Here is a 674,900-nt window from a genome sequence, read left to right on the forward strand (position 1 = left end):
CCAGACGGCGTCCTGGGAGACAACCCTGCGACTGCCGCCGATGAAAGCGCTGACGACATCCAGGATGCGAACAACACGGACTCGCCCTGGGTCGACCAGAGCCAGACCTACACCTCGCACTCCTCGCACCAGGTTTTCCTGCGGGAGTACGTGAATAACACCGACGGCAAGCCAGTCGCCACGGGTAAGCTGCTCGGCGGACCTGCCGGCCCCACCGCCGGCGGCATGGCCACCTGGACCACCACCAAGGCCCAGGCTTCTGCTCTTCTCGGTATCCAGCTGCTGGACAAGGACGTGTTGAACGTTCCGATGATCGCGGCGGACCCGTACGGCAAGTTCATCCCTGGCCCGCTGCGCGGCCTGCCGCAGTTCGTGACGGCGACGGGACTCGTGGAAGCCAACCGCGCTGATAATGGCGGCCTCGGCACGCTCGTCCCGGCGGACGTCAAGTACTTTGACACGCCGTTCCTGACGGACATCGCGCACAACGCGGACCCGTCCCCGCAGGATACGGACCATAACCCCGCCACCCCGAAGGTGACGCCGGCAAAGGATGCGGACACGACGGCCTCGGCCGATTTCGCCAGCCAGGCACCCGGCACCTATGACGACGAGATGCTGAACGCGCACTTCATCGCCGGTGACGGCCGCGTCAACGAGAATATCGGCCTGACAACCATCCACCAGATCTTCCACTCCGAGCACGACCGGCTCGTCGGCGACATCGAGAACGTGCTGACCAACGACACGTCCGCGAGCGGCACGGCAGCCCTGGCTGAATGGAAACTGACGTCGGGTGCCAGCGGCTGGAACGGCGAGCGGCTCTTCCAGGCGGCACGGTTCATCACCGAGATGGAGTACCAGCACCTGGTCTTCGAGGAGTTCGCCCGCAAGGTTCAGCCTGCGATCAACCCCTTCGAGCCGTTTGCATTTACCCAGACGGAGCTCAACCCCGCGATCAAGGCTGAGTTCGCCCACGCCGTATACCGCTTCGGCCACTCCATGCTGACCGAAACGATCTCGCGCCGGAACGAGGATGGGGCCGGCCCCGACACCGTGTTCGGCACGTCCGACGACACCAAGGGCAGCCAGAACGATATCTCCTTGCTTGATGGCTTCCTCAACCCGCCCGAGTACACCAACGGCGGGCCTGCCGGGCCGCTGACCTCGGAAGAGGCCGCCGGAAGCGTCATCATGGGGATGTCAGACCAGGCCGGTAACGAACTGGATGAGTTCGTGACCGACACGCTCCGCAACAACCTGCTGGGCCTGCCCCTGGACCTTCCCACGATCAACATGACGCGCGCCCGTTCTGAAGGAATTCCGCGGTTGAACGTCCTTCGCCGGGAGCTCTTCAACTCCACGAATGACGGCCAGCTGAAGCCCTACACCAACTGGGTCGACTACGGCGAGAACCTCAAGCACCCGGAGTCGCTCGTCAACTTCGTGGCGGCCTACGGTCTGCACCCGTCCATCACCGGCGCAACGACGCTGGCGGCCAAGCGGGAAGCTGCTCGGCTCATCGTCAGCCCTGCTCCCGGGGATGTTCCTCCGGCCGACGCCGCAGCGTTCATGAACAGCACGGACGCCTGGGCCAACAACGGCACGAGCTCAATCACCGGCCTCGACAACGTCGACCTCTGGGTTGGCGGCCTCGCAGAGCAGACGGTGGTATTCGGCGGCCTGCTGGGCAGCACGTTCAACTACGTCTTCGAGAACCAGCTGACCAACCTGCAGAACGGCGACCGGCTGTACTACCTGGCGCGCACCCCGGGCATGAACCTGAGGGCGCAACTGGAGGGCAACTCGTTCGCCGAGATGATGATGCGCAACACGAACGTGCACAGCCTGAAGGCCGATGCGTTCGCCACGTCGGACTGCAAGTTTGAACTGAAGAAGCTGGCAGGCACCACGGCCGGCTTTGCAGCATCCGGCAACACCGTAGCTGACGACCCGGACTCAGAGTGCAGTGAAGCGGACCTGCTGATCCGCATGCCTGACGGCACGATCAAGTACCGGTCAAGGAACACGGTCGATCCCTCCGGTATCAACGGGCAGAGCGTCTACAACGGCACTGCCGGCGTGGACCGCATCTTCGGCGGAAACGACAGCGACACCTTCTGGGGCGGTGAAGGCAACGACGTCATCGAGGGCGGTGACGGAGCCGACGTCGCACTCGGCGGCGACGGCGACGACATCATCACCGACCTCGCCGGCGACGACGTCCCGAAGGGCGGACCCGGCAACGACGCGATCGACGCCGGACCCGGACTGGACATCGTCATGGGTGGAGACGGCAAGGACTTCACGAACGGTGGGGCCAACGCCAACGAGACCTTCGCCGGAGCCGGTGACGACTTCGTCATGCTGGGCGAGAGCCTTGACGCCGCATTCGGCGACAGCGGCGACGACTGGGAAGAGGGCGGCGACCAGCCGGACCTGATGCAGGGAGACAGCGGCAACCTGTTCTTCCTGGACGATTCCCAGAAGCCCGGACACGACGTCCTTGTCGGCCAGGGCGGCGACGACGACTACGACATGGAGGGCGGCGACGACATCGGCGTCGGCGGTCCTGGCATCGAGAAGGTCGCCGGCGCCTCCGGTTACGACTGGGAGATCGGTCAGGGCGACCCGCAGGCACAGGATCTTGACCTGGCCCTGCCGATTCCTCCGCTGGACATCCTGACGGTGGGCGTCCGCGACAAGTTCAACGAATTGGAAGCCGCGTCTGGCTGGAAGCTCGACGACAAGCTTCGCGGTGACGATGTGGTTCCCAGCGCCGTTGGCGGCGCCGGATTCATCGGATGCGACGTGCTGGATCAGGCCGGTGTGGACCGGATCGCCGGACTTGGCGACCTGGTGACGACCTTCCCGACGCTGACATCCGACGTTGTGGCCGCCTCGGCGTCCAAGGACTGCCCGCTCCTCACCGGTACAAACGTCTGGGGCGAAGGGAACATCCTTCTCGGCGGCGGTGGCAGCGACCTTCTCGAGGGCCGCGCCGCCAACGACATCCTCGACGGCGACCGGTACCTCGGTGTCCGGCTTAGTGTCCGCACTGACCCGAACAACGCGGCAACCGAGATCGGCAGCGCCAGCATTGAAGGGCCGGGGCAGAGCGCAATGACCAGCCGGTACCTGAAGGACGCCAACGGCAACCTCACGGGACCGACGCTCCAGGAAGCTGTCTTCGCAGGAACCGTGAACCCGGGCAACATCGTGGCGGTTCGCGAGATCCTCACCGGTTCCGGCGGCACCGACTCGGCAGTGTTCACCGGTCTGGAAGCGGACTACACGGTTACCACCACCGGCGGAACCGGCGTTCTTGGCTCGCCGGGGTCCACCACCACGGTGACCGACAACGTGGGCACCGACGGTACCGATACCCTTCGGAACGTCGAACGGCTGGTGTTCGCCGATACCGTTGCACCGTCGGCGCCCGTCATCGCCGCGGCAACGGCCGGCAACGGCCAGGCAACGGTCAACTTCACCCCGGCAGCAGGCGGCGCAGCCACCAGCTTCGAGGTGCGGGTGGTCAACGCAGCCGGAACCCAGGTCGGCGCACTTCAGACGGCAGACGCCGGTGCCACCAGCCTGGTGGTGACGGGTCTGACCAACGGAACCCCTGTCCGGTTCCAGGTCCGGGCCGTGAACGCAATCGGCACCAGCGCCTTCTCGGCACTGTCCAACGCGGTAACGCCGTCGGCTCCCGTCCTTGCCAGCGCTCCGGCGATCGGCACGGCGACCGCCGGCAATGCCCTGGTCACCGTGCGGTGGACCGCCCCCGCGGCGGTACCAAGCGCGCCGGTCACGCAGTTCCGGGTCCGCGTCTTCGTGGGAACGAGTGCCACTCCGACCCGCGAAGTGATCGTGGGGAACGTCACGAACAGTACAGTGACGGGACTCATCAATGGAACGGGATACACCTTCGACGTCTCGGCGATCAACGCGGCAGGCACGGGCGCACCATCGGCCCGCACTGCCCTGCTCACGCCGCGCACCGAGTTTGTGGCCCCGACGATCACCGCCAGGACGCCGGCCTCCGGTGCCAAGTCCGTCAGCCAGTCGAACAACCTGACGGTGACGTTCAGTGAGCCGGTAGCAAATGTCACCACGGGTACCGTGGTGCTGCGGCTCGGCACAACCGTTATCCCGGCCTCGGTCACGTACAACAACGCGACCCGGACTGCGACGGTGAACCCGACCGCTAACCTGCAGGCTGACCGCACCTACTCACTGGCTGTATCCTCAGTCCGCGACACGGCCGGCAACACCGTCGCGTTCACGTCATGGCAGTTCACGACGGGGCCCGCCCCGACGGTGGCCTCTGTGACTCCGGGTATTGGCGCAACGAACGTGGGCCGGACGGCCAACGTGACGGTGCGTTACAGCGAGCCGGTAACGAACGTCACCACCGGAACCGTGGTCCTGAGGCGCGGCACCCTCGCAGGACCCGTCGTGACGGCGACGGTGACGTACAACGCGGCAACGAGGACGGCGACGCTCAACCCGTCGGCGACCCTCGCAGCCAACACCACCTACACGATGGCCACCTCCGCGGTCCTTGACCTGGCCGGCAACCCGCTTGCCTTCCGGTCCTGGACCTTCCGGACAGGCGCTGTGTAATTCAATTGGCCGGTTGGCGGCTCCTGACAAGGGGCCGCCAACCGTCCGCCTGGACACCACGCCCGGCCCTCCACCACACCGCGCAGCCGCAGCGCGGAGGAGGGCCGGGCGTGGTTTGCGTGCGCGCGTCTCAGTATTCGGGACAAATATGGCCGTCCACTGGATGGACACTACACTTGATAGGTCTGTTTCCATCCCCTATCAGGACTGTGGACTTCCAATGAACCTTTTCCGGACCAAATCCATCGAGCAGTCAATAGCCGACGCCGATGAACCCGGACGCAAGCTGAAGCGCTCCCTGAGCACCTGGGACCTGATGATCATGGGCGTTGCCGTTGCCGTCGGCGCCGGCATCTTCTCCGTGGGCGCCAAGGCCGCTGCCAACTTCGCGGGCCCCGCCGTCACCATCTCCTTCCTGGTCGCCGCCATCACCTGCGCACTGGCGATCATGTGCTACGCCGAGTTCGCCACCGCCATCCCCGTGGCCGGCTCCGCGTACGTTTTCACATATGCCACCATGGGCGAGATTCTGGCCTGGATCATCGGCTGGAACCTCATCCTGGAGCTCTTCACGGCGGCTGCGGTGATCGCCAAGTACTGGGGCATCTACCTCAGCAAAGTCTTCGCCCTCATGGGTGTGGAAATGCCGCCTGCCATCTCGATCGGCGGCGTTGACCTGTACTGGGGCGCGTTCCTCATCGTCGCCGTCTTCACCGTGCTGCTGGTCCTCGGAACCAAGCTGTCCGCCCGTGTGGGCAACATCTTCACGCTGATCAAGATCGGCGTGGTGGTGTTCGTGATCATCGTCGGCTTCAGCTACGTGAAGCTCTCCAACTACAGCCCCTTCGTCCCGGCCTCTGAACCGACGGCCAACGGAGCGGCCGACGTCATGAAGCAGTCATTCTTCGGCTTCCTCACCGGCGCCGCCCCCGCGCAGTACGGCACCCTGGGCATCTTCGCCGGCGCCGCGCTGGTGTTCTTCGCCTTCATTGGCTTCGACGTCGTGGCCACCTCCGCGGAAGAGGTCAAGAACCCGCAGAAGACCCTGCCCCGCGGCATCTTCGGCGGCCTGGCCCTGGTGACGCTGCTATACATCCTGGTATCCCTCGCGCTGACCGGAATGGTCTCGTACACGCAGCTCGCCGAGGCTGAGAGCCCCACGCTCACCACGGCCTTCGAGGCCGTCGGCAACACCGATGCCGCGAAGGTGATCGCCTTCGGATCCCTCGTGGGCCTGACCACCGTGATCATGGTGCTGCTCATGGGCCTGGCCCGCGTTGTGCTGGCCATGAGCCGCGACGGCCTGCTGCCGCGCTCGCTGTCCAGGACCAGCGAAAAGCGTTCGACGCCCGCCCGCCTGCAGATCATCTGCGGCGCCGCCGTAGCCCTGGTTGCCGGACTCACCAACGTGGACCTGCTCGAGGAAATGATCAACATCGGCACCCTGTCCGCCTTCGTGATGGTCAGCCTGGGCATCATCGTGCTGCGCAGGAAGCGCCCCGACCTGAAGCCGGCCTTCCGCGTGCCGTTCGGCAAGGTAATTCCCGTCCTGTCTGCGGTGCTGTGCCTGTACCTGATGACCAACCTTGCCGTGGAGACCTGGATCTTCTTCGGCATCTGGCTGGTGGTGGGCGTTGCCATCTACTTCGCCTACGGACAGCGGCACTCCCGCCTCAACGAGAAGTTCGCCGCCGCCAAAGCCGCCGTGGACGGCACCGCAGGCGGCCTCGATGACCGGGACGACGACGAGGACGCGCTGACCAAGGTCTAGCCTGATCCGATCTGCTTTGGCAACCGCCCGCTGGTGGTCTGTTTAGGGGGCGGCATGCCGCCCCACCCAGTCCACCAGCGGGCGGAGCTGTTCCCAACGGGCGGCGATCTCGCGTTCCGCCTCCGCTGAGCCGAGCCAGACGGGCTCGCCGAGGGTGACACCGGCGGAGAGCGACTTGTGCTTCAGCAGCTCCGCGCGGGGATGGTCCTTCGGAAAGCCCCGCGGCACCGTTTTCAGTTTCTCGCCTTCGATGGCGAATCCTGCCGCCGCGATGGCGTCCACGATGCGCTGCAGCTGTTCACCGGTGCTCCCCGCGTCCACGGAATTGCGGTAGCGGACCAGCTGCGCAGGTGAATGCGAGTGGTAGCCGCCGCCAACCAGCAGGCCGTCGGCGCTGATCTGCAGGTAATAGCCCACGCCTTCCTGGTAGGAGGCGAAGGCGCCCTGGGCGGTCTTGTAGGGGGACTTGTCCGGGGAGAAGCGGACGTCGCGGTTGGGGCGGAAAATCTTGGCCGGGCCAAAACGTGGCTCAAGGTCGGCGAGGAGCGCCTGGAGCGGGCCCTTGACGGATCCCTGGTACACCGTGGAATGGGCCTGCCACCAGTCGCGGTTGTTGTTCTCCTCCAGCTCAGCGTAGAACTTCGTTGCCGCGGCGGGGATGCCCTCGAATGTGCTCATGGTTGAAGCCTAGGGTTTGCCGGTGCCTCCGGCCATGGCCGCATCCGGCTATGTGGAACGCGCGCCTATGTGGAAATCAGCCACAGGCCGTGATGCGGTACAGCGTGCGGCCCTCTGCAGAAGCCACTTTTTCAAAACCCTGCTCCGTGGGGACTTTGTAGAAGCCCGGCCACCGGCTCAGGCTGACACTGCCGTGCGACGCGCCGGGGGCATCCTCGTAGAAGTAGGTGGCGCCGACCTTGCGCACCGCCTCACAGATGGCGGGGTCTGTTGCGAGCCGGTTGAAGCCGGTGCGGAGCAGTTCCTTGGCCGCGCTGCCCGCGGTTGGAGCACCCAGTTGGGTGTAGACGACGTGCCGCCCCGTCAGCGCATAGAAGTACGTTTCGCCGTTGAAGGGGTCCCCGATCACCACCGCATCTGCCGGCAGCATCGCACCCGACCGCTCGATAAAGGCCTGTTCCCCGCTGGACAGCACGCCGGTCCCCGGCTTGTTCGAGACAGCGTAGTTTTGTGCGGCCACCGCCACGCGTTCCACTGACCGGTAGCTCCCGGAACCGACGTAAAGCGCACCGGTGACCGCGACGACGGCCAGGGTGAAGAGGATGGCGGGAACGGGCCACCGTCCCGACGTGCCTGCCCGTGGCAGCCGGGCGGACAGGGCCCGGACCGCTGCCCGCACCACGGCCCCGGTCGCCACGGCAACTGCCAGGGCCGCCAGCAGGCTCCCCGTCATTGCAATGAACGGCGCGATCCGCTGGGTGTCCTTGTACCAAACGCCTGTCAGCCATCGCAGTCCGTTTTCGGGTCCCGCGGCGAGCACATAGAGCCCCACGAAAGCCAGCCAGGCGACGGCGAGCGGCCTCGCTTCCCTGACAAAAACGGCTACCACCGCGCCAAGGATCACCAGCAGCCCCACTGCCACGTTGAAATCGTCCGGCGCGGGCGGGGAGAGTGCCGGGAAGCGCGGCAGATCGAAGAAGGCAAGGTACAGGGAATCGGGGACCACGGCCCGCACAGCCCGGCGGTAGGCCATGACACCCGCCAGCAGGCGCGAGTTGGCCAGCACCGACCATGCCGCTGTGGCAAGCACTGCCGCCGCCAGCGCAGCCCCGAGCGTGGGCAGGGGACGGCGCCGCACGCCGCGCACCAGCTGCGGCAGGAAACGGGCGGCCACAAAGGGCAGAAACGCGACGGCGGTGGCAAACAGGGCACTGGGGTGCGCCGCGGCACAGCCGCCGAGGAGTGCGAGAAGGATGGCTGCCAGCAGGATCTTCTCCCGGGCCGGCGTTTCTGCCCGTCCGGCGGACCTCAGGCGGCGCAGCAGCAGGACGGCCACGGCCAGGGTTGCCGGCACCAGGGCGGTGGCCAGGCCGTTGGGCCACTGGCCGCTGCGGAGGAGCTGCGAGAAGGGGAAGCTGACGAAGGAGGCCGCGATCAGCGGCGTCAGCGCCCAGGCCGCAGGGTGCCGCGGCAGCACGGCTGTGGCCAGAAAGGCCAGGCCGGCCGGCCAGATCAGTCCGCCGATGACGATCGAGGACAGATTGGCCGCTTCAGACACGCTGCCGGGGACGAGGGCCACGGCGCCATGCCAGCCTGCGGGGTAATAGGTGGCGGTGCCTGCGCCGAAAATTGGTGCGATGCTCCACGGGGTGGCCCTGCCGCTTTCCTGGATCCACCTCAACGCGTTCAGGTGGAAGATGGGGTCCCAGCCCTGTGAGGCAGTGGCAGGGTCCCCGATTCCGCGGAGGATGGCCAGGCAGGTCAACCCGGATCCGACGGCGACCCCCGCGGCCACCGCCAGCGCCGCCGGCCGGCCCAGGCCTTCAGGCCACAGCGGCTTCCCAAAGGCGAACCGCCTGCCGGCCAGCCAGGCGGCAACGACCCACGGCAGGGCAACAAGCGCTGCAGTGGCGGCGTTCCATGGCAGCCCAGCCGCAGCTGCCAGGAAACTGCCGGGCAGGAACATCAGCAGTGTGACGGCCGGACTGAGCGCGATGGCCGGCAGCCAGCCCGGCTTTAGCGGGAGCAGAACCAGGAGTCCCGGCAGGAAAAATGCGGCGGCAAGGAACAGGACGGTCGGGGCCGAGGGTGCCAGCCCGAAAAGCCAATCAAGCATGGTCGGTTCAGAGCGCTCCGGGCCGGATCTTGCTGCGTCGCGGTGCGGCGAGTGCCTTGTTAAGGAGCCTGGCCGTCAGCGACCCGGCCGCCGGAGGCCCGGACGTCGCGGACGCGGACTGGCCCGGCAGCGGCGGATAGATTGCGTCAGCCTCGGCGCGCTTGCGTGCCACGAGATCCGGCAGCTCGTCACGCAGCGAACCCCGGCTCTCAGGGATTCCGGGGTCCTCACCATCCAGCGCGAGCGACCAGCCGCTGCCTAGCGAGGCCACCGACTCGTGCTTGACGTCGTAGTACCCCTTCTTTATTCCGACGGCGAGGCCGCGGGCCCCCGCCGACGCTGCCAGCAGATGAAAATGGAAGCGGCTGGTCACCCAGGTCTGATTGGCGGACAGGGGAAGGCCGTGGGCCCAGATGTGCAGGAACGGCAGGAACCGTTCTTCCGGAATGAGGTCCGCCAGCTGTTCGTAGGCGACGCGGTCGGCGCCGGGGATGGCCTCCACGTAATAGGCTGCGGTTCCTTCGGCCACGGCCTTTTCGACGGCGGCCCTCGCCAGATCCACGGCCGTTCCGAACCGCTCCGGATCGGCCGTGTCGCTTTGAATACAGACGTAGAGGCCAGGTTGGGCGGCGGAACGCGCGATTTCGGCGGTGACGCCCAGGAAGGCATCATCGAGCTCCTGGCTGACGCCGTAAGCAGCGGCGCCGGCTTCGTCCCGGGCCGCCGCGTGCGCAAAGTCCTGGAACAGGGGCATCTCAGCCGGGGCCGAGGTCAGAGCGGGCATCAGTCCCTGGCCTGTGGCGATCAGGCGGGCACCCGTTATCCCGTGCACGGCACGCATCGCCAGCACGAGTCCGGCGTGGTGGGACCAGTTCTCATTGATGAAGCCGCCGCCGATGAGATGCAGCGACTCGGCTTCCCGCAGCTTGAGCAAGCCAAGGTCGTAGGCCGGGGAGCCCAGGCCCGTGACCCGGGCCCTGATGGTCTCCGCTGCCTCTGGCAGCGGGAGTTCAGCGGTCTCGTGCACCAGCCGCCACAGGGTGTTGGTGACACGCAGGCGCGGATGGAGCCCCTCGAAAAGGACCTGCGCCAGGCCCGGCTGTGGGCAATCGAGCCAGACGTCGGCCTCGGGCCGCACTTCGGCAAGGTATTTCAACCATGCGGCGGCGATGAATTCGTCGCCGAAATTGGGGTTGCCCGAAGGGCCGATCAGATAAATAGGACCCGACTGCATGCTGATGACTATATCGTCCCGCAGCGGGGAAGCCGGTGCCGGCGGCTGAGGTTGCGGCAGGCCCAACCTGCGCTTCCCCGGACGCAGGAAACCCCGCCGCGGCCGTGAACGGGTCACTGTGCTGCGGCGGGGTCCTTCGTTGCGCTCTGGTGCTGTTAGCCGATCTTGTTGGCGGCTTCGGCATCGGAGAGCGGTGCTGCGCCGAGGTTGGCGCGGAGCTTGGCACCGAGTTCGGCGTCAACGTTGGTCCAGTACTGGATGGCGCGTTCCTTGATGTCGGCGCGCTTCACGCCGCCCACTGCACCGGTGATGGTGTCCAGGAAGCGGGCCTTTTCGGCGTCGTTGTAAACCTCGCGGTACAGCGCACCGGCCTGGACGAAGTCGCCGTCCTCTGCGTGCAGGGAGTGCGCGGCGTGCGTCAGCGCGCCGTCGTTCTCCCAGCCGCCGCCGACAACGTCAGTGTCAACGGCAGCCGGGCCGCCGAACGTGTTCGGTGCGTAGACCGGCACGGAGGGAGCGTTGAACAGGAAACGTCCCGCGCCGTCCTGGCTGTAGTTGTTGACCTGGTTCTTCGGCTGGTTCACCGGGATCTGGGCGTGGTTGGTGCCCACACGGTAGCGGTGCGCGTCGGCGTAGGAGAAGATCCGGGCCTGGAGCATCTTGTCCGGGGACGCGGCGATGCCGGGTACGAAGTTCGACGGCGCGAAGGTGGCCTGCTCGATCTGCGCGAAGTAGTTCTCCGGGTTCCGGTTCAGCTCCATGGTGCCGACCTTGATCAGCGGGTAGTCCGCGTGCGGCCAGACCTTGGTCAGGTCGAACGGGTTGAACCGGTAGGTCTTGGCGTCCTCGTAGGGCATGACCTGCACGTGCAGGTCCCAGGAGGGCAGGTTGCCGGCTTCGATGTTCTCGTGCAGGTCGCGGATGTAGAAGTCCGCGTCAGAGCCGGCGAGGGCCTCGGCTTCTTCACCGGTGATGCTCTTCACGCCCTGGTTGGACTTGAAGTGGTACTTGACCCAGAAGCGCTCGCCCTCGGCGTTGATCCACTGGTAGGTGTGCGAGCCGTAGCCCTGCATTTCACGCCAGGACGCGGGCAGGCCGCGGTCACCCATCAGCCAGGTGACCTGGTGTGCGGACTCGGGGGACAGAGTCCAGAAGTCCCACTGCATGTCGGCGTCACGCAGGTGCGTGCCGGGCAGGCGCTTCTGGGAGTGGATGAAGTCCGGGAACTTGATGCCGTCGCGGATGAAGAACACCGGGGTGTTGTTGCCCACGAGGTCGTAGTTGCCCTCGGAGGTGTAGAACTTCACCGCGAAACCGCGCGGGTCGCGCCAGGTGTCGGGGGAGCCGTTCTCGCCCGCGACGGAGGAGAAACGGATCAGCATCTCGGTCTCCACACCGGGCTGCAGGAACGCGGCCTTGGTGTACTTGGAGATGTCCTCGGTGGCCTTGAAAGTGCCGAACGCGCCGCCGCCCTTGGCGTGCACCACGCGCTCCGGAACACGCTCGCGGTTGAACTGGGCGAGCTTCTCCACCAGGTAGTGGTCGGTGAGGATGATCGCGCCGTCAGCGCCGACAGCCTTGGAGTGCGCGTCGGATGTAACCGGGGCACCTGACTGGGTCGTCGAAATGGCAGTCATTGTTCTCCTATTTCTTAATTACTTGTCATTTACGTTTGCAGGAAGTTTTTGGGCCCGCTGGCACTCACCGCAGATCCCCTGGTACATGACATCCGCGATCTGGATGGTCATGGGGTGGGAATCCTCGCTCCAGTGCGGGGTCAGGCACGGGGCATGGCCGACAGCGCAGTCGACGTCCTCCACCCGCCCGCAGCTGATGCAGATCGCGTGGTGGTGGTTGTCTCCCACCCGCGTCTCATACAGCGCCGGGGAATGCGGAGGTTCGAATCTGCGCAGCATTTGCAGGTCGGTGAGATCACCCAGCACCACGTACACGGACTGCGCCGTCAGTTCCGGCAGTTCCTCGCGGGCAGCCGCAAGGATGTTTTCCGCCGGGGAGTGCGGGTGATGCTCGACGGCGGCCAGGACCGCCAGCCGCTGCTTGGTCACCCGGCGGCCGTGGGCGCGCAGGGCCGCGGCCCATGCTTCGTGGCTTTCCGGGTGATCGGTCATGACTCCATTGAATCACTTATTTTGACTAGATCACAATAAGGCGAGGCTAAGTTCCTGCTGAGGCTAGAGTTGCCGGGTGGGAAAACTTCTGGCCGACATCACTCCGCTGCGCGAGAGCCCAGATTTCCGGCGGCTTTGGCTGGGTTCGGCGGTCTCCAATGTGGGCAGCCAGCTCACCCTCGTGGCGGTGGGCCTGGAGGTATACCGGCTCACCCAGGACAGCCTGTACGTCGGGCTCCTCAGCATCTTTGCCCTGGTGCCGCTGGTGCTGGGCGGCCTGCTGGGCGGGTCCATCGCCGACTCCCACGACCGCCGGACGGTGGCGCTGCTGTCGTCGGCCGTGCTGTGGCTGACCACCGGCGGCCTCGCCCTCCAGGCCTGGCTGCAGGTGGGCAATGTGTGGCTGCTGTACGCCCTCGTGGCCGTGCAAAGCGGTGCCCAGGCGATAAACCAGCCCGCCCGCAGTGCCATCATTCCGGCGCTGTTGCGGAAAGAGCTCCTGCCGGCCGCCAACGCACTGAACATGGTGACGTTCGGGCTGTCCATGACGGCGGGGCCGCTGCTCGCCGGCGTCCTGGTGGCCAGCGTCGGCTTCGGGTGGACGTACACGCTGGACGTTATCAGCTTCGTCTTTGCCTTCTGGGCCCTGCTGAAACTCCCCACCATGCCGCCCGGCAGCGAAGCGGGCCGGGCCGGGATGCGGTCCGTCGTGGAGGGCTTCCGGTTCCTGGGCACGCGGCCCAACCTGCGGATGACGTTCATCCTCGACCTCATCGCGATGATCCTCGCCCAGCCGCGTGCACTGCTGCCGGCCATCGGCGCCCTCATGATCGGCGGCGGGGAAACCACGGTGGGCATCCTGCTGGCATCCGTCGCGGTGGGCGCCTTCCTCGCCGGCCTCTTTTCCGGGCCGCTCGGTGCGGTGCGGCGGCAGGGGAGCGCAGTGGTGTGGTCGGTCATGGGCTGGGGCGCTTCATTTGCCGCGTTCGGCCTCGTGGTGGTGCTGGCCGGGCGGTCCGGCTCCGGCGGCGTGACCTTCTGGCTGGTTCCGGCGGCGATATGCTGCGGCCTGGCGGGCATCGCGGACTCGGTGAGTGCCGTCTTCCGCACCACCATCCTGCAGGCCGCGACCCCGGACCACCTGCGCGGCCGGCTTCAGGGAGTCTTCATCGTGGTGGTCGCCGGAGGGCCCCGCCTGGGCGACATGCTGGCAGGCGGCGGCACTAAAATTCTTAGTGAGGGCTGGGTCCTGCTGCTGGGCGGCCTCCTGTGCATCGTGGTGGCCTGGTTGGTGGCGCGGTGGCAATCCGGCTTCCTGAAGTACGACGCGCGGAATCCCGTTCCGTAGCGGCGGTGCCGGTTCCGACTTCTGAGCTGTGGAGGAAAAATTGCACAATCACCACAACGGACTGAAAACGGCGGCGCTGTTCGGCGTGCTGTGGGCGATCCTGCTGGGCCTGGGCGCCCTCATTGCCGCCAATACCCGCAGCTCGGCCCCGATCCTGATCATGGCGCTGATCGGCGTCGGGACCACGGCCTACGGCTACTGGAACAGCGACAAGATCGCGCTACGCTCCATGCAGGCCTACCCTGTCACCGAAGCCCAGGCACCGCAGCTGTACCAGATGGTCCGGGAGCTCTCCGCCCGCGCGAACCAGCCGATGCCGCGGATTTACGTCTCGCCCACCATGGCGCCCAACGCCTTCGCCACCGGCCGGAACCCGCAGAACGCCGCCGTCTGCTGCACGGAGGGGATCCTGCAGCTCCTCACCCCCCGGGAACTGCGCGGTGTCCTCGGCCACGAGCTCATGCACGTCTACAACCGCGACATCCTGACCTCGTCCGTGGCCGCTGCCGTTGCCGGCGTCATCACCTCCGTGGGGCAGATGCTGCTGTTCTTCGGCGGCGGGGACAGGCGCAATTCGAACCCGCTGGCCCTCATCGCCATGGCGCTGCTGGCACCGCTGGCAGCCTCACTGATCCAGGTGGCCATCTCCCGGACCCGGGAGTACGACGCCGACGAGGACGGCTCGCAGCTCACCGGCGATCCGCTGGCACTCGCCTCCGCCCTGCGCAAGATCCACCAGGGCGTCCAGGCCGCACCGCTCCCGCCGGACCAGCGGCTGGTCAACGCCTCGCACCTGATGATCGCCAACCCGTTCCGCGGCGGCGGGCTCACCAAACTGTTCGCGACGCACCCGCCGATGCAGGACCGCATCAGCCGCCTTGAGCGGATGGCGGGCCGGCCGCTCAGCTGACGGCCGCCGTCGTACTTCCCGCTCCGCGACAGGCATTGCACCCTGTGACGCGCATAATGCCCGGCGCGGCTGGAATACCCGTAGCGAGCGGAACTTTGCGCGTCGTCTGATGAGTTGCGCGTCGTCACGTCAGCGAGCGGGCGTAGCAGACCGACAGCGGCTCGCCCGCGTACGGCCCGAAGTTGTCGATCAGGCGGTAGCCCTCGCGCTCATAGAAGCGGATGGCATCGGGCTGGGCCGTGCCGGTCTCCAGCCTGAGCTCGGTCAGGCCCAGGCGGGCCGCTTCGGCCTCCAGGCTTCTCAGGACCGCCGTGGCGGCACCGCTTCCCCTGTGGCCGGGCAGCACAAACATCCGCTTGATCTCCGCGGACCGGGCGTCCAGCCGGCGCAGGGCGCCGCAGGCAACGGCTGCCCCCTCGTGGTTCCGGGCCACCAGGAACACCGTGATGTCCTCGGCGCTGGGCGCGGAACCGGGCTCGTGGTCACCGCTGCCGTAGCGGGTGTCCAGTTCGGCCCGCTGCATGCTGCGGAGAGTGGCCCCGTCTTCCGCATCCCACGGCTCGGAACTGACTGAGAAGTTCATTGGTTTCCTTTCCCTGATGGCGCGTTCCCTGATGGCGCGCAAGAGGGGCTGGCGATACCTGTCGCCAGCCCCTCGCCCGAGCCCGTCTACGAAACTAGCTGCGGAAGTTTACGAACTGAAGATCGGCCTCGTCGAAGTCCTTCAGCAGGGCCATGGTGGCCTGCAGGTCGTCGCGGGACTTGGACGTGACGCGGAGTTCGTCGCCCTGGATCTGGGACTTGACCGACTTCGGGGCCTCGTCGCGGATGAGCTTGTTGATCTTCTTGGCGAGGTCCTGTGCGATGCCTTCCTTGATGGAGGCCTCCAGCCGGTATTCCTTGCCGGACGCGTAGGGCTCGCCGGCGTCCAGGGACTTGAGCGAGATGCCGCGGCGGATGAGCTTGGACTGCAGCACATCAAGGACGGCCAGGACGCGCTCCTCCGAGTTCGCCTTCATCAGGATCTTTTCGCCGCTGAAGTCGACCTCGGCGCCGACGCCCTTGAAGTCGTACCGCTGGGCGAGTTCCTTTTGCGCCTGGTTCAGCGCGTTGGCCACCTCCTGCTTGTCTACCTTGCTTACGACGTCGAATGTGGACTCGCCTGCCATGACTCTCCTTTGCTGGTGCATGCGTCGCCCGGGCGGTGAGGCTCCGGGCAGGGTGTGGGTATCTGGATTCCAGCGTAGTACGGATGGCAAGGATGTGAAGGTGGGCGGCATTCACAGTTCACTCATAGCCGAGTCATGGCGGGAACGAAGTTTCGGCGCCCAGAGTTGTAGCAGTTGGAAGCCGCTCGGAAGGAAAGCAATGACCCATAAGGCCGTCCGCTACGTCACCAAATCCACCGCCGCAGCCGCCGGGACCATCGCCACAGCCGCCTCATCCGTGGCCGCCGCTGCCGTGGCGGCATCCATCATTCTCAGCCCCGTCGCTGACGCCTCGACCCGGCTTGAGGGAGTGCAGGCGGATCTCCAGCGGGCAGTGCAGCTCAACCAGATCACCGAGGAGCAGGCGCTGCGGTTCGAGGCCAAGCTTGCCGGCCGGATCCTCGGCGAAGCCTGACTTTCCGCGGATTTTCGGCCCGCTGATCCCCGATTTTATTCTTCGGCAGAAGTTCTGTAAGGTTGTCTTGCCGCGGTGATGGAAACAAAGCCGTGGTGATCTTCTTTTGAAGTTCGGCAGATTACCCGAGCGGCCAAAGGGGGCTGACTGTAAATCAGCTGGCAACGCCTACGGGGGTTCGAATCCCTCATCTGCCACCCACGGGAAAACCCGCCTGACCTACTAAACGGTAGGAAAGGCGGGTTTTTTCATGCCCTCAATCGGGAGGAAGAAGGCGGACGTTTTTGCGGTGGCCCGTTCTACCGGGCAGGACGCGTCCCTGCGTCCGTGCCAGAGCCGGACGTTGGAACGAAGTTCCAGTCGAAAGACCCGTTGGCGCGGAGTGTCATCCTTAGGAAACCGTGAGTGTCGCTGAACCGCTTCACAATGTACGGCGGACTGCTGGTGAAGGATCGGAGGCCGATGCCTCCCGTGGAAACCTGGAACGCAGTCATTCCGTCACTGACGCACCGGTCAGCGTTGTTGACCGGACATGAGCGTTCGTAGTTGTGTTGTGACCCTGACAGGGTGAGCCGCACCCGGTGCTTCCACATCACGTCGATCCACGGTTTGAGTTCAGCGGCCCTGCTATGTCCGCCGGTGTCCGATGTGAAGTACGGATCGTGGTGCACGACGGCCAGGTGCTTACCCGCGGCCTGCGCGGCAGCGAGGTCCTTGTCCAGCCACGTCGTCAACGCCCGAGCCTGTGCCGGGTTGTACCGCCACTGAGCGGACGACAGGAACGCGAAGTGCCAGTTCCCGAAGTCCTTCGAGTACGGTTGCCCGTTCCTGATGAACCCACGCTGCTGGTTGATTGCAGCCTTCGCGGGGGCACCCGGGCATTGTCCGTTCATGAAGTTGTCGAGGTCTTCGTTCCGTCCGGGTTGCCAGTCATGGTTGGGTGCGGACACCCAGTACAGTTTGGGTTTCGTGCCACCCCAAAGCCGCGTCCAGTAGTTCACGTAGTCAGCGCAGTACGGGGTGTCGTACTGGAAGTCCCCGAGCCCCAGGAACGCGTCAATCTGCTTGTTCTGCACGAGCGCAGTGATCGCCGCTCCGTTCCGCCCGGAGGGGCTATCGGGTGCCAACGACTTCTCGCCGTTCATGTCACCGACAGCGGCGATCCTCACGTCACCAGAACGTAAGGCGGTCTCGGTGGCTGATGGTGGGCGTGGCCCAGCCTGAGTCGTAGTTGGTCGCGGCACCCCGTCACTGTTGTTACCACCGCCGATAGCAAGGGACGCGGCCCAGAGACCAGCGACGCCTAGGAGGAAAACGGACATTCCAGCGATAACACGATTGCGGCGCATGGGGTGCCTCCCGTCATTGGGGTGCGATGAGTGCTACTGCCGGTACGCCCGGTAGGTCTGCCTTCGAGTGTAGAACAACTCCTGGCCGGGCTTCGGACATACGATTCGACGGCGCCGTCAGTTGAGGGCTACGACGAGCATCTGGGTGGTGCCCGGAATGCAGGTCTGCAGGACTGCCCGGGGGAACCCGCCGAACACCGCAGCGACGTCGTTGGTGGTGCCGGGGTTCGGCACTTGGCTCCGGGCCGAGACCCGGTACGAGCCATAGCCCGGAATGTCGACGCGCTCACCGACGCTGATTCCCGAGAACCGGGCCCAGCCGCCGCAGAAGTCGTGCTCGGTGATGAAGAGCGAGTATCCGTCGGTGGGTGTGAAGTGGATGGGTCCGATGCAGCTGTCCACCATCGCCTGGCCGCCCGCGCCCGCCACATAGATGGTCCGCACCGCAGGAGCCGGTGCCGGCGCTGGGGCCGGAGCGGGAGCTTGTGCCGGTGCCGGTGCGGACACCGCGGGGCCGCTGAGCTTGAGCATCTGGCCCGGAACAATGACGGAGCTGGGCCAAAGGCCGTTGGCTGCCAGCACACCGCCGGTGCTGACATTGAAGCGTGCCGCGATGGAACTGACCGTGTCGCCGGCAACCACCCGGTAGGAGGTGGGCTTGGGCGCGGGGGCCGCCGCCGCAACCTTGCGGACGGTTGCGGTTTTCACGGGTGCCTTTACTGTCGCCTTGGTGGGTGCCTTGGCAGCTGGCTTCGAAGGTGCCTTCGCCTGCGGCGTGGTGGCGGGTGCCGCGGCCACGGCCGTGGCCGGCACGCTCGCGGCCGGTGCGGCGGCGGGCGCTGCGGACGAAGTCTCGGCCGCCGGCTGTTCAACGGCGGCTGGCTGTTCGACGGCGGCCGGTTGGCCGACAGCGGCAGCCGGGCTCCCGCCGTCGGACGCCACCAGCGCGCTGACGCCCGCCCCCGCAGCCAGCAGGGCTGCGGACACCGCTGCGGATATGAGCAGCGCCCGGGCAGCGGGCCTTCCGGCAAGCGGTCCGTGCCTGCCCCGGGAAGGTCTGACGAAGCTTTCCGCCTCCGGCGTCGGAATGCTCGGCTCCGGTGTGCTCAGCGCCGATGGAAGGCGCCGCTGATCGTTGTCGTGGCCAGAAGTGTTCTGGGGATCTGGCGTCTCCTGATGGTTCATGGCGGACCTTTGCTTCGTGCGCAGGCGGTGTCCGGGTGCGCGGCGGACGGTGACGCGCAGACACAGGAGGCGCTCGGGCCCAAGGGCGGAAGCGGGGCATATGGGGCGCATGACCGCTATTCATGAGTGGTGCACGCTGCTCGCTAACGTGCCGGCCCCAGCCTGATTCGAGTGTAGGAAGCCCGGCAGGGGCCCGCACGAGTAGGGAATACCTGTTTTTCCGGGAGAGGGCACTTGTTTGCCGCAGCAGGCACAGGTTTTCCGGGGCGCCGGACAGCCCCCGACGCCTGAGCCCGGGTGGCAGGCGAAGAATATTCCCGGTGACGCGGGGAGCGAACAAGGCGCCGGCGCGCGGGACTTAGGGACACGCCTCGCGTACGGTTGAACCATGGCTACCGTTGACATCACAGGTGAACAGTTCGCATCGACCATCGAGGGCAACGACATTGTCCTGGTGGACTTCTGGGCTGAATGGTGTGGCCCGTGCCGCCAGTTCGCTCCCACGTACTCCGCGGTTTCGGAGAAGCACCCGGACGTCGTTTTCGCGAAGGTGGACACCGAGGCCGAGCAGCAGCTGGCAGCCGAGGCGGGCATCTCCTCGATCCCCACGCTGATGGCGTTCCGCGAGAAGGTGCTGGTCTTCTCGCAGCCGGGCGCGCTGGCGGCCCCGCAGCTCGAGCAGGTCATTGACGCAGTCAAGGCGCTCGACATGGAGGAAGTCCACGCGCACGTGGCCCGCGCCCAGGCCGAGGCTGCCGCAGCGGCGGGCGACAGCGCCAAGGCTGCCGGGCCCCAGGACGGCTCGCAGATCCCCGACTTCTAAAGACCGCTGACTTCCAAGCACAACTTAAACAGCAACGCGGGGTCACTTTCCGCCCAATAACCTCGGTTCATTGGGCGGAAAGTGACCCCGCGTTGCTTTGTAAAGGGGGACTAGAGGCGTTCCACCTGGACCGGTTCGGCCAGGAGGGCGCTGAGGGATTCATTCAGGTCCTGCAGGGCGATGCCCTTGGAGTGCGCGTCGAGGGCCTCTTCCGACTCCCACCGCTCGGTCAGGACCAGCTTCTCCTCCGTCGCCTCGGTGAGCTCGTACCGGATGCAGCCGGGCTCGTTGACTACCTCGTCAATGGCGATTTCCAGAGCGAGTTTCACGCGGAAGAACTCGCCGTCGTTGGGGATGAACGTGGCCTGCAGGTCGATGGGTGCACTCATGGATTTCACAATACCGGCCCTCACCGGCGTGCCCGGACCCGTTACGCCAGATGGGCCGGCCGGATTGCTTCTCTAGCACCCGGCTGCTTGATAGCGTGCCATCATGCGCGCTTACACCGCCGGGGACGCGGACGTCCCCCTGCTGGAGGAAACCATTGGCGAGAATTTTGAGCGCGTGGTGGCGCAGTTCCCGCTGCATGACGCGCTGATCGAGGCCGCCGCTGTGCCGGGGGGGGACGCCCGCCGGTGGAGCTACACCAAACTGAACGACGACGTCGACCGCCTCGCCCGCGCGCTCCTCGCCCTGGGCATCGCGAAAGGTGAGCGGATCGGCATCTGGAGCCCGAACTGCGCGGAATGGACCATCCTGCAGTACGCGACGGCGAAGATCGGGGCGGTCCTGGTCAACGTGAATCCTTCCTACCGCAGCCACGAACTGGAGTTCGTGGTGAGGCAGAACGGCATGCGGATGCTGGTCACGGCGCCGTCGGACCGGAACAGCGACTACGTGGGGATGGCGCACCAGGCGCTCGCCGGATGCCCGGACCTTCAAGAGCTCGTGTTCCTGCCGGACTTCGAAGTGGAAGGGCTCGACGCCGGCGTCCCCCTGGGTGATCAGGAGTTCACGTACGCCGAGCTGCTCAAGCGGGCGGACGCCGTCGCGCATTCAGAGCTGAGGGCCCGGATGGCGGGCCTGGATCCGCACGACCCGATCAACCTGCAGTACACCTCCGGAACCACGGGCTTCCCGAAGGGTGCGACGCTGACGCACCACAACATCCTCAACAACGGGTATTCCATCGGCGAGCTGCTCAACTACACCGAACACGACCGCGTGGTGATTCCGGTGCCGTTCTACCACTGCTTCGGGATGGTGATCGGCAACCTGAACGCGCTGAGCCACGGCGCCGCGACGATCATTCCGGGACGCGGGTTCACGCCGGCCGCCGCGCTGGAGGCCGTGCAGGACTTCGGCGGGACCTCCCTGTACGGGGTTCCCACCATGTTCATCGCCGAACTCGCACTGCCCGACTTTGCCTCGTACGACCTCTCCACCCTCCGCACCGGGGTGATGGCCGGTTCACTGTGTCCCATCGAGGTGATGAACCGCGTGATTTCCGAGATGAACATGAAGGACGTGGCCATCTGCTACGGCATGACCGAGACGTCGCCGGTGTCCACCATGACCCGTGACGGCGACACGCTGCGGCAGCGGACGGAAACAGTAGGGCGCACCATGCCGCGGCTGGAGAACAAGATCGTTGACCCGGCTGGGGAGGTTGTGGAGCGCGGCGAGATCGGTGAACTGTGCACCCGGGGATACGCCGTCATGCAGGGGTACTGGGACCAGCCGGAGAAGACGGCCGAGGCCATCGACGCCGACGGCTGGATGCACACAGGCGACCTTGCCCGCATGGACGACGACGGGTACGTGGTGATCGAAGGCCGGATGAAGGACATGGTGATCCGCGGCGGCGAAAACGTCTACCCGCGCGAGATCGAGGAGTTCCTCTACACGCACCCGTCAATCCAGGACGTGCAGGTGATCGGGGTGCCCGACGCCACGTACGGCGAGGAGCTCATGGCCTGCGTCATCCTCAAGCCCGGGGCCGGACCGCTGGACGCGGCGGCGGTGGCTGAGTTTTGCCGCGGCAAGCTGGCGCACTACAAGGTGCCCCGCTACGTCGACGTCCGCGACAGCTTCCCCATGACGGTGTCCGGGAAGATCCGCAAGGTGGAGATGCGCGAGGAAGCCGTCGCCCGGCTGGGCCTCTAAGCGCGAACGTACCTCTGAAAAGCAACGCGGGGTCACATATCGCCCAATGAGGTGCCGCCATTGGACGATATCTGACCCCGCGTTGCAGTTGCAGCATTGGGGCTGTGGATAACTCCAAAAGGGTTCGGCGGCCCGCCAGAATAGTTCCCATGGCCCGCCCGACGCCGCTCTCGGAAACCCTGCATGAGCTCCCCTTTACCGTGTACCAATCACGGGCGCACGGAGTGACAGAAAAACGGCTCCGCGCCCAAGATCTCGCCGACGGCGGACGTCTGATCTATCTGCCGAAGGGGCGCGTTCTCGACCTGCAGGCACGGGCCCGGGTGCTGGCGGCGGCAACCCCGGGAGCCTGGGTGTCGCATCAGACCGCAGCCGAGCTAACGCTGTTGGGACTGCCGCCGTGGATGGACGGGGAGACCGTTCACCTGAGCAAGCCGCACGAGCTGCCGAGGGTTCGCCGCACCGGAGTGGTAGGCCACCGTGTTCGGGTGGTTCCGGGCGAAATCGGGGAGTGTGACGGCATTCCCATCTCGTTGCCGCCCCGGACCTGGCTGGACCTTGCGGCGGTGCTCCCTCTGAAGTACGTCGTTGCCATGGGGGATCAGCTGATCCGGATTCCGCGGCCTCAGTTCGAGGGCCGCACGGAGCCCTATGCGTACAAGGAGGGGCTGCGCCTGCTCATCCGGCAGCATCCGAACATGAGGGGTGTTGAGAAGGCAAGGCTGGCCCTTGACGAAATGCGGGTGGGCGCCGATTCCTACCCTGAAACTTTCCTCCGGATAGCGATGTTGGATGCGCATTTGCCGGAGCCGGAACTGCAGGTGCGCCTGGACCCCCGAGATCCCTGGTCGCCGACTGCCGACCTCGGGTACCGGCGTTTCCGGATCGCACTGCAGTACGACGGCGAGCATCACCTGTCGCGTGAACAGCAGTCCCGCGATAACCGGCGCGACGAGGCATTCACCAGCGCCGGCTGGTCCTACTTCAAGGTGAATGCCGACGACATGGACGAGGGATTCCGGGGCGTGATCAGCCGGATCAAAAGTGCGAAACGTCGTGCGGCCTAGGGCAACGCGGGGTCAGATATCGCCCGATGGAGGCGGTTTATTGGGCGCGAAGTGACCCCGCGTTGCAGTTAAAGGGAGCTGGTCAGTGGCTCCGGTGGTCCTGGATGGTCATCCGCGGACCGAACGTGGGCTTACGGAAGCCGCTGAGGCCGAGCATGCGGACCACCCGCTGCCGGTGCCCGGTCCACGGTTCCAGCAGGGCCAGCATGCCGGCGTCGTCCGTCCGCCGTCCGGTCAGCGCCGCGCCAACGTACGCTGCCAGGTGGTAATCGCCCACCGCGATGGAGTCGGGGCAGCCGTGCGTCCGCTGCACCACCTCGGCGGCCGTCCACACGCCGATTCCCGGGATGGTCTGCATCTTGGCGGCTGCCTCCGCCGCCGGGAGGGACGCCAGCCGTTCAAGGGCGACGGCGGAGCGCAGGGCGCGCATGACGGTCGCCGAGCGCTGCGGGCCGACCCCCGCCTTGTGCCACTCCCAGGACGGAATGCGGAGCCACCCCTCAGCAGTGGGCCGGACCAGCAGCCCGGGAGGTGCGATGGTACCGGCGCCGGGAGCGGGCGTTCCGTGACGGTACATCAGGTAGCGGAAACCCCGCCGTGCCTCAATCACGGTGACCTTCTGCTCCAGAATGGTGGGCACGAGCGAGTCAACCATCCGCCCGGTGGAGGGAAGACGGACGTCGGGGTTCCGGCGTCGGGCCTCACGGACCAGGTGGGGGAGTGTTGCTGCGAAGGAAGGCTCGTCAAACGCCGACCAGTCGTCAGTCTCGCCGAGGAGCCGCGGGAGGGCCCCGAGAGCGGCACCCGACCCGGGCCCCCAGGCCTGGGCATCGATGCAGGGGCCAGCGGCGGCAAGGTCCTCGGACCTGTCACCGGCGCGGTCCGCCGTCACGGTGAGCCGCAGAGTCACCGGGCCTTCTGGCGTCGTGAACGCCATCCATAGCCCGTCCGGCCGCGAGGAGAAGGAGGGGTCGCCGTTGCCGCGCATCAGGATCCCGAGGGTCCGGTGAAGGTCATACGGGCCGCCCGGATGCCACCTGAGGGACGCATCCGCCGCGGCTGCCAGCCGGGCAGGGGCGTCAGCAATGGTCATGCAAACATCGTCCCACGCCGGACCGACAAACCTGCCGCCGGGGCTGCCGGCCGGGCTTTTCCCAGGCCCTTAACCAGGGACGGTGCCAGGACTACAATCCCCAGTGTGGCGCGGGTCCGCCGCGCCACTTTCTTCGAGTTGTAGGTGATCGCAATGGGTGGAGTAGTGCATTTTGAAATCCCCGCGGACGACCAGGACCGGGCGAGAAACTTCTACAATCAGGCCCTCGGCTGGCGTATCGACCCCATGCCGGAGATGGACTACAACGTGGTGATCACCACACCGATGGACGAAAAGAGCGGCAGGCCCACCGAACCGGGCGCCATCAACGGCGGCATGATGGCCAGGGACGGGGAGCTGACCTCGCCTGTCATCACCGTGGACGTTGAGGACATCGACGCGACGCTGCGCACGGTCGAGCAGCTGGGCGGTTCGGTGGTGAAGCCGAAGGAGACCATTCCGGGCATGGGCCACTACGCCTACTTCAAAGACACCGAGGGCAACATCCTGGGGCTCTGGGAGAACCTCCCGGCCGACGCCGGCGGAGCTACTGGCTGACCTGCTCCTCGCCGAAGCGGCCGCGGGCCTCCACCGGGATCAGCGGTTTCTGGGCGCGGATCCGAAGCTCCTGCACTGCCCATGTGTTGCCGTCCGGGTCACTGAATCCGAAGAAGGTTCCGCCGTCGCGCTCGTCGAAGACGGTGATCTCGCTCGCCTCCACGCCGCGGCTGAGCAGCTCATCACGCGCGGCCCGGGCATCCGCCACCACGAGCTGCAGACCCCGCATGGAGCCCGGGGCCATCTCGTTCTGCGACGGAAGATCGCCGATGACGATCGAACACCCCGAACCGGGAGGCGTCAGCTGGACCACGTGCATGTGCTCGTTCTGCGTGTCGTGGTCCAAGGTGAAGCCGACCTTGTCCCGGTAGAACTCCACAGCCCGGCCGATGTCGCTCACGGGCAGCACAACCACTTCGAGGGTCCAGTCCAAGGCACTGTTCCTTTCAACGACTCCGGTGAATGGCGCCCGGCCGCGGGTGCCGTAGCCAGCTTGCCCTGCCCGGACAGGTCTTGGCTAGTACTTCAGGAACGGGCTTCGGGAATGCCAGGGAAGCCGTCAAGCTATCCCGCTCCCCAGCCAGAGGGCCAGGACTGCCAGGGGAAGTGCCAGGACAACGGCGATCACGCCCGCCACCGCGAAGCCGCCCCAGCGCACGCGCAGGTTGAGGCTCTGCAGCCGCTCGTGCCACAGGAGTGTGGCGAGCGACGCCCACGGCGAAATGAGCGGCCCCAGGTTCACCCCGATCAGGAGTGCGCCCAGCCTGAGCGGCGATCCGGCTGTGGGCTCCAGGGCCAGGTAGGCGGGAAGGTTGTTGGCGATGTTGGCGGAACCGGCGCCCAGCGCCGCGAGGCGCAGCAGGTCAGGGAACGTCTCCCCGGTCCCGGCAGCCGGTGCCAGGGCCCCGGTGAGGCCATGCGCGTGCAGAGTCTCAACCACCATGAACAGTCCTGCGGTCAGCATCAGCGGACGCCATGGCAGCATCGACCAGCGCAGGACTGACGGCCGCCGCCACACGAACATGGCCACCAGGAACCCGGCCGCGAGCATGGCAGGAACCGCCACAGGAATCCCCGAAACCAGCGCCGGGAGCAGCACGAGCAACGTGCCGGCCGATGCCCGGAGCAGCGTCCGGTCGCGTGCCGGGTGAACGGGCTGCGGCCCGTAGCGGCCGCGCAGGTCCCGGTGGAAGGCCAGCCACAGCAGCAGCGCGGGCACCAGGACGCCGACGGCGGCAGGGGCCCACATCAGCCCGGCGAATCCCAGCGGGCTCAGTGACATGTTTCCCTGCGCCAACAGGTTCGTGAGGTTGGAGACCGGCAGGAACAGGGACGCCGTATTGGCCAGCCACACCGTGCTCAGGGCGAACGGCAGGGGCGGGATCTTCGCATGGACGGCGAGCAGCACCACCACGGGTGTCACGAGCACGGCAGTGGTATCGAGGGACAGAAAAGCGGTGGCAACAGAGGACAGTGCAAGCACAAGGAGCCACAGCAGGAAGACGCTGCCCCGGCCCAGCGCCGAAATCCGGTCTGTCACCACGTGGAACAGGCCCGCATCATCAACCAGTTCCGTGACAAGGGTCATCGCCACCACGAAGGCCAGGACGGGGCCCGTACGCCCGGCCAGCTCTCCGAACGCGGGCCATGGCAGCAGGCCGCCTGCCAAGCAGCCGGCTCCGGCAAGCAGCATGAAGCCCGGCAGAAGATAGCTCCGCACATTCTTCGGTATTCGCAGGGGTGCCACCGCCTAATCTTCGCACCGAGCGCCGCCGGGACAATCAAGCGGTCCAAGACGGTAAGTTGGTACCCATGAAGTACGCCCAGTCTGTCCTGGACCTCATCGGCAACACCCCGCTCATCAAGCTCAACCACGTCACCGAGGGCATCAAGGCCACCGTCCTCGTGAAGCTGGAATACGTGAACCCCGGCGGATCCATCAAGGACCGCATCGCGGCGAAGATGGTCGAGGAAGCCGAGCGCGACGGCAAGCTCAAGCCCGGCGGCACCATCATCGAGCCGACTTCCGGGAACACCGGCGTCGGACTGGCCCTGGTGGCGCAGCAAAAAGGCTACAAGTGCATCTTCGTGGTCCCGGACAAGGTAGGCGAGGACAAGCGCGCGGTCCTGGAGGCCTACGGCGCCGAAGTGGTGGTGACGCCCACCTCCGTCGCCCCGGACAGCCCGCAGAGCTACTACGGCGTGTCCGACCGCCTGGTCACCGAAATCCCCGGCGCGTACAAGCCGGATCAGTTCTCCAACCCCGCGGCGCCGCTGAGCCACTACGAGACCACCGGCCCCGAGATCTGGCGGGACACCGACGGCAAGGTGACGCACTGCGTCATCGGCGCCGGCACCGGCGGGACGATCACGGGCACGGGCCGCTTCCTCAAGGAGGTGTCGGCGGACCGTCCGGAGTCCGACGGCGGCCCGGTCAGGATCATCGGGGCCGATCCCGAAGGCTCTGTCTACTCAGGCGGCACCGGGCGCCCGTACTTCGTTGAGGGCGTGGGTGAGGACATGTGGCCCGCCAACTACGACAAGTCGGTCCCGGACCAGGTCCTCGCCGTCAGCGACGCTGACTCGTTCGCCATGACCCGGCGGCTTGCCCGCGAGGAGGGCCTGCTGGTGGGCGGTTCCTCCGGCATGGCCGTGGTGGCAGCCCTGCGCACAGCCCGGGACCTGCCCGAGGACGCGGTGGTTGTGGTGATCCTGCCCGACTCCGGCCGCGGCTACCTCGCCAAGATCTTCAACGACCAGTGGATGCGCTCCTACGGCTTCCTCTCCGGCGGCGAGGAGACCTCCGTGGGTGAGGTCATCAAGTCCAAGACGGGCGAACTGCCGGACTTGGTGCACATCCACCCCAACGAAACCGTCCGCGACGTCATCAACATCATGAACGAGTTCGGCGTCAGCCATATCCCCGTGCTCTCCCAGGAACCGCCCGTGGTGATGGGCGAAGTGCTCGGCGCCGTGGACGAGCGGACCCTGACCGCCAAGCTCTTCCGCGGCGAGGCCAAACTGACGGACAAGATCGCCGAGCACATGGGCGAGAAGCTTCCGGTAATCGGTTCACTCGAAACCATCTCCGCCGCCCGCGAGCTGCTCTCCGACGTCGACACCGTGATGGTGACGTTCGTCGGCGCCCCCATCGGCATCCTGACCCGCCACGACCTCCTCGCCTACCTCAGCCACTAGTCCAAGGAGCCCCATGTCTGCCTCTGAGAACCAAGGATTCAACACCCGCGCCGTGCACGCCGGCCAGGCCTTCGAGCCGCGCACCGGCGCCGTGGTTCCGCCCCTTCACTTCAGCTCGACATATGCCCAGGACGGCATAGGCGGGCTGCGGGATGGCTACGAATACGGCCGCGGCGGCAACCCGACCCGCGATGCCCTGCAGGAACAGCTCGCGGCGCTCGAGCGCGGCACCCACGCCTACTCCTTCAGCTCGGGACTGGCGGCCGAGGACTCGCTCATCCGCGCCCTGATGCGGCCCGGCGACCACATCGTGCTCGGCAACGACGCCTACGGCGGGACCTACCGGCTGATCAGCCGCGTGCTGGGCGAGTGGGGGATCGGCAACACCCCCGTCGACATGTCCGATCTCGATGCCGTTATGGCGGCGGTTGGCGCCAACAAGACACGCTTCGTCTGGGTGGAAACACCGTCCAACCCGATGATGAAGATCACCGACATCGAGGCACTCGCCAAGGTGGCGCACGACGCCGGGGCCCTCCTGATCGTCGACAACACCTTCGCGTCGCCCTACCTGCAGACCCCGCTCGACCTGGGTGCCGACGTCGTGGTCCACTCCACCACCAAGTACATCGGCGGCCACTCCGACGTGGTGGGCGGTGCGATCGTGGTCAAGGACGCCGGACTGGCCGAGAAGATCGGCTTCGTGCAGTTCGCCGTTGGTGCCGTGTCCGGCCCGATGGACGCGTTCCTCACCACGCGCGGGCTCAAGACCCTGGGCGTGCGCATGGACCGGCACAGCGACAACGCCCAGGCCGTGGCCGAATGGCTCCTCGAGCGCCCCGAGGTGGAAGCGGTCCTGTACCCGGGCCTGCCCTCGCACCCCGGCCACGAGCTCGCCAGGAAGCAGATGAAGAAGTTCGGCGGCATGATCTCGGTGCAGTTCAAGGGCGGCGAGGCCGCTGCACGCAAGGTGGCCGAATCGACGTCGGTCTTCACCCTGGCCGAATCGCTGGGCGGCATCGAATCGCTGATGAATTACCCCTCGGAGATGACCCATGCCTCGGTCAAGGGCACGGAACTGGCCGTCCCCGTGAACCTGATCCGGCTCTCGTGCGGCATCGAGGACGTCGAGGACCTCATCGCCGATCTTGAGCAAGCCTTCACGCACATCCAGTGACGGCCTCCCCGCAGACGCAGCAAGGGGTCGGCACCCGGCAGGAGCCCGGCAATCCGGGCAACGCGCGCCGGGCCGTCCTCGGGTGGCTGGCGACGGCGGGCGGTGCTGCCGCCGTCGTCCTCGCCCTGGCGTGGCTGTACGCCGAATACGCCCCGGTCATGAACGACTTCGAGGTCTACTACTACGGCGGCACCAAAGTGCTGCAGACCGGCGAGGCGGGCATCAGCGAACTGTACGCGCCCCGGGACGGCCTGCCGTTCACCTATCCGCCGTTCGCCGCGCTGCTGTTCGCCGGCCTGGCCACCCTGAGCCTGGGCCAAAGCGGGCAGCTCTTCATCTGGGCGGCGCTCGGCGGGGCCGCGGTGGTCTCGGCCTGGCTCGCCCGGCACTACTTCGGGATGACCCGCTGGCGGGACGCTTTCGCGGACTGGCGGTTCCGGACCGTGGCACTGGCCGGCACCGGGGCCATCGTGCTGCTGGGACCGTGGCGTGACACCTTCGTCTTCGGGCAGATCAACATCATCCTGATGGGCCTGATCCTGGCCGACTTCGCGCTGCACGGAAAGGCCCGGGCGGGTGAGATCCGCTGGCCGGCGGGCCTGCTGATCGGCGTCGCTGCCGGGATCAAGCTGACACCGCTCGCCTTCGGCCTGTACTTCCTGGTGCGCCGCGATTTCAAGGCCCTGGGCTGGATGGCGGCCGGTTTCCTCGGCTCCATCGCCGTGGCATGGGCCGCCCTGCCCCAGGCGTCCGCGACGTTCTGGACCAAAATCCTGCCCAACACCGGGCGCATCGGCGATCCCGGGTACGTGGACAACCTGTCGCTGAAGGGGCTGCTGCTCCACTTCGGACTGCCGGACTCGGGATTCACCAGCCTGCTCTGGCTGGTGCTCGCGCTGGCCCTGGCAGGACTCACGGCGCTGGTGATCAGGTGGGCGGTGGCCGTGGAGGAAAACTTCGTGGCGGTTTCCGCGACCGCGGTGCTCATGCTCCTGGTCAGCCCCGTCTCGTGGTCCCATCACTGGGTGTGGATCGCGGTGGCACTGCCGTCCATGGCCTTCGCCATGCACCGCGTTCCCTCCCGGACCGGCCTGATGCGGCTGGGCGGCTGGCTGGTGGTGGCGGCCTCGGCCGTGGCCTTCTACCTCGCGCCCAAGGACCTCGCCATGGCGGCCGGCGCGGAGGTGTGGGGCGTTAACCCGCGGACGCAGTGGCCGCTGATGGCCTCCAGCCTGGGTGTGCTGTGCGGCGTGGCGCTGCTGGTGTACTGGGCGGCAGCGTACCGGCCCTCGCGGACGGGGATCCGTCAGCGCCGCTGAAGGGGTGGCTTTCTTCAAGAAAGTCAACTAGTCTCGCAGCATGGCTCTCCGCTCCGACTGGTCCCAGCGCAACTGCAGCATGGCCCGCGGCCTGGACATTTTCGGCGACCCCTGGGGCATGCTGGTCCTCCGCGAGGTCTTCTTCGGCAACGGCCGCTTCGACGCGATGAAAACGCGCCTCCAGGTGGCTGACTCCGTCCTCACCCGGCGGCTTGCCTCCCTGGTGGAGTCCGGCCTGCTGGCAAAACAGCCGTACGATGACGGCGGACGCACCCGCCAGGAATACGTCCTCACCGCCAAAGGCGAGGACGCCCTGCCGGTGCTCAATGCCGTCGTGATCTGGTCCGAAAAGCACCTGCAGGCGCCGTCCGAGCAGGCCCACATGTACGTCGTCCACGCCGCCTGCGGGCAGCGCACGGGCTCGGCCGATACCTGCACCGAATGCGGTGAACGGCTCACCGCGGAGAACACCAGCTGGCACAGCCTGACCCGCAGCAGCGCGCCGCTCCCGCTGGCAACTGCCCAAAAGCACACCGACAAACCGGCGAACCGCATACAAAGCGGCGGAGAAGAAGGAACAGCCGCATGACCACCCCCGAGGACCCCGGAGTTTTTGTACAGATATCGCGCCCTGAAGGGGCCTTAGAGGACGATATCTGTACAAAAACTCCAGCAGTGGGGTTGACGAATCCAGAGGAGGGGCCGAAGAAACGGCGGCGCCTTCATCCGGCGTGGGCCGTGGCGGCGGTGGCGTTCCTGGCGCTCGTGGGTGCCGCCGGATTCCGTGCCGCGCCCGGCGTGCTCATGGTGCCGCTGCAGCAGGAGTTCGGCTGGTCCACCACGGTGCTCTCGTCCGCGGTAAGCATCAACCTGGTGCTGTTCGGCCTCACGGCTCCGTTCGCTGCGGCCCTCATGGAACGGTTCGGCATCCGGGCCGTCACCGCCGTCGCGCTCGGACTGATTGGCGCCGGCAGCGCCCTGACCGTGCTGGTCAACCAGTCCTGGCAGATCCTCCTCACCTGGGGCCTGCTGATCGGGCTGGGCACGGGCTCCATGGCCCTGGTGTTCGCGGCGACCATCGCCAACACCTGGTTCACCAAGAGCCGGGGCCTGGTGATCGGCATCCTGACCGCCGGCAGCGCCGCCGGCCAGCTGGTCTTCCTGCCGTTCATCGCGATGCTCGCCCAGGACCCGGGGTGGCGCCAGGCCTCGCTGCTCATCGCCGCCGGGGCGCTGGCCGTGGTTCCGCTGGTGCTGAAGTTCCTGAAAAACTCACCGGCCGACGTCGGGGCGTTGCCCTATGGGGCAGACGAACCGTCCGCCGCCGTCGGGAATGCCGCCGCCGGGAACGCCCCCGCCGGGAACGCTGCGGCCCGGGCGGCTGCGGAACCCAGTCGCAACGCTGCCGTCCGCGCGCTGCAGGTCCTCAGGCGTGCCAGCAGGGTGCGCACGTTCTGGGCGCTCGCGGCCGGGTTCGCCATCTGCGGCGCCACGACGAACGGGCTGATCGGCACGCACTTCATCCCGTCCGCCCACGACCACGGCATGCCCGAAACCACCGCTGCCGGCCTGCTCGCCGTCGTTGGGATCTTCGACATCCTGGGCACCATTGCCTCCGGCTGGCTGACCGACCGGTTCAACCCGCGGATCCTGCTGGCCGTGTATTACCAGTTCCGCGGGATCGGGCTCCTGGTGCTTCCGCTGCTGCTGGGATCCTCGGTCCAGCCCAGCATGATCGTGTTCGTGGTGATCTACGGCCTGGACTGGGTGGCCACGGTTCCGCCCACCGCAGCGATCTGCCGCCAGGTGTTCGGTGCCGACGGCAGCGTGGTGTTCGGCTGGGTGTTCGCGGCACACCAGCTGGGCGCAGCAGCAGCCGCCCTGGCCGCCGGGGCCATCCGGGACGCCACCGGCCACTACACGTATGCCTGGCTGGGAGCCGCCGCGATGTGCACCATCGCAGCGGTCATCAGCGCCACCATCCGCAAAGACGCCGGAAGACGAAAGCCCGCAGCAGTGGCAGTCGCTTCAGTAGACTGAGCGGGGCGCCCCTCGGGCGCGGGTCTTGCGGCAGAACGCGCTACGCGTACCGGAGGCGCACATTGCCGGACTACAGCTGGGGGACACCGAATGGCACTGCTTACTGCCCGAACAAAGAACGACAGCCCCGCCGGGAGTCGCGGAGGGCCGGATCAGACAGCCGAACCGCGGCGGCTCTCCGGACAGCGGCTGCCTTCGGGGCTCCGGCTCAGCGGCGGCTGGCCCGCACTGGCCGCCGTCGAACTGGTTGTCCTTCTTGCGGTGCTCGCCGCAGCCGTCTTCGTCGCGTCCCGGCTGGAGGCGTGGGGTGAGAAGGGCCTGGACTTCAGCGTCTACTGGTACGGCGGCAAGATCCTCAACGACGCCGGCCTGTCGCCGTCGGGCCTCTACCAACCCACGGTGAACTGGGCAGGCGGGCCGGAACTGCCGTTCACCTACCCGCCGTTCGCGGCACTCCTCTTCAGCTTGCTAGCCAACCTGCCACAGGCCACCGCGCTGCTGCTGTTCAACGCCGCCGGCGTGGCGGTGGCCGCCTGGGTGGCGGCGCTCGGCGTGCGCTACTGGAACAGCAAGCCCAGCTGGCGCAGCACCTTTGCCGCCCCGACCTTCCGGTCCGCGCTCAACCGGCTGGGGGCCATCGTGCTTTTCCTGGCTGTCCTGAATCTGGGGCCGTGGCGCGAAACCCTGGTCTTCGGCCAGATCAACATCCTGCTGCTGGGACTGATGACGGCGGACCTGCTGACCCGCAGCCCGCATTGGCGGAACGGCGTCCCCGGCAGCGGCTTCCTGGTGGGCGTGGCGGCCGGCATCAAGCTCACGCCCATGGTCTTCGGCCTGTATTTCCTGGTGCGGAAGGACTGGCGCGGGCTGCTGAACATGGGCGCCGGCTTTGCCTTCACCGTGCTGCTCGGCTGGGTACTCCGCCCGGCCGAGTCACTCAGCTTCTGGCTGGAGATTCTTCCCGACACGTCCCGGATCGGCGGCGCCGGCTACGTGGACAACCTCTCCATCAAAGGCGCCCTGCTCCACTTCGGGGTTCCGCCGGATGCCGTCAACGTGCCCTGGCTGCTCCTGGGCCTGCTCGTTGTGGGTCTGGGCGCAGCCGTCATCAGGACCGCCAGCAGCCAGGGCGCCAGAGTGGTGGCCATTTGCGCCACGGCACTCACCATGCTCTTGGTCAGCCCCGTCTCGTGGTCGCACCACTGGGTCTGGATGGCGGCAGTGCTTCCGGCGTTCGCGTGGACGCTGCGCGAAACTCCGCGGCGGCACCGGCTGTCGCGCTGGGTGATGGGGGCCGTCCTGGGCGTGTCCACAGTGGTGTTCCTGTTCTCGCCGAAGACCATCGGCACCGCCCTGGGCGCCGAAAACCTTGACCTTCAGACGCCGGTGCCGTGGATCATGGCGTCCAGCGCCGGGGTTTTCTGCGCGCTCGCGATCATGGTGTGCTGGCTCGTGGTCCTCCGGCGCGCTGCCGTGGCGGAGCCGGCGGAATGAGCACCGCACTGGTCACCGGCGTCGGCCGCCTCGCCGGAATCGGCGCGGGGATCGCCCGCCAGCTGGCTGCCGACGGCTGGGACCTGGTGCTGACCTTCTGGCAGGACTACGACGCCCGCATGCCCTGGGGAATCCAGCCGGACGACGTCGCCCGGCTCACCGCCGAACTGGAGGCCACCGGCTCCAGGGTGATGGCGCTGCCCGCGGACTTTCAGGACCCGGGTGCCGCGGACCGGCTAATGGCGGAGGTGGCCGCTCAGGCAGGAACACTGCACGGGATGGTGCTCAGCCACGCCGAATCCGTCGACTCGGGCATCCTGGACACCACCCTCGAAAGCTTCGAGCGGCACTTCGCCGTGAACACCCGGGCCAGCTGGCAGCTGATCCGCGCCTTCGCGCAGCAGGCAGCGGACGACGGCGGTGCGATCGTTGCCCTGACCAGTGACCACACAGCGTTCAACCTGCCGTACGGCGCGTCCAAGGGGGCACTGGACCGGATCGTTATCGCCGCCGCGCGGGAACTCGGGCCGCGGGGCATCAGCGCCAATGTGCTGAATCCGGGGCCCGTGGACACCGGCTGGATGGATGACGAGACCCGCGAAGGGCTGGCCCGGCACCAGCCCGGCGGCAGGCTGGGCACCCCCGCGGACATCGCGGGAACGGTAGCTTTCCTGCTGTCCCCGGCCGGCCGCTGGGTGTCAGGCCAGCTCATCAAGGCCGACGGCGGGTTCTCGGCCTGAGGCTACTTGCTCGCCTAGAACGGGGTAGTGCCGCGCATCCGGCGCGGGCGGCCGTCCGGGTCCACTACTAGGCGGTTTGCAGCTTCGGCCCAGAGACGCTGAAGGGGCGGCACGGGCTCTGTAGTGTGGTGCCGCACATGCCCCTTGGGACGGAGCGAGTGGCGGCCTGTTTCATGCCACTGGTCCAGAGCGTCGGCGGCGGCGTTCCAGAGTTTGAGCCCGGCCGCCGGGGCGTGGAGCCGAGGGTCACTCTGGTCCAGGCCAAGGTGTTCGGCCCAGAGCTGGAGCCGCAGCCCGTAGGCCAGCGGCTGGGAACCGCCGGGGCCCGTGTCTGCGGCTCGTGGTTCCCCATGGCTGGCAGAAGTGTCGATCACGGCGCAGGTGAGCTCGCTGTCGGTGGTCCATGACCGGCGGTTGAAGTTGTCCGATCCGCAGGTGAACCAGATGTCGTCGATGATGCAGATCTTGGCGTGGACATAGATCGGAGTTCCGGCGCTGTTCTCCAGGTCAAAGATCCCAACCCTGTCGGGCGCAACTCGGCGCATCCTGCTGATGGCACGCATCTGCCCGACCCGCTTGGGCGGCCCTCCGAGAATACCGTCAGAGTCCGGGTAGCGGGGCACGACGGCGATCACGTTCAACTCGGGGTTACGTTCGAGTGCCGCTGCGATTCCGGCTGCGACCTCTTCCGACCACAGGTACTGGTCCTCGATGTAGATCAGCGAGCGGGCCTGGGCGAAGGCTTTCGTGTAGGCCCGGGCGATGCTCCGCTCACCGCTGGGCGCGAACGGGAACGGCGGGTGCTTCATGCCGTAGGTGCGCAGCAGCTGCACGGCATGAGGTCCCGCAGGTGGCGGTGGCGGCGCAGCGGCGGGGAGCGGTTCGGGGTGCCGGGGCATATCGGCCAGACGTTGCAGCAACATCCGGTAGGGTGTGCGATGGTCCAGGGGATGGGGGTCATTCCACCGTTCGGCGAACAATTCCAGCACATCTGCCACAACCGGGCCATGCAGTTCGAGTGCGGCATCGTGCCACGGAGGTCGTTGCCCGTAGCGGGAATCCATGGTCACCGCCTGCGGGTCGCCTCCGTGATCGGCATCGTCCCGACGGCTGTGCGAAAGGTCGATCCCGCCCACGAAGGCGACGTCCCGCGAAGGGTCATCACGCCGACGGATGACGACCAATTTCTGGTGATGACAGCCGAAGAGGCGCACACGCTGATCCAACAGCACCTCCCCGCCGGCGTCGTTGATGCGGCGGCTGAGGAGCTCGTTGGAGCGCCAGCTCATCGGGGCCGACACGCGCTCCCCGTGGGATCGCCAAATCAGGCCGCGCACTTCCACCCCCGCTTCGGCTAACTGCGCCAGCAACTCACCGATCGCCGGTCCGTCCGCCGTCAGGCGCTCGTCGGAATCGCCACGCCAGTCGGTGAACCACACACGGTCTCCCGCCTGCAGGGCCGACAGCTCCTCATGCAGGCGCGCGAAGTAGGTGGCCCCATGAATCAGGGGCCGCACGAGGTTTCCCTCCGACCAGGACGGCGATCCCGCATCGCCCGCGTGCACGACGGTGGCTGAATTCCCCCGCTCAGCACCACTCAAGAACCAGGCACCAGCACTACTGTCCACCCGATGTTCCTCGGTCCTTCCCAAGGCCGGGAAATCGTCAGCGTCAGCCATGTGCCCAGTATGCTCTCGGCCATGCGGCCGGGGCGAGAGCCACACCAACCGGGCGCTCACCGGAACGCCGGGAGGCCCGTAATGTGCTGGCCGAGGATCAGGGTGTGCACCTCGTCCGTTCCTTCGTAGGTGCGCACCGACTCGAGGTTGGCCGCGTGCCGCAGGGGAGAATAGTCGAGCGTGATGCCGTTGCCGCCCAGGATGGTCCGGGCTTCCCGCGCCACCTTGATGGCCTCGCGGACGTTGTTCAGCTTGGCCAGCGAGATCTGCTCCGGGCGGAGCCGCCCGGAGTCCTTGAGCCGGCCCAGGTGCAAGGCGAGCATGGTGCCCTTCTGAACCTCGAGCAGCATGTTGACGAGCTTCTCCTGCGTCAGCTGGTACCCGGCCAGCGGCTTGCCGAACTGCAGGCGCTCCATCGAATACCGCAGCGCCGCCTCGTAGGAGTCGCGGGCAGCGCCCATGGCACCCCAAGCGATGCCGTACCGGGCCTCGTTGAGGCAACTGAACGGGCCGCTCAGTCCCATGGCACCCGGCAGCAGCGCCTCCGGACCCAGCCGGACGCCGTCGAACGTCACATCGCACTGGATCGACGCGCGCATGGACAGTTTCTGCCCGATCGGCGTGGCGGTGACGCCCGCCGTGCCGGCGGGCACGAGGAAGCCGCGGACGCCGTCGTCGGTCCTTGCCCAGACCACCAGAACGTCGGCCACGGAGGCGAGACCGATCCAGCGCTTGGCGCCGTCCAGGACCCAGCCGGCGTCCTCGCCGGTCCCGTCCTGCCGCGCGGTGGTGGTCATCGACGACGGGTCAGAGCCCGCCGTCGGCTCGGTCAGCGCGAAACAGCCGATCAGCTCGCCGGCGGCCATCCGGGGGAGCCACTCCTGTTTCTGGTCCTCGGATCCCCATCTGTGGATGGCGGTCATCGCCAGTGAACCCTGGACCGAGACGAACGTGCGGATTCCGGAGTCCCCGGCCTCCAGCTCCATCGCGGCAAGGCCGTACTCGACGGCGGAGCGGCCGGGGCAGCCGTAGCCCTCCAGATGCATGCCCAGGACGCCCAGCTCGCCCAGCTGCGCGGGCAGGTGCAGAGGGAAGACACCCTGCTCGTACCAGTCCGCGATGTCGGGGCGGATCTGTTGGTCGGTGAAGTCCCGGATCCGCTGCCGCAGGGCCAGCTCATCGGGGGTCAGCAGGGAATCCAGGGCTAAAACATCCGAAGGGTCCGGGAGACCGTACTCGGCCGAAGCTTCCGCAGGATCAAGGGCGTCATTGCTCATTGCAGCATCCTACGTGCCCTGTGATCCCGTGCCGCGGGTTACCGGCCGCTTTCTACCGGTCCGAGGGAACCCGCGTCCCGCCGAGGAAGTACCCGCGGGTTGACGGCAGAAACCGGCAGACCGCGGCCAGCACCACGCCCAGGGCCAGCAGCACCACTCCGCTGACAAAGGCCCCGCCCACACCGAAGATCTGCGTGTTCCCGTAGGCCGGATCCCACATCTGCGCCGCAGAGATAAAGAAGGCCGCGGTCAGCAGCAGCGCCCCGAGCAGCGGGAGAATTCCGCGGAACCACAGGTTGCGGGCAGACGCACGCAGGGTGTCCCGGAAGTACCAGGCGCAGGCAAAGCCGGTGAGGGCGTAGTAGAAGGCGATGAACAGGCTGATGGAGCTGATGGAATCGGACAGCAGGTTCTCGCTGAGAAAGCTCATGGCCACGTAGTACACGATGGCGGCGGCGCCCATGACCTGGGTGGAGAAGCCTGGGGTCTGGTTGCGCTCGTGGACCTCGCCGAACTTCGGCGGCAGGGCCCGGTGGACGCCCATGGACAGGGTGCCGCGGGCTGTGGGCAGGATGGTGGTCTGGGTGGAGGAGAGCACGGATGCCAGCACCGCCACCACGATCAGCCAGCCCCATGGACCCAGCACCACGTCCTTCATCGCCAGGAACACGTCGTCCTGGTTGTCGGCGTTGGCCAGCCCGATTCCCTCTGTTCCCACGGACGAGTACATCATCACCAGCAGCGCCACGGAGACGTAGATGGCCACCAGCACGAATGCCGAGATGACCGCCCCGCGGCCCGGGGTGGTGGCCGGGTTTTCGGTTTCCTCGTTAACCGCCAGACAGGTGTCCCAGCCCCAGTAGATGAACAGGGCCAGCAGGATGCCGTGGACCACCGCGCCGGGGTCGGCGAACGCTCCGGCCGGGTTGAACCATTCGACGTCGAACGGCTGGCCCGCCGGCGCCCCGCCGGTCAGGCCGGCGATGCGCAGGATGACCGCCACGGCGAAAATGCCCAGCGAGATGTACTGCACGTACGTCAGGGTCCGCTGGACGTGCTCGCCGAGCCTGATCCCGCGGTAGTTCACGAGGGTCATGAAGGCGATGAAAACGACACCGGTGGCCGTCACCACCGCCTTGTTCCCCGCCAGGGACCCGTCGCCGATGAGGAGCCAGAGGTACTGGCCCGCCACCTGCGCCAGGTTGGCCAGGACCACGACGCCGGCCAGGGCCATGCCCCAGCCGCCCAGCCATCCCGCCCACGGGCCGAAGGCCCGGCGGGCCCAGATGAACGTGGTGCCGCAGTCCGGCATGGCGCTGTTGAGCTCGCGGAAGGCGTAGGCGATGAACAGTACCGGGATGAAACCCAGGACCAGGATCAGCGGCGTGTAGTTCCCGTTGACCGCCACAATCAGGCCCAGCGTCGCGGCAAGCGAGTACACCGGAGCGGTGGAGGCGAGGCCCAGCATCACGGAGTCGCCAAGGTCCAGGATGCCGGCGCGGAGTCCCTTGCCGGGGACGGCACCGCCGGGCTGGCCCCCGGCGCCGCCGGCCGCCGTCGTCGTTCGGGTTCTCATAGGGCTATACCTGCCTTGTTCGCGTTGGCCTGTGCCGCCTGGACGCTCAGCGGCGCCGGCGCGTCAATGGTGTTCGGGACGAAGCGGCAGAAATAGTCGGTGACCGGCCCGTCGGACTCGCGGATGCCGCAGCCCACCGATTCGCCGTCCACCACCCACAGGCCCAGGACCGGATGGCTGCCGTCGAAGTCCGGGAGGGGGTGGTACTGCTGGTAGCACCAGCCCTCGCGGCCGTACCCGCCGGGCTTCTCCAAACTGATGCCCTCGGCGTGGATCCGGATGTTGTCGCCTTCGCGGCCGTGCAGCGGCTTGGCAACCCACTCCCGCAGCGGGCCCGGATCATTGAGGTAGGCGGGCAGCAGGTTCGGATGGTCCGGGTAAAGGTGCCACAGGGCGGCCAGAAGCGCCTTGTTGGAGAGCAGCATTTTCCAGGCCGGCTCCACCCAACGGGGATTGTGCGAGCGCTGCAGCAGCCGGTGGCCAAACGGCTCCTTCATCATCAGCTCCCACGGGTAGAGCTTGAAGATGGTGCTGATCATGAAGTTGTCCATGTCCACGAAGCGCTTCAGGTTCGGGTCCCAGCCGATGTCCGACATGTTGATGCCGATGGTGGTCCACCCCGCCTGGCTGGCCACGTCCCGCATGTAGGCGGCCGTCATCCAGTCCTCGCCTGACTCCTCGGCCTCGGAGTGGGCCACATGCAGGGTGCTCATCCCCGTGCGGTACTGCAGCTTCTTCCACTGCCGGATCAATGCCTCGTGGATGCCGTTCCACTGGTCCTTTTCCGGGAAGACGTCCTGCAGCCAGAACCACTGGGCCACCGCGGCCTCAATCAGCCCGGTGGGGGTGTCCGCGTTGTACTCCAGCATCTTGGCGGCGCCGCCCTGGCCGTCATAGATGAAATCGAAGCGGCCGTAGATGTCCTGGTCCCCGGCCTGCAGCGACTCGGCGGCCAGCTCCAGCGCCTGGGGGCCGATGCCGATGGGGCCCATGGCGCCCGTGGCCAGGAACTTCGCGGCCTCCAGGCACATCCTGTGCATGTCCTCGGCCGTGACCTCCAGCGCCTCCACCTCGTCCATGGTGAATTCGTAGTAGGCGGCCTCGTTCCAGTACTCGATCTTCTTGCCGCCGGGCAGGGTGGTGGTGGAAAACACCAGGCCCTGCTCTTCAATCTTCTGCTTCCAGTCCGGCCGGGGCTCCGAGAGTAACCGCTTCACGCCTAGCCTCCCGTGCTTCCGCCCTTGGAGCTGCTGCCGAAGCCGCCCCTGCTGACCGTGCCGCCCTTGCTGGTGTAGCCCGTGGCCGTTTTGGCCCCCTGCGGCACCGTCCGGGTGAAGTTCGGGTAGGCCGTCCTGTTCTGGCCGATGCCCGGGACGCTGGCCCCGCGCGCATAGAAGTACCAGGCGTAGAGGGCGCCCCCGCGTCCGGCCGAGCTGTTGCACTGGGTGTCCTCAACGCGCTCGCCCGTCTGCTCGTTGAAGCAGACCTGGGCGTAGTCAGGGTCCTGCTCGTTGCTCGCCACGATCGCCGTGATCGTGCCGGCCAGGAGCGCCGTAACGCCGAGGCCCACCACCACCGTGCGGCGCTGCGACCGTTTCTTCCGGGCTGCCGCATCGCGCTCACGGTCACGCGCGAACGGATCGAAGACTGGGCTGGGCTGGGGGAATCCCGTTTGATTCTGGGTTTCCCCCGGGGTCTCACTGCCCGGGGTTTCCGCACTGGGCTTTCGGTTGCCTGGCTTTCCCTTGCCTGGCTTTCCGCGGCTTTCCTCTCCGGGCGTGCCGGGGGTCAGCAGTTCGGGGTGGAGCTCAGGCTTGGGCACCTGCCATGGCGGCGGCTTCGCCGGACCGCCGGGCAGGGCGTCCCCGCGGGACCTGTCGTCGTTCCGGCCCCCGTCAGCGTCCTTGCTCGGGTCCTTCTCCGGGTCCATGGTTCCCCCTGCTGCTCCATGCTGTTGGTGGCCGGAACGCTAGGCCGCGGCCGGCGGAACCGGCTGTCCGTCCAGCCGGTAAATACTGCAGCAAGCCTAGTGGCTGGAGCGTGCTGCGGTGAATAAATTTCCACTCCCGGCCGTGCGGCGGAAATACCAAAAGCGCTGGTCAGGCCGAGAACCTAGACTGGTGCCATGCACACAGCCACTCTTCTTGCCGTTTGCCGGGTCCACCAGCTCCTTCCGGACGAGGGAAGTGTGGGCGTCACGGCCATCGACAAGCGGCCCGTGGACGGGCCGGTGAAGGTGCACAAGCTCGGTTTGCACGGCGACATCCAGGCCAGCCGCATCCACCACGGGGGAGAGGACCAGGCGCTGTACGCCTATTCCCAGACCGACGCCGACTACTGGATCGGAGAACTGCAGCGCGAACTGCCGCCAGGGACCTTCGGTGAGAACCTGCGCGTCGCAGGGATCGAGACCACGGGCGCCGTCATCGGTGAACGCTGGCGGATCGGGCTGGACGTTGAGGTTGAGGTCACCTCGCCGCGTGTTCCGTGCGCCACCTTCCAGCGGCGCATGGACGAAGCCCAGTGGGTCAAGCGCTTCACGTCGGAAGGCCGGGTGGGCGCCTACCTGCGGGTCATCAAGACCGGCTCGGTGCAGGCGGGCGACCACATCCACCGGCTCTTCGTGCCCAAGCACGGGGTGACCATCGGCCGCTGGTTCAGCGAGCCCGACGTCGACGCCCTTGAGGCACTGCGCGACGCCGAGGCCGACGGCGAAATCCGGCTGCAGCCCGAGTACCACGACCGGTTCGAGACGATGCTCCGCCACATCGGCCGCTAGCACGGCGGAGCTGGCCCGGCGGCCCTGCCGCGTTTTCTGCAGAAAGGCCTTGTGTGCGTAAGCTCACCGCCCCTGCTGACCCCTCGGTTCGTCCACATGCGGGGTCATGCCCTACACTAGAGATATCCCCCACTCCGGAAATCCCTTATTCCTGCCCAATTTTTGAGGCAGGACTGGCAAGTGTTGGGGCCCGCAAATGTGATGCGGGCAGTTTCATAGGGAGAGCCGGCTGAAGAAAACGCTGTACAGACTGCTGGGATAGCAGCCAAGAGATGCAGTGTGAAGTCCTGCCACGGGATTGCGAAAGCGCCGGACTTCTAGTGACCGGCCGGTCAATGAATGCCCGGCGCCCACGGCACATGTACTGCGGCTCCGCTCACCTCGGGTTGTGCCGCCTGGCCCCCTATGGATGAGGAATTTTTCCCTATGCCCGAAAATCACGACAACGCCAACCAGACGGCAACCGCCGAAACCGCCAACGTTGAATTCACCGAGGCTGCTGTCCCCGCAGCCGAACCCACCGAGGCCGCAGCCCCCGCAGCCGAACCCACCGAGGCCGCAGCCCCCGCAGCCGAGGCCGCCGAGGCCGCAGCCCCCGCCCCTGAGGCGGAAGAAGAAGGCGTCCGCTTCGCCGATCTCGGCATCGACGGCCGCGTCCTCGCCGCGCTGCAGGACGTCGGCTATGAAAAGCCTTCACCCATCCAGGCAGCAACCATCCCGCTGCTGCTTGAAGGCCGCGACGTCGTGGGCCTCGCCCAGACCGGCACCGGTAAGACTGCAGCATTCGCAGTACCGGCACTGTCCCGCCTGGCCGAGCTCCACGACCTCAACGGCCCGTCCCGCAAGACGCAGGCCCTGGTCCTGGCTCCGACCCGCGAGCTCGCGCTCCAGGTTGCCGAGGCTTTCACCTCCTACGCCAAGCACATCGATGACTTCACCGTCCTCCCCGTTTACGGCGGCTCCGCCTACGGCCCCCAGCTCGCCGGCCTGCGCCGCGGTGCACAGGTTGTTGTCGGTACTCCCGGCCGAGTGATCGACCACATTGCCAAGGGCTCCCTGGACCTGTCCGAGCTGCAGTACCTGGTGCTGGACGAGGCCGACGAGATGCTCCGCATGGGCTTCGCCGAAGACGTGGAGCAGATCTTCCAGCAGACCCCGTCGGACCGCCAGGTGGCACTGTTCTCCGCCACCATGCCGAGCCAGATCCGCCGGATGTCCAAGCAGTACCTGAACAACCCGGCCGAGATCTCGGTGAAGTCCAAGACCACCACCGGCGCCAACACCCGCCAGCGCTACCTGCAGGTTATGGGCCCGCACAAGCTCGATGCCATGACCCGCATCCTCGAGGTCGAAGAGTTCGACGGCGTCATCGCGTTCGTACGCACCAAGATGGCTACCGAGGACCTCGCCGACAAGCTGCGCGCCCGCGGCTTCCAGGCTGCCGCCATCAACGGCGACATCCCGCAGCAGCAGCGCGAACGCACCGTTGACGCGCTCAAGGAAGGCCGCATCGACATCCTGGTTGCCACCGACGTGGCCGCTCGTGGCCTGGACGTCGAGCGCATCAGCCACGTGGTCAACTACGACATCCCGCACGACACCGAGTCCTACGTCCACCGCATCGGCCGGACCGGCCGTGCCGGCCGGTCCGGCGACGCGATCCTGTTCATGACTCCGCGCGAGAAGTACCTGCTGCGTTCCATCGAGAAGGCCACCCGCCAGCCTGTGGAGCAGATGCACCTGCCCACCGCAGAGACCGTCAACACGCTGCGTCTGGGCAAGTTCGCCGAGCGCATCACCGAGACGCTCGAGTCCGAAGACGTGGCGGCATTCCGTGACCTGATCGCGTCCTACGAGGAAGAGCACAACGTGCCGGCAGCAGAAATCGCTGCGGCACTGGCCGTGATGGCCCAAGGCGGCCAGCCGCTGTTGGTCAAGGAACTGCCTGCTGCCCCGGAGTACCAGAAGCGCGAACGGTCCAAGGACGGCTTCGGCTCACGCGGTCCGACCCGTGCCCTCACTGAGGGCAACGCCACCTACCGGATCGCCGTCGGACGGCGCCAGCGCGTCATGCCGGGTTCCATCGTGGGCGCCATTGCCAACGAGGGCGGCATTTCCTCGTCGCAGATCGGCGGCATCGACATCCGCTCGGACCACTCGCTCGTGGAGCTCCCGGCCGACCTGAGCCCCGATCAGCTGAAGGCCCTGTCCCGCACGCGGATCGGTGGCGAGCTGATCCACCTCGAGCTGGACTCCGGCCGCAAGCCTTCCGGTGACCGTGGCGGCTACCAGGGCAACCGTGGCGGCGACCGCGGCGGCAACTTCAAGGGCGGCGGGGGCTTCAAGAAGGAGTTCCGCAAGAATGACGGCGAGCGTTCCTCCGCTGACCGTGGCGGCCGCTCGTACAGCGAGCGTTCCGAGCGCGGCTTCGGCGGCGACCGGGGTCAGTCCAGCGACTCCCGCTTCGGCGGCCACGGTGATGGCGCACGCAAGCCGCGCCACGGCAACGAGGGCGGCCACCGCGACTTCAACCGCAAGGGCAAGTGGTAACCACCGTCTGGTGATGAACCAAGCATCCGAATAGAAACAGGCCGGCTGACCAGCCGGCCTGTTTCTGTTTAAGGCCGTTCCACCTGCCCGCGTGTACGCTTCGTCACATCTACGCCCCGAAAGGTCCTGCAGGGGCTTCCAAAAGTGGCCAGCAGCCCGCTCCAGGCCCGTATTTCCGCGGTTTTTCGACCCATGGAACCCCGTGCCGCCGCCGATTTGTTGAGTGTGAAATCTTCCGGTAGAGTATTTACTCGTTGCCCCCCTAGCTCAGTGGTAGAGCGCGTTCTTGGTAAGAACGAGGTCACCGGATCGATTCCGGTGGGGGGCTCGGAATGAGGGCCTGTGTCAAGGCGGTCTTGACCGGCTTGACACAGGTTTTTCTCATTCGTGGCGGTGTAGCTCAGTTGGTTAGAGCGCACGACTCATAATCGTGAGGTCGGGAGATCGAGCCTCCCCACCGCTACAGAATCTGCAGGCCAGAGGCATTCAGCCCCTGGCCTGCTTTTGTTTTTGGGTAATGGCGTCCCCAGCCCGAGCCGTCGTGGGGCACTTTGGCGGAGTCGGCGTCGAAATTTACGACGGCGGCCGGCGTGTCCCGTGTCGAAGTGCCCCATCTTGGACTGGCTCCGCGACGCAAAAGCTTGTGCCACCCCCAATCAGGAGAGCCTAATTTCAAGTTTCTTAGGCTCGGCAGCATTACCGGCCGGGGTGCACACCCCGGCCGCAGAATGATGCCGTGGGGGGGGAACACAGTGGAGTGGTTTGGTGAAGGCGGCGTGGACCGCCGTGCGCTTCTGAATCTGGGGCGGATCGCGGCCGCCCGCGCAGGGCTCCTTGCCCTGGCTACCGTTCGAGGCCTGACGAAATAGCCCCGCACCGCCTTTGCGGCGGTGCGGGGCTATTTGGCTGCGGGGCTATTTAACTGCGGGGCTCCCGCGCAGGCTTAAGCCTTGGTGACGCTGATGCGCACGTTCGGGCACGAGCCGGCGTAGCGGATCAGGGCTGCCTTCTCGGCACTGTCCACGCGCAGCCCCCACCGGATCTTCACCGCGATCCAGTTGCCGATGTACTCGCAGCGGTTCGCCGGCGGCATCCAGGCCTCCGGGCCCTTGGCCTGCTTGGCGGAGTTCAGTGCCGCCGTCTGCGCGTTCAGGGACCGGCCGTCGCCGAGGTCGTTGTAGAACGCCACCCGGCGTGCCTGCGACCAGTAGCGGGCACCGGAACCCCACGCCTCATGGACGGGCACGGTGTGATCGATCTCCACGGCTGACGCCAGGGTGTGCGTGCGGTTGTCCCACCTGGTCACCCAGCGGCCCGTGCGCACGGTGCACCGGCGCGCGGTGGTGTACGTCGCGGCCACCTTCGCCTCCTGCAGCAGGACCTCGGCCCGGGTGTTCTGGCAGTCGCGGTTGGTGTCCTGCCAGGTGCCGAAGTAGCGGGTCCGGTCGTAGCCGGCGTTGTTCTCCGCGGCCACCGTGAGGGCACGGGCGGCGGTGCGCAGAGGTGCGGAATAGTAGGTCGCAGCCTCGGCGGGGACTGCCAAACCGGTGAGCAGCAGGCCGGCGGCCACGGCGGCGGCCGACAGCGACCGGACCCAAAGGCCGGACGTGACGGACGCGGTGATGGCCACCACCCGGCGTCGGGCCTCTTTGAACGGCCCGGTGAACGGTCCCCTGTGCGCAATCGGGCCTGCGTGATTGGACGTGCCTAGCGGCTTGATTCCCCCATGACGATTCCTGGAACGGTACGAGTTGCTTGATGCGTCAACCAGCATGCCAGCCGGAACAGGGGAGAACCGAGTCCTTGATCAGGTCTTGATGCAATCCTGTGGCAACGCTGCGGATGGCCCCGGAACCCGCGGAACCGTTGTCATCCCGGTGGCATGAACCTAAGGTCGGACTACACACCGCAGCGGACAACAGGAGCCGGCATGGCCAGACTGATCTACTCAGGACTCATGTCCCTCGACGGGTACATCGCGGACCGGGACGGCAACTTCGACTGGGCGGAGCCGGACGCCGAGGTGCATTCCTTCGTCAACGACCTGCAGCGGCCGGCGGGCACCTACCTGCTCGGGCGCCGGATGTACGAAGTAATGGCCGTCTGGGAGCATCCGGAGGACTTCGGCGAGATACCCGGCTACATCCGGGACTTTGCCGACCTCTGGAAGGCAGCGGACAAGGTGGTCTTCTCCCGCACCCTGCAGGATGTGACCACCGCCAGGACCAGGATCGAGCGGGAGTTCGACGCCGACGCCGTCGGACGGCTCAAGGCAGAGGCCGGCCGGGACCTGGCCGTGGGCGGCGCCGACCTCGCCGCGTCAGCCATCCGCGCCGGGCTGGTGGACGAGTTCCAAATGTTCCTCACGCCCGTAGCAGTGGGCGGCGGCAAGCGCTTCCTCCCGGACGACGTCCACCTCCCGCTGGAGCTGCTGGAGGAGCGGCGGTTCGGCAACGGCACGGTCTTCCTCCGCTACGCCAACCGGACGTGATGGCCCGGCTGGGGCACAGGTTTGGGACACAATGGGGACATGACCCGTATCGCAATCATTGGCGGCCACGGCAAGGTGGCCCTGCATCTGTCCGCTCTCCTTACGGAACAGGGGCACAGTGTCACGTCCTTCATCCGCAACCCGGACCACGTGGCGGAGGTCGCCGCCACCGGTGCGACGCCGTCGGTCCTTGACATAGAAAAATCGACGACGGCGGACATCACCGATGCCCTCCGGAACCACGACGCCGTGGTCTGGTCAGCCGGCGCCGGGGGAGGGAACCCGGCCCGCACGTATGCGGTGGACCGCGACGCCGCCATCCGCTCCATGGACGCCGCCGCGGAGGCCGGCGTCGGGCGCTACGTGATGGTGTCCTACTTCGGCGCTGGACCGGACCACGGGGTTCCCGAGGGGCACAGCTTCCACGCATACGCCGAGGCCAAGGCCGCCGCCGACGAGTACCTCCGCGGGACCGAGCTTGAATGGACCATCCTGGGGCCAGGGTCGCTGACCGAGGGGCCGGGGAACGGGCTGATCGAGGTGAACCCCGATGACGCCAGCTCCGGCACACAGACGTCGCGCGCCAACGTGGCCATCGTTGCCGCCGCGGTGCTGGACTTGCCGGGAACCGCAGGCCGGACCATCCAGTTCCGCGACGGCAAGCAGCCGGTGGCGGCCGCGCTGGACGCCCTGCAGCAGCGCAGCTAAAGCCCGTGGACCAGCTGGCACTCATCATCGGGCTCCTGCTCGCCACCGTGGTGGCCGTAGGCCTCGGGGACCGGCTGCGGCTGCCCTATCCGGTCCTGATGCTGCTCCTGGCCGTGGCGCTGACATTCATCCCGGGCTTCCCGGACATCGAGATTCCGCCGGAGCTGATCCTGCCGATCTTCCTCCCGCCCCTGCTGTTCGCCACTGCGCAGCGGAGCTCCTGGGCCGTCTTCCGGGTCCGGTGGAGGACCCTTATCCTGCTCGCCGTGGCCCTCGTGGTCATCTCCACTGCCGTGGTCGCGGGCGCCGCCTGGATCATGATTCCGGGGATCGGCATCCCGGCCGCCATCGCACTGGGAGCCATGGTGGCACCGCCGGATCCCGTTGCGGTGGAGTCTGTGGCCGGCCGCGTGCACATGCCCCGGCGCCTGATCACGGTGCTTCAGAGCGAAGGGCTCTTCAATGACGCCGCCGCCATTGTCATCTTCCAGGCAGCCGTTGCCGCCGCTGTCGGCGGCACCAGGATAGGGCCCGACGTCGTCCTCAAGTTCGTCGTGGGAGCGGCACTTGCCGTCGTGGTCGGCATTGCCATGGGCTGGCTGACGTCGCTGATCACCCGGCTGGTGGCATCCATGGTGGCCCGCAGTGCCGTGACCCTGGTGGTGCCCTTTGCCGCCTACATCCTCGCGGAGGAATTCCACGCCTCAGGCGTGATCGCCGTCGTGGTCACCGCCCTGGAGATGCAGCGGCACACGCGCCCGCAGGACGCCGCCGAGCGGGTGACCCGGACCGCCTTCTGGGACGTCGTGGAGCTGCTGGTGACTGGGCTTGCCTTTGGGCTCGTGGGGCTCGAGATCCAGGATGTTGTCCGGGCGGAAGGCTCCGCGATCTTCGGGATGGCGGGGACCGCCGTCGTGGTCTGCGTCCTGGTGTTCGCAGTGCGGTTCGGCTGGCTGGGACTGCTGGCCGTGTCCGCCCGCAAACGGAAGAACCTGCTGCAGCCGACCTCCGCGAAAGAGGTCCTGATCCTGACCTGGTGCGGCATGCGCGGGCTGGCCACCCTGGCCCTGGCGCTGGCACTCCCGGTTGCGCTCGCCGACGGCACGCCGTTCCCGGCGCGTGACCAGGTGCTTGTCACGGCGTGTGCGGTGCTGCTGGCCACGCTGGTGCTGCCGGGGCTGACCCTGCCGTGGCTGATGAAGGTCCTGAAGGCGTCCCAGGACGGCACGGAGGAGCGCGATGCGGCCCGGCTGCTGGCCCGCCGTGCCCAGGCGGCCGCGGTGGCCGCGCTGAAGGACCACGAGCTCGTGAAGGAGCTGCCGCCGGAGAAGGTGGCGCTGGTGAAGGAGAAGATGACCCGGCTCCATGCCGAGCTGCTGGACGGAAGCCTCCGCAACGAGAGCCTCGCCGAGAAGCGTGAGCGGGGCCGGGAGCTGGCCATCACGGTCCAGACCATCGCCCTGGACGCCGCGCGGCAGGAGGTCGTCGCAGCCCGCAGTGAGCCGGACATGGATCCCGAGGTGGCGGACAGGGTGCTGCGCCAGCTCGACCTGCGGACCATGATCATGCCGGAGTAGGGATCATGCCGGCTAGGCCGGGACGTTCAGCTCCAGGTCCAGGGTGTTCGTCTCCACGTAGTCCAGGGCCCGCCGGACCGCGCCCACGGTGACGATGGAATCGCCCAGCGGTGAGACCGCCACCCGCGGCGGGGTGGCGGTGAACTCCGGCAGCCGGGCCGCAATAGGCTCGAGCAGGACCCCCGCAGAGTTGGCCACGGCACCGCCGATCACCACGAGCTCGGGGTTGATCATGGTGGCCACCGAGCCGATTACCCGGGCCATCCTGTCGGCCAGCCGGTCAAGGATCTTCAGGGCCTCCGCGTCCCCGGCAGCTGCCGCGGCAAAGACGTGCTCCGCTTCGGCCCCCGTTGCCGCGTGTTCGCGGAGGGACGTCTCGGCAGTGCCCTCAAGCGCCTCCGCAGCCCAGTCCCGCGCCAGCGTCGCGATGCCATAGGTGTCGCCCACGCCCTCCACCAGGTCCAGGTACGCGAGTTCACCCGCGCCGCCGCCGCTCCCGTGCAGCAGGCGGCCGTCTTCAATGACGCCCGAACCGAAGCGTTCACTGGCCAGGATCACGACGACGTCGTCCACGCCCGCCGCCGCGCCCCGCCACCGGTCGCCGAGGGCAGCGAGGTTGGCGTCGTTCTCCAGCAGCACCGTCCATCCGTGCAGCTTGTCCAGTGCGGGCTTGAGCCCGACGTCGAACAGCCCCCAGAAATGCTGGGCCGCCAGGATGTTGCCGTTCCGGTCCACCGGGGCGGCGATGCCGGCGCACACGGCCAGCACGGCGTCGGGGGAGGCCCCCACACTGTGCAGCGCCATTGCGGCGGCCCGGTCAATGACCGCAACGCGTTCCTCGGCGGAGATGTCCTCAATCTCGAACGGCTGGCTGGCCCGTCCCAGCGCCTTGCCGCGAAGATCGGACACCACCACCGTCGCCTTCGAGAAGCCCACGTCCATTCCCAGGACGTAGCCTGCCCGCTCGTTGAGTTCGAACCGGCGGGCGGGCCGTCCCTTCTGGTAGCCGCCAAAGGCGCGCTGGTTCTCCAGCTCGGTGATCCACCCGCGCTGCATGAGGTCCTCACACACGGCAATGGCGGTGGCCCGGGTCAGGCCGGTGGCCTGGATGACCTCGGTAACCGTCACCGCACCCGAGGCGCGCATGAAATCCAGGACCGCTCCGGCGCTCACGCGGCGAAGCAGTTGGGGCGTGGCCGCCGTCATTTCGGACATGGTGTTGACCTCCTTGTGCTCTGCCCCACATAATACTTGAGGAACTAAATTTAGATTCCATATAAACTCACCACGTGGGCCGGACGGCCGCCGGCCACGGGATTCTCTTTCCAGCTTTTTCCTCAGCCTTTTGCAAAGGAGCAACTGTGAACAGCCCCTCGAAACACCGCCAACTCCGCAATCCGCAACGCCGCGCCACCTGCCAGCACGCCGCCCCGGCCTCCGCACTGTGAACGCAACCCCGCTCAGCCGCGAGACTCCTCTCAGCCGCCGCGCGCTGTTCAAGGCGGCCGGCCTCGCCGGCGCTGCAGCTGTCCTTCCGCTGGCAGGCTGCGGCTCGGTGCCGGGCAGCCAGAACGGCGTCACCACTCTGCGCTTCATGCAGAACAAGCCCGAGGTGGTGGCCTACTTCAACCAGGTGATCAAGGACTTCGAGGCACTCAACCCGGACATCCGCGTCATCCAGGACTTCAATGAGGGCAACTTCGTTCCCGGCCTGGTCCGCAACGATCCTCCCGACGTCGTGACCCGCGGCTTCGCGCAGGCCACCGCCGACTTCGTCCGCAAGGGCGTGTTCGCGGACCTCTCGGACCTGCCCGCTGCGGCCACGATCGACCCCAAGGTCCAGGACCTGGTCAGTTCCTGGGGACAGTACAACGGGCACGAAACCAGCGCCCTCCCGTTCTCCCTGGCAGCCGCCGGGGTCATCTACAACCGGGACATCTTCGAGGCCCGGGGCGTGTCCGTCCCCACCACTTGGGGCGAATTCGCCGCGGCCTGCGAGAAATTCAAGGCTGCCGGCGTCACCCCTGTCTACGGCACCTTCAAGGACAGCTGGACTCTCGGCCAGGGCATGTTCGACTACGTCGCGGGCGGTTCCCTGGACGTCGGCGGCTTTTTCGCGAAGCTCACCGCCAAGGGCGCTGCCATCAGGGAAGACGCCAAAGAATCGTTCACCAGCAACTTCGGCCCGGTCCTGCCCAGGATGCTCGAGCTGGCAGCCTTCTCGCAGAAAGGCGCCACGAGCAAGAACTACGCGGACGGCAATGCCGCATTCGCCAAGGGCCAGGCGGCCATGTACCTGCAGGGCCCGTGGGCGCTGTCCCAGCTGGTGGCCGCCAACAAGGACGTCAGGCTCGGCAGCTTCCCGCTGCCCGTCACGGACAACCCCGCGGACACCAAGGCCCGGGTCAACGTGGACATGGCCCTGTCCATCACACGCAACACGCCGAACATGGCCGCGGCTCGTCGGTTCGTCAGCTACCTGCTGGACCCCTCCGTCGTGAACGCCTACAACGAGAAGAACGCGGCGTTCTCGCCGCTCAAGGAAGCTCCCGCCGTCGAAAATCCCCAGATCACGGGCCTGGCCGCCTCGGTGCGGGAGGGGCGGTACTACCAGGGGGCAACCACCTACTTCCCGCCGTCGGTACCGCTTAACAACTACATCCAGTCCTTCGTGTACGGCAAGAACGGCGAGCAGTTCCTTACCGCCCTCGACGACGAATGGCGCCGGGTCGCCGAGCGCACCGCGGTCTGACCCGCCCGAATCCAGGAGCTCCCATGACTACAACCTCAGAGACGGCGCAGGCAACCCCGCCCGCCACGTCGACCGTTCCCCCGAAGGCCTCGCTGCGTGCCGGCAGGTCCAAGAACATGATCGATCCCGCGTACTACTGGATGGTGGTGCCGGTCCTGGCGCTGTTCGCCTTCTTCATCACCCTGCCGGCACTCGTGGGCGTGTTCTTCAGCCTGACGAACTACGCCGGGTACGGCGACTGGAAGTTCATCGGACTGTCCAACTACGTCAACATCTTCAAAGACCCGGCCATCCTGCAGTCCTACATCTTCACGTTCGTCTTCGCCCTGACCACCACCGTGGTGGTCAACGTCGTGGCACTGGCGATCGCCCTCGGCCTGAACGCCAAAATCAAGTGGCGCACCGGCATCCGCACCGTCTTCTTCATCCCGATGGTGCTCTCCGCCCTGGTGGTGTCCTTCGTGTTCAACTACCTGTTCTCCAACACCCTGCCCGTGCTGGCGGACAGCTTCGGCGTGACGCCCCTGGCAACGAGCATCCTTGCCAACGAGAACTACGCATGGCTTGCCATCGTGCTGGTCACGGTCTGGCAGGCGGCTCCCGGCGCCACCATCATCTACCTGGCCGGACTGCAGAGCGTCCCGTCCGAGGTGTACGAAGCGGCGGACCTCGACGGCGCCGGCAGTTTCCGGCAGTTCCGCAGCCTGACGCTGCCGCTCATCCTCGGGTACCTCGTCATCAACGTGATCCTCGGCTTCAAGGGCTTCCTGGGAACCTATGAAATCATCGTGGGCCTCACCGGCGGCGGGCCGGGCATGGCCACCCAGTCCGTGGCCATGCGGATCTTCTCCGGCTTCACCGGCGGGGACTACTCCTACCAGATGGCGAACGCGGTCATCTACTTCCTGATCACCCTGCTGATCTCCGTCATCCAGCTGCGCCTCATCCAGCGCCGGGGGGTTTCACTCTAATGACTGCATTTCCGCTTACCGCCCGCCGCACCTCACACGATCCAGACCGCCCCGGACTCCGCCGGAGGAACCGCTCCGGCCGGGAGGGCTACAAGGTCAACTGGTGGCTCACCGCCCTGATGCTGGTGGCTTCCCTGACCGTGCTGCTCCCGCTGTACTTCACCGTGGCCATGGCACTGAAGTCCGCGGACCAGATCGGAACCGGCACGGGACTGGAATGGCCCAGCCCGGTGAACTGGGAGAACTTCGCCGCCGCCTACGTGGCAACCAATTTCCCCCGGGCGTTCATGTCGACGGCGTTCGTCACCGTGCTCAGCGTCCTTGGTTCCCTGGCGTGCAGCTCGCTGGTGGCGTACGCCATCGCCAGGAACTGGAACCGGAGGTTCTTCCGGGGCTCCTTCGTGTACCTGCTCTCGGCAATGTTCATCCCGTTCCCGGTGATCATCCTGCCCCTGATCAAGCAGACGGCCCTGCTCGGGCTGGATAACCCCGGCGGCGTGGTGTTCCTGCACGTGCTGGGCGGCATCTCGTTCAACACGCTGCTGTACATCGCCTTCGTCCGCTCCATACCGGTGGAGCTCGAGGAATCAGCCCGGCTCGACGGCGCCACCACCTGGCAGGTGTTCCGCAGGATCATCTTCCCGCTGCTGGCCCCCATGAACGCCACCGTGGGCATCTTCGCCTTCCTCGGCTCATGGAACGACTTCCTGCTGCCGCAGATGATGATCGCCGACCCCGCCCTGCAGACCCTCCCCGTGGTGCAGATGCTCTTCCAGGGTGAGTTCAACACCAACTACAGCCTCGCGTTCGCCTCCTACCTGATGGCCATGGCACCCACCTTGGTGGTTTACATCCTGGCCCAGCGTTGGGTACTGTCCGGAGTCATGCGCGGGGCCGTCAAATAGACCCATCAAACCAGTCCAGCAACAACCCCAACCACAAGAAAAGGATCATCCCTTGTCCACCACCGCCACGCTGGCAACCCTTTCCGATTCCGACCGCCTGGCCGATCCGAACTGGTGGCGCCAGGCGTCCGTCTACCAGATCTACCCCCGCAGCTTTTCCGATTCGAACGGCGACGGCCTGGGCGACATCAAGGGCATCACGGCCAAGGTCCCGTACCTGAAGGCGCTCGGAATCGACGCCGTCTGGCTCAGCCCGTTCTACCCCTCGGCGCTCGCCGACGGCGGCTACGACGTGGATGACTACCGCAACGTGGACCCGAAGCTCGGCACCCTGGAGGACTTCGATGAGATGGCCAACGCCCTCCACGCCGCCGGCATCAAGCTGATCGCCGACATCGTCCCGAACCACTCCTCGGACCGGCACGAATGGTTCAAGGAAGCCCTGGCCTCCCCGAAGGGCTCCCCGGCCCGGGACCGCTACATCTTCCGGGACGGCAAAGGCCCCAACGGCGAGTTCCCGCCGTCGGACTGGGACTCCGTCTTCGGCGGGCCCGCCTGGGAGCGCATCACCGAACCTGACGGCACCCCCGGCCAGTGGTACATGCACATCTTCGCCAAGGAGCAGCCGGACCTGAACTGGGCCAACCGGGAAATCCGCGACGACTTCCTCAAGACCCTGCGCTTCTGGTCGGACCGCGGCGTGGACGGGTTCCGCGTTGACGTGGCGCACGCCCTCACCAAGGACCTCACCGAACCGCTGCTGTCAAAGCTGGAGCTGAGCGCCGCCAACACCGGCACGGACGGGTTCGACGACGGGTCGCACCCGTTCTGGGACCGCGACGAGGTGCACGAGGTCTACGCCGAATGGCGCGAGGTCTTCAACGAGTACAACCCGCCGCGCACCGCCGTCGCCGAGGCCTGGGTACACGCCACCCGCCGGGCCCGCTACGCCAGCCCCGAGGGCCTGGGCCAGGCGTTCAACTTCGACCTCCTGCAGGCGGACTTCGACGCCGAGGAATTCCACGAGATCATCACCCGCAACCTGGCCGAGGCCGCAGCCACCGGCGCCTCCTCCACCTGGGTGTTCTCCAACCACGACGTCGTCCGGCACGCCACCCGCTACGGCCTGCCCAAGGGCTCCAAGGGCAAGCACGCCAAGGGCCAGGACGGCAAGGCCTGGCTGCTGGCCGGCGGACCGGAAGAGGATCTCGACGTCGAGCTCGGCAAGCGCCGCGCCCGCGCCGCCACGCTCCTCATGCTCGCGCTGCCCGGCTCCGCATACCTGTACCAGGGCGAGGAACTGGGCCTGCAGGAAGTGGCGGACATCCCGGAATCCGAACGGCAGGACCCGTCGTTCTTCCGTAACAGGGGAGTGGAAGTGGGCCGCGACGGCTGCCGCGTGCCGCTGCCGTGGTCCGTGGAGGGCACGTCCTTCGGGTTCGGCGACGGCGGCGCTCACCTGCCGCAGCCCGACTGGTTCAGCAGCTACGCCGTTGAGGCGCAGGACGGCACCCAGGGCTCCACGCTCGAGCTCTACCGCACGGCCCTGAAGCTCCGCCGCGAGCTGCAGGCCGCGGAAGAGCTGGAATGGATCGAAACCGGAAACCCGGACGTCCTGCACTTCAGCCGCCCGGGCGGCTGGCAGGCAGTGACCAACTTCGGGGACACCGCCGTCGACCTTCCCGCGGGCACGGTGCTGGTGAGCAGCGCACCGCTGGAAGGCGGCAAGCTGCCGGGCAACACCACGGCCTGGCTGCGCTGACCCACTGGCTGACATGCCGCTGGCGGACCCCGGTTTCTGACCGGGGTGCGCCAGCGGGCCCGTTTAACCGCCCTCCCGCGTACCGGCCCGGCCTCTGTGCGCGGTCGGGATCTGTGCGCAGCCCGGAACAAATGAAAGAGTGATGCCATGACTGAACAGACTGCAGCACGATACGGCCGGCCGCTCTACGGCTGCATGGGCCTGGGCGGGGACTGGTCGACTGAACCCCACGAAATCACCGACGTCGAGGCCGCGGCTGAGGCCATTGATGCGGCGCTGGACATCGGCGTCACGCTCTTTGACCACGCCGACATCTACCGGCACGGAAAAGCGGAAGCCGTCTTCGGCGAGGTCCTGGCCGGCACCACCGGGCTGCGCGAGCGCATCCAGCTGCAGACCAAATGCGGGATCCGGCTGAACGAGCGGGGACTGGAAACCCACTACGACCTGAGCGCGGACGCCATCATCGAACGCGTGAACGGCAGCCTCGAACGCCTGCGCACTGACTACGTGGACATCCTCCTGCTGCACCGCCCGGATCCGCTGATGGACCCCGCGGAGGTGGCGGCCGCCGTCGGGAAGCTGATGGCGGAAGGCAAGGTGCGCGCGCTGGGGGTGTCCAACATGTCCGCCGCCCAGATCGAGTTCCTGCAGGACAGCCTCGAGACCCCAGTGGTGGCCAACCAGCTGGAGCTCAGCCTGCTCAAGCGCGACTGGCTGGAGAGCAGTGTGCTGGTAAACCATCCCGATGCCCACGGCTACAGCTTTCCGCACGGGACCCTGGAGTACTGTGCCCGGCAGGGGATCACGCTGCAGGCCTACGGCGCACTGGCCCGCGGCCACTACACCGGCAACCCGCCCGAGCGGCCCACGCCGGCCGAAAGCGCCACAGCCGCGCTGCTGGCGGAGATGGCCCGGGAGAACGGCACCACCGTGGAGGCGGTGCTGCTGGGATGGCTCATGAAGCACCCGGCCGGGATCGCGCCGGTCATCGGCTCCGCCAACCCGGACCGGATCCGTGCGTGCGCCGGGGCCGCCCGCGCGGCCGAGACCATGACCCGGGCCGAGTGGTACCGGCTGTGGGTCACGGCCCGGGGCAGCAACATCCCCTAAACCCCTCTAGGTCGCAGCTGACGGTGTTCTGAGTGCTCAAAACGCCATCTGCTGCGACCTACTTGGGACGGAAGCGCTCTAGAGCGGGGCGATCTCCGAGTAGGTGGAGGCATCACCCTTCAGGGCCTGGCTCGGCTTGCCGTCCACGCCCACCGGGATGTCACCGGCGATGGTGACGCGGTTGAGCTTGCGCGGCTGCCCGTCGTAGTTGTCCGGTGCGTAGTGCTGGGTGATCCGGTTGTCGAAGAGCACCAGCTGGTTGGGTTCCCAGTTCACGCGGACCACGTTTTCGGGACGGGTTACGTAGGCCTGGAGCAGGCGGATGATGTCCCTGGACTCGGTGTTGGACAGACCCACGATCCGCAGGCGCTGCGCGAAGCCCCCAATGAACAATCCGCGCTCGCCGGTCAGCGGGTGGACCCGCACCACGGGGTGGGCCGTCTCGAACTTGAGCCGGGTGAACTCCTTGCGGCGTTCCTCGGCATTGGCGTGCTCCAGGTTCTTGGGCACCGAGTAGTCGTAGTCGTTGGTGTGGATGGCCCACAGAGTGTCGGCGAAGTTCCGCAGCTCGTCCGGCAGGTCGCTGTAGGCGCCGGCGGAGGACGCGATCAGCGTCTCGCCGCCGTAAGCCGGCAGGTCGATGCTGCGCAGGGTGGACGCCTGCGGCGGGTTGACCACGAACGTGACATCCGTGTGCCAGTTGTTGGCCGAACCGTTCTCGCTGTCCACCGGCAGGACGTTCTCCTCGCCCTCCACGGACGCCACGGTGGGGTGGGCCTTGGTGAGCGGGCCGAAGTGGCTGGCGAACTTCACCTGCGCCTCGTCGGTGAGGATGTTGGCTTCACGGAACACCAGGGCCTTGTGCTCGTTGAGGGCCGCACGGATCTGTGCAACGGTCTCTGCCGGCAGGTCGCCGCTGAGGTCGAGGCCCCGGATCTCGGCGCCGATGCGGGAGCCCAGCTTGGAGAATTCGAGCTTGGTTTCGGTAATGACAGTCATCGTACTTTCCTCACTTTGTGCTGCGGATACTTTGAATCGGGCGTTGCTTGAATCGGGCGCTACTTTGAATCGGTCAGGAGTCCGTTGAACTCATTGGTGTACAGCTTCTTGGTATCCAGGCCGGACTTGATGATGCCTGCGGACTTCAGGTACTCCTCCCAGCGGGTGAAATCCTCATCCTTGATCTCGCCCTTGGCCGGGACGCCGACGCTCTTCCAGTACTGCAGGGCGGCGGGGTTCTCATTGCGGCCGCGTTCCTTCAGGATCTTGGTGAGCCGGGCAACGACTTCCTTGCGGGGCGTGGCCCGTTCCCACTCGATGGCCTTGGCCACGCCCGTGGTGAAGGTCCGGACCGTGTTGGGGTTCTGGGCGAGGAAGTCCTCCCGGAAGACGTAGGGTCCGCCGGCAAACGTGCCGAACAGGTCAAAGTCGCTGAAGACGGACCGCAGCCCGCCGTTGGCGACGGCCTTGTCCTGCAGGATGCTGCCCAGCGAGCCGGCGTCCACCTGGCCGCGGCGGATGGCTTCCTCCGTGTCGTTCGGCGGGACCACCACGAGCTGGACCTGCTTGATCTCGTCCGCGCTCAGGCCGTTCTTGCGGAGGTAGGTGTTGATGACAGCCTCGGAATGTGCGCCGAGGGTGTTCACGGCGATCTTCTTGCCGATGAAGTCCCGGGCCGTCTTGATCGGGCTGTCTTCCTTCACGTAGAAGCCGTTGAAGGTCTTGCTGTCCTCGCCGTAGTAGTTGATGACGGCCTTCACCGGAGCGCCGGCCTCCACGAGCTTCACCACGGCGCCGGCGAAGGCGCCGCCGAAGTCGGTCTGGCCGGTCGCTGCGGACTGGATGTCCTGTGGGCCGCTGATGGTGTTGCCCACCCAGTTCAGCTTGACGTCGCCCAGGTAGCCAAGGTCCTGCGCCAGCTCGGGAAGGGTGACGCTGTTGGCCCAGCCCTGGTAGCGGAGCTCCTTGACTTCATTGGCACCGGGGGCGCCGGTGCCGCTTGTGTCATCGCCGGCGGCGCTCCCGCCGCAGCCGGACACCGTCAGGGCGATGACGACGGCGGCCGCAGCACTCAGGATGGTCAGGTGTCGTTTCATTGGGGGGTTCCTTCAGGGGGTTGGTTGGCCGGTGAGCCAGGTTCTTGGCGGCCGCTGCAACGGCCGATGGATCGATGTAAGCGCACTCGGCAGGGCCCTGAAAAGTGCCACGGTCACGGCGGGCAACCGTTGGAAATCCGCGGAAATACAGCGCAACAGCGGGTCATGAGGCGCCCCGTTGCGGCCGGTGAATCCCCGTGACGGGCGGTGCCGGGGTGCGGTTCCGACGGCGGTACACTGTGGCTTTTGTTCGTATTGGTCTGCCGTGCGGGGCCGATCGGCGTCGCGCATACGGGCGCGCGCCCGATACGGTAGAACCATGACGTCTACTTCCACAGCCGAGATCACCCGGCACGAACGCAATATCCCCGCCGAGATCGCCCGGTCGTGGCTGCTTGTCAACGCGATGAAAACCGAGCTTTTCGACCAGTCCGCCGTGTCCCGCGCGGACTCGATCATCCTGGACATCGAAGACGCCGTTGACCCCTCGCAGAAGGACGTCGCCCGCGAGAACGTCGTCAACTGGCTCTCCGGCGGCGGCCAGGCCTGGGTGCGGATCAACGACGCGACCAGCAAGTTTTGGGCCGACGACCTCGCGGGCCTGCGCGGTACGCCGGGGCTGCTCGGCGTCATGCTGGCCAAGACGGAGTCAGCCGACCAGGTCACCGAGTCCTTCCACCGCATGGACGGCAAGACGCCGGTCATCCCGCTCGTGGAATCCGCGCTTGGCATCGAGGAGGCCAACCACATCGCCAAGGCCCAGGGTGCGTTCCGCCTGGCCTTCGGCTCGGGCGACTTCCGCCGCGACACCGGCATGGCGAACACCCAGGAGGCCATGGCCTACCCGCGCGCCAAGCTCGTCGTCGCCAGCCGGGTGGGCAACCTGCCGGGCCCCATCGACGGACCCACGGTGGGCACCAACCACCCCATCCTGCGCGAGCAGACCGGCATCACGGTGATGATGGGCATGACCGGAAAGCTCTGCCTGGCCATTGACCAGACCAGCGTTATCAACGAGGTCATCAGCCCCACGCCGTCGGACGTCGCCTGGGCCACCGACTTCATGGCCGACTTCGAGGCCAATGGCCGCGTCATCCGCGACGGCTCCGACCTGCCCCGCCTGGGCCGCGCAGAGAAGATCATGAAGCTCGCGGTAGCGTTTGGCGTGCAGCCCGCGCTGTAATCTGCATCAGCATTACCAGGAGACCCCGTGACTGATACCCGTTATCTGGTGCACGGGGTCTTTTGGGATGGGCCGCCGGCCGTCTCCGCAGCGTCCGACGGCGGCCGGCCGGTTCTGCGCCTCCAGCACCATTCCGGTGCGTTCAATGAGATGATGCTCGACGCCGGCGCCCGCCTTGGATTCTTGGTCGCGGACGGTGCCAAGCACTGCCTCGGCCACACCAGGGTCTTCTCCGCCACCGAGCGGCGGCACGTCATATGCCCGGACAGTGCCCACGCGGTCCGGGGCAGCCAGTGCGGGACCTGCCAGCTGGCAGACGACACCCGGCTGATCCACGACTTCCACCGCGGCGGACGGGTCCCGGCCGGCCTGCGGGACTATCTGATGCAGCCGCACTGGCTCTACGTCGCCACGTTCGCCAACGGTGCCAGCAAGATCGGCACGGCCTCCCAGCCGCGCAAATGGAACCGGCTGGCTGAGCAGGGCGCGGTGATTGCCCGCTACGTCGCCCTGGCAGAGGACGGGCGGGTGGTGCGCATCCTGGAGGACCTGGCCACGCGCGAAGCCGGCCTTGCCCAGCAGGTGCGCGGCGCGGCCAAGGCTGCCGCCCTGACGGACCCGCTCCCCGGCGATGAGCTTGACCTGCTCAACCGGAGCCGGGCGGAGGACGTGCGCACGCTCCTGGCGGGCACCGCCGTCGCGGGTTTTGCCATTGTGGATGAGCAGTGGGTCCGCCCGGCACAGGCCGCGGAGCTCTGCTCGGCTGCCGCCCGGCACGCGTACCCCCACGGGATGCACGGCGGAAGCCACGGCTTCACCCTCAGAGCCTTGTGCGGCAGCCACGGCCTGGCCGGTCTGGACGGCTCGGAGCTGGACTTCGTGGTGAACCTCGGGCTGCTGAAGGGCCGCCTGGTGGAACCGGGGGAGTACAGCTCGGGAGTGCCGGCGGTGCAGGAAGCCCTTTTCTAAGGGCACAGCCTGACTGGGTAAACTGGCACGGTGCTGCACGAATTCTGGGCCACCGCGCCCAAGTCCTACAAAATCCTGGTCTTCACCGCGATGGGCCTCATCGCCGTCGGTCTCATCCTCAACATCGCAGGCAATGTCACCGCCAACCAGGGGCTCATGATCGGTTCCTTGCCGGTGATCGGGCTGGGCCTGGTGCTGCACATGGTCGCTCTGGTGGTCCGCGGCCAGCGTGTGCGGAAGAACATCCGCAAGTAGGAAACCCGCACGCCGGCCCCGATAGGCTTGAACCCATGACTATCAATCCGGACCTGCAGGGCCGAAGCTACCCTGCCGCAGAGGTGTATGACGTCGGCCGCGAGAAGATCCGCGAGTTCGCCCGCGCCGTCAAGGCCAACCATCCCGCCCACTTCGACGTTGACGCTGCGCAGGCCCTGGGCCACCCCGACCTCGTGGCACCCCCCACATTTGCGATCATCATCGCCCAGCGCGCCGACGCCCAGCTGATCGAGGACCCTGAGGCCGGCATCGACTTCTCCCGCGTGGTCCACGCGGACCAGCGGTTCACCCACCACCGCCCCATCTTCGCCGGCGACCGGCTCGTCGCCGAACTGCACGTTGACGGCGTGCGCGCCATGGGCGGCGGCGCCATGATCACCACGCGCAGCGAAATCTTCGCGCTCAAGGACGGGGACGGGCGCGAGCCGGTATCCACCACCAAGTCATCCATCCTGGTCCGCGGAGAGGGACAGTAGCCATGAGCCCCACATTCGAAGAACTCAGCGTCGGCCAGGACATCGGCAGCCGCAGCATCGAGGTGACCCGGCAGGACCTGGTCAAGTACGCCGGCGCATCGGGCGACTTCAACCCCATCCACTGGAACGAGGCCTTCGCCACGGGCGTGGAGCTTCCCGGCGTCATCGCCCACGGCATGTTCACCATGGGTGCCGCCGTGCAGCTGGTCAGCGACTGGGCCGGTGACCCGGCCGCCGTCGTCGACTACCAGACCCGCTTCACCAAGCCGGTGCTGGTCACTGACACCACGGGAACCGGCGACGCCGGTGCCGTGATCGATGTCAGCGGTGCCGTCGGCGCGCTGGATGCCGAAGCGCGCACCGCCCGCGTGGACCTGACAGTGGTGTTCGACGGGCAGAAGGTCCTCGTGAAGGCCCAGGCCCTGGTCCGGTTGGCGTGACGTGATGCTGTCTTGAGTTCCACCGCCGTCCAGGCGCGGGAAATCACCCTCTGGCGCAACGCCGTCGTGGTGGCCTACGCCGCCAGCGGGCTTGCGTTCGCGTCGTGGGTTTCCCGGCTGCCCGCGATCCGCGACGGCCTGCATCTCACGCCCGGCACGGTGGGGCTGCTTCTGCTGTGCATGACGGCCGGATCCTTCCTCTCGGTATCCGCGTCGGGGCTGATCGTGCTCCGGCTCGGGTCCCAGCGGACCATCCGTTCCGGTGGCATCGTGGTGGGCTGCGGCCTGGTCCTGGCCGGCTTCGGCACATCCGTCCTGTCCAGCCCGGTGGCGGTTGCCGCCGGCCTGGCCGTCGTCGGACTGGGCACCGCCAGCTGGAACACGGCATCCAACGTGGAGGGAGCCGCCGTCGAGCGGGCCATGGGCCGGCACATCATGCCCAGGCTGCACGGCTCGTTCAGCCTGGGCACGGTTGCCGGAGCCGGGCTGGGCGCCTGGGCCGCCGGTGCGGGCGTGCCGGTCCTCTGGCACCTCGCCGCCGCCGGGCTCGTCGTAGCCGGTTCGGTGACGACGGCGGCACGCTGGTTCCGTGCCGATGTCACCCCCGAGGCACGCGCGGCACCGTACCGGCCGGACAACTTTGAGGACCCGTCCACCGGGCCGATTCCGGTCATCCGTCCGGGACGCGATGACGCCGGCGGGGCCCCGCTGGACAACAAGCGCAAAATCGCCCAGGCCTGGCGGGACCGGCGGACGCTGCTCCTGGGCGTCATGGTGCTGGGCCTGGCGCTGGCCGAAGGCGCGGCGGGGGACTGGGTGGCGCTGGCGCTGGCCGACGGGCATCACCAGTCGGACGCGGCCGGCGCCGCGGGGTACGGGTTGTTCGTCACCTTCATGACCATCGGCCGGTTCGCCGGAACGGTGGTGCTCGACCGGTTCGGCCGGGTTCCCGTGATGCGCTGGTGCTCCGCCACGGCCGTCGTCGGGCTTGCGCTGTTCGTGTTCGCCCCGGTCCCGTGGCTGGCCTACGCCGCCCTGGCTGTCTGGGGCCTCGGCGCCTCACTGGGATTCCCGGTGGGCATGTCCGCGGCGGCCGACGACCCCGCCAAGGCCGCCGCCCGGGTGTCCGTGGTGTCCACGATCGGGTACGGGGCCTTCCTGTGCGGGCCGCCGCTGCTGGGGCTGCTTGCCGAGCACGTGGGCATCCTGCACTCGCTGCTGGCTGTCATGGCCGTGCTGGTGGCGAGCTTCCTGCTCTCCCCGGTGGCCCGCAAACTTCCCTAGCTTTCCCTGCTTCTGTTCCCTATAGGCTGGACTGGTGACCTCCCCAATGCTTTCCGATCTGACCACGGCCGCCGTCGGCGGCCCCGCCGGCACTTATGTCGAGGCCCGCACCGAGGCCGAGATCATCGAGGCGGTGCGCGCGGCGGACGCCGCCGGTGAGCAGCTGCTGATCATCGGCGGCGGTTCCAACCTCCTGATTTCCGACGACGGGTTCCCCGGAACGGTCCTGAAGATCTCCTCCGAGGGGTTCACCGTCAACGCCGAGGACTCCTGCGGCGGCGTGTCCGTAGTGGTCCAGGCCGGCCACAACTGGGACGCGTTGGTGGGGCACGCCGTGCTCCACGCCTGGTCCGGCATTGAGGCGCTGTCCGGGATCCCCGGCGCCACGGGAGCCACTCCCGTCCAGAACGTTGGCGCCTACGGCGCGGACGTCTCGCAGACCATCGCCGCGGTCCGCACCTGGGACCGGGAGCGCAACGCCGTGAAGACCTTCACCAATTCGGAGCTGAAGTTCGGGTACCGGGACTCCATCCTCAAGCAGACCACGGTCAACGGCTCACCTCGCTACGTTGTGCTGACCGTCGAGTTCCAGCTGCCGCTGGGCCGCATGAGCGCACCCATCCGCTATACCGAGCTGGCGCGGGTCCTGGGCGTCGAGCAGGGCAAGCGTGCCTACTCGAACGACGTCCGCCGCGAGGTCCTGCGGCTGCGCGCCTCCAAGGGCATGGTGCTGGACCCGGCGGACCGGGACACGTACTCCACGGGTTCGTTCTTCACCAACCCGATCGTCCCCGCAGACGTGGCAGCAGGGCTTCCGGAATCCGCACCGCGTTACCCGGGTGGCGCCGACGGGCAGATCAAGCTGTCCGCGGCATGGCTGATCGACCACGCCGGCTTCGGCAAGGGTTTCGGGCTGGAAGCCGGGAGCGTCTCCGGCGGCCGGGCCTCGCTGTCCACCAAGCACACGCTGGCCATCACCAACCGCGGCTCGGCCCGGGCGGCCGACATGGTGGCGATTGCACGAGAGGTGCGTGCCGGCGTCGTCGGGCGTTTTGGCATTGAATTGCACCCCGAACCGCTCCTGATCGGCCTCACGCTCTAGCGTTGCGGACGACTGCCTCGTCACCGGCGTCCTGGTTGCTGGGCGCCCTAGGATGGGCTCATGGCAGCTGCGGTGAAGGTCCGGGTTTCTTCCAAGGTGATGGGCCGGCTGAGGCTGGCGTCGCAGGGGCTGCTGGGACCCGGATTCGACGGCGTGCCGGAGGCCGTCCGTGCGATGACCGCTATCCAGGCCCAGGATCTCCAGTCAGCGCTGTGGGCTGTGGGTGTCCGGGTTCCCGGTGCGGGCCTGAGCGACGTCCGCCGGGCTTTGGATGGCGGGTCCGTGGTCCGGTCGTGGCCCATGCGCGGCACGCTGCACCTGCTGGCGCCCGAGGATCTGCGCTGGATCCTGAACCTCACCACGGGCCGGATGATTCAGGGCACGGCCGGCCGGCACCGGCAACTGGAAATCGCCGGCAGCGACGTGGAGGCCTGCCGGGAGACAGCCCTCGGCCTGGTTGACGAAGGACGGGCCGCCACCCGGGAGGAGCTGTTCGCGGCGTTCGAGGCTGCCGGGCAGGCCACCAAGGCCCAACGGGGGATCCACCTGCTGTGGATGCTGTGCCAGAGCGCCTCACTGGTGCCCGGGCCGCTGGATGGCAACCAGCAGAAGTTCGTTGCGTTCGAGCGTTGGATCACGTCCTCGCGGGACCTGGGCCGTGAGGAGGGGATCGCGGAGCTGCTGCTGAGGTACCTGCGCGGCCACGGACCCGCCACACTGCGCGACTTCGCCTGGTGGTCCAGCATTCCGTTGACCGAGGTGCGGCGTGCCCTGCCAGCGGTGAGCGGCGAGTTGGTGGAGCTTGATCACGACGGAACCCAGTACTGGCTGTCGCCCGAGGCCGCCGAACTGCTGGACCACGGTGTTTCGGGCCAGCGTACAGTCCTTGCCCTGCCGGGGTTCGACGAGTTCGTACTCGGCTACACGGACCGGAGCATCGTGCTGCCGCCTGAGCACGCGCAAAAGATCGTCCCCGGCGGCAACGGGGTGTTCAAGAAAGCCATCGTGGCCGGCGGCGAGGTGACCGGCACCTGGGCGAGACAGGGGAGCGGACGGACGGCCGCCGTCGTACCCGTTCCCTTCGACGACACGAAGCCCCTCGGCCCGGCGGCCCTGGCGGGTTTCCGCCGCGCAGCTGCAAGGTACGGGCGGTTCCTGGCGTCCTGACGGCCTCTGGCCCGAGAAGACGTAAAACCGGCCCGCCCGCAAAACCGGTGCGGCACTATTGCCACGCTTCCTCACCTTTGGTCGCTTGTGTGGGCACGCTTCCTCAGGTTTGGTCGCCTGTTTTGGCACGCTTCCTCAGGTTTGGTCGCTTTTGTGGGCACGCTTCCTCAGGTTTGGTCGCTTTTGTGGGCACGCTTCCTCAGGTTTGGTCGCTTGTGTGGGCACACTTCCTCACTCCCTGCGGCCAAAGGGTGAGCACTCCTGCTATTTTTTCGGCCAGCCTTGCCGGCTCAAAAAGCGATAGGAGGTGAGGAAGCGTCGGGTTGGAAGCGACGGGAGGTGAGGAAGCGTTGGGTTGGAAGCGACAGGAGGTGAGGAAGCGTTGGCTCAAAACCGGCAGGAGGTGAGGAAGCGTCCGGCAAACGCAAAACCGGCCCTGCTTCGCATGAACGGCCCCGGGGGCGGGGCAGGTCGTGCGGGCAGGGCCGGTCAGGGCGACGCGTGGTTAAAGCGTGCCGGTGGCGATGTTGAGCATGCGGCGCAGCGGCTCGGCGGCGCCCCAGAGGAGCTGGTCGCCGACCGTGAAGGCGCTGATGTACTGCGGGCCCATCTCGAGCTTGCGGATACGTCCCACCGGAATGGTCAGCGTGCCGGAGGCTGCCACGGGGGTGAGATCGGCCATCGAGGCTTCCTTGGAGTTGGGCACCACCTTGGCCCACTCGTTGTCCTCGTCGAGCAGCTTCTCGATCTCGGCAACGGAGAGGTCCTCGCGCAGCTTCAGGGTGAGCGCCTGCGAGTGGGAGCGCATGGCCCCGATCCGCACGCAGAGGCCATCCATGATCACGTGGTTCTCATCCGAGGTGCCCAGGATCTTGTTGGTCTCGACGCCGGCCTTCCACTCTTCCTTGGACTGGCCGTTACCGAGATCGGCGTCGATCCAGGGGATGAGGGAGCCGGCCAGCGGCACACCGAACTGGGTGGCGTCGACGCCGTTGCGCTGGTGGGCCAGCACCTTGCGGTCGATGTCGAGGATGGCCGACGCCGGGTCGTTCAGTTCCGTGCTGACCTCGGCGTTGAGGGTGCCGAACTGGCTGAGCAGCTCGCGCATGTGCCGCGCGCCGCCGCCGGAGGCAGCCTGGTAGGTCATGGACGTGCCCCACTCGACGAGGCCGTTCTTGAAGAGGCCGCCGAGGCCCATGAGCATGCAGGAGACGGTGCAGTTGCCGCCGATGAAGTCCTTGACGCCGTTGGCGAGCCCTTTGTCGATGACGTCCCGGTTGATCGGGTCAAGCACGATGATGGAGTCGTCGTCCATGCGCAGGGTGGAGGCGGCGTCGATCCAGAGGCCGTCCCAGCCCCGGCTGCGCAGCTCGCCGTGGACCTGCTTGGTGTAGTCCCCGCCCTGGGCGGTGACAATAATCGGCAGCTTCGCCAGTGTCTCGACGTCGAACGCGTCCTCGAGCTTACCGGCCCCATCAGCGAAGGACGGGGCGGCACCTCCCGCGTTTGAGGTGGAGAAAAATACCGGGTTGATGCTGGCGAAGTCGCCCTCGTCCTGCATGCGCTGCATCAGGACGGAGCCGACCATGCCGCGCCAACCGACCAGTCCAACGGACGGAGTAGCTGCTGTAGTCATTTAGCCAGTTTATCTTTGGATTTGGCGGGCCGCAGTCGGTTACGTCACGGCCGCTGCCGCACCGGGCGCTGAGACCTCAGTCGACGGGCCGCGGAAGGTTGCGGGCTTTGCGCAATTTCTCGGCCCGGAGCTCCTTGGCATACGCGGACCACGCCGCCAAGGGAACGAAAATCCCGGCAGGCACAACCCACCAGACCTCGCCCAGGATGCCCCAGGTGCCGTCGAGTGCGATTCGGACAATGCCGTAGACAATCCCGCCCGTGAACAGCGACGCAAGAACCGCCAGGAAGAGCAACCCGGCGGAGCTGTTGACGGGTTTCACGAGGCCGTGTCCGTCGTCTTTGCGCACGCCATATTCGTCCGGCGTGTAGCCCACCGTTTCCCCGTTCTCGGCGCGGCGGTAGATCAGCTTGTCGTCGGGGGCCTGGGACGGAACGTAGCCCGGGTCCTGCGGGACACCCTCGCTACGCCTCGCCACGGGCATCCTCAATCGCTGCCAGCAACCCGGCATCATCCAGGCCTGCCGTTTCTGCCACCTCGTCCTTTTCGAAATCGGGAACGCCGGTGGTCCACGAGGTCTCGTCACGGCGGATCAGGAGGTGCTGCTCGGAGGCCAGGGTCTTCAAAACCAGATATGCGGAGCCGCCAGGGTTTTGTTCGACATGCTGGCGTACCACCCGGAGCGTCGCCTCCGCCGATGAAATGGCGGGATCCTGGGCGAAGACGAACCAGGTGCCGAGGAGCCGGGGCTGCAGCATCAGGGAAACACCGGGTGCTTCCAGCAGTGCCACGTTGTCCATCGACTCGCCGGTCAGCAACGAGATCTCGGTCCACCGGACCGCCTGGCCGAGCGCCGTGGCCACGGCGGCGGCCACACCCTTCACGCCGAGATCACCGTCGTCATCAACCGCAGCCAGGTCGCGTGCCAGCAGCGCCGAGGCGCCGGCCGTGGACAGGGTGACGTCGTCGATCATCTCTTCAGCACGGAAGACGCTGACTGAACGGTCACGGGCAGGGCCCTCGAAAACGTTCAGCAGGTAGGCGAACTCGCCCACGCCGAAGCCGATGACGTCGATGCCGAGGCGCGGTTCCTGCTGGGTCCGGTCCTGAACAGTCATGCTTGTCTCCTAATCGCCGAATCCGAGGAACTTGCCCACGGACTTGCCGGCATCAACCAACGTATCCTTAGTGTCGCTCACGAACTTTCCGGGGTCCTTCACGGCGTTGACGACTCCTTCGCCGATGTCCTTGCCGACGCTGCTGATGGTGTCCCAGTTCTCGTACACCGCAATGCCAACGCTGGCCACCTGGCAGACAGTCCCGGCGGGAGGCGGCAGGAAGCACCCGACACCCAAGAGGCCCTTACCCGCGCTGGCCAACCCACCCTTTATGTCGCCGTCGGAAAAGCTCTTCACGGAGTCATAGGCGCTGAAGCCGACGCCGGCCCAGCCAAGTCCCCGCGCGAGGCCGGACTTGCCCAGCCATTCGAGCTTGGTGCCGGCCCCGATCCACGGTTTCTCCTCCAGGAGCGGGCCGAGCCTGGTAAGGCCGGGAACATGCTTGTTCAGGTTCTTCAGCGACGCAATGTCAGTAGCCTTGTCGATCAGCCCGAGGCCGCGATGGGCGGACGCCGACCCCTTCAGCAGGTCGTCCAGGGCCGAGTTCCCGAGGAGTCTGTGCGCCGCAAAGCCGGGGCCGCCGATGCGGTGGCTCCCCTGCAGGAAAGACTTGATGAAATCGGCCCGCTGGTTCTTCAGCACCCAGCCGTACTGGCCGAGGTGCTTGGCAAGGGTGAACGGGGCCTTGATGAACTTGTGCAGGGTCATGCCCGCCTTGAGCGCTCCGACGCCCCCGAGCAGCACGCCGCCCAGTGTTCCTGCCCACGAGCCGCCGGGATCGCCAAGCGTCACGGGACCGCCGCCGGAGCCCGGGGCGGCGTCGCTGGCCTTCTCCTGTTCGTTGGCGTTGTCCAGCAGCTTCCTGGACTCGTCCTTGAGGGCGCGTGCCGTCCGCTGGATGAGCGCCCGGTGGTTGCCGTTCCAGTCGGAGCGGAACTGGGTGGCGTCGTTGCCCTTCCACGAAGGGTTGTTGTTGATTTGGTTGGTCAGCTGCGATGACGTCTGCAGCAGGGTGTCGGAGACCTTTCCGAACTGCTGCGCGAGGGTGCGAAGCTGCGCGACGTCGGCGCCCCACAAATTACCTGTCACTGCGGCATCATCCCCCAAATCCTGACCGTTCCGCGTTGGCACGGTTGCTGCTAAGTCCAGCCATCACTCTAGTTCGGGCGCCAGGCCGCCGCGATGGGCAGCACTCCCCATCCGGACCCTACTGGCGGTCGGGCTCCTCCAGCAGTGCGTTCTTGCGGGCGCGCAGGGCAAAGAAGGAGCCGAAGGCAAATACCTGTGTCACTACCACCAGCACGATGATGCCGGCGATCTTGTTGCCGCCCAGGATCATGGTCAGGCCCACAATCGCGGACAGCAGTGCCAGCAGCGGCAGCAGCATGTAACCGAGCACAAAGAGGGTTTCGGGTTTACGCAGCATGTTCTAACCTTCCGAACGGTTCCACTTGGTGAACCGGTAGCGGGTGCCGTTGGCCCCTGTCAGCCAGCCGTCGGGCGGCACGGAAGTGCCGGCCACCCAGCCGTCGCCGAGCTCCGGGGCGTACGTGTCGCCGTCGGCATCCACATCTATGGTGGTGACCACCGCGACGTTCGCCAGCCCGGTGGATTCCTTGAAAATTTCGCCGCCGCCGAGGATCCAGACTGCTTCGCAGCCTGGGGCGAACTGTGATTCCAGCAGGGCGTCATCGAGGGATTTGACGACGACGGCGCCCTCCGCCTCGGGCGAGCTGCCCCAGTTCTCCTGCCGGGTGATGACGATGTTGGTCCGGTTGGGCAGCGGACGGTACTTTGCCGGGAAGGACAGCCAGGTCTTGCGGCCCATGATGACGGGATGGCCTGTGGTGACCCTGGTGAAGTGCTTGAGGTCCTCGGGCAGGTTCCACGGCATGTCGCCGTCCTTGCCGATGACACCGGCAGGCGTCTGTGCCCAGACGAGTCCGATCCCGGACATCCCCGCGGCGATGTCCTCGCTGAAAGCCTGCCCGTCCATGGTGCCCTCCGTGCTCATACGGCGATCGGCGCCTTGATCGTGGGGTGGTGCCGGTAGCCCACCACTTCGAAGTCGTCCAGGGTGTAGTCGAAGATCGACTCCGGTTTCCGGGTGATCTTCAGCTGCGGATACTCGTACGGTTCCCGCTCCAGCTGCTTCAGGACCTGGTCCATGTGGTTGTCGTAGATGTGCACGTCGCCGCCGGTCCAGACGAATTCGCCGGGCTCGAGTCCGGTCTGCTGGGCCAGCATGCAGGTCAGCAGCGAGTAGGAGGCGATGTTGAACGGCACGCCAAGGAACATGTCCGCGGAGCGCTGGTACAGCTGGCAGGAGAGCTTGCCGTCCGCGACGTAGAACTGGAAGAACGCATGGCAGGGTGGCAGTGCCATGTCCTTGAGTTCGCTCACATTCCAGGCCGAGACGATGTGCCGGCGCGAGTCCGGGTTCTGCTTCAGGCTGTCCACGAGCTCGGCGATCTGGTCGATGTGGCCGCCGTCCGGGGTGGGCCAGCTCCGCCACTGCACGCCGTAGACCGGCCCGAGTTCACCGTCGGCGTCGGCCCACTCGTTCCAGATGGTGACGCCCTGGTCCTGCATCCACTTCACATTGGTGTCGCCCCGCAGGAACCACAGCAGTTCCACGGCCACGGACTTGAAGTGCACGCGCTTGGTGGTGATCAGCGGGAAACTCTGGCTCAGGTCAAAGCGCATCTGGCGCCCGAAAACGCTGCTGGTTCCGGTGCCGGTGCGGTCTGATTTGTGCGTGCCGTTGGCCATGACGTCGCGCAGAAGGTCTTCATAGGGCGTTGGGGTGCTCACCCGTCCAGTCTATTCGAATCGCCATCGCGGCCACGGCGCCGGTGGAGCGAGCCGCGGAGGAGATCCAGCAGGGCCTCATCGGGCAGGCCCGCCTGGGCCGCCACTTGGATGAGATGTTCGACGGCGGCACCCACTTCTGCTGCGGCCGCACCCGAGCCGGGCACACCTGAGTCCGTTCCACCGTACGCCGGCAGCCCGACGACGAGGGTTCCGTTCCGGCGCCGGGTCTCGATCAGCCCGGACTGCTCAAGTTCCCTGTACGCTCTGGCGACAGTCCCGGCGGCAAGCCCCAGATCTGCCGCCAGGCTGCGGACTGCCGGCAGCCGCGTCCCGGCCGTGAGCCCGCCCGCGGCGATCAGCGCGCTGATCTGCAGCCGGATCTGCTCGTACGGGGGAGTGGGGGAGCCGAGGTCCACCGAAATGCCAGCTGTCATCGCGCAGGTTCCACCGGTGCGTGCCGGGCGGCCGGCGCGATCCTCGGGCCGAATGCGCTCACGCAGATCAGGGACAGCACCACGGCGGCTGCTACCAGCACGTACCCGGCGGCGGCCGCAGCCGCTTCCCACACTTCGGCCGGAACCGTCTGCGTTCCCAGCAGCACACCCCATGCCCGGCTTGCCGATATCAGCAGGCCGCCCGCCTGTGCCAGCAGGAAGGCCGCCAGAATCCGCACGATTCTGTTCAGTGTGATGGCTCGGAGTGCCGCGTCCAACCCGTCATCCGAGGTGAGAATGCCGCGGCGCCGGCGCACGGCAAGGGTTGCGGGCACAGCCGCGACGGCGACGGCGGCAGTTGCCACCGCCGTCGGAATCCAGCCCGGCGTTCCGTCAGGCGAAAGCGCTGATTCGCCAACTGAGGTCACCACGATCGCTACTGCGAGCAGCAGCAGGCCAATGATCGCCGCGGTGAGGAGGGCGGGCGCCACCGGCTGGACCGGCCAGCGGCGGGCTGCGGAGGAAGTGCCGTAGTTCCGTTCGAGGAGCAGTTCGCCGGCCAGGATGGCCTGCAGGACGCACGCGGCCATCACAGCTGAGATGACGGTGGCCCGGACAGGATTGGCGGAGCCCAGAAGGAACAGGGCGGCAGTCCCCGGCGCCGCCGCGGCCAGCCCGAGCAGAGCGCCGAGGGACATTATTAGAACAGCGGCGGGATGCTTCTCGCTGCGGAGGTCGCGGACCTTTTTCCGGTCCGACGACGCAGGCCGGCGGATACCGACTTTGCCGGCTTGGAGGCTGGCCAGCTGCGGCGGCTTCCAGATCCACATCACGAAGAGCACCACGGTGGCCAGCAGTCCGACGGGGTTGGTCCATGAAGTGGCAGTTGCGGGTTCCGGACGGGACGCAAAGTTGCCGGCGATGGCCGCAAGCCCCGCGGCAACGGTGGAGACAGTCCGCAGCAGCCGGTTCATCGCCACAGTGCGGAGAAGGGCGTTGTCCGCAGCGTCAAGGGCCTCGAGCTGGCGGCGGCGGGAAATCAGCCACAGCACCAGAACAGTTCCGGCCGCCAGCAGCAGGAGGGCGGAACCAAGGCAGGCCGCCAGCTCTGTGCCGGGAATCCGTCCGTCCTGGAAAAAGCTTGGACCAGTTGCACCGTCCGCGGGAGTGACAGGCCGCACCGGACGGTACGCCGGCTGCACGGCCGCCCACACGATGGTTCCGGCGGAGGCGGCGAAAATACCGAGCGTGGTCCACGCGAGCGGCCGCGGAAGAAAGTCCCGGACGCGCCGTACGGACAGCGTTGCCAGCCGCCGGGAACTGCGGGGACCCGGATAGCTGAGCTGGCCCAGCGCATGGACGCCGACGCAGCCGAGTACCGGCCACGCCAGCGCCTGCAGGATGTCGGCGGGCTGCTGCAACGACGGCGTTTGAGGGTGGGAGGGGATGATGCCGGCGTTCGCTGCTCCGTGCAACGTGCTGGCCAGCCAGCCGATGACGCCCACCCAGAGCGCGTGGTCTGAAACCGACTGGGGCGACGTGCCGCCGCCCGGCGCCCAGACAACCCAGCGCAGCAATCCGTAAATGCCCAGTGCAGCCAGCAGCGGTCCCAGCAGCGCCATGGGTGGAAGCTCAAACTGTATTGGCATCAAATCCCCCAAATGATCCCCAAAGCGCCTGATCCTGAAGCGCCATCTTTGTACCAAGTATTTGATACAAAGATGGAGGGGTCAAGGCGGGACGGGGTCAAGGTAGGGGCCAAGGCAAGGAGCGGTCGCCCAACCGGCAGGCGGGAGAACTCAGTCGTCGAAGGGCTTGAACTGCTCCACGGACACGATCCTGCTCTTGCTGCCGTGTGCCACGTGGCAGATGATCATTTCCCCCGGGGCGAGGTACGGGTCCGCCACCGGCAGCAGGCCCTTGAGCCGCGGCGTCATGTAGCGGGCGAGCTGGCCCAGCACGGTGGGGAGGGCCGGCCGGTGGGTGCACAGCACCACTGCGCGCTGCTTGTCGAACAGCGCGTCGACAACGGCCGCAGTCTTTTTGGGGTTCCGGGCATGCCGGTGCTCCGTTAGCGCGTCCACCAGCTTCACCTTGGCGTCTGAGGACTTGGCATAGGGGGCGATGGTCGCCACACAGCGCACCCACGGGCTCGTGACCACGCGCAGCGGCTGCCACGCCTTCAGCAGCCGGTGAACAGCCTGTGCCTGGCGGATGCCGGTGGCGGCCAGGGGCCTATCGCCCTCCGCCTTGGTCCACGAGGAACGCGGTTTGGCCTTGGCGTGGCGCACGATGACGAGCGGCCAGGTCTGGAGTTCCTTCCGGGCGTGCGCCGCCACCAGGTATTCCAGCGGCGCCCGGTCGGAGGGGTTGGACAGCAGCACGGAAGCACGCTCCGGCGTGCACCACATGACGCTGTCCACTTCCTTGCCGTCCGGTCGCAGGGAATTGCCCGTGACCTCAACGGCCCAGTAGTGCACAACCTTCAGTCCGGCGGAGACGTGGTAATGGATGGGCGGGAGCGGGATGCCCAGCGGCGCCACGAGGCCGATCTCCTCCTTCACCTCGCGGACGGCGCACTCGGGCACCGTTTCGCCGGGGTCAAGCTTGCCCTTGGGCCAGGACCAGTCGTCATACCGTGGCCGGTGGATCAGGAGGACTTCCAGCTGGTCCTTTTTGACGCGCCAGGGAAGGGCACCAGCAGCCGTGACGGCTACCGGCTCGCCCGGGTGATCGGTCTGATCCGCTATGGGTGAGTCGCTGCTCTTCAAAGGCCGGGTTCCTACCGCCGGACGACGGCGCGCTGCCGGGAGCGTGATGCCAGGAGCCATGACTGGACGTCGTCAAGCTTCCTGCCGTCGTCGCCGATATGGTGGCGGGTCCACTCGCCGTCGCTGTCCAGGTGCCAACTGGACGTCTCGGGGTCCATGTACCGCCGCATCAGGTCCAGGACATAGGCGGTGTCTTCGCCGCCGGACAGCTGCACCAGCGCCTCCACCCGGCGGTCCAGGTTGCGGTGCATCATGTCCGCGGAGCCGATGTACACGACCGGGTCGCCGCCGTTGGCGAAGGCGAACACGCGCGAGTGCTCAAGGAAGCGGCCCAGGATGGAACGGACCGTGATGTTTTCGCTCAGCCCGGGGACGCCTGGGCGCAACGAGCAGATGCCGCGGACAATGACGTCCACCTTCACCCCGGCCTGGGAGGCACGGTAGAGGGAATCGATGATGGCCTCATCCACAATGGAGTTGACCTTGATCTGCACTCGTGCAGGAATGCCAGCCCGGGCGTTGCGGATTTCGGTTTCGATCCTGTCGATCAGTCCCGAACGCACGGAGCGGGGTGCCACCAGGAGACGCTTGAAGGTGGACTTCGGAGCGTACCCGGAGAGCTGGTTGAACAGCTTGGACAGGTCCTCGCCCACCTGTTCGTTGGCGGTCAGGAGTCCGAGGTCCTCGTAGTACCGGGCTGTGCGCGGGTGGTAGTTGCCGGTTCCGATGTGGCAGTAGCGGCGCAGCCCGTCCACCTCCTGGCGGACCACGAGGGAGAGCTTGCAGTGGGTTTTCAGGCCCACGATGCCGTAAACCACGTGGACGCCGGCCTGTTCAAGCTTGCGGGCCCAGGAGATGTTGGCCTGCTCGTCGAAGCGGGCCTTGATCTCCACGAGGGCAAGCACCTGCTTTCCAGCCTCGGCGGCGTCGATGAGGGCGTCGACGATGGGGGAGTCGCCCGAAGTGCGGTACAGGGTCTGCTTGATAGCCTGCACCTTCGGGTCCGCCGCCGCCTGTTCAAGGAACGCCTGGACGGACGTGGAGAACGAATCGTAGGGGTGGTGCAGCAGGATGTCCCGGCGGCGCATCGCGGCGAAGACGTTCGCGGCCTTGGAGGTCTCGGACTCGTTCAGGTACCGGGAGGTGTGCGGCACGTGCTTGGGATAGTGCAGGTCCGCGCGGTCGATGCCGCCGATCACGGACAGGCCGCGCAAATCCAGGGGCGCCGGCACGGAGTAGACCTCCGACTCGTCCACGCCGAGCTCACGGATCAGGAGCGCGCGGATGTTCGGGTTGATGTCGTTGGTGACCTCCAGCCGGACGGGCGGGCCGAACCGGCGGCGCAGCAGTTCCTTTTCGAGCGCCTGCAGGAGGTTCTCGGCGTCATCCTCTTCCACCTCAACGTCCTCGTTGCGGGTCACCCGGAAGGTGTGGTGCTCCAGGACCTCCATCCCGGCGAAGAGCTGGTGCAGGTGGACGGCGATGACCTCCTCGAGGGCGATGAACCGTGCCACGCGGCCGGGCACTGAGCCGGCCCGCGGGCCGTCGATGGAAATCAGGCGGGGCAGCTGGTCCGGCACCTTGACGCGGGCGAAGAGCTCCTTGTCGCTGACCGGGTTCCGGACCACCACGGCCAGGTTCAGGGAAAGGCCCGAGATGTAAGGGAAGGGGTGGGCGGGGTCCACGGCCAGCGGGGTGAGGATGGGGAAGACCTTCTCCGCGAACATGACACTGAGCCGGTCGCGGGCTTCGTCGTCGAGCTCGTCCCAGTGCATGAGGTGGATGTGCTCGTAGGCCAGGGCCGGCCGGATCTGCTCGGCGTAAACCTGGGCGTGCCGCTGCTGCAGGCGGTGGGCTGCCTCGCCGATCTGTTCCAGGACCTGGACAGGGCTGAGTCCGGCGGGGGAGGGAACGGCAAGTCCGGTGGCGATGCGGCGCTTCAGGCCGGCCACGCGGACCATGAAGAATTCGTCGAGGTTGGAGGCGAAGATCGACAGGAAGTTGACGCGTTCCAGCAGGTACAGGTCAGGATCTTCGGCGAGCTCGAGGACCCGGGCGTTGAACGCCAGCCAGCTCAGTTCGCGGTCCAGGAACCGGTCCCGGCTGATCTCGCCGTCCGGTTCCAGGATGGCGGCGAACTCGGGGATGTCGATCCGGTCCTGCGTGGCGCGGGACGCCGGCACTTCGGAGGAGCCGAACCGGGCGCGCACAGGGGCCGCCTTGATTTCGGTGGTGGCTGTTCCGGCGGATTCCGGTTGCATGCGCTCTCCTTGAGTACTGGCGGGTTTGGTTTCAACCTTACAAGCATTCACCCGTCCGGGACCCGAAGATTTCGAGGGCGGCGGCACGCGTCCCAGAGGGGTGATCAGCGTCCCTCGAGCGGCCCGTACATGACGTCCATGTCCCAGCGCGTGAAGCCCAGCCGCCGGTACAGCGAGACGGCGGGAGTGTTGTCCGCATCCGTGTACAGCATGACGGCGTGCAGCCCCTGCTGCTGGAGGTGCCGGATCCCGGCGATGGTCAGCGCCTTGCCCAAGCCGATGCCCTGGGCGGCTGGGGTGATGCCCACGACGTACACCTCGCCGATGGCCGGATGGGGCCCGTGCTGCGGATGCACCTTGGTCCAGTGGTAGCCGAGGAGCCGACCGTCCCGGTCCTCGGCCAGCAGGAAGCCGGCGGGGTCGAACCATGGTTCGTCCATTCTGGCCTGCAGGTCGGCTCTGGTGAGCGAGCCCTGCTCCGGGTGGTGCGCGAAGGCCGCACGGTTGGCGGTGAGCCAGGCGTCCTCATCCTTGCCCGGCACAAAGGCGCGAATCGAGACCCCGTCCGGAAGACCGGCGTCGGGCAGGTCAGCGGTGGCGGTGGTGAGCCGCATCTTCCACAGCTCCCGAACCGGTCCGTAGCCGTACCGGGCAGCCAGGTCCGCTGCTGCCTCGTGGTTGCCGTGCGACCAGGCCTTGAGCCCGTCCAGGCCGCGGGAGGATTTGAGTGTGGCAACGAGCCGGTCCGCCACGCCCTGGTTCCGGTAGCTGGGGTGGACCGCGATTTCCACCACGCCTGTCCCGTCCGGCTCCTCAACCACTACGGCGAAGCCGGCCAGGTCCTGTGCCGTGGCGGGGTCCGACTGCTCGTCGGGGGCGTAGAGGGCAAGGGTCAGCAGGGTGTGCGGGCCGGTATCCGCCGCCCGCATGGTCACGAGGGTCTGTTCGGAGACGGGGGGATTGCCGTCCGATTCCTCGGCGGCGGCCAGCAGGCTGCGGACATCCCGCAGCAGGTCTTCATCCACGCCGCCCTTGACGACAAGGACGGGCCATTTCTCCGGGTGCGCAGGACTCATGCTGTAAGGCTATACGGAGCCACCCGCGCATGCCCGATTTGGAACAGGCCGTGGCGCCCCGTATAGTCGTTACCTCAGCCGGCATTCATGGCAGGTTGTGAGGGGGATCCACCACTGGGGTGGCCTCGATACGTTCGACCCGTATGTCCTCCACTTATAGTTTCAATGCAGAACGGCCCGGCTCTGGTGAGCCGGGCCGTTCTGCATTCTGCTGCGGGTCGTGCCGGGAAGCCGGCACCCTTGGTCGGGTCATCTTGGGGCCCGGGGTCTGGGGCTTGGGGGCCTAGGCCTCGGTGAGTTCGTCCTCTTGCTGGCGGATCAGCGTGAGCCGGTAGCCCACGTTGCGCACCGTGCTGATCAGGTTCTCGTGGTCCGCGCCCAGCTTGGCGCGCAGCCGCCGGACATGGACGTCCACGGTCCGGGTGCCGCCATAGTAGTCGTAGCCCCACACCTCGGTGAGGAGCTGCTGCCTGGTGAATACCCGGCCGGGGTGCTGCGCCAGGTACTTCAGGAGTTCGAATTCCTTGAAGGTCAGGTTCAGTGCCGCGCCGTTGACGCGGGCCGTGTAGCTCGCCTCGTCAATAACGACGCCGGCGGCCCGGATTTCGGAGGGAGCCTCCTCCTGGTCCGGTACAGCCCGGGCGACACAGAGGCGGATCCGGGCCTCCACTTCGGCGGGGCCGGCCGAGTCGAGCACGATGTCATCGACGGCCCAGGCGGAGGAAACGGCCGCCATGCCGCCCTCGGTGAGGATCAGCACCAGCGGTGCGCTGAGGCCGGTGGCCTTCAGGAGCTGGGTCAGGGAGCGGGCGCCCACGAGGTCTTTGCGCGCGTCCAGCAGGACGATGTCGCAGGGGTCTGTCTCCAGCAGTGCGGTGGGCTCGGCGGGGAGGATGTGAACCCGGTGGTTCAGGAGCTCCAAGGCAGGCAGAATGTCCACCGATGACCCGGTGCTGTTGGTCAGTAACAGGATGTGCGACATTCTTCCTCCAAGGGGCTGTCTGCGCATCGTCGGGCGACTGAGCTGATGTTTGAGTATACCCAATGGCCCCCCGACGGATACTGATCGGCCGCACGGGCGCGCCTTGTTTACGACATATAGCGTTCATATAGGGCAGGATTGAAACCGTCAGGGGGCGAGCCCTGCCCGTCAACGGCACAGCCAGGATGAGGTCGCAGCAGATTTGAGTGCAGAGTCCGAGATGAGTACGCCACGGCCTGCCCCTGAGGTGAGCGCTCCGGCCGCTGCCGGCGGGACGCTCCAGTCGTGGAGCATTGGAGTCGTTGGCCTGGTGGGCCTGGCGACGCTGGTGGCGAGCGTCTTCCGGACTCCGGATGTCCTCCTTGCAGTTGCCGTGCTATTCGCCCTTGCGATAGGCGTCGGCTGGCCGCACTACCTGGAAATCCCCGCCAAGAAAACCCTCGCCGCCGTGATCGGGCTGTCAGGGGCCGGCTCGGCCGTTGCCGCCTCTTTCGCCGCCGCCCCTGGCTACCTCAACTGGACGCCCGGCTTCATTGCCCTCGGTGTCGGCGCCGTGTTCGTCGTCCAGCTGGTGCGCGGCACCGGCCAGGCGCAGCGCCTTGAGTCGACGCTCGGCTGCAGCGTGGGGGTCCTGCTGTCCTGCCTGGGCTCCGGGTGGATTGCCAGCGCCCGGTTCAACGGAGTCAAGGAGATGGTGCTGGTAGCGGGCATCAGCGCCGCCGTCGCACTGCTCGCCGGCCTCATCCGCTGGCCCGACCGGATCATTGCGCCGCTGGGTATCACCCTGGCCGGACTTGCCGGGCCGCTGGCCGGGTTGGTGTTCTCCGACATCGCCGTATTGCCCGCCGCCGTGTTCGGTGTTGTGGTGGGTGCGGTCCTGGTCAGTTTCCGCAGGCTGGTGACGCTCCGGGGCGCTCCGCTGAACTTTCCGGCTGCCCTGGGCATGGGGCTGGCACCGATTGCGGCGGTCGGTTCGCTCGCCTACTTCATAGACAAACTACTCATCTCCTGACGGGTTAGGATGGCATCATGTCCGTACTTGCATTTGAAATCTTCTTCCTTGTCCTGCTCGGCGTTGCGAGCCTGTCCATGGCCTGGTTTGCCGGTTTTGTTGTCTACCGCCTGTTCAAAGGACAGCGGTAACCCCTGCTTAGCGGTTTCGAGAGGTAGCGGCTGTGCCTATTGAAATTCCTACGGACCTGACCCCCGAACTGGTTCCCCTCTCCTGGCTCATCGGTGAGTGGGAGGGCCATGGCCGGCTCGGGGCCGGTGATGAAGGTTCAGAGCACTTCATGCAGCATGTCTCCTTCACCCACAACGGCCTGCCGTACCTGCAGTACCGTGCGGAAAGCTGGCTGACCGACGAGGACGGGACCAAGCTCCGGCCGCTCACTGTTGAGACCGGATTTTGGGCCCTGGAGCGCAAACAGCTGGAGGCTGACAGCGGCCCCGGCCTGGTGCCCGGGGACATCGTCCCGGTGCTGAAAAGCGCCGACGAGGTGGAGGCCCTCCGCAACAAGGAGGGCGGCTTCGACATCTCGGTCTCGATCAGCCACCCGGGCGGCATTTCGGAGCTGTACTACGGGCAGATCAAGGGCCCGCAGATCCAGCTCAGCACCGACATGGTGATGCGCGGCAGCCACTCCAAGGACTACAGTGCGGCCACCCGGATCTTCGGGCTGGTGGACGGCAACCTGCTCTGGCGGTGGGACGTGGCCACCGGCCGCCCGTCGGCAACCGGCGCGGCTGCTGGACCGGCTGCTGAGGCTGGCAACGGCCTCGAGGCGCACGCCTCGGCGTTCCTTAAAAAGGTGACCTGACCGCAGCCACCCCGCTGTCCGCACCGCTGCATCCGCGGCACTGCTTCCGCACCCCCGCTTCCGCGGCACTGTTCGCCGGCGCTCCCTTCGGCTACTTTGGCCTCAGGTCTTCAATCCTGAGTCCGCAGCAACCCGATGGAGTGTCCCATGGATGAGTCCCAGCCCCCGGCAGACTACAGCGACCTCAAAGCCGTGTACTTCAACGGCACGCTCAAGCGTTCGCCGGAGAAGAGCAACACCGAGGGCCTGATCACGGTGAGCCGGCTGATCATGGAGAAGCAGGGTGTGGCCACGCAGGTCATCCGGACCGTTGACCACGACATCGCCAGCGGCGTGTACCCGGACATGCGGGAACACGGCTGGGCAACCGATGAATGGCCTGCGCTGTATCCGGCCGTCAAGGAAGCGGACATCGTGGTGGTGGCCGGACCCATCTGGCTGGGGGACAACTCCTCGCAGACCAAGAAGCTCATCGAGCGGCTCTACGCCCATTCGGGCCAGCTCAACGAGAAGGGCCAGTGGGCCTTCTACCCCAAGGTGGGCGGCTGCCTGATCACCGGCAACGAGGACGGCATCAAGCACTGTTCCATGAACGTCCTGTACAGCCTGCAGCACATCGGCTTCACCATTCCGCCGCAGGCCGACGCCGGCTGGATCGGCCCCGTCGGGCCGGGACCCAGCTACCTGGATGAGGGCTCGGGCGGACCGGAGAGCGACTTCACGAACCGGAACACCACGTTCATGACATGGAACCTCCTGCACCTGGCCCGGACGCTCAAGGACGCCGGCGGAATTCCCGCCTACGGCAACCTTCCGGAAGAATGGAAGGCCGGAACCAAATTTGGTTTCGAAAACCCGGAATACCGCTAGGTGGCCGGAATACCCTCCCAGCCAAGGACGTTCCCCTTCATATGACTACCAAGAGCCCACTGTTGTCGCGCCCTGGCGCCGTTGAAGCGGGCGGCGCCGACGCCGGCGTCGCATCCCACTACGGCGAACCCCTGCGGGAGCAGCGCGCCCTGGCGAACGGAACCGCCGTCGTCGATCTTTCCCACCGTGGGGTGGTGACGGTCACCGGACCGGACCGGTTGAGCTGGCTCAACACGCTGTCCTCCCAGCAGGTCACAAATCTCCAGCCCGGTGAGTCCAGCGAACTGCTGCTCCTGAGTGTCCAGGGGCGCATAGAGTTCGATGCGCGCGTGGTGGACGATGGCGGGACCACCTGGCTGATCGTCGAGGCGGCCGAAGCGGGCCCCCTGGCCGAGTGGCTGACCAGGATGAAGTTCATGCTCCGCGTCGAGGTGGCGGACGTATCGGCCGAGTGGGCAGTGGTGGGATCCACCAGGGCTGTGCCCGAATGGTCCGGCCTGCTGGTGTGGCAGGACCCCTGGCCCCACGTCGGCGCCGGCGGCTACTCCTACGCCGTGGTCCCGGAGGACACCCACCCCGGCGCCGATCGCCCGTGGTTCGAATACCTCGTGCCGGCGGCGGAGCTCGAAGAGACGGTGGGGGACCGGCCGCTCGCGGGCGTCCTCTCCGCCGAAGCCCTGCGTGTCGCCGCCTGGCGTCCGAGGCTCGGCGCTGAAACGGACGACAAGACCATTCCGCATGAACTGGACCTGCTCCGCACCGCCGTGCACCTGGCCAAGGGATGCTACAAGGGCCAGGAGACGATCGCCCGCGTGCACAACCTTGGCCACCCGCCGCGGCGCCTGGTGTTCCTGCAGCTCGACGGTTCCCAGCACACCATGCCGGCCCCCGGCAGCGAGGTCCGGGTGGGGGAGCGCAAGGTGGGCACCGTGACGTCCGTGGCGCAGCATTACGAGATGGGCCCCATTGCCCTGGCAGTCATCAAGCGTTCGGTCGCCCCGGATGAAATACTGACGGTAATGGACGGGGATGAACCGTACACAGCCGCGCAGGAAGTGATCGTGGCGCCCGACGCCGGACAAGTCGTCGGAAGGCAGACAGGATTCCTGAGGGGGACCCACAGATGACAGACTCCACCGCACCCGACGCCGGGGCTTCAGAGCAGCCCGCGTCGCAGCAGCCCGACGAGGAAACCCTCGAATTGGCACGTACCCTCCTGGACGCTGCCCGCAACGGCGACACCGAGTTGCTGCGCAGCTACCTCAACGCAGGCGCCCCGGCCACGCTGACCAACTACGCCGGCGACTCGCTGGTCATGCTCGCCGCCTACCACGGCCACGCCGAGACAGTTCAGCTCGTCCTGCACCACGGCGCCGACGCCAATGCCGCCAACGACCGCGGACAGACCCCGCTGGCCGGCGCAGTGTTCAAGGGCTACCCGGACGTCGTCCGTGCGCTGGTTGACGCGGGAGCAGATCCCGACGCCGGCTCGCCCTCGGCACGTGACGCCGCCCGGATGTTCGCCCGGGACGACATCCTGGAACTGCTGGGCTAGGCATTTTGGAGAATGTCAGCAGGCCCTGGCCTGCGCTCTGGTCCCTCGTCATCGGGTTCTTCATGATCCTGATCGACACCACGATCGTTTCGGTGGCCAACCCGCGCATCATGGAGGGCCTGGATACGGACATCAACGCCGTCATCTGGGTCACCAGCGCCTATCTGCTGGCGTATGCGGTGCCGCTGCTGATCACCGGCAGGCTCGGCGACAGGTTCGGGCCCAAGCGGCTGTACCTCTCGGGCCTCGTGGTGTTCACCCTCGCGTCGCTGTGGTGCGGGCTGTCCGGCACCGTGGTGATGCTCATCGCCGCCCGCGTCCTACAGGGCCTCGGCGCAGCGCTGATGGCCCCGCAGACCATGGCCGTCATCACCAGGATCTTCCCGCCGGACGGGCGCGGCGCCGCCATGGGCCTGTGGGGTGCCACCGCCGGTGTGGCGACGCTCGTCGGACCCATCCTGGGCGGCGTGCTCGTGGACGGGCTTGGCTGGGAGTGGATCTTCTTCATCAACGTGCCCATCGGGATCGTGGGTTTCATCCTTGCCTGGCGCTTCGTTCCGTCCCTCACCACCCATCCGCACCGGTTCGACATCCCCGGCGTGGTGCTCAGCGCCGTCGGGCTTTTTCTCCTGGTCTTCGGCATCCAGGAAGGCGAGACGTACGACTGGGGCACCATCACGGGGCCGGTGACCGTGTGGGGGCTGATCATCAGCGGCATCGTGGTGCTGGCGCTTTTTGTCGGCTGGCAGGCGGCCAACAAGGGTGAGCCGCTGCTTCCGCTGGCGCTCTTCCGGGACCGCAACTTCTCGCTGGCGAACATCGGAATCACCACCGTGGGATTCACTGTCACCGCATTTGGGCTGCCGCTCATCTTCTACTACCAGATCGTGCGGGACATGACGCCTACGCAGTCTGCCCTGATGATGGCGCCCATGGCGCTGATTTCCGGCGGGCTGGCGCCCCTGGTGGGAAAGATCATTGACCGGGTAAACCCCAAATACATCACGTCCACCGGCCTGGTCCTCATGGCCGTGGCGCTGTTCTGGAATTCAGCACTCATGCATCCGGACACCCCGGTGTGGCTGTTCCTGCTGCCCAGCGCCGTGCTCGGCTTCGCGAATGCAGGCATCTGGGCGCCCTTGAGCTCCACCGCCACCCGTAATTTGCCGATGCGGCAGGCCGGTGCGGGCGCGGGCGTTTACAACACCACGCGGCAGATCGGCGCCGTCCTCGGCAGTGCCGCCATCGCCGTCCTCATGCAGGCCAGGCTCGCGGCGGAACTCCCGGCGGCACCCGGCGGGACGCCCGGGGGTTCGGGTGAGCCCGGCGGCTTCGGCGGCCAGTTGCCTCCCGCCCTGCATGACGGCTTCGCGACGGCGATGGGCCAGTCGATCATGCTGCCAGCGGCTGTGATCGTGCTTGGCGCCGCGGTGGCCCTGTTCTTCGCCCGGCCCAAGGAGGTCCAGGGCTGGGGCGGGCAGCGGCCCGCTGCCGGCCAGGATGCGGAGGCGACGACGCGCTAGGCGTGATCGGCCGGCCCCGCTTGGCGCTGGCCGAGCAGCACGCTGGTTTGGATGCCGCCGGTGGAAAAGCCCAGGCTGCGTGCCGTCGCCAGCGAGCCCTTGTTGCTGACGTCGGAGCGCCACTGCAGCGTCAGCCCGGAGGCCAGGGCTTCGTGGGCGGCCACCGAGGCCGCGAGCGATCCCAGTCCGCGGCGCCGCCACTCGGGGGCCACAAGAACCCCCATGTGGGCCAGGATGCCTTCCCATTCGGAGTAGGCGCCGCAGGCCACGGGCACCCGCTGCCCCTCGTCGTCGTGAATGATGGTGTAGCGGTTCTCGAGGTCGGACAGGCCCACCTCGTTCACGTCATCGGGCGGGCACAGGCCCTCAAGTTCGATGGCCTCCGGGTTGCCGTGCGACACCGTCAGCTCCTCCGCGGGCTGCAGCAGCGGCAGGTCATCGGCGAAGAAGAGAGCCGCGGAGCCCTGGCCGTGGCCGCCGTGCCGGCGGGTGATGGTCAGCAGGGTGACGTGCTGGGCCATCTCCTCATCGGAAATGCCGGCCGCGGCATCCAAGGCCCACTGCGGACCCACCAGGGCCGAGCTGCCGAACAGGCGCACGAACTCGACCGAGTGCGCGGAGTCGTCAACCCTGGTGATCCGCGCGCCGGTTTCCAGCGCGCGGGCGAAAGCGCCGTCGTCGAGCCCCAGGCGGCGCGCCCAGGCAAGCTGGATGATGGCGGCGGATCCGGGGTCAAGACTCATGGTCCCAGCCTACCGATCCCTGCCGCCTCTGAGCCGCAGCCCCCGCCTCCCAGCGCGAACGGGCACGTGCGGCCCCAAACCAAAGCGCGAACGGGCAGATAATGCCCTCAAAAAACCAAAAACAGGGCATTATCTGCCCGTTCGCGCTGGCACTAACCAGGGAAGCGGGCCGGGGGTGCGGGCTTAGCCGAAGAGGACCGCGGCCTCGTCGTAGCGGTGCTGCGGGACAGTCTTGAGCTTGCCCAGCGCGGCTTCGAAGCCCACGTGGTCAATGTCGGTGCCGTTCAGCGAGACCATCGTGCCCCAGCGGCCCTCGACCACGGAATCGACGGCAGCCATACCCAGTCGGGTGGCCAGCACGCGGTCGAAGGCGGACGGGACGCCGCCGCGCTGGATGTGGCCCAGGATGGTGGCGCGGGTCTCGATGCCGGTCCGGGCTTCGATTTCCGGTGCCAGCTGGTCGGCGATCCCGCCCAGCCGGGGACGGCCGAAGGTGTCCAGGCCGCGCTCGGAGTGCGGTGATTCCATGTGCTCCGGCACGAACCCTTCGGCCACAACGATCAGCGGTGCACGGCCACGGTCATGGGCCTCGGTGACCCATTTGGTGATCTGCTGGATGCTGACTTTCTGCTCCGGGATGAGGATGGCGTGGGCGCCCGAGGCCATGCCTGCGTGCAGGGCGATCCAGCCGACGTGGCGGCCCATGACCTCGGCGATCATGCAGCGGTGGTGGGACTCACCCGTGGTCCGCAGCCGGTCGATTGCCTCGGTGGCGATCTGCACGGCCGTGTCGAAGCCGAAGGTGTAGTCCGTCGCGTCGAGGTCGTTGTCCACGGTCTTGGGAACGCCGACGATCTTCAGGCCGGCGTCGGTGAGGCGCTTGGCAGCCGCGAGGGTTCCCTCGCCGCCGATGGCGATGATGGCATCGATGCCCAGCCGGTCCATGTGGGCTTTGATGACGTCGGGGCCGCCGCCGTTCTCAAACGGGTTGGTCCGGGACGTGCCCAGGATGGTGCCGCCCTGCTTGGCAATGCCGCGGACAAGCGTGCGGGGAATGGGGATGATGTCACCCTCCACCACTCCGCGCCAACCGTCGAGGAACCCCACGAATTCGTGGCCGTGGATGGCAATGCCTTTGAGGACGGCGCCGCGGATAACGGCGTTCAGTCCGGGGCAGTCGCCGCCGCTGGTGAGGATTCCGATTTTCATTTTCTTGGCTCAAATCCTGGTTCGAAGGTTTTACGGGCAGAGCGCCACGCTGAGCTCAATAAGAGATTCTAGTGGGGAGTGTGGGGTAGGACACAAACGGTTACAGCACCAAGGGACCCTGGACGCCGCCGGCCGGCATGGTCCCCGACAGCACAGTGCTCCCGTTCCGCCGGGAACGGGGGCACTGTATAACGGACGACGGCGGCTGCCGGCCGGGGCGGTTACTGCCGGCCCGTGCCGCGCTTGTCGAGGAAGGATTCAAGCGCGATTGAGTTGTTCTGGTCCGGCAGGATCAGCCACGCCGCGAGGTAGAACACGATGGCCGGTCCGGGCAGCAGGCAAAAGAGGAGGAAACCGATCCGGACGAACGCCACATCCACGTTCAGCTTCTCGGCGATTCCGCCGCACACACCGCCCAGCCAGCGCTGCGGTCCGCGCTTCAGGCCCAGGCCCCTGACAATGCTGTAGAACTTTTCCATGTCTCAAGACTTCCCGTTTGTTGTGCTGTTGTCACGTTTACGTGCTGAGAGGAGTCCGCCGATGACCAGCGCGGCTCCGGCGCCGATCATCAGGCCGATCAGCACATATGTCCCGTTCAAGACCACGATCCCCAGCTGGGAGATGACGATCAGGACGGCCAGGGCGAGGACGACGAGCCCCCAGACGATGGTGCCTACCCGGGCGGGCGCTTCGGCGGGTTCGTCCTTCCCCGTGGTGGACGGTTTGGGCAGAGGGTGGGTTTCCGGTGCGGGATCAAAACTGCTCATGTCAGTTTCCTTCCTGGATGGCGATGTTGCTCACGGTGCCGTCGATCTGGAGGATCAGCCTGGCGCCGGGCTTGTCCGAGTTGTAGCTGCTTTGCCGGGAGGTGATGCCGCCCCGGCTGTCCGTGCCCTCGTTCAGGTTGCCCAGGGTCATATCGGCACGGACATCCACCGGCACGGTGCGCGGGATGATGACCGTCACGTTGCTGGCTGTGGCGTCCAAGGGGATCACGACGTCGGTGCCCAGTGGCGGGTTCAGGTTCAGGCCGGTCAAGTCGACAGTTCCGCGGCCTCCGGTGATCTGGAACCCCTGGCGGGCCTGCTCGATGGTGACGGGATTCCAGTCCGCATTCTGGAAGCGGAACCGGTCACCGTTAGGCACGGCGCTGAAGATTCCGCCGACGATGAGCGCCACCACGGCGAAGAAACCGAGAACGCCTGAGGTCCGGCCGCGCATTCCGGCCAGCAGGATGCCAAGGCCAAGGACTGCTGCACCGGCTGCCCAGACCACGGCGTTGGCCGAATCGCCGAGATCAATCTGGTTGCCGGCGTCGAGCGCTTTGAGGGTGCCCCCCGCCAGCAGCGCCAGTCCGGCGGTGATGGCCACGGCCGGCGCGCCCGGGCCGTTCGGCCGCGGCCTGGGCGCGGGCGTCGGGACCGGGACCGGGGCGGGCCGGCGCGGTGGAAGGCCGCCGCCGGAAGGGGCTGTGGGGGCTGCGGAGCCGTAGGACGGGATGGCGTCCGGAGTTGGCGGTACCGTGTAGGGCTGGGCAGGCGTATGGCTGCCGGCAGCGAAGGATGACGCCGGGAACGGAGATGGGGATCCCGCGGCGGCGTTCGCTGGTGCGTTGCCGGGGGTTGCGTAGCCGTAGGCCGCCCGGCCCCCGGTGGTGCCGTTCATCGTTGCACCAGTGCGGTTCTTGTTGCGCTGGGTCAGGAAGTAGATGAGGTAGATGACGCCGCCGATCCAGAACAGGGCCCAGAAGAAGCCGAAGCCGTCGTGGCCCCATCCCCAGAAGCCGCCGCCCATGCCGGTGAGTCCGACGATCGAGGTGATGAGCGCGCCCGTCATGCCCGTGCTCCAGCGGCCGGCGCCCGCCTCCTGGGTGTGGATCCGGCCGTCGGGCTCAGGCAGCAGGGCCCAGCCGAGACCGTACAGGAGGACGCCGATGCCTGCGAACAGCGTCAGCACGATGAAGATGCCGCGCACGATCAGGGGGTCGATGCCCATCCTTTCCGCGATGCCGCTTGAGACGCCACCGATCCAGCGGTCGCGTCCCCGGCGTACGCCGTGGCTGCGGATCCAGTCGAAGAAGTTCAGCGGCTGGGCGGACCGGCCGTAGCCCGGAGCACCGTATGCGGGAGCACTGTATGCGGGACCACCGTGCGAGGGCGGCGGGAACAGCGGCTCAGTGGGTTTTTCCGGCTCGGTGGGTTTTTCGGGCTCTGTGTGTTGTTCCGGTTCTGTGTTTTCCGGTTCTGTGTATTCCCGTTCTGTGTATTCCCGTTCGGCGGGACGCTCCGGATCGTGGCCGGTACTGCCCTCGGACGGGGTGCCCGGCTGCTGGCCTTCATTGGGGTTGGGGTTCTGCGAGTTCATACTTCGATACTGCCGTTTGGGCTGGTCAGTCCTCTATTGGGGAACACCCTGAGCTGTCCCTGACTTACCCCGGGTTCACCCTCACAACGGGGCTCGGGAACCCTGATCCGTGTTTGGATTGATGCATGACCATAGCCCCTGTCCGCCCACCTCTGGTCCGTAGCAGCGACCGCGTGATCGCCGGCGTCTGCTCCGGCCTGGCGGTCCATTTGGGCTGGCCGGTGCGCATGGTGCGGATCGGCATGGTGGTCGCCGGCTTCGCCGGGGGCGCAGGATTGGCCTTCTACGCGTGGCTGTGGATCATGGTTCCCACCGCGGACGAGAACGCCAGGCGCAATGCCCGCCGTCCGGCGTCGCCCATTGCCCCCGCCGTGAGCCTGCCGCCTGAGGGCCTGCAGTCCGGCCCGGCCCCGGCCCCTTCGCCGGGCATGCTTCCCTCGTTCTCCGCCGTTCCTTCACTCTCCGCCGTCCCCCCGCCCGCGGGGGAGTACGACGCCGGCACTGCTTCCCAGCCTCCGGCGCCTGCCGCCGCTCCCGGGGCCGGCACATGGTTCCGAATACGGAGCATGCGTTACGGCAAGGAGATCCTGCTGGGAGCCGGGCTCCTGCTCGTCGCCGCGATCCTCATCGCCAGGCTGCTGGGCGTGGAGGTACCCCTCGGCACGCTGATCCCGGCGGCCGCGATACTGGGCGGCGCGGCCATTGCCTGGATGCAGCTGGATGAAACCCGCCGGGCCGGGCTCGTCGATAAAACCAAAGCGGACCAGGCCGGTGGATGGGCGAGGCTGGCAGCGGGCCTCGCGCTCGTGGTGGCCGGGGTGCTGGTCATGGTCTCCGGGTCTGGCTCATGGCAGCAGACCTGGCTCGCACTGCTCGCGTCCGTTGCCGTGCTGGGCGGCGTGGCGCTGGTGCTGCTGCCCTGGGGCCTGAAGTTCTGGCGCGACCTGGAGACGGAACGGGCCGGCCGCGTGCGGGAGACGGAGCGGGCCGAGATCGCCGCCCACCTGCACGACTCCGTGCTCCAGACGCTCGCCCTGATCCAGCGCCGTGCCGGCAACGAGCACGACGTCGTCCGCCTCGCGAGGGCGCAGGAGCGCGAGCTGCGGGGCTGGCTCTTCAAAGACCCCGCCCGCGATGCCGGCCAGCTCTCGGACCGGATCAAGGCCGCCGCCGCAGAGGTTGAGGACGGGCTCGGAAACGCCGTCGACGTCGTGACGGTGAGAGACACGGAGATGACTGAGCGCCACGAGGCGCTGGTCCAGGCCAGCCGCGAGGCCATGCTGAACGCTGCCCGCCACGGCGGCGGTCCCGTCTCTGTCTATCTCGAGGTGTCCGACGGCGGCGCGGAAGTCTTCGTCAAGGACCGGGGCCCGGGCTTCGACCTGGGCGCTGTCCCGCACGACAGGTTGGGCGTGCGCGAATCAATCATTGGCCGGATGAAACGGCACGGCGGCAATGCCGCAATCAACAGCGGACCCGACGGCACGGAGGTGCGCCTCAGGCTGCCTGCGGACGTCGCGGACAACGGGGAAGGGAAGTCATGAGTACACCAGCAGGGGCAGGCGCGGCGGGACGAACCGTGCGGGTTGTGATCGTGGATGACCACGCGATCTTCCGGTCCGGCCTCAAGGCTGACCTCGACCCGAGCGTGGTGGTGGTCGGCGAAGCCGGCACAGTGGAACAGGCCGTCGAGGTTATTGCCACAGCACGGCCCGACGTCGTGCTGCTGGACGTGCACCTGCCCGGCGGCCGCGGCGGCGGAGGGCGGGAAGTCATCACAGGTTCCGCTGTGCTCCTGGGAACCACGCGTTTCCTCGCCCTGAGCGTCTCCGATGCGGCCGAAGATGTCGTGGCCGTCATCCGGGCCGGTGCCCGCGGCTATGTTACGAAGACCATCTCCGGCGCGGAGATCACCGACGCCGTGTTCCGGGTTGCCGGCGGCGACGCCGTGTTCTCGCCTCGCCTGGCAGGCTTTGTCCTGGACGCCTTCGGCACTGCCCCGGCAGACATCGCCGACGATGAACTGGACAGGCTCTCAGCCAGGGAACTCGAGGTGATGCGGCTGATCGCCCGCGGTTACAGCTATAAGGAGGTGGCCAAGGAGCTCTTCATCTCGATCAAAACCGTGGAAACCCATGTCTCGGCCGTGCTCCGGAAGCTGCAGCTCTCCAGCCGCCACGAACTGACCAAGTGGGCCGCCGAGCGCCGCCTCCTCTAGCCCCAACGCTTCCTCAGGTCCTGCCGCCTTTCCCCAAACCCTTCCTCAGGTCCTGCCGCCTTTCCCTAAACCCTTCCTCACGTCCCGCCGCCTTTCCCCAAACCCTTCCTCACGTCCGGTCGCCTTTCCCTAAACGCTTCCTCACATCCTGAACTGCCACCCAAAAGCAAACGCTCCCGCACCTTTTTCGGTGCGGAAGCGTTTAGGCATTTCCTGCAGGATCTGAGGAAGGGTCCGTGGTTTTCCTGCAGGACGTGAGGAAGCGTTTGGGGTTACTGCGCCTTGCCGAGGAAGTCCTGGAGGCGGCCAACGCCGGTGGCGAGGTCTTCGTCGCCCAGGGCGTAGGAGAGCCGCAGGAAGCCGGACGGGCCGAAGGCCTCACCGGGAACTACTGCGACCTCCACCTCGTCCAGGATCAGCGCGGCAAGCGCGGCCGAGGTTTCCGGACGGACCGGACCGTTCGACGTCGGGAATTCCTTACCCAGCAGCGCGCGGACATCCGCGTACACGTAAAAGGCGCCCTTCGGCGTCGGGCATTCAACGCCCTCAATCGCGTTGAGGCCGTCCACGATCGCCTTCCGGCGGCGGTCGAAGGCGACCTTCATCTCGTCCACCGCCGTGAGCGGACCGGAGACGGCCGCCAGGGCGGCGATCTGCGGGATGTTGGACACGTTGGAGGTGGCATGCGACTGCAGGTTGGTGGCGGCCTTGATAACGTCGGCCGGGCCGATCATCCAGCCAACGCGCCAGCCCGTCATCGCATAGGTCTTGGCAACACCGTTCAGGATCACTACCTTGTCACCCAGTTCGGGGGCGGCGGTGGCGATGGAGGTGAAGGGAACGCCGTCGTAGGTCAGGTGCTCGTAGATCTCGTCGGTGACCACCCACAGGCCCTTCGCGGCGGCCCACTTGCCGATTTCGGCGACCTGCTCGGGCGAGTAGACCGAACCGGTGGGGTTCGACGGCGACACAAACAGCAGGATCTTCGTGCGGTCCGTGACGGCTGCTTCGAGCTGCTCCACGGTTACCAGGTAGTCCTGCTCCGGGCCGGCGAAGACCTCCACCGGGACGCCGCCGGCGAGGCGGATGGCCTCGGGGTAGGTGGTCCAGAAAGGCGTGGGGACGATCACTTCGTCGCCCGGATCCACGAGGGTGGCGAACGTGTTGTACACGGCCTGCTTGCCGCCGTTGGTGACCAGCACCTGGGACGGGTCGGCCTTGTAGCCGGAGTCCCGGAACGTCTTCTCGGCAATGGCCTTCTTCAGCTCGGGCAGGCCGCCGGCGGGGGAGTAACGGTGGTACTTCGGCTGGCTGGCGGCGTCGATGGCGGCCTGGACGATGTAGTCCGGGGTGGGGAAGTCGGGCTCGCCCGCGCCGAAGCCAATCACCGGCCGGCCGGCCGCCTTCAGCGCCTTGGCCTTGGCGTCGACAGCCAGGGTGGCGGATTCGGCAATGGCGGAAATGCGTTGGGAAACGCGGGCGGAAGACATGGCAGGTCCGTTCTTCGCTTGCAGCTGGGGAGCTGAATGGTGGATTTCGACGGAATCTACTCTATGCTGTTCACCGGATCGTTCGAGGTGGAACACGGGTTTGTGACTGCGGTGCGGCGCGGATCCAGACGCTGAAAACGGTCCGAAATGAGGCTGGTTCGACGTAAGCGCAGTTGTTGCGTAGACTGGTTCTCCGGTGTTGAAAACACAGATGATGACGTGCGCCCCAGATTGCCTTGGGTAAAGTGCGGTCTTCATCGGTTTTTGATCCATAGGGTAGTGGCGCAATTGGTAGCGCAGCGGTCTCCAAAACCGCAGGTTGCAGGTTCGAGTCCTGTCTGCCCTGCGCAGGCTGTTCCGGCGAAAAGCCGGAGCAAGCGCAGCAACCAAAGGTTCAGTTCAGAGCCGGGTAATCCGACTTGCGAGGATGAGTGAGGAACAGGTGACCGAAACAGCTGCCAGCAGCTCCAAGGGCCGCCCCGCAAAGAAGGCCGCCAAGGCTGGCTTCTTCGCTCGCATCGCACTCTTCATCCGCCAGGTCATTGGCGAACTGAAGAAGGTCGTTGCCCCCACCCGCAAGGAACTGATCAACTACACGCTTGTGGTGCTCGTATTCGTAGTCATCATGATGGTGGTCGTCACTCTGCTGGACCTGGCGTTCGGCACCGCGGTGAGCTGGGTCTTCAGCGGTACAGGCGCCGGAGACCGCTAAGGCGATCGGTCCGCAGACTGCGTGGGCTCCCGGCCGGATTCGGCAAGGAGCTGGCGGGGTGTGCGGAATTGAGCCATTTAAATAGGCAATTAGCAATGAGGAAGCAGGAGACCAAGTGTCTGAGCAGGAGCTCGAGGTAACTGAGACTGAGCTGGATGAAACCCAGAACCCCGCGGCTGAGTCCGCTGAGGGCTCCGAGGTTGAGTCTGCTGCGCCCGATTCCGAAGGCGACGCCAATTTTGAAGACGACGCCGACGCCGAGACCGACGCTGACGACGCCGAGACTGACGACGACGTGACAGGAGAGGACGCCGAGGAAGGCGCCGAAGGGACCGACGTCCTGGCCGCTGCTGCCGCCCAGGCCACCGACCCGGCCGAGGAGTTCAAGTCCAAGCTGCGCCGCCAGGAGGGTGACTGGTACGTCATTCACTCCTACGCCGGCTACGAAAACCGGGTCAAGGCCAACCTTGAGACCCGCATCCAGACCCTGGACATGGAAGATTACATCTTCGAAATCCAGGTTCCGATGGAAGAAGTCGTTGAGATCAAGAACGCTCAGCGCAAGGTCATCAACCGCGTCCGCATCCCCGGCTACGTGCTGGTCCGCATGGACCTGACGGACGCCTCATGGGGCGCCGTCCGCCACACCCCGGGTGTGACCGGCTTTGTGGGCAACGCCCACAACCCCGTGCCGCTGCGCCTCGATGAGGTCTTCTCCATGCTGGCTCCGGTCTTCGAAGAGGAGCAGGCCGAGAAGGGCAAGCCCACCAAGCAGGCCGCCGCTCCGGTGAACGTCGACTTCGAGGTCGGCGAATCGGTCATCGTCAAGGAAGGCCCGTTCGAGACCCTTCCCGCCACGATCTCCGAGATCAAGGTGGATTCCCAGACCCTCGTGGTTCTGGTGTCCATCTTCGAACGCGAGACCCCGGTCACGCTGGCCTTCAACCAGGTCACCAAGATCTAGCTGATCACCACAGATTTCGTTCCGGAGCGGCCCGCTTTAGCAGTTCCGGAACGGCCGGCCGCCTCGCCATGGCGGTCAACCACCTGAGGCACGCTCCTGTGTCCCAGGACGCATTTGAGAGAAGGACCCTACATTGGCTCCCAAGAAGAAGGTCACCGGCCTCATCAAGCTGCAGATCCAGGCAGGTGCCGCTAACCCGGCCCCGCCGATCGGTCCCGCGCTTGGCCAGCACGGTGTCAACATCATGGAATTCTGCAAGGCGTACAACGCTGCGACGGAAGCCCAGCGCGGCAACGTCATTCCTGTTGAAATCACGGTCTACGAAGACCGTTCGTTCACGTTCATCACCAAGACCCCGCCGGCTGCAGAGCTCATCAAGAAGGCTGCAGGCGTCGCCAAGGGTTCGGCTACCCCGCACACCGTCAAGGTTGCCAAGCTGACCCAGGCCCAGGTCAACGAGATCGCCTCCACCAAGATGGAAGACCTCAACGCCACCAGCCTCGAAGGCGCAGCGAAGATCATCGCCGGCACCGCCCGCTCCATGGGCATCACCGTCGAGGGTTAATTCCCCGCTGATGCGGCGCCGGGTCCGGGAAACCGGGAACGACGCCGGGCAGCACCGCCGGGAAACCGGCACCACTGAAACATTGAAATGTCAGAAATCCGGACGGATAAAAACAGCCGGACAGCTGACTGTGGCAGGGCCCAGCGCGGTCCGTAGACCACAACTGCACAAGGAGAAATAAGCAGCATGGCAAAGCGCAGCAAAGCATACGAGGCAGCCGCAGCCAAGATCGACGCGGAGAAGTTCTACGCGCCGTTCGAGGCAGTGACGCTCGCCAAGGACACCAACCCGTCCAAGTTCGACGCCACCGTTGAGGTCGCATTCCGCCTGGGCGTTGACCCCCGTAAGGCCGACCAGATGGTCCGCGGCACCGTCAACCTGCCGCACGGCACCGGTAAGACCGCCCGCGTCCTCGTGTTCGCCACGGGCGAGAAGGCTGAAGCAGCAATCGCTGCCGGCGCCGACTTCGTTGGTTCCGACGACCTGATCGAAAAGATCGCCGGCGGCTGGACCGACTTCGACGCAGCCGTTGCCACCCCTGACCTCATGGGCAAGGTTGGCCGTCTCGGTAAGGTCCTGGGTCCGCGTAACCTGATGCCGAACCCGAAGACCGGCACCGTCACCCCCGATGTCACCAAGGCTGTCAACGACATCAAGGGCGGCAAGATCGACTTCCGCGTCGACAAGCACTCCAACCTGCACTTCATCATCGGCAAGGTTTCGTTTGACGCCACCAAGCTGGCCGAGAACTACGCCGCTGCCCTCGAAGAGGTGCTCCGCCTGAAGCCGTCCGCTTCCAAGGGCCGCTACATCCAGAAGGCAACGGTTGCCACCACGTTCGGTCCCGGCATCTCCGTTGACCCCAACGTCACCAAGGTTCTCATCGAGGCGTAACCCTCGCGAACCTGCGGCCGGATCTCCGGCCGGCACCAAAGGACCGTCCGGCTGTTGCCGGGCGGTCCTTTTGCGTTGCTGTGGCCGTTTTCGTTGCCTCTGAAGTACGACGGCGGGACTCCAGTCAGGTGCGTTGGCTCGCTCTGGAAGGGGCTCTGTCGGACTCCGGGCGTTACGGCTAGGCTGATCCGGTGACGACGCCCTCCTACCGGATCGAGCCGCTGTTCCTGCCTGCGTCACTCGACGCGCCCGACGCCACAGACTTCCTTGAGTTCAGCGACCTCAGCGATGCCGTGATCCTGGAGACCTGGGGCAACCTGGACCGGGCAACGCCCCGCAACGCCAGGCTGGAGGCCTGGCGCGACGACGACTACCAGAAGCTGCGGCTCTTCTTCGTACGGCTGAACGGCCGCATGGTGGCAAGGTCCTGGGTCAGGCTTACTCAAAAGGAGAACCTCGAGGATGCGTTCCTCAGGGTGGACGTCCTCAACGGCTTCAGCGGCCGCGGCATCGGCCAGGCCCTCCTGCGGCATGCAGAGGCTCTGGCGGTGGAGGACGGACGAAGCACCCTGCAGTCCTTCACCGAGCACGCGCCCGGGTTCGATCCGGACGGGCAGGGGATCCTCACGCCTGGAACGGGGACGGGCGGGGTCCCGGCCGCGGCCCGCGGCGTACGGTTCGCCGTGGCGGCCGGTTACACCCTCGAGCAGGTGACGCGTTTCAGCGCACTGGACATGCCGCCGTCGGACGGTGTCCTTGACGCGCTGGAGGGCGAGGCAGCCGGCATCGCGGGGGACCGGTACGAGATTCTCGGCTGGACGGACCGCTGCCCGGATGAGTATCTCGAAGAGATGGCAGTGCTCATGTCCAGGATGAGCACGGACACTCCGGCAGGGGCGCTGCACTACGACCCCGAGGTGTGGGATGCCCAGCGCGTCCGGCACGTCGAGGATGAGTGGAAGCGGACGGGCCTGGAGTCGTTGGTGGCAGTGGCCCGGCATAAGTCGAGCGGCGAGCTGGCGGCCTACTCGGTGCTCCAGCACTCGGGCGAAAAACCGTGGCTGGCCGAGCAGGACGACACACTCGTGGCCGAAGCGCACCGCGGGCACCGGCTGGGGATGCTGGTCAAAGTGCTCAACCTCCGGCGCCTGCAGAAGGACCATCCCGAGGTGGAGCGGGTCCTGACATTCAACGCCGCGGAGAATGACCACATGCTGGCCATCAACGTAGCCCTGGGCTTCCGTGCGGCAGGGTACGACGGTGAGTGGCAGCGCCGGCGTTAAGCGGCATATGCTGGCGACGGATACACCGCGTGGACTCAAGCCCGCAGCCTTCAGGGCAAGCGGCGGAAACGGCTGGGGATAATGGCAATAGAGGTGCGGATCGAGCGGCTGTGGATTCCTGACTCCGTGGACGCTGCCGACGCAGCGGACTTCCTCGCCGCCGTGGAGGTGGGGCGCAAGGTCCGGATGGATACCTGGGGCAGTGACGACCTCGCCTACACGCCGGTGGAAAAGCTTCTCGAACTGGACGACCCGTACGAGCGCCAGGTGATCCTCGTGGCGAAGGTCGGCGACGACATCGTGGGCACCGTGGACATCGCCCTTCCCCTCGCGGACAACCTGGACCTTGCCGAGTTCACGCTGGACATCCTCCCCGAGTACCAGCGCCAAGGCGTGGGCAGGCAGCTGCTGGAGGCCGCCGAACACTTCGCCCGGGAGGAGGGCCGGACCATGATTCTGGTGGACACGAACCACCCCGGCGCCTCCCTGCACGAATTCGCGCCCGAGCAGCTGGTGCCCGGATCGGGCCAGGGCTATGTGCCGCTGGGAAGCCGCGAGGTGGATTTCGCCCAGCGCACCGGTTACACGCTGCAGCACATTGAACAGTTCAGCTCGTGTGCGCTGCCGCTGGACACCAAGCTTGTGGCCGAGCTCGAGGCTGAGGCGCAGGAGGCCAACAACGGCCGCTACCGACTGCATCACTGGACCGACCGTTGCCCGGAGCGCTGGCTGGAATCGGTGGCTGCCCTCGAAAACCAGGCCGGCGGTGACGCGGGGCCGGCGGAGGACGACGACAGCATGGTTTTCGACGCCAGGATCCTGCGTGAAGCCGAGGAAGTCACCATCTCCCAGGGACGGCGCACGGTGGTGACCGCCGTCGAACATATCGCCACGGAGACGCTCGTGGGGCTGACCACGATCAGCGTCCTGGCGCAGCGGCAGGACGTCGTCTTCCAGGACGACACGGTGGTGCTGCAGGCACACCGCGGCAACAAGCTCGGCCTGCTCATCAAGGTGGCCAACATGGAGCGCCTCACCGAGCAGTTCCCCGATGCGCGGGTAATCTACACGTGGAACGCCCCGGAAAACCGGTACCTGCTCACGGTCAACCGCCAACTCGGGTTCACGACGGCGGGAGTCACCGGGATCTGGCAGAAGGAACTGCCGGACCTGGGACCCAGCAGAAGCTAGGCCGATTTGGTTATCCGCGGAACCCTCCCGTAAGCTTGAACTACCAAAGACCGTCGGTTGTTGGATTCCCACTCTTTCGAGCTCAGCTCAACTCTGCAGTTGTGTGCGAAAGAGCCAGTGGGTTTCCGGACGAAGGACCCTGAACATAGGGCGGCCGGCGCAGGTGAACGAAGCAAAGTTCCGCTGTTATGAACAGCGTTGAGCCAAGCCCCGTGCATCTGCGCGGGGCGTTTTTAGTTTTAGCTCACCTGAGCGGGGACCCGGAATACCGGCACTATCCCCGGAAGGAGGGTTATGGCAACGCCTACCAAGGTTTCAGCAGTAGCTGAGATCACTAACGATTTCAAGGAATCGAACGCCGCTGTCCTGACCGAATACCGTGGGCTCACCGTTGCACAGCTCAAGCAGCTGCGTGTTTCTCTCGGCCAGGACACCAAGTTCGCGGTCGTCAAGAACACCCTGACCGCCATTGCAGCCAAGGAAGCTGGTGTCGAAGCATTCGACGGCCAGCTCGCCGGCCCCACTGCAATCGCGTTCATCAAGGGTGACGCAGTTGCAGCTGCCAAGAGCCTGACGGATTTTGCCAAGGCCAACAAGCAGCTGGTCATCAAGACCGGTTACTTCGAGGGCAAGGCACTGAACGCCAGCGAAGTTGCTGCCCTGGCAGCACTCGAGTCCCGCGAGCTGCAGCTCGCCAAGGTTGCAGGCATCCTCAAGGCCCCTGCTGCCGCTGCTGCACGCATCATCGACGCACTGCGCCTCAAGCTTGAAGAAGAGAACGGTGCTCCGGCTGAAGCCGAAGCTCCCGCCGCTGAAGAAGCTCCCGCCGCAGACGCAGCAGAGGCTGAGGCTCCGGCCGAAGCCGCTGCCGAAGAGAACTAACTCTCTCCCAAAAAGACTCCGGTGGAACGGAAGGCATTCAGCCCCCGGCCACCTTTATAGGAAGGACGCCACCCATGGCGAAGCTCAGCAACGAAGAGCTCATTGAAGCTTTCAAGGAACTGACCATCATCGAGCTCTCCGAGTTCGTCAAGCTCTTCGAAGAGACCTTCGAAGTTACCGCTGCTGCTGTTGCGGTTGCCGGCCCCGCCGGTGGCGCTGCCGCTGAGGAAGCCGAAGAGAAGACCGACTTCGACGTCATCCTCGAAGCTGCTGGCGACAAGAAGATCGCAGTGATCAAGGAAGTTCGCGCCATCACCTCCCTCGGCCTCAAGGAAGCCAAGGACCTGGTTGACAGCGCTCCCAAGGCTGTTCTCGAAGGCGCCACGAAGGAAGCTGCCGAGAAGGCAAAGGCTCAGCTCGAAGAAGCTGGCGCCACCGTTACCCTCAAGTAACACTGCTTGTCCAGGAATCCCCGTCCACTCCGGTGGGCGGGGATTCCTGCGTTTAACAAACAACGCGGGGTCATTTAGCGCCCAATCCGAAAGTCGAATTGGGCGCTAAGTGACCCCGCGTTGCTTTAATGCGAGCTAGTTGGGTTCACTGATGTCCGCGAGCACTGCGCCGAGGGCGGAGACCAGGGCGTCGGCGTCCACGAATGCACTGTAGCCGTGCTGGCCCGCCCCCATGGAAATCCGCTTGCCGGCGATGGTCCGGTCCGCGTAGACAGGCCATGCCGTGGTGCTGCCGAGCGGCGTGATGGTGCCGCGCTCATAGCCGGTTGCCTCCAGCGCCACATCCGCCGCCGGGAGCGAGAGCTTGTTGACGCCCACCAGGCTGCGCAGCTTGGGCCAGGAGATCTGGCGGTCGCCCGGGATGAGGGCGAAAAGGAAGCTGCCGTCCTTGTGCTTCACCACGAGGGACTTCACGATGTCCGCCGGGCTGATGCCAAGGATCGAGGCCGCCTCCTCGAGGCTGTGGGCCGCCAGCCGTTCGACGAGCTGGACGTCCAGGCCGCGCGCCGCGGCGTCGGCAAGGAACCGCTGCCTGCCGCCGCGGCCGCCGTCGGTCCCGTTAGGGCCCGACGCCGGAACGCCGTTCATCAGTCGCGGAACAGCAGGAGGGCCTCACCCTGGCCGCCGCCCCCGCAGAGTGAGACTGCCGCCCTGCCCTGGCCGCGCCGCTTCAGTTCATGCGCTGCGTGGAGCGCCAGCCGCGCACCGGAGGCGCCGATCGGGTGGCCCAGGGCGATGGCACCGCCGTGGATGTTGCACTGCTCCAGCGGGTAGTCCAGATCCTTGAGGGACTGCACGGCCACTGAACCGAAGGCTTCGTTTATCTCGATGAAGTCCAGGTCCGCGGTACTCCAGCCGGCCCGGTCCAGCGCGTTCCGGATGGCGTTGGAGGGCTGGGAGTGGAGTGAGTTGTCCGGGCCGGCCACCTGCCCGGGCTTGCCCACAACAGCCAGGTACTCGAGTCCGTTCTCCTCTGCGAACTTGCGCGTGGTCAGGACCAGGGCGGAAGCGCCGTCGGACAGGGGAGAGGAGTTGCCGGCAGTGATGGTGCCGTCTGTGACGAAGGCGGCCCGCAGGCCGGCCAGGGATTCGACGGTGGTGTCCGGCCGGACGCCCTCGTCAGTGGAAACCACCAAGGGATCGCCCTTGCGCTGCTTGACGCTGATCGGGGAGATCTCGTCGTCGAAAACGCCGTTCTTCGAGGCGATCGCGGCACGCTGGTGTGAGTTGGCGGCCACATTGTCCTGCGCGGTCCGGTCAATGCCCAGCGTCAGGTTCTTGGATTCGGTGGACAGGCCCATCGACTGGCCGTCGAACGCGTCGGTCAGGCCGTCGTGTGCCGCAACATCCAGCGCCTGGACGGTGCCGTAGTTCCAGCCCTGGCGGGAGCCGGGGAGGACGTGGGGTGCCCGCGTCATCGATTCCTGGCCGCCGGCGACGACGACGGTGGCGTCGCCGGCACGGATCATCCGCGCCGCATCGATCACCGCGGTAAGCCCGGAGAGGCAGACCTTGTTAATGGTCACCGTGGGGACGTTCCAGCCGATGCCCGCGCCGATGGCGCTCTGGCGGGCCGGGTTCTGCCCGGCCCCGGCCTGCAGGACCTGGCCCATGATGACGGCGTCCACCTGGCCGGCGTCCACTCCGCTCGCCGCAATGGCCGCCTTGATGGCGTGGGCCCCGAGCTCGACGGCGGTGAAGCTCGCCAGCTGCCCGTTCAGCCGGCCCTGCGGGGTGCGCGCGCCGGACAGGATGACAACGTCGCTGTTGTCCGCGGAAATGCTCATGGATGTTCTCTTCCGATCTTTGGTCGATGGTTGGCCTAAGGGTATCGTGAGCCCGGTCACCTATCCATTCAACGCTGGGAAGGCGGGGCGCATTCCGGTTAGGTGCCCGTGGCAACGGTGCTTGCATTCTGCTGGCAAGTGGGGTAGACACGCGTGGGGTTTTGCCGTATCGTAGATATTTGCGTCTTCCCTGTTTACCTTCAGCCTTCATATAGCGGTGGGCTTAGCCTGTTAGCTGTTCCATCAATGTGCCGTGAACAACGTCACCAGCATGGGCAGAACCAGGTCCCGGGTCATATAGCGGAACCGGATGGTAGCACTGCGGAGTCACTTCGCAGGGTGAAAAGCGGGGGAGATCTGAAAACGCCTGAAGGTCTGTGGAAGGATCCCTCTTGGTCGCCTCGAGCACCTCTAATAACGAAACCGCTAATACGGCAAGCACCGATGGTGCGACTCGCCGGCTCTCATTCGCAAAGATTCACGAACCTCTTGACGTTCCGAATCTGCTTGCCCTGCAGACGGACAGCTTCGACTGGCTGGTCGGAAATGAACGCTGGCAGGCCCGCGTTGCGAAGGCCGTCGAAGAAGGCGACCTGAGCGTCGCCACCACCTCCGGTCTTTCCGACATCTTCGAAGAGATCTCCCCGATTGAGGACTTCCAGGGCACCATGTCCCTGAGCTTCTCCGATCCGGAGTTCGCTGATCCGAAGTACACCATGGCTGAATGCAAGGACCGGGACGCTACGTACTCGGCACCGCTGTACGTCAAGGCCGAATTCATGAACAACAACACGGGCGAAATCAAGCAGCAGACCGTGTTCATGGGTGACTTCCCGCTGATGACCGAGAAGGGCACCTTCGTCGTCAACGGCACCGAGCGTGTCGTCGTTTCCCAGCTGGTCCGTTCCCCGGGCGCTTACTTTGAGCGCGCCGCTGACAAGACCAGCGACAAGGACATCTTTACCGCAAAGATCATTCCGTCCCGCGGCGCCTGGTTCGAGCTCGAGATCGACAAGCGCGACCAGGTCGGCGTGCGCCTCGACCGCAAGCGCAAGCAGTCGGTCACGGTGCTGCTGAAGGCCCTCGGCTGGACCGAAGGCCAGATCCTCGAGGAGTTCGGCCAGTACGACTCCATGCGTGCAACGCTGGAGAAGGACGCCACCGAAACTCGCGAAGACGCCTTGCTGGACATTTACCGCAAGCTGCGTCCGGGCGAGCCGCCCACAGTCGAGGCTGCCCAGTCCCTGCTGGACAACCTGTACTTCAACTCCAAGCGCTACGATCTGGCCAAGGTTGGCCGCTACAAGATCAACCGCAAGCTTGGCATCGACCGCTCCCTTGGCGACAAGGAAGCCTCGGTCCTGCACGTTGAAGACATCGTGGCCATGATCAAGTTCCTCGTCGCGCTGCACGCCGGCGAGAAGACCCTCATGGGCAAGCGCGACGGCGAAGACCACGAGCTGCGCGTCGAGATCGATGACATCGACCACTTCGGCAACCGCCGCATCCGCGCCGTCGGCGAGCTCATCGAGAACCAGGTCCGCACCGGCCTGTCCCGCATGGAGCGCGTCGTCCGCGAACGCATGACCACGCAGGACGTCGAGGCCATCACGCCGCAGACACTGATCAACATCCGTCCCGTGGTGGCAGCCATCAAGGAGTTCTTCGGAACCTCCCAGCTGTCCCAGTTCATGGACCAGAACAACCCGCTCTCGGGTCTGACCCACAAGCGCCGCCTCTCCGCGCTGGGCCCGGGCGGTCTGTCCCGTGACCGTGCCGGCATGGAAGTTCGAGACGTTCACCCGTCCCACTACGGACGTATGTGCCCCATCGAAACCCCTGAAGGCCCGAACATTGGTCTGATCGGTTCGCTGGCATCCTACGGCCGCATCAACCCGTTCGGTTTCATCGAGACGCCGTACCGCCTGGTCAAGGATGGCGTCGTCTCCGACGACGTCCAGTACCTGACGGCCGACGACGAGGCAGAGGTCCTGATCGCGCAGGCCAACGCCCCGCTCGACGAGAACAAGCGCTTCGCTGAAGAGACCGTCCTGGTCCGTGCCCGCGGTGGTGGAGGCGAGCCCGTGCTCGTTCCCGCAGCCGACGTGCAGTTCATGGACGTCTCCCCGCGCCAGATGGTGTCCGTGGCAACCGCCCTGATTCCGTTCCTCGAGCACGACGACGCCAACCGCGCACTCATGGGTGCCAACATGCAGCGCCAGGCTGTGCCGCTGGTCCGTTCCGAGGCCCCGTTCGTGGGTACCGGGATGGAGCGTGCTGCCGCAGTCGACGCCGGTGACGTCACCATCGCGAAGAAGGCCGGTGTGGTTACCGAGGTCTCCGCTGAGCTGGTCATCATGCTCAACGACGACGGTACGGAAACCAACTACCGCATCAACAAGTTCGCTCGCTCCAACCAGGGCAACTGCTACAACAACCGTGTCCTGGTGAACGAAGGCCAGCGCCTCGAGGTCGGCGGCATCATCGCTGACGGCCCGGCAACGGACCAGGGCGAGCTCGCCCTCGGTAAGAACCTGCTCGTGGCATTCATGTCATGGGAAGGCCATAACTTCGAGGATGCCATCATCCTGTCCCAGCGCATCGTGGCCGAGGACGTCCTGTCCTCCATCCACATCGAGGAGCACGAGATCGATGCCCGCGACACCAAGCTTGGTGCCGAGGAAATCACCCGTGACATCCCCAACGTGTCTGAGGAAGTCCTGGCAGGCCTGGACGAGCGCGGCATCATCCACATCGGTGCCGAGGTTGAAGCCGGCGACATCCTGGTCGGGAAGGTCACCCCGAAGGGTGAAACCGAGCTGACCCCGGAAGAGCGCCTGCTGCGCGCCATCTTCGGTGAGAAGTCCCGGGAAGTCCGCGACACCTCCCTGAAGGTTCCGCACGGCGAGTCCGGCACCGTCATCGGCGTGCGCGTCTTCGACCGCGACAACGACGACGAACTGCCCCCGGGCGTCAACCAGCTGGTCCGCGTCTACGTGGCTGCCAAGCGCAAGATCACCGACGGCGACAAGCTCGCCGGCCGCCACGGCAACAAGGGTGTTATCTCCAAGATCCTCCCGGTCGAGGACATGCCCTTCCTTGCCGACGGTACCCCCGTCGACATCGTCCTGAACCCGCTGGGTGTTCCGGGCCGTATGAACGTCGGCCAGGTGCTGGAAACGCACCTCGGCTGGGTTGCCAAGACGGGCTGGAAGATCGAAGGCGAGCCGGAGTGGGCCAAGCAGCTGCCGAACCTGCCGCGCGAGAGTGGCCAGACCACTGTTGCAACGCCGGTCTTCGACGGCGCCCGCGAAGAGGAAATCACCGGTCTGCTGGACTCCACCAACCTGACCCGTGACGGCGAACGCCTGATCAACTCCTCGGGCAAGACGCGCCTGTTCGACGGCCGCTCCGGCGAGCCGTTCCCGGATCCGATCTCGGTCGGCTACATGTACATCCTGAAGCTCCACCACCTGGTGGACGACAAGATCCACGCCCGCTCCACCGGCCCGTACTCCATGATCACGCAGCAGCCGCTGGGTGGTAAGGCACAGTTCGGTGGCCAGCGCTTCGGTGAAATGGAAGTGTGGGCGCTCGAAGCTTACGGCGCCGCCTACACGCTCCAGGAACTGCTCACGATCAAGTCCGATGACATCCACGGCCGTGTGAAGGTCTACGAGGCGATCGTCAAGGGCGAGAACATCCCTGAGCCGGGTGTTCCCGAATCCTTCAAGGTGTTGATCAAGGAAATGCAGTCGCTGTGCCTGAACGTGGAAGTGCTTTCCACGGACGGAACCACAATTGAAATGCGTGACTCTGATGACGCAGTCTTCACGGCTGCGGAAGAACTGGGCATCGATCTGTCTCGTGCAGAGCCCAGCTCCGTAGAAGAGGTCTAGCAGGGGTCCCGACGGCGGGTGGTGACCACCCGCCGTCGGCCTCTCCCTCTCCCCGTAAACAAGACTTCAGAATTTAGAGAACAAGAGAGAACAGGGACCATATGTCCAGCGAATCCTCCTTCGGCCTCATGCAGATCGGCCTCGCCACCGCGGAAGACATCCGCGGCTGGTCGTACGGCGAGGTTAAGAAGCCGGAAACCATCAACTACCGCACGCTCAAGCCCGAGAAGGACGGCCTCTTCTGCGAGAAGATCTTCGGCCCGTCCCGTGACTGGGAATGCTACTGCGGCAAGTACAAGCGCGTGCGCTTCAAGGGCATCATCTGTGAGCGGTGTGGCGTCGAGGTCACCCGCGCCAAGGTGCGCCGTGAGCGCATGGGCCACATCGAACTGGCTGCTCCCGTAACCCACATCTGGTACTTCAAGGGTGTTCCGTCCCGCCTGGGCTACCTCCTTGACCTGGCTCCGAAGGACCTTGAAAAGGTCATCTACTTCGCTGCCTACATGATCACCAGCGTCGACGAGGAAAACCGCCACGCGGAACTGCCCAACCTGCAGGTTGAGCATGACGTCGAGAAGAAGCAGCTGATCGACAACCGCGACTCCGACATCGCCGCGATCGCCCGCGACCTTGAGGGCGAGCTCGCCCGTCTCGAGGGCGAGGGTGCCAAGGCTGCCGACAAGAAGAAGGCACGCGACTCGGCCGACCGCCAGATGGCGAACGTCCGCAAGCGCGCCGACGCCGAGATCGAGCGCCTCGAGCAGGTCTGGGACCGCTTCAAGAACCTGAAGGTCGCCGACCTCGAAGGTGACGAGGGCCTGTACCGCGAGCTGCGTGACCGCTACGGCATGTACTTCGAAGGCTCCATGGGTGCCGAGGCCATCAAGAAGCGTCTTGAGAACTTCGACATGCAGGCAGAGTCCGACAACCTGCGCGACATCATCGCCAACGGCAAGGGCCAGCGCAAGACCCGCGCCCTGAAGCGCCTGAAGGTGGTCAACGCGTTCCTGACCACCAACAACAGCCCGCTCGGCATGGTGCTGGACGCCGTCCCGGTGATCCCGCCGGAACTGCGCCCGATGGTCCAGCTGGACGGTGGCCGCTTCGCGACCTCCGACCTCAACGACCTCTACCGCCGCGTGATCAACCGCAACAACCGACTCAAGCGACTGCTTGACCTGGGTGCTCCGGAGATCATCGTCAACAACGAGAAGCGCATGCTTCAGGAAGCCGTTGACAGCCTCTTCGACAACGGCCGACGCGGCCGTCCGGTCACCGGACCAGGCAACCGTCCGCTGAAGTCCCTGAGCGACATGCTCAAGGGCAAGCAGGGCCGGTTCCGCCAGAACCTCCTCGGCAAGCGCGTCGACTACTCCGGCCGTTCGGTCATCGTCGTCGGCCCGCAGCTGAAGCTGCACCAGTGTGGCCTGCCCAAGCAGATGGCGCTGGAGCTCTTCAAGCCGTTCGTGATGAAGCGCCTGGTTGACCTCAACCACGCCCAGAACATCAAGTCGGCCAAGCGCATGGTCGAGCGTTACCGTCCGCAGGTCTGGGACGTGCTGGAAGAGATCATCACCGAACACCCGGTGCTGCTCAACCGTGCACCTACCCTGCACCGCCTCGGTATCCAGGCATTCGAGCCGCAGCTTGTTGAAGGCAAGGCCATCCAGCTCCACCCGCTGGTTTGTGGCGCGTTCAACGCTGACTTCGACGGCGACCAGATGGCAGTCCACCTGCCGCTGAGCCCCGAAGCCCAGGCTGAAGCACGCATCCTGATGCTGTCGTCCAACAACATCCTGAAGCCGTCTGACGGCCGTCCGGTGACCCTGCCTTCGCAGGATATGATCATCGGCCTCTACCACCTGACCACCAAGCGCGTGGGTTCAGCCGGTGAAGGCCGGATCTTCGGCTCCGTGTCCGAGGCCATCATGGCCTTCGACGCTCACGAGCTGCACCTGAACTCCCAGGTCAAGATCCGCCTTGAGGGCTTTGTTCCTTACGCCGGCTGGGAAGCTCCGGAAGGCTGGGAGCAGGGTCAGCCCGCACTGGTGGACACATCCCTGGGCCAGGTTCTCTTCAACGAGACCCTGCCCGAGGACTACCCGTGGGTTGAGGCTGTTGCCGACAAGGGCGAGCTGTCCCGCATCGTCAACGACCTCGCGGAGCGCTACCCGAAGGTTGTCACGGCCGCAACGCTGGACAACCTGAAGGACGCCGGTTTCTACTGGGCCACCCGCTCGGGCGTCACCGTCGCGATTTCCGACATCGAGGTTCCGGAGGCCAAGCCGGCCATCCTGGCCGGATACGAGGAGCGCGCCGCCAAGATCCAGGGACAGTACGACAAGGGCCTGATCGACGACGACGAGCGTCGCCAGGAACTGATCGAGATCTGGAACAAGGCAACCAACGAGATCGCCCAGGCCATGCGCGACAGCCTGTCGCCCATGAACACCATCAACCGCATGGTGTCCTCCGGTGCACGTGGTAACTGGATGCAGGTCCGCCAGATCGCGGGTATCCGTGGCCTGGTGGCCAACCCGAAGGGTGAAATCATCCCGCGTCCGATCAAGTCCTCCTACCGTGAGGGCCTGTCGGTGCTGGAATACTTCATCGCGACGCACGGTGCACGTAAGGGTCTTGCCGACACCGCGCTGCGTACCGCCAACTCGGGTTACCTGACCCGTCGTCTGGTGGACGTTTCGCAGGACGTCATCGTCCGTGAAGAGGACTGCGGCACCGAACGCGGCCTCGTCACCCCGATCGCCGTGGCTGACGCCAACGGTGAGCTGACCCTGGACGAGAACGTCGAGAACAGCGCCTACGCCCGTACGCTGGCCGTGGACGTCGTCGACTCCAAGGGCAACGTCCTGGCTCCGGCCGGCACCGACTGCGGTGACGTCGTGATCGCTGAGCTGTTCGCAGCCGGCATCACCGAGGTCAAGGTCCGCTCCGTGCTCACCTGTGAGTCCAGCGTCGGAACCTGTGCCCTGTGCTACGGCCGTTCGCTGGCCACCGGCAAGACCGTGGACATCGGTGAAGCTGTGGGCATCATCGCCGCGCAGTCCATCGGTGAACCCGGTACCCAGCTGACCATGCGTACGTTCCACACCGGTGGTGCTGTTTCCGCCAGCGGTGGCGACGACATCACCCAGGGTCTGCCCCGTATCCAGGAGCTCTTCGAAGCCCGTACCCCGAAGGGTGTGGCGCCGATTGCGGAAGCAGCCGGCCGCATCACCATCGAGGAATCCGAGCGCCAGATGCGCCTGGTGATCACTCCGGACGACGGTTCCGAAGAGATCGCCTACCCGGTCCTGCGCCGGTCGCGTCTCCTGATCGAGGACGGCCAGCACGTGTCGGTGGGCCAGAAGCTCATCAACGGTCCGGTCGACCCGAAGCAGGTCCTGCGCATCATGGGTCCGCGTGCCGCACAGAAGTTCCTCGTGGACGAAGTGCAGGGCGTGTACCGCAGCCAGGGCATTGGCATCCACGACAAGCACGTGGAAGTCATCGTCCGGCAGATGCTGCGCCGCGTCACGGTCATCGAATCCGGCGACTCCGACCTGCTCCCGGGTGAGCTGGCCGAACGCAGCCGGTTCGAGGACGCCAACCGCCGCGTTGTATCCGAGGGCAAGACTCCGGCTTCCGGACGTCCCGAGCTCATGGGTATCACCAAGGCGTCGCTGGCCACCGAGTCCTGGCTGTCCGCAGCCTCCTTCCAGGAGACCACCCGCGTCCTGACGCAGGCGGCCATGGAAGGCAAGAGCGATCCGCTGCTGGGCCTCAAGGAGAACGTCATCATCGGTAAGCTGATCCCGGCCGGCACGGGTCTCCCGCGCTACACCGAGATCACGGTGGAACCGACTGAAGAAGCAAAGGCCAACCTGTTCACCGGCCCGAGCGCATTCAGCGATTTCTCCTACGACACGCTGGGCGGCGACGGAGCTCCTGAGTTCCACGCCATCCCGCTGGATGACTACGACCTGGGCAACGACTTCCGGTAATCGTTCCTGAAGCAACGCGGGGTCACTTACGGCCCGATCCACCCTGTGGATTGGGCGCGGAGTGACCCCGCGTTGCTGTTTAACCCCGGGAATCCGCGCGGATTAAGGCCTCGGGGCAGTCCGTGCTAAACTTGAGACCAATTGTTATTGTGGCAGTGGATGAGTGCGCCCGGTGTTAGCTAGAAGGCTGTTTCAGCTGAACGGCAGAACCGAGAGCGACGTTTCCGGTTTGCAGGGTTCTTGTGCAACGTATGCCACATTTTCGCATGCCTAGGGACAATTGCAGCCGCGAGCTGCATCGTCCTCCGTGTGCGAATCCGACATCAAGGCTTCGCCTCAGCTGCTCTGGAGACTTCTTCAAAGCTCGGGCGGCGAGGCAAAGAAACAGGAGAGCGGCTGTCAGAGGCCGCTCCGGATAAAACGGAGAACACGAAAGTGCCTACGATTAACCAGCTGGTCCGGAAGGGCCGCACGCCGAAGGTCTCAAAGACCAAGGCTCCCGCGCTTAAGGGCAGCCCGATGCGCCGCGGTGTTTGCACCCGCGTCTACACCACCACCCCGAAGAAGCCGAACTCGGCTCTGCGTAAGGTTGCACGTGTGCGCCTCAACGGTGGCATCGAAGTTACCGCCTACATCCCCGGTGTTGGCCACAACCTCCAGGAGCACTCCATTGTGCTCGTCCGTGGTGGTCGTGTGAAGGACCTCCCCGGCGTCCGCTACAAGATCGTCCGCGGTGCCCTCGATACCCAGGGTGTCAAGAACCGTAAGCAGGCACGCAGCCGCTACGGCGCAAAGATGGAGAAGAAGTAATATGCCTCGCAAGGGTCCGGCCCCCAAGCGGCCGCTCGTATCAGATCCCGTCTACGGCTCCCCGCTGGTCACCCAGCTGATCAACAAGGTGCTGGTTGACGGCAAGAAGTCCACCGCAGAGCGCATCGTTTACGGTGCCCTCGAAGGTGCACGCGCGAAGTCCGGCGGCGACCCCGTCGCAGCCCTCAAGAAGGCCATGGACAACGTCAAGCCTTCCCTCGAGGTCCGCTCCCGCCGTGTCGGTGGCGCCACCTACCAGGTTCCGGTTGAGGTCAAGCCGGGCCGCTCCACCGCCCTCGCCCTGCGTTGGCTGGTCGGCTACTCCAAGGCCCGCCGCGAAAAGACGATGACCGAGCGTCTCCAGAACGAAATCCTGGATGCCTCGAACGGTCTCGGTGCCGCTGTGAAGCGTCGCGAAGACACCCACAAGATGGCCGAGTCCAACAAGGCCTTCGCCCACTACCGCTGGTAAAACTTCCCGTACGCCGCCGGCTCAGACGAGCCGGCGGCGAACGCGTAGTCCATCCGAAAGGGAGACACCGTGGCACAGGACGTGCTTACAGACCTTAGTAAGGTCCGCAACATCGGCATCATGGCCCACATCGATGCCGGCAAGACCACCACCACCGAGCGCATTCTGTTCTACACAGGTGTGAACCACAAGATTGGCGAAACGCACGACGGCGCTTCGACCACCGACTGGATGGAACAGGAAAAGGAACGCGGCATCACCATCACGTCTGCCGCCGTGACCTGCTTCTGGGAAAACAACCAGATCAACATCATCGACACCCCGGGCCACGTGGACTTCACGGTTGAGGTTGAGCGCTCCCTGCGCGTCCTCGACGGTGCCGTTGCCGTCTTCGATGGCAAGGAAGGCGTTGAGCCGCAGTCTGAGACCGTTTGGCGCCAGGCTGACAAGTACAACGTTCCGCGTATCTGCTTCGTCAACAAGATGGACAAGCTCGGCGCTGACTTCTACTTCACCGTAGACACCATCATCAGCCGCCTCGGCGCCAAGCCGCTGGTCATGCAGCTGCCCATCGGTGCCGAGAACGACTTCATCGGCGTCGTGGACCTGCTCTACATGCGCGCACTGGTGTGGCCCGGCGATGCCAAGGGTGACGTCACCATGGGCGCCAAGTACGAAATCCGCGAGATCCCGGAAGACCTCAAGGCCAAGGCCGAGGAATACCGTTCAACTCTCGTGGAGACCGTTGCAGAGGCCTCCGAAGAGCTCATGGAGAAGTACCTCGAAGGTGAAGAACTCACCATCGATGAACTCAAGGCCGGCATCCGCAAGATGACGATCAACTCCGAGCTCTACCCGGTGTTCTGTGGTTCCGCGTTCAAGAACCGTGGCGTTCAGCCGATGCTCGATGCAGTCGTCGACTACCTGCCGAACCCGCTCGACGTCCCGCCGATGATCGGTCACGATCCCCGCGACGAAGAGAAGGAACTGACCCGCAAGCCGTCCGCCGAAGAGCCGTTCTCCGCACTGGCCTTCAAGATTGCTGCGCACCCGTTCTTCGGCCAGCTCACCTTCATCCGCGTGTACTCCGGTCACGTGGAAGCAGGCGCACAGGTGGTCAACTCCACCAAGGGCAAGAAGGAGCGCATCGGCAAGCTGTTCCAGATGCACGCCAACAAGGAAATGCCCGTCGAGGGCGCTACCGCCGGCCACATCTACGCAGCGATCGGTCTGAAGGACACCACCACGGGCGACACCCTGTGCGACTCCAGCAACCAGATCGTCCTCGAGTCCATGAGCTTCCCGGAGCCCGTGATCTCGGTTGCCATCGAACCCAACACCAAGGGTGACCAGGAGAAGCTCTCCACGGCCATCCAGAAGCTCTCCGCTGAGGACCCGACCTTCCAGGTCTCCCTCAACGAAGACACCGGCCAGACCATCATCGCCGGCATGGGCGAGCTCCACCTGGACATCCTGGTGGACCGCATGCGCCGCGAGTTCAAGGTCGAGGCCAATGTTGGCAAGCCGCAGGTTGCTTACCGCGAAACCATCAAGCGTGCCGTTGAGCGTCACGACTACACGCACAAGAAGCAGACCGGTGGTTCCGGCCAGTTCGCGAAGATCCAGATCGCGATCGAACCGCTGGACACTGCGGAAGGCGAGCTGTACGAGTTCGAGAACAAGGTCACTGGTGGCCGCGTTCCGCGCGAATACATCCCGTCGGTCGACGCCGGTATCCAGGACGCGCTGAATGACGGTGTCCTGGCCGGTTACCCGGTTGTTGGCATCAAGGCAACGCTGGTTGACGGCGCGTACCACGATGTTGACTCCTCGGAAATGGCGTTCAAGATCGCCGGCCGTATGGCTTTCAAGGAAGCCGCACGCAAGGCGAACCCTGTTCTGCTCGAACCGCTGATGGATGTCGAGGTCCGCACCCCTGAGGAATACATGGGTGAAGTTATCGGTGACCTCAACTCCCGCCGTGGCCAGATGCAGTCCATGGAGGATGCCCAGGGCGTCAAGGTTGTCCGCGCACACGTACCGCTGTCCGGCATGTTCGGCTACATCGGTGACCTGCGTTCGAAGACCCAGGGCCGCGCTGTGTACTCCATGACGTTCAACAGCTACGCCGAGGTCCCGAAGGCAGTTGCCGACGAGATCATCCAGAAGTCCCGCGGCGAATAGTCCCCAGGACTGTCCACGCGACAAGCTGCGAAAAACCAGGTGCGTTTCCCCTGCGGAAACACACTTAGTGCGGATGGCCGGAACACTGGTTCCGGCCCGGTTCCGGCCATCAGCACGAACAGGCTCTAGGCACTAGTATTAGTTCCTGAATCTGCAATTTCATCAATCCAAAGCCCCCAAGTAGACTTACTGGAGTTTCTGCCGCGATAAGCGCGGTCGAAGGTAAGCCATTTGAAAAACGTTCTAGGAGGAACCTGTGGCAAAGGCAAAGTTCGAGCGGACTAAGCCGCACGTTAACATCGGTACCATTGGTCACGTTGACCACGGTAAGACGACGTTGACGGCCGCCATTTCCAAGGTGCTGTACGACAAGTACCCGACTCTCAACGAGAAGCGTGACTTCGCGTCGATCGACTCTGCTCCGGAAGAGCGTCAGCGCGGCATTACCATCAACATCTCCCACGTTGAGTACCAGACCGAGAAGCGCCACTACGCACACGTAGACGCTCCGGGTCACGCTGACTACATCAAGAACATGATCACCGGTGCTGCTCAGATGGACGGCGCAATCCTCGTGGTTGCCGCTACTGACGGTCCGATGGCTCAGACCCGCGAGCACGTTCTGCTCGCCCGCCAGGTTGGTGTTCCCTACCTGCTGGTCGCGCTGAACAAGGCAGACATGGTTGACGACGAGGAACTCCTCGACCTCGTTGAAATGGAAGTTCGTGAGCTCCTGAGCTCGCAGGGCTTCGATGGCGACGAAGCACCGGTTGTCCGCGTTTCCGGCCTCAAGGCTCTGGAAGGCGACCCGGAGTGGGTCAAGTCCGTTGAGGACCTGATGGCTGCTGTCGACGAGTCCGTTCCGGACCCCGTACGTGACCGCGACAAGCCGTTCCTGATGCCGATCGAAGACGTCTTCACGATCACCGGTCGTGGCACCGTTGTGACGGGTCGCGCCGAGCGCGGTACCCTCGCCATCAACTCTGAGGTCGAGATCGTCGGTATCCGTCCGGTCCAGAAGACCACCGTTACCGGTATCGAGATGTTCCACAAGCAGCTCGACGAAGCATGGGCCGGCGAGAACTGTGGCCTCCTGCTCCGCGGTCTGAAGCGCGACGACGTCGAGCGTGGCCAGGTTGTCGTCAAGCCGGGTTCCATCACCCCGCACACCGACTTCGAGGCCAACGTCTACATCCTGTCCAAGGACGAAGGCGGACGTCACAACCCGTTCTACTCGAACTACCGCCCGCAGTTCTACTTCCGTACCACGGACGTAACCGGCGTTATCACCCTGCCGGAAGGCACGGAAATGGTTATGCCTGGCGACAACACTGAGATGACCGTTGCGCTCATCCAGCCGATCGCTATGGAAGAGGGCCTTGGCTTCGCTATCCGTGAAGGCGGCCGCACCGTTGGTTCGGGACGTGTCACCAAGATCATCAAGTAACTCTTGCTGATCGCGGGCCGTTCATCGGCCTGATCTTCGAAAACAGCCCCGCTGCCCTTGGCAGCGGGGCTGTTTTTGTATCCGCGGTTCCCGCCTGTGGACAGCACCCTGCCCCTGATATGGTTGGTGCTCGCGAGAGAGAGGAACGTCATGGGTTGGCTAATTTTCCTGCTGGTGGTTGCCGCCGTGGTGGTGGGCGTGGTTTGGGCGAAGAAGCACTTCCGCCACGAGATTGAGCGCGCCAAGCGGATCAACCGGGCGAACAAGAACCAGTAGCTGCAGCGCCCGTAGGGCACCGCGTCTTCAGGCCGTGCGCCCCCGTGCACGGCTGAGTGCCTGCAGCCAGTAGAAGGACTTCTTGGGCGTCCGTTTCAGGGTTTCGAAGTCCACATGCACCAGACCGAACCGCTGTGAATACCCGGCGGCCCATTCGAAATTGTCCATGAACGTCCAGACGAAGTAGCCGAGGAGTTCCACGTCGTGCGCGATGCCGCCGGGCGCCGTGGCGTTCATCGCCTGGTCCAGATGATGCGCCAGGTAGTCGATCCGCCCCGAGTCCGCGATGGGACCGGTCACGTGCTCGGGCTCCGGAAAACTTGCGCCGCTCTCGGTGATGTAGACCGGCGGCAAGGCTGCCCCGTACCTGTCCTTGAGCTCCCGCAGCAGGATGCCCAGATGCTCCGGCGCCACCGGCCAGCCGAACCCGGTGGTGGCGTATTCGGGGAAGGCCGCGAGATGGAACGGCACCCGTGACATGGCCTGCGCATCGCCTGCCGGCGTGCCCGGGGGTCCCTGGCCTGCGGCGACGCGCACGGGGTAGTAATAGTTCACCCCGTAGAAGTCGAGCGGCTGGCTGATCAGGCGGAGGTCGTCGTCGGACGTCCGGGACAAAAACCTGAACCACGGGCGGGCGGCAAGCGGCGGCGCGGGGTAGCGCCCCAGGAGGATGGGATCGGCGTATACACGGTTGAGGACAAGGTCGCAGACCTTGGCCAGCAGCCGGTCAGCCAGCCGCCGGGTGGCAGGGCGCACGGGGGAGTGCAGGTTGGTGACGCCGATGGTTCCCGCCACGCCCGCCGCGCGCAGGGCCTGGACCGCGAGCCCGTGGCCGAGCAGCTGGTGGTGGACCGAAGGCAGCGCCTTGAACAGCAGGTCGCGGCCGGGCGCGTGGACGCCAAGTGCGTAGCCGTTCAGCGTGACGGATACGGGTTCGTTGAGCGTGACCCACTGCGCCACCCGGTCGCCGAGCCGCTTGCCGGCTGCCGCCGCGTACTCGGCGAAGCGTTCGGCCGTTGCACGGTTCATCCACCCGCCAGCGCGCTCCAGGGGGAGGGGAGTGTCCCAGTGGTAGAGCGTGGCCATGGGGGAGATGCCGGCCGCCAGCAGCAGGTCAACCAGCCGGTCGTAGAAGTCCAGGCCCCGCGGGTTGGCCGCGCCGTGGCCCTCCGGATGGATCCTGGGCCATGAGATCGAGAAGCGGTAGGAGTCGATGCCGAGTTCGCGCATGAGGGCAACGTCCTCCGGCACGCGGTTATAGTGGTCACAGGCCACTTCCGGGGAATGACCGCTGAGAATGTTGCCTGGTGTGGCCGCGAAGGCATCCCAGCCCGACGGCCCGCGGCCGTCCGCCGCGAGGGCGCCTTCGATCTGGAAGGCGGCGGCAGCAACGCCCAGCGTGAAATCCGGGCGCAGGCGTCCGGCGAGGTTCTGCACCCACGCGGCGTTGACGGCGTCGGCGTTCTGCACGGCCATTTACCCATCATCCAACCGATGATTGCCGGAGGCAATGACCGTTTGGCGTGCGGGATCGGCGGCGAGATTGGTACCGCAAGGGCCCCGATTCGCATCCTCGGACAAATTCCGGCATACTAGTTGAGTTGTTCAAGCGCTTCTTCGTGTCCCGATCCGGATAATGCCGGGTGTCAGGGTCCAGGCTGAAGCCCAAACATAACCCAACTCCCCAAGGAACTGCGGGCTCGTGCGTTTTACACAGCGCGACACGCCCGACCGCGGGGGTCGGGTGCGCCGGCAGGTTGAGGAACCCGGATTCATCCGGATTCAGCTTGTGCGGCGGATGGTAGTTACGACTTCAAATGCTTCGGCAGCCATACAACACGCAAGTAAACAGAGCAGCACTTACTGAAAGAGAGTCAGGCGACATGGCGGGACAAAAAATCCGCATCCGGCTGAAGTCATACGACCACGAGGTCATTGACGTTTCAGCACGGAAGATCGTTGAGACGGTCACGCGCGCAGGCGCAACGGTAGTCGGCCCCGTGCCGCTGCCCACGGAGAAGAACGTGTACTGCGTTATCCGCTCTCCCCACAAGTACAAGGACAGCCGCGAGCACTTTGAAATGCGCACGCACAAGCGTCTGATCGACATCATCGACCCCACGCCCAAGGCTGTTGACTCGCTCATGCGTCTCGACCTGCCGGCCGACGTGAACATCGAAATCAAGCTGTAGGGAGGTGCTGAGAGACTATGACCGCAACCCGTAACGTAAAGGGCCTGCTGGGCACGAAGCTCGGCATGACCCAGGTCTGGGACGAGAACAACAAGCTCATCCCCGTCACTGTTGTCCAGGCTGACTCGAACGTCATCACCCAGCTGCGCAACGCAGAGACTGATGGCTACGTCGCCGTTCAGATCGGCTACGGCCAGATCGATCCCCGCAAGGTCACCAAGCCGCTGGCTGGTCACTTTGAAAAGGCAGGCGTCACGCCTCGCCGCCACGTCGTAGAACTGCGCACCGCAGATGCTGACTCTTACGAGCTGGGCCAGGAGCTTTCTGTTGAGCTCTTCGAAGCCGGCCAGAAGATCGACGTCGTTGGCACCACCAAGGGTAAGGGCTTCGCCGGTGTTATGAAGCGTCACGGCTTCCACGGCGTTGGAGCTTCCCACGGTGCCCACAAGAACCACCGTAAGCCTGGCTCTATCGGTGGAGCATCCACCCCGAGCCGCGTCTTCAAGGGCATGAAAATGGCCGGCCGCATGGGCGCCGTTCGTCACACCACGCTGAACCTCACGGTCCACGCGGTTGACGTCGAGAAGTCGCTGCTCCTGATCAAGGGCGCCGTTCCCGGTGCCCGCGGCCAGGTCGTACTCGTACGCACCGCCGTGAAGGGAGCCTAGTTCAATGGCTAACACTGTCAAGGTTGACCTGCCTGCAGAGATCTTCGACGTTCAGACCAACGTGCCGCTGCTGCACCAGGTCGTCGTTGCCCAGCTCGCTGCTGCTCGCCAGGGTACCCACAAGACCAAGACCCGCGCCGAAGTTTCCGGTGCAGGCCGCAAGCCGTTCAAGCAGAAGGGCACCGGCCGCGCCCGTCAGGGATCGATCCGCGCTCCGCACATGACCGGCGGTGGCGTCGTCCACGGGCCCACCCCGCGTGACTACAGCCAGCGGACCCCCAAGAAGATGATTGCTGCTGCCCTGCGCGGCGCTCTCTCTGACCGCGCCCGCAACGGCCGCGTCCACGTCGTTTCTGAACTGGTTGCCGGCGACAAGCCGTCCTCCAAGGCAGCACTGGCAGCCCTGCGCGGAGTCTCCGAGCGCAAGAACCTGCTGGTCGTCATCGAGCGCGCGAACGACGTTGCTGCACTCTCCGTGCGCAACCTCCCCGAAGTCCACGTCCTGTACGTGGACCAGCTGAACACCTACGACGTGCTCGTTTCCGACGACGTAGTCTTCACCAAGGCTGCCTACGAAGCATTCGTTGCTGACAAGGCTGCAAAGAACCAGGAGGATGCCAAGTGAGCGCAGCCACCATCAAAGACCCGCGCGATGTTGTGCTTGCACCCGTCGTCTCGGAAAAGAGCTACGGCCTGATCGACGAGGGCAAGTACACCTTCCTGGTGGACCCCCGCTCGAACAAGACCGAGATCAAGCTGGCCGTGGAGAAGATTTTCTCCGTCAAGGTCGAATCGATCAACACCATCAACCGTGCCGGTAAGCGCAAGCGCACCAAATTCGGATGGGGCACCCGCAAGAGCACCAAGCGTGCCATTGTGACCCTCAAAGAAGGCACTATCGACATCTTCGGCGGTCCGCTCGCGTAGCGGAGACCACTTTAACGAGGAAATAAATTATGGGAATCCGTAAATACAAGCCGACTACGCCGGGCCGTCGCGGCTCGAGCGTAGCTGACTTCACCGAAATCACGCGGTCGACGCCGGAAAAGTCGTTGGTACGTCCGCTGCCCAAAAAGGGCGGCCGTAACAACACCGGTAAGATCACCACCCGTCACAAGGGTGGTGGACACAAGCGCCAGTACCGTCTGATCGACTTCCGTCGTCACGACAAGGACGGCGTCAACGCCCGCGTTGCCGAAATCGAGTACGATCCGAACCGCACGGCTCGCATCGCCCTCCTGCACTACGTTGATGGCACCAAGCGCTACATCATCGCCCCGAACAAGCTCTCCCAGGGCGACTTCGTGGAAGCCGGCGCCAACGCTGACATCAAGCCTGGCAACAACCTGCCCCTGCGCAACATCCCCGTGGGTACCGTTATCCACGCGGTTGAGCTGCGCCCGGGCGGCGGTGCCAAGATGGCCCGTTCCGCCGGTGCTTCTGTTCAGCTCGTCGCCAAGGAAGGCCGTTTCGCCCAGCTGCGTCTGCCCTCCGGCGAAATCCGCAACGTTGACGTGCGCTGCCGCGCCACGATCGGCGAGGTCGGCAACGCCGAGCAGTCGAACATCAACTGGGGCAAGGCCGGCCGTATGCGGTGGAAGGGCGTTCGCCCGACCGTCCGTGGTGTCGCCATGAACCCGGTTGACCACCCGCACGGTGGTGGTGAAGGTAAGACCTCCGGTGGTCGTCACCCGGTCAACCCGAACGGTAAGCCTGAAGGCCGTACCCGCCGCCCCAACAAAGAGAGCGACAAGCTTATTGTTCGTCGCCGTCGTACTGGCAAGAACAAGCGATAGGAGCCTGGACACATGCCACGCAGCCTGAAAAAAGGTCCTTTCGTTGACCAGCACCTCTTTGTGAAGGTCGCAAGGGAAAACGAAAAGGGCACCAAGAACGTCATCAAGACCTGGTCCCGCCGCTCGATGATCATCCCCGACATGCTCGGGCACACGATCGCCGTGCACGACGGACGCAAGCACATCCCGGTGTTTGTCACCGAGTCGATGGTCGGGCACAAGCTCGGCGAATTCGCTCCCACGCGGACATTCCGCGGCCATGTCAAGGACGACCGTAAGGGCAAGCGCCGCTAGGCGCCTGCACTTACGTCAAAGACGAGAGAAGGAAAGCAATGGAAGCCAAGGCAATTGCGCGCCACATCCGCGTAACGCCTATGAAGGCCCGGCGCGTCGTCAACCTTGTTCGTGGTAAGCAAGCGAACGAGGCTCTGGCAATTCTGAAGTTTGCCCCCCAGGCAGCTTCGGAGCCGGTATTCAAGGTAGTTCAGTCGGCAATCTCCAACGCCCGGGTCCTCGCGGACCGCGACGGTGTTGCGTTCGACGAAGGTGACCTCATCATCAGCGAAGCGTTTGTTGATGAAGGCCCGACCATGAAGCGGTTCCAGCCGCGTGCTCAGGGTCGTGCATTTCAGATCAAGAAGCGCACCAGCCACATCACCGTGGTAGTCGCTACCCCGGAGAAAGAGGAGGCTCGCTAAGTGGGACAGAAAGTAAACCCGCACGGGTTCCGACTCGGCATCACCACCGATCACGTATCGCACTGGTTCGCTGACAGCACCAAGTCCGGCCAGCGGTACAAGGACTTCGTTCGCGAAGACATCCGTATCCGCCAGCTCATGTCCACGGGCATGGAGCGCGCCGGCATCGCCAAGGTCGAGATCGAGCGCACCCGTGACCGTGTCCGCGTGGACATCCACACGGCACGTCCGGGCATCGTCATCGGCCGCCGCGGCGCCGAGGCAGACCGCATCCGTGGCGAGCTCGAAAAGCTCACCGGCAAGCAGGTCCAGCTGAACATCCTCGAGGTCAAGAACCCCGAGATGGAAGCCCAGCTTGTTGCCCAGGGTGTTGCAGAGCAGCTGACTTCCCGCGTGGCATTCCGCCGTGCGATGAAGAAGGCCATGCAGTCCGCACAGCGTGCCGGTGCCAAGGGTATCCGTATCGCTTGCTCGGGCCGTCTGGGTGGCGCAGAAATGTCCCGCTCGGAGTTCTACCGCGAAGGCCGTGTGCCCCTGCACACCCTGCGCGCGAACATCGACTATGGCTTCTACGAAGCCAAGACCACCTTCGGCCGCATCGGCGTGAAGGTCTGGATCTACAAGGGCGACGTCACCTCCAAGGAACTGGCTCAGCAGGCAGCTGCTGCTCCGTCCCGTGGCCGTTCCGGCGACCGTCCGGGCCGCCCGGGTGGCGCTGACCGTGGTGACCGCCGCCGTCGTAACGACCGTCCGGCAGCCGACGCAGCACCTGCTGCTGCAGCTCCGGCAGCCGAGGCAGCAGCACCGGCACAGGCAGCAGAAGGAGGACAGGCTTAAATGCTTATCCCACGTCGAGTCAAGCACCGTAAGCAGCACCACCCGGGTCGTTCCGGCGCTGCCACGGGCGGTACCAAGGTCTCCTTCGGTGAGTACGGCATCCAGGCCCTGAGCCCGGCATACGTCACGAACCGTCAGATCGAATCTGCCCGTATCGCGATGACCCGCCACATCAAGCGTGGCGGTAAGGTCTGGATCAACATTTACCCGGACCGTCCGCTGACCAAGAAGCCTGCCGAAACCCGCATGGGTTCCGGTAAGGGTTCGCCGGAATGGTGGGTCGCCAACGTCAAGCCGGGCCGGGTTCTCTTTGAACTCTCCGGTGTCAGTGATGAGGTAGCTCGCGAGGCCCTGCGCCTGGCGATCCACAAGCTCCCGTTGAAGGCACGCATTGTGCGTCGCGAAGGTGGTGAATAGAAATGGCAGTTGGGTCAAAGGATCTTGCACCCGCACAGCTGGACGGTTTCGACAACGAGCGTCTCGTTGAAGAACTCCGCAAGTCCAAGGAAGAGCTGTTCAACCTGCGTTTCCAGTCCGCCACCGGACAGCTGGAGAACCACGGTCGTCTGCGCGCGGTAAAGAAGGACATCGCACGCATCTACACCGTTCTCCGTGAGCGCGAGCTGGGCATTCGTGCCGAGGTTGCCGCACCGGTTGTGGAAGCCAAGGAAGAAAAGAAGTCCAAGAAGTCTGCAGCTAAGAAGGCTGAAAAGCCGGCAGAGGCTGAGACCGAGGAGGACGCCAAGTGAGTGAAAAGGACGAGAACGTGACGGAAACTGCTACGGCAGCTACGGCTGAGCAGCGCGGTTACCGTAAGACGCGTCGCGGCTACGTGGTCTCTGACAAGATGGACAAGACCATCGTTGTTCAGGTTGAAGACCGCGTGAAGCACGCCCTGTACGGCAAGGTCATCCGCCGCACCTCCAAGGTCAAGGCACACGACGAGCAGAACACCGCCGGCATCGGCGACCTGGTTGTCATCGCCGAGACCCGCCCGCTGTCCGCCACCAAGAACTGGCGGCTCGTGGAGATCCTCGAGAAGGCTAAGTAATACCTGCAGCACCGCCTCTGGCAGCTGTACCGGAAACCCCCGTTCCCTTTGGGAGCGGGGGTTTCCGCGTTAAGCGGGGAGTGTCCGACGGCGGGCCGAAAGTCTGACTTACATGTCGCCGTCGTACGTTGCGGGGGAGCCCCGTCTGGTGATATGGAGCTGGGCCCCAACTGTGCTAGGATATTGAGTTTGTATGGCGCCTGTTGTGCGCCGACAGCAAACCTCGTAAACAATCGTGCCACGGCATAGTGCCCCCTTGCGCCCCCACGGGCTTGGGAAGCAACTGTTTGTGGCACGGGCGTTTAGGCCTGGTCTGGCAAAATCCAGTCAGGTCAAGAGACACCCCGATCAACCGTTCCGCAAGGCTCATTCCGTAGGAAGATTTTCGGTCTGAGAACCGGCGCGACGCAAGGAGTAAATAGTGATTCAGCAGGAGTCGCGACTCAAGGTCGCCGACAACACGGGTGCTAAGGAAATCCTTACCATTCGCGTTCTCGGTGGATCTGGCCGTCGCTACGCAGGCATTGGCGACGTAATCGTCGCAACCGTCAAGGATGCAATTCCGGGCGGCAACGTAAAGAAGGGCGACGTCGTCAAGGCTGTCATCGTCCGTACCAAGAAGGAACGCCGCCGTGCGGATGGTTCCTACATCAAGTTTGACGAGAACGCAGCCGTCATCCTGAAGAACGACGGTGACCCCCGCGGTACCCGTATCTTCGGACCGGTTGGTCGTGAACTCCGTGACAAGAAGTTCATGAAGATCGTTTCTCTGGCTCCGGAGGTGCTCTAGTCCATGGCTAAGATCAAGAAGGGTGACCTGGTACAGGTCATCACTGGCGCCAAGGCTGAGCGCGGCGGCGACCGTGGCAAGCAGGGCAAGGTTCTGCGCGTGTTCCCGGACACCAACCGCGTGCTGGTTGAGGGTATCAACCGCGTAACCAAGCACACCAAGGTCGGCCAGTCGCAGCGCGGCACCAAGACCGGCGGCATCGAGGTTGTCGAGGCTCCGATCCACGTTTCCAACGTGGCTCTCGTTGACCCGTCCACCAAGAAGCCGACCCGCGTTGGTTTCCGCCTCGACACCGTTGAGAAGGACGGCGTCAAGAAGACCGTCCGCATCCGCGTGGCCAAGAGCTCCGGGAAGGACATCTAATGACTGAGACTCTCGAGACTCCGGCAACGAAGATCGTTCCTCGTCTGAAGACCAAGTACGCCGATTCCATCAAGAGCGCGCTTCTTGAGGAATTCAAGTACGAGAACGTGAACCAGGTTCCCCGTCTGGTCAAGGTTGTAGTGAACATGGGTGTTGGAGATGCCGCTAAGGACTCCAAGCTGATCGACGGCGCTGTCCGCGACCTCACCCTGATCACCGGCCAGAAGCCGCAGGTCACCAAGGCCCGCAAGTCGATCGCCCAGTTCAAGCTGCGCGAAGGCATGCCCATTGGTGCACACGCAACCCTGCGTGGCGACCGCATGTGGGAATTCGTGGACCGTCTGGTCACGCTGGCTCTGCCCCGTATCCGCGACTTCCGCGGCCTGAGCGGCAAGCAGTTTGATGGCAACGGCAACTACACCTTCGGTCTGACCGAGCAGGTTATGTTCCACGAGATCGACCAGGACTCCATCGACCGCACCCGCGGTATGGACATCACGGTTGTGACCACCGCCAAGACCGACGACGAAGGCCGCGCGCTGCTCAAGGCGCTTGGTTTCCCGTTCAAAACCGAAGCTTAATTAACTACGTAAAAGGTCCGGCCGCTCTTGTCCCCCAGGGACAGAATGGCGGAAACCGTTACGAGGAAGGGCAAGTGCCCAAATGACAATGACAGATCCTGTCGCAGATATGCTTACGCGCCTGCGTAACGCAAACTCGGCATACCACGATTCCGTGTCTATGCCTTACAGCAAGCTCAAGGCCCGCGTTGCGGACATCCTGAAGGCCGAAGGTTTCATCGCCGGCTGGAAGGAAGAAGAGGCTGAGGTTGGCAAGAAGCTGACCATCGACCTCAAGTTCGGTCCGAACCGCGAGCGTTCAATCGCTGGTGTCCGTCGCATCTCCAAGCCGGGTCTCCGCGTTTACGCGAAGTCCACCAACCTGCCGCACGTGCTGGGTGGCCTGGGTATCGCAATTCTGTCCACCTCTTCCGGCCTCCTGACTGACAAGCAGGCCGGCAAGAAGGGCGTGGGCGGCGAAGTCCTCGCTTACGTCTGGTAACGGGAAAGGAAGAGAATAATGTCACGTATTGGACGTCTCCCCATCACCGTTCCTGCCGGCGTTGAGGTCAAGGTTGACGGCTCTGTCGTCAGCGTCAAGGGTTCCAAGGGCGAGCTGAGCCACACTGTGGCCAGCCCGATCGAGGTTGCGCTGGAAGACAGCACCCTGACCGTCACCCGCCCGAACGACGAGCGCGCCTCCCGTTCGCTCCACGGCCTGACCCGCACCCTGATCGCCAACATGATCCAGGGCGTCACCGCAGGCTACGAGAAGAAGCTTGAAATCGTCGGTACCGGTTACCGCGTTCAGGCCAAGGGATCTGACCTTGAGTTCGCTCTCGGCTACAGCCACCCGGTCAGCGTTTCCGCTCCGGCCGGCATCACCTTTGCAGTAGAGGGGCCGACCAAGCTCTCTGTCTCAGGCATCAACAAGCAGCAGGTCGGCGAGGTTGCTGCCAACATTCGCAAGCTGCGCAAGCCTGACCCGTACAAGGGCAAGGGCATCCGCTACGCGGGCGAAGTCATCCGCCGCAAGGTCGGAAAGGCTGGTAAGTAACCATGGCCATCGCCATTAACAAGAAGCGTACGAACAAGAGCAAGTCTGCTTCGCGCAGCCGCCGCCAGCTTCGTATCCGCAAGCGCATCTCCGGAACGGCTGTACGTCCTCGCCTGGTCGTCAACCGCTCCGCACGCCACGTATTTGTCCAGGTTGTCGATGACACCATTGGCCAGACCGTAGCGAGCGCGTCCACTCTGGAAGCTGACCTTCGTGCATTCGACGGTGACAAGACCGCCAAGGCCAAGCGCGTTGGCGAGCTCGTTGCCGAGCGTGCCAAGGCTGCCGGCGTCGAGGCTGTTGTGTTCGACCGTGGTGGTAACAAGTACCACGGCCGGATCGCGGCCGTCGCTGACGGTGCACGCGAAGGTGGGCTGTCACTGTGACCGAAGCAAACAAGGAAAAGGACACTGTGTCTGCAGAAGAGAAGGCGACCGAAGCCGCAGCTGCTGAGACCACTGCCCCCGCTGCCGAGGACCGCCGTGGTGGCGCCCGTCGCGGCGAGCGTGGCGACCGTGGCCAGGGCCGCGGCGACCGCGGTGGCCGTGGCGGCCGCGATGGCGGACGTGAAGCCGAGAAGAACCAGTACATCGAGCGCGTAGTTACCATCAACCGCGTTTCCAAGGTCGTCAAGGGTGGTCGTCGCTTCAGCTTCACCGCACTCGTCGTCGTTGGTGACGGCAACGGTCTGGTTGGCGTCGGTTACGGCAAGGCCAAGGAAGTTCCCGCTGCTATCGCCAAGGGCGTTGAAGAGGCCAAGAAGTCCTTCTTCCGCGTTCCCCGCGTTGGCAACTCCATCCCTCACCGCGTTCAGGGTGAAGCCGCTGCAGGCGTCGTAATGCTGCGTCCGGCTTCCGCCGGTACCGGTGTTATCGCCGGCGGTCCGGTCCGTGCAGTACTGGAGTGCGTGGGCATCCACGACATCCTCTCCAAGTCGCTCGGTTCCTCCAACGCCATCAACATCGTTCACGCGACCGTTGATGCCCTGAAGCGCCTCGAAGAGCCGGCAGCCGTGGCAGCACGCCGTGGCCTGCCGCTGGACGAGGTCGCTCCGCCGGCACTGGTCAAGGCTCTGATGAACCAGAAGGCAGGTGTCTAAGTCATGGCGAAGAACCTGACTCCCTCCGACGCCAAGTTGGAGATCACCCAGATCAAGGGCGTCATTGGCGCCAAGCAGAACCAGCGCGACACCCTGCGGTCCCTCGGCCTGAAGCGGATCGGACACACCGTTGTCCGCACCGCCGACGCCGTGACCGTTGGAATGCTCAACACGGTTCCGCACCTCGTGAATGTTGAGGAGGCGAAGTAATGGCAGAGAAGAACACGGCCGAGACCGCAGCTGCTGAGAAGCAGAGCGCTCTGAAGGTTCACCACCTGCGTCCCGCCCCGGGTGCCAAGACCGCCAAGACCCGTGTTGGTCGTGGTGAAGGCTCCAAGGGTAAGACCGCCGGTCGCGGTACCAAGGGTACGAAGGCCCGCTACCAGGTGAAGGCTGGCTTTGCCGGCGGCCAGCTGCCGCTGCACATGCGCCTGCCGAAGCTTCGCGGCTTCAAGAACCCGTTCCGGGTTGAGTTCCAGGTTGTGAACCTGGAGAAGCTCAACGAGCTGTTCCCGGAAGGTGGCGCTGTCACCGTGGAGGACCTGGTTGCAAAGGGTGCTGTTCGCAAGAACCAGCCCGTGAAGGTGCTTGGCACCGGCGACATCACCGTCAAGGTTGACGTCACCGCCCACGCCTTCTCAGCCAGTGCCACTGAAAAGATCGCTGCAGCCGGCGGCAGCACCACCGCGCTCTAGGGATTCCGTCCCGGAGCCGGTGGGCAATAGCCCGCTGCACAAACTCCCGGCACGGGGGCCGAGGCCCCCGTGCCGGGAGTTTTTTCATACCCATTGGGTCTTCCGGATTGTTCGCATGCCGCAAACACCGGTTAGACTCGGTTGTTGGGTTTATAGACCTGCATCACGAGACTTATTAACTACTGAGGAGGACGCTTGCTAAGCGCATTCGGCCGGGCGTTTCGAACGCCTGATCTGCGACGCAAGTTGTTGTTCACGCTGGGAATCATCACAATCTTCCGCTTGGGAGCCTTTATCCCCTCGCCCGGTGTGAGCTACCAGAATGTCCAGCAATGCTTGTCGAACGGGCAGACCCAGGGCGGGATCTACCAGCTCGTCAATCTTTTCAGCGGCGGTGCATTGCTGCAGGTCTCCATCTTCGCCCTGGGCATCATGCCGTACATCACGGCGAGCATCATTGTGCAGCTGCTGCGCGTGGTCATTCCGCGTTTCCAGCAACTGTACGAAGAGGGCGCCTCCGGGCAGTCCAAGCTGACGCAGTACACGCGATACCTGACGATCGCCCTTGGCCTGCTGAACGCCACGACGCTGGTGTCGCTGGCACGGTCAGGCCAGTTGCTGCCCGGCTGCAACCTGCCCATCATTCCGGACCAGGGCGTCATCACCACGATCCTCATCATCATCACGCTGACGGCCGGCACCGGCCTCATCATGTGGATGGGTGAGCTCGTGACCGAGAAGGGCGTCGGCAACGGCATGTCGCTGCTGATCTTCACGGCCATCGCTGCCGGCTTCCCCACCTCGCTGGGCGCCATCTGGTCCGCGCAGGGCCCGGGCACGTTCTTCATCGTGCTGGCCATCGGCCTGCTGACGGTTGCCCTGGTGGTGTTCGTGGAACAGTCCCAGCGCCGCATCCCGGTGCAGTACGCCAAGCGCATGATCGGTCGCCGTACAGTGGGCGGCACCAGCACCTACATCCCCATCAAAGTGAACATGGCCGGCGTCATTCCCGTCATCTTCGCTTCCTCGATGCTTTACCTGCCGGCGTTGATCTCCCAGTTCAACCAGCCGAAGGCGGGGGAGTCGATCCAGCCGTGGGTGGAGTGGATCAACAACAACCTGACCCGCGGAGACCACCCCATCTACATGGCGCTGTACTTCGCCATGATCGTGTTCTTTACCTACTTCTATGTCGCGATCACCTTCAACCCTGAAGAGGTCAGCGACAACATGAAGAAATACGGCGGCTTCATTCCGGGTATCCGTGCCGGCAAGCCGACCGCGGATTACCTGCAGTACGTCCTGTCGCGCATCACGCTGCCCGGAGCCTTCTACCTTGGCTTCGTGGCACTGATACCGCTGGTGGCGCTCGTGCTGATCAACGCAAACCAGAACTTCCCGTTCGGTGGCACCTCGATCCTGATCATGGTGGGCGTTGGCCTGGAAACCGTCAAGCAAATTGACGCGCAGCTACAGCAGCGTCACTACGAAGGGCTATTGCGATGACCAGAATGTTGATTATCGGACCACCGGGTTCGGGCAAGGGCACGCAGGCGGAACGCATTTCTGAACGCCTCGGCGTCGTTGCGATCTCCACCGGCGATATCTTCCGCGCCAATGTGAAGGGCGAGACTCCGCTCGGCGTTGAGGCCAAGAAGTACATGGACAACGGGGATTTCGTCCCGGACAGCGTGACCAACAAGATGGTCCGCGACCGTCTCAGCGAAGGCGACGTCGAGGACGGCTTCCTGCTGGACGGCTACCCCCGCACCACCGCCCAGGTTGACTACCTGGACCAGATCCTGGCCGACGGCGACCAGAAGCTGGACGTGGTCCTGCAGCTCACCGCCGATGACGAGGAACTCGTGTCCCGCCTGCTGGGCCGCGCGAAGGAAACCGGACGCAGTGACGACAACGAAGCCGTCATCCGCCACCGCCTGGACCTCTACCACGAGCAGACCGAGGCTGTTGTGGCCAAGTATGCCGAACGTGGCATCCTGACCCAGGTGGACGGCATCGGCCAGATCGACGAGGTTACCGACCGCGTCATGCAGGCCATCAAAGAGGCGCAGGCCGCCTGATATCAGTTCCAACGCTGCGAGGCTCCTCCCGGACCATGGGGAGGGGCCTCCGGCATTTAGCCCTGGGGCCGCTACCAGCCCGGCCGGGGGGCACATTGAGAGGAAACACCGCTGATGGCATTCGGCCAGCCACGGATTGAATACAAGACCAACGCCCAGATGCGCACCATGCACGAGGCCGGGCTCGTCCTGAGCCGCGCCCTCGACGCTGCCGTGGCGGCAGCAGCCCCGGGTGTCACCACCAAGCAACTGGACGAGGTCTTCGCTGCGGTGCTGCTTGAGGCGGGCGCAAAGTCCAACTTCCTGGGCTACCACGGGTTCCCCGCCACCATCTGCACCTCGGTCAACGAGGAAGTGGTCCACGGCATCCCGGGGGACAAGGTGCTGCAGGACGGGGACATCATCTCGATCGACGGCGGCGCCATTGTGAACGGCTGGCACTCCGACTCGGCGCGGACCGTCATTGTGGGAACGCCGGATCCGGAGGACCAGCGGCTCTCCGACGTCACCGAGACGGCCCTGTGGCACGGCATCGCCGCCCTGGCCAAGGGCAAGTTCGTGGGCGACATCGGCGCGGCAGTGGACGACTATGTCTCCTCGGTGCCGGGCAAGCCCCTGGGCATCCTCGAGGACTATGTGGGCCACGGCATCGGCTCCGAGATGCACATGGCCCCCGACGTCCTGAACTACCGCACCAGCCACCGCGGCCCGAAGATCCGCCCCGGCCTTTGCCTGGCCATCGAACCCATGCTGGTGCGCGGCGGCATCGAGACGGCAGTGCTGGAGGACGACTGGACCGTAGTCACCACCGACGGCAAGCGTTCGTGCCAGTGGGAGCACTCCGTGGCAGTCCACGAGAAGGGGATCTGGGTACTCTCGGCGCCCGACGGCGGCGCGGCCAAGCTTGCGCCCCTTGGCGTGGTGCCGGTCCCGATCCCCAACTAACTCGCATTTGTTGTCGTTTTGACGGCTGAAAACGACAACAAATGCGAGTCAGTTGGGCGGGGCGGCGACTCGTTGCTGTCCGCAGGGGAGAATGGGCGCATGGGAGCGCAGGGAAAGATCACCGATGTGCCGGGCGTGCGTGTCGGGCACCAACAGAAGTCCGACGGCGGGTGGCTGAGCGGGGTGACAGTGGTCCTGCCCCCTGCGGGGACAGTCGGTTCGGTGGACGTCCGCGGGGGAGGACCCGGAACCCACGAGACCGATGCGCTGGACCCCACCACCCTCGTACGCACGGTGGACGCCGTGGTGCTGACCGGCGGCAGCGCCTACGGACTGGTTACTGCACACGGCGTCCAGCGGTGGTGTGAAGAACAGGGCCGCGGCTTCGCCGTGACGGGAGGGGTGGTGCCCATCGTTCCGGCGGCAGCCATCTTCGACCTCGGCCGCGGCGGCGACTTCAGTGCCCGCCCGGATGAGGCCATGGGCTACGCGGCGGCCGCAGCTGCGCGGGCGCAGACGGAAGGGCACGACGTCGAACGCGGCAATGTGGGAGCCGGCACCGGAGCCGTCATCGGCCGCGGGAAATACAAAGGGGGAGTGGGCACAGCGTCGGTCACCCTAAGAGACATCTCTGACGGCGGACCGGTCGTGGTAGGTGCGATAGCGGTGGTGAATGCGCTCGGCCTTCCGCTGGTTCCGGAAGCGTCTGGTGAGCCCGGCACACCCGAGCAGCGGGTGGAACCCGGCACACCCCTCAACACAACGCTCGTGGTCGTCGCCACGAATGCGGTGCTGGATGTGGCCGAGTGCAAGCGGACCGCATCCGCTGCCCATGCGGGGCTGGCGCGGGCGCTGAACCCGAGTCACACCCTGGCCGACGGGGACACCGTGTTCTGCCTCGCCACCGGGGGCCAGGAGCTGGACAGGAGTACGGAAGCTGCCCGGCAGATAAGTCTGATGACGCTGCAGAGTGCGGCAGCCGACGTCGTACGTTTGGCCATCCTGGACGGGGTCAGCAGCGCCCAGGCGGTGACAACTCCTGCGGGCGAATTTGGTGCATACCCGGGCGATGTGCGCTAACATAGCTGGATTTAACTTTCCGGCCCTAATGCCGTAGAGTTGCATGTTGGTTGTCTGCCCTGCCACGCCCATTTGCGGCCGGAGGGCGACGGTCAATCAAATCAAAAACGTCCGCAGTCATGCCCGGCGCCAGCCGGAGGTCTGTGGCAAACAACAGTTAGCGGAGGATATGGCCAAGAAGGACGGGGTCATTGAGATCGAGGGCGTAGTGACTGAGGCGCTGCCCAACGCGATGTTTCGTGTTGAGCTCACCAACAAGCACGTCGTCCTGGCACACATCTCTGGAAAGATGCGCCAGCACTACATCAGGATTCTCCCTGAGGACCGGGTAGTGGTGGAGCTGAGCCCTTACGACCTGACACGTGGTCGTATCGTCTACCGCTACAAGTAAACGTTGGGCGGCCAAGGCAATTGCCTAAGGCCGCTCCAGCGGCCCAACTGCTATCACGCAAAGGAACGCCATGAAGGTCAAGCCGAGCGTCAAGCAGATCTGCGAAAAGTGCAAAGTGATCCGCCGTAACGGCCGGGTCATGGTGATCTGCGAGAACCCGCGCCACAAGCAGCGCCAGGGCTAATTCCCGTCAGGGAATCCCTGGGTTGCTAACCCACGCAAGTAAATAAAGGCAGCACAAGCTGAACTGGGACGCATGGGCCCGGACAGCTAACCCCCGGTCGGAGGCTGGGGCCGCACTGAAAGTGCGGGTGTACTGCCTACGACCTCCGGTTTATTCAAGGAGTACCGCCACTATGGCTCGTCTCGCTGGCGTAGACATTCCCCGCGAAAAGCGGCTGGAAATTGCGCTTACTTACATCTACGGCGTGGGCAAGACCCGTGCACACGAAACCCTGGCTGCCACCGGCATCAGCGCTGACGTTCGGGTCAAGGACCTGACGGATGCGCAGCTGGTAGAGCTGCGTGACTACATTGAAGGCAACTACAAGGTTGAGGGTGACCTTCGCCGCGAAGTGGCAGCAGATATCCGCCGCAAGGTTGAAATCGGCAGCTACGAAGGCCTGCGTCACCGCAAGGGCCTGCCCGTACGCGGTCAGCGTACGAAGACCAACGCTCGTACCCGCAAGGGCCCGAAGCGTACCGTCGCCGGCAAGAAGAAGGCCCGCTAAACCGCATTTGCCTTAGGCAAATGTGGGATCAGCACGGCCTTCCCCCAAATAACTTTCTGTAGGAGAAGAAATGCCCCCGAAGACTCGTGGCGCGGTTCGCAAGCCGCGTAAGAAGGACAAGAAGAATATCGCGCTTGGCCAGGCGCACATCAAGAGCACGTTCAACAACACCATCGTGTCCATCACGGACCCGACCGGTGCTGTGATCTCCTGGGCTTCCGCCGGTGAGGTTGGATTCAAGGGCTCGCGTAAGTCCACCCCGTTCGCCGCGCAGATGGCTGCCGAAGCCGCCGCCAAGCGTGCACAGGAGCACGGCCTGAAGAAGGTTGACGTGTTCGTCAAGGGACCGGGTTCCGGACGCGAAACCGCCATCCGCTCGCTGCAGGCTGCCGGCCTCGAGGTTGGCTCCATCCAGGACGTCACCCCCGCCGCGCACAACGGCTGCCGTCCGCCGAAGCGCCGCCGCGTCTAAGTACTTTCCGCAGCCGGAGCTTGCCCGGACCCGTTTCGGGTCCGGGCAAGCCCGCCGCGTTAAGTCCTCAGACCGATTTTCCACCACCTGTGTTGCGTCATATAGCGGATGCTCGCCGAAAGGAAACCTAAGTGCTCATTGCACAGCGCCCCACCCTCTCCGAAGAGGTCGTCTCCGAAAACCGCTCCCGGTTCATCATTGAACCGCTGGAGCCGGGCTTCGGTTACACCCTCGGAAACTCCCTCCGCCGTACCCTGCTCTCCTCCATCCCCGGTGCCGCTGTAACCAGCATCCGGATCGATGGCGTGCTGCACGAGTTCACGACGGTTCCGGGTGTCAAGGAAGATGTCACCGAGATCATCCTCAACATCAAGAACCTGTCCGTGTCCTCTGAGCACGACGAGCCGGTTGTTGCTTACCTGCGCAAGCAGGGCCCCGGAGTCGTCACCGCCGCGGACATCGCTCCGCCGGCCGGCGTCGAGTTCCACAACCCGGATCTGCACATTGCCACGCTGAACTCGAAGGGCAAGTTCGAACTCGAACTGACCATCGAGCGCGGCCGCGGCTACGTATCGGCAGCTCAGAACAAGTCCGGCGACGCAGAGATTGGCCGCATTCCGGTTGACTCCATCTACTCGCCGGTGCTGAAGGTTACTTTCCGCGTGGAAGCTACCCGTGTTGAGCAGCGCACCGACTTCGACAAGCTCATTGTCGACGTTGAGACCAAGCAGGCCATCGCCCCGCGCGATGCCGTTGCTTCCGCTGGCACAACCCTGGTGGAACTGTTCGGTCTGGCCCGCGAGCTGAACACCGCAGCTGAGGGTATCGAGATTGGCCCGTCGCCGACGGATGCTGCCCTGGCAGCAGACATGGCTCTGCCGATCGAGGATCTGGACCTCACCGTCCGTTCCTACAACTGCCTCAAGCGTGAGGGCATCCACACCGTGGGTGAACTCGTTGCCCGCTCCGAGGCTGACCTGATGGACATCCGCAACTTCGGTGCGAAGTCCATCGATGAGGTCAAGGCAAAGCTGGTTGAACTGGGTCTGTCCCTGAAGGACTCGCCTCCCGGTTTCGACCTTGCTGCCCGCGCCGCAGCCATCGAAGAGGACGACGCCGCGTTCAGCGACGACGAGCTCTAACAAGCAGATCTTGGCCGAGGGGCTGGCCCGCACCGCGATGTGCGCAGCCTCCCGGCTTCCATATGAGGAGAAACAATTATGCCTACCCCCACTAAGGGTCCGCGCCTCGGAGGCGGCCCGGCTCACGAGCGTCTGATGCTCGCGAACCTGGCTTCCGCACTGTTCGAGCACAAGCGGATCACCACCACGGTCACCAAGGCCAAGCGCCTGAAGCCGTACGCAGAGCGCCTGGTCACCTTCGCCAAGCGTGGCGACCTCGCTTCCCGCCGCCGCGTTCTCGGCCTGATCAGCAACAAGGGCGTCGTCCACGAGCTGTTCACCGACATCGCCCAGGCTGTGGAGAACCGCAACGGCGGGTACACCCGCATCACCAAGATTGGCAACCGTAAGGGCGACAACGCTCCCATGGCTGTCATCGAGCTGGTTCTCGAGCCGGTTTCCGCCAAGCAGGCCGTTGTAGCCGAGGCTACCCAGGCCGCTGCCGCTGCTGCTCCGGCTGCAGAGGAAGCTCCCGAGGCAGAGGTCGTTGAGACCGAGGCTGCAACCGAAGAGGCTCCGGCCGCTGAGGAAGCCGCTGCTGAGGAAGCTCCGGCTGAAGAAGCTGCTGCTGAAGAGGCTCCGGCCGAGGAAGCTGCCGCTGACGAGGCTGCTGCCGACGAGGCCAAGGACGCGAAGTAATTCGCAAAATCCTTCGCATAGACTTGAGTCTATGACCCACCAAGAACCCGCTGCCCCCGTTTTGGGGGGCGGCGGGTTTTTGCGTATCCGGCTCGATTTGGCGTACGACGGCGGCCCGTTCAGCGGGTGGGCAGTGCAGCCAGGACTGCGTACCGTTCAGGGTGTATTGGAAGCGGCGCTGGAGCTGCTGATCCGCCGGCCGGTGCGTGTCACGGTCGCCGGGCGCACCGACGCCGGCGTGCATGCCCGCGGCCAGGTGGTCCACCTCGACCTGACGGAAGCCGAGTGGCTGGGACTGAGCCGTGGTGCGGCTGTCGATCCCGCCGTCGCCCTTTTGCGGCGTCTGAGGGGCGCGCTCAGCCGCGGGCTGGGGGACCAGACCGGCGCCATCGTCGTCCACCACGCGGCGGTCGCCCCCGAAGGCTTCGACGCCCGTTTCTCCGCGCTCTGGCGCCGCTACAGCTACCGGATCGGGGACGGCCCGGAGAAGTGGGATCCGCTCGGCCGCTACGACACGCTCTGGCACAAGACGCCCCTGGATGTGGATCTGCTGAACGAAGGCTCGGCGAAGCTGCTGGGCCTGCACAACTTCCTGTCCTTCTGCAAGCCTCGGGAAGGTTCCACCACCGTCCGCGAACTGCAGCGTTTCGAGTTTTCCCGCGGGCCGGACGGCGTCATTGTTGCCACCGTCCAGGCCGACGCCTTCTGCCACAACATGGTGCGCGCCCTGGTGGGTTCGGCGCTGTACGTGGGGGAGGGGCAGGAGCGTCCGGAGTGGCTGCACGAGCGCCTGCTGGCGAGGAAGCGCGACGCGCGTTCCGTCCTGGCCGCGCCGCATCCCCTGGTGTTCGAAGAAGTGGCCTACCCCTCCAACGACGAACTGCTCGCCCGGGCAGAGCTCACGCGGGCGCTGCGGGAGTAACCCTCCTCTGCGACCTTGTGTTTGCAGAGTCGAGGGCGTTGCCTCGTTTCCCGTCGCGCGGCTAGTAGGCTGAGACGCAGTCTTTAGTCATGCGGTCCTTACAGGGGGTAAGGGATGAGTGATCGTCGCGTCGTTGTGGTCATCGACAGGGATGAGGAAGTCCGGTCCTTGTTGCGGGCAACGCTCGGGGAAGCCGGATTCGAGGTGCACTGCGCTGCCACCGGCGAATCCGGGGTGGCGCTGGTGCGTGCCAAGCGGCCGGACACTGTCACGCTGGACCTGGTGCTTCCTGACACCGACGGCTACGACGTGCTGCGGCGCATCCGCGAATTTAGCCACACCTACATCCTGATCATCACCGCGCGGGGTGACCTACGAGCCACCTTGAAGGGGTTCGATGCCGGAGCTGACGACTACATGGTCAAGCCCATCCGGCCACGGGAACTCCGGGCCCGCGTCGACGGCATGCTGCGGCGGCCCCGTCAGCTCACCGTCCCGCCGATCGTGACGCCGCGGGAACCGCCGCTGGTTTCGCCGCGGCTGCGGACCGCGGCCACGGCGAAAACTGAGCCGGCGCCCGTGCAGGCGATGTGGCTTACGGCAGCCCAAGGCAGGACAGCAGCGGAGGACCTTGCAGCAGCAGAGGGCCGCGCACCCAGCCGGGGCTACGAGCGCAGCTATGAGCACAAGGGGCTGGAGCTCGACTGCACAACGCGGGCGGCCACCCTCGGAGGGCGCGCGCTGCAGCTGACCCGGACCGAGTTCGACCTGCTGCACATCCTGCTGCAGCGCGGCAGCGGCGTGGTCACCAAGGCGGAACTCGTGGGGCTTCTGGGACTGGTGAAGCGCGAATCAGGTAACCCGGACGCCACCAAATCGGGTACGCGCGACCCCGGCCGGATCATCGAAACCCACATCGGCAACCTGCGCCGGAAGCTGGGGGACGACGCGCGGAAACCACGCTGGCTCAAGACGGTTCGCGGGTCCGGCTACACACTCGCGTAGCCGACTGCCGGGCCCGCCTCTGCTGCGCCCCTTCAAACGGGGGACACGCCGGAAAGTTACAAGAAAATAACAAGGCGGCGGGCGCACAGTTGGAACATGAAATCACTAACAAGCGACGACGTCGTCGCAGTCCGTGGCGTTCTTACCGATACGCATCCGGTTGATTTCTATGCGCTTGGCGTCGCGGGGGCGATTGACCGTTTGGCCCTCCCGCTGCGCGAACGCGGGATCACCGTGCACCTCGAGGCGCCCCACCATGGAATGGAAGTGGACAGGAAGTCCGCCACGCTGCTCTACCGGGCGGCGCAGGAGCTCCTGAGCAACATCCATAAATATGCCGACGCGTCCGCCGTGACCGTCCGGCTGTGCTGTGTCTGCCGCTCCGGCGACAACCACGCTGTCCAGCTCCGCGTGACCGACGACGGCAGCGGCTTCGACGTTGAGGCCGCCACCCACGGCAGGCACTCGGGCATGGGGCTTCGGCTCATGCGCCTCGCCGTCACTTCCGCCGGCGGCCGGATGGCAGTCGAGTCGGCTACCTCCGTGGGAACGTCCGTCACCGTGACCCTGCCGCTGGATTAGCGTGACCCTGCCACGGGACTAGGGAGAGTCTCCTTAGCGGCGCGCCTGGCACGTCTTCTACGCAGCAGTGAGTGATGCCCAGCCGGGCCACGGATCCACCGGCAGTGGTGGTCCGAGGGCGTCAAGGCAGTCGGAGCCACCCTCGTCTGGCTGGTCTGGCTCATCCGGCGGCTCGAGCAAGTGGGGCGTCTCCGGCCAGTCTCGTGGTTCTGGGATGTCGGGCGGTTTAGGCCAGCGGGGCGGATCAGGGATCTCGGGCTCGAGGAAGCCATCGGGGACGTCCGGCCATTCCGGTGGTCCGGGCAAGTCCGGCAGTGCTTGCCGGGGCGCGAGGGACTGCGGTTCTGGCCAATATGCCGGTTCCCAGTCCAGGTGTTCGGTGGGGTAGGACCGTCCCGTGGGTGAGATCCAGCCGGGCGGGCTCTCACGGGTGGCGCCGACCGGTCTCCACGCTGTGGTGTGTTTCAGGCGGTGGTGTTTGCGGCAGGTCTGGCCAAGGTTGGCGATGCCGGTACCGCCGCCGTCGGACCAGGCCAGGATGTGGTCGGCGTCGTTGTCCAGGGAGTGGTTGTTGCAGGCGGGGAAGGAGCATCGGGCGTCCCGGAGCCGGAGCCATTGGCGCATCGGTTTCGTTAATCGGTAGCTGGTGCGTCCGATATCCAGTGGTGCCCCGTCCCGCGGGTCAGTCAGCACCCGCAGGAACGATCCACCGCCGTCGGCGACGAGCCGGCGGGCCATCGACGGCGGGATCGGCCCGTACCCGTCGAGCGTGGCTGGTTCGTCCGTGAGGCCGAGCAGTGAGAACACCGGAACCGTGACCAAGACCTGCGCCGCCGGAGATGGCACCTCACCGGCCGGCGCTATACCTGCGGGCACGGATTCCGGGGGCGGACCGTCAATCCCGCCGTCAATCGGGTGGCCTGAGGTGAGCAGCCAAGTGGCGGCGGCATCGACGCGCAACTGGGTCAGGGTCCGTGACTCGGCGGGGCCCTGCAGTGCCCGGGCGGCGGCGGTGGTGCGGTCCCAGATGCCGGCTGCCTGGTCGGCGGGCAGATACGCCGAGAGCCAGGCCATGCCGTCCCGGTCGGGGACGTACTCCAGCCGTCGGTCCTTCGCACTTTTGGTGTGGCGGGTTTCGATGCTGACCGGGTGGTGCCGTTCCCGCCAATAGCGGGCCTTGGCCCGGAACCTGCCAGGTGTCAGCTCCCCGGCCGGGCACCCCCGTGCCGGGTTGGTCGCGTGCTGGTCCAGGAAGTGCGCCTCAAAAGCCGCCGCGGCCGCCGGATCCAGCCCGTCGGTTTCATCGCACATTGTGCGCCCGTGCTGCCACGACAGTGTTCCTGATCCCAGCGCGGCCAGCGTCAACGGCAGGTCCGTGCTTAGCTTCGCGGATTCGGCCAGAAGCCGTGCCGCCGATCCTTCGCTGACGGTCAGGGCGCCAGCAACCTCCGCGGTCACAGACATCTGCCGGGCGGTGCAGTCCTGCGCGGATGCGTCAGGCGGGGTCATGGCCTCCTCCGCCGCGGCGAAACCGGCAGCGAGGCGCACCTTCACGGCCGCCAGCCGGGCCTCCATCGCAGCCACCCCGGCCAGTCCGTCCAGGCACGCATCCGCCTGATCCCGCAGTGGATCCGCGCCATCGGGCTGTGGATCCGCGCCATTCGGCTGCGGGTCCGCGCCATCCGGGCCCGGATCAGCTGCACAGAGCGCGGCAGCCAGTGAAAGAGCGGAGGCACCGACGGCTTTCAACGTCTCCACAACTGCTGCGTGATCCATACCCACAGCATGCCACCGGCCTGTGACAATAACGACGGTGCCTCGGCTCATTGTGGAAAACCGGCTCGTTGTGGAAAACCGGGTCGTAGTGGAAAACCGAATCTGACCTGTACTCGCGTCAGGACCCGGGGGCTCCCTCGGCCGGCAGGGTGAGGGTGAAGGTGGTGCCTGCACCGGGCTTGCTCTCGCAGGAGATGGCACCGCCGTGCCGCTCCACGATGGTCTTGGTGATGGACAGGCCCAGCCCCACGCCGGGTATTGCGGCCTGGCGTGCGGCCTGGCTGCGGAAGAACCGCGTGAAGACGCGTGATGTTTCCTCTTCGCTGATGCCCATGCCCGTGTCCTGGACCTTCAGCTGCACCCAGGAGTCGCTGCGCCGGGCACTCACGGTGACTTTGCCGCCGTCGGGAGAGTATTTGATGGCGTTGGACACCAGGTTGTCCAGAGCCTGGCCGATGCGGAGCGGGTCGGCGTGCGCCCAGAGTGGCGCCGGAACGTCGGTGGCGAGGGAGACGTTGCTGGCGTCCGCCTGGGCCTGGACCGAGCCGATGCTGTTCTCGATCAAGCCTGCGAGGTCGGTCCGGCGGGGATGCACGGCCAAGACGGCGGACGCCGACACCAAAAGCTCCGAGACGAGGGACAGCAACCGCTCGGCGTTGCGCTGCACCACTTCCAGCCGGTGCACGGAGTCGGGGGACAGGCCGTCCGCTTCATCCAGCACCAGGTCCACATTGCCAAGCACGGACATCAGCGGACTGCGGAATTCGTGCGAAACGTTGGAGATCAGCTCTTCCTTCGCGGACAGGGCTTCTACCAGACCCGTGACGTCACTGTAGACGATGACTGCCCCGCTGAACCCGCCGTCGTCGTTCTTGATGATCCGCGCAGCGGTGGAGACGGCCCTTTGCGTTGATCCCTCGCCCAGCCAGACCAGGTAGTCGGCGAATGTCTCGCCGGAAACGGCGCGGCGGATGGGGCGTTTGTCCAGCGGAAGCGGGGTGACCCGGTCCTGGCCGAACATGAGCTGCTGGGCTTCGAGGGGCTGCTCCGTGCCGGCCGGGGCTGCCGCCTGCCTGAACGTTTTCTGCTGGTCGTTGACCAGGACCTTTTGGCCGTCGGCATCTACGGCAACAATGCCCACATCCGTGGTGTCCAGAATGGTTTTGAGCAGCCGTTCGCGGTTCCTGCTATCCAGCAGCAGTTCGCGGAGCTCGGCATCCTTCTTCTCCAGCCTTTGTCGCTGCAGCCGCACATTGGCGCCGGCGAACCTGATTGCCACCGAGACGGCCAGCATCATTAGCGGAAGCAGAATTGCCGTGGCAATGTCTGAAGGTGAAATTCTGGGAAACTTTTGAACCAACGACGGAATGCCGATCAGGAGTGGGCCGAAAAAGCTCAGGAATACGGTGCTTCGCGGGTAGGCTTCGGAGCTGGAAAGCCAGATGACCGGGAATATCGCCAGGACTCCCAGCCCGGCAACGGCAGGAACGGCACCGTTACGGGCGAGCCCGATCAGCACCAGGTCGAGTATCGGAATTACCAGATATGCGTTGGAGGGTAGCCGTTCCCAGGGCACCAGAAAGCAGGCGAGAAACATCGCCACCATCAGCATGATGGACGCGATAAAAACTCCGCTCTGGATCAGCGTGGGCCATACGGCTGGTGCGGCGATCGCCAGCGCGGCAAGAATGACCGTTACTGGGAGCTGGCAGAGCGCCACCTGGACGCGGGGCTGCAGCCGTCGGAAGAATCGGTCCGTGTCATGGACCAGCACCTGCTCACCCAATGCGGTTGCGCCCGGTACTCGCCCGCACTTCCGAATTCCAGGGCCACTCGTTGTTAAACGAACACATGGAGCCCATTATGCACACCTATTCTTCGGTATTTGGAGGGGAAGGCACTACTGTCCGGTGCGCGTCCAAAAGATATGGGCAAATTTGGCGCTTTGGACACTTCTACGTTGTAGCGTAGGTAATCTGGTAACGCTTACCGCATTGCGCTGGGCTATGCGGTGGTTTTACCTGGATAGAGGTAGTGGTGGGCGATCTTGGTGTTGCCGTGGTTATCGAGGATGACGTTGATGTCAGGAACCTCCTTGACGCGGTTTTGCAGCAGGCTGGTTTTGAAGTGCACTCGGCAGGGACCGGCCGTGACGGGGTTGATGTGGCCAGGCAGCGCCAGGCAAACGTAATAACGCTCGACGTCGGCCTGCCGGACATTGACGGTTTCGAAGTTCTTCGCCGCATCCGGCAGTTCAGCGATGCCTACGTGGTGATGCTCACCGGCCGCGGGGAAGAGCTGGACACGATCACCGCTCTCCAGGGCGGCGCTGACGACTACATCGTCAAGCCCTTCCGGCCGCGCGAACTGCGGGCCCGCATCTCGGCCATGATGCGCCGGCCTCGGGTTGCTGCCGGTGAGGTCGCAGTCTCTTCTCCGGACTCCGGGTCCGCTGGCTCTGCCGGTTCCCCCGGTTCGCGCCGGGGCGCCGTGCTGCAGCACAACGGGCTGGCACTCGATACCGAAACCAGGACCGTGGCACTCCGCGGCACGCCGCTGGGGCTGACCCGGAGTGAATTCGACCTGCTGCACGAGCTGCTGAAGGGAACGGGCGCCGTGCGTACGCGGGCTGATCTGGTGCGCGTGGTGCGGGGCGAGTACTACGGCGAGGACACCTACATCAGCGAAGCGGACGAGCGGGCTGTTGAGGTGCACATCGGAAACCTGCGCCGCAAACTTCGTGAGGACCCGCAGGATCCTCGGTGGCTGGTCACGGTGCGCGGCGTCGGCTACCGGCTGGCTCCGAAACGGGCGGAGTAGGGCTCAGGCGCTCAGACTTCCGGCGGGCTGAGGCCGGCTCAGGCTTCCGGCGGGAGGTAACCCTGCTTCAGGCCGCAGACGGTTTGTTCGCCGGTCAGCGCTACGAATGGCAGCAGCCGGCGAACAGCAGGCAGATCTCCGCTCTTGACGAGGCGTTCCAGGTTCACTGCCAGCTGGGCCAGCCGGGCGGCGCCAACCATGGTGGCGGAATTTTTCACACTGAGGACGGCGTCCATGGCTGCCTCTGCGTCGTTGTCTTCCACCGACCGTTCGAGGTAGCTTCGGCGCTTGTTCCAGATGCTGACGTAATCCCTGGCGAAGTTGTGCGCCACACTTGTACTGCCCATGTCTTCTTCCAATTCGTGAAGGACATCCAGGTTCAAAACGGGCAAAGCAACACTCTCCGATTCGTTGTGAGCCCTGCCATTCGGGACGCCGGACACCGGCACGCAGACGCCGTTGGCGCTGCTGTCGGGTGCTCCGGAACCTGAGATGGACATGACTTAAGGCTACTTTCTGAGGTTGGGAAAACCCTGATTGAGCTTGGATCCTGTGGAAACCCTGCGGGTACCTTGTGGTGGGGAAAATCCTGAGGAAGTCCTCACCTTACTGGTTGGCGAAGGTCTCGATGGTGTTGATGACGGCAGGGCCGAGGATAGCGATGAAGAGCACAGGGAAGATGAAGAACAGCAGCGGAAACAGGATCATCACCGGCAGCTTCATCGCCTTCTCCTCGGCACGCTGGCGGCGCTTCACCCGCATTACCTTGGCCTGGACCCGCAGCACCCGGCTGATGGCAATGCCGTATGTATCCGCCTGTACTACAGCCTGCACAAAGCTCCGCAGCTCCGGAAGGTTCGTGCGTCCGGCCAGCGCGAGATAAGACTCTCGGCGGCTCCGGCCCACCTGCATGTCCTGCAGGGTGCGGACCAGCTCTTCAGCCAGTGGCCCCTTGCCGTTTTCGCCCGCGCGGGCCATGGCTCCCTCGAAGCCAAGACCCGCTTCGACCGAAATCAGCATCTGGTCCAGGGTGTTGGCGAGCTCCAGCTGCATGGCCTTCTGCCGCTCCTGGCCCTTGCTGTAGAGCATCAGGTCCGGGATGAAGTACCCCAGGAAAAGGACAAAGATGCCCACAAGCTTCATGATCGGCGTCGTCCCAATGGAGCTGATGTACAGCCCAAGGAGACCGCCGATCAGACCCAGCGCCGGTTTCGCCGCCAGTAGCCTGCCGAGCGGCATGGACGCCGGGCGGCCGGCCAGGGAAAGCAGCCTGTCGAGCTTGTGAACGTAACCAGCGGGGGTGAGACGGAAGCCGATCTTCTCGACCAGACCGCTGTTGGGCTTCTTCTCCACCTCAGCACGGTGGAAGCCCCTGGACAGGAGAGCCCGGGCGTTTGCCAACCCTTTCCGGTCGACGGACAGCATGGTCCACGCCAGATACGCGAGGGGCAGGCAAATCAGGAGCAGCGCGAGGAAAATCAAAGGATCCATAGTGGCCTCAGAACTTCAGGTTGACGATCTTGCGCATCCACAGGCCGCCGATGGTCATGAGGATGATGGACGCCACGATCATGATCCAGCCCAGCGGGTTGGTGAACATTTTGTTCATGTACCCGGGATTCACCATTGCGAGGAGGACGACAATGCCGACGGGCAGCGCCATGAGGATGTAGGCGGAGAACTTGCCTTCTGCCGCGAGTGCCTTGATGTGGCCCTTGATCTCGCTGCGCTCGCGGATGGTCTCATTTACCTGGTCGAGAACCTCCGCCAGGTTTCCGCCCACCTCGCGGTTGATCTGGATGGCCTGGGATATCCAGACAAAATCCTCGTTCTTCATGCGGTCTGCCGTGTCGTTAAGCGACACGAGCAGGTCGCGTCCCAAGCTGGTCTCGGAAACGATGCGGCGCATTTCTTCCGACGTTGGGGCCTGGGATTCGTTGGCCGCGGCGTCGATGGCACGGAGGATGCTGTGGCCGGCACGGAGGCTGCCGGACAGCAGCTGGAGGGTGTCGCCCAGTTGCTCATCGAACTTGGCCCGCCTCTTGCCGGCCAGGAAGCCGAGCACCAGGTGTCCCACGAAGGGGGCTGCGATGACCATCAAGATCGCCAGCAGCGGCCCGGCGACGACGAGCCCGATGAGGGCTCCGACGAACGCGCCCACCAGGATCAGCAGGATAAATTCTGCCTGGCTGAGCCGGAGGCCGGCGTTCTCCAGAGTTTCGCGGTCGAAGTAACGTAGGTTCCTCTTGGCGAGAACGCGGTCAATGGATTGGACTGCGCTGCCGGCGAAGCGGGTGAGCTGAGAGTCCGCTTCCGTACGGAAAGGACGACGCCGGTCCAGCGGTACCGTGGGCGTGCGCGGAATCAGCACTGCAACTCCGCCCAGCACCACCGAGGCAACTACAAGGACAACGCCCAGTGCCACGATCATTGGTCAGTACCTTTCTGAGGGAATTGGGGGCGCTCCAAAGACACCGGCTGATACGTGAATCCCGAGGTCTTCAAAGCGGTCGATAAATCGCGGCCGGATGCCGGTCGGGACAGGCTTGCCGAGGAACTTTCCATGCTGGTCGACTCCTGCGGAGTAGTCGAAGACGAAGGCATCCTGGAGGGTGACGATGTCGCCCTCCATGCCCTGTACCTCCGTCACATGAGTGATCCGCCGGGTGCCATCCCGCAGACGCGAGATCTGGACGATGAGGTTCACGGCAGAGGCGATCTGCTCGCGAATGGCGCGCAGCGGCAGATCCATTCCCGCCATGAGGACCAGAGTCTCCAGACGGGCGATGGCGTCGCGGGGTGAGTTGGAGTGCACGGTGGACAGGGAGCCGTCGTGGCCGGTGTTCATGGCCTGGAGCATGTCCAGGGATTCCCCGCCGCGGACCTCACCCACCACAATTCGGTCCGGACGCATACGCAGGGAGTTGCGGAGCAGCTCGCGGATGGTGACTTCACCTTTGCCCTCCGTGTTCGGCGGGCGGCTCTCCAGCCGGACCACGTGTTCCTGCTGGATCTGGAGCTCCACCGCGTCCTCGATCGTCACGATGCGCTCGTCGGACGGAAGGAAGGACGAAAGGACATTAAGCAGGGTGGTTTTGCCGGTACCCGTACCGCCCGACACGATGATGTTGAGCTTGGCTTTGACGCACGCGTTGAGCAGTTCGGCCATCTCCGGGGTGAGGGTCCCGAAATCGATGAGGTTCTGGACGGTAAGGGGTACCTTGCTGAATTTACGGATGGTCAGCGAGGAACCGCCGACGGCAAGCGGTGGGATGACGGCGTTGACACGGGAGCCGTCCTCCAAGCGCGCGTCGACCAGCGGCGAGGACTCATCGATGCGCCGGCCCACTTTGGACACGATGCGCTCGATCACCTTGCGGAGGTGCTCTTCCGAGCTGAACCGCGAATCCGTTAGAGTCAGTGTTCCCTTGCGCTCCACGTAGATCTGGTCCATCCGGTTCACCATGATTTCGGTGACGGCGGGGTCATCAAGGAGCCGCTGGAGCGGACCGTAACCGAGCACGTCATCAGCAACGTCTGCCACCAGGCGCGTCCGTTCGTCCGCGGTCAGCGGCACCTGCTCGGCGTCGATGATGCGGATGAGCTCTTCGCGGGCGGTCCTTCGGAGCTCCTGTTCCGTGAGGCTTGAATCGTTGAACCGCGCCCCCATGCGTTCAAACAGCGCCGTTGCCGCACGCTGCTTCAGGGCAGCAAAAACATCCACAGGCTGCTGAGCCTTGGACTTGAACGCCTCCGTCTGCGATGTGCCGCCAACCTGGACCGGTGGTGCCTGCACAGTCAGTCGGCGGCCCGGAGTTGGAATGCTGGGAGCACTGGCAACTGGCTTAGCGCGCTCCTCGGCGGCGCCCGCAGCGGGCGCAGTCACCGCGGCGGGCGACGCTGTAAGCTCCTGGGCAGCCGCCGCTTGGGCAGCCGCTTCAGCTGCACGCCGTGCCGCACGTGTCTGGTACGCGGTCACACCAGAGATAGGCCGTGGGGCAGTGCTCATTGACGGCGCAGCTATGGTCTGAACTGGGACGGGGGCAGCCCGCATGAGCGCGGGTTCGGAGGCAACCTGCGCCGGCGCATGCGTCGGCGCAGGCGGAACATGCAGCGGGGCACCGGGAACTTCGGACTTGAGCTGTGCGGCCTGGATCCGTTCGGAGAGCTTCACCTAGACCACCACCCGCCGGTGGCTGTTCCGCTGCTCTTTCGCGCCAGCGGCCGGAGCCAGCCGGTCGACGAGCTGACCGAGGCCTTTGGCGGCTGGATCCTTCCTGGCATCCAGGAGAACGGGCATGCCACGGTTGGTGGACAGGGCCACGGCCCGGGAACGGGGAACGCTAACGTCCACGGGAGCTCCAATGGTGGATTCGATGTCTTGCACGGTGAGGCCGCACTTGGAGTCGGCCATGTTCAAGACAACGTGCCGGCCTTCCGGCAGAATCTCCAACTGGCGCAGGATGTCCATACCCGAACGGAGGCCACGGACGCTGGGGATGTCCATCGCGCTGACCCAGACGATGTCCGTGCAGGCCTCCATCGCGGCCAGCCCGATTTCCGGCAGGCCAGGCGCTGTGTCCACTACGACGTACTGGAACTCCTCAGCCAACTGCTCGAGCAGACGCGTGATCTGCTCCGGCATGATGAAATCGGCCTCGACAGGGCTAACGGGCGCACACAGCGCGTAGATACTGGCAGGGTGAACGGTGAGGAAGGCCTTCAGCACCAGGGTGTCCTGGCTGGCAGCAGGAGAGACAGCGTCAGTGACGGTGTGCTCGGGATTCAGGTATAGGCCGGATGCCACGTCGCCGAACTGTAGGTCCAGGTCCACAAGTACCACGCTCATGGGTGCCAGCTTTCCCAGCCCCACGGCCAGATTGGTGGCAATGGTCGTCTTGCCCACGCCGCCCTTGGGGGAGAAGACCCCGATAACAGCTCCCTTGTGGTTTTCCACGTGGCCTTGCTGGTCGGGCCGGTGCCGGTTGGCAAAGGACTGGCAGGCGCGCTCCAGCAGCACCCTCAGGTGAGCGGGATCGGCGGAGGGGCTGAGGACGTCGCGGACGCCGGCCCGCATTGCCTGCAGAATCAAGGTCGGGTCCGGTTCGCTGACCAGGAGCACCATCAGGTTCGGAACCTGCACGTCGAGCACCGTAGCCAGGCGCAGTGCCTCTTCGATGGGCAGGTCCGGGCCGAGTATAAGGACCTCCGGCTGTTCCTGGTTCAGCTGGGCAAAGAGGTCGTAGGGACCTGCGGGCAGGATGTTGGTGAGGAAGGTCTGAACGCCACCCTGGAGGCCGCCGGCCACGGCCTGCCGCAGGCGGCCGTCAAAGTCCGCGTTGGGAGTGATCAGGACGAAGCGGCTCATTTGTATACCTCACTCCGCTGAATGATCCGGGGACCGCTGTCCTTGGCATTGCTGGGTTCCTTGCTGAGCCACATCTTGGCGTATTCGGCAGCGAAGACAATCTTCGCCGCATCCACATCGTTGACGGCGACGGTCAGCATGAGGGAGCCGGTCGGGAGGGTGGTGTCCTGTGGATCGGCAGCGTTTGGATCGGCGCTCGCCGTCGGCGCCGGCTGCGCTGTGGCTGCAGGCTCGGGCGCGCGCTGCACAGCAGTTACGAGGGCCTTGCGAACCGTCAGTTTGGTCGTTTCGGCGTCCAATTTGCCATCCAGTCCGCCCTTTTCCAGGTTGACGAAAACTCCGACGTGGTCACCGGGAGCCAGCCGTCCGCCGACCACGCGGTCTGGCTCGAGCTGGAAGGAGACTTCCTGAAGGCCGGCCGGGATTTGTACAGATCCGGAGGCTTTGACGTCTTCGGGCGCAACTAAACGTTCGGAAACCAGCTGCTCGCCGGGAACCAGATCCACTGCGGCAACCTTGCCCTTGGACGAGTCCAGCGATTTCAGCGATGACCCGGTCACGGCCGATGACGGTACCTGTTCGGTGGCGAGGGAAGCCGCCATGGATTCAACAGGGGTGCCAGCGGGAATCACCGTCTTGACGACCAGTACGTCCACAGGCTCGAGGTCTTTGACGGCACGCTGGTCTGCCCCCTGAGCGTAGGAGATAACCAGCATGGCGCCCACGAGGGCGAGCACTACCGCTGCCGCGCCTGCCAACAACCGAGACTTCACGAACTGCTCCTGAGAACTTGTAGCAATAAACTGCAGAACAGCTGCGCTGCAGGGAACTAACTGGTCAGTTCGACGACGGTTGCGCCGTTGGGGCTGACCGGCCCGAGTTTGTAGCCATCGGCCAGGGAGACGTATTTGACGAACTTGCCGATGATGCCGCGGCAGTTGCCTTGGCATTTAAGGGCTGGGGTTGCCGCGTTGTTGTAGACCAGGGGGAGCTTGTCCGAGCCGCTGAAGGCCCAGCCCTGGACATTGAAGGCGACGAAGCTGTTCAGGTGGTAGCTGGCCCCCGAGCCTGTTCCGGTCACGTCGTCGTAGACGGGAAGCAGGACGATGACCGGGCGTCCTGCGGTAATTTCACTGGCCCAGCCGTTCAAAATGGCGTCGCAGTTGGACGGCCCGTCGTTGCCGGTGGCGCTGCCGCTTTGGTTGATGGCCAGGTTCACGAAGCCGCCGCATTGGCCTGTGTTCTGCGCGGTCCAGCCGAAGCCGCCGGGCACGGTCTTGCCTGCTGGTCCAAGCGGACAATCGGCGTTCGCGTCAGCCGAGTGGTTCTGAAGTAGCTGTGCGGCGCCGTCCACCATGCCCGAAACCTGGCAAATGGAGAACGCCAGTGGAAAGATAATGCTTCCTTCCACCGGGCTGCCCCACCGCACGCTGGAGCTGGCGCTCACCTCGGCGCTGGGGATTCCCAGAACTCCGGCGAAGAACAGCGAGACTTTGTTCGCGGAGCCGCCAACTTCCTTGGCGCCGGCGGCCACAGTGACCGTCCGGTTGATCTTATCGAGCACTATTGACTTGACGTTGCTGAGATTGTCGATGGCGTTCTTGTTTGCCAGGTCAGCAGCCATCGGGGACGTAGCGGAACAGTCGGTGTCGTTGACATTTTTAGCGCATTTCTGCGCCATCATAAGGACGGCGGCGTCGGAGGCGTTCTGCAGTTGCGCTCGTTCCGAATAAAGCCTTGCGACGTCGATGGCCAAGGCGGCGAAACCCAACATCACCACCATCAGAATGGCGACGATGACCGCGATTCCGCCACGCTCGCCGTCGTCAGAAACCGTTAGCCGCCGCACAGCATGGTTCCTTTCCCTTTAAGGGCAAACGGGCCAGCGATGCCGGTCATCGTACTGAGGTTGTAACTGACGGTGACAGTCATTTGTGAACCCACGGTGCAACTGACAGCACTGAACGCAATGTTGCCGTCTACTAGCGCTGGGCTTAGCTGCGTTGCGGCAGCCTTTGCAGCCGTCCTGGCGGAGGCTTGAGTGTTGTTGATGGCCATAGCACGGACGCCTTCGCGGGCGGCATTTGTGAGCGTGGCCTGGGCGTTGTACGCTCGCCCGAACTCCATGATGCCGAGCAGGATCAAAATCAGAACTGGAGCCAGAAGAGCAAATTCAACTGCGACCGCACCGCGTTCATTGGACTTGGACACGATGTGGCCTTCCGCTGAAATCGATGGGGGGAGTCAAGGGTGTGGTGGCGGCAGTTGGCCGCCACCACACTCCGAAAGTGGGAGTCCTGTGATTAGGTGATTACGGCGCTGCGCAAACGTGAGTCGTCGCGTTCCACACGCCCGCCGGCGTCTGCAGCTTCTCGCACGCAATCTCACCGAACATGTTGGTGAGATTGCCGCCAAGCAGGGTAACGGCAACGATAATCACAACGGCGATGAGGGCCACCATGATGCCGTATTCGACGGCGGTTGCGCCCTTCTCATCGCGGTGGAGGCGGGCGGAGATGTTGGTGTAGAAAGCAAGCATTTTTTACTCCTGAGCGAGTGTTGGAAAGCTGGTCCATCACCAGCTCTGTAAAAAAGCTAGCAACGGAAATCCGCCTCAAGTGGGTTCTTTGCAGCATCCTGAGCGAACCCTGACGAACCTGCGCGTTTCCTGCGCGAGCATTGAGCCAACCTTGCATTTTCGCGCCATTTTCCCAGCAGGAAGCGCACATGGAAGGACCCCTCGAGCAGGGGGGAAGCCCGAGGGGTCCAGTCCAAGGGGCGCCTCTCCGGCACTTGGCCGAGAGCCGCCGTCGTCCATTCAACGGACGGATTCAATAAAGCCGGCCGGCAAACCCTGCCAGAGAACTACCCTGTGAACAGCGAAATGATGCTCATCACCGTCGGGCCCAGGACCACAATGAACAGCGTCGGAAGGATGAAGAAGATCAGCGGGAACAGCATCTTCACGGGCATCTTCATGGCGTGCTCCTCGGCCCGCTGCTTCCGCTTGATGCGCATATCTTCCGCCTGGGTTTTCAGAACGCCGGCGATGGCAACGCCGTATGCGTCCGCCTGGACCACGGCCCGGATGAAGCTGCGGACGTCCGGCACATCAATCCGCTCCGCCATGGCGAGGTAGGCGTCTTTCCGCGACCGGCCCACCTGGATGTCCTGGAGGGTCCGGATCAGCTCCTCTGCCATCGGGCCCTTGCCGCTGGTGCCGGCGCGCCCCATCGCCGCTTCGAACCCGAGGCCTGCCTGGACCGAAATGAGCATGTGGTCCAGGGCGACCGGCAGCTCCAGGCGAATGGCTTGCCGCCGCTTCTGTGCACGGTTGCGCACCAGCAGGTCCGGTGTGAAGTAGCAGAGCGCCGTCAGCCCGACCATGATGAGGAACCGCTGCGCCGACGGGCCGCCGGCAAAGAACAGGTACCCGGCGACTGCGCCCCCGAAGGCAAGCAGCGGCTTAACCATGATGAGCCGGGCCAACGGCCAGTCTTTGGGCCGGCCGGCGCCCGCGAGCTGCCTGTCCAGCCAAGCGACGTAGCCCTTCGGCATGATGCGCTGGCTGACCAGGGTCAGCTTCTCGCTGACGCTGAGCGCCGGCCCCTTGGCCCTGGAGACACGTCCGAGGTTTGCCTGGATGTTGCGGAGCCCTGCCCGGTCGCCGGTGAAGACGAACCACGTCATGACCGCCACAGGTGCGATTACTGCCAGAATCGCTGCATAAGCCACAGGCTGCATGGTGACCACCTTCTTTCTAGAACTTGGGTTTGATGATCCGGCTGAGCCAGAAGCCGCCTGCGGTGAGAAGCACGACTGCCGCGGCGATCATGAGGTAGCCCGGCAGGGTGGCCGTGAAGACCCGGGAGTAGAGGTCGTTGAACGTTGTGAGGCCAACGAACATCACTATGGGGAGAGCCATGAGCACGATCGCCGATATCCGGCCTTCAGCGCTCAGGGCCCGGATCTGGCCGCGGACCTGATTGCGGTCGCGGACGGTGGCGCCAAGATGGTCCAGCACCTCCGCCAGGTCACCGCCAACCTCCCGGTGAATCTCGATGGCCTGTGAGATGGAGAGGAAGTCCTCGCTCTGGGTGCGCCTGGCCACGTCAGCCAGTGACTCGCCGAGGTCCCGGCCAATTCTGGTCTCGTTGACGATCCGGCCGAGCTCCTCGGACATCGGCGGCTGGCTTTCCTGCCCGGCCGCATCCACCGCCCGGAGCAGGCTGTGGCCGGCCCGCAGGCCGCCCGAGAACATCTGCAGCGTATCCGGCACCTGCTGGTCAAACTGCCGACGGCGGTGGGCCGCCAGGGCGTTCAGCAGCAGGTGCAGTCCCAGCGGGGTCAGCAGAGCCAGGAGGACAGCGGCGAAAATGCCGCCAAGGAAAAAGCCGACGACGGCGGCCGTCAGCGTGATGATGCCCGCCATGATCAGGTAATCGCCCGGTTCCTTCTTGAGCCCGCACTCATCCAGCCGGTCCTGGGTGAGCAGGCCCGTTCCGCGCTTCTTGAGGCCTTTGTTCAGCGCGCCCACGGCCTGGTCGGTCAGCCGGGTCAGCTGAGAGGTCTGGACTGGGACATCAGGCCGGCGGCGGGACATCGGAAGGCCCGAGTTCGGCCTGAGGGCCACGCCGAAGACCAGGAAGATGGCGAGGTAGAGGAGCACCAGCGCCAGCACGAAAACGCCTGAGTCGCCCGCCACTGTCACCGCCCCCTTGCCGGCGCAACGCCGATGAGGGAAGCTCCGAACACGGCCGGCGAGATCTCGATGCCGAGCTCGGCAAAACGTTCCGTAAAGCGTGGCCGGACGCCTGTCGGCACCGGTTTCCCGAGGAAGCGGCCGTTGGCGTCCATGCCGGCCGAGTAGTCAAACACGAAGGCATCCTGGAGTGTGACGATGTCGCCCTCCATGCCCTGCACCTCGGTAATGTGGGTGACCCGGCGCGAGCCGTCACGCATCCTGGTGATGTGCACCACCAGGTTGACGGCGGAGGCCAGCTGTTCGCGCACGGCACGAAGCGGAATGTCCATTCCTGCCATCAGTACCAGCGTCTCGAGCCTGGCAATGGCGTCCCGCGGCGAATTGGCGTGCACGGTGGAGATGGAACCGTCGTGGCCCGTATTCATGGCCTGCAGCATGTCGAGGCATTCGCCGCCGCGGACCTCACCCACCACAATTCTGTCGGGCCGCATGCGCAGCGAGTTCCGGACCAAATCCCGGATGGATACCTCACCTCTGCCCTCGATGTTCTGCGGGCGGCTTTCGAGCCGGATGACGTGCTCCTGCTGGAGCTGGAGCTCGACGGCGTCCTCGATGGTCACGATCCTGTCCTCCGGCGGGATGAACCCCGACAACACGTTCAGGAGCGTGGTCTTGCCGGTGCCGGTGCCGCCGGAAACAATGATGTTCATGCGGGCCATGACGCAGGCGTGCAGGAGCTCGGCCATCTCGGGGGAGAGGCTTCCCAGGGACACCAGGTCATGGACTGTCAGAGCTTCCCGGCCAAACTTTCGGATGGTCAGGGCCGGCCCGTTGACGGCCAGCGGCGGAATGATGGCGTTGACGCGCGAGCCGTCCGCGAGCCTGGCGTCCACCAGTGGGGAGGATTCGTCGATGCGGCGGCCCACCTTGGACACGATGCGGTCGATCACCCGGCGCAGCGCGTCATCCGAGCTGAACTTCGTGTCCGTGGGCAAGATGCGGCCCTGGCGTTCCACGTAGACCTGATCGTAGCGGTTGACCATGACTTCCGTAATGGAGGGGTCATCGAGGAACCGCTGGATGGGACCGTGGCCCAGGACGTCGTCGATGATGTCCCGGATGAGCCGCTGCCTCTCGGGGCCGGACAGTGGAACCTGCTCCTCGTCGACGACGATCTTCAGTTCGTCCCGGACAAACTGATGGAGTTCCTCGTCCTCGAGCGTGGAGTCGGTAAGCCGTGAACCCAGCCGTTCAAAAAGCGTCTGTGTTGCCCGCTCCTTAAGGGCATTCAGTGCTTCGCTGGGAACGGAGGCGGCGGCTGGCATTTCCAGTGCTGCCGTGGCGCTCGCAGCCGAGCCCGCGGCCTGCTCCTCGTGCTTCTTGCCAAGGGTGGCGGCCGTTGGTTTGGGCTTGAAGACGTCTGCGGGCTGTGGCTTCCCGGGGTCAGGCTTGGGCTCGCCCCGGAGGTTCTGGAACCGGTCTGTGAGGTTCACTGGACTACCGCCCTTCTGTGCAGCTTCTTATGGGGTCTTTCTTCCCAGTTCGGTTTGAAGCGCTCCACCAGTTGGCGGAGCCCTTTGGCGGCCGCGTCCCGGCTGCCGTCCTGGAGGATGGGCACTCCCTTGTTGGTGGAGAAGGGCAGCGTCTTGGAACGGGGGAGCGCAACGTCGACGGGGGAGCCGATGGTGGCCTCGATGTCCTGCAGCGTGAGGCCGGCCCGACGGTCCGTCATATTCAGCACTACATGCCGTTTCTCCGGCAGCAGTCCGAGCTCGGTCAGGATCTGGAACCCCGTCCTGAGGCCGCGAATGCTGGGAATATCCATGCCGCAGATCCAGACGGCATCCGTGGCCTGCTCCAGCGTCGCCAGGACGTGTTCACCCAGGCCCGGTGCCGTGTCCACCACGATGTAGTGGAACTCCTCGCGCAGCTGGTTCAGGAGCCGGCTGACCTGTTCGCCGGAGATCCTGTCCATGTCAATGGGGTTCCGCGGCGCGCAGAGGGCGTAAATTCCGGCGGGGTGGACGGTGAGGTATGCCTTCAGGACCATGGAGTCCTGGCTGGCGGCGCCCACCACGGCATCGGTGATGGTGTGTTCCGGATCCAGCATCAGGCCGCTGGCAACATCGCCGAACTGCAGGTCCAGATCCACGATCACCACGCTCATGGGGGCAGCCTTACCAAGGCCGACGGCGAGATTGGTTGCCACCGTGGTCTTGCCGACCCCGCCTTTGGGGGACATGACGGCGATGACCCGTCCGCCGTCGCCATGGTCGGCGTGCTCGGACGCCCCTGGGGCCAAACCACGACGGCGGCCCGCGGCCGCGAGGCTGGCCCGCTCCAGCAGGACGCGGATGGCGTCGGGGTCGGCGGCCGGGTCGAGGAGGTCACGGACTCCCGAACGCATTGCCTGGAGGACTACTTCCTTGGTTTCAGGCACCACCAGGACAACGCTGATTTCGGGATACTGCAGATCCATGACCGATGCCAGTTTCAGGGAGCCGTCAACGGGCAGGCCCGGTCCGAGGATCAGCACCTCCGGCGGTTCGCCCACGAGCTGCCGGAGGAAGTCCTGCGGACTCTCCGGAAGGTAGTCCGCCTGGAACACCCGCAGCGAGCCGTGCATGCCGGACACTGCCAGCTGCATGCGGCGTTCGAACTCGGCTTCAGGGGTGATGAGGATGAAGCGGCTCATCGGAACAGCCTTCCGGTGTTCACTACGCCGGATGTGCCCTCCACCGCGGTCGCCGGCTCCTTCGAGAGGTAGACGCTTCCGAACTCGGTGGCGAAAATAACCCGCTCAGCGTCGGAGGAGTTGCGGGCCACTGTAATGAGGTAGGTGTCGTCCGAGTTAGAGGACTTCTTCGAGTTGAGGGAACCTTTCGATGTATCCTCTTCCGCCACGGTGTCTTGGGATTTTGCGGTGCTGCCGTTGCTGAACTGGGCCGCCGTGACCAGAACCTTGTGAAAGGTCAGCTGGGTTTGGCCCGACTTTGCAGCGGCGTCGTCCACGGAGAGGAAGACGCCAACGGTGTCGCCTGCTGCCAGGGTGCCGCCAACCACGCGTTCGATGGGAAGCTTCAGGGTGATCTCCTGCATGCCCGCGGGAACCGGTACTCGGGCCGGCCCGAGGATGGAATTGGCGTCCACCATACGGGTGCTGAGGAGCTGCTCGCCCGGCATCAGGTCCACGGAGGCGACCTTCTGGCCGACCTGGTTCAGATCGGTCACGGCGCCGGCGGCTACGGCCAGTTTGGGTACTTCTTTGCGGACGACGGCGCCGGCAGCCTTATCGATACCGGTGCCGGCCGAGATGGTTTTCTCCACCACGTAGACGGATTCAGTTTCAGTGTCCGCCAAGGCGCGCTTGTCCGCATTCTGCACGTAATTGACCAAAAGAACTGTCCCGATAATTGCCACCAAAAGCGCGGCAATACCTCCCACTAAACGAGCTTTCACTGGTTTCCCCTTAAAGAAATGTCTATTTCGATTGTCTTGTGCGTTGCCTTTAATCGATGAGCTTGATGTTCACGGTTCCCAAATCCGCTCCTTCACCCGAACTCCCAAAGGCGTCAATAGACTCGAATTTGACGAACTGACCGATAATGCAGCGGTTGTTGCCTGCCGAACAGGCCAGCGAAGCGTTCATGCCAGGATCAGTTGCTGTGTTGCGGAATTCGTAGTTGTGGTTGTTGCCGAACTTCCAGCCCCAGATCTTGAACGTCGCATAGCCAATGATGTGGAACTGGCCGTTTTGTCCCTGGTTTGTGGCGTCGTCGAAGATGGGGAAGGCGACCTTGACCTCCCCGCCGGCAAGGATGGTGGTCTTCCAGCCATCGAGGATGGCGGCGCATCCGGACGGAGGATTGTTGCCCGGATCCGATCCAATCTGGTTCGTGCCGGTTTCGGTGGTTGCCTCACACGGTGAACTCTGGTCAAGCCAGCCCCATCCACCAGGAATCTGCGTGCCTGAAGGCCCCGTGCAGGTTCCACCCGGCTTGTAGGAGATCTTCTGGACCTGCCCGGTCGGACTTGCTTCCGAGAGGTTAAAGCAGTTGTCCGAAATCGCCAGAGGGAAGCCTTTGCCGCCTGAGGGCGGTTCGGCCGAGGCTACTGCGAAGGCCCCCACAGAGGCCGGCGGCGCGTTCAGGACGGCCGCGAACAGCTTGCTAAGGAAGCTGTTGCTGCCGTTCTGAGTGGTGGTTCTGACGGTGACCTGGTCTGCTACGGACAAGTCAACCTCCGACACGTTGGACTGTCCGTCGTTGGAATTACCGTTCGCGAGTGGTTCCGCGATCGCTTCGGCCTCCGCCTGGGCACAGCCCGTGGCATGGCAGGCTTGGGCTACCGCAATCGCGCCTGCATCGGCGGCGTTCTGGAGTTGCGCCCGCTCGGCATAGATCTGGCCCACGTCCACTGCGAGGGCGCCAGCACCGATGAGAACAAGCATCATCACAGCCACTAGCACGCCCGCTGCGCCACGCTCACTGTCCGTGCGGCGTCGAATTAACCGCCGCATCTCATGGCTCCTACTCCGGTCACAGTGACGGAGCTGCCGAAGATCCCCGTCATGGTGGCCGCGGGGTACGTGATGGTGACAGTCATGTTGTCGCCATCGGCGCAGGCGGCCGGGCTGAACGAATACTCGAAGTCGCCGGTGCTAAGCCCGGGCGCGCCGGCGGCCGCGGCGAGGGCTGCTGCACCCTGGTCGTCCTCGATGGCCATTTCTCTGGCTGCCTCCCTGGCCGCCTGGGTAACGGATATCTGGAGGTTATAGGCGTGGGAGAACTCGACAATGCCCGCCACCAGGGCCAGAAGGATGGGTGCCACGAGGGCAAATTCCACGGCAACTGCGCCGCGGTCACTCACTGCGTGTTTTCCCCTGATGGAGTATGAATATCTACGTTTCACTGGACCCCTCCGCGAATAGGGACAGCTGGATTGGGAAGCGTGCCGCGTCCGCTGGGGCGGACGCGGCACGCCGGGGGAGTTGAGAAACTGCTTGGTCGCCGCTAGTTGGACCAGGCTGCGACGTGTCCGCCGAGCTCCGCGAACCAAGCGCTGAGACCGTTGCCGAACGTTGTGACGCCGGCAACGATGATGAACGCGATGAAGGCCACGAGCAGTGAATATTCGGTTGCGGTGGCGCCTTTTTCGGATGTCAGCCGGTCCTTGATTCCGGACACGAAGGCAAGAACGGAGACCATGAGAGTAGTCATTGTAATTTCCTTAAAGTTGGTGGAATAAATGCATCGAATTCCAACCTCCCCCATACCGCGAAAGGGCTGGCTAATCGATAGCTAAAGAATCCACCTGAACCGAGGCTGCAACAATGCGTAGCTCTACCCGACTTTTCCTGCGGCGGTATAAGTATTCCCCGCAAGCAGGTACTCAGGTTAGGAAAATTACAAGCACTGGGCTACTTGGACGCGTATTGGGACATCAATGGGGCGAGTAGGATATTCAACGTTTCACCCGCAATACCGGTTTTTAGGATGCCAGTAATACAGTCCCCAGGGCGGCGGCCAGCATCGACGGGCCAAAAGCCACTTCCGAGCGCAAATTGGCGCGTTTTAGCCTAATCAAAACGACGGATAAAATCCCGCCCATCACAAAGCCCAGCGCCCCGCCATAGAACAGCTGGCTCCAGCCCAAGTAACCCAGGTAAAGGCCCACCGGAGCGGCAAGCTTAACGTCCCCCATGCCGATGCCGTTTGGCGAAATCAGGGCCAAAATCAGGAAAACAACGAACAGGACGGCGGCACCTGCCGCCGCGCGAAGCAGTTCGGCCCACTCTGCCGCGGCGGAGCTGGCCAGAAAGCTACCCAGAAGAAGGAGTGCCAGGCCGGCCACCAGCAGCGTCAGCACAAGGGGATTCGGCAGCAAATGATGAGCCAGGTCAATGCGGGCCAGCTGCACGCCGAGGACGGCCAGCAGCAGAAAAGCCGGCAGTGACCACTCCATTCCGAACCTCAGCGCAAGGGCGCCGCAGAGCACTCCGGTGAGTGCCGCCGTCGTAATTCTTGTCCGTACACCCGGCAATCCACCGAGGCGGGGAAGGGTGCGCGCGATGAGGAACTCAGCAAGCGGGCTCACTAGAATGCCAAGGAGTCCAATGGCCACGGCAAAGAACGGCACGGCACTGGCGGCGATACCTGCTGACGACACATGGACTCCTGGATGGAAGGGCCCGGCGCTGGCGCAGGACCCCAAGCCCCCGCCACCGGATACCCCATTTTGACCCGGGCCTCCGGTTCGCGCTATTCTTGGTAGTCGTTGTGCGTGTCCTTTCTCGATGATGCGTGCCCGCTTGGGGATCCAGTTGCAGGGTCGCTACCCAACGGGCATTTTCGGGACTAGGGGATAACTGGTCCATAGAGCCCTCACCTCTGTTCCGGTCGCGCATAGATAGTAGGCGCACCCCGCGTGACGCCTAAAACAAGAACGCCAGAACAAGAACGAGGCAAACACCGTGCGTACGTACACCCCGAAGCCCGGCGATATCAACCGCCAGTGGCACGTCATTGACGCCACCGACGTTGTCCTGGGTCGTCTTGCCAGCCAGACCGCAACACTGCTGCGCGGAAAGCACAAGCCGACCTTTGCGTCCCACATGGACATGGGCGACTTCGTCATCATCATCAACGCTGAAAAGGTTGCCCTCACCGGCGCCAAGCTGGAGCAGAAGCGCGCATACCGCCACTCCGGTTACCCGGGCGGCCTGACCTCCGTCAACTACGCGGAACTGCTTGAGTCCAACCCGGTCCGCGCCGTTGAGAAGGCCATCAAGGGCATGCTCCCGAAGAACTCCCTCGCTGCCCAGCAGCTGAGCAAGCTGAAGGTCTACCGTGGCGCCGAGCACCCCCACGCAGCCCAGCAGCCCAAGACTTTCGAAATCACCCAGGTCGCCCAGTAGTCCTGGCCACCAACACTTTTATCTACAAGGAGAACCGTGGCTCAGAACGATGAACTGACCACCGAAGCCGTTGAGGCTGAGGAAAACCTGACCAGCTACACCTCGGAAAGCGGCGCTGCTGAAGCTGCCCCGAAGAAGGAGCGCCCGGCACTGACCGTTGCCGGCGCAGCTGTTGGCCGCCGCAAGGAAGCCGTTGCACGCGTTCGCGTTGTGCCGGGCTCCGGCAAGTGGACCATCAACGGCCGCGAGCTGGATAACTACTTCCCGAACAAGCTGCACCAGCAGGACGTCAACGAGCCCTTCAAGATCCTGGATCTCGAAGGTGCCTACGACGTCATCGCCCGCATCCACGGCGGTGGCCCTTCCGGCCAGGCCGGTGCACTGCGTCTCGGCATCGCCCGTTCGCTGAACGAGATCGACGTCGAGAACAACCGCGCCACCCTGAAGAAGGCCGGCTACCTCACCCGTGACGCCCGCGTCATCGAGCGTAAGAAGGCCGGTCTCAAGAAGGCCCGCAAGGCTCAGCAGTACTCCAAGCGCTAAAAAGGCGCCTTCCCAGGATATGGCCGCTGGCGCGACCTCATCCTGGGGCCCTCGGCGCTTTTTAGCGCTCGGCTCCACAAGCGCTAAATCCGCTTGCGAAGCGCCGTCAGGCGCTTTCAGAAGCCCGTTCCGCCGGTTGGCGGGGCGGGCTTCTGCCGTTAAGGCCCGCCGACGAACAAGGGTTTGGGCCAACGAACCGCATGTGACGCGCAGCCATGAAGCTCTGAACAGGACAAACGCCGACGCGCGGTGCAGTGACCGTTGCCCGGGGCCGGGAGACGGACCCAGATCGTCTAAACTTGACCCCGATGTCTACATTATTTGGAACAGACGGTGTCCGGGGCCTGGCGAATGGCCTGCTGACTGCCGAGCTCGCAATGCAGCTGGCCCAGGCCGCCGCCGTCGTGCTTGGCCATGAACGCACCAGCGAAGGTTCGCGGCCGCGCGCCGTGGTGGCGAGGGATCCCCGCGCAAGCGGCGAGTTCATCGCCGCAGCCGTGGAAGCCGGGCTCTCCAGCTCCGGCATCGACGTCTACGACGCCGGCGTCCTGCCCACTCCGGCCGCCGCCTACCTCGTGGCAGACCTGAACGCTGACTTCGGCGTCATGATCTCCGCCTCGCACAATCCGGCGCCGGACAACGGGATCAAGTTCTTCGCCCGCGGCGGCCAGAAGCTCCCCGACGAGGTGGAGGACGCCATCGAGGCCCAGATGGGCAAGGAGCCCGTCCGCCCGGTCGGCGGCGAGGTGGGCCGCATCCAGCGATTCTCCGACGCCGAGGACCGCTACATCGTCCACCTCCTGGGAACCCTTCCGCACAACCTCAACGGCCTCAAGGTGGTCCTCGACTGCGCTCACGGTGCCGCCAGCGGCTGTTCCCCCCAGGTCTTCAAGGACGCCGGCGCTGACGTCGTCGTTATCGGCGCCGAACCGGACGGCCTGAACATCAACGAGGGCGTGGGCTCCACGCACCTCGGCCCGCTCAAGGCGGCCGTGGTGGAACACGGCGCCGACCTCGGCATTGCCCACGACGGCGACGCCGACCGCTGCCTGGCCGTGGACCACGAAGGTAACGAGGTGGACGGCGACCAGATCATGGCCATCCTCGCCGTCGCCCTCAAGAAAGCCGGCAAGCTCACCGACAACGTCCTGGTGGCCACCGTGATGAGCAACCTCGGCCTCAAGATTGCCCTCCGCGACGCGGGCATCGCCATCCGCGAAACGGGTGTGGGGGACCGGTACGTTCTGGAGCAAATGCGCGACGGCGGTTACAACCTGGGCGGCGAACAGTCCGGCCACGTGATCCTCGCCGACTACGCCACCACCGGCGATGGCGTGCTGACCGGCCTGCAGCTGGCAGCACAGGTGGCCCTGACGGGCCGCCCGCTCAAGGAGCTCGCCACGATCATGACCAAGCTGCCCCAGGTCCTCATCAACGTGAAGGACGTGGACCGGAGCCGCGTCAGCGGTGACGACACCCTGGCCGCAGCCGTCAAGGCGGCCGAAGCCGAACTGGGCGACACCGGCCGCGTGCTCCTGCGCCCCTCCGGCACGGAGCCCGTTGTGCGCGTCATGGTGGAGGCCGGCGACCAGCAGACGGCCCAAGTCATCGCCGAACGCCTCGCCCAGGTTGTGAAGACCCAGCTGGCACTGCAACTCGTCGACTGATTACGCGGCCAACTGCACGGCAGAAAGCAGCCCGGCTCCATGACGGAGGCGGGCTGCTTTTTCGCTTTTGAAGCTAGCTACCGGCTTTTTGGTGCGGCCGGACTTTGGGGCTGGTCTGCTACGGCTATTTGGCCGCCTGGTCCTGGTTCTGCGTCTGCAGGGCGTCGCGGATTTCCTTCAGCAGGGCTATCTGCGGATCCTCGGCTGCTTCCTTCTTCGTGTCCTGCCCGATGCCCAGCTTGCGGTTGCGGTGCTCGATCAGCCGGTTCATCGGGGCGACGATGACGAAGTAGAGCGCGGAGGCAACCAGCAGGAAATTGACCACGGCGGTGAGCAGCACACCAAACCGGACGTCGCCGAACGCCAGGAAATTGTCAAAGTTCGGCTCTCCCACCAGCAACGAGATCAGCGGCATCAGGACGCTCTTGACCAGGGCATCCACCACGGCGCTGAACGCTGATCCGATGACCACCGCCACGGCCAGGTCAATGACGTTTCCCTTGAGAATGAACTTTTTGAATCCACTAAGCATGCCAACCAAACTACCGCACCCCGGTTACGGGACGTTGACCGGCCTACGGCGCGCAGGTAACAGCGCCCGTCCAAAAGCGCAGCCGCGTCAGCGGTAGCCGGGGGCGGCAGCGAGGCCGAAGTACTGCTCCAGGGTGGCGATGCCGCGCTTGCGCATGTCCGTGGCCGCCTCCACCCCGACGTACCGCAGGTGCCACGATTCGTAGAAGTATCCGGTGATGGTGTGCTGCATCCACGGATACCGAACCACGAAGCCGAAGCGGTGCGCGTTTGCCTTGGCCCAGACGGCGGCCGGCTGCTCTGCGAAGCAGGGCTGGAAGCTGCAGGCGCCGCCGCCGTCGCCGATGTCGAACGACCAGCCTGTCTGGTGTTCGGAATAGCCTGGCCGAGCCGAGGCGGTGTCCGCTGCGGCCCGCCCCTGTGAGCTCACCCAGCCGTTGTATGTGGCGGTCTGCGTCGCGTAGGACCGGTAGCCACTTGCCAGCGTCATGGTGACGCCGTCCGCCGCTGCCGCGGCGAACATCCGTTCTGCGGCAGCCGCCGTCGTGCTGTTCAGCTGGGATGCCTCGCCGGCGACGGCGAGGGCCACGCGCGGCTGGACCAGATCCGCCGGAACGTAGTTGGCCGGCTTGAGCGGGCGGTGCTTATTGACGATCACCCAGGGGCTCGCGGGGGCGGTCAGCGAGTACTGCTTGGACAGGCGGGAAGCGGCCGACGGCGGGGCTGCCGCCGCCGTCGTCGTCGCAGTCGCGGACGGCGACTTTGCAGTCGCGCTGGCCGACGGCGCAGCGGAGGCCGCCGGAGACGCCGTGACGGACGCCTTGGCAGAGCTGCCGGCGGACGCGGAGCCGGTCGCGGACCCAGACGGAAGCTGTGAGGCCTTGCCTGAAGTACTGGAAGACGCCGTTCCCGAGGCGGGCGAACCGGTTCGGGAAGCTTCCGGTGCAGGGCCCGGGGTGCAGGCGGCGAGGGCGGACAAGCCTGCGCCGGTCATCAGCAGCCGCGCCACCGCACGGCGGGTGGGGAGTGGTCCGGGCTCGGGGTGGGCGGAAGGATCTGGAGCGCAGTTGCAGCACATTTGTGCTAGACCTTCCTCAGCAGCATCCTGCGGACGGAATGGTCCGCTTCCTTGGTGAGCACAAGCTGCGCCCGTCCGCGGGTGGGCAGCACGTTCTCTTCCAGGTTCGGCTCATTGATGCGCTTCCAGATGTCACGGGCGGTCGCTTCAGCCTCGGAGTCGGACAGCGTGGCATAGCGGTGGAAGTATGACTCCGGCTGCGCGAAGGCGGTGGTACGGAGTTTGCGGAACCGGTCCACGTACCATTCCTCGATATATGACGTCTTGGCATCCACATAGATGGAAAAGTCGAAGAAGTCGCTCAGCGCCAGCCCCTGGCGGCCGTCATGCCGCGGCCGCGCGGGAGCGAGCACGTTCAGGCCTTCGACAATGAGGACGTCCGGACGCCGGACCACCACTTCCTTGCCGGGGACGATGTCATAGGTGACGTGCGAGTACCAGGGTGCCCGCACCTCCTCGGCGCCGCCCTTGATCTCGCTCACGAAGCGCAGCAGCGCGCGGCGGTCATAAGACTCCGGGAAACCCTTGCGGTCGAGCAGCTGCCGCCGCTTGAGTTCGGCCAGGGGATACAGGAAACCGTCGGTGGTGATGAGCTCGACATTCGGCGTGCCCGGCCAGCGCCGCAGCATCTCGCGGAGAACACGCGCGATGGTTGACTTGCCCACGGCCACGGAACCGGCGACGCCGATCACGAACGGGGTGCGCTGGGTCTGCTCGCCAAGGAACGTTGTGGTGGCCGCATGCAGCTGGCCGGCGGCTTCCACGTACAGATGCAACAGCCGCGACAGGGGAAGGTAGACCTCGCGCACCTCGCTGATGTCCAGGGGGTCACCAAGACCGCGAAGGCGCAGCACGTCCTCTTCATTAAGGGGCTGCTCCATCTGGGCCGAAAGCCGGGACCAGGTATGCCGGTCCAGCTCCACGAACGGGGAAACACCCTCTCCGTTCGCTTCGTTGCGTTGCAAAGTCACCCTAGAGATTCTGCCCCTCCCGGCGCCGAGAGCGAAATGCAGCCATTCTTGAGTGAATCTTGACCCTACGCGTTACCGATTCCTGAGCCTGCTGCGGGACTGTTCAGTAAATAAGGAGAACCGCAGCAGATTTTGAAGGGTCTCAACATGGGAAAGGCAGTCACACCGCGGGTGCCGCAGCGGACCGGCCGCGACTTTGGCGGCAGACGCGGCGGGGGAGCGGCCACCCGCATCCTCGAAATTCGCCGCCGGAAACGGTTTGCCGCCGCCAGGCTCTGGGCCAACTTCGCGGTCCTCATGTTCCTCCTCTTCGCTGCCCTGGGCCTCGTGGTCATCCCCCAGGCCACCGGGTCCCGGACCTACACCGTGCCCACAAACTCCATGGCGCCGACATATTCCGCCGGCACGTTCCTCGTGGTGAAACCCACGGCCTTGAGCCAGCTGAAGTTCGGCGACATCGTCACCTACCAGCCTGCCCCGGACAGTCCAGAGGTCCGCGCCCACCGGATTGTGGGCTTCGGCGCCATGCAGGACGGTGAAAGAACCCTGATCACCAGGGGCGACAACACCAACGCCAACGATCCGGAGCCTGTCCGCGCCCGCCAGATTACGGGGAGGCCGCTATATGCCATCCCGCTGGTTGGCTATCTCACCAGCGCCCTCGGCGACGCGGACCGGGACCTCTGGATGATGCTGGCAGTGGCCGGCCTCATCGGCCAGTGTGTGCTGCTCATCGTCCTGGGCGTCCGCCGGCGGCGACGGGAAGCGTAACCTAGCGGGCAGGATGACGACGCCTGCAGGATGGGGCGCTGGAGGATGTCATCCGACGTCGGTTCTCCGCAAAGCCGGTTAGGCTTATACCCATGTGTGGAATCGTGGGTTATGTTGGCCGTACGTCGGGCCGGGCTGATGCCGGGCACGGCGCGTTGGATGTTGTTCTTGAGGGGCTGCGCCGCCTGGAGTACCGGGGGTATGACTCGGCCGGTGTTGCGGTGGTGGCTAACGGGGAGATTTCCTCGCGGAAGAAGTCCGGAAAGCTGAGCAACCTGCTCGCCGAACTGGAGGAGCGGCCGTTGCCGGAATCGCTGACCGGCATCGGGCACACGCGGTGGGCCACGCATGGTGGCCCGACGGATCAGAACGCGCACCCGCATCTGTCTGATGGCGGGAAGCTCGCGGTGATCCACAACGGCATCATTGAAAACTTTGCTGAGCTGAAGCAGGAGCTGCTGGCCAAGGGTGTGGTCTTCGCGTCGGAGACAGACACCGAGGTGGCCGCGGCGCTGCTGGGCGACATTTTCCGGAACAAGCTGGGCGGGGACGTCTCGGACGGCGGCCTGACCCGGGCGATGGAGCTGGCGTGCCAGCGGCTGGAGGGTGCGTTTACGCTGCTCGCGGTGCACGCTGACCAGCCTGACGTGGTGGTCGCGGCCCGCCGGAACTCCCCGCTGGTGGTGGGCCTGGGCGAGGGCGAGAACTTCCTGGGCTCGGACGTGTCCGGGTTCATCGACTACACCCGCCGCGCGGTGGAGCTGGGCCAGGACCAGATCGTGACGATCACCGCTGACACGGTGGAGATCACGGACTTCTTCGGCGCCCCGGCGCAGGGCAAGGAGTACCACGTGGACTGGGACCCGGCTTCGGCGGAAAAGGGTGGCTTCTCCTCGTTCATGGAGAAGGAAATCCATGACCAGCCCGACGCCGTGGCGCAGACCTTGCTGGGCCGTTCGGACCTGAACGGCAAGCTGACCCTGGATGAGCTGCGCATCGATCCGGCGCTGCTCAAGCAGGTGGACAAGATTATCGTCCTGGCGTGCGGCACGGCAGCGTACGCGGGCCTGGTGGCCAAGTACGCGATCGAGAACTGGTGCCGGATCCCCACGGAGGTGGAGCTCGCGCATGAGTTCCGTTATCGGGACCCGATCGTGGATGCGAACACCCTGGTGGTGTCCATCAGCCAGTCCGGCGAGACGATGGATACGCTGATGGCGGTCCGGTACGCCCGGGAACAGGGTGCCAAGACCATCTCCATCTGCAACACGAACGGTTCGACCATTCCGCGTGAGTCCGACGCCGTGCTGTACACGCACGCCGGGCCGGAGATCGCCGTTGCCTCCACGAAGGCGTTCCTGGCCCAGATCACCGCGGCGTACCTGCTGGGCCTGTACCTGGCGCAGCTGCGCGGGAACATCTTCTCCGGCCAGATCAAGGACGTCCTCGCGGACCTGGGTAAGATCCCGGCCAAGATCCAGAAGATCCTGGACAACGCGGGCCCCTTGCGTGAGCTTGCACGGAGCATGAAGGACGAGAAGTCCGTGCTGTTCCTGGGCCGCCACGTGGGCTACCCGGTTGCCCTTGAGGGTGCTTTGAAGCTCAAGGAAATCGCGTACATCCACGCCGAGGGCTTCGCTGCCGGTGAGCTCAAGCACGGCCCGATCGCGCTGATCGACGAAGGCCAGCCCGTGTTCGTGGTGGTCCCGTCCCCGCGCGGCCGCGACTCGCTGCACTCCAAGGTGGTGTCCAACATCCAGGAAGTCCGTGCCCGCGGTGCCCGTACCCTGGTGATCGCTGAGGAAGGCGACGAGTCGGTCCGGGATTACGCCGAGCACGTGTTCTACGTCCCGGAAACCCCGACGCTGCTGATGCCGCTGCTCACCACGGTTCCGCTGCAGATTTTTGCTGCCGAACTGGCCGGAGCCAAGGGCTACGACGTGGACCAGCCGCGCAACCTCGCCAAGAGCGTCACAGTAGAGTAAGCCCATGATTGTTGGCATCGGCGTAGACGTCGTGGACATCGAGCGCTTCGGACGGCAGCTGGAGCGCACCCCCGGGTTGCGGGACCGGCTGTTTGTGCCGGCCGAACGGGACCTGAACACCCGCTCCCTGGCGGCGCGGTTTGCCGCCAAGGAAGCCGTGGCCAAGGTCCTGGGCGCGCCGGCCGGCATGAACTGGCAGGACTGCTGGATCGGGCTGGACCAGAACGGCCCCACGATCCAGGTCAAGGGAACGGTGCTCGCTGTGGCCGAGGCCAAGGGCGTCAAACGGTGGCACCTGTCCATGAGCCACGACGGGGGCATTGCCACGGCCACCGTCCTGGCCGAGGGCTGACCACCCCGTACGGACTGACCAAATGATCAGCGCCTATACCGGAACCCAGATCAGGGAAGCTGAAAAGCCCCTGCTGGATTCAGGTATGGGCGCTGTTCTCATGCAGCGGGCGGCCCGCGGCATGGCCGGCGCCGCCATCTCGGAACTGCGCAGCCGCGGGCGCCGCCTGTACGGCTCCAGCGTCACCGTCCTGGCCGGCAAGGGCAACAACGGCGGCGACGGCCTCTTCGCCGCCGCGCACCTCGCCGGACGGGGAATGCGGACGACGGCGGTCCTCGCCTCTGACACGGCCCACCCGGACGGTCTGGCCGCCTTTCGGCGTGCCGGCGGGCGGGTGCTGACGCTGACTGACGCGAACGCCGGCGAGCTGGCAGCGCTGGCCGGCCGGGCCGACGTCGTAATTGACGCACTGCTCGGAACCGGCGCCCAGGGCGGACTCCGGGGAGCCTCGGCGGAACTCGTGCAGCGGCTGGCGGAAGGGTCCTACGGCCTCGTGGTTGCCTGCGACGTGCCCAGCGGCGTTGATGCGGACACCGGCGAGGCCGGCGGCCCCGTGCTGCCCGCCGACATCACCGTCACGTTCGGCGGGGCCAAGGCCGGTCTGCTGGCGGACCCGGGCGCGGATTTCGCCGGCCGGGTGGTGGTGGTCCCGATCGGCATTGAGGACTCACTCCCGTGGCCCGCCCTGCGCCGCCTGGAGGCCGCCGACCTGGCAGCCCTCCTCCCGCGGCCTGCACGGCGCGCGCACAAGTATTCGCGGGGCGTCCTCGGAGTGGTGGCCGGATCCCCGGCCTACCCCGGCGCCGCCGTGCTCGCCTGCCGCGGGGCGCTCTCCGCGGGCGTCGGGATGGTCCGCTACGTCGGGCCGCCGGAGGTCGCCGACCTTATCCGCCACAGCTGCCCCGAGGTGGTCTGCAGCACCGGCACCGTGGCAGAGACCCATGTCCAGGCCTGGCTGGTGGGTTCCGGGATGGACGGCAAGGACGAGGACGAGATGCAGCGCGTCCGCGACGCCGTCGACTCCGGCCTGCCCACCGTGGCCGACGCCGGCGCCCTGCCCGTGCTGCCGGACGTGCTGGCCCCGCAGGTGGTGCTGACGCCGCATGCCGGGGAGCTGGCTACCCTGTTGCAGCGACTCGGCGCCGACCTGGACCGCGAGGCCGTCGAAGCCTCCACCCTCGCTGCCGTGCGCCGCGCCGCCGGCCTGACCGAGGCCACAGTGCTGCTGAAGGGCGCCAGCACGCTGGTGGCGTCGCCGTACCAGGATTTCTACAGCCAGTCCGAGGGAACGCCCTGGCTGGCCACCGCCGGAAGCGGTGATGTGCTGGCCGGAACCATCGGCGCGCTGCTCGCCCAGGTGGGGTCCGACGTCGGACGCTTCCGGGAGAGGGGCATCGATCCGGACGAACGCTGGGCGGCCATTGCCGCCATGGGGGCGAGCCTGCACGGCCTCTCCGGAGCGGCGGCTGCAGCCGGCGGCCCGCTGACAGCGGGGCGGATTTGCGACGCCCTACCCGAAATATGGGGTAAAGTCAGCACGCTTAGTAATTAGTGGTGGGTCGCGTAATAGTCACACCCACCCGCTACGGTAAGACCAAGTTACCTGCAGGTAGTGCGTGAGGACCTGCGGGACGCAGTGTTGGACGAGGTATAGGAGCAGGAATGGAAATCTGGCCCGGATCGGCTTACCCGCTGGGAGCCACGTTTGACGGTACCGGAACCAACTTCGCGTTGTTCAGCGAGCACGCAGACAAGGTGGAACTCTGCCTCTTCGACGACGAGGGGACCGAAACCCGGGTCACGCTCCGCGAAGTCGACGGATATGTGTGGCACTGCTACCTGCCCCAGATCCAGCCAGGGCAGAAATACGGGTACCGGGTCCACGGACCCTACGACCCCGCCAAGGGCCAGCGCTTCAACGCCAACAAGCTGCTCCTTGACCCCTACGCCAAGGCAGTCTCCGGCCAGGTCGACTGGGATCCGGCCCTGTTCTCGTACAACATGGGCGACCCCTCATCCAAGAACGACGCCGACTCCGCGGCGCACATGATGATGGGCGTGGTGATCAACCCGTTCTTCGACTGGGACAACGACCAGAACCTGCGCATCCCGTACCACAAGTCGGTCATCTACGAGGCGCACGTCAAGGGACTCACCGAACTGCACCCGGAGATTCCCGAGGAGCAGCGCGGCACGTACGCCGGCGTGGCACACCCGGCCGTGATCTCGCACCTGCAGAAGCTGGGCGTCACCGCGATCGAGCTCATGCCCGTGCACCAGTTCGTCAACGACGGCACGCTGCAGGAGAAGGGCCTGAGTAACTACTGGGGCTACAACACCATCGGCTTCTTCGCCCCGCAGAACACCTACAGCTCCACCGGCGACACCGGCCAGCAGGTCCAGGACTTCAAGGCGATGGTCCGCTCACTGCACCGGGCAGGCATTGAGGTCATCCTCGACGTCGTCTACAACCACACCGCCGAAGGCAACCACCTCGGCCCCACCCTGAGCTTCAAGGGCATCGACAACGAGGCCTACTACCGCCTGGTGGAGGACGACAAGCAGTACTACATGGACTACACGGGCACCGGCAACACGCTGAACGTCCGCCAGCCGCACTCCCTGCAGCTGCTCATGGATTCGCTGCGCTACTGGGTCACCGAGATGCACGTGGACGGGTTCCGCTTTGACCTCGCCGCCGCTTTGGCCCGCGAATTTTACGACGTCGACCGGCTCTCCACGTTCTTCGAACTCATCCAGCAGGACCCTGTGGTGTCCCAGGTGAAGCTGATCGCCGAGCCGTGGGACGTCGGTCCCGGCGGCTACCAGGTGGGCAACTTCCCGCCGCAGTGGACCGAATGGAACGGCAAGTACCGCGACACCGTGCGCGACTTCTGGCGCGGCGAGCCTGCCACGCTGGGCGAGTTCGCCTCGCGCATCACCGGCTCGGCGGACCTCTACGAGCACTCCGGCCGCCGCCCGGTGGCGTCCATTAACTTCGTCACGGCACACGACGGCTTCACGCTGCGGGACCTGGTTTCTTACAACGAGAAGCACAACGACGCCAACGGCGAGGACAACAAGGACGGCGAATCGCACAACCGCTCCTGGAACTGCGGGGCAGAGGGCCCGTCGGACGATCCCAAGGTCCTGGCGCTGAGGGCGCGGCAGCAGCGCAACTTCATCGCCACCATGCTCCTCTCGCAGGGCGTGCCCATGATCCTGCACGGCGATGAGATGGGCCGGACGCAGCAGGGCAACAACAACGGGTACTGCCAGGACTCGGAGCTGACCTGGGTCAACTGGGACAGCGTGGACCAGCCGCTCATCGAATTCACCGCGGCGGTCAACTCCCTGCGCGCCAAGCACCCCACCTTCCGGCGCAGCCGCTTCTTCGACGGCCGGCCCGTGCGGCGAGGCGAAGGCGAACGGCTGCCGGACATCGTCTGGCTCGACCCCGACGGCAACCTCATGTCCCCGGAGGACTGGGACAGCGGCTTCGGCCGTTCCGTGGGCATGTTCCTCAACGGCGACGGCATCCAGGGCCACGATGACCGTGGCCGCCGGATCACGGACGTGAACTTCCTGCTGTACTTCAACGCGCACGACGGCGACGTTGAGTTCACGCTGCCGCCGGACGAATACGCACCGGCCTGGGACGTCATCATCGACACCGCAGGCGAAGGCGCAGACTCCAAGCCCGCGGACGCCGGCACCATCCTGTCCGTCGCCGCCAAGTCCTTGGTGGTGCTGCGCGCCCACAGCGCACCCGAGGAGGAACCGGACCATTCCGTGGCCGCCTCGCTCGCGGCGCTGACCCAGACCGCTACCGCTGAGACCGCAGCCCTTACCGCGCCCGCCGTTCCCGAGCCGGCCAGGACGAAAAAACCGGCGGAGCCGGCTGCAGAGCCGGCAGACGCATCTGCGGCTGAACCTGCCGCTGACCCGGCTGCAGCGCCTGCCGCTGACCCGGCCTCGGCACCGGCACCGGCACCGGCAGCTGAGCCGGCTGCAGCGCCTGCGAAGGCTGCAGAGGAGCAGCCGGCGGAAAAACCGGCCACCAAGCCTGCTGGAAAGCGCGGCGGCCACTTGAAGGCGGTTAAGCCCGCAGGGGAGGACGCGTGAAAACTCCCGTCTCCACGTACCGGCTGCAGATCCGGCAGGGGTTCACGCTGTTCGACGCCGCCGAAACAGTGCCGTACCTGCACTCGCTCGGCGTCGACTGGGTCTACCTGTCGCCGGTCCTGACGGCGGAGCAGGGCTCCGACCACGGGTATGACGTGACCGATCCCTCCGCCGTCGACCCCGAACGGGGCGGCCCGGAGGGTCTGGCGGCCGTCTCCAAGGCGGCCCGGGCCGCCGGGATGGGCGTGCTGATTGACATCGTGCCGAATCACGTAGGCGTGGCCACGCCTGCGCAGAACCCCTGGTGGTGGTCGCTGCTCAAGGAAGGGCGCCAGTCCCGCTATGCGGAAGCGTTCGACGTCGACTGGGACCTCGCCGGGGGACGCATCCGGCTCCCGGTCCTCGGCAGCGACGACGATCTGGACCAGCTCGAAATCAAGGACGGGGAGCTCCGGTACTACGACCACCGCTTCCCGCTGGCCGACGGCAGCTACACCGAGGGCGACTCCCCGCGTGACGTCCACGCCCGGCAGCACTACGAACTCATGGGCTGGCGGCGCGCGGACAACGAGCTGAACTACCGCCGCTTCTTCGCAGTGAACACGCTCGCCGGTGTCCGGGTGGAGATCCCCGCCGTCTTCGACGAAGCACATCAGGAAGTGGTGCGCTGGTTCCGCGAGGGGCTCGCAGACGGTCTGAGGATCGACCATCCGGACGGCCTGGCCGACCCCGAGGGGTACCTGAAGCGGCTGCGGGAAGCCTCCGGCGGCGCCTACCTGCTGATCGAAAAAATTCTCGAGCCGGGGGAACAGCTGCCCGCCAGCTTCGAGTGCGAGGGCACCACGGGCTACGACGCCCTCGCGGACGTCGACCGGGTTTTCGTGGATCCGCACGGCCAGGAACCGCTGGACCGGCTGGACGCCTCGCTGCGCGGCGGGGAGCCTGCCGACTACGAGGACATGATCAGGGGAACCAAGCGCCGGATCACCGACGGCATCCTCCACTCGGAAATCCTGCGCCTGGCCCGGCTGGTCCCGGCCGACGCCGGACTCCCCGCCGATGCCGCGGCGGACGCCATCGCGGAGATCATCGCCGCCTTCCCGGTCTACCGCACGTACCTCCCGGAGGGTGCGGAGGTCCTGAAGGAAGCGTGCGAGCTGGCCGCGCGCAGGCGGCCGGAACTCGACCAGGCCATCCAGGCTTTGCAGCCGCTGCTGCTGGACACCGAACTCGAGCTCGCCCGGCGCTTCCAGCAGACCTCGGGTATGGTCATGGCCAAGGGCGTGGAGGACACCGCGTTCTTCCGCTACAACCGGCTGGGCACCCTCACGGAAGTGGGCGCCGACCCCACCGAATTCTCCGTGGAGCCGGCTGAGTTCCATGCCCGGATGGCCCGCCGGCAGGCAGAGCTTCCGCTGTCCATGACGACGCTCAGCACGCACGACACCAAACGAAGCGAGGACACCCGGGCGCGGATCTCGGTCATCTCCGAGGTTGCCGGCGAATGGGAGAGAGCCCTGAACCGGCTGCGCGAACTGGCCCCGCTGCCGGACGGCCCGCTGTCCGCCCTGCTGTGGCAGGCCATCGCCGGGGCCTGGCCCGCCAGCCGGGAACGCCTGCAGTACTACGCGCTGAAGGCCGCCCGCGAAGCCGGGAACTCGACCAACTGGACCGATCCCGATCCGGCGTTCGAGGAGAAGCTGGCCGCCGCCGTCGACGCCGCGTTCGACAACCCCGCGGTGCGGGCTGAAGTCGAGGCGCTCGTGGAACTCCTGGAGCCGCATGGTGCCTCCAACTCCCTGGCGGCCAAGCTCGTGCAGCTGACCATGCCCGGCGTCCCGGACGTGTACCAGGGCACGGAGTTCTGGGACCGGTCGCTGACGGACCCGGACAACCGCCGCCCGTTCAGCTTCGATGACCGGCGCGCGGCGCTGGAGCAGCTCGATGCCGGCAACCTGCCGCCGTCATTTACAGATGAGCGGACGAAGCTGCTTGTGACCTCGCGTGCCTTGCGGCTGCGCCGTAGCCGCCCGGAGCTGTTCACCGGTTACCGGCCGCTCAATGCCAGCGGCCCCGCCGCAGGGCACCTGCTCGCCTTCGACCGCGGCACTCCGGCAGCCCCGGGTGCGCTAACCCTCGTCACTCGGCTGCCCTACGGACTGGAACAGTCGGGCGGGTGGCGGGACACCGCCGTCGATCTTGTTACCGCCATGAAGGACGAACTGACCGGTGCCGGCTTCGGACCGGGGACCTTGAAGATGGCTGACATCTTCCGGACCTACCCCGTGGCGCTGCTGGTGCCGCAGACAGCAGAGACGCAGACAGGAGGAAAGCCATGACGCACGCAGACCAGGCAACATACCCCCGCGAAGCCGCGAAGCCAGTGCAGGGCCCGGAGCGCTTCGACGTCTGGGCACCCCAGGCTAAAGCCGTGACGCTGCTGGCCGGCGGGGAGCGCTACGCCATGCAGCGCCGGCCCGGCACCGGACCCGAGAACGAGGGCTGGTGGACAGCACCGGAGGCACCCGCCAACGGTGACGTGGACTACGGGTACCTCCTGGATGGCGACGAAACCCCGCTTCCGGATCCGCGCACCCGGCGCCAGCCCGAGGGCGTCCACGCACTGTCCCGCACGTTCGACCCGTCCGCCTACAGCTGGCAGGACGACGCCTGGCAGGGCAGGGAACTGCAGGGGGCGGTCATCTATGAGCTCCACCTCGGGACGTTCACGCCCGAAGGGACGCTCGATGCTGCCGCCGGCAGGCTGGACTACCTGGCTGGCCTGGGCGTGGACTTCATCGAACTGCTGCCCGTGAACGCGTTCAACGGCACGCACAACTGGGGCTACGACGGCGTGCAGTGGTTCGCCGTCCATGAGGCGTATGGCGGCCCGGAAGCGTACCAGCGGTTCGTGGACGCGGCCCACGCGGCAGGCCTCGGCGTGATCCAGGACGTGGTCTACAACCACCTCGGCCCCAGCGGGAACTACCTGCCACGGTTCGGGCCGTACCTCAAGCAGGGCGAGGGCAACACGTGGGGCGACTCCGTGAACCTGGACGGGCCCGGCTCCGACCATGTGCGCCGGTTCATTCTCGACAACCTGGCCATGTGGCTGCGCGACTACCGGGTTGACGGCCTCCGGCTGGACGCCGTCCACGCCCTGAAGGACGAGCGGGCGGTCCACATTTTGGAGGACTTCGGGGCGCTTGCCGATCAGATCTCCGCCGAAGTGGGACGGCCGCTGACGCTCATTGCCGAGTCCGACCTCAATAACCCGCGGCTGCTGTATCCGCGGGACGCCAACGGATACGGGCTGGAAGGGCAGTGGAGCGACGACTTCCACCACGCCGTCCATGTCAACGTCACCGGCGAAACCACGGGCTACTACGGTGACTTCGACTCACTCGCCGCCCTGGCCAAGGTGCTCCGGGACGGCTTCTTCCACGACGGCAGCTACTCCAGCTTCCGGGAACGCCATCACGGCAGGCCGATCAATTTCAGTGCCGTCCACCCGGCCGCCCTGGTGGTCTGCTCGCAGAACCATGACCAGATCGGCAACCGTGCCACGGGGGACCGGCTTTCGCAGACCCTGCCGTACGGGAGCCTGGCACTCGCCGCCGTGCTGACCCTGACAGGCCCCTTCACGCCGATGCTGTTCATGGGTGAGGAATACGGCGCCACCACGCCATGGCAGTTCTTCACCTCCCATCCGGAGCCGGAACTCGGCAAGGCCACCGCGGAAGGCCGGATCAAGGAGTTCGAGCGTATGGGGTGGGATCCCGCCGTCGTGCCCGATCCCCAGGATCCGGAGACGTTCCGAAGGTCCAAGCTGGACTGGGCGGAAGCCGCCGACGGTGATCACGCCCGGCTGCTGGAGCTGTACCGTTCGCTCACCGCCCTGCGCCGCTCCACGCCGGACCTCACCAAGCTGGGCTTTGAGGACACCCAAGTGGAGTTCGACGAGGACGCCCGCTGGCTGCGGTTCCGGCGCGGCGGCGTGCAGGTGCTGCTCAACTTCTCGGAGCAGCCGGTCAGCCTTGAAGGTGCGGGGACTGCCCTGCTGCTGGCCACCGACGACGCCGTCCGGCTGGAAGGCGAGCGTGTGGAGCTGAGGCCGCTGAGCGCCGCCGTCGTCAGCGACTGAGGGAACTGCCAGGGGCCGGCGTCCACCCCAGTGACCGGATGGTGGACGCCAGCCCCGCAGCCTTGGCGCGGCTGGCAGGATGGAACGTATGACTTATGTGGCCTCGGACACCCGCTATGACACCATGCCGTACCGCCGCGTCGGACGCAGTGGCCTGAAACTGCCGGCCATCTCGCTGGGCCTGTGGCACAACTTCGGCGACGACAAGCGCTTCGATGAACAGCGCGCCATCCTGCGCCGCGCCTTCGACCTCGGCGTCAACCACTTCGACCTCGCCAACAACTACGGTCCGCCGGACGGCTCCGCGGAGACCAACTTCGGCCGGCACCTGCAGGACGACTTCAAGCCGTACCGCGATGAGCTGGTCATCTCCACCAAGGCCGGCTACTACATGTGGCCCGGTCCGTACGGCGAGTGGGGCTCCCGGAAGTACCTGATTTCCAGCCTGGACCAGTCGCTGCAGCGGATGGGCCTGGACTACGTGGACATCTTCTACAGCCACCGGCCGGACCCGGAAACCCCCTTGGAAGAGACCATGGGCGCGCTGGACTACGCGGTCCGCTCGGGCAAGGCCCTTTACGCGGGCATCTCCTCCTACACGCCGGAGCAGACGCTGGAGGCTGCCCGCATCCTGAAGGAACTCGGCACTCCACTGCTCATCCACCAGCCCAGCTACTCCATGCTGAACCGCTGGACAGAGAACGGGACCCCCAACCTTTACGAGGCGCTGGATCAGGTGGGCGCCGGCTCCATCGCGTTCTCCCCGCTGGCCCAGGGCATGCTGACCGACCGCTACCTCAACGGCGTCCCCGCCGACTCCCGTGCCGCCAAGGCGAGGTTCCTCTCCGAATCGGCCCTGACCGAGGACAAACTGGACCGTGTCCGCGGGCTCAACGCCATTGCCGCCGGCCGCGGACAGTCGCTGGCGCAGATGGCCATCGCCTGGATCCTGCGCGACCAGCCCAAGGGCTCCCCGGTGACCTCGGCGCTCGTCGGGGCTTCCAGCGTCAGGCAACTCGAGGACACCCTCGCCGCCATCAATAACCTTGACTTCAGCGGCGAGGAACTGGCGGCGATCGATGAGTTCGCCGTCGAATCCGACATCAACCTCTGGGCGCAGCGGGTCTGAACCACCGCTTCAATAGCTGACACGTAATCAAGCGGTCGGGGACGGCGGGAACAAAGCCGGCCCCGGCCGCGTTTGGTTAGACTGATAAGCGCGCCGCGTGGCGCGGTGCCCGTCAGACGCCGTCGTACAGCAAGGTACAGACGCGCAGGGCACATGAAGTTTGTTCTCAAAGGAGTTCCGTGTCTTCAAATCCGATTCGTGTAGCTATCGTCGGCGTGGGCAACTGTGCCGCTTCGCTGGTCCAGGGTGTCCGTTACTACCGGGATGCCGACCCCCAGGCCACGATTCCGGGTCTGATGCACGTTGAGTTCGGCAAGTACCACGTCAACGACGTCCAGTTCGTGGCCGCGTTCGACGTTGACGGCAAGAAGGTCGGCGTCGACCTGGCCGATGCGATCCTGGCCAGCGAAAACAACACGATCAAGCTTGCCGAGGTTCCGCCGACCGGCGTGACGGTCCAGCGCGGCCACACCCTGGACGGCCTGGGCCGGTACTACCTGGAGACCATCGAACAGTCCACCGAGGAGCCCGTCGACGTCGTCCAGGCCCTGAAGGACGCCCAGGTCGATGTCATGGTCTGCTACCTGCCGGTCGGATCCCAGGAAGCCGCCGAGTTCTACGCCCAGGCTGCGATCGATGCGGGTGTGGCATTCGTGAACGCGCTGCCGGTGTTCATCGCGGGCACGAAGGAGTGGGCGGACAAGTTCACCGCCGCGGGCGTGCCGATCGTGGGCGACGACATCAAGAGCCAGATCGGCGCCACCATCACGCACCGCGTCATGGCCAAGCTGTTCGAGGACCGCGGCGTCACGCTGGACCGCACCTACCAGCTGAACGTCGGCGGAAACATGGACTTCAAGAACATGCTCGAGCGCGACCGCCTCGAGTCGAAGAAGATCTCCAAGACCCAGGCCGTCACCTCCAACGTCGAGGCCGAGCTGGCCGCGAAGGACGTCCACATCGGCCCGTCCGACTACGTGCAGTGGCTGGATGACCGCAAGTGGGCGTTCGTGCGCCTGGAAGGCCGCAACTTCGGCGACGCGCCGGTGTCCCTCGAGTACAAGCTGGAAGTGTGGGACTCGCCCAACTCGGCCGGTGTGATCATCGACGCGATCCGTGCGGCGAAGATCGGCCTGGACCGCGGCATCGGCGGCCCGCTGGTCTCGGCGTCGAGCTACTTCATGAAGTCCCCGCCGGAGCAGTTCAACGACGACCTCGCCCGCGAAAAGGTCGAGGCCTTCATCCGCGGCGACCTCGACCGCTAAACCCAGGATCCTTCCTCACGTCCTGCAGGTTTTGACCGGATCCTTCCTCATGTCCTGCAGGTCTTGACACGATGCTTCCTCACCTTCGGGTGAGGGAGCATCGCTGTTTAAGTGCCCTTTTCGTAGCGCCGAATGGCGTGGCTCGCATGCGCGACGGCGAGCAGCTTCAGGACAAGTTGGCCGTGCAGATGCATCCCGACGGCCGCCGTCATGATCAGCTGGTTGACGTCTTCCGGTGCGGCTGTGGCCGAAATATTCACTGCAGCAATGGCATCCACCGCCTGGCTGTAAGCATCGAGCAGCTCGGCAGTGACCGGTACGCCGATGCTTTCCATCAGGACCAGCTGGGCATTGAGGGCGTTCCTGGCGTCGCTCGGGACGTCCGGCCAGTCCCGCAAACGCACGACGGCGTCACCCGCCGGAGTGCGCAGCTCGCCGTGCTCCGTGCTCACCTCATCGAGGCCCAGTACCGTGCGCTGGATGGCGGCCAAAAGCTCAAGGCGGGGTGCGCCGCCGTCGGCCATTCTGAGCAGGGAGCCGATCTGGGCGATATTCAGGCCCACCACACGACGCAGCGCCTGGATCAGTTCCAGCCGGCTCACGTGGTGGTCTGAATACTCCGCCCGGGTTGCGTGAATGGCACGGCCCGCGGGCAGCAGCCCTTCGCGGAGGTAGAACTTGATGCTGGCGGGGGAGACTCCCGTCCGCTCGCTGAGCTCCTTGAGCTGCATGCCCGCTCCGTTCCTCGGCGGATCGCAGCCCTTTGGATAGCTGTTGCTGCGCTGGCTATCTTGATGTACATAACAGGATAGTGCTCCTATCCTAAGTGCATGGAGCCTTGGAATGTACTGCTTGCCAGCCACGTCATAGCGGCCCTCTTTGTCCTTGCCATCGGACCGGTCCAGATCCTTCGGCGCCGCCGCGACCGCATCCACCGCACCATGGGACACCTGTGGGTCGCGGCCATGTACTACGTCTGCTTCAGCAGCTTCTGGATGTCAGTGACGGGCATTTCAGCTGGCTTCACGGGCTCTCGGCCTTCACGATCGTGACCGTCACGCTCGGGCTCATCAGTGCGGTGCGCCGGAACATCCCCGCACACCGGGGGAACATGATCGGCAGCTACATCGGCATCGCTGTGGCGTTCGGCTTCGCCGTCTCGGTGCCCGGCCGCGCCATTCCCCGCCTGCTGGCCGAGGATCAGCCGACCGCCCTGTACGTTGCCGCTCTGGTGACGCTCAGCGTCGCCGTGGTCTTCATTTCCCTGCGGCGCGGTGAGGGCCGGCGTATCCAGCACACGGGGCACCGGGTGGACCAGCCCGCGGCAGCTGCATCGTCAGCAGGATCCGTATCGGGCACAAAGTAAGACCGCACCGCCAAACGCTTCCTCACCTTTCGTCGCTTGAACCCGAACGCGTCCTCAGGTTTCGTCGCTTGAACCGGAATGCGTCCTCAGGTTTCGTCGCCTGGACCCGAACGCGTCCTCACCTTTGGTCGCTTGAACCCGAACGTGTCCTCAGGTGTGCGGTTGGCGCGTCCCTGCCTGTGGATAACTTCTGCGGGTCGGGTCGGTTTCGAGCAACAATGCCCTATGCAAACACGTACCGATCTTCCAGTCAGCCTGATGTCTGCCCCCTTCACGTTGGGTTCCGCGAAAGCGTCCGGAGTTCCACCCAACAGGCTGCGACGGGCCGACGTCGCGCATGTAAGCCGTGAACTGTACCGTCCGACTGGCTGGAGCTTCGAGCTTGAGGCCGCGGCGCGGGCGCTGTCTGCGGCATCGCCCGGCGCCTGGATCTCGCATGTTACAGCGGCACGGATTCGAAGCCAGATCCTGCCGGCATGGCTGGCAGATTCGACCGAGTTGCATTTGAGCAAACCCCGTTCCCTGCCGGAGGTGCGGCGAAGAGGCGTGATCGGGCACTCGGTGTTGGCATCCGAGGACGAGATTGAATTCGTCGACGGCATTCGAATAAGCAGCAGGTCCCGCACGTGGCTCGATATGGCAAGACGGCTGTCAGAGAGCGAACTGGTCTGCATGGGCGATGAACTGATTCGCGTCCCCAGAGCGGAATTCGAGGACCGCACCGAGCCGTTCGACACGCTTGAGGGACTGCGTTCCCTCGTCGCCCGCCATCCAAATCTTCAGGGTGTGGTTCTGGCGCGCGCCGCGCTCGAGCGGATGCGCGTCGGGGCGGATTCTGCACCCGAGTCGCTACTCCGCCTCGCGATGGAGGACGCGGGCCTTCCGGAGCCTCAGTTGCAGGTGCCACTGCGAGAGGACAGGACCACCGGTCCGACTGCCGATCTCGGCTACAGGCATCGACGGCTGGCCATACAGTACGACGGCGCTCATCACCTTCTCGAGCCCCAAATCTTCAGCGACAGGCGGCGTGACAAAGCCTTCGAGGTTGCCGGGTGGACCGTTGTTGTGTTTGGCAAGCAGGATTTGGCTGACGGTTTCGAGCGGGCCATCCGCCTGATCAAGCGTGCGATGCGAACGAGCCAGCTGGACCATCCTCAGGCGTCCGGATTTGCCGATGCCGTCTGAGGAAGGGTTTGGGTGGACGCGACAGGACGTGAGGAAGGGTTTGGGTGGACGCGACAGGACGTGAGGAAGGGTTGGGGGTGAGGCGACGGGAGGTGAGGAAGGGTTGGGGGTGAGGCGACGGGAGGTGAGGAAGGGTTGGGGGCTAGAAGAGGCCGACCGGGTTGCCGTCGTCGTCCACGTCCATCCGCATTGCCGCGGGAACGGCGGGAAGGCCCGGCATTGTCATCACCGCTCCGGTCAGGGCCACGATGAACCCCGCGCCGGTCTTGGGGATGAGGTCGCGCACATGGATGGTGAACCCCTTGGGTGCCCCCAGCCGCGAGGCGTCGTCCGTGAACGAGTACTGGGTTTTCGCCATGCAGACAGGCAGCCCGGACCAACCGTTCTTCTCGATGTCCGCCAGCCGGCGCAGCGCAGGCACCGAAAAGTCCACGCCGTCAGCGCCATAGATTTCCTGGACGATCGTGCGGATCTTGTCCTCCACGGATATGTCCAGCGGGTAGAGATGCCGGAACGACGACGGCCCGTTCACCGCCGCGGCGACCTTGGCAGCCAGCTCATCGCCGCCGTCGCCGCCCCCGCCACGTCCCCAGATGTCCGCCACCGATGCCTGGATGCCCTCGCCGGCGCACCAGTCGAGCAGCCAGTCGAGCTCCTCCTGGGTGTCGGCGGGGAACTTGTTGATCGCCACCACAGGTGTCACACCGAACCGTTCCACGTTCCGGACATGGCGGCGCAGGTTCACCACGCCCGCTGCCACAGCCTCCACGTTCGGCTCGTTCAGCCGGTCCTTGGGAACGCCGCCTTGCATCTTGAGCGCGCGAACGGTGGCCACTACCACGACGGCGGACGGCGCCACATCAGCGATCCGCGCCTTGATGTCCATAAACTTTTCTGCCCCGAGGTCGGCCCCGAACCCCGCCTCGGTCACCACGATGTCAGCCAGCCGCCGGGCGGTCTGCGTGGCGATCAGCGAGTTGCAGCCGTGGGCTATGTTCGCGAACGGCCCGCCATGGACCAGAGCCGGGGTCCCGGCGATGGTCTGGACGAGGTTCGGCTTGATCGCTTCCTTGAGCAGCAGCGTCAGGGCTCCCTGCACGCCGAGGTCCGCCACGGTAACCGGCGTCCGGTCGTAGGTGTAGCCGAAAGTGATGCGGCCCAGCCGGTCCCGCAGGTCGGCCAGGTCGGTGGCGAGGCAAAAGACCGCCATGATCTCGGATGCGACGGTGATGTCGAAGCCGTCCTGGCGCGGTACGCCCTGCGCAGGCCCGCCCAGTCCAATGACGACCTCGCGAAGGGAGCGGTCATTCATGTCCAGCACCCGCTTGAACGTCATGCGGCGCGGGTCGATGTTCAGTTCGTTGCCCTGGTAGATGTGGTTGTCCACGAGGGCCATGAGTGCATTGTTGGCGGACGTGACGGCATGGAAGTCACCGGTGAAATGCAGGTTGATCTCGTCCATCGGCAGAACCTGGGACAGCCCGCCGCCAGTTGCCCCGCCCTTCATGCCGAGGATGGGGCCCAGCGAGGGCTCCCGCAGCGCGACCATCACCTTGTGGCCCGCCCGCGCAAGCGAATCCGCCAGTCCCACAGTCGTGGTTGATTTTCCTTCTCCGGCGGGCGTGGGCGACATCGCCGAAACCAGAACCACCTTTCCGGCCGGCGCGGGGGCTGACAGCTTCGCGGGGTCGATCTTGGCCTTGTAGCGGCCATAGTGCTCCACGGCCCCGGCATCGATGCCCGCGGATGCCGCGATTTCCTCGATCGGCCGCAGCACTGCCCTGCGGGCAATGTCCAGGTCGCTCAGGGGAGTGCTGCTCTGGCTGGTACCGCTCAGGGGAGTGCTGTCAGACATCGTCGTCCTTTCCGGAGGGGTTCAGCCGGTGAGCCGTGACCCGTATACGGCGGCCAGGGGGTGCCTGGAGGCAAACTCGTCGACGGCGGCGTGGTAGCTGTCGAGGGTGATGGCGGCGGTGCGTTGCCAGCCGGAGTTTGCTGCGTGGATGGCGGCGGCGGTGCCCATGTTGTGGCGGGTGGTGGGGTCGTCGTGGAGGGCTTCGAGTGCATCGGCCCAGTCGGCGGCGTGGTGGCCGTCCACGAGCAGGCCGGTGCGGCCGTGGCTGACTGCGCGGGTGAGCCCGCCGACGCGGGTGGCGAGGACGGGGGTTCCGCAGGCCTGGGCTTCAAGGGCTACCAAGCCGAAGGATTCGCTGTAGGAGGGCATGACGACGACGTCGGCGGCCCGGAACCAGCCGGCAAGTTCGGGTGCGCTGACGGGCGGGTGGTGGGTGACGACGTCGTCCAGTCCGGCGGCGCTGACGAGGGTCTTGAGGTTGAAGTCCTTGGCGCCGCTGAGCGCGCCGAGGATGGTGAGTTTGAGGTCGATGTCAGGGCGGCGGCGGCGCAGCAAGGCGGCGGCCTTGAGCAGGATCTGCGGGCCTTTGAGGCGCTGGATGCGGCCGGCGAAGAGGAGGTGGAAGGCGCCGGGGGCGATGCCGTGGGCGGCCCGGGACTGGGCACGGAACGCGGGGGTGAACACGGAGAGGTTCACGCCGGGGGGTGCGACGTCGATGTGGTCGAAGTCGGCGCCGTAGTGGGAAACGAGTTCGGCGGCTTCGGCGGTGGTGTTGGCGATCAGGCGGGTGGCGCCGTCGACGATGCGGTGTTCGCCGTCCTCGCGACGCCGGGGTTCGGGTTGTTCGCCGGAGTGCAGGAGGAGGTTCTTGACTTTGGCCATGGTGTGCATGGTGTGCACCAGGGGGATGTTCCACAGTTGGGAGAGTTCGAGGCCGGCGACGCCGGAGACCCAGTAGTGGGAGTGGATGAGGTCGTAGCGGCCGTGGGGCTGTTGGCCGCGGATGCGTTCGATTTCGGCGACCATGCTGTGCAGCAGTTCGGGGAGTTCTTCTTTGGGGAGTTTGCGGGGCGGTCCGGCCAGGACGTTGTGGACGCAGACGCCGGGATCGGGGTGTTCGACGGCGGGCTGCCCGGCGGCGGTGGAGCGGGTGAAAATCTCCACTTCGATGCCGGTTTCGGCCAGGGCGGAGGCAAGGCCGCGGATGTAGACGTTCATGCCGCCGGCGTCTCCGGAACCGGGCTGTTCCATGGGAGATGTGTGCAGCGACAGGAAAGCCACTCGCTTGATCACAGGCACGGGCTTCCCTCCTCTCCGGACTGCTGGAACTGCATCGGATAAAACACTACTCCTCAACTGTCCGCGCGACTGTGGCGCTGCCACTGCTCCCACCGTGGTGTTTCCCACGCAAACCAGGCCAGCCACAGTATGTAGCACGGCCCTGCTAAAACCGGTGCCTCAACGCCCCAGGGGCCCCGTCACCGGCGCCACAACCGGGCTAACTCGGGAAACGCGGCCTCGTAGCCGGTGAGCAACGCGATACCGAGTTCAGCCGAGCCGACCAGTGGGTGTTCGGCGAAAGCTTCCAGGGCCGCACCGCGGTCGCCAGCAGAGGCCGCACGGACGGTGAGCAGTTCCACTTTTTTGACCTGCTGCAGAAGGGCGAGTTGCGGTTCGCCCGGCCTGTCCTGGGGAATCGGCACGGCCCCTTGCGGCGTGACCGTGCAGGGAACTTCGACGACGGCGTCCGCCGGGAGCCCGGGAATAGCGGCCCGGGAGCCGCCCGCCCCGGCGAAGGACTCCCCGCCGAAGGAGTCTCCGGCGAAGGACTCTCCGGCGAACGAGTCTCCGGCCACGGACTGGCCAGTGGAGTTCGGTGTATTTAGGATCAGTTCGGTGGCCGCCCCCGCGCCATCGACGGCGGCACCCCCGGCAAGCGCCCGCATCACGGCCAGGGCCACCTGCTCATAACCGCCGCCGGCAAGATCCTCGGGGTTCCGCGCCTCGCCGCCTGCACGGGCCTCGGCCAAATACCCCTCCTCACGGGACCGCCGCGCCGCTTCCCACAAGCCGTACGCTCCGTCCCCGGCGGTAGCCAGCCGCGGATACAGCTCCGCCTGCTGGCCGTGGATGGATTCACCGCGGGTCCTGGCCATGGCACGCATGCCCGCCACCGCGCGCGCCGCTTCGTAGTAATAGAACAGGTACTCGTTCGGCAGGAGCCCCAGATCGCGCAGGAAAGCCTGCGGAAACAGCCGGCCCTCCTCGAAGCTGGCCAGCGCTTCCCGGTCGGCCAGCAGGCCGGGAAGGACATCGCGGCCGCCGCTCTCCAGCCGGTACAGCCAGCCGAGATGGTTCAGCCCGTAGTAGCCCACGCCGTCGAGCTTTCCCGCCGGCAACGGTACGCCGGCCGCCCGGGCGGCGCGGTGCACCAGGGCACTCGCGGAATCACAGATGCCGATCACTTTCCGGCCCAGCACGGGAACCAGCGCCTGGGTGACCATCCCGGCCGGATTGGTGAAGTTGATCAGCCAGGCGTCCGGGCAGTGCGTCCGCATGTTCGCGGCCAGCTCCAGCATCGCCGGGACGGACCGCAGCGCGTAGGAGATGCCGCCCGCGCCGGTGGTTTCCTGGCCGAGCAGCCCGAGGTCCCGGGCCACCCGTTCGTCGGCAACCCGGCCGGCCGTTCCGCCCGGGCGGATGGCGGCGAACACCATGTCCGTCCCGTTGAGGGCGCGGGGGAGGGAGGTCGTGGACGTCACCGCGGGCGGACGGCGGGAGGAAGGTCCGACGTCGGAACTTCCGTCCGGGGCGCCGCTCACCTCCGAAGACATGGACCGCAGCACAGCCTCGATGGCGGCCAGGCGGCCGCCGTCGACGTCGAACAGCACCACCTCGCTGACCAGGCCGCCATAGCGCCCGGAACACAGGGCACGGTAAACGAGGGGAACCCGGAATCCGCCGCCGCCGGCGATCGTGAGCCGCATGGCAGGAGTCTATGCGCAGCAGCCAGCAACGCGGCCTGAACTGTCGCGCTGGAAGCCGGCCAGCGCCGTCGAACCCCCACATCGCGGGGTTTCAACGCCAAGGTACACAGCGTAATGTGCCGAACATGGAGGCGAATCCTGCACGCCGTTTCGACCCGCTCTCGGCCGTCCGTACCCCGGCAGCCGGAGAGTTCGACCTGCTGCTGGCCGGGACCGTTTTCCAGGACATCATCTTCACCGGGCTGCCGCACGCACCCGAGCCCGGAACCGAAATCTGGAGCGAGGGGATGGGCAGTTGCCCGGGTGGCGTGGCCAACCAGGCCATCGCGGCCGCGCGCCTCGGCTTGCGGACGGGGCTGGCTGCGGCCTTCGGCGACGATGGCTACGGCGACTACAACTGGAAAATCCTGGACCGGCAGGAGCACGTGGACCTGTCCCTGTCCCGCCGGGTCCCGGGCTGGCACTCGCCGGTGACCGTATCACTGAGCGTGGACCACGACCGCTCGATGGTCACCCACGGGCACCCGGCACCGGTGACCTCCTCCGAGCTGATCGGAACTCCGCCCCGTGCGCTGGCTGCCGTGGCGGACCTTGGCCATGAACTGGAGCCGTGGGCGCTCGCGGCGCACAAGGAGGGAGTCAAACTGTTCGGCGACGTCGGCTGGGACCCAACCGGCGAATGGGCCCACGCGCGGCTGGCCAACCTGCAGTACTTCCATGCCTTCATGCCCAACCAGCGCGAGGCCATGGCCTTCACCGGCAAGAGCGATCCCTGGGCGGCGCTGTACTCCCTGGCGGACCGGGTGCCGGTGGCGGTGGTGACGCTGGGGGCGCAGGGGGCCGTGGCAGTTGACTCGGAAACCGGCGAGGAGGAATGGGTGCCCTCCCTGCCTGTGACCGCCTTCGATCCGACCGGTGCCGGGGACTGCTTCGGGGCCGCGTTCATCGTCGGGAGCCTCGCGGGTTGGCCGCTCAGCGACCGGCTTCGGTTCGCCAATCTCTGCGCCTCACTGGCAGTCCAGGAAGTGGGCGGTTCCCTCGCTGCGCCCGGCTGGGGAGACATCGCCGACTGGTGGAACCGCGCCAACGCCCGGCCGGAACGCCGTGGCAGCCAGTGGCTGCGCCGATACTCCTTCCTCGCCGACATCGTCCGGGACGTTCCGCAGCAGGCCCAGCGGCGGGCGGCCGCCACCATCGCACACCTCTCGGACGCCTGAGCAGGCACGCGCGTTTCCCCGGCAATTATTCGGCCGGAAGCGCCAGCACTAGAATCAGTAGAGTGATTTATCCAGCAGCAACAGGAGACCGCCCGGCAGTAACGGGCCCGGTCGGGACGCCCCGCGGCTACGCCCGGACGGCCCACGAACGTTCCGCAGTGATCGACCTCGAGGCGATCCGGCACAACGTCCGCCGGCTCGCCGCGGCCGCCGAACCGGCCAAGGTCATGGCGGTCGTCAAGGCCGACGCCTACGGACACGGCGCCGTGCCGGTGGCCCGCGCGGCCCTCGAGGCAGGCGCAAGCTGGCTGGGCGTCGCGCACATCTCAGAAGCTCTGGCACTGCGCGCCGCTGGCATCGAAGCGCCGCTGCTCGCCTGGCTGCACACCCCGGAAAGCAACTTCGGCGCGGCGGTGGCCGCCGGCGTCGACATCGGGTGCTCCGGCTGGGAGCTGGAACAGATCGTGGCCGCCGCCCGGGAACAGGAACGTCCGGCACGCGTCCACCTCAAAGTCGACACCGGACTGGGCCGCAACGGCGCCACCGTCGAGGTGTGGGACCGGCTGGTGGGCGAAGCCGTGGAGTACCAGGACCAGGGGCTGCTGCGCGTTGTGGGCATCTTCTCCCACCTTGCCGTGGCCGACGAACCCGAGCGCCCGGAAACCGACGACCAGCTCGCAGCGTTCCGCGAGGTCCTGGCCATCGCCGAAGACGCCGGCGTGGACCCCGAAGTCCGCCACCTGGCCAACACCCCGGCTACCCTGTCCCGGCCCGACACGCACTTCGACATGGTGCGCGCGGGCCTGGGAATCTACGGCCTCTCGCCCTTCGATGGGCAGACCTCCGCGGAACTGGGCCTCCGCCCCGCGATGACCCTGCGCACCGTCGTGTCCCACTGCAAGGACGTGCACTCGGGCCAGGGCGTCTCCTACGGCTTCAACTACCACACCTCCGGCGAGAGCACGCTGGGGCTCATTCCGCTCGGCTATGCCGACGGCGTTCCGCGCGTCGCCACCGGCGGCCCCGTCCGCGTGGAGGGCGTCACCTACCCCGTGGTGGGACGGATAGCGATGGACCAGATGGTAATCGACCTCGGCCCGCTGGACGTTTCCCGGGGCGGCCACAGCCTCCTCGGAGCAGAGGCCGTCCTTTTCGGAGACGGCGCCGACGGTGGCCCCACGGCCGATGACTGGGCCCGCGCCGCCGGCACCAACAACTACGAGATCGTCACCCGCATCAGCCCCCGCGTGCCCCGCACCTACATCAACGAATCGCCCATCAGCCGTGCGCCGGCCGGCGAAAGGCCCGCAACGGGATCGACCGCGACTGAATCGCCGGCGCCGTGAGCATCTCGGAAACCGGCAACGCTCCGCTGTGGGTCCAGACCCTGACGGTCACGACGGCGGACCAGACCCACGCGCTCGGCGCGGCTTTGGCGGAGCTGCTCCGGGCGGGGGACCTCCTGGTGCTCACGGGCGAACTTGGCGCCGGCAAGACCACCTTCACGCAGGGCCTAGGTGAGGGCCTGGGCGTCCGCGAGGGCATCATTTCCCCGACCTTCGTATTGGTGCGCATCCACCCCAACCTCCCCGACGGGCGGCGCCCGGGCGGGCCGGACCTGGTGCACGTGGACGCCTACCGGCTGGGATCGGCGTCGGAAATCGACGACATTGACCTGGAGAACACGCTGGACTCTGCCGTGACCGTGGTGGAGTGGGGCCGGGACCGCGTAGAGCACCTGACCGAGAGCCGGCTCGAGGTGGAACTGCACCGCCAGCTAGGCGGCGCCGCTCCCGCGCACCTTCACGCCGGCGGGGATTCAACGGGACCCGGCACGGCGCCCGGTTCTGACGTGCCCGTCCTCGACACTCCCGTACTGGACTTCGAGTCGGAGGACGACGACGAGCCCCGCACCATCATTATCCGCGGCTTCGGGCCGCGCTGGGCAGAACAGCCCGTTCTGTCCGCGGAAGGAATCTCCTGATGCTCATTCTCGCCATTGACACCTCAGCCGTGGCCAGCGCCGCGCTGGTGTCCGACGACGCCCTGGAAGGTGTGGTGGGCAACTTCTCCACCGAGGACACGAGGAGCCACGCCGAGGTCCTTGCGCCCGGAATCGAGCGGCTGCTGGCAGACGCCGGGGTAACCGGAGCCGACATTGACGCGATCGTTGTGGGCGTTGGTCCCGGTCCCTTCACCGGTCTCCGGTCCGGCATCGCGACGGCGCGCACCCTGGCCTTTGTCTGGAACACGCCGCTGCACGGCATGATGAGCCTCGACGCCGTCGCCCTCGAGGTGGCCGAATCCACCGAAGCGCCGGCCGAGTACCTGGTGGCCACCGACGCCCGCCGCAAAGAGGTCTACTGGGCCCGCTACACCCTGGCCGCAGGCCAGTTGCCGAAGCTCGTCGATGGGCCGCACGTGGGCTTCGCCGCGGACCTTCCCGACCTGCCGGCGTACGGCGCGGGCGCAGGCCTCTACCCCGACGACGTGCGCGCGGATCCGGACTTCAGCACCGAACAGCCCGATGCGCTGTACCTGGGCCAGTTTGCGCTGGCAAGGCTGGCAGCGGGCGGGCAGCTACTGGACTCCACGCCCCTCTACCTGCGGGAATCGGACGCCCAGGTCCCCGGCCCCCGGAAGCGTGCCCTGTGAACCTGCTGCCCGAATCATTCGGCAACGCGCCCGTCCTGCCCCGCCAGCTGGCCTCGGGCGTGACCGTCCGCGACATGCTTCCCGCCGACATCACCGCTGTCCACGAGCTGGAGGTCCGGCTGTTCCCGGTGGACGCGTGGCCGCTGCAGATGTTCATGGACGAACTGATGCAGCCGGAGACCCGCAGGTATCTCGTGGCGGAAGCGCCGGAGGGCATCGTTGGGTATGCCGGACTCATGTGCGTCGAACCGATCGCCGACGTCCAGACCATCGCCGTCGTCCCCGAATATGAGGGCAGGGGCATCGGCACCGCACTCCTCACCGACCTGATCGCCGAGGGGCGGCGCCGCGGCGCAGCCGACATCCTGCTCGAGGTCCGCGCCGACAACCCGCGCGCCCAGCAGCTGTACATCCGCTTCGGCTTCGAGCAGATCCACGTGCGGAAACGGTACTACCGCGACGGCGTGGACGCGCTGATCATGCGGCTTCAGCTCGAGGCCGTGCTCGCGGTGCACCAGGACATCGTGCACGACGCCGAACCCCGGCCCGTGCAGACTGACGAAGCCGGCCGCGCCGGCGAGACCGCTCCGACGGAGGCAGACCACAAATGAACCGCTCGCAGCCGCTAGTACTGGGCATTGAGTCATCGTGCGACGAAACGGGTGTCGGCATCGTCCGCGGTACCGACCTCCTCACCAATACGGTGTCCTCGTCCATGGAGGAGCACGTTCGGTTTGGCGGGGTCATCCCGGAAATCGCCTCGCGCGCGCACCTGGACGCCTTCGTTCCTGCCCTGCAGGCGGCCCTGGCCGAGGCGGAGGTGACGCTGGACGAGATCGACGCAATCGCGGTGACAGCCGGGCCCGGGCTGGCCGGAGCTCTGATGGTCGGCGTGTGCGCCGCAAAGGCGCTCGCCGTCGCCACGGGCAAGCCGCTCTACGCCATCAACCATCTGGTGGCCCACGTGGGGGTCGGCCTGCTGAACCAGCGCGGCGGCACCCGCGGTGCCGCAACGGGCGTCGGTTCCGGCGGCGGTGGCGCGGACCAGCCGATACTGCCCGACAACCTCGGCGCCCTCCTGGTGTCAGGCGGGCACACCGAGATCCTGCGGATCCGCAGCATCACGGACGACGTCGAGCTGCTCGGTTCCACCATCGACGACGCGGCGGGCGAGGCCTACGACAAGGTCGCCAGGATCCTCGGACTGGGCTACCCCGGCGGCCCGGCCATTGACCGGCTGGCGCGCGAAGGCAACGCCAAGGCCATCCGGTTCCCGCGCGGACTGACGCAGCCCAAATACATGGGCACCGCGGAGGAGCCCGGCCGCCACCGGTACGACTGGTCCTTCAGCGGACTGAAGACCGCGGTGGCCAGGTGCGTGGAGCAGTTCGAAGCCGCCGGCGACCCCGTGCCGGTGGCGGACATCGCGGCGGCTTTCCAGGAAGCCGTCGTTGATGTCATCACGTCCAAGGCAGTCCTGGCCTGCCGCGAGCGTGGCATCACGGACGTGCTGCTGGGCGGGGGAGTGGCCGCCAATTCGCGGCTGCGGCAGCTGACCGAACAGCGCTGCACGGCCGCCGGCATCACGCTGCACGTTCCGCCGCTGGACCTGTGCACGGACAACGGCGCGATGGTGGCCGCACTCGGTGCGCAGCTGGTCATGGCCGGCATCGAACCCAGCGGCATCAACTTTGCGCCGGACTCGTCCATGCCAGTCACCACGGTGTCCGCCCCAAGTAGGTCGCAGAACAGGGCGTTCTCGGCGCTGGGAACGCCCTCAACTGCTACCTAGTTGGGTCCGGAGCCGCAGAAGGCGACCTACGCGGTGGGGCCGTTCCGCATCTGCTTCACGAGGTCCAGGACCACGGCCTGAAGGTTGCCGCCGCTTTCGGCGGCCACCCGCCGCTGGCGCTGGTACCCCGCGCCGCGGCTGATGATCTTTTCGACGTCGGCCAGCTCATCCGGGCAGCCCAGCTTCGCCGCGATCGGTTCGAGCCGGTTGAGCGTCTCCAGCAGGTGGTCGGTGACGAGCTGCTCGTTGCCCTCAGCATCGAGGATGATGATCGCATCCAGGCCATAGCGGGCGGCCCGCCACTTGTTTTCCTGGACATGCCAGGGCGGCATGGTGGGAATGCTGCCGCCGGCGTCGAGAGTGTTGGAGAATTCGTGCACCAGGCACTGCGTCAGGGCCGCCACGGCGCCCACTTCCTCCAGCGTGGCCAGGCCGTCGCAGATGCGCATCTCAATGGTGCCCAGGGCCGGCACCGGGCGGATGTCCCAGCGGATCTCCGAGATGGTGTCGATCACGCCGGTGGTAAACATGTCCTGGACGTAGGACTCGTACTCTTCCCAGCTGGCGAACTGGAAGGGCAGTCCCGCCGTCGGCAGCTGCTGGAACATGAGGGCGCGCTGCGAGGCGTAGCCCGTGTCCTCGCCGCCCCAGAACGGGCTGGACGCGGACAGTGCCTGGAAATGCGGGAAGTAGTTCACCAGGCCGTCCAGCACGGGGAGGACCTTGCTGCGCCGGTCCAGGCCGACGTGGACGTGTACCCCGTAGATGACCATCTGGCGGCCCCACCACTGTGTGCGGTCGATCAGTTTGGCGTAGCGTTCCTTGTCCGTGACCGGCTGCAGCTGCGGCGGGCTGAAGGGGTGGCTTCCGGCGCAGAACACTTCCACGCCCATCGGGTCCGTGACTTCACGAAGGGCGGCCAGCGAGCGGGCGAGGTCTTGCTTCGCTTCCGCGGCGGTCTCACAGATACCGGTGACCAGCTCCACGGTATTAAGCAGCAGTTCCTGCTTGATGTGCGGGTGCTCATCATCCTCGTTCAGTTCGGGATGCCGCGCCACCACCCCGCGCAGGACCTCGTTGGCCACGGACGACAGTTCGCCGGTCTGCGCATCCACCAGCGCGAGTTCCCATTCCACACCAAGAGTTGATTGCCTGGATGAAGCGAAATCAATCTTCATGTGTTCCTCGCTGTGTGCTGGCCTGGTGACGTCTGGTCCGGTTGTCGTCCGTTCCTGGCGAACGGCTGGCAGGGGAACGGTCATCCAAGTCTAGTGCAGGGGTAGCATCGAAGAGATGGCTTGGCTATACAGGGCGCGTGAGAGTCTTCACAAAACCACCGGCCCCCGAATCCCCAGAAAAAATTCCCGTACCGCAGTTGCGCACACCGCACCTGCGGCGTCTGCGGCAGCGCTCGCGGCGCTGTTCGCCGTCGCGTCGTGCACGGCGCCGCCGGCACCGGCACCGGAACAAGGCACGACGACGGCGCCCGCGGCTTCCGCTTCGGGCTCGCCGGAGCCGCCACAGACAGCTTCACCGCAGACAGCCACGCAGAGCGCTGCCCCGTCCGCTGCGAAACCTGCGACGAAGGAGGCGGCGGCTCTGGGCTGGGGTCCGGAGCAGCGGGATGCCGACGCTGCCGCCGGGGCGGTGGCAAAAATGACCCTGGAGGAGAAGGCCGGGCAGGTGCTCCTGCCCTTCTACACCGGCCTCGACCATGAAGCCCAAGCCGCCATGGTGGAACGCCTCCACCTTGCTGGGTCCATGATCATGGCCGACAACGTGCCCGGAACAGCCACTGGCCTGGTGGACATCCCGGCGCTGGCCCGTGTGACGCGCCGGCTGGACACTGCGTCCCGCTCCGGCGGCCGCACCTGGCCCGGCCTGATCGGCGTTGACCAGGAGGGCGGAGCGGTGAGCCGCGTCGGCGCACCGCTGACCCGCTGGCCCACTCCCATGAGCTACGGGGCGGCCGGCAGCGTGCCCCTGGCCGCAGAAGCCGGCACCGGGCTCGCGGCGGAACTCGCGCCGCTGGGCTTCACTGTGGACTTCGCGCCCGCAGCCGATGTCACGATGGGCCCCGCCGATCCCACCATCGGCGCGCGGTCCATGTCCGCGGACGCCCGTGCCGCGGCATCATTGAGTGCCGGCTTTGCCAAGGGCATGCTGGCCGGCGGCGTGCTGCCGGCTGTGAAGCACTTTCCCGGACACGGCTCGGTGACCACCGATTCGCATAAGGGCCTCCCCGTCCAGAACGCCACCCTCGCGCAGCTGAAGGCGCGGGACTGGCAGCCGTTCCAGACCGCGGTCAAGGCAGGGGCTCCCATGATCATGACCGGACACATCGCAGTGCGGGCACTTGAGCCGGGCGTGCCCGCGTCCATCTCGAAGGCAACCTACAAGGCGCTACGCGGCCTGGGCTTCAAGGGCGTGGCGGTCACGGACGGGCTTAACATGGGCGCGGTGGCCGGCCGCTATCCCCGCGGTTCGGCAGCGCCGGCGGCGTTGGCGGCCGGGGCGGACCTGCTGCTGATGCCGGCTGATGCCCCCGTCGCGCATGCCGCAATCGTCCGGGCTGTCACCGAGGGAAAGCTGCCGCTCCCGCGCCTCGAGGAAGCGGCCCGCCGGGTGGTCACCATGATGATCTGGCGCGGACGGACGGCGCAGCGGAAGCCTCCAGCAGCGCCGGGGAGCGGGGAGGCGCTGTCCGCGAAAATTTCGGCGCAGGCCGTCACGGTGGTGGCGGGCCGGTGCAAGGGCGCTTCGGTGCGCGGTCACGTGCGGGTGGCAGGGGGCACGCCAGTGGACCGGGCCCGGTTCGCCGCCGCTGCCAGGGACGCGGGGATCGCCCTGGGGACGGGCCCGCTGGTCACCCTGATCGGCTACGGCGGCGGCCCTGCGAAGGGCGATATTGTAGTGGCCCTGGACGCGCCGTGGCCCTTGGCGCAGTCCGCCGCGCCCACGAAGATCGCCCTCTACGGCCGAACGCCGGGAGCGTACAAGTCGCTGCTGGCTGTCCTGGCAGGCAAGGCCACCGCCCCCGGAAAGCTGCCGGCCGCCGTCGGACCCTACCGCCCCGGCACGGGCTGCAGGTAACAACGGGCTGCAGGTAATAACAGGCTGCAGGTAATAAAGGCAGCGCCGCCGTTTAATGGAGGAGTGCCGATACTGAACAAAGACATGACCCTGTGCATCTCCCTCTCGGCCCGGCCGAGCAACAACGGGACCCGCTTCCACAACCACCTGTACGACCAGCTGGGCCTGAACTGGATCTACAAGGCCTTCGCACCCACCGACCTGGCCCAGGCGATCGCCGGCGTCCGCGGCCTGGGGATCCGGGGCTGCGCCGTCTCCATGCCCTACAAGGAGGACGTGATCGCCCTGGTGGACGCCATGGACCCGTCCGCCAAGGCCATCGATTCCGTCAACACCATCGTCAATGACGGCGGGCGGCTGACGGCGTACAACACGGACTACACGGCAATCGAGCAGCTGCTGCAGCGCAACGCCGTGCCAGCGGAGTCATCGGTGCTGCTCAAGGGCGCCGGCGGCATGGCCAAGGCCACGGCCGCAGCCTTGCGCGACGCGGGGTTCAAGGACGTGACCATCATCGCCCGCAATGAAGCAACCGGCCGGGCGCTCGCCGATCTCTACGACTTTGCCTGGCGGGCGGACCTGGGCGCCGGCCAGGAGGCCACCGCGGACATGGTCATCAACGTCACGCCTGTGGGAATGGCCGGCGGACCGGAGGCAGACGCGCTGTCCTTCCCCGCCGAAACAATAGTGGCAGCCAAGGTGGTCTTCGATGTCGTGGCCCTGCCGGCGGAAACGCCCCTCATCAAGGCGGCCCGGGCGGCCGGCAAGCAGGTCATCACCGGGGCCGAGGTTGCCACCATCCAGGCGCTGGAGCAGTTTGTGCTGTACACGGGAATCCGCCCCACCGAGGAGCAGGTCCGGGACGCCGAGGCGTTCGTGCGCGCCCAGTAACTGACCGGGCTCCACCGAGGAACTAAACGGGCTCCACCGAGACAGCCACTCTCTCCTCCCCGATCCGGGTGAGGACCAGGGTGGCTGTCTTTTTGCCCGCGGCTTTGCCGCCGGCTTTACCCGCAGGGAGGAGCTGCTTGCGCAACTCCTCCGGGGTGACGGACGTGCCGCGCTTCTTGATGTCCAGCACGCCGACGCCGTTCTCCTTGACCCAGGCCTTGAGCGCCCTGACGTTGTACGGCATGACCTCCAGGACCCGGTACGCCCGGGCATACGGAGTGTCCACAAGCTCCGGGGCGCAGATGTAGGCGATGTGCTCGTCCACGAGGTGCCCGCCCAGGTCCAGGGCCAGGTCGGCCACGAGCCCGGCACGGATGACAGCGCCGTCCGGCTCGTACAGGAAACCCTCCACCGGACCCACGGGGGCCACGGGTCCGGCGTCGAAATCCTCCCCGCTGGTAAGTTCGGCGGCGCCCTCTGCGCCGATGACCAGGGCGGCCCGCCGGATTCCGGGACGGGCCACGGCGTTGAACCACAGCGTGACTTCCGTGACGTCGCCGCCCACCGAGACCCACTGCGCCTCGCAGCCGCCAGGCACCGATTCGTGCGGAATGCCGGGCCCCATCTTGACGCCGACGGCCCGCCCCGCGGCCGCGAGCGACTCCACGAAGGACAGCGGCGGAGAGAAAGCCTCGGGGTCCCAGATCCGCTGGGTGCCGGACGTGGTGGTGGTGCGCCGGGCGGGGTCCAGCCAGACGCCTGCCCCGTCCTCCAGCGCCACTGAGGTCGCGTCCGAATGGACCACCGTGGCGTGCGGAAAGGGAATGAGGTTGATCGTGGCGCAGGCGGCGGTGGTCTCGTCGACCTCCACAGCGGTCACGGCGATGTCAAGGGACGCCAACGCCATGGCGTCGGCGCCGAGGCCGCAGCCCAGATCGGCCACGTGGCGGATGCCCGCCTGGGCAAAGCGCTGGGCGTGCCGGGCTGCGACGTTGAGCCGGGTGGCCTGCTCCAGGCCAGCCTGGGTGAACAGCATCTGCCGGGCAAACTCGCCGAACTTGGCCTCGGCCCTGGTCCGGAGCCGTGACTGCGTCAGTACGGCGGACACGAGTTCGGGGGAGTGGCCGGCCTTGCGGAGGCTCGAGTTGAGGGCGAAGGAGCGGTCCTCTCGGTAGGGTCCGAGCGAGGCCAGCAGCTCCCATCCTTCTTCTGTGAGGAGCGGGGCGATCTGGTCCTGCGGTGCTTCAGACATGGGATCAAGCCTAGTGGAGCCGCCGCTCCAAGCTCTTCCCGATAGGGTGGTCTGAATGGAATCCAGCGAAACGCCCACCCCCGACCAGCCCGAAAGCACCACCCCCGGTCCGGCGGAGCATAGCCGGCTGGTCCGGTATGCACGCCCGGCGCTGATCGCCGGAGCCGTGGTCGCCGTCGTCTGTCTTGTCCTGCTGGTGATCATCTTCCTGCTGGACTCCTTCAATGCCACCGTCTACTCGGTCGGCGGCAAGAACATCAGCGACGCCACCGAGGAAGCCCGGCAGATCCGGGACCTGTACCTGGGGGCACACGTAGGCGGCCTCGTGGTGCTCAGCGTGTCGGTCGTGATCGCGGCGGCGGCCGCCGTCGTGCTTGTCCGCGAACAGCGGAAGGCGGGGGACGAAGACGCTGACGGCGGCGAGGACCTGGGCTTCGACGACCTCGCCGGCCGCTGATCGAACGGCCCCGCGCGGGTTACGGCGGATGAATTTCTGGCACTCGCCTTGACCGAGTGCTAACCCCTTACATAGAGTCATCATTAGCACTCTCCCTAGGAGGGTGCTAACACACGAAGAGCTGCCAGCCTGGCTGCTGCCGGCACCGCGACGACGGTCTGCCGCCACGGCGCAACAGTTTTACTGTCCATGAATTTTGACGAAAAGGAGAGGTCCGAGTGTCGGTCTCTATTAAGCCTCTTGAGGATCGTATTGTTGTCCGCCCGCTCGAAGCCGAGCAGACCACGGCTTCCGGCCTGGTTATCCCGGACTCCGCGCAGGAGAAGCCGCAGGAAGGCGAAGTTGTTGCAGTAGGCCCCGGCCGCTTCGAAGACGGCAACCGCGTACCGGTCGACGTAGCCGTTGGCGACGTTGTCATCTACTCCAAGTACGGCGGAACCGAAGTCAAGACCGGCGGCACGGAGTACCTCGTGCTCTCCGCCCGCGACGTTCTGGCGATCGTCGTTAAGTAACTCTTAGGATCCCCGTGCCGCCGTCCGCGTCTGATTCTGTCTGACCGGTCGGCTGCACGGGGTTCTGTCTTGAAAGGACAAAACCATGGCAAAGCAGCTTGCGTTTAACGACGCTGCCCGCCGGTCGCTTGAATCCGGCATCGACAAGCTCGCCAACACGGTTAAGGTGACGCTTGGTCCCCGCGGCCGCAACGTCGTGCTGGACAAGAAGTGGGGCGCCCCCACCATCACCAACGACGGCGTGACCATCGCCCGGGAAATCGAGCTTGACGACCCGTACGAGAACCTTGGCGCCCAGCTGGCCAAGGAAGTCGCCACCAAGACGAACGACGTCGCCGGTGACGGCACCACCACAGCTACCGTGCTCGCCCAGGCACTGGTCAAGGAAGGCCTGCGCAACGTTGCCGCCGGCGCCGCTCCGGGCCAGATCAAGCGCGGCATCGAGGTCTCCGTCGAGGCCATCGCAGCACGCCTGCTGGAGAACGCCCGTCCCGTCGAGGGCACCCAGGTGGCCAACGTTGCCGCCATCTCCGCCCAGAGCGACGAGGTGGGCGAGCTGCTTGCCGAGGCATTCGGCAAGGTGGGCAAGGATGGTGTGATCACCATCGAGGAATCCTCCACCACGCAGACCGAACTGGCCCTCACCGAGGGCATGCAGTTCGACAAGGGCTACCTGTCCCCGTACTTCATCACCGACACCGAGCGCCAGGAAGCCGTCCTCGAGGACGCCCTCATCCTGATCAACCAGGGCAAGATCTCCTCCGTGCAGGAATTCCTGCCGCTGCTGGAGAAGGCGCTGCAGAGCTCCAAGCCGCTGTTCATCATCGCCGAGGACGTCGACGGCGAGGCCCTGTCCACGCTGATCGTCAACCGCATCCGCGGCACCCTGAACGTGGTTGCTGTCAAGGCTCCGGGCTTCGGTGACCGCCGCAAGGCCATGCTCCAGGACATCGCCACGCTGACCGGCGCCCAGGTTGTGTCCCCCGAGCTGGGCCTGAGCCTGGACTCCGTGGGCCTCGAGGTGCTGGGTACCGCCCGCCGCATCACGGTCACCAAGGACAACACCACCATCGTTGACGGCGCTGGTTCTGCCGAGGACGTCGCTGCACGGGTCGCCCAGCTGCGCGCCGAGCTGACCCGCACCGACTCCGACTGGGACCGGGAAAAGCTGCAGGAACGCCTGGCCAAACTGGCCGGCGGCATCGGCGTGATCAAGGTCGGCGCAGCCACCGAGGTTGAGCTGAAGGAAAAGAAGCACCGCATCGAAGATGCAGTGTCCTCCACCCGCGCCGCCCTCGAAGAAGGCATCGTGGCCGGTGGCGGTTCCGCCCTGATCCACGCGCTGAAGGCACTCGACGAGGACCCCGCTGTCACGGCACTCGAAGGTGACGCGGCTGCTGCCGTCGGCATCGTCCGCCGTGCACTGGTCCAGCCGCTGCGCTGGATCGCCCAGAACGCCGGCCACGACGGCTACGTTGTGGCCGCCCGGGTTGCCGAGCAGGACAACAACCACGGCTTCAACGCCAAGTCCGGCGAGTACGAGGACCTGATCGCGGCCGGCGTCATCGACCCCGTCAAGGTCACGCGCGCGGCCCTGCGCAACGCAGCCTCCATCGCTGCGCTGGTGCTCACCACCGAGACCCTCGTGGCCGAGAAGCCCGCCGAGGAAAACGAGCACGCAGGCCACAGCCACTAGGCTTCCGCCCGCTCTCGCGGTTTTCCAAGGAGGTCCGGTCCAGCTCTTGCTGGCCGGGCCTCCTTTTGCGCTTTCAGGAGCATTTTCCCAGCTGAGACGCCGGTCACACCCGGCGCGCTTGATTCGTCTCGAATGTCACGAATCGGTAACATGGGTGCTTTGTGCTGCCGTTTGAGGGGTTATCTGTGCCAGAAGCGAGATCGACCGACCCGATGAGAAGCATGCCGCGGGAGGAGCCGTCGGGGGGACAAAACCATGAACCGCGGGCTGCCCGCCTGAAGGCCAAGCCGGGCTACCGGCCCGAGGTCCAGGGCCTTCGCGCCCTGGCGGTGCTCATGGTCGTCACGTACCATGTGTGGCTTGGCCGGGTTTCCGGCGGCGTGGACATCTTCCTCCTCATCTCCGCCTTCCTGCTGACCATGTCCTTCGTCCGCAAGGTGGAGAAGGGCACGCCGCTGCGCCTCGTGAGCCACTGGCTGCACCTCTTCAAGCGGCTGATCCCGGCCGCCGTCGTCGTGATTCTCGGTGTGCTGGCCGGAACCTGGCTGGTCCTGCCGCAGAGCCGCTGGCCCGACGTCCTCAACGAGGCGTGGGCATCCCTCCTCTACGGGCAGAACTGGCTGCTGGCCAACAGCGCGGTGGACTACTACGCGCAGGACCACTCCGGCGCCAGCCCGCTCCAGCACTTCTGGTCGCTGTCCATCCAGGGCCAGGTCTTCATTCTCTGGCCCCTCATCTTCGCCGGTTCCGCCCTGGTGTGGCGGCTGCTGCGGCGCCGCCGGGACGTCAGCTACCGCACCGTCCTGATGGCTGCCTTCGCCGGCATCTTCATCGCTTCCCTGGTGTTCTCCATCGACCAGACGGCCAGCAACCAGGCCTACGCCTACTTCGATACCCGGACCCGGCTGTGGGAGTTCGCGCTGGGATCGCTGCTGGCCCTGGCGCTGCCCTACCTGAAACCGGGGAAGGCGCTGCGCGTGGTGCTGGGCTGGGCCGGGCTTGCCGCCATGGTCTCCTGCGGCCTGCTCCTCACCGTGGACCGGTCCTTCCCGGGCTTCATTGCGCTGTGGCCCACTCTGGCCGCGGCGGCCATTATCGTCGCCGGGCAAAGCGGCAGCCGGTTCGGCGTGGACCGGATCCTGTGCTCAAAGCCGCTGGTGGCCCTGGGGGACAACTCCTATGCCCTGTACCTGTGGCACTGGCCGGTCCTGGTGCTGGCGCTGGCGGCCACCGGCATCGCGGCGCCCAACCTGGTCCAGGGCCTCGTCATTGTGGCCGGTTCCGTGGTCCTGGCCGTGCTCACCACCCGCTTCGTGGAAAAACCGCTGCGCGAATGGCACTGGCCGCAGCTGCGGGCCTGGCGCACCGCCGTCGTTATTGTTGCCTGCGGCGCCCTGCTGGCAGGGCCGGTCGCGGTGTGGCAGTCCAAGCTGAACGCCGAGGAGGCTGCAGCGGCGGCGCAGCCGCGGGAGCTGACTCCGGGCGCCGCCGCGCTGGCACCGGAGAACGCCGGCAAGCCGACGCCGGAGGCCACCGTGATCCCGGCACCGGCCGCCATGAAAAACGAGTGGGCGGACATCGACGGGCTGTGCACGGACGAAAACGTCCCCAGCGATCCGCTGCTTAATGGCTGCCTACAGAACAGCAAGCCGGACAAGGTGACCAAGCGGATCGTGGTGCTCGGCGACTCCCACGCGCAGCAGTACATGGCCGCGCTCGGCCCCATCGCCAGGGACCACGGCTGGGAGGTGGTCACCCTCCTGAAGGGGAACTGCCGGTTCGGCGCCGAATCCCCGGAACGCGACGCCGACTGCAACGCCTTCAACAAGGCCAGTGCCGCATATGTCATGGAGCACAAGCCGGACGCGGTGTTCACCGTGGCATCCCTCACGCACAAGGAAGCCCCGTTCGAAACCGACGTGCCCGGCTACCTGGAGGGCATCAAGCCGTTCACCGACGCCGGGATGGACGTGGTGGGGGTCCGGGACAACCCCCGCTTCGCCATCAACATGCCCGAATGCGTCCAGAAGTACGGTACCGACGCTCCGGAGTGCAACCCGCCGCTGGGTGAATCACTGGCCGCCAAGTCGCCGCTGGACGCATACCGGGGCAAGGTGGACGGGTTGCACCTGATGGACATGAGCGACTTTATCTGCGCCGGCGGCATCTGCCCGGCCGTGGTGGGCAACGTCTACGTCTACAAGGACGACAACCACCTCACCAAGACCTACGTCCAGTCCATGATCCCGATGTTCGAGAAGCGGCTGCTGGCCACCACGGGGTGGAAGTAGCCGGGCTGTGTGACCGCGGCGGCCTCCGGACCCGCGTGCCATTGCTCACAATGCCGGCGCGGAATATGGGGATCGCCGCGGAGGTTCTAGAATTTATTCAATACTTCTGCACAGGCCAGTCCCGTAATGACGGGCTGGTCATCGGCTGCAACCCCTACCCGTGAACCTGTAAACCAAAGGTAAGAGGCGCACTCATGACCCAGCCCGAGCACGACCCCTTCGGCTTCATCGGCCTGACGTACGACGACGTCCTGCTGCTTCCCGGCCACACCGACGTGATCCCCTCCGACGCCGACACATCGTCCCGGATCTCCAAGCGCATCACCGTCCAGACGCCGCTGCTTTCCGCGGCCATGGACACCGTCACCGAATCCCGGATGGCCATCGCCATGGCCCGCCAGGGCGGCCTCGGCGTCGTCCACCGCAACCTCGCGATCGACGACCAGGCCGACCAGGTGGACCGTGTCAAGCGCAGCGAGTCGGGCATGATCACCAACCCGCTCACCATCGGCCCCGAGGCCACGCTGCAGGAACTTGACGAGCTGTGCGCCCGCTACCGCGTCTCCGGCCTTCCCGTGGTCGACGACGGCAACCGCCTCCTCGGCATCGTCACCAACCGCGACACGCGCTTCGTGCCGGAATCCGACTTCCCGATCCGCCTGGTCAGCGACGTCATGAGCAAGATGCCGCTCGTCACCGGCCACGTCGGCATCAGCCGCGAAGAGGCCTCGCACAAGCTGGCCACGAACAAGATCGAGAAGCTCCCGCTGGTGGACGAGCAGGGGCGCCTGAAGGGCCTCATTACCACCAAGGACTTCACCAAGGCCGAGCAGTACCCGCTGGCCACCAAGGACGACGAGGGCCGGCTGCGTGTCGGTGCCGCCATCGGCTTCTTCGGTGACGGCTGGGAGCGGGCCATGAAGCTGGTGGACGCCGGCGTGGACGCGCTCTTCGTGGACACCGCGAACGGCCACTCGCAGGGCGTGCTGGACATGATCCGCCGCCTCAAGTCAGATCCGGTTGCTGCGCACGTGGACATCATCGGCGGCCAGGCTGCCACCCGCGAAGGCGCCCAGGCGCTGATCGACGCCGGTGCCGACGGCATCAAGGTGGGTGTCGGCCCGGGCTCCATCTGCACCACGCGCGTCGTGGCAGGTGTGGGCGTTCCGCAGATTACCGCCATCTACGAATCGGCGAAGGCTGCCATTCCGGCCGGTGTTCCGCTGATCGCCGACGGCGGACTCCAGTACTCCGGCGACATCGGCAAGGCGCTGGTGGCCGGTGCCGACACCGTGATGCTCGGCTCCCTGCTGGCCGGCTGTGACGAGTCTCCGGGTGAGCTCATCTTCGTCAACGGCAAGCAGTTCAAGAGCTACCGCGGCATGGGCTCCCTCGGGGCCATGCAGTCGCGCGGCAAGAACACGTCCTACTCCAAGGACCGCTACTTCCAGGCGGACGTCTCCGGCGATGACAAGCTCATCCCCGAGGGCATCGAAGGCCGTGTGGCCTACCGCGGCCCGCTGGCCTCGGTGGCATACCAGCTGGTGGGCGGCCTCCGCCAAACCATGTTCTACGTGGGTTCCCCGACCATTCCCGAGCTCAAGGCCCGCGGAAAGTTCGTCCGGATCACCCCGGCAGGCCTGAAGGAATCGCACCCGCACGACATCCAGATGACCGTCGAGGCGCCGAACTACGGTTCACGTTAAAGCCGGACTCTCAAAGAGGCCGTGGGGAACAGTCCCCGGCCTCTTAGTGCCCGTGCCCGGGGCTAGGCTGGAGCCATGTCCCAACCACGCCATCCCGCCGAACTGAACCCGAAAAGGGAACCCCAGCGGCGGCTGGCACTGAAGCCCTATGCGCAGGCCGTGGCCCAGGTCCTCCGCGTCAGTTTCCGCGCGTCGCCCGGTGCCGTGCTCATGAAGGTGGCCGGATCGCTGATCTCGGCGGTCCTGCCCCTGGTGACCACGTACTTCGCCGGCCTGACCACCACTGCGCTGGCCGCCGCCTACAACGGGGACGCTGCCGCCGGGCAGCAGGCCATCCTCTACGTCATCATCACCGCCGCCCTGGGTCTGTTCTGGGGAGCCTTCAGCAGCGTGGACCGCTACATCCAGCAGCTCATGAGCTTCCGGGTGGGGGCCATCGTGGGCGACCTAATGTACGAGCGGTTCCTGGCGCTGGATTTCTGGCGGTACGACGATAAGGAAACGGTGGACCTCTACGACCGCGCCAAGCGGTTCTCCGATTCCTATGCCCGGGTCCTGGACCGGATCGCGGCCATCTTCACACAGCTGGTGTCTGTGATCCTGGCCATCGGCGCGCTGCTGCTGGTGAGCTGGTGGATCGCGGTGATCGTGCTGGTCGCGATCGTGCCCAGCGTCTACCTGCAGTTCAAGCTGTCCCGCGAGCAGATCGCGCACTGGAACACCCAGGTGGATTCGCGGCGGCAGCGGCGGATGATCGAAACCAACCTGCTCCGCCCGCAGCACATCGCCGAGATGCGCCTGTACGGGATCGTCGGCTACCTCATGGGACTTCGCTCCCGGCTCAGGGACGCCGACGAGAAGCGCCGGCTGGACTTCCAAAAGCGGTACATCCCCAAGCAGCTGGCGGCCGACGCCCTGCAGTACGCCGCGGAGGTTGTCTCGCTCATCTGGGTGGTGGGCCAGATCATCGCCCGGGCCCAGCCGGTGGGGCAGTTCCTCTACGTCCAGCAGATCGTCAGCCGGGCCCTGTCCACCGCGAACAACCTGGTGTCCTCGCTCAGCTCCATCGACGAGGACCTCGCCAACCTCAAGGACTATGAGCTGTTCATGGCGCTGCCAGTGCATTCCAGCCATGCGCCGCCGCTGCTGGATGCGCCAAAAACGGTTGAGCTGCGCGACATCCGCTTCACCTACACCGGCAGCGACATCGAAGTGATCCGCGGCATCAGCATGACCATCCGCGAGGGCCAGCACATCGCCATCGTGGGGGAGAACGGCGCCGGCAAGTCCACGCTGATCCGCATCCTGGCCGGGCTTTACCGCCCGGATTCCGGCCAGGTGATGCTCGACGGCGTGGACCTCGCCGCCGTCGACGTCACCTCCTGGCACCGCCACCTGGCGGTGCTCAGCCAGGAGTTCCTTAAGTACGAGTTCGCCACCGCAGCCGAAAACATCCTGTTCGGCGATGTCGACTCGCCCCGGAACGACGAGCGGGTCAGCCGCGCGGCCGCCGATGCGGAGGCACTGGATTTCATCAACAAGCTGCCCAACGGCCTGGACAACCACGTCAGCAACTGGATGGAGGATCCGCGCGGCCGCAAGGGAAGCGGACTGAGCGGCGGGCAGTGGCAGCGGCTGGCCATGGCGCGGAACTTCTACCGGAACGCCTCCTTCATGGTCATGGACGAGCCCACTTCCGCCATCGACGCGCTGGCAGAGCACCGCATCTTCACTCGGCTGTTCGCCGAGCGCAGCAGCACTATCATCGCCATCAGCCACCGGCTCGCCACGATCGAGAAGGCGGACATTGTGTACATGCTGGAGGACGGCCGGATCGTGGAGCAGGGCACGCACCGGGAACTGGTGGCTCTCCGCGGCCGCTATTTCCGGATGTTCGAGTCCCAGCTCAGCGTCCCCACCAGCCCCCTAGCCTCGCAAGCTCGCCCAGGGAACCCTGCTGGCGTGGGCCCGGAGGCCGGCGGGATCTGACTTCCGCCTCGGTGTCCCGGTCCTCAGACAGGCGTTCGGCTGGGATAACCTAGAGCAGTGACTTACGAGATTGAGATTGGCCGTGGCAAGCGTGGGCGTCGTGCCTACTCCCTGGACGACATTGCGATCGTCCCCAACCGTCGCACGCGTGACCCCAAGGATGTCTCCGTCTCGTGGCAGATCGATGCCTACAAGTTCGACATGCCGGTCATCGCTGCACCCATGGACTCCGCCATGTCCCCGGCGACGGCCATCGCACTCGGCAAGCTCGGCGGCCTGGGCGTCCTGGACCTCGAGGGCCTCTGGACCCGGTACGAGGACCCGCAGCCCGTGCTGGACGAGATCGGGGCGCTTGCGGACGAAACCAACAGCCCGGATGTCACGCGCAGGATGCAGGAGCTTTACAAGGCACCCATCCAGCCCGAACTGATCACTTCGCGCCTGGCCGAAATCCGCGCCGCAGGCATCACCGTGGCCGGGTCTCTTACCCCGCAGCGCACCCAGGAGCACTACAAGACCGTGGTGGCCGCCGGCGTCGACATCTTTGTGATCCGCGGGACCACGGTTTCCGCCGAGCACGTCTCGAAGGACCACGAGCCGCTGAACCTCAAGCAGTTCATCTACGAACTCGACGTCCCCGTCATCGTGGGCGGTGCCGCGGGCTACACACCCGCCCTGCACCTGATGCGGACCGGCGCTGCCGGCGTCCTGGTCGGGTTCGGCGGCGGTGCCACCACCACCACGCGCCGCGCCCTCGGCATCCACTCGCCGATGGCCTCTGCAATCTCCGACGTCACCGCCGCCCGCCGCGACTACATGGATGAGTCCGGCGGACGCTACGTCCACGTCATTGCCGACGGCGGCATGGGCACCTCGGGCGACATCGTCAAGGCCATCGCCATGGGCGCCGACGCCGTCATGCTCGGCACCGCCCTTGCCCGGGCAGAGGAAGCCCCCGGAAAGGGCTGGCACTGGGGGCAGGAGGCGCACCACCTGGAGCTGCCCCGCGGCGACAGGGTCAACATCGGAACTGTCGGTCCGCTCGAAGAGGTGCTCTTCGGGCCGGGCCACCACACCAACGGAACCTCCAACCTGATCGGCGCCCTCCGCCGGTCCATGGCCACCACCGGCTATTCGGACCTCAAGGAGTTCCAGCGGGTCGACGTCGTGGTTTCGCCCTACGCCGGAAACTGACCTGCGCGCCCGGCAACACAGTCCGCACCCTGCCCATCGGCAGAGGTACGAAGTACTCTGGTGAACTACAACGTTCGATGAGGATGGAGGCCTGTCATGTCCGGTTTCGGTGAACGTCCGGCGGCGACCAGGGGAGCTTTAGGCCCGGAGGCGCGGGAGGCTGCGCTTGCCGCGCTGAAGGCTTCGGCGGACCCGGGCAAGGAACTGGACATCCTCATCGTCGGCGGCGGCATCGTCGGCACCGGGGTGGCCCTTGACGCCGTGACCCGCGGCCTGAACGTGGGCATTGTGGAAGCCAGCGACTGGGCCGCGGGGACATCGTCACGGTCCTCCAAGCTTATCCACGGCGGCCTCCGTTACCTCGAAATGCTCGACTTCGCACTCGTGAAGGAGGCGCTCCAGGAACGGGGGCTGCTGCTTTCCGAGCTGGCGCCGCACCTGGCCAGGCCGGTGCCGTTCCTGTACCCGCTGACCAAACACGTCGTCGAGCGGCCCTACATCGGCGCCGGCATCGCGCTGTACGACGTCATGTCGATTTCCGGCGGGCACAAGCGCGGCGTTCCGTTCCACAAGCACCTCTCGCGCCGGGGCACCCTGCGCGCCGCCCCGAGCCTGAAGGACGACGCCTTCATCGGATCGATCCGCTACTACGACGGCCAGGTGGACGACGCGAAGTACGTGGCCAACCTGGTGCGCACCGCCGCCTACTACGGGGCCCACGCGGTCAACCAGACCGCCGTCGTCGACTTCCTGCGCGAAGGCGAGCGTGTGGTGGGCGCCAAGGTGGTCAACCGCGAGGACAATTCCAGCTTCAACATCCGCGCCAAGCAGGTCATCAACGCCACAGGGGTCTGGACCGACGAAACCCAGGCCATGGTCACCGAGCGCGGCCAGCTGAAGGTACGCGCCTCCAAGGGCATCCACCTGGTGGTTCCGAGGGACCGCTTCCAGTCAACGGTCGGCCTGATCCTGCGGACCGAGAAGTCCGTGCTGTTCGTCATCCCTTGGGGGCGGCACTGGATCATCGGCACCACAGACACTGACTGGCATCTGGACAAGGCCCACCCCGCGGCGTCCAGCAAGGACATCGACTACCTCCTGGAACACGTCAACAAGGTCCTGAAACGGCCCCTCACCCGGGAAGACGTGGAGGGTGTCTACGCCGGGCTCCGGCCGCTGCTGGCCGGGGAAAGCGACTCCACGGCCAAACTCTCCCGCGAGCACATCGTGGCCCACCCCGTGCCCGGCCTGGTGGTGGTGGCCGGCGGCAAATGGACCACGTACCGCGTCATGGCCAAGGACGCCGTGGACGAAGCCGTCCGCAGCATGGACGAGCGCGTGCCCCCGAGCTGCACCGAGACCATCCCGCTGCTGGGGGCCAACGGGTTCAAGGCCGCCTGGAACCGCCGCAACCGGACTGCCGAGGAATCCGGGGTTCACGTGGCGCGCGTGGAGCACCTGCTGAACCGCTACGGATCCATGTCATCGGAGGTGCTTGCGCTCATCCAGGACCGGCCCGAACTGGCGGAACCGCTGCCCGGCGCGGACGACTACCTGCAGGCAGAGGCTGTCTACGCCGCCACCCACGAGGGCGCCCGGCATGTGCACGACGTCCTGACCCGGCGCACCCGGATTTCCATCGAGGCGTGGGACCGCGGTGTGTCTGCCGTCCCGGTAGTCGCTAAGCTTATGGGAGAAATTCTTGGCTGGAGCGATGCGCAGCGGGAAAGCGAAATCAAGCATTACCTTGCGCGGGTGGAAGCCGAACGGCTCAGTCAGCAGCAGCCCGATGACGAATCGGCCGACGCTGCCCGGCTGGGCGCGGAGGACATCGTCCCGCTGCGCTGAGATCGCAAACCGCCGCCGGACAGGCCCCGGCCTCACTGAAGGGACACCACTTGGCGGAACCACTGGACCGTTATGATGCCGAGCTCACCACACCGGACATGGTGATCCTCGAAATGGACGCCGAGGACAAAGTGGACGCGGCCAGCCAGCTGGCCCGGAAGCTTTACGACGCCGGCCGCGTCTCAGACCTCGAGGGCTTCCTGGGGCACGTCAACGCCCGCGAGCACCAGCTGGCCACCGGACTGCCCGGGGGAGTCGGCCTGCCGCATGCCCGCAGCGAGTTCGTCTCCGAGACCTCGATCGCCGTCGGGATCACCAAGTACGGCAAGGCCCTGGACTTTGGCGCCGCTGACGGTCCGGCCACTGTGGTCCTGCTCATCGCCACGCCGGCGAGCTCGTTCTCCGACCACCTCGAAGTGCTCGCCACCCTGGCGCGGTCACTATCCAAGGAATCGTTCCGGGAGTCGCTGCGCCGGGCCTACGACGCCGAGGTCATCGCAGAGCTCATCAACTCGAGCCTGGTCTTCTTCGACCACTAGAGATTGGGGCAGGCCCTTTCGTGTCGACTTCGTCGCCACGTAGGGACCCTGCTGCCCCACTCTAGGGGCAGGCCCTTTCGTGTCGACTTCGTCGCCACGTAGGGACCCTGCTGCCCCACTCTAGGGGCAGGCCCTTTCGTGTGGCGCCATCAGGCGTTTCGTTGTTCTACACACGGACGAAGTAACGTTAAGGGGTGTGGAAAACAGCCCTCCAGCCCCGGTGGATCGCAGGCTTGGTCTTTGCGATCGCCGTTTCGGGTGTCTTTGTGCTCCTGAGCCAGTGGCAGTTCGGCCGTTCCACGCAGCCCGAGGTGCCGGTCAACCCCGCCACGGAGCAGGTCCAGGACCTAACGAAAACCCTGCAGCCCGGTGACTTCTTCCGTGGTTCAGTGGCGGACCAGATGGTCCAGGCGTCCGGCACGTACGATCCGGCCAAACAGGTCCTGGTTTCGGGCCGGCTGAAGGACGGCAAGACCGGATACTGGGTGGTCACGGCCTTCGCGGTGACGGACGCGCCGGTGCTCAAAGGTGCGGCAGCCTCACCGAAGACCTACATACCGGTGGCCCGCGGCTGGATCGCCGATCCCGCTGACGCCAGCGCCCCGCCGTCGGGCGTTATCCGGCTGACCGGACGGCTCCTGCCGTCCGAGGCCCCGGTGCCCAATGCAGCCCCTGAGCCCGGCCGGGCGTCGGCAGTCTCGGTGGCTGAACTCATCAACGCCTGGAACGTCAGCAGCTACCCCGCGTTCGTTTCCGCCACGGCGGAAAAGTCAGGAACGGCCGACGTCGGTGCTGCCGCCGGCAGCGGCCTGGAGCCGCTCAGCATCGCTGCCCAGCCGCCGGCCGCGAAGGTCAACTGGCTGAACCTGTTCTACTCCGTGGAGTGGATCGTTTTTGCCGGTTTTGCCCTGTTCATCTGGTGGCGGCTGGTCAAGGACGACTACCGCAGAAGCCTCGAGGACGCCGAGGACCACGACGCCGGTGGCCACGGACACGACGGACCAGAACCTACCCAACCCAACGAGATCCAACAAAAGGTACAGCCATGATCGAACCAAAGCCGGCCATCCAGCCCTCGAACCCGACCGGGGCGGCGAAGAAGCGACGCTTCGGCGGCACCGAGGCACAGATCCGCTCCGCCCTGAAGTTCTACAAGGTCATGGCCTACCTCACGGGTGCCATGCTGCTGCTGCTGTGCGCGGAGCTGGTGGCCCGCTACGGCTTCGGCCAGTACCTCTTCGCCGGCGGAACGGACGCCCTGACCGGCCAGCCGTTCGGCTTCGGCTTCGCGCAGGCGGAACCGAAGGGCGTCCTCGGCGGGTTCAACGCGTCCGTGACCGTGCTCATCGTCCACGGCTGGATGTACGTGGTGTACCTGATGTCCAACTTCCGGCTTTGGACGCTAATGCGCTGGCCGTTCGCCAAAATGATCCTGCTGGCACTCGGCGGCGTGGTCCCGTTCCTGTCCTTCATCGTGGAGAAGAAGTTCCACGCCGAGGTGGAGGCCGAACTCGCCGCCAACCCGCAAGCCGCCAGCCGGTACTGATCCGCGTTCCGTGCGTCACAGCGGGCCCGCTCAAGATGCGTCGGGGCAATCGCGCAAAGTAGGCTAGTACGGTGACTACTCCCACTGCATCCCAGACTTCCCAGAAGCCGGTGCTGGTTGTTGACTACGGTGCCCAGTACGCGCAGCTGATTGCCCGCCGCGTCCGGGAAGCGAATGTGTATTCGGAAGTGGTTCCGCATACCTACAGCACTGAGCAGCTCCTGGCCAAGAACCCCGCCGCCATTATCCTCTCCGGCGGACCCGCCAGCGTCTACGCCGACGGTGCCCCTAGCGTCGGCGCCGACCTTTTCGAGGCCGGTGTTCCGGTCTTCGGCATCTGCTACGGCTTCCAGGCCATGGCCAACGCCCTCGGCGGCAAGGTGGACAAGACCGGCCTGCGGGAGTACGGCTCCACCCAGACCACGATCCTCGGCGAAGGACGTTCCGTCCTCGAAGGAATGCCCCAGGACCAGAACACCTGGATGAGCCACGGCGACTCCGTGCACGAGGCTCCCGAGGGCTTTGAGGTGCTGGCCACCACAGCGGGCGCAGAAGTTGCCGCCTTCGCCAACGAGGAGAAGTGCCTGTACGGCGTGCAGTGGCACCCCGAGGTGAAGCACTCGGCCTACGGCCAGCAGGTCCTGGAGAACTTCCTGTTCAAGGGCGCCAAGCTGGAACCGAACTGGACCACGGGCAACATCCTTGAGGAGCAGGTGGATCGGATCCGCAAGCAGATCGGCGATGCCCGGGTCATCTGCGGCCTCTCCGGCGGTGTGGATTCCGCTGTTGCCGCAGCCCTCGTCCAGCGCGCCGTGGGCGACCGGCTCACCTGTGTCTTCGTCGACCACGGGCTGCTTCGCGAAGGCGAGGCCGAGCAGGTGGAGCGCGACTTCGTTGCCGCCACCGGCGTGAACCTCTACGTGGCCAACGAGCAGGAGCGTTTCCAGGCGGCCCTGGCCGGAGTCAGCGATCCCGAAACCAAGCGCAAGATCATCGGCCGCGAGTTCATCCGGGCCTTCGAAGAGGCCGAGCGCGCCATCATCGCCGACGCCGCAGCGCACGGCGAAAAGATCAAGTTCCTCGTCCAGGGCACCCTGTACCCGGACGTCGTCGAATCCGGCGGCGGCGAGGGCGCAGCGAACATCAAGAGCCACCACAACGTGGGCGGACTGCCGGAGGACCTGGAGTTCGAACTCGTTGAGCCGCTGCGCGCCCTGTTCAAGGACGAGGTGCGTGCCGTGGGCGCCCAGCTCGGCCTGCCCCAGGAGATCGTTGGCCGTCAGCCGTTCCCCGGCCCCGGCCTGGGAATCCGCATCGTCGGCGAGGTCACCAAGGAACGCCTGGACCTGCTGCGCAAGGCAGACGCCATCGCCCGCGCGGAACTGACCGCCGCCGGACTCGACAACGACGTATGGCAGATGCCCGTGGTTCTCCTCGCGGACGTCCGTAGCGTGGGTGTCCAGGGCGACGGCCGTACCTACGGCCACCCGATCGTGCTGCGCCCCGTCTCCTCCGAGGACGCCATGACGGCGGACTGGTCTCGGCTTCCCTACGACCTGCTGGCGCGGATCTCCAACCGGATCACCAACGAGGTCGACGGCGTCAACCGCGTGGTGCTCGACGTCACCAGCAAGCCGCCGGGAACCATCGAGTGGGAATAGCGTTGTAAATATGGCCGGCCTCCGCAGGGAGGCCGGCCATTTTGCATTAACGGGTATCGGATCATGCACGGCAGGCTACGGTGCGAAATGCGCCGCAACTTGGGCCGACCCAGTGTTGCGGTCTCTCAACCGCGGCGGTTTCCGGCTACGCTCGAAGCTATGCCCGTATGGTCCAAGGCGTCACGCGCAAGCGCAGAAAAGAAGGCAGTAGTGTCAGTAGGTCAGGTCGACTCCGAGGGTTCGGAGGAGCTCAGGAAGTGGCTGTCCGGGCTTAAGCCCGTTACGGGGGCAGACACCATGCTGCGCTTCACCAAAACGCCCGAGGGCTCCATCGACCTCACCCACGCGCACCCTTCCGGCCTTGCGCAGCTCATGGCCGGGCGCCGGACGCGGCTCTCCACACTGATCCGCGACCAGCAGCAGTACGTCGTGGCCGCCCGGGCCTGCCGGAACCTGCGCTCGAAGATTTTCGAACTGGCCAATGACCGCGGCATCGAGGCAGGGTACTTCTCGGCTGGCACCGTGGTGTGGACCTCCGCCGTGGGCGGCAAGCCGCAGCGCGTCTCGGCGCCGGTGATGCTGACTGCCATGTCGCTCACCATCCGCCCGGGTGAAGACGACTACGAACTTCAGCTCACGGAGCAGGCGCGCATTAATCCCGCCCTGATCCGGCATCTGAAAACCATCCACGGAATCGTGTTCGACGTCAACGCCGTGACACGGATGGCGTACAGCACTGCGCGGTTCGACCCCCTGCCGGTGCTGGACCGGATCAGCACCCTGGTCAAGCCGATCCACGGCGCCGACGTGGAGCACAACCTGCTCGTTTCGACCTTCGCGGACCTTTCCGGCAACCTAGACGATCCGTGGATCAACGGGCGGAACGCACTGGTGGCCTCGCTGGCCAAGGCCGCGTCGGGTGAAATCGTCGACGTGCCCGCGCTCAAGCCCGGACGTTTCCCCAGCGTGGACGAGCGGGACCCGGCCGAGGAGCTGCTACTGCTGGACGCCGACGCCGACCAGCAATATGTGATCGACGCCGTCAGGGCAGGGGACTCGCTGGTGGTGAGCAGCCCGCCCGGCACCGGCCAGACGCAGACGGCCATCAACACCATCGGTGCGCTCGTGGACGAAGGCAAAACCGTCCTGGTGGTGGGGGACCGGCGTGCCAGCCTCAACGAAGTGGCCGGACGGCTCGAAAACCTGGGCTTGGACTCCACTCTTTTCCAGCTGTCCGGAAACGCAACACCGCAGCAGCTCAAGGGCCAGCTGGTCCGCGCCATCGTTCGCAACGAGAAGGCCCTGGAGCCGCAGCTCGGGGGCCTGCACAAGACTCTCACCGAGCACCGGCATGCGCTTATGGACCACGTCGCGTCGCTGCACAACGTGCGGCAGCGGTGGGGCTGCTCGCCGTACCAGGCCATGCAGTCGCTCGCGGAGCTGACATCCATCCAGCCGGCCCCCGCCACCACCGTCCGCCTCAAGCGCAGCGTCCTGGACAGCATCCGGGACCGCGAGGAACTGGCCGGCCGGCTGAAGCGCGCCGCCGAACTCGGTGCATTCAGCAGGGCATCGACCACCAGCCCCTGGCACGGTGCACGGCTGGTGACACGCAAGGAAACCGAGGAAGCGCAGGAGCTGGCGCGTGCGGTGGCGAAGAAGCTGCCGCTGCTGCAGGAACGGATGAAGGACGTGGCCAGCCACGCCGAAATCCGCCTGGGCACCACCTTCGCCGAATGGGGCTCCCAGCTCAAGCTCCTGGTGGCCGTCCGCGAAAGCCTGGACAAATTCACCCCGGACATTTTCGACAGGCCCGTGACTGACCTGATTTCCGCGACGGCGTCCTCGTCCTGGCGCAGGGAGCGCGGGATCGACATGGCCTCCATGCAGCGCTCCCGCCTGCGCCGTGTGGCCAAGGAGTACGTCCGCCCGGGCGTGCACATTGCCGACCTTCACAGTTCGCTGGTGCTGGTCCAGGAACAGCGTGCCCAGTGGGCCGGCTACGCCACCACACAGCGGCATCCGGCGGTGCCGTCCGGCCTCGCGGAAATCAGCATCATGCACCGCGGACTGACCCGCGAGATGAAGATGCTCGGTGATGCCCTGCGGCACACGGCTGCGGGCGGTTCGCTCGAAAACATTCCGTACCCGGAGCTCATGGAGCGTCTGGAACGGCTGGTCGCGGACACGCAGACGCTGCAGACCCTGCCCGAGCGCACGCTGCTCATCGAGAACATGCGCGAGCACGGGCTGGGGGAGCTGCTGGCAGACCTCTCCGAGCGCGAGGTCGGGGCCGGGTCCGTCGCTGCCGAACTTGACCTGGCCTGGTGGCAATCGGCGCTCGAGGCGATGATCAGCGGTGACGACTACCTGGCCATGTCCGACGGCGACGCGCTCCGCCAGCTGGAGGCGGAGTACCGGCTCGCGGACAACGCCCACATCGCCAGCGGTGCAGGGCGGCTGCGGTGGAAGCTGGCTGAGCGCTGGCGCGCGGGCATCGAGGAGCATGCCCGCCAGGCTGACCTGCTCCGGAGCCTGCTCAAGGACGGGCGGGTCACGCTGGCTGCGCTGACGGCGCAGGCGCCAGGGCTGGTTCCCATGCTGGTGCCTGTCTGGTCGGTCAGCCCCTACCTCATGACCGGCCTCCTGCCTGCCGAACAGAAGTTTGACGCTGTGGTGATCCTCGACGCCGAGGCGACGTCGCTGCAGGCGGTCCTCCCCGCCATCGCGCGTGCCCGGCAGGTGATCGCCTTCGGCGACGACAGGATCGCCAGCCCCCGCACCTTTACCGTGGCCGTGGAGCGGCTCGCAGCTGGCGAACAGTCCCACCAGAGTGTCGAAAGCGCGTTCACCGCACTTTCGGCAGTGCTGCCGACGGCGACGCTGCGCTCTGTCTACCGCGCGGTGGACGAGGACCTGGTGCTGCAGCTGAGCAAAAACTCTTACGGTGGAGGCCTCCGCCGCCTCCCCGAGGGGCAGTCGGCCACGGGGCTGGACCGTGCGCTGACGGTGGAATACCTTCCCGACGGCACCGGACTGCCCAGCGCCGACCACGAGGGCGTCGAATCGGTGGTGGCCGAGGTGAACCGGGTGGTGGAGCTCGTGTTCGAGCACGCCCGGCTCCGTCCCCGGACATCGCTGGCGGTGGTGACTGCCAGCCTCCGGCACGCGGCACGCATCGGCGAGTCCATCCGGCTGCAGCTGCCCAACCATCCGTCGCTGTCCGGATTCTTCACAGCAGGTGATGAATCCTTCCGGGTTGTGGACCTGGAGCGTGCCCAGGGGCTGGTCCGCGACCGCGTGATCTTCTCGCCGGGATACGGACGGACACCGCACGGCCGCGCCCTGCACAGCTTCGGTCCGCTCTCCGCCGAGGGCGGCCGGGCCAAGTTCGCCCTGGCGATGACCCGGGCACGGCAGTCGCTCCACGTCCTGACCTGCTTCAAACCGGAGGACCTTGACCGGACCCGGCTGGCCCACGGCGCCGTCGATCTCTTCGAACTTCTGGACCGGGAGATCTCCGGCAACACAGACCTGGGAACGCCCGCGTCCAGGGCAGCGGCAAGTGAACAGGCATTGGGCGCCGATCCGCTGGTTGCTGATCTCGGCGACCGGCTGCGTGCCCGCGGTGCCCGCGTATGGCACCAGTACGACGGCGTCATCGACGTGGTGGCCGCGGCCGATCCGCTCAGCACCATGGGCCAGGACGAGGCCGACATTCCACGGCCGGTAGCCATCGAATCGGACGGCACCGAGCAGTACCGGCAAATGACAGTCCGGGAACGCAGCCGGCTGCGCCCCCAACTGCTGGAGCGGCTCGGCTGGCGGTACATGCCGCTGTGGACCATCGAGGTCTTCACCGATCCCTCGGCGTGCGCCGACAGGATCGGCGGGTACCTCGGGCTTGAGAAGCCTGTCCCTCAGGTGCGCTCCGTGGGCGCCCCGGCATTCTTCCTGGATGACGACGTCAGCACCCTTGCGGTAGGCGACTTCGAGCCCGAAGCGGGGGAGGAGGACTCGTACCAGGACATGGATGACGGTTCTCGCGACGACCTGAACGGTCACGATGCGGACCAGAGCGGCCGGAAAGCACCCGATCGGGATGCAACCGGGGCGGTCCGGGCGGACTGGCGCCCATCGGGTGCGGAACAGGCGAACGCTGATAAGCCAGTCGCTGATCAGTGGAACGTTGATGAGAGGGAAATGGATCAGACTGGCACCGATCCGGCGGACGTCGACAGGGACGATTCCGACGCCGCCGGCGCTGGAGTAGGCTCCCGTTCTGAGCCCGGCTTGGAACGGCCGGCCGCAGAACGGAAGGAGGGCCCGCTGTGACATCCAACGGCGGGGCCGAACGCAAAGGCGGGGCCGAGCACAAAGATGAGCAGTCCGCGGGCCGTGAGAAGACCGCACCGGCTCGCCGCGCCAAAGCGGGCGGGCAGCAGCGGACCGGCGTGGTCCCCAAGAGGGCAGCCGAGGACGATCCCCGCACCTGGGGCGATGCAGAATCCGGCAACGACCACGACGCTTGGCTGAAGGAGCAGAAGCCCCCGCACTGGGGCTGAGCAACCAGGCAAACACGCTGCGGATTCCCACAGGCCGGAAGATTCCCGCAGACCGGAAGATTCCCGCAGACCGGAAGATTCCCGCAGGCCAGCTCACCGGGCACCGGATCCCACCAGCACGAAAAACAGCTTTCCCTGCGTTGACGCACCCGCCAGGGCACTGGCCTGGGCAGGGGTGGCGGCCACCACCAGCAGCCCGTCCGAATCCCCGGCAGCCAGCCACTGGCCGCCCTGGCCCTCCTGGCCGGAGGTCCACAGGACGGGCACTGACTTGGCGAGCACCTTCGAGGCTGATGCCTGCTCATAGCCGTTGCCGCTTGTCAGGACTACGTTCACGAGTTGTCCGGGGGACACCAGCTGGATGGACGATGGGTCTGCCATCCGCAGCGGCACCGCCGCAGACCCGGGCGGCGCTCCCGCCAGCAGGCCTGGCCCCACCAGCTGCGCATCGGTGAGGAGCTGGCCCTTGCGAAGCGGCGCTGCCAGCTGCTTGCCGTCCACTCCGGAGCTGACAGCGAAAGTCCCGTCCGGCACCATGGCCGGCGGAATGCTGACGGGCCTGAGATCACTCCCGGCCAGGTTCGCTCCGGCGGGAAGGTCACGGGCAGCGGCCAGGACGCTCACGGTCTCGGCAGGGGCAGGAGTGAGCTGGTGGACGGCGATCCCCGCGGCCGCGCAGAGGAGGAGTGCCACGGCAAGACGGCGGTTACGGTTCAGCCATCCCGCGAAGCGCCGTCCGCGCGGGCGCCGGCGGGCGGGAGAACCGGGCAAAGCGTTGCCGCGGCCGGGACGAACGGCCGGGCGGGATGCCCTTGCAGGGAAAATTCCGGTAGCTGGCATGCCGCCACGCTACGGGCCATCCGTTGGCTCACGACAGGTGCGGGCAGCCGTATGTGGAAAAGGCCACCCGAGGCGCACCGGATGCCCTGCAGGTCCGAACCGACACTTCAGGCCGGGGATTGCCCGGTCGAAGCAAAAGAGTCCGGCCGGGTAATCCCGGCCGGACTCTTTTGGCTTGAAGGCGGCAGGTGGCCGCAGGAACTCGCCTAGCTCGCGGCTGCAGCTGCCGGGGCAGCGGATGGTGCAGACGAAGTGGAGGCGGCCGGGGCGGCCGGAGCGGGGGAGGGCGAGACGGTGCTTCCCTTGGAATCGCGCGAATCAGTCCGGTAGAAGCCGGAGCCCTTGAAGACCACGCCGACGCTGTTGAACTTCTTGCGCAGCGTGCCCTGGCACTCCGGGCAGGACGTCAGAGTGCTGTCGGTGAAAGACTGCACGATGTCGAAGGCATGGCTGCAATCCTTGCAGGCATAGGCATACGTGGGCACTGTAGATCCTCCTCTTGGACAAACGACAGGTCCCGTGCTGCCTGGCTTCATTTCCCGGATTCTCCTTGACGGATCACCGCGGCGGAAATGACTCCATTAGCAGTCGCAGGGCCTGAGTGCCAATTCTATCACCCCGCCCGGGCGAGGTCACGCGAGGGCTACCAGCCCGGAGGGCATGAGTACTGCCTCGACCGGGCGGTCAAAGTCTTCAGCCGGGATGGTCCGGGCGGGCAGGAGTTCGGAGTCGTAGATGATGGCAGCCTTCGGAAGGTGCAGGCCACCGGCGTTGGCTGCAGCCAGGAACTTGTCGTAATAGCCGCCGCCCTGTCCGATCCTGTTGCCGCTGCGGTCCACCGCGGTTGCCGGCATGAACATTCCGGCCGCAGTCCGCACCGTGTCCAGGCCGTGGCGCTCACCGGCGGGTTCCTGGATGGGCGCGTACCTGCTGCGGATGAACTCGCTGTCGGGGGTCCAGAAGACCCAGCTGAGCTCCCGGTCCGGTTCGCAGACCGGGAGCAGGATGCTGTGGCCGGCCTCATGCAGCGCGTGCAGCAGGGGAAGTGTTGGCGGTTCGAAATCGACGCCGAGGTAGGCGGTGAACGTGGCCGGCTTGCCCGCGGCGATAGCTTCGGCCCAGGGCAGCCCATGGGTGGCGATGCCGTCGCCGGCGATTGAGAGGTCCGTTGCTGTCATCGTGGCCCGGATCTGCCGGTGCCGCGAACGGATCCCGTCCTTCGACGGCATGGTCCCTGTTGGCATGGATGGCATCCTTTGTCGCAGCGGCAGGCGGCCGGGCCGCTGCCGGAAGCATTTACCGTATGAATGTTCCCTCGGATAGATTAGACCAGTGACTTCCACTAATTGTTCAGTCCGCAAGGCCGTAATCCCCGCTGCTGGGCTCGGCACCAGGTTCCTGCCTGCCACCAAGGCGATGCCCAAGGAGATGCTGCCGGTGGTTGACAAGCCGGCCATCCAGTACGTCGTCGAGGAGGCCGTCAAGGTGGGCCTGAGCGACGTCCTGATGATCACCGGACGCAACAAGCGCGCGCTCGAGGACCACTTCGACCGTGTCCCGGCCCTGGAAGCGACGCTGGAGGCCAAAGGCGACACCGCCAAGCTGGAATCAATCCAGGCCGCGAGCAACCTGGGTGACATCCACTATGTCCGCCAGGGTGACCCCAAGGGCCTTGGCCATGCCGTGCTGCGTGCGCGCCAGCACGTGGGCTACGAGCCGTTCGCCGTTCTCCTCGGTGACGACCTCATCGATGCGCGCGACGAGCTCCTTAGCATCATGATCGATGTGCAGGCCAAGACCGGCGGTTCAGTGGTGGCGCTCATCGAGGTGGAGCCGTCCCAGATCAGTGCCTATGGCTGCGCGGACATCTCCGCGATTGATGGCGAAAGCTTCGTCCGGATCAACAAGCTGGTGGAGAAGCCGGACGTCGATGAGGCGCCCTCCAACCTGGCCGTCATTGGCCGCTATGTGCTCCACCCGGATGTCTTCGATGTGCTGGAAAAGACCGAACCCGGCCGGGGCGGCGAGATCCAGCTGACGGACGCCCTCCAGGAGCTGGCCAGCAGGGACGGTGAAGGCGGCGGTGTGTACGGCGTGGTCTTCCGCGGCCGACGTTACGACACCGGGGACAAGCTCAGCTACCTCAAGGCCTGCGTGGAGCTTGCCATCGACAGCGACGACCTCGGACCCGGTCTGCGTGCCTGGCTTCCGGAAGTTGCCGCCCGTCTGTCCAAGTAACCCTTCATGAGGGTCAGCCACATCTGGCCGGTCACGCTTGAGTGCGGGGACCTTGTCCTGCGGCCGATCAGATACCGGGACCGGAAGGAATGGACTGAGGTCCGTTCGCGCAACAGCGACTGGCTGGCACCCTGGGAAGCCTCCAATCCGATCCCGGGCGGCGCGCTGCCTGATTACCGGCAGATGGTCAGGTCCCTGAATACCCAGGCGGCCCAGGCCACGGCCCTGCCCTTCGTGATCACTGAGTGGACACCCGGACACCGTGACCCCGTCATCGTGGGGCAGTTGACGGTTTCCTCCATTGTGTGGGGATCCGCCCTGATGGCGACGCTCGGTTATTGGGTGGACCAGGCGCGTGCCGGGCACGGGATCGCCCCTACGGCCGTGGCGATGGCAACTGATCACTGCTTCCGGACTCTTGGCCTGCACCGGATGGAGATCAACATCCGTCCCGAAAACGGACCCAGCCTGCGGGTCGTGGAAAAGCTCGGCTTCCGTGACGAGGGCTACCGTCCGCGGTACCTGCACATCAATGGGGAATGGGCAGACCACCGTTCCTTCGCCCTGACTTCAGAAGAAGTTCCGGAAGGCCTCCTCAGCCGCTGGCTGCGGGTCAGGCCCGCCTGACGGCTGACCGGCGGAGCCGCTGGTCAGGGCCGGGTTCTGTGCATAAGTCCATTGATTTGAAGCTCGGCCGCGACACACCGAGACGAATGCCACAACAGCCCCCATATTCCTCATACGGTTTTGTGTGTGGACTTCCCCCTTAGCAGCTCAGTCATCCTTGTGGCTGCTGTTGCGCTCTGGATCGTTTGGGTTGCCCCTTACGTGCTCCGCAACGGCCGGCATCAGTTCCAGGCTGCCGGTGACCTGACGTTGGAAAACGTCGACGCCGCAACTGCAAACCCGCAAGCCGGGACGGTCGTGTATATGACCGCCCAGCAGGAGAAACGCATGGACACCAGGAAGAGCAGCGAACCAGCAACAGGCCTCACCCCGGCTCCGTCCGGCAATTGGCCTGCCGCCAACGGGACCGGTGCCTTTCGGATCCGCTACGGACGGACGGCAATCGCTTTCGTTGGCTTACTGTCCTTCCTGACGGCGATAGTGGCCGGAGTCCTGCGGCTGTTTGGCATCGGCAACCCCTGGGTTCCGGCTGTGGCGTTCCTGGCCGGCGCTGCCGCCGTCGTGGTCTTGCGGCGGCTCGCTGTCCGTGACCGGCGCAGGAAAGTCAGCGCCGCCTTCAGGGCGGCCATGGGCTCGCCCTCCGAACGGACACAAGACCGGATGTCCTCCGCCGAGAAGCCAGCGGAGGCGGCACCCGCCCCGGAGTCCGTGAAGCCCCGGGAAAGTGCCCTCTTTGATGCCGAGGCCGAAGTGCCGAAGCCCAAGCCGCTCACAGCAGTAGAACTGCGCGAGGCAGCCCTGGCCGTTGCGCTTGCGGCGGGCGACGAAAGCGCCGCAGCCCCTGTGCAGGGCCCGGCGGCGTCTCCTGATTCCAGTTGGGATCCCGTGGAAGTTCCCAAGCCGACATACGTTGAAGCGGCCAAGGCCGAGCGTCCGGCACCGGAGCCGCTGGCGTTGCCCGAGGCTCCGAAGTCCCAGGGCAAGCCTTCACTGAAGCAGGGTCCGGCCGCGGCACCTCCTGCAGCCTCCCCGAATGCCGCGCCCGCCAAGCCGCTGACCAAGGCCCAGAGCGCGCTGAGCAACCTTGATGACGTCCTGCAGCGCCGCCGCGCGTAGCCGGGCATCCACCGCACTAACAGCGCCACGGACACGCGACATTTGAGGTCTGGTTGGCAAACCGGCAAGAAAATTTGTAGCCTAGGGAAACCGGCGTTGGACTTCCTCCGTGAAACGGCGCCACGGGGTTATAGCTCAGTTGGTAGAGCGCTTCGTTCGCATCGAAGAGGTCAGGGGTTCGAATCCCCTTAGCTCCACAAATTTGATGAGGCGGGATATCCTTCATGGAGGATGTCGTTCATCGGCTACACCCCGGTCTTCGGACCGGGGTGTTTTTCATTTCCGCTAGAGGTAAACGCCAGCGAGAGGCGGATCCGCCGACGAGAAGAGCCACGGACGTCTGCCGGCTCCCGCAGGCGCTGGGAGCCGGCAGCCCACGTGGCCGGGGCAGGTCAGGCGGTCAGCGGTGCGGTGAGTCCGTCAGTTGAGGTGCGGGGCGTGAGTCGGCTGCCTGCGGGGACGGGGTACGGGAACCCGAGGACGGCAAGACGGCCTCGGACCTGGTTTTGGGCCTGGCAGTCCTGGGCACAGTCGGTGGGGGAGTTGGCCAGTTCGACTGCATCCTCGCCGGTGACCATGCCCATCCTTCCGCCGCTGGCGACGTCCCAGATGGACATGCCGCCGCAGTGGTCGCGGGTTTCAGGAAGGCCGAGGGTGTTGGTGAAGTCCGGTCCGCATGCTCCCTGGCGGACGCGGTTGGCGACCTGTGCGCTGTCACGGACCACGAACTTGGCCGAGACGTCGTTGCCGATGTTCACCCGGGGCCGGGCCTGGACGCAGAACTGGCTGGGCGGTCCGGTCTGGACACTGGTGCAGGCTGACCCGAGGAACTGGCCAAGCTTCGCGCGGAAGTTGGGGTTGTCAAAATAGAAGGCTCCCGCCGACAACCGGTGCACGATGCGGGTTGCGGTGCCGTCGCCGCGTCCGGGTTCCATCTGGAAGATCCCGCCGGAGGCGCAATCCTTGGCCTGGATCTTCATCGACAGCCCGCCGGTCCCGGTCCGGGACAGCTCCACGTCGGTGTCTTTCAGGTCCAGTGTGACGGCACTGTTCAGGACCAGTCCGCGGTGGTCCGGGATCTTGCTTTCGAACACCGGTGTCACCCGGCCCCCGGTGATGTCGAGTTCGTTGGCCGCGCCGGTGAACGCGTAGTTGTGGATCGCGAAGTTGACCGGGTCGACTTCAAACCGGACGTATCTGCCCTGGACCAGGAAGCGGCTTGCCGGCGTCGCGACGGCCCCGTCGAATTCACCGGACTGGCCCAAAACCTTGAATCCGCCGCCGGCGCATCCCTTCGAGGATGCCGCCTGAGCCGGTTCCGAGAGGGCGATAAAGCCGACGGCGGAAGCTGCCAGTGCGACAGCTGCTGCCGCTGCTCGGAACTTCAAGCCGGGTCTGGCCGTAGTCATGTTCATCAGATCCTCCTCGCTGGCCGGGCACCGCAGGCCTCATCCGTTGAGTTCGTCCCGCCAGTCCTCGACAGGCTATGACCTATACCTTCGGCGAGGAATGCCTCCGACCGCTCACTGGACGAATCTTGGATGTACCTTGGAAAAACCTTGGAGCCCGTCTCGGTGGCCCCCTCGAAAAGGGGTGTGTCCCCGATGAACATTGAGGTGAAGTGCAGGTGAGTGACCCGGACAACGCAGCTTGCGCTCCGCCGCCGGCCCCCCACACCGCTTCAGGACGTATGGTCAGACGAACGGATATAAGGGGAAGACCTCAGGGAGGCTCAGCTCCCGCTGCTGGGAAGCCGGAGCTTCCGCCGGTATGCCCGACGACGGCGTTTTGCTGTCGGTCGGGAATGTAGCCATGGGCTTGTCTTCGGAGAACGCGTTGGTGCTGCTGGTCGCTGGCCGGACTGTCAATGCTGGTCTCCTTCGCTCCCGCCGGAGTTCATTCCGGATTCCTGGCTGGGTAGGGCTCCTGCTGAGAACACTCTCCTCCAGGTGACTCAAGGGCACATCGGCAACTGATCAATACTGGATCAAGAAAATTTGTAGGGAACCCGGCACCGTCATCGACGCCGGCTGCGGCCCCGGACACTGGACTGCCTTCCTGGGGAGCCACGGGGCTGACGTCCAAGGCGTTGACCTCGTGCCCTCATTTGTCGAACATGCCAGGACACGGTTTCCGGACGTTCCCTTCCGCGTCGCATCGTTCTCCGACCTCGGAGTTCCGGACGGCCAACTCGGAGGAGTCCTGGCTTGGTACTCCCTCATCCACCTTGCGCTCACTGATCTCGGGCCCGCCCTGGGCGAGTTCGGACGTTGCATCGCGCCCGGCGGGACACTGCTTCTGGGGTTCTTCGAGGGACCCGACGGCGAGCCCTTTCCCCACGCTGTCACGACAGCCTACTTTTTGTCCGCAGAGGCGATCGCCGGCCGGCTTGCCCGGGCCGGCTTCGACGTGACGGACGTCTGGAAACGGTCCGACCCAGGGACGCGTTCTCACACAGGAATCATCGCTCGGCGGAAGGCAGTCGGTCCCGCGCTTTCAAAAGGGTTGGAGGAGGACCGTGGCATCAGTGACACTGCAACGAAATCCGTGTAGGCGGGGAGACGCTGCGCGGCTGCAGCTCATGAGCCCGAAGTTCCATGGGATTTGGGCGGCAGATGTCCGCGCCTGGATGCTTCCCGGACTACCTGCCGGATGTTGGCGAACAGCACTGCCTTCACTGCCGTCATATCCGGGCTGTGGCCGTGCTTCAGCGCGCTCTCAAGACTGCGGCAGTATGCCTCAAGGCGCTGCGCGCCAGCCATCCCGGAGCTGACCCGCAGGCTGATGATAGCCTCCAGGGTCGTGTCTGCATCGCCCCGGGTGAGGCCCTTGAAGATCTTGGCAGCCCGCACGGGGAGCATCACCAGATACTCCTCCATAAACTGCTGCGCCGCGTCCTCCCCGGCTTCCTCCGTGAGGTCCTGCAGCGCGCCGTCATCCAGTACCGGAAGGTCCTGGCCCGCGTCCGGGTCCTCCGCCATGCAGCCACCTCATCCAGTTGTCCACGCCGTCCTGCGATTCTCAATGAAATGGTCCGGGACACAGCTCAAGAACCAGACACTGTCATCGCAGGTTCGGATCAAGAGTTCGTGAGGTAATTGTCCGCCGGGTCCGGAGTACATGGGGGGAATGCGTTCCGGACCCGGCAGTTCTGAAGCGACGGTTCGCGGCTACCTTCGGCTTCAGGGACAGGAACAGTCTGCGGCCCGGACGCTATGAAACGCCGGAGCTACCTGAGAGTCAGACTTCGTTTTTGCCCCCCAGGTGAGGGGGTAGACGCTGCAGTCCCAAGGTTTTCCCAAGTTTGGGGCAGCGGCGTCAGGAAAGCGTGGCATAGCCGGATTCGGCCTCGCCACCGTGCAGGGGCGCTCTTGCTTGCCAACGCGAAAGGCGGCCACGGGCATGAGGAGTCCTCCGCCCGTGGCCGCCCGAGGTGTAAGAGACGCGGGCTTACTGTCCGCCGCAGAACCTGCTGTACGTGCTGCCGGCCTGCTCGTAGCCGGTCTTCAGCTCGGTGAGCTTCGCCTCATCCGGGGTTTCCTTGGCGGACTCGTCCGTGTATTCCAGGATGGCCTGCAGCGCGGGCCGCAGCTCGTCCGAGGACACTGCCTCGATGGGACGGATCTGGTTGGCCAGGCGGGTCATGCCGGTCTTGCCCACGGAGTTCGTGGGATTCGAGACAACCGTCCTGATCCGGTCGCAGGTTTGTGCGGTGGTGAGCTGCGGTGCAGCGCAGGCGGAAGCGGAGAGGACGAACCCGGCGGCAAGCAGAGCGGTGGTGAGTTTCTTCATGATTCCCTCAGTAGTTGATGTCAATCGATTGTAAGCAGACGCAACCGGCTCGGGACGGCAGGGTTACGGCTGTTGCTAGCAGCCGCCAGACTGCTCATCCGCCAACTGTTCGTCCGACTCGATCCTGCGGAGCCCGGAGATCCGCTCTCCGATGCGTGACAGGACGGCGGCCAGTTCCTCAGGAGCGCCGCCGTCGGGTGCAGCAAAGGGGCCGCCAAACAGGCCCGGCGCAATGAGGAACGGAGTGATGTCACGCTCGTGGAGGACGTCCAGCAAAGCCAGGAACCGCTGCCAGTCAGCCGGGCTGGCAGCGGACTCTGCAGAAGGTGAAGGTATGCCGTCCACCACCCAGGCCGGGAACGCCTCGGCCAGCAGAAGATAGTCCGCGGTCGACCAATTCCCCCCGCACAGCTCGGCAAAGCTGGCCCAAAGCATGTCCGGGTCGGCGCCTTTGACTGACAGCGGACCGGTGGGCAGGGACACTAGGTCCCGCTGGGATTGGGAAGGCCTGAACAGCCCGCAGGCCCCCAATTGCCGCTCCGTGCCGGGCGTGATGACAAGGCCCCGGTGAAAACCGGCCATCAGAGCCAGCCCTTCCGCTTGAAGATGAGATACATCAGCGCGGCTGTGGCAGCCATCAGCAGTATCGCCATGGGATAGCCGTACGCCCAATGCAGCTCCGGCATATGGTCAAAGTTCATGCCGTAGACGCCCGCCACGAACGACGGGGCGAAGAAGATAGCCGCCCAGGACGAGATCTTTTTTACCTGTTCGTTCTGCTGCGCGCTCGCCTCGTTCTGCCGGTTGGCGGTAAGCGTGCCGTCCAGGGTCAGCGCGTTCTGAAGGAGGTCACGGAATGAATCGGCCCGCGAAATCACCCGTTCCACGTGGTCCTCCACGTCCCGGAGATTGTGCTGGAGCTCAGCGTCGGCAGCAAAGTCGTCAAATCCTTGGTTGAGCTGCTGCATCATGGCCGGCAGCGGATGGATGGCCCGCTGGAACTGGATGACCTCGCGGGCGAGTTCATAGATGCGGCGGGACACTGCGGAATCACCGGAAAACAGTTGGTCTTCGATTTCGTCAATGTCGTTTTCCAGACCGGCAACCACCGGGGCGTAGTCGTCCACCACCTGGTCCAGCAGTGCGTAGAGTACCGCCGGCGGTCCGTGGCGGAGGAGATCCGGCCGGGACTCCAGGCGGCGGCGTACCTGTCCGACGCCGGACATCTCGGCATGCCGGACGGTCACCACGAAGTTCGGTCCAACGAAGATATGGAGCTCGCCGAATTCCACGGTTTCGGTGTCATCGCGGTACCGGGCCGGCCTCAGAACAGTGAAAAGGCTGTCCCCGTAGGGCTCCAGCTTTGGCCGTTGGTGGGCAGAGATGGCGTCCTCGACGGCCAGGTCGTGGAGCCCAAACTCCTCCGCGACGGCGGCCATCTCGGCTTTCGAGGGACGGTACAGGCCGATCCAGGCCATCCCGCCGTGGCTGCCAAGTGTTTCAAACGTCTGTTCCAGGTTTTCGGGTTCGGCGGTGCGGACCCCGTCGACGTAGACGGCGTTGTCGATGATGGTCACAGTGTTCAGGTCTCCGTCTAATTGGGTCAGGACATCGCGTTGGGTCAGGACATCGCGTTGGGTCAGGACATCGCGTAATTGGGTCAGGACATTGCGCCGATGATGACTCCGGCGGCTGTCACAGCGAGGACATCGTGGCCGGAGTCGATGAGCGTCACCGCGGCGGGACGTCCGGCGAAACCGTTGTGGATTACATGCCCGCCTACGCGGAATACCATCGCCAGCACAAAAGCGAACGATCCGCCGGCCAGCGCGCTGTCGAGTCCGAGCTTGCTGATCAGTACTGCCAGGAGAATGGCTGTCAGGGCTGCAGCTGCCATCATGGGAACCCAGATACCGGCGCCGCCATCAGTGTTCCTCAGGTCCTCTTCCGTCTTGCCCACGGCCTCCATCCACCGCCTGCCGAGCACGGCGGGAAGGTACCAGACGAAACCGATGGCCATGCTCGCGACGAAGGCAAGAAGCACCGCAAGCCAGTTGACCTGAAAGAAGTAAGAGAGCCAATCCATCCTCGAATCCTATTCCGGCCAGACGGGCGCGGGCCCCGGAGACGATTGAACGAGGCGGCTGATCAGCGGCTCGGTCCGGTATGGGATGTGCGTGTGGAGTGCCAGCACGGTTTCGGTGCGGATCACGCCCTTAATGCGAAGAATCGAACGCAGCGCGCCCTGGAGGTTCTGCGTGTCCGTGGCCACCACCCGGCACCAGACGTCGCCCCGGCCGGAGATCTCGTGCACTTCGAGGACCTGGGGAATCAGCCGCAAAGCGGCGATCACGCCGTCGAGCTCCCGGTGCGTCACTTCAATCGTCACAAACGCGACGACGTCGTATCCCACCGCTTCGAGGTCGATCTCGCGGCCGCCGTCGTGCAGGATGCCAGAGCGCAGCATCCGGCGCACGCGGGACTGGGCAGTGTTCCGCGCAATACCGAGTTTTTCGCTCAGCTCGCCGATCTGGATGCGGGGGTCGCGGATCAGCTCGAGCAGGATCTTCAGATCCGTGGGGTCCAAGGTGTTCAAATCGTCACTCCGGTTCATGAATCCGGCCAAAGATTGATGGTTTTGCTCAATATTCCCACAGATCGACGCACGGGTACGCACTTCTGACGCATTCTTTAGATATCAAAATTCCATCCGCGCGAGCAGCCCCCACAAGGGGCAGGTTCCGAGGACACACAGGCAAGGGCACGGGCATGACCGTCTTTAGCGAACTTCGAATGCGTCCGGCTGCGGCCACCCGCTGGGGCTGGGATGCGTCCACCACCGCACGGCTGGCCATGGCCGGAGTCGTCATTTTCACGCTCCTGGTGGGTGCAAACCTGGCGACCCCGCTGTATCCGCTGCTGCAGGTGAGGCTGGGCATCGGTTCCCTGGGCATCACCGTCGCGTTCGCCGCCTACGTCCTGGCGCTCGTGGCCACGCTCATGCTCGCGGGGCACTGGTCCGACCACATCGGGCGCCGTGCGGCCCTCCTCCTTGCCGTGCTGACGGGGCTCGCGGGTGGCTTGGTCTTTGCGAACGCGGATAGCCTTGCCGGGCTGTGCGGCGGCCGGGCGCTCCAGGGCGTCGCCGTCGCCCTGGCCACCGGGGCCAGCTCGGCCGCACTGCGTGAACTGCTGCCGGAGCGCCCGGAGTGGGCCTCCCGTTTCACCCTGCTGGCCTCGGCCGGGGGAGTGGCGGCGGGCCCCGCGATCGGAGGGATCCTCTCCCTCCTGCCCGGCTCCACCACCACGCCGTACCTCATCCATTCGCTCGTCTTGGCCGCCCTGCTGGTCCCGCTGTACCTGCTGCGAGCCCGTCCTGCCATCAAGCCTGCGGCCGGCCCCCGCCCGCTGAAGGCGCTTGCGCCGCGCCGGCCCACGGTGTCCCGCGAGGCCCGGGGTGCGTTCTGGCTGGCGGCCGCTGTCGGTTTCCTTAGCTTTGCCGTCTTCGGCTTCTGCCTGTCCCTCGCGCCGGGCTACTTCGCGAAGATCCTTGGCACCGATTCGCGGCCCCTGATCGGCCTGCTGGCCGGGCTGACCCTGGGATCGTCCGCCCTGAGCCAGTTGATCGCCGTCCGGAGCAGGTTCGCTGTGCCTGTGGGGCTGGCTGTACTGGGCGGCGCGGTGGCGCTCATCGCGGCAGCCGCTGCCGCAGGCAACCCGTGGCTGCTGGTCGCGGCAAGCGTGGCTGCAGGCGCCGGCCAGGGCGTCGCCTTCCGGACCGTTTTCAACGACGTGGCGGGGAAGGTGGAGGCGTCCCGGCACGCACAGATCATCAGCACCGTTTATGTGATCACCTACCTCGGAAGTGCCGTCCCGGTGGTGGGGCTGGGGCTCGCGACGGCGGCCTACGGGATCGACGCGGCCGTCGCCGGATTTGTAACGGCCTGCGCCTGCGCGGCAGGGCTCCTGGCGGCGATCACCTGGCGCCGCAGTCTCCGCCGGTAGCAGCGGCCGGACGAACCGCCGTCGTACGCGCTGTTCTTGCAAAGAAACGGTTGCAAAGAACTGATTGCAAAATAATCGTTGCAAAGAAATCTTTGCAAGAGTAGCCTTGCCGTATGGCCACCAAGGCGAACCCTGAAACCCCCGACGTGCAGGATCTGCCGTTCCCCGTCCGGAAGATGGACCCGGCCTCCCTTAAGGCCCTTGCGCACCCGCTGCGGGTCCAGATTCTGGAAATGCTTTCCCGCTACGGCGCGCAGACGGCGTGCAGCCTCGGCGAGCTGCTGGGGGAGTCCAGCGGCTCCACGAGCTATCACCTGCGCCAGCTGGCCAAGCACGACTTCGTGCGGGAGGTGGAGGGCAAGGGCACTGCACGCGAACGGTGGTGGGAGCGGCCGCGCGGCGCCATCGAGGTGTCCTCGCCTGAGCTTGCCAGTTCGCCCGCCACCCAGGAAGCGTCGCGGCTGGTGAACCGGGAGTTCGAGCTCCGCCGCCAGGCCGTGCTCGCCGATTTCATGGCGCACGGGGCGGACACCCTGGACCGCGACTGGCTTGAAGCGGCAACCGTAAGCACCGCCAATGTGCGGATGAACCAAGAGCAGCTGGGCGCCTACACGCGGGCCATGGAGGCCTTCTCCTACCGGCTGCTGGAGGAGATCCGCGGCGAGGGGGACCAGGAAGGTGCCCGGCCGGTCCAGATCCACTTCAACGCCTTCCCCATCCTCGGGGTCCCCGCGTCCGCAGGCACCCGCGGCCAGCGCAAGACTCAGAACCCCGCCCAAACGGAATCCATCAGCACAAAACAGTCAACGAGCCCCGAAAGGAAAGAGCCATGAGTGCTCTATCGGTCAACCAGTCCGTCACCGGCTACCGCCGGGCCTCCGTCCTGGAAGCCGTGGCCGTCCGCATCGGCGCCGGCCTGGTGGAATGGGCGGAGCGGCGCCGGGCTGTTCCGGAGGAAACCGTCCGGCAGCAGCGGGATGCCGCTCGGCGCCGCGACGAGTTGAACCTGCTGCGCGGAGATGCCCTCGGGGCAGCCCACTCGGGCCTGCTGCTTCCCCGCCACTGATAGCGCCGGGGCGGTTCGTTCGGCGCAGGGCCGGTTGTCCCGGGTCGGTTGTCAGTCCCGCCCCCTGGTCAGTCCTGTTCCGGCAGCGGTCCGTGGTTGCCCTGCATGTGGTCGAACACCAGCGTGGTTTCGGTGTGGCCCACCACGGGGTCGGTGGCAAGGTTGTCCAGAACCCAGTCCCGCAGGTCCTCGGTGGTGGCGACGGCGATGTGCAGCAGATAGTCGACCGAACCGGATGTGTGGAAGGTGGACAGCACGGCGGGCAGCTTGGGTACGCGGGAGGTGAACCGGTCGATCTGCTCCCGGTCGTGGGCGCGGAGCCGGACGGCGATCAGGGCCTGCACTGACCGGCCAATCGCGGAAAGGCTCAGTTTCGCCTCAAACCCCTGGATGATGCCCCGGTCAGAAAGAGCGCGGGTGCGCATGAGGGCGGTGGAGGGAGCGATGCCCACCAGCTCGGCGAGCTGCTTGTTGGATATCCGGGCATCGTCCACCAGGGCCGCCAGCAGCCGCTCATCGATGGCGTCCAGCGGCTCGTGCCCCGCCGGCGGCCGAATATTCTTCGGGTTGCTGCTCACGGATCCTCCTGAAGTGTTCTCCGTTCATCTTAGCGGCGCCAATGTCGCCAAGACATTCACAGGCAGGCCGCAGTTCCGAACATCTGCAGGTTTTCAGCCCGGTTCGGCGGCGAATTATTCAGGGATGCTGCAGGCTCGCCTTGTCCGGCTGGTGCTGCCGCCGCTGGCGTCCGGACGAGGGATGCACGACGGCGGTGACCACCGCCGTCGTGCATCCCAGGACGATGACGGCGGCCGCCAGCGCCGGCCAGCCGAGGGACTGGAACACCAGTCCTCCGGCCCAGCCGAGGATGCTGGAGCCGAGGTAGTACGCGAGGTTGTACAGCGATGCTGCCTGTGCCCGGCCTGACTGGGCGATGGCTCCGGTCCAGCCCGCGCCGATGCTGTGGGCCGCGAAGAAACCGCCGGTGAAGATGATGAGGCCGGCGAGTATCAGCACCAGCACCTGGGTGAGGGTGAGGGCCAGGCCTGCCGCCATTACCGCAATGCCGGCCAGCAGCACCGTCCGCCGGCCAAAGCGCTGCGTCAGGGCCCCCGCCCAGCGTGAGGTCACAGTGCCCGACAAATATGCCAGGAAGATGAGGCTGATGAGCGTGGCCGGAAGGCTGAACGGTTCGCCGGAGAGCCGGAACCCGAGATAGTTGTAGACGGCCACGAAGCCGCCCATCAGCAGGAAGGCCTGCACGTATAGTGCCAGCAGCCTCGGGTTGGCCAGGTGCCCGGACAGGGTCCTTGCCGCACCGCGGAGGCCAATACCCCGGGCTGGGCTGAAGCCGCGGGCCTTGGGAATCAGGACCAAGAAGAGCGCGGCAGCCACGGTGGCCAGGATGGAGACCGCGAGCGCGGCGGCGCGCCACCCCCACAGTTCCCCCGCCGGCCCGGCCACAAGCCTGCCGGCCAGGCCGCCCAGCGTGGTGCCGGCGACATAGCTGCCGGCTGCCACGGCAGCGTGTGCCCGGTCGATCTCCTCGTTGAGGTAGGCGATGGCGATGGCAGGGATGCCGCCCAGGGCCATGCCCTCCAGCATCCGGAGGCCCAGCAGGACGGGGAAGGACGTGGCCAGAGGCACCAGCAGTCCGAGTGCCGTGGCCAGGCAGATTCCCCAGGTCATGGCCTTCACCCGCCCGATCCGGTCTGCGAGGAACGACCAGGGGATGACAGTGACGGCGAGGCCTACGGTGGCCAGTGAAATGGTCAGCGCGGCTTCTGCGGCGCTCACCCGAAGCTCGGCGGCCAAGACGGGGAGCACTGCCTGGGTGGAATAGAGCTGGGCGAAGGTGGCTACCCCGGCAAACGCCAAGCCGGCCAGGATCCTTCCGTAGGCTTGTGAACCCTTCGGGTGCCCGTTCCACTCGGCTGTCCGAGTAACCGGCGCAGGCCCCGCTGCCTGCCCCGCCCCCGCTGCCGGCGCAGGCCGGGCTGCCGGCGCAGGCCGGGAAGGGCTCGGCTGGATTCCGGGGGCGTGATGGTGGGGCATTGGCATGCCTTCAGCGTAGATCTATGCTGACCTAGCATCCAATGCATGATTCTTTGATAATTCATGCTTGAACGGATTGATTGACGGAGGAGAACCGTGGATATCGAGCACAGGCAGCTGGTGCAGCTGCTGCCGGTTCTGCCGCTGCTGGCGGAGCTTGGGCGGACACAGCACATCACGGAAACCGCCGAGCTGCTTGGCGTGCCGCAGTCGACGGTCAGCCGTGCGCTGGCGCGCGCGAGTGCCGTGGTAGGAACCGACCTGCTGGTCAGGGACGGCAGGGGAGTGCGGCTGACGGCTGCTGCCATGACGCTGCTGCCCTATGTGGAATCGGCGCTCGCCGAGTTCCGCGCCGGTCTTGACGTCGTCCGGCACGAGTCGGAGGTGGTGCGCGGCCGGATCGCGGTAACCTTCCAGCACACGTTCGGCGAGGCGACGCTGCCGCTGCTCATCAGTGCGTTCCGGAGCCGTTATCCGCAGACGGAGTTCGACCTCAGCCAGGGCTCCCGCGACAGCTGCCTGGCGGAACTCTCCTCCGGCACCGCCGATCTCGCCCTGACCGCACCCGTGGCACCCGCCGGCAGGACCATCGGCTCTGCCGCCCTGTACCGGGAACCGCTTCGGCTGGTGGTGCACCACCGGCACCCGCTGGCTGACCGGAAGTCGGTGGCTGTGGGTGAGATCCGGAAGGACCCGTTCGTTGCGCTCGGTTCCGGCTACGGGCTGCGGTCGCTTGCCGACGCCCTGTTCAGGGAGGCCGGCTTCAGGCCGCGGATTGCCTTTGAAAGCCAGGATTCACACACCGCGCGTGGCCTGGTGTCTGCAGGGCTGGGAGTCAGCATCCTTCCCCCGGAGGGCGGCAGCGGCCCGGGCCGCGGCGTCACGGCGGCCACCGGCGACCTGGGCTGGGTCGAAATTGCGCTGGAATCGGAACTGGCATACCGCGAGATCGGTCTGGCCTGGCGCGAGCGCCGCGGCGGCCGTGAGAGCGAACCGGACGCTCTGCGCCTCTTCCGGGGCCTGGTGTTGGACGAGGGGCCCGGGCTGCTGGCTGGGCTGGTACGGGCGCGGTCGGGCGCGTGACAGGCGGACGGGTCCCGGGAGGCTGTTCAGCCGGCCGACTTGTCCGGCGGCTAATCGAGCTTCGGCCGCCGTCCCGACAAGCGCTCTACAGCTTCCTGGATGCCTACATCTACATGCTCGACGTCCTCCACGTAAAGCCTGCCGGCAGTGATCTGGCCGTCATTGATCTCAAAGAGTGTCACTCCGCGGACCTGAAAGTCCTGGCCGTCAACGCGACTTCCTGACCAGGACCACTCGCTCCATGTCGTGTCGCCGTCATCCACGGAACGGATCAGCTCCGCCCGGAAATCGGGAATCCCCGCGAACATCGCTTTCCAGTTGGCCTGCATTTGTGCACGGCCAACAAAGGCCCGGCCGGGGTGGGCGGGTTGCTCGCTGCGGTAGTTCTCGTGAAAAAGCGCCGCGGCCGCTTCGAGGTCGTGGGCGTTCAGAGCGGCCGTCAACTTGTCTACTACTTCCCGCATGGGACCATCCTTCGGAGTCCTCTCGATCGGTGCCACATTAGACCCGGCCGTGGATCAGGTTCAAGACGGCCCCGGTTTAGCAATTTCATGCCGCAGCGCCGCCGCCGCTGCATGGTGCAGTATGGTCAACCCCGGCACTCGCAAAGTAATCGACCCGCCTGAATAGCAGCTATTCCAGGAGCGCGGCCACTGCCTCGGCCACGGGTCCCGTCCTGGCTGAGCGCCAGCCCATTCCTGCCCAGAGGTTCAGCCGCTCCTGGTCACCGGCGGCCGCTGCTGCCGCGCGGATAGGAGCTGTCAGATGGTGGATGGCGGGGTAGCCCTCAGGGGCGTCCCCGTGGTCGCGGACAAAGTCATTGACGAGTGCCCGCGCGTAGCGGCCGGTGAACGCCCGGGTGGGTGTTGTTTCGGTGAAGCGGTCATCGCCGAGGGCGTCCTTGTGCAGCTGCCGCGCGCCGCTTTCGTCCGTCCGCAGCAGCGCCGTTCCCACCTGCGCGGCAACCGCCCCAGCGGCAATGACCGACCTGACGGCGGCGGCGTCCGACACCGCGCCGGCCGCGATCAGCGGAAGGTCGACGGCGGCCGCCACGTCCCGGACCAGGTCAGCCGTCGAGGGCGGCATGCCGCCAGATTTAGTTCCGGGCAGGAACGCGCCGGAGTGGGCGCCGGCGCTGCTGTGCTGGACGACGAGGGCATCGGCTCCGCGGTCCGCCGCCAGCTCGGCCTCGGCGCGGCTGGTGACCGTGGCGACGACGGTTGACCCGGCTTTCCGGAGCGCCTCGAGAACTGCGGAATCGGGCAGCCCGAATGCGAAGCTGACCAGTTCAACGGGATGCTGCAGCAGCAGGTCGATCTTCGCCTGCCAGGCGTCGTCGTCGTCCAGCACCAGAGGCGGCACGATCACGCCGTAGCGCCCGGCGTCCCGGCCAAGGCTGCTCCGGTACTCCTCCAGCCTTGCCACGGCATCGGGGGAAGGGTTCAGCTGTGCATGGTCCGGCACAAAAACGTTGACGCCGAACCGGACGCCGGCGTCCCGGCAGGCGCGGATCTCAGCGCTGACCGCGTCCGCACTCTTGTATCCGGCGGCGAGAAAGCCCAGTCCTCCGGCGCGGTGGATGGCAGAGACGAAGCCCGGCGTGGACGTCCCGCCTGCCATGGGTGCTGCAATGATGCGGGTATCAATTTCGGCGTGGGGCATGGCCGGCTCCTTGGGGCTAATCAGTACTCTGTTCAGGTGACTAACTCTGACAACCTATCCGGTGCGGCCCCTGCCCCGTCCAGCCCAGTCCCGTCCAATGCTGTTTCGTCCAGCACAGTCCCGGCAGGCGCCGCCCAGCCCACCGACGTGGTGATCGGCCTCGACATCGGCGGCACCAAGACGCGGGGCGTCCGCTTCGAGCACGGGGAACCGGTAGCCGACCAGAGCGTGGGAAGCGCCAACGTCCAGAACGTCAGCCGTGCGGAAGCCGCCGCGCACCTCACGGAGCTTTTCGCCAAAATCGGCCGGGGACCGGTGGCGCAGGTCTACGCCGGCGCCGGCGGGATCGACACCGATGAGGATGCCGCCGCCCTGGCCGCCCTCATCGAGCCGCACGCCCCGGGGGCCCGGATTACCGTCGTCCACGACTCCCGGCTCCTGCTCGCGGCAGGCGGCGCCAGCACCGGCGTGGCAGTCATTGCGGGTACAGGATCGGCGGCCTGGGGCGCGAACGGGGACGGCGACGAGGCGCGGGCCGGCGGCTGGGGCTACCTCCTGGGCGACGAAGGCAGCGGTTACTGGCTGGGCAGGGAGGCCGTCCGGCACAGCCTGCGGCGCATGAACCAGGGTCAGGAACCGGATGAGCTGACCAGGGCGCTGCTGGACTCATGCAACGCCGATGACCCGAATAAGCTGATCGCGCTCTTCCACTCACCGGATACCGGACGCCGCTTCTGGGCGCAGCAGGCCCGGCTCGTGGTGGAGGCGGCCGACGCCGGCCACAGCGTAAGCCGGGACCTGATCGACCAGGCGGGCAAGGACCTGGCGGACATGGCTGCCCAGGTCCTCCGGCAGCTGAGGCTGGACGGGCCGGTCATTCTGGGCAGCGGCCTGGGCATGAACGTTGTCCGGCTCCAGGAATCTTTCCGGCAGCACTTGGCCGTGGCGGGAGTCCGTGACGTGCGGATCCTGGAGCAGGACCCCGTTTTCGGTGTCCCGCTGCTGGTCCGAAACCAGCCCTGACAGCCATTCCGGGACAGGCTACTGAGCGCGAACGGACAGGTGTGGCCCACCCGTCCGGCGGATAGCGCGGCGCTACGCTGGAGCCATGACCGTTCTCTTCGACACCCGCCCCGCCGCCTACGCGGTGATCATCCGCGACAGCGCCATCCTCCTGGCGTACTGGAAGCAGGACGGCAAGGAAGGCTGGACGCTGCCCGGCGGCGGGCTGGACCTGGCCGAGCACCCGGTGGACGGTTGTATCCGTGAGGTCTTCGAGGAGACGGGCTACCACGCCGAAATCGGCGCGATGCTCGGGATCGACGTCGGGCACTGGCCGGCGGGTTCGCGGCTGGACGGGGCGGACCGCGACTTCCAGGCGCTCCGCCTGGTTTATGAGGCGAGGGTGACGGGCGGGGAGCTCACCCACGAAGAGAACGGCACCACCACGCACGCCGCGTGGATACCGCTTCACGACGTCGGTTCGCTCAACAGGGTGTCCCTGGTCGACGCCGCGCTGCGGCTGTTCCGGGAGCGGCCGGTCAACGGCAAACTGGATTGAGTTTTCGGTCCCAGCCTGGTTTCTCTAGCCAGCAGGCGCCCCGCTGGCTATTCTGGGGGAGTCCCCGGACATTCTGTCCGGCGGCGGCCAGTCTGGCTTGAACTTCGCACGGGGGAGGTGGACCTGATGATTGCAGAATTCGTGCGCGCTCCGCGCCCTGTCGAAAGCACTCTCAATACTCCTGCCCCCGCTGCTTCCCGCCCGTAGCCAGTCCAGCGAACTCTGTGCACAGCGCACTGCGCTGGGCGCACAACATGGACGGCCGGCGGCGCTTCGGGGCCAACCCGAGGTTCACAGTGAATAATTCTTCCGGCATCTATGCCAGCCAGCTTCAAAACCAGACTCCTTCAATAAAGCCTGACCCCATGCCCGGCCCCGTCCCGTACGGTTTCACGGCGGCAGTGGCACAGCACTTTGCGGCCCATCCGGCAGCCGGCGGCGAGGCGGCCGCCCGCGTCGTCCGGGTGGACCGCAACCGGATTGTCGCGGCCGCGACCCACGGGCTCGTGCACCTGCCTTACCCGGCCGGTACCGTGCCCGCCACCGGCGACTGGATCTGGCTCGGCCGCAACCGGGCTGCGGAACCGGCCGTCGTCGGCGTTCTTCCGCGCACGTCCCAGCTGAGCCGCAAACGCGCCTTTGACCCGTCCACGGAGGCGCAGGTCCTCGCCGCGAACATCGACATGGTGGGCGTGGTTGTTCCCGTGGACCGTCCGCTGAGCCACAACAGGCTTGAACGGACACTCGTGGCCGTCTGGGATTCCGGCGCCACACCCCTGGTGATCATTACGAAGGCGGACCTGGCGGACATCGCCGATGACGTCGTCGGAAAGGTGATCCTGCAGGCGGCCGGCGTGGATGTGGTGACCACCTCCGCCGAGCAGGGGGACGGCATCGACGAACTGCTCTCCCGCGTGCGGCCGGGGTGGACGCTCGCCCTGCTCGGGCCCTCCGGCGCAGGAAAGTCCACACTCATCAACGCGCTCGTGGGGCACCAGGTCCAGTCGACAGGTGATGTGCGAGTCACCGACGGCAGGGGCCGGCACACCACGACGTCGCGGGAGCTGGTCCCGCTGCCCAACGGCGCGGTGCTGATGGATACTCCGGGTGTCCGGGGCTTCGCGCTGTTCGACGCCGAGGACGGCATGGAGGAGATGTTCGGCGACCTGCAGGTGCTCTTCGAACAGTGCCGCTTCTCCGACTGCGCCCACGACACGGAACCCGGGTGCGCCGTCCGGGCCGCGCTCGACGACGGGTCCCTCGAGGAGAGGCGGTGGGCCAGCTACCTGAAGCTTCAGCGCGAGCTCGCTGCCCTTGAGCGGCGCCACGACGCTGCGGCGAGAAGGGCGTACCAGCGGGAATGGCACCAGAAGGTGGTGCTGGCCGGCCGGAGCCAGCGGGCCGCCGAACGCTACCGCCCTTCCTGAAGCTGGAGTTTTTGTCCAGATAATGGCCGCTCCGAGGGCATTTGGACCCATTATCTGGACAAAAACTCCTCCACCCATCCGGGCGGGGGAGGGCACCGAATCAACAGTGTTGGTCTCCGAATGATTACGGTATCCGTGCCTGCGGCGGTTTTGCTTCGGGCACTGGTTACGCTGTGTCAAGACCGTGCTTTACAGCCAAAAAACAGCGTGCTTATGATCAATTCGCTTTACCGTCCGATGTTGCCGCCCAACAGTAAGGTAAGCCGGGTATGGCCGAAGCCATGATTGAGTTCCAGAGCGTCACCAAGCAGTATCAGAGCGGGCAACCGGCGGTGGACCAGCTGAGCATGTCCATTGACCGGGGCTCCATCACGGTGTTCGTAGGACCATCAGGCTGCGGCAAGACCACCTCCCTGCGCATGATCAACCGGATGGTGGAGCCCACGTCGGGGACCATCACCGTGGGCGGCCGCGACGTCACCTCCGTTCCGGCGGCCGAGCTCAGGCGCTCCATGGGCTACGTGATGCAATCGTCCGGGCTGATGCCGCACCGCACCGTGGTGGACAACATCGCCACCGTGCCCCGGCTGAACGGCGTCTCGAAAGCCGACGCCCGCAGGCGCGCGGAAGAACTGCTCGACGTCGTGGGGCTGGCCCCGTCACTCGGCAAGCGGTACCCGTCGCAGCTCTCGGGAGGCCAGCAACAGCGCGTCGGCGTGGCCCGGGCGCTCGCGGCCGATCCGCCGGTCCTGCTGATGGACGAACCTTTCAGTGCCGTGGATCCTGTGGTCCGCGACGAACTGCAGCAGGAGCTCCTGCGCCTGCAGCGCGACCTGGCCAAGACCATCGTCTTTGTTACCCACGACATCGACGAGGCCACCGTGCTGGGGGACAAGGTGGCCGTGTTCGCCGTCGGCGGCAAACTGGCGCAGTACGCCACGCCGGAGGAGATCCTCCGGGCCCCGGCCAACGAATTCGTGGCATCGTTTGTGGGCCGGGACCGCGGGTTCCGGCACCTCGCCTTCACCACGGCCGACGGCGTCGCGGTCCATCCCGTAGACACGGTCACCAGGGGCGGGGATGCCAGCGCGCCGGCGGACCGTTGGCGCCTGGTGGTGGATGAACAGCAGCGTCCGCTGGGCTGGGAAGGCCCCGGCCTTGACTCCCAGCTCATTCCCGGCGGCTCACTGTTCCGGCCGGGCGACACCCTGCGGCGCGCCCTGGACGCCGCGCTGTCCTCGCCGTCCGGGTTCGGCGTCGCGGTCGACGGCGACGGCAAGGTTGCCGGCGTCGTCAAGGCGGCGGAGGTGCTCTCCGTCATCGAGTCAGCGCGGCGGACCCGGCAGGGCGCACTCTGATGGAGTGGTTCCTGGCGAACAGCCCCATGGTCTTTGAACGGGCCGGCCAGCACCTGGTCCTGGCCCTGGTGCCGATGATCCTGGGCCTGCTGATCTCCATCCCGCTGGCACAGTTCTCCCGGCGGCACAGCGCACTCCGGCAGCTCGTGGCCACCGTGAGTTCCCTGCTCTACACCATCCCCTCGCTGGCCCTGTTCATCATCCTGCCGCCGCTGCTGGGAACCCGGATCCTTGACCCGCTGAACGTCATCGTCGCCCTGACCATTTACGCGGTGGCGCTGCTGGTGCGGGCCGCCATGGACGCCTTCGATTCCGTGGATGATGACCTCCGGCAGGCGGCCGTGGCCATGGGCTACAAGCCCGCAGCCCGGTTCCTGCAGATCGACCTGCCGCTGTCCCTGCCCGTGATGTTCGCCGGCCTGCGCGTGGTGTCGGTGAGCAACATTTCGCTGGTGAGCGTCGCCGCCCTGCTGGGGGTTGGGAACCTCGGGATGCTGTTCACTGACGGGCTGCAGCGGAACTTCGTCACCGAGGTGGTGGTGGGGATTGTCGCCATCCTGCTGCTGGCCCTGGTGATGGACGCCCTGCTGGTGGTCCTGGAACGGGTCCTGACACCATGGACCAGGGCAGGCACTGGAAGGACCGACGCGGACGTCAGGTCCGGTGCCGAATTCCTCGCCGACGCCAAAGTGCACGCGGGGGCGGGGTCGTGAACATCTTCACCGAAACTTTCTCGTGGCTCGCCGATCCCACGCACTGGTCCGGCCCGGGCGGGATACCCGTCCGCCTCCTCGAGCACCTGCAGTACAGCGGACTGGTCCTGCTCATTGCCGCGGCCATTGCCGTTCCGGTCGGGCTCTACATCGGCCACACGGGCCGGGGCCGCGTGGTGGCCGTGGCCGTGGCCGGAGCCCTCCGGGCGCTGCCCACTCTTGGACTGCTGGTGCTGTTCGCACTCGTTGCCGGAAGCGGCCTCATGCCGCCGGTGTGGGCGCTGGTCATCCTCACGGTCCCGCCGCTGCTGGCCGGCACCTACGCCGGCATTTCCAGCGTTGACTCCAGCGTGGTGGACGCCGCACGCGCCATGGGCATGAAAGAGCTGCAGGTCCTGTTCGGCGTCGAGGTTCCTAACGGGCTCCTCGTGATGTTCGGCGGCATCCGCACTGCGGTGCTGCAGGTGATCGCCACGGTGTCGGTGGTGGCCTACCTTCCGCTCGGCGGCCTGGGACGCTATCTGTTCGACGGGCTGGTGCTCCAGGATTTCCCGCGGATGCTGGCAGGTTCGCTCCTGATCGCGGCGCTGGCCATCGTCGTCGACCTCGTCCTGGCGGCCGTGCAGCGGCTGGTCGTTTCACCGGGGCTTTCCGCACGTTCCAAGGGCGGCCGCAAGGCCGCCACCGATCTCTCGGCTGCCGCACCCGCGGCGGCCGCTGTTCAAGGAGGCACCGCATGAAGTACCCCGTCCGCACGACTCTTACCCGCCGTGGCCTGGGCGGCCTCGCCGCCGGTGTCGGCATCGCCCTCGCCCTGTCCGCCTGCAGCAGCGGCAACCCGCTGTCTTCTCCCTCCACGAGTGCAACCGGCGGCGCCACCGCCGGCGGCTCCCTCGTGGTCGGTTCCGCCGACTTCCCTGAAAGCCAGATCATCGCCGAAATCTATGCGGGCGCTTTGAACGCGGCCGGAGTCACTGCCACGACCAAGCCGAACATCGGCTCCCGCGAGATCTATTTCAAGGCTGTCCAGGACGGATCCGTGGATGTGGTTCCCGACTACTCCGGCAACCTGCTGTCGCACGTTGACGCGCAGGCTGCCGAGGTCACGCCGGAGGACGTCTACAAGGCACTTCCGGGCAAGCTGCCGCAGGGCCTCGCCGTGCTTGAGCCATCCAAGGCCGAGGACAAGGACGCCATGGTGGTTACGAAGGCCACCGCGGAAAAGTACCAGCTGACGTCCATCGAGGACCTGGCCAAGGTCTGCAAGGACCTGACCATGGCCGCGCCCGCCACGTTCGAAACCCGGTCCTACGGGTTCCCGGGGCTCAAGAAGAACTACAACTGCGAGCTTAAGGCGCTCAAGCCCTTCAGCGACGGCGGCGGCAACCTCACGCTGCAGGCGCTCCTGAGCGACGAGGTCCAGGTGGCCGACATCTTCACCACCACGCCGTCCATCGCAGACAATGACCTCGTTGTGCTGGAGGACCCGAAGAACAACTTCAAGGCCCAGCAGGTGCTCCCGCTCTACAACGACGCGAAGGTGACGGACAAGGCCAAGGAGGCGCTCAACAACGTCTCCAAGACCCTCACCACGGACGACCTGATCAACCTCAACCGTGCCGTGAGCGGAAGCCAGAAGCAGAACGCCAAGGATGCGGCTGCCGCGTGGCTCAAGGACAAGGGCATCGTCAAGTAGGCCCATGGGCCAACCCAACTGACTCGCACTTGTTGTCGTTTTGAAGCCCCAAAACGACAACAAGTGCGAGCTACTTGGATGGTTCCCCGTCCGTTGGCCCGTTACGTCCGCGGTTAACCATGTGAGGGACGTCTCCCCGGAAGTACATCCCGCTTGTGGCATATTTGATGAATGGCAGAATTCAAGCAGTCCACCAAGCTTCATAATGTCCTTTACGACATCCGTGGACCGATTCTTCAGGCCGCCCAGCAGATGGAGGCAGAGGGTCACCGCATCCTCAAACTGAACATCGGCAACCCCGCACCCTTCGGTTTTGAAGCGCCGGACGCGATTTTGGTGGACATGATCCGCCACCTGCCCCACGCCCAGGGATACAGCGATTCCCGCGGCATCTTCTCGGCCCGCACCGCCGTCTCGCAGTACTACCAGACCCGCGGCATCCAAAGCATCCACGTGGACGACATCTACCTGGGCAACGGCGTCAGCGAGCTCATCACCATGTCGCTGATGGCCCTGCTCGAAGAGGGCGACGAGATCCTGATCCCCACGCCGGACTACCCGCTGTGGACCGCCTCGGTGGCGCTGGCCGGCGGACGTCCGGTGCACTACCTCTGCGACGAGGAGTCCGGCTGGCAGCCCGACCTGGAGGACCTCGAGGCCAAGATCACGCCCCGCACCAAGGGGATCGTGGTCATCAACCCCAACAACCCCACCGGCGCCGTGTACCCGGAAAGCACGCTGCGAAAGATCGTTGCCCTGGCCGAAAAGCACGGACTGGTGATCTTCGCCGACGAAATCTACGAGAAGATCCTCTACGAGGACGCCGTGCACGTGAACATGGCCGGGCTCACCGGCGACGACGTGCTGTGCCTGACCTTCAGCGGGCTGTCCAAGGCCTACCGTGTCTGCGGCTACCGCGCGGGATGGATGGCCATCTCCGGACCCAAGAAGGAGGCCGCGGACTACCTCGAAGGCATCAATCTGCTGGCCAACATGCGGCTCTGCGCCAACGTCCCTGCCCAGCACGCCATCCAAACTGCCCTGGGCGGATACCAGAGCATCAACGACCTCATCCTGCCCGGCGGCCGCCTGCTGGAACAGCGCAACAAGGCGTACGACATGCTCAACGCCATCCCCGGCGTCAGCACCCAGCAGGCGCGGGGAGCCCTCTACCTGTTCCCCAGGCTGGACCCGGAGGTCTACAACATCCGGGACGACGAAAAGTTTGTCCTGGACCTGCTCAAGGAACAGAAGATCCTGGTCTCCCACGGCCGGGCGTTCAACTGGGTCCGGCCCGACCACTTCCGGATGGTGACCCTGCCGAACGTCAAGGACATCGAGGAAGCAATTGGCCGGATGGGAGACTTCCTCAGCAGGTATCAGGGGAACTAGCCTTTACCCACAGACAACAGTGGAAAGAGGTCCCCAATGGCCGGCGTTGCGGAATTCACGAAGTTCCCCTCCGAATCCTTGAAAGTCGGCAAGGGATTCAAACTGGCGGATGTTGACCCGGACACCACCCCGGGTTATCCGGGGAACAAGGCCGACGGCGAGACCCTCCTTGAGGAGCTGGATGACAAGCTCGCGGAGCTTCAGGAAAAGCTATTTGCCGAGTCCAAGTTTGGCGGGGCCAAGCGCGTCCTGCTGATCCTGCAGGGAATGGACACCGCCGGCAAGGGCGGAATCGTGAAGCACGTGCTGGGTGCCATGGACCCGCAGGGCGTGCAGTTCAAATCCTTCAAGGCCCCCACACCAGAAGAAAAGGCCTATGACTTTCTCTGGCGCATCGAAAGGGAAGTCCCCGCCGCAGGCATGCTGGGGGTCTTTGACCGGTCCCATTACGAGGATGTCCTGATCCACCGGGTCCACCGCTGGGCCGACCCGAAGGAGATTGAACGCCGCTACACGGCAATCAACGAGTTCGAGGCCCGGCAGGCGGCGGTGGGCACGAAGGTCATCAAGGTCATGCTGCACATCAGCAACGAGGAGCAGAAAGAGCGGCTCCTGGCCCGGCTGGACAACCCGGCCAAGCACTGGAAGTACAACACCGAGGACCTGAAACAGCGTGCCTTCTGGGACGATTACATGGCCGCCTACCAGGCAGCCTTCGACGCCACCAACACGGACCACGCGCCCTGGTACGTCGTGCCGGCCAACAAGAAATGGTACGCGCGCATCGCTGTGCAGCAGCTGCTGCTGGAGGCGCTCGGCGAGCTCGAACTGAAGTGGCCCAAGGCCGAGTTCGACGTCGACGCCGAGCGCCGCCTCGTTGAGCGGTCCTGAACCGGGCCTAACCTCCGGCTAGCTCTCCGCCGGCGTCAGCTGTCCTTGCGGGCAGCCGCGAGCCTCTTCCTGGCGCCCTCCAGCCACTCCTCACAGCGCCGCGCCAATGCCTCGCCCCGTTCCCACAGTGCCAGGGAGTCCTCGAGGCTGGTCCCGCCCGCCTCGAGCTTGGAGACCACGGCCACCAGCTGTTCCCGTGCTTCCTCGTAGCTGAGGGCATCGATGTCCGGAGGAAGCGCGGGACCGGGCCGGGCCGCGCTGTTCGGCTGATCTGTGGTGTTCGGCTGCGCAGCGCTGTCCGGTGGCGCAGTGTTGTTCGCCGGCTCTGTGTTGATGGTCGGGTCTGTCATGTGTCCTGGCCTGTCATGTCGGTGGTGATGTCAATTGGTGCTGGCGCCACATAAGGCATCTGCCTTTGTGGTGCGCCTGGGTTTAGGGGGCGCCTGTGGATTCCGCGCCGAACCGCCCGCCGGCCACCCGGACCGAGAGCGCGGCTCCGGCAGGGGCCTGGGAGGGCTGGCGGACAACTTCACCGCCGGACCCGGAAAGCTGCACTACGGCGTAACCGCGGTCCAGGGTCTGCTGCGGCGACAAGGCCCGGACCTGCGCCTGAAGGTGGACCAGCTGGTCCGACGCCCTCGTCACTGCGGCGCTGATGGCCGCCGTGGACCGGCGCGCCAGCCGTTCCACGTCGTCCGCGCGCGCCGTGATCATGCTCTCGGGAGCCGCAAGGACGGGACGGGACCGGACTGCCGCCAGACGGTCCGTTTCCCGGGCCACCAGCAGCGTGACGGAACGGCGCAGCTGCGCCTCAGCCTGCCGGACCCGGGCAAGTTCCTCCGAGACTTCCGGCACTATCCGCTTGGCTGCGTCCGTGGGTGTGGAAGCCCGGAGATCGGCGACGTCGTCCAGGATGGGCCGGTCTGCCTCGTGTCCGATCGCGCTGACCACCGGAGTCACCGCGGCGGCCACCGCCCGGATGAGTTCCTCGCTGCTGAACGGCAGCAGGTCCTCCAGCGCTCCGCCGCCGCGGGCGATGACGATGACGTCGACCTCGGGACGGGCATCGAGTTCCCGCAGCGCCTTAACCATCTGGGATACGGCGGTGTTGCCCTGCACCGCGACTTCGCGGATCTCGAACTCAACTGCCGGCCAGCGCAGGGCAGCGTTACGCAGAACGTCCTTCTTAGCATCGGAGTCGCGGCCGGTGATGAGCCCGATCCGGTGGGGGAGCAGGGGGAGGCGCTTTTTCCTCGCCTCGGAAAACAGGCCTTCCGCGGCCAGGGCATGGCGCAGCCGTTCTATCCGTGCGAGGAGGTCGCCCAGTCCAACCGGGCGGATGTCCTTCACGGACATGTTCAGGCGCCCGGTCTTCAGCCAGAATTCAGCCTTGAGCAGGGCTACCACCCGGCTTCCGCGCTCCAGCGGTGTCTCCTGGCGGTCGAGCAATTTGGACCAGATGGAAGCCGGCAGGGAGATCTCGGCGTCAACATCCCGCAGGGTGAGGAACGCACTGCCGCCGCGCCGGTTCAGTTCGATGACCTGACCTTCAACCCATGCTGCCGGTGCCCGCTCGATGTGGGTCTTGAGCTTCTGGGAGAGCAACTGCAGCGGCCAAGGGTTGTCTGGGCTTGTGTCAGCGGCGGTGGCCGGCACTGTGCTGGGGCTGGCTGCGGAGGCCGTGCCGGGTACAGGGACTGTGGCGTTTTCAGCCATGTGCAGCCCTGGTGGCGGCGAATGCCAGTTGCATGGTCGCGGGTCCTTTGCCTGTGGATGGTGCGTGCGCGGTGGGTTAATCCACTCTATCCATAGCTGTATCACCGGGCTGCGACATTGTTGATGGCCCGAAGTTCTTGACCGGCCTGCTTTTTCGATCGTGGGGCGGCGCGCCTAGGATGGCAGTGTCCTGCTGACCAGCCAGGCACCCGACCAGCCGAGGAACCCGACCAGCTAGGAATCCCTTGCGCTCATTTCTTGCGGCCTTGGCCGTCATCCTTGGTCTTCTCCTCTCCGCCGCCGCGGTTCCGGCCATCTGGGTGGACCGCAACATCGTGCAGGAGGATGGCTTCGTTGCCCTGGCGGCACCACTGGGCAAGGATCCGGATTTCCAGAAGCGCCTGGCAACCGCCGCCGTCAACAGCATGGATACCGGCGGCACCATACCGCCGCAGGTGGCCGCACTGGTCCGGCCGGTGCTGGAAAGGGCGGCAACCTCCCTTACTGGCCTGCCTGAGTACCCGGCTGCCTGGGAAGAAACACTGCGGAAGAGCCACCGCCTCAACTTCGCCAAGCCGGCGTCCCTTCCGCCCGAAGCGGATTCCAGCACCTCGCTGACCCTGGATGTGGCTCCGCTCGTCGCCCTCGCGGCCAAGCAGATCTCCAGCCAGGTGGGTGTTCCGCTGGAGGCTCCGGGCCAGACTCTGGTGAACATCGGCCAGACGAGCCAGCGCCAGCTCATCGAACGGGTGTCCGCATACTCTCCGCTGGGATACAGCCTGGCCGTCGGTGCCGGGGTGGCATTTCTCCTGGCGCTCGTAACCGCCCGCCGGCGGTGGAAAGTCCTGGCCGGCATAGGCGTGGGCGGACTGGCGCTCGCCGGACTCTGGACGCTGGCATCACGCTGGGCCGCCGACGCCGTCTTGGGAACCGTGAGCGGAAACGAAATGGCCGACCTGTTCAAGCGGGAGTTCGTTGCGGCTTCCGCAGCGGGGTTTGCGTCCTGGACGCTGGCGGCGGCGATCGTCGGTGCGGCCCTGGCGGCGGCAGGACTGCTGCTCAGGGTGGTCGGCGGTCCCGCACGCAGGCGATGAGCCGCCCAGAGGCCTGCCGCCCAGCCGGTAGCATGGAGCAATGACTTCCTCTGCAGTTTCCCTTTCGATGCCAACCGTCCCGCGCCGGCGGCGTTCGCCGGAGGAAGTGCTCGCGGCGGCACCGGTCCCGGGCCCCAAAAAGGTCCTGCTGGCAGCCCCGCGTGGATACTGCGCCGGCGTGGACCGCGCTGTCATCGCCGTCGAAAAGGCACTGCAGCACTACGGACCGCCCGTTTATGTCCGGAAACAGATCGTCCACAACGTGCACGTGGTCAGCTCCCTGGAGGAGCAGGGCGCCATCTTCGTGGATGAAACGGACGAAGTGCCCGAGGGCGCCCTGGTCATCTTTTCCGCCCACGGCGTTTCCCCGGCCGTGGTCCAGTCCGCGGAGGACCGCGGGCTCCGGACGATCGATGCGACCTGCCCACTCGTGACCAAAGTTCACAAGGAAGCCGTCCGCTTCGCCAAGGACGACTTCGACATCCTCCTGATCGGCCACGACGGCCACGAAGAGGTGGAAGGAACGTCCGGCGAGGCCCCCGACCACATCCAGATCATCAACGGCCCGCATGAAGTGGACAAGGTGACGGTACGGGACCCCGAAAAGGTGATCTGGCTGTCCCAGACCACGCTCAGCGTGGACGAGACCATGGAGACCGTCCGGCTGCTCAAGGAACGCTTCCCCACTCTTCAGGATCCGCCCAGCGACGATATCTGCTACGCCACGACCAACCGCCAGGTGGCCATCAAGAAGATCGCCCCGCAGTCGGATCTGGTGATCGTGGTCGGCTCGGCAAACTCTTCCAACTCCGTCCGCCTCGTCGAAGTGGCGCTCGAATACGGCGCCAAGGCGTCGTACCGTGTTGACTTCGCCAACGAGGTGGACGAGTCCTGGTTCGAGGGTGTTGCCACCGTGGGCGTCACCTCAGGCGCGTCCGTTCCGGAGGTCCTGGTCAAGGACGTGCTCCGCCTCCTGGCCGACTACGGATACGACGCCGTCGAGGAGATTGTGACCGCGGAGGAGGACCTCCTCTTCTCCCTTCCCAAGGAGCTCCGCGCCACGCTCAAGGAAGCTGGGGACGTGTCCCGCGCCCTCGGCGGCCGCCGTTCGCGCTAGCCGGAGCACGCGAGCCGGCTTCCATCCGGCGGCTTCTTAAGCGGCGTCCTCTTCCTCCACGGTCGGCCGCAGGTCGCCGGCGTCCAGTTGGGTGGCATACTCCGCGGCATGCAGTTCATCGTGCTGCCGCGATTCATCGTGCAGCTCAGGGGCCGCGAGCGAACGCGGCGTGACCTGCACAGACGGAGGCGTCACCAGTCCGCTGGTGTCCAGGGCATTAAGTTTCCGCGCGGTGGGAAGCACGCGTGCCTCCAGCGTGCCGACCATGGCGTTGTAACGGTCCACCGAGCTTTTCAGCGAGGACCCGAGCTTGCCCACGTTGTCCCCGAGCGTGCCCATTCGCTCGTACAGCTGCCGGGCAAGCTCGAAGAGCTCCCGTGCACTGTCAGTGAGAACGTCCTGGCGCCACGTGAACGCCACGGACTTGAGCACCGCGAGGAGCGTGCCGGGGGAGGCCAGCACCACATTTTTGGACAGCGCGTGGTCCAGGAGCGCAGGGTCGGCGGAGAGCGCTGCGGCGAGGATGGACTCGGCCGGGACAAAGCAGATCACCAGTTCCGGCGAATTCCCGGAAATGTCCCAGTATTTCTTGGTACTGAGGGCGTCCACATGCGTCTTCAGCGCCTTGGCATGCGCCACCAGGAGGTTTTGCCGCGCTGACTGGCTGAGCCCGGGTTTGTCACTGCTTGACTGCCCCAGCTCCTGCGCCTCAAGGTAGGCGGACAGGGGGACCTTGGCGTCGACGACGAGCTGCTTGTCACCCGGAAGCTGGACCACAAGGTCCGGGCGGACGGCGGCCTCGGCGCCCGATGTGCCGTGGTGCTGCTCATGGAAATCGACGTGACGCATCATGCCGGCCGCTTCCACGACCCGGCGCAGCTGCACTTCGCCCCACTGGCCGCGCGCGCTGTTCGACCGGAGCGCCGACTCAAGCGCATGCGTGGACCGCATCAGCTGCTCGTCCGTAAGACGGGCCTCCTGCAGTTGCTGGGCCAGTTGCCCGTACTGTTCCAGCCGGTCCCGTTCCAGCAGAGATACCTGCTGCTGCACGGCCGTCAGCTTCTCAGCCACCGGAGCCAGGGCCCGCAGGACGCTGGCGTCCTGCTCACGTGACGTGCCCAACTCCCGGTTCTGGGCGGACAGGAGCCTGCGCTCGGCATCCGCGGCAGCAAACTGGGCGCTCACCTCCGAAAGGCGGGCCGAAACGCCGTCGAAATCCGCCTCCAGCGCGGTGCTCCGGCGGCGCAACACCACGTAGATCGCGCCCGCGCCGGACACGGCGCCCAGCAACAGCATTAAAAGGGCCAGAATGACTGCAAAAGGTTCCATGCCTTCACTGTGGCACGGGGCTGTGACATTTATTGTGAAGGCAACACCCGGCGGCACGGGGTGCGGGAACCGAACGGGTAGAATCAATGTCCGTGGCTCTTACTATTGGCATCGTCGGACTGCCCAATGTCGGCAAATCAACACTTTTCAACGCACTGACCCGTAACCAGGTTCTGGCGGCGAACTATCCGTTCGCCACCATCGAACCCAATGTCGGCGTCGTGAACCTGCCCGACCCCAGGCTCCAGCAGCTCGCGGGGATCTTCGGCTCGCAGCGCGTACTGCCCGCGGCTGTCTCCTTCGTTGACATCGCCGGCATCGTCAAGGGCGCCTCCGAAGGGGAAGGCCTGGGAAACCAGTTCCTCGCCAACATCCGTGAAGCGGAAGCCATTGCCGAGGTGGTGCGCGTTTTCGACGACCCCGACGTCATCCACGTCGACGGCAAGGTCGACCCCCGCTCGGACATGGAAACCATCAACACCGAGCTGATCCTCGCCGATCTGCAGACTATCGAGAAGGCCATTCCCCGGATCGAAAAAGAGGTCAAGATCAAGAAGCGGGAGGCCGCGGAACTCGCTGCCATCAAGGCCGCGCAGGCCGTGCTGGAGCGCGGCGACACCATCTACGCCTCCGTCACGAGCGACAAGCTGGAGATGGAACACCTCAAGGAGCTCAGCCTCCTGACGGCCAAGCCCTTCATCTACGTCTTCAACGCGGACGAGGGAATCCTCGGCAGCGAGGAGAAGCAAGCCGAGCTGCGCGCCATGGTCGCGCCGGCCGACTGCATCTTCCTCGACGCCAAGCTCGAGTCCGACCTGGTGGAGCTGGACGAGGCCGAGGCACGCGAAATGCTCGAAATGAACGGGCAGGACGAATCCGGCCTGGACCAGCTGGCCCGTGTCGGGTTCCACACGCTGGGGCTGCAGACCTACCTCACGGCCGGGCCCAAGGAGGCGCGCGCGTGGACCATCCACCAGGGCGACACCGCCCCGCAGGCAGCCGGCGTCATCCACTCGGACTTCCAGCGCGGCTTCATCAAGGCTGAGGTTGTCTCCTTCGAGGACCTCATCGATGCCGGTTCCATGGCGGAGGCCAAGTCGCGCGGCAAGGTCCGCATCGAAGGCAAGGAATACGTCATGTCCGACGGCGATGTGGTCGAGTTCCGCTTCAACGTGTGAGTTTCCGCCAAGGTACTCAGTGATTGAGTATTAACGGCGAAAAAGCCCCGGTCCTCTGGACCGGGGCTTTTTCTGTGATTGGCCCCCTACCCTCCGTGCAACACGGCGTCAAGGAAAAAGAGCGCTGGCTTTTCGTCCGGCAACAGGTTGGTTGCATCTCGATAACAACCTTTACTGAGGGACAACTTTCGGACCGCAGGTGGCGGGTTCGGGTCTAGGCTACTTGTCATGTGAGACTCGCCACATCTCACTGGGGGGATGTAGCGGGTCTGGCCGGCGCCCACAGCGAAGGTCTTTTCCACACTCACAGAAACATAGGAGGCGGAATGCGATTCAGTCGTATTTCCAAAGCAGTAGGCGTTGCAGCCGCGGCTGCACTGGCGCTCAGCGCCTGCGCAAGCACCAATGGCGGGACAACCCCGTCCAGTAATGCGGCCGGCAAGCAGGGGGGAACAGCCACTGTAGTTGAGGTCAACGCGTTCAACACGTTCAACCCCAACACGGCCGACGGCAACACTGACATCAACTCGAAGGTCAGCTACGCCACACACTCCGGGTTCTACTACATCGACAATCAGCTGAACATCGTCCACAACGACAAGTTCGGCAAGATGGAAAAGACATCTGACGATCCGCTGACCGTCAAGTACACCATTAACGAAGGTGTCAAGTGGTCGGACGGCACGCCCGTCACCGCGGCGGACCTGCTCCTGCAGTGGGCAGCCTTCTCCGGGTACTACAACGACGCCGACGCCGAGGGCAAGGCGGGAACATCCTACTTCTCCTACGCCGGCGACCCCACGGGTCTCGCCCTCACCGATTTCCCCGAAATCGGCGACAACAACCGCTCCATGACCATCAAGTACTCCAAGCCGTTCGCTGACTGGGAGATCGCGCTGGGCGGACCGGGCATTGATATCCCGGCCCACGTCCTGGCCAAGAAGGCCGGACTGGCCGACACTCAGGCGTTCATCGATCACCTCAAGAGCCTGCCCCGCGGTGACGCCAAGGCGCCCAAGGCCGCCGATGCCAAGCTCAAGGCCATGTCCGACATGTGGAACACCGGCTTCGACTCCAAGACCCTGCCGAGCGATCCGAGCCTGTTCCTGTCCAACGGCCCCTTCGTTGTCCAGAGCATTAACCAGGACCAGTCCCTGACCATGGTCCGCAACAAGGACTACAACTGGGGCCCCGAGGCCAAGCTGGACGAGATCACCGTCCGCTACATCGGTTCGTCCCCGGCCCAGGTCCAGGCGCTGAAGAACGGCGAAGCTGACATCATCGCTCCGCAGGCTTCGGCTGACACCCTGGAACAGCTCAAGGCACTTGAGAGCCAGGGCGTCACGGTGGAGCAGGGCAACCAGCTCTCCTATGACCACATCGACCTGAACTACTCGGGACCGTTCGCGGACAAGAACGTCCGAGAGGCGTTCATTAAGACGGTTCCGCGCAAGGACATCGTGGACAAGATCATCAAGAAGCTCGATCCCGAGGCAAAGCCGCTGGACTCGCAGCTCTTCGTTCCCGCACAGCCTGCCTACGACGCTTCCGCGCAGGGCAACGGCTCCTCGAACTACCAGGACGCGGATGTTGACGCTGCCAAGAAGCTCCTGAACGGTGCGACCCCCGAGGTCCGCATCATGTACAACAAGGACAACCCGAACCGTGTGGACGCGTTCTCGCTCATCCGCGAGTCCGCAACCAAGGCCGGCTTCAAGATCGTCGACGGCGGACTTGGCGCCTCTGACTGGGGCAAGGCCCTGGGCAAGGGCGGCTACGACGCCACAATCTTCGGCTGGATCAACCCGGGCGTCGGAGTCTCCGGCGTGCCGCAGATCTTCCGCTCCGGCAACGGTTCCAACTTCAACAAGTTCAGCGATCCTGAAGCCGACAAGCTCATGGATGAACTCATTGTGACGACTGACCGCAGCAAGCAGGATGAACTGATCAAGCAGATCGACAAGAAGATCTGGGACTCGGCATACGGCCTCCCGCTGTTCCAGTCCGTTGGTGTTGACGCCTATAGCGACCGCATCACCGGCGTGAAGTTCATGCCGAACCAGACGGGCGTCTGGTGGAACTTCTGGGAGTGGGCCGAGAAGTAAGCCCGTGCCACGAAGTGCAACTAGCTAGGTGAGGCGCCGGGACCATGCACCACGGTCCCGGCGCCTTGCAGCGCCATCCCCCGGCAGTGCCTGTGTTGGCAGCACAAGCAGTAAGGCGCCGCCAAACCTGCGACCGGTCCGGGCAATCCCTGGGCCCGAATCCTGAGGTTCTATCACAATGGTGACCTACATAGTCCGGCGGCTCGTCACCGCCGCACTCATCCTTTTGGGCGCATCCTTCCTGGTGTATCTGCTGACCGCCGCATCAGGCGACCCGCTCGCAGAATTCCGCGCCAGCAGCGCGCCGAACAAGCAGCAGCTCATGGACTCGAGATCCGCGCTGCTGGACCTCGATACGCCGGCACCCGTGCGGTATTTCAAATGGCTCGGCGGCGCAGCCCAGTGCCTGGTGCCCTTCACCGGCTCCTGCAACCTCGGCAAGAACATCGCTGGCCAGCCCATCACGGACGCCCTCGGCCATGCACTCATTCAGACACTGACACTCGTCACCGGTGCCACCGTCCTGGCCATCCTCGTGGGCATCACGCTGGGCATCATCACCGCCCTGCGCCAGTACAGCACACTGGATTACGGCGTGACTTTCATGGCGTTCCTGTTCTTCTCCCTGCCGATCTTCTGGGTCGCCGTCCTGCTCAAGGAATTCGGCGCCATCGGCTTCAATAACTTCCTCCGCAACCCGGAGATACCCCTGCCGGTCTCACTCGGCGTCGGCGCCGTCTTCGGCGCCGTGGCCGCGATCGTGGCCGGCGGCGACGCCAGGCGCAGGGCAATCATCGGCGGCATCGTCTTCGCCGCTGTCGCTCTGATCCTCATCTACTTCTCCGTTACCCAGTGGTTCAAGACGCCCGGCCTGGGCCCGGTGGTCATCGCCATAGCCGGGGTGGGCATCGCCTTTGCAGTGACACTGCTGACCGCAGGCCTGCGGAACCGCAAGGCGCTGCAGTCCGCCCTGATCGCCGTGGGCGCGGGAGTGGTTCTCTACTTCGTGCTCCAGCCGCTGCTGGACCAGGCGACGTTCGTCATGATCGTGCTGCTGGCCGTCGCGGCGGTCCTGGTCGGCATGGCCATCGGCTACTTCATGGGCGGCTACGACCGCGGGCAGTCCATGCGTGCGGCGGCCATCACGTCCTTCCTCCTGGGCTTCCTCGTGCTGCTGGACCGTTTCATGCAGGCCTGGCCCGCATACTTCAACAACAGCAGGGTCCGGGGACGGCCGATCGCCACCATCGGCGCCGGCACGCCGAACATCGAGGGTGACTTCTGGATCCTGGGCATCGATTCGTTCACCCACCTGATCCTGCCCACCACCGCGCTCATCCTCATCTCCCTCGCCGGATACACAAGGTTCACCCGCGCCTCCATGCTGGAAATCATGAATATGGACTACATCCGGACGGCTCGGGCCAAGGGCCTTTCCGAGCGGACCGTGGTCATGCGCCACGCCTTCCGGAACGCGCTGATCCCGGTGGCCACGATTGTCGCGTTCGACATCGGCGGCCTGATCGGCGGCGCGGTCATCACTGAGACTGTCTTTTCCGTCCGGGGCATGGGGTTCCTGTTCCTGGACGGCATCCAGCACGTTGACCCGAACCCCGTCATGGGCGTCTTCATTTGCGTCGCCATCACGGCCATGGCGTTCAACCTCATCGCGGACCTCGCCTACTCCGCACTGGATCCACGAGTAAGGGTGAAAGCATGAGCCAGCCGAGTCAGCAGGATGAAATCATGGCCGAGGAGGCAGGCCTGCGGCACGACGCTGCCGGCATCGAGCCTGTCTCCGAAGCCAGGGGCCTGAGCCAGGGCCAGATTGTCCGCAAACGCTTCCTTGGCCACTCCGGCGCCATCGTCGGCCTTGCCGTCTTCGCCATTATCTTCATCATGGCCTTCACGTCCGTGGGCTATGCCGGGATCCCCGGCTGGTGGAAGTACACCCATGAGGCCGTTTCGCCGCTGGTCAACGACGGCACTCCCACGGCCTCGCTGTGGCCCCTGGCCTGGGGTGAGCATCCCTTCGGCCAGGACCGGATCGGGCGCGACCTGTTCGCCATGACCATGCGCGGCGCCCAGCAGTCCATCACCATCATGCTGGTCATCGGCCTGATCGCCGGCCTGATCGGTGTGGTGGTCGGGGCACTGTCCGGTTATTTCCGGGGCTGGATGGAAGCCGTCCTGATGAGGCTCACCGATGTCATCATCATCGTCCCGGCTCTGCTCCTCGCCGCCGTCATGGCGCAGTTGGCAGGACGCCGGGATGAAGGCAGCTGGTTTGCGGCCTTCGCCAGCAGCAACGGTGTCCTCGCCCTTGGCATCTTCCTGGGGTTCATCAGCTGGGTGGGCCTGGCGCGACTCATGCGCGGCGAGTTCCTGACCCTGAGGGAGCGCGAGTTCGTCGACGCGGCGCGGATATCCGGGGCAAGCAATACCCGGATCATCTTCAAGCACATCCTGCCCAATGCCGTGGGCGTCCTGATCGTCAACGTCACCCTGACCATGTCGGCGGCGATCCTGACCGAAACGGCCCTCAGCTACCTCGGCGTCGGCGTCAAGTCCCCGGACACCTCGCTGGGCCTGCTCATCTCCCAGAACCAGGAAGCCTTCGCCACCCGCCCCTGGCTGTTCTGGTTCCCCGGCCTGTTCATCGTCCTCATCTGCCTCAGCATCAACTTCATCGGCGACGGCCTGCGGGACGCCTTTGACCCGCGGCAAAAGAAGTTCAACGCCAAGAAGGCCAGGGACACCGGGACAACAGTCCCGGAGGCGACGCCGGTGGCTGCCCTGGACAGCAGGGCAGATGACGGCCGGACCGCCGGTGGGGACAGGGGTGCCTGAGGTGCTGCTGCGACGCCACGGGCAGGTGCCGCGTGCTTCCTGCCTACAGGATGGCCACGCTCCAGAAGCTGAGCAAGAGAAGGATCAGGGCGGCCGCGGCCTCGCGCCAGCGGAACTTCACGCTGACCGGAGTGGTTTCGGCTGCTCCGGCATCAAGGAGCCCCGATTCGACCAGCTGCTGCCAGCGTCCACGGACCAGCTGCGCGGCCAGCCCCGAGTCGGTGCTCTTGAGGTCGCCGGGGCGGACGGAGTTCCCCGGCCCGTAAGTGCTGTCCGGCAGTCCCCGGAGGTCCTCGGGGCGGGCGTTGCGTCCGCCCCAGATGCCAGGCGCGGGCGCTGCCCAGGCCCCGTAGCTCCGGCCAGGCGTGACGAGGGTCAGCGCGTACCGGGTGTCCACCTGCACCAGCGCGGCCCACGGCACCGTGATGGCGCGGAACGGATTTTCGATAGTGACGCCGGCGTCGTGGACCACCACCGCCGGACGCCAGAACAGCAGCCAGCCGAGGTAGGCGATGAGCAGCAGCGGCCCGGCACCGGCCAGGGCAGGGACTCCGCCCGCCACAACCAGGCCGGCCAGCCCGGCGGCAGCCACAAGCCACGAGAAACCGGCAAACCATTTGTTGGTGCGCGCTTTGAAGATTGCGACGTTTCCGGCATGCGGCACAGTGCTCATGCCCCCAATAATTCAGTATTCCCGGCCGCAGCACTAATCTCAGCTGCTCCGCTGGCCAGGGTGGAAGGAAAACCCCAACATGTCTGACTACATCAGCCCTGACCGCCCGACGTCGGACCCGCTGGAACCAGACTCCATAGAGCCCGGCGCCGGACGGCGAAGGGAAGACGGGAAGGGTTCCGTGGTCCTGGAAGTGCGCGACCTCAGCGTCGACTTCGGCGTGGAAAAGAAGTGGGTGCCGGCCGCCGTCGGCCTCAACTATGAGGTCCGCGCCGGCGAGGTCCTGGCCATCGTGGGCGAATCCGGCTCGGGCAAAAGCGCCAGTTCCATGGCGCTCCTCGGCCTGCTGCCCAGCAACAGCCGGGTGTCCGGGAGCGTCAGGCTCTCCGGCAAGGAGCTGCTGGGTGAGGATGCCGCCAATATCCGCAGCGTCCGGGGCAAGGACGTGGCCGTCATCTTCCAGGAGCCCATGACGGCGCTGAACCCGGTCTACACGGTGGGCGCGCAGATCGTCGAGACGGTGCGGCTTCACAATGAAGTGTCACCGGACCAGGCCAAGGAGCGCGCACTGCGGATGCTGGAGCTGGTGGAGCTGCCGGACCCGGTGAAGGCGTTCAAGTCCTATCCGCACCAGCTCTCCGGAGGCCAGCGGCAGCGTGCCATGATCGCCCAGTCGCTGTCCTGCGATCCCAAACTGCTCATCGCTGACGAGCCCACCACGGCTCTGGACGTCACGGTGCAGGCGGAGATCCTGGACCTGATGAGGAACCTGCGCAACAAACTGGACAGCGCCATTGTCCTGATCACCCACGACATGGGCGTCGTGGCGGACCTCGCCGACCGGATCGCCGTCATGCGCAAGGGCCTGATCGTGGAAACCGGCACCGCCGAACAGATCTTCCACAATCCCCAGCACCCGTACACGCAGGCGCTTCTCGCGGCCGTGCCGCATCTCGGACAGGGCGGAACGGACGCCGTGCCGGACGTGGACGTGACTGCAGCACTGGCCGCGGCCACCCACGCAGAGCTCGACTCCGTGGACCATGACGAACTGCTCCGCCGCGAACGGGAGAACGCGGCCGCCCTGGCAGCCGCCGAATCCAGGGGTCCTGTGGGCGAGCCTGTGCTGGAGCTGACCGACGTCGCCATCGAGTACCCGAAGCAGGGCCGCGTGCCGGCCTTCCGCGCCGTCGAGGGGGCCAACCTGACCATCCATCCCGGGCAGGTGGTGGGTCTCGTGGGGGAGTCCGGATCCGGGAAGACCACCATCGGGCGGGCCGCCGTCGGACTGCTGCCGGTGGCGGCCGGAACGATGCGAGTGGTGGGCGAGGACATCTCCGCCGCGAAGAAGAACGGCAAGCAGCTGCACAAAGTGCGGCGCCACATCGGCATGGTCTTCCAGGACCCGTCCTCGTCCCTGAACCCGCGCCTGCCCATCGGCGAAAGCATCGGCGAGCCCATGTACCTTGCCGGCGTGGCAAAGGGCGCCGACCTGCAGAAGCGCATCGAGGCGCTGCTGGACCAGGTGGAGCTGCCGCGGAACTACCGGAACAGGTACCCGCACGAGCTGTCCGGCGGGCAGAAACAGCGTGTCGGCATTGCCCGGGCACTCTCGCTCAAGCCGAAGCTGATGGTGGCTGACGAGCCGACGTCTGCGCTGGACGTGTCGGTCCAGGCCAAGGTCCTGGAGCTGTTCCAGAACCTCCAGCGCGAGCTCGGGTTCGCCTGCCTTTTCGTCACCCACGACCTCGCCGTCGTGGACGTGCTCGCAGACCGCATCTGCGTCATGCAGCGCGGCCGGATCGTGGAGCAGGGCACCCGCGACCAGATCCTGCGCAACCCGCAGGAGGCCTACACGCAGCGGCTGCTAGCCGCCGTGCCGCTGCCGGATCCGGAAAAGCAGCGCGAGCGCCGTGAATTGCGCGCCCAACTCCTCGCCACCGGAACGGAGTAACCGGGGGGAGTTGTGGGAGGGCCCGGGCATCATCCAGGGGTGAACTGCGTCACAAGCGGGGCATGATACCAGCGGGTAACTTGCGCCATTAAATCGTTCGGCGTGTCCAATCATGTCCGGTTACGGTTTGGCAACGGCGTATCACTATCTGGACGTTTTGCGGTTAGGCTTCATGCTTGTGTTGCCCACGTCACAGACCACCTTCTGTGTCCTGGGCTTCGGGGATACACCTGAGTCCCCACCAATCTCTCCCACAACTCCTAGGAGGCGGAATGCGTTTTGCGCGCACTTCCAAAGCATTGGGCATGGTGGCAATCGCCGCCCTGGCCCTGTCCGCTTGCGGTGCCGGAGGCGGCACCAGCAACGGTTCCGGCAGCGCTGCCGGAGATCCCAACAAAGTCATCACGGCCTACAGCAACGAGCCGCAGAACGCGCTGCTGCCGGCCAACACCAACGAGGTCTACGGCGGCCGCGTCGTAGAGCTGCTGTACGAAGGCCTTCGCGCCTACGACGCCAACGGCAAGCCGGTCAACGCGCTGGCTGAGTCCATCGAGTCCCCGGACGGCCGGAACTACACCATCAAGGTCAAGGCCGGCACCAAGTTCACCAACGGCGAGGAAGTCACGGCCAAGAGCTTCGTTGACGCCTGGAACTTCGCGGCGCTGAGCACCAACCTGCAGAACAACGGCACGTTCTTCGAGTCGATCGAAGGCTACGCCGACGTCAGTGCCGTCAAGACCGAAAAGGGCACTGACGGCGAGGAAAAGGACATTCCTGCCCCCACCGCCAAGACCATGTCCGGCCTTGTCCTGAAGGACAACTCCACGATCCAGGTCAAGCTCAGCCAGCCTGAGGCCGACTGGCCGCTGCGCCTCGGCTACTCGGCGTTCTACCCGCTGCCGTCAGAGGCGATGAAGGACCCGAAAAAGTTTGGTGAAAACCCCGTCGGCAACGGCCCGTACAAGCTCGCCAAGGAAGGCGCCTGGGTCCACGACCAGTCCATCTCGCTGGTCAAGAACGGCGACTACAGCGGCCCCCGCGCGGCCAAGAACGGCGGTGTGACCTTCAAGTTCTACACCGATCCGGGCCCCGCCTACACCGACATCCAGGCCAACAACCTTGATGTGACGGATGTGCTTCCCACCAACGCGCTGCGGACTTACGAGACCGACTTCCCGGAGAACCACCTGAACAAGGCCTACGCCGGCAACGCCACGCTGAACATTCCGGTCTACAACCCGAACTTCCAGGGTGAGGCCGGCAAGCTGCGCCGCCAGGCCCTGTCCATGGCCATCAACCGCGAAGAAATCACGAAGGTGATCTTCAACGGGACGCGCATTCCGGCGAAGGACTTCACCGCCCCCGTCATCGATGGCTACAACGAAAACGTTGCCGGCTCGGAGTTCCTCAAGTTCGACGCCGCCAAGGCCAAGGACCTGTGGGCCAAGGCTGAGGCCATCAAGCCCTACGACGCCTCCAAGCCGCTTCAGCTGGCGTACAACACCGACGGCGGCAACAAGGAATGGATCGACGCCGTAGCCAACAACATCAAGAACAACCTTGGCATCCAGGCCGAGGGACAGCCGTTCGCGAAGTTCGCCGAAATCCTGAACCTGCGCAAGTCCAAGACCCTTCCGGGCCTTACCCGTGCGGGATGGCAGGCAGACTACCCGTCCCTGTACAACTTCCTTGGCCCGCTCCTGAAGACCGGCTCCAGCTCGAACTACGAGGGGTACTCCAGCCCTGAGTTCGACAAGCTCCTCACGGAGGGTCTGGGCGCGAAGTCAACCGACGATGCCAACAAGAAGTTCACGCAGGCGCAGGAAGTGCTTTTCAAGGACCTGCCCAACCTGCCCCTCTGGTACCAGGCCCGCCAGGCCGTGTGGAGCCAGAACGTCACCAACGTGGACAGCGGCTGGAACGGCGTGCTCCAGTACTACAACATCACCGCCAAGTAGTCCCTGGAACCACCCAAATCAGTCAGCGCATGGGGGCCAGGCCCAAGATGCCGGGCCCCCATGCGCCATGAACCAGCATGAAAGCTGCCCCATGAATCCCCACATTCAATTCCCCGGGGAGGAGCTGCTGTGATCCAGTACGTCCTCCGCCGGCTGCTGCAGGTGATTCCCGTCTTTGTCGGGACCACCCTGCTCGTTTACTACATGGTGTTCGCCCTTCCCGGGGACCCCATCGCCGCCCTGTTCGGCGACCGGCAGCCCAACCCTGCCGTCATAGCCGCCCTGCGGCAGCAGTACCACCTGGATGAACCGTTCTGGGTCCAGTACGGACTGTTCCTGAAGAACCTGTTTACCTTCAACCTCGGCAACGACTTCACCGGGCAGCCCATCGCCGCCACCCTGGGGCGGGTCTTCCCTGTGACGGCGATGCTCGCCATCGAGGCCCTGGTCATCCAGGGCGTCTTCGGCGTGGCCGCCGGCCTCTTCGCCGGCCTGCGCAAGGGCAAGCTCTTCGATTCCACCGTCCTCATCGCCTCGCTGGTGGTTATCGCCATGCCGACATTCGTGCTCGGCTTCGTGCTGCAGCTGGTGGTCGGCGTGCAGCTGGGATGGGCCAAACCCACCGTGGGATCCGACGTCTCCTGGGGCACGCTGCTGCTCCCGGCGTTTGTCCTGGGCCTGGTGTCCTTCGCCTATGTACTCCGGCTCACCCGGGCGTCCGTGATCGAGAACATGAACGCCGACTACGTCCGGACCGCCACAGCCAAGGGCCTCTCGCGGCCGCGCGTGGTCCTGGCGCACATCCTGCGCAACTCGATGATTCCCGTGGCCACCTACCTCGGCGCCAACCTCGGCGCGCTGATGGGCGGCGCCATCGTCACCGAGGGCATCTTCAATGTTCCGGGCGTCGGGCAGAAGCTGTACCAGGCCATCCTGCGCAGCGAGGGCCCCACGATCGTTGCAATCGTCAGCGTGTTTGTGCTCATCTTCGTGGTGGCGAACCTGCTGGTGGACCTGCTCTACGCCTGGCTCGATCCAAGGATTCGCTATGACAAGTAACTACCAGGCGGATCACTACGTCGCACCCATCGACGAAACCCCGCTGCTCGCCACCGACTCCGTGAAGACGGACCAGGCCCCTTTGAGCCTGTGGGCCGAGGCGTGGCGAAAGCTGCGCCGCCGTCCGCTGTTCATCGTTTCGTCACTGCTGATCGTGCTGCTGGTGGTCATTGCGCTCTTCCCGGGTCTTTTCACGCAGGTTGCGCCCAATGACAACTGCGACCTGCAGTTCTCCGACGGGGCACCGCAGGCCGGCCATCCGTTCGGATACACCTTCCAGGGCTGCGACGTCTTCTCGCGCGTCGTCCACGGAACGCAGGCGTCGCTGTCGGTGGGCGTGCTGTCAGTCATTTTCGTGCTGATTATCGGCGTGACGCTCGGCGCGCTGGCCGGCTTCTTTGGCGGCTGGCTCGACGCGGTCATCGCCCGGCTCGGCGACATCTTCTTCGCCCTGCCGCTCGTCCTGGGGGCGCTCGTGATCACGCAGCTTCCCTTCTTCAAGGACAACAAGAGCGTCTGGACGGTGGTCATGGTGATCGTGCTGCTGGCCTGGCCGCAAATGGCCCGCATCACCCGCGGCGCCGTCCTTGAGGTGCGGAACGCCGACTTCGTGACCGCCGCACGTTCGCTGGGTGTGTCGCGGATGGGGTCGCTGCTCCGGCACGTCCTGCCAAACGCCCTTGCCCCCATCATCGTGCTCGCCACCATGGAACTGGGTGTGTTCATCGTCGCCGAGGCCACCCTGTCCTTCCTGGGCATCGGACTGCCCGGCAGCGTCATGTCCTGGGGCAATGACATTGCCGCGGCCCAGGCCTCGCTGCGGACCAATCCCGCCGTCCTGCTCTATCCCGCAACGGCGCTGTCCATCACCGTGTTGAGCTTCATCATGCTGGGCGATGCCCTCCGCGATGCGCTCGACCCGAAGAGCCGTCAACGATGAAGGTGCCACACATGACAACTTCCAAGATCAGCGTCAGCGAAGCGGGCGCACCGGACGTGTTGCCTCTGCTGGAAATCAGGGATCTCGCCATTTCCTTCGCCACCAGCGGCGGCGAGGTCCAGGCGGTGCGCAACGCGCACCTGACCATCATGCCGGGGGAGACGGTCGCCATTGTGGGCGAGTCCGGTTCCGGAAAGTCGACGACGGCGCTCGCCGCCATCGGCCTGCTGCCCGCCAACGGCCGGGTGTCAGGTGGCCAGATCCTGCTCGACGGCGAGGACATCGCCGGGGCGCCGGAGAAACGCATGATCGAGCTCCGGGGCAACACCATCGGCATGGTTCCGCAGGACCCGATGTCCAACCTGAACCCGGTATGGAAAATTGGCTACCAAGTCCGCGAAACGCTGCGGGCGAACGGGCGTCCTGACGGGCCCGACGACGTCGCCAGGGTCCTCGCCGAGGCAGGACTTCCGGATGCGCACCGGAGGGCAAAGCAGTACCCGCACGAGTTCTCCGGCGGCATGCGCCAGCGGGCGCTGATCGCCATTGGCCTGTCCTGCCAGCCGCGGCTGCTCATCGCGGACGAGCCGACCTCCGCACTGGACGTCACCGTCCAGCGGCAGATCCTGGACCATCTGGAAAAGATGACCACCGAACTCGGTACATCCGTGCTGCTCATCACCCACGACCTGGGCCTTGCCGCAGAGCGTGCCGACAAGGTGGTGGTGATGTACCGGGGCAACGTGGTGGAGGCGGGTCCCTCCCTGGACCTGCTGCGCAACCCGCGCCACCCGTACACGCAGCGGCTGGTCGCCTCGGCACCCTCCCTCGCGTCCCGCCGCATCCAGGTTGCCAAGGAGCTCGGCGTGGAGTCCGAGGATCTCCTCGCCCCGTCCGGGTCGCCTTCCGAGGCCGCCTTCACCGGGACTACGGAACGGCACCAGGTCAAACAGAACCAGGACAGACAGAGCCAGGACAAGCCGGAGGAGGTCCTGCGCGTCGAGAATCTCAGCAAGGTCTTCAAGCTGCGGTCCGGCATCGGCCGGTCCACGGACTTTATGGCAGTGGATTCCGTGTCGTTCGGCGTGAAGCGCGGCACCACGACGGCGATCGTGGGCGAGTCCGGCTCCGGTAAATCCACAGTGGCCCAGATGGTGCTGAACCTGCTGCCGCCAACGTCCGGCAGGATCGTGTTCGACGGCGTGGATACCGCCACGCTGAACAGCAGGGAGATCTTTGCCTTCCGCCGGCGAGTTCAGCCGATCTTCCAGGACCCCTACGGTTCCCTCGACCCGATGTACAACATCTTCAGGACCATCGAAGAGCCGCTGCGGACCCACAAGGTGGGCAACAGGGCAAGCCGCGAAAAGAAGGTCCGCGAGCTGCTGGACCAGGTGGCCCTGCCGCAGTCCACCATGCAGCGGTACCCGAACGAGCTCTCCGGCGGGCAGCGCCAGCGCGTGGCCATTGCCCGCGCGCTGGCACTCGATCCGGAAGTCATCATCTGCGACGAAGCGGTGTCGGCGCTGGATGTGCTGGTGCAGGCGCAGGTACTGAACCTGCTGGCCGACCTGCAGGCCAACCTGGGGCTGACGTACCTGTTCATCACGCACGACCTTGCGGTGGTCCGGCAGATCGCCGACCACGTCTGCGTGATGGAGAAGGGCAGGCTGGTGGAGACGGGTGCGACGGACGACGTTTTCGACGCACCGCAGCAGGAATACACGAAGGCCCTGCTCAACGCCATCCCGGGGGCCAGCCTCATGCTTCCCCCGGAAGTCGCCACGGCGTAGCCACCGCCGGGGCCGTCCGGCACGGCGCCGCGGCAACAAGAAGGCAAACAAAGAACAGGAGCCGGTGTCCACCCGCGGTGGATACCGGCTCCTGTCTGCCTTTTAACTCGGGTCCGGCCCCAACGAAGCTACGAGAGGGCCAGCCCCAGCTTCGCGAGCCTGTCGCCCAGCAACTCACCCAGGGCGCGGTGCCCCTCGCTGTTCAAGTGGACGCTGTCCTTGAGCTGAGACTCCAGGCCGTAGCGGGTGAGCCAGTCCCCGACGCTGACAAACGCAATGCCGTGGTCTGCGGCGACAGTCCCCAGCAGGGCGTCAACCTCGGCGCGCCGTGCGCCGCCGTTGTCCGCTCCCTTGCCCAGTGTTCCCACCATGGCCAGCTTCGCGCCCGGGTACCGCTGCTTGATCGTCGTGATAAGCCGGTCTGCGTTGGCCGAGATCTGCTCGTTGCTGGCCCCTTGCTTCGCGTCGTTTCCGCCGCCCTCGATGAGCACCAGCGGGGGGAAGCCGTAGGGCAGGTGCCAGTCGCCGCGCTGCAGGGCATCCACGTAGTTGCCCGTGGTGCCGTTCGAGGCGACGAAACCCGTGCCGCCCTTGCCGCAGAAGAAGACGTCGTAGCCCAGCCCCATGAGGGCCCGGCGCGGCCAGCTGGCCTGCGGCTCGGACTGCGAGTCGCCGATCAGCAGCGCGGTGTGGGCAATGTTGCCCACGATGACCTCGTCCCGCCCGTTGGCCGGATTGCGGTACAGCGCTCCGGCCGGAAGGCTGGCGGGGTCGACGGCGGCCCCCAGATCGCTCACGACCGCCGAACCGGCGGCCACGGCCTCACCGGGGGCGGCCACCGGGGCGGCTGCACGGGGCGCCGCCGATCCGGCGCCGGAGGCCGGTTCCGTTGCTGCGCCGCAGCCCGTCAAAAACACGCTCGCGGCGATGACCGGGCCAATCAGGAGGGCCCGCGTCGAGGCTTGTAACATCCGTGGACTCCTGGCCTGTTCGTAAGTGGTCTAGCAATAGTGGTGGATCACTTTCGGAAAAGCCAGTGATTTTGCTCACATGACGGGCCGCTGGATTCACGATTTGGTAACGGGGGCGGGAGGGGGGAGGGTGCCCGTTTTAGGCCAATAAATGGCTCAGCGTTTAGACTGGCAGTAGGTGCCCTGTGTTAAGGGTCTGATCCGTCGTGCGTTCCGGTTGGAAATGTCGCGATACAACAGCTGACTTCACCACTGAATCGAGCAATAACGCATGTCTGAAACCACCACCAACACCGCGGTAGCAACTGCAGTTCGCAGTGACCTGCGCAACGTCGCGATTGTGGCCCACGTTGACCACGGCAAGACCACCCTTGTGGACGCCATGCTCAAGCAGACCAACTCCTTTGCCGAGCACAACCACCTCGAAGACCGCGTCATGGACTCAGGTGACCTGGAGCGCGAAAAGGGCATCACCATCCTGGCCAAGAACACCACGGTGGCCTACAACGGACCGTCCTCCAATGGCGAAACCATCACCATCAACGTCATCGACACCCCCGGCCACGCCGACTTCGGTGGCGAGGTGGAGCGCGGGCTGTCCATGGTGGACGGTGTCGTTCTCCTCGTGGATGCCTCTGAGGGCCCGCTGCCCCAGACCCGCTTCGTCCTCCGCAAGGCCCTCGCCGCGCACCTGCCGGTGATCCTCCTGGTCAACAAGACCGACCGCCCCGACGCCCGTATCGAAGAGGTCGTCCACGAGTCCATGGACCTGCTCCTGGGCCTCGCCTCCGACCTCGCCGATGAGGTTCCGGACCTTGACCTGGACAAGATCCTCAACGTCCCGGTGGTTTACGCCGCCGCAAAGGTAGGCCGCGCCTCCCTCGAGCAGCCTGCCGACGGCACTGCCCCGGAGAACGAGGACCTCGAGCCGCTGTTCAGCGCGATCATCGAGCACATCCCCGCCCCGACCTACAACCCGGAAGGTGTCCTGCAGGCACACGTCACCAACCTGGACGCCTCCCCGTTCCTGGGCCGTCTCGCCCTCCTGCGCATCTACAACGGAACCCTTCGCAAGGGCCAGCAGGTTGCCTGGGCCCGCGCCAACGGTGAGCTCAAGACCGTCAAGATCACCGAACTCCTCGCCACCAAGGCGCTGGAGCGCGTCCCGGCCGAGTCCGCCGGCCCGGGCGAAATCGTCGCCGTCGCCGGCATCGAGGAGATCACCATCGGTGAGACCCTGACCGACGTCGAGAACCCCCAGCCGCTGCCCCTGATCACCGTTGACGATCCCGCGATCTCGATGACCATCGGTATCAACACCTCCCCGCTGGCCGGCAAGGTCAAGGGCGCCAAGGTCACGGCCCGCCAGGTGAAGGACCGCCTGGACAAGGAACTGATCGGTAACGTCTCCATCAAGGTTCTCCCCACCGAGCGTCCGGATGCCTGGGAAGTCCAGGGCCGTGGCGAGCTCGCGCTGGCCATCCTCGTGGAGCAGATGCGGCGTGAAGGCTTCGAGCTCACCGTCGGCAAGCCCCAGGTGGTCACCAAGACCATTGACGGCAAGATCCACGAGCCGATGGAGCACATGACCATCGACGTGCCCGAAGAGTACCTCGGCGCCGTCACCCAGCTCATGGCCGCGCGCAAGGGCCGCATGACGAACATGGCCAACCACGGCACCGGCTGGTGCCGCATGGAGTTCATCGTTCCCGCCCGTGGCCTGATCGGTTTCCGCACCAAGTTCCTCACGGACACCCGTGGCGCCGGCATTGCCGCCTCGATCTCCGAGGGCTACGAGCCGTGGGCCGGCCCGATCGAGTACCGTACCAACGGTTCGATGATTGCCGACCGCGCTGGTGTTGTGACCCCGTTCGCGATGATCAACCTGCAGGAGCGTGGCTCCTTCTTCGTCAAGCCGACCTCCGAGGTTTACGAAGGCATGATCGTGGGCGAGAACTCCCGCGCAGACGACATGGACGTCAACATCACGAAGGAAAAGAAGCTCACCAACATGCGTGCGGCTTCCTCGGACACCTTCGAGAACCTGACTCCGCCGCGCGACCTGACCCTCGAAGAGTCCCTCGAATTCGCCCGCGAGGACGAGTGCGTTGAGGTTACCCCGGACGCCATCCGTATCCGCAAGGTCATCCTGGACACCAACGAGCGTGCCAAGGCCAACCGCGCCCGCGCCAAGGCATAACGGCACCCTCCCACAGGGAACTGCCAACGTGAACAGAAGAGCTGCCGGCATGGCAGGCGGCCTGGCCGCCGCCGTGCCGGCAGCTCTTTTTGCTGCCTTCGCCGGAACCGCGCTGCACCGCCAGGAATTCGCTGCCGCCGGTGCTGCGCTGCCGCTGGGGGCCGTCGCGGCGCTGCTGCTCCTGGCATCGCTTCAGTTGTTCCTCGGGGCGGCGTTCCGGACACTGATTCCGACGGCGGTGTGCGGCGGTCTCTGCTACGCCCTTGCCGGCTGGTGGTCAGGGATGGAATCCGGCAAGCGGCTGATCGCCGGGGACCTGTCCGGAAGCATCTGGGTCTACGGGATCGTGGTGGTCACCGTCGGAATGCTGGCCTGGTGCCGGCGGTACAGCCGCTAGTCAGCCATCGGATCCCGGTGGTGGGCAATCATGAGTGAGGTGGCTTCGCCGTCGTCGTCTGCCGGAAGTGCCATGTACTCCTCGATGACGGCGCGGAGCTTGCCAAGCATTTCCTCCCGCCGGGCGGCGTTGAACTTCACGCCCAGCCGCCACACCTCGATATCCTCAGGCGGCAGCTCCCTGGTTTCCTGCAGGAACGTCTCGATGAGGATCGGCGAGACGTTGTCCACCGGCGTGCTCCACGACTTGCGGCTGGCGATGTAGGGCACCTCCGTGGCGCCGCGCCGGCCCTTCCGGCGTTCCTCCGCCAGCAGGAACCCGGTCCGCACCAGGGTCCGGACGTGGTGGAGGCTGGAGGCGGGATTGAGGCCGAGCAGCTCGGCGATTTCCTTGTTGGTCCGCGACTGGTGCAGGCACAGGCGAAGAATCCTCAGCCGCAGCGGCGAACTCAGCGCGCGGCCCTTGGCCACCAGGTCAGCGTCGTCGCTCTCCGGCGGGTGGTTCATAGACGCAAGTGTAACGAGCAATAAGTGATTGACATATATCAATCGCCCGCCGAAACTGAAGCGGTGACTGCCGAACCCACTGCCGCGGAGCCAACACCAGGGTTGCTGTGGCGGGACCGCAACTTCACCACCTTTTGGGCCGGGCAGGCCCTGGGACAGTTCGGTGCACAGCTGGGCCAGCTCGCGTTACCGGTGCTGGCCGTCACCATGCTCCACGCCTCGGAATTCGAGGTGGGCGTGCTGAACGCCGCAGGTCTGGCGGCGTTCCTGGCAGTCGGTCTGCCGGCCGGGGCCTGGGTGGACCGCTGGCTGAAGCGCCGGACCATGATCACTGCCGATCTGCTCCGGATGGCCGCCATGGCCGCGGTGCCGGTCCTGTGGTGGGGCGGCGGCCTGGAAATCTGGCATCTCTACCTGGTCGCGGCGATCGTGGGGACCGCAACGGTGTTCTTCGACGTCGCCTACCAGAGTTACGTGCCGGTCCTGGTGGCGTCCCCGCAGGTCAGGGAGGCCAACTCAAAGCTTGAGGCGACGGCCCAGATGGCACGAATCGGCGGGCCCGCTGCCGGCGGTGCGCTGCTGGCGGTCGTGTCGGCTCCCGTGCTTTTCGTGGGTGAGGCCGCAGGATACCTGCTCTCCGCGGTGTTCCTCGCCCGTACCCGCGACTCAGAGGCGCGTGTGCCCGCGGCTGCACGGCGCCCACTTCTGGTCGAGATACGGGAAGGCCTCTGGTTTGTTGTCCGGCATCCGCTCATCAGCCGCATTGCCGCCTGCACCGGCGGAATGAACTTTTCCGGCATGCTGATCTATACGCTGATGCCGCTGCTGGTGCTGCGCAGCCTCGGGCTGGGGCCACAGGGCATGGGCCTGATCATGAGCGTGGGCGCCGCGGGCGGGCTGCTGGGCGCGCTGGCGGCGCCGCGGCTCGCCGCCCGGATCGGCGAGGGCACCGTGATTCCCGTGTGCGCCCTGGTCAGTTCGCTCTTTTTGCTGCTGGTGCCGTTCGCGGCCGCCGTTTCCGAACCGGGAGTCTCACTGGCGCTGCTCCTGATCTCGGAGTTCGGGTTTGGCTTCAGCGTCCTGGTGTACAACATCATGCAGCTCACCATGCGCCAGCGGGTTTGCCCGCCGCGGCTGCTCGGCCGCATGAATGCGTCCATCCGGTTTGCGGTGTGGGGCGTGATGCCGCTGGCAGCTTTGGCGTCGGGCTACCTGGGCGAACAACTTGGCCTGGTGCCCACCATGCTGATCGGAGCCGCCGGCAGCTTCCTGGCCACCGCCCCGGTCCTGTTCTCGCCGTTGCGAAGGATGCGTACTCTTCCGGACGAGGTGCTGGAATACGGTGCCGTGGATGACAAGACGATGGATGGCGCGGGCTTGGATGACGAAGCGTTGGAGGAAAAGGACAGGGCCTAGGCCGACGTCAGTCCGCGGCCGGCGGCGTCCGCCGTGAACCACGGCGCGGAGGTGCCGGCGGCACCTGTTTGGCGGCCACCACCCTGTCAAGGGGGATGCCGACGTCGGAACTCCGGGTCCGTACGGTGCACTCACTTTCGCCGCACCCCAGGAGGTCTCCCAGGGCGTCCGTAAAGCCGCCGTCGATCCTGTATCGCACCACCACGCGTGTTCCGGCCGGGGCCGTGGCCAGGAATTGCCGGGGTGTTGGTGGTGTTGGACTCACCCGTCCATCGTATGACGCGTCCGGAGTGTGACGCGCCCGCTTCGTTCGCGGGACCGGCCTGGGAGATAATAGGCTCTGAAGTGGACAGCCCGGCATGCAGGCCGGATGCAGCAACCGGCCAGCGCCGGGAATCAACGTGGAGAGGCAAGGGACGTGACGTACGTAATCGCGCAGCCGTGTGTAGATGTTAAGGACAAGGCATGCATTGAGGAGTGCCCCGTCGATTGCATCTACGAAGGCGAACGCTCCCTCTATATCCATCCCGATGAGTGCGTCGACTGCGGTGCATGCGAGCCTGTCTGCCCGGTGGAAGCCATCTACTACGAGGATGACACCCCCGAGGAATGGGCCGATTACTACAAGGCGAACGTCGAGTTCTTTGACGACCTCGGCTCCCCGGGCGGCGCCGCCAAGGTGGGCAACACCGGCAAGGACCACCCGATGATTGCAGCACTCCCGCCGCAGAACCAGGACCACTGAGGCGGACCCCTTCGTGACTACAGCTGTGCGCAGTTTCGGCCTTAGCCTGCCCGACTACCCGTGGGAAGCGATGGCGCCTTACCTCGCCAAAGCGGCTGAACACCCCGGCGGTGCGGTAAACCTGTCCATCGGCACGCCCGTGGACCCGACGCCGCCGGTCATCCAGGACGCCCTTAAGGCGGCCGCGGACGCGCCCGGTTACCCCACCGTCCACGGCACGCCCGCGCTCCGGGAGGCCATCGCCGGGTGGTTCGCCCGCCGCCGCGGCGTGGAAGGGCTCGATCCCCGCGCCGTTATGCCGACCGTGGGTTCCAAGGAACTTGTGGCGTGGCTGCCGTTCCTGCTGGGCCTCAAGCCGGGCGACGTCGTCGTCCGGCCTACCGTCGCCTACCCCACCTACGACATCGGGGCTACGTTCGCCGGGGCTACGCCGGTGGCGGCTGATGACCTCGACGAACTCGACGCGGCCACCCGGGCGAGGGTCCGCCTGGTCTGGGTCAACTCCCCGGGCAACCCCACCGGCAGCGTCCGGGATGCCGCATCCTTGAAGAAGATTGTGGACCAGGCCCGCGAAATCGGCGCGCTGGTGGCTTCCGACGAGTGCTATGCCGAGCTTGGCTGGGGGGATTGGGACCTGCAGCGCGGCGGCCAGGCGGTTCCGAGCATCCTCGATCCGCGCGTCGCCGGTGCGTCCCACGACGGGCTCCTCGCCGTGTACTCGCTGAGCAAGCAGTCCAACCTGGCCGGTTACCGGGCGGCCTTCGTCGCCGGGGATGCGGCACTGATGGCCAACCTCGTTAACAGCCGCAAGCATGCCGGCATGATCGTGCCGTACCCGGTGCAGGAAGCCATGCGGGTGGCCCTGGGCGACGACGCGCACGTCCTCGCCCAGAAGGACCTGTACCGCGGACGGCGGGAGCGGCTCCTGCCGGCGCTCGAGTCCTTCGGACTGACGCTGCACGAATCGGCTGCCGGCCTATATTTGTGGTGCACCGCGGGCGAAGCCACCTGGGACACAGTGGCACGCCTCGCGGAGCGGGGGATCGTGGTGGGTCCGGGCGTGTTCTACGGCGACGCCGGGCACGGCTATGTGCGCGTGGCCCTCACCGGAACCGATGAACGGATCGATGCCGCGGTGGACCGCCTGGCCTAGGCGGGATCCCTGTCGTTACGCCGGCTTCGTCAGGTGCGCTCAGTCCCCGAGGGGTGACTTTTGACGCTCCGGACGCCGTAACAATGGTGTGACTCGCACCACAACGGGCCTGTTTTGGGGATAATTTGGCCTTCCCGGATTAGTGGCAACCTGCAAGTGGCGGTAGTTTTTAACTGACTATCAATGGTGGCTTTCTACAAGAAGGCAGCACGGCCGTTGGATGTCCCGCCGTGCGGGATGCCGCGCGGCTCACCTGATGTTGGATCAAGCTTTCTAGGGAGGCCAAGAGGCCTCATGAAGGGGACTCCATGACTGAGACCACCAGCGCAACTGAGACCACCAGTGCGATCCTGCGCCACGCAGGCGGCGAGCTCGAGCTCCCGCGCATCAAGGTTGTTGAGGGAAACGAAGGCTACGACGTTTCCAAGCTACTGAAGCAGACCGGCGCCGTTGCCTTTGACCCCGGCTTCATGAACACGGCCGCCACGACGTCGGCCATCACCTACATCGACGGCGACGCAGGCATCCTGCGGTACCGCGGCTACCCGATCGAGCAGCTGGCCCAGCACTCCAGCTTCCTCGAAGTCTCGTACCTGCTGATCTACGGCAACCTCCCGACGCCCACCGAGCTGGAGGACTTCGACCAGAAGATCCGCCGCCACACCCTGCTGCACGAGGAGCTCAAGGGCTTCTTCGGCGGCTTCCCCCGCGACGCGCACCCGATGCCCGTGCTGTCCTCGGCCGTGTCCGCGCTGTCCACGTTCTACCAGGACTCCCTGGACCCGTTCAATGACGAGCAGGTGGAGGTCTCCACCATTCGCCTCATGGCGAAGCTGCCGGTCATTGCGGCCTACGCGCACAAGAAGTCGATCGGGCAGCCGATGCTGTACCCGGACAACTCCATGAACCTCGTGGAGAACTTCCTGCGCCTGAGCTTCGGCCTGCCGGCCGAGCAGTACGAGCTCGACCCGGTAGTGGTCAAGGCCCTGGACCTGCTCCTCATCCTGCACGCGGACCATGAGCAGAACTGCTCCACGTCCACGGTGCGCCTGGTGGGCTCCTCCAACGCCAACCTCTTCGCGTCGGTATCCGCAGGCATCAACGCCCTGTTCGGCCCTGCCCACGGCGGCGCCAACGAGGCTGTCCTGAAGATGCTCCGCCAGATCCAGGCCGACGGCGTCAAGCCCGAGGACTACATGGAGAAGGTCAAGAACAAGGAGGACGGCGTCCGCCTCATGGGCTTCGGCCACCGGGTCTACAAGAACTACGACCCGCGCGCCAAGATCATCAAGGCCACCGCACACGAGGTCCTCAGCAAGCTCGGTGGCCACGACGAGCTCCTGGACATCGCCATGCGGCTGGAGGAGAAGGCCCTCGGCGACGACTACTTCATCCAGCGCAAGCTGTACCCGAACGTGGACTTCTACACCGGCCTGATCTACAAGGCCATGGGCTTCCCGGAGAAGATGTTCACTGTGCTGTTCGCCATCGGCCGCCTGCCGGGCTGGATTGCCCAGTGGCGCGAAATGATCAACGATCCCAACACCAAGATCGGCCGTCCGCGGCAGCTCTACACAGGAGAGCCCGAGCGGCAGTACCCCGCCCGCTAGATCCCCACTGGCCAAACCCCGCACGCCCGGTTCGGTCCCATTCAGCGGAGTCACGACGGCGGCCGCCCACCTTCCGGTGGGCGGCCGCCGTCGGCGTTTAAGGCTGCGAATTGGGCGGCTGCGCGCCACCGCGGTTTCGGGGCACACCCGTGCTAAAAACAAGAGTGCCGAAAATCGTGGACGCCGCGCAGCGCCGGCAGGAGATCGTTGGAGCCGTGTGCAGGATCATCGCCACGGACGGCCTGGAACGCGCGTCCCTGCGGGAAGTGGCAGACGAGGCCGGCCTCGCGGTGGGGTCCGTGCGGCACTACTTCGACAGCAGCGATGACCTGCTGGCCTACTCATTTGCGGCGGTTTCGGACAGGCTCCTGACCCGCCTCAACAAAGCGCTTGCCGGGCTCGGGCGCGCAGCCGATGGACCGGACACGAACCGGGCGGTATTAACACTCCTGGGCGAATTCCTGCCCCTCGACGAAGAACGCGCCCAGGACGCGTGTGCCTGGCTGGCCTTCAGGAACGCGGCGAGGATCCGGCCCTTCCTGTCCGCCGAGGCGGACAGGAGCCACCGGGCCGTGGCCGCCGTCGTCGGCCAGGTGATCACCCGGCTCCTGGCCGAGGACGATGCCACCGGGGCCGGTGCCGGGCCGCAGCTGGTGACGGCGGCCGAACACCTGCTCGCGACCCTGGACGGACTGGCCATGCACGCCCTGCTGCAGCCGGGCTGGATGTCCCCGGAAATGTGCCGTGACGTGCTCGAAACCCACATGGAAGGGCTTCGCAGGAGGGTCAGCGCCAGCCATTAACCTCCCCGGGCTGGGGGAATAGACTGAAAGCCGGAGAACGGGTTGCCGGCACAACGGGGTGGAAAACAAGATGCCAAGGAGGCATACGCATGCAGCACACAGGCGGTCCAGGCTGGCGAATCACTATGGACACGTCGGGGCCCATGCTCATTGCCCTTTATATACGTGATGTTGCCGGGCTCGACGGCGCGGGCTTTCCGGCGCTTTCGCATGCCGCACCGAAGGTCCGCCATGTGGACCACGCCCATCTCACCGCCGAAGTGGGCGGCAAAAGCGCCCTGAAAACGGAGTGGGAAGCCTGGTGGGAGCAGCTCCTCAAGGCCCACCCGCAGATGTCCCCTGAACTGTCGCCCCCGGGGTTCCGGTCCTTCGCCAACTCGCCGGCGCTGCGCAAGGTCCTGCAGGCGCACTTCGGGGCAGCCCTGACCTGGGCCAGGGAGCGGCGGGCGGAGTACGCCGAACTGGAGGCCGAACGGGTGGCCGGGGGCTCCGCGCACCTGCTCGAGGACATCGTGGAGGACCGGCTCCTGGAGGTGGGCCGGGACTCACGGGACTTTGCGCTGACGATCATCGAGCTGCCCCTGGATGAGCAGCGGGCGTGGTACCTGGAGCCGGACAAGATCATCATGAGCCATGAGCTGCTGTCCCAACCTGAGGTGTTCCGCAGCTATGTGCAGCCGGTTGTGGAGATCCTCGTCTAGAGCTTGGGGTCCAGGGGGTCAGATTCAGGACGCGTTGGCAGCAAGCGTGATGACCACGCGGCCGCCGGCGTCAGGTGCATCCTGCCACCCGTTGCGGGCCTTCCTGTCCCAGCGCTTTCCGTCCACGTCCACGCGCTCCACCGAGTACTCTTTGGCGTTTGCCACTGCCCAGTGGGCCACGGACCAGGCAAAGCTGTCGGTGACATCGACCTCCAGCGCCTGGCCGGTCGCCGTCGTGGGGATGCTTCCGTAGGAGGCTTCCAGCTCCATGAGCAGGGCGGCGGGGTCGCCGGCAGTGTCCGGCGAGCGGAGCGTGCAGTTCAGGGCAGCCGGGGACTCGCCGGTCAGCGCCGAGGCGAAAGACCGTCCCATCGCCTCGTGTTCGGCGTATGCCGCCGGGTAGGCGGAGCGCTGGACCCGCTGGGCGGCGTCGGTAATGTCCAGCGTGGCATAGCCGGGCACCTTCACGAGGGCATCGTAGAAGGCGTTCGTGGCATAGATCGGGTCCATGACCTGATCCTGGGTGCCCCAGCCCTGTGACGGGCGTTGCTGGAAGAGCCCCCTGGAGTCCGGTCCGGCAAGGTCGCCGTGGCCGATGTTCCGAAGCTTGGACTCCTGCATGGCGGTGGCCAGGGCAATGCTGGCTGCCCGCGGCGGGAGCCCGCGGCGCACCGAGACAGCCGTGATCAGCGCCGCGTTCGCAGCCTGGTCGGTGGCCAGGTCGGCCCGCTGTGAGCCGGCGGCGGCGGTACATTCCTCTGTGATCAGCTGTTCGGAGCGCTGCAGCAAAGCGGCCGCGGTGTAGATGCCGCCCGCGACCAGAACGAGGGAGAGGCCGGTGATGGCAGCCCCGCGCAGCCTGCGTCTGCGTGTCACGTGGTTACTCCAGCAATCTGCCGGCACGCCCTTCTGGGTGGCGTGCCGGCTATGTCCTCACGGTCAGTTGGCGTGCGGTCAGTTGGCGTGCAGGGCGTCGTTCAGTTCCACGGTCTGGCCCCGGCGGGGCAGGACTTCAACTTCACCGGTGGTGGAGTTGCGGCGGAAGAGCAGGTTCGGCACCCCGGACAGCTCGACGGCCTTAACGATCTTGCTGGTGTCCTCGCCGTCGGCATCCTTGGGACCGGCAACGCGGACCCGGGTGCCTGCCGTGACGTACAGGCCGGCCTCCACCACGGAGTCGTCTCCGATGCTGATGCCGACGCCGGAGTTGGCGCCCAGCAGGACGCGCTGGCCCAGGGATACCTTCTCCTTGCCGCCGCCGGAGAGGGTGCCCATAATCGAGGCGCCGCCGCCGACGTCGGTGCCGTCGCCGGCCACCACGCCGGCGGAAATACGGCCCTCAACCATGGAGGTCCCCAGCGTGCCGGCGTTGAAGTTCACGAAGCCCTCGTGCATGACGGTGGTGCCCTCGGCGAGGTGGGCACCCAGGCGCACGCGGTCGGCGTCGGCAATGCGGACGCCCGCCGGGACGACGTAGTCCACCATGCGCGGGAACTTGTCCACACCGTAGACGGTGACGGCGCCGCGCTTGCGCAGCTTGGCGCGGGTCAGTTCGAACCCGTCCACGGCGCACGGGCCGAAGTTGGTCCAGACGACGTTCGGGAGCTTGCCGAAGATACCGTCAAGGTTGATGCTGTTGGGCTGGACCAGGCGGTGCGAGAGGAGGTGCAGGCGCAGGTAGGCGTCGGCGGTGTCGGCCGGGGCTTCGTCCAGGTTGATCTGGACGAACACCACCTTCTGCTCGGTGCCGCGGTCGGCGTCAGTGCCGGTGGCCGCGATGTCCGTCAGGGTTTCGTCGGCGTTTTCCACGGCGCGGAGGCTTTCGGCGGCCACACCGAGGGCGGGGGCCGGGAACCAGGCATCCAGCACGGTGGCTTCGCCGTTCCGCGTGGCGATGGTGGCTACGCCGAATCCATAGGCCGAACGGGTTTCGTCGGACAGTGTCTGGGCAGCGGGCACGGCGGAAGAAGCGGTTTCAGTCATGCGCCAAGTCTATCGAGACGAGGTGCACGCACCGAAACCGGTCCGCGCGTATCTGAGTCGCATTTCGGGGCGTTCCCAGCGCTGGGAACGCCCTGAGCTGCCACCCAGTTGGGACGGGCAGGCGCGGGATACAGTGGGATGGTGATTGCCGAAACAGCCCCCGTAACCCTTGACCTGCGCCAGGATGTGGCACTGCTGACCTCCGCGCTGATCGACATCAACAGCGTCTCCGGGAACGAGCGCGAGCTGGCCGACGCCGTCGAGTCGGCACTCCGCCAGCTGCCAGGCCTCGAACTGGTACGCGACGGCGACTCCATGATCGCCCGGACCAACCTCGGCCGGAGCGAGCGGGTGATCCTGGCTGGCCACCTGGACACGGTGCCGTTGCCCGTCACGGAAGACTCGCTGGGAACGGTGCCGTCCACCTGGCCGTCCGGCGTCCCGGGCGAGGGCGTCCTGTACGGCCGCGGGGCCACGGACATGAAGGGCGGCGTTGCCGTCCAGCTTGCACTGGCGGCTTCCATGTTCGATGGCGGGGCGGAACCGAACAAGGACGTCACCTTTGTGTTTTACGACCATGAGGAGGTGGAGGCCGTCAAGAGCGGGCTGGGCCGGCTGGTGCTGAACCACGGCGGGCTCCTCGGCGGTGACTTTGCCATCCTCCTCGAACCGACCGACGGCACCGTGGAGGGCGGCTGCAACGGCACCATGCGGTTCCACGCCACCACCTCCGGCGAGGCTGCACACTCGGCCCGGGCCTGGATGGGCCGCAACGCGATCCACGCCGCCGCGCCCATCCTGGAGCGGCTGGCGGCGTACAGCCCGCAGACCGTCACCGTGGACGGCCTGGACTACCGTGAAAGCCTGAATGCGGTGAAGATCCACGGCGGCACCGCGGGTAACGTCATCCCGGACCGCTGCGTCGTGGAGATCAACTACCGTTTCGCCCCGGACAAGACCCCCGACCAGGCCGAAGAGCACGTGCGCGTGCTGCTGGACGGGTTTGACGTGGTCCGCACAGACAGCGCCGCCGGCGCACGGCCCGGACTGAACCACCCTGCTGCCGCGTCCTTCGTTGCCGCAGTGGGCGGCGAGCCGAAACCCAAATACGGCTGGACCGACGTCGCCCGCTTCAGCGAACTGGGCATCCCGGCGGTGAACTTCGGGCCCGGGGACGCGCTCCTGGCGCACAAGGACAACGAGCACGTGGAGGCCGAAGCCATCCGTACCTGCCTTCGGGCACTGCAGACGTGGCTGTCCTGAGCAATATGTCCTGAGCATGCTGTCCCGAGCCTCGGACGTCCAGGCACCGGCAGTTCAAACACGCACCAAAGACGAAGGGTCCGCAGCCGGATGGCTGCGGACCCTTCGCTGTAAATGACTGCCGTTTATTTCACGATGGTGGAGACACCGGCGGTGGGGGCCTTCGCCACTCCGCCGGCGGCCTTCTTGGACCCGTGCCGCTCGATCCAGATGGCCAGCCGGGACACTGCCAGGTTGATGGCGATGTAGATGGCCGCTGCCACGAAGAAGACCGGGAACAGGAACTGCGGGCCCAGGAAGTCGGCCATCACCTGCACCGCGCGCAGCAGCTCGCCGTAGGCCACGATGTAGCCCAGCGAGGTGTCCTTCAGCAGGACCACCAGCTGCGCCACCAGGGACGGCAGCATGCGGCGGACCGCCTGCGGCAGCTCGACGCTCAGCCGGGACTGGAAGCTGGTCAGGCCGATCGCCAAACCTGCTTCGCGCTGCCCGCGGGGGAGGGACTGGATGCCCGCCCGGATGATCTCCGCGAAGATCGCGGCGTTGTAGAGCACCAGGCCGGCCACCACGGCGATGAACGAGCTGGTGGCAAAGACCAGCAGCACGAACAGCATCATCAGGACCACGGGCATGCCGCGCAGGAACTCGAGCACGATCCTGGTGGGAACCCGGATCCAGGCCACATCGGAGATGCGCATCAGGCACAGCAGAAGTCCCAGCGGAAAGGCAATGACCGCCGCGATGGCCGCCGCGCTGAGCGTCGCACCGATGCCGTTGGCGAGGAGTGTCCAGACATCAGCCTGGCCGAAGATAGCCCAGCGCTGCGCCTGGAAGATCCCCTGCTGGGCGAGGGTCATGATGGCCCAGGCCAGCAGGGCGGCGATCAGCACGACCCCGATCACGGAGCCGATCAGCGAGACACGGCGGGCCTTGGGCCCCGGAACGTCGTAGAGAACCGAAGTCATCGGGCGATCGCCACCTTTCGTTCGACCTGGTGGGCAAGGTAGCCCAGCGGCACGGTGATCAGGAGATAGAAGAAGGCAACGCCCACCAACACCCACATGACGGCGTCGCCATGGTCGTTAGCCAGCTGCTTGCCGTAGCCGAACAGCTCCAGCACGAAGAAGGCGCCGGCCACGGAGGAGTTCTTGACGAGCGCGATGAGGATGTTGATCAGGGGCGGAACCACGGTCCGCAGGGCCTGCGGCAGGATGATCAGCGACAGAACCTGGCCAAATTTCATGCCGATGCTGCGGGCTGCCTCAGCCTGGCCGACGGGAACGCTGTTGACGCCGGAGCGGACCGCCTCGGCGATAAAAGCGGACGTGTAGGCGCTGAGGGCGATGATCGCCGCGATTTCGAACTGCTGGAAGGTCACACCGAGCCGGGGCAGGACCACCGCCGCGAAAAAGAACGCGATGGTCAGCGGGGTGTTACGCACCACCTCCACATAGGCCATGCTGAAGCCCCGGAGGGCGGCAACGGGGGAGACCCGGGCGGCGGCCAGCAGGGTGCCCACAACCAAAGCGATGATGCCGGAAACGGCGGCCAGGAACAGGGTTCTGAGAAAGCCGTCCCAGTATTGGGGGAGGCTTTCAATGATGACGTCCATAGGATCCTTTAGCTGCGTTCAGAAGAATGTGCGGAAAACGGAAGCGGCGGTTACCGGCAGCAGGCTGTGGCACAGCCGCCGGTAACCGCCACGATCGTTCTAGTAGCGGTCGATGGCCGGAAGTTCCGGTGCCGTCTTAATGACCGCGCCGGCCGTATCTTCCCAGGCCTTCTTGTAGGAGCCGTCCTTGCCGAAGCTTTCCAGCTGGTCGTTGATCCAGTTGCGGAACTCGGTGTCGTCCTTCTTCACGCCGATGCCGTAAGGCTCCTTGGTGAAGGTCTCGTCGGATGCCAGCTTGAACGCATCAGGCTCCTTGTTAACGAAGCCTGCAAGGATGACGTTGTCAGTGGTCACCGCTTCAACCTGCTTGTTGCGGAGCGGTTCGAGGCAGGCCGAGTAGGTGGAGGCCGGCACCAGGACTGCGCCGTACTTTTCCACGATGGTGGAGGCCGGGGTGGACCCGGTGACAGAGCAGACGTTCTTGCCCTTGACGTCCTCAGGCTTGGTGATGGACGTGTTGTCCTTGTTCACCATCAGCGCCTGGCCCGCTTCGTAGTACGGGCCGGCGAAGGCGACCTCAGTCTTGCGCTTGTCGTTGATGGTGTAGGTGGCCACGATCAGGTCCACCTTGCCCTGCTTGATGAACTGCTCGCGGTTGGCCGATACAGTCTCGACCCATTCGATCTTGTCCGCGGGGATGCCCAGCTTGGCGGCGAGCAGCTTGCCGATTTCGACGTCGAAACCGACCGGCTTGCCGTCCAGGCCCTTCTGGCCGAACAGCGGCTGGTCGAACTTGGTTCCGATGGTCACCTTGCCGGCGGAGGCGAGCTTTTCCATGGTGGTACCTGCAGCGAAGCTGGGCTTCTCGACCGGGGTGGGGTTGGAGCCGGTCCCGGTGCCGCCGCCGCCGCAAGCGCTCAGGGTCAGAGCGAGGGCCGCGGATGCTGCTGCCAGAAGGGATTTCCTCCGGGTCAAAAATGCCTTCATGACATTCCTTTCATTGGGCGGCCGCCGGTGACGGCCTGGGTGCGAAATCGGGTGGTCTTGAAGTTGGTGGGGACTGCTGAATCGGTTGTCAGTGCGTGAGCAGCTTGGACAGGAAGTCCTTGGCGCGGCTGCTCTGGGGATTAGTGAAGAACTCCTCGGGAGTGGCGTCCTCCACGATTTGTCCGTCAGCCATGAACACCACACGGTCGGCGGCCTTGCGGGCGAAGCCCATCTCGTGGGTAACCACGATCATGGTCATGCCCTCCTTGGCCAGCTGGATCATGACGTCCAGGACCTCATTGATCATCTCCGGATCGAGCGCCGAAGTGGGCTCGTCGAACAGCATGACCTTGGGCTTCATGGCGAGCGCGCGTGCGATGGCCACACGCTGCTGCTGGCCGCCGGAGAGCTGAGCCGGGAGCTTGGGCGCCTGGTGGCCCACACCCACCCGCTCAAGCAGGGCCATGGCCTCCTTGTCCGCTTCCGCCTTGGAGACGCCCTTGACCTTGATGGGGCCCAGGGTCACGTTTTCCAGGATGGTTTTGTGCGCGAACAGGTTGAAGGACTGGAACACCATGCCGACGTCGGCGCGGAGCCGGGCAAGCTCCTTGCCTTCCGCAGGCAGCTGCTTACCGTCGATGGCGATATCGCCGTCGTCGATGGTTTCCAGCCGGTTGATGGCCCGGCACAGGGTGGACTTGCCCGAGCCTGACGGGCCGATGACCACAACCACCTCGCCCTTGCGGACCTGGAGATTGATGTCCTTCAGAACGTGAAGCTGACCGTAATGCTTGTTAACGGCATTCAGGGAGACGAGTGCGTCGCCTGGCAGTTGAGTAGTCATAAGAACGAATCTAGCGAACATTGCCCGGTTATGACCGTAATCACTCCAACTTCCGGTTGATCGTAATTCAAGAGATACCTGCTGGTCAGCAGGTTAGCCTTGGGGGATGAGCATCAACGCAGATCCGTCAAAATCAGTACAGCCCCGCCGGAAAGGGCCTCTCGAGCTGCGCCGCAAGCAGGCTGCCGTGGAGATGTCGGATCAGCGGCTGCTCGACACCAAGGGCCCGGGCCACTTCATCCATACCGACCCCTGGCGCGTCATGCGGATCCAGAGTGAGTTCGTCGAAGGCTTTGGCGCCCTCTCCGATCTGGGCCAGGCGGTCAGCGTATTCGGCTCAGCGCGCACAAAGCCCGGCAGCGTGTACTACGACATGGGCGTCGAAGTGGGCCGCAAGCTGGCCGAAGCAGGCGTGGCCGTCATCACCGGCGGCGGCCCCGGCTCGATGGAAGCCGCCAACAGGGGAGCCGTGGAAGGCAACGGCGTCTCGGTCGGCCTCGGCATCGAGCTGCCCTTCGAGCAGGGCCTGAACCAATGGGTGGACCTCGGCATCAACTTCCGCTACTTCTTCGCGCGTAAGACCATGTTCGTGAAGTACGCCCAGGGCTTCATCGTTCTTCCCGGCGGCCTCGGCACCCTTGACGAGCTCTTCGAGGCCATGGTCCTCGTGCAGACGCAGAAGGTGACCTCGTTCCCGATCGTCCTGCTGGGTGCGGCGTTCTGGGGGCCCATGATCGAATGGATCAAGGGGACCCTGGTGGCTGAGGGAATGGTCTCCGCGAAGGACCTTGACCTCATCCAGGTGGTGGACTCCCCGGAGGAAGCCGTGAACCTTGTCCTCCACGGCCACGTCCGGGCGCCCTCCACCAACGGCGACCAGCGGCCCGAGTAGCGGCGGCCCAGGTAAGCGGCCAGGGCGGCGGCTGCGCGGGTAAGCGGCAGGCAGGGCTTCGTCTGGCACGATTGGTGGTGTGAGTTTCTTCCTCGTTTTCCTCGCCATCGTCCTGATTGGAGCCACCGCCCTCATCGGGACCGACCTCGGGGCGGGCATGCTGCGGAGGAAACGCGCCCGTGCGCCTCTCGCCAGGGCCGGCTTCAACGACGGGTTCGATGAACCCGTGGCGTCGCTGCCTCCGGTGCTGCTTCCCGACCACGCCACGCCTGCCGACGTCGACCAGGTCCGGTTTGCGCTGGGGCTGCGGGGTTACCGGATGGACCAGGTGGACCAGGTGCTGGATGACCTGCGGGACCAGTTGGCCGCCAGGAACGCCGAAATCAAAAGCCTCCGCGAGCAGCTTCGCGCGTGCGTCGAACAGCCGGCCCTGGCCGAACAGCCGGCACGGGCCGAACAACCGGCAGGGGCCGAACAGCCGGCCCTGGCCGAACAACCGGCCCTGGCCGAACAACCGGCACGGGTCGAACAGCCGGCTCTGGTCGAACAGCCCGCCGCCGAGGACCGGACGTGAGCTCTCCAATGCCGTCCCCGGGCCCCGTGCCGCCAGCAACAGTTGAACCCCCGTCGTCGGATCATGGGACGCGGCTGGACACGGCGTTCCGGACCGCCGCGGCACGGCTCGGCGGCCGTCTGGTCCGCTGGCCCTGGTGGGCCCAGGTGGCCGCGGTCTACGTGGCCGCCCGGCTGGTCAGCGCCTGCATCTTCATGTCGGCCGCCCTGCACCAGGGACTTAACCCCTGGTTCCCGGCCAAGCCCGACTACTGGAACTTCATCAACATCTGGGACGCGCGCTGGTACGAGTCCGTCATGACCGGCGGGTACCCGTCCGAACTCCCGGTGGATGCAGCCGGCAATGTCCAGGAGAACACCTGGGCCTTCTATCCGCTGTTTCCAACGCTGGGGCGGATGCTCTCCACTGCGACGGGCATGAGCCCCGCGGCCGCCCTCATCCTGATCGCGATGCTCGCCGGACTGGCGGCATCGCTGGTGGTCTACCAGTTGTTCCGCACCCGGACAGCCCACTGGCCGGCGCTGTGGGGCGCAGCAATTTTCTCCACCTTCCCCGTCTCGCCGGTGCTCCAGGTGCCCTACGCGGAATCCCTGAACCTCCTGCTGCTGGCCGCCGCGCTGCTGCTGGTGGTCCGCCGGCACTACCTGTGGGCCATCCCCGTCGTTCTGGCCATGTGCCTTTCCCGGCCCACGGGCGTTCCGTTTGCTGCGACTATCGGGCTCCTGTTCCTGTACCGCGCCGGTGAGGCCTGGCTCGAGGCACGGAACCACCGGCTGGCCGCCAAGGGGCGCCCAATCCACAGCCGGAACGAACTGTGGTCCCTCGCCGGGCTGACCGCCGTCAGCGGTGCCGGCGCCCTCGCCTGGCCCGCCATCGCGTGGGCGGCCACCGGCGATATCGCCGCCTACACCAAGACTGAGACCGTATGGCGCGGAGACGACCTCGTGCCCTTCAAACCCTGGTTCGACACCGGCGTCCTGCTGTTCGGGCCTGTGCTGGGGCTCGTGGCACCGTTCGTCTTCGTGGCGGTGTTCGGGCTCTTCATGGCCTCGCCGCCGGTACGCCGGCTGGGTACGGAACTCCGGCTGTGGTGCGTGTGCTACATGGGATATCTTGTGGTGTTCCTGCACCCGCAGACCAGCACGTTCCGCATGCTGCTGCCGCTGTTTCCGCTGGCCCTAGCTGCCGCGCTCGTCTCCCGGTCCCGGGCCTACCGCGGTGCCGTGATCACCATGTTCGTCCTGCTGCAGATCGTGTGGGTGGTGTGGCTGTGGGCGTGGGCGCAACTGCCGGGCGGAGGGGACTATCCGCCGTGACGGGGCCGGGGTTTCCCCAGATCAGCCTGCAGAAGGGCGCAGGAATCCGCGCGTGAACGAATTGTCCATCGATTAGCTACAGACGGGTAATTACAGGATAATAGGTAATAAGCAAGGACATAAAGCATTCGGATTGTTCAGCCATGGCGGCTGCCGAAGGGACCGCCAGAGCGGCTTGTTTTGACCACGCGGACTCAGCCCGGCCGGGCTGCTCGGTCCTGGGACTACTGGAGGGGATATTCCTCATGGCGGCTATGAAACCACGCACCGGCGACGGCCCTATGGAAGTAACCAAGGAGGGCCGCAGCCTGATCATGCGTGTGCCGCTCGAAGGCGGGGGCCGGCTCGTGGTTGAACTTAATGCCACAGAAGCGGCCAACCTCAAGGACTGCCTCGTCGGCGTCACCGAATAAGAATAATGGCAGGGCCCGCAGCCGGATGGCTGCGGGCCCTGCCTTTTTCGTATCCTGGGCCGGCCGCTGCTGGCCGCCCTCTTACGGACCTGCCTATTTCTTGACCGCCACCAGCAGCCCGTCACCGGTGGGGAGCATGGCGGAAGCCAGCCGGTCGTCGTCGCGCACGGCCCTGCCCACTTGACGCAGCACAACGGTGGTTGCGTCGCGGGCCGCCGGATTGGACACCCTGTCCTTGTCCAGGGCGTCATTGACGATCAGCAGGCCGCCGGTCTTGAGCAGGCGCACGGCCTGCTCCACGTAGCGCGGAAAGTTGGGCTTGTCCCCATCGATGAAGACGAGGTCATAGGCGGCGTCGGTGAGCCGCGGCAGGACATCGCCGGCACGGCCGGAGATGGTGCGGGTGCGGTTGGCCGGACTGCCGGCCTCCTGGAACGCCTCCCGCGCGGCCTTCAGGTGCTCCACGTCCACGTCGATGGTGGTGAGCACGGCCTGCGGGCCGAGGCCGCGGAGCAGGCAGACGCCCGAGACCCCGGCGCCGGTACCGATCTCGACGGCGGTCTGCGCCTTGGATGCCGCGGCCAAGACAGTCAGCACGGCGCCAACGCCACGGCCGATGGGTGTCACGCCAAGCTCGAACGAACGCTCCCGGGCGCGCAGCAGGACCTCATCCTCGGCAGGCAGATCTTCTGCGTAGGACCAGCTCGTGGACTTATCGGCGCTCATGGATTTCGCTTTCTGGGCGGCAGGGGGCATGTTCTTACAGGGTACTTGGTTGGACGGTGCCTGAGGGGCAAGTGACAGCGGGGACGCCTGTGATGGCGCATACTCTTACGCTGAGCGGCGAATGGCGGAGAAAATCCCCGGAGCCCGGGCATGAAATTCGGGGCAAGAGTTGCGCTTTTAGCAAAGAGCGGCCCCGCAGTCAGGAAATTCCCAGTCAACTTTGACATGATAATAATCCGCTCATCCAAGTGGTGATCGGCGCCGAACCAATGATGTAAAGCACGTCAGGCGTTATTACATCCACGAGGGGAGTGGACGATGTCAGCATCCGTTGCGGCACCTGTCCCTGCAACTGAAGAGCAAGCTGCCGAGTGGGCAATGCCCACATGGGAAGAAGTGGTCACCAACCACTCCGCCAAGGTGTACCGGCTCGCTTACCGGCTTACCGGTAACAAATACGACGCCGAGGACCTCACCCAGGAGGTGTTTGTCCGCGTCTTCCGTTCCCTGGAGAACTTCAAGCCGGGAACCCTGGATGGCTGGCTGCACCGGATCACCACCAACCTCTTCCTGGACCAGGCGCGGCGCAAGAGCCGCATCCGCTTCGACGCTCTCGCTGAGGACGCCGAATCACGGCTGCCCGGCCGGGAACCCGGCCCCGAGCAAAGCTTCGAGCTCAACAACCTGGATCTCGACGTCCAGGCCGCCCTCGAGGAACTCCCGCCGGACTTCCGCGCCGCTGTGGTCCTGTGCGACCTTGAGGGACTGTCGTACGACGAAGTCGCCGAGGCCCTGGGCGTGAAGCTGGGCACGGTGCGTTCACGCATCCACCGCGGCCGGACCATGTTGCGCGAAAAGCTTGCCCACCGGGATCCGCGCCCGCAGCAGGCGCGCAAGCCGCGGCTGAAGATGCCCCGCATCGCCGGCGTTCTCTGATCGGCGACATGCGTCAGCTACATCGCTTGCTGGAGGGGCTCAGGACGAAGACAGGGTTTCCGCCGCTTGCCGGCGGACGGCACCCGCAGACGGCGGACCATATGCGCGCGTGCGCCGAATGCGCCAGCGCGCTCCACCGGCAGCGCCAGTACATTGAGCGACTCCGTACTGCCGCAGTCCCGGCCGCCAGTGACGAACTGACGGCGCGGCTCCTGCTCCGCACCCAGCAATTGGCCATGGCGCCGGACCCCGTTTCCCGGCCCGGCCGGATGATGCTTGCGGGACTGGCCGGCGGGGTGGCCGTGGTGGCGGCAGGGGCCGTTGCCGCCGGAGCCTATGCGGCGGCGGGCGACCCCATGCAGTACGCCGCGGGCACGGCCTCCCTCTATGGCCAGTCCGGGCATTCCCCGGGAACGGACAGCCGCCTCGCCGCGCTCCGTTCCTCCGGCTGGACCTGCCCTGAACTGCGTGCCATGGGCTTCCACCTTGTTTCTGCCAGCACAACGGTGCTGGCGGGCCAGCCCACGGTTGAACTGCGCCTCACGGACGGGCAGCACACGGCACGGATTCTGGAACAGCACCAGGGATCGCCGGCAGCGCCCTGGCCGGTGAACCCCCTGACCGGCCACCCGGCGGGAAGCGACGGATACGTCGCCGCCGACCTGCCGGGAACGACGGCGGACGGCCAGGTCTGGGTCAAGGCGGGGCAGCCGTGGAGTGCGATCTACCAGACGCCGCGGAGCACCTTCACCTACGTGTCGGACCTGCCCGCCACCTCCGCCGACGACGCCGTGGCGATGCTCGCGGGGACCGGAAGTGCGGCCAGCCCAGGCCTTGCCGCCGGGACGGACGCAGCCGGCGGCAGTACCGCAGCGCAGGAGACTGTGGTGGACCGGGTCGAGCGAGGCCTCCGTAAAATAGCCCGCCAGTTGGGGCTTTGAGACGCTTCCCCGTCCCTGCAGCATGCCCCAAGACGGCGCTGGCGGAGCCGAAATCGTCACTGCCTCCCCGGAGAGGGTAATCTTCCTAAAGTGTTTGGAATCAACGGCCCGGAGTTTATCCTTCTGCTGCTCATCGGCATTCTGGTGATCGGCCCCCAGCGGCTGCCCGAATACACCCAGAAACTGGCAAACCTGGTCCGTGAAGTGCGTCGGATGGCCTCCGGTGCGCGGGAACAGATCAAGGAAGAAGTCGGCATCGACATCGATGACGTCGACTGGAAGAAGTACGATCCGCGCCAGTACGATCCGCGGCGCATCATCAAGGAAGCGCTCCTCGAAGATGACACCAAGCCGGTCAGTGCCGGCGGTCCGGCGGCAGTAGCCGCTGCGGCATCGGCCGCAGCTTCCCACACCGAGGAGCGCCCGGCGCGCATCATCGAAAGCCTGGGTGTGGGCGAGCGGGCCCCTTTCGACTCCGAGGCGACCTAGCGGATTTCGTCCCCAACCGCCCCATCACCTCGCAGGTCCCCACCGGCTCCCAGCCTTCGCAAGCTCAGGCCGGGCCCCTCGCCGGCGTGGGCCCCGGCCAGGGAACCCGGCGGTCGTGGCCCAAGGCTCAATCAGCGGGGCTGGACGTCCAGCTTCATCCCGGCCAGTCCCCGCGGCCTGGCCGCGAGCTTGCCTGCGATGCCGGACAGCGCCGCCGCGGCGGGCGTGTCCGGGCCGCCCAGGACGATGGGATTGCCTGAGTCGCCGCCTTCCCGCAGGAGAATGTCCAGCGGAATCTGGCCCAGCAGCGGCACGTCCGTGCCGGTCGACGCGCTGAGCCTTTCGGCGAGCACCTCCCCGCCGCCGGTGCCGAACAGTTCCATCCGGCCGCCGTCGGGCATTTCCAGGAACGACATGTTCTCGATGACCCCGGCCACTGTCTGCCCGGTCTGCGTGGCGATGGCGCCGGCGCGCTCTGCGACGTCGGCCGCGGCGGCCTGGGGAGTGGTGACTACCAGGATCTCGGCCTTGGGCAGCAGCTGCGCCACCGAGATGGCAATGTCGCCGGTGCCTGGCGGGAGGTCAAGGAACAGCGCGTCAAGGTCGCCGAAGTAGACGTCGGTGAGGAACTGCTCGAGGGCCCGGTGCAGCATGGGTCCGCGCCAGGCCACGGGCTGGTTGCCGGTGACGAACATGCCGATGGAAATGACCTTCACGCCGTAGGCGACCGGCGGGAGGATCATGTCGTCCACGCGGGTGGGAGCCTGGGTGATCCCCATCAGGGCCGGCACCGAGAAGCCGTACACGTCCGCATCCACGATGCCCACTCGCAGTCCCTGTGCCGCGAGGGCACAGGCGAGGTTGACGGTCACCGAGGATTTTCCCACCCCGCCCTTGCCGCTGGCCACCGCAAAGACCTTGGTCAGGGATCCTGGCTGGTTGAACGGGATGCCCCGCTCGCCGCCGGGGCCGCGCAGCTGCTCCTTCAGTGCGTCGCGCTGCGCCTGCGTCATGACCTTCAGGTCCACCTCGACGGCGGTCACGCCGGGAACGCCCAGCAGCGCCGCCTCGGAGTCCCTCGTGATCGTGTCGCGCAGCGGGCAGCCGGCAATGGTGAGCAGCACCGCCAGGCGGACGGTCCCGTCGTCGGAGATCTGCACGGAGTCCACCATGCCCAGCTCGGTGATGGGGCGCCGGAGTTCCGGGTCGATGACGGTTGCCAGGGCAGCGTTGACTGCCTGAACGAGGGTGGTGCTCATGCCGTGGTGCTCAGCTTTCGGGAGAGGAGGGTCGGTGGGCTGCCCGGCCCCGCGTTTTTTCGGACTTGACCTTGGGGATCTGCTGCGTGCGGGGATTGCGTTGCTTCTCCCGCTTCTCCTTCAGCTTCTCCCGGACCAGTTCGCGCGGCGATTCGTGGCTTCCTGGCCCCGACGGCTCGTGCGTGCGGAGCTCCTCCTGCGCCTCCAGCAGGTCCTCCAGCAGGCTGCGCAGCTCCGCCCGGACGTAGTCACGGGTGGCGACTTCACGCAGCGCGATCCGCAACGAGGCCAGTTCCCGCGTGAGGTATTCGGTGTCCGAGAGGTTGCGCTCCGCCCGCTGGCGGTCCTGCTGCAGCGACACGCGGTCCCGGTCGTCCTGGCGGTTCTGCGCGAGCAGCAGCAGCGGCGCGGCATAGGACGCCTGCAGGGACAGCATCAGCGTCAGGAGCGTAAACCCGAGTTCGACCTTGTCGAACTGCCAGGCCGTGGGGGCGAAGGTATTCCAGGCCAGCCAGAATACACAGAACACGGTCATGTAGAGCAGGAACTGCGGCGTGCCCATGAAACGGGCGAAGCCCTCCGTGGCGTGGCCGAACGCATCAGGGTTCGGCGAAAACTTGGGGAGGATTCTCTGGCGGCCGCTCAGCGGCGTGTCCAGGCTTCCCTGGCCTGCCGGCTTTCCGCCCGGGCGAGTTCCCTTTGCCGTGTTCTCAGCCAATGCGGCCACCAAGCTTCCTGACCGGGGCCTCGCCGTCGTTCGCCCGCCAGTCATCGGGCAGCAGATGGTCCAGGACGTCGTCCACTGTCACTGCGCCCACCAGCCGGCCGGCCTGGTTGACCACCGGCAGCGAGTTCAGGTTGTACGTGGCGAGCGTGCGGGCGACTTCGCTGATGTGGGCCAGGTCCGAGAGCGGCTCCAGGTTCTTGTCCACGAGGTTGCCCAGCGACTCGAACGGCGGGAAACGCAGCAGCTGCTGGATGTGCACCACGCCGAGGAACCGGCCGGTGGGGGTTTCCAGCGGAGGACGGGCGATGAAGATGGACGAGGCGAGGGCAGGGGAGAGTTCCTCGCGGCGGACGTGGGCGAGGGCCTCGGCCACCGTGGCTTCGGGCGGCAGGATCACGGGTACAGGGGTCATGAGGCCGCCGGCGGTGTCCTCGTCGTATTCGAGGAGGCGCCGGACGTCCTCGGCGCCTTCGGGCTCCATCAGCTGAAGGAGTTCCTCCGCCTGGGCGGTCGGGAGTTCGCCGAGGAGGTCGGCGGCATCGTCAGGGTCCATCTCCTCCAGCACGTCAGCGGCGCGCTGGACGTCGAGGGCGGAAAGGATTTCCACCTGGTCGTCCTCGGGCAGCTCCTGCAGGACGTCTGCGAGCCGCTCGTCCTGTAGTTCGCTCGCCACTTCGAAACGCCGCTTGTCGCTCATTTCCTGCAGCGCCTCCGCGAAGTCCGCGGGTTTGAGGTCCTCGTGGTTGGCCACGAACTGGGTGGCTGCCTGCGGTTCTGTCTTCGCTCCCTGGTGCGCGTCGGCCCAGTCGATGATCATCGTTTCGTTGCGGCGCAGCCTGCTCAGGGGCGCCAGGGAATGTCCCCGCCGGACGAACAGCTTGCTCACGAACCAGTCACCTGAGCGGTGCTGGTCCATTGCGATGTCCTCGATGGTGGCGTCGCCGCTGCCGTCCGTCAGGGTGACCCGGCGGTCGAACATTTCGGCCACCACCAGGGTCTCGGCGCCGCGCTGTTCGAAGCGCCGCAGGTTGACCAGCCCGGTGCAGATGACCTGCGTCTGGTCGATGGAGGTGATGCGGGTCATGGGGACGAAGACGCGTTTTTTGCCGGGAACTTCGACGACGATGCCCACCACGTGCGGGGCGCCCCGGGTTCCGCGGGAGAGCACGACGACGTCACGCAATCGTCCCAGCCGGTCGCCCAGAGGATCGAAGACGTCCAGTCCCAGGAGACGCGCAACAAAGACGCGGGTAGGATTCGTGCTCACCTCTACAGGCTACCGAGTCTGCTCTCTTTTAGCTGAATTTTCAGCTTTCACCCATGCTTATGGGCAAGAATGGGGGTATGGCTAACATTTTTGGTGCTCCGAAGGCTGCGCCCAACGGCTCGGACGAATCGAAGACTGTCCCCACCGGGGACACCGTCGGCTCGTATACCTCGTACCTGGACGCCCAGAAGGCCGTTGACTACCTCGCTGACCAGCAGTTCCCGGTGCACCTGGTGTCCATCGTGGGGAACGACCTCAAGATGGTGGAGCGCGTGACCGGGCGCCTCAGCTACCCGCGGGTGGCGCTCTCCGGCGCCCTGAGCGGCATGTGGTTCGGCCTCTTCGTCGGCGTCATGCTGTCCTTTTTCACGCCCGCCGGCGGGACGTTCTCCATCATCAGTTCGGTGCTGATGGGTGCGGCGTTCTTCATGCTGTTCGGGATCGTCACCTACGCCATGCAGCGCGGCAAGCGCGATTTCACGTCCACCAGCCAGGTGGTTGCCACCAGTTACGACGTCATTGTGGCGTTCGAGGCGGCCCACGAGGCGCGGCGGCTGCTCCAGCAGCTGCCGATGACGCCGTCCGACGCCACCCCCGGTGCGCGTCCGGCGTCGCACGCCCAGCACGACTACCAGAACCAGCCCTATAACCAGAACCAGCCTGACCAGCAGCCGGGCCGGCACCAGGGACCGCCGCAGGGCCAGGCGCCGCAGCGGCCGGCGGGCTGGAACGACCCCTACGGTCAGCGGGGCCAGAACGCCGACGCGCAGTACGGTGCAGGGCAGCACCCCCAGGGCGGGCAGCCGCAGGACCAGCCGTACGGTGCAAACCAGCAGTACGGCGCAGGCCAGCAGGGCCAGCCGTACGGCGCGGAACAGCCGCAGGACCAGCAGGCCGGCGCCAATCAGCAGAGCCAGCAGTACGGCGCTAACCAGCAGCAGGGCCAAGGCGCGGAAGCCGCGCCTGCAGCGGGCCAGCGCCCGGCGTCCGTCCGTTACCCGGACCTGCCGGACGGCCGGCCACAGTATGGAGTACGGGTGGATCCGAACCAGGCCGAGCAGGGCCGGGACGGACAGCAGCAGTAGCGAGAGACGGCAAAAGGGACGGCCACCGGATCACCCGGTGGCCGTCCCTTTCTGCAACTCTTAACCCTTGGCGTCGATTTCCTGGTAGATGCCGGCCATCCAGGCCTCGACGTCGTCCGCGGTCCGGGGCAGCGCCGCGCTGAGGTTCACGGGGCCCTCGGCGGTCATCAGGATGTCGTCCTCGATGCGCACCCCAATGCCGCGGTACTCCTCGGGAATGGCCAGGTCTTCCTGCTTGAAGTACAGGCCCGGTTCGATGGTGAAGACCATTCCTTCGCGCAGCACGCCGTCCAGGTAGAGTTCCCGCTTGGCCTGGGCGCAGTCGTGGACGTCGAGGCCGAGGTGGTGGCTGGTGCCGTGCGGCATCCAGCGCCGGTGCTGCTGGCCGTCCTCGCCGAGGGCCTCCTCGACGGGGACCGGGAGCAGGCCCCATTCGGCAAGGCGCTCCGCGAGGACAGTGGTTGCGGCCGTATGGATGTCGCGGAACTTCACGCCGATCTGGGCGGCCGCGAAGCCGGCGTCGGCTGCGTCGAGGACGGCGTCGTAGATCTTTCGCTGCACGTCCGAGAACTTGCCGTTGGCCGGGAGCGTGCGGGTGATGTCCGCGGTGTAGAGCGAATCGGCCTCAACGCCTGCGTCCAGCAGGAGGAGTTCCCCGGCATTGACCTTGCCGGTGTTGCGGGTCCAGTGGAGCACAGTGGCGTTGTTGCCGGCGGCGGCAATGGTGTCGTAGCCGAGTTCGTTGCCTTCCTCCCGGGCACGGGCGAAGAAGGCGCCTTCCACTACGCGCTCACCGCGGAAGTGCGTCAGGGCGCGGGGCAGGGCCTTGACCACTTCGGTGAAGCCCTCCACCGTTGCGGCCACTGCGATCCGCATCTGCTCGATTTCCCACTCGTCCTTGGTCAGGCGCAGCTCGGAGAGTGCTTCGGAGAGCTTCTCGTCGAGGGCGTCCAGCACGCCAAGGTCCAGGTTGTCCGGGTCCTTGGCGGTGTTGTAGCGGGCGGTGTCCACGAGCGCGTCGATGTTTTCGTCCACCTTGCGCACCAGGCGGATGGAGACGCCGCCGATTTCCGGGGCGCCGACGTTCTTGGTGACGGCCACCTCCAGTTCGTCGATGTGGGCCGTGGGGATTCCGAGCCGGGCCTCAAACTCGGCCAGCGTGGGCCGGGGCCCGATCCAGAACTCTCCGGACCGCGCGTCGGCGTAGAACTGTTCGGTGTCCCGTCCGGCCAGCGGCCGGAAGTAGAGCGTGGCGCGGTGGCTGCCGCCGTCGTCGCCCTTTCCCTCCTCAACAGGTTCGAAGATGAGCACGGCGTCGGGCTCATGGTCCAGCCCGAGGCCGGTGAGGTGGGCGAAGCCGGAGTGCGGCCGGAAGCGGTAGTCGCAGTCGTTGGACCGGACCTTCAGGGGCCCGGCCGGAAGCACCAGGCGTTCACCCTTGAACTGGTCGGAGATGGCCCGCCGCCTCTTCGCGGCGTGGCTGGCGACGGCGTCCCGTTCAGGGGTTACCTGCGGCGCGGGCGCCCAGCTGCTGGCCATGAAGGCCTTGAAAGCCGCGGAACTGGGCCGCTGGGAGCGGTTGTTGACGCGCTCTTCCATGGGCTGGGAAGCTGTGTTTTCACCGTTGTGGGTGTTGTCTGCAGAGTTCACCGTCCCATCGTCTCACCAGCCGCGCGGCTTAGGCCAACACCGGCACCGCAGGAGTACCGGGAGGGAGAATCACGGCCATCCCGGCCACACGGGCACGCCATCTACTAGGCTGGGCTGGTGAGGATAGATCTGCACGCCCACTCGAATATTTCCGACGGCACGGAAACTCCTGCTGACGTCATGGCAGCCGCGGCGGCGGCAGGGCTGAACGTCATCGCACTGACGGACCATGACTCCACGGACGGCTGGGAGGAAGCGTCCCGGGCGGCGATTGATTACGGCGTGGCACTGGTGCCCGGCATGGAGATTTCCTGCCGGACAGAGCACGGGATCAGCGTCCACCTCCTGAGTTACCTGCACGATCCCACGCACCCGGGCCTGCTCGAAGAAATCACGAAGGCCAGGGAAGCCCGCCTCACCCGCGCCGAACGAATGGTAACGCTGCTGGCCGAGGATTACCCCCTGAGCTGGGACGACGTGATCCACCATGTGGCGCCGGGGGCCACTTTGGGACGGCCGCACATCGCCGACGCCCTGGTGGCGGCGGGAGTGGTAGCGGACCGTTCCGAGGCCTTCACCTCCATCCTCACGTCCCACTCCCGCTACTTTGTGCAGCACTACGCGCCGGAGCCGGCCCTCGCCGTCGAACTGGTCCGCGACGCGGGCGGCGTTCCTGTCTTTGCCCACCCCGTCGCCTCCGCGCGGGGGCGCATTGTGGGTGAAAGCACCTACCACAACATGATCGACGCCGGCCTTGCCGGGCTGGAGGTCAACCACCGGGACAACCCGGAAGAGGGCCGGGAATTCCTGCGGAAGCTGGCCGCCCAGCACGGGCTCCTGGTGACCGGGTCCTCGGACTATCACGGTCTGGGCAAGCCGAACCGGCTGGGCGAAAACCTGACTGCGCCGGACGTGTTCGAGCGGATTGAGGAGCTGGCCACGGGCACCGCCGTCGTGCGCTAAATCCCATCCAGGTAGCACTTCAGGGCGTTCCCAGAGCTGGGAACGCCCTGAAGTGCTACTTACTTGGGCAGACGCCTACGCCGGCGGGTAGGACGCGATCTCGGCCTGCGTCCCGAGCCGCTTGGCCATGACGTCGATGGCCGGCTGGTTCTGGTCCACGCACACGAACCTGCGCCCCATCTTTGCCGCCACGGCGCCGAGCGTGCCGGAACCGGCGAAGAAATCGAGGCACCAGTCACCCGGACGGCTGGACGCAGCTACCACCCGGCGCACCAGGCCCTCGGGCTTCTGCGTGGGGTAGCCGGTCTTTTCCTTGCCCGTGGGGGAGACGATGGTGTGCCACCAGACGTCGGTGGGCAGTTTGCCCAGCTCCCGCTTGGCCGGGGTCACGAGCCCCGGCGCCATGTAGGGCTCCCGGTCCACCTCGGCGCTGTTGAAGTGGTATCTGGCCGGGTTTTTGACGTACACGAGGATGTTGTCGTGTTTGGTGGGCCAGCGGTTTTTGGCGCGTGCACCGTAGTCGTAGGCCCAGATGATCTCGTTGAGGAAGCACTCCCGGCCAAAGATGGCGTCCAGCATGACCTTGGCGTAGTGCACCTCGCGGTAGTCAAGGTGCAGGTACAGGGTGCCGTCGTCGGCCAGGAGCCGCCAGGCCTCCACCAGGCGCGGCTCGAGGAAGGACCAGTAGTCGCTGAAGGCGTCGTCATACCGGTGCAGGGCGCCCTTGATCGTGTCATAGGAGCGGCCCTTGAAGCCTACCCGGTCGCCGTCGCCGTCGGCATTCAGCACCATCCTTGTTTCCTGGCGCTGCTGGGCCCGGCCGGTGTTGAAGGGCGGGTCCACGTAAATGAGCGTGAAGGCGCCGTCCGGCAGCGTGGGGAGGAAGTCCGCGTTATCCGCGTGCACCACCAGGTTGCTGCCGTCCGGCGCCCAGACAGTTTCAGTCATTGAGGCTATGGGGCCTCGGTGCCGCCCGGCTGCGAGCCGGTTGCTGCGGATTCGCTGCCGGAGACCACTTCGCCATTGCGGCGGCGCGTGCGGGTGCGGTTGCGGCGCGGACGCGCCGGCTGCTCGCCTTCAACGGTCGCAGTGGAAGCGGGACCGGTTCCGGCATCCGCGCCTGAATCTGAAGAACGACGGCGGCGCTCGCCCGAACGCTTGCCCGCGTCACCGCCGCGGCGGCTGCCTTCCCTGCTGCCGGAGCGGCCGGCATCGCGGCCGCCGGAGCGGGTGTTCTTCTTGCCGGTCTCGCCCAGGTCCTCCAGGACTTCGGCGTCGACACCGGCCAGGGTGCGCTTGCTGCGCGGCAGCCGGCCCTTGGTCCCTTCCGGGATGTCCAGGTCCTCGTACAGGTGCGGTGACGAGGAGTACGTTTCGATGGGCTCCGGAACGCTCAGGCCCAGCGCCTTGTTGATCAGGCCCCAGCGCGGCATGTCGTCCCAGTCCACGAAGGTCACGGCCGTGCCCTTGTTGCCGGCGCGGCCGGTGCGGCCCACGCGGTGCAGGTAGATCTTCTCGTCTTCCACGCACTGGTAGTTGATGACATGCGTGACGTCGTCGACGTCGATGCCGCGGGCCGCGACGTCGGTGGCCACGAGGACGTCCACCTTGTTGTTGCGGAAGGCGCGGAGGGCCTGCTCGCGCGCGCCCTGCCCGAGGTCGCCGTGGATGGCAGCCGCGGCGAATCCGCGGTCCACCAGTTCCTCGGCAACCTTGGCTGCGGTGCGCTTGGTCTTGGTGAAGATGATGGTCCGGCCGCGGCCGCGGGCCTGCAGGATGCGGGCAACAACCTCGGTCTTGTCCATGCTGTGCGCGCGGTAGATGAGCTGGCGGATATCGCGCTTGGTCAGGCCCTCGTCGTCCGGATCGGCAGCGCGGATGTGGGTGGGCTGCGTCATGTACCGGCGGGCCATGGCGATGACGGGGCCCGGCATGGTGGCGGAGAACAGGAGCGTCTGGCGGACGGCGGGCGTACCGGCGATGAGGGTCTCGACGTCGGGCAGGAAGCCGAGGTCCAGCATCTCGTCGGCCTCGTCGAGGACCACGATCTTCACGTTCTTCAGCACAAGGTGCTTCTGCTTGTAGAGGTCGATGAGGCGGCCGGGAGTGCCGACAACGACTTCCACGCCCTTCTGGAGTGCCTCGATCTGCGGCTCATACGCACGGCCGCCGTAGATCGTGGCGATGCGGGCATTGCGCTTGCGTGAGGCGGTCTGCAGGTCGTTGGCGACCTGGACGGCCAGCTCGCGTGTGGGAACAATCACCATGGCCTGCGGTGCCCCGGGGGCAGGCAGCTTGCCGAAGCCTGGGTCGTCCTGGCCCACTACGCGCTGCAGGGCGGGAATGCCGAAGCCGAGGGTCTTGCCGGTGCCCGTCTTGGCCTGGCCGATGATGTCGTGGCCGGACAGTGCCACGGGCAGGGTCATAGCCTGGATCGGGAAGGGGTGGGTGATACCGGCGTCGGCGAGGGACTCGACGATGTCGGCGCGCACGCTGTAGTCGGCGAAGGACTTTTCGGCTATTTCGTGCGGCTTCTCGTCCGAGATGATGGTCTCTTCCGGCTCGATGGTCTCGGTGCCGGTGTCGTCGGAGAGAAGCTGGTGGGTATGCAATTCACTCACAGGGGAGTTTCCTTATTCATTTAGGCATTGGCGCCGCCTGCTCAACGGGGCGGGCACGGGGGCCGTTCCGGAGCACGCTCAGGCGCGCAAGCAATTCCAGTGGAAGCCGATCGCGGGCTATCTAAATGCCGGCACTGGGGACCGGCGGGTGTGACTCAAGATCGCGTAGGGGCGGGCTTGTTGAATTCAAATCAAGGAAATCAACGACCGGGCATCCATTACTACCCACCCAGTCTACTGGCAAACCCATGTTTTCCTTGACTCACGCCGCAGCAGGGGCCCGTGGCGGGCGCAGGAGCGGATCAGTCGACGAGCTCAAGGTGGATCTCCCTGGTGGTGATGTCCGAGGAGATGAGCCGGACGCGGACCCTGGTGCCGGGCTCCATTTCGCCCGCGCACCTGGCCGTCACGGCCGGTTCGGCGATCTGGACCACGCCGGAGGGGCCCGAACCGTTGGTTCCCTTGCCGTTCAGGCCTTTACCGTTGCCATTCCCGTTCCCGGCGCCATTCCCGTTTCCGTTGCCGTTTTTGGCCGGCTTCGACCCGGAAATCACCACGGCATCGAACTCCTGTCCGATGTGGTTGATCAGCAGCGCGGCTTCCACGGTGTCCAGGGCAAGGCGTTCCATCCTTGCCGCCAGCTGGTCCGAGTACGCCATGATTTCGGGCAGCGAGGGGAGCGCCTCCCGGGCCCAGGCCGGCACCGGGCGGTTGTTGCTCAGTGCCTCGCAGATGACCAAAACAAACCGGTCCACGAGCCGGCGCAGCGGCGCGGTGGTGTGGGCGTACGCCGTGCCGATGGCTGACTGGACGGCGTCCTCCGGGACGGTTCCGTCGAAGTGCGTGTACGCGGCTCCGCGGAAGAGCATGCCGGCCGAATGGAGGATGGCCAGTTGCCGGTGGTCGGTGGGATCGAGGGTGCGCAGGTACTCGCCGTAGCTTTCCTGCCCGTCCCACGGTTTGCCCAGCGCGGCTGTCTGACGCTTGAAGTGGCTGAGCGAGCGTTCATCCGGGGCCGGCATGGTGCGCAGGATCCCCACCTTGCCGTTGAGCATCAGCGAAGCGGCGGCCATCCCGGTCATGAGCGAAATCTGGGCGTTCCAGTCCTCCACCGGAAGCTGGGGGACCGCCACGATCCGGTAGCCGCCGTCGGGCAGCTGGACGATCTCCTGCTCCGGCATGTTCAGGCTGGCCCCGCCGCGGGCCCGCTCCAGGTCCACGCGCTTGCGCCCCACCTCACGCAACAGCTGCAGCATCGGAGGGGCGGTGCCGGCATCCAGGTCTGCCTGGACGCCCTTGTAGTTGAGCTTGGCCCGGCTGCGCACAGCGGCCCGGCGCACCGCCGCGGACACCACCTCGGCGGCCGCATCGAGCTCGAATTCCCAGACGAAGGCGGAGCACAGCTGCCCGGCCAGCAGGCTGCCGGCGTTCTCGCTGATCACCTCCGGATGCAGCGGTATCCGGCCGTCCGGTGCGTAGAAAGTCTGCCCGCGACGGCGGGTCTCGGCGTCGAGCGCACCGCCCGGCTGCACGAAGGACGGAACGTCTGCAATGGCGTAGAGGATCTGGTAGCCCTGGCCGTGGCGTTCGATGAACAGCGCCTGGTCCAGATCAGTGGACGACGGCGGATCGATGGTCAGGAAGTCCACTCCGGTCAGGTCCAGGTCCGGAAACTGCCGGTCCGCCACCGCGGCTTCGGCTTCCTTGAGCACGTCCTCGGGGAAGTCCCCCGGGAGCTCCAGCTCCGTCCGCAGCGCGCTCAGGGCGTCCGCGAGCGCGTTGGTCTGCTCGTGGACGCTGGGCGAGAGACGATGATGTGACACGAAAATCAGGTTAGCCCGAATTGCGCCGTTAGTCTTGGATTATGGGCACATCCTCGGCTGACACCGCTCGCTACGACCGTTTCGTCGCAGACCTGTTCGGCGTGATGGCATATGGCGAATTGTCCGCGTTCGAACGGCTCTCCTCGGACGCCCGCTACTCACCCACACTGCATGACCGGGCGGTGATCGGCCGGATCGCGGTCATTGAATTCCAGCACTACGAACTGGTGAGCGCCAAGCTGGCGGAGATGGGCGTCGACGTCGAAAATGCGATGCTGCCGTTCCAGTCCGCCGTGGACCACTTCCACGAACGGACCCGCCCGGCAGACTGGTACGAATCCCTGATGAAGGCCTATGTGGTGGACACCGTTTCCGCCGATTTCTACCGGGCGGTGGCCCGGTTCGTGGATCCCGGAACGCGCGACCTCATCCAGCAGATCCAGACGTCGGAAGAAGCCACGGGCGTCCTCCGGGACCGGCTCAGGGGAGCGCTGGCGGACGACCCCAGGCTCGCGTCCAGGCTCGCGCTGTGGGGCCGCCGCCTCCTGGGTGAAGCGATCACCCAGGCCCAGCGCGTGGGCCATGAACACGCCTTTCTTGGCGAGCTGTTTGTCGAGGCAGAGCCCGACGCCACGGATGCCACTGCACGCGAGCTGGTGCGGGGCATCACCGCCGAAGTCGCGGAAAACCACTCCCGGCGGATGGTCCAGCTGGGACTGAGCGGGTAGCTAGGAGATGGCTGCCGGCGCCGTTGCGTCGAGGGCGTCGAGCAGTTCCGCGGCGGCGGCTGCCGGGTCTGCTGCCTCGGTGATGGCGCGTACGACGACGATCCGGCTGGCTCCGGCCGCCAGGACCTGCTCCACATTCGTGCGGTCGATCCCGCCGATGGCGAACCAGGGCAGCAGCAGGCCGCCGACCCGCTCCTCGTCCGCGGTGCGGACAGCCTCCGCCGCGTAGCGCACCAGGTCGAGCCCGACGGCGGCGCGCCCGGGCTTGGTGGGCGTGGCCCAGAGCGGGCCTACGCAGAAATAGTCCAGGCCGCTGCGGCCGTGGGCGGCGCCGATAGCGGCATCCACCTGGTCCGTGCTGTGGGTGGACAGTCCGATCACAGTTGAATCGTGCAGCAGCTTCCGGGCAGCGCGGAGCGGCAGGTCCTTCTGGCCGATGTGGAATACCGGCGCACCGGCGATGGACGCGATATCGGCGCGGTCGTTCACGGCCCACAGCCGTCCGTGCCTGCGGGCGGCGGCATGGACGGTGTCCAGCAGCTCGAGTTCCTCGGCGGCCTCGATGCTCTTGTCCCGCAGCTGGATGATGTCCACTCCGCCGGCAAACGCCGCGTCCACGAAGTCCGCGAAGTCCCCGCGGTCCTTGCGGGCGTCGGTGCAGAGGTACAGGCGGGCGGCTGTGTGGGCAGAGTGCTGGGTCATGGCAACCACCTTAGTTCCTCTAAACTGGGCAGGTACCGCGGGAGCCCGTTACTGCTGTCATAAAAGGCGCAGGGCTGAGAGGGCGTCAGAGCCGACCGCTTGACCTGATCCGGTTAGTACCGGCGTAGGGAAGGATTATGCATGAACCCTGGAACACGCGGCGAAGAATGTGCCGCCACAAGTCTTGAGGCAGATGTGGCCGTCATCGGCGGCGGCGTGGTGGGGCACGGCATCGCCTGGGAAGCACGGCGCGCCGGCCGCTCGGTGGTGCTGATAGATGAAGCCCCCGGCAGCGGCGCAAGCTGGGCCGCAGCCGGCATGCTCGCTCCGGTCAGCGAATTGCATTACCAGGAGGAAGGACTCCTGGAACTGATGCTGGAGTCATCCGCCAGATGGCCGGACTTTGCTGCCACCCTCACTGCCGGCGAGGACGCCGGGTACCTGACGACGCCGACCCTTGCAGTGGGTGCCGATCCCGCCGACCGCCGGGCCCTGATGGACCTGCGGGACGTACAGCGGACCCACGGGCTGGATGTTGAACCGCTGACCATCCGCGAGGCACGCTCGCGGGAGCCGCTGCTTAGCCCCGCGATCTCCTGCGCCCTGGACATCCCGGCGGACCACCAGGTGGATCCGCGAAGGCTCGTCCGGGCGATCGCCGCCGGGCTGGCCGGCCATGGCCAGGAGCTCACGGCAGCGGAGGGATACGCGGTGCGGGAGCACGCCGCCGGCCTGCTCTGGGACGGCGGGCAGGTCTGCGGGGCCCGGCTGGCCGGAGGCGGGTCCGTCAGGGCGGCCGAGACGGTGGTGGCCAACGGCCTGGCCGCGGCCCAGCTGCAGAACCTCCCGGAAGGACTGCAGCTGCCGCTGCGCCCGGTCTACGGAGACATCCTCAGGCTCAGGGTCCCCGCACACCTGCAGCCCCTGCTGACCGCAACGGTCCGCGGCATGGTGCGGGGCGTTCCGGTCTACATCGTGCCCCGCCAGGACGGCACGGTGGTGATCGGCGCCACCCAGCGTGAAGACGGGGTACCGGGCACCAGCGCCGGCGGCGTCTACCAGTTGCTGCGTGACGCGCAGGTCCTGCTGCCGGCAGTCGCCGAGCTCGAGCTCCTTGAAGCCACTGCGCGGGCGCGGCCGGGCACACCGGACAACGCGCCGCTGCTCGGCCGGGTTCCGGCCCGCGGGCAGGGGGCCGGGACTGACGTGGCCGGCCTCATCATCGCCACCGGCTTCTTCCGCCACGGCGTCCTGCTGACCCCGGCGGCCGCAGTGATCTGCCGCCAGCTCATGGATGGCATCACGGATCCGCGCTGGGCCGCGTTCCGGCCGGGCCGGTTTTCCCCCGGGCCCGCGGACCTGGCGGGAGCGGCCGCTGCACTCTCACATTTGACCCGCGTCACATTTGACCCGAACAAGGAACCAGCATGAACATCACTCTGAACGGTATCGAACAGGAAGTGGGCGAGGGCGCCTCGGTGACCTCGCTCGTCAGCCAGGTCACGGGACGCCGCCTGTCCGCCAACGGGCAGGCCGCCGACGGCCAGCGACTGGGTGTGGCGGTGGCGCGCAATGCAGCCGTCGTGCCGCGCAGCCAGTGGCACAGCACCGCCCTCGCCGAGGGCGATGAGATCGAGCTAGTCACGGCAGTCCAGGGAGGATGAGCACGATGGTAGAAACACTGACTGAAACAGCAGACAGCCTTGTCATTGACGGGGTGGAGCTGACCTCGCGACTCATCATGGGCACCGGAGGCGCTCCGAGCCTGGACGGTCTCGGCTCAGCGCTGGTCGCGTCCGGCACCCAGCTGACCACGGTCGCGATGCGGCGGTATTCGCCTGCCGAAACGGGCTCCCTCTTCCAGCTGCTGCTGGACCACAACATCCGCGTGCTCCCCAACACCGCCGGCTGCTTCACTGCCCGGGATGCCGTCACGACGGCCGAGCTGGCCCGTGAGGCGCTGGAGACCGACTGGGTCAAGCTTGAGGTCATCGCGGACGAGCACACGCTGCTGCCTGACGCCGTGGAGCTGGTGGACGCCACGGAGCAGTTGGTCAACCGCGGCTTCAAGGTCTTCGCCTACACCAACGACGACCCCGTGCTGGCGCTCCGCCTCGAAAACCTGGGCGCCTCGGCCGTCATGCCGCTGGGAGCACCGATCGGCACGGGCCTGGGTATCCTCAATCCGCACAACATCGAGCTGATCGTGTCCCGGGCTTCCGTTCCTGTGGTCCTGGACGCGGGGATCGGCACGGCCTCTGACGCGGCACTGGCCATGGAGCTGGGCTGCGACGCCGTGCTGCTGGCCACCGCGGTCACCCGTGCGCAGAACCCCGCACTCATGGCCGAGGCCTTCAAACACGCCGTCATCGCCGGTAGGCTGGCGCGTGCGGCCGGGCGGATCCCGCGCCGTGAGCATGCCCTGGCGTCCTCGGCCATGGAGGGCCGGGCGGAATTCCTCTAGGTCCGGCCGCCCCTGCCGGCCCGGCGTGCGGCAGGCTCAACAGGTCCTTCTTAGGAGTGCACTGTGGCCGCCAGCGACGACATTCTCACCCGACCCCAGATCGACGAAGCGCTCGCAGGACTGCCCGACTGGCGCTACCGGCTGGGCGGCCTGGTCACCGTCTATAAGACGCCGACGGCGGCCGCCGCGCTTGAGCTGATCGCCGCCGTCGGGCGTGTGGCAGAGGAAACGGACCACCATCCGGACCTGGACTGGCGCTACAACCGGGTGTTCATCAGGTTCAGTTCCCACGACGTCGGGGGCGAGGTGACCACGCGGGACACCGGAGCCGCGGCCTCGGCGAGCACGGCCGCGGCGGCGGCAGGCGCCGAGGCCCAGCCAGGCCTGTTCCGCTCGGTGGACATCGGCATCGACACGGCTGACGCAGCGGAGATTTCCGAGGTCTGGCGCGTCGCTCTCGGTTACCGGAAGGGCCGTTTCGGGGACCTCGTGGACCCGTACGGCCGCGGTCCGGGCGTGTGGTTCCAGGAGACCCCGACGCCGAACGACAACCGCCTGCACCTGGACATCCACCGCTCGAAGGCCGAGTCGGCACCCGCCCTGGAGAAAACGGCCGCCACCGGGGCCCTAATGAACAGTGACCACGCACCCAATTGGGTGGTGGTCACTGATGCCCAGGGGAACCGGCTCTGCCTGTGCACTGAGGAAGGCCAGGGGCCGGACCTTCCCGGATCCTGACCTGGCCGGATCCCGCGCGGCTAGATCTTCAGTGCTGCCGTTAGCCGCTGGTTGTCGTGTTTGGCGCGGGCACGGCCGAGGTAGACCGCCACCGCCAAGGCAGCAGCCGTCCCCGCCGCCATGGGAAGGACCCACGGCAGCCACGTCAGGCCCGGCTGGTAGCCCAGCCCGGCCCAGATGCAGATGATCCACGCCAGCATGCCTACCACCGCAGCGGTGCCGGCCGGCAGGAGGATGCCGTACTTGGTGTGGCGCCGGTCGTTGGCCCAGACGATGAAGCCGGCAGCGGCAGTCACCAGGAGCACGATCACGAGGGACAGCACGGCTCGGCCTACAGTGCGCCGAAGCCGACCCGGCGCACTTCCTCTGCGCCGATTTCGACGTAGCCGAGGACGTTGGCCGGGATGATGATCTGACGGCCCTTCTCATCGTTCAGACGCAGCTCGCTGCCCTTGGCGATGGCCTCGGCCACGACTTTGGCCACAGCGTCAGCATCCTGGGCCGATTCCAGCACGATTTCACGGCCGACGTTCTGAATGCCGATCTTTACTTCCACAGCAAGGCCTCCCAGCCAATCAAGGTTGAAATTTCAAAGGTAGTTTCAGTTGTAGTCTAGGTCTCTTTGGGGAAGCGAGAGATTCCGCGCCAAGCTAAACGGTAAATCAGGTCACTGGCCACATCGAGGTCGAGGTTCCCGTCCGTTTCGAGCCAGTACCGTGCGCTGACCTGGGCCATGCCCGCAAGGCCGCGCCCCAGCAGCTGGGCCTCCAGCAGAGGCAGCTTGGTGTCTTCCGCAATGACCTGGGCAATGGCATTGGCGAACGTCTTGTTGAACGTCTCCAGGCGCGAGCTGACGTCGGCGTCGTTGATCAGGTCGGACTCAAACACCAGCCGGTGCGCCTGGTCGTCGCTGTCAATGAAGCGGTAGTAGGCGCGCATGACCGCCTGGACGCGCTCCTTGTTGTCCGTGGTCGAGTTCAGGGCGCCCAGCATGAGCCCGGTCAGCGCCTCGAGGTGGCTGTCCAGCAGCGCGAGGTACAGTTCCCGCTTCGAAGGAAAGTGCTGGTAGAGCACCGGCTTGCTGACGTGCGCCGTTTCAGCGATTTCATCCATCGCGGCGCCGTGGTAGCCGTTTGCGACAAAAACCTCCTGGGCTGCGGCCAGCAGCTGGGCCCGGCGCTCGTCGCGCGGCAGCCTCGCGGAGCGCTGGCCGGCGGCGCGGGCCGGGCCGGCATTGGAGTGCGCGGCCTGAGTTCGATCAACCGGTGCATGATGAACCACTGTTGGCCTTCTTTCCTTTGCAGTTAACTTCACTTTACCCGGGGGTAATATGACCGCGCGGTATCTTCAGGCATACATTGAAGTATGGCTTCTCCGTCCACCGCAAATACAGTCCGCACGCTCCCGGGCCCCCTCGTCGATCCCGCGCCCGGGCTTTCCACCGAAGAGGTGGAGCGGTATTCCCGGCACCTCATCATTCCCGAAATTGGCGCCCTCGGCCAAAGGCGGCTGAAGAACGCGCGCGTGCTGGTCATCGGCGCGGGCGGCCTGGGCGCGCCGGCGCTGCTTTACCTCGCGGCCGCAGGAGTGGGCACCCTCGGGATCATCGACGACGACGCCGTGGACCTGAGCAACCTGCAGCGGCAGATCATTCACGGAGTCAGCGACGTTGGCCGGCCCAAGATCGAATCCGCCCGGGACGCCATCGCGGAACTGAACCCGCTGGTGGACGTGCGCCTGCACAACGTCAGGCTCGATGCCTCCAACGCCCTGGAGCTGTTCGCCGGCTACGACCTCATCCTGGACGGGGCGGACAACTTCGCCACGCGCTACCTGGTCAATGACGCTGCCGCCATCCTCGGCAAGCCGTACGTGTGGGGATCGATCTTCCGCTTCGACGGGCAGGTCAGCGTCTTCTGGGAGCAGCACGGCCCCACGTACCGGGACCTCTACCCGGAGGCCCCGCCGGCCGGTTCCGTGCCGTCGTGCGGGGAAGGCGGCGTGTTCGGCATGCTGTGCGCGGCGGTCGGGTCGCTCATGGTGACGGAGGCCGTCAAGCTGATCACCGGCGTCGGGCGTTCCCTGCTGGGCAGGGTGGCGCTGTACGACGCCCTTGGTGGCAGCTGGCGCGAGATCAGGGTGTCCAAGGACCCGGACGCCCCAAGGATCACGGAACTCACCGACTATGAGGCCTTCTGCGGCATCGCCCCGGCGGAAACAACCGACACCGAGCACACCGTGACGGCAACGCAGCTGGCCACGATGCTGGCCTCGCGGCAGGCCGGGCTGAAGGACTTCGACCTCGTGGATGTGCGCGAGGCGGGGGAGTACGACATTGTCCGGATCGACGGTTCCGTGCTGATCCCGCAGGGGCGCATCCTTTCCGGTGAGGCTTGGGGCGAGCTGCCGCAGGACAGGGACATCGTGTTCCACTGCAAGGCCGGGACGCGGTCGGCCGCCGTGCTGGCCGCCGCCCGGAAGGCCGGGTACCAGCGCGTCAGCCATCTCGACGGCGGCATCCTCGCCTGGGTCAGGGATGTGGAGCCGCAGAAACCCGTCTACTGATCCAGGCGGTGCTGCCGTGACCAGCGCGAGGTGAACCACCGTCACCGCAGTACATGTCACCGGGCGATGACAGGGATCTGCCGCGTATGCACGACCTTGCCGGTGATCCAGTGCAGCAGGTCCACGGTCAGCTTGTAGTTCCCGGCCGCCGGCGGGCGCAGGAGCATGTCGTACCGTTCGGCTGCGCCGAAGTTGACGATGCTGGTGCGCAGCGGGCCGGTCTCGGAGATGGGCCGTGCCGGAGCATTGGGGTTTGAGGTGTCGCGTAACGGACGGCCGTCGTGGGCGATCAGTTCGGCCATCGCAACGCGTTTACCTGCCGAGTCGGTGAAGTAGGCGTTCACCGGGAAATAGTTGGCGTTCAGCAGGCGCAGCAGCGTGGGTTTGACCGTGCCTCCGTTGGAGACGCGGGCACGTATCCCGGTCAGGAAGATCGGACCCTCCCTGGTGGGCACGGGGGCCAGTTCGCCGCCGAGCAGGTAGAAGTGCTTGGGCTCGAACCTGTCCAGGCCGGCGTCGTCCCCGGAGAGCCCCGCGGCGTGGTTCATCTCATGCCAGCGGGGATCCACCGAATACGGGACCAGGATGGTCTCTGTATCGATGTCGTACTCCGGCCCATCGACGAATGCCCTGCGCGCTCCCTTGGTCACCGCGTAGTCCTTATGTACCGGCGGGTCGATGATCAGCGGGCCGAACATGCCCATCTGTACGTGCAGGGTGGTGTTGACGTGGCAGTGGTAGAAGTAGGTCCCGGACGCGCCGACGTTCGGGTTTCCGGGTATGCCCCGTTCAGGGCGCCACTGGTACGTGTAACTCCCGGATACCTCGAAGGAGGTGTGGCCCACGCCGTCGTTCCGGGGGTCGGGCTCCATGCCGTGCCAGTGCACGGTGTGGACCTTCTTGCTGGGATGGATGGTGCCGTGGAACAGCTGGCCCTCGGTAAGCCGCACCAGGGGAGCCGGGAAGATGCGGCCCGAGTTCTCGGTCTCAAACGTCCACATCTCGAATTCGCCGCCGTCGTCGAACTTCATTTTCCGGTTGAAGAACTTGAACTCATGCGCGACGTCGGGGGCTTGGCGGAACTCGGTTGCCGGGCTTCCCTCGTGCATCTGGTGCGAACTGAAGTCCACCTGGCTGCCGAAGAGCTCAGGCGCCGGCGTGGCGTTGACCGGGCCGGGGGCGGCAAGGGTCCAGTGGCCAACCAGGCCGCCGGGATACATTCCGCCCCGCGCCACCTGTGACGGTTCGGCGTGGCAGTGCATGGGGTAGTTCCAGTCCGTCTTGCGGGCATTCCACACCTGGTCGATGGCCTCCGGGGGGCGCCGCAGCGGAAGCACAGAGGCCTTGCGGTCCAGGGGATGCATTTCGATCACGTCCTCCCACTGCTGGAGCACCACGTGTCCCTCGGCGTCGATGTGGCCGCCGCTGCGGGGGAACGGTTCACCGTTTCGCCGCACGGTCCAGAGGTGGTTGCCGTGGAAATGGAGCTGATGATGGACCAGTCCGGCGTTGACGAAATGCATGAGTTGCCCGGCGCGGACCGTGCCGGCCGCGGGGGACAGACTGAAATCGCGCACATCGATCTGGCGGGGGGAGCCGGACATCAGCGTGTCTTCCTCCCGGATCCGGTTAAGGGCCTCATCGGTGGAGGCAGCCAGGGACTGGAAGCCGCTGCGTCCGTTGAGGGCGAAATACCGGGGATATGCAGGGGTCTTGTCCGGGTCCACCGTCCCCTGCCGGGAGGCGATGCCCGCCCAGGCCGGATCGACGTTGTGCAGGATCCACATCCACTGGCGCTCAAATTCCGGACCGGTGGCGCCGAACCGCCAGGGCGAGTCCGGATTGACCACCAGCAGGGCGCCAAACAGTCCCAGTACCCGCTGGACGGGGTCCGCCTCCGGGTCGGCTGGATCAGCCCCCGGGTCGCAGTACACATAGGCGCCTTCTGCCGGCGCTTTGAAGCTCAGGGTCTTGGTCTGGCCCGACTTGATGACTCCGGTGCCCACATGGCTGTTTCCCGCACCCACGTTCAGGAACTGCAGCGAGTGGTCCTGCGTAAGGTTGTTGGTCACCCGGATGCTGATGGTACTGCCGGTTTCGGCGATGAGGGTCCGGTCGGGGAAGAAGCTGGCCCAGTGGGCGCGCCGGGCCAGGAACTCCCCGGGATTGAGCGGGTCCTTGGTTGCCGGTGACGGCCGCCCCAGGGGAGGCAGCGCGGCCTTGAGCGGATAGATCCGGCTGGCCACGACGGAGCCGTTGCGCAGAAATACCCGCGGACTCACGGCCAGGCTGGGCCTCGGATCCTTAACCGCGGTCCGGCGGTCCCCGAACCCGCGGTGGTAGACGAGCGTTCCGTCCACCATGGGAAGGTAACCGTCGTTGATGTGAAGGTCCAGCGGGCTCAAGACCGCACCTGGGCGATCGTGAGGAGCGGCAGGGCGAGGGCCTGGGCGTTTTCGTCGTCCAGTCCCGTGTACTCGATCTCCATGGCGACGGAATCGTGGGGGGCCAGATAGCTGATCCAGACCCGCTCGGTGGCGCCTGCGGCAATGGCACCTGGCCCGCGGTCGGCGTCCTGCGGGGCCACCGTGATGCCGGACGGCAGCAGCTTGAGGCGCAACTGGCCGGGGCTGAACAGGACCGGCTCCGGACGGACATTGGTGAGCGCCACTTCGAGCACCACGACGTCGCCCCAGGTGAAGTTCCCGGGCTGCGGCCAGTCGGAGTCCAAGAGGGGGCCGCTGTGGTGGCCGTCCACCGCGGCGCCTCGGCGGCTGGAAACGCGCTGGATACCGGTCTGGCCTGCCGCAGCGGCTCTGCGCGTTCCGTCCGTGACCTGCGATATGGCCGAGGCGAGCGGCGTGGCGGCAGGCTGCCCCTGCGCATCAAGCCTGGCCAGGCGTCCGGCGTCGACGAGCGACAGGGTGCCGAAGGCCGTGAAGAGCCCTGCCCCGCCGCCGGGTCTGCTGCGGGACACCATCCCGTAGGTCCCGCCGCCAACGAGCAGCAGGGCTCCGCCTCCCACGATGAGCCCGAATTGCCGGCGGCTCAGAGACGGGACGGCAGGGGCCGGTGAAGAAGAATTCATGACTGCTCCCCAATATGGTTTTCCCGGGCAACTTCAATGCTGCTTGGGGAGCCTATGGAAAGCTTGTGGGGTGCTGTTTGTCAGAACATACGCAGATTAGGCGGAGTCCCTGCGTGCCTCATTTTCCTGCAGGTTGACGGCGCCCTGCAGGGGGCTGGCCGTGAGGCCACTGTGGTCGACAGGGCACTCGGCCTTGGGCTGGGCCGCCGGCTGCTCCACGGTGATGCCGTACAGGGTTTCCAGGGCTGCGACGTAGTCGTCCTGTTGGCCGTTGGACGCCAGCTCGCGGGCGCGGACGGTGGGGACATGGAGCAGTTGCTTCACCATGCGGCGCAGTGCAAACTCCACCTCTTCGGCAGCTGCGGTGCAGCCGTGGCGGGCCCGCACCTTTTCCATTTCCGCGTCGAGCACGTTCATGGTGTGGCGGCGGAGGGCAACAATGGCCGAGTCCACGGACCGCGCCTCGCGTTCCTGTTCAAACGCCTGGGCGGCGCCGGTGACCATGCTGCTGGCCTGGGCGAGCGATTCCGCCTGCTCCTGGGGTGCCGCGAGCCGTACGGATTCCAGCGTCAGGAGCTCCACGCCGTCGAGCTCTCCCACGGCGGGATCAAAATCGTGGGTGAGCGCCAGGTCGATGGCGATCAGCGGCTGGGTGGACCCGGCGCGGACCTGGGCGAGCTCGGCGGCTTCCACCCTCGTGTCCGAGCCGCTGCAGCCGATCATGACGTCGGCGGCGGCGACGGCGGCGTTTAGGGTGTCGCCGTCGAGGGCGGTCCCGCCGCGGGTGGCCACGAAGGTGGCCGCGCGTCCTGACGACGAGAACACAGAGACATCGCGACAGCCGCGTTCGCGGAGGAGGGCCATGGTGGCGCCGGCGTAGGCGCCGGTGCCGAACACCACGACCTTCTTCTTCGACCAGTCGGTCTCTTCAGACAGGTCGATGGCGAGGTCGAGGGCCACCGAGACGATGGACAGGCCTCGGGAGCCGAGAGCTGTCTGCGCGCCGACGTCCTTGGCGGTCTTGGAAGCGGCCTGGAACAGGCGGACCAGTCCGGCGCTGGCGGTGCCCTCCTGCTGGGCGGTGATCAGGGCCCGGCGCACCTGCCCGGCGATTTCACGCTCGCCAACAACTGCGGAATCGAGTCCGGAGCTCACGGCGAAGAGGTGCTGGCTGACGTCGGGGCCGGTGTGCGTGCTGAACGACCGGGACACGAGCTGCTCGTTGAGTCCGCTGGTTTCGCTGATCTGGCCCACCAGGGCGGCGCGTGCGGCCTCCACGTCGTCGACGTGCGGCGCCTCGCCGTAGATTTCGTAGCGGTTGCAGGTGGCAAGGACAACAGCGCCCTTGACCGCCGGCGATCCGGCGAGGGCGGACGTGGCAATGCCAGAAGAACCGTTGCTCAGCTGAGCAACGGTTTCGAGGTCGATGTCGGCGTGTGTAGCCACCAATGAAAAAAGAACCACAGCAGGACAATCATAGCTTTTTCGCACCGGCGTAGAACAACCCTTCGAAGGGATAGGGGGTTTAACCCCCTGTGATTCGTGCCACGGCCGGATTGGGGCTGCCGCGGGATGACAAGCTGTCGTTATCTTTTGGGTTCGATTTTGGGCACAATCAAAGGCATGACTTCTAGCGCTCTGACACCCGCCGGCACCGGACTCGACGCAGGCCATCCGCTTCGCGACGGACGCACCGCAGACTCTCCGCTCATCACGGCGTACCGCGGCGGCAAGCCGAGCCGCCGCCCGGTGTGGTTCATGCGCCAGGCCGGGCGTTCCCTGCCCGAATACCTGAAGGTGCGCGAGGGCGTCGCCATGCTCGACTCCTGCCTCCGGCCCGAGCTTGCCTCGGAAATCACCCTGCAGCCGGTACGCCGGCACGATGTGGACGCGGGCATCTTCTTCTCCGACATTGTTATTCCACTTAAGCTTGCCGGCGTCGGCGTGGACATTGTCCCCGGCGTGGGTCCGGTCCTGGACAGGCCCGTGCGGACCGCCGCCGATGTCGCCGCCCTGCCCCGGCTCACCGAGGAGTCGCTGGAACCCATCCGGGAAGCCGTCCGGCTGACGGTGGATCAGCTCGGCAAGACCCCGCTCATCGGCTTCGCCGGAGCACCCTTCACACTGGCCGCGTACATGGTGGAGGGCCGGCCCTCCCGCGACCACCTGGGACCGCGCACCATGATGCACGCCGACCCCGATACGTGGACGGCGCTGGCCAACTGGGCCGCGGATGCCTCCGGCCTGTTCCTTCGCGCCCAGCTGGAGGCGGGGGCCTCCGCCGGCCAGCTCTTTGACTCGTGGGCGGGCTCCCTGGGCCTGGCCGACTACACCCGCTTCGTCGCCGCAGCCTCGTCCCGCGCCCTGGACCACGTCCGGGACCTCGGCGCGCCGCTGGTCCACTTCGGCACCGGCACGTCCGAGCTGCTGGTGGCCATGCGCGACGTCGGTGTTGACGTCGTCGGCGTGGACTACCGGCTGCCGCTGGATGAGGCCAATCGCAGGCTGGGCGGCACCGTCCCGCTGCAGGGCAACATCGACCCTGCGCTGCTGTCCGCTCCGTGGGAGGTCCTTGAGGCGCACGTCCGTGAGGTCATCGCGCAGGGCGCTGCCGCCCCCGGCCATGTGCTGAACCTTGGCCACGGCGTGCCGCCGGAAACGGACCCCGAGGTCCTGACGCGCGTCGTCGAACTCATCCACTCCGTCTCTCCGGAGTAAGGGCCGTGGCTGCGGGCAGACCTCCGGCTGCCGGACGCACGGCGCTGGTGGTCGGCGGTGGCATCTCCGGGCTCCTGGCTGCCCGGGAACTGGCACGGGCAGGCCTCAGCACCACAGTGCTGGAAGCTGCCGACGCGTGGGGCGGCTGTGTGGGCCGCCATGACGTGGCCGGGCTGACCCTGGACAGCGGGGCCGAGTCCTTCGCCACCCGTTCCACCGCCGTGGCAGACCTGGCTGCTGAACTCGGGCTGGGCGGACACATCGTTGCCCCGCGGCCCGGCGGCGCCTGGGTGCAGCTGCCGGGCGGACCCCGCGAACTTCCCAAGACCGGCGTGCTGGGCATCCCGGCCAATCCGTGGGATCCGGAGGTCCGCCGCTCGCTGGGCCTGGGCGGGTCCCTGCGCGCCTCGCTGGACAAGCTGCTGCCCGCCTCCGTGGGAACCACGGCCGAGGTTTCCAGCGTCTCCGCGCTGGTGCGGGCCCGGATGGGGCGCCGCGTCCTGGAACGGCTGGTGGAACCGGTGGTGGGCGGCGTGCATTCGGCTGACCCGGGCCTGCTCGACGTGGACATGGTGGCACCGGGGTTGCGCGCGGGCATCACCCGGCACGGCTCGCTGGCTGCGGCCGTGGCCGCCCAGCGCAAGGGGACCGGAACCCCGGCCACGGCAACACCGGCCACTGCAACGCAGGGCGCGTCAGCGCAAGTGCAAGGCGGGCAGGCCAAGGCAGGCTCCGCCGTCGCGGGCCTGAGGGGCGGCATGCACACCCTCGTCACGGAGCTCGTGGCGGACCTCCGGGCGCGCGGCGTGCATTTGCTGCCGGGGACCCCGGCGACCGCCGTCGCACGGACCCCGGATGGCTGGGTGGTGGCGGCGGGGGAGGACAGCCACACGGCCGACGTTCTAGTGGTCGCCCTGGACGGGCCGTCTGCAGTTCGGCTCCTCGGGGAAGCGGTCCCGGCGTTGGCCGCGCATCAGCCTGGGCCCGGACCCGTGGTCAAGCTTGTGACACTCGTTGTTGATCTTCCCGCGCTGGACAAGCGGCCGCGTGGCACCGGAATCCTGGTGGCGCCGCAAACCGGCGGAATCCAAGCGAAGGCCCTCACCCACGCCACCGGCAAATGGGACTGGGTGGCGGAAGCGGCCGGAGGCGGCAGGCACGTGCTGCGGCTCTCCTATGGACGCAGCGAGGGCGCGCCGGCCACGCCGGCGGCCGCCGTGCGGGGGCCGGAATCGGCGTCGGACGAGGAACTTCTTGACATGGCTTTGCAGGATGCGTCAGCGCTGCTGACCGTGCCCGTCACACGGGAGGCGCTGGTGGACTGGGACGTCGTCAGCTGGGCAGGAGCGCTGCCGTTTGCCGCTGTGGGGCACCGCCAGCGGGTAGCCGAAGTCCGGCAGGTCTGCGCCGGCATTGACGGGCTGCTGATGGTCGGCGGCTGGCTGGCCGGCAACGGGCTGGCGGCTGTGGTGGCCGACACGAAAACACAGGTCGCGGCCTTCCTGGCGTAGGCAGGAAGGAGGTGTCCGGGGCTTGCCCGGAGACAGGTTCCCTGCCGCCCGCGATACCTTCCGGGAGGACCTTCCGCAAGTTTCTCCCTGCGCGAAAATCTGTTTAGGGTCGATGACTATGGTCAATCAGAAGTCCGATGGTTTTCGTTCGCTGACTGGTTTCCATGGGGGTCTTCGGCGCGGCACCGCAGCAGCTGCGTTCGGAGCGGTACTGGTCTTGTCCGCAGGTGTTCCTGCATCCAACGCTGCTGCGTCCGAGCTGCCCGCATCCGACCTGCTGGCGGACCCCGGTCAGGGCGGCACTGCCGCCGGAACGGGTCTGGCTGCCACCGTCGACGCCGCCGGCCTTGAGGCCTGGGCGGCGGCTGCGCTGTCCAACGGGAAGGGATCCGATGCGGACGAACGCGATCGTCCCGCGGAACCTGCACCCTCGGAGTCGCCCTCGCTTGCACCTGTGGCCCCGGTTCCGACGCCGGACCCTTCCGTGACCATCTCCGCCCGCCCGACGCCGGCCGTTCCGGTGCCCTTGCCTTCTGTCACGGTCCCTTCCATTCCGGTTCCGACTTCGCCGGTTCCGACTGTTCCCGTACCGACCACTCCGGCGCCGTCATCTCCCGCCCCATCGCCGAGCTCCTCCGGAAGTGCGGCGCCTGCGCCGACGCGGACAGCAGAACCTGCAGCGCAGCCCTCGTCGGCAGCCCCGTCCTCGCCGGGAACGGCATCGCCGTCAGGAACGGCAGCGGGAACGGGAGGCTGGTCGGGACCCTCAGCCGGCACCGGCGGCACGCCCGCCGGGCAGGCTCCGGGCTTGGCGCCCGGAACCGCCGGATCCTCTGTGCCGGCTGCCGGCAGTTCCCAGGGCGCGGCGACCACCGAAACCCCGTCCGCCGACGCCAGCCCGTTCGCGGAGATCACCGGCCTGTCGGGCGGCGCCGGCCTGCGGGGACGTTCGGCCGCAGGCGTCGCCGGTGGAGTCTGGGGCTCGGCGCAGCTCGCAGGACCCAACAACATGGCCACGATCAGCTCGCCCTACACGCGCGGACCGGCCGAGAGCGCTGTCATGGGCGTTTCGCGGAGCGGGACCATCGAGCCGCAGGTGTGGTGGGGAGCAGGGCTGCTGGCGCTTGCCGGGGCGGCGGGTGTTGCGGCAGTCCGGATCCGGCGGGTGCTGTGAAATTAACCACTTCTACATGTCGTAGAAGTTGAGTTTTTCGACTTAGGCCGCATGGAAGGGGCAGGATAGTAACCATGAGCCACACTCCTGCCGAATCTGTCACTAAAACCGAAGAATCAGCCGAGCAGTTCTTCACCCTCTGGAGCGTTTTCAAGCGCTCCGCCGAGGTCCTCCGCAGCGCCGATGCCGCCGAGGATTTCGACGCCCTGGTGGCCCGCCTGGCCGAGGGAGGGGTGACCCACCGTGGAAGCTATGACGTTTCCGCCATGCGCGCCGACGCCGACGTCATGGTCTGGCTCCACGGCCCCAAGCCCGAGGCGCTGCAGCAGGCCATCCGTGACATCCGCCGCAGCAAGCTGTTCGCGGGGACCGAGCTCGTGTGGTCCGCCATGGGCGTGCACCGTGAAGCGGAGTTCGCCAAGAACCACACGCCGGCGTTTTCCCGCGGCGTGGAGCCGGCCGAATGGCTGTGCGTGTACCCGTTCGTCCGCTCCTACGAGTGGTACCTGCTCCCGGACAACGAGCGCGGCAAGATGCTGCGTGACCATGGCCTGCTGGGACGTGACTTCCCGCAGGTCATTTCCAACACGGTTTCCTCGTTTGCCCTCGGTGACTGGGAGTGGATCCTTGGTCTGGAGGCGCCGGAACTCGTGGACCTCGTTGACCTGATGCGCCACCTGCGTTCCACGGAAGCGCGCAACCACGTCCGCGAGGAGATCCCGTTCTACACCGGGCGGCGCATCTCGTCCGGTGAGATTGCCGAGGTCCTCGCATGAGCCCGCTGGATCCCCAGGTCGGTGCCGTAAATCCCGTCACTGAGACCGGCAGGATGGCCCCCAAGGAATACGACGGCGTCCTCCTCGCCTCCTTCGGCGGCCCCGAAGGCCAGGACGACGTGATCCCGTTCCTCCGCAACGTCACCCGCGGCCGGGGGATCCCCGATGAGCGCCTCGAAGAGGTGTCACACCACTACCGCGCCAACGGCGGCATCAGCCCCATCAACCAGCAGAACCGCGAGCTGAAGGCCGCCCTCGAAGCCGAGCTGGCAGCGCGGGGCATCGACCTGCCCGTGCTGTGGGGCAACCGCAACTGGGACCCCTACATCCCGCAGACCCTCCAGGACGCGTACGACGCCGGCCACCGCCGCCTGCTCATGCTCACCACGAGCGCATACTCGTGCTACTCCAGCTGCCGCCAGTACCGCGAGGACATCGGCATGGCACTGACCGAAACCGGGCTCGACGGCAGGCTGGAAGTGGACAAGGTCCGCCAGTACTTCGACCACCCCGGCTTCGTGGAACCCTTCATCACGGGCACCGCCCAGGGGGTCGCCGACGTGCGCGCGCAATTGGCCGCTGCCGGCAAGCCCGACGCCCCCATCCACGTTCTCTTCGCCACCCACTCCATCCCCACCCGGGACGCCGTGGCCGCCGGCCGTTCCGAGGACGAGCCCCGTGAATTTGCTGAGGATTCCGCCTACGTGGCCCAGCACCTCGCCAACGGTGCGGAGATCATGCGCCGCGTGGAAGCCGATTCCGGCCTGTCCGCGCCCTGGTCCCTCGTCTACCAGTCCCGGTCCGGCGCTCCGCACATCCCGTGGCTTGAGCCGGACATCAACGATGCCATCGAGGACCTCGCCAAGCAGGGCGTCGCTGGTATCGTGATCGTCCCCCTCGGCTTCGTCAGCGACCACATGGAGGTGGTCTGGGACCTCGACACCGAAGCGCTGCAGACCTGCCAGGACCTGGGCCTTGCCGCCACGCGAGTGCCCACGCCGGGGACGCACCGCCGCTTCGTCGAGGGGCTCGTGGAACTGATTTGCGAACGGACGGCAGCCAACAACATCGCGGACCGCCAGGCTGTTACCGGCCTCGGCCCCTGGTATGACGTTTGCCGTCCCGGCTGCTGCGAAAACTTCCGCGGCGAAAAGCCCACCATTGCCGGAGCAGACACCACCGTGGGCCAGGGGCACGACCCCTACCCCGACGCCGGGCAGGACGCGAAGTGACAGTACGGATCGGCACCAGGGCGAGCAAGCTCGCCCTGACGCAGACGCAGCAGACGGCCGACCGGCTGGCCGCCGTCGGAGGTTTCGACGTCGAACTCGTCCATGTCAGGACCGACGGCGACGTCCTCACCGGCTCGCTGTCCCAGATGGGCGGCACCGGCGTCTTCGTCGCCGCGTTGCGCGACGCGCTGCTGCGCAACGAGTGCGACGTGGCCGTGCACTCCCTGAAGGACCTGCCCACGGGTTCCGCCCCGGGTCTGGCGCTGGCCGCAACCCCGCCCCGGGTGGACGTCCGCGACGTCCTCTGCGCCCGCGACGGCCTCAAGCTTGCCGACCTGCCCAAGGGTGCCCGCGTCGGCACGGGCTCTCCCCGCCGGGCCGCGCAGCTGCGCGCCGTCCGCCCCGACCTGGACATCGTGGATATCCGGGGCAACGTCGACACCCGGCTGGGCCGGGTGCCCGGCCTGCCGGGCAACGCCACCGACGCGGTGGTTGCCGGGAAGTCGTGCGACCTCGACGCCGTCGTCCTCGCCGCCGCCGGACTGGAACGCATCGGCCGCCTGGATACCGTCACCGAATATCTGGAGACGGACATCATGCTTCCGGCAGCCGGCCAGGGGTCGCTGGCCATCGAATGCCGCACCGCTGAGGCGCCGCGCCGGGCCGGATCCACTGAGGGGTCGCAGGGGGTGCTCGCCCAGGCGCTGGCCGCCCTTGACGACGCCGACACCAGGCTTGCGGTCACGGCAGAACGTGCACTGCTTGCACGGCTCGAGGCAGGCTGCGCAGCCCCCGTTGGCGCCTACGCGTACCGCAAGGGCAGCATGCTCCACCTGGAAGCGGTGGTCTGCGCCGTGGACGGCACTGCCTCGGTGCGGGACAAGCGTGCCACGGACGGTCTCACCGAAGTCGGTGCCACCCTGCTCGGAATCGAACTGGCCGAGGTCCTGCTGGCTGCGGGGGCTGCGGACATCGCGGACCTGACGGCCTCCTGACCGCAGCCGGCCACCGGATGGGAGCGACGAGCGGGGAGAACCGGGCAGGCGGGCGGCCGCTGGACGGGTGCCGCGTCCTGGTGACGCGAAGCCCCGAGCGGTCCGGGCCCCTGGCCGAGGCACTGCGGCTGGCCGGCGCCGTTCCCCTCCTGCTGCCGCTGACGGCCACCGAACGCGCCCAGGACCAGGCAGCGCTTGAGGACGCCTTTGTGGCGCTGGGTGCGGGCCGCTTTGAATGGCTCGTGGTCAGCAGTGCCACCACCGTCCTCGCGCTGCAGGAAAAGGCGGCAGAGCGCGCCGTGAAACTGGGCGACTGGCTTCCGCCCGGAACCCGGGTCGCCGCCGTTGGCCCCGCCAGCCGGAGGGCGCTTGAGGCTGCAGGGATTGCCGTGCACTTCGAGCCGCAGCACGAACATTCGGCGGCCGGGATGATCAACGGGTGGCCCGGCGGTCCCGCCGAAGTGCTGCTGCCGCAGGCCGATATTGCCGCCCCGGCGCTGGCCCGGGGGCTTGAGGCGAAGGGTGCCCGGGTCCGCACTGTGGTGGCCTATTCCACGGTGGACTTCCCAGCCGAGCCGGCGCGGCGCCTCGGCCGGAGCGGCGGCGACGGACCCGATAGCTACGGACCCGATAGCGAAGGCACGGCCGCCGCGCTGCCGCTCCTGACGCCCGCCGAAGCGAAAGCCGAGGTCGACGACGGCGCCCTCGCCGCCGTCGTCGCCGCCTCACCCAGCGCCGTCCGGCGCATCGGCGCCACCCTTGCGCCCCTTGGCTCCTGCCGCCTCGTGGCCATCGGCCCGGCGACAGCGGCCGAGGCGGAAGCGCAGGGGCTCACCGTAGCGGCCACGGCACGGGAGGCCACGCCCGAAGGGCTCGTGGCGGCCGTCATCCGGGCGCTTGCCCCCTAAACATCCACTCATCCACAGCAGGCCCACAGTGAAGGACAGGACATGAGCTTTCCGAACCACCGCCCCCGGCGGCTCCGCACCACCCCCGCCATGCGCAGGCTCACGGCCGAACACCGGCTCGCCCCGGCAGACCTGATCCTTCCCGCGTTCATCCGCGAGGGGCTGTCGGAGCCCAACCCGATCGCCTCCATGCCGGGCGTCGTGCAGCACACCACCGACACCCTCAAACGGGCGGCAGCCGAAGCCGTGGAACTGGGCGTCGGCGGCATCATGCTGTTCGGCATTCCCGAAACCAGGGACGCCGAGGGAACGGCGTCCCTGGACCCGGACGGCGTGCTCAACAAGGCCATCCGCGACGTGCGCGCCGAGGTGGGGGACAGCCTCGTGGTGATGAGCGACGTCTGCCTGGACGAATTCACCGACCACGGCCACTGCGGTGTCCTCGACAGCGACGGCTACGTGGACAACGACGCCACGCTGGAGATCTACGCGAGGATGGCGGTGGCCCAGGCCGACGCCGGTGCCCACGTGCTGGGGCCGTCCGGAATGATGGACGGACAGATCGGCGTGATCCGTCAGGCCCTGGAGGAGGCCGGCCACGTGAACACCGCCGTGGTGGCCTACGCCGCAAAGTACGCGTCGGCGTTTTACGGCCCCTTCCGGGAGGCGGTGGACTCACAGCTGAAGGGCGACCGCAGGACCTACCAGATGGACGCCGCCAACCGCCGCGAGGCCATCCAGGAGGTGGAACTAGATCTTGCCGAGGGTGCAGACATGGTGATGGTCAAGCCGGCCATGAGCTACCTCGACATCCTGGCCGACGTCGCCGAAATGAGCCCCGTGCCTGTTGCCGCCTACCAGATCTCGGGCGAGTACGCCATGATCGAGGCCGCCGCCGCCAACGGCTGGATCGACCGCCGGGCGGCCATCACCGAGTCGGTCCTGGGTATCCGCCGTGCCGGAGCCAACATGGTCCTGACCTACTGGGCCACCGAAATCGCCGGCTGGCTCAAGGAATCCTGATGGCGGAACCGGCCCCGAGCCAGACCACAGCACCGGCCGCCCCGGTGGGTCCCGGGCAAATCCTGCTGGGCCTGAACACCTTCGGCGACGTCGGGCTGGACGGCGAGGGCGAGCCGAAGCCGCATGCCGTGGTACTGCGGGAGCTGCTGGACCAGGCGGTCCTGGCTGACGCCGTCGGCCTCCACGCCTTCGGCGTGGGGGAGCACCACCGCCGCGACTTTGCGGTCTCCGCCCCCGAGGTGTTCCTGGCAGCCGCCGCGGCCAGGACCAGCAGGATCCGGCTCGGTTCCGCCGTGACCGTCCTCAGTTCCGATGACCCCATCCGCGTGTTCCAGCGCTTCTCCACGGTGGACGCCCTCTCCGGCGGCCGCGCCGAGGTGATGCTGGGCCGCGGCTCGTTCATCGAGTCCTTTCCGCTGTTCGGCCTCGACCTTGCGGACTACGAGGTGCTGTTCGAGGAGAAGCTCGAACTCTTCGACAAGGTGCGGGCGCAGAAGCCGGTCCACTGGGAGGGACGCACCCGGCCTTCGCTGGCCGGGCTGAGCGTCTACCCGCCGCTGGAGCACCACCTGCTGCCTGCCTGGATCGGCGTGGGCGGCACCCCGGAGTCCGTCCTGCGGTGCGCGGAATACGGCTACCCGATCATCTTTGCCATCATCGGCGGCCAGCCCCGGGCGTTCGCCCCGCTGGTGGACCTGTACCGCGAGGCGATGGCCAAGTACGGCCATCCCATGCAGCAAATCGCCACCCACTCGCCCGGCCACATAGCTGAAACCGACGAGGCCGCCCGCGAGGAGCTGTTTCCGCACTGGCTGGCCCAGCGGAACAGGATCGGGGCCGAGCGGGGCTGGGGCCCGGGAAACCGGCGGGAATTCGACGCCATGTGCGGTCCCGAGGGCGCCCTGTACGTCGGATCGCCTGAGACGGTGGCGCAGAAGATTGCGCTGCTCAAGCGGAACCTCGGCGTCGACCGCTTCGACCTGAAATACGGCAACGGCACGCTGCCGCACGAATCCATGATGCGCTGCATCGAACTCTTCGGCACCGTGGTGGCACCCCGGGTGGCCGAGCTCCTGTCCGGTGACACTCCCGCAGCCTGAAAGAATGGGAACCATGACTTCCAGTACCCCTCGCAATGAGGAACTTTTCGACCGCGCCCGTCAGCTGATGCCCGGCGGCGTGAACTCCCCGGTCCGCGCCTTCGGTTCCGTCGGCGGCACGCCCCGCTTCATGGTCGCGGCCAAGGGCCCGTACCTGACCGACGCCGACGGCAAAGACTACGTGGACCTGGTCTGCTCCTGGGGCCCGGCCCTGCTGGGGCACGCCCACCCGGCCGTCCTTGACGCCGTGCACGCCGCCGTGGACCGTGGCCTCTCCTTCGGTGCCTCGACCCCCGATGAAGCCAACCTCGCGGCCATCGTCAAGGAACGCGTTTCCGCCGTCGAACGGCTGCGCATGGTGTCCACCGGCACGGAAGCCACCATGACGGCGATCCGGCTCGCCCGGGGCTTCACCGGCCGCAACCTGGTCATCAAGTTTGCCGGCTGCTACCACGGGCACCTCGACGGGCTGCTTGCTTCCGCCGGCTCCGGCGTGGCCACCCTGGCCCTCCCCGGCTCCGCGGGCGTCACGGCCGCCACCGCCGCCGAGACCCTCGTGCTTCCCTACAACGACCTCGGCGCCGTTGAGGCAGCCTTCGCCGAGCACGGGCCCAACATCGCCGCCGTCATTACCGAGGCGGCGCCCGCCAACATGGGCGTGGTCACGCCCGGCGAGGGCTTCAATGCAGGCCTCTCACGGATTACCGCAGCCCACGGCGCCCTGCTCATCGTCGACGAGGTCCTGACCGGCTTCCGCACCGGCTACTCGGGCTACTGGGGCCTCACCGGCGGCGCGGCCGACGCCACGGAAAAGTGGACCCCCGATCTTCTGACGTTCGGCAAGGTGATCGGCGGGGGCATGCCGACGGCGGCCCTCGGCGGACGTGCCGACGTCATGGATTACCTCGCGCCGCTCGGTCCCGTCTACCAGGCCGGCACGCTGTCCGGAAACCCGGTGGCCATGGCTGCCGGTGTCGCCACCCTGACGCACGCCACTGCCGAGGTGTACTCGTTCATCGATGCCCGCTCGCTGGAACTGTCCGGCGCACTGTCCGCCGCCTTGGCTGCGGCCGGCGTGGACCACTCCATCCAGCGCGCCGGCAACCTGTTCTCGGTGGCCTTCGGCACCTCCGAGCAGGGGGTCCACAACTACAGCGACGCACTGAAGCAGGAGTCGTTCCGCTATGCGCCTTTCTTCCACTCCATGCTGGATTCGGGTGTCTACCTGCCGCCGTCCGTCTTCGAGGCCTGGTTCCTGTCCGCGGCGCACGACGACGCCGCCATGAACCGGATCTTCGAGGCGCTGCCTGCCGCCGCGGAGGCGGCCGCAGCAGCGAAGGCCTGAACCGCCGTCGGGCCTTCTTTCCACTAAAAAACTCTGGCACCCGCCGCGGCGGGTGCCAGAGTTTTTTGCTGTTCGGTGTCCCGGCTTGCCCGGACGCCTGCCTAGAGGACGTCCGAGAGGAATCCCTGCAGCCGCTCCGTCTGCGGGTTTTCAAACACCTGTCCGGGCGGGCCCGACTCCACCACCACACCGCCGTCCATGAAGGTCACGGTGTCCGAGACGTTGCGTGAAAAGCCCATCTCGTGGGTCACCACCACCATGGTCATGCCACCCTTCGCGAGGTCTGCCATGAGGGCCAGGACCCCCTTGACCAGCTCGGGGTCGAGGGCCGAGGTGGCCTCGTCGAAGAACATGACCTCCGGCTTCATGGCAAGGGCGCGCGCAATGGCCACCCGCTGCTGCTGGCCGCCGGAGAGGGTGGCAGGGCGGACATCGGCCTTGTGCTTGAGCCCAACGAGGTCGAGCTGCTCAAGGGCCTCCTCGCGCGCCTGCTCCTTCGGCAGTTTCCGCAGCTTGCGCAGGGCGAACGCCACGTTCTCGCCGACAGTCTTGTGCGGGAACAGGTTGAACTGCTGGAAGACCATGCCGATCCTGCGCCGCAGCTCGTCAGGGTTCTCGTTCAGGACCGACTTGCCGTCCAGGAGGATGTCCCCGGCGTCCGGTTCGATCAGCCGGTTCATCACGCGCAGAAGGGTCGACTTCCCGGAGCCGGACGGGCCGATCACCGACGCTGTGGTGCCGGCCGGGACGCTCAGGTCGATGCCGCGGAGGACCTTGTTGTGCCCGAAGGCGAGGTGGACGTTTTTCGCTTCGAGAGAGCCTGAGGTGAACTGGCTCATGCGTGGGCTCCCTTCCCGACGACGGCGGCAGCCTCGTCAGGTTCTTTCTTCTCCGGTTTGCCGGTGCGCAGGCGTGCGTCGATCCAGTTGACGAAGTGGGTCAGCGGAACGGTCATCGCGAGATAGAACACGGCGGCCGCGACGTAGCCGGACAGGTTGCCGCTTCGGGCGGCGGCGTCCTGGCCGATCTGGAACAGCTCCCGTTCGGAGGCCAGGAGTCCCAGGGTAAAGACCAGCGAGGACTCCTTGATCAGCGCGATGAACTGGTTCACCAGCGCCGGGAGCACGCGCCGGATGCCCTGCGGTACGACGACCATGCGCAGCGAGGGGCCGTAGCCGAAGCCCAGGGCGCGGGCGGCCTCGAGCTGGCCCTTGTCGACGCTTTGGATGCCGGAGCGGAAGATCTCCCCGATGTAGGCGCTGGACATGAGCGAGAGCGCGGCGATGCCCATGGGGTAAGGGCTGGCGATGCCGGTCAGCTCGCGGAAGATGGGGCCGAAGCCGAGGCCGATGACGAGGATGGTGAGAACCGCCGGGAGTCCACGGAACACGTCCGTGTACACCCGGGCGGCCCACCGCGCCACAGGATTACGCGAGATGCCCATCAGGGCCAGCACCATGCCGACCACGCAGCCGATGATGCCCGAGACGATCGCGAGGACGAGGGTGTTGGGCAGACCGACCGAGAACATGGCCGGGAGTACCTCGGCGATGGCCTTCCAGTCCAGGAAGGTCTCGGCGAGCCTGTTCAGATAATCCATGTGGCGCCTGTCAGTCGATTACTTCGTGGGGACCTGGACGGCCTTGCTGCCCGGCTTCCAGCCCTCAGGAGTCTGCTCCTTGATGGTCGGGCGGTCCGTGTACCACTGGGTGGTGAGCTTGGTCCACGTGCCATCGGCGATCACGGCGTCGAGGGCCGAGTTGAGCGCGTCAGCGAGGGGCTTGTTGTCCTTGGCCACTGCGTACGCCGTGAAGTTCTGGGTGTTAACCTTCTTCTCGGCGATCTTGGTGCCGTCGCCCGACTTGACCTGGCCCTCGGCCTGCTGCGAAGGAGCAACCCAGGCGTCGATCTGGCCGCTCTTCACGTTCGCGTAGACCGTGTTGTAGTCCGGGAAGCGGACCGGCTCGAGCTTCAGCGTGTTCGTGACGAAGTCGTCCTGGACGGTGCCCTGGACGACGCCGATGCGTACACCCTGCTTCAGGTCGTCGAAGGACTTCACCTTCGCGTCATCCTTGGTCACGATCGCCATGTAGCCGAAGTCGTAGCCGTTGGTGAAGGCCACGGTCTCGCGGCGGGCGTCCGTGGTGGAGATGGAGGAGGAGCCGACGTCGAACTGCTTGTTCTTCACCTGTGCCAGGAGGCCCTGGAACTTGGTCGACGCGAACTCGACCTTGAGGCCGAGCTTGGCCGCCATGGCCTTCAGGAGTTCGTTGTCGTACCCCGTGAAGTTTCCGTCCTTATCGATGAAGATGTTGGGCGGCGCGTCGGAAAGGGTGCCGACCTTGAGGGTGCCGGGAGTGATCAGGCCAAGCTTGGACTTGTCGATCTTGTCCAGGGCGGTGACGTCCTTGGTGGTGTACTTGTCCAGCGTCTGCTGGTCGCTGCCGGCGAGGGCGTCGGTCGACGAGCCACTGGGAGCAGCGGTACCTCCACCGCAGGCAGCCAGGGATACGGCCATGACTACGGCCACGGGAACCGTGGACAGCCACTTCAAGGCTTTGATTTTCATCACGCATCACTTTCATTGGGATAATCGAGGGCGGGCAGTCAAGCCGTCTGGAGCCAAGATCCGGCCCCGCAGAGGGCGCGCCCGCAAAACTTAATTGTCTCACTTGCCCTTAACGCGGACGTTAGACGGCGCAATGAATGGGATGTGGCACTATGTGCCGAATATAATGCAGGTTTCCGTGGAGTGGCTAGTCAATAGCGATGACAGAAGTGGCTGTCGCGGAATCAGCAAGGCAGGGCGGGGACGCTGGCAGGGTGGGCCCGTTTTTGTGAATTGCGTCGCACCGGTCAGAAGCCGCCGCGGCTGGCATCCTCAGGAGGGAGCACGGGCCAGTCACCCTCGATGACGGCGGCGGGCTTGGTCTTGCGGAGGTACTGCTGGAAGTCGGCGGCCTGACTGACGGCCCAGTCCACCTGAAGCTGGTGCAGTTGCCCGGCCGGCATGCTCAGTTTGGGGAATTTTCCGGCCATGGCGTCGAGCATGCGCAAAGTTGCCAGTGCATCCGCGGCCGATGTGTGGGCGTTTTCCAGCTCCACGCCGTACTCCTCGCACAGGGCGGTCAGCGTCCTCTTGCCCTTGCGATACCGGTCCACCTGCTTGTTCATGATGTAGGGGTCCAGGACGGGGAACCTGCTCAGTTGCGGGACGCCGTAGCGGGCCGACTCGGCGGCCAGGACGGTGAAGTCGTAGCTGGCGTTGAACGCGATCACCGGAACGCCGTCATCGAAGAGCCCCTGGAGCACGGCAGCTACTTCCCTGGTGACCTCGGCCGCAGGCCGGCCGTGGCTGCGGGCGTGTTCAGTGGTGACCCCGTGGATATCGCTCGCCTCCGCCGGAATCTCAACGCCCGGATCGGCCAGCCACTCATGCTCGCGAATCACGCTGCCGGAGCTGTCCACCAGGGTGATCGAAGCCGTCACGATCCGGGCGGCACGGGAGTTGCGGCCCGTGGTTTCGAGGTCGAACGCGGCCCGGGGGAGAGTGTTCCAAGTGCTCATGGCTCCAAATTACCCGGAGCCACCGACAGTAAAGGTCCTTGCCCCGCGCGTGTCCGGCCTGGTGTCGGAAGACATGGTGTGGGAAGGCGCACACGGCGCCGACCTGACCGCTGACGATGTGTGCCGGCCGATAGTCTGGGGGCATGCGGGCGGAGTATGTGGAGGCGGTTTTGGCGGTGGTTGACCTCATCCCGGCCGGCACGGCGGTGGCTTATGGCGACGTAGCTGAGCTTCTTGGCACCGGAGGACCGCGGCAGGTGGGGTCCGTGCTGAGCCATTACGGCAGCGGCGTCCCATGGTGGCGGGTACTGCGGGCCAGCGGACTGGCCCCCGATGGCCATGAGTCCGAGGCCCTCGAGTACTACCTGCAGGAGGGCACGCCCCTGCGCGGGGACTATCAAAGCTTTGCGAGGACGGGCGAGGGACGGTGGCGGGTCGATCTGACCACTGCCCGGTGGGCGCCGTCCGACGCCGATTTTGACGCCTTGGACGTGATCGCCGAGCGGCTGGAAGCGTCGCTGCGAAAATTGTCAGTGCCGGATGATGGAATGTCCGTGTGACCGCAACACTCGACCAGACCTCCGAAGATCCCGCATCCGCCCTCACTTCCGAACGGGACCACGCGGGCTCAGCCTCCGCCGCCCCCTTCCCGTCCACCGGTCTTCGCTTGCTGCCCCCTCGGCAGGTGCACTCCCGCGTTCCGGTCCTCACTGCGGACCAGCTGGCCGCCGTCGAAGTGCCCCGGGGATCCGGCCCCGTACTGGTCCCCGGAGCGCCCGGAACCGGAAAATCCACCGTGCTCATCGAGGCGGCGATCCGCCGGGTGGAGACGGAAGGGGTGGACCCCGAACGAATCCTTATCCTCGCCCCGGGACGGCTTGCCGCTGACACTCTCCGGGACCGGTTTACCGCCCGGTTGAACCGGAGCCTGAGCACCACGCCGGCGCGCACCTGGGCCGCGTATGCCTTCGACCTCATCCGCCGCGCCAAGGCGGAAGGACTCCTGCCACTGTCGAAGGCCCCGAGGCTCCTGTCAGGCCCTGAGCAGGACCTCATCATCAAGGAACTGCTGGAGGGCCACGCCCTGCCGGGACTCGGGCTGCCCTGGCCCGATGACCTCACGGCAGCCCTGCCCACGCGCGGGTTCCGGCACGAGGTCCGCCAGCTCTTCGACCGCATTACAGAGTCGGGCCGCACCGCCGAAGACCTCGCCGGCCTGGGCCGCGCCTGCGGACGGCCGGACTGGATTGCCGCAGCGGCACTGTACGCCGAGTACCGCGACGTCCTCGACCTGCGAATGCCCGAGGCATTCGACCCCGCGGGCATCATCACGGCCGCCCGCCAGCTCTTTCAGGATTTCCCCGGCTTCCTAGCGGCGGAGCGCGACCGGCTCCAGCTGATTCTGGTGGACGATATCCAGGAGGCCAACCCCGCCGTCTTCGAGCTCCTGGCCGATGTGGCCGCCGGCAAGGATGTCTACGTGACGTCCGCACCGGACACGGTGGTGCAGGGGTTCCGTGGAGCGCGGCCGGATCTTGTGGCCGAACTCCCGGACCTGCTGGGCGGCGGGGAACGGACAGTCGTTGAAAAGCCGCTGTCCCGTGCCCACCGCCATCAGCCGGCGGTGGCCCAAGCCTGGCTGGGAGTCGCGGACCGGATCTCAGTCCGGTCCGGCGGCCAGCTCGCCCGCCGTCTGGACCCGGTTGGCTCCGTTCCTGGTGATGATGCCGGGGACCCCGGTGATTCTGCCCGGCCGGATGAAGGCGGCACCGTGGAAGCGCACCTTCTGCCCTCGGCGGTGCATGAGTTACGGTACGTCGCCCAAAGGATCCTCGAGGCGCACCTGAGGGACGGGCGGCCGCTCGAGGACATCGCCGTTATCGTCCGGAACGGCGGCCAGCTGAGCCAGCTGCAGCGCTACCTCTCGGGCCAGGGAATCCCGGTGCGGATTCCGGTGGCCGAAGCCGCCGTGCGCGATGAGGTGGCCGTCCGTCCGCTGCTCGACGCCTACGCGGTGGCCCTGGATCCCGCGGTCCTCACGCCGGAATCGGCGGTGTCGTCGCTGACATCCCGGATCGGCGGTGCGACGTCCCTCGAACTGCGGCGGCTCCGCCAGTCGCTCCGGCGGGAGGAACTGCTGGGCGGCGGCGGACGCTCCAGCGATTCCCTGCTTGTGGAGGCGCTCCTTGAGCCCGGCGCGCTGGGCTCACTGGGCATTGAGGGCCGGTCGGCGCGAAGGGTCGCGCGGATGATCCAGGCCGGGCGGAAGGCCGTTGCCGAACCCGGTGCCAACGCCGAGACCGTATTGTGGGCCCTCTGGCACTCCACCGGGCTCGCAGCGGCATGGACGGCCGCTGCCCTGGCCGGCGGACTCGTCGGAGCCCGGGCCGACCGGGACCTGGACGCCATGATGGCGCTGTTCCATACGGCCGAGCGCTACGTGGACCAGATGCCCGGATCGGGCGCGGAACAGTTTCTCGAATACCTGCTGAACCAGGAACTGCCCATGGACACCCTGGCGGCGCGTGCGCAGGTTGACGACGCCGTGGAACTCATGACGCCTGCCAGCGCCGCCGGCCGGGAATGGCCGTTTGTCATCGTCGCTGGCCTGCAGGAAGGAGTCTGGCCCAACACCCGCCTCCGCGGCGAGCTCCTGGGCAGCACACTGTTCGCGGACGCCGTCGAACACGGCGTGGAGTACGCGCTCCAGCTTGGCCCGCTGAGCCGGCTGCGGGAGATCCGCTACGACGAACTCCGCAGCTTTTCCACGGCGGTGTCCCGGGCCAAGGACGTGCTGCTGTGCACCGCCGTGTCGTCGGAGGATGAACAGCCCTCCTCCTTCCTGGACTACGTCGCGCCGCTGCTGCCGGGCCAGGAGGGGCGCGGCTACACCCCCGTGGAACGGCCCCTGACGCTGCGTGCGCTCGTGGCCGAACTCCGCCAGTACGCCCAGCTGGACGGCAGACTGGCCGCCGAGGCAGACGAAGCCGTACGTGTCCTGGCCCGCCTTGCCACCGCCGAGCCTCCTGTTCCCGGAGCGCATCCGGACACCTGGTGGGGTCTTGCCCCGCTGACGAGCGTGGACCGGGTGGTGCCGCCGGGCGGCACCGTCTACGTTTCGCCCTCCAAGGTGGAGTCGGTGCAGAAATCCCCGCTGGACTGGTTTATCCAGGCCGCGGGCGGCGAAGCGGCCACGGACTTCGCCCGCAGCCTCGGAACGCTGGTGCACGCCATCGCCCAGGATCTCCCCGACGCCAGCGGAGCCGAATACCTTGCCGAACTCGTCCGGCGTTGGCCGGCTCTGGGTATGAAGGACAACTGGGAAGGCAAGCTGGACTTCCGCAGGGCAGAAGCCATGGTCCGGAAACTGGCGCAGTACATCCTGGTCATGCGCAGCGAGGGCCGGCGCCTCGCGGGAGTCGAGCAGGACTTCGAGGTGATCCTGCCCGAGCCCGGTGCTGTGCCCCGAGATCATGTTCCCGCCGATGACGGACCCCGGTCGGCCGTCCTGCGCGGACAGGTGGACCGGCTGGAGATCGATGCCGAGGGGCGGCTGGTGATCGTGGACCTCAAGACGGGCAAGCGGCAGCCGGGCAAGGCCGAACTGGGCAGGCACCCGCAGCTGGGCGCCTACCAGGCGGCCGTGCTGGCGGGGGGCTTCGGACCCTCCGACGCTGCCGAGGCCGAGCCCCAGCCCGGCGGTGCCGTGCTGGCCCAGCTGGGCACAACCACCAAGAGCCCGGGTATCCAGCATCAGGACCCGCTGGACCCGGGCGACAACTGGGCGATGGAAATGGTTAACGACGCAGCCGCGGTGATGTCCGGCCACGAATTCGAGGCAAGGCACGATCCCGCCAAGGCCGGTTTCGGCGGCCCAGGCTGCCGGCTGCCGGAAGTATGTCCGCTCTGTGCGCGGGGAAAGCAGGTTACAGAATGAGCCGGACGGCAGAGCTGCCCGAGCCCAGGTTCAGTCCCGAAGAGCTGTCCGCCCTGCTGGGCGAGAAAAACCTGCCGACGGCGGAACAGTCGGCCATCATCTCTTCGCCGCTGGCGCCCCGGCTGGTTATCGCCGGTGCGGGCTCGGGCAAGACGGCCACCATGGCCGACCGCGTCGTCTGGCTGGTCGCGAACGGTTGGGTCAAGCCGGAGGAAGTCCTCGGTGTCACGTTCACCAGAAAGGCCGCCGGTGAACTTGCCAGCCGCATCCGCGCCAAACTCAGTGCGCTGCAGCGGACGGCCACCGGCGGCGCCGTGGCAGGGGCGCTGCTCAGCGCCGACGCCCTGGAACCGAAGGTTTCCACCTACCACTCCTTTGCCAGCGGCATCGTCTCCGACTACGGCCTGCGGCTCGGGATCGAGCGGGACGTCGTGTTGCTGGGCGGCGCCCAGGCCTGGCAGCTGGCCAGTGAGGTGGTCGAGGCGTTCGACGGCGAGTATTCCCATTTCAAGGTGGCCAAGTCCACGCTCGTCAAAGCGGTCATCCAGCTCGCGGGGGAGTGCGCCGAGCACCTCCAGGACCCGGACGGTGTGCAGGGCTGGCTGATGCAGCGGCTCGCCGAGTTCGAGGCCCTGCCGTATGTGGCCGGGGCCAAGAAGAACCCCAGCCAGGCCGTCGGCGAACTCGGAGCCATGCTCCGCACGCGGGCCAGTGTGGCAGAGCTCGTGGGGCGGTACGCGGAAGCCAAAAGGGCGCGCGGAGCGCTTGACTTCGGCGACCTCGTGGCGCTCGCGGCACGCGTGGCCCGCGAGGTGCCACTGGCCGCCGAGATGGAACGGCAACGCTACAAGGTGGTGCTGCTGGACGAATTCCAGGACACCTCCCACGCCCAGCTGGTGCTGTTCTCCAGGCTCTTCGGTGACGGCCACGCCGTCACCGCCGTCGGTGATCCGAACCAGTCCATCTACGGCTTCCGCGGCGCGTCGGCCGGACAGCTGTTCCACTTTGTCAATGAGTTTCCGGTCTGCGTGGCGGACAGCCAGTCAGGACCGGCGTCCCGGCGTCCCGCCCCCGTTTCATACCTGACCACCGCGTGGCGGAACGGCCGCAACATCCTTGCCGCCGCCAACCTTATCTCGGCTCCGCTCAGCGCCGCCGCGGCGCAGGCCGGACCCGCCGGGCAGCGGTCGTCCAGCGCGGCCGTGGAGGTGCCCGCGCTGCGGCCGAGCCCGGCCGCGGTGCAGGGCCGGGTGGTGATTGGTCGTTTTGCCACGGATGAAGATGAAGCAGCGGCGATCGCCAAGGATCTCCTGAGGTTCAGGGCAACGGATTTCGAAGGCTCTTCCACGGAACCGCGCGTCCAGCCTGCCATGGCCGTCCTGTGCCGCAGGCGCGCGCAGATGGAATGCCTGCGCAAGGAGTTCGAAGCCACAGGGATCCCGTACGAGATTGTGGGCCTGGGAGGGCTGCTGGACACTCCCGAAATCGTGGACCTGGTCTCCACGCTGCGGGTCCTGGCCGATGCGGGCCGGTCGGACTCGCTGATGCGGCTCCTGGCCGGTGCCCGGTGGAGGATCGGTCCCGCCGACCTCATGGCGTTCCGGGACTGGTCCACGTTTTTGGCCCGGCGCCGCGGCATGGTCGATAGCGGCCGCGGGCTGGGCGTGAACGATCCGTCGGGTGACGAGGATCAGGAAACCCAGGACGTCGTCATCGAGGGCGACATCACCGATGCAGCCAGCCTCGTCGAAGCCTTGGACTGGCTCCCCAACGAGGGCTGGACGTCCGCGCACGGCCGCAGCCTGACCCCTCCTGCGCGGGAGCGGCTGCAGCGCCTCGGCACGGAGCTGCGGCAGCTTCGGGCCCTGATGGGGGAGGACCTGACCACCCTGCTGGGCGAGGTGGAACGGGCCATGCTGCTGGACATCGAGGTTGCTGCGAGGCCAGGATTCAGCATTCACCAGGCGCGGCGGAACCTGGATGCGTTCCAGGACGCGGCCGCAGGGTTCCTGCAGACATCCCACCGGGTGGACGTCCTGGCCTTCCTTTCATGGCTGGAGGCGGCAGCCTCAGAGGAGGGCGGCCTGGATGTGCCGCCTGCTGACGTCAACCATGAGGCCGTGCAGCTGCTGACGGTGCACGCCTCGAAGGGACTCGAATGGGACGTCGTGTTCGTACCTGGCCTGAATTCGGGCGCGTTCCCCAGCAGCCGCGACTCGAGGTGGAGCAGCGGTTCCGCGGCCCTGCCCTGGCCCCTCAGGGGTGACCGTGCCGATCTTCCGCAGTGGGATCTGGACCAGCCTGACCAAAAGGGGTGGCTCGACGCCGAGAAGGTGTTCAAGGGAGACGTCCAGGCCCACGGCGAGGCTGAGGAACGGAGACTGGCCTACGTTGCCTACACCCGCGCCAAACATGTGCTCTGGGTTTCCAGCGGAGCGTGGGTCGGCGGGCGCGGCGGGATGGCGGAGATGTCACCGTTCCTTGCTGAGCTGGCGCCGCTGGCAGAACAGGAAACTGCGGAAATCCACCCTGGCTCTGTCGACGAGGAGTCACTGCCCCAGGAAAGTCCACTGACCCGGGAACTGGAGGTGGCCGCCTGGCCGTATGATCCGCTGGAAGGTCCTGTGGACCCCCGCAGCGGCAACCGCCTCCGGCTTGTACCGGGACGGCGGGCGGCCATGGACCGTGCCGCCGAACGGCTGCTCACCGAGATCGCCGCTGTCGAAGCCGGTGCGCCGGGGCTCCCGGAGGGCACGGGGCTCCGCGCCCACGCGGCGGGCTGGGAACGCGAAGCTGCCCTCCTTCTGGAACGCCGCGCCAGGCGGGCCCGTAGCCGCGACGTTCATCTGCCCGGGCATATCTCAGCGTCCACCCTGGTGGACCTGGGGGAGGACGCCGGGGCAGTGGTCCAGCGGCTCAGGAGGCCTGTTCCGCGCGAACCAGGCATGTCCGCGCGCAAGGGCACCGCCTTCCATGCCTGGGTCGAAGAGTACTTTGGAACGGCAGGAATGCTGGATCTCGGCGAAGCGCCCGGCTCTGATAACCACATTGATGAGGCCTACGGCCTCGACGACATGGTTGCTACCTTCAAGGACTCCCGTTGGGCACACAGATCGCCTGCCTACGTGGAGGTCCCCGTGGAGACCCGGATCGGCGATGTCGTAGTCCGCGGCCGCATCGACGCGGTGTTCCGGGACGCCGACGGCGGCTGGGACCTCGTGGACTGGAAGACAGGCCGGCGGCCGTCCGCAGGGCAGCTGAAGACCAAGAGCGTCCAGCTTGCTGTCTACCGGCTGGCCTGGGCCAGGCTCAAGGGCGTGCCGCTGGAGGAGGTCCGGGCTGCCTTTTTCTATGTCGCGGACAACCATGTGGTGCGCCCCCACGACCTCGCGTCAGGGGCCGAGCTGGAAGGGATCGTGGCCGCCGCCCTCTCCAGTTAGAAAGTGCAGGCAGCGTGGAAGCGCAGGCCGGTCGGGAAGCGCAGGCCGGTTGGGATCCGGCCCGGTTATGTCGTCTTGGCGTCGACCACAGTGAGGGCAACCGTGGACGTGTCGGCGCCTGAGGGCTTCGCGGCCGCGGCATCTTCCTGTTCCCCGTCCTGTGCCCCGGCCTGTTCCCCGTCCGCTTCGGCATCGTCAGATGCGCCGGCATCCTCCGCCGCGTCGTCGTCAACTAAGTCTTGCGACGCGTCCTGCCCTGACGGCTGGTCTGCATTCCCTCCGGCGTCCTCCTCGTCAGGCGGGATGGGCGTCACCTCGACCGGAAGGGGCTTCACGTCAACCGGGATTGGCGTGACGTGCACGGCGGGCAAGGCCTCGGAAATGTTGGTGCCCGCCGCTGCGTCAACGAGGCCGGGTGAGGCCGGTGGCTGGCCGGTTGGCGGGGACTCGGGCTGGGCCGGCGGCAGCGGTTCCACGCTGATGGGCTGGCCGCCGTATTCGGCGATGTCGTCAGCCAGCGTGGCAAGCATGCCTTCGGCCTCGGCGATCATGTCGGCGTCGGCTGCTGCGATGCCCTTGACGAGGTACTGGGCCAGCGCAAATTCGGCCGATAGTGCGGCGCGGCGCAGCAGGTGGTTGTCCGGCGCGTCCCGGCGCTTCGCGGTGTAGTGCTTGACCACAGCGTCGACGAATTCGTGCTCATTGGACGCCACGAGCCAGGCGAGGTCGTCGGCGGGGTCGCCGATGCGCAGGTCGGTCCAGCCGGTGACGGCAGTGACGCGGTGGTCCTCGACCAGCAGGTTGTCCTCGTGCAGGTCCCCGTGGACCACACAGGGGTTGAACCGCCACAGCGAGACGTCTTCCATGGCGTGCTCCCAGCGGCGGAGCAGGAGCGCCGGGATCTTGCCTGTGGTCGCGGCCTGGTCGAGTTCGTTGAGCCTGCGCTGGCGGAACTCGTTCGGCGTGTAACTGGGCAGGTCGGCGTTGCTCACCAGCGCCCTGGGCAGGTCGTGAATGGCAGCCAGCGCCGTGCCGATTTCCTTTGCCAGCTCCTGCGGACCAGCCGTCAGCTCTTCGACGGTGCGCGTGGTGCCCTGCAGGTGGGAGTACACGAAGGTGGTCAGGTTCTGCTGCCGGACGGTGCCGGCCACGGTCGGCATGAGGAACGGCAGCTCTGCCCGGATGGCGGGTGCGAAAGCGCGAAGTACCAGGAACTCGGTCTCCAGCCTGGTGCTTGCCTCCGCGTGCCGGGGTGAGCGGACGCGCCAGCGCTTGCCTTCGGCATCAAGAAGGAGGGCCGAATCAAAGTCTGCCGGGTCATCCGGGGCAGAGCTCACAGCAGTCGGGCTCAGTCCGGGGACTGCCGCGGTGGCCACAGCTGCCAGTTCGATTGGTTCTCTTCTCACGCTTCCACGGTAGATTGAGCGGCGTCCAAGACAATGATGTGTCGCGGCGAGTCTCGAGATCCGCCTAAATATGGGTACGGCGAGGCAAGCGAAGTGGCACTGTCCGTGCCCGCCGGTGCCCTCCTGAAATGTAAATTGTCACTGTGAGTCAGTACGGTGGATACATGAGTCATGCGGAGGCCGCTGTGCCGGTCGGTCAAGCGGCGGGCACCTTGCCGGAACATCAGCTGCCGGCAGGCGAACTGCCGGCCAACCATCTCTTCGACACCGTGCTGCCGGTTCGGCCCGCAATGGTCAACAGGGGGTCGGTTGAGCGGATGAGGGCAAGCCTGGTTCCGGACCTGCTGGCGGCGGGAACGGCCAAGGCCATGCTCCTGTCCGGACGGCATGCGCTGGTCCACGGAGACGCGCTCGTCCTGGCAGAGGCCGGTCCGTTGCTGGACCGGCTCGAGAAGTCGGCGTCCGGTCCGGCGCACATCATCTATCTGGGCGCGGCCCTGGGCTCCGAGGACCTTCCCGCAGGTACCGGCGTCCTGCTTTTCGTCCTGCCGGAACCGGTGGATCCCGGTCCGGCCGGCTTGCCCGCCGGAGCCACCTGGGAAGGCTTCCGGGACGTCGCCGCGCAACTGGATCCCACGCACACCGCACTGTTCGTTGAGGCCAGTGCCATTGCCAACTGGCACGCCACCCACACCCACTGTCCGCGGTGCGGCGCCGTCACAAATGTGGAGGCCGGCGGATGGGTCCGGCGGTGCCCGGCTGACAACTCCGAACACTACCCGCGCACGGACCCGGCCATAATCGTCACGGTGGTTGGCCCGGACGGCCGTGTCCTGCTGGGCGGCGGCGGTCCCCTGGACGCAAAGAACTACTCCACACTTGCCGGATTCGTTGAGCCCGGGGAATCCCTCGAGCAGGCCGTGGTCCGGGAAATCCAGGAAGAGGTGGGCGTGCGGGTCAAGGCGTGCCAGTACCTCGGCTCCCAGTCGTGGCCGTTCCCGGCGTCCCTCATGCTCGGCTTTACAGCCGTCACCGACGACACAGAAGCAAAGCCCGACGGCGTCGAGGTCACCAGGGCGCGCTGGTTCAGCCGGGAGGAAGTCCAGGAGGCCGTGCTTAGCGGTGAAATCGTCATCTCCACCAGGCTCTCCATCGCCAGGTCCCTCATCGAGCACTGGTACGGCGGCGTGATCCAGGACCGTCCGGCCGAGGACTGACCGGCCCGCGGCCGGCAACACACCTACAGTCGACGCCTCCAAGGCGGAGCAGCCCATCCATCCCCATAAAGCAAGCAGCAAGAAGTGACGACAGAAAATCCTGATGGCAACGCCTCCCTGGAGGACCGGATCCTTGGCGGCCTCGACGCGGAGCAGCGGGAAGTGGCCACCACCCTGGCTGGCCCTCTCTGCGTGCTCGCCGGAGCCGGCACCGGCAAGACCCGCGCCATCACCCACAGGATCGCTTACGGCGTGCACTCGGGGGTTTACAGCCCGCAGCGGCTTCTGGCGGTCACGTTCACGGCACGCGCGGCAGCGGAAATGCGCAGCCGGCTCCGCGACCTCGGGGTCGGAAACGTCCAGGCCAGGACGTTCCACGCGGCTGCGCTGCGGCAGCTCCAGTTTTTCTGGCCGCAGGCGGTCGGAGGGGCGCTGCCCAACCTGCTGGACCACAAAGCACAGATGATCGCCGAGGCCGCCCGCCGGCTTCGGCTGAGCACCGACCGCGCCTCCATCCGGGACCTGGCATCGGAAATCGAGTGGGCCAAGGTGTCCATGCTCACGCCCGCCAACTACCTGGAAAACGCGCAGGACAGGGGCGCGCCGGGAGGCTTTGACCTCACGGCCGTGGCCCGCGTGTTCCAGGCCTATGAGGACGTCAAGACCGACCGCAACGTCATCGACTTCGAGGACGTCCTCCTGATTACCGTGGGCATCCTGCAGGAAGACCCCAAGGTGGCGGCGACGGTCCGGGAACAGTACCGGCACTTCGTCGTGGACGAATACCAGGACGTTTCCCCGCTGCAGCAGCGCCTCCTGGAACTCTGGCTTGGCGGCCGCAACGAATTGTGCGTCGTGGGTGACGCCAGTCAGACCATCTACTCGTTCACGGGAGCGTCCCCGAAGCACCTCCTGGGGTTCAAAGCCCAGTACCCGGACGCAAACGTGGTCAAGCTGGTCCGGGACTACCGGTCCACTCCGCAGGTGGTCAAGCTGGCCAACGAGCTGCTGGCCTCACGGCGGAGCGGCGGCCCGGCGGCCGATGCGGCCTGGGCTGCGCCGCTGAAGCTGGTGGCCCAGCGCAACCCCGGACCGCAGCCGCAATTCACAGAATGCACTGACGACGAAGCCGAAGCTGCAACGGTCGCGGGCAAGATCCGTTCTCTCCTCGACGACGGCGTGCCGGCGAGTGAGATCGCTGTCCTGTTCCGCACCAACGGCCAGTCAGAGGCCTACGAGCAGGCTCTTGCCTCAGCCGGGATCGGCTACCAGTTGCGCGGCGGCGAGCGGTTCTTTGCGCGGAAGGAGGTCCGGGATGCGATCCTGCAGCTCCGGGCCGCCACCCGTGCCGTATCTGAGTCCGAGCCCCAGCCCCTGGGACAGCTGGTGCGCGACATCGTCGCGTCCCTCGGTTACACGGACACCGCCCCGCACAGCGGCGGCGCACTGCGGGAACGCTGGGAATCCCTGGCCGCGCTGGTGGCCCTGGCGGACGAGCTGGCGCAGAACCGGGGCCCGCAGTTTGGCCTGGCTGACTTTGTCACCGAGCTTCAGGAGCGCTCCGTTGCCCAGCATGCCCCGACCGTCCAAGGGGTCACGCTGGCGTCCCTGCACGCGGCGAAGGGCCTCGAATGGGACGCGGTATTCCTCGTGGGCATGAGCGAAGGCCTCATGCCCATATCCTTCGCAGACTCTCCCGCCGCGGTGGACGAAGAACGCAGACTGCTGTACGTCGGCATCACGCGCGCCCGCGAGCACCTGTCCCTCTCCTGGTCCACCGCCCGGACCCCCGGCGGGCGCGCCAGCAGGAAGCCGTCCCGCTTCCTCGACGGGCTGCGCCCGGACTCGGTGGCCAGCTCGGCCGTCAGGGGGAAGGGAGCCGCGCCGCGCCGCAAGGCGGCCGCCCCCGCTTCATGCCGGGTCTGCGGCAGCATGCTGGCCAGCGGAGCCGAGCGGAAGGTTGGCCGCTGCAGTCAGTGCCCGCCCAGCTATGAGGAGCAGACGTTCAATGCCCTCCGTGAATGGCGCAAGGAGGTCGCGCATTCCGCGGACGTCCCGGCTTTCGTGGTTTTCACCGACGCAACCCTCACGGCCATCGCCGAAGCCCGGCCGTCTTCCCTTGAGGAACTGGCCCGGCTCGCCGGCGTTGGTCCGTCAAAACTGGAGCGGTACGGCGAGGAAGTCCTCGCGGTGCTGACGGAAAGCAGCACGTTCTGATGCGCGGAAAACTTGAGACCAGCACGCCATTGACCACACACGACGGCGCGCCCGTGGAGGTCCGGCGCTCCGCCCGGCGTCGCCGCACAGTTGCGGCCTTCTGGGAGAACGGCACCGCCGTCGTCGCAATCCCCGCCCACTTCAGCCGTGCGCAGGAAGCCGACTGGGTTCACCGGATGCTGGAGAAGCTCCGGACCCAGGGGGAGAAGCGCTCCAGCGGTGCGGGGCGGCGGCCTTCCTCGGACGCGGCGCTGGCCACACACGCTGCGGAGCTCTCGGCCAGATACCTCGGTGGCAGGTCGGCCCCGACATCGGTCCGCTGGGTCAGCAACCAAAACTCGCGCTGGGGCTCAGCCACCCCGTCAGACGGGTCCATCCGGCTCTCAGACAAGCTCCGGCCCATGCCCCAGTGGGTCATCGACTATGTGCTGCTACATGAACTGGCGCACCTGCTGGTGGCAGGACACAACGCGGCGTTCTGGAAACTGCTGGAGGCTTATCCCGAGACGGAACGTGCCAAGGCTTTCCTGGAGGGCGTCTCGTTCGCCACGTCGCGCGGACTCGCGGCCGGCGAAGCAGAACCGGCGCTTTAAATGACCGCTGGTTGAGCTTCGCGAAACTGGGTTTCGACGAGCTCAACCAGCGGGTCCGCCTAGTTCTTCGGAGCGTCGCCCTCGTCGCCGTCGGCCTTTTCGTCGCCGGCGGGCTTTTCGCCGTCGTCCCCGTCGCCCTCCGCGGGGCTGTCAAAACCGCCGTTCAGCAGCTTCTGGAGGGCGTCGTCCACTTCGCTGTCACTGGCCTCGGCGAGCTTGCGGCGTTCGCTGAACCCCTTGGGATCGTCAAGATCCTCGGCAGTGGGGAGCAGATCGGGATGCTTCCAGATGGCGTCGCGGCCGTCGATGCCGCGCTCGGCCTTGAGCGATGCCCACAGCGTGGCGGCTTCGCGGAGGCGGCGCGGCCGCAGCTCCAGCCCGACGAGGGACGCGAACGCGTGTTCCGCGGGGCCGCCAGTGGCGCGGCGGCGGCGGACCGTTTCGCGGAGCGCGGCAGCAGAGGGAAGCACTTTTTCCGTGGCGGCAGCCGTGAGCTCGTCCACCCACCCCTCGACCAGGGCCAGCGCGGTCTCCAGCTTTTGCAGCGCCTGGTCCTGTTCCGGCGTGCGCTGCGGCATGAAGACGCCCTGCGACAGGGCCTCCTGGATTCCCTCCGGGTTGCTCGGGTCAAGATCCCGGGCGAGCTCCTCGATCCGCGACGTGTCGATGTGGATGCCGCGGGCGTAGGCTTCGATGGCACCGAGCAGATGCCCGCGCAGCCACGGAACCTGGACGAACAGACGCGCATGGGCCGCCTCGCGGACGGCGAGGAAGAGCCGGATGTCGTTTTCGGGAAGGCTGAGCCCCTCGCCGAACTTGGCCACGTTGCCGGGAAGCAGCGCCATCTCCAGATCGGCCAGCGGAACGCCGATGTCCGTGGAGCTGACCACGTCGGTGGAGAGCGCTCCGATGGCCTGGCCCAGCTGCATGCCGAAGATGGCACCGCCCACGTTCTGCAGCATGGACGAGGCGCCGCCCATCATGGACTTCATCTCCTCCGGCATCTGCTCCGTCATGGCGGTGGAGAGGGCGTTGGCCACGCTGTTGGCCACAGGCTCCGTCAGCCGCTTCCAGGTGCCGAGTGTCTCCTCCACCCATTCGGCGCGGGACCACGCCTTGCCGATCAGGCCGGTAGCGGGCAGATCCGTGACCTGGTCCAGCCAAAGCTCTGCCAGCCGCAGCGCCTCATCCACTTCGCGTGACTGTGCGGATGTGACGGAGGGATCGGAACTGCCGGCCGCCACGCGGCGGGCGTTGTCGTGGGCGAGCTTCCAGTTGACGGGGCCTTCCGAGGGCGCGCTCATCATGGCCTGCACCTGGGAGAACATCTGGGCCAGCAGGTTGGGATCGTTGGGCAGCCCTGCGGCTTTGGCCAGTTCTGCGGGGTCGATGTCACCAAGGCCCTTGCCGCCCATGAGGTTCTGCAGCATCTCCGCCAGCGGATCCTTTGGATTTTCGTCGCCATTGGACGGATTGAGTGGATTGGAGGTCATGATCCCGCCGATCGTCGGTGTGACTATTAATCAACTTCACGCTACCCCTGTGCGGGAGCGACTGTCTGCCGAAAGCAGGGACTTTCGCTGTAGGCAAAGAGCTAACGGCAGGCCGGGACGCGTAGTGTTAGAAGCCGGAACGTATGTAGGCTGCGCCCGGCCGTCCGCCGGGCTGCGGCACGGTGCAGCGCTGAACGACGCGGTGCGGAGAGGTCCTTCAGTGACGATTACCAAGGGCGGCCAGCCCGCAGAGGAGTCCCCGGCGCCCGCCGCCGGTGGCGGGAATCCCGATGGAACTGAGGATGCCCGCCGGTCCCGGCGTGCCCGGGGCAGGGATCCCCGCATCTCCGCGATGACCCTGTCCGGGCTTCTTGCGCTCGGGCTGGGCGTGACGGCCGCCGTCCTGCCGGTCCCGTATGTGGTGGAATCGCCCGGGCCCACGTTCAACACACTGGGCACGGAAAATACGAAGCCCGTGATCAGCGTTTCCGGCCGCGAGACGTTCCCGGCCAAGGGAAACCTCGATCTCACAACTGTCTATGTCGACGGCGGTCCCAACGGTCCCGTTAGCGTCTTTGAGGCGTTCTCGGCGTGGCTTGACGACTCTAAGGCGGTGTACCCCGAGGAACTGATCTTCCCGACGGGCGTCACCAAGGAGGAATCGCAGCAGGAAAGTGCCGTGGCCATGGCCACGTCGCAGGAGAACGCTGTGGCGGCGGCCCTGAAAGGGCTCGATATTCCGTACGGGCAGAAGCTCGAAGTGGCGGACCTGTCCGAGGGCTCCGCCGCGCAGGGCAAGTTGCAAAAGGGCGACGTCTTCACCTCCATCAACGCCAAACCTGTCACGTCACTGGAGGTGATCCAGGAGGAACTGGCCGCCGGAAAGGGGAAGCCTGCCGTCGTCGTCGTAAGCCGGGACGGCAAGCAGATCACGGAAACCGTGACGCCGGCAAAGAACCCGTCCGGTCGGTACATCCTGGGCGTACTGCTGCAGTACCGCTTCACTTTCCCGTTCGACGTGAAGATCTCCCTGGACAAGGTGGGCGGCCCGAGCGCCGGGATGATGTTCGCCCTGGGAATCATGGACACCCTGACGCCCGGGGATCTCACCGGCGGAAAGCACATCGCGGGGACGGGCACCATCAGCCCCGACGGCGTGGTGGGCCCGATCGGCGGCATCGCGGTGAAGATGCACGGGGCCCGGGCTGACGGCGCCTCCATGTTCCTGGCCCCGGCTGCGAACTGTGCAGAGGTTGTGGGGCATATTCCGGACGGGCTGCAGGTGGTCAAGGTGGAAAACCTGGACGAAGCAAAGTCCGCCGTGGAGCTGGCCGCCAAGGGTGCCGACACGTCGGGACTTCCGGCCTGCACCAACAACTAGACTAAATCGAGGAACTAAGGCTCCGGTCCGCTCGTGGCACTAATTGACAGACGGTGCCGGCGCCATGCAGGCCCTCACTGAAAACTCAAAATTTAAGATCAGCAACTGAAAAGCTATGAGGTACGAGTTTGTCCCGTCCTGCCAGCCCCACCCCGCCCGGAAAGCTCCAGACAAGGCGCGGTGCCCTGACGCCCACGCTCATCGTTGTTGCGCTGGTTGTTGTCGGGTTCATCTTCTTCGCCAATGTGTGGACGGACGTCCTGTGGTACCAGCAGCTTGGCTACTTCCAGGTGTTCCTGACTGAGAACCTGGCCAGGATCGGCATTTTCGCCACCGGCTTCCTCATCATGTTTGCGGCAGTGTTTTACGCGATCCGCATCGCCTACCACGCCCGCCCGGTGTACGCGCCGGACTCCGAAATCCGGGACAACCTCAACCGTTACCAGGCGCAGCTGGAACCTGTCCGGCGGGTGGTCATGATCGGGCTGCCCGTGCTGTTCGGGCTCTTCGCCGGCAGCGCCGCCTCCAGCCAGTGGCAGAAGGTCATGCTGTTCTTCAACCAGGAGTCCTTCGGCCAGAAGGATCCGGAGTTCGGGCTCGACATCGGCTTCTACCTGATGACGCTGCCGTTCCTGGGCTTCGTCACCGGGTTCCTGATCAGCGTGGCAATCGTGGCCGGCATCGCGGGCATTCTCACGCACTATCTCTACGGCAGCATCAGGATCATGGAACGCGGCATCTTCACCAGCCGCGCAGCGCAGATCCACCTCGCCGTCACCGGCGCCTCATTCCTGATCCTGCTGGGCATCAACTTCTGGCTGGACCGCTACTCCGCCTTGCAGAACAGCGGCGGCCGCTGGGCCGGCGCCCTGTACACCGACGTCAACGCCGTCATCCCCACGAAGGCGATCCTGGCCGTGGCGGCGGCCCTCGTCGCCATCCTCTTCATCGTCGCGGCCGTTATCGGTAAGTGGCGGCTTCCGGTCATCGGTACGGCGATGCTGGTCATCACCTCCATCCTGGCCGGCGGCGTCTACCCCTGGGTCATCCAGCAGTTCCAGGTCCGCCCGTCCGAGCAGACGCTGGAACGGAAGTACATCGAGCGCAACATCGGCATGACCCGGGCAGCCTACGGCTTGGACCAGGTAAAGGTGGAGCGGTACAACGCCACCACCACCACCACCCAAGGCGCCCTGGCCACGGACGCGCAGACCACGGCCAACATCCGGCTCCTGGATCCGAACCTCATCTCGGACGCCTTCTCGCAGCTTGAACAGTTCCGCCCGTACTACCAGTTCCCCAAAGCGCTCAACGTGGACCGGTACATGGTGAACGGCAAGATGCAGGACACCGTCATCGCCGTGCGCGAGCTGAACCCGGACGGCCTCGCAGCCGACCAGCAGTCCTGGCTGAACCGCCACGTCGTGTACACCCACGGTTACGGTGTTGTTGCCGCGAAGGGCAACAAGTTCACGGTCGACGGAAAGCCGGAGTTCCTGCAGTCCGGCATCCCGTCCACCGGCGTCCTGGGCACCGACGCGACCTACGAGCCCCGCATCTACTTCGGCGAGGACTCCCCGGAGTACTCGATCGTGGGTGCCCCGGAAGGCGCACCGCACCGCGAGCAGGACCGGCCGGCGTCCAAGGAAGGCGGCGAGACGCAGTACACCTTCACCGGAAACGGCGGCCCGAACGTCGGCAGCTTCTTCAACAAGGTCCTGTACTCGATCAAGTTCCAGTCCTCCGACCTGCTGCTGTCCGACGGCGTGAACGAGGCCTCCCAGATCCTGTACGAACGCAACCCGCGGGAACGCGTGCAGAAGGTGGCGCCGTACCTGACGGTCGACGGCAACGCCTACCCCGCCGTCGTTGACGGGCGGGTCAAGTGGATCGTGGACGGCTACACCACCAGCCAGTACTACCCGTACTCCCAGCAGGAGCAGCTCTCCGACGCCACCACGGATTCACAGACCACCGCCGGCCGCAATGTGGCGCTGCCCAACAGCTCCGTGAACTACATCCGCAACTCGGTCAAGGCCACCGTGGATGCCTACGACGGTTCCGTGACGCTGTACGCGTGGGATGACCAGGATCCGCTCCTGAAGGCCTGGCAGAAGGTGTTCCCTTCCACCCTGAAGCCCTACTCGGAGATGTCGGCCGCGGTCATGAGCCACGTCCGTTACCCGGAGGACCTGTTCAAGGTGCAGCGTGAGCTCCTTGGCCGCTACCACGTGACTGATCCCGTGAGCTTCTACAAGAACGACGACGCGTGGAGCGTTCCGAACGATCCCACCGTGTCCCAGGAAGTCAAGCAGCCTCCGTTCTACATGTCGCTGCAGATGCCGGACCAGAAAACACCGGCGTTCCAGCTGACCTCGTCCTACATTCCGCAGGTGGTCAACAACAACGCCCGCAACGTGCTCTACGGGTTCCTCGCGGCCGACTCCGACGCGGGCTCGAAGAAGGGCGTGAAGGCGGACAGCTACGGGCAGCTCAGGCTCCTGCAGGTTCCGCCCGAAGCCCAGGTGCCCGGTCCCGGCCAGGCGCAGAACAAGTTCAACTCTGATCCCACAGTGTCCCAGGCGCTGAACCTGCTGCGGCAGGGTGCATCGGATGTGCTCAACGGCAACCTGCTGACACTTCCCGCCGGCGGCGGCATGCTCTACGTCCAGCCGGTGTACCTCAAGTCCACGGGTGAGACCTCCTACCCGACCCTGCAGCGGGTACTCGTGGCCTTCGGCGACAAGATCGCCTTCGAGCCCACCTTGGACGAGGCCCTCAACAAGCTGTTCGGTGGCCGGTCCGGAGCCAGCGCCGGAGACTCGCCAAATAGCGGAAAGACACCCACGTCTCCGGGCACAACACCGCCTTCAACGGGCTCGGCGGATGCCAAGGCGGCGCTGAAGGCAGCTCTGGATGAAGCGAATGCGGCCATCAAGGCCGGCCAGGCCGCACTGGCGAAGGGCGACTTTGCGGCATACGGCGAACAGCAGAAGAAACTGTCAGCCGCGCTGCAGAAGGCGCTCGACGCCGAAGCGAGGCTAGGCGGCACCGGAACAGCCAGCAGCCCGACGTCGCCGTCTGCGACGCCGTCACCCAGCAACTGACCGACCAGCAAACCTACTAGGCAGTTTCTGACCAAGTGACTGGCCGGCCCTCCCCGCAAAAAGGGGATGGGCCGGCCTTTCGCATTGCCGGAGACGCAGATCACGTCGTTTGGATTTGGCCTCCTGTTCACCGGCCGGTAGAGTAGTTCTTGCGACGCGGGGTGGAGCAGTTCGGTAGCTCGCTGGGCTCATAACCCAGAGGTCACAGGTTCAAATCCTGTCCCCGCAACTGACGAAGAAAGCCCGGATCACCGTTTGGTGGTCCGGGTTTTTTGCTGTCCGCATACTGTCGGACTGCGCGAGGTGTTGACGATGGCCCGGGCGAAACAGCCGTGGTCAAAGCCGCCGCGAAAGTAGGGTACAGTTGATCAAGCGACGCGGGGTGGAGCAGTTCGGTAGCTCGCTGGGCTCATAACCCAGAGGTCACAGGTTCAAATCCTGTCCCCGCAACAATGAAGAGGCCCCGACCGGTGATAACCGGCCGGGGCCTCTTGCTTTCCCGGTAGCTTTTGTTCACGTATTGGCTGTTCCTAGTATTCTCTTTGGCAGGGCCCGAGCGTTTCTGCGGGGCAGATGCCCGACCAAGCCATCCTCGAGAGGAATGTAGTTTCGATGTCCACAACGAAGAACAAAACCGGCACTGCGAAAGGCAAGCGGTCCAGGCTTTACTGGACGGTGCCGGCGGTCCTCGTGGCTGCAGTGCTGGTGGTTCTGCTCGCAAAGTGGGCCACGGGCCTTTCCGGTGTACAGTCCTTCCTGGCTTCATACCCGGGACATTCGGAGCTTCCCGCCGGCGCCCCCGTCGGATTCCCGGCCTGGCTGGAGTGGCAGCATTTCCTGAACGCCTTCTTCCTGCTGCTCATCATCCGTTCGGGCTGGCAGGTCCGCACCACCACCCGCCCCGGCGGCTATTGGACCCGAAACAACAAGGGCCTCATCAGGACCAAGACGGCTCCCACCAAGATCAGCCTGGAACTCTGGTTCCACCTCACGCTGGATGCGCTGTGGATCCTCAATGGGCTGGTCTTTGTGATCCTGCTTTTTGCGACCGGCCAATGGACCCGGATCGTCCCCACGTCCTGGGATGTCTTCCCGAATGCCGTCTCGGCCGCCCTGCAGTACGCATCCCTGAACTGGCCCACAGAGAACGGGTGGGTCAACTACAACGCCTTGCAGCTGCTGACCTACTTCGCCACGGTGTTCATCGCTGCTCCGCTGGCCTTCATCACTGGCCTGCGGATGTCCGCCGCCTGGCCCAAAAAGGCGGCAGGGCTGAACAAGGCCTTCCCCATCGAGGCCGCACGCGCAGTGCACTTCCCGGTGATGATCTACTTCGTGGCCTTCATTGTGGTGCACGTGTTCCTGGTCCTGGCCACGGGCGCGCTCCGGAACCTCAACCACATGTACGGCGGGAGCGACGACGTGAGCTGGGTTGGTTTCTGGTTCTTCGTTGCATCAGTCGCGGTAATGGTTGCGGCGTGGTTCCTGGCCCGGCCGCTGTTCCTGCGCCCCATCGCGTCGCTCATGGGCAAGGTCACCAGCCGCTAGCTTCTCACCGCTCCTTGAGCCGCTGGTAGGTGTCCAGCGCCCGTTCCCGGGATTCCTGCAGGACCACCAGAGGCCCTGGGTAGCCGGGAGCCGCTGACGGGTTCTTCCACGGCTCGTGCACCGTGCGGTCGTCCAACTCCGACAGTTCTGGGACGTAGCCGCGAAGGTAACTGCCTCCGGCGTCGAACTTCTTGCTCTGCGTGACCGGATTGAAGATTCGGAAGTAAGGGGAGGCGTCCGCACCTGAGCCCGCCACCCACTGCCAGTTGGCCGGGTTGTTGGCCGCGTCGGCGTCCACGAGGGTGTCCCAGAACCAAGCCTCGCCCACCCGCCAGTCGGCAAGCATGTTTTTCACCAGGAATGACGCCGCAGCCATCCGGACCCTGTTGTGCATCCAGCCGGTCCGCCACAGCTGCCGCATGCCCGCGTCCACCAAAGGATAGCCGGTGCGCCCCTGTTGCCAGGCCTCCAGTTCAGCGTCCGACGGCGTTTGCCAGGCAAAGTGGTCGAACTCCCGGCGGTAGTTTTGCGTGGCCAGATCAGGATTTTCGTACAGCAGCTGCCAGCAGAATTCACGCCAGCCCAGCTCGCTCCGGAAGATCCCGACGTCGGCCGGTGCATGGCGCGGGAAGCGTTCCCGGAGGGAATGCCAGACGCGGAAGGGACTGATCTCGCCGAAGCGAAGGTGCGGTGAGAGGCGGCTGGTGCCCTCGACGCCCGGCAAGTCCCGTCCCTTGCCGTAGTCCTCCACGGGACCGTCCAGGAAATCTTCCAGCCGTCCGTGGGCGCCGTCCTCGCCCGGGGTCCAGGTCCCGGCGAGGCCGCCGCTCCAGTCCGGCCGCCGGGGGAGGAGCCGCCAGCTGTCCAGCCGGTCACCGGCGGGCCGGCGGCCGGATGCTCCTGCTGCGGGCGGCGGCAAATGATCCGGGGCATCGGCCGGAAGCCGTGGTTCGGGTCCCGCCAGGCAGGAACGCCAGAACGGTGTGAAGACCTTGTACGGCCCGCCCGAGCCGGTGCGTACCGTCCATGGCTCGAACAGCAGGTTCGCCTGGAAGCTGGTGGCATCAATGCCCTGCCCGGCAGCCCACTCCTTGATTCCGGCGTCTATGGTCCGCTCCGGCTGCCCGTACCGACGGTTCCAGAATATTTTGTCCGCACCGGTTTCAGCGGCCAGGTCCTCGATGACCGGAGCGGCGGCGCCCCTGCGGAGCAGCAGCCGTGAATCCCGCGCTTCGAGGCTGGCCGCGAGGGCGGACAGGGAGTGGTGCAGCCACCACCTCGCCGCGGCGCCCAGCGGGCGGATGCCGGGGGAGTCCTCGTCGAGGATATAGACAACCGTCAACCGGTCCGGCAGTGCGGCCGCGGCGGCCAGGGCGGGGTTGTCATCGAGGCGCAGGTCGTCCCGGAGCCAGACAATGGTGGAAGCCATGAATTCACGCTACACGTCCCGGAGACGGCAGAGGCCGGGATCCGCTGGGATCCCGGCCTCATGCAACTTGGGAGACTACAGTTTGTCGAAGTCTGCCTCGTCCACCGTGGAATGCGACGCCGACGCCGTGGTGTCGCCAGCCCCGATGGCGGGTTTGGCGTTGCCTGACTTCAGCGCAGCCAGGCGGGCCTCAATCTCCGTCTGCTCGCCAAGGTCCTCAAGCTGGTTGAACTGGGCATCCAGGCTCGACGCGGCAAGCTCCTGCTGCCCGCGGACCTTGGCCTCTTCGCGTCGGATTTTCTCCTCGAAGCGGCCCACCTCGCTGGTTGGATCCATGAAATCGATGCTCTTGAGCGCGTCGTGGACCTGTGACTGGGCGGCGGCCGTCTTGGAGCGGGCCACGAGTTCGTTGCGCTTGCTGGTGAGCTGGTTCAGCTTTCCCTTCATCTGGTCCAGCCCGGTCTTGAGCCGGTCCACCACCTCGGTCTGGGACGCGATACTCGGCTCGGCGGCCTTTGCCTCGTTTTCCGACGACATCTGGCGCTGCAGGGCGACCTTGGCAAGGTTGTCGAACTTCTGGGCGTCGGCTGCGTTGCCGGCGCTGCGGAACTCGTCTGCCTTGCGGGACGCGGCCAGGGCCTTTTGACCCCAGTCCTGCGCGTTCTTGATGTCCTCGTTGTAGTCGTCCTGGAGCATGCGCAGGTTTCCGATGGTCTGGGCCACCGCGGACTCGGCTTCGGCAATGTTGTTGGTGTAGTCCCGGACCATCTGGTCCAGCATCTTCTGCGGGTCCTCGGCCTGGTCCAGCAGCGAATTGATGTTTGCCTTTGCCAGCTGCGCCATGCGGCCGAAAATGGACTGCTTCATGGTGTTACCTTTCGTCCTGCTCCGAGTTTGCCACTGAAATCAGTGACGTTTATGTACCGCTTCCACCCGCCGGCCCGTCGGTCCGGGCCGGCGCCTAGTCTTTGCTGGCTAGAAACTTCCCGAGTCCCCGCCGCCGAAGTCGCCCCCGCCGAAGTCGCCCCCGCCGAAGTCGCCTCCGCCGGAGTCGCCGCCCCAGCCGCCGTCGCTGTGGCCGCCACCCCAGCCGCCGCCGCTGCCGCCATTGAGAATGGAGTTGATCAGGATGCCGCCGAGGATGGCGCCACCCAGGCCGCCGCCTCCGCCGCCGCCAAACATGCCGCCCCGCCCGTATCCCTGGCCGTACCCCTGGTTGGCGTATCCGAAACTGTCGACGTCGGACTGGGCCAGCTGGGCCGCCTGGGCAGCCAGCGCATGTGCCTGCTGTGCGTAGGTCAGTGCGGTCACGGGGTCATTGCGTGAGATGGACAGCGCGTAATCGAGATTGCGCTGGGCCTCTGCCAACCGGGTCCGGGCTTCCGTGCCTACGCCGCCGCGCCGGGCCGTAATGTAATCCGAGGTAGCGCTGATCTGGGCCTGGGCCGACATGATGGTCTGCTGCAGGGAAGCCTGTGCCCTGCGCGCCTGTTCCTGCTGGTCCCGGACCCCGCCCAGCGCCTGGTCGAGGGCCTGGTGCGCCGACTCGACCCGCTCCAAAGTGGCGATGGGGTCAATCTTGCCGCTCTGGATTTCGCCCTTCACACGAGCGAGGGCGGCTTCGACTCCGGCCACGGGCCCCTCAAGCTCCGGGTGGGCGCCGGACTGGATCATGGCCCGCGCCTGGGCAAGGTCCTGGGTCGTGTCCACAACAGCGGACTCCAGTCCCTGGCGGGCCGAGTCAAGGTTGGCGGCCACCTTGGAAATTGCGTCCAGCAGCACGTTTGTCTGGTGCAGGCTCTCTTCCGCTGCGCGGACGGCGACGGCTGCGAGGCTGCCTTCTCCAGAAGCGAGCTTTTCACGCGCCGTGGCGCTGGCGTTCTGCACGAAGGCCAGCCGCTCTTTGGCCTGCGTGATGTTGTCCGCTATTTGGGCGAGGGCGCTGTCCGCATACTTGCCGCGAAGTTCCGCCAGGGTCTGATCAGCCCGGGCGATCTTCGCGTCTGCTTCCGCGGCGCCGGCATCCACTGCTGCGAGGGCCCGGGGCGCATTCTTCTCGAGTTCGCGCAACGAGTCGAAGTCCGCCTTCTGCTCCTGCAGCGATGCCAGGGCAGCCTCCGACCTCCGGATGATTTCGCCGAGCCAGCTTCGCTGCTGTTCTTCGGTGTCGGGGATGTGGTCGTCCAGCTGCTGCTGCAGCTTGAACGACTCGGACATGTGCGCCTTCGCCTCCTGGAGCGCCTTGGTGAAGTTGCCCACGGCCGCTTCCCCGTATTGCGCCTCGGCGAAGCCCAGTTCCTGTTCGCTGGACTTAATCGCGTCGTCTGCTTCGATCAGCAGGGAGCCGCTCTTCCTGCGCAGGTCCTCGATGCTCATGCCGGCCAGGGGATCGAGTTCTGCACCCTGCGGGCCGTAGCTTGCGCTGGATGCCTGGCCGGCCTTCTTACGCCTGTTGCGCAGGTAAAGGTACGTACCCGCGCCGCCGGCTGCGACAACGCCGGCGCCAACGAGGATGGCCGTGCCCGCACCGGCCCCTGACGGGACTGTTCCGCTTCCGCCACCGGCGGCGTCACCGATGGCGGCCGCAGTGTCAATGGCGGCCTGGGCAAAGTCCCTCTTGCCGCCGCCGAGGTTGGCCGCGATCGCGTTCTGCGTGATGGTGGTCCGTTTGGCGTAGATCGCGCTGGAGGTATTGGGCGCGAAGTAGTATTTGCCCTGGTCGGTGGCGATCGCCAAGATCACGTCAGCGGGACCCATGCCCTTTTGCTTTGCGACGGAATTACCCCACGCAGCAGGGTCGGCCGGATTTTCGAATGACTTCACCGTGACCACGTACAGGTTGTACTTGTGGTCCTTGAGGAGCTTCTGGATCGAGTCCTCAACCTCGCCCTTGCGGCTGCCGAGGACGTTCGCGTCGTCGACGATGTTTTGGCCGGAGGGGATGGTTACTGGATTATCGGCCCAGGCTGCCGCGGCCGGAGCCGCCAGCATTCCGGTCAGGCCGATCACGGCGAGTACACGTTTCAACATTGACCGCATGGCAACCCTTCAGCACGCCGCGGCTGGTTCGGGACGAACAGCCGTCATAGAATGCAGCAGCGCCCCCACGCCGGGTGTAAAGCCGCAGGTCGCTGTGGCAATTCTTCTTGATTCTATGGTGCACCAGGGGGACCGTCCACGGCGGGGAATATGCCACCAGCGAAAAGCGCTGGAGACCTTGGTGGCCCTCAAGAACCCTGGCTGGGACACCATTACGGGGGGCATTCAGGAACCTCCCAGCAAACGTCCGTTTTAGTTTCAGTCCGATCGTCCATAGTTAATACAGACGCGGATGAAAGGAAGTCCAATGACTGAGCACCCAGTACCGGGCGCAGCACCTGAGAACCGAGATCCTTCAGGGCGCCCTGTTGATCCGACTCCTCGGCCTGAGCCCGCCGAGGATCTCCAGCCTCCTGCACAGCAGGACGGCGAATACCGCACCGCCGGCGGTTCCGAGAACCCCACGGTGCGCCTTGACTCCGACAGCAACCCCACCCGGCCGTTGTTCCGGCCCGGGCAGGACGCAGGCCAGCCGAGCGCAGGCCAACCAGGCCCAGGCCAGCCTCGGGGAGCCCAGGCAGATGAAGGCCAGCCGTATGGCAGCCCCGCGGAGAGCCGCGAAAACTTCCAGCAGCGTTCCGGCGGTCCGCATCCCGTCTACCCCCAACGTGCCCCCTTCTACGGGCAGCAGTCTGCGCCGGCCACCCAGCCCACCGGCCCCCGGTACTCCCAGCACAGCAACCATTCCGCTTTCCAGGACAACCGTGCCAGCCAGCCCAAACGCAAGGCGACATTCGGCGTCGGCACGCTGGTGGCCAGCATCCTTGCCGCAGGGCTCGTGGGCGGCGGCGTTGCCACCGTAGGTTCCGGAAACTTGTTCGACGCCGGGAGCACCGCGCCGGCTGTCAGTTCCGGCAGCCAGCCCGGAACGGTGATCGTCAACAACCAGGACTCGGTCAACGAGATCACGGCCGCAGCCGTCAAGGCATCGCCGAGCGTGGTGACCATCAAGGCCACCAGTGGCAGCGACGGCGGCACCGGCTCCGGGATCATCCTCGACGACCAGGGCCACATCCTCACCAACACCCACGTGGTGACGCTGGACGGCGCCACCGCGAACGCCGACATTGAAATCCGCACGAATGACGGACGCGTCCTCACCGCCAAAGTCATCGGCACTGACCCGCTCTCCGACCTTGCGGTCATCAAGGTGGACAACCCATCCGGTCTCACGCCGGCAGTGCTGGGTGACTCCGGCAAGCTGAACGTCGGGGACACGGCCGTGGCCATCGGTTCGCCGCTGGGCCTGACCGGCACGGTGACGGACGGCATCGTCTCCACGCTTAACAGGACCATCAGCGTCGCATCCTCGGCCGCGCCCAAGGAAGGGACGGACAATTCCCAGGGGGGTGGCCAAGGCTTTGAGTTCGCTCCTCCGGGCCAGGGGCAGAGCCAGAACTCGGCCAGCAAGGGATCGATCTCCATCAACGTTATCCAGACGGACGCGGCCATCAACCCGGGCAACTCCGGTGGCGCCCTGGTGAACAGCAAGGGTGAAGTGATCGGCGTCAACGTCGCGATCGCCTCCGCCGGTGGCAGCTCCGCGGCAAGCGGAACAGGGAACATCGGCGTGGGCTTCAGCATCCCGATCAACCACGCCAAGCGCGTGGCGCAGGAAATCATCGACAACGGCAAGGCCACCCACGGACAGCTTGGCGTGAGTGTCCAGGAGAAGTCGGCATCCGCATCCGGGTTCTCAACGGGAGCCGATGTGGCTTCGGTGGAACAGGGCTCGGCGGCAGCCAAGGCCGGGATCAAGGTGGGCGACGTGGTGACGCGGTTCAACGACCTGGCCATCAGTGACCCGAACCAGCTGACTGCGGCTGTCCGCGAACAGCCGTCCGGTTCCTCGGTGAAGATCACGGTCCTGCGCAACGGCCGCGAACAGCAGCTGGACGTCACGCTCGGCGCAGCCGCAGAGCAGTAGGCAGCCAAAGAGCAGTAGGCAGCAGCAGAGCAGCAGCTGCGCCCAGCACGACGGCGGGCCGCACCTCTTGAGTTCCAGAGAGGGGCGGCCCGCCGTCGTTGTTCCTGCCTTTGCCTCAGGCCTTTGACACAGGCGTTAACGGGGCGTCATATGACGGGCCCAATATGGTTAGCTAGGAGCTACCCGTATCCCGGGCGTTCCACGGCCATGACCTCACCCGGCTGGCTATCCACAAGCACGGAAGGCTGCTGTAAATACAGTGGAAGAGACATTGAAGATCGTCGTCCTGGTCAAGCATGTGCCGGACGCCCAGTTCGACCGGCACCTCAGCGGCGAGGGCCACACCACGGACCGCGACGAGAGCATCCTGTCTGAACTGGATGAGTACGCCCTGGAAGCCGCGCTGCAGCTCGCCGAAGCGCGCGGGGGTGCCAAGGCCGGCAACAAGGTGATCGCTTTGAGCATGGGACCCGCCGGTGCCGTGAACGCCATCAAGAAGTCCCTGCAGATCGGCGCCACCGAGGGCGTGCACCTTACCGACGCCGCGCTCGCAGGCTCGGATGCAGCGGCAACCTCCCTGGCGCTCGCAGCTGCCGTCCGCCACCTCGGCGCGGACACCCCCGTGGACCTCGTGCTGACCGGCATGGCCTCCACCGACGGCGAGACGTCCCTGGTGCCTGCGCAGCTCGCCGAGCGTCTGGGTCTTCCGCAGGTAACCTTCGCCTCCTCCCTGGACGTGGACGGCGGACGTGTCTCGGCACGCCGCGATGCGGACACCCACTCGGAGACGGTTGAGGCGACCCTGCCCGCAGTGGTTTCCGTGACCGACCAGATCAACGAACCGCGCTACCCCAACTTCAAGGGCATCATCGCGGCCAAGCGCAAGAGCATCACCACCCTTTCCCTGGCTGACATCGGAGTCGATTCCTCCCAGGTGGGCCACGCCGGATCCTGGACCCGCGTAACGGCAGCCGAGGAACGCCCGCCGCGCACGGCCGGCACTATCATCACTGACGAAGGCGACGCCGGCATCAAGCTGGTTGACTTCCTGGCCGCCCAGAAGCTGCTCTAAGAGGACTCCACAACATGGCAAACGTACTGGTATTCATTGACAACCCCGGGCAGGCTCTCAAGAAGAGCAGCCTGGAACTCCTCACCATCGCCCACTCCCTCGGCGAAACCGCCGTGGCGGTCAACGGCGAACTGTCCGACGACGCCGCCGGCACCCTGGGTGCCTATGGCGCGGCCACCGTTTTCCGGCCGTCCGCAGCGGACCTCGACGACTACCTGGTTGCGCCGAAGGCCGCCTTCCTGGCTGCCGTGGCGGACAAGTCCGGTGCCACCACCGTCCTGCTCGAGAACTCACCCGAGGGCAAGGAAATCGCCGCCAGGCTCGGCATCCGGCTGGGCGCCGGAGTCATCACCGACGTCGTCGCGGTGGACGCCGACGGCACCGCCCAGAAGTCGGTGCTGGCCGGTTCATACACCACGACGGCGAAGGCCACCACCGCGGTCACCGTGCTGTCCGTGAAGGCGAACTCCGTGGACCCCGAGCCTGCGGCCGCTCCCGGCACCCCCGAGACCGTGACCGTTGACGCCCCTGCCGATGCCACCGCCGCGGCTGCCCGCATCACCTCCCGGGAACAGAAGGTTGCCAGCGGCCGCCCCGACCTCACCGATGCGCGCATCGTGGTGGCCGGCGGGCGCGGCCTCGACGGGGACTTCGGCCCCGTGGAGGAGCTGGCGGACGCACTGGGTGCGGCCGTGGGCGCATCCCGCGCGGCAACGGACGCCGGCTGGATCAGCCACGACGCCCAGGTCGGACAGACCGGAAAGACCGTTTCGCCGCAGCTCTACATTTCCGCCGGCATCTCCGGTGCCATCCAGCAGAAGGCCGGCATGCAGACCGCCAAGGTGATCGTCGCCGTGAACAAGGACGCCGAATCGCCCGTGTTCGAAATCGCGGACTTCGGCATCGTCGGCGATCTCTTCCAGGTGCTGCCGCAGGCAACGGAAGAAATCAAGAAGCGCAGGGGCTGAATCCTTGACCCCAAACACTGCGCCAGCGCAGAGCCCGTTCAATCCGGAACAGCACCGGATTGGGCGGGTGCTCTGTTTCTCAGCCCATCCCGATGACATCGATTTCGGCGCGGCCGGCACCATCGCCGCGTGGACCGCGGCCGGCGTCGAGGTCAGCTATTGCATCATGACCGACGGCGACGCCGGCGGCTTCGATCCCCGGCAGCGCGCCGAAATCATCGCCCTCAGGGCGGCCGAGCAGGAACGCGCCGCCGCCCTCGTCGGCGTCACGGACATCCACTACCTGCACCAGCGGGACGGGTACCTTGAACCGAACCACGACGTGATGCGCGGAGTGGTGAAGCTGATCCGCGAAGTCCGGCCCGACGTCGTGCTTTCCATGCATCCGGAGCGCAACTGGAAGCGCATCCAGAAGAGCCATCCGGACCATCTGGCGGTGGGGGAGGCGGTGACCCGTGCCATCTACCCCGCAGTGGAAAACCCGTTCGCGTACCCGGACCTCGCCGAGGCCGGCCTTGAAGCCTTCAAGCTTCCGTGGCTGTGGCTCTATGCCGGTCCGGAGGAGCGGGAAAACCATTTTGTGGATGTCACGGAGCATGTGGAGAGCAAACTCGAGGCGATCCATGTTCACGTCAGCCAGCATCCCGATGCGGAGGCCATGGAGGCCACGGTGCGGCGCGGCATGCAGGCAAATGCCGAACGTGCAGGCCTTCCTGCCGGCCGGAGCGCCGAGGCCTTCCACGTGGTCATGGTCAACGGTCCGGGGACCATCGCCGGCTTCTAGGCAGGCCCGGGCAACAACTCGCGGCCCGCCGCGACTTGTTGCCCCCTGTCAGGCGTTCAGCGGTGCGGCAGCCACGGTGGGGAGGGTCGGGGTAGCCGATCCGCCGACAGGCTCAACCGTGATGCCGAGCGCGGCCGCCGAGCCGATGCCCTTTACCAGGGCAGGCTTGGACAGCGCCTCCGCATCCATCAGTCCCTGCGAGACGGGAGTGGAGCCATCCTTCGGAATCAGCCACATCTGGTACACCTTGCCCGCGGGCGGCGGCGGCACATCCTTCATCCGCACCACCAGCGCATCATGCGACGGTGAGATCGAAACCGTAGCCGTGCCTCCGCCGTTGACGTCGACAGTCGCCTGCCGCGCGTCCTGGGCCTCGATGACCTGGTCGAAGGGGTCATTCTGGTTGGCCACGTACGCCCCGATCCCCACGCCGCCGAGCGCTATCACGGCAGCAGCCGCAACACCTATCAGCCAATTGCGGAGGCCCGCCGACCGGCGTCGTACTTCACGGCGCTGGCGCGCAGCGGAAAGGTCGTCAGCCGGGGCCGGCTCCGCCGCCCTCTCCGCGGCAGCGGTTGCCTTGGCCTCCACTGCCTCCGCCTCCGCTGCTGGTGCGGCAGCGGGAAGCTGCGCAACGATCCGGGCGAACAGGTCTGCAGGCGGCTCCTCCTCGGCCGTAAAGGACATTGCCAGAGTCTCCCTGGCCTGGCGGACGCGTTCGTTGAAGGACGCGCGTTCGGCCTCGGGAGCGCCGCTGACGTAGGTGTCGATGGCTTCCCGCTCGGCGTCGCTGATGGCGTCCAGAGCGTAGATTTCGGCCAACTCAACCGCCCGGCCGGCCGCAAGGTCGGTGGGAATATCGGCGGCAAATGCCCTGGGCAGCTGTCGCCCGCGGGAATCATTCGTGTCGGTCATTGTCAGCTCACCCCCAGGCAGGTCTTGAGTCGGATCAGTCCGTCGCGGATGCGGGACTTGATGGTCGGAACGGCCGCGTTCAGCTTTTCAGCCACTTCGCGGTAGGTGAGGCCGCCGTAGTAGGCGAGCCGCACGGATTCCTGCTGCGTCTCGGTCAGGGTCTCCAGGCAGCGCACCACCGCTTCGGCCTCGAGCCGGCTGTCCACTTCGTCCGACACCGAGTCGTGGTCGATGTCCTGGCTGGTGGCGCCATACCTGGCCTCACGGTCGGTCGCGGACTGTGAGGACCGGACCCTGTCCACGGCCCGGCGGTGCGAGATGGTCATGAGCCAGGCCAGGGGACTGCCGCTCGCCGGATCGAACCTCGCGGCGTTTTGCCAGACCTGCAGGAAGACCTCCTGGACGGTGTCCTCGCTGAGCTCCGGGTCGATCAGCACCCGGCGCGCCATGCCGAAAACCCGCCGCGACGTCAGCCCGTAGAACTCGGCAAAGGACGCCTGGTCGCCTTGGGCAATCCGCGCCAGCAGCTGTGCCAGCTGCTGGTTAAGGTCGACGGCGGTGCCGGGCGGCGCGGTGGCGTCAAAGTTCGGCGCGTTGGGAGTATCCATCACTCTCAAGCATAGGTCGCCTGCCGGCGGGCGCTGCACACCGTTTCCGTCCACGGCAGCATCGTGCCGGGCAAAACGGAATGCCGTGTTGCCTGGCCGTTGTGTTCTCACCTGCCGCTCCTTACGCCCCGTGGATATGCACACCCTTTGGACGTGCTCAGGAGGGATTCGGTGCGGCACAGGCCTTGGATGGGTGGCTGTGCAGGTGGGCCGGGCTCAAAGCTGTGCGCCGGTGAAACCCTGCTGGCGCCAGGCCTCGTAGACGGCGATGGATGCGGCATTCGCCAGGTTCAGTGACCGCAGTGAGGGCAGCATGGGCAGGCGGACGCGGGACGTGACGTGGGGATCGCGCTTCAGGTCGTCCGGCAGGCCTACGGACTCCGGGCCGAACATCAGGACATCACCGGGCCGGTAGGCGATGTCCGTGTAGGACACCTCGCCGTCGGATGTGAAGGCGAAGACGCGCTCCGGCTGCAGTGCCTCCCAGGCGGCTTCGATGTTGGGGTGGACGGTGACCACGGCCAGGTCGTGGTAGTCCAGGCCGGCGCGGCGGAGCTTGGCATCGGAGAAGTCGAAGCCCAAAGGCTCCACGAGGTGGAGTTCGGCGCCGGTGATGGCGGCGAGACGGATGGCGTTGCCCGTATTGCCGGGAATTTCAGGCGTGTGGAAGAGGATGCGGAACACCGTTCCATCCTAGCGTCGGCATACCGTCGCTCTTCGGACGTGGCCTCAGTGCATGCCCCTCAGCAGCCTCGCGAACACCGGGACGTTGACGGTGTTCGGTGCCGGACCGGAGGACAGGAAATCCTTGAGCCCGCGGGCCAGGCCGGCGGCATTGACCACCTGGACAATATCGGAGCCGCCGCGGGCGCGGCGGTGGCGGTCGATGACGGGTTCGTGGAGGTTTCCGTCCGGGCTGTGGACCACTGTCCAGCCGGTCACGTTGAGTTCGGGAAAGATGTCCTGCATCCGCCGGACCACCTGGGCCAGCTGCGGCGGGGCTATCGACCTGCCGCCGTGGTTCAGCGTGTTTCCGTCCCACGCATAGGCACCCTTGGGCAGCAGCATGGAGCCGATCAGCGCAAGCCGATACCCCGAGAGCAGCGCATGGTCAATGTGGCTGTTGTCTGCCGGGGACTGCAGCCCGTTGATCAGTCGCGCCGCAGGGATCGCGGGCAGGACCTGCCTGCTGATCAGCTGGACCGTGCGCAGCTCCCGCTGGATCCTGGCTTCAGCGCCGAAGATGCCCCGCTTCCTCGGCATGCCGTGGACCTGCTGGCTGGCCAGCTCCGGAGGGAGGAGCCGTACGGCGCCGGGCGTGTCGAAAGGCGGCACGTAGACGGGCGCGTCGGCGGAGGTGTTCCGGGGCGTTCCCGGCTTGTGGATCGTCGCGGAGGCGTGGCTGCCGGCAGCGGGGGCGTCGAAATGCGCCTCGTCGCCGTCTGCGCGGCCCCTGCGCGGGCCGGCCGCGTAGGAGCGGTCATAGGCGGCCCGCCGCTGGGGATCGATGAGCGTTTCATACGCCAGGGTCACCAGTCGGAACGTCGCGGCGTCGCCTCCATGGTCGGGATGCGAAACGCGGGCAGCCTTGCGGTAGGCCACCTTGATCTCCCTCTCCGTCGCGGTCACCGCCACGCGGAGCACTTCATAGTGGGAACTGCTGCCCTTGGTCAAGCACGGTCCTTAAGTCGTTGTTGCCGGCGTGCATGCGCGGCCCGGTGTGCCAAGCCAAGCATATAAGCCGGTCTTGACGGTCTTCCTGGAACAACGACCGCAGCAGGGGTGCCGGTTCCCGCCGGTGATAACGCAGGGCGTCTAGACTTTTCGGAATGGGACTTCGGACAGGCCGCGGTGGTGCCCGCCTTGCATACGTGGTGATGACAGCCTCTGCAGCTGCTGCCTTTTTGGGCGGCTGCAGCGTCGGTGTTCCCGATCCGGCTGCCCCGAGCACCGCGCCTGTCACCAGCGGACCGGCCACGCCGACCATCACGCCCGGACACGACGCCGGTGCAGTAGCCGCCCGCGACATGCCCTTCTCAGCGGGGGCCACACTGGCGCACGGTGTTCCCGTCGGGCTGTCCGAGGACCTGGCCGAAGCGCCGGAGTGGAAACAGGTGGTCCGTAGCGCCGGCGGCGCAAGCCGCTATCAAAAGTCGGATGGCTGCCGGGTGGCGGCCGAGGTGCGCCAGAACCAGTGGCCCCTGGTGGCGGCTGATGACAGGGAGTCGACTGCCGCACTGTTTGCCTATCTGGACCCCACCATCCTGCCCGCCTACCTGAAGCCGGCGTCGCTGCGCTGGGGCGGGGAACGGGGCAAACCCGGACCGTCCGTTGATGTACTGGTCCTGGAACGCGCTGCCAAACCAACAGGTCAGAAAGCGGGCAGGGCAACCGCAGTGATGGCCCGGGTTTTCGGTACGGCCGGCTCGTCCGTGTACGTGTCGGCGTCGTGCCCGACGGCGGCGGCACTCGCCGCCGCCCGGGCAGACATTTCTCAGTGGCTGACGGTGGTTCCGCCGGGCTGATGAGGTGCCGCGGCGGTGGCCAGCCGGTTGAGCGCCAGCGCACCCACGAACAGGCCGAAGTCGCGCAGGGCGACGTCGTAGAAGGCCCCGAGGATGACCAGGTTCACGATGATCCCCACGAGCCAGGCAGCCACTACCAGCGAACCAATCCGCGGCCGGAGGGCTACCAGGATTCCGGCAATTATCTCGATGACGCCGACGGCATACATCACCGTCTGCGCAGGCAGATGCAATGTTGCCGGAACCATCGGTGCGAGGTAGCCGGTCCAGTCGGTCAGGAGGTTGGTGAACTTGTCCAGGCCGAACAGGATGGGCGCCAGGGTAAAGACGGTGCGCAGGAGCAGGAACGCCTGGCGGGCGGGATCCGCCGCGAGCGTGTGCGTGCCCGCGGACTCTTTCAGTGCTGTGGTTTTCATGGCGAACTCCGTTCTAAAAGTAGATACATTGATTTTAGAACCGCCGCTCCTTCTTTAGCAACAGATCTTGATTTTAGAGTTACGCTGGATCTATGAGCCGACCAACCGGGAATCGCGAATCAGAGTCCGCTCTGTCATGGACCGGCCGCCTGGCCGCCCTGGCCTCGCTGGGTGACGCCGGCAGGCGGCGCCTTTTTGAGTACGTCGCCGGGCAGCCGTCGGCTGTGGGGCGGGACGACGCTGCGGCTGCGCTGGACATGCCCCGATCGACGGCGTCCTTCCACCTGGACAGGCTGGTCCGCGACGGGCTGCTCGCCGTCGAGTTCCGCAAACTCGGCGGAAAAGCCGGCCCGGGGTCGGGCCGTCCGGCGAAGCTGTACCGCCCGGCGCTGGAAGAAGTGGGCGCATCGGTTCCGGACCGGAGCTACGACCTGGCCGGCGAACTGATGGCCACCGCGATTGAATCTTCAATGACCGGCGGGGGAGGGGTGCGCGAGGCACTGACTGACGCGTCCTACGCCCGGGGCCGTTCCCTGGGCGGGAACGGGGCGTCCCTCGATGATCTGCTCGGGGACGTCGGCTATATGCCGGAACGGGACGCCGAGGGCGGAATCATCCTGATGAACTGTCCTTTCCACCGGCTCGCCGACGGCCATACGGAGGTGGTCTGTGCCATGAACGGGGCGTTTCTGAGTGGTGCCGCCGCTGCCTGCGGAGTGCCGGAGGAGAATGTGGAAGAGGACCGGACTGTCGGGCGCTGCTGTGCCAGGATCAGGCCCTGACTGCGGCTGAAACCCGGCAGGTCGGGAATCCAGCCGGCCTCCGATTTTCCGCGGCGTCTAGAATTTAAGCGTGCCTGTTTACCTGGACCATGCCGCCACCACACCCATCACCGCCGAAGCCCTGGCTGCCCTGACGCGCGAGCTGTCCCGGACCGGGAACCCCTCGTCCCTCCACGGCTCCGGCCGCCGGGCGAGGCGCTCGGTGGAGGACGCAAGGGAAACCCTTGCCGCAGCGGCAGGCGCCCATCCCTCGGAGGTCATCTTCACCTCTGGCGGCACCGAAGCGGACAACCTGGCCGTCAAGGGCCTGTATTGGTCCCGGCTGGCCGAAAACCCGGGCCGGCGGCGGATCCTGTGCTCCGCCGTCGAACATCATGCCGTGCTGGACACCGTGGAGTGGCTGGAGCGCCACGAAGGGGCGGAAATCGCGTGGCTGCCCGTCAACCAGGACGGCGTGCTGGACCTCGAAGCGCTGCAGGCGGAACTGCAGCGTGCGCCCGAGTCCATTGCCCTGGTGACGGTCATGTGGGCCAACAACGAGGTGGGGAGCATCCAGCCCGTCCGCCGGGTAGTGGAGCTCGCGCACGCCGCCGGCGTACCCGTCCATTCCGACGCAGTGCAGGCGCTTGGCTCCGTCCCCGTGGACTTCCGGGCCTCCGGGCTGGATGCCATGTCCATCTCAGGCCACAAGATTGGCGGACCTGTCGGCGTGGGTGCGCTCATTCTTGGGCGGTCTGTGAAGCTCACACCGGTGCAGCACGGCGGCGGCCAGGAGCGCGACGTCCGCTCGGGGACGCTCGACACGGCATCCATAGCGGCCTTCGCCGCCGCTGCTGACTCCGCCGCGAAAAACCTCGAGGCCGAGGCAGCGCGGATTTCCGGGCTGCGCGACCGGCTCATCGCGGGGGTCCGTGAGGCAGTTCCGGCCGCGGTGTTGCGCGGTCCGGAGGGCGACGGGCGGCTGCCCGGCAACGCCCACTTCACGTTCCCTGGCTGCGAGGGTGATTCCCTGCTGTTCCTCCTGGACCTCGCCGGCGTCGAATCATCCACCGGCTCCGCCTGCACGGCGGGTGTCCCGCGTCCGTCGCACGTCCTCCTTGCCATGGGCCTGGATGAGGAGACCGCGCGCGGCGCACAGCGTTTCACCCTGGGGCATCCGTCGACGGATGCGGACGTGGACGCACTCCTGGCGGCCCTGCCCGGCGCATATGCCCGGGCGCGCCAGGCAGGAATGGCCGGGCATGAATCCTCCATTCAGACGGCCGCCACTGTTGCCCGTCAGGGTTCCGGCATCAGCTGATTCCGTATCAGCTGGCCTCCGGCATCAGCTGATCAAGTGGAACAGCCTCGTCGGCCAGGCGCCCCGCAGGAGCCTCGGCCCGGGCGGAGATGAGCGCCTTGATGGTCTTCTGGGCGCCCGGTTTGACGGACCTCGGCCAGTTGACGCTCATGCCGGCCACGACGCGCCCGTCCTGCTGCCAGAACGCGACGAACTCCTTGCTGTCGAGCGAGCCGCGGATGACCGGAGCCGACTTTGCTGCGAGGGACGGGAAGCCCGAGTACTCCATGCTGACATCGAACTGGTCGGTGTAGAAATACGGGACCATATCCAGGGCAGCGTCCTGGCCGAGCATGGCCTTGGCCGCCACCTTGCCCCCGTTGAGCGCATTGGACCAGTGTTCGCTGCGGTGGTGCTCGCCCGTGAACGGATGCAGGGCATTGGCAGCGTCGCCGGCGGCAAAAATATCCGGGGCGCTGGTGCGCAGCGAAGCGTCGGTGAGGATGCCGTTGCGGACCTCGAGCCCGGCCGCGGTGGCAAGTGCCGTTTCCGGAACCACACCCACGGCGATGATCACAATGTCCGCGGGCAGGAGCTCGCCGGCGTCGGTCACCACGCCGGTCACCTTTCCGTCTTGCCCGGTGATCTCCCTGGCTGAAGCGGGAAGCCGGAAGCGGACTCCGTTGTCCTCGTGCAGCCTGCGGAAGAAGCTGCCAAGCTCCGGGCCGATCGCTGCCGCGAGCGGGATGTCCTCAAGCCCGAGCAGTGTGACCCGGTTGCCGTAGGTGCTTGCGGCCGCGGCCAGCTCCATCCCGATCCAGCCCGAGCCGATGAGCACAACGTGCCGGCCGCCGGATGCCAGCTGTTCCCGCAGGCGACGACTGTCATCGAGTGTGCGGAAGGTGCTGACGCCGTCCAGATCCACGCCGCTCAATGGCAGCGTCCTTGGCGTTGCGCCAGGCGCCAGCAGCAGTGCCCCATAACCCTGGACTGTCCCATCTGCGAAGCGGACGCTGTGTGCCCCAGGATCAACCGCTGCAACCGGGTTGTCCAGCAGGAGGCTGACATTGTTGTCGGCGTACCAGCTCTCCGGCACGACCTCGACGGCGTCCTCCCCGGCTTTGCCGAGCAGGTATTCCTTGGACAGCGGCGGCCGGAGATAGGGAGGGTGCGGTTCGGTGCCCGCGATGGTGATGTTCCCGGCATACCCTTCGGAGCGCAGGGTACGGGCCGCCGTCGCTCCGGCCAGCCCGGCACCGGCGATGACAATGCTTTCAGGGGTCATGGCGCTACTCGATTCGCCCGGGCAGGCCAGCGGCCCGCGTTCTAAAAACGGTACTCTTGACTTTAGAAGGGCGGGCGGGCACCGTCAAGGTAATTTAGGCCCTCATTCCGGTGGGCAGTAGAATAGATCGGCAACCGGTGTCAACAGAAAGCCATAATGCGAGTTCTAGCAGCCATGAGCGGCGGAGTTGACTCCGCCGTTGCAGCCGCCCGCGCCGTCGAGGCGGGGCACGACGTCGTCGGCGTTCACCTTGCCCTGTCAAGGATGCCGGGCACCCTGCGCACCGGCAGCAGGGGCTGCTGCACCATTGAAGATTCGCGCGATGCCTGGCGGGCCTGCGACGTTTTGGGGATTCCCTACTACGTGTGGGATTTCTCCGAGCGGTTCAAGGAGGATGTGGTCCAGGACTTCATCGACGAGTACGCCGCCGGCCGCACCCCCAACCCCTGCATGCGCTGCAACGAGCGCATCAAGTTTGCCGCCCTGCTCGAAAAGGCGATCGCCCTCGGGTTCGATGCCGTCTGCACCGGCCACTACGCCAAGGTCATCGAGGACTCCGATGGAAACCGCGAGCTGCACCGCGCCGCCGACTGGGCCAAGGACCAGAGCTACGTCCTGGGCGTACTCACCCACGAGCAGCTGAAGCATTCCATGTTCCCGCTTGCGGACACCCCGTCCAAGGCGGAGGTGCGGGCGGAAGCCGAACGGCGCGGGCTGTCCGTGGCCAACAAGCCGGACAGCCATGACATCTGCTTCATCCCGGACGGTGACACCGCCGGATGGCTCGCGGAAAAGATCGACATGGCCACGGGCGACATCGTGGATGAGACCGGCGCCAAGGTGGGCGAACACGGCGGAGCGAACGCGTTCACCGTCGGGCAGCGGCGCGGGCTGAAGCTTGGCCGGCCGGCGGCCGACGGCAAGCCGCGGTTCGTGCTGGAGATCCGGCCGAAGGAAAACAAGGTGGTGGTGGGGCCCGAGGCCCTGCTGGCCATCGACGAGATCCGCGGCATCAAGGTTTCCTGGGCCGGCCTGCCCATCGATGAGGTCGGCTCCGGCGCCGACTTTGACTGCCACGCGCAGGTTCGCGCGCACGGTGACCCCGTACCTGCCATTGCGCGGATGGAGCGTATTGCCGACGACGCCGGGATTGAGCGGGACAGCCTTGTGGTGACCCTGACGGACCCCCTGCGCGGTGTTTCACCCGGCCAGACCGTGGTGCTCTACCAGGGCAGCAGGGTCCTCGGCCAGGCGACCATCGACGCTGCGCGGTCCCTTCAGCGGGCACAACTTTGACCGTGCTCCGGTTTCCGGAGTGAGAGCGGCCGGCGGATTGTTCCGCCGGCCGTTTTTTGTTGCCATATCCCGGTTTCCGACCGTTCGGTCAGCGGAGGACAAGTCCTTCTGGTAAATTTTGTGTCTCAACTCACACGATGCAATGTTTCACCGGGCAACCTTCTGGTTGAATCAGAGGCATCAGCGGGCTGCCCGCACACGAGTCAGATCGGGCACCCCGCGCGTACTCACCGAACAGAAAGTTCACAGATGGCAAAGAATCAGAGGGCCTTGCGGAGCGCTATCGCGCTGGCAGGCGTTTCCGCTTTCGCACTCACAGCCTGCACCGGCCCGTCCGGAGGCGGGGGCAACTCCACCGGCGGCGCCGGCGGAGGCACCATCACGTACGGAACCACGGACAAAGTCGTCACCCTGGACCCTGCCGGTTCCTACGACGCCGGCTCGTTCATGGTGATGAACCAGATCTATCCCTTCCTCATGAACGCCAAGCCGGGCAGCGCCGACGCCGTCCCGGACATCGCCGAATCGGCGTCGTTCACCACCCCCACTGAGTACACCGTCAAGCTCAAGCCGGGACTCAAGTTCGCCAACGGCCACGCGCTGACCTCCTCCGACGTCAAGTTCTCTATCGACCGCGTGGTCAAGATCGCCGACCCCAACGGCCCGGCCGCCCTGCTGTCGAACCTGAAGTCCGTGGCGGCCAAGGACGACTCAACCGTGGTCTTCACCCTCAAGGCAGGCAACGACCAGGTCTTCCCCGGCGTTCTGGCCGCCAACTCCGGACCGATCGTCGACGAAGAGGTCTTCCCGGCGGACAAGGTCCTGAGCGACGACGAGATCGTCAAGGGCAAGCCTTTTGCCGGGCCGTACACCATCGAGAGCTACAAGAAGAATGAGCTCGTCAGCCTCAAGGCCAACCCTGACTACCAGGGACTCCTGGGCAAGCCAGCCAACGACGGCGCCAACATCAAGTACTACGCCGACTCCAACAACCTCAAGCTGGATGTCCAGCAGGGCAACATCGACGTCGCCGGCCGCAGCCTGACGGCCACCGACGCCGCCGACCTTGAAAAGGACTCGAAGGTCAAGGTGCACAAGGGGCCCGGTGGCGAACTTCGCTACATCGTCTTCAACTTTGACACCATGCCGTTCGGTGCCAAGACGGCCGACGCCGATGCCAAGAAGGCGCTCGCCGTACGCCAGGCGATGGCGGACATCGTGGACCGCGAGGCCATCGCCACCCAGGTCTACAAGGGCACCTACCTGCCCGCCTACTCCGTTGTTCCGGACGGTTTCAACGGCGCCATCCAGCCGCTCAAGGAAATGTACGGCGACGGCAATGGCAAGCCCAGCCTGGACAAGGCAAAGAAGGCCTTCGCTGACGCCGGCATCACCGGCACCGTCAACATCAAGCTGCAGTACAACCCCGACCACTACGGCAAGTCCTCGGGCGACGAGTACGCCATGATCAAGGAACAGCTGGAAAAGTCAGGCCTGTTCAAGGTGGACCTCCAGTCCACCGAATGGGTCACCTATTCCAAGGCACGGACGGCCGATGCCTACCCCGTCTACCAGCTCGGCTGGTTCCCGGACTATTCGGACGCCGACAACTACCTCACGCCGTTCTTCGTCCCGGGCAACTTCCTGAAGAACCACTACGAGAACTCCGCCGTCACTGACCTGGTAACCAAGCAGCTCACCACTGTGGACAAGGGCGAACGCGACAAGGTGCTGGGCGACGCCCAGACCGCTGTCGCCAAGGACCTCTCCACCCTGCCGCTGCTGCAGGGCGCGCAGCTCATGGTTGCGGGGGCAGACGTCAAGGGCGTGGACCAGACCCTCGACGCTTCGTTCAAGACCCGCCTCGGAGTGATCTCGAAGTAGGGCCCCACCCCATCAGGTCCTGACCAGCCAAGGAGGCGGGACGCCTTCCGGGCGTCCCGCCTTCCTGCTGGCCAGTGAACAGCCGATTCCGGGTCCCGCGAAGGACCAGGAAACACAGAATCAGGCAGTAATGACAACTCTCATAGAGGCGCCGCCAAGCGACGCCGACGGCCTTTTGCCGACAAAGAAAAAGAAGTCCGGCGGGGGACTGGGCCAATACCTCCTGATCAGGTTCCTCCTGATCTTTCCCACAATCTTCATCCTGGTCACCATGGTGTTCTTCCTCATGAGGATCACCGGCGATCCCATCACGGCCGCCCTGGGCGGCCGGCTGCCCCCGGACCAGCTGCAGGAACGGATCCATGCCGCCGGCTATGACCGTCCCCTTCCGGTGCAGTACTTCGAATACCTGGGCCAGCTCGTCACGGGCAATTTCGGCACCACGCTGTCCGACAACCGCAAAGTCACGGAGATGCTGACCACCTACGGCTCGGCCACCCTCGAACTGACCATCAATGCGCTGATCGTCGCCCTGCTGGTCGGCATTCCGTTCGGGATGATCGCCGCACACCGGCGTGACCACCTTCCCGACGCCGTGCTGCGCGTCTTTGCCATCCTCTGCTACGCCACCCCCGTGTTCTTTGCAGGCATGCTGCTCAAGCTGACCTTCGCCGTATGGCTCGGCTGGCTGCCGGTGGCAGGCCGGGCCAAGACCTCCAGCGAACTTGCCCTCACCGGTCTGCAGGCACCAACAGGGATCTACTGGCTCGATGCGCTCAGAAGCGGCAACATGGCCGCTTTAGGCGACGTGATGGCGCATGCCGTCCTGCCCGCCCTTGCCCTGGGCCTGCTGACGGCCGGCATCTTCCTGCGGCTGGTGCGCACCAACGTCATCGGCACCCTGGGCCGGGACTACATCGAGGCCGGACGCTCGCGGGGCGTCAGCGAATTCCGGCTGGTCACCAAGCACGCCTACAAGCCGGCCCTGATCCCGATCATCACCGTGATGGGCCTGCAGATCGCCGTCATGCTGGGCGGCGCCGTGCTCACCGAGACCACCTTCGAGTGGAAAGGGCTGGGCTTCCAGCTGGCCAACTACCTGACGGCCCGCGACTTCGTGGCGGTCCAGGGCATCGTGGTGCTCCTCGCCGTGATCGTCGCCGTCACCAACTTCATCGTGGACATCGTGGCCGCGCTGATCGATCCCCGTGTGAGGTACTGACATGAGCACCACCACTCCACTGGAAGCCACGGCAGACCGCAGGGCGCCGCTGTTCAAGCGGCTGCCCGTTATCTCGCACTTCAACAAGAGCGTCGGACTCCAGCGGGGGATGCTCGTCGTCGGCCTCGTCCTGACCGGCGTCTTCCTCCTGACCGCCATCTTCGCGCCGCTCCTTGCCCCCTACGGATTCGCGCAGCTCTCCGATGCAGACGGCAGCTTCCCCACGCAGCAGCCTCCCGGCGGAAAGCATCCGCTGGGCACCACGGTGGGCGGCTACGATGTCCTGTCCCGGGTCATCTGGGGCTCCCAGACCGCCATCCTGGTGATCGTGGTGGCCGTCGTCCTGTCCATCTTCGCCGGTGTCATCCTCGGCCTGGTGAGCGGATACATCGGCGGCTGGCTCGACCGCATCCTCGTGGTGGTGGCAGACGCCATCTACGCGTTCCCGTCCCTGCTGGTGGCCATCGTCATGGCCATCGTCATCAGCGGCGGCGAGTCCAGCCTCTTCGGCGGCGTGCTCGCCGCGGCGATCTCCATCACCGTGGTGTTCATTCCGCAGTACTTCCGGGTCATCAGGGCGGAGACCATCAGGCTCAAGGCGGAACCCTTCGTCGAATCGGCGAAGGTGGTGGGCGCCTCAAGCGTCCGCATCATGGGCAGGCATATCTACCGCAATGCCACCCGCACCCTGCCGCTGATTTTCACCCTGAATGCGTCCGAGGCAATCCTGACCCTGGCGGGCCTGGGCTTCCTGGGATTCGGCATCGAACCCTCGTCCGCCGCCGAATGGGGTTTCGACCTCAACAAGGCACTCGCGGACACCACGTCCGGCATCTGGTGGACCGGCGTGTTCCCGGGCCTTGCCATCGTCTGGACGGTCCTTGGCCTCACGCTGGTGGGGGAGAGCATCAACGACCTCAACGATCCCCGTCTCCGCGGCCGCAAGCGCGCGGGCAACAAGGGCGGACCCGACATGACCGCGGCGGCCCAGGCGGCCATTTCAGCAGATGTGAGAAGTTCATGACCATCAACATCGGATCTGTTTCAGACCGGCACGCGGCCGGCACCGGACCCGTGCTGGACATCGACCACCTCAAGGTCACGTTCGCCACCGACGCCGGTGACGTGCACGCCGTCAAGGACGTGAGCCTTGAAGTGAAGACCGGGGAGGTGCTCGCCATTGTCGGCGAGTCCGGCTCCGGCAAGACCGTGACGGCCAAGACCATCCTGGGCCTGCTGCCGGAAACTGCCATCAGCTCCGGCGCGGTGCTGATCAACGGCAACAACGTCATCAGCGTCAGCCCCGGGAAGCTGCGCCAGATCCGGGGACGGGATGTGGCCATGGTCTTCCAGGAACCGTCCACGGCACTGAACCCCGTGTTCACCGTCGGCTGGCAGATCGCTGAAGGGATCCTCGCCCACGCAGGCCGGGGTGGCGGCAAGCGGGTCACGGCGAAGGAGGCGAAGGCCAAGGCCATCGAAGCCCTGCGCAAAGTGGGCATCCCGGACCCCGAAACCCGCGTCAACTACTACCCCCATCAGTTCTCCGGCGGCCAGAAACAGCGCGTGGTCATCGCCGCCGCGCTTGCCCTGAACCCGGGGCTGATCGTGGCTGACGAACCCACCACGGCCCTGGACGTCACCGTGCAGGCGGAGATCCTGGAGCTCCTGCGGGACCTGAGGGACAAGTACGGGACGTCCATTGTGCTGATCACGCACAACATGGGAGTGGTCGCCGACCTCGCGGACCGCGTCGTGGTGATGTACCGCGGCGACGTCGTCGAGGAGGCCTCGGCGAAGTCCCTCTTCGCCGAGCCGCGGCAGGACTACACCCGGAAGCTGCTGGCCGCCGTCCCGCACCTTGGCCGGCATTCGGCGTCGGAAGGGATGACGGAACGGGCGCACCAGGGCGGCAAGGTCCTCGTGGAGGCGAAGGGCCTCACCATCGAATATCCCGGACGGCTGGGCAGCCCCGCCTTCAAGGCGGTAGACGGCGTCAGCTTCACGGTATCCGAGGGCGAAGTGTTCGGGCTCGTCGGCGAATCGGGGTCGGGCAAGACGACCATCGGCCGGGCCATCGCCGGCCTCAACCGGACCACCGGCGGAAGCCTGAACGTGCTGGGCTACGAGATGCTGAACTTCAAGGAACGGAGCTTCAAGCCGCTCCGGAAGGAGATCGGGTTCGTCTTCCAGGACCCGGCGGCGTCCTTCAACCCGCAGCTGACCATCGGCGACTGCGTCGCCGAACCGCTGGTCATCCACACCAACCCGTCACCGGCACAGGCGCGCAAACGCGTCGGTGAACTGCTGGAGTCAGTCCAGCTGCCGGCGTCGTACGCTGACCGTTTCCCGCATGAGCTCAGCGGCGGGCAGCGCCAGCGCGCATCCCTGGCGCGGGCGCTGATCCTGAACCCGAAACTGCTCATCGCCGATGAGCCGACGTCGGCGCTGGACGTTTCGGTGCAGGCGAAAGTCCTGGAGCTCTTCCGGGAAATCCAGCAGGAGTTCGGGTTCGCAGCGCTGTTCATCAGCCACGACCTCGCGGTGGTGGACATGCTGTCGCACTGGGTCGGGGTGCTGTACAAAGGCAAACTCGTTGAGCAGGGGATTGGCCACCACGTCATGGGTGCTCCGCAGCATGACTACACGAAGCGGCTGATCGCGTCCCTGCCCGTCCCGGATCCCGCCGAGCAGGCCAAGCGCCGGGAGGACCACCGCACCCTGCTGGGTATCTAGGATGCCGGCAGGCCCGTATCCCACCTTTCGCCAAGGTCGGGGTACGGGCCTGCTGCTCTATTCAGAGACCACCTTGATGTTGAACACGCTGTTCCCCTGCTTCAGGAAAATGCGCAACCACATCGGCAGCCACATCTCCAGGCCCCGCGCCGCCTCAAGCGGACCCAGGTCCCTGATGTGCTCGGGCCGCCAGCCGAATTCGCGCAGGAGCCCGGCCGCCACTTCTTTGGCAGCGGCGTCGTCCCCGGCCATGAACACGTCATGGTCCCCGCCAGCCAGCTTTTCCGGCGCCACCATGACATCGGCGCGCATGGTGTTCAGTGCCTTAACGACGCGGGCCGTGGGAAACGCCCGTTGGATGGTTTCGGCCAGGCTGTCGGTGTTCGAGATGGAGAGCGACGGCGGGAAGCCGGCCGAATGGTCCAGCGGATTGGCCACGTCGATCAGCACCTTGCCGGCGAGGTTCTTCGTGCTGGCCGCGGCCAGCACTTCGAGCGAAACAGTGCCGGGCGTCGCATTGATGACCACCTCGGCCTCCGCCGCGGCGTCGAAGAAGGTCGCGGCCTTGGCCCGCGGCCCCGCTTCCGCTGCCCACCCTACGGCAGCCTCGTTGGTTGCGCTCCGCGACCCGAGAACGACGTCGTGGCCGGACTCCACGAGTTTTCCCGCCAGGGTCCTGCCCACCACTCCCGTACCAAGAACTGCGATCCTCATGTGCATCCTCCATCATCGGTATGTGCGAACACCTACATTCTCTGCCAGCATCCTTAACACGGGCAGAGAGTCCTGCGGTGCCCATAGACTGGAACCATGACCGAGCGAAACCATGATCTGCCTGACACCGACTCCTACAATCCCGCCGCCAGCTCCCTGGCCGGGCACGTGGATCCTGCGGTAATGGCGGAGCTGCTGTCAATCCGGTCCAGCATCGACAACATCGATGCAACCCTCGTATACCTCTTGGCCGAGCGGTTCAAAGCGACGCAGAAAGTGGGCTTCCTCAAGGCTGCCCACCGCCTTCCGGCCGGGGATCCCGGACGCGAAACCGCCCAGATAGCCCGGCTCCGCCGCCTTGCCGAGGACGCGCAGCTGGACCCGGCGTTTGCGGAGAAGTTCCTGAACTTCATCATCGGCGAGGTGATCCGGCACCACGAGGCCATCGCCGAGGACCACAATGCCGCCGGCGGAACTTCCAACGGTACGGCCACCCCAACAGCTCCGCTGACCGCCTAAGCCGTGCCGGACGCAGACATCCAGCTGCCGGCCCAGGTAACGGCCACTGCACTGGGACCGTGGCCAGGCCAGGATCCGGTGGAGGCCACCCGCATCATCCGCGGTGAGCTCGGCAGCCCGCACCTGCCCTTTCTGGCCGAGCTGCCCGACCGTGGCGTCGGGGCTGACGCCATCGGCCGCACCGCCTCGCTCCTGGTCGACCTGGCCGTGGATGTCCAGCCGCACGGCTGGCGGATCGTTGACCGGCCCGGTCGCGACCTGGTGCGGGCAAGGTCCGCACTGTCCACGGACATCAGCGTGGTGGCTGATGTCGCGGGCGAAGAGGACAGCGCCGCTGACGAATTCAAGGTCCAGCTGCGGGGCCCCCTGAGCCTGGCAGCTGGACTTCACCTCCACAACGGCGAGCGGGCGCTGATCGACTATGGCGCCCGCCGCGATATCGCTGCCTCGCTCGCGGCCGGGGTGGGCGCGCACCTGGCCAAGGTATCCGCCGCCGTTCCCGGGGCCAGGCTCGTGGTGCAGCTCGACGAACCGGACATCGCTTCCGTCCTCGCCGGCACCATTCCCACCTCCAGCGGCTACCGGACCCTGCGCTCCGTCGCCGGACAGGAAGTCACGGAGCTCTGGCGCGTGGTGATTGACGCCCTCCGCGAGGCCGGCGCCGCCGAAATCGCCATTGCCGTACCGGAAATCGAGGCCCCGTTCGAAAGGATCCTGTCCGCAGGCGCGGACGCCATCGCCGTTCCATTACGGGCCCTGACCACCCGGCAGTGGGAACAACTCGCGGAGGCGGTCGAAGCCGGCAAGAGGTTCTGGGCCGGAGCCCTGCAGGCTGGCGGGCCGGGCGGCGTGCCAAAGGCATCCGCGGTTGTGGAGTCTGTCCGGCGCCCGTGGCAGCAGCTCGGCCTGCCGCTGGCGGCGCTCGGCACGGTGCGGGTCACACCGTCGGGCGGCCTTGAAGGGCAGTCACCTGCCGAGGCAACGGAGGTCCTCACCCGCCTCACCCAGGTTGCCGACGGGCTGAACCAGGTCGCGCTGGGTTAAGCCGGCTGGCACTGCCTTACCTTCGTCGTTCCCAGCGGTCGGGCCTGGCATGCGCCGGAAGGAAGCCCGCCGAATAACTTCCGGCCGGATAGGGTTCCAGCCGGTAGTCGAAGTGGCCCGCATAAACCAGGACGAGGCCGAGCTGCGGCTGGATCACCTTCACCTGGATCCTGTGACGCCCGTTTTCCCCCGCGGCCGGGTCCCACCACTGCTCCGCGTAGGCTTTAGCGTCAAGGGCCGCTGGCAGCGGCAACCGGAGCGGGCCGAGGAACAGCCGGGATACTTCGGAGACGCCCCGCAGCCGGCCCTCGGACGTCACATCGAGGTTGAGGTCCGTGACCAGCCGGCGGTGGCGGCCCACGTAGTCCACGAGGCGGGCACGGGTGCCGGCGGCGCCCTCTTCCACACTGGTGGTGTCCTGAAAGATCCTGGTCCTGCCGGGGAAGAAGATCTCCCGCCGGGCAGTCAGGCTGGAGCGGCCGAACGGATCGAGATGCGCGTGGTTTTCGATCCGGAACGGGACGCCTTCGCCGTATTCCGGAAAGAACGCCTGCTCGCCTGCGGTCAGCCGCAGCATCGGCCGCAGCCACCGCTGCTTGCAGCCCACCACATCGAAAACGCCCTCGCCCACACCAAAGGTGCCGGATCCCGGGGCAAGCGAAAAGTACTCCTGAAGTTCCGGCTGCAGCCGGAAGAAGCCAGCACCCAGCGCCTGGCGGTAGATCGGGGCATTCATGGCGGCTCCTGACGTCTGGTCTGGTGATTCGGTCTCGCGACGGGAACTCACAGCCGTCCCGCCGCCTTGAGCCGTATATAGGCGTCGGCCAACGCAGGCGGCAGCTGGTGCGGTTCGGCGTCCACTACTTCGACGCCGAGCTGGCGGATCTGGACACTCACGGCTTCCCGCTCGAGGAGGGCGCGTTCGGCGGCCGCCGCACGGAACACCTGGGCCGCCGTCGTCCTGTCCTGGAGCATCTCGCCAAGCAGGGGGTCGCGGACCGACGCCACCACCACCACGTGCTGCTGGGCGAGGCGCGCCGCCATGGGAATGAGCCCTTCCTCCGGGGCGCCGCTGTCCAGCGAGGTCAGCAGGACCACGAGGGAACGGTGCGCCGATACCGCACGGACCTGGGCCGGCACCTGTGCCCAGTCCAGCTCGATGAGTTCCGCCTGCAGCGGCGCCACAGCCTGCACCAGCTGACCCAGCAGGTTGCCGCCCGCCGTGGTGCCTGCCCGGGCGCGCATCCTGCGGTCGAAGGCAAAGAAATCGACGCGGTCACCGCCGCGTTCGGCCAGGACGCCCAGCAGCAGTGCGGCCTCGATGCCCGTGTCGAGCCGGGGTTCGTCGTCCACGCGCGCAGCGGCGGTGCGGGATGTGTCCAGCATGATCACCACGCGGCGGTCGCGCTCCGGCCGCCAGGTGCGCACGACGACGGCGGACCGTCTCGCTGTCGCGCGCCAGTCGATGGAACGGACATCATCGCCGCGGACGTAGTCGCGCAGGGAGTCGAACTCTGTTCCGGCGCCGCGGATCTGCACTGCCGCCTTGCCGTCGAGCTCCCGCAACCGGCGCAGTTTTGACGGCAGGTGCCGCCGGGAGTTGAAAGGCGGCAATACCCGCAGCGATCCGGGAGCGTGCACCGTTTTCTGGCGGGCGGCCAGCCGGAGTGGCCCGAAGGAGCGGACGGTGATGTGGGGCGCCCTGAGGTCACCCCGCCGGACAGGCCTGAGCCTGACGCTCAGGCGGCGTCTTTCACCGGCCGGAACTTCTGCCGCCTGGACCGGGTTTGCCGCCCCGGCGGAAGGCTGCCAGGCGTCACGCACCACGGCCCTGAGCCTGCGCTTGCCGGTGTTGTGCACCGTCAGCACGGAATCCGCCGTGCCGCCAAGGGTAACGTTGGCGGGCGCTGACCTTTCCACCGAGACCTGCTGCAGTTCCGCAGCCAGCAGAACGTCCAGCAGGATCAGGGCGCCAAGGACCAGAAGCACGGCGAGCACGGTCAGCCAGCCGGGAAAAAGCAGCACCGGCGCCAGCCCGGCCGCCGCCAGGAGTACCAGCCGTCCGGAAATCGCCACGGGATCAGCGGGGGACCGGCACGGAAGCCAGGATGCTGCCCAGGACGTCGTCCACCTGTACTCCGTCCATCAGGGCTTCGGGCCGGAGCGCCACTCGGTGCCGCAGGCACGGCTGGGCCAGCGCCTTGACGTCATCCGGGGTGACAAAGTTCCGGCCGGACAGCCAGGCCCAGGCCCGCGAGGTGTTCAGCAGCGCGGTTGCGCCGCGCGGGGAGACGCCAAGCTGGAAAGACGGGGCGGCGCGCGTGGCCCGGACCACGTCCACGATGTAGCCCAGCACCTCGGGCGACACTCCGACGGCGGCAACTGCCCGCCGTGCCCGTTCAAGTTCGTCGGCGCCCGCCACGGGGCGGATGCCGGCCGCGGCGAGGTCGCGGGGATCGAAGCCGGCGGCATGCCTGCGGACCACCTCGATTTCGGCGGCGCGGTCCGGCAGGGGCATGGTCAGCTTGAGGAGGAAGCGGTCCAGCTGGGCCTCGGGCAGCGGATAGGTGCCCTCGTACTCCACAGGGTTTTGCGTGGCCGCCACGATGAACGGCACCGGCAGCCGGCGCGAGACGCCATCAACGGACACCTGGCGTTCCTCCATGGCTTCCAGCAGTGAGGCCTGGGTCTTGGGCGGCGTCCTGTTGATTTCATCCGCCAGGAGCATGTTGGTGAAGACGGGGCCTTCGCGGAAGCTGAACTCCGATTTGGCGGCGTCGTACACCAGGGACCCCGTGACGTCTCCGGGCATGAGGTCCGGCGTGAACTGCACGCGTTTGGTGTCCAGGCTCAGGGCAGCGGACAGGGCGCGGACCAGCAGCGTCTTTGCCACGCCCGGCACGCCTTCCAGCAGCACATGTCCGCGGGACAGCAAGGCGATCAGCATGCCGGTCACCGTGGAATCCTGGCCCACAACTGCCTTGGCCACCTCATGCCGGACGTCCAGCAGCGCCTGCCGGACAGGATCCGGCGCGTGCGGATCGGCCATGGTGCCCACCGGCGCCTCGCCGTAGGTGCCGTGCTCGTGGCCGTTTGGCTGCTGGCTCATCTGGACTTTACCTCTTTCTCTAGTCGGACAAGGTCCTGGGCCCAGCGGACAAGCTGGGCCTCGGTTGCGGGACGGTGTTGCAGGATCTGCTGTATTTCCGCGGCGCTGCGGTCCAGATGCCGGGCTGCGGCGGCCGCCACTTCAGAGCCGGCCACGTCGGTAAACCCGGCTGCGGTGCCCACCCGCAGGGCCGAGGCAAGCCGGACGACGGTGCCGGCACGGAGTGTGTCCGCCGCCCGGGCAACGTCGTGGGCCTCGTGGTACAGGCGGGCCCTGCCCTCTGCCGTTTCCGCGGACTTCACCACCACCGGCAAGGGTTCGAAGACCAGCGGGCCCAGGCGGCGTCCGCGCCACAGCACGGCAAACAGGGCCACCACAATGAGCCAGGGGGCCACGAACGCCGACCACGCCGGTGCAAGTTCGGCCAGGGTCTTCGGTGCCGGGTTGCCTCCAAGGTCCCCGGGACCCGGCAGGTACCAGACGAGGTGTCCCTGGCTGCCCAGGGTCCGCAGGGTGAGTGCGGCGTTGCCGTTGGCGGCAAGGAACTGGTTGCTGATCATGGCCGTGCTCCCGATGACCACGAGCTTGCCGTTCTCTGCCGTGGCGTACAGGCCCCGCCCGCTACCGCCGGCGCCGTAGCACACGGTGCCCCCGGTGTAGAGGAAGCCTCCCTCGGCGCTGATGTCGCCGGCGGCCTGGGCATCGGCAACGGCGCATCCGGGCTGGAGTATCTGCTCCGCCCCGGGGACCACCCCGGCCTGGCGGATGCTGCTGCCCAGGCCGGTCAGTGTGGCCAGGCGCGGGGAGACCACCACCAGGCGGTCAGTCTCCGCGAGGAGCCGACGGAGCCGTTCGGGCGCAAGGAAGCCGCGTTGGTCGTAGACCAGGACCGTTGAGCCGGACCCGCTGCTGCCGGCCGCACGCGCCGCTGCCAGAGTTGCGTCGAACGACGCCGTCTGTGCAACAGTGACCCCTTGCGCACCAAGGATCTGGGCTGCCGCCCTGGCCCCCTGCGGACCGGGGTTGCGGACGGACAGTTCCTGGTTGTCAGCCCGTTGCGTCGACTGGAGCCCGAGGATCACTGCAAGGGCAACGGCCATGGCAACGCCGAACAGCACTCCCGCCCTGTGCCTGCGGATCCAGCCGGTTCTCCTGCGCCGGGCCGCGACAGGAACACCGGGTTCGGTGCGGGGGAGATGCGTCACCTGGGCACCGCCAGTCCGCCGGGTGCGGCCTCAGCGTAGGAAGGCGTGAGCCTTTCCAGAGTCGAGTCCAGTTCAACCATCGCGGCATAGTCGGCCGCCAGGGCGCTCCCGCTGCCGTAGCGGACAGCGTCGAAGATGCGGGAAGCGGCGTCGAGTTTGTCGCCGGCCGCGGGAAACGCGCGCGTCAGCTGTCCGGCGGCCTCGTCGGCTGTCCGGCCAGGTTGGGGGTCCAGGACGGCGCGGTCCTCGGCGGAACTCACGAATGCGCGGAACTGTTCGACGACGGCGGCCGCCCAGTCGCCGCGGGCGGCTGCTGCCTTGGCGCGCCCCCGGTAGTCGGCGGCTGTCGCGGCTGTCCCGGCGTCGAAGATCTCCTTGGGTGCGCGGCGGCGGGCATTCAGCCGGGGGCGTGCCAGGATGATGGCCACGCCTACCAGGATGGCGATGCCGAGGCCGATGAACGGCGCCACCGGAGCTCCATCGGCCGGGGACTGGCCATCAGTCACGGACTGCAGCCAGTCGAGGAACTGCTGCCAGAGGGTTTCCAGCCAGCCGGGTGCCGCCTCCCGGTACTCGTGTTTGGACAGCTCCTCCACCGCCCAGCGGCGCGCTTCGTCCCGGTCAGGCTGTACCGGCGGTTCCTGGGTTCGCTGTAGCAGACCCGGGGCGCGCTGCAGGCCCGGGAGGAGGCCGACGGCGATCATCCCGGCATCGTTGGCGGCCCAGGGGGCGGCGGCCAGCCTGCCGAATTTCCGTAAGGCCCCTGCTGGTAAGGCCCGGGCTGGCCAGGCCCCGCCTGGTATGGGCCCTGTCGATACGGGCCCTGATGGGGAGCCCAGGGCTGGGAGGGTCCGCTGTTCCGGCCCGAGCTGTAGACGGGCACACCCCGTCCCGGAATGCCGCCGTCGTCGTTCCCGGTTTCCAGCAGCCGCAGCAGAGCGATGTCCAGCCCGTCGTTGCGCATCCGCAAATCCATGTAAAGCAAGGCCATGACCGATGTCTGGAAGGCGAACGCCACTGCGCCGACGGCGGCGGACACAACCGCCGTGGCCACACCGACCACCACCTGCAGGGCGGCCGTCTGGCTGGCCGGGTCCTGGGGGCCGGCGACGGTGGTGAGCAGCCCGGAGAGCAGGGTGACCGGGATGAGGACGATCTGGCCAATGATGCCCACGAGTAGCGACACCACCAGGACGATGCCCAGGACCCGCCACCAGCTTCCCCGGGTGACGGCCCAGGAACGCAGGATGCCGTCCAGCGCTCCCAGGTCCTCGACGACGATGACCGCAGGTGCGACGGTCAGCTTGATGGATACCCAGATCATGGCTGCGACAAAGGCCAGAAACAGCGGAAGTACTATGACCAGCGACCCCGTGCCCATCGAATTCGCCAGCAGTGCGGTGGCCAGGGCGATGAGGGCCGTCGCCAGCAGCACGGCAGCCACCCCGATCCCGGCCAGGCGCACCAGTGTCCAGGCCCGGCCGCGCGCCAGCAGCCACATCTGCCGGAACCCGGTGTGCCGGTTGAGGATGGACCTGGCCACAGGGACCACCATGGCCCCCTGCATCACCACGGAGATGAACACGGACACCAGGCCAAAAAGTACGAAGCCGCCGGCCACACCCGCGACGAGGCCGGCGATCTCGGAAGTGCTGAGGTTCGCCAGCCAGGTCTCCGCGGAAGCATCGGAGGCCGGGGTGACCAGCGGAACAACGCCGGCGATCACGGCGCCCAGCGCCTGGGCCAGCAGGCCTGCCCCGAGCATCGCTTTGGGATTCCTTCGGATCGTCTGGAAGGCGCCGTCCATGATTTCGCCAAACATCAGCGGCCGCAGCGGCACCACACCGGGCTTCGGCGGGGCCGCGTACATGGGATAGGGAACGGAGTTCGGCCCTGCGGGAACGCCGGGATTCGGGCCCGTACGCCACTGGTGCGGCGGCCCGTAGGGTTGGTGGGCGCCAGGCGGAAAGGGGCCGGGCTGGTAGGGGCCCGGCTGCTGGCTGCCCCATTGCGGGGGCGCGCCCCACCGCTGCTGCTGCGGTGGAGCCCACGGCGTATGGGGCTGGCCGGTGTTCTGGTCGCTGTTTCCGGTGTTCTGGGCGGTGTTTTCGGTGGCGGGCTGCGGTGGCAGGCGGTCGGGAGGCAGTTGCCCGTATGGGAAGGGTTCCGACGGGCGGTGAACAGGCGGCCGGTGGCCAGGTGGTTCATGTCCGGACTGCGCGTGCTGCGGATCCTGCTCTGACAACCTGTTCCTCCCCAAGGTGCGCACCGGCCAACGGCCGGGCACCTCCAGACTATAGTTCCGCCGTCGGGCATCCTAGCTTCCGGGCCGGTCGGGACCGCGGAGGACCGCCCGTTGCCCTGTCCGCTGCCCCGGCACGCGCCCCGCCGAAAACTCCATCAATAAGACAAAGCAACAGCAATAAGGGAATATATAACTATGAAGGCACGCATTCTGGTGGTTGATGATGACGAGGCGCTCGCAGAAATGATCGGCATTGTCCTGCGCAACGACGGCTTTGAGCCCGTCTTCTGCGCGGACGGCGGACAGGCCCTGGACGTCTTTCGCTCGTCAAAGCCGGATCTCGTGCTCCTCGACCTGATGCTGCCGGGAACGGACGGCATCGAGGTGTGCCGGCAGATCCGCTCCGAGTCGGACGTGCCCATCGTCATGCTCACGGCCAAGTCGGACACCTCCGACGTCGTCAGGGGACTTGAATCAGGTGCCGACGACTATGTGCCCAAGCCCTTCAAACCGGCAGAGCTTGTTGCCCGGGTGCGGGCGCGCCTGCGCCCCGGTGACCAGAAGGCGCCCGAGACGCTGCGCATCGCGGACATCACCATCGACGTCGCCGGCCACCTCGTGAGCCGCGGGGATGAGCGGATTTCGCTGACCCCCCTTGAGTTCGATCTCCTGGTTGCCCTGGCGCGCAAGCCCTGGCAGGTCTTCACCCGTGAGCTGCTCCTGGAGCAGGTCTGGGGTTACCGCCACGCGGCTGACACCCGGCTGGTCAATGTCCATGTCCAGCGGCTGAGGTCCAAGATTGAACGTGATCCGGAAGCCCCGGAAGTTGTAATGACGGTTCGTGGTGTCGGCTACAAAGCAGGGTCCTGAACCCCAGGGCCAGAATCCCCCCGGGGCGCCCGTGGGATCCGGTTCCGAAACCCCCGGTAGCGCTCCTGCGGCGGAGCATGCCCGGGACAGTTCACGTAAACCCGGTCCCCGCCCGGTCCCGGAGCACACCGACGCCTTCGGCGCCGGGCTCGCGCGGCTGCCTTCGCAAGCACGGCTCTGGCGGCGCCGCGCCCTCATCGTCGTACTGCGGGTCGCCCGCCTGGTGCGCACCGGCGTCGACCGCATCTTTCCCGGCATCCGGTACCTGCTGCATTCCCTGCAGCGGCGGTGGCGACGGTCGCTGCAGTTCCGCACCGTCCTGACCACCCTGCTGCTGTCCATCAGTTCGTTCGCGATCGTCGGCGCTTACCTGTCCAACCAGATCGCCAACAACCTGTTCCAGGAACGGCTGACACAGGCGGAGTCCGAGACCCGTTACAACGTCAAGCAGGTGCAGGACACGTTCGACGGCGCCCAGGTCACCGACCAGTCCAGCGTGATCACCCTCGTCTACGACACCCTGAACGCCGTGGAGGGCCGGGGCTCGGTGATCCAGCGCCGCTACGTGTTTGAGGCGATGCCGGAGCAGACCAAACCCCGCAACCGGTGGGTGGAGTCGCGCGCATCCGACCAATTGACCATCAGCGTCATCCCGCCGGACCTCCGGAAAGCAGTCCAGGATTCGGGCAAGGAACAGTTCTGGGCATCCACGGAATTCCCGGTGGGGACCGAAGACCGGCCAGGCATCGCTGTGGGAAACAAAGTGACTTTCAACGGCACTGTTTATGAGCTCTACCTGATCTACGACCTCAACACCGCGCAACAGACCCTCAACGAAATCCAGAATGTCCTGTGGGCCGGCGGCGCTGCGCTGATCCTCATGATCGGCGCCATCGCCTGGTACGTCACACGCAACGTCGTGAGCCCCGTCAGCCACGCCGCCGTGGTGTCAGAAAAGCTGGCAGCAGGCCAGTTGCAGGAACGCATGGTGGTCAAAGGGGAGGACGAGGTGGCACGCCTCGGGGCGTCGTTCAACCACATGGCAGCGAGCCTGCAGGAGCAGATCACGCAGCTGGCCACGCTGTCGCAGATGCAGCAGCGGTTCGTTTCCGACGTGTCCCACGAGCTCCGCACCCCGCTGACCACTGTCCGGATGGCCGCAGAGGTGCTGTACGACGCCCGCGACGACTTCGACCCCATTAACAAAAGGTCGGCTGAGCTGCTCTACAACCAGGTGGAGAGGTTCCAGTCGCTGCTGGCGGACCTGCTGGAGATTTCCAGGTTCGACGCCGGGGTCGCCATGCTCGACGCCGAGGCGACGGACATCGTCCAGCTCATCTCCCATGTGATGGAGGGCGCGGCGCCCGTCGCCGAAGAGTACGGCTCGACGATGCTGCTGAATGCGCCGGAGGGCAGCGTCGTGGTGGAAATGGACTCCCGCCGCATCGACCGGATTCTGCGGAACCTGATTCTGAACGCCCTCGAACACGGCGAAGGCCGGCCCGTCAATATCTCCGTCGCCTCCAATGCGGACGCCGTCGCCGTCACCGTCAGGGACCACGGAATTGGCATGAGTCCTGCCGAAGCGGCACGGGTGTTCGATCGGTTCTGGCGCGCCGACCCCGCCCGCGCCCGCACCACGGGCGGCAGCGGGCTGGGACTGTCTATTGCCACCGAAGACACCAAACTGCACAACGGCTGGCTGCAGGCTTGGGGAAACACCGGCGCGGGCTCCAGCTTCCGGCTCACGCTTCCGCTTAAACAGGGAGGAACCATCAGAAAGTCGCCGCTGCCCCTTGAGCCTGCAGACGTGGGACTGGGCAGCCCCGGCGACCACAGCGTCCTCGTCCTGGGACCGGGCGCCACCGCTGTGCCGAAGGATTCCGCGGCAGGAGACACGGCTGCCGCTGCCGGGGCGGGCACGCCGGAGGCAGCGCGCACAGGGGAGCGTTCGTGAGCCGGGCGCGCCCGGCGGCCCGCGGACTGGCTGCGGGGCTGCTGGCCGTCATCCTGCTGTTCCTGGCATCGTGCGCCCAGATTCCGCGGTCCGGCCCCGTTGGAAGGAGCACGGACGAAAGCGCCGGAAATCCCAACGCTCCGGTGTTCTTTCCCGTCGCGCCACGCACCGGGTCCAGTCCCGAAGCGGTCATTGAGGACTTCTATCTGGCAGGCAGCGGGTACGAGGACGACTATGCCGTGGCGCGGCAGTACCTGACGCAGGCTTCCTCGGTTGCCTGGAAGCCGGACCAGCGGACGCTGGTGTTCCGCTCCGGGCGCGTGGTGAAGACCGGCGTCGAGGGCGTCTACAACTACGAACTGGACGTCGCGTACTCAGTGGATTCCGACGGCGTGGCCACCCAGATGCCGGCGGGAACCAAGGAAAACATTCCCGTGACCCTGGTGCAGGTTGACGGCGAATGGCGCATCTCCAGGATCCCCGACGGCACCGCCATTCCCGAGGAGACCTTCAAGGTCATCTACGGCGCTTACCCGATCTATTTCTACGACCCCAGCTTCACGTATGCCGTTCCGGATGTCCGTTGGTTCATTAAGAAGAAGACAGTGAAATCCATGACGAGCGCTCTGCTCGGCGGGCCTGCCCCGTATCTTAAGGGCGCCGTCGTCAGTGCGTTCCCGTCAGGCATGAAACTTGCCAGGGAATCGGTGCCTGTCGTTTCGGGCGCCGCCCAGGTGGACCTGTCGGCCAAGGAGCTGACCGATGCGTCCACCGAGGACAGGCTCAGGATGCAGACGCAGCTGGCCCTCACGTTCCGCAGTCAGCCGGACGTCATTAACGTGGAGTTGCGGGCCAACCAGGACCTCGTCCGGGTGGAGGACAACGGGTCCGTGCTGCCGCCGGTCCAGAACAGAAATGTGCCCGCGCGCCAGATCGCCGTCAGCAACAACGAGCTGGTGCGGTACGAGAACAACAGGGTGTCACCGTTGCCCGACATGCAGCCGGTGGCGGCGCTGAAACCGCGCTCGCCGGCCGAGTCGCCCGTCTCGCAGACGGTGGCGTTCCTGAACGGCAGCCGCAGCACCCTGTATTCGATGGTTCCCGGCCAGCCCGCGCGTGCCCTGACCACCCGCAGCACGCTGACACATCCGTCGTTCAGCCTGCACGACTGGGTGTGGACCGCGGGGCCGGGGGCCCAGGGCGTCACGGAGCTGACCGCCTTCCGGCCCACGGGAATAGCCCAGGGTGCGGCGGTGCCTTCCGTAACGCTGACGCCGTCCTGGCTGGCCGGCCGCACTGTTAAGGACTTCCGGGTTTCCCGGGAAGGTGTCCGGGCGCTGGTCATCTCCGAACAGAACGGCACTACGCGGGTGCAGGTGACGGGGATCATCCGGGGTGCTGACGGCACGCCAAAGGAACTGACCGCGCCCATCACGCTGCAGGCGAGCGGCAACCCGGATCAGGGAGCCTGGGTAAATGACACCACAGCTGTGGTCATGAAGGGTGACGACACCGCGAACGTTACTCCCGAACTGCTGTCCCTCACCTCGGCCCAGCCGCAGAAGCTTGCACCGTGGCCTGGGCTGGTTGCCCTCAGCGCCGGCAACGGTCCCGAGGAGATTTATGCCCAGTCCAGGGACGGCATCTTCCAGAGGCTCGGCAACGGGTGGTCGGCGCAGCTGAGGGGACCCTCGGACCCGTCCTTCCCGGGCTGACCGTTCGTCTTTCCTGCGTGCGGCTCCCTTCCGCGTGCGGCATTTTCCACATGGCGACGGCCGGCCCTTTTGCCACCGGCTCCCGCGCCGCACCCTTGAACCGTGGGCAGTCACAGGACAGGCGACGGACAGGGGACATCGGCGGATCCCGATGTCCTGGACCAGCCGCTGTGGCACGCCCGCCACCGCGGGGAGCACCGGCGGCGCCTCCTGCAGGGCTGGGACCTGCTGGCGGGGGCTACGGCTGACATCATGGCCCTGGCGCTGCCCGTGGAATGCGTCTGCTGCGGCAGGGAGGACCTGGCACTGTGTGCCGGCTGCGAGCGCAAGCTGCGGATGCTCACCCGCCATCCCTTCCGGGCGGAAACCGGGGCACCCGCGCTCATGGACACCGACGGCTCCGTGATCCTGCCTGTGGTCGCAGCGGGCATCTACCGCGAGGAGCTCTCACAATCCATTCTGGCGTTCAAGCGCCACGGCCAGGCCCAGCTGCGAAGCGTGCTGTCGAAGGTACTCGCAGGCGCGCTTGCGGCAGCATATGCGGGAACGGACGGCGTGGTCCTCGTTCCGGTCCCAACCAGCGGCAGCGCATACCGGAAACGCGGTTTCAGTCCCGTTCACCTGCTGTTGGCCGGCGTCCGGCGGAGCTTCTACGGCCGGCACGTGGAATGCACCGATGCGCTGCGCAAAGTCCGGAACCCCGGAGCCGGGGGTGCCTTGCCCGGAGGGCGGCTTGGCTTGCCCGGAGGGCAGAAGGGGGTTGGGCTGTCCGGGGGGCAGAAGGGACTTGGCAGGGGAGAGCGGTCCCAAAGGGTCCGCGGTTCCATGCGAACCGCGCGCGGCGCCCGCGGACGCTCGCTGCGGGGGAGACCGTGCATCATCGTCGACGACGTCCTGACTACCGGCGCCACCCTGGCGGAGGCCGCCCGGGCCATCCACGAAGCGGGCGGAATTGTGTGCGGAGCCGTGGTCCTTGCCGCCACCCGCGCCCCCGATGCGGCGGCGGCCCCGGCGCAGTCGCGGCATCCTGGGGACTCCCTGGGGCGTCCCTGAGACATAGAAAAAAATAAACTCCGAAAGGATGAATAACTTGTTGCTATGAACTAACGTCGGATATGGGTACCAAGATCAGTTGTACCTTTCGATAGCGGCTCGGAAAGGGGCTCGACTGTCAATCAGATCGTCCCCCGGAAGTGCCGCCGTCGTGTCACCGAAGTCATTTGGAGGGCACCATGGAGTTCATGATCAGCGGACGAAATCTGACGGTCTCGGACCGATTCCGCGAATATGCCGGCGAGAAGATCTCGAAGATCGAATCGCTTGGGGACAAGGTCCAGAGGGTCGACGCGAAGGTTTCAAAGGAAACAAATGCGCGGCAGACCGGTGACCAGCTCACGGTTGAAGTGACAGTCCTGGGCCGCGGCCCCGTGATCCGTGCCGAAGCAAGCGCCGCAGATAAGTTCGCCGCGTTCGACCTCGCCTACAACAAGCTGCTTGAGCGGCTGCGCAGGGCCAAGGACCGCAAGAAGGTCCACCACGGGCGCCATACGCCCAAGGCCGTGCGCGAGGCAACTGCAACACTGGAGCCCGCAAGCTCCAACCAGCCGATCTACGTCGAAGCGACCAACAGCACCCAGGCCGCTCCGGAGCCGGCTGAGAAATCGCCGTACGACGTCGACAACGACATCCCCGCCGGCGACTCGCCGGTGCTGATTCGGCGCAAAGTGTTCCCGGCCGCGTCCCTCACCCTTGACGACGCCGTGGACAACATGGAACTTATCGGTCACGACTTTTACCTTTTCGTGGACAAGGCCACGAATGCACCGTCGGTCGTGTACCGTCGCCGCGGCTGGACATACGGGGTTATCACCCTGGACCACTACTGCGAACCAGGCGAGAACACGCATGAGGAGAAAATCCTTGCGTACCGCTCGGACGATGCGGCCGCAACTGCATAAGATGGAGCCCAGGCAACGAAAGGGCTGACATGGGTGCATCGCTGAGCCTTTCGCAGGCCCGGCGGATCGCACTGGCAGCCCAAGGACTGGACAAAGGACGGCCCGCCGGCCCCGTAACCTCACGGGCGGTGGGCCGGACCTTTGCCCGGATCCAACTCGTCCAGATCGATTCCGTCAACGTTCTGGCCCGGAGCCACTTCCTCCCGTTCTTTTCCAGGCTCGGCGACTACGACCGCTCCATCCTCCAGCAAATGGCAGGCAGGAACCCGCGGCGAATGCTGGAGTACTGGGCCCACGAAGCCAGCTACATCCGCCCGGAACACTTCCTGGACCTGGTGGTGTGGCAGAACCGGAAATGGGTTGGGGCCGCAGGGATGGACCCCGGGCTGCGCTCCGGTGTAACCGGCCGGGTCCTCGATGCGCTCGCCGACGGCAGGCCCATGACCGCCGCAGAACTCACCTCCAGGCTCGGGCATGTCGAAGACCGCAAGCACGTGAACTGGGGCTGGAACTGGAACGCCGTCAAACGGGTTCTGGAGCACCTTTTTGAAGAGGGGGTCGTCTCCTCGGCGTCAAGGACGGACCAGTTCGAACGGCAGTATGCCCTGACCCGCCACGTTTTGCCCGGGCATGACCTCGAGGCAGTACCGGATCCCCCGGCCGCCATGGACCGGCTCATCGATGCTGCGGCGCAGGCCCACGGGATTGGGACCGTGCGGTGTTTCGCCGACTATTTCAGGACTCCGGTTAAGGCGGCCGCGGCCTCGGTTCAGCGCCTGGTTGATGCTGGACGCCTGGAGCCGGTGACAGTGGCAGGTTGGGACCGGTTGGTGTACCGCCACGCCCAGGCGCGGCTGCCGCGCCAGGCAGCCGGCAGGGCGCTGCTCAGCCCGTTCGATTCGCTGGTGTTTGAACGGCGCCGGCTCGAAGAGCTTTTCGGATTTCATTACCGCATCGAGATTTACACCCCGGTGGCCAAGCGGCGCTTTGGCTACTATGTGCTTCCGTTCCTGCTCCGCGACCGCATTGTGGCCAGGGTGGACCTTAAGTCAGACCGGGCCGCGGGCCTGTTGCTTGCCAAGGCGTGCTTCAGCGAGCCGGACGCTCCGGCAGACACCGCCGTCGAACTCGCCGCCGAGCTGGAGCTGATGGCACGCTGGCTGGGACTGGACGGCGTAGCCGTCCTGCCGGTGGGGGATCTTGCTCCGGCAGTCGCGGCCGCCGTCAACGGCTATCCGCTGTGAGGGAACAGGGGCAACGTGCCATGCGTCTCTCCCGTAGACTAAATCACGCCAGAATTCGGCAGCATGAGACTGGGAGCAACTTCACGTGGCATCACTAATCGAAAAAATTCTCCGCACAGGTGACAAAAAGCTCCTGAGGCAACTGCGGAACTATGCTGATTCCATTAACGCCCTTGAAGACTCGTTCCAAACCTTTACGGATGCGGAACTGCGCGAAGAAACAGACCGGCTCCGTGCGCGCCACCAGGATGGCGAGAAGCTCGACGACCTGCTGCCGGAAGCCTTCGCCGCCGTGCGTGAGGCGTCCTCGCGAACACTGGGCATGCGGCACTTCGATGTCCAGCTGATGGGTGGTGCCGCCCTGCACCTGGGCAACATCGCCGAAATGAAGACCGGTGAAGGCAAGACTCTGGTGGCCACTGCTCCGGCCTACCTCAATGCCCTCACCGGAAATGGCGTGCACGTTGTCACCGTGAACGACTACCTGGCCGAATACCAGTCTGAGCTTATGGGCCGCGTCTACCGCTTCCTGGGTCTCACCAGCGGCTGCATCCTTGCCAACCAGGACCCGTCTGTCCGACGCGAGCAGTATTCTGCCGACATCACCTACGGCACCAACAACGAATTCGGTTTCGACTACCTCCGCGACAACATGGCCTGGGACAAGTCCGAACTGGTGCAGCGCGGCCACAACTTTGCGATCGTCGATGAAGTCGACTCGATCCTCATCGACGAGGCCCGTACGCCGCTGATCATTTCCGGCCCGGCCCAGGGTGACACCAACCGCTGGTACAGCGAGTTTGCCAAGGTTGTCCTGCGCCTGCAGCCGGAGAAGGACTACGAAGTCGACGAGAAGAAGCGCACCGTCGGCGTACTCGAAAGCGGCATCGAAAAGGTTGAGGACTACCTCGGCATCCAGAACCTCTACGAATCCGCCAACACGCCCCTGATCGGCTTCCTCAACAACGCCATCAAGGCCAAGGAACTGTTCAAGCGGGACAAGGACTACGTCATCCTCGACGGCGAGGTCCTGATCGTTGACGAGCACACCGGCCGTATTCTGGCCGGCCGCCGTTACAACGAAGGCATGCACCAGGCGATCGAAGCCAAAGAGGGCGTCGAGATCAAGGCTGAAAACCAGACCCTCGCCACGGTGACGCTGCAGAACTACTTCCGCATGTACGAGAAGCTCTCCGGCATGACGGGCACGGCCGAGACCGAAGCCGCCGAATTCATGAGCACCTACAAGCTCGGGGTGGTGGCCATCCCCACGAACCGCGACATGCAGCGGATCGACCAGTCCGACCTGGTGTACAAAAACGAGGTCGTGAAGTTTGAGGCCGTGGTCCGGGACATCGCCGAACGCCACGCGGAGGGCCAGCCGGTCCTCGTGGGCACCACGAGCGTCGAAAAGAGCGAGTACCTCTCCCGCCTGCTGGCGAAGGAAGGGATCCGGCACGAGGTTCTCAATGCCAAGAACCACGCCCGTGAAGCCGCCATCGTGGCCCAGGCCGGACGCAAGGGAGCGGTCACCGTCGCCACCAACATGGCTGGCCGCGGCACGGACATCATGCTGGGCGGCAACGCCGAGTTCACCGCCATCGCCGAACTGGCACAGCGGGGACTTGACCCGGAGGAAAACTCGGACGAGTACGAGGCCGCCTGGGCCGGGGCGCTGGAGGCCGCGAAGAAGGCCGTCAAGGACGAGCACGAGGAAGTGCTGGGCTTGGGCGGACTGTATGTGCTGGGAACTGAGCGCCACGAATCCCGCCGCATCGACAACCAGCTCCGCGGCCGCTCGGGCCGTCAGGGCGACCCCGGTGAATCCCGCTTCTACCTTTCCCTGACCGACGACCTGATGCGCCTGTTCAACTCCGGCGCGGCGGAGCGGCTGATGAACAGTTCCGTACCCGACGACGTGGCGCTGGAATCCAAGCTGGTCTCGCGCGCCATTGCCTCGGCCCAGGGACAGGTCGAGGGCCGGAACGCCGAGCAGCGCAAGAACGTCCTGAAGTACGACGACGTCCTCAACCGCCAGCGCGAAGCCATCTACGGCGACCGCCGCCGGATCCTGGAAGGCGACGACCTCCACGAAAAGGTGCAGTTCTTCCTGGAAGACACCATCAACGCACTGATCGACGAAGCGACCGCCGAAGGAAATGGCGACGACTGGGACTTCGACCAGCTTTGGACCAACCTCAAGACGCTCTACCCCGTCACCGTGACGCCGCACGATGTCATCGACGAGGCCGGCGGCAAGTCGCGCATCACCGTGGAGTTCCTGAGGGAAGAAATCATGTCTGATGCAAAGCTGGTGTACCAGGCACGCGAGGAGGCGATCGGCTCCGAGAGCATGCGTGAACTCGAGCGGCGTGTTGTGCTCTCCGTCATCGGGCGGAAGTGGCAGGAGCACCTGTACGAGATGGACTATCTCAAGGAGGGCATCGGCCTGCGTGCGATGGCCCAGCGTGATCCGCTGGTGGAGTACCAGCGTGAAGGTTTCACGATGTTCCAGTCCATGATGGAGGCCATCCGTGAGGAGAGCGTTGGCTTCCTCTACAACCTCGAAGTGGAAGTCACCCCGGCCGAGGACGTCGTGGTTGCCGATGCCGCCGGAGGCCACACCGAACACCACGAGCCGCAGATCCGTGCCGCCGGCCTTGAGGCGCCGGAGAAGCCCGCCCAGCTCCAGTACACCGCACCCCGGGAAGACGGCGGAGCCGAGACCCGGATCGAGGGCCGCGCTGCAGGCCGCTCGGGCAACCCTGCCAAGGCCGCTTCCCAGGAGCGGCGTGACGGGAAGAAGAAAAAGCGCTAGCCAGCGGATATGACAGGAAGGGACCGGAGCACGTGCTCCGGTCCCTTCCTTGCTTTCGCGTCAGCCAATCTCCAGGGCGGTCACGCGCCAGACGTTTTTACTGCGTTCCAGCCGGACGGCGACTGCCCGGACCCGCAGTTCATCAATCACCACCGCGCTGGCCTCATAAACGTCAGGCGTCACCCCGCAGGCGCGGACCGAGCGGACTGATGCGTTGCGGTGGAGCAGCCCCATCTTCCGGGGAGCCCGGGCAGCCACCCGCCGGGTGAGGGCCGCCCGGTGCTGGAGAACTGTGAGGCAGCGCTGGTCCAGCCGCCGCGCCAGCTGGTGGATGGGCCTCGTTCCCGCCAGGACCTCAATGGCGGCCTGGACGGTAGCCCTGGTGATGGCGCATATTTCGCGTGCCTCGTCCCCGGGGCCGGGAGCTACCGTGCGGGCCGGCGCGGCCGGGAGGAGCCCAGGAACAGCGCTTCCTGCACGCCGTATTGGAGTTACTGCAGTCATGATCGGTCCTTCGGTAGAGGCTGGCTTGGGAAGGCCGCGAGGGGGCGGCCGCGGGGTCGGTGGCGCGGAAGGAAAGCACGCCGGAGCCGCTACGGCGGCGGTGGGCTGAGGAGTTGGCCCGGGAGAAGGACGTCGGGATCGGTTCCGATGACATTCCGGTTGGCCTGGTACCAGAGCGGCCAGCGGGCCGCTATTTCCACCTCGGAAGCACCTGGCCCCAGTTCGCGCGCGGCAATAGTCCACAGCGAGTCGCCGGCCCGGACGGGTAGCTCGCGGCGGTCCGGCTCAGCCGTAGCCCTGGCGGGCAATGAGGTGATGAGGCCAGGTTCCACCACCGGAACGCGCGGCTTCCACTGAGGCTGGAGTTCGCTGCCCTCCGCGACGGGTCCTGCGGGGACGCCGGATCCTTCAATGACGCCGGAGTCCGCGGAATGGCCGGCAGGTAGCTCCCGCCGCTCAGCCAAGGGCGCCCATGCCGCGGACAGGGACGATCCGTTGCTCGAGGAAGGGGCCGCAGCAGGCATGGCATCCGCATGGGCGAGCGGTGCGCCGAGAAGCTGCAGGCCCACCGCGGCCATCGCCAGCCTGCGCATGAAAACAGGGGTGAACCGTCCCGTGACGCGGGCGGCGGCATTGTGCCCGGTCCGTTCCAGGAGTGCCGACGCAAAGGCCGTCGCCAGGGACAGCAGCCACCAGGCGATGACTGTGAGCCCGGCAGCGAGGGCCATCAGGCCAAGCAGGTCGTCGAAGAGCAAAGCCTGCTGACGTGCAGCGGACCGCCTCCAATGATCGACGATCCCGGCCCCGATGAAGGCCAGAAAGACTCCGAGCGCCAGGACGACAACGGCCAGCGCCGCTTCTGCCCTGACCGGGCGCTGAACCTCTTCCGCCATGACTTCCCCCAACGAATACGTTTGATGCGGTTTGATCGAGTTTGATGTGTTTGGTCCTGATGGAGTCAGTTTGCAGCAGATTTATGGCTGTTGTCTATGGAGATAGAAAAGTTTGTGGATTAATTGACCGCCCTCGTTGGCGCGCCTACGCTGTCGCCATGCGATGGAATGCTCTTTTTCAGGATCTTGAGCTGCAGCTTGCCGAGGCCGGGGTCCTGTGCCTGGAGTCCGAGATTGCCGAGCGCTCCCGGGCAGACACGGCTGCCATCGCGCTCGATGACAGACTGCGAGGATCCCTGGGCCGCCACGTTGGCATTCATCTGAGTCGGGGACCCGTCTTTGCCGGCACGCTCAGCCATGCGGGGTCCGAAAGCCTGGTCCTTGACGAGGCGGCACACCAGGTGCTGATTCCGTATGCCGCCGTCGGCCACTACACCGGACTCGGCCGGTTCGCGGTGGGCGAGGCATCCCCCGTGCGCCGGAAACTCGGCCTGGCCAGCGCGCTGCGGGGTCTGGCGCGGGACAGGGCTGAACTCACCGTCCTGCTGGCAGGCCGGTCACCGGATGTTCAGCTCCCGGGCGTGATTGACAGGGTGGGGCGGGACTTCTTTGACCTCGCTATGACACTGCCCGGCGAAGCGCGCAGGGCCGGGCGGGTTGCCGATGTGGCGACGGTCCCGTTTCAGGCGCTGGGTGCCCTGCGCTCAAGGCGCGGCGGGGAACTCTGACGGCCCGGGCAGGGAATCCACGGTCCGGCCCGGAAGCCGCCCGCGCTCAAACGGCCCCCGTGCTCAAACGGACTTGGACTTGGCTTCTTGAATCATGCGGCTTGCCTCGGCATAACGCTCTTCGATGTACTGCTCAAGCATCTTCTCCTCGACACGCCACTGGCCGCGGCCACCCACCTGGATTGCCTTCAGTTCGCCGCTTCGGACGAGGGCATACGCGGCCGGCGCATTGATCTGAAGCTGCTCGGCTACATCTGCAAGCGTTAGAAATCGGGGCATAGTCCAATTGTGCCACCGTTGGGCGCGGATGATGCCGTTATCCACAGTTTGATGTTGTTTGCCTGAATCCCTTCCGAATGAGCAGGCATGCCGTAACAATGATCATGACCGGCGCGATTGAAGCGCCCGCGCGTCAAGGGGGAGCAGTACGCATGAGTGCAAGCACGGCGGCCACCGGAGCCCGGCTGAAGAAGCCTTCCTGGAAGGACCCGAGGCTTCTGGTGGGTGTCCTCCTTGTCCTCGCCTCAGTCGTCGGAGTCGTTGCTCTCGTCGGCGGCGCGGACCGCACCACAGAGGTATTTGCCGCCCGTGAGTCAATTGCCGTCGGCCAGAAACTCACGCCGGAAAACATCAGCCGGGTCAAGGTGCGCCTGGGCGACGTCGAAGCGCACTATGTCACGGCCGAGTCAGGTATTCCCGAAGGCCAGGTGGCCGTCCAGCGGATCGCCAAGGACCAGTTGGTTCCCCGTGAAAGCCTGGGCAGTGTCGACGCTCTGGACCGAAAGCCCGTGGCCGTCACGGTTCAGGAGGCCCTGCCTGAGCAGGCGGTGGCAGGCACCCGGGTCGACGTCTGGGTCTCCCTGCCTGACGCCCGGAACGGATTTGCGGAGCCCAAGCTGCTGCTCCCGGGCGCGGAAATCGCGGAGGTCTCTGAAGGATCCAGCGCCCTGGGTGCTTCGAAATCCACGGTCCTGATGGTCCTGGTGGGGGACGGGCAGATGGCCTCGCTCCTTGGCGCGCAGGCAAACGAGGCCAAAATCTCCGTGGTGTGGAATCCCGGCGGGGCCGCCAAGTGAGCATCCCGGTTGTCATCGTCGGCGAGTCGCAGGAAGACCTGGTTGGCGGACTGGAGCGGCTGCACGGTCCTGTCACAGTGGTCCGGCGCTGCGCGGAGCTCGCAGAACTGCTGGCCGCTTGCCAAAGCGGGCTGGCCCGGGCGGCCGTTGTTGCCGAGGGAAGTCCGGACCTGACTGCCTCGCTGGTGGACAGGCTCGCCGCCGTGGGCGTAGTCATCATTGCGCTGACAGACAGCCCCGAGGAGCGGTTGAGGCTTCGCGGCATCGGAGTCACTGCGGCGCCCTCCACCGTTGAGTCCACAGCGCTGGCGGAGAGTATTGCCGAGGCCGTCAGCAGGCATGCGGGTTCGGTTTCGTCAGGACTGAACCCTGGCGCCGGACCCGGTTACAGCACGGGTTTCGCGGATGCGGGCGCAGCCCTGCGTCCGGAGGCTGTCGACGCTGAACCGCAGCCGGCAGTTGCCGGAACAGGCAGGCTCCTGGCGGTGTGGGGGCCGTCCGGTGCACCCGGCAGAACCCTGGTTGCCGTCAACATCGCAGGGGAGCTGGCCGCGCAAGGCAAGTCTGTCCTGCTGGTCGACGCCGACAGCTATGGGGCCAGCGTTGCCGGCGTCCTCGGGCTCCTCGACGAAGCGGCGGGCCTGGCACAAGCGTGCCGGCTGGCCGACCAGGGCCTCCTGGATCGGGAAGCACTGCTCCGAGTTGCCGTACCGGTTACTGCCACGGCAGGAACTTTCCGGGTTCTGACCGGCATAACCCGGGCCGACCGCTGGACCGAGCTGCGCGCGCCCGCGCTGGCGCTTGTTCTGGACCGGGCACGGGAAGTCGCGGACGTCATCGTGGTCGACGCCGGCTTTTGCCTTGAGGCCGACGAGGAGCTGAGCTTCGACACCATGGCACCGCGGCGCAACGCCGCAACTCTCAGGAGCCTTGAGCTGGCCGAGACCGTGATCGCCGTTGGCTCGGCGGATCCCATTGGTGTTCCCCGCCTGGTCAGGGGTCTGGCGGAACTCGAAGCATCACTGCCGGGGGTTAGCCCCGAGGTGGTGCTCAACAAGGTGCGGGCCTCGGCTGTGGGCCGTTCTCCGGAACGCCAGCTCCGCGAGGCGTGGGAGCGGTTCGGCCCGTCGGCGGGCATCAGGGCCTTCCTCCCGTGGGACCCGGGCGCAACGGATGCCGCGCTGCTGTCAGGGTCGTTATTGCTGGAATCGGCCCCGGAATCCCGGCTTCGGTCGGCGATCGCCGAATTGGTTTGTGCATCTGTCCAGCAAAAACGCAGATCCTCTGTATTCTCATCCACAGCAAGGCGCAGGCTGACGGACTAGGCTCACGGTGAGGGCTGCAAGGAAGCAGCCGCAAACTGTGTGATGGAGGCGTGTGTCGATGTCGTCTGGGTCCAGCGTGGAGGATCAGTCCCGTTCAATCGGAGCCGAGGAAGGCTTCTTTGCGGACTACTACGAGCATCTGGCGGAGGAGGACGCACGTGCTTACCCGCACGAGCTGTTGATGGCCCGGGCCGAAACCCACCGCGCAGTGGGTTTTGAACGCCGGCCGGGCAGCGCCAACATCTCCATCGTTCCTGAGGGCGACCGCAGCGTTGTCTACATCGTCACCGACGACATGCCTTTCCTGGTGGATTCAGTCAACGCCGAACTGGTGCGGCAGAATTCGGCCATCCACCTCGTGCAGCACCCCATGTTCGTGGTCACACGCAACCGCAAAACCAACGAACTCGTCAAGGTGGACAGGGTCCCGTCCAGCATCGGCATTTCCAGCGGCGACACCGCGGCGCTGCCAGTCCTGTCCCACCTGATTGCCCACGGCGACAACGCGTCCCACATGGAGTCCTGGATTGCCGTCGAGATCGGCCGCGCCAGTGACGAAGCCGCTGAGCAGCTGCAGGAAGGGCTGGAGCGGGTCCTCGGAGACGTCAGGGCCGCAGTCGAAGACTGGCCGAAAATGCGCAACAAGGCACTGCAGATCGCCCAGGACCTGGATAAGGTAGCGCATCCCACCCAAATCGCAGAGCTGCGCCAGGCCCAGGATTTGCTTCGCTGGCTGGACGAGGGCAACTTCACGTTCCTCGGCTACCGGGAATATGACCTGGTCAACGAAGGGGGCGAGGATGTCCTGGAGTTGCGCGAGGACAGCGGCCTGGGTCTGCTGCGGGCGCACCACGATACCCATCAGGTGCAGCATCTCACCGATGCGGGCAGGCGCAAGGCCCGTGAAAAGCGTGCGCTGGTCATCACCAAGGCGAATTCCCGGTCAACGGTGCACCGGCCTGCGTACCTGGACTACGTCGGCGTGAAGAGCTTTGATGCTGCCGGAAACGTCAACGGTGAACAGCGTTTCATCGGACTGTTTGCCACCAGCGCCTACACCGATTCCGTGCGCAATATTCCGATTGTCCGGGAAAAGGTCGAGGCTGTGCTGCGCGGCGCGGGTTTTCCGCCGGATTCGCATTCCGGGAAGGACCTGCTGGGCATCCTGGAAACATACCCCCGTGACGAGCTCTTCCAGATCGAAATTCCTGACCTTGCCGCAACGGCAACGGGAATCCAGCGGCTGCAGGAACGGCGCCGGACCCGGCTCTTCCTCCGGCCGGATATCTACGGGCGGTTCATGTCCGCCGTCGTCTACCTCCCTCGCGACCGGTACACCACCAATGTCAGGCTGAGGATCGAGCAGGAACTCCGCGAGACGTTCCACGCCGAGTCCATTGACTATGAGGCGAGGATGACGGAATCGGCGCTCGCCCGGCTGTTCTTCCGAATCCGCCTGCCCAAGGGCGCGGACGTCAGCCACGTCAACACCGATGCGTTGGAAAAGCGGCTCGTCCGTGCCGCACGGTCCTGGAGTGAAGGGATCGCCGAGGTACTCCGAGAGCGGAGCGCCGACAACGGGGCCAATGAACTGGCAGCCATTTGGGCCGAGGCCTTCCCCGCGACCTACCGCGTGGACTACGAAATCGAGGATGCCCTCGAGGACATCGCCCGGTTTGAACAGTACGGGGCCGAAGCCGAACGCCTCATTGGCGCCCGGCAGGAACGGCCCGGAGTCCATGTCTATCTTCCCGAAGGCGCCGGCGCCACCCTTGAGGAGGACGCCAGGGTCAAGCTGTACATGCTGGAGCCGAAGAGCCTGAGCCAGATCCTTCCCTACTTCCACAACCTGGGGCTGGAGGTGCTGGACGAGCGGCCGTTCGAGATCGAGACCGCCGACCGCCGGGACTTCTTCCTGTACGACCTCGGACTGAAGTACCCCGCCGGCGTGGACCCGGTGTCCACGGGCCGGCTGCTGGCGGATTCCTTCGGCGCGGCCGTTTCCGGTGCCGTCGAATCCGACAGTTTTGACCGGCTGGTGCTTCGCGAGGGCATGACGTGGCGGCAGATCATTGTGCTGCGGGCCTACGCGAAGTACATGCGGCAAATGGGAAACACCAACTCCTTCGAATTCATGGCGGACACGCTGCTGAGCAACCCTGACGTCACCCGCGGCCTCAGTGCCCTGTTTGAGGCACGCTTCGATCCGGCCCTGACCGAGCTGGAGCGGATCGAACGGCAGGAAAAAGTCCGCGCCGAGCTGTCGTCGTCGATCGAAGCGGTGGCGACGCTGGATGCGGACCGCGTGCTCCGGACGTTCACGAACCTGATCGAATCAACGCTGCGCACCAACTTCTACCAGGACAAGCCGCACCTGAGCTTCAAGCTCAACCCCTCAGCCATCGAAGGGCTGCCCTTCCCACGGCCCATGTTCGAAATCTGGGTCTACTCTCCCCGGGTCGAGGGCGTCCACCTGCGCTTCGGCAAGGTGGCCCGCGGCGGGCTCCGCTGGTCGGACCGGCGGGAAGACTTCCGCACGGAGATCCTGGGTCTGGTCAAGGCGCAAACGGTCAAGAATGCCGTGATCGTTCCTACCGGGGCAAAAGGCGGATTCTTCGCCAAGCGGCTGCCGGATCCCGCCAAGGACAGGTCGGCCTGGATGGCGGAGGGCATCGAAAGCTACAAGACGTTTATCCGCGGACTGCTGGACATCACGGACAACCTCGTTACGGAAGCCGACGGCGAACGGCTCGTCCCGCCGTCGGACGTTGTACGGCACGACGGCGACGACTCCTACCTGGTGGTCGCCGCGGACAAGGGCACGGCATCCTTCTCTGACATTGCCAACGGATTGGCCGCGGACTACGGATTCTGGCTGGGCGACGCCTTCGCCTCGGGCGGTTCGGTGGGATACGACCACAAGGCCATGGGCATCACCGCCCGGGGTGCCTGGGAATCGGTCAAGCGGCACTTCAGCGAGCTGGACCTGGACACCCAGTCCGAGCCCTTCACCGTGGTCGGCGTCGGCGACATGTCCGGGGACGTCTTCGGCAACGGCATGCTCCTGTCCAAGCACATCCGGCTGCTCGCCGCGTTCGACCACCGGCACATTTTCCTCGATCCGAACCCGGACGAGGCAACCTCCTACAGGGAGCGGCAGCGGCTGTTTGAGCTGCCCCGGTCGTCCTGGGATGACTACGACAAGCGCCTGATCAGTGAAGGCGGCGGGGTCTACCCCCGGCAGGCCAAGTCGATCCCGGTCTCGGCCCAGGTCAGGTCCGCATTGGGCCTGCCCGAGGACACGACGCAGCTCAGCCCGCCCGAACTCCTGCGCGCCATCCTGCTCGCACCCGCCGACCTGCTTTACAACGGCGGCATCGGAACCTACGTGAAGGCCAGTTCCGAGACGCACGCCATGGTGGGCGACAAGTCCAACGACGCCATCCGGGTGGACGGCCGCGACCTCCGCGTCAAGGTGGTCGGGGAGGGCGGAAACCTCGGCATGACACAGCGGGGCCGGATCGAGGCGGCGCTGCAGGGGGTCATCCTGAACACCGATGCCATCGACAACTCCGCCGGCGTCGACTGCTCCGACCACGAGGTCAACATCAAGATCTTCGTGGACCGGATGGTGGCAGCCGGCAAGTTCGACGCCGCCGAGCGCTCGGACTTCCTTGCGGCCATGACCGACGAAGTGGGGCGGCTGGTCCTGGAAGACAACATCGACCAGAACATCCTGCTCCTGAACGACCGCCAGAAAGTCGCGGAATGGAGCCCGAGCTACGAGCGGCTGATGGACTGGCTGGAGAAGACGGCGGACTTGAACCGCGACTTGGAGGCGCTGCCCTCCACCGCTGTCCTGCGTGAACGGCTGGAACAGGGGCAGGGCCTCACGTCACCCGAACTGTCCGTGCTGGCCGCCTACGCCAAGATCGAACTGGCGACGGCCCTGCGCGACAGCGACCTGGCTGATGACCCCTGGTTCCGTGAGACGCTTCGGCAGTATTTCCCGGTGCAGCTCCGGGAGAAATTCGACGCCGATCTGGACACCCATCCGCTGCGCCGGGAAATCATCGCAACGGTCGTGGCCAACGACATGATCAACCTTGGCGGCATCACCTTTGCCTTCCGGACCATGGAAGAGACCTCTGCGAGCGAGGTGGCTGTGGCCAAGGCGTTCGTAGCGTTGCGGGAAATCTACGAACTTGACGTCATGGTGTCCGAACTGAACGACCTGCCCGCATCGTTCCCCACCGAGCACTGGAGCACCGTCCACCTCGATATCCGGCGGCTGCTGGACCGTTCGGTGCGCTGGGTCCTGGCCCAGGGCAGCGCGTCACGGCCCATCGCCGACATCGTCGCCGAGTTCCAGCCGCCGATGGAACCCATGCGGGCCCGGCTGCTGGACTACCTGCGCGGCGACGACCGCGAGCGGGTTGCCTCCTGGCTTGAGAAGGCGCGGTCGTGGGGCCTTCCCGAGGACCTGGGCCACCGGTGGGCCGAGCTGTTCGAGAGCTTCGTGTTGCTGGACATCGCGAAAATCGCGCACAGCCGCAAGGAACCGGTGGAAGACATCGCCCACGTCTACTACACCGTGTTCAACCGGTTCCACGTGGACTCCCTCCTGGAACGGATCAGCTCCCTGCCGAGGAAGGACCGCTGGCAGGCCCTGGCCCGCGCCGCGCTGCGCGATGACCTCTACTCGACTGTCTCAGACATGACGACGGCGGTCCTGGACTCGACCGACGAGGGGTTGCCGGCGGAGGACAGGCTCAGGGCCTGGGAGCAGCTGAATGCGGAACATTTGGGGCGCGCGAAGAGCATGTTCGATGAGGTCAACGCCCTCGAAGCGGACGACATGGCCTCGCTCTCGGTAGCATTGAGGCTCTTGAGGTCAATCGTCCGACGCTAGGACACCGGTCCCGCCGTCGAAAAACTGGAGGTGCAGTGGCAATCTTTACGGACCCCATCAGGGAGCACGCTGATTTCGGGCCGGGGGATGCCGAGTGGCTGCACCTTCTGGTGGGCGACTGGCAGATGGTGGCCGATCTCGCGTTTGCCGACCTGGCCCTGTGGTTCCCCCATCCGGAGCACGGCTACGTTGCCCTGGCACACGTCAGGCCCTCCACGACACATACGGTGTTCCACGCGGACTTCGTCGGGGAGGGCATCCGGTCGGATCTGCAGCCGCTGGTGGACAAGGCGTGGGAGAGCCGAACTATCGAGCGTTCCAGTGAGACGAACTGGAGCAGCGACATGGCACTGCGGGTTGAAGCCGTTCCGATGGTCAGGAACGGCCGGACGCTGGCCGTGGTCACCTCCCACATGGATCTTTCCAGCTCACGGATGCCGTCCAGGCTGGAGCTGACCTACCGCCAGTGTGCCTATGACCTGCTGCGCATGGGCACACTGGGGCTCTGGCCGGACTTCGCTTCGCCTACTGGCTCCCGCCGCGGCGCCCCGCGCGTTGGCGACGGCTTAATCCGCCTGGACGCCGAGGGGATCGTGCAGTACGCGAGCCCGAACGGGGTCTCGGCGTTCCGGCGCCTCGGCGACGGCGAATCACTTGAGGGGCGCTCGCTGGCCGAGGTCACGGCCGGCCTGCTGAAGGACCGCCGCATGGTGGACGAGACGCTGCCGCTCGTTGTCACCGGGCGGATGCCGTGGCGCAGTGAGATTGAGTCCCGCGGCGTAAGTCTGTCGCTGCGCGCCATCCCGCTCCGGGACGAGCAGCAGCGCTTCGGTGCACTGGTCCTCTGCCGTGACGTGTCCGAACTGCGGCGCCGCGAGATGGAGCTGGTCACGAAGGATGCCACCATCCGTGAAATCCACCACCGGGTCAAGAACAATCTGCAGACTGTTGCCGCGCTGCTGCGCATGCAGTCCCGCCGAATGGTCAGCGACGAGGCAAAGCAGGGGCTGGAACAGGCCATGCGCCGCGTGGCAACAATTGCCCTCGTGCACGAGACGCTCTCGCAGGGGCTGACGCAGAGTGTTAACTTTGATGAACTCATCGGACGCCAGTTCCGGCTTTCCGCAGAAGTGGCTTCACCGTCGCAACAGGTGCGGACGCAGCGGTCAGGGTTGTTCGGTGAGCTTCCCAGCGACTTCGCGACGCCGCTGGCACTGGTGATCAACGAGCTCGTCACCAACGCTGTTGAGCACGGGCTGGAGGGACGTACGGGCACGGTGTGGCTGCTTGCCGACCGCTCGGCAGGCGACGACGACGAGGAACTGCTCACCGTCACCGTGGCGGACGACGGCGTTGGCCTGCCGGAGACGCCGCATGTGGAGGGCCTCGGGCTTCAGATTGTCCGGACGCTGGTCACGAGCGAACTCGGAGGCACCATCCAGTGGCAGCCCCGCGAGGGCGGCGGCACTGCGGTGCAGATTGTGCTGAGCCTGGCAAACCGCTAATACAAAAAAGGCGACGGCCGCTGACCAATGGTCCGCGGCCGTCGCCTTTGGCTCTGCTGCGTTTACTGCTGTGGGTCTATTGCCTTGTCGGCCTAGACTTTGGTGCCGGGTCAGGAAGCGCGGCGGGCCCTGGCGGCCCGGCGCTTCAGTGCACGGCGCTCGTCCTCGCTCATGCCGCCCCACACGCCGGCATCCTGTCCGGACTCCAGCGCCCACTGCAGGCAGGTGTCAACGACCGGGCACCGGCGGCAGACGCTCTTGGCTTCTTCGATCTGCAAAAGCGCCGGGCCAGTGTTGCCCACGGGGAAAAACAGCTCCGGGTCCTTGTCGAGGCAGGCCGCGCGGTTACGCCAATCCATGCTGATCAGTCACTCCATTCCTGGGAAGTCAATACCCTTTGTGAAAATATTCACTAGGGCTTACATAGGAAAGGGGCCCTGCGGGGCCCCCTTGGTCATCTGGATCAAGCGTTTCATGTTAACGCTGTGTAAACAAGGGGTAGTGGGCCACGAAATCCCCAAGAAACGTGAGCGATGCATCACATCGGCGGGCTACCCAGCCGTGTGTCGACTATGTCGGGTAGTGTGCCAGTGTGTCAAGACCCCCAAAAGACCCGTCCGGACCGCTCTCTGACGCCGGAGCCAGTGGATTGCCGGAGGACCGGGGCTCAGCCGGAACAAGGCCTTCGAGCCCCGTCCGTCCCCGTGCCGTCGCCGTGATCTCCGGGATTGTGGCCTCCGAGGCCACGGCTCTGCTGGCTGCGGCAGCCTGGTACGGATTCCAGCTGGCCAGCGGGGCGCCTGTGATGTCCTTTTGGGGTGCCGTTTTCACGCTTGGCCTCCTGCTGGCCTTTGCATCGTGGCTGTTTGCCGTTGCCGTGTTCCTGTTCCGGGGCTTCCGCTGGCCGCGGGCAGGTGCACTGGTGGCTCAGCTGTTCGTGCTGACCATTGGCTTCCCCACACTCACTGGCGGACTCCCGGTGGCCGGCGCCGCGATGCTGATCCCGGCGGCCACCGCCATCGTCCTGCTGTTCGACAAACGCGTCATTCACTTTGCCTCCCGCGCGGCTTCCGATCCGCCGGCACTCTAGAGCCTCCTGACATCTTCGGCCACCGCCAGCTGAACAGCCATTGCGGTGCCGTCCGCCACGAGCAGGGCTCGTCCCGGCGGGGGATGGGAATCCAGCTCAATCCGCAGTCCAAAGATGTCGCCGTCAAGGGGACTGCGGGGCGCAATGAGGATGCCCCTGCCGCCACTGCGGGCTGCCAGCGCCAGCGGGACACGCTGCATCAGTGACTGGCTGAACGCGGCTGAAAAAATTACCGCCCAGCCGCGGGTGTTTAGCTCCACCAGGTGCTGGTGGGAGGTGGCAGGCAGCATGTCGGCATCGTCGACAAGGAGTACGGCGTCCCTCGGCAGGCGTCCCTCCACCGCATCGCGGTGCGCATCTGACCAAAAGTCGGCCGGACTGGGCTCCCGGCCGGGGTGCAACCACCCGGACACCAGCGGGTTGAGCGCTGGCAGGGATGCCAGGAACGATGACTTGCCCGAACCGGCGCTGCCCAGCACTGCAAGGACAGCCCCTCTTGGCAGGCGCACGCCGGCAGGGGCGGGTTCGTCCCCGCCCATGCCGACGACCAGGCGCCGGGCGGCTGCACGCACCGACATAGCTGCTTCGGAATCTGATCCGTGCACAGGTGCGTGTGCAGCGCGGGCGTCTGACGCCCGGATGGCTGGTTCTGGTTCGGTTCCGGGCATGCGGGACAGTACGTCTGCAGCAGAGAGCTGCGCCGGAAGGGGATCCACGCGGAAGGGCTTGAACCGCACCGGCCCCTGCATGGCTGCACCGGGAGCCATGACCCTTCCGCGGCCGGCACGTCCAGTTCGCGGGGCGTAGAGCTGACAGACCGCCTGGCGCCCGGCCGAGAAGGCGCCGGATGCGACGGCGCGGCCCGGAACCGGAGGAAGGTGGGGCATCTTGGGCCAGGCCAGCCTGCTCTCGGCGCTGGCTCCCCGCGGGCAATAGACGCGGTTAGGAATGGCTGGGAAGAAGCGCGACGTCACGAGTTCACGGTCGCCGGAGATCACGACAGTGATGCCGGCCGGGCGGCCGTCCCGGACGATGTCCTGGACATGGTCTTCGGCGCGGGTCAGCGGGCCGGAGCGCAGGGCCGACAGCCAGGAGCCCCAGCCTGAAATGACCAGCACCAGCGGCGGACCGGAGGCTGCCGGGAGCCGGCTGAGCCGCTGGGACATTTCAGCCGCCAGACGCTCCAGGACGCGCACACCGCGGCGGAGGTCGTGGAGGTTGACAAAAGATCCGGTGCGGTGCGCGCCTGCCAGGCCTGGCATTGTCCCGTCCGCATCGAGGACATAGAGGTGGCATTCCGTGGGATGGGACAGGAGCTGCTGCATTGCTGTTGACATGGCGTGGGCGGCATCACCGCATCCCGCACCGATCAGGGCCAGATGCCCATCGGCTCCCGGCCGCCAGGTGAGCGCGGCAAGCCGCTGCTCCTCGGGCAGGTCCAGCAGGCCCAGCCAGACAGCCCAGTCGCCGGCCGTTCCCGGGACTGTGCCATCTGCGGTGAGTGCGGCCACGTCAGCGGGACTGGCCAGCACGTCCGGCAACGGCGGAGCCACCGGACGGCGGACCGCGGCACCGTCCATCGCGGCCCACAGGGAGGCAGCCAGCTCCACCACCGGCCTGGCACCGTCCGACGGGGATTCCGGCGGAGGGATGATGCCCTTGACGGAAGGCGGCATTGCGAGCGCCACGGTGGTCTCCAGCACCCTGACCCGGCAGGAGGCGGAGTCGTCATCGGTGGCGGCAACTGACGCCGACTGGAACTCCTCGGCAGCCTCGGCGCCCCTGGCCAGGTAGGCGCGGCCCGGCCGGTTGACGGGTATTGCCGAGGCCGCCTTGGTGCCGATCACATCGGCTGATTCGTTCGCGGACTGCACACGCAGGGCAATGCTCGTTGTGACGTTCGCCCGGATGTCCGCCGTGAGAGCTCCCTGCGGGCGCTGCGTCGCCATGATCAGGTGGATGCCCAGCGACCGGCCAATGGCCGCAACCCTCATCAGCTCGGTCAGGGTCTCAGGAGCGTCCTCGACGAGCATTCGGAACTCATCAATGATGATGATCAGCTGCGGGAGCGGCGGCCCGCCGGCCGGGGACAGGCGATAGGCGGCCAGATCCGGGGCATTGGCGGCGGCCAGCAGCTGCTCACGCCTGCGGACTTCTGCCCGCAGCGACACAATCGTGCGCTCCAGCTGGCTGCCGGCAAGGTCCGTCAGCATGCCGACGCAGTGCGGGATGTCAGTCAGCGGACTGAGTCCCGACCCGCCCTTGAAGTCAAAGAAGAGGACATTGACGCGGTCCGGTGGATAGCACAGAGCGAGCCCTGCGGTAATGGTGCGAAGCAACTCCGATTTCCCGGAACCTGTGGTGCCCGCAACAAGGACGTGCGGGCCATCTGCCTCAAGATCGAGGACGCGTACGCCCCGGGCTGCGCGGCCAAGGGGGATGGCGAGTCCTGGCGTCAGCCTGCCTGCCGCCCAGCGCCTAGCCGTAGCGGCGGCTGACTGGTCAAGGAGATCGCCAAGCCCGCAGCGTGCAGGCACGGATTGGCCGCCGGCCGACACGTCAGGGAGGGACTGCCGGTACGCCCTGCAGTAGCGCTCGAAAACGCCGGGCGGCACGAGGTCTGCAACGAAGCGGTGACATGAATCGCCCACCCGAAGCATTGCCCCGCGCTCGCCGAGCTCGATATCGGCTTCCGCTGGCTGGTGTCCCCGGCCCGGGAAATGGACCACCCGCCAGCCCAGCCCCCGGGCGGTTGCGATGAGGCCGTCTTCGGGGATGCCGTCTGCTGAGCCGCCGAACAGCAGCAGGATACGGGACACGCCCTTCCCGCCGGACGTGTCCGTCAGGGCCGCCGTGGCGTCAGGGACGCTTGAGTGGAGTGAGACGCCTGGCAGGAATCGCGCTGCGAGCGGCAGGACGGAAACCGGTCCGTGAATCGCGATCCGGGTACCCCTGGCCAACGGGTACGCGGTGAGCTGCATGAGGAACGAGTGGGCCAGCCCGTGAACCTCTGATTCCGGCCCCCGGACCGAAACGACCGCGAGGCCCGGATCAAGGAGCAGCGGCACCGCCCCGAGCCGAGGGGGTTTGAAGCCCGGCTGGTCCGGCTCCAGGCGTATGTTGGCCAGCTGATCAGCCAGGCCGAGTCTGAGCCAGACGCCGGGCACAGGCATCGGCACCGGATCTTCCGCGTACTCCGACGGATCCCGTTCGCTCTTCCCTCCGGTGTCGGCAGGGCCCGCTCCGCCAACCTCAACGCCCAGGGCAAGGTCAGCAGCGGACGGTGCGGACCGGCGTCGTCGATCCAGATCCTGCGCAGCCGCAGCCGCGACTGCCGATCTGAGTTCACGCCGCTGCCGGGCACCCGAGAACACGGGCACCAGGAGAGTCACTGCCGATACCGCCGTGAAGGCCAGAAACACCCACGACCCCGTCACCAGCGCCAGTCCCACACCCATGATCACAGGGAGAACGGCCCCGAGAACCAGCACGGACCGGCCCGCCAGCGCGGCCGGGCGTGCCACGGTCAGCGGCTCCGCCACGGGGCTGCCGGCAGACCTTAGGTCAGCGTCCCGTGCGTCCGACGGCGCAGCCAGCACAACTGACATGAGGGAATTGCCGCAGCGGATGCGGGAACCGATCGCGACGGACGTTTTTGACACCCGTTTGCCGTCGACCTCGGTTCCGTTGATGCTGCCAAGATCCACAAGGGTCAGGGCTGTATCCGAAACCTCAATTCTGGCGTGCTCGCGGGAAAGATCGGCATCCGGAACGGTCAGCTCGGCGTTGGTCCGCCCGATCCGGTAGCTTCCCCGGCGCAGCGGAAGGACAGAACCTGCGGCGGGGCCGCTGTCCACCGCCAGGAGCACGGCGGCGGGAAGTCCGCCGGCAGGTCCCGGCCCCGAACCAGGGCCTTCGGAGTGGCCGTCCACCAGGACGGCCCCGTTGACCAGGGGCGCCCTGCCGAGGGTCAGCCCTCGGAGCGGCAGGCCGGCTACAGTCAGCCAGCGGGTCTGGAAACGGCGCGAAAGCTCTGCCTCCAGGTCTGTGCCCGGGCAGCCGTCCGGGGCCGCCACCGTCAGCTCGATCGGCCCGGCCGGGGAACCGGACCCGGCGGAAACGGCGCCGGGGGCACGGACCAGAGTGCATTGCAGCTGCACCGGCGACCTCCGTTCTTCGGGAAAAGCTGGGCACCACGCTAGTGTCGGCGCGGCCGGAATGGCTGCGGTGAATTTGTCCATGTGGAAAACCCCGCACGCTTCTTCGGGCTGCAGAGTCCGGCTACGCCGACGAGGTCGCGGAATCGGCGTAAGGTCCGGTCAGCGGATAGTGTTAAGCAAAACCGGGTGTGGCAGCGTGGCTGCCGCCTGCCAGTCCTGAGAGAAAAGGCTTCTGACTCGTGAAGATTGCTGTAATTGCGTTGGGAAAAATCGGGCTGCCGCTGGCTGTCCAGTTTGCTTCCAAGGGCCATGACGTCGTCGGCGTCGACGTCAACCAGCAGGTCGTGGAGCTTATCAACGCGGGGACCGAGCCGTTTCCGGGCGAGGCCCACCTGCAGGAAAAGCTTTCCGAACTGGTGCCGGCGGGCAAGCTGCGCGCCACCACGGACTATGCCGAGGCTGTTCCCGGCGCCGACGCCGTCGTGCTGGTTGTCCCGCTGTTCGTGGACGCCGACGCCAAGCCTGATTTCGGCTGGATGGACGGCGCAACCGCCGAGCTGGCAAAGCACCTGACCCCGGGCACCCTGGTGTCCTATGAGACAACCCTGCCTGTGGGAACCACGCGTACGCGCTGGAAGCCCGCGCTGGAGGCAGGCTCCGGGCTGGTTGAAGGCCAGGACTTCCACCTCGTCTTCTCCCCGGAACGCGTGCTGACCGGACGGGTGTTCGAGGATCTGCGCAAGTACCCCAAGCTGGTGGGCGGCCTGTCCGAGGCGGGCGCAGCCAAGGCCGTTGAGTTCTACGAAGCCGTGCTGGACTTCGACGAGCGTGCTGACCTTCGCCGGCCGAACGGTGTGTGGGACCTGGGATCCGCGGAAGCGTCCGAGCTGGCCAAGCTGGCCGAGACCACGTACCGCGACGTGAATATCGGGCTGGCCAACCAGTTCGCCCGGTTCGCCGGAACCGCGGGCATTGACATCTACCAGGTCATCGAGGCCTCCAACTCGCAGCCGTACAGCCACATCCACCAGCCGGGCATCGCCGTCGGCGGCCACTGCATCCCGGTCTATCCGCGGCTGTACCTCTGGAACGACCCCGAAGCGACGGTGGTCCGGGCTGCCCGTGCCGCCAACGCGGACATGCCGGACTACACGGTGGGCCTCCTTGAAGGCGCATACGGCGACCTCACCGATGCCCGCGTGGTGGTGCTGGGCGCCGCCTACCGCGGCGGTGTGAAGGAGACCGCCTTCTCCGGTGTCTTCGACGCCGTTTCCAGCCTCGAGAAGCGCGGCGCTGTGGTGACGGTCCACGATCCGCTCTACACGGACGCCGAACTTGAGAAGCTCGGCTTCACCGCGTACCACGTTGGCGAACCGGTTGACGCGGCCGTTGTCCAGGCCGACCACGCCGAATACCGCACGCTGTCCCCGGCCGACCTGCCCGGCATCAGGGCCTTCATTGACGGCCGCCGGGTGAGCTCCGCGGACCAGTGGGACGGCGTCGTTTACCGCGTTATCGGCAAGGCATAAGAGCGCTTCGCGGCAGCCTTTGCCGCTGCGGCCCGGCCGCAACGGCACTTCTGAGAGGAACCAAAGTATGACGACGACCATTGCTCCGAGCGCCGACGTTTCGGACCAGGCGATCCTCGGCGACGGAACGAAGATCTGGCACCTGGCCCAGGTGCGCGAACAGGCGAACCTCGGCGCGAACTGCATCGTCGGACGCGGCGCCTACGTCGGCACCGGCGTGCAGATCGGCGAGAACACCAAGATCCAGAATTATGCCCTGGTGTACGAGCCGGCCAAGCTCGGCAAGGGTGTCTTCATCGGTCCGGCCGTGGTGCTGACCAACGACACCTACCCGCGGTCGGTCAGCCCCGACGGCTCCCTCAAGAGCGCCCACGACTGGACGCCGGTGGGCGTGACCATCGAGGACGGCGCCTCCATCGGAGCCCGCGCCGTGTGCGTTGCCCCGCTGACGGTCGGGCGGTGGGCAACGGTTGCCGCCGGCGCCGTCGTCACCAAGGATGTGCCGGCTTTTGCCCTGATGGCCGGTGTCCCTGCCCGCCGCCTTGGCTGGGTGGGCAAGGCCGGCGAGCCGCTGCGCCAGGAGGGCGGCTTCTGGGTCTGCCCCGCCACCGGCGCCAAATACATTGAAGACGGAAATTCCCTGAAAGAGTCTGAGGAGAACGCATGAGCTACGACTTTATCCCCGCGGCGAAGCCGATCATCGGCGACGACGAGCGGGCCGCCGTCGACGCCGTTCTGGCCACCGGAATGCTGGCCCAGGGCCAGCAGGTCGCCGAATTCGAGAAGGAATTCTCCGAGGTGCTCCTCGACGGCCGCTCCTCCGTGGCCGTGAACTCGGGCACCTCGGGACTGCACCTCGGGCTCCTGGCCGCCGGCGTCGGAGCGGGCGATGAAGTCATCGTTCCCTCGTTCACCTTCGCCGCCACCGGCAACTCCGTGGCGCTGACCGGGGCCACCCCCGTGTTTGCCGACATCGAACTGGACCACTACACCCTGGATGTGGACCACGTCGCCTCGCTGATCACGGACAAGACCAAGGGCATCATGCCCGTGCACCTGTACGGCCACCCGTTCAACGTCGAGGGTCTCGGGAAGCTCGCCGCAGAGCGCGGGATCGACCTGTACGAGGACGCCGCCCAGGCCCACGGTGCCAGCTTCAACGGCCAGAAGGTCGGAACGTTCGGCAAATTCGCCATGTTCAGCCTGTACCCCACGAAGAACATGACCTCCGGCGAAGGCGGCATGGTCTCCACCCCCGACGCCGGTGTGGAGCGGAACCTGCGCCTGCTGCGGAACCAGGGCATGGAAAAGCAGTACGAAAACGAGCTCGTGGGCTTCAACGCCCGGATGACCGACCTGCACGCCTCCATCGGCCGGGTCCAGCTCAAGAAGGTCCTCGGCTGGACCGAACAGCGCCAGCAGAACGCGGCCTTCCTGACCGCCAACCTCCAGGGCGTCGGCACACCCAACGTCGCCGCGGGCGCCTCGCACGTCTACCACCAGTACACGATCCGTGTGCCGGAGGACCGCGACGGACTGGCCAAGGCGCTCCGCGAGGAATACAACATCGGCACCGGCGTGTACTACCCGGTTCCGAACCACCGGCTGCCCTCGTTCAACCGCACCGAGGACCTGCCGAACACGGAAACCGCTGCCAAGGAAGTCCTCTCCCTGCCGGTGCACCCGTCCCTGAGCCAGAACGACCTGGACCGCATCGTCACCGCGGTCAACAAGCTCGTCCAGGCAGGTGCCTGATGGCTAACCTGCGCGTCGGCCTTATTGGCCTGGGCATGATGGGCCGCCACCACGCGCGCGTGGTGCGGGAGCTCGACGGCGTCGACCTGGTGGCCGTCGCGGACTCCTTCGGCGACCCGCACGGCGTTGCCGGCCAGCTGGATGTCCTGTCGTCCGTGGAAGAGCTCATCGCCGCCGGCATCGACATGGCAGTGGTGGCCGTCCCCACCGGCCTGCACGAAGAAGTCGGACTCGCACTGGCCGAGGCCGGCGTCCACACCCTCGTGGAGAAGCCGATCGCCTCCAGCGCGGAGGCCGGACAGCGCCTCGTGGACGCCTTCGAAGCCAAGGGGCTGGTCGGCGCCGTGGGCCACATCGAACGGTTCAACCCGGCACTGCAGTCGCTGCGCAAGCGGATCGAAGCCGGCGAGCTGGGCGAGGTCTACCAGATCGCCACCCGGCGCCAGGGCCCCTTCCCGGCCCGGATCGCCGACGTCGGCGTGGTCAAGGACCTCGGCACGCACGACATCGACCTGACCGCATGGCTGGCGCAGAGCCGCTTTGAGTCGATCTTCGCCCGCACCACCACCCGCAGCGGCCGCCCGCACGAGGACATGGTCGCCGCGACAGGACAGCTGGGCAACGGCGTCATCACCAACCACCTGGTCAACTGGCTCTCCCCCATGAAGGAACGCCTCACGATCGTCACCGGTGAAAAGGGCGCCTTCGTGGCTGACACCATCACGGCAGACCTGACGTTCTTCGAGAACGGCACTGTCGCCACCGAATGGGAGTCCATGGCCGCGTTCCGTGGCGTTTCCGAAGGAAACGTCACCCGGCTCGCCATCGCCAAGCCGGAACCGCTGCGGACCGAACACGAAGCATTCCGCGATGCCGTCCTCGGGCTGCGCAGCGACGTCGTCACCATGCGCGAAGGCCTGGACACGCTCCGCGTGGCCGAAGCCGTGCTGGAGTCCGCCATTAACCGGCAGATCGTGAAGATTGCTGCTTCGTGAGTGAAAACCGCCCTGTCAGGGTCACCGTGGCAACACGGCTCTTCACCCCGGAAGTGGGAGCGGCCTCGTTCAGGCTCAAAGCCCTCGTGGACGGTCTGGCGGCCAGCGGCGCCGACGTTAGCGTCGTCACCACCAGGCCGCCCAAGGGATCGCCGGCGTTCAAGCCGCGGTACAAGGTCTCCCGGTGGCCCGTGCTCCGGGACGCCGGGGGCAATGTACGCGGCTATGTGCAGTACATGAGCTTTGACGTGCCCGCCTTTTTCCGGCTCCTGTTTTCGCGGGCCGACGTGGTCGTGTCGGAGCCGCCGCCCACCACCGGGGTCGTCGTGGCGCTGACATCGGCCCTGCGGCGCAGGCCTTTTGTGTACTACGCGGCCGACATCTGGACTGAGGCTTTGTCCGCCACGGATGTGCCCGGCGTCGTCATCCGCGTGATGCGGGCCGCCGAAGGGTTTGCGCTGCGCAGGGCAGCCAGGGTCATCGCCATCTCGGATGCCGTGGGCCGCAAAGTCGAGCAGTTCGGCGTCCCACAAAACCGCGTCACCGTCGTCGGCAACGGTATCGATACCTCGGTGTTCGGACCCGAGGGCGAGACCGCCGGGTCCGACGGACCGTACTTCGTGTACACCGGAACCATGTCCGAGTGGCAGGGTGCCGACATCTTCATCCGTGCGCTGCCTGCCGTGCTCGCCCAGCACCCCGGCGCCAGCATCCGTTTCTTCGGCCAGGGTGCCGACGAGCCCCACCTCAGGGAGCTTGCGGAGAAAACAGCGCCTGGCCGTGTGACGTTCGGCGGAGTCATTCCCCCCGCCGATGCGGCCCGCTGGATCCGGGGGGCATCGGCAGCCCTGGTCAGCATCAAACCGGGCCAGGGCTACGACTTTGCCAAGCCCACCAAGATCTATGCCGCCGCCGGCTGCGGGACGCCCGTGGTCTTCGCCGGAACGGGGGAGGGTGCGGCGCTCGTCTCCGGCAACGGGCTCGGGGAAGCGGCCAGCTACGACGTGGACAGCGTCGCCGGCGCCATGTGCCGTATGGCGGCCGCTGAAAAGTCCGGCGGCAACGCGGAGGGCCGGGATGCCAGGGCCGGCTGGGTGCTGCAGAATGCCTCGCTGGCAACGTCAGGACAGCATGCCGCTGCTGAAGTGCTGGCCACCGTTCCGTCGAGGGCACAGTTTGCGGCGTCAGACCAGAGCCAGTAAGGCCTCCTTCGCCGCCGGTGAAACCGCATTCGGCATCGTTGGGCCGGCATACGGCGGCCGCCCCGGAATGCGGGACGCTTTTTAACTTCGGGTAGTCTAGACCCGGCAGATAGGGCTGCTGAACCCTGCCACCAAAACACACAGGAGAGTTGTGAACGCTGATCTCGTCGTAGTCGGTTCGGGTTTTTTTGGCCTGACCATCGCGGAACGCGCCGCCACGGAGCTGGGGCTGAAGGTTGCCGTCCTGGACCGCCGCCACCACATCGGCGGCAACGCGTACAGCGAAAATGAGGCCAAGACCGGCATCGAGGTCCACCGGTATGGCGCCCACCTCTTCCACACCTCCAACGAGCGCGTCTGGGAGTACGTGAACCGCTTCACCGCGTTCACCAGCTACCAGCACAAGGTCTACACCAGCCACAAGGGCGAGGTGTACTCCATGCCCATCAACCTGGGCACCATCAACCAGTTTTTCCGGTCCTCCATGGGACCCGGCGAGGCACGTGCCCTCATCCAGGAGCAGGCCGGCGAACTCGCAGGCACCGATCCGCAGAATCTGAACGACAAAGGTATCCAGCTGATCGGCCGGCCCCTCTACGAGGCGTTCATCAAGTACTACACGGGCAAGCAGTGGCAGACCGACCCCAAGGACCTGCCTGCGGAAATCATTTCCCGGCTTCCGGTCCGCTACAACTACGACAACCGGTACTTCAACGACACGTATGAGGGTCTGCCGGTTGACGGCTACACGGCGTGGATCGAGCGGATGGCCGACCATCCGAACATTGAGGTCCACCTCAACACCGATTTCTTCGACGGCGGCGAATTCGGCCGGGACGCTGTACGCGGCCAGGTGCCGGTCATCTACACCGGCCCCGTGGACCGTTACTTCGACTACGCCGAAGGCGACCTGTCCTGGCGCACCATCGATCTTGAGGAAGAAGTGCTCCCGATCGAGGACTTCCAGGGCTGCTCGGTGATGAACTACCCGGACGAGGACGTCCCGTTCACCCGGATCCACGAGTTCCGCCATTTCCACCCCGAGCGGGATTACACAAAGGACGCCACGGTCATCATGCGGGAGTTCTCCCGCTTTGCCGAGAAGGGCGACGAGCCCTACTACCCGGTTAACACCGCGGTGGACCGCGAGAAGCTCCTGGCCTACCGAGACCTGGCCCGCGGCGAGGAATCCGTGCTATTCGGCGGCCGGCTGGGAACCTACAAGTACCTCGACATGCACATGGCCATCGGATCGGCACTGAGCATGTTCGACAACAAGATCAAGCCGCACTTCAGCGGCGGTGCGAAGCTGGAAAGCGGAGGAGTAGACGCATGAGCGTAGCGACGGAGTTCCGGCAGGGAACCGAACCGGGCACTGACGGGACCGTGTGGAAGACAGTCCACCGCGTTGTTTTCCCGGTCGACGGCGATACCGACACCCTCCCGCTGTACGTCGACTTCGACGCCGCCCGCCGCGTGGTGGAATCGCAGGAGTCCGGCAGCAAACGCGGCGCAGCCTCGCCGGTGGTATCCCAGCGCAGTGAGATGCGTTCGGACTTTATCCTTGGCCGCCGCGAGCTGGCGCTCCCCGCACACCGCCGCGTTTCCTTCGGAACGTACTTCAACGCCTTCCCCGCCAGCTACTGGCGCGCCCACACCGACGTCCAGCAGGTAAGGCTGAGCATCGAGGTGGATGCCGAGGCGACGGTCATCGTCTACAAGTCCAGTCCCCGCGGCAGCTCCAACCGCGTCCAGAGCCTGCACGTCACGGGCGGCACCACGGCCACCTGCGACCTGACGCTAACCACGTTCGCCGACGGCGGCTGGTATTGGTTCGACCTCGTCGCCCACGGCAAGGACGTGACGCTCAAGCAGGCCGACTGGTCCGTTCCGCAGCCCGAGGGATTCACCCCCGGATCACTGTCCATTGCCGTGACCACGTTCAACCGGCCGGACTACTGCGTCAAGCACCTGCGCACGTTTGCCGAGTCCGAGGACCTGCTCGCGGTCATGGACCGACTCATCGTGACCGACCAGGGCAACCAGAAGGTCCGGGACGAGCCCGGCTTCGAGGAAGCCGCCGCCGTTCTCGGCGACAAGTTCAAGCTCATCGAGCAAGGAAACCTCGGTGGTTCCGGCGGCTTCGCCCGTGGCATGCACGAGGCCGTCGAAGGCGGCGAAAGCAAATACGTCATGCTCCTGGACGATGACGTCGTCGTGGAGACCGAGGGTGTCCTCCGGGCCGTCAACTTCGCCGACTTCACCCGTAGCGCCACAATTGTGGGCGGCCACATGTTCAACCTGTTTGAACGGTCGGTGATCCACAACTTCGGCGAGGGCATCAATGAGTACCGTTTCCAGTACCAGCCGATCGGCGAGGGGCAGATTGCCCATGACTTTGCCGCGAGCAACCTGCGCACCACCCCCTGGATGCACCGCCGGATCGACGTCGACTACAACGGCTGGTGGATGTGCCTGATCCCGACGTCGATCATCAAGGAAATCGGTCTCGCGCTGCCAGTCTTCATCAAGTGGGACGACGTCGAATACGGCATCCGCGCCAAGGCCAACGGGTACACCACCGTGAGCCTGCCCGGTGCAGCGGTGTGGCACATGCCCTGGACCGAGAAAGACGACACCATCGACTGGCAGGCCTACTTCCACCAGCGGAACCGCTGGGTGGCGGCGCTGCTGTACTCGCAGTACGAAAAGGGCGGCCGGCTTCCCATCGAGAGCTTCCTGCAGGACGTCAGGCACCTGCTTTCACTCCAGTACTCGGCAGTAGAGCTGAGGAACCGTGCGCTCAAGGACCTGCTCGACGGGCCGTCGCACCTGCACCAGACCATCGGCGGCAAGCTCCCCGAGATCCGCAAGGTCCGCTCGGAATTCCCGGACGCCCAGGTCAGCAAGGACATCACTGAGTTCCCCGCCGTCAAGCGGCTGCACCTGCCCAAGTTCGGCATGGTTCCGACCCGGCCCAAGAACTTTGCGCAGACCGTCTCCGGCGCACTGTCCGGAGCGATCCGCCAGCTCCGCCCCGTGGACCCGGCCTCAGCACAGCACCCCGAGGCAGTTGTGCCGGCCGCGGATGCGCGCTGGTGGCGTCTTTCGCACCTGGATTCAGCATTGGTGTCGGCGTCCGACGGTACAGGCGCCTCCTGGTACCGCCGGGACAACGTCCGCTTCCGCAAGGAGTTGCTGCGCAGCCTTGCCCTGCACACACGCGTGCTGGCCCGTTGGGACGAGCTCTCCGCGTCCTACAAGAAGGAACTGCCCAACTTCACATCCCCGGAAGCCTGGCGCAAGACCTTCGCGGCCAACTCCGGCTCCGACGCTGAACAGCAGAAGCCCGGTCAGTGACAAACGGACGCACCTCGCCGACGCAGCAGGACTCCGGCCGGGCGCTGGTGGCGCCGGGAACCGGGAACGGGCTCGTTGACGTGTTCCGTTCCCGGTTCCTGCTGAAGCTGCTTGTCCGCAAGGAGCTCAGAATCAGGTACCGGGGCTCGGTCCTGGGACTGCTGTGGACCTACGTCAAGCCCGGGGTCCAGTTCGTCGCCTTCTACATTGCCCTCGGCGTATTCCTGGGACTGGAGCAGAGCCCGACCAACAGGGGAGGACTGCCCAACTACGCGGTCTACCTGTTTTCCGGGATCATCCTGGTGAACTTCTTCACGGAGTCGCTGAGCACGGCGACGCGGTCGATCGTCAACAACAGCGGGCTGATCAACAAGATCTACCTGCCGAGGGAATTGTTTCCGGTTTCTTCGGTGTGGGTCTCGGCGGTCCATTTCTTTCCGCAGCTGTTTGTCCTTGTGGTGGCCTGCCTGTTCAGCGGCTGGCGCCCCGGCCCGCTGGAGGCGGTCACCGCCGTCGCCGGTTTCGTCATGATTGCGCTGCTGGCCACCGGTCTTGGCCTCTTTTTTGGGTCCGTCAACGTGTACTTCCGTGATTCGGAGAACCTGGTTGACCTGATCCTGCTGATCGCCACCTGGGTTGCTCCGGTGCTGTACTCCTGGCGGATGGTGCTGGACAAGGCAGGTGAAGCCTGGTTCGCGGTTTATCAGCTTAACCCGATCACGATCGCGGTGGAGTGTTTCCACCATGCCTTCTGGCTGCCCACCACGGCAGGGGCAGAGGGAACCCCGCCCAACCTGGTCACGGTATGGGTTCCCGTGGGGCTGCTCGTCTCGCTGGCCATCCTTTTCCTCGGCCAGTGGACTTTCCGCCGGCTCGAGGGCCGCTTCGCACAGGAGCTGTGAGTCTTGACCACCGCAATTGAAATCCGCAACATCAACAAGCAGTTCGTCCTGCGGCACACCCGGTCACTCAAGGAAGCCCTCGTCTGGCTCCTGCGCGGCCGCAAAGGCGATCTGTCGAAGAAGTTCCATGCCCTCCGGGACCTGTCCATCGATGTCGAACATGGCGAGACGGTGGCACTCCTGGGACTGAACGGCTCCGGGAAGTCAACGCTGCTCAAGCACATCTCCGGCGTCATGCTTCCCGATTCCGGCACTGTCCGCACCGGCGGACGCGTCGCCGGCCTGATCGAAGTCGGCGCCGGGTTCCACCCTGACCTTTCGGGGCGTGACAACGTCTTCCTTAATGGCGCGATCCTCGGGATGACCGAGGCCCAGATCAAGGACAAGTTCGACTCCATCGTCGAATTTGCCGAGATCGGCGAGTTCATCGACACCGAGGTCAAGTTCTATTCGTCGGGAATGTACCTCCGGCTGGCGTTCTCGGTGGCAGTCCACACGGACCCCGACGTCTTCCTCGTCGATGAAATCCTGGCCGTGGGTGACGAGCCCTTCCAGAAGAAATGCCTTGCCAAGATCCAGGAACTCGCGGCGGCAGGCAAGACCCTGGTGGTGGTGAGCCATGACCTCGACCTGGTGGCCAGAGTCTGCGAACGCGGGGTGCTTCTGGAACACGGGCGGGTCATCATGGACGGCCCGGTTGCCGACGTGATCAGCCGGCTCCGCGGCAACTAGCGGGCCCGACCGGAAAGCTTTCCCCGTACTGCCGTAGGCTTCAACTGCTGCCGTAACCTTTACCGCTGCAACGGTCCTGTCGAACGCGGCCCGACCCATATTCACTCTTGGAGGAAATTTGTCCTGGCTGACTTCGCTGCCGGCCCTGCTAGCGGCTGTGGCCGTGGTGCTCCTTCCCGGTGCTGCGCTTGCCTGGTCTCTCGGGTTCCGGCGCACCAGCCTGTTGGGCCTCGCGCCCGTGCTGTCCCTGTCCGTCGCGGGCGTTGGCGCCGTGCTGGCACCGTTCGTCCATGTGGAGTGGGGAATCGGCGTCGTGCTCGTGACGGCCGCCTTGGCGTCCGCGGCAGCGTGGGCTGTGACGCGGCGGCCGTGGCAGCGACAGGAGGCCACGGCAGTGCGGCAGGCGGTTCAGCAGGGCGACGGCTGGCCGACCCTTGCCGCCGGTGCCATCGGCGTTGCCGTCGGTGCGCTGCTGATCGCCCGACGGGTCATCCAGCTCATCGGTGAACCGGACAACATCTCCCAGCGCTATGACAACGTCTTTCACCTGAACGCCGTCCGCTTCATTCTGGACACAGGCAACGCCTCCACCCTGAACCTCGGCAGCATGGCCGGCGGTACCGGAGGCCTGTCCTCCGTGTACCCTGCCGTGTGGCACTCACTGGCCGCCCTCGTCTCCCAGCTGACCGGCGCTTCCGTTCCTGTGTCAGTGAACGTCATCAATCTCGTTGCCTCGGCGGTCATCTGGCCGATTTCCGTGGTGTTCCTGACCCGCGTTGTCATAGGCCCGCGTCCGGTCGGCCTTATGGCAGCAGGGGTCATGTCGGCCGGCTTCCTTGCCTTCCCCTACCTGCTGCTGGTGTGGGGTCCGCTGTTCCCCAACCTGCTCTCCGTCAGCGCATTGCCCGCCGGCGTCGCCGCGGTAATTTTCGTCTGCCGGCTGTCCCCGACGCTGCGTGAACCTCCGCTGCGGGCGTGGCTTGTCCTGCTGGTGGCAGTTCCCGGACTGGCCTTGTCCCACATGAGCGCTGTCAACGCGCTTCTCGCCTTCAGCATTCCGGTGGTCCTGGCCCGGCTCTTCCTCTACGTCAGGGAGATGATCCGTACCAAGGCGTCAGCACGGAAATTTGCCCTGGTGGCCCTGGCCTCGGTGGCGGGTGCGGTTGCCGTTGTGGTTGCGTGGCAGAAGCTTCGTCCGGCGCCGTACAACGGCTGGACCCCGCACCAGACCGTGGCCGGCGCTATCGGCGAAGTGATTGCGAACGGCCCCATGAAAACGGACGCCACACTCCTCATCTCGGTGCTGGCCCTGATTGGCGTGGCCCGGATTATCCGCCGGCGCACACAGCTCTGGTTGCTGGGTTGCTACCTGGTCGCAGGGTTCCTTTACGTTGTCGACGCCGGATTTGCGGCCGGCTGGGCCCGTGCGTTCTTCACGGGCACCTGGTACCAGGACACGTACCGGCTTGCGGCTTACCTTCCGATCTTCGCCGTGGTGCTGGCAGCACTGGGCGTTCTGGCCTTGGCGGACACCGCCAAGGCAGCCGCCGGAGTCCTGGCGCTCAAGGTGCCGCGGGCCGGGATGCGGCTGAGCGGCGTTGCCGGCTTCGCCGGAATCCTCGCGGCCTGCCTCGCCCTTGGCTGGGCCACCCAGACAGGTCCGGTCCGCGGATACGTTGCGTCCAGCCAGTACTTCTTCGAACGGGACACAAAGGACTCGATTGTCTCCTCCGACGAGTACGCCCTGTTGGCCCGCCTCGGTTCGGAAGTTCCGGAGGACGCGGTCATCGCGGTGAACCCGTGGAACGGCGGGGCGCTTGCCTATGCTTTCGCGGACCGTAAAGTACTGGAATTCCACATGGGCCAGCGGGAGAGCAAGAGCATGCGGGTCGTGGCGGAATCGCTCGCCAAGGCAGACACCTCACCCGCAGTGTGTGACGCCGTCCGGGAAACCAAAGTGTCCTATGCGCTCGACTTCGGCACTCAGTATCTCCTGAACCACCCGGAGAGCAGGACGTATCCGGGCCTGCAGAATCTCGCGTCCTCGGGAGCAGTGCAGCTCGTGGACCAGCAAGGCAACGCCAAGCTGTTCAAAGTGGTGGCCTGCGGCTAGCGGCAACGCCACAAGCAAAAGACCTCCGGAAGGGGCGTCCTGTGGACGCCTGTTCCGGAGGTCTCTGCTGTTAAGCGATTTGTGTCAGCTTCCGAAGGCCTGAATCAGCGCTGTCACGGTACGTTCCGCGGCGTGGCCGTCGCCATAGGGAGTGGCATCCGTTGCCGCCGGTGCCGGCCGCTGTACCGTGTCGGCCAGGATGCTCAGGTCCTTGCTCACCAGCACGTTCCAGCCGAGTTCCACGGTCTCCACCCATTCGGTTTCGGGGCGGATCGTCGTGCAGGGGGTCCGGAGCAGGAAAGCTTCCTTCTGCAGTCCGCCGGAGTCGGTGATGACGCCAGCGCTGTTCCGGACGGCGTGGACCAGCTGCGGGTAGGCGAGGGGCGACGCAACGCGCACAGCACCCTGCTCCAGCTCAATGCCGTGCTTGGCGGCAAGGTTGACGAGCCGGGGATGGGCCAGCAGGAAAACCGGCTTCTCGAGGCTGGCCAGGGAACCGACGATGGCGGCCAGGCGCTCCGGGGAGTCGGTGTTGTCCGGACGGTGGATGGTGCAGACGTAATATTCGCCCGGAGCCGCGTCGACCGGCAGTGGCTGGTCGCCGCCGTCGAGCATGTCGCGGACCTTGAAAAGGACGTCCGTCATGACGTCGCCCACCAGGACGGTCCTCTCGGCGAGGCCCTCGGTGGCGAGGTGCTTGACGGCAACCTCAGTGGGGGCAAGCAGGAGGTCGGCGCTGTGGTCGGTCAGGACACGGTTGTGCTCTTCGGGCATCCGGCGGTTGAAGGACCGCAGTCCGGCCTCGAGGTGCGCAACGGGGATGTGCATCTTGATGGCGGCGATGGCCGCGGCGAGGGTGGAGTTGGTGTCACCGTAAACGAGGACGCAATCAGGGGCAGACTGTTCCAGGATTTCTTCCAGACCGTGCAGCATGGCACCGGTCTGGGCTCCGTGCTTGCCTGAACCCACGCCAAGGTTGAAGTCGGGGGCGGGGATACCGAGGTCGCGGAAGAACACATCGCTCATGAGCTCGTCATAGTGCTGGCCCGTGTGGGCGATCAGGTGTTCTGCCTGGCCCTCCATGGCCGCCGCAATCGGCGCAAGTTTCACAAACTGGGGACGTGCGCCAACGACGCTGAGAATTCGCATGGGTTCCAGTTTAGTTGCAGGCCGCGCAGATTTCCGCCCGGGGGCGGCCTGCGCACCATCAGGACCGGGAAAAGACGCCGGCCCGGGTGCGCAGCCGTTCCGTCAGGTAATGCCGCAGCACCGAGTCCCGGGACAGGATCGCCGCCGGGCTCGCCGGGACAAGGTCGCCCAGGCGGCCCGCGGTCCGGTGGCGTTCGACGGCGGTGCGCAGCGACTGAACATCGCCCGCCGCGGCGGCTGCCTGCGTCAGTTCCGCGTCCCGGCGGCTCAGTTCCGGCAGGGTGCCGCCGGCAAAGGCGTACAGCCGCGAGGAGATATCCGACCAATAGGCGCGTTCCGCCTCGTTCCACAGGGCACCGTCCGGGACTCCGGACGCGCCGGCGCGGCGGAGCAGGGCGCCGATGCCGTGGACGCGCAGGACCTTCAGTACCACGGCGCGCCGCTCGGCGACCTGGGCTTGCTGCAGCCAATCAGACTCGAGCAGCCGTTCCAGCCACCTGAATTCGTCTGCCAGGTTGCTGATGGAGCTGGTGACGCGGCCGGCGCCGGAATCGTCGGTCTGGTGATAGGCGGGTGCACCGTAGGGGTAGCAGACGGGGCCGGAGCGGAACCAGAGCTTGAGGGTGGCTTCGATGTCCTCGCCGGTCCGCAGCCCCTCGGCGTACCGGAAACCGATGTCTTTGAGCACTGATCGGCGGAGCAGGCCGTACGGCACGCTCCGGTAGGCCAGCCCGTCCTTGAGGGGATCCAGGACGGCCGGCTTCGAGGGCCGGATGCGGGGGGCCGGCAGGATGGTTCCCTCCGGAGTGCGCAGCGGTGCGATGACCGCGGAAGCGCTGTTCGGCTGGGCTGCCTTCCACCACGCGGCCAGCGACCCGGGTTCCAGATGGTCATCCGAGTCAAGGAAGCTCAGAAACGTTGCCGTGCTTTCGTCCAGCGCACGGTTCCGGGGTCCCGCGGGGGACCGGACGCCGTCGTCGCACGTCAGCCAGGTGACGCCGTCGAACCCAGAGCCGGCCGCAGACCCAGAGCCGGCTGAAGAACCCTTGCCGACCTCCCCGCCGGCGGTACCCAGGTTGTGCAGTACCACTGTCACCCGGAGTTCAACACCCAGCCGGGACAGCTCGGCGCGCTGTTCCAGGGCAGAGCCCACAGCGCGTTTGAAGGGTCGTTGTTCATCATGGACGGGAATGACCACTTCGATGCTCTGGCTCATGGGGGTGTGCGTGCTCCTCGGCAAGGTTTCATTGGACCCGCGATAACCTTACTGGGTGGACAACAAAACACAGGATTCCGTGCTGCTCGACGTGGTGATTGCCGTGCACACCCCGGACCGGCCGGTGGGGCGCGCTGTTGCGTCCCTGCTGGAGGGCGGCCTGGCCGCGGAAGCCGGAGCGCCGCGGCGCCTGCGGATCAACGTTGTCTGCCACAACACGGACGTGGAACCGATCCGGGACCGCGTGGCTCCCGGGCACCGGGAGCTGGTCCGCTTCCTGCACTACGTGGACGGCATCAAAAGCCCGGCAGGACCCTTCAACCACGGTATTGCCGAAGCCACCGGCACCTGGGTGGCCATTATGGGCAGCGATGATTCCATCGAACCCGGCGCCCTGGCGCAGTGGGTGGACGCTGCCGAACGCGACGGATCCGACGTCCTGATCGCCCCCATGGCCCACGCCGGGGGCGGCCCGATCCGCACCCCGGTGGTCCGGCGTACCCGCCGCGGCCACCTGGATCCGGTGGCGGACCGCCTCACCTACCGGACCGCGCCACTGGGCCTTCTGGGACTCTCACTCGTGCGGCAACTCGGCCTCACGTTCCCGCCGCGCTACGCCACGGGGGAGGACCAGTCCTTCTCTGCGAAGCTGTGGTTCTCCGGCGCGAAGATCAGCTACGGCCGGGGCCTGCCGCGCTACCTCGTGCACGCCGATGCAGCCGTCCGGGTGACCCACACCCCGCGGCCGGTCGCGGAGGACCTGGCCTTTGCCACCGACCTCGTGCTGTCCGAGTGGTTTGCTGGGCTTCCGCAGCGCGCCAGGGAAGCGATCGTCACCAAGATCATCCGCGTGCACGTCTTCGGGCATGTGCTGCTGCGGGCCGAGGCCGGGACATGGGGCAAGGAGGACGCGGGGGAGATGGCCCAGGAGCTGCGGAAGCTGCTGTTCGGGGCGCCGCACGCTGCCCGTCCGCTCTCGCTGGCAGACAGAAAACTGCTCGACGCCGTCGCACGCGAGGAATCGGACGTGGAAGTGATGAAGTCACTGGCCCAGGCCCGGCGCCGCTTTACCAGCCCGCAGACCTGGGTGCCCCGCGACATCACCAGGGTGCTGCATCCCGAAGCCCCCTTCCGGTTCATGAGCGCCTCGGCCCTCGTGTAGCGCCCGCTTAAATTTCCAGACACGCCAAAGGAACACATGAAGATCCTGGTAGTTGCCACGTGGTACCCCCATGACGAAAACCCCACCGAGGCGCCTTTCAACGCCGAACATGTGGAGGCGATCCGCGGCCGGGGACACGATGTGCGGGTGGTCCATGTGCGGCTTGGAACCGCGCTCAGCATGCCGGGGAAGTCGTCGGGCCTGTGGGAGGGAACGCCGGTGCGGCGTATTGCTGCCGACCCCAAACGCCCCTTCACGCTCGTGCAGACGGCGCGGACGCTGGCGCGGGAAATGGCCTGGGCCGACACCGTCCACACCATGGCGTTCTCCTCCATCCTCGTCACGATGCTGCCTTGGGCCGCCCGGACCCTTGCCGGCCGGGGACGGGCCTGGGTGCACACGGAGCACTGGAACGGCGTGGTCAACCCGGCGAGTGTTTCACCCCTGTGGGAAAAGCTGGCCGGAGTCCGGGCGGTTCTGCGGCTGCCCCATGTGGTCACCGGAGTTACCGCACAGCTGGCCACGGAGATGCAGCGGTTTGCGCGGCCTGCCGCCGCGGCCGTGGTGCCGTGCGTGGTCAAGGGGCGGGGCGCCGTCGTCCCTGCATCATTCGGGAAGCCGCTCCGGCTGGCCGCCGTCGGGGGACTGGTTGCCAGGAAGCGGCCGCTGGAAGCGGTGGACACCATCGCCTGGCTTAGGGACCACGGCACGGAAGCCCATCTGACCTGGGTGGGGGACGGGCCGCTGCGGGCCGCGGTTGAGTCCCGTGTTGCGGAACTCGGATTGCGAGACCACGTCACGCTGGCTGGCTCGGTTCTGCCTGCCGAGGTGGCCCGGCATCTGTCGGCAGCCGACCTCTTCTTCCTTCCGACGGCCCAGGAGAACTTCTTCACGTCGGCGGCCGAAGCACTTGCTGCCGGCCGCGCCGTGGTTGCCACGCGGGTGGGAGGCTTCAGCGACTACGCGGATGCTGCCAACAGCAGGCTGGTGGAGGATGTGACGCCGGAAGCACTGGGACGGGCGGTGCTGGACGCCAGGGATGCGTTTAAGGACGTTCCCGCCGAGGACATCGCCCGTCCCATCCGGGAGAGGTTCTCACCGGAGGCCGTGGGCGAACTGTTCGACCGCGCCTACACGGCGGCGTTGGCACGTGCCTGAGAACCGACCAACCATAACGAGCCACGCGAAGGGAAATTCTTGAGGTCCGAACCCAGGGTTCTTCAGTTCAACGACTGTGCCTTCGTGGCCCGCAACATGGTGCGGGCCGCGGCGAGGGCCGGCATCGAGTGGTCTTACATGCCGCCGGAGCAGGTCCGGCCCATGACCGCTGCTCCGGGGAACCCGCTCCTTGCCAGGGCGAGGTTCGTTCCGTTCGTCGTGCGTCGGGCGCTCCGGCTCCGTGCAGCCGACGTCGTGCATGTCCACTACGGAACGAGCGCACGGCTGCTCCGGGAGCGGGGCATGCCGCGCCGGCCGTACGCCCTCACCCTGCATGGGACCGATATCCGGAAGCAGTGGGCGGACCCGCAGTTCCACGGCGAGATCCAGCAGGCGATCGACGGGGCGGCCCACGTTTTCTTCGCCAATAACGACACCGCAGAGAACGCCCTCCGGGCCCGGCCCGACGCCGAGTTCCTTCCGGCCCTCGTGGATGCCGCGGCGCTGCCCTCGTGGCATCCCGGCGGGCGGCCCTCCATTCTTTTCGTCTCACGCTGGGATGACGACAAGGGCGTGGAGCGGCAGCTGGAGCTGGCACGCAAGCTCAGCGTCGCCGTCGGAAACCGCGCAGAAATCCTGGGCCTGAACTGGGGTCCCGGCGCCGAAGCTGCGCGGCAGAACGGCGTGACCCTGCTGGAACGGATGCCGCAGGATGACTTCCACCGGATCATGGCGCAGGCGCATATGACCATAGGCCAGGCCACCAACAACTTCGCCACCAGCGAGTTCGAGGCCCTTTGCATGGGTGCCCCGCTCGCCGCCTTGGGAACCCGGCTCCCGCGGCCCGACGACGGGACCACACCGCCCGTGATCGAGGGAACCGATGAGGACGTGGTGGAGCAGGTCGTGGCGGCCCTGGATGACCCCGTTGCAGTCACCAACCGGCTGGGCGGACGCGACTGGGCGCTGCCCCGCTATGACGCGGCAGCCTTCGTACCGCGCCTGACGGCGCTGTATGCGGGGATCGCAGCCGGAAAGGCCTAGCTGCCGGCTGCGGTTGCTCCGGCGGGGGAGTGCAGTCCGGCCAGGGCTGCCTGCTGGGCAAAGTCCGGGTTGGCGCGGACAACCTCGTCGAAGGTGCCCTGGGTGAGGATGGTGCCTTCCTTCATGAAGCACACCTGGTCGTTGTTGCGGATAGTCGACAGGCGGTGCGCCACGGAGATGACAGTTATTTCGCCGTGCAGTTCACTGATGGCCTGGGCTACGGCCGCCTCGGTGGCGGTGTCCAGTGCGCTGGTCGCTTCGTCGAGCACCAGTACGAGCGGATCCATGTACAGGGCGCGGGCTATTCCGAGGCGCTGACGCTGGCCGCCCGACAGGGCAAGGCCCCGTTCGCCGACCCGGCCGTTGATGCCGTCCTTGCGGGACTCGATGGTTTCCAGGAGCTGGGCGCGCTGCAATGCAGTGCGGACGCGGTCTTCGTTGATGTCGTTGCCCCAGGTCAGGGCGACATTCTGGGCCACGGTGCCGTCGAAGATGGCGACTTCCTGCGGCACGTAGCCAACCCGCTTGCGCCAGTCGGCCAGAACGTCCTCGAGCGGGACGCCATCAAGGGTCATGGTTCCGGCTGAAGGCGTCAGCAGGCCCAGGAAGATATCGATCAATGTGGATTTGCCGGCGCCTGACTGTCCCACCACGCCTATGGACGAGCCCATGGGCAGCTGCAGATTGATGTTCTGGACGGCGGGCTGGGCGGCACCCGGATAGGTGAACTCCACATTCTTAAGTTCGAGCATCTTCGGCTCGTGCTGGATAGGAGTCTTACCCAGCTTTTCCGCGTGCTTGCGGAATTCGGCGGCATCCTTGATGTCTCCCATTACGGTTTCGGTGTACGGAAGAGTGGACTGCACCACAGTCAGCTGGGACTGCATGGCGGTAAGGGCGGGTACCATCTTGAAGCCGGCCAATCCGAAGATTGCCACGGACGACATCGCCGTCTCGATGCCGCCGATCAGGTAGCCGACCGTGCCGATCAGCAGGAAGCCGCCGATGAGGGCCATGTCAATCACGAACTTTGGCACCGCGCCCATGAAGCGGATATTCGAGCGGGACCGTGCGGCGGTTTCACGGCTTTGCATCACAATGCCGCCAACCTCGTCCGCCTTGTCCCGGAGGGTGATCTCCTTGAGGGCCGCAAGCATCTCGGACACCAGGGTAGACATGCGCATGGCGGCGTCCCGGTTCACCTTGCCGGCCTCGTAGGACTTTTTGGAAAGCCAGAGGTAGAGGAATGCCGCGATGGCACCCAGGTAAACAAGCGTGGCCACTGCGGTCTGCCACGACGCGCCGATCAGGACGACCAGGACCGAAACAAAGGTCAGTGCCATTGCAGGCAGCGTGACAGCGGGAAGAAGAACGCCCGATACCGTGTTGGCGATACCGACGTCGATCATCCGCACCAGCTCAGCAGTGGAACGCTTCATACGTTCGGTCCACGGCGCCCGGATGTAGCTCTGGAATAGCACCGTACCGATCTCGAGTTCGTAATCGGCGAATTTCCTGGTGGAGACCCATTGCAGCCAGATGTTCAGCACCGACTTCAGGATCATCACCATGGCCGATCCGACGAGCAACAGCAGCCCAAACTCCTGGCTCATGGATCCGAGCAACGGCAGGCTCATTTCCCCGCCCTTAAGAATCTGATTAAGCACCAGGGCGAACACGCCGAGGGCAGCTGCGTCGAGCAACGCCAGAACAGCTGACAGGACGCCGAAGAGCAGGAGAAACCTGCGCGCATTCATCGGCAGAAGTGGCAGCAGTTCGCGCATGGTGCGGCGCAGTTGTCTCAAGAATTACTCCAGAACGGAAGGGGCAGAGTCCTTCCCCATACTACGCGCCAAGCCTGGGGCGGGGCGCGGAGGCGGTCGGTGCGGGTCCTGGCCGGGCCGGTGGAATCGGCCACCCCTGATCTCAATGAGAGGATAAGGTCATGACCCACCAAATTCGTGTGACCCAACTGTTTGACTGCGCCGACGTTGGTAAGACCTTTGTGGATGAGGCTCGCCGGCAGAACAAACCATGGCGGATCATCCAGGGTCCTTGGACCCGCGGAGGCACGAAAGCAGCCTATTACCGGTTCCGCTTAGAGCAGGCCGCGGCCTTTCCTCGGACCGAGGTGTGGCACGTAAACATGGGGGGGCGGGCAAAGTGGGCGCGAGGGACATTTTCCCGCCCCTATGCCCTGACTCTTCATGGCACCGACATTCGGGAGAATTACTGGCAGGACCAGCACCACGCAGTGATCAAAGACGACATCGACCGTGCCGGGCAGGTCTGGTACACGACTCCCGACCTGCGTGAGAAGGCTGAGCGGGCTCGGCCGGATGCCGAGTACATGCCCGCCCCGTTGGATATGGCAGAGCTTCCCGCCTGGGCTCCTGCGGCAAAGCCTAAAGTATTTTTTCCATCGCGATGGGACGCTTCAAAAGGCGGGGATGCCTTGCTTCAGACCGCCGCCGAAGTGATGTCCGCCGTTGGCGCCTCCGGTGAGGTGGACGTCGTCGGGCTGGCCTGGGGGGACCGCGCTCCGGAGGCTGCAGCACTCGGAATCAAGCTCCTGCCCAGGATGGCCAAACCACTCTTCCTACAGGAACTCGCCACTGCCCATGTAGCCGTCGGGCAAGCGACGGGGGTCCTGGGGGTGAGCGAACTGCAAGCCATGGGGATAGGAGTACCGTTGGTTTTCGCGGACCCCGTTTCCGACTACCCCGATGAACAGCCAATGGTTAGTGTTGCTAGGCCGGAAATTGCCCAAGCCGTGCGTGACAGCCTGGACGACCCGGAGGCGCTTTCCCGCAAGCTGGACGGCCCCACTTATGTATTGCAGTTCCACAGTGCCTCCACGCTTCTTCCCAGGCTGGAAGCAGGGTACGCCAAGGTTTTAGGAGTCACTGAGTGACCAAGCCCCACCTGCTCTATATCGCTTTCGCCTTTCCCCCCAGTACCGCATCATCCGTTTACCGTTGCACTGCGGTGGCCAATGCGTTCGCCGAGGACGGCTGGGATGTCACGGTCCTCACTGTCGACCCGCAGGTCTGGTCTCAGATTTCGGGAGTGGATGAGAAGCTGGCGGAATCGGTTCACCCGGGCATCAGGGTTGTCGCAGTGGACGACGGCGGCGCGGAAGAGCCGGCCAAGGGAGATCTGCGCCGGTACTCGCGGTTCAGGATTGAGGCTCCCTACCTGTGGAAGGATGCCCTGCGCCGGCGCAGCCGGCGGAACTTCCCCGAAGACTTCCACGGGGCGTGGCTGACGCCCGCCAGCAAGGCTGCCCGAAGCATCCATGCGGAGAAGCCCGTCGACCTGGTCATGGCTTCAGCCAGCCCGTACGTGGCATTTGGCGTTGCCCGGGCGATTGAGGGTGTTCCGTACGTCATGGACTACCGCGACGCGTGGGCATTCAACACCATTTCCGGGACCGAAGACTTTACCCCGGACAGTGCCGTGGGGAAGCGCGAAGCCGAATATCTGCACGATGCCGCGCAGGTCTGGTTCGTCAACAGCCAGATCAGGGACGAATACGCCCGCCGCTACCCCGAGTCGGCTCACCTGATGCGGGTGGTGGCCAACGGCTTTGACCCTCAGCCAGGCCATGCCAGGCCGGCTGTGCAGCCCGCTGAACGCCCAAGGTTTGGTTACCTCGGCACGCTGCAGTACGTGAACATGCCGCTGCAGGAATTCCTGGACGGGTGGAGCGCCGCCTTCGGTCCGGACAGCCCGCAGGCGGAGGCGGTCTTCCGCGGGAAGCTGAGCGCTTCCGGGGCGGCGGGCGCTGAGATTCTCGAGATCTTTGGAACCGGGCGGCAGAATGGCCTCCGCTACGACGGGCCCATCTCCAAACGCGATGTTGCCGGGTTCTACGGCAGCATGAATGCCTTGATTCTCCTGCTGTCCAGCGGCAAATACGTGACCGGCGGCAAGACCACCGAGTACCTGGCCACCGGTCTGCCGATCGTCTCCGTGCACGACATGGAGAACGCAGCCACTGACCTCCTTCGGGATTATCCGCTGTGGTTCCCTGCCAAGGAGCTCACCCCCGAGGGCATTGCCAATGCGCTGCGCGATTGCGCCGAGGCATTGCAGGAACCGGACTCAAAGCGCTGGGCCGCTGCCTGGGCCTATGGCCAGCAGTTCCTCCGCAGCACGATCCTGGCGCCCGTCATTGCCGAGTTGCGGGGAATTGCAGGGCACGGCGCGGCAAATCCGCAGCCGGCCACCGAAGAGAGGAGCCAGGCATGACTTCCGCCAAACCGCTGCACGTAAGTATCGTCGTCGGCCGCAGTAACCACCCGCAGGCCGTCATTGATGATTTGTGGAACCGTGCCCTTGGGGCCGTTGGCCAGCAGGCTGGCCATATGACCGGGACAGCTGTCTACGCGTATGACGGCGACGCCACCGTCACGGCCATGGACGACCGCCTGACGGTGGTGCCATTGGCCAAGCCCCGCGGCGGCCGGTTCGCCTCGCTGGTGTCAGCCGCCGCAGGGAAGCCGGGCCCGGTGGGTGTTGCCGGACGGCTTCTCAGGGACAATCTCGAGTCCAGGGGCCTCGCGCGGACCCTGGCCGGCCGTGTGGACCTTCAGGAAAAGTTCCGGAGCTCGGACGTGGTTGTGGCCGCTGACCTCACCGCCGACCGCTCCGTTTGGCACTTGCGCAACAACACTGGCGCTGGGCTGGTGCACGGCCCCATCGCCATGCTGCACGCGCTCCGGGAGTCACTGCGGAAGTGATGGTCCGTCAGCCCAGCCGATGAGTCCATGGCATGTCGCCTGTGGAATACTTGACGGGTGAGTCGAACCTGGATAGTCATACCCATGTACAACGAAGCGTCCGTCGTCGGCACCGTCATCGAGGGGCTGCGGAAGGAATTTCCGCACGTTGTTTGTGTTGATGATGGCAGCACCGACGGCTCGCAGGACGTCGCCCGGCAGGCCGGCGCCGTGGTTGTCCAACACCCGGTGAACCTGGGCCAGGGTGCGGCGCTGCAAACAGGAATCGAGTATTCGCTGCAGGACCCGCAGTTGGACTGCATCGTTACCTTCGATGCCGACGGCCAGCACCGCGTCGTTGATGCACTGGCCATGGCCGACCGGATCCGTTCGGGCGAGGCCGACGTCGTCCTCGGATCCCGGTTCCTTGATGACCGCACCAAGCTCTCGCCCCTGAAGCGGCTGGTTCTGCGGACGGCTGCGGTGCAGTCCCGGATGTCCACCGGCATGGCCCTGACGGATGCCCACAACGGCCTGCGCGCCTTCAGCCCGAACGTTGCCCGCGGCATCAACCTGCGGCAGAACCGGATGGCCCACGCCTCCGAACTGGTCCATCAGCTTGCCGAGATGAATCCGCGTTGGGTCGAACACCCGGTCGAGATCATTTACACGGACTACTCGAAATCCAAAGGCCAGTCGTTGCTGAACTCGGTCAATATCGTCGCTGACCTCTTCTTTAGGTGAAATTGTGCAGATCATTGTCCAAGTAGCACTTGTCCTTGCCGTCATCATTGTCTCGCTGGCGCTGATGCGCGGCGGCTCCAACGCCAGGCACCTGGCCATCCGCCGCATCATGCTGGTTCTCTTCGCCTGCCTGGCAGCGCTCTCGATCTTTTTCCCTGAACTGCTGACCCGCGTGGCGCGGTTGCTCGGCATCGGCCGCGGAACAGACCTGGTGCTGTATGGCCTCATTGTGAGTTTCCTGGTCTTCATGGCAACCACCTACCAGCGGTTCCGGCACATGGAATCCACTCTTACCAAGCTCTCCCGGCGGATTGCCTTGGACGAAACGCCGCCACCCGGCGTTGACGGGCCCCCGGAGCGCAAGGAAGCGGAGCCCGACCGGCGCCTGACCCCTCCGGCGCACGGAGGACAGTAGTGCCGGTTCTGTCCGGCACAGCACACGCCGCGGCCCCGGTTACGGAAACTGCGCCCACACGCGAATACGGCCTGGACATCCTCCGGGTCGTGAGCATCTGTGGCGTGGTCGCGATCCATATCTTCGGCTACGTCCTGGGCCGGGCGCCGCGGGAGAGCCGGCCGTGGTGGATCGCTGTGGTGCTGGACGTGAGCTGGATCTGGGTCGTTCCCGTCTTCGTGATGATTTCCGGGGCGCTCATCCTCGGTTCCAGGATGGCGGCGGAACAGCCTGGCCTGTTCTACCGCCGCCGGGCAGTGCGGCTCATTCCCGCGCTCGTCGCCTGGAACCTCATTTACCTCGTCGGAGTGCGCATCTGGATGCGGGGCGAGGACCTGACCCCGCAGCGGACACTCCAGCTGCTGGTCGATGGCTCGGTGTTCACGCAGCTGTACTTTCTCTGGCTCATCGCCGGGTTGTACGCGGTTGCCCCGATGCTCGCAGGATTCCTGCGCGGAGGCGGCCAGCCTCGGGCCACGAAGGCGGCCACCGCATTGCTTGCCGCGTCGCTGCTCTTTTACATGCTTCCCGGGGTACTTGGCCTTTTCGGTGTCGCGAGTCCCGTCCGCCTCAACTTCCTGACGCACTGGATGCCGTACGTGGGCTACTTCCTGGCGGGATACGCGCTGCGGAATGTCCGCCTCACCGGGGCAAAACTGACCGTGACCGCCCTCGCAACTGCCGCCATCATCGCCGGAACGGTTTGGCACTACGGCAACAAGGGAGAAATTCGCCTTCTTGATGCCGTTGTTTCTGTCTCTTACCTTGGAGTTGGAGTGGCCTTGGCGGCGCTGGGCGTATTTGTCGTGACACTGTCGCTGGCCTCGAACCTGAGGGTCAGGCGGGCGGGGCCGCCCCTGACGGTACTGTCGAATGCCACCTTCGGGGTCTTCCTCGTGCATCTGGTTATCTTCGAAGCCATCAGGCTGCAGTTTCCGGCGGTGGCGGCCGGGATGTCGATCAAGGCCATGATGCTCGCCTATGCCGCCACACTGGTGGGAAGCTTCGCGGTCTCAACCCTTGCCCGCCGCGTTCCCGTGTTGCGCAGCATCTTCTAGGGCCCAAACCGTGCCGCCTCTCCGGTGCCTCCCGTGCCGGACGAATGCCCGTTCGGCCACTTTCGCCCACGGCTGTCTGGGATAATGAATCATATGACTGAGCTGCCCTCGCTGTTGATCCTGACCTTTTCACCCATTCGCTCGGATCCCAGGGTCCTCAAGCAGGTTGAGCTGTTCAAAGGAAAGTACCGCGTTTCAACATGCGGCTACGGTGACGCCCCGGACGGTGTGGACAACCATTTCGCACTGCCCGCCGATTCCCGTGGCTGGCCTTCTGACAAGCTGGGCCTCGTCACGCGGCGCTATCCGCGCGTCTACAACGGGCTGACCGCCGTTTCGGCGGCGCGCCGTATCCTTCCGCGCGCGGAGTTCGACGTTATTCTGGCCAACGACCTGAACACGCTTCCCCTGGCACTGGAGCTTCAGCCCCGGCTGGGCGTCCACGCCGACCTGCACGAATTCGCGCCCCGTGAAAAAGAGGATGACCTCAAGTGGAGGCTCTTCGTGGCACCATTCATGCGCTGGCTCTGCCGGCGGTACCTGCCCTTGGCCGAATCGGTCACCACCGTATCCCAGGGAATAGCGGACGAATACACGAAGGACTACGGTGTGGCGGCGGGTGTGGTGACCAATGCGGCGCCCTACTCTGAACGTGATGTGCGCCCTGTGGGCACTCCGGTCCGCCTCATCCACAGCGCTGCGGGCCAGCGTTACCGCAAGCTCGAAAACTTCATTGAAGCCATGCGGGATGCGCCCGACTGGCTGACGCTGGACATGATCGTGATGCCCAACGAGCCGGACTACGTGGCCGAGCTCAAGGAGAAGGCCGCCGCGGTGCCTGCCATCCGGTTCCGTGACCCGGTGCCCTACAGCCAGCTCGTAGCAACGCTCAGTGAGTACGACGTCTCCCTGGTGTTCCTTCCGCCTACGAACTTCAACCTCAAGAACGCCCTGCCGAACAAGTTCTTCGAAGCCGTCCAGGCGCGCATTGGGCTCATAGTGGGCCCGTCGCCGGCGATGGTCGCGCTCGTGGAGCAGTATGGATTGGGTGCAGTGACGGCTGATTTCTCGGCGGGCTCGCTGCGGAACACCCTCCACGGGCTGACGTCCGAGAAGATTTCGGAGTGGAAGCGGGCGGCGGACGCAGCAGCCCGTCCGCTCTCGGCCGAATCGCAGGTGCTGGCCTGGCAGAAGGCCGTGGAAGAGATTGTGACTTCCCAGACGGCACGTGCCTGACGCGTAGCCGCGGTACGGACAGCTAAACAGAAAAGGCGGCTTCCCCGGGTGTCCGGGGGAGCCGCCTTTCTGCTCAGAGGACTTTAGCTGGCGCCGGAGGTGGACGACACGGTGGAAACCGTTCCCACCGACCCGGCGATGAAGGAGGTGCCCCACCGGCTTCCGGCCACCACCGGGTAGTAGCGCAGCTGTCCGTCGCTCTGGACGGCCATCACGCCTTTGCTGGTGGTTCCGGCAAAGCCCTTGTTGGCTGAGAACTGGCGGAATGACTGCCAGCCACTGCCGACGGTTTTCCTGGCTTCCGAGATGAACCTGTTGGCCCCGGTGGAGCGGTACAGCCGCATGGCTCCTGTGCTGTTGACGGCCAGCAGGTCCTGCTTGCCGTCGGAATCGTAGTCGATCATGGCGAGCTTGAGGCCTGACCAGCCGGCTCCGATGCGTACCGGGGCGCTGACGGTCCGTCCGGTCGGATTGGCCCAGTAGTAGAGGGCGCCGTCGGCGCCATAACCCACCAGACCCGGATACCGGGATCCGGAGACCCATTTGCCGGTGACGAGGGTGGTCTGGGCGAAGCCCGATGAAGCAACCGTGACCGCGGCACCGAACCCGCCGGACGCCGACCCCGGGAAAAGGGTTAGCGGGCCACTGGACCTCTGCGCCAGGACATCCGTGACTCCGTCGCCGTTCCAGTCCACGACGTTCAGCGACTTCATGCCGGACCAGCCAACGCCGATCTGGTAAGCGCTGCCAATGATTGAGTTGCCAGCCGGACGGTTCCAGAGTCCACCCGCGCTGTCAACTGTCAAAACATCAGCAATGCTGGTGATCGCCAGTTCGGGGACGAGAAACCCGCTTCCAGCGATAAGGAGGCCGTTCCAGCCGGACGGCAGCGCCGCCTTGGTACCCAACGTACTGGCAGCCAGCGGGTAGTAGTTCAGGGCTCCGGTCCGGTCCCGGGCGAGCAGGCCGTTGGAGCCGGCGGACGCAAAGCCTCTGATGGGGCTGATGCTGTTTTTCGTGTTCCATCCCGTAGCCATGAGCTTGCGGGCTTCGCCGATCATTGTGCCTGTCCCGCTGGAGCGGTAGAGGGTCATCCGGCCAAGGTAGTCAACGGCAAGAATGTCCTGGTTGCCGTCGCCGTCAGAGTCCGTCATCGAAACGTCCGTTCGGGCGAACCCTGAGCCTAGGCTGGTTGCAGGGGCGAGGGCGCCTCCGGAGGGATTGGCCCTAAACTGAAGCGTGCCGTCGGCGGTGCGGATGACAACGCCCGGATACTTGGAAGCTTTGAGCCACTGCCCAAACGTGAGGTCTGATCCGGACAGGCCGGACGCCAGAACGGTCCTTGGGGAAAACCCTCCGGTGCCGATGCCGGCCTGAATGCCGAGGTCCCCCGTTGTACTCAGGGTCGCCAGGTCCTGTATGCCGTCGCCGTTCCAGTCAACGACATATACAGAAACCAGTCCCGTAAATCCGCTGCCGATCTTGCTGGCCGCTCCTACCGTTCCTGCTTCCGAGCTGCGTCGGTAGAGGTTGCCTGAGGGATCAACGGTGATGAGGTCGGAGGCGGCCTCGATCGAGGGTGTTACCGGGGCAGGAGGAGCCGGAGCCGGAGCGGCATTGATCGTTTCCCCGCCGGCAATCAGGTAGCTTGCCCACCCCGTGCCGATGGAAATGACGGGACCCCAGGTGGACGTGCCGGGCACCGGATAATAGTAGAGCTGACCGGCGGCGTTCCGTGCCATGAGGCCGTTGGTTCCGGTTCCCTTGAAATTTGTGGTGACGGTGACACTCGTCATGTTGTTCCAGCCGCCGCCTATGGTCTTGCGGGGTTCGGCAACGAATACGCCGCTGCCGTTCGTGCGGTAAAGGAGCATCGCGCCGTCGGGTTTCTGGGCCAGGATGTCCTGGTTGCCGTCGCCGTCGAAGTCGATCATGGTGAGGTTAAGGCCTGCCCAGCCCTGGGCGATGGCGGTTCCTCCGCTGACACCTCCGCCGGAAGTGTTGTTCCACAACCGCAGGACACCGGAATCATCGCGGCTGATGATCTGGGGATAATAGCTGCTGTTGAACCAGTAGCCGATGGTCAGTTGGTAGTTGCCCCAACCGGAGGCGGCAAGCACAGGCCCGGTGGCAAACCCGCCGGTGGCGATCCCCAGGTAGACGCTGACTCGTCCCGTTTTCCACTGGGCGACCAAGTCGAGGACACCGTCGGCGTTCCAGTCGATGGCATTGACGGACCGCAGCCCGGTCCATCCGGTACCTATCTGCTTCCGGGGACGGAATGTCCCGCTTCCCGTGGCCGGATAGTCCCACAAGACGCCTGAGGAATCTGCCGCCACCACGTCGCCCAGAGAGGTGATGGACGGCACGGGGATGGTGCCGTCCGCGGTGGAGGCGAACTTCTGAAGGCTGGTGAAATCTCCATTCCAGGCATTGGAGTCGCCGGCGAACGGTCCGGTGGAACTGTACTGCCAGACACTGTAGGTGCCCCATCCATTGGGCATAGACCCCACGTACCGCGAGTAGGAGGCCAGATGGAGAGGCTGGTTGCTGAAGGCGCCTGAATTGCCGGTGCACTGGGTCCACCAGTCCGTGGTGGTGTAGATCATCGGCAGTCGGCCGGTCCTGGCCAGGACCCGGTTGGAGAAGGCTGCGATCCAATTGACCATCGCGTTCTGGCTCATGTTGTAGCAGGTGTTTCCCAGTTCGGCGTACGGGTTGTACTCGATGTCGAGGAGCGGGGGCATGGTTTTCCCGTCTCCGGTCCAGCCACCCCCATTGTTGACGAAGAAATCGGCCTGTGCTGAGGCCGTTGAAACACCGGGCAGCGCGAAATGGTAGGCGCCCCGGATCATTCCGGACGCCAGTGCCCCGCCGTACTGGGGGCCGAAATAGTCGTTCGTATACGTCGTCCCCTCCGTTGCTTTGACGTAGGCAAAACGCGCGCCCATGTTGAACTGCGCCGCCCAGTTGACGGTTGCCTGATGGCTGCTGACGTCCAGGCCCTGCACGCCGGGTGCCATCCAGGTGTTGGCCGCTTCGGTGGAGATCGCGTTGAGGGACGATGCGGTGGACTCCTGGGCGAATGTGGCGGCCCGCCGCTTCACGCCCTGTCCCATGTAGGCGCCGTCCTTGCCGATTTCCGCCCGAAGGGCTGCCATGTCGACCTGGGCTGGCTCGGGCTGAGGCGCGGTCGGGTTCGTCTGAGCCGGGCTTGGTGCGCCATCCGGCGCGCCTGAGGGGATAGGTGTGGGCGACTGGGAGGGTGCCGGCATCGGCGGTGTGGCCGGATCGGCCGGGGACGGAGCCGCCTGCGCGGGAAGGCCGCCGCTGAGGCAGAGCATCATGGACAGGAGTGTTGCCCCGCCCGCCAGTCCAAGCCGCTTCACCTTTACGGTGAGAGCTGCGGAGATTTTGTTATGAGGGGAACACTGCATCTGATACTCCGTAGCCTTCAATATCCGGGCAGAGAGCCGGCTCGTGGCTGACGTCTTCGCCGTCTTGAGTCCCATCACGCCGGCGGCGGTGTAGGCGGCCTATCCTAACACTGCAGGTGCTGATGTTACTAATGGTGCTTGTGTGATGCCTGTAACCAAAGGGTGGCGGCGCCTGCTCACGTCAAGCTCGGGCTGTGACGCGCGTCTTAGTTAACGGCGCTGCCGGAACCCCGGATAAAATGAGGGCCATGAAGGTTTTGGTTACCGGCGGCGCCGGGTACATCGGTTCACACACGGCGCTTTGCCTGCTCGAGGACGGGCACGACGTCGTCGTGCTGGACAACCTCATGAACTCGAACATTGAGGCAGTCCGCCGTGTTGAAGAGCTCGCCGGCAAGAAGGTGGAGTTCCGTGAGGCCGACCTGCTCGACGCTGAGGCTGTCGACCTGGTCTTCGCGGAGGGCGGGTTCGATGCCGTCATCCACTTCGCCGGCCTGAAGGCCGTCGGCGAGTCCGTGGCCAAGCCGCTCTGGTACTACAAGAACAATGTGGTTGGAACGCTGAACCTCCTCGAGAGCATGGAGAAGGCCGGTGTTCGGCGGCTGGTCTTCAGCTCGTCGGCCACCGTTTACGGCGCCTCGGAGCACGTTCCCCTGATCGAGAAGTCGCCGCTGGATGCGACGAACCCTTATGGCAGGACCAAAGAGCAGATCGAGGACATCCTGTCCGACCTGAGTGACGCCGACCCGCGGTGGAGCATCGCGCTGCTGCGCTACTTCAATCCCGTCGGCGCGCACGAATCAGGTCGCATCGGCGAGGACCCGCACGGGATCCCCAACAATCTCCTGCCCTTCGTTGCGCAGGTCGCGGTGGGACGGCGCGAAAAGGTCATGGTGTTCGGCAACGATTACCCCACGCCCGACGGCACTGGGATCCGCGATTACATCCACGTCATGGACCTCGCAGCGGGCCACCTGGCGGCGCTGAACTACCTGCAGACGAAGACAGGCGCGTTCCGCTGGAACCTTGGGACCGGCCGTGGTTCGTCCGTCCTGGAGGTCATCGACGCCTTCGGCGCGGCCGCAGGGCATCCGGTTCCCTATGAGTTCGCACCCCGGCGGCCAGGGGATGCGGCAGTGAGCTACGCCGATGCCTCGGCGGCCTTGGCAGATTTGGGCTGGTCCGCGCACCGCGACCTGGCCCAGATGTGCGCCGACCACTGGCGCTGGCAGAGCGCAAACCCCTACGGCTACGCGTGCAACGACTAAGCACGTTCCTGCGAGCCTGCCCGGAACCGGGCTTAAGCAAACACATTTGACCCCGCGCCGCCTCGTTGAGAGGCAGCGCGGGGTCTTCGCAGTTCTCGGGATCCGCCCGCGCCTAGGTGCGGCCTTTATCGCAGCTGCTGTCGCGAAACCGCCTGCCGCTGCGAATAAGGGGATCGTGGCAGATGACCGACGGACATTCAGTTATCCACAATTGCGTTTTTCCTCTGTATTCGTCGGATGCAATCCCCTAGCTTTAACCCAGATGTACTGCCTCCGCTGGGGGCGGCAGTCGTTCGGGGGAATTCATGGATGCAGTACGCATTGTCGAGGATGAAGTCCGGGAGCTGATCCGGAGGCGGGGTCTCGATCCGTTGCACCAGACTGCCGAGGTCAGGCGGCTCGTGGAAGCGGCCGTCACCGACTATGACGAGCGCGCCCTCCTGGGTCCGCTTCCGCCGCTTGGGCCATTGGAGTCGGCACGGCGGTTTGTCTTTGATGCCGTGGCCGGATTCGGGGCTCTCCAGCCCCTGCTGGATGATCCGGGGATCGAGGAAATCTGGATCAACGCACCAACGGAGATCTACGTTGCGCGGAACGGTGAATCCGAACTCACGTCACTGAGTCTTACCGATCAGCAGGTCCGTGACCTGGTTGAGCGCATGCTCAAGAGCTCGGGCCGGCGGCTGGACATCTCATCGCCCTTCGTGGATGCAGCCCTGCCTGACGGATCCCGCCTGCACGTGGTGATTCCGGATGTCACCAGGCGTCACTGGGCAGTCAACATCCGTAAGTTCGTTGTGAAGGCAACACGGCTGGATCACCTCGTGGAACTGGGCACCCTGACCCCGCAGTCCGGGCGCTTCCTTGGCGCCGCGGTCGCGAGCGGGCTCAACATCCTAGTCTCAGGTGCCACGCAGGCGGGAAAGACCACACTGCTGAACTGCCTCGCAGCCAGCATCGGCAGCCGCGAGCGCGTCGTGACGGTCGAGGAGATTTTCGAACTGCAGTTTCCGCTGCGCGATGTTGTCGGGCTGCAGTGCCGGCAGCCCAATCTGGAAGGTGAAGGAGAGATCCCGCTCCGCCGGCTGGTCAAGGAAGCCCTCCGGATGCGGCCTGACCGCCTGGTGGTGGGAGAGGTTCGGGAAGCAGAAAGCCTCGACATGCTGATCGCCCTAAACAGCGGTCTTCCGGGGATGTGCACCGTCCACGCAAATTCAGCGCACGACGCCGTGACCAAGATGTGCACACTCCCGCTGCTCGCCGGCGACAACATTTCCAGCGCGTTTGTGGTCCCGACCGTGGCCTCGTGCATCGATCTGGTGGTTCACTGCAGCCGCCTTGCGAACGGGCGCAGGCAGGTAACGGAAATCTTGTCCCTGGGCAGGCGGGTCGAGAACGGAATTATCGAATCCTCGATGATTTTTTCCATGATCGGCGGTCTGCTGGAACCGACTGCCAACACGATGCCGGCGGAGGAGAAGTTCGCGAGGGCCGGTTATGAAGTCGCGGCGCTTTTGGACCCGCGCTGATGGCTGCGCTGCTGGGGCTTCTGACAGGTGCCGGGCTGTTCCTCATCTGGTGGTCGGCATGGGACCAGCCCGAGCGCCCCAAGCGGAGACCGCGGACAAGCCGTCTCCACGACCTCCTGCTGTCTGCCGGCATTGAAAAAGTCACCGGCGCCGGTCTCATCGGCAGCTGCCTGGGGCTTGGCGCTTTTGCTACCCTGGCCTTTTTCGCCGTGAGCAGGTCCTGGCCCATCTCCGTCTGCTTTGGCCTGTTCGGCGGCTGGCTTCCGGTGGCGGTGGTCAAATGGCGGGCCAAAAGACGCAGCGCCGTCCTGCGGCGGGTCTGGCCCGACGTCGTCGACCACCTGCGGTCCGCCATCCGGGCCGGGCTCTCTTTGCCGGAGGCGCTGACACAGCTGGGCCACAAGGGACCCGAGGAACTGCGGCACGTGTTCGGCGACTTCGGCGCGGATTACCGTTCGGGCGGCCAGTTCGACGCGTCACTGAACAGGCTCAAAGAACGCCTGGCGGACCCGGTAGCCGACCGCATCATCGAGGCTCTCCGGCTTACCAGGGAGGTGGGCGGCTCCGATCTGGGCAAGCTGCTCGGGACGCTCGCAGAGTTCCTGCGCGAAAGCGCCCGGACCCGCAGCGAGCTTGAAGCGCGCCAGTCCTGGACAGTCAATGCCGCCCGCCTGGCAGTCGCGGCCCCATGGATTGTCATGCTGCTTCTGGTCAGCCGCCCGGAGGCCGTGGCTGCGTACAACACCCCCGTCGGAGCGGCCGTGCTGTTGGGAGGCCTGGTGGTCTCGCTGGTCTGCTACTCGGTCATGCTGAAGATCGGGGCACTCCCGGACGAAGAGAGGGTATTGCGATGACCACCGTGCCAGCGGCTGCGATGGTCTGCGGGGCACTCCTCGGTGCCGGTCTGTGGCTGCTCCTGGTCAGGCTCCCGTTCATGCGGTCCGTCAGTTTCGTGGAACGCATCGAACCGCAGCTTCGGTCCCAAAATCTCGAATCAAGGCTCCTGCGGGCGGAGGAACGCGTCCTCACGCCGTTTGGTCCCCTCGAACGCATACTCCGGCCACTGATCAGGGAAGCCACTGCCAAACTGGCCCGGTTCAACCTTGGGTCCGCAGCCCTCAGCCGCAGGCTCGCCCAGGCGCGCATAGACAAGTCGCCGCTGGACTTCAGGGCCCAGCAGCTCTTCTGGGCACTCTGCGCGTTCATTGCTGCAGTCAGCATCATCGTGGTGGCAGCGCTGGCCGGGAGATTCAGTCCCGTCCTGGCCGTGGCGGTCTCAGTGGGCAGCGGGATCGGCGGCTTCCTCTTCCGTGATTACTGGCTAGGCGTGCAAATAAGGCGGCGGGAGGAACGGATGCTGGCCGAGTTCCCGAGCCTGGCGGAGATGATCGCGCTCGCTGTGGGCGCCGGGGAAAGCGCCAGCGGCGCCCTCGACCGCGTGTGCAGGACGGCCAGGGGAGAGCTCTCCAAGGAATTCAGCAGGGTCCTGGCCGAAACCCGGGCGGGGAAGCCCCTGGTGGAGGCGCTCCAGGAGTTTTCCGCCCGCACGGATCTCGGGCCGCTTATCCGCTTTGTTGACGGCATCATCGTGGCGGTGGAGCGCGGAACGCCACTGGCCGAAGTCCTCCGGGCCCAGGCCCAGGACGTCCGGGATACGGCCAAGCGCGAGCTGATGGAGTCAGCCGGCAAGAAGGAAATCGCAATGATGGTCGCAATGGTTACCCATTAGCATTCCTGCGGGTAAGCGCACGTTTTCAGACCCGAGCACAGCCGGCTCAAGCTTAGGATTGGCAGAGACGCGCGATCGAGGGGCGCGCATAGAGGGGGATCAGTGCACCAGTTGGACAAGCTCGACAGCGCCGAGGCCATGGACGCCGCTGTTGAAGAGGCCCTCGAGGCGGCGCGGTCAGGCGAGAACTTTGCTGCCCGGTATAGCGACGGTTCTTCGACCAATTTTCGCCGTTCAAGCAAGTGGGTCGTACGAGTCAAAGGAGTGGCGATAGATTCGAAACCCCTGGTGGCAGCGGCGTACAAGTACCAGTTCGGACATGAGCTGTCTCAAAAACTGCACGGCGGCAGCGATGTCCTCGTTGCAGCTCTAGGCAGGTTCGGATACGAATTGGAGCCGCGTGCAGCGGATGGCGGGGACGTCACTCGGCGGCCCGACCCTTGGTCAACATCAGTTGGTGAAGTGGGCAGCAAGAAGGAATTCGCCAAGCTCTATGGCGGCTCAACCATGGGTGGAATACAACCGTCGGGGCAGACCAATAACGTCTTGATCTACTCCGACCCGGCTGTCGGAACCACACATGGTTACAACTTCGATGGCTGGACCGCCGATGGCCAGACCTATTCCTATACTGGGGAAGGCCAGTACGGGCCGCAGACGCTACAAGGCGGCAATGGGGCGATTCTGAATCACAGGGCGCAGGGACGGTCCTTGCGCCTCTTCGTTTCAGACGGCTACGTCGGGAAGACCAAGACCAAGAAACGTATATATGTTGGCGAATTCGCTATCGACGAGGGCCACCCGTACTCAGTAGAAGATGCGCTTGATAACGACCATCAGATGCGCACGGTGTACGTTTTCCACCTGAAACCCATTGGTGAAAGTGTTCGCCGGCCGCAGGACTTCAGTGCAGCTCCAATGACTCCGAAGACCGACGCTGTCGCTGAGAGGGTACCGCTGGAGAACCACCTGGTCAGCGAATTTGAAACATCCGGGTCAGGCGCGGTAACCGCGGAGAAGCGGGAACAAGCCTTGGTGGATCGTTTTCAGGAACTTCTGTTAGCTAGGGGCCACGAACTTTCGCGTTGGAAGATCACGCCTCCGGAGTCGACGCGTCCTCTGTACAGCGACATCTTTGATGAAACCACCGGAACGCTTTACGAGGCCAAGGCCAAGTCGACCAGAAACCACGTCCGCATGGGTTTGGGGCAGATTCTGGACTACAAGCGCTACACGCCGTCAGAGGTCAAGGACTTCGCACTTCTCCTGCCAGCTGAGCCCCATGTGGATCTGCTTGATCTACTGCGACGTCACGGGTTGGGAGCAATATGGCCAGACGCGCAGACTGGCAGGTTCCGTCAGTTGACGCCCCGAGGCACCGACAAGTTCTGACCGTTTTCTCCAGTAAAGTGACAATCATGATTCCACGCTTGCCTTCGCGCTACGAAGATTTGGACACCGCGTTTCGCGGACGCCTGAAGTCCAATCCAGAGCTCATTAGCATCGTTCAAAAGGCCTATAACCAAATACGCATCGGCGGCGGGATAAAATTCCTCCCCATATTCGGGCAAAGCGGCTCCGGCAAGAGTTGTGCGGCAAGGGAGATGGCAACGCATCTACCGGAGTGCCGAGTGGTTGAGCTGACTCACCAGGGTATTCGTTCTGAAGCGACGCTGCTAGAAGAACTGCGAGCCGCCAGAAAATCTGACGACGGCAAATTGATTCTTGCGATTGTCGATCAGTACGAAGAGAGCGTGGCGCGGTCGGAGGACCTGCCGACGCAGTTCGTGGAACGGCTGAGCCTCCTTGACAGAAACAAGAAGATCAGCGGTCCGGTGCTGTTCATCTGGTTGACGACATCTAAGGAATTTCAGCGCCAGCTTGCCGAAGCAACCACGAGGAACGCGCGCATTTTGGTTTCACCAGATTTTGAGCTCCAGGGACCGGAGCCCAGCGAGTGGGCCGATATCGTGGAAGAGACATTTGCGTTTCACAACCAATCACAACCGCTGGCGGACTTCGGCCTCCTACGAGGCGATATTGAGCACGCGAGTGACAATTCCGCGACTCTCGGAGCGACTATCGAGACGATCGGGGAGGCCCTTGGTGAAAAAATTGGCGGCCTTCAGGACCTCTCGAAATACCAGGTATTGATGCTGTGGCCCGTAACGGACGGTCACCGGATCACGCGCGTAACGAGTTTCACCAACTCCCGCGATGGATATCGGCTTGATTGGAACGCCTTCTACCGTGAGCTAACGGCTGAGGACCGTCAAAATACCGCAACGATGTCGGCTTACAATCGCGCACGCCTCTATTTCGACGTCCGGCTCGTTCCTATTGCAGCAGCGGACCTTCACCAGCTTTGTTTGAAGCTGGATGAAGCGAAGCCGGCCATAGCTAAGACCTATCTAAACCAGATGGCAAGAACGCACCTGCATAGCTTGGTCGCGGGCACCTGGGACCCTTCCAAATTCTCCCCGCTCCGTGAAAGAGCATCGCAGCGATCTGACGATGCGCGGGCATGGTATGAAGCGTCGACGTCAAAGTCCGTTGCCATCGGCCAGCGACTCGCCCATGTGTTCACTCTCCTGGGGTATGAGGGCAAGCATGAACATCAACTGACTTCTCCGCATCGCAACATCCGGCCAGATGTTCTAATAAATCGCCCGGATTCACAACAGAGCAATGTCTGCATAGAGCTCAAAGCCTTCTCAACGGAGGGCACCAGACCATCCTCGATCCGGGATGCCGTCCGAGGAACGCTTCGTAAATATGCGCAGTTCGCCGGCTTCATCGAAGGGGACTAAGCAGGGCAGTGGCAAGCACGGTAAGGAGCCGGCGGCGTAGCTCGCCGCCGGCTCCTTTGCTGTCGCGGTATAGCGAAGAAGTACATGCCGCCCCAACTATGCCGCTGCTAAGGCGGCGGTGCGGAGGGTCTTGGTGTAGGGAGGCTTCCGCCGGTAGCACAACTGATCCAGCCTTGGGCTACGGATCGGGCTTCACATACCCGTCCAAGCTCTGGGCGCGATAGCAAGGGGTCGAACCACGAGATCGACGCGAACGACTTTGGGCATCGCGAACCAGCCCTCTTGGTGAAATAGCGTGAGCGCGGGAACATCTCGATCAAGATGCTTGAGCATCCGAAGAACGTGGCTGTCAGTAACCCGCAGCCCCTCGCCCGCACGCAGCGTGAACCGCGTGACCTTCCGCCCTCGGGCGTTGAAGGTGTAGCGGATGCAGCACGCCGGAAATTCTGTTTCCAGGTCCCTTTGAAGATCGGGAAGTAACGTCACCAAAATGCTCGCCGTGTCATGCCATTCGTCTGGACCGGATCGACATGGCTCGATGTGGCTTGCCAGAAGGGTGACATTCACGCGAGGTAGGAGTTGGCGACGCTTGCGAGCCGTCACGCGCTGATGCCAAGCCATAAGAAACTTCACGGCTTGGATGGTGATGCCAATGGGCTTCATGAACTGGAAGACTGCTTCCACCGTCGTCAGTCCAGGACCCCCGGCCGCAGCCCCCATTCCCCTCGGGATCGCCTTCTCACAACGAACACCGGCCCGCCGCAGGAACTCTTGAACGTGAGCTGACATAGCTTCCACGTCCGGGTTGGACAGGTGAGAGGATCCGCCCGCCCTAACATCGACTCCCACGGTCCCGCTCGGCAGATCAAGGTATGGGGACATCATGCGGCGGATGACGTCCTGTTTCTGATCACTTTCACGCACAAGCGGCAATCCTCTGTTCGGGCGAAGGGAGTCGCCCAGCAGGGTGGGCCGCTTGCCAGATTACACCGCATCGACTGGCCAGCCGCCGCGCGTGCTGGCAACCCACTAGTCGGGAATTGCTACGTGGTGGTGAGGTCGGCGACGCGCAGCGACTTCGGGCTCGTGAGTTCGAGGCCGACGCGGACTTCGGCGCGGAACTGTGCCTGGTTCCGCCTGAACAAGTCAGCGACCTGGGGAGCTCCCTGCGTCCCCAGGTCGGCCGCATAGGGGTTCCACGCCAGCATTAGGCTGGACCGGTGCAGCAGCGTGATGGTGGACAGGTCGCCGACGATGGCCTGGCCGCGGGGCATGCCAACTGCGAGGGTGACGGGCACGTTCCAGAGCGTCCGGGCCGGCGCCGCCGTCGGGGCGTTGTTGAGAAGGAACCGGCCGTCGGCGTCCAGTGTGGTTTCGATATCTTCCCAGTCGAGGGGGTTGAGCACGATGCCGGTCGCGGTGATGCCGGCCGCCTCGAGCTGGCCAAGGGAGGCGCGGACGGTTCGCAGCGCGGAGCTGGTGTAGGCGGTCTGGACGACTCCGGTTGTCGTCAGGATCCCGGAGACCGGGTTTCCTTCCTCGGAGACGGCGCCGTTAAGCAGGAATTCGGATACGGCCTCTTCCACGCCGAAGGTCATCTCGGAGGCGAGGAATTCGGAAAGGCCGCTGTAGTCGGCAAGCCATTGCAGCTGGATGGGCTCGGAAAGGTGAGCGACCGTGCAAATCTCCCACGTGACCGGCTCCAGGCCGTAGCCGCTAAGCGGCTTCAGCGCTCCGTTGACGACGGCGCCGGCGTTATTGTCCCGCGAGGTCTGCCGCAGGTAGGAGCCGTTCGGTGTTTCAACGGGGCGGCTGTTCACGGCGTTGACCAGACTGTGCTCCGCCTTCGGGTCAGCGATGATCCGCCCGTCGAACCCTGCGGTCACAGCGCCCTGCGGGATGAGGGCCTTGTTCACCGACGGTCCGCCGATAGTCGGCGCCGCCTGCTCGAGGGCCTTCATGAGATTGCCGGCGAACTCCGCCGCCTTCGCCTGCTGGCCCTGCAGGGTCCCGACTGCTTTCCTCGCTTTTGCCCTGAACGGCGTCCGGCCGTCATCGGGGACGGCGTTGTTATCCTCGGAGCTCAGTTCGATGCCGCCGGTGATCGCTCGCTGGAGGGCTTCGCTTGCGCTGGCCGCGCGCGAGATTTGTTCCTCCACCTGCTGTGTTTCCCTTGCCAGGGCGGTGGCCCTGGCAGCGTCGGCCTCCGTGAAGGTCTGCTTCGGGTCGTTAGCCTTCGCCAGAAGGAGCCTGCCCTCAGCTTTCAGTGCTGCCAGTTGCTGTTCCAGAGTCATGATGCCGTCGCCAATCTCTGTTGTTCGGTATTCGGCGGCGGTATATCGATGCTTTCAAATGCGCAGCACTCAATGTGTCCCTTTCTCGGATATTGCTCTTAGTAATCAGTTACTGATCGCCGTGGAGGGACGCTTCTGCCTCATCGAGCTTGCGGGAGTAGACGTCAAAGAAGTCCTCTGGCCCTTGACCGGCCGGCAGCGCGGCGGCGGCGTGGAACATATTCCGCAGCATGCGTTCCACGGCTGTCTGTTCGCTCGACTCCATCTTCTCCAGGCGGGCTTGGAGAACGTTAAGAGCGCCAGTGTCATCGACGGATGTGGCACGGAAAAGGGCAAGAGCAAGCCGGTTGAGGTTCAGGACCAGTTCACGGTTCATTGGTTGTTCTCCTGGTTGGTGTTCGTGCTGTTGTGGGCCCCAAGGGGCCCTCGTACTTCTGAGATGTTGCGCGCGCGGCTACCCCGGCGGGCATCCGGCCTGGGCGCCGAGCAAATCTGAACCCCCTATGGGGGCCTTGCCTCCCGGCCTAGCGGCTTTGAGTGCTTCTCAGGCTGCCTGCCCGGCTCGGCGCAGGCGTTTACGTTCTGCTGGTGTCAGCCCGCCCCACACACCGGATTTTTCGCCGGCGGCCACAGCCCAGCGCGCGCAGGCGGTTTGCACGGCGCACGACCGGCAAAGGGCGGCAGCTTTTTGCTGTTGGCGCTTGTCTTCGCTGGTCCATTCGTATGAGCCGTTGGCGCAGGGGAGGACGGCGTCGCTTCTGGCGGCGAGGAAGGCGCGCCATTCTTCCAGGTGGAGTTGTTCGTCGCGCGTGGTCTGCCTCATGCCGTCCCTATCCGTGGTGGCGTGGACTCGGGGCACCTGGCAAACCAGGGCGGTACTCCTGCGGCGTCAATGTTTTTCATGTTTGCAATTCCATTTCGCATGCCGTGTTCTTCTTTGCTGGCTTCTGTCACCTGAGTTGTCTGGTTCCAGGTACTGAACAGGAACCCGGGTATATACCCGGGGTTACCTGAGTTCAGAACCCCGGTGCACAGGAGTTCACCTGGCTACCGGAGTTGGCGGTTCCGTCAGGTAAAGACTTTTCCCGCCGCCTCGTCCTTGCCGTTGTCGCTCCTCGATCAGGCCGTCTCGGATGCCCAGCTCCACAGCTGCGGCTGTGGCTTTGTCATCGCCTGGCAGCGCGGCTTTGATGCCCGTCTTGGTCGTGCCGGGAGACTTGGCCAGGAATTCGAGGACCTGCGGGAGCTTGTACGCGCGCTTGGCTTCCGTCCTGCCTCCGTCCGTGTAAGTGAGGTGGCGGCTCACGGGGTCGTAGAGCAGGCCTCCCTCGGGGAGGTCCACGTCCCTGCCATAGGCGCTGAAGTAGCGGGGCGAGGCGGGGTCGTCGTTTTCGCGCATGATCTTCCATGTGACGTCTGGCCAGTCGAGGAGCCGGGACGAGCCTCGCTGCCGTTCGCCGTTGTGGCCCATGTGGTGGACGATGATGCTTTCCTGCACTCCGGCTTCGGCGAGCAGCTCATCCCAGGCCGTGAGAAATTGCCCGGCATCGAGGTTCTCGTCCAGCTTGTGAGCGTCCAGGACGGGCCGCAGGCAGTCGAGGATGACCACACCGGCTCCCCGGATCACTCGTGCCCAGTAGGCCCGGTTGTCTGCGTCCCTGGGGTCGAAGGTGCTTGTTTTTCCGCGCAGGCTGACAACGGTCACGGCTTGGGCGTTTCGTATGTTGTGGGAGCGCAGCCAACGTTTGAGCGTGCGGGGGTCGAGTTCGTTGTCGATTAGGACCACGGGGGCGGGTCGCACGGTGAACTGCCCGAGGAACGGGGTCCCGTCGACCAGGGATCGGACAAGGTTGTCTCGCAGCGTGGTTTTCCCGGCCTTGTACTGGGCGGCGAGGATGCCGTTGCCGCCGGTGGGCAGCAACCGTTCTATTCGGTACTCCGGCTCTGTGTCGGGTGTTGCGAGAAGGTCCTGGAGCGAGATGCCGGCCGGGAACGTTTCGACGGGCGGCGCCTGTTCAGCTTTGATGATCTTTTGGGCTTCGTCCCGGAGCCGAAGTTTGCGGACCAGTTCTCGCCGCTCGAGGTCGTCCAGGGCCTGCTGGTTGTCCACCGGATGCCCGGGGAGCGGGTTTCCCGTTTCGACGCTGGTGAGCGCCCAGTCCTGCACCATTTCGGTGACGTGTTTTGGGAGGGGGCCGCCGTGCTTGCTTTCGCCGTAGCCGATGGCCTGGGGGAGTATCTGCCGGTAGTCCGCGTTCTGCTCGGGGGTGAGGTTGCGGACGCGGGCGTAGATGCTGATGGCGTGGTTGGACGCGAATGTCATGATGCGCCCATTTCTCGGCGGTGGCAGTCGTCGCAGAGTCCGAGAAACACTAGGAGCCCCGGGAAGGGCTGGATCATGGCAGCGTGGACGCCGTCTCCGTTGTGTGTTCCGCACCGGTCGCAGAGTCTGTCCTCCCTGTGGGACAGGTTCATTTGGGGTGCGCAGCGCAGGCATAGGAGCCGGGTCGGATTCCAGAGAGCGGTGACGGCAATTCCGGGCCGTTGGGGGTCTATGTGATCACAGTGCGTGTAGGCGCCTGTTTGGATGTTGTCGGCGATCTTCTGCACTTCCCCGCGCAGCCAGACTGAGGACTCGTGCCCGCGGGTTAGAGCGACGGGGTATTGGTTCGCCGATGGACGTCTTTCTTGTGCGCTCATGCGTTCCCACCGCCGGCAGGGCGTGGGTGCAGTGCGGCGGAGATACGGTCTAGCTGCTCCGGCGTGAGTGGGGGGAAGGCAGCCACGGCTTTTTGCACGTGTTCTTCGAGCCGCAGGGCTTTGAGCCGTTGGCGTGCGGCCTGCAGTTCGGGATCATCCGGTGCGCGGTCGCGCGATAGGGCTGCAACGCGGGCTCTCTCAGTAGTCCAAGACATGTTGTCTCCAAGGCAGGTTTCATCCTGCCCCTACTGAGGGCCTGTTACTGCGGTATTCCGCCGCGGCGCGGGCTAGGTGAGCTAGCTACTTAGGCAGTATAGCTTCAAGATCTTTCAGTTCGATCTCATCAATGCCGGCGCGTTGTGCTTTGTCCAGCAGCTCTCCCAGGCGGGTGGAATCGTGCCGTTGCACGCGCCGGCCGCAGAGGCGGCAGCTGAGGTCCACTTTGGTGCGCCAGCTCTCCCCGCCCTGTTTAAGACTGAAGGGTGTGGCGCCGTCCGGCATCGGCCGGTCGTTCACTAGGTTCACTGTCCCGGCGTTGGGGCGTCTTCTCCGTGACCGGGTTACCGGCCTTTCCGGCCCGAAACCCTGCTCGTCGAAGTGCCATGTCGCCACGACATGTTTACGGGTCGCATGGCCCGAATCTGTGCAAACGATGCGGATCGTGGACTCGCTCACGCGGTGTTACCTTTCGGAGTGGTGAGTACCTGGTCGGGGTCGAATCGGATTCCCTTTCCGGCGGGGAGAATAGTGACGTCCATGAGTGCCCGAATTATCTGTCGCTTGGAGCCGAGCGGCAACTGCTCCCAGGCGTCGTCCACGTCATCGGCCCCAATTACTGCGGCCGCGGGGTTGAGCGTGTCCGCAGCGGTCAGCGCGTCCTCGATGCCGCGAAGCTGCAGGCCGAGCTTGCCTGCCTGTTGGCGGACGGAGGCTTCGGACAGCAGGCCGTCGGCGAGCATGGATGCCAGAGCGTCTCGGCGCTCGCGCAGGTCCTTTGCCTGCTGCCGGAGCTGGATTGAGTCTTCAGTGTTGGTGAACATTGCTGCAGCGTCCGGCCTGGACAGGAGCGCGATGGTCCGAACTTGTACGACGTCGTCGACGTAATTCAGGCGGCGGGTCATACAGTAGCCACCGAAGCAGCGGTAGGCCATCCATTCCTTGCCCTGCGACTTGATGGGTGACGCGAACATTTTCTTGCCGCACTTGCCGCACATACAAATACCCGAGAGCAGGTGTTTGCTGTTGAGGTCGTCGGGGGCAGTCTTGCGGCGCGGATCATTCAGGCGCTCATCGAGGGCGCGGTGGGTCTCTCCGTCGAGGATGGGCGTCCACTCTCCCTTGGCCTCTGCGTCGGCACCGTCAGCGTCGACGTACGGGCGCCTGCCTGCATAGCGTGGATTCAGCAGCAGCCGGCGAATTTGTGTAACTCCCCAGGGTCCTCCTGCGGTGGTGATGAGCCCGGCACTGTTCCACTCTCTGGCGATGGCGGCAATCGTGGAACCGGAGAGGACGGCAGCGGCGGCGGCGCGGATTGCAGCCGCTTCGCGCTCAACAATGAATACGCCTTCGGGCCCGCGGTCATACCCGAACGGCCGCCTGGTCCAGAAGGCTTTTCCGGCACTGGCTCGCTGCCTGTTTGCTTCGCGTTGGCGCTTCCCCTTGTGCTGGACTTCCATTGCTGCAATCGCGGTGAGGATGGTAGCCACGGCTACGCCGGTGGGGTCTCCGAGGTCGAGCGATACTCCGTGGACGCAGGCGATGTTGACGCGCTGGGACTTGCCGGCTTCTATGACGCGGGTCAAGTCGCGGATTGTCCGGGTGAGCCTGTCGAGGTGCCAAACCACAACGGCGGTAATCCGCCCGGCGTCCACGTCGCGCAGCAACCGTTCGAACTCTGGACGCTCCTTGCCGTTGCTCGCGCTCTTGTCGTTGTCGCGGTACAGCACAAGGCTTTCCCAGCCTTTGGCTTCGGCGAGTTTGCGGCAGGACTTCTCCTGCCTTTCGACGGCGGCCTCATTGCCGGTCTTGTCCTGGGATTGCCGGACATATATTGCTATCTGCCTCATGGTGGAAAGGGTAGCAATTGACAAGCGTGGTGCCGCTTGTCTTTGGCGTGCTGCCCCTGACGGTGGTGTTTGCCGTGTTCCCCGGAATAGCGGCACTCAGCCTGAATTTTTGACCCCGCTGCTCCGGCAGCAGCCGGCAGTGGCCACGCCCAAACAACCAAACTCGGAGAAAAGGGAAGCACATGACATTCATGGCCAGGTACGGACTTGCACTGGTCGCCGCGGTGACGGCGCTAATCGGCCACTCCTTGGCTGCGGTCCCGCGCCCCCGGAAGATCGCGACATTGGCGGACCATCCTGAGCGGGGGGATGTACCCGGTTGGGTCATGATCACCCTGATGTCGGCTGTCCTGGTTGCCGCGCTGCTGGCCTTGGCCGGCCCTGCCCTGGAAGCCATGTTCAACCAGGCCATGGACACGGTCGGAAAGTAGCCTGTGGACGGGACCGGCGCGGACACCTCCGGGCGCGAGCGCGGCGCTGCAGTGGTCGACTTCGTGCTCGTGGGCGCCCTGCTGACCATGTTTTGTGTGTCCATCATCCAGCTCGCGCTCATCCTGCACGTCCGGAACACACTTATCGACGCTGCGGCGTCCGGCGCCCGGTACGGGACCCTGGCCGACCGCACCGCGGACGACGCCAGACGCCGCACCGGCGAGCTCATCGGTACGGCGCTCAACGCGGACTTTGCCCGCGACGTCCAAACGCGCGAAGTCACATTCCAAGGGCTGCGGACGCTGGAAGTGACCGTCAGGGCGCCGTTGCCGGTCATCGGTCTGATCGGTCCCCGCGAAGGGCTGGAGGTCACCGGACATGCAGCGATCGCCGGCTGACCGCGAGCGTGGCCACCTCACCAGCAGCGTTGCGGGTAGGCTCCGGGAGGCGCTGTGCCTTGACGGCCGGCGGAGCCCCGGCACTCTCCGGGCCCACCGTGCCCGCCGCCCGGAAAGCGAAGGGAGCGACGGCGGGCAGCAGGGGAGTGCGGTCGTCGAGTTCACGTTCCTTGGACTGCTCCTCATGGTGCCCGTGGTCTACTTCATCATCACGGTTGGACAGATCCAGGGCGGCTCCTTCGCCGTGGTGGGCGCAGCTGACCAGGCAGCCAAGGTCTTCGTAACCCAGCCCGATGCATCGTCGGGCCGGGCGGCAGCTGAACAGGCCACCATGGTGGCCCTTGCCGACTACGGCCATCCCGCCGGGAACGCCAGCGTCGAGATCCACTGTGACTCGGCCGGCGACTGCATGGCGGCGGGGTCCGCGGTCACCGTGACCGTACGGCTAACGGTGCCGCTGCCTTTCGTGCCCTTTGGGGAAGCGTTTCGGCTCAACGCCGGCCAGCTGAGCGCTTCGGCCACCCAGGTCGTCGGCAGGTTCCGTTGACACCGTCTCCTGCCGGCCGCACGCCCGCCGGACCAGCAAGAATGGGCCGTGATGAGGACGGGCAAATGACGGTCCTTATCATCGGGTTCGTCATGCTGGCCCTGCTTGTCAGCACCGTGGTCATGGCTGCCTCCAGCCTATACATCGAGCACAAGAAACTCCTGTCGCTGGCGGACGGCGCCTCGGTGGCCGCCGCCGACTCCTACACGCTCGGCCAGGTCGAAACGGCCAGCGGCACACCCTCGGCACTGCTGAACGGTGACAGGGTCCGGAACGTCGCAGCCGACTATCTCAGCCGCAACGGCGCCTTCGCCAGAGTCGCCGGGCTGGCCGTAACGGGCGGAACGGGGACGCCCGACGGTTCAACCGCCGTCGTGGTTCTCAGTGCCACGGTGCACCCGCCGGTGGTCAATTTCCTCATCCCGGACGGCATCACCATAGCGGCCTCATCCACCGCGCGCTCGCGGCTGACCCGCTAGACTGGTCCGCCGCTGCCCGCGGTCCGCCGCTGTCACCGCACCTGCCACCGGCGCGGCGGGTTAGGGAGGATAGCGTACGCTTAAACAACCATGGCTCAAATTGATTTTGCTGCAGAAATCCGCGCGCTGCGCGGCACCTATACCTCCATCGAAAACGTCACTGATGTCGTGGCGCTCAAGGAAGAGATCGCAGAACTGAGCGAGCGTGCCGGCGAGCCGGACCTCTGGGATGACCCTGCGGCTGCGCAGGTCATCACCTCACGGCTGTCGCACCGCCAGTCTGAACTGGAACGGCTCAACACCCTGGCTTCCCGCATCGATGACCTTGAGGTGCTGGTGGAACTCGGCCAGGACGAGGACGACGCCGCCTCCATGGGAGAAGCAGAGGCGGAGCTGGAGTCCATCCGCAAGTCGCTGAAGGACCTTGAAGTCGTCACCCTGCTCTCCGGCGAGTACGACGAACGCGAGGCCGTGGTCACCATCCGCTCCGGAGCCGGCGGTGTCGATGCCGCGGACTTCGCCGAGATGCTGCTGCGCATGTATCTCCGGTGGGCGGAACGCCATGGCTACCCGACCACGGTCATGGACACCTCCTACGCCGAGGAAGCGGGCCTCAAGTCCGCCACCTTCGAAGTCAATGCCCCATACGCGTTCGGCACGCTCAGCGTCGAGGCGGGAACACACCGGCTGGTCAGGATCAGCCCGTTCGACAACCAGGGTCGCCGGCAGACGTCCTTCGCTGCCGTGGAAGTCATTCCGCTGATCGAGCAGACAGACTCCATTGACATCCCGGACAACGAAATCCGCGTGGACGTCTTCCGCTCATCCGGCCCCGGCGGCCAGTCGGTTAACACCACCGACTCCGCGGTCCGCCTGACCCACATACCGACGGGCACTGTGGTGTCCATGCAGAATGAGAAGTCGCAGCTGCAGAACCGTGCCGCCGCGATGAGGGTCCTCCAGTCGAGGCTCCTGCTGCTCAAGAAGGAGCAGGAGGACGCCGAGAAGAAGGCCTTCGCCGGCGACGTCAAGGCATCCTGGGGCGACCAGATGCGCTCCTACGTCCTGAACCCGTACCAGATGGTCAAGGACCTCCGCACCGAGCACGAGGTGGGAAACACCACTGCCGTGCTGGACGGCGCCATTGACGACTTCATCGAAGCCGGGATCCGCTGGCGCACTGACAACCGCAACGCCGAACGCTAGACGCACCGAGGGCAACGGACCCAATCCCGCGACACGCCCCTCTGACTCCCGCCTGAGCATGGCAGCCCGTGCGTATAGTCGAGAGGCCGGAGCTCTACTTCCCCCTAGCGAAAGCCCCCGCACCGGTTGCAGACTATGCCCTTAAAGCCGTGTCCTGCAGGGTTTTAGGGTCATGATCCGTTTCGAAAATGTCACCAAGGTCTACGACCAGAAGGCCAGGCCCGCCCTGGATTCTGTCAGCCTTGAAATTGACCGTGGTGAATTCGCCTTCCTCGTCGGCGCGTCAGGATCCGGCAAGTCCACGTTCCTGCGCCTCGTCCTCAAGGAAGACCGCGCCACCTCCGGCACGGTCTACGTGGCCGGCCAGAACGTCGCCAACATCTCCAGCTGGCGTGTGCCCCGCCTGCGCCGCGGAATCGGCGTGGTGTTCCAGGACTTCCGCCTGCTGCCGCAGAAAAACGTCTTCGCCAACGTCGCCTTTGCCATGCAGGTCATCGGCAAGAGCCGCAGCGTCATCCGCGACACTGTCCCCGAGGTGCTCAAGACCGTAGGCCTCGAGGGCAAAGAGAAGCGCATGCCCCATGAGCTCTCCGGCGGTGAGCAGCAGCGTGTGGCCATTGCCCGCGCAGTGGTCAACCGCCCCGGCATCCTGCTGGCCGACGAGCCCACCGGCAACCTGGACCCCACCACGTCCATGGGCATCATGGGGGTGCTGGACAAGATCAACCAGAACGGCACCACCGTGGTCATGGCCACTCACGACGACGACATCGTGAACGAGATGCGCAAACGCGTTGTGGAGCTCAAGAACGGCCAGGTCATCCGCGACGAAGCCCGGGCCCTCTACACGTCGATGATCCCTGTGGTCGGCCAGTCCCGCAGGCTCAAGGACGCCAGCGGACGCGACGACGCGGCGGAGCCGCGTGACGGGATAGCCCGCGACCAGGCAGGGGAGGGCCGGCTGTGAGGCTCCAGTTCATCCTCGGCGAGATCGGCGGCGGCCTGCGGCGCAACCTCTCGATGGTCGTTTCCGTCATCCTGGTGACCTTCGTGTCCCTGACCTTCGTGGGCGCCGCCGGCATGCTCCAGCTCCAGATCAACCAGATGAAGGGCTACTGGTACGACAAGGTCCAGGTGGCCATCTTCCTTTGCGGTGAAGGGTCGACGGCGGCCGGCTGCGCCTCGGGGCCGGTGACGGCCGAGCAGCAGGACAACGTGCGGACCCTGCTGGAATCGCCCGCAGTCGCCCAGTACATCAACGACTTCCAGTTCGAGTCCAAGGACGACGCCTACAAGCACTTCAAGGAGCAGTTCTCGAACTCTCCCATCGTCGATTCGGTTACGCCGGACCAGCTTCCCGCCTCATTCCGGATCAACATGAAGGACCCCGAAAAGTACCAGATCATCAGCGAGACCTTCGCCTCGCAGCCGGGCGTCGAAACTGTCATCGACCAGCGGCAGGTCCTGGAGCGGCTCTTCTCTGTGATGAACGCGGCGTCCCTCGTCGCAGTGATCATCGCCGGAGTGATGACGGTGTGCGCCATCCTGCTCATCGCCACCACAATCAGGCTTTCGGCGTTCAGCCGGCGGCGGGAAACCGGGATCATGCGGCTCGTGGGGGCGTCGAAGACCGTGATCCAGCTGCCCTTCATCCTCGAAGGCGTGATCGCCGCGGTCATTGGCGCCGCCCTCGCCTCCGGAACGCTGTGGGCCGTGGCCCACTTCTTCCTGGGTGAATACCTGTCCAAGCAGTATCCCGACACGGCGTTCATCTCGCCGGCACAGACCCTGCTCCTCGCCCCGGCCCTCGTCGGGCTGGGTGTTGTTCTGGCGGGCACTTCATCTCTGCTCACGCTCCGCCGATACTTGAGGGTGTAGGCCATGCTCACCGAAGGAATGCCCATGACGAGTTCCGGCAGGCCCATTCGAAAGAGCCCGGCAGGGCGTCAGCGCAGGATTCTCAGTGCCGCTGTGGCACTGGTGCTGGCCGCGAGCCTGGGTTCGTCAGCTCCGGCCGCTTTCGCGGACGACCTTGAGGACCAGCAGGCCGCGCTGAAGGCCGAGGCCGCCCGCGTCCAGCAGTCGCTCGAATTCGTCGATGCAAAAATTTCCAAAGCGGCCGGGGACCTCGTGATCTACCGGGGACAGCTTCCGGCCGCGCAGCAGGCGCTGCTCGAGGCCCAGGGCCGTGTGGCGAGTGCCGTCAAGGAAGTGGAAGCCCTCGCTGCAAGGGTGGATCTCGCGCAGCAGAACAAGGCCAAGATCACCCAGCAGCTGGATGCCGACAAGCAGAAGATCGCCAGCACGAAGAAGCTGATCGGCCAGATCGCCACCCAGGCCTATAAATCCGGCGGCGTACCCTCAGACCTCACCCTCTTCTTCGGTTCCAACAACACCGGCAGCCTCACAGACACAATGGACATGGCCGACCAGGCGCTGCGGAGCCAGAACTCCGCGATGGACAAGCTCACTCAGCAGAACGCCACCAACGTGAACTCGCAGGCCCGGCTGCAGGCAGTCGAAGCCGAGATCAAGGACCTCAAGGCCAAGGCTGACGCGGCACTTGTCAAAGAGAAGGCCGCCCGCGATGAAGCCGCAGCCAAGAAGGCCAAGGTGGACAAGCTCATCGCCGATACCACCCGCCTGAACAACGAACTCGAGGCGGCCAGGCCCGGGATCCAGAAGAAGCTGGCTGGCGTCAAGGCGCGCCAGGACGCCGTCGCCGCTGAAATCAAAGAGCGTGACCGCAGGCTGCGCGAGGCCTGGCTCGCCGAACAGCGGCGGATCGCAGCCGCTGCCGCCGCGGCAGCGAAGGCCAAGGGGGAGCAGCCCGCGCCTTACGTGCCGCCGGTGGCGGGGCCGCCGTCGGCCTTTGGCCTCCGCCACCCGTTCCCCGACAGCGTTCCCATTACCTCCGGTTTTGGATGGCGTTCGACGCCGCCAGGCACCATCGATTTTTACGGCACCGGCGGCTACATGCACACGGGCATTGACTTCGGTGCCGCGTGCGGCACGCCGGTGTACGCGGCGGCGGCCGGCACGGTGTTCTCAGCGGGCTGGGCGGACGACGGCGGCGGAAACAACGTCAAGATCTCGCACGGCGTGGTCCAGGGCAACTCGCTGACCACGATCTACTACCACAACACCAGTGTGGTGGTCTCGGCGGGACAGCAGGTCAGCCAGGGCCAGCTCATCGCCTACTCCGGCACCACCGGAAACTCCACGGGCTGCCATTCGCACTTTGAGACCTGGCTGAACGGCGAGGCGGTTGACCCGATGCGCCTGCTCTGACGCGGCGGCGCCGGCGGCCTGGCGACGCGGGCCGGCCGGCGCACCTGCCGTAGAATAGTAAGACTTTGTTCCGGTGCCGCCGGAACAGCCAGTACCGAGAACTGAGGAGTTGAACCGTGCCCAAAGAAAGTGGCCGTAAAGTCGTGGCCACCAACCGGAAGGCCCGGCACGACTACCACGTCATGGACACCTACGAGGCTGGCATCGCGCTCATGGGGACGGAGGTGAAGTCCCTCCGCGAAGGCCACGCATCCATGGTCGACGGGTTCTGTACGTTCTACAACGACGAGCTCTGGATGGAAGGCATCCACATCCCTGAATACAACCAGGGAAGCTGGACCAACCATGCGGCCCGCCGGCGCCGTAAGCTCCTGCTGCACCGCGAGGAACTCATCAAGATTTCGCACAAGATCCGCGAGTCGGGCTTCACCATTGTGCCGCTGCAGCTGTATTTTGTGGACGGCCGGGCCAAGGTGGAGATTGGCATCGCGCGCGGTAAGAAGGACTACGACAAGCGCCAGACGCTGCGGGAGCAGCAGGACAAGCGCGAGGCCCTGCGAGTCATGCGGGAACGCAACCGGCGCTAGTGCGGCAGGTTCGACGCGCGGTGCGCCGCCTGGAATGAATTGCCGCCCTAATGCGTTATGATTGGTAGTCCGGCAGGGATCAGGTTCTGAACCTGCGCCCCGTCGGTTTGGTAACAAAATACGGGGATGATCGGTTTCGACGATGTTAGTCGCGACAGGTGAAGCGGGCCGAGGATGCAGAATTATCTCGTAAACGCTGTCTGCAAACCAATAAGTGCCGAATCTAAGCGCACTGACTTCGAACTCGCTGCTTAAGCAGTAGTTCAGTCCGTCAGCCCGGGGATGCTATCGCCCCGGATCCTGGCGTCATTTAGATAGCCACTGCTGTTTGCTCCCGTCATCGGAGTAAACGGGACTCTTAGATGACTGGGCCCGGATCAGCCGCCTGTTTGCAGGACGGCTGGGGCCGAGAAAGTCCGACGCAAACTGCGCCCGGAGAAGCCCTGACAACACGACATCGGACGGGGGTTCAATTCCCCCCATCTCCACAAAATCCCGTTACCTGACGGGGAACGCCCGGACCTCGGTCCGGGCGTTCTTTGTTTAAGCCGTTGACCCAGCCGGCGGCAGCAGTTGCTGTTCACCCACGGCGTAGCCCGCACGGGACTACCGGCCCGACCCGCGGGGTTGTGAGAGGTATCACGAATCCAGCGATTCGAAACCCAGCGGTAGGGAGGCACGCCATGTCCACGGCGGCTGCAAATGAACCGGGTCCCGTCGATGACGGCGCGGCTCTCGACTCCTATTCGGAGACGGTCATCAGGGTGGCCAGGACCGTCACACCCCATGTCGCCGCGATTGAGATGACGGGGAACCGGCGCAACGGTCGGTTCCGGGTCGGTGCCGGATCTGCGGTCCTGTTCACCGAGGATGGCTACCTGCTGACCAATGCCCACGTGGTGGCCGGGACCCAGAAAGGACGCGCCGTCTTCGCTGACGGCTCCGGCACTGACCTTGAGGTGGTCGGCGCGGACCCATTGTCCGATCTCGCTGTGGTCCGGGGCCGCGCCCCGCATGTCGCGCCGGCGGAGTTCGGTGACGCCGAGTCTTTGCAGGTGGGGCAGCTGGTGATAGCCGTCGGGAACCCGCTGGGACTCTCGGGCTCGGTGACGGCAGGTGTGGTCAGCGGACTGGGACGCGCCATCCCTGTCTGGGCCGGACGCAACCGCAGGGTCATTGAGGATGTCATCCAGACCGATGCCGCCTTGAATGCCGGCAGTTCCGGCGGGGCACTGGCCGACTCACGGAGCCGGATCGTGGGAATCAACACCGCGGTGGCCGGTGCCGGGCTGGGGTTGGCTGTTCCCGTCAACAGCACCTCGCGCCGGATCATCTCCGCGCTCCTGTCGGATGGCCGGGTCCGGCGCGCCTATCTCGGCGTCGTTAGCACCCCGATCCGCCTGGGCGCCAGCGAAGTGGTCCGCACCGGCCAGCGGGAGGGGCTGCGCGTGGTGGAGGTCCTGTCCGGTTCCCCGGCGGAGCAGGCTGGTCTGCGGACCGGTGATGTGCTGCTGCGGGTAGGCTCCCGTGCCGTCAGCAATGCCGAAAGCCTGCAGAAACTGCTCTTCGCCGAGGCCATCGGCGTCCCGATGAACATATCCGTCCTTCGCGACGGGCACCTGACCGACGTGCCGGCGGTTCCGGGCGAAATGGCGGACTGGGGATAGGTACAGGACCGGACACAAAAACGGAGTGGCCAGGAAATCCCTGGCCACTCCCATCAATGTTTTCCGGCAATCAGCGTTTCTTCAGATGCGCCACAGGGTCCGGGGCTCCCTCAATTGGGGCCTTGGCCTTCTTGTCCGCGCGTTTCTGCTTGATCGTTTTGCCTGCTTTTTTCTGCTGTGGCTGGTGCGGCGACTTGTCCGGCATGGCGTGCTCCCTCGTCCGAGGGGCAGAGGGTGCCCCTCCCTACGTAAATTACGCCTGTTCCGGCCCAAATGTAACTGCCCGGCTTCGCCACCTGCACTGGTGACCCGTCAGCACATGTCACCCGTCAGCCAGCGACGTCGGCGATTCCCACGAACCGGGTGCCCACACCGTCGAACTCGCTCCGTATGAACCCGGGTGCGGGCCGGGGAACTTCGGCGGGGCGGTGATGGTCGCAAACGACATACGTGAACTCGGGCCACCACTTCTTTGGCCGGGCCGCCTCCTCGTATCCGCAGACCGCGCAGACGAGATGCACCCACACCGGCCTTTTCCCGGTCCGGTTGGCGCGGGACTGGACGAGCCAGGCGGGGGGATTGTCCAGCAGCTCGCCCAGCTCGGCTTCCGTCAGAAGCTTGGGAATGCCGTGGCGCTGCGCCATTTCCAGTGGTACATCCAGGGCAATTGCCGCATCACGTCTGCTGATCATCCACTCCACGATACGGTAAGTCATGAGCGATGCCGGCCAGACCACCGCGCCCACGCGTCTCCAGCGACAGGTGCTGACGGTCGCGATCGTGGCGTCCTTCATGGCGATCCTTGACAGCTTCGTCGTCAGCCTCGCGCTGCCCGCCATCGGCAGGGAACTCGGCGGCGGCCTTCGCATCCAGCAGTGGGTGGTGGATGCCTACCTCCTGACGCTGGGCGCCCTCATCCTGGCAGCGGGCTCGCTGTCGGACCATTTCGGACGGGTGCGTGTGCTGCAGTGGGGGCTGGGCGGGTTTGCCCTCACCTCGGTTCTCTGCGGGGCAGCATGGACCGGCGAAATACTGGTGGTCAGCCGGGGGCTGCAGGGAGTGGCCGGAGCACTCCTGGTGCCGAGCTCGCTCGCGCTGATCGTCAGCCACTTCGACAGTGCCGGCCAGGGGGCGGCCATCGGCAAATGGTCGGCGTGGACAAGCGCCGCCGCCATCGTGGCCCCTTTGATTGGCGGCGTATCGGTGGACCTGCTCTCCTGGCGGGTCATCTTCTTCGTCAACGTCCTGCCGGCGGCGGCCATCTGGCCGGTCCTGGCCAGGCTGCGGAAGGCCGACGCTGTCCCCGGTTCTGCCGGCGGCATCGACATTGCGGGTGCACTCCTGGCCGTTGTTGCGCTTGGAGGACCGGTTTACGCGCTGATCGAGCAGGGGACCGCGGGCTGGGGCAGCCCGCAGGTCTGGTTGCCGATGGCCGCGGGTATCGTGGCCACGGTGCTTTTTCTTTTCCATGAATCGCGCACAGCCGCGCCGCTCTTGCCCTTGGGCATGTTCACGATGCGCAACTTCGGCTGGGGCAACATCGCCACCGCCGCGATCTACGGCGGGTTTTCCCTCGGGTTTTTTGCACTGGGCATCTACATCCAGCAGGTGGGCGGCATGAAGGCGACCACCGCCGGCCTGGCTCTGCTGCCCTCCACGGTGATCCTGATGCTGTTGGCATCGTTCTTCGGGGGCCTCGCCGGCAAGTACGGGCCGCGCTGGTTCATGACCGGCGGCCCGGTGCTGTGTGCGGCCGGATTCCTGCTCACACTGTCCGTTGGCGGCACCCTGAACTACTGGACCCAGGTCCTGCCCGGGCAGGTGGTCTTCGGCCTCGGCCTTTCCATGACGGTGGCACCCCTGACGGCGGCCATCCTGGGGTCCGTGCCGGAGAAGCAGGCGGGCGTGGGCTCCGCGGTGAACAATGCGGTCTCACGAATCGCCGGCCTGGTCTGCATCGCGTTCGCGGGCTTCATCGTCGGTCCCGAGCTGACGACGCCGGGCCTGCACCGCGCGCTGCTGGCCACGGCCGGGCTGCTGCTACTGGGTGCGGCCTGCTCCGCCGTCGGAATCCGCAACCCGGTGAAAGCTAGCCCCCGCTGACCGCGATTCCTGCCGCGGCCGCAGCCAGCCCCAACAGCAGGTTGGCGAGGATGTTGGCGACGGCGGCGAGGTAGCGCCGTTCACTGGCCAGCCGCACCGTGGCAGTGGTCCAGGAACTGAAAGTGGTCAGGCCGCCGGCGAACCCGGTGGCCAGGGCAGAGTGCCATTCAGGGCCGAACACCGAAAATACGCCCACGGACAACCCGATCACGAACGAGCCGGCAACGTTGACCAGCAGGGTTGCCCAAGGCCAGTGCCGCCGCGTCGACGGGAACCCGGCCAGCCAGCCATCAACGGCGAACCTGAGGAGGGCGCCGGCGATGCCGAAGAGGCCCACGAGGAGCGCCGTCACCGACGCCCCCGGTCAGTGCCGCCGAAGGGCCCTGCATTGCCGAAAAGCCCCGAAGCGCCCAGCACCTTGCCGGTCCGCCAGCCGGCTGCTGCTGCCGCCAGCCCCAGCAGGACGGACAGTCCCAGATAGAGAAGTCCCACCCCGGGCAGCCCGCCACGGGTCAGCTGGTCAGTGGAAAACACGACGGCGGAAAAGGTGGTGAAAGAGCCCAGGATGCCCGGCCCGATGGCCGCACGGAGCCAGAACGCGGTCTGTGGCCGCGCGATCCAGATAGTGGTGAGGGCCGCCAGCACGAAGCTGCCAACGATGTTGATGGCCAGCGTGGCCCACGGCAGGCCGCCCGGCTGGTCCGCGAACAGCAGTCCCAGCACGTACCGGAGCTCCGTACCCAGCAGCCCGCCGGCGGCCACGGCCGTCCAGACCCGCCAGCCGTAACCGGAGGCCGACCTGCGGGCGGTGCCGGTGCGACCGGCCAGGGGAGCCCGCACCAGTGCCTACAGGTTGGCCATACGGCAGCCGGGATGCGCGGAGTCGCTGTGAATCCAGAGCGCGGAGGCCACTTCGTCGGCGAGGTCAACGTCGCGGCTGGTCCCGGGGGAGCCTATGCGGACCACGAGCGCACCGCCAAAGGGTTTGCGGCCGCGCACCTCGACGTCGGCGTCGAGGCTGATCTTTTCTGCAGCGAGGTAGCGCAGCAGCTCCGGGTTCTCGTCGCTGATCCGGGTGATCCTGCCGGTGTGGCCGTCGTCGAGCTCGATCATCCGGTGGGCTGAGGGCATCAGGACGGTTCCGTCAGACGCGGGGATGGGATCGCCGTGCGGGTCCCGTGACGGGTTGCCCAGCCTGGCTGCCAGCCTCTCAATGAACGTGTCCGAGACCGCGTGTTCCAGCTGTTCGGCCTCGTCATGGACTTCGTCCCAGCTGTATCCGAGGTCCTTGACCAGGTACGTCTCAATGAGACGGTGCCGCCGGACCATCGAGAGGGCAAGCCGGACGCCCTGGGGCGTGAGCGTGATGGCGCTGTACGGCTTGTGGAGGACCAGGCCCTGGTCCTTGAGCTTGCGCACCATCTCGGAAACCGAGGAATTGGCCACGCCGAGGCGCTGTGCAAGCTGGGTGGAGGTGATGGGCTTGTCCTGCCATTCCGTAAAGGAATAGATGACCTTAACGTAGTCCTCGATCGAGGAGGAGGGCGTACTGGTCTTCACAACTTCAAGCCTACCTGCTGCCGCCACGGCCCTCCGCCCTGACAGCCCGCCAGGTCTGGGTGAGGTAGGGGAGCTGCAGCAGTTCGCTCTCGGCATGCCCCAGGTGCTCGTGCAGGTACCAGGTCAGATTGCCGGTCACCTTGGAGCGGGTGGATTCGTTGGCCCTGAGGTAATAGCTGCGGGACTTGGCCAGTTCGAGGATGTCGTCCGGGGTAACGGCATCTTCCCACCGCGTTAAATGGCTCTCCAGGGACGTGAATTCCGGGCCGATTTTGGGGCGGAAGTCGGGTTTGTGGACGTCGCCGGCGTGCATGATGCGGGACAGCCGGTGCACCCAGGGCACTGACGTGTCCAGCTGGTTCCAGATCAGGCCCAGCACCCCGTGGGGCCTGAGGATCCGGGAAATCTCGGTGCTGGCCCGCAGCGGGTCGCACCAGTGCCACGCCTGGGCAACGCTGGCGACGTCGAACGAGGCGTCGGGCAGTCCGGTCTCCTCCGCGGTCCCTTCCAGGGCCTGAACCCCGGGGTAGGTACGGCTGAGCTGCTCCAGCATGTCCGCGGAAGGGTCCACCGCGCTGACGCTCAGTCCGCGTTCCACGAGCAATGCCGTGAACTTGCCGGTTCCGGCTCCGATGTCGGCAGCAGTGCGGGCTCCGGCTGGAATGAGCCAGTCCGCGGAATCACCAGGGTAGCCGGGACGGACGCGGTGGTAGTGCTCGCCGCCGTCCTGGAAGCTCTGCCCAAGCTCCTGCCGCCGCCCGTGATGAAGTTTGGGACCGCCCCGTGCCACGCACAGTCTCCTTAGCCCGACGTCGAAAATTACCTTTCGAATTTACCGTACGGGGACCGGTGGCGTCGCAGGCCGGGGGCGGCGTCTTAATTCAGCGCGGCAATTAATCCTGGGCGCAGGGTGCGGCACCGGCGGTGCCGGGCGTGTTGGGTGCCCACTCGGGGTAGGTGCGGGTGTCGTTCGCCGGAACCCAGCGCCCGGCATCCACCACGTAATCCCAGCCGAGGCCGGAGCGGCGGAGCTCTTCGATGCCGGCGAGCAGCCGCTGGGCGTCCTCGAGCCGGGACCCCACGCCGAAGCTGGCGCGCAGGGAACCGGACGGCAGACCGAGGCGCTTCAGCAGCGGGTGCGCGCAGAAGCGTCCGTCGCGCAGGCCCACGCCGTGTTCGGCCGACAGGTAGGCGGCCACCAGGCCGGCGTCGTAACCCTCCACGGAGAAGTTGACCACGCCAATGGCGTCGTCCGGGTCGCTGTCCGCGAAGATCTGGTGGACGGTGACGCCGTCGATCCTGCGCAGCCCCTCGACGAGGAAGGACCGGATGGCGGCTTCGTGGGCGTGCCAGTGCTGCGGATCAAGGGCAGCGATGACCTGGGTGGCCCGGGCCAGGGTGGCAGCTCCGAGGACGTTGGGTGAGCCGCCCTCGTGGCGGGCGGGTCCGATGGCCCAGCTGACGCCGTCGAGCCTGGCCTCGCTCACGGCGCCGCCGCCGGCGAGGTGGGGGGTGCCGGCGTCGAGCCAGTCCGGGCGGCCGATCAGGACGCCGGCCCCGAAGGGGGCGTAGAGCTTGTGGCCGGAGAAGGCGAGGTAGTCGACGTCGTCCGCGGCGATGTTGACGCGGCGGTGCGGCGCGAGCTGGGCGGCGTCCACCACGATCCGGGCGCCGTATTCATGGGCCAGCGCAGCGAGACGCCGGATGGGAAGGATTTCGCCGGTGACGTTGGAGGCGCCGGTCACGGCAAGGAGGCTGACGTCGCCGTGCTCGAGTTCGGTGCGCAGGCTGCTGATGGTGGCTTCGAGCGTTTCCGAGGCCACCACGCTGCGGTGCGGTACGCCCTGCCACGGCAGCAGGTTGGCGTGGTGCTCGATGTCCAGGTACAGGACTTCACCGGTGTGGTGGTGGTCCTCCACCGGCAGGCAACCGGCCAGCAGGTTGAGGGAGTCGGTGGTGTTGCGGGTGAAGATGACGGCGTCATCGGCGCGGCCGCCCACGAACTCCCGCACGATGCTCCGCGAGTTCTCGTACACGGAGGTGCTGATCTGCGAGGCATAGCCGGCGCCGCGGTGCACGCTCGCGTAGTAGGGCAGGATCTCGTTGAGGTACGCAGAAACAACCGACAGTGCAGGCGCGGAGGCGCCGTAATCGAGGTTGGCGTAGCGGACGTGGCCGCCCTGGATCAGCGGAGCCTGGATTTCTGCGCCGGTGACGGCGGCCAGGGGACGGCCGGCGGCGGCAAATCGGCCGTCCAGCACGCCAGCGTCGGTGGTGGAAGAAATGATTGCAGTCGTCATGGGACCTCACTGAGAAAGGACCCCGTGTGACGGGGATCCGCGCTTGCCGGGTCCGTTCCGGATCGGCCTGGTCGTCACCCGGGGCACCCCACCGCGAATGGAGGGTTGCCGGCCAGCTAACCGGGGTTTAGCGCTGGCACTCGTGACCTGTAACGAGACTAGGACATCCGGAGGGGCGATGAAAAAGCCAGTCCGGAATGTTAAGCGGATTATTACGCAGCCCGGATATCGGGCCTTCGGTCGAATAAACGACGGCGGACGCCGCCAAAAGGGGGCGCCCGCCGTCGTAATATTCAGCGCTAAGGCGCAGGGGCTGGGGACGGGGGAACTAGAGCAAATCGTCCAGCTGGGGGTTCAGGCGCTTGAGGACTTCCGAGTGCAGGATCGAGTTGGTTGCCAGCGCGTTGCCACCGAACGGGCCGTCGGTTCCTTCGAGGGACGTGAAACGGCCGCCTGCCTCCGTCACGATCGGCACGAGTGCCGCCATGTCATAGAGGTTCAGTTCCGGTTCGCAGGCGATGTCAACGGCGCCTTCTGCCACCATGCAGTAGGACCAGAAATCGCCGAAGGCGCGGGTGCGCCACACGTCCTCGGTGAGCTGGAGGAATTCATCGAGGTTGCCGCGGTCCTTCCACCCGCCGAGGCTGGAGTAGGACAGCGAGGCGTCGGCGAGGCTGGACACGTTGGATACCTTGAGCCTCGTGGCAGCGGCGAGGGAACGGCCCGAGTAGGCGCCCGCGCCTCTGGCCGCCCACCAGCGCTTGCCGAGCGCGGGGGCACTGACCACGCCCACGACGGGTTCGCCCTCGTCGACGAGGGCGATCAGCGTGGCCCAAACCGGCACCCCGCGGACAAAGTTCTTGGTGCCGTCGATGGGGTCGATGATCCAGCGGCGGGAACCGTGGCCGGAACTTCCGAACTCCTCACCGAGCACGGCGTCGCGGGGACGGGAGCGGGACAGCTGGCCGCGGATGGACTCCTCGGCGGCCTTGTCCGCATCGGTGACCGGCGTCAGATCTGGCTTCGTCTCGATCTTGAGGTCCAGCGCCTTGAACCGGCTCATGGTCTGGTCGTCCACGGAATCGGCCAGCACATGGGCCAGACGCAGGTCATCGTTGTAGGTTGAAGCGGGTTGGGTCATGGTTCCAAACTACCCTCAAAGGCCCGGTGGGGCGGGGAGGCGGCGGCCGGGCTGCGCCGGGGAAGGCTAGCCGACGCTGCCGAGTTCCTTGGTTTCCTGGGCCTCCAGGCGCGGGTCGGTGCCCAGCAGGCGGCGCAGGGACGCGAGCCTGGCTGCCCCGGTGGGACCGGCATGACCGGCCGCGACCCATGCGTCCACGCCGCAGTTGACGGCGGTGGCGTCGTGCTTGCAGCCGCGTTCGCAGGCCTCGGTGCCCGGCTCAAGGTCGGGGAAGGAGTGCAGGATGCGGTCCGGGTCGACGTGGGCCAGCCCGAACGAGCGGATGCCCGGCGTGTCGATGATCCAGCTCCCGGCCGGGGCGTCAGCGAGCCTGAGCGCGAGGGCCGACGACGACGTGTGCCGTCCGCGGCCCGTCACGGCGTTGACGCCGCCGGTGGCACGTTCGGCGCCCGTCAGCGCATTGACCATGGTGGATTTTCCGACGCCGGAATGGCCCAGCATCACGGTCACCTTGCCGTCCAGATGGGCGCGGAGTTCGGACACCGCGGCAACGTCGAGCCGGGCGGAGAGGCCGTCGTCGGACCGTGCGTCGATGCCGGAGGCTTCCGAGTCAGCCGTGCGGCTGATGATGACCGGAAAGTCGAGGTGGCGGTAGTTGTCCAGCAGCTCGGTGGGGTCCTTGACGTCCGCCTTGGTGACCAGCAGCAGCGGCTCGATCCCGGCGTCGTAGGCTGCCACGAGCGCCCGGTCGATGAAGCCGGTGCGGGGTTCCGGGTTGGCGGCAGCGACCACCACCACCAGCTGGTCCGCGTTGGCAACAACAGCGCGTTCCACCGGGTCGGTGTCGTCGGCGCTGCGGCGCAGCAGGGTCTTGCGGTCCTGGATTTTCACGAGCCGGGCGAGGGTGTCCGGTGCGCCGGAGACGTCGCCCACGAGCGACACGAAGTCGCCGGCCACTACGGGGGAGCGGCGCAGTTCCCGGGCGCGGGCGGCGATGACAGTCCGCTCGTGGCCGGAGTCCTCGCCCACGACGGCCGTGTAACGGCCCCGGTCAACAGTGATGATCCGCCCCGTGACGGCATCCTCATGGCTGGGGCGGTCCTTCGTCCGGGGGCGGGAACCTTTTTTGTTCGGCCGGATCCGGACGTCGGATTCGTCCCAGGAATCAGTGCTGCGTGCCACCGGTGGTCCCTGCGGTGTTTGCCACTGCGCCGATCCGCTGGCCGAGCATGTCCGCCCACAGCTGGGGGAAGTCCGGCATGGTCTTGGACGTCGTTGCGATGTCCTGCACTTCCACACCCCTGACGGCCAGCCCAAGGATGGCACCGGCGGTGGCCATCCGGTGGTCGGCGTAGCTGTGCACGACGCCGGCGTGCAGTTCCGCTGGCCGGATGATGAGGCCGTCGGAGGTTTCCTCGGCATCGCCGCCGAGGCGGTTGATCTCGGTGACCAGCGCGGCGAGCCGGTCTGTCTCGTGTCCCCGGAGATGGGCAATGCCGCTCAGCCGTGAAGGGCCGGAGGCCAGCGCGCACAGCGCCGCGACGGTGGGTGCCAGTTCGCTGGTTTCGGCGAAGTCCGCGCCTTTGATTTCACTGCCCCCGGTCACCGTCAGGGTGCCGTCCTGCAGGGTCACGGCAGCACCCATGTCGCTGAGGATGCTGCGCCACATGTCACCCACCTGCGTGGTGTGCTCGGGCCAGTCCGGAATCCGCACCGTGCCGCCTGACGCCAGGGCAGCGGCCAGGAACGGACCGGCGTTGGAGAGGTCCTGTTCGATGCGCTGGTCGAACGCGCGGATCGGACCGGGGCTGACAATCCAGTGGTTGGGCGTGGAGTCATCCACCACCACGCCCGCCCCGCGGAGCACGGCAACGGTCATGTTGATGTGGTCCAGACTCGGTACTGTGCTGCCGGCGGATTCTGGGCTGGAGTGCTCCAGATGCAGGCCGTCCGTGAACCGTGCCCCCACCAGCAGCAGGGCTGAGACGAACTGGGAGGACGCGCTGGCGTCAATGACGAGGTGCCCACCGCGGACCTGCCCGGTGCCTTCAACGCGGAACGGCAGCGAAGCGGGCGTTCGGCCGTCCTCTCCGCTGACGGTTACGCCGAGGCCTGCAAGCGCCTCGATGATGGTCCCCATCGGACGTTCCCGGGCGTGGGGATCGCCGTCGAAAACAGTGGCGCCGCTGCGGAGTGCCGCCATCGGCGGAACAAACCTCATGACGGTTCCGGCAAGGCCGCAGTCGATGGCGGCGTCCTCACCGCCGGAGTTGGCCGGAATCGGCGTCACCTCCAGGTCCGGGCCGAAGGCGCCGTCGCCCGGGACCTCCCGGATGTCCGCGCCCAGCTGGCGCAGGGCTGCGATCATCAGCGCTGAGTCGCGGGAATGCAGCGGTGCCCGGAGCCGGGACGGCCCGTCGGCCAGCGCGGCGAGCACGAGGTACCTGTTGGTCAGCGACTTTGAGCCCGGCACGCGGACCGTGGCGTCAACCGGCTGCTCCGCAAACGGCGCGGGCCAGTGCGGAGCAGCGCCGGAGTCTTCAGCGGACGCGCCCATGGGTGATGCTGTCATTCCTGCTTATGCCCCCACCGCGTGGTCAACAGCCTTGCGGACTGCCCTGTCGGCCCTGCGGACAGCCTTGTCGGCAGTGTGCAGCTTCTTGCCGGTGGTTTTGCGTGCATCCGCGGCGAAGTGGGTCGCGGTCTTCCGCGCATCGGCGGCAAGGTGCTCTGCGCGCCAGGCCAGGCCGGGCTTGCCGGCTGTGTCCACGGAGGCCAGCAGCACGCCGCCGGTGAGGGTGATGTTCTTGAGCAGCTGGTTGCGGCGGGCTTCCCGGCCCTCCTTGCTGCTGATGTCGGCGCTGCGCCATTCAACGAAGGCGTTCAGTGCCGAGATGACTGCCAGCACCGAGGCCGCCACCCGCGCAGATTTGCCGAGTGCGAACAGGATGCCGGCACCCACCTGCGTTCCGCCGATGATCCGTGCCAGAACCTTTTCGTCGGTCTGGAAAGGCAGGGCCTCGGAGGCACGGCGCAGGAGGGGCGACAGTTGCTGCGCGGTGTCGTCCGCATTCCTGAGCTTGTCCGTTCCGGCGAGGATGAAACTTGAGGCCAGCATCGGCCGGGCAAAAAAGCGGACAAAGGACATGAATTTCCTCCTGGATGGCCGAGCCGCGGTGGCCGCGGCGGAGTCGGTTCTAGTCTTGCACTTTTGCGGAATATTTGCCCACCGCACGCCGTTGTGCTCTTCAGACCGGAAGTACTGTGCAGGCGGCGTCCCGTGCGGTTTCCGGTGTTCAGCGGCGGCTGGGGCATGGCCGGAACCGGCAAGAGCGCGGACCGTCGCTTGAGCGCGGTCTTATCAGGCGGCCCTTAACAGGCGGAGCGGAGATGGAGCATTGACTTTGGTGAAGGAAGCTGTGGGGGTGCGAAGTCCCGCCAGGATGCGGCCGTTTGTGGTGCCGGAAACCGACGCGCTAGAGGCAGGGAGTGGCTTCCCGGACTACGGTACGGCACGGCGGCAGGGGCGGCCCGCTCCGGTCAAAGTAGACTTGAAGGCAATGAGCACCGTGGATCCGGCCTTACAGGCCGCACAGGAGGACGCCGCCAACGGCATCCCGGAGAATGACACGTCACCCGCCGCTGAAGCGGCAGAGGATGTCGACGTCGGATCGGAGAGCGCGGAAGCGCGCCGGGCCCGGTTTGAGCGCGACGCCATGCAGTACGTGGACCAGCTGTATTCGGCGGCCATGCGCATGGCGCGGAACCCGGCCGATGCCGAGGACCTCGTGCAGGAGGCGTATACCAAGGCGTTCTCGGCATTCCATCAGTACAAGCCGGGCACAAACCTGAAGGCGTGGCTGTACAGGATCCTGACGAACACCTACATCAACCTGTACCGGAAGCGGCAGCGGGAACCCCTGCAGTCCAATTCGGACACCATCGAGGACTGGCAGCTTGCCCGTGCCGAGTCCCACACCTCCAGCGGTCTGCGGTCCGCGGAGGCCGAGGCTTTGGACCACCTGCCGGATTCGGACGTCAAGCGGGCCCTGCAGGCCATCCCGGAGGAGTTCCGGCTGGCCGTGTACTTCGCCGACGTTGAAGGCTTCGCGTACAAGGAAATTTCGGACATCATGAACACCCCCATCGGCACTGTGATGTCCCGGCTCCACCGGGGCCGGAAGATGCTGCGGGACATGCTGGCGGACTACGCCGCCGACCGGGGATTCAAGGCTGCTGCAGACGCCACGGCGGCAACGGAAAGCAACAAACAGGAGAACGGGAAATGAGCGACTGCCAGGGATTGGGCGATTGCGATGACACAAGGATGCAACGCATCTACGAGTATCTGGACGGAGCTTTGACCCGCAGTGACCTTGCGGAGATCAAGCACCACCTCGACGAGTGTCCGGAATGCGCGGAGCAGTACGATCTTGAGTGCGTTATCCGGAAAGTGGTGAAGCGCTCCTGTACCGAGGCGGCGCCGGAAAACCTTAAGAACGCGATTCTGGACCGGATCCACGCGATCCGGCCCGTGGAGGCCTGACGGGATTCCTGACTTAAACGCGATGCCCCCGCTACCTTGCAGGTAGCGGGGGCATCCCGTTTAAGCTTCGGTTCAAGCCGTGGCTTAGGTGTTGGGGCGCTTCCCGTGGTTCGCGCCGCCACGCTTACGGTCACGACGCTTACGTGCACGCTTGCTCATAGCTGGCCTCCTTAATTTCGTTACCCAAAAGAGTTGCCCTCCAGTCTCCCATATCAGGGGACAGGCCGCGAACCGGGGGCGGTGCGGGGGTGCAGGGAGACGCCGCGGCTGACGCCGTGCCCGGTCCGGCCGTGCAGTGAGGTCCGGCCCTACAGCGAGTTGCGGATCGAGACCCGGGCCTGGTCCAGGACTGTCCGCACCGTTTCCAGGGCCACGGGCGTCATGGGCCGGGCGCTGGTCTGCAGGCGAAGCTCGGCTCGCATGTCGTCGCGGAACGCCTGCAGCAGCATCTCCGCTTCCTTGAGCATGCGCTGTCCCTCGGCGGTGTAGCGGCCCTGGCCGGCCAGGTCCGCCGATCTGGCAGCGGTGCGTGCCGCTTCCGCTGTGGCCGCCAGGTCCGCGCGCAGTCCGCGCATGTTGCTGCGGATGTCGGCGCGGAGGTCATCGGCCAGCCGGCGGACGGAGGCCGCAATGTCGTTTTCCACGGTCTCCAGCTCCTCGCGCCGGCTGTCCAGTTCAGCCAGGCCCGCGGCGGTGATGCGGTAGTTTGTGCGGCGCCCCTGGGATTCGGTGGCCACCAGGCCTTCCTCCTCCAGCTTGCCCAGACGAGGATAGATGGTGCCGGCGCTGGGGGAGTAGGTGCCGCCGAACCGGTCGCTGAGCGCCTTGATGAGTTCATACCCGTGCTTGGGGCCCGCCTCGAGGAGCGCCAGCAGATAGAGCCGGAGGGCGCCATGGGCAAAGACGGGGGGCATCAGAGCGCCTGTTCCGCGGTGGCCGGCGCCTGGCCGTGGAAGATGGACGTCTTCCCGGATACCGAGTTGGTCCGGACCAGCATGAGTTTGGCGTCCGGACCCGAGATGGTCTGCACCTTGCCGCCGGGGTGGCCGTACTTCCGGTCGTCGATGACCACAGGCCCGCTGGCGGACTGGGCCACGATGTCGACGCCGACGTCGTGCGGTACGCGCACGGTCAGGTCCCCGGACACCGAGTTCGCACCGAAGTCGTGGGTGAAGCCGTGCAGGTCAAAGCTCATGTCGCCGCTGACAGTGTTGGCCCGGATGTTGCTGAACTCGCCGGACGCAGTGACCTCGCCCGAGACGCTCTTGGCCGTCAGGACGCCGCTGTGGTTGCGGGCGATCACTTCGCCGCTGACTGTGTTGACGTGCAGCTCACCGGAGGTCCCGTTGGCCAGCAGGGATCCCGTCACGGTGCTCAGCCGGGTGCGTCCGTGGACACCCGAGACCAGTCCGTCCCCGCTGACGGTACCCGCCTCGACCTCGACGCCGGCAGGGACAGCGATGCTGATGACCACGGAGTTGTTGCTGCTGTTGTTGACCGAATCCATGAGGTTCTTGAACCAGCCCTGCGGCCCGTGCAGCTGGTGGCGGATTTCGAGCCGGCCGCCGGTGACGTGGATGGCCAGCGGATCACCGAGCACCTCCGACACCTCGATGCGGACAACGGCCTCGTCGTGAGTGACGATGTCCAGCCTGCCGCGGACGATTCCCACCTTAAGGTGCGAGACGCCGTCGACGTCGATGGTCTGCGGGCCGGTGACGGTCCAGGAATTCTCTTCCATAATTCCCTCCACTTGCGATATATCGTGTCCGTAGAGGCCACGGTAGTCGCTTGGCACGTGAAGATCAAGATATATCGTGAGTGGTTGTTCCTAGTCCGGGGTGTCGATCCCGAGCCACTGGAACCAGCCCCGGTGCAGCACCAGCCACGCCATCAGACCGTAGCCCGCCTGCCCGGGCGTTCCGCCGTTGGCCGCGAGGTCCTGGCGCCACTGCTCATGGTTCAGCAACGGCGAAAACGTGTCGACGTAGAGGTGCTTGCGCCGGGTGGTGACGTCGGCAAAGGCGGTGTTCAGTTCACCCAAACGGCGGTTCTGCACCGGATCCAGTGTGGGAGGGGGCCCCACGACGAAGACCTCCAGCCGCTTTTGGGTGGCCGAATCCAGGATATTGGCGAGATTCAGGCGGCTCCGGGCGGTGGACAGCCCGAACTCGATGTCCCGGCCGGAAAGGCCGATGACCAGGCGGTTCTCGTGGGCGTCGCTGAACCTGCGGCCGGCCTCCTCGAGCCAGCGTGCCGAGAGGCCCTCCGTGCCTTCCTGAGGGCATGGAAGGGAAAAGCTCTCCACCGTGACGCCGTCCTGCGGAGTGCGGGCGAGCACCCGGCCAAGCCACCCGAGCGCCCGGGGATCGCCGAGCCCGGCGAGCAGTTCATCTCCAACAGCTGCAATCCGCAGCTTCCTGTCTTCCACTACTACCTCTTCACTTGTTGGGAGGGCGTGTCCCGGATACGGACCGTTTGTATGCCAACACTAAGGGTCCATTAACTCACGCCGATTAAACAGAACTGCCCGGCTGGAACGGTATGTCACCGTCCGGCCGGGCAGCTGCTGTGCTACTTACGGGCGAAAGCCTGCTTCAGCAGCGCGTCCTGCTCCGCAGCGTGGCGCTTCATGGAACCGGCCGCGGTGGAAGCTGACGCCGGGCGTGAAACCAGGCGCACCTTCCGGTCCAGGGCGGTCGGCAGGTGCAGACCCATGAACGGCCAGGGACCCTGGTTGGCGGGCTCGTCCTGTGCCCAGACAACTTCCGCGTTCGGGTACTTGGCCAGTTCGGCTTCGATCTCCGCCTGCGGCAGCGGGTAGAGCTGCTCGACGCGGATGATCGCGGTGGACTTGTCACCCGTCTTCTGCCGCGTGGACAGCAGGTCGTAGTACAGGCGTCCGGAGACCAGGAGTACGCGGTCGACGGCGTCCGCCGGCAGGTACTCGTGCTCACCGATCACCGGGCGGAAACTGCCGGTGGTGAAGTCCTCCACGGACGAGGCGGCGGCCTTGAGGCGCAGCAGCTGCTTCGGCGTGAAGATGATGAGCGGCTTGCGGGGCCGGCTGTAGGCCTGGCGGCGCAGCAGGTGGAAGTGCGAGGCCGCCGTCGTCGGATTGGCGACGATGATGTTTTCCTCGGCACACAGCTGCAGGAAGCGCTCGATGCGGGCAGAGGAGTGGTCCGGGCCCTGTCCCTCGTAGCCGTGCGGAAGCATCAGCACGAGCGACGAGCGCTGGCCCCACTTCTGCTCGGCGGACGAGATGAACTCATCGATGATGGTCTGCGCGCCGTTGACGAAGTCGCCGAACTGCGCTTCCCACAGGACCAGGGCGTCGGGGCGCTCCACGGAGTAGCCGTATTCGAAGCCCATGGCCGCGTATTCGGACAGCAGGGAGTCGTAGATCCAGAGCTTGGCCTGGTTGTCCGACAGGTTGCCCAGCGGCAGCCATTCGTTGCCGTTGGCGCGGTCGTGGAACACGGCGTGGCGCTGGACGAACGTGCCGCGGCGGGAATCCTGGCCGGCCAGGCGCACGGGCACGCCCTCCATGATGAGGGAGCCGAAGGCTGCAATTTCGCCGAAGCCCCAGTCGATGCCGCCTTCACGGGACATCTGTTCACGCTTCTCCAGCAGCTGCTTGAGCTTGGCGTGGACGGTGAAGCCTTCGGGGATCTCCACGTGCGCCTTGCCGATGCGGGCCAGGGTGTCGGCCGAGATCGCCGTCGACGCCGGGGCGTTCGTTCCGATGTCCGACTGCTGTGCCTGGGGACGCTCGATGTCCGATACCGCCGCCGAGTCGGCGGTGATGATCGGAATGGGCGAGGTCTGGGCCGCGTGGGTTTCGGCGAAGACGCGCTCGAGGCGTTCCTGGTAGTCGCGGAGCAGCTGCTCGGCTTCTTCCTCGGTGATGTCACCACGGCCGATCAGGGACTCGGTGTAGAGCTTGCGCACGGACCGCTTGGCCTCGATGAGGTTGTACATCAGCGGCTGCGTCATCGAGGGGTCGTCGCCCTCGTTGTGGCCGCGGCGGCGGTAGCAGACCATGTCGATGACAACGTCCTTGTGGAACCGCTGGCGGAACTCGTAGGCGAGCTGGCCGATGCGGACAACTGCCTCGGGGTCGTCGCCGTTCACGTGGAACACCGGAGCCTGGATCATCTTGGCGACGTCCGTGGAGTACGTGGACGAACGCGAGGACGACGGCGCAGTGGTGAAGCCGACCTGGTTGTTGACCACGATGTGAATGGTTCCGCCGGTGCGGTAGCCGCGCAGCTGGGACAGGTTGAGCGTTTCCGCCACAACACCCTGGCCGGCGAAGGCTGCGTCACCGTGAACCATGATGGGCAGCACGGGGAACGACTGTCCCTGGTCCAGGCGGTCCTGCTTGGCGCGGACGATGCCCTCCAGGACCGGATCGACGGCCTCAAGGTGGGACGGGTTGGCGGCGAGGTAGACCTTGGTCTCCTTGCCGTTGTCCGACGTGAACGTGCCTTCGGTGCCGAGGTGGTACTTGACGTCGCCGGAGCCCTGCACGGAGCGCGGGTCCTGGGTGCCTTCGAACTCGCGGAACACCTGGGCGTAGGTCTTGCCGGCGATGTTGGTCAGCACGTTCAGGCGGCCGCGGTGGGCCATGCCGATGGCGACCTCGTCCAGTGCGTCGTCGGCAGCGTCGGAGATGATGGCGTCCAGCAGCGGAATCAGGGATTCGCCGCCCTCGAGTGAGAACCGCTTCTGGCCTACGAACTTGGTCTGCAGGAAGGTCTCGAAGGCCTCTGCGGCGTTCAGCTTGGAGACGATGCGCAGCTGCTCGTCGCGGCTCGGCTTGGAGTACGGGTGCTCCAGCTGGTCCTGGAACCATTTGCGCTCGGCCGGGTCCTGGATGTGCATGTACTCGATGCCGGTGGTGCGGCAGTATGCGTCCCGGAGAACCCCGAGGATGTCGCGGAACTTGAGCATCGGCTTGCCGCCGAAGCCGCCCGTGGGCCACTCGCGGTCGAGGTCCCACAGGGTCAGGCCGTAAGTGAGCACGTCGAGGTCGGGGTGCTTGCGCTGGACGTACTCGAGGGGATCGGTGTCCGCCATGAGGTGGCCGCGAACGCGGTAGGAGTGGATCAGCTGCTGGATCCGGGCGACCTTGTTGATCTGGTCGGACGGGTCCACCTGCAGGTCCGGGCTCCAGCGCACAGGCTCGTACGGGATGCGCAGGGCTTCGAAGATCTCGTCGTAGAAGTCCTGCGCGCCGAGGAGCAGGGAGTGGACGAGCTTAAGGAATTCGCCGCTGCCAGCACCCTGGATGACGCGGTGGTCATAGGTGGAGGTCAGGGTGAGGATCTTGCTGATGGCGTTCTGGGCGATGATCTTCTCGCTCGCGCCCTGCCACTCGGCCGGGTAATCGAGGGCGCCGACGCCGATGATGGCGGCCTGGCCCTTCGACAGCCGGGGCACGGAGTGCACGGTACCGATGCCGCCCGGGTTGGTCAGCGACACGGTGGTGCCGGCGTGGTCGTCAGCCGTCAGCTTGCCGTTGCGGGCACGCTTGATGAGGTCTTCATAGGTGTGCCAGAACTCCGCGAAGTTCATGGTTTCGGCCTTCTTGATGTTGGGAACCATCAGAAGGCGGGTGCCGTCGGGCTTGGGCATGTCAATGGCGATGCCGAAGTTCACGTGTGCCGGCTGGACCGCCACGGGCTTGCCGTCGACCTCGTCGTAGTACACGTTCATGGACGGGAACTGGGACAGCGCCCGGACAACGGCGTAGCCGATGAGGTGGGTGAAGGAGACCTTGCCGCCGCGTGCGCGGGCCAGGTTGGAGTTGATGACAACGCGGTTGTCGATCAGGAGCTTGGCCGGAACTGCCCTGACGCTGGTGGCGGTGGGCACCTCAAGGCTTGTGACCATGTTCGACGCGATGGCCTTGGCCGGTCCGCGGAGGACGGACACGACGTCTTCCTCAGGGGCGGTGGGAGCCTTGACGTTCTTCGGCAGCTGGGCCGGGATGGGCTGGGCGCCGGTGCCCGCCTCGGTCTTCTTCGCGCCGTCGCGGGCCACCGTCGCCGGGGCCTTCTTGGCGGGTGCGGGCTGGGCGGGGGCTGCTGCCGGCGCCGGTGCCGGAGCTGCCGCAGGCGCCTGGGCCGCGGGAGGAGCGGATGCCGGTGCCTTCGCGGGCGCCGGGGGAGTGACAACGGGCAGCTCGCGGGTAGCCGGATTGGCTGCCGGGGCCGTCACGGCCGGCACGCCGTTGGAAGATGGACTGTTGCCGCTGTCGAAAGACTCGAACAGGGGCCACCATTTGGCATCGACCGTATTCTTGTCCTGCTGGTAACGCTCGTACAGTTCGTCAACGAGCCACTCGTTTCCACCAAATTCCTCTGGCAGACGGTGGCTAGGCTGCTCTGGCACTTGAAATACGCCTCTTCCATGAGTTTGATTTCCCTCTGGTCGCCTAAGGTGCCACGGCACAACAATCGAACCAGTTTCTGTGTCCTATGAACCCAGACCTTTGCCAGTCTAGTGACCGTTCCGGGTTAACTGCCAATAAGGGTGACCCAAATCATGTACCGTCCGATTTATGGCGAAATAGCCGTCCAAACGAGCCCCGAACACGGCCCTTTCCATCATGCGTGGACACCGGTTCCGGACGGGCAGGATGAGCAGCTTCACTCCTCTCTGGCGGCACGTTGCTCCTGTAGACTGCAATCCTTATGGACAGTAAATATAGGTGCCATGGACGGTAGATCCAGGTGCCGGGCTGGGGGCTTTCGCCCATGATGGAGTGGCTCCTTGTCGCCGCCGGCCTGCTGCTCATCCTCGGAACCGGCTTCTTCGTCGCCGTCGAATTTTCCCTTATTGCGCTGGACCAGCCCATGGTGCAGCGTGCCGTTGACAACGGCGACACCGCGGCAGTGCCGCTGCTCAAGTGCCTGAAATCCCTGTCCACGCAGCTGTCCAGCTGCCAGCTGGGCATCACCATGACCACGCTATTGACGGGGTACGTCATGGAGCCGTCCGTGGGGGCGCTGCTCGAGGTGCCCCTTGCCGCCGCCGGCATCCCGGAACCGGTGGCCGGCTCCGTCTCCCTGGTGGTCGCGATGGTGATCGCGACCACCCTGTCCATGCTGCTGGGCGAGCTCGTCCCCAAAAACATGGCCATTGCCCTCGCGTTCCGCATCGGCCGCACCCTTGCACGGCCGCAGCTGGTCTTCACCACCATCTTCAAGCCTGCCATCGTGGTCCTGAACGGCTTTTCCAACAAGGTCCTGAACGTCTTCGGGCTGGAGGCCAAGGAGGAGATTTCCGGGGCCCGCACGCCGGCGGAGCTCGCCTCCCTGGTGCGCCGGTCAGCGGCCATGGGCACACTCGATCCCGGGACAGCGAACTTCATTGCACGCACACTGAACTTTTCCGGCCGCACTGCGGCTGATGTGATGACTCCGCGCATCCGCGTCGAAACCATCGACGCCGACCAGCCGGTTTCGGACATCATCGACGCCGCCCGCCGCAGCGGATATTCGCGCTTCCCCGTCATCGGTGAGTCGGCGGACGACATCCGCGGGCTGGTCCACGTCAAGAAGGCCATTGCGGTTCCTCCGAACCGGCGGCGAAAGCTTCAGGCGGGCGCCATCATGACGGACGTCCTCAGGGTGCCCGAGACCATCCACCTCGACGCCCTGCTTGCCGAACTGCGGGAGGGCAACCTGCAGCTTGCCGTGGTGCTGGATGAGTACGGCGGAACTGCCGGGATCGCGACGCTGGAGGACCTGGTCGAGGAAATCGTGGGCGAAGTGGCCGACGAGCACGACAAGGTCCGGCCGGGGCTGCTGCAAAGCGCTTCCGGCGACTGGTACTTTCCGGGCCTGATGCGGCCCGACGAGCTCTCAGAACAGATTCCGGGCCTGACCGTTCCCGACGAGGCCGCGTACGAGACGGTGGGCGGGTACGTCATGAGCGAGCTTGGACGGATACCCGAGGTTGGGGACGTGGTGGAAGCGGGCGGCGGAACGCTCAGCGTCACCCGGATGGACGGCCGGCGCATCGACCGGATCTGCTTCCGGCCCCACCGTGAACCGGGCGACGGTACCGCCGCCGACCAGCCGGCCAATCACGGCAAGTCGGAAAACGGCAACTCCCGGAACGGCAACTCCCGGAACGGCGGCCGGTCATGAGCGACTGGGCAGGGCTGCTCTGGCTGGTGCTGCTGCTCCTGGGCAACGCCTTCTTTGTGGCCGCGGAGTTCGCCGTCATGTCCGCCCGCCGGAGCCAGATTGAGCCACTGGCGGACGAGGGCGTACTGCGCGCGCAGACCACCCTTCGGGCCATGGAGAATGTCTCGCTGATGCTGGCGTGTGCGCAACTGGGAATCACCGTCTGCTCGCTGCTGATCCTGCTGGTGGCGGAGCCGGCCATCCACCATTTGCTGGCAGTGCCCCTTGCCGGGTTGGGCGTGCCGACGGAAATTGCCGACGTCTCGGCGTTCGCTGTGGCCCTGATGTTCGTGACGTTCCTGCACGTGACGTTCGGCGAAATGGTGCCCAAGAATATTTCCGTGTCCGTTGCTGACAAGGCAGCGCTGCTCCTGGCTCCGCCGCTGATGTTCATTGCAAGGATTGTGAACCCGGTCATCGCCGCGCTGAACTGGTCCGCGAACCACATCCTCAGGCTGATGCGCATCGAGCCCAAGGACGAGGTCAGTTCCACGTTCACGCTGGAGGAGGTGCAGTCCATCGTGCAGGAGTCCACGCGGCATGGTCTGGTGGATGACGACGCCGGCCTGATTACCGGTGCCCTGGAATTTTCGGAGTACACCGCCGCCAGTGTCATGGTTCCGCTGGAACGGCTGGTCATGCTGAGGTCATCCACCTCCCCGCTGGAGTTTGAAAAGGCTGTCAGCCGCACCGGCTTCTCCCGCTTCCCGATGCTGGACGACGACGGCATGCTCGCCGGCTACCTCCACATCAAGGACGTGCTCGCCATCCCGGAATCCGGTTATGAGAAACCAATCGCGGAAAGCCGCATCCGGTCCCTGGCCAACCTTTCGCGTGATGACGAGATAGAGGAGGCGATGTCCGTGATGCAGCGCTCCGGCTCGCATCTGGCACGCGTCATCGGGCCGGGCGGGCAGACCGAGGGTGTGCTGTTCCTTGAAGACGTGATCGAACAGCTCGTGGGCGAGATCCGGGACGCCACCCAGGCCAAGGGTATCCGGCGGCTGGGCAGGCCCGACGGCGAATAGCGGCCCGGGTGCCACGACCCACCGCCGTCACGACTTCTAAATAGGAATCATTCCCATTTAGCGATACACTCGACTAGTGGTTGCCCCTCCCCGCAACCTGACGTGTCCAGAACCGAGGTAAATCCGTGCCCAGCAACGCCCGCACTTTTCTGACTGCTGCCGTGGCCGGCTTCGGCCTGCTCCTCACCGGCTGTGGTTCGCCGGCGGCTGGGACTGGGGGCGCAGAGGCTAACGGCCGCATCGCCGTCGTCACGTCCACCAACGTCTATGGGGACATTGTTGAGGCGATCGGCGGGGACAAGGTCAACGTCACGGCCATCGTCTCCCGTCCGAGCCAGGACCCGCACTCCTACGAGGCCAATGCCCAGGACCGGCTTGCGGTGTCCAAGGCCAAGCTGGTGGTGGAAAACGGCGGCGGCTATGACGACTTCATCCACACCCTGGCAGATGACAGCAACGTGCCGCACGAGAACATCATCAGTGCCGTTGAGGTGTCCGGGATGGCTCCGGAACCTGCGGGCACCGCATCCGCCCCTGCAGGGGACGGGCACTCCCATGACCACGGCGGCTTCAACGAACACGTCTGGTACAGCTTTGACGCCATGACGCACCTTGCCGACGCTGTGGCGGCCCGCCTCGGCGCGCTCGACGCCGCCTCGGCCTCCCAGTTCACCGCCAAAGCCGCCGAGTTCAAGTCCGGTCTCACGAAGCTTGAGAGTAAGATTTCCGCAATGAAGACCTCGCACGGCGGTGCCGGCGTCGCCGTGACTGAACCGGTGCCCCTCTATCTGCTGGAATCCGCAGGACTGGAGAACCGCACCCCTGCCGAGTACACGGCCGCCGTCGAGGAAGGCGCCGACGTTCCGCCGGCTGTCCTCAAGGCTGCCACCTCGACGGCCGCCGCAAAGGACACGAGTTTCCTGGCGTACAACGAGCAAACGGAAGGCCCGCAGACCCAGGCCGTAAAGAACGCGGCCACCGCTGCCGGAACGCCGGTGGTGAACTTCACTGAAACGCTTCCGGACGGCAAGACCTACCTGGAATGGATGGCGGACAACGTGGACAACGTCAGCAACGCCTTGAAGAGCCACCGTTGAACCCAGTCATCAGCCTCAAGCAGGCATCGCTCAAGTTCGGCCGCCGCGCGCTCTGGGAAGACCTGAACCTGGACATCAACCCAGGGGAGTTCTTCGCTGTGCTGGGGCCCAACGGCAGCGGCAAGACCAGCTTCCTCAAGGTCCTTCTGGGATTGCAGGAGCTGCACTCCGGCCAGGCAAACCTCGGCGGCCACCCTGTGGAGCGGGGCAGCCATATGATCGGCTACATCCCGCAGCAGAAGCCCTTCCTTCCCGACACCCCCATGCGCGCCCGCGACCTGGTGGGCCTCGGCGTCGACGGGCACCGCTGGGGAATCCGGCTCGGCACCGCCAGGGCCAACCGCAGGATTGACGAGCTGCTGGAGCTGGTCGGGGCAAGCGACTACGCCAAGGTGCCCGTCGGGCAGCTGTCCGGCGGTGAGCAGCAGCGCCTGCGCGTGGCCCAGGCACTTGCCACCGACCCGAAGGTACTGCTGTGCGACGAGCCGCTCCTGTCGCTGGACCTGCACCACCAGCAGGCCGTCAGCGCACTCATCAACAAGCAGTGCCATGACCGGGAGAGCGCCGTGGTGTTCGTCACCCACGAGATCAATCCGATCATCGACTACGTGGACCGGGTCCTCTACCTGGCCGGCGGCAGGTTCAGCGTGGGAACGCCGCACGAGGTCATGACCACCGAGGTCCTCTCCGACCTTTACGACAGCAACGTGGAAGTGATCCATGCCAACGGCCGGATCGTCGTCGTCGGCCTGCCCGACGCCACCACGCACCACCACGACGACGCGCACGCCGCTGCGGGGGAGGCTTCCTGATGGATCTGGAATCGATCCTGCAATCGGTGTTCAACTTTGAGAACTATGGCGAATTGCTGGTGCTGGTGCAGAACTCGCTGTGGGCCGGGGCGGTGCTTGGACTCCTCGGCGGCCTCGTTGGGACCTTCGTGATGAAGCGCGACCTGGCGTTTGCCGTCCACGGAATTTCCGAGCTGTCCTTCGCCGGCGCCGCCTTCGCGCTCCTGATCGGCACCGACGTGGTGTTCGGTTCCCTGGTGGGCTCTGTGGCGGCTGCGCTGCTGCTCGGGCTCATGGGCGTCCGGGCGCGGGACAAGAACTCCATCATCGGTGTCATCATGCCCTTTGGCCTGGGGCTCGGGATTCTTTTCCTGTCGCTCTACGAGGGCAGGGCCGCCAATAAGTTCGGACTCCTCACCGGGCAGATTGTGTCGGTGGACACCGTCCAGCTCCAGGTCCTGGCGGGGACCGCGGTGGCCGTGATGGCGGCGCTGTGCGTCATCTGGCGCCCGCTGAGCTTCGCCAGTGTCGATCCCGAACTGGCCGAGGCCCGCGGTGTTCCTGTGCGGTCGCTCGCGCTGGTTTTCATGGTGCTCCTCGGCGTCAGCGTTGCGCTGTCAATCCAGATCGTGGGCGCCCTGCTGGTTCTTGCCTTGCTGATCACGCCTGCGGCCGCGGCCCTGCGGGTGACGTCCTCGCCGCGCCTCGTGGTGCTGCTGAGCGTGGTGTTCGCCGTTTCGGCGACGGTGGGCGGAATACTGCTCGCCCTTGGCGGCCGGATCCCCATCAGCCCCTACGTCACCACGTTGTCGTTCCTGATCTACGTGGTGTGCCGGGTCATCGGCAGCATCCGCGCCAAGCGCGGCCTCAACGGGCGGGTCATGCGGACCGCCTGAACAGGCTTGGTGTGGCGCCTACTGCGCGGCGGCCTTGCGTGCGGAGCAGTCGGGGCAGAGGCCGTAGATCTCCACCGTGTGGGCCACTTCGGTGAAGCCGTGCTCCTGCGCGGTCCGCGCAGCCCAGGTCTCGACGGCGGGGGCCTCCACTTCCACGGCCTTGCCGCAGTTGCGGCACAGGAGATGGTGGTGGTGCACCGTCACGGCGCACCGGCGGTAGACGGCCTCGCCGTCACCGTTGCGCAGCACGTCAACGAGTTCCTCGTCAGCCAGCGACTGCAGGATCCGGTAGGCGGTGGCCAGGGACACCGAGACACCCTTGTTCTGGAGGATCCGGTACAGCTCCTGGGTGCTCACGAAGTCATTGAGCTCGTCCAGGGCGGCGCTGACAGCGATCCGCTGCTTGGTGACGCGCTGCTCTTTCCCGCCGGCCGCCGTCAAAGGTGCCTGCGGCCTGCCGTCAGCGCTGACGCGTTGTGGCATTGATGGACTCGCTTTTCTTTCGGGTAATGGCAAGCTTTAACGTTACCAGCCAGAGCCGCGTGGACACTGATCGGGCCCGTCCCTAGGCTGGCTTCATGAAGCTGACAAAATACACGCACGCCTGTGTCCGGCTCGAAAAGGACGGCCGGGTGCTGGTCCTGGATCCGGGGACCTTCTCCGAAACCGCCGAGGCGCTGGACGGAGCACACGCCGTCCTCATCTCGCATGAGCACGCCGACCACATCGATGTCCCGGCCGTGGCCGCTGCCCTTGGGAACAACGGAGGGCTGGAGCTCTTCGCACCGGAGGGCGTGGCGCAGAACGTGCGCAAGGAAGCGCCGGACGCCGCTGACCGGGTGCATGCCGTGGAGCCGGGAACGGCTTTTGACGCCGCAGGCTTCGCGGTCCGCAGCTTCGGCGGCCAGCACGCGCTGATTCACCCCCAGATTCCGGTGGTCGCCAACATCGGCTACCTCGTGGACGAGAACGTGTACCACCCGGGTGACTCGTTCATCATCCCGGACGGCATCAGCGTGCGTACGCTGCTGGTCCCGGTCCATGCGCCGTGGAACAAGGTCAGCGAGGTGGTGGACTTCGTGATCGGCGTCCGCGCAGAGCGGGCATTCCCCATTCACGACGGGCTCTTGAACGACACCGGCCTCGGCCTGGTGGAGGGCCATGTCAAGCGGATAGGGGCCAGGTACGGCACCGAATACACCCACCTCTCCGCCCGCGAATCCGTGGAGCTTTAGGGCCGCCAGACACCCGTCTCGAAGAATGCTTTCAGCACGTCCTCGTGTGGCTGTGGATCCAGTCCCTGGGCCGCCAGCCACGCAGGACTGTAGTGGCTGCCGGCGTACCGGTCACCGCCGTCGCACATCAGGGACACCACGCTGCCGCGTTCCCCGTCCGCCACCATCTGTGCCACGAGCTGCCAGACACCCCAGAGGTTGGTGCCCGTGGACGGCCCGGCGTGCAGCCCCGCCAGCGTGTGCAGGTGCCGCATGGCTGCGACCGAGGCGGCGTCGGGAACCTGGATCATGTGATCGATGACCGAGGGGACGAAGCTTGGCTCCATGCGGGGCCGGCCGATCCCTTCGATCCGGGAAGGCAGGCCGGTGCTGAAGTCCGCAGCACCGCTCCGCCACCCGGGATAGAAGGCGGAATTCTCCGGATCGACCACCGCCAGGGAGGTGGCGTGGCGGTGGTAGCGGAGGTAGCGGCCGATCGTGGCGCTGGTTCCGCCCGTGCCGGCTCCCACTACAATCCAGCGGGGGACCGGATGCTCCTCCATCGCCAGTTGCTCAAAGATGGACTCGGCAATGTTGTTGTTGCCACGCCAGTCCGTGGCGCGCTCGGCGTAGGTGAACTGGTCCATGTAATGGCCGCCGCTCGTGGCGGCAACCTCGGCGGCTGCCGCGTAGACCTCTGAGGCATGGTCCACCAGGAGGCAGGCGCCGCCGAACTGTTCGATCAGGGCGATCTTTTCCGGGCTGGTGGTGCGGGTCATCACGGCGATGAACGGCAGACCCAGGAGTTGCGCGAAGTAGGCCTCGGAAACCGCGGTGCTGCCGCTGGAGGCTTCCACGATGGTGGTGTCCCCGTGGATCCATCCGTTCACCAGCCCGAACAGGAAGAGGGAACGGGCCAGGCGGTGTTTCAGGCTTCCGGAACGGTGCGTCGATTCATCCTTGAGGTACAGCTGGACGCCCCAGTGTTCAGGCAGCGGCACCGAATACAGGTGGGTGTCTGCCGAGCGGTTGTTTTCCGCGTTGATCTTGCGGACAGCCTCATCCGCCCATGCCCGGTCCCGGGTCCCCGGCCTGTTCACTTAGTCTTCCCGTTCACTGAATCGCCTGCTCACTGAATCAGCCTACCGGCGGGGGCAGCCGGGGCTAGAGTTGGACAGATGGACACCCTGATTGACGTGGCCGGGCTGCACGCCCGGATGGCGGCCGGACAACGGACCGTGGTGCTGGACGTCCGCTGGGCGCTCGGGGATCCGGAGGGCCGCAGCCACTACCTGAAAGAGCACATACCGGCCGCAGTGTACGTCGATCTGCCCACCCAGCTGGCGTCGCCCGCTGATCCGGGCCGCGGGCGCCACCCGTTGCCTTCGCCGGCCCGCTTCCAGGAAGCGGCACGGTCTTGGGGAATTTGCGACGGCGACGTCGTGGTCGCTTATGACGATGCCGGCAACACCTCCGCCGCCCGGCTGTGGTGGATGCTCCGGAATGCCGGCGTCCGCACCGTTTGCCTGCTCGACGGCGGCCTGGGCGCCTGGCGCAAGGCAGGGCTGCCCGTCGAGGGCGGTGAAGTGCAGCCGGACGCCGGAGACGTGACTCTTGCGGGCGGCGGCATGCCGGTGACCGACGCCGACGGCGCCGCGGACTGGGCCGCCGGAGGCGTGCTGCTGGATGCACGCGCCGCAGAACGGTACCGCGGGGAAGTCGAGCCTGTGGACCCCCGGGCCGGCCACATTCCCGGCGCCGTCAGCGCCCCCGCCACCGGGAACCTTGACGACGACGGCCGCTTCCTGCCGGCGGAGAAGCTGCGGCAGCGCTTTGCGGGCCTTGGGGTCGACGCAGCGACGCCGACCGCCGTCTACTGCGGCAGCGGCGTGACAGCCTCCCACGAGATAGCGGCCCTGGAAATCGCCGGTTTCAGCGCCGTTCTATACCCCGGATCCTTCTCCCAATGGTCCAACGACGCCTCCCGCCCGGTGGCTACAGGTCCCCATCCCGGATAGTGATCCGCCGAGGCGGCCTGACTACTGGCCAGCGGAACGCCACCGGTGATTGGAAGTCACCGGGGAGCCGCGGTAGCGTCGCCATATGACTCCTGGACGCCCCGTACCCCCGCCGCTGAACCTGCGGATCCCGCTGGAAGACACCGCCGCCGCACCCCTCGAGGGACGCCTTGCCGCTGGCCGCGGCGCATCATCCGCCACGAGCGGCCTGGTTGGCCTGACCGTTGCCCGCCGGGCACCTAAAGCTCACGACGTCGAGATCGCCATCGAGTTCTGCGGGCTCTGCCACTCGGACGTTCACGCCACCCGGGGGGAGTGGGGCAACCAGAACTACCCCCTCGTACCCGGGCACGAAATTGTGGGCCGGGTGAGCCGCGTCGGTTCGGACGTGAGGGACTTTCAGCCGGGCGACCGGGTGGGCGTGGGCTGCATGGTGGACTCGTGCCGCGAATGCGAGAGCTGCCTCGAAGGGCTGGAGCAGTACTGTGAAAGCGGCATGACCGGGACGTACGGGGCCAAGGACGCCAGGAACGGGGATGCCGTGACGCAGGGCGGTTACGCGTCCTCCGTGGTGGTGGACCGACGGTACGTCCTGCGGGTGCCGGAAAACCTGGACCCCGCGGCTGCTGCCCCGTTGCTTTGCGCGGGCATCACCACCTTCTCGCCGCTGCGCCACTTCGGTGTCCGGGAAGGCCACGTTGTCGGCGTCGTGGGCCTGGGCGGCCTGGGGCACATGGCCGTCAAATTGGCCAAAGCGATGGGCGCCGAGGTCAAGGTCTTCACTACTTCTGAGTCCAAAGTATCGGCGGCGCTGGAACTGGGCGCCGACACGGTAGTACTTTCCCGGGACGAGGAAGCGATGGCCGCTGAAAACCGGAGCATCGACGTCATCATCGACACGGTGGCAGCACCGCACGACCTTAACCCGTTTTTCCGAACCCTGCGCCGTGACGGGGCCCTGTTCCAGCTGGGGCTGCCCTCCGACGCCATGCCGCCGGTCAATCCCGGGGCGCTGATCAGAAGGCGGATTTCCTATGCAGGTTCCCTGATCGGAGGCATTGCCGAGACGCAGGAGATGCTCGACTTCTGCGCCGAGCACGGGGTCGTCTCGGACATTGAAGTGGTTGGTGCCGAGCAACTTAACGATGCCTATGACCGGATGGTCGCAGGTGATGTGAAGTACCGTTTTGTCCTGGATACATCCACGCTGCAGGAACCGTCTGAAAGGGCTGACGCATGAGTACGCTGTTCACCAAGATTCTCAACGGGGAGATCCCTGGCCGGTTTGTCTGGCGCGAGCCGGACGTCTCCGCGTTCCTGACCATGGGTCCACTTGCTGACGGGCACACGCTGGTGGTTCCGACCGAGGAAGTGGACCGCTGGACGGACGCCTCGCCCGAGACCCTGGCCAGGGTCATGGAAGTGGCGCGGCGCATTGGCGCGGTGCAGGTGGACACGTTCGGGGCAGCCCGGGCAGGACTCATCGTGGCTGGTTACGAGATCAACCACATGCACGTGCACGTGTGGCCGTCCAATTCCATGGCGGAATTCAATTTCGCCACCGCCGAACACAACCCGGATCCGGCGCGGCTGGACGCCAACGCCGAAAAGCTGCGGGCAGGCCTGCGCGACGCCGGCTACGGGGAGTTTGTGCCGGAGGCCTAGGCAGAATCCACATCGGCTATTCGCACCAACCATTAACGGGCCCCGCCCCACCGGAGTCAGGCGACACGGCCGGCCCGCCGAGCCCGGCCTGTTACGGCGCTGTGCCGGGCTGCTCAGGCTGGTGAGTTCCGCGCACCTTCGTTCCGGTCAGTCCGGATCCTGGCAGCGGCGGTGCGGTGGAGCGGTAGGTGTGGCCCGTGGGTGTGGTGAGTTCGATGGTGTGTCGGGGTCCTGGTCTGGGTTGGGCTTTCCAGCCGGAGAGTTCTTTGGTGTGGTTGCACGCTTCGCACAGTCCCGCGCCGTTGCTCAAGGAGGTGGTTCCGTCGCCGTGCCAGGGGATGATGTGGTCGTGGTGGCGGATGGGGGCGTCGCAGTAGGGTGTGCGGCAGGTGTCGTCGCGGATTTGGATGAAGCGGCGCAGTGGTGCCGGGAAGAGGCGCCGTCGGGAGTCCATGGCGACCAGGTCGCCGGTCTCCGGCATGGTGTAGAGCCGCCGGATCCAGATCTTCAGTTCCTTCAGCGGATCCTTCTGGCCTGTGGTTGAGCCGGAAGGGCTTGGGCCGGAAGGGGCTGGCTGGAGGCGACCCTGCTTTCCTTGTCCCCGGGCCTCTTCCTGGGTGATGAGGTCCCGCGCCCAGGCGCCGGGGACGGTGCCGTAGCCGGGGATCCGGGCGGGTTCGGTGTCGCCGTGGAGGAGGGTGTGGTCGGTCATGACGAGGTTGATTTCGATGCCGGTGATGCCGCCGGGTGTGCCGGTGGTGCGTTCGACCAGGGTGTCGGCCTTGATCTGGTCGCGGGAGCGCGGGTCCCCGGCGCCGTGGAGGGCATCGGCGTGCCGGGTCAGGGCCGCGTAAACGGCGACGCCCTGTTGGACGGGCAGCAGCGCCGTCAGGTAGGTCATGCAGTCCGGGGCCGGGCGCAGGCTCACTGACCGCTCCGCCGCGGCATGGCTCGCCCGCTGGGTCACGGAGCGCGGATCCCTGCGGGTGGCGGCGGCCCGGGCCGCGGCGATCACGCTCCGGGTTCCGGCGCCGGCGAGGGTTCCGGTGTCGGCGGCGAGTTCCTCATCGACCGCGGTCCGGTCGGCCGGACTCAGGCAGGCGGTCTCTTTCACGATGTGCATGGCGCGCTCTTCGTTGAGCTGGCCGGTGTCCAGGGCGGCCAGGGTGTGGGGCATCTGCACCAGGGCTTTCGCTGTGCCGAGCAGCCGGCCGCCGCGGTTGGGGGACTCACCCCGGGCCAGGGCGATCTGCTCGGCCACGCCAAAGCTGTGCTCTTTGGGGCGTTTCTTGCCGAGATCCTCGGCCGTCAGGGTTGCCCGGTTGTCGTGGTCCTGGCGGTGCCGGGCCTCGAAGGTGACGGCAAGCCTGGCCTGCTGCCCGGCCAGCATGTTTTTGACGTTCTCGAAGGCGTGCGTCTGGTCGATCAGTCCGGCATCGTCGGCGCTGAGGTCGGCCGTCAGAAGGGTGGTTGCCGCCGCGACCCGGTCCTCCAAAGCCGGCCGCGGCGTTCGCCTGTGCGCGTCAGGGCTGGTGGCGGCGGCGTCGGCGAACAGCACGTCGGCAAACAGGGCCTGGGGAAAAGGGTCCTCCGGAAACTCATCGTCAGCACTCAGGGCGTCAATAAGCAGGGCGTCGGGGAAAGGGTCCTCCGGAGAAACGTCGTCGGGGTACACGAAATTGGGGTCACCGTCATACAGCAACCCGTCGTCCGCGAAGTCGGCGAATGGAAGACCACGGCCTGCGAACCCGGACCCGGGAAACCCGTCAAGAGGAAAAACGGTCTCTGGGAAAAGGGCGTCAGAACAAGCGGCAGCAGGCAGGGCGGCGTCGCGCGGCGCCGCTGCTGTCAGTGCTGAATTCCCGATGCCTTCCATGGACACAGTCTGCCAAGGGGTACTGAAAATAAAGCGCCGATAGGGCACCACATAAGGGCGGGATTCAAAAAGTTTTTGAGGTCCGCTTCAGAACGACAACTGGGTAGCAGCTCAGGGCGTTCCCAGCCCTGGGAACGCCCTGAAGTGCTACCCAGTTGGGGGGAGGCTACGCCGCGAGCACCTTGTTCAGTGCAGTCCGGATCCGCTTCTCGGACACCGAATAGGCCGTTCCGAGTTCGACGGCGAACAGGCTCACCCTGAGTTCCTCGATCATCCAGCGCACCTGCGTCAGCTCGGCACCTGCCCGGCGGCCGGGCAGCAAAGCCGACACGGCGTCGTCGTAATCATCCTCCAGCCGCTGGACCGCCGCCATGTTGAGCGCATCGCGCTGCACGTTGCCGGGCAGCTTCTCCAGGCGTTTTTCGATGGCACTGAGGTACCGGGGGAGCTGGCTCAGCTGGGCGTAGCCCGTCCGGGCCACAAAGCCGGGAAAAACCAGCTGTTCAAGCTGGCTGCGGACATCGTTGAGAGCACTGATGAGCGCCAGGCTCGTGGTGCCCCTGAGCTGCTTCTCGATCCGGCGCGTGCTGGCGAGGATGCGCTCCACGACGGCCGTGACGCTGAAGACGGTGTCGATCAGCTCGGCGCGGACATGCTCATACAGGGCATCGAACGCTGCCTGGTCCCACGGGAGCTCTGCTGGAGTGAGCTTGTCCACTGCCGCCAGGACGCAATCGGCGATCAGGGCCGAGACGGATCCGTGCGGGTTCTGGCTGAACGTCAGCTTCTCCGTGTTGTTCAGGTGCTCCAGGACATAGCGGTCCGGTGCGGGCACGCGAAGAGCGAGGAGCCGGATGACCCCGCCCCGCATGGATTCCTGCTGCTCCGATGCTGTCTGGAAGATGCGCAGGCCAACGGACTTTCCTTCGTCCACCAGCGCGGGAAAACCGGTGACGGTGTGACCCTTGACCGTCACGCTGGCTTGGCGCTCAATGGTGCCGAACCCCCACTCAGTCAGGCCGGACTGCTCCGTGAACCCGGCTTGTGGCTGCGGCCGACCGTCCTGAGGGGGAGCCTGCTGCTGGCCTTTCTTCGGCGACCGGGGGCCAGCAGTGGCGGGGGTGGCGCCCAGCGACTCCGCGATGGCCCGCCGGGTGGCCGGCGCGAGCCGTTCCTGCAGGGCTTCCAGGTCCTTGCCCTCGTCCAGGACCTTGCCCCGGCTGTCCACCACCTTGAAGCTCACCCGCAGGTGCGGCGGAACCGCTTCCCAGTTCCACGACCCGGGCGGGACGATCTGGCCCTTCAGGCGGCGCAGAACGAGCTCCAGCGAGCTCTCCAGCTCGTCCTCGGCCGGGTCAAAATCCGTTTCCAGCGCCGCCACGGCCTGCCGGGCGACGTCCGGGGCCGGAACGAAGCTCTTGCGGACCTGCTTCGGCAGCGACTTGATCAGCGCAGTGACGAGTTCCACGCGCTGGCCCGGGATCAGCCAGCGGAAGGGTGCGTCTTCGAGCTGGTTCAGGAAGAGGACCGGAACTTCCGCCGTGACGCCGTCGGACGGGTTGGGCGTCGAGCCGGGTGCCACGGGATGAAATTCATAACTCAGGGGCAGTTCGAAGCCCTTGTGCAGCCACGTCTTCGGGTAGGCGGACTCGTCCAGCGCGTCGGCGTCCTCGCTTAAAAGCAGGGCCTCATCGAAGTCCAGAAGCGCCGGATCCTGCTGCCGGGCTTCCTTCCACCACTTGTCGAAGTGCCGTTCCGAGACGACGTCCTTGCCGACCCGTGCGTCATAGAACTCGAAGAGCGTCTCGTCGTCCACCAGCAGGTCCCGGCGGCGCATCCGCGCCTCGAGTTCTTCCACTTCCTGCAGCAGGGCCCGGTTGCGGTGGAAGAACTTGTGGTGTGTCTTCCATTCGCCCTGGACCAGCGCATGCCTGATGAACAGCTCGCGGGCCAGGACGGGATCGACCTTGCCGAAGTTGATCCGGCGCTGCGCGATGATGGGTATGCCGTAAAGCGTGACCTTTTCATAGGCCATCACGGCGCCCATCTTGGTGGACCAGTGGGGTTCGCTGTAGCTGCGCTTGATCAGGTGCGGCGCCACCTGTTCGGCCCACGACGGCTCGAACCTGGAGGCCACCCGTGCCCACAGCCGGCTGGTCTCCACAAGTTCTGCGGCCATGACAAACGTGGGCGACTTCTTGAACAGTGCCGAGCCCGGGAAGATGGCAAACCGTGTACCCCTGGCACCAGCGTATTCCCGCTTGCGTTCGTCGAGGATGCCGATGTGGCTCAGCAGGCCGGAGAGCAGGCTGATGTGGATGCCCTCGTGATTGCCGACGGCGTCGGCCTGGCGCTTGTTGTCCAGGCTGATGCCCAGCGGCCGGGCCAACTGCCGCAGCTGTGTGAACAGGTCCTGCCACTCGCGGACGCGCAGGTAGTTGATGAACTCGTTGCGGCACAGGCGGCGGAACTGCGTGGAGGACAGCTCCTGCTGCTTCTCGTGGATGTAGTTCCAGAGGTTCAGGTAGCCGGTGAAATCCGAATTCTCGTCGCGGAAGCGGGCGTGCTTCTCCGCCGCCAGCTGCTGTTTGTCCGTTGGACGCTCGCGGGGATCCTGAATGGTGAGGGCCGCCGCCAGAATCATGACTTCGCGGACGCAGCCGCGCTTGCCGGCCTCCACAATCATGCGGCCGAGCCGCGGGTCCACGGGAAGCTGGGCAAGTTTCTGTCCGACGGCGGTCAGACCGCCGCCGCCGTTGCGGCCGGCATTCCTGCCGCTTTCGGCGTTGGCCGCCTGGGGAGAGCCGGCCGCTGACTGCGGCGCACTCAGGGCTCCAAGCTCCCGAAGGAGCGTCACGCCGTCGTTAATGGCCCGCGAGTCCGGCGGCTCAACGAACGGGAAGTTTTCGATGTCCTTGGGCCCCCGCGCGACTCCCATGGCGGTCATCTGCAGGATGACCGCAGCAAGGTTGGTGCGGAGGATTTCCGGGTCCGTGTAGAGCGGCCGGGACTCGAAGTCTTCCTCGGAATACAGCCGGATGGCGATGCCGTCCGACACGCGGCCACAGCGTCCGGAACGCTGGTTGGCAGACGCCTGGGACACCCGCTCGATGGGCAGCCGCTGCACCTTGGTGCGGTGCGAATAGCGCGAGATGCGGGCGGTGCCGGTGTCGATGACGTACTTGATGCCCGGCACGGTGAGAGAGGTCTCGGCCACGTTGGTGGCCAGCACGATCCGCCGCTTGCCGCCCGGATTGAACACCCGGTGCTGTTCCTGAAGGCTCAGCCGCGCGAACAGCGGCAGGACCTCGGTGCCGGCCAGCCGCCGGTTGGACTGCATCCTGGCCTGCAGGGCATCCGCGGCATCGCGGATCTCCCGCTCGCCGGAGAAGAAGATGAGGATATCGCCCGGCGCTTCCAGGGCGAGCTCGTCGACGGCGTCGCAGACCGCGTCCAGCGGGTCGCGGTCTTCCTCGAGTTCATCGTCGGAGGAGTTGTCCTCGTCATCGCCGGTGGACGGGCCGCCGGCCGGCTGGGAGAGCGGCCGGTAGCGGATCTCCACCGGGAAGGTCCGTCCGGACACCTCAACGATAGGTGCCGGTTCCTCATCCGAGCCGAAGTGCTTCGCGAAGCGTTCGGGATCGATGGTGGCGGACGTGATGATCACCTTCAGGTCCGGGCGCTGCGGCAGGATCCGCTTGAGGTACCCGAGGATGAAGTCGATGTTCAGGCTGCGTTCGTGGGCCTCATCGATGATGATCGCGTTGTATTTGCGGAGCAGTTTGTCGCGCTGGATCTCGGCCAGCAGGATGCCGTCGGTCATCAGTTTGACCTTGGTGGACTTGCTCACCTCGCCGGTGAAGCGGACCTGGAAGCCCACTTCCTGCCCGATGTCGACGCCGAGCTCGGAGGCTATGCGCTCGGCCACCGTGCGGGCTGCGAGGCGCCGCGGCTGGGTGTGGCCGATCAGTCCGTTCTCACCCAGGCCCAGCTCCAGGCACATCTTCGGAATCTGGGTGGTCTTTCCGGAGCCGGTCTCGCCGGCAATGATCGTCACCTGGTTGGCGGCAATCGCTGCCATCAGGTCCTCGCGGCGCTCGGAGACCGGCAGCTCGGCGGGGTAGGAGATGTGAAAAGTCATGGCTCCCACAAGTCTACTGCCGCGTAGAAGGACCCGGCGTGCGCCGGGTCCTTGGTTTGGCTGGACGGTTTGCTAGAAGATGCGCATGGTGTAGTTGCTGCTGGGCAGGTCCAGGGCGGACCAGTCACGGACCGAGTGCTCGGGAGGGGTGTGGCCGCGGCCATCCCGCAATATGGCGCCGATGGTGGCGGCGGCTGCGACGAGGACCAGAACAAGGAGGGCGATTCCGAAGATTTCCATGTCTCCATGGTTCTCCTGGGGAACCCTCGAAAGAAGTGGCAGAAATGCCTAAAAAGTACAAATTACTGCCATACTGGAAACATGCTCAAAACAGTGGCAGTCATTGCGGTTCCCAACTTCTCGATCTTCGAGTTCGGTACCGCCTTTGAGGTGTTTGGCATCGACCGATCGGACCGGGGAACAGGCGTGCCGGAGTTCGACTTCCGCGTGTGCACTCCGGTACCCGGCGAAGTTCCGCTGAAGTCCGGCCTCACCATGAACGTCAGCCTCGGCCTGGAAGCCGCCGCCGATGCCGACTTGGTGATAATGACGCCCTATGGCCGGGAAGAAGACGTTCCGGAATCCGTCCTCGATTCCCTCCGGGCGGCGCACAACCGTGGCGCCTGGGTGATGTCGATCTGCTCCGGCGCGTTCGCGCTGGCGCGGGCCGGGCTACTGGATGGACGCCGGTGCACCACGCACTGGCACTACTCGGGAGAACTCGCCGCCCAGTACCCCAAAGTCCTGGTGGACGAGAACGTCCTCTATGTCGAGGACAGCAGGATCATCACGAGCGCCGGAACGGCCGCGGGCATTGACGCCTGCCTGCATCTGGTGAGGATCGAATTCGGGGCTGCCGTGGCAGCAGCCATCGCCAGGGACATGGTGGTCCCGCCCCACCGCGACGGCGGCCAGGCCCAGTTCATCGACCGGCCCATGCCCGAGTGCGGCTCCCAGCCCATGGAGGAACTCCTCCGGTGGATGGTGGAGAGCCTGGACGAGGAACATTCCGTCCAGGAGCTGGCCGCCCGCGTGCATATGTCGCCGCGCACCTTTGCCCGCCGGTTCCGTGCTGAAACAGGAGCCACCCCGGCTGCGTGGCTCAATTCCCAGCGTGTCCTGCGCGCCCAAGAGCTTCTGGAGTCCACGGAGCTGAATATCGACGAAGTGGCCCGGCAGTCGGGTTTCGGCCACCCCGTGTTGCTCCGGCACCATTTTGCCAAGGTCCTGGACACAAGTCCGCAGTCCTACCGCCGCGCCTTCCGCGGCCAGATGGCGCCGGCGGGCTAGCTAGCGCCGGAAGCCGGAGTTGTCGCCGGGCCGCGATTCTTCAGCGGCGGCCCGGGTTGACTCCACGAGCACGCGCCAGGGACCGGTGACTGCCGTTTCCGGCAGGGTGGCGCGGCGTTGGCCGGCGCGGATGGAGTACATGAAGCGGTCCGGCTGCCCGTCCGGCGCCTGACGGGGGTCGTCGACGGCGTCCCATGGGCACGCTTCGACGAGGGGCTGCCAGCGGCTCTTGTCGCTGGTCGTGACGGCCAGCACCGTCCAGACACGGGTGAGTGCGGCTATCCCGCCGCTGCGCTCGACTGTGATTTTCATGGCGAGGTTCCCGGGTTTCCGCGGCTGCCGGGAAGCAGAAGGTCACAGTCCCGGCGTCAGTTAGAGCTTTACCTTCACAGTCTCCCACGCCCCGCGCACGGCGTCATGCTCTGCGGACTCTTCGCCGAACAGTTCCTTCGCCGTTGCCGCGGTGGCTTTGGCAAAGGCTGAGAAGGTGCTGGTCGGGCTCAGCGAGCCGCCTGTCAGGGTCTCGTACCAGATCTGGCCCGGCGCCTCCCAGGCGTTCCCGCCCAGACTCTGGGCGACGAGGCAGAACGCCCGGTTCGGAATGCCGGAATTGATGTGGACTCCGCCGTTGTCCGATCGTGTGCGGACGTAGGAGTCCATGGAGTCCGGCTGCGGGTCCTTGCCGAGGACATCGTCGTCGTAGGCCGTTCCCGGTGCCTTCATCGAGCGCAGGGCGGACCCTTCAACCTGCGGCGTGAACAGGCCCTCGCCGATCAGCCAGGACGCTTCGGCGGTGGTCTGCTTCCGGAAATACTGCTCCACGAGTGCGCCGAAGACGTCCGAGACGGACTCGTTGATGGCCCCCGCCTGGTTGCGGTAGGCCAGCCCGGCCGAAAACTGCGTCACGCCGTGGGCCAGCTCGTGGCCGACCACGCTGAGCGACCTCGTGAACCGCTCGAAGACCTCGCCGTCGCCGTCGCCGAACACCATCTGCTGGCCGTCCCAAAACGCGTTGTCATACATCCTGCCGAAGTGGACGGTGGCCTTCAGCGGCATACCCTGGCCGTCGATCGAGTTCCGCCCGAAGGCGTCCGCGTAAAGGCTGTGCGTATGGCCCAGTCCGTCATACGCCTCGTCGACGGCGGGGTCGCCGGTGGCGGCGTCCCCCTCTTTCCGGACAACCTGGCCGGGCAGCGACTCGCCGGACTGCGCGTCGAAGACGGACCTGTTGACCGGCGAGGGCTGAAGCTGCCTGATGCCGGCAGGAGCCGACGGCGCCGACGTCCGTGCCGCGTGCACGGCGCCAACGTGGAGCAGGGCTTCCCTGGCGGCGCGGGCAACTGCCGAGAACCGGGGGGATCCCTGGGCGGCCAGGCGGCGGAGGATGTACGGGGGAACGATTGAACAGAACATGCAACTCACACTACGAACGGCCTCTGACATTCCGCGTCAGGCGCACTGGAGATACAGGAAACCCCCGTCCGCTTTGAGTAAGCGGCGGGGGTTTCTTCTGTGCCCTCGATAGGATTCGAACCTACGGCCTTCTGCTCCGGAGGCAGACGCTCTATCCCCTGAGCTACGAGGGCATCCAGGGATCCTGCCGTTCCCGGCCGGACGTCCTAGAGCTTAGCAGGAAGGTGGGCCGGAACGGAAAACGAAACCCGTTTTCCTGCCCTGTATCAGTATCCCGCGAAAGAATCCGCGTGGATACGGCGTGCGCCGGCGTGCCGCGCGGCGCGCCGCAGCGATCCGACGCTGGCCGGTGAACCCGAGATGAAGACCCTTCGCTGACCGATGTCCGGCACCAGCCGTTTCAGCGCGTGACCGTCCAGCCGTGCCCCCGGGGTAAGCAGTGCGCCGGCGTCCTCGATGAAGTCCGGTGGCACCGAGCCGTCGGCGAGCCGGGCGACGATGCGGGCACCGGAATCCTGCAGTTCCGCCGCATACGCGAGTTCCGATGCATTCCGGGCGAGGTAGAGGAGCACGGTGTCGCGCTCGCGGGCCACACCACCGGACAGGTGCGCCAAATACGGAGTGATGCCAATGCCCGCGGCAATGAGCAGCACAGGATCCGAACCTTTCGGCAGGACGAAATCGCCCGCCACCGTGGTGGCAGTGAGCTCCTCGCCAGGCTTGAGGGACAGCAGCTTGCGCTTGGCGGCGGAAACGGGGTCAGCCGTACCGACGCCGATCTTTACATGCTTTGCGTCGGGCGGACTGGTCAGGCTGAAGACGCGGCGCCTGCCTCGTCCGTCCGGCTTGGTGTGCGGAAGATCCAGTTCAAGGTACTGGCCGGGCGCGTGGCGGAGCGGGCGCTGCGGGCGGAAGACGAATTCCGTCGTCGTCGGCGTAAGCATGCGGGAGTGGCTGAACAGCAGCCGGACGCTTCCACGCTGGCCTGCCAGGAACGCCAGCAGGTTGCCTGCCAGCAGTGCCAGCTCGGGGGAGTTCGCCACGAAACCGAAGTTGTAGGGCGTGGCCAGCAGTATCCCGACGACGGCGGCCAGCGCCAGCTGCTGCCAGCGCCGGGGCGGCAGTGTGAGTGGCTCAGTGAGCATGAATCCGGCAAAAAACAGGACGGGGCCCTGCGCCAGGGTTTGCCACACGGCACTTCCGAGGTCGACGCCGGAGGGCATTTGCACCACGGCCACGACGGCGGTGGCCACCAGGATGAAGACGGCAGCCATGAGCGTTTTCCGGGTGCGGTAGAGCACCAGCAGGACGCCCGGGACCAAGAGCCACAGCATGGCAGGTGTGCCGGCCCACCACGTGGCAATATTCAGGCCAGTCAGCCCGGTGATGAAGGCTCCGGCAGCCGCGGGGTTGAACACATGCCGGCCACGCCAGGCGAGGGCGTACTTGGAGGCTGACGCCAGGGCGCAGGCCAGGGCCACTCCGGCCAGGTCCATCGGCGCAAACGCGGGGCCGAGCTGCGTGGGCCAGAACAGGAAGTACAGCAGGAGGCCCGTAATCAGCGAGGATTCCGAATGTGGCTGAACGCGGAACAGCGCGGCCAGGCCACGGTTGGAAACGTACGTCAGCCCCACGCAGAGAGCCAGGTGGGCGAGCATGTTCGGAATACCGAACGTCAGCCAGCCGAGGGCTTCGAGGAGGAGGCTGTAGGCCGCCAGCACGGCAAGCACCAGCAACACCAGCCTGTACATCGTGAACCGGCCCAGGTACGCGTCCAGGGCGGTGCCGGGTGAGGCCTGCTGCCGGGAGGTGGTTGAACTCATGTGAACAGCGCTCCTTCGAATTCCGCGGAGTACTCCGCGCTGCCGCTGGAAAATACCTTGAGCCAGGAAAAACGGAAGTGCCGTTCCAAGTCCTCGGCCGGAACCAGGAACAGGGCGGTGGCGAGGGCGTCCGCCTCCATGGCGGTGTCCGCCCGGGCCCACGTGGCCACGACCGTCCTGACCGGCGCCCCGGTGGTGCCGTCCAGGACATGATGGAGCCCGTCTCCCCAGGCCCGCCGGTTCGACGCCGAAGCACAGAGAGCGCCGGATTCCAGCGGCACGGTTCCTATCGCCTTGCTGGGGTCATACGGATGCTCCAGCGCCACCTGCACCGGCTCCGGGGAGCCGTTCAGCAGGTCCCCGCTGGCGTCAATGAAGAAGTCCGTGACCCCGTGGCTCCTTAGCTGCCCGGCCAAAAGGTCCACGAGCTGCCCCTTTCCGGCCGCGCCAATGTCCAGCACCACGGGGGCAGCGGTGCACAGCGACGTTCCGTGCCATTCCAGGACGGTGTCCCAGGCCGGGGGAGGTGCAGCGTCGCCGCGGGGCAGCAGTGAGTAGTGCGGATCGTAGCCCAGCCGCTCAAGGCTTTCTCCGATGAGGGGCGTCATGGCTCCGCCGCTGAGCGTGTAGAGCTGCCGGTAGAGTGCGGCCAGACCGGTGGCTTCCGGCGGCAGCTCGTACTGCCCGGGCGCCATGCAGATCCGGGTCACCAGGGAGTCTTCGCGGAACCTGGACCAGATGGCGTCGTAGCGCTCCACCTCGGCCAGCACGGAGCTGCGCAGTCCCGGGGACAGCGGGACAGGGGTGGAGATTTCCCAGCTGGTCCCGATCCCGTCAAACCGGAAGTCCTGCCAGCCCGCATGCGGCATGGCAGCCGCCTACAGGGCCTGCGCCTTGATCGCGTCGACGGCCTGATTGAAGCCGCCGCTGGTCAAGGAGGAGCCCGCTACTTTGGAGACATTGATCTCGTCCAGGCTCTTGCCCACCACCTGGTCAGCAATGCCGCTGGCGAACTGGCCCTGGAACTTCCGCGTGTTGGGGTTGGACGGGTGCTCGGTGATCTCCACCGCGGACACCGCGCCGTTGGCCAGCGTCAGCTGAACGCCCACGGTCTCGGTGCCGTTGGGGGACTTGTAGTTGCCGTCCGCGCTGTAGGTGCCGTCCTTGTAGCCGGCTGCGGAACCCGATGCTGTTCCCGACGCCGAAGCGGATCCCGCTGCCGAGGGCTCAGTCTCCTGCGCGGCAGGCTGCTGGGCGGAAGGCGCGCAGCCGGCCACCGTTCCGGCGAGGGACAGGCCGGCCATTCCGGCGACAACAGTTTTGCGGATTGAAGGCTTCACGGGGTCTCTTTTCGTGGTGCGGGCACGCCAGGGACAGCGTTGAATTCAGTGTTGATGTTTCAACAATTAAAGGCTAAGGGCTTTTCCTGTGAATTTCCCTACTGTTTGCTGTGACGCGGAGGGAGTGTGCCGGGCCCGCCGGATTCCGCGCCGCGACGGGCTCCCCGGTAGGCTAGGAGTGTGACTCCCGAAGAACTCTCCCTCGCAATATCCGCCTGCCTGAAAGACGCCGTTGCCGCCGGCGACATTGCCCTTGCCGAGGCGGCTATCCCGGACTCCGTCCTGGTGGAGCGTCCGAAGAACCGGGAGCACGGTGACTGGGCCACCAACATCGCCCTGCAGTTGGCCAAGAAGGCCGGCACGAACCCCCGCGAATTCGCCACCCTGCTCAGCGCCCGGCTCAAGGACATCAGCGGCGTCGACAGTGTGGAAATCGCCGGTCCCGGCTTCCTCAACATCACCGTTGACGCTGCCGCCGCAGGTGCGCTGGCCAAGGCCATCGTCGAAGCGGGCAGGGAATACGGCACCAATGCCGCGCTGGCCGGCCACACCGTGAACATGGAGTTTGTGTCCGCCAACCCCACCGGCCCGCTGCACATCGGCCATACGCGCTGGGCAGCCCTGGGCGACTCGATCGCCCGGGTGCTTCGCGCCTCGGGCGCCGACGTCACCGCCGAGTACTACATCAACGACGCCGGCTCCCAGATGAACGTGTTTGCCAACTCGGTGCTGTCGCGCCTGCACGGCCGCGACGTGCCTGAGGGCGGCTACCCGGGCGAATACATCCGCGATCTCGGCCACGAGGTCCTGACCCGGCACCCGGATATCCGCGAACTGACGGATGCTGCGGCGCTGCCCGTGATCCGGGCCGCGGCCTACGAGGCGCAGCTCAAGGACATCAAGGACACCCTGGCGGACTTTGGGGTCTCCTTCGACGTGTTCTTCTCCGAGCAGGAGCTTCACGACGCCGGCGCCATCGAAAGTGCCGTTGCCCGCCTTCGCGAGCAGGGCCACGTTTTCGACGACGGCGGTGCCGTGTGGCTGCGCACCACCGACTTCGGTGATGACAAGGACCGCGTCATGATCCGTGCGAACGGCGAACCCACCTACTTCGCCGCCGACGCCGCGTACTACCTGTCCAAGAAGGACCGCGGCTACACGGAAAAGATCTACCTCCTGGGAGCAGACCACCACGGCTACATCAACCGGCTCAAGGCCATCGCTGCCGCGGCCGGGGACGACCCCGAGGTCAACATCGAGGTCCTGATCGGCCAGCTGGTGTCCGTCAACGGCGCCAAGCTCTCCAAGCGCGCCGGCAACATCATTGAGCTCAAGGACCTGATCTCCTGGCTGGGAACTGACGCCGTCCGCTATTCGCTGGCACGTTTCCCGGCCGACTCCCCGCTTACTCTGGACCCCGAGCTGCTCAAGAAGCACTCCAACGAGAACCCCGTGTTCTACGTGCAGTACGCACACGCCCGCTCCCGCGGCGCCGCCCGGAACGCCGTGGCAGCAGGCGTGGACAGCAGCGCCTTCGACGCCTCCCTGCTGGACCACGCCACGGAGAACGAACTGCTGTCCTACCTGGGCAGTTACCCCTCGATCGTGGCCAAGGCGGCGGAACTCCGCGAGCCGCACCGCGTCGCCCGGCACCTGGAACTCATTGCCGGCGCCTACCACCGCTGGTACGACGCCTGCCGCATTGCCCCCATGGGCGACGAAGCCGTCACGGACACCAACCGCACCAGGCTGTGGCTCAATGACGCCACCAGCCAGGTGCTCGCCAACGGACTTGAACTGCTGGGCGTTTCGGCGCCGGAACGGATGTGATTGGCTTGCAGGAAACCACCAACAGCACGGAATCCAACAGCACCGAATCCAACAGCACCGGGTCCAACAGCTCAGCCTCGCCGCTGGCTCCGGAATGGCTGGCCGTCCCCGCGGACATCAATGCGCTGCACACCCCGATGTGGGCCGGCGGAGTGGAGCGGAACGCCGGCGGCGAACTTGCCATTGACGGCATCCCGGTCCGCAGCCTCAAAGAGCAGTTCGGCACGCCCCTTTTCGTCATGAGCGAATCGGACTTCCGGGCGCGCGCCCGTGCCTTCAAGGACGCGTTCGACGACGCCTTCGCAGACATCTGCGGGGGAGTTGACGTCTACTACGCCGGCAAGTCCTTCCTGTGCACCGCCGTTGCGGCGTGGGTGGCCGAGGAGGGGCTGCGGCTGGACACCTGTTCCGGCGGTGAACTTGCCGTCGCCGCCCGTGCCGGCATCGACGGTGCCAACCTGTCGCTGCACGGCAACAACAAGTCCGACGCCGAGATCAACCGGGCGCTGGACATGAACCTCGGCCGCATCGTGGTGGACAGCCTGGACGAGCTGGAGCGCGTGGCCAAAATCGCCTCCGGCCGCGGGGAGACCGCCAAGGTCATGCTGCGGCTGACGCCCGGCGTGCACGCCCACACCCACGAGTTCATCGCCACCGCCCACGAGGACCAGAAATTCGGCCTCTCCATGGCGGAGGATTCCACTGATAAGGCAGGCCTGTCCGCTGCCGAGGAAGCTGTGGCCGCGGCAACGTCCTACGGCAGCGTGGAGCTGCTGGGCCTGCACTGCCACATCGGTTCGCAGATCTTCGAGCCGGACGGTTTTGCGCTGGCCGCCCAGAAGCTCCTGACCTTCCTGGCCGCGGTGCAGGCCAAGTATTCCATCACCCTGCCCGAACTCGACCTCGGCGGCGGCTACGGCATCGCCTACACACCGGTGGACACGCCCCGCCCGGCAGCCGACATCGCGCAGGCGATGGCCGCCGTCGTGCGTTCCAAATGCGCCGAACTGGGGATTACAGCACCCCGGATCTCCATTGAGCCCGGCCGTGCGATCGTGGGCAGCAGCACTTTCACGCTGTACGAGGTGGGCACCCTGAAAACCGTCCGGGTGGACGCCCCGGCCGGCGGCGTCGGCGAAAACCCCGATGACAGCGGTAAAAACGTTACGCACGCGCGCCGCTATGTGTCAGTGGACGGCGGCATGAGCGACAACGCCCGTCCGGTGCTGTACGACGCGGATTATTCGGCCATTCTCGCTTCGCGGACCTCCGCAGCGGACCCGCAGCTGTCCCGCGTAGTGGGCAAACATTGCGAGAGCGGCGACATAGTTGTTAGAGATGTATATCTGCCCGAGGACGTGGCAGCCGGTGATCTGCTCGCTGTACCGGGGACCGGCGCCTACTGCTGGGCCCTGTCAAGCAACTACAACTATCTGGCCCGGCCGGGCGTTGTCGCTGTGCGCGACGGATCTCCCCGGCTCATTGTCCGCGGGGAAACCGAAGAAGATCTGCTGAACCGCGACCTGGGAGCCTGAATGACCGAATTGCGAACCCTGAAAGTGGCCCTGCTGGGCTGTGGCAATGTCGGGGCTCAGGTGGCGCGGATTCTGATCGACGACGCCGGCACCCTGGCGCCGCGCACCGGCGCCCGCCTGGAACTGTCCGGCATCGCCGTGCGGAACCTCGACGCCGAGCGCGAGGTGGACCTCCCGCGCGAGCTCTTCACCACCGACGGTGAAACGCTGGTCAAGGACGCCGACCTCGTGATCGAGCTGATGGGCGGCATCGAGCCCGCCCGCTCGCTGATCCTGTCCGCCATCCAGAACGGCGCCAGCGTGGTCACGGGCAACAAGGCCCTGCTCGCCGCCGACGGTCCGGCACTCTACGAAGAGGCGGACAAGGCCGGCGTCGAGCTGTCCTACGAAGCCGCCGTGGCAGGGGCCATCCCCATCCTGCGTCCCATCCGCGACAGCCTCTCCGGCGACCGCATCACCCGTGTGCTGGGCATCGTCAACGGGACCACCAACTTCATCCTGGACCAGATGGACTCTACCGGCGCGCAGTTCGCCGACGCACTCGCCGAGGCCCAGCGGCTCGGCTATGCCGAAGCTGACCCGACGGCCGACGTCGAGGGCCACGACGCCGCTGCCAAGGCCGCGATCCTGGCGTCCCTGTCCTTCCACACCCGCTTCGACCTGGCGGACGTCTACTGCGAGGGAATCACCCGCGTCAGCGCCGCCGACATCGCCGCCGCGAAGGAAGCGGGCTTTGTCATTAAGCTGCTGGCCATCGCCGAGAAGATCACCGCCACCGGCACGGAAACAGCCGGCAACGAGGGCGTTTCTGTGCGTGTCCACCCGACGCTCCTGCCGCGCGAGCACCCGCTGGCAGCCGTCCGCGGTGCCTTCAACGCTGTCTTCGTCGAGGCGGAGAACGCCGGTGAGCTGATGTTCTATGGCCAGGGTGCGGGTGGAACCCCGACGGCGTCTGCCGTGCTGGGCGACCTCGTCTCGGCCGCCCGCCGCATCGTCCTGGGCGGTCCCGGACGCATCGAGTCCACCACCGGCCACGTCCCGGCGCTGCCCATCGATGCCTCGACCACCAGCTACTACATCGGCCTGGACGTTGCGGACCAGCCCGGCGTGCTGGCGCAGATCGCCCAGCTCTTCGCCGAGCACGGCGTCTCCATCGAAATCATGCGCCAGACCATCCACCGCGATGCCGACTCCAACGTGGAATCGGCTGAGCTGCGGATCGTCACCCACCGCGCAAGTGAAGCTGCACTGGCAGCGACCGTCGAAGCCGTGAAGGGCCTCGACGTGATCAATTCCGTTACATCCGTACTGCGGGTAGAAGGAGCTTAAGTGGCTCACCAATGGCGCGGTGTCATCCGCGAATACGCTGACCGTCTGCCCGTAACGGCGGCCACCAGGGTCATCACCCTCGGCGAGGGCGGTACGCCCCTGGTCTGCGCCCAGAAGCTGTCCGAGCTCACGGGCTCGGACGTCTACCTAAAGGTCGAGGGCATGAACCCGACCGGTTCCTTCAAGGACCGCGGAATGACCATGGCCATGACCGCGGCCGTGGAGGCCGGGGCCAAGGCCGTTGTGTGCGCCTCCACCGGAAACACGTCGGCCTCCGCGGCCGCGTACGCCACCGCCGCCGGCCTGACGTGCGCCGTGCTGGTGCCCGAGGGCAAGATCTCCATGGGCAAGCTGAGCCAGGCCATCGCGCACGGGGCCACGCTCCTGCAGGTTGACGGCAACTTCGACAACTGTCTGGACATCGCCCGCAAGCTGGGCGAGTCCTACCCGGTCTTCCTGGTCAACTCCGTGAACCCGGCCCGCATCCAGGGCCAGAAGACCGGCGCCTTCGAGATCGTCGACGCGCTGGGCGACGCTCCCGACATCCACGTGCTCCCGGTCGGCAACGCCGGAAACATCACGGCTTACTGGAAGGGCTACAAGGAGTACTCCGCCCCGTTCGAGTCCGAAACGGCCGGAACGCTTGCGCCTGTCGCCACCAAGACCCCCGCCATGTGGGGCTTCCAGGCTGCTGGAGCCGCGCCGTTCGTTGCCGGCCACCCCATCACGGAACCGGACACCATCGCCACCGCCATCCGGATCGGCAACCCCGCCTCCTGGGACGGCGCCATCGCCGCCCGTGACGAGTCGGGCGGATTCATCGATTCCGTCACCGACGAGGAAATCCTCGCGGCGCACCGCTGGCTGTCCTCCCGTGAGGGCGTCTTCGTGGAACCGGGCTCGGCCGCCGGCGTCGCAGGCCTGCTCAAGAAGCACGCCGCAGGTGAGGTGCCGTCCGGCAAGACCATCGCCATCACCGTCACCGGCCACGGCCTCAAGGACCCCCAGTGGGCTCTCAGGACCGAGGACGGCAGCGATGTCCAGCCCGTCAAGGTGCCGAACGACGTCGTGACCGTTGCTGCAGAACTGGGACTGGAAGACAAATAACAGTGGAAACCATGCTGCCGCAGACCGCCCAGCTGCCCGCCATCCAGGCCGGGCAGCAGGTGACGGTCCGGGTTCCGGGCACCAGCGCCAATCTTGGTCCCGGCTATGACAGCCTCGGGCTGGCACTGACGCTGCACGACACCCTCACGGTGGAGAGCCTGGACAGTGACGAGCTGGTCTTCGAGCTCAGCGGCGAGGGCGCGGATTCCCTTCCGCGGGATGCCAGCCACCTGGTGGTCCGGGCGATGAATGCCGCTTTCGGGCGGCTGGGCTACCGTCACACCGGCCTGAAGATCACCGCCGAAAACGTTAATCCGCACGGCCGTGGCCTGGGCTCGTCGGCGTCGGCAGTCGTGGCAGCCGTGACCGCGGCCAACGCGCTGCTGCCGGCGGGGGAGCAGCAGGACCGGAACTGGATCCTGCAGCTGACCAGCGAGATGGAAGGGCACCCGGACAACGTCGCTCCGGCGATCTACGGCGGACTGGCGCTGTCGTGGCAGGACAGTGACCAGTACAGCAGCACGTGCGCCACGGTAGACCCTGCCGTCATCCCCATCGTTGCAGTTCCGGACTACGAGCTCTCCACCGAGGCCGCGCGTGCCTTGCTCCCTGCGTCCATCGGCCACCACGCGGCCGCGATGAACTCCGGCCGTGCAGCCCTGCTGATCCATGCCCTCACGCAGAAGCCTGAATTCCTGCTCGCCGGCACCGAGGACTTCCTGCACCAGAGCTACCGCGCGGAGGCCATGCGGCCCAGTGCCGGCCTGATCAAGGCCCTCCGCGGAGCCGGCCACGCTGCCGTTGTCTCCGGAGCAGGACCCACGGTTCTGGTCCTGGCCAACGGCGAGGACGAGGCCGCCGCCGTCCTGGAATTCATTGCCGCGTTTTCGGAGGCAAACACGCCGGACATCAACTGGCGTGTGATGAAGCTGGCAGTCGACGTCGAAGGTGCTAAAGTGGGAGTGCACCGGCGGTAACACCGCATGCAGTCTCCGCAGTCATCACCGCATTCACTGAATCAACACATCATTCATTGATGCAGCCAGACGGCGACTCTGCAGTCGAGAGGGCCCTGCAGCCAAGAGACCGTGCAGTCAACGACTCCGAGAATGGCCTTAATCGGTCATCGGGTCAGAATCTGCTTCGATCTGCTGCTGCTGCTTCGATCTCTTATTGCGCAATATCTTCCGGTGCCACCTGCTTGGCCTGGCCAGGAACTTAGGGATGCGTCTCTGTTCCCTGAACCGCCAGTCCGCCGCCCCGCCACCTATGCGGAGCGTTTGAAGGTGATCAGTATCCGGCCCTGCTGGCCGAACTCCAACCGGCAAGGCCGACATCCCGGCTGCAGATCTGAACTGCAGCCCAGATCCAATCATCGCGTCCAGCTCACAGTCTGGACGCCGTCGAGGGGGAAGGATCCTTCGTGACCGAAACCACTGAGCTGTCGCCAGCTGTGGACACACCATCTTCTGCTTCCGGATCGTTGACGGAAGCGCCCGCCAAGAGCAGCGGCCTTGCCGGCCTGAAGCTCGCCCAGCTGCAGGCTCTCGCCAGCCAGCTCGGTATTTCCGGCGGATCCCGCATGCGTAAGGGCGACCTGGTGACGGCCATTTCCGCGCACCGTGCAGGCACGTCCGCCACCGCCACCAAGGCACCGGCCCGGACCGCAGCCAAGGCTGCCGCCCCCGCCGCCGCCGAAACCGCCGCAGCAGCCCCGGCCGCTGAAGCAGCCGAGGCTCCGGCGCAGGAAACCCGTGCACGTGGCCGCGGCCGCAGCCGCCGGGCAGTGAGCGACGGCATTGTTGCAGCACCCGGGGCAGAAACGGCCACCGAGGCTCCTTCAGCTGCGCCGGCCGCTGAAGCACCGGCTGCTGCCGAGGCACCAGCCGCCGAGGGCGCTGCTTCCCCCGAGGCAGAAGGCGCAGAACGCCGCCAGCCGCGCACCCGCAACCGCCGCCGTGGCGAAGCAGCCGCAGCGGCTCCCGCCGAAGCACCCGCCGCTCCGGCCGAGGCTGCCCCCGAGGCCCGTGCCACTGAAACTCGCGGTGCTGAAACTCGCGGTGCTGAGGCCCGTGCCACTGAAACACGCGAAGCACGCGGTGCCGAGGCCCGCGAGCAGGCACCCGAGGGCGAAGCCGGACAGCGCGAACGCCGGGATGCCCGCGGCCGCGGGGGCCGTGACGCCGGCGAAGCTGGCGGACGCGACAACCGCCGCGACGACAACCGCCGTGACGACAGCCGCGACACGGACGACGACGGCGGAAGCCGCCGCAACCGGCGGAACCGCCGCGACCGGAACGACCGGAACGAGCGGTCCGACAGCCGCGACGGCAGCCGCAACGACCGCTTCCGCGACCGCAACGACCGCCGCCGGGGACGCAGCCAGGGGCCCGACGTCGACGACGTCGAAGTTACCGACGACGACGTCCTGCTGCCGGTGGCCGGCATCCTGGATGTCCTCGAAAACTACGCGTTCATCCGCACATCCGGTTACCTTCCGGGCCCGAACGACGTGTACGTCTCCCTGGCCCAGGTCAAGAAGTACAACCTGCGCAAGGGCGACGCCGTCGTCGGCGCCATCCGCGCACCGCGCGACGGCGAAGACCGCGGCCAGCAGTCCGCCCGCCAGAAGTTCAACGCGCTGGTCCGCGTCACCTCGGTGAACGGCAAGACCGCCGAGGACCTCAAGGACCGCGTGGAGTTCGCCAAGCTCGTTCCGCTGTACCCGTCCGAGCGCCTGCGCCTCGAGACCGACCCCAAGAAGATCGGCCCCCGCGTCATCGACCTGGTGGCGCCGATCGGCAAGGGCCAGCGTGGCCTGATCGTCTCCCCGCCCAAGGCCGGCAAGACGCTCATCCTGCAGTCCATCGCCAACGCGATCACCACCAACAACCCTGAGGTCCACCTCATGATGGTGCTGGTGGACGAACGTCCCGAAGAAGTCACGGACATGCAGCGCACCGTCAAGGGCGAGGTCATTGCCTCAACCTTCGACCGTCCCGCCGACGACCACACCACCGTGGCCGAACTCTCCATCGAACGCGCCAAGCGCCTCGTGGAAATGGGCATGGACGTCGTGGTGCTCCTGGACTCCATGACCCGTCTGGGCCGTGCCTACAACCTGGCAGCGCCGGCCTCCGGCCGCATCCTGTCCGGTGGTGTGGACTCCGCCGCACTGTACCCGCCCAAGCGGTTCTTCGGTGCTGCCCGCAACATCGAAAACGGCGGCTCGCTGACCATCCTGGCGACGGCCCTCGTGGAGACCGGATCCAAGATGGACGAGGTCATCTTCGAAGAGTTCAAGGGCACCGGCAACATGGAGCTCCGCCTGTCCCGCCAGCTGGCTGACAAGCGCATCTTCCCCGCCGTGGACGTCAACGCCTCCGGCACGCGCCGCGAAGAAAACCTGCTCTCGGCCGAAGAGGTCAAGATCATGTGGAAGCTGCGCCGCGTCCTCTCCGGCCTTGAGACCCAGCAGAGCCTGGAACTGCTGACCAACAAGATCCGCGAGACCCAGAGCAACGTCGAGTTCCTCATGCAGGTTCAGAAGACGACGCTTGGTGCGAAGTCGGATAACGACAAGTAGCGTCGCGTAAACCGCTGGTTTCTGGCGGTTCCGCGCGCTGGCGCCGCACGGATTTTCCGCCCCCGCCCCTACGCTGGGAGGCTTGCGATCTTCGATCGCGAGCCTCCCAGCTCCGGCAGGCCCGATGCCACTCCCGGGGCGGAAAAATCCGTGCGGCTTCGTCGTTAACTCGCCACCTGCGGTCCATCACTAGACTTGGTTACAAGTCGAAAGAGGTTTTGAGAATGTTTGAGTCCGTACAGGGCCTGCTTGATGAGCATGATGCCATCCAGGCGCAGTTGGGGGATCCGGCTGTTTATGCTGACCAGAAGCTGGCGCGGAAGCTGGGGCGGCGGTCTGCTCAGCTGAATGGCATTGTGGATGCCTACCACAAGTGGGAAGCGCTGCGGGATGACCTTGCGGCGGCGAAGGAGATGGCTGACGAGGACCCCGAGTTCGCGGCCGAGGTGCCTGAACTGGAGGAAGCCCTGGAAATTGCGGCGGCTCGGCTTCGCCGGCTGCTGATTCCCCGGGACCCGGACGACGCACGCAACGTGATCCTAGAGGTCAAGGGCGGCGAAGGCGGCGACGAGGCTGCCCTGTTCGCCGGCGACCTGCTGCGCATGTACACCCGCTACGCCGAGTCACGGGGCTGGAAGACGGAGATCATCTCCTCCACCGAATCCGACCTCGGCGGCTACAAGGACGTCCAGGTGGCTGTCAAGGGAAGCTCCAACGATCCCGCCGAAGGCGTGTACGCACGCCTCAAGTTCGAGGGCGGCGTGCACCGTGTCCAGCGTGTGCCCGTGACGGAATCGCAGGGCCGCATCCACACGTCGGCCGCGGGTGTTCTTGTCCTGCCCGAGGTGGATGAACCCGAAGAACTCGAGATCAACCAGAACGACCTCAAAATCGACGTTTACCGGTCCTCCGGTCCCGGCGGCCAGTCCGTCAACACCACCGACTCCGCCGTCCGCATCACGCACCTGCCCACTGGAATCGTCGTGGCCATGCAGAACGAGAAGTCCCAGCTGCAGAACCGCGAAGCCGGCATGCGCGTCCTCCGTGCCCGTATCCTGGCGCACCAGCAGGAGCAGATCGACGCTGCCAACTCCGAGCAGCGCAAGTCCCAGATCCGCACCATGGACCGTTCCGAGCGGATCCGCACGTACAACTACCCGGAAAACCGGATCGCGGACCACCGCACGGGCTACAAGGCGTACAACCTGGACCAGGTCATGAACGGCGACCTCGAGCCGGTCATCCAGTCCGCCATCGAGATGGACGAGCAGGCGCGGCTGGACGCCATCGGCGACTAGGAGCCCCGGGATCACATGACGTCCGAGCAAACCCCGGCGCCGCCAGAGCACAGTCCGCCTGCGCAGTCACTGGCTGCTGCGGTCCGTGAGGCGACGGAGCGCCTGACCGAGGCCGGCGTGCCCAGCCCCCGGGTGGACGCCGAGTTGCTGGCCGACCATTTGCTGGGCGTGGGCCTGGGCCGGCTGCGGGCCATGATGCTCGGTGATGCGCCGGCCCCCGCAGGCTACGCCGAACTCGTTGCCGAGCGTGCCACCCGGATTCCGCTCCAGCACATCACCGGTGTGGCGCACTTCCGCTACCTCCAGCTCGCGGTTGGGCCCGGCGTCTTCATTCCCCGCCCGGAGACCGAGTCCGTGGTGCAGTTGGTCATCGACCGGCTGCGCGTGCTGGAACGTGCCGGCGTGGTCCGCCCCAAAGTGGTGGATCTTGGTACCGGATCCGGTGCCATCGCCGGATCAATCGCGCACGAGGTGCCCGAGGCCGAGGTGTTCGCGGTGGAGTTCAGCGAATTCGCGCACGCGTGGGCGGCGAAGAATCTCCGGCCGCTGGGGGTCACCCTGCTGCTGGGGGACCTGCGGAACGCGATGCCGGAACAGAACGGAACGTTCGACGTCGTGGTGTCCAATCCGCCGTACATTCCCGCTGAAGCCATCCCTAATGAACCGGAAGTGGCCCTCCACGACCCCCCGGAAGCGCTCTACGGCGGGGGAGCGGACGGCATGGAACTGCCGACGGCGGCTGCCGCCTCGGCGGCACGGCTCCTGGTTCCCGGCGGCTACTTCGTGATGGAACACGCCGAAGTCCAGGCCGGCTGGATCTCGGCGATGCTGAAGCGGACAGGGCTCTGGACCGACGTCACCACGCATTTTGACCTTAACGGCAAGGAACGCGCCACCAGCGCCGTCCTTGCTTCCCCGCCCGCGGAGTAATGAAAGAATGAGGCAGTGACCACTACGTACAACTGCACGGCCGATGACGAGCGGACCGCCGGAATCGCCCACGCCCGGCGGGCGATCCTCGAGAAGAAGTGCGTTGTCCTTCCTACGGACACCGTCTACGGAATCGCTGCCGATGCCTTTTCCCCGCAGGCCGTCACCATGCTGCTGGTCTCCAAGGGCCGCGGCCGGAACATGCCGCCGCCGGTACTGATTCCGCGCCTGAATGCGCTCGACGGGCTGGCCACCGATGTGTACCCGGATGCCCGCGACCTTGCCGAGGCATTCTGGCCCGGCGGGCTGACCCTTATCTTCCACGCGCAGCCGTCCCTTGACTGGGACCTGGGCGAGACCAAGGGCACAGTCGCCCTTCGCATCCCTGACGATGAGGTGGCAATCGACCTGCTGACCGTTACCGGCCCCCTCGCCGTGTCCTCGGCAAACAGGACGGGCCAGGCTCCGGCGCAGACAGCTTTTGAAGCACGCTCCCAGCTCGCGGAGTCCGTGGAGGTCTACCTTGAAGGCGGCTTCCGGCCGATCGAGGGAACCGACGCACGGCCTTCCACCATTGTGGATGCGACATCGTTGCCGCTGCGCGTGGTCCGTGAGGGGGCCATCAGCATCGAGCGTCTGCGCGGCGTGGTTCCCGGAGTCCTCGATATCAACGGCAACGCAGCGGACGGGGCTGAGGTTTCCCAGGACGGGGCTGAGGTCTCCCAGGACGGGGCTGAGGTCTCCCAGGACGAGGCTCAGGTCTCCCAGGACGGGGCCGGGGTTGCCGCGGAAGCTCCTGTGCAGACCGACTCAGGCGAAAAGCCCGCAAGCGCCGAATGACGCTGCAGAGGCAACCGATACCGGTCCTCGGGGTGGATGCCACGCCCCTGGACGTCGACGGACTTACCGCAGTCCTCAACGGATTCGTGGCTGACGGCGCCACCAGAACCGTCGTCGGACACAATCTCCACAGCGTGACGCTTTTCCACTCCGAACCCGAGTTCAGGAAGTTCTACGAGAACAGCGACGTTGTCCTTCTCGACGGCGCGCCCGTCCTCTGGTTGTGGGGGAGGGGCCGGGCAAAGACCGGCCCGGAGACCCGGCCCGTCATGGACTACCGGCTTGGTTCAACAGACTGGATTCCCGCGCTGGGCCGGCTGGACGGCCTCCACCGCATCGCCGTCCTGGGGGCCGGGGCGACTGCCAACGCCAAGGCCGTGGCGAAGCTGCAGGGCATAGTCCCGGGCGCTGCCGTGTCCGGAATGCCGGGGGAGGGCTGGGATTCGGATGTGGAAGAGAAGGCCGCCGCGTGGCTGGCGGAAGTCCAGCCGCAGCTCGTGCTGATCGGCCTGGGCATGCCGTTGCAGGAAGAGGTGCTGTGGCGCCGCCTGCCGTCCCTGCCGCCCGCGGTCTACTGCGCCGTCGGGGGAGCCATTGAGCAGATCGCCGGCATCCAGAAGCTGGCGCCCCGCTGGCTTGGCCGGCTGGGCCTGGAGTGGGCCTGGCGGCTGCTGCTGCACCCGCGCCGCGTGGCATACCGGGTGTTTGGCGAGCCATGGGTCCTGCTGGGACTGCTGCTGCGGCGCCGGATGCGCGGGCCCCTACGTTAGAACTTCTGGTCCTTCAGCGGGCCAAATCCCTTGCCGCGGAGCCCCGTGGAAAACGCCCGGAACCAGTCCGCGAGCCCGTGGAGATCGCCCCGGCGGAGGAAATAGCCGAGGTAGCCGCCCACATCGGCCACCAAGGACTTCACGCGGAAATGGCGGCGAATCAGATAGCCGCGGTTGCGGTAGTAGTAGTACCGCTTGAAGGCGCCCTCCGGGACGATGACATGCCAGCGGGCGCCGAACACGTGTTTCGTTTCGGAAAACGCGTGCGGGTGCATGATCGCAGCCGTGGTGACGGTGCCGAAACGGATGCCCGCCTTGCGCAGCCGGATGGTGAAGTCCACCTCGTCGCCCCGGATGAAGAGGCGCATGTCCGGCAGTCCCACCTTGAAGAAGACATCGGAGCGGATGAGCGCACCGTTGAAGAAATGGCCGTCGTTCGGCAGGAACCCGACCCTCTCCAGGGCGGCCCGGTCGTGGGAGACCCTGCCGTCCAGCCGGAAGAAGAAGGAGAGCTGGTCGGGATGCCCCGGAGCTACCACCAGGGGCACAACGGCCTCCAGGTCCCGCGCCTCCGCTTCCCGGATCAGCGTGGCCAGGCACTCGGCGTCCGCCGGCTCGGCGTCGTCGTCCATCATCCAGACCCAGTCGGCGCCGCTGGCCACGGCCTTGAGCGCCGCAAGGGAGAAGCCGCCGGCACCACCAAGGTTGGCTTCGGAACGGATGTAGTCCACATTCGCATGCTCGGCGGCGACGTCTTTCGCCGGCACCGTGCCGCTGTCAACGAGGCAGATTGTGGACACGGGGGCCGTCTGCCCATTGATGGCTTTCAGCAGGACGGCGAGCTCATGGGGACGGTCAAACGTCACGGCGGCAACTGCGACCGACACTGGCATTGCGGGGATCCTTTCAGCACAGCCGTCGGCAAGTTTCCCGCCGGCGTAAGGCCGTGTGACGCGAAGCGATGTACCCGTTGGCGTTAGTATCTTGACTAGAGTCCACTGTAATACAGCCCCGTCAGGCACTATGCACTGCCTGTCTGTGCGCATGGCGACGGAGAAGTTTCATTTATTGCACGTCAGATCCACACCTAACGAGCCCGCATGGTCCACCCGGCCTGACCCCGAATCCGCATCCGTATAGCCTGCAGCATTCCAGCTTGCACCGCGGCAGTGTCCTGCGCTGCGTCATCCGCAAGCACTGCGCCGGCCGGCAGAGTGCCACAGGAACGGTGGCCGCGCCATGATCATGTACCTGTCCATGATGCTGACAGCGGCGATCGTCTCCTACGGGGCAACGTGGGGTGCACGGCTGATCGGCAACCGGCTAGAGCTGTTCGCCCCGATCCGCAGCCGGGACATGCATTCCAGCCCGGTCTCGCGGCTCGGCGGGCTGGGGATTTTCGCCGGCGTGCTGGTGGCGCTGGCCGTGGCAAGCCAGTCCTTCTTCGTCAAAGACATCTTCCGGAACAACGGTGCTCCGTGGGGTGTGCTGGCGGGTGCTGCCGTCATCGTGCTGGTGGGAGTGGCGGACGACCTCCTGGACATTCGCTGGTGGGTCAAGCTGATCGGGCAGGCTTGCGCTGCGCTCGTGGTGGCCGTCTGGGGTGTGCGCATGACCATCATCCCGTTCATTCCGGAGCCGATCCGCTTTGACTCGGACCCGATCAACATCGCCCTCACCACTGGCCTCATCGTCGTCACGATGAACGCGTTCAACTTCATCGACGGGCTGGATGGGCTGGCGGCCGGGGTAGCCATCATCGGCGGGTCCGCCTTCTTCCTCACCGCCTACTGGGTCCACCGCAATGCGCCGATCCTGGACCGTTCCGACCTCGCCACGCTGCTGACTGCAGTCCTCGTGGGCAGTTGCCTTGGCTTCCTGCCACACAACTGGTTTCCCTCAAAGATCTTCATGGGCGACTCCGGCGCGATGCTGATAGGCCTGCTCATGGCGTCAGCCGGTGTGGTTTCGACCGGTCAGATCACTTCGGGGCTTTATGACCGCGTCAACGGTATTCCCACGATCATCCCCATCCTGCTGCCGTTTGCGGTGCTTTTCCTGCCGCTCCTGGACCTGTGCCTCGCGGTGGTGCGGCGCACCGCCGTCGGCCGTTCACCGTGGTCCGCCGACCGCGGGCATCTGCACCACAAACTCATGGACATTGGTTACTCCCACCGCACCGCGGTCATGCTGCTGTACTTATGGGCGGCAGTGCTGTCCTTCGGCGGCCTGGCCTTTGCCGTCTACCCCTGGCAGGTCGTGCTGGCAGTAATGGTCGCCGCCACGCTGATCATGGGTCTGGTCACGGCCTGGCCGTACCTGAGCCGCCGCGCCGAGAACAACGGAGTGGGACAGGCGCCGGAGTAATACGCGCTTTTCGGAAAATTTCTATCTCGTGTAGAATTCAGGTGCAGGCTTTTCCTGCACCACTCCACCCTGCCCCGAAGATTGGGTTCGCATGACCTCCAACGCTGAGCCCGGACCTGCGTCCGGCCAAGGATCCGTTGGCGTCTCCGGGCCCACGCGGTCGCTGTGGCTCGGTCTGCTGGGACTCAGTTCTGCGGTGGCCGGTGGCGCCCTGGTCCTGACCGGCGTGGTGGCTGCCCTGCTGAACGGCTGGACCGGTGTTGTGTCCAGCAGCCTCGGCGGCTTGCTGGTGGTCGTGTTCTTCGCGATCAGCCTGCTGATAGGACACTTCGTAGGGCGCAACAACCCCTCGGGTGCCGTCGGCCTGTTCGTGGCGACTTACTTCGTCAAGGTCATCGGTTTCGCCGTGGTGCTGTTCGCCGTCGGTGCTCCCGGCTGGCTGCACGGCCGCTGGTTCGTCATTGGCGCCGTCGTGGCCGTGGTCACATGGCAGGCGGCCGAGATCTACGGTTTCAGCAAAGCCCGGCTGCAGATCTTCAACGATCCTGAACCGGACGGCGACACCAACCGGAACGGGGGCAGCGCTGATGTCTAAGCGCAACCAGCCCGGAAAAAACGAGCCTGGGACACCCAAACCGACGCCCGGTCCTGCCGCTGTACCCGGCGAAAATTCCGACGGCGGTTACAACGCTGGAATGGCCGTCTTTAGCTACATTATTGGCGGAATCATCGTCTGGAGTTTGATAGGGTGGGGACTGGATTATCTGTGGGGAACCCGCTGGATTGTGCTCGCAGGCGCTCTGCTTGGAGCTGCGGGAGGGTTCTATCTGTCCCATATGCACGGCCTCACCAGTTCAAGGAATTCAGCTGGCGGGAACGGTGCAGCCAGCGGCCCGTCCGAGGACGGGAACAGTAATGCCAAATAATTTCACGAGGGGGAGGGCAAGCATGACGCGCGCCGGAACCCGACCAACGCCCAACGATGGACACTGCAGAGAGGAAACGCGTTGATCGCGCTTGCGCTCCCGGCCCAAAATTCAGGAGAGTTCACACCTCCCGGAATTGAAGAAATGCACCTGCCGGCAATCCTGCCGTGGGGTGCGGCAGACGGATTCTCCAAGCAGATGCTGCTGGTTATCCTGTCCGTCGTCATTATCGCCACATTCTTTGTGCTCGCTGCGCGGAAGCAGCAGCTCGTTCCCGGCAAGCTGCAGTTCGCAGGTGAAGCCGCCTACGGCTTCGTCCGCAACAGCATCGCCAAGGACATCATCGGCGGCAGGGACTTCATCAAGTACGTCCCGCTGCTGTTCAGCCTGTTCTTCTTCATCCTGGTGAACAACATCTACGGCGCAATCCCGCTGATCCAGCTCCCGAGCTTCTCGCACGTCGGCGGCGCCTACGTGCTGGCAGCGATCGTGTACGTCACCTGGATCGGCATCGGCATCAAGAAGAACGGCCTGCGCTACTTCAAGCTCGCCACCGTTCCCTCCGGTGTCCCGGTCTACATCCTGCCGATCGTCATTCCGATCGAGATCATCTCCAACTTCCTGGTCCGCCCGGTCACGCACAGCCTCCGTCTGTTCGCCACGATGCTGGCCGGCCACCTGATCGTCATGATTGCCGGTTCCGGCATCGAATACCTCGTCCTGCAGGAGAACGTCCTCCTCAAGGGCACCTCAGTCCTGGTTCTCGCCGGTGCTATTGCCATGTACATGCTCGAAGCGCTGATCATGGCGCTGCAGGCGTACGTGTTCACCCTGCTGACCGCGATCTACATCGAAGGCGCACTCCACGCCGACAGCCACTAGGCACCTCAAACTTCCCCTCGCGGGGATGAAGCAACCCAAACAACCTGCCATACACATGGCATCTTGAAAGGAAGAAAAATGGAAGGCTCCATCAACGGCTCCCTCAACCTCATCGGCTACGGTCTCTCGGCCATCGGCGGTGGTATCGGTGTGGGTCTCGTGTTCGCCGCCTACATCAACGGTGTGGCACGTCAGCCGGAAGCTCAGCGCGTCCTGCAGCCGATCGCATTCCTCGGCCTTGCGCTGACTGAAGCCCTCGCCATCCTGGGCCTGGTCTTCGCTTTCGTTCTCAAGTAAACCTTCAGAACTAAGCGAACATTCAGAACCGAGTAGATAAGGACGGGTGAAACATGAATCAGCTGATCATCTCAGCCGCCACTGAAGGCGCCGAGGCGGCTAACCCGCTCGTTCCCAATCCCTGGGAAATGGGCGTCGTCCTCGCCGGCTTTGCTGTCCTCTTTTTCATCGTGGTCAAGTTCGTTGTCCCGATGTTCGAGAAGACGTTCGCAGAGCGTGCCGAGGCCATCGAGGGCGGCATCGCCAAGGCTGAGAAGGCACAGGCTGAGGCTTCTGCCGCACTCGAAGAGTACAAGCAGCAGCTCACTGATGCCCGTGCCGAGGCCAACCGCATCCGCGAGGAAGCACGTGCCGAAGGCGCTCAGATCCTGGCGGAACTGAAGGAGAAGGCTGCAGCCGAGTCTGCGCGGATCACCGCCCAGGCACATGTGCAGATCGAATCCGAGCGCCAGGCGGCAGTTGTGTCGCTGCGTTCAGAGGTTGGCACTCTTGCCACCACTCTTGCGGGCCGCATCGTTGGGGAGACCCTCGAGGACGACGCGCGCGCAGCACGCGTTGTTGACCGCTTCCTGGCCGATCTGGAGTCCCAGAACGCAGGTGTAGCTAAGTAATGGCAGGTGTATCGAGCGAATCGCTGACCAAGGCGCTGAGCGAGCTGGAGCCAAAGCTTCCGTTTGCATCGCTGCAGTTGGCAAAGGAACTTTTCGGGATCCTGGCAGCAGTGGACAGCTCGGCTGGCTTGCGCCGCGCCCTGACTGACCCCTCCCGCAGCGGTGAGGAAAAGTCGGGGTTGATCAAGCAGCTCTTTGGCGGAAAAGCTTCCGCCGAAGCCGTGGACATCGCAGCCGGTCTGGCCAGCTCACGCTGGGCATCGGCGCGGGACATCGGCGATGCACTCGAGACGCTTGCCGCAACGGTGGTTATCGCCGTTGCTGAAAACAAGTCGGCCGTTTCTGCCTCCGGTATTACCGGCCTGGAAGAACTGGAGAACGATCTTTTCTCCTTCAACCAGGCCGTGGCTGCCAGCCACGAGGTGCAGCGTGCCCTGTCTGAACCGCAGGCCAGCGCCGCAGCGAAGATCACCCTGGCCGAAAGGCTCGTTCCTTCCGCAAGTGAGGAAGCCAAGGTCCTCATCGGACAGGCAGTGGCGCAACCCCGTGGCATCAAGGCAACCAGGCTCGTAAGCCGTTTCGCCGAGCTCGCCGCCAAGCGCCAGCAGCGCTGGATTGCGACGGTCAGCGTCACGCGTCCCCTCACGGAGACGCAGGCAAGCCGTCTGCAGCAGGGATTGAACTCCCTCTACGGACGCGAGCTGAAGGTCAACGTCAACGTTGATCCCACGCTGATCGGCGGCATCCGTGTCCAGGTGGGGGATGAAGTGGTCGACGCTTCGGTCCTCGCCCGCCTGAACGACCTTCAGCGCCAGCTGGCCGGCTAGCCGGACAAGCACAACACAACTGATAGAAACCCCGGTCATCGTGAGCAACGATGATCACGAATACAGGAGAGCAGGGACTGCAGATGGCCGAATTGACCATCAACGCCGACGACGTCCGTAATGCGTTGAACGAATTCGCGGCGTCCTACGAACCCGGAAACGCAGAGCGCGTAGAGGTCGGCCGTGTAACCGCCGCAAGTGACGGCATCGCCCGTGTTGAGGGCCTTCCCTCGGTCATGGCGAACGAGTTGCTTCGCTTCGAAGACGGCACCCTGGGCCTCGCCCAGAACCTCGACGTGCGCGAGATCGGTGTCATCGTCCTCGGTGACTTCTACGGCATCGAAGAGGGCCAGGAAGTTCACCGCACCGGACAGGTTCTGTCCGTACCGGTCGGCGACGCCTTCCTCGGCCGCGTGGTTGACCCCCTGGGTGTGCCCATCGACGACCTCGGCGAGATCAAGGCCGAGACCACCCGCGCCCTGGAACTCCAGGCACCGGGCGTTACCCAGCGTAAGTCTGTGCACGAGCCGATGCAGACCGGCCTGAAGGCCATCGACGCGATGATTCCGATCGGCCGCGGCCAGCGCCAGCTGATCATTGGTGACCGTCAGACCGGCAAGTCCGCCATTGCCATCGACACGATCATCAACCAGAAGGACAACTGGGCTTCCGGTGACGTGAACAAGCAGGTCCGCTGCGTTTACGTCGCGATCGGCCAGAAGGCTTCGACGATCGCAGCAATCCGCCAGACCCTTGAGGACAACGGAGCGCTCGAGTACACCACGATCGTTGCCTCCCCGGCTTCCGACCCGGCCGGCTTCAAGTACCTTGCCCCCTACGCCGGTTCGGCCATTGGCCAGCACTGGATGTACGGCGGCAAGCACGTCCTCATCGTGTTCGATGACCTGTCCAAGCAGGCCGAAGCCTACCGCGCCGTGTCGCTGCTGCTCCGCCGCCCGCCGGGACGCGAAGCCTACCCGGGCGACGTCTTCTACCTGCACTCCCGCCTCCTGGAGCGTTGTGCCAAGCTCTCCGACGAGCTCGGCGCAGGTTCGATGACCGGCCTTCCGCTCATCGAAACCAAGGCTAACGACGTGTCGGCCTACATCCCGACCAACGTGATCTCCATTACCGATGGCCAGATCTTCCTGCAGTCGGACCTCTTCAACGCCAACCAGCGTCCCGCTGTTGACGTCGGTGTCTCGGTGTCCCGCGTTGGCGGTGCAGCCCAGGTCAAGTCCATGAAGAAGGTCTCCGGTACCTTGAAGCTGGACCTCGCCCAGTACCGCGACATGCAGGCGTTCGCGATGTTCGCATCGGACCTCGATGCTGCATCCCGCCAGCAGTTGACCCGTGGTGCCCGCCTGATGGAACTGCTCAAGCAGGGCCAGTACTCGCCGTTCCCGGTCGAGAACCAGGTTGTGTCCATCTGGGCCGGTACCCAGGGCTACCTGGACGACGTTCCGGTTGAGGACATCAGCCGCTTCGAGTCCGAATTCCTGGAGCACCTCAAGCACAAGTCCTCCATCCTCACGACGCTGGCGCAGACCAACGTCCTGGACGATGACACCGTGGCAGCACTGAAGACCGCCATCGTGGACTTCAAGAAGGGCTTCTTCGGCGAGGGCGACGACAAGCTGGTAGGCGCAGGCCACGAGGAGCATGAAGCTATCTCGGAGGGTCAGGTCGACCAGGAAAAAATCGTCAGGCAGAAGCGCTAGTTTCGCTGGCAGGGACTGCCGGAACCCTTCGGGGGTCCGGCAGTCCCGGCCATCGGGATCTTAGGAAAGGATAAGTATGGGAGCCCAGATCCGGGTCTACCGTCAGAAGATCAGCTCGACGACGTCGATGCGCAAGATCTTCAAGGCGATGGAACTGATCGCTACCTCGCGCATCGGCAAGGCCCGCGCCAGGGTAGCAGCTTCACTGCCTTACGCGAACGCGATCACGCGCGCTGTTTCCGCCGTCGCAAGCCAGAGCGAAATCGACCACCCCTTGACCACCGAGCCGGAGAACATCCGCCGGGCCGCCGTCCTGGTAATTACCTCGGACCGCGGCCTCGCAGGCTCGTACTCCGCCAGCGTGCTCAAGCAGGCCGAAGGCCTGAACGAACTGCTCCGTGCCGAAGGCAAGGAAGTCAAGACGTATCTGGTGGGCCGCAAGGCGCAGGCTTACTTCGATTTCCGGGGCCGCGCTTACGGGCGCGTCTGGACCGGCAACACCGATGCCCCTGAGTTCGCCACGGCACAGGAAATCGGCGCGGCACTGCTTGAGGACTTCGCCATCGATTTCGAAGAGGGCGGTGTGGACGAGATCCACGTTGTGTACACCCGCTTCAAGTCCATGGTGACCCAGGAGCCGACCGTCATCCGACTTCTTCCCCTCGAAGTTGTGGAAGAGCAGGCGACGTCCGAATCGGAACTGCTGCCGCTTTACGAATTCGAACCGGAGCCGGAACAGGTGCTCAACGCGCTGCTGCCGCGCTACATCGAATCCCGTATCTTCGCGGCCATGCTGCAGGCAGCGGCTTCCGAGCTCGCCGCCCGTCAGCGGGCGATGAAATCCGCCGGCGACAACGCCACGGACCTCATCAAGAAGTACACGCGTCTGCGCAACACCGCCCGCCAGGCAGAGATTACGCAGGAGCTTTCCGAAATCGTGGCCGGCGCCGACGCACTCGCGTCGTAGCCGGACCGGTCCCGGACCCCTGCAACAAAAGATAAACTTAACCCCACGCCATCTACGAGTGAAGTGAGAGAGATGACTGCCACCGCTACCGAACACGTAGCAGCAACGGCCGGCGCCACCGGCCGTATTGCACGTGTTATTGGCCCGGTTGTCGACGTCGAATTCCCGGCTGACGCAATCCCCTCGATTTACAACGCACTCACCACCGAGATCACTCTCAACGGTGAGACCAAGACCATTACGTTCGAGACCTCCCAGCACCTGGGTGACAACCTCGTCCGCGCTATCTCCCTGCAGGCAACCGACGGCTTGGTCCGCGGCACGTCCGTAGTGGACAGCGGTTCCCCGATCACCGTGCCTGTGGGCGACGGCGTCAAGGGCCACATCTTCAACGTCCTCGGCAAGCCGCTGGACGTCGACGAGTCCGAGATCCAGGCTTCGGACTACTGGCCGATCCACCGCAAGGCCCCGTCCTTCGCGTCCCTCGAGGGTTCCACCGAAATGCTCGAAACGGGCATCAAGGTCATCGACCTCCTCACCCCGTACATCAAGGGTGGAAAGATCGGCCTGTTCGGCGGCGCCGGTGTGGGCAAGACCGTTCTGATCCAGGAAATGATCACCCGTGTTGCCCGCAACTTCGGTGGTACTTCCGTGTTCGCCGGTGTCGGCGAGCGTACCCGTGAAGGTAACGACCTCTGGGTTGAAATGGAAGAGGCAGGCGTCCTCAAGGACACTGCCCTTGTGTTCGGCCAGATGGACGAGCCGCCGGGAACGCGTCTGCGCGTGGCCCTGTCCGCACTGACCATGGCGGAGTACTTCCGCGATGTCCAGAACCAGGACGTGCTGCTCTTCATCGACAACATCTTCCGCTTCACGCAGGCAGGTTCCGAGGTTTCCACGCTGCTGGGCCGCATGCCTTCCGCCGTGGGTTACCAGCCGAACCTTGCCGACGAGATGGGCCTCCTCCAGGAGCGCATCACGTCCACCAAGGGCCACTCCATCACCTCGATGCAGGCCATCTACGTCCCCGCAGATGACTACACCGACCCGGCACCGGCCACGACGTTCGCACACTTGGATGCCACCACGGAACTTTCCCGTGAAATCGCCTCCCGTGGTCTGTACCCGGCCGTGGACCCGCTGACGTCGACGTCCCGAATCCTGGACCCGCAGTACATCGGCAAGGACCACTACAACACGGCTGTCCGTGTGAAGCAGATCCTGCAGAAGAACAAGGAACTCCAGGACATCATCGCCATCCTCGGTGTCGACGAACTGTCCGAAGAGGACAAGATCGTCGTGTCGCGTGCGCGCCGCATCCAGCAGTTCCTGTCCCAGAACACCTACACCGCCAAGCAGTTCACCGGCGTGGAGGGCTCCACCGTTTCCATCAAGGACACCGTGGAAGGCTTCGCGGCGATCTGCGACGGCGAACTCGACCACATTGCAGAGCAGGCGTTCTTCAACGTCGGTGGCCTGGATGACGTTGAGCGCCAGTGGGCCAAGATTCAGGAACAGACCAAGTAATATGGCTGAGCTTGAGGTTGAGATTGTCGCAGCGGACCACTTCGTGTGGTCCGGGGCGGCCAAGATGGTCAAGGCCCGCACCAGCGATGGTGAGATCGGAATCCTGCCCGGCCACTCGCCCGTGCTGGCGATTTTGGCCGAGGGTCAGCTGGCAATCGAGCCGGTTTCCGGCGACCGCATTGCCGTGGATGTTGACGGCGGGTTCTTCTCCGTCGACAACAACCGGGTGGTAATTGTTGCTGACAACGCCCAACTGGGTGACGCGGCCACTGCGGGGATCCGATAGCACAACCCTGATGGACGTTTCTTCCTTTCCGTTCATCGCCATAGCAACCGTGTTCGCGGTGCTGATTTTTACGCTGTGCCTGTTTGGGGTGCGCCGCTTCAACCTGCGGCGTGCCCTGGGCACGGTGGACGCCTCCATTCGTACGGCTGGAAAGAGCTGGCGGATGGGGGTTTGTCGTTATCAGGACAATGAGCTTGAGTGGTTCAAACTCCTGTCGCTGAGCGTCCGGCCCCGCCACCGCTTCAAACGGAGCTCCCTTGAGCTGCTGGGCCGGCGCCAGCCCACGGAGGCGGAGCTGGTCAAGGTTCAGCCCGACGTCGTGATCGTGGAGCTTCGCTACGAGGGCCAAGACGTCTTCCTGGCCATGAAGTTCGACGCTTACACAGGTTTGTCGTCGTGGCTCGAAGCCGGGCCGGTCATCGGCGTCGGGACCTGGCGGTGAGGGCTCCCGCTGTCTGTCAGCGGTAAAGAGACACTCCCAGTGAATGTTTCAAGATCTGAAAATATTAGTGACACAAAAATGATCCCCGGCACGAATGCCGAGGATCATTTGGTTTGAGACTAATCAGACGACGGTTACGCCCGTAGCCTGGGGGCCCTTGGCGCCCTGGCCGATTTCGAACTGAACGCGCTGGTTCTCGTCGAGGGTCTTGAACCCGCCGGTCTGGATCTCGGAGTAGTGAACGAAGACATCGCCATCGGAGTCGTCCGGGGTGATGAAGCCGAAGCCCTTTTCAGCGTTGAACCACTTGACGGTTCCCTGTGCCATTTATTTCTCCTCAGTATGGAACTTTTTAAGGCCAGCACACCTCGTACTGGTCTTGGTTACTCCGCGAGAAGAATCCTGGCCTGCACCCCCGATAACCGGAATTGCATTGCAGGAGCTTCGCGCTCGCAACATGTCTTGCGAGCATGAAAAACACCTACACAAAGACTGATACAAGAATTTCATGGGCAAACCGTCTGGTCAACGGGCAAAACGCGAATTCCGGCAAATTTTGGGCAAATCCGGAGTAAACGCCTGATCACCCCGTGGCTACGGATCCGGGCAGTCAGAAAAGCCGGGATTCGATGTCGTCAACGCCCCGCATCGCGTCGTAATCCAGGGTCACGCAGTCAATGCCGCGGTCCGTCGCGAGCACCCTGGCCTGGGGCTTTATTTGCTGGGCGGCGAAGATGCCGCGTACCGGCGCCAGCAGCGGATCCCGGTTGAGCAGTTCAAGGTACCGCGTCAGTTGCTCCACGCCGTCGATATCGCCGCGGCGCTTCAGTTCAATGGCCACCGTGGCGCCGCCGGCATCCCGGGCAAGGATGTCCACGGGCCCGATGGCGGTGAAGTACTCCCGCCGGATCAGGGAGAACCCTTCGCCGAGGGTTTCGATCTGGTCAGCGAGGAGCCGCTGCAGATCGGCCTCGACGCCGTCCTTGATCAGGCCGGGGTCCTGTCCCAGTTCGTGTGAGCTGTCGTGGATCTGTTCATGGATGTTGATGATGAGCCGGTCGTCCGTCTTGGCCGACTGCACGGTCCACTGCTCGACGACGCCAATTTCGACGTCGGCGTCCTCCGGGGAGGTGACGCGGAGAACGGCGGGCGGGCTCATCCAGTTCAGGGGCTTGTAGGAGCCGCCGTCGGAGTGCACCAGCACGGAACCGTCGGCTTTCACCAGCAGGAGCCGGGTGGCGAGGGGGAGATGGGCTTTGAGCCGGCCAACATAATCAACTGAGCAACGGGCTATGACGAGACGCACGCCCTACACCATACCTGCTCCGCAGTACTCCGCTGCAGTTTCTTTCCCTGCACAGTGCAGTAGCACGGTGTCATGCAGGGCCGGGCAGGGCCACCGGCTAAGGCAGAATGGAGGCATGCCCCGCTCCAACCGTCCCCGTCGCGCCAAAGCCGGGCGCGGTGCAGCCGGAAATGCGCCGGGCGGAGGAAAGCACGGCGCAGGTCCCGCGCCCGAACTGGACCTGGAACGGGCCCGCGCTGGATTCGCCCGCCGGGAAAGTGCGCCGGACGGCGACTGGATGGTGCGGACCATGACGGCCCGCAACGCCGAAAAGACGTACATTTGCCCGGGCTGCTCCACCGCTGTGCTGCCCGGAATCGCCCATCTGGTTGTCTGGGCGGACGACCACCTGTTCGGAGCTGCCGCGGGGCTGGCCGAGCGGCGCCACTGGCACACCAACTGCTGGACGTCCCGCAACTTCCGGTACCGGTAACTCAAGCTGACCGGTGCCGGGCTCAACCCGGCCGGAAGATAAGCTGGTGCGCATGACTTTTGACCCGGCGTCGTACGTTTTCAGCCAGCCATCAGCAGCCACCGCGATCCGCGCCTCCACGGTGCTTCCCGCCCGGCGCGAAAACATCGAAATCCGCACCGAAGACGGCCACACGCTGGTCGGCGAGCTGGCGCTGCCGGAATCGGGCCCGGTCACTGCCACGCTGATCACCCTCCACCCGCTGCCCACGCACGGCGGCTTCATGGATTCCCACGTGTACCGCAAGGCGTCCTACCGGCTGCCGGCGCTGGCGGGAGTGGCCGTGCTGCGCTTCAACACCCGGGGCACGTCCTCGCCGCGCGGAACCAGCGACGGAGCGTTTGAAGAAGGCATCGGCGAGCGGTACGACGTGGAGGCGGCGGTGCGCTTCGCCGTCGAGCGGGGGCTGCCCAACCGCTGGCTCGTGGGCTGGTCCTTCGGCACCGAACTCGCCCTCATGTACGGCGCCGTGGAACCGGTGGCCTCACAGGTGGAAGGCGCCGTGCTGCTGTCCCCGCCGCTGCACCGTGCCACCGACGAGCACCTCCGGCAGTGGGCGCAGTCCGGCAAGCCGCTGACCGTCCTGGTACCTGAGCACGACGACTACCTCCGGCCGGCCGCCGCAGAGGCCCGGTTCCGACTTGTGCCGCAGGCCAGGGTGGTGGGGGTCGACGGCGCCAAGCACCTCTGGGTGGGGGAGAAGCAGGCCGCCCGGGTGCTGAACGAGATTGTGGACGACGTCACGCGCGACGGTTCAGGAGCCGCAGGCCTCCCGCAGGAGTGGGAAGGCCCGGTGGCGACCGCCGCCGTCTGAGACTGGTGCTTGTCTGCGCCTAGTGCTTGTCTGTACTTAGTGCTTGTCCTGGCGGACGATGTAGATCTCCTTGATGAGCAGCAGGGTGGCAGCCGCGGTAGGGATGGCAATGAGTGCGCCCAGGACGCCGAGCAGGCTGCCGCCGGCTATCACCGAAATGACCGCGACGGCGCCAGGTACTGCCACGGCCTTCTGCATGATGCGCGGCGAGATGAAGTACGCCTCGAACTGCAGGTAGGCGAAGTAACAGATGGCGTAGGCCAAGGCGGACTGCCAGCCCAGCGTCAGGGTGATCAGGATGACCACCACGCCGGCGATCAGTCCGCCAACCAGCGGAATGAAGGCCAGCAGCGCCACGACGAAGGTCAGCAGCACGGCGAACGGCACGCCGATGATCGACATCACGATGAAGGCGAAGGTGGCATTCAGGAGGGCGACCACAGCCTGGCCGATGACGTAGTTGCCCACAGAGCGGGTGATCTCCTCGGACAGCGCCTCCACGCGTGCCCGCCGGGACCGCGGCGCCAGCCGGTAGCCCCACTTCTTCATCGCGGGAAGGGCGGCGAGGAAGTAAAGGCTGAGCACCAGCACGATCAGCGTGCCGAAGAGGCCGTTGGCCACCGTCGACCCGAATCCGAGGACGCCGCCGAAAATGCCGCTCATGGCCTCGGGGTTCTTGACGAACTTGTCCAGCTCCTCGGTGATGCGGTCACGGACGCCGAACTGGTTGTCCAGGGTCCGGAAGAAGTCGGAGTTGATGAAGTCCCGCACCCACACCGGGGCCTGCTTCACGAGCTCGGTCACCTGCTCCACGATCGTGGGGATGAGGGTGGCAAAGAAGCCGACCACCGCGATCATCAGCACGGACACCGATACCAGGATGCCGGCGGGCCGGGGGATCTTCCGGCCCTCCAGCCAGCGCACCACCGGGTCCAGGCCAAGGGCGATGAACAGGGCGGCCACGATCCACAGCAGGAGCTGGGTGGTGTGGGAACCGATCCAGTAGACCAGGAGGGCCAGGCCCACGCCTACGGTACCCATGAACCCCAGGTACAGCGGGTGCTGGGCCGAAATGCGGGGCCCCGGGGAACCGAAACGTGCGGTGTCCGCAGGTTGCTCTGCTTCGACGCCCTCGGGATGCTCTGGCGGGAACTCAAACCGTAGCCTGGGCTGGGCGCCGGGGATTGGCTGGCGCAGGCGCCGCAACACGGCGTCCAGGGCAGCTGGCCGGCCCTTTGTCCTTACGGGCTTCTGCGGCAGTGCGGGCCGCGGCGCGGCGCCGGGTGCTGCCGCACTGTGTGCAGCAGTGTCCTGTGCTGCCGGCGGGCTCTGGGGGGAGTCGGCGTCGGGCAGTTCTTCGGGGCCGCGCATGGACGGATCCGTGTGTTCAGTCACTGCTTTTTGATGCCTTTACCGTCCGTGGCGCCGCGGCTGCGGGCCGGGTGTGATGATCATCGCAAACACTATCAGCAGCCTTGTGAATAGCCGGGCGGGCGGCGTTTCCCCGGAGTGGCAGCCGGGCTCCTGAACCCCCCGATCCGGCCTATTGGTAACAAAACGGTTACTATTGGAGGTAAACCCCCGCTGATGATAGGTATTCCTTTGCGTTTCAAGACTGCAGTTGCACTTGTGCTGCTCGGCCTCCTGACACTGCTGGCCGGCATCGGGCAGAAGACCTTTTGGGCCCCCGCTGAGACAGTGACGGCAACGGCTTCCGCCGGCGAAGCCGCGCCCCTGACCGTTATCGACCAGAAGCTGCGCACCCTCGAAGGTGGAACGGTCAGCATCAAGGTCAAGGGTGAGGGCAGCTTCCTGCTCGCGGCAGGACGCCCGGATGACGTCGACGCCTGGGTGGGCAAGACCGCCCACAACACGGTCACCGGAATCTCCGAGGACAAGAAGTCGCTGCAGGTAAAGCACACCGACGGCGAAGCCAGTGCGCCGTCGCCGGCCGGTTCTGACCTCTGGGTCAGCACCGAGAACGCCAGCGGCGAGCTTGACTACACCTGGTCCGCCCCGGCCGACGGCGATTGGTCACTGCTGCTCGCAGCGGACGGAAAGAAGCCCGCGCCGTCGTCCATTTCCATGACGTTCCCCAATGACACCTCCATGCCGTGGGCCGTGCCTCTCATGGTCCTCGGCGGGCTCCTGATCCTCGCCGGCGGGGCATTGCTGGTCCTCAAGCCCAAGGGCGGGGCGTCCCGCGACGGCGGGTCCTCAAGCAACGGGTCCGCTGACAAGGCCGGCGACAAGCTGGGAAGCCTGTTCGCCCGGCGCGCCCGCGCCAAGGCAGCAGCCAAGGCCGGCGAACGGTCCTCCTCCGCCCGGCTCAGCGTGGTGGTTGCGGCCACCACGGCCGCTGTCCTTGCCGGCGGCGCAGCTGCCGCACAGGCCAGCACTTCGTCTGCCCCGGCTTCTACCTCCGCGGCACCCACGACGAGCGCGTCCGCTGCCCCCGCGGCCGGCGGCACACCGGTGGTGCTGGACGCCCAGTTCCGCCGCATCCTGGAACAGGTGGCCAGCGCCACCGACGCCGGCGACGCCGCGAAGGACGCCAAGAAGCTTGCCGCCCGCGTTGCCGGGACGGAACTTGAGGTCCGCACCCAGAACTACAAGATCAGGTCGCGGGTGGCCTCCTACGATGCACGCATGCCCGTGCGTTCCACAAAGCTGCTGACCACGGTGGTCACGGACAAGCGCGAATGGCCGCGCTCCGTCCTCGCCGTCACACAGGGTGAAGGCAACGTTGTGCCGCAGCTGCTCACGCTCGTGCAGAAGTCCCCGCGGGAGAACTACAAGCTTGTGGGCACGTCACCGCTGCAGCCGGGCACCACTTTCCCGGCGATCGTACGCGGCGGCACGGAGTCGCTTGCCGCGGGCGACAAGTCCGGCCTGCTCTACAGCGGGCAGGAAGCGCTCGCCGGCCTGGCGGACCGGCTGACCAAGTCCAGTTCCACGTTCAAGAGCAAGCTGGTGGAAGGGGAGTCCTCCCCGTACATCGCGGACACGCTGTCCTACCAGGCTGACATTGTGAAGGACGGCGTGGACGGCAAGTTCGCGTTCACCCACAAGGTCGTTCCGGAAAATACTGTCGTGTTCCGCACGGAGGACGGCGGGGCCCTGGTCCTTGGCCGCCTGACCTTCAACTTTGATGGCACCCCCAAGGCGGAAGGCGACAAGCTGTCCATCGGCAACGATGCGGCCGTCCTCGCCGGTGGCAAGGAAACCACCACCGGCATGGTGCTGAAGTTCGCCGAATCCGTGGCCGTGTACGTGCCGCCGGCCGACTCGAAGGATCCGATGAAGCTCGTGGCGGCCACGCGCGGACTGGTTGGCGCCAGCTTCAAGTAGGGAACGGCCTCGTAAACCTGCCGTCACTGGAGCGGCCGCGGTGCTTACCGCGGCCGCTCTTGTGGCTAGAGTGGGAGCTATGAGTTCGCCAGCTTCCCGCCCTGTCCCTTCGGCCGCGAGCCAGCTTAACCTTCGCGGCGCCGTCGACCTCTCCTCCCTCAAGCAGCGGCCGGCGCCGCCGGCGCCGAACAATGCCCCCGCGGCAGGTGACCCAGAGGCCCAGCAGGCCGACGGCGGACCCGCCCTCCGGGTGGACGTCACCGAGGCAAACTTCCAGAGCCTCATCGAGCTGTCCGCCCAGGTGCCTGTGGTGTTTGCCCTCTGGGCCGCCTATTCGCCCGAATCGGCCGGTGTGCTGGATGCGCTTGACCGGAACATCCGGAGCTACGGCGGCCGGCTGGTCCTCGCCGCCGCGGACGTCGAAGCGTTCCCGCAACTGGCTCAGGCATTCCAGGTGCAGGCCGTCCCCACCGCAGTGGCCGTGCTCAAAGGCCAGCCGGTGCCGCTCTTCCAGGGTGGCGCGGACGAGCAGCAGATCCGCCCCCTGCTGGACGAACTGCTGACGGTTGCCGCCGCCAACGGGGTGACCGGCAACGTTGGAGGTGGCGCAGGTTCATCAGAAGAACCCGCCCCGGCCCCTCTGCCGCCGCTTCACCAGAAGGCCTTCGACGCCATTGAAGAGGGTGACTACGCCGCTGCGGCCGCTGCCTACCGGCAGGCGCTCGCCGAGATGCCCGCGGACGCCGAGGCCAAGGCGGGCCTGGCGCAGGTGGAGCTCATGGAGCGCCTGCAGAGCCTTTCCGGACCCGAGGGCGAGGCCCTTCGCCAGCTCGCCGCGGATGAACCCGACAACCTCACAGCCCAGCTGGGCGTGGCCGACCTCGATCTCGCGGGCGGCCACGTGGAGGATGCCCTGAACCGCGTGGTCGCGTTCATCGGCAGGAACTTCGGGCCGGAACGCGAGACCGCCCGCGTGCGCCTGCTCGAGCTGTTCGAAGTTGTCGGGACCACGGACGAACGCGTGGGCAAGGCCCGCCAGGCCCTGGCACGGGTGCTGTTTTAGTGGCGGGGCCCGCGCTGTTCCGTCCCCTGAAACTGCGGTCCCTGGAACTGCAGCACCGCGGCTGGGTTTCACCGATGTGCCAGTACAGCTGCGAGCCTGACGAGGCGCCCGGCGTGCCCAACGACTGGCACCTCATGCACTTGGGATCGTTCGCCGCCGGGGGAGCGGCCCTGATCCTGACCGAGGCCGCGGCAGTGAATGCCGAAGGGCGCATCAGTCCGCGCGACGCGGGGCTGTACAACGACGAGCAGGCGCTGGGCTGGGAGCGGATCGTCCGCTTCGTGCACCGCCACGGTGTCGCCGACACAAAGATCGGCGCCCAGCTCGCCCACGCAGGACGCAAGGCGTCCACGTACTGGCCGTTTTCCGGCCGGAGCGGATCGGTTCCGGCGTCCGACGGCGGCTGGGAGACAGTGGGTCCGGGCGCCCAGGCGTTCGACGGCTACGCGCCGCCCGCCGCCATGGCGGAGGACGACATCCAGGGCGTCATCGCCGATTTTGCCGCCGCGGCGTCCCGTGCCGTCGAGATAGGCTTCGACACCATCGAACTGCACGGTGCCCACGGATATCTCCTTCACGAGTTTCAGAGCCCCCTGATCAACGACCGCACTGACTCCTGGGGCGTCAATGAAGAGGGGCGGAACCGGCTGACCCTGGCCGTCATTGATGCTGTCCGCAACGTCATCCCGGAGTCCATGCCGCTGCTGCTTCGCATTTCGGCAACCGACTGGGCAGAGGGCGGAATCAGCGTCGAGAACTCTGTCAGCCTGGCCGAGCAGGCCGCCGAGCGGGGCGTGGACCTCGTCGACGTGTCCAGCGGCGGGGCCGTGGCGCACCAGCAGATCCAGCCGGGACTTGGCTACCAGACGGATTTCGCAGCCCGGATCCGGCGCGAAACAGGAGTCGCCACCGGCACCGTGGGGCTGCTGACGTCCCCGGACCAGGCGGAGCATGTGGTGGCCACCGGTCAGGCCGACGGCGTCTTTATCGCCCGGGCGGCACTGCGGGATCCGCACTGGTGGCTCCGGGCCGCCTTTGAACTCGGCCACGACCTGCGCTGGGCGCCGCAGTATGAACGGGCCGTGCCGCGCCGTGCTTTTTGACGGCCGGGCCTTCTGAGTTTTCTACTCCTTCCGGAGGATCCCCACGGTGACAGGCCGCGGCTAGGGTAAGTGCATGAGCACTCCCTTAACAGCCCTCTCGATCAGGGGGCTTGCCAAGCGCTTCGGCACCAAGATCGCGGTGGACGGCATCAGCCTGGACGTTCCCGCCGGTTCGTTCTTCGGCATCGTCGGGCCCAACGGCGCCGGCAAGACCACCACCCTGTCCATGGCCACGGGCCTTCTCCGCCCGGACTTCGGAACCGCGGTGGTCCACGGGGTGGATGTCTGGGCGCAGCCGCTGGAAGCCAAGAAGCTGATGGGCATCCTCCCCGACGGCGTGCGGCTCTTTGACCGGCTCAGCGGTGAGCAGCTGGTCACCTATGCCGGGCTGCTCCGGGGCATGGACCGGGACGTCGTCGCTGCCCGGGTGCGGGAGTTGCTCGCAGCTTTGGACCTCAGCCAGGACGCGGGCACCCTGGTGGTGGATTACTCCGCCGGCATGACCAAGAAGATCGCGCTGGCCTCCGCACTGATCCATGCTCCGAAGGTCCTCGTGCTGGACGAGCCCTTCGAATCGGTGGATCCCGTCTCCGCCGCCAACATCAGGGACATCCTGGACAGGTATGTGGCCACGGGCGGCACCGTGATCGTGTCCAGCCACGTGATGGACCTCGTGCAGCGGATGTGCGACCACGTCGCTGTGATTGCCGGCGGCCGGATCCTGGCCGCGGGCACGGTCGACCAGGTGCGTGCCGGCGCCACCCTCGAAGAACGGTTCGTGCAGCTCGTGGGCGGGCGGAGCCGGACGGAGGGGCTCGAATGGTTGCGCACCTCCTGAGGCTGAAGCTCACGCTGCTCCGGAACGGCCTGCGGCGGAGCCCCTGGCAGCTGGTGGGGCTGGCGTTCGGCGGACTGTATGCGCTTTTCATCGTCGGCATGTGCGTGGTGCTGCTGGTCCTGCTCCGGCAGGAGGACCCGGGCCTGGCCCAGACCGTTGTGGTGCTTGGCGGCTCGGCGGCACTGCTGGGCTGGGGAATTGTGCCCGTCATTGCCTCGGCCGTGGACATGACGCTGGACCCTGCCCGGTTCACGACGTCGGCCGTGCCCATGCCGCAGCTTCTGGCCGGCCTTGCGCTGGGTGGCCTCATCGGGCTCCCCGGGCTGGCCACCTCGATTGTCGCCCTGGGCACCGTGGTCACCTGGTCCCGGGGGGTCCTGCCAGCTGCTGGCGCGCTGGTCGGCGCCGTCCTGGGCGTGCTGACCTGCGTGGTGTTCTGCCGGGTCGTCACGACGGCTACTTCGAGCCTGGCTGCATCACGGCGGTTCAAGGACGTCAGCGGCATCGCCTTCATGGTTCCGCTGGTTCTCCTGGGTCCGATCACCGCCGGCATCTTCCAGGGCATGGCCGGGTCCGGGGCCTTCCTGTCCGACCTGGCCGGCAAGATTTCCTGGACGCCGCTGGGGGCCGCCTGGTCGCTGGGCGGCGACCTCGAAGCCGGACAGCCGGGCCCGGCGGCACTCAAGCTGCTCATTGCCGCGGCCTCGCTGACGGGACTTTCCTGGTGCTGGAAGCTGCTGCTGGAGCGTGCCCTCGTCACGCCGCCCTACAGCGGGAGCAGCCGCCGGAAGGGCGGGCGCCTGGGGCTGTTCTCCCTTCTGCCCGCGACGCCGGCCGGTGCTGTCACGGCGCGGGCACTGACCTACTGGTTCCGTGATCCCCGGTATTCCGGTTCGCTGGTGGTCATTCCGCTGCTGCCGGTTGTGCTGGCTTTCCAAGGCAGCCAGACCAACGACTACGGCGTTCTGATGATCACCGGGCCGCTCACGGCGTTCCTCCTGGCATGGTCCATTTCGGGGGATGTGTCCTACGACAACACCGCATTTGCCCTGCACGTCGCGGCCGGTGTGCGGGGAGTCGATGACCGGCTGGGGCGCGCGCTGGCCTGCCTGGCGTTCGCGCTGCCCACGGTGCTGGTCCTCGCCGTCGTGCCCTTCTTCATCACAGCGGACTGGGCGTGGTGGCCCTCCATCCTCGGGATATCCGTGGGAGTGCTGCTGACCGGGCTGGGCCTGTCGTCCGTGGTGTCCGCCCGTTACACCATTGCCGTGCCCCTTCCCGGCGACAGCCCGTTCAAGAAGCCCCCGGGCAACGTGGGGCAGACACTGGCCGTCCAGTTTGGCGGGATGGGTGTCCTCCTGGTCCTGGTCCTCCCGGAGGCCGGCCTGGTCCTCGCACAGGTGCTCACCGGCGACCCGCTGTTTGGCTGGATCAACCTGGCGCTGGGTCCCGTCCTTGGCACGGCACTGTTCATTGTGGGGGTCCGGGTGGGCGGGCGCTGGCTCGATGCCCGCGGCCCGGAGCTCCTGGCCCAGGTGACTGTCAACCGCTGAAAACACCCAACCGCCGAATCCATCTGACGGGCGGCGACCGCGCCGTGGTTGACTAGCAGGACAGCTGAGAGAAAGGCCGAAAATGGAGGTCGTCATACTTCCGGGCGGCAGGCAGATTGCCTCCCTCGTGGCAGACGCGGTGGAAAGCCTGCTGCGGGGCAAGCCCGACGCCGTACTGGGGCTCGCCACTGGATCATCGCCGCTGCCGGTCTACGACGAACTCGCCCGGCGCCACGAGCAGGCCGGCCTGGACTTCAGCCGTGCCTACGGATTCACCCTCGATGAGTACGTCGGGCTGGAACCCGGTCACCCTGAGTCCTACCGGCAGGTGATCCGCCGCGACTTCGCGGACCGGGTCAACATCGACCCGGACAACATCCTCGGACCGGACGGAAGCGCCCCGGACATCCCGGCGGCCTGCCGTGCGTACGAGGACCGGATCAGGGAGCGCGGCGGCATCGATCTGCAGCTTCTGGGCATTGGCACCGACGGCCACATCGGATTCAACGAGCCGGGATCGTCCCTGGCATCCCGCACCCGGATCAAGTCGCTCATCGAGCAGACCCGGCGCGACAACGCCCGCTTCTTCCGCAGCCTTGACGAGGTTCCACACCACGTGGTGACCCAGGGGCTGGGCACCATCCTCGAGTCGCGGCACGCCATCCTGCTGGCCACCGGAGCCCAAAAGGCGCAGGCCGTCCACGACCTGGTGGAGGGGCCACTCGCGGCGATCTGCCCCGCTTCAGTCCTGCAGCTGCACCCGCACGCCTCCATCGTGCTGGACGAGGCCGCCGCGTCGTCACTGAAGCTCGCCGACTACTACCGGCACACCTACGACCACAAACCGGCCTGGCAGGGCCTCTGACCGGAACCTGCGCCCGGGTCCTCCCGCGGCCGCACCCTCGGAACGGCTAAGATGGATGCCATGAGTAGCATGACGGATCCTCTCGAGAACGACCCCATGCGTGAGCTTTCCGGCGCCGGATCGTCCACCGCAACGATTGAGCGCGAGGAACTGCGCCAGGAAGTGGAGCCCGGCGACCGTGAGCGCTTTGCACACTACGTGCGCAAGGAAAAGATCATGGAGTCCGCCATGACCGGCGAACCGGTCATCGCGCTGTGCGGCAAGGTCTGGACGCCCGGACGGGATCCGCAGAAGTTCCCGGTCTGCCCGATGTGCAAAGAGGTCTATGACGGCCTCCGCCCGGGCAACGACGGCGGCAGCGGGTCCGGCGGAGACTCAGGCAACAACAAATAGTGACGGAGACACTCTTCGGCGGACCCACCCTGCCCCCGGCTTATCCGGAACGTGCAGCCTGGGGAACCGCCCCGAAGCTCCGTGCCTGGCAGCAGGAAGCGCTCGACCTGTACTTCAGCAAGGCTCCGCGCGATTTCATGGCCGTGGCCACCCCCGGCGCCGGCAAGACTACCTTTGCCCTCAGGGTGGCCTCCATGCTGATCGAGGCCGGCACGGTGAACCGCGTCACCATCGTCGCGCCCACCGACCACCTTAAGCGGCAATGGGCTGACGCTGCCGCGCGCGTCGGCATCGCCATTGACCCGAACTTCAAGAATTCGGACGGCCAGCACGGCCGCGGGTTCATCGGCGTGGCCGTGACCTACGCGCAGGTGGCCAGCAAGCCCATGCTGCACCGGGCCAAGACCGAGGCCGCCCGCACCCTGGTGATTCTTGACGAAATCCACCACGGCGGCGAGGCCCTGTCCTGGGGCGACGGTCTCCGCGAGGCCTTCGACCCCGCTGCCCGCCGGCTGTCCCTGACGGGTACGCCGTTCCGGTCGGACACCTCGCCCATTCCGTTTGTGGAGTACACCGAGGACCGCGAGGGCATCCGCCGCTCGAAGTCGGACTACACCTACGGTTATGGCAACGCACTGCGTGACCATGTGGTGCGTCCGGTCATCTTCATGGCCTACTCGGGGCAGATGCGCTGGCGCACCAGCGCCGGCGACGAGATGGCCGCGTCCCTCGGCGAGGCGGCGGTCACCAAGGACATCACGTCACAGGCATGGCGGACCGCCCTGAACCCGGCCGGGGAATGGATCCCCGCCGTCCTGGCAGGAGCGGACAAACGGCTCAGCGAGGTCCGGCGGTCCGTTCCCGACGCCGGCGGCCTGGTGATCGCCACCGACCATGAGGACGCCCGGGCGTACGCCGGCCAGCTCAAGAAGATCACGGGCGAGTCGCCCACGGTGATTCTGTCCGATGATGCCAAGGCCTCGAACAAGATCGAGGAGTTCAGCGCGGGCGACAAGCGCTGGATGGTGGCCGTGCGCATGGTGTCCGAAGGCGTGGACGTGCCGCGCCTTTCGGTGGGCGTCTACGCCACCTCCACCTCCACCCCCTTGTTCTTCGCCCAGGCAGTGGGGCGCTTTGTGCGTTCCCGGAAGCGGGGCGAAACGGCCTCCGTCTTCCTCCCGTCCGTTCCCCAGCTGATGGCGCTGGCCAACAGCATGGAAGCCGAACGTGACCATGCCCTGGACCGGCCGCAGAACGATGACGCGGACGGCCTGATGGACCTCGAAGAGTCGCTGATGGACGAGGCGAACCGCGAGGAGAGGGCCTCGGACAGCCTGACCAAGGGCAAGTTCGAGGCGCTGGACTCGCAGGCGTCCTTCGACCGCGTGCTGTTCGACGGCGGCGAATTCGGCACCGGAGGCGACATCGGCTCCGAGGACGAACTCGACTTCCTTGGCATCCCGGGCCTGCTGGACGCCGAGCAAGTGGGTATGCTGCTGCGCCAGCGCCAGCACGAGCAGCAGGGCCGGAAGAAACGCCAGGGCCCCGCAGCTGAGCCCGCCGCCCCCGCAGTACCGGACCACCGGATGCTGATGGACCTGCGGAACGAGCTGGCGAAGAACGTGGCGGCCTGGTCTGCGCGGACGGGCACCCCGCACGGGGTAGTGCACACGAAGCTCCGCACCGTCTGCGGCGGGCCTCCCGTGGCACAGGCGAACGAGGAGCAGCTTCAGTCCAGGCTGAAAAAGCTCCAGGACTGGTTCATCGGCAGGAAGTAGCAGGGCAAACCAAAGCTGGGCAGGAAGCAGCCCGGCTGGGACCTACTCGAGGTCCACGCCGCCCAGCTCCATTTCGGCGTAGGTGTCGTCGAGGTCATCGGCGATGCCCACCGTCAGCCGCTTGATCACGGTGACGGAGTAGCCGGCCTGGACCGCATCCAGCGACGTGGCCATGACGCAGTGGTCGGTGGCGAGGCCCACCACCACAACGTCCTCGACGTCGTGGCTCTGCAGCCAGTCGTCGAGGCCGATTGCATCTTCCTCCGGCGCGTACCCGGGGTCGGCCGCGCCGGGCAGGGAACCGGGCTGCCGTTCACCGGTGGGGACGGCGTCTTCCGGCGCCAGCAGGCCCTCGAACCCGGAGTAGGCCGCGGTGTACAGGCCCTTGTGGAAGTATGCCTGGATGTGTTCGGTGTCGAGCTCCGGATGAAGCTCCGCACCCTGGGTCCCGGCGACGCAGTGCGGGGGCCAGGTGTCCTTGAAGTCAGGGGCTTCCGAGAAATGGGCGCCCGGATCGATGTGCCAGTCCTGCGTGGCCACGATGTGGTCGAACTGCCCGTGGTGGTTCTCGACGTACTCGCTGATGGCCCCGGCCACAGAGGCCCCGCCCTCCACCGGCAGCGCGCCGCCCTCGCAGAAATCGTTCTGGACGTCGACGATGATGAGTGCCCGTGCCATCAGTTGTCCTCAGTTCTCTTCGTAGATTGTGGGGATAGCCGGCTCGCCGCGGTGCAGGCGATGGACCACGGCCGGCAGTTCGGCCAGCGAATCAGCGTGGCGCTGCCGGGCCCGGAGGACGCCTTCGTGGCCAGTCCAGCCCGGCAGGAGTTCGCCGTTCTTGATGAACTGCTGCAGTAGCGTGCGGTCATTTCCGTCGTCGGCGGGCCGGTGGCCCACGCCGATGAGCTCCTGAGTGGCCGTGCCGTTGTCGTTGAGCCGGCGGAGGGCGTACTTGCGCCCGCCCTTGCTCGTCTTGTTCTTGGCGGCCTTGGCCACCGAGACGAAGTCGCCGGCGTCGTTGGTCCGGCTGACCAGCTTGTAGACCATGCTTGCGGTGGGTGCCCCGGAGCCGGTCACGAGGGAGGTGCCCACCCCGTACGAGTCAACGGGGGCGGACTGCAGCGCCGCAATCGCGTATTCGTCCAGGTCCGAGGTCACCGTGATGCGGGTGTGCTCGTTGCCCAGGTCATCGAGCAGCTGCCGGACCCACTGCGCCTGCTCCACCAGGTCGCCGGAGTCCAGCCGCACGGCGCCCAGCTTGTCCCCGGCGATGTCAACGGCCGTACGGACGGCGGTCTCGACGTCGTACGTGTCCACCAGCAGCGAGGTGCCGGCCCCCAGGGAGGCGACCTGCGCCTCAAAGGCGTCCCGCTCGGTGTCATGCAGGAGCGTGAAGGAGTGGGCGGCGGTGCCCACCGTCTTGAGTCCGTACCGCAGCCCGGCCTCAAGGTTCGAGGTGCTGTCAAACCCGGCGATGACGGCGGCACGGGCGGCAGCCGTGGCTGATTCCTCCTGCGTCCGCCGGGACCCCATCTCGATGCAGGGCCGCTGTCCGGCGGCCATCACCATGCGCGAAGCCGCCGAGGCGATGGCGCTGTCGTGGTTGAGGACGGACAGGACGTAGGTCTCCAGGATGCACGCCTCGGCAAACGTCGATTCGACGATGAGGATGGGGGAGTTGGGGAAATACGCCTCGCCCTCGGCGTAACCCCAGATGTCGCCGGTGAAGCGGAAGTCGGCCAGGTAGTCGAGCGTTTCCTTGTTAACCACGCCGGTGCGCGCCAGGAATTCGAGTTCCGCCTCGCCGAACCGGAATGCCATGATGCCTTCCAGCAGCCTGCCCGTACCGCCCACAATCCCGTACCGGCGGCCGTCCGGGAGCCTGCGCGCGAACGCCTCGAACACGGCCTTGCGGTGCGCGGCGCCGGAGTGGAGGGCCCCCTGCAGCATGGTCAGCTCGTAATGGTCGGTGAACAGGGACGTGCGGGGCTGCTCCCAGCTGGCGGAGTTACTCACAAAAATCACTCTAGTCCCCACCGGCTCCCACGTCTCGCTTCGCTTCGCCGCGGGGCCCTCGCCGGCGTGGGCCCATCATCGCCATAGAATGGACAGATGACCTTAAGCGTTGCGCTCGGCCCTGACACCCAGGAGAGCATCCAGACCGGAACGGCGGTGTCCACCGACGCACTGACCGCCCCGGACGTCCCTTGGAACCTTGTCATCTGGAATGACCCCGTCAACCTGATGAGTTACGTCAGCTACGTGTTCCAGAGCTACTTCGGCTACTCGGAGACCAAAGCCAACAAGCTGATGCTCGAGGTCCACAGGAAGGGCCGGTCCATCGTTGCCCATGGCAGCAAGGAACAGGTGGAACAGCACGTGGTAGCGATGCACGGGTTCGGCCTGTGGGCCACCGTGGAGAAGGCAACCGGCGGAGACAGCGGGGGCGGCAAACGCGGCGGCCCGGGCAAGGGCAAGGGAAAACGTGGCTAAGGCTTTTAAATCCGGACTCAAGGGCATCACCGGTTTCCTGGAACCGGCCGAAAGGGAACTGCTGCGCAGCCTGTTCGCCGACGTCATCTCCATGCTGGAGCCGGCCGACCGCGGCTCCGAGGATCCGCTCGCCGCGATGATCGGACTGGACATGGAGGTCCGGGAACCGTCGGACCGGGCTCTCCGCCGGCTGCTGCCCAATGCAGTGAAGGACGACGCCGCGGCCGCACTTGAGTTCCGCCAGCTCACCGAACGCTCGCTGCGGGAAAGCAAGGTCGGCGCCCTGCGCGCCGCCGCGCTGGGCCTGGACAAGGACGAGCTCGTCCTGACACCTGCTGATGCCCGGCACTGGTCCACCGCCCTCAACGATGTACGGCTGGTACTCGCCGAGCGGCTCGACATCCGGGACGAGGCGGACGCCGACCACGTCCACCAGATGCAGGACTGGTCCCAGGCCGAGGACGTGGAAAGCTACCTCGCCCTGGTCTACAACTTCACCACGTGGCTGCAGGAGTCGCTTGTGCAGGCGATGCTGCAGTCACTGGACGCGCGGCCCTGAGCGGTTCCGCCCTGAGCGCTTCGGCTACAGAGGGTTTCAGCCGCCGGATGTGACAAATTCGACATGAGTCGCTCGCCACAAGTGATGGCCGCACCTCACGGGAAGACCTATCCTCAAATAATCATGACTTCAGCATCGAGCATGGATCCGGCAGCAGGAGCTGCAGCGGAGTCCGCACCGGCCGACGGCGTTAATGTGGGATCGCTGCCGATCGGCGTCTTCGACTCCGGGGTCGGCGGCCTCACGGTGGCACGGTCGATCATCGACCAGCTGCCGAACGAATCCATCCTCTACGTGGGCGACACCGCCCACGGCCCGTACGGGCCGCTGCCCATCGCGGAGGTGCGCGCCAACGCCCTCGGCGTCATGGACGAACTCGTGGACTCCGGCGTCAAGCTGCTCACCATCGCCTGCAACTCGGCGTCGGCCGCGGTGCTCCGGGACGCCCGCGAGCGCTACACGGCGCGCTACGGGATTCCCGTCATCGAGGTGATCCAGCCGGCCGTGCGCCGCGCCGTCGCGGCCACTCGCAGCGGCCGGGTAGGCGTGATCGGCACCTCCGCCACCGTGGGGTCCCGGGCCTACGAGGACACTTTTGCCGCGGCGCCTGACCTGGAGATCACGTCCGTGGCCTGCCCGGCGTTCGTGCCGTATGTGGAGGCCGGCATCACCACGGGGCCGGAACTGCTTGACATCGCCAGCGAGTATCTGGAGCCGCTGAAAGCCGCGGGCGTGGATACCGTGGTGCTGGGCTGCACCCACTATCCGCTCCTGACCGGTGTGATCTCCTACGTCATGGGCGAGGACGTCACCCTGGTCTCCAGCGCCGAGGAAACCGCAAAGGACGTCTACCGGGCGCTGGCCAGCAACGGCCTCGAACGGACGGACCCGGCGCCGCCGGAGCACAGCTTCATCGCCACCGGGGATCCGGGCCAGTTCGAAGCCCTGGCCCGCAGGTTCCTCGGGCCGGAGGTGCTCAGCGTCAAGCACGTGGACCACGTTGCGGCGCAGTACCCCACGGGCAGCCTGGCCCGGATCACCCCGGAAATGATCGCCGCCGCGCGGAACGCGGCAGCACGCCCGCGCATCTCCAACTTCGTCGGGCAGGCCGCCGGCAGCGGGGCAGCCCCCGGGGGGTCTTTCCGGTGAAACTCACCATCGTCGGCTGCACCGGCTCGTTTCCCGGCCCCGGGTCACCCGCCTCCTGCTACCTGCTGACCGCCAACGACGGCGAACGGGTCTGGAAGGTGGTCATGGACCTGGGCAGCGGGGCCCTGGGCGCCATCCAGCGATACACCGACCTCGAGGACATCGACGCGATCTTCCTCACACATTTGCACCCCGATCACTGCATGGACCTTTGCGGCCTGCACGTGGCGGTGCGCTGGAAGCCGGGCGGCTGGGACAGGGGAAGGATCCCCGTCTGGGGTCCCGCCGCCACCGCCGACAGGATGGCAACCGCCTACGGGCTGGACCTGGATCCGGGGATGCGCGAGGAGTTCGACTTCACCAACTGGGCCGAGCGCCAGTCCGTCACCGTCGGGCCTTTCACGGTGACGCCGTTCGCCGTGAACCACCCCGTTGAGGAGGCCTACGCGCTGCGCGTGGAGGTGACCGAGCCGGACGCCGCCGGGAATGCCGTGACCCGCGTGCTGACCTATTCGGGCGACACCGATTCGTGCCGCGGGCTGGAAGAGGCGGCCAAGGACGCCGACCTCTTCCTCTGCGAGGCGGCCTTCGAGGAAGGCCGCGACGACGGCATCAAGGACGTCCACCTGACAGGCAAGCGGGCCGGGGAGGCAGCCACCGCCGCCGGCGCGCGCCGCCTCCTCCTCACCCATATCCCGGTGTGGACGTCACAGACCAAGGTCATGGCCGAGGCACGTCCGGCCTTTGCCGGTGACGTGGCCGTGGCCGTGGCGGGCGTACACTACACCGTCTGAGCTGGAACTGACCTGACGTGGCACCGATTGACGTGGCACCGTCGCGCCTGCGGCTCGATAAGCTAAAGGCATGACTTCCGAAGCAACCACTGCCCCCGTCATCCGTGCCGACGGCCGCACCCCGGACCAGCTCCGGCCCATCAGCATCACCCGCGGCTGGTCCAAGCAGGCCGAGGGATCGGCCCTCATCGAGTTCGGCAACACCCGGGTCCTGTGCACCGCTTCCCTCACCGAAGGCGTTCCGCGCTGGCTCAAGGGGGAAGGCCGTGGCTGGGTGACCGCCGAATACGCCATGCTTCCACGCGCGACGAACACCCGGTCCGACCGCGAGTCCGTCAAGGGCAAGATCGGCGGCCGCACGCACGAAATCTCCCGCCTGATCGGGCGCTCGCTGCGTTCGATCATCGACACGAAGGCCCTGGGCGAGAACACCATCGTGCTGGACTGTGATGTCCTGCAGGCCGACGGCGGCACCCGGACGGCCGCCATCACCGGCGCCTACGTTGCGCTCGCCGAGGCCATCCGCTTTGCCCGCGAGAACAAGATGATCGCACGCAACGCCCAGCCCCTGATCGACACCATTGCCGCTGTGTCCGTGGGGATCATCGACGGCATCCCCATGCTGGACCTGCCGTACATCGAGGACGTGCGGGCCGAAACCGACATGAACGTCGTGGTGACCGGCTCCGGCAAGTTCGTGGAGGTCCAGGGCACGGCCGAAGGCGCACCCTTTGACCGGGACGAACTCAACAAGCTGCTGGACCTGGCCCTGCTGGGGACAGAACAGCTGGCGGCCATCCAGCGCGAGACCCTGGCCGAAGCACCGTGAGTGGCCACGACGCTGTGAGCGGCGGACCTGCACCCCGGCTGGTGCTGGCCACCCGCAACGCCGGCAAACTGCGGGAGCTGCGTGAGCTGCTGCGCGGGCAGATCCCGGGGCTCGACGTCGACACACAGGTGGTGGACGCGGCCGCTGTCGGAGCCCCCGACGTCCCGGAAACCGGGGTGACCTTTGCGGAAAACTCGCTGCTGAAGGCGCGGGCGGTGGCCGAGGCCACGGGCCTGGTGGCCATCGCCGACGACTCCGGGCTGTCCGTGGATGTCCTCGGCGGCGCGCCGGGGATTTTCTCCGCGCGCTGGGCCGGCCGCCACGGTGACGACGACGCCAACCTGCAGCTGCTGCTGGCCCAGCTGGCGGACGTGCCGGACGGCCACCGTGGAGCCGCCTTTGTGTGCGCGGCGGCCCTTGCAGTGCCGGCGTCGGCATCCGGGGACGGGGCCCGCGAAGTGGTGGAGTACGGGCAGCTTGCCGGTACGCTGCTGCGTGAGCCGCGGGGTGAAGGCGGGTTTGGCTACGATCCCGTCCTGGAACCCCTGGGCCTGGACCGCAGCTGTGCCGAGCTCAGTCCTGAGGAGAAAAACGCCATCAGCCACCGCGGCCTGGCGTTCCGTGCGCTGCTTCCCTCGATCGTGGAGGCCCTGCGGTAGTTTCTCTTTGGTAAACAGCAACGCGGGGTCACTTACCGCCCAATCCGGTCATCCCATTGGGCGCTAAGTGACCCCGCGTTGCTGTTGCCCGCGGTATTAGTCGAGGTTCGTTTTGCGCTCGGCCTCGGGCTCGTGCTCCTCGATGAACTCCTCCACCGGGTCCGTCCCGAAGGCCGCGGCCTCGCGCCTGGCGGCCATGCCACGGAGGACTTCGATGCCCACCGGGATGACCGAGAGGAGCACGATGACGATGAAGATGATGTCCAGGTTGTCCCGCACCCAGGGGACCTTGTCACCCAGCAGATAGCCGAGAAGCGTCACACCGCCACCCCAGAGGACAGCGCCGATGACGTTGAACAGGAAGAATTTCCGCTTGTCCATCGCGGCGACGCCCACGATGACGGGAACGAAGGTGCGGATGATGGGCACAAAGCGTGCAAGGATCAGGGCCTTGCCGCCGTGCTTTTCGAAGAACTTGTGTGCACTGTCGACGTTCTCATGCTTGAAGAGCCTTGAGTCCGGCTTGTTGAAGATGGCAGGGCCGGCCTTGGAGCCGATGAGGTAGCCCGTCTGGTTGCCAATAATGGCAGACACGATGATCAGCGCGGCGAAGAGCCAGATGTTGAACTTGATCGTGTCGGTCGCCACGAGGAGGCCCGCCGTAAACAGCATGGAATCCCCGGGCAGGAAGAACCCGATCAGCAGGCCGGTTTCTGCGAAGATAATGCCGCACACCAGCAGGACAACCCACGGGGCAAGGGCCGGGTCGGCGAGGAAGACCTGGGGGTTGAGCCAATCGGGCAGGAATGATGCCAGATGCGGCTGGACGGGGCCGGCGCCACCCAGCGCGGGCACGGCAAAGTCGCTCAATGCATTTAAGTTCACGTTTCAAGGGTACTTGACGGGTTCCGCGCCACCGCCGGGCTACAGTTGTCCCCGTGAGTTTGGACTTTACGGCGATCGACTTCGAGACTGCCAACGGCTTCCGCGGTTCGCCGTGCGCCGTTGGCCTCACCAAGGTCCGTGGCGGCGTCATCGTCGAGGAGGCCTCGTGGCTGATGCGGCCGCCGGAAAACCACGACTCCTTTGACTACCACAACGTCCGCGTCCACGGCATCAGGCCCGAACAGGTGGCTGGCCGGCCCCGCTTCGGGGAGCTCTTCCCGGAGATCGGCGCGTTCATCGGCGGCGACATCCTCGCAGCCCACAACGCTGCCTTCGACCTTGGGGTGATCCGGTCCGGGCTTGAGGTCTCGGGGCTTCCCGGCCCTGCCTACGACTACGTGTGCACGGTGATGCTGTCCCGGCGCTGCTACTCCCTGGTTTCCAATTCCCTGCCCTTCGCCGCCGAGGAGGCGGGTGTGCCGCTCGTGAACCACCACGACGCGGGTGAGGACGCCCGGGCATGCGCCGGCATCCTCATCGACATCGCGGGGCGCAACCGGGCCAACAGCATCGCCGAGCTCTACCTTTCGCTGGGGCTGTCCATACCGCAGCAGCCGGCGTTCGACCCTTCCAGCGGTGAGCTGTCCAAGGCCACCGCCGCGGCACTCGCCGCCGCGGTCAATGGCAGCGCGCTCAATGGCAGCGCGGCCGGCGGCAGTGCGGCCCGGCCGTTCCGCAGCGGGTGGCCTGAGGAAGGGCCCAACCCTGAGCCCAATCCCGACGCCGAACCCGGGAATCCGCTCTTCGGCCAGACCGTCGTGTTCACCGGCTCACTCGCGATGCCGCGGCCGGAAGCGAAGATGCGGTCCGCGGAGCTGGGGGCGCGCCCCGAAAGCCGGGTCACGGCGCGGACCAGCGTCCTGGTGGTGGGGGACGGCTTCGTGGCAGGCGACCTGCGTTCCGGACGGCTCACCGGCAAGGCAAAACGCGTCCTGGAGCTGCACGACCGCGGCCAGGCCATCGAGGTGATCTCCGAGGGGGAGTTCCTGCAGATGGTGGGCGGCGCACCGGTACACATGGCGCAATAAAGCTTCCCCCGCCGCCACCGATTCTGCAGCCTGTCGAGTGACCCTCCCTCACGTCCCGCAGGCAGTTGAGTGACCCTCCCTCAGGTCTTGCAGGGTTTCCTCAGTCGCTTCCTCAGGTTCTGCAGGGTGTCTCGAACGCTCGTTACGTCGCTGGGGCACTTGAAGCCGCCGGCAGGACCTGAGGACGCGTCCCGGAAAACCCGGCAGGACCTGAGGACGCGTCGTAGAAAACACGGCAGGACCTGAGGAAGCGTTTTGAAACGCATGGGGTCCGTGGCGGGCCGGTTCACATGGCGCAATAAAGCTTCCCCCGCCGCCGTGCCCTCTCCTAGCCTTGCCGCATGGGCCAAGCAACCAAACCGGGCGTTACAGAGAAGCTGGGTTCACCGGGCAGACTGAGTGCTGCGTTCGCCTTTCCCAACCCGGTCAACGAATACGCAGCCCGCATCACCGCCGGATTAGTGGTCCTGCTGGCCGTCACCACACTGCTCGCCGGATCCGGCTGGGGACTCGCGGCCGTTGCGTTGGGTTTCTGGCTCCGGGTGCTGTTCGGACCGAGGATTTCCCCACTGGCCCTGCTTTCGGTCAGGGTCATCGCCCCGCGGCTGGGGCGGGTCAAGCTGGTGCCCGGCCCGCCCAAGCGTTTCGCCCAAGGCATCGGCGCCGCAATGTCCACGGCCGCCGCCATCCTGCTGGCCGCCGGCCTGGCGCCCGCCGCGTGGCTCTTGCTGGCCGTGCTGATCGTTGCCGCCTCGCTGGAGGCCTTCGCCGGGTTCTGCCTCGGCTGTGCCATCTTTGGCATGCTGCAGCGCCGCGGCCTCATCCCCGAGGATATCTGCGAGGCCTGCAACAACATTCAGCTCAGGCAGATGTGACGGCAACCAGCTGCCCGGCCATGCCACGGATCACCTCGGGGGCCTCGAGCGCTTCCAGCCAGTCCGCGGGCAGGCAAGCCGTGCCGTAATACGTGCCCAGGATGTTGCCCGCGATGGACCCCGTGGAATCGCTGTCGCCGCTGTGGTTGATGGCCACGGCGATGGCGGCCTTGAAATGGGCCACCGGATCGGATGCGCCATCTCTCTCTGAAGAGACGGCAGTGGCCAGCACCGCATAGAGCCCGACGGCGAGAGCCTCCTCCGCCACCCAGCCCTCACCGAGTTCACGGACCAGGTCCTCCGGGCTGAGCACCGTGCCGGGTCCGGTTTGGCCGGCGAGCCGGATTGCGGACTCCAGCCGCTCGCGGAGTTCGGGCGCCGCCTCGTCATCGGCCAGCACATGGGCGAGCGCAGCCTCCGCTGCTTCGGCCAGGCCGCTGCCCTGCACCAGCGAATGGACGAGCAGGCTGAAAACGCCCGCACTCTGCCGGGCCGAGGGATGCCCGTGGGTGAGCGATGCCGCGTCGGCACTCAACTTGTAGACAGACTCCGCCGGGATGTGCGGAACCAGTCCGAAAGGTGCCGAGCGCATGACGGTTCCGCAGCCCTTCGAATCAGGGTTGACCTGGCGGAAGACCGTTCCCATCTCGCCCGTGGCCAGCCCGCTCAGGCACGCATTGCCGGGTGCCCGCCGATGCCGCAGCACTTCCTGTGCGTCAATCCAGCGGGGCTGGGGCCGCGGCGCCGATTCGGGGACCGGAACGCCCTGTGTGTCGAGCCAGCGCAGGTACGCAAGCCACACGCAGGCGTTGGCGTCGGCACCGACACCCGAGTTGGCCCATTCCAGGGCCTCGACGATCCCGTCGACCGTGTACAGCGTCATCTGGGTGTCGTCCGAGAAGTGGGTCCCGCCGTCGAGCGCGGCAAAGTCCCGGAGTCCGGCCGCGCCGAAACGGCGCCGGATCTCCTCTATCGGATCGAACTCGACGGCGTAGCCGAGTGAGTCTCCCAGGGCGCCGCCGAGCAGGCAGCCATGGATACGGGACTCGGGCGACGGCGCTCTGCCGGGAAAAATACTGAGGCCGGGATCATTGCTCATGCAGGCAAATTTACCTGCCCGCCGGCTTTGCCCCGACTCCGTGATTCGGACGCTGCAAAACCGGGGCCCTTGCTGTGACATTCCACTCTGCGTGCCGGGAGTCCGGCCACCGGACGATAAGCTCGGATTCAGCAACCGTCCAGACTTTGCTGCCAGACTGCTGGGGCCTGCTCCCGAAAGCGAGCGGCATTCCCCGCTGACCGAAACAAAGGAATCCCCTCACATGAGCACCCCTGTGCCCGCCCACCCGACCGAAAACCGGAGGCCTACTGCCGGTGACGACGGATTCCGGCCCGGTCTCCTGACCAGGCTCGGAGCGGAGGCGTTCGGCACGCTCTTTCTGGTGGTCGCCGGGCTGGGCGTGCCGCTCTTCACCCTTCCGCAGTCCAATCCGCTGCCTGGCGCCCTTGCCGGGGGCCTCGCCGTGACAGCGGCGATGCTGGCCTTTGCGTACATCTCGGGCGGGCACTTCAACCCGGCCATCACCCTGGGCAACCTGGTGGCGGGCCGGATCGGCATCGCTGCCGCAGCGGCCTACATCGGCGCGCAGCTGGTCGGGGCAGCAGCGGGCGCGCTCGCGCTGTTTGGCATCCTCCGCACGGTGCCCAGCATCCCGGACGCCCGCACGGCGTTTGACACCGTCACCGCCGGATTCGGCGAGCACTCTGTGATCCAGACGTCGATGGCCGGCGTGCTGCTCGCCGAAGTGCTCGGATCAGCCATCCTGGTTGCCGTGTTCCTTGGGATGACGGGCCGCCGCAACAACCACGCGGCTGCCGCCCCCTTCGCCGTCGGGCTTGCATTTGCCGTACTGCTGCAGCTGGGCCAGGCTTTGGGCAACGCGCCCTTCAACCCTGCCCGGGCCACCGCTTCTGCCCTCTTCAGCAGCAGCTGGGCGCTGGGGCAGCTGTGGCTGTTCTGGGTTGCCCCTGTCGTCGGTGCCGGTATTGCAGGCCTTGTTTTCCGGGGGTTCGCCGACGCCCGGAACCTCAGGGCCGTCACCGCGGACGCGGAGCGCACCGACGCCGAGGCGGATCCCGAGTCTGACCTCGCGGACGACTTCGACGACGACTCGGACGAGCAACCCGCGGCCGCACCGGCTGACGCAGGCCGCGACGAGGCGCGCGACTTCTTCGACGGGACGCGCAGCAAGGAGTCCTGACGCGCCGAAGGGCGGGGGTCGGCTATTTTGTCAGTGCCCGCGTCTAGCTTATGAATATGCGGTTATTGCACACTTCCGACTGGCATCTGGGCCGGTCTTTCCACGGCGTCGGCATGCTGGACGCCCAGCGCGCCTTTGTCGACCAGCTGGTTGTCCAGGTCAGGGAGCTCTCCGTCGACGTCGTGCTGATCGCCGGCGACGTCTATGACAGGGCACTGCCCGGCGTCGATGTCGTCAACCTCCTGGACGACGCCCTGGTCCGGCTGACCGGGGCCGGCGCCCAGGTGGTGCTGACCAGCGGAAACCACGACTCCGCCATCCGGCTCGGCTTCGCCTCCCGGCTTCTGGAGAAGGGCGGCGTTCATCTGCGCACCCGCCTCCAGGAGCTGGACGTCCCCGTGATTCTGCCGCTTGGCGGCGCGGGGACTGACCAGCCCGGTGAAGATTGCCCGGTGCTGGCGGTCTATGGCATCCCCTGGCTCGAACCCCGGCTGGTGGCCGAGCAGCTTGGGGTGGACACCGCCAGCCACTTCGGAGTCACGCGCGCCGCCACGGAACGCATCAGGGCCGACGTCGCCGCGCGGGCCGAATCCCGGACCGTCCATTCGGTTGTGCTGGCACACACCTTTGCCAGCGGGGGCATCAGCTCGGACAGCGAACGCGACCTGAGCATCGGGGGAGTGGGGGCCGTGCCGCTGGACCTGTTCGACGGGTTCAGCTACACGGCGCTCGGCCACCTGCACGGCCGGCAGTCCCTGTCCACCGAGGTGCGGTATTCGGGCTCGCCGCTGGCCTACTCCTTCTCGGAAGCGAAGCACCAGAAGGGCGGCTGGCTCGTTGACGTTGACGAGTCCGGCGTCACCGCCGTGGAGGAGATCCACTGGGACGCCCCGCGGAAACTTGCCGTCCTCCGGGGGACGCTGGACGGACTGCTGGAGTCACCCGAGCATGCCTGGGCCGAGCAAGCGTACTGCCAGGTGACCCTGACGGACACCCAGCGGCCGGCCCAGGCCATGGAGCGGCTGCGTGCCAGGTTCCCGGACACGCTCGTCCTCGGTTTCGAGCCGGAGGGGGCACCTGCAGCCTCCGGCGCGAGCTACAGCAGCCGGCTGGCGAAGGCAGAGGATGACCTCGCCATCTGCTGCGGATTCCTGGAACACGTCCGCGGCCGCGAGCCGGACACCGCGGAACAGGCCGCCCTCACCGAAGCTTTGGAAAACGTGCGTCTGCAGGAGGCCCCACTGTGAGGATCCACCGTCTGGAAATCTCCGCGTTCGGGCCGTTTGCCGGAACCGAGGACATCGACTTCGACCGGCTGAGCGCCCACGGGCTGTTTCTGCTCAATGGCCCCACCGGCGCCGGTAAGACCAGCGTGCTGGACGCCATCTGCTATGCCCTCTACGGGTCCGTTCCCGGCGCGCGGCAGGACGGCAAGCGGCTGCGCAGTGACCATGCGGACACGGCTGCCGAACCCCGCGTGACCTGCGAGTTTACAGCCCGGGGCCGGCGTTTTGAGGTTTCCAGGACGCCGGCCTGGGACAAGCCCAGCGCCCGCGGACGGAATGGGTTCACCACGCAGCAGGCCAAGACCCTCCTGCGTGAACGGGTGGCAGGCGCGTGGGTGGAAAAGTCCGGGCGGAACGACGAAGCCGGGGCGGAAATCACCGCGCTCCTTGGCATGGACCGGGAGCAGTTCACCCGCGTCGTGCTGCTCCCCCAGGGGGACTTCGCCGCGTTCCTCCGGTCCAAGGCTTCCGACCGCCTCGAACTGCTGCAGAAGCTCTTCGGAACCGAACGTTTCGAGGCAGTGGAGCGGGAACTTGCGGTGCAGGCCGCCGGGGCCGTGAGGGAACTAGCCGATCTTGAGGGCAGGCTGGGCCTGCTGGTGGAGAGGGCCAGGGCGGAGGCCACGGCTCTCGACGTCGATCCCGATGCAGCACCGGAACCTTCCGGCGGTCCTGGCCTTCTGTCATGGCTGGAGACTGCAGCCTCGGAGCGTGCCGCAGAACTGGTCCGGGATGCAGAATTCTCCGAAGAGCAGCGCCGCGGGTGCACGGAGCGGCTCGAAGCGGAGCTGGCCAGGGAGGGGAGGCGCGTGAAGCTCGCTGCTGCCCTGCGCCGGCGGGCAGAAGCGGAGGCCGCCACCCCCGGACTGACCAGCGCGGGGGCAGCGCTTGACCTGCACCGGAAGGCCGAGGTGCTCGGCGGCCAGCTGAAGGCCCTGACCGCCGCCGAGGCATTGTTTGCCCGGGCCGAGGGGGCCGTGGACCTCGCCTCTGCCCGCGTGCGGGAGGCAGCGGGCCACAGTTCCGAGCTGGCCGGCATGGAACACGGTGCGGTCGTGCAACAAGGCGCCGTCGACGTGGCCGCGGAGCTTTCGCGTCTGCGGGCGCTGGCCGCCGTAATCGGCGAACGGCTTGCGGATGAGGACCGGCTGGAAGGCCTGCAGGCACGGGCGGCCGGGCTTGCGCAGCGGCGGCAGGAACTCATCCGTGCCGGTGATGACCACGCTGTCCGGCTGCTTTCCCTCCGCACCGAGATGGAGGCCCTGCGTGCTGCCCTGCAGCCGCTGGAACAGCTGGCAGGGGAATCCGTGCTGCGCACCAAGGAGGCGGCAGCCGCCGAGGAGCTGGTGGACGTTGTTCGGCGCTATGGAATTGCTGCGGCCGGGTGCGCTGCGGTCACCGAACAGCACCTCAAAGGCAGGGAACATCACCAGGAGTTGCGCCGGCAATGGCTGGATGTCCGTGAGGAACGCCTGTCCAATGCTGCGGCCGAATTGGCTTCGCGCCTGGAACACGGTGCGCCCTGTCCCGTCTGCGGCAGCTTGGAGCACCCCGAGCCGGTTCCCGCAGGGGACTCCGTCCTGGGGCTTGCCGAGAAAGAGGAACGAGCCAAGGAACGCAGCGAGGAGGCCGAGAGGGCGCTGTCTGCATTGGAAGCCGAGCTCTCCGAGGCCAGGCAGCTGGTCGCCGTTCTCGCCGGCCAAGGCGGCGACACCGATCCCGCCGAAGCGGAGGAAGCCGTCCAGGCCGCCCGGGAAGCTGCTGCCGAGGCGGCCGAGGCCGTAGCGGAACTGGCTGCCAGCAGGAGCCGGCAGGAGGAACTGGCTGAGCGTATCGACGCCACGGAACAGGTGCGCGTGGACATGCTGTCACAGTTGGCGCAGACGGAATCCGCCCTTACCGAAATCGAAGGGCAGTCCGCCGCCCTGGAAGTGTCGCTCGAAGCGCTTCGTGCCGGCCACGCCAGACTCGGTCTCCGCAGTGACGCCATCGGCCAGGTTGTCAGCATTCTCGAACAGGCTGACGCCGCCCGGACGCAGCTGGACCAGGCTGCGGACCGCCTGGCTGAGGCACGGAGCGAGCTGGACCGAGCCCTTCCCGAGGCCGGATTTGGATCGGCGGCGGAGGCCCGCCAGGCCCTGCTGCCGGGGCCGGAGGCGGCGAGGCTGGAGTCGGCTATCAAGGCCGGGCGGGACGAGGAAGTACGGCTGGAGGAACTGTTCGCCAGCGAAGAGCTCGTTGTCGCAGCAAAGGAACAGGCAGCCAGGGAACAGGACCGTGGCTCCGCGGTTACCGCAGCGGACCTGGACTTGCTGCGCACCGAAGCCGAACAGGCCGCCCAGGAAGCAAAGGACGTCGAATTGGCGGCGGGCATGGCGCGGCAGGCCGCCAGGGCCCTGGGACGCCTCCGTGCGGAGTATGAGGAACTCGCTGAATGCGGCCGGGAGCCCCGGGAACGCGCTGAAGTCCTGAAAGGCCTCGCCGAAGCAGCCCGCGGTTCGGGTGACAACAGCTACCGCATGAGCCTGAATGCGTACGTCCTCGCGGCACGGCTCGAGCAGGTTGCCATTGCCGCATCCGAAAGGCTCGTCGCCATGAGCGACGGCCGCTACACACTGCAGCACTCGGACGCGAGGGCAGCCCGGAACGCCAAATCCGGGTTGGGCCTGGAAGTCGTGGACGAATGGACCGGCCGCCGCCGCGACACCTCGACGCTCTCCGGCGGGGAATCCTTCATGGCCTCGCTGTCGCTTGCCCTGGGCCTCGCCGACGTGGTGCAGCAGGAGGCCGGCGGTGTTGACATTGAAACGCTGTTCGTCGACGAGGGCTTCGGCAGCCTCGACGAGCAGGCACTGGAACAGGTCATGGATGCACTGGAGGGCCTCCGCGACGGCGGCCGCGTGGTCGGCCTGGTGAGCCACGTGGGGGAGATGAAACAGCGCATCGGCAGCCAGCTTCAGGTGGTGAAGCAGCGCAACGGCTCCACGGTGCACATCGTTGACGCACTCGCAACGGTCTGAATCCGGTAATTTTCCGCCGCCGGAACTTCCGGGCCCGGTATCAGGTGTCCACTATCATGGGACTGTTACCGGGTTCGGCGCATCGGGAGGAGGGACGATGCGCATGACTGAACGAGCCCGCATACATGAGCACTTCAACGGCGCCACAACCACCCGCCGACCCCCGACCCACCGCCCCGTCTGCCAACACCAACGCGTCCACCCCGCAGTTCGGCGGCCGTTTCGCGCGCCTGCCGGCGCTGGCGGGCAGGGGATTCCTGCCCGTGGGCCTGTTCGCCCGCCTGCCCCTCGCGATGCTGACGCTGGGAACCCTCACCCTTGTCACGTCAGTCACCGGCTCCTATGCCGTTGGGGGCGCAGCCGCCGGCGCCGTCGGTATCGGCTCGGCCGTCGGTGCGCCGATCCTCGGCTGGCTGGCCGACCGGCGCGGCCAGCGCCCGGTTCTGCTGATCTCGACCGTCCTGAATGTCGTGGCCGTGCTGGCCGTCATCGCCGCCGCGTATTTGATTCACGGGGTGCATGACGTCGGTGCCGCGTGGGGCGTCATTGCAGCCGCATTGGCGGCGGGTCTCAGCTGCCCCCAGGTCGGCCCGCTGGCCCGTGTCCGGTGGATGGCCCTCACAGCCGAAAGCCGGCGCGCAGGGGACAACACCGATCTGGACGTCGCATTGTCCTATGAGAGCACGGCCGACGAACTGACCTTCGTGCTCGGTCCGGCCCTCGTGGGCGTCCTGGCCAGCCTGGTCGCGCCGTGGCTGCCGCTGGCCCTGGCCGCGGCGCTCACGCTCACGTTCGTTCCGGCCTTCGCCGTCCACCGTACCCAGACGGCTGTTCCTCGGCGGTCTGCAGTCGGCGGCGAGGGCGCCGGCAGTACGGGCAGGGGAAGTGCGGGCAGGGCATGTGCGGGCAAGGGAAATGCTGAAACCCGGGCCGGCAGCCGGCTTGCCAGACTGGCTCCCGTGGCACTTCCGGTTCTGGCCATGGTCTGCATGGGCACGTTTTTCGGCTCCACACAGGCAGCTTTGAGCGCGTTTTCCGCCGGCTTCGCAACATCAGAGGCGGCCGGACTCCTGTACGCCGTCATGGGCATCAGCTCGGCCGCGGCCGCGATCTCGGTGGCGTACTGGCCGGCCGGCTTCCCGGTGACGGCCCGCTGGGTGACAGGGGCGGCAGCCATGGCCGGGTTGTCGGCCCTGCTGTTCCTTCCAACCGACGGCTGGGGCATGGTGCTGGTACTGCTCGCACTGGGCCTGCCGGTGGGGCCGGTCATGGTCACGGTGTTTGCCATCGGCGGGCTCGTGGCACCGGCGGGCCGGCTCGCCACGGTGATGACGGCACTCGCCAGCGGCATCGTCGCGGGTACCGCCCTTGGTTCGTCCATCGGCGGCCAACTGGCACAGGGAGGGGGCCACGAAGCCGCCTTCCTCGTTTCGGCAGCCGCCGCGGCGGCGCTGTTCGCTCTCGGCGCGGCGGCCGCCGTCGTCGTCCGTTCCCGGAAGCGGTCAGCTCAGGCGAGCTGACCTTCGATCCGGGCCGCGCTGGCGGTCAGGGCAGCGGCCACCTCGGCCGGATCCTGCGAGGAGCGGATGTAGACGACGGCGACCGCCGCCGGGCGTCCGCCGGGCACCCGGACCGGTGCGGCAAGCGAGGAAACCCCGGCGATAACCTCGTCGTGGCTTGCCGCGTAACCGCGCTTCCGCGCCTCGGCAGCTTCAGGGCGATAGGGCACCGCGGGAGCCAGTTGGCTCCACTCGTGCTCCGTCAGGGCGGACTGGATGGCGATGCCGGGTGCACCGGAGCTGATGGGATGGCGGGACCCGGGATGCTGGACCACCGTGGCAGCCGAATGCCGGGGTTCCACCGTCACGAGCGTCACGCAGTCCTGGTGGTCCCACACAGCCACGAAGGCAGTCATGTTAAGTGTGTTGGCCAGCTGGGTCAGTTCCGGAAGGGCAGCGGTCTGCAGGTTCCGCGAAACGCCGCGCGCCAGCACCGCGAGGCCGGGGCCCGGCTGGACCCGGCCGGCGTCATCGCGTACCAGCAGGGAATGGTCCTCCAGGGTCCGCAGAATCCGGTAGGCGACGGAGCGGTGGACGCCCATCGCCTCCGAAAGCTCGGCGATGGTCAGCGGGCGGTCGGCTTCGGCAAGGATTTCCAATGCGCGGATGCCCCGGGAGAGGGTCTGCGACGGGGAAGCCTGGGCGGGCGCAACCTGCGCTGCGGCACCGGCGTTGGGAGTCATGCTGTCCATCCTAGGCAGATAAGCGGCGCGGCTAGCCAAAAGGGCTTGTATGGGCCGTGACCTTGGGCTACCGTTCCATATAGGAATTGCCTGTTCAACTATAGAACAGTTCATCTACGGAACAGTTTAGAGCGACTGCGGCACGGTGCGCCAGAGACAGGAATCGCGCACCCGGAGGATCAATGATGATGGCCAATCGGGCAGCGGGTCCCGGTATTCCGGGCAGGACCTCGGTGCCCCGCGCCCACCGCTTCCGCGGCAGTCTGGGTCGATTCGCCACCGGCGTCGCCATCGTCACTTTCGACGGCGTCACCAAGCGGCACGGCATCACCGTCAATTCCTTTACGTCGGTGTCCATGGACCCGCCTCTGGTCCTGGCCAGCATCGCGCGCACGGCCAAAGCCCACGACGAGCTGGCTGGCCGGCCCTTCACCGTCAACATCCTGGGGGCCGAGCAGAGGCAGCTGGCCTTGCACTTTGCGGGGCGTCCGGGTCCGGAGCCCCGATGGGTTGAAGGGGCAACGGCGCCCCGGCTCTCCGGCGTGCTCGCCTATTTCGAGTGCCGGCCCTGGGCAGCCTACGACGGCGGCGACCACACCCTGTATCTCGGTGAGGTGGTGGACTTCGACCACCGCAGCGGTGACGCCCTGGCATTCGCCAACAGCGCCTTCACCACCATCCCGGAGAGCCAGCTGGGAATAGAGGACCTGCTGTAGGCGGCACATTTCACCACTAACGACAGTTCAACGACGACTGGAGGCAGCAATGGGCATCAGGACCGGCCAGCAGTACCTGGACAAACTCAATGCGATGACCCCGCACATCGCGATTGACGGCGAGGTGGTCAGCGAAAAAGTTGCCGAACACCCGGCCTTCCGCAACGTTGCCCGGCAGTACGCGAAGCTGTTCGACATGCAGCACGACCCGCGGTACCAGGGGGTGCTTACTTATGCCTCGCCGACCACAGGGGACCTTGTCAACGCGTCCTTTCTGGTGCCCAAGACCATCGAGGACCTGCAGCACCGGCGCCAGGCGACCTCCACGTGGGCTGAGGCGACCAACGGATTCCTCGGCCGCACGGGTGACTACATGAACTCCGCGCTCACCGCCCTGGGCACAGCCGGGAAGTGGTTCGCCCAGGCGGATCCCCAGTTTGCCGAGAACATCGGCAACTACTACGAGTGGGCGCGCGAAAACGACATGCTGGCAACCCATACGCTGATCCCGCCACAGGTGAACCGGTCGGTATCCGGCTCGGAGCAGCTGGGCGGTCAGCTCACGGCCCACATCGTGGAGGAGCGCGACGACGGCATTGTGGTCCGCGGCGCGCGCATGCTCGCCACGATCGCACCCATCGCCGATGAGCTGCTGGTCTTCCCGTCCACGGTGCTGCGTGGCACGCCGGAGGATGCTCCTTATTCCTTTGCCTTCGCCATTCCCAATGACACGCCGGGGCTCCGGTACCTCTGCAGGACCTCGCTGTATAACGGCGGCAGCATTCACGATGAACCCCTGGCGTCCCGCTATGAGGAAATGGACGCGGTGGCCGTCTTTGACGACGTCTTTGTTCCCAGCGACCGCATCTTCATGCTCGGCAATCCGCAGCTCTGCAACTCGTTCTATGCCGAGACCGGTGCCGGTGCCCTCATGACCCACCAGGTGGTCACCCGGACCATCGCCAAGAGCGAGTTCTTCCTTGGCCTGGCCTCCGAACTCGCCGATTCGATCGGCATCGACGGATTCCAGCACATCCAGGAGGACATCGCCGAACTGATTATCGACGTCGAAATCGGCAAGGCGCTGGTCCGCGCGTCGGAGGCCGATGCCGAACTCAACGAGGCGGGCATGATGCTGCCCAAGTGGACCACCCTCAATGCGGCCCGCAACTGGTATCCGAAGGTGGCACAGCGGTTCCCGCAGATTATCCGGAAGTTCTCCGCGTCGGGACTGATGGCGCTGCCCGGCGAAGCGGACGTGAACAGTGACGCCAGGGCGGACATCGACCTGTACCTGCAGGGGAAGACACTCACAGGGCCGGAGCGGGTCCGGCTGTTCAAGCTTGCGTTCGATGCCTCGATCTCAGGGTTCTCGGGCCGGCAGTCCCTGTATGAGTACTTCTTCTTCGGGGACCCCGTCCGGATGGCCGGGGCGCTGGTCAACACGTACGACCGCGAACCGGCCAGGGCGCGGCTGCGCGAGTTCCTGCACCGGACCGACTGACAGGGTGCGCCTGATCACACTTTCGTAGTATCCTTCACACTAACTGACCGTTCGATCAGTAAATCGGACAGGCCTTCACCACCTCCGGCAGTAGCACTGCCCCCAGCCACGGAGTTTCAATGACCGCAACTTCACCCGTAGATTCAGAGGCAGGACCGAGCAGCAAGCACGAGGAACGCAAAGTCCTCGCCGGCACGCTGGTGGGAACCACTATCGAGTGGTACGACTTCTTTATCTTCGCCCAGCTGACGGCAACGCTGCTGTCCCCACTGTTTTTGGCCCCGCTGAATGACTCCAACCCGGGCCTGGCGCAGATCCTTTCCTTCGCGCTGATCGGCATCAGCTTCCTGTTCCGCCCGCTCGGCGCCATCGTTGCCGGACATCTGGGTGACCGCCTTGGCCGCAAGGCCATGCTGGTGTTCACCCTCATCATGATGGGCGCTGCGACGGCACTGATCGGCATGCTCCCCACTTACGGCCAGATCGGCGCCTGGGCTCCAATCCTGCTCATCCTTCTGCGCGTCCTGCAGGGCTTCTCCGCCGGCGGCGAATGGGGCGGCGCGGCCCTGATGGCCGTGGAACACGCCCCGAAGAGCAAGCGCGGCCTGTTCGGTGCGTACCCGCAAATCGGCGTTCCCGTGGGCATGATCCTGGCCACCGGCTTGCTGTTCTTCCTCACCTCCGGGATGCCGAAGGAGGACTTCGCCGCCTGGGGCTGGCGGGTTCCGTTCCTGCTCTCCATCGTGCTGATCGTGGTGGGCTACGTGATCCGGCGGGCGGTCGGCGAAAGCCCCGTCTTCAAGGAAATGACTGCCCGCCGGGAAGAGAGCAAGGCGCCCCTCGGTGAGCTCATCCGCGGCCACAAGAAGGCGGTCCTGTACTCGACCATGATCTTCATCGGCAACAACGCCGCCGGCTACCTCCTGATTGCCTTCTTCATCTCCTACGCCACCAGGTCGCTGAAGATGCCCACACCGCAGATTCTGCTCGCCACCACGCTGGCCTCCTTCGGCTGGCTGATCTTCACACTCGCCGGCGGCTGGCTCTCTGACCGGATCGGCCGGGTCAAGACCTTCCTGACCGGGTACGCCATCGTGTTTGTCTGGATGATCCCGATGTTCGCCCTCATCGACACAAAGAACATCTGGCTCTACGGCCTGGCCCTGTTCGTCCTCACGGTGGGCCTCGGCCTGTCCTACGGTCCCATGTCCGCCATGTACGCGGAGATGTTCCCTGCCAATGTGCGGTACTCGGGCATCTCGATCGGCTACGCCTTCGGCGCCATCCTGGGCGGCGCTTTTGCCGCCACCATCGCCGAGTCGCTCCTGCAGAGCACCAAATGGACCGGCTCCATCGGCATCTACATCATGATTCTGTGCGTCATCTCAGCCATCGGCGTGATCCTGGCGAAGGAGACGAGGGGCCGGCCGCTCGGGGTCAGCCGGCACTAGATTCTGCCGTCAGCCGGCACTAGATGCGGGCGCCATGCAGCAGGGCGATGGCGTCCTCGTCACTCAGTTGATCAAAGTGCCGGTAAAAGGCTCCCACAGCCCGGAATCTTCCTGGCAGGTGGAGGCACAGGACATTGCAGACCCGGGAGAGTGACTTCTCTGCCTCGATCGAGCCGACGGGCGCGGCGGCCACGACCGCTGCAGCGCCGGCCATCCGCACCGCCTCGACCGCTGCCCGCATGGTGGCCCCCGTCGCCAGGCCGTCGTCCACCAGCAGCGCCGTCTTGCCGTGCACATCGGGGTCCACGGCCGGATAGCTGTCGGCGCGGCGCATCAGTTCGGTCCGCTCCCGGTGCTCCACCTGGTCGAGCCACTCCTGCCGCACGCCGTCGTCAAGCATGCGTTCCACGAGCGGTCTGTTGAGAAGGCGGACGATTCTTCCGCCTGAGTAGGCCAGTGCGCCGAATGCGGTCTCGTCATGGCCCGGGATGCCAAGCTTGCGGACCAGCAGGGCCCCGAAGGGCAGGTGGAGGACCTCGGCCGCGGCGGCGGCCACCGGGATACCGCCCCGGGCCAGGCCCAGCACCAGGGTGTCCGGCCGCTCGCGGAATTGCGGAAGGGCGGCCGCAAGCTGCCGTCCAGCGTCTTCCCGGTCCTCAAAAACCATGGCCATGGGTTCCTCTTCCGGTGTCTCCGCCCCCAAAGTCCAGCCTACGCCCGTGGGCCCCGGCGGGAAGCCCCTAACTGCCGAGGAAGGCGATGGCCGCCTGCTTGAAGGCGCGGCTGGTGATCGCGTTGGTGTGCGTGCGCCCCGGCAGGATGAGCTGCTCGGCCATGGAGCCGGCCTTCAGTGCCAGTTCGGCAAGCTGCGGCATGGATGCGGCGCGCTCATCGTTTTCACCGGCCACCAGCAGCACGGGCATGTGCGGCACGGCCTCGGCCGGGTCGTACGGTTCGCCCTTGATCGCCTCAACAAGGGACAACAGGGCGAAGATGTTGTTGCTCGGCAGCGCCTGCGCCATGCTGAGGAGTCCGGCCGTGGACGCGTCATCAATGGGCGTGCCGTCGGCCAGGTACCGCTGGGCGGCCACGAGGTCGAAGGCCGCCAGCGGGTCGGCCATGTTCGGGCCGCCCAGGACCAGCCGGTGGACCAGCTCCGCCTGAGTGGCGCCGAACTCCCAGGCGAGCCGGGAACCGAGGGAATAGCCGATCACGTCCAGCCCGCTGGCGGGGTCACCGTCGCGCAAGGGCCGGGCGCCGGCGTCGAACGCGATCTGCAGGAGGTCCGCCCTGATCCGGCTGGGGGAGTAGGAGTCCATGTCCTCCGGCGCGCCGCTCCGGCCGTGGCCGGGAAGATCGACGGCGATGACGCGGCGGCCGGCCTCCAGGAGGGCCGGGATCCAGCCGGTGTCCTCCCAGTTCAGCTTGCTGGACGCAGAGAAACCGTGGATGAGGAGAATGGGGCGGAGGCCGGCGTCGTTCCCGGGGTCGTGCACTTCGACGTATAGCTGCGGATCGGTGCCCTCGACCGTGTGGGAGTGCTGTTCGCCCGTGTGTCTGCCGCTCATCGCCTCAGTCCTCGTCAAGTCTCAGTCCTTGTCAGGTACAGGGCTCGCCGGGACTGCTTCGTCGCCGGTCCGCCGTGGATGGGCACCACTCTACCTGCCTGCGGACCGGGGAAATCGACGGCGTCCCAACTGGGTGGCAGCACAGGGGGTTCCCAGCCGTGAGAACCCCCTGTGCTGCTACTTGGTTGGGCGGGATGCCGCGAACCGGGCGCCCGCCCAGCAGGCGGCGGCGATGCAGGCAATGAGCAGCAGCGTGCTGATCAGCTGGACGCGGCTGCTCTCTGCGCTGAAGCCCACGGCAAACACCAGCCCAAGCAGCACGAGGCCGAACACGGTGAGCCCGGGGAAGCCCTTCATTCGCAGGGGCAGGGGGGTGCCGTCGCGGTCCGCCCGGCGGCGCAGGATGAGCTGGGAGACCAGTGCCGAGCCCCAGACCACGAGGCAGGTGGACCCTACCAGCTGGAACAGGGCGGGCAGGATGCGTTCGGGGAACAGCAGTTCCAGGACCGTGGCGATGAAGCCGAATGCTACCGAGACGCCGACGGCGACCATCGGCACGCCTGCGCGGCTGAGCCGGGACAGGAAGCCGGGAGCCTCGCCGCGCTCTGCGAGCGAGAACACCATGCGGGACGCCCCGTAGAGGTTGGCGTTGAGGGCGGACAGCAGGGCGACGACGGCAACCAGGGTGATGGCGGTGCCGGCACCCGGGATGCGGGCGGCGTCCAGGACGCCCGCGAACGGCGAGGCCAGGGCTTCCGAGGTGGCCGGAAGGACGGCAGCGATCACGAAGACAGAGCCGATGTAGAAGACGAGGATCCGCCACACCACCGTGCGGATGGCCTTGGTGACGCTGTGCTCGGGGTCTTCGGTCTCAGCGGCTGCGACGCTCACGATCTCCGTGCCGCCAAACGCGAAGATCACCACGAACAGTGCCGTGGCAACGCCGGCCATACCCGAGGGTGCGAAGTCTCCGGTGATGTTGGCCAGGCCCGGTGATGCCACATCCGGCAGGAGCCCCAGGAGCAGCGCGGCGCCAATGGCGAGGAACAGGACGATGGCCGTCACCTTGAGGATGGCAAACCAGAACTCGAACTCGCCGAAGTTCTTCACACCGGCGAGGTTGATGCCCGTGAACACCACCATGAACACCAGGGAGAGCGCCCACACCGGAACCACCGGCCAGACCGAAAACAGCAGCCCCGCGGCGCCGAGCGCTTCGGCGGCGATGACCACCACCAGCTGCAGCCACCAGAGCCAGCCGACGGTTGCCCCGGCGGTCTTGCCCATGGCACGTTCGGCGTAAACGGAGAAGGCACCGCTGTTGGGGTTCGCTGCCGCCATCTCGCCGAGCGCCCACATGACCAGAATGATGAGCGTGCCGGCCACAAGGTAGGAAACCAGCACTGCGGGGCCTGCCGCCTGGACGCCGGCGCCGGAGCCCAGGAAGAGCCCGGCGCCTATGGCGCTGCCCAGGCCCATCATGGTGAGTTGGCGGGGCTTCATGCTGTGGCGGAGCTGAACTGCGGGTCGCTCTGCCGTGGACTTCATCGTCATGCTGCGTACCTTCTTGGGGTTGGGGGACTGGTCCTTGTGGGACCTTTCGAATTTACACCCAACTTCGGGCGAAACATTTTGCATCCCGGACCTCCGGCCGTAGAATCAGTTTGAGTCAACTTGACCATAACTAATTCAGGGCGAGCCCGGACGGGCCGGCCGATCGCAGCGAAGCGGGTGATCACCGTGTACACCACCTCAGCCAACGTGGCCGAGCGGCAGTCCGCGCCGCCGTCGCTCGCCATTTCCACGGTGATTTTCGCGCTCCGCCCCAGCGAGTCTTCCGGCCGCCCCACCCTTTGGATCCCGCTGGTCCGCCGGATCCGGGAACCGTTCAAGGGCCAGTGGGCACTGCCCGGGGGTCCGCTGACGCACGCGGAATCACTGCAGGACGCCGCTTCGCGGAACCTCCGGGAAACCACGGGGCTGGCTCCCAGCTACCTCGAGCAGCTCTACGCCTTCGGCGGGATGCACCGCTCACCCACGCAGCGCGTGGTGTCCATCGTCTACTGGGCACTGGTCCAACCCACCGAAGCTGCGCTCGCGGACGAATCCGAGAACGTCAGGTGGTTTCGCGCCGACAAACTCGGCAGCCTGGCTTTCGACCACAACGCGATTGTGGACTACGCCCTCTGGCGCCTGCGGAACAAGCTGGCCTACGGCTCCATCGCCTACCACTTCCTGGGGGAGTACTTCACCCTCGCCCAGGTCCGCGAGGTCTACGAAGCCGTGCTGGACACGCAGCTGGACCCCGCCAACTTCCGCCGGCAGATCAAGTCGACGCCGGAAATCGAAGAAACCGGTGAATACCTCCAGGGCGGCAAGCACCGCCCGCCGCGTCTTTACCGATTTACCGGCCGCCCCGGCCTCGACCCAGATAACAGGAGCACCCCATGAGCAGCGTCAACACTGCCATCCAGCTGATCACTCGTGAACAGGCCGAGAAGGCCACGGCAGCCGGCACCGGCGGCACCTGCAGCCCGGCCCTTGCCAAGGGGCCCTGGGAGTATGACCTCGCGGAAACGCTTGCCGGTGTTCCGGCCTACGGTCCCGGAGCCTCCAGCGCGGACGTCGCACCTGCGTCCACGCCGCGCCAGGGCCAGCTTCCCGATGAGTACAAGCTGGCCGGCGAAGCTGAGCTCGATGCCCGGATCCGGGCTGCCAAGGCGGCGCTGGGTGACAGGGCCGTCATCCTGGGCCACTTCTACCAGCGTGACGAGGTTGTCCAGTACGCAGACTTCGTCGGCGACTCCTTCCAGCTGGCCAACGCTGCCCTGACCCGGCCCGACGCCGAGGCTATCGTGTTCTGCGGCGTGCACTTCATGGCCGAAACCGCGGACACCCTCTCCACGCCGGAACAGGCGGTCATCCTGCCCAACCTCGCTGCCGGATGCTCGATGGCGGACATGGCCGACGCCGATTCCGTGGAGGAGTGCTGGGAGCAGCTCGAAGAGATTTTCGGCACCGAGCCCGACGCCGAAGGCCGCGTTCCGGTCATCCCCGTGACCTACATGAATTCCTCCGCGGCGCTGAAGGCCTTCTGTGGCCGGAATGGAGGCATCGTCTGCACGTCCTCCAACGCCAAGACGGTCCTCGAGTGGGCCTTCGAGCGCGGCCAGCGCGTCCTGTTCTTCCCGGACCAGCACCTCGGCCGGAACACTGCCAAGGCGCTGGGCGTCCCGCTCGAGCAGATGCCGATGTGGAACCCGCGCAAGGAACTCGGCGGCAACGACGAACAGGCCCTGCTGGACTCCCGCGTCATCCTCTGGCACGGATTCTGCTCGGTCCACAAGCGCTTCAGCGTGGCCCAGATCGAGAAGGCCCGCGCCGACTTCCCGGGCGTCAACGTGATCGTGCACCCCGAATGCCCCATGGAAGTGGTGGACGCCGCCGACTCCGCAGGGTCCACGGACTTCATCCAGAAGGCCATCGCAGCAGCCACCGAGCCCACGGTGTTCGCGATCGGGACCGAGATCAACATGGTGAACCGGCTGGCGGCGCAGTACCCGCAGCACACCATCTTCTGCCTGGACCCGGTCATCTGCCCCTGCAGCACCATGTACCGGATCCACCCCGGCTACCTGGCCTGGGTCTTGGAAGAGCTCGTGGCCGGCCGCGTGGTCAACCGCATCACCGTGGACGATGACGTGCAGCAGGACGCCAGGACAGCACTCGAGCGCATGCTCGCCGCCAAGCCCCAATAGAAAGCCCACAATGACCAGCGAAAACGGAACAGCCGGACGACGGCGGCTCGCCGTCGTCGGCAGCGGCATCGCCGGCCTCTACGCCGCACTGCTCGCGGCGGAGGCAGGCGCCGACGTGGTGCTGCTGACCAAGGGCGCGCTCGCGGACAGCAACACGTACTTCGCCCAGGGCGGCATTTCCGCCGTCCTGGACGAGCCGTCGCCCGGCGACACCGTTGCCGCCCACATCGCCGACACCCTGAAGGCTGGCGCGGGGCACTGCAACCCGGCGGCTGTCCGGGTGCTGTGCACCGAGGCGCGCCGGGACATCGCCGGGCTCGGACGCTTCGGCGTCCGCTTTGACCTGGACGACGACGGCGACCCCGCCCTGGGTCTCGAAGCAGCCCACTCCGCGCCGCGGATCCTGCACGCGGGCGGCGACGCCACCGGCGCCGGCATCGCCAATGCCCTGATCTGCGCCGTGCTGGCAGCTCAGGCTACGGGCAGGATCCGGCTGCTGGGCCACGCCAGCGTCACAGCCCTCCTGCAGCAGGGCCGGCGGGTCACGGGCGTTGAGTTCCTGCAGGACGGCCGGCCTGGCAGCATCCAGGCCGACGCTGTGCTGCTGGCCACCGGCGGGGCGGGGCAGCTGTTTGCGCAGACCACCAACCCTTCCGTTGCCACCGCGGACGGCCTCGCCCTCGCCTGGCGCGCCGGTGCGGCGGTCGCGGACCTGGAGTTCTTCCAGTTCCACCCCACCTGCCTGGTGCGCCCGGACAGGGGAGCTACGGCCGACGACGGCCAGGATCCGCTGCTGATCTCCGAGGCGGTGCGCGGCGAGGGTGCCTTCCTCGTTGACGCGCACGGCCGCCGCTTCCTCCACGGGTACCACCCCGACGCCGAACTCGCCCCGCGTGATGTGGTTTCCCGCAGCATTGCCCTGCATTTGGCCGCGCTCGGCAACCCCAACGGGCACGTCTACCTCGACGCCCGGGTCATCGAGGACGCCAGGGGAGCAGGGTTCCTGGAGCGCCGCTTCCCCACCATCACGCGGCGCACCCGCGAGGCCGGCATCGACTGGACGCGGGAACCCGTCCCGGTCGCACCGGCCGCGCACTACTGGATGGGCGGCGTCTCCACCGACCTGCACGGCCGCACCACGGTCCCCGGGCTCTTCGCAGCAGGCGAAGTCGCCTGCACCGGAGTCCAGGGCGCCAACCGACTGGCCAGCAACTCGCTCCTCGAAGGGTTGGTTTTCGGGCGGCGGGCTGTTGAGGCGTTCCTGGTTGAGCCGTCGCAGAACAGCACTACTCCGCCAGGGGCGTCGACTAACGGCACCCCTCCGCGTCCCCACGATCTCCCTAACCTCGCAAGCTCGGCCAGGGAACCCGGATCGCGTGGGCCCACGGCCGCTAGCGGCCTCCCTTTGACGCACGCTTCCGGGGCACCGTCAGCCGACGCTTACGTCCGCCTGTCGCGCGACTGCGAGGACATTGACCGAGGCGCCCAGCCCTACCCCGAGGGAAATAGGGGAGATGCCGCACCCGGGGAGTTTTCCCGGAGCGCCCTGCGGCGGCTGATGACTGCCCAGGCCGGAGTGCTTCGCAGTGGCGAGCTGCTGCGGGAGGCGGGGGCCGCGCTCGCCGGGTGGGCCGCCGTCGTACGTCCTGACCGTGTGCAGGGAGCGGACGATCCCCGCGCCCATGAGGACGCCAACCTGCTGCTCGCCGCGCAGCTGCTGGTCCACTCGGCGAGGGAGCGGCGGGCATCGCTCGGCGCGCACTACCGCGACGACGGCCTGCCGGTGCCGGCCACCAGCCTGGACGGCCAGGCGCACGACCTCGACGAAGAATTCAGAATGAGCCCGAAAGCGAGCCTTGTCCATGACTAGCCTGACCCTCCCTGCAGCACCCGTGCGCGAAATCCTGGAACGGGCCTTCGCGGAGGATGCGCCCAGCGGCGACATCACCTCGCAGCTGCTGATCCCGGCCGAGGCCCGCGCCACCGCCGTGCTCAACGCCCGCGTCCCGGGGGTCTTCAGCGGCGGCAGCGTGTTCCGCGACGCCATGCTGATGGTGGACCCGGACACGCAGGTGGAGCTGCTCGTGGGCGACGGCGAGGCGTTCGCTGCCGGAACAAAACTCGCGCGGGTCAGCGGCCGGGCGCGCAGCGTGCTGCTCGCCGAGCGGGTCGGCCTGAATCTGGCACAGCGGATGAGTGCCATCGCCACCAAGACGGCGGAATTCGTGGCTTTGGCCGCCGGCACCAAGGCACGCATCACGGACACCCGCAAGACCACCCCCGGACTGCGTGTCCTGGAACGGTACGCGGTCCGCTGCGGCGGCGGCGCCAACCACCGCTACAGCCTTTCCGACGCCGTCCTGGCCAAGGACAACCACCTGGCCGTCATGACCGGAGGAGACCCGGCACGGCTGACCGCGCTGCTGGCCGACGCGAAGGCCCAGCTGGGGCACACCACTCACTTCGAGGTGGAGGTGGACAGCGCCGACCAGATCGAACCCGTCCTGGCCGCCGGGGTGGACACCATCATGCTGGACAACTTCAGCCTCGAGGAACTCCGCGCCGGTGTCCGGCAGGTCGCCGGGCGGGCCGTGGTGGAGGCCAGCGGCAACGTCAACCTCCGCACCGTGGCGGACATCGCCGCCGCCGGCGTGGACGTCATCTCCGTCGGTGCCCTGACGCACAGCGTCACGGCTCTGGACCTCGGCCTGGACGTCGAACTGACAGTGGGGTGAACACACCATGATCTTCCTGGATGCAGCAGCCACTACACCCGTCCGCCGGGAGGTGCTGGAGGCGATGTGGCCCTACCTCACCGGCGACTTCGGCAACCCGTCCAGCCACCACTCGCTCGGTGACTCCGCCGCTCGGGCCCTCGACGATGCCCGCAAGACTGTGGCCGCGGTTTTGGGCTGCAGGGCCGCGGAGATCACTTTCACGTCGGGCGGCACGGAAGCGGACAACCTCGCGGTCAAGGGTATTGCCCTGGCACGGCAGGCCGCGGACCCGGCGCTAAACCGGGTGGCGATCAGCGCCGTCGAGCATCCCGCCGTGGAGGAATCCGCACGGTACCTCGAACGTTTTCACGGCTTCACGGTGGACGTCGTGCCTGTCAACGGGGACGGGACGGTGACTCCGGAGGCGCTCGCTGCGGTATTGCGGGACGAAACGGCGCTGGTCAGCATCATGTACGCCAACAACGAGGTGGGCACCGTCCAGCCGGTGGGCGAACTGGCGGCCCTGGCGAGAGGCCGGGGGATTCCCTTCCACACCGACGCCGTGCAGGCCGGCGGCTGGCTGCCGCTGGACGTGAAGGCGCTCGGGGTGGACGCGCTGAGCATCTCCGGGCACAAGCTCGGGGCCCCCAAGGGCAATGGAGTGCTGTTCGTCCGGGGCCGGACCCGCATCGAACCGCTGGTGCATGGCGGCGGGCAGGAACGCGGCCGGCGCTCCGGCACCGAGAACGTTGCGGGCGCCGTGGCCCTGGCCACCGCACTCACCCTGGCGCACGCCGACCGGCCCGCGCTCGCGGCGCGCGTCACCGGCCTGCGTGACCGTTTTATTGCTGCCGTGCTGGGCAGCGTTCCTGGAGCGCTGCTGACCGGCCATCCGTCCGAACGCCTGCCCTCCGTGGCGTCCTTCTGCTTCCCGGGCACCAGCGGCGAATCCGTCCTGCTGGAACTCGAGCGCCAGGGCGTGGTGTGCTCCAGCGGCTCGGCGTGCGCGGCCGGCTCGGATGCTCCGTCACCGGTGCTGGTGGCACTCGGCATCGAAGCGGAGGTGGCACAGACAGCCGTGAGATTCAGCTTTGATTCGTCGGTGACCGGCGCCGACCTGGAGGCTGCCGCCGCGGCGGTGACGGCCGCCGTCGGAAGCGTCCGGAACCTGGGCCTGATCCCGGGTTAGGGTTCCGGTTAGCTAGCGGCCGTGACGGGATTGGAGAGCTCGCCGATTCCGCCCACCCGGCAGGTGACGGTGTCGCCCGGCTGGATGCCGGCGCTCGCCGCCGGGAACCCGGTAAGCACCAGGTCGCCCGGGTGCAGGGTCATGAACGAGGTCAGGTAGACGAGGATCTCGTCCACGTTCCAGCCCAGGTTGGCGGTACTCGCCGTGGGCAGTTCGGCGCCGTTGTGGACGACGCCGACGGGCAGGTCCGTGTGGTCCAGCCCGGTGACAATCCAGGGGCCGGCCGGCGTGAAGGTGTCCTGGCTTTTGGCGCTCAGCCACAGCTCGTCAGACTTCTGTAGCTTGCGCGCCGTGACGTCGTTGCCAATGGTGTAGCCCAGAACCGCGCTCTGTGCGTTGTCGAGGGTCAGGTTTTTCGCGGTCCGGCCGACGACGACGGCGAGCTCCGCCTCCGGCTCCACCAGCCCGATTCCGGCCGGCAGTTCAATCGCCTCGCCCGGACCGATCACGCTGGTGGCTGCCTTGTGGAAGGCCTGCGCCGGAAGGTCGCGGCCGGCCTGCCCGGTGTTGTGGGCCATCCCCAGGACATTGGCCGGCACGCTCGGCGCCAGGAACGCGAAGCTGTCCTCGGCGACCTCAGCGCCGGTTTCCCAGCGATCACGGTGGTCGCTGCCGGCGTTGGCGCGCGAACCGGGGAACGGTGACTCCACCACCGTCCATGTCCGTCCGGCGGTGCTCGCGAAGTCCGCGGCATCGTTGGCCACGAAGAACTGTTCAGGAGGCTGTGCCCTGTCTGAATCCGTGTCTGTCACATTGTCTGGGGACGACATGTCTGGGGACGACGAAGCGGCAGGGGCGAGGGGGCGGACGCGGGCGATCCGCCGCGGGAGGGCTGGGGTCATTCAGCCATCGTAGGTGCCCGGCGGAGCCGTCCGGAACTGGGTGACGTCAGTAGAGCTCACCGACGGGGATCTCCACAGCCAGCCGGTTGGCCGGGCCGGCGAGCGGGCAGGCCCAGGCCTCGTTGTAGGCGCACGACGGGTTGTAGGCAAAGTTGAAGTCCAGCACATACTGGACTTCCGGCCCCGAACCTCGGACGACGCCATGGAATGCGCCCTTGATGGTGTCCAGGAGGTAGCGGCCCGCGCCGTAGCTTCCGCCGGGTTGGCCAGCGGTGGCGTCGCGGAAGGGAACGAAGATCCCGCCCCCGTAGCCCATCAGCTTCCACACGGCCAGTTGTCCCAGTTCCGGCAGGTCGAAGGTTCCCAGCCGGACAAAACGGACCACGCCGTCTGTCCCTGTGTCGACGCTCATTTCCCGCCCGGCACCCTCCTTGGTCAGGGGGACGTAAAAGCGGTAGATGGGATCGTAGTCGGCAGTCTTGAGGCCGTAGAAGGACGACTTGGCCTCGGCTGTCAGGGCCGACGCCGGATGGGTGCCGAACATGCGGTCGCGCTCCTGGCGCCAGTAGGCGTGGGCCTCCTCCGGGCTGTCGGCGGCGATCTTGCGCACAGTGTCGTAGAGGGCAAAAGTCCGCAGCCGCCAGTCTGCAATGTCGAGCGCGGACATGTTCGCCAGGGTCTGCTCCGCTGCGTCCAGCTCATATTCGGCCATGACCTCAGCCTAGACCCCTTGTGATGCCCGACCGTCCGTGCCACCCGACCGTCCAGTCCGCCGGGCCACCCGTCCGCCCGGCCGCCTGGAACGCGAAACGCGGGCAGGCAGCCTCCGGATGGGACCGGCGTCCCGGCTAGGCTGGAGCCATGACAGGGATCACGGCTTCCGGACGTAGGGGCATCGCCGCCGTCGTACTGTTGACGGCGGGACTGATGGCCGGCTGCAGCAGCGACGGCAAGGGTGCGCCCGCCTGGACCGCGGAGCCGGGCACCAGCCCGGCGACCGGTCCGGCATCGGGTTCCGCCGGCCCTTCCGCCACCGCCTCGGCCGGTGCCACCGCGACAGCCGGGGCCACGGCAACCTCCTGGAAGGTCTTCACCGACCCTGCCAAGACCGTGAGTTTCGAGCTGCCGCAGAGTTGGATTGCCCAGTCGGTTGACCCTGACAAGGGAACGCTTCCCGGCGCCGTGAAGATCGAGGTCAAGGACGCCGAAGGCACCTATCTGGCCACCCTGCAAACTGGCCTGCCCAATACCAACCCGGCGAGCTGCGCCGCTTCCGCCCGCAAGCCCTACGTCGTCGTCAGCAGTGTTCCAGTGGAGCTGCCGCACAGCGGCGGGCAGGGGACGATCGATCCGCACGTGGTGTTCAGGGTGATCCAGGGCTACCGCTATTTCGGCTCCTACGGCATCACCAATCTGGTAGGCGGCGCCGATTCCAAGGCATGCCAGCTGCAGAACGTGGTACAGGGCCTGGCGGGCAAGGGGAACTACTCGTTCAGCGATGTGCGCTCGCTGAAGGCGTTCGCGCCGGATGAAAAGGTGGCACCGGCCAAGGCCTTCGACACCCTTGACCAGGCAGCCGGCTACGTCAACAAGGGTTCCGAATTCGCCAACGTCCAGCGGATGCTAATGTCTCTGGAGATCAAGAACTAGTCCCGCTGCCTCCGGCACAACCCAGCCCGCAGCCGCGACTGACTGACGCCGCCTCACACCCCGGAGACCGATGGAACGTACTGTTGCTGCCCGCCTGGTATTTAAGACCGTGGCCGACACAAAGGTGGCGATGGCCATCTCCGTGGCGAGGAATGCCGGCTACACGTCGTTGGACGAGAACCTCAGCGTGACGGCCGGTGGGGAACAGGTTCCTCTGACGGAGCTTTCGGACCACCACGGGGGCAGGTTCCATTACATGGAGTTTGCTGACCCCACTGAGGTCACCGTGGATTACTCGGCTAGTGTTGCGGGCCTCGCGGAACCCGAGGAGCCCTCCCTGATGGAGCTGATCCGCTATGTCCGGCCCAGCCGGTATGCCGAGTCCGACCGGCTGCTTCCCACGTCCTATGCCGAGTTCGGCGGACTCCAGGGCGAGGAACTCCTGCACGCCGTACGCAACTGGGTGTTCAACGAACTGCGCTACGTCAGCGGCTCCTCCCGGGGAACGGACGGTGCCGTGGAGACCCTCCTGAACCGGCGGGGCGTCTGCCGCGACTATGCACACCTGGCGATCTCGCTGCTGCGTGCCAAGAACGTGCCTGCGCGGCTGGCGGCCGTTTATGCGCCGGGCCTCTCGCCGATGGATTTCCATGCCGTGGCCGAGGCCCACGTCAACGGGGCCTGGCACGTGATCGACCCCACCGGTCTGGCGCCCAGGGCCTCCATGCTGCGCATCACCGCCGGCCGCGACTCCTCGGACACCGCCTTCCTGTCCACCGTGGGCGGGAGCCTCTCCCTCCGGGAGATCAGGGTCTTCGCCACGGTGAACGGGGAGCTGCCGGTGGAGGATCCGGACCAACTGGCCGTCATCCGCTGACCCGTCATCCGCTGACCGCGAGGCGGGAGAGGCGGCCGACGGCGGGTCCGGTGTCCCGCCGTCGGCCGTCCCGACCGCGGCGCCCTCCGCTGCCGTCCGCTGTCGCGGTAGCGCGGCCAGAGGCCGTCCCGCTAACGGGACGGCAGCGACGCGCGCAGCTTCTCCGTGAGCCGCAGCAGTTCCCGCTGCTCCGCCGCCGTCAGCGCCGAGCCTACGAGCTCGGCGATGTCCCGCACGTGCTCCCGGCCGATTTCCTTCTGCAGCGCGGCGCCCTCCTCCGTGAGTTTGAGCAGCACGCCCCGGCCGTCGTCCGGGGCCGCCATGCGCTCCACCAGGCCGCGCTTCTCCAGCCGGTCCACCAGCCGGCTCAGGCTGGACTGGCTCAGGAGCACGTTGTCGTTCAGCTCGTTCAGCCGCAACCAGCCGGACGGGCACCGTGACAGCGTGAACAGCACGTCATACTCGTTCACTGCCAGGTTCCGGAAGGCGGGACCGGACTGCAGCCGCCGCATCACGGCCACCTGTGCGCGGAACAGCGACTCCCAGGTTTCGGCGGCCAGCCGGACGGCGGACGTCGCCGGCGCCTTCCGGGGTGTCATCACGCCTCCGTCGGAGAGGTAACGGCAGCCGTGTCCTGGCCGATCCCGGCGCCTGGGGCAACGCCCTCACCTGCAGCGCCTTCGGCGGCGATCCGTGCGGCGACGCGTCCGGCGTGCGTGGGCGGAGCAGGGATGTGGGCGGGCGTGCGCGCGGCGTACTCCTTGCGCAGGACGGGCAGGACCTCCTCGCCGAACAGGTCCAGCTGTTCCAGGACGGTCTTCAGCGGCAGGCCGGCGTGGTCGATCAGGAACAGCTGACGCTGGTAGTCGCCGAAGAACTCGCGGAATGAGAGCGTCTTCTCGATGACCTCCTGCGGGCTGCCGACGGTGAGCGGAGTCTGCGAGGTGAAGTCCTCGAGCGACGGGCCGTGGCCGTAGACGGGGGCGTTGTCGAAGTACGGCCGGAATTCCCTGACGGCGTCCTGGGAGTTCTTCCGCATGAAGAACTGTCCGCCCAGCCCCACGATGGCCTGGTCCGCCTTGCCGTGGCCGTAGTGCTCGTAGCGCTCGCGGTACAGGCTGATCAGCTGCTGGTAGTGCTCCTTGGGCCAGAAGATGTTGTTCGCGAAGAACCCGTCACCGTAGTACGCCGCCACTTCCGCGATCTGCGGGCTGCGGATGGAGCCATGCCACACAAAGGGGGCAACGCCGTCGAGCGGGCGCGGGGTGGAGGTGAAGTTCTGCAGCGGGGTGCGGAACTTGCCGGACCAGTTGACGGTGTCCTCATCCCACAGCTTGCGCAGCAGGCTGTAGTTCTCGATGGCGAGCTCGATCCCGTCCTGGATGTTCTTGCCGAACCAGGGGTAGACGGGGGCCGTGTTGCCGCGGCCCAGCACCAGGTCCACGCGGCCGTCGGACAGGTGCTGCAGCATGGCGAAGTCCTCGGCGATCTTGACCGGATCGTTCGTCGTGATCAGCGTGGTGGCGGTGGACAGCGTGATGCGCTCGGTCTGGGCGGCGATGTACGCGAGCGTTGTTGTGGGGGAGGAGGAGAAGAACGGCCGGTTGTGATGCTCACCGAGGGCGTAAACGTCCATGCCGATTTCTTCGACCTTCTTGGCGATCGCCACGGACGCCTTGATGCGCTCGTGCTCGGTGGGTGTCCGGCCCGTGGTGGGGTCCTGGGTGATGTCGCTGACGCTGAATACGCCGATCTGCATGATGAGCCTTCCGTTAGCCGAAGTTGTTCCCGACCTGTAGTAACAGTGTACCCGATTTACATGCATTTGCATGTACTGCCCTCAACGTCCCCGGCGCCAGGATATTCCCGACCCTCCCAACTGGGTAGCACTTCAGGGCGTTCTCAGGGTTGGGAACGCCCTGAACTGCTACCCAGACGGGGACCAGCCGCGCGCCAGCAGCGCCAAGCGGACCTTGCGGACGGCCGCCCGCGCGTCGTTCTCCATGTGCGACTTGCCGATCCGCACCGGGATCCAGCCCGCGGCGGCGAAATCCTCGTCACGGCTGATGTCCTTTAGCACCTGCATCGGATCCGAATGGCTCTCGCCGTCGTACTCCACCGCCACGCGGAACTCCGGGTAGGAAAGGTCGGGTTGGCGCACTACGCCGCCGGCCAGCGCCACCGGCACGTTGACGTCGGCATCGGGAAGGCCTCGGCGGGCCAGCGCTAGCCGGAGCCGTGTTTCGGGCGCGGAGTCTGCGCCGGCACGCGCCTGGTCCAATGCCAGCCGGGCTTTCCTGATTCCCGGTGTTCCCTTGTGTCTGTCCAGCATGTCGGCGAGTTCGTCCCGGGTGGCATGGGCCGCGGACCTCCCCTCGAACTCAGGACGCGGACGGCGCAGGAGATGGTCCGCCACCACCGTCAGCTCATCGACACTCATCCGCCGCGCGTTGTCCAGCCACGTCCGGGTCCTGCTGGTCACCAACACCCCGCCGAGTTCGACGATCTCGTCCGGAAAGAACTGCCCGCGGTGGCCCACCACACCCCGTCGCCGGGCTATGGCAACCGCATCCGGACGGGAAATGTGAATGCCGGGGCGGTCAGCGCCTGGGAGAAACCCGGGGAACTCCCACAGCCGGAAGGCGGTGGCGTGCGACGCCGCCGAAAAGCCGGTGACCAGCGTGTGGGGCCTGGCCAGCTGTGCAAGCTGCTGCGTGCATTCCGGCCGGGTGTCGGCGTCGTAGGGCGAGCGGATGCCCCGGCTGGGAGTCACGAGGCCGCCGATCTTCAACCGGTCCCGGGCAACCCCGGCGCTGAGCGCTTCATTCACGGTGAAGGGAACTGCCGAGAGATGGTCCGGCAACGGACTTGGATACTTCATGGCCCCATCGTTCCAAAAACCGGAGCCTGGAATTGAGTTATCCACAGGCTAACCGGCAGGCACCCCATGTAGGTAGCAGCAGAGGGGGTTCCCAGCGCTGGGAACCCCCTGAACTGCTACTCAGTTGGGAGGAGGGGAAGGGGAGGGGAGGACGAGGCGGGGTCAGTCGGGGGAGCCGGGGGCGGCGCGGCGGCCGCTGAGCTTGGGCACCATGCCGGTGGTCCAGTCGACGAACTCGGCATCGACGTCGTCCTCCGCGGGGGAGAAGCCGGGCCGCTGCTTGAGCTGGCGCATCAGCTCCTTCTTCTCCTTCCGCCCCTCCACCAGCCGGTACAGCACCGGGACGAGCACCAGCGTGAGCGCCGTGGATGAGACCAGCCCGCCGATCACCACGATGGCCAGCGGCTGCGAAATGAACCCGCCGCCGCCCGTCATGCCGAGGGCCATGGGGGTCAGCGCGAAGACCGTGGCCAGCGCGGTCATCAGGATGGGCCGGAGCCGCTGCCGGGCACCGTGCGTGATGGCGTCGGCCACGCGCATCCCCGGTTTGCCGCCATGCGGTTTCCGGTACTGGTTGATCAGGTCGATCAGCACGATCGCGTTTGTCACCACGATGCCCACGAGCATCAGCATGCCGATCAGCGACGGCAGCCCCAGCGGAACCTGCGTGACCAGGAGCAGGGCAACCGCCCCGGTGGCGGCGAACGGCACCGAAACGAGAAGGATCAGCGGCTGCACCAGGGACTTGAACGTCGCCACCATGATCACGTAGACGATGGCGATCGCGGCCAGCAGCGCGAGGCCCAGTTGCCGGAAGGATTCTGCCTGCTGGGTGGTGGCGCCGCCGATCTCCGCGGTCACCCCTGCGGGCAGGTCCACGACTTTGAGGCGCTGCTGCACCTCGGCGCTGACCGCGCCCAGATTGGATCCCGACGGCGTGACGGATACCTGCGCGGTCCGCTGGCCGTTGCTGGAGGTGATGGAAATGGGGACATCGACCAGTTCGACGGCGGCAATCCGGCTGAGCGGGACCGGGCCGGAGGCGGTGGGGAGCGGGATGCCGCGGACGGCGGCGATGCTGGTGAAGCGTTTCCCTTCCCCGATCTGGACGGGGAAATCGTCCGTGTCGATGCGCACCGTTCCCGCGGGGACCGGGCTGATGGTCGAAGCCAGGACGCCCGCCACCTGCTCTTCGGTCAGGCCGGCGGCCACGGCCTTGGCCCGGTCAACCTTCACCTGCACCACAGGCTGGCTGGCAGCCAGGTTGGTGGTCACCTCGCTGCTTCCGGGTACTCCGGTCATGGCCTTGACCATGGCGTCGCTGGCCTTCCTCAGGTCGTCGGAGGTGGCCGCCTTCAGGGTGATGTCCACCGTGGAGGACGTGCCGAAGCCGCCCTGCTGGGAGCCGACGGAGATCTTGCCGGCAGCACCTGCCGCCGCCAGTTCGCTGCGGACGGTGTCCTGCAGCCTGCCCTGGTTCGCTTTTTCGTCGGTGACCACCGTGAACGAGGAATTGGAAGCGCCGGAGGACGTCAGCGCGGTGAAGCCCGCCTGCGCATTGCCGGAGGTCACCTGGACGTCCTTGATTCCGTCGATGCCAAGGAGCACGTCCTCGGCCTTCCGGGCCGCGGCGCTGGTGGCTTCAAGGCTCGTGCCGGCCGGAAGCTCCTGTTTGACCGTCATGCTGTTCTCGCCTGAGCGTCCCAGCAGGTCGGTGGCGAGCAGGGGCGTCATTGCGGCGGTCCCGCCGAGGACCAGGACCGCGGCGATCAGCGTGAGCACCGGATGCTTCTGGGTCTTGTTCAGGACGGGCAGGTAGCCGCGCTGGAGGATGCTGCGCTGCTCGGCCTCGTGCGCTTTCGCCTGGACTTCCCCTGCGGACCGAGGGGCTTCGCCTGCGCCTCCGTTCGCAGGGCTCTTCAGGAACCAGTACGCGAGCACTGGAACGATGGTCAGGGACACCAGGAGCGAAGAGAGCAGCGCAATGGTGACTGTCAGGGCGAACGGCCGGAACAGTTCGCCCGCGAGCTCGCCCACGAAGGCGATGGGAAGGAAGACGGCAACGGTCGTCAGTGTCGAGGCGGTGATGGCGCCGGCCACTTCACGGATGGAGGTGAGGATTGCGGTGAGCTTGGCTTCCCCGTAGCTCAGGTGCCGCTTGATGTTCTCTATCACCACGATCGAGTCATCCACCACCCGGCCGATGGCGATGGTCAGCGCCCCGAGCGTGAGGATGTTCAGCGAATATCCCGTGCCGGAGAGGCCGATGAAGGTGATCAGCAGGGACAGCGGAATGGAGACGGCGGTGACCAGGGTGGAACGGACGGACATGAGGAAGAGGAGAATGACGGCCACCGCGAAACCGAGTCCCAGCAGGCCCTCCGTGGTGAGGTCCTTGATGGACTTCTCGATAAAGGGTGCCTGGTCGAAGACGGGGGTGAACTTGGCGTTCGAACCAAGCTCGGCCTCGAGTTCGGGCAGCAGATCCTTCACCGCGTGCGAGATCGCCACGGTGTCGCCCTCGGGCTTCTTCGTCACGGAGATGGCCAGCGTTTCGAGGCCGTTTGTCCGGGTGATGGATGTCCGCGCGTCATCCTTGATGCTGACGTCGGCCACAGAACCGATGGTGGCGCCGGCGCCGGCGCCGCTGAGCGGCAGTGCCCTAACCGCGGCCACGGAGTCGACCGGGCTGCCGATCTGCAGGGAGAGGCTCTGGCCCTTCTCCTCAATCGTGCCTGCCGGGACAAGGTCGCCGTTGTTGGCCAGGGCGCTCCGGACTGACTGGATGGTGGCGCCGCCGGCGGCCATCCGGGCCGCGTTCGGCTGGATGAGGATGTGCCGGCTGGCGCCGCCCGTCACGTCGGCGCCGCGGACGCCGTCGAGCTTTTGCAGTCTCGGTACGGACAGGCGCTGCAGATCCGTATTCAGCTCACTGAGCGGTTTGTCGGAGGAGACTGCGAGGAAGACGATCGGGAAGTCGCTGATGCTGCCGGCGATGGCCTGGGGCTGGACGTCGTCCGGCAGCGTGCGCTTCGCGTTGGAAATGGCCCGGTCGATCTGGTTCCGGGCCCGGTCCAGGTTGGAACCGTAGGTGAACACCAGGCTGATCTGTGAGACGCCGTTGCGGGAGGTGGACGACGTCGACTCCAAACCTTCGACGCCGTTCAGCGCCGTCTCCAGCGGCCGGCTGACCTGCTTGTCCACCACCTCGGGCGACGCCCCGGGCATCGACGTGATCACCGTGATCCGCGGGAACTCAATCGAGGGAATGAGTTCCTGCTTCAGCGAGGACATGGTGATCACGCCGAACACCGAGGCGAAGATGGTGATCAGCGCGATGAGCGCGCGGTTCCCGAGGGATAGATGGGCCAGCCGGAACATCGCATGATCTCCTGGGTCGACGGACTGTTTGCCTTCGGTGGTGCCTGCCGCAACCCGCGCCGGTCAGCGCTGGACGGTCACCGCTGGACGGCGGGCGACGCTTCCAGCTGGAGGCTCTTGGCGGTGGCCTTCTCAAGCTCCGCCGCCAGCTCCGGGTTTTCGTTGAGCTTGACGCCGTAGCCCGGCATCATTTCCTTGAGCTTGGACTGCCACCCCTTGAAGTTCTTGGGGAAGGACTTCTGCAGGAGCTCGATCATGATGGGCACGGCCGTGGAGGCTCCCGGTGAAGCGCCGAGGAGGGCGCCGATGGAACCGTCGCGGGCGGCAATCACTTCGGTTCCGAACTGCAGCACGCCGCCCTTCTTCGGATCCTTCTTGATGATCTGCACCCGCTGGCCGGCGGTGATGAGTTCCCAGTCGCCGTCCTGGGCCTCGGGGTAGTACTCGCGCAGCGCCTCCACCTTGTCGCCGTGGCGCTTGGCCACCTCTTTGACCAGGTAGGCGGTCAGGTCCATGTTGTCCTTGGCCACGGCGAGCATCGGGATGATGTTGCTCGGCCGGATGGACAGCGGGAGATCCAGGTAGCTGCCGTTCTTCAGGAAGTTCGTGGAGAAGCCGGCGTACGGTCCGAACAGCAGGGAGCGCTTGCCGTTGACGTAGCGGGTGTCCAGGTGCGGCACAGACATGGGCGGCGCGCCGACGGAAGCCTGGCCGTAGACCTTGGCGTTGTGCTGGGACGCGAGGGACGGGTCCGTGCAGCGGAAGAACTGGCCGGAGACGGGGAACCCGCCGAAGCCCTTGCTTTCCGGGATGCCGGAAGCCTGCAGCAGGTGCAGCGCTCCACCGCCCGCGCCGACGAAGACGAACTTGGCCCGGATGCTGCCGCGCTCACCGGAAGCGGGGTGCTTGAGCGAAAGGTCCCAGCCGCCGTCGGACGCCCTGCGGACATCGGTGACGTTGTGGCCGTAGTTGATTTCGACGCCGTTGTTGGCCAGGTAGCCAGTGAGCTCACGGGTCAGGGCTCCGAAGTCGACGTCGGTACCTTCGGCAGCACGGGTGGCGGCGACGCGCTGCTTCGTGTCGCGGCCCTTGACAATCAGCGGTGCCCACTTGGCGATCTGCGCGAAGTCCTCGGAGTACTCCATGCTCCGGAACAAGGTGTGCTCCTTGAGCGCGTTGTACCGGGTCTTGAGGAAGTTCGAGTTGTCGTCGCCGATGACGAAACTCATGTGCGGAACGGTGTTGATGAAACCCTTGGGGGAGCCGATCAGGGAGTTGTCCACCAGATGGGACCAGAACTGGCGGGACAGCTGGTACTGCTCGTTGATGTGCAGTGCCTTGGCAGGATTGACCGAGCCGTCTTTGGCTGCGGGGGAGTAATTAAGCTCACACAGCGCGGCGTGTCCGGTGCCGGCGTTGTTCCACGGTCCCGAGCTCTCCAGGCCGGCCTCGTCAAGGCGCTCGAACAGGGAAATGGTCCAGTTGGGTTCGAGCTGCTTGATGAACGCACCCAGCGTGGCGCTCATGATGCCGCCGCCAATGAGGACGACGTCGGCATGTTGGGTCTTGGAAATGAAGGTCACAATCAGTCTCCGATAGGCGGCTCTGGCTGTCACAGAATATCCCTGCACGGCCCACTAACTGAAATTGCGCCCCGGCGTCAAGGCCTCAGCTGGACCTTGGTGAAAACTTCGTTTAATACCGGAGAGGCCGGATAGCTGATCACCCGGTCGGACAGGGCCAGGGCGGAGATCGGGAAGGCGATGGGGACGGCGGGCAATGACTCCGCGATCTGGGCGTTGATGGTCTGGTACTGCTGCGTGCGTTCCTGGCCGTCCGGGAGTCCGCGGGCACGGTCGATCTTGGAGAACACCTGCGGGTCCTGGTAGCCGAACTCGCCGTTCTTCTCGCCGAAGAGCGGCGCGAGGAAGTTGTCCGCGTCGGAATAGGAGCCGTTCCAGCCGAGCAGGTGCAGGGCATGGTCCCCGGGGTTCTGTACCTTCTGCAGGTAGCCGTCCGTCCAGTCCACGGGGACGGGCTGGATGTTCAGGCCGACCGCCGTGAGCTGGCGGCTGATCTCCGCGTAGACCTTCTCCGGCGTGGGCAGGTAAGGCCGCGTGACATTCATGGGGTAATAGAACTTCAGGGCCTGGCCCTTGTAGCCGGCCTCCGTCAGGAGTTCCTTCGCCTTGCGGGGATCATGGCCCAGCGCGGGTGCGTTGTTGTTGAACCCGCTCAGCTTGGGCGGAACGAACTGTGAGGCCTGGGCCGTGTTATCGATGAAGAAGCGCCTGATCAGCGTGTCTTTGTCGATGGCCAGCTCGATGGCCTGCCGGACCTTGAGGTCCTTCAGCACGGGAATTTCCTGGTTCATGCCCAGGTACATCACGGAGAACGGGTCCCGCTGGATGATCTGCTTGCCGCGTTTGACCAGCTGGTCGAAGTTCCCCACCGTCACGGCGTCATAGCCGTCGATCCTGCCGTCCAGCAGGGCCTGCAGCCTCGTCTGCGGGTGGTCGTAAGTAACGAATTTGAGGGTGGCAATCTGTCCGCGGGTGCCCCAGTACTCCTTGTTGTCCGCGAGTGTGACGCCCGCGCTGTCCCAGGCGGAGAAGCGGAAGGGGCCGGTGCCCACAGGGTGGGTGGCGTAGGCGGAAAGTGCCTGGCTGCCGCGCCGCAGGCTGAGCTGGTCGGCCTTCCCGGCGGCGAGTGCCTTGGGGGAGGACATGGCAAATGCGGGAAGTGTCAGGGCCTGGAGGAAGCCGGTGAAGCGCTCCGTGAGGCCGATCCGCACTCGCAGCGCCGACAGGGCGGTGCAGGATTTGAAGACGGACAGATCCGCATGGTCGGCGTGTTCCTTGAAGACTCCCTTGAACGAAGTACCAGGAGCCTGCTTCCGGAGTGCCTCGGAAAAGTTGAACCAGCGGTCGAAATTGGTGCAGACGGCGTCGGCGTTGAAAGGGGAACCATCGTGAAACCTGATGCCGGGGCGAAGAGTGAAGGTGTAGGACATGCCGTCGGGCGATTCCGTCCACTCCGTTGCCAGCAGCGGCGTGGGCTCGCCCGTTGTCTGGTCGACACCTACAAGACCTTCCAGGACCTGCCGGGTGACCCGCTGCGATTCGACGTCGTTGGCCAGTGCAGGGTCCAGGCCCAGAGGCTGCGAGGCTGTGCCGAACGTGAAGGTCTCGGAAGGGGCAGCGGCGGCTGTTGTGGTGATCGGCGCAGCGGACGACGGCGTGGGCTCAGCTTCGCTCGTGCAGGATGTGAGGGACAGGCCCAGAAGGACGGCACCGGTCTTGAGGGCCGTACGGCGCGGGATACTGCTGCTGGGCACTCGATTACCACCTCTGGACTGCTGGGGTGCGCGTGGGCGGCTGCTTGCCCGCCACCCAGTCTAATTGACGGATTGCGGACCCATGGCTTATGCGTGAGCCAGGACACGCCGGGGGGTCTGGCACGGCAAAAGGCCGCGGACCGCACTGTGGGGTGCGGACCACGGCTTCTGCCCGGGATGAGTCCCGGGACAGGCTCAGCGACTACTTGGGCATCAGCACCGAGTCCACGAGGTAAACGGTGGCGTTCGCAGTCTGGACGCCGCCGCAGATCACGTTGGCGCCGTCCACCTTGAGGGCATCCTTGGTCCCGGTCACGGTTACCGATCCGCCCTGCACTGTCTTGTGCGTGCCCACGATCTTGTCCGGGGTGATCTGGCCCGGGACCACGTGGTAGGTCAGGATCTTGCTCAGCAGGGCGTCGTCCTTCTTGAGGGTCTCGATCGTTGCTGCATCGACCTTGGCGAAGGCATCGTCGACCGGCGCGAACACCGTGAACTCGCTGCCGTTCAGCGTGTCAACGAGATTGACCTTCGGGTTCAGCTTGCCGGAGACCGCGGCTGTCAGCGTCTTCAGCAGCGGGTTGTTCGAGGCGGCGACGGCCACGGGATCCAGTGCCATGCCTGCGACGGAACCCTTGCCGCTGGGAACCTGCTTGGCGTAGTCGGCGCAGCCGGGCCCGGCGAGATTGGCAGCCGGATCCATGGCCGCCGTCGACGTCTCTGACGGTGATGGTGCCATGCTGGAGGCGGACGGCTCGGCGGCGGCCGACGAACTGCTGGTCGTGCCTGCCGAGCCGCCACAGGCGGTGAGGCTCAGCAAAGCGGCGGCTGCGACGCCTGCGACGGTGAAGGTTGAGCGCTTGAAAGACTGCATTTCGATTCTCCTTAGTTGTGCCACGAACGGGACCGGAAGGGGTGCTGCGTCCTCCGGGAATCCTTTCCGACTGTGGGGCACCGGCCCGGGTTGAGGGACAGATGGGCGGTGTCTCACTGGGTATTCGCGTGGTCGGCAGCAGTGGATGGGTGAACCGGGAAAGATTTTCGGACGGCCTCATGGCGGTCCGTTGACGGTGGCTCGTTAAACGGGGAAATCCCGGGCCGTAGCCCGGGATTTCCCGGTATATCGCTGTTGTGCGCAAGGGGGGACTTGAACCCCCACGCCCGAAGGCACAGGAACCTAAATCCTGCGTGTCTGCCAATTTCACCACTCGCGCCCGGCTCCGCCTGGTGCGCCCTGCATGCTCTCAGCAGCAGAAAAACGTACGACGGCGGATGCCAGCCTCAATTGTACCGTCACCTGTGTGATCCTCGCGGCAGGCGCGGGGCAGCCTGTCAGGCGCCGGGTTATCCAACCTCTTCGAGCTTGAGGTCCTTGCGCAGCTTGGCGACGTGCCCGGTGGCCCGGACGTTGTACTGGGCCACGGCAACTCTGCCGTCCGGGTCCACCACCACGGTGGAACGGATGAGGCCCTCATAGGTCCGCCCGTAGTTCTTCTTCTCGCCCCACGCGGCGTATGCCTCGGCAACTGCATGGTCCTCGTCCGACAGGAGGGGGAAGGTGAGGCCCTCGGCGTCGGCGAAGCTGGCCAGCTTGCCCACCGGGTCAGGCGAGATCCCCAGCACTTCGTAGCCGGCGGCCTGAAGGGATGCCAGGCTGTCCCGGAAGTCGCAGGCCTGCTTGGTGCATCCGGGCGTGGCGGCGGCCGGGTAGAAATAAACTATGGTGTTCCGGCCGCGGTAATCGCTGAGGCTGACGTCCGCTCCCGTTGCGTCCCTCAGGGTGAAGCCGGGGGCGGTGTCGCCTGGCGTAAGTTTTTCAGCCAACGTTGTCTCCTTGTTTTGGTGCAGGACATTTCAGCTTAGTAAGGCTTCGTGTCGGGTACTAATCAGGCTTAGTTATACTTAGTGGTATGCCTGATATGGATCGCTGGCCCACAGGGCGTCTCTTGTCCACGGCGGCCCGCCTTGTTGAGCACTCATGGAACGAGAAGCTGGGCGCCATTGGCCTGACCCACGCCGGAGTTATCGCCATCGAAGTGCTCTACAACAGTGGCCCCATGACGCAGGCGCAGCTGGCCCAGCTTGTCCGGGTGCAGGCCCAAACCATGGGCAAGACGCTGAGCCGCCTTGAGTCACATGGGCACATCGTGCGCCAGCGCAGCACTTCGGACCGGCGCAGCCACGTCGTATCGCTCACGGAGCGTGGCACCGAAGCCGTCATGGCGGCAGCAGACATGGAACGGTCGGTCCTCGCGGCAGCGTCCATTGACCCGGATCTGCTCCGCCAGGAACTGCAGGCTGTGGTCCGGGAACTGGCTAAGCGCTTCGCCTCGCCGGAGACCAACGCCATCGTTGCAGGCGCCGACTCCGGGCTGACCGTCGAGGCCAATTCCTAGCTCGAGGCCCGTTTCCAGCCTCGGCGACTATCCGCCGGCAGGGGGAGCGGCAGTGGTCCTGCGTGCCACCAGGTGCGGGGTCCGCACAACATGCCCGGCCGGCTGGGTTCCCTCTATCCGCGCCACGGCGCGGTCCACGGCCGCGGCGGCAAGCAGTGGCGCGTCCTGGCTGATCGAGGACAGCTGGACATAGCTGAGCCGTGCGAACTGGCTGTCGTCGTAGCCCAGCACTGACACATCTGCCGGGACCTGTTGCCCCTGTGCCCTCAGGCTCTCGATGACCCCGAGTGCCGACCGGTCGTTGAAGGCGATGACGGCTGTCGGCATGACCGGGCCGAGGGAATTGCCGGCGGTCATCCCGTCTTCCTCCATCGCGCCGCCGGCAATGATGGCCGGTTCCAGGCCGCGGCGTTCCATCTCCGCCCGGAAGGCTGACCTGCGCGCTTCGGCAGAGACCGCGGAACCGCCGTCGATATGGACGATCCGCCGGTGCCCCAGGGACGCGAGGTGTTCCACCGCCAACCGGATGCCTTCGTCATCGTCGCTGCTCACGGAGTCGGTGAGTTCGCCGACGTCGTTCCTCAGGAGGCTCACCACCGGCACCTGGCCGGCGTACCGCGCCAGTTCGTCGATGCTGAGCGTCGGCGAGATCAGGATCAGCGCCTCGGACCCGAAATCCAACAGGGCCTCGATCGTCCGGGCCTCGGGCCTGCCGCTGGTGACGCCACCCAGTGCGAGTTCGTAGCCCCTGGCGCCGGCCTCGGCGTACGCGGCGTCCACAATTTCGGCGTGGAACGAGTGGGCTGTCGAGAAGCTGAGGCCCAGGAGTTTGGTCCGGGTGCTGCGCAGCAGCCGCGCACGGCTGTCTGGCCGGTAGCCGAGCTCGCGTGCGGCGTCGAGCACTTTCTGCCTCGTGGCTTCTGCCGCGCCCGGGGCGCCGCGCATCACGATGGAAACCAGGGCGCGTGACACGCCGGCCGCCTCGGCCACGTCAACCAGGGTGGGGCGCCGCTGTTGTTCAGTCATGTGCCTCCTTCCTGCCAGCAGTCTATAGAACGATCTAGACACAAAGCCAGAACCTATGCCACCATCAGTCCACTAGAACGATCTAGGACCGTGAGGAGAGGATTGAAACATGACCTACGTACAGCAACCAGCGGGTGACAATCACCCCGTCCGCCTCGGCCTGATTGGAGCCGGCTGGATCGGCGCCTTCCATGCCGAGTCAGTGGCCCGGCGGATTCCCCATGCACGGCTGGATGCCATCGCTGACCCCGCCCTTCCCGCCGCCGAGGCCTTGGCAGGCAAGCTCGGCGTCGCCAGGATCACCGCAGATCCGGCGGACGTGATTAACGACCCCGACATTGATGGCGTCCTGGTGGCATCGCCGGCAAGGTTCCATTCAGCCCTTATCGCAGCTGCGGCCGGGGCGGGGAAGGACGTGTTCTGCGAAAAGCCGGGTGGCCGCACCGTCGAAGAACTGGACGAGGCGATGGCCGCTGCAGACGCCGCCGGGGTCAATGTCCAGTTTGGCTTCAACAGGCGCTTCGCGGCGGACTTCGCGGCCGCAAGGAAACTTATCGACGAGGGTGCAGTAGGCACCCCGCAGCTCCTGAGGTCCCTGACCCGGGACCCGGGCACCGCTGCCGGAATCGCCTCCCCCGAGCGGATCGCGCCCGGTACGATCTTTCTGGAAACGCTGATCCATGATTTCGACACCCTGAACTGGCTGAACCCGGGCGCGGTTCCGGTGAAGGTGCATGCAGTGGCCGACGCACTGGTCGCCCCCGAAGCGAAAGCCGGAGGACTGCTGGATACTGCGGTGGTCACGGTGACCTACAGCAACGGGGCCATTGCGGTGGCCGAAGCCAACTTCAATGCCCTGTATGGCTACGACGTGCGGGGTGAAGTCTTCGGGTCGGCCGGCATGGTCACTGCAGGCGGGCCGCAGGCATCGAGCGCTGTGAGCTACACGGCCGCGGGCGTTGCCTCGGATACCGTGCGGCTGAACATTGATCTCTTCCATGACGCATATACCGCCGAACTCTCCCGGTTCGTCGACGGCATTGCTGCCCGCCGGGCCGGACGCGCACCGGGCGATGTGGCGGTACCTGGCGGCATCGATGCCCGCAACGCGCTCGCGGTGGCACTGGCGGCGATCCGGTCGCACGAGAGTGGCCTCCCGGTGGACGTTTCGGCTGTGGCGCACCTGCAGGCAGCCGAGCCAGGGCTGCACTCCTCGGCGCTGCACTCCGCGGGGCCGGGCGCATGAGCTTCCGGCTGGCAGCATGCGCCGAGATGATCTACGGCGAGTTGCCCCTGCTTGAGCGGGTCCAGCGCATTCATGGGCAGGGGTTCGAGGTGGAGCTCTGGGACACGCGGGACCGGGACATCTCGGCACTGGCCGCAACGGGTGCACGCTTTTCCTCCATGAGCGGCTACTTCGGCGGCAGCCTCACTGACCCGGACACTGCGGACCGGGTTGTTGAATCGGCGGAGAAACTCATCCCGACGGCGCTCGAGCTGGGTGTCGAGCGGATGGTTGTGCATCCGGCGGAACTTGGGGAAGGCGGGGTCGCCGTTCGGCCGCTCCACCGCTCCACCGGACAGATGTGGCTGACGGGCCAGCGCACACTGGAGCGGCTGGGCCGGCTTGGTGAACGGCATGGCGTGGTCTTTGCGCTTGAAAACCTCAACACGGTTCTGGACCACCCGGGCATACCGCTGGCCCGGGCCAAGGACACCCTGGCGCTGGTGTCCGCAGCTGACCATCCGCACGTGAGGATGATGCTGGATCTCTACCACGCCCAAATCGGTGAAGGAAACCTGATTGAACTTGTCCGCGGAGCTCTACCGTGGATCGGGGAAATCCAGGTGGCCGACGTGCCGGGCCGGTTCGAGCCCGGAACGGGGGAGATCAACTACAGCGCCGTGGCCAGGGCGCTCGCCGACGCCGGGTACTCCGGAGTCATTGGACTGGAAGCGGGCGCCTCGGCTGGGCCGGGGGTGGCGTCGGGGGATCGGGCGCTCGCTGCGTTCCGGCAGGCCTTCGTGGCCGGATAGTCGAGCTATAAAACTATTATCGTCCTAATGTTAGGACAAACATTGACAAGAGTGATCCGAGTCACGATGATCGGAGATATCAACATTTCGGCTGCTGCGACGTGGCAGGGCCGGAGCCCGGATCAAAGGAGATTTTCGGTGAATAAATTTTCATGGCGGAAGGCGGCGCTGGTTGCCGCCATCGTGCCGATGATGGCTCTCAGCGCTTGCTCAAGCAGCGGAGGCAGGCCAGCGGAGAATGCAAACGCCGGGGCCGGCGGCCAGGCTGCGTCGACACCGCGTATCAAGGTGGCCCTTATCACGCACGCCGCTCCCGGAGACACCTTCTGGGACATTGTCCGCAAGGGCGCTGAGGAAGCCGCAGCCAAGGACAATGTTGAGCTGCTGTACACCTCTGACCCTGAAGGCGGCCGTCAGGCCCAGCTGATCCAGCAGGCCGTAGACCAGAAGGTGGACGGCATTGCAGTGACCCTGGCCAAGCCGGACGCCCTGAAGGACGCCTTGAAGAAGGCCACGGACGCCGGCATTCCGGTGGTGAGCCTCAACGCCGGTGAATCTGTCTTCGCCCAGCTGGGCGCCTTCACGCACTTTGGTTCGAATGAGAAGCTCGCCGGCGAAGCGGTGGGCGACAAGCTCAACTCCCTCGGACTCAAGCACCCCGTCTGTGTCATCCAGGAGCAGGGACATGTCGGTCTCGAAGCCCGCTGCGCAGGTGTGAAGTCAAAGGTTCCGGCAACCGAGATCCTGTACGTGCAGGGTACCGACATGACCCAGGTGTCCTCCACCGTGACCGCCAAACTGCAGGCAACCGCTGACGCCGACGTCATCATCGGGCTGGGTGCGCCCTACACGCTGACCATCCTCAAGGCGGTGACCACGGCCGGCAGCAAGGCCAAGGTGGCCTCCTTTGACATGAACGCCGAGCTCGCCCAGAAGATTGCCGACGGCGCCGTTGAATTCACCGTTGACCAGCAACCCTGGCTTCAGGGCTATGGCTCGGTGGACGCACTGTGGCAGGCCAAGCGCGGCGGCTTCAAACTCGGCGGCGGCCAGCCCGTCCTGACCGGCCCCACCATCGTGGACAAGGCCGGAGCAGCCAACGCCCTCACATTCGCCCAGCAGGGCATCCGCTAGCAGCCCGCCAGCCCGGTTTGGTGGAGACGCCGGACCGGGCAGCAAGGAGCATTCCAATGACCATGACCCCGACCATTACCAAGCCGGCGGTGACCGACGAGCGAGTCGGCCGGCGCAATCCGCTGCAGAAACTGTTGGGCCGTCCCGAAGTGGGCGCCCTTGTCGGCGCGATCGTTCTGTTCGTGTTTTTCGCTTCCGTGTCCCAGACCTTCATCCAGCCGAATGCGTTCGCCACGGTGCTGTACGGTTCCTCGACCATCGGCATCATGGCGGTGGGCGTGTCGCTGTTGATGATCGGCGGCGAGTTTGACCTGTCCACGGGCGTCGCGGTGATCAGTTCGGCGCTGACGGCGTCCCTGTTCAGCTGGTACTTCAGCACCAACGTGTGGGTCGGCGTCGGCCTGGCCCTGGTGGTGTCGCTGGGCATTGGCTTCATTAACGGGTGGATCCTGATCAAGACCAAGCTGCCCAGCTTCATCGTCACCCTCGCGACGTTCCTGATGCTGACCGGCCTCAACCTTGGCCTGACCCGGCTGATCGGCGGCTCGGTATCCTCGCCGTCGATCTCCACCATGGACGGGTTCTCTTCGGCCCAGGCCATCTTCGCCTCCTCAGTGACGCTGGGCGGGGTCGAGGTCAAGATCACGGTGTTCATCTGGATTGCCCTGGTGGCGGTGGCGTCGTGGGTGCTGCTGCGCACGCGGGTGGGTAACTGGATTTTCGCGGCCGGCGGCGACGCAAACGCCGCCCGCGCCGTGGGTGTGCCGGTGACCAAGACCAAGATCGGTTTGTTCATGGCCGTGGGGTTCTGTGGCTGGATCCTGGGGATGCACAACCTGTTCGCGTTCGATGCCGTGCAGTCCGGTGAGGGTGTGGGCAACGAGTTCCTCTACATCATCGCCGCGGTGATTGGCGGGTGCCTGCTCACCGGCGGGTACGGTTCGGCCGTGGGCGGTGCGATCGGTGCGTTCATCTTCGGCATGGCGAACAAGGGCATCGTGTACGCGCAGTGGAACCCGGACTGGTTCAAGTTCTTCCTGGGCCTGATGCTGCTGCTGGCCACCATCGTCAACCTGATCGTCAAGCGCCGCGCGGAACTGAAGTAAAGGGCCCGGACCAATGAATGCACACCAGATCGACCAGCAGACGCTGCTGAAAGACGAAAAAGACCCGCTGACCCACACCCCGGTGCACCTGCTCTCCCTGGAGAACGTGGGCAAGCACTACGGGAACGTCATCGCCCTGAGCGATGTGACCATGGCCGTGGACAACGGCCGTGTCACCTGCGTGCTGGGGGACAACGGCGCGGGCAAGTCCACGCTGATCAAGATCATCGCCGGCCTGCACCAGCATGACGCGGGCGTGCTGCAGATTATGGGGGAGGAAAGGAAGTTCAGTTCCCCGCGTGAGGCGCTCGATGCCGGCATCGCCACCGTGTACCAGGATCTGGCCGTGGTCCCCCTGATGCCGATCTGGCGGAACTTCTTCCTCGGCTCCGAACTGACCACCGGGGCGGGGCCGTTCCGCCGCATGGACGTGCAGCAGATGAGGGACATCACCAAGAAGGAACTGGCGGACATGGGCATCGACCTGCGCGATGTTGAGCAGCCCATCGGGCAGCTCTCCGGCGGTGAACGCCAGTGTGTGGCGATCGCGCGGGCCGTGTACTTCGGCGCGAAGGTCCTGATCCTGGACGAACCCACCGCCGCGCTGGGCGTGAAGCAGTCCGGCGTCGTCCTGCGGTACATCCTGCAGGCCCGTGACCGCGGGCTCGGGGTTATCTTCATCACGCACAACCCGCACCACGCCTTCCCGGTGGGGGACCGGTTCCTGCTGCTCAAGCGCGGCAAGTCGATCGGCTATTACGAGAAGAAGGACATCACCATCGACGAGCTGACCGCCCAGATGGCCGGCGGCGCCGAACTGGCCGAACTCGCCCACGAACTCGAACAGCTCGGCGGCCACAGCGACATCGTTAAGGAAGTCCAGGCAGAAGTCGCCGACGTGACTGACTCCGGGGCCGAGACCGGCCGGGCGTCGCAGTAGGGGAGCCGTGCAAAGTAGCGGCATGAAAGAAGTAACTCTTGGACTGGTGGGAGTGGGCCGAATCGGCGCCATGCACGCCCGGAACATCGCTGGCCTGAATGAGCTGATGGGGCCGCAGGGCACCGGGGTGCAGCTCAGGCTGACCGACGTTGCCGCAGAACACGCCCGGTCGCTGGCCGGCGGAATCGGCGCCGGGTTCCTTCCTTCCGTTGAAGCCGTGCTTGAGTCCGGCATCGACGGGCTGGTCATCGCCACCGGAACGGCCACGCATCCGGACCTGATCAAGGCCGGAGTGGACGCCGGGATCCCGGTGTTCTGCGAAAAGCCCGTCGCCCTCAACGTCGAGGAATCATTGCCTGTCCTCGAGCATATCCGGGCCTCAGGCGGCACTGTGCAGATCGGACACCAGCGCCGGTTCGATCCGGGCTACCTGGAAGCCAAGCGCGCCTTCGATGCAGGAGAGCTGGGATGGCTCCACACGGTCAGGGCGGTGACCTGCGACATGACGCCGCCTCCGGTGGAGTTCCTGGCGACGTCGGGCGGGCTGTTCCGGGACTGCTCCGTCCACGATTTCGACATCCTCCGGTGGCTCACCGGCAAGGAAATAGTGGAGGTTTTTGCCAGGGGTTCAAACAACGGTGACCCCGCAATCGGCGCCGTCGGCGACGTGGATACGGCACTGGCCGTGGTGACGTTCGACGACGGCAGCGTGGGCACCGTCTCGGCCACCCGCTACAACGGGGCAGGACACGACGTCCGGCTGGAACTCCAGGGGTCCGCAGGGTCTGTCATGGTGGGGATGGATGAGCAGATGGCGATGACCTCCGCCGAACCCGGAGTGGGTTTCCCGGCGGGGCCGCCGCACAGGACGTTCGCCGAGCGGTTCCACACGGCGTACCGTGCCGAGATGGCGGCGTTCGTGGAACTGGTGCTGGGGAAGCGGCAGAACCCGTGCACGCCGGAGGACGCCGTCGCAGCGTCAATGGTGGCGGACGCCGCCCAGGCGTCGCTGCAGTCCGGGGAGCCGGTGCGGGTCGCGCTCCAGACGGTGGGCTGACGCGGGAAGAGCCGGGCCTGGCACCTGCGGGGACCCGCCCCGCGCCTGCGTGCCAAAGGAAACCACAAGGGCCCTCCCATAGCCTCCCTGCATCCAATAGGCGGGGAGGCGGCTGTCCCCAAGGTCAGGGAGGTATCCGATGAAAACTTTGCTGCGCGGGGGCGGGCTGCTGGTGCGTCTTGGGGGTGCTGCCGATGCCCGCCTCGTCCGGGTGCTGCGCCCGGCGGCGTTGCCCTCTCTGCGTATTCTGCTGGGAGTCCTGTTTACGTGGTTCGGTGCACTGAAAGTGGCAGGCGTATCGCCGGTTGGCGATATGGTCGCCGGGACCATTCCCTGGGCAGACCCGCACATGGCGGTGCCTGTTCTGGGTGCAGTTGAAGTGCTGCTCGGTGCGGCGCTCGTCACCGGGGTGGCCCTTCGCCTGGCGCTCCCGGTCCTCGCGGCGCACCTTGGCGGAACGTTCCTGACCTTCGTGATGCTGCCCGGGCTGATGTTTACCAATAACGACCCGCTGCTCCTGACGGCGGATGGTGAGTTCGTCATGAAGAACCTCGTCCTCATCGGTGCGACGATGGCCTTGATTGCCCATGCTCCCGCCAAGTCACGGAACCGCGGCCAGGCACGGCAGCTGGCAACACCTGGCGGGGCAGCCGTTCAGAAATAGGGTAGGCCTCAGGTGCCGGTCCTGCGCCGCGGGTGCAGGGCCGGCACCTGTCTCGAATCAGTACTGGATTGTTTCGGATTTCCCGGTGCGCAGGGACAGCGTTGCCGCTTCAGCGATGGCCTGCGCCTTCAGGCCATCCTCGAGTGACGGCGTGACGCCTGAACCGCCGTCGGCTGTTCTGTTCTCCAGGGCGGCCACGAAGTGGCCCAGGGCTGCGGCGTAGGTCGGCTGGACCCGCTCAAACCAGCCCGGATGCATTCCATCGTCCACCACCTTGCCGGAGTAATAGCGGGACACCGCGCCGGTACGGTGCCGGCCGGCCTTGGCCATGCCCTCAGATCCCATGATTTCGATCCGCTCGTCATAGCCGTAACCGGTGCGGCGCGCGCAGTCGATCTGGACCAGGGCGCCGCCGGGCAGGCGCAGCGACACCACGGAGGTATCCACATCGCCGTATTCGGCCAGCCGCGGCTCGGCGAGGGCTGATCCGGTGGCGAAGACCTCAACGGGGTCCGCTTCCGTCAGCCAGCGGACCAGATCGAAAAAGTGGACGGTCTGGTCGCGCATCTGTCCGCCCGACGTGGCGATGTATGAGAGCGGCGGCATGGCCGGGCCGCGGCTGGTGAGCTGGATGAGTTCCACTGCACCAATTTCCCCTGCATCAACTATCCGTTTGAGCTCGGCGTAGTCACGGTCGAAGCGGCGGTTGAAGTCCACCATGACCGGCACCCCGCGCCTGGCGGCAAAGGCAGCAGTCTCCCGGGCGTGCCCGAGGTCCAGGTCGATCGGTTTTTCGCAGAGCACTGCTAAACCGGCCTCAGCGGCGCGGCGCAGGTGCGCGGAATGGGTGTCCGTGGAGGAAGCGATGAACACCGCGTCGATGGCAGCGGAGTCGAACACCTCTGCCAGATCAGCGGCAGCGCGTGCGCCATGTGCGGCGGCCAGAGCCTTCGCCCGGTCCTGGTCAACATCGAAGACCAGCTCAAAATCAACATCGCGATGGGCTGCGAGGTTGCCGGCGTGAACGGAGCCGATGAAGCCTGCCCCGAGGAGTGCGAAGCGCTGCATCGTCAGACTCCTGCCTTCTCCGCGGCACCTGCCGGGGTTACCCAGGCGGCATCCTGCGCATGTGAGGCGGCGACCGCCTCGACGAACCTGACGCCAACAAGGCCGTCGTGTCCCGTGGGAAAGGACAATTCCCGGGTCTCCGGCAGGGTGCCGTCCCTGCGGGCGCGCAGTTCGGCGGCCAAGTCGCGGTAGAAGTTGGCAAAGGCCTCGAGGAACCCTTCAGGATGGCCCAGCCCCACCCTGGTGAGCCGGGAGGCGTCCTCTGAGAGGGTGCTGAGCCCTTCCGCCAGCACCGTGGTGGTCCCGTCCAGGCCCTGGACCGTCAGGTGATGGGGGTCCTCATGCTGCCACTCGAGGTTTCCCTTCGTGCCGAAGACCCGGATGCGCAGGCCGTGGTTGTGGCCGGCGGCGGCCATGCTGGCCCACAGACGGCCCGGAACCTCACCGGTGAGCTGCAGTTCGACTGTCGAATGGTCGAACACCCGCCTGCCCGGAACGAGGGTCTTCAGCCGTCCCGATACCCTCTCGGCCTCGAGCCCGGTGATGTAGCGAAGCAGGTGGAAGCCGTGCGTACCGAGGTCGCCAACGACGCTGGGGAAGCCTGCGATGTCCGGGTCCGTCCGCCAGGTGGCCTGCTTGTGGCCGCCTTGCTCCAGGGGAGAAGCCGCCCATCCGGAGGCGTGCTCCACGTCTGCGAACGTCACGGTTCCCAGCTGCCCGTCCCGTACCATCCGGGCCGCCTGGCGCACCATGGCGTAGGCCGAATAGCAGTGGGGAACCGCCAGGACGGCGTCATTGTCGGCGGCGATCCGCACCAGTTCCGCCGCGGTCACTGAATCGCAGGTCAGTGGCTTCTCGCACACAACGGAGATTCCGGCCTGGAGAAAAGTGCGGGCGATCTCGAAGTGACTGTCGTTCGGGGTGGCAACAACCACCACGTCGACGCCGTCCTCCCGGGTTGCTTCCTTGTCCGCCATCGTGCGGTAGTCAGCATAGTGCCGGTCCTTCGGGATGCCCAGCTGGGACGCCAGGGCAGCGGAGCGGTCCTGATCGCGGCCAAAGACTCCGGCCTGAAGGTCGAATTCGCCATCCAGGCGCATCGCGCGGCGGTGCGTCTTGCCGATGTCTGCCCCTGTGCCGCCACCAACCATTCCGGCCACCAGCTGCCGTGCGTGCGGTTCACTCATGAGGATCCTCTTTTGATTTTTTGGAATTTTCTTGGACCGGTCCATACTGAATGGCAAGAGCCCGGTTCGTCAACCCTTTAGGCTGGTACGGGACCGGCAGCAGGCTGCCATGACTTGAAGAGGAGCCCCGTGAGCCCATCGTTCCCCAACAGCGGCCTGCCCGCGGCCAAGCCCACGATCCGCGATGTGGCAGACCGGGCCGGGGTGTCCAAGTCCCTCGTCTCGCTGGTTCTGCAGGGTTCCGGGAACGTCAGTGATGCCCGACGGCGGGCGGTGCTTGCAGCGATGGACGAACTGGGTTACCGGCCCAACAAACTAGCCCGCGGGCTCTCGATGCCGCGCACGGGGACCGTTGGCGTCTTGCTCAACGATCTCCGGAACCCCTGGTTCATCGAGCTCCTTGAAGGTCTCTCCGCATCCCTGCACGCTGCCGGAGTTTCGCCCGTCCTTGCCGACTCCTATACAGACCACAGGATCGGCCGCGCGTCTGTCGAGGCGCTGCTGGAGCAGCGGATTGACGGGTTGGTGGTTGTGGGAACCACCACGGAGTCCGTCGCAATCAGGGCCGCCTCTGCCGTGGTTCCTGTGGTGCTGGCGGGCACCCTTGATCCGGAGTTGCCGGGCGTGGACGTTGTGGTCAACGACGACGTTGCGGGTGCGCGGAAGGCCACCGAGCATCTCATTGCGCTCGGGCACAAACGCATTGCCCATCTCCAGGGCCCCGATGAGATCGGGCGCCTGCGGCGGGCGGGTTACGAGCAGGCGATGCAGGCGGCTGGCTTGGAACCGCACACGGTGGCGGGCGGCATGAGCGAGGAAAGTGGCTACAGCGCGGCCCGGACACTGCTGACAGCCGATGCTCCGCCAACGGCGATTTTTGCCTTCAATGACATCGCCTGCATCGGCGTGCTGTCCGCCGCCGCCGACGCGGGCGCGACAGTTCCGGGTGACATCTCCCTGGTTGGCTACGACAACACGTATCTGGCGCGCATTCGCCACCTGTCCCTGACCTCAGTGGACAACGGCAATCTTGCGGTGGGGGTGCAAGCCGGCAAGTACATACTGGAGCGGCTGGGCAACCCTGACTTGCCGGGCCGGAAGCATTTGGTCAGCAGCGAGCTGCAGGTTAGGGGTTCTTCCGGCAGCGCTCCGGATGCCGGGGGAGCCTGAAGCCGGGAAGCCGCCCGCGGGGCCGCCAAGCCGCAGGCAACGGTCGCTTCGGCCGGTGGTTCCTGCCGCGCCAGCAATATTGCATGAACGGCAAAGCCCCGCCTTTAGGCTTGGGGCCTGAAGGCGGGGCTTCGGTGGTGCACCCCCCGGGACTTGAACCCGGAACCCATTGATTAAGAGTCAATTGCTCTGCCAATTGAGCTAGAGGTGCATCTGTTGTTTCGTTCATCCGCGGGCTTTTGATTCCCTCGTTGACGTCCGCAACGACATGAAACTCTACACGAAGTTTTGGCGATGACAACACCGCTCCCGGCGCAGCCACTTTCCGGGAAACGACAAAGCCCCGCCTTCAGGCTTGTGGCCTTGAAGACGGGGCTTCGGGAGTGGTGCACCCCCCGGGACTTGAACCCGGAACCCATTGATTAAGAGTCAATTGCTCTGCCAATTGAGCTAGAGGTGCATCTGCTGTTTCGGTCATCTGTGGGCTTTTTGTTTCCCTCGTTGACCTCCGCAACGACATAAGACTCTACACGAAGTTTTGGCCAGTGCGAAATCGAGGTGGCCGGGACGTGCCACTTAGCGTGGAAGCCGCAAAATCAGCGCGAAATCAGGGATTTGGTTGTTGCTGAGGGCCCATAAATCGCCGTTAGGGGCCAGCGAAACGTTCCTGATCCGCCCAAACTGCCGCGTGAAATAGCCCACAGGATTGCCGGCGTTTTCACCGTCGAGCGGGACGGTCCAGATGCGCTGGCCCCTCAGCGCGCCAAGGTAGGCCGTGTTGCCGGTGATTTCCAGTCCGCTGGGCGAGGAGTCCGCCGTGGAGGGCCAGACGACCTTGGCATCAATGAATCCGTCCCGGTGGGGTGCCCCGGTGACTTCGGGCCACCCATAATTTCCGCCGGGCTGGATCAGGTTGAGTTCGTCGTTGACGTCGGGTCCGAATTCGCTGGCCCAGAGCCTGCCCTGACTGTCCCACGCCAGGCCCTGGACGTTCCGGTGCCCGAGGCTGTAGACGGGGTTGTTCGGGAAGGGATTGCCGGGAGCGGGGGCGCCGTCCTTGGTGAGCCGCAGTATCTTGCCGCCCAGGGCATTCCGGTCCTGCGGCTGCTCCCGGCGCTGCGAGTCGCCCGTGCCGACGTAGAGGAAGCCGTCCGGGCCAAAGCGGATCCTGCCGCCGTTGTGGGTGGAGGCCTTGGACATGCCGGAGAAGATCACCTCCGGCTCACCCAGCCGGAGGCCCCCGCCGCCGGCTGCCCCGGTACCTTCCAGGCGCATGCGGGCAATCCGGTTGTCCTCGGCCGAAGTGAAGTAGGCATAGAGGTAGTGGTCCGAGGCAAAGCCGGGCGACAACGCCAGGCCCAGCAGCCCGCCTTCACCGCCCGGAACGACGCCGGGAACGGAACCGATGGTGCTGACCTTGCCGTCCGTCACGGACTTGAGCAGGGCGGAATCGCGTTCGGAAATAACTGCTGTGCCGTCCGGCAGGAACACCGTCGACCAAGGAATCTGCAGTCCCTCGATCCTGCTCAGCACTTCCGGCGCCCGCCGCGCCGACGGGGCTGCCGTGCTGGACGCGGCCGGCGCACTTGTTCCCGAAGTGGAGCCGGTTCCCGAGGTGCCGGTCACTGGTGTGCCGGTGCCCGGGGCGGGCTGACCGCCGTCGCCCGTGCAGCCGGACAGCGACAACGTCAGGGCAGACAATGCCAGGGCGGTCACAGCCAGGGGCACAGCGGCGGCCGCCGTGGCGGGCTTTTCGGGGTGGTTGCGTGTCATGCCCTTCCTCCGGCCGCAGTCTGCCGCCGCCTGGGCGGTGTTAGCGCCGGGACCGGCGCGGCGCCCGGAACCCGGCAGCCTCGGCGTGCGCCGGGGAAAGGAACCAGACTTCCGCCCTGGCGTCCTGGTAGCCGGCGCTGTCTTCGTCGTAATAGGTCATGGCGCTGACGTCGCCCTTGACGGCGTATCCGTCCGGGGCGCTGCCGTCCGCGGCCGGCGAGGCCGAACCCTCGCCGTACGGCTGGTCCGCCGCGGCTTCTGAGCCTTCGCCGGAGGCCTGCCTGTGGGGGATGGGCTGTTCGCCGAATCCCCGTTCTGCACCGAAGCCCTGTTCGAGGTGATGAGGCTGGGGTTCGCGGTGATGGGGTGGGGCATCGTGGCTGGCCCCGGCTTCCGTCGCAGCGGAGGACTGGATCCGCTGCTGGGTTTCAGCCTCGGCGTCCAGGGCTTCGGCCGCGGCCGATTCCGCGCCCGGCAGGGTGGGGGAGTGCGGGTCCGTGTACTCGGGGTGGTGCGTCGGGGTGGCAGGCTGCGCCGCGGCCTGGGGGGTGGAACTGCCCGCCTCCGACCACTGGGCATCCCATTCGGCCTTGTCCCCGTCGTCGTCCCAGTCGTCAACGTCCCCTCCGGCGGGCCGCGCCGAGGAGGGACGGGCGGTGGCGGCTTCCCAGGACTCGATGTCCGGTTCCACGTCCTCGGGGTCCAGGCGAGTGGCGGCGGGGGTCGGCTGGCCCGCAGGCGGCGCGGCTTTCGCGGCTGCCGGCCCTGGCCCTAAGTCCGGTTCGGTGTCCGGCTCGGCCAGGCGGCCTGTTTCCGGTACGGTCCGGCTGGTGTCTGACGGAGGCCCCACCGCTGCTGCAGCGGCAGAAGCGGCCGACGGCGTCGCTTCCGTTCCGTTTGATGCTGCGGAAGCGGTTCCGGCAGGGGACATCACCTGTTCGGTCCGGGCCGCGCCGGATGCCGTTCCCCGTGACTTCCGGTTCAGCAGCCACCAAGCGATGGCGATGACCAAAACAATGACAATGACCCAGATAATCCACTCCATAGCAAAACCTTTCATCCGTCACACGAGGTTGCCGTTGCTTGACGGTACGTCTCTGTCAATAGGGCTGTCTAGGCTTGTCAACGCCAGCGGGGCAGAGGGCACGGAGGCTCCATGTTCCAGAATGTGAGACCCAAGTCCACCATTTGATCGAAATTTTCTGAAAATTGGGCCAAACCGGCCCGTTCCGGTCGTGGGCGGCCTTTCAGGAGTCATAGACTTTGACCCATGAGTGAGGACACCCAGATCGCAACCGATAACAAGCCTGACATCAAGCCCCGGAGCCGGATTGTCACCGATGGCATTCACGCAGCTCCGGCACGTGGAATGTTCCGGGCCGTGGGCATGGGCGACGACGACTTCGCCAAGCCCCAGATCGGCGTCGCGAGCTCCTGGAATGAAATCACTCCCTGCAACCTGTCCCTGAACCGGCTGGCCCAGGGAGCCAAGGAAGGCGTCCACGCCGGCGGCGGGTTCCCGATGCAGTTCGGCACCATCTCCGTTTCCGACGGCATCTCCATGGGCCACGAGGGCATGCACTTCTCCCTGGTCTCCCGCGAAGTCATCGCCGACTCCGTGGAAACCGTCATGCAGGCAGAGCGCATCGACGGCTCCGTGCTGCTGGCCGGATGCGACAAGTCCCTCCCGGGCATGCTCATGGCCGCCGCGCGCCTGGACCTCGCCAGTGTGTTCCTGTACGCCGGCTCCATCATGCCGGGTTGGGTCAAGCTTGAGGACGGCTCCGAAAAGGAAGTCACCCTGATCGACGCCTTCGAAGCCGTCGGGGCGTGCGCTGCCGGCAAGATGAGCATGGAGGACCTCACCCGCATCGAGAAGGCCATCTGTCCCGGCGAAGGCGCCTGTGGCGGCATGTACACCGCCAACACCATGGCCTGCATCGGCGAGGCCCTGGGCATGTCCCTCCCGGGCTCCGCGGCTCCGCCCTCGGCAGACCGCCGTCGTGATGAGTTCGCCCGCAAGTCCGGCGAAGCAGTGGTCAACCTGCTGCGCCTCGGCATCACAGCCCGCGACATCATGACCAAGAAGGCTTTCGAAAACGCCATTGCCGTGACCATGGCATTCGGCGGCTCCACCAACGCCGTCCTGCACCTGCTGGCCATCGCCCGCGAGGCAGAGGTCGAACTGACCCTGGACGACTTCAACCGGATCGGCGACAAGATCCCGCACCTGGGCGACCTGAAGCCGTTCGGCCGTTATGTCATGACGGACGTCGACAAGATCGGCGGCGTTCCGGTCATCATGCGTGCGCTGCTCGATGCCGGGCTGCTGCACGGCGACTGCCTCACCGTCACCGGCAAGACTGTTGCCGAGAACCTGGCTGCGATCAACCCGCCGGACCTGGACGGCAAGATCCTGCGCGCGCTGGACAACCCGATCCACAAGACCGGCGGCATCACCATCCTGCACGGCTCGCTCGCCCCCGAGGGTGCCGTGGTGAAGAGCGCCGGCTTCGACGCCGACGTCTTCGAAGGCAGCGCCCGGGTATTCGAGCGTGAACAGGGCGCCCTGGACGCGCTGGACAACGGCGAGATCCAGAAGGGCGACGTCGTGGTGATCCGCTACGAAGGCCCCAAGGGCGGTCCGGGCATGCGCGAGATGCTCGCCATCACCGGTGCCATCAAGGGTGCGGGCCTGGGCAAGGATGTCCTGCTGCTCACCGATGGCCGCTTCTCCGGCGGCACCACCGGCCTCTGCATCGGCCACGTCGCCCCCGAAGCGGTCGACGGCGGCCCCATCGCCTTCGTGAAGGACGGCGACCGGATCCGCGTGGACATCGCAGCGCGCACCTTCGACCTGCTCGTTGACGACGCAGAACTCGAAGACCGCAAGGAAGGCTGGGCACCGCTGCCGGCCAAGTTCACCAAGGGCGTCCTGGCCAAGTACGCCAAGCTGGTGCACAGCGCCAGCACAGGTGCATATTGCGGGTGATACCTTGCCCTTGCGGGCGGCGCTGAGCGCCTCCCGCAAGGGGCCCCTCGGCATCACCCTTATTAAGCCCTGCCCGCATGTGCGGGGGTTTGTTCGGGGGGATATCGTTGGGAGTAACGGGCCGAACCTGTTCGGCCCGTGGACAATGGAGTCCACACTGTGAGACGCGGGCCGTGCTCGTTGACACGTATCTCACTTAGAGGGAAAACTGAACGCATGATCGCATTCGTTACCGTCGGCGCCGTCGTCGTACTTACCAAGCGCGTGGCTCCATAGCCCGACTGGTAACGAACTGTCACGCGCAACCCCTCGAAAAGCCACCAGGCTGAGGGGTTTTTTTATTTTCCGGGCGGGACGGAACGTTCAGTTTTCCCTAGCACCACACCAATTCAAGATCCACTAAGGAAGAGTTCGATGAGCAAAGGATCGCCCATCAGCCCCTCGCTGATGGCTTCAAAGTCCGCTGGAGCCGCCAAGGCTCCGGAACGCGTCGACAAGCCGGCCGAGGCCGGGGTCGACACTGCTGCAGCCGCCTCTCCTGTCCTTGGGCCGAACAACGTCGTACCCCCGACGGTGATGACCGGCTCAGAAGCAATTGTCCGTTCGCTCGAAGAACTCGGCGTCGACGACATTTTCGGTTTGCCCGGTGGCGCGATCCTGCCCACCTACGACCCCTTGATGGCCTCCAGAATGAACCACGTTCTGGTCCGTCACGAACAGGGAGCCGGCCACGCCGCGCAAGGCTACGCCATGGTCACCGGGCGGGTGGGCGTCTGCATCGCCACCTCGGGCCCGGGTGCCACCAACCTCGTCACCGCCATCATGGATGCGCACATGGATTCCGTTCCGCTCGTGGCCATCACCGGCCAGGTATCCAGCGGAGTGATCGGCACCGATGCCTTTCAGGAAGCCGACATCGTGGGCATCACCATGCCCATCACCAAGCACTCGTTCCTGGTGACGGACCCCAACGACATTCCCCACGTCATGGCCGAGGCCTTCCACCTCGCCTCGACCGGACGTCCGGGCCCGGTCCTTGTTGACGTCGCCAAGGACGCCCAGCAGGGGCAGATGACGTTCTCCTGGCCGCCCAAGATCGACCTGCCGGGCTACCGCCCCGTGGTCCGCGGCCACAACAAGCAGGTCCGCGAGGCCGCCAAGCTGATCTCGGCCGCCAGCAAGCCCGTGCTGTACGTGGGCGGCGGTGTGTCCAAGGCCCATGCCGCGGCCGAACTCCGCGAGCTGGCCGAACTCACCGGCGCCCCCGTGGTGACGACTCTCATGGCCCGCGGCGTCTTCCCGGATTCGCACCCGCAGCACGTGGGCATGCCCGGCATGCACGGCACGGTCTCGGCCGTGACCGCGCTGCAGCAGGCGGACCTGCTGGTGACCCTGGGTGCGCGCTTTGACGACCGCGTCACCGGCGTCCTGAAGACCTTCGCGCCCAACGCCAAGGTCATCCACGCGGACATCGACCCCGCGGAAATCTCCAAGAACCGCACCGCCGATGTTCCCATCGTCGGCTCCGTCAAGGAGATCATTCCGGAACTGACCGAAGCCGTCCGGACCCAGTTCGGCACATCCGGAACCCCGGACCTGGCCAGCTGGTGGGCCTTCCTGAACAACCTGAAGGAAACGTATCCGCTGGGATGGACCGAGCCCGAAGACGGGCTCAGCGCACCTCAGCGCGTCATCGAACGCATCGGCGCCCTCACGGGCCCGGAGGGCATCTACGTTGCCGGTGTGGGCCAGCACCAGATGTGGGCTGCACAGTTCATCAAGTACGAGCGTCCGCATGCCTGGCTGAACTCCGGCGGTGCCGGCACCATGGGCTACGCCGTTCCCGCTGCCATGGGCGCCAAGGTCGGCGAGCCGGACCGTGTGGTCTGGGCCATCGACGGCGACGGCTGCTTCCAGATGACCAACCAGGAGCTGGCCACCTGCGCCATCAACAACATCCCCATCAAGGTTGCTGTGATCAACAACTCCTCGCTGGGCATGGTGCGCCAGTGGCAGACCCTCTTCTACGAGGGCCGCTACTCCAACACCGACCTGAACACCGGCCACGAGACCATCCGCATCCCGGACTTCGTCAAACTCGGCGAGGCCTACGGGTGCGCGTCCTTCCGGTGCGAGCGGGACGAGGACATCGACGCAACAATCCAGAAGGCGCTGGAAATCAATGACCGCCCCGTGGTCATCGACTTCGTGGTCAGCCCCGACTCCATGGTGTGGCCGATGGTGCCCGCCGGGGTCAGCAACGACCAGATCCAGGTTGCCCGCAACATGACCCCGGAATGGGAAGAGGAGGACTGATCATGAGCCGCCACACACTGTCCGTTCTGGTCGAAGACAAGCCCGGTGTGCTGACCCGCGTGGCCAGCCTTTTCGCCCGCCGCGCCTTCAACATCAATTCCCTGGCCGTCGGCCCGACGGAAGTTCCGGGCATCTCCCGGATGACCGTCGTCGTCGACGCCGACGGTGACCTGATCGAACAGGTCACCAAGCAGTTGAACAAGCTGATCAACGTGATCAAGATTGTTGAACTGACCTCCGAATCTTCCGTACAGCGCGACCACATCCTGGTCAAGGTACGTGCGGATGCCGCAACTCGTCTGCAGGTGACCCAGGCTGCAGACCTGTTCCGTGCTTCAGTGGTCGACGTCTCCACAGACTCGGTGGTCATTGAAGCAACTGGCCATCCCGAAAAGCTCACGGCACTGCTTTCAGTGCTGGAGCCCTTCGGTATCCGCGAAATTGTGCAGTCCGGCACCTTGGCCGTTGGACGGGGATCCCGCTCCATGAGTGATCGGGCGCTGCGCTCCGCCTAAGCGGAAACATTGCCCGCAAACGCAGCACCAAGCAATACATCTACAAGAAATCCACTCAAGAGGAGTTACGCAAGTGACTGAAATGTTTTACGACGACGACGCAGACCTGTCGATCATCCAGGGCCGCAAGGTTGCCATTGTCGGCTACGGCTCCCAGGGCCACGCCCACGCGCAGAACCTGCGCGATTCCGGCGTCGAGGTTGTTATCGCCCTCAAGGAAGGCTCCAAGTCCATCGCCAAGGCCGAGGACGCAGGCTTCCAGGTCAAGAACGTTGCCGACGCCGCCGAATGGGCCGACGTCATCATGATCCTGGCGCCGGACCAGCACCAGCGCTCGATCTTCAACGACTCCATCAAGGACAAGCTGACCCCGGGCAAGGCCCTCGCCTTCGCTCACGGCTTCAACATCCGCTTCGGCTACATCGAGGCACCGGAGGGCGTTGACGTCATCCTGATCGCCCCGAAGGCCCCCGGCCACACGGTCCGCCGCGAATTCGAAGCCGGCCGCGGCATTCCGGACATCATCGCCGTGGAGCAGGACGCTTCCGGTTCCGCCTGGGACCTGGCCAAGTCCTACGCCAAAGCCATCGGCGGCACCCGCGCCGGCGTCATCAAGACCACGTTCACCGAAGAGACCGAAACCGACCTCTTCGGCGAGCAGGCTGTCCTGTGCGGCGGCGTTTCCCAGCTGGTCCAGTACGGCTTCGAAACCCTGACCGAAGCCGGCTACCAGCCGCAGATCGCCTACTTCGAGGTGCTGCACGAGCTCAAGCTCATCGTTGACCTCATGTGGGAAGGCGGCATCGCCAAGCAGCGCTGGAGCGTTTCCGACACCGCAGAGTACGGCGACTACGTCTCCGGCCCGCGCGTCATCACCCCCGAGGTGAAGGAAAACATGAAGGCCGTCCTCGCAGACGTCCAGTCCGGTGCCTTCGCCAAGCGCTTCATCGAAGACCAGGACAACGGTGCCGTCGAATTCAAGGAGCTGCGTGCCAAGGCGGAGTCCCATCCGATCGAGGGCGTTGGCCGCGAGCTGCGCTCCCTGTTCTCCTGGCAGCAGCAGGACCAGGACTACGTAGAAGGCTCTGCAGCCCGCTAAGGCTGCGCCTTTCACAGCGACAGTGAGGCCGGGTTCACACTTAACAATGTGAGCCCGGCCTTTCCGTACGCCTAGACTTTATTTACCCCCAGGACTTCAACGCAGAGGATCAGCTGTGTCAAAACCCGTAGTATTGCTTGCCGAAGAACTTTCGCCCGCCACCATCGAGGCCCTTGGCCCGGACTTTGAAATCCGCCAGACCGACGGCGCCGATCGTTCCCAGCTGCTCTCTGCCATCGAGGACGTTGACGCTATCCTGGTCCGCTCCGCCACGAAGGTGGACGCCGAGGCCATCGCCGCTGCGAAGAACCTCAAGGTCATCGCGCGTGCCGGTGTCGGCCTGGACAACGTCGACATCAAGGCCGCCACCCAGGCCGGTGTCATGGTGGTCAACGCCCCGACGTCGAACATCGTTTCCGCCGCGGAACTGACCGTAGGCCACATCCTGAGCCTGGCCCGCCACATCCCGCAGGCCAGCGCCGCCCTGAAGGACGGCGAGTGGAAGCGCTCCAAGTACACCGGCATTGAACTCTTCGAGAAGAAGATCGGCATCATCGGCCTGGGCCGCATCGGCGCCCTGGTGGCCGCCCGCCTGCAGGGCTTCGACACCGAGATCCTTGCGTTCGACCCCTACATCACCTCCGCCCGCGCCGCCCAACTCGGCGTGAAGCTCGTCACCCTCGACGAGCTGCTCGCGCAGTCTGACTTCATCACCATCCACATGCCCAAGACACCGGAAACGGTCGGCATGCTCGGCGCCGACGCCTTCAGGAAAATGAAGAGCACGGCCTACGTGATCAACGTGGCCCGTGGCGGCCTCGTCGACGAGGAAGCCCTCTACACCGCGCTGCAGGACCGCCAGATTGCCGGCGCCGCCGTGGACGTCTTCGTCCAGGAGCCCAGCACCGACCTGCCGTTCTTCAAGCTGGACAATGTTGTGGTGACCCCGCACCTGGGCGCGTCAACCGATGAGGCACAGGAAAAGGCCGGCGTCTCCGTCGCGAAGTCAGTCCGCCTCGCCCTCGCCGGGGAACTGGTTCCGGACGCCGTGAACGTGGCCGGCGGCGTGATCGCGCCCGACGTCCGCCCGGGCATCCCGCTGATCGAGAAGCTGGGCCGCATCTTCACGGCGCTGACCCACGCCTCCGTAACCCAGATCGACGTTGAGGTTGCAGGTGAAATCGCCGCGCTTGACGTCAAGGTCCTGGAGCTCGCCGCACTCAAAGGGATCTTCGCCGACGTCGTCACCGAGCAGGTGTCCTATGTCAACGCCCCCGTGATCGCCGAGCAGCGTGGCATCAACGTCCGCCTCATCACCACCCCTGAGGCCGAGGACTACCGCAACGTGCTGACCCTGCGCGGTGCCCTGAGCGACGGCGCCCAGATCTCCGTGGCCGGCACCCTGACCGGCCCCAAGCAGGTGCAGAAGCTCGTCGGCGTGAACGGCTACGACGTCGAGATTCCCATCAGCGAGCACCTCGTCGTGGTTTCCTACGCCGACCGTCCCGGCGTCATCGGCACCATCGGCCACATCCTGGGCATGAACAACATCAACATCGGCGGCATGCAGGTGGCACGGAACGCGGAGGGCGGCCAGGTCCTGGCGCTGCTCACCATCGACAGCTCCGTCCCGCAGCAGGTGCTGGACGCCATCAAGGCCGGCATCGGTGCCGAGATGGTGCGCGAAGTGGACCTCGAGGACTAGTCCGGCGAACACCGGCCGGCAACGGCCAGGTCCCCAACGCGGGGTAAACTCCTTGTCCCCTGGAGTTCACCCCGGCCAAGTATGATTGGCCGGTCTGCGTACAATGGCTAGGTTCGAATTTAAGGATCCAGCCGGCAGGCCGGCCAATACTTTTTGCACGCCCGCAAGGGACACCTCCACATTCTGCGGTCATCGTGGCGTGCGCACGCAATCCAGGTTTCAGGGAGCCCAATGAACGCCGTCCAGAGGTTCATCAGAAGCAAAGTGCTGCTGCTGACCGCTGCAATTCTGATCTTCGCCATGTGCCTGTCCGTCCTCGTCCAGACCCAGTCGCAGGCAGCGCTGAACCGGACCGTGGACCAGAACTCGCGCGGGCTCTACGACATCCTGGTCCAGGCCAAGGCAGGTTCGGACGGTTCGCTCATGCAGCCCGAGATTGCCACCGGGCAGGGCGGAATCAGCTTCGACCAGCTGCAGAAGATCCGGGATCTGTCCGGCACCTCTGTTGCCGCGCCCATCAGCCTGGTCTCGCGTGTGACGCAGAACCTCGAGACTCCGCGCCTGGAGGCCATGGACTACCTGGGCTTCAACGCCGGCCTCGTCGGCACCGCGACCGCCGGGCAGCCCGGCGGCACCGACCCCAGCAAATGGCCAGAAGCGCAGTCCGTACTCAGCGACACGCCCAAGAAGTACCGTTTGACCGCCAGCGCCACAAGCTCCGACGGTTCCTCGCAGCACACCCTCTTCAAGTCCACCGCCGAGGGCTCTCTCGGCAAGGGCAAGCTCGTGGAACAGCAGGTCGAGGGCGGCAACAGCATCCAGATCGCGGGTCCCGACGGCGAGACCGGGATCAAGTTCCCGGCCCCGGCCGGAGGGTCCGAGCACAACCTGTTCAACCTCACTGTTGCCCTGCCCATGGCTCCGGAGGTCACGGAGTCCGTGGTCGCCGTCGACCCCGTCTCCGAGCGTGCCCTGCTGGGCAGCTCCGGTGACTTCCTGGCGCCCCTGGAAAAGGCGCCGCCGGCCGACGCACGCAGCGCCGAGGCAGTCGGCCAGCACCTGGAGAGCCTCTTCACCACCGGCATTGGCATGAAGGAACTCGAGGAGGGCCCTGACTTCCTCGGCGTGAAGCTCAAGTACTGGGCTCCCATCATGACCCAGTACCAGCAGGCCAAGCGCAACGGCCAGCTCACCGAGGACTCCCAGGCCATCCCGCTGATCGTCCGCTCCGGCACTTCGGTTGACCTGAAGTACTCCGTGAAAATCGAAGAGATCGACGACTCCGGCAAAGTGGTCAAGGAAGTCGGCACCGCTGAGCGCTCCCTGGACAAGGACTACCTGCCCTTCGTCTCCAAGTCGCCCTTTGCGCTGTCCTGGCCCGGGTCCACGGACTACTCCAAGCTGCTCGGCAACTCGGCGAGCTTCAGCCGCGGCCTGTACAGCCCCCCAACCTGGAGCACCAACTTCGCCTCCGCCCCCAAGTACTCGGACGGCTCCACCGCAGGCAACGGAGCCGAGGACAAGACCGCCACCCCCGGCGAGTGGGTCACTGTGAACCGCCTCCCGGAGAAGAGCGCCAACGGCGAGGCCGTGGACCAGACCCAGCGCAACCCCGTGGACGAGCGCTCCTACCGGGAGAACCTCGAAACGGGCAAGAAGCTGGCCACTCCGCTCGCCATGGTCTACGGCACCTTCGATCCCGCCGCTGTCCAGGAAGCGGCCGGTGACGTCAACCGGCTTCCGCTCGGCGGCTACGATCCCACGCCCATGACGCTTACCAAGGACGCGCAGGGCAAGGACGTTGCGGACACCGCACTTAAGCCCTCCCTGAGCGCCACCGGGCTCGTCAGCCAGTCGGCCGGCGCCATCACCGACTACTACGGCCTGGCTGCTGCCCGCGGCTACGAGAAGAACGCCTCCGTCATCGACGCTGTCCGCGTCCGCGCCAGCGCCGCCGGCAGCTGGAAGCAGGTCCAGCCTGAGGTGGACAAGCTCGCCGCCGAGATCCGGGACATGGGACTCGAAGCCACCGTGGTGGCCGGTTCTGCCCGCGAGGACGCCAACATCTTCGTTCCCGGCTACTCCAAGGACGACGCCGGCAAGGAATCCGCGCTGGGAACCGTCCAGCAGTCGTGGGTCAGGCAGAACGCGGCTGACGCTGTTGCCGGCTCGCTGACGGCGACGAACCTGACACTGCTGTTCCTCACGCTCTGCGGTGCCGCGCTGCTGACCGGCGCCTCGACTGTCAGCTACGTTCGGCTGCGCCGCAGCGAAGCGGGCACGCTGCGTGCCATGGGCTGGACCCAGCGCCGCATCCGCTCCTGGGTCCTGGAGGAGTTCGCCGTCGGCGCCGGGCTGCTGGCCGTGGCCGGCATCGTGCTCAGCCTCCTGAGCTGGAACGTCGCCACCGCCATCGTCTCGGCGTCCGTGCTGGCCCTGTACCTGGGCGCGGCCTTCTTCGCCGCCCAGCAGCTGCGGCACCGCGAGGTAGTCGACCAGGAACCGCAGCACGACGAAAAGCTCATTGCCGTCGACTCGCCGCTGACCTTCGCGAACCGGCAGCTGAGCACGCACCGCTTCAACGCCATCTCGCTGGCCGTTGCGGTTGGTGTGTTCGGCTCGGCAGTCGGCGGCCTGATCGCACTGCTGATCGACATTCCGCGTGCCGCCGGCGCCAGTGCCCTCAGCGGCCTGGCCGCCGCCAGCGTGGCCCTGCCGAGCATCATCCTTGGGCTGTCCGGCGTGGCTGTGGGGCTCCTGCTCACCCTGGTGACCGGGCGCTTCGAGCTGAAGGCCAAGCGCCGCTACCTCGGCACGCTGCAGGCCATGGGCTGGAACCCCGACATGCTGGGCCAGGTCCGCTTCTTCGAAAACGCCCTGGTGGGTGCGGTTGCCGTCCCTCTGGGCATCCTCGGCGCCCTGGGCATCGGCCTTGTTCTTGCCCCCTACGCCGCGTTGTGGGCCGCAGTGGCCGGGCTCGTGGCTGTTCTCTGCTGGATTCCGATTGCAACGAAAGTGGTCAAATGAGTAACGACCTGAACCTTCGCCGCGTGCGCGGGAACAATGGGGCTGAAGCCCCGGTCCAGACCCGGGCCAACACCATTGTCAAGGAAGCCGATCACGCTACTCCGCTGGAGCTGAGCAACATCACCATCCGCTACGGCGGGGGCAAGAACGGGTCCGACGCCGTCAGCGTCGTGGACGGCTTTGACCTCACCCTGAGTGCCGGGGAGATGCACTGTGTGGCCGGCCGAAGCGGCTCGGGCAAGACCAGCATCCTGACCGTCGGAGCGGGCCTGACCCTGCCGACGTCGGGCCGGGTGCTGTGGGAGGGCGATTCCCTCGAAACCATGAGCGACGACGAGATCGCCGACCGGCGCCGGGCACTGATCGGCTACGTTGACCAGGGCGGCGCGCTGATCGACGGCATGAGCGCGCTCGAAAACGTCCTCCTCCCCGCGGTGCCGGACGGCGAGGTGGAGCAGCGGCGCGAGATGGCCAAGGACCTGCTGGACCTCGTGGGCCTCGGACGCCGCATGCGGCACCGTCCCGAACAGCTCTCCGGCGGTGAGCGCCAGCGCGTCGCCATCGCCCGCGCCCTGATCCTGGGCACCCGCGTCCTGGTGGTGGATGAACCCACGGCGAGCCTGGACCGGGCCTCCGCCAACCGCATCATCAGCATCCTCAAGGACACAACGTCCGACGGCATCGCAGTCCTCGTGGCGTCACACGACCACGAACTGGTCCGGCTGAGCGATACGCTGACCGAACTGATCTAGATCCATCCCTCCGCATAAAGGTAACGTTCCGCCCGTGACTTCCTCAGACAAGAGCCCCTTCTACATCACTACGGCCATCACGTACCCGAACGGCGTGCCGCACATCGGCCACGCCTACGAGTACATCGCCACGGATGCGATGGCCCGGTTCAAGCGGCTCGACGGCTACGACGTGAAGTTCCTGACCGGCACGGACGAGCACGGGCTGAAGATTGCGCAGACCGCGGAGAAGGAAGGCGTCTCGCCCAAGGAACTGGTAGACCGGAACGCGGAAATCTACAAGGCCGCGCACGCCGCCCTCGGCATCAGCTACGACCGGTTTATCCGCACCACGGACGCGGACCACTACACGGCCTCGCAGGCCATCTGGAAGAAGATGGAAGCCAACGGCGACATCTACCTGTCCAAGTACGAGGGCTGGTACTCCGTGCGGGACGAGGCCTACTACGGTGAGGATGACACCGTGGTCAAGGAAGACGGTGCCCGGTACACCAAGGAGACCGACACTCCGGTGACCTGGACCGCCGAGGAAAGCTACTTCTTCCGGCTGTCCGCCTACCAGGACAAGCTGTTGGCACTGTACGAGGCACAGCCGGAATTCGGCGCGCCGCAGTCCCGCTTCAACGAGGTCATCAGCTTCGTCAAGCGCGGCCTCGAGGACCTGTCCATCAGCCGCACCACCTTCGACTGGGGCGTACCCGTCCCCGGCGACGAAAAGCACGTCATGTACGTGTGGGTCGACGCGCTGACCAACTACCTCACGGGCGCCGGCTACCCGGACGTCGAATCGGAGACCTTCAAGAGGTACTGGCCCGCCGATGTCCACATCATCGGCAAGGACATCTCGCGCTTCCACGCCATCTACTGGCCGGCCTTCCTCATGAGCGCGGGCCTTGACCTGCCCAAGCGCGTCATGATCCACGGGTTCCTGCACAACAACGGCGTCAAGATGTCCAAGTCCCTGGGCAACGTCGTTGCCCCGGCGGACTTCGTGGCCCAGTACGGCCTGGACCAGGTCCGCTTCTTCTTCCTGCGCGAGGTTCCGTTCGGCGCCGACGGCAGCTACAACCACGAGGCCATCGTGGGCCGGATGAACTCCGACCTGGCGAACAACTTCGGAAACCTCGCCCAGCGTTCACTGTCCATGGTGGCCAAGAACTGTGAGGGCCGGGTGCCCGTGCCGGGCGCGTTGACGGACGCGGACACCGCAATCCTGGGCCAGGCCAACGCGCTCCTGGAGCAGGCACGTGCGGCCTTCGAAAAGCAGGAGTTCAGCCGCGCCCTTGAGGCGATCTGGACGGTGCTGGGGGATACCAACGCGTACTTCGCAGAGCAGGCGCCCTGGGTGCTGCGCAAGACCGACGTCGAACGCATGCAGACGGTGCTGTACGTGACCCTCGAGGTGCTGCGCATCGTGTCGGTCCTCGCCCAGCCGGTCATGCCCACGGCCGCCGCCGCCCTGCTCGGGTACCTCGGCCAGCCGGAAGGTGCGGCCCGGGAGTTCTCGGCCATCGCGACGCCGATCGCCGCGGGCACCGAACTGCCGGCCCCCGCGCCCGTGTTCCCGAAGTACGAGGAACCCGCGGACGCCTAGGACGCTTCCTCACGTCCCGCGGCTTTTCCCCAAACGCTTCCTCACGTCCCGCGGCTTTTCCCCAAACGCTTCCTCACTTTCTTTGGGAAAGTGCGGAAGCGTTTGCGTTTGGGCGGCGAAAGGTGAGGAAGCGTGTGGCCGGGTGACCGAATAATGAGACGGCTTGACCAGAATGTGGATGCCTTGGCTACCCTGAAAATATGAGCGCATCTACCATCAATCTTGCTGTCATTCCGGGCGACGGCATTGGCCCGGAGGTCATCGCCGAAGCACTGAAGGTGCTGGAAAAGGTCGTGGCCGCCGAAGGCGTCACCCTGGACCAGACCCACTACGAGCTCGGTGCCCAGCACTGGCTTGAGACCGGCGAGACCCTTCCGGATGCTGTCCTCGAGGACCTGAAGACGCGCGACGCCATCCTCTTCGGCGCCATCGGTGCAGCGCCGGGGGACACCCGCATCCCGTCCGGGCTGATCGAACGCGAACTGCTCCTCAAGCTGCGCTTCAGCCTCGACCACTACGTCAATCTGCGCCCCTCCCGGCTGTATGGCACGGTGGGCAGCCCGCTGGCCGACCCGGGCAACATCGATTTCGTCGTCGTCCGTGAAGGCACCGAGGGTCCCTACGTGGGCAACGGCGGCACCCTGCGCGGCGGGACGCCGCACGAGGTGGCTACCGAGGTTTCCCTGAACACGGCCCACGGCGTGGAGCGCGTCGTCCGGGATGCGTTCCGTCGGGCGAATGAGCGCCCGCGCAAAAAGCTGACCCTTGTCCACAAGCACAACGTGCTGGTCTTTGCCGGCCACCTGTGGAAGCGCACTGTCGAGGCCGTGGCCAAGGAATTCCCCGAGGTCACCCATGACTACCTGCACATCGATGCCGCGACCATCTTCATGGTCACCGATCCCGCCCGCTTCGACGTCATCGTCACTGACAACCTCTTCGGCGACATCATCACCGACCTTGCTGCGGCCGTGACCGGCGGAATCGGCCTGGCGGCCTCGGGCAACATCAACATGGACCGCACGGCGCCGTCCATGTTCGAACCCGTCCACGGTTCCGCTCCCGACATCGCCGGACAGCAGAAGGCGGACCCCACCGCTGCCATCCTGTCCGCAGCCCTCCTGCTGGACCACCTGGGCTACTCCGAGGCGGCCCGGCGGATCGAGTCCGCGGTGGTGGCCGATGTCGAAAGCCGCAACGGCGAAGTGCGCAGCACAAGCGCCATCGGCGACGCCATTGCGGCGGCCGTTTAGCCTCCGCCAGCAGGCGTAAGCTTGACCTGAATTACCAATCGCTGCCGTGGTCCGATGCTGAACCACGTTCAGATGCCAGGCAGCCGACCGTGGAGGAACCATGACTCAGACTGCCCATGGCGTCGAATTCACCCAGCAGCCCTCGGCCACCCCGAAGTCTGCTGAGGAGCGTGCAGCCATCCTGGCGAACCCAGGCTTTGGCGACCACTTCACCGACCACACTGCGATTGTTGACTACACGGTCGACGCCAGCGGCCAGGGCGGATGGCATGATGCGCGGATCGAGGCCTACGGGCCCATCATGCTGGACCCGTCCGCCGCTGTGCTGCACTACGGGCAGGAAATCTTCGAGGGACTGAAGGCATATCGTCACGCTGACGGTTCCATCTGGAGCTTCCGGCCGGAAGCCAATGCCGCCCGGATGAACAAGTCCGCCCGCCGCCTCGCGCTGCCGGAGATTCCGGCCGAATACTTCCTCGGCGCCATCCGCGAACTCGTGGCGGCGGATAAGGAATGGGTTCCCGCCGGCGACGGCGAGGCCCTGTACCTGCGCCCGTTCATGATCGCCACCGAGGCGTTCCTGGGCGTGCGGGCGGCCCGTGAGGTCTCGTTCCGCGTCATTGCCTCGCCGGCCGGAAACTACTTCGGCGGGGAGCTCAAGCCGATCTCGATCTGGATTTCCCGCGAGTATGCCCGGGCAGGCCGTGGCGGCACGGGGGCTGCGAAGTGCGGCGGCAACTACGCGGCCTCACTCATCGCGCAGCAGGAGGCCGAGGCCAACGGCTGCAAGCAGGTGCTGTTCCTGGACCAGTTCAACGACAACGCCGTTGAGGAACTGGGCGGCATGAACGTCTTCTTCGTCATGAAGGACGGCTCGCTGGTCACGCCCGCGCTGAGCGGCACCATCCTCGAGGGCGTGACCCGCTCATCGATCATCCAGGTGGCCAAGGACATGGGCCGTGAGGTGACCGAACGGAAGATCACCCTGGATGAATGGCGTGACGGCGTTGCCTCCGGCGACATCACCGAGGTGTTTGCCTGCGGCACCGCTGCCGTTATTACGCCCATCGGTGTTCTGAAGGACGCTACGGAATTCATTGGCTCGGAGGACGCCAAGGCCGGCGAGACCACCATGGCCATCCGCGCGCAGCTGCTTGGCATCCAGACCGGCACCGTGGAGGACACCCACGGCTGGCTGACCCGGCTCGCCTTAGCCGATTCGGCCATTTAAGCAAAAAGCGAACGACGGCGGGTGGCCGGTTGGGCTGTTTCGGCAGCTCACCGGCCGCCCGCCGTCGTTCTGTCCCTGTTTGCCAGGTGTTCCCGGATGACAGAATGAACCCGTGAACCAGCACATCGCCAGCGCCTTTATCGACAGCAGCCCGCTGACGCGTTTCCGCCTCGCGCCCAACCCGGGGCCGATGAGCCTGGAGGGGACCAACTCCTACATCGTCGGGGAGCCTGGCCATGGCGCGGTGGTGGTTGATCCGGGTCCGTTGGACGAGGCGCACCTTCAGGCGCTGGCGGCTGCCGGGCCCGTGGAGCTGATTCTGGTCACGCACAGGCATGCGGACCACACCGCCGGCTCGGCCCGCCTCGCCGAAATCACGGGCGCCCCCGTCCGGGCCGCGGCTCCCGGGCATTGCCACGGGGGAGCCGTGCTGCAGCCGGGGGAGACCATCGCCGCCGGCGGCACCGAGATCCGCGTGGTTTCCACCCCCGGGCACACCTCCGACTCCGTCTGCTTCCATCTGCCCCTCGACGGACCCGCCGGCTCGGTGCTGACCGGTGACACCATCCTGGGCCGGGGAACAACCGTGCTTGACCACCCGGACGGCACGCTGGCCGACTACCTCTCCTCCCTTGACCGGCTGGAGCGGCTGGGACCGGCCACAGTTCTGCCGGCCCACGGCCCCGTCCTGCCGGCGCTCGACGCGGTGGTCCGCGCCTACCGGGACCACCGGCTGGACCGGCTCGCCCAGATCCGGACGGCCCTCGCCGGCCTCGGCCCGGACGCCGCCGTCGGCGAGGTCACCAGCGTTGTTTATGCCGACGTCGACCCTTCCGTCCGGCGCGCCGCCGAGAATTCCGTGGCGGCACAGCTGGAATACCTGCGCCTCCTGAGGGAGGGGGACTGAGACTGTAGGCTTGGGGCCATGCGTATTGCCCGGTTTGTAGTCGATTCTGATCCCCTTTACGGCGTTGTTGAAGGCCAGCCCGGCAGTGAGGAAATCACTGTCATCAACGGCGATCCGTTCTTCAACGGTGTGGAACGCACCTCCGTGCGGCACAAGCTGGAGGATGTCCGCCTGCTGGCGCCCATCATTCCGCGCAGCAAGGTGATCGGCGTGGGGCGCAACTTTGTGGAGCATGCCCACGAACTCGGCAATGAGGTGCCCCAGCAGCCGCTGCTGTTCCTGAAGCCCAACACCTCCGTAGTGGGTCCGAATGATCCCGTGGTTCTGCCGGAGTTCTCCGAGGAGGTCTCCTACGAGGCGGAGCTGTGCGTCGTCATCGGCCGCATCTGCAAGGACGTGCCGGAAGAGCGCGCCGACGACGTCATCTTCGGATACACCTGCGGCAACGACCTCACCGCCCGCGACGTCCAAAAGACAGACCTTCAGTGGGCGCGCGCCAAGGGATTCGATACTTCCGCGCCGCTTGGTCCGTGGATCGAGACCGAACTCGATCCCGAGGACCTGTCCATCAAGGGCCGGCTCAATGGCGAACTTCGCCAGGACGGCAGCACCGCCCAGATGATCCGCGGCGTCCGTGAGCTGGTGTCTATCGTCTCCAGCGCTTTCACGCTGCTGCCCGGCGACGTCATCATGACAGGCACGCCGGCCGGCGTCGGCCTCGTCCAGGCCGGCGACCGGTACGAAGTGGAGATCGAGGGCATCGGCCGCCTTTCGAACCCCGTAGTCCGCCGCTAGCCGCGGACGCGGCAGCCCAGCCGGGCACGGGTCCGCCAGCCGCGGACACGGCAGCCAGCCGGGCACGGGTCCGCCAAGCGGGCGACGCGGCAGCCCCGTCGGCCACGGGTCCGCCAAGCGGGCGGGGGCAGCGGTGGCCGGTTGGTAAAGTTGGTATCACTATGACTACCCCCTCCGCCGCGCCTGCTGCCATTCCCGCCGTCACCGCCGAAACACCCGTCCGCGTCCGCTTCTGCCCGTCACCCACGGGCACCCCGCACGTCGGGCTGATCCGCACGGCGCTGTTCAACTGGGCCTACGCCCGCCACACCGGCGGCAAGATGATCTTCCGCATCGAGGACACGGACTCGGCACGCGACAGCGAGGAAAGCTACCACCAGCTGCTCGATGCCCTGAAGTGGCTCGGCATCGACTGGGACGAGGGCGTGGAGGTGGGCGGCCCCCACGCGCCATACCGACAGTCGCAGCGCAGTGAGCTGTACCAGGACGTCATCGCCAAGCTCAGGGCAGGCGGCCACATCTACGAGTCCTACTCGACTCCGGACGAGATCGAAGCGCGCCACCGTGCCGCCGGACGGGACCCGAAGCTGGGCTACGACGGCTTTGACCGCGACCTCAGCGACGAACAGGTCGCTGCGTTCAAAGCCGAGGGACGGGAGGCCGTGCTGCGGCTGCGGATGCCGGACGAGGACATCACCTTCACCGACCTCGTCCGTGGCGAGATCACGTTCAAGGCCGGTTCCGTCCCGGACTTTGCCGTGGTGCGGGCCAACGGGGCTCCTCTCTACACCCTGGTCAACCCGGTGGACGACGCCCTCATGGGCATCACCCATGTTCTCCGCGGTGAGGACCTGCTCAGCTCCACACCGCGGCAGGTCGCCCTCTACCGCGCGCTCTACGCGGTGGGCGTGGCGGCGTACATGCCGGAGTTCGGGCACCTGCCCTATGTCATGGGCCAGGGCAACAAGAAGCTTTCCAAGCGCGACCCGGAATCGAGCCTGTTCCTCCACCGGGAGCGCGGCTTCATCCCCGAAGGGCTGCTCAACTACCTGTCCCTGCTCGGCTGGTCTCTGAGCGCCGACGAGGACATCTTCACGGTGGAGCAGCTGGTGAAGAACTTTGACATCCACGATGTCCTCGCCAACCCGGCCCGCTTCGACCTCAAGAAGGCCGAAGCGATCAACGGAACACACGTCCGGCTGCTGGACCCTGCCGTCTTCCGCGAGCGGCTGGTCCCGTACCTCCGGCACGAGGGCTTGGTGGGGGAGATCCTCACCGACCGCGAGGAAGAAATCCTGACGGAGTCCGCTCCGCTGGTCCAGGAGCGGATCACCCTCCTTGGCGAAGCCCCGGATATGCTGGCGTTCCTGTTCAAGTCCGACGACGCGATCGACGTCGCCGCCGACGCCCGCAAGGGCCTGCCGGAGAATGTCACCGAGGTCCTCGACGCGGCGCTGGCCGCGCTCGAACCGATCGACGACTGGACCGCCGAAAACATCCAGTCCGCGCTGAAGCAGGCGCTGGTGGAGGACCTGGGGATCAAGCCCCGGCTCGCGTTTGGCCCGGTGCGGACGGCGATCTCCGGCCGCCGGATCTCCCCGCCGCTGTTCGAGTCCATGGTCATCCTGGGCAAGGAATCGTCCCTGGCGCGCCTCCGCGCTTTCCGCGGCTGATGTCACACCCCGCAGTGGAAACCGCTGTCCTGTCCCGTCGCCTCGGGGCGGTCAGCGGTGTCCTGTTCGACATTGACGACACCCTCGTGGACCTTGCCTATGCCATGACCACGGCGCTGCGGGACGCCAGCGAACACCTCCTGCCCGGCCTGGACCAGGCCGGGTGGGAGAAGGTGGGGCGGATCTTCACCCATGAGACAACCCACTACTACGACCGCTACCTCGCCGGCGAGCTGACCTTCAACGAGCAGCGACTGCTCCGGGGCCGCGCAGCCCTGGGGCACTTCGGCGTCGAAATGGGCGAGGGGGAGGAGTCACACAACTGGCTCAGCACCTACTCGCGGCTGCAGCCCAGCTACGTCACCGCCTTTGAGGACGTCCTGCCGTTCCTTGACGCCCTTGACCAGGCCGGAATCCCCTACGGGGCCGTGAGTAATAACGTGCACGACTACCAGCGGGTGAAGCTGGACAGCGCCGGCCTGGAACGCATCAGGTTCCTTGTGGGCACCGATACTGTCGGTGTCCCAAAGCCGGACCCCGCAATTTACCTCGAAGGAGTCCGGCTGATCGGCAGCACGCCTGCCTCCACGCTCTACATCGGCGACAACCGGCTCCTGGACGCTGAGGGGTCGACGGCGGCTGGACTGTTGGGCATTTGGCTGAACCGCAGCGGGGAGCAGGCTCCGGGTTTCCAAGGGCAGGAGATCGCTTCACTGCTGGAACTACTGGCGCTGCCAGCCGGTTCCAGCTAGCCGGCCGGGTGTCCGTTACCTGCGCCCGCCACAGCCTTCCGAAAGTGTGGCGCAGGTAACGGCCCGCCGATTTGTGCGGCGCAAAAGTCTCGGGTAGAGTAATTACTCGTGCTGAGGGGCACGGAGCGAAAGACAGAGACTTTCGACCGGCCCGAAAGTGCCAATGGGATATGGTGTAATTGGCAACACTACGGTTTCTGGTACCGTCATTCTAGGTTCGAGTCCTGGTATCCCAGCTCTGAATTTCTTCGGATTATCCGCAGAAATTCAGGTGTTGTGAATCGAAAAGCATCGATTTGGAACAAAGCCAAATGTGTGTAAAACTAACTTGGCTTGATTGGCGGAAACGCTGATCGAAAAGTACACGGCCCCATCGTATAGCGGCCTAGTACGCCGCCCTCTCACGGCGGTAACGCGGGTTCGAATCCCGCTGGGGTCACATGCAACCGGCTCCGGGCAACAGCCCGGGGCCGGTTTTGTTTTGCCCGAAAATTTCGCCTGACAAGAATGGCTTAGCGGCTGGCTTAGCAGCCAAAATCCGGCTTTCCCCAAAAATCCTTGCCGCGCTGGGTGCATAGCGGCGAGGGAGTGCTGGCGTTCGACCGAAATCCGGCCCGGACTGGCATGATGAGGCTGTGACCTCCAACCGAATCCCGCCAGCCAGCGGCCAGGAAACGGAAGCGCAGCCAGCCGGCCTGCGGCTCCTTGAGGAGGTCCGCCGCGATTTGGCAGCTGTCTCGTTGCCACTGGCCCTGCCGACGGCCGACCAGGCGCGGCTAGAGATCCGGAACTCCGTGGCCCAGCTCGACGACTACATCCTGCCCCGTTACCGCAGCCTTGACGCTCCGCTGCTGGCCGTCGTCGGCGGCTCAACGGGTGCCGGCAAATCGACGCTCGTGAATGCGCTCGTCGGCCATGCGGTTACACGCGCCGGCGCCATCCGGCCCACCACGCGCCAGCCCATCCTCCTGCACCACCCCTCGGAAGCTGATTGGTTCGATGACCAGCGGGTTCTGCCGGGCCTCAGGCGGATCCGCGGTACCGTCGTTCCGGCTGGGGTCACACCTGCGCCCGGCGGTCCACCCGGAACGTCAATGGACACCGCGCCCGTCTCGTCATTGGTCCTCGTGGGCGAGCCTGCCGTGCCCGAGGGCATCGCACTGCTTGATGCTCCGGACGTGGACTCCATCTCCGACGAGAACCGCAGGCTCGCCGGGCAGTTACTGGCGGCAGCGGACCTTTGGATCTTTGTGACCACCGCCAACCGCTACGCTGACGCCGTTCCCTGGAAGCTTCTGCTGAACGCGGCGACGAGGGACATCATGGTGGCGGTGGTCCTCGACCGCGTGCCGGCGGCAGCGGAAGCCGAGGTGAGCGAGGATCTGCGCAGCATGCTGGCACGGGAAGGCCTTGGTGCTGCCCGCCTGTTCGTCATCCCGGAAGTCGCCCTAGGCAGCTCCGGCATGCTGCCGGCGGAAACCGTGGAACCCCTGAAAGCCTGGCTCCGCGGACTTGCCGACGACGCCGCGGCCCGCGCCGACATCGCAAGACGGACACTGCACGGCGCCGTGCGGGAACTTGGCCAACGCATGGGACGCATAGCCGACGCTGCAAAGGAGCAGGGCCGCGCGGCCACCCTGCTGGGCGATGACGTACGGGCCGCCTACCAGGACGCGGGCACCCGGATCATCGATGCCACCAAGGACGGTGCCCTCCTGCGTGGCGAGGTCCTGGCCCGCTGGCAGGACTTTGTGGGAACGGGTGAGTTCTTCCGGAGCCTGGAGCAGAACGTGGGGCGGTTCCGCGACCGGCTTGGGGCATTCTTCCGGGGCGAGCCCGCGCCCGCAGTGAAAGTGGAAACCGCCATTGAAACGGGGCTCCAGGCCGTCATCCTGGATGAGGCCGCCAAGGCGGCGGAGGACGCTGACCAGCGCTGGCGCTCGAATCCGGCGGGCCGGCAGCTCCTGGGCACCGACGACCTCTCAGGAACGAGCCCTGGCTTTGGGGACCTCGTGGCGGCTGAGATACGGGACTGGCAGGCCGGCCTCATGGAACTGATCAGAACCGAAGGGCAGGACAAGCGGACCCAGGCACGGTGGCTCTCCTTCGGCATCAACGGCCTCGGCGCCGCACTGATGATTGTGGTTTTCTCCATGACTGCAGGGTTGACCGGCCTGGAGATCGGCGTCGCCGGAGGGACCGCCGTCGTGGGCCAGAAACTGCTCGAAGCCGTCTTTGGCGAGGACGCCGTGCGCCGGCTCGCCCGTACTGCCCGTGATGATTTGGCCAGCAGGTGCCGAAGCCTGCTGGCGGCCGAGCAGGAGCGCTTCCTGGACCGGCTGGCCCCGGACACCGGGCAGGCCGGCGTCGGGCTCGCCCAGCATGCGCAGGCGCTCACGCGGCTGGCGGACGCCACGTGAACCGCCGGGGGAGGGCAAAGGAAGAGATGCGGCTGCAAGGCCGCCTCGATGCCCTGGGCAGGGCCCGGGAGCTGGCCGAGGGCGTGCTTCCCGACGCCGCCCTCCAGGACGTGCTCGGGGTCCTGGAACGTGCCCGGTCGCGGCGGGCGCTCTCTGCCGACCATACGGTGGTGGGCTTCTTCGGGGCGACCGGAAGCGGAAAATCCACGCTGTTCAACGCCGTGAACGGCGCCGAAATCGCGACTGCGGCGGCGCGCCGGCCCACCACATCCGAACCCTTGGCGAGTGTGTGGGGAGCCGACGGCAGCGAGCCGCTGCTGGACTGGCTGGATGTCCGCTCCCGTCACCTCGCAGACCCCGTGGACGGGTTTGCCGACGACGATACCGGGCTGATCCTGCTGGATTTGCCTGACTTCGATTCAACCCGCACCTCGAACCGGGAGATCGTGCAACGGCTGGTGGGGATGGTGGACGTCCTCGTCTGGGTGCTGGATCCGCAAAAGTATGCCGACGCCGCCGTCCATAACGGCTTCCTGGCTCCGTTGGCGACACACGGGGCCGTCACGCTGGTGGTGCTCAACCAGGTGGACAGGCTTCCGGCAGCGGATGTGGAGCCCGTGCTCGAGTCGCTTCGGGGGATCCTGGCCAGTGACGGACTGGGCAAGGTACAGGTCCTGGCGGCGTCCGCGCTGACGGGAGCGGGAGTGGACGGTGTCCGGGCTGCCATCCGCCGCGTGGTTTCGCAGCGGGAGGCGCTGTCGCTGCGGCTGTCCGCGGACGTGACCAAGGCGGCGGCGCAGCTGGAGGAAGTTTCGGGCCGTGGGGAAGCCGCTGGAGTGAAGGGCGGGACGGTAGCGCGGCTTGCCAATGAACTGGCGACGGCGGCCAACGTGCCTTTGGTGGCCGATGCGGTGTCCGCGTCCTACCGGATCGAGTCCACTCGGCGCACCGGCTGGCCGGTGACGCGGTGGCTGGTCCGGTTCAGGCCTGATCCGCTCCGCCGGCTCAACCTGCGACGCACTGCCAACGCCGAGGTGAACCGGACGTCGCTGCCGCCGGCGGGTGCCCCGGAGCGTGCGCGGAGCGATGCTGCGGTCCGCCAGTTTGCAGACGCCGCCAGTGACGGTGCCCCCGGGCCCTGGCAGGCATCCATCCGCGCCGCGGCCCGGATGGGTAGGGACCGGCTGCCTGATGCCCTTGACCAGGCCATTGCCGGGGCGGACCTCGCTGCGGGCCGGAAGTCCTGGTGGTGGGGTGCATTCAACGTTGTGCAATGGCTGGCGCTACTCGCGGCCGTGGCCGGACTGGGGTGGCTTGGTGTGCTGGCCGGGCTCGGCTACCTGCAACTGCCCGTGCCGCAGGTGCCCCGGGTGGAAGGCTGGCCGGTCCCCACCCTGCTGATTGCTGGCGGAGCTGCACTGGGGATTCTCCTTGCCGTGGCGGCCAAAGTCATATCTGCCGCCGTGGCGAAGCGCCGCGGCGCGAGGGCCAGGAAGCGGCTCAACGCTGCCGTGGCAGATGTGGCGGGCCGGCTCGTGGTGGAACCGGTGGAGGCGGAAGTCCGGCGCCTGGAGGCGTTCAACGCGGCGTTGCGGGCTGCCGCCGGCTAAGCCTGGTGCTCCGGCCGGTCAGCCGGCTGCCGTCTCCAGGCCTGCGGCGGCGTCCCGGACCTTGATCATAGTGCGGAGGTTTCGGGTGGTGGTGGAGGCCTTGTACCTCGGCTTTGCAGTCAGTTTGCTGAACGGGCTCTCGAGCGTCCCGCCGGCGGGCGCCAGCCAGGCCATGGCCTCGGGACCCAGCCGCTCCTGCTCCGCGCCGTCCAGCGCTTTGCCCATGGCGAACAGCTCATCCAGCGCGGCCGTGTCTGAGGCCAGGGTGAGATACGTGTGCGTGCTTTTGTCGTCGGCGGGATAGCGGCACGCGGCCACGAGCTCCGATACGCGGTCCGCTGTAAGCACCACTACCCAGGCGTCGTAGCCGAACGACTTCCGCAGGGTTGCCTCGAGTTCTTTCTTGACGGCGGCTATGCCGAGATCACTGGCCAGCACCACATTGCCGCTGGCCAGGAGCGTCTTTACTCCGGTGAACGGTCCCGCCTTCAGGGCTTCCTTGAGGTCCGCCATCTTGATGTTGATGCCGCCCACGTTGATGCCGCGGAGGAATACTGCGTAGCTGGTCATGCGCCCACACTACAACGGCCTGATCGTGCGTTGCCGCTGACTAAACCGTCTAGGGGAGCCGAAGTCGGCGACGGCGGTATGCCCGCCCTGGCCGCGTTACGGACCCGCACCGCGCTGTTCGGAATGGCGTATTTCGCGCAACCGGGATCCGGGCAGTGGCGGTGCGGTGGAGTGGTAGGTGTGGCCGGTGGGTGTGGTGAGTTCGATGGTGTGCCGGGGTCCGGGTCTGGGCTTTGCTTTCCAGCCGGGGAGTTCCTTGGTGTGGTTGCACGCTTCGCAGAGCCCGGCACCGTTGGCCAGGGTGGTTGGGCCGTCGTCGTGCCAGGGGATGATGTGGTCAAAGTGGCGGATGGGGGCGTCGCAGTAGGGGGTGCGGCAGGTGTCGTCCCGGATTTGGATGAAGCGGCGCAGCGGTGCCGGGAAGAGGCGCCGTCGCGAGTCCATGGCGACCAGGTCGCCGGTTCCGGGGGCGGTGTAGAGCCGCCGGATCCAGATTTTGAGCCCCTGGCCTCCTTCTACCTGCCCCTGCGTTAGCAGGTTCCGGGCATAGTCTGCGGGGACGATGCCGTAGCCGGGTATTCGTGCGGGTTCGGTGTCGCCTTGGAGGAGGGTGCGATCGGTCATGACCAGGTTGATCTCGATGCCGGTGATGCCGCCGGGCGTGCCGGTGGTGCGTTCGATGAGGGTGTCGGCTTTGATTTGGTTCCGGGAGCGTGGGTCGCCGGCGGCCTTGAGGGCATCGGCCTGCCGGGTCAGGGCCGCGTGCACGGCGACTCCCTGGTGGGCGGGCAGCAGTGCCGTGAGGTAGGTCATGCAGTCAGGTGCCGGTCGCAGGCTCACTGACCGCTCCGACGCGGCATGGCTCGCCCGTTGGGTGACCGAGCGCGGGTCCCTGCGGGTGGCGGCGGCCCGGGTTGCGGCGATGACGGTGCGGGTTCCGGCGCCGGTGAAGGTTCCGGTGTCGGCGGCGAGTTCCTCGTCGACGGCGGTCCGGTCGGCCACACTCAGGCAGGCTGTCTCTTTCACGACGTACATGGCGTGCTCTTCATTGAGCTGGCCGGTGTCCAGGGCGGCCAGGGTGTGGGGCATCTCCTTGACCAGGGCCTTCGACATGCCGAGCAGCCGGCCGCCGCGGTGCGGGGACTCGCCCCGGGCCAGCGCAATCTGCTAAGCCGCGCCCGTGCTCTGTTCTTTGGGACGTTTCTTGTCGAGGTCCTCAGCCAACAGCGTCTCAGGGCTGCCCTGCTCCGTGAGTTCGGTTTGTTCCTCGCGGTGCCGGATCTCGAAGGCGACGGCAAGCCGTGCCTGTTGACCGGCTGCCCAGCACTTGAAGTCCTCGTAGCCGCGTATCTGGTCGATCAGCCCGGCACCGTCGGCGGTGAGGTCTGCTGCCGGGAGAAACCAACCCGTCGCTGTTGTACGGTCCAACAAGGCCTCGGGAAACGGGTCCTCCGGGAACGAGGCCGGATACGCGGCGTCAGGGTCGTCGTCATACGGCAACCCGCCGTCCGCCAACCCCTCAAACGGAACGGAACGGTTCGCGAACGCACCCTCGGGGAACGCGGCAAGGGGGAAAACGGCCTCTGGAAGAAGAGTGTCAGGAACCGCGGCAGCCTGCAGAACTCCGCCGTGCGGCGCTCCTGCTGTCAGTGCAGAATTCCAGCTGCCTTCCATGTACTCAGTCTGCCAAGGGGGACTGACAATAAAGGGTCGATCGTGCACCACAAGGGGCGGGATTCAAAAAGTTTCCTGAACCCACCGGAGAACGAAAACTGGGTAGCAGCAGGGGGCGTTCCCAGCGCTGGGAACGCCCTGAAGTACTACCCAGTTGGGTGCGGGGCCGGGAAACAGCCGAGCAGAAGGACCAAACCGCGGCAGCACCGTCGTCGCACGGGCTTCGTCCCCCGGAGGAACGAAAACTAGGTAGCAGCTCACGGCCCTCCCAGGCCTGGGAAGGCCCTGAAGTGCTACCCAGTTGGGGCGCCGTGGCCCGGGAACAGACTGGCCACCCCGCCGCGAAGCTAGTCGTTATTCTTGCGGAGGGCTTCCGTCAGTAAGCGGGCCGCGTTGCAGACAACCTCCGCGTGCAGCCGGCCGGGCTGGCGGGTGAGGCGCTCGATCGGGCCGGAGATGGAGACCGCGGCGATGACACGGCCCGAGGGCCCGCGCACGGGTGCAGAGACTGAGGCGACCCCGGGCTCCCGTTCGCCGAGGCTCTGGCCCCAGCCCCGCCGTCGGACTCCGGCCAGAACGGTGGGCGTGAAGCGCGCCGACTGCAGGCCCTCCAGCAGGCGGTCGTGGTCCTCCCAGGCGAGCAGCACCTGGGCGGCAGAGCCGGCCTTCATGGACAGCTGGGTTCCCACGGGAATGGTGTCGCGCAGGCCAATGGGCCGTTCGGCGGAGGCAACGCAGACCCGCCAGTCGCCCTGGCGGCGGAAGATCTGGGCGCTTTCGCCGGTGGCATCGCGGAGCTGCATGAGAACCGGCCCGGCGGAGGCGATCAGCCTGTCCTCGCCGGCGGCGGACGCCAGCTCAACGAGGCGGCTGCCGAGGACAAAGCGGCCCTGGATATCGCGGCTCACCAGGCGGTGGTGGACCAGCGCCAACGCCAGCCTGTGCACTGTTGGCCGCGCCAGTCCCGTGGCAGCGACTAGCTGCGCCAGGGTCGTGGGTCCGGCCTCAAGCGCGTCGAGCACCTGTGCTGCTTTATCAATGACACCGACTCCACTAGAATTGTCCATGTACTGATATTGCCGTCTCATTATCTGAGATGCAAATCATTCGACTGGCTTATTACAGGGGTCTGCTGTTTCAGTGGATCCAACAACAAACAGCATCGAAGGGAGATGGCCATGGCCAAAACATTGGCCGAGAAAGTCTGGGATGCGCACGTGGTGCGCAAAGGCGACGGCGAAGGCGCCAACGCCCAGCCAGACCTTCTGTACATCGACCTGCACCTCGTCCATGAGGTGACTTCCCCGCAGGCATTCGAGGGTCTCCGCCTGGCCGGCCGCAAGCTGCGCCGCCCGGACCTCACCATCGCCACCGAGGACCACAACACTCCGACCCTGGACATCGACAAGCCGATCGCCGACCTTACCAGCCGGACCCAGATCCAAACCCTGCGCAACAACTGCGAGGAGTTCGGCGTCCGCCTGCACCCGCTCGGTGACGCCGAGCAGGGCATCGTGCACGTCGTGGGCCCGCAGCTGGGACTGACCCAGCCCGGAATGACCGTGGTCTGCGGCGACTCGCACACCTCCACCCACGGCGCGTTCGGTGCGCTGGCCATGGGCATCGGCACGTCCGAGGTCGAGCACGTCATGGCCACCCAGACGCTGTCCCTCAAGCCCTTCAAGACCATGGCCATCAACGTCGAGGGCACTCTGCGCCCCGGCGTGACCGCCAAGGACATTATCCTTGCCGTCATTGCCAAGATCGGCACCGGCGGCGGCCAGGGTTACGTCCTGGAGTACCGTGGCTCGGCCATCCGCGCGCTGTCCATGGACGCCCGGATGACCATCTGCAACATGTCCATCGAAGCAGGCGCCCGCGCCGGCATGGTGGCGCCGGACGAGACCACCTACGCGTACATGAACGGCCGCCCGCACGCGCCGCAGGGCGCCGACTGGGACGCCGCCGTCGAATACTGGAACACGCTGCGCACGGACGACGACGCAGTCTTCGACGCCCAGGTCGACCTGGACGCCAACACCCTGGAGCCGTTCGTTACCTGGGGCACCAACCCGGGCCAGGGCGTCTCGCTGTCGGCCAAGGTGCCGTCCCCGGAAGACTTCGGCGACGAGAACGCCAAGGCCGCGGCGGAACGCGCCCTGCAGTACATGGGCCTGGAAGCCGGAACACCCATGAAGGACATCCGGGTGGACACCGTCTTCCTGGGCTCCTGCACCAACTCCCGCATCGAGGACCTGCGGGCCGCGGCAGACATCATCCGCGGCCGCGAGAAGGACCCGAAGGTCCGGATGCTGGTGGTCCCCGGCTCGGCCCGGGTGCGCCTCGAAGCGGAGGCTGAGGGCCTGGACAGGGTCTTCAAGGACTTTGGTGCTGAATGGCGCTTTGCCGGCTGCTCAATGTGCCTGGGCATGAACCCGGACCAGCTGGAGCCGGGGGAGCGGTGCGCCTCCACCTCCAACCGCAACTTCGAAGGCCGGCAGGGCAAGGGCGGCCGCACGCACCTCGTTTCTCCTGTAGTTGCAGCCGCCACGGCCGTCCGCGGAACGCTGAGTTCGCCGTCGGACCTTGATCCGGCACCGGAATCCGCAGCCCTGACCACCGACGCCGCCTAGGAAGACGCCATGGAAAAGTTCACCACCCACACCGGCATTGGCGTTCCGCTGCGCCAGAGCAACGTTGATACGGACCAGATCATCCCGGCCGTGTACCTCAAGCGCATCACCCGCACCGGCTTTGAAGACGCGCTGTTCTCAGCGTGGCGCAAAGACCCTTCCTTCATCCTGAACCAGGAGCCGTTCAACGCCGGGTCCGTGCTGGTGGCCGGCCCGGACTTCGGCACCGGCTCGTCGCGCGAGCACGCCGTCTGGGCGCTCAAGGACTACGGCTTCCGCGCCGTGCTCTCCTCCAGGTTCGCCGACATCTTCCGCGGCAACTCGGGCAAGCAGGGACTCCTTGCCGCCCAGGTTGCCCAGGATGACATCGAGCTCATCTGGAAGACGCTCGAGAACGCACCCGGGACCGAGGTGACCGTTGACCTCGCCTCCAAGACCGTGACCTGCGGCAACGTGGTGGCGCCGTTCGAGATCGACGACTACACACGCTGGCGCCTGCTCGAGGGCCTCGATGACATCGGGCTGACCCTGCAGCACGAGGAGGACATCACGGCGTACGAAGCCACACGGCCGTCCTTCAAACCCCTCACGCTGCCGGCCAGGACTTCCTGACCGGACAACCAAAAATCATCGCCAGAAGGCCCGCCGTGCACAGCCCCGGCGGGCCTTTCCGCTGCCCCCGGTCCGGCCGCCGGACCCCACACGCCCGGGTCAGTATTTCGGTTCGGTAACGCGAACTCATATGCTTAGCTGGTGCCTTTGTAAGGATTTGGGGGCGAGTAGTCGTGAGGAAACCGGTAAATGAGTAGTGTTCTGACAATCCGCGGAGGCGTCCCGCTAACTGGCCGTGTCAGCGTCCGCGGTGCCAAGAACCTTGTGCCCAAGGCCATGGTGGCCGCACTGCTGGGCAACGAGCCCTCCGTGCTGCGGAACGTTCCGGAGATCAAGGACGTCGAGGTGGTCACCAGCCTGCTCCAGCTGCACGGCGTGACCGTCGAGAAGGACCCCGTCACCGGTGACCTGACCCTGGATCCCAAGGCGGCCAAGACGGCGCCGAGCACGGCCATCGACGCGCACGCCGGTGACTCCCGGATCCCCATTCTGCTGTGCGGTCCCCTGATCCACGCGATCGGCGAGGCCTTCATCCCGGACCTGGGCGGCTGCAAGATTGGTGACCGGCCCATCGACTACCACCTGAACGTGCTGCGGCAGTTCGGTGCCGTTGTCGAGAAGCGCCCGGGCGGCATCCACATTTCGGCGCCCAAGGGGCTGCACGGGGCCAAGATCTCCCTGCCGTACCCCTCCGTCGGAGCTACGGAACAGGTCCTCCTGAGCGCAACCCGCGCCGAAGGCATCACCGAACTTTCCGGTGCCGCCACCGAACCCGAAATCGTCGACCTCATCGCCGTGCTCCAGAAGATGGGCGCCATCATCAGCGTCCAGACGGACCGTACCATCCGCATCGAGGGCGTCCGCGACCTGGGCGGCTACAACCACCGGGCCCTGTCGGACCGCAACGAGTCGGCCTCCTGGGCGTCCGCGGCGCTGGTGACCCGCGGTGACATCTTCGTTGAAGGGGCCTCGCAGCGGGACATGATGACCTTCCTGAACACCTTCCGCAAGGTGGGCGGCGGCATGGACATCGGCGAGGACGGAATCCGCTTCTACCACCGCGGCGGCAAGCTCAGCCCTCTCGTCCTCGAGACCGACGTCCACCCGGGCTTCATGACCGACTGGCAGCAGCCCCTCGTCGTGGCCCTGACCCAGGCCGAAGGCGTGTCCATCGTGCACGAGACCGTGTACGAGAACCGCTTCGGCTTCACGGACGCCCTCATCCGCATGGGCGCCAGCATCCAGGTGCACCGGGAATGCCTGGGCAGTGTGCCGTGCCGCTTCGGGCAGCGGAACTTCCTGCATTCCGCCGTCATCTCGGGCCCCACGCAGCTCAAGGGAACCGACATTGATGTGCCGGACCTCCGCGGCGGCTTCAGCCACCTGATCGCCGCGCTGGCCGCCACGGGCACCTCGCGGGTGACTGGAATCGATATCATCAACCGCGGCTACGAGCGGTTCACCGAAAAGCTGGCCGGGCTCGGCGCCGACTTCGACATCTCATCGGCGAAGTAGCGGGGGCCCGGTGAAAGAATCGGCCAAAAGCCACACAACGTTCGTGATTATTGCCGGCATTGTCCGGCCGGTCCTGAACCTGGTCATGAACAAAAAATGGGAGGGCACCGACAAACTTCCCGCGGGCGGCTTCATCGCCGTGCCCAACCACTGCACCGAGATCGACCCCCTCGTGATCGGGCACATGCTGTACAGCAACAAGCGCGCCCCGCACTTCCTGGCGAAGTCAGGCCTCTTCAAGGTCCCGGTGGTGGGTGCCGTGCTGCGTGCCACCAAGCAGATCCCGGTGGAACGCTCGACGGCGGGTGCTAACCGCTCGCTGCAGCTCGCCCAGGAGATTGTGGCTGAGGGCGGAGCGATCATTATTTACCCCGAGGGCACGCTGACCCGCGACCCCGACCTGTGGCCGATGAAGGGCCATACCGGCGCCGCCCGCCTGGCCCTCGAGACCGGCATCCCGGTGGTGCCGATGGCGCACTGGGGAGCGCACGAGCTCTTTCCCCGCTACGCCAAGCGGTTCCACCTGTTCCCGCGCAAGACGTCCAGGATCCGGATCGGCGACCCCGTTGACCTCTCGCGGTTCGCGGGCCGGTCCCGGGACAGGGCCACTCTGGCGGAAGCCACGGAGGTCATCATGGATGCCGTGACCGGACTCCTGGCCGAACTCCGCGGGGAGCAACCGCCGGCCCGTCGCTGGGACCCGACCGCCCACAACCAGACGAAGCACGGCCGCGACGTTGAGCGGGGCGGGAAATGACCCCTGTGTCTGCCCGGCCCGGCTCCGCCGTGTCCGTGGCAGTCCTGGGCGCCGGTTCGTGGGGCACCACGTTCGCGAAAATCCTCGCCGACGCTGCCACCGCCTCCGGCGTGGATCGCCGCATCCGGGTCTGGGGACGCCGGGAAGAAGTCGTAGCCGAGATCAACGGCAACCACCGCAACCCCCAGTACCTTGCCGACATCGACCTTCCGCCGAGCATCACCGCGTCCACCGACGTTGCGGACGTGCTGTCCGGTGCTGACCTCGTGGTCCTGGCGGTTCCCGCGCAGTCGCTGCGCCTCCAGCTGCGCAAGTGGAAGCCGCTGATCGGATCCGATGCCCTCGTGGTGTCCCTGATGAAGGGCCTCGAACTGGGCTCGGACGCACGGATGAGCGAGGTCATCGCCGAGGAACTGGACATCCCTGCCGACCGTATCGCCGTCGTGTCCGGCCCCAACCTGGCCATGGAGATCGCCCGGGAGGAGCCCACGGCCTCGGTGGTTGCCTGCCCCGATGCCGCCGCCGCCGGCTGGATTGCCAGAAGCTGCACCGCCCCGTACTTCCGTCCCTACACCACCTCTGACATCGTCGGCGTCGAGATCGGCGGCATCGTCAAGAACGTCATCGCGCTGGCCGTGGGCATCTGCGAGGGAAAGCAGATGGGGGACAACACGAAGGCTTCCGTGATTACCCGCGGCCTGGCTGAAACCTCCCGGCTGGCCCTGGCACTCGGCGGCAAAGCCCACACCATGGCCGGCCTGGCCGGCCTCGGTGACCTGGTGGCCACTTGTTCGTCGCCGCTGTCCCGGAACCACACCGCCGGCCGCCTGCTGGGACAGGGACTCACGCTGGACGAGGTCGCCCAGAAAATGACCCAGACGGCCGAGGGCATCAAGTCCGGCCAGGCAGTCCATGAACTGGCCGGTAAACTCGGCGTCGAAATGCCGATCACGGCGGCCGTCGTCGCGGTCCTCGCCGGTAAATTGTCCGTTGACCAACTCGGGCCGCTGCTGCTGTCCCGGGAACTTAAATCCGAAGGCGATTACTGACAGTGTCGGAAGAAAACTTGACCGCAGCGGACAACGCCAACCAGGGCCAGAGAACCCCTGACAAGCCACGGGTGGCCGTCCTCTTTGGCGGCCGCTCCAGCGAGCACGCTGTCAGCTGCGTGACCGCTGCCGGGGTGCTGGGGGCCATCGACCGGAACAAGTACGACGTCGTTCCCATCGGCATTGCCAAGTCCGGCCAGTGGGTGCTCGCGTCCGGTGACACGGCCCAGTGGTCACTCTCCGCCACCTCGCTTCCGGAGGTTCCGCCGTCGGCCCAGACTGTAAGCCTCACGGAGATCGGCGGAGAGCACCAGCTCATCGTGACGGCCCCCAACGAGGTGCCGCAGGAACTTGGCACCGTGGACGTGGTGTTCCCGCTGCTGCACGGGCCCTTCGGCGAGGACGGCACCATCCAGGGGCTCCTGGAACTCTCCGACACCCGCTACGTCGGCGCCGGTGTCCTGGCCTCGGCGGTAGGCATGGACAAGCACTTCATGAAGGTGGTCTTCGAGGCGGCCGGCCTGAAGGTGGGTCCGTACATCGCGGTGACGGACCGGCAGTGGCGCAACGACCCCGAGTCTGTCCGCAAACAGGTCGACCTGTTGGGTTTCCCGGTGTTCGTCAAGCCCGCCCGCGCCGGGTCCTCGATGGGCATCTCCAAGGTGGACTCGCTTGACGGCCTGGACGCCGCGATTGGAGCGGCCCGCGAACATGATCCGAAGCTGGTGATTGAGGCCGGCATCGTCGGCCGGGAAATCGAGTGCGCCGTGCTCGAGGGCCGCGGTGGCGACGCCCCCCGCACGTCCCTGCCCGGCGAGATCTCCGTGGCCGCCGGCGAGCACGAGTTCTATGACTTCCAGGCCAAGTACGTCGATGACGCGGCTGCCCTGAGCTGCCCGGCGGACATGCCCGAGGAAGCGATTGCCCGCGTCCGCGAGCTTGCTGCCGCGGCGTTCGATTCTGTGGGGGCGGAGGGCCTGAGCCGCGTCGACTTCTTCTACACGCCGGACGGCGACCTCATCATCAACGAAATCAACACCATGCCCGGGTTCACGCCGAAGAGCATGTACCCGCAGATGTGGGCGGCCACCGGACTGAGCTATCCGGAACTGATCGACGAGCTGATCCACCTGGCGCTGACCCGAAAGACCGGGCTGCGCTAAGCTCTGGGCCCAGCCCGGGACCTGCCTACTTGCTGGTGGGCAGGTCCTGGACTTCCTGCTGGCCCACGCACTTGCGGCTGGCCTTGATCTTCGCAGCTGCGCCGGACAGGTCAGCCAGGACAGTGGCCGAGCTGATTTTGTCCGGATCCATCAGGATTTCCGTGGCCGGTTCCCGTCCATAGGTGGTCAGCGTCCACACTGGGTCACCCTCCCTGATCACCCAGTCGACGTCGTTGACGCTCACGCAGCGGTCGGTAGTGGGCCCGGGGACGTTGACCCCGCACCGCAGGACCACCCGTGACGGGTCGCCCCAGGCGGCGGTGGCCTGGCTGTTCGTCTTCCGCAGGCGGGCGTCGCCAATGGCATCCGGAAGGGCCACCATCATCGGCGCGCAGGCCGGATTGGCTGCGTCGGCGGCGGGGGCAACGTCGACGGCGGGTGAACAGCCGCCCAGCGCCAGTCCAGTTAGCGCGGCGGCGACTGCCAGCTTCAACCTGCGGACGGGATACTGGGGAGGTTTCTGGGCAGGCGGGTAATGCATCCTTCAAGCCTATCGTTCCGCGGGTAGCCGGACGGACCGCCGAGGTGCCGCCCGCACCCCTTGCCTGCAGGGGCCGGAAACGCGCGATCCGTAAATGTCTGCCCGTGGCGGTAGCGTAGTGGCGTGCCGCAAACACCATTGACTGTCGCCCAGTTGTCCGAAGGGGAGCTTCTGGCCCGGATTTTTCCGCGCCTGGAACTCAGCGCCCTGCACAGTGCCGCCGTGGTCCTCGGACCGGGCGATGACGCCGCCGTCGTTGCGGTTCCCGACGGCAGGACGGTCATCAGCATCGACACCCAGGTCCAGGACCAGGATTTCCGGCTTGAGTGGAACAACGGCTACCGGACCACCGGCTACGACGTCGGCTGGAAGGCAGCAGCGCAGAACCTTAGCGACATCAACGCCATGGGGGCGTCGGCAACCGCAATGGTGGTCAGCCTGACCATGCCCCCGGACACTCCGGTCGGGTGGGTCGAGGACTTGGCGGACGGCCTCACGGCCGCCATCAGCAAGCTGGGGGCGGGTGCGTGCTCTGTCGCCGGCGGCGACCTGGGCCGCGGACGTGAGCTGTCCGTCACAGTTGCAGTCCTCGGCACGCTCGACGGCGGCCAGCCGGTCCTCCGGTCCGGCGCTCAGGAAGGCGACACCGTGGCGATCGCCGGGCGGGCAGGCTGGGCTGCTGCCGGGCTGGCGCTGCTGGAGTCCGCGCATCATGTGAGTTCGCTTACGCCGGAGCTGCTGTCACTCCTTGAGCTTCAGTGCCGGCCGGAGCCGCCCCTGGAGGCCGGGCCGCTGGCGCGCATGTCCGGCGCCACAGCCATGATGGACATTTCCGACGGCCTGGTGCGGGACGGCACCAGGCTGGCCGTGGCCAGCCACGTTGTGCTGGACCTGGATCCCGGGCAGCTGGGCCGGCTCGCCGGGCCCCTCCAGCCCGCGGCCACCCTCCTGGGCGCCGATCCGCGCGCCTGGGTGCTCGGCGGCGGGGAAGACCACGGTCTTCTGGCCACATTCCCCGCGGGCATGCAGGTGCCGCCCGGGTTTACTGGGATAGGCTCAGTACAGGCCTGCGGCGCAGACAAGGCGCCGGGCGTGACGATCGCGGGACGGCCCGCTGACTCCGTGGGATGGGATCACTTTGCAGACTAAGGTTGCCGCGAACGCGCAAGCCATGAAGCGGTGGTTGGGCAAGGCCGAAACCGCACTGGGCAACCACAGCGACCGCCTCAATGCCATCAATATCTTCCCGGTAGCCGACGGCGACACCGGAACCAACCTCTACCTCACAGTCCGGGCCGCACACCGGGCGCTGCAGGATGCCGCCCCCGCCGTCGCCGGCCAGGGTCCGGAGGAAGCGGTGCCGGAGCCGGCAGGGCCGCAGGCACAGCTCCGCCAGCAGGCACAGCTCAATGACGTCGGCGCGGTCCTGGCGCGCGCCGGCCAGGCCGCCATGGAGAAGGCCAGGGGGAACTCCGGCACGCTGTTCTCGGTATTCCTCTGCGCCGCGGCCGAACCGCTGGCCGGGCATGCCAGGCTCACCTCCTCGCTCCTCGCCGCCGCCCTCAACCGGGCGCAGATCAGGGCCTGGTCCGCGCTGAGTGACCCCGTTCCGGGCACCATGCTCTCTGTGATGGAAGCAGCGGGCCGGGCCGCGGCTGCCGTCGACGCCGGCCAGAACGGCAATGACAGCAACCATGCCTTGGGCCTGGTCCTGGATGCGGCCGTCGGGGCCGCCCTCGAGGCCGTGGTTCGTACGGAGGGCCAGCTGAATGTCCTGCAGGCCGCGCACGTGGTGGATGCCGGCGGCGTGGGAATGCTGCTGATCCTGGATTGCCTCCGTTCGGCGGTGCTCGGCGAGGAGCTCCGCAGCGAACTGCTGGACGGCCTGCACGGGTACGATCTCCAGGACCCCCACATCCACACCGACATGCCGGACGACGACGGCGTGGAGGTCATGTGCACCATCAGCCTGTCCCCGCTGGACGCCGCCACGCTCCGGCAGCGCCTGGATGAACTCGGGGACTCCGTGATCATGAGCCAGGTTGGCCCTTCCGCTGACGCCGGGGGCCGGTACCGGTGGCGGGTCCACGTGCACGTCCCGGACCCGGCTCCCGCCCTCGGTGTGATCAGGTCGCTGGGCGATCCGGCGGAAGTGTCCGTCAGTGAGCTCGCCCTGCCCCGGGATCCGTCAGGAGAAGTGAGCGCAGAAGGAAGATGAACGTCGAACTGGAACTCGGCCTGGAGCGACGGATCGGCAAGCGCTCCGCCGCCGTGATCGAGAAGCACCTGGGCATCACCACGGTGGGCGGCCTGCTCAACTACTACCCGCGCCGCTACCTCAACCGCGGTGAACTGACGCCCATCAGTGAACTTCCGTTCGATGAGGACGTCACCCTCATCGCACGCGTCGTGTCCAACAGCAAGCGGCAGATGCGCGCCCGGAAGGGTTTCATCATCGACGTCGTCATCACCGACGACGCCGGAACGGGCACGCTGAAAATAAGCTTCTTCAACGGCCACCGCGCCAAGAATGAGCTGCAGCCCGGCCGGCGGGCCATGTTCTCCGGGAAGGTGACGCGCTACGCCGGTTCGCTGGGACTCACCAACCCGGACTACCAGCTGCTGGACGAGGACCCGGATGTCCCCGGCATGGATCCGGAGAAGCTCGCGGCCATGCCCATCCCGGTTTACCCGGCCACCGCACATCTCACCAGCTGGTCCATCCAGAAAGTCATGACTGCCCTGCTGGAGACGGCAGACCTGAACGCCCTGCGGGATCCGCTGCCGGCGGCCATTTCGGCCCGCGAGAAATTCCTGCCGCTGCCGGAGGCCTACCGGCTCATCCACGCCCCGGAGACCGCGGCGGACTGGCGGAAGGCCAGGGACCGGTTCCGTTACCAGGAGGCGCTGGTCCTGCAGTCAGCCCTTGCCCGGCGCCGTGCCCAGCTTGCTTCCGAGGAGGCCACCGCCCGGCGTCCCGTGCCCGAGGGACTGCTCGCAGCCTTCGACCGCCAGCTGCCGTTCACGCTGACCGCGGGCCAGTCCGCCGTCGGCAAGACCCTCTCGGCGGAGCTGTCGCAGGACGGGCCCATGAACAGGCTGCTGCAGGGCGAGGTCGGCTCCGGCAAAACCATTGTGGCGCTGCGGGCCATGCTCCAGGTGGTCGACGCCGGGGGACAGGCTGCACTGCTGGCGCCTACGGAAGTGTTGGCGGCACAGCACTTCGATTCCATTCGGCGCACGCTCGGCCCGCTGTCCCGCGACGGACTCCTCGGCGGACTCGGTGAGCATTCCGTGCAGGTCAGCCTGCTCACCGGCTCCATGCAAACCGCCGCGCGCAAGCAGGCGCTGCTGGACGCCGCTTCCGGTACGGCCGGGATTGTCATCGGCACGCACGCGCTGTTGAGCGACAACGTCACCTTCTTCGATCTGGGCCTCATCGTGGTGGACGAACAGCACCGCTTCGGCGTGGAACAGCGCGATGCCCTGCGCGCCAAAGCCAGCAAGCCCCCGCACCTGCTGGTCATGACGGCCACCCCGATCCCCAGGACCGTGGCGATGACGGTGTTCGGCGACCTTGAAACGTCGGTGCTTGACGAACTGCCGGCCGGCCGGGCGCCCATCACCACGCACGTGGTGGGCCTCGCGGAGAATCCCGCCTGGGCGCCCCGCATCTGGTCCCGTTCCCGTGAGGAGATCGAGGCCGGACACCAGGTGTACGTCGTGTGCCCCAAGATCGGAGCGGACGACGACGGCGACTTCACTCCCGGTGAAGCGGAACCTGAGCCCGGGGAACTGGAGGGGGACGGAGCCGCTCGCGAACTGGCCTCCGTGACCGCCGTCGTCGAGCACCTCAAGGAGGAGCCCGCTCTGGCGGGAGTGGCAGTGGCGCCGCTTCACGGACGCCAGGACCCGGTGCTGAAGTCGGAGACCATGGCTTCCTTCACCGCCAACCAGACAAAGCTTCTCGTATCCACCACCGTCATCGAGGTGGGCGTGGACGTGCACAACGCCACCCTGATGGTCATCCTGGACGCAGACCGTTTCGGCATCTCCCAGCTTCACCAGCTCCGCGGGCGCGTGGGCCGGGGTGGGCTGCCGGGCACGTGCCTGCTTGTGACAACGCTCGAACCGGGCCACCCCAGCCGGCGGCGGCTGGATGCAGTGGCGGCAACCACCGACGGATTCGAGCTGTCCCAGGAGGACCTGAAGCTGCGCCGCGAGGGCGACATTCTCGGCGCCTCGCAGTCCGGTGGCCGGTCCACGCTGAAGCTGCTCCGCGTACTGGAGCACGAGGACATCATTGCCCGAGCCCGGCTGGACGCCCAGAAGATCGTCGCCACAGACCCTGCGCTGACCGGCTATGGGGCACTTGCCGAGGCCATTGACGAGTACCTGAATCCCGAGAAGGAGGCGTTCCTTGAACGCGGCTAGCACGAACCCCCTGCCACCCGGGCCGGCGCCGGCGGGGGACGGGGCATGAGCAGGATCGTTGCCGGCGCCGCGGGCGGAACCCCGCTGGCCAACGTTTCGGGGTCTCTGACGCGGCCCACCACGGACCGGGTCAAAGAGGCGCTGTTTTCCCGGCTGGACGCGTTCAACGTGCTTGGCGGCGCCCGGGTCCTGGACCTGTACGCCGGATCCGGGGCGCTGGGGGTCGAGAGCGCCAGCAGGGGAGCCGAATCAGTCGATCTGGTGGAGTTCGACGCCAAGGCCAGCGCCGTGTGCCAGCGGAACGCCGACCTCATCAACGGAGTCCTGGGCCGCAAGGCCGTCACGGTGCACCGCTCCAAGGTGGAGTCCTTCCTCGACCGCGCGGCCGGGGACGCCACATGGGACGTTGCCTTCCTGGACCCGCCATACCCGCTCGAGGAGCCCGCGCTGGCGTCCGTCCTGGCAAAGCTGGCACCGCACCTCAACGACGGGGCAGTGGTGGTGGTCGAACGGTCGTCCCGCGCCACCGAACCCGGGTGGCCGGAAGGCCTGGAGCGGTTTGCCGAGAAGAAGTACGGCGAGACCCGGCTGTGGTACGCCGAACCGTCCAGTGGCCAGGATGTGGACCTCGCGCTGGAGGCCGAGGACTAGTTAGTCTGACAACCGGTCCAGTTCCACGCCGGCAAGGACCTTGGCCGGATGCGGTCCGCGTGCCGTGAGGGCGGCAGTCCACTCCGGCGGCCACGGCTTCCTGGTGCCGGCAAGGATGATGTTCCCCGGATACTTTCCCGTGAACATGCCCGCTTCCGCGCAGGCGGCGACGTCCGTCATGGCACTCCGCAGCGCAGCCACCTGGCTCCGGACCAGCGTCAGGCCCGGCTCGTCGCCCACATTAACGATCAGCACGCCACGTTCCGTGAGAAGCGCCGCGGCTTCCCGGTAGAACCCGGTGCAGGCGATATGCGCCGGCGCCTCCGGGCCGGAGAAGATATCCAGGATGACGACGTCGAAACGCAGATCCGCGGGCAGCTCCGCCAGGGCAGCACGCGCGTCGCCGATAACGGTATGCAAGTCGGTGCCGTCCGGCAGCGGCAGGCGATCCAGCACGAAATCGAGCAGCTCCCGCTCCAGCTCCACGGCGTACTGCACGGAGCCGGGGCGCGTCGCCTGGATGTACCGCGCCAGGGTCAGGGCGCCGGCCCCCAGGTGAAGCGCACGGATGGGCTCACCCCACGGAGCGGCGAGATCCACGATGTGCCCGATGCGGCGCAGGTATTCGTAGAAGATGTCCTGGGGGTCGGCCAGGTCCACGTGGGACTGCTCGGCCCCGCCGATGCTGAGCACGAACCCGCCCTCTGTATAGGTATCGGGTTCGATGACAGCGTGCTGGCCGGTGGCGCGCAGGAAGCGCGATGCCCGGGAGGCGCCGTCGGCCATGGTCAGAGCCTGTCCCGGAGGGTCGCCAACCTTGCGGCGGCCTCCTCGAGGACTTCGTTGCGCTTGCAGAAGGCGAACCGCAGCAAGCTGCGGGTCCGTTCCGCGCCCTCGGGGTGGCAGAACACGGGCACCGGGATCGCCGCCACGCCCACCAGCTCTGGCAGGCGCCGGGCCAGGTCCACCGAGTCCCGGATGCCCAGGGGCGAGGTGTCCACGTTGACGAAGTAGGTGCCATCTGGCGTGAACACGTCCAGGCCTGCCGCGCGCAGCCCCTCGCTGAGGATGTCGCGCTTTTTCCGCAGTGTGGCGGAGATGCCCTGGTAGAACTCGTCGGGCAGGGCCAGTCCGGTGGCGATGGCACTCTGGAACGGGGTGCCGGAACTGTACGTGAGGAACTGCTTCACCGTCCGGACCGCCGCTACCAGCTGCTCCGGGCCGCTCAGCCAACCGACCTTCCACCCGGTGAAGGAGAACGTCTTGCCCGCCGAGGAGATGGTGATCGTCCTGCCGGCGGCCCCCGGCAGCGTGGCCACCGGTATGTGGCGGACGCCGAACGTGAGGTGCTCGTAAACCTCGTCGGTGATGATGATCGCGTCATGCTTTCCGGCGAGGTCGACGACGCGCTGAAGCACCTCGCGCGGGAAGACCGCACCGGTGGGGTTATGCGGGTTGTTCAGCAGCACCACTTTGGTGCGGTCGGTGAACGCCGCTTCCAGGGCGGCGGAATCCGGGAGGAAATCGGGGGCCAGCAGAGGGGCAGTGACATGCGTGGCGCCGGAGAGCCCGATGATCGCGCCGTAGGAGTCGTAGAACGGTTCGAAGGTCAGGACCTCGTCGCCGGGGCCGACGAAAGCCAGCAGGGACGCGGCGATGGCCTCGGTGGCGCCGGTGGTGACGATGATTTCAGTGTCCGGGTCCGGTTCCAGTCCGTAGAACCGGCTCTGGTGTGCGGCGACGGCCTGCCGCAGCTGCGGGATCCCCTTGCCGGGCGCGTACTGGTTGGAGCCTTCGGCGATCGCCGCCTGGGCGGCCGCCTTGATCTCCGCGGGACCGTCCTCGTCGGGGAAACCCTGCCCCAGGTTGATGGCGCCGGTCTGCATGGCCAGCGTGGTCATCTCCTCGAAGATCGTCACGCCCAAAGCGCCATCACTGGCCAGCAGGTTTGCCCCGGTGGCCGCACGCTGCCAGGGCGCCGGAAGTGTCTGTGTCATTGGTTTCCTGCCTGTCTGTTCAGCCGCGGCCCCGTGGCGGCCGGTGCCCCAGTCATGGTATCCCGGCCCGCCGATACGGTAGGTTCGGAGCATGAGACGCGCCGTATGCCCAGGCTCCTTCGACCCCATCCACAATGGACACCTCGAGGTCATCGCCCGTGCCGCGAGTCTCTTTGATGAAGTGATCGTCGCCGTGTCCACAAACTATGCCAAGAAGTACCGCTTTCCTTTGGAGGAACGGATCGAGATGGCACGGGAGACGCTGGCCTCCCTCCGGGGCATCGTCGTCGAACCCGTCGGGGAGGGGCTCTTGGCGGAGTACTGCCGGCAGCGCGGCGTGTCCGCCATCGTGAAAGGGCTGCGGTCGTCGTCGGACTTTGACTACGAGCTTCCGATGGCGACGATGAACCGCCAACTGAGCGGAGTGGAGACGGTATTCCTTCCGGCGGAGGCGCACTACCTTCACCTGTCGTCCACCCTCATCAAGGAAGTGGCCTCCCTGGGCGGAAGTGTGTCCGAGTACGTTCCCAGATCCGTGCTGAAACGGCTTCTTGCGGGCGGCGCGCCTTAGGCCTGCCTGCCCTCCAGGGGGTAGGCTTGTCCGGTACGTTTCCGGTGCACGCCGGCCGCGTGCCCCGGCGTGGCATCCGGTTTGAGTCCGTCAGGGAGTTCAGGCTAAGATGGTACGTCGGTCATATGTTCAACAGGAGTTCTCATTAAGCGAGATGCAAGTTCGCCCTTGATGTTAGATGTCAAGGACCTCGGACGCAGTCCGGGGAGCATGCGTACACTGACGGAACATGTACCCGCGCCGGGGGATCTTGGCGTGGCGCTCATTGGCGTTCAGGAAGGCTCGGACATCGAGCTCGACCTGAGGCTTGAGGCCGTACACGAAGGAATTCTGGTATCAGGAACCGCCCTCGCCGAAGTAAAAGGTGAGTGCGGCCGATGCCTGGATCCCCTTGCGTATGACCTTGAGGTCAATGTGCAAGAACTTTTCTTCTACGAAGGCGTACAGCTTTCTGACGGGGAAGATGATGAAGAGCAACGTCGAGTCGAGCACGATCTGATCGATCTTGAGCCGGTGTTGCGGGACGCAGTTGTTACCATGCTGCCGTTCCAGCCGGTGTGCCGGGAAGACTGCCAGGGTCTGTGTTCCGAATGCGGAGCGCGCCTGGAAGACGAGCCGGGGCACCACCACGAGGTCGTAGATCCTCGCTGGGCTGCCCTAGCTGATCTGGCTAAGCCTGACCGGCAAAATTGATTTGTAAGTGTTTTTCTAGAGAGAAATGAGTTAGCCGTGGCTGTTCCCAAGCGGAAAATGTCTCGCTCGAATACCCGCGCCCGCCGCTCCCAGTGGAAGGCAACTGCCCCCCACCTGGTGAAGACCGTCGAGAACGGCCAGGTTACCTACAGCCTGCCGCACCAGGCAAAGGTCGTTACCGACTCGGCTGGCACTGCGCTGTTCCTTGAGTACAAGGGCCGCAAGGTCGCGGACGTCTAATCGGCCTCCAAGCTGATCAGGATGTCTTCAACTGAAGAGCTTCTGAAGCGTCTCGGTGTCTTCATTGACGCCGGGACGCTTCGTCTTGCTCTGACACACCGTTCGTACGCCTATGAAAACGGCGGCATACCCACCAACGAGCGCCTTGAATTCCTGGGCGACTCCATCCTGGGATTCTCCGTCACCGACGCGCTGTACCGCGACAACCCGACGCTCCCGGAGGGCGACCTGGCCAAACGCCGGTCGGCCGTGGTGAGTACCCGCGCCCTCGCCGGTATCGGCCGCAGCCTGGGCATCGGCGATTATATCTACCTCGGCCAGGGCGAGAAGCTCACCGAAGGCAAGAACAAGGCCTCGATTCTGGCTGACACCATGGAAGCCCTCATCGGCGCCACCTACGTGTCCAACGACATCGAGACCGCCCGCCAGCTGGTGATGCGCCTCATCGGACCGCTCCTTAAAGACGCCGCCGCCCTCGGCGCCGGCACGGACTGGAAAACCAGCATCCAGGAGCTGGCCGCGGGACGGCAGCTGGGCAGCATCTACTACGCCGTAGAGGGCTCCGGCCCGGACCATGCGCGCACCTTCGTCGCCGTCCTCCATATCGGCGGAACTGCCTACGGAACGGGCTCCGGCCACTCCAAGAAGGAAGCCGAGCAGGAAGCTGCGGCAGATGCCTGGCGGAAGCTCTCGGGTACGGAGGCCAAGGTCTCCGGCACGGAGTCTGCAGCGGAGGACGCAAAGGCGGCCCCGTCGGAATCCGCCGCGGGCAGCTAAGCCCCCGTGCCTGAACTTCCCGAAGTCGAGGTGGTCCGCCGCGGCCTGGTCAACTGGGTGCGCGGCCGGACCATCACCGGCGTCGACGTGGTTGACCCGAGGTCCGTGCGCCGGCATGCCCTGGGCCCCGAGGATTTCGCCGGGAACCTTGAGGGGGCCACAGTCCTCGATGTCGTCCGCCGCGGCAAGTTCCTGTGGATGCCGCTGCAGGCGGACGGTGCGCAGCGCGCCGACACAGGTGCCGGCGGTTCAGGGCTGCCGGCCGTCGCGCTCATGGCCCACCTCGGCATGAGCGGGCAGCTTCTGATGCAGGACAGCTCTGTCCCGGACGAGAAGCACCTGAAAATCCGCCTGCGGCTGAGCCCGGCGGGAACCATGCCGGAGCAGCTGCGGTTCGTGGACCAGCGCATCTTCGGCGGCCTCTTCGTCACCACACTCGTTCCCACGGACGACGGCGGCCCCGGCGGAGTCGCGGAGGACCCGGTGCCGGTCATCGCCGAGGAAGCCTCGCACATCGCGCGCGACCCCCTGGACCCGCATTTTTCCTTTGACACCTTCTACCGCCGTCTACGGAAGCGGAAGACCGGGCTCAAACGCGCACTGCTGGACCAGGGGCTGGTCTCCGGGATCGGCAACATCTACGCCGACGAGGCCCTCTGGCGGGCCAAGCTGCACTATGCGCGGCCCACCCACACCCTCCGGCGGGCCGACGCCGAGCGCGTCCTCGCCGCTGCCCGCGACGTGATGACCGATGCCCTGGCCGCCGGCGGCACCAGCTTCGATTCCCTGTACGTCAACGTCAATGGCGCGTCCGGCTACTTTGAGCGGTCCCTCAACGCCTACGGCAGGGAGGGGGAGGAATGCCGGCGCTGCGCGGCCGCGGGGATCCGCAGCATCCTGAAGCGCGAGCAGTTCATGAACCGTTCCTCCTACACCTGCCCCGTGTGCCAGCCGCGGCCGCGCAACGGCCGCTGGTGACAAGTGCCACCCTGTTCAGGGGCCCCGGAAGGCCGTAAATCCGGGGATTCCGGCCTGCTTGCCACTAGATTTGGTGGAGGACAAGCAGCCGCTGCCGCCACCTATGGAGATCTGAAAAACCTTGCACCTCAAAAGTCTGACCGTCCGGGGCTTCAAGTCGTTTGCGTCGGCAACGACGTTCGACTTTGAGCCTGGCGTCACGGCAGTCGTCGGGCCCAATGGCTCGGGCAAGTCCAACGTGGTGGACGCCCTCGCCTGGGTCATGGGGGAGCAGGGCGCCAAAACCCTCCGCGGCGGCAAGATGGAGGACGTCATTTTTGCCGGCACCTCCGGCCGTCCCCCGCTGGGCCGCGCGCACGTCTCCCTCACCATCGACAACACCGACGGCGCACTGCCGATTGAGTACAGCGAAGTCACCATCTCCCGCACGCTGTTCCGCACCGGCGGCTCCGAGTACGCCATCAACGGCTCAGCCTGCCGACTCCTGGACATCCAGGAACTCCTCTCCGACTCCGGACTCGGCCGCGAAATGCACGTCATCGTGGGACAGGGGCAACTGGACCGGGTCCTGCACGCCACTCCCGAGGACCGCAGGGGCTTCATCGAGGAAGCCGCCGGCATCCTCAAACACCGGCGGCGCAAGGAAAAGACGGTCCGCAAGCTGGAAGCGATGCAGGCCAACCTCCAGCGGCTCAGCGACCTGACCGGGGAAATCCGCCGGCAGCTCACACCGTTGGGCAAGCAGGCAGAGGTGGCACGGCGCGCGCAAACCGTCCAGTTCGAGGTCCGCGATGCCCGGGCACGGCTGCTGGCCGATGACCTGGTCCGGCTCCAGACCATCCTTGCACAAGACATCGCCGACGAGTCCGCGCTGAAGGCGCGGCGCGCCGTCGTCGAAACCCAACTCGAGGAAGGCCGCCGGCGGCAGGCGTCCCTCGAGCAACTCGCGGCGGAGGCGACGCCCCAGCTGAACGCCGCCCGGGACACGTGGTACCAGCTATCCGCGGGACGGGAGCGCCTGCGTTCGCTCGCTTCCCTGGCGCAGGAACGCTGCCGCCTGCTGGGCTCCGCAGACCCCGCGCCGGAGCCGGGCCGGGACCCGGAACAGCTGGAGCGGCAGGCCGCACGGGTCCGCGCCGAGCAGTCGGACCTGGAAAAGGACATCCTCGAAGGGCGGGCCGCGCTGGAGGCGGCCACCGCCGCCAAGTCAGCGGCCGAGGACGCCGCCGCGGCCGAGGAGAAGCGGCTCACCGCCGCGCTGCGGGCGGCCGCCGACCGGCGCGAGGGCCTGGCACGCCTGGCCGGCCAGGTGGGGGCAGCACGGTCCAAAGTGGAATCGGCCCAGGCCGAAGTCGGCAGGCTGCGCGAATCCCTGGCCGCCGGCGATGAGCGCCGCCGGCATGCCCAGTCCGAGTTCACCGCGCTCGAATCGCAGGTGGCGGGGGTCGAGGACGGCGAGGAAACCCTTGATGCCGAATACGAGGACGCCAGCGCCGCCCTCGACGGCATCCTCGCCGAGATCGATTCACTCAAAGGCGCCGAACGCGACGCCGTCCGTGAACGGGACGCCTTGAAGGCACGGCACGAGGCCCTGCAGCTGGGCCTCAACAGGAAAGACGGCTCCGAGCATGTCCTCGGTGCCGGGGTGGCCGGCACCGTCGGCCCGCTGGCCGCGGCCCTGACCGTCGAACCGGGCTATGAGGCCGCCGTTGCGGCAGCCCTGGGCAGCGCTTCGGACGCCATCGTGGTCCGGGATGCCGGAACGGCGGCAGAACTGGTGCGCCTCCTCCGGGACGACGACGCCGGCCGGGCCACGCTGCTGCTCGAGGCCGCGGGGGCTGCGGCCCCGGCCCACGACGATGCCGCCGGGGCCCTGCCCGCCGGTGCCCGCCCGGTGGTGGACCTGGTGACGGCCTCCGGAACCACGGCGGCTGCCGTGCGAACATTGCTCGCTGCCACCGTCGTCGTCGATGGCCACGACACGGCGGCGGTCCTCGTCGCCGAGCGTCCCGACCTTACCGCTGTGACGCTCGCTGGCGATGTGTTCACCGCCTGGACCGTTACCGGCGGTTCCGCGAAGGCGCCCTCACTGCTTGAGGTGCAGGCCGCCGTCGACGATGCCGCATCCCGACTGACGGCCGTCACCGCCGGGCTGGAACAGTGCCGCTTTGCCCTCGCCGGCGCCGAGGGCCGCCGCGCCGAGGCGCAGGAACGGGCCGACGCCGCGCTGGAACGCCTGCACGAATCGGACGCCCGGCTGGCGGCGGTGGCCGAACGGCTGGGCCACCTCAACTCGGTCCTGCGCAGCGCCGTCGGCGAAAGCGAACGGCTGGCCGCGTCACTGGCCCGCGCCGAGGCAAACATCGTGACCGAACAGGAGGCGCTGACGACGGTGACCGCCCGGCTGGCGGCGGCACAGGACGCCCCCGCCTCGGAGGAACCGTCCACGGAGCAGCGGGACGCCCTGGCCCTGGCCGCATCGCAGGCACGGTCCGCCGAAATGGAAGCCCGTCTGTCCCTGCGCAGCCGGGAAGAACAGCTCACAGCCATCCGCAACAGGGCCACTTCGCTGGAACGGGCGGCAGCCTCGGAACGCCGGGCGCGGGAGCAGGCGGCCGAACGGGCGCGCCGTCGAAGGCTCCAGGCCAAGCGGGCCGCAGCCGTCTCGGCCGCGGCGGAGCAGCTGATCCGGTTCAGCGATGTTTCCGTTGAGCTGGCCAGCCGGGAACGGGACCACGCCGAGCAGGTCCGGGAGCAGCGGGACCGGGAGCTGGCCGAGATCCGCACTGCCAACGATGCGCTGGCCCGCGAACTGGCGGACCTGACCGACTCGGTGCACCGCGACGAGCTGGCCCGTGCCCAGCAGCGGCTTCGGATCGAGGCGCTGGAAACGAAGTCCGTGGAGGAGTTGGGGCTGACGGCCGACCAGCTCGTGGCGGACTACGGGCCTGACCAGCCGGTGCCCGTGGCCGCTGCCGCGTCCAAGGACAAGTGGGCCGCGCTGCGTGCGCCGGTCGATGCCGCGGGCCAGCCACTGCTGGAAGGCGTGCCGTTCGTCCGGGAGGAGCAGGAAAAGCGGCTCCGCAAGGCGGAACGCGACCTGTCATCGCTGGGCAAGGTCAACCCGCTGGCGCTGGAGGAGTTCGCCGCGCTGGAGGAACGCCACCAGTTCCTCAGCACCCAGCTGGAGGACCTCAAGGCCAGCCGCAAGGACCTGCTGGACATCATCAAGGAAGTGGATGACCGCGTGCAGAAGGTCTTTTCGGAAGCCTTCGCGGACACCTCGGCCCAGTTTGTGCGGGTCTTCGGCCGGCTCTTCCCCGGCGGCGAGGGCAGGCTCGTCCTGACCGACCCCACGGACATGCTCACCACCGGCATTGAGGTTGAGGCCCGGCCCGCGGGCAAGAAAATCAAGCGGCTGTCCCTGCTGTCCGGCGGCGAGCGGTCACTCACCGCGGTGGCCCTGCTCGTGGCCATCTTCAAGGCCCGGCCCTCGCCGTTCTACGTCATGGACGAGGTCGAGGCCGCCCTCGATGACACCAACCTGGGCCGGCTCATTACGATCTTTGAAGAGCTCCGGGAATCCAGCCAGCTGATCGTGATCACCCACCAGAAGCGGACCATGGAGGTGGCCGACGCGCTCTACGGCGTGACGATGCGGGGCGACGGCGTGTCCACCGTTATCAGCCAGCGGCTGGGAGCGGACGTCTAGAAGACGTCCAGGGCCACGGCGGCGGTGGCTTGCCCGTCCCGTATGCGGCTTGTGAGAAGCGCCTGTGGCTTGTGAGAAGCTAGGGGTGTGAATGACATCATCCCCATTCTTCTGCCCATTCTTGCTGCCCTCGTAATTATCGGCGGGCTGGTCCCGGTGCTGATGAAAGCCCGGAAATCCGGCAAACAGTACCCCGGCACCCGGGACGCCAACGATCCCGTTAGGCCGCTCGGAGGCGGAGGGACACTCCTCGAGGACGGCCCGGCTGCGCCTGCCGCGCCTGCAGGGCCTGCAGTCCGAAAGGATCCGGACGCCGTCGACCTTGAAGGGCTGGAGGCCGAGGTCCCGGATGACGCCGCCGGCCTGGAAACCATTCAAGTGGAGACGCCGTTGCCCGTGGCCGGGCGGCTCACCCGCCTCCGGGAGCGCTTGGTCAAGTCCAACAACGTGCTCGGAAAGGGCCTTCTGGCACTGCTCTCCAGTGACAAGATCGATGAGAACGTCTGGGATGAGGTGGAGGAGACCCTCCTCCTGGCCGACCTTGGGACCGAACCCACCATGCAGCTGGTGGACGCGCTCCGCGAACGCGTGAAGGTCCTTGGCACCCGCGACCCCGAGCATGTCAAGGCACTGCTCCGGGAAGAGCTCATCAAGATCGTGGACCCGTCCATGGACCGGAGCCTGCGGATTGAACGGCACGCGGACAGGCCCGCCGTCGTGATGGTGGTCGGTGTCAACGGCGTGGGCAAGACCACTACGGTGGGAAAGCTGGCCCGCGTCCTCGTGGCGGAGGACAAGGACGTCCTGCTCGGCGCTGCCGACACCTTCCGCGCAGCCGCCGCCGAGCAGCTGGCAACCTGGGGACAGCGCGTGGGGGTTCCCACAGTGAAATCCGACATCGACGGCGCGGACCCGGCGTCCGTGGCCTACGAGGCCGTCAAGGCCGGCATTGACCAGGAAGTCGACGTCGTCATGATTGACACTGCCGGCCGCCTGCAGAACAAGGTCGGCCTCATGGACGAGCTCCGCAAGGTCAAGCGTGTCGTGGAAAAGCTGGCAGAGGTGGACGAGGTCTTGCTGGTGCTGGACGCCACCACCGGCCAGAACGGGCTCAACCAGGCGCGGGTCTTCGCCGAGGTTGTCGACATCACCGGCATCGTGCTGACCAAGCTGGACGGAACCGCGAAGGGTGGCATCGTCGTCGCCATCCAGAAGACCCTTGGCGTGCCCGTGAAGCTCATCGGCCTCGGCGAAGGCGCGGACGACCTCGCACCGTTCGAAGCCGAGGGCTTCGTGGACGCCCTCCTGAACTAGCCCGCATCCCAAGTAAGTAGCAGCAGGGGGCGTTCCCAGCCGTGGGAACGCCCCCTGCTGCTACCCAGTCGGGGTCCGCTGCACCGTCTCCCGCGCGGCCAGCCAGCCCAGGGCCGCGACGAGCAGCACCGCGCCTGTCGCCGCGAACGCCCAGCTGTAACCGAGGCGGTCCGCCAGTAAACCGACGAGCACCGGACCGAGGATGGCGCCGATATCGGACGTCATCTGGTAGGCGGCCAGCACCGGTCCGCCCGAACGTTCGCGGCCGATCACGTCGGCGACCGCTGCCTGCTGCGCCGGGTTGAGCATTCCCGCGCCCACTCCGGCCAGCATCGAGGCGGCCAGGAACCACCCCAGCCCCTGCGTCAGCCCGATTCCCGCGGTGGCCGCACCGGTGACCACGAGGCCGGCCACCATCATCGGCTTCCGGCCCAGGCTGTCCGCCAGCCGGCCCGACACGGTCAGGGCGAGGGCGTTCCCGGCGGCGAAGACTGCCAGCGCCCAGCCGGCGGCCCCCGGGCCTGAGTCCAGGGCCGTGACGGCAAACAGCGGCACCGTGGCCATGCGCACGCCGAAGGTCGCCCACCCGTTGGCGAAGCTGGAGAGCATGGCTGCCCGGTACGCGCTGTCCCTGAAGGCCTCGGTCAGTTTCATGGCAGGCGCCCCTGCTGCCTCACTGCGGGCTGAGCCGGGGACATGGCTGAGCTGCGTCTGCACCACCAGGGCCGCGAGAACCAGCGCGCCCGCGTAGGCCAGGAACGGGACGCGCAGGCCGAATCCGGCCAGCAGGCCGCCGACGATGGGCCCGCAGACATTGCCGATCAGGAACGCCGACGCGTACGCACCTGACACCCGGCCGCGGCTCTCCGGCGGCGCCAGCCTGATCACCAGCGCCATCGATGCCACCGTGAACATGACCGACCCGGCACCGCCCAGCCCGCGGAACACCAACAGCTGCCAGTAATTCTGCGCGAAGGCGCACGCCGCGGTGGACGCCGCCACGATGAGCAGGCCCGCGACGTAGACCGGGCGTTCGCCGAGCCTGCCGATGAGCGCCCCGCCGGCGGGCGCGAACAGCAGCCGCATGAACGCAAAGATACTGACGATGACGGCGGCGGCCGTCGCGCCGACGTCGAATGTGGTGGCGAACTGCGGCAGTACCGGAGCCACGAGGCCAAAGCCCAGTGCTATCAGGAACGCTGCGACGAGCATCACCTTGATGTCACGGGGCAGCGGAGCGCCCGCGGGGCGGCGGACCGCCGGGAACCGTAGTTTTCCCGCGGCGTTACGGGGGAGTGGCGTCATGGAGCGGGGAATCCTTGCGAAACGGATGGAACGGGCGTTTGGGGCGGTTGAAACATAACCGTAACAAGCAGGATATGCACCATTTACGTCAGGGAGGTTGTTGTAACAGGCCGGCAATCTAAATCCTCCGCCAGCGAAACACACCGCGGCAAAACTTGATTCAGGACGCAAAAGGCGTTGGGCAGGCGGATCACTCCGCAGCATTTCGATCAGAGAGGACGTGCACCATGGAACTTACCGCAGGTCACGTATGGCTCATGGTGGCGGCGGCACTCGTGCTGTTCATGACACCAGGTCTGGCATTTTTCTACGGCGGCATGACACGCGCCAAGGCAGCGCTGAACATGATGATGATGAGCTTCATCTCCATCGGCATGGTCGGCGTGGTGTGGGTACTTTGGGGCGCCTCGATGAGCTCCGGTGAGGGATTCCTGCAGATTGTCGGGAACCCGTTCGCCACCTTCGGCCTCGAGGGCATCACCACCCCTGACGGCCTCATCAAGGTCGGCTACGCGGCCACCTTCGCGATCATCACCGTCGCCCTCATCAGCGGCGCCATCGCAGACCGCGCCAAGTTCGGCGCCTGGAGCGTCTTCGTGCCCGTCTGGGTCACGCTGGTGTACTGCCCCCTCGCCTACATGGTCTGGGGCGGCGGGCTCTTCGGCCCCGAGGGCGCCATCGGCAAGGCCCTCGGCCCCGCAATCGACTTCGCCGGCGGCACCGTGGTCCACATCAACGCCGGTGTTGCCGCGCTGATCCTGGTCCTTATCATCGGCAACCGCAAGGGCTTCGGCAAGGACCCGAACCACCGCCCGCACAACATCCCGTTCGTCATGCTCGGAGCGGCCATCCTGTGGTTTGGCTGGTTCGGCTTCAACGGTGGCGCCGCCACGACCGCGGAACAGGGCGGCCTGATCTGGATCAACACCCTGGCCGCTCCGGCCGCAGCCATGCTCGGCTGGCTGGTCACCGAACGCGTCCGCGACGGCCACCCCACCTCGCTGGGTGCTGCCTCCGGCGTGGTCGCCGGTCTCGTCGCCATCACCCCGGCCTGCGCAAACGTCAGCCCGGTCGGCGCCCTTGGACTTGGCGTCGTTGCCGGTGTGGCCTCCGCACTCGCCGTCGGCCTCAAGTTCCGCTGGGGCTTCGATGACTCCCTGGACGTCGTCGGCGTGCACCTCGTCTCCGGCATCATCGGCACCGTGGCCCTTGGCTTCATCGCCCTCCCCACCGACGGTGTCGGCGGCGGCCTCTTCTACGGCGGCGGCCTGACCCAGCTCTGGGCCCAGCTGGCGGCAGCCGGGATCTCGATCGCCTACTCGGCGGTCCTGACCACAATCATCGCACTGGCCATCCACAAGACCATGGGCTTCCGGGTCTCCCAGGAGCAGGAAGCGGTGGGAGTGGACCTCAGCCTGCACGCCGAAACCGCCTACGAGTTCGGCGTCGGCGGCCACGGCGGCAGCTTCCAGCCACTGCATGAGCTGATCACCGGCGGCCAGACCAGCGGCACCGACGCGGTTCCTGCAGGGACCGACGGCAAGAAGACAGAAGCAGCAGCAGGTAAGGAAAGCGTGGGGGCATGAAACTGATTACAGCAATCGTTCGTCCGGAGAAGCTCGAATCGATCCGCGAAGGCCTTGAGGCCTACGGGGTCCAGGGCCTGACGGTCAGCGCGGCCAGCGGCTACGGCCGGCAGCGGGGTTACACCGAGGTCTACCGCGGCGCCGAGTACAACGTGGACCTGCTGCCCAAGATCCGCGTCGAGGTGCTGGCCACGGACGAACAGGCTGACGACATCCTGGATGTCATCATCGCCAGCTCCAACACGGGCCGCGCCGGCGACGGTAAGGTCTGGACGGTCGATGTCTTCGAAGCAGTGCGGGTGCGGACGGGTGAACGCGGCGTAGCCGCCATCTAGCACCAGCCAGCAGCCCAACGCAGCGGGAGGGCCGGTCACCGAAACGGTGACCGGCCCTCTCCGCGCGTTAAGCCTCTTCCGGGGCGGCCCAGCCGGAACCCGCCCGGTATTCCTCCATCGGAACTTTGCCTGCTGCCCAGGCAGCCAGTACCGGCTCCACGATCCGCCAGCATTCCTCCGCGGTGTCGCCCCTTACTGAGAGCAGCGGGTCTCCGGTCAGGACGCCCTCCAGGACTTCGCCGTACGGCAACAGTTCGGAGGCGTTGAGTTCGGCCACAAGTGCGGCGCGGTCCAGGCTGAAGATGTCTCCGGGGCCGTTGACGTCGACGTCGAGTTCCAGGGTGTCGGGGCCGAAGCCGATCCGGAGCATGTTGGGGGCATCCCTGCCGGTGAAGCCTGCGGGCAGGTGCGGAACCGGCCGGAAGGTGACCACAGCCTCCTTGCGCTTGGTCCCGAGGGCCTTGCCGGAGCGCAGGATGAACGGCACGTCCTTCCAGCGCCAGTTGTCGATGTCCACGTGCACTTCGGCGAGGGTCTCGGTGTTCCGGTCCGGATCCACACCCTCCTCCGCGGTGTAATCGGGGACGTCCTTGCCGCCGAGGCTTCCCGCCAGGTAGCGCGCCCGCCGCGTGCTGTCCGTGTAGGGCGGTTTGATGCTGCTGGCCCTCAGGACCGCGGCAATGGCGTCGCGGAGGTCGCGCTCGCCGATGGTGGCCGGCGGCTCAATGGCCAGCAGCGCCATGATCTGCAGCAGGTGGCTCTGGATCATGTCGCGCAGTGCGCCCGCGCCGTCGTAGTAGCGCGCCCGGCCCTCCAGCGCCAGGTCCTCCTCGAAGATGATCTCCACCTTGGCGATGTGGTCGCGGCTCCAGACCGGCTCCAGGAAATTGTTGGCGAACCGGAGTCCCAGAATGTTCAGGACGGTGGCCTTGCCCAGGAAATGGTCCACCCGGTGGATGTGGTCCTCCGGGACCAGTGTCAGGAGGGTCTTGTTGAGTTCACGGGCGGACTCCTCGCCGGAGCCGAAGGGCTTTTCCATCACCAGCCGCGTGCCGGCGGGGACCTGATCCGGGCGCAGGATTTCGCAGGCCTTCTGGCTGACCTGCGGCGGCAGGGCGAAGTAGACAGCAACCGGGCCCTCGAGGTCGGCCAGGAGTTGCGCGAGCGGGCCGTCCGCGGTGACGTCGGCCTGATGGTATTCCGTGGACTTTGCCATGGCTGCCAGCGCGTCCTTGCCGGCGTCATCAGCCGTTTCGCTGGCAGCGTCAAAGGCGGCATGCACGCGTTCCTGCCACTGTTCCCGTGACCACGGATCCGAACCGGCCCCCGCGAGCTTCAGACCCGCGGCGCGGCCGGTGGCCACCAGCCTGGCCAGACCGGGGAGAAGAAGCCGGCCGGTGAGATCGCCGGAGGCACCGAGGATGAGCAGGGTTTTCACAGTCGTTTGGCTCGTCACCCTGTCAGCATGCCATCTTGAAGGCGTGTCTTGATACCCTAGATAGTCGAGTCCCGTACATCCACTGAAAGAAGTGCACGGCGCGTGTTCAATTCACTCTCTGACCGGTTGACAGCAACCTTCAAGAACCTTCGCGGCAAGGGCCGCCTCACCGAGGCAGACGTCGACGCCACAGTCCGCGAGATCCGGCGCGCCCTGCTGGATGCGGATGTTGCCGTGCCCGTGGTCCGGGAATTCACCGGGCAGGTGCGTGAGCGTGCGCTCGGCGCCGAAGTCTCCGGCGCCCTGAACCCCAGCCAGCAGATCGTGAAGATCGTCAACGAGGAGCTTGTTGAGATCCTCGGCGGCGAGACGCGGCGCATCCGGATGGCCAAGACCGGCCCCACCATCATCATGCTCGCCGGCCTCCAGGGCGCCGGCAAGACCACCCTGGCCGGAAAGCTCGCCAAGTGGATGAAGGCGCAGGGTCACAGCCCCATCCTGGTCGCCTGTGACCTCCAGCGACCCAACGCCGTGACGCAGCTGCAGGTTGTGGGCCAGCGCGCGGGCGTTCCCGTCTTCGCGCCGCACCCGGGCGCCACCTCCGAACTGGCCCACCCGGCCGGCGACCCCGTCGCCGTCGCACGCTCCGGCGTCGAGGAAGCACGCCAGAAGCTGCACGACGTCGTCATCGTGGACACCGCCGGCCGCCTCGGCGTCGACGCCGACATGATGGAGCAGGCGCGCCAGATCCGCCGGGCCATTGTCCCCAACGAAGTGCTCTTCGTGATCGACTCCATGATCGGCCAGGACGCCGTTAACACGGCCATGGCCTTTGATGAAGGCGTCAACTTCACCGGCATCGTGCTGTCAAAGCTCGACGGCGACGCGCGCGGCGGTGCCGCGCTGTCCGTTTCGTCGGTCACCGGCAAACCCGTCATGTTCGCCTCGACCGGTGAAAGCCTGGACGACTTCGAACTGTTCCACCCGGACCGGATGGCCTCGCGCATCCTGGACATGGGTGACGTCCTGTCCCTCATTGAGCAGGCTGAAAAGTCCTGGGACAAGGACGAAGCCGCCCGGATGGCGAAGAAGTTCGCCGACCAGGAGGATTTCACGCTGGATGACTTCCTCGCGCAGATGCAGCAGATCCGCAAAATGGGCTCCATGAAGAAGATGCTCATGATGATGCCCGGTGCGCAGAACATCCGGCAGCAGCTGGAGCAGTTCGACGAGCGCGAGATCGATCGGGTGGAGGCCATTGTCCGCTCGATGACCCCGCACGAGCGGGTGGCACCCAAGATCATCAACGGCTCCCGCCGGGCCCGCATCGCCCGCGGCTCCGGCGTGCACGTGTCCGAGGTCAACGGGCTGCTGGAACGCTTCGCCCAGGCCCAGAAGATGATGAAGAAGATGGCCCAGGGCGGCGGCATGCCGGGAATGCCCGGGATGCCCGGCATGGGGGCCGGCGGTGCCCGCAAGGGCGGCAAGAACGCGCCCAAGAAGAAGGCCCGTTCCGGCAACCCTGCCAAGGCGGCGCAGGAGCTTCGCGAAGCGGAAGCCCGGCGGGCCGGGGCATCCAAGGCGGTGCCCACAGGAGCAGCCTTCGGCCAGCAGTCGGGCGACTTCGATCCGTCCCAGCTGAACCTGCCCAAGGGCTTCGACAAGTTCATGGGCGGTAAATAGGGCGCACGGTCATGTCGGCCGGCGCCGATGTCAGACCGCTGCCATAAGGTTGGGTCATGTATAAGCAGCGGGTAGTCTTCGTCCACGGTGCCGGTAATTTCGGCTCCGCGGCGTGGCCGCGCCAGCACGGCATGGCCCTGCAGTACGACGCCCTGTTTCTGCGCCGCCACGGCTTTGACGCAGAGGCCGAACCCCTGGAGACCGACTTCGCCGAGGATGCCCGCATTGTGCTGCGGTCCCTGGCGGACGACGGGCGCGGGGCCGCCGGTGGACACGTAGTGGCTCATTCGCAGGGCGCCATCGCCGCGATGATGGCCGCCGTCGAACGCCCGGACCTGGTCTTCTCGCTGACGCTCGTGGAACCGGCCTGCCTGTCGCTCACCGCCGACTTGCCTGCCACCGCCGCGCACCGGGCCCTGATGGAGCCACTGTTCGACGTCAGGCACCAGCTCGGCGACGACGACTACGAACGTGAGTTTCTGCGCCGCGCCTTCGCCGCGGACACACCGGAGCCCAGTACCCCCGAGGCGAGGCGGGCTGCGCGCCGGCTGCGCCTGCAGGCACCGCCGTGGCAGGCGCCGCTGCAGATCGTGCCCGGTGTTCCCACCCTGGTCCTCACAGGCGGCTGGGAGCCCCTGTACGAGGAAATTGCCGGCTACCTGCGGGAGACGGGCGCCCTGCACCGCATCGCTGCGGGCGGGCACCGGCCCCACGACTCACCGGAAGGCGACCGCTACATCAGGTCGTTCATCGCCGAGGTCAGCCGGCGTCAGCATCCCCGCGCGTCCTGACGGACTGAGCATGCTGGAGAAAACGGCGTCCTGACGTACTTTCGGAACCCCGCCCGGCCGGCCCCCAATGCCGGCCGGACAGGTACCCCAAAGTGCCGCTAGTTGCGGGCTGACTCCGGCAGCCGCAGCTCGGGAAGGTACACCTTTCCGCCCGCAGCAAGAAATTCCTGGCTCTTCTCGCGCATGCCCTCCGCCATCTCGGCGAGGGCGGCCTGCGCCTCGGCGGAGCCGTACTCGTTCCGGATGTCCTGGCTGATCCTCATGGAGCAGAACTTGGGCCCGCACATCGAACAGAAATGCGCCGTCTTGGCAGGCTCCGCCGGCAACGTCTCGTCGTGGAAGGACTCGGCCGTCACCGGGTCCAGCGACAGCGCGAACTGGTCGCGCCACCGGAACTCGAACCGGGCCTTGGACAGTGCATCGTCCCGCTCGTTCGCGCCGGGGTGCCCCTTGGCAAGGTCGGCCGCGTGGGCGGCGATCTTGTAGGTGATGACGCCAGTCTTCACATCGTCCTTGTTCGGCAGGCCCAGGTGTTCCTTTGGGGTGACGTAGCACAGCATCGCCGTGCCGTAGCGGGCGATTTCGGTGGCGCCGATGGCCGAGGTGATGTGGTCGTAGCCGGGGGCCACATCCGTGACCAGGGGGCCCAGCGTGTAGAAGGGCGCACCCTTGCAAAGTTCCTGCTGGCGCTCGACGTTCTCCCGCACCAGGTGGAACGGGATGTGCCCCGGACCTTCCACCATGACCTGCACGTCGTACTCCCAGGCCCGCTGGGTCAGCTCAGCCAAGGTGTCCAGTTCGGCGAACTGCGCGGCGTCGTTGGCGTCCGCCGTCGCGCCCGGCCGAAGTCCGTCGCCGAGTGAGAACGCGACGTCGTACTTCGCGAAGATCTCGCACAGCTCATCAAAGTGGGTGTACAGGAAGTTTTCCTGGTGGTGGGCAAGGCACCAGCCGGCCATGATCGAGCCGCCGCGGGAAACAATGCCGGTTACGCGGTTCGCCGTGAGCGGCACGTACCGCAGCAGCACGCCGGCGTGGATGGTCATGTAGTCCACGCCCTGTTCGCACTGTTCGATGACGGTGTCGCGGAAGATTTCCCAGGTGAGGGCGTTCGCTTCGCCGTTGACCTTCTCCAGGGCCTGGTAGATCGGAACTGTGCCGATCGGCACGGGGGAGTTGCGGATGAGCCACTCACGCGTGGTGTGGATGTCGTCGCCCGTGGACAGGTCCATGACGGTGTCCGCGCCCCACTGGGTGGCCCACTGCAGCTTGTCCACCTCCTCCGCAATGGAGCTGGTGACGGCCGAGTTGCCGATGTTGGCGTTGATCTTCACCAGGAATGCCTTGCCGATGATCATCGGCTCGGATTCCGGGTGGTTGATGTTGGTGGGGATGATGGCCCGTCCGGCGGCGAGTTCGCTGCGGACCAGTTCCACATCGCAGTTTTCGCGGAGGGCCACGAAACGCATTTCGGGGGTGATGATGCCCTGCCGCGCATAGTGCATCTGCGTCACGGTCTTGCCTTCCGCCGCACGGCGGGGCACCGGCCTGGCGCCCTTCCATTCGGCGGAAGCCGCGCCGCGGCGCACGGCTGACTTGCCGTCGTCGAGCAGGTTCCGTTCACGTCCGTCGTACGTTTCCGTGTCCGCCCGGGCCGCAATCCATTCCGCACGGAACGGCGCCAGGCCCACCACCGGGTCGCTTCCCGGACCCGCCGTGCGGTAAACCCGCAGTGGATCGTTCTGCTCACCGTTCGGTGAAGGCTCCAAGGCGATTTCCGTTACCGGAACCCGCAGTCCGTCCCCCTCCAGATAAGCCAGCGAATGGGACTTCAGCGACTGCGTGACACGGCCGGCAGCATCACCGGCGGCTTCACTTTGGGCTGCATCAATCTGGGCTGCATCGTTTTGGCCTGCATCGTTTTGGGCAGGGCTCAGCTGTGATTTCTGGGTGCTCAATTTACTGCTCACTTCCTTCGCCGGCATTACCCGGACAGGTTCAACGGTCGCAGGCTGCACCAGCCTGATCTCAGCCCCTGCAGGGGCACCCGTGTGGTCGTAGACGAAGCTACCACAGCTTCGGCTTAGGCTGGAGTCATGGCTCACATCATCGAATTCAGCGGACCCGTGCTCACTGCTGCGGATGAGGAACGCCGAGGGCTCTGGGCCGTGGACGGGAAGCTGACGTTCAATTCTCCGGGTCAACAGCCGGACGCCGTCCTGGACGGCTGGGTCCTGCCTGGTTTCGTGGATGCCCACTGCCACATCGGGCTGGGCCCGGGCGGTCCCGTGGACGACGACGTGGCGTACAGCCAGGCCATGACGGACCGCAACGCCGGCACGCTCCTTGTCCGGGACGCCGGGGCCGCCAGCGACAACCGGTGGCTGCAGCAGAGGACCGACACGCCGCGAATCATCAGGGCGGGCCGGCATGTGGCCCGGTCCCGCCGGTACCTGAGGAACTTCGCGGTGGAAGTCGAGCCGGAGGGCCTCGTGGAGGCGGTGCGCAAGCAGGCGCGGGAAGGGGACGGCTGGGTCAAGCTGGTGGGGGACTGGATCGACCGGACCGCCGGCGACCTCGCGCCCTCGTTCCCAGCCGCGGCGGTGCGGGACGCCGTCGTGGCCGCCCACGACGAGGGGGCCAGGGTCACGGCGCATTGCTTCGGCGAGGACACCCTGGATGACATGCTGGACGCCGGCGTCGATTGCATCGAGCATGCCACGGGCCTGCTGCCCCGGCACATCCCGCGGTTCGTCGCGCAGCAGGTGCCGATTGTGCCGACACTTATCAACATCGCCACCTTCCCGGACATCGCCGACCAGGCCGAACCGAAGTTTCCGCGGTATGCGGAGCACATGCGCGCCCTGTGGGCCCGCCGTCGCGAGCGTGTTCTGGAGGCCTACGAGGCCGGCGTCGAAATTTACGCGGGAACCGATGCCGGCAGCGTGATCCGGCACGGCCGCATCGCAGACGAAATCCTCGAACTTCACGCCGCCGGGCTTCCGGCACCGGCTGCGCTTGACGCGGCATGCTGGCGTGCGCGCCGCTGGCTCGGGGCCGAAGGGCTGTCGGAAGGGGCGGCCGCGGACGTGGTGGTCTGCCGGGAGGACCCTCGTGCCGTGCCGGAGACCATCCGGAGCCTCACGAATGTGGTGCTCCGGGGAAAGATTGTGCATTAGGAATAAATTGAAGCTTCAAGTAATTTAGAGATGTAGAGGCTGCCGAAATCCGGTGGTCCGGACATTCGGGAGTTTTCAATGACAGCAGCTGACAGCAGCCAGGACTTGCTTCCTGCCGACCTCGCCATGGGCACCGTCATGCTCAAGGTGGGCGACATGAAGCTCATGACCGATTACTACCAGCGTGCCCTCGGCCTGGACGTCGTCGCCGAGCAGGATGGCGGCCTCTACCTCGGCCGGCTCAAGACGCCGCTGGTGCACCTTGCTCCCGCCCCGGGCCTCAATATTCCCGGCCGGGGCGAGGCCGGCCTCTTCCACACGGCGCTCCTGTTCCAGGATCAGTCCTCGCTGGCCGCCACCATTGCCAGCGCGGCCCAGTACGAGCCGCAGTCCTTCGTGGGCAGCGCCGACCACCTGGTGAGCGAGGCGTTCTATTTCACCGACCCTGAAGGCAACGGGATCGAACTCTACTGGGACCGTCCGCGCGAGGCGTGGTCCTGGGACGGCAAGAACGTGGTCATGGACAGCCTGGCGCTGCCGCCGCAGAAGTACCTCCAGGACCACCTCACGCAGGAGTCCGTGGAAGGCCAGCGCGGCACCGACGCAGGAGTGGGGCACGTCCACCTGCAGGTGGGCGACGTCCAGTCCGCCCATGACTTCTACGTCGGCACCCTGGGATTCGAAAAGACGGCCGGCTGGCATGGCCAGGCGCTCTTCGTGTCCGCCGGCGGCTACCACCACCACATGGCCATGAATGTCTGGAACAGCCGGGGCGCAGGCCCGCGCCGGGACACGCTGGGCCTCGGCGAGGTCCTCATCGAGGTTCCGTCGGGGGACGACGTCGGTGCCCTTGCTGACCGCCTCAAAGCCGCCGGAGTCGAATCGCACCACACCGGCTCCGAGCTGCGGTTCGAGGATCCGTGGCGCAACCGCCTCCGCGTCACCGTGCGCTAAGCCCGGCGGGCCCGGTTGGGTTAGGCTGACATTCGAAGAGAGCCCCGGCCGGCATCGCCGCTGCCGGGGCATGCACTGCCGACGGAATGAGGACGAATCCATGGGCTTTACCGAAGTGTTTGTCGCCACCCATAACGACGCCCTCAAGCGTGCAGAGGCGCTGGCAGGCGGCGCCGCTGCCGGAGACGGCATCCGGATTGCCGGCATCAGTGATTTTGAGATCGAGCAGCTCGGCGACCTCGCCGGTGCCGCGGTGCACGCCGCCGGCGCGGACTACGAGCTGGCAATGGTGGACGTGGCAAGCGATTCACTTCTGGGTGTGCCGGCGGCGATGGTCCGGGCGCTGGCCGAGCTCCTCACCTACGAATCCGAGGGTGAGGGCAACGTTTTGGATGAGGTGGCCGAGCGCTGGGCCGCCGAGGATGACATGCCTTTTGGCGCCGGGGAAGCCAAGAACTACGTCCAGCAGCTGGCAGTGCTCGCCGGCACCGTGGACGAAGGCAGCAGGACCGGTCTCTACGTCTGGTCTTCCTAGTACGCAATAAGCCTCAGTCCGCATGTCAAGTCGAAATAACGCGGGCGATCTGGCACAATAGTCAGGTACTCGATCTGCGTGGCCCCTCTCTCCACGTCCGGATCCTGTCCTTTTCGAACCCCCAAGTACGGCCCGCCCCACGGGTGCAGAACGCGGGTTCAACCCCGTTTCAGAAACAGGAGTGACCACAAAAGTGGCCGTAAAGATTCGCCTTAAGCGCTTCGGTAAGATGCGCGCACCGTACTACCGCATCGTTGTCGCCGATTCGCGCACCAAGCGTGATGGCCGTGCCATCGAAGAGATCGGCAAGTACCACCCCACCGAGGAGCCCTCATACATCGAGGTCAACTCCGAGCGTGCACAGTACTGGCTGTCCGTCGGCGCGCAGCCGTCGGAGCAGGTCGCCGCGATCCTGAAGATCACCGGTGACTGGCAGAAGTTCAAGGGTCTGCCGGGCCAGGAAGGCACCCTGAAGACCAAGGCCGACAAGGAAGCATTCGTTGCTCCGGAGAAGGGTTCCGTGATCATCCCGGAAGCCATCACCAAGAAGGCCAAGGCATCGGAAGCCCCCGCCGAGGCTGAAGCAGAGACCACCGAGGCTGAGTAAGTTGCTGGCAGAAGCGCTCGAACACCTCGTCCGCGGCATTGTCGACTCCCCTGAGGATGTCAAGGTCAGTGCCAAGAACAACCGCCGCGGGGATACCCTCGAGGTGCGCGTTCACCAGGAAGACCTCGGACGGGTAATCGGACGCCAGGGCCGCACCGCGCGTGCACTGCGCACGGTCGTGGCGGCGCTGGCAGATGGCGAGCAGGTCAGGGTCGACGTCGTCGACACCGACCGCCGCCGGTAACGCGCCTGCAACACTTGCCTTAAAGTCCGGCCCCTCCACCAGCTAACGGTGGAGGGGCCGGACTGCTTTGGGCCCTGACACCCAAAAATGTCCTAACCACGCAGTCCAAAACAGAGGAACACATGCAGCTTCAGGTGGCCCGTATCGGCAAGCCCCACGGAATCCGCGGCGAGGTGACCGTCCAGGTGCTCACCGACGCGCCCGAGGACCGGTTCGTTCCCGGCACCGAATTTGTGGTGGAACCCGCCTCCGCTGGGCCGCTCACCGTGCGCAGTGCCCGCTGGAACAAGGACATCCTCCTGCTTGGTTTTGAGGAGGTGGCCGACCGGAACCGCGCCGAGACGCTTCGCGGCGCCAAGCTGTTCATCGAAACCGAAGAACTCGACGAGGACGACGACGAGGGCTGGTATGAACACGAGCTCGTCGGCCTCGAGGCCCGCGTCGGCTCCCAGGCCGTAGGCAAGATCAGCGCCCTGAACACCATGCCCGTGCAGGACCTGCTCGTCGTCGAAACCCCGGACGGCAAGGAAATCCTCATCCCGTTCGTGGAACAGATCGTCCCCGAGGTGAACATCGCGGAAGGCTACATCCTGCTCACTCCGCCGGCGGGCCTGTTCGAGGTCAACGAGGAGGGCGCGGAGGACCCGGAGACCAGGGGCTCGGACTCCGCCGAGGATGAGGCTGAGCCGGAGGCCAAAGCCTAGATGAGAATCGACGTCGTCAGCATTTTTCCCGAGTACCTGGCACCGCTGGAACTGTCGCTCATCGGCAAGGCCCGCCAGGACGGGCTGCTGAACCTGAATGTGCACGACCTCCGCACTTTCACCACGGACCGCCACCGCACCGTGGACGACACGCCTTACGGCGGCGGCGCCGGCATGGTGATGAAGGCTGAACCGTGGGCCCAGGCGCTGGAGTCCGTGGCGGCTGCCCGGCCGTCCGGTGCATCCAAGCCCGTGCTGATCGTCCCGTCTCCGGCGGGGGAGCGCTTCAACCAGGCGCTGGCCTACGAGCTTGCCGGGGAAGAGCAGCTGGTGTTCGCCTGCGGGCGGTACGAGGGCATTGACGAGCGCGTCATCGAATGGGCCGAGGAGCACTTCACGGTCCGCCCGGTCAGCCTCGGCGACTACGTCCTCAACGGCGGGGAAGTGGCCGTCCTGGCCATGGTGGAAGCCATCGGCCGGCTGCTCCCCGGAGTGGTGGGAAACCCCGAATCGCTCGTGGAGGAGTCGCATTCGGACGGCCTGCTCGAGTACCCGGTCTACACCAAGCCGTCGGTCTGGCGCGACCGGGAGGTTCCGGCGGTCCTGCTCAGCGGCAACCACGGCAAGATCGCGCAGTGGCGCCGGCACGAACAATACCGCAGGACGGCGGAACGCCGTCCTGACCTGCTGCAGGCGTTCGACGCCGGGACCCTGCCCCGCGCGGACCGGACCGCCCTCTCGGACCTGGGGTACGACGTCGTGGACGGTCACCTCAGGCCCCGGCCGGAAGCCTGAGCCGTTCCCGATACCCAGGCGGCGCCCCATTTGGAACGGAACGTTCCATAATTAACCAATTCGTGCCAGATGTGGCAAAATTAGTCCTTGTGTCTGCTGGGTCCGCACCTGCCACAGGGGGAGCGTAACCAACAGCAAGGCACCCCGGTACCGCCAAAGGGTGGCGGGACCGGACCTCAACACTTCGGCAGCGATTCCCGGAAATATCCGGGCTTGGCCGCCGTGACCCAAAGTGGATGACCTGTGGCGTTCACCAGGAGTGGATCAATGCATATCCTCGATTCCGTAGATGCAGCCTCGCTGCGCACTGACGTTCCCGAGTTCCGCGCGGGTGACACCCTCAAGGTTCACGTGAACATCATCGAAGGCAAGAACTCCCGTGTCCAGGTATTCCAGGGCTTCGTCCTGGGTCGCCAGGGTGACGGCATCCGCGAAACCTTCACCGTCCGCAAGGTTTCCTTCGGCGTCGGTGTTGAGCGTACCTTCCCGGTGCACTCCCCGATCATCGACAAGATCGAGCTCGTCACCAAGGGTGACGTGCGCCGCGCCAAGCTTTACTACATGCGTGCACTGCGCGGTAAGGCTGCGAAGATCAAGGAAAAGCGCGACTTCAGCACCGCCAAGTAAGTCCTTACCGACTTTCACGGCGGGTCCCGAACCCGTATCCGGCCAGCGCCGGAGCCATCCGCAACAGCGCCACAGGATACGGATCATGGACCAGACAAAACGCCAGCCAGGGAAACCTGGCTGGCGTTTTGCGTTGCTGGCAGTCCTGGCGGCCGTCCTGGTCAGCGGGCTGATCCGCTCCCTGTGGCTGGACGTGTACTACATTCCCTCCGCCTCAATGGAGCCGCTGTTCGGCGCGGGTGACAGGATCCTGGTCTCCCGCACCGCCTTCCAATCCGAACCGATCCGCCGCGGCGACGTCGTCGTGTTCGACGGCCGGGGCTCGTTCGCCCCGCTGAATAGCGGGCAGGGTCCGCTGCAGGAAGCGGCGGCAGCGGCAGGCCACTGGCTGGGAGTGACCGGCAGTGATACTACATATGTAAAACGGGTCATCGGCCTTCCCGGCGACCACGTGGTCTGTTGCGACGCCGGTAGACGCCTCACAGTCAACGGTCAGCCGCTCGTGGAACCCTACCTGTATGACGGTGATGCTGCGAGCACCCAGAAGTTCGATGTGACTGTTCCCGAGGGCCGGCTGTGGCTGCTCGGGGACCACCGCTCCGTGTCGGCGGACTCGCGCAGCCTGCTGGGGGCGCCTGGCGGCGGCATGGTACGTGCGGACAGGGTGATCGGCAGGCCGCTACAGATTCTCTGGCCGCTTGATAGATTTGCGTCAGTGGCGCGGCCGCCGTTGGCGGCCATTTCAACAACAAAGGACGGACAATAGATGCCGGAAATCGATCCCGGGAACTCCGAACCGCAGCAGGCTGCTGCGAGGCCGGGACGGCATGCCGCCCAGGAGCCCGTTTCGGACGTGTCCGCCTCCGGCGGAACCGGACCCGGGTCACCTGTTCCTGCCGGCCCGCCCCGCCAGGAAAAGAGCCGTGCCCGCAACCCTTTCCTGCTGTGGCTGAAGGAAATCGCCACGGTGGTGGTGATCGCCGTCGTGCTGTCCTTCCTCATCAAAACCTTCCTGTTCCGGGCCTTCTACATTCCGTCCGAGTCGATGGTGAACACGCTGGACATCAACGACCGCATCTTCGTGAACCTCCTCGTGCCGGAGCCGTTCGCCCTGGAGCGCGGCGACGTCGTGGTCTTCAAGGACACCAAGGGCTGGCTGCCGCCCACACCGCAACAGGCCGACGGGCCGTTCAGCGTTGTGGAGGACGGGCTGACCTTCGTGGGCCTGCTGCCGGATACTTCCGAGCAGCACCTGGTCAAGCGGGTCATCGGGCTCCCCGGGGACCACGTCGTCTGCTGTGACGCCGGCGGCAAGATCAGCGTCAACGGTGCGGCGCTGGACGAGACATACGTCAATCCGGCCGAGGTTCCGGCAGTGCGCACCTTCGACGTCGTCGTGCCGCAGGGCAAAGTCTGGGTGATGGGCGATAACCGCAACCACTCGGCGGACTCCCGTGCCCACACCGACACCAACGGAGGCTTCGTGGACATCGCCGACATCGAAGGCAAGGCAGCGGTCATCGCCTGGCCGATGAACCGCTGGGCGGCCCTGGACAACTACCCCGGTGTCTTCAAGAATGTGCCGTCGGCAGGTTAGCCATGTCCGTTGCACCCACCCTTGACTACGAGAAGCGCTTCCGTCCCCGCGGGGCGCGGTTCCTGGCCGGCGTCGACGAGGTAGGCCGCGGCGCCCTCGCAGGGCCGGTGAGCGTGGGAATCGCCGTCGTGGACCTGCAGAACATGGAACTGCTCGCAGATGTCCGGGACAGCAAGCTGCTCAAGCCAGCGGACCGGGAACGGCTTGACCCGCTGGTGCGGGCCTGGAGCGTCGCCTCCGCCGTGGGACATGCCAGTGCGCGCGAAATCGATGAACTCGGCATCATGGGTGCCCTGCGGGCGGCCGGAAACAGGGCCTGGTTCGAGATCCTCGGTGCGGGCATCACGCCGGATGTCGTCCTGCTGGATGGGAGCCACAATTGGCTCTCTCCCGCCGTCCAGCCTTCACTGTTCGACGAAATCATCACCGACCCGGGCTGTGACGCGCCAGTCCACACCCTGGTCAAGGCCGACATGCAGTGCCTCAGCGTCGCGGCCGCGAGTGTCCTGGCCAAGGTCGAGCGTGACCGGCACATGCAGCAGCTCCACCTCGAGTACCCGGACTTCGGCTGGGACGTCAACAAGGGCTACGGCACGGCGGCACACCGGGAAGCGATCCGCACCCGCGGACCAAGCCCCTACCACCGGATCAGCTGGAACCTGCTGACGGAATAGTGCGGGGCGTCGTGCGGTGCGCGGGTTCCCGTCCGCATGGTGCAAGATGGAACCATGAGTGCCGAAGACCTTGAGAACTATGAAACCGATATGGAGCTCCAGCTCTACCGGGAGTACCGCGACGTCGTGGGTCTGTTCAGCTATGTGGTCGAGACCGAGCGGCGCTTCTACCTCGCCAACCACGTGGACCTGCAGGCGCGCAGCGCCGACGGCGAGGTCTACTTCGATCTCACGCTCCAGGATGCCTGGGTCTGGGACGTCTACCGTTCAGCGCGGTTCGTGAAGAGCGTCCGGGTCATCACGTTCAAGGACGTCAACGTCGAGGAACTGCCGCGTAACGAGGAACTCGCGCTGCCCAAGGACGTCGACCTCGGCAACTGAGGTTTATGCTTTCCTGCGTTTCTCAGCGCCTCCTGGGGGCGCGACTGTTCCTCCACACCCGCTGTTTTGCGGGCTCCCCGGCGGCCCTCCCCGTGCATCCCGCCGGTCTTTCCCACATAGCGTGACAGTGCCCTGTTCCGGGTAAGTCCGCCGCCGCAGTCTTGTTGCGGAGGTGGACATGAAAGCCAAGGACCTGCTGGGCCGGCGCGGGGAAGAACTCGCGGCGGAATACCTGGAATCGCTGGGGATGCTGATCGTGGAGCGCAACTGGCGCTGCCCGGACGGCGAAATCGACATCGTCGCACTGGACGGCGATGCCCTCGTCATCGCCGAGGTGAAGACGCGGCGTTCGCTCGCCTACGGTCACCCGTTTGAGGCGGTGGGCGCTGACAAGCTCGCCCGGCTGCACCGCCTGGGTTCGGCCTGGTGCCGGGACCATGGACTGCGCTTACCGCTGCACCGGGTGGACGTCATTGCCGTGCTGGACGACGGCGTTGGCAAACCCACCGTTGAGCACCTCAAGGAGGTGCTGTGATGGCGCTGGGGAGAGCCTATTCGGTGGCCCTCGTCGGCCTCAACGGCTACATCGTGGAGGTCGAGGCCGACATCGGCCAGACACTGCCGGCCTTTGTGCTTCTTGGCCTCCCGGACGCCTCCCTCAACGAAGCCAGGGACCGCATCCGCTCTGCGGCGCAGAACTCCGGAATTCCGCTGAGCCGGCGGAAGATCACCGCCAACCTCATTCCGGCGTCCCTGCCCAAGCGCGGTTCCGGCTTCGACCTTGCCATCGCGATGTCGGTGCTGCGTGCCGCGGAGGACATCAGGCCCACCGGGCGGACCGTCTTCATCGCCGAGCTGGGACTCGACGGACGCCTCCGGCCCGTCCGCGGCATACTTCCGGCAGTGATGTCCGCGGTGCAGGCCGGGTTCCAGGACATCGTGGTGGCCCAGGCGAATGCGGCAGAGGCCGAACTCGTCCCCGGTGCCAGGGTCCGCGGCTACCGGACCCTGGCACGGCTGGTATTCGATTTTGGCGCTGACCCGCAGGAACTTGTCCTCGACTTCGCACCGGAGGACGAACCAGCCGGGACTGAGCCTGTCTCCGTGGACGCGCCCGTCCCGGACATGTGTGACGTGTCCGGCCAGGCGGAGTCACGCCGTGCCTTGGAGGTGGCCGCCGCCGGCGCCCACCACCTGCTGCTGACCGGCCCGCCCGGCGCCGGCAAGACAATGCTGGCCGAGCGGCTTCCCGGCCTTCTGCCCGATCTGCGGGACACGGAGGCGATGGAGGTGACGGCCATCCACTCCCTGTGCCAACTCCCCGCATCCGGGGTGCAGCTGGTCCGGCGGCCGCCCTTCGAGAATCCGCACCACACCGCCACGGCCGCCGCGATCATCGGCGGCGGGTCGGGCCTGCCGCGTCCCGGAGCCGCGTCGCGGGCGCACCGCGGAATCTTGTTCCTTGACGAGGCGCCCGAATACGAACGCAGGGTCCTGGATGCACTCAGGCAGCCGCTTGAGAGCGGCGAGCTGGTCATCCACCGCTCGGCCGGAGCAGCGGCCTACCCCGCGCGGTTCCAGCTGGTGCTGGCAGCCAACCCGTGTCCGTGCGGCAAGGCCTCGGGGAAGGGCATCGAATGCACCTGCACCCCCTTCATGCGGCGCCGCTACATGTCGCGCATGTCCGGGCCGCTCCTGGACCGCGTGGACATCCAGCTGCAGGTGGACCGCGTGTCGCTGGCGGACTTTGGCCAGTCCGGGGGAGCGGAGGACAGTGCAACGGTCGGTGTCCGCGTCCTGGCTGCCCGGGCCCGCCAGCTGCAGCGGCTTCAGCCCTGGGGCATGGAAACGAATTCCCAGGTCCCCGGGCGCATCCTGCGCAGCGAGCTGAAACTGGCGGCCGCCACCACCCGGATCCTGGACCATGCACTGGAACGGGGCGTACTCACGGCCAGGGGCTATGACCGTGTCCTCCGCCTCGCCTGGACTTTGGCCGACCTTGGTGGCCGGGAGCAGCCGGACGGGAACGACATCGGACAGGCCCTGAGCCTTCGCCAGACCGCTTCGGCAGCGGCGTGAAAGGAACCCACATGCACAACGAGAGAGTTGCCCGTGCCGCACTGTCGAGGCTGATGGAGCCACAAGACGTCGCGGGCCTGGCCCTGGTGCACGTTGCCGGGGCCGAGGACGCCCTGAGGATAGCCACCGGCGAGGTCAGTTACGGGCCGGGGCTGGAACAGGACATCACCGGGCTGCTGGCAGAGCACAGCTCGGTGAACTCCTGGGCCGGCCTCGGTGCCGCGCTGAAGCGCTGGGCGCCGAGAATTCCCGACCTCGCCCCGGAGCGCGACCTGGCCACGTTGCAGCGCCTGGGCGGCCGGATGATCATCCCGACGGACGGGCTGTGGCCGCGCCAACTGGACGACCTTGGCCTGCACCAGCCGATCTGCCTTTGGTGGCGGGGCGTTGAGCTCGAACTTCCGCCGGCGGCCAAGGCGGTGGCCCTGGTGGGCTCGCGGGACAGCACCAGCTATGGCGCATCAGTCACCGGTGATCTGGCCTACTCGCTGGCGCAGCGGGGATTTACGGTGGTATCAGGCGGCGCGTACGGGATTGATGCCCACGCGCACCGGGCAGCCCTGGCCGGGGGCTCCGGTGCCATGCCGACTATCGCCGTCATGGCGGGTGGCGTGGACCGCTTCTATCCGTCCGGAAACGAGGATCTCCTGCGCGCTGTAGCCAACCAGGGTGCCGTACTTGCCGAAGTTCCGCCAGGGTCTGCCCCCACCCGCTACCGGTTCCTTCAGCGAAACCGGCTGATCGCTGCCCTCGCGTCCGTCACAGTAGTGGTGGAGGCCAGGTGGCGGTCCGGAGCCCTGAACACCGCCCATCACGCGGAAACCCTGGGCCGTGCGGTCGGAGCCGTTCCCGGCTCGGTCCACAGCGCCAACTCGGCTGGGTGCCACCGGCTGCTGCGCGACGGCGGCGCCGTCTGTGTCACGGATGCCGGGGAGGTCGCCGAGCTTGCGTCGCCCAGCGGCCAGTCCCTGCCCGACGAGAAGAGCGGCCAGTCAGCCGACCACGACGGCCTGACACTTGAGGACCTGATCCTGCTGGATGCCCTCCCGCTGCGGTCTGCCAGCTCCGTCGAAAAACTCTGCAGCGTGGCCGGCATGGGCGCAGAATCCGTGCGCGCGGGCCTTGGCAGGCTTGCCCTGCTGGGACTGGCCATATCCGAGAAGGGAGGCTGGAAGCGCTCCAAGCAATCAACATAGGTCTGCCGCCCGGCGACGTCCCCCTCGCCGGGCGGCTCGCCGTGCAGTTCCATGATTAGGCCCTGCAGTTCACCGATTAGGCCGTGCCGTTCCCCGATTCTGTGCCAAATGCTGGGACAGTGGGGGAGTGGAGAAACAGGAACTGCCGGCTGCCCTCGCCCGGGCCGTCACGGGTTTCGAACGGTACCTGACGGGTGAGCGGGCCCGGTCCGAACACACGGTGCGCGCATATCTGTCCGACGTCTCCAGCCTGCTGGGCTATGCGGCCGGTGAAGGAGTCACCGACCCCGCGGGGCTCGAACTGGGTACCCTCCGGCGATGGCTCGGCAGCCAGAGCGAAGCCGGCGCGTCCCGTTCCACGCTTGCCCGCCGTGCCGCCACAGCGCGGAGTTTCACCGCCTGGGCGCTGCGGGAAGAACTGATCCAAACCGATCCCGCCCTGCGCCTGCAGGCCCCCAAGCGCGACGGTTCCCTGCCGGGCGTGTTGCAGCAGCAGCAGCTGGCCCGGCTGCTGGCCGATCTCAACGAGGCGGCCAAACACGGTGATCCCATGGCCCTGCGCAATCGGGCCATGGTTGAGCTGCTCTACGCCACAGGTGTCCGGGTCGGTGAGCTGGCGGGTCTGGACGTCGATGACCTCGATCCGGACCGCAGAACTCTGCGCGTGCTCGGCAAAGGCAACAAGGAACGGACGGTGCCCTACGGGCTCCCGGCTGCGCTCGCCGTCGACGACTGGCTGCGCCGCGGGCGGGGAAAGCTCGCCGCCGCAGACAGCGGACCGGCACTGTTCCTCGGCGCGCGCGGCCGCCGCGTGGACCAGCGCCAGGTCCGCAGTGTGGTGAAGGGACTGTTCGAAGCACTAGGCGATACGTCCGCCACAGGCCCGCATGCGCTGCGGCATACCGCCGCGACGCATCTGCTCGACGGCGGGGCAGACCTCCGGGCGGTCCAGGAAATACTCGGTCACAGCAGCCTCGCCACCACCCAGATCTATACCCATGTATCCGTAGACCGCCTGCGGAAAAGCTATCAGCAGGCCCACCCTCGTGCCTAGGCCGTTTCTTCGGCGCGTCTTCTACACCACGCCGAATTGCACTGGCGTAATTAGACGGCGTACGGCACAATAAGATCCAAGTTCGGCAACTTTCAAGTTGTGCTTGAAGCACTGTCTCCAGGCGCCTCTTGTCAGTCCGGCAAGTAATTTCATAGATTGGCAGGAATCACCGGCACCACGGGGCGCCCGGAGCAGCACATATCCATCCATGCAGGTCGTTGGGGAAGACGTACCTACAGCTATGGAGGATGGAATGTCTGTTGCAATGACCCGCGGTGTGCTGTTTATTCACTCGGCCCCTACCGCACTGTGCCCTCATGTTGAGTGGGCCATCGGATCCGTCGTGGACAAGCGAACGGATCTGGAATGGACCCCTCAGCCCGCCGCGCCAGGAATGTTCCGCTCGGAACTGTCCTGGACGGGCGCGCAGGGGACAGGTGCGCAGCTCGCGTCTGCCCTCCGGGGCTGGGCACACCTGCGCTTCGAGGTCACCGAAGAACCCAGCCAGGGCGTGGACGGCGGACGCTGGTCCCACACACCTGAGCTGGGCATCTTCCATGCCGTGACGGACGTCCACGGCAACATCATGGTGTCAGAGGACCGCATCCGCTACGCCTATGAGGCCGGCGCCGGCGACCCCTCCGCCGTCTACCACGAACTCTCGCTTGCCCTCGGCGAAGCCTGGGACGAGGAGCTGGAACCCTTCAGGCATGCCGCCGAAGGCGCGCCGGTGCGCTGGCTGCACCAGGTCGGCTAACGAGCAAAGTATTCGAGTCGCCTGCCCGGCTGACGCGCGGGGCGGATGACGCGCGAACCGCAGCAATACCCCATAGCAACGAAGAAGCCCCCACCAACCGGCGGGGGCTTCTTCAGCGTTCATTCAGGGCAATCAGACGCTGCGGATGGCTACGACGGCGTTGTGTCCGCCGAAGCCGAACGAGTTGCTCAGCGCCACGATGTCGCCGGCCGGCAGGGCGCGGGCGGAGGTCACGACGTCGAGCGGGATCTCCGGATCCTGGTTCTCGAGGTTGATGGTGAGGGGAGCCTTGCGTTCGTGGACAGCCAGAACGGTGAGGACGGCCTCGACGGCGCCGGACGCGCCGAGCAGATGGCCCATCTGCGACTTGGTGGCCGAGACGGCAACGTTCTCGACGTGGTTGCCGAGCGCCGCCTTCAGCGCCGTGTACTCCGGCTTGTCACCGACCGGCGTCGACGTTGCGTGGGCGTTGACGTGGACCACGTCCTCCGCCTGGATGCGGCCGTCGAACATGGCTGCCTTGAGCGCGCGGGTGGCACCCAGGCCCTGGGGGTCCGGGGCCGTGATGTGGTACGCGTCTGCTGTCACGGAGGTGCCGGCGAGCTCGCCGTAGATCCGCGCGCCGCGGGCGAGTGCGTGCTCCTCGGCTTCCAGCACCAGCGCGCCGGCGCCTTCGCCCATGACGAAGCCGTCACGGTCCAGATCGTAGGGGCGCGAGGCGTGCTCGGGATCATCGTTGCGGCGGGACAGTGCCTGCATCGAGGAAAACGCTGCCAGCGGCATCGGGTGAATGGCGGCTTCGGCGCCGCCGCACATGACGACGTCGGCCTTGCCGGAGCGGATCAGGTCCAGTCCGAGGTGCATGGCTTCGGTGCCCGAAGCGCAAGCGGACACCGGAGTGTGCGCACCGGCGCGGGCGCCCAGGTCCAGGCTCACAGCGGCGGCCACGCCGTTGGGCATGAGCATTGGAACGGTCATGGGCAGGACGCGGCGGGGGCCTTTCTCCTTCAGCGTGTCCCACGCATCCAGGAGCGTCCAGACACCGCCGATGCCGGTGGCGAACGCCACGGCCAGCCGGTCATGGTCGATTTCGGTGATGCCGGAGTCGGCCCATGCCTCGCGTGCGGCGATGACGCCGAACTGGGTTGACGGGTCCATGCGCTTGGCCTCGACCCGGCTCAGGACGTCGAGGGCGGGTGTGGAACACCGTGCGGCGAAGTGGACCGGCAGTTCGTATTTGGCAACCCACTCATCCTCAAGGGTGTGGGCTCCCGAAACCCCCTTCAGCGCGTTCTGCCACATCGTGGGTACGTCGCCGCCGATGGGCGTGGTGGCACCCAGACCTGTAATGACTACTTTGCGTGTCATGGGATCACTCTCTGTCGGTGCGCCTGCCGTGTCCTGTGCTGCTGGCCGGAGGCCGGAGTGGGGTGGCGTGCGGGGGGAAATCTGCAAAAACATTCAGGGGTGGTGCACCGGCTGGCCGGTCCCGGAAAGGTCCGGGCCGGCCAGCCGGGTTCAGCCGGCTGGAGCCTGTAAAGGCTGAAGCCAATGAAGGCTGGAGTACTACTTACGCCTGGGCGTTGGAGATGAAGTCCACGGCGTCGCCGACGGTCTTGAGGTTCTTGACCTCTTCGTCCGGGATGCGGACGCCGAACTTCTCTTCGGCGTTGACGACGATGGTCATCATGGAGATGGAGTCGATGTCCAGGTCCTCGGTGAAGGACTTGTCCAGCTCGACGGCCTCGGGGGCCAGGCCGGTCTCTTCGTTGACGATTTCAGCCAGTCCGGCCAGGATCTCTTCGTTGCTAGCCATTGATGGCTCCTTTTCTTGTTATTGCCGGCAGGGGATGCCGGAAATGGGCAAACCGCGGTTGCGGCTTGGTTATCGGAATTGCTACGGAAGGACAACAACCTGGGCGCCGAAGACCAGTCCGGCACCGAAGCCAATCTGCAGGGCCAGTCCGCCGCTCAGTGCGGGGTTTTCCTGGAGCAGGCGGTGCGTGGCCAGCGGGATGGAGGCCGCCGAGGTGTTGCCGGCCTCGGCGATGTCCCGGGCCACGGTGACGGTCTCGGGCAGCTTCAGCTTCTTGACCATCTCATCGATGATCCGCATGTTGGCCTGATGCGGAATGAAGGCCACCAGGTCCTCGGCCTGGACGCCGGCGGCGTCCAGCGCCTGCTGGGCAACCTTCGCCATCTCCCAGACCGCCCAGCGGAACACCGTCTGGCCGTCCTGGCGGAGGGTCGGGTAGAGCTCCTGCGCCTCTTCGAGGAGCGCGAGGTCGCCGGTGGAGTCGGAGCGGCGTGCCGCCAGGCCGAGATCGCGGACGTCCAGCATGGAGCGGGTCATGCCGATGGCATCCCACTTGCTGCCGTCCGATCCCCACACCGACGGCGCGATGCCGGGGGTGTCCGACGGGCCGATGACCACGGCGCCGGCGCCGTCGCCGAGCAGGAACGAGATGGTGCGTTCGCGGTTGTCGATGACGTCAGAGAGCTTTTCCGCGCCGACAACGAGGACGTAGGTGGCGGCCCCCGAACGGACGAGCGCGTCGCCCTGGGCTATGCCGTAGCAGTAGCCGGCGCAGGCCGCGGAGATGTCAAAGGCAGGGGCCGGCGTGGCGCCCAGCCGATCGGCGAGGCTCGCGGCGGCCGACGGCGTGGCGTACGGGTGGGTCACCGTGGAGACGATGACGGCGCCAAGCTGGGATGCCTCGATGCCTGCCTTCTGCATGGCCTCACGGGCGGCGCCCTCGGCCATGTCGATCACGCTGACGTCGGCGGGTGCCCGGTGGCGGGTGACGATGCCGGTGCGCTGGCGGATCCACTCGTCCGAGGAATCGATCCACTGGCACACGTCCTCATTGGTGACCAGGACGTCGGGGCGGTAAGCGCCGAGGCCCAGGATCCGGGTGTGCTCGTTAGTCGGGGTCTGCTTCAGTACCGGCGTGCTGCTCATGCCTGTCCTTCCAGTTCTGCGAAGAGTGCAAGGGCCGCGGACAGGTCGTCCGGCGTTTTGACAGCAACGGTCTTGACGCCCGGCATGCCCCGTTTGGCCAGTCCGGCCAGGGTGCCCGCCGGAGCGAGTTCGATGACGCCAGTGACTCCGCGGTTCACGAGTGACTCCATGCAGAGGTCCCAGCGGACCGGCCGCGAGACCTGGGCGATCAGGCTGTCGACGGCGGCGGTGCCCGCCGTGACCTCCTGGCCGTCGAAGTTGGACAGCAGCGGCACGGCAGGTGCCTGCGGCTGCAGTTCCGGGCGGAGCGCCTCAAGTGCGCTCACCGCGGGAGCCATGTGTGAGGTGTGGAATGCCCCGGCGACCTTCAGCGGGATCACGCGCGCCTTGGCCGGCGGATTCTCGGCCAGGGCCTTGAGCTGGTCGAACGTGCCCGCGGCGACTGTCTGGCCCGCTCCGTTGACATTTGCGGGCGTTGCACCGGCGGCCTCGATGGCGGCCAGGACCTCGGCGGGGTCGCCACCCACCACGGCGCTCATGCCCGTGGGCGTGACCGCAGCTGCGGCGGCCATGCTGTTGGCGCGTTCGCGCACGAACGTCATGGCTTCCTTTTCGGTGAGCACGCCGGCCAGCGCGGACGCCGTGATCTCGCCCACCGAGTGCCCGGCCAGGATGACCGGCAGCGTGCTGAGTTCGACGTCGAACAGCGACTTGGCGGCGACCAGTCCGGCCGCGACAATCAGCGGCTGCGCGACGGCGGTGTCTTTGATGGTTTCCTCGTCAGAGGTGGTCCCGTGCGCAGTGAGGTCGATGCCTGCAATTTCGCTCAGGGAGGCCAGATGGCCTGCTACGGAGGGCAGTTCCAGCCAAGGGGCCAAGAAACCAGGGGTCTGTGAGCCCTGTCCAGGGCAGACGATTGCAAGCACGTATCCAGCTTTCCAAATTACCGGGTGATCCATTGGTGTTTCCGTACACCAAGCTCAGGAGGTCAGGTTGTAGGAAGTCTACAACGGTTCAATTCGTGTTCCGCACGGCAACACGCTCGACGGCGGGCTTCGGCGGAGTGGAAAGCCGTCCCACCACAAGGGCTGCCTGGAGCACAAAAGCCTCGCGCGGGAGCAGCGGATCCCAGCCTGTCACATCACAAACCCGCTTGAGACGGTACCGCACCGTGTTGGCATGGACGAAGAGTTCCCGTGCCGTCGCCTCGAGTGAATGCCCCAGCTCCAGGTACGTGCCGAGCGTTTCCACCAGCCCGTTCGACGCCGCGAGCAGCGGCCGGTAGATGTTTTTCACCAGCGACCGCCGGGCGGCATCGTCCCCGGAGATGACCCGCTCCGGCAGGAGATCGTCGGCTGCCACCGGGCGCGGAGCGGCGGGCCATGCCCGGGCGGCAGTGAGGCCGGCGAAGGCAGACTGCGCCGAGCCGCTGGCTTCCAGCAGGGAGCTGGCTTCCGCTCCGTAAACCACCGGGCCGGGCGCGAACATGTCGCTGAGCTTCACATACGCGGTTTCCCGGTCGTGCACGCCGCCCAGGATCAGGATGAGGCGGTCGCCCTGGATCCCCACGAGGGCATCCTCCGCGTACCGGCCGGCCATGCGGCGCAGTTCGCTGACGTAGCTGGCGCTGGGCTCCGACGGCGAGTTCCCCACCATCACAGTGAAGCGTTCCTGCGCCTTCCAGCCGAGCGCCGCGATCCTGGAGCGCAGCGCGTCAGTGTTTTCGCCGCGCAGGATGGCGTCCACAATCAGGGCTTCGAGCCGCGTGTCCCAGGATCCCCGGGATTCCGCGGCCCGGGCGTACACGTCGGCCGCGGCAAAAGCCACTTCCCGCGAGTACCGGAGGACTGCTTCGCGCAGGGAGGGCTGGTCCGCTTCGGGCGCGATGACGGGAACCTGGTCCTCCACCACTTCCACGACGATCCGGATGAGCTGGAGCGCCTTCTGGAGGCTGATGGACCGGGTCAGTTCCGTCGGAGCGGTGCCGAAAACATCGGACAGGATCCAGGACGGGGAGCTGGGGCGCTCATACCAGGTGACGAACGCCGCGATGCCGTTCTGCGCCACGAGGCCCAGCGCGGAGCGCTCGTCCGAGCTGAGCCGGCTGTACCACGGCAGGGATTTTTCCAGCTGGCGCATGGTGGTGGTGGACAGCTGACCGACGCTGGCCCTGAGCTTTTTCAGGGTCTCCGTCTTCTCCGGACTCATGGTCCGGGAGGACGGTTTGCGCGGTGCAGGGGCGGGGGACGGCTCGGGCATAATTCGAGCATACGGTGCCTGCGGGGCAAGCTCCATTTTGTGCAAAGGCTACAACTACCGTTGTGCTGTGTCACAGCCCGCCCGGCGCTTCCCGAAGTACCGCTGAAGTACCGCAAACGACGACGGCGGCCCCCACCGTGGGTGGGGACCGCCGTCGTTCGTTTTCGCGCTTCCGAGTTTTTGTACAGTTGTCGCGACTTCAAAGGCCTTTTGGGGCCATTATCTGTACAAAAACTCCTCGTGAGGTGGTTAGGACTCGCCTCCGGCGTTGCCCGTGGTACCGGCGTTCACGTTGAGCAGACGGTACTTCTCGATCGCCTGCGCCGGTGCCTGTGCGTCAACCTCACCCTTGGCTGCAAGCAGCTGCAGGGTCTTCACAACGACGGAGTGGATGTCGTTTTTGAAGTAGCGGCGGGCGGCGGCGCGGGTGTCGGAGAAGCCGAAGCCGTCGGCGCCGAGGGTGGCGAAGTCGTTCGGGATGAACTGCCGGATCTGGTCCGGGACGGCCTTCATGTAGTCCGAGACGGCGACGACGGGGCCTTGGGCATCCGCCAGTTGCTGCGCGACAAATGGACTCCGGGCGTCCTTGCCGGGGTTGAGGAAGGCTTCCTCTTCGGCGGCGAGGCCGTCGCGGCGCAGTTCGTTCCAGGAGGTGACGGACCAGACGTCGGCGGAGACGCCCCAGTCCTCGGCGAGGATCCGCTGGGCTTCCAGGGCCCAGGGGACGGAGACGCCGGAGGCGAGGATCTGGCTCTTGGGGCCTTCGGTGGTGGAGGCTGCGAGCTTGTAGATGCCCTTGAGGACGCCTTCGACGTCGAGGTTCTCCGGTTCGGCGGGCTGGATGATGGGCTCGTTGTAGACCGTGAGGTAGTACATCAGGTTACGGTCGGTCGAGTCGTGCCCGTACATGCGTTCGAGGCCGTCGCGGACGATGTGGCCCATTTCGTAGCCGTAGGCGGGGTCGTAGGTGACCACGGCGGGGTTGGTGGAGGCCAGCAGGGGGGAGTGTCCGTCGGCGTGCTGGAGGCCTTCGCCGGTGAGGGTGGTCCGTCCTGCGGTGGCGCCGATGATGAAGCCGCGGGTCATCTGGTCGGCGGCGGCCCAGAAGGCGTCGCCGGTGCGCTGGAAGCCGAACATGGAGTAGAACACGTAGACCGGGACCAGGGGTACGCCGTGGGTGGCGTAGGCGGTGCCGGCGGCGGTGAAGGCTGCCACGGCGCCGGCTTCGTTGATGCCGGGGTGGATCAGCTGTCCCTGCGCGGATTCCTTGTAGGCCAAGACCAGGTCCCGGTCCACGGACAGGTAGTTCTGGCCCTTGGGGTTATAGATCTTCGCCGTCGGGAAGAACGCGTCCATGCCAAACGTGCGAGCCTCATCCGGGATGATCGGCGCGATGTGCTTGCCGAAGTTCTTGTCCCGCATCAGGTCCTTGAGCAGGCGGACGAACGCCATGGTGGTGGCGGCCTGCTGCTTGCCCGAACCGCGCTTGGCCACCTCGTAGGTCTTCGCTTCGGGCAGCTCGATGTCCGAGTGCTTCGAACGCCGTTCCGGAACGGAACCGCCCAGGGCCGCGCGGCGCTCGAGCAGGTACTTGATTTCCGGCGCGTCCGTGCCCGGGTGGTAGTACGGCGGCCGGTACGGGTCCTTCTCCAGCTGCTCATCCGTGACCGGAATCCGCAGGTGGTCGCGGAACTTCTTCAGGTCGTCGAGGGTGAGTTTTTTCATCTGGTGGGTGGCGTTGCGGCCTTCGAAGTGCGGTCCGAGGCCGTAGCCCTTGACCGTTTTGGCCAGGATCACGGTGGGTTTGCCCTTGAATTCGGTCGCGGCCTTGTACGCGGCGTAGACCTTGCGGTAGTCGTGGCCGCCGCGCTTGAGGTTCCAGATCTCGTCATCGGTCAGGTCAGCGACGAGGTCCTTGGTCTGCGGGGTTTTGCCGAAGAAGTGTTCGCGGACGAACCCGCCGGACTCGGCCTTGTAGGTCTGGTAGTCCCCGTCCGGGGTTTCGTTCATGATCTGCACCAGCGACCCGTCCGTGTCGCGGGTCAGCAGGTCATCCCATTCCCGGCCCCAGACGACCTTGATCACGTTCCAGCCCGCGCCGCGGAAGAACGCCTCGAGTTCCTGCATGATCTTGCCGTTGCCGCGCACCGGGCCGTCCAGGCGCT

Annotated in this window: 613 protein-coding genes, 13 tRNA genes, 1 other RNA gene, 1 pseudogene and 3 riboswitches (1 of these 631 cut by a window edge); of the genes and pseudogenes, 402 read left to right on the plus strand and 226 right to left on the minus strand. The window is 66.2% G+C overall.

The features are described 5' to 3' along the window. A protein-coding gene (locus AC57BR_RS21245; RefSeq protein ID WP_496364213.1) for a peroxidase family protein crosses the window boundary here: on the plus strand, positions 1-4,626 show its 3' portion. The gene continues 870 nt to the left of window position 1, outside the view; the window shows 4,626 of its 5,496 coding nt (coding positions 871-5,496); the start codon falls outside the window, past its left edge; the stop codon is at positions 4,624-4,626. A gap of 220 nt (positions 4,627-4,846) precedes the next feature. Continuing rightward, positions 4,847-6,397, plus strand: coding sequence for an amino acid permease (locus AC57BR_RS21250; protein ID WP_496364215.1), 1,551 nt, complete (start codon positions 4,847-4,849; stop codon positions 6,395-6,397). A gap of 42 nt (positions 6,398-6,439) precedes the next feature. Here AC57BR_RS21250 and AC57BR_RS21255 read toward each other — a convergent pair whose 3' ends face one another. The 5 genes from AC57BR_RS21255 to AC57BR_RS21275 form a co-directional block, all read right to left on the minus strand. Continuing rightward, positions 6,440-7,075: a DUF2461 domain-containing protein gene (locus tag AC57BR_RS21255; protein ID WP_496364217.1), complete on the minus strand. Its 636-nt coding sequence runs from the start codon at positions 7,073-7,075 to the stop codon at positions 6,440-6,442. A gap of 76 nt (positions 7,076-7,151) precedes the next feature. Further along, positions 7,152-9,191 (minus strand): DUF6541 family protein, encoded by a 2,040-nt coding sequence (locus AC57BR_RS21260; RefSeq protein ID WP_496364219.1) that lies wholly within the window; start codon positions 9,189-9,191, stop codon positions 7,152-7,154. Positions 9,192-9,198: 7 nt separating this feature from the next. After that, on the minus strand, positions 9,199-10,425 hold the full coding sequence (locus AC57BR_RS21265; RefSeq protein WP_496364221.1) for a polysaccharide pyruvyl transferase family protein: 1,227 nt from the start codon (positions 10,423-10,425) through the stop codon (positions 9,199-9,201). 155 nt (positions 10,426-10,580) lie between these two features. After that, positions 10,581-12,062: a catalase gene (locus tag AC57BR_RS21270; protein ID WP_496364223.1), complete on the minus strand. Its 1,482-nt coding sequence runs from the start codon at positions 12,060-12,062 to the stop codon at positions 10,581-10,583. Positions 12,063-12,080: 18 nt separating this feature from the next. Next, positions 12,081-12,554, minus strand: coding sequence for a Fur family transcriptional regulator (locus tag AC57BR_RS21275; RefSeq protein ID WP_377998107.1), 474 nt, complete (start codon positions 12,552-12,554; stop codon positions 12,081-12,083). 76 nt (positions 12,555-12,630) lie between these two features. Here AC57BR_RS21275 and AC57BR_RS21280 point away from each other — a divergent pair, with 76 nt between their 5' ends. Beyond that, positions 12,631-13,902, plus strand: a complete 1,272-nt coding sequence (locus tag AC57BR_RS21280; protein ID WP_496364225.1) for an MFS transporter — start codon at positions 12,631-12,633, stop codon at positions 13,900-13,902. Between the two features lie 40 nt (positions 13,903-13,942). Beyond that, positions 13,943-14,812, plus strand: a complete 870-nt coding sequence (htpX, locus tag AC57BR_RS21285; RefSeq protein WP_496364227.1) for a zinc metalloprotease HtpX — start codon at positions 13,943-13,945, stop codon at positions 14,810-14,812. A 124-nt stretch (positions 14,813-14,936) separates the two neighbouring features. Here htpX and AC57BR_RS21290 read toward each other — a convergent pair whose 3' ends face one another. Then, the gene (locus tag AC57BR_RS21290) at positions 14,937-15,395 is read right to left on the minus strand and encodes a GNAT family N-acetyltransferase (RefSeq protein WP_496364229.1); all 459 of its coding nucleotides are present in this window, start codon (positions 15,393-15,395) and stop codon (positions 14,937-14,939) included. A 94-nt stretch (positions 15,396-15,489) separates the two neighbouring features. Then, positions 15,490-15,981, minus strand: a complete 492-nt coding sequence (locus AC57BR_RS21295; RefSeq protein ID WP_496364231.1) for a YajQ family cyclic di-GMP-binding protein — start codon at positions 15,979-15,981, stop codon at positions 15,490-15,492. 199 nt (positions 15,982-16,180) lie between these two features. On the opposite strand from AC57BR_RS21295, the gene AC57BR_RS21300 reads away from it, so the two are divergent. Beyond that, a complete protein-coding gene (locus tag AC57BR_RS21300) occupies positions 16,181-16,435 on the plus strand; it encodes a hypothetical protein (protein WP_476906170.1) in 255 nt (84 codons plus the stop codon). 115 nt (positions 16,436-16,550) lie between these two features. Further along, positions 16,551-16,632, plus strand: a tRNA-Tyr gene (locus tag AC57BR_RS21305). Between the two features lie 102 nt (positions 16,633-16,734). On the opposite strand, the gene AC57BR_RS21310 is transcribed toward AC57BR_RS21305, so the two are convergent. Next, positions 16,735-17,604, minus strand: coding sequence for a metallophosphoesterase family protein (locus AC57BR_RS21310; protein WP_496364234.1), 870 nt, complete (start codon positions 17,602-17,604; stop codon positions 16,735-16,737). 297 nt (positions 17,605-17,901) lie between these two features. Then, a complete protein-coding gene (locus AC57BR_RS21315; RefSeq protein WP_496364236.1) occupies positions 17,902-18,969 on the minus strand; it encodes a LysM peptidoglycan-binding domain-containing protein in 1,068 nt (355 codons plus the stop codon). Between the two features lie 388 nt (positions 18,970-19,357). Between AC57BR_RS21315 and AC57BR_RS21320 the strand changes: the two genes are divergently transcribed. Then, on the plus strand, positions 19,358-19,792 hold the full coding sequence (locus AC57BR_RS21320) for a thioredoxin family protein (RefSeq protein ID WP_496364238.1): 435 nt from the start codon (positions 19,358-19,360) through the stop codon (positions 19,790-19,792). A gap of 110 nt (positions 19,793-19,902) precedes the next feature. Here AC57BR_RS21320 and AC57BR_RS21325 read toward each other — a convergent pair whose 3' ends face one another. Then, positions 19,903-20,181: a putative quinol monooxygenase gene (locus AC57BR_RS21325; protein ID WP_003804267.1), complete on the minus strand. Its 279-nt coding sequence runs from the start codon at positions 20,179-20,181 to the stop codon at positions 19,903-19,905. A gap of 103 nt (positions 20,182-20,284) precedes the next feature. Here AC57BR_RS21325 and AC57BR_RS21330 point away from each other — a divergent pair, with 103 nt between their 5' ends. Beyond that, complete coding sequence (locus AC57BR_RS21330) at positions 20,285-21,958, plus strand: AMP-binding protein (protein WP_496364240.1); 1,674 nt, start codon at positions 20,285-20,287, stop codon at positions 21,956-21,958. A 149-nt stretch (positions 21,959-22,107) separates the two neighbouring features. Then, the gene (locus AC57BR_RS21335; protein ID WP_496364242.1) at positions 22,108-23,025 is read left to right on the plus strand and encodes a putative endonuclease domain-containing protein; all 918 of its coding nucleotides are present in this window, start codon (positions 22,108-22,110) and stop codon (positions 23,023-23,025) included. 82 nt (positions 23,026-23,107) lie between these two features. Here AC57BR_RS21335 and AC57BR_RS21340 read toward each other — a convergent pair whose 3' ends face one another. Then, positions 23,108-24,118: a DNA-3-methyladenine glycosylase family protein gene (locus AC57BR_RS21340; protein WP_496364244.1), complete on the minus strand. Its 1,011-nt coding sequence runs from the start codon at positions 24,116-24,118 to the stop codon at positions 23,108-23,110. A gap of 153 nt (positions 24,119-24,271) precedes the next feature. Here AC57BR_RS21340 and AC57BR_RS21345 point away from each other — a divergent pair, with 153 nt between their 5' ends. Then, on the plus strand, positions 24,272-24,676 hold the full coding sequence (locus AC57BR_RS21345) for a VOC family protein (protein WP_003804272.1): 405 nt from the start codon (positions 24,272-24,274) through the stop codon (positions 24,674-24,676). Here the strand turns inward: AC57BR_RS21345 and AC57BR_RS21350 are convergent. Further along, complete coding sequence (locus AC57BR_RS21350) at positions 24,666-25,109, minus strand: VOC family protein (protein WP_496364246.1); 444 nt, start codon at positions 25,107-25,109, stop codon at positions 24,666-24,668. The two genes, AC57BR_RS21345 and AC57BR_RS21350, sit on opposite strands and share 11 nt — an antisense overlap. A 126-nt stretch (positions 25,110-25,235) precedes the next feature. Then, entirely contained in the window at positions 25,236-26,369 is a 1,134-nt protein-coding gene (locus AC57BR_RS21355) for an ArsB/NhaD family transporter (protein ID WP_496365201.1), read from the minus strand. A gap of 119 nt (positions 26,370-26,488) precedes the next feature. Here AC57BR_RS21355 and AC57BR_RS21360 point away from each other — a divergent pair, with 119 nt between their 5' ends. The 7 genes from AC57BR_RS21360 (at position 26,489) to AC57BR_RS21390 (ending at position 34,644) form a co-directional block, all read left to right on the plus strand. Beyond that, entirely contained in the window at positions 26,489-27,874 is a 1,386-nt protein-coding gene (locus AC57BR_RS21360) for a cystathionine beta-synthase (protein WP_496364248.1), read from the plus strand. Positions 27,875-27,887: 13 nt separating this feature from the next. Continuing rightward, a complete protein-coding gene (locus AC57BR_RS21365) occupies positions 27,888-29,051 on the plus strand; it encodes a cystathionine gamma-synthase (protein WP_496364250.1) in 1,164 nt (387 codons plus the stop codon). Beyond that, positions 29,048-30,370, plus strand: coding sequence for a glycosyltransferase 87 family protein (locus tag AC57BR_RS21370; protein ID WP_496364252.1), 1,323 nt, complete (start codon positions 29,048-29,050; stop codon positions 30,368-30,370). The genes AC57BR_RS21365 and AC57BR_RS21370 overlap by 4 nt, the downstream gene beginning before the upstream one ends. A 40-nt stretch (positions 30,371-30,410) precedes the next feature. Further along, positions 30,411-30,959, plus strand: a complete 549-nt coding sequence (locus tag AC57BR_RS21375) for a winged helix-turn-helix transcriptional regulator (RefSeq protein ID WP_496364254.1) — start codon at positions 30,411-30,413, stop codon at positions 30,957-30,959. After that, entirely contained in the window at positions 30,956-32,410 is a 1,455-nt protein-coding gene (locus tag AC57BR_RS21380; RefSeq protein ID WP_496364256.1) for an MFS transporter, read from the plus strand. Before AC57BR_RS21375 ends, AC57BR_RS21380 begins: the two co-directional genes overlap by 4 nt. A gap of 90 nt (positions 32,411-32,500) precedes the next feature. Then, positions 32,501-33,904 carry a glycosyltransferase 87 family protein gene (locus AC57BR_RS21385; protein WP_496364258.1) on the plus strand — a complete coding sequence of 468 codons (1,404 nt, stop codon included), beginning with the start codon at positions 32,501-32,503 and terminating at the stop codon, positions 33,902-33,904. Then, the gene (locus AC57BR_RS21390) at positions 33,901-34,644 is read left to right on the plus strand and encodes an SDR family oxidoreductase (RefSeq protein WP_496364260.1); all 744 of its coding nucleotides are present in this window, start codon (positions 33,901-33,903) and stop codon (positions 34,642-34,644) included. Before AC57BR_RS21385 ends, AC57BR_RS21390 begins: the two co-directional genes overlap by 4 nt. A gap of 14 nt (positions 34,645-34,658) precedes the next feature. Here AC57BR_RS21390 and AC57BR_RS21395 read toward each other — a convergent pair whose 3' ends face one another. From AC57BR_RS21395 to AC57BR_RS21415, 5 genes are read right to left on the minus strand one after another with little or no spacing between them, the layout of a single operon-like run. Next, a complete protein-coding gene (locus tag AC57BR_RS21395) occupies positions 34,659-36,323 on the minus strand; it encodes a phospholipase D family protein (protein WP_496364262.1) in 1,665 nt (554 codons plus the stop codon). Between the two features lie 56 nt (positions 36,324-36,379). Next, entirely contained in the window at positions 36,380-37,600 is a 1,221-nt protein-coding gene (locus AC57BR_RS21400; RefSeq protein ID WP_496364264.1) for an acyl-CoA dehydrogenase family protein, read from the minus strand. 52 nt (positions 37,601-37,652) lie between these two features. Further along, on the minus strand, positions 37,653-39,176 hold the full coding sequence (locus AC57BR_RS21405) for an APC family permease (RefSeq protein WP_496364266.1): 1,524 nt from the start codon (positions 39,174-39,176) through the stop codon (positions 37,653-37,655). Next, a complete protein-coding gene (locus AC57BR_RS21410; protein WP_496364268.1) occupies positions 39,173-40,393 on the minus strand; it encodes a glutathionylspermidine synthase family protein in 1,221 nt (406 codons plus the stop codon). The genes AC57BR_RS21405 and AC57BR_RS21410 overlap by 4 nt, the downstream gene beginning before the upstream one ends. Positions 40,394-40,395: 2 nt before the next feature. Further along, positions 40,396-41,106: a Tat pathway signal protein gene (locus tag AC57BR_RS21415; protein WP_496364270.1), complete on the minus strand. Its 711-nt coding sequence runs from the start codon at positions 41,104-41,106 to the stop codon at positions 40,396-40,398. A 195-nt stretch (positions 41,107-41,301) separates the two neighbouring features. Here AC57BR_RS21415 and AC57BR_RS21420 point away from each other — a divergent pair, with 195 nt between their 5' ends. From AC57BR_RS21420 to AC57BR_RS21435, 4 genes are all read left to right on the plus strand, one after another. Then, on the plus strand, positions 41,302-41,955 hold the full coding sequence (locus tag AC57BR_RS21420; RefSeq protein WP_496364272.1) for an MOSC domain-containing protein: 654 nt from the start codon (positions 41,302-41,304) through the stop codon (positions 41,953-41,955). Positions 41,956-42,381: 426 nt separating this feature from the next. Further along, complete coding sequence (locus AC57BR_RS21425; RefSeq protein WP_496364274.1) at positions 42,382-44,505, plus strand: DEAD/DEAH box helicase; 2,124 nt, start codon at positions 42,382-42,384, stop codon at positions 44,503-44,505. Between the two features lie 256 nt (positions 44,506-44,761). Continuing rightward, positions 44,762-44,833: transfer RNA gene (locus AC57BR_RS21430), tRNA-Thr, on the plus strand. Between the two features lie 61 nt (positions 44,834-44,894). Beyond that, positions 44,895-44,968 (plus strand) — tRNA-Met (locus AC57BR_RS21435). Positions 44,969-45,448: 480 nt separating this feature from the next. Here AC57BR_RS21435 and AC57BR_RS21440 read toward each other — a convergent pair. After that, positions 45,449-46,138 carry an HNH endonuclease family protein gene (locus AC57BR_RS21440; RefSeq protein ID WP_496364276.1) on the minus strand — a complete coding sequence of 230 codons (690 nt, stop codon included), beginning with the start codon at positions 46,136-46,138 and terminating at the stop codon, positions 45,449-45,451. 297 nt (positions 46,139-46,435) lie between these two features. Here AC57BR_RS21440 and AC57BR_RS21445 point away from each other — a divergent pair, with 297 nt between their 5' ends. The 3 genes from AC57BR_RS21445 to AC57BR_RS21455 are packed head-to-tail and all read left to right on the plus strand — an operon-like array spanning position 46,436 to position 49,281. Beyond that, positions 46,436-46,996: a dihydrofolate reductase family protein gene (locus AC57BR_RS21445; RefSeq protein WP_496364278.1), complete on the plus strand. Its 561-nt coding sequence runs from the start codon at positions 46,436-46,438 to the stop codon at positions 46,994-46,996. A gap of 39 nt (positions 46,997-47,035) precedes the next feature. Next, positions 47,036-47,704, plus strand: coding sequence for an NAD(P)H-binding protein (locus AC57BR_RS21450; RefSeq protein ID WP_496364280.1), 669 nt, complete (start codon positions 47,036-47,038; stop codon positions 47,702-47,704). Positions 47,705-47,709: 5 nt separating this feature from the next. Then, positions 47,710-49,281, plus strand: a complete 1,572-nt coding sequence (locus tag AC57BR_RS21455; RefSeq protein ID WP_496364282.1) for a Na+/H+ antiporter — start codon at positions 47,710-47,712, stop codon at positions 49,279-49,281. 12 nt (positions 49,282-49,293) lie between these two features. Here the strand turns inward: AC57BR_RS21455 and AC57BR_RS21460 are convergent, their stop codons facing one another. After that, positions 49,294-50,496 (minus strand): ROK family protein, encoded by a 1,203-nt coding sequence (locus tag AC57BR_RS21460; RefSeq protein WP_496364284.1) that lies wholly within the window; start codon positions 50,494-50,496, stop codon positions 49,294-49,296. Positions 50,497-50,725: 229 nt separating this feature from the next. Here AC57BR_RS21460 and AC57BR_RS21465 point away from each other — a divergent pair, with 229 nt between their 5' ends. From AC57BR_RS21465 to AC57BR_RS21485, 5 genes are all read left to right on the plus strand, one after another. Continuing rightward, positions 50,726-52,033, plus strand: a complete 1,308-nt coding sequence (locus AC57BR_RS21465; protein ID WP_496364286.1) for an ABC transporter substrate-binding protein — start codon at positions 50,726-50,728, stop codon at positions 52,031-52,033. Between the two features lie 23 nt (positions 52,034-52,056). Beyond that, on the plus strand, positions 52,057-53,004 hold the full coding sequence (locus AC57BR_RS21470) for a carbohydrate ABC transporter permease (protein ID WP_496364288.1): 948 nt from the start codon (positions 52,057-52,059) through the stop codon (positions 53,002-53,004). Next, positions 53,004-53,909, plus strand: a complete 906-nt coding sequence (locus AC57BR_RS21475) for a carbohydrate ABC transporter permease (RefSeq protein WP_496364290.1) — start codon at positions 53,004-53,006, stop codon at positions 53,907-53,909. Before AC57BR_RS21470 ends, AC57BR_RS21475 begins: the two co-directional genes overlap by 1 nt. Positions 53,910-53,961: 52 nt before the next feature. Continuing rightward, positions 53,962-55,671, plus strand: coding sequence for a glycoside hydrolase family 13 protein (locus AC57BR_RS21480; protein WP_496364292.1), 1,710 nt, complete (start codon positions 53,962-53,964; stop codon positions 55,669-55,671). A 147-nt stretch (positions 55,672-55,818) separates the two neighbouring features. Then, the gene (locus AC57BR_RS21485; protein ID WP_496364294.1) at positions 55,819-56,784 is read left to right on the plus strand and encodes an aldo/keto reductase; all 966 of its coding nucleotides are present in this window, start codon (positions 55,819-55,821) and stop codon (positions 56,782-56,784) included. A 78-nt stretch (positions 56,785-56,862) separates the two neighbouring features. Here the strand turns inward: AC57BR_RS21485 and AC57BR_RS21490 are convergent, their stop codons facing one another. Then, positions 56,863-57,783: a TauD/TfdA dioxygenase family protein gene (locus AC57BR_RS21490; RefSeq protein WP_496364296.1), complete on the minus strand. Its 921-nt coding sequence runs from the start codon at positions 57,781-57,783 to the stop codon at positions 56,863-56,865. Positions 57,784-57,842: 59 nt separating this feature from the next. Further along, positions 57,843-58,880, minus strand: coding sequence for an ABC transporter substrate-binding protein (locus AC57BR_RS21495; protein WP_496364298.1), 1,038 nt, complete (start codon positions 58,878-58,880; stop codon positions 57,843-57,845). 319 nt (positions 58,881-59,199) lie between these two features. Here AC57BR_RS21495 and AC57BR_RS21500 point away from each other — a divergent pair, with 319 nt between their 5' ends. The 8 genes from AC57BR_RS21500 to AC57BR_RS21535 are packed head-to-tail and all read left to right on the plus strand — an operon-like array spanning position 59,200 to position 65,777. After that, a complete protein-coding gene (locus tag AC57BR_RS21500; protein ID WP_496364300.1) occupies positions 59,200-60,063 on the plus strand; it encodes an HpcH/HpaI aldolase/citrate lyase family protein in 864 nt (287 codons plus the stop codon). A gap of 27 nt (positions 60,064-60,090) precedes the next feature. Further along, positions 60,091-61,032: a DUF2797 domain-containing protein gene (locus AC57BR_RS21505; protein ID WP_496364302.1), complete on the plus strand. Its 942-nt coding sequence runs from the start codon at positions 60,091-60,093 to the stop codon at positions 61,030-61,032. Positions 61,033-61,062: 30 nt separating this feature from the next. Further along, a complete protein-coding gene (locus tag AC57BR_RS21510) occupies positions 61,063-61,287 on the plus strand; it encodes a DUF3188 domain-containing protein (protein WP_496364304.1) in 225 nt (74 codons plus the stop codon). A 35-nt stretch (positions 61,288-61,322) separates the two neighbouring features. Next, entirely contained in the window at positions 61,323-61,784 is a 462-nt protein-coding gene (locus tag AC57BR_RS21515; protein ID WP_496364306.1) for an FAS1-like dehydratase domain-containing protein, read from the plus strand. A gap of 2 nt (positions 61,785-61,786) precedes the next feature. Further along, positions 61,787-62,224: a MaoC family dehydratase gene (locus AC57BR_RS21520; protein WP_306924967.1), complete on the plus strand. Its 438-nt coding sequence runs from the start codon at positions 61,787-61,789 to the stop codon at positions 62,222-62,224. A 12-nt stretch (positions 62,225-62,236) separates the two neighbouring features. Then, on the plus strand, positions 62,237-63,508 hold the full coding sequence (locus AC57BR_RS21525; protein ID WP_496364309.1) for an MFS transporter: 1,272 nt from the start codon (positions 62,237-62,239) through the stop codon (positions 63,506-63,508). A gap of 34 nt (positions 63,509-63,542) precedes the next feature. Further along, a complete protein-coding gene (locus tag AC57BR_RS21530) occupies positions 63,543-64,610 on the plus strand; it encodes a UDP-N-acetylmuramate dehydrogenase (protein ID WP_496364311.1) in 1,068 nt (355 codons plus the stop codon). Between the two features lie 60 nt (positions 64,611-64,670). Then, positions 64,671-65,777, plus strand: coding sequence for a winged helix DNA-binding domain-containing protein (locus AC57BR_RS21535; RefSeq protein ID WP_496364313.1), 1,107 nt, complete (start codon positions 64,671-64,673; stop codon positions 65,775-65,777). Between the two features lie 505 nt (positions 65,778-66,282). On the opposite strand, the gene asd is transcribed toward AC57BR_RS21535, so the two are convergent. The 13 genes from asd to AC57BR_RS21600 form a co-directional block, all read right to left on the minus strand. Further along, entirely contained in the window at positions 66,283-67,413 is a 1,131-nt protein-coding gene (asd, locus tag AC57BR_RS21540) for an aspartate-semialdehyde dehydrogenase (protein WP_496364315.1), read from the minus strand. 76 nt (positions 67,414-67,489) lie between these two features. Then, entirely contained in the window at positions 67,490-67,891 is a 402-nt protein-coding gene (locus tag AC57BR_RS21545) for a hypothetical protein (RefSeq protein WP_496364317.1), read from the minus strand. After that, positions 67,878-68,531 carry a hypothetical protein gene (locus AC57BR_RS21550; RefSeq protein WP_496364319.1) on the minus strand — a complete coding sequence of 218 codons (654 nt, stop codon included), beginning with the start codon at positions 68,529-68,531 and terminating at the stop codon, positions 67,878-67,880. Before AC57BR_RS21550 ends, AC57BR_RS21545 begins: the two co-directional genes overlap by 14 nt. A gap of 9 nt (positions 68,532-68,540) precedes the next feature. Further along, on the minus strand, positions 68,541-69,620 hold the full coding sequence (locus AC57BR_RS21555; protein ID WP_496364321.1) for a WXG100 family type VII secretion target: 1,080 nt from the start codon (positions 69,618-69,620) through the stop codon (positions 68,541-68,543). A 118-nt stretch (positions 69,621-69,738) separates the two neighbouring features. Continuing rightward, a complete protein-coding gene (locus AC57BR_RS21560) occupies positions 69,739-69,957 on the minus strand; it encodes an NF038396 family protein (protein WP_496364323.1) in 219 nt (72 codons plus the stop codon). 3 nt (positions 69,958-69,960) lie between these two features. After that, a complete protein-coding gene (locus tag AC57BR_RS21565; RefSeq protein ID WP_496364325.1) occupies positions 69,961-70,545 on the minus strand; it encodes a dihydrofolate reductase in 585 nt (194 codons plus the stop codon). Then, positions 70,542-71,345, minus strand: a complete 804-nt coding sequence (locus AC57BR_RS21570; RefSeq protein ID WP_496364327.1) for a thymidylate synthase — start codon at positions 71,343-71,345, stop codon at positions 70,542-70,544. Before AC57BR_RS21570 ends, AC57BR_RS21565 begins: the two co-directional genes overlap by 4 nt. Beyond that, positions 71,342-71,779: a GntR family transcriptional regulator gene (locus AC57BR_RS21575; RefSeq protein ID WP_496364329.1), complete on the minus strand. Its 438-nt coding sequence runs from the start codon at positions 71,777-71,779 to the stop codon at positions 71,342-71,344. The genes AC57BR_RS21570 and AC57BR_RS21575 overlap by 4 nt, the downstream gene beginning before the upstream one ends. After that, positions 71,776-73,401: a hypothetical protein gene (locus tag AC57BR_RS21580; protein ID WP_496364331.1), complete on the minus strand. Its 1,626-nt coding sequence runs from the start codon at positions 73,399-73,401 to the stop codon at positions 71,776-71,778. Before AC57BR_RS21580 ends, AC57BR_RS21575 begins: the two co-directional genes overlap by 4 nt. 177 nt (positions 73,402-73,578) lie before the next feature. Continuing rightward, the gene (locus tag AC57BR_RS21585; protein WP_496364333.1) at positions 73,579-74,550 is read right to left on the minus strand and encodes an NUDIX hydrolase; all 972 of its coding nucleotides are present in this window, start codon (positions 74,548-74,550) and stop codon (positions 73,579-73,581) included. A gap of 11 nt (positions 74,551-74,561) precedes the next feature. After that, complete coding sequence (locus AC57BR_RS21590) at positions 74,562-76,811, minus strand: RNA degradosome polyphosphate kinase (protein ID WP_496364335.1); 2,250 nt, start codon at positions 76,809-76,811, stop codon at positions 74,562-74,564. Between the two features lie 104 nt (positions 76,812-76,915). Further along, complete coding sequence (gene mshD / locus AC57BR_RS21595) at positions 76,916-77,887, minus strand: mycothiol synthase (RefSeq protein WP_496364337.1); 972 nt, start codon at positions 77,885-77,887, stop codon at positions 76,916-76,918. 283 nt (positions 77,888-78,170) lie between these two features. Then, positions 78,171-78,869 (minus strand): winged helix-turn-helix transcriptional regulator, encoded by a 699-nt coding sequence (locus AC57BR_RS21600; protein WP_496364339.1) that lies wholly within the window; start codon positions 78,867-78,869, stop codon positions 78,171-78,173. 220 nt (positions 78,870-79,089) lie between these two features. Here AC57BR_RS21600 and AC57BR_RS21605 point away from each other — a divergent pair, with 220 nt between their 5' ends. From AC57BR_RS21605 to AC57BR_RS21630, 6 genes are all read left to right on the plus strand, one after another. After that, complete coding sequence (locus tag AC57BR_RS21605; protein ID WP_496364341.1) at positions 79,090-79,881, plus strand: permease; 792 nt, start codon at positions 79,090-79,092, stop codon at positions 79,879-79,881. A 163-nt stretch (positions 79,882-80,044) separates the two neighbouring features. Further along, entirely contained in the window at positions 80,045-80,689 is a 645-nt protein-coding gene (locus AC57BR_RS21610; protein ID WP_496364343.1) for a nitrobindin family protein, read from the plus strand. Between the two features lie 147 nt (positions 80,690-80,836). Continuing rightward, positions 80,837-81,559, plus strand: a complete 723-nt coding sequence (locus AC57BR_RS21615; protein ID WP_496364345.1) for a flavodoxin family protein — start codon at positions 80,837-80,839, stop codon at positions 81,557-81,559. A gap of 41 nt (positions 81,560-81,600) precedes the next feature. Continuing rightward, a complete protein-coding gene (ygfZ, locus tag AC57BR_RS21620; protein WP_496364347.1) occupies positions 81,601-82,686 on the plus strand; it encodes a CAF17-like 4Fe-4S cluster assembly/insertion protein YgfZ in 1,086 nt (361 codons plus the stop codon). Continuing rightward, entirely contained in the window at positions 82,683-83,114 is a 432-nt protein-coding gene (locus AC57BR_RS21625) for an ankyrin repeat domain-containing protein (protein ID WP_496364349.1), read from the plus strand. The genes ygfZ and AC57BR_RS21625 overlap by 4 nt, the downstream gene beginning before the upstream one ends. Before the next feature lie 5 nt (positions 83,115-83,119). Continuing rightward, entirely contained in the window at positions 83,120-84,637 is a 1,518-nt protein-coding gene (locus tag AC57BR_RS21630; protein WP_496364351.1) for a DHA2 family efflux MFS transporter permease subunit, read from the plus strand. Here AC57BR_RS21630 and AC57BR_RS21635 read toward each other — a convergent pair. From AC57BR_RS21635 to AC57BR_RS21655, 5 genes are all read right to left on the minus strand, one after another. Next, a complete protein-coding gene (locus AC57BR_RS21635; RefSeq protein WP_496364353.1) occupies positions 84,634-85,380 on the minus strand; it encodes a GNAT family N-acetyltransferase in 747 nt (248 codons plus the stop codon). The genes AC57BR_RS21630 and AC57BR_RS21635 overlap by 4 nt on opposite strands. Positions 85,381-85,563: 183 nt before the next feature. Next, positions 85,564-86,589 carry a 6-phosphofructokinase gene (locus AC57BR_RS21640; protein ID WP_496364355.1) on the minus strand — a complete coding sequence of 342 codons (1,026 nt, stop codon included), beginning with the start codon at positions 86,587-86,589 and terminating at the stop codon, positions 85,564-85,566. A 221-nt stretch (positions 86,590-86,810) separates the two neighbouring features. Then, complete coding sequence (locus AC57BR_RS21645; RefSeq protein ID WP_496364357.1) at positions 86,811-87,068, minus strand: PspC domain-containing protein; 258 nt, start codon at positions 87,066-87,068, stop codon at positions 86,811-86,813. A gap of 3 nt (positions 87,069-87,071) precedes the next feature. Beyond that, positions 87,072-87,356 (minus strand): hypothetical protein, encoded by a 285-nt coding sequence (locus AC57BR_RS21650; RefSeq protein WP_496364359.1) that lies wholly within the window; start codon positions 87,354-87,356, stop codon positions 87,072-87,074. A gap of 1 nt (position 87,357) precedes the next feature. Next, positions 87,358-88,953 (minus strand): PspC domain-containing protein, encoded by a 1,596-nt coding sequence (locus AC57BR_RS21655; protein ID WP_496364361.1) that lies wholly within the window; start codon positions 88,951-88,953, stop codon positions 87,358-87,360. A 125-nt stretch (positions 88,954-89,078) separates the two neighbouring features. On the opposite strand from AC57BR_RS21655, the gene AC57BR_RS21660 reads away from it, so the two are divergent. Further along, positions 89,079-90,497, plus strand: a complete 1,419-nt coding sequence (locus AC57BR_RS21660) for an ATP-binding protein (RefSeq protein WP_496364363.1) — start codon at positions 89,079-89,081, stop codon at positions 90,495-90,497. Beyond that, positions 90,494-91,171, plus strand: coding sequence for a LuxR C-terminal-related transcriptional regulator (locus AC57BR_RS21665; protein WP_496364365.1), 678 nt, complete (start codon positions 90,494-90,496; stop codon positions 91,169-91,171). The genes AC57BR_RS21660 and AC57BR_RS21665 overlap by 4 nt, the downstream gene beginning before the upstream one ends. Positions 91,172-91,443: 272 nt before the next feature. Here the strand turns inward: AC57BR_RS21665 and AC57BR_RS21670 are convergent, their stop codons facing one another. Further along, positions 91,444-92,661 carry a pyridoxal phosphate-dependent aminotransferase gene (locus AC57BR_RS21670; RefSeq protein WP_496364367.1) on the minus strand — a complete coding sequence of 406 codons (1,218 nt, stop codon included), beginning with the start codon at positions 92,659-92,661 and terminating at the stop codon, positions 91,444-91,446. 273 nt (positions 92,662-92,934) lie between these two features. Between AC57BR_RS21670 and AC57BR_RS21675 the strand changes: the two genes are divergently transcribed. The 9 genes from AC57BR_RS21675 (at position 92,935) to rplL (ending at position 99,604) form a co-directional block, all read left to right on the plus strand. Next, positions 92,935-93,007, plus strand: a tRNA-Trp gene (locus tag AC57BR_RS21675). An 81-nt stretch (positions 93,008-93,088) separates the two neighbouring features. Beyond that, positions 93,089-93,373: a preprotein translocase subunit SecE gene (gene secE / locus AC57BR_RS21680; protein WP_496364369.1), complete on the plus strand. Its 285-nt coding sequence runs from the start codon at positions 93,089-93,091 to the stop codon at positions 93,371-93,373. Positions 93,374-93,488: 115 nt separating this feature from the next. Then, positions 93,489-94,337 (plus strand): transcription termination/antitermination protein NusG, encoded by an 849-nt coding sequence (gene nusG, locus AC57BR_RS21685; RefSeq protein ID WP_496364371.1) that lies wholly within the window; start codon positions 93,489-93,491, stop codon positions 94,335-94,337. A gap of 133 nt (positions 94,338-94,470) precedes the next feature. After that, entirely contained in the window at positions 94,471-94,902 is a 432-nt protein-coding gene (gene rplK, locus AC57BR_RS21690; RefSeq protein ID WP_003803853.1) for a 50S ribosomal protein L11, read from the plus strand. 186 nt (positions 94,903-95,088) lie between these two features. After that, positions 95,089-95,796 (plus strand): 50S ribosomal protein L1, encoded by a 708-nt coding sequence (rplA, locus tag AC57BR_RS21695; protein WP_003803842.1) that lies wholly within the window; start codon positions 95,089-95,091, stop codon positions 95,794-95,796. A 191-nt stretch (positions 95,797-95,987) separates the two neighbouring features. After that, on the plus strand, positions 95,988-97,079 hold the full coding sequence (locus AC57BR_RS21700; RefSeq protein WP_496364374.1) for a GNAT family N-acetyltransferase: 1,092 nt from the start codon (positions 95,988-95,990) through the stop codon (positions 97,077-97,079). Positions 97,080-97,160: 81 nt separating this feature from the next. Continuing rightward, the gene (locus AC57BR_RS21705; RefSeq protein ID WP_496364376.1) at positions 97,161-98,270 is read left to right on the plus strand and encodes a GNAT family N-acetyltransferase; all 1,110 of its coding nucleotides are present in this window, start codon (positions 97,161-97,163) and stop codon (positions 98,268-98,270) included. Between the two features lie 294 nt (positions 98,271-98,564). After that, positions 98,565-99,152, plus strand: coding sequence for a 50S ribosomal protein L10 (gene rplJ / locus AC57BR_RS21710; RefSeq protein ID WP_496364378.1), 588 nt, complete (start codon positions 98,565-98,567; stop codon positions 99,150-99,152). 74 nt (positions 99,153-99,226) lie between these two features. After that, positions 99,227-99,604, plus strand: a complete 378-nt coding sequence (rplL, locus tag AC57BR_RS21715) for a 50S ribosomal protein L7/L12 (protein ID WP_003803837.1) — start codon at positions 99,227-99,229, stop codon at positions 99,602-99,604. Positions 99,605-99,739: 135 nt separating this feature from the next. Here the strand turns inward: rplL and AC57BR_RS21720 are convergent, their stop codons facing one another. Both AC57BR_RS21720 and AC57BR_RS21725 read right to left on the minus strand, forming a co-directional pair. Continuing rightward, positions 99,740-100,252 carry an aminoacyl-tRNA deacylase gene (locus AC57BR_RS21720; RefSeq protein ID WP_496364380.1) on the minus strand — a complete coding sequence of 171 codons (513 nt, stop codon included), beginning with the start codon at positions 100,250-100,252 and terminating at the stop codon, positions 99,740-99,742. Then, entirely contained in the window at positions 100,252-101,451 is a 1,200-nt protein-coding gene (locus AC57BR_RS21725) for an acetyl-CoA C-acetyltransferase (RefSeq protein WP_496364382.1), read from the minus strand. The genes AC57BR_RS21720 and AC57BR_RS21725 overlap by 1 nt, the downstream gene beginning before the upstream one ends. A gap of 392 nt (positions 101,452-101,843) precedes the next feature. Between AC57BR_RS21725 and rpoB the strand changes: the two genes are divergently transcribed. The 7 genes from rpoB (at position 101,844) to AC57BR_RS21760 (ending at position 114,540) form a co-directional block, all read left to right on the plus strand. Further along, positions 101,844-105,350: a DNA-directed RNA polymerase subunit beta gene (gene rpoB / locus AC57BR_RS21730; RefSeq protein WP_496364384.1), complete on the plus strand. Its 3,507-nt coding sequence runs from the start codon at positions 101,844-101,846 to the stop codon at positions 105,348-105,350. 101 nt (positions 105,351-105,451) lie between these two features. Continuing rightward, positions 105,452-109,351 (plus strand): DNA-directed RNA polymerase subunit beta', encoded by a 3,900-nt coding sequence (locus tag AC57BR_RS21735; RefSeq protein ID WP_314191557.1) that lies wholly within the window; start codon positions 105,452-105,454, stop codon positions 109,349-109,351. 435 nt (positions 109,352-109,786) lie between these two features. Continuing rightward, entirely contained in the window at positions 109,787-110,161 is a 375-nt protein-coding gene (rpsL, locus tag AC57BR_RS21740; protein ID WP_003803830.1) for a 30S ribosomal protein S12, read from the plus strand. 1 nt (position 110,162) lies between these two features. Beyond that, positions 110,163-110,633 (plus strand): 30S ribosomal protein S7, encoded by a 471-nt coding sequence (gene rpsG / locus AC57BR_RS21745; protein ID WP_003803829.1) that lies wholly within the window; start codon positions 110,163-110,165, stop codon positions 110,631-110,633. Positions 110,634-110,702: 69 nt separating this feature from the next. Further along, on the plus strand, positions 110,703-112,817 hold the full coding sequence (gene fusA / locus AC57BR_RS21750) for an elongation factor G (protein ID WP_003803828.1): 2,115 nt from the start codon (positions 110,703-110,705) through the stop codon (positions 112,815-112,817). 256 nt (positions 112,818-113,073) lie between these two features. Further along, positions 113,074-114,264, plus strand: coding sequence for an elongation factor Tu (gene tuf / locus AC57BR_RS21755; RefSeq protein WP_003803827.1), 1,191 nt, complete (start codon positions 113,074-113,076; stop codon positions 114,262-114,264). Positions 114,265-114,414: 150 nt separating this feature from the next. Then, a complete protein-coding gene (locus AC57BR_RS21760; protein WP_262982871.1) occupies positions 114,415-114,540 on the plus strand; it encodes a hypothetical protein in 126 nt (41 codons plus the stop codon). Positions 114,541-114,567: 27 nt separating this feature from the next. On the opposite strand, the gene AC57BR_RS21765 is transcribed toward AC57BR_RS21760, so the two are convergent. After that, a complete protein-coding gene (locus AC57BR_RS21765; protein WP_496364389.1) occupies positions 114,568-116,016 on the minus strand; it encodes a GH1 family beta-glucosidase in 1,449 nt (482 codons plus the stop codon). Positions 116,017-116,423: 407 nt separating this feature from the next. On the opposite strand from AC57BR_RS21765, the gene rpsJ reads away from it, so the two are divergent. The 33 genes from rpsJ (at position 116,424) to AC57BR_RS21930 (ending at position 136,375) form a co-directional block, all read left to right on the plus strand. Continuing rightward, positions 116,424-116,732, plus strand: a complete 309-nt coding sequence (gene rpsJ, locus AC57BR_RS21770; protein ID WP_003803825.1) for a 30S ribosomal protein S10 — start codon at positions 116,424-116,426, stop codon at positions 116,730-116,732. A gap of 17 nt (positions 116,733-116,749) precedes the next feature. Beyond that, positions 116,750-117,400, plus strand: coding sequence for a 50S ribosomal protein L3 (gene rplC / locus AC57BR_RS21775; protein ID WP_003803812.1), 651 nt, complete (start codon positions 116,750-116,752; stop codon positions 117,398-117,400). Positions 117,401-117,404: 4 nt separating this feature from the next. Next, positions 117,405-118,025, plus strand: a complete 621-nt coding sequence (rplD, locus tag AC57BR_RS21780; RefSeq protein ID WP_496364392.1) for a 50S ribosomal protein L4 — start codon at positions 117,405-117,407, stop codon at positions 118,023-118,025. Beyond that, complete coding sequence (gene rplW / locus AC57BR_RS21785; RefSeq protein ID WP_003803807.1) at positions 118,022-118,327, plus strand: 50S ribosomal protein L23; 306 nt, start codon at positions 118,022-118,024, stop codon at positions 118,325-118,327. Before rplD ends, rplW begins: the two co-directional genes overlap by 4 nt. A 29-nt stretch (positions 118,328-118,356) precedes the next feature. Continuing rightward, a complete protein-coding gene (gene rplB / locus AC57BR_RS21790) occupies positions 118,357-119,196 on the plus strand; it encodes a 50S ribosomal protein L2 (RefSeq protein WP_003803804.1) in 840 nt (279 codons plus the stop codon). Between the two features lie 12 nt (positions 119,197-119,208). Next, entirely contained in the window at positions 119,209-119,490 is a 282-nt protein-coding gene (gene rpsS / locus AC57BR_RS21795; RefSeq protein ID WP_003803803.1) for a 30S ribosomal protein S19, read from the plus strand. A gap of 38 nt (positions 119,491-119,528) precedes the next feature. Then, positions 119,529-119,894, plus strand: a complete 366-nt coding sequence (rplV, locus tag AC57BR_RS21800; RefSeq protein WP_003803798.1) for a 50S ribosomal protein L22 — start codon at positions 119,529-119,531, stop codon at positions 119,892-119,894. Then, positions 119,895-120,731, plus strand: a complete 837-nt coding sequence (gene rpsC / locus AC57BR_RS21805; protein ID WP_003803796.1) for a 30S ribosomal protein S3 — start codon at positions 119,895-119,897, stop codon at positions 120,729-120,731. Further along, positions 120,732-121,148, plus strand: a complete 417-nt coding sequence (gene rplP, locus AC57BR_RS21810; RefSeq protein ID WP_102973688.1) for a 50S ribosomal protein L16 — start codon at positions 120,732-120,734, stop codon at positions 121,146-121,148. A gap of 2 nt (positions 121,149-121,150) precedes the next feature. Next, positions 121,151-121,480, plus strand: coding sequence for a 50S ribosomal protein L29 (rpmC, locus tag AC57BR_RS21815; protein ID WP_003803792.1), 330 nt, complete (start codon positions 121,151-121,153; stop codon positions 121,478-121,480). Further along, positions 121,477-121,782, plus strand: coding sequence for a 30S ribosomal protein S17 (rpsQ, locus tag AC57BR_RS21820; protein WP_076801234.1), 306 nt, complete (start codon positions 121,477-121,479; stop codon positions 121,780-121,782). Before rpmC ends, rpsQ begins: the two co-directional genes overlap by 4 nt. A 421-nt stretch (positions 121,783-122,203) precedes the next feature. Next, positions 122,204-122,572 carry a 50S ribosomal protein L14 gene (gene rplN, locus AC57BR_RS21825; RefSeq protein WP_003803789.1) on the plus strand — a complete coding sequence of 123 codons (369 nt, stop codon included), beginning with the start codon at positions 122,204-122,206 and terminating at the stop codon, positions 122,570-122,572. Between the two features lie 3 nt (positions 122,573-122,575). Next, positions 122,576-122,935: a 50S ribosomal protein L24 gene (gene rplX / locus AC57BR_RS21830; protein ID WP_003803770.1), complete on the plus strand. Its 360-nt coding sequence runs from the start codon at positions 122,576-122,578 to the stop codon at positions 122,933-122,935. After that, on the plus strand, positions 122,935-123,516 hold the full coding sequence (gene rplE / locus AC57BR_RS21835; protein ID WP_003803769.1) for a 50S ribosomal protein L5: 582 nt from the start codon (positions 122,935-122,937) through the stop codon (positions 123,514-123,516). The genes rplX and rplE overlap by 1 nt, the downstream gene beginning before the upstream one ends. A gap of 82 nt (positions 123,517-123,598) precedes the next feature. Beyond that, positions 123,599-123,997, plus strand: coding sequence for a 30S ribosomal protein S8 (rpsH, locus tag AC57BR_RS21840; RefSeq protein ID WP_496364399.1), 399 nt, complete (start codon positions 123,599-123,601; stop codon positions 123,995-123,997). A gap of 18 nt (positions 123,998-124,015) precedes the next feature. Further along, complete coding sequence (rplF, locus tag AC57BR_RS21845) at positions 124,016-124,552, plus strand: 50S ribosomal protein L6 (protein ID WP_003803764.1); 537 nt, start codon at positions 124,016-124,018, stop codon at positions 124,550-124,552. Between the two features lie 2 nt (positions 124,553-124,554). Beyond that, positions 124,555-124,938 carry a 50S ribosomal protein L18 gene (gene rplR, locus AC57BR_RS21850; RefSeq protein ID WP_003803763.1) on the plus strand — a complete coding sequence of 128 codons (384 nt, stop codon included), beginning with the start codon at positions 124,555-124,557 and terminating at the stop codon, positions 124,936-124,938. Then, positions 124,935-125,651 carry a 30S ribosomal protein S5 gene (gene rpsE / locus AC57BR_RS21855; protein WP_496364402.1) on the plus strand — a complete coding sequence of 239 codons (717 nt, stop codon included), beginning with the start codon at positions 124,935-124,937 and terminating at the stop codon, positions 125,649-125,651. Before rplR ends, rpsE begins: the two co-directional genes overlap by 4 nt. 3 nt (positions 125,652-125,654) lie before the next feature. Beyond that, positions 125,655-125,861 (plus strand): 50S ribosomal protein L30, encoded by a 207-nt coding sequence (gene rpmD, locus AC57BR_RS21860; protein ID WP_003803757.1) that lies wholly within the window; start codon positions 125,655-125,657, stop codon positions 125,859-125,861. Next, a complete protein-coding gene (rplO, locus tag AC57BR_RS21865; protein WP_306924871.1) occupies positions 125,861-126,346 on the plus strand; it encodes a 50S ribosomal protein L15 in 486 nt (161 codons plus the stop codon). Before rpmD ends, rplO begins: the two co-directional genes overlap by 1 nt. A 195-nt stretch (positions 126,347-126,541) precedes the next feature. Beyond that, the gene (gene secY / locus AC57BR_RS21870; RefSeq protein WP_307104311.1) at positions 126,542-127,852 is read left to right on the plus strand and encodes a preprotein translocase subunit SecY; all 1,311 of its coding nucleotides are present in this window, start codon (positions 126,542-126,544) and stop codon (positions 127,850-127,852) included. Between the two features lie 5 nt (positions 127,853-127,857). Then, entirely contained in the window at positions 127,858-128,427 is a 570-nt protein-coding gene (locus AC57BR_RS21875; RefSeq protein WP_175304999.1) for an adenylate kinase, read from the plus strand. Between the two features lie 114 nt (positions 128,428-128,541). After that, positions 128,542-129,372: a type I methionyl aminopeptidase gene (gene map, locus AC57BR_RS21880; protein ID WP_496364405.1), complete on the plus strand. Its 831-nt coding sequence runs from the start codon at positions 128,542-128,544 to the stop codon at positions 129,370-129,372. Positions 129,373-129,471: 99 nt separating this feature from the next. Further along, complete coding sequence (locus AC57BR_RS21885; RefSeq protein WP_496364407.1) at positions 129,472-130,452, plus strand: P1 family peptidase; 981 nt, start codon at positions 129,472-129,474, stop codon at positions 130,450-130,452. Positions 130,453-130,621: 169 nt separating this feature from the next. After that, positions 130,622-130,843, plus strand: a complete 222-nt coding sequence (gene infA / locus AC57BR_RS21890; protein ID WP_011775571.1) for a translation initiation factor IF-1 — start codon at positions 130,622-130,624, stop codon at positions 130,841-130,843. Between the two features lie 70 nt (positions 130,844-130,913). Further along, positions 130,914-131,027 carry a 50S ribosomal protein L36 gene (rpmJ, locus tag AC57BR_RS21895; protein ID WP_009358722.1) on the plus strand — a complete coding sequence of 38 codons (114 nt, stop codon included), beginning with the start codon at positions 130,914-130,916 and terminating at the stop codon, positions 131,025-131,027. A gap of 172 nt (positions 131,028-131,199) precedes the next feature. After that, positions 131,200-131,574, plus strand: coding sequence for a 30S ribosomal protein S13 (rpsM, locus tag AC57BR_RS21900; RefSeq protein ID WP_003803743.1), 375 nt, complete (start codon positions 131,200-131,202; stop codon positions 131,572-131,574). 70 nt (positions 131,575-131,644) lie between these two features. Beyond that, the gene (gene rpsK, locus AC57BR_RS21905) at positions 131,645-132,046 is read left to right on the plus strand and encodes a 30S ribosomal protein S11 (RefSeq protein ID WP_003803734.1); all 402 of its coding nucleotides are present in this window, start codon (positions 131,645-131,647) and stop codon (positions 132,044-132,046) included. Between the two features lie 131 nt (positions 132,047-132,177). Further along, on the plus strand, positions 132,178-133,188 hold the full coding sequence (locus tag AC57BR_RS21910; RefSeq protein WP_003803733.1) for a DNA-directed RNA polymerase subunit alpha: 1,011 nt from the start codon (positions 132,178-132,180) through the stop codon (positions 133,186-133,188). A 78-nt stretch (positions 133,189-133,266) separates the two neighbouring features. Continuing rightward, a complete protein-coding gene (gene rplQ, locus AC57BR_RS21915) occupies positions 133,267-133,866 on the plus strand; it encodes a 50S ribosomal protein L17 (RefSeq protein WP_496364412.1) in 600 nt (199 codons plus the stop codon). Between the two features lie 31 nt (positions 133,867-133,897). After that, complete coding sequence (gene truA / locus AC57BR_RS21920) at positions 133,898-134,788, plus strand: tRNA pseudouridine(38-40) synthase TruA (protein ID WP_496364414.1); 891 nt, start codon at positions 133,898-133,900, stop codon at positions 134,786-134,788. A gap of 114 nt (positions 134,789-134,902) precedes the next feature. After that, positions 134,903-135,793, plus strand: coding sequence for a response regulator transcription factor (locus AC57BR_RS21925; RefSeq protein ID WP_496364416.1), 891 nt, complete (start codon positions 134,903-134,905; stop codon positions 135,791-135,793). Positions 135,794-135,889: 96 nt separating this feature from the next. Further along, positions 135,890-136,375 carry a sensor histidine kinase gene (locus tag AC57BR_RS21930; RefSeq protein WP_496364418.1) on the plus strand — a complete coding sequence of 162 codons (486 nt, stop codon included), beginning with the start codon at positions 135,890-135,892 and terminating at the stop codon, positions 136,373-136,375. Positions 136,376-136,432: 57 nt separating this feature from the next. On the opposite strand, the gene AC57BR_RS21935 is transcribed toward AC57BR_RS21930, so the two are convergent. Further along, positions 136,433-138,151, minus strand: coding sequence for an HNH endonuclease signature motif containing protein (locus tag AC57BR_RS21935; protein WP_496364420.1), 1,719 nt, complete (start codon positions 138,149-138,151; stop codon positions 136,433-136,435). 118 nt (positions 138,152-138,269) lie between these two features. Beyond that, the gene (locus AC57BR_RS21940) at positions 138,270-139,937 is read right to left on the minus strand and encodes a sensor histidine kinase (RefSeq protein WP_496364422.1); all 1,668 of its coding nucleotides are present in this window, start codon (positions 139,935-139,937) and stop codon (positions 138,270-138,272) included. 251 nt (positions 139,938-140,188) lie between these two features. Between AC57BR_RS21940 and AC57BR_RS21945 the strand changes: the two genes are divergently transcribed. Then, positions 140,189-140,971, plus strand: coding sequence for a response regulator transcription factor (locus AC57BR_RS21945; protein ID WP_496364424.1), 783 nt, complete (start codon positions 140,189-140,191; stop codon positions 140,969-140,971). Positions 140,972-141,009: 38 nt separating this feature from the next. Here AC57BR_RS21945 and AC57BR_RS21950 read toward each other — a convergent pair whose 3' ends face one another. The 18 genes from AC57BR_RS21950 to AC57BR_RS22035 all read right to left on the minus strand — a co-directional run bounded on the left by AC57BR_RS21950 (position 141,010) and on the right by AC57BR_RS22035 (position 157,212). Further along, positions 141,010-141,471: an Hpt domain-containing protein gene (locus AC57BR_RS21950; protein WP_496364426.1), complete on the minus strand. Its 462-nt coding sequence runs from the start codon at positions 141,469-141,471 to the stop codon at positions 141,010-141,012. 106 nt (positions 141,472-141,577) lie between these two features. Further along, positions 141,578-142,462, minus strand: a complete 885-nt coding sequence (locus AC57BR_RS21955; RefSeq protein ID WP_496364428.1) for a type II secretion system F family protein — start codon at positions 142,460-142,462, stop codon at positions 141,578-141,580. A 7-nt stretch (positions 142,463-142,469) separates the two neighbouring features. Then, positions 142,470-143,402, minus strand: coding sequence for a type II secretion system F family protein (locus tag AC57BR_RS21960; protein WP_496364430.1), 933 nt, complete (start codon positions 143,400-143,402; stop codon positions 142,470-142,472). Between the two features lie 3 nt (positions 143,403-143,405). Continuing rightward, positions 143,406-144,980, minus strand: coding sequence for a TadA family conjugal transfer-associated ATPase (locus AC57BR_RS21965; protein WP_496365202.1), 1,575 nt, complete (start codon positions 144,978-144,980; stop codon positions 143,406-143,408). Positions 144,981-145,145: 165 nt separating this feature from the next. Continuing rightward, a complete protein-coding gene (locus AC57BR_RS21970) occupies positions 145,146-146,339 on the minus strand; it encodes a CpaE/TadZ family protein (RefSeq protein ID WP_496364432.1) in 1,194 nt (397 codons plus the stop codon). Further along, positions 146,336-147,112, minus strand: a complete 777-nt coding sequence (gene cpaB / locus AC57BR_RS21975) for a Flp pilus assembly protein CpaB (protein ID WP_496364433.1) — start codon at positions 147,110-147,112, stop codon at positions 146,336-146,338. The genes AC57BR_RS21970 and cpaB (AC57BR_RS21975) overlap by 4 nt, the downstream gene beginning before the upstream one ends. Before the next feature lie 56 nt (positions 147,113-147,168). Then, positions 147,169-148,188, minus strand: coding sequence for a pilus assembly protein TadG-related protein (locus AC57BR_RS21980; protein WP_496364435.1), 1,020 nt, complete (start codon positions 148,186-148,188; stop codon positions 147,169-147,171). Then, the gene (locus tag AC57BR_RS21985) at positions 148,176-148,550 is read right to left on the minus strand and encodes a TadE/TadG family type IV pilus assembly protein (RefSeq protein ID WP_496364437.1); all 375 of its coding nucleotides are present in this window, start codon (positions 148,548-148,550) and stop codon (positions 148,176-148,178) included. The genes AC57BR_RS21980 and AC57BR_RS21985 overlap by 13 nt, the downstream gene beginning before the upstream one ends. A 100-nt stretch (positions 148,551-148,650) precedes the next feature. Then, complete coding sequence (locus tag AC57BR_RS21990; RefSeq protein WP_496364439.1) at positions 148,651-148,878, minus strand: Flp family type IVb pilin; 228 nt, start codon at positions 148,876-148,878, stop codon at positions 148,651-148,653. Positions 148,879-149,204: 326 nt separating this feature from the next. Beyond that, the gene (locus tag AC57BR_RS21995; protein ID WP_496364441.1) at positions 149,205-150,083 is read right to left on the minus strand and encodes a type II secretion system F family protein; all 879 of its coding nucleotides are present in this window, start codon (positions 150,081-150,083) and stop codon (positions 149,205-149,207) included. 16 nt (positions 150,084-150,099) lie between these two features. Continuing rightward, complete coding sequence (locus tag AC57BR_RS22000; protein ID WP_496364443.1) at positions 150,100-151,050, minus strand: type II secretion system F family protein; 951 nt, start codon at positions 151,048-151,050, stop codon at positions 150,100-150,102. Beyond that, positions 151,047-152,537, minus strand: a complete 1,491-nt coding sequence (locus tag AC57BR_RS22005; RefSeq protein WP_496364445.1) for a TadA family conjugal transfer-associated ATPase — start codon at positions 152,535-152,537, stop codon at positions 151,047-151,049. Before AC57BR_RS22005 ends, AC57BR_RS22000 begins: the two co-directional genes overlap by 4 nt. Next, entirely contained in the window at positions 152,534-153,739 is a 1,206-nt protein-coding gene (locus AC57BR_RS22010) for a CpaE/TadZ family protein (protein ID WP_496364447.1), read from the minus strand. Before AC57BR_RS22010 ends, AC57BR_RS22005 begins: the two co-directional genes overlap by 4 nt. Continuing rightward, positions 153,736-154,503, minus strand: a complete 768-nt coding sequence (gene cpaB, locus AC57BR_RS22015; protein ID WP_496364449.1) for a Flp pilus assembly protein CpaB — start codon at positions 154,501-154,503, stop codon at positions 153,736-153,738. The genes AC57BR_RS22010 and cpaB (AC57BR_RS22015) overlap by 4 nt, the downstream gene beginning before the upstream one ends. 49 nt (positions 154,504-154,552) lie before the next feature. Next, positions 154,553-155,563 (minus strand): TadE/TadG family type IV pilus assembly protein, encoded by a 1,011-nt coding sequence (locus AC57BR_RS22020; RefSeq protein WP_496364451.1) that lies wholly within the window; start codon positions 155,561-155,563, stop codon positions 154,553-154,555. After that, positions 155,551-155,913, minus strand: coding sequence for a TadE family protein (locus AC57BR_RS22025; RefSeq protein WP_496364453.1), 363 nt, complete (start codon positions 155,911-155,913; stop codon positions 155,551-155,553). Before AC57BR_RS22025 ends, AC57BR_RS22020 begins: the two co-directional genes overlap by 13 nt. A gap of 143 nt (positions 155,914-156,056) precedes the next feature. Continuing rightward, entirely contained in the window at positions 156,057-156,263 is a 207-nt protein-coding gene (locus AC57BR_RS22030) for a Flp family type IVb pilin (RefSeq protein ID WP_496364455.1), read from the minus strand. Between the two features lie 271 nt (positions 156,264-156,534). Further along, a complete protein-coding gene (locus AC57BR_RS22035; protein ID WP_496364457.1) occupies positions 156,535-157,212 on the minus strand; it encodes a prepilin peptidase in 678 nt (225 codons plus the stop codon). Positions 157,213-157,516: 304 nt separating this feature from the next. Here AC57BR_RS22035 and rplM point away from each other — a divergent pair, with 304 nt between their 5' ends. The 3 genes from rplM to glmM all read left to right on the plus strand — a co-directional run bounded on the left by rplM (position 157,517) and on the right by glmM (position 160,170). Continuing rightward, complete coding sequence (rplM, locus tag AC57BR_RS22040) at positions 157,517-157,960, plus strand: 50S ribosomal protein L13 (RefSeq protein WP_003805351.1); 444 nt, start codon at positions 157,517-157,519, stop codon at positions 157,958-157,960. 36 nt (positions 157,961-157,996) lie between these two features. Next, positions 157,997-158,503: a 30S ribosomal protein S9 gene (gene rpsI / locus AC57BR_RS22045; protein ID WP_003805350.1), complete on the plus strand. Its 507-nt coding sequence runs from the start codon at positions 157,997-157,999 to the stop codon at positions 158,501-158,503. A gap of 308 nt (positions 158,504-158,811) precedes the next feature. Next, positions 158,812-160,170 (plus strand): phosphoglucosamine mutase, encoded by a 1,359-nt coding sequence (glmM, locus tag AC57BR_RS22050; protein WP_496364459.1) that lies wholly within the window; start codon positions 158,812-158,814, stop codon positions 160,168-160,170. Positions 160,171-160,294: 124 nt separating this feature from the next. Here glmM and mscL read toward each other — a convergent pair whose 3' ends face one another. From mscL to coaA, 3 genes are all read right to left on the minus strand, one after another. Beyond that, positions 160,295-160,702 (minus strand): large conductance mechanosensitive channel protein MscL, encoded by a 408-nt coding sequence (mscL, locus tag AC57BR_RS22055; RefSeq protein ID WP_496364461.1) that lies wholly within the window; start codon positions 160,700-160,702, stop codon positions 160,295-160,297. A gap of 87 nt (positions 160,703-160,789) precedes the next feature. After that, positions 160,790-161,779 carry a M15 family metallopeptidase gene (locus AC57BR_RS22060; protein ID WP_496364463.1) on the minus strand — a complete coding sequence of 330 codons (990 nt, stop codon included), beginning with the start codon at positions 161,777-161,779 and terminating at the stop codon, positions 160,790-160,792. A gap of 5 nt (positions 161,780-161,784) precedes the next feature. Continuing rightward, entirely contained in the window at positions 161,785-162,750 is a 966-nt protein-coding gene (gene coaA, locus AC57BR_RS22065; protein ID WP_496364465.1) for a type I pantothenate kinase, read from the minus strand. A gap of 147 nt (positions 162,751-162,897) precedes the next feature. Between coaA and AC57BR_RS22070 the strand changes: the two genes are divergently transcribed. From AC57BR_RS22070 to AC57BR_RS22110, 9 genes are all read left to right on the plus strand, one after another. Continuing rightward, positions 162,898-163,521 (plus strand): signal peptidase I, encoded by a 624-nt coding sequence (locus AC57BR_RS22070; RefSeq protein WP_496364467.1) that lies wholly within the window; start codon positions 162,898-162,900, stop codon positions 163,519-163,521. Positions 163,522-163,613: 92 nt separating this feature from the next. Continuing rightward, entirely contained in the window at positions 163,614-165,506 is a 1,893-nt protein-coding gene (gene glmS / locus AC57BR_RS22075) for a glutamine--fructose-6-phosphate transaminase (isomerizing) (protein WP_496364469.1), read from the plus strand. A gap of 4 nt (positions 165,507-165,510) precedes the next feature. Further along, positions 165,511-165,858 carry a holo-ACP synthase gene (locus AC57BR_RS22080; RefSeq protein WP_307104244.1) on the plus strand — a complete coding sequence of 116 codons (348 nt, stop codon included), beginning with the start codon at positions 165,511-165,513 and terminating at the stop codon, positions 165,856-165,858. A gap of 22 nt (positions 165,859-165,880) precedes the next feature. Further along, a complete protein-coding gene (locus tag AC57BR_RS22085; protein ID WP_496364470.1) occupies positions 165,881-167,410 on the plus strand; it encodes an NAD(P)H-hydrate epimerase in 1,530 nt (509 codons plus the stop codon). Between the two features lie 110 nt (positions 167,411-167,520). Continuing rightward, positions 167,521-169,983, plus strand: a complete 2,463-nt coding sequence (gene glgX, locus AC57BR_RS22090; protein WP_496364471.1) for a glycogen debranching protein GlgX — start codon at positions 167,521-167,523, stop codon at positions 169,981-169,983. Continuing rightward, positions 169,980-172,322: a malto-oligosyltrehalose synthase gene (gene treY, locus AC57BR_RS22095; protein ID WP_496364472.1), complete on the plus strand. Its 2,343-nt coding sequence runs from the start codon at positions 169,980-169,982 to the stop codon at positions 172,320-172,322. Before glgX ends, treY begins: the two co-directional genes overlap by 4 nt. Further along, a complete protein-coding gene (treZ, locus tag AC57BR_RS22100; protein ID WP_496364473.1) occupies positions 172,319-174,127 on the plus strand; it encodes a malto-oligosyltrehalose trehalohydrolase in 1,809 nt (602 codons plus the stop codon). Before treY ends, treZ begins: the two co-directional genes overlap by 4 nt. Positions 174,128-174,215: 88 nt before the next feature. After that, entirely contained in the window at positions 174,216-175,256 is a 1,041-nt protein-coding gene (gene mgrA, locus AC57BR_RS22105; RefSeq protein WP_496364475.1) for an L-glyceraldehyde 3-phosphate reductase, read from the plus strand. A gap of 179 nt (positions 175,257-175,435) precedes the next feature. Further along, positions 175,436-176,521: an inositol-3-phosphate synthase gene (locus AC57BR_RS22110; RefSeq protein ID WP_496364477.1), complete on the plus strand. Its 1,086-nt coding sequence runs from the start codon at positions 175,436-175,438 to the stop codon at positions 176,519-176,521. Between the two features lie 107 nt (positions 176,522-176,628). On the opposite strand, the gene AC57BR_RS22115 is transcribed toward AC57BR_RS22110, so the two are convergent. Next, a complete protein-coding gene (locus AC57BR_RS22115; protein ID WP_496364479.1) occupies positions 176,629-177,252 on the minus strand; it encodes a MerR family transcriptional regulator in 624 nt (207 codons plus the stop codon). 99 nt (positions 177,253-177,351) lie between these two features. On the opposite strand from AC57BR_RS22115, the gene AC57BR_RS22120 reads away from it, so the two are divergent. The 3 genes from AC57BR_RS22120 to AC57BR_RS22130 all read left to right on the plus strand — a co-directional run bounded on the left by AC57BR_RS22120 (position 177,352) and on the right by AC57BR_RS22130 (position 179,072). Then, positions 177,352-177,573 (plus strand): DUF2306 domain-containing protein, encoded by a 222-nt coding sequence (locus tag AC57BR_RS22120; RefSeq protein ID WP_496364481.1) that lies wholly within the window; start codon positions 177,352-177,354, stop codon positions 177,571-177,573. Continuing rightward, positions 177,570-177,887 carry a DUF2306 domain-containing protein gene (locus AC57BR_RS22125; RefSeq protein ID WP_496364483.1) on the plus strand — a complete coding sequence of 106 codons (318 nt, stop codon included), beginning with the start codon at positions 177,570-177,572 and terminating at the stop codon, positions 177,885-177,887. Before AC57BR_RS22120 ends, AC57BR_RS22125 begins: the two co-directional genes overlap by 4 nt. Positions 177,888-178,112: 225 nt before the next feature. After that, positions 178,113-179,072: an endonuclease domain-containing protein gene (locus AC57BR_RS22130; RefSeq protein WP_496364485.1), complete on the plus strand. Its 960-nt coding sequence runs from the start codon at positions 178,113-178,115 to the stop codon at positions 179,070-179,072. 142 nt (positions 179,073-179,214) lie between these two features. Here the strand turns inward: AC57BR_RS22130 and AC57BR_RS22135 are convergent, their stop codons facing one another. The 3 genes from AC57BR_RS22135 to AC57BR_RS22145 all read right to left on the minus strand — a co-directional run bounded on the left by AC57BR_RS22135 (position 179,215) and on the right by AC57BR_RS22145 (position 183,914). Continuing rightward, a complete protein-coding gene (locus tag AC57BR_RS22135; RefSeq protein ID WP_496364487.1) occupies positions 179,215-180,927 on the minus strand; it encodes a formate--tetrahydrofolate ligase in 1,713 nt (570 codons plus the stop codon). 21 nt (positions 180,928-180,948) lie between these two features. After that, positions 180,949-182,226, minus strand: coding sequence for a D-inositol-3-phosphate glycosyltransferase (gene mshA / locus AC57BR_RS22140; protein ID WP_496364489.1), 1,278 nt, complete (start codon positions 182,224-182,226; stop codon positions 180,949-180,951). Between the two features lie 179 nt (positions 182,227-182,405). Next, a complete protein-coding gene (locus AC57BR_RS22145; RefSeq protein WP_496364491.1) occupies positions 182,406-183,914 on the minus strand; it encodes a family 4 glycosyl hydrolase in 1,509 nt (502 codons plus the stop codon). A gap of 125 nt (positions 183,915-184,039) precedes the next feature. Here AC57BR_RS22145 and AC57BR_RS22150 point away from each other — a divergent pair, with 125 nt between their 5' ends. From AC57BR_RS22150 to tsaD, 6 genes are all read left to right on the plus strand, one after another. After that, the gene (locus AC57BR_RS22150) at positions 184,040-185,131 is read left to right on the plus strand and encodes a carbohydrate kinase family protein (RefSeq protein WP_496364493.1); all 1,092 of its coding nucleotides are present in this window, start codon (positions 184,040-184,042) and stop codon (positions 185,129-185,131) included. Positions 185,132-185,193: 62 nt separating this feature from the next. Then, complete coding sequence (gene alr / locus AC57BR_RS22155) at positions 185,194-186,477, plus strand: alanine racemase (protein ID WP_496364495.1); 1,284 nt, start codon at positions 185,194-185,196, stop codon at positions 186,475-186,477. A 2-nt stretch (positions 186,478-186,479) separates the two neighbouring features. Next, positions 186,480-187,115, plus strand: a complete 636-nt coding sequence (tsaE, locus tag AC57BR_RS22160) for a tRNA (adenosine(37)-N6)-threonylcarbamoyltransferase complex ATPase subunit type 1 TsaE (RefSeq protein ID WP_496365203.1) — start codon at positions 186,480-186,482, stop codon at positions 187,113-187,115. Further along, positions 187,115-187,786 carry a tRNA (adenosine(37)-N6)-threonylcarbamoyltransferase complex dimerization subunit type 1 TsaB gene (gene tsaB, locus AC57BR_RS22165; protein ID WP_496364497.1) on the plus strand — a complete coding sequence of 224 codons (672 nt, stop codon included), beginning with the start codon at positions 187,115-187,117 and terminating at the stop codon, positions 187,784-187,786. Before tsaE ends, tsaB begins: the two co-directional genes overlap by 1 nt. 74 nt (positions 187,787-187,860) lie before the next feature. Further along, a complete protein-coding gene (rimI, locus tag AC57BR_RS22170) occupies positions 187,861-188,397 on the plus strand; it encodes a ribosomal protein S18-alanine N-acetyltransferase (protein WP_496365204.1) in 537 nt (178 codons plus the stop codon). Then, positions 188,394-189,578, plus strand: coding sequence for a tRNA (adenosine(37)-N6)-threonylcarbamoyltransferase complex transferase subunit TsaD (tsaD, locus tag AC57BR_RS22175; RefSeq protein ID WP_496364499.1), 1,185 nt, complete (start codon positions 188,394-188,396; stop codon positions 189,576-189,578). Before rimI ends, tsaD begins: the two co-directional genes overlap by 4 nt. Before the next feature lie 26 nt (positions 189,579-189,604). Here the strand turns inward: tsaD and AC57BR_RS22180 are convergent, their stop codons facing one another. Continuing rightward, entirely contained in the window at positions 189,605-190,756 is a 1,152-nt protein-coding gene (locus AC57BR_RS22180; RefSeq protein WP_496364501.1) for a glutamate--cysteine ligase, read from the minus strand. A gap of 115 nt (positions 190,757-190,871) precedes the next feature. On the opposite strand from AC57BR_RS22180, the gene AC57BR_RS22185 reads away from it, so the two are divergent. Both AC57BR_RS22185 and AC57BR_RS22190 read left to right on the plus strand, forming a co-directional pair. Next, a complete protein-coding gene (locus tag AC57BR_RS22185; protein ID WP_496364503.1) occupies positions 190,872-192,671 on the plus strand; it encodes a glycoside hydrolase family 3 protein in 1,800 nt (599 codons plus the stop codon). 63 nt (positions 192,672-192,734) lie between these two features. Next, positions 192,735-193,562, plus strand: coding sequence for a shikimate 5-dehydrogenase (locus AC57BR_RS22190; RefSeq protein ID WP_496364505.1), 828 nt, complete (start codon positions 192,735-192,737; stop codon positions 193,560-193,562). Between the two features lie 22 nt (positions 193,563-193,584). Here the strand turns inward: AC57BR_RS22190 and AC57BR_RS22195 are convergent, their stop codons facing one another. Beyond that, the gene (locus AC57BR_RS22195; RefSeq protein ID WP_496364507.1) at positions 193,585-194,814 is read right to left on the minus strand and encodes a THUMP-like domain-containing protein; all 1,230 of its coding nucleotides are present in this window, start codon (positions 194,812-194,814) and stop codon (positions 193,585-193,587) included. Positions 194,815-194,869: 55 nt separating this feature from the next. On the opposite strand from AC57BR_RS22195, the gene AC57BR_RS22200 reads away from it, so the two are divergent. The 14 genes from AC57BR_RS22200 (at position 194,870) to AC57BR_RS22265 (ending at position 214,818) form a co-directional block, all read left to right on the plus strand. Further along, positions 194,870-195,271 carry a hypothetical protein gene (locus AC57BR_RS22200; RefSeq protein WP_496364509.1) on the plus strand — a complete coding sequence of 134 codons (402 nt, stop codon included), beginning with the start codon at positions 194,870-194,872 and terminating at the stop codon, positions 195,269-195,271. Between the two features lie 218 nt (positions 195,272-195,489). Then, positions 195,490-195,783 carry a co-chaperone GroES gene (groES, locus tag AC57BR_RS22205; protein ID WP_003805290.1) on the plus strand — a complete coding sequence of 98 codons (294 nt, stop codon included), beginning with the start codon at positions 195,490-195,492 and terminating at the stop codon, positions 195,781-195,783. 85 nt (positions 195,784-195,868) lie between these two features. Further along, positions 195,869-197,479 (plus strand): chaperonin GroEL, encoded by a 1,611-nt coding sequence (groL, locus tag AC57BR_RS22210; protein ID WP_496364512.1) that lies wholly within the window; start codon positions 195,869-195,871, stop codon positions 197,477-197,479. Positions 197,480-197,700: 221 nt separating this feature from the next. Continuing rightward, the gene (locus AC57BR_RS22215; RefSeq protein WP_496365205.1) at positions 197,701-199,770 is read left to right on the plus strand and encodes an acyltransferase family protein; all 2,070 of its coding nucleotides are present in this window, start codon (positions 197,701-197,703) and stop codon (positions 199,768-199,770) included. Between the two features lie 194 nt (positions 199,771-199,964). After that, positions 199,965-201,476 carry an IMP dehydrogenase gene (guaB, locus tag AC57BR_RS22220; RefSeq protein WP_496364514.1) on the plus strand — a complete coding sequence of 504 codons (1,512 nt, stop codon included), beginning with the start codon at positions 199,965-199,967 and terminating at the stop codon, positions 201,474-201,476. A gap of 75 nt (positions 201,477-201,551) precedes the next feature. Beyond that, positions 201,552-203,465: an ABC transporter ATP-binding protein gene (locus AC57BR_RS22225; RefSeq protein WP_496364516.1), complete on the plus strand. Its 1,914-nt coding sequence runs from the start codon at positions 201,552-201,554 to the stop codon at positions 203,463-203,465. A 57-nt stretch (positions 203,466-203,522) separates the two neighbouring features. Then, positions 203,523-204,659: a GuaB3 family IMP dehydrogenase-related protein gene (locus tag AC57BR_RS22230; protein ID WP_496364518.1), complete on the plus strand. Its 1,137-nt coding sequence runs from the start codon at positions 203,523-203,525 to the stop codon at positions 204,657-204,659. A 96-nt stretch (positions 204,660-204,755) separates the two neighbouring features. After that, positions 204,756-206,507 carry a glycerol-3-phosphate dehydrogenase/oxidase gene (locus AC57BR_RS22235; RefSeq protein WP_496364520.1) on the plus strand — a complete coding sequence of 584 codons (1,752 nt, stop codon included), beginning with the start codon at positions 204,756-204,758 and terminating at the stop codon, positions 206,505-206,507. 50 nt (positions 206,508-206,557) lie between these two features. Beyond that, the gene (locus AC57BR_RS22240) at positions 206,558-207,046 is read left to right on the plus strand and encodes a PTS sugar transporter subunit IIA (protein WP_496364522.1); all 489 of its coding nucleotides are present in this window, start codon (positions 206,558-206,560) and stop codon (positions 207,044-207,046) included. A gap of 194 nt (positions 207,047-207,240) precedes the next feature. Continuing rightward, entirely contained in the window at positions 207,241-208,095 is an 855-nt protein-coding gene (locus tag AC57BR_RS22245) for an SURF1 family protein (RefSeq protein ID WP_496364524.1), read from the plus strand. Next, positions 208,092-208,592, plus strand: a complete 501-nt coding sequence (locus AC57BR_RS22250) for a DUF3817 domain-containing protein (RefSeq protein WP_496364526.1) — start codon at positions 208,092-208,094, stop codon at positions 208,590-208,592. The genes AC57BR_RS22245 and AC57BR_RS22250 overlap by 4 nt, the downstream gene beginning before the upstream one ends. 71 nt (positions 208,593-208,663) lie before the next feature. Then, on the plus strand, positions 208,664-210,253 hold the full coding sequence (gene guaA, locus AC57BR_RS22255; RefSeq protein ID WP_496364528.1) for a glutamine-hydrolyzing GMP synthase: 1,590 nt from the start codon (positions 208,664-208,666) through the stop codon (positions 210,251-210,253). A gap of 159 nt (positions 210,254-210,412) precedes the next feature. Further along, on the plus strand, positions 210,413-214,588 hold the full coding sequence (locus AC57BR_RS22260; RefSeq protein ID WP_496364530.1) for an AAA family ATPase: 4,176 nt from the start codon (positions 210,413-210,415) through the stop codon (positions 214,586-214,588). After that, on the plus strand, positions 214,585-214,818 hold the full coding sequence (locus AC57BR_RS22265; protein WP_496364532.1) for a hypothetical protein: 234 nt from the start codon (positions 214,585-214,587) through the stop codon (positions 214,816-214,818). The genes AC57BR_RS22260 and AC57BR_RS22265 overlap by 4 nt, the downstream gene beginning before the upstream one ends. 93 nt (positions 214,819-214,911) lie before the next feature. Here AC57BR_RS22265 and cpaB (AC57BR_RS22270) read toward each other — a convergent pair whose 3' ends face one another. From cpaB (AC57BR_RS22270) to AC57BR_RS22280, 3 genes are all read right to left on the minus strand, one after another. Continuing rightward, the gene (cpaB, locus tag AC57BR_RS22270; RefSeq protein WP_496364534.1) at positions 214,912-215,658 is read right to left on the minus strand and encodes a Flp pilus assembly protein CpaB; all 747 of its coding nucleotides are present in this window, start codon (positions 215,656-215,658) and stop codon (positions 214,912-214,914) included. A gap of 206 nt (positions 215,659-215,864) precedes the next feature. Beyond that, a complete protein-coding gene (locus AC57BR_RS22275; RefSeq protein ID WP_496364536.1) occupies positions 215,865-216,143 on the minus strand; it encodes an FmdB family zinc ribbon protein in 279 nt (92 codons plus the stop codon). A 147-nt stretch (positions 216,144-216,290) separates the two neighbouring features. Continuing rightward, positions 216,291-216,902 carry a 5-formyltetrahydrofolate cyclo-ligase gene (locus AC57BR_RS22280; protein WP_496364538.1) on the minus strand — a complete coding sequence of 204 codons (612 nt, stop codon included), beginning with the start codon at positions 216,900-216,902 and terminating at the stop codon, positions 216,291-216,293. An 88-nt stretch (positions 216,903-216,990) separates the two neighbouring features. On the opposite strand from AC57BR_RS22280, the gene galU reads away from it, so the two are divergent. From galU to AC57BR_RS22300, 4 genes are all read left to right on the plus strand, one after another. After that, positions 216,991-217,896, plus strand: coding sequence for a UTP--glucose-1-phosphate uridylyltransferase GalU (gene galU / locus AC57BR_RS22285; RefSeq protein ID WP_496364540.1), 906 nt, complete (start codon positions 216,991-216,993; stop codon positions 217,894-217,896). A 6-nt stretch (positions 217,897-217,902) separates the two neighbouring features. Continuing rightward, the gene (locus tag AC57BR_RS22290; protein ID WP_496364542.1) at positions 217,903-218,523 is read left to right on the plus strand and encodes a GNAT family N-acetyltransferase; all 621 of its coding nucleotides are present in this window, start codon (positions 217,903-217,905) and stop codon (positions 218,521-218,523) included. A gap of 126 nt (positions 218,524-218,649) precedes the next feature. Then, positions 218,650-219,639 carry a hypothetical protein gene (locus AC57BR_RS22295; protein ID WP_496364544.1) on the plus strand — a complete coding sequence of 330 codons (990 nt, stop codon included), beginning with the start codon at positions 218,650-218,652 and terminating at the stop codon, positions 219,637-219,639. Between the two features lie 124 nt (positions 219,640-219,763). Further along, positions 219,764-219,836, plus strand: a tRNA-Ala gene (locus AC57BR_RS22300). Between the two features lie 195 nt (positions 219,837-220,031). On the opposite strand, the gene AC57BR_RS22305 is transcribed toward AC57BR_RS22300, so the two are convergent. Further along, positions 220,032-221,054 carry a hypothetical protein gene (locus AC57BR_RS22305; protein ID WP_496364546.1) on the minus strand — a complete coding sequence of 341 codons (1,023 nt, stop codon included), beginning with the start codon at positions 221,052-221,054 and terminating at the stop codon, positions 220,032-220,034. A 580-nt stretch (positions 221,055-221,634) separates the two neighbouring features. Here AC57BR_RS22305 and AC57BR_RS22310 point away from each other — a divergent pair. Then, positions 221,635-222,192, plus strand: coding sequence for a class I SAM-dependent methyltransferase (locus AC57BR_RS22310; protein ID WP_496365206.1), 558 nt, complete (start codon positions 221,635-221,637; stop codon positions 222,190-222,192). A 26-nt stretch (positions 222,193-222,218) separates the two neighbouring features. Here AC57BR_RS22310 and AC57BR_RS22315 read toward each other — a convergent pair whose 3' ends face one another. From AC57BR_RS22315 to AC57BR_RS22340, 6 genes are all read right to left on the minus strand, one after another. Then, positions 222,219-222,620 carry an Hpt domain-containing protein gene (locus AC57BR_RS22315; protein ID WP_496364548.1) on the minus strand — a complete coding sequence of 134 codons (402 nt, stop codon included), beginning with the start codon at positions 222,618-222,620 and terminating at the stop codon, positions 222,219-222,221. A 469-nt stretch (positions 222,621-223,089) separates the two neighbouring features. Then, the gene (locus AC57BR_RS22320) at positions 223,090-223,431 is read right to left on the minus strand and encodes a hypothetical protein (protein WP_003805240.1); all 342 of its coding nucleotides are present in this window, start codon (positions 223,429-223,431) and stop codon (positions 223,090-223,092) included. 75 nt (positions 223,432-223,506) lie between these two features. Continuing rightward, positions 223,507-224,013 (minus strand): AFG1/ZapE family ATPase, encoded by a 507-nt coding sequence (gene zapE, locus AC57BR_RS22325; RefSeq protein ID WP_496364551.1) that lies wholly within the window; start codon positions 224,011-224,013, stop codon positions 223,507-223,509. Further along, positions 224,013-225,008, minus strand: coding sequence for a magnesium/cobalt transporter CorA (gene corA / locus AC57BR_RS22330; protein ID WP_496364553.1), 996 nt, complete (start codon positions 225,006-225,008; stop codon positions 224,013-224,015). Before corA ends, zapE begins: the two co-directional genes overlap by 1 nt. A gap of 83 nt (positions 225,009-225,091) precedes the next feature. Continuing rightward, a complete protein-coding gene (locus AC57BR_RS22335; RefSeq protein WP_496364555.1) occupies positions 225,092-225,517 on the minus strand; it encodes a DUF1761 domain-containing protein in 426 nt (141 codons plus the stop codon). A 9-nt stretch (positions 225,518-225,526) separates the two neighbouring features. Continuing rightward, positions 225,527-226,027 (minus strand): Lrp/AsnC family transcriptional regulator, encoded by a 501-nt coding sequence (locus AC57BR_RS22340; RefSeq protein ID WP_496364557.1) that lies wholly within the window; start codon positions 226,025-226,027, stop codon positions 225,527-225,529. 173 nt (positions 226,028-226,200) lie between these two features. Here AC57BR_RS22340 and AC57BR_RS22345 point away from each other — a divergent pair, with 173 nt between their 5' ends. From AC57BR_RS22345 to AC57BR_RS22355, 3 genes are all read left to right on the plus strand, one after another. Next, on the plus strand, positions 226,201-227,436 hold the full coding sequence (locus tag AC57BR_RS22345) for an MFS transporter (protein WP_496364559.1): 1,236 nt from the start codon (positions 226,201-226,203) through the stop codon (positions 227,434-227,436). A 113-nt stretch (positions 227,437-227,549) separates the two neighbouring features. Beyond that, positions 227,550-228,269: an ArsR/SmtB family transcription factor gene (locus AC57BR_RS22350; protein ID WP_496364561.1), complete on the plus strand. Its 720-nt coding sequence runs from the start codon at positions 227,550-227,552 to the stop codon at positions 228,267-228,269. Next, entirely contained in the window at positions 228,266-228,502 is a 237-nt protein-coding gene (locus AC57BR_RS22355; protein ID WP_496364563.1) for a 2-nitropropane dioxygenase, read from the plus strand. The genes AC57BR_RS22350 and AC57BR_RS22355 overlap by 4 nt, the downstream gene beginning before the upstream one ends. A gap of 68 nt (positions 228,503-228,570) precedes the next feature. On the opposite strand, the gene AC57BR_RS22360 is transcribed toward AC57BR_RS22355, so the two are convergent. Then, positions 228,571-229,080 (minus strand): Lrp/AsnC family transcriptional regulator, encoded by a 510-nt coding sequence (locus tag AC57BR_RS22360; protein ID WP_003805226.1) that lies wholly within the window; start codon positions 229,078-229,080, stop codon positions 228,571-228,573. A gap of 118 nt (positions 229,081-229,198) precedes the next feature. Beyond that, entirely contained in the window at positions 229,199-230,380 is a 1,182-nt protein-coding gene (locus AC57BR_RS22365; RefSeq protein ID WP_496364565.1) for an MFS transporter, read from the minus strand. A 273-nt stretch (positions 230,381-230,653) separates the two neighbouring features. Here AC57BR_RS22365 and AC57BR_RS22370 point away from each other — a divergent pair, with 273 nt between their 5' ends. After that, positions 230,654-231,640, plus strand: a complete 987-nt coding sequence (locus AC57BR_RS22370) for a LysR substrate-binding domain-containing protein (protein ID WP_496364567.1) — start codon at positions 230,654-230,656, stop codon at positions 231,638-231,640. 50 nt (positions 231,641-231,690) lie between these two features. Here the strand turns inward: AC57BR_RS22370 and AC57BR_RS22375 are convergent, their stop codons facing one another. After that, positions 231,691-232,104 carry a nuclear transport factor 2 family protein gene (locus tag AC57BR_RS22375; protein WP_496364569.1) on the minus strand — a complete coding sequence of 138 codons (414 nt, stop codon included), beginning with the start codon at positions 232,102-232,104 and terminating at the stop codon, positions 231,691-231,693. Positions 232,105-232,273: 169 nt separating this feature from the next. Beyond that, on the minus strand, positions 232,274-233,302 hold the full coding sequence (locus AC57BR_RS22380; RefSeq protein WP_496364571.1) for a nitronate monooxygenase: 1,029 nt from the start codon (positions 233,300-233,302) through the stop codon (positions 232,274-232,276). Positions 233,303-233,449: 147 nt separating this feature from the next. On the opposite strand from AC57BR_RS22380, the gene AC57BR_RS22385 reads away from it, so the two are divergent. The 9 genes from AC57BR_RS22385 to AC57BR_RS22425 all read left to right on the plus strand — a co-directional run bounded on the left by AC57BR_RS22385 (position 233,450) and on the right by AC57BR_RS22425 (position 242,340). Further along, positions 233,450-234,325 (plus strand): N-acetylglucosamine kinase, encoded by an 876-nt coding sequence (locus AC57BR_RS22385; RefSeq protein ID WP_496365207.1) that lies wholly within the window; start codon positions 233,450-233,452, stop codon positions 234,323-234,325. 85 nt (positions 234,326-234,410) lie between these two features. Next, positions 234,411-234,863: an NUDIX hydrolase gene (locus AC57BR_RS22390; RefSeq protein WP_496364573.1), complete on the plus strand. Its 453-nt coding sequence runs from the start codon at positions 234,411-234,413 to the stop codon at positions 234,861-234,863. A 365-nt stretch (positions 234,864-235,228) separates the two neighbouring features. Next, the gene (rsgA, locus tag AC57BR_RS22395; protein WP_496364575.1) at positions 235,229-236,290 is read left to right on the plus strand and encodes a ribosome small subunit-dependent GTPase A; all 1,062 of its coding nucleotides are present in this window, start codon (positions 235,229-235,231) and stop codon (positions 236,288-236,290) included. Between the two features lie 269 nt (positions 236,291-236,559). Next, positions 236,560-237,648 carry an ABC transporter ATP-binding protein gene (locus AC57BR_RS22400; RefSeq protein ID WP_496364577.1) on the plus strand — a complete coding sequence of 363 codons (1,089 nt, stop codon included), beginning with the start codon at positions 236,560-236,562 and terminating at the stop codon, positions 237,646-237,648. Continuing rightward, positions 237,648-238,361 carry an ABC transporter permease gene (locus AC57BR_RS22405; RefSeq protein WP_496364579.1) on the plus strand — a complete coding sequence of 238 codons (714 nt, stop codon included), beginning with the start codon at positions 237,648-237,650 and terminating at the stop codon, positions 238,359-238,361. Before AC57BR_RS22400 ends, AC57BR_RS22405 begins: the two co-directional genes overlap by 1 nt. Then, a complete protein-coding gene (locus AC57BR_RS22410; protein ID WP_496364581.1) occupies positions 238,358-239,101 on the plus strand; it encodes an ABC transporter permease in 744 nt (247 codons plus the stop codon). Before AC57BR_RS22405 ends, AC57BR_RS22410 begins: the two co-directional genes overlap by 4 nt. After that, the gene (locus AC57BR_RS22415) at positions 239,098-240,057 is read left to right on the plus strand and encodes an ABC transporter substrate-binding protein (protein WP_496364583.1); all 960 of its coding nucleotides are present in this window, start codon (positions 239,098-239,100) and stop codon (positions 240,055-240,057) included. Before AC57BR_RS22410 ends, AC57BR_RS22415 begins: the two co-directional genes overlap by 4 nt. Positions 240,058-240,228: 171 nt before the next feature. Beyond that, positions 240,229-241,449 (plus strand): pyridoxal phosphate-dependent aminotransferase, encoded by a 1,221-nt coding sequence (locus AC57BR_RS22420; RefSeq protein ID WP_496364585.1) that lies wholly within the window; start codon positions 240,229-240,231, stop codon positions 241,447-241,449. Positions 241,450-241,485: 36 nt separating this feature from the next. Next, on the plus strand, positions 241,486-242,340 hold the full coding sequence (locus tag AC57BR_RS22425) for a PPK2 family polyphosphate kinase (protein ID WP_496364587.1): 855 nt from the start codon (positions 241,486-241,488) through the stop codon (positions 242,338-242,340). Positions 242,341-242,375: 35 nt separating this feature from the next. Here AC57BR_RS22425 and AC57BR_RS22430 read toward each other — a convergent pair whose 3' ends face one another. Together AC57BR_RS22430 and xseA are read right to left on the minus strand one after the other, a co-directional pair. Further along, positions 242,376-242,690: an exodeoxyribonuclease VII small subunit gene (locus AC57BR_RS22430; RefSeq protein ID WP_496364589.1), complete on the minus strand. Its 315-nt coding sequence runs from the start codon at positions 242,688-242,690 to the stop codon at positions 242,376-242,378. Positions 242,691-242,772: 82 nt separating this feature from the next. Continuing rightward, on the minus strand, positions 242,773-244,056 hold the full coding sequence (gene xseA / locus AC57BR_RS22435) for an exodeoxyribonuclease VII large subunit (protein WP_496364591.1): 1,284 nt from the start codon (positions 244,054-244,056) through the stop codon (positions 242,773-242,775). 245 nt (positions 244,057-244,301) lie between these two features. On the opposite strand from xseA, the gene AC57BR_RS22440 reads away from it, so the two are divergent. Beyond that, complete coding sequence (locus tag AC57BR_RS22440) at positions 244,302-245,150, plus strand: hypothetical protein (RefSeq protein ID WP_496364593.1); 849 nt, start codon at positions 244,302-244,304, stop codon at positions 245,148-245,150. A 40-nt stretch (positions 245,151-245,190) separates the two neighbouring features. After that, positions 245,191-246,267 (plus strand): 4-hydroxy-3-methylbut-2-enyl diphosphate reductase, encoded by a 1,077-nt coding sequence (locus tag AC57BR_RS22445; RefSeq protein ID WP_496364595.1) that lies wholly within the window; start codon positions 245,191-245,193, stop codon positions 246,265-246,267. A 36-nt stretch (positions 246,268-246,303) separates the two neighbouring features. On the opposite strand, the gene AC57BR_RS22450 is transcribed toward AC57BR_RS22445, so the two are convergent. After that, entirely contained in the window at positions 246,304-247,596 is a 1,293-nt protein-coding gene (locus AC57BR_RS22450) for a DNA recombination protein RmuC (protein ID WP_496364597.1), read from the minus strand. A 92-nt stretch (positions 247,597-247,688) separates the two neighbouring features. Between AC57BR_RS22450 and ychF the strand changes: the two genes are divergently transcribed. The 4 genes from ychF to AC57BR_RS22470 all read left to right on the plus strand — a co-directional run bounded on the left by ychF (position 247,689) and on the right by AC57BR_RS22470 (position 253,729). Next, positions 247,689-248,774 carry a redox-regulated ATPase YchF gene (ychF, locus tag AC57BR_RS22455; RefSeq protein ID WP_496364599.1) on the plus strand — a complete coding sequence of 362 codons (1,086 nt, stop codon included), beginning with the start codon at positions 247,689-247,691 and terminating at the stop codon, positions 248,772-248,774. Between the two features lie 326 nt (positions 248,775-249,100). Then, positions 249,101-250,879 carry an ABC transporter family substrate-binding protein gene (locus AC57BR_RS22460; protein ID WP_496364601.1) on the plus strand — a complete coding sequence of 593 codons (1,779 nt, stop codon included), beginning with the start codon at positions 249,101-249,103 and terminating at the stop codon, positions 250,877-250,879. A gap of 178 nt (positions 250,880-251,057) precedes the next feature. Next, entirely contained in the window at positions 251,058-252,599 is a 1,542-nt protein-coding gene (locus tag AC57BR_RS22465; protein ID WP_496364603.1) for an ABC transporter permease, read from the plus strand. Between the two features lie 26 nt (positions 252,600-252,625). After that, positions 252,626-253,729 carry an ABC transporter permease gene (locus tag AC57BR_RS22470; protein ID WP_496365208.1) on the plus strand — a complete coding sequence of 368 codons (1,104 nt, stop codon included), beginning with the start codon at positions 252,626-252,628 and terminating at the stop codon, positions 253,727-253,729. A 43-nt stretch (positions 253,730-253,772) separates the two neighbouring features. Here AC57BR_RS22470 and AC57BR_RS22475 read toward each other — a convergent pair whose 3' ends face one another. Then, positions 253,773-254,402, minus strand: a complete 630-nt coding sequence (locus AC57BR_RS22475) for a PH domain-containing protein (RefSeq protein WP_496364605.1) — start codon at positions 254,400-254,402, stop codon at positions 253,773-253,775. A 79-nt stretch (positions 254,403-254,481) separates the two neighbouring features. On the opposite strand from AC57BR_RS22475, the gene AC57BR_RS22480 reads away from it, so the two are divergent. The 5 genes from AC57BR_RS22480 to AC57BR_RS22500 all read left to right on the plus strand — a co-directional run bounded on the left by AC57BR_RS22480 (position 254,482) and on the right by AC57BR_RS22500 (position 262,106). Then, positions 254,482-256,356, plus strand: coding sequence for an ABC transporter ATP-binding protein (locus AC57BR_RS22480; protein WP_496364607.1), 1,875 nt, complete (start codon positions 254,482-254,484; stop codon positions 256,354-256,356). Between the two features lie 272 nt (positions 256,357-256,628). Continuing rightward, entirely contained in the window at positions 256,629-258,314 is a 1,686-nt protein-coding gene (locus AC57BR_RS22485) for a peptide ABC transporter substrate-binding protein (RefSeq protein ID WP_496364609.1), read from the plus strand. A 129-nt stretch (positions 258,315-258,443) separates the two neighbouring features. Beyond that, positions 258,444-259,373, plus strand: coding sequence for an ABC transporter permease (locus AC57BR_RS22490; RefSeq protein ID WP_496364611.1), 930 nt, complete (start codon positions 258,444-258,446; stop codon positions 259,371-259,373). Continuing rightward, the gene (locus AC57BR_RS22495; RefSeq protein ID WP_496364613.1) at positions 259,363-260,313 is read left to right on the plus strand and encodes an ABC transporter permease; all 951 of its coding nucleotides are present in this window, start codon (positions 259,363-259,365) and stop codon (positions 260,311-260,313) included. Before AC57BR_RS22490 ends, AC57BR_RS22495 begins: the two co-directional genes overlap by 11 nt. A gap of 11 nt (positions 260,314-260,324) precedes the next feature. Beyond that, a complete protein-coding gene (locus tag AC57BR_RS22500; protein WP_496364615.1) occupies positions 260,325-262,106 on the plus strand; it encodes a dipeptide ABC transporter ATP-binding protein in 1,782 nt (593 codons plus the stop codon). Positions 262,107-262,234: 128 nt separating this feature from the next. On the opposite strand, the gene AC57BR_RS22505 is transcribed toward AC57BR_RS22500, so the two are convergent. Continuing rightward, positions 262,235-263,077: an SGNH/GDSL hydrolase family protein gene (locus AC57BR_RS22505; protein ID WP_496364617.1), complete on the minus strand. Its 843-nt coding sequence runs from the start codon at positions 263,075-263,077 to the stop codon at positions 262,235-262,237. Between the two features lie 271 nt (positions 263,078-263,348). Here AC57BR_RS22505 and typA point away from each other — a divergent pair, with 271 nt between their 5' ends. Beyond that, a complete protein-coding gene (gene typA, locus AC57BR_RS22510) occupies positions 263,349-265,277 on the plus strand; it encodes a translational GTPase TypA (RefSeq protein WP_496364619.1) in 1,929 nt (642 codons plus the stop codon). A gap of 28 nt (positions 265,278-265,305) precedes the next feature. Beyond that, positions 265,306-265,674, plus strand: coding sequence for a hypothetical protein (locus AC57BR_RS22515; RefSeq protein WP_496364621.1), 369 nt, complete (start codon positions 265,306-265,308; stop codon positions 265,672-265,674). Here AC57BR_RS22515 and AC57BR_RS22520 read toward each other — a convergent pair. Continuing rightward, positions 265,671-266,180 (minus strand): helix-turn-helix domain-containing protein, encoded by a 510-nt coding sequence (locus AC57BR_RS22520; RefSeq protein WP_496364623.1) that lies wholly within the window; start codon positions 266,178-266,180, stop codon positions 265,671-265,673. The genes AC57BR_RS22515 and AC57BR_RS22520 overlap by 4 nt on opposite strands. A 63-nt stretch (positions 266,181-266,243) precedes the next feature. On the opposite strand from AC57BR_RS22520, the gene AC57BR_RS22525 reads away from it, so the two are divergent. Then, positions 266,244-267,596: an MFS transporter gene (locus AC57BR_RS22525; protein ID WP_496364625.1), complete on the plus strand. Its 1,353-nt coding sequence runs from the start codon at positions 266,244-266,246 to the stop codon at positions 267,594-267,596. 7 nt (positions 267,597-267,603) lie between these two features. Here the strand turns inward: AC57BR_RS22525 and AC57BR_RS22530 are convergent, their stop codons facing one another. Further along, the gene (locus AC57BR_RS22530; protein ID WP_496364627.1) at positions 267,604-267,861 is read right to left on the minus strand and encodes a putative acetyltransferase; all 258 of its coding nucleotides are present in this window, start codon (positions 267,859-267,861) and stop codon (positions 267,604-267,606) included. Positions 267,862-268,014: 153 nt separating this feature from the next. On the opposite strand from AC57BR_RS22530, the gene fdxA reads away from it, so the two are divergent. The 5 genes from fdxA (at position 268,015) to AC57BR_RS22555 (ending at position 272,608) form a co-directional block, all read left to right on the plus strand. After that, on the plus strand, positions 268,015-268,341 hold the full coding sequence (gene fdxA, locus AC57BR_RS22535; RefSeq protein WP_026265673.1) for a ferredoxin: 327 nt from the start codon (positions 268,015-268,017) through the stop codon (positions 268,339-268,341). A gap of 13 nt (positions 268,342-268,354) precedes the next feature. Next, positions 268,355-269,494 (plus strand): succinyldiaminopimelate transaminase, encoded by a 1,140-nt coding sequence (gene dapC, locus AC57BR_RS22540; RefSeq protein ID WP_496364630.1) that lies wholly within the window; start codon positions 268,355-268,357, stop codon positions 269,492-269,494. Positions 269,495-269,802: 308 nt separating this feature from the next. Further along, positions 269,803-271,104: a citrate synthase gene (locus tag AC57BR_RS22545; protein WP_314191411.1), complete on the plus strand. Its 1,302-nt coding sequence runs from the start codon at positions 269,803-269,805 to the stop codon at positions 271,102-271,104. A gap of 164 nt (positions 271,105-271,268) precedes the next feature. Continuing rightward, positions 271,269-271,907 carry a TetR/AcrR family transcriptional regulator gene (locus tag AC57BR_RS22550; protein WP_496364632.1) on the plus strand — a complete coding sequence of 213 codons (639 nt, stop codon included), beginning with the start codon at positions 271,269-271,271 and terminating at the stop codon, positions 271,905-271,907. Between the two features lie 89 nt (positions 271,908-271,996). Continuing rightward, positions 271,997-272,608 carry a hypothetical protein gene (locus tag AC57BR_RS22555; protein ID WP_496364634.1) on the plus strand — a complete coding sequence of 204 codons (612 nt, stop codon included), beginning with the start codon at positions 271,997-271,999 and terminating at the stop codon, positions 272,606-272,608. A gap of 24 nt (positions 272,609-272,632) precedes the next feature. Here the strand turns inward: AC57BR_RS22555 and AC57BR_RS22560 are convergent, their stop codons facing one another. Together AC57BR_RS22560 and dapD are read right to left on the minus strand one after the other, a co-directional pair. Further along, positions 272,633-273,484: a hypothetical protein gene (locus AC57BR_RS22560; protein WP_496364636.1), complete on the minus strand. Its 852-nt coding sequence runs from the start codon at positions 273,482-273,484 to the stop codon at positions 272,633-272,635. 78 nt (positions 273,485-273,562) lie between these two features. Then, positions 273,563-274,591, minus strand: coding sequence for a 2,3,4,5-tetrahydropyridine-2,6-dicarboxylate N-succinyltransferase (dapD, locus tag AC57BR_RS22565; RefSeq protein ID WP_496364638.1), 1,029 nt, complete (start codon positions 274,589-274,591; stop codon positions 273,563-273,565). Between the two features lie 138 nt (positions 274,592-274,729). Here dapD and dapE point away from each other — a divergent pair, with 138 nt between their 5' ends. Beyond that, on the plus strand, positions 274,730-275,854 hold the full coding sequence (dapE, locus tag AC57BR_RS22570; RefSeq protein ID WP_496364640.1) for a succinyl-diaminopimelate desuccinylase: 1,125 nt from the start codon (positions 274,730-274,732) through the stop codon (positions 275,852-275,854). Between the two features lie 125 nt (positions 275,855-275,979). On the opposite strand, the gene AC57BR_RS22575 is transcribed toward dapE, so the two are convergent. The 4 genes from AC57BR_RS22575 to AC57BR_RS22590 form a co-directional block, all read right to left on the minus strand. Further along, positions 275,980-276,819, minus strand: coding sequence for an amino acid ABC transporter permease (locus tag AC57BR_RS22575; protein ID WP_496364642.1), 840 nt, complete (start codon positions 276,817-276,819; stop codon positions 275,980-275,982). After that, positions 276,816-277,466 (minus strand): amino acid ABC transporter permease, encoded by a 651-nt coding sequence (locus AC57BR_RS22580; protein ID WP_307104102.1) that lies wholly within the window; start codon positions 277,464-277,466, stop codon positions 276,816-276,818. The genes AC57BR_RS22575 and AC57BR_RS22580 overlap by 4 nt, the downstream gene beginning before the upstream one ends. Before the next feature lie 99 nt (positions 277,467-277,565). Continuing rightward, positions 277,566-278,453: a glutamate ABC transporter substrate-binding protein gene (locus tag AC57BR_RS22585; RefSeq protein ID WP_496364644.1), complete on the minus strand. Its 888-nt coding sequence runs from the start codon at positions 278,451-278,453 to the stop codon at positions 277,566-277,568. An 88-nt stretch (positions 278,454-278,541) separates the two neighbouring features. After that, entirely contained in the window at positions 278,542-279,297 is a 756-nt protein-coding gene (locus tag AC57BR_RS22590) for an amino acid ABC transporter ATP-binding protein (protein ID WP_043419610.1), read from the minus strand. A gap of 106 nt (positions 279,298-279,403) precedes the next feature. Here AC57BR_RS22590 and AC57BR_RS22595 point away from each other — a divergent pair, with 106 nt between their 5' ends. The 4 genes from AC57BR_RS22595 to AC57BR_RS22610 all read left to right on the plus strand — a co-directional run bounded on the left by AC57BR_RS22595 (position 279,404) and on the right by AC57BR_RS22610 (position 282,492). Beyond that, positions 279,404-280,189, plus strand: coding sequence for an LOG family protein (locus AC57BR_RS22595; RefSeq protein ID WP_496364646.1), 786 nt, complete (start codon positions 279,404-279,406; stop codon positions 280,187-280,189). A 79-nt stretch (positions 280,190-280,268) separates the two neighbouring features. Next, positions 280,269-280,763 carry a DivIVA domain-containing protein gene (locus AC57BR_RS22600; RefSeq protein WP_496364648.1) on the plus strand — a complete coding sequence of 165 codons (495 nt, stop codon included), beginning with the start codon at positions 280,269-280,271 and terminating at the stop codon, positions 280,761-280,763. Next, positions 280,760-282,079: a putative hexosyltransferase gene (locus AC57BR_RS22605; protein WP_496364650.1), complete on the plus strand. Its 1,320-nt coding sequence runs from the start codon at positions 280,760-280,762 to the stop codon at positions 282,077-282,079. The genes AC57BR_RS22600 and AC57BR_RS22605 overlap by 4 nt, the downstream gene beginning before the upstream one ends. A gap of 245 nt (positions 282,080-282,324) precedes the next feature. Next, complete coding sequence (locus tag AC57BR_RS22610; protein ID WP_003805139.1) at positions 282,325-282,492, plus strand: DUF3117 domain-containing protein; 168 nt, start codon at positions 282,325-282,327, stop codon at positions 282,490-282,492. A 93-nt stretch (positions 282,493-282,585) separates the two neighbouring features. Here the strand turns inward: AC57BR_RS22610 and AC57BR_RS22615 are convergent, their stop codons facing one another. Continuing rightward, complete coding sequence (locus tag AC57BR_RS22615) at positions 282,586-283,218, minus strand: O-methyltransferase (RefSeq protein WP_306924642.1); 633 nt, start codon at positions 283,216-283,218, stop codon at positions 282,586-282,588. 318 nt (positions 283,219-283,536) lie between these two features. Between AC57BR_RS22615 and sigE the strand changes: the two genes are divergently transcribed. From sigE to AC57BR_RS22630, 3 genes are all read left to right on the plus strand, one after another. After that, positions 283,537-284,154, plus strand: a complete 618-nt coding sequence (sigE, locus tag AC57BR_RS22620; protein WP_003805137.1) for an RNA polymerase sigma factor SigE — start codon at positions 283,537-283,539, stop codon at positions 284,152-284,154. A gap of 8 nt (positions 284,155-284,162) precedes the next feature. Next, complete coding sequence (locus AC57BR_RS22625) at positions 284,163-285,095, plus strand: anti-sigma factor (protein ID WP_496364653.1); 933 nt, start codon at positions 284,163-284,165, stop codon at positions 285,093-285,095. Positions 285,096-285,185: 90 nt separating this feature from the next. Then, positions 285,186-285,584, plus strand: coding sequence for a twin-arginine translocase TatA/TatE family subunit (locus AC57BR_RS22630; protein ID WP_003805135.1), 399 nt, complete (start codon positions 285,186-285,188; stop codon positions 285,582-285,584). Between the two features lie 131 nt (positions 285,585-285,715). On the opposite strand, the gene AC57BR_RS22635 is transcribed toward AC57BR_RS22630, so the two are convergent. Genes AC57BR_RS22635 through AC57BR_RS22645 form a run of 3 tightly spaced genes read right to left on the minus strand, consistent with a single transcriptional unit; the run spans position 285,716 to position 288,837 of the window. Continuing rightward, positions 285,716-286,843, minus strand: a complete 1,128-nt coding sequence (locus AC57BR_RS22635; protein ID WP_496364656.1) for an Mrp/NBP35 family ATP-binding protein — start codon at positions 286,841-286,843, stop codon at positions 285,716-285,718. Between the two features lie 10 nt (positions 286,844-286,853). After that, on the minus strand, positions 286,854-287,573 hold the full coding sequence (locus AC57BR_RS22640; protein ID WP_496364658.1) for a DUF1003 domain-containing protein: 720 nt from the start codon (positions 287,571-287,573) through the stop codon (positions 286,854-286,856). After that, positions 287,554-288,837, minus strand: coding sequence for a magnesium transporter MgtE N-terminal domain-containing protein (locus AC57BR_RS22645; RefSeq protein ID WP_377998069.1), 1,284 nt, complete (start codon positions 288,835-288,837; stop codon positions 287,554-287,556). Before AC57BR_RS22645 ends, AC57BR_RS22640 begins: the two co-directional genes overlap by 20 nt. Positions 288,838-288,914: 77 nt before the next feature. Between AC57BR_RS22645 and AC57BR_RS22650 the strand changes: the two genes are divergently transcribed. Continuing rightward, a complete protein-coding gene (locus AC57BR_RS22650; protein ID WP_496364660.1) occupies positions 288,915-289,922 on the plus strand; it encodes a YflT domain-containing protein in 1,008 nt (335 codons plus the stop codon). A gap of 60 nt (positions 289,923-289,982) precedes the next feature. Here the strand turns inward: AC57BR_RS22650 and AC57BR_RS22655 are convergent, their stop codons facing one another. After that, entirely contained in the window at positions 289,983-291,572 is a 1,590-nt protein-coding gene (locus AC57BR_RS22655; protein ID WP_496364662.1) for an aminopeptidase P family protein, read from the minus strand. A gap of 117 nt (positions 291,573-291,689) precedes the next feature. Here AC57BR_RS22655 and AC57BR_RS22660 point away from each other — a divergent pair, with 117 nt between their 5' ends. Next, positions 291,690-292,535 (plus strand): PHP domain-containing protein, encoded by an 846-nt coding sequence (locus AC57BR_RS22660; protein ID WP_496364664.1) that lies wholly within the window; start codon positions 291,690-291,692, stop codon positions 292,533-292,535. A 75-nt stretch (positions 292,536-292,610) separates the two neighbouring features. Here the strand turns inward: AC57BR_RS22660 and AC57BR_RS22665 are convergent, their stop codons facing one another. The 3 genes from AC57BR_RS22665 to AC57BR_RS22675 all read right to left on the minus strand — a co-directional run bounded on the left by AC57BR_RS22665 (position 292,611) and on the right by AC57BR_RS22675 (position 296,979). Continuing rightward, the gene (locus tag AC57BR_RS22665; RefSeq protein WP_496364666.1) at positions 292,611-293,483 is read right to left on the minus strand and encodes a DNA-methyltransferase; all 873 of its coding nucleotides are present in this window, start codon (positions 293,481-293,483) and stop codon (positions 292,611-292,613) included. Positions 293,484-293,488: 5 nt separating this feature from the next. Beyond that, complete coding sequence (locus AC57BR_RS22670; protein WP_496364668.1) at positions 293,489-295,156, minus strand: DEAD/DEAH box helicase; 1,668 nt, start codon at positions 295,154-295,156, stop codon at positions 293,489-293,491. 302 nt (positions 295,157-295,458) lie between these two features. Continuing rightward, on the minus strand, positions 295,459-296,979 hold the full coding sequence (locus AC57BR_RS22675) for an RNB domain-containing ribonuclease (protein WP_496364670.1): 1,521 nt from the start codon (positions 296,977-296,979) through the stop codon (positions 295,459-295,461). Between the two features lie 41 nt (positions 296,980-297,020). Here AC57BR_RS22675 and AC57BR_RS22680 point away from each other — a divergent pair, with 41 nt between their 5' ends. Beyond that, positions 297,021-297,707 (plus strand): ferritin-like fold-containing protein, encoded by a 687-nt coding sequence (locus AC57BR_RS22680; protein ID WP_496364672.1) that lies wholly within the window; start codon positions 297,021-297,023, stop codon positions 297,705-297,707. Here the strand turns inward: AC57BR_RS22680 and thiE are convergent, their stop codons facing one another. Beyond that, on the minus strand, positions 297,708-298,409 hold the full coding sequence (gene thiE, locus AC57BR_RS22685; RefSeq protein WP_496364674.1) for a thiamine phosphate synthase: 702 nt from the start codon (positions 298,407-298,409) through the stop codon (positions 297,708-297,710). A gap of 27 nt (positions 298,410-298,436) precedes the next feature. Continuing rightward, positions 298,437-298,557, plus strand: a riboswitch (TPP riboswitch). Here thiE and thiO point away from each other — a divergent pair. The 4 genes from thiO to AC57BR_RS22705 all read left to right on the plus strand — a co-directional run bounded on the left by thiO (position 298,551) and on the right by AC57BR_RS22705 (position 301,611). Next, entirely contained in the window at positions 298,551-299,840 is a 1,290-nt protein-coding gene (gene thiO, locus AC57BR_RS22690; protein WP_496364676.1) for a glycine oxidase ThiO, read from the plus strand. Its footprint overlaps the riboswitch before it by 7 nt. Further along, positions 299,837-300,073 (plus strand): sulfur carrier protein ThiS, encoded by a 237-nt coding sequence (gene thiS / locus AC57BR_RS22695; RefSeq protein WP_003805112.1) that lies wholly within the window; start codon positions 299,837-299,839, stop codon positions 300,071-300,073. The genes thiO and thiS overlap by 4 nt, the downstream gene beginning before the upstream one ends. 5 nt (positions 300,074-300,078) lie before the next feature. Further along, positions 300,079-300,873 (plus strand): thiazole synthase, encoded by a 795-nt coding sequence (locus AC57BR_RS22700; protein ID WP_496364678.1) that lies wholly within the window; start codon positions 300,079-300,081, stop codon positions 300,871-300,873. A gap of 63 nt (positions 300,874-300,936) precedes the next feature. Continuing rightward, the gene (locus tag AC57BR_RS22705) at positions 300,937-301,611 is read left to right on the plus strand and encodes a 4a-hydroxytetrahydrobiopterin dehydratase (RefSeq protein WP_496364680.1); all 675 of its coding nucleotides are present in this window, start codon (positions 300,937-300,939) and stop codon (positions 301,609-301,611) included. 20 nt (positions 301,612-301,631) lie between these two features. Here the strand turns inward: AC57BR_RS22705 and AC57BR_RS22710 are convergent, their stop codons facing one another. From AC57BR_RS22710 to AC57BR_RS22720, 3 genes are read right to left on the minus strand one after another with little or no spacing between them, the layout of a single operon-like run. Further along, positions 301,632-301,934, minus strand: a complete 303-nt coding sequence (locus tag AC57BR_RS22710) for a hypothetical protein (RefSeq protein ID WP_496364682.1) — start codon at positions 301,932-301,934, stop codon at positions 301,632-301,634. Between the two features lie 8 nt (positions 301,935-301,942). Then, entirely contained in the window at positions 301,943-302,167 is a 225-nt protein-coding gene (locus AC57BR_RS22715) for a DUF3107 domain-containing protein (protein WP_003805104.1), read from the minus strand. A 56-nt stretch (positions 302,168-302,223) separates the two neighbouring features. Next, a complete protein-coding gene (locus AC57BR_RS22720; protein WP_496364684.1) occupies positions 302,224-302,892 on the minus strand; it encodes a TetR/AcrR family transcriptional regulator in 669 nt (222 codons plus the stop codon). Between the two features lie 84 nt (positions 302,893-302,976). On the opposite strand from AC57BR_RS22720, the gene moeB reads away from it, so the two are divergent. Continuing rightward, on the plus strand, positions 302,977-304,176 hold the full coding sequence (moeB, locus tag AC57BR_RS22725; protein WP_496364686.1) for a molybdopterin-synthase adenylyltransferase MoeB: 1,200 nt from the start codon (positions 302,977-302,979) through the stop codon (positions 304,174-304,176). Positions 304,177-304,232: 56 nt separating this feature from the next. Here moeB and AC57BR_RS22730 read toward each other — a convergent pair whose 3' ends face one another. The 3 genes from AC57BR_RS22730 to AC57BR_RS22740 all read right to left on the minus strand — a co-directional run bounded on the left by AC57BR_RS22730 (position 304,233) and on the right by AC57BR_RS22740 (position 308,728). After that, positions 304,233-306,581, minus strand: coding sequence for a multicopper oxidase domain-containing protein (locus AC57BR_RS22730; protein WP_496364688.1), 2,349 nt, complete (start codon positions 306,579-306,581; stop codon positions 304,233-304,235). Further along, complete coding sequence (locus AC57BR_RS22735; protein ID WP_496364690.1) at positions 306,578-307,264, minus strand: hypothetical protein; 687 nt, start codon at positions 307,262-307,264, stop codon at positions 306,578-306,580. Before AC57BR_RS22735 ends, AC57BR_RS22730 begins: the two co-directional genes overlap by 4 nt. A 96-nt stretch (positions 307,265-307,360) precedes the next feature. Further along, positions 307,361-308,728: a glutamyl-tRNA reductase gene (locus AC57BR_RS22740; RefSeq protein ID WP_496364692.1), complete on the minus strand. Its 1,368-nt coding sequence runs from the start codon at positions 308,726-308,728 to the stop codon at positions 307,361-307,363. A 159-nt stretch (positions 308,729-308,887) separates the two neighbouring features. Between AC57BR_RS22740 and hemE the strand changes: the two genes are divergently transcribed. Continuing rightward, positions 308,888-309,982 (plus strand): uroporphyrinogen decarboxylase, encoded by a 1,095-nt coding sequence (gene hemE / locus AC57BR_RS22745; protein ID WP_496364694.1) that lies wholly within the window; start codon positions 308,888-308,890, stop codon positions 309,980-309,982. 5 nt (positions 309,983-309,987) lie between these two features. Further along, complete coding sequence (hemG, locus tag AC57BR_RS22750) at positions 309,988-311,493, plus strand: protoporphyrinogen oxidase (RefSeq protein WP_496364696.1); 1,506 nt, start codon at positions 309,988-309,990, stop codon at positions 311,491-311,493. A gap of 291 nt (positions 311,494-311,784) precedes the next feature. On the opposite strand, the gene AC57BR_RS22755 is transcribed toward hemG, so the two are convergent. After that, positions 311,785-312,270 carry a hypothetical protein gene (locus AC57BR_RS22755; protein ID WP_496364698.1) on the minus strand — a complete coding sequence of 162 codons (486 nt, stop codon included), beginning with the start codon at positions 312,268-312,270 and terminating at the stop codon, positions 311,785-311,787. A gap of 31 nt (positions 312,271-312,301) precedes the next feature. Here AC57BR_RS22755 and AC57BR_RS22760 point away from each other — a divergent pair, with 31 nt between their 5' ends. The 8 genes from AC57BR_RS22760 (at position 312,302) to hemL (ending at position 320,046) form a co-directional block, all read left to right on the plus strand. Continuing rightward, positions 312,302-312,667, plus strand: a complete 366-nt coding sequence (locus AC57BR_RS22760) for a hypothetical protein (protein WP_496364700.1) — start codon at positions 312,302-312,304, stop codon at positions 312,665-312,667. A 74-nt stretch (positions 312,668-312,741) separates the two neighbouring features. Beyond that, complete coding sequence (hemQ, locus tag AC57BR_RS22765) at positions 312,742-313,443, plus strand: hydrogen peroxide-dependent heme synthase (RefSeq protein WP_496364702.1); 702 nt, start codon at positions 312,742-312,744, stop codon at positions 313,441-313,443. After that, complete coding sequence (locus AC57BR_RS22770; protein WP_496364704.1) at positions 313,440-314,675, plus strand: ferrochelatase; 1,236 nt, start codon at positions 313,440-313,442, stop codon at positions 314,673-314,675. Before hemQ ends, AC57BR_RS22770 begins: the two co-directional genes overlap by 4 nt. After that, positions 314,672-315,670 (plus strand): hydroxymethylbilane synthase, encoded by a 999-nt coding sequence (gene hemC / locus AC57BR_RS22775; RefSeq protein ID WP_496364706.1) that lies wholly within the window; start codon positions 314,672-314,674, stop codon positions 315,668-315,670. Before AC57BR_RS22770 ends, hemC begins: the two co-directional genes overlap by 4 nt. A 17-nt stretch (positions 315,671-315,687) precedes the next feature. Then, the gene (locus tag AC57BR_RS22780; protein ID WP_496364708.1) at positions 315,688-316,578 is read left to right on the plus strand and encodes a uroporphyrinogen-III synthase; all 891 of its coding nucleotides are present in this window, start codon (positions 315,688-315,690) and stop codon (positions 316,576-316,578) included. Between the two features lie 42 nt (positions 316,579-316,620). Then, positions 316,621-317,601 carry a porphobilinogen synthase gene (hemB, locus tag AC57BR_RS22785; RefSeq protein ID WP_496364710.1) on the plus strand — a complete coding sequence of 327 codons (981 nt, stop codon included), beginning with the start codon at positions 316,621-316,623 and terminating at the stop codon, positions 317,599-317,601. Continuing rightward, a complete protein-coding gene (locus AC57BR_RS22790) occupies positions 317,601-318,701 on the plus strand; it encodes an LLM class flavin-dependent oxidoreductase (protein WP_496364712.1) in 1,101 nt (366 codons plus the stop codon). Before hemB ends, AC57BR_RS22790 begins: the two co-directional genes overlap by 1 nt. Before the next feature lie 13 nt (positions 318,702-318,714). Next, positions 318,715-320,046 (plus strand): glutamate-1-semialdehyde 2,1-aminomutase, encoded by a 1,332-nt coding sequence (gene hemL / locus AC57BR_RS22795; protein WP_496364714.1) that lies wholly within the window; start codon positions 318,715-318,717, stop codon positions 320,044-320,046. Between the two features lie 101 nt (positions 320,047-320,147). Here the strand turns inward: hemL and AC57BR_RS22800 are convergent, their stop codons facing one another. The 4 genes from AC57BR_RS22800 to AC57BR_RS22815 form a co-directional block, all read right to left on the minus strand. Continuing rightward, positions 320,148-320,885, minus strand: a complete 738-nt coding sequence (locus tag AC57BR_RS22800; protein ID WP_496364716.1) for an amino acid ABC transporter ATP-binding protein — start codon at positions 320,883-320,885, stop codon at positions 320,148-320,150. After that, the gene (locus tag AC57BR_RS22805) at positions 320,882-321,646 is read right to left on the minus strand and encodes an amino acid ABC transporter permease (protein WP_003805061.1); all 765 of its coding nucleotides are present in this window, start codon (positions 321,644-321,646) and stop codon (positions 320,882-320,884) included. Before AC57BR_RS22805 ends, AC57BR_RS22800 begins: the two co-directional genes overlap by 4 nt. Before the next feature lie 18 nt (positions 321,647-321,664). Then, entirely contained in the window at positions 321,665-322,615 is a 951-nt protein-coding gene (locus tag AC57BR_RS22810; protein WP_496364718.1) for an ABC transporter substrate-binding protein, read from the minus strand. Positions 322,616-322,902: 287 nt separating this feature from the next. Continuing rightward, a complete protein-coding gene (locus AC57BR_RS22815) occupies positions 322,903-323,613 on the minus strand; it encodes a 3'-5' exonuclease (protein WP_496364720.1) in 711 nt (236 codons plus the stop codon). 143 nt (positions 323,614-323,756) lie between these two features. On the opposite strand from AC57BR_RS22815, the gene AC57BR_RS22820 reads away from it, so the two are divergent. The 3 genes from AC57BR_RS22820 (at position 323,757) to AC57BR_RS22830 (ending at position 330,990) form a co-directional block, all read left to right on the plus strand. Beyond that, positions 323,757-324,173 carry an MGMT family protein gene (locus AC57BR_RS22820; RefSeq protein WP_496364722.1) on the plus strand — a complete coding sequence of 139 codons (417 nt, stop codon included), beginning with the start codon at positions 323,757-323,759 and terminating at the stop codon, positions 324,171-324,173. Between the two features lie 125 nt (positions 324,174-324,298). After that, a complete protein-coding gene (locus AC57BR_RS22825) occupies positions 324,299-327,550 on the plus strand; it encodes an ATP-dependent helicase (RefSeq protein ID WP_496365209.1) in 3,252 nt (1,083 codons plus the stop codon). Then, on the plus strand, positions 327,547-330,990 hold the full coding sequence (locus AC57BR_RS22830) for an ATP-dependent helicase (RefSeq protein ID WP_496364724.1): 3,444 nt from the start codon (positions 327,547-327,549) through the stop codon (positions 330,988-330,990). The genes AC57BR_RS22825 and AC57BR_RS22830 overlap by 4 nt, the downstream gene beginning before the upstream one ends. Before the next feature lie 65 nt (positions 330,991-331,055). On the opposite strand, the gene AC57BR_RS22835 is transcribed toward AC57BR_RS22830, so the two are convergent. Then, positions 331,056-332,396: a macrolide 2'-phosphotransferase gene (locus AC57BR_RS22835; RefSeq protein WP_496364726.1), complete on the minus strand. Its 1,341-nt coding sequence runs from the start codon at positions 332,394-332,396 to the stop codon at positions 331,056-331,058. Between the two features lie 164 nt (positions 332,397-332,560). Here AC57BR_RS22835 and nudC point away from each other — a divergent pair, with 164 nt between their 5' ends. From nudC to AC57BR_RS22850, 3 genes are all read left to right on the plus strand, one after another. Continuing rightward, positions 332,561-333,613, plus strand: coding sequence for an NAD(+) diphosphatase (nudC, locus tag AC57BR_RS22840; RefSeq protein ID WP_496364728.1), 1,053 nt, complete (start codon positions 332,561-332,563; stop codon positions 333,611-333,613). An 84-nt stretch (positions 333,614-333,697) separates the two neighbouring features. Next, complete coding sequence (locus AC57BR_RS22845) at positions 333,698-335,830, plus strand: ATP-dependent DNA helicase UvrD2 (RefSeq protein WP_496364730.1); 2,133 nt, start codon at positions 333,698-333,700, stop codon at positions 335,828-335,830. Beyond that, positions 335,830-336,423, plus strand: coding sequence for a M48 metallopeptidase family protein (locus tag AC57BR_RS22850; protein ID WP_496364732.1), 594 nt, complete (start codon positions 335,830-335,832; stop codon positions 336,421-336,423). Before AC57BR_RS22845 ends, AC57BR_RS22850 begins: the two co-directional genes overlap by 1 nt. Positions 336,424-336,482: 59 nt before the next feature. Here the strand turns inward: AC57BR_RS22850 and AC57BR_RS22855 are convergent, their stop codons facing one another. Next, the gene (locus AC57BR_RS22855) at positions 336,483-337,916 is read right to left on the minus strand and encodes a zinc-dependent metalloprotease (protein WP_496364734.1); all 1,434 of its coding nucleotides are present in this window, start codon (positions 337,914-337,916) and stop codon (positions 336,483-336,485) included. A gap of 220 nt (positions 337,917-338,136) precedes the next feature. Between AC57BR_RS22855 and AC57BR_RS22860 the strand changes: the two genes are divergently transcribed. The 5 genes from AC57BR_RS22860 to AC57BR_RS22880 all read left to right on the plus strand — a co-directional run bounded on the left by AC57BR_RS22860 (position 338,137) and on the right by AC57BR_RS22880 (position 343,952). Beyond that, positions 338,137-339,297, plus strand: coding sequence for a YlbL family protein (locus AC57BR_RS22860; protein WP_496364736.1), 1,161 nt, complete (start codon positions 338,137-338,139; stop codon positions 339,295-339,297). 128 nt (positions 339,298-339,425) lie between these two features. Then, positions 339,426-342,404 carry a UPF0182 family membrane protein gene (locus AC57BR_RS22865; protein ID WP_496364738.1) on the plus strand — a complete coding sequence of 993 codons (2,979 nt, stop codon included), beginning with the start codon at positions 339,426-339,428 and terminating at the stop codon, positions 342,402-342,404. A gap of 155 nt (positions 342,405-342,559) precedes the next feature. After that, positions 342,560-342,633 (plus strand) — tRNA-Met (locus AC57BR_RS22870). A 147-nt stretch (positions 342,634-342,780) separates the two neighbouring features. Next, positions 342,781-342,854 (plus strand) — tRNA-Met (locus AC57BR_RS22875). 162 nt (positions 342,855-343,016) lie between these two features. Then, positions 343,017-343,952, plus strand: coding sequence for a cytochrome b/b6 domain-containing protein (locus AC57BR_RS22880; RefSeq protein WP_496364740.1), 936 nt, complete (start codon positions 343,017-343,019; stop codon positions 343,950-343,952). 4 nt (positions 343,953-343,956) lie between these two features. Here AC57BR_RS22880 and AC57BR_RS22885 read toward each other — a convergent pair whose 3' ends face one another. The 3 genes from AC57BR_RS22885 to AC57BR_RS22895 form a co-directional block, all read right to left on the minus strand. Next, a complete protein-coding gene (locus tag AC57BR_RS22885) occupies positions 343,957-345,381 on the minus strand; it encodes a cryptochrome/photolyase family protein (RefSeq protein WP_496364742.1) in 1,425 nt (474 codons plus the stop codon). A gap of 75 nt (positions 345,382-345,456) precedes the next feature. Then, the gene (locus tag AC57BR_RS22890) at positions 345,457-346,248 is read right to left on the minus strand and encodes a PspA/IM30 family protein (RefSeq protein ID WP_496364744.1); all 792 of its coding nucleotides are present in this window, start codon (positions 346,246-346,248) and stop codon (positions 345,457-345,459) included. Positions 346,249-346,356: 108 nt separating this feature from the next. Then, entirely contained in the window at positions 346,357-348,420 is a 2,064-nt protein-coding gene (locus AC57BR_RS22895) for a TPM domain-containing protein (RefSeq protein WP_496364746.1), read from the minus strand. A 307-nt stretch (positions 348,421-348,727) separates the two neighbouring features. Here AC57BR_RS22895 and AC57BR_RS22900 point away from each other — a divergent pair, with 307 nt between their 5' ends. The 4 genes from AC57BR_RS22900 to AC57BR_RS22915 all read left to right on the plus strand — a co-directional run bounded on the left by AC57BR_RS22900 (position 348,728) and on the right by AC57BR_RS22915 (position 353,231). After that, positions 348,728-350,407, plus strand: a complete 1,680-nt coding sequence (locus AC57BR_RS22900; protein ID WP_496364748.1) for a S1C family serine protease — start codon at positions 348,728-348,730, stop codon at positions 350,405-350,407. 271 nt (positions 350,408-350,678) lie between these two features. After that, on the plus strand, positions 350,679-351,479 hold the full coding sequence (locus AC57BR_RS22905) for an electron transfer flavoprotein subunit beta/FixA family protein (RefSeq protein ID WP_496365210.1): 801 nt from the start codon (positions 350,679-350,681) through the stop codon (positions 351,477-351,479). A gap of 14 nt (positions 351,480-351,493) precedes the next feature. Next, positions 351,494-352,447, plus strand: a complete 954-nt coding sequence (locus tag AC57BR_RS22910) for an electron transfer flavoprotein subunit alpha/FixB family protein (protein WP_496364750.1) — start codon at positions 351,494-351,496, stop codon at positions 352,445-352,447. Between the two features lie 4 nt (positions 352,448-352,451). Further along, on the plus strand, positions 352,452-353,231 hold the full coding sequence (locus tag AC57BR_RS22915) for a PIG-L deacetylase family protein (protein WP_496364752.1): 780 nt from the start codon (positions 352,452-352,454) through the stop codon (positions 353,229-353,231). Between the two features lie 48 nt (positions 353,232-353,279). Here AC57BR_RS22915 and AC57BR_RS22920 read toward each other — a convergent pair whose 3' ends face one another. From AC57BR_RS22920 to AC57BR_RS22935, 4 genes are all read right to left on the minus strand, one after another. Next, positions 353,280-354,146 (minus strand): anti-sigma factor, encoded by an 867-nt coding sequence (locus AC57BR_RS22920; RefSeq protein WP_496364754.1) that lies wholly within the window; start codon positions 354,144-354,146, stop codon positions 353,280-353,282. Between the two features lie 2 nt (positions 354,147-354,148). Continuing rightward, positions 354,149-354,754, minus strand: a complete 606-nt coding sequence (locus AC57BR_RS22925; RefSeq protein WP_496364756.1) for a sigma-70 family RNA polymerase sigma factor — start codon at positions 354,752-354,754, stop codon at positions 354,149-354,151. A gap of 216 nt (positions 354,755-354,970) precedes the next feature. Next, positions 354,971-355,438, minus strand: coding sequence for a tRNA (cytidine(34)-2'-O)-methyltransferase (locus AC57BR_RS22930; RefSeq protein WP_003805026.1), 468 nt, complete (start codon positions 355,436-355,438; stop codon positions 354,971-354,973). Positions 355,439-355,483: 45 nt separating this feature from the next. Continuing rightward, a complete protein-coding gene (locus AC57BR_RS22935) occupies positions 355,484-356,428 on the minus strand; it encodes a J domain-containing protein (RefSeq protein ID WP_496364758.1) in 945 nt (314 codons plus the stop codon). 155 nt (positions 356,429-356,583) lie between these two features. On the opposite strand from AC57BR_RS22935, the gene AC57BR_RS22940 reads away from it, so the two are divergent. Continuing rightward, positions 356,584-357,279 carry a hypothetical protein gene (locus AC57BR_RS22940; RefSeq protein ID WP_496364760.1) on the plus strand — a complete coding sequence of 232 codons (696 nt, stop codon included), beginning with the start codon at positions 356,584-356,586 and terminating at the stop codon, positions 357,277-357,279. On the opposite strand, the gene AC57BR_RS22945 is transcribed toward AC57BR_RS22940, so the two are convergent. Next, positions 357,249-357,695, minus strand: coding sequence for a hypothetical protein (locus AC57BR_RS22945; protein ID WP_496364762.1), 447 nt, complete (start codon positions 357,693-357,695; stop codon positions 357,249-357,251). The genes AC57BR_RS22940 and AC57BR_RS22945 overlap by 31 nt on opposite strands. Positions 357,696-357,787: 92 nt before the next feature. Between AC57BR_RS22945 and AC57BR_RS22950 the strand changes: the two genes are divergently transcribed. Further along, positions 357,788-358,477, plus strand: coding sequence for a helix-turn-helix transcriptional regulator (locus AC57BR_RS22950; protein WP_496364764.1), 690 nt, complete (start codon positions 357,788-357,790; stop codon positions 358,475-358,477). Positions 358,478-358,547: 70 nt separating this feature from the next. Then, positions 358,548-359,777 carry a cysteine desulfurase family protein gene (locus AC57BR_RS22955; RefSeq protein WP_496364766.1) on the plus strand — a complete coding sequence of 410 codons (1,230 nt, stop codon included), beginning with the start codon at positions 358,548-358,550 and terminating at the stop codon, positions 359,775-359,777. 7 nt (positions 359,778-359,784) lie between these two features. Here AC57BR_RS22955 and AC57BR_RS22960 read toward each other — a convergent pair whose 3' ends face one another. Beyond that, positions 359,785-361,041, minus strand: a complete 1,257-nt coding sequence (locus tag AC57BR_RS22960) for an NAD(P)/FAD-dependent oxidoreductase (RefSeq protein WP_496364768.1) — start codon at positions 361,039-361,041, stop codon at positions 359,785-359,787. A gap of 156 nt (positions 361,042-361,197) precedes the next feature. On the opposite strand from AC57BR_RS22960, the gene mnmA reads away from it, so the two are divergent. The 5 genes from mnmA to AC57BR_RS22985 all read left to right on the plus strand — a co-directional run bounded on the left by mnmA (position 361,198) and on the right by AC57BR_RS22985 (position 368,179). After that, entirely contained in the window at positions 361,198-362,337 is a 1,140-nt protein-coding gene (gene mnmA / locus AC57BR_RS22965) for a tRNA 2-thiouridine(34) synthase MnmA (protein ID WP_496364770.1), read from the plus strand. Between the two features lie 249 nt (positions 362,338-362,586). After that, positions 362,587-364,221, plus strand: a complete 1,635-nt coding sequence (locus AC57BR_RS22970) for an ABC transporter substrate-binding protein (RefSeq protein WP_496364772.1) — start codon at positions 362,587-362,589, stop codon at positions 364,219-364,221. 130 nt (positions 364,222-364,351) lie between these two features. Then, positions 364,352-365,443 carry an ABC transporter permease gene (locus AC57BR_RS22975; RefSeq protein ID WP_496364774.1) on the plus strand — a complete coding sequence of 364 codons (1,092 nt, stop codon included), beginning with the start codon at positions 364,352-364,354 and terminating at the stop codon, positions 365,441-365,443. Between the two features lies 1 nt (position 365,444). After that, complete coding sequence (locus AC57BR_RS22980; RefSeq protein WP_496364776.1) at positions 365,445-366,467, plus strand: ABC transporter permease; 1,023 nt, start codon at positions 365,445-365,447, stop codon at positions 366,465-366,467. Next, entirely contained in the window at positions 366,464-368,179 is a 1,716-nt protein-coding gene (locus AC57BR_RS22985) for an ABC transporter ATP-binding protein (protein WP_496364778.1), read from the plus strand. The genes AC57BR_RS22980 and AC57BR_RS22985 overlap by 4 nt, the downstream gene beginning before the upstream one ends. A 57-nt stretch (positions 368,180-368,236) precedes the next feature. Here AC57BR_RS22985 and AC57BR_RS22990 read toward each other — a convergent pair whose 3' ends face one another. Next, entirely contained in the window at positions 368,237-368,893 is a 657-nt protein-coding gene (locus AC57BR_RS22990) for an NADPH-dependent F420 reductase (RefSeq protein WP_496364780.1), read from the minus strand. Positions 368,894-368,989: 96 nt separating this feature from the next. On the opposite strand from AC57BR_RS22990, the gene AC57BR_RS22995 reads away from it, so the two are divergent. Both AC57BR_RS22995 and AC57BR_RS23000 read left to right on the plus strand, forming a co-directional pair. After that, on the plus strand, positions 368,990-369,412 hold the full coding sequence (locus tag AC57BR_RS22995) for a chorismate mutase (protein WP_496364782.1): 423 nt from the start codon (positions 368,990-368,992) through the stop codon (positions 369,410-369,412). A 3-nt stretch (positions 369,413-369,415) separates the two neighbouring features. Next, complete coding sequence (locus AC57BR_RS23000) at positions 369,416-370,456, plus strand: uroporphyrinogen decarboxylase/cobalamine-independent methonine synthase family protein (protein ID WP_496364784.1); 1,041 nt, start codon at positions 369,416-369,418, stop codon at positions 370,454-370,456. A gap of 16 nt (positions 370,457-370,472) precedes the next feature. Here AC57BR_RS23000 and AC57BR_RS23005 read toward each other — a convergent pair whose 3' ends face one another. Genes AC57BR_RS23005 through AC57BR_RS23030 form a run of 6 tightly spaced genes read right to left on the minus strand, consistent with a single transcriptional unit; the run spans position 370,473 to position 377,015 of the window. Further along, positions 370,473-371,192 (minus strand): DUF4166 domain-containing protein, encoded by a 720-nt coding sequence (locus AC57BR_RS23005; protein WP_496364786.1) that lies wholly within the window; start codon positions 371,190-371,192, stop codon positions 370,473-370,475. Positions 371,193-371,239: 47 nt separating this feature from the next. Then, on the minus strand, positions 371,240-372,532 hold the full coding sequence (locus AC57BR_RS23010) for a DUF58 domain-containing protein (protein ID WP_496364788.1): 1,293 nt from the start codon (positions 372,530-372,532) through the stop codon (positions 371,240-371,242). 4 nt (positions 372,533-372,536) lie between these two features. Then, positions 372,537-373,505: an AAA family ATPase gene (locus AC57BR_RS23015; RefSeq protein WP_496365211.1), complete on the minus strand. Its 969-nt coding sequence runs from the start codon at positions 373,503-373,505 to the stop codon at positions 372,537-372,539. A gap of 56 nt (positions 373,506-373,561) precedes the next feature. Continuing rightward, on the minus strand, positions 373,562-374,770 hold the full coding sequence (locus AC57BR_RS23020) for a DUF4350 domain-containing protein (RefSeq protein WP_496364790.1): 1,209 nt from the start codon (positions 374,768-374,770) through the stop codon (positions 373,562-373,564). Continuing rightward, positions 374,767-375,474 (minus strand): DUF4129 domain-containing protein, encoded by a 708-nt coding sequence (locus AC57BR_RS23025; RefSeq protein WP_496364792.1) that lies wholly within the window; start codon positions 375,472-375,474, stop codon positions 374,767-374,769. The genes AC57BR_RS23020 and AC57BR_RS23025 overlap by 4 nt, the downstream gene beginning before the upstream one ends. Further along, the gene (locus AC57BR_RS23030) at positions 375,471-377,015 is read right to left on the minus strand and encodes a DUF7847 domain-containing protein (RefSeq protein WP_496364794.1); all 1,545 of its coding nucleotides are present in this window, start codon (positions 377,013-377,015) and stop codon (positions 375,471-375,473) included. Before AC57BR_RS23030 ends, AC57BR_RS23025 begins: the two co-directional genes overlap by 4 nt. 195 nt (positions 377,016-377,210) lie before the next feature. Here AC57BR_RS23030 and mtrA point away from each other — a divergent pair, with 195 nt between their 5' ends. The 7 genes from mtrA to secA all read left to right on the plus strand — a co-directional run bounded on the left by mtrA (position 377,211) and on the right by secA (position 387,577). Then, the gene (gene mtrA, locus AC57BR_RS23035; protein ID WP_003804986.1) at positions 377,211-377,885 is read left to right on the plus strand and encodes an MtrAB system response regulator MtrA; all 675 of its coding nucleotides are present in this window, start codon (positions 377,211-377,213) and stop codon (positions 377,883-377,885) included. Positions 377,886-378,042: 157 nt separating this feature from the next. Further along, positions 378,043-379,842: an MtrAB system histidine kinase MtrB gene (mtrB, locus tag AC57BR_RS23040; protein ID WP_496365212.1), complete on the plus strand. Its 1,800-nt coding sequence runs from the start codon at positions 378,043-378,045 to the stop codon at positions 379,840-379,842. Next, positions 379,839-381,557: an LpqB family beta-propeller domain-containing protein gene (locus AC57BR_RS23045; protein WP_496364796.1), complete on the plus strand. Its 1,719-nt coding sequence runs from the start codon at positions 379,839-379,841 to the stop codon at positions 381,555-381,557. Before mtrB ends, AC57BR_RS23045 begins: the two co-directional genes overlap by 4 nt. Before the next feature lie 102 nt (positions 381,558-381,659). After that, the gene (locus AC57BR_RS23050; protein WP_496364798.1) at positions 381,660-382,610 is read left to right on the plus strand and encodes a ComF family protein; all 951 of its coding nucleotides are present in this window, start codon (positions 381,660-381,662) and stop codon (positions 382,608-382,610) included. Between the two features lie 179 nt (positions 382,611-382,789). Further along, complete coding sequence (hpf, locus tag AC57BR_RS23055) at positions 382,790-383,515, plus strand: ribosome hibernation-promoting factor, HPF/YfiA family (protein WP_496364800.1); 726 nt, start codon at positions 382,790-382,792, stop codon at positions 383,513-383,515. Between the two features lie 29 nt (positions 383,516-383,544). Beyond that, positions 383,545-384,759, plus strand: a complete 1,215-nt coding sequence (locus AC57BR_RS23060; RefSeq protein ID WP_496364802.1) for a winged helix-turn-helix domain-containing protein — start codon at positions 383,545-383,547, stop codon at positions 384,757-384,759. Positions 384,760-384,844: 85 nt separating this feature from the next. Beyond that, entirely contained in the window at positions 384,845-387,577 is a 2,733-nt protein-coding gene (gene secA / locus AC57BR_RS23065; protein ID WP_496364804.1) for a preprotein translocase subunit SecA, read from the plus strand. Positions 387,578-387,637: 60 nt separating this feature from the next. On the opposite strand, the gene AC57BR_RS23070 is transcribed toward secA, so the two are convergent. Continuing rightward, the gene (locus AC57BR_RS23070) at positions 387,638-388,081 is read right to left on the minus strand and encodes an Rv3235 family protein (RefSeq protein ID WP_496364806.1); all 444 of its coding nucleotides are present in this window, start codon (positions 388,079-388,081) and stop codon (positions 387,638-387,640) included. Between the two features lie 89 nt (positions 388,082-388,170). Continuing rightward, on the minus strand, positions 388,171-388,974 hold the full coding sequence (locus tag AC57BR_RS23075; RefSeq protein WP_496364808.1) for a LysM peptidoglycan-binding domain-containing protein: 804 nt from the start codon (positions 388,972-388,974) through the stop codon (positions 388,171-388,173). Between the two features lie 158 nt (positions 388,975-389,132). On the opposite strand from AC57BR_RS23075, the gene AC57BR_RS23080 reads away from it, so the two are divergent. Continuing rightward, positions 389,133-389,702 (plus strand): hypothetical protein, encoded by a 570-nt coding sequence (locus AC57BR_RS23080; RefSeq protein ID WP_496364810.1) that lies wholly within the window; start codon positions 389,133-389,135, stop codon positions 389,700-389,702. A 63-nt stretch (positions 389,703-389,765) separates the two neighbouring features. On the opposite strand, the gene AC57BR_RS23085 is transcribed toward AC57BR_RS23080, so the two are convergent. Continuing rightward, a complete protein-coding gene (locus AC57BR_RS23085) occupies positions 389,766-389,981 on the minus strand; it encodes a helix-turn-helix domain-containing protein (RefSeq protein ID WP_043419585.1) in 216 nt (71 codons plus the stop codon). A 152-nt stretch (positions 389,982-390,133) separates the two neighbouring features. Here AC57BR_RS23085 and AC57BR_RS23090 point away from each other — a divergent pair, with 152 nt between their 5' ends. The 4 genes from AC57BR_RS23090 to AC57BR_RS23105 are packed head-to-tail and all read left to right on the plus strand — an operon-like array spanning position 390,134 to position 398,520. Further along, positions 390,134-390,778, plus strand: coding sequence for a hypothetical protein (locus tag AC57BR_RS23090; RefSeq protein ID WP_496364812.1), 645 nt, complete (start codon positions 390,134-390,136; stop codon positions 390,776-390,778). After that, the gene (locus AC57BR_RS23095; RefSeq protein ID WP_496364814.1) at positions 390,775-392,103 is read left to right on the plus strand and encodes a CpaE/TadZ family protein; all 1,329 of its coding nucleotides are present in this window, start codon (positions 390,775-390,777) and stop codon (positions 392,101-392,103) included. The genes AC57BR_RS23090 and AC57BR_RS23095 overlap by 4 nt, the downstream gene beginning before the upstream one ends. Before the next feature lie 58 nt (positions 392,104-392,161). Continuing rightward, the gene (locus tag AC57BR_RS23100) at positions 392,162-397,015 is read left to right on the plus strand and encodes an NAD-glutamate dehydrogenase (RefSeq protein ID WP_496365213.1); all 4,854 of its coding nucleotides are present in this window, start codon (positions 392,162-392,164) and stop codon (positions 397,013-397,015) included. A 35-nt stretch (positions 397,016-397,050) separates the two neighbouring features. Next, complete coding sequence (locus tag AC57BR_RS23105) at positions 397,051-398,520, plus strand: sensor histidine kinase (RefSeq protein WP_496364816.1); 1,470 nt, start codon at positions 397,051-397,053, stop codon at positions 398,518-398,520. Between the two features lie 110 nt (positions 398,521-398,630). Here AC57BR_RS23105 and AC57BR_RS23110 read toward each other — a convergent pair whose 3' ends face one another. Then, positions 398,631-398,879, minus strand: a complete 249-nt coding sequence (locus AC57BR_RS23110) for a WhiB family transcriptional regulator (protein ID WP_003804966.1) — start codon at positions 398,877-398,879, stop codon at positions 398,631-398,633. Between the two features lie 233 nt (positions 398,880-399,112). On the opposite strand from AC57BR_RS23110, the gene AC57BR_RS23115 reads away from it, so the two are divergent. Further along, the gene (locus AC57BR_RS23115) at positions 399,113-399,610 is read left to right on the plus strand and encodes a hypothetical protein (protein WP_496364820.1); all 498 of its coding nucleotides are present in this window, start codon (positions 399,113-399,115) and stop codon (positions 399,608-399,610) included. On the opposite strand, the gene AC57BR_RS23120 is transcribed toward AC57BR_RS23115, so the two are convergent. Then, entirely contained in the window at positions 399,607-403,770 is a 4,164-nt protein-coding gene (locus AC57BR_RS23120) for an FtsK/SpoIIIE domain-containing protein (RefSeq protein WP_496364822.1), read from the minus strand. The two genes, AC57BR_RS23115 and AC57BR_RS23120, sit on opposite strands and share 4 nt — an antisense overlap. A gap of 239 nt (positions 403,771-404,009) precedes the next feature. On the opposite strand from AC57BR_RS23120, the gene AC57BR_RS23125 reads away from it, so the two are divergent. From AC57BR_RS23125 to AC57BR_RS23170, 10 genes are all read left to right on the plus strand, one after another. After that, positions 404,010-405,299, plus strand: coding sequence for a nucleotide sugar dehydrogenase (locus AC57BR_RS23125; RefSeq protein ID WP_496364824.1), 1,290 nt, complete (start codon positions 404,010-404,012; stop codon positions 405,297-405,299). A 67-nt stretch (positions 405,300-405,366) separates the two neighbouring features. Next, complete coding sequence (locus AC57BR_RS23130; protein WP_354258398.1) at positions 405,367-405,966, plus strand: acyltransferase; 600 nt, start codon at positions 405,367-405,369, stop codon at positions 405,964-405,966. Then, positions 405,963-407,054, plus strand: coding sequence for a DegT/DnrJ/EryC1/StrS family aminotransferase (locus AC57BR_RS23135; protein ID WP_496364827.1), 1,092 nt, complete (start codon positions 405,963-405,965; stop codon positions 407,052-407,054). The genes AC57BR_RS23130 and AC57BR_RS23135 overlap by 4 nt, the downstream gene beginning before the upstream one ends. Continuing rightward, a complete protein-coding gene (locus AC57BR_RS23140; RefSeq protein ID WP_496364829.1) occupies positions 407,054-408,049 on the plus strand; it encodes a Gfo/Idh/MocA family oxidoreductase in 996 nt (331 codons plus the stop codon). The genes AC57BR_RS23135 and AC57BR_RS23140 overlap by 1 nt, the downstream gene beginning before the upstream one ends. Beyond that, positions 408,046-409,251 carry a glycosyltransferase family 4 protein gene (locus tag AC57BR_RS23145; RefSeq protein ID WP_496364831.1) on the plus strand — a complete coding sequence of 402 codons (1,206 nt, stop codon included), beginning with the start codon at positions 408,046-408,048 and terminating at the stop codon, positions 409,249-409,251. Before AC57BR_RS23140 ends, AC57BR_RS23145 begins: the two co-directional genes overlap by 4 nt. Before the next feature lie 151 nt (positions 409,252-409,402). Beyond that, a complete protein-coding gene (gene glf / locus AC57BR_RS23150) occupies positions 409,403-410,587 on the plus strand; it encodes a UDP-galactopyranose mutase (protein WP_496364833.1) in 1,185 nt (394 codons plus the stop codon). After that, positions 410,584-412,611 (plus strand): glycosyltransferase, encoded by a 2,028-nt coding sequence (locus AC57BR_RS23155; RefSeq protein WP_496364835.1) that lies wholly within the window; start codon positions 410,584-410,586, stop codon positions 412,609-412,611. Before glf ends, AC57BR_RS23155 begins: the two co-directional genes overlap by 4 nt. Then, complete coding sequence (locus tag AC57BR_RS23160; RefSeq protein ID WP_496364837.1) at positions 412,608-413,513, plus strand: ABC transporter permease; 906 nt, start codon at positions 412,608-412,610, stop codon at positions 413,511-413,513. Before AC57BR_RS23155 ends, AC57BR_RS23160 begins: the two co-directional genes overlap by 4 nt. A gap of 3 nt (positions 413,514-413,516) precedes the next feature. After that, positions 413,517-414,245 carry an ABC transporter ATP-binding protein gene (locus tag AC57BR_RS23165; RefSeq protein WP_496364839.1) on the plus strand — a complete coding sequence of 243 codons (729 nt, stop codon included), beginning with the start codon at positions 413,517-413,519 and terminating at the stop codon, positions 414,243-414,245. 118 nt (positions 414,246-414,363) lie between these two features. Continuing rightward, on the plus strand, positions 414,364-416,358 hold the full coding sequence (locus AC57BR_RS23170) for a DUF6541 family protein (protein ID WP_496364841.1): 1,995 nt from the start codon (positions 414,364-414,366) through the stop codon (positions 416,356-416,358). 84 nt (positions 416,359-416,442) lie between these two features. Here AC57BR_RS23170 and wecB read toward each other — a convergent pair whose 3' ends face one another. Beyond that, positions 416,443-417,507, minus strand: coding sequence for a non-hydrolyzing UDP-N-acetylglucosamine 2-epimerase (wecB, locus tag AC57BR_RS23175; protein ID WP_496364843.1), 1,065 nt, complete (start codon positions 417,505-417,507; stop codon positions 416,443-416,445). A gap of 58 nt (positions 417,508-417,565) precedes the next feature. Beyond that, complete coding sequence (locus tag AC57BR_RS23180) at positions 417,566-418,723, minus strand: hypothetical protein (RefSeq protein ID WP_496364845.1); 1,158 nt, start codon at positions 418,721-418,723, stop codon at positions 417,566-417,568. 55 nt (positions 418,724-418,778) lie between these two features. Here AC57BR_RS23180 and AC57BR_RS23185 point away from each other — a divergent pair, with 55 nt between their 5' ends. From AC57BR_RS23185 to AC57BR_RS23195, 3 genes are read left to right on the plus strand one after another with little or no spacing between them, the layout of a single operon-like run. Then, complete coding sequence (locus AC57BR_RS23185) at positions 418,779-419,885, plus strand: glycosyltransferase (RefSeq protein WP_496364847.1); 1,107 nt, start codon at positions 418,779-418,781, stop codon at positions 419,883-419,885. Between the two features lie 36 nt (positions 419,886-419,921). Further along, on the plus strand, positions 419,922-421,043 hold the full coding sequence (locus AC57BR_RS23190; RefSeq protein ID WP_496364849.1) for a glycosyltransferase: 1,122 nt from the start codon (positions 419,922-419,924) through the stop codon (positions 421,041-421,043). A gap of 39 nt (positions 421,044-421,082) precedes the next feature. Next, positions 421,083-422,087, plus strand: a complete 1,005-nt coding sequence (locus AC57BR_RS23195) for a glycosyltransferase (protein WP_496364851.1) — start codon at positions 421,083-421,085, stop codon at positions 422,085-422,087. Here AC57BR_RS23195 and AC57BR_RS23200 read toward each other — a convergent pair. Beyond that, on the minus strand, positions 422,084-423,892 hold the full coding sequence (locus AC57BR_RS23200; RefSeq protein WP_496364853.1) for an ABC transporter ATP-binding protein: 1,809 nt from the start codon (positions 423,890-423,892) through the stop codon (positions 422,084-422,086). The two genes, AC57BR_RS23195 and AC57BR_RS23200, sit on opposite strands and share 4 nt — an antisense overlap. Before the next feature lie 140 nt (positions 423,893-424,032). Here AC57BR_RS23200 and AC57BR_RS23205 point away from each other — a divergent pair, with 140 nt between their 5' ends. The 7 genes from AC57BR_RS23205 to AC57BR_RS23235 all read left to right on the plus strand — a co-directional run bounded on the left by AC57BR_RS23205 (position 424,033) and on the right by AC57BR_RS23235 (position 430,303). After that, complete coding sequence (locus AC57BR_RS23205) at positions 424,033-425,001, plus strand: glycosyltransferase family protein (protein WP_496364855.1); 969 nt, start codon at positions 424,033-424,035, stop codon at positions 424,999-425,001. Beyond that, entirely contained in the window at positions 424,998-426,341 is a 1,344-nt protein-coding gene (locus tag AC57BR_RS23210; protein ID WP_496364857.1) for a glycosyltransferase, read from the plus strand. The genes AC57BR_RS23205 and AC57BR_RS23210 overlap by 4 nt, the downstream gene beginning before the upstream one ends. Then, positions 426,338-426,832: a hypothetical protein gene (locus tag AC57BR_RS23215; protein ID WP_496364859.1), complete on the plus strand. Its 495-nt coding sequence runs from the start codon at positions 426,338-426,340 to the stop codon at positions 426,830-426,832. Before AC57BR_RS23210 ends, AC57BR_RS23215 begins: the two co-directional genes overlap by 4 nt. Before the next feature lie 84 nt (positions 426,833-426,916). Next, the gene (locus tag AC57BR_RS23220; RefSeq protein ID WP_496364861.1) at positions 426,917-427,555 is read left to right on the plus strand and encodes a glycosyltransferase family 2 protein; all 639 of its coding nucleotides are present in this window, start codon (positions 426,917-426,919) and stop codon (positions 427,553-427,555) included. 4 nt (positions 427,556-427,559) lie between these two features. Next, entirely contained in the window at positions 427,560-427,970 is a 411-nt protein-coding gene (locus AC57BR_RS23225) for a DUF2304 domain-containing protein (RefSeq protein WP_496364863.1), read from the plus strand. Beyond that, positions 427,970-429,067 carry an acyltransferase gene (locus tag AC57BR_RS23230; protein ID WP_496364865.1) on the plus strand — a complete coding sequence of 366 codons (1,098 nt, stop codon included), beginning with the start codon at positions 427,970-427,972 and terminating at the stop codon, positions 429,065-429,067. The genes AC57BR_RS23225 and AC57BR_RS23230 overlap by 1 nt, the downstream gene beginning before the upstream one ends. 93 nt (positions 429,068-429,160) lie before the next feature. After that, the gene (locus AC57BR_RS23235; RefSeq protein WP_496364867.1) at positions 429,161-430,303 is read left to right on the plus strand and encodes a glycosyltransferase; all 1,143 of its coding nucleotides are present in this window, start codon (positions 429,161-429,163) and stop codon (positions 430,301-430,303) included. An 83-nt stretch (positions 430,304-430,386) separates the two neighbouring features. On the opposite strand, the gene AC57BR_RS23240 is transcribed toward AC57BR_RS23235, so the two are convergent. Then, a complete protein-coding gene (locus AC57BR_RS23240; RefSeq protein ID WP_496364869.1) occupies positions 430,387-433,740 on the minus strand; it encodes a GH25 family lysozyme in 3,354 nt (1,117 codons plus the stop codon). A 248-nt stretch (positions 433,741-433,988) separates the two neighbouring features. On the opposite strand from AC57BR_RS23240, the gene galE reads away from it, so the two are divergent. From galE to AC57BR_RS23270, 6 genes are all read left to right on the plus strand, one after another. Continuing rightward, positions 433,989-435,008: a UDP-glucose 4-epimerase GalE gene (gene galE, locus AC57BR_RS23245; RefSeq protein ID WP_496364871.1), complete on the plus strand. Its 1,020-nt coding sequence runs from the start codon at positions 433,989-433,991 to the stop codon at positions 435,006-435,008. Between the two features lie 305 nt (positions 435,009-435,313). Further along, the gene (locus tag AC57BR_RS23250) at positions 435,314-436,537 is read left to right on the plus strand and encodes a TadA family conjugal transfer-associated ATPase (RefSeq protein ID WP_496364873.1); all 1,224 of its coding nucleotides are present in this window, start codon (positions 435,314-435,316) and stop codon (positions 436,535-436,537) included. Then, the gene (locus tag AC57BR_RS23255; protein WP_496364875.1) at positions 436,537-437,391 is read left to right on the plus strand and encodes a type II secretion system F family protein; all 855 of its coding nucleotides are present in this window, start codon (positions 436,537-436,539) and stop codon (positions 437,389-437,391) included. The genes AC57BR_RS23250 and AC57BR_RS23255 overlap by 1 nt, the downstream gene beginning before the upstream one ends. Then, the gene (locus AC57BR_RS23260) at positions 437,388-438,266 is read left to right on the plus strand and encodes a type II secretion system F family protein (RefSeq protein WP_496364877.1); all 879 of its coding nucleotides are present in this window, start codon (positions 437,388-437,390) and stop codon (positions 438,264-438,266) included. Before AC57BR_RS23255 ends, AC57BR_RS23260 begins: the two co-directional genes overlap by 4 nt. 102 nt (positions 438,267-438,368) lie before the next feature. Beyond that, complete coding sequence (locus AC57BR_RS23265; protein WP_496364879.1) at positions 438,369-439,658, plus strand: SRA domain-containing endonuclease; 1,290 nt, start codon at positions 438,369-438,371, stop codon at positions 439,656-439,658. Between the two features lie 26 nt (positions 439,659-439,684). Continuing rightward, positions 439,685-441,076 (plus strand): P-loop NTPase family protein, encoded by a 1,392-nt coding sequence (locus tag AC57BR_RS23270; protein ID WP_496364881.1) that lies wholly within the window; start codon positions 439,685-439,687, stop codon positions 441,074-441,076. A gap of 192 nt (positions 441,077-441,268) precedes the next feature. Here AC57BR_RS23270 and AC57BR_RS23275 read toward each other — a convergent pair whose 3' ends face one another. The 7 genes from AC57BR_RS23275 to AC57BR_RS23305 all read right to left on the minus strand — a co-directional run bounded on the left by AC57BR_RS23275 (position 441,269) and on the right by AC57BR_RS23305 (position 448,136). Continuing rightward, a complete protein-coding gene (locus AC57BR_RS23275) occupies positions 441,269-442,000 on the minus strand; it encodes a hypothetical protein (RefSeq protein ID WP_496364883.1) in 732 nt (243 codons plus the stop codon). Between the two features lie 119 nt (positions 442,001-442,119). Continuing rightward, positions 442,120-443,370, minus strand: a complete 1,251-nt coding sequence (locus tag AC57BR_RS23280; protein WP_496364885.1) for a phage major capsid protein — start codon at positions 443,368-443,370, stop codon at positions 442,120-442,122. Positions 443,371-443,479: 109 nt separating this feature from the next. Continuing rightward, the gene (locus AC57BR_RS23285) at positions 443,480-443,746 is read right to left on the minus strand and encodes a hypothetical protein (protein ID WP_496364887.1); all 267 of its coding nucleotides are present in this window, start codon (positions 443,744-443,746) and stop codon (positions 443,480-443,482) included. 168 nt (positions 443,747-443,914) lie between these two features. After that, positions 443,915-444,193 (minus strand): WhiB family transcriptional regulator, encoded by a 279-nt coding sequence (locus AC57BR_RS23290; RefSeq protein ID WP_496364889.1) that lies wholly within the window; start codon positions 444,191-444,193, stop codon positions 443,915-443,917. 216 nt (positions 444,194-444,409) lie between these two features. Then, positions 444,410-445,693: an ATP-binding protein gene (locus AC57BR_RS23295; protein ID WP_496364891.1), complete on the minus strand. Its 1,284-nt coding sequence runs from the start codon at positions 445,691-445,693 to the stop codon at positions 444,410-444,412. A 677-nt stretch (positions 445,694-446,370) separates the two neighbouring features. Beyond that, positions 446,371-446,745, minus strand: coding sequence for a hypothetical protein (locus AC57BR_RS23300; RefSeq protein ID WP_496364893.1), 375 nt, complete (start codon positions 446,743-446,745; stop codon positions 446,371-446,373). Then, positions 446,742-448,136, minus strand: coding sequence for a recombinase family protein (locus tag AC57BR_RS23305; RefSeq protein WP_496364895.1), 1,395 nt, complete (start codon positions 448,134-448,136; stop codon positions 446,742-446,744). The genes AC57BR_RS23300 and AC57BR_RS23305 overlap by 4 nt, the downstream gene beginning before the upstream one ends. A 182-nt stretch (positions 448,137-448,318) precedes the next feature. Here AC57BR_RS23305 and AC57BR_RS23310 point away from each other — a divergent pair, with 182 nt between their 5' ends. The 11 genes from AC57BR_RS23310 to AC57BR_RS23360 all read left to right on the plus strand — a co-directional run bounded on the left by AC57BR_RS23310 (position 448,319) and on the right by AC57BR_RS23360 (position 456,743). Continuing rightward, positions 448,319-448,567, plus strand: a complete 249-nt coding sequence (locus tag AC57BR_RS23310; RefSeq protein WP_496364897.1) for a hypothetical protein — start codon at positions 448,319-448,321, stop codon at positions 448,565-448,567. A gap of 3 nt (positions 448,568-448,570) precedes the next feature. Further along, positions 448,571-448,966: a TadE family protein gene (locus AC57BR_RS23315; protein WP_496364899.1), complete on the plus strand. Its 396-nt coding sequence runs from the start codon at positions 448,571-448,573 to the stop codon at positions 448,964-448,966. Then, positions 448,947-449,513, plus strand: coding sequence for a hypothetical protein (locus AC57BR_RS23320; RefSeq protein WP_496364901.1), 567 nt, complete (start codon positions 448,947-448,949; stop codon positions 449,511-449,513). The genes AC57BR_RS23315 and AC57BR_RS23320 overlap by 20 nt, the downstream gene beginning before the upstream one ends. Before the next feature lie 65 nt (positions 449,514-449,578). Further along, complete coding sequence (locus AC57BR_RS23325) at positions 449,579-449,992, plus strand: pilus assembly protein TadG-related protein (RefSeq protein WP_496364903.1); 414 nt, start codon at positions 449,579-449,581, stop codon at positions 449,990-449,992. A gap of 90 nt (positions 449,993-450,082) precedes the next feature. After that, the gene (prfB, locus tag AC57BR_RS23330) at positions 450,083-451,198 is read left to right on the plus strand and encodes a peptide chain release factor 2 (protein WP_496364905.1); all 1,116 of its coding nucleotides are present in this window, start codon (positions 450,083-450,085) and stop codon (positions 451,196-451,198) included. 172 nt (positions 451,199-451,370) lie between these two features. Further along, on the plus strand, positions 451,371-452,165 hold the full coding sequence (gene ftsE, locus AC57BR_RS23335) for a cell division ATP-binding protein FtsE (protein ID WP_496364907.1): 795 nt from the start codon (positions 451,371-451,373) through the stop codon (positions 452,163-452,165). After that, positions 452,162-453,076 (plus strand): permease-like cell division protein FtsX, encoded by a 915-nt coding sequence (gene ftsX / locus AC57BR_RS23340; RefSeq protein WP_003804884.1) that lies wholly within the window; start codon positions 452,162-452,164, stop codon positions 453,074-453,076. Before ftsE ends, ftsX begins: the two co-directional genes overlap by 4 nt. Before the next feature lie 24 nt (positions 453,077-453,100). Continuing rightward, positions 453,101-454,489: a peptidoglycan DD-metalloendopeptidase family protein gene (locus AC57BR_RS23345; protein ID WP_496364910.1), complete on the plus strand. Its 1,389-nt coding sequence runs from the start codon at positions 453,101-453,103 to the stop codon at positions 454,487-454,489. Positions 454,490-454,605: 116 nt separating this feature from the next. Then, positions 454,606-455,076, plus strand: a complete 471-nt coding sequence (gene smpB / locus AC57BR_RS23350) for an SsrA-binding protein SmpB (RefSeq protein WP_003804881.1) — start codon at positions 454,606-454,608, stop codon at positions 455,074-455,076. 122 nt (positions 455,077-455,198) lie between these two features. Next, positions 455,199-455,567: a transfer-messenger RNA gene (gene ssrA, locus AC57BR_RS23355) on the plus strand. Between the two features lie 192 nt (positions 455,568-455,759). Next, positions 455,760-456,743, plus strand: coding sequence for a S1C family serine protease (locus AC57BR_RS23360; RefSeq protein ID WP_496364912.1), 984 nt, complete (start codon positions 455,760-455,762; stop codon positions 456,741-456,743). A gap of 70 nt (positions 456,744-456,813) precedes the next feature. Here the strand turns inward: AC57BR_RS23360 and AC57BR_RS23365 are convergent, their stop codons facing one another. Then, the gene (locus AC57BR_RS23365; protein ID WP_496364914.1) at positions 456,814-456,948 is read right to left on the minus strand and encodes a hypothetical protein; all 135 of its coding nucleotides are present in this window, start codon (positions 456,946-456,948) and stop codon (positions 456,814-456,816) included. A 124-nt stretch (positions 456,949-457,072) separates the two neighbouring features. Next, entirely contained in the window at positions 457,073-457,435 is a 363-nt protein-coding gene (locus AC57BR_RS23370; RefSeq protein ID WP_496365214.1) for a hypothetical protein, read from the minus strand. Between the two features lie 22 nt (positions 457,436-457,457). Between AC57BR_RS23370 and AC57BR_RS23375 the strand changes: the two genes are divergently transcribed. Next, a complete protein-coding gene (locus AC57BR_RS23375; RefSeq protein WP_496364916.1) occupies positions 457,458-458,846 on the plus strand; it encodes an MFS transporter in 1,389 nt (462 codons plus the stop codon). Here AC57BR_RS23375 and AC57BR_RS23380 read toward each other — a convergent pair. The 9 genes from AC57BR_RS23380 to AC57BR_RS23420 form a co-directional block, all read right to left on the minus strand. Continuing rightward, positions 458,833-459,198: a fluoride efflux transporter FluC gene (locus AC57BR_RS23380; protein ID WP_496364918.1), complete on the minus strand. Its 366-nt coding sequence runs from the start codon at positions 459,196-459,198 to the stop codon at positions 458,833-458,835. The genes AC57BR_RS23375 and AC57BR_RS23380 overlap by 14 nt on opposite strands. Further along, positions 459,195-459,686, minus strand: a complete 492-nt coding sequence (locus AC57BR_RS23385; protein ID WP_496364920.1) for a fluoride efflux transporter FluC — start codon at positions 459,684-459,686, stop codon at positions 459,195-459,197. Before AC57BR_RS23385 ends, AC57BR_RS23380 begins: the two co-directional genes overlap by 4 nt. 6 nt (positions 459,687-459,692) lie before the next feature. Beyond that, positions 459,693-460,406 (minus strand): metal-dependent transcriptional regulator, encoded by a 714-nt coding sequence (locus AC57BR_RS23390; RefSeq protein WP_496364922.1) that lies wholly within the window; start codon positions 460,404-460,406, stop codon positions 459,693-459,695. A 10-nt stretch (positions 460,407-460,416) separates the two neighbouring features. Further along, positions 460,417-461,196, minus strand: a complete 780-nt coding sequence (locus tag AC57BR_RS23395; RefSeq protein WP_496364924.1) for a class I SAM-dependent methyltransferase — start codon at positions 461,194-461,196, stop codon at positions 460,417-460,419. A 103-nt stretch (positions 461,197-461,299) separates the two neighbouring features. Next, positions 461,300-462,706, minus strand: coding sequence for an aminotransferase class V-fold PLP-dependent enzyme (locus AC57BR_RS23400; RefSeq protein ID WP_496364926.1), 1,407 nt, complete (start codon positions 462,704-462,706; stop codon positions 461,300-461,302). Between the two features lie 34 nt (positions 462,707-462,740). Continuing rightward, a riboswitch (SAM riboswitch) is annotated at positions 462,741-462,854 on the minus strand. 180 nt (positions 462,855-463,034) lie between these two features. Further along, positions 463,035-463,847, minus strand: a complete 813-nt coding sequence (gene hisN / locus AC57BR_RS23405) for a histidinol-phosphatase (RefSeq protein ID WP_496364928.1) — start codon at positions 463,845-463,847, stop codon at positions 463,035-463,037. 66 nt (positions 463,848-463,913) lie between these two features. Then, a complete protein-coding gene (rsgA, locus tag AC57BR_RS23410; protein ID WP_496364930.1) occupies positions 463,914-465,029 on the minus strand; it encodes a ribosome small subunit-dependent GTPase A in 1,116 nt (371 codons plus the stop codon). After that, positions 465,013-466,404, minus strand: a complete 1,392-nt coding sequence (gene aroA / locus AC57BR_RS23415) for a 3-phosphoshikimate 1-carboxyvinyltransferase (protein ID WP_496365215.1) — start codon at positions 466,402-466,404, stop codon at positions 465,013-465,015. The genes rsgA (AC57BR_RS23410) and aroA overlap by 17 nt, the downstream gene beginning before the upstream one ends. Positions 466,405-466,425: 21 nt before the next feature. Further along, complete coding sequence (locus AC57BR_RS23420; protein WP_496364932.1) at positions 466,426-466,995, minus strand: DoxX family protein; 570 nt, start codon at positions 466,993-466,995, stop codon at positions 466,426-466,428. 295 nt (positions 466,996-467,290) lie between these two features. Here AC57BR_RS23420 and AC57BR_RS23425 point away from each other — a divergent pair, with 295 nt between their 5' ends. Both AC57BR_RS23425 and rsrA read left to right on the plus strand, forming a co-directional pair. Further along, positions 467,291-468,136, plus strand: coding sequence for a sigma-70 family RNA polymerase sigma factor (locus tag AC57BR_RS23425; protein ID WP_496365216.1), 846 nt, complete (start codon positions 467,291-467,293; stop codon positions 468,134-468,136). Further along, positions 468,133-468,393, plus strand: a complete 261-nt coding sequence (rsrA, locus tag AC57BR_RS23430; RefSeq protein ID WP_496364934.1) for a mycothiol system anti-sigma-R factor — start codon at positions 468,133-468,135, stop codon at positions 468,391-468,393. The genes AC57BR_RS23425 and rsrA overlap by 4 nt, the downstream gene beginning before the upstream one ends. Before the next feature lie 84 nt (positions 468,394-468,477). Here rsrA and AC57BR_RS23435 read toward each other — a convergent pair whose 3' ends face one another. The 5 genes from AC57BR_RS23435 to AC57BR_RS23455 all read right to left on the minus strand — a co-directional run bounded on the left by AC57BR_RS23435 (position 468,478) and on the right by AC57BR_RS23455 (position 474,795). Next, entirely contained in the window at positions 468,478-468,552 is a 75-nt protein-coding gene (locus AC57BR_RS23435; protein ID WP_369299106.1) for a 50S ribosomal protein bL37, read from the minus strand. A 149-nt stretch (positions 468,553-468,701) separates the two neighbouring features. Next, positions 468,702-469,307 (minus strand): PadR family transcriptional regulator, encoded by a 606-nt coding sequence (locus AC57BR_RS23440; RefSeq protein ID WP_496364936.1) that lies wholly within the window; start codon positions 469,305-469,307, stop codon positions 468,702-468,704. Continuing rightward, complete coding sequence (locus tag AC57BR_RS23445) at positions 469,307-470,134, minus strand: DUF4097 family beta strand repeat-containing protein (RefSeq protein ID WP_496364938.1); 828 nt, start codon at positions 470,132-470,134, stop codon at positions 469,307-469,309. Before AC57BR_RS23445 ends, AC57BR_RS23440 begins: the two co-directional genes overlap by 1 nt. Positions 470,135-470,224: 90 nt before the next feature. After that, on the minus strand, positions 470,225-470,824 hold the full coding sequence (locus AC57BR_RS23450) for a GDSL-type esterase/lipase family protein (protein ID WP_496364940.1): 600 nt from the start codon (positions 470,822-470,824) through the stop codon (positions 470,225-470,227). A 143-nt stretch (positions 470,825-470,967) separates the two neighbouring features. After that, entirely contained in the window at positions 470,968-474,795 is a 3,828-nt protein-coding gene (locus AC57BR_RS23455) for a multifunctional oxoglutarate decarboxylase/oxoglutarate dehydrogenase thiamine pyrophosphate-binding subunit/dihydrolipoyllysine-residue succinyltransferase subunit (RefSeq protein ID WP_496364942.1), read from the minus strand. Between the two features lie 368 nt (positions 474,796-475,163). Here AC57BR_RS23455 and AC57BR_RS23460 point away from each other — a divergent pair, with 368 nt between their 5' ends. The 5 genes from AC57BR_RS23460 (at position 475,164) to AC57BR_RS23480 (ending at position 480,409) form a co-directional block, all read left to right on the plus strand. Continuing rightward, entirely contained in the window at positions 475,164-476,558 is a 1,395-nt protein-coding gene (locus tag AC57BR_RS23460) for a hemolysin family protein (RefSeq protein WP_496365217.1), read from the plus strand. Beyond that, complete coding sequence (locus AC57BR_RS23465; protein WP_496364944.1) at positions 476,555-477,625, plus strand: hemolysin family protein; 1,071 nt, start codon at positions 476,555-476,557, stop codon at positions 477,623-477,625. Before AC57BR_RS23460 ends, AC57BR_RS23465 begins: the two co-directional genes overlap by 4 nt. A gap of 125 nt (positions 477,626-477,750) precedes the next feature. Next, complete coding sequence (locus tag AC57BR_RS23470; RefSeq protein ID WP_496364946.1) at positions 477,751-478,722, plus strand: metal ABC transporter solute-binding protein, Zn/Mn family; 972 nt, start codon at positions 477,751-477,753, stop codon at positions 478,720-478,722. Further along, positions 478,719-479,534 carry a metal ABC transporter ATP-binding protein gene (locus AC57BR_RS23475; RefSeq protein WP_496364948.1) on the plus strand — a complete coding sequence of 272 codons (816 nt, stop codon included), beginning with the start codon at positions 478,719-478,721 and terminating at the stop codon, positions 479,532-479,534. Before AC57BR_RS23470 ends, AC57BR_RS23475 begins: the two co-directional genes overlap by 4 nt. Then, positions 479,534-480,409, plus strand: coding sequence for a metal ABC transporter permease (locus AC57BR_RS23480; protein WP_306924408.1), 876 nt, complete (start codon positions 479,534-479,536; stop codon positions 480,407-480,409). Before AC57BR_RS23475 ends, AC57BR_RS23480 begins: the two co-directional genes overlap by 1 nt. 18 nt (positions 480,410-480,427) lie before the next feature. Here AC57BR_RS23480 and AC57BR_RS23485 read toward each other — a convergent pair whose 3' ends face one another. Then, positions 480,428-480,892 (minus strand): Fur family transcriptional regulator, encoded by a 465-nt coding sequence (locus AC57BR_RS23485; protein WP_496364951.1) that lies wholly within the window; start codon positions 480,890-480,892, stop codon positions 480,428-480,430. 95 nt (positions 480,893-480,987) lie between these two features. On the opposite strand from AC57BR_RS23485, the gene AC57BR_RS23490 reads away from it, so the two are divergent. Then, on the plus strand, positions 480,988-481,644 hold the full coding sequence (locus tag AC57BR_RS23490) for an MBL fold metallo-hydrolase (RefSeq protein WP_496364953.1): 657 nt from the start codon (positions 480,988-480,990) through the stop codon (positions 481,642-481,644). Here AC57BR_RS23490 and AC57BR_RS23495 read toward each other — a convergent pair. Further along, positions 481,641-482,723, minus strand: coding sequence for a PLP-dependent cysteine synthase family protein (locus tag AC57BR_RS23495; protein WP_496364955.1), 1,083 nt, complete (start codon positions 482,721-482,723; stop codon positions 481,641-481,643). The two genes, AC57BR_RS23490 and AC57BR_RS23495, sit on opposite strands and share 4 nt — an antisense overlap. A gap of 78 nt (positions 482,724-482,801) precedes the next feature. On the opposite strand from AC57BR_RS23495, the gene AC57BR_RS23500 reads away from it, so the two are divergent. The 3 genes from AC57BR_RS23500 to AC57BR_RS23510 all read left to right on the plus strand — a co-directional run bounded on the left by AC57BR_RS23500 (position 482,802) and on the right by AC57BR_RS23510 (position 485,306). Next, on the plus strand, positions 482,802-483,641 hold the full coding sequence (locus AC57BR_RS23500; protein ID WP_496364957.1) for a sulfurtransferase: 840 nt from the start codon (positions 482,802-482,804) through the stop codon (positions 483,639-483,641). An 85-nt stretch (positions 483,642-483,726) separates the two neighbouring features. Next, a complete protein-coding gene (locus tag AC57BR_RS23505; RefSeq protein ID WP_496364959.1) occupies positions 483,727-484,881 on the plus strand; it encodes an NAD(P)-dependent alcohol dehydrogenase in 1,155 nt (384 codons plus the stop codon). After that, positions 484,878-485,306 (plus strand): HIT family protein, encoded by a 429-nt coding sequence (locus AC57BR_RS23510; protein ID WP_003804824.1) that lies wholly within the window; start codon positions 484,878-484,880, stop codon positions 485,304-485,306. The genes AC57BR_RS23505 and AC57BR_RS23510 overlap by 4 nt, the downstream gene beginning before the upstream one ends. 91 nt (positions 485,307-485,397) lie before the next feature. Here AC57BR_RS23510 and AC57BR_RS23515 read toward each other — a convergent pair whose 3' ends face one another. The 3 genes from AC57BR_RS23515 to AC57BR_RS23525 all read right to left on the minus strand — a co-directional run bounded on the left by AC57BR_RS23515 (position 485,398) and on the right by AC57BR_RS23525 (position 491,563). Continuing rightward, the gene (locus tag AC57BR_RS23515; protein ID WP_496364962.1) at positions 485,398-487,182 is read right to left on the minus strand and encodes an HNH endonuclease; all 1,785 of its coding nucleotides are present in this window, start codon (positions 487,180-487,182) and stop codon (positions 485,398-485,400) included. 166 nt (positions 487,183-487,348) lie between these two features. Continuing rightward, positions 487,349-491,323, minus strand: a complete 3,975-nt coding sequence (gene hrpA, locus AC57BR_RS23520) for an ATP-dependent RNA helicase HrpA (RefSeq protein WP_496364964.1) — start codon at positions 491,321-491,323, stop codon at positions 487,349-487,351. Positions 491,324-491,395: 72 nt separating this feature from the next. Beyond that, the gene (locus AC57BR_RS23525) at positions 491,396-491,563 is read right to left on the minus strand and encodes a hypothetical protein (protein ID WP_496364966.1); all 168 of its coding nucleotides are present in this window, start codon (positions 491,561-491,563) and stop codon (positions 491,396-491,398) included. Between the two features lie 81 nt (positions 491,564-491,644). Between AC57BR_RS23525 and AC57BR_RS23530 the strand changes: the two genes are divergently transcribed. Beyond that, positions 491,645-492,613, plus strand: coding sequence for a GlxA family transcriptional regulator (locus tag AC57BR_RS23530; RefSeq protein ID WP_496364968.1), 969 nt, complete (start codon positions 491,645-491,647; stop codon positions 492,611-492,613). Here the strand turns inward: AC57BR_RS23530 and AC57BR_RS23535 are convergent, their stop codons facing one another. The 6 genes from AC57BR_RS23535 to AC57BR_RS23560 form a co-directional block, all read right to left on the minus strand. After that, a complete protein-coding gene (locus AC57BR_RS23535; protein WP_496364970.1) occupies positions 492,614-492,925 on the minus strand; it encodes a protealysin inhibitor emfourin in 312 nt (103 codons plus the stop codon). A gap of 60 nt (positions 492,926-492,985) precedes the next feature. Then, complete coding sequence (locus AC57BR_RS23540; protein ID WP_496364972.1) at positions 492,986-494,026, minus strand: M4 family metallopeptidase; 1,041 nt, start codon at positions 494,024-494,026, stop codon at positions 492,986-492,988. 100 nt (positions 494,027-494,126) lie between these two features. After that, positions 494,127-494,199 (minus strand) — tRNA-Arg (locus AC57BR_RS23545). A 93-nt stretch (positions 494,200-494,292) separates the two neighbouring features. Beyond that, complete coding sequence (locus tag AC57BR_RS23550; RefSeq protein ID WP_496364974.1) at positions 494,293-495,849, minus strand: ferredoxin--NADP reductase; 1,557 nt, start codon at positions 495,847-495,849, stop codon at positions 494,293-494,295. After that, positions 495,846-496,718 carry an FAD:protein FMN transferase gene (locus AC57BR_RS23555; protein ID WP_496364976.1) on the minus strand — a complete coding sequence of 291 codons (873 nt, stop codon included), beginning with the start codon at positions 496,716-496,718 and terminating at the stop codon, positions 495,846-495,848. The genes AC57BR_RS23550 and AC57BR_RS23555 overlap by 4 nt, the downstream gene beginning before the upstream one ends. 9 nt (positions 496,719-496,727) lie before the next feature. After that, positions 496,728-497,189, minus strand: coding sequence for an FMN-binding protein (locus AC57BR_RS23560; RefSeq protein ID WP_496364978.1), 462 nt, complete (start codon positions 497,187-497,189; stop codon positions 496,728-496,730). Positions 497,190-497,369: 180 nt separating this feature from the next. On the opposite strand from AC57BR_RS23560, the gene argS reads away from it, so the two are divergent. The 10 genes from argS (at position 497,370) to AC57BR_RS23610 (ending at position 510,414) form a co-directional block, all read left to right on the plus strand. Further along, complete coding sequence (gene argS / locus AC57BR_RS23565) at positions 497,370-499,019, plus strand: arginine--tRNA ligase (RefSeq protein ID WP_496364980.1); 1,650 nt, start codon at positions 497,370-497,372, stop codon at positions 499,017-499,019. A gap of 83 nt (positions 499,020-499,102) precedes the next feature. Continuing rightward, entirely contained in the window at positions 499,103-500,554 is a 1,452-nt protein-coding gene (gene lysA / locus AC57BR_RS23570) for a diaminopimelate decarboxylase (RefSeq protein WP_496365218.1), read from the plus strand. Beyond that, positions 500,555-501,883, plus strand: coding sequence for a homoserine dehydrogenase (locus tag AC57BR_RS23575; protein WP_496364982.1), 1,329 nt, complete (start codon positions 500,555-500,557; stop codon positions 501,881-501,883). Further along, a complete protein-coding gene (gene thrC / locus AC57BR_RS23580; RefSeq protein ID WP_496364984.1) occupies positions 501,884-502,990 on the plus strand; it encodes a threonine synthase in 1,107 nt (368 codons plus the stop codon). It begins immediately after the preceding gene. An 11-nt stretch (positions 502,991-503,001) separates the two neighbouring features. Further along, positions 503,002-503,967 (plus strand): homoserine kinase, encoded by a 966-nt coding sequence (gene thrB / locus AC57BR_RS23585; protein WP_496364986.1) that lies wholly within the window; start codon positions 503,002-503,004, stop codon positions 503,965-503,967. A gap of 446 nt (positions 503,968-504,413) precedes the next feature. Further along, on the plus strand, positions 504,414-506,576 hold the full coding sequence (gene rho, locus AC57BR_RS23590) for a transcription termination factor Rho (protein ID WP_496364988.1): 2,163 nt from the start codon (positions 504,414-504,416) through the stop codon (positions 506,574-506,576). 224 nt (positions 506,577-506,800) lie between these two features. Then, the gene (prfA, locus tag AC57BR_RS23595; protein WP_496364990.1) at positions 506,801-507,874 is read left to right on the plus strand and encodes a peptide chain release factor 1; all 1,074 of its coding nucleotides are present in this window, start codon (positions 506,801-506,803) and stop codon (positions 507,872-507,874) included. 15 nt (positions 507,875-507,889) lie between these two features. Continuing rightward, on the plus strand, positions 507,890-508,804 hold the full coding sequence (prmC, locus tag AC57BR_RS23600) for a peptide chain release factor N(5)-glutamine methyltransferase (RefSeq protein WP_496364992.1): 915 nt from the start codon (positions 507,890-507,892) through the stop codon (positions 508,802-508,804). 15 nt (positions 508,805-508,819) lie between these two features. Continuing rightward, complete coding sequence (locus tag AC57BR_RS23605) at positions 508,820-509,644, plus strand: L-threonylcarbamoyladenylate synthase (protein WP_496364994.1); 825 nt, start codon at positions 508,820-508,822, stop codon at positions 509,642-509,644. Continuing rightward, complete coding sequence (locus AC57BR_RS23610; protein ID WP_496364996.1) at positions 509,641-510,414, plus strand: WecB/TagA/CpsF family glycosyltransferase; 774 nt, start codon at positions 509,641-509,643, stop codon at positions 510,412-510,414. Before AC57BR_RS23605 ends, AC57BR_RS23610 begins: the two co-directional genes overlap by 4 nt. Here AC57BR_RS23610 and AC57BR_RS23615 read toward each other — a convergent pair. Further along, positions 510,411-511,307, minus strand: a complete 897-nt coding sequence (locus AC57BR_RS23615) for a glycosyltransferase (RefSeq protein ID WP_496364997.1) — start codon at positions 511,305-511,307, stop codon at positions 510,411-510,413. The genes AC57BR_RS23610 and AC57BR_RS23615 overlap by 4 nt on opposite strands. A 346-nt stretch (positions 511,308-511,653) precedes the next feature. Between AC57BR_RS23615 and AC57BR_RS23620 the strand changes: the two genes are divergently transcribed. From AC57BR_RS23620 to AC57BR_RS23675, 12 genes are all read left to right on the plus strand, one after another. After that, positions 511,654-512,781, plus strand: coding sequence for an MraY family glycosyltransferase (locus AC57BR_RS23620; RefSeq protein WP_496364998.1), 1,128 nt, complete (start codon positions 511,654-511,656; stop codon positions 512,779-512,781). A 91-nt stretch (positions 512,782-512,872) separates the two neighbouring features. Next, on the plus strand, positions 512,873-513,376 hold the full coding sequence (locus AC57BR_RS23625; protein WP_496364999.1) for a hypothetical protein: 504 nt from the start codon (positions 512,873-512,875) through the stop codon (positions 513,374-513,376). After that, on the plus strand, positions 513,369-513,707 hold the full coding sequence (locus AC57BR_RS23630) for a hypothetical protein (RefSeq protein WP_496365001.1): 339 nt from the start codon (positions 513,369-513,371) through the stop codon (positions 513,705-513,707). Before AC57BR_RS23625 ends, AC57BR_RS23630 begins: the two co-directional genes overlap by 8 nt. 81 nt (positions 513,708-513,788) lie before the next feature. After that, complete coding sequence (atpB, locus tag AC57BR_RS23635) at positions 513,789-514,589, plus strand: F0F1 ATP synthase subunit A (RefSeq protein WP_306924367.1); 801 nt, start codon at positions 513,789-513,791, stop codon at positions 514,587-514,589. Between the two features lie 78 nt (positions 514,590-514,667). Continuing rightward, positions 514,668-514,886: an ATP synthase F0 subunit C gene (atpE, locus tag AC57BR_RS23640; protein ID WP_003804776.1), complete on the plus strand. Its 219-nt coding sequence runs from the start codon at positions 514,668-514,670 to the stop codon at positions 514,884-514,886. 53 nt (positions 514,887-514,939) lie between these two features. Continuing rightward, positions 514,940-515,497 (plus strand): F0F1 ATP synthase subunit B, encoded by a 558-nt coding sequence (locus tag AC57BR_RS23645; protein WP_306924365.1) that lies wholly within the window; start codon positions 514,940-514,942, stop codon positions 515,495-515,497. Further along, entirely contained in the window at positions 515,497-516,324 is an 828-nt protein-coding gene (locus AC57BR_RS23650) for a F0F1 ATP synthase subunit delta (RefSeq protein WP_496365005.1), read from the plus strand. The genes AC57BR_RS23645 and AC57BR_RS23650 overlap by 1 nt, the downstream gene beginning before the upstream one ends. Positions 516,325-516,407: 83 nt before the next feature. Further along, positions 516,408-518,045, plus strand: coding sequence for a F0F1 ATP synthase subunit alpha (gene atpA / locus AC57BR_RS23655; protein ID WP_496365219.1), 1,638 nt, complete (start codon positions 516,408-516,410; stop codon positions 518,043-518,045). Between the two features lie 76 nt (positions 518,046-518,121). Beyond that, positions 518,122-519,012, plus strand: coding sequence for a F0F1 ATP synthase subunit gamma (locus AC57BR_RS23660; protein WP_496365007.1), 891 nt, complete (start codon positions 518,122-518,124; stop codon positions 519,010-519,012). A 72-nt stretch (positions 519,013-519,084) separates the two neighbouring features. Beyond that, positions 519,085-520,539, plus strand: a complete 1,455-nt coding sequence (gene atpD / locus AC57BR_RS23665) for a F0F1 ATP synthase subunit beta (protein WP_496365009.1) — start codon at positions 519,085-519,087, stop codon at positions 520,537-520,539. A gap of 1 nt (position 520,540) precedes the next feature. After that, on the plus strand, positions 520,541-520,825 hold the full coding sequence (locus AC57BR_RS23670; RefSeq protein ID WP_306924356.1) for a F0F1 ATP synthase subunit epsilon: 285 nt from the start codon (positions 520,541-520,543) through the stop codon (positions 520,823-520,825). Positions 520,826-520,835: 10 nt separating this feature from the next. After that, positions 520,836-521,267, plus strand: a complete 432-nt coding sequence (locus AC57BR_RS23675; protein ID WP_003804767.1) for a DUF2550 domain-containing protein — start codon at positions 520,836-520,838, stop codon at positions 521,265-521,267. A 123-nt stretch (positions 521,268-521,390) separates the two neighbouring features. Here the strand turns inward: AC57BR_RS23675 and AC57BR_RS23680 are convergent, their stop codons facing one another. After that, complete coding sequence (locus AC57BR_RS23680; RefSeq protein WP_003804766.1) at positions 521,391-521,594, minus strand: cold-shock protein; 204 nt, start codon at positions 521,592-521,594, stop codon at positions 521,391-521,393. Positions 521,595-521,877: 283 nt separating this feature from the next. Next, positions 521,878-522,573, minus strand: a complete 696-nt coding sequence (nucS, locus tag AC57BR_RS23685; protein WP_496365013.1) for an endonuclease NucS — start codon at positions 522,571-522,573, stop codon at positions 521,878-521,880. A 115-nt stretch (positions 522,574-522,688) separates the two neighbouring features. On the opposite strand from nucS, the gene AC57BR_RS23690 reads away from it, so the two are divergent. After that, positions 522,689-523,045 (plus strand): Rv1322 family protein, encoded by a 357-nt coding sequence (locus AC57BR_RS23690; RefSeq protein WP_496365015.1) that lies wholly within the window; start codon positions 522,689-522,691, stop codon positions 523,043-523,045. A gap of 52 nt (positions 523,046-523,097) precedes the next feature. Beyond that, positions 523,098-523,898 carry an alpha/beta hydrolase gene (locus tag AC57BR_RS23695; protein ID WP_496365017.1) on the plus strand — a complete coding sequence of 267 codons (801 nt, stop codon included), beginning with the start codon at positions 523,098-523,100 and terminating at the stop codon, positions 523,896-523,898. Between the two features lie 36 nt (positions 523,899-523,934). Here AC57BR_RS23695 and AC57BR_RS23700 read toward each other — a convergent pair whose 3' ends face one another. Then, positions 523,935-525,293: an AI-2E family transporter gene (locus AC57BR_RS23700; RefSeq protein WP_496365020.1), complete on the minus strand. Its 1,359-nt coding sequence runs from the start codon at positions 525,291-525,293 to the stop codon at positions 523,935-523,937. A 192-nt stretch (positions 525,294-525,485) separates the two neighbouring features. Here AC57BR_RS23700 and AC57BR_RS23705 point away from each other — a divergent pair, with 192 nt between their 5' ends. The 8 genes from AC57BR_RS23705 to AC57BR_RS23740 all read left to right on the plus strand — a co-directional run bounded on the left by AC57BR_RS23705 (position 525,486) and on the right by AC57BR_RS23740 (position 534,842). Continuing rightward, positions 525,486-527,249 (plus strand): hypothetical protein, encoded by a 1,764-nt coding sequence (locus AC57BR_RS23705; protein WP_496365022.1) that lies wholly within the window; start codon positions 525,486-525,488, stop codon positions 527,247-527,249. Positions 527,250-527,328: 79 nt separating this feature from the next. Beyond that, positions 527,329-528,312 carry a co-chaperone YbbN gene (locus AC57BR_RS23710; protein WP_496365024.1) on the plus strand — a complete coding sequence of 328 codons (984 nt, stop codon included), beginning with the start codon at positions 527,329-527,331 and terminating at the stop codon, positions 528,310-528,312. Beyond that, complete coding sequence (locus AC57BR_RS23715; protein WP_496365026.1) at positions 528,312-529,415, plus strand: NADH:flavin oxidoreductase/NADH oxidase; 1,104 nt, start codon at positions 528,312-528,314, stop codon at positions 529,413-529,415. The genes AC57BR_RS23710 and AC57BR_RS23715 overlap by 1 nt, the downstream gene beginning before the upstream one ends. Before the next feature lie 73 nt (positions 529,416-529,488). Continuing rightward, positions 529,489-530,253, plus strand: coding sequence for an ABC transporter ATP-binding protein (locus AC57BR_RS23720; protein ID WP_496365028.1), 765 nt, complete (start codon positions 529,489-529,491; stop codon positions 530,251-530,253). After that, positions 530,235-531,806, plus strand: a complete 1,572-nt coding sequence (locus AC57BR_RS23725; RefSeq protein WP_496365030.1) for a transporter — start codon at positions 530,235-530,237, stop codon at positions 531,804-531,806. The genes AC57BR_RS23720 and AC57BR_RS23725 overlap by 19 nt, the downstream gene beginning before the upstream one ends. 82 nt (positions 531,807-531,888) lie before the next feature. Then, complete coding sequence (gene nagB, locus AC57BR_RS23730) at positions 531,889-532,671, plus strand: glucosamine-6-phosphate deaminase (RefSeq protein WP_496365032.1); 783 nt, start codon at positions 531,889-531,891, stop codon at positions 532,669-532,671. Positions 532,672-532,722: 51 nt separating this feature from the next. Beyond that, positions 532,723-533,064, plus strand: coding sequence for a DUF3039 domain-containing protein (locus AC57BR_RS23735; RefSeq protein ID WP_496365034.1), 342 nt, complete (start codon positions 532,723-532,725; stop codon positions 533,062-533,064). Beyond that, complete coding sequence (locus AC57BR_RS23740) at positions 533,064-534,842, plus strand: DEAD/DEAH box helicase (protein WP_496365036.1); 1,779 nt, start codon at positions 533,064-533,066, stop codon at positions 534,840-534,842. Before AC57BR_RS23735 ends, AC57BR_RS23740 begins: the two co-directional genes overlap by 1 nt. A gap of 42 nt (positions 534,843-534,884) precedes the next feature. On the opposite strand, the gene AC57BR_RS23745 is transcribed toward AC57BR_RS23740, so the two are convergent. Further along, positions 534,885-535,520: an isochorismatase family protein gene (locus AC57BR_RS23745; protein ID WP_496365038.1), complete on the minus strand. Its 636-nt coding sequence runs from the start codon at positions 535,518-535,520 to the stop codon at positions 534,885-534,887. A 9-nt stretch (positions 535,521-535,529) separates the two neighbouring features. Further along, on the minus strand, positions 535,530-536,858 hold the full coding sequence (locus AC57BR_RS23750) for a nicotinate phosphoribosyltransferase (protein WP_496365040.1): 1,329 nt from the start codon (positions 536,856-536,858) through the stop codon (positions 535,530-535,532). A gap of 96 nt (positions 536,859-536,954) precedes the next feature. Between AC57BR_RS23750 and clpS the strand changes: the two genes are divergently transcribed. The 6 genes from clpS (at position 536,955) to rdgB (ending at position 541,325) form a co-directional block, all read left to right on the plus strand. Next, positions 536,955-537,335 (plus strand): ATP-dependent Clp protease adapter ClpS, encoded by a 381-nt coding sequence (clpS, locus tag AC57BR_RS23755; protein ID WP_496365042.1) that lies wholly within the window; start codon positions 536,955-536,957, stop codon positions 537,333-537,335. Next, a complete protein-coding gene (locus AC57BR_RS23760; protein WP_496365044.1) occupies positions 537,328-537,894 on the plus strand; it encodes a DUF2017 domain-containing protein in 567 nt (188 codons plus the stop codon). Before clpS ends, AC57BR_RS23760 begins: the two co-directional genes overlap by 8 nt. Before the next feature lie 123 nt (positions 537,895-538,017). After that, a complete protein-coding gene (murI, locus tag AC57BR_RS23765) occupies positions 538,018-539,043 on the plus strand; it encodes a glutamate racemase (RefSeq protein ID WP_496365046.1) in 1,026 nt (341 codons plus the stop codon). Then, positions 539,040-539,837 carry an MBL fold metallo-hydrolase gene (locus AC57BR_RS23770; protein WP_496365047.1) on the plus strand — a complete coding sequence of 266 codons (798 nt, stop codon included), beginning with the start codon at positions 539,040-539,042 and terminating at the stop codon, positions 539,835-539,837. The genes murI and AC57BR_RS23770 overlap by 4 nt, the downstream gene beginning before the upstream one ends. Positions 539,838-539,907: 70 nt before the next feature. After that, positions 539,908-540,666 (plus strand): ribonuclease PH, encoded by a 759-nt coding sequence (gene rph, locus AC57BR_RS23775; protein WP_003805875.1) that lies wholly within the window; start codon positions 539,908-539,910, stop codon positions 540,664-540,666. Next, on the plus strand, positions 540,663-541,325 hold the full coding sequence (gene rdgB / locus AC57BR_RS23780) for an RdgB/HAM1 family non-canonical purine NTP pyrophosphatase (RefSeq protein ID WP_496365049.1): 663 nt from the start codon (positions 540,663-540,665) through the stop codon (positions 541,323-541,325). Before rph ends, rdgB begins: the two co-directional genes overlap by 4 nt. Before the next feature lie 96 nt (positions 541,326-541,421). On the opposite strand, the gene AC57BR_RS23785 is transcribed toward rdgB, so the two are convergent. Next, entirely contained in the window at positions 541,422-542,195 is a 774-nt protein-coding gene (locus AC57BR_RS23785; RefSeq protein WP_496365220.1) for a VTT domain-containing protein, read from the minus strand. Between the two features lie 68 nt (positions 542,196-542,263). Between AC57BR_RS23785 and AC57BR_RS23790 the strand changes: the two genes are divergently transcribed. Both AC57BR_RS23790 and AC57BR_RS23795 read left to right on the plus strand, forming a co-directional pair. After that, positions 542,264-543,298: a 3'-5' exonuclease gene (locus AC57BR_RS23790; RefSeq protein ID WP_496365051.1), complete on the plus strand. Its 1,035-nt coding sequence runs from the start codon at positions 542,264-542,266 to the stop codon at positions 543,296-543,298. Positions 543,299-543,639: 341 nt separating this feature from the next. Beyond that, on the plus strand, positions 543,640-544,173 hold the full coding sequence (locus tag AC57BR_RS23795) for a DUF4395 domain-containing protein (protein ID WP_496365053.1): 534 nt from the start codon (positions 543,640-543,642) through the stop codon (positions 544,171-544,173). Here AC57BR_RS23795 and AC57BR_RS23800 read toward each other — a convergent pair. After that, positions 544,160-545,272 carry an ADP-ribosylglycohydrolase family protein gene (locus AC57BR_RS23800; RefSeq protein WP_496365054.1) on the minus strand — a complete coding sequence of 371 codons (1,113 nt, stop codon included), beginning with the start codon at positions 545,270-545,272 and terminating at the stop codon, positions 544,160-544,162. The genes AC57BR_RS23795 and AC57BR_RS23800 overlap by 14 nt on opposite strands. A gap of 223 nt (positions 545,273-545,495) precedes the next feature. Here AC57BR_RS23800 and AC57BR_RS23805 point away from each other — a divergent pair, with 223 nt between their 5' ends. The 4 genes from AC57BR_RS23805 to AC57BR_RS23820 all read left to right on the plus strand — a co-directional run bounded on the left by AC57BR_RS23805 (position 545,496) and on the right by AC57BR_RS23820 (position 552,260). Then, positions 545,496-546,434 (plus strand): MIP/aquaporin family protein, encoded by a 939-nt coding sequence (locus tag AC57BR_RS23805; RefSeq protein ID WP_496365056.1) that lies wholly within the window; start codon positions 545,496-545,498, stop codon positions 546,432-546,434. A 56-nt stretch (positions 546,435-546,490) separates the two neighbouring features. Beyond that, positions 546,491-547,681: an exonuclease SbcCD subunit D gene (locus tag AC57BR_RS23810; RefSeq protein WP_496365058.1), complete on the plus strand. Its 1,191-nt coding sequence runs from the start codon at positions 546,491-546,493 to the stop codon at positions 547,679-547,681. After that, positions 547,678-550,740, plus strand: coding sequence for an AAA family ATPase (locus tag AC57BR_RS23815; protein WP_496365059.1), 3,063 nt, complete (start codon positions 547,678-547,680; stop codon positions 550,738-550,740). The genes AC57BR_RS23810 and AC57BR_RS23815 overlap by 4 nt, the downstream gene beginning before the upstream one ends. 125 nt (positions 550,741-550,865) lie before the next feature. Further along, complete coding sequence (locus AC57BR_RS23820) at positions 550,866-552,260, plus strand: MFS transporter (protein ID WP_496365061.1); 1,395 nt, start codon at positions 550,866-550,868, stop codon at positions 552,258-552,260. Here AC57BR_RS23820 and AC57BR_RS23825 read toward each other — a convergent pair. Then, positions 552,248-552,982, minus strand: a complete 735-nt coding sequence (locus AC57BR_RS23825; protein WP_496365062.1) for an IclR family transcriptional regulator — start codon at positions 552,980-552,982, stop codon at positions 552,248-552,250. The genes AC57BR_RS23820 and AC57BR_RS23825 overlap by 13 nt on opposite strands. A 188-nt stretch (positions 552,983-553,170) precedes the next feature. Here AC57BR_RS23825 and AC57BR_RS23830 point away from each other — a divergent pair, with 188 nt between their 5' ends. From AC57BR_RS23830 to AC57BR_RS23840, 3 genes are all read left to right on the plus strand, one after another. Beyond that, on the plus strand, positions 553,171-553,698 hold the full coding sequence (locus tag AC57BR_RS23830) for a flavin reductase family protein (RefSeq protein ID WP_496365221.1): 528 nt from the start codon (positions 553,171-553,173) through the stop codon (positions 553,696-553,698). 49 nt (positions 553,699-553,747) lie between these two features. After that, entirely contained in the window at positions 553,748-555,202 is a 1,455-nt protein-coding gene (gene hpaB, locus AC57BR_RS23835) for a 4-hydroxyphenylacetate 3-monooxygenase, oxygenase component (RefSeq protein ID WP_496365064.1), read from the plus strand. A gap of 119 nt (positions 555,203-555,321) precedes the next feature. After that, on the plus strand, positions 555,322-556,653 hold the full coding sequence (locus AC57BR_RS23840) for an MFS transporter (RefSeq protein WP_496365066.1): 1,332 nt from the start codon (positions 555,322-555,324) through the stop codon (positions 556,651-556,653). Positions 556,654-556,672: 19 nt separating this feature from the next. Here AC57BR_RS23840 and AC57BR_RS23845 read toward each other — a convergent pair whose 3' ends face one another. The 3 genes from AC57BR_RS23845 to AC57BR_RS23855 form a co-directional block, all read right to left on the minus strand. Continuing rightward, positions 556,673-557,326: a phosphoribosyltransferase gene (locus AC57BR_RS23845; protein ID WP_496365067.1), complete on the minus strand. Its 654-nt coding sequence runs from the start codon at positions 557,324-557,326 to the stop codon at positions 556,673-556,675. A 67-nt stretch (positions 557,327-557,393) separates the two neighbouring features. Next, complete coding sequence (locus tag AC57BR_RS23850; protein WP_496365069.1) at positions 557,394-558,221, minus strand: alpha/beta fold hydrolase; 828 nt, start codon at positions 558,219-558,221, stop codon at positions 557,394-557,396. Positions 558,222-558,398: 177 nt separating this feature from the next. Then, positions 558,399-559,775, minus strand: a complete 1,377-nt coding sequence (locus AC57BR_RS23855) for an amino acid permease (protein ID WP_496365071.1) — start codon at positions 559,773-559,775, stop codon at positions 558,399-558,401. Between the two features lie 186 nt (positions 559,776-559,961). Here AC57BR_RS23855 and AC57BR_RS23860 point away from each other — a divergent pair, with 186 nt between their 5' ends. From AC57BR_RS23860 to AC57BR_RS23880, 5 genes are read left to right on the plus strand one after another with little or no spacing between them, the layout of a single operon-like run. Beyond that, on the plus strand, positions 559,962-560,672 hold the full coding sequence (locus AC57BR_RS23860) for an NUDIX hydrolase (RefSeq protein ID WP_496365222.1): 711 nt from the start codon (positions 559,962-559,964) through the stop codon (positions 560,670-560,672). After that, positions 560,669-561,979 carry a quinolinate synthase NadA gene (gene nadA / locus AC57BR_RS23865; protein WP_496365073.1) on the plus strand — a complete coding sequence of 437 codons (1,311 nt, stop codon included), beginning with the start codon at positions 560,669-560,671 and terminating at the stop codon, positions 561,977-561,979. The genes AC57BR_RS23860 and nadA overlap by 4 nt, the downstream gene beginning before the upstream one ends. A gap of 10 nt (positions 561,980-561,989) precedes the next feature. Beyond that, positions 561,990-563,849 (plus strand): L-aspartate oxidase, encoded by a 1,860-nt coding sequence (gene nadB, locus AC57BR_RS23870; protein ID WP_496365075.1) that lies wholly within the window; start codon positions 561,990-561,992, stop codon positions 563,847-563,849. Further along, entirely contained in the window at positions 563,842-564,714 is an 873-nt protein-coding gene (nadC, locus tag AC57BR_RS23875) for a carboxylating nicotinate-nucleotide diphosphorylase (protein WP_496365076.1), read from the plus strand. Before nadB ends, nadC begins: the two co-directional genes overlap by 8 nt. 7 nt (positions 564,715-564,721) lie before the next feature. Continuing rightward, positions 564,722-565,885, plus strand: coding sequence for a cysteine desulfurase family protein (locus AC57BR_RS23880; protein ID WP_496365078.1), 1,164 nt, complete (start codon positions 564,722-564,724; stop codon positions 565,883-565,885). An 8-nt stretch (positions 565,886-565,893) separates the two neighbouring features. On the opposite strand, the gene AC57BR_RS23885 is transcribed toward AC57BR_RS23880, so the two are convergent. Together AC57BR_RS23885 and AC57BR_RS23890 are read right to left on the minus strand one after the other, a co-directional pair. Beyond that, positions 565,894-566,787, minus strand: coding sequence for a fumarylacetoacetate hydrolase family protein (locus AC57BR_RS23885; protein ID WP_496365080.1), 894 nt, complete (start codon positions 566,785-566,787; stop codon positions 565,894-565,896). A gap of 46 nt (positions 566,788-566,833) precedes the next feature. Then, complete coding sequence (locus AC57BR_RS23890; RefSeq protein ID WP_496365081.1) at positions 566,834-567,499, minus strand: DUF1684 domain-containing protein; 666 nt, start codon at positions 567,497-567,499, stop codon at positions 566,834-566,836. Positions 567,500-567,648: 149 nt separating this feature from the next. Between AC57BR_RS23890 and AC57BR_RS23895 the strand changes: the two genes are divergently transcribed. Both AC57BR_RS23895 and AC57BR_RS23900 read left to right on the plus strand, forming a co-directional pair. Then, positions 567,649-568,437, plus strand: coding sequence for a hypothetical protein (locus tag AC57BR_RS23895; protein ID WP_496365083.1), 789 nt, complete (start codon positions 567,649-567,651; stop codon positions 568,435-568,437). A 70-nt stretch (positions 568,438-568,507) separates the two neighbouring features. After that, positions 568,508-569,314, plus strand: a complete 807-nt coding sequence (locus tag AC57BR_RS23900; RefSeq protein ID WP_496365085.1) for a transglutaminase-like domain-containing protein — start codon at positions 568,508-568,510, stop codon at positions 569,312-569,314. 131 nt (positions 569,315-569,445) lie between these two features. Here AC57BR_RS23900 and AC57BR_RS23905 read toward each other — a convergent pair whose 3' ends face one another. The 9 genes from AC57BR_RS23905 to bcp all read right to left on the minus strand — a co-directional run bounded on the left by AC57BR_RS23905 (position 569,446) and on the right by bcp (position 580,737). Next, on the minus strand, positions 569,446-569,913 hold the full coding sequence (locus AC57BR_RS23905; RefSeq protein WP_496365087.1) for a MarR family winged helix-turn-helix transcriptional regulator: 468 nt from the start codon (positions 569,911-569,913) through the stop codon (positions 569,446-569,448). Beyond that, positions 569,913-571,073 (minus strand): LLM class flavin-dependent oxidoreductase, encoded by a 1,161-nt coding sequence (locus tag AC57BR_RS23910; protein ID WP_496365089.1) that lies wholly within the window; start codon positions 571,071-571,073, stop codon positions 569,913-569,915. The genes AC57BR_RS23905 and AC57BR_RS23910 overlap by 1 nt, the downstream gene beginning before the upstream one ends. 168 nt (positions 571,074-571,241) lie before the next feature. Further along, on the minus strand, positions 571,242-572,195 hold the full coding sequence (locus AC57BR_RS23915; protein ID WP_496365091.1) for an endonuclease domain-containing protein: 954 nt from the start codon (positions 572,193-572,195) through the stop codon (positions 571,242-571,244). 162 nt (positions 572,196-572,357) lie between these two features. Continuing rightward, positions 572,358-575,576, minus strand: coding sequence for an efflux RND transporter permease subunit (locus AC57BR_RS23920; RefSeq protein ID WP_496365093.1), 3,219 nt, complete (start codon positions 575,574-575,576; stop codon positions 572,358-572,360). A gap of 77 nt (positions 575,577-575,653) precedes the next feature. After that, positions 575,654-577,159, minus strand: coding sequence for a malate:quinone oxidoreductase (locus AC57BR_RS23925; RefSeq protein ID WP_496365095.1), 1,506 nt, complete (start codon positions 577,157-577,159; stop codon positions 575,654-575,656). Between the two features lie 77 nt (positions 577,160-577,236). Further along, on the minus strand, positions 577,237-578,913 hold the full coding sequence (locus AC57BR_RS23930) for an ABC transporter substrate-binding protein (RefSeq protein ID WP_496365097.1): 1,677 nt from the start codon (positions 578,911-578,913) through the stop codon (positions 577,237-577,239). Positions 578,914-579,115: 202 nt separating this feature from the next. Further along, complete coding sequence (locus AC57BR_RS23935) at positions 579,116-579,787, minus strand: fasciclin domain-containing protein (RefSeq protein WP_496365099.1); 672 nt, start codon at positions 579,785-579,787, stop codon at positions 579,116-579,118. 258 nt (positions 579,788-580,045) lie between these two features. After that, a tRNA-Leu gene (locus AC57BR_RS23940) sits at positions 580,046-580,127 on the minus strand. 130 nt (positions 580,128-580,257) lie between these two features. Continuing rightward, complete coding sequence (gene bcp / locus AC57BR_RS23945; RefSeq protein ID WP_496365101.1) at positions 580,258-580,737, minus strand: thioredoxin-dependent thiol peroxidase; 480 nt, start codon at positions 580,735-580,737, stop codon at positions 580,258-580,260. 86 nt (positions 580,738-580,823) lie between these two features. Here bcp and AC57BR_RS23950 point away from each other — a divergent pair, with 86 nt between their 5' ends. Continuing rightward, complete coding sequence (locus tag AC57BR_RS23950; RefSeq protein ID WP_496365103.1) at positions 580,824-581,309, plus strand: MarR family winged helix-turn-helix transcriptional regulator; 486 nt, start codon at positions 580,824-580,826, stop codon at positions 581,307-581,309. Between the two features lie 27 nt (positions 581,310-581,336). Here the strand turns inward: AC57BR_RS23950 and AC57BR_RS23955 are convergent, their stop codons facing one another. Continuing rightward, positions 581,337-582,335 (minus strand): LacI family DNA-binding transcriptional regulator, encoded by a 999-nt coding sequence (locus AC57BR_RS23955; RefSeq protein WP_496365105.1) that lies wholly within the window; start codon positions 582,333-582,335, stop codon positions 581,337-581,339. Positions 582,336-582,444: 109 nt separating this feature from the next. On the opposite strand from AC57BR_RS23955, the gene AC57BR_RS23960 reads away from it, so the two are divergent. The 7 genes from AC57BR_RS23960 to AC57BR_RS23990 all read left to right on the plus strand — a co-directional run bounded on the left by AC57BR_RS23960 (position 582,445) and on the right by AC57BR_RS23990 (position 589,273). Beyond that, positions 582,445-583,581, plus strand: a complete 1,137-nt coding sequence (locus AC57BR_RS23960) for a Gfo/Idh/MocA family oxidoreductase (protein WP_496365107.1) — start codon at positions 582,445-582,447, stop codon at positions 583,579-583,581. After that, a complete protein-coding gene (locus AC57BR_RS23965; RefSeq protein WP_496365109.1) occupies positions 583,578-584,372 on the plus strand; it encodes a TIM barrel protein in 795 nt (264 codons plus the stop codon). Before AC57BR_RS23960 ends, AC57BR_RS23965 begins: the two co-directional genes overlap by 4 nt. Before the next feature lie 138 nt (positions 584,373-584,510). After that, the gene (locus AC57BR_RS23970) at positions 584,511-585,506 is read left to right on the plus strand and encodes a substrate-binding domain-containing protein (protein WP_496365111.1); all 996 of its coding nucleotides are present in this window, start codon (positions 584,511-584,513) and stop codon (positions 585,504-585,506) included. Between the two features lie 56 nt (positions 585,507-585,562). Then, a complete protein-coding gene (locus AC57BR_RS23975; protein WP_496365113.1) occupies positions 585,563-586,612 on the plus strand; it encodes an ABC transporter permease in 1,050 nt (349 codons plus the stop codon). A gap of 13 nt (positions 586,613-586,625) precedes the next feature. Continuing rightward, complete coding sequence (locus AC57BR_RS23980) at positions 586,626-587,552, plus strand: ATP-binding cassette domain-containing protein (protein WP_496365115.1); 927 nt, start codon at positions 586,626-586,628, stop codon at positions 587,550-587,552. A gap of 22 nt (positions 587,553-587,574) precedes the next feature. Next, positions 587,575-588,609: a Gfo/Idh/MocA family oxidoreductase gene (locus AC57BR_RS23985; RefSeq protein ID WP_496365116.1), complete on the plus strand. Its 1,035-nt coding sequence runs from the start codon at positions 587,575-587,577 to the stop codon at positions 588,607-588,609. A gap of 139 nt (positions 588,610-588,748) precedes the next feature. Next, positions 588,749-589,273, plus strand: a complete 525-nt coding sequence (locus AC57BR_RS23990; protein WP_496365117.1) for a DoxX family protein — start codon at positions 588,749-588,751, stop codon at positions 589,271-589,273. A gap of 57 nt (positions 589,274-589,330) precedes the next feature. Here the strand turns inward: AC57BR_RS23990 and AC57BR_RS23995 are convergent, their stop codons facing one another. Continuing rightward, a complete protein-coding gene (locus tag AC57BR_RS23995) occupies positions 589,331-590,341 on the minus strand; it encodes a Gfo/Idh/MocA family protein (protein ID WP_496365118.1) in 1,011 nt (336 codons plus the stop codon). A gap of 2 nt (positions 590,342-590,343) precedes the next feature. Continuing rightward, the gene (locus tag AC57BR_RS24000) at positions 590,344-591,528 is read right to left on the minus strand and encodes a Gfo/Idh/MocA family protein (protein ID WP_496365119.1); all 1,185 of its coding nucleotides are present in this window, start codon (positions 591,526-591,528) and stop codon (positions 590,344-590,346) included. A gap of 129 nt (positions 591,529-591,657) precedes the next feature. Between AC57BR_RS24000 and AC57BR_RS24005 the strand changes: the two genes are divergently transcribed. Further along, positions 591,658-592,698, plus strand: coding sequence for a LacI family DNA-binding transcriptional regulator (locus AC57BR_RS24005; RefSeq protein ID WP_496365120.1), 1,041 nt, complete (start codon positions 591,658-591,660; stop codon positions 592,696-592,698). A 135-nt stretch (positions 592,699-592,833) separates the two neighbouring features. On the opposite strand, the gene AC57BR_RS24010 is transcribed toward AC57BR_RS24005, so the two are convergent. From AC57BR_RS24010 to AC57BR_RS24025, 4 genes are all read right to left on the minus strand, one after another. Further along, a tRNA-Lys gene (locus AC57BR_RS24010) sits at positions 592,834-592,909 on the minus strand. Positions 592,910-593,082: 173 nt separating this feature from the next. Further along, positions 593,083-593,158, minus strand: a tRNA-Lys gene (locus tag AC57BR_RS24015). Positions 593,159-593,274: 116 nt separating this feature from the next. Then, positions 593,275-594,471 (minus strand): PQQ-dependent sugar dehydrogenase, encoded by a 1,197-nt coding sequence (locus AC57BR_RS24020; RefSeq protein ID WP_496365121.1) that lies wholly within the window; start codon positions 594,469-594,471, stop codon positions 593,275-593,277. A gap of 40 nt (positions 594,472-594,511) precedes the next feature. Then, on the minus strand, positions 594,512-595,516 hold the full coding sequence (locus AC57BR_RS24025; RefSeq protein ID WP_496365122.1) for a sunset domain-containing protein: 1,005 nt from the start codon (positions 595,514-595,516) through the stop codon (positions 594,512-594,514). 225 nt (positions 595,517-595,741) lie between these two features. Here AC57BR_RS24025 and ilvD point away from each other — a divergent pair, with 225 nt between their 5' ends. The 18 genes from ilvD (at position 595,742) to AC57BR_RS24115 (ending at position 619,112) form a co-directional block, all read left to right on the plus strand. Continuing rightward, on the plus strand, positions 595,742-597,463 hold the full coding sequence (gene ilvD / locus AC57BR_RS24030) for a dihydroxy-acid dehydratase (protein ID WP_496365123.1): 1,722 nt from the start codon (positions 595,742-595,744) through the stop codon (positions 597,461-597,463). Between the two features lie 414 nt (positions 597,464-597,877). Continuing rightward, positions 597,878-599,779, plus strand: coding sequence for an acetolactate synthase large subunit (locus AC57BR_RS24035; RefSeq protein ID WP_496365124.1), 1,902 nt, complete (start codon positions 597,878-597,880; stop codon positions 599,777-599,779). A 2-nt stretch (positions 599,780-599,781) separates the two neighbouring features. Further along, positions 599,782-600,294: an acetolactate synthase small subunit gene (ilvN, locus tag AC57BR_RS24040; protein WP_050054685.1), complete on the plus strand. Its 513-nt coding sequence runs from the start codon at positions 599,782-599,784 to the stop codon at positions 600,292-600,294. A gap of 73 nt (positions 600,295-600,367) precedes the next feature. Next, positions 600,368-601,393, plus strand: coding sequence for a ketol-acid reductoisomerase (gene ilvC / locus AC57BR_RS24045; protein ID WP_377989852.1), 1,026 nt, complete (start codon positions 600,368-600,370; stop codon positions 601,391-601,393). Positions 601,394-601,508: 115 nt separating this feature from the next. Beyond that, positions 601,509-603,098: a phosphoglycerate dehydrogenase gene (serA, locus tag AC57BR_RS24050; RefSeq protein WP_496365125.1), complete on the plus strand. Its 1,590-nt coding sequence runs from the start codon at positions 601,509-601,511 to the stop codon at positions 603,096-603,098. Positions 603,099-603,329: 231 nt separating this feature from the next. Beyond that, complete coding sequence (locus AC57BR_RS24055; RefSeq protein WP_496365126.1) at positions 603,330-606,125, plus strand: ABC transporter permease; 2,796 nt, start codon at positions 603,330-603,332, stop codon at positions 606,123-606,125. Continuing rightward, complete coding sequence (locus AC57BR_RS24060) at positions 606,122-606,877, plus strand: ABC transporter ATP-binding protein (RefSeq protein WP_496365127.1); 756 nt, start codon at positions 606,122-606,124, stop codon at positions 606,875-606,877. Before AC57BR_RS24055 ends, AC57BR_RS24060 begins: the two co-directional genes overlap by 4 nt. Positions 606,878-606,911: 34 nt before the next feature. Next, positions 606,912-608,471 carry a methionine--tRNA ligase gene (gene metG, locus AC57BR_RS24065; RefSeq protein ID WP_496365128.1) on the plus strand — a complete coding sequence of 520 codons (1,560 nt, stop codon included), beginning with the start codon at positions 606,912-606,914 and terminating at the stop codon, positions 608,469-608,471. Between the two features lie 200 nt (positions 608,472-608,671). Beyond that, positions 608,672-609,724: a 3-isopropylmalate dehydrogenase gene (locus tag AC57BR_RS24070; RefSeq protein WP_496365129.1), complete on the plus strand. Its 1,053-nt coding sequence runs from the start codon at positions 608,672-608,674 to the stop codon at positions 609,722-609,724. 100 nt (positions 609,725-609,824) lie between these two features. Next, the gene (locus AC57BR_RS24075) at positions 609,825-610,955 is read left to right on the plus strand and encodes a branched-chain amino acid aminotransferase (protein WP_496365130.1); all 1,131 of its coding nucleotides are present in this window, start codon (positions 609,825-609,827) and stop codon (positions 610,953-610,955) included. 112 nt (positions 610,956-611,067) lie between these two features. Beyond that, positions 611,068-611,862 carry an MBL fold metallo-hydrolase gene (locus AC57BR_RS24080; RefSeq protein WP_496365131.1) on the plus strand — a complete coding sequence of 265 codons (795 nt, stop codon included), beginning with the start codon at positions 611,068-611,070 and terminating at the stop codon, positions 611,860-611,862. An 18-nt stretch (positions 611,863-611,880) separates the two neighbouring features. Further along, the gene (locus AC57BR_RS24085; protein WP_354258772.1) at positions 611,881-612,657 is read left to right on the plus strand and encodes a fumarylacetoacetate hydrolase family protein; all 777 of its coding nucleotides are present in this window, start codon (positions 611,881-611,883) and stop codon (positions 612,655-612,657) included. Between the two features lie 161 nt (positions 612,658-612,818). Further along, positions 612,819-614,330 (plus strand): glutamate--tRNA ligase, encoded by a 1,512-nt coding sequence (gltX, locus tag AC57BR_RS24090; RefSeq protein WP_496365132.1) that lies wholly within the window; start codon positions 612,819-612,821, stop codon positions 614,328-614,330. After that, on the plus strand, positions 614,330-615,082 hold the full coding sequence (locus AC57BR_RS24095) for an HAD family hydrolase (RefSeq protein ID WP_496365133.1): 753 nt from the start codon (positions 614,330-614,332) through the stop codon (positions 615,080-615,082). The genes gltX and AC57BR_RS24095 overlap by 1 nt, the downstream gene beginning before the upstream one ends. Before the next feature lie 164 nt (positions 615,083-615,246). Continuing rightward, positions 615,247-615,318, plus strand: a tRNA-Gln gene (locus AC57BR_RS24100). A gap of 130 nt (positions 615,319-615,448) precedes the next feature. Further along, a tRNA-Glu gene (locus AC57BR_RS24105) sits at positions 615,449-615,521 on the plus strand. A 196-nt stretch (positions 615,522-615,717) separates the two neighbouring features. After that, positions 615,718-617,502, plus strand: a complete 1,785-nt coding sequence (locus AC57BR_RS24110; RefSeq protein ID WP_496365134.1) for a dynamin family protein — start codon at positions 615,718-615,720, stop codon at positions 617,500-617,502. Positions 617,503-617,528: 26 nt separating this feature from the next. Next, positions 617,529-619,112, plus strand: coding sequence for a GTPase (locus tag AC57BR_RS24115; RefSeq protein ID WP_496365135.1), 1,584 nt, complete (start codon positions 617,529-617,531; stop codon positions 619,110-619,112). Between the two features lie 18 nt (positions 619,113-619,130). On the opposite strand, the gene AC57BR_RS24120 is transcribed toward AC57BR_RS24115, so the two are convergent. The 3 genes and pseudogenes from AC57BR_RS24120 to AC57BR_RS24130 all read right to left on the minus strand — a co-directional run bounded on the left by AC57BR_RS24120 (position 619,131) and on the right by AC57BR_RS24130 (position 622,423). Further along, a complete protein-coding gene (locus AC57BR_RS24120) occupies positions 619,131-619,682 on the minus strand; it encodes a DUF1697 domain-containing protein (protein ID WP_496365136.1) in 552 nt (183 codons plus the stop codon). A 96-nt stretch (positions 619,683-619,778) separates the two neighbouring features. Further along, positions 619,779-621,356 (minus strand): annotated as a pseudogene (locus tag AC57BR_RS24125) (HNH endonuclease). Between the two features lie 347 nt (positions 621,357-621,703). After that, entirely contained in the window at positions 621,704-622,423 is a 720-nt protein-coding gene (locus AC57BR_RS24130) for an IclR family transcriptional regulator (protein WP_496365137.1), read from the minus strand. A gap of 111 nt (positions 622,424-622,534) precedes the next feature. On the opposite strand from AC57BR_RS24130, the gene leuC reads away from it, so the two are divergent. The 6 genes from leuC to AC57BR_RS24160 all read left to right on the plus strand — a co-directional run bounded on the left by leuC (position 622,535) and on the right by AC57BR_RS24160 (position 629,085). Then, entirely contained in the window at positions 622,535-623,989 is a 1,455-nt protein-coding gene (gene leuC, locus AC57BR_RS24135) for a 3-isopropylmalate dehydratase large subunit (protein ID WP_496365138.1), read from the plus strand. Between the two features lie 9 nt (positions 623,990-623,998). Beyond that, the gene (gene leuD / locus AC57BR_RS24140; RefSeq protein WP_003806025.1) at positions 623,999-624,601 is read left to right on the plus strand and encodes a 3-isopropylmalate dehydratase small subunit; all 603 of its coding nucleotides are present in this window, start codon (positions 623,999-624,001) and stop codon (positions 624,599-624,601) included. 189 nt (positions 624,602-624,790) lie between these two features. Beyond that, positions 624,791-626,116 (plus strand): UDP-N-acetylglucosamine 1-carboxyvinyltransferase, encoded by a 1,326-nt coding sequence (gene murA, locus AC57BR_RS24145; RefSeq protein WP_307103597.1) that lies wholly within the window; start codon positions 624,791-624,793, stop codon positions 626,114-626,116. A 10-nt stretch (positions 626,117-626,126) separates the two neighbouring features. Beyond that, positions 626,127-626,873, plus strand: coding sequence for a lysophospholipid acyltransferase family protein (locus tag AC57BR_RS24150; RefSeq protein ID WP_496365139.1), 747 nt, complete (start codon positions 626,127-626,129; stop codon positions 626,871-626,873). Beyond that, the gene (locus AC57BR_RS24155) at positions 626,870-627,922 is read left to right on the plus strand and encodes an NAD(P)H-dependent glycerol-3-phosphate dehydrogenase (protein WP_496365140.1); all 1,053 of its coding nucleotides are present in this window, start codon (positions 626,870-626,872) and stop codon (positions 627,920-627,922) included. Before AC57BR_RS24150 ends, AC57BR_RS24155 begins: the two co-directional genes overlap by 4 nt. A 17-nt stretch (positions 627,923-627,939) precedes the next feature. Continuing rightward, positions 627,940-629,085: a D-alanine--D-alanine ligase family protein gene (locus AC57BR_RS24160; protein WP_496365141.1), complete on the plus strand. Its 1,146-nt coding sequence runs from the start codon at positions 627,940-627,942 to the stop codon at positions 629,083-629,085. 25 nt (positions 629,086-629,110) lie between these two features. Here the strand turns inward: AC57BR_RS24160 and AC57BR_RS24165 are convergent, their stop codons facing one another. Then, positions 629,111-629,626 (minus strand): DUF3515 family protein, encoded by a 516-nt coding sequence (locus tag AC57BR_RS24165; protein ID WP_496365142.1) that lies wholly within the window; start codon positions 629,624-629,626, stop codon positions 629,111-629,113. 123 nt (positions 629,627-629,749) lie between these two features. On the opposite strand from AC57BR_RS24165, the gene AC57BR_RS24170 reads away from it, so the two are divergent. From AC57BR_RS24170 to rsmD, 4 genes are read left to right on the plus strand one after another with little or no spacing between them, the layout of a single operon-like run. Beyond that, positions 629,750-630,775: a thiamine-phosphate kinase gene (locus tag AC57BR_RS24170; RefSeq protein ID WP_496365143.1), complete on the plus strand. Its 1,026-nt coding sequence runs from the start codon at positions 629,750-629,752 to the stop codon at positions 630,773-630,775. Positions 630,776-630,797: 22 nt separating this feature from the next. Next, positions 630,798-631,844: a DAK2 domain-containing protein gene (locus tag AC57BR_RS24175; protein WP_496365144.1), complete on the plus strand. Its 1,047-nt coding sequence runs from the start codon at positions 630,798-630,800 to the stop codon at positions 631,842-631,844. Then, complete coding sequence (locus AC57BR_RS24180; protein ID WP_496365145.1) at positions 631,841-634,060, plus strand: ATP-dependent DNA helicase RecG; 2,220 nt, start codon at positions 631,841-631,843, stop codon at positions 634,058-634,060. Before AC57BR_RS24175 ends, AC57BR_RS24180 begins: the two co-directional genes overlap by 4 nt. A gap of 45 nt (positions 634,061-634,105) precedes the next feature. Further along, the gene (gene rsmD, locus AC57BR_RS24185) at positions 634,106-634,711 is read left to right on the plus strand and encodes a 16S rRNA (guanine(966)-N(2))-methyltransferase RsmD (RefSeq protein ID WP_496365146.1); all 606 of its coding nucleotides are present in this window, start codon (positions 634,106-634,108) and stop codon (positions 634,709-634,711) included. Here rsmD and AC57BR_RS24190 read toward each other — a convergent pair whose 3' ends face one another. Further along, positions 634,712-635,497 carry a spermidine synthase gene (locus tag AC57BR_RS24190; protein WP_496365147.1) on the minus strand — a complete coding sequence of 262 codons (786 nt, stop codon included), beginning with the start codon at positions 635,495-635,497 and terminating at the stop codon, positions 634,712-634,714. A 2-nt stretch (positions 635,498-635,499) separates the two neighbouring features. Then, positions 635,500-636,708 carry an aminotransferase class I/II-fold pyridoxal phosphate-dependent enzyme gene (locus AC57BR_RS24195; RefSeq protein WP_496365148.1) on the minus strand — a complete coding sequence of 403 codons (1,209 nt, stop codon included), beginning with the start codon at positions 636,706-636,708 and terminating at the stop codon, positions 635,500-635,502. 91 nt (positions 636,709-636,799) lie between these two features. Between AC57BR_RS24195 and coaD the strand changes: the two genes are divergently transcribed. From coaD to ftsY, 7 genes are all read left to right on the plus strand, one after another. Continuing rightward, positions 636,800-637,279: a pantetheine-phosphate adenylyltransferase gene (gene coaD / locus AC57BR_RS24200; RefSeq protein WP_236803789.1), complete on the plus strand. Its 480-nt coding sequence runs from the start codon at positions 636,800-636,802 to the stop codon at positions 637,277-637,279. A gap of 168 nt (positions 637,280-637,447) precedes the next feature. Then, on the plus strand, positions 637,448-637,972 hold the full coding sequence (locus tag AC57BR_RS24205) for a YceD family protein (RefSeq protein ID WP_496365149.1): 525 nt from the start codon (positions 637,448-637,450) through the stop codon (positions 637,970-637,972). Positions 637,973-638,008: 36 nt separating this feature from the next. Then, positions 638,009-638,212: a 50S ribosomal protein L32 gene (rpmF, locus tag AC57BR_RS24210; protein WP_009356569.1), complete on the plus strand. Its 204-nt coding sequence runs from the start codon at positions 638,009-638,011 to the stop codon at positions 638,210-638,212. 21 nt (positions 638,213-638,233) lie between these two features. Then, the gene (gene rnc / locus AC57BR_RS24215) at positions 638,234-638,989 is read left to right on the plus strand and encodes a ribonuclease III (RefSeq protein WP_496365150.1); all 756 of its coding nucleotides are present in this window, start codon (positions 638,234-638,236) and stop codon (positions 638,987-638,989) included. 6 nt (positions 638,990-638,995) lie between these two features. Next, positions 638,996-639,967 (plus strand): bifunctional DNA-formamidopyrimidine glycosylase/DNA-(apurinic or apyrimidinic site) lyase, encoded by a 972-nt coding sequence (mutM, locus tag AC57BR_RS24220; protein WP_496365151.1) that lies wholly within the window; start codon positions 638,996-638,998, stop codon positions 639,965-639,967. A gap of 121 nt (positions 639,968-640,088) precedes the next feature. Beyond that, positions 640,089-643,679 carry a chromosome segregation protein SMC gene (smc, locus tag AC57BR_RS24225; protein WP_496365152.1) on the plus strand — a complete coding sequence of 1,197 codons (3,591 nt, stop codon included), beginning with the start codon at positions 640,089-640,091 and terminating at the stop codon, positions 643,677-643,679. 87 nt (positions 643,680-643,766) lie between these two features. After that, positions 643,767-644,993 carry a signal recognition particle-docking protein FtsY gene (gene ftsY / locus AC57BR_RS24230; protein WP_496365153.1) on the plus strand — a complete coding sequence of 409 codons (1,227 nt, stop codon included), beginning with the start codon at positions 643,767-643,769 and terminating at the stop codon, positions 644,991-644,993. Positions 644,994-645,053: 60 nt separating this feature from the next. Here ftsY and AC57BR_RS24235 read toward each other — a convergent pair whose 3' ends face one another. Beyond that, positions 645,054-646,298, minus strand: a complete 1,245-nt coding sequence (locus AC57BR_RS24235) for an MFS transporter (RefSeq protein ID WP_496365154.1) — start codon at positions 646,296-646,298, stop codon at positions 645,054-645,056. Positions 646,299-646,525: 227 nt separating this feature from the next. On the opposite strand from AC57BR_RS24235, the gene AC57BR_RS24240 reads away from it, so the two are divergent. Then, complete coding sequence (locus AC57BR_RS24240; RefSeq protein ID WP_496365155.1) at positions 646,526-647,884, plus strand: ammonium transporter; 1,359 nt, start codon at positions 646,526-646,528, stop codon at positions 647,882-647,884. Then, a complete protein-coding gene (locus AC57BR_RS24245; protein ID WP_003806050.1) occupies positions 647,881-648,219 on the plus strand; it encodes a P-II family nitrogen regulator in 339 nt (112 codons plus the stop codon). Before AC57BR_RS24240 ends, AC57BR_RS24245 begins: the two co-directional genes overlap by 4 nt. A 67-nt stretch (positions 648,220-648,286) precedes the next feature. Here AC57BR_RS24245 and AC57BR_RS24250 read toward each other — a convergent pair whose 3' ends face one another. After that, the gene (locus tag AC57BR_RS24250; protein ID WP_496365156.1) at positions 648,287-649,675 is read right to left on the minus strand and encodes a glucose-6-phosphate dehydrogenase; all 1,389 of its coding nucleotides are present in this window, start codon (positions 649,673-649,675) and stop codon (positions 648,287-648,289) included. Between the two features lie 84 nt (positions 649,676-649,759). On the opposite strand from AC57BR_RS24250, the gene ffh reads away from it, so the two are divergent. Together ffh and AC57BR_RS24260 are read left to right on the plus strand one after the other, a co-directional pair. Beyond that, positions 649,760-651,340, plus strand: coding sequence for a signal recognition particle protein (gene ffh, locus AC57BR_RS24255; protein WP_496365157.1), 1,581 nt, complete (start codon positions 649,760-649,762; stop codon positions 651,338-651,340). 56 nt (positions 651,341-651,396) lie between these two features. Then, entirely contained in the window at positions 651,397-652,131 is a 735-nt protein-coding gene (locus AC57BR_RS24260) for an alpha/beta fold hydrolase (protein ID WP_496365158.1), read from the plus strand. A gap of 98 nt (positions 652,132-652,229) precedes the next feature. On the opposite strand, the gene thiC is transcribed toward AC57BR_RS24260, so the two are convergent. Then, positions 652,230-654,089 carry a phosphomethylpyrimidine synthase ThiC gene (gene thiC, locus AC57BR_RS24265; protein ID WP_496365159.1) on the minus strand — a complete coding sequence of 620 codons (1,860 nt, stop codon included), beginning with the start codon at positions 654,087-654,089 and terminating at the stop codon, positions 652,230-652,232. Next, positions 654,085-654,192: riboswitch (TPP riboswitch) on the minus strand. It overlaps the preceding gene by 5 nt. 35 nt (positions 654,193-654,227) lie before the next feature. Between thiC and AC57BR_RS24270 the strand changes: the two genes are divergently transcribed. The 17 genes from AC57BR_RS24270 to AC57BR_RS24350 all read left to right on the plus strand — a co-directional run bounded on the left by AC57BR_RS24270 (position 654,228) and on the right by AC57BR_RS24350 (position 667,514). Further along, positions 654,228-655,310, plus strand: coding sequence for an amidohydrolase family protein (locus tag AC57BR_RS24270; RefSeq protein ID WP_496365160.1), 1,083 nt, complete (start codon positions 654,228-654,230; stop codon positions 655,308-655,310). 78 nt (positions 655,311-655,388) lie between these two features. Next, complete coding sequence (locus AC57BR_RS24275) at positions 655,389-656,264, plus strand: VOC family protein (protein WP_496365161.1); 876 nt, start codon at positions 655,389-655,391, stop codon at positions 656,262-656,264. A 100-nt stretch (positions 656,265-656,364) separates the two neighbouring features. After that, entirely contained in the window at positions 656,365-656,799 is a 435-nt protein-coding gene (locus AC57BR_RS24280) for a hypothetical protein (protein ID WP_496365162.1), read from the plus strand. Between the two features lie 193 nt (positions 656,800-656,992). Further along, positions 656,993-657,406 carry a 30S ribosomal protein S16 gene (gene rpsP / locus AC57BR_RS24285; RefSeq protein ID WP_102972220.1) on the plus strand — a complete coding sequence of 138 codons (414 nt, stop codon included), beginning with the start codon at positions 656,993-656,995 and terminating at the stop codon, positions 657,404-657,406. 1 nt (position 657,407) lies between these two features. Continuing rightward, entirely contained in the window at positions 657,408-657,650 is a 243-nt protein-coding gene (locus tag AC57BR_RS24290) for an RNA-binding protein (RefSeq protein WP_076802241.1), read from the plus strand. 122 nt (positions 657,651-657,772) lie between these two features. After that, a complete protein-coding gene (rimM, locus tag AC57BR_RS24295; RefSeq protein WP_496365163.1) occupies positions 657,773-658,354 on the plus strand; it encodes a ribosome maturation factor RimM in 582 nt (193 codons plus the stop codon). Continuing rightward, positions 658,355-659,149, plus strand: a complete 795-nt coding sequence (trmD, locus tag AC57BR_RS24300) for a tRNA (guanosine(37)-N1)-methyltransferase TrmD (RefSeq protein ID WP_496365164.1) — start codon at positions 658,355-658,357, stop codon at positions 659,147-659,149. 267 nt (positions 659,150-659,416) lie between these two features. Beyond that, positions 659,417-659,776: a 50S ribosomal protein L19 gene (gene rplS, locus AC57BR_RS24305; RefSeq protein WP_056632605.1), complete on the plus strand. Its 360-nt coding sequence runs from the start codon at positions 659,417-659,419 to the stop codon at positions 659,774-659,776. Between the two features lie 85 nt (positions 659,777-659,861). Beyond that, positions 659,862-660,542 carry a signal peptidase I gene (lepB, locus tag AC57BR_RS24310; RefSeq protein WP_496365165.1) on the plus strand — a complete coding sequence of 227 codons (681 nt, stop codon included), beginning with the start codon at positions 659,862-659,864 and terminating at the stop codon, positions 660,540-660,542. Further along, a complete protein-coding gene (gene lepB / locus AC57BR_RS24315; RefSeq protein WP_496365166.1) occupies positions 660,543-661,373 on the plus strand; it encodes a signal peptidase I in 831 nt (276 codons plus the stop codon). A 2-nt stretch (positions 661,374-661,375) separates the two neighbouring features. After that, the gene (rnhB, locus tag AC57BR_RS24320; RefSeq protein ID WP_496365167.1) at positions 661,376-662,047 is read left to right on the plus strand and encodes a ribonuclease HII; all 672 of its coding nucleotides are present in this window, start codon (positions 661,376-661,378) and stop codon (positions 662,045-662,047) included. Between the two features lie 54 nt (positions 662,048-662,101). Next, positions 662,102-662,428, plus strand: coding sequence for a DUF2469 domain-containing protein (locus AC57BR_RS24325; RefSeq protein ID WP_003806068.1), 327 nt, complete (start codon positions 662,102-662,104; stop codon positions 662,426-662,428). 178 nt (positions 662,429-662,606) lie between these two features. Continuing rightward, the gene (locus AC57BR_RS24330) at positions 662,607-662,963 is read left to right on the plus strand and encodes a YraN family protein (RefSeq protein WP_496365168.1); all 357 of its coding nucleotides are present in this window, start codon (positions 662,607-662,609) and stop codon (positions 662,961-662,963) included. Next, entirely contained in the window at positions 662,963-664,507 is a 1,545-nt protein-coding gene (locus AC57BR_RS24335; protein WP_496365169.1) for a YifB family Mg chelatase-like AAA ATPase, read from the plus strand. Before AC57BR_RS24330 ends, AC57BR_RS24335 begins: the two co-directional genes overlap by 1 nt. Before the next feature lie 11 nt (positions 664,508-664,518). Next, on the plus strand, positions 664,519-665,703 hold the full coding sequence (gene dprA / locus AC57BR_RS24340; protein WP_496365170.1) for a DNA-processing protein DprA: 1,185 nt from the start codon (positions 664,519-664,521) through the stop codon (positions 665,701-665,703). Between the two features lie 127 nt (positions 665,704-665,830). Continuing rightward, complete coding sequence (locus AC57BR_RS24345; RefSeq protein ID WP_496365171.1) at positions 665,831-666,757, plus strand: tyrosine recombinase XerC; 927 nt, start codon at positions 665,831-665,833, stop codon at positions 666,755-666,757. A 253-nt stretch (positions 666,758-667,010) separates the two neighbouring features. After that, complete coding sequence (locus AC57BR_RS24350; protein ID WP_003806074.1) at positions 667,011-667,514, plus strand: DUF3145 domain-containing protein; 504 nt, start codon at positions 667,011-667,013, stop codon at positions 667,512-667,514. A 132-nt stretch (positions 667,515-667,646) separates the two neighbouring features. Here the strand turns inward: AC57BR_RS24350 and fabF are convergent, their stop codons facing one another. The 6 genes from fabF to aceE form a co-directional block, all read right to left on the minus strand. Then, positions 667,647-668,882, minus strand: coding sequence for a beta-ketoacyl-ACP synthase II (gene fabF / locus AC57BR_RS24355; protein WP_496365172.1), 1,236 nt, complete (start codon positions 668,880-668,882; stop codon positions 667,647-667,649). A 202-nt stretch (positions 668,883-669,084) separates the two neighbouring features. Further along, a complete protein-coding gene (locus tag AC57BR_RS24360) occupies positions 669,085-669,330 on the minus strand; it encodes an acyl carrier protein (protein ID WP_003806076.1) in 246 nt (81 codons plus the stop codon). Between the two features lie 81 nt (positions 669,331-669,411). Continuing rightward, positions 669,412-670,476, minus strand: coding sequence for a beta-ketoacyl-ACP synthase III (locus AC57BR_RS24365; RefSeq protein WP_496365173.1), 1,065 nt, complete (start codon positions 670,474-670,476; stop codon positions 669,412-669,414). Further along, on the minus strand, positions 670,473-671,402 hold the full coding sequence (locus AC57BR_RS24370) for an ACP S-malonyltransferase (RefSeq protein ID WP_496365174.1): 930 nt from the start codon (positions 671,400-671,402) through the stop codon (positions 670,473-670,475). The genes AC57BR_RS24365 and AC57BR_RS24370 overlap by 4 nt, the downstream gene beginning before the upstream one ends. A gap of 88 nt (positions 671,403-671,490) precedes the next feature. Next, complete coding sequence (locus AC57BR_RS24375) at positions 671,491-672,735, minus strand: PucR family transcriptional regulator (protein ID WP_496365175.1); 1,245 nt, start codon at positions 672,733-672,735, stop codon at positions 671,491-671,493. Positions 672,736-672,984: 249 nt separating this feature from the next. Then, a partial coding sequence (aceE, locus tag AC57BR_RS24380) for a pyruvate dehydrogenase (acetyl-transferring), homodimeric type (RefSeq protein WP_496365176.1) occupies positions 672,985-674,900 on the minus strand: 1,916 nt, incomplete at its 5' end.

The organism is Arthrobacter sp. BGA-UO-ETr-C19 (assembly GCF_059568005.1).

What these genes read in the sequence shown, in the direction of transcription:
- thrB (WP_496364986.1), top strand. Translation starts at nt 503,002, where the DNA reads ATGCTGCCGCAGACCGCCCAGCTGCCCGCCATCCAGGCCGGGCAGCAG.
- AC57BR_RS22575 (WP_496364642.1), bottom strand. Translation starts at nt 276,819, where the DNA reads ATGACTTCGGTTCTCTACGACGTTCCGGGGCCCAAGGCCCGCCGTGTC.
- AC57BR_RS23915 (WP_496365091.1), bottom strand. Translation starts at nt 572,195, where the DNA reads ATGAAGTATCCAAGTCCGTTGCCGGACCATCTCTCGGCAGTTCCCTTC.
- thiE (WP_496364674.1), bottom strand. Translation starts at nt 298,409, where the DNA reads ATGACCCAGCACTCTGCCCACACAGCCGCCCGCCTGTACCTCTGCACC.
- AC57BR_RS22815 (WP_496364720.1), bottom strand. Translation starts at nt 323,613, where the DNA reads ATGAGCACTTGGAACACTCTCCCCCGGGCCGCGTTCGACCTCGAAACC.
- AC57BR_RS23980 (WP_496365115.1), top strand. Translation starts at nt 586,626, where the DNA reads ATGAATGCACACCAGATCGACCAGCAGACGCTGCTGAAAGACGAAAAA.
- AC57BR_RS22950 (WP_496364764.1), top strand. Translation starts at nt 357,788, where the DNA reads ATGAGCCGACCAACCGGGAATCGCGAATCAGAGTCCGCTCTGTCATGG.
- AC57BR_RS21335 (WP_496364242.1), top strand. Translation starts at nt 22,108, where the DNA reads ATGGCCCGCCCGACGCCGCTCTCGGAAACCCTGCATGAGCTCCCCTTT.
- AC57BR_RS23190 (WP_496364849.1), top strand. Translation starts at nt 419,922, where the DNA reads ATGAAGATCCTGGTAGTTGCCACGTGGTACCCCCATGACGAAAACCCC.
- AC57BR_RS22425 (WP_496364587.1), top strand. Translation starts at nt 241,486, where the DNA reads ATGGCCGGCGTTGCGGAATTCACGAAGTTCCCCTCCGAATCCTTGAAA.
- AC57BR_RS22580 (WP_307104102.1), bottom strand. Translation starts at nt 277,466, where the DNA reads ATGGACGTCATCATTGAAAGCCTCCCCCAATACTGGGACGGCTTTCTC.
- AC57BR_RS23060 (WP_496364802.1), top strand. Translation starts at nt 383,545, where the DNA reads ATGGGTGCATCGCTGAGCCTTTCGCAGGCCCGGCGGATCGCACTGGCA.
- AC57BR_RS22280 (WP_496364538.1), bottom strand. Translation starts at nt 216,902, where the DNA reads ATGCCAACAGGGACCATGCCGTCGAAGGACGGGATCCGTTCGCGGCAC.
- AC57BR_RS23735 (WP_496365034.1), top strand. Translation starts at nt 532,723, where the DNA reads ATGGATGCCATGAGTAGCATGACGGATCCTCTCGAGAACGACCCCATG.
- AC57BR_RS24275 (WP_496365161.1), top strand. Translation starts at nt 655,389, where the DNA reads ATGACAGCAGCTGACAGCAGCCAGGACTTGCTTCCTGCCGACCTCGCC.
- AC57BR_RS24055 (WP_496365126.1), top strand. Translation starts at nt 603,330, where the DNA reads ATGAACGCCGTCCAGAGGTTCATCAGAAGCAAAGTGCTGCTGCTGACC.
- AC57BR_RS24245 (WP_003806050.1), top strand. Translation starts at nt 647,881, where the DNA reads ATGAAACTGATTACAGCAATCGTTCGTCCGGAGAAGCTCGAATCGATC.
- AC57BR_RS21340 (WP_496364244.1), bottom strand. Translation starts at nt 24,118, where the DNA reads ATGACCATTGCTGACGCCCCTGCCCGGCTGGCAGCCGCGGCGGATGCG.
- AC57BR_RS23480 (WP_306924408.1), top strand. Translation starts at nt 479,534, where the DNA reads ATGGATCTGGAATCGATCCTGCAATCGGTGTTCAACTTTGAGAACTAT.
- tsaB (WP_496364497.1), top strand. Translation starts at nt 187,115, where the DNA reads ATGCTCATTCTCGCCATTGACACCTCAGCCGTGGCCAGCGCCGCGCTG.
- AC57BR_RS23285 (WP_496364887.1), bottom strand. Translation starts at nt 443,746, where the DNA reads ATGAACCGTGAACTGGTCCTGAACCTCAACCGGCTTGCTCTTGCCCTT.
- AC57BR_RS23525 (WP_496364966.1), bottom strand. Translation starts at nt 491,563, where the DNA reads ATGGAAATCTTCGGAATCGCCCTCCTTGTTCTGGTCCTCGTCGCAGCC.
- AC57BR_RS21360 (WP_496364248.1), top strand. Translation starts at nt 26,489, where the DNA reads ATGAAGTACGCCCAGTCTGTCCTGGACCTCATCGGCAACACCCCGCTC.
- rplR (WP_003803763.1), top strand. Translation starts at nt 124,555, where the DNA reads ATGGCCATCGCCATTAACAAGAAGCGTACGAACAAGAGCAAGTCTGCT.
- rsmD (WP_496365146.1), top strand. Translation starts at nt 634,106, where the DNA reads ATGAGCAGGATCGTTGCCGGCGCCGCGGGCGGAACCCCGCTGGCCAAC.
- AC57BR_RS23280 (WP_496364885.1), bottom strand. Translation starts at nt 443,370, where the DNA reads ATGACTCTGGAACAGCAACTGGCAGCACTGAAAGCTGAGGGCAGGCTC.
- AC57BR_RS22590 (WP_043419610.1), bottom strand. Translation starts at nt 279,297, where the DNA reads ATGACTACTCAACTGCCAGGCGACGCACTCGTCTCCCTGAATGCCGTT.
- hemB (WP_496364710.1), top strand. Translation starts at nt 316,621, where the DNA reads ATGAGCTTTCCGAACCACCGCCCCCGGCGGCTCCGCACCACCCCCGCC.
- AC57BR_RS23375 (WP_496364916.1), top strand. Translation starts at nt 457,458, where the DNA reads ATGAGCGATGCCGGCCAGACCACCGCGCCCACGCGTCTCCAGCGACAG.
- prmC (WP_496364992.1), top strand. Translation starts at nt 507,890, where the DNA reads ATGACGTCCGAGCAAACCCCGGCGCCGCCAGAGCACAGTCCGCCTGCG.
- AC57BR_RS22940 (WP_496364760.1), top strand. Translation starts at nt 356,584, where the DNA reads ATGGGACTTCGGACAGGCCGCGGTGGTGCCCGCCTTGCATACGTGGTG.
- mtrA (WP_003804986.1), top strand. Translation starts at nt 377,211, where the DNA reads ATGAAGGCACGCATTCTGGTGGTTGATGATGACGAGGCGCTCGCAGAA.
- AC57BR_RS24035 (WP_496365124.1), top strand. Translation starts at nt 597,878, where the DNA reads ATGAGCAAAGGATCGCCCATCAGCCCCTCGCTGATGGCTTCAAAGTCC.
- AC57BR_RS22355 (WP_496364563.1), top strand. Translation starts at nt 228,266, where the DNA reads ATGAGTGCTCTATCGGTCAACCAGTCCGTCACCGGCTACCGCCGGGCC.
- nagB (WP_496365032.1), top strand. Translation starts at nt 531,889, where the DNA reads ATGGAGGTCGTCATACTTCCGGGCGGCAGGCAGATTGCCTCCCTCGTG.
- AC57BR_RS21400 (WP_496364264.1), bottom strand. Translation starts at nt 37,600, where the DNA reads ATGAGCAATGACGCCCTTGATCCTGCGGAAGCTTCGGCCGAGTACGGT.
- hpaB (WP_496365064.1), top strand. Translation starts at nt 553,748, where the DNA reads ATGGGCATCAGGACCGGCCAGCAGTACCTGGACAAACTCAATGCGATG.
- rplC (WP_003803812.1), top strand. Translation starts at nt 116,750, where the DNA reads ATGACCGCAACCCGTAACGTAAAGGGCCTGCTGGGCACGAAGCTCGGC.
- AC57BR_RS23130 (WP_354258398.1), top strand. Translation starts at nt 405,367, where the DNA reads ATGACGACGACCATTGCTCCGAGCGCCGACGTTTCGGACCAGGCGATC.
- AC57BR_RS21720 (WP_496364380.1), bottom strand. Translation starts at nt 100,252, where the DNA reads ATGAACGGCGTTCCGGCGTCGGGCCCTAACGGGACCGACGGCGGCCGC.
- rpsH (WP_496364399.1), top strand. Translation starts at nt 123,599, where the DNA reads ATGACAATGACAGATCCTGTCGCAGATATGCTTACGCGCCTGCGTAAC.
- AC57BR_RS21300 (WP_476906170.1), top strand. Translation starts at nt 16,181, where the DNA reads ATGACCCATAAGGCCGTCCGCTACGTCACCAAATCCACCGCCGCAGCC.
- AC57BR_RS22900 (WP_496364748.1), top strand. Translation starts at nt 348,728, where the DNA reads ATGACTGAGCACCCAGTACCGGGCGCAGCACCTGAGAACCGAGATCCT.
- AC57BR_RS21500 (WP_496364300.1), top strand. Translation starts at nt 59,200, where the DNA reads ATGACGTCTACTTCCACAGCCGAGATCACCCGGCACGAACGCAATATC.
- gltX (WP_496365132.1), top strand. Translation starts at nt 612,819, where the DNA reads ATGACTACCCCCTCCGCCGCGCCTGCTGCCATTCCCGCCGTCACCGCC.
- AC57BR_RS24155 (WP_496365140.1), top strand. Translation starts at nt 626,870, where the DNA reads ATGACCCCTGTGTCTGCCCGGCCCGGCTCCGCCGTGTCCGTGGCAGTC.
- rpsG (WP_003803829.1), top strand. Translation starts at nt 110,163, where the DNA reads ATGCCTCGCAAGGGTCCGGCCCCCAAGCGGCCGCTCGTATCAGATCCC.
- AC57BR_RS23955 (WP_496365105.1), bottom strand. Translation starts at nt 582,335, where the DNA reads ATGACTGAACAACAGCGGCGCCCCACCCTGGTTGACGTGGCCGAGGCG.
- prfA (WP_496364990.1), top strand. Translation starts at nt 506,801, where the DNA reads ATGTTTGAGTCCGTACAGGGCCTGCTTGATGAGCATGATGCCATCCAG.
- AC57BR_RS23295 (WP_496364891.1), bottom strand. Translation starts at nt 445,693, where the DNA reads ATGACATTCGCGTCCAACCACGCCATCAGCATCTACGCCCGCGTCCGC.
- AC57BR_RS22810 (WP_496364718.1), bottom strand. Translation starts at nt 322,615, where the DNA reads ATGAAAATCAAAGCCTTGAAGTGGCTGTCCACGGTTCCCGTGGCCGTA.
- AC57BR_RS23675 (WP_003804767.1), top strand. Translation starts at nt 520,836, where the DNA reads ATGGACGTTTCTTCCTTTCCGTTCATCGCCATAGCAACCGTGTTCGCG.
- AC57BR_RS21565 (WP_496364325.1), bottom strand. Translation starts at nt 70,545, where the DNA reads ATGAGCACGGAGGGCACCATGGACGGGCAGGCTTTCAGCGAGGACATC.
- aroA (WP_496365215.1), bottom strand. Translation starts at nt 466,404, where the DNA reads ATGGGCGCGTCCGCTGAAGACTCCGGCGCTGCTCCGCACTGGCCCGCG.
- AC57BR_RS21290 (WP_496364229.1), bottom strand. Translation starts at nt 15,395, where the DNA reads ATGAACTTCTCAGTCAGTTCCGAGCCGTGGGATGCGGAAGACGGGGCC.
- rplO (WP_306924871.1), top strand. Translation starts at nt 125,861, where the DNA reads ATGGCAGAGAAGAACACGGCCGAGACCGCAGCTGCTGAGAAGCAGAGC.
- AC57BR_RS23830 (WP_496365221.1), top strand. Translation starts at nt 553,171, where the DNA reads ATGGCCAATCGGGCAGCGGGTCCCGGTATTCCGGGCAGGACCTCGGTG.
- AC57BR_RS23690 (WP_496365015.1), top strand. Translation starts at nt 522,689, where the DNA reads ATGCCCCGCTCCAACCGTCCCCGTCGCGCCAAAGCCGGGCGCGGTGCA.
- rplB (WP_003803804.1), top strand. Translation starts at nt 118,357, where the DNA reads ATGGGAATCCGTAAATACAAGCCGACTACGCCGGGCCGTCGCGGCTCG.
- AC57BR_RS23820 (WP_496365061.1), top strand. Translation starts at nt 550,866, where the DNA reads ATGAGCACTTCAACGGCGCCACAACCACCCGCCGACCCCCGACCCACC.
- rsrA (WP_496364934.1), top strand. Translation starts at nt 468,133, where the DNA reads ATGAGCGACTGCCAGGGATTGGGCGATTGCGATGACACAAGGATGCAA.
- AC57BR_RS21705 (WP_496364376.1), top strand. Translation starts at nt 97,161, where the DNA reads ATGGCAATAGAGGTGCGGATCGAGCGGCTGTGGATTCCTGACTCCGTG.
- fabF (WP_496365172.1), bottom strand. Translation starts at nt 668,882, where the DNA reads ATGACACGCAAAGTAGTCATTACAGGTCTGGGTGCCACCACGCCCATC.
- AC57BR_RS22405 (WP_496364579.1), top strand. Translation starts at nt 237,648, where the DNA reads ATGGAGTGGTTCCTGGCGAACAGCCCCATGGTCTTTGAACGGGCCGGC.
- AC57BR_RS22665 (WP_496364666.1), bottom strand. Translation starts at nt 293,483, where the DNA reads ATGACTGAAACTGTCTGGGCGCCGGACGGCAGCAACCTGGTGGTGCAC.
- hpf (WP_496364800.1), top strand. Translation starts at nt 382,790, where the DNA reads ATGGAGTTCATGATCAGCGGACGAAATCTGACGGTCTCGGACCGATTC.
- rplX (WP_003803770.1), top strand. Translation starts at nt 122,576, where the DNA reads ATGGCTAAGATCAAGAAGGGTGACCTGGTACAGGTCATCACTGGCGCC.
- AC57BR_RS22335 (WP_496364555.1), bottom strand. Translation starts at nt 225,517, where the DNA reads ATGGATTGGCTCTCTTACTTCTTTCAGGTCAACTGGCTTGCGGTGCTT.
- AC57BR_RS23270 (WP_496364881.1), top strand. Translation starts at nt 439,685, where the DNA reads ATGATTCCACGCTTGCCTTCGCGCTACGAAGATTTGGACACCGCGTTT.
- AC57BR_RS22305 (WP_496364546.1), bottom strand. Translation starts at nt 221,054, where the DNA reads ATGAACATGACTACGGCCAGACCCGGCTTGAAGTTCCGAGCAGCGGCA.
- AC57BR_RS22975 (WP_496364774.1), top strand. Translation starts at nt 364,352, where the DNA reads ATGACAACTCTCATAGAGGCGCCGCCAAGCGACGCCGACGGCCTTTTG.
- AC57BR_RS24350 (WP_003806074.1), top strand. Translation starts at nt 667,011, where the DNA reads ATGTCTGTTGCAATGACCCGCGGTGTGCTGTTTATTCACTCGGCCCCT.
- AC57BR_RS22345 (WP_496364559.1), top strand. Translation starts at nt 226,201, where the DNA reads ATGACCGTCTTTAGCGAACTTCGAATGCGTCCGGCTGCGGCCACCCGC.
- AC57BR_RS24195 (WP_496365148.1), bottom strand. Translation starts at nt 636,708, where the DNA reads ATGACACAGACACTTCCGGCGCCCTGGCAGCGTGCGGCCACCGGGGCA.
- AC57BR_RS22235 (WP_496364520.1), top strand. Translation starts at nt 204,756, where the DNA reads ATGTCCGGTTTCGGTGAACGTCCGGCGGCGACCAGGGGAGCTTTAGGC.
- AC57BR_RS24330 (WP_496365168.1), top strand. Translation starts at nt 662,607, where the DNA reads ATGAAAGCCAAGGACCTGCTGGGCCGGCGCGGGGAAGAACTCGCGGCG.
- AC57BR_RS23610 (WP_496364996.1), top strand. Translation starts at nt 509,641, where the DNA reads ATGACGCTGCAGAGGCAACCGATACCGGTCCTCGGGGTGGATGCCACG.
- AC57BR_RS21535 (WP_496364313.1), top strand. Translation starts at nt 64,671, where the DNA reads ATGGCAGCTGCGGTGAAGGTCCGGGTTTCTTCCAAGGTGATGGGCCGG.
- AC57BR_RS23485 (WP_496364951.1), bottom strand. Translation starts at nt 480,892, where the DNA reads ATGCCACAACGCGTCAGCGCTGACGGCAGGCCGCAGGCACCTTTGACG.
- sigE (WP_003805137.1), top strand. Translation starts at nt 283,537, where the DNA reads ATGTCAGCATCCGTTGCGGCACCTGTCCCTGCAACTGAAGAGCAAGCT.
- mshD (WP_496364337.1), bottom strand. Translation starts at nt 77,887, where the DNA reads ATGAGTCCTGCGCACCCGGAGAAATGGCCCGTCCTTGTCGTCAAGGGC.
- AC57BR_RS24025 (WP_496365122.1), bottom strand. Translation starts at nt 595,516, where the DNA reads ATGGAGTGGATTATCTGGGTCATTGTCATTGTTTTGGTCATCGCCATC.
- AC57BR_RS22890 (WP_496364744.1), bottom strand. Translation starts at nt 346,248, where the DNA reads ATGAAGCAGTCCATTTTCGGCCGCATGGCGCAGCTGGCAAAGGCAAAC.
- rplP (WP_102973688.1), top strand. Translation starts at nt 120,732, where the DNA reads ATGCTTATCCCACGTCGAGTCAAGCACCGTAAGCAGCACCACCCGGGT.
- AC57BR_RS23645 (WP_306924365.1), top strand. Translation starts at nt 514,940, where the DNA reads ATGAATCAGCTGATCATCTCAGCCGCCACTGAAGGCGCCGAGGCGGCT.
- AC57BR_RS24360 (WP_003806076.1), bottom strand. Translation starts at nt 669,330, where the DNA reads ATGGCTAGCAACGAAGAGATCCTGGCCGGACTGGCTGAAATCGTCAAC.
- dprA (WP_496365170.1), top strand. Translation starts at nt 664,519, where the DNA reads ATGCACAACGAGAGAGTTGCCCGTGCCGCACTGTCGAGGCTGATGGAG.
- rph (WP_003805875.1), top strand. Translation starts at nt 539,908, where the DNA reads ATGACTTCCGAAGCAACCACTGCCCCCGTCATCCGTGCCGACGGCCGC.
- AC57BR_RS22920 (WP_496364754.1), bottom strand. Translation starts at nt 354,146, where the DNA reads ATGACCGACACGAATGATTCCCGCGGGCGACAGCTGCCCAGGGCATTT.
- nudC (WP_496364728.1), top strand. Translation starts at nt 332,561, where the DNA reads ATGAGTCATGCGGAGGCCGCTGTGCCGGTCGGTCAAGCGGCGGGCACC.
- AC57BR_RS23670 (WP_306924356.1), top strand. Translation starts at nt 520,541, where the DNA reads ATGGCTGAGCTTGAGGTTGAGATTGTCGCAGCGGACCACTTCGTGTGG.
- AC57BR_RS23615 (WP_496364997.1), bottom strand. Translation starts at nt 511,307, where the DNA reads ATGCCAGTGTCGGTCGCAGTTGCCGCCGTGACGTTTGACCGTCCCCAT.
- AC57BR_RS21415 (WP_496364270.1), bottom strand. Translation starts at nt 41,106, where the DNA reads ATGGACCCGGAGAAGGACCCGAGCAAGGACGCTGACGGGGGCCGGAAC.
- AC57BR_RS22320 (WP_003805240.1), bottom strand. Translation starts at nt 223,431, where the DNA reads ATGAAGAAACTCACCACCGCTCTGCTTGCCGCCGGGTTCGTCCTCTCC.
- hisN (WP_496364928.1), bottom strand. Translation starts at nt 463,847, where the DNA reads ATGACCCAACCCGCTTCAACCTACAACGATGACCTGCGTCTGGCCCAT.
- AC57BR_RS21425 (WP_496364274.1), top strand. Translation starts at nt 42,382, where the DNA reads ATGCCCGAAAATCACGACAACGCCAACCAGACGGCAACCGCCGAAACC.
- AC57BR_RS22850 (WP_496364732.1), top strand. Translation starts at nt 335,830, where the DNA reads ATGCGCGGAAAACTTGAGACCAGCACGCCATTGACCACACACGACGGC.
- AC57BR_RS23530 (WP_496364968.1), top strand. Translation starts at nt 491,645, where the DNA reads ATGCTCAAAACAGTGGCAGTCATTGCGGTTCCCAACTTCTCGATCTTC.
- AC57BR_RS21515 (WP_496364306.1), top strand. Translation starts at nt 61,323, where the DNA reads ATGACTATCAATCCGGACCTGCAGGGCCGAAGCTACCCTGCCGCAGAG.
- AC57BR_RS24335 (WP_496365169.1), top strand. Translation starts at nt 662,963, where the DNA reads ATGGCGCTGGGGAGAGCCTATTCGGTGGCCCTCGTCGGCCTCAACGGC.
- AC57BR_RS22805 (WP_003805061.1), bottom strand. Translation starts at nt 321,646, where the DNA reads ATGGATTATCTGAACAGGCTCGCCGAGACCTTCCTGGACTGGAAGGCC.
- rplJ (WP_496364378.1), top strand. Translation starts at nt 98,565, where the DNA reads ATGGCAACGCCTACCAAGGTTTCAGCAGTAGCTGAGATCACTAACGAT.
- AC57BR_RS23440 (WP_496364936.1), bottom strand. Translation starts at nt 469,307, where the DNA reads ATGCCCCCCGTCTTTGCCCATGGCGCCCTCCGGCTCTATCTGCTGGCG.
- AC57BR_RS22070 (WP_496364467.1), top strand. Translation starts at nt 162,898, where the DNA reads ATGGGAAAGGCAGTCACACCGCGGGTGCCGCAGCGGACCGGCCGCGAC.
- AC57BR_RS23305 (WP_496364895.1), bottom strand. Translation starts at nt 448,136, where the DNA reads ATGAGGCAGATAGCAATATATGTCCGGCAATCCCAGGACAAGACCGGC.
- AC57BR_RS21260 (WP_496364219.1), bottom strand. Translation starts at nt 9,191, where the DNA reads ATGCTTGATTGGCTTTTCGGGCTGGCACCCTCGGCCCCGACCGTCCTG.
- AC57BR_RS22120 (WP_496364481.1), top strand. Translation starts at nt 177,352, where the DNA reads ATGGAGCCTTGGAATGTACTGCTTGCCAGCCACGTCATAGCGGCCCTC.
- AC57BR_RS21655 (WP_496364361.1), bottom strand. Translation starts at nt 88,953, where the DNA reads ATGAACTCGCAGAACCCCAACCCCAATGAAGGCCAGCAGCCGGGCACC.
- AC57BR_RS23555 (WP_496364976.1), bottom strand. Translation starts at nt 496,718, where the DNA reads ATGCCGCATGCGGGCTGGCAGGACTTCCGGTTTGACGGGATCGGGACC.
- AC57BR_RS21965 (WP_496365202.1), bottom strand. Translation starts at nt 144,980, where the DNA reads ATGAGCACTGCCCCACGGCCTATCTCTGGTGTGACCGCGTACCAGACA.
- moeB (WP_496364686.1), top strand. Translation starts at nt 302,977, where the DNA reads ATGGCTTCTCCGTCCACCGCAAATACAGTCCGCACGCTCCCGGGCCCC.
- AC57BR_RS22985 (WP_496364778.1), top strand. Translation starts at nt 366,464, where the DNA reads ATGACCATCAACATCGGATCTGTTTCAGACCGGCACGCGGCCGGCACC.
- AC57BR_RS21495 (WP_496364298.1), bottom strand. Translation starts at nt 58,880, where the DNA reads ATGAAACGACACCTGACCATCCTGAGTGCTGCGGCCGCCGTCGTCATC.
- AC57BR_RS23795 (WP_496365053.1), top strand. Translation starts at nt 543,640, where the DNA reads ATGGGCCAAGCAACCAAACCGGGCGTTACAGAGAAGCTGGGTTCACCG.
- AC57BR_RS22790 (WP_496364712.1), top strand. Translation starts at nt 317,601, where the DNA reads ATGGCGGAACCGGCCCCGAGCCAGACCACAGCACCGGCCGCCCCGGTG.
- AC57BR_RS24070 (WP_496365129.1), top strand. Translation starts at nt 608,672, where the DNA reads ATGAGCGCATCTACCATCAATCTTGCTGTCATTCCGGGCGACGGCATT.
- rsgA (WP_496364575.1), top strand. Translation starts at nt 235,229, where the DNA reads ATGCCCGGCCCCGTCCCGTACGGTTTCACGGCGGCAGTGGCACAGCAC.
- AC57BR_RS24270 (WP_496365160.1), top strand. Translation starts at nt 654,228, where the DNA reads ATGGCTCACATCATCGAATTCAGCGGACCCGTGCTCACTGCTGCGGAT.
- AC57BR_RS22415 (WP_496364583.1), top strand. Translation starts at nt 239,098, where the DNA reads ATGAAGTACCCCGTCCGCACGACTCTTACCCGCCGTGGCCTGGGCGGC.
- AC57BR_RS23490 (WP_496364953.1), top strand. Translation starts at nt 480,988, where the DNA reads ATGAAGCTGACAAAATACACGCACGCCTGTGTCCGGCTCGAAAAGGAC.
- AC57BR_RS23445 (WP_496364938.1), bottom strand. Translation starts at nt 470,134, where the DNA reads ATGGAAGAGAATTCCTGGACCGTCACCGGCCCGCAGACCATCGACGTC.
- AC57BR_RS23510 (WP_003804824.1), top strand. Translation starts at nt 484,878, where the DNA reads ATGAGTACGCTGTTCACCAAGATTCTCAACGGGGAGATCCCTGGCCGG.
- AC57BR_RS21475 (WP_496364290.1), top strand. Translation starts at nt 53,004, where the DNA reads ATGACTGCATTTCCGCTTACCGCCCGCCGCACCTCACACGATCCAGAC.
- treZ (WP_496364473.1), top strand. Translation starts at nt 172,319, where the DNA reads ATGACGCACGCAGACCAGGCAACATACCCCCGCGAAGCCGCGAAGCCA.
- AC57BR_RS23515 (WP_496364962.1), bottom strand. Translation starts at nt 487,182, where the DNA reads ATGGAAGGCATCGGGAATTCAGCACTGACAGCAGCGGCGCCGCGCGAC.
- murA (WP_307103597.1), top strand. Translation starts at nt 624,791, where the DNA reads ATGAGTAGTGTTCTGACAATCCGCGGAGGCGTCCCGCTAACTGGCCGT.
- AC57BR_RS21460 (WP_496364284.1), bottom strand. Translation starts at nt 50,496, where the DNA reads ATGTCCGAAATGACGGCGGCCACGCCCCAACTGCTTCGCCGCGTGAGC.
- AC57BR_RS21970 (WP_496364432.1), bottom strand. Translation starts at nt 146,339, where the DNA reads ATGAGCCGCTTCGTCCTGATCACTCCCAACGCGGACTTTGACGGCCGC.
- dapE (WP_496364640.1), top strand. Translation starts at nt 274,730, where the DNA reads ATGGTGATTGCCGAAACAGCCCCCGTAACCCTTGACCTGCGCCAGGAT.
- AC57BR_RS22145 (WP_496364491.1), bottom strand. Translation starts at nt 183,914, where the DNA reads ATGCGGCTCACGATCGCCGGCGGCGGCGGATTCCGGGTTCCCCTCGTT.
- AC57BR_RS22150 (WP_496364493.1), top strand. Translation starts at nt 184,040, where the DNA reads ATGGAGGCGAATCCTGCACGCCGTTTCGACCCGCTCTCGGCCGTCCGT.
- AC57BR_RS22615 (WP_306924642.1), bottom strand. Translation starts at nt 283,218, where the DNA reads ATGAGCGCCGATAAGTCCACGAGCTGGTCCTACGCAGAAGATCTGCCT.
- AC57BR_RS23085 (WP_043419585.1), bottom strand. Translation starts at nt 389,981, where the DNA reads ATGCCCCGATTTCTAACGCTTGCAGATGTAGCCGAGCAGCTTCAGATC.
- rplQ (WP_496364412.1), top strand. Translation starts at nt 133,267, where the DNA reads ATGCCTACCCCCACTAAGGGTCCGCGCCTCGGAGGCGGCCCGGCTCAC.
- AC57BR_RS23625 (WP_496364999.1), top strand. Translation starts at nt 512,873, where the DNA reads ATGACCTCCAACGCTGAGCCCGGACCTGCGTCCGGCCAAGGATCCGTT.
- AC57BR_RS22445 (WP_496364595.1), top strand. Translation starts at nt 245,191, where the DNA reads ATGACTTCCTCTGCAGTTTCCCTTTCGATGCCAACCGTCCCGCGCCGG.
- AC57BR_RS21470 (WP_496364288.1), top strand. Translation starts at nt 52,057, where the DNA reads ATGACTACAACCTCAGAGACGGCGCAGGCAACCCCGCCCGCCACGTCG.
- rpsM (WP_003803743.1), top strand. Translation starts at nt 131,200, where the DNA reads ATGGCTCGTCTCGCTGGCGTAGACATTCCCCGCGAAAAGCGGCTGGAA.
- AC57BR_RS23400 (WP_496364926.1), bottom strand. Translation starts at nt 462,706, where the DNA reads ATGACGACTGCAATCATTTCTTCCACCACCGACGCTGGCGTGCTGGAC.
- AC57BR_RS21765 (WP_496364389.1), bottom strand. Translation starts at nt 116,016, where the DNA reads ATGGCCGTGCAGAACGCCGACGCCGTCAACGCCGCGTGGGTGCAGAAC.
- rplL (WP_003803837.1), top strand. Translation starts at nt 99,227, where the DNA reads ATGGCGAAGCTCAGCAACGAAGAGCTCATTGAAGCTTTCAAGGAACTG.
- AC57BR_RS23255 (WP_496364875.1), top strand. Translation starts at nt 436,537, where the DNA reads ATGGCTGCGCTGCTGGGGCTTCTGACAGGTGCCGGGCTGTTCCTCATC.
- hemQ (WP_496364702.1), top strand. Translation starts at nt 312,742, where the DNA reads ATGAGCCACACTCCTGCCGAATCTGTCACTAAAACCGAAGAATCAGCC.
- coaD (WP_236803789.1), top strand. Translation starts at nt 636,800, where the DNA reads ATGAGACGCGCCGTATGCCCAGGCTCCTTCGACCCCATCCACAATGGA.
- AC57BR_RS21295 (WP_496364231.1), bottom strand. Translation starts at nt 15,981, where the DNA reads ATGGCAGGCGAGTCCACATTCGACGTCGTAAGCAAGGTAGACAAGCAG.
- AC57BR_RS22610 (WP_003805139.1), top strand. Translation starts at nt 282,325, where the DNA reads ATGGCGGCTATGAAACCACGCACCGGCGACGGCCCTATGGAAGTAACC.
- AC57BR_RS24365 (WP_496365173.1), bottom strand. Translation starts at nt 670,476, where the DNA reads ATGAGCAGCACGCCGGTACTGAAGCAGACCCCGACTAACGAGCACACC.
- AC57BR_RS24165 (WP_496365142.1), bottom strand. Translation starts at nt 629,626, where the DNA reads ATGCATTACCCGCCTGCCCAGAAACCTCCCCAGTATCCCGTCCGCAGG.
- AC57BR_RS22195 (WP_496364507.1), bottom strand. Translation starts at nt 194,814, where the DNA reads ATGTCTGAAGCACCGCAGGACCAGATCGCCCCGCTCCTCACAGAAGAA.
- AC57BR_RS21420 (WP_496364272.1), top strand. Translation starts at nt 41,302, where the DNA reads ATGCACACAGCCACTCTTCTTGCCGTTTGCCGGGTCCACCAGCTCCTT.
- AC57BR_RS22480 (WP_496364607.1), top strand. Translation starts at nt 254,482, where the DNA reads ATGTCTGACTACATCAGCCCTGACCGCCCGACGTCGGACCCGCTGGAA.
- AC57BR_RS22060 (WP_496364463.1), bottom strand. Translation starts at nt 161,779, where the DNA reads ATGTGCTGCAACTGCGCTCCAGATCCTTCCGCCCACCCCGAGCCCGGA.
- AC57BR_RS21445 (WP_496364278.1), top strand. Translation starts at nt 46,436, where the DNA reads ATGGCCAGACTGATCTACTCAGGACTCATGTCCCTCGACGGGTACATC.
- AC57BR_RS24280 (WP_496365162.1), top strand. Translation starts at nt 656,365, where the DNA reads ATGGGCTTTACCGAAGTGTTTGTCGCCACCCATAACGACGCCCTCAAG.
- ftsE (WP_496364907.1), top strand. Translation starts at nt 451,371, where the DNA reads ATGATCCGTTTCGAAAATGTCACCAAGGTCTACGACCAGAAGGCCAGG.
- AC57BR_RS22970 (WP_496364772.1), top strand. Translation starts at nt 362,587, where the DNA reads ATGGCAAAGAATCAGAGGGCCTTGCGGAGCGCTATCGCGCTGGCAGGC.
- AC57BR_RS24095 (WP_496365133.1), top strand. Translation starts at nt 614,330, where the DNA reads ATGTCACACCCCGCAGTGGAAACCGCTGTCCTGTCCCGTCGCCTCGGG.
- AC57BR_RS22880 (WP_496364740.1), top strand. Translation starts at nt 343,017, where the DNA reads ATGTCCACAACGAAGAACAAAACCGGCACTGCGAAAGGCAAGCGGTCC.
- AC57BR_RS22080 (WP_307104244.1), top strand. Translation starts at nt 165,511, where the DNA reads ATGATTGTTGGCATCGGCGTAGACGTCGTGGACATCGAGCGCTTCGGA.
- rpmD (WP_003803757.1), top strand. Translation starts at nt 125,655, where the DNA reads ATGGCGAAGAACCTGACTCCCTCCGACGCCAAGTTGGAGATCACCCAG.
- AC57BR_RS23950 (WP_496365103.1), top strand. Translation starts at nt 580,824, where the DNA reads ATGCCTGATATGGATCGCTGGCCCACAGGGCGTCTCTTGTCCACGGCG.
- AC57BR_RS23985 (WP_496365116.1), top strand. Translation starts at nt 587,575, where the DNA reads ATGAAAGAAGTAACTCTTGGACTGGTGGGAGTGGGCCGAATCGGCGCC.
- typA (WP_496364619.1), top strand. Translation starts at nt 263,349, where the DNA reads ATGTCTGAAACCACCACCAACACCGCGGTAGCAACTGCAGTTCGCAGT.
- AC57BR_RS21255 (WP_496364217.1), bottom strand. Translation starts at nt 7,075, where the DNA reads ATGAGCACATTCGAGGGCATCCCCGCCGCGGCAACGAAGTTCTACGCT.
- AC57BR_RS23535 (WP_496364970.1), bottom strand. Translation starts at nt 492,925, where the DNA reads ATGAAAATCACAGTCGAGCGCAGCGGCGGGATAGCCGCACTCACCCGT.
- AC57BR_RS23900 (WP_496365085.1), top strand. Translation starts at nt 568,508, where the DNA reads ATGGAACGTACTGTTGCTGCCCGCCTGGTATTTAAGACCGTGGCCGAC.
- AC57BR_RS23420 (WP_496364932.1), bottom strand. Translation starts at nt 466,995, where the DNA reads ATGTCCTTTGTCCGCTTTTTTGCCCGGCCGATGCTGGCCTCAAGTTTC.
- AC57BR_RS21760 (WP_262982871.1), top strand. Translation starts at nt 114,415, where the DNA reads ATGGGTTGGCTAATTTTCCTGCTGGTGGTTGCCGCCGTGGTGGTGGGC.
- AC57BR_RS23995 (WP_496365118.1), bottom strand. Translation starts at nt 590,341, where the DNA reads ATGCAGCGCTTCGCACTCCTCGGGGCAGGCTTCATCGGCTCCGTTCAC.
- AC57BR_RS21270 (WP_496364223.1), bottom strand. Translation starts at nt 12,062, where the DNA reads ATGACTGCCATTTCGACGACCCAGTCAGGTGCCCCGGTTACATCCGAC.
- AC57BR_RS23575 (WP_496364982.1), top strand. Translation starts at nt 500,555, where the DNA reads ATGACCGAATTGCGAACCCTGAAAGTGGCCCTGCTGGGCTGTGGCAAT.
- AC57BR_RS23895 (WP_496365083.1), top strand. Translation starts at nt 567,649, where the DNA reads ATGACAGGGATCACGGCTTCCGGACGTAGGGGCATCGCCGCCGTCGTA.
- AC57BR_RS21625 (WP_496364349.1), top strand. Translation starts at nt 82,683, where the DNA reads ATGACAGACTCCACCGCACCCGACGCCGGGGCTTCAGAGCAGCCCGCG.
- AC57BR_RS23880 (WP_496365078.1), top strand. Translation starts at nt 564,722, where the DNA reads ATGATCTTCCTGGATGCAGCAGCCACTACACCCGTCCGCCGGGAGGTG.
- rimM (WP_496365163.1), top strand. Translation starts at nt 657,773, where the DNA reads ATGCAGCTTCAGGTGGCCCGTATCGGCAAGCCCCACGGAATCCGCGGC.
- AC57BR_RS21375 (WP_496364254.1), top strand. Translation starts at nt 30,411, where the DNA reads ATGGCTCTCCGCTCCGACTGGTCCCAGCGCAACTGCAGCATGGCCCGC.
- rplA (WP_003803842.1), top strand. Translation starts at nt 95,089, where the DNA reads ATGGCAAAGCGCAGCAAAGCATACGAGGCAGCCGCAGCCAAGATCGAC.
- hemL (WP_496364714.1), top strand. Translation starts at nt 318,715, where the DNA reads ATGACTTCCAGTACCCCTCGCAATGAGGAACTTTTCGACCGCGCCCGT.
- AC57BR_RS24325 (WP_003806068.1), top strand. Translation starts at nt 662,102, where the DNA reads ATGAGTGCCGAAGACCTTGAGAACTATGAAACCGATATGGAGCTCCAG.
- AC57BR_RS22260 (WP_496364530.1), top strand. Translation starts at nt 210,413, where the DNA reads ATGCCCGTATGGTCCAAGGCGTCACGCGCAAGCGCAGAAAAGAAGGCA.
- AC57BR_RS23745 (WP_496365038.1), bottom strand. Translation starts at nt 535,520, where the DNA reads ATGGCACGGGCACTCATCATCGTCGACGTCCAGAACGATTTCTGCGAG.
- AC57BR_RS23075 (WP_496364808.1), bottom strand. Translation starts at nt 388,974, where the DNA reads ATGGCGGAAGAGGTTCAGCGCCCGGTCAGGGCAGAAGCGGCGCTGGCC.
- cpaB (WP_496364534.1), bottom strand. Translation starts at nt 215,658, where the DNA reads ATGCCAGCTACCGGAATTTTCCCTGCAAGGGCATCCCGCCCGGCCGTT.
- AC57BR_RS22995 (WP_496364782.1), top strand. Translation starts at nt 368,990, where the DNA reads ATGACCGAGCGAAACCATGATCTGCCTGACACCGACTCCTACAATCCC.
- AC57BR_RS22680 (WP_496364672.1), top strand. Translation starts at nt 297,021, where the DNA reads ATGGGCACATCCTCGGCTGACACCGCTCGCTACGACCGTTTCGTCGCA.
- AC57BR_RS23370 (WP_496365214.1), bottom strand. Translation starts at nt 457,435, where the DNA reads ATGATCAGCAGACGTGATGCGGCAATTGCCCTGGATGTACCACTGGAA.
- rplD (WP_496364392.1), top strand. Translation starts at nt 117,405, where the DNA reads ATGGCTAACACTGTCAAGGTTGACCTGCCTGCAGAGATCTTCGACGTT.
- AC57BR_RS23015 (WP_496365211.1), bottom strand. Translation starts at nt 373,505, where the DNA reads ATGGCCGATCCGCACGCGCCGGATCCTGTCCGGCAGGCGCTGCTGGAC.
- AC57BR_RS22115 (WP_496364479.1), bottom strand. Translation starts at nt 177,252, where the DNA reads ATGCAGCTCAAGGAGCTCAGCGAGCGGACGGGAGTCTCCCCCGCCAGC.
- AC57BR_RS22925 (WP_496364756.1), bottom strand. Translation starts at nt 354,754, where the DNA reads ATGGATACTCCCAACGCGCCGAACTTTGACGCCACCGCGCCGCCCGGC.
- AC57BR_RS21395 (WP_496364262.1), bottom strand. Translation starts at nt 36,323, where the DNA reads ATGGCTGACGCTGACGATTTCCCGGCCTTGGGAAGGACCGAGGAACAT.
- AC57BR_RS24235 (WP_496365154.1), bottom strand. Translation starts at nt 646,298, where the DNA reads ATGACGCCACTCCCCCGTAACGCCGCGGGAAAACTACGGTTCCCGGCG.
- ilvD (WP_496365123.1), top strand. Translation starts at nt 595,742, where the DNA reads ATGAGTGAGGACACCCAGATCGCAACCGATAACAAGCCTGACATCAAG.
- glmS (WP_496364469.1), top strand. Translation starts at nt 163,614, where the DNA reads ATGTGTGGAATCGTGGGTTATGTTGGCCGTACGTCGGGCCGGGCTGAT.
- AC57BR_RS21380 (WP_496364256.1), top strand. Translation starts at nt 30,956, where the DNA reads ATGACCACCCCCGAGGACCCCGGAGTTTTTGTACAGATATCGCGCCCT.
- AC57BR_RS21615 (WP_496364345.1), top strand. Translation starts at nt 80,837, where the DNA reads ATGGATGAGTCCCAGCCCCCGGCAGACTACAGCGACCTCAAAGCCGTG.
- AC57BR_RS22185 (WP_496364503.1), top strand. Translation starts at nt 190,872, where the DNA reads ATGGCTTGGCTATACAGGGCGCGTGAGAGTCTTCACAAAACCACCGGC.
- AC57BR_RS23215 (WP_496364859.1), top strand. Translation starts at nt 426,338, where the DNA reads ATGACTTCCGCCAAACCGCTGCACGTAAGTATCGTCGTCGGCCGCAGT.
- rnc (WP_496365150.1), top strand. Translation starts at nt 638,234, where the DNA reads ATGTCTTCAACTGAAGAGCTTCTGAAGCGTCTCGGTGTCTTCATTGAC.
- AC57BR_RS21955 (WP_496364428.1), bottom strand. Translation starts at nt 142,462, where the DNA reads ATGGATCCTTTGATTTTCCTCGCGCTGCTCCTGATTTGCCTGCCCCTC.
- AC57BR_RS22315 (WP_496364548.1), bottom strand. Translation starts at nt 222,620, where the DNA reads ATGGCGGAGGACCCGGACGCGGGCCAGGACCTTCCGGTACTGGATGAC.
- groL (WP_496364512.1), top strand. Translation starts at nt 195,869, where the DNA reads ATGGCAAAGCAGCTTGCGTTTAACGACGCTGCCCGCCGGTCGCTTGAA.
- AC57BR_RS21490 (WP_496364296.1), bottom strand. Translation starts at nt 57,783, where the DNA reads ATGACTGTCATTACCGAAACCAAGCTCGAATTCTCCAAGCTGGGCTCC.
- AC57BR_RS23910 (WP_496365089.1), bottom strand. Translation starts at nt 571,073, where the DNA reads ATGCAGATCGGCGTATTCAGCGTCAGCGACATCACCCAGGACCCCACC.
- AC57BR_RS23100 (WP_496365213.1), top strand. Translation starts at nt 392,162, where the DNA reads ATGTCGTCTGGGTCCAGCGTGGAGGATCAGTCCCGTTCAATCGGAGCC.
- AC57BR_RS22555 (WP_496364634.1), top strand. Translation starts at nt 271,997, where the DNA reads ATGCAGCACACAGGCGGTCCAGGCTGGCGAATCACTATGGACACGTCG.
- map (WP_496364405.1), top strand. Translation starts at nt 128,542, where the DNA reads ATGGCATTCGGCCAGCCACGGATTGAATACAAGACCAACGCCCAGATG.
- rpsK (WP_003803734.1), top strand. Translation starts at nt 131,645, where the DNA reads ATGCCCCCGAAGACTCGTGGCGCGGTTCGCAAGCCGCGTAAGAAGGAC.
- AC57BR_RS24260 (WP_496365158.1), top strand. Translation starts at nt 651,397, where the DNA reads ATGTATAAGCAGCGGGTAGTCTTCGTCCACGGTGCCGGTAATTTCGGC.
- AC57BR_RS23890 (WP_496365081.1), bottom strand. Translation starts at nt 567,499, where the DNA reads ATGGCCGAATATGAGCTGGACGCAGCGGAGCAGACCCTGGCGAACATG.
- xseA (WP_496364591.1), bottom strand. Translation starts at nt 244,056, where the DNA reads ATGGCTGAAAACGCCACAGTCCCTGTACCCGGCACGGCCTCCGCAGCC.
- AC57BR_RS22910 (WP_496364750.1), top strand. Translation starts at nt 351,494, where the DNA reads ATGGCAAACGTACTGGTATTCATTGACAACCCCGGGCAGGCTCTCAAG.
- AC57BR_RS23110 (WP_003804966.1), bottom strand. Translation starts at nt 398,879, where the DNA reads ATGGATTGGCGTAACCGCGCGGCCTGCCTCGACAAGGACCCGGAGCTG.
- AC57BR_RS23425 (WP_496365216.1), top strand. Translation starts at nt 467,291, where the DNA reads ATGCGGCCGTTTGTGGTGCCGGAAACCGACGCGCTAGAGGCAGGGAGT.
- AC57BR_RS21385 (WP_496364258.1), top strand. Translation starts at nt 32,501, where the DNA reads ATGGCACTGCTTACTGCCCGAACAAAGAACGACAGCCCCGCCGGGAGT.
- AC57BR_RS23235 (WP_496364867.1), top strand. Translation starts at nt 429,161, where the DNA reads ATGACTGAGCTGCCCTCGCTGTTGATCCTGACCTTTTCACCCATTCGC.
- AC57BR_RS24075 (WP_496365130.1), top strand. Translation starts at nt 609,825, where the DNA reads ATGACTCAGACTGCCCATGGCGTCGAATTCACCCAGCAGCCCTCGGCC.
- AC57BR_RS21315 (WP_496364236.1), bottom strand. Translation starts at nt 18,969, where the DNA reads ATGAACCATCAGGAGACGCCAGATCCCCAGAACACTTCTGGCCACGAC.
- AC57BR_RS21930 (WP_496364418.1), top strand. Translation starts at nt 135,890, where the DNA reads ATGAAATCACTAACAAGCGACGACGTCGTCGCAGTCCGTGGCGTTCTT.
- rpmC (WP_003803792.1), top strand. Translation starts at nt 121,151, where the DNA reads ATGGCAGTTGGGTCAAAGGATCTTGCACCCGCACAGCTGGACGGTTTC.
- AC57BR_RS23345 (WP_496364910.1), top strand. Translation starts at nt 453,101, where the DNA reads ATGACGAGTTCCGGCAGGCCCATTCGAAAGAGCCCGGCAGGGCGTCAG.
- AC57BR_RS23660 (WP_496365007.1), top strand. Translation starts at nt 518,122, where the DNA reads ATGGGAGCCCAGATCCGGGTCTACCGTCAGAAGATCAGCTCGACGACG.
- AC57BR_RS23845 (WP_496365067.1), bottom strand. Translation starts at nt 557,326, where the DNA reads ATGGCCATGGTTTTTGAGGACCGGGAAGACGCTGGACGGCAGCTTGCG.
- AC57BR_RS23025 (WP_496364792.1), bottom strand. Translation starts at nt 375,474, where the DNA reads ATGATCGCCGTCGGCCTCCTCCCGGGCCTGCAGCGCGCCCCGGGTCTG.
- secE (WP_496364369.1), top strand. Translation starts at nt 93,089, where the DNA reads ATGAGTGAGGAACAGGTGACCGAAACAGCTGCCAGCAGCTCCAAGGGC.
- AC57BR_RS22420 (WP_496364585.1), top strand. Translation starts at nt 240,229, where the DNA reads ATGGCAGAATTCAAGCAGTCCACCAAGCTTCATAATGTCCTTTACGAC.
- AC57BR_RS23855 (WP_496365071.1), bottom strand. Translation starts at nt 559,775, where the DNA reads ATGACGATGAAGTCCACGGCAGAGCGACCCGCAGTTCAGCTCCGCCAC.
- AC57BR_RS21580 (WP_496364331.1), bottom strand. Translation starts at nt 73,401, where the DNA reads ATGGCGCTGCTGGGACCGCTGCTGGCTGCACTGGGCATTTACGGATTG.
- AC57BR_RS23650 (WP_496365005.1), top strand. Translation starts at nt 515,497, where the DNA reads ATGGCAGGTGTATCGAGCGAATCGCTGACCAAGGCGCTGAGCGAGCTG.
- AC57BR_RS22375 (WP_496364569.1), bottom strand. Translation starts at nt 232,104, where the DNA reads ATGCGGGAAGTAGTAGACAAGTTGACGGCCGCTCTGAACGCCCACGAC.
- guaB (WP_496364514.1), top strand. Translation starts at nt 199,965, where the DNA reads ATGACCCAGCCCGAGCACGACCCCTTCGGCTTCATCGGCCTGACGTAC.
- rplF (WP_003803764.1), top strand. Translation starts at nt 124,016, where the DNA reads ATGTCACGTATTGGACGTCTCCCCATCACCGTTCCTGCCGGCGTTGAG.
- AC57BR_RS22020 (WP_496364451.1), bottom strand. Translation starts at nt 155,563, where the DNA reads ATGCGGCGGTTAATTCGACGCCGCACGGACAGTGAGCGTGGCGCAGCG.
- AC57BR_RS23905 (WP_496365087.1), bottom strand. Translation starts at nt 569,913, where the DNA reads ATGACACCCCGGAAGGCGCCGGCGACGTCCGCCGTCCGGCTGGCCGCC.
- AC57BR_RS21365 (WP_496364250.1), top strand. Translation starts at nt 27,888, where the DNA reads ATGTCTGCCTCTGAGAACCAAGGATTCAACACCCGCGCCGTGCACGCC.
- thiS (WP_003805112.1), top strand. Translation starts at nt 299,837, where the DNA reads ATGAACATCACTCTGAACGGTATCGAACAGGAAGTGGGCGAGGGCGCC.
- AC57BR_RS21960 (WP_496364430.1), bottom strand. Translation starts at nt 143,402, where the DNA reads ATGATCGTGGCACTGGGCGTTGTCCTTGTAGTTGCCTCGGTGGTGCTG.
- rplV (WP_003803798.1), top strand. Translation starts at nt 119,529, where the DNA reads ATGGAAGCCAAGGCAATTGCGCGCCACATCCGCGTAACGCCTATGAAG.
- AC57BR_RS23505 (WP_496364959.1), top strand. Translation starts at nt 483,727, where the DNA reads ATGACTCCTGGACGCCCCGTACCCCCGCCGCTGAACCTGCGGATCCCG.
- AC57BR_RS21575 (WP_496364329.1), bottom strand. Translation starts at nt 71,779, where the DNA reads ATGACAGCTGGCATTTCGGTGGACCTCGGCTCCCCCACTCCCCCGTAC.
- AC57BR_RS23135 (WP_496364827.1), top strand. Translation starts at nt 405,963, where the DNA reads ATGAGCTACGACTTTATCCCCGCGGCGAAGCCGATCATCGGCGACGAC.
- AC57BR_RS21550 (WP_496364319.1), bottom strand. Translation starts at nt 68,531, where the DNA reads ATGACTGTTCAGGACCGGACCCAGCAGGAACCGCGCCTCGGCATCGAC.
- AC57BR_RS23290 (WP_496364889.1), bottom strand. Translation starts at nt 444,193, where the DNA reads ATGAGGCAGACCACGCGCGACGAACAACTCCACCTGGAAGAATGGCGC.
- rpsS (WP_003803803.1), top strand. Translation starts at nt 119,209, where the DNA reads ATGCCACGCAGCCTGAAAAAAGGTCCTTTCGTTGACCAGCACCTCTTT.
- AC57BR_RS22225 (WP_496364516.1), top strand. Translation starts at nt 201,552, where the DNA reads ATGTCCCAACCACGCCATCCCGCCGAACTGAACCCGAAAAGGGAACCC.
- AC57BR_RS21325 (WP_003804267.1), bottom strand. Translation starts at nt 20,181, where the DNA reads ATGAGTGCACCCATCGACCTGCAGGCCACGTTCATCCCCAACGACGGC.
- AC57BR_RS24115 (WP_496365135.1), top strand. Translation starts at nt 617,529, where the DNA reads ATGCGGCTGCAAGGCCGCCTCGATGCCCTGGGCAGGGCCCGGGAGCTG.
- AC57BR_RS22380 (WP_496364571.1), bottom strand. Translation starts at nt 233,302, where the DNA reads ATGCCCCACGCCGAAATTGATACCCGCATCATTGCAGCACCCATGGCA.
- AC57BR_RS23250 (WP_496364873.1), top strand. Translation starts at nt 435,314, where the DNA reads ATGGATGCAGTACGCATTGTCGAGGATGAAGTCCGGGAGCTGATCCGG.
- AC57BR_RS23205 (WP_496364855.1), top strand. Translation starts at nt 424,033, where the DNA reads ATGACCCACCAAATTCGTGTGACCCAACTGTTTGACTGCGCCGACGTT.
- truA (WP_496364414.1), top strand. Translation starts at nt 133,898, where the DNA reads ATGACCCACCAAGAACCCGCTGCCCCCGTTTTGGGGGGCGGCGGGTTT.
- AC57BR_RS23710 (WP_496365024.1), top strand. Translation starts at nt 527,329, where the DNA reads ATGAGTTCGCCAGCTTCCCGCCCTGTCCCTTCGGCCGCGAGCCAGCTT.
- lepB (WP_496365165.1), top strand. Translation starts at nt 659,862, where the DNA reads ATGGACCAGACAAAACGCCAGCCAGGGAAACCTGGCTGGCGTTTTGCG.
- AC57BR_RS22700 (WP_496364678.1), top strand. Translation starts at nt 300,079, where the DNA reads ATGGTAGAAACACTGACTGAAACAGCAGACAGCCTTGTCATTGACGGG.
- AC57BR_RS22430 (WP_496364589.1), bottom strand. Translation starts at nt 242,690, where the DNA reads ATGACAGACCCGACCATCAACACAGAGCCGGCGAACAACACTGCGCCA.
- AC57BR_RS23960 (WP_496365107.1), top strand. Translation starts at nt 582,445, where the DNA reads ATGACCTACGTACAGCAACCAGCGGGTGACAATCACCCCGTCCGCCTC.
- ygfZ (WP_496364347.1), top strand. Translation starts at nt 81,601, where the DNA reads ATGACTACCAAGAGCCCACTGTTGTCGCGCCCTGGCGCCGTTGAAGCG.
- AC57BR_RS21725 (WP_496364382.1), bottom strand. Translation starts at nt 101,451, where the DNA reads ATGAGCATTTCCGCGGACAACAGCGACGTTGTCATCCTGTCCGGCGCG.
- AC57BR_RS22945 (WP_496364762.1), bottom strand. Translation starts at nt 357,695, where the DNA reads ATGAAAACCACAGCACTGAAAGAGTCCGCGGGCACGCACACGCTCGCG.
- AC57BR_RS22595 (WP_496364646.1), top strand. Translation starts at nt 279,404, where the DNA reads ATGAGCATCAACGCAGATCCGTCAAAATCAGTACAGCCCCGCCGGAAA.
- leuC (WP_496365138.1), top strand. Translation starts at nt 622,535, where the DNA reads ATGGCCAAAACATTGGCCGAGAAAGTCTGGGATGCGCACGTGGTGCGC.
- AC57BR_RS22030 (WP_496364455.1), bottom strand. Translation starts at nt 156,263, where the DNA reads ATGACTACTCTCATGGTCTCCGTTCTTGCCTTCGTGTCCGGAATCAAG.
- AC57BR_RS21935 (WP_496364420.1), bottom strand. Translation starts at nt 138,151, where the DNA reads ATGGATCACGCAGCAGTTGTGGAGACGTTGAAAGCCGTCGGTGCCTCC.
- AC57BR_RS23310 (WP_496364897.1), top strand. Translation starts at nt 448,319, where the DNA reads ATGACATTCATGGCCAGGTACGGACTTGCACTGGTCGCCGCGGTGACG.
- AC57BR_RS24130 (WP_496365137.1), bottom strand. Translation starts at nt 622,423, where the DNA reads ATGGACAATTCTAGTGGAGTCGGTGTCATTGATAAAGCAGCACAGGTG.
- AC57BR_RS22500 (WP_496364615.1), top strand. Translation starts at nt 260,325, where the DNA reads ATGACAACTTCCAAGATCAGCGTCAGCGAAGCGGGCGCACCGGACGTG.
- thiO (WP_496364676.1), top strand. Translation starts at nt 298,551, where the DNA reads ATGAACCCTGGAACACGCGGCGAAGAATGTGCCGCCACAAGTCTTGAG.
- AC57BR_RS22290 (WP_496364542.1), top strand. Translation starts at nt 217,903, where the DNA reads ATGAGGGTCAGCCACATCTGGCCGGTCACGCTTGAGTGCGGGGACCTT.
- AC57BR_RS22855 (WP_496364734.1), bottom strand. Translation starts at nt 337,916, where the DNA reads ATGACCTCCAATCCACTCAATCCGTCCAATGGCGACGAAAATCCAAAG.
- galE (WP_496364871.1), top strand. Translation starts at nt 433,989, where the DNA reads ATGAAGGTTTTGGTTACCGGCGGCGCCGGGTACATCGGTTCACACACG.
- nadB (WP_496365075.1), top strand. Translation starts at nt 561,990, where the DNA reads ATGACCAGCGAAAACGGAACAGCCGGACGACGGCGGCTCGCCGTCGTC.
- leuD (WP_003806025.1), top strand. Translation starts at nt 623,999, where the DNA reads ATGGAAAAGTTCACCACCCACACCGGCATTGGCGTTCCGCTGCGCCAG.
- wecB (WP_496364843.1), bottom strand. Translation starts at nt 417,507, where the DNA reads ATGCGAATTCTCAGCGTCGTTGGCGCACGTCCCCAGTTTGTGAAACTT.
- AC57BR_RS22770 (WP_496364704.1), top strand. Translation starts at nt 313,440, where the DNA reads ATGAGCCCGCTGGATCCCCAGGTCGGTGCCGTAAATCCCGTCACTGAG.
- AC57BR_RS21875 (WP_175304999.1), top strand. Translation starts at nt 127,858, where the DNA reads ATGTTGATTATCGGACCACCGGGTTCGGGCAAGGGCACGCAGGCGGAA.
- AC57BR_RS24120 (WP_496365136.1), bottom strand. Translation starts at nt 619,682, where the DNA reads ATGACCAGCTACGCAGTATTCCTCCGCGGCATCAACGTGGGCGGCATC.
- prfB (WP_496364905.1), top strand. Translation starts at nt 450,083, where the DNA reads ATGGCTCAAATTGATTTTGCTGCAGAAATCCGCGCGCTGCGCGGCACC.
- AC57BR_RS22585 (WP_496364644.1), bottom strand. Translation starts at nt 278,453, where the DNA reads ATGAAGGCATTTTTGACCCGGAGGAAATCCCTTCTGGCAGCAGCATCC.
- AC57BR_RS24375 (WP_496365175.1), bottom strand. Translation starts at nt 672,735, where the DNA reads ATGCCCGAGCCGTCCCCCGCCCCTGCACCGCGCAAACCGTCCTCCCGG.
- AC57BR_RS21330 (WP_496364240.1), top strand. Translation starts at nt 20,285, where the DNA reads ATGCGCGCTTACACCGCCGGGGACGCGGACGTCCCCCTGCTGGAGGAA.
- dapD (WP_496364638.1), bottom strand. Translation starts at nt 274,591, where the DNA reads ATGACTGAAACCGCTTCTTCCGCCGTGCCCGCTGCCCAGACACTGTCC.
- AC57BR_RS23825 (WP_496365062.1), bottom strand. Translation starts at nt 552,982, where the DNA reads ATGACTCCCAACGCCGGTGCCGCAGCGCAGGTTGCGCCCGCCCAGGCT.
- AC57BR_RS21265 (WP_496364221.1), bottom strand. Translation starts at nt 10,425, where the DNA reads ATGCAGTCGGGTCCTATTTATCTGATCGGCCCTTCGGGCAACCCCAAT.
- atpA (WP_496365219.1), top strand. Translation starts at nt 516,408, where the DNA reads ATGGCCGAATTGACCATCAACGCCGACGACGTCCGTAATGCGTTGAAC.
- ilvN (WP_050054685.1), top strand. Translation starts at nt 599,782, where the DNA reads ATGAGCCGCCACACACTGTCCGTTCTGGTCGAAGACAAGCCCGGTGTG.
- nadC (WP_496365076.1), top strand. Translation starts at nt 563,842, where the DNA reads ATGACTAGCCTGACCCTCCCTGCAGCACCCGTGCGCGAAATCCTGGAA.
- AC57BR_RS23695 (WP_496365017.1), top strand. Translation starts at nt 523,098, where the DNA reads ATGACTTTTGACCCGGCGTCGTACGTTTTCAGCCAGCCATCAGCAGCC.
- AC57BR_RS23005 (WP_496364786.1), bottom strand. Translation starts at nt 371,192, where the DNA reads ATGAATGCCCCGATCTACCGCCAGGCGCTGGGTGCTGGCTTCTTCCGG.
- AC57BR_RS23840 (WP_496365066.1), top strand. Translation starts at nt 555,322, where the DNA reads ATGACCGCAACTTCACCCGTAGATTCAGAGGCAGGACCGAGCAGCAAG.
- AC57BR_RS23630 (WP_496365001.1), top strand. Translation starts at nt 513,369, where the DNA reads ATGTCTAAGCGCAACCAGCCCGGAAAAAACGAGCCTGGGACACCCAAA.
- AC57BR_RS23090 (WP_496364812.1), top strand. Translation starts at nt 390,134, where the DNA reads ATGAGTGCAAGCACGGCGGCCACCGGAGCCCGGCTGAAGAAGCCTTCC.
- AC57BR_RS23810 (WP_496365058.1), top strand. Translation starts at nt 546,491, where the DNA reads ATGCGGTTATTGCACACTTCCGACTGGCATCTGGGCCGGTCTTTCCAC.
- AC57BR_RS21485 (WP_496364294.1), top strand. Translation starts at nt 55,819, where the DNA reads ATGACTGAACAGACTGCAGCACGATACGGCCGGCCGCTCTACGGCTGC.
- AC57BR_RS21605 (WP_496364341.1), top strand. Translation starts at nt 79,090, where the DNA reads ATGAGTACGCCACGGCCTGCCCCTGAGGTGAGCGCTCCGGCCGCTGCC.
- AC57BR_RS21405 (WP_496364266.1), bottom strand. Translation starts at nt 39,176, where the DNA reads ATGAGAACCCGAACGACGACGGCGGCCGGCGGCGCCGGGGGCCAGCCC.
- AC57BR_RS22460 (WP_496364601.1), top strand. Translation starts at nt 249,101, where the DNA reads ATGCGATTCAGTCGTATTTCCAAAGCAGTAGGCGTTGCAGCCGCGGCT.
- AC57BR_RS22820 (WP_496364722.1), top strand. Translation starts at nt 323,757, where the DNA reads ATGCGGGCGGAGTATGTGGAGGCGGTTTTGGCGGTGGTTGACCTCATC.
- AC57BR_RS22250 (WP_496364526.1), top strand. Translation starts at nt 208,092, where the DNA reads ATGATCGAACCAAAGCCGGCCATCCAGCCCTCGAACCCGACCGGGGCG.
- AC57BR_RS22485 (WP_496364609.1), top strand. Translation starts at nt 256,629, where the DNA reads ATGCGTTTTGCGCGCACTTCCAAAGCATTGGGCATGGTGGCAATCGCC.
- hemE (WP_496364694.1), top strand. Translation starts at nt 308,888, where the DNA reads ATGACTTCTAGCGCTCTGACACCCGCCGGCACCGGACTCGACGCAGGC.
- AC57BR_RS23725 (WP_496365030.1), top strand. Translation starts at nt 530,235, where the DNA reads ATGGTTGCGCACCTCCTGAGGCTGAAGCTCACGCTGCTCCGGAACGGC.
- AC57BR_RS22085 (WP_496364470.1), top strand. Translation starts at nt 165,881, where the DNA reads ATGATCAGCGCCTATACCGGAACCCAGATCAGGGAAGCTGAAAAGCCC.
- AC57BR_RS22470 (WP_496365208.1), top strand. Translation starts at nt 252,626, where the DNA reads ATGGCCGAGGAGGCAGGCCTGCGGCACGACGCTGCCGGCATCGAGCCT.
- AC57BR_RS21450 (WP_496364280.1), top strand. Translation starts at nt 47,036, where the DNA reads ATGACCCGTATCGCAATCATTGGCGGCCACGGCAAGGTGGCCCTGCAT.
- AC57BR_RS23885 (WP_496365080.1), bottom strand. Translation starts at nt 566,787, where the DNA reads ATGACCCCAGCCCTCCCGCGGCGGATCGCCCGCGTCCGCCCCCTCGCC.
- AC57BR_RS23365 (WP_496364914.1), bottom strand. Translation starts at nt 456,948, where the DNA reads ATGCCGGACAAGTCGCCGCACCAGCCACAGCAGAAAAAAGCAGGCAAA.
- AC57BR_RS22350 (WP_496364561.1), top strand. Translation starts at nt 227,550, where the DNA reads ATGGCCACCAAGGCGAACCCTGAAACCCCCGACGTGCAGGATCTGCCG.
- AC57BR_RS22390 (WP_496364573.1), top strand. Translation starts at nt 234,411, where the DNA reads ATGACCGTTCTCTTCGACACCCGCCCCGCCGCCTACGCGGTGATCATC.
- AC57BR_RS23620 (WP_496364998.1), top strand. Translation starts at nt 511,654, where the DNA reads ATGATCATGTACCTGTCCATGATGCTGACAGCGGCGATCGTCTCCTAC.
- AC57BR_RS23805 (WP_496365056.1), top strand. Translation starts at nt 545,496, where the DNA reads ATGAGCACCCCTGTGCCCGCCCACCCGACCGAAAACCGGAGGCCTACT.
- AC57BR_RS24240 (WP_496365155.1), top strand. Translation starts at nt 646,526, where the DNA reads ATGGAACTTACCGCAGGTCACGTATGGCTCATGGTGGCGGCGGCACTC.
- rplE (WP_003803769.1), top strand. Translation starts at nt 122,935, where the DNA reads ATGACTGAGACTCTCGAGACTCCGGCAACGAAGATCGTTCCTCGTCTG.
- AC57BR_RS23850 (WP_496365069.1), bottom strand. Translation starts at nt 558,221, where the DNA reads ATGAGCGGCAGACACACGGGCGAACAGCACTCCCACACGGTCGAGGGC.
- AC57BR_RS23550 (WP_496364974.1), bottom strand. Translation starts at nt 495,849, where the DNA reads ATGAGTTCAACCACCTCCCGGCAGCAGGCCTCACCCGGCACCGCCCTG.
- AC57BR_RS23720 (WP_496365028.1), top strand. Translation starts at nt 529,489, where the DNA reads ATGAGCACTCCCTTAACAGCCCTCTCGATCAGGGGGCTTGCCAAGCGC.
- AC57BR_RS22800 (WP_496364716.1), bottom strand. Translation starts at nt 320,885, where the DNA reads ATGAGCCAGTTCACCTCAGGCTCTCTCGAAGCGAAAAACGTCCACCTC.
- AC57BR_RS22495 (WP_496364613.1), top strand. Translation starts at nt 259,363, where the DNA reads ATGACAAGTAACTACCAGGCGGATCACTACGTCGCACCCATCGACGAA.
- AC57BR_RS23460 (WP_496365217.1), top strand. Translation starts at nt 475,164, where the DNA reads ATGGAGTGGCTCCTTGTCGCCGCCGGCCTGCTGCTCATCCTCGGAACC.
- AC57BR_RS22650 (WP_496364660.1), top strand. Translation starts at nt 288,915, where the DNA reads ATGGCTAACATTTTTGGTGCTCCGAAGGCTGCGCCCAACGGCTCGGAC.
- AC57BR_RS23220 (WP_496364861.1), top strand. Translation starts at nt 426,917, where the DNA reads ATGTACAACGAAGCGTCCGTCGTCGGCACCGTCATCGAGGGGCTGCGG.
- AC57BR_RS22520 (WP_496364623.1), bottom strand. Translation starts at nt 266,180, where the DNA reads ATGAACCACCCGCCGGAGAGCGACGACGCTGACCTGGTGGCCAAGGGC.
- infA (WP_011775571.1), top strand. Translation starts at nt 130,622, where the DNA reads ATGGCCAAGAAGGACGGGGTCATTGAGATCGAGGGCGTAGTGACTGAG.
- AC57BR_RS22200 (WP_496364509.1), top strand. Translation starts at nt 194,870, where the DNA reads ATGGAATCCAGCGAAACGCCCACCCCCGACCAGCCCGAAAGCACCACC.
- AC57BR_RS23080 (WP_496364810.1), top strand. Translation starts at nt 389,133, where the DNA reads ATGCGATGGAATGCTCTTTTTCAGGATCTTGAGCTGCAGCTTGCCGAG.
- AC57BR_RS23180 (WP_496364845.1), bottom strand. Translation starts at nt 418,723, where the DNA reads ATGAGCCAGAGCATCGAAGTGGTCATTCCCGTCCATGATGAACAACGA.
- AC57BR_RS22475 (WP_496364605.1), bottom strand. Translation starts at nt 254,402, where the DNA reads ATGAGCACTGTGCCGCATGCCGGAAACGTCGCAATCTTCAAAGCGCGC.
- AC57BR_RS22400 (WP_496364577.1), top strand. Translation starts at nt 236,560, where the DNA reads ATGGCCGAAGCCATGATTGAGTTCCAGAGCGTCACCAAGCAGTATCAG.
- AC57BR_RS21320 (WP_496364238.1), top strand. Translation starts at nt 19,358, where the DNA reads ATGGCTACCGTTGACATCACAGGTGAACAGTTCGCATCGACCATCGAG.
- AC57BR_RS21640 (WP_496364355.1), bottom strand. Translation starts at nt 86,589, where the DNA reads ATGAAAATCGGAATCCTCACCAGCGGCGGCGACTGCCCCGGACTGAAC.
- trmD (WP_496365164.1), top strand. Translation starts at nt 658,355, where the DNA reads ATGAGAATCGACGTCGTCAGCATTTTTCCCGAGTACCTGGCACCGCTG.
- AC57BR_RS22735 (WP_496364690.1), bottom strand. Translation starts at nt 307,264, where the DNA reads ATGAATTCTTCTTCACCGGCCCCTGCCGTCCCGTCTCTGAGCCGCCGG.
- AC57BR_RS23990 (WP_496365117.1), top strand. Translation starts at nt 588,749, where the DNA reads ATGAAAACTTTGCTGCGCGGGGGCGGGCTGCTGGTGCGTCTTGGGGGT.
- AC57BR_RS22130 (WP_496364485.1), top strand. Translation starts at nt 178,113, where the DNA reads ATGCAAACACGTACCGATCTTCCAGTCAGCCTGATGTCTGCCCCCTTC.
- nadA (WP_496365073.1), top strand. Translation starts at nt 560,669, where the DNA reads ATGAGCAGCGTCAACACTGCCATCCAGCTGATCACTCGTGAACAGGCC.
- AC57BR_RS24180 (WP_496365145.1), top strand. Translation starts at nt 631,841, where the DNA reads ATGAACGTCGAACTGGAACTCGGCCTGGAGCGACGGATCGGCAAGCGC.
- AC57BR_RS22010 (WP_496364447.1), bottom strand. Translation starts at nt 153,739, where the DNA reads ATGAGCCGCTTCATCCTCATCACCCCTGAAGCCGAGTTCGAACGCCGC.
- murI (WP_496365046.1), top strand. Translation starts at nt 538,018, where the DNA reads ATGACTTCAGCATCGAGCATGGATCCGGCAGCAGGAGCTGCAGCGGAG.
- glgX (WP_496364471.1), top strand. Translation starts at nt 167,521, where the DNA reads ATGGAAATCTGGCCCGGATCGGCTTACCCGCTGGGAGCCACGTTTGAC.
- AC57BR_RS22980 (WP_496364776.1), top strand. Translation starts at nt 365,445, where the DNA reads ATGAGCACCACCACTCCACTGGAAGCCACGGCAGACCGCAGGGCGCCG.
- glmM (WP_496364459.1), top strand. Translation starts at nt 158,812, where the DNA reads ATGTCTACATTATTTGGAACAGACGGTGTCCGGGGCCTGGCGAATGGC.
- AC57BR_RS21345 (WP_003804272.1), top strand. Translation starts at nt 24,272, where the DNA reads ATGGGTGGAGTAGTGCATTTTGAAATCCCCGCGGACGACCAGGACCGG.
- rpmJ (WP_009358722.1), top strand. Translation starts at nt 130,914, where the DNA reads ATGAAGGTCAAGCCGAGCGTCAAGCAGATCTGCGAAAAGTGCAAAGTG.
- atpD (WP_496365009.1), top strand. Translation starts at nt 519,085, where the DNA reads ATGACTGCCACCGCTACCGAACACGTAGCAGCAACGGCCGGCGCCACC.
- AC57BR_RS21885 (WP_496364407.1), top strand. Translation starts at nt 129,472, where the DNA reads ATGGGAGCGCAGGGAAAGATCACCGATGTGCCGGGCGTGCGTGTCGGG.
- AC57BR_RS24000 (WP_496365119.1), bottom strand. Translation starts at nt 591,528, where the DNA reads ATGAGTGAACCGCACGCACGGCAGCTGGTGGCCGGAATGGTTGGTGGC.
- mgrA (WP_496364475.1), top strand. Translation starts at nt 174,216, where the DNA reads ATGACTTATGTGGCCTCGGACACCCGCTATGACACCATGCCGTACCGC.
- AC57BR_RS23240 (WP_496364869.1), bottom strand. Translation starts at nt 433,740, where the DNA reads ATGCAGTGTTCCCCTCATAACAAAATCTCCGCAGCTCTCACCGTAAAG.
- tsaD (WP_496364499.1), top strand. Translation starts at nt 188,394, where the DNA reads ATGAACCGCTCGCAGCCGCTAGTACTGGGCATTGAGTCATCGTGCGAC.
- AC57BR_RS22635 (WP_496364656.1), bottom strand. Translation starts at nt 286,843, where the DNA reads ATGAGCACCACCCTCGTTCAGGCAGTCAACGCTGCCCTGGCAACCGTC.
- AC57BR_RS23155 (WP_496364835.1), top strand. Translation starts at nt 410,584, where the DNA reads ATGAGCGTAGCGACGGAGTTCCGGCAGGGAACCGAACCGGGCACTGAC.
- AC57BR_RS22505 (WP_496364617.1), bottom strand. Translation starts at nt 263,077, where the DNA reads ATGTTACAAGCCTCGACGCGGGCCCTCCTGATTGGCCCGGTCATCGCC.
- hrpA (WP_496364964.1), bottom strand. Translation starts at nt 491,323, where the DNA reads ATGACTTTTCACATCTCCTACCCCGCCGAGCTGCCGGTCTCCGAGCGC.
- zapE (WP_496364551.1), bottom strand. Translation starts at nt 224,013, where the DNA reads ATGGCCGGTTTTCACCGGGGCCTTGTCATCACGCCCGGCACGGAGCGG.
- AC57BR_RS23320 (WP_496364901.1), top strand. Translation starts at nt 448,947, where the DNA reads ATGCAGCGATCGCCGGCTGACCGCGAGCGTGGCCACCTCACCAGCAGC.
- AC57BR_RS21650 (WP_496364359.1), bottom strand. Translation starts at nt 87,356, where the DNA reads ATGAGCAGTTTTGATCCCGCACCGGAAACCCACCCTCTGCCCAAACCG.
- AC57BR_RS21355 (WP_496365201.1), bottom strand. Translation starts at nt 26,369, where the DNA reads ATGCTGCTTGCCGGAGCCGGCTGCTTGGCAGGCGGCCTGCTGCCATGG.
- rplS (WP_056632605.1), top strand. Translation starts at nt 659,417, where the DNA reads ATGCATATCCTCGATTCCGTAGATGCAGCCTCGCTGCGCACTGACGTT.
- AC57BR_RS23360 (WP_496364912.1), top strand. Translation starts at nt 455,760, where the DNA reads ATGTCCACGGCGGCTGCAAATGAACCGGGTCCCGTCGATGACGGCGCG.
- AC57BR_RS22625 (WP_496364653.1), top strand. Translation starts at nt 284,163, where the DNA reads ATGCGTCAGCTACATCGCTTGCTGGAGGGGCTCAGGACGAAGACAGGG.
- AC57BR_RS23070 (WP_496364806.1), bottom strand. Translation starts at nt 388,081, where the DNA reads ATGACTGCAGTAACTCCAATACGGCGTGCAGGAAGCGCTGTTCCTGGG.
- AC57BR_RS22990 (WP_496364780.1), bottom strand. Translation starts at nt 368,893, where the DNA reads ATGAGGATCGCAGTTCTTGGTACGGGAGTGGTGGGCAGGACCCTGGCG.
- AC57BR_RS21560 (WP_496364323.1), bottom strand. Translation starts at nt 69,957, where the DNA reads ATGCTGCGTAAACCCGAAACCCTCTTTGTGCTCGGTTACATGCTGCTG.
- AC57BR_RS23465 (WP_496364944.1), top strand. Translation starts at nt 476,555, where the DNA reads ATGAGCGACTGGGCAGGGCTGCTCTGGCTGGTGCTGCTGCTCCTGGGC.
- AC57BR_RS22135 (WP_496364487.1), bottom strand. Translation starts at nt 180,927, where the DNA reads ATGTCTGACAGCACTCCCCTGAGCGGTACCAGCCAGAGCAGCACTCCC.
- AC57BR_RS21635 (WP_496364353.1), bottom strand. Translation starts at nt 85,380, where the DNA reads ATGAGTCTTGACCCCGGATCCGCCGCCATCATCCAGCTTGCCTGGGCG.
- AC57BR_RS21665 (WP_496364365.1), top strand. Translation starts at nt 90,494, where the DNA reads ATGAGTACACCAGCAGGGGCAGGCGCGGCGGGACGAACCGTGCGGGTT.
- AC57BR_RS21735 (WP_314191557.1), top strand. Translation starts at nt 105,452, where the DNA reads ATGTCCAGCGAATCCTCCTTCGGCCTCATGCAGATCGGCCTCGCCACC.
- AC57BR_RS22780 (WP_496364708.1), top strand. Translation starts at nt 315,688, where the DNA reads ATGGGAGCGACGAGCGGGGAGAACCGGGCAGGCGGGCGGCCGCTGGAC.
- AC57BR_RS23140 (WP_496364829.1), top strand. Translation starts at nt 407,054, where the DNA reads ATGGCTAACCTGCGCGTCGGCCTTATTGGCCTGGGCATGATGGGCCGC.
- AC57BR_RS22960 (WP_496364768.1), bottom strand. Translation starts at nt 361,041, where the DNA reads ATGACCCCTGAAAGCATTGTCATCGCCGGTGCCGGGCTGGCCGGAGCG.
- mnmA (WP_496364770.1), top strand. Translation starts at nt 361,198, where the DNA reads ATGCGAGTTCTAGCAGCCATGAGCGGCGGAGTTGACTCCGCCGTTGCA.
- AC57BR_RS23965 (WP_496365109.1), top strand. Translation starts at nt 583,578, where the DNA reads ATGAGCTTCCGGCTGGCAGCATGCGCCGAGATGATCTACGGCGAGTTG.
- AC57BR_RS21670 (WP_496364367.1), bottom strand. Translation starts at nt 92,661, where the DNA reads ATGTCTTCCGCCCGCGTTTCCCAACGCATTTCCGCCATTGCCGAATCC.
- AC57BR_RS23935 (WP_496365099.1), bottom strand. Translation starts at nt 579,787, where the DNA reads ATGCAGTCTTTCAAGCGCTCAACCTTCACCGTCGCAGGCGTCGCAGCC.
- AC57BR_RS23705 (WP_496365022.1), top strand. Translation starts at nt 525,486, where the DNA reads ATGATAGGTATTCCTTTGCGTTTCAAGACTGCAGTTGCACTTGTGCTG.
- AC57BR_RS23920 (WP_496365093.1), bottom strand. Translation starts at nt 575,576, where the DNA reads ATGTTCCGGCTGGCCCATCTATCCCTCGGGAACCGCGCGCTCATCGCG.
- AC57BR_RS23975 (WP_496365113.1), top strand. Translation starts at nt 585,563, where the DNA reads ATGACCATGACCCCGACCATTACCAAGCCGGCGGTGACCGACGAGCGA.
- mscL (WP_496364461.1), bottom strand. Translation starts at nt 160,702, where the DNA reads ATGCTTAGTGGATTCAAAAAGTTCATTCTCAAGGGAAACGTCATTGAC.
- AC57BR_RS21645 (WP_496364357.1), bottom strand. Translation starts at nt 87,068, where the DNA reads ATGGAAAAGTTCTACAGCATTGTCAGGGGCCTGGGCCTGAAGCGCGGA.
- AC57BR_RS22545 (WP_314191411.1), top strand. Translation starts at nt 269,803, where the DNA reads ATGACTGAGACCACCAGCGCAACTGAGACCACCAGTGCGATCCTGCGC.
- AC57BR_RS22465 (WP_496364603.1), top strand. Translation starts at nt 251,058, where the DNA reads ATGGTGACCTACATAGTCCGGCGGCTCGTCACCGCCGCACTCATCCTT.
- AC57BR_RS24020 (WP_496365121.1), bottom strand. Translation starts at nt 594,471, where the DNA reads ATGACACGCAACCACCCCGAAAAGCCCGCCACGGCGGCCGCCGCTGTG.
- AC57BR_RS23800 (WP_496365054.1), bottom strand. Translation starts at nt 545,272, where the DNA reads ATGAGCAATGATCCCGGCCTCAGTATTTTTCCCGGCAGAGCGCCGTCG.
- AC57BR_RS23540 (WP_496364972.1), bottom strand. Translation starts at nt 494,026, where the DNA reads ATGTTCTGTTCAATCGTTCCCCCGTACATCCTCCGCCGCCTGGCCGCC.
- rpsJ (WP_003803825.1), top strand. Translation starts at nt 116,424, where the DNA reads ATGGCGGGACAAAAAATCCGCATCCGGCTGAAGTCATACGACCACGAG.
- AC57BR_RS23500 (WP_496364957.1), top strand. Translation starts at nt 482,802, where the DNA reads ATGGACACCCTGATTGACGTGGCCGGGCTGCACGCCCGGATGGCGGCC.
- atpE (WP_003804776.1), top strand. Translation starts at nt 514,668, where the DNA reads ATGGAAGGCTCCATCAACGGCTCCCTCAACCTCATCGGCTACGGTCTC.
- AC57BR_RS21250 (WP_496364215.1), top strand. Translation starts at nt 4,847, where the DNA reads ATGAACCTTTTCCGGACCAAATCCATCGAGCAGTCAATAGCCGACGCC.
- AC57BR_RS21990 (WP_496364439.1), bottom strand. Translation starts at nt 148,878, where the DNA reads ATGCTTGCTTTCTACACCAACATCTCCGCCCGCCTCCACCGCGATGAG.
- AC57BR_RS21600 (WP_496364339.1), bottom strand. Translation starts at nt 78,869, where the DNA reads ATGTCGCACATCCTGTTACTGACCAACAGCACCGGGTCATCGGTGGAC.
- AC57BR_RS24190 (WP_496365147.1), bottom strand. Translation starts at nt 635,497, where the DNA reads ATGGCCGACGGCGCCTCCCGGGCATCGCGCTTCCTGCGCGCCACCGGC.
- AC57BR_RS22885 (WP_496364742.1), bottom strand. Translation starts at nt 345,381, where the DNA reads ATGGCTTCCACCATTGTCTGGCTCCGGGACGACCTGCGCCTCGATGAC.
- clpS (WP_496365042.1), top strand. Translation starts at nt 536,955, where the DNA reads ATGACCTTAAGCGTTGCGCTCGGCCCTGACACCCAGGAGAGCATCCAG.
- AC57BR_RS21925 (WP_496364416.1), top strand. Translation starts at nt 134,903, where the DNA reads ATGAGTGATCGTCGCGTCGTTGTGGTCATCGACAGGGATGAGGAAGTC.
- AC57BR_RS21995 (WP_496364441.1), bottom strand. Translation starts at nt 150,083, where the DNA reads ATGCAGCCTGTGGCTTATGCAGCGATTCTGGCAGTAATCGCACCTGTG.
- AC57BR_RS24060 (WP_496365127.1), top strand. Translation starts at nt 606,122, where the DNA reads ATGAGTAACGACCTGAACCTTCGCCGCGTGCGCGGGAACAATGGGGCT.
- AC57BR_RS23680 (WP_003804766.1), bottom strand. Translation starts at nt 521,594, where the DNA reads ATGGCACAGGGAACCGTCAAGTGGTTCAACGCTGAAAAGGGCTTCGGC.
- AC57BR_RS22215 (WP_496365205.1), top strand. Translation starts at nt 197,701, where the DNA reads ATGCCGCGGGAGGAGCCGTCGGGGGGACAAAACCATGAACCGCGGGCT.
- AC57BR_RS22895 (WP_496364746.1), bottom strand. Translation starts at nt 348,420, where the DNA reads ATGCGGTCAATGTTGAAACGTGTACTCGCCGTGATCGGCCTGACCGGA.
- AC57BR_RS21275 (WP_377998107.1), bottom strand. Translation starts at nt 12,554, where the DNA reads ATGACCGATCACCCGGAAAGCCACGAAGCATGGGCCGCGGCCCTGCGC.
- AC57BR_RS24175 (WP_496365144.1), top strand. Translation starts at nt 630,798, where the DNA reads ATGAAGCGGTGGTTGGGCAAGGCCGAAACCGCACTGGGCAACCACAGC.
- AC57BR_RS23260 (WP_496364877.1), top strand. Translation starts at nt 437,388, where the DNA reads ATGACCACCGTGCCAGCGGCTGCGATGGTCTGCGGGGCACTCCTCGGT.
- lepB (WP_496365166.1), top strand. Translation starts at nt 660,543, where the DNA reads ATGCCGGAAATCGATCCCGGGAACTCCGAACCGCAGCAGGCTGCTGCG.
- rnhB (WP_496365167.1), top strand. Translation starts at nt 661,376, where the DNA reads ATGTCCGTTGCACCCACCCTTGACTACGAGAAGCGCTTCCGTCCCCGC.
- AC57BR_RS24085 (WP_354258772.1), top strand. Translation starts at nt 611,881, where the DNA reads ATGCGTATTGCCCGGTTTGTAGTCGATTCTGATCCCCTTTACGGCGTT.
- AC57BR_RS21520 (WP_306924967.1), top strand. Translation starts at nt 61,787, where the DNA reads ATGAGCCCCACATTCGAAGAACTCAGCGTCGGCCAGGACATCGGCAGC.
- AC57BR_RS22830 (WP_496364724.1), top strand. Translation starts at nt 327,547, where the DNA reads ATGAGCCGGACGGCAGAGCTGCCCGAGCCCAGGTTCAGTCCCGAAGAG.
- rimI (WP_496365204.1), top strand. Translation starts at nt 187,861, where the DNA reads ATGCTTCCCGCCGACATCACCGCTGTCCACGAGCTGGAGGTCCGGCTG.
- AC57BR_RS22450 (WP_496364597.1), bottom strand. Translation starts at nt 247,596, where the DNA reads ATGGAACCTTTTGCAGTCATTCTGGCCCTTTTAATGCTGTTGCTGGGC.
- AC57BR_RS23325 (WP_496364903.1), top strand. Translation starts at nt 449,579, where the DNA reads ATGACGGTCCTTATCATCGGGTTCGTCATGCTGGCCCTGCTTGTCAGC.
- AC57BR_RS22180 (WP_496364501.1), bottom strand. Translation starts at nt 190,756, where the DNA reads ATGAAGATTGATTTCGCTTCATCCAGGCAATCAACTCTTGGTGTGGAA.
- asd (WP_496364315.1), bottom strand. Translation starts at nt 67,413, where the DNA reads ATGACTACAGCAGCTACTCCGTCCGTTGGACTGGTCGGTTGGCGCGGC.
- AC57BR_RS21590 (WP_496364335.1), bottom strand. Translation starts at nt 76,811, where the DNA reads ATGCAACCGGAATCCGCCGGAACAGCCACCACCGAAATCAAGGCGGCC.
- AC57BR_RS21390 (WP_496364260.1), top strand. Translation starts at nt 33,901, where the DNA reads ATGAGCACCGCACTGGTCACCGGCGTCGGCCGCCTCGCCGGAATCGGC.
- AC57BR_RS21660 (WP_496364363.1), top strand. Translation starts at nt 89,079, where the DNA reads ATGACCATAGCCCCTGTCCGCCCACCTCTGGTCCGTAGCAGCGACCGC.
- AC57BR_RS21950 (WP_496364426.1), bottom strand. Translation starts at nt 141,471, where the DNA reads ATGTCCATCTCAGGTTCCGGAGCACCCGACAGCAGCGCCAACGGCGTC.